Below are 905,444 nucleotides of genomic sequence, written 5' to 3' on the forward strand. Positions count from 1 at the left end.
CGCTTCAGCGTCACCAGCTTCAACTAGTGCCAGTTCAAATTCAGTACCAGCATCTTTATCTGGCGTATCCAGCGAGACATGCGTTCCAGAAAAAACATCAGCTAAGCTCTTTTGATCTTTTCTAATATAAGAAAGAGCAAAGAGAAAAGAGCCAAACATCGCACATGTAAAATAGGCCAGGGCGCGCGACATCGACTGCCACAGTGTCAGTTCACTTTTATCAGCGTTTTCAACTTTAAGACCCATCAGGGTTTTACCCATCGTGCGTCCGTTTGTGACGTAGTAAAACAGCGAGAAATAAGCAAAGGTTAGTGACATCAAAGAGATTGAAGACATAACACCCATTTTGTTGATGAGAAATAATTGCATTCTCATTGGAAAGTGAAAAAACACTGTCTGCACGAAGTGGGTGAAAGCGGCCATTAAAAAATAGTTGGAAACAACGATGATTGAAAGATCGGCAGTGAATGCGTAAACGCGCTTTTTTAATACTGACACATCTTGAATCATGCTTTCCTCCTCTGATAGCACCTTACTTTCTTATCGAAAAAAGGCGCTAAAAGATGAGAAAAAGATTACTGAATTTCTAGATTTTTCTTCATTTCATTGAGCTTTAGAAGGGCATCAATTGGAGTCATTCTCATAACGTCCAGCTTTTGCAGGTCGGCTTCCAGCTGTTTTAGGTGCTCAGGGATTTCTACTTCGGCAATAATGCCATCAAAGAAGCATAGCTGAGCGTTCTTGTTTGGTTTTAAATTAGCAGCACTCATGGCCTCGGCCGGAGGTGCAATCGGAGTCGTGTGGTTCTTTTCCAGCTGGTGAAGGATCTCTTCCGAGCGGGCAAGAACAGATGCTGGAAGACCTGCTAGTTTAGCAACGTAAATCCCAAAACTTTGTGAAGCAGGTTTTTCAATCAAGCGGTAAAGGAACTGAACATTGCCGTTGTGATTGATAGTTTCAACTGTCAGGTTTTTTGCAGTCTGGTAACCATGAACGACATCAATAAGTTCGTGGTAGTGAGTGGCAAAAAGAGTGAGTGCTTTTGTTTTTTCAATGAAGTGTTCAACTAGTCCCCAGGCAATTGAAAGACCATCGTATGTTGATGTACCTCTTCCAACTTCATCCAGGATGATAAGTGATTTTGAACTTGCGTGGCGAAGAATTTCAGCTGTCTCGGCCATTTCCACCATGAATGTCGACTGACCTTTTAAGATGTCATCACTTGCACCAAGGCGGCTGAAAAGGAAATCACAAAGCCCAAGCTCTGCTGATTTCGCCGGAACAAATGATCCGATCTGCGCTAGTAGTTGAATGATGGCCACTTCTCTCATAACCGTTGTCTTACCGGCCATGTTGGGACCGGTGATTAAACCAAAGTACGCGTCCTGATTTAAATTTAAATCGTGGCAAACGAATTGGTCTTTGATCAAAGATTTAATCAGTGGGTGAAAGCCTTGCTTGATATTGAGAACTTGCTTTTTCTCGTTGATATTTGGGCGTGTGAATCCTTCGGAAAGAGCAATGGCCGCCAGACCCTGAAAAGAGTCGATGAAAGCAATGTGCTCACTCATTAAAAGTACTGAGTGATTCATGTCCGCAACACTCTGGATAAGCGCTTTAAAGATTTCTCTTTCAAGTTTTTCCAGTTTTGTTTGTGCCGTGATTGTATCTTTTTCCAATTGAATCAGATCAGGAGTCGTGTAGCGTTCAGCGTTTACTAGCGTCTGTCTTCTTTCAAAATATTTTGGAACTTTAACAGTGCTTCCTTTCGAAACTTCGATAAAGAATCCGGAAACGTTGTTTGATTTAATTCTTAATTTTAGAATGCCGGTTTCATCTTTTAGACGGTTTTCCATCTTCAATAATTCTTCGGCCACATTCAGGTGAAGTTTGGCCAAGCGGTCGCGGTCTTTATTGACGCCCTCTTTGATCAGGTTTCCTTTTTCAAGACTTGCCCCGATTTCATCATTTAGAGTGTTGGTGATGTCTTCAGCAATCGCACTTAGTTTTTTGATTTCAGCTGTAGCTAATACCGCTTTGATTGGAAGAGTCTTCACGTCTTTTAAAATTTGCGTGTACGAGTTAATCGCGGTGGCCAGGTTTAAAAGATCTGAAGCAGAGCCTTTGTTCATTGAGATTTTAGCCAGGATGCGCTCGATATCGCGGATCTTTGAAAGTTCAACTTTGAGGTCTTTAATTAGTGAATCGTTGTCAGTTAGTGCTGTCACGATGTCTAAACGCTCAGTAATAGCGTTCATATCAAAAAGGGGATTTGAAAACAGAGAGCGAAGGTATCTAGCACCCATTGCTGTTTCTGTTTTATCAAAGAATCCTAAAAGTGATTCACGGTATGTCTCGCGCGACTTTGGAAGGATTTCCAGACCCACTAAAGTAGGAAGGGTCACTTTCATTACGTTCGCTTGTGAAGTCATCTTAAACGGACGGATGTGAATGAAATTCTCTAAAAGTTGAGTCGAGCAAACGTAGTAGGCAAGAGCTCCAATTGGATTTAAAACGTCTTCATCAAGTTTGATGATTTTATCACGCTTAAATCCCGGAATGATTTTTTCAATGTAGATATCAGTGAACTTTGGATTGAAGTATTCTTCTGATAGGTGAGTTTTTAAAACATCGTAGTGATTTAGAATCGCTTCAATGTCTTTAGCTTCCTGGCCTTCATTCCACTGACCCATGAATGTGATGAACTCGCGAGGAGCAAGCATGCGCAGGTTCTCAACGAACTCTTCGAAGTTGTCGTGTTTATATCCACTGAAATCTCCAGTGGTGAAGTCGAGAGCGACTAAATAGTACTTCGCATTTTTTTTGAACGCACTCACCATAAAGCGGTGATCATGTCCTTGAGTTTTTTCCAGGTCAAAAGGCATTCCGGGAGAAACAACCTGAGTGACTCCACGTTTAACAATTCCAACGGCATCTTTTGGATCCTGGATTTGTTCGCAAATGGCCACTTTTAAACCACGGTTAGTGATGCGGTCGATATAAACAGGAGCTGCGTGGTGCGGGATTCCCGCCATTGGGATTGGTGTGTCGCCAATCTTTCCACGGTGAGTAAGTGTTATGTTTAAAAGGCGTGCAGTTGTTTTTGCGTCCTCAAAAAAAACTTCGTAGAAGTCGCCCATTCTAAAAAGAAGAAGTGTATCTGGATAATTTTTTTTGATTTGAAAATACTGATCCATCATCGGAGTCAGTTTTGTCCCGGAATCAACAATAGCTTGCAAGTCTTTCAATGACACAAAACAACCTTGTTTAAAGCTTGATTAATATGCTCAAGTGTACCTGAAATTAAGCACATTTAGCAAGGAATGTAAGAGCTGATTTGAAAAAATAAATGCTTAATTTTATAAGGATTTAGGCCAAGAAATGCGATAAGATATGTGGTGGGGGAATACGCTTGAAACTAGGCCAATATACAATCATCGCATTTTTCATTTTGATTACCGCGGGGCTTTCGGTTTATTCTTGGGTTGGTCACTTTGATGAGAGTGAAAATAACTCCGCCGAAAAAAGTTCTGAACCGGTAAAAAATAAAGACAGTGATGAGAGTTATTTTAAAGTTGTAGATTACTATTTGCTCGATGGTGGAAAACCATTTTTACAATTAGAGGCAAGTGAATTGACAATTTCAGCACAAAACACCGTCGTCATTGGATTTAATCCCAATGGTGTCATCTATCGCAGAAACCAGAAAGGTTTCGAAGAAGAACCTATTTTTTTTAGTGCTAAAAATTCACGCGGATTAATGACTAATAATGAACTTTATTTGGAAGACACCGTTGATGTAAAAGTCGGCACCTCAAATTTAAAATCAGATAAGATGAATATTTACAGCGGTGGTAAGCACATGGAAGCCACTGGCAATGTAAAGACAAATAGCCTTGATGCTAAAACAAAAGACCGGCTCTCAATCACTTCCGACTTTGCCGTGTACCGTCCGGAGCAGGAGTTCTTTGAATACCAAAAGAATGTCAGAGGCCTGGTTCAGCGAGCGCGCCAATATGAAGAAAATGTGACTTTTAAAACAGATTTGTTGACCCTCTCTGGCCCGGAAAGCCTGGTGGAGATGAAGGGAAATGTGGCCTTTAAAAAAGGGAACTTAGACGCCTCATCTAATAAAGGCACGGTATTCCTGGAAAACTATAATAAAAAACTCAAGTATTACTCACTTTCTGACGATGTGAGATTACAGGAGACTCTAACCATGGACGGAAAACCGTTGGTTAGAAAGGCTTTTGCCGAGAAACTTGAAGGGTTTATTAGTGAGAAACGCGTAGTGCTCACAGGACTTCCAAAAGTGTTTCAAGGCAGGGATGTTATCAAAGGAAACCGTATCATCATTCGCGAGAATATTGAGACAGTTGAGGTTGACGACGCCAATACAAACATCACATTGGAACGTGAGAAGGAAAAACTTTAATGGATGAAGTGAAATTAGAAGCCTTTGATTTAAAGAAAACTTACGGCGGAAGAACAGTAGTTAAAGGCGTAAGTTTAGAAGTGGCCCAGGGTGAGATTGTAGGACTTTTAGGGCCAAACGGTGCGGGTAAAACCACAACGTTTTATATGATGGTAGGTCTGGTGAGAGCAGACGAAGGCAAGATTCAGATGAGTGAAAAAGATGTGACGAAAGAACCGATTCACATCAGAGCACTAAACGGAATCGGCTATCTTCCTCAGGAAGCTTCGGTGTTTAGAGACTTATCGATTGAAGAGAATATTTTAGCAGTACTGGAAAACAGATCGATGAGTAGACGTGAAAGAATGACTGCCATGGAAGACTTGATCCAGGACTTTAAATTAAACCACGTGAGGAAATCGAAAGGATCGGCCCTTTCAGGTGGAGAAAGAAGACGCGTGGAGATTGCCAGAACGCTGGCGCTTGAGCCGAAGTTTGTTCTTCTTGATGAACCGTTTGCAGGGGTTGACCCATTAGCAGTAGCTGATATTCAACAACTGATTCACGGGCTGAAGAAGAGAAATATTGGAGTATTGATCACTGATCACAACGTTCGCGAAACATTAGGAATTGTGGATCGCGCTTACATTATGAACAGTGGAGAATTATTAGTTAGCGGAACACCGAACGAATTAATTAACGATGAAAGAGCAAGGAAGTTCTATTTAGGAGAAGAATTCAGGATGTAATTCAAATGGGCTTATGGCCATTAAAATTTCACAGGGCTTAAAACAGTCTCAGAACCTGGCGATGACACCCCAGCTTCAGCAGGCAATCAAACTCTTAACCCTCACACACTTGGAAATGACCAATGTGATTGCGGAAGAGATGGTTGAGAACCCAATGCTCGAAGAAGCAGGCGCCGAAGTTGATGTAGAAGCGCAAGCTGAAAGCGACAACGAAGTCAGAGAAGCAACTTCAGAAGATTTTTCTGAAGCTCCACTCATGAAAGAAAAAGATGATTTTGACTGGGACTCATATGCAGACTCATTCAATTCAAATTCATCAACTCCAAATATGGCGACATCATCAGGTGATCCTGATGAAATGCCTAGCTATGAAAACATTGTTTCAAAAGGGATGACTCTTGCTGAACACTTAGAGTGGCAACTTAAGATGGAAACTCTCTCAGATGAAGAGTGGAAACTCGCTCACCTGATCATTGGAAACATTAACGACGACGGATACCTGGACGTAAATTTCGAAGACCTGATCGCTGAAAGTGGTCTGGAGCGCGAAGATGCTTTTGATGTCCTGGAAATCATCCAGCGCTTAGACCCGGTTGGGTGTGGAGCGAGCAATTTACAAGAGTGTTTACTTGCTCAGGCAAGAATTGCTGAAGAGAGATCACCTCTTCTGGAAAAACTGATCCGCGATCACCTTGAAGATCTTCAAGGGAAAAACTTTGAAAAAATCTCAAAGGCCTTAGCGGTAACTGTTGAGCAGGTGAAGAAAACTTCACTTCTTCTTCAGAATTTTCACCCGAAACCAGGGCGCTTGGTAGCGACTCCAGACACTCATTATATTCTTCCCGATATTTATGTTGTGGAAGCTGGTGGAGAGTTTGTGGTTCAGGTTAACGACGAAGGGATTCCTCGTCTTAAAATCTCTAAGCTTTATCAGGAAATGATTAAGAAAGGTGCTGGCCATAAAACCGATGAGGCAAGTGAGTTCGTAAAGGATAAACTTCGCGCTGCTGAGTGGTTGATTAAGTCTATTCAAAATAGACAAAAAACCATTGAGAAAGTATCGAAGGCCATCGTGGCAAAACAACAGGACTTCTTTAAGAAAGGTCCAAAACACTTAAAGCCGATGGTTTTAAAAGATGTTGCCAATGAAATCGGGATGCACGAGTCGACGGTTTCAAGGGTAACGACAAACAAGTATATGCACACCCCATTAGGGACGTTTGAACTTAAATATTTCTTCAACACTGGTATTGGAGGTAAAGACGGCGGTGTTGACATTGCGAGTGAAGTACTGAAATTGAAAATTAAGGCTATCTTCGACGGAGAAAATCCAACGAAGCCGCTCTCAGACCAAAAGGTTGTGGAGATTTTGGCTAGAGAGAACCTTACAGTAGCAAGGAGAACTGTAACGAAGTACCGTGAGATGCTAGGAATCGAACCTTCATCGAAACGAAAGCAGAAAGATTGAGTTATCTGACAAAGGCGTTTTCTATTACGAACATGTTGTCTTTGCGGGGCAAAGACAAAAACGAAAAGAAGGGCATTTTATGAAAATTACTACATCATTTTTACACTTAGAACACACAGCTGCACTGGATGCAAAAATTCAAGAAGCTTCGGCAAAGCTTGAAAAATTTTTCAAGGATAAAGGAACGATGAAATGGTCGTGTTATGTAAAAAATGGTCAGCACTTTGCTGAGATTTATTATCACGCACCACACTGCGAATACCACGCAAAGGCCTTCTCTGAAAACCTTTACCACAGTATCGATTTAGCTGTGGAAAAAATTGAAAAACAAGTTTTCAAAAAGAAAGAAAAATACAACAAAATGCATCGCCAGGCATCTGATGTTGTGATTCTTGATCCAGAGTCTGCTTGGACAGACTATAACGATGATGAAGACGTAGCTTAATAATAACCCGGGTGCTTTTTAAAGTGCTCGATCATAAGTAAATATTCTTTCGGGTGAACCACGTAGTCTTTTACTGGTTCACCCGTTTTCGTTTTAGGCACTAAATCAACAAATCCACGGGTGATTTTCTTCACGGTTTCAATATTCATCACTACAAACTTATTCGTGGCGATTTTAATCGGCCTGTCGTAGTCTGCGAGGTCTTTTCCATTGAGTTTAATATCGTAAATGCGGTTGAGAAAAGGGATGCCCCATTTCCTGATTTTAAAGCTTAAATTAGGGGAGATGGCCGGGGAAAATGACGTGGAAATATAGGTATAAATCTCCATGAAATTGATCACCAGTTTAACGTCTTTAGGAGAGAGATAGAAGGATACGACATCTACACCAGGAGTTTTATTTTTATCAAAACCAATAGAAGTTGCTTCGAAAATTTCAGCGCGCGAATAAGGCGTATTTTTGTGAAAAGAAGTGCGCACTAGCCCCATTGAAGTGAAGTAGGCATCGATCTTATCATCCTTAATAGTGTCATTTAGTTCAGTGAGAATGGCGTGTGTAACCAGCTCTCCCATTGGATTGGGAATAGCACTAGAGCGGATATAACTTTTTTTAGGAGTAAAAATAATCTCAGATGGATCAGTTGTTTGCCCCATTAGTTCAAAAGACCTTTTTCTCCACTGGTCAATGCGCTTTTTCCACTCTTTATTTTCAGCAATTTTCTCAGTGATGGTGATGACGTGATTGCCAGTGGGATTGGTCATTTTCACTTTTTTAAGTTTTGTATCAAAAGTAAACTCCATCAGTCCCAGGTTTTCGCCGTATGAACCAGTTTGATTAACCGGCACTCCATTGACGATGGCGAACTCTTGTTTGTGAGTGTGCCCGGAAACAAAAACATCCAGCCCTTTTAGTTTGCTGGCCAGTTCGTGGCTTTCTTTTCCTCCTCCGTGCATTGATAAAATCACCAGGTCAACTTTCTTATCTCTTTTTAATTCGATAATGAGCTTGTTTAAATGATCGGCAAGAGCGCCCAGTTTTTGTTTTGATTGTTCATCATCAAATCCAATGAAATGGACATCGCCTCTTGTCGAGCGACTCACCAGGCATCCATCGGGTCCAAGAATTCCTAAAAAACCTACGCGCAGACTGCCCTTGGGACTTTGAAATTCTTTAACCAAATAAGGTTTTACTAGGTCGGGATTTTCCAGGTATTTCCTCAGAGGAGAATCGTGGTTGACGTAAAGATTACTGGCGACAAGCGGAGTTTTACCTGGTGTGTGCAGCATCTTTTTTAGCATGATTTCCAGCCCGTCATTAAGCGGATCGAATTCGTGATTTCCGAAGGTCAAAAGATCGTACTTGTTTTCCATAAAAAACTGATATTCTGGGAAGTCTTTTAATGAAGAAACACCAACAGCAGAAAAAATAGTTCCGGAGAAAAAATCCCCTGCATCTACACCGATGACGATTTCATCTTTTTTCCTCTCGCGCAGCTCGCTGATCACTGAAGTCAGGCGGGCAAATCCTCCGCGTCTTTCATAGGTTTCACCTGAAGGAACTTTGACCCCATCGAGATGGGAATGAAGGTCATTGGTGTGAAAGACTGTAAAGGGGATTTCCGCTGAAAAGAGTGGAAACGATAAAATGAAGAGGCCTAGGAATGTTAATTTTTTCATGTAAAAACTCTACAAAAAAAGCCTATCTTTGCCTATGGGATTTTATGGCACAGGCCTTGTAGTAAAGGATGTTATAGGAAGGGGAAATCCCCTAAATATGAGGAATGAGAAAGTGGATTTTTCTCTTTCTTAGACGGCTGTCAAAAAATGAGACACTTTATGCGTATTGCTCTTAAAACTATCTTTTTGGGAATGCTCCTTCTGGCACTGGCTGCCTGTGGGAGAAAAATAAACCCCGAAGCTGGTGGAGCCTTTGAGAGCGATTCTTTAAGTTACTTGCAGCTGGAAAATCAGTGCGCAAAAAATCAAATAGTGCAGGAGCCGGTCAGTAGAGAAATAGCCTATATGTATGCTGATTTTCAGGCGCGTTTTCCCATGGCCTTTTTCTCTATTCCCGAGCGTTTTTACGACTATAAAACACCGCTTATTATCAGTGTCGATGATATGGAAAAAAAGCTTGCGGAGCTCAAGGCAAAGGCCTTAGACGAAGCCGTGCTTAGTAAAAATCTCTCAGACCTGGCCATTGATCTCTTTTATCTTTATCAGCACAGCATGAGATATGAAGGGCAGAAATGCCAGTTCGGAATGCTAATGAAAAAACAATTCAACGACACCAGACCTTACCTGGAAATGAAAGACTATTGCCGCGAAAAAGATTGCTCGCCAAAAACTATTGATGCACTTACTGGTTCAGCGTCCCAGTTTATTCAGGAGCGAGTAGTGAAAATGTGCAGGTCTTTTGACCCGAGCAATACTAATTGCCAGGCCCAGTACAATGTCCAAAGTAAGAATAGGAAAGTTTCAACGTTGTTAAGTCATTATCAAAAACGCTTTGAAAAAGAGCGCTTCGATAAGCTTTTTGTCTTGAGAGACTCGCACCTGAAGTTTCAATGTGATCAGAATGAAGCACTGGCCGTGACAATGAACCTCAAGGTGTTAAGTAACGGATGGGATACTGAGAAACTTCGTGGAATGTTATCGTATGTCAGTCAGATGTGGACCCGTGGTTCTTTTAAATTAGCGATTGAAATAGTCGAGGAAAAGGGAAGCGATGTGATAGAAATTATCCCTACAAATGGCGGAATTTCTTACGTTCCCGATGAAGACAACACTCAGGTTTATTTGAGCCAATCTTTAGACGCAATCACGCAGAAAAAGGTGCTTGCCCACGAGTTTGGTCATGTTTTAGGTTTTCCGGATTGTTATACAGAATTTTACGAAGGTCAAAAGAGTGATCTCGTATACTATGAGATTTCTGCCGAAGACACTAACATTATGTGCTCACTAAAAAGCGGTGTGAGTGTGCCTGATAACTACCTTCAGATGCTACGAGAGAAGTCTTGCGTCTTTAACTAAAAAAGAGCGATAATTAATCTATGACTGAACACAATCACCAACATGATGAAGAAGGTGGCACGGCCACCATCACTAAAAAGAAAGTACAACTTCCTAAGAAATATAAAGTCCTGTTACACAACGACGATTATACGACTATGGAGTTCGTTATTTTTATTCTGCAAAATGTTTTTCACAAACCTCTTCCAGAAGCTGAAAGAATCATGATGGAAGTTCACAAAAAAGGAACTGGGATTTGTGGAGTCTACACCCACGAGATCGCGGAGAGTAAGGCGAGGAAAGTTGAGCGAATGGCCAAAGAGCACGCTCATCCTCTTTTATGTACGATCGAACCTGAATAAGGACGTCATTTATGAGCATTGGAAGCAATCGAAAAAGCAATCTGAGACTAGAGGCCATTATCAACTCAGCGGTCATCAAGGCCAACATTTTAAAGCATGAGTACCTCACGCTGGAAATCATGTTTAAGGCGATGTTGGAAGACGGCGAAGTGAGAAATATCCTGGAGAGCTGCGGGGTGAATCTCGCGCAGATGGAAAAAGAGCTCGATACCTTTATCGCCACTGAAGACAATTTTAGTTTGTTGTCGGAAGAAGCGATTGAAGAGCTTTCGCGCAAGCAATTCGTCGACACAGAATTAAGAGAATTGGCCCGTGAAAACGGCATCAGTTATCAACCTGAAATTTCCATGGGATTACAGCGTGTCATTCAGCGCGCCGCTATCCACGTCCAATCTTCGGGAAAAAAAGATATTTTAGGGGTGAACTTATTAGTGGCCCTTTTTAATGAGCCCGAGAGTTTTGTTTGTTACCTGCTTGAATCCCACGAAGTCGAAAAGTTTGATGTCGTCAAACTCATTGCTCATGGAGTGGACCGCTCTGTTAATACAGATTCGGGAGTGCATGAAACGATCCGCACTGAGTTGGGAGATATGCCAGAGAAAAAACAAAATGCGCTCGAAGAATACTGCACAAATTTAAATGAAGAAGTGGCCAAGGGAAGAATTGATCCGATTGTCGGACGAGAAAGTGAAATCGAGCGAGTCGCTCAGATTTTATCCCGCAGAAGAAAAAATAATCCGCTGCTTGTTGGAGAAGCGGGAGTTGGAAAAACAGCGATTGCAGAAGGTCTTGCTTACCGTATTGTTCAAGGTGATGTGCCGGAACTTTTAAAAAATGCCGTTGTTTTTAGTCTAGACCTAGCAAGTCTTCTGGCCGGAACAAAGTACCGTGGAGACTTCGAGCAGCGCCTTAAAAATGTCATGAAAGAATTAAAGACATATAATGAGGGCGGAAAAAATGAGGCCATCCTCTTTATAGATGAAATTCATACCATCATGGGTGCTGGTGCAACCAGTGGTGGATCAATGGATGCTTCCAACTTACTAAAGCCAGCATTAAGCAGTGGTGAGCTTCGTTGTATCGGCAGCACGACTTACGAGGAATACCGCAAGTTCATCGAAAAAGACTCTGCCTTCAACAGAAGACTGCAAAAAGTGGACGTGGCCGAACCTAGCCCGGAAGACACACTTAAAATTCTTCTTGGCCTAAGACAAAAGTTTGAAGATCACCACAACGTTAAATACTCAAATGCGATCATTAAGCTGATCGTTGACCTTTCAACTAAACACATTTCGGATCGCAAGAACCCGGATAAATCAATTGATGTTATTGATGAGGTCGGAGCGATGATCAGGATTCTTCCAGAATCCAAGCGCCACCAGAATATTACTAAGAAGGATGTTGAAACCGTCATCGCTATGATGGCCAAGATTCCTAAGATGTCAGTGGCCACTGATGAGCGCGATAAACTTAGAAGTCTAAAGAGTAACCTGAAGCTCCTTATCTTTGGACAAGACCAGGCCGTCGAAAAAGTGGCCGATGCTATTCTTCTTTCAAGATCAGGACTATCGAGCGACCAAAAGCCGATGGGTTCATTTCTTTTTACCGGGCCAACCGGAGTAGGGAAAACGGAGCTTGCCAAGCAGCTGGCGCGCGAACTTGGGATTCATCTCGAGCGCTTTGATATGTCGGAGTACATGGAGAAGCATTCGGTGGCAAAATTAATTGGCGCTCCTCCGGGTTATGTTGGATTTGATAATGGTGGTCAGCTTACTGATGTGATTAAAAAGCATCCGCACGCTGTTTTACTTTTAGACGAAATCGAAAAGGCCCACCCAGATATCTTCAATATCCTGCTTCAGATCATGGATCACGGAACATTGACAGATTCACAAGGCCGAGCGACGGATTTTAGGAATGTCGTCATTATTATGACATCAAATGCTGGTGCTAAAGAGATGGAGTCGGGCTCAATCGGTATCGGTAAAGGATTGGACAACCAAGCTTTCAAGCGCGATTCGGCCATTAAAAACTTTTTTACGCCAGAGTTTAGGAACCGTTTGGATGCCATTGTCCATTTCAACAAGCTTTCGGATGAGCAAGTCTTAAAAATCGTCGACAAGTTCCTTATCCAGCTTGAAACAAAGCTTGGCGAGAAGAATGTAGAGCTGATTGTTGAAGAATCGGCGCGCGCACATCTGGCAAAAGTGGGCTTTGATCCACAAATGGGTGCCAGACCTTTGGCCAGAATCATCGATCATGAGATTAAGAAGCCTCTTTCACATGAAATTCTTTTCGGAAAACTCGAAAAAGGTGGTGTGGTTGTCGTGTCGTTGGATGAAAAAGAGCAAAAAATCGTCTTCAGATTCCAGGATTAGGTTAAATTTTGCCCAATTTAGGGCCTTGCCATGAACTTTTTTTAGGTCCTCTTCATTTTTTTCAATCCCATTAAAATTTTTTTTCGGCAGACCTCAGGGTCTGCCTTCTTCATTTTTTTCAAGCCTCATGCCAATTGTGGAAAACGACTGAAATATCGATGAATAAAGCATTTCAGCGATTTCATCAGAGGGAGAAAGAGATTGGATGAAACATCGTTTGCGGCCTCTTTTATCATTTCATCACATGCTCGATGATGAAAAACTTGAAAAAAAAAATTAAAGGATTTGAAAAAAAATACGAAAAATAAAACAAAGATGTATTTTTTGTTTGCACGAAAATAAAAAAATGATTATTCTTGAAAAAAGAATAAAAACTTTTGGAGGGTTTTATGGCTGTTAAGAAAGCAACAAAGAAAGCTGCTAAGAAAGTAGCAAAGAAAGCAACTAAGAAAGCTGTAGCTAAAAAAGCTACAAAAAAAGTAGCTAAGAAAGCAACTAAAAAAGCTGCTAAAAAAGCTACTAAAAAAGCTGCTAAGAAAGCTTAATTAATTAAGTGATCTAGTTAAAAAAGGGACCTTCGGGTCCCTTTTTTATTTGTGCCGACCAAACCTTTCCCGAAATAGTCCAAAATCAGCCTCATTTTCTTCCAAATCCGTGAAAAAAGACCCCGATTCGTTTACTTCCAACCCTGATCCTGCTAAGTTTTGCGCCTAAATTCATATTCAATTTGAGCAATAAGGCTTTTTAACAGGGTAAACTTATGGCAGCAGGTCTTGGTACTAGAGGCAATGGTCCTCGCGAACAAATTTCTATTGATCCAGTTACAGGTGAAAAGACAGTCGTTATGGGAGATTTAACCTTCCCACCACGCAAAGTTTGGATGAAAACCTTTGGTTGTCAGATGAACTATCACGATTCAGACCGAATCGCAGCCCACCTTGAAGATCTAAACTTCACTAGAACAGAAGAATTAGATGAAGCCGACATGGTTTTATTCAACACATGTGCGGTAAGAGACCTTTCAAATAATAAGTTTTACTCACAACTAGGTGAGATCAAACACGCTAAAAAGAAGAAGAATGGACTAGTCGTCGGTATCGGCGGATGTGTGGCCCAAACTGAAGGAAAAGAGCTGGTGAAAAAGTATCAGCACCTGGACTTTGCTTTTGGAACAGACGTTATCGATACGATCAACGACATGGTCTTTAGAGTTTATGCCGGTGACAACAAGTTCACGATCAACTCATGGGATAGAAGCGAGAACTTTTCGATCGAAACTAAGATCCCTGTCGGTTCACCACAGGCCTTCGTAAACATCATTAAAGGCTGTAATAAGTACTGCACGTACTGTATCGTCCCTTACACTCGCGGAAAAGAAAGAAGCCGTCTAATGGCCGAAGTTGTGGCCGACGTAACAAAACTGGTGAAGTACCAGGGCATTCAAGAAGTGACTCTTTTAGGTCAGAACGTAAACTCTTACGGAAAAGAAAACGGAGAGAGTTTAGCTGAACTAATTATGGAGCTGGATAAGATCGAAGGCCTGGAGCTAATCCGTTATACAACTTCTCATCCATATGATGTAAGCGATGAACTAATCGCTGTTCACGGAAAAGCTAAAAAACTTTCAAAACACCTACACCTTCCGGTTCAATCTGGTTCGGCAACGGTTCTTGAAAGAATGCACAGAGAATATACGCCAGAGCATTACCTTGGACTTCTGGATAAACTTCGCGCAGCTCAACCAGAAATTGTCCTATCAACGGACATTATCGCCGGTTTTGTTAACGAAACTGAAGAAGAGCACCAGGAAACGATGGATCTTCTGACAAAAGCTCAGTTTGATTTCATTTACTCATACGTTTATTCGCCAAGAGCTAAGACTCGCGCGGCAAAAATGGAAGATAATCTTCCAGATGACATCAAAGGTGCACGTCTTCGCCAAATCCAGGCACACCAGTTGAACATTCAGGATAAAATCCGCCAGACAATGGTAGGGAACACTTACAGAATCCTGGTTGAAGACTTTGGAAATATGGGTGGAGTGAAGAAGTGGAAGGGGCGTACAAACTGTAATAGAATTGTCCACTTTGTACCGGTTAATGATGAAATCGATATGAAATGGCACTGGGTAGACGTAAAAGTCACGTCTGCTACATCACTTTCTTGCCAGGGAGAGCTTATTGCTGATCTCGGGAAGAGACCACCGTCGTTATTACAATAAATTATACTTATAAAAGGAGGGGAAAATCTTCCCCTCCATCTTAATCAAGATCACAAATTGGTAGAATAGAATCGAGGTGATTCTATGAAGTCTCTATTAGTCTTAATTGTTATCCTTTTTCCTCTTTCAAGTTTTGCTATCGTTAACGAAGTCGCATTTGATTTTGGGTACGATCGCCAGATTTACGGTCTGCAAAGACAGAACTCAAGTGTAAACCGCACTTATTCAGCGGCCCTTTCAACTTATATTTTTGATTATACGGCTATTGATTTAAACGCTTCGAGATCAAGCGACATCACGACAGAAAATGAACGTTACAATGTCACAACTGGAATCGATGTTGTTGGTCAGCAAAACCGCGTGACTTCTAATGTCTATGGAGTAGGGATTAAGCAGATGTTTGCTCCACGAACGGCGAGATTGATTCCCGGGATTTCTATCGGGTACGCCAAGCAGTTTTTAAATTACAATTCCGACTTAACGATTGAAGATACATCGTCAAAAGTCAGGACAAACCTGGCGGGAAGAACCACTAAACAAAGAATTGATTCAGTTTTTGGGACGTTGTCGCTTCAACTGCGAATGACTGAAAGATTGTCATTAAAAGGTTCGGTCAAGACACTATTTCCGGCCTTCGAATTAGATAAGGCCCGCGACAACGTGAAGTACGCTATTGGGTTTTCATGGGTGTTCTAAAAAAGACACTGCTTTTTTTCTCGTTACTTTCTCTTGTTTCCGGATGCGCTAAGTTTGAGTATCTGTATGAGCAGGGAATGGGGCAGATGACTCTTCTTTCTCAGGGAAAGGACAATAAAGACGTGCTTAAAAGTGTGCGCGTCCCAAAAACTCAGAAAGAAAAAATTAAAAAGATTCAGGAACTCAAAACATACTTTTATAAATACTGGGATAAAAAAGAAACCAGGATCTATTCCCAGACTACAATGCTCAAAAATAGGGCCGTCACTTATCTGGTGATTGCTTCTCCTTATCAGGAAATCAAGGCCGTTGATAACTGCTTTCCTCTGATGGGATGTTTTCCTTACCTGGGGTTTTTTAGTCAGGCCTCTGCTAAAAAATTTGCGAATGAAAAAGAGAAGGAAGACTACGTGACGTGGATTCGTCCGGTTTATGCTTATTCAACATTGGGGTATTTTACCGACACAATTCTCTCTTCGTTTTTTGAATATGATGATTATGAATTGGCCGAGCTGATTTTCCACGAACTCTACCACACTATCTTTTTTGTAAAAAATCAGGTGGATTTAAACGAGAACCTGGCCATGTATTTTTCGGAAAGAATGTTGCCTGAGTATTTCCTTTCTATCGGCCAGGCCGATTACCTGGTTTTTGAGCAAAAAAAGGTTGAAAGTGATAAGAAGATAAAGCATCTTGTCGTCCTCCTGGCCAACGAGCTGCAGACTACGTACAAAAGCCTTTTGCCAAAAACAAAAGAAGAAGCACAGCAGATCTTAAATGAATTCATGGAAGAGCGTTTTAAAGTAGAGGTTATGAAAAAGTGCCAAGCACTCGACATTCAACCCAAGGACTGTTTTCCGTTAAATCGTACGTGGAATAACGCGAGTTTTGCAGCTTTCCTAACTTATGAAAAGAAATCCAATGACCTTGAGAGTCTTCAAAAAAAACTTGGGCTCTCTCTAAAAGACTACTATAATTGGATAGTTCAAAAATATGAAGACTTCCAAAATCAAAGTGAGGAGGAGGACTTCGAAGTTTATCTATTCAAATAGGACCCTTTTATGAAACATGTCCTTTTCATTGATCCCATCGAAAAATTAAATCCCAAAAAAGACAGTTCTCTTATGCTGGCCACCACTATGAAGGCACAGGGAATGGAGGTCTATCTTCTTTTTGAAAAAGATTTTTATATTAATAATAAGGCCAAGAGTGTCTTTAAACTTTATATGTTTGAAGGAGATTTTTATGAGGATGGGGCCTACTTAAAGCATTTTGCTTTAAAAGAATCTGTTACTCTGGAAATTAATAAAGGCGATGTGATTCATATGCGCATCGATCCTCCTTTTGACACGCGCTATCTTCGTTACTTATGGATGCTTCGCTATTACAGCACTCACGGTATTAAGGTGATGAATTCGCCGGATGGAATCCTGAAATACAATGAAAAGCTTCACGCTTACACGCAAAAAGCTTCACTTGAGACTTACGTTGGCAGTAGCGTGGAAGGTTTTATGGGGTTTGTTGAGTTGATGAAAAAAGAGCATCAGGAACTAATCCTAAAGCCACTGGATCTTTATCAGGGATTTGGGGTGGAGAAGGTGAGTATTAATGAACCAAATCTTGCTGCTAAATTTGCTGATAAGGTAAAAGAAAATAACGGGGCGATTGTTGCTCAACCCTTTTGTAAAGAAGTCGTTAATGGAGAAATCCGTTCACTTTATTTTAAGGGGCGTGAGTTAGGATCAATTTTAAAAGTTCCAAAAAAAGGAGAGTTCCTGGCCAATATTGCTCAGGGGGCTGCTTTTCATGCAATTGAGCTGACGCCGTCGGTGAAAAAAGAATGCGACCGCATTTGTGCTGAACTTGTAGAAGAGGGTGTAGATTGGGTGGCCTTTGATATCATGGGAGACAATGTCTCTGAGATCAATATCACTTGCCCGGGTCTTTTAGTGGAAGTGAGTTTTGCCCACAAAAAGAACCTGGCGCTAGATATTATTAAAGCGCTTTAGCCTTTTTTCCCGTTAAGCATAATCACCAGGTCATCAACGATTTTTCCCAGGGATTCAGACTGATCATTAAGTCGTGCTGACATTTGCAGCGATTCCTGGGCGACTTGTTCACTCTTGTTGGCCACATCATTGAGTTGAAGCATTGATTTATTCACTTCTTCAATCCCTTTACTTTGCTCTTGAGTTCCCGCATTGATTTCTTCCAGGATATTGCAAATATTTTCCGATTCAGAGCTGATCTGATCAAAAATCACGTTACAATTTTCAGCGTTTTTATTTCCTTCTTCGATTGTATGGCGACCGCTTTCAACGATCCCTACCATCGACGTCTGGGATTTTTTAACAATGTCGTTAACACGCGAAACACTCGTCCCTAAAAGAGAAGAGATTTCATTGGCCGCCTGACCGCTCATGATGGCCAGGTTTCCGATTTCTTCCGCTACAACCGCAAACCCTTTACCGTGTTCTCCGGCGCGGGCCGCTTCTACTGAAGCGTTAAAAGAAAGGAGTTTTGTTTGAAACACGATATCGTTAATAACTTTCGTCTTTTCATCAATATTTTGAATAACGTTGACCACTTCAGCGAACTCTTTGTCGTTTTTAGTGATCTGTTCGACCATTTGTTTGTTTGAAAGGCTGATCTGATTGATGGAAGAGAGCATCTGAGAGATGGCCTCTTTTCCTTCAGTGATTTTGACCTGGCTGTCTTTGGCATTTTTGGTTGAGATCTGGACATTGTTGCGGTTAATGTCTGTCATTTGCGAGATTTCCTGAACGGCCTGAGAAGTCGCTTGGATTGTCGCATTTTGCTCTGTTGATGATTCAGATAAAAAGTCGCTGGTTGTCGCGACTTTAGCAGATGTTTCATTGAGAGTGACTGTGCTTAAGCTTAGTTGCTCTGAAATTTGTTTTAAGACCTGGACAAGCCCCCTGCGGAAACTTAATCCTCCAATAATGATCACAAGAATCATTAAAACACTTGAAGCGATTACAGAGTACTTTAGCTTTACTGCCTGGGCCTCTGATTCCTGGATAAAGGTTTGAGTTTTTTGCCTTACACCATCACCTTGAGTTTCCAATTCTTGCAGTGTCTGCAGATAGAGTGGGCTGACATCGCCGATAAAATACTCTATAGCTTCTGATGTTTTTCCTAGAAGAATCAACTTGTCTACCAGGTGATTTACTTTTTCTTCGTAACTTTTATCAATCTCAGAAACTTTCTGGCAGTCAAATTTACACTCTTGGATATCTTTTTGAACTTCTTTCATTTTATCTTTAAGCTTGGCAATACCTGCTTCAAGATTATCCGGGTCCTTTTCTGTAATAAGAGGAGAAATCCCAGACTGAATAGAGGAGATGTCAATTGAAAGTGCAATAATGCTGTTGCTTGAAGCGGCACTTTCCTGAGAGGCCTTAAGTAGGCTTCCCATGTTTTTCTGAATACTCGTCACAGTGAAGAGAGAGGACAAGAAGCTGATGACCACGACCCCAAAGATCACGGTTAGAAGGTATTTTTGTAATCCTAGTTTCTTTAACATTTATTCTCTCTCTTCTCTGTAATAACGAATTATTTTAATTTTGTAATTGAGTAACCAACTGTCATTGAACCGATGGCCTTTCCACCATCCATTACTGGAACAGCAACTTGAATAGACTTAAGTCCTGTCGACTCATCCATTTCAATTGACCCTTGCCATGTTTTCCCTGCCATTGGATCATCGTGTTTTGGTTTTCCTTTGTGTGACCAGTTTGATGTCTTAGAAAGGAAAGCGACTTTTGTTCCGTCTGCAGCGTTAACAAAAATTTCAGTCATCATGTCGTTCTTTTTTGATTTTAAGAATTCACCAGCTGGGTTCTTAGAGAAATAACGAACCTTTGGGTCAAGAACTGGAAGATCCTTCCACTTGTCTTGAGTCATATCTTTGTAATCAGCAAGTGCTGTAGCATTAACTGCTTTTACTGCGTCTACAATTTTCGGGTCGTTTGCCAGCTTCTTCATTTCTTCAACTTGCTTGTTAAGAGCAGTTGTTTGTTCAGGTGTTAGTGCTTCGGCAAATGCACTAGACATAAGAAGAGTAGACAACATTAAGCTCAGAAAAAATTTCATGTGTGCTCCTATGGATTGAGATTAAATGTGTGCTTATCTATCGAATCGTATACGGAAAAACTGTTGAGTTTTAGGGCGAAAAAAGCAATATGAAGAAAAAATTAAGTTGTTAGGTAAACGTAGGGTCAATAGTTTTATTTTAATTTGAATTTTGCTTAGGTGAAAAAAAGGCAAAAAAAAGGAGAGGTGAACCTCTCCTTTTAATTTTTTTAAATGTCTTACAGCGTAGCGTATTCGATTTTTAAGCCTACACATTCTGTTGGCCCGCCAGAGTTATAAGGAATGTCGGAGTATGGACAGTATAATTTCCCACTAGAAGCCGTACATCTATGATCTGTTAGGACTTCAACCACTTCAAGAATGAATGGACTACTACTTCCATTTGGAACAGAAAATTCACCTACTGATGAATAAGCACTCGTAGAAGCGTCAGCGACTAGAGTTACTGTTTCTCCAAGGCTTGATCCTTGTTTTCTAAGCATCAGCTTAACCTGCATTTTTGTAAAACTATTAGTTGTAAAAGTAGAGCAGGACTTATTTGTTTCTGTATGTGTTGGGTTCGCTAGCGCTGTTCCCCCAGTGACTCTAAAACCTTTAATTCTGACTGCAAATTTTGCATCGGCCTTGAATGAGTCAGGGTCAATGTAAGAAGGAAGATTGTTAGCAGATGACCAGTATAGACTATTGGTCCCTGGCCCTTTGATAACTAAATCCGGCAGACCTGTTTTAAAAGTATAAGAAGTCGAGGTTGATCCATTAGTCGTTGAACCGCTACTGCTTGAACTATTTGAGTAATAGTTATTTGTCACAGATTTCCCTGTTGTCTTCTGCCCACATCCGGTAAGTGCTGCGACCGAAAGGAGTAATACAAGGAAGGACATCTTTTTCATATTCGTCATAAAAAACCCTGGGTTTTTAAGTTTCTCCATTGTCTATTCGACTGGTTTGGTAAATTTCTTGAAAATTATATAAATCTTGGGCCAAAACTACCTTTCATTTGTCTTAAGTTACTGATTCTACATCGGGCGCCTAGTTGTAAACAATTTGGGGGAGGGGTAGAATAGAGGGACTCCCAAACCTATGGATGGTTTTGGCATAAGAATCAAGATGAAAACTTTAGACCTAGAAAAATACATTCAAAATTTAAGCACTGACCTCTACAGCTTCGCTTTTATTTTAATCCCCGACGACCTTCAGGCCACACAGCTGATGATTGATTCAGTGAGTGCTTTTATGATTCAAAAAAAGGATCTGATTGAAAGCCTGACTAAAAAAGGTGAGTCGCACCTGCTGGCCAATACCGAAGATATCAAGATTCAGCTTTATAAGCTCATGTATGAGATGTCGAAAAAACGCTATCACCAGCTGCGCATGAGCTTCAAGAATGTAGAAGACAACTCTGGCTTTTTTGCCCTGGAGTTTGATGATAAAGCGGTTCTGTTCTTACAGGAGAGAACTGATTTTTCTATGGATATTATGGAATTCATCCTCGGGAAAACCAAAACGGAAGTTCTCGCTCACTTATATTCGGCCCGTATCGCTATGGTCTCAGAATTGACTTCGGCGCAAACGGCGTTCGTTCAAGGCCCACGAGGCCACAACTAAGGATCATTGATTGGATAGTAGTAGGCGCAACGTAATTGTATCAGCACCATTTTTAAGACCTGCAAGTGACAACTGTATTCATACAAAAAATGTTTTCTCTCTTTTGGATTTAACAGAAGAGGAGGAGAGTTTTCATAAGATCAAAAAGCACTTGGACACTTGTCCGGTGTGCGAAAGTGCTTTTAGAAAATTCGAGCAAAAAAGCCTTGAAACCAAAGTGTTCATTCCGAAGCCGCAAATTGATTCGGAAACAAAAATGGTTTTTGAGAGTGAAGTGCACGAGCTTTTTAAGACATTTGATCTCAATGAAAAAACTCGTCTGAGAAAAAAGATCAAATCTAACTTCAAAAAAATCGACATGGCCGGATTAGATTTTGTTAGAAATCTGGGCTCAAAAAACATGATAAAGACCTACGCTTTAGGCGCAGTACTTTTTGTTATCCTGAGACAATTTTTTAATTAATATTGATCTGGTAAAAAATGGAAAATTTCTTTCCTTTCTTATAACTTTTGGGAGGGTTGGGAAGGTTGAGTTGTTTTAGGGTTTCTTCAAAAAAGTAATGAAGGTCATCGTTGGTTGAAGATTTAAGAATCTTCACCACCATAATGTTTCCTTCCTCATCGTAATCGACTTTTCCCAGTAGAAAATCTTTTTTATCAAAAGCGCGCATGATGCCCGGACGCTCAAGAGCGACCTTGTCAAAAGTGGCTTCGATTTTTGAAGCGTAGGATGTGTACATTCTTACGTAGAAACTGTAGTTGGCCTTTTCATCTGAGTTGAGTTCGTCTTCTGAAATTCCTTCAGGACGCTCTGATCTGATTTCCAGGTTGGAAATTCTCTGTGTTGGTCTATTTGGTGGAGGAGTGTAATTTCTGGCAGCCTCCCTTTTAATGATTTCCTGCTCATTTGATTTAGGAATAGAAGACTGCTTTTTTGGGTTGAAGTAAAAGTGATTTCCGCTGTCGTTGACAGAAGGAGCAGGGGCCTTGATCAGGTCACTTGCTGAAAAACTTGGTTTCTGATTTCCTGAAGGTTTAGGTCCAGGGAGATCGGGAGCAAGGTTGGCCATTGAGAGCTGATTTTGAGGAGCACCAGGAGCTCCTCGCGTTGGCTTTGTTGGTACTTGCGGGGTAGGAGGGGCCTGTCTTTGGGGTTTCGTTTGAAAAGAAAGATCAGGTTGGTAGTCTTTTTTCTTACCATTTTTGACGCCCACTCTTCTAAAGGGTTCGACCTCTTCAGGTTTCATAATCTTAATTTGATCAAGTCTCAGTGGAGTCTTTAAGTTTTTTGTCGTTTGCGAAAGCTGATTTAAGAACTCAATATTTTGTAGATCACCTTTTATAAAGGCAAGAATTGCCGCATGCAGGACGATAGCGGCGAGAAAAGAGAAGAGATATTTGGACTTTGAATCCTTATTCCTGATCATTTCGATATCTTACAACTTCTCCCTAGGAAAACACAGGTATTTTTATCCTATATGTTGACCCTGATCCGGCTCAGGGTAAAATTATAATGGGCAAGAGTGCCCAGGGTCTCTCAAACTTTGCAAGGATTGCAATTTCATGAAAAAGCTAGCCAATATTCTCGAAAGCAAAAGAAGTATCGCCGGCCTTTGCCTTCTGGCAGGACTGATCTTCACAACATATAGAATTCAGGAAAATTCGGGACAGATCAAACGTTTAACAAACTTTGAAAGTGGAATTCAGACGTGTTTTACGCGTGTGAACCAAACATATACTGCTAACCTTCTAGGTGACACAGGATCAAGTTACTTAACACAGAATTTCCAAAATCTAACAGAAGAATGTTTAGCGGAAGGAATTTTGACTGTTGAAAATTCTTTTTCAAAAGAGCTTGCAGGAGCAGCAAAACAACTTTCTAATCTTGCTTCAAATGTTCACTGGTTCCATGAAGATATCCTTGCTCCTAATGGAGCGAAGTCGATGGCCGGTAGTGGTGAATCGAGAGATGTAGGAACTCGTTTTGAAAAAATCGAAACAACTAAAGATGAGATCCTTGAGTCGACAAACTTATTTAAAGCAGAAATTACAAATTCTTTAAACCAGCAGAAAAATATTTTCTATGTTTCAGCGACTCTTTTAGTTATTCTAATGTTAGCTGAATACATGAGTCTTACTCGCCGACGTCTTTCAAACAATGCACGTGAAAAAGAAGCGCAGGCTGAACTTCTGGATAACGGAGGGGCAACCAGCGTAAAAGTAGGAGAGATTATCCGCGTAGCTTTAGAGCAAAACGACCTGATCAATTGCTCGAAGCTTTTTGCTAATTTCCACGCTTACACGACACTGGAAAAAGGAAAAAACAAGATGTCGCTTGAAACACTTGTCACTCCAATGACAAAAGCAGTGGCCTCTACTTCAGTAAAAAATATTGACCAGATTTGGGAAGATGATTCGATTGGAGTTTCTGCTGATAACACTATGAATACGCAACTTAATGATATTAACCTGGAGCAATTGAGCTCTTCTGTTGTAGACCTTTTAACTGAAAAACTTTTCTCTCAAGGTGTACAGATCGATATCAACATTCCTGAGAACCTGATGATCAAAGGGCGCCAGGAAGATATGGAGCAGACTCTTTATCACCTGTTTGCTTATGCGATCAATTCAACTCAATCAGAAAACGGCGAAAAGAACATTTCTGTTTTTGCTCATAAACTAGGTGACGTCGTTGCTTTTGACCTGATCCATTCAGGGGCAGGCTTCGATGAAGCGATCTTAAAGCAGAGATCGGGATTAAGTGATGGAAATGGAAACCTTGACCTTGATCTACAAATTTGTCAGTCACTTCTAAGTGAAATCCAGGCAAAAGTTCAACTAGACAATAAGATGGACCAAAACGGAAACGTGGTTGGTGGACGAGTGAAAATCATCTTTAAAGCGGGAGCGTCTGCTCAAATCGCTTCATCTGCTCAAGGAAAACTTGTTGACCTTAAAGTGGGAAGTAAAAAAGAAATTCTTGCGGGATTCGCTGCTGGAAACGGCCAGATCAACTAACGACTAACTTCAGTTCTTAAAATGCCAGCGATCAGCTCTTCTGTATCTTTCAGAAGGGCGATCTTGGTAGATTTCAAATCTTCAAATTTATTTGTCGCAATTTCCAGGTCGTGAGAGCTTGGGATTCTTAGATTTAAAAGAATGTCAGCAATCTTAATTCCAACTGCACCTTGAAGGATGAACTTAATAAAGTGGATCATCGGCGCATTGGCGTGAAGGTGAATAATGTCCTTATCCTGGAATTTGAAAATCAGGATAGTTGAATCGTCTGTCGTCTTGATATGCAGAGAAGACAGAGGAAGTTGAAGGTCCTGGTTGCTCTTAATTTTGTATTCAACGTACACATCGTCGTTCTTTGGATAAATGGCGTATGTTTTAAGTTTCACCAACTCGCTTGAAATCAGCGAGTTTCCGAAGTTAAAGCTTTGAGGCTTACCATCTTCCAGTTCTTCAACCAGTGACTTCATTTGCAGTTTAAAGTGCGACAGAAGACTTAAGAGGTGCCAAGGGTACTCAGCAGCTTCGCGCGCTAGCTGGCCTTTTAAAACTTCAAATCTTTGCTTTAAATCAAGCGGGTGAAGATTCTTGATCTCGCGTGCTTCAAGATCCAGAAGACTGAAGGAATGCTTTGTTTTTTCCGGCATGAAGTGCGCTTTTGCAAAGAAGCTTGGAACAAGGAGTGATCTTAGTTTTGCTTTTAATTTCGTCGGTCCATCAGAGAGCTGAAGTTGAATGATCTGGTGACCAAGCATCGAAGAGAAGTATTCTCTGAAGACGTTCAGGTTAATGGCCGGGTGTTTTGGCGTCAGACCAAAGTAATGGTAGAAGGCCGTCCCGTATTGCTCTAACTTTCCACGGTAAGCATCAATCGGTGTTAACTCGATTCTGATGTCCATTGGGTCATTTTGGTTTACGATCAGAAGAAGAGGGAATTGTTTTTCCGGTCCAAATTTCAGGCCTAGAAGTTCACTTGAAAGGCTTCTTTTCCCTTGAGTGAAGTCCTCATGAACAATCGGCTCAATAGCAAAAAATGTATCAAGCGATGTTGAACTCTTCGTCAGGTTTTTAAAGAAGCTTGGGTGAGGAAGGTGCCCTGATTCTTTGCTCGATACAGAAGATACAAGTTTTCCACCGATGATTGCGTCCTGGTGGAACTCAAAGAAAATATCTTTTTCAACTTCGCTGACAAAAATCGGCGTCGTGATTGGGTTTTTGTGCTTAATAAAACTTTGTAGCTCTTCAACCAGTTTGTTGAACTTGTTAAAGCGAGTCAGGTTTCCTTTAAATTCAAATGAAAGACAAGACTCTTTTGTTTTGCGGCTGACTTCGAATAAATGCTTGTTGGCCAGAGGCTCTGCAGTTCTTCTCGTCAGGATATAAGCGAAATGAGCGATTTCACCTTTTCCTTTAAGCTCTTCCATATTGATCGCAGCTTCAACTTTAAAATCTTTTAAAAGCTGTTCTACGCGGTCACTATGGCTTGGAACGAAAAGTTTCTGGTTCGTAAAGACATACACCATCGCATCTTTTTTCAGCATCGCTTTTTGAGCAAGGATTTGCTGAACCAGGAAGTGATGTGGGTTCGTCTTTGGAAGCTCAGTTAAATTTAAAACGATGCGGTTATAAAGTGTATCGCCGCTTGGAAGCTCGCCCAGGTTAAAGAATGAAGCCTGGCCCAGGCCATCGACTGGATCCTGCTTGTATTTCTCGCGCATGATCTTACAGATGAAAGGGACAATCTCATATCTGTGTTCGGCGGCAATTCTTGTCAGGAAGCTAAGGAATTGAAGCTCCTGGCAGATTTTAAGGAACTGGCCATCGATAAATTCAGAGCCTTCAAACTCCGGACAAATCAGGTTGTTCCATTGAGAAATTTTTACGTTTGTCTCCTGAGCAAGCCAGTGAGACAGTGCCATTGAAGAGACGTGATTACCCACAAAACGAGTGTTGATCGTTTTAGGAAGGATGCACACTTTTTCGCCTGCAAATGTTTTCTTTTTGGTTTCTGGTTTTAACCACGTCGGGAACTTGATTAAAAGTTCGTTAACTAAAAGACCAAATGTTAAGTGAGATAGTGAGTGAGAGTAATTTCTGATTGAGTAGATCTTATCGTCTTTTGGAGTCGAGATCAATTTAATCAGCTCTGTCAGCGTCACGTTTTCAAAAGCGTCTTTTAGTTTTAGCAGCGAGTCTTTGTACTCCAGAGTCGGGCGGTACCAGCTGTACTGGTTGATCTGAAGTGAGTCGCAAAGAAGTTCAGTCGAACTGTCTTTTACAAAGATCTTTCCTAAGAAAGAAAGTGGGTTCATCAATACGTCTTCAGTTACAACTAATCTTTGTTCCTTAGCAAGATCCATGATGAACTTGATTCGGAAAAGATAAATAGCAACAGCTCTGAAGCAGTGAACTTTTAAAAAGTCGTCGATGTGTTTTTTTAGGGGGGAAGACTCGTCTTGAAAGTGCAGCCAGAAATCCTGGTGCTGTCCAAGAAGAGATTTGTCTAATTTAGCGTATTCAGCAAAATGCATGAATTCGTTATACGTCTGAAGCTTCATCGACTTGTTGATCGAGCACGATTTTTTAAATAGTGCTTGAGCATCGATAGAAAGATTGCTTAGCGTGTTTTTGATAACGATGGCCGAAGCGGTGATAAGGCCTTCGCCCTTCCAGCCCGGGATAAAAAATTCAGAAGGATTAAATTGGGTAGACGACGCCGTCTCGTCATTTACTGACGACGTGAAGCTGTCTTTCATCCAAGACTGTTGTGGTCTACTGTTGTGATCCAACTTTTTAATCCTAAAAAATAACCAACCAATTCAATTTGTTTTTGGCATAAAATAGTGACAAACACCCCACGGGAAGTCATGGAAAAAGTGCAGTTTTTTTGGAGTTTTTTTTAATGGAACCTACCGAAAATACTGGGATATGAGAAACATCTAAAGATATTAATCCCTAAAGTCGATATGAAACCATGAAAGTCGCGTTAATTGCGTAGTTTCATTAGCGTTTATTTTGTTTTTACGAGGGGCGTCTATGGCCAGTGATATTTTTGATGATGTTGATGCAATCTTAGCAGAAGAAGAGGGTCTTGAAGAAGATAAAAACTTCAATGAGTCCGAACTTCAGGACATCATGTCTGAAATTGAAGACCTCGAAAAAGAATTTACGCAAGAAGAAAAGACCATGAGTCTGCAAGACAAGATCGAAGCAGAGCTTGCGATGGAAATGGAGATGGGCGCGTTTGAAGAAACGGCACCAGAAGCTTCAGTTGTTGAATCTGTAGAAACTGAAACTGTAGAAGTTGAAGCAGTGACAGAAAATGTTGCGCCAACTGCACAAGTTTTATCATTTGAAAAACCAGCAACACCAGCACCTGTGGCGACAACGACGACGACAACTTCGACGTCTGGTGTGTCTTTCCAGGCGCAAGGTTCAATGGCCCTTAACCTTGATTTCAAAGTCGGTGAAGAGAGCGCAAAACTTACGATTGACCCAGTAAAAGGATTAGTTGTGACAGTTTCCGGAGTGGAACTTTGTATCAGCGAAGATTCTGGCTGTACGGTTTCGATGGAAAATGGAATGAAGTTCACAATTCCTTTGTCGTCACAAAAAAATTCGCATACAAAGAAAGCAGCTTAACTCTAAAAAAATCTTAAAGTGGAGATGCTTTTTTGAGCCTAAAAATCCTGGGCGGTTTTGCCCGCGGACAAGTTCTTGCTGTACCTAAAGGCGATTTAATCAGACCAACTTCTGTCATGCTCAGACGTAGAATTTACGATTTCTATCAAGACATGGATGGTGTGACGTTTGTCGATCTTTGTGCAGGGTCAGGAGCGATGGGCTTTGAGGCATGGTCGAGAGGGGCCTTTCGCATTTATCTTAACGAAGTTAACCGTCACGTTCTGAAAATTCTCGAAGAAAACCGTGAAAATTTACTGGTTCGAAATCATCATAAAAAAAATGGAGAGATTGTTTGCACGCATTTTCCAGCGGAAAAACTCATTAAACAATTTAGAAATGACTATGAAAAACTCACTGACGCTCAAAAAGAAGAAACGGTGATTTTTCTCGATCCGCCTTATTCAGAAAAAAATATTTATATCGACGTCATCAAATTCCTGCAGGCAGAACCATGGTTTTTTGGTCAACTTTGGGTGGAGTCAGATCCTAAAAAAGGAATTCCCAAAGAGGCCCTGAGTGATATGGGACTCAAAGCAGAGAAGATCTACGAGCAGGGCGACAGCTATATCTTTGTCACGAATTTTCCCCAACTTCCTTAAAATATGCTCTAATTAAATAGTACTCATTAAGACAAAAGATTTGTCGAAGGATTTGCTATGGAACTTAGTTCGCGTGTAAAAGGCATGGCCGAAAGTGTGACCTTGAAGCTTAACTCAAAGGCAGTGGAGCTTTCTGAAAAAGGGCAACAAGTCTACAACCTGACTGCGGGACAACTTCCTTTTAGACCTCCTCAAGACTTTATCGATGCTATCAGAAGTGAACTAGATTTTTTAAAATCATACCAATACTCGCCAATTGGCGGATTTGTCGATCTTAGACAAAAAATTATTCAGCACATTGAAGAGACCAGAGGAATTAATTTTTCTGCTGACGTTTTAGATGGTGTTGATTTTGACTGCGTGATTTCTAACGGTGCAAAACATTCGATCTCAAATATCCTGGGAGCTTTAATTAACCCGGGTGATGAAGTGATTATCATTTCTCCTTACTGGATTTCCTACCCTGAAATGATCAAGTTCTGCCGTGGAGTTCCGGTTGAAGTCAAGTCGTCGATCTTCGATGTTTTCACTCCGCCACTTACAGAAATCAGGAAGGCCATTTCAGTAAAAACCAAGGCCATTATAATCAACAGTCCCAATAATCCGGCCGGTGTGCATTACTCGGATGAGTGGATGAGTGAGTTTGCCAAGCTTTTACTCGAGCATCCAGGAATCGCGGTTATTAGTGATGAAATTTATTTCGAAGTTTGTTACTACGATCCGAAACCAACCTATTTTTACCAGAAGAAACCTGAACTTTTAAAGCGTACAATTATTGTCGATGGTATTTCAAAGGCCTTCGCTTCAACAGGTCTTCGCATTGGTTATTGTGTGGCCCCAAAAAATATTTGCAAGGGGATTGAGAATCTTCAAGGACAGTTAACCAGCAGTGCAAACTCTCTGGTGCAAAGAGCGATGATGAATTACAACTTCGCCAACTCGGCCCAGTTTTTAACTCCGGTTAAAAATCACCTGCGCGATAATGCGACGATTATCAGAGAGAAATTAAGAGAAAATGATTTGATGAAGTGCTGGTATCAGCCAGTTTCTGCTTTTTATTTTATGATCGATTTCACCCAGACTCCGGTCTTTAAAAAATACCAAAAGGACAAAACGGACACCACGGATTACGCCATCCAAATTTGCGAAGATATGCTTAATAATTTGGGAGTGGTGATCGTTCCTGGAACTGATTTTGGGATGAGCAATTCCGCCCGAATAAGTCTGGTACTACATAAAGAAGTGTTTTCTGAGGCCATCGAGAAAATCGTTAAATTCCTGCACGGATAAGAGCGACAAAAATTGCCCCTGATATCATCTTATACCTCAAAAAGGCATAATTTTAGGTAGGGGAATTTTACCATGCTCAAATCTCTCGTTAAAAACTCACTTTTCATTCTTGCCTGCACGCTTTTTGTGGCGTGTGGAAAAAGCACGGAAGAGGAAGTGAAGGACGCTGTTTTAAGTGCCAACATTCTTCTTTCAAGAAAAGAGTGTCAGCCGGCCATTGATCTTTTGGAAGGGATGGGAAGACAAAACAAAAATGCTTATTACCTGAAGGCCTTATCGAGTGCTTATGCCTGTCGAGCAGGTTATTCGACGATCACTTTTTTTGCTGACGATATTTCTAAAACGGCTTCGCCGGCCCCACTGGGAGGAATGACTCGTTATTCAACTTCACAAATCACCGCAACATCTCCTTTAACCGATGACGCTCGTTTCAGAGACTTGCAGACAGCGATAGATATTCTTTTTTATGCGGGCGGAATTTCTTCAAGTACAGAACCTAAATCTTCAGAAAGGTTAAAATATTTCTCAGTAAATCAGGCCGGTGATATCAACACTCAACTCGCTTTCATGATTCTTGCCCAGACGGGAAAACTGATGAAGGTTTATTCCGATGCAGACACCAATGGAGTCAAAGGCGCTGGCAGTGGATCGAATAATTGTTTTACAGATTATACGGCTACGGATGCCTCAACTGTTCAAGCTTATCTGGGAATTGGAGAAACAGGCGCATGCACTTCAGCTAATTCGTCACATCCTCAACTTGCCCTTGGAGTAACTGACCGTAGAAAGAGATTGTGTGAAGGTGTCGTTCTTTTGAATGCTGTTTTGGATCTTTTACCCAGCATATTGGCAACGGCCAGTGGTGGTGATTTAGATTCAATTGCAAATATGACAGCTGATATTCAGGAGAAAAAAGATGAATTAGCCGCTATGGATTCGTCTTATGTACCAACGATGAATGTTTTAAGTCAGACTAATTGTGAAAATTCAACGGATATTACAGAGGTAACTCTATCCTCTTATTATGCGGTCTTTTTTGAGTCGTTGGTGAAATGAGGAAAAACTTTTTTAGTCTATTCATCGCCCTGATCTCGCTGAGCACTTTTGCCCAGGAAGTAGGTTATATCGGCAGAAGCCCGCGCGCTCAACTCATGGGTGACGCTTACACGGCCATTGCAGACGATGAATACACATTGTTTTATAACCCGGCCGCGCTTGGACGAAATAAGGGAGTGAGTTTTACTCCGCTTGCTTTTAATGTTGGCGGTACAAATATCATGGATGACCCGGATAAGTTTAAAGACTTTCCCAAGAGTGATCCGGCAGCTATCGCCAATAAAATTCTCAATTACCCGGTTTCTATCCAGGCCTCGACTTTTCCTGGGCTAAAAATGGCCACCTTTGGTTTTAACCTCTTTGCCAGTTCGAAAACCAATATGGTTTTAAGAAATGCGATTCATCCAATTCTCGATGTGGATTATCGCTATGACCGCGGCTTTATCGCTGGTTTTGCTTATAACATTGGAAGTGGAGCTTACTCATCACGAATTAATAAAAGATCTTCTAAAACCAAAATTAATACTGGAAAACGCCTCTCGATCGGGATCGCTGTTAAGCACGTCGGTCGCGAGGGGATGGCGGATCAGTACGATCTTTTCGGAACGACTCTCTTAAATAAGATTAACTCTGGAAACACCGATATCAACGATCTTAAAAAAGCTCTTGGCTATTCAAAAGGAAAGGCCTGGGGAGTGGATCTGGGAGCAGAGTACGCTTATTCGTCAGGGCGCAGCCTTTTTACGGCCGGCGTTTCTATTTTGGATGTCGGGACAACTCGTTTTACAAAAACAGAAGGGATTGGAGAAGTCCCTGACCAGGACATGACTGTTAATACGGGTGTGGCCTATAAGCAGGATTTCGGTCTTTTTGATTACACTTTATCTGCTGATATTCGTCCTCTGACGAGCACCATTGATATTTCACGCAAATTCCACTTTGGAACAGAACTCTCACTCCCGTTAGTTTCGCTCAATGCAGGCTGGAGTGAAGGCTATCTTTCTTATGGTGGGTCACTTAAGTTATGGCCAGTTAAACTCACTGCCGGATTCTACGGTATCGAAGTGGGTTCTAAATTCCGCGAACAGGAAGCTAAGAGATTCGTCGTCTATTTAAGTCTTTTCGACTTTTCTTTTGATATCTAATTCTCTACAATTTTTATCAAGAGACATCGAATAACCAATAAGGGAAATCCGACTATTTCGCTCTGTCTTTAATACACGGAGGTATTGTTGAAAAAGACTTTTGTCCTGGACACTAACATTCTTCTTTTTGACCCAAGCGCTTTTAGAAAATTCGGTAAGAACACAGTCTTTATTCCCCTCATTGTAATCGAAGAGATTGACCGTTTCAAAAAAGACCAAAACGAGAACGGACGAAACGCCAGAAATTTTTCACGCTTCATTGATGATTTAAGAACTCAAGGCTCACTTGCTGATGGTGTTGTGCTTGAAAGTGGTGGGACACTTGTTATTTCGGTTGACCTTTTTGTCGACAATAAGGCCCTTCCGATCGACGTTACATTAAACGACAACCTGATTCTCTCTTCTGCTTTAGCACTAAAGCAAAAAGGCGATGATGTTTTCCTGGTTACTAAAGATATTAACCTTCGCCTTAAAGCAGATATGCTGGGAATCAAGGCCGAAGATTACGGGCAAGTTGATGTAACTCTTGAAGAGCTTTATGCTGGTCAACGAGTTCATGAAATCTCTGGTGAAAGATTAAAAGAATATGAGGCTAACCGCTTTCTTGCTTTTGATGAAGAAGAGCAGATGGGTGTTTTCCCGAATGAATATTTCATCCTTCAAGAATTCCATAACCCAAGAAGAAGACTTCTGGGAAGATACCACGCAGGTAAAAAAGGAATCGTTCCTCTTATTTCTCTAAGAGAAGGAATTTGGGGAATCTACCCAAAAAACATCGAGCAGCAGTTTGCTCTTGATGCTCTATTAAACGACGAAGTGGCACTTGTCTCACTTGTTGGTAAGGCCGGAACTGGAAAGACACTTCTAGCTATCGCTGCAGGTTTAGAGAAGGCCATCGTTCAAGGGAAATACTCTCGTTTACTAGTTTCTCGTCCAATCCAACCGATGGGACGCGACCTTGGATTCTTACCAGGGGACGTAAACGAAAAACTTGCTCCTTGGATGCAGCCGATCTTCGACAACATGGATTTCCTTTTCAACCAAAATAGAAAACAGGCCGGAACTTCTTATGAAGAACTGATCAACCAGGGAATGTTACACGTTGAACCGTTAACTTATATCCGTGGTCGTTCAATTCCTGGTCAATACCTGATTGTCGATGAAGCACAGAACCTTTCTCCACACGAAGTTAAAACGATCGTTACGAGAGCAGGGGAAGGCACGAAAATCGTTTTAACAGGGGATCCTCAGCAGATCGACTCGCCGTACTTAGATGAGACTAATAACGGTCTTGCTTATGTAGTTGAGCGTTTAAAAACTGAAGAAATTATCGCGCACACAACTCTTAAAGTTGGTGAGAGATCTCCACTTTCAGAAGTGGCTTCAAAACTTTTATAGGTGATCGAGTAAAAAATGGCCGACCCTAGACTGCAGAGAAAATACCTACGTGCCCCATTAAAGTCGCAAGCTCTTTATGTCGACGATGAGCACGTTTTCAAAGCACGCATCTTAAACATTTCAGAAGGGGGAGTTCTTTTATCGGAACTCCCTCATATTCCCGAAATCAATTCACTTCCGATTGCTTTAAACGTTATTCAGTACCCCCGTTTTCACGGGATGCCGTTAGACGAATTAAAGCAACTTTCAGTCGAAGATTTCCCGCGCGTGATTCTAAAAACAAAAGTACGCATGGTGAGATCATTTGAAAATCAATCTAACGTTGACCGCGTTTTTATCAATTTCATTGGCTGTGAGTTTTATAATCCACCTGCAGATTTCAAGCTGACTATTTTCCAATACGTGGAAACGTTTGCAAAGAACACTGTTTATCTTTTGAGTTTGTTTGAGTCGCTTGGAAACAGGACTGAACAGCTGGAGACACTAAGAACAGTGGCGCATTTATTAGGGTATGACCGCCGAATGAAAATCCCTCTTTTAAGAGCGAAAGTCCTCCATGACTATCAGTCTCTCGAAAGTTTATAAAAAAATTATTTTGTAAGACCTAGCGACTCTACAGTGCGTAGTTCAGAGTAGGCCCATCCAGAAACAATCACACGTACAGTTGTCGCGTTCAGAATACCTGTTACTGTTGCTAATAGTCCGTTTGAAAGATAAACAGAGTCCTTAACACAAACATTGCGGCTGGCACACCCTGAAACCCTACTTAGAACTCCACCTTCGCGGATTTCAGAGTAAGACCAGCCTCTGTTAAAAACAAAAAGCTTATTGTCTTTTCTAATACCGGTGATTGTCACAGCATAACCAGAGTTATCAATCACACTTTGGCCTACACAGAATTTTTCATTATTACAGCCCTCTTTTTTTCCAAGAGTGACCGAAGTTCTACTTTCAGAGTATGACCATCCAGACTTGTAAACCAGGATTTCTTTATTTTTCTTTACTCCTGTAATGACAGCATCGTAGCCACCGTCCAGAATTTTCTCACCAACGCAATAGCCATCAACACATCCATTCAGGTAGGCAATGGCAGATGTTGTCGTCGTAACAATTTCTCCGCTTGATTTTTTAACCATAATAGAGCCATCAGCACGGACAGCAACGATTGAGGCAGGGTAACCCCCAACTAAAACAGTGTCTCTAATTTTTAGGTTGTCATCAATTCTTGTTTCTGTTGACGTTGATCCCACCGGGCTTGAGTCTGTATTTTCAGTAGAACGCTCTTCTTTTCGAATCCCAAGCTCCATTCCTACAGTGACTTTTTTCATCTGGCGGATAAGAGCGATAGACTCAGTATCGCGCATTTTTCTTACCGGGAAGAATTTTAAATTATTATTGATTTTTACAATCTGAGGAGCAAACGACTTATTGTTTAAGTCGCGGTAAAGATCCCATTGTAAAAATTCAAGGGCAGTTCTTTGAATATTGTATTGAGCAGAGGCGTCGAAGATTGAATTATTAAGATTTGTCAGGAAGTTGAAGTACTCAACAGTCTGTCTCAGGATTCTGAATTGAGCATCGATACTGCCGATAGCGTCCATTTCCACTTCTTTAGACAGGATATCGTTAACTGCCAGTCCGCGGTTAAGAATGTATCTCATAAAAAGTTCAGAGTTTTTTGAACCGCTGTCTTGAACGACTTGCTTAATTGATTGTAGAAGTCTTTCCACTTTCAGTGACATTGGACTGCTGTCTAAGTCGTTGAGTGCATCTGTTAAAAATAGTTTTGAGTCCTTTGCCCATGGTAGAAGCTCTGCAATTTGATCCGGTGAAAGCACTCTTTGAGTTCCTTCATCCAGGATGGCCGGCTTTGTGATAACAGGAAGTGTGATTTCTTCTGCTGCTTTCAGGTTTTGCCCTAACAGTAGAGCAGTCATTATCATAGGAATTACAAATTTTGTTAGTTTCATAGTTATCTCCATTTCCACCAAAATAGATTAAAGCTGGATGGACTTCAATCAAGGCATGTGACTGCTGTATTTTTTCTGTCATACAATAGTCAGCACGTGAGTTTATTAATTTCCTGATTATGACCTATTTAGGGTGCAGGCTGTTTGAGTTCGGAAAAAGAGGATAAGGGTGTAAAAAGATTGAATAGAGATTGGAGTGTCAGGAGGTAGTAAGTGTTGGAATTGATAGAGAGGTTAAAATTGAAATTCTCTTCTCTTGGGCCATCTCAAGAGAAGAGAATTCTCACGCTAGTGAAGCTTGTTTTCGATCTGTTTTTTAAGGTCTTTTACAGAGTCTGCTAAATGTTTTGATTCTTTTTCCAGACGATTTGTGAATTCATTCATCATCACGCGCGTTTTTGAAAAAAGGTCATCCATTTCTTCGCTTCTCTTCAACTGATCCATCAGGCTGTCTGATTCGTTCATAAGATCATTGAAGCTTAAAACTTTAAGATAATCAGAGAAGTTTCCTTCTCTCTTGTGCGTTTTCCACTGATCTAGACTGACTAGATTCTCACCGTCGATATTCATTTTCCTGTCCCCAAAAGATTTTGAGCGTTTTAAGGCACTAAACACGAATTTTCAAATTTATTGTGAGGGGGATGTAATTAATTCAAGTGGAGATAAATAAAAAGTAGAGAAAAAGGGCGGGTTTTGGATCCCCGCCCTATGAAAATATTACTTTAGCGTAGCGAAATACTCTTGAGATCCCTTTGGATCTGCCTTCATAGTCTTTGAACCTTTAGTCCAACCAGCAGGGCAAACTTCACCGTGCTTAGCTGTGTATTGGTAAGCTTCTACAGTACGCAGAACTTCTTCAACATTACGTCCAACTGACAGGTTGTTTACTGTGCATGTTTGGATAACGTTTTTATCGTCAATAACGAAAACCCCGCGAAGAGCTACAGCGTCGTCAGCGAGAACGTCGTAATCGCGTGCAATCGTCTTTGTAAGGTCAGATAGCAGAGGGTGGGCCATCTTACCAAGGCCACCTTTGTTGCGCTCAATTTGAGTCCAAGCAAGGTGTGAGAAAGCAGAGTCTACTGAACATCCGATAACTTCACAGTTTAGTTCTTTGAATCTTGCAAGGTTGTCTTCGAAAGCTGTGATTTCAGTTGGGCAAACGAATGTGAAATCTAGTGGGTAGAAGTAAAGAACTTTCCACTTACCTGCAAAATCTTTGTGAAGAGAAAGTTTTTTGATTTCGCCATTAGCAACAGCATCTGCAGTGAAATCCGGAGCAATTTTTCCAACTAATCTAGACATGTGAGCCTCCATAAAAAATAGTTAGGTTGGTGGTAATAAAAAAATATAGGCTAACTTTAAATGGATAAAGCTCAGAGATCAAGGCTAAAAAACCTGACAAAAACCAAAAATAACGCACACTTATGCCTTGTTCTTTTTTGCTTTAAGAGTAAGCTAAATAGTTAAAGATTTAAGGCCTTCGAGCCGATAAAGAGACGAAATGTATTAAACGAATCAACTTCTTATGGAGAGAAAGATGGATCCAAAAGCCTATATCCCTAACCCAATTGTTATCGAACAAACAGCGAGAGGGGAGAGACAATACGATATTTATTCAAGACTTCTTCTGGATCGTATTGTGTTTTTAGGGACAGAAGTTAACGATACAGTAGCAAACCTACTGATTGCCCAAATGCTTTTCCTAGAGCAATCTGATGCAGACGCTCCAATTCACTTCTACATCAACAGTCCAGGGGGATCGGTTTACGCTGGTCTTGGGATTTACGACATTATGCAACATATTTCTTGCCCAGTGTACACATACTGCGTGGGGATGGCGGCATCAATGGGTTCACTTCTTTTAACTGCGGGAGCAGCGGGGTTCAGACACTCAATGCCACACTCGCGCATCATGATTCACCAACCATTGGGTGGAGCTCGTGGACAGGCCTCTGATATTCAGATTCAGGCCAATGAGATTCAGGACCTGAAAAAACAACTTAACGGGATCTATGTTCGTCACTCAAGCGCTGGTATGACTATGGAGCGTATTGAAAAAGAAACTGACCGTGATAATTATCTAAACCCAACAAAAGCAATTGAGCTTGGGTTAATCGACGTTGTTATTGATAAGAGCGGAAGAAAACTTAAAAAGTAATTAATAAATTATAAGGTCAGTGGATTTAGAGAAAGGAAATCAAAATGACAAAAGAAAAAGCGAATTTCGGTAGTGCTCTTCACTGTAACTTCTGTGGAAAGTCACAAAAAGAAGTTAAGAAACTGATTGCTGGTCCTGGATGTTATATCTGTGATGAGTGTATCGAGCTTTGTAACGATATTATCTTTGAAGACTCACAAAAAAATAATGCTAAGGCCGTTGTAGATAACGTTCCTAAGCCTCACGAGATTAAAGCTCACTTAGATAACTATGTTATCGGACAAGATAGAGCGAAGAAAATTATCTCGGTTGCCGTTCACAACCACTACAAGAGAATTGCTCACAAGTCGGGCGACACTCGTAAAGGTGATGTTGTTGAACTAGCTAAATCAAACATTCTTCTAGCGGGTCCAACAGGATCTGGTAAGACGTTAATCGCCCAGTCTCTGGCGAAATTTTTGAACGTTCCATTTGCTATAGCTGATGCAACTTCATTAACAGAAGCAGGGTACGTAGGGGAAGACGTTGAAAACATCATCCTAAACCTTCTGCAGAACTGTGACTTCGATGTTGAGCGCGCTCAACGCGGAATCGTGTATATCGACGAGATCGATAAGATCGCTCGTAAGTCTGAAAACCCATCAATCACTCGCGACGTTTCGGGTGAAGGTGTTCAGCAGGCACTTCTAAAAATCGTTGAAGGAACAATTGCTTCTGTTCCACCAAAAGGTGGACGTAAGCACCCTCAACAAGAGTTCATTCAAGTTGATACAAAGAATATTCTTTTCATTTGTGCTGGAGCTTTCGTAGGTCTGGACAAGATTATCGAAAAGCGTATGACAAAAAGACCAATGGGTCTAATGGCAGAAAAACAAGAGGCTGAGCAATCAATGATTGAAAAGCTTGGAGGGATCGAGCCTGAGGATTTAACAAAATTCGGTCTTATTCCAGAGTTCATCGGACGTCTTCCGGTAAACGCTATGCTGACTGAACTTGATGAAGCAGCACTTGTTTCGATTTTAACAGAGCCGAAAAATGCTCTTACAAAACAATACGCAAAGCTTTTTGAATACGAAGGAATCGAACTTGAGTTCGAACCAGATGCTCTTAAAGAAGTTGCTCGCCAGGCACTAGAGAGAAGAACAGGGGCCCGCGGTCTTCGCGCGATCCTTGAGCAGTCAATGCTTGACGTAATGTATGATGTGCCGGCAAACGAAAAGGTTTGTAAGGTCATCGTAACAGTAGACTCGGTTTCTGGAAAAGGATCTCCAAAAGTAGTGGAAGGTCCAAGAAAAGTTCCAGCACCTGCTACAGGAACAGCGACAGTCGCTACGAAAAAAACGGTAGAGTCGGCTTAATTTCCTGACAAATTCCTAATAATGAAGGCCACCTAAACGGTGGCCTTTTTTATTTTGAAAGTTTTGAAACGACTTCAGTCTCAAGTACCAGCATTTGTTCATCGGTTAGGATTAGGACTGAGTCGATATTTCGCCTGTGAAGTGTATACAGAGGAGAGAGTTCGCTGTTAAAAATTTTCTTGGCTTCGACCAGGTCATTTTTATCCAGGGCCTTAAGAAAGCTGTTTTTTTGGATGTTAAAAAAGACTGACATATTTCCAGAAACGAAGGCATCTTTTAATTTTTTGTCATCCAGGTTTTTTTTCCAATAGTCAAAACGGGCCGTATAGGCCTTTTCCAATTCTACGCTTCTTTTCTTTAGCCCTTCAAATTCTTTTCCCGGACTGCCATTTCTTTCGACTTTATAAATCATCTCCAGATCATTGAGATAAGACTCAATAACAAAGGCCGGAGGAGGAAGGATATCTGAGATTAAGTCTTTTAAAAGGAGAATCTTTGTATAAGCTTCACTCTTAATCATTTTATCTTTTGGATTTTTGGATTTGAGCGTTTCTTTTTCCAGTTCTTCAATATCTTTGCGGGCCAGCTGAACGGCATCTTCGACAATTGTCTTATGCATGTTGTAGGAGCTGCTTATTTCACCTAAGATAACTTTGGCCTCGCGGACATTGCCTTTTAGAAGCAGGGGAATGAACTTTTTTTCAGCAATGGAGTAGAAGTTCTTTGCTTCCTGAGCGGAGTGAACAACGATCAGCTCTTTTAAGCGCGATTCAGGCAAATCCTGTTTCCAGATTTTTATTCTCTCAAAGTAGCCTTCGATTTCATCTCTGCCGCTAATGCCTTCTTTTAGCATCCTAAGCTCTTCGATCATGCTTTTGATTTTTCTCAGTTCGAGAGGATCAATCTTTTTGTCCTTCATCGCCATTTCTGTTTCATTTAAGAGTAGAAGGGTCGTGAGATAGGACTCAATAATAAAGGCCGGCGGAGGCATGATGTCGGCAATGAGATCTTTCGTATGGATGATTTTTCTGTAATAAGCTCCACCAATCTGCAGTTCTTTTTTGGGAGCTGCCAGGGCCAGTGAGCTTAATGTTAGAAGGCAAAGAGCAATCAGGGTTTTCACACGGTCTCCATTATCTTGTGTAGGTATCGAAAATTCTGCGAAAGCTTTTATTGCGCCTAAGTTGACTAAGGCCGGCTTCGAAATCTTTTTTTATTTATTCATCCTTAAAGGCCACGGAGAATTTCACTTCTTCTGGGATGATGACATAGTAGCTGATATCGATTGAAGTGTCATAAGCCGATGAAAGTATTTTTTTATAATGGTTAAAGGTCACCTTATTGGTGATGCTAACGTCAAAGCGGTTAAGCCATAACATTTTATTCTGCGACTCGCTGGTGACGGGCTCAGTATAGTTGAAAGCAGAGGAGCCATCGGCCTTTGGTGTATAAAGTCTGCGGTATTCATCACCACAGTATTTCCTGGCAAAAGGCCAGGCTCCGACACTGTACTTATGCTGGTCATTGATTTTCTCCAGATGGACTTCTTTGCTGAGTTTGGCCACAGCGTAGTACTTCATTTGCAAATAGTCGCTAGAGTAGAAAAGATTGGGTCTTTGTTCTAAAACACCTGCGGCAATATCAAAGGGCATTTTATTACTGATCATCTCCAGACGTTTGGCAGGAAGAGTGGAGAAGAGCGGATAGTGCCAGGTTCATTTCAAATTCCTCATGGATTGCAATGATAAGAGGCCAATTGCCTAATAAAAATTTAACTGAAGAGATGTTAGTTTTATAGGTGATGAGAGGTCAAAAATATTCGCTTGCTAAAAAGAGATCTAATCTTGCCTTTAGGTTCTTTTATTCAGATCGAGATGGTGTTTTTTTCACACTAAAAATAGGAAAAAATCTAAAAAATAATCCGAAAGATTCACTCGGATATAGGTGCATTTTTGCACCTATCCTGCTGAATTTTTTTCAACTTACACTTCCTTACAAAGTGCCCCTATGAATGTTCCTTGGAAATACTGAGAGTTAGGTATTGGTGACACGAAATACCCTATAAAATTTTTCCCCCATAATGGGAGTTTGTTTAAGAAAAAAAGCAATTTATACCATTTCTTTTATTTTGCAAAAGAATCGAATTTCGTGTCATGATTTTATTAGACCCTCCCAAATCCTACTAGGAACTCAGGAAGTGAGCCTAGGGAGTAGGGAGAAGTAACAAATAGTGCAGGAGGTACTATGTCGCAAGGTTGGTCAGAGTCTAAAAAGTTCCCGTTATTACCGCTAAGGGACATGATTATTTTCCCACACATGGTAGTACCTCTCTTCGTTGGAAGAGAAAAATCAATCTCTGCTCTTGAAGAAGCACAAAGAAACAACAATGAAATCTTTCTTGTCACACAGAAAGACGCTAGTGTTTTAAACCCAGACCGCGAAGATATTTATGAAGTGGGTGTGGTGGTAAACATTATTCAAATGCTTCGTCTTCCAGACAATACAGTAAAAGTGTTGATTGAAGGGAAGTACCGTGCACGCATCAAAAAATTTGAATCAGGTAGCGAAGGCTACTTTGCTGAAGTCGAGAAATGCGTATCAGAAACAAAAGACCCAGTTACTCTTGAAGCAACCATCAGAAGCATCAAAGGAATCTTTGAACAGTATGTGAAGCTTAATAAGAGAATTCCGCCTGAACTTCTGATGAGCATTTCTTCGATTACGGATCCTTCTCGTTTAGCTGATATCATGGTTGCTCACTTAACTATGAAAATCGCTGAGAAGCAAGAAATCCTTGAAGCTGTTGAAGTAGGAAGAAGATTAGAACTTCTACTTGAAAAGATGCAAGGTGAAATTGAAATCATCAACGTTGAAAGACGTATAAGAACTCGCGTAAAAACTCAGATGGAAAAGTCTCAAAAAGAGTACTACCTGAACGAGCAAATGAATGCGATTCAAAAAGAGCTTGGGCAAAAAGACGATGGTAAGACTGATATCCAGGAAATGGAAGAGAAGCTTGCTGCTAAGAAAATGCCAGAAGAAGCTCGTGAAAAAACAGCTAAAGAACTCAAGAAACTTAAGTCTATGTCTCCAATGTCAGCTGAATCAGCTGTTGTTAGAAACTATGTAGACTGGATGCTTTCACTTCCATGGGATGAGTACACTACAGATAACAACTCTGTTGCGAGAGCAAAAGAGATCTTAGACGACCACCACTACGGAATGAAGGATGTTAAGGAAAGAATTGTAGAGTACCTAGCGGTTCGTTCACTTCTTAAAGAAGAGGGTAAAGGAACAATCCTATGTCTTTCAGGTCCTCCGGGAGTTGGTAAGACGTCAATCGCGAAGTCTCTTGCTGAGTCTTTAGGAAGATCATTCCAACGTATCGCCCTTGGTGGAGTTCGTGATGAATCTGAAATCCGCGGACACAGAAGAACATACGTAGGAGCTATGCCAGGGAAGATCATGATGGCCATGAAAAAGGCCGGAACATCAAATCCTCTGATCCTATTAGATGAGATCGATAAAATGTCATCTGATATGCGTGGCGATCCTTCAGCTGCAATGCTTGAAGTACTAGACCCAGAACAAAACAAGAATTTCGCTGACCACTATATCGAAGTTGAATACGACCTATCGAAAGTTATGTTCGTTATGACAGCTAACGATCTAGGGAAGATCCCAGGTCCGTTAAGAGACCGTATGGAAATCATCCACCTTTCTGGTTACACTCCACAAGAGAAACTGGAAATCGGGAAGCGCTACCTTCTGAAAAAAGCTGTTAAAGCTAATGGGTTAACAGAGCACGAAGTTCAAATTGGTGATTCATGTATGATTGACATCGTACGTGGATGGTCAAAAGAAGCTGGTGTTCGTGAGTTCGAAAGACTGGTTAACACTGTTGTAAGAAAAATCGCTACTGAAGTTGTAACTAAAGAAGTACCGGCAGGGAAGAAATTCAATGTCACTTCGAAACAACTTTCTAAATATCTTGGGCCGAGAAGATTCGACAACACAGATATTGAGGCGGGAGCACAAGTTGGACTGGTAAACGGTCTGGCATGGACTTCGGTTGGTGGTGAGCTACTTCACATTGAAGTTGTGACAGTAGAAGGAAATGGAAAAATCCAGATTACTGGTAAACTTGGCGAAGTAATGCAAGAGTCGGCTAAGGCAGCTCTTTCTTACGTGAGAGCAATCTCGCCAAAACTTGGAATCAGTGCTGAGTGGTATACAAAGAACGATATCCATATCCACGTACCAGAAGGGGCGACTCCAAAAGACGGTCCATCTGCGGGTGTGACGATGGTAACAGCTCTGACTTCAGCTATCACTGGAATTGCAGTTCACCAGAACGTAGCAATGACTGGAGAGGTAACGATCAGAGGACGTGTTCTTCCAATCGGTGGATTAAAAGAAAAACTTCTTGCTGCTAAACATGCAGGTGTGAAGACGGTTATTATCCCAGCTAGAAACGTAAAAGATCTTGCTGAGGTACCTGAAGAAATCCAGGCTGGCCTTGACATCCATCCATGTGAGCACGTAGATCAAGTTCTAAAAGTAGCTCTTGATCTTACGAATCCAGAGAAATTCCTACAGGCCGTTACACCAAGTCTTACTGTGGTGGAAGGGGCAAGAGGAATGGAAGTTGCCAATTAATATAGCCATCTAAAAATTATTTAATTGAAACTAATTTTCAATAGAAAGAGCCCCGTAAGGGGCTTTTTTTATTCCAAAAGTCCGGTCCATGCTACTATGGATACATGACCCAGATACTCCTTCTTACTGAAGACCAAAAAGTTAATAGTATAATTAAAAGCGGCCTGTTCGAAAAATATGGCACCGAAGTGCTTGTGCGCAATGGAGTGAGTGAAGCCATCTCCATGCTCAATATTCTTCCTGCGATTGAAATGATCGTTTGCCGCGATATACTCGCTCCAAGAATCTTTGATTATCTCATCAAGAACAAAGACAATTTTGAAAGTGATGTTAAGGTCGTGGTGCTTGGAGAATTAGAAAGCAATTATCCTCACGTTTCTTTTATTCCCAATAAGGCAAGCTTTCAGAAAGTCATTGCTCATTTGGGATTTGTGCTGGGAAAAGAAAATTCTCCACAGAGCTTTGAAGTGGAGCAGCCACTGGCCCCTGCGCCACCGTCGCCGGTGTTGACGCCGATTCCTGCTCCTATGGATGTCCAGGAAGAAAATCCGGAAAACGAAGAAGACAATAGCGATAAAACGACCGTCTTTAGGTCACCTCTTCTGGAAAAAAAACCTCCCACATTAAAAAAGACCGGCGACCCTACAGGCTCTCCCGTTTATATTGCCATCAGTATGAAATACTTCCTGACTCTTCCAGAGACAAAAATGGATTTCAATTTATACTCGAGGGTCAAAAGAGGTGAAGGCTTTGAGTACAACGTGAAGATTGCCAGCGGAGCTAAAATCGCCCGTGCAGATCTTGATCGCATGCTGGTGCGTGGAGGAAAAGAACTTTACGTTGCCCAGGAAGATTATAAAAAGGCGAATGAACTTTTAAGTGGATTTTTTCTCGATCGTTTTAAGCGCGTCTCAAGCATTCAAGTGAGGATGCAGTTAAACTCTGATAGTTATGAAATTTTGCTGGATGTTTTTAAAAACGGCACCCTTGATAAGTACAATGTGGAAATCATCAAAGAAGTTTTGAAGTCGATGGACTTTCTTCTGAAGTCTCCTAATCCTCTGGAAGCTTTTTTAGTTGGATTTAAAAATACAAAACTCTCTTATGGGTACGCTCATAGTTATATGGGATGCCTTTTACTTTTTGCGGTCATGGGAAAATTCTCATGGAGCCAAGATCAGACCAGAAATAAGATTCTCTACCTGGCCCTCTTCCACGACCTTTCTTTAAATAGTGACCGTTTGATTAAGGCCCACCATTCATCAGCAGAAAGAGCAAAACTTTCAGAAGACGATCTGGCCGTTGTTAATGGGCACGCCGATGCCGCAGCTGCCATTCTTGAGACGATTATCAAATCTTCCAAAGAAGTTCCTTCTATTGTCCGAGAACACCATGGAATGAGGAATGGACGTGGTTTTCCAGAATCTTTGAGCCTGGGGATTTCGCCTTTAACGATGTCATATATTGTGATTGAAGATTTCGTTACACGTTTTATGGAAAAGGCGGAGAAAGAAGAAGTGACAAAAGAGATGATGGTGGCAATTTCAGAAGAATTAAAAAATAAGTATGTGAAGCTGACCTATGCCGATGTGGCGGAAGAGTTACAAAAGTTCTTAAAAGACCGGTGATTTCTCACCGGTCCATTAATCATGAATTAAAGAGAAACTGTACAAGCGGCGTATGTGCTTGCATCGTTTCCTCTGTGGTCCAGAAGAATTTGAGAAATAAAGAATTCTACCTGGTTCTTATCGTTTCCTCTTACGTTAAGGATTTTTGATCCACCTTGAAGGTAACGAGGGAAGCTAAGTTTTTGAGAAGCAGAGATTTCACCAGTTACAGCGTCAACGTTGTAGTTAGTGTATGAGTTTAGAAGCGAGAAGTAGTCGCTCTTGTTGTTTTTGTCTTGGATTGCGATTGTAACTGAGTCAGTTGAAGTTGTTACACTTACAGTACATTTCTCAGCGCCGTTTTTACCTTGGTAAGTTCCAGAAGCGATAAGGTTAGAAACTGCTTCAGTTGCAGTATTTGCAAAAGCAGAAGCTGAAAGAACAAGTGTCATAGCAAGGACGAAAGATTTCATAATAACTCCTATTTGATGGGCCAGTGGATTGACCCCTTCGTAACTTTGGAGCTGTGATTTACCGCAGAAAAAAGGGGGTGGCAACCTTTGTGTCCATCTTGTAAAAACAACACAGTTAAGAAGGGACTTGGCCAAAAAGCTCTAAAAATTAACAGATTTTCACTTTTTTAAATTGACAGAAGAAAGTGGTTTGACTATCTTCTTATCCACTCGACGAATTCAAATGGGCGTTTAGCTCAGCTGGGAGAGCGCTACCCTTACAAGGTAGATGTCGGGGGTTCGAACCCCTCAACGCCCACCATTTTTATTCTTCTTTTAATCCCGTTTATTCATCTTTTAAGATTTCATCCCTTTTAGGGACTCTTCTTCACATTCAAAACAGCTGCATGTTAATTCCATGCAAACTTCAACCTGGAATTCATATGAAAATGCTTCTGCCTTTGATTCTTATGACCTCGATGAACCTTCATGCCAATGAGATTAAATTCATCTCGTGCTCCGACAACCAAGAACAGTATAATGCCTTCTTTAAGATTAAGAATGATAAGGTTCTTTCTTATGCTTTTAACGATTATGTTGGATGGAGTGAAGAAATTGAAGTGACACCAAAAGACATTGTCAATGGTGAGCTTTGGATTCAGTGGGGAGAGTTTATGGACACCAATTACGGTTTTGTTGTCACCATAAAAAAAGACCTTCTGAGTGGCTGGAAGGCACTCAATTGGACTAGTGGAAACGACTCTGACAATTATGAAGCAGTCGTTAATGATCTACCTGTTGCCTGCCACCTCTTAAAGCACAGGCCATCTAATGTTAATATTGACTCCCTCAATATCGAACGCAGCCTTTAATTATCTGACTACAACTCTTGGTGTTTATGACCTAAGCACCAAGAGACTTAATTTTTAAAAAAATCCTAGTAATAAATTCCACATAGATAGACAATAAGCTATGTCTAAAAAGTTTTTTTGCTTTGATCTTTGCCTTGAGTGCAACAGTTTCAGTAAATGCTGAAGAGGATACTTCTTATAAAAATGCTATCGTGGCAGAGTTTCTTTTTGCAGAAGGAAACTATGATATTAGCGGCCCGGGGATTGATTATAAGTTCAGCTCAGACTTTGTTTCCCGTTTTAAATTTTCTTACCTGAGACGTCTTAATGAAAGATTCGTTCTTTTTGGAACGTTCTCGACTTATGAAATCACCGTCCTCAATACGACTGATAATTCTAACCGTCGAAGCAAGATGGGAGGTTATGAAGTTGGGACGAGATATTACATTTCCCAGAGATGGTCAGCGACAGTGAGTGCTGAAAGTAAAAAGGAAATCTACTTTGAGAGTAGGTTTTATCCTGCCATCAGGGGAACAGAAAATGGGTACTTCTTATACCATTAACAGCAACTTCAATTATTTCTTCCCAAAGGTCAGAGCAAGTTTTGGGGTAGGTTATGAGGCCCGCAATCAGAAGTACAAAACCATCAAGCTGACAGAAAGCGGATTACAGTTTGCTTTCGGTGCAGGCTATAGCTTCTAGACTCCTACAATATTTTTCTTAATCAGGCGGATGGCCATCGCTAGAAGAATAGTCCCAAAGAACTTTCTTAAGATAATACTTCCGCTGACGCCGATTTTTTTATCGATGAAATCCGAAGACTTTAAAACGAAATAAACAAAAATCAGGTTAAAGAAAACACCCAGAATGATGTTAATTCTCTGGTATTCAGCATTGAGTGAGATCAGAGTCGTCATAGACCCCGCTCCTGCGATCAATGGGAAGGCCAGGGGCACGATAGGAGAGGTGTAGGCTAGTTGTGGGTCGTGTTTAAAGATCTCGATGTTTAAAACCATTTCCAGACCTAGAAAGAACATGATCAGACCACCGGCCACTGCAAAAGACTCAACGTCTACGCCAAAAAGGTGAAGAATTGATTCTCCGATAAATAAGAAAGCATATAAAAGAACACCGGAAACAATGGTGATCTTGAAAGCATTAAGCACTTTGAATTTCTTTTTGATGTCGAGGATAAAAGGAATTGCTCCCAGAATATCAATGACTGAAAAGAGAATAAGTGTAACTGAAAAAAATTCTTTAAAATTTATTGAGTTCATATCTGTTGATCCTATCTCAATATCTGTAAAAAATACAATGCTGTTTTGAAAGCCAAACTTGTTTGATAAACCCGACAAAATTCAGGGGGATTCTAATGATCAGGCAAGCTATTGTCTCTTCAACTGTTGCTGTGCTTTTAACAATGTCAGTTCAAGACGTTTACGCACAAGCTGCATTGGGGAAAAATTCACTTTTAACAAATCAGTTAGTCGTTCCGGCCGAAGCGGCCAATAAAGTCGTAGGCGTAAGGCTAGATGACTTAGTTAACAATTTTCCTTCTCTTGTTCCAGGCCTTGCGAATGTTGCGGCCAACATCAAGAGCAACCCACAGGCATTTTTTAACAGCGGAACAATCGAAGTTGTTCACAATGTTTTCTTAAATAAACTTCCAGAAGTGACTCCTGGAATGGTTCGTTTATCAGTCACAGCTTATGTTAAGTATAAAGGCTTCTCAAATTTTGAACGCTTTACTGTTTCATATAACAATGGAGCTAAGAAACTGGCCGATATGTTGATTCAACCAGAAGGCTCTGTGAACTTAAGAGACACAGCTTTTTCAATTAGTGTTGGATTAATTGATAGAAAAGTGATCATCGAAGACTCGATGTACGATATTAAATTTGTCTTCCCAATCGGTGTCGGTGGATTTGACGAAGGTGTTTTAAATGAAGGTCGTGTAAGCCTTTTAACTCCACGTTTTCAAAATGGAGTGATTGACCAGAGAGCAGTCATCTCAAAAAGAGAAAAGCCTCGTTACTTTGATGGAAAACCATTCATCAGATTATTAAAAGGAAATGATATTAGAAACGATATGACGGCGATTGGTTTCCACACTGAAATCAACGACTCATTCGTAAGAGGGTTTGACTCTCACGGGTGTATGAGACTTCGCGTTCCTGATTTAATGGCGCTTCACGACCTGATTTTGGATAACGATGAACAACAGACTCCGATCACTGTGTCTTATAAGACAAAAGACCAGGCCGATCACCCGGCGGGGAAGAGAAATAAAACTTATAAAACAGTTTTAAATAACGGAACAAAAGAAAGCCCGTTCTTCCCGCTAGACAGGGACAACCTGGTGCAATTGACTTACAAAGAGACGGGAGCTCCGGTTGATAAACTACTCGATCAAGCAGATGATAACTACGAAGACATTTTTAGCTACGACACTCAAGAGCAACTAAAAGAGCAAAATGACCGTCGTAAAAATGAGTGCCAGGCCAAGCTAATGGCCGGTCTTATTGGGACAAGTCCAAAGGACATGGAGAAGTGTTTGAACGCCGGAAAACGTGAAGATTCGGCCAAAGACCGTATCTACCGCAAGTTCATGGGAATTGATTCGATTACAGTATTAGACTTATTCTAGGAACTTAGAGGGTTTATCCTTGAATCTAGGCCTTAAATAGGTGATAAATTTTACAAGCTATATGGTGAGAACCACACCATTTGCTAGAGTTAAAAGGAATCACTTATTTAAGGCCTTTTTATTGGTGAAAAAGCATGAAAGCAAAAATCCTTTTTTTAAGCGCATTCCTGATTGCCTCAATTCAATCTCTTCAAGCAAAAACATTAATCGTCAGTGACGTTGATGACACTGTTAAAATGACCGATGTTCTCGGTAAAAAGAGAACCATTGTTTTCAACGGACTTTTTAGAGAAAAAGCATTCGCGGGAATGAGCGAGCTTTACAATAAAATGATGAATGAGGACACGTCGATATATTACGTCAGTGGTTCCCCTAAAGTGATCCGTGTGCGCGTGAGCGATTTCCTGGAAGAAAATGATTTTCCTCAGCAACATAATCTGGTTTTAAAAGATTCAATGGATGATGACACTTTTGAATTTAAGACAGCAACAATTAAAAGATTAATCAGAGACATCAATCCGGATAATTTAATTCTTATTGGCGATGATACAGAGTATGATCCTCAAGTTTACGAACATATCAAGGGAGAGTATCCGGAAATTCCAGCAACTGTTTATATCCGAGCTGTAAGCAACCGAGAGGGAGTAGAGACATCATTCTTTTCTCCAATGGAAATAGCAGGGCATGAGTTTTTAAAAGGTCGTTTGGACAAGCGCGCTTTTAAATCAATTTCGACTGGTTTTATTAAGCAAAAAAATGGAAGTGGTATTGTTCTTAAGTCCCGCTATTGCCCCAAAAAAGGTCGTGAGGCAATAGAAGAACTAAAACATAAGATTGCGGATCAGGATATTGCCGAGCTCTTAGCAAAAACTCAGACAAAAATCATCAGGTCTTGTAATTAACCGATGAGGTGATCCGGAGTAAAGGACAGTGGAAGCAGTTCAGTGAACTTCATTGTGACTTCCTTTCCGTTCTCGTCACCCATGATAACTTCCATATCTTTAGCTGCAAATTCACTCATTACCTGGCGGCATAAACCACATGGTGGCCAGCCGTCTTTGGTATAAACGTAAACTTTAGCGATTTTCATTTTTTGGTCAGAGACTGCTTTTAAGATCGCGACTCTTTCAGCACAGATTGTCCCACCGTAGCTGGCATTTTCAATGTTGCATCCAGTGTAGATAGAGCCATCGCTCATCTCAATGGCACTTCCTACTTTCGCTTTTGAGTAAGGAGAGTAGGCCTTGCTTGCCGCATCTTTCGCTTTTTCGCGTAGTACTTTTTTGATTTCCATTATTTTACCCTCGAAAATTTAACGATTGAGCGGTTAAGAAGTTCTGTAAAGTTGCTCATCACTTTATTTGCTTCGTCTTTAATGTCTTCGTGTTTTAAAGTCTGGTCGATAATTCCGGCACCCATATTAGTTACACATGAAACACCACAAACTTTAAGACCGATGTGGTTGGCGACGATTACTTCGTGAACAGTGCTCATTCCGACAACGTCACCGCCCAGGATTCTGAACATTCTGATTTCAGCAGGAGTTTCATACGTTGGCCCTAAAACACCGACGTAGACACCTTGTCTGTTGTTCATTTTTAATTCAGCTGCAGTTTCTGCAAGAATGTCGATGTATTTTGCATTGAAAGCATGAGACATATCCGGGAAGCGAGGACCGATTGAATCATCGTTTGGCCCGATTAACGGATTTCTTCCTGTCAGGTTAATTTGATCTGTAAGAATCACTAAGTCTCCAGGAGAGTAACTCAAGTTCACTCCACCAGCAGCGTTTGTCACGATGAGTGTTTCGATTCCAAGTTTTGCCAGAACGCGCACAGGGTAGACAACGTCTTCCATGTCATGGCCTTCATAAAGGTGAAAACGTCCCTGAAGAGCGACAACTTCAACACCACCAACAGTTCCTAGAATCATTTTTCCATCGTGCCCTTGCACAGTCACTTTTTTGAAATGAGGAATGTCATTATAAGGAATAACGGTTTTATTTTCCATCTTCTCAACAAAGTCTCCCAGTCCTGAGCCCAGGATAACTCCTACGCGTGGATTAGTTTTTTTTACGTGGTGAATATGAGCGACGGTCTTTTCTAGTTTTTGTGTTAGTGATTCCATTGTTTACTTCTTTTTCTTTGTTGGTTTCTTTGTTGGCTTCTTGGCCGGTTTCTTTACAGTTGTTTTCGCCACTTTTTTTGGGGTGGTCTTTTTAGCACTGCTAGTTTTCTTTGTCTTCGTATTTTTTCCAGCAAAGCTTGTATTAATATCTATAATCAATTTCTTTTTAGGAGGTTTAATTGCACTTATAGTGATGTCACGGCTTGTTACAAGCTCAGAGATCTCCTCAGCAATTTTCATTTGATTGTCGTGACAGTAAATCGTCATCAGTGCTTCACCTTTAGCGACCTTGTCTCCAATCTTCTTATTCATCACGAAGCCTACGGCAAAATCCACCGCGTCTCCTGTTTTTTGTCTTCCACCCCCCAGGCGTACACAGTGCTTACCAAGTTCTGTACATTCCATCTTTGTGACGTAACCAGCTTTCTTAGACTTCACTTCGAAAGTTGTTTTGGTCAAAGGAAGAAGAGAGTAGTCATCAACAACTCTCGCGTCTCCACCTTGATTCGAAATCAATGCGCGGAATTTCTCCAGCGCACTTCCGTCATCAATTGAAGCCTGAGCTTTTTTAATTCCTTCTTTTAAGTCTTTTGCCAGACCTGCCAGGTAAATCATCCCGCCAGCAAGGGCCACTGAAAGATCAGTTAAATCTTTTGGTCCTTTTCCTTTTAGGGTTTCGATACTCTCAATGACTTCCAATGAATTCCCGACAGCTAACCCTAAAGGCTCTGACATGTCTGTGATCATTGTCATCATATTTTTATCGAATCTATGTCCTGTTTTTCTGATCGATTCAGCTAATTTCTTAGCATCGGCAAGTTTAGACATAAAGGCCCCGTTACCGGTCTTGATGTCCATGACGATTCCTTTAGCTCCTTCGGCCAGTTTTTTACTCATGATCGAAGCAGTGATAAGTGGAATGGATTCAACAGTTCCTGTTACGTCTCTTAAAGCGTAAATCTTTTTATCAGCAGGAGCGATTTCTTTGGTTTGTCCAATGAGAACAACTCCGCGCTCATGCAAAAGTTTTTCAAATTCTTCCAGAGAGATTTCTGTTTTAAAACCTGGGATCGATTCAATTTTGTCGATTGTTCCACCAGTGTGTCCAAGCCCGCGGCCGGCGATCATTGGAACTTTTACACCGCAAGCCGCGGCGATAGGAGCCAGAATGAAAGAGGCCTTGTCGCCAACTCCACCAGTTGAGTGCTTGTCGATAAAATGTTGTTCTGGAAAGTTGAGAACTTTACCCGAGTAAAGCATAGCATCTGTCAGTGCTGCTGTTTCCTCGATGTCCATTCCATTGAGATAGATGGCCATAAGTAGAGCACTCATTTGGTAATCAGCGATTTCACCTTTAGTGAGTCCATCAATGAACCAAGAGATTTCTTCTTTGCTAAGTCTTTCTTTATCTCGTTTCTTTTGTATAATACTATAAGCTGAGAATGATTGAGTCATACGTCCTTTAAACCGTTCCTTAAAAAATTAAGAGTAAGGGGTAAAGTGTATTGAAAAGACTCGTGAAAATCAAACATAACATATCGCCCAAGGTTTAAGGAAAAACTATGAAATCGACACTAACTAAAAAACTTCTTACTTGTTTAGTAACTACAGTTATTCTTTTAAACCCACTTCAACTAAGGGCACAAGACTCAAATTCAACTGGTTTCGTCGATGAATCATTGAATGACTTATACGTAGTATTAGGTTCAGGTGCTTTTGGTGCTGTACTGGGGCTTTCAACTCTATCGTTTGTTGAGACTCCAAAAGACCATATGAAAAATATCGCTATCGGTGGAGCTATCGGGATTGTTTTTGGGGTTGGCTACGTCATTTTTAACCAAGCAACGAAGTCTCAGGTCATCACTGAATTGACTCCATCTCCAATGACGGCCGAAACAAACGAGAGCCTGGCAAGAATCGATTTTTCTAAACAAAAAATCGCCGAAAGTTACCTAAAAGACCCTACAGTGGGTTTCTCTTTTACGTTCTAATTATCATACAGAACTGCGACATTTTCCTCCTTTGTCACTTTGGTCAAGGTAAGGTATCCTGAACTAGATTTAAGTTTTTAAGGATTTTACGATGGCCAAACAATTAATTATCAACCAGACACTCAATGAGTGTCGGGCAGCGCTTATTGAGAATGGTGAGATTCTCGATTTTCTAATGGAGCGCTCATTTCACCACAGACCTGAGAATAATCATGTAGATTTTCCCTTTGTAGGCGACATTTTCAAAGGAAAAGTCGTGCGCGTTCTACCCGGAATGCAATCGGCCTTTGTTGATATCGGTTACGAGAAAGCGGCCTTCTTGTATGTAGATGATGCATATATTCCTACCATTGAAGAACAAAGAGACATGGCGGAAAAAAGCAAGAAGTCGATGGAAGGAAAAGAGAAGCAGGGAGAAGTTATTCCTGACGAACTTTCTACACTATCTGAAGCGGTGAACATGCGTTTCCGTCCAGACATCTCGATTGAAACTTTCATTAAAGAAGGTGACGAGATCCTGGTTCAGGTTGCCAAAGAGCCGATTTCAACAAAAGGTCCGCGAGTCACTCGCCATATCACTTTTGCCGGAAGACATATTGTCTTCATGCCCTTCATTGAGCACACAGGTGTTTCAAGAAGAATCGAGAGTGAGAAAGAGCGCGAGAGACTAAAAGAAATTTTAGAAACGATTCGTCCGGAAGGAACAGGGGTTATTGCCCGTACTGTGGCCGAAGGACAAAGTTATAAAACTCTGAAGTTCGACTTCAATATGCTGATGAAACTTTGGAAAGATGTTTCAAAAAAAGCAGAGAAGGCAAGAGCTCCAGCAGTTGTTCACCAGGATCTAAGTTTCATTCAAAGAGTCTTCCGCGATATCGCTGATGAAGATGTTGATGAAATCATCCTCGATTCAAAAGAAAATTTAAAAGAAGCTGAAAAATTCGTGCAGAAGTTCCTTCCAACAATGAAAGGAAAATTCAAATTCTACGGCGAAGACTCAACTCCGATTTTTGAAAAATTTGGAATTGACCTGGAAGTAGAGCGCGCTATCGATAACAAGGTTTTCCTGAAGTCAGGTGGATCATTAAATATCGATCAGACTGAAGCTTTAGTTTCTATCGACGTTAACACCGGTAAATACATCGGGAGAAAAACGTTTGAAGAAACCATTCTAAAAACCAACCTAGAAGCGGTTAAAGAAATCGCTTACCAATTACGTTTAAGAAACTGCGGTGGGATTATTATTATCGATTTCATCGATATGGAAAAAGAAGAAAACCGCATTACAGTCTATAACGCTTTATTAGAAGCGCTGAAAAAAGACCGTGCAAAAACCAACGTGCTTCCGATCTCTGGACTTGGGCTGGTTGAGATGACTAGAAAGAGAACGAGAGATACGCTTTCTCGCATCATGTGTGAGCCATGTCCATACTGTGAAGGAACGGGAAGGGTGAAGTCGACGTTGTCAGTTTGTTACGAGTTGATCCGCGAACTCAATAAAGTCCTGGCAAAAACAAAAGGTTCGAAAGTTTCGATCTACGCTCACCCGGAAGTGACGGCGACATTAACTGGCGAAGACTTTGATTTAATCGACACGCTTGAAGAAGCACACGGTAAATCAATCCAGATTCGCTCGGAAAATAACTATCACATCGAGCAATACGAGATTTTCCCGCAGGAATACTAAAATGAGAGTGGAGAGTTTTTTTGGTAAAGACATCGCCCCACTGATTCCTCGCCTGGCCGAATTGCGCATAAAAGTTTTTCACGACTTCCCTTATCTTTATGAGGGAAGTCTTGAGTATGAAAAAGATTACCTGAAAATTTATACCAACAGTCCTCGCAGCGTTTTAGTTGCAGCCTTTGATGGCGACATTCTTGTGGGAGCAGCGACAGCTCTTCCTTTAAGAGATGAAGCCGATTATGTAAGAGAGCCATTCTTAAAAGCTAAGATGAATCTCGATGAGATTTATTATTTTGGTGAGAGTGTCCTGTTAAAAGAATACCGAGGTCATGGTCTGGGTCATCAGTTTTTTGACGGCAGAGAAGCCGCCGCTAAAAAATTTGGTTTTCATACAACGGTGTTTTGTGGAGTTCAAAGACCGTCTGATCACCCGATGAGGCCAGAAGGTTACAGCCCTCTGGATGAGTTCTGGAAAAAACGCGGATACGCCAAACAAGAAAACCTAAGAAGTGAATTCTCATGGCAGGACATTGGTGAGAGTGCAGAAACTAAAAAGCCTATGATCTATTGGATGAAATCTTTATGTTAAAAATCGCCACTGCTCAGTACTCAATGAATAAACACAGTTCTCTCAACGCTTTTAAAAGCAATGCTGAAGACTGGGTGAAAGAGGCGGCAACACACGGCGCTCGGCTGGTGATTTTTCCAGAGTATGGCTCGATTGAACTAGTATCTTTGATGGCGCCTGAAATCCAAAAGAATCTGGCCGGGCAGTTAAAAGAAATTCAAAAATATAAAGATGACTTTTTAAACTGCTATCTCGACCTGGCAAAAAAATACAAAGTTTATATTATCGCTCCAAGTTTTCCTCTGGAGCTTGAAGGCAAATATATCAACCGCGCTTTTTTCATCAACCCTGAAGGCCTTTATGGTTATCAGGACAAACAGGTGATGACTCGTTTTGAAGATGAAGAATGGAAAGTGTCTTCACCTGATCAAAGAAAGTTAAACGTCTTTGATGTGGATGGCGTGAAGGTGGGAATTTCTATTTGCTTCGATGTTGAGTTTCCGGATTTCTCACGCGAACTCGCTTTATCTGGAATCACTCTTCTGATAGCGCCTTCATGCACTGAAACTCCGGCCGGGATGAACCGCGTGCACGTCGGTGCTCGTGCCAGAGCTTTGGAAAATCAAATTTACGTTGCCGTCTCTCAGACAGTGGGAGAGGTTGATTATTCAGAGGCCATCGACAGGAATACGGGCATGGCCGCAGTGTACTCAACTTGTGATAAGGGCTTTCCTGATAATGGCATCATTATTCAAGGCGAAGTGAATTATCCAAAATGGGTTTATGCCGATATCAATCCTGACTTAGTTACTAATGTCCGCATGAATGGAAGTGTCCTTAATTTCAAAAAAATCACAACTCTAGTGAAATAGACTAAGTAGTATTTTACTGTCTATAGCTTGTCTCAATCCTATCTACGCCAAGTGGTATTATCCTCAATACGTTATCACTCATGCTTATATTCCTGAATTAGCATTTGATAAGGACTACTATTTTTCCCCACAACTGTGGTGTTGCGCCCCGCTTGTGGACACAAAATTGATCAGATAACGGATTAAATAAGTGGCACAAATCATGCTGTATAAGTTTTGAAACTTGATACGAGGAAGGTGTTAATGTATCCAATCAATGTCGTAGAAAAAGAAACCAACATCAGTAAGTATTTACTGCGTATGTGGGAGAGACGTTATTCTTTTCCCAGGCCAGGTCGTGACCAAAAAGGTGAACGCGTCTATACTAATGAAGACCTGGAAAAACTAAAACTCATTAAAGCACTCATGATAGAAGGATACAGACCTTCAAAGATCATCGATCAAAGCCTTAATGAGCTCAGAGAGCTCTCAAAATCCTTCGGCCTTACCGAAGGTAGTCTGAAAGATGAAATCGTAGTATTGGTCACATCTCAAGCCTTAGAAGCCGATGTTCATGAAGCTCTTAAAAATCATAGAGTTAAACGCATTTTAAAAGTCTCTTCTCACGAAGATATCAAGAACTTAGCTCTGTAAAAACGATCAATACCCTTTGACTGGAAAAAGGTGCTTTGATAGGGTGTCCCTAATTTTAAGGGAGGCCCTATTATGAAAAGTCTGATTGCCACAGCATTATTACTAGCATCTGTTTCAACATTCGCCGCAGAAAGTGCAGTTGATACATTTCTTTCAGTTCTTCCACTTGGATCTCACACAGGTGTTGATGATAAAGGTAACGCTTGTAAAGTAACTGTAAGCGAAGCCAATTTCCCGGCAAAGGCCATTTCTGTTCAGGCAGAAAATGCAGATCTTAAAATCTTCAAAGTGATCAACGATGCTTCTGAATTCATGTTCAGAGGATACAAAAAAGAATTCATTCAAACTGACCGCTACTATGTAGATTCAACAAGAAACTCATACGTAGACAGAGTTGTGAGAACTGTTATTGCGGGTGATGAACTTCTTTATGTTGTCGTCGCTAACGAAATCACAGTTAACAGAGACCGCAAGGTTGAGCTTGTTGAATGCGTAGTTAATCTTTAATTTTTTTTAGAATCCATTATACTTTATTAAAAGGGCCTCATTGAGGCCCTTTTTTTATGGGGGAAAATGGGAATGAAAACGCTCGCACTGGCCATGATGGCCTTACTTTCTTCTTCATGTGCTCTTCATTACAAAATGCCTGATAACCGATTTGAAACGTCAGAAACTACCGGGAAACTCTGGGGGACGCATCTTTATGCAGGGGTGGGAAATGGAAAAGACATCACGCTGACATCAAGTTACTCACAAACCTGGGCCGATCCTAACAATCCGGATTTATCGCGAGAGAATTTTATCACGCTTGGTGGTGACCTTGGTCTGCATGAGCGCATTGATATTGGACTTCAGTACATCAGCGATTTAGGGACAGTGTTAAAAGGAAAATACCAGTTAATCGGAAAGAGTGGCACAGAAGGGTTCCAAACTTCTATTGCGGCCCATGCGGGTGGTGGAAGCGAGAGCATGAGTGAAAACTATCACACTCCGACTAAGGCAGAGTTAGATAATTCAGTTGTGGGTGTGGATATCATTGCAGGTTATCGCTTTAATAAAATCGTTTTGATCTATGCTTCTTTTTTTCACGATAGTTTCAGTTACGATATTGAGCAGACCAGAGGGACTGATACAAGGAAGTTTGAAGGGAAGTCGAAAAATACTGGCGGAACTTTTGGAGCGAGCTTTTTATTCGGCAATACTTTAGAGTTAACGGCGGAGTATTCGGGAGCAAATGCTAAGTCAGCTAATCAGAGTTTATGGAATAATTCATTTGGCGGAATTGTAGGATTTCGTTTCTAGAAATAAAAAAGGGGCCTTCGGCCCCTTTTATTTTATGCTTTTTTCAAACTTAACGACAATGTGTATTCATCAATTTCATACTTAAGGCTTAATTCACCAGAAGCTTTTTTAAGGCCAGTTGCCAGCGTTTCACTCGCAATGTGAGCTTCGTGAGCTAAGATTGCCTCAACAACTTCAGGAGAGCCGCTGTATTCAACAGCAATGCGATCTCCAACGTTGAAGTTAAGATCCTTTCTCGATTTCTGAATTCTGTTAACAACTTCACGTGCCAGACCTTCTTTAATAAGTTCTGGGTCAAGAGTTGTGTCGATATCAACCGAGATGAAACGGTTACTCATCGCCTGAGTCCCTTCTTTCGCTTCTCTGAACACTAAAATTTCTTCAGGGAAGAAGTTTACACCTTCAAGAGTTAAGACACCTTCTTCTTCAAGCTTAATCAGGTCAGAGCCTTCCAGCTTTTCGATGATGGCCTTAAATTTCCCCATGTCCTTACCAAGCTTTTTACCAAGAGCTGGAAGATTTGGTTTAGCGTAAAGCTTGATAAACTTCGACTCTTCAGTTGATAGCTCAATGTTCTTTACGTTAAGCTCTGTCTGAATGTATTCAGCAAGCTTTGAAATCTCGTTTAGTAGAGACTTATCTTTGTGGATGATTGTTAAGCGCTTAAGTGGCGTCTTAACTTTAATCTGCACCTGATTTCTCTTCTGGCGTCCAAGAAGAATAATCTGCTGCATTCTTCCTACTGCAACTTCAAGTTCGCTGTTGATTAAGTTTTCTTTAGCAACTGGATACTCACAAAGGTGAACCGACTCCGGCTCCTTTGGGTTCATTTTTCTTAGTTCCTGGAAAACGTACTCAGAGAAGAATGGAGTAAATGGCGCCATTGAAATTGTAAGCTCTCTTAGAGCAGTATAAAGAGTCGAGTAAGCAGCACATTTATCATCAGTCAGACCGTCACCCCAAAAACGAGAGCGGTTAAGACGGATGTACCAGTTCGTTAAGTCTTCAATGAAAGTAAAGAGAGCAGGAACCACGTTGTACAGGTGGTACTCTTCCATTTCCTTAGCAATGTTTTTCTTTAACGTTTGCAGGTTAGAAAGAAGCCATCTGTCGACGATGTTATCAGACGTTTTAAAGTTAGTGACCGGAGACCAGCCATCAACTTCAGCGTATGTCTGGAAGAACTTAAATGAGTTCTGCCATGGAAGAAGTGCTTTTCTTACCATGTCTTTTACACCGGCATCAGTAAAGCGTTGCTCTTCAGCTTTTACTAGCCCTGAGTTGATGAGGTACAATCTTAGAGCGTCAGCTCCGAATGTTTCCATCAGTTCATCTGGTGCCGTGTAGTTTTTCAGACGCTTGGACATCTTCTTGCCATCTTCGGCCATAACGATACCGTTAACGATAACGTTTTTAAAAGCTGGCTTGTCGTATAGAGCAGTTGAAAGAACTGTTAGCGTGTAAAACCATCCACGAGTCTGATCCAGACCTTCGGCGATGAATTCAGCAGGGAAGCCTTCTTTGAACATTTCTTTGTTCTCAAAAGGGTAGTGCAGTTGAGCAAATGGCATTGACCCAGATTCAAACCAGCAGTCTAGGACTTCTGGAATTCTTCTGTATGTCCCTTCTTCACCTGTTTGCGTGAAAGTCAGGTCATCAACGTTTTCTTTGTGAAGATCTGTTACACGCACACCAGTTCTCTGAAAAAGTTCTTCAACAGAGCTGATGCAAACACGGTTGTTGGTTTTGTCGTTAATCCAGATAGGGATTGGTGTCCCCCAGATTCTGTTTCTTGAGATCGACCAGTCACGCGAGCCTTCAAGCCATTTTCCGAAACGTCCATCTTTAATGTGTGACGGAGTCCAGTTGATCTGTGCGTTTGAGGCCAGCAGTCTGTCTTTGATTTTTTCTACACTCACATACCAAGACGGGATCGCCTTGTAGATAAGTGGAGTATCAGAGCGTGGACAGAATGGGTAACTGTGAACCAGAACCCCTTGGTCATAAAGTTTATTTTCATCTTTTAATTTTTTGATGATGTCTTTATCGGCAGTCTTTACATGAACACGGGCGAAGTCGCTGACTTCAGCTGTAAATTTACCAGCATCATCAACCGGACACTCAAGAGCAGTGATGCCTGCTTCTTTCATGACACGGTTATCGTCTTCCCCGAAAGCTGGAGCGATGTGAACGATACCAGTACCATCAGTTGTTGTAACGTATCCGTCGTTTAAAACAACGAAAGCGCCAACAGCTTCATGTTTTTTAAAGTATGGGAAAAGTGGTTCATAACGAAGACCTTTTAGTTGTGCTCCAGTGTAAGACTCAAGCACTTCATAGTTTCTCTTCTTCGAGTAAGCTTCTACGCGGTCTTTTGCGATAATGAACTTGATGTCCTTATCTTTGTCGTGGATTTTTACGTATTCAATTTCTGGCCCCATACACAGGGCAAGGTTTGAAGGAAGTGTCCAAGGAGTTGTCGTCCATGCAGCGATGTAGAAATCTTGATCTTTCACTTTAAATAAAACAGTGACTGCCGGGTCTTGAACATCCTGGTAGTTTGAACTGGCTTCGAAGTTTGAAAGAACTGTTCCAAGCGCAGTTGAGAAAGGAACGACTTTTGTTCCTTGGTAAATTAAATCTTTTTTCCAAAGTTCTCCGATTACCCACCAAACTGATTCCATGAAATCAGCATCCATAGTTTTGTAATCGTTTTTGAAATCAACCCAACGGCCGATTCTCGTGATCGTTTTTTCCCACTCGTTAGTGAAACGTTGAACGATCCCGCGGCACTCATCGTTGTAACCTTTGACTCCGAATTGTTTAACTGCATCTTGAGCAGACATACCTAATTTTTTATCGATCTCGTGCTCGATTGGAAGACCGTGACAGTCCCAACCAAAACGTCTTTCAACGTAACGACCTTTCATCGTGAAGTAACGAGGAACGATATCTTTTAGAGTTGAAGCTAAAAGGTGACCGTGGTGAGGAAGACCTGTGGCAAAAGGAGGCCCATCATAAAAAATGTAAGGTTTCCCCTTTCTTGTCTGATCAAGTGACTTCTTGAAAATGTCATTTTCTTTCCAGAAATCTAAAATTTTGTGTTCGCTTTTTACGAAAGAGAACGAGGTATTTTCCGATTCATTTACTTCGGTATTAAGATCAGTTGACACGAAAGGCTCCTTTGGGGTGATTCACGGGGGAAATTTTATCATAAAAAGGGGGAGTATTCCAGTGAGAACCTATACTTATCAGAGGATCGTTCCGATAGAGTGAACATGAAAAAGACTTTGCTCATTCTACTGCTTGCTCTGGCATTTTGTGCGAATGCACAAGAGGTCATTCCCGGGCCGAAATTGGAGTTCAAAGGGCAAAACCAAAGTGTTACTCCTTGGGGAAATATCCCGCTTAACTCTTTTTTGTCGTTTAAGGACTGGAAAGAAGAGAGTGATATCAGAGACCAGGTTCCCGATTGGGAAAAGATCATCAGAGAAAGAAACAACCGCGAGCTCGTTGGTCGCATCTATCAGTGTGTCGGAATCTGTCGCATTGACCGCGGAGAGAGCTTTTTTAACGGTTCATACCGCACAGGTCTATACGAAGGGGATGAAATCCAAACGGTAGGCGATAGTTATGCGTGGATCTTTTTGTTTGATGGAACGATGGTGAGGCTTTCACCTCAGTCGTCGGTGACGTTTAACGAATTCAATGTAGGTGTTAAAGAAAATTTCATTAATGCCAGAATCAATGCCGGCAACGTCCTATGGCTTTCTCGCCATGAAAACACTTTTGAAGAAGTAAACGTGCGCGAAACAGATGTGATTTTCTTTCCGTATTCAGAATATGAATCTCTGCCGGTGAATGATAAGAAACAATATATTGAAGATGATTTATTTGAACTCCTTTCAGAAAAAAAGACCTTCATCAACCATTACAAATCACTCAATGAAACGATTGAGGCCAACAATAAACTGACTAGGAAAAAGCCGACCTATGCTTTTTTAGTTATGCCCAATGCGACGATCATGGGTGAGTCTCCGAGTGTTGAGATGGTAGTGCTTCTTGGTGGAAAATCATTTTTTAAAAAGCGCTCGACAGAATTACTTGGAATGAAGGCCACTGAAGACACTCCGGAAAATCTCAATTTGCAGTTGCGCGGTTTTGATAATAAAACACTCAACACAATTCAAGATGATCTGTGGATTTCTATTGATGAAAAAGGAAGAAATTACGCTCATGCTGAAGAAGTCAGATGGCTGAATGTCGGTGAATTTTTAACCAAAAGAATTCCAAGTATCATGATGGGGCGTGAGATTTTTTTAATGCGTTACTCTGAATTTGCCTTCAGGGAAAAATACGATCCGATGGTCCTGGCCAAAAAAGATGGCTACAGACTTTGGGGTAAAATCAAAGCAGATGAAGGTGAAAAAAAGGCGGACCTGGAGCTGCGTCTGGATTTCTTAAAAGAGTATTTCCGCAGAGTGGAGACTTCAAACCTTCTGGCCAGTTCGCGCTTCAGGGAGCGCCTTGAAGAAAGGGGAGAAAAGACGCAGGCAATGATTTACGGAAATTATTTTTTCATCACCGCGCTTAACCGTTATTATAAATACGGCGAGCAATTCAGAGATATTTCTGATGACAAAGAAACCGGAGAAGTTTTAAACTCAACTAAAAAACTTCTTTGGAAAAAAATGCATGGGATCAGATAAATACCACCTTGTTCTCGGCTCACAAAGCCCGCGTAGAAAACAACTACTCTCTTACATCAACATTCCTTTTCAGATTTTAACAGCTGATTTGGATGAAGTGTCCGATGAGACAGCGCCCGATCGCATTGCGATGGATTTAGCTTCACAAAAAGCACGCGCGGTTATGGATAAGGCTTCTGGAATTGAAAACCCTTTTATTATTTCTTCCGACACCATCGTTGTCCTGGATGGGAAGCTTTACGGCAAGCCAAAAGACAAAGACGATGCACGCGCTATTTTAAATGAGCTTTCCGATAAGACTCACCATGTGATTACTGGAGTGAGTTTTCTGTTTGTTGACCAGTTCACGAAAAAATTGCGTGAGCACTTATTCTTTGATTCGACTGAAGTGACATTTACAGAAATTTCGAAAGAGTTGATGGATGACTATATTGCGACAGGGGAGTCGTTGGATAAAGCAGGCGCCTACGGCATTCAGGGGGCAAGCTTAACATTTATTTCAAATCTCTCAGGGTCATATTCCAACGTAGTCGGGTTTCCCCTCGATAAAGTCGTAGGCGAGCTTGCAATTGTACTTGGTGAAAATTACCGAAGTCAGTTCCTTTAAGCTATCTAAGTTTCTTCGTCGGTTTAAAACTGCTGTTTTTCTTAACAGACTTCGTAGGTCTTAAGCTCAGCGTTTTAAGTGTCGTCGAAGTTTTCTCAACAGCTTTAGAAGCAGAATTTCTGCCGATACCAGCAGCTTTAGAATAGGTTGCAGTGTCTTCGATAGGGGTCAGTGAATTGGTCGTTTGATTGTCAGTTGTCATGTCATCCTCTTTGTTAAATCGTTAATGGTAGATCCGGTTTTGTAACCCTTTCAACCAATAACAATTCCACGCAAGGAAGTTGTAGAAGGTTCAAAAAAGTTACTTAGAAGGTAAAGTCGTCAATAGAGTCTCCTTTAAAACAAAACCGACTAAAGTGCTCTTCTTATCGGTCCTGGTGACTAAGTACTTAAGCTAATTATACTACGGTATAGAGCTTTTTCCTATCCCCCCTGTAATAGGCAAACTTTCCCACTCTGCTAAGGTTGTAAATCATTGATTTATAGGGCAATCTAAGTAACTGAAATGGATTTTTAATGCCAACAAAATAAGGTGAGCTTCATGAATAAGCTTCGTTTAGCAGTTACTGCAATCACGCTGGGAACTCTTCTTTCTTCATGTTCTACATTCAACAAAGTGGCCGTCGGAGGAGCAGGGGATCTGATTTACACCTCAGGAAATGGTGTTTTACACGAATCAAACTTCGACGTTTTTAAAGATGGTCTGCCAGGCAACTTACTTTTAATCGAGGGGCTTCTTGCTCAATCACCAAAAAATATGGACCTCCTGGCAACTCTGAATAAAGGGTATGCCGGCTACGCTTTTGCCGTGAATGAAACGCTTATGTATGAAGAAGAGTGGGCCGAACTAAAAAGCGAAGAAGGTAAAAAGCAGGCGCTTTTTAATTACACCAGATCACTTAATTTCGGGATTCGTTACCTGAAAGAAAAAGGCCTCGATTTAAACGACATCATCTACCGCATGAATGAACCGCAAGGAATTCACCTGCTCTTAGACAAAAAGATGGGCGACGATAAGAGAGACCTGGAGATAGTTCTCTTTACAGCGCAGTCGCTGGCCGCATTAGTGAACATTCAAAAAGACAATATGGGATTAGTGTCTCAACTTCCTGCAGCTAAAGGAATGTTTGATTGGGTTTGTTTAAAAGATCCGTCAATTAACTACGGCACGTGCGATATTTTCTACGGAGCTTATGAAGCGGGACGCCCGCAAATGCTTGGCGGAAATCCGGCCAAGGGAAAGGAGATTTTCTTAAAGGCGATTGCTAAGCATCCACACAATTGGCTGATCAGAACAAGTTATATGCAGTTTTATTTGATTCCTCAGAACGATGAAGAAGGTTTCAAAGAGCAGATGCTGGCGATGAAAGGCTTCCATGATGAATTCCAAAAATACTACATCTACGACCAGAATCCAAAAAACGAATCAGCATGGACAAGAGAGTCGGGGATGAGATTTTATCAGACGCTCTCACTAAAACGTTATGAATTAATGAACCGCTTTCAAAAACAATTTTTTTAATAGGCAAAATTTAAAAAGGTAATGAACATGAAAACACTTTTACTTTCAATGACTCTCTTTGCATCGATGAATCTTCATGCGGCCATTAAGGTTGGCGTTCTTGCTCCTGAAGGAACTGGATGGGCAAAGAACATCAAGAAGATGGCAACAGAAATTAAAGACGCAACTAAAGGCAACGTTGAACTAAAAATCTACTACGGTGGTTCTCAGGGAGACGAGCAGGACGTTTTGAGAAAAATTAGAATTGGTCAGTTGCAGGGAGGAATTTTTACCGGAAAAACTCTGGGAGAAATTAATGGAGATGTCCGCGTAATGGAAGTTCCATTTACTTTTAACCATGACCGTGTGAAGGCCCTGAAAACGCTAGAGGCAATGACTCCATTTTTTAATCAGAAATTTGAGCAAAACAAGTTTAAGAACCTGGCAACATTTGAAATTGGACATGTTTATTTTGTTACTCAAAAAAAGGTGCAGGACTTAAATTCAATTAAGTCGCTCAAAATCTGGACTTGGGATGGTGATCCAATTGTTGCAACTCTTTTCGAATCAATGAACCTTATCGGTGTACCTCTTGCACTTCCAGATGTATTGGCTTCTCTTTCTACTGGTGTCGTTGAAGCTGCTTATGCACCACCTATCGGGATTATCGCTCTTCAATGGAACACAAAAGTAAAATACATTGTTGATTTTCCAATTTCATATTCAATCGGTGCTTTTGTTATCACGAACTCTGCATGGGCGAACATTGCTCCTGCTGATCAAAAGATTGTGTCAGATATTGCAAAAAAATATGAAAAAGAGATTAACTCTGGAAACACCAAAGACAATGATGATGCGATGGCTGCCATTAAGTCTCAGAAGATTGAATTTGTGAAATTTAGTGACTCAGAAATCAAGGTTGCTCAAGGTTATAGAGCGACTATGATTAAGAAACTGACTGGTAAGTTATTTTCTGCAGAAGCTCTAAAGAAGCTAGAATCAGAAATGGCCAAAAAATAAACAGGAAAAGATATGTTTAGCTTAGTGAAAAAATGCGACAACATTGTTGAAAAGATCGCAACTTGGCTGCTAGTTATTTGTGTAATGTCTATGTTGCTTTTTAGCTCCCTGAGCATCGTGGCCAGGTGGTTTCATCATAACATTACATGGATTGATCCATTCGTAAGGCACCTGGTGTTTATTGGGACATTTCTCGGTGGTGTCGTTGCTACTGGAAAAGGGACACACATTGGAATTGATATTGTCGGTAAATTTGTGGAGAGCAAAGGGTGGCACTCTGCTAAAACGGCAATCAGCAGAATTATCATGGTGTCTTCAATGTTTGTTCTTATTTGGTTGATTAAATCTGGTGTTGATTTCACTCGCGTTGAGATGGAATTTTCGAAAGAGGAGTTTTGGGGGATTGGAAGCGGCTACCTGGTTATGATCATTCCAGTAGGTCTGGCCTTCTTGTTAGTTAGATTTTTTTTAGTTTTCCTTTTAAGTTTTGAAGCAAAAAAAGAGGGGGCGCTATGACTGGTACCGTTGCGGCCTTAGGGATCGTCTTTCTAGCAATTCTTGGAACTCCACTTTTTATTATTATGTCACTTGCGGCCCTTGTGGCCTTTACGTTTTCTGGAGTAGAGGTTTCGGCCGTTGCTCAGGAATTTTATAGAATTTCGTCTGCGCCCACATTAATGACTATCCCACTGTTTACTTTTGCCGGTTATTTAATGGCCGAAAGCAAATCCCCTCAAAGGCTTCTCAAATTGGCTGAAACCGGATTGGGCTGGCTTCCAGGAGGAATTTCTATTGTGGCCCTGGTAGTCTGTGCTTTTTTTACGGCATTTACCGGAGCTTCTGGCGTAACAATCATTGCCTTAGGTGGATTGATTTATCCTATCTTGATGAGAGACGGGTATTCAGAAAAATACACTTTGGGAATGATTACGGCCTCAGGTTCTCTTGGATTACTTTTTCCACCATCACTTCCTATCATTCTTTATGGGATGGTTGCTAAAGTTGATATTGATAAGCTCTTTAAGGCCGGAATTGTTCCGGGAATTGTTATTATGGGCATTCTTTCTTTTTGGGCAGTTTATAACAGCCCAAAACATACAGGAGAGAAGATTAATAAGTTTATTTTAAAAGACTTCGTTGCGGCCTTAAAAGAAGCCTGGCTTGAAGCTTTACTGCCAGTCGCTGTTCTTGTGGGCATTTATGGTGGAATTGTTACAGTGACGGAAGCGGCCGCTTTTACGGCACTATACATTTTTATCGTGGAAGTTTTTATTTATAAAGATCTCGATTTGTTTAAGGACATTCCTAGAGTTATTGTCGATTCGATGAGCCTGGTAGGGGGGATTCTTCTGATTCTCTGCTGTGCTCTTGGGTTTACGAACTTTCTGGTTGATGAAGAAGTCCCGCTTAAAATTTTTGCACTGATGAAAGAGTTTTTACATGATAAATACTCTTTCCTTTTATTCCTGAATATTTTTCTTCTCATTGTCGGCTGTTTGATGGACATCTTCAGCGCAATCATTGTTGTAGTGCCATTGATTATCCCGATTGCGAATGATTTTGGTGTTGATCCAATTCACTTGGCAATCATTTTCCTGGCAAACCTGGAAATTGGTTATTTAACTCCACCGGTTGGAATCAATCTTTTCATCGGCAGCTTCAGGTTTAATAAGCCAATCACGACTTTGTACCGCGCCTCTGTGCCTTTTTTAATTTTACTAATTATTGCACTGGTTATTATTACTTATGTACCTAGCTTGAGCTTGTTCTGGTTTAAATAGATGTTTATGTTTTCACGATTCCATACATTCACTCTGACGCTTTCGATGTTATGTACATCGGTGGCGTCAGTTGCTGATACTAAAAAACTTGATGATTATTACCGTGATGTGTTTATGGGTGAGAAAAAAACCATAAACTATGCAGGGCCACTTGATCCACGCAGCCAATATAGTGATAGTGTAGGGGATTTGATTTTTTTAGACGACACTTTTAAAGACGCCTACATGAACCAACAGATTCAAGATGAACCGTTTGTGCTTCACCGTTACTGGTTTAATGAGGTGGTTGAAAAATCGACTTGTCCAGATGAAACTCTCGGTGAGAATATTGATTATATTCGTTATCTTTATCGCCTGGTCACTATGAGTTATTTGTTTGAGGGATTAAAACTCAACAACAAACTCTCTTCTCAATTGGGTGGAAAGAATATCTGTTCAATGAATTTTAAAGATGTCTTTGGCGGGTGCACTCCTGAATCTTCAGATATGAAGAAGTTCCATGAAAGAGTGTATGGAAAATTTGTTAACGAGATTGAAAAAATCCACACGCCGGCCTTTAACAAAAAAGAAACAGCGGCATGGCTCAATGAATTCCAGGACTCAACATCTTTGACGACTGAACCCACATTTGCCCGCCTTCACGAGTGGTGTATTGCCAATAAGAAGAACTGCCGTGCCCTTACGGTTGAAGAAATTAAAGATGCACTAGCTGGTTTCTGCTCGAGTGATACTAAAACCATCAAGATGCTTTGTTCTGAAAAAGACAGCTTCTATGGACTTTCAGCAATTACAACTCCGACTGAATTGATTAAAAAATCAAATGCCTTTAACCTAATTAACCAATCGGGGATGGGAGAAGAGTGTCTTCGCCGCTACGTGAAACTTTTCCAGAACAAAGAATCGAGTTATTCGGTTCTTTCGAGACAGTACCCACTTCTTTATTCGTATTTATTAAAGTCTAATAGCCGTTACCAGCAAGGGGAACTCTTCCTGCCAGGTGCGCTTAAAGAATTTGATATGAAGGGGCTAAGTGACTTCCTGACGGCCTTAAAACCGCCTAAGATTGAACCTGTCGTTGTCATTGCAAAACCAAAACCTAGGCCAAAAGCAAAACCAGTGGTTGTAGAAGCACCTAAGGTAGAAGAGAAGAAACCTGAGGTTCCTGTTGTTGTCGTTGTAGAGCCGCCAAAGCCGCAAATCAGTGAATTTGAAAGGGCCGCCCAGGAGCTTCAACAAAAAGGACTTTCGAGTATCGATGTGGATATGGATATTTTCCGCGACGATTTTGAATTTACTCAAGAGATGATCACAGAATTATCTGGGCCGATTAAAAAATTCCAAACCAGATCGGCCTTAAACGATATGAAGTCTTACGATATGCTGGGTTCTAAAGATGCTCCGGTAGGTCTGATCTTCCTTAAGTTCTTAATTGATACAGAAAACCACCAGGGGCTTTATAACATCGTAACGGTGTTAGGGGAGAAGTTCTATGTGGTCAACGATCTTGAAAAGAAAAATACGCCTCATTACGTTCAACTAAAAAACGACGCCTCAACAAAAAACCGCTGGCAAATCATTCTGCTTAAAAAATAAAAAACCCCGAAAAGAACTTTCGGGGCTAAAGAAGAAGATTATTTTTTTATGGATTAGTTATATTTTTTAGCAACAGATTTCAGCTGAGACTGAACACTTGATGACATATCCAACATTAACAGGATACCAGCGTTTTCACCGTTCGCGTCTTCACCAACTAGAGAGATGTTACCAATTCTGTTTGAACCTGTGTAATATCTTGCTGTAATGATCGAGTTACCAATTCCTAAACTCTTAACTGGGATGAATACACCAAACAGTTTTGGCCCCAGGTAGAAGCTCATATTCTTAAACTTCTCGATCGAGAAAGCTACTGCCGGTAAACGTCCGCCAGCTACACCTGGTAGAGAACGTCCACCAGGAAGTGTTGCAGGGTCAAGCGTTTGAAGGCTAGTATTAAATACGTCTTTTAGAGAAACAGAGATCGCCATTAGAGTTCCAGCTGATTGAAGGTCTGGAGAAATCTCTAGGTACGAGTTTGGATACTTCGGAATGTTGTAACGAAGTCCACCATCAAGTTGTAGGTTTTGGAAAACCATTGAGATTAAAACATTGTCTTGAACTAACGTTACAGACATGTTGTTTACACCCGGTACCTGGATGTTAGATGAGCTGGTACCATCACCACATGAAGTTGAGAGAACGCCTGCAGTAAGAGCGACTGACAGGACAAGGGCCTTAGTGTTCGAAAAGATCTTCATCATACGACTTCCATTAGAAGCTTGTTGTGGTTCTTCTTATCAACTAGGGTCAACGTGAACAGACGTACCGTAGAAGACTCACAAACGTTTTTTCAAAGTAAGAGAAGATTACTCGGATATTTAACCAGCTTCAAGGAAAGCAAGCGTGCTAAGAAATTTGAGGAGTTACAAAAAGGGCACCTTTTTAAAAGTGCCCAGTATTTGTGTGTTTGTTGAAAAGGGCATTGGAATAGTCAAGAGTTAGGACTAAAACACGGCCTTGAGTGTAAGGCTTCCAGCGTGTTGTTTGTAATCACCAAAAAAGTGTCCGTAGGAAGCCGCTAGTGAAAGGTACTGAGAGAAACTGTAGCGTGCAGTAGCATCTGCAAGAGTGTTCTTTTCATCTTTTTTTGTCGTAGTGTTGTAGAAAACTCCGTAACCACCACCAACAGTTGCACTAAATTCTTGCGTGAAGATTTTTGAGAAACGAAGCATGTGTAATTGATCATCAGATTGTTTGTTTCCTAACCCAAAACCAACTGTTCTTAACTTAATAGAAGACTGGTTGTGATCTGGAGAGTTGTTAACAACACTTGAAAGTGAGTCGAATCCGCCTGCAATTAAACCACCATCAAGTGTGGCCATAGACTGGAACTCAACTTTGAAGATTTCAAAGTCGTGCGCTAGTTTTAAAGCAGCAGCGTGGTGCTCGTCTTTGTAATAAGCAGATCCACCCCATAAAAGAGTGTAGTAGAAGTTGAAATCAATTCCAGCTAGTGATCCTTCAAGTTGAGGAGAGAATTGTTTTACGTTATCAAGATTCACGCCATTGAATCCTGATGTCGCTGCATTGTATTTTCTCGCCGTCCAGTATCCTGTCTGAAGCGCGTATTTCATTCCTGAGAAAGCACCGTAGTAGTTAAGCGAGTACATATCAACATCGTCTTTAGCGTTGTTTAGTGCACCTTCGGCTCTTTTGTCGTAAGCAAAAGCTACGGCATCGTAGTTGTCACGGATTTTAATCACCTGAATTCTGTCTCTTCTGTCATCAGAAGTAACGAAGCTTCCTGGAGTCGTTACTGCATGGCGACCAACAGATGTGATCCAGTTGTTTTTTGAGTATTCAATAACTGCGTGGTCTAAGCGAGTAACGTTGTCGTTTCCGAATCCATCATCATTTGTTCCACCAACAGCAGTTCCTGTGTTTTGAGTTGTTGAAGAGTAGATACCTTTATGGTTATCACCTTCCCAGCTATCACTAGCTAAAACAGCTCCGATTTTTACTGACAGGTTGTCATCAGGTTTTGCGATGACATTCAATCTGAAAAATTGATTGAAGGCCTGAGTTCCGTTGTTACCTGTTGAGTTTTTGAAGTAACCACGAACGTAAGCATCACCAGAATAAGAAAGTTTTGTTTCTGCGTGAGCAACAGAAAGAAGAAGAGTGAGTAAAAACACTAATGCTTTCATTTAAGAAGTCTCCTGAATTTTTGAAGGCAAAAGAGTCTATCAGGCATCCTTTGTTGTCAAAGGAATAACCCTATCTTTTTGACTTCTCAAGGACTTAATGCAAGGAGTATTTAATAGTCGGCGTGAAAGTTCACCAATTCGATGTATTCACCTTCGATTGTCTGGGCGCCGCCATGATGGGCAAAGGCCGTGACTCGAATCACTTGAGCACCTGAAGCGTTCCCAGCTTTGATACCGGTCGGTGAGTCTTCAAAGATGATTGAGCGTTCGTGGTTAGTGTTTAATCTCTTCATGGCTTCGATGTATGGATCGGGGTGTGGCTTGGTTAAAGTTGTTTGATTGCGGCCCATCTGAATTTTCATAAAGTGATCCAGGCCAAAACATTTCATCGTTTCATGAACGATGATGTCTTCGCTGGCACTGACAACCGCGCACATTTTATTTTCTTGTTTCAGGTGATTTAAAAATGGAAGAAGACCAGGAGTGATGTACTGGTCTTTTTCATGGTCTTTTAATTGTTTAAAGAGATTGATCAGGTGATAATTTTTCTGTTGGATCGCACGGTCGATTTCTTTGTCAGAGAGCTGAGGGCAAACTGTCTTTAGCACTACGTGATCGGTCATTCCGTAAAACTGATCGATACAGGCCATGAGGTCAACTTTCACTCCCATTTCCGCTAAAACAATGACGGCTGCCTTGGCGTGCAGAGGCTCTGTATTGACGAGAGTCCCGTCCATATCAAAGAGAATCGCATCTTTAAGTCGTACTAGAGTCTTTAAGTCGGTCATGTTTTGCCCGGTAAAAATTTAAGGGAATGTTTGTTATAATCTTACTAGAGAGAGTAAGGACTATACCATGAAAATCTTCCGAAATGAATCGACAGTTTCATCCTCATCAGCAAAGACCGAGAAAGTTTCTTCGAAAGAAGGCAAAGGCATTTCTCGCAAAAAGCCGACACCGCCGGAAAGAAAAAATATCAGCGCCAGCGAAATAAAAGAAAAGCTTGCTGCTCATGTGGAAACATCGGATGCTGCTAAAAATATGGCGATTAAAAGCAACTCTAAAAAGTTAGGTGAAGGCTTTCTTAATGACAGTGTAAAACCTGAATTTATTAAGCCCTCTGCTGTAGATGAAGTAAAAGTAGAGAAGCCTGACATCGATGAGGACAATGCTCCCAATACAAAAAACCTAACCATCAAAAGCGATATCGCTCTCAATGACCCTAAAGACACCAACACTCAGGAGAAGTTAAAAACAGTGCTTTCAAAAGGCGCTTTTAATTTCAACCCTAAGGAGAGAGAAGCTCTCGAGAAGATCCTGGGCCAGTAAACCTGTAAAAATTACAAGACCTCCCAGTCTATTCCAGTTTCATAGTAGAATAGGACATCAATTTTTTTAAGAGGTGTCCCGTGAAAGCTATTTTATTATCTTTTTTAATTCTAAGCTCAAACGTTGTTCTTGCTGACACATTAGTCTGTTCAAATGAAGAAGTGACAGCTTCTCTTGAATCGGGAATCTTAAATGTAAATGGTGTATCGCTTGAGTGTCTGGAAACAGAAGGCGATGTATGTACAGCTATCAACTTTGAAACAGTAGAAACAACTGTTCTTACCCATAACAAAGAATCAAACACAGCTAAGCTTGAGTTAATGCCAGCACCAGGTGCAGGTAAAATCACTGTGATTGATTTAGTTTGCCGTTAAGAGTGCTTAGGCGCTTCTTTCGCTTCTGCAATTAATAACATTTCATGAAGTTTATCGACTGTTTGTTTGATAACAACATCAAGTGACCCATTGATAATGGCCGCTGCTGAGTGATCGTGACCTCCGCCTCCAAGAGCGCGTGCCATAACCCCAACATCAACAGTTCCAATTGAGCGAAGTGAAACTTTGATATCAGGTCCCATTTCTCTGAACATGATAGCAACTTTGATATTGTCTAAAACCAACAAGTGGTTGATGAAAGCAAGCGTATCTTCCGAATCAACGTTGAACTTGTTAAGCAGTTCTTCAGTTAAAGTCAGCCAAGCGACTTTCTCATCTTTTGTAGTGTGAGCGCTTGCCAGGACTTTTCCCAGAAGTTTCATATAAGAGATTTTCTTTGTTCCGTAGATCATGTTGTAGGCGTGAGGAGGGCGAACTCCTGTATCCATCAAACTTCCAATCAGGCGGTGAGTGTTTCCAGTTACAGTCGGGTAGCGGAAACTTGAAGTATCAATCAAGATGGCCGTGTATAAAGGCAGGGCCATTTCTCTATTTAGTGGAACATCAAGAGACTGAATCAGCTCTCCGGCCAGCTCTCCCGTCGCCGCTTTACTTGTATCGATGCAGTTTTCGGCCATGACTTCTTTCGGGCATGGGTGGTGATCGATAAAAAGAAGGGAAGGAGCTTTTTTAGCGATGGCCTTCATTCCTTCTCCAATTCTCTCTAATGAGTTTGTATCAGTGACGATGAAGAGATCAACTTCGGCTTCCGGGTAGAATGCCAGGTAATCTTCGCGTGAAATGACCACATCTTCCGGATCGAGGTACTTGTAGCGTTCAAGTAATGGTTCCTCGTTTACACAAATAGCATTTTTGCCTAAAGAGCGCATTGCAAGACAAAGAGCAATCTCACTTCCAATACCATCAGCATCAGGAATGATGTGAGTAGAGATGACGATGTTCTCGGCTTTTTTTGTGTAATGATGAAATCTTTCGATAATGTTCATAGCATTAATAATTTACACTAAATTTTTTTCAAATGCTGTACTTTTTGTTACGATTTTCCACATTAAGCCGCTTTTTAGCGACATTTATTCATTAACACTACGTGGTCCTATGGAATTAGCGATAGAAATTCAAAATTTATGTAAGAACTATCCTGGACGCATGGCTTTAGATAATGTGTCTTTTGCTGTGAAAAAAGGAAGCATTCATGGCTTTTTAGGGCCAAACGGCGCAGGGAAATCCACGACGATGAAGATCTTAAGTGGTCTTATTCCAGAATCGAGCGGTTCATTTAAAGTGAATGGGAAAGTGGGATTTTTGCCGGAACATCCTCCAGTTTATCCCAACATGAGCGTGGAAGATTATTTAAAATTTGTTTTTGCCATCTATGCAATCGTTATCAACGAAGCACGAGTTGATGAAGTTATGCAGAAGACTGGTTTGACGGACGTCAAAGACAGACTGATTGGCAACCTTTCAAAAGGCTACCAACAAAGAGTAGGGATTGCTCAGGCGATTATTCATTCACCAGAAATTATCATCCTCGATGAGCCTACAGTTGGTCTTGACCCTGTAGCGATTCAAGACATCAGGTCCCTCATCCTGGAATTAAAAAACGAACACACCATTTTATTTTCATCTCACCAGTTGCATGAAGTTGAACTTCTATGCTCTGAGATCACACTGATTAATCGCGGAGAGATCGTTGTTTCAGGTTCAATTGAGACGATTTTAAGCAGTCTTAAAACAAATATGAGTATTAAGGCGCGTGTTCTTTCTTTTTCGGAAGAACAAAAGAAAAAACTAGAAAGCACTTTTGCAGTTGAACATGTAGAAGCTACTTTTGATGAAGAACAAAAAAACACCTTGTTAAAAATTGTAACAAAAGGCAAGGCCGATATTCGCTCTGAACTTTCTCGTTTTCTGGTGGCACCAGAGATTGGACTTTTAGAATTTGCAGAGGAGCGCGGTGAGCTTGAAGATCTTTTCAAACGGATTCACGAATGATCTATTGTAAAAAAATTATGGTTTTGGCCAAAAAAGAGCTTAGGGACGCTTTTTCTTCCCCTTTAGTTTATGTTCTCGCGGGATTGTTTTCTTTAATGATGGGCTGGTTGTTTTTTAACTACCTGGTTCAGTCAAAGCAGATGACAACAACGACGATGACGATGGGAGTGATTACTCCAATCTTTGGAAATATTAACTTCATCTTTATTTTCCTTTGTCCGCTGATTACGATGCGCTCATTTGCTGAAGAAAAAAAGCAACACACACTGGATCTTCTTTTAAGATCGGAGCTGACAGAGATGCAGATCATTTTAGGAAAATTCATTTCCAACGTGGCGATGGTTCTTTTTATGCTGTCACTGACTCTTCTTTTTCCACTCATTCTTTCTTTTTCTGGTTACAGTGACTGGGGAGTGGTGTGGAGTTCTTATTTAGGAATTGTTCTTTCGATTATGGCCTATACGGCTGTAGGGCTTTTTTGTTCAAGCTTAACCGACAACCAGATCGTGGCCAGTCTTTTGACGTTTTGTATTCTTTTGGGATCAATGCTGCTGGTAATTTCCGTCAATGCAACTAACAACTATCTTCTAGCACTGATGGTTCAGTACCTCACAATTCCTTTTCACTATGAAGGTTTTACCAGAGGCCTTCTGCGCTCATACAGTGTCGTGTACTTCTTGTCTTTTTATGCTTTTTTCTTTTTATTAACCCTGAAGTCTCTTCAGTCGAGAAAGTGGTAAGGGGATAAAAATGAAAAAATGGTACAACATTCTTCTAGCTATTATTATCAGTGTCCTTTACCTCGTGGTTGTTGCTTTGTGGATTTCAATCCCTGAGGAATTGACCTTAAATATCGCCGTAACGGCCGTGGCAATGGGCCTGACGTGTGTTTCGATTTATTTAAACCGTGTCAACCTCTCGGTTTATTACCAAAGCAATCACTTTAAAAAGCTTCAGGAAACGTTAGTTTTTTTTGCACTCTTATTTTCCCTTTTTGGAGTGGGGAATTACTGGGCATATAAACACCCGTCGCAGTTTGACTGGTCGGTGATCAAGTTAAATTCGCTGACAGACCAGACCAAAAATATCCTCAAAGAAATGAAGGAGCCGATTACCTTTAAAATGTTTGCCAGAAAGCAGGAGTCGCTTCCGTGGATGGCGCTGTTAGAATTTTATCGTGCAGAAAAGCCTTCAATTAATATTGAAAAAATCGACATTGATGTCCGCCCGGATTTAGTGGGGGATTACCAAATTAGCGATGCAGCCACTCTGGTTATCGAATACAATGGCAAACGCCAGAAAGTGACTGAAAGAGATGAGCTCAATATCACGAATGGACTGATTAAGATTTCCCGCAACCAGGACCCGGTGGTTTATTTTGTTCAAGGTCATGGTGAAGGGGATATTAACTCTCAGGAAAATGAAGGATTGAAATTTATCTTCGAGTCAGCAAAAAACTCGGCGATGGATATTCGTCCGCTTAATCTTCTGACAACTCAAGTGATTCCTTATGATGCCAAAGCAATTGTTCTTTGGGGACCAAAAACGGCACTTCACGCCTCAGAGATTAATGTTCTTAAAGAGTTCTTAGAGAGAAAAGGAAACCTGATGGTGGCCATTGATCCGGAACTTAACGGTGACGTTCATCAAGACCTAAGGACCCTGTTAAGAGCATATAAAATGATCGTGAGAAACGATCTGGTGATTGATAGAAAAAGCTTCGTTAACGGCTCAAACGGCTCTATTCCACTGGTTGATCATTTTGATCACGACAGTGAAATCACTAAAAATTTTAAAGGACAAATTTTCTTTCCTCTGGCAGCTTCGCTGGACCCGATTCCAGACCAAGTGGTACCGGGAATGAAAGGAGTCGTGAAGTCTTTGGCCTCTTCAACTCCTTTTCCAGATTCATGGGGAGAGACGAGCTTAAAAGAACTTGCCGCTCAGAATATGCAGTACACTCAGGGCGAAGACCGTCCCGGCCCACTAAGCCTGGCGCTGACATTTGAAAGTGACACTAACCGAATTGCTGTTTTTGGAAACTCTTCATTTGTTTATAATGCTTACTCAAAATTTGGCAGCAACTATGCTTTCTTCTTAAACTCACTGTCATGGGTTGTTGGAGAAGACCGTTTGATCTCGTTTAACCTTCCTATTGTTCAGAGTGAGCCGATCTTTATTTCTGCTCCTCAGATGGGGATTATTTTTTATTTCTCAGTGCTTTTCTCTCCGCTTGTTCTTTTTGGATTGGCGATTTTTATGTACAGAAGAAAGCGCGATAAATAAGGGAAGTAATGAAAGAAAAAATTTTAAAACATAAGAACCTGGCACTCTTTATCATTCTAGTGATTGCACTGGCCGGGACTTATATCTTTGAAGAAAGAAGCAACAGGATTAAAGAGGCCACTGAGGCCAAAAAAAATGCGCTTTTAAATTCTGAAGGACTGGGAGAAATCACCAGCATTCAGGGGATCAAACTCAATTTTGAACGTCGTGGAGGTTTCTTTTATGATAAAGAAACCAACATGAGATTAAGGGAAGAAAGACTAAACGAGTTTTTTACGATCTTAGGCGGTTTAAAAGTTAAGACATTCCTCAATCAGGAAGAAGTGGCCAAAGTCGGCGAGAGTTTTTATATCCCAGACCCTTCGATGAAGATGACTTTTAACTTTGATAAAGGGCAAATGACTTTTATACTGGGAAAAAAGCTTGATTATGACCAGACATTTTATATGCAGGTTGTGCGCGATAATAAATCGCAGATCGTGATCGTGAGTGATGAATCACCGGACCCTGGAGTTTATGAGAGCGATGATCAATACAAAAGATCAGACGCCAAGTTTAAAAGGCTCCAAGTCGTTTTTTTCCTGACTAACAAGTATTTCTACGACACCAGAGTCTTCAGGGATTTTAGTTACCCAGAGGATAAAATCAATTTTGAAACCATCAGGATTGCGACGTTTAGAAATAAGGCCTATTCAATTTCTTTTAAAGATTCGACGACAAAACCGGCCCCTCCAAAGGGCATTGAATACTTTGATGAAAACTGGGTGTCTTTTCACCAGTTCCTTTCAAAGCTGGAAGGAAAGAGCATTTATTATCCGGCCAACCCGGCCTTATTAGATGAGATCCTTTCACAGTTTGAAGTGGTCGATAGAGAAAATCGCAAGTACACGCTGAGTGTTTATAAGAAGTACGGCGAAGATAACGGCTACTTTTTAAAGACGAGTCTGGATAATATCGTCTATCAATTAAAGCCTGAAGACGCGCAGTACTTTTTCGTCAATGTTCAGGATTTCTGGCGCAAAGTGATTGCTCCAAAAGAAAAGAGTTATAACCTGAGCGTTTCTTTTTATGATGGGAAAACTGAAACGGTAAAAGTGGAAGATAAAGAGCTCTTCAAAGTTCTTCCGACAAACAACAAATACACTGAAGCATCAATTAGAGCTTTGGAATTTAAACGCCTGATTGAGTTCTTTAAAATGGAAGGCAATCACGTCAATGATTTGGATATAAGTCCAACTGATTTACTCAAGAAAAATATCCTGAGAGTTCAGTTTGATAATAGGCATTTGAGTGTTATTCTGGAAGAGAATGAAGCGATTATTGTCGACCTGGATAACAAAGTCATGGTTCACCATCTGGTCGGCGAAAAACTTCCTTTTAGTATAAGATACGAAGACTATTTTGTAGGCCCTAAAAAATGATTCACTCTCTCACTTTATATTTCCAGACCTTCCTGAGACCAACGCAAAGATCGGTGGAAGGCGAGAGGATTTCTTATTTTGAAGTGATGGGGATTTCATGGTCCCTGCATATGATCTATGCTTTTTACTCGATCTTCGCCCTTTATTTGGGAATCAAAAGCTACGAGTATCTGTCTAATTCGGCCGATTTCTCTCATTTACTTTTTGAATCCATCAATGTGACTTTCCAAAAGATCTCCTTGATGATGACCTTATTTGAAGTGATCTTTTATCCCTTCATTTTTCAATTTGGTTTTAAATTTTGGGCCTACGTTTTAAGATTTTATGCTCAGATTTTTGAATACGATGGAGAGCGCTCACTCGATATTGAAATAGAAGAGCTGCTCAATTCAATTTTTACTGCCAATTTTTTTTTAATCATCCCGATTTTCGGAAATATCTTAAGCATTCTGACGATGGGTTATTATCTCTTTAGTGGCCTTCGCGCTAAGCTGGGTTTTACTCGAGTGCAAGCTTTTTTAGTGCTTCTGACTCCACTTTTTTTGATGTTTTTAACGACTATACTCGTCGCGTCTTACTTCACGTTTCTTATATCCCTGATCTAACAACTTAAATTTTATTGATGTTAGAATTTGAAGGCCTAAACCCGATTGAAAACGGGTCATCTATCTGCCAAGATGAGAAAACACACACACAATTGTTACGATATTTTTGAGACATTTTGGGGAGAGATCTATGACTCTATTTGCAGGGATGCCAGGTAGTTCTGGAAGTATTGAGGTCGTTTGCGGACCTATGTTTTCAGGTAAAACAGAAGAGCTTATTCGAAGAGTAAAGAGAGCGCAGATCGCTCGCCAAAAAGTCCAAATTTTCAAACCAGCAATTGATAACCGATACCACGACACAGAAGTTGTCTCTCACTCATCACTTTCAATTGAAGCGACTCCAGTGAACTCTTCTATCGAAATCCTGCAAAAGGTTTATGATTCAACGAGAGTTGTAGGCATTGATGAAGTTCAATTCTTCGACGAGAGCATCTCAATTGTAGTTGAGAAACTTGCTCGCCGTGGGATTCGTGTCATTATGGCCGGTCTTGATCAGGATTATACGGGGAAATCGTTTGGTCCAATGGCCAACCTTCTGGCGATCGCTGACAATGTCACTAAGATTCAGGCCATCTGTACTGTGTGCGGAGCACCTGCTTCTAAGACATTTAGAAAAGATCCAAAAAACACTAACCAGGTTCTCGTTGGGGAAACTGATCTTTATGAGGCACGCTGCCGTGCTCATGCCGATTTCTTCGGTGAAGACCAGGACCAGTTAGCATTCTTTGTGAATTTAAACGAGTCTCGTTCCAAAACACAAAATTTATAGTACACTAGTAGGCAATATCAATCCTCCTCGCACAGGGTATTAGGATGACAAAGCCTGCTCCTATTGGTGTCTTTATTTCTGAAGAACAAATCCAGACGCGCGTGAAAGAACTCGCTGGCATGATCAATCGTGACTTTCAAGGTCAGGATGTGGTGGTTGTCGGAGTTTTAAACGGCTCTTTTATTTTTTGTGCGGATCTCGTCCGTCACATTAATACTCCAGTTAATATCGAGTTTGTTTCTCTGAGTTCATACGAGGGGACAAACAGTTCTGGTGAAGTAGCGTTCCGCATGGACGTTAAACAGTCACTGGAAGGAAAGAACGTGATCGTGGTGGAAGACATCGTCGATACGGGACTCACGATTAGTTTTCTTTTAAAACACATGAAATTAAAAAACGTGAAGAGCTTAAAGCTTTGTTCACTACTAAGAAAGAAAGCGCGCCTGAAAGTAGAGGTGCCGATTGATTACTTAGGTTTTGATATCGAAGATAAATTTGTTATTGGATATGGTTTGGATTTTGATGGGCGCTACCGTGAACTTCCATACATTGGAGTTTATGGTGAGTAAGGAAGTACTAGTAGAAGGATCTGTTCGCGTAGATTTGTTAGGGGGGACTTTGGACCTTATCCCTATCAATCTTATTTTGCCAAATGTAGTGACGTTAAACCTGGCAACATCTCTTAAAGCAAAAGTAAAAATCACTCACATCGATTTTGATGGAGTGGAAATCGTTTCAAAAGATTATAAGACTACTGATAAGTTTAACCGTGCTGATTTCACAGCAGAGAATCTTCAGAAGAATTTCTTCGGGAACTTAACATTCATCGCTCATATCCTGAATCTATTTGCTTTAACAAAAAACGTTCGTATGGAGCTTGAGTCTGGTTCTCCTCCGGGAGCAGGTCTTGGTGGTTCATCAGCGATGGGTGTAACTTGTTATGCTGCTATTTCAAAATACCTGGGAATCGAATACAACAGAATCGAAGCCATTCAAAAGATCAACGCACTAGAGGCCCTGATCATTGATTGCCCGGCCGGATACCAGGATTATTACCCAGCTTTATTCGGGGGAGTTTTAGGATTAGTTCCACGCCCGGGAGCGGTTCATGTGGAGCAGCTTTACTCAAAAGAATTAAAAGAAGTTTTAGAAAATCACATCACTCTTGTTTACTCGGGTGAGACGAGAAATTCAGGAATCAATAATTGGGAAGTCTATAAGGCCTTCTTTAACAAAGACCAAAATGTAAGACATGGTCTTGGAGAAATCGCCCGCCTTTCTCATGAAGCTTTTAAAGCGATTAAGGAAAAGAGATACAACGATCTGATTCCTTTAATTGCAGCGGAAGGGGAAGAAAGAAGAAAATTATTCCCGGGAATCCTGACTCCGAATATGAATCAACTGCACATGGTTTTAAAAGATCAGTCAGCGCATTTTGGAATGAAAATTTGTGGTGCAGGTGGAGGCGGATGTTTCCTGATTACCCATAGGCCGGGAGACCGTGAGTATATCGATCAGCTTCTTGGTAAATTCCAAATGAAGAGACTGACGTTTAATGTAGAAGGCCCACTTTAATGGATACAAATAACATCGGAAGCTTAAGTATGAAAGGTGGTAGAAATGATAATTTCTACTTCTGTCTTCTTGAATACTATCCAGACAGCAAACGATGGTTTCTTAAATCACTTCTTCCGGTTAAAGACGAAGAAGTTAATCACAACGACGACGCTATTCACGCCTGGATTAATAACTATGATGTTAAACAACTGGTAGTTGATTTCCCGCTTTCAAAACCAGCGATTGAATGTGCGAGCGATGCTGAAAAAAAGATCGACGTTGTTCAGGAAAAAATTAAAAACCTTCTTGATGAAGACCAAAAACTCATCAATGAAAATCCAAAAAGATACGAACAGGAAAGAAACAAGGCCGACGAAATCGTCTACAACCGCGACATCTTTTCAAAAGAGACGGCCCATCATCTTTTATCGCGTTCATTTAAAAGACGCCTGAAAAAAGGATTTCTTCCATACTGGAACAGGACTTTGGATTTCTGGGTTTGGAAATACTACTACGACCAGATTTTAGAGATGTTTAACACATCGTTTGATTCTTTTGGGAACGTCTCTCTTATGGTTCTTTTCCGTTTTAACTATATTAAGCGCCATTTCCCGAAGGAGCTGGAGCTTTTTGAGGCCAATGCTCACATTATTATCGTTGAGCTTCTAAGGTCTAAAATCATCCTTAAAAAAGACGTTGAGCTATTATCTGACATCGACTTAGGTTATGAAACCCGTCTTGAGACGATTAAAAAAATTGAAAGCAAGCTGGATATCTTTATCTACAACCACGACTTAGAAATCCTGGTTAAAAATCCGCGCGCTTTTGATTCTTTCCTTCTGGCCCTTGCCGGACAAAACGTGCTTTTAAAGAAAAACAGAGAACTTCCAGACTGGACAATGCCAGAAGAAACAAAATTCATTATTCCGGATTTTGGAATCTAAGCGCGGGCCAGAACTCTCGAACTGATCTCTACCGTTAAAATCACTCCCAACACAGCTCCTAAAAGCCATAGAAGAGAGAACTCGATAAAGAGGTTAGGGTTCATAATCCCGAAGAATCCAATGGAGCTTAAGATTAAAACAGAAGCTGCAAGAACTTCTTTATGTCTTAAGGCCCTGACTTCGTCACGGTTAAGGACGATACTGGCAATGAGCATTGATGTGGTTGTAAAGAAAAGTCCGCAGAGAAAGTTGCAGACAGGGAGCCCAAAAACCATAAACGTATGCATCAGGTTGATAGGAAGCTTAAAAATTTTAAAACCAAACTGCGGGCACACTGAAAGCGTAATGATAGAAGAAAGAATGTGAGCAAGAAAAACTTTTCCCATAAGATAGCTAACTTTTGGGTGTAGCTTTGCATGCACACTCGTTAGGATTTTTTCATTCACTGATGGTGGAATTTGATTCATAGGGCTTCACCTTTTCTCAATTTTGCCATAAGACGGCTGACAGTTTTTCTTAAAGAGACTTCGCTTTTACCCAGCACTTGTGAGATTTCCTCATAAGAGAGGTCGTCGATAAACTTCATGGCCAGAAGCTCCTCTTGATCGGCCTCGAGAGAGGCGAGGGCGCTGGTGTCCACCATGCTTTCCTCCTGGATGTCAGGAGAGTATTTATCAAGTCGATCCTTATATCTCTTGGCACTTCTAAAGTGATCCAGTGCCTGGGTTCTGGCGATGACAAAAAGCCATTGCTCAAATTTAAACTTATCTTTATAGAGGTGTTTGCTTTCGTGAATCTTGAGAAACACTTTTTGCAGCAAATCCTCACTCTCTGCCTGATTCCTGGTCTTCTTAAAGAGGAAATTAAACACACGTCCGCAGTAGCGGGAATAAAGCTCGCTGAAAGCTTCATAAGCTTCTGTGGGTGAATGTGTCTGGTAGATGAGCATAAGCTCCTCCGCCGAAAGCGCTTTTAAGTTGGCCAGCGTTTTCCTCTCTCGTAAACGCATACGTCACAAACCTTCAGGATGTGACGTATAGGGGGTAATACTAGCTTTATCATAGCAAGGGGCGGACGTGTTCACCAAATTTTTAACAGTTACCGGTCTATTTTTATCAATTTTCATGGGGGAAAAGGCCCATGCCCACCCGGTGGCCTATGCTGGGTCCACATCAATTATGACCTGGAATAGTAAGGAGATGAGCGACTGGATGTTGACTCATAGTTATACTTCCAAGTTTTCACTTGCGGCCCGCTACTTGCGAATGGATACACGCGATGGAGAAAGAACATTCTATATGCCTCAAGTGAATTACCTGCTTAAAAGATGGAATGAGCTGGACTCACAGGCCAACATCTATCTTTCTCTTGGGCACGGAGGGGAAAAAGTTAACTCTTCTTTTAAGAACACAACAGGGGCGGCTTTAGAAGCGGACTGGGAGTCGAGAAAATACTACGTCTCTTTTAGAGAGGACGTTCTTGTCTCTCATAAAGATTCAAAACGCAATATCTATCAAACGAAAGTCAGAGCAGGCTTCGCGCCTTACCTGGCAGAGTTTAACGAAATGAATGCCTGGTTCATTTTACAGGCCGATAAATCCAACAAAATGACTGATGAATATAAACTCACTCCTTTTATCAGACTCTTCTATCACAACATCCTCTTGGAGTTTGGATCGACGATGAAAGGGGACTCACAATTTAACTTTATGGTGCACTTTTAGGCAGGAGATTTTCATGAAAACATTATTACTAGCTACATTACTTATGTCAGGAAGCGTTTTTGCCGGAGATAAAATTGATATCACGGTAAAAGGAATGGTTTGTTCGTTCTGTTCACAAGGGATTACAAAAAAATTTAAAGAAGAAGGCGTAAAAAACGTCAACGTGGATCTGGGAAAACACTTAGTAAGTTTAGAGCTTGCTGACAATCAGAAACTAGACAATGCCCGCATTGAAAAACTTCTAACGGACGCAGGATACGGAGTAGAAAAAATTGAAACCAAATAGTGATTTACAAAAAAATATCTGGATTTCTTTTTTCAGTTTATTCACATCTATGAGTACGCTGGTGTGTTGTGCACTTCCCGCACTACTGGTGTCGATTGGATTGGGGGCGACGATGGTGGGATTGGTTTCGGCCTTTCCTGGACTCATCTGGCTTTCTGAAAATAAACTCCTGGTTTTTTCATCATCATTTGTCATGCTGGCAATTAGTTCTTACATGCAATACAGGGCGAGGTTTCTTCCTTGCCCGATTGACCCCAATGAAGCGCGCGCATGCACTAGTGCTCGTCTGTGGTCAAAACGTATTACGATCTTTTCAATTGTCGTCTGGGCGATCGGGGCTACTTTTGCACTACTGCCGATGATTCTTTAAAGAGTTTAGAGAAAACGTAATAGCCAAAAAGGTAGATGATCATCGGCAGAAGGCCAAAGCCTGAGTGCATGATTGTAATAAAAAAGAAGGCCGCGAATCCCGCAACAGAAAAAAATTTTAGGTATAAAAAAGCGGCCTTAAAGTTCTTGATCGCCAGAGCATAGACAATAGTCTGAGCGAGAATAAAAACCAGCAGGAAAAATGTCAGGCTTTGCAGCAGGATTTTATAGAGCTGGATTTGAAAATCGGGAGAGTCGATGCTCTTGGCCGCAATGCTGTTGTAGTTGTTATAATTAGTGGCCATAAAATAAAGCCACGCCATAAGTGTGAGGTCACTTAAAAAGCTAAGAGTGATCGCCAGGATCTTTTGTTGCTTTCTAGTTAGATTCAATTCCACCCTCAGGAGAGATGACGAGGCTGATCTCGCGGGTTTTATCCGCAATCACTTTCGCGACAAATTCTTTGTTTTGAATATCTTTTAAATCGTTTGAATCCATTTCACCGCTCTCTTGCCCCAGGAGATAGAGCTCTCCCATGATACTTCTTTCTAGCTCAGTATTTTTTCCGATTAAAATGATTTTATATGCACAGGTTAAAAGTCTCCACCCTGGAAGCATTTCTGAAAGCGAACCTTTTTTTACAAAGAGTGAGTACTCATCGGTCGCTGTTTTTTTCAGGATGGTTTGCGGGTAACGAATCGATTCTTTTCTCACACCTTTGACATCAAAGTGGCAGCTCATCACTGCTTGCCAGTCTGTGAGGATCAGGTTTTTTGAAACACGGATTTTGCCGTTAACTTCGGGTGCTTTAAAAGACACGACGTCGGCATAAGCTGTGCTCAAACAAAAAGCGATGAGTAGAAGAGAAAGACGTAATTTCATGCCAAAAAGTTTAGAAATTTTAGAACTCAATGAATAGTTTTTTAGTGAATAAATTTTAAAATAAGTGATAATTGACTCATGAAGAAAATAGTCATTATTCTCCTTCTCACTATATCAGCAACGGCCCTAGGTCTTTATTTTAGGCCTTCTTATCCATTAATTGGGCAGTTAGACTGGTGGAATGTACTGACTAAGGGGTATTTTGTGGGGGCAGTCTCAGGCTTTTTCAGTCAGGGGTTTCTGGATGAATCTTTCTGGTACGTGATGCGCTATACGATGGGAGGACTGATTGCAGGTCTCGTGATCGCTATGGCCTTCGGTGGAAAGTCGTCGGGTTCTGCTAAAAAGAAGAAGGCCTAACTATTCGTCGTAACTTCCGCGCTGAAGTTTTCTCTTCACATCTTTTTCTTTATCGCTTTCGCGTTTGTCGTGAAGTTTTTTACCTTTTGCCAGAGCGAACTCTAGTTTTACTTTTGAGTCTTTAAAATAAATTTTAGTGACAACTAAACTCATCTGCTGAGTTTTCATCGTGTGGTAAATGCGGTTGATTTCCAGTCGGTTTAAGAGGAGTTTCTTAACCCTTGCTTCCTGGTGGTTGTGGATATTTCCAAAGGCGTATTGGGGGATTAACACGTTGTAGGCCCACACTTCACCTTCGCCGTCGATTACGACATAGGCTTCGCCCAGGTTAACTTTGCCTTCGCGTAGAACTTTAACTTCCGTTCCTTGTAAAACGATTCCTGCTTCAAAGAATTCCTTTAAAGAGTAGTCAAAGCCTGCACGTTTATTTGTTCCAATTATCTTCATTAGAAATTAAATTTCACTCCAAAAGTTCCGGCGATTATATAGCCGCCAATGTCGTATCCAGGGGCCCCAAGTTTTGAGCCTGCTGTTCCATTTTCTTGCCCGTCAGCTTTTGTGACGTGCTTTTCCAGAAGATGATGATACTGGAGACTTGCTCCTAAGTGAACATCTTTTGTCCAAATCACCATGCGGTACTGGATTCCACCAGTTCCCACAACTGTGTCTACGTCAATAGAGTTACCCGCTTGTGAAAAATCTCCTTTAAGTGGAGTCATGCGGTATTGAGCTCCAAGCAGAGTACTCCAACGGTCAGTCCAGTTGTATTTGATCCCAAGGCGAGGGTTGATGGTGTCGCGAGTGGTGATTTTTTCATAGTTATTACTTGGAACAACTGCACCCGATGTTTTTTCAACCTTCATGATCGGTGTTTTGTAGTTTGACCACATCTGGTACTCAAGACCGGCGTAAAGCTCGGCATCGCCCACAATGTATGTTGAACCTAAACGGAAAGTGTGTGGGTCATAGTAAATCATCGATGTCAGTGTCGAGTTGATCAGCGCCAGGTTCGGGTTTGTGATTTCCCCAAATACTGTCGTCTTTAAGTTCGACTTCATTTCTTGCTGATAAGTGAAATACACCGAATTGGTATCAAACATTTTTGTCACAGAAGCAATGGCCGCAATTGAAGGGGAAACCTTCGCCTGACCCTTGGCCCATGATCCGTAGCTGGCCCCGTTTAAGCTCATATTTGTTTTAACTTCAGCTGTCGCTTGAAAACCTAACATTGCTCCCAGAGACCAGGCGAAGTCATCACTCCACTTGCGAGCGAAGTTTAAATAAGATGATGTTCTTTGGTAGCGCGAATGAAACATGACGTACTCAGGAAGGAAAGCATCCCCAGAGTTGGTTTGTGTCAGGTGGCCTATAGGCATGAAAATCGAAAGGGCCAGAGTTCCTAAGTGAACTTTTCCACCAACAGGTATGGCCGCGTGAAGAGCACTTCCGTAAAACTTTTGGTAATCCGTTTTTGCACTTCCGTAAGTTGTCCCACTCGTTGAGTTGGTGCTGTTGGTGACAACGATATTGTTGATTGGTTTAAAATGAGTCGCTGTCGATGTCGCTTGCGCTAGAACGTTAAACTTATCAGAAAAACCAAGCACCGATGGAGCGTAGTAGTTGTTACTTGGATCGTTGGCATTTAAGTTGGCCTGGTTTCCAATCCCACTGGTTGAAAAACTCGCACCGAATAATTCAGGGTAAGCAGCATAAGCATTCGTTACAAGTAAGCATTGAAGTAGAAGAATCCATTTCATTTTTTTAACATCCTATAAAGTTCGATCACTTGATTGAGCTCCAGAGCTTCTGCTCTGATCGTTAAAGGAATCCCAAGCGTATTAAAGCTTGATTCAATAAGTGGAAGCGGAAAGCTTGCTTTTAAAATCCCACCCAGCTGTTTTCTTTTTTGTGAGAAGAGAAGGCGAAGGAATTTTTCCAGCGCATGGAACTCTGAGAGTGGAACAAGTGGCGTTTCACGACGAGACATTGTGAGAACGGCCGAGTCAACTTTCGGAGGTGGGTTAAAAGCTCCGGGAGGAACTTTACACAGAAGCTTGCAATCAAAGTATGTTTGCGTGATGGCCAAAAGAGATCCCATATAATTTTTTGTTGTCGAAAAAGGAAAGACCTTATCGGCCACTTCTTTTTGAAACATCAAAGTCATGTATTTAATTTCCGGCGCCTGCAGGAAGTTAATTAAAAGCGGAGTGCTGATGTTGTATGGAAGATTAGACACTAACCAGATATTTTTCTGGTCGATATTCTTCTCTTTTAAAAAAGCACTCAGATGCACAGCTAGTGCATCTGTCATGGTGATTTGATTATCGCTAATAAATTGCAGAAGGTAAGGAGGAAAGCGGTCGTCTTTTTCGATAACAAAAAATGGAAGACCTTCACTCTTTGATCTGAGGGCCAGAAACTCAGTGAGAATCCCAGGGCCCGGGCCAATCTCTAAAACAGCTTCTGCTTGTCCTTTGAAATCTGAACAGATTCTGTCGATCACGCCACTGTCGCGAAGAAAGTGCTGGCCTAGGCTTTTATTAGCTAAAGGGAGTTCCATTTTCATTAAAGTTTATCCCCTTTGCGTTGGTGCTCAAGTTTCTCTTTCTTAGAAACAAATTGTCCGCGGGCATCCAGTCCTAAACATTCTGGGAATGAAATGGCATCGTGATAAGTTCTAAGTGCGTAGTTAGCGATCATCGCGCCGTTGTCTGTACAAAAGCGAGGAGCAACGACGTGAACATTTTTATAATTGTTTTTTAAAGTTGTGCGAAGACTTGAGTTACAAGCAACTCCACCACCAACAACGATTGGCAAGTCGTGAGCGCCAGCAATGTCCTGGGCCTTTTTTAATTTTCTTGAAAGTGCTTCAACGATGGCATACTGATAAGAAGCACACACATCTTCCATTTTGAAGCTTCCTTCTGGGTTAGCTTCAATGAAATTTCTAAGCGATGTTTTTACACCAGAGAAACTTAGAGTCGCATCTCCAGAGTCCAGCATCGAAATAGGGAAGGTGTATTTTTTTGGATCGCCGTTAACAGCGAGGTCATCAATGATTTTTCCAGCAGGGTACCCAAGACCTAAGAGTTTTCCACCTTTGTCGAAGGCCTCTCCAGCAGCATCGTCAATGGTGTTGCCCAGAATTTCAAATGAAGTCGGACTTGTGACTTTTAAGTAAAGGCTATGGCCACCACTTACCAGTAAACCTAAGTACGGATATGGCACGCTTTCAGTGAGGTGAATGGCCTCAAGGTGCGCATATAAGTGATTTACCGATGCAATTGGCAGATTATGAAGCAGTGCCAAAGTTTTAGCACAATTAATTCCAGTTAGGAGGGGGCCCAATAGGCCTGGGTGAGTTGTCACGGCGATGAGACTTACATCTGTAATTTTCACACCCGCAGTCTTAAAACACGAATCTAAGAGCGGAGTGATCTTCTCGAGGTGGTTGCGCGCAGCGATTTCTGGCACGACTCCTCCCCATTTTTGGAGCATTAATTCTTGGGAAAATGACTGGTGGGCCAGGAGTGTCGGCTTCTCCGAAAGATCATCGGGATTCCCTTTTAAAAGGGCAAAAGAAGTGTCGTCACAGCTAGTCTCGATACCGAGGATAATTTTTTCTTTCATTCGTAGTTTTCTTATTGAGTTTTAAGCCAATATACCTGAACCTATTCATTATGAAAACTTTCATAGTTCAAGGAGGACTTAAATGAAACTTATTATCGGACTTTTCGCACTTGTAGCAGCTTCTTCAGTATTTGCAGCAGATACTTCATCTGGATGCGGTATGGGATACGAAGTAGCTCCAAAGCAATCTCTAGTATCTTCTTCAACAAGATCACTAGTTAACGCGACTTTCTCTAACTCAATCGCAATGACTCTTGGAACTTCTGGATGTGCTAAGCACTCAATCGTTAAAAACGACGCAAAAGGAATCCACTTTGCTGAAGCGAACATGAACCAACTAGCAGTTGAAATGTCTCGTGGAAACGGTGAGTTCGTAGCTGGATTTGCTGGTGTTTTCGGTTGTCAAAACGCAGAAGCTTTTGGTTCAATGGTTCAAGCAAAATATGAATCAGTTCTACCATCGGCAAACACTTCTGGTGTAGAACTTTACAACAACGTAAAGGCTGAAATCAGAAACAATGCAACACTTTCTGCTTCTTGTTCTCTTATCTAATTTTTTAATCGCTGCCGGGCCCGCCTCGGCAGCGTCTTTAGATTTCGATCACAAATACTGGCTCAAACTCCTTCATTACAAAAACGGTAAATCTCAAGTCGATGGCGAGAAGTTTTTCTTTGCTCCTGATGGAAAAACTAATCCAGAAGCTGAACTTAATTGGACGATACAGGCCTTTCACGAGCTTGATTCGAAAGTTGGCTGGTTTGGTTATCCTGCTCAGTGTGTGTTTCGTGAAAGATATGAATTCTTAAAGGCCCAAGGACTGCTCAGTGGTGTTCCGGACATTGCATGTCCGGTGTTCGACGAATGGAAAGCGGGACTTAATGCTGAATCAGTGACTCTCATTTTCTCATCTTCATATCCTAACAATCCCTCATCACTTTTTGGCCATACACTTTTACGACTGAACCAAAAAGGAAAGTCCAACGATCTTCTTGATTACGCTGTCGCTTTTTCTGCCGTTCCCGAAACAGAAGATATGGGGCTCATTTTCGCTTTTAAAGGAATGTTCGGAGGATATAAAGGGCTTTTTGAAGTCACTAAGTACTACACGAAAGTTAATGAATACAACAATGGAGAGTCGAGGGATTTGATTGAATACAATCTCAATATGACTCCCGCTGAACGCGACCGCTTAATTAATCACCTGTGGGAATTGTATCAGACGACGTATTTTGATTATTACTTTGCCGATGAAAACTGCTCAGCTGTTCTCGCTGATCTTTTGTCTGTCGCTTACAAAGATGACGACAAGGTCAATGTCCACGCGCGCTGGTATTATCTTCCAGGGGAAATGGTTAAACACTTTGAAGAAACTCCGGGGAGAGTGGCCTCAACAAATTACCGCGCGAGTTTGAAAAAGCAAGTGGCCAAGATGTGGGAGCATTTGTCTTCTGAAGAAGTGGCGCAAGTTAAAAAGATTGTCGATGATGAAGTTCTTCCAGAGGATGTGAATAATCCTAAAGTGCTCGACGCTGTTGTGGCCTATTTGGATTTCACTCACTACCGAACAAAAAATAAACTCAATGAAAAGCTCGCTAAGCTTCAAAGAGCAGCGCTGGTTAAAAGGGCCAAACTGCCAAAAGCTGAAATCGTCAAAGAAGTTTACGACCAGACCAATATGCCGGAGAACTCTCACGACCCACAAAAGATTTCGGTTTTTGCCCGCGTGGAAAATCATACGACACTCATGGGATTTGAATTAAAGCAGGGATACCATGACCTCATGGCCCGCGATCAAGGCTTCGATCCTTTTTCTCAATTTGATTTTTTAACAGGTTCATTCATTTACGATGTAAAAAACAAAAAGCTCGATTACGACAAACTGGTTTTAGTGGATCTTATCTCTCTTCACGAATACCGCTTCTATGATCCTCAGCTTTCATGGAGAGCAAAGGTTTCAAGTGAAAGGCTTTACGACTTAGACTGCTCACTTTGCCATAAAGTTAATGCCAACGCTTATGGGGGAGTGACATTGAGAGGAAAAAACACCGTCGCGAGTTTTATGGCCGGAGCTTTTGGAGAGGTGAGCTCTCACTTGAAAAAAGGTTTTAGAGCAGGACCTGCGGCCGAAGTGTCTTTTTATGCTCAACTTGGAAATAAGTATAAAATCGGACTTATTGACGAGCTTCGTTTTGATGCCACTAAAAAAATCTCTGAGGACTACTACAACAAAGTCACTCTTAAACATTCACTTTTTTTTGACCGCCAACAAGACGTGCGTTTTGAAAGTTCGGTCATTTCTCGCTTTGGAAGTTTCTCAAAAAACACAATTATTCATGAGGTGAGTTATGGGCACTATTTCTAAAATCGTTTTATTGTGTCTCTTTCTCACAAGCTGTAGTTCGATTATTTACCAGCCGGATAATTACCTGTATGCGACTCCTGAGCAGTTTAAAGTGAAGTTTGAAGCTTTTACAATTCCTTCTATTGATGGAACAAAACTCTCAGCGTGGAGAATGTTCTCAAAAAATAAAAATCCTAAAAACCTAGTGCTTTATTTTCATGGCAATGCCCAGAACCTGACGTCTCATTTTGCCAACTCTGTTTGGATGATGGATTACGACTATGACAGCATTATTTTCGATTACCGCGGTTATGGACTTAGTGAAGGGAAACCTGAACCAAAGGGAGTGGCCGAAGATGGACTGGCATTTTTAAACTACGCTTATGAGCAGTATAAAAAAGGCGGTTTTAAACGCTTTATTGTCTACGGGCAAAGTTTAGGAGGAGCGATCCTTCTGAAATCCCTTGAAGACTTTAAGCACAGAGATGAGATTGCTCTTCTGGTTTTAGATTCAACTTTTTTATCGCCAAGAGAAGTGGCGCGCGAAAAAACATTCTGGCCTCTGTCTCTCATTATCACTAACTCATATACAGCTGACCCGAAGCTTACTCACTTGACTATGCCGGTTTTATCTATCCATTCAACCGAGGATTTCGTGATAGCTTACAAATTGGGGCAACAATTGTACAACCGTATCACCACGTCCCCAAAGAAGGATTTCTGGACCTTCAGTAACCGCGGGCATGGGGACGTCTTCTATGTGGAAAACAAGAAATATCAACAAGAATTCTTGAAATATGTAGAAGCACTTCCCTAGGTTTACGCCCTTCTTTACTAAATCTTTACTCCTCATCATGGGCTTTTGATGAAATCTTGATCCGTGATTGGCTATTCTAAAGACGTCTTAACGGAGGTCTTTTTATGGATTTTGCTATCGTGGGCGCCATTGCCGCTCTCACATTCATCTATCTTATTTATTGCTTAATTTTTCCGGATAAATTTTAGGAGTCCCTATGAATGGTTATGATTTGTTACAAGTCATCATTGCGCTTTTTTTCCTTATTCTTTTTACACCGATTTTGGGTGCCTTTTTTCATAAGTCGCTTTCTGGTCAATCTACACTTTTAGGGAAGATTGCCAGACCTTTTGAAAAATTGCTTTATCTCCTAATCGGAGTCGATGAAAAAGAGGAGATGACCTGGTCGCAGTATTTAAAAGCAGTCTTAGCTTTTAACTTTATCGGTTTTCTTTTTGTCTTTTTCGTTCTGCTTTTTCAAGGAAGCTTGCCACTTAACCCGGCCAATCTTCCAAACTTAAGCTGGCACCTTGCTTTCAATACCGCCGTGAGTTTTATGACCAATACCAATTGGCAGTCTTATGCCGGAGAAGCGACGATGAGTCACTTTTCACAGATGGTTGCTTTGACAGGACAAAACTTTTTATCAGCGGCCACTGGTATCTCAGTTATGTTGGTGGTCATCCGCTCTTTTAAAAATAACCAGTCAAAGAAGCTGGGAAATTTCTGGGTGGATCTCAACCGCTCGGTGATTTACATCCTTCTTCCATTGGCAGTTCTTTGGGCCGTTCTTTTATCTTCTCAAGGAGTGATCGATAACTTAAGTGCTCCAGTCACTGTTAAAACATTAGAGGGTAAAGAGCAGGTGATTGCTCAAGGGCCAGTGGCCTCTCAAATAGCGATTAAACAATTGGGAACAAATGGTGGGGGATTTTTTAATGCCAACAGTGCCCACCCGTATGAGAACCCAACTCCTTTTTCAAACTTCCTGCAACTTTTGGCGATCCTCATCATCCCAGCAGCATTGACGATGACTTTTGGGTATATGTTAGGAAAACCTCGTGAGGGATGGATTCTTTTTTCAGCCATGCTGATTGTCTTAGTGTTAGGACTGGGGATTTCCCTGTGGTCTGAATTTCAAAGCAATGCACTGACAGCTCATCATTATGCCATGGAAGGAAAAGAAGTCCGTTTTGGTGTGACTAATTCTGTTTTGTGGTCAACATTCACGACTGCCGCAAGTAACGGTTCAGTAAATGCTATGCACTCATCTCTTACTCCTATGGCCGGTGGAATCGCCATGCTCAACATGCTCTTTGGGGAAATCATTTTTGGTGGAGCGGGAAGTGGTCTCTATGGGATGCTTTTATATGTCATCTTAACTGTGTTCATCGCCGGGCTTATGGTTGGTAGAACACCAGAGTACCTGGGGAAAAAGATCGAAGCGTTTGACATTAAGATGGCCATCATGGGGATTCTTGCTCCAAGCTTTGTTATTCTTTTTGGGACAGCTTTTAGTTTATTAACTCCCTCAATTATGTCGAGCTTGATGCATAAAGGCTCTCACGGCTTTAGCGAAATCTTCTATGCCTTTACATCGACAGCTGGAAATAACGGGAGTGCCTTTGCCGGGCTTTCGGCCAACACTCCCATTCTCAATACACTACTGGGGATTTCAATGTTGATCGGTCGTTTTGCCGTCATCCTTCCGGTTATGGCATTAGCTGGGAACATCTCACAGAAAAAAATCATGCCAGAATCAGTAGGGACTTTTAAGACCGATAACTTTTTATTTGTCTTCTTATTAGTCGGAGTCATTGTCATTGTTGGCGCATTGACATTTTTTCCGGCATTAAGCCTAGGGCCAATCATTGAGCAAATCATGTTTATCCAAGAGAAAACTTTTTAAAACGAGACTTATATGAAACAGAAAATCTTAACGAAAGAAATTTATATGCAGGCGATAGGTGACTCTTTTAAAAAGATGAACCCTAAAACCCTGATAAAAAATCCAGTCATCTTTATTACTGGACTAGGTGCCCTGATCACGACCATCACCCTTGTCGCTCACGGCTTCAATTGGTTTGAATTCCAGATTTCCATCTGGCTTTGGTTCACAGTTTTATTTGCCAACTTCTCTGAAGCGATTGCTGAAGGAAAAGGAAAGGCCCAGGCGGAATCCTTGAGAAAATCTCGCACACACGCTGTTGCGAGACTCCTAAAAAATAAAGTGGAAACAAAGATCAATGCCACTGAATTAAGTAAAGGGGATCTAGTCGTTTGTGAGGCCAACGACATCATCCCGGCCGACGGGGAAATCATTGAAGGTTTAGCTTCAGTTGATGAATCAGCGATTACTGGTGAATCAGCACCAGTTGTCCGCGAAAGCGGAGGAGACAGAAGTGCGGTAACTGGTGGGACGAGAGTTTTGAGCGACCGCATTGTGGTTAAAATCTCTGTTGACCCGGGAGAAGGATTTTTAGATCGTATGATTTCTCTGGTTGAGGGCGCAAGCCGACAAAAGACTCCCAATGAAATTGCCCTTTCTCTTTTATTAACGGCACTAACTTTAGTTTTCCTGGCCGCAGTCGTAACCTTAAAGTTTTTTGCTGATTACGCAGGAGAATCTGTCTCTATTCCTATTTTAGTTTCTCTGCTGATTTGTTTAATCCCTACAACCATTGGTGGATTATTAAGTGCAATCGGGATTTCAGGAATGGACCGCTTAATCCAAAAAAATGTTATTGCCCTTAGTGGGCGCGCGGTCGAAGCTGCCGGAGACATCGACATTCTTCTTCTCGATAAAACAGGGACCATCACTTACGGAAACCGCATGGCCAGTGAATTGATCGCTGCCCCTAATATCGGTGAAAAAGAAATGTATCGACTTTCATACTTAGCTTCAATGAGTGATGACACTCCAGAGGGGAAGTCGATCATCGAGTTTGCAAAAAATAAATACAGTGAGCTTGAGTCATTAAGCCTTGCCCCCGACAGAGAGTTTGTTGCTTTCACGGCACAAACCAGAATGAGCGGGATCAATATGAATGGCGGCAAAACCCAAATCAGAAAAGGGGCCGTTGATGCCATTGAGAAATTTGTCGTCTCTCTTGGCGGGCAAATGCCAGAGGCCATCGTACGCGCCAGCGAAAATATCGCAAGGGCCGGTGGAACACCTCTCGTTGTTTGTGAGAACGAGCACGTCTTTGGTGTGGTTTATTTAAAAGATGTCGTTAAAAATGGCATCCGTGAAAGATTCGCTGAACTTCGCCGCATGGGAATTAAAACCATCATGATCACTGGGGATAATCCTTTAACGGCCGCTTCCATTGCCGCTGAAGCAGGTGTCGATGATTTCATGGCCCAGGCAACACCTGAGATGAAATTAAAGCGCATCAGAGAAGAACAGGAAAAAGGCCACCTGGTGGCGATGACTGGGGATGGAACTAACGATGCGCCGGCCCTGGCGCAAGCCGATGTCGGAGTGGCGATGAATACCGGGACTCAAGCGGCCCGCGAAGCAGGTAACATGATTGACCTCGACAGCAACCCAACGAAGCTCATTGAGATCGTTGAAACAGGAAAACAAATCCTCATGACCAGAGGAAGCTTAACAACTTTCAGTATCGCTAATGATGTGGCCAAATACTTTGCGATTATCCCGGCACTCTTTGCTGGTCTTTATGCCGTCCACCACAACGATGGACCACTTTCTATTTTAAACGTCATGAAGCTTGGAACTCCCGAGTCGGCGATTTTAAGTGCTGTTATCTTTAATGCCCTGGTGATCGTGGCGTTAATTCCTCTGGCCTTAAGAGGAGTCGCTTACCGCTCTGTCGGAGCAAGAGCTTTACTGCAAAGAAATATTTTAATTTACGGAGTTGGTGGTCTCATCACTCCATTTATCGGCATCAAGCTTATTGATATGCTGATTAGTGCTTTTTAAGAGGGACTTATGAAATTAATAAGACAATCAATTCTATGTTTTGCTGTTATGACCGTGATTCTCGGTGGCGTGTATCCAGCGGTGGTTATGGGGATTGCTCAAACCTTTTTTCACGACAAGGCCAATGGGAGTTTCCTGAGTGTAGACCACCAAAAAGTGGGTTCAGAACTTATCGCACAGGAGTTTACTCAAGAGAAATTCTTTTGGGCCAGACCTTCGGCGGCCGGTTACAACGGCTCAGCGTCTACAGGCTCTAACTATGCACTTATAAACAAGGACCATCAAAAAGCTGTTGCTGAACGCAAGGCTCAAGGATTGGACTTCGATCTTTTGACGACTTCTGGAAGTGGTCTTGACCCGCACATTACACCTAAGGCCGCTTATCTACAAGTTCCAAGAATTGCCAAGTCTCGCGGTATTGATGAAGACGCTCTTAATCAAATGGTGAAGGATGCAATTGAAGAAAGACAGTTTGGACTCCTAGGAGAAGAGAGAGTAAATGTGTTATTGTTGAACATGAAATTGGAGAACATCATCGATGAACGATAATGGTGAGCGCCCGAATCCCGAGATGCTCTTAAAGGCCATCAACCGCCTGGAGACATCAACTGTCAGAGGGAAACTTAGAATTTTTCTAGGAATGTGTCCTGGCGTGGGAAAAACCTACGCCATGTTAAAAACCGGGATAGAGAGAGTTAATCGCGGTGATAAAGTTTTTATCGGTATCGTTGAAACTCATGGGCGTATTGAAACGGAAGTGATTACGAATCACATTCAAAAAATCCCGCGTTTAAAAGTTGAGCACAAAAACACCATTGTCGAAGAGATGGACTTGGAAGAAGTCCTGCGCTTAAAACCTGATTTGGTTTTAGTAGACGAACTTGCCCACACTAACATCGGGTCGATGAGACATAAAAAACGCTATCAGGATATCGAAGAAATTTTAAATCACGGTATCGACGTTTATACGACAGTTAATATCCAGCACATTGAAAGTATCAAAGACTCCGTTTTAAAAATTACAGGAGTTAATGTTAGAGAGACTGTGCCGGATTTCTTTTTTGACCTCGCTGATCAAGTTGAAATCGTCGATCTCTCTCCCGATGAGCTTCTTTTGCGTTTAAAAGAAGGAAAAGTTTATCTTGGCGATAGAGCAGAAAGGGCCGCTGAGAATTTTTTTAAGATCGAGCATTTGATTGCTCTTCGCGAGCTCGCCCTAAGATACATTGCTCAGAAAGTTGACCACGACCTGCAAGACCAAATGGTTTTAAAAGGTCTAAGTGGCCCATGGAAAACCAATGAAAAATTATTGGTAGGAATCAGTCACAGCCCACATTCGGAGCGACTGATTCGCGCGACCAGAAGAATGGCCTCGCTGATTGATTGCCCTTGGTACGCTCTTTACGTGCAAACCGGGGTGACCTTGACTGAAGCCGATCAAAAGCAATTAAGAACGAATATTGATATGGTCCAGGATTTAGGTGGTGAAATTATCACCAGCATGGACACTGATATTCTCAATGCCATTAGAAGAACCTGTCATGATAAACACATCACCCAGATTCTCTTGGGGCGCCCTGATAAGAGATTGTTTAAAGATCTTTTCCAGCGAGGAAACCTGCTGGATCGTTTAGTGAATTCTAAGAGTGAAGTAGACATTCATGTGATCAGGTCAGAAAGGCTCCCGGTTTACACAGGTTTTTCATCTAAATTTTTAAGACATCTCCCGAAATTCACCTCTTCGCTTTATAGTTACTATGGGGCAAGCTGGATGATGCTCGGGCTCTCAATTGTTGGTTACGGTTTTTCTCCTTTTATGGGATACCGTTCAATGGGCTCGCTCTTTTTAGTGGCGATGCTCTTTTTCTCAACATTTTTAACTAAAGGCCCGCTGATTTACTGCGCGTTCTTAAGTGCATTTATCTGGAACTTCTTTTTTATCCCACCGCAGTTTACTTTTAATATCCAGGCAAAAGAAGACATCCTGATGGTTGTCTCGTATTTTATTGCTGCCTTAGTGGGTGGAATGCTCACTTCAAAAATTAAAAAGCAGGAAGAAATCCTGGAGAGAAGAGAAAAGCAGACTCGCTCCCTTTATGAATTCACCAAAGAGCTGTCAGGACAAGGTGACGAAAAGAAAATCATTTCCTTTTTAAAAGGGACACTGGAAGACCACTTTGGATCAGGAATTAAAATTTTAGTCAGCGACTTGAAAGAAAAAATCCTGGTGAATAATATTTTATTAAACGAAAAAGATTACTCAGTAGCTTTATGGTCATACCACCACAATAAAAAGGCCGGCTGGTCGACAGATACACTCTCGGCCGCTGATTGTATCAGTATGCCTCTATCGGGAGAAAACAACGTCCTGGGAACAGTGCTTTTTTATCCGAATGACAAAAAGAAACTCCTGAGTATTGACCAGGAAGTTTTAATTGATACGTTGATGAAGCAAGCTTCACTTGCGCTAGAAAGAGTGATCTATGGAAAACAAGTTCATGAATTAAGACTGGCGGAAGCTTCCAAGAAGCTTCACCAGACTCTTTTAAACTCAGTGTCTCATGAAATGAGAACGCCTCTTACAGCTCTCATTGGCTCGGCTTCAGCTCTACAAGAAAAAGCAGTTGGAGAAAATGCAGAAACCAGAAACATCCTCACATCTGAGATCGTGTCTTCGGCTAAGCGCTTAAATCGCGTAGTCGAAAACCTTCTGGATTTAAGCCGCTTGGAAAGAGAAGACCTGGCACTAAAGAAAGAATGGTTTAGCTTTGAAGACTTTTTCCATGAATTAAAATCTCAAGCGCAAAATGATTTAGGTGAAGTAACATTAAAAAGCGAAGGAAATTTAAGTGGCCTCATCGAAGCAGACTTCACTCTTCTTCTGCATTCCTTTGCCAACTTAGTGTCAAACTCTGTCCGTTATGCGGCAACCGAAGCACAAATGACTTTCGTCGTTAATGATAAGGCCTCTAAAGATTATTTCGACATTTACTTCTATGACAACGGCCCGGGAATCCCTAAAGAATATAAAGACCAGATCTTTGAGAAATTCTTCAGGCTCCCAAATTCAAAGGCCGGAGGTCTTGGTCTGGGGCTTGCGATCGTAAAAAGTATTATCGAACTTCATGACGGAAGCATTGAATTGAGTGATACTTATAGTGGAGCTTGTTACAAGATCAAGCTTCCAAAAAAACAGGTGCCTAAAAATTTGGTTAATCAAGAAGCCTAACCAAGAGACTGAATATGAACACCAAAATCCTGGTCGTCGATGACGAAACATCTATCCGCAAATTCCTCAAGGTTTCTCTTGAGGCCAATCAATTTGAAGTGGTGGAGGCCCATAACGGAAATGAAGCTCTTCAGAAAGTGATTGAAGCTCGCCCTGGATTGGTCATTCTCGACCACGGTCTTCCGGATATGAATGGGATTGAAGTGCTAAAAAAGCTTCGTGAGTGGTCGAGTGTCCCGGTGATTTTTCTCACGGTCAGAGACGCTGATGAAGATAAAGTTCAGGCCCTTGATAATGGCGCAGATGACTACCTGACAAAGCCTTTTAGCTTACCGGAGCTGATGGCGAGAATCCGCGTGGCCCTTCGCCATTCAAAAACTGAAGAGACTGAACCGGTTCTTAACTTTGGAAAACTTTCTTTAAATCAGGCAACACACAAGGTTTCTTACGACAACCATGAATTAAAACTTACCTCAACTGAATACGATCTTTTAAAACTCCTTTTAAAAAATGGAGAAAAGCTCGTTCCTCACCGCATGATCTTAAAAGAAATCTGGGGGCCCAACTCTGTTGAGCACAACCATTACCTAAGAGTGTATTTTGGCCAGATTAGGAAAAAACTTGATCAAGTCCATGCGGGAGCAGGGGAAATTATCGAGAATGAATCAGGGGTAGGATACAGGCTTAAAAACGTACCCTAGGATTTACATCCTAGGGCAGCTGACTTTCTTATAACTTTCTTCGAATTTTGCGTTTACTTTAATTCCACTTTCATACCATTCAGGTGACTGATCTGGAGTGTGGCATCCAAGACATTTATTTTTAATGTTGAACTCGCGGTCCTTCTCTGCCAATTTTGGTTCAGTGCGAACCGGGTGAGCGTCTTCTTGCGTGTGGCAGTTTAAACACTGAACATTAGCGAAGTTACTTTTTACACCAGCTTTTTTATCCAGAGCAAACCACTTCACAGAAACTTTTTTGATCTCTTCTGGTGGAAGCTTTCTAACAGTCTCCACGTGTGCGCCCATCTTCTGCACTTCATCCCAGTACGTCTTTAATGGTTTACCTTTAAATGCCACCATATTTTTCTGAGTTGTATAACCTTTTGGATCATTGAGTCCTAGAGAGTGGCAACCAATACAAGAGAGATTATTCGGCTCTTTTACATTGATTAAAGTCGTGTAGGCGATTGAGTGCGGAGTCTTTTGCCAGAAATCAGTCTGAGGTTTGTGGCACTCAATACAGCTTGCCGCTGTTTTAAATTTCTTCACATCCTTGTGGATTTCAGCATTTAAAATATCACTCATTCCCATCTTCGCCTGCTCTTTAATCTGCAGGTCATTCATTTTTGTTTTGTGGTCATCAATAAATGAGCGCATTGGGTTGGGAGAGAGCTTTCTTTCTAGTTCATCACGGATTTCATGAAGCTCGTAGGTGTCAGTTTGCTTTTTTGAGTTCACGTCGATCTTAATGTCACCGATGTAGTGGTTTTTAGAAAGCGTCTGAACGATTTTAACGTTTCCTTCATCAACCGAGTAACGAAGAAAGCTTTGAGAGTGAGCACCGATAATCCAGTCCACAAATGGGTAGGCCTTAGCCAATTCTTTATCAGGGTCAATCCCAGCATGTGAGAGGATAACTAAACGGTGGTAGTCATTATTTTTTTCGTATCCGGCCGCTTTAAGCTCTTCCATAATCCCAGGAAGGGCGTCCGCTGGTTTCATAAAATAATCAGCATGAGGGCCGTTAAAAACTTCAGGATCAACCAACCCAACTAAAAAGATTTTTGATTTGTTTCTTTCAATAACAGCAAACTTCTTGTGTTTGATTAAATTTTCATCTTTTAGGTTGGCAATTAAAAACTCAAATTTTCTGGTGTTAGCAATTCCCTGAAGGAATGTAAGTCCCATGGCAAAGTCCTGATCTCCTGGAAGATAGTACTTAAGACCAACTTGCTCTAAACCAAGGGCCAGGTTTTCTCCGGCAAAAGTCAGCGAGTCCTTCATCGTTACAGGAACTACAGATGAAGGAAAGAAGGTGTCACCCGTATCAACGTAGATGAGCTCACTGTCTTTTGAAATATCAGCAAAAAGCCCGGCAACCTGCGGAAGACCTCCAAGCGGGAAGTTTCGACAGCCACACGGATGAGTTTCACCGCTGATATTGTGAGAGAAGACGATAGAGACTTTCTTTTCGACTGGCGCCTTCACCACCGAGTTCTTGTCGACTGTCTCGATAAAGTAAGAACAAGAGGTGAGGGCCAGTAGAGAGAGGAGAAGGTATTTTTTCATACTATATCTCTGGAAGTTATTTTTTTAGCTTTTGGGCTTCCTGTGCTTCTTTGCTTTTTGGGAAACGTGAGATCAGCTCGTCAAATGTCATGCTGGCTTCGTCTTTTGATTTTAGCTGAGTGAATGTTTTCCCCAGGTTTAAAAGCGCCTGAGGAGCGTAGCTTGAGTCTGGGTTGTCGCTGAAAACTTTTGAGAAGTACACTTTAGCACCTTCATAGTTTTTCTGTCTGTACTCAGTCATTCCCAAGTACAGTGTTGCACCTTCGCGGTTTTTCTTACTGGCCTTTTTGTTTTCAGAAACCTCTTTAAAGATTTCCTTTGCCGAGTCGTATTCTTTAGCGCGGAATTTTTTCATCCCGTTATCAAACGTAGCTGGAAGATCTTCATCCTCCATTTCTACGCTATCTGGATTTACCGCTTTTTTTTTGAAGACGTCTTTTCAACCGGCTTTTCTGCAAGCGCTTTTAATTTTTCAAGAACTTCTTCGATATATCCACTTTGATTGTTAACTTTTTCAGTTAAAGCTTTTAGGTATTCAACTTGTTCTTTGTTTGATTTCTCCAGAACGTTGATGCGATCGTTAAGGGCCTGGTTGTCTTTAATTGATTGCGAGCGAGCGTGGTTAGCTTCTTCAAGTTGCCCTTGAAGTCTTGAAACTTGCTCTTCGATTGATTGAAAACGAGTATTTCCTGAAGCTGCCATTTTCTTTGATTGTTGAACTTCTTCGTTTAACGTTTCAACAGTTCTTTCTCGGCGGATATCTTCTTGTGTTTTACAAGCTGAAACAAAAATAACTAGAAATGCACAAATGAGAATTTGAGAACGTTTCATGAATCAATACCTCTTCCAATGAGTGTAGATAAATAATAGGGTTGCCTATAAATTTTCTAACGTCTTCTTCCTAATAGCAACATATTCTGCACGTTCGGAATATTTTTTGGATAGTAGAGCGTATTGTTGGGCTTTATTAAAGTATTTGCGTTTGTATGAAGACTTGGCCTTTAGATAGTAATACTCGGCTTTTCTGTAGAGACCGGGAGCTTTGACATCTGCCTGGGCTTCTTTGGCGGCCATGAAAGCGGTCTGGGCCATGGACATTTCAAGTTTCGGGCGTGTGGTAGTTAGACCACACGCTGAAACTAATAGAACAATAAGAATTAAAGCTAAATTATTTTTCAAAATCTTTTAATTACTTTTCAGTTACTACGAAGTTCGCTCTACGGTTTTTTGACCAAGACTCTTCATCGTGTCCGAAAGATACTGGTTTTTCTTTACCAAGAGAGATGATGCTGATTCTTGAAGAAGCTACACCTTGAGCTACTAAGTAGTCTCTTGTTGCTTTCGCTCTTCTTTCTCCAAGTGCAAGGTTGAATTGAACACTTCCGCGCTCATCACAGTGACCTTCAACTTGAACTCTAACTGATGCGTTTGTTTTAAGAAAATCAGCGTTTGCATTTAGTGTATCGCGAGTAGAACCTTCGATCGCTGAAGAGCTGTATCCAAAGTATACAGTCTTAAGAGCACCAGCACGGTTTGAATCAGAGTCACCGTTTAGCTCTAGAGCTACACCAGAGTTGTTCCCATTGTCGATTTGAGAAGAAGTATCTGTACCATCTACACCATCAGTAGGTTTAGTTTTTTTGCTCGCACAAGATGTAAGAGTTAGAGATGCTGCCAAAAGTGTTAATACAAGTACCGATCTGAATTTCATGAAAAAGCTCCTTAATGTTTAAAAAAATCAAAAGATATTCCAAATGATCTTAAAGACAGATATGATTATGCCAACTTTACTGTATATAAGGAAGAAAAAAATGGTCGGAATTCGCGTTTCTATGTTCGCGCTAATTCTTTTTGTTTCTCTCAATTCTCCAATGGGATTTGCAAAAAGTGTCACTTTAAAAACCATCAATGTCAGCGTTCAATCAGATTACGGAATTCTTCAAGCAGAGATTCACTTTGACGAAAGGGATCTTGATGTTGCGCTTAAAGCAGAACGAGTGATAAAAACAGACCTGATCAAAGCGATCAACTACTTCCAGTATGTCCCTAGAACTATTGTGCATTTTAACGTAGATCCTTACTTAAGACTGACAAATGGGAATGCGCGCACATTCCCGACTGATATTATCAATCTTTACAAGTTTCCACCTAGCAACAATGAGCACCTGGTAGTTATGGAAGATTGGCTTACGGGCCTTATCTTTCACGAATACGTACACGTCACACATCTTGATCAGACGAGAGACTTTTTAGAATTAGGCCGCAATATCTTCGGGTCAATTGCGAAGTTTCCAGTGATGGTAGTTCCAAGATGGTTTACAGAGGGGATCGCGGTCTGGGCCGAATCTCATCTTTCAAAAAATGGTCGATTGAGCAATCCTCTTTTTAGAAAAGAATTGTTAATTCAATTCCTGCGCGCTGATTATTGCAAGACGATCGATTGCCTTGATGAGCCAGGCCTTTATCCGAATGGGTCTCTGGCCTATTGGGCCGGTGCTCATTTTATGGAATATATGGAAGAAAAGAAACCGGGGACAATAAAATGTCTGGTGGAGGAGAACTCTTCAAAAATCCCTTTTCTTCTTAACCGCGTCTTTAGTATTTGTACGGGACAAAATGCAGAAGATTCATTTACAGAATTCCGCGAGCGTTTGATTAATTCACAACCGCCACAGACGCCGGAAAATGAAGCATGGGGTGATAAAATCAGCAACGCTTTTGGAAGTGATGACCTCCAAAAAGGTATTTATCTCGACGGAAATACACTTTTTAAAGTTGAGCAGTATAGAAAAAGTGAAGCACTGGTTAGTTATGACCTGCAAGAAAATGTGAATATGCTGGTTGCTCAATTCTCGTATCCTATCTCTGATATTTCTGGAATGACGACAGTCCCGCAAGTAGACAATGAGATCAGTGATAACGGAAAATTTTTAATCGTCGCTTTTAATGAAGACCCTTATTTCCGAGGCGCAAACCGCGTTTGGAAACTGGTAAATACAGAGACGTTACAGGCCGATTACACTCTTCCTCTAAAAAACGACCCAAGTTATGTCATTGGTCTGGGGAATAATCGTTTTTTAACGGCCAGTTTTGTGAACAACCGTTGGATCATTGAGAGACAAAAAGTTGATATGGCAAAAGGGGTAGTGACGGATAGTGATATTCTTCATTATTTCGGAGCTGACGTGAACCTGGCCTTCTTTAAAAAAGTAGGACAGAAGATCCTGGTAAAATTAAACCGCAAGGAATTGGGAACGGCGCTTTATGTAAGTGACCTGACCTTGGAGAGTTTATACAAGGCCTACGAATCAAAAACGTTTTTTGATCTGCCTATTCAAAATGAAAACTTCTTTGTTTTAAGAGAAAAGGATTCATTAAAACTTTTTGAGTTCACTGACGGCTTTAAAAAAGTTTCAGTCAGCGAAATGGGCAAAGACCTGCTAAACCGTGTGACTTCAGCAGAGATCGGCGATGAACGCGTGCTGGTTTTAGAAAACCGCCTAAAGACAAAAGACATGAGTTTAAAAGAGAGCATGGCCTACTTAAAAAGAAATGCCGGCAATGCTCAAAATGTTGAAATGACCCAGGCTTCTTTTAAAAATGAGGAAGTGCCGTTAACGTTGGATCAGGCCAAGGCAGAGTCATTCCCGAAAGCTTACCACTTTATTCCTCATTACTGGTTTATCGCTTTTGGATCGAGCGAAAATCTCTCAAGTTATGGGGCCATGACAACTTTTTCTGACCCAATGGATTTAACGATTTTAGATGCCTCAGTCCTCACTTATCCTTCAGAAAGTAAAGTCGGTGGGCATTTCACTCTTAATCACAAACTTGCACCTGTGAGCGATTTATGGTCATTGAGTGCTTACTTCAACCACGAGTATTCAAAAACAGATTTCAGCTCCAATGTAGATCAGACGACAGAGTGGAGTGTCGGAACACACTACGCTATTCTAATGAAGCGCTGGACGATGGTTCCGGGAGTTTTCTTTGGTCAGACAAAAACAGATGACTTCATCTCTGATAGAACAGTTAAAAGTGTTGGGCTAAGCAATGTTTTAAGTTACAACGCTCAGACTTTTGATGATGTTTTCCAAAAACTTATTTTTCAATTGAAGTTTGAAAACAACCAACCAGATATCGGGGATGACTACTACAGCGTGCAATCTCTTTTAAAGTTAGAAGGCCGCTTCTATGAAAGACTTGTCGGTGGATTAAAACTTTCTTACGGTAAACTTTTTAAAGACGGTTTTAGACAAGGAGTTATCTACGGTGGGGGAGTGAATTCACTCGACTCTATTCGCTGGCATGAGTTTTATGGACTTCCATATAACAACGCTTACGGAAACGAGATTTTCACTTTCAGACTGCACCTGGATTATAACTTCTGGTACATCAACAGAGGGTGGGGACTGGTTCCGGTGTTCTTTAAAGAAGCTCACTTACTCCTAGGGAGAGAGTCACTTTACGCTGACAGAATCATTCTGGATAAAACTCTTTATAGAGAAAAAACAATCCATTCTGTGTTTGCCGGGGCCCGTTTAAAGACGAACATCTTTTATTTCATTCCAACAGATATAGATGTGATTTATTCTAATATTCAACGCCCTAATAACGGTGGAAACGTCGGCCAGGTCGATTTTTTAATTAATGCTTCTTTCGAATAGATAAAATAAAACAAGGGACCTAAAACGGGTCCCTTGTGTATTTCCATAGATTGTCTTTGATAATTCCCGGAACAAAAAACGACATAAATCTCGCCACTCTTTTGAGACGGGCAAAACTCTTCATTCCCCATGGATAGTGAGACAGAAGAATATTTTGATCTAAAACACTGAAAAAGTAATCCAGGATGAGTCCAAGGATAATCACATCGTCAATCAGACCAAATATAGGTATCCAGTCTGGGATAATGTCGATGGGAGAAAGCAGTAAGGCGACCATGGCCAGCAGAACTTTTTTATCGCGCATTGGGATGCGTTCATCGTTGGCAGTGTCTTTGAGAAAATTCTTTAGATCAATAAAAAAAGTTTTCATATCGGGTATGATAACACTATCATTGAGTGATGGAACTAATAATCTTAATCATCTCTCCTTGTTTGAGAGGCAAAAAGTAAGATAAGATAAACTATGAAAAAAGCTCAACTACAATCATCTCTCTTTTTTATTGGCCCAATCCTAGCTGTCCTTTTTGGGATGTACACGGTTTATTCAATGGGAATTCCCGCTGAAGTGTTCTACCCAAATGCTATTGCGACTGTTTTAGGTATCCCTTTAGTTTATCTTCTGGCTTCGCGATGGAACGACAGAAGACCATCTCTGGTTCTCCAGTTATCGTTTGTGTCACTTTTACTTCTGCTTCTTTGTTTCTTTTTTCCTGGACCAAGCGAAGTCCACCGCTGGATTGTGCTTGGGTCATTTAATATTAATGTGTCGATGATTGTGCTTCCGCTTGTTCTTTTTTGTATGCACCAATTGCTTCATGAAAAAAAATACCTTCACGGTGTGATTCTTTTTGCAGCTGTCGCAACCGTTCTTGGTTTCCAACCCGATGCTGGCCAGACAACATGTTTTGTTTTGGCAGGGCTAGTTCTTTTCTTTAGAAATAAAATGAGCGCAAAGATCCGCGCAGCCGCTGTTTTAATTGCAATTGTGACAACTGGTCTGGCCTGGAACAGAGTCGATCTACTTGAGCCGGTTGAATACGTTGAAGATATTTTTACCTTGATGGAAAGTCTGGGGCCTCTAGGTTACATCGGGATGGTAGGGATTTCGCTTCTTCTCTTTTTCCCATTTATTTATATGAGTCTTAAGCGCATTGAAACGGTGAGAACTCTTTCAATCGCATTTATTGTTTATCTTTCAGCTGCTTTTATCATTACTGAGTTTGGTCACTACCCACCACCGGTCATGGGAGCAGGAGCAAGTCCAGTTATTGGATGGTTTCTCATGCTGAGTTTTGTTTTTAGACCAGAATAGGTTTTATGAAATTACGTAACGTCTTCTTTTTTTTACTCCTTGCAGGTTGTGCGACAAAACCGACGCAGCAACCAGTAGAGACTCCAAAATCAACAACAAAAGTTGTTAAGTCTGTTGAGAAATCTCAGCCCGCTGAGCTTCGTGATACGATTGTGCTCGATCATAAGTTTTTTAAGATTTCATACAATATGAAAAGACGCCTGCCGAATTTCGTAAGCTACGAACTCACAGCAGAGCATTTAAAAGCAAAAGAAGCCTCACGTGAAGACAAGTTCATCCCTGATCCACTTTTAAAACAAAAGAATCTTCCTTTTGTTGTCAGCGCTGAGTATGTCAAAACAGGTTACGACAGAGGTCACATGGCCCCTTCTGCGGATTTTGCTTGGAGCCAGGAAGCTAACGATTTAACTTTTGTTATGTCGAATATGGCGCCTCAAAAACCTAAACTGAACCGCGATGCCTGGAAGAGACTTGAAGAGCAAGTGAGAAAATGGGCCTGTGGAGAAGAGAAGCTAACAGTTGTCACTGGACCCGTTTTAAAAGAGCGTCTGGCGACACTTCCTAGCGGATTAGAGATTCCCGAAGCCTTCTTTAAGATCATCATCGATGAAACGCCTCCGAAAAAGGCCATCGCTTTTATGTATTATCAGGAAGACAGCGGTGACATGCTCGCAGAAAGAATGATCCCACTTAAAAAGATTGAATCAGCAACTGGCATTGCTTTTAACCGCGAATTCCCTGACCTGAATGGCAAGATCAGAATGCCGGCCAGTACGAATGAATGGAAAGAAGCAGACTGCAGCAAGTAGGTTTATATGCGTTCACTTCTATTGTCCCTTCTCGCACTTTCAGTGGCGGGATGCTCTTCAACTCCTGTCATGGAAAAAAGTGTTCAGGAAAAATTCATGCGCGATTTCTCAAGTACAAACCTACAAATCGCCAATCGTTATTACAGAAATTTCCAGCAATACGAAGGATTCTCTCAGACTTATTGGGAGACAATTTTGGAGCAACTCTCAAGCGATAGTGCTCTAAGTTTAAAAAGAGACATCAGGGCCTTTAATGTGATTAAGGCCAAAGGCTTTGAGAAGGGGACAGTGATCTGTGTTTACTCAGAGTATTTCGAACTCGGTTTCTGTGACAACACGAGATGCGAAGGAACTGAACTTTCTGGAATTAAAAAGGAAGAAGAAATTCCTGAGGCCATGGCGAGAGTGACTGCTTACACTTGTTCAAAATAAAAAGGCCGAAGATTTCTCTTCGGCCCTTTCATCGAAACTTATTTTTTGAGAACTTATTTAGAAGCTGAGATTGTTTCCATGATCCATGGGTGAGCTACAGCTACGTTTCCATAGATCCCATAGTACTTAGCTCTTGCACATCCTCTTCCCCAGCTTACTACACCAGCAAGAACCGGACGTCCGTCTGTTCCAGTGATTGTAAGTGGTCCACCAGAGTCACCTTGGCAAGAATCTTTTTGTCCTTCAGGGAAACCTGCTGCGATCATAGTTGAATCAACTTGACCATTGTATGAAGTTGGAGCGTTTGCTGTTTCATTGCTTACGATTGGAACATCAACCATTCTTAGAACGTATGAAACACTTCCGTTCTCCCTTGTAGCTCCCCATCCTAGAACAGTAGAAACTACACCAGCATCGATTGCCCCAGTTTTAACTAGCTCAGGATCGATCATTCCAATGCTTCTTAGACCTGTTGCTTCGAAGTCGATTGGGTTTTTAAGCTCAAGAAGAGCGAAGTCGTAGCTGTATTTGCTAGCGTTGTTTTTTGGGTGAATATAAGATTTCTTCACTTCAAGCTTAATTCTTCCAGATGCGTTTAGGTCAACGTTTCCACCTGTGATTGGGCGAGTGAAGATCGACTTACAGTGAGCTGCTGTAAGGATCCATTTTTCATTAATGATTGAACCAGCACACCCACCACCGATAGATACGATGTATCTTGTTTCAGTTTGAGCAGGGTCAACAACGACACCACCAACGATCTTATCTTGAGAGATCGCTGCGTTTGAGAAAAGTACTGTTAGAGATAGAAGAGAGAGATTGAAAATATTTTTCATAAATTACCATCCTTGATAGATAAGATGATAGACCTCATGGAGAAATCTGCAATTCATTTGCAGTAATGTAATATTTTGTTAGGGTTTGGTTAGAATCAAAGCCGAGTAGAGAACTCGGCTTTGTTATTTTTGTGAAATTTATTGATCAATAAATCTACAGTTTGAAGTCGTAACTGCAGTCCCTTTAGCGTTGATCCACTGAAGTCCGTCTTCTTCACCTTTTTTTCCGTGCTTGATTTCAATTTCACCAGTCACTTTTTGACCAGATCTTGCAGGGGCATAGATGCCAACGTGTTTTTTAGAATCGATTGCTTCAGTTTTAAGTGTGCTCGTTAAATCAATATCGCACGTGATTGAACGTGTGAATGGATTCAGAAGAACCGCTTCATACTTAGCTTTTGCTTTTTTAGAGAATGCTCTTTCGTTAACATCTGTGATTGTCACAGTGACTGCATTTCTTAATTGGTCAGCTTGTTTAGCTGTCATTGGCCCGTCTTCCGGACGCTCGTAACCAAAGGCACTTACTACAGTTAAAAGAAGAGAAGTTGCGATTAATGTTTTCATAAAACCTCCGGGCGTTTGTTTATAATGCAGGCGCTAGAGTTGCAACCCCTTTGAGGCTAAAATTTATCTTATCGAAGGGGTTAAGTTATTGATAATTTGTCTGCTTTTGAAAGAACATCTGTCTTGAAAGCTCTTCGAGTTCCTTGGGAGAGCGCTGCCTTTGAAGCCGAGTAGCCAGCAATGAAAGGGAAGTTGATGTATTTTGCAATTGAAGCGATGCTGATTATGCGGGCTTCTTTCTTTTTTCTCAGAACAGGAAAAAAGACCCTCATCATTTCAATTGTCGCAAAGTAATTAATCTCCATATCGTCTCTAAAATTGTTCGTCTCATTTCCAAACAAACTACCAGGGTGAAGCACACCTGAATTATTGATCAAGATTTGCACATCGTTGGCCGTAACACTTGCCGCGATTGGCCCCGGTGATTAAAACTGTCTTGTGACAAAATTCCATAATGACCTCCTACTGATAAGAATCATAGTTTTAATCACCAGTATTTTCTCGCTGTAAGCGGACCTCATTGTTTTACAAGGAGAGTATCTTTGTTATAATTCTCGGAAGATGAAACACACAAACCTAAGACCAAAACCAGGCTTCCGAATTATTAAATCCAGCGGAGAGATTGAAAATTTCTCTGAGAAAAAATTGAGAAATTCTCTAAGGCGTTCTGGTTTAAAAGAAAAAGACTGTCAGCGAATTTCTAAGACTGTCTCAAATACAGTTCTTGATGGAACGACATCAAAAGACATTTTTCGCAAGACAATGAGGCTCGTAAAACAACAGTCAGCAGTGGCAGCTGCTCACTATTCACTTAAGCGCGCTCTCTTAAACTTAGGGCCGACAGGTTATGAGTTTGAGCATTTCGTAGGAAAATATTTTGAGAATCAGGGATTTCAAACAAGTGTTGGTGTGATTCTTCAGGGAGGCATCGTCCGCCATGAAGTAGATGTCGTGGCCTCAAAACCTAATTACAATATTTACACTGAGTGCAAGTTTCACAATAACGGTGGCAAGAAAAACGATATTAAGGTAGCACTTTATGTTAAGGCGAGATGGGATGATTTAAAAAATGGTCCGGATGGAAAATACTTGCGCGGTTATGCCCTGGCCACTAACACTGTTTTTACAAAAGATGCCATTACCTATGCCGAAGGTGTCGGGCTTATGCTCCTTGGAGTTAATGCTCCAGCAGGAGAGACATTTTTAGATATGATTAAAAAACACAAACTCTATCCCATCACGGCGCTTGTGCGTTTAAAAAAGACCTATTGCAAAGAATTGTTAAAAAGAAAAATCATTCTTTGCTCGGAACTTTTAAATGAAGACAAGCTGATGCTTAAAATCGGCATGAAACCCGATGAAGTGAGCACGGTGATCAAAGACATCCATACACTACTTGGATTATAGGAGATTTTATGAAACTTACCTTTGTCGGAGCTACTGATGAAGTCACTGGATCAATGACATTAGTGCAAACTCCTGCGGGAAAAATCCTGATTGACTGCGGGATGCACCAGGGAAGTTTTGAGAGTGTTCAAAAAAATCTCAACCCTCTTCCATTTGATCCAAGAGACATTAAAGCGATCTTTCTCACTCACGCTCACCTGGATCACTCGGGTTCAATTCCACACTTAGTAAAACTTGGATTTAGAGGAAGCATCTTCTGCACACGTGCAACGATGAAACTCGCTCTACTCATAATGGCCGATAGTGCTCACATTATTGAAGAAACAGAAAACCATCCGCTTAAAAATTATTACGGAGTGGAAGAAGTCGTGAAGACAACTTCTTTTTTTGTGGTGAAAGAAATGGGATCAACATTCTCTTTTCTTGATTTAAAAGTAAGCATGCTTCCGGCAGGGCATATTTTAGGTGCCGTTTCATACCTTTTTGAAGATGAAGACAAAAAACGCGTAGTCTTTTCTGGAGACCTGGGAAGACACGATGATCCGCTTAATTCGCCACCACCGCCGTGTCCGAAAGCAGATGTGGTTGTGCTTGAATCAACTTACGGTGGGAAGTTAAGAAGAGGGGATTTGCAAAAAGACCTCGCTGACTTTTTAAAACTCGTAAAGAAAGAATCAAAAGTTGGAATCATCGCGAGTTTTGCCGTCTCTCGTGCCCAGCTCTTAATCACACTCATTCACCAATACAATTTTGAGCATCCGGAAGATAAAGTCCGCTTTGTGATTGATGGACCGATGATGAGTGGAGCGAATCGCATTTACCAACAATTCACCGAACTCACTGAAATGGCCGAGGAACTTAGGCATGCTCTGGGGGATGTGGAAGTAATCGACAACATCCGCGAATGGCATTCCATTCAAAAACAAAAAGGTCCGATCGTTATCATTTCTTCAAGTGGAATGATTACCGGGGGAAGAATCTGGCGTTACCTGGAAAATTGGCAAGGTGATAAAAATGCCGTTCTCTTCTTACCGGGATACCAGGCGGCCAATACGGCCGGAAGAAAACTAAGCGAAGGAGTTCGTGAAGTTAAGAATGAAGAAGGAAAAATCATCCATTGGTCAGGAAGTGTGATTTCATCTCAGGCCTTCTCTTCGCATGCGGATCAGGATGAACTTATTGAATGGATCAGCGAGCTGGATAAGTCGACTCATATTTATCTTAATCATGGCGACCCTGATGCCAAGGTCGCCCTGAGAAAGAAGCTTAAGAGCTTAGGGTTTGAGAAGTGTGATATTGCTCAGGCAGAAAATTAATTGGTCTTAATAATCGCACCTGGAAGTTTTGGAAGAGACATTTTTGCTCTATAAAGATCGATTTCGTACTGGGACGATAGCCAGAAGTCTGGCGTCGTTTGAAAAGAAGAAGCGAGTTTTAAGGCCATTTCGGCAGATAATGTCGTTTTTCCATTTACCAGTCGATTAATCACTTTGATATCAACTTGTATATGGTCGGCCAATTCTTTCTGAGTTAATCCTAAAGGTTTTAAAAATTCTTCGGAAAGAATTTCTCCTGGATTCGTTGGTGGTCTTTGATAGTTTATTTTATTCATAAGGCCTCTTTAAAAGTGGTAATCAACTATTTCAACATTCGCTGGACCATCTTCACTCCAGATAAAAATAATTCTTCACTGGTCGTTAATTCTTATGCTGTAGTGACCGATTAAATCACCCTTAAGAGCTTCGAGCCTGTTTCCAGGTGGAGCTTTTAAGTCATCCAATCGTTTTGCGTAGTTTAACATATCCAGCTTTCTTAATACCACTTTAGATAAAAATTTCCATTGGCAATTCTTGGGTGGAATTCCCGTTTCTATAAAATCTTGAAGTTGAATCTCCCTGAAACTGACAATAACCATTTATACCTCATCTAGGTATACCCTAGAGAAACTTTTTAATGATTTAGATAGTGCAAGATTTCAGAGGCGGTAAAAATAAAAAGCCCCTGAAATAATTCAGGGGCTTCGATGAAAATTTAAAAATTTGATAAAGGTTAGAGTGATTTATATTTCTCAAACGCCTTCTCTGCAATCGCAATAGAACGAAGCCAGAAATCACTCTTTGAAATGTCCTCATTGAAGTGCTTCTTCACTAAGTTCTCTGCCGTCATGCGACCTGTGTCTTTAAGTAGCTCTACATAACGAGCATGGAAGTCTTTTCCAAGGGCCTCTCGCTTAGAGTAAATCCCCAAGCTAAACAGGTATCCAAAGAGGTAAGGGTAGTTATAAAAACTTCTCTCCGACATTGAGAAGTGAAGCTTACTTGCCCAGAACATCTCATCGTATTCAGAAAGCGTGTCGCCGTACCAGATTTTCTGGGCCTCAACCATGATGTTTTTTGTTTCTTCAACAGTGACATTCTTTTCTAATCTCTTTTCGACAAAACGCTTTTCAAATTCATAGCGCGCGGGAATGTTGATCATCAGGCTTTGAACGGATTGGATCTCCTGCCATAGGATGGCCTTTAGCTCATCTTTTGATTCAGATGTTTTTAAGAGGTAATCGCGCACAACGGTTTCTGCAAAAATCGAAGCTGTCTCAGCTAATGTCATAGGGTACGAGCATTCGCTAATAGGCAACTCTTTCATCACCCAATTGTGGTAAGCATGGCCGATTTCATGAGCGAGTGTGATCACGTTTTTCATACTTCCATCGTAAGTCATAAACACGCGGGTCTCTCTGACTTTGGCGTACCCTGTACAGTAAGCTCCCTGAGCGCGGTTTTCAGATGGAGCACAATCAATCCATTTTTTATCGGCCATCATCTGAGCGAAGTCTGCCATCGAAGGATCTACTTCACTGAAAGCGGCCTTGATGATTTCAATGGCCTTTGGGAAACTGATTTTACTTGCTGTCGTCTTAGCAGGGTAAGGCGCCATTAAATCCCATGGGCCCATTTGAGGGACATTAAGATCGCGGGCCATCGTCTTTAAAACCTCTTGCCCAAAAGCTCTTTTGTCAAAAGTTGTGTTCATTAAAGCATCAAGAGTCGTTCTTGTGATGTTGGCCGCATGACAAGTTTGATCCAGGTAATGCAGTTCTTTTGTTGTCGATCTCACCTTGTAGTTTTCATTTCTCCAGCCGTTAATCGAATTTAAAATCGCGCACGCGCTGATTTCTTGCCCGCGCCAGCCTTCGTTGATAGCACGGTAAGCTTTTTCTCTTTTTGTCCTGTCTGGATTTGAGTAAAGATTGTTGGCACTCGAAAGCGCCATTGTTTCACCATCGACATTAACTTTAAGCGCTCCAGAAATTTCGTTATAAAGTTTTCCCCAAGCAGAAAGACCATCAAGGGCAAAACCTGTCAGAAGAACTTCTTCGTTCGTACTTAGCAGGTGATCGTTTTGTTCACGTTGTCTTCCAAGAGCAAAGTGAAGCTCTTTTGTTCTCTTGTCGTCCAGGAATAGAGTTAAGAAGTCAGTAGGCGAGCGTTGCACACAAATGGAAATGGGCTTAAACGCCTTCAGGTAATTCGTCCAAAGTTTTTGTCCTCTTGCTTGAAGGTTTTTTGCTTCTTTGTTTTGTGTGTTCACCGACAGGGCCGTCATTGAGTAGACCATGACCTGGTAGTAGGTGATGTTGGTTTCAAGATAACGGTGGTAGAGCTCGATAGTGAGTTCTAAGTTTTTATAGAGGTCAGTGGTGTTGTTCGTTTCTAATTGGTTGATGAGGTTTTTATAAAGGGCCTCTTTTGATTCAAAAATGGCCGTTGATTCTGCAACGAGTGCTAAGTCTTTTTCAATTTGAGGGTCGTTAAAATCTTTGTAGATGTTTGTGTTGTCCCAGGAAATTGTTTGTAGATCGTTCATTTTAACCTCGGGTGAAGATGAAATAAGGTGCAAATCATAGCATAAAACTCGGGTGATGCGATGTTGAATTAAACTTGTACAGTTTTTCCTTTCTATTTTTCTAGTTCTAAATAGAATTTAATGGACTGTGTCTAACTTACCAAGGCCTTAAATGAAAAAATCACAATTAACAGTGTCCGAATTAGCCGAGCAAAAAAGAGATAAACATTTCCCAATCAAGTTTAAAGACTACACAATCGAATACGCCGCTGACAGGGATGTTTATTATAAAGAGCAAATGAAGATCTTTAAAAAAGTTTTCCCTCCCGGGGTAGGTTTCACTCCCAATAAAAAAGAAGATAAGGCCCTTGATCCTTGTTACAGAGAGTACCGCAAGATTCATTCAGAGCGCTTTCTTATCACTCACAAAGGAAAAGTTGTGGGATGGATGCAGGGAGAGATGGAAGATTTTGAAACTTTTTATATGAGAAACACGGGTATTCTTCCGGCCCATCAGGACAAGGGCGTTTATAAAAAATTTCTAGCTGAATTTGAGAAATATATTTTCGGTCTAGGTTACGCCAGAATTTCTTCTCAGCACGCGCCGACAAATGCAAGAATCATTTCACTTAAGTTAAAAGCAAAATACGTCATTGTGGGCTCAGAGACTCATGAGCGTTGGGGAAAATTAATCAAGCTAGTGAAGTTTAAGAGCAAAGATAGGTACGATTATTACTTTAAGAAAGTGGATTAATTATGAGTGAAGTGAATTCAGTTACACCAAGAGAAGCAGAGTTATCGGCTAAGATCAGTGAAATTTACAATTCAGGGAATGGCAAAAAAGCAGTTGAAATGGCGATTGATTTTTTAAGGGAATTTCCTGAAAGCCGTGTCGCTCGTTATCAACATGCAGTCATGCATGGAGATTATTCAGTGGACATTATAGTGCTTGTGTTGGGGCTTCAATGTTGGCATTTAAAAATCTAAAGAGTGGAGATATAGATGTTTAAAAATATTTACCTGGATCATAGCTACAACTGCGACCAGAACTTTAAGTTTTTTAAAAAATTAGAAAAGCTAGGCTTCACTCTCGACAAACAATTTGTAGAACACCCTGGAAAGGCCTTTTGTAAATTCATTATGCTAAAGGGTTACAATAAGAGAAAGAAATACTACTTGGAATTCGTTTCATTCGGCAAAGGCGCTCCTCTTATCGAAAAAGAAGCAGGTCTGTCTTTTGGGTACCAAGAAAACTTAGAAAAGTACTTTAAGAAAATCAAAACAAAGCTGCCTTCGACTTTCACTCACAAAAACTATGCGTGGAAAGCAAATTCAGTAGACCGTCTGCCTGGTTGGAATATGCTAAATTTCAAGAAGCGACCAATTCAAAATACTTTTACATGGTTCACTGAATATGAACCACACGCGAAGAAACAAAAAATGGCAAAAATCCCTAAGCATAAAAATGGCGTTGAGAGTATTCATGGAATTCTTTTATCACTTACTCCTAAATCTAAAAAGAACTTAGAAACGATTTTAGGAAAGAAGATCAAGGACAAGGTCGAACTCAACGACGGAACGTTTATTTACGTTGAGAGTGGAAAGACCGATCGTTACAAATCAATCATCGTTAATGCTCAAAGCTTAAAGAAAGTGAAGAAGGTCGTAGGAAAGTCTGGCAAAAGCGAGATGTTTCATGGCCAGGAAGTCGTAAGAATCGATCCGCCAGTTTATGAGAAATCACTTTCGTGGAATCTTCTCATTAGAGAGTAGATTGTGGGACCAGTAGATCCTCAAGGAAAAAGGCCGAAAGCTCCGACCTGCTAGAAAGCCCCGCCTTCGCATAAATGGCCATCGATTGCACTCGTGCTGTTTTTTCTGTTGTATTTCTCACGCTGGCAATTTCTTTTAGGCTAAGGCCCTTGAGTAAGAGGAAGGCCACTTCTTTTTCAGCTGCCGTGAGTTCCCATTTACTCAACTGATCATCAATGGCCTGAGACAATCCTTCTAAGTATTTTTTAGATTCAGTTCTCCATTTCTCCGCTTCCTCACGGTAAGCAGAAAATTTCTGACTAGTTTCAATCAGGCTTTTTTTGGTTTGAAACGAATCTCTTAAAATATAAAAAATCCCAAATAAAGAAAGAAGACCCACACTGCCTTCAAGGAGCAAGTGCCAGATAACTACACCTTCTTTGGAATCACTTATAATGTCCATTGAGACAAGAAGAAAAACTGCACTTAAAACGCTTACTAAAACCCATTTTTCTTTATGGCTCACAATCAACCTCTAATCATCATGTTCTTTTTCGCTTTCATTTTCTTTGCCTTCATTATCGCCTAAAGAAAGTGTCTTTCCAAAGATTTTTAACTCGCGGGCAGAAGTATCATAATTTTTGACAATGTAAGTCCCGGAACCAATCATGAGAAAAATCAGTAAAAGAGCGACCATCGGTTTGTGGCCAGAGATACCGCTTAGGCCATGGTCTGTTTCTTTTTTCCCATGAAGCATGGAGAACGCAATTCCATCGACATGACGAAGAGTGTGGAGAAAAACTCCGGCGACATGTAAGAGAGTTGTGATTAAAAAGAGATTGGCAAAAAGCTCATGTAAATCTTCGAAGGCTTCCTTATGTCCCGAGGTCATGAGAATTCCCGTGACGGCCAACATGAGGGCCGAAGTGAGCATAATAAGGGCCGCCCAACTTGAGGCCGGGTTGTGACCGCTCCAGCGTTTTTTATCACCAGAAAACAAGCTCTTAAAGTAATCTATGACATCTGTAGGATAGAGGGCAAACGATGAGAATCGCGCATATTTTGTCCCGATCACTCCCCAGATGAGTCTTAGGATCACCAATACACCCAACATTAACCCTGCCAGCATATGATAAGAAAAAACGGGGCTTTCATCGTCAACTGTTTTAGCGACCGTAAAGGCGAAGACAAAAAGGAAAGCAAAACTCCAATGAAAAATCCTGGTAGGTAAGTCGTAGATAAGTTGTTTGCGCATAAGGCCTCCTGATGCTCTTAGCATGCCTCAAACCATGAAAACTTCCATTGTCCATATGACCTATAAGCATTTATTCAAGCTCTTAGGTCATTTGGCCAATGCTTATTTTTCTAAATGGGAATAGTTTTTAATCAAACAGAAATGATTCTGTAGAAAACAATCAGGAGAAATAAGATGCGTAACTATTTATTGGCGATTATGAGTCTAATGCTTGCTTCAGGGGTTGCCTTTGCAAAAAAAGATTGCACTGATCAACCAAAAGAGAAGTGGATGTCGGAAGCAGACTTTAAAAAGAAGGTCGAAGCCGAAGGTTACACGATCGCCAAATTCAAACAGCCTGGCACTTGTTATGAAATTTATGGGACTAACAAGGAAGGCAAGAAAGTCGAAATTTACTTCAACCCGGTCGATGGCTCTGTGAAGAAAGAGAAATAAACCGTCTTCAAAAAAGGCTCCAGTAGACTTCGCAACGCGAAGTCTACTGGAGCCTTTTCGTTCAAGAAAACAACGACCGATAAAGCCCTTTTCTCAAAACTTCTTTTTCCTTTTCTGCAATCTCACGATTCATCCAGTTGAGTCCATATTCATCTTTAAAGCCATAACGGTCGTGTATTGGAATTACAAAAGCACCTTTGCCAAGCAAGTGGTGAATTGTACTATAAGGATAGCTTTGGCAATCCCTAGAAATCCCGGCCCGCACAGGATTTTGATAAACATAACGATAACAATTCATAAAATAAGTTTGCGATTGAATGAGGCACCATTTATATCTTCCACCGAAGACTTGATTAATTCTTCCCGAAAACTTCTGCACTTTTAAGGCAAGCCTCTTATTAAATTCGTAAATGAATTCATCAAGATTTCCTTCTGGAGTCACAAGAATCATGTGGTAGTGATTTGTCATGAGAACAAATGAGATCAGTTCTACAGGGTGAACGGAGTAGGCTTCTTTTAAGCTCTCAGTCGTCAGTCGCCACATAAGAGGCATTGGAACTGCAAAAGGCTCTTTATTATGTGATCGAGAAGTCACATGATAGGGAAGATTTTTTGATCGAATTAAAAGTTTTCTAGGCATACCCTATAAACTGCATACCTAAGAATAATTCTTTAAAAATAGCCCACTGAAATCACAAGAAATTTTTCTCCGCGCTTTGCAAAGTCTACAGGAGACTATCAAAAATCTAGGATGTGCTCGTCGCTGATATTGATCAGCGTGAACTCATTGCTCATGATTTTATCTTCGCCTACAGTGATGCTTCCTTTGAAGCGAAAGAGTTGCGCGTTTTGTTCAATCAATCGCACATGAATTTCAAGCTTTTCTCCAGGGCGAGCAAACTTCTTAAACTTTGAATGATGAACAGATCGCAAGACTCCTAAAGCATGACCTTTGGTCGCTTCAGAATCATAGTCGGCCACAGGCGAGTGGTGTTCAGCAATTAAAAGACCCGCTGTTTGCGTTGTCATCTCTTGCATCATCGCTCCCGGTACAACGTGAGCTCCGGGAAAGTGCCCCTGAATGTAGAAGTCTTCAAGTGCAGGAGTTTTTGCAGCGACAATATGTTCACTTGAATGCTCAAGAACTTTATCCACCATCAGGTAGGGAGCGCGGTGGTGAAGACGCTTATGAATGTTAATACTCATGTGGATTCCTTTTTCTTTAGCCGAATCGGCCCTTTGATATTGGTGTAATCGATGACTTTTTCTTTTTGTCTTCTGAAGGAAGTACCTCACTAGGACAAATCGTCTTGGGATAGCGCGCGCTTGTGAGAGCAATAATCTTTTTTCTAATACTGTCTTTGTCCATGATTCATCATAGCGGAAGGATCATCAATAGAGAGGTAGACATTGACCGGACACGGTCTAAGAGTTGTGAAGCTCTCATTTATCTTTTTTTGGATTAGAGTTTCCCTAAGGAGTTTTTATGACAAAATACCCTCTCGTTTTTAACGCAACTACCAACGCTACTTCTGGCCTTAACACAACTTGGGAGTCAAACGCTTTTAATCAACTACCTCTTACAATGGCCATCCCGAAGGAGTTTGAAGGCGAGGGCGGAGGATATTCCCCGGAAGATCTTTATCTTCTGGCACTCACAAACTGCTTTGTGGCGACTTTTAAATTTGCCGCCCACAAGTCGGCACTGACATTTAGCGACCTCAAGGTGGAGACAAAGCTCATTGTGGACCTGGATGAGAGTGGACGCCCTATAATGAAGGAATTTTACCTGGATTCCTACCTCTCTGGGGCCAGCCACGCCGAGAGAGCGCAGCGCCTTCTCACTAAAATTGAGGGAAGTTGTTTAATCCTAAATTCCGTAAAAACTAAAGTGATTTTTCACCACCATTTGTGCTAAGCTAACCTATCTCTAAATGGGGGTGCACCGGTTTCGACAGGGGGTACTGAAATTTAGTGGGCGTGTCCAGGTTGATCACCACGGTCCTGGTAAAAAGGGGATCAAAAATTAAATGCTGAATCTAACGATTACGGCTATGCTCTAGCTGCTTAATTAATTTAAGCCTAGTCATTGCGGAGGCCACCTCCAATAAAAACAAGCGTGGCAACAAGTCTGTCTCGACTTAAAGGAGGCAAGCGAGTAGCCGGGAGTGACGCTTAATAATCACCGGGCTTGAAGGTTCACGAATCTTATAGTCTTCGCTTTGAGACGAGAATTCAAAGCTACACACGTAGTCCGCTTTATAGATGGCCTTTTGGACGTGGGTTCGATTCCCACCACCTCCACCAAATGAACTAATTAACCACCGAAAGGTGGTTTTTTTGTTTTCTTTTTGCAAATTCCTTTTAGAATTTGAGCCTAATTGTTAAACTGATGAAGCTTAATATTGTCAGCAATTCAAAAAAGCATGCGAGGAATTTTTGATGTATCGGCATGTGATAAAGAATGGAATTGTTGTACGTTCATAAATTGAGAATTTGAGAGATTATGACAAAGAGAAAAAATGAGTTAGGGACTTTTAAGATTGGAGTAAGGGGAACAAGAGAAAATGCTCAAGGAGAAGTGAAGAATTATTACTATACTGTTACACATGACCAAATTAGCTCAGCTCTAAATAGGTTCGTACAAAGGAATTTTTTAACAGATCCATGTATTATTTCTATTCCAGCTACAGGGCGAGGTATTTATCAAAAGATTTGGATTGATAAATGTGTCAGAAGCGTACATGTCGGAATCGTCTATTTTCATTTTTCTGCAAAGTTTATTTTGCGTGACCAAGCAAATATTGACACGGTAGACACAGAGAGCTTGGAGACTGAGGTGATTGAAATTGCGGGTTCAAGGTATCAATTTGTGCAATTGCATTTTTCTCTAGTGCCTCATACAAGCTCGATTATTTCAGATACAAAATGCTATAACAAAAATATTGAATATTTATTGAAAAATCAGTTAGCTGAGTTGTTAAATGAAGTTGACTATCAAGTTGATGATGGTTCAAGTTTTATTGATTGTATTAAGGTTGTAATTAAGGGAGATGCAAAAAGAAACTACGAAGATGTCTTAAGAAGCAATTTTAATAAAATTCAATCGTTTGGATTAACTTTTGGGAAGCCTAATAAAAATTTAATTGATAACGATACTGAGATAGATTCGGATGAACAATGGGAAGAATTGTTGGGCGAAATGATAGGTGGTTTAGTTGGAGTAAATTTAGACGCTGAAAATAGTCCATTTGTTGGCGTAAAAATCGAGTTGAAATTCAAAGAAGTTCCCAGAGGGATGGCTGAACAATTTACTGGCTATAGGCGTACTTTAAAAAACAAGTTACTTGGCCTTGGACAAAATAAGTACCTCAAAGAAGGACGAGTCGAGTATTTGGATGATGAGGATGAGCTTAAGTATGCGATTAAAAGAGGCATTACAAAAAGTTTAGATGTAAATGTTGCTGATAATGAATTAAAGAATGAAGTTGAAATGTGGAATGAACAACGGCGTACATATAGAGAACTCTATGACTTGGAATAATTTATCGACATTTTTTCTTTTATTACCATTTGTATTATCACCGATAATGGCTTTTTTTAATTTCCAAATAGATATAAGTAATACGCTTACTTTATTTTTAAGCTTAATCTGGGGAATTTTGATTTCTCTCGGAGGTGGATTTATTTTTTTAAGCAACTTTGACTATGAAAAACAAGCAAGAAATAAGTCATTCATGAAAACAGTTTCTGAAAATATAAAAGCAGTTTCGTTTTCGATTTTAATTCATGCAATTCTCTTTATTTTTTTATCTTTTTTGTACCCTGTACGATCTTATTTGGAGTCAGTAATTGGGCATCATTTTATTGAGAAATGGCATTTAGTCTCTTTATATAAAGCACTTGTTTATGTCGAAATAGTTATTCCTTCGTTGGCATCTGTTTTAGTTGGATCTTGGTGTATACTTTTGTTGATGAATCAAAGAGGTAAATAGCACATCTGTTTTTTTGAAAGTTAATTTTGCCAACAGTAAGAAGCGGTGCAAGATTACTCTAATGTACTATTCAAGAGATGATAAATTATGAGACTATAAGTAATAAACTCTATTTTCTTTAAAAGTTTATAATTGCACAATAATTTATATTTCGATTGAAATATCTTGCAGAGATTTAAGGATGAACTTCATGCAGCCGACTCCAGAAATTGGAAGTACAGTCTATTTACGTCAACGACAATATATTGTTGAAGAAGTACGAAAACCAACTGATAAACATTCATCACATGTTGTAACACTGACATGTATTGACGATGACGCCCAGGGGCAAGAAATCACAGTTCTGTGGGAAAAAGAATTAGATAAAATTCCCGACTTCGGTGAAAACTGGGCCGACCTTTCTTCTCGCGCGTTTGATGATCCAAAAGTTTTTTCAGCTTTCTATCATAATCTAAATTGGAACTCGATCACTTCAACTGATCCTGAGCTTTTTCAAGCTCCATTCAGGTCAGGAATCAAAATTGAGCCATATCAGCTTGAACCTCTTTGGAAGGCCCTTAAACTTCCAAGAGTAAATCTTTTTATCGCTGATGACGTAGGTCTTGGTAAAACTATTGAAGCAGGATTGATTGCGAGAGAACTCCTTATTCGCAAAAAGGCAAAAGACATAGTGGTGTTTGCACCACCATCAATGCTGTATCAGTGGAAAGAAGAACTTGAAAATAGATTCGGCCTTGTCTTTGAAATTATGGACAAGAAATATATCGCTAAAATTCGCCAAGAGCGTGGCTGGGCCGTAAATCCTTGGGAGACTCATTCACGCTTTCTCGTTTCACACAGAATGTTGATTGATGATGAGTTTACTTCTTTACTTCGTGACTGGCTCACAGAGTTTAGAGGTCGTTCACTCCTGATCTTAGATGAAGCTCATCATGCAGCCCCAGCAAGTGATGGCGTTTATGCGGTAGAAAGTCAGTTCACAAAAGCGATAAGAGATTTATCTCCTCGATTTGAACATAGATTATTTCTTTCTGCGACTCCGCATAACGGACATCCAAATAGTTTCTCAACGCTGCTTGAGATTCTTGATCCAAACCGCTTCTATCGTTCAGAGAAGATCAAACCAGAGATGACCCAAGAAATTATGGTTCGTCGCTTAAAAGAAGATTTACGAGGTATTGTTGGAGGCTTTCCTGATCGAAAAGTCCAAGCCGTTACAATTACCGAAGACTCTTGGCCTGAATTAAAACTATCGGCATTGTTACAGCAATACAAAGAAGCCAAAGAAGCTCGCGTAAAAAACTCTAAATCAAAAGCTGGAAAATCTGCTGGATTAGTTTTGGTAGGATTACAGCAACGTCTTCTTTCTTCTCCTGAAGCATTTTTTAAAACACTAAAAGTTCACAAAGCGGCTTTTGAGAAAAACAATCCTAATGCTAGTACAAAGGCTTTCATTGAAGAGAATTATTCAGCTCTTAGTAAAGGAATAGATCAGGATTCTGATTTAGCGGAACTCTCTCAAGAGGAACTCGATGGAATTGAATCTTCAATGGTGGAAGAGCTAACTCAATTCAGTAACGAAGAAACCAATACGGAACTTTTAGTAAAAGAACAAAAGCTCCTAAATGAGATGATGGCCATTGCTGAAAAGAATCGTTATGCGACCGACGGAAAAATGAAGCACTTACTTGAATGGATTAAAAACAACCAATGTCCAGATAAGAAAAGCTGGAACGATCTTCGAGTTATTATCTTCACTGAGTATGAAGATACAAAAAATTATATTAAGAACCAATTAGAACATTTCTTCGATAACCACCATGACTTTGAAGATCGTGTGTCCGTATTTCATGGGCCAACTTCAATGGAAAAACGTGAAGAAATTAAAAGAGCCTTTAATGAACATCCATCAAAAAATAAATTAAGAATCTTAATTACAACTGATGCAGCAAGAGAAGGTCTGAACTTGCAGACTCACTGTTGGAACCTCTTCCATTATGACATCCCTTGGAATCCTGGTCGCCTTGAACAAAGAAATGGTCGTATTGATAGAAAACTACAGCCAAACAAGGAAGTATTCTGTCGATATTTTGAATATGCCTATCGCGCCGAGGATAAGGTTCTTTCAACTCTTATTCGTAAGACTCAAACTATTCGTGATGAGCTTGGAAGTTTATCCCAAGTCTTAGACCCACAACTGACGGCTATCTTAGAAAATGGAATTGATCTTAGAAGTGTTTCGGAAACTGAGAAAAAAATAAATAGTGCTTCTATCGACGAAATAGTCAGAAAGAATATCGAAGATCAGCTCGAAGCTGCTAGAGATAAAAGAAAAGAAGACGTTGCTAAAAAGATTAAACTAATGACTGATCTTTTAAAGAAATCCCAGAAATGGATTTCAATGGAAGACGACTATTTGAAATCTGCCCTGAACTGCTCATTAACTCTCTCTAAGTTGCCTGCCTTAGAAGAAACTACTACTGGGCTTAAGTTTCCGAACATTACCGACAGAATGAAAGATTCTACATGGCAAGGAACACTAGACACTCTTCGTCCGCCAAGAAGAAGAGATCAAAAGCCTGCTGAATGGAGAGCTGAAACTCAGTATCGTCCGATTGTATTCCAAGATCAGGAAAATATCGCTGATGAAAAAGTGCATCTTCACCTTGAACATAGACTTGTAAAAAGGCTTTTAAATAAATTCTCAGCACAAGGCTTCGTTCAAGATGGCCTCAGTCGAGTTTGTATTATTCCATGTAAAGTAAAAACTCCAAGGGCCGTTCTACTTACGAGACTTTTATTTTTCAGTAAAAATGGTGCTGGTCGATTGCACGAAGAAATTATTCCCATTTCTGCCGAATGGATCACAAAAGATCACTCTAAGGGAATCCGAGTCTTCAAGGAAGAAGGAGAGGAAAGATCACTTAACTTCTTGCAGACCGCACTTCTTCAAGAGAACTTCACTAAAGTTGATGCAAAGGTTGTTAAGGATTTTATTCAAGAAGACTTTGACTCTTTATCAGAAGACATTATTCAGAAACTAAAAGATCGTCTCATTGCTGTCGGCAATGCACTTGAAAGCAGATCAGAAACAGAAGCAAACTCTCTAAAAAAACTTCTTGAAGACCAATTAAAGCGTATTGAACAAACGCTTGCTGATCCTGCTGCATTCACACAGCTTGCTTTTAATTTTGAAGAACTCAATACCAGAGAGAAACTTCAAGTTGAAGCTGACAGAATTGCTCTTCGAGAAAAAATTGAACACCTAAAAGAAGAAATCAAAGAAGAACCTGCAAAAGTTAAAGCGCTTTACGAGTATCACACTCCAAGAGTCGAAAAATTAGGATTGGTCTATTTGTGGCCTGAGGGTGGAGTATAGTATGGCCTCAAATAGAAGTATTGAATATCACCAACAATGGATCGGTTACTTAAATCCAACGGGCTTAGTATTTTCCCCGAACGCTCTTGATGACGCTCAAGCTGTTATCAATGAGGGTGTCATTTCAGAGCAAAAAGAGTTTTTGGCCCTTGTAGCAAAAACTACAAATGACAATTTTGAGTTCACTGGCATTGAAAATGTTCGTGATTTATTCTTTAAGGTTTTAAACTGGCGCGAATCTGATCTTAATTCAGATCAGACAGTTATCACGCAGTATTCTTTTTCTCATCCACAATTTGGTGAAGTTGTTTCTCCAACCTATGTAGCAAGAGTCAATGATGAAAAAGTCATCTTGATTCAACAGATAGTCCAGGACGATTTTGATAAAACTGCCAACACTGAAGATGCTTGGAACTCAAGTCCTCATTTTAAATTTGAGAGACTTCTTCGAGAAAAACAAATTTCTACAGGGCTCATTGTTTCTAAGGAAAAACTACGACTGATCTTTGCTCCGCGAGGAGAATCTTCTGGCTACATAGATTTCCCTTTTAAAATCATGTATCAGCCTTCTGGTCGTTTAGTTTTCGCGGCATTCAGAGAATTACTATCTGATGCCAAAGTCTTCAACTCGCCCAAAGGTCAGTCACTCATTGAGATTTTAGAGCTTAGTAGAAAATATCAAGCCCAAGTCTCAATCGACCTCTCTGGACAAGTTCTAGCGGCCCTTTATGAGCTTCTAAGGGGCTTTCAGACCGCTAATGATGATGAAAGTGGCAAGCTGCTAGAAAAGACTCTTAAAGAGAATCCTCAGATCATTTACGAAGGGCTTTTAACGACTTTACTTCGCATGGTCTTCATCATGTATGCCGAAGATCGCAATCTATTGGCAACTGATGAGGTTTATCAAAGTAGTTATTCGCTTGCTGGACTTTATGAAAGACTTAGACAAGATGAGGCTCAGAACCCAGATACTATGGATAGCCGCTATGGGGCTTGGGCGCATTTAATTTCTTTATTCCGACTCATCTATGATGGCGCTGAATACGATTCTGAAAAGGGAAAAGTAGTTTTACCAGCAAGGCATGGTCATCTATTTGATCCGAATATTTACTTATTTCTTGAAGGCAGAGACTCAAAAGACCAGCTATACAATAAAGCTCCAAAAATTTCTGATGGAGTTGTCTTCAGAGTTCTAAGAAATCTTCTTGTTCTAAAAGGAGAGCGAATCTCTTATCGAACTCTCGATGTTGAACAGATCGGCTCTGTTTACGAAACTATGATGGGATTCGAGCTTGGTCGAGCCAAAGGTGAAACCGTTGCTTTAAAGCCAGCAAAGTCTCACGGTGCACCTTTGCCAATTAACTTGGATGAAATTTTAGCAACAAAAGATAAAGCTAAAAAACTTGGCGAAGTATCTGAATTAAAATTATCCGATAAAGTAAAAAAAGAATTCAATGTATGTAAAACAATTGATGAGCTTGAAAGTATTCTCGATAAAAACAAAAAAATAGATCGCAGAGCATCTCCTTTTAGACTTTCAAAAGATGCAATGGTTCTTGTACCAAGTGAAGCTCGAAGAAAATCTGGCTCACATTATACTCCAAGAGAATTAACTGAGCCTATCGTTCGTGTAGCTCTTGAGCCAATTTTTAAAAATCTTGGAGATAAACCAACTCCTGAGCAAATTCTTGATCTAAAAATTTGCGACCCTGCAATGGGCTCAGGTGCTTTTTTAGTTGAAGCTTGTCGCCAGCTTTCGGAAAAACTCGTTGAGTCGTGGGCTGCTCATAAGGTTAAAATTGATATTAGTGCTGATGAAGATGAGTTACTGCATGCCCGTCGTTTGATCGCGCAGAAATGTCTTTACGGTGTTGACCGCAATCATATGGCTGTTAATCTAGCTAAACTTTCGTTATGGCTTGTTACTTTAGCCAAAGATCACACGTTCAGCTTTCTTGATCATAATTTAAAGCCTGGGGATTCCATTCTTGGATTAGTCAATAAGCAGATTGAATCCTTTGACTACACTGATCGAACAGAAGGTTTGCCTTTATTTCAATACATGAATGAACAGCTAACTGAAGCTCTAGATGCTCGTGATGAAATTAGAAATGCCACCGACGAAAATAATTATGATGCCCTTAAAATGGCTGAAGTTGAATATCTCGAGCGACTTGAACCATTACGCTTGGTTGGCAATCTTACTTTAAAATGTTTTCTTGATGGTGAAAATGAGAAAACTCGAATAGCAAATTTGCAACAGCATCGATTGATTATTTCAAATTATTTTTTATCAAATTCAATTGACAAACTAATTATGTATTGCAATGCCCAGCTGATGAATGATTTTAAGTATAACCCATTTCATTGGGAGCTTGAGTTTCCAGAAGTGTTCATAAAAGAAAATGCTGGATTTAATTGCATCATTGGGAACCCTCCATTCTTAGGTGGAAGTAAAATTTCTAATCACTTTGGAGAGCGATATTCAGAAGCAATTAGGATGCTAATTAAAAACATTCATGGAAAAGCAGACTTGGTATCATACTTTTTTAGAAAATCTTTTAACTTAATAAACAAAAACGGTACACTTAGCTTAATTTCAACAAATTCAATTAACAAAGGTGAAACGCGTAATAGTTCCTTGATGCAAATTGCCATTGCTGGTGGTGAAATTTATGACGCTCGAAAAAGATTAAAATGGCCAGGTGTTGCAGCAGTTATTGTTTCAATTATTCATATAATAAAAGCAAAAGGATATTCTTCAAAGCGTTTAAACTCTCGCCCGGTAAATAACATATCACCTTTTTTAGTGAACAATAATTTAATTTCTCCGCCAAATGTATTAATTGAAAATGATGGTAAAGTTTTCAGTGGCGTAAATCCTAATGGTAAAGGATTTATAATTGAAGGTGAAGAATACACAAAATTACTTAAAGAAAAAGGAAATGAAAATTTTATTCGAGAATTCATTAGTGGCGAAGACATTAACAATTCAAAAGATGGCAAAAGTGGAAGATATATTATTCGACTTCCAAAAGAATTGGATGAAGATACTCTTAAGAAGCATCCAGTTCTCTATAAACATCTATACGACACCGTTCGCATTCAGAGAAGCAAGTCCAAAGAAAAGCGATTAAGAGAAAAATGGTGGCTTTTATCACGACCTGCAAATGAATACTACAATGTCTTAGGAGATAGGAAACAAGTCCTTGTTAGTTCTAGACACTTGGAACACTTCATTTTTAACTTCTCAGAGACATCAAATGTTTTTAGTGATGCTGTAACTGTTTTCTTATTTGACCAGTATAAATACCTTGCAATACTTCAGGCTTCTTCGCACGAAATATGGTCATATTTTTTTGGCTCATCAATTGGGGATGGCTTGCGCTACATACCTGAAGATTGCTTTTCAACGTTTCCATTTCCAGCCTCACTCGAATCTGCTGATTTTCTTGAAGAAATAGGAAAAAAGTTTCATCAAAAGCGAGAGAGCCTAGTTCAGACAACCGGAGGATTGACTTCTTTGTATGGGAAGTATCATGACCCAAACTGCCAAGAAGAAGACATTAAAAAATTTAGATCTGCTCAAATGGAGTTGGATACTGAAGTATTTAAGCTCTACGGTTGGACAGACTTACTTTTAAGCTATGAATTTCATCTCGCAGTTGATGATGAGGAATTGGACACCAACTCGGAATGCGAAGAAAAATATAAGTATCGTCTAACCCAAGAAATTCAAGACGAAGTACTTTTGCGACTTTTAAAACTCAATAACGACCGACACGAAAATGAAGTCCGGCTTGGATTTCACAAGAGGTAGTATATGTTATCTAAAGAAATTAGAGAGAATATCTTAAATGCAATGAAACTTGACCTAATCGGGCCAAGCCACAATTCCGAATTAAAATATCTCCAAGAGGTTTTGAGTGTTCAACCGTCGGCTTATTACCTCACAGGTTTTCTTGTTCCTCATGGCTCTAAAATTCAAGTGGACGTTGAAGAGGATGAGGCTAATGTTAGCCCTGATGATACCGACGAAAACGCCGAGTCTGGTGGAGATGAAGCCAACTCACTCATTAAGAGATTTCCTTCTTCTATCGGAATGAGTTTCCTTCTTAAAAAAGAAACCAAAGAATTTGAAGCCGTTTGTCGTTGGGGTGAATACAAGCCTCAGCAGGAAGGGGACAAAACTATTTGGCCGAGAATCCATATTGAAAAAAAAGTTAAAGTTGTTCTTTTAAGTGATATTAATCAAAGGTTTGCAGTTACCAATGAAGTTGAATTAATCGTTAATCAAAAGATTTTAAACCTTGCTAGTGATTCTTATAATCTACTTGAGGACGGAACAAAATCGCTTTCAGTATTTTTGGTAAATAGAAAATCTATCAAGAACGCTGATCGCCCAGATGATTCTTTTATGTTCCAAGCTGAAATGGAAATTCATGTAGCCAATGGGTTTTGTCCTCGTCCAAACCTTCGAGCCCTAGAATCAACCGATCCAGATGACAGTATTGCTGATCTTCAATTTGCCAACATCCACGAATACGCAACTGGACACGGAGTTGCTGCTCTTTTTGAAACTCAAGATAGTTCTTGCAAAAAGATCACGACCTCTTGGATGCCTTCATACGAGGTCGAGGGAGTGCAATCTCACGATACAGAAGGCCTTGAGCTTCGTATGGAAGAACTTGCGAAACTCGATAGTTTTGAATCAGCCAAGGTTAAGCTTTCACCTCTTTTGGAAGACTACAAACAATGGATCAAAAAGCAATCCGCATTGATCCCGAAGGGAATTAAAAAGCGAGAAGATACTGGAAACTATCTTGTCGGAAAATATAATTTTGCGCTTAAAAGAATCGAAGATGGTATCAATCTTTTGCAAGACAAGAATGTTCTTGAATCTTTCAAAGTAGCAAACCTTGTAATGGCTGAGGCTGCGAAGAAAAGAAGATCAGACACTCCTAAATGGAGAACTTTCCAGCTTGCATTTGTCTTGATGAACCTTAAAGGAATTATCAATCCTGAGGATTCTGAGCGCGACACTGTTGATCTATTATATTTCCCTACAGGTGGCGGTAAGACCGAAGCTTACCTTGGTGTCGTAGCTTTTACTCTTGTCTATAGACGTTTAGTTGATCCAACGATTACCTCTGCTGGCGTGAGTATCTTGATGAGATACACGCTCAGACTTTTAACGCTCGATCAACTTGAGCGAGCAACAGCTTTGATCTGTGCGCTTGAGAAAGTTCGACGTGAACAAAAAACAAAATGGAACTTAGGCGAATTACCTTATGAAATTGGTCTTTGGGTGGGACAAGCTGCGACTCCGAACAAACTTGGAGCTAAGGGTGATAACAATCCTTGGTCAGCGCGAACAATGCTTCGAGCTTTTCAAAATGATCGTGGTAAGTCTCCAGTACCTCTTGAAAAATGCCCTTGGTGTGGAACTGCTTTACATCCAAAGAATAGTTTAAAGTTGGAAACATCAGCCGACTATCCAACTGACCTGAATGTTATTTGCGATAATCGTGATTGCGATTTTACAGCAAGTAAATTTGGGAAACTTCCTTTAGTGGTTGTCGATGAAGTGATTTATCGAAAACTTCCATGCTTTATCATTTCAACAGTAGATAAATTAGCCTCAATGCCGTGGGAAGAAAAAATTGGAAAGCTTTTTGGGCGCGTTGATAAATTTCATAAAGATTTGGGATTTTTCTCTTCTACCGAAAATCAGGCCGGTGCTCAAAGACTGACTGGCGAATTAAAACCGTTAGACCTTATTATTCAAGACGAGCTTCACCTTATTTCAGGGCCACTTGGTACGATGGTAGGTCTTTATGAAACTGCCGTTGATGAACTTTCATCAAGAGTGGTTGGCGACAAAAAGATTAAGACTAAGATCATTGCCTCAACTGCAACGGTAAGACACGCGCAGAAACAAGTTAAGGCTCTCTACGGAAGAAATGCCGTAGATATTTTCCCAGTTCCGGGCGTTACTTCTCAGGATTCATTCTTTGCAAAGACAGTTCCTGTAACTCAAAACTCTGGTCGCCTGTATGTGGGAATTGCAACTCAAGGGCGTTCAACTAAGAATCTTTTATCAAAGTCATATCTTTCAAGTATGAGTGCTGCTCAAAAACAGCTCGATCTCTCTGGAAATGCCAACATCTGTGATCCTTACATGACAGCTCTAGGCTATTTCAACTCTCTTCGTGAGCTTGGTGGCGCGAGAAGGATTATCGAAGATGAAGTTAATTCCAAACTCAGAAATTACTCTTCGTTTAGAAAAAGAGCTAACGAACAAGCCTCAGACATCCTCGCCGATCGAGCTATTAAATTTGAAGTTCTTGAACTTACTTCGCGTGAAGATACAGCACGAGTCGCATTGGCCAAGCATAGGCTCTCAAAACCTCATGGAAACGATGAGTTTGTAAACGTGGCAATCGCGACCAATATGATTTCTGTGGGTCTTGATATTACAAGACTTGGACTTATGCTTGTTTTTGGTCAGCCAAAAACTACTTCCGAGTACATTCAAGCATCAAGCCGTGTTGGCCGTGGATCAACGCCCGGCCTTGTTATTACTCTCTATAACATTCACAGACATCGCGATAGATCGTTATATGAGAGATTTGTTCCTTATCATCAAAGTTATTATCGTGACGTTGAAACGACGAGTGTAACACCATTCTCAACGAAAGCCTTAGATAAGGGCCTTGCTGGAACTTATCTCTCAATCGTGCGCCACTTGATTGATGGAATGAGACGAGAAACTGATGCTGGAAAAATCGTTACGAAGAAGGATGAACTTAATACGATTGTTTCTAACCTTGTTTTACAAAGGCTGGGAGCTTCAGGTTCATCTCAAGCTACAACAGCAAGTCTTCAAACAAGACTTAACTCTCTTTTAGATGATTGGGAAAAAATCTTAAACTTCGCGGGCGATCAAAATGAACCTCTGACTTACACAGATGGAGATCATTCACTCATTCATCAATACCTTGATCCGAAACTTTCTGAACTTCCTGATTATTATTTAAAGTTCAGGGCTAATCGCTCTATGCGTGAAGTAGAGCCAACAGTGAATATCTGGGTTAAAGGTATGAACGATCAAGATTTGGAGGACTAATATGACAAGAAAAGCACATGGTGAAGTTCGCCAAAGCCAAATCATTACAACTTTCGGACCGGGCTCTTTGCTCGATTTGCCGAAGTATTCTGTAATCGTTGCAGGGCTTGATAACATCCAAGCAGACATTGAAATTCAAGAACCACGACTTTTAGAGAAAGTAAGACGTATTCCTGGTCTTCAACACGTTTCTGCTTTAAAAAATCCTCCACGCCAAGCTGAAACCTATGGAACAGATACCTCAGGAATGAGAGCGCATAGTTTTCCAAATTGGTTCATTACAACCCAAATACCCAATAGCCGTGACAGGTTCTTGGTTCCCAAATCAAAAATCGAAAGGCAAAAATATAAAGACGACGATGGGAATGCCTATTCTGTTGTTCCTGTTCGTTTTTTAAGAGCTTGCCGTAGAGGTCATATTGACGACATTGATTGGAGAGGATTTATTCATCATGGACAGCGCGAATGTACTGTTCCAATTTATCGGTTCACTGAAATCGGAAACTCTGGGGATGCATCTGACATCATCGTAACTTGTTCTTGTGGTGCCAGCAGACACCTTGAAGAAGCAAAGGAGCCAGCTCCTGACGGATTAGGTTTCTGTCAGGGCAAACGTCCTTGGCTTGGCTTTGATTCGCAAGAAGAATGTACTGAGCTTTCTCGTTTGGTAATCCGAAATGCTTCAAACATTTATTTTCCACAAGTCTTGAGCGTTATTTCAATTCCTCCAAAACAAAACATCACACTTGGGGATATTGTTCTTAAGCACTTAAACATGATTGGAAATTTAACAGATATAGTTCAGCTTGATGCTTTTAGAACAATTCCATTATTGAAAGAGGATTTCAAAGATTATTCAAATCAAGAAATCTGGGATTGCCTTCAGGCAATCAAACAAACTGGCCAAAATCCACAGAGAGTTTCTTTAAAAGATGCCGAATTTGAAACTCTTTTCTCATCAGAAGATGAGATCGGACAAGATTGGCCAGCAGGAACTTTCTACTCAAAGGCGATTAAGAAAGAGAATTGGGGAACAGCTCCATTCATGGATAAATTTTCTCGTTTAGTTCTAGTCCATAGATTGAGAGAAGTTCGATCTCTGGTTGGATTTACTCGAATTGATAAACTCAGCTTAGGAATTGATGGAGAACTTGAGGAAAACGAAAAAGTACATCGTGCTTCACTTTCATTAGGGAATGTTCCTTGGGTTCCAACGGTCGAAAACCGAGGCGAAGGAATTTTTATTGGTTTTGATAAAGACAAAGTCAGAGTATGGGCCAATACACCTAAAGTTATCGAGAGGAGCCAGCAACTTATTGATGGAATGAGACGACTTTATGCCGAGAAAGAGCGTGATTTTGACGAGAGTGATTTTCCGGGCATTGCTTATTATATGCTTCACTCGTTTTCTCATATGTTAATCACGGCAGTTTCTCTTGAGTGCGGCTATCCGGCAAGTTCGATCAAAGAAAGAATCTACTGCTCAAGTCATGGTTATGGCGTTCTGCTTTACACTGGATCACCTGATGCTGAAGGTACTCTTGGCGGCCTAATTGAAGCAGGAAGAGACATTCACAAATACATCAAGATTGCTCTTGAGATGGGTGAACTTTGTTCCAATGACCCTGTATGCTCACAACATAAACCAGATGACAGAATGAGCGATAAGTATCTCTTGGGAGCCGCTTGTCACGGTTGTCTTCTGATTGCAGAGACATCATGTGAAATGAGCAATAATTACCTAGATAGATCGCTTGTCGTGCCAACACTAGAAAATCTAGGTTGTGAATTTTTTAATGTGGTTTGATATGAGAACTGAAGAACTGAAACTTATTATTGAAAATCTTAAAAATGGTCGCTGGACAATTCCAGTGAGTCACTTTCTTTTGAAAGAGGCTTTTGATTCGGAACGATCTGCTTACTGGGAAAATATCTTTCAAGGATTTCAGGAAAATCAATTCAACTCATCTCAAGCCATTTTTGCATTAAGTGAAATTGAAAAGCAGTTATTAGTCGCTAAAGGCAACAAGACTGCTAATTATGAATTGGTTTGGACTGGCCCAGAAGCATTAAACTCCACTCTTAGAGACACTGCTATTGTTGCTCAAGAACTCTTTAGACAGGCAAAGAGCGAAGTTGTGATTGCTGGTTTTGCTTTTTATCAAGGGAAAGAACTCTTCAAAGAATTAGGTCAGAAGATGGATTCTGATCCTAATTTCAAAGTTACTTTTTTTGTGGATGTTCGTCGTGAAGGAAACACTTCGGTTGATGCCGCAGTTTTATTGAAATTCAAAACTGACTTCCAAAAGAAACAGTGGCCAGCGAGCAGACTTCCAGAAATTTATTATGACCCAAGAACACTTGCACTTGATGGTGCTGTAAAATCATCAATGCACGCAAAATGTATTATTGTAGATGCCGAAAAAACGTTAGTGACTTCGGCAAACTTCACCCAGGCAGCTCATCACCGTAATATCGAGGCTGGCGTAGTTCTTCATTCAAAAGAATATGCGGTCAGTTTGAAATCTCAATTTTTTAATCTTGTTGAAGCTGGAGTTTTAAAGAAAGTCTAATCGGAGGAATTATAGAAAATCGCGATTTAGTTTTTATTAGTTATGCAACTGAAGATACTGCTTTTACTGATTGGCTTGCACTAAAGCTTACAAGTGCAGGATACAACGTTTGGTACGACAGAATGTCACTTTTGGCTGGGCAATCTTTTGTCAAAGAAGTTGATGAGGGATTAAATCGTTCTTGCAAATTTCTAGCGGTTTTGTCTCGAAATTCAGTGAGTAAAGAAAATCCAACAAATGAAAGAACTAAAGCAGCTGCAATAGGGAAATCAATTAGAGATGGGGATTTTATTATTACTTTAAATATTGATGGTTTACCTGCGGCAGATATACCGTGGACGTTAAGTCAAAAGTCATATGCTAATTTTTTTGATGGATGGGCTGATGGATTTAAGCAATTAATAAAGTCTCTCGAATCAATGAATGTTCCATCAAACGAAAGTGCTGGCCGAGATTTGGTATCCCAATGGGTAAGACAGAAAGACCTAGCAACTAAAAGAAACGAACGCGTATGGACAAATTTGATTCCTATAACATCCATACCTCTAGGGATTCGTCAGTATACAGTAAAAAATCCTCAGACTCTTGATACTTTAAAATTTTCTTCTTGGCCGATTGCCATTCAAAATAATCTTTATGTTTGGTCTTTTGTCGAACCACCTTCTAGCATATCTCCATTAGTTGAATTTATCAGAGTAACAAGCTGGATTGACCAATCAGGAGTTCAGGGAGAAAGGATAAAAAATTATGCTAAATATTTACTTAGAAGAGGATTGGAAGATTATTGCTTAAATCGTGGGCTAGTCAAAAGTGATGATAAAAAAAGCATATATTTTCCATCGGGTTTATTGAGCCAAGATAAGCATTTTTACATAGGAATTTACGGAAAGCGCACTTATCTAAAATTTATTGGGAGTAGTACTTTTAGAATTGGTTTTGAAAAAAAGGAGATTAATAGGCATCACTTATCCCCATCATTCAAAATCATTGAAAGAGAAAATAATCAATTTCAAATTCAAATCATTAATAGAATTTACTTAACCAATGAAGATGGTACTCAAATACATCCATCAAGAATGCTTCGTCGTCGAAAAAAGATTTGCAAAAATTGGTGGAATGATAAATGGTGTGCGCGATTGCTAGCCGTTATGAGTTGGCTTTCATCAGATCAAGATGAATTTGAAATTTTTAAAACGCCTAAGGAAGCATTTAAAATGTCAGGAAAACCTCTCTCATTGACTTGCAATTATGGAATAGATGAAAACGCTTCTGAAGATATTGATGAGTACCCTGAAAGCATAATTGATGATACGGAATCATCTGAAATTGTATTAGATTATGGGACAGATATGGCAGAGGAGGAGTTATGAAAAGTGAATTAATTGTTATCCCTGAGCCTCTGCTGCAATTTAGATATAATCAAAGATTGGCTGCGCCACATGATGGTCTTGCATTATTTGGACCTCATGGCTCTGAACAAGCATCCCATCCAGCTAATCTTTCTTATGCTGTAATAGGTACTTCAGATGGATTAAATGAAGCTAAAAATTTTTTTAATGCAATAAAAAAACCAATATTAAATGACCCTATAAAAACTAATTTGCTTTTGTGGCCATCATTTCCAGGGTATGAAGTTGTTTATCATTCAAAATTTCCAAATAATCCAACGATTTCGATTTCTCTTGATGCTCAGGCCCTGGAAAATTCATCATTATTAAATGACCCTCACCAAAGGGCTTCAAAAGTTGTAGAGCACTATTTAGAAAAAATTAAAATAATAGCAGATAGTGATAGAAACGTGTCTGTTATTGTTTGTGTTGTGCCAGATATTGTCCATAAAAACTGTCGCCCAAAAAGTACGGTTAAAGAAGGAATTGGAGATAAAATTACAAATTCACAAAGAAAGATTCGAGCATCTGGACAAATAAGTTTGTTTGATTCTTATGATCCAGAGACATATCAGTTCTCAGTGGATTTTAGACGTCAATTAAAGGCAAGGGCCATGGAATATGGCATACCAATTCAAATTATTCGCGAATCAACTTTGCGCCTTGAGGATCAAGATGTTCGTGGAGAAAGGGGCCTAACAACTTTATCGGATAGAGCTTGGAATCTCACAATGACAATGTTTTACAAGGCTGGAGGACAACCCTGGAAGCTCGCAACGGCGAGAGAGGGTGTATGCTATGTTGGATTAGTTTTTAGGCAATTAGATCCTGATTCTAATTCAGGAAGTGCTTGTTGTGCTGCCCAGATGTTCTTAGATAGTGGAGATGGGGTAGTTTTTCGAGGTCAGGATGGACGTTGGTATTCTCCTAAAGATAAGGCTTACCATTTGTCTGAAGTTGCAGCTCATGATTTATTATCTGGATTGCTAAAGGCTTACAGCGATCTAGGAGGCCAGCCTTTAAAAGAAATATTTTTGCATTGCCATTCATCAATTGATAGCGAAGAATTCAAAGGTTTCCAACGAGCATGTCCAAAAGGTGTTAAGCTTGTAGGAATTCGAGTTAGGCAAGAACGCTCAGGACTAAGAATGTTTAGAGAAGGAACATTACCAGTTCTGAGAGGTAGTTTCTGGGAAGTTGACCGACGAACCGCTTATTTATGGGGAACTGGTTACAAACCCAAGATTGATAATTACGATGGGTGGGAAACACCCGCTCCATTACGAATCGATATTCAGCATGGGGAAGCGAATATTAAACAGGTTGCAGAGGACATTCTTGCTTTAACAAAACTTAATTATAACTCATGTAAAATGGGAGATTCAGAGCCCGTAACAATTGGGTTCTCTGATGCTGTTGGTGAAATTCTTGTTTCTAATCCATCAATTAAAAATCCTAGTCCAAAATTTAAATTTTATATTTAGTAAAGATTGATGAGGTAGAAAACATTTTACCATGAATGAGCTATTGACTACTTAAATAGAATAATTCTGAGATCATGAAAGAAAAGAAATATTGTATATATCTAAAAGGAGAAGACAAAACCGATAGCGTCCGAGCATGGCGACGTATTGGTGATAAGTATGAAGTAACGTTTCATAACGGTAAGTCATTTCATTATAATTTAAATAATGTAGAAATTGTCGAATCTTCTTTTGATGAGGAAAATTTTCTTCAATGTTTTGATTATTTAAAACAAATTGCTAATGAAGTAGGAATTAAAGTTGAATTAGAAAATCGAAAAACTATTAATATACTTTTTCACCATTACTCAAAAATTGAATATGTTGAATCAGATGTTATGGCCGCCTTCCTGAATGGCAAATTTACAGCGTCATTTTTACAAGAAAATCCTCTCGTTACAGATGCGATTTATCCTTTCGGTTTTAATGTGAGTCAAAAAGATGCTGTCGAAAAGGCTTTGTCGAATCCACTTAGTATTATCGAAGGTCCTCCAGGGACAGGAAAAACACAAACAATTTTAAACATAATTGCTAATATTGTTATAAGAGGGGAAACCGTCGCTATTGTTTCAAGTAATAATTCAGCAACAAAGAATGTTTTTGATAAACTGAGGAAAAATAATGTCGATTTTGTTGCGGCGTGCCTGGGAAGCATAGATAACAAAACGGATTTCATTAATTCTCAAAAGCCACTTCCAGACATGAGTAGTTGGCATCTTTCTTCTGATGCAATTTGTGAGTTGAAAGATTTGTTAAAGCAAAGGAGTGCAGTTTTACAAAATAAACTATTGCAGCAACAAAAGTTGTCTTCATTAAAACAAGAATTGTCTGCAATTGAAACAGAAATCAAATATTTTTTCGAATACGCAAATAACTTTGAAAATATATTTGATCCACAAATTAGCAGAAAAATAAATACCGCTGAAAAGGCTTTAGAAATGTGGTTTTTATGTGAAAGCCATGAAGAGACACCATCCAGAAAAAACATTGTTGCATATTTTAAATACATCTTTAGGTATTTTAAATTTTTTAATAAGAGAAAATTATTTATTAGAGGTTTACTGAAAAAATATTCAGTCGGTTCTCTTATCATTTTATTTCAAAGACGCTTTTACGAAATGAGGATGGCTGAGCTCAACCAGAACATTATAAAGTTGAATAATGAACTTAAATTATTTAATTTTAAAGAGCAAATGAATGAATATACTGAAATTTCACTGAAGATTTTCCGTGCGAGTCTTGCAGGGCTGTATCAGGAAAAGCAGCGAAAAAATTACTTGATTGAGGATCTTCGATACAAATCTCAAGCATTCATAAAAGATTATCCAGTTATTCTAAGTACAACTTACTCGTTACGAAGTAGTTTAGCTGCCAATGTCACATATGATTATGTAATTATAGATGAATCTTCTCAAGTTGACTTATGCACTGGAGCACTCGCTTTGTCATGTGCGAAGAAAGCTGTCGTCGTGGGAGATTTAAAGCAACTGTCTCATGTTGTCGATTCGAAAATGGCCAAAATTACAGATGAAATTTTTTCAAATTATAATTTGCCAGAGTTTTATCGTTATAAGAATCATAGCTTGCTTTCATCATTTATTGAGATGTTTCCGACCGTTCCAAAGACGCTTTTACGTGAGCATTATCGATGCCATCCGAAAATTATAGAGTTTTGTAATAAAAAATTCTACGGCGGACAGCTTGTTATTTTGTCCGATTACATGACTGATCATGAGCCATTAATTGTTTATAAAACAGTTGAAGGTAATCATGAACGAAAGAGAATGAATCAACGTCAAATTGATATAATTAAAAATGAGATAATCCCTCAGCTGTCTCTCAATGTTTTAGATAACTCTCTTGGAATAATTACTCCTTATCGAAATCAGACAAATGCTTTGCAAGAAGCTTTTTCAGGATTACAAGTTAAAGCAGATACTGTCGATAAATTCCAAGGGCAAGAAAATGAATTTATCATTCTTTCAACCGTCGACAACGAAATTACAGAATTTGCAGACAATGCAAAACGTTTAAATGTTGCTATATCAAGAGCTGTAAAGCAGCTAATCGTTGTCGTAAATGATAGCGATACCTTAAAAGATACAAACATCGGTGATCTTGTTCGTTATATAGAATACAATAATCATAGTATTGTTGAGAGTCGTATAAGTTCCATCTTTGATTATCTGTATAAAGGTTATGCTGATCGTAGGCGAGAATTTCTTAAAAAATATAAGAGTATTTCAGAGTATGAGAGCGAAAATCTTATGTATGCTTTTCTCTCAAATATATTGAAAGAAAAGGAAATGAATTGTCTCGAAGTTATACCCCATGTCTCTCTTCGGATGATTATTGGAAATATGGAGCTTATGCTACCTGCAGAAAAGACATTTGCAATGAACCCTAGAACACATGTTGATTTTCTTGTTTGTGATACGGTTAGTAAGTTTCCAAAGTTTGCTATAGAGGTTGATGGTGTTGGGTTTCATGCTAAAGGTTCTAAGCAAGCAGAGCGTGATAGTATGAAAGATGAGATATTTAAAAAATACAATATACCGTTACTTCGTTTTAGAACCGATGGAAGTAGTGAGCGCGAGCGTTTGATGGAAGCTCTTTTAATGTACTCCTAAGTTGAATCAGATGCTTCTTGAAATGCAAAGACGCGTGTGTCGAAATATCTACAAAGTCTAGAAATTTGATGGGCCTACTTTTAAATGGGCTCCAACACACTTTACCTGGGAAAACTCAATTGAAGTATGCTGGAACCGAAGTCTGGTAGAAAGATGGCTGTAGTTAAAGCAGTTTTAATTTTTTCAGTTTTCATCCTCCAGAAATTATATAAAAGATCGACCAGGGGCTTAATCGTAGCCTCCGGACTCCCTTCTAATAGCTAAGCAAAGGTTTTGAATAAATATTATTTTAGACTTCATCGTTACCGTTACGGACTTATGAAAATTATTTACATAGTTCATATCAGAACTAGGCTGCAGGTTTATTAATTTTTTTAATCTCATTAAGTTGCTCAAAGACAGACTGAGGAGCAAACTTATTTTCAGATAATAAAATCTTATATAAATCTGCATTATTGTTTAAAACAATCTGACTAAGTGTTATGTTAATTCGTTTTTGGCCTTTTGATTTTTCACAGAAATTTGAAATTAAATTGTAAGGAATTTTTTGAATGTGCAAACTATCGGTTTCTAATCTAAAATTAATCCAATAGAGATAATCAAATTTAGAGCACGGATTAAGTGTAACTGCCCCATAGTCGTCAGAAGTCGCTTTAACTTCTATTCTTAGATTATTTTTCTTATCGTCTAAGTCATATTCTCTTTTTACATTTTTTGCTTTTTCGAATCCATATATAAAAGCACAAAGGGTCTCAGTAAAGCCTTCGGAGAGGCGAGGAGCTTTTCCAAAATTAAACTTTTGATGTAATATAACAAGTTGTTTAAAGGTTTTATAGTATTCGATTAGAGAATATTCTATTTCATCTTTCATTTTTTTCACCTCGAAAAATAGGTAAATACTTTTTTAACGAACTCAAATTTGTTTTGAGGGGTGATTGGTAGTTTCAATTAATAGACCATAGCTTAATCGCATGACATAGGAGATCGTTAGCGCGACCTTTAATGGATTTTTCATCCCAAACCTCATCTTCTAGATACTTTTCCATGATTTTGATGCTTTTTGAGTGCTCAATCAGCCCATTCTTTTTCTTGTTTCCATTTTTTTTTGTTGTCCAACTAGCATCTCGAATTGCAGAGTTTAGCGAAGATGTAATGATAGTTAAATTTCCTAAAGTCATGAGAATCTTATCTCTTTCGCTATCGGTATGATTCTTTGCTAGTGGCCACTGGTTTCTCCACTTTTTAGGCATTATATGCTCCAGCGAGTACTCATTTGCGGCCAGAGGTGTAGTAGAGTCTTTTTTTGTGTGAAGAAATTTTTCTATTAGGTACAATATTATCTTGGCATGCTGATTGCTTAGCTTGCTTTCATGGAATGCTGTCTTTAAGTCAGAATCCATTGCCATGTTATTAGCAGTATCCTCCATTTGCTGGAATCGTTTTTTTAAGTCGTCACATCTTAGTATTTTATTACGAACAAAAGAGGAGAATATGTTGTTGTAGTTTTTTGTAGTCTCTTTACAGATTGATCTTCTGATTAAGTAAGTTTCAATAGTGGTGAAAATATTATTGCGCTCCAACTCATCAGGACAGTTTTTTAAAACGTATAAAATATAAGGAATTGCTGTTGTTATATTTAAGCCAAAAATAACGATGTTTAGACGCTCGATTGCGTTTGAAAAATCAATGTCTTCATCGAGAAGGTTCGGACTGATGTATTCTTGGTATATTTTTGCGTAGCTCATGAGCTCGTTAATAAATTCTTCATTAACACCACCAGATTCTTTTAAGAAAAGTTTATAATTACTATAAAGATTTTCAATTCCGATATATTTTTCTTTGGCCTCGCTCTGAATTAGCAAAAAAGATTGTAAAAATATGTCTATGTTTGATCTAAAGGACCGTCCTGAAGTAAGAGATCTTTCCCAGTAAAAAATAGCTTCGTCATCCTTTTCAAAAATAGACTTCCATGATCTATTATACAAAGATTCATCTTTTCTTTGAAATAGTTCGTTTTTTAAAAGCTCTGCAGTGGATAATGAAACCCCTAGGGAGTTAATTGTGTCGAAGATTTGTTGTTCATCCTCTTCCTTAGATAAATCAATGCCAACGAAGTATAAGTTATTTAGGATAGTATCCACGTTAATATCTTGAAGAAGATTCTGTTTTTTTATAAAGTAATCATAGCATTTGATAATGTTACTTGATTTATAGGTTGATCTGTCTTCTTTTGTAAGGCTTCCTGATAAGATAGCTTCAAATATCTGCACATCATTATGATTGTGTTTGAGTATGATCTCTTTATGTCTATTTAAAAAAGTCTCCATAATTTCATTGTTATTATTAGCTTCAGACCAAGCTTTAAAAAATAAAATTATAGTCGTTAACCTTTGTTGGCCATCAACAAGTATTCTCTTGTCTCCAATTCTTTCTCCACTCGAGACTTCTTGAGCTTTTAAAATGATAGACCCCATAAAATACTCTTTTTGATGAGAAGAAATATTATAGATATCCTCCAAGAAACGTTCCCAATTTTCCTCCTCCCATACATAGCTCCTTTGAAAAAAAGGAACTTCTATTAATCTTCCCTTATTGAAGATTGTGTCTAAAGATCTTTTTCCAGCTTCCATTTATTTCTCCGAGATTCTGTATGTCTGTATTCCGTTCTCATCTGGGCTATAAGGTCTTCGCGATAACTAATAAATGCATTTGATTATGATGAAGAGAAGATAGCGAGCACTGCCTCTTTTAAATCAATAAAGGGTCTAAATCGAATCATGCACTAACTATTTTATCTATATCACGGTCTGGATGCTTAATTCTGTTCGGATTATTCTAAGTCTTATTGATTCAAGTATTGCAAAAAAAAATCTCGCCTTCGATTATCGGTAACTTAGAAGGCTTTAGAAATTTTAGGATGACAAATTTTTGTGGAGGTTGATTGAAATTGCATAATTAAGTTGAAATTATATAAGCTATATTGTTACAGGATGATACACGAGTTTTGCCATTGTCGGAGGTTGAAGGTTTAAAGTAGATCTTCTTATTGGAGACGGATTATTACAAGAAAGGATGAGGTAAAACTATTCGTTCCATCCACTTCTTAGTAGTCGAAACATCTGTCTCAACGCCTCTTTCGAATTCCCTACCTTCATCGCCCTATAAAACGCATCCAACACAAACCTCGCAACCACATCCGCCTCAACATTCGAAATCTTCTTAACCTCTTTCTTAATAACCCCAGAAAGCACCACCTCATGCCTCATCCACATCTGCCCCGCATACCTCGAAAGCTCCGGCGTCTCCTCAATCAACGCCATAAACGCCTTCGCATTCTTCCTATGACTTGCCGGCACTTCACTAATCCTCTCAATCCCGGCCTTCAGAAGAGCATCAAGAATCCCTTGTCCTTTCTTCCTATTTTTCACCGAATCTACTAGCCACTGCTCAATCTCAAAGTCCTCATCAAAAACCAGCATCTCCTTCGTCGGAAAGTACTTAAAGAGAGTAGGAATAGAAACTTCCGCCAGCTCCGCGATCTCAGCAGTCGTCACATTGTAATAACCCCTTTCTAAAAAGAGTTTCGTTGCCAGGTCAGATATGGCCTTTCTCGTTTTCTGCTTTTTTAGTTGTCTTAATCCCATTTATGTCTCCGTTTTTGCTATGTTAACTTAATTAAATATTTAAGTCACTTAAGTTTTTAGTCGATTTGTGATAAACTTCAGATATTAAATTCCACAGGAGGAATTAATGAATATAATTATCATCGGCGGAGGCCTTGGCGGTTTGACTCTGGCCCGAGTCCTTTTAATCAACGGAATCAAAGCAACAGTCTACGAAGCAGAAAACTCATTAGGAGCGCGCTCTCAAGGTGGACTTTTAGACATACACGACTACAACGGGCAATTGGCCCTTAAAGATTGCAACCTTTATGAAGAATTCTTAAAGCTCATCATTCCTGGAGCAGACGCTCATCGCATTTTGGATAAAGATGCCAACATTCTTCATGAAGACCAGGATAGGGGACATGGCACGCGCCCGGAAGTTTATAGAGGTGAGCTGCGCGAGATGCTGATTAACTCTCTTCCTAGAGAGTCTATCCAGTGGGGACATAAACTCTCGTGTGTTAAATCTCTTTCAAACGGAAAACATGAAGTCACTTTCACAAATGGAGCTACTGTGGTCAGTGATCTTCTCATTGGTGCTGATGGGGCGTGGTCGAAAGTAAGGGCACTGCTCACTGATGTTGCTCCAGCTTATATCGGAACATCTTTTATTGAGCTCTACCTTTATGACATCGATAACAATCACAAATCTATCGCGAATGTCATTGGCAATGGAACCCTTATGGCACTGGCCCCTGGAAGAGGAATTCTTGGTCATAAAGAGACAAATGGAACATTTCATGCTTATGTGGCCATTAATCAATCGCAGGATTGGATTTCAAAGATCAATTTATCTGAGCCTAAAAGCGCAGCTTTAAAAATTGCAAACGAGTTTGAAGGCTGGGCAAATGACTTAAAGGCCATTATTTTAGAGGGAAAGATATCACCCAATCCAAGAGGCATTTATGCGCTTCCTGTTGGTATCAAGTGGAATCGAGTGCCGGGCGTGACTCTCATTGGTGACTCCGCTCACTTGATGTCGCCGTTTGCTGGTGAAGGGGCGAATCTTGCGCTCTATGATGGGGCAGAGCTTGGGAAGCATATTGTGAAGAATCTCAATAATATTGAAAAGGCACTGGGGGATTTTGAAGAGGAGATGTTTTTAAGAAGTGCTCATTGGGCTTATGAATCAGATAGAAATTCAAATTTATTCTTTAGCGATGAGTCTCCACAAAGCGTGATTAATTTATTTTTAGGACACAAATAATTTTTATCAGTATGTGCTATCTTAGGTGCGCTCCGCTTCACCGATTACCATTTTTTGCAATTGTTGGAATTCTTCATGATCATACTCAGCCTCTTCCATTTCGTTTTTATCCGAAATTAATATATTTCCAAATATTTCAGCTTTTTCTAGGAGTTTTTGCATATTTTGAAAATATGACATGGTATCGAATTCAATTAATACGGAATAAAATTCTAAAGATGTACAAATTGGGTTAAAATTTTCTTTTGTAAATTTATCTTTAAATAATATAATGTGCGCAGGGAAGATTGAGCTTCCTCAGAGTTTAAGGCGAGAGTGTTTAGAAATAATTAAACGACTTGATGATGATAAGTTAAGGACTGTAAAAACTATTCTAATGACATTCTAGTTTAGTCTTTGAAGGTCGGATAATAAAAAGAGAGAGTTTGATTTAAAGCTCCCTCTCTCTTTTTTTCTATGTAAATCAATAAGAAATTTTTTACGTTAAGGATGGATTAAATTCTGTAGCTAAAACTTCTCTATATTCAGTTAATAATGGTTCTGTTTCATTCATAAAATATTCTTTAAGATGAAACTTGATTAGTTTTAAATAATCTTCATGAATTTTAATATCGGTGAGCTCAATTGTTGTTGTATTTGTTGCAATTGCAAAAACTCTATCAAGGCGGGCGACTCCTTCGTGCATGGCCAATCCCGCTTCGCTTCTTAAGGAAGATGGTTTTTGAGGTAGGAATAATAAATGAGAATACTGAAAATGTTTTATCCTGTAGGTAAGGCTCCCGCTAAAGAGGATGTGCAGGAGATGTGCAGGAGATGCAGTATTCATTTCAATCATTATGGCAAAGGATATGTTTTAAAAAGAGAATAAGGTCTTTAGAGTGAAATGCTAAAATGTACTTTGTCGTCTAGATTATTTTAAATCTTGAATTTTATAATTTTTTAATTCACCCAAAAAAGAGCGCGTAGCTTTTTTTAACATCGTCTTTAATTTGCAATGCGGACTTAAAGTACAGTTAGAAGTTTCGGCATTGAAGCAGTCAACGATATCAAATTCCTCTATTTTGGAGACTAGATCGTAAAGTGTATGGTTACCATAAGCTTTATTAAATTCAATTCCACCCTTAGGCCCTAAGGTAGAATTTACGTAACCTAATTCTGAGAGTTGATTAACCGCTACGCTCAAGTGGTTCTTTGAAATATTATACGTGTCCGCGATTTCTTGAATTTTAACCCGCTGATCTTTTTGTTGTAAAAAGATCAACACTCTTAGGCAATAGTCAGTTTTTGTTGTTAGTCGCATATTTTTCTCTTTTTTATTTTACTTTGATATATTTTAAAAGTATTGATATATTTAAAATATATCAATATCAATTAATGAGGGAAGTATGCGAAAATACTGGTGGAGCCTTGTCGGCGTTTTAATTGTTACATTTACTATTTTAGGTTTTTTCGGAAGGGAGGTTTACCGTCAAGCTCCACCCATCTACAGCAAAATAAAAGCAGAAAATGGAGAAATCCTTTACACCAAAAATGATATTTTAGACGGTCAAACAGTTTGGCAATCTATAGGAGGCCAACAGATCGGTTCGATTTGGGGCCATGGTGCTTATCAGGCACCGGATTGGACTGCTGATTGGCTTCATAGAGAGCTGGTATTTTATCAGGAAATTTACAGTCAGAGTCGTTTTAATAAGACATACAAAGAGACGAGTATTGAAGAAAAAGCAATTATTAAAAATGCGATGATAGAAGATTACCGTCATTCAAAAGTAGTTAATGATGAAGTATTTATGTCAAAAACAAGGCAAGAGGCTTTTGAAAAAACTAAAGCGTATTACTTTAGTCTTTTTAGTAATAGCCCTGAATTAAGAGATGTGAGAAAAGCCTATGCCATTCATGAAAATGTTTTACCTTCACTGGAAAGAAGAGAAAAAATGATGGCCTTCTTTCATTGGTCAACATGGGCAGCCTCTACTAATCGACCAGGAGAGCGTCATACTTATACAAACAACTGGCCTCACGAGCCTTTAATCGATAATAAGCCGACAAATGAAAATATTTATTGGTCTATTTTATCAGTTATTCTTCTTTTAGGTGCAGTGGGATTTTTGACTTGGTTTTATGCTTTCAAAAAAGAGGAAGATGAAACCAGCACTACCATGCCTATGAAAGATCCGTTGAAAAATTTTCAGTTAACTCCTTCTATGAAAGCTCTTTGGAAATATTGGGGAGTTGTTATTGTTTTATTATTACTACAAATTGGATTAGGTGGAATTCTTGCCCACTATTCAGTTGAAGGACAAGATTTTTATGGCTTTCCTTTATCACAATGGCTTCCTTATTCGCTTGCAAGAACTTGGCATATTCAAATTGCATTGTTCTGGATTGCAACTTCATTTTTAGCAGCAGGTTTATTTCTTGCCCCTATTATTAATGGGGGAGTTGATCCTAAATATCAAAGATTAGGCGTAAATGTTCTCTTTGGCGCTTTATTGGTTGTAGTATTTGGATCGTTAACGGGAGAGTTATTAGCTATTCATCAAAAGTTAAATCTCGATTTAAGCTTTTGGTTTGGCCACCAAGGTTACGAATACACCGATCTTGGAAGATTTTGGCAAATTCTATTACTTGCAGGTCTTGGGATCTGGTTAGCTCTCATGCTTCGTTGTATTGCACCTGCACTAAAAATGGCAAATGATACAAAACAACTTTTACTCCTTTTTACTGCTTCAACGATTGCTATTGGGTTATTTTATGGTGGAGGTCTTTTTTATGGGGCAAGAACTCACATTAGTATCATGGAATTTTGGAGATGGTGGGTTGTTCATCTTTGGGTAGAGGGATTTTTTGAAGTTTTTGCAACAGTTGCTTTAGCATTTATTTTCGTAACACTTGGATTAATTAAACCTCGTTCCGCAACTAAAGCTTCACTATTTTCCACATCAATTTTTCTTTTGGGCGGGATTCCTGGAACATTTCATCACCTATACTTTAGTGGAACACCAACATCTATTAGTGCGATTGGCGCTTGCTTCTCTGCACTTGAAGTAGTGCCTCTCGTTTTGATTGGTATTGAAGCATTTCACACTTATAGGGTTCAACATTTAACTGGTTGGACTAAAAACTATAAATGGCCAATTATGTTCTTTGTTGCCGTCGCTTTTTGGAATTTAGTGGGAGCTGGACTATTTGGATTCTTAATTAATCCACCTATCGCTCTTTATTATATGCAAGGATTAAACACTACTGCCGTTCATGCTCACGGAGCTACTTTTGGCGTTTATGGGCTGCTTTCGCTAGGACTTGTACTCCTCATTGTTCAGACTGCATTTAAAGAAAGAGAATGGAATTCAAAAATGATTAGTCTTTCTTTTTGGGGATTTAATATTGGACTTGCACTTATGATCCTTCTAAGTCTTTTGCCAATTGGACTTATCCAATTTGCAGCATCTTTAGAAAATGGCCTTTGGTACGCTCGTGGTTCAGAAGTTATGCAAACTTCACTTATTTTAAATTTAAAATGGGTAAGAGTTATAGGTGATGTTGTTTTTGCAATTGGAGCACTGGCTTTTGCTGTAGCTGTATTGGACAAAACCGGACTTGTTAAATTAAATTCAGAAGAAACGGAAATGGAAAATGAAACAACTGCCACCGAATGTTAATGCTTATAAAAAAACAAAGGCGTTCACGGAATTAACGATTCCTGCTGGACTTCTTAAGAATCATCAAACTCTTCCAGAGGTTTGGGGAAAAATTGTAATCCTTAAAGGGAAGATTGAGTATGTGATCGAGTCCGGAGATGATGCTAATGAAGTGATTGTTTTAGATGATGGAAAATTTGGGGTTGTAGAACCCCAAGTTTTACACCATTTGAGAATTTTAGATGAAGTTGAGTTTTATGTTGAATTTTATAAATAGAATAATTCGAAGATTTTAAGTATAATAAAAAAGCCAGATTTAATCTGGCTTTTCTGTTTGAACATTTTAATTAAGTAGAGAAGGAAGTATCATCCTCCTGTCCCATTTCCACCAACTCGAACAGCTGCGCGTACTCCTGGGGTCATTTTTGACTGTTTGGAGAAGTTAATAGCCTTTACTTCTTGGCCTTCAACTTTTGAACCATCTTTAAGTGTTAGATAGTCAACTTGATCATCTGAAAATACAACAGAGCTTAATTCATTTCTATTAAGTCTAGATCCATTTTCAAGGACAATTGATTGAATATTTGTAGTTGAAGCCATCATTAAAATGGTATAGAGATGGAAGAGATAGATAGAAATTTAAGTCTTTTTCGAATTCTTCTTGATTTGTTGCCTTCATGAAATTGCACTTTTTTTGGTTGTTAAGATTAAATCTATTATAGCATTAAAATCGAAATTAACGATTAAGGGCATTTGAAGTGTATAATTTTCTTTTGAAAATAAAGGATTAATTAAGTTATAACTGCTGAACTGTTTCAATTTCTTCTCTATGAAGAATCCAGGCATCATTCAATTTTGTTGTCATGTTCATATCGATTTCTTTCTAAGATTCTAATTATTTATTTTTATTGCTGGAAAATTTGAACTGGCGAGGATGAACAACCAAGTTACTACTACGAATGGTAAGGTCATCGCAGGCATGCCAATCGGTTCAAAGGCTCCAGATAATGCTGCAAAAGCTACTGGTGTTAAGGCTGTTCCTAGTATTGCGTAAATGAATGCTGTCTTGTTTGGTTTGAGAAAGATACTACCTAATGCGATTGCGGTTAGTACAGAATTAAAGCCAAATGCTCCTGATCGTATTGCTGGCTCACTAGCTCCGAGGAGCCAAGCACAAGCTATTCCCATGATTGATCCGACAATGGCCATTGTAAAACATCTTCGAGAACCTATAAGAAGACCAATTAAAAATAATGCACCTGTAACCATATTTTCTTGAAAAAAAACTTGAGACACACCTTTAAGTAGCCCCTCAAAGAAAGTCGTTGCAGATACAATTCCTTCAACATGCGCTGTCTGCGGTAAGCCTGCGTTTGGTAGGAATTGAGTAGTTTCGAGTCGCCCGAAGCGTGCGCAGGCCATTAAGAAACACAAGGTAGTAAATACGAACGGTGCAGTGAGTGTTGGCAACTTCAATGATTCAAATAATCGCAGAGTTGCCGCCATCAAAATACTTGATACTGCTGCCGCAATGACTAGATAACCTATTGAGAGAGGGCTGGGGTGAAGAAAGAACAGTAAGCCAATTGCAGAGAGTGTTCCATTAAACCCAAAAAGACCACTTTTAATTTGTGCGATATCTGCTCGCAAGAGACTTGCCGTGAGTGTGCTAACTACAGCGCCAAAAAATGCAGCGAATCCAAAAAGCACAGAGTTGTAAAATATGCCGCATAAAAAGAGAATGCCAGCGAAGGAATTGTTTTGAAATAGGACTTGGCCGATTCCACGAAATATTGAATCTAAAAAAGAAAGTGTCTTTGAAAGGAAAGTTTCTCCTTCTATTCTGAAACCATCATGCGTGATTTTAAATTGCATAAAATTTTCCTTATTCGTTATCCTTTCAGAGTACCATTATGTTCTGAATATTTGAATAAAAACGAGTTAATTAAAGACCACTATCTGCTAGGCATACGCATAGCCTTTGGCCACTTTGATGCCTTGGATTCTTGAATAAGGTGAAACTGTGCCTTACGGACTTGGTTGATGACTTCTGGAAGATTGCCACTGGCAACGGCGGCAAAAGCCAATACGTCTGCGATTTTTATTAAAGACATTTTTAGAAACAAGTTTTGTTAAAACAATGGACTGCTCGCTGTGTGCAATAAGCCTAACAGGATAAGAAATACCGAGGACAGACGACTAACGCCATCCTCGATATTTATGAAATACTTAGTGTGATCCTGAAAGGACATCAAAAACTTGAAAGTTCTTGAGCACTCCATTTTCCCAACCACCCTCGATAAGATCCGCGGCTTTTTGTTTCAGGCTCGCCGCTACCTGTCCGTTAAGGTGAGCATCCTGACCTGCTTGATTATTGAAGAAGTCAATAATTGCAAATGTGTTGTTATTGATTCTGACTGAAAACCAACACACGGTCTGAGGCTCAGTACTTGTGACTGCTGCGGCACCACCTGCGAGAAAGTTTTGGAGTTCCTGTTCTTTTCCAGGCTTTGCTGTAAGTGTGATAAAGTTTGCAATTTTAACGTCTGTGTTAACTTTCATTTTTTTCTCCTTATTTTAAAGAAAGTTTTCTTACTTTAGGTAAGAGTAGAGAGGAGTTCAACTTCCTTGCCACTGCAAGTTGGATATCAAAAATAATCTGATCATCTTTTGAAGTGTTTTAGTTTTATCTTTATTGACTCCTGTTAAAGTTTATGTGATTATTATACCGATTGGTACAATAATCAATTTATTTTTTAGGATTTTTAATGTCATCAACAAGGCTCAAAGGGGAACATGTTTCTCTTTCTGGTGATCTCCCAGAAAATGGTACAAAGATTTCTTTAAAAAAACTTGTCTCAGAGATAACGCAAGATCCCGACTATGCTTCTGCGCTTAAGGCTTTGGAGTGCTAAAACTCATTATGGGGGGGATTGTGAAAACTAGAGGTAGACCGAAGACATTTGAAGTTGAAACTGTGCTCGACAAAATTGTTCATCTTTTTTGGCAGCACGGTTATGATCACGTTTCGACTGAGGATATTTGTCAGCTCACAGGTCTGAGCAAGCCCAGCCTCTACCTTGAGTTTGGAAACAAGGAAGAGCTTTTCATTTCTTGCGTTAAGTATTACAACGAAAACTACGCCTCAAAGATCGTCATGCTGATGGATGATTATCTTGATCCTGTGGAGGGCGTTGAGAAAATGCTCTATAAAGCGAAAAATCAGTTTACCGATCCTGATTTCCCCAGCGGTTGCCTTGCACTTACTGGCCTTGCCGAAATCGCTGGGAAGTCTCAAAAAATTGATTCACTCATTCGGCAGGTTCAGTCTTCTTTCATCAAGGTGATTCAAGATTACTTTGATCGCACTCTCAAGCGGTCCACAAAAAATCATCGAACTGCGGCAGAGTATGTTGTGGGGCAACTTTACGCCCTTGCCGTCTTTTCAAAAACTAACAGTGACTTTTTTGATTTAGATAAGTTTGTTAAGATCGCTAGCTTTACAACAGGGCAGATTCTAGGCAAGAAAATTAAATCTTAATCAAGCAGAGTCTTAGAAGTACTCTTTCCATGTAAATCCTTCACCGCTCGAGAATACTTGACCTGCACCCAAAAAACTGGACTATTCAAAACCTCACACTCTGCGGAGCTTATCGAGTATTGAATCGAATGACAGGTTTGTCTCTACTTATGGAAGACTAGCTTTCATTCAAAAAATGGCTCGACTTAAAAATTCAAAATCACGATGCGTTTTATATTTTTTTTGATACGTACGTGAGTGGGGCAAAGGCCACTGCTGTAGCCTATAGTCTTGAGCTGGCCAAAAAATATAGCTCCAAAGCAGGTGCGAATATCCAATTTAATCCTGTGATGACCATCGATAAAGAAATTATCTTGCAGCAACATTTGTTTATTCTAAAACGTAGAAGTTTACAGTCTTTCTTTGCTGGCAATAAAAAAAACTCGGATTGAATTTAAAACTCTCTCATATTTTAAACCAATCAATATTAAGGCACGCAAGCTCTTCTTCTTTAGAAGGATCGACAATCTTAAATACTTCATCCAGACATTCCACTAGTTTTTGACGAACAAGTGGGATGTCTGATTTCGCAATGGAAACAGGACTCGTAAAAAATAATTCTTCCGCGTCGACATTTTCCATTCGAGAAAAAGCTTTTAATCTCCAGTTCTGATGATGCCTGGAAATGAGAGGGGAGTTCGCTGAGAGGTGAGTGCTTTGGACTGCCATTTTATATTTTTCATCTTCAATTTTGATGAGTCCGTACGCCAAAAGAAAATCCAGGATACTCCTCACTGTATTCTTAGAGATTTTTAAACGCGAAGAAATATCATCAATATCTTGATACTGAGATATCGAGGTAAGAAGTCTTATGGCCGAATAGCTCCATGATGAATAGAACTGAGCTTTTGCATTCTCGTCAAGATCTTTCGATTCCCCCATCCTTTTTTGAAGGTCGGAGGCTTCCTTCTTGAGGTCGTTGAGTTTCTTTTTGAAATAGTTTCGCACAGTCGTTTTACCTGCTCTTTGGTAATTTACAGAAGTGATGAAATACTCCATCTCAAATGAATTAAGAGCTAGGTAACTTCCAACCTCATAAGCCTGGTCAATGGTGAAATCTCGTTCTTTTTTTAGCACGAGGGTTACTGTCGCAGGATTCATGGAGCATGACTGAGCGATAGCCGCTAGGAGGCCATAGCCTTTGTTCGCTTTTGATTGAGTAAAATCAATAAGATAATCTCGATAGTCATCATAAGTGTATAAATTCATAACACTAGAATAAGTTATTTTTACAAATTTACAAAAAATAAATGATTTGTCTGTATTATTTATAAAATGTATATTGCATCGAGTCTTTTGCTCGGATATTGTGCCTCAACAAAACATAGATGGAGAAATTTATGAAAATTCTTTTATTAACTTTTTCGATGTTAATGAGTGTTCAGGCAGGGCTGGCAAAGGATTTGGGAGGTTCAGATCGTGGCGGTGGAGACGCAAAAGTCATCCGCTCTTTGATCATGCAAACCAAGAGAGAGAAATTAATCAAGGCCGTCGTGAATGCTTTTTCAGACCAACCTAATAATTTAGGAACGAGTGTACGTGGCTCCCTTTCATGGCTTGCTACAGGACGTCAGAAGTTTTCAGATGAGAAAGCAGAAATTATCCTAAAGGATATGATCGCTAAAGGCTTTGGGCGTGATCTGGCAAAAACAAAATTCGTCATGTCTGAACGTTGTGTGGACCGCTTCAACATCGAAAGAACGGCGGTTGCTACGATGAATGTTCCGGCCTCTGATATTTGTATCAATCCAGCAAGACTGGTTGATGAATTCGGCCCATATATTCAAGACAGCGACATTATGGGGCTCATGATCCACGAGTTCGCACATCATTATGGATATGAGGACAAAGATCATTTTTTAGCTTCATCAGTTGCGATGGATTATCAACTAGACAACGAGGATCGCAATCAAGATGGTGCTCCCCTTAATTACTTAATCAAATAAAAACAAAAGGAAAATATATGAATTTAAAAATGTCATTAGCACTTATTATGTTTGGACTTCTTTCGCAGTCTTCATTCGCAAAAATTAAGGAATCTTACAGCGGTCATAGGCCCCTTACTCTCGAAGAAAAGAAAGAACTTTGTTACAATAATACCATAGGTAAATACAGAGAAGTCTCTCTGATCCAGGCGGGAGATGGCTCTGGGATGGGGTATGATTTTTCTAAAACAAAAAGTCTGATTGTTGATTCCAGAGTGAACGTTCAATATAAGCTTGATAATGGAACGGATGCAGTCCTTGCATGTTTTTATGAAAAGTCGACGATTCATTTTGAAGCAGCGACTTCCCAGTCTTTAGGAAAAATTTTGGTTAATGTTGATTCAAAAAAATTTTCTGAGTCGGAACAGTTTGATGCTAAACTACAGGACATGCAAAAAGAAGGACCTTATGAATGGTCTTCTTCAAAATATTATACAGACTTGTTAATAAAAGTTTTTGCTCCCATTACTGCAAGCGAAATAGTGAATCTTCCCATTGAAATCAAAACCAGTTATAAGGTGATATTTGAAGTTAATGACAAGAGTATACCGACAATCATTAGTAATCCTTATGAGCTTACGATGTTGGGAGAAGAAGTGTACGTGCACTATGCAGATGCCGGGGATCACCTTACTCCTTACATGACTCTCTTCACTCACGAAGGCTTAAGAGGCCTTATAAAAAACTTGTATGATTCTTCTGCGGTTCTTTGTAACAAACTTACTAAGGAGAAGTTTGAATCAGAGCTTGTTAAGCTTGGAATGCTTAATATGATTGAAACTTATTATGACCGTCAGTGCCCGGAGCAGAAATAATGAAAACAACAATTCTAATTTTAACATTGGCAATTTTGACTTCGATATCAGAGGCTTCGTGTTTACCGGCCCCCGATCAATATAAGCAGTCTCTAAAATATGTACTCACTGATTTTTTTAGTCGAGATGAAAATAGTGTTATTGGTCTTTCGTCGGGGAGATTAGGTGTCTCCGTGGTTAACGATGAAGTTATCGATCAGACAAGTGAAGGGTACACGTCCAGAGTGACTTTAAGATCCAGTTATGGGCAATTGAGTGATGAATTTGGAGTGAAAGTTCGCAAGACTGTTTATGTCATTGATGCGATTAATGATTGTAAAGATTTTGAGATCAAGTCTGTTTTTAGTGAACCATCATTCGAGATTGAAGCAGATATGACACTAAGTCAGGTCGTGAAAGCAGTGATGAAAAGCTACTTAGATGGCAATGACATTATTCCGATGAACTCTCATTCGGGTGATCACTCGTTGCGTATTCATACACCGGTGATATGTTCAGACGGCAAATATGCCAGCGTGAACGTTTTGCGAAGTCATCATGGAGCTACGGGAATTCTAAGGAAGGTTTCCAGCTTTCTTGTTAATCTTAATACTAAAGATGTAGAAGAGGTTTTTGTACGTCCTGGGCAATTACTTACTAATATGTGCAAGGCTCAATAAAATTTGAAAATGATTGTATTATTTTCAATTGCATTTTTAAGTTTTAAGCTCATGGTCGCTCATATTGATTGTGCTGTCTCTTACGACGGCACAAAAAAATTGGTATCGTTCCAGTGAATAAAATCCGTATAGATGAGGATTATTCTTCTATGTCGTGAAGCAGACTTTAAACGCGAGTGGCAATGAGCAGAGCAGCCTCTAAAAAAACAACCGCGAGAGTAAAAAAGGGCAAATGACGAGTAATGAATTTTCTCATATCTTTGATGATATTATTGAAAATCTAGAAACGATGAGCAATAACATTGGAGAAATCTCACTTGCTTCTAAGGAGCAAGATGAAGGTATTATTCAGATCAATGAAGCTTTAAATCAAGTGACAGAAGTTGGACAGGTAATTAAAAACCTATTTAAACAACGAAATTTTAAAACATTACTAAACGATTTTTTATCATGACCTTAAGAATATCTGTTCTGGATATTATTCCGATTAATTTTTGATTTTTATCTATGACTGGAAGGCAACTTATTTTTTCTTCAATAAGTACGGAGGCAATATTTTCTAAAGAACTTTCTTCATCAGTTATAATTAGAACACTACTCATAATATTTTTTGCTTTAAGAAAATAAAAAGTACCAGACATATCAATTTTAAGAATATCTCTGTCTGAGACAATCCCCATTATTTTTCCATGGTGGGTAATCGGAATATGTCGTATTCCTTTTTTCTGCATTAATTCTTTAATATCTTTTAATAAAGTTTCTGGATTAACAGATTCAACGGGTGAAGTCATGATGTTGATTGCATAAAAATCAATTTGTTTTATTTTCTCTGCTTTAGTTTCTGGATTTGGAATTTCACCATGAATAAGTGTCTTTTCCAGTCTTGGTCCCTTGATATTTCCCTTAAGATATTCGAATGAAAAAGGATGTAAAATTCCATTTGTAGACATGTAAAATGCCATATACAAACCTCTGATGAAGCATAATGTTTTTAAAAGAATAACTTAAAATAGCTTCTTGGTGAATGCATTTAGAAGATTTGCTGAGAGATTGAAATAATCTTAATCTTTAGTTTTTATTTACAGTAGACTGCTACTAAGTTATTGTTATTTCTAGGGGGGGGTATGAAGTTCCCTTGACCTGACCCCAAATGCTAGACTACTTTTAGTCTCACATCCTGATCAAAACCGTTTATCTTTTTCATTTTTTATCCCTCTACATGTTAAAGTTTAACAGAGTGTGAGGTTTTGAATAGTCCAGTTTTTTGGGGGCAGGTCAAAGTCGTTGAAAGGGAGCATGTAGTTTAATAACTCCATTTATTTCCTCTTATTATTTTATCTTGGATATGACTTGGTCAATTTTTGGGACTTCGGTCCATTTCGTGCAATATGAAGGTGTCATCATCGGTCTAGCTGCCTCAAAATTTCCGTTACCAATTCCACAAGCTGCACTTCGAATGGAGTCAGACCTGAACTTGGAATTGATTTTATCAATTGTTTCCATAAGGCTAATTCTTTTTGGATCATCATCTTCTTCAAAAAGAGAGCATTGATGAGATTCAAAATCTTGAATTTTAGATAACGTGATACCGATCTTTTTATATTCGTATTTTGAGTCATAAAGGCGATCTAAAAGCATCCAAACTGCCTTAATGAGTTTTACCGTATCCATTGTATATGAAGGAAGTGTCATTCTATCGCTAACTCCTGTTTGTGGAAGTTCTGGATGATGGATATCGGTGATTAAGAATAGACTGACTTGCTTGCAAACTGATCCTTCACGTCTCATTTCTTCAGAGGCTAAAGTCGTGTAAGTCGCTAGCGATTCTCTGAGATAATTAATATCATTTGTTTTATTTCCTAAGGTTCTAGCGTGAGAAATTTCTTCTTTCTTATCAACTGGTTCATCAATCCTAAAGCATTGGATGCCTTGGAGTTCTAGTTGAATTTTCCTTCCATTAATTGTTAGGAGTTTTTGAATTTTTTCAATGTATGGATAGTCTCTAAATTGCTTGGCATTATGAATACCTAATTTCCTTAGCTGCTTGCCACGCGCACTTCCAATTCCCCAAAGCTTTTCAATAGGAGTATTTTCTAAAGTCCAATCGAGATTATGTTCAGTTACTTCATAGACGCCTTTATACATTGAATTCTTTTTAGGAAATTTCACAGCAATTTTTACAAGTGTAATATTAGGCCCGATTCCAACGCAGCCTTGTAAGCGAGTCTCTTGATAAACACTGTCTATTATTTTTAGCCCAAAATGGGTTCGATCCTCTTGTTTGATATGATTGATATCAAAAAGACCTTCGTCGATTGAATATATTTTTAAGAAAGAGGTGAATCTTCTTAGAGTTGTGAATAATAACCTGGAAATATAACCATAGGTTTCAAAGTTCGCCGAAAAAACATGAACATGGTTTCCTTTCGCTGTCTTTTGTATCTCCCAAGCGGTGACGCCAATGTCTACACCAAGATCTTTTGCTTCTTTTGAAGCAGCAATAACGATTCCACCAGTGTTACCTAGAATAGCAATAGGATCGCCACGAATTTCAGGTCGAAATATTCCTTCAACATTCGCATAGAACCCATTAGCATCAAAAATGGCAATGCTCTTTTCACTGAACAAACTTTTGTAAGACACTGGTTACCCTCTTATAGAGCGATGTATAGAAGCGACTACAGCTATAAAGTAATAGTCGTCTGGATCTAAGACGACTGGTTTGTATTTGGGATTAATAGAGAAGGCGACAACTTGCTTATTGATTAATTTTATCTGATTGCAATAAGTATGTCCTTTGTAACGGTAAACACAGACCTCGCCACTTGCGTGTTGTTCGCTAAACTTCAACAGAACATAGCTATTGATTGGAATGAGAGGCGACATGTTATCAGTGGTTAATTTATAAAAAAGATCACCGGGGAATTTTTCATCCAGAGAAATTCTATGATTATAATTTTGATTACTGATTCCAAAAAGCTGGCGATTTGTATCAATCTTCTTTTTTTGCTCGGATTCTAAGTCTGCATTCTTTTGAAGATCAACAAACTCTTTGATCGCTTGATTTCGTCGCTGAAAATAATCTTGCTCTCTTCCCATAAGAACAGGGCCGACGTAGGATTCTTTAACGGGAGAGTCCTGGTTGTATTCTTCTGATTCATAAATGTATTCTTGGCTTTGTGTGATCATAAATGTATATTGCGTAATTTTTGCGTAAGTTTCAAGTGGGAAAATTCTTACAATGTGTTTTTCAGTAGCAATCGACAAAGATATTAAGAAGTTGTCTCAAAGATTTTCAGCTAACTTTAGTGAAGTAGGTGAGCAAAATAGACAAAAATTATTTACGCAGCAGTCCACAATGGATCAGATAAAATTTGAAAGACTCCTCGGATTATCTCATTCACAAAAGCGCCCGATTGTATTTCGTATGCCCGCTGAGGACAACAGAGTCTTTCCCGGTTACTTTGCCAATGTTCTTACGATTGATGAGGGGCAGAGGGTATTTCATCCTATGAGGTATAGAGTACGTCCGGAAGGATCGAGAGAAGAGATCCCAGATAAGTTTGGCGTCTATAATGCCCGTATTGATTCTTTGACTTCAAAGAAGACTTGGCAGCCGCTGTTTATGCGCAGGCATGGTCTAGTACCGTTTACAAACTTCTACGAATGGGTTCTTGATCCACAACAGAAAAAAGATCTTGGTCTTTTTAATTTTTTAGATGAAGACGATAAAAAAGAGTTAGGGGAAAATACAAAGGCCACCAAAAGACTTATCACATTCTCACCTGAAGGAAGAGATATGATGTGGGCACCTTGTTTGTGGGATGAATGGCAATCGATTAATGGGGAAATTGCTTTCAAGTCTTTCGCAATCATCACAGATGATCCTCCACAAGAAGTCGAAATAATGGGCCATGATAGATGCCCAATCTTTTTAAGAGAAGAATATATTTCAGAATGGCTCTGCCCAGAAAAGTCTAATGTAAATGAAATTTTCGAAATTCTTAAAAGCAAAGAGAATGTTAAATTTCTCCATCGCTGGGTTTATTAATAAATCTTGTGGATTTATTTATGGGATACAAATAAAAAAGGCCGAATTCCTTCGGCCTTTTAGTCATTATCTTAAGAAACAATCTGCTAATTCGTTTTCAACAATTGATGGGATGGCACTCGCATCATTATGCGCCCTATTTAAAGGAAGTTAAAATTCGCAATTGGAGGAGTAATGATCTGAGAAAGCTCCTGGTATTTTGCAGGAGTCATTACGATTTTGTTGTCATAATGATTTTGCATCTCAGAGAAAACTTGATTTCTTGCAGGTGTAAGTGAGGCAAACTGGCGAGTCGATTCACCGTAGTTTGAAACAAGCGAAGAAGGTCTGTTGTTGAAATTTGAGATGGCCTGTGGGCATTTTAATTTTTAGAAGTTAATGATCTGGGCATGAGACGCTGTTGTGTCCATGCGCTGTTTTAGAGCAAAGAAATTTTGGTCAGCGCGATTTAAAATAGTCATCAGGTAATCGTTAGGTGGTTGGCAAAAGAGTAGATCTCTTAGCTTGCGTTCATTGTCGTGTAATAGCAAATTTGATTTTGATTTGCTGAAGCTTGAAGTGAAAAAGTTGAAAGAATAAAGGCCAGTGAGAGCAATACGGGTTTCATAAGTAGTCATTGAAAATTTGCTTATTTTTTATTGAAAAAGAGTGAAATTGTCCAATAAGTAGGTATCCTTTTTAAGGATAAGAATGCTTTTATAGAAATTCGGACTAGTCATAGACAGTAGAAGAGCTATGATAAAATACGAAAAAATAAGGGGGTAATTTTGAAGATCTATAAGGCGATAAGGCTCTCGCTCTCGGATGCGGCTATTTTTGATTCAAATGAAAAGTCGATAGCTCATATTTCATGGCCTAAAGCCGCTCTGTGGAAGACTAAAAATGCGCCCCTCTCAGATGCACTGGGGGATCAGTGGCAATCGCGTCCTACGATTGAAGTTGGTGGGATGAAATGGGCAGCCTATCGCAAGCTCTTAACCAACAATTTCCTGGCAAATGATTATGAAATCTCTCTTGGTGATGAAAATGGTGAAGTGAAAATCTTGGCCGAATTAAAAGGTTCAAAAAGAAAGATCGTTATCCATTTTGAAGGGGAGGAGTATTATTTAATCAGGGAAGGTTTTTTTAGTTTCCACTTTAGATTGCAAAAAGGATCCACCTCATTGTTTCAAATGAGGGATGTAACTCCCTTTTTTACTTTTTCAAGCCGTCGTGAATTTGAGGTTTCTTCTGAAAGGGCCTTAGATCCGACATTGCTTTCATTTTCGTTTTTTTTGGCACACAACTCATCTTATTAGTCATCTACCTAGAGGCATCTTCCTTAGGGCAGAAAGCGTTTGGGCATAGGTGACTTTAGTGTACTTTTTTTCAAGACGGTTAAAGATCGCTTCAAAATCATTTCTTGTTGGCAAATCTTTAATTTTCAGAAAACTATCAACAAAGTCTTCAACAACAATAAACATCATACTCAGTGGAGCAATGGCAATACTGAGCGTTTTAGGAAAACCGATTCCACTTTTTGAACCGTGGTGCTCACTTAAGATCATCCCTACTCCTGGAGGGATTCTCGGGAAGCGCTCAACTATCTCTGCAGATGTCGGCTTCTTAAGAAATGAATATGTTTTAGCAACGAAAGACTGGAAGAAGTAAGGCCACAAAATGTTAACTAAAAACTCCAAGTTGATGTTTTTAATAGACGCCCTTGGTGGGAAGGCCCCCTCAATTAAATGAAGTCACTTTAATCTCTTTTATTCATGACTATCCTCGTAAATTGGCGTAGATTCCACCAAAATCAATCTCAGGAATTTCCATGAAAAAAGTAAGAGTCCAACTCGTTAGATATGACATGACTAAAACTCAAAAGCGCAATCGCAAAGATATGCTAGTTGATGAGCAAACCGAAGATGCAGTTATCGCACAACTTGAAAGAATCCATAAGGGTGAGCAAGTCTTAAAGATTCACGAGATCATCTGGGACGATAAACAGATCAAAGAAGTAAACCGCCAAAATAAAATTGAACAAAAACACATGTTCACTGGACAAGTAAAATTCCTGGACCTGGAAAAAGGTTTTGGTTTTATTCGTCCTGATGAAGACATGGACGATCTATTCTTTCATAAGTCAGCTTGCGAAGACGGAGTTCCTTATGACGGAGATAGAGTTATCTTCAAAATTAGCAAAAGACCAAAAGGTCTATCTGCGATTCACGTGAAGATTTTGTCTGAAGATAAGGAATAAATAGAGGACCTCATGAAAAAAGAATTTAAACTTACTGACCCTAAAAAAGCTCCGGCAAGACAAGTGGATTTCGTAAAACACGAAATCAATAAATACCTTGCTCGCGAAAGAAGAAAGACTCCTAAAGAAGGCGCTGACTTCTGGGACTTTGATTGCAAGTTTGGAGTCAATAAAGACTCAGCAGTTGTGATTCAGGTTTCAGAAATCAATAAAGCGATTGATAAAGTTGTAAGCGACAACGCTGAGAGCTTTTATATCGAAGTCCTGGCAAAGCCTGGGTATAAGATTAAAAAAGCGAAGTAAAAGTTCCCTATGAAATACCTTCTAGGTCTATTCTTAACTCTTGCACCTCAATTCGGATGGGCCATCGTCGATGGTGTGACCATCACAGATACAACTTTCCGCCAATCAGTGGCCTTAGTTTATAAAAAAGACCAAACTCAAAAGACTGGTGAAATTTACTGTAGTGGAACTTTAATCGGCCCAAGAGTTGTTGTAAGTGCAGCTCACTGTATTTCATCTGGTGCTAAGGCCATGAAAGTTTCTGTAGAAGCTTTTAAAAACCAAACCTGGATTTATCTAGGGGAGACTGAGAATGCGCCAGACCTTCCCATGGTCTCTCCTCAATTTAAAAACTCAAAGGTTGTGGTTCATCCCATCAATGATTCAATTTATAGCGACATTGTTTTGATTGAATTAGATCAGGACGTTGACCTGAAGAAATGGAACATTAATCCAGCTCCGCTTTTAATCCCAACAAAAGACCTACTGGGAAAAGATTTGATTCATGTCGGTTACGGACAGATCACTAACGATGGAGTAAAGGGGACCAAGGCCCTTCTTCGTCTGCCTCTTAAGGAATTAAACGGCTACAATGGTCTGGGTGTCGGAGAGATGCGCGCCAATGGCCCAAGTGCCTGTCATGGTGATTCAGGAGGGAGTGCTTACATGAATGATCAAAAAGGCAATTTGCGTTTTGTAGGCGTTGAGTATGCGCTTTCAAATCATCCATGTGGTTTTAGCGCGACTTTCTTTGTTCCCCTTAATGAGAAAATTCTTGAGTGGATGAAGAGTTTAAACCGTCCTCTTTTTCTTTAGTTTTTTTGTGATAGACTTTTCTCATGAAAAAAGAAAATTTACGCACACCATGGGGACCAGCAGAAAAAGAAACCTGGTTTAAAGAACAAACAATCAAGCGCTCATACCGCGATGAAGTCATGACAAAAATCATGCAGCTGCAAGAAGCATATGATGTTTCTCAATACGGAGCACTTTCTTTAAATTCAGAAAAATACCCAGTCTTCTTAATCAAGAGCAAAAACTTTGACCCAAGTAAAAAAACAATTCTCATCACTGGTGGAGTTCACGGTTACGAAACAAGTGGTGTTCATGGCGCTCTTCTTTTTATGGAAAAGCATGCAAAGGATTATACAGATACATTCAACTTTATTTGCACTCCCTGTGTGAGCCCATGGGGATATGAAACGATTAATCGTTGGAACAATCTTGCCATTGATCCAAATCGCTCATTCTATCCCAACAGTCCAGCGCAAGAGTGCAGTCTTTTCTTAAAAGCAATTGCTGACCAGAAGACTCCTATCTTCGTTCATTTTGATCTTCATGAAACAACGGATACAGACAACTCTGTTTTTAGACCTGCCCTGGCAGCTAGAGATGGAAAAGAAGAAAAATTTTCAGAAATCCCGGATGGCTTTTATGTTGTTGGCGATACCTCTAATCCGCAAAAAGGATTTCAAAAGGCAGTCATTGATGAAGTAAGGAAAGTCACTCACATTGCTCCTGCCGACGAAGAGGGAAATCTCATCGGTGTAAAAATGGAAGATGATGGAGTTGTTTATTACGACATGAAGAAGCTCTTCTTATGTGGAGGTTTTTCAGACGCTGAGTACTCAACAACGACTGAGGTTTACCCAGATAGCCCGAAAGTTACAGCTGAAAATTGTAACCTTGCTCAGGTCGCGGCCATTAGAGGCGGATTGAATTACGTTAAGAGCAGACTCTAATCAGCTTTTTGTAATTCTGTGTGAAGCTTTAAAGCAATGTTGCCCGCTTCGGACTTTACTTGATAGGCCGGCTTTTCAACAGAGCCGTTGCGTTTGATTCTTGAGCCTTTGATGATTTTTTCAATAGGAGCGAAGTGGACTTCTTCAACTTGTCCTTTAATCGTTCCTCCGGCCCATTTCCAGATAACTTTGTCGCCAATATTAAAAGGTTTAATCGTCATATAGTCTCAAAAAAGAAGCCCCTCTTCACGAGGGGCAATTTGTTTTATTTATAAGAGGGATCTAAATCAAAACGATCCAACTCCATCACCTTAACCCAAGCTTTCACAAAGTCATTCACAAACTTCTCTTTTCCATCTGCTGATGCATAAACTTCGGCCAGGGCACGTAGCTGAGCATTAGATCCGAAGATTAAATCCACGCGAGTTGCTGTCCACTTCTTTGCACCAGACTTGCGCTCTTTTCCTTCGAAAAGCTGCTCATCTTTATCGATCGCTTCCCAGCGAGTGTTCATATTGAGAAGATTTACATAATAATCATTTGAGAGCACTCCAACTTTATCAGTAAAGACCCCATGATTAGAGCCGTCCGAATTCGTTCCTAAAACTCTCATCCCACCAATAAGAGCAGTCATTTCTGGTGCAGTCAGTGTTAAGAGTTGGGCCTTGTCGATTAAAAGCTCCTCAGCTGTCAGGCTGTATTTCTTTTTTAAGTAGTTTCTAAACCCGTCAGCAATTGGCTCCAGGACTTCAAATGAATGAGCGTCTGTTTGCTCAGCGGAAGCATCCATTCTTCCTGGCCTAAATGGAACTGTGACTTTGTGACCGGCATCTGCCGCGGCCTTTTCAACTGCTGCACAGCCAGCTAAGACAATCGTGTCGGCAAGAGAAACTGGTTTTCCAAATTCTTTGCGAACCTTTTCTAAGATCTCTAATTCTTCTTTTAAAAGCTTCGGACGATTGGCCTCCCAAGTGTTCTGAGGTGCAAGTCTTACGCGTGCTCCATTGGCACCACCACGCTTATCAGAACCTCTATAAGTTGAAGCTGATGCCCAGGCAACCGATGCAAGTCTTGAAACTGATAATCCAGAAGCTAAGATTTTTTCTTTAAGTGCCTTGATATCAGCTTCTCCAATCAATGGATGATTGACTGCTGGAATCGGGTCTTGCCAGATTAGGTCTTCTTTTGGAACTTCTTTTCCAAGGTAGCGAACCTTTGGCCCCATATCTCTGTGAGTAAGTTTAAACCATGCTCTCCTAAATGATTCAGCAAAGAGTTGTGGATCAGCGTGAAACTTACGCGCGATTTTTTCATAAATAGGGTCCATCTTCAGGGCCATATCTGCAGTCGTCATCATCGGTGCATGTTTTTTCTTTGGATCATGAGCATCTTCAACAAATGTATCAGTTGCACGATCTTTTGGACGCCACTGATGAGCTCCCGCTGGGGATTTTGTTAATTCCCAGTCGTAATTTAAAAGCATGTCCAGGTAACCAGAGTCCCATTTCGTTGGGTTTGGTTTCCATGCTCCTTCAATACCACTTGTTGTCGCATCAACTCCGTGACCTGTTTGGTAAGCATTTTTCCAACCTAAACCTTGGTCAACAATATTTCCAGCTGCTGGTTCACGGCCAACATGTTTTGCATTTCCTGCTCCGTGAGCTTTACCGAAAGTGTGTCCACCGGCAACCAGTGCAACAGTCTCTTCATCATTCATCGCCATACGTGCGAATGTTTCACGAATATCACGAGCTGATTTAATTGGGTCAGGATTTCCACCAGGTCCTTCTGGGTTTACATAAATAAGTCCCATCTGAATCGCGGCCAGAGGATCATCCATTTTCTTGTCGTCAGTGATACGTGTATCTCCCAACCATTTATCTTCTGATCCCCAGTAAATATCTTCTTCTGCTTCATAAATATCTACACGGCCACCACCAAAACCAAATGTTCCAAGCCCCATTGATTCAAGAGCGCAGTTTCCTGCAAGAACCATTAAGTCGGCCCATGAAAGTTTTTTTCCGTATTTTTGTTTTATTGGCCAAAGTAACATGCGCGCCTTATCCAGGTTGGCGTTGTCAGGCCAGCTGTTAAGAGGAGGGAAGCGTTGGCTTCCAGAACCTGCACCTCCACGGCCATCACCTGTTCTATATGTACCAGCACTATGCCATGCCATTCTGATAAAAAGAGGTCCGTAATGTCCGTAATCGGCCGGCCACCAGTCTTGTGAATCTCTCATGAGTGCATTGATATCTTTTTTGACTGCATCGAGATCGAGCTTTTTGAATTCCTCAGCGTAGTTGAATTTTTCTCCGTATGGATTTGATTCAGTAGTGTGTTGGTGAAGTACGTTGATATTGAGCATATCCGGCCACCAGTCTCGGTTGGTAATGCGTCTTCTATTGTTTTCTTTCTCTGTCGTATTGCTCATGAATCATCCTCCATAAATTTTTTCAAATTATAGTTTTTTTATTTATTAGAGAGCAAATAGTTTAAATTGATTAGGGTATAGCCATATGCCTTCTGCTAGGGGTTATAAAGCTTAAATGCCTATGAAAAGAGGCAGTAAAAGTTAGCTATTTCAGTGAGATAGAGCTTTTTTTGGAAATAGCCCTTTTAGTCATTAAAATGGGAGAATGAAATTTGAGTTCGAAAAATATGCTTTTAAGGGCAGGAGTCTGCCAAACTCGAAAAATATTCGAAGATACCTCGATTGCTTAATGTATTACATGGCCGTACTCGCAGCGTACAATTTGATTACAATCTGTCTGGTCTATGATGATTTCACGCCGAAATTTCCTGCGCTTTTTGTTCTGGCGATTCCAGTGCTCTTTTTTTACACATACCATACTCTGGAAAATGAATTTAAAAATGTCACTCGCGATACGGTGAAAGATGTCATCACATATATCCGTTTGAAACAAACGCAGTCTCTTATAGAGACACTTGAAGAAAATCCTGAAATTTTGCAGGGGACTTATAAGAAAAAGAGTCTTCTTTACTGGGCCAGGCATCACAAAAACCTGGAAGCGAATTCGATTATTATTGATCTGATGAAGAGAACGAATAAGGCAAAAATTTAACTTTGAAATTCAACTATCAATTAGACCACACACAGGAAAGTTAAGACGAATGCTCGGCTAAACGACTCAATGTCCGCTTGACTCGAATCCTTGTTCGATTAGAATGTTTTAATGAACAAAATTTTTATGATTCTTGTCTTGCTGACATCGCTCATTTCCTGTGCCTCTGCCTCTCGCACTGATCAGGACAAAATCGATAATGAGTCGGAGATATTGGACCGGGCAGAGGGGAGTGCTACACCTGGCGGAAGAAAGATTCTGGAAGTTTCAAGATCAATGATCGCCGATCAGGATGTCGTTGTTGGTGGATGTTGGGATTATATCAATGCCGTTTACGACCGAGCAGGTTACCCTTCTAATCAAAGAGTCACGATTTATAAAAGTAAATTCGAAGGGCCATACGCCAAGACTGAAACCTTTGAAGCAGGTGACTGGCTTTACTTCGTTAATCACTCATATAGAGATATCGAACATAGTGCAATTTTTGTCGCCTGGATTAATGAAGCGAAGAAAGAAGCTTTGATGGTGAATTACATCGGTGGAAAAAAGAAGAAGCCAGGGTCGTACAAAAGATTTATTTTAGATAATGTTTATAACGTCTTTAGAACTCGCGAATAATTATCTTTTACAAAAGCGCTCACACCCTATATCTGAGTCGGCCCCACGGGCACCAAAGATCGTTGCTTCATAATCTTTCTTTTCAAAAGAAGTATTCTTAGAGCAATCACTCGCATCCTGAAGTTCTTTATACCAACCGACTAAAACAGCAGACTGGTAATCAAGTTTTTGAGCAATATAACACCCGGCCAGGCAGTGGCGGATTTTGTCATTGGTCTTTTTTGAACGGGCAAAGTTATTGGCGTCGTTAGCGACATTTTCTATCTCTGCCAGCATCTGCCAGCCGGGAAGTGCTGGTTGGATTTTCATCCAGTCCTTGACGTCCATTCCTGACTTGCGGTCTTTTTCAAGGGGCTCGCATTGCAAGGCCTTCGCATAAACTTGATCTACTTTTTTTTGGAAGATTGCTTTGGCGATGCTGTCGCCAAAATCAGCGAAGGATGGGGCAGAGGCAAGAATCAAAACAAGAAACAGGCTTTTTTTCATTCTCTTATGTTAATCGAGAATTAGAAAACCTGCCATGTTTATGTATTTTAGTAAGTGAAGATTCAAACTACGTCGTAGGTGCAGAACTCATGGCCGACGGTGGAATTGGCCAGATTTAATATAATTGTCCCCGCTTTTTACAGCGGGGACTTTTTCTTAATTACTCTCTAAAAGTTTTTTCATTTTATCAAGAGATGAACTCCAGCCATTAACACAGTCATTGTGCTCTGATGTTGGGATTCCTTCATGAACTAATTGGATCTCAGTTTTGTTTTCACCAAGACTTGTGAACTTCACAGAATAAATAAGTGTTTCCTCTGCATTCTCCCAAGCTTCACCCATGCCAGCTTCCTGGGCCGAGATAGGACGACCATTTTGGTCAGCAAATTGGTCCGTACAGACGATCAATTCGTTAGGGAAAATTTCCATATAAGTCCCCGTGCTCCAGACAACTTGCCCTTTTGGGTCTTTCATTGCAAAAAGATATTTTCCATCGATTTTAAAATCTAATTTTGCAGTAGGGCATGAAAAGCCATAAGGACCCCACCATTCTTTAATCATTTCTGGGTCTGACCATGCTTTCCAAACATTTTCAACGGGGGCGTTGAACGTTTTTGTCACTTCCACAAAAGGAGTGTTGAAGTGTGAATGAAATTGTCGTGACGTAGTATCTGACTTGTCGCTTGTTTGTGCCATTTTTTACTCCCTGGTTTTAATTAACCATAAAAGAGTATGCAAGAATGATGTCATCTTAATTGTGCATTGCCAGTGATAGCTGGGCCGTCTTAAAATGGTGATCATGAAGTACACAAATATCGTCATTCTTACCGGCGCCGGAATTTCCGAAGAGTCTGGCATCCAAACTTTTCGTGGAGCTGATGGACTATGGGAAAATCATCGCATTGAAGAAGTCGCTCACCCTGTGGCCTTTCAAAAAAATCCGGAACTCGTTCATCGTTTTTATAATGAAAGAAGAAAAAAACTTCAGGCTCCCGAGGTGAAGCCAAATGCAGCTCATCTTGCACTAAAAGAACTCGAAGATAATTCCTTTGCTCACTTTCTTCTCGTCACTCAGAATGTCGATAATCTTCACGAAAGAGCAGGGGCTGAAAAAGTTGTTCATATGCATGGGGAAATCATGAAGGCCCGTTGCCTCTCATGTGAGAAGTCCAATGATCATTTTGAAGACATGACTCTCGCATCTGTCTGCAAGAGTTGCGGGACTAAGGGAAAGCTTCGCCCGGACATTGTGTGGTTTGAAGAAGCTGTTATGCATATGAAAGAGATTATGGAGCATCTTCGTTTGTGCGATCTTTTTATTTGTATCGGAACGAGTGGACAAGTTTATCCGGCCGCTGGATTTGTCGATATGGTTCCTCTTGATTGTAGGACTGTCGAAATCAATTTGGCGCCAACTCAAATCAGCGCGCTTTTTAAAGAGCATTATTATGGGAAGGCTTCGATTGAAGTTCCTCGTTTTGTTCAGTCACTACATCTAACTGAATAGAAAACTATCTGGTTTTTTTATTCGCTTCGCAAGCGGTGAAGGTTGCACTGCCTTTGCCACCAAGATTATCAGCGCAGTTTGCAGGCACAGTGTTTTCTGTAGGTGCAACAATCGCTGGAGCTTTAAGCGAATTCTTCTTATCTGTAGAAATAGTATTTGGATACCCTGAAGCAGCACCAGGTAAACCTCTGATTTGTTCTTCGGCATTGATCGGAGAGTTGGGATCAGGCTTTTGTGTTGTTTGAGAAAAAGCATTGAAAGCAAAAAAGAGAGAAACAATTAAGAAACTTTTCATAAAGTGCTCCTTAAAAGTATTCTCTCCCTGATTAGTGTCAATGGCAATTATTTATTAATTGTTTCCATAATCCATGGATAAGCAAAAGCAACATTCGCGTATAACCCATATAGATTAGGACGGGCACAACCATTACCCCAGCTGATAACTCCAGCAAGGATTGGTTTGGCATCAGCACCCATGATAGTGAATGGTCCACCGCTATCACCCTGGCATGAATCTTTTTTACCAGTCGCGTATCCAGCAGGGATCATTGCTTCTTCAACTAAACCTTTGTAAGCGTTCTCAGCGTTTGCAACTTCACGACTCACAATCGGAAGCTCAACATACATAAGCAGGTTAGATGAACTTCCACCTTCTCTGACTGAACCCCATCCCATGGCCATCGCTTTTGTTCCAGGTTCAATTGCACCTTGCTCAACCAGAGCAGGAGTTAGAAGATCAATTGCTTTTAGACCCATGTTTTCAAAATGAATCGCGTACTTTAATTCGATCAGAGCAAAATCGTAGCCGTATGTTTTTGGATTATATTTTGGATGTGGGTATGCTTTTTTTACTTCTAATTTAATTCTTTCTTTCGATTTTAGGTTGATGTGCCCAGCTGTGACATAACGGCTGATAACTGGCTGACAGTGAGCAGCTGTTAAAATCCACTTAGCTGCAATTATACTTCCAGCACAACCACCACCAAGGCTGACAATGTGTGATGTTTCTAACACGGCAGGATCGACAAGATCTCCACCAACAATTTTATCATTAGCAAATAGTGAATTCGTTAAAGAGAAAAGAAGACAAAAAAGAAAAGTTTTTTTCATTGCAGGGCACCTGGTTTTTTTTGTAAGACTATAACGAAAAGATACTTCCTTGAAAATGCCGAATTCAGTTAATGTTTTGTTAATCTATTAAAATGGTTTATATACGACGCCTGCCTCCAAACATTGTCGCTTTTTTAGAAGTCGTATCTTTACCAAACTAAGACTCAAACCTTCAATTTTCTTGTCTTCGTCAAATAGAGTTTAGATTGGTCGCGATTTCTACCAAAATGGGCTTGTCCCTCCCTACCAAGGTTATTGCATGAAATTATCTTTCCTTGTCTTTGCTCTCTTTTTGACGGCCGTGAATTCTTTTGCCGGAGATGCCACCGGTGCCACAGGTTTTTATATCTCTAACGATATGACGACTTATCAAGCTTCAGACGTGCCAAGGCTTCTTAATCAACTCACTGTTGAGTCTCCCGATAAGAATATCCTTCTTTATGTGCACGGCAGAAGTCATACGTTGGAAAAAGAATGGAATAACATTAATAAGGTCGAGCAAATTTATAATGTGCGCGTGTTAATGCTTCACTGGGATTCTTGGAATAATGCTTTAGGGCGCCCGGTAGATAACACTTATGAGGGAAGCAGACAATTAGACCTAGGTCTGCATGAAGCTTATCGTTTCAAAAAGAATGATGCTGAATTTTTTAAGTCTCACAAAATGCTTCTTATGTTTCACTCAATGGGAAACATCGTTCTTAAAAATTACTTAGAGAAATCAAAAAACGACATTCAAGACTCAAGCTTTTTTGATTCAGTTATTCTGACTGGAGCTGATACACCTTTTACCGGACATAAGAAGTGGCTTTCAACTCTTAATATGTCCCGTGATGTTTATGTCGTCACAAATAATAAAGATGCCGTTCTACTGGCCTCTGTTGGGCATGATTATACTGAGATCGACTTAGGCTCTAAGAATGATGACCGCTTAGGTTTGGGAAGAGGTTTTGATAATCTTCTTTTCCTTAATACTCGAATCGCAGCGAATGCTCTCTATTTCGATCTTTCAAGCCTTGCCGGTTCTGGGCACCGCCATTACTTAAGCGATAATCAGGATATCGAAGATCTGTTTCATTTTATGTTTAAGGAAAAATTCAATCAGATCCCAATCGGGTACAAAAGCAAAAAGAATTATTACAGATTTTAATAAAGAAGAAGCAGGTAGAGGAAAATCTGCCTGCTTTTAGATTTTAGTTTCTAGAAGAGATCTCTCTTTGGATAGCGCTGAAGTTTGAATTCACACAACTAATGAACGAGTAGTCCAAAGTCTTGCGGTCAAAGTTCATACATGATTGCATCCAGACAGTGTTTTCAAGTTGGCGTTGGGCCTCTCTGAAACCGTTGTTCACACAGCTTGTGAATCCATAATCCACTTCTTGACCGAAATTCATACAGTGTTGGAAGAATCCTCCCGTCACGCGAGAAATCGAAGAGAAGTTTGAGTTTACACAGCTCTGGAAAGAGTAGCTTACACCTGTGCCAAAATGGCTGCAGTACTGAAGAAAAATAGGGGCTTTTTCGTTTTCTTGGGCCGAAGCTAAAGAGGTGAAACCGAGAAGAAGCGCAAGGGATAATAATCTTTTCATTTTATAACCTCCGAGAAATGAAATGTAGTTAAATGCTAGCGTCAGCGGAGGACATCGGCTAGCTTATTTTTTGGACCCTAGTGTCGCAGCTTGTTTAGTTTTTTTGTGCAATCATCGTAGTAATTCTTGAACTTTGCAGGGCATTCTTCGGCCTTAGTGAAACCATTCACGCATCCCTCCAACGTCTCTAGACAAAATTTTAAGTCTTCGACCTTGCCCGAATTCACGATCGAGTTCCAATAAAGGGCCTCAGCTTTAGCTTCACATTGAACTTGAAGATAAGCAGATGATGGATGTTTCAGGTATTTTAAAAGTATGTCCTCTTGTTTGAAATTCAGCGCCTGATAATCCTCTGGATAATGATTTTTTAAATCATCTTTGATTTGCTGAATGTCTTGAGCGTATTTTTGTGCGCACTCAAGGAAGTAGCGGTAGTCTGTATTAGAAGCAAAATTCTCTTCCAATCCTTTATGGATTTTAAGATCCTCGCAAAGATACTCGAAGCGCTTTTTCTGTTCTTCATTTTTTAGGTCCACCGTTCCTGATGGAAGGAGTGTTGGGTTTGCACAAGCGCCTTCAAGATTAATGGCCTTGCTTTCAAAGGCCTCTTTTAAAGCGGCCACATACACCGGCTGAGTCGCAATGAGCTTCTTTTTAGCTTCCTGATTGGCCTGGTAAAAGTAGACGATTACAAGGGTTAAGACGATAGTCAGAGTGGCGGCAAGGATGATTTTCTTTTTCATAAGTTATCCAAATAACATAAAGAATGAAGCAAATCAAAGGTCGGCTTGCACTTTTTTATAGTTAGGTTATGATTTTACTTAAGAGGTCAATATGGATTTTGATCTTCTCTTAATTTCTCGACATAAAACTTCTCAAAAAAGTCTAAGTGATATTTTTTCACCTCTCAATCATTTCGTCGATCATAGTATTACAAAGAGACACATCTCTTCTCAGATTGATTTAGAGCTTGGATTCAATATCAAACAGACAGAAGAAATTCTGCAATCAAAAGCAAAAAATCTTTTACCAGAATCACAGTTTGATCAATGGGGACCTGTTCTTCATGGTGGAGCACAAACCTGGGTTGGACTTGATTTTCAAATTCTTCAGACGAGCTATCACGATTTAAAGGTCATGTTTGAAATCATTAGGCCAAAAGCTGGTGAGAGAGTGGTTGATCTTGGTGCAGGTTATGGAAGAATAGGTATTTTCCTCCATCACTTCTATCCGCACTCAGAATTTTTAGGAGTGGAGATCGTTAAAGAAAGAGTGGATGAAGGCAACAGGCTTCTTAGAACTCTTGGCTGTCATAATAAAAAGTTGGATGCAATTGATTTGGATAAAATGGGCGAGTTGCCTGAAGGTGACATCTTTTTCATCTACGATTTTGGTTCAGTCACACACATCAAAAAAGTGCTTGAAATGCTCAAGCATACACCACGACGCCTATTGGTTGTTAGAGGGCAGATTGCACGACAGATCATGCTTAAAGACGAAGAGTATGGCGAAGGTTTGAAAGTTAAAAAACTTGAAGATGTCTATATTTATTGAAGCTGATTCAAGTCAGTTTATTTTTTGTGATACTCTTAGTATGATGAGATCATGAAAACCTATTTTTCCTACGCTCAAAAAGAACCTTATCGCTTTTACTTCCCACTTGGAGTTATCTTCTTGTTATGGGGAACGCTCTTATGGCTTCCGCAAATATGGATTCAACAGAATTATCCTGTTCTCGCTCATCGCTATTTAATGCTTAATGGTTTTAGTGGGTCTTTTATCGCTGGTTTTTTAATGACCGCTGTACCTAAATTTTCACAAACTAAAACGGCTTCAATTTTTGAGGCGTTTGGCTTTTTGATTCTGACGATGGTTGGTCTGATGTTTTCCTTCCAAGACAAAGAGTCCTTGATGTACTGGGTATCGGCTTCACAGGCTCTCTTTATTCTTCTTTTTCTCATGAGAAGAATTACAAAAAGAAAGGCAAACCCACCGTACTCTTTTGTTTTTATCTTAATAGGGCTACTGCTTTGGATTTTTTCTGCTATAACCAGTGCTTTGACCTTAGAAGATGTTTATAAGGGCCTGCACTATGAAGGTGCCATTGCCGCGATCATTTTAGGTGTTGGAAGCAGACTGGTTCCTGGAATTCTGGGACACGTCGAAATCGTCCAGACTCAAAGACAACGTTATGAAAATGAGAAAAATTTTTTCCTGACTGTTCCGCTTCATTTTTACGGTCTGATTCTCACTTTTATGGGCAGCTATTTTCTTCCGGGCACTTCAGGTGCCATTTTACGTCTTCTTGTCGTTGCGACTATATCTCTGTTTTATTGGAAACTTTATATTAAACCTAAAGACAGGTCAGCCTTGACCTGGTGTATTTGGTTTTCATGCTGGGCTATTCTTTTTAGTTTCTTGTTAAAAGTACTTTGGATTGAGGGAGCGATTCATAGCGGTCACGCTTTCTTTTTTAGTGGAATTGTCCTTTTATCGTTCCTTATTGCAACCAGAGTGCTTCAGTCTCATGGGCCAGGTGATAAAAAGCTTGAGAATTTAAAAGTTCTTTATATCGTGGCTTTTTTAGTGACACTGGCCGCTGCGACAAGAGTTTCTGCCATTCTCATTCCAGAAGGTTACTTGAGGCATCTGGGCTATAGTTCTTTTATTTTAACTGTGGGAACTCTATTTTGGTCATGGAAGTATCTGAGATTTGTTGTCACATATAAGTAAATTTCTCGAGTGTTTTTGTAGATTTATTTTTTTACACCGCTCAGTCTTGACTTCTTTTTCGGCCATCCCAAAATAAATATGCCGATATCTTTCAAGGAGGTTGAAAACTAAACTGTTAAACGCACGTATAATGAATAGGAAGTTAAACCTTAACCCTGCATTTTTTTGGAGGAAAAATGAAAGCCAAGATTAAAGAATTTTTAAATTCCAACATTCTTATTCTACTCATTGCACTTTTCATGGGGTTCTTATGTCATTACTTTGTGACGAATGAAATTATGGCATCAGATAACTCTATAACGAAACCTCAAGATCTCTATTCAAAAGCACTGTCCATCCATCAGGAGCGCCCCTTATTTCACTACCGTCAGATGAGGTAAGAGGATAAATAAGGCCCTCGTTTTTGTCGGGGGCCTGAGTTCGCTGGATTTTTTTTAAATACTCTTCAAGCTTATCAAATGACCCCGTCCAGCCAATAGTCATGCCGACTCTTTCTTTAATAAAAGTTTCAAACTCAACTTGAGAAAAGTCATCGGCAAGTAAATGGCTATCGCCACCCGACAGAGAAGATGGAAGTTTCAGGTTTTCTCGACGAAGTCACACCATCGTGGATGAATAATGGCGAAATTAAGATAAATTTTAGTTTCAATAAAGCGTAAGAGGCGAATTATTAATGGAATTCACGCGAGATGTAAGAGTTCTTTATTAGTCATTTCGCTTCGCGCTTCCCTAAAATAAATGCTGATAATCTACTAATTTTCAGAGACCACTTATGACTAAAACATTCTTATGCCTAATGCTGTTGATGTCTTTTTCTCAAAGTGTTCAAGCAGAAGAAAAAGCTTCTGCTGTTCTTAGCCGTTATGGATTTAAGGCCCAGGAAATTGCAGCTCTCGAAAAGAAAATTCCAGAACTAGACGAACTTATCATTTCTTCTGAGCATCAGACTTTTGTTGGCCCAGAATATAATGCTTCAAATTTCACTCTAAAACTTTACGATCAGGATTCAAACGATATTTATACGGTGATGAAATCTGATACATTAGTTGACGTTGAAAAGTCTGACGGTGTTTTTGAATCAGAGATCAAAAGAATTGAAGGTGAAATCCGCGGCACACTTTACGACACATTAATGAACGATGTGGGTGTGGAAAAAATTGCGACTCAAATGAGTGAAGCTTTTAAAGAAGACTTCTCAACAACAAAAGGTCTTCGCACGAATGCTTCTTACAGCATGGATGTGAGACAATATTACGAAAATGGAAGACTGGTTAAACAAGGAAGTGTTCTTCAAGCTTCACTTATTATCGGTCACGCTCTTTCAAAGAAGATTTTAAAAATTGACCCTGAAACATTTGCCTGGAAACTTCTCTCGGAAGATTATGAACTGGCAGATAAACCTTTTTACGCTCCGGTGAGATCAAGCCGTGTTTCAAGTTTATTCCAGCTTAACCGCAGACACCCGGTGACAAGAAAGCATCAACCACACAACGGAATTGATTTCGTCGCTCCAAGTGGAACTCCGGTTTACCCGGCCCTGGAAGGTGAGGTGGTGACAATCGCTAGAACACGTTCAAAAGGAAAATTCGTAACGATCCTTCATGATAATGGCTACCAGACGACTTATATCCATTTAAAGAAATTTCAAAAAGGTCTGCGCGTAGGAATGCGTGTGAGCATGGAAGATCAGATTGGACAAGTTGGTCGTACGGGTTATGCAACAGGAGCTCACTTGCACTTTGGGGTGATTAGAGACGGTTTTTTTGTGAATCCAATCTATCTCGTGAAGAGTTATTGTTATGACCAAAAAGATCAGCATGAAAACATGAACATGGAACAAGAGGATCTTGGGATTTTAGAAGGCGATCTGTTACCTAACGACGAAGCAGAAGAATAAAAAATTAAATAAAAAAAGCCCCGCAATGCGGGGCTCTTTATATCTACCAGTATCCTAAAATTTTCCACCAAACAGCACATCCTAATCCGAAAATAATCAGGTTAAGTACTGTGACCACAAATCCATACTTCCACCATTCACCCATAGTGACATAGCCAGGTCCAAAAAGAACCGGTGCTGTTCCTGTACCGTAGTGAGTGATTGAAGCACAAAGTGAAGAAGCAAATCCTAAGAAGAGACCAAACATTAAAGGAGGTGCTCCTAAGGCCACACCAACACCGAAGAATGAAGCAAAGAGGGCCGAAATGTGGGCCGTGTTACTTGCAAAGAAGTAGTGAATGAAAACGTAAATGAGAATTAAAATCACGGCTGCTTGAAGAGTGCCTAATCCCCAGTGAGAAATGGAGGTCTCAACCAACTGTGAGAACCATTTAATAACTCCAAGTTTATTTAAGTAAGTGGCCATCATAACCAGTGACGAGAACCAAGTCACAGTATCCCATGCACCTTTTTCTTTTAGCAGGTCATCCCAACTTAAAACGCCGGAGAAAAGTAAAACACCAAGACCAACAAAGGCCCCTGCAGTTGGGTCAATTTTAAAAAGAGGGTCACTTGAAATTAAAGCTGGACCACCGGCCCAGATGAAAAGAAGTAAGAAGAAAACGCCAACCATAATCCACTCTTCTAATTTGATTGGGCCCATTTCTTGAAGTTTCTGAGTCGCTAGTGCTGCCGCATTTGGAGTGTTTTTAATTTGCGGAGGATAGATCATGTAAAGAATAAGCGGGATAAGGAGAAGAGCAATGAGTCCCGGAACAAAAGCAGCAATCGCCCATTGGCTCCAGCTGACTTCGATATTGGCCACTTGCTTGATTCCTGCTGTAACCAGTGGGTTCGGGGCAGTCGCAGTGATAAACATTGCTGAAGTGATGATATTCACCTGGTAAGCAACCAACGTTAAGAAGGCCCCAACTTTTAATCTCGATCCTTCATCAGGAAGTGAACCCATTGATTCAGAGATAGAACGGTTGATAGGATAAAGAACACCACCTCCGCGGGCAGTGTTACTTGGCATAACTGGAGAGAGAATCAATTCAGCAAATGAAAGCCCGTAACTGATACCGATGGTGCGCTTTCCGAACATCTTAACGAAGTAGTAGGCGACGCGAGCACCGAGGCCTGTTTTAATAAATCCGCGAGAAATAAAAAAGGCGATTCCGATAAGCCAGATTAGAGTGTTTGAGAAACCGCTTAGTGCATCCCCCATGGCCTTGGCCGGCTCACCTGGATTGGTCACTTGAGTGATCCCAACGAGAAGAATACCAATCATCGCAGCTCCACCTATAGGCAGGGCCTTGCCGATAATGGCAACGATTGTACCAACGAAAATTCCTAATAAGCGCCAGGCATTGATGTCGACACCTTCAGGCGGGGCAATAATAAACCAGAAAAGGCAAGTTACCACGAACGCAATAAGCGCCGGGATCACTTTTACCGGGGATAGTTTCATTCCTGACTCCTGTGGAAATGAGATAAATTATTACAATAATATTAATCCCAAGCCTTTGCCCGGGCTATATTTTTTACAAAAAACCACTAATTCTCTGATTTAATGCTAAGAAGAATCATGAAAAAATCTCTTCTCTTTTCATCTTTCTTAATCCTTTTTTCTAGCGCTTTTGCCCAAGAGGCAAAAACTATTCTATATGTCGGTGACTCTCATAGTTATGGGAAGCTAGGCACAACGATCGAAAAGAATCTTTCGCAAGAGGCTTCACGAGTGATCATGCAATCAAGTTGTGGAGCAACACCGAGCACGTGGCTGGGCAATAATAAGTACGAAAAGACAGTCTGTGGGTTCTGGAAGAAAGATGGAAACGAGGAAATCAGGTCTAAAGAGCATAATACTCCAAAGTTTGTGGATGAACTGGCGAAGTATCGTCCTGATGTAACGATAGTTCAACTGGGAACAAATATCGCCGCTGGAGCAAGACCTTCCAATGCTAGAAATAGTATTGTCGCCATGATGAAGGCCATTAAAGACGAAAGCAGCAAGTGCATTTGGATTGGACCGCCTGATGCGAATTCAAAAGTTGTCACACAGGTAAAATTAAAAGAAACAAATGAGCTTTTAATTTCTTTGGCAAAAGAAAATAACTGTCAGTATATCGATAGCTTAAAAATCACAAAATTCCCTGCTGATAACAAAGAAGGCATTCACTACCCGCCAAGCGCATCTGCTCAATGGGGAGAAAAGGTGAGTGTTCAGCTTCTGGAATTAATTAAAGACAACTAAGACAACTCAATTGTCGATTTGATAACTTTCCAGGTGTGATCGGCATTGAGTCTGATTTCTGCCAGGAAAACCTGTGAGTCCATGGCCTTTCCCCATTCATCAGGAGAGACAAGCGATAGATATCTTTTTCCAGTATTCTCTTCATAGAGATAGTAGGTTTTTCCAATCACGGGAGTAAAGGGGATTTCTACATTGTAGATGAGATCAGAGATATAAACGCGCTTTTTTATGTCTTGAACTTGCTTAGCAAGAGTTTTCATTTGTTCATAGATGATATTGAGTTGCTCTTCTGTCTGCTCAACCATGGCCGAACGAGCATTGCTTTTAATGGTACCTTGATTGGTCGGTGTAATGGCAAAACCACCGACGGTGTGAGCGTACTCAAGTAAGGATGGCATATCGGTCACTTTGAGCTTCATTAAATCAAGGTTAATGTTCTCGAGATCAACAGGCTTTGGTTTTTTATCATCAGGCATGACCTTATCTTAACGTAAAATCTTTAATTTAAGCAACTCATGGATAATGGGATTGTTAAGATTTGGATTAGACAAAATAACAGCTTGCTATATGCCACTTTTAGATGGTATTTCGCCATAAATTTAAACCATCACCCTGGAGAGTCTAAATGAAAAAAATCGTTTTATCGCTAGCTACTATGGCCACTCTTTTTATGAGCACAAATGCAAGTGCCGGAGCTATGAAAGAACTTATGATTGAAGCAGAAGATGCAATCATCGCTGAGTTCTATGATAACGGTCGTGAAGTCACGAGCATTACAAACCACTCTCTTGTCACAATTAAAGGTGGAGTTGGAGTAAAAGCAAAAGTAGAAACGGTGAATCCTCTTAATGGTTACCCGCAAACATGGTCATGTTTAGTGAGTTTCGAAAAAACAGGAAATTCTTTTTCTCCAAAAGACGTAGACTGTTCAGGTATCTAAAACATTACAGGGAGCTGAAAAGCTCCCTTATTATTTGGTTTCAAAATATCTTTCCCGCTTGCTAAAAAACCGCCTAATTAATTTCTTCTGATGTTTTCATTCACAACTCTTTAATGACTTAACTTTATCTTTTATTTTTCTTTTTTGTAAGTTTTTTGAACTGTGAAAATTCTTTATGCTAAAATAGTGAGAAGCTCTTCTCAGCAATTCAAAAGGTTTTATATGAAGTTAATGATCGCTCTTTTATCACTGACTCTATTTGCTCCTAGCAGTGAAGCACAGTCTCTTCGTGAACGAATCAGAGAACGAGTCAAAGAGCGCATGGCCAAAAAAGAAGAGGCCAAACCCGCACCAGAAACAAATGCAAGCTCAGAAGAGAAGATCACTAGGCCTGGAGATTATACACTTTCGTTTTCACACAACGGGATCACTCGCATGTATAAACTTCATGTCCCGGCCAAATACAATGGAGCTGCATTACCACTTTTAATTGCTCTTCATGGTGGTGGTGGAGATATGTCGTATCAGTCAAATGACAAGCTTTATAAACAGATTTCAAAATCAGAAGAACTGGGGGTCATTGTCGCTTTTCCAAATGGATATAGTAAATTCAATTCGGGGAAGTTTGCGACATGGAATGCTGGAAAATGTTGTGGAGATGCCCGCGATAAGAATATTGATGACGTAAGCTTTATTAGAGAGATGATCGTGAAGATTTCCTCTCAACTTAATATTGATAAAAGTAAAATCTTTGCGACTGGAATGTCTAACGGTGGGATGATGTCTTACCGTCTGGCCTGTGAATTGTCGGATACGATTAAAGGAATTGCCGCTGTTGCAGGAACGGATAATACCATCAATTGCTCGCCTAAAAATCCTATTTCAATTCTTCATATCCATGCCAAAAATGATGACCACGTTCTCTTTAATGGTGGTTCTGGAAAAAGTTTATCGGACAATAAAGAGAAAGTGACGGAGTTTATTTCTGTGCCTGCAACTGTAGCTAAATGGGTGAAACAGAATGAATGTAGTGAAACTCCAAAAAGAGTCCTAGAAAAAAGTGGAGCGTACTGTGATCTTTATTCTGGATGTAAAAGTGGAACTGAGGTTCAACTTTGTGTGACCGAAACTGGAGCACACTCGTGGCCCGGCGGAGAAAAGATCAGAAGAGGGGCAGAAGAGACGTCAAAGGCGATTTCGGCCAATGATGTGATGTGGGAGTTTTTTAAGAGTAAGTGATAACTTACATTCTTTGATTCGATTTTCTGTCACCAATATACTCAAAGCGAGGAACCTCTTTGCCATCAACAACAATCCTCTCAAGAAACATCGCCACTGGACGAACCCACAAACGCGACTGTTCGTTTTCGTAAAGAGTTTCATAAAGGACTAAATCTTCAAGTGTCTCTGAATGTTTGCAGATACCAAGAACTTGATAGTGTTTTCCCTTATAATGCTTATAGAGACCGAGTTTCATTTACTGAATAGCTTCCTCATACATATCTGTATTTTTTGCTGGAATAAAATTGTCTTCACTCTCAGCAAACTTCACTACTGTCTTTAACATGTTTTGAATATCTGCCGGGAAATCCGAAGGATTCATCCCTTCTAGCTCAAGTTGTTTTAGTTTCTTTACCAGCTTCTTTAAAGCTGCTTCTACTTCTAAGAAGTCTCTTGAATGAGGGTCCTTTGGTGTTTCTTTAATCGCTTCTTCTACACCTTTAGCTTTAGCGATCTTTACGAATTTTTTAATTTCGCGCACTGGAAGTGTCTTGATGTGAGAAAGTGATTTTTCTTGTTCTTCTTTTTTTAGTTTTACGATTTCGTTTGTCTGACTTAGAGAAAGCTCGCCATTGATTCTGGCCTCTTTTACATCTTTTGATGCCATTTCATCACGGTTGATAGCTTCGTGAATCTGCTTAGGCGAAAGACCTGTTTTTTCAGCGACGATATTCAGGAACTTCTCAGCAGGAAGAACAACCTTCTTTTTTTCGATTTCACTTTCAAGCGAATCTTCACTTGCCTCAACAGGAGCAGGTGTTTCTTCCTCGTGTGGATTTAATGCCTGGTAAATTTCTTTAGCTCGCCTTAGGTGACCTTCGACTTCGATTTTTGTCAGGTCTTTTCTCACAAGGTTTTCATCGATTGAAACAAGCTCGCGCTCTAGTTCACCTTTATCGACGATCATAACCGGAGCTTCAACGTAGCCAAGGTTTAAAAGGGCCTGGAAGCGTCTTGCTCCAGCTAAAATAACATTGTCAGGGGAGATAACAAGTGGAGCGATAAGGCCCACAGTTTGAATTGATTTTTCAAGTTCTGAAACATCTGTTCCAAGTCTTAAATACGGGTTCGTTGCCTTAAGATCCTTAAGTCTTCTTGTTTCCACGAAATGTCTCCAAAGTGCGTTGTGTGTGTGAGGAAAAAGAGTGCCAAATAGTGGTCCAACTGTCAGGGAAATTAGTTAAAAAATGTCTGACATCTGGACCAAATATTCGGATCTTAGCAGGTGAAGAAATGATATTTATTTATTGTAATTTCTTATATTAATTAAATCTCTTTCATTAATTTTACGAGTTGATCAAAGGCCAGGCCCCATCCTGTTTCAAACCCCATTGCTTCATGTTTTTTCATGTCTTCGGCATTTTTATGAAGAGCATAGGCCGTATATTTTGTGCCTTGAGCTTCTTTCTCAAAAATGACGTGAACAGTGATAGGAAATGAAGCTGGGGAGTCATCTGAGTTTGGACGAAAATCAGAACTTAGGGTCGATGTCCAAACGATCTTATGATCTTTTTCAATTTCCAGGTAACATCCAGTATTGGGAAAGCTTTGTCCTTCAGGAGATTGCATGAGCGTATAAAACTTTCCACCAGGTTTTAGATCAATTGCTGCATCAATTGTTTTCCACGGAGCAGGAGTGAACCATTTCATTAAAAGAGATGGCGTCGTCCAGCCAGCAAACAACTGAGCAGGTGTTAAGTCTGTTGTGCGTTCAAATTTTAAATCAGTTTCAGGGTTAAAGCTTTTCATCGGAGCACCTGTTTTATTTTAGTTCTACTTGATCGAAGTAATCATATCCAAATGGATCAATCTTAAAGTTTGCAACATTCTTATCCATAACTCTAAAAACTTTCGCATGAGCGAGTGTTACCCATGGAGCTTCTTCTTTAAAGATTTTTTGGGCCTTCTTGTACAGATCAGCGCGCTTTTTCTGGTCAGTCACACGTCTTGCCTGAAGAACCAGGTCATTGAATTTTTCATTACACCATCTGGCCGTGTTGTTTCCTGATTCAACACTCGCACAGCTTAAAAGGTCGTTTAAGAAAGTGTCCGGGTCATTATTCCCAGTCCAGCCGAATTGAATCATTTGTTGTTCACCAGAGCGCGACTTTTTTAAGAATGTTGGCCAGTCAAAAGTGACAAGCTTTACCTTGATACCAATTTTGGCAAGATCTGCTTGCATGAGTTCCCCCATCTTTTTTCCATCCGGATTGTAGGGACGGGTTACTGGAAGAGTGATCATTTCAGTTTCAAATCCATCGGCAAGGCCCGCTTGTTTTAAGAGCGCCTTTGCTTTTTCCGGGTTGTAGTCGTAGTCCTTTAGCATTTTGTCGTATGACCAAAGAGCAGGGGGAACCGGGTTACTGGCAACGATACCTGTGCCGTGATAAATAGCATCGAGATACATTTTTCTGTTAAGAGCATGATTAACAGCACGTCTTACTAAAATGTTGTCGAAGGGCTTTTTAGTTGTGTTCATCGCCAGGTAACCGACATTTAATCCTTCTTGAGACATGACAAGCACATTTTTATTAGCGCGCATATCATCCAGATCGACGATTGATGGAAGGGTGACGAAGTGGCATTCACCAGCTTTTAGTTTTTGGTAGCGAACTGTTTGGTCTGGAGTAATGGCAAAAATTAATTTATCAATTCGGTTTTTAGCTTTTCCTTTATAACTCGTTTTATCCCAGTAATCTGGATGAGCAGTGTAGCGGATCACGCTGTCTTTAACATAAGAGACGAAAGAAAAGGGACCGGTTCCAATTGGGAATTGATCCATGTCTTGTTTGCGGTTTTCTTTGGCAAGCTTCTCACCATATTCAGCAGAAAGAACACTCATGTAGTTCCCGGCCATGTAAGCAAGGAAAGGAGCCTGTACTTCATTTAGAGTGATTTGCACTGTGTATGGATCCAGGGCAACAACGTCTTTGATGTTATCTTTAATATTGTTTTCATACTGAGTGTACACACCACCACTTACCATGTGGAAAGGGTGATCTTTTTGTCTTTGACGATTGATAGAGAAGAGAACGTCTTCGGCATTGAAGTCGCGAGTTGGCCTGAAATAACTTGTCGTATGGAACTTAACTCCACGGCGAAGTTTAAAGGTATAAACTTTCTCATCTTTTGAAATGGTATACGATTCGGCCAGACCAGGAATCATTTTTGTCGTTCCTAGCTCAAAACGCATAAGCTTATTGTAAAGAGTAATGGCAGAAGCATTGTATGAGGGAGCGTCTGTCACAACTTGTGGGTTAAATGAAGCGGGTGAAGCTTCAGAGCAGTTAACAAATGTTTTGGCGTTAAGACTCATTGGAGAAAGCGATAAGAGTCCGAGTAACAGTGTGGTTTTAAGCATGATGATAAACTCCAGGCAAAAAGAAAAAGTATATAGGCGATAAACGCAATAAGATAGTGGACGTGCACAAATCCATAGTCACAGAAATGTTACTTGATTTAATGGGCGATAATAGCGTTGACACCCTGGAAGCAATCCACTTTGCGCAGGCGTTTTAGGTAAATCTCCGGGCATTTTTCACCGGTCAGAGTTTTGAGTTCGCCGTTTAAGCAGTTGGCATAACGAATGAATTTCTTCCAGGCTTCAGAGGTTGCCTGGTATGTCTTGCGTGAGTATGACCAAAGTGATTCTTTAGATTCTGTTCTTAGCATTTCGTTGTAGGGAACACCGGTGATTTCAGCAAAACGTTGCTCGAAAGTTCGGTAGAAGCCCCATTGGTATTCTTTGTATTCAGTTGAAGTCATCCAGCTCGGTGGATTATTTCCATGAAGAAGTCCAATGCCTGTCGTGATCTTTCCTTGCTGGACATTGTTTGGGTCCCAATTTTTTGTGATCCATCCAAACTTTGTATTTTTCACAAAGTCTTCGAGTAGATAAGTGTCACCTAAATCGCGCAGGACAATTCGCCCTGTAGGTTTCATATCACGGTCGAGTTCCACTAGAAAGTTTTGAGCGTGAGGAGAGTCATACCAAGAACCTGTGGCCGCAAAATACTCGGCCATTGCGCGGGCAATAGGTTCATTAAGGTGTTTATCCCAAAAGCGCACAGGATCAGTCGCGCCATTAAGTTTTGCAATTCTTGCACCTTCAACATCATGAAGAGCAGAGAAGGCCGGAAGATAGTAGTGACCATCTTCAGGAAGATCATTGAGTGAGCGCATGATCATACCGTGATCGAGTTCTTTAATCCCCATGGCAAGAGGTTCATCCATGATCACGAGAGTTGGTGTGTCCATTTTAGGAAGTGTTTCCTGAAGGTAGCGGTTCATGTTGCGGACTTGTTGAGCATCAGCCCAGGTTTGTTTTTTATCTGTCCACTTTCCACCTGTTTTATCCGTTGAAACTTTTAGCGAGAAGCTTGCTCCATTAGTTGGGTTAACCAGGATCATTGAGCGCGAAGCTGTTAAGTAACCATCGAAGAATTTTTTTGGTTCGCTGTCGATCTTGTGTTTCTGTAAAAAGCTTTTAACTTCAAGATGCCATTTAGAGTCTTCTGGATTGATAATCCATCTGACGTAAGGCTCGCCATTTTTAGTAAAAAAAATAGAGTTCTTGATATTTGAGTCCAGGTTGGCATCGAAGTCTTTCTCCAGAAGCCTCAGTGGAATCTCATAGTGTTCTACTCGGATAACTTCATTGGATCTTTCAGAGATAGCATTGGCCTTTGTTTCCCAAGTCACCAGCTGTTGAGCACTATTAGAGATGTGATAATCAGCAGCTACGTGTCTGTTGAGAGTTGTCTGACAAGCAACGAGGATAAAAAGGCTTAATGTGAGTAGGGTTTTTTGCATAAGTTTCATTGGGGAATGTATCGGTTTTGAGAATGAAGTCTTTAGTCTTTCTCTGGAAAATTTACCCAAGAAGGTTCAAGAATGCCGGTACTTCTCATAAATATATGGCTTGGGTTTTGCTTAGTTAATTATAGGGGGCCAGTTAGGAGGTTTACTCATGAGTGAGAGAAACATTGTAATCAAATCAAATGAACAGATAAGAAAGGAAATTTACAAAGCAGTGGGCGAAGAAAGTAGCATTGATGTACATGTCTATGATGGCATTGTCCGACTCACTGGAGTGGTTGATACCGAGGAATCTTTGGACTTCATTGAGTCAACAATCAGAGAATTGCCCGGTGTCGATGATGTGGAAAACGAATTAACTGTCAAAATAGTTCAGTAAATTAAGGAGGAGATAATGAAAGAAAAAAAAGCCCAGTCTCATAGACAAGAAGAGCGCAGACTGCTGGACAAAATGCCCAATCAAAGTAGAGCGCCGGGAGAGATCCAGGGTTTTAGCAAGCATTTAAAAAAGAATAACGGGCAAGGGCGTGGCCAGCATGTTAAGGCCCATTCATCAGAGGTAAAAGTAAAATGAAAATCTTGAATCTTGTTTTAATTCTCATTTTAGTTGTTGGCTGCGCTAGCAGTGAAAAGAAAAATGCTTACAGAGGAACGGCCATAGGTGCTGTTGCCGGTGGAGCCGTCGGCGCTGTTATTGGTAAAGAAAAAGGGGCCATCATTGGTGCAGGCGTCGGTGGAGTGACTGGTGCGATCATCGGAAGCCGCATGGATAAACAAGCTAAAGAGTTAAGACAAATCGCGGAGACCAAGCGTACAGATGAAGGATTAATCACTAAATTAAAAAGTGACATTCTCTTCGATACAGGAAGAGCGGAACTAAAACCTCAGGCAAAAACAAATCTTCAGCAGATGGCCGACATCATGAAGAAGTATCCTGAAAACGTTTTGACAATTAATGGCTACACTGACAGCACTGGAACACTCGCAGTTAATGAGGCCCTTTCTGAGAGAAGAGCTAAGGCGGTTAGAGAGCAACTTGTAGCATCCGGGCTCCCGGAATCAACGATGGCTTCTTATGGTAAAGGGCCAAGCAATCCTGTCGCCGACAATAAGACGAGTTCAGGACGCCAACAGAACCGTCGTGTAGAAATTGAAGTGAGAGTGGATGAGAGCAAAGTTCCAAAAGAGTAAGGAAGTTTAAATGGGAAACAATTATACTGATGCTTTTCCCATCAATGATAATCCGGATAAAAAAGAAGGTACTAATCAAAAGACCTATTCTTAAACGAACCAGATAAATACAAAAAATAGTTTAGTCTTTTTTGATATTTCTAAATGTCAGATTAATCCGTGGCCCTTTCGGTTTTGTCGTCAGGGCCACGCGATGAATCCACGCCTGCTGCATTTCTTTCATAATTACCATCGAGCCGGACATGAGTTCCACAGAAATAGTAGCAAGGGTTTTATCCTTTTTATGTTTTACCTGGAACTTTCTAGTTTCACCGAATGAGATGGAAACGATATTTTTTACATCATCGGGGTTCTTGTATTTGTCAGAGTGCCAAGACACATGATCTCTTTCGTTGCGATAGAGATTTAACAAAACCGTATTGAAAGTAAGGCCGGTAAATTCTTCGATTTTTTCTTTGATGACAAGAAGCTCGGGAAGCCATTGATCATTCTCACTGTACCAGCAGATTAAACGGGGAAGCGGATGGACTTTGTCATAAATTTCCATTTTATCCTGAACCCAATTGACTTGGGCATGTAGAACCTTAAAAAATGTTTCCGATTCTTCAGGAGTAAAAAAAGGATAAAGGTACTCAAGAGTGCCGTCTTTAGGGAGAAGATTCTTGTCGTGGTAATCAAGGAGCCCTGGAAGGTGCATGCCTCATCTTACACTTTTTTTGAGACCAAACTCAACAGACTAAAAAACTCTTTTTCCTAAACAGGATTGCGTTTGTTGTTTTCTCTCTCGGATGGCCTTTGTTCGCGAATCTTTTTTATTGGGATGTGGATCAGGTTGAGTTCCATGTTGTATAGAAATAACTGCTCCTTATTGAATATTTAAAACGCGGATTTTTGGTTTGCGATTAGGCTCTCTGATCGGCGGATCCTTTGGTCCGGGAATGGTCGGCTCATCCACTGGGATTTCCGGAGGCGTCTTATCAGGATTGCGGGAAGGGATCGGTTGATCGTTGGGGATATGTGAGATGTACGGGTGATCTTCTTCTTCGTTATGACGCTTTTTATCGCTTGTTTTGATCATACAACTTTCTCCTTGGGATTGAAAATTTTCTCTTGCTCCTTCTGGTATAAAACCATATTGCGAGTGAATTCATAGCTTACCAGCAATGTGAGTGAGCTGTAGTAAACCCAGACCAAAAAAGCGACTAGTGAGCCAGCAGCTCCGTAAGACGATTCTAGACCTGCATGGGCAAGATAGAGGCTAATTAAATTTTTTCCGATTAAGTAAAAGATTGCGCTGACGATTCCGGAAATGCGGCAGCGTCTCCAATCCAGTTTGTCAGAAGGGATCACTTTAAAAATCGCCGTAAAAAGAACAGAGAAAATAATTAAGTTTACCAGTAGTGAAACTCCCTGCCAGAAAATACCTTCTGTACCTTGAAAGACGACGGAAATTGCAGTTGAAGCGATTAATGAAACAATGGACAGGAAAGCAAAACCAAAAACCAGTCCCATTGAGAGAAAGCGATCTTTAATAAAGACCCAGAAACCTGACTTATCTTTAGAAGTGTCGTGGTCATTGATTTTATTTAAGGCCACTTTGAGCTGAATAAAAATAGCTGAGGCGGAAATGACAAGAATCACAAAACCGATGATTCCAGAAATACCGGAAAAAGATGAATTTTTTTTAGCGTTCTGGACAATATCAATAACAGTTTGTCCGGCCTTCTCTCCAATCGAAGAGGCCAGTTGGAGATAGATTTTATCCTGAATATCAGGAGTCAGAATAGAGGCAATGGATAGGAGAATTAGAACAAAGGGCGCCAACGCTAAAGCCGTTGTGTAGGCCAGCGATCCTGAAAGAGTAAAGATGTCATGCCTGTCGACATCATCGATAAATTTTTTTAAGTGCTTTTTTGTGTTCATAATTTTTTATTACCGGGCCTTGGGCCCGGTAACATTGATTAGTGTAGTTGTCTTAAGTTATCCGTTTTATCAGACCCATGAGTTTTAACAATCTTGTTGTAAATCCCGAGTAGAAGCAGCGTTGGCACCCAGTTACCTACAAAATTTGCCCATCCTTTTTTCTCATTCATGATGGCAAGCCCAAGTGAAACGGCAATCGCTCCGCCGGCGGCAGCTAAGAAATAAGTTGAAGGTATTTTCGCTGTCTGGCGCTCAATGACTTTTGTCATTGTTCCTTCACGCGCTGATGTAGAAGAAGGCGCAATCCCCTGAGTTCTTCCGCTTTCTTTTAATAAATCTTTTTCCATTGTTTTCCTCCTTGGATATTTTAAAAGGAAATATTCCTCTTGATTATTTGATATGCAAATTGGAGACCTATTCATCGGCATGTGCTAGACGAATGGTGTACTGGCCGGAGCGTTCCTGTCGGTGCATGATGAGGAGATTCTTCTTTTGGGCATCTTCAACTAATTCTCTAAAGGAAGCATAACCATAGGCAGACTCGTTAAATCCCGGTTGTCTCCTTTTCATGGTGAGCTTGACCATTGAGCCCCAAAACTCTTCTTCGCCCCGCTCTTCGGTGAGTGCTTCGATGGTCTCGCAAATGAAGTCGAGTGCCTCTTGTTTTTTGCTGACTGTTTTCTCTGGAGATTTACTCACTTCGGATTTTTTAGAAGGAGTTTGAGTTCTCATTAAGTCATCGTAAAAAATAAACTCATCGCAGTTGGCACTGAGGAGAGTCGAAGTCGCATCGCGGACACCTATACCTATCACATGCTTGTCATTCTCTCTCAGTTTAGAAACTAATGGAGAAAAATCCGAATCACCGCTGAGAATAACAAAAGTGTCGACATGGGATTTTGTATAACAAAGATCGAGAGCATCGACGACCATGCGTATATCGGCAGAATTTTTTCCTGATTGCCGGGTGTGAGGGATTTCAATGAGCTCAAAAGCAGCTTCATGCATATCTCGTTTGAAGTCTTTATAACGATCCCAATCACAATAAGCTTTTTTCACAACAATGCTTCCCTTTAAGAGAAGGCGCTCAAGAATAAGCTGGATGTTGAAATGAGGGTATTTTGTTTCCTTTGCTCCCAGAACAATATTCTCGAAATCGCAAAAGAGTGCAATGTTGGTAATTTCGTTTGGTGTGGCCATGAACTTTGATCGACCCTCCTGCTAAGATTTAATGCATTTCGTATGCCAATGGCGCGTAGATTGCAATATTCGCTTATTAAGAGGATTTGATGCTTCTGCACATAGCATCTATGTGGATCTTTTCCTCATTATAAGGAGCCTTAAAGATGGGGAAATTAAAAAACGGAAAGTGGGTAATCGAGGATCTTATCCCAAAATCAAAGAGTGGAGAGTTTAAACGTGATGAACAAAAATTTCGCGATGTAATTATTGAAGGGGGCAAATATACTCCTGAACCAGGCCGTTATCATTTATATCTCTCACTGGCCTGTCCTTGGGCAAGCCGTACTTATATATTTCTTAAATTAAAAAAATTAGAAGGCATCATTACTAAATCTATCGTTAGTCCGCTGATGATGGAGAGAGGATGGTCATTCAAAGATGATTTCGAAGGTGTTGAGCCCGATAGTGTTCTTCATAAAAAATACTTGTACCAGGTCTATCAGAAATCTGATTCAAATTTCACCGGAAAAGTAACCGTGCCAGTGCTCTTTGATAAAAAGACCCAAACGATAGTTAACTCCGAGTCTTCTGAGATCATCCGCATTTTTAATCATGCCTTCGATAAGATCACAGGAGATAAAAATGACTTTTATCCAGAAGCTCTTAGATCCGAAATTGATCAAGTTAATTCTTTTGTATATGACAACATTAACAATGGTGTTTACAAGGCGGGCTTCGCTCAGACTCAAGCTGCTTATGATTCGGCCGTTAAAAACCTTTTTGCGGCCCTGGATAAGATCGAAGAGCGTCTTGAGGGAAAGGATACGCTAGTTGGTGCTATCCTCACTGAAGCTGATGTTCGCCTGTATACGACTCTTATTCGTTTTGATCCCGTTTATTACCTGCACTTCAAGTGTAACCAAAGGATGATTCGCGACTATAAGAATTTGTCTCGTTATGTAAGAAATCTTTACGATATTAAAGAATTCAGAGAGACAACAAACTTCGAGCACATCAAGGCCCATTATTACTTCTCGCAAGTTCAGGTGAACCCGTCTCAGATTATTCCAGTGGGACCAGTGGATTTAGTTCCAACCAAGATAGAGGCGAAACCTGTTGTGCAAACTCAAATTCCAGTCAAAAAAAATCCAGAGACGAAAAAAGAAAAGGAGTCTATCGCTCAAGAAACAAGTGGAAAAACTCCACATGAAGAAGAGGATATCAATAATAACCCGGTTCAAGAACAAGAAGAGAGTTATTTACAATGATGTATATTGGAACGGCATCGTGGAACATCCCTAAAATAGCCGAGGGGTCTTTTTTAAAAGAAGGAACAGTGCTTGAGCGCTATGCTAATCGTTTGAATGCAGTGGAGATTAACACTTCATTCTACCGCGATCACAAACCTGAAACATATCAGCGTTGGGCGAGAACGACTCCTGATCATTTCCGATTCAGTGTCAAACTCAACCAGCGTTTTACCCATAAGAGCGATCTTATCATTGACCGTGAAGAGTTAATGGCCAATCTCACGGTGATTAAAGAGCTGGGAGAAAAATTAGGGCCGCTTTTACTTCAATTTCCTGCTGGACAAAGTTTCCATGCTGAAAGGATGGAGAAGTTTTATGAGGTCATAAGAACAGTTCATGAAGGGCCGATTGTCCTGGAAGCAAGAAACTCTACATGGCTTTATCGGGATGCTATCAAACTGATGAAAAAATACCGAATCTCCAAGGTCACGGCTGACCCGGAAAAGTGCCCTGGAGAATTTGAAAATGAGATCGAATACTACCGTTTGCATGGAAGTCCCGAGATGTATATTAGCGATTACTCGCCGGTGTATTTAGATAATCTGGTCAGAGAAATGAAAACATTTACATCAGATGTTTGGTGTATTTTCGACAATACAACTTTTGGATATGCAACACTAAACGCATTAGCTGTTTATCAAAAAGGAGAAGTTTATGAGTCTTATCAAAGAATACATGACGGTGGACACGCCGGTGTGCACACCCTTGACCAGCATTGAGAATATAAAAAAGATCATGGAAGACAACGACTCCAAGGAAATTTTAGTCGTTGATACGATGCTTGAGCGCCACTTAGTGGGAGTCATCTATGGCAATGATATTTCTGCCAAGTCTTTTGAGCAAAGTGTAGTTCCCTCAAGTTTGAACGCTGAACAATGCATGAAACCAGTGTCCGTGACGGCAAGAGAGAATATTACGCTGGAAGAATGTCAAAGAATTCTCGATGATAATCATCTGGAGCATCTGGCAATTATCGACGATGAAGGCCATTTATGTGGCGTATACGACAGAGTCAATCACTATAAAGTTCCAAAACCAAAACCTGAACCAACAAAAGCAGTGGAGCTAGAAATGGGAACCATACCTGAAGCACCTAAAGTCGCAGAGGATATGAAAAAAGAAGAAAAGAGCGCTTCGGCCAACGTAAATAGTGAAGTGGCCGAAGATGACGATCCGGAAGCGAATAATATGGAAAGCGAAGGCGGTCATGACGGCCACACTGTCCATTAAAAAAGAATGAAGTGCCTTCCCCAGGGAAAAATGGCCAGATCGCTATCGGCTTTGGTTTGAAGGCCCACGACGAAACAGCTTTTGTTCATCAGATTAAAGATGGAGTAGAGAGTTGTGACTACAAGTCTATCCCTCTTTCAAAACCGTTCATGCTTTTAGTTATTATGATATGGTAAATTGGAAGTTATCACTTGGTCGCGAGGCGCGAGCTCCGCGAATAGTATGAGTAAAGAATCCACCAGGCTTATGCGCACCTGGTGGATTTTTTTACTAGTTAAGAATTGATTCAGAAGCCAGGATTAAAACGTCAATCGACTCTTCTGTCGAAAGCTCAGCATTCACTGATTTTACCATGTCAATTTTAGAAGCAAGGTACACGCTGATTGTTCCGTTCACAGCGTAGTCCTGGATATCATTTTGAATCATTTGCGCTTCCATTTTTCTGTTTTCAGTCGTAGCGATTGAAGAAGCCTGGCTTGAAATAACGATCATGTTGGCAACAACATTCGCAACAGTTTGGATTGTTGAGTTTGCCAGAGTCTGCTCAGAGAATGTAGCAGCAGAAGCAAGAGTTGTTGATAGTGATAAAGCGGCAATAACGATAGTCTTTTTCATAGTTTCTCCCAAGTTGTTTTAAAGAATTTGGCTTCTTGTAGCACGTTTCTTCTCCTATGGAGCTCTGGTGTAAAAAATTCAGGAGCCCTAGTGAAAAAGGCAAAACTTATTTATAAAGGAGGCGTTTTTTCAACATATAAAAAGGTTTAATTTGGAGGACTTATGAAATCACTTCTGATCGCTTCTCTAATGGTTCTTTCTGTTCCATCGTTTGCTAAGCTTGCCGTTTATGGAAATGCTGATGCGGCCAGAGCTGTTTTAGCTCCTGAAGTTCTATCAAAAGTAATGGATAAGGCCCAGACTGAAACTTTCTTAAAAGTAGCAGTAGAAAATACAAAACTTAATGAATTCTCAGTGACAGTTGAAACGGCAAAACTAGACTGGCGTTGTGAGACTGTTGTTAAAGTAAAGGCCGTTGGCGAAGTCATCACAACTCCAAATGGCGGAAAAATCGCAACAAATAAGTTAGTTGTTGGAAAAATCGCTGAAGCTAAATGCATTGAATAAATAATTGTTGATTCGGTATAACTCTTGTTAAAGGACAACTAGAGAGCTGCTTTATTTTTTTATTAAATTCTCTTCTTCATATTGTAGAAGAGAAAGAAAAAAAGTAGCGTTCTATGTTGTTTTTTAACAGGAGAAAAAAATGAAATCCCTACTGATAGTTCCTTTTTATTTTCTACTCATGAGTTTTTCTTTTGCCCCAGATTGGTAATGGAAGAGCACTTACACTGATATTCAAAAAGACTGCGTAGTCATTTCTGAAGCAACTGACCAAGCACCTATTGATTTCCATGAAGCAGAGTGCAGGTCTTTTGGTGGTTACCAACTCTACATCGAAAGTGGAGATCTTCGTTACGGGCCGAAGCTTGTTTTTAACGGTGTGCAAATTAATTTACAACGTCCGGGAAATTTTCATGCCCCAGGTTCAGATAAAATCGAGTGGCTTTATCGACACACTATCGATGCAGATGGCGTCGGGTCAATTGAGTGGGCCGGTCTGATTTATCGTTTAAGTGTTGTTGATGCAGAAAATGGAACAGGCACGTCTGTTCTTTACTCTGTGCGATTGGATAGAGAAAAGAATTGTGTCATTGGCACGAGTCAAACAGAGGAAGAGGCCCTAAGCTTAATTTATCATTCAAAGGCTGACTGTCTATGAGTTGTTTGTTAGACTTTTTTTACTTAAGGAGGTCTTATGAAATCTACATTGTCAGCTCTCTTTCTATCACTTCTCATTTCTTCTAATGTTTTTGCCGTCGGATTAAAACTTACTCCGGGGACCTACAAGATTGACCCTGCTCACACACGTGTGTCTTTTTTGATTAAGCACTTTGTGGTGTCGGAAGTCCAAGGACGATTTAACGATGTCGAAGGAACATTCATGCTTTCTGATAATATCAGTAAGAGCACTATTGATGTCACTATTCCTATTAACTCAATTGATACCGCCGTTGCTAAAAGAGATGAGCATCTAAAAAGCCCGGATTTCTTTGATGCCGCCAAATACCCAACGATGACTTTCAAGAGTAAAAAGTTTACCGGTTCTCTCTCAAGCTTTAGAGTCACTGGAGACTTAACGATTAAAGATGTCACTAAAGAAGTTGTTTTAGTCGGGAAGTACACTGGATCAGCTAAAGACCCATGGGGGGGAACAAGAGCTGCCGTTTCAGCAAATACTAAAATTAACCGCAAGGATTTTCACATCAATTACAACGATAAAATTGATATCGGTCCAGCAGTTGGTGATGAAGTGACAATTCAAATTCTTTCTGAGGGCGTACTAGAAAAATAATGATGAGGGCTTCACTTTCTTTAGGGAAAGTGAAGCCTTTCACTTAGCTCTCATCTGCCACCATCAGTGGCCACATTTAGGAAAAATCTCTAAGTTCAACACGTCTTATTCTCATCACTTATAAATAGCTGGTTTTTTTTAACTAGCTGGTATACCGAAAAAAGGCGATATTTCGGACTTACTCATTCATGTCGCATTTTATAATGTAGATATGAAAACACTAACAACATATGTAACAACAATTCAGGAAAAAGAACTCTTCTTAAAGTTTGTTCTGCTTTCGACATTAGCTATTGGTGTTTATTCAAATGTTAGAAATGCCAAAAATGCGAAAGGTCTGGAGCCAGTCAAATTAGATAATGTCTACGATGATGAATTTGGGAATTTTGATAAGGCCTATATTCCCAATAAACCTGTGGTCATTGCTAAAATGATGAAGACTCTAAAACCTACAATGAGCAAGGCCCAAAAACATCAATTGTCGATGAAGATTCACTCTGTTTTAAATAAGTATAATATTCCACCGCAGATTGTTTTATCTATTATTGATACAGAAAGTAGTTTCAATCAAAATGCCGTGTCTTCAAGCGGGGATTTATCTCTGGCACAGATTAATGTGGATGTATGGAACAAAGAATTTGAGCGCATGAAAAAACCATTAATCGATAGCGAGAGGCTAAAGAGAGATGAAGTTTACGCCCTAGATACGATGGCCCAGATTCTGACTTTACTTAAAGACCGCTATGAGAAAAACGACCGCAGATGGTACGCCCGTTACCACTCGAAAACTAAAAAATATAAAGGGCTCTATCTCACTAAGCTTGAGCGCCGGATGAAGAAACTGGAGAAATCCAATATCACAGGCTTTAAAAAGACCAGTAAACCACAACTTCTGGCCCTTCAATAGAGAGAAAGAAGCTGGTCAAAAGAGACCTTTTGGGCCATACTCGGCCTTATGGATTTAAATGCACTAGACACCACTCTGTATGCTTCACAGCTAGAGGCGAAACGCCTTAAGCTTAAAGAGCTTTTTAAACCGTTTACATCAATGGAAGCAGAGGTCTTTGCGTCTCCTGAAGCCCACTACCGTATGCGAGCGGAATTCCGCGTCTGGCACGAGGGAGAGGACATGTACTACTACATGTTCGATAAAGTTCAGGACCAAAAAATCAGAACTGATCAATACCTTCCAGTTAGCCTTTTAATCAACGATATGATGAAGGCCTTAATGGAAGAGCTAAGACCAAATCTTGCTTTAAGAAAAAAACTATTCCAGGTTGATTTTCTCTCAACGTTGAGTGGGGAGATTTTAGTGAGTCTTCTTTATCATCGCCAACTTGATGATAACTGGATCACAGAGGCGAAACTTCTAAAAGAAAGGCTTTCGGCAAGGTTTAAAGTGAATCTGGTCGGACGCGCTCGCAAGCAGAAAATTGACCTGGACCGCGACTTTGTTCTTGAAGAGCTTCCTGTTAAAGGCAAGAAACTAATTTATAAGCAAATTGAAAATAGCTTCACGCAACCTAATGCTCGAGTGGCCATAAAGATGCTGGAATGGGCGATTGACTGTACAAAAGAGAGCACAGGAGATCTGCTGGAGCTTTACTGCGGGAACGGAAATTTCTCGATTGCTCTTGCCTCGAATTTTAGAAAAGTGCTGGCAACCGAACTTGCAGGACCTTCAGTTGAGGCCGCTCAATACAACATCGAAGTCAATGGTGTAACTAATCTTCAAATCATTCGTATGTCGGCCGAAGACTTCAGCGATGCCATGGCCGGAAAAAGAGAGTACCAGCGACTGAGAGGAATTAATCTCTCTGATTACGAGTGCAGTACTATTTTCGTCGATCCTCCAAGAGCTGGCCTAGATGCCAACACAGTGGCACTGGTTCAAAAATATGAACGCATTCTTTATATTTCATGCAATCCACACACGTTGATTGAAAACCTTGATGTGCTTTCATCAACTCACTCAATTAAGCGCTTAGCGCTTTTTGATCAGTTTCCATATACTGATCACATGGAGTGCGGAGTACTGCTGGTAAGAAATAGCTGATTAAACCGCAGCCTCAATTTCCCCGATTAATTTAATAATGAACTGCTTTTTATCTAAAGAAGAGCGGGAGATAATGTAAATGTTGTGCTTCCATAAAGAAGAAGCGCCGGGTGGGATTTTAATAGACCCCATAGCTAGTTCGCGTTTGATATAGGGTTGTGGAATAAGACACATTCCAATTGTCTCAGCTTTCAAAAAAATTCAGGATTAAACATTCCTACGTTCTTTCTCATTTAAATAGAGTTCCATCTTCGGCGATCTTGAGGAAAGGCGATATTTTAAAGCTGCCATTTCGACCTGGGGAAAAAGTGGTGGCATCCAATGTTTATTATATAGATTTATTTGAACAGCCTCGTCTTAGAAAAAAGGCAGCACGTTACCACTTCGTCAAGAAGTGGCGAATCACTTTATAGCATTGCTAAAAAACACAAAACAAGCATAAAGCGAATAATTGCTTATAACTCCTCTGTGAAAGCAGGAGTACTGTATCCTAGAAAAAAACTCATCATCCATTAAGATTATCTTTTATACTCAACTGTAAAACTAGATTTCGCCAGGCATTCGTGTTCCAGAAGCCCTTTAATACTTCCAGGTGTTGAATTCGGGCTCAGGTGAACTTCTTTATTTTTTAATGCATAAACAGTAAAAACGTAATGATGAGAGTTGTCTCCGACTGGGGGGCAAGGGCCACCGTAATGTTTTTCTCCATAATCTGACTCTATTTCAATAGCGCCTTCTGGTAGTTTGTTTTCATTGGAAGCTCCCTCTGGAAGTAAAGATACTTCCGGTGGGATGTTCACGACCGCCCAATGCCACCATCCTCCAACTCGAGGTGCATCTGGATCAAAAACAGTCACGGCAAAACTCTTAGTGTCTTTCGGTGCATCTTTCCACTGAAGTGGAGGAGAGACATTCTTTCCAGAGCAACCCATGCCGTTAAAGACATAGTTATCTGGTACTGTTTGTCCTGGTTTAAGTGCGTTGGACCATGCTGTAAAGGGCATAAGACCTCCTTGTCTCAAGAGAGTATGTTGAAAATTTAGGTGCAAAAGCTTCCAGCGGCATTAACAATGAGACTTGCTGTTTATCCTAATGAACAAAATTTAATGACTAAATCAAACTGCCCCCAGTCGGGGGCAGCTCATCTTTTATTAAAGATTATCTATCCATATCTTTGTCTTTTTGCCAGTTTTGCTGTGAAGATTGTCCAGCTTTGCCCGGCTGTTGTTGTGCTGGTTTTTGATTAACTTGTGAACCTTGTTGTGTTTTATTTGTGTTCACTTGTGATCCAGCTTGTTGTGGTCTTTGTTGACCTTGTTGACCAGCTTGTTGCTGAGCAGGTTGTTTTTCATTCTGATTGTTTTGAATTGCCATATAATACCTCTTGTTAATGTGGGCATCAGTGCCTGCACTATAGAAAGCAACCTTTATGCCGAATTTAAGGGCATAAAATAAGAAGGCATGGGAGCAAAGTGGACTGTGGATGGGGCATTTCGTTTCGGCATTGTGGTTGCAATTATAATTCTAAGCGACCATATCAAGGAGGATATATGCAATTTCAATCAGTCTATGGCGAACAGTCGACTAAAACACACATGAAAGAGTGCATTGACAATTGTTTGAACTGTTTTCGTGTGTGCGAAGAAGCTTTGAGCAAGGCCATTGAGTCATCTAATATAAATAGAGAACACGTAAAATTACTTCAGGCGTGTGCCACCATTTGCATGACATCAGCTGAGTTTATGATGATTGAATCGAATTATCATTATGACACTTGTGGCTTGTGTGCAAAGATCTGCAGGGCCTGTGCTAAGGATTGTGAAAACGGAAGTGAAGCCTGGATGCAGGAATGTTATGAAGCCTGTACAAAATGTGCTTATTCGTGTGAAGGAATGTCTAAAATGGGGCACTAAAATAGAAAGGCTGCATCTGTATCGATTGTCTAAACTTTGGACACCCCAATGTATTCTTTATCCTACCTCTCCTGGACTTTCCTCCCTATGTTATCTTTGAAGGGAATGTCGTAATAAATGAGGGTAGAATAATGAAAGCAGTGCTTTTCTTTATGTTTCTTTCTCTAACCGTGACATCAGTCTTTGCTCAATCAAAAAAAGACATCCTGCCAGAAAATAATTTCTGCAGCCCAATCATCGACTCTAAAAAATACCTGACAAATGATTTTCATAGCAATTATCCGAGAAGGGTAAAGTTTGAATGTACATATCAATGCAAGGCCAATGGAAAGATGCAAACGATTATGGCCGTCTCAGATGTCACAATTCACTCAATGGATGATGATGCAACGAATGTTGTTTGCCAGGGTGTCGTGGTTAAAAAAGTCTCATGGGGATACGATTTTGATAAAGTGGTTCCTTTTTATGCCTACATGACAAGTATGCCGGAAATAAAAGCGTGGGCCTTTGAGAATATCAGCTTAGATCCAAAGATTAATTCACTGGAAGTGGCCAATTTACAAAAATTAAAACAAGACCTTTATCAGGTCGCCGCTTCTTTTATTATGGCCGGAAATAATGGTGGAGCAGCGACTAATCATTTTACTGAAGCCGGCAAAAAGCTTTCGGCCATTGGTGATCAGTTGCCAGGAAAAACAACGTTACTTGATGAGATAATCAAACAAATTGTGGTCAATCGTGGAGCTGGGAAGTTAGACAATACCGCCGATTCTCTGGTTAACACTGTGATATCTTCAGCGGCGGGTTGGAGAATTCCAAGTCATCAGTTTTAATTTTGACAGTCAATGAATCATTAGCGATCATTTTTGGGTGAAATACCTATTGATCGCTCTTTTATTAGCTTCTTGTGCCCGTGCACCAATCACTCGCATCGAAGAATCGATGCGCCCAGCTTCTTCTAGGCCTGTTTTCACAGACACTCTTTCTAAAGAAAGTTTTTTCATCGCCTTAAGAAAACATATTGATGTCATGAAGACTTCGCGTCTCGTGATGCCGACTATGACCTTTGGAGAGATTAAAATCCCTAAAGAAAGGTATATTGCCTCACTCGAAGAAATTTTTAATCATCAGGACAACTGGCAAAGTTATATTTACGATAATTTTGATTTTATGGAAGTCTACGGGAAAGATGATTGGGGTGAGGTCATGGCCACTGGTTATTATGAACCTTTGGTGAAGGGTTCTAAGGCCAAGAATAAAATTCATTCACAGGCCATGTACAGTACACCGGTCGATATGATTTCTGTTGATTTGAAAAAATTCGCTCACAAGTTTTCTAAGACTGAAAAACTTGGAGTGCTGCAGGGGAGACTGGAAAATAAAAATCTTGTTCCCTATTACGACAGAAAGAATATTGATGTCGATATGAAGCTAAAAGGGCAGAACCTTGAGCTTGCTTGGGTAGATCCAGTAGATTCTTTTTTTATTCAGATTCAAGGCTCTGGGGTCGTTGAATTTGAAAATGGAGAAAAAATTCGCGTGGGTTATGCCGCCCAAAATGGACATCCTTATATCCCCATCGGAAAGTTCTTAACTGATGTCATCCCTCTTGAAAGTATGAGTATGCAAAAAATCAAACAGCATCTTGATACACTTTCGGAAAAAGAAAAACAGGAAATCTTAAACAAGAACCCAAGTTATGTTTTCTTTAAAAAACTCGACGGTCTTGCTTTAACTTATGCCGGCATGGAAGTAAGTGATGGCAGAACTATTGCCACTGATTTACATCTCTTTCCCAAAGGTGCAATGGCCTTCCTGGATGTAGAAGAACCAGTTTTTGCCAGTATTAAAGATCTTGAACCGATTTCATGGTCACCAGCACCTCGTCTTGTTTTTGATCAGGACACCGGGGGAGCTATTCGTGGAGCGGGAAGAGTGGATCTTTTTTTTGGCCAGGGTGACGAAGCTTCTCACAAAGCAGGAGTTATGAAACAAAAGGGACGATTGTACTACCTCGTCCCTAAAGTCATTAATTAATTTCTTAGATAAAATTTTTCAGTGCTATTAGGTTCACTCTTTCTGATAAAGAGCCTCTTTTCTGCATCAATTCCCAAAAGAACTTGAAAGACATCACTTAGAATCGCACGCGAAGAATAATAGCCATGACCTAAGCCAAGAGTCTGGTTATCGACAAGGCCCACATTGATTGTGTCCAGGTTTTCAGAGTAAGTGCAAGCTCCCATGCGGTCATTATTGTTGAACGTTTTTGAGGCAGTCATCGCTTTGTCATTATAAGAACAGTAAAGAGTGATACGTTTACTTGTATCTTTAATATTATCAATTAAACGCAGGAACTCAGCAGCTTCAAAATCAGGAGCATTCAAAACAAGTTCATTGATTACACTCTTATGAAAATCTTTTAGGCCGGGAAGAACGACTTGATGTCCCATTGAGTGCACTACCAAATTGACTTTTAAATTGTTGTTTGCCAGTGAAGTCATCAAACTTCTGAAAGCTTGAATCGAAGCTTTTGCATTTTGATTGTTACTCTCATATGTTCTTGTAAGAAACTGTTCATCGAAGAATCCATCTCCGGCCCCAGAAGGCCATGAAAAAAGGATGACTGGCCCTTGGTACTTTAAATCATAAGTGATTTGAGCTGCACGAAGAAGTGCTTCTTCATAACGAACATTAAATCCATGAACGAAGACCAGTGGGTTTCTCTTTGTCTTTTTCATATAATCCAACACAGTCGTCTCTGAGAGAGATTTGGCATTGAGGATTTTAAAGAAATCGTGAGAGGATTGACGCCCGTCTTTGGTGAATGTTAATTCTCCAGTGCTGTGGTTTTTTGGGACATTGATTTTACAAATACCAAAGCTGGTTACTTTATCTAAGGCAACGCCATAAGTATTGTTTGTACACCCAAAGTTTCCGGTTTTTGATTTTCTGTTGGTGACAACAAAAACATCAATGGCGCGGGTATCTGTGTAGTCTTCTTTAAAGTAATCGTCCCAAATTGGTTTTAAGTCTTCTTGAAATTTTTCATCGAGATTCACAATTTCAGGAATTTCTTCTGTCACGGGGGTGGTGACCTGAGTGCTGGCTGGAGTTTCTATTTTAGAAGGAGCTACAGGCTCAGAAGAGCAGGCGCTTAAAAGAGCGATCAATGAGAAGATGAGAGCATTTCTTTTCACAGTGTTTTACTCGGATAAGGGTGACTAATAATATTGCTTCTAATTTAATCAAAACAGTAAACGACTGCAATGAAAGAATGGCATGTTTTATGCTTCTTAAAAGAGAAGGTCTTTAAATATATTTGATCAAGGAGTCGTTTATGAAAAAAGATATGACCAATTATGACCGCGAGCATCTTCCGGCCTCTCGCCGAGCAGGTTTCTTTTCACCGTGGTCAAATGACTACTGGGAACCAAGCCGCTGGTTTGATAATTTCCTCAATTCAGACTTATCGGTTTTCCCGACAGACAATCGCTTTTTATCACCGGCCATTGACGTTGATGAAACTGCCGATGAGTACTTAGTGAGTGCAGATTTACCGGGGATTAAAAAAGAAGATATCTCCATTGATTGTTCGGCCAATCAACTGACCATTTCGGCCGAAAGAAAATACGATTCTGAAGATGGCCGCAAACAAGGAAGACGAGAACGATTTTTTGGAACCTATCGCCGCACTTTCACTCTTCCAACAGGAGTAGACTCCAGTAAGATTGAAGCTTCTTATGAAGGTGGAGTATTGATCGTTCATATTCCAAAAGGTGAGCAGGTGAGAAGTAGAAGAATTCAAATAAATGAATCGACAAAGGCTGACGTGAAGAAACATTAATAGAGGCCCCATTTGGGGCCTTTATTTTAAGTAAGAATCGTGAATGGTATCAATAACGCCTTCTTTTTTCAGTTGATTGAGGGTGCGGCTGAAGTTCTCAGCGAGTTTTTTAACTTTTTCTCCTTTGGCCTTGGAGAAAGCAACATAAGAAGGGGTTTCTGAAATAATGTAAACCATTTCAAGTTCTTTAGCATACCCCATTTTTTTACTGAGATATTTAAAAGCCTCCTCAGAGGCTGCGGCCACATCCATGCGGACTTTGCCTTCATGACTTAGTTTATTGATTTGCATCTCTTCATTTCGACTGAGATCAAGTGTGAGATTCTTTTTAAAATTATCAAACTGCTGCCCATAAGAATATTGGTCGTTAATACCAACAACGAGATTTTTTAAATCATCCAGACTGCGTACATTGATATTTCTCACTTTTCTAGCAAAGATAGCATTGCGAGTGTAGCTAACAGGCTCAAAAGGAAAGTAAAGGAATTCCAGGCGCTCCGGCGTCTTAAAGGGAGGAAAAATAGCATCGACTTTTCCATGTTTCACCATCGTCATAGCACGAGGCCAGGGATACTGCTGAAAGACTGGCTCAATTTTTAAGCGTGCGCACACTGCTTTGATAATGTCGACATATGTTCCGCGCAGTTTCCCGTTCTCGCGAAAAATTTTTGGTGGAATTTCTTCAGGAGAAACAAATACGACTCTTTCTGCAAGGGCGAGCGCTGGAAGAAGCATAATGAATGTGCTGGCCACAAGGCGGAGAAAAAGTGTTTTCATAAATGCCGTTATTCTAGCGAATCAGGGAGAGCATTCCAAGGGAAGAATTCTTTCGGTATGCTAATCAATTTTTGGGTTTCCCAGTAGTGTCTTTTTTAATTTTTGATATTCACCACTTTCACGTGCCTGCGGAATTGTATTCCAGATCTTGCGAGTGAGGTCTTTGTTATGTGCATAGAAGGCTTTTGTGAATAGCAGATACTGATCCATTTCTTTAAAAGGCTGTGGCATTGCCGAGATACCTTTGCCTAGAGCTGGTTTTTCATTGAGAGTTTTAAGTGAAGGCAGATGTTGCAAAACGGCGACATTGACAACTTTTTTCTGAAGGGCCTCAAGAAGTTCAGCTGCAGTTGAGCTCGTTGAATAAACAGGGTATCCGGCCTCTAGCAGGTCATTTCCCACACTGTAACCAAGCTGAACACCAACTTGATTACTCCCAAGATTAATGAATTTTCCATCTTCCCAGCGGATGGTGCTGTCGTTTCTTACAAAAACAATGTAACTATCTGAGTGAAGCTTTAAGGAAGTGTCTAATTGGCCGTTACTCTTGGTTGGGTAGACTCCCCATTTTGTACGCTCACTAGTAAAACTGGCAGCGATTAAAGCATCAACTTTCCCCGACTGAGCTTCCAGCATACAACGCTTCCATGGAAGTCTGACGTATTTAAAACGAATCTTTAATTTCTTTTCGATATACATCATTTCGCTAAGTGCAAGCCCTTGTTTGTCACCAGTAATCCATGGGAAAACCACAACATCTTCGTAACAAAGCTTAATTGGCTCAGCAGAAACGGCTGAAGAGAAGAAAAGAGAAGTGAAAATCAGGGAAAATAAATACAAGCGCATACCCATCCACAATTAAAAATTATAATTTTATTCTAAAAAGCATGAAAATCAATGACAACTAAATTTATTATAAAAATACTGCACACCAGAGGGAAACATACTAAAATAGGGCCTTAGAGGGATTAAACATGAAATGGAGCTTCATTTTGGCACTATTGTTTTTGTCAATGAAAGCGTCTGCTGAGGACGTTTTGCCCATTTATGTTTTTGAGATCAGACCACTTATTTACCAAGACGATAACAAAGGAATTAAAGGTGAGTGGTTAGATGGCTTTGAAAAACTCTCAAAAGACTCTGGGATTAAGTTTCATTATCAGTTCGTCTCAATCCCACGCCTGGAAATTTTTCTTACCGGAAAGAAACCGGGGTGCAATCTTACTCTGTTAAGAACTAAAGCACGAAAAAAAATGAACATCCAGTTTATTTACGACCATCCGGTAAAAACCATTTTTAAGGTTTATCAAAGAGGCAATGACATCAGAAGATGGAGCCTAAAAGATTTAAGCAACAATAAGAAAGTAAAAATTATTACGAATACTTCTGCCGCAATCGATATTTTAAATGAAAAAAATATTGAAGCCGAGTTATTGTTCAATTTAAATTCAATTGTTCATATGCTCTTGATGAAAAGAATTGACTTAATCGTAGGGTCTAACCTGGCAATCGAAAAAATGCCGGAGTTTCATGACAAGAAAATCATTGCTGTCCAGGAAGTAAAAACGCTGTCGCATGGGATTGGATGCTCCCAGGCGACACCGAAATATATACTTGATAAACTTCAGAAATCAGCAAGAAAATTACACTTAGTGTTTTAGTAATAAATTGTTGTTATGATGTCTTAACACTCTATGGTAAATTTTCTTTTCGGCAATCGGAATGGCCAGTCCGGAAGAAGCAGAAATCAACACACCGAAGACGATTGAGTTCCATAAAAGAATGTGATTGTCTGAGTAGAGCAGGAACCATGGTGAAAAGATTAACCAGGCCCCAAAAAAGAAAATCAACCATTCAGGCCACGGTTTTAATTGTCGAATCGAAATAATTGATAGAGTTGAAACGATGGTACCAATCATAAGGAAATTCCACGATACGACGTTTACAGCTCCAGGGTTTGAATTAAAGCCGGCCCCCATAGTAAAGGGGATGAGTAAAACCCAAAGACCTAATAAAAAATTGATCCAGTTCTCCCAATGAGCGTCTGTCATTAGATTTTTCATAAACACTCCTCCAGTGAGCTTAAATGGCCTACTGTTTTAGTTCAGACAAAGACACACGTCTATTGCCCTATCCAATGTAGATTGAGCATAAAAGATGCCAAAAAATGCCATTCTAAAAATAAAGATTTAGTCACTGACTTGAGAGGGAAATGGGGCAAAAAGTCTTACCTGGAACCCAGGCGAACGGGGCGCTCTTTAAGAGAGAAAAGATTGATAAATTTATCAAATGTTTTCTGACTTAAATCGGTCGAATGAGCAATGTATTTTTCTGTTTCTGTTCTGATTGTTTCAGCTGAAAAGGGAGAGTGCGTTTTAAACATTTCTTCCTGATTTCTTGGGTTGTCCAACCAACGCAGAATCATCGCCTGATCAGCTTCCAGGTGAAATTGTATTCCATAAGCCTTATCACCATATTTAAAGGCCTGCCCCGCACAGACATCAGATGAGGCCAGGTGAGTGGCTCCGCGGGGAATATCAAAAGTGTCACCGTGAAGTTGAAAGATTTTTTCCGTCTTTTTAAAGTGAGAAAAAAGCGGATCTTTTGCACCTTCGTCTGTGAGATTCACATCACACCAACCAATTTCTTTCTCAGCACTTTTTCGAACTTCTGCACCAAGAACATGTGCCAGAAGTTGAGCCCCTAGACAAATTCCTAAAATAGGGATTTCTTTTTTTAGGGCCTCTTCAATGAGCTGCATTTCGACTTTTATATGGCGGTATTTATCAGCTTCATAAACACCCATGTGGCCGCCGAGAACGATAAGTCCATTGTACTTTTGAACTGAAGGCTGTTCATCAGGGGTGCGCTCGAAATTCACATAGCGCATATTGAGACCACGGGATTTAAGAGTGGGATTAAGAGTTCCAAGAATAGTGTGGGCGACATGTTGGAAGACGAGGACTTTTCTCATATTTTGATTATACCTTATTACAGGAAAAGAGTTAAGTTGGCAGAGAATTCATTTAAAAGAAAAGCGTTGTAGGCAATCCCAAGCATTAGGTTTTTGCTGGCAATATATTGAACTCCGCCGTAGATATCTGATTTTTTTCTTTCAATTGAAAGTATTCCGTCTTTCTCTTTTAAGTTATCCGATTCTTCCTGGCGGTAAGCAAGGTTAAAGAGGACGCTTTTAAAGAGGTATGAGCTTGAGTAGATCTTGATGCTAGTAGGACTTGTGTAGAATTTGTAATCAGTTTTAATGGCCGCGAGATCAAAGGCAAAACTCTTAATCTTTGTCCCTAGTGTGAGAGTCGTCACTGTGTATTTTTCTTCGTATGTCTCAGAACCGTAAATAAGGGAATAGGGGGTGCCGCTGTAGGGATTGGTGTAATCGTTCAAAGCGATTTTCGCATCGTCTTTGTAGACGTAGTATCCAAAATTTAAAAAATAAATTTTGCCAGAGATACCCATTCCTGGATTAATTCTTCTAATTTCAGAATGGCGCTTGGCCGAAAGTCCCAGGTCGAGACCAAAATTTGATTTATCGATCAAAGAAAGACCGATGGCCCCATGTAGTTTTTTATTTTTGTATCTTTTGTCATCCACTCTTCTTTGAAGATAAACGTCATCGATTTCGATCGCACGGTTTCCAAAAAAAGTATTATCGCCAGATGAGGCGATAAGGGCCGCTCCTAGTTTTCCATTTCCTGTTACCAGTGCGTAACCAACCGGATTGCTCGGTTGATAGGAGAATTCGAGTCCCAGTCCCTTAAGCTTGCTGATGTTACCAGGGTTGAGTGATGAGGCAATGGAAGCTGAAGGTGCAGATTTGCTGGAGCCATGAGAAGAGCTGCTCCCACAGTATTTAAAATAACGGCAATGATCATCCTCAGCGTAAGAAAAGGTGAGAGTTCTCAGTAAAATCATCATGAGTGCAACCATTTCCCAAGTATAGTATTTTTTTTAATTCTCACAAGACAGAGTACTTGGCGGAAAAATACGTCATAGATTAAAATACTTTAAAGACAAAAGGATGATCAATGATCTTTGGAAATGAATCAATCTCTCACTATTCAAGAAGTAATGTATCCATTTGGATGACAATGGCCTTCCAGGCCGGGGTTCTCAATATTGGTGGCTTTATGGCCTGCCATCGTTTCGTCTCCCATGTCACGGGGTTTGCGACTTTTTTTGGTTATGAACTCAACAAAGAGGATTCAAGCCACGCCATCGGGATGTTGATTGTACCGCTCTTTTTTCTTCTTGGGGCCATGTTGAGTGGGGTCTTAGTTGACATCAGATTAAAGCAGCATAAGAAACCGAAATACTATATCGCCTTTGGTGTGATCTTTTTTCTTATTCTCATTGTGCTTGTAGGTGGAATGAGTGGAAAGCTTGGTGTGTTTGGTGAAAGTGTTTATAGCCTTGGAGACTACTTACTTCTAATTCTTCTGTGTTTTATTTGTGGTGTTCAGAATGGAACTATTACCACTGTTTCAAAATCAGTCGTGCGAACAACTCACCTTACAGGTATTACTACTGATTTGGGAATTGGATTAGTGCGCTTACTGAATTATAAAAAAATTGAAGGGCCTTTGGATAATGAAAAGAAGGCCACTATGATGAGACTTGGGATCATTTTCTTTTTTGGTTTGGGTTCGGTCGTAGGTGGTTATGCCTTTAATCACCTGGAGTATCTGGGATTTATTATCCCAGCGCTGACTTCCGGGATTCTTTTTTTGATGATGCTTTATTTTCAGTTGCTCAAGCGCGTTTAGCCTTTTGGTAAATAGACTAATTGAGATTTAGCCACGGGCGAGTGCAACCCTGGAAGGACTCAGAGTGACCAATAAATAAAAAGCCCTGAACGATCGTGTGCTCATAGAGTTTATGAGAGATTGATTCAGTTATTTTTTTATCAAAATAAATCAGAACATTTCGACATAAAATCAAATCGAAAACTTTAAGGTCTCTTTATCATCAACAAAAGAAACTTCAATTAAATTATGAGGCATGAAAGTCACTTTTTCTTTTAAGTGTGATTTGATTCTAATTCACCCCTTTGCTTCACGTTTTAAGCTGGTCGTAGGGTTGTCTCCATTGGAGTACTTAACGAGATGGCGTGTGCATAAGACAGGACTTCTATTTTAGAAGAATAATATGAGTATCGCCGAAGTCGCTCACAGTGTTGGTTATGAGTCAGAAAGTGCTTTCAGTAAAGTCTTCAAAGAGGCCTGTGGTGTGACTCCAGGTGAATTCAAACGAAATTATAAAAAGGGAAAAGTAATTACTGAAGAATTGCTTCTTGTGGATCCAGATGTTCCTGTGATTTAGGAATTAATTGAATTTTGAGCTGGTTAGTTGTTTCTTTTACTTCAGGTTTTGAAGACAGAATCATAAGTAAATTCTTTTTTAACGATTCTACTGTCGCTAGATCGGTTAGTCCTTTGACATATTCAATAGTAATGGTCTCGCAGTCATTTGTTCCAGTATAAATAATTCCGACACCTGGAGACTTTAACATTGTTCCTCTTGCCCAAATCCTAATATTTTTCCACTCTAGAGGGAAAGTGTGTGACCTTGGAACTTTTCCGGCGCTAATAAGCATTGAGCAAGTCAGGTTTTCTGGATCGCTATCGATCTTCTTAAAAAAAGTTTGCAATTTTTTAGTTGGTATCAAAGCACATGGAAGAAGCGTGTTGAAGATAAACTTCGCGGCCTGATCCATTTTATGTGATTGGATAATATGCTTAATTTTAGATAGAAATTTTGGCTGATGAATTTCATCGCGCTTTCCTACAACTACAACTGTTGAAAGAATGTTCTGGAATGAGTAGCGAATACGCAATAGGGGACGAAGTGTCTTTGGAAGATAGGCCATGATGGGCGTCTTCATGTCTCCACGCTCGCGTAAAGTCAGGTCGTATGCGCTAAATGCATTAAAAGCAATATACTCTGTCAGGCTGGCCTGAGCGCTCTTAGAGAGTTCTTCAGGACAAGTCTGATATCTATATCAAGGGTGATCAATACAATCAGTTAAGGCATTTGATGGGGAGTGGTCTCTTAACCAGTGAAGGGAAGGACTGGGAAAAGCAAAGGCGCATGCTCAATCCTATCTTTGGAAAAAATGGTCTGGATATTTTACTCGTTCAGATTAAAAAAGCTTCTGAACAATTTGTGGCCAGGCTTGAAGTGGAGCAAGAGCTCGACTGGACGAGAAAGATGTTTGATTTTGCCCTGGAAGTTGCAGTGACTTCATTTTTTGGGTCGAGCCTCGAGCCTCAAAAGATGGATCAAATGGCCCACGATATGCACATTTGCATGCGCTTTGTTTCTCGTAGAATGACTAATCTTATCAATGTACCTCTAAGTTTTCCGCTACAAGAGCATATAGAGTTTAAAAGTGCTTTAAAAAGAGTGAAGACCGAAATCGAAAAGCTTTACGATAACAAAGTTCAGAACAAAGGTCGTGATTCAAAAGATATGCTGGATCTTTTAATTGCTGCAGAAGATGAAGATAAACACAACTTGAGCCGTGAAGAAGTTTTTGATCAGATCATGTCTTTTTTAATTGCCGGTCATGAGACGACGGCGATTACGATGAGCTGGTTTTATTATTTGTTGGCCAAAAAACCAGAATATCAAGAGCGTTTAATTAAAGAGCTTGAGAGCGGTGATTATAAATTTGAAACATCAAATGAATTAGGAAAATACCCTTTTCTTGAGGCCATCATTAATGAAACGATGAGACTATATCCTGCCGGCTGGGTTATTGCCCGCAACATCACTGAGGATAATTCAGTAGGAAAGTGGAATGTTAAAAAAGGACATGTCCTTGCTGTTTGCCCATATGTCGCTCACCGCGACCCGAGATGGTGGAAAAATCCTGATGATTTTATGCCCGAAAGATTTTTAGATAGTGAAGCTATTAAGAATCTTCCACGCGGAGCTTTTGTGCCTTTTAGCATTGGCAAAAGAAATTGTATCGGGTCGCGATTTTCTTTGATGGAAATCACCGTGTTTGCTTTAGAATTTTTCAAGCATTTTAGAATGACAACTATGCAGAAAGAAGTGGGAGTTAAAGGGTATGTTACCCTTAAGACCGACCGCCCCGTTCGCCTGACATTGCATAAGAAATAATCTTCTGTTAAAATGGTCCTATGACTCAACAGAAATCATTTTTATTCACTATTTCATCACGCAAAACCATCGCACTATAGTTTTGACTGGGGAGCCTTATCCTCGGTCACCCTTACATTCATAATTTTTTTCCCACTTATTTAACTTTAACCAAGGACTTCGTATGTACGACGATGTGATTTTACTCACAGAACGTGATTACTTAAGAATCAGGCATCTCTTAAGTTTTAAGAACAGCGGTGATTATGAGAATTTAGAAATTGAAATTGAGCGCGCCAAAATTATTGGTGAGCATGAGATTCCAACGGATCTGGTGATGATGAACTCCAAGGTGACATTCCTGACAGTGCAGGAAGATAAAACCATGACCATCACTTTGACTTATCCAAGTGAAGCGAACTTTGAAGAAGGGCGTATTTCTATCCTGGCCCCTTTAGGATCAGCATTGATTGGCCTTCGAGTTGGGCAGGAAATTAATTGGATGTTCCCTGATGGAAAAACGAAGACACTTAGGATTTTAGAAGTTGCGAAGCCTTAAAGAAGGCTTCGCATTTCTTCAATGGTCATTTTCATATGAATAGGGTGCTCACCTGGAGTGCCTTGGATACTTTTGCCTGAATAAGTGTGCTTCTTAAAAAGCGGCATTAAGTCCTCACTGTAAAAATCAGACATCTTGCCAACAAATTCTTCAGTCGTCATGGGTTTGAAAGATTCAGTTGAGATCAGCTGATATAAAAAAGCACTTAAACCGCCACTCGCTTGATACTTATAGTTTAAGTAGGCCATGAAATTTTTCCCTTGAGTGTAAGCATCCATGTGTGTGTAGCGGCGGTACTCTGAATTCCCGGCCATGTTCGAGCGAATATTGTTTGGGTTCTCCAGTGTGCCTGCTCCAGTATCACTCCATGTTGTGATGGCCTCATCGATCCACCCAGAGTTTCCGTTGGCCGGCATGAAACCTCCGCGGGCAAAGTAGGAATGAGTAAGTTCATGGTTAAGCGCCCAGACATCAGTCATGGTGGCCCCACAGTATTCCATACCGCCGCTGCCGGCGATAAAGACCGTGACATTTTGGTGCAGGAAAGGACCGTATTTTGTTTCCAGACCATCGAGGCTTTGAGTGATTTTAGTTTTCATGTTGTCCAGGTTTAAACTCTTATCCCCTGTATAGACGATGGCAGGAAGTTCTCTTCCATCGATAGACTTAAACACAAAACTCTTTTCATTATAACGTCCGGCCCATGCTGTATGAAAGTAAAGCGATGAAGAAGTATAGGTCTCTGGGAATTCGATTCTGTAGCGGTTGTTTTCCAGAGCCGTGACTTTTCCATTGGTATAAATTTTTTGTTTATTCATGGTTTTGAAATCAAGATTCAATGTGATTTGATACTGATCGAATTCAAAGTTGGCCGGTAAATAAGCTTCGAGGTAAGAGCGGTCGCCTAAATCAGTAAACCAGAACGCGGAAGAGACACCATCGCTTCCAAAACTCACACCTTGAGTAATTGGTGAGCTAATTTCCAGTTTATGTAGTCCTGGAGTTGTATTTTTAAGCGCGATTCTAAACCATGTGTCTTTATCTGGGGAGCTGATAATTTTTGAAGAAACTGCTTCACCATCTAAACTCATGCTCGTTGGATTTTCTACCAGATCAAAGGCGATCATGCCGTCCTCTTTAGTTTCAAAGACGAGAATCGACTGGGCCGTGACTTTTTTAGTTTTGGGATCGTATGTGACAGAGTAGTCCGCTGTTTTTATATCGATAAAAACAACTTGTCCTTCAGGTGCCTTAAATGTTTTGGGAGCGTGGAAAATGCTTTCAGCATTAAGAGTAAAAGAGCAGACCAGGGCGATCATGGCCACTAGGGATGTTTTCATTTTTCTTCCTTGAAAAAGTGTCTCTTCAACACTAACGAGTGTGCAGAGCAATCGTCAATGACATAAAAAAAGTGGAATAGAATGATCAGTTTTTCTTCGATCTAGCAGAGATGTTTTTTTGAGGGTTTCAGCATGGGTCGGTGTTGGGCGATTTTCATCGTTTACCAATCCGCCAACATTTTCTGACTGAAAGTCACTGAAGTCCTTTTCTAGCTCTGCTAGAACTTCAGCTGATGTCTCATCAAACAATGCTTTGAGCGATATTGAGTGCTTGTTCTTTGGGGTCGTCAGAGTGGAATCTTTGTAAGGTGTCCATAGGTTTCCTCCTGTGAAAAGACGTGCTGCCTAGGAGGAAAAAAAATGCAAGCTTAAAACCACAGCACTAGAGAGTTCTTCTTAAATATTCTTTTTGATCTTCTTTGCTTCTTTCTTCGCATTATACTCCGCCAGTACTGCCAGCACTTGAGTTTTTTGTGCAATCTTGTGAAGCAAGTCTTTCAGTGACTTCCAAATGTAACACCTTATTCGCTGAATTCCACCTATAGACTCCACCCTCAGAACCTGTGAGATATCTTCATAAGTTCGCTCACTTCTTTCGGCCAGAGTGTCGACAAAGGTATTTAAAAGTTCGCGATCGTCGAGAATAACACTTACGACATCTGTTTTTTCTTCATTTGAATGGCGCATAAGTAGTCTCCTAACTTGATGTTTCCTCGTTTGACTGAATTGCAGATTCAATACCAAAGTTTAAGAGTTCAAAATGAGAAAAAAAGCCACCCAAGTACCGGGGTAAAAAGCTACAGGTCAAAAGTCGCTCTGCCATAATGCCTCAAATCGTCTAAAAAATAGTCAGTTCCTAAAAATCTTCTAATAGGATCAAGGGAGTTACCTTCAAAGGGCTTGACCAGCTCATGAGATGCGGTGATCATTTTTTCCAACTCATACCATGGAGAATGTCATGAAAAATATCAAAGCTTATGCTGCTCAAGATGCTCATAGTCCACTTGCTCCTTTTACCATTGATCGACGTGACCCTCGCGCTGATGATGTAGAGATCTCAATCACTCACTGCGGAGTTTGCCATTCAGATATACACCAGGCGAGAAACGAATGGGGAGGTTCTGTTTTCCCAATCGTCCCGGGGCATGAGATTGTTGGAGTTGTGACAAAAGTTGGCAGTAGTGTAAAAAAATTCAAAGTCGGCGACCGCGTAGGTGTCGGATGTTTAGTGGATTCGTGTCAGCACTGTCAATCTTGCAAAGAAGGACTTGAGCAGTATTGTGATAACTCTGTTGGAACATACAATGCAGTTGAAAAAGATGGATCGAGAACATACGGTGGCTATTCAACTGCAGTGGTGGTTAAAGAATCTTTCGTTTTAAAAATTCCAGATAATTTATCAATGGATGGAGTGGCCCCACTTCTATGTGCAGGGATTACAACTTATTCACCACTAAGACACTGGAAAGCAGGGCCAGGAAAAAAAGTGGCCGTGATTGGACTTGGAGGTCTTGGGCATATGGCCGTTAAACTTGCCCACGCTATGGGAGCGGAAGTCACTATTTTAAGTCAGAGTCTAAAAAAAGAAGCTGATGGAAAGAGACTGGGGGCGAGTGCGTTTTATGCCACTTCAAACCCGGACACATTTACCAAGTTAGAAAGTACATTTGATTTAATTATCAATACAGTTTCTGTGGAGCTTGATTGGAATTTATACTTGAATCTTCTAAAACGTGACGGTTCAATGGTACTTTTGGGAATTCCAAACACAGCGCCAACAGTCCAGGCGCCGGCGCTTATTTTTGCCAGACGTTCTCTGGCCGGTTCACTGATTGGTGGTATCCAAGAAACACAAGAGATGTTAGACTTCTGCGGGAAACACGGAATCACTTCTGATATTGAACTCATCAACATGAATCAAATTAATGAAGCTTACGAGCGCATGTTAAAAGGCGACGTCAGATACCGTTTTGTTATTGATATGGAATCTTTAAAAAAGGCGTAAAATGCACACGGCAGACATTCAATCAATCATCGAAGTGGAAATCCCCATTGTAAAACAAATGGGAGTCATCTTTGATGAATTTAAAACAGACTCTTGTATTGCCTCAGTGCCATTGGCGCCGAATCACAATCATAAAGGAACTGTTTTTGGTGGAAGTTTGTATTCCGTTTGCACATCTGCTTGTTACGGACTTATGTATTCATTGCAAACGGCTCATCAACTGGAAGATTTTGACCTGGTGATTGGCGAAGGCAAAATCAGGTACCTGAAGCCTGTTGATCGCGATTTTAAAGTAAAGGCCGAAATCATTCCTGCTGAGTGGAGTGAGTTTAAAAAGAAAATTGGCACTAATGGTTTTGGAAAGATTCAATTAAAAGCAAAAGTTTTTATGGATAATGATTCAACACCGCTTTGTGATTACTCAGCGGTGTTTGTATTAATGAAAAAGACTAATTAAAAAGCTCACAAGCCTCTTCGTATTTAAGAGCGAGCTCTTTTCTAAAGACATTCGGATCGTGGTATTCAAACACCACCTGTTTCTTTTTGAAGTTTCCTTTGCTGTCATTAAACTCTGGAAAGCCCCAGTTAATTTTTGATTCAATGACAATCTTACCGTTGTCTCCGCGCAGTTCTTCAAGAGTTGTTTTAAGCGAGTACTGTACTTGCGGCTTTTGTTCGCGCGGAACACTCTTTGCCAGGTTCTTGATTCCTTCTTTGACATCAAGATCGGCAATCTTAAAGGCATCTCCCATATTACTTTCGTAACTTTGGGCCAGTAGTGTTTTTTCATTACTGCTGACGATTTTAATATCTTTATCCGTCGATGTTTCCAGGTAACGGTAAAGAAAATTTTTCTTTGTTTGCAGTAGGTAATCCAAGTACGCCTGATTGTCTTTAAAGAGCGCGTGGATCTTGATATCAAGTTCTTTTTTTAGATTATTAATGTCATTCATATCCATAAATTTAACACCACCTCAATTAAAAAAGCCACCCCAAAAGGGTGGCTTCTATTGATAATGGGAACAAAGGTCGATGAACTTTTTGAGTCTCGATAGTTAATGAAATTATCGTCTCCTTTTTAGTCTGGATCCGGTCTTTTTGTAGGACTATTACGTCCGCCTTGTCCAGAACATCTGGAAGTTCATCTCTTGCGCGAAGGGCTTCAATTCAACCTCATCACTTCGCTTCCCGTTAAAACAAATTGCACGTAGGATGCCAAATAGAAAATACTGCGAAATTTGCTTGGTATACGTATTGCAATTATAGCAAGGCTACCAAACAAGAGGAGGTTATGTGGATAAGGTAAGCGAAGTGATGATCAAAGATTTAGTGTGTTGCACACCTGTGACAAAGATCGAAGATTCAAAACTTATAATGGAGAAATATGAATGCTCTAAAATCCCCGTGGTCAATAGCCTTGAAGATAAAAAAATAATAGGGATTGTAAGTATTTCCGATCTTACGACAAGTGCTGAGAAGGTTATTGAATGCATGTCAAAAGACACCCGAGCTGTCGATGAAGATTCAACAGTTGATGAATGTTTGAAACTTATGATCATGAATGACATAGAGCAAGTTCCAGTGATTGATAAACAAGGTCATCTATGTGGAATCATCACGGAAAAGATCCTTTTAAAAAAATAAGCAGGGAAAATCGCCCCAGCTAAATAATAGCAAACTCTTTAAATAACAACTCAAGTATTGCGGCATGAATACTGCAATTCACTATATGAATATGAACGGTGCCGCCTTCAAGGAGGATGTATGAATATAGTTAAAGAAAATAATCGCCAAAGAGGACTCGACAAGAATCTGGAGGATGACTGGATTCCAGATCAACAGCGCAAAGCCGATGCGACATCTAATGAAATGCCAGAGTATGGTGGTGACTTAAAAAGAAAAGACACTTTAAAAAACAATCCCAAAAATCCATCCTCGCAAAAAGATCCCAATAACTGGAAAAAGAAAAACGTCTAGGAGTTTATATGAATCAGGTGACAGAGATTATGAACGATGATCCGATGTTTTGTACGTCGGAGACAAGAATTGCAGAAATTAAGCACCTTCTAAAAAAATACGATTACAAGGAGCTCTTGGTATTAGATTCTGAAAAAGACCGCCATCCCATTGGAGTGGTTAGTTTGGAAGACATGGCCTCAGAGGCCATTGAGCACGGAGCAATGCCTTCGGATACAAGTGCAGTTGAATGCATGAGAAGCATCCCTGCTGTTGTAGCAGAAAACTCCAGCTATGAAGAATGTCTCAATGTGATGAGGCAAAATCAAATGGACTCCATTCCCGTTGTCGATATGAACGGTCATATGACTGGAATTGTAGAAAGGGAAAAACTAACTAAAATGTTAATGTAAAAGAAAGGCCACGGTTGTGGCCTTTTTATAAATGCCTGTCTCGGTAATAAGCACTTTCATCTACTTCATCATTTCGATCAGCAATCAGGTCTTCTTCATCTTCTTCGCCCGATGCTTCCAACATGATTTCATTGTCTTCTTCATCCTCAAGTTCATCAAGATCTTCGACGTCGTATTCCATACCCATCAGAGTTTCTTCCAGGCTATTAATATTTTCGTCATCAAACAATACGCCTTCCGGTGTCACTTGATCGCCTTTTGGATTAGTTAGTTTATTAAATTCTTTGTAAGAAATTGTGTCTGCTTTACGGGTCATAAAAAACTCCTTTTTCATTTTGTATTTCCCAGCTTTTTTTATGCAATCACTAAGCCGTCATATGTTAATTGATGCCACGAGTAGGTCATTGTGTTTATCCCAAAACATTATTTGTGCAGGTCTCTTTTTTGCGATAAAAACGTACTATGAACATAATTCGCGAAAACAAGTGTCTCAATCATTTGGCCCATGCAGGAGAGATGGGAAAAAGAATTGCGACTTTTGATTGGCAATCGACACCAATGGGTGACCCATCGAAGTGGCCGGTGAATTTGATCACAGCTTTGGGAATTATGTTGGAAAACAAGTTTCCCATGTACATCGTATGGGGGGAAAACCTTATCCAGTTTTATAACGATGCTTATCTAGAACTCCTTGGGGATAAACATCCAAAGGCCCTCGGTTCTACTCCGAGTGTGACCTGGTCTGAATTATGGGAAGAGATTGCTCCTTTATTTGAACGTGTTTTCAATGGAGAAAATGTACGTTTTGATGATCATCCGATGACGATCAATTACAATGGTTGCATGGTTCAGCGCTATTTTAGTTTTACTTATTGTCCAATTAGAAATGCAGATGGAACAGTTGGGGGAGTGCTCGATACTGTTATCAATACAACCAGTGAGGTTTTGAACAAAAAAGCCTTATCCCGCAATGAAGAAAAATTCAGGATTCTACTTGAAGCGGCCCCGATGCCATTTTTATCTATGGATAAAAATTGGGTTGTTGATTATATTAATCCGTCGGCATTGGCCTTGATGAAAATGGAAATTGAAGAACTCATTGGTTACACCATTTGGGAAGTGTTTCCAAAATTGCGCGGAAGTGTTTTTGAAGAAGCCTATCATAAGGCCATGCACCAGGGAGAAAACGCTTCGATCATCGGTTATTTTCCAGATTTTGGAAGATGGTATCAAGTCTGGGCCTATCCTTTTAATCAAGGGATTGCCGTTTCTTTTATCGATATTAATGAAAGTAAAAGGCTGGAGCAAAAACTTAATGAGGCCATCATCGTTCGGGATGACTTTCTTTCTATTTCATCTCACGAGCTCAACACACCACTGACTAGTTTAAAAATTCAATCTCAACTTCTAAAACGCGATATAGTAAGTGGCAATCCTAAAGCTTTTGAAGAGGCTCGTATCAGGCGTTTTTCAGATCACACGGAAAAACAAGTTTCTCGCCTTACTCGTTTGATTGATGACATGTTGGATGTGGCCCGCATTCGTTCAGGTAAATTGACTATTAAAAAAGAAGTTTTTGACCTCGCTCAGTTTGTCAAAGAAGTTGTCATCCGAATGGATCCGCATTTTAAAGTGGCAGGACTTGAATATCCTGAATTTAAAATTACAGGCTGCACTCATGTTGTCGGAGAATGGGATAGCATGCGCATTGAACAGGTCATAAGCAACCTGATCAACAATGCCATTCGCTATGGCGAAGGAAAGCCTATTGCGCTTGCTTTAGAGTGCAAAGGAAACAAAATTATTTTCAGCGTAAAAGATCATGGAATTGGTATTGAGAAATCATCAATGGAGCGCATTTTTGACCGTTTTGAGCGCGCTTCTGAGAAACAACAAACCAAAGGGCTGGGGCTGGGGCTCTACATCGCTAATCAAATCATTGCTGCTCACAACGGAAGGATCTGGGCCGAAAGTACTGTAGGCGAAGGATCTACTTTTTATGTCGAGCTTCCCTGGAATCCTCCGACTTAGCAACTGCGGCACTTTCATTGCATTCAATAATTCATGAACATCTCTAAGCTCATTGGAGGGACCTATGAGATTAGTTCAAGAAATTATGACAAAAAATCCAGCTTGCGCGACACCTGAGATGAGCTTAGTAGAAGTCGCACAACTTATGCGCAAATTTGATTGTGGAGAAATCCCTGTGGTCTACAGCCTGTCAGGTAAAAAAATGCTGGGAGTGATTACTGACCGCGATATCTGCAACCGCGCTGTTGCCTTAGGGCTCAATCCTTTATCGATGAGTGCTGAAGAGTGTATGTCTTATCCTGCAATCAGTGTAAAAAAGACAACGACAATTGAAGATTGTTGCCAGATCATGCAAGACAACCAGATTCGACGTTTGCCAGTTTTGGATGACAAAGAAAACTGCTGCGGAATTGTTTCTCTGTCTGATATTGCCCGGTTTTCAGAAGACTACCTGGCGGCTGAAGTGGTAAAAAATATTTCTCAACCCTCTGTCGCTAAAACATCCATCTATGTCTCTAATAGTGTTTGATGTAATGTTTGATGCCATATTTAATGGCAGTGAGATTTTTTATCTTTAGTCGATTTGGAATGATATCCAGGCGGATCACTGGCCGGAAAACTTTCCAGACTTGCTTGATCTAACATCTCTTCTTCAGTCATGGTATGATCTTGTGCATTTCTTTTTTCTTCGGCTGTTCTGCCTATATTCTTATACCAAGCCTCTATTTTTTCACCGATACATTTAATTTCTTCAATGATGTCCACATTGACCTCCGTTAGAAAAATATAATGCATTAGATATGCCATTGGCCTTCCCCTTGCAATTTGAGAAAAACCAAGGAGGGGTTATGACAAGTGACTTAAGTAACTCAGAACTAAGTGTTGATCATTTCATGATTTCGACTTTTGAGAACCAGTTTCTCTTTATGCTTATTGGAGAAGAAGGGGCAATTCTCCCATTTCTACTGGGCAATTTGCAAAATAATGATTGAATTCGAGACTTTCTGAAAAGGGTCATGTTACGATTTCGCATGAAAAAAATTACTTTATTGGCCTTTGCAATGCTTTCAACTTTAGTCTTTGGGGAAGAGCTTCTCTATCGTCCAACAGGCACATACTCATACAGTAGGGAAGTGATCCTTACCAAGAAGCGCACAGCTGAAACCTTAAATCATATTAGTAAAGAGGGCCAAGCGCGTATTAAAGAATTAAAAAAGACCGGCTTTACTTGTATCAGAAAAAGCCAAAAGGAATCAATCTGTCAAAAAACAGAAACAAGTTTTCCTGCGACCCCAGACTTCATTCAAAATGCAGTTGATGATTATTTAAAAAAGGCCCAATTCTCTTTTGCAGGTACAGGCGAACCATCGATTGTTTTTGACGGCGCCAACACGGAATGGCTAGTCTATGAAGATGTTTATCTAGGTAGCAAAAAAATTAATGTTTATAGAATCACTAAAACTCCAGATGGTTGGTTTTTAAGTTTCCCGGTTTCAGAAGATCAAGGGATTGGAAATATGAACCTGGATTCTAATAACCGCCTCGGTCTACCACTTACGATGCAAACTAAAGAAAATGCTCAGACAGTTGGTTACTTTATCAAGGCGATCTTTGTTAACTAATGTATAAATTAAGACCTTACCAAGAAGAGGCCGTGGCTTCGGCCATCAGCCACTTTAAAAAGGACAATCACCCTGCTGTGATTGTTCTGCCAACAGGGGCCGGGAAAAGTTTAGTGATCGCTGAGCTTGCCCGCGTGGCGCGCGGTCGCGTGTTGGTTCTCGCCCACGTAAAAGAACTCGTTGAACAAAATCATGCCAAGTATGAAAGTTATGAACTTTCTGCCGGGATTTTTTCTGCAGGTCTTAACCGTAAAGATATTGAAGAAAAAGTTATTTTTGGAAGCATCCAGTCTGTCGCGAATGCTGGTGACGATTTTTTTGGAAGCTTTTCATTGCTAATCATTGATGAATGCCACCGCGTTTCGATGGAAGGAAGCACGCAGTACTTTCAGGTTATCACTAAACTTAAAGAAAAAAATCCCTCTCTTTGTATTTTAGGTCTTACAGCAACTCCTTATCGCCTGGGACTAGGGTGGATTTATCAGCTGCATGAACCTAAAGAAGATTTGCGAACAACAGAAGAGCGCTTCTTTAAAAAATGTATTTATGAGCTTTCTATCGGCTACATGATTAAAAATAAATTTCTCACTCCTCCAATCAAGATTGATGCGCCGGTGGCCTGCTATGATTTTTCTAGCCTCGAATTGAAAGACGGAAGATACTCTTCAAAAGAGATTGAAAGCGTTTTAAAAGACCAAAAAAGAATCACTCCGACTATTATTGCCAACATCATTGAAATGGCCAAGGACCGACAGGGAGTGATGATTTTCACCAGTTCGGTTAACCACGCCCGCGAAATTCTCTCACTTCTTCCCATTGGCTCAGCGATGGTGACCGGTGAAACGGAGATGAGAGAGCGCGATGAAATCATCCATGACTTTAAATTAAAGAAAATAAAATTTTTGGTCAATGTCTCTGTCTTAACTACAGGGTTTGATGCCCCTCACGTCGATGTCATCGCTATTTTACGTCCGACAGAGTCGGTGAGTTTGTACCAGCAGATCGTCGGCCGCGGACTGCGCCTGAGTCCTGGGAAAACAGACTGCTTAATTCTAGACTACACGGGAGTCGGGCACGATATCTTTTCTCCTGAGATTGATGACGATAAACCGACCTCCAATTCAGTGATTGTCGATATCCTTTGCCCACAGTGTGGACACCACAATGACTTCTGGGGAATTGTTGAGCACGAAGAGATCGTTGAGCATTTTGGAAGAAAGTGCAAAGGTGCTCATGAAGACCCGGTGACTGGAGAGATCGAAGTGTGTGGATACCGCTTTCGTTTTAAAAGATGTGACCAGTGTGGAGCTGAACAAGACATTGCTGCCCGTGTCTGCACAGAATGTCAGCATATGTTGGTCGACACTGACAACAAACTCAAAGAGGCCATGTCATTAAAAGACGCCCACATCATGAAACCTGACACCATGACCTTCACCAAAGGTTACGATAAAAAGGGCAACGAAAGAGTCGAAGTTCGTTATTACGATCTCGACGGAGAGTTTTTAAGTGAAATGTTTTATTTAAACACTCCTGAAGAGGCCCGCGCTTTTTATTTTAATTTCACGCGCATGCACAACCGCTTGCCAGAAAAATCACTTATCATTAACAATGCTTCTGATGTGATCAAACAGCAAAAAAGTTTCCGTCTTCCGATGTATATAATTGCTCGTAAGCAGAAGTATTATTGGGAAATCAGAGAGAAGATTTTTTAGACCCTTGACCGGAATTTAAAAATAAATTATCTTAAGCTCATCACCACGGGATCAACCCGTCACCAAGAGGAGGTCTGTATGTTGAATGTAATCACAAAAAAGGGCCTTCGCTCATTCGTTTTCTAATCAAATTCAAATAGCAGGGTCCTTAAGTCGTTTTAGTTTTTATAACTTAACTTAAGGAGTATTCATGACTAGTTTCCAAAGGGAGTTTTTAACTTCCTATGGCTGGGAAGACTTTTTTGAAAGTCAGTGCCCGGCCGTTTTAAAAAACAATCTCGTCATTGGTCGCGTGATCAATGAAGAGAGAAACCTTTATCGGATTCAAACTGATAAAGTACATTTTATCCAGGCTAAAGTCTCGGGAAAAATGCAGTACGAGGCCATCTCTCGCGTGGATTACCCCGCAGTGGGAGATTGGGTTTTATGTGATCCAAGTGGCGTGATCCATTTTATTTTTGAGAGAAAAAATATTCTACAAAGAAAGAAAGTGGGTGAAGTTTCTGAAATTCAAATTTTGGCCAGTAATGTGGATTATGTTTTTATCGCCACATCGGTTAATAGTGATTTGAATTTTGGAAGACTTGAGCGCTACCTGACGTTTGCATGGGAGTCAAAAGCGGAACCGGTGATCTTATTAACTAAGGCCGACTTAGAAGAAGATATCGACAATATCATTCTTGGAGTTGAGGCGAGATGCCCGAATGTTTGGGTGCACGCTTTGGCAAAGGATCAATTTGAAGAAGCAAGTTTTCTTCGCCGTTACTTAGGATCTGGAAAAACGTCTGTGATCGTCGGATCCTCAGGAGTAGGAAAATCAACATTAGTGAATTTTCTTATTGGCAAAGAAGTCATCGCCACTCAAGCAGTGCGCGCCGATGATGATAAAGGAAGGCATACCACTACATCACGAGCGATGTATGAATGTGTCTACGGCGGACTCATTATCGACACTCCGGGGATGAGGGAGCTGCAATTTTCTGATCACCAGGAAGGGCTTTCTTATCAATTTGGAGATATCGAAGAGTTGATCGGTCAGTGTCGTTTTAATAACTGTCATCATCAGACAGAAGTAGGTTGCGCGGTTTTAAAGGCGCTCGATGAGGGGGAGCTTCTTTCTGAAAGATGGAAAAGCTACCAAAAGATTCAACGAGAAGTTGGCCATGAAATGCGCAAAACCAACAAATGGCTCATGGCCGAGCAACGCAAGGTCTGGAAAAAACGTTCGGTTGAAAGCCGACAAAAGTATAAAGGGTGGCAATAGCCGCCCTTTTATTACGATTTGTGAGATGCTAAGATTTTTCAGGGATAACTCCTAAGGAAACATGAAATTTTTTAGCTTCATTCTTTTCTTTTTTAACTCCAAAACAGTGGAAATCTAATTTTGGAAAAAATGAGTACTTAGTTCATCTCTTCTTTAGAAAAAAGTTTCCAGTTTCTCAGGCAAGTACGCAACCAAATAAAAGAGGTATTTTTAAAAAAGGCATCAGTATTGCTTATTAAATAGTGAGGTATGCTATGAAGAAAATCATTTTATTCCTTGCCCTCATTCTTTGTCTCAATGCTTGTTCCCGAATAGATTTAGCTGTTTATTTTGCAGACACCTACGTGCAAAACAAAGCAGATGACTATTTTGACCTAACCCGCGACCAATCAAAGTGGTTAAAAAAGGCATTAAAGAGAGATATTGATATAGTTAAAAAGACCATTTTTCCCCAACTCGCGACAGAGCTTATACGAAATGCAGACATTGTGAATTCCCAAAAGACTTTTGATATCGCCACCGTCCAGTTAAGCTATGAACGCGTTCGCAATCTCTTTTATAACGGGCTAAGAATTTTTTCTCCGGAAGCCGTGACCTTCTCCGGAAAACTCGAAGCTTCTCAGGTCAATGTCTTCCAAAAAGAGTTTGATAAAAAAATGCGAGATATAAAAGAAGATGATAGTGAAAGAGATAATTACAAAAGGATGAAAAAACATTTAGATTCGTGGTTGGGAGGTTTAACATCTGCTCAGAAAAAAGAACTTGAGAGTTATGTCCATAATACGCCTTCTCATATTAATGAGAAAGTTTATAACCGCCAGCTATTGGCCCATGAATTTGTCCGCGTCTTTCCTGATCTAGGCGCCAGAGGGAAATTTGTGGAAGGACTTTTTACTCGTTATGAGTCCATGAGAGAGCCGGCCTATTCTAAACTGACCAACGAAAAAGACAGACAAGTTATTGCACTCGTTACTAGTATTCTTAATAAGATGACCGATTCTCAACGTGAGACTTTGATTGAGACGTTAAGAGACAGGGCCAATCAATTAATCAGGCTGTCAAAAAACTAGAGTGGCTTGAAGACAAAAAATAATGATGTTATGATCACTTTTATGAGTGAAGTCATCTATCTTCCATTCAGTTTCTCTACCATCACCACCCCGTAAGGGGACATTCATTTTTTGCACCCGGATTTTTCGCCGGGACAAGAGTATTCATTATTCTATTTATTAATTTAGTCTAAACAGATTTTAACCTGTGTGGAGTTTTTTATGTCTTATTTATTTGACCACCGTAAATTATCGGTGGAGATGGAGCTTTATTTTTTTGAAGAAGCCGTAGGTGCTGGACTTCCAATGTGGTTGCCCAATGGGTGTATTATAAAGGAAGAGTTAGAGAAGTTTATTAAACGAAAGGAGTTTCTTGCTGGTTATGAAAGAGTTTCCAGTCCTCATATGGCCAAAGCCGAACTTTATGAAAAGAGTGGCCACTTGCGTTTTTATCAAGAGGATATGTTTCCTGCGATTAAAGTGGAAAACCTTGAGTATTACCTTCGTCCGATGAATTGCCCTCATCACCACAAAATGTTTTCATCCAGGCCCCGCAGTTACCGCGAGCTTCCTTTAAGACTGGCCGAGTATGGACAAGTCTATCGTCATGAGGCCAGTGGTTCTCTGAGGGGAATCTCAAGAGTCCGAGGCCTTTGCCAAAACGATGCACACATTTATGTTTCAGTAGAACATTCTAAGGATGAGATTATCAGAGTCCTACGTTTACATGAGGAATGTTATAAAGAATTGGGGCTGGAAGGTTATCGTTACCGTCTTTCTAAACAAGACCCAGATTCAAAAGATTTTTTAGGAGACAGGGAAGTGTGGATTAAGGCCGAAGACATCTTACGGTCGGCCTTGATTGAATTGAAATTGGATTACTTTGAGGCTATTGGTGAGGCCGCTTTTTATGGCCCAAAGATTGATGTGCAGATGAAGTTCTTTAGTGATGAAGGAATCAGGGAAGAGTCGATGGGGTCTGTGCAATTAGATTTTATTTCTGCACAAAAAGAGAGATTTAATCTTGAGTACGTTGATAAAGAGGGGAAGATGAAGAGACCTTGGATCATTCACCGCGCTCCTCTTGGTAGCCATGAAAGATTTATCGCTATGTTATTGGAGTATTTTGATGGAAGGCTTCCGCGATTTCTTTCCCCAATAGAGCTACTCATCTTTCCTCTTTCTGAAGAAGCGGCCATTAAAGCTAATGAAATTGCCAGGGAGTTAATGGAAAAAGGAGTTCGAGTAAAAATAGATCATCGCCTGGGGAGCAGTCTTTCTAAAAGGATCGTTTTAGGCAGTAAGCTTCGCCCGTTTTCTTCAATGGTGATTGGCGAAAAAGAGCTTTCAGGGGCACCGTTAAGGGTGGAGGGCAGGGATGGAAAAGTGATAAGTCTCATGGAATTTAGCTCACTTATATAAATAGATTTTTTCTATAAAATATCTTTAGAAAAAAATGAGATAGGGAATGTTGTTTAGCTTTTGTCGCCTTGGCCTAAAGTTCTCTATAGGTACGAAGGCAAAGTTAGAGGAAATAAGTCCCGTTTACCTTAGGGAAACATTTATCATAGGGAGGCCTTATGGCCCCCCTATCTATAAATGGAAGTTGTCTACGTAAAGTTATATCAGAATAACACCGATAATTTTAGTATGAAAACGAACACTCTACTTGTTCTATTATTTTTTGTAACCATTCCACTTCATGCTGAAGAACCCACTTCATTAGTTGGCTTTAAAACAGAAAAAAAATTATCGACTTTTGGAAAGGGAAATGATTTTGTTAAAAAAAGGCCGGTCTTTATAGGTGGAGGGGACCCCGTGGCCAATTTTAGAGTGACAGCAGATTTTGAAGATGAATTTGTAGAAAGTTTTAGAAATGCAAAAGCTGGATGCAATAGAGATACACTTTCAACTAGCCTTGAAAATAATTCTTTAGGCATCATCAATGCTCCACTTATAAAATTCCAGTGTGATGCTGTAGAAAAATTTGAAAAAAGTAAGGAGCTGACTCCGGAGATTTGTCTTAACCTGGCCGGATGTTTAAAAAATAAACTTGATTATAGGTCTAGTGATGCTTCTGTTGCCTTTAAGAAGGCGAGACTGCAAGTGGCAAAAGAGGCCATTGCTTTGACTTCAAAGAGTGGTATTAATCAGATTATTGATTATGAAACTCTCAGAATTTATGCATCTAACAAGTACGGGCCGGAATTTATTCCTGAAACGTGTAAGCAAGATGTCCTGGATATACCTGAGTCAGATGGAAAAAAATGCAATACGCAAATTATTGATGAAGGGTTTGCGCAGGCACAGAACTTTTGTCGAATCCCAGAGATGGGATGTAATTTTGAATACCTCGATTATATTAAAAAGACTCCGAGAAATGAGGCTCCATCCAATAGTCAGTTAAAAGGTTATATCTCCGAGTTAAGTCATCAGCGAGCTGGTGATACAATGATCAGAGACACCGACATTCTGAATAAAATTGCCCTGATCCTGGCCGATTCATCATTGACACCTGAAAAGCGAGTCGCTCTCACGATGGATCATATTTACGCGAACTACATGGCCGCCGATCCAGTGTTAAGAAACTATTATGACCGCTCAGTGATTACTAAGGCAAACTTAGGCAGGGATCCGATTGCCGAAGGTCTTTTAAGCTATATCAAGAATAATGAACATAAAAATTCTCTACAAATCCTAGTGGACTTGGAAAACCTTAGAAAGAGTGAAGCGAAATCAATTCTTGAAAAGAAATGTGGAAACATCAACACCATGGCAAAACTTTGTCAGGCAGTCGATGAGATTTCTATTGGTACAACTGTTACCGTCGAGAAAAGAGAATTTGATAAAATGCTCTTCCGCAAACCAAGTATCAATAATGCGATGATTAGTTATGAAGAGCTGACTTATAATGTGGCTCGATGTAATACGTTTAACCTTTTCACTTCTAAAGAAGGGATTCTTCAAACAGAGATCGATCTTTCGATGGGACAGGATTTATTCACTGATGCCAATGGGGCATCGTTCAAGCAGGATCATCTAAAGGGTAATAAAAAACTATCTCTTGTAATCGATAGTAACGGGACATTTACCAAATCAGATAAAGACCTTAAATTAATTTCTTCTAAAGGCTTTAGCGAAAATAGAGAAAAAGAGAGAGGAGATGACCTACTTCTTGTGAGAAGTTTTTCTAGAAATGCAGCTTTACCTGAAGTGTATAAAAAGGGTATTGATGGTGAAAATGGCTCAAGCTATAGAGGTTCAGCAAGTAAATCTGATAATGCGGACTCTGGAGTTCGCACTTCATCTCACTCTTCGGATAGTGAAGCTTTAAAATCAGCAATGGATAGTTATTCACTTGCTCAAAAATCTAATATGATAACAGGTCCTAAGGCACAAGAGCCGCAAGTGCCGGCACAGCAGATAATCAACGATCCTAATGCCTATATAGCTGCCTCTGGAAGATTAGCTGAGCCAACTAAAGAAGTAGAGAGCAATAAAACTCAATACAACCAGATGATTGGAAAGATCTCGGATCTGGAAGAGAGACTGGCCAAGGCCCAAAAACGTGCTTCGGAAGGGGAGAAAGCCACTGAAGAGAAAAAAGAAACGGCGACGGCCTCTTCGAGTGACAGTGAAAGCTCTTTAATTGCAGAGTTAAAGAGTGCTCGCAATGCACTGGTTGAAATGAACAAGAAAAAAGTAGAAGACCAGGAAGCAAAAAAAGTTGCAACTCAGAAGGTCGTGGGTGGAAACAGCTATCGTCCGGAGCAAGATGGGGATTACTCAGATGAATCTCGAGAAAATTATAGAGAAAGAGAGAGTTCCGCACTGATGACTTCTGCGCCGAGATCCTCTGGAGCTTCAAGAAGTGTTGCCAGTCGTGATTCTTCACCAGGCAGAGGTGATGATGGTGGTGGAAGTGTGAGCAGAGGGGCATCTTCAATCAACCGCAGCGGCTCAGATGATGGAGACAGAAGTGATGCTATCGTCCTGACAAAGATGGATGGTGTTACAAATGCGAAAATGAATCAGACGATTAAAGATTTAATTTATGCAGAGTCTGGTAAACCTTTTTATATTGAAGAAAACGGAATGGTTAAGCAGATTATCCCAGAAGTTGTTGACGGAAAAATTCTCCTTAATGAAGACGGAACTCCTGTATATAAGACAGTTGTCAAAGGAAAGGTTGGAGAGTTTAAAGCTGACGTGAAGAAAGAAAAAGATAAGAAGGTAGCAAAACAAGACTCAGCTGCTGATGTTAAAAAATTTGATGAGAAAGCGGCCCCGGCCGTACGTTATAGAGATCTAAAAGATATCATTAATCGCACGACCAAGGTTGAATAACTAGTTGATAAGCTTCTTCTTAATCTGTGAGTAGGCCAGGGCGCAGAGAATCGCGCTCTGGAGAACCAGAATACTTCCGCTGTATAAAAACGCTTCCCCAATTCCACGTTCCCAAAAAAGTGCCTGTGCCAGTCTCACACCATGGATAAGTGGAAAAAACTCAGCTGCCCATCTTACTGCCTGATGCATTTCCGAAATGGGAAAGAAGATTCCTGAAAGGAAATAAAGGGGAGCAATTAAAAACGAATAGACCGTTTGAAATTGATTGATGTTGTTAACCATTGCTGAAGATAAAAGCCCCATGGCCCCACAAGGAAGTGCCACTAAAAAACCAACAGAGGCCAGAGCTGGGATTAGCCAAGGGTTAGTCATAAGCCCAAAGAGGGCAAGGACAATCGCTACACCGACGGCCATGACAGCGCCTTTTAATCCCACCCAAACCATTTCGCCGATCACAACTTCTTTGACTCCGATAGGAGTTGTAAGCATTGCTTTATAAACATTTTCGTAAGTCATGCGGACATAAAATCCATAACTACTTTCAAAGAATGATGTGAAGAGTGCGGTAGCAACGGTTAAGCCTGGAGCAAGGAATTGCATATAGCTCATCCCTTCCACATTAGTAATAAAAGAACCAAGCCCAAGACCTAGTGAAACTAAAACTAAAGCGGGATCGGCCACTGTTGGTGAAATATTTGCCACCAGGTCTTTTTTATAAACGATCCAGTTTCTTCTGGTGATATGAAAACATAATTGCAGTGTACTAAGCATCTGATGATAACTCCTGACCTGTTAACTTTAAGAAAACATCTTCAAGGTTAGAAGGTCTGATTTGCAGGGGAGAAAGCCCATGGTCTGAGTGAAAGGCAGTTAAGTCTGAAAGAGACTTTGTTCTTAAATAAAGCCCGGAAGTATCCTCATGGTAATCTAAGTGTCCGGCCTTGCTGGCAATATCTTCGAGTTTCTTTTTATCTTCTAATCTAAAAATTCCCACATAACCTGGAGTATGTTGGTTGATCATGCTTTGAGGTGAGCCTTCTGCGGCCACATTTCCTTGATTCATAATCACCAGGCGGTTACAAAGCACTTCTGCTTCATGCATGTAGTGAGTGGTTAGCACAATTGTTGTTCCGTTTTGATGAAGCTCGCGCACTTTTCCCCAAAGTAGATGGCGCACGGCCGGATCAAGCCCCGTTGTTGGTTCATCAAGAATAAGCAGTTCTGGTTTACCTAAAAGAGCGCGCACAAAAACTAAACGCCTCTTCATCCCACCTGAAAGTGTTTGAATAAGAGCATCTTTTTTGTGAGCAAGATTCATGTATTCAAGTAAATCATTGATGCGCTTTTTTCTTTCAGAGCTTGGAACTCCGATAAAAGCACAATAGATCATCATATTTTCAAAAACAGTTAAGCTCTCATCAAGAGCATTGTCTTGAGTCACTACACCTAAGCGTCCTTTGATTTCGCGCGACTGAGAGTTGGGGTCAAAACCAAAAACAGAGAGTTCTCCTCCTGTTCGTCTAACCGTTCCATAGGTCATGCCAATAAATGTAGATTTCCCTGCACCGTTAGGCCCTAAAAGACCAAAACATTCGCCCTTTTTAACATGAAGGTCGATGCCGTTGACAGCAGTGAAATCGCCGAAAGTTTTTTTAAGAGATTTTGCAATGATCACACGTTTTTCCAGATGATAGTGTTGAACAATTAGTTTAGAGTAGGCATTGGAAGTTGAAAAGTTTTATAGCGAGGCATTGATGAAAGCAAAAAAAGCAGATGAGGCGCTGACCTTGGAGCAAATTCCAAATATTGGGAAGGCCTTTGTTAAGGATCTTAACCTGCTAGGCATCACAAAACCTAAACAACTCATTGGGAAAGACCCTATCGCTTTATATCGCAAGCTTGAAAAAATCATGGGGCAAAGACATGACCCATGTGTTTGTGACACGTTAATGGCCGCAGTGGACTTTATGGAAGGGGGGAAACCCGTTCCTTGGTGGACCTTTACGGCTAAACGAAAAAAGATCCTGAAGTAATTTAACAAAATTCTGACTATGAAAGTTCCCTTTTTCAGGGTACAAGAGCGCCGAAACAGATTAGTAGAACAACTAAAGTGAGGTGCTTATGAAACTATTTCTTGGTCTTTCTGCATTAGTTCTCGTATCAACAGCAAACGTTGAGGCCGCTGATTTTTTCCGCTGTATCACTAAAGAAGAAGCAGTTGTTGCTGCCAATTCAAATTTCGAAGCTCTTCGCAAAGAACTTAAAGACAAATCATCTTTCTGGGTTCCACGCCAAACAGTACGCGAGTACATCCAAGGAATGCAATTTTCTGAAAACGAAGGCAAGTATGTCACGGGCGTTCTAGCTAAGTGGACATGTTATGCTGGTTCAGACTGCTACGTAGGAATCGAAGTGTCTTGCGATGGCACGACTGGCACTTACTTGTATAACGACTAAAAAATTACGAACTCGCACTCGAGTAAAACTTGAGTGCGAAATTCCAAAAGCGGTGAGTTCCATAGATTAAAATAGGAACTAATACCACCGGCCAAAGAAGGTAGTTCAAGTCAGGCGGATTAAGCAGAGCTCTTGCTGGAATACTGACGATAACTCCTACTGGAATCAGTGTTAGGATCACGTATTTGATATACGGATTGTACATTGAATCAGGTCTCATCCCCAGGCGGTAAACCTGCCACCATAAGAACTGTAAATTTTCTGAACGAGTGAAAATAACAGCTGTTGCAGAAAACATAAAGCGCATCGAATACACAACCGCAAGGCTACATGGAATTAAAAGCACCAACCAAAGAAGACGGAAGTAATTAAAGTCTGGAAGTTGGGAAAGAGAGTAAATCAGCCACGAGCTTCCCAGGATTAAGTTTCCAAAGATGGCCGTATTGGCCTTTTGTAATGTGAGCATGAACTGCGAGTTCACTGGTTTTGCCAGCAGTAAATCCAAGTCACCCTTTCTTACTTTCTCCGTAATGTTTTCTAAGTTCTCATGAATGATAATCATGTAGAAAGCATCAATGACAAAAAGTAGTCCTAAAAACACGCGCATCTGGTGAACGTCCCAGTCTCCAATTTTTTCAGTGTGCTGATAAAGCACTTCGAAAGTTAAGATCTGAGCGGCATACCAGAAAACGTCTGTCAGAATGCGGGTAAAGAAGTTGGCGCGGTATTCAAGGTCGGCGATAAAGCTCGCCTTAAACATTGCTTTATAAAGTGAAGCGTATTTTTTGAGTGTATGAAACATTACGCCCCCGTTCCCACGTATGAGTCTATGCCTTTTTTCCAAAGGTAGGCACCAAGCAGGTTAAGAACCACAAGTCCAATCGTCACAGAGATGAATCCTGTATAAACAGTTTCAATGCCTACGCGTCCAGTGATGTATCCAACAGGAACAAACACTCCACTGGCAAATGGAAGACTAATAATTGTCGTTTTAAAAGGTTCTGGAAGTAAGTCTAGTGGGAAAAGCTCTCCCATAAGAATCCAGAAGAATAAGTTCTTCGCGACAGTGATTGAAGAAATCTTTGTGAAATGGAAGGCCATCGTCGAAATAATAAAACTGATCGTGTGAACCAGGATTAAATAGTAAAAACAAAGCAGAGTTGCTAATGGCAACCTCGACAAAATGGCCGGAAGGTTAAAAATATAAGCACCGGCAATCGGGACTAGAAGAGAGATAATTGTCGTGACAATTTTATATCCCATTAACTGCGAAAGGTAATACTCGTAAAAACTCATCGGGCGAACGATTAAGCTGTTAATTGTTCCAGAGCTGATTTCTTCGATCATCCTGAATTCATACATCCAGCTTGTGGCAATTCTGGCAAAAAAGGCAGACCATAGGGCATAACTCAAATAACTTTCGCGCGAAAATCCCGCGATCATATCTGTATGGGCCCCTTTAAAGACAGCAATCCATAAAAGGATCTCAATCCCAGTTGTTAAGATAGGCTGAACAAGCGCATCGACAAAGTAATTTAGACGGTATTCTAAATTGGTGACGACGGCCAGATTAGCGAATGCGAGATTCCGTTTCAAGAAAACGGCGAATGACTTCTTCAAAATCGACCTTCTCGTCGTGTGCGAGTTCACTGTTAGTATTGTTAGTAAATTCTTCTACCGTTCCCTGGTAAACGATATTGCCTTTAGAAATTAAAAGCAGGCTATCGGCCAGAGTCGCGATATCGTCCATGTAGTGGCTGGTTAAAATAACTGTCGGCTCTTTTTCTTTCACGTAATTTGAAAGGAAGTTTCTGATGTTTTCCTGAGCGACAATATCCAGACCAATCGTCGGTTCATCTAAAAAGAGAATTTTAGGCTCATGTAAAAGAGCTCCGATGATTTCCATCTTCATTCTTTCACCAAGAGAGAGTCTTCTTAGCTGTGTTGTTAAAACGTGTTTGCAATCAAGCATCGTCGCCAATTCATCGACGCGCTTTCTGGTCTTAACAATATCCAGGTCGTAAATGCGCGCGAGCAGGGCGTACGAATCCACCGGTGAGATATCCCACCACAATTGGTTCTTTTGTCCCAGAAGAATACTCATCTGGCTTAAGAATTCGTTTTTGCGCTCCCAAGGCCTGTACCCTAAAACCTTAGCTTCTCCGGAACTTGGAGTAACTAGTCCTGAAAGGATCTTTAAAAGTGTGGTTTTTCCGGCCCCGTTGGCGCCGACCAGACCAATAATCTTTCCTGATTCGATTTTAATTGAAGTCTTATTTAAAGCGATCTTAGAGTCGTACTTTCGCTCCCAGATCCCTTTGATGGAGTTCACCAGACCTTCGGGCTTCTGGTAAGTTTTATAGACCCTCATCAGGTCTTGGGTTTCGATAACATATTTCATAGTTTTAATAGATTATGAGGGTAATTTTCCAATGTAAACGGGATTCTTTAAGTAAAGTTTACAGGTTATCGAATGGTAACCCATTTCTGTGTTATTAATACTTTCACAAATGGAGATTTACACTATGAAAACACTTTTTGCGTTAACACTTGCCCTTGGTCTTTCGTCTTCAGCTTTCGCTGGCAGTCTAAACGAGAATGCTCTACAGGCGCTTCTAAATACAAAAGGAACGACTTTAGTGGGTGATGTTCACTCATATGAGACAGTCGCTTCAATTTATAAAGACGCTGTAAAATCAAAGGCCCGTATCAATAACGAATGCCATCCATTAAATAATCAAGTAGCACACTGTACGCTATGGATTAACTACAACCCAATCGGGGAAACAGCACTGACTTATGAAGTTGCTCTTCCTGGGCATGAATTACTATCAGACGTTATCGAGGTTGCAAGAGGTGATTGATTGTTAAACAAAGGCCCCGCGAATGCAGGGCCTGGAATCGGGGGATTAATTAACAGTCTTTGCTTCTTGACCGTCAACAGCTTCATTTTTTTTGAAGTTCAAAAAATCGCTCCAGGATTTTGGCCTTTCACCCGTAGAGATGGTGATTTTCTTTTTGGCCTTGTCTTGGACGGTTTTATGAAGCGCTAAATTCAACACGCCATTCTCATAATGCGCAGAAATTTTCTCTCTATCAACATTCTTTGGAATATTGATGATGTAGTCGTATTTGCGCACGACAGTTTCTTTGTCATAGGCATCCTTTCTCTCTGCACTTACTCGGATAATATTTTCTTCCATATCAATGGCAATGTCGGACGAGTTAACCCCCGGCATATCGATTGTTGTAAGATAAGCTTCCTCGCTTTCGCGGAAATTTCTGTAGGCCGCGCTTTGAGTAGTGTCGTCAAATATTTGGTCAAAGAAAAACGGAGAGTAATTAGGTTGTAACAAATTGATTAATGCTTTATTTCTCATAAATCCTCCTTGTGGATCTCGTTACACCTAAAAGATGGAGGCCCTTTTTTGGGTGTCAAGGTTTAGGCTTAAATTTTTCCTTTTTTGGTGTTAGCTTCATCTTATGAGATATAAAACCGCTAAAAATACTGAAGATTTAAAATTGTTTTTCCCGGTACTCAAAGAACTTAGACCTCATTTAAGTTTTGAAGAATTCCAGTCCATTTACCAGGAAGCTCATGCTAGTGATCAATATGAAATGGTTGCATTAGTGGAGAATGAAAAAATACTGGCGCTGATGGGCTATAGAATTCTTTATGATTTTGTAAGAGGAAGGCATCTCTATATTGATGACTTGGTTTCTGTTGAAAAATCTAAAGGATATGGAGCTCAACTTTTAGCTTACGCGGAAGAAAAGGCACGGGAGCTTCATTGCACTGATGGACTGAGACTGTGCGCTGTTTTGGAAAATGCTAGTGGCATCAAGTTTTATGAAAAAAATGGCTGGAAGGCGAGGGCCTTTGCTTTTGTAAAAAAGCCCCTCTAAAGGGGCTTCCTCTTATGAATACACTCTCTGTGCACGTTCTTTGATTTCGTCGGGAGTGAGGTCTTCGGTGTGTGTTCCGAGTGTCCATATATGTCCAAATGGGTCTTCAAAGGTTCCGGTGCGGTCTCCATAGAATTGATCGCGAACTTCTTTTACCATTTTCATTCCTGCCGCCATGGCCTTTTCAGCGGCCACATCCACGTCTGGAACATACACCATGAAGCTCACTGAGCGGTATTCTCCCGTTTGAGGGGAAAGATGCATGCCTGGGTCATCACCGGCCATCATGATGATAGAGTCTCCAACTTTGAATTCGGCATGAGCAATTTGTCCTTGTGGGATTTCGACTTTTGAAATAATTTTTGCCCCAAGTGCTTTCTCATAAAAATCCAGTGCCTTTTTTGGATCACTGACAATGATATAGGGAGTAACTGTTCTTAAACCTTTGGGTATTGCATTGACTTCTGTTTCCATCTTTTCCTCCTGCGTGAAATTCCATAAAATCTCTTACAAAATCAGTGCCGCTTTCTAAGGCATTTTGAGAGGAAAAATTCCTCATGAAGTTTTTTGTTACAGTGTCTAAGAGAGCGCATTTTAAGGAAGCACAATGGCATGATTTATGCTCTTTAAATAGTGGGAGCTCGCTCTCAAAAAGGAGATAAAAAGAGTGCGAGTGCTTGTCGATCTTTTGAGATTGAATTGATCGAGAAGTAAATTAACTTGAGTTTAAAAATGAAGAACAGGATTTTTATCAAGCTCTCCATACGTAGGTCTCTTAAGACCGAACGATTGTGATAAAAAACGATAATTGGAACTAGGATAAAAATCTAGGTGCCGATAGCATCATTGCGATCCTGTCATCGCCATCGATTCTCACCCCATCTTAAGAGAAGGCGAGTTCCACGGGAGCACAATTTTTACCGACATCTCAGGGTAATGACCCATTTCAAACGTGAGTGACTTATAGCAGGCCTTGATTTTTCAAGGCCTGTTTTTTTATATGGTGTCTCTTTTCGAATTTTGAATGACATAATTGAGTTGATCTACCAGATGAAGAATAACAGGAATGGCTTCGTCGTTGACTCCGAATTTCTCCTGCAGATCGTGAATTAAAAGAATCCTGCAAATATCCTCTTCATCGAGCATTTTAAGTTTGATATCAATAGGGGAAACCCACTCCTCCTGAATAAAATGAATGATCGTATCAGTCTCGAGCCCACATATTTTGGAGACGTCATCGAGATTTCTTCTTAGTGGAAGCTTCATGTGTGGACCCTCGGGTTATAGGAATATTTTTTTTCTAACTCTGTGATGGCCTTTTGTAGTTCCGGTGCCACATGTTTCGGAATCACAATTTTTAAAGTGACGATTTGATTGCCACGATTTTCTTTAGGGCCGGCTCCTTTGTGCTTGATTCGCAGCTTAGAGCCGCTGGAAACTCCCGCCGGAACTTTGAGCATGACGTTCCCATCGATCGTAGGGATTTCAATTTCTGCACCATGAATAGCTTCAAAGAAACTAATAGGCACTTCGGAGTGAATATCATTTTCTATGCGGGTAAAACCAGCGAGTGGTTTTATTGAAATTTGAATGTAAGCATCGCCGGCCGGACCTGAGCCAACACCGGGAGAGCCCATGCCCTTAAACTTTAATTTTTTACCTTCTTCAATTCCTGCCGGGATTTTGACCTGAAGTTTTTTTCCATTGGGAAGAGTGATGACTTTTTCTCCCCCCAGGGCCGCTTCTACAAAGTCTACTTCCATTTGATAGAGCACATCTTCTCCCGCGAAGTTCATACCCTCAGAAGTAAACCGGCCATGACCTCTGCGGTTTCCAAAAAGACTCTCAAAGAGATCTTCTGGGTCATAATCAGAACTATAGGAAGAAGAGTAGCGATGATTTCCATTGGCACCGCGGTTTGTACGGTATTGTTCATATTCGTGCTGGCGATGTTCGTCTGTTTCTCCGCGGTCAAATTTCGCTTTAGATTCTTCTGTTCCGATCTGATCAAAGGCATGAGAGATTTCTTTAAATTTTTTTTCAGCCTCTTTATTGCCTGGGTTTAAATCCGGGTGATATTTTTTGGCGAGCTTGCGGTAGGATTTTTTGATGTCATCGAGAGTTGCGGTTTTCTCAACACCTAAAATTTTATATGGGTCAGTCATTTATAGGCCTATTAAATAAAATGTTTCACTTCAACATGGACTTCATTTCTTCTTAAAAAAGGAATTGTGGTTGGTCCGTCATATTGAGCAATTTGAATATCGCCCACCGGGAAAAAGAGATCACTTTTGCTGATCCATTGAACCAGCTCAGCAGAAAATTTCTTGATCTTCTCCTGATCGTTAACCCCAGAGTAGCGCAGTGAAGCCACCATGCGCTCAGGGCTTTTATGCAAGAGGATTCTATTGTCTTTAGGAGTTGGCGCAGTGGCCAGGTTGTACTTTTGCGGAAGCACAAACGACATGGTCCAGCCATTTGAATTAGGCTCCTGATAAATAGGAGAGGTCATGGGGATATAGTCGTTGGTTTCTTCCTGAAGTACTGGCGAGGTCATCTTTAAGTGTTTATGGTCTTTGTTTTGGCCAAAAATGTAGGAAGCTAGGCATGCGAAAGCCTCCTTCTTGGCCTCTTCGAAGTTACCGTTAATCGTAACTGAGGCGAGAATGAAGGAATTGTATTTTCTGATTTCTTTGTCTCCTTCAGTACAGACCACCTCATAGACGGGCCCCTCACCTAATCGGATCCCAAAAAAACCTGGGATGCCTTTGAGTTTTTCACTAAAAGGAATGTCGAGAGTCACTTTTTCTTGGTTCATGACGACCTCCATAAGACTCCAATCATTTGATAGAGCAAAGGCGAGGCCAATAAATTGGGAGATTTTTACTGGAAAATAAGGAACATTTGAGGCAATTTAGTCAGGTAATGTGGCAAAAATAATTAACGCATAGCTGGCTCATCTCTTGAACAAATTTTAGGGAATAGCTATGATAGTAGCGTAAATTTCATTGTGAGAAGGGGATTATGGCAAGTTTAAAAGATGCACTATTAAAAGCTGGAATGAAGGCCACTGAGCCGGTAAAAAAACAAAATGACCGCGAGAAGGTTGCGAAGAAAGACATTACAGAATCTGTTTCTCACCAGGTTCAAAGAAACTTTTGTGAAAACTGCAACCAGGTTCGCCCTGATGTAGAGTTTTATAAACACAGAAACCCAACGACAGATGCTGAATGGATTTGTTTAAAGTGTGCAGATCAGCTGCACATCCTGGATAAATTCAGACAAACTGCTCAAAGCGATGCTTCGATTAAGCAGATGTTCAGAAGAGAGTATGGGGAGACAGTGAAGATCGCTGTTCAGAAGAATGCTCAGGTACAAAGAACTGGCGGCGGCAACCGTGACGACGTCAATGGCAACCGCTAGTGGATGTGTTTCACATTGATGTGAATTTCGTTTTTTCTAAAAAAAGGTATTGTTAACGGCCCATCATATTGGGCCGTTTTAAAATCGCTCAAAGGAATATACCAAGGGCGCTTTTTAAGCCACTTCTTTAATATCCCGCTATACTCGTTTATCTTTTCTTCATTGTTAATTCCTGCATAGCTAATACTTGCCAACAGGTGGAGCGGATAGTCTTCAATAAGAATTCTATTGTCCTCTGGTTTTGGTGCAGTTTGAGTAATAAACTGCTGAGGAAGGATAATCGACATAGTCCACTCTTTTGATGCAGTTTCTTGCAAGAGAACTGGAGTGGTCATCTGTATCTTTTCCCCTGACTTATTGTTGCCAAAAATATAGCCTGCAAGGCCACTAAAGGCCTCTTTATAAGCTTCTTTAAATTCCCCTGTCACTGATATAGAGGCCCTCGTCTGAGGCTTATAGGAGCGGATTTCAATCCCTCCATCGACTTTTAAGATTTCGTAAGGTGCCTGCTCTTCAAGCTGTAGCCCAAAGAGTCCAGGGAGGCCTTTAACTTTTTCGTTTATTGTAATGTCGATTTGGGAATGAGAATCTTGGCCCATAATTCCTCCTATTCTAGGAGGTTATTTTCAAATATCATGCCGAAGTTGATGTGATAGCTAATTAATTGTTTTAATTCGATGTAAGTAAAAATGACTTTAATTGCTTGGGGCAATTTGGTTTGAAAGTGCTAGGGATTTTTCCGTCGACACTAATCTTGCCTGAGAAAGCATCTTCATGCGCACTTCAATTTTTCGAAGGTAATCCATTTTGTACTTAGTTGTATTGGAATGATAACGGGCGTACCAGCGCCTGTCTCTTTTCGAGTGGCGGGACTTTAGAATGTTCAAGATTTGCGCCATCTTCTCCATGGCGTAGCCTTGATCTTCCGTTACGAGAAGATCTTTTTGTATCAAGGGAAGTTTCATCCTTTTAAATTCAGCATTCCAAACGTCTACGTTGACTTGCCCCAATGAGAGGTCTCCAGTGGAAGAAACTTTGTTGTACTGGAAATTGCTTTCGGTATCTATAAGGGCCACGATGATTTGTGGTTCAACTTTGTGCTTTTTTATTGCGTGGTGGATGTCATTGGCAATCTTGTTACGAGCGTTGACTTCCAGTTCAGGCTGTACGATGGAAATCATCTGAGCGATAAGTGGAGCTTCATTTGGAATGTAGACCTTATCAAAGTTCCCAAACTTCTCGCGGGCGTATTTACCCTTCGAGTTTTTTGTCGTTTTAACAGATGAGCATCCTTGGAAAAGCGTAAGGATTCCCAGCACCAGAATCATTTTAGGTAGTAGAGTTTTCATTTGAAACTCAGTCTACACTAAAAGGTCATGGTCTTAGCTTAGTTGAAAGAAATCCATGGTGGATGTCTAAAAATTAGACGGCCAATTTGCCAAATTTCATTGGGAGAGTTGTGAAAAGGCAGGCTTAGGTATCATCAATAAATAACCCCTAGGCCTGCCCGCTCAGCTTAGATCAAATAATTTGATTTAAGCTGATTACTTGCGAACGGGTTTATCGAATGAGCTTCTTTCATCTTTTTTAGGTTGGTTTTTTGATGAAAGATCTGATTCTGAGCGACCGCCTTTTAATGGCAGGTCAATTTCCGGACGTTGTGTTGTTTTAGATTGTCCGGCGAACTCTTCTTTGTTTCTTTGCGGTTGTTGATGGAATTTTTTTTCTTGTACCATACAGTCCTCCTTGGAATGTTTACTGCCCTATTAGAAGCATTTCCGATGCCAAGAAAAACTCTGCAAATGATGGATTTTCAGAGAGAAAAATAAAGAAAATGAGGCAGTTTGCTCAAGTGATGTGGCAAACGTCCGTCTGTCTATAGAGTGTTTATCTTAGAAATGAAGAGAGACGGTATTCAAGTGTTGGACTTAATCCTGAAGTCATCCATTCAACAGTATGCTTCTCATCTATAAAGACAATAGTGGGAGTGGCCTTAACTTTAAAAATCTTCGAAGCATTTTCATCGAAGTCTAAACCGACAGGAAATTGGTAACCATTTTTCTTCATTGTATCTTCAATGAGCTTCTGATCTTCCAGACCGGCAACGGCAAGCACATTTTCAGGACGAATCTTTTTATCGACGATCATTTTGTTGATACGCTTAAGTTCAACTTCACAAGGACCACACCAAGTTGCCCAAAAAATAAGGGCTACTTTCTTTTGTTGATAAAGCTCGAATTCACCACCATCCAGTGTGCGCATTTTAAAGTTGGGAATGACTTTGTCTTGGAATTCAAAATGGCTCAGTATCACCGGCAGTCTTAAGTAGATAGCATAGGCTGCGACAGCAAAAAAGATAGTGTTAAAAATTCTTTTGTATTTCACAGCACCTCTTTAATCACACAATCTTCCTATTGAGAAGGATTTGTTTGTAGACCAAAAGAAAACTGATAATGAAAAAAGGAAAACCTGGAATGATAGGAAGCAGAGAGCCCAGAACTCCCAATATAAAGAAGAACATAGAGCCTGCGATGCGCAGGATGTGGTAAAAGCGATGCTCTTTGTTGTGATCTTCCTGGAAAGAAAGACCGATTGAAAAGTTAGCAATCAGCGACAGGATTAAATAAAAAATAAAGCGAAAGGCCCTTATTTTAAGCGGAGATTTTTCGTGCAGGTCAGTTAAGGTTACTTTGTCGCAGCCAAGAGAGATGATGTCTTCAATTTGTTGATTGAGATGATGAGTGAACTCTTTGGAGTAAATGTCGACATTCATCTCCAGGTTTTGCTGGTAGCTGGTGTAGTTGAGGTTAAAGGAGCCAATCGTCGACCAGCTTTCATCTACAGTGGCAAGTTTTCCATGAAGAACAGAGCGTTTCCACTGATAGATCTCAACCCCACGTTTAATAAAATAATCGTAGAGGTATTCAGAGGCGAGAATGTAGCTAGGCCAGTCTGAATACTTAGGAAGAATCAATCGCACACGCACACCGCGGGCCTGGGCCTCCACCAATTGCTTCATAAATTTCCTTCGCGGGAAAAAATAAGAATTGATAATCGTGATACTTCTTTGGGCCTCGGTGGTAATGCGCGAGTATTGTCTGGTTATTCGTGAGCGCCCATGAACCCAGTCATTGACAGAAATGCCTACGTCGTAGCCGTCAGGGTTATGGCGGATGTGCTCCGCTTTTTCCAGTGGAATACTTTTTCGCGAAGCCCTTTTAAAAATATGTTGGCAATAAAGGGAGAGTGGTTCAATTGCCGGGCCTTTTAAGTAAACGGCAAAATCCAGTTGAGGCACAGATGAACCGGGAAGACAGGCGTAGAGAACATTAATTCCGCCAATCATTGCCGCTTCATGATCGATGAGCAAAATCTTATGGTGAAGCCTGCGCCCCCAGCGATATAACCATTTAAACTGAATTGAATTAAAGCGACAAAACTCAATGCCGTTTTGAACCATTTCGTTTTCTGATTCAATTGTTAAATTTCGTGAGCCAATGCTGTCGACGAGTAGAAAAACTGCGACACCTCTTTTTTTGGCCTCAATTAACTCATACTGAACTTGCTTCCCAAATTGATCAATTTCAAAAATATAAGTTTGAAGATGAATGCTCTTTTGGGCCGATCGAATCATTGCCAGGTATTTTTCATAGTAAGTATCGCCGTCCTGGTAGAACTCCACATGATTATTCTTGCTGACGGGGAATAGTTCTTTTTTCATCAGATATTCACCTCACAAAAAATGGGAAGGTGATCGGAGAGGTGTTGGTCGTAAAAAATGACGTGAGAGTCGATGACTTCCAGGTTTTTAACATAAATGCGGTCTAGGCAAAGGATAGGAACTTTCGCAGGGAAAGTGCGGGCAAAGCTGCCATTGACGTGCTTATGAACTTCCTGCATGCCAAGCTTTTCTTCAAAGACCAAGAATGATTTCTGGTTCCAGTCGTTGAAGTCTCCGGCAATGATAAAAGGGATGTTTTGATCTCCTTTTTGCTCAACAAAAGTTTTAATTTTTTCGTATTGAATTTTTCGGCCCATGTGCAGGAGATTGAGATGCAAGCAAGCTGCATAGATAATTTGTTCAGGTCTATTACCAATGGGCGGGATTTTAATTTTACAAACCAGCATACCTCTTTTCTCCCAACTATTTGTCGAGAGATTGAGATTTTCGAAAGTCTCAATAGGGTATTTACTCAAAATAAGATTTCCGTGGTGGCCATGATCATACAGTGCATTTTGGGCATAAGAAAAATGCGGCCAGAGCTCATCGGCTAAAAATTCGAACTGAGAATCAATGAGCCCTTTTTTCTTGAAGATCTCGTTTTTTCCTACAACTTCCTGAAGAAAAACAATTTCTGCTTCAGAGGAGTTTATGAGATTTTTCATTTCTTGCAGGCAGTATTTTCGATTATTCCAATCGAATCCCTTATGAATATTGTAGGATAATATCTTAAGACGCATATTCACACACGCTCTCCCATCCAAAAAAAGAGCAAAGTTCGCGCCAGTATATGATGATAAGGAAACCGAATATTTGCCCCATCTAAAGAAGACAATTTTGGACATTCATAAAAATTATCCCCCTAAATTGCCTCAGATATATTGGTATGTGCTTTGCAATTTCACTCCATCATCAAAGCATACTCAGTAATGCAGTATGCACTTAACTACGGAGAAGAATCATGTTCAAAACTTTATTAACTCTCACAATTATGGCCTCATCACTAACAGCGTTCGCGCAGATGTCTGAGAGTGAAAAAAGAAATGTTGAAAGCAGATTAGAAGGGACACTCCCTGAACCTAAAGAAGTTGAAAACAAATCAGAATACAAAATCCACATGGGTTTAACAGCAGGTGTGAACTCACCAAATGGTGATGCAGAATCATCACCGGAGTTTGGTATCAATGTTGGCTTTCAACCTTACATTCCGTTTGGGCTAGGGGCAGAAGTGATTACAGCAGAGCTTGGAGACTCTAACGTACAAAGAACCTCAGTGCTTGCGCGTGGAAGTTATAACTTCGGTGGAGACATCCCAGTTTTAAGAAGTAGTTTCGTAGGGGTCGCGACAGGGCCAATGTTTGTTGACGGCGATAATGTAGAGTGGTCGGTTGGACCTCTGGCCGGTTTTGATATTCCTCTCCAAAATAAGGCCAGTGATTTCCTGTCTTTAGGTCTTCAAGCGAAGTACCTTTGGACGACGGGAACCCAGGATTCGTTTTCAGCGGGTCTGGCGCTTAAATACTGGTACTAAAATTTAAAGAAAAGATTGCGAAAATGTGTGGCGTCAAGGCTTCCAAACCTTGACGCCACACTCTTTTTTCGGGATAAAGCTCCGGCAATGAAAAAATCAACATTTACTACAATTTTTCTGGTGGCTTTGGCCTTCATGGGATCATCTCCCTCTCACGCTAAGCTTTTACAAATCCTTCATACGAATGACACACATTCTTATTTAGACAATTCAACTCACTCGTCAACGAGAGGGGGAATGGCGCGTTTAAAAGCGCTGATGAATATGTATAAAGCGCAAGCTGAAGCTCAAGGAATCAAAACGATTGCCGTAGACGCTGGTGATTTCCTTGAAGGGAACATCTATTACATGGCCAAAGATGGTCGTGCGACCTTCAACATCCATAACGAAATGGGATACGACATCGGGACGCTCGGAAATCACGACTACCAGATGGGTTCAGCAGAACTGGATAAAATTTTAGGCGAAATCGACCTGAAGTTTTCTCTTATCGTGGCCAATATGGACGCGAGCTCTAAGTATAAAAATATCAACAGCAAAATTAAGCCTTATAAAGAAATCAATGTTGATGGAACAAAGATCGCTTTTCTTGGTTTAACAACGGATGAAATTTTTTATAAGTGGCGCCTGGCCCGTGGTGCGGTTCAAAACCCAATCGATACGGCCCAAGAGTATGAAAAAGAATTAAAAAATCGCGGCAACGATTTCGTCATCGCCCTGACTCACATTGGAGTTTTAAGAGATGTGAAGCTGGCGGAAAAAACAAAATACATCGATCTGATCATTGGCGGTCACTCGCATACAGCTCTTTATGAGCCTGTGTATGGGGAAAACAAAAAGAAACTAAAAGTACCTATCGTTCAAGCGGGAATGCACACAGAATACCTTGGTCGTTTAGTTGTCGACCTGGTTAAAGGTAAACCGCTTAAGATCGTAAGTTATGAACTTGTTCCGGTAAAAATGGATTCAGTGATGGCCGATCCAGAAATGACGGAATTAGTGAAGGAAGCAGACACTGAATTAGATGCTTCTTACGGGCAGGAATGGCTTTCGGAAAAAGTAGGTTACTCTGATTTAAAACCAGGAGACACTCTTGGGGCACGCAAGTGGGCCTTTTTCATCACTGATGCATTAAAAGAAAAAGCAGGTGCTGATATCGCTATCCACGCGCCGGAAATGAACGGATCAAATTACCCGGTGGGGGAAATCACAAGACGCACGATTTTAAATTCAATGCCAAGAGTGTTTGAGTTCGATCAAAAATATGGCTGGGATATTTATACGACAAGAATTAAAGGGGCATGGTTAAGACTGACTCTTGATGCTCTATCTTACTTTGGTCAGCCGCTGACTTTCTCTGGTATTAAAATGGAGTATGAGCGCGGACCGTTTGGTTTCAAGATCAGAACGATTACAGTTAACGGCAAGAAGGTTAATCCTTTTAAGACGTACACAGTGGCCTTTACAGAGGGGATTATCCGTGGTGCTGAAGGAATCGATCCAAGAACCGTTGCAATTCTTCGCCACCCTAAAAACACAAATTATAAAATTTGGGCAACAATGGAAGAGAAAATCAAAAACTCGACTCAGCCTTTGAGTGAAATTTGTGATGACAGCCACACTATGATTTGGCCGGATCGTTAGGATTTTTAAGCTGCACTCCTAGTGTAGGAGTGCAGATGCTTCTTTCTTATCTTCAGTAAATTCTTCATCTAAAAAATACACGACTTGCTCATCAGAGCTCAATGCTTTCAATGTGACACCTGTGCCTTCCACATCGTTCTTTAAGCTTTCACAAAGTTTGTTGGCATCTTTTTGCTCTCCACATGAAGCAATGAGAATGCGTCCGAAACCTCTGTCGGCCATATGATGAAGAACTTTTCTTGCCAGGATTTTTTCCTGTTCCAGGTCCTCACTTATTCCGGTGTTAATAACTAAAGCTTCAACAGCGCGCCCTGTTGCGACGATTCGTCTGTAAAGCTGCTCAACTCCTTCAGAAGAAGAGAGATCAAGCTGATAACTGACGGCATCGACTTTTAATTCTTTAAAGTCTTCCGCTTCTTCAACGACTGAAGGGTTTGCTGCTGCCACGATAATGTCATATCCGTGCTCAGCAAATTGTCTTGCTAAATCATATCCATCGGAACATGAACTACTAGCAATGACCGCTAATGGTTTATCTGTGGCTATAGATTGATTCATCATATTCGTACCCTCCTTATGGTAACCGACTTGTTGTTGTCCTTTTAATTTTCCTTCGCTTCTCCGGGATTGAGTCTTTTGTCGGCCAGTCTGGTTCAACGGTATGTTTGGTTTTTCCCTTCGGCGACATATCGTCTTCTTTGAAAGTGAGAATATCTTTTGATTTATTCGGGGGTGACTTCTTTGTTTCTGAAACCATAAATCCTCCGTGAATTTAAATAGGTGAATGTTTAAAATAAAAAGCCACCGGCGAAGGTGGCTTTTATATCAATAGGTAGGGATCAAACGTGAGTTTGCACAAATGGTTTATTGATATGTTTCTCCAAGTCTTACGTCCCCTAAAATGAATTGTTATTTAATCTTTTCTACCACTGTCTGGCCTCTGGCCATAGCGACGCCACCATCGCTGTGTAGATATCCTTTAGCAAAAGCAGAAGAAATAGTTACCGCCGTTATCAAGGCTACAAGAGCACAAAATAAGTTAGACTTAAACATTTAATTTTTTCCTCTACTTTAGCTAAAGAATATATTTATTTAAAAAGCCACCCCGAAGGATGGCTTCTAATTGTGATTGTGGAACCAAGAACGTTGCTTGAAAGGAGTGGATGAAAGTTTTACCTTTTCCCATTTTTTGTCTGTCTTCGAATCGAACCCGAAAGTTCTATCTCTGAGTGGACAATTCCTTTTATTCATCGAACTTGTACAAAAGTTATTACAATTCGTTTTTCACTTTTGTCTTGCGATCCTCCACTAAGAAAACACGAATGCCTTCTTAGCTTCTACTATTTATATTGCATCTCCTGTGCCAAGATTTTTCAGCTAGAAATAGCTGTAATCCCATTGGAGGAAAAAAACGACGTGGCAGTAATCCCCAACAAAGTGCCCCATAATCCCGATTTGTTTAATGAGTTATTCACATTTACATGTGGAAAACTAAAAAAAAGGGCCACCATAATGGTGACCCTTTTCTTCGTTGATGGTCGTGTCAGAGAAATATTTTTTCTAAGGAAAGAAATGATCTAAAAACATGTCTTGAACGAGAAATTCGAATTTAGAGTGCTCATCTTCATTGCTACAAATCAATGTATCAAGACTTACGGCCTGCTTAGAATTCGCCATATAGTCAGGGCTTCTTTCTTCAAGCAATTCGAATAATCCTTTTTCTCCTTGTTTGTTCTCGCTCATAAAACACTCCTGATTACGGGCACTGATTATTTATTGTTGTTTGGTGACCATTCATTTTGACTGGTCACTTTTATGAGGAGCAAGTTCAGTACCAAATGTAAGAAACAGTAAGTGTCGGTGAGAAAAAGTGAATCGCTAAAATAAAAAGCCACTCCGGAGAGTGGCTTAAATCGTAGATGGATTCAAGTTATTATCGCTCTTATAATAACTTGTACGAGATCTTCGCGATTTAGAATGTAAGAAACCTTCTCCTTACATTCTTAATTATGGTTTTCTATTGCAGGGGCCATGCCGAAAAAACTTAACTAAAACAATTTGAAATTACGTTGTGGAGCATTTTATTCGAGGCAAAATTCCAAGAATTATGCCTCGTGATGTACTAATGCGGGACAGTTAGTTTTTTTGGATCCAGCAAATCTTTGATTTGCTTATCCGTAAGTAGTTTTTGCTCTTTTACTAATTCAATAACTGTCTTTTTACTTTTGATCGATTCTTTGGCCAGCTCTCCAGCTTTTGTATAACCGATCACAGGATTTAAGGCCGTGACTATTTGTGAAGTCTGACTAGCGTATTTCTCACAGGTTTCTTTATTGGCCGTGATTCCAGTTATACAAAGCTCGCGCATCGTCTTTAAGGTGTTAGTGAGAATCATAGAGGATTCAAGCGCTAATTGGGCCATTACCGGCATCATGACATTGAGTTCGAGTTGCCCTGCCTGATTGGCAAAGGCCATGGCCTGATCATTTCCCAGGACTTTGAAAAAAACCTGATTAGCCATTTCGAGTATGGAAGGGTTCACTTTTCCTGGCATAATACTTGAGCCAGGTTGGGTTGAAGGAAGATTGATTTCTCCCAGTCCGTTGGCAGGTCCTGAGCTAAGCAGTCTTAAATCATTGGTGATTCTGGTGAGCTCCAAAGCGCATGCTCTTAGAGCGTTTGAATAAATTGTCATCGGCAACTGGGACTGCATGGCCGCACACATATTATCGGAGAGCGTGAGATCGCTGTCTTCAAAGTCGTGTTTGAGTTCCATGATGATCGCCTCGCGGAAACCTTTGGGGACATTGATTCCCGTTCCGGCTGCAGAGCCGCCAATACCGAGTTCTCTTAAGTAGTCTTGTGAGTGGATCACCAGCCCAATAAGATGCTCAATTGTTTTTTGATAAGCAGAGAATTCCTGGCCGAGACGAATAGGGACGGCATCTTGTAAATGAGTTCGTCCAGATTTTATCACCAGGTCAAATTCCTGCGCCTTTTGTTTAAAAGCATTAGAGAAGCGTTGTAATTCATTCACTAATTCTTTTGATAAAACCAAAGTGGCCAGTCTCATGGCCGTTGGATAAGTATCGTTCGTACTTTGAGACATGTTTACATGATCGTTGGGGTGGACGTGATCATAAGCCCCCAGCTTTCCTCCCAATAAAACATTCGCTTTATTGGCGATCACTTCATTAGCGTTCATGTTTTGAGATGTCCCGGCACCGGCCTGATAGGCATCGACGATAAAATGTTTTAAGTAATTGTCTTTGAGTAGCTCATCGACTGCTGTGGTTATGGCCGCTGTTTTTTTCTCATCAAGGGCACCGGCCGCTTGATTAGCTTTAGCAGCAGCTTTTTTCAACAGGAGAAAACTTCTGATTAACTGTGGATGCACTTGGGTACCACTGATAGGGAAGTTCTTTGAAGCGCGAAAAGACTGGATTCCATAGAAAACATCATCGGGAATAGACAATTCACCAAGACTGTCTTTTTCAATGCGCATAAAATGTTCCTGTTGTTGATTTAATTATTTTAGGGGGGGATTTTTTAGGAGTATAAAAAAAGCGCCAAATACTTTCTAATTTTTTCATAGATGTCTTCAGCGCTTTAAGATTTATGAATGTATAAAAATAGCCTCATCTTATTTTACAACCTTTCTTGTTGTTACAAAATGTCCAAATTCAGCTTTAGGAATAATGATATCTAAGTTATTTCTCCATTGTGTAGGGATACTAGGACAATGGACTCCGTTTTTTCTATGTACTTTTCTTCTTTTGTTATCTTTGTCTTTATCTTCTTTTTCTTTTCTAGTTGAAGTAATACTTCTGTTGATCCTCATTCCAGCATTCATCGGTGGTCTTTTTTCGAGTGGAGGTCTTCTTGCTGCGTAATAGGCAGCTTCTAATTCTTTATCCAATCCAATAATGGCCGATATTTCTGGAGGATTCTCTTTATTGTTTAAATCGTTCTCTACGATATAAAAAGCCATTCTTCGTGTTTTTGTTCTGTAATACTCTTTAAGTTCCGGCGACATAATAATCCTCCTTAATTTTTGTCGTTGGTTGCTCTTGTTCTCTTCTGTCTATGTTATCTATTGCCAACCGTATCTCATCTGTACTCGAGAAGAAGATCTCAAAGATTGAACGTTAGGTTGGTCTTCACGTTTTCTTTTTGATCCGTTTGCAATTGTTAGACTTTCTTCCTATCTAATAACAATCTTAGACAAAAGTACCAGACAGGTTAGAATCGTCTTTCATATTGCTGTAGTAATCGCTCACTACACTCAAGCTCGACTTCCACTTTTATATAAAGCATCTTCTGTGCCAATCTTTTGGCGTAATAACCCTATGAAATAGAGATTTGCGAAGCAATTTATGGGGCAATTTGTAAGATATGCCGAGGCAAAAAAGAATGGCGCATTAAAAACTAACTAAAACGTTTTGATAAGTAGTGGAGCGAAGTTTGAGAAGAATCCCAAAGTGCGGCGAGGCTTAAAATCCATGTGAAAATTTCCAATTCTCTTAATGGACAAGAAGATCGCCGCAACAAAGCTGGATACCAGATGAGAGTAGGCGAGAGTTATAAATGTGTCTGATATTTTTGTCATGAGCACAGGAAGGTCTTTTTCATTTACCGTCTCATAGACCATTCGGTCGATGAAAAGCAAACCAATGAAAACCATATTAACAGCGTAAAACAATGGTGCAGCACTGAGTACACTGGCCCCTCTTGGATCAGCGTTTTTTATCACAACTGTTAATAAAAAAGAACTCGATGACAAGATGATGTAAGACACTACTCCCAAGATAATGGCCGCTATTGCGGCCACGCTCAAAAACAAGACGGTTCCTAATAAAAAAGATGGGAGTTTTAATTTCGAAAACGCTTGTTTGTGATCTATATAAGAACTAAGTTGCATATTTTTTCTTTAATGAGGAGGTGCCCAGGTGAGTGAGCACCTCAACGTCCAACAGCAAATAATTATTTGCGTGAACCCATATCTCTTTTAGAGATGTTCGCTTTGTCTTTTGAAATTCCGGTTTGTTTTAGATTTCCAGAACGATTTGTGTCGGCCGCTCTTTCAGCGTGGCGCACACCAGATTTTTTATCCATGTCTTGCGTGTCTTCTGCTAATTTTCTTCCTGATGAAAAATTTTTTTTGTTTTGTACCATGAGATCCTCCGTGTTTTGATTACATGAAAAATGGTAAAGCATGAAACATGCCAAGCTTTTGATTTAGTTTTAATCATTTTCATAAGACAATTGAGGCAAATTAGGTTTGGTGTTGAGGCGAAAAAGGTGATGGAATCAATTTTGAATCATTCACTCTGGAAGTTATCCACAATAGCCGAGTAAAATCATCAAGGGAGTTTTCATGAAAGTATTATTGTTCGCAGGAAGTTTGAGAAAGGATTCTCTTAATAAGAAGCTGGTAAATGTTGTCGCGAAAATTATTGAGAAAGAAGGAAAAGTGACGCCTACCATACTAGATTTGCAACCGCTCAATCTCCCTGTTTATGATGGAGATCTTGAAGCTAAAGGAATGCCAGAAGGAGTGACAAAACTGGCAACTGCTATTGCTGATGCTGATGTCTTAATAATCTCAACTCCAGAATACAATGGTTCAATATCTAGTGTGCTTAAGACGGCTATCGACTGGGTTTCGAGGGTGAAGCCTATGCCTTTTAGTAAGAAGCAAGTTCTACTTTTAGGTGCATCTCCTGGGGCCTTAGGGGCCATCAGAGGCCTGGCCCATGCCCGTGTACCATTTGAAAATTTAGGCAATTACCTTTACCCGGAAGTCTTCGGCCTTTCCAAGGCCCATGAAGCCTTTGATGAAGAGGGCAACCTTAAGGACCCTGCTCAATATGAAAAGGTTCAAAAACTCGTGCATTCGTTTCTTGCCTATTGTGAACGAAAATAGAACGGCCCTGTAATTTTTACAAAAACGATTTGCAAATCGCGATTTGTGATAAAAGGCTGTCATTCACTACTCACACTCTAGGAGATAAATATGAAGGCAATCCTATTTACAATCGCGACTCTTTTCTCAATCAATGCAATGGCAGACCAGTGCCAGGCCGTATCTCAGGCAGAAGCTGAAAGAGCAGCTCTTTTACTTCAAAAGAACGCAGTGATCACAGATTACTGTGAGCCATGTAACGAAGGCGGAGCAAAGGTCAGCAAAGTTTCTGTCGTAAACAAAGTAAAGTTAGAGACAATCAAGCTTGGAAACCAATATTATACAGAAGTAAAAGTTAACGGGAAAAGCGTAGATTTAGCTTACCTTTTCGTACAAGTTGCTCCAAATAGAAGTGTAAACGTAGCAAAAGCTATCAACTGTGAAACTCTTGATCCTTCAACAGTATCAAGCGTGATCGATGGAAACCTAAAAACGATTAGACAGAACTAATATCTTTTTATCGCCAGACTTATAGGAGGAGTTCTTCCTCTGGTAAGTCTGGTCGATTCATTTCCGGCATGTTATAAAGGCCCCTATGAATACAAAAATCTTACGTGGCCCAGCTGTCACATTTAAAGCAGACCCATTCCTTGTTGGCGACGAAGCCGCTCTTCACTATGAAAGCGACGCGCTTATTATTATCGAAAACGGCAAAATCAAATCTTTTGGCTCTTACGATTCACTTAAGAGTTCAATCCCTGCGGGAGTTGAAGTTAAAGTTTATAAAGACTCATTGATTGTTCCTGGTTTTATCGACACTCATATCCATTACCCGCAGACTCAGATCATCGGTGCTTTTGGAAAGCAGTTAATCGACTGGCTTAATAACTATACGTTTATCGCTGAACAACAGTTCGCAAACTTTGAGCACGCAAAAAATGTAGCGAAAGTTTTTGTGCAGGAGAGTTTCCGCGCGGGAACGACGACATCAGCGGTTTATGGAACAGTTCATCCACATTCAGTAGACGCGATCTTTGAAGAGGCTTCAAAGTTCAATATGCGCATGATTGCCGGAAAAGTCCTGATGAATAGAAATGCTCCACCGGAGCTTTTAGATACGGCACAGAGTTCATACGATGATTCAAAAGCGTTGATTAAAAAGTGGCACGGGAAGGGAAGACTTTCTTATGCAATCACTCCACGTTTTGCTCCAACATCAACTCCTGAGCAACTAGAATTAGCAGGAACGCTTTGGAAAGAGCATCCAGGTGTTTATATGCAAACTCACATCTCTGAAAATAAAGGAGAGATTGAGTGGGTAAAAGAATTGTATCCAGAAAGAAAAGGATACCTTGATGTGTACGATCACTACGCTCTAGTGGGAGCGCGCTCGATTTTCGGTCACGCAATTCACTTAACAGACAACGAGTGGGAGAGAATGTACGAGACAGGTTCAGCTGTGTCTCATTGCCCGACTTCTAACGAATTCTTAGGAAGTGGTCTTTTCCCATTTCCAAAAGCAAAAGATAAAAAGCGTCCCGTGCGCGTAGGTCTGGCAACAGATATTGGTGCCGGGACAAGTTTCTCTCAACTTCAATCAATGAACGAGTCTTATAAGATTGCTCAGCTTGAAGGATACTCACTTTCATCTGTCATGGCCTTCTATCTGGCAACTAGAGGAGCGGCAGAGTCGCTTTACTTAGAAGATAAGATCGGATCAATTGAAGCAGGAATGGAAGCGGATCTTTTAGTTTTAGATTTAAAAGCGACTCCATTAATTGATTTCAGAATGAGTTTCTGTAAAGACATCAACGAAGTGCTTTTCATCCTGATGACTTTAGGGGACGACCGCGCCACCAAGTCAGTCTATATCGCCGGCGAAAAGGTTTATGGAAAATAATCCAGCACGCGACGTCGTCTGCGCAGACGCCATTGAATGGTTACAGGCCCAGGAGAAGCTCGAAGGTGCTTCTCTCGTTGCTTCTATGCCAGATATCTCTGAGTTTCCGAAATGGCCTTTAGAGAAATGGAAAGAGTGGTTTAAATCAACCGCTGCGCTTATCATGACAAAAGTTCCAGACGATGGCGTGGTAGTGTTTTATCAATCGGACATCAAATATGAAGGTGTATGGGTTGATAAAGGTTATCTCGTTCAAAGAGCTGCTGAGGAAGTAGGCCTTGAACTTCTTTGGCACAAAATCGTCTGCCGAGTAAAACCGGGGTACATCACTTTTGGCCGTCCTGCTTATTCACACGTTTTATGTTTTTCAAAAAATGTCCGTTTGCTTGATTTAGGAAAATCTACGGCCGATGTTATTCCTGATCTGGGAGAAAAAACCTGGGAGAGAGGAATGGGGCTGGAGAATTGCCTGATGATTGTAAACTTCATCAAAAATCATACGCAGTCTAACCGTATTGTTCATCCATTCTGTGGAGAAGGAAGTGTACTTGCCGCGGCCAATATTTTAGGGATGAATGCTCAGGGGATTGAGAGAAGTCCTAAACGCGCTGAGAAAGCACGCCAATTAAAGATCTCTGATGACCTTAAGTCATGGATTGATGGTTAAGCTCTTCCGCCTTTTTTGTTTATAAGACCTATTCTTTTTGATATACCTGATAAAACATCAATGAATGGGGGCTTCATGAAAACTCTTTTAGCGTTAGCTTTTCTTTGCTTTTCAACACTAGTCATGGCCAATGGCTACAACAACTGTATGTACGGAACAGACGGAAGTGTTTCATGTGGATCGCTTTATAATGGATGTAAAATCGGTTCAAAAGGCGACATCTCATGTGGTGGTCTTTACGACGGATGCAAATACGGAACAAACGGATCAGTCTCTTGTGGAGGTCTTTACGACGGATGCAAGTACGGAACGAATGGATCTGTTTCTTGTGGTGGACTTTATGATGGCTGCCAATACGGAAGTGATGGAAGTGTATCGTGTGGTGGAAAATACGACGGCTGTAAAGTAGGTTCAAAAGGGGATATCTCTTGTGGAGGCGTTTACAACGGATGCAAGTACGGGACAAACGGATCAGTTTCTTGTGGAGGTCTTTATGACGGATGCAAGTACGGAACGAACGGAACTGTGTCTTGCGGAGGCCAGTACGATGGCTGCAAGTCTGGATCGAATGGGTCTATTTCTTGTGGTGGATTTAATCAGTAATTTAAAAAAAAGAAAGGGCCCAAAACGGGCCCTTTTTTTATTGTACCATTTCAAAAGTCACATGCTCAGCATTGTCATCCTTCCAGACACCTTTCATGTTCCCTTTTTCTAAATGCCCTTCAAGCACTCTCTTTGAAAGAGGGCGAGTGACAATTTGAGAGAACACCGATTGAAGTGGACGTGCACCGAAGCGAGGATCGTACCCGCGTTTAGCCAGCTCTTCATACACTTTCTTATCAAGCTCAATATGAAGCTCTTTTCCTTCAAGGCGCTCGTTAAGAAGCTTCACTTGTTTATCGATCAAGTTTGTCATGATCGAGTTATCAAGGGCGTTGTAAGTTAACATTGCATCCAAGCGACCAAGAACTTCCGGCTTAAAATCATGCTCTAAATCTTTCGAGTTAGTTGTGATTAAAATGATCGTGTTCTTAAAGTCGATGGTGCGACCTTTATTATCTGTTAGACGTCCGTCATCCAGGATTTGCAACAGGATGTCCGAGAAGTCGTGGTGGGCCTTTTCCACCTCATCAAAAAGGATAACCGAATATGGTTTCTTTCTGATGGCCTCAGTTAAGATACCGCCTTCTTCATATCCAACATACCCCGCAGGAGCACCAATCAGTTTTGAGACTGAGTGTTTCTCTGAGAACTCTGAAAGGTCAAAGCGCACTAAGTTTTCCTGCGAACCAAATAAAAATTCAGCAAGGGCCTTAGCGGTTTCAGTTTTACCGACACCAGATGGACCTCTTAGTAAGAATGAACCAAGTGGGCGAGTCGGGTCTGATAAACCTGCATGAGCGGTAATCAAGACTTCTGCGATTTCGTTAAGTGCTTTGTCTTGCCCAAACACTTTGTTCTTTAAGTAAGCTTCCAGCTCTAAAATCTGCTCCTGCTTAGATTTTAAAATCTTCTCCACTGGAATGCCTTTTTGCCTCGAGATGACATTGGCAATATGAGTGGTTGAAAGAACCCAGTTGTTGTTTGATTGAGAAAGTTTCGCCTCAATCTCAGGAATCACTGAGTACTTAAGCTTTGAAGCCGCTTCGTAGTCCTGGTTTCTTTGCGCCTGCTCCAATTCAAATTTTGAGCGGTCAAGCTGGTGCTTTAATTCCGAAACTTGTTTTAGGGCAAGAACTTCTTTTTCCCATTTTTCTTTTTCTTCTTTAAAACGCGCTTCTAAAACCGCGATCTCTTTTTCTGTGTCACCAGGTTTTGCCTGCGACTTCGCATAGATCTTTTTGGTTCTGATCTCTGCTTCTAATTCAACGAGGTCGGCGGGCATCGCTTCTGCTGATAACTTGAGAGCGGAACTGGCCTCATCGATAAGGTCAATCGCTTTGTCAGGTAAGTTTTTATCAGTAATGTACTGGCTAGATAAAAACACAGCATCGTAGATAGCGCGGTCAGAAATTTTAATTCCATGGTGAATCTCCATCTTCTCCCTGATTCCCATCAGGATCTCAATGGCATCTTCCTTGGTAGGCTCATCTACAGGAACGCTTCTAAAGCGTCTGTCGAGAGCAGAGTCATTGAGAATATATTTTTGATACTCCTCGGGGGTCGTTGCACCGATACAGTGCAGTTCTCCGCGAGCTAATGCAGGTTTTAGTAAATTGGCCGCATCCATTGCTCCATCAGTACGACCAGCACCAACTAATTGGTGAAGCTCGTCGATAAATAAAATCGCCTGGCCGTTTTGGTCTTTGATGAATTTTAAAAGAGCTTGCAGTCTCTCTTCGAATTCACCACGGTATTTTGTACCGGCCATTAGGGCACCAAGATCTAGCGAGTAAACTGTTTTACCTTCTAGTACATCAGGCACTTTTCCTTTTACGATGGCATCAGCTAAACCTTCAACGATGGCCGTCTTACCAACACCGGCTGGTCCAACCAACACTGGGTTGTTTTTCCCACGGCGACCTAAAATTTCCATCACGGCGCGGATCTCTTTTGAGCGCCCGATAACCGGATCGAGTTTACCGCTTTCGGCAAGCTCATTCAGGTTTGTTAAGAACGTCGGCTTCTCAGTTACACCATCAGCGTTTTCCGTTTTTAAAGCGTTGTAGTCGATCTTAAACTCTGGAACAATTTGTTGCAGATACTTTAAAAGATCGGTTTCCGTGATTTCACCACGCCCATTTTGAATGGCGTTTGATGAAGCGTATGTCAGCCACTCAGAAAGTTTGCTTGATGCTCTTAGGTTTTCCATTTCGATTTTATTTTTAGTCGTTGGAACTGTATCTAAAAGTTTTTCAAGATCTTTTGAGTATTTTTTCAGCGCTCTATTGGAAAATGACTGAGGGTTATTCATTAACCCTAAAATTAATTGGTATGGGGTCAGCTCTATATGCTTTCTCTTTAGGGCCTCGCTCTGAGCGATGGCCAGAGACCCCTCAACGATGCTGTCAAATTTGTTCATATATTATTCCTCCCTTAGAACGTCTCTTATAAGTCATTCTTACTACTTAAGATGTGGTCATTTAAATAAGTGTCAAGGCGAGCACTCAAAAAAAGCTCTAAGAACCTAAAAACTTATTAACAAACTCAAGTGTTACAAGGCACAATAATCACATGGATTTTGCACAAAATGACTTAGTAAAGTTAACATTAGTTGTTATGCCTTTTGGTAAATACAAAGGCCGCACGTTGATTGAGCTTCCAGAAAATTATGTCCTGTGGTTTTACGACCAAGGCTTTCCTGAGGGAGAGCTGGGAAAGCTCTTGGGGCTTTTGTACGAAATCAAACTCAACGGGCTTGAAGAGCTTGTTTACAATATAAAAAAGATGCAATGAGATCAGAGAAACTTCATTCGATATTAAAAGAAACTTTTGGATACGAATCATTTCGTTTCGAGCAGTTTAATATCATCAATTCTATTTTAGATAAAAAAGATACGTTGGCGATTATGCCAACGGGTGGAGGGAAGTCTCTTTGTTACCAAATTCCTGCTTTATACCTGGATGGAGTGACACTGGTTATTTCTCCGCTTATCTCGCTAATGCAGGATCAGGTGATGAACTTAAAAGAGTATGGAGTAGAGTCTGTCTTTTTAAATTCATCTCAAAGCTTTAGTGAATCCCAAAAAGCAAAAGCTCAAATCTTAAACGGCAAGACTAAGATCGTTTATGTTTCACCGGAAGGTGTTTTAAGCCCAGCGCTTATGAGTTTCTTTGATCAGGTACAAGTTTCTTTAATTGCTATTGATGAAGCTCACTGTGTGTCTCAATGGGGGCATGAGTTTAGAAAAGACTACACAAGACTTGGGGAACTTAAAGAAAGATTCCCGGATGTTCCTGTGATTGCTTTAACTGCAACAGCGGATGCTAAAACCAGAGTCGATATTGCTGATCAGCTTCGCATGAAAGAGCCTGCGACATTTGTCTCTTCATTTGATCGCCCGAATATTAAGTACATGATCCTTGAGCGCAGTGATGAGATTAAACAGTTGGATGAGTTTATTAAAACTCACCACCCGGATGATACCGGTATTGTTTATTGTCTTTCTCGCGATAAAGTTGAAAGAGTGGCCGCAGCTCTTAATAAATTAGGTTATAAGGCCGTCCCTTATCATGCAGGTCTTTCAGTCAATGAAAGGGCGATGAATCAGGAGCTTTTTAATTTAGAAGAAAAGATTATTGTTGTCGCGACGATTGCCTTTGGTATGGGGATCGACAGACCAGATGTTCGTTTTGTGGCCCATTTAGATTTGCCAAAAAGTATCGAGAGTTATTACCAGGAAACCGGAAGAGCGGGACGTGATGGAAAAGCTTCAACTGCTTGGATGATTTTTGGTTTAGGTGATATTGTGAAGCTTGCTCAGATGCTTGAGACGACAGATGCGGATGAAAACTATAAACGCATTGCTCGCTTTAAGTTAGACAGCATGTTGGCATTGTGTGAAGCCGCTTCTTGTAGAAGACATTATCTTCTTCGTTATTTTGGAGAAAATGGAGCAGAGACTTGCGGGTACTGCGATACTTGTATTGAGCCGCCAACTCTTTGGGATGCTACTGTCGATGCTCAAAAAATCCTTTCAACAATTTTTAGAACTGGTCAATCCTATGGTGCCGGCCACTTAATTGATGTGATTCGTGGAAGTAAAAATGCCAAAATCACAGAGAGAAACCATCATGATCTTTCAGTTTATGGAATTGGAAAAGATAAATCAAAAGAGCACTGGGGAAGTGTTTTAAGACAGCTTCTGAATTTAAATTACATTGCTGTTAAAAACTGGGAATACCGAAGCCTGGCGCTGACGAATAAAGCTCAGGATATTTTAAGCGGCAAGATTAAGCTCGACCTGCGCATGCAGGATGAGAAAGTCGCTAAAGCAAAAACAGCGGCCAAGGTGGATAAAAAGCGCACTGGAGGAGCAAGTGGAGACGATGGTCTCTTTACTGCACTAAAAGAGTTAAGAAACCGCCTGGCAAAAGAAAAAAATCTTCCTTCTTATATCGTGTTCAACGATAAGACATTAAATGATATGTGCGTGTTAAAGCCTCGAAATGCAGAGGAATTTTTATTAGTCCACGGCGTTGGTCAAAGTAAACTGGAAAGTTATGGGACTGTCTTTTTAGATGCAATCAAAAATTATCAGGCGTAAAATCTATCCTAAGCTCTAAACCTTACAAGGAGGCCATTTATGGCAAAAGGATTAGATAAAGGAAAAGATAGAGATAAAAACAAGTTTAAGCATAAACTTACGATTAAAGAAAAGCAGGAAAGAAAAAAAGAGAAACTAAAACACAGAGCTGAAGTCGAGGCGAGTGAAGCCGCGATGTACAGATAAGAAAGGGCCCGGTTGGGCCCTTTTTTTATTTCATATTATGGAAGCTTATAAGGGATCTCTCCAAGATAATCTTTTTTACCTAAATCAACACCATTGTGTCTCATAATCGCGTAAGCAGTCGTCACGTGAAAGTAGAAGTTCGGGATCACGTGGTGAATCACATAATCATTTCCAGTTAAAGTTTTTCCTTCCCAGCGAGGAGTTGTGATTGTTGCCGTTGCTGCGTTTTTGAAATCTTCTGGTTTCATGCTTTCAAGGTAAGCGATTGTCCCTTGGATGCGCGCTTTAACATCTGCAAGCGTTTTTTCAGTGTCATCGTTTACTGGAGCAGACTTTCCTGTCAGGCGAGAAACCCCAAGCTTAGCTGTGTCGCAAACGATTTGGATTTGGCGAGTAAGTGGGAATTGGTCTGGTGCCAGGCGAGAGTTTAGTAAAACGTCCATTTCAAATTTCTTTGAATCTGCATATCCTGCAGCTTTATCTAAGAAACCGTTAAGGTTTTTTAATGTTTTGATGAATTGAGGAACTGTTAGTTCGAAAATCATGGGGCCTCCTGATTGAATGTTGCCCTAACACTAACTTTCGGCCGATTTGGTTGTCAACACTGCTCGGCGCGCTTAAGATAGTTGGTATGAAAAATGTTTGGGATGACTTTACTTTATCGACGCTTGTTGCGGGACTTATCGCTGTGCTTGTTGGCTATACCAGTTCTGCCGTTATTGTTTTTCAAGCAGCAGCTGCCGCAGGAGCAAGTAGCGCAGAGGCGAGTTCATGGCTTGGTATCCTTTGTGTTAGTATGGGACTCCTGACAGTTGTCCTTTCTCTCAAATATAAAAGTCCTGTGATGTTTGCCTGGTCAACTCCGGGGGCAGCTCTTTTGATTGGAAGTCTGCACGGTGAACTTTTAAGTGATGTCATAGGTGCTTTTGTTTTTTCTTCGCTTCTGGTCTTACTCTCAGGAGTGACGGGATTTTTTGAAAAAATCATGAAGAAGATTCCGGTAGGGATTGCTTCGGCCATGCTGGCGGGGATTCTTCTGCATTTTGCTTTAGATGTTTTCACTTCCATGAAAACCCATATGCTTTTAGTCATGAGCATGTTCATTGTTTATGCCGTCGGAAAAAGATTTTTTGCTCGTTTCAATATAGTCGTCGTCCTGTGCGTTGGGATGATGGTCGCTTGGCTTCAGGGACTAATGAATTTCACTCCTATCGAGTTCGGATTGATGAAGCCTGTTTTCACGACACCTACGCTAAACTGGCAAGTGCTCTTTAGCATTGGTCTTCCACTTTTTGTGGTGACGATGACTTCACAAAACATGACAGGTCTGGCGGTCATGAGAGCGAATCATTACAAACCAGAAGTTTCAAAGCTTATTACATACTCTGGATTAACTAATCTTCTCGTCGCTCCTTTTGGTGGATACGCTTTGAATCTCTCAGCGCTCACGGCGGCGATTTGCATGGGGCCGGAAGCTGACCCTGATCCGAAGAAGCGCTACACTGCTGCGATTAGCTCAGGACTTATTTACATTCCAGTAGGGCTTTTTTCGGGCGCTGTTGTTGGTGTCTTTAATGCTTTTCCAAAAGAGCTGGTGATGGCGGTTGCTGGTCTTGCTTTGATGGGGACTATCAATAATGGACTGATGAGTGCTGTGACTCATGAGGAAGATAGGGAAGCAGCAATGATAACATTTTTTGTAACAGCGTCTGGATTGATGCTCTTTGGTATTAGTTCCGCTTTTTGGGGATTAGTGGCCGGAAGTTTAGCTAGTTTTATTTTTAAATTTAAAAAGGTGGCCCATGGACATTAAAGAGATTTTAAATGAAGAAGAAATCCAGATTAAAAAAATGGATGAACTGGTCAATATGGCGATTGAAGATGAGCATTTTCTCACCAAAAAGCTACATGAAGTAGAAAATGATGATGATGCGACTTTTGGGCAAAGAGTTTCGGATAATGTTGCAGACTTCGGGGGAAGCTGGACGTTTATCCTGGGGTTTTCATTTTTTTTAATCTTATGGATTATTTATAACGCCTATCAGGGATCAAAAGCAGTAGATCCATTTCCTTTTATTTTACTAAACCTGATTCTTTCATGTCTTGCGGCCTTGCAGGCACCGATCATCATGATGAGCCAGAATCGTCAGGAAGAAAAAGATAGAAGAAGAGCGCGCTCTGATTATATGATCAACTTAAAGGCCGAAATGGAAATCAGAACACTCCATGATAAACTGGACGCCTTTGAGAAATCGCATAAAGAGCTGATTGCTAAAATCTTAAAAGACGAAAAGAAATAATTATCTCAAGGCCTCTGCGGCCATGGTAAATGATCGCAGGCGGTCTTCATGTTTATATAAATCAGACACAATCATCAATTCATCAACACCAGTGAACTCTGCCAGGTGTAGAAGCTGGGCCTTCACTTTTTCTGGTCCACCTCTGACACTTGTATGCAGTTTCGCTTTTACGTATTGCTCTTCATGAGTGTTCCATAATCCATCCATGCTTTTTACTGGTGGTTTCATTTTAAGAGACTGACCGCGGATTAGAGCAAGGAAGCGTTGATAGACTGTCGTTGAAAGAAATTCAGCTTCTTCATCTGTTGAAGCACCGACGACTTGAACTCCGATCATGCAGTAAGGCTCTTTTAAATAAATAGAGGGAGTGAAAAACTCACGGTAAACGTGAAGGGCTTCCATCATCAGATCAGGAGCAAAGTGCGAAGCGAATGAATAGGGAACGCCTAAGCGCCCGGCAAGCTCTGCGCTGTAGAGACTTGAGCCTAAAAGCCAGACAGGGATTTTTAATCCGCGTCCTGGGTTGGCGATTACGCGTGCGCCTTCTTGATTATCAGAAAAATACTGGAAGAGTTCTTGAACTTGTTCAGGGAAACGATCTGACATGAGGTCGCGTCTGATCGCTCTCATTGTGACCTGATCACTTCCGGGAGCACGCCCTAAGCCTAGGTCAATGCGACCGGGATAAAGTGTTTCCAAGGTTCCAAATTGTTCGGCGATGATAAGTGAAGCATGATTAGGCAGCATCACTCCACCAGATCCCACTCGAATAGATTTAGTTTTCCCGGCAATGTGGCCGATTAAAATAGAAGTGGCCGAACTCGCAATTCCATCCATGTTGTGGTGTTCAGCTAACCAGAAGCGGTTATAGCCTAAGCTCTCGGCATGCTGAGCGAGGCTTACAGAATTATTGAATGCATCCGCTGCTGTATATCCTTCAGCGATAGGAGCGAGATCAAGGACAGAATATTTAACTTTTTTTGGTGTTGTCTTCATAGAGAGGAAGTCTATAATGAAAACCATTCATAAACTATATGCCATTAGTCTGTACGTTAGTATAAGGCGTGTGCCCAAATAAGCAGCAAGGTTTTTCTATGTTCATCAATATCAAACCCCTAACCAAGTACCGCGATTTCCGCCTTCTTTATATCGGGCAGTTTTTATCTTTTATTGGAAGTATGGTGACTTATGTAGCGATCCCATACGAAGTTTACGATTTGACTAAAGACAATAAGATTGTAGGACTTGTCAGTATTGCTCAGCTAATTCCAGTTATTTTATTTGGGATTATCGGTGGAGCTTATGCCGACAGGCTCAATCGACGCAAACTACTTTTGGTTTCAGAAGTCCTGATGTGCCTACTCATTAGTATTTTTGCATGGAATGCTTTTAGAGATGTGCCGAGTGTGCCACTTATTTTCGTGACGGTGTTTTTGCTCCAGTCGGTTGTTGGCTTTCATAGGCCAGCAATGGATGCTCTTAATCAAAAGATGGTTGAGCCGGAAGACTACGCTGCCATTGGAGCACTTGGAAGTTTCCGTTGGTCAGTAGGAGCGATCATTGGACCGGCATTGGGTGGACTTATCATTGCTAAGTTTGGAGTGAAAGGTGCCTACCTTTTTGATGTGGTCACTTTTATGGGGGCATTGATTTGTATTTTCTTGATGAAAAAAACTCCCAACCCAGAAAAGCGTGAGCATTCTCCACTTCAAGATATCAAAGAAGGACTGCGTTTTGCTGTTTCAAAACCAGAATTGATTGGAACATATTTGATCGATATCGTGGCCATGTTGTTTGCTTTTCCGGTTGCCCTTTTCCCGGCAATGGCCGAAGGATTTGGAGGCGCGAAGGCTGCCGGGATACTATTTTCCGGCATGGCAACCGGGGCGATGATTATGACACTTTTAAGTGGATGGTCAGGAAAAGTAAAATTCCACGGGCGCGCAGTGGTAATTGCAGCGATGTTATGGGCCGTTTTTATTTTCTTCTTGGGTTTTGCTCATTCACTTCCAGTGGCCTTTCTCTGTCTGGTAATGGCAGGAGCGGCCGATATGTTGAGTGGCCTTTTCCGCGGGATCATCTGGAATCAAACAGTGCCGAACGAATTGCGTGGAAGACTGAGTGGGATTGAAATGATCTCTTATATGTCAGGGCCGCTTTTAGGAAACGCACGCGCAGGTTATATTGCCTCTGTCAGCAGTGTTTCAACAAGTATCATGAGTGGTGGTGTGATTTGTTTTATTGCTGTTTTTTTAACAGCATTGTGCCTGCCAAAATTCTGGGGATATATTGAGAAAGCGAAAGTTACGCCTTAGCCTCAGTTGAAAAGAGTCCCATCAAAGTAGCATAAATCATATTGTCGATAATAGATTTTGGCATCAGCGATCCGATGGTTTTTCCATCGACATCGCTTAAGTTGATTTTCTGATCGACGATACCATCGACAACCACATTTAAAGTCATTCCGGAACTAAAACCCATATTGAGAGTGCGCAGAAGTGAGCGCAGGTCTGAAGCCAGAGATTTTGCTTCAGGAGAGTGCTCTAGCTTTCCTTCCGTTTGTTCTAACACGCGGTTAATAACCACGAGAGTGATTCCTAAAACAATAAGTGGCACAGTGGATTTCGAAAGCATCTTTTGTTTACTTCCTTTATTAAAAGCAATGGCAAAAACGCTGGCATAAAGTGAAAGTTTTAAGATGTAGCGTCCTTTATCTTCATTGGTTTCAAGCTTGTTGTAATCAGTGACAATCTTTTTTGAAAAATCACTCAAACGATTTTTAGCTTCAGGAATACTAACTGTCGCATTTTTAATTGAGCCTTTAATGGCCTCTGCAGAGTTTTTCGCCAGGTTTTTAAAGAAATTCCGCGGTCGCTCTTCTTTAATATTTTTCTTTAACTCTTTAAGTGAGATCACTTTCTTTTTTGAAGAGTGATAGATCGGTTTTAAATCTTTCATCACGATGTTTCCACCAACAGATTTCCAGTCATTGAAATTGAGAGTGGCGATTGATGAGCCGAGAGTGATAAGCGCTTCAGTTGGGACTTTCTCACTTAAAAGCTTATGAAAGATGGTGATAAATTCTTGCGGCGACATTTTCGTATTTTGCATCTCTTTTTATTATGGGGAAAAAATCCCTAAAAGGCGAAGTTATTTTTCGGCCCGGGGCTTGCACTTTAATACTTAACTATTGCGCTATTGTTTGCGCTTTGAGTTTTAAATAGAGGTTAAGCCCATGATAAAAAAAGTAATTCTGCCGCTTTTGATTGTCTTTTCATTTGAAAATGCCCTGGCAAAAATGGGCAAACCCACCGGGGAAATGGACGCAGTTTTAAAGACGCTGGAGTCCCAAAAAGGAAAGCCTATTGAGACATTAAGTGCACAAGAGGCGAGAAAACAGCCGACACCAGCAGATGCGGTTAAGACATTAATGAAGAATAAAAAGATTGAAGCGCAACCTCTCGTGACAGTTAAAGATATCAAGGTCGATGGAGGTGATGGACAAATCCCGGCGCGCATCTATACACCTGCAGGCGCAAATAAACCAATGCCAGTTGTTGTGTATTTTCATGGTGGAGGATGGGTCCTTGCTGACAATGACACTTACGATGCAACTCCAAGATCACTGGCGGATAAAACGAAGGCGATCTTTGTCTCTGTAGAGTATCGTAAAGCTCCCGAATATAAATTCCCGGCGGCACACGAAGATGCCTATGCGGCCTTCCAATGGGTTTTAAAAAATGCCCGAACATTTGATGGCGATCCAAAAAGGGTGGCGGTCGCGGGTGAGAGTGCGGGAGGAAATCTGGCACTCAATGTGGCGATTCGTGCGCGCGATGAAAAAATCCAAATGCCAATTCACGAATTGATTGTTTATCCGGTTGCAGGAAACTATTTATCGACAAGTTCTTATAAAGAAAATGCCAATGCGAAACCTTTAAACCGTGACATGATGACCTGGTTTATGAATCAGTATCTTCATTCAACGTCTGAAAGAGATGATAAACGTATCAATCTGCTCAAAGCAAATTTTCAACACTTAAATAACGCCACCATTATCACAGCTCAAATTGATCCTCTTCGCACTGAAGGAAAGGAGCTGGCAGAGATAATGAAATCCTATGGAGTAGATGTAAAATACAAAAATTTTAAAGGCGTCACTCACGAGTTCTTCGGCATGGCCCCTGTTTTAAAAGAGGCCAGAGAGGCCCAGGAAATGGCTTCAAAAGAGCTGACGAAATCCTTTAAGCAATGATAAGGATGGAGGTAACATGGATGTTAATGCATTGTACGTGCAGACACAGGGAAGTTACGGCAAAGAACCTTTGATTTTCCTGCACGCTTTTCCTCTAGCATCTGATATGTGGAAAGATCAGATGCAATTTTTTTCCCGCACTCATTACACGCTGGCCCCCGACCTACCGGGGTTTGGAAAAGGAACACTGCCAGATCACGCAATCACATTCGAGCATTATGTAGAGTCCGTGCAGAACTTCTTAAAAGAGACTGGAATCAAACAATCTGTCTGGTGCGGTCTTTCAATGGGAGGATATCTTGCCTTACGACTTTATCAAAAAGCTCCGGAACTTTGTAGCGGCCTTATCCTTGCCGACACTAAGTCGACACCAGATGATAACCTGGGAAAAGAAAAACGCTGGAGCTCCATTAAAAAACTTCATAGCCACCGGGAAGAGTTTATGGAAAAGCAGTGGTTGTCGATGGTCGGTAAGAGCTCGCGGGAGAATTTACAACTGAAAAGTTTTTTTTACGATATCGCTGAAAGAAACACAGAAGAAGGGATAAGTTCTGGACTCGTGAGTTTGGCCACGAGATTGGACTGTTCTGATATGCTCAAGGATATCCATGTTCCGACTCTAATTTTGGTTGGCGAGGAAGATAAAGTCACTCCTTTTAGCGACGCTCAACATTTGCATAAAAACATTGCGGATAGCAGGCTGGTGATGATTCCAAAAGCTGGACACTTAAGCAATATGGAAAATTCACAGGCCTTTAATAAAGCCGTTTCGGAGTTTTTGGTTTCATTACATAATCACCAATACCAGTCTTTGGTATACTAGTGGGAGATGTGTATTTCTTCCTTTATCGTTGCACTGGCATAAACCGGAGCGCTCTCCATCAAATAAGCTTCCTCATCAGAAGTATTGACTCTGCCTAGAATTTGATTGCGTTCCGGGTATCTGCCAAAACGGTCAATGACTTCCTTGTGTTTTAATTCGTAATCAAAATTGGATTCGAGTCCAGGTTCTGCAAAAAGCATCATGGCCGTTTGATGAATCAGTTTTGATTCACTGTGCATGAAGGGCATATAAAGAAATTGTTTTAAGACGGGTGAAAAGTCTTTGTGGTAATCACCTCTGATGGCCTCTTGTGCAAGTGCCAGGGCCATAGGGTCATAGATAAAAGACTTAGGATCATCGCGGTAGATATTGCGGGAAAATTGATCAATGACGATAATTTCGGCCAGTCTTCCAAGTGGCTCATTTCTCCATGCAGAGTGTTCGCCTGCAATGACTGAAGCATGAAGAGCAATGTAGCGCTCAGTAATAAGAAGGTCGAGCGAGTCGCTTTTCTTAAACCAGTTTTCAGGTTTTATTTCACGAAACCAAAAATCGATGATTTCCTGATAGTTCATGTTATTTACCTCTGTTTGAAGCTTTGTGAAGCACTTTGTGAACGATTGAACTCAACGGATTGAGATTAGGAGCGGCATCATTAGCGTGTTGCTGTTGTGATGTTTCTTTTATGAATTCTTTTTTTTCAAGCTTCTTTTTGATTCCAACTTGTGAGATTGGATTGTTTTTGGATTCAATTGGATTTGTCATGCAGTTCCTCCTTGAATTAAAAAGCCACCCGAAGGTGGCTTCTTATTGATAATGTGTGGGAGTAGTTTTTCAGTCTACACAATGGCGATCACAATAATCTTTGCCTTTGTCTTTCGTCCCGACCAGAATCTCTTCTGGTACTACTATATTAGTTGCAGTATGGATGCCAATATTCATGAACGTAAAATCCATCATTTCACGCGATGAGAAGAATTGTATGGGGTAAAAAGTCTTTTTGATGTGTCCCAAAAATCTAATTTTGTTTGAATGAAAGCATTATGCTAAATTATTTGCATGGATCCTCTTGAACACCATCCGTATAAACCTTTTATTCCACCTCAGGCCCAGAAGATGATCATAGGAAATTTTCCAATTGGGAAGTTCTCTAATCCTGAGCGTTTTCATGAAGTCAAGGATGGTGACATTCCCTTTTATTATGGCGGTTCGACTAATCGTCTATGGTCTTTGATTGGTTTATGTTTTGATTTGAAATTGGATAATAAAAAAAAGATCCAGGATTTTCTGAGCGAGCATAAAATTGGAGTGGCCGATATTCTCTTATCGTGTAGGCGCGTGAATGGAAGTGCGCTCGATAGAGCTCTTTACGACAAGACTTATAATAATGGCCTGGCCGGGCTAATTGAAAAAAAGGGGATTGTTGAGCTGATTTTTACCTCTAAGCACGTTCACCAGGAATTTAAAAAGCACATCGGAAAATTTCCTGAATTAACCCACACAGTTCTTATTTCACCATCTCCCAATGCTGTCCGAGGATTGGTTAAGAATAAAGAATACTTGGCCTTGAAGAAAAAACACTCAGAACTAAGCGTCGTAGACTTTCGCATTAGGAAGTACCGAGAGGTGTTTTGTACTGGATAAAACGTGTTATTTTGCGTATAAATAGAGGGCGAATGACCGTGTTAACAGGCCCTAATGAATCACGTAACTCTTATTTTCACATTCATTTTTATTTCACTGCTTTCTGGTTGTGCAACGACTAAGCAAGACGAACGAGTGTGCCCTAAGGTTTTTATTCATTCAGATAAATCTGATTTTGAATTAAGTGACACTGAAAAGCGTCTCATTTGTGGCGACCCAGAAGAAGACGCTTATAAACTTATCCCTTCTTACCAGGCCAGCTACATGCTGACTGGTTTTCTGCAATCCAAAGGATACTCGACTCCTCGTTTCGAATACGAAGGAGACCTGCTGCATGTCTATCCTGGTAAAAAATCCTTCGTGGAAAAAATCATTGTTGTCTCAGATCATGAAGATGATTCGAAGATGGTAGAAAAAGAAATGTTCAGAAAATTTAAAGGAGAAATTATCACTCCTAAACTTCTGGACGCTATTGAGGCCCAGTCACTGACTTATTTGCGCAACAACACCTATCCATGTGCCAAGGTTGGTTCAACCGTTGATGCAACTTTAGGTGAAGTAACAGTCACATTAAAGGAGCTGGTTCCTTTTCAGTTTGGTGAAATCAAAAAAGAAGCCGTACCAGGTTTGGAATCGACGGCTTTTGACCGTTTTTATCCTTTTACCAGCGGTGATTATTTTTCAGAGCGCGACCTGACGTTAGCAGAGAAGCGCTTCACGCGCGCTGGTGTTGTGCAAGGAACTTATTTTCAAGAAAGTTGTGACTTAAAAAACAATTCATTTTCTCTCTCTCAACAATTTATCTTAGGGACGAGCCGCACGATTCGTTTAGGGATTGGTGCCAGTACAGAGCTGGGGCCGATGTTTAGAGGGAAGTGGTCTAACCAAAGATCGGGACCGATGGCCTCTTTGTGGGAGTTTAATGTTCAACTCTCATTTAAAAATCAGTTTGCTAGCTTTACCTCAGATCGTTTTATGTGGAGTGATGCTCCTCGCAGATCGCTTTTAACATCAGTTGAACTGGAAAGAGACAATCAGACCACTTACGAAGAAATCACTGCTAAATTTAAGCCACACATGAAATGGACCAGAGATGGAAGCTCCAGGCAGTGGACGTGGACGACTGGGCCTACTTTAATTGCCGGTTCATATAAGTCAGCAACAAACGATTCGGATACAAAGAGAATCAATACCGGAGCATTGGAAGGAAAACTCGAAACAACTAGTCACGAATACGAAGTCTATGATCTGCACCCGGAATCGGGAAATACATTAAGCTTTAATTTCGATTTCCGTCACCCGAGTTTTGGTTTCGTCGATCCACTTTTAAAACTCAACCTGTCCTACCTCACACTGCTTCATTTAGGGGAGCTGGGAAGAGGTGAGGCCATTGGCGGAATCAGGTTAACCACGGCCACCACATGGGTGCCTGATAGAGTTGATTTAGCTTCACTACCTCCGTCGGTTAAATTTTATGGAGGGGGAAGTGATGATGTCAGAGGGTATAAACTGAGTTCACTTCCAAGTAACAATGGTCTAGGGGCCTTGACGAAATTAAGTTTGAAATTTGAATTTAGAAAGACCTATGTTTTTATTCCGACGATTGAGAGTTTTACTTTTGTCGATACAACATACTTTGGAGAGAAACCTTGGAAAGTTGAAAAACGCCTATGGTATTCACCTGGGACAGGACTTCGTTGGCTTTCTCCTATCGGGATTGTCCAGGGATTTTGGGCCCGTGCTCTTTCTAATGAAACAGTGAAAGACAATGGGAATTTATTTTATTTGGGGTTGGGAGGAGTGTTCTAAATGAAAATCTCTCCCAAACAGATTTTTTTCCGCCTCTTTTTGATCATCTGTGGTTTTATCGGATTGATCCTCATCACGGTTATTGCAATCGCCGTGACTTTCTTTTATAACCCGACACTTTTCATCAATCCAAAAAATCTGGACTATGCTCTCACTAAAACTCAGGTTTTAAAAAGCTGGTCGTGGAAAGACGCTCAGATTAATCACCAGTGGATTGCCTGGAACAAGCGCCGCTTTTACGGGGGATTTCAGGACCTGTGCCTGGTGTATGACAACCCGGATGTGAATGTTGATACCTGCATGGAAAAAGTTTCATGGAACGTAGAGCTTTTTTGGAGCATGAATGAAGGCTTCAAATATGTGATCTATGAGCCTTTAGAAGTTGAGTCTTCAAAGCTCGTGATTGCACCAAAAGATAATCCGGAAGAGACACCACCGCCGGATATCATGTCTTATTGGGATATGATGTGGAATCCTCTGATTCCTGATTTTAAATTGACGATGAAGAAGATCGATATCTTAAAAAAGGAAAAACCTTTATCCTTTGATCTTAACGTCACTAAAAAACCAGAGCTCTTAGAAGCAGAGGCTTTAGGATTTAATTTAGAAGCGACAAAAAAGAAAATGACTGTTTTTGCCCCTAAGAAAATCCTGGTTCCTTATGATTTAAAGACGACGAATCCTCTGTACTTTGACCAGATTAAACTTGAGGCCAATATTTTAGACACTCACATTCCGGTGCTTTTGACGGCAAAGATTGAATCGGCCCAGTTTAAAATGCAGACGGATATTTTAAAGTCTTCACTGAAAGAAGATTTAACCACTCCAAAATTTATGAAAGAAGTGGCGCTTGTGACGACAGCAGAACTCACGGTGACAAAAGTAAAGGACACCGTTTATCGCCTGGTGAGGCCACCTTTTAATATTCTTCCAGCTCCTATCAATGCGATGGAAGGGAATTTAAGAATTCGTTTGGCGACCACAAACTACATAGAGAAAGATTCAGTTGAATTGAAAATTAAAACTGAACTTGATATGAGTGGTCCTAAGCAGGATTTAAAATTTGCAGTCAATGCAGGCGTACCGGTTAAACTTAAAGATTACACTTTAGGTCCCATCAACCTGGGCCTGGAATTGGAAAAGGTGAAGCTTCTTCTGCCAAAGCTCTCACGCACGGCACTTCCACCACAGCTTATTCCGGACAAACGATTTAAAAATACCAGTGCAGTCGTGAGAGAGAACCTTAATGAACAAAATCTGCCAGCAAAGGTAAAGAAGGCGCCGAAACAGAACCTCGATATCAATATGCATTTACAGGCATTGGGAGAAAATGCTCTGCACATTAATACCAATCTGTTGGATGAAACACTAAGACTTAATTTTGATTTATTGATTGTAAACGGAGAAATCAAAGAAGGTTTTATCCAGACCTTTTCTCTAACCACGACCATCTTTAAAAGAAAGATTGTGATCCCGTCTTTAAGACTTGTTTTCAAAGCTCCTCTAGAGCCGCAAATCATTGCAGTGGTTGAGTTTCATCTTCCCGAGTATAAAGTGACGTTGGAATTAGAAGGTCCGCTATCCAATCCAAGACAGGCCTTCTCGAGTGTTCCGCCACTTCCACTGGATGATATTTATGCTGTCATTTTATTCGGCCGTCCTCTCAGTGGACTTGATCCAGATGATAGAACAGCTGCTAAAAAATCTAATCAACTTCTTTCACAGGGGATTTTATCCCTTGCTGTTCTTTATTACTTTGCCGGCTCTCCGGTGGAATCAATTGGCTACGACCCGGATTCAAACGAGGTCTCGGCCCAAATTGGACTGGGTTCAAAAAACTCTCTGCGTGTAGGTGGCTCGGGCACCGGGCTCAATTCCGCGGGAGTCAGACGCTCCCTCGGAAAAGGCTGGTATATTGATAGCTCTGTTCAAAGAACAACCAGAGACAACGGAACTAGTGGCCAGGATTATGGTGTTCTTCTAGAGAGGATTATTTCTTACTAGTGGAGAGGTCGATAGGAAGAATTAGAGCATTAATTCCGGTTAGGATCCCCCTCATTAATAAAAAGGAGGGCCTCTGGGCGCTTATAAAATTCTTTTTTTTGAGATTTTTTTAAGACGTTTGGCTTTTATGAGCTATTTGTCTATATTAAAAATAAAAGGTGCCACTAGACTTTGCCTTGCATAAGTCTAGTGGCACCTTTTTTGGCCTTTATTCCCTTAATACTATTTTTTTTCTAAAAAATCATCAAACATACTAACGGCTTTCTTAGGAGGGACATATCCATCGCGTGCATCGCTTACGTTGTTATAAATTCCGCTTTCACAACTGAGGGAAAGATCCAGATTTTCAATTTTCTCCAAATCATTTTGTGGATTTTGAATATGCATGTAAATATGAGTGATGGCCTCTGCATCTGCATAGCTGGGATCGAGTCGTCTTCGTCCGCTCACAATATTATCTACGACGAGGATTGTCCCCTTCGTGATGATCAAATCAAGATTTGAGTGATTGTTAACCACCAGGCCGCATTTACTGTCGTTGATATCTCTTCTTCCAAATTCTTTACTTGATTTGGCCACGACGGCGAGGTCTTTTTTTAGAATCATCTCACTTTGAACTTTAACCCCGGCGACACTCATTTCGGCCGAAAAAAGAGTAGAGAGTATAAGTAGATTCATGATGATTATTTTCACAAAGTCCTCCTGTTTAAATATGGGGGTCGCTTGAATTTATCACAGAAGCGAGCGAGGGGAGGCCCAGGTCTTTCTTTTTTTCAGGGTGTATAAAAATAAGACAATATTGTGAAGTTGTTTAGAGTTTTATCCCTGAATACTTATTGCTTTTATATGTAAAATTTTTACGTTCTTTCCAAGCTGGTTTAATAAGCGAAAAAATCTGTACTAGTATCCGCCAAAATCGCAATTGTCGGGGATATTCAATTGTTCATGTCACAAAAATTTTTCTTGACAATACTATTTTCATTATTTGCTCAATCCGCACTGGCCGGCGCTGATCGTTTTTACTGGGATGCCCGCAAAGGACTCGTCGAGACCAGCAATTGTACCTACAAGACTTATTCCAACGTCAAATTGGCCTTTGTTAAAGGGGGATTTCTGCTTGGAAAAGCAGGATTGGAAAATGCAGATGGAAAAATATTTGCCGACATTGGTAATGGGACATTAGTTCGTATTATTTCTACCAATGAAGAGACTTCAAAGGTCCAGATTGAAGTTATCGCAGGAAGCAAAGAAAATGATACCGATGCTAAAAAAGGTGACCTCGGTTTTGTTTCAAAGAACAATCTCCAGCCCATTCAGTCTCGAGGGATAAAAATCAATGAAGATGTATCAGGAATTAATGCTGGAACTTTATTGTCACATTTGGTGAAAACAATACGGCTCAACTGGCCGTCAATACCTCAGACTCATCACTCTTTGAACATATAACAACAGTAGATAAGAGACAAATCAACAATATGATCCCAACTCTCATCAATGATGAGTTGGATATGAAATCTCTTATCGCTGCGACCGAAAAATTAGATCAAAAGAATCCACCACCGGCAAATGATAATTTGCCAAACGCTGACGAGGACGAAGACGAAAATGATGATCACTTAAAAATTCAAAATGGCGTCGATAATATTATTTGTTCGGCCAATGGATCAATCAATGTGCGAGATGAATCGTTAAGCAACGTTATCTATACGGCGCAAACTGGTGATCAGGTAAAATTTTATCAAGGCTTTGAACCGCAAACAATAAAAGGAGTCATCAATGGAGTTGAATATACTTTCGTTAAAGTAGAATTTGAAACCAAGGTTGGTGAAGCTCAAAAGATTGGTTATGTAGGTCGATAGGAAGAATTAGAGCATTAATTCCGGTTAGGATCCCCCCCATTAATAAAAAGGAGGGCCTCTGGCCGCTTATAAAATTCTTTTTTTTGAGATTTTTTTAAGACGTTTGGCTTTTATGAGCTATTTGTCTATATTAAAAAAACCTGGACTACGCTCTCACTAAAACTCATGTACTAAAAAGCTGGTCGTGGAAAGACGCCCAGATTAATCATCAGTGGATTGCCTGGAATAAGCGCCGCTTTTACGGGGGATTTCAGGACCTGTGCCTGGTGTATGACAACCCGGATGTGAATGTTGATACCTGCATGGAAAAAGTTTCATGGAACGTAGAGCTTTTTTGGAGCATGAATGAAGGCTTCAAATATGTGATCTATAGGCCTTTATAAGTTGAGTCTTCTAAGCTCGTGATTGCACCAAAAGATAATCCGGAAGAGACACCACCGCCGGATATCATGTCTTATTGGGATATGATGTGGAATCCTCTGATTCCTGATTTTAAATTGACGATGAAGAAGATCGATATCTTAAAAAAGGAAAAACCTTTATCCTTTGATCTTAACGTCACTAAAAAACCAGAGCTCTTAGAAGCAGAGGCTTTAGGATTTAATTTAGAAGCGACAAAAAAGAAAATGACTGTTTTTGCCCCTAAGAAAATCCTGGTTCCTTATGATTTAAAGACGACGAATCCTCTGTACTTTGACCAGATTAAACTTGAGGCCAATATTTTAGACACTCACATTCCGGTGCTTTTGACGGCAAAGATTGAATCGGCCCAGTTTAAAATGCAGACGGATATTTTAAAGTCTTCACTGAAAGAAGATTTAACCACTCCAAAATTTATGAAAGAAGTGGCGCTTGTGACGACAGCAGAACTCACGGTGACAAAAGTAAAGGACACCGTTTATCGCCTGGTGAGGCCACCTTTTAATATTCTTCCAGCTCCTGTCAATGCAGGCGTGCCGGTTAAACTTAAAGATTACACTTTAGGTCCCATCAACCTAGGGTTGGAATTGGAGAAGGTAAAGATTCTTCTGCCAAAGCTCTCACGCACGGCACTTCCACTGGATGATATTTATGCTGTCATTTTATTCGGCCGTCCTCTCAGTGGACTTGATCCAGATGATAGAACAGCTGCTAAAAAATCTAATCAACTTCTTTCACAGGGGATTTTATCCCTTGCTGTTCTTTATTACTTTGCCGGCTCTCCGGTGGAATCAATTGGCTACGACCCGGATTCAAACGAGGTCTCGGCCCAAATTGGACTGGGTTCAAAAAACTCTCTGCGTGTAGGTGGCTCGGGCACCGGGCTCAATTCCGCGGGAGTCAGACGCTCCCTCGGAAAAGGCTGGTATATTGATAGCTCTGTTCAAAGAACAACCAGAGACAACGGAACTAGCGGCAGGATTATGGTGTTCTTCTAGAGAGGATTATTTCTTACTAGTGCAGAGTACGGTTTTGATAAAGGATTTGCTGGAGAATGCGATCAAACTCTGGAAGCTCTTCTTCTTCATCGTCCCAATTTGCCACATGAGTCTCGGGAATTTTTATGGCCAGGCTTTCACGTAAAATCGCGTGCTCTTGTAAAACAGCTAAAATTTTATCAGCGTTTACCCAGACAACATCATCAACTTTATTGATATTTTCGTCTAAGTCATTATCAATATGTTCTAAGTAGTGATTGATTGCTTGTTGTTTATAAAAAGAAGACATCATAACCTCCTAAAGGGCCACAGTATCTGTGGAGTGTTCGAGGTTATTTAAGCAATAGGTATGCCACTCGGCATTAGTCTATCTGCACACAACACTATAGTTGAATAGTCGGCCAGTAACAGAGTAAAATGCTTTAGTGGAAAAAACGAATCTTCATCCTCGAAACAAGCACCGTGCTGGTTACGACTTTATTCAATTAAAAAAGAGCACGCCTGAGCTTGCGCCTTTTATTATCAAAAATAAATTTAACGGCAATGATACTATTGATTTCTCCAATCCAGAAGGATTGAAATCACTTAATCGTGCACTTTTAAAATCTGAATACGCAATAGAGTTTTGGGACATTCCAAAAAATTACTTATGCCCACCGGTGCCAGGAAGAGTGGATTATCTTCACTATGCGGCCGACTTATTAAAATCGCCGGGAAGAAATGAATCTATCCGCGTGATTGATATCGGAACGGGCGCTAACTGTATTTATCCTCTTTTGGGTGAAAGTGTTTACGGTTGGAATTTTGTGGGAGCAGAGATTGACGAAGAGGCCTTTCAGTCTGCGAAGACGAACGTTGAAAAAAACAACCTGCAGTCAAAGATTGAAATCCGAAAACAAAATGACCGCACAAAAATCTTCCAGGGAATTATTCTTCCGAAAGAGCAATATGACTTAACTGTCTGTAATCCTCCTTTTCATTCTTCAAAAGAAGAAGCACAGAAGGGGACAGCTAGAAAAAATAAAAACTTAAAAATAAAAGACCGTCTCAATTTCGGCGGCCAGAGTCAGGAACTCTGGTGCGAAGGTGGAGAAGGTGAGTTTATCAAGAAGATGATTTTAGAGAGTGTGCTCTTTAAAGATCAGGTGAAATGGTTCTCAACGTTAGTGTCTTCAAAAGAGAATCTCTCTGGCATATACGGAGAGTTAAAAAGAAATAAAGCTCTAAAAGTGGAGACAGTAGAAATGTCTCAAGGTCAAAAGATCAGCCGTTTTGTTGCCTGGAGTTTTAAGGGAGAGTGAGATGGATTTAGGTAAACTCAAAGAATTAGTAAATAACTTTGCTAAAGAGCGTGACTGGGATCAGTTTCATTCGGTGAAAAATCTTTCGATGGCCCTTTCAGTAGAAAGCTCAGAGCTTTTGGAGATCTTTCAATGGATGAGTGAAGTGGATTCAAACAATCTCTCTTCAGATCCCGTGAAAATGCAGCAAGTGGAAGAGGAAGTGGCCGATATTTTTGTCTACCTCCTGCGAATTGCCAGCAAAACGAATATCAATCTGGAAGAAGCCGTCATCCGTAAAATGGAAAAGAACGCAAAAAAATACCCGGTGGAGCTTGCCCGCGGGAACTCAAAAAAGTATAACGAATTTTAAGATGAAGACACTTTATTTTTCTTACGGCTCAAACATGAATCTAAAGCAGATGCAGGAGCGTTGCCCGGATTCAAAAAAGATCGGCATAGGTTTTATGAACAATGCTGAGATTTGTTTTCCAAGTTTTTACGAATCGTGGAATGGAGGAGTGGCCGGATACAAAACATCCACAGGAAAAAAACTCTGGGGCGTTCTTTTTGAACTGACTGTGAGTGATGTAGAAAAGCTTCGCGTTTTTGAAGGTTATGTTCACGGAAGAAAGGCGCATCTCAATGCCTATAATGAAGTGAAAGTTCCTATTGATGTCGATGGGGAAATGATGGAATGTATGACCTACGAAATCACTGTCATGGGGAATTTCCGCCCATCTCTTCGTTACCTGCAAACTATTGTCCGCGGTGCTGAAGAAAATAATCTACCAGAAGAGTATATTGAATCACTGTCCCAACATCTTTAATCTCAAACATTTAAAGCGCATCATTCATAAAAACGAATAAATTGGTTAATAATACGAATTATTCGGATTCACTTTTGCATGCAAGACTCTATTAGCGAATGATTTTTTCTTATCATTCACGTTTTACCTAAAGGAGTCTCTTATATGAATCAAACTATTCTCGCAGGAGCAGCAGCACTAGGACTAGGACTGGCCGCTTCCGCACACGCAATCACTCTTAAAGAAATTGGAAGTCTAAAACCTCCATTTGAATTAGCTGCGCTTCCATACGCGGCCGGATCATTGGCCCCTACAATCGATCAAAAGACGATGGAAATTCACCACGACAAACACCATCAAGCTTATGTGGATAATTTAAACAAAGCTCTCGGCAAAGAAAAAGATGACCTGATGACGATTATGAGTAAAGTTTCAGGCAAGGAAGCAGCTGTGAGAAACAATGCCGGTGGGCACTTTAACCACACGTTCTTCTGGAACATTTTAAGTGGTGATAAAGAAAAACAAAAAATGCCGGAAAGACTGGAGAAAGAAATTGAAAAAAATTTCGGCTCAGTTGATAAATTTAAAGAAGCCTTTGAAAAGGCCGGAGCAGCTCAGTTTGGTTCAGGATGGGTTTGGCTTATCCGCGACAACAGCGGAAAGCTGGCCATTACCTCAACAGCTAACCAGGACAACCCACTCATGGATGTAGCGGCAACTAAAGGTCGCCCGATTTTAGCAGTGGATGTTTGGGAGCATGCTTATTACCTAAATTACCAAAACAAGCGAGCAGATTACTTAAAATCAATCTGGAAAGTCGTCAACTGGTCACAAGTTGATGCTTTCGACCGCGAGGTCACCGCACATTAGTGCTTTAGCACTTTAATCCCCCCTAACCTGGCAAGGCTTTTATGGACATAAGAACCTTGCCGGGTTACATTTTGTCTTTATGAGAAGACAAATGTTTTTGGGTATTGATGTCGGCGGAACGAAAATTGAAGGCGCAGTCGCGGAGTTAAATCTGCTTGAGCGCTCAATTAATGTCCTTTCTAAAAAAAGAATTTCTACGATTCACGATCACCAAGCCTTTGTCGATTCACTCGTCATTTTAATCAATGACCTTCTTCTGGAAAGTGCTTTAAAAATGGATGACCTTCTGGCCATCGGTATAGCTCTTCCTGGAACACTTCATCCAAAAACATCTATTATGCTTAACGGGAACACTCGTTTTCTCATCGGGCACGATGTGCTTAAGATACTCAAAGAAAAACTAGGTTCAAACGTGCGCATTGTCGCTCAAAACGACGCCAATCTTTTTGCCCTGGCAGAAGCATGGGGGGGAGCAGGCAAGCACTACGAAGCCGCTAAGGGTGTGCCTTTTAAAGACCAGGTAGTGGTGGGAATCACTCTTGGGACTGGAGTTGGTGGAGGATTTGTTTCTCAAGGAAAAATCTTAAGTGGTGCTAATGGAGCAGCTTTAGAAGTCGGGCATATTGTATTGCAGGCCGGAGGAAATAGATGTTACTGTGGCCAACAAGGCTGTGCGGAAACTTATCTTTCAGGAACGGCCATTAACAAAACTATGAACTCCCATGAGTTTTTTGCCAAAGCGAGCACTGGTTCTCAAGAAGTGCTGCAGGCGATGATTGATTACCGCCTTAATTTTGTGCATTTTCTAAGTATCCTTAACAATCTTTTTAATCCTCATTATTTTGTTTTTGGAGGAGGACTCTCTTCTCAAAGTATTCTTTTTGAAGATTTAAAAACAGACCTGGAAGAAAACATCTTCCTATCAAAAGAATATTGTCCTGATATTTATATCAATCACCTGGGCGATAGCTCGGGGCTTTTTGGGGCCATGATTTATGCCAGTGAAAAACTTTTTTCTTAGCCTGGTTTTCCTGGCGTTTACCCAGACGTCGATGGCCGCAGATGTCCTGATCTGGACGTCAAATGAAGGGGCCGCTAATGCCATTAACGAAATTAAAAAAGATTTTGAAAGCGAATATAAAACGAAAGTTGTCGTTGAAGTTTTAAACAAAGACTTAACATCACTTTTTAAAACAGCATCCCTGACAAAAAAAAGGACCTGACATTTTATTATGGGCCAATGATGTAAACGGTGAATTGGCGCAGTCAGCACTTATTGAGCCACTTGATGAAATCCCGGATTTAACAGATAACTTTCTTCCTGTTTCTCTAAAGGCTTTCAAATACAAAGGGAGACTATATGGTCACACGTACGCAGTTGAATCACTGGCACTTTTTTACAACAAAGACCTGGTCAAAACTCCACCTTCAAGTTTTGAAGAACTAGTGGCCGTCGCTCGAAGAATCAACAACCCAAAGAAAAATACCTATGGGTTTCTCTACGACATTAAAACCTTTTTCTTTTCATTTCCCATTCTCAATGGAAGTGATGTGGGAATTACTGGTTTTGAAGAGGGCCTGCCAGAAAGTTCGCACTTTTTCCACTTCCCCGAGAGAGAAACGGGTCTTTGGTGTACGCACAGTGTGTGCACTTTGTACGCAAGAATGTTGCAAAAATTTACGAGTCTTGGTATCACTATTTTATTATGAAAATTTATGAATTTAATGACCCTATAGAATACGTTAACCGCCAATTCTCACTGAAGAAGGAAGTGAACCCGCGCTTTTCTTTGCGCTCGTACGCTAAGCTTCTGGGTTATGAAAACCCAAGCCTCCTTTCCAGTGTTTTAAAAGGCGAAAGAAAATTAAGCACAGAGCTTGCTGATAAAATTGGCCACCAGCTTAATTTAAGCACAGTAGAACAGAAGTACTTTCAGCTTTTGATTCTTTACAAATACGCTAAAAACGATGCTGAGAGGATGATGTATACGGAGCTTTTAGAAGCGACAAAACCAGATACGATCAACTCGCAGTTTTCAGTTTCAATCGATTCTTTCCGCTTCATTGATGATTGGTATCACGCGGCCATTTTAGAAATGATTGAGCTTAAAAACTTCAAGTTCAATTACGATTGGATGGCAAAAAAGCTAGGACGTGGACTTAACCCTGAATTAGTAGAAGCAGCAGTGGCGCGTTTGGTTCGTCTGGGGCTTTTAGAGGACCATAAGAAGACCCTAAAAAGAAGAGAAGGGAACTTTGTCGTCGATAAAAATATCCCAAGTGATGCCATTAAAAAACACCACGACCAGTTTATCCAGTTTGCCCGCCAGGCGATCTTTGACCAACCCATTGGGGAAAGGGACATTAGAAGTTCGACTATCACTCTCAAAAAGAAGAATTATAAGAAGGCACAGGAGATCTTGAAGAAGGCCCATGCTGAACTCATTGAGCTTTCATGTAAAGATGATGGAGAAGAGGTCTATCAAATCTGCTCTCAATTGTTTAAACTAACATCCGATAACGAATCAACTAACGAATAGGCGGTTACTAACTATGAAAACGAGAATTCTTGTTGCAATGATTTTTACCCTGGCAATCTGTAAGTCGGTTTTCCCATCGGGAACGACAATCGGAAACGGTATCTCTGTAAACTCTGCTAAGAAAGTGAAGATCTGTAAGGTCGATGGCAAAGAAGTAAAGAGACCAATCGATGATAAGTGTGAAGAGGTTCTTTCTGAGACAAAATCAGAGAAAAAAGAAGAAACTCCTGCCCCTGCACCTAAGAAATAGTTAAAAATATATGGGCTATTGCTTCAATTCTGAAGCAATGGCACAATAGTCTCATGAATATCTAAAATCCCGCCATTTTAATCCCTTATTACATTTTCATTTCATTGATTAATTAACGTTTGTTTATTTTTTATTTATTGGAGTTTTGCCATGAGCACATCTCGCATTTGTTTTGTCGTTTTTATTATCAATTTCATTCAATGCGAGAGTGTAAATGCTCATAAGAAAATTAATCATAGGGCTTCTAAGCTTCTATGCGATTGAGGTCAAACGTGCGTCCTTAAAAAATACTGAAACCAGTCCGATCCAGGTCGAGCACGAACTGGAGTTAGAAATTGTTAAGAAGCGCGAGGCTAAAAAACAAAAAACTCGCCTCTATGACAAACGGAAGTGGAAGAAAAAACAGCGTTTTAAAGAGCCTACTTTTAAAATAAAGGGAACTAATCCTAAAGACATACGATACAGCAACCAGCAGAAAATCAGACGGATGTTTAGAAATAGTTAGAGAGAACTTAGAGACAAAGAGAGATAGTTTTCATAGACTTTGTTCATACAACTTCTCAAGGTGGAGAATTTTATGAATAAAGGACTATTGATCCTCACATTACTTGTCTCAAACATTGCTTTTGGTGCAGAAAAAATCAGAAGCTATGAAGTCTCAGTTAACCCATTAAAGATGAATAAGATTGCTTCTCAGTTTGAAGTGGTCGCAAAGCGCGCTCATGGTTTTGAAGTCTATGTTCAAGAAGAGGACGTTCAAGCTTTTTTAGAGCAGGCGCCGAAAGCAAAATTACTACAGGACAATATTCATGTAGAAAGAGATGAAAAAAGTCTTAATCAATATAGAAAGTATGCTGACGTTGAAGCAGATTTAAAAACGCTGGCAACGAATTACAGTTCTCTGGTAACTTTGGAAACTTATGGAGTGAGTAAAGGGGGAAGAAACCTTTATGCACTTAAGATTTCTACAGGTGGAGAAAATAAACCAAAAGTCATGTTGACAGCTGCGACGCATGGTGATGAGCTTATCACAACAGAAGTTTTATTTGCTCTAACCAATGAGCTTCTTGGTGGTTATGGAAAAGACCAAAGGCTTTCTAAAATTTTAAATGGCCGCGATATCTATATCGTTCCAGTTGTGAGCCCTGATAGTTTTGAAGCGCGTGAAAGATACGTGCAGAGAAAAGACCCGAATAGAAGTTATCCATGGCCTGATAAACCAAATAATCCAACAGTGGATGTTATCCAATCGATGATGGACTACACTAACAAAATGAAATTCTCAGGCTCACTTGATCTACATGCTTATGGAAAACTTGTCATGTATCCATGGGCCTACACGAGAAAAGCACCGGCAGCAGCTGATGTTGTTATCTTTAAAGATTTAGTAGAGTCGATGGCCAAAGACAATCAATACGAAGCAGGACAAATCTCAACAACAATCTATGTGGCGGAAGGAAGTAGTGCGGATTACTTTTACTGGAAGTCAGGAACTCGCGCGATTGCTGCCGAGTTGGGAAGAGAAAAAATCCCAAGTTATAGTAAAATCCCTTCAATTGTGAACGAGTCACGCGAAATGGTGTGGACGTTTTTAGAATCATTTAACTAGGACATATTTTATGAAAGTTACAGCTCAGCACATTCTGGTAAACCAAGAGTATGAAGCAAAAGATATCCAAAAAAAATTAGCGGAAGGAGTTTCATTTGAAGACCTGGCCCGAGATTACTCGACATGCCCGTCAGGAAAGGACGGAGGAATGTTAGGTGAATTCGGTAAAGGGATGATGGTTCCGACGTTTGAGAAGGCCGCTTTTGCGCTTATGCCAGGTGAAGTTTCACAACCAGTGCGCACACAGTTTGGTTTTCACTTAATCAAAAGACTTAAATAAACGATTCAAAGTATTCAAAGATTTTCTTTCTCATGAGGACGGTCGTTAACGTTCCGGCCTCATGACCTAATTTGTAACGGTCGATGGAATGAGGGGGACACTCTCTTGCTAAAAGCTCCTGAGTCACCGTTGGGACTCCCGTATCTTTTAAAGCAATCACTTGATGGAAGGGCACTTTGATATCTTTACAAGAAAGACTCGGGTCGTTTTTTAAATAACCTCGAAGATAAGTTTCGTATTGATCCACATCACTCATGCCGAGCGTGCGCATGTGTCTTTCTCTAAACTCTCTGATTTGTAAAACTGTTGAGCGGGCATAAATGTATGGCAGGTCTCCTCCTGCTGTTGCAAACCAGGCCGCTTTAATCCGCGGGACGTACGCGCTGATAAGGACACTGGTAATTCCTCCCTGGCTTGCCCCAAGAGCAAAGACGGGAAGAGTGGAAGGAAGGTTAAGTTTAAAATCGACATAATTAATAAAACTAATAACAGAAACCACCGGACGGTAGTAGTCGCTGTCGAGTTTATCCATGTCGGGATTGGGTTTGTTAAGTTCTGTTTCAAAAAGATAGGGAACAATAACGACATAACCGCGTTTAGAAAAATACTGGGCGTTTGATCCTTCAATGGAGTTCACCCCACCAATTGTTGGGTAGATCACTAACAATGCCTTTATCGAAGTACCCGTTGGTTTGTAAACGATGGCCTTATATTCATAGGCTTCGACTTTGGTTTTTATCTCAAACGTTTCGTAGTGGCGGCTGTCGGCCTCTTCTTGATAGGGGGCAAGTGTTTGATCCTCCGGTGGGATTGCTAGTGCCGGATGCATGAAAGTGAAAAGAGAACAGAATATGGTGACCAATACTGTCTTCATAACTAAACCTTAGGCCTCAAAAAAAGAGGTCGCAAGAGTTTTTCAAATGACGTTTTTGCTGCAGTATCGGTAAGAGTTTAAAAGGCCGCGGGTGTCCTGCGGCCGTCTAAAAAATGTTAAGTACGTGACGGAATTGCTTCTAAGAATTCTTTGCAAACAGTTTCGACTTCTTCTTGTGGGACTGGTTTTGAAAATGTCGAAACGATTTGTCTTCCGATCACATTCATACCGATAAATGAAAGTTGCATTCTTAGAATTGAGAGAACGCTGATACCACCGCCGCCACTGCTGGTTGCGATCATACCTGTTTTTCTATTGAAAGTGTCGCGCCAATTTTTTGTCGAACGGCTAACCCATGCAATGAAGTTATTAAGAACGGGAGGAGGCCCTCCGTTGTATTCCGGCGCCACGATGACAAAACCATCGACATCAAGGAGATCCTTGAATGGGGCCACGAGAACCTCTGCCTTGTGGTGAGATTCAGAAAGAGATGTATAAAGAGGAAGGTTTAGTTCAACCAGGTTCAATAGATGGGCCTCGGCCTTATTGTTTTTAAGGTGAGTGACGATTGATTCTGCTAGCTCTAAGTTCTTCCCGACGCTTGCGGTGATGACACATATTTTTTTCATTTCAAAAATCTACCCTAGGATTGACTCTTTTTAAAGGGTTAGGGGGTTTTAAAATATATAATATTTACACTTTTGGCATATTCGATTCTGAATTATGGTAATTTTCCTCTTAAAGTTATTAAAATTTGGGAGCTTTATGAAAACATCACTTCTTGGATTAATGGTTTTGGCCCTTCCATTGACAGTATCGGCACAAGAGCCTTCTGCCGCTCAGGCCATCAAAGAAGTCCTGGTGCAAAACCGCGCTTCGCTTGAAGGGATTGCAAATAACTCTAATAAGGCGAGTTCAGAGTGGAGTGCCTTAGGATCATTAAGCAAAAAGTCTTATGCGAAGAAATATTGTGAGAGTCATGAAAAGGTAAGTGCCGAGCTGGCAAATACGATTACAGCAGTGATTGCAAAGCATAAAAGTGCTTTATCAGCATTAAAAAAACTTGGTGCCAATGGAAAGACATTAGAGCTTAATCTATCGTGTGCAACAATGAACCTTTATCTTTCTTCAGCTTCATGTTCGGCCGTTAATGAAAGCGCCAAGAATGTAGGTCTTGCTAAAGAATGTTACGATGTTGCTTCTAAACAAGTTGAAGAAATATTAAAGACCGATTCACCTAAACCTTCTGAACCAACAAAACCAAGCGAACCAACAAAGCCTGCTGAGCCGACAAAACCTACAGAGTCAAACTCTGGAGGTTTAATGAGCGGGACTAGAGAAAGAATGGCAGATTTAAGAGGGTCTATCTATGAGGCCAAAGCGCAACTTAAAACTTTAGTAAAAACTGCTTCTGTTTATAATCAACTGTGGGTAACGAATCCTGCAAGCTATAGAAAAGAATGGGGCAGCAAGAATTGTGCGGAAATCGCTGTCGGTAAAACATTGGCCTCAAAAATGACGACATGGCAGCTGGGTGTTATCAATGAGCTTGATCAACCAGCAAAAGATACGAATGATTTAAGAACGAATCTGAATGCTATGTATAACAAGTTAAATGAGTCTGTGAACACTTGTGCAAACGTACCTCAAAGCTTTCAGGCCATCACAACTTCGTTTGCGGCCTTAGAGGCAAATGAAAATCTTATTGAGAAAATCCTTCTTGGAAACAGAGTTGTTGTAGACGATTTCCAAAGAATTGCTCTTAACAAAACAAGACTAGTGTTCTTAAAAGAATACCTTCACCAAGGAAATGACTTAGGAAGAACTATCATTTCACCAATAAGTGGAAAGCGTTGTCAGCTGATCGTCACTCCATCATCAAGAGTGATTGACGGTGGGACAGAGATCACAATCTCTTCTAAGAGTAATGCTTCTGTTCCAAATGCACCGGCAGACTCTAACTTTGCTTTTACGTTGACAGGTGTAGAAAATGACCTGAATGTGACCCTGATCTGTTTAAAAGGGGTTAATGTGGAAGACGCTCAAAGTGTCCTCAATAGAGTTGGAATCGAACTAAGAGACCTGGAATAATCAGAGGGAGGCTTAGCCTCCCTTCTTGTTTTCAGCCCCTTATCATCTCTCATTACCCTCTGTAATCTTTTCATAACCAATCACTATTTTTATGGTTCTGTTAGAATACTCTTATGAGGAAAATACTTGGGACTATTTTATTCATGCTGTGTCTTTCTGTGCAGACACAAGCCAAGGTGTATGAACATACCCAGGGGAATCGTTTAACCCTTTTAGAAGACCCGGCAGCGGCCGTAGACTATAAAGTCGAACTGATTAAAAAGGCCAAGCACCACATCAACATCATTACATTTTTCTGGGACGAGACAAGTGTTCCAAAGCGATTGGCCGAAGAGCTTAATAAGGCCAATGCCCGTGGAGTTGAAGTCCGCGTGTTGTCGACTTTTATCTCGACGATTGGAGTGGACTTTTTTGGGCAAGGAAGAAAAGAGCTTGATCCAACAACGGATGCCGTTTTTGCTTACCTGCAATTAACTCCAGGAACTCAATTCTCTCTTACTCATAGCTTGCATGAGAAGATCTTCCTGGTTGATGGAGAGCTGGCCATCTTAGGAGGAAGAAATATCTCTGATAGCTCACTTTCTGGAAAAGATATGGAAGTGGAGTTGCGTGGTCCGGTTGTTAATCAAGTGCAGGATCACTTCAAGCGCATGTTTGATTTTATTGCCAATCAAAAGATCCAAGCCAACTGTGCTTCAGATGAAACGACAAAATGTGAAGATGCATATAAGCGCATGATTTTTAGTGAGAACGATAAACACTTCTTTCCGGTGCAACCTGTCTATGAAGACGGAGATGAGGCGCGCATTCTTTCTCATGAAGCTGTCCTTCACCAATTTGAAAAAGGAATGAATAGAAAAGAGCGCCTGCTTCAGCAGGATGATATTCTGGATACAGTGACAAAAATTGATTTCAAAAAAATGCGTGCCTATAACTACTTTATGATTCCTACTGAGCGCTATAGAGAATTCCTGGAAAAGAATTTAAAGGAAGGGGATTCAATTGAAATCATCACTAACAGTTTAGAGTCGGCGAAATTCTCTAACAATGCCGGCTATATTTACTCTCTTCCTGATGCCCGCCAGTTGGTTTTAGATGGAATTGAGCTTTATCAGTGGCAGAGAAATCAGAAATTAAATTATGTGCATGAAAAAGTGCTTATCTTCGATGAGGATCATGTGATTATTGGTTCACATAACTTCGGAACAGGAAGTACAAGTGTGAGTAATGAAATTGCAGTAGAGATTAAGTCAAAGAGAATTGCTTCAAGACTTATCGATGTTTTTGAAGGTGAAAAAGAAAACTCTGCTATTACTAAAAAGGCCGATGTGGAACTTCTGGATAAAGAGATTGATCAGCATAAGAGATTGATTGAGATTTACAGAAGCAAAATCATAGGAAGCGTTCTGCGCGAGATCTACTAAAAAGAGGGACCGAAGTCCCCCTTCTCAATTCTATCCCTTTCTCAGATTTGAATATGCTTGGAAGGCCGGACGCTCACCGATAGCTTTTAACCAAAGGTTTACGTTTTTGTATGGACTCATATCAAGCCCAACGTGAGGAGCGATGCTTACAACTGAAGCTGTGTTTAGGTCAGCTAGAGAGAAGTTCTTTCCGTTTAAGTAAGTTTTATTAGCAAGAGCATTGTCTAGGACCTGGAAGTAAGCTGGAAGCTTTGCCATGTTTTCGTCGATCACAGTTTGTGATCTTTTTTCTTCAGGCATGAAAACCTTTTGAATGAAGACCTGGATAATAGGGTCTTGAAGTTCAGAACTTGCCCAGAAACTCCACTGGTAAGAAAGAGCTCTTTCTTCAGCGCTCATTCCTAAAAGTTCTGGTTTGTATTTATCAGCGATGTAGAAGTTGATCGCCATTGATTCAAAAAGGGTTGTGTTGCCATCAACCATTGCCGGCACTTTTCCGTTTGGATTGATTGCCAGGAAAGCTTCAGACTTGTGTTCTTTTGTTCTCATGTCGATTTGTTTGTTTTCGTAAGCGACACCAGCTTCTTCCAGACACCATAGACATCTTCCAGCACTTGAGCGCGCAGGGCCATAAAGAGTAATCATAAAAATCCTTGGTTAAGGTTCAATCTTAGAGTTAGTAAAAGATAGCAGAACGAGAGGTGACTTGTCTTGACTCTTCAAATCTAGGCCGACTAAACTAATTTCTATGAAAAATTTAATCTTGGCCTTAACTATTGTTTTCCCATTATCAACGTTCGCCAACGAAGCTATCAGGCTCGACGGGATGTATACTTATAAACAAGTAGAAGTCTCACAGGTTCGTGATGTGGAGCTGGTCCCAAGCCTTAATACAGCTCGCTACAACGAACTGGTGAAGGATAAATACCAGTGTTATCTTCGCGGTGACTTCTTCATGTGCCAGAAGTTTATTAAGGGTGCTGAACTGCCTCAGGCAATCCAATCAGAAGTGGACCGTGCCTGGAATGAGCGCTTCTTTAACTTTATCGCCAGCTCATTTGATCCAGAGCTGACAAATGAAAGTGAGTCACTTTTAGAGTGGGACATTTTTGCGAACGTAAGATTTGAAGGATTCCAGGTTTCTGAATATCACTACTACCTGTTAAAAGGTGAAAACGATGTTCATAAGATCTCGCTTAACTTTGCTTCAGGACAAAAGTGGTTTGTCGTAGAAAATGAATCAACGCTTTCTATGCCGATTCAAAAGACGGAAAGAAAGTCTCCACTTAAGTCTCGCGTATTTGAACTCTCTTTAATCTTCACTAAGTAATTACGCTTTTAAGCTGCAATAATAGAGTGCGGGGTAACTCGCACTCCATACCCAGAAGAATCTATTTAATCCAAAGACTAAAAAATTCCCTAAGTGAAATAGCACTCCTGCAATCAGATACGCTTTCGTGAGCATTGGTGTGGCGAGAACCAAAGGAAATGAAAGCTCAAAAAGAATCACCGACCAAGCAATGGTTTTTGCCCAGGCAGGGTCTTTACTTTTTTCCAGGATAAAACGTGGTGTTTTATAATTAGGTGAAGAGATGAATCCATAAATAGCAGTCCCTAAGCGCCATTTGTATTCTTTCACTTTATAGAGACCAGCTAAAAAATAAGAGCTGATAACCTGGAGAGTGATGTACCAAAGGGCGGCCTTCGCTAAAAGTGGACTGAAGTAGCCGATGCAAAGACACAGCAGAATAATCAAAGTTAGATAATCGCTTCCACCATTAAAAGACCCTCTCCAGCGCAGAGTGATCAGGAAAGTGGTGAAGAAAAGAATAAAAAAAATGACAAAGAAGTAGGGATAGATAATCGCCAGGATGGCCGTGTAGAAGCGAATGGTCATCATTTCCATAAAACGTTTTTCAGGCATGATCCAATCAAGAAAAGCGAGCATTCTTTTTGGCAGGAAAAGGTATTCCCTTCTTAACTCACTCCATCTCCAGATTCCTTTTTCAGAAATGCTGTCTTTCATTTTGATAAATTCCAGTGACTGGAACATGACAGCGATTCCAATCAAGCGGGCGATAAGTGTATAAACGTCTTGTGGATTATTCACTGATGATCTCCTCGTAAAGAGGTGAAACCAGAATGTCATCTTTTGGCCTTGCCATCAAGTCAACTGAGGCCAGTTTAAACTGATAAGTGAAATTCTGGGTGTATTTCTTTCTGATGGCATAGGTCACCAGGTTTTTGGTGATTTTATAAGAAAGGTTTTCTTCAAACGAGGTTTTGTCATCGTGGACTTCGATATCATGAAGAAGTTGCTGGACATGGGATTGAGCGGCCAGGATCAAGTTTCCCTGGTTGACGAAAAGATTTTTAAAACTTGCTTTTGGATTTTGATAAAGTGGGGCCCATTCTCCAAAAGCTTCTTCTGTTGAAACTTTTGCACGGTAGAAGAGAAGTCTTGTCTCTTCAAAGTCATCGTAGAATTTCCAGGAAGGGATTAAAGGTTTAATCAAGTTGAGATAAGGGTTATTGATGCCCTCTGAGGTTTTCTTAAAAAGTGAAAACACGACGATCAAGATAAAATAGAGGACAATGCAAAGTAAAATAATTAATGAATTCAAGAGTGCCCACTCCCTTTTTTTGAAGTAAGATTAGTATAACGTAACTAAATACAAAAAATGAACTCAAAAAGATTTTTAATAAAGCTACAGTACCTAGGCATTCGCTTCCACGGTGTGCAGAAACAACCTGAGCACCCGAGCATTCAAGCGCGTGTGGAAAAGGCCCTAGGCCTTAATGTGAAGACTCGTTTCTCGAGCAGGACTGATGCGATGGTGTCGGCGATGGAGAATTACTGCCTGGTCATGTTTGATGAAGCTGTTGAACAAAAACAGCTAGAGGAGTTGTTATCTAAACTTCCACCAGATATACGCGCATTGGAAATTAAAGAAGTGCCAGAGCACTTCACCATGCTCGCGCACACCAAAGAAAAAGAATATCACTACTACTTTGCTTTTAATGAAGAGTCCTTGCATCCATTCTGTGCGCCCTTTATGACTTTGATTCGTGAAGAGCTCAATTTAGAAGTGATGAAAAAGGGAGCAGAGCTCTTTTGTGGCACCCATTCTTTTATCAATTATGCTTATAGGCCAAAACCTGGAACTGTGTTTGAGCGAGAGATCTTAAAAAGTGAAATCGTCGAAAATACCGAGCTTCTGGCCAATTTCTTTCCTAAAAACACTTACTGCTTCAAAGTTAAAGCTCAGGGCTTTATGCGTGGCCAGGTCAGGCTGATGATGGGCGCCTTATTCAGACTAGGAATGGGGGAATTCACCCTTTTAGCTCTGGAGAACTCTCTTAAACAAGAAGACCCGCATTTTGTAAAATGGCTCGCTCCTGCCTCAGGACTGGTTCTTCAGCAAACAAAACTAGAATAGTCTGGTTTTTTTTTCCGCTTAAAGAAAAAAATCTAACCGCATCTTAAAATAGAAGTATTCAACTTCTATCACAGGATGTGACCAGTGCTTCAAAGAATCCTTCTTGCTCTTGTTCTTTTTCATACGACAACTCTTATGGCCTCAGAAGCGATTGGTTATTACTCTGATGGAAAGCTCAAAGATGGCGAGTCGATTATGGAAAGAGGGACTTTGATTAGAAAACTCTTTTTACAACGCCAAAGATTTTTTGGAACAACAATCATGCAAGAGACGATTAGCGACGCCGCTGATTTCGTTCGTCAGACTTATCCGGAAGCCGAAGTTCTGCAGGTGGGAGATATCGCCAACAAAAACGGCGGGGCCTGTAAAGAGCACGCCAGCCACCAAAATGGTTTGGATGTCGATATTGTTTACCTAACAAAAAATGGAAAGCTTCAATCTCAAAACGCGCCTTACTGGGAAGAAGATTTTGTAAAGAATGGAAAGGTGAGTGCAAACTTTTATCTGGAAAGAAACTTCGCTCTATTTAAGCACCTGATTCACTCTAAACCAGTTGGCCGCATCTTTGTCGATGAAGCGATTAAAAAAATGTTCTGTGAGTACGCCAAGAAAAATAACCTGATGAAGGATGTTGAAACGGTGGAAACCCTAAGACGACTTCGCATCGAAAAACTTCACAGCACGCACTTTCACCTGCGTTTAACATGCGCAGAAGGCGATTACAGCTGTAAGGATCAAGCTGAAGTTCCGGCGGGAACGGGCTGCTAGAAACGACACTCGATAAAATCTTTTTCAGTAAGCATCGGGCTTAGGCCCTGAAGGTCTTTGAGTTCATTGTTTTCAAAATGCAGGAAAAGATCCTGGTTTTCTCCCAGATTTACACCTTCTTCAGTGTAGATAATTGAACCTTGGGCCTTGTCGATTTCCTGATACTTCACTCCTTTTTTATAAGGAGATGTTTCAATCAGGTGTTCAACTTCACTTTGATCTTCGCGGTAAAGCAGGTAAGTCGGGATTTCGTTTTCAGCAGCGTCTTTGTAGAAAAAGCGCATGCGGTAGACGATGCCATCAACTTTTTTATGAACATTTACAAAACGCACAGAGGTTTTTTCTGTGCGTTTGATTTCTTTTAAATTCTGGTAGTGCGACCTGAGATTCTGGCAAAGGGTGTCCTTATTAGTCGCGTGTTGAGAAGTGACGGCTTCATCTGGCGTTTTAGAAAGATTGGCATCCGGGTTAAGGGCGCGCGTATCTAAAGCGACATCATCAGATTGCCCCGGGCCTTCTGCCACAGCTGGCTGCTTTTTTCTCTCGGCTATCGTGATGACCACTCTAGCGATAATTAAAAGAGCAAGGACAATCAGTAAGAGCTTCTTTCTCGACTTCAAATTAGTACCAACGCTTACACTTCGTTAATGGGCTTGTCACTTCTCCCCAACGGACAGTGACAATATCGTTTGGATGACTTGAAAGTCTTCCCGCATCCATTCTACTCCAAAGTGTACCGATATCAATAGTCATTCCTGCGCGGTAGTTGATTGGGCAAGCGGCCTGTAGTTCAGCTTGAACGGCACCTTTTTTGTTAAAGATGTAATCAGCAAACGCCAGGATTTGCGGGTCACCCGAGTTTTGAGTTTTTGCATCTACAAAAGCTTGTTTTAAGTTCAGGTACATTTCTTTTAGTGCGCCATCGCGAGCTGGTGTCGAGAAAGCATCAAACTTCTGGTAGTCCATACAAGCGTTGTTGGTTTGTTTTAAGAATTCCAGGGCCTCATTGATGTATTCAATGCGCGCTTGAGATTCCTGACAAACGCCTTTGAACAATCTATTTAAGCGGTCTCCAGATGTTTCAGTTGTTGTAGCCAGGGACTTTGCTACGTATTTAAAGAATGTTCTCGTATCCATTTGTGAAGCGAGAGTGTACTGCTCTCTCGAAGGTCCAAGCTCCGCTGGAATAACACTTAAGTCTTTTCCAATGTGCTCCGGCCATCTGAATTTTCTAAATCCCCACGGATCACTTGGCAGGTTTTCAAATTCGCGGTCTCTTCTTCTTAGAAGATCACCTTTCTTTTCGTGGTTAGCTTGTGTTGAGTAAATAACATCAAACGTTCCTACCGGGTTGATACCTTTAATGTTGTATGCGTGACGGATAAACTTTCCGAATCTCGCTTTCATCTTGTAAGTAAAAAGAGACCCTGGAGAGATTGATTTAATTGCTACCGGGAATGTATCAAAACGAGTCAAGTTCTCTGTCCCGACACTCTCTCCAATTTCTGTAATAAGTGCCACAACTCGTTTGTTTTCCGGGCCGGCGTAATCGAATTTGTTAGAGCGGTTATTGAGTGTCTTGCTTGTTTCACGAGACCCTGATGGGTTTGTGATGGCAAAGGGAAGTTTATTTTCAAAAGCAAAGATGGCCCTGAAAGCGTAGGCCGTGTCTGCGCAATCAGTGTTTACTCCGTAGTAAGGAGAGTTTTTATCAGTAAACATTTTTTCACGAACGGCGATGCTCGAAACCCAGTCGATATACTTTTGTTCGTATTCAAGTGACCACGACTGAGTGTCTTCCCATACTGCTGCTTGAAGATTTGAAAGGGATAGAGTTAAAATAAAAAAAGAGAAAAAAATTTTCATTGTGCGTTGTCTCCGAGTGTGGGGGCCATTGTTTTAGACACTTTCGTGGCATTGGTCAAGGAACTCTAATTACTACAAGCGTTAAGTAATCAATTAAGGGATCTCCTCTTGAAAAAAATTTTAATAGCTGGTTTCGAACCATTTGATCAGGACAAAACCAACCCATCAGGTGACTGGGTTAATTGGATGATAGCAAGATCAATGCCTCTACGAAGTTCCTCTCGCGAACTTAAAGGCGTGGTTCTTCCTGTGACTTTTGATGGCGCATTTGCCACTTTAAAAAAAGTGAGTGATGAATTTTGCCCCGACCTCATTGTGATGACAGGTCTTGCAAAAAACAGAAGCGTTCTGACGGTTGAGCGCATTGGAATTAATTGGGTGGATGCCCGCATTCCTGACAATGATGGAGTGCAAATTCTTTCATCTAAAATTGAAGAAGACTCACCTGATGGATTATTCACGACAATTCCAGTGGAGAGGATTCTTACTTTAGCAGAAGAGGCCAATACTCCAATGAAAGTTTCAACGTCGGCAGGGGAGTATGTTTGCAATCATTTGCTTTATAAAACATTGCTCTATAACCATAATAAAAAAACAGCTGCGACCTTTATCCACATTCCTGGAAGCGACAACTACGATGGCATCTATCTTGCTCTTGAATCTATAGTTAATGGGCTATAGCTTTTTGGGAGGAGTTTATGAGAGCACTGTTTTTAATTTCAGGATTATTGTTTTCCTTTAATCTTTTTGCTGTTGATGTCCCGCTCAAGCCAGCTCCTTTGCCAACCGCTAAAGATGTGGATGTGGCCCGCTATATTGGTAAGTGGTATGTGATTTCTTCTCTTCCTCAATTTTTTACTCGCAATTGCGAAGGTCAAACTGCCGAGTATGGAATTGTGAATGAAAAAACAATCAGTGTTCACAATGTTTGTTACAAAGAAAATGGAAAAACCAAAGACATCAGAGGAAAAGGAGTGATCCAGGATGCTCCCAATAACGCTCGATTAGTTGTCACTTTTGATAATTTCTGGACGAGACTATTTCGCGTGAAAGGTGATTACGTGATTATTAAATTAGGCGAAGGTTATGACACTGTCATGGTAGGCTCAACCAACAGAAAATCTCTCTGGATCATGTCTCGCCAGCCAACGATGGACCCGACAACCTTAATGGATTATAAAAACCTGGCCCACGATCTATCTTTTCCTGTCACTCAGCTCGTGAACTCAAAGTACTAGACAAAAAAGTGTGCGTTACGGCAATATGGAAGGATGAAGTTAAGCCTCATCCTTCTCGCTTTGTTTAGTGGATCACTCCACGCCAAGGTTGAGATCGACACATTTAAAAAACATTCATGGAACAATGAATGGAACGAAGCCATCTCACTTGAGCTGGATCAAAAAGAAAACTCGAACATGCTCTCGGAGAATTTAGATCACGCCGATCTCATGGAGCTGGGCTGTCCTGGTTTTAATAAGACAGATGATCTTGAGGCCAAAAAAGATTTCTGGGTCGTTTTCTTTTCCGGTCTCACGCGCGCAGAAAGTGCTTTTAATCCACTCGCTCGTTCAAAAGCACCTAAAGGTGGGCATGGCAACTACGGCCTTGTTCAGCTGTCTAAAAGAACGGGAAGAGAGCAGTGTGGACTGACTCCGGAAGAAATTGCTGATCCAGCGGCACATCTTCGTTGTGCGGTTAAGCTTATGAGTTGGCAAATTAAAGGAGCACCGGCACATTCGGGAAAACTTCTTCGTCGCGATTTAAAAGGCCAGCTTTTTGGTAAGCGCATTCTTCTTTGGGGACCACTTCGCCAGAATGATAAGCGCGGAAGAGTGCTGTTGACTGGATGGTTTAAGAGGCATTTGGAGCAGATGCCGTTTTGTAAAGCCGTTGATTAGGGTTTATATCCATAATCTTCAATATAGTTACTTAAGATTCTTCTGATTGGATGATCTTTAGGTGCATATTTCTCTGCTAATATAAAAAAACTTTTTCTATGCATTACACCAACTAAATATGAGAAAGAATTAGGCCCAAAAGAAATGAAATAACTTTTGTCCTTAGCATTTTTTTTCTCTTATTTGTAATTTCATGTCTTCCCATTTTATAAAGAATTCTTCTCCTCGAATATTTTTGAAAAGACATCCTTCTCTTGAAAAATATAAACGGGAAGCGAAATACAAAATTGTTGCCGTGAAAGTAAAAGCTCCGATTGTTATAATTACAGCAGGAATCAAAGGGAGTTCAATTCCGAATAGCAGATGGCAGACGCAAATAGCGAAAAAAAGTATAAGTGCAGGGAGAAGAATATGCTTGTAATCAACTCTTAGTTTTTCCATCGTAGTCCTCACGAAATTTAGCTTATTGGAATATTGTAATCTAAATCCTTCTTGACCCCAATGCCCACGAATTAAGCTATATTCTTTTTTGATTTTACATTTTCACACTCCTTTCAAGTTATTGATATTATGACCTTTTTTTCGCATTGAACATCTCTTGATAAAAAGAGAAGTATTCCATTCCTTATAATTTGTCATGGCAATAAAACGAGGAGTAGCACGTATGAGGAATCGTATAGTTTTAGCCTGCTTTGGATTAATTTTGTCTTTGAATTTATTAGCTGAAGATGATTGTAATCTTTCTTTAAGTCTCGCTGGAAAAAATTGCGCTGAAGAATATTTTCTTGCAAAAAATGAAAAAGATTTAAATTCTTACTTACTTAATGGAAAGGTGAAAGATGGAAAATTGTTAAACTTAGAAATGGGATTTAATTATAAAATATTTGCTCACATTAACCGTCATTCATATTTACTCTTTTTTCCATGATTCCAATATAGCTCCAGAATACTTCTTATTAAACACTGTATACAGGCAAGTGCACTGGCAGTTTGAAGATGGCTTGGACCACGACTTATTCGTTTAAACTACTGTAGTTGAAATAAAAAAGGCTCTCTTATTAAGAGAGCTTTTTTCATTGAAAAGATTCAAGCTATTTTTTTAAGTTCTTTGGCAATGGATATTTTTTCTTAATATATTGAGGGCAATAAGAAAATAATTTATCTACTGTGCCGCCATCTGATCTATATGATCGGATCTTTTTCATATATTTTTCCCAAAAATTATACCTAGCTTCTCCTGAGAAAACTAAACTTGAAACAAAAAATCGACCTTCTCTGTACTCTGTTTCATTTTTCATATATCCATAACTAATTAAATAATTAAAGCATCCCTGCGCATTTAAAGTCGCCGACATAATTTCCTCTAACTGATCCCGACTCTTCTTATCTATATCTTGCTTTAATGCAATTAAAGATTTTCTAGCAATTTCTTTATAAATCTCACGTTCATAATCATATTTGAAGTTTCTATTAATAAAAACCTCTAAATCATCGCGAACGCCATCTCCATCTGAATCAACTCCTAGAAAAATATTATTCTGATCACTACTGGAAGCAAGAGTTAATGGTTCTTTGTCTCCTTCAAAGGTCTGTGGTCTATATGTACTTCTGATTTTTTCAATATATGCTTCTACTTCTCCTGCTGTTTGGGCCATTAGAGAGAAAGGAATGAGCAAAGTGATAATGAGTATTTTCATAATTTACCTACTGATATCTTTTAGTTTTATGTTAAACACTACATTATTTAATTAATTTTTAGTTATATTAAATGAATATTAGGAAAATAGATCCTGGGAAATAAATTACCAATGGTAATATAGAGGAGGGGGACTATGATTTTTTGAGACTTAGTAAAAAGTTTCTATCACTTCTTTAGAATAAAGAATCTTTTCGTTATCAACAGCGGCCTTTGGGTGGCGGTCTGGGTGAACCATTCTAGTGAATGAGTCCATCTTCTTGTTGAATAAGAAATTAAACAGAACCTTTGTCCATGAATCGTAGCTTGCCAGCGAATCGTAAAATTCTGGTGCGGCCTTTTTGATTTTTGGTTGGTTGATCCACGCCACGTTCATGAAGTCGTGGTGTTCATTGTGGTAACCCATATTGAAGCAAAGTTTATTAAGTGGTCCGTAGTAGCTGTATGTCTCTTGCCCTTCTTTTGTAATGAAGTGCTCTTGAATCCATCTTCCTCCCAATGGGTGAAGGCCTAGAGCAAAGAGAGTTGAGAAGGCAAGATACCAGAAGGCAGCAGGGCCTACGTACACATAGATTGCAACGTTGATAGCAACGTTCACTAATCCATTAATCACCATCCATACGTTGAGAGGCTTGTAGAATTTTACTTTTAGCGGACGAAGCGCTTGAGAAAGAGAGAAGAACATCAGCCATAGTGCTTTCATGATGGCAGAGTTTCCAATGAAGTGACCTTCTCTGTAGCTGACGATATCCGGGTCATATGAGTATTCACCTAGGTGCTTGTGGTGAATCATGTGATATTTTCTAAAGCCCATTGCAGAAGGAAGAACAAGAGGGAAGTCGCAAACGATTCCCATCACTTTATTCCCGAAAGCAGATTTTAAAACCACGTTGTGCGTGCACTCGTGGATCATGACGTAAAGAGAGTGATTGGCGAAAGCTCCAACAAGATAAGCCACAAGACCGATAACCCACCAGGCCTGGTCTCTTAGCAAATAAGCAATCGCAAATTGAAATGAAACAACAAGGACAATATAAAGAGCAGACAGTCTATACGGCCCGTAAAGATCTCTGACTTCAGGATGGCGTGCGAGAATCTCACGTCTTCTTTGAATGTGGTAGTTTGGCCCTTGGACAAAAATAAAATCGCGCTTGTTTTCCATATGGGGGCACATTAGCTCAAAGCGAAGGGTTTTAAAATGGCCCTCTGAAAGAAATTTTAATGATTTAAGTCGCCCTCTAAAGAATGGTTAAGATATTGAAAATAAAGCCGAAAAGAAATCATGTTTTGGACGTTTAAACACCCTTTTATGGCCCTTATCCTTAGTTACTTTTTAAGTACGACAGCTATCTATGCTCAAGGCCAGAGCGATGAGGAGATGTTAAAATCCCTGGGTTTTGATTTTGTCCTGGATTCCAAAGCCTTAGTCTCTAAGAAAAATGCCCAAGGTTATTATGAATTGGGGCTGGGAATTGCGGTTGATCAAAGCTGTTTTAAGCTTTACCCGCAAAAAGAAATCGCAGTTATTTTTCAGAAGATGTTAGTGAGAGGGCTCTCTTGCATGAAACGCGAAGAGCGCGGAGAAAATGTTAAAAGAGACCTGGAGTCTTTTCAGAAACTTCTTTCTAATAGGTCAAATCTCTCAAAACTCGAGTGCGATAAACCTCTTCCTGATACGGCCTATGCCATTGGGTCAAGTCCAGGTTCTTCTCGCAGGCACCCTTATATTTATCTTTCAAATATGGGCAATAAAGAATTCAAAGAAAAGCCTGCGTTCTTTCAGGGAGTGGTCTTCCATGAACTGCTTCACAACATCCGCTACTTTCACCACCCGGATGATATGGAGGTGACGTCGGCCTGTGAAGAGTGTTGCTTTGGAGAAATGACTGGAGATAAAAAACTAAGTGCCTGCAAGATTTGTGGTGGCGCTTAAGAAACCATCAGCGACCCGGAATACATTAAGTCACTTTTAGTTTGGGACGGGCGTTTTTATGGAAGGCTCATTGTCGAAGAGCAATTTGATAAGGCCTTGAAAGAACCGGTTATCGTGAAAGAAGTTCAATTTAAAGAGGCGATGGAGTCTTTCTTAAAAGATTTGAAGTCACCAGTGGAAAGTAAAAAAGCTCTGGAGCAAGTCGATAGACTGCTGGCCTTTGAGTTTGAAGCTGTAGAAAAAGAACTGTTGGCCTTGCCTGAAACAGAAATCTCAAACCGCTATCGTTTTCTTTATTACCGATTAATGGCTATGGCCGCCAGAAGTCAGGGGAACCTGGCCCAGGAAAAAGCATACAAGACCAAGGCCGAGGCTTGCCGTGATAAGTACAAAAACTCTTAATTCTCTTTTTTCATGTAAGCGCAATAATTGGGACGGGGTCCGATCTTAGGGTGATTGCGGCAGGTGTCCGGGCGCTCTCCATAGATGGTGCATCTTTTATTAGCGTCCAGGAAAAAGCACGAGCTGTCTGGCTTTTGGGCCAGGGTGAATTTTTCTGTCGAAGGCGTGTAGCGGGTGACCCCGGGATGTTTTAAGGCCTCTTTAATTTGTTCCTTTAATGACAATTCTAAATGAAACTCATCTAGGATTCCCATGCGAATCAGGTCTGCGGTTTTAATTTCTACGGGCATGTAACAGCAGAGGCCTTCGCAGGTCTCGCACATTCCTTTTTTGTAGAGGCTCCAGCGGTTCAAATCTTTCAGGTGTTCCTGAATTTTCCCAGCAGTATTGAGTCTGTTTTTTTTACTCATAGGCGGCGGATCTTATAAAAGTGTTTGCCATTTAGAAAGAGTGAGATTAGATTTTGCATAAATATTACTAACACTAACTGAGGCTAAGAAAATGGACGAAGATCCCAAGGGAACATTTGCATTGAAAAGCTCAGTGGAGTGTAAGGCCTAACTAACCATCAGACTCTAAACTCCACTTAAGATTCACCGACTGACTTTGATACTATGGTGCTTAAATGGAAACAACTCTTCTCAACGACGATTTCTCACTGGAAAACTTGCTGGATAACTGGCAGACGCTGACGCACGCTCAGCGTGAAGAAGTTTTTGGAATGCTTGGTCGCATTGACCAGGAAGAACTCTTCATTAACCTTTCCAGCGATTACCAGGCAGAAATTTTTGAACAAATCCCTCATGGGGAGAAACGTTCTTGGATCAGACTTCTGGCCCCGGATGATATTGCCGATTTAATTCAGAACCTGGGTGAAGAAACTCAGGCCGAAGCTCTTCGTTACCTGGATTACGCTACACTTGTAGAAGTAAAGGCCCTTCTTGCTTACGCGGAAGATGAGGCCGGGGGTTTGATGAACTCTCGTTTTGCCCGTCTTCGTCCGGAAATGACAGTAGAGGAGGCGATCCGTTACCTGCGCGCTCAATCGAAGTCACAAATTGAAACCATTTATTACGCTTACGTTTTAGACAGAACTCAGATGCTTCTTGGAGTTATTTCCCTGCGTGAACTTTTCCTGGCAAAAGCGGGAAGCACAGTTCAGGAAAATATGAACACTGACCTGGTCACAGTCCTTCAGGATGAAGACCAGGAATCCATTTCAAAAACATTCTCTAACCACAACTTCCTGGCCATTCCCGTTGTAGATGAAAACAACGTAATGAAAGGGATCATTACCGTAGATGACGTGGTTGAAGTTATCGAGGAAGAAGCGACAGAAGATATTCACAAGATCGGGGGTATGGAAGCTCTAGGTGAGCCGTACCTTGATATCAGTCTTCCCTCAATGATTAAAAAGCGCGCCGGATGGCTGATGGCCTTATTCATCGGTGAGATGTTTACGGCAACAGCTATGAGCCACTACGAGCACGATATTGCTAAAGCAGTTGTTCTTGCTCTTTTTATCCCGCTGGTTATTTCTTCAGGCGGTAACTCTGGTTCTCAAGCAACAACACTTATCATTCGTGCGATGGCACTGGGTGAAGTTCGTTTAAAAGACTGGTGGAGAGTTTTTTCTCGCGAATTAATTTCTGGATTAAGCTTAGGTGTGATCCTGGGTTTAATTGGTCTTTTAAGAATTTTACTATGGCCAGGAAAAGAAACTCTCTATGGAGAGCACTATATGTTAGTGGCGCTTTCTGTTTCATTCAGTTTAGTAGGGATTGTTCTCTGGGGAACTCTTGCTGGATCAATGCTTCCGTTTTTCTTAAGAAGAATTGGACTCGATCCTGCGACTTCATCCGCACCATTTGTCGCGACATTAGTCGATGTAACTGGTCTAGTCATTTATTTTACAGTGGCGAGCCTATTTCTAAAAGGCATCCTACTCTGACCCTAACCAATTGAATTCATTCATAAATATAAGATTTAAAAGAGATTAAAATTTATTAATCTCTTTTAAATCTTTCTTTAATTCTCCCATGTGATCATGAGTCCATAGAACAAAATCATTCAACAAAAACGTTAATGGTTTTAAGACTTAAATCTAAAAGGAGATTTTTATGAGAAACGCACTTCTAATGGCACTTGCACTTACTCTATCTACAGCATCATTCGCTGGAACAAAAGCTCACGCTAACAAAGAAGCTAGAAAAGCTGCAGTTGAAGCTTGTAAAGCTGAAGGGAAAACTAAAAAAGAACTTAAGTCATGCGTAAAAGAAAAACTTAGCGCACCAGCGACGACAGAAGCAGCGACAAAGTAGTTTTTTAACTAAAACACTTTTAGCATATAGGGGGGAGGTTAGCAGGGACACCTCCTCCTTCTATTTTTTAAGCATACAATTTATTCAGAATATCCAAGAGCGCTTGAGGTATTGTCAATTTTCCCCAATAAATTTTTAACTCATCTCTAATCTTTTGATTGGCCAGGTTTTCTTTTTCTAAAAAACAATCATCGCGTTCAGAAAGCAGTGGAATATTGGATGAACAAGATTTTCCATTGTCCTCACTGACTTTTGGATTAAATCCCAGGCAGCCGTAAGGTTTAGAGCCGCGGGAAATTCCGCAGCCTTTAGAGCCATTCATAAAAAAAGGACACGTGTATGTTTTGCGCAGGTCTTGTGAGTGCTTTTTTCCAGTATAGATTTCGACATTTAAACGGTAAGACTGGATATTGTCTTGCATGCGTTTTTTAAGGTCGTTGATTTCTTCTTTTGAGAGGGTGTCGATATTGAGGGAAGCTAAGATCTCCAGGGCTTCGATCGGAGTGATCTGCATGGAGTTGGCCTGTGATGTACAGCAGGTGCCGGGGCAAGTGAAACAGTGAATAGTTTGGTTTTCGAGGTTCTGCATTTCAATCACCAGGCCCTTACGTCTTTCAAAAGATGAAAGGAGCCCGGTGGCTTGATACAGGTTTTCTACATACTCTTTGATAATCATCTCATTCCATTTTAGTTAATCCAGGACCTCTTTCATGGCCTTCTTGAATTCTTCGGCCGGGTAAGCGCCTGCTAATATTTTTTGTCCTTTAGGTCCTATAATAACAAAAGTCGGTGTTGCTGAAATCTTGAGCTTTTTTGCCTCTTCCATGTCTCGGTTGAGAATGGCTTCGGCCTCTTTGGATGTCATACACTTTTTGAATGCCGGTAGATTTAAATCAAGTTTTGTTACAAGTCCATCAATAGTTTTAGGATTAAAGCTTCCGTATTTAATGTTGAAAAGAGCATCGTGCATTTCCCAGAATTTCCCTTGTTCCTTGGCACAAATCGATCCTTTGTGAGCGTAGCGTGCATACTCATGGAACTCCAATGGAAAGTGGCGCATGCTAAAAGAGAAGTCGTTTCTAATGTCAGCTGACATTTCGTTGATCGTTTTATTTCCGCGTGCAGAGAATGGGCATTGATAATCGCCGTACATCACAACTTTTACCTGGCTGCCAAGTTCTCCACGCTCAGGAATGGTGTCGATGGATTCAGCTACGACTTTAAGTGAAAGGGCCATAAGAAGAGAGAGGAAGAAAGTTTTTTTCATAAAAAGAATCTCCAGTTGTTGTTAGAAAATTTTTAACATGCGATTGGATGGCGTTCAATTTAAGAAAGAGCTCAAAGCAATATTGTGCACCCCGTTTTGCGTACACTTTTTTCTCTACTATAATTTAGCCACTATGGAACCATTCAAGAATATGATAAATGAGAAGGTTGTTTCACAAACTGCGAAAGCGATTGCCAGAAACTATCCTGACTTCAACCAAAAAAAATTTCTTAAAGACATTGCCAGTGAGCTTGCACCACTTGAACTAAAAGAGCGTGTGATTTTCGTGGCGATGAGACTCAAAGAAAATCTGCCTGCCGATCAGAAAAAATCCCTGAAGATTTTAGAGGGGGCGATTCAGCAAAATGATAAAGACACCATTGGTCTTTCAGGTTTTTCAGTCTGGCCGCTAACAGAATATGTAGCGCGTTTTGGGCTGGATGAATTTGACCTGTCGATGGGCGTTTTAAAAGAGATGACGAAAGTTTTTACCGGAGAGTGGGCAGTTCGCGCTTTTTTCCTCGCCGATGAAAAAAGGACACTCAAGTTTTTTAAGAAATGGGTGAAAGACGATAATGTGCACGTCAGACGATTGGTGAGCGAAGGTTCACGTCCATTACTGCCGTGGGGACAAAAACTTTCAAGCTTCGTGAAGGACCCTTCAATCACTTGGGATCTTTTAGAAGTTTTAAAACATGATGATGAAGAGTATGTCAGAAAGTCTGTGGCCAATCATATAAATGACCATTCAAAAAACCATCCGGACATGGTGGTAAATAAGCTCTTAGAGTGGCAAAAAGAAAATGCAGAAGATAAAAATCTCAACTGGATTATTCGTCACGCGAGCAGGACTTTGATTAAAAATGGACATCCTCAGGCCTTTAAACTCCACGGGGTTGAATCGGGGAAAGTGAAAGTTCTTTCACAAAAGATCCTGACAAAAAAAGTGGACCTGGGAAAAGTCCTTAAAGTGGAAGTCGAGTTTCAAAACCTGGGAGCAAAGAAACTTAAAGTTATCCTGGACCATGAGGTGCATCTGCTTAAGGCCAACAATAAACACAACATCAAATGTTTTAAGGGAAAAAGTGTCGAGCTTCTTCCTAAAGACAAAAAGAAGGTGGAGTTTAATATCCCACTAAAGCCGGTGACCACGAGAACTTATTATAGCGGTCAGCATTTCTGGAACATCAAAGTTAACGGTATCAGCGAAGATAAATTGTCATTTACCTTAAAAGTTTAAGAGGGGAATTTATGAAAAATGCACTGGTTCTACTTGCGCTTTTGACGAGCTTTAAAGCTTTTTCCTGGGACGCTCCGGAAATTTTAGAGAACGCCTGTTATGAAGGTTGTACGGAAAAAATGGAGACGTTGTATTCGACTTTTCTAAACACTCCGACGGCACCGAAATTTATTCCGGGAATGTATTCTGGAGAGTGCAATCATCTTTCACCTTCATTAGACCCGGACACAACTCATTATATTGGAATGCTTTTAAACACTGACGCCAAAGGAGCTTACATGTCTCCGGTGCTGCAATTTTTTGGCGACAAAAACGATATGGCCGACTGGTCACTGGAAGATGCAAAAAGAGAAATGAGTCCTGATTGGATTGAAGCGGGACGAATCACATGGCATTCGACATCAGCGACGGCCCACGTTGAAGATGCCGAAGGTTATCCGGCCCTGGTTTACTGGGCAAGGCAGAACGTTGAGACAAAAGAGATTTATTTCTTAGCGTGGCTGCGCGGATTTTCTTATGCCTTCTGTACTTTAAAACCAAATGTTAATGGACTGCCATAATGAAAAAAATGATTTTACTGCTGGCGATTTTTTCAACAACACTTCAGGCGAAAACATACATTTCTGAAGGGCAAAAGTTTAGAGTGGAAAAACTCTTTACCGGCAAAGATGTGATCTGGGGTTTTGATTTCTTAAATCCAGAGGAAATCGTCTTTAGTGAGCGAGATGGCAAGTTTCGTTACCTGAATTTGAAAACGAAAGCGACTCATGAAATAGCTGGCGCTCCGAAAGTTTTTACTGATTCTCAGGGCGGACTTCTGGATGTTTATTTCGATGCTAAAAACAATGATCTCTATCTGACATACTCAGAGCCGGTAAAGGGCGGAGCAACGACGAGTTTATTTAGAGGAAAATTATCTGCCGATAAGAAAAAAATTGAGGGAGCAAAGTTTTTTGAATCAAAAGCGATTGCTTCAGGTGGTATTCACTTTGGTTCTCGCGTCGCGATTGATAAAGATGGATTTATTTTTATGTCAGTAGGCGAGCGCAATAAAAGAGACCGCGCGCAGGATTTAGACACCCACCAGGGAAAAATCCTGAGGCTTACCAAAGAGGGGAAAGCTCCAGAAGACAATCCATTTGTAGGCAACAAATCGGCCCTCCCTGAAATCTGGTCGTACGGGCACCGCAATCCTCAGGGATTAGTGATTGATTCAACAGGCACGCTTTGGGAAGCAGAGTTTGGACCGCGCGGAGGCGACGAAGTCAACGTGATAGAAAAGGGGAAGAACTACGGATGGCCGGTGATCACTTATGGAAAAGAGTATTGGGGGCCATCAATTGGCACGGCTAAAAAAGAAGGGATGATGCAGCCTTTATTTTATTGGACTCCATCTATCAGCCCTTCGGGACTAATGCTTTATGAAGGCTCGGCCTTCCCAAAATTTAAGGGGAATTTATTCCTGGCCACACTTTCGGGAAGTCATCTCCACCGCGTCGTAATGGACAGTAATCGCAGAATGCTAAGGGAAGAGAAACTCTTGGAGGATTTAGAAGACCGTTTTAGGCAGGTAAAACAGGGGCCAGATGGATTCATTTATTTATCTACGGATAGCGGGCAAATATTAAGACTTGTGCCTGAGCGGTAGGGTTACTGTTTGGTAACCCTTCTTAGTCAAAAGACAGACGGCCGAATTCTCCAATGACAAAGATAGTAAAAAGGAAGAAAATGAGAGTACATTTTTAATCTCTTTTTCAAGGTTTTACCATATGTCAGTAACAATCACTAGAAACCCCAATCTTTCAAAAGCAGGAAAACATCCCGAGTTTGAACACCTTCTCAAAAAAGAGTTTGGCGATTCATGGTGGACAGGTCTTGCTCCTGATAAATGTCCGGGTTTTGATCAGGAAAGAAATTGTTTAGTGGCCTTGCCACTTTTAAATTTAAAAACAGCAACACGCGAAGATATTCTCGCTTACTTCAATAACTCATGGACACTCACCGAACTTCTTTTTCAAAGTTTAAAAGTTGAAGAGGCCTATATCAGACCTCCATACCACGCTCTTCGCCACCCACTCATTTTTTATTATGGTCACCCTGCAGTTCTTTACTTAAACAAACTGCGCATCGCTGGCCTTCAAAAAGACGCTGTTAACATCTACCTGGAAAAAGTTTTAGAAACAGGTGTAGATGAAATGAGCTGGGATGATATGTCGAAAAATGAAATGGCCTGGCCGAAAGTGGCCGCTGTTCATGCGTACAGAAAGTCCATTTATGATATCGTCGTTAATCTCATTAAAACTCATCCAGATTTAAACACTATCGGAAGCCTGAATCAGGATTCTCCATGGTGGTCGCTGTGGATGGGAATTGAGCATGAGAAGATTCACTTTGAAACATCAAGCGTGCTTATGCGTGAGCTGCCAATTGAATACTTAGAAACTCCACGCTTCTGGGCACCTCTGCACCCATCAAAAAATTCTCCGCATGCCATGACTGAAAACTCATGGGTGAAAAAATCAGGGGAGACGGTGACAATTGGAAAGCCGCTAGAGACTGAGTCTTACGGCTGGGATAACGAATACGGAAGCCGCACTGTTGAAATTAAAGATTTTGAATACACTAAAAATCAAATCACAAACGGAGAGTATTTTGACTTCGTTTCAAGTGGTGCTTACATCAACGATAAGTACTGGGCACCGGAAGGTCTTCAGTGGAGAAAATTCAGAAATACAAAACGCCCGACATTCTGGGTGGGAGTAGGTCCTGAAGGAACTCACCAGTATGAACTAAGAACAATTTTTGAAATCATTCCAATGCCAATGAGCTGGCCGGTTGAAGTTAACTACCACGAGGCCATTGCTTACTGTAATTGGAAAACCGAAAGTGACAAGACAAAACTTAAGTACCGTCTGTTAACGGAAGCTGAGTTCGTGGCGATCAAGCCAAAAGTTAAAGACCCGGTTCTACAAAAGCAGCCGTACAGAAACTACAAAGGTTTTTCTGATTACCAAAATGAATACAAAGAGAACTTTAACTTTCTATGGTCTTCACCAAAAGAAGTTGGAGATGAGCTTTTTGGAAACACATGGCACTGGCTAATGGATCAGTTCAATCCGCTTCCCGGTTTTGAAGTTAATAGTTTGTATGACGATTTTTCAACTCCATGTTTCGATGGAAAACACCAGATGATCCGTGGTGGATCATTTATCAGTTGCGGCCATGAGGCCAGCCACTGGGCGCGCTTTCATTTCCGTCCGCATTTTTATCAGCACTCTGGATTTAGAATGGCGGCGACTCTTGATGGATCGGCCGACAATGGAGCGACTTTTCTTTTAAAAGAAAAAGATTATGTTCACCCGAGAAGAACAAATATTCTCGATCAAATGAATGGGCACGACTGGTGGAAAAAGATTGAGCAGCCGCTGGAACTCAATGAAGCGGAAATGAAATCAATTTTTGAGCAAACAGAAACTCAAGTTTTAAAATACATGAATGACATGCCATCAAAGTCGCCAATGGGTGAAGCCCATGATCCGGCAGTGAATGGTCTGAAAAAAGATTTTAGTGTGCCATACCACGCAACTAAAAATTTCCCGGCACACCCGGAGAATTATCAAAACCTTATGAAGACGGTTTTTGAAGATATGGCCCGTTACTCACAAATCCCGGGTCACCCTGGTTTTGCGGCCTACGTTGCTGGTGCAGGAAATTTTATTTCTAACACCGCTCAATTAATCGCTCAAACGCTCAACCCATTTAGTGGTCACTACATGATGGCCCCAGGTCTTGTGACTCTTGAAATGGAAGTCATCAAATGGTTCCAGACAATGGTTGGTTATGATGAAATCTCTTCGCAAGGTTTCTTAACGAGTGGGTCTTCTGTCGCGACTCTTTCAGCGCTGGCGATGGCCCGCAAAGAAAAGATCACGGGCTTTGATTACAGCAAAGTGACGGCTTACACTTCAAGTGATTCTCATCACTGTATTGCTAAAGCGTGGGTGATGTTAGGGCTAAAAAAAGAAAACCTAAGACAAATTCCGCTTAAGAATTTCAAAATTGACAACAAACTTCTGAATGAAAAAATTGAAGAAGATGTGGCTCGTGGGTTTAAGCCCTTCCTGGTAGTAGCGACTTTGGGATCGACTAAAACAGGATGCGTAGACTCATTAGAAGAAATTCTTCCGGTTGCTAAAAAACATAATCTTTGGGTTCACGCGGATGGTGCTTATGGAGCACTTTTCATGCTGACAGAAAAAGGGCGAGAGCTGCTTAAAGGAATTGAAGAGACTGATTCAGTAGCACTTGATCCACATAAAGCTCTTTCAATCCCGTATGGAACAGGATGCTTACTGGTTAAGAATAAAGATCATATGTTGTTTGATTATTTATCTGATGATTCATACATGCCGCCTCGTCCAGTGGATCAGGTGGACTATGCAGATATCACACCAGAACTTTCGCGCGACTTTAGAGGTCTGCGCGTTTGGCTTCCACTTAAAACATTAGGTGTAGGACCTTTTCAGTTAAACCTGGAAGAAAAACTAAAATTAGCAGAATGGTTATCAAGTGAAATTGCTAAGATTCCTGAGCTCGAAATTGTTTCAAAACCAGAGCTTTCGATTTTAACTTTCGCCCATAAAAAAGGGGATGCTGAAACGAAGAAGTTAATGGAGAACATTAACAACAAAGGAACGCTGTTCTTATCATCGTGTACAATTGATGGAAAAGTAGCGATTCGTTTTTGCCTTCTAGGCTTCAGACTGCACTATGACCGTCTGGAAAAAGCATTGAATGAAATGAAGACCATGGTGTAAGTGTGATCGGAAAGTTTAAGGATTCTTTTTATCAAGGAAGTGAGCGCATCCATTTAAACAATGGAGGTCTCGCTCCTATATCAAAACAGGCCCGCGATAAGGTTCTTTACTGGGGCAATCGTTTTTATGAAGAAGGTTTTTACACTGACCTCGATTACATGAATGATGTTCTTCATTCGAGACAGTCACTAGCAAAACTTATTGGCTGTGATCATACAGAGATTGCTTTTTTTCAAAGCACGGCCGGTGGTGTGAGCCAACTTGCAATGCAGTTTCCATTAAATGCCGGGGATGAAGTGATTATGTGGGCGGAAGAGTATGGCTCACATTTATACCCGTGGCAGGAAGCGTGTAAAAGAAAAAACGCCAATCTTGTTCTAGTTCCTTCAGAAAAAAATCTGGCAACTCCTTATGAAAAAATCGTAGAGAAGATTACTGATAAAACAAAAATCATCGCAGTCTCTTGGGTGCAGTTTTTAACAGGTGCCCGCACAGATGTTGAAGCTCTAGCAAAAGTGACAAAAGAAAAAGGTATTTTTCTTTTTGTTGATATTATCCAGAGTCTTGGACTGCATGCTTTTGATATGAAAAAGTGGGGAGTCGATGCTGTTGCCGGCGGAAGCCACAAATGGCTTTTTAGTCCTGTTGGTGTTGGTTACCTGGCCATCGATCAAAAGCATATCGGAAAAATTAAACCACATAATGTGGGTTCTTATACTTTTGGAACTTGTGACGATCCGACTAGTTTAGAATGCATTCCTAAACTTGATGCTTCTAAGTTTGAAGCAGGATCAAAACAAGTCCTAGAGATCACCGCTCTTGGGGCCTCTGTTGACCTTATTTTAGAAACGGGAGTCGCCCATATTGAGACGGAAACGATCCGTTTGGCAAAGATGCTTCGCCTGGGATTGGAGCAAAAAGGCTACGAGGTTCATTCCCCATACGAGCTTAAAAACCACCAGACGCCGATGGTGAATTTCATCCCTAAGGCCACGACGGTAGAGAGTTTAAGGGCAATCCCTTGTAATTTCGCGATCAGAGGTCCTGGCGTGCGCTTGAGTCCCGCCGCTTTTACGACGGATGAAGTGATTGGAAGGGTTCTTTCCGTCCTATAATCTTTACATAAAACCTCTATAAAATCCTCTTCTTGGTAGAATTCCCCCAATGAAAACATTAGTGGGACTTCTTTTTTTAGTGCTTAATTTTGCATGGGCATCAGACCTGAGTTCTGTCTATTTTTCTAAGTTCAAAGAGAGTTCTTTTTCAGCATCAGAGATCAAAGAACTAAAAAAGTACAAAGTGCTTTTAGTTCCTGGCGTTCTTGCGGAGTCTTTTGATGGCCAAAGTGGAAACCAGATTAAAGTCGGATTTATTTTTGAAGATGCTTTCCATGAACAAAAAACTTTTCTCACAAAAGAGAAGATCGATTTTTCTTTTGCTGCGATTGATACTGAAAGTCCGGTAGAGGTGAATGCTTTAACTATCATCAGTGAAATTGAAAAATCACAAAAACCAGTTTTGATTTACTCACATTCAAAAGGCGGTTTGGATACATTAGAAGCTCTAAGACTCAGGCCTGAACTTGTCTCTAAGGTTCATGGGTGGGTGAGTGTTCAAAGTCCGTTTTGGGGTTCTGATGTGGCAAGCCTGATGTACGACAATGATTTTTTAAGACAGGTGGGAAAGTCTCTTTTTGAATGGATGGGTGGAAGTGTTAAAGGCATGGAAGCTCTGACAATTAAAGAAAGAAGTCGTTATATGGATTCAGCGGACGTTCGTTCAGTTATAAAATCACTTGATAAAAAACTTCTTAATTACGCAAGCTATAAGCCGAACGCTTTTGGGGTGGATACTCCTCTTGAGATTTTTAGAAATATCACTCAGGGCCTTGCCGGCAACAACGATGGAGTTGTGTCGCTTAAAAGTGCCATGATGAAAGAGCACGGGCTGAAAGTGAATTATGTCATTGAGAAAAATGTTGATCATCTAATGACCATGACTAAATACCGTCCCGACAAATTGGACTTTCTACAGAATTATCGTGCAAAATATGATCAACAGAGAAACACCATGACCTTACTCAAGATGATCTTATGAAAATTCTTGTCCTATGTTGAACTTATTAAATTTTATATTTAATAAAATTTTTCACGGCGAGACTTTTTAGTTTCGCCTTTTTGTTTTTTAGAGCTGATTCGCTTATTCACCGAAGACTTCGTCGGTTTTGTAGGTTTTCTCACTTTCGGCGGATGCGCAATCGACTCAATCATTTCATGAAGCTTTTCAACCACTGATTCAATGTTCATATGCTGCGTACGATGCTCCTGGCTCGATAACGTCAGCATTCCATCAGCACTTAATTTATTCTGGTATTTTTTAACAAATCTCTCGCGCACGATCGGCGGAAGAGAAGAGTTATGAACATTCCAATGCAAAGTGGCCTTCGTGTTGACTTTGTTTACGTTCTGGCCTCCAGCGCCGCCGCTTCTGGAAAAACTTAATTCGTATTCTTGTTCTGGAATATTGTATTTATACATAAAAAAAGTGTAGATTGAATTATGGACAAAAACCAGGAAATTGAAGACCTCATTCTTTCAACACTCTCATTTTATGAGCCAATGTCTTTTTCTAAAATAGTCTTCGATATGGATACGGAACTGCTAAAAAAGTTCGCCGATTTTGATAAAGACCAAATGCTTCTTGTTTTAAAAGGACTGGAGAAACGGGGCCTGGTCAAAAAGACCGGGGAAGGTTCAGAGGCCCAGTGGCAGAGAATCCACAAGAAACGCCCTTTCTGGAAGCGTTTTTTCTAGTTTTTACCCTGTAAACTTCACCATGCTCGCTTGCCAAAGCCTGTCTTTTTACCTACTTTGGCGCTCACTATGACTAAAAACGAAGCGATTCAATCACCAGATTTACTGCCTATTACTGCCTGGCTCCCAACGACAATGAAGGAAGCAAAAAAGCGCGGTTGGGAAGAACTCGATGTTGTTTTAGTCACCGGTGATGCCTATGTAGATCACCCGGCCTTTGGGACTGCGGTTATGGGTCGTATTCTTGAATCAATGGGTTTAAGAGTGGCGATTATTTCTCAGCCAAACTGGCGTGATGACCTTCGCGACTTTAAGAAATTTGGAGCGCCAAAATATTTCTTCGGAGTGACTTCAGGAAATATGGACTCAATGGTTAACAAATACACGGCCGGAAAAAGACTTCGTTCAAACGATGCTTACACTCCTGGTGGATCGCCTGATTTTAGACCTGATTACGCTACAACTGAATACACACGCATTTTAAAGAAACTCTATCCAGAGACTCCTGTTATGCTGGGAGGGATTGAGGCTTCACTTCGCCGAGTGACTCATTACGATTTCTGGTCAGATAAATTAATGCCAAACATTCTTTCGACTTCAGGAGCAGATCTTCTGGTTTATGGAATGGGTGAGCAGCCGATGAAAGAACTAGTGAAGCTGGTTCTTGCAGGCGTGCCTTTTAATGAAATTAGAAATATTCCTCAGACGGCATTTTTGATTGATCAAAAAGACAAACTTCCTATGGGGATGCCTGGTTGGGATGATTTCGAACTGACAAGCCATGAAGTGTGCCTAAAAGATAAAAAAGCTTATTCAAAAAACTTTATGCATGTAGAAGTAGAGTCTAATAAGCAATTTGCTAATAGACTTCTGCAAAAAGTAGAAGGGAAAACCCTGATCATCAATCCTCCATACCAGACGATGACGGAGAGTGAGATTGATGCTTCTTTTGATCTTCCATATACGAGATATCCACATCCAAAATACAAAGACAGAGGAGCGATTGCAGCTTACGAGATGATTAAGTTCTCGCTAAACACTCACCGCGGCTGTTTTGGTGGATGTTCTTTTTGCACGATCTCTGCCCATCAGGGAAAAATGATTGCCAGCCGTTCAAAAGGCTCGGTGATGAAAGAGCTGGATCAAATCGCCAAAATGCCAGATTTCAAAGGATACATTTCAGATATCGGTGGACCCTCGGCGAATATGTATCAGATGAAAGGGATTGATCAGGAACACTGTGATAAGTGTGCGGCCCCATCATGTATTTTCCCGGTGATTTGCAAAAACCTTGATACGAGTCCACAAAAGATGATTGAACTTTATAAGGATGTTGCAAAACACCCTAAAGTTAAAAAGGCCTTTATCAGTTCAGGGCTTCGCTACGATTTAATGTTTAATGAAAGATCTCGTGATCCGAAAAAAGATGCTGAGTATGTTGAACAACTTATCACTCACCACGTATCGGGAAGAATGAAAGTTGCTCCTGAGCATACGGAAGATCACGTTTTAAAATTCATGAGAAAACCTGCGTTTCATTACTTCGAATCATTTAAAAAGAAGTTTGAAGAGATCTCGGCGAAAAAAGGTCTGCGCCAGGAATTGATTCCTTATTTTATTTCTTCGCACCCAGGGACAACGCCAGAGGATATGGCAAAGCTAGCTGTAAGAACAAAAAAATTAGGTTATAGGTTAGAGCAAGTTCAGGATTTCACTCCAACACCTATGACTGTTGCCACTGAAATTTATTATTCAGGATATCATCCATACACTCTCAAGGAAGTGAAGACTGCCATCACTCTTGATGAGAAGACTCGCCAAAGAACATTCTTTTTCTGGTACAAACCAGAGAACAAAAACTACGTGAAGAATTACCTGGCAAAAAATAAGCTGTTTGATTTAACGAAAGAACTCTTCGGTTAAGGAAAGTTTACTTTGATGAAGTTGTCGATGTTTACGTCTTCAACACTCATTGAACGAAGCTCGGTGATGACGTAGCCAACTTCGGCCGGAGTCAGAGGTTTTTTCTCGCGGGCCACTTCCCAGCCCCAGTTCCATTGATATTTATTTTTGATCGGAGAGTGGTGACCAGCACGCACCCCAGTGTAGATCACATAGCCCCATTTTGGTCCAGCGGCCTTCTCCACACATGAACGCAGGCGAAGATCGGCCTGGTCCATATCGTTTTCACTTCCACCAAACCAATAGCGCAGGTCGTGCTCTGTACAACAGTGCTTCCAAAGCCCAGGCTTCGAGTAAGTTCCGTCGGCGAACATGGTGCAGCCGTCTGTCTCAAAGGGATTTAGCTTAAGCTCAGCTTTTAAGCTTGGCGCCATAATCACAAGAGAAAGAAGACTTAGAAGTTTTAAACTTTTCATTTGGAAATTCTAACCCAGATTCGGTGATATTTGGAAGGGTTTGGTGGACGAAATGGCTAAACATATCTAAGCTATTAAAAAATGGAGTTTAAATGGACCACAAAGACCTTAAGAACACCCTACAAGAATTGCCTGGTTTAAACCGCGATCAATTACAAGACATCGAGGACAGGTTAAGTGAAATCAAAGACCGTACAATAGAGTTTGTTCAAAAGCACCCGCTGACATCAATTGCTATTGCTGCTGGAATTGGCTTTATTATCGGTAAACTTCTTTCAGGCAGGCGCTCATGAACGACATTTTTAAAATCGGTGAATTTTTTCTGAATTATTTTATTGGCAGAGGAAATATGATCAGTGAGAAGTCGCTGGAAATTTCTGCTGAAATTTTAAATCAATTAAGACGTATTCTTATTCTGGTGGCCCTGATGCTCGGAAGTTTAGCGCTTTTTTGTCTGGGAATGAGCCACTTGATTGAAAGATTCTTAAACAATATCGATAATGGAGCGGCCTTACTCACTCCATCGATCTGGTTTATCTTAGGTTTCCTTGCCATCTGCGCAGGCGTGATGGTCTACGCAACTAACAAGAACAACTGGCTGGATATTTTTAAAGCTGGGAAAAAGGAAGTTCCTGCACAGGCACCTGTTGCCGGCAACCAACTTGAGTCAGTGATCAGCCTGCTTATTTTAGATTTTATTAAAGAGCGTGAGGCCAAAAGAGCTCAGCCTAAAAAAGATCAACCGGAAAGAGATTAATATGAGTAATGGATTTCACGAAATGTTTTTTAAGAACTTCTTTAAACTGGCCACAGCTTTTATTATTGCTGTTGGTTTTCTTTATGTTTTAAGTCCGTTCATCATTGCTTTTTTCTTTGGTGGGATGCTGGCCCTGGCCTTGAGTCCATTCGTGGCCAAGTTCATGAAGAAATATAGCTGGAGTAAAAAGAAAGCTCTTAATATCGTAAGCGCCGCTTTGTTTTTCCTTATCGCAGTTCCTTTTGGAATCTTCTTTATGAGAGGAGCAAGAATCATTTCTGAGTTCTTTACGAAGCAATCTCTCTCAACAATCACTCAGACAACTCAAGAAAACGTGTATAAGTTTATTGATCAACTGGCGGTGAGCAATCACCTGGAAAGTGAGATGGTGAAGGAGAAGTTTAATACTTTTATCACGACAGCTGGGACATTTATTTTTAAAACATTCAGTGACATGATCACACAAATCCCGGATTTATTGCTTGGGGTTTTAGTTATGAATCTGTCGTTTTATTTTTTCCTTTTAAAAGAGGATGAAATCAGAGAAGTGTTTGACCGCTATTATTATTTTACAAAAGATCACTCAAACCGTTTTATCAACGTTTTGAAATCAAGTTGCCGTGAAGTTTTTCTTTCAAACGTTATCACTGGAATTCTTCAGTCGACGATTATTTCATTGGGAGCACTGGCATGTGGTCTTGGTGATTTTTATATTGTTTTCTTTTTAACATTTATCATTTCATTTATTCCGGTTATTGGCGCTGCACCGATGGCCTTTGCTTTGGCCATTATTGCTTTCCTGGAAAAGCGCACCGGAGCGGGGATTGTGATGGCGATCATCGGGACATTTGCCGGAGTCGCAGATAATTTAGTTAGACCTTATTTGGTAAGTCTTGGTGAGGTTGAAGTTCCGGCCTTTATTGGATTTCTTGCTGTTATTGGTGGGGTTTATGTCTTAGGTCTTCCGGGACTTTTCGTCGGGCCTTTGTTGGCTTCACTGGTGTATGGAGCTCTTCCGATTATTGTTGAAGAGTATTTCCCGCCAAAAGAAAACAGAATCATTGAATCATCAGACGAGAACGTGTGAAAAAACCTCTCGTCTTTGTTGTTTCGATAGTCGGACTTATTTTCTTATTAAAGTACCTGGTGCCAGAACTTGAAATGCTAGATAGCCTGGCCTCTATTAAGAGTTATCACGACCGCTGGTTGGAGATTTACCAGCAGGCACCACTTAAGATTCTTTCAATCTTTTTTCTTTTTAACATAGTGATGGCCGCTCTTCCTATTCCGGGAATTTCGATGATCAGCTTCATCGGTGGAATGCTTTTTGGTTTCACTAAAGGCGCGCTGTTGTCGTCTATTGCAACGGCCGTAGGAAATCTTGTCGGTTTTCTTATAGCTCGTTACTTTCTTCAAGAATGGATTTTAAAACGCTATGGCGAAAACGCCAGAATCTTCAAAGAAGAATGGCAGAGTGAAGGAACTATGGCACTTTTGTCGTTCAGACTTTTTCCTTTTATTCCTTCTTTTGTTGCTAATCTTATTATGGGCGTTTCTAATCTTCATTGGTGGACATTTTTCTGGGCGAGTTGGGTAGGACGCATTCCTATGGTTGTAGTCTACACTTGGGCCGGAGTTCAATTTGCCAAAATAGAAGGATTGGAGGATATTTTAAGTCCAAAGGTTGCATTGGCCTTTATCATCCTGGCCCTGCTTCCTTGGGGATTTAAATTGATAAAATCATACCGGGATAAAAAATGAAAAAAAGAGTGGTGATTGTTGGTGGAGGATTTGGTGGTTTAAAAGCAGCAAAAGTTCTGGCCGATTACCCTGATCTCGTAGAAGTCACTCTCGTCGATAAAAGAAATTATCATTTATTCCAACCTCTCTTATACCAAGTCGCGACGGCCGGCCTTTCTCCTGCAGACATTGCGATGCCAATCAGGAATGTTCTCTCTGATGCAAAAAATGTCACTGTCTATTTAGAAGAAATTAAATCCGTTAACATTGCTCACAACTCTCTCGAGACGACAGGAGTCTCAGCTAAATATGATTATTTAATTCTTGCGTGTGGAGCGACACACAGCTATTTCGGCAAAGACCATTGGGAGGAATTTGCTCCCGGGTTAAAAACATTAGAGATGGCTACTGAAATCAGAAGGCGCATGCTAATGGCCTTTGAGATGGCCGAAAAAGAAGCGGATGAAAATATCAAATTAGAATGGCTGACATTTGTCGTAGTGGGCGCCGGACCAACAGGTGTTGAAATGGCCGGAGCGATTTCAGAAATTGCCCGCCAGACAATGGAAGCTGATTTTAGAAATATAGATCCCAATAAAACCAGAGTTATTTTAGTTGAAGCAGGACCTAAAGTTCTGGCGAGCTTTAATGAAGAGCTTTCTCTTGATGCTAAAAAAGATTTACAAAATCTTGGTGTTGAAATCATGAACCAAACAATGGTGACTGATATCAATGCGACTGGTGTCGCACTAAAGCTTCCAGATGGGAAAGAAGAAAGAATAAAATCTCGCACTGTTGTGTGGGCAGCAGGAGTTAAGCCTTCAGCGATTAACTCAACTCTGGGCGTACCACTGGACCGCGCTGGAAGAATCATTGTCACTAAAAATTTATCGCTTGAAGCTGCACCAAATGTTTTTGTTATTGGTGACCAGGCACACTTTGAAGAAGAAGGCGGGCGCGTCCTGCCGGGACTGGCACCTGTGGCCATTCAAATGGGCGCGCATTCCGCAAAAAATATCATCCGTTTGATTAAAGGTGAGAAGGCTCGTGAGTTTAAGTATCTTGATAAAGGGCAGATGGCGACGATTGGAAGAAAGCTTGCTGTGATGGAATTTAAAGGATTAAAAGCGCGCGGAACATTTGCCTGGTTAGCATGGCTTTTTGTTCACATTTATTACCTTATTGGTTTTAAAAACCGCCTGTTCGTTCTTATGCAATGGACCTGGTCGTACCTCACTTTTTCAAGAGGGGCACGACTGATTACAAAGAAGAATTGGCAAGATAGTTAGATGAAACTTAGGCCTTAGAAAGAATATACTCGTTAATGCTTGGAGCTTTTTTGTAAAAAATAAAGGCCCCAACTAAACAGATGGCTCCGTTAATTAATAAAGCAGAGTGCAGTCCTAAGTGTTCAGCAGAGAAACCCATCAATAAACTGCCAAATGGGGCAATCCCTAAAAGGGCCACGTTAAAGAAACTCATCACGCGTCCGCGTTTATCATCATCGACAGTGCTTTGAATCATCGTGTTGCTTGAAGCTAGCTGAAGCATCATCGACATACCTGTTGTAAAAACGCTAAAGAGAATGAATTGAAAGTGTTCCAGTTGAGAAAGAATCATCAGGAAAAGCCCGAAAGCAATACCCGCGATACCAACAATGCGGGCAAGTGTTGGAGCTCCTCGACGGTTACTTAGGTAAAGAGCACTTATAAGTGAGCCGACCCCCACACAGCTTGAGATCCATCCTAAAGCAGTCGCCCCAGCATTAGGAACTTTTGCCGCAATCGCTGGGAAAAAAATCGTATAAGGAATTCCAAAGAAGCTGATAAATGTTAAAAAGAAAATCACAGCGCGAAGGTGTTCGTTTTTAAAGATTGCCTCGTAGCCAACTTTTAAGTTAGAAAAAATCTTTCTCGGGTTAAAGGCCGGTGGAATGTAAGGAGAGACTTTTACGTTTAAGAGTGCGATTAAAACGGCAATGTAGCTGACGCCGTTAATAAGAAAGCACATTCCTTCACCGACAATGGCAATCATTGCTCCGGCAATCGCTGGGCCTAAAAGTCTGGTTAAATTGATAACCGAAGAGTTGATAGCAATGGCGTTTGGTAAATCTTTTTTTGAACCAACCATTTGAACAACGAAGGCCTGTCTGGTGGTCATATCAAAAGCGTTGATTGTACCAAGTGTGAAGTCGAGGATAATTAAGTGGGCGAGTGTCACGTGTCCGGTGAAAGTTAAACCAGCAAGCAATAAGGCCTGAACGGCCGCGAGAGCTTGAGTCCAGATCAGAAGTTTATGTCGATCCACGTGATCGACGATGACTCCGGCAAAAAGTCCAAAGACGAACATGGGAAGCTGAGCGGAGAAGCCGGCAAACCCCAGCCACATAGGAGAATTGGTGAGTTTGTAAATCATCCAGCTCATCGCCAATTGCTGCATAGAAGTCCCTATGAGGGAAATAAATTGTCCACCGATATAGATTCTGAAGTTCTTATTTTCTAGAGCGGGAAAGTTCATTGGTTCCTATTTATAGGCCCTCGCATACTGTGGAGGCACCTGTGCTTTTTCGCCAAAGTGAAGAGCTGCACGAATCGGCCAATTCGGGTCGCGGAGTAGTTCGCGTGCAAGTAAGATCACATCAGCTTTTTTTGTATTTAAAATGTCTTCGGCCTGATCGAAGTCTGTGATGAGTCCTACGGCTCCTGTGGCAATTCCTGTCTGTGCTTTTACTTGTTCAGCAAACGGAGTTTGATATCCTGGAGTCAGAGGAATTTTAGCTCCGGAAACATTTCCTCCTGTCGAGACATCAATCAAGTCGATACCTATTTTCTTTAGTTCATTCACATAGACAATACTATCTTCGATGCTCCATCCATCATCTGTCCAGTCAGTTGCAGAAATGCGGAAAAAAACCGGAAGGTGAGCAGGCCAGACGTCGCGTAGAGCTTGGGCCACCATCAGTGGAAAGCGCATTCTATTTTCCAGTGATCCTCCGAACTCATCTGTTCGTTTATTAGAAAGTGGAGAGAGAAATTGATGCATTAAATAGCCGTGAGCTGAGTGCCCTTCAATAATTTCAAACCCTGCTTCGAGAGCGAGGCGGGCAGAGTGTTTAAAGCTCTCTACCAGTTCATGGATTTCTTTAACTGAAAGTGCTTTAGGAGTGGCGTAGCGTTCAGAAAAAGCAATCGCACTTGGGCCGACAACTTCCCATCCACCTTCGTTAAGTTCTAAAAGTCTCTCACCATTGAATGGATTACTCATTGAAGCTTTTCTTCCAGCGTGAGCAAGTTGGATAGCAGGAATGGAACCTTGAGATTTAATAAACGTTGTGATGGGTTTTAAAGCGAGCATTTGGGCCTGGTTATAAAGAGCAAGGCAGCTTTCAGAAATTCTTCCTTCTGCGACAACTCCTGTTGCTTCAACGATCACAACAGCAGCTCCACCGCAAGCGCGTGCGCCGAGGTGAACCAGGTGCCAGTCATTAGCGATGCCATTAACGGCCGAATACATACACATTGGAGAAACAACGATGCGGTTTTTTAAAGTCAGCTCGCGAAGTTTTAGAGGTGATAAAAGTGTTGCGGTCATTATTAGCTCCTTAAGTTAGTCTCTCCATAACAATAATCCAATTCTAAATTGTGGACAATAGCCATTGGCATTGATTTAATGTTAACCAGAGGTTGACAATGATTTTGAAAGATATCAATCAGATTCGCTCGTTTATTGCCATCTACCAGACCAAGAGTCTGACTAAGGCAGCAAAAAAGATGGGAATGTCCAAGGCCGCGATGGCCAAAAGATTGGGCCTTTTAGAATCTGAGATGGGGTATAGCCTTTTTCGCAGAAGCACTCGTCAGATTGTTCCGACCCCCGAAGCCGATAGGATTTTTATTGAGGCTCAACGCTTGCTTGACCACGTTCAGGAATTTGAAGCGACCTTTGGTAAAGACGATGCCATGAAGGGGCTTATCAGAGTGACATGTTCGATTACTATGGCCCAGGATATTCTTGCCAGCGTGCTCAACGACTTTCAACTTAAACACCCCGAACTCACGATCGAACTTGTGGCCACTGATAGCATGCTTGATATGATTGAAAATAATATTGATCTCGCCATCAGGATCAATCCTGGAGAAAACTCTTCTTTTCAGGGGCGCAAGATTGGCCAGCATAGAATGGTCATGGTCGCTTCTTCTGAGTATTTAAAGAAGTACAAGAAGATCAGACAGCTGGAAGATTTAAAAGGCCACCGCGTTCTTTTTATCAACTCTCACGGTGAGTACCAGTTCAAGTCAAACAAGATGAAAATTAAAGCGTTCACTAAACCCCGCGATTTTCTCACTAATGACCCGGGGGTTTTAACCAAGCTTGCGGTCGATGGAATGGGGATCGCGATCAGACCTCTATGGAACGTTATTGAATTGGTCAATAACAATAAACTCGAACTCATTTTAAAAAATGAAATCATCAATCCAGTAGGAGATGTGTGGCTGCTTTCCTCTGTGGGAAAAAGACAAACTCATCGTGTGCGTGTGCTTTTTGATGAACTCGTTGAAACGCTGGCGCCGTTTTTTGAAAATTAGGGTTCTTTGATCAGCGTGACAAGGTAAGGGCCTTCTTGCACAGCGATTGCCTTAGAGAAGCCTACACGCATCTTAAAGCTCGGTCCAAAAATGACAAAAGTATGAAACTCGCCATTTTCGCCAGCAGGATCAATTCCTTCCGGAAGCCTTTCAATAAATTTTTCGTTGAACTCACAAGCTAAAAATTCATCGCTTAGTTTTTCAGTCATAACAGCAGAGACTAAAGCTTTGTGTCCAGTGGTCAGGAATTTTTTTGTGATATCTAAAGTTGAACGCCCCCATAGAGGGAAGAGTCCTTTCATGCCAAGGTCAGCGAGCATTTTTTCTTTAAAGGTGCGTACCTCTTCAAGATTGATGTCACCAAAGGCCACGGTTTTAATTCCGCGCTTTGCAAACATCGCCAGGATGTAACTGACTTGTGAAATATACTCTTCGTTGGTGGCATCTGTTGGAAGAAAGATTCTTTGCAGTGGAAGTTTAAGCATTTTTGCCTGCTCAACGACCATGACATCCGGGATTCCATGAAAAGGCACACGGTTTTGATCACGGTTAAAAGTTGTCACTAGACCAACGACTTCAAAGGCAGGGTTGGTTTGTAGTTCATGTAGGGCAAGAGCACTGTCCTTGCCGCCGCTCCAGAATAATAAGACTTTTTCTTTTTCCATGAGGGGGATTATCCCATATTTAAAGCGTTTTGTTGACCAAAAAAGACGGTTTATTAAATCGTTGGGATTCCGATAAGTTTGGGATGAAATGGAGCTCTGTTTTCACATTTATTTTCTGCCTTTTTCTGCTTTTCTCATGCGCTCATGAGGAGTTTAGAATTCCTGCTCAGGAAAGCGCGAAGGTGCGCCATGTGGTTTTTGATATCGACTGGACGATTGTCACTGAAGTGACAAGAGAGTCGGCCAAGACATCAAAGAATAAACGCATCATCGAAGTGCAGGGGAAACATTATTACATCAACGACGGGTTAGAAGAGTTTGTGAACGAGATTCTCTCTCATCCGGAAATGAAAGTGTCTTTCTATAGCGGTGGGAAAAAAACAAGAAACGAAGAGCTGCTTTCAAAAATCAAACTTAAAAATGGCAAGAGCTTTAAAGATATCGCTTATAAAATTTTAAATAATGAAGACCTGATTGATGTACCGGGTGCACTTCCTGAATGGCGCTTTTCAGAGAAACACAAAAAGGACCTCTCGAAAGTCTCAAAGGATTTGAGTGAGTTAATCATGTTTGATGACACTGCTCATTTTGTTTTTGAAGGAAAAGAGCTGCAAAGCAATCACGTCTTTTTTATCGGCACGGCCTTTGAGTATTTTGATAATTTTGAAGAGGCACGCAATCTTTCAGGGGATTACATTCCAAAATCCTATGAAGAATGGCTCCTGAATCAAAAGAAACTAATGGTCCTGCAGGGAGCCTTTAAAGAGGCCTATCAGGAAGCAGTGGACGGCAAGATGAGTTTTGCCGAAGCGATGAAGCAAAAAGAAGAGCTTTTAAATTTAAAAGACCATTACTGGAATGAACATTCCAGACGCTATTTTAAAATGATGGGAGGGAAAGCTCCTGTGCAGGTTAAACTTCCATCCAATGATTGTTTCCAGGGGATGAGAGTGATCATGGGGCTATAATTTTAGCCAGCCGACCGCTTGATTGAATTCCAATTCAAAGTAATCCATTGAAGGAGCAGAGTTAAAAAGCGCGATATTCACGCCAGTGTACTTTTCTGCTTTTGATCCCACTTTTTGAGTGTAGGCACTGTAAACCAAGAAGCTTCCGGCAGCTTTTTTTGTTTGTGGCACTTCAACAACATCCAAAGAGCGAGTGATAGTTAAAGCTTCACTGATTAGTTTGCCCTTAGAATCCAGAAAGTAATAATCAAATGAGTTCACACCTGGAGCAAAAGGAGAAACCGTCGTACTGGCACCATCGAATTTTTTAATCGGCCACTCTTGTGAACGAGGGCCTGCGATAAACGCTTTAGTGTTCAGAATCTCTTTAAAGAGAGGATTATCCAGGTATTCGGCCTTATATCCATTTTCCCAGTTGTTAAAACCAAAAACCATTTGAGCACCAGGAGCTGGAGCTTCAATCTTAATGCGAGGATTGGTTTTTAATTTTTTAACAGATTCGATATTTAAGAGACGAATCAGTTTAGTCAGTTCCTGATCAATGGCCTGGTCTTTTATCGTCAGGCGCAGTTCTATCAGAAGGCTTCCTAAGTCCACTAAGGAATTTTCATCCATGGCATATTTCTTAGCTAATTTATTTTTTAGCGCTGATTGCTCTGATGCTGGAAGTTTGGCAATGATGGCCGAAACTTTCTTGAAAGCGCCGACGAAAGTTTCAAGTTCAGCATTATCAATCACGCTGATTGTCGCCGAACTTGTGCTAACGGCGTCTCTTTGTTTGCCGTCTTTTAAATAAGAATAAGAATCGATAAAACTTTTCGCCAGCATTAGTGCACCACTTTCCGCTGTTGCACTTAGTGGAAGATCACTTAGTGATTCAAAAGGAAGACCTGAGCTGAATTCTGCTTCTTCTGAAGCGATAGAGTAGGCAGAAGCTCCTCTTAACTCATAAAGGAACTCGATATTAGAAAGGAAACAGGCATCAAACCAAGTGATGTCGAGTTTCATTTTTAAGTCTTTTAAAAGAGATTTTAATTCAGACACCGGCATATCGCGCAGACCTTCTGGTCCTTGTCCGTGGCCATAAATGACTAAAGCTTTTTTTGACTTTGGGTCTTTGAAGCTGTTTTTTAAGAAAGAGATGATCTTTGCTTTTGAAGGTCTGCTTTCCTTTTCACGATATGCTGACACGTTTAAATAAGCAGAGGTCTTGATGCGGGAGATTTCTTTAAGGTTGGCCTCAACATCTGCCTGGTACTCTTCATTTTCCCGGGCACCGAGAAAAACAGTCGCCACTTCCCACTTGGTTTCTGCAAAAAGATTTGCAGAAACCAGAGTAAGAAAGAGTGCAAAAAATAAATTACTTAATTTGTTTTGGAGCTTCATTGTCTTCGTCACCGTTGATGCCGAAAAGGTTATCTGAATCAATTTGTTTTGCTAACGTCTGGTAGCTTACGAATCCGTTTCCAGATTGAGCGTACCCAAGAGCTTTTTCAAAAGCGATGGCCATCGCTTTGTTTGAATCAGGCATTACGTGGAAGTAAGTTGATAATCCGTTTGTAAAGATATCAAGCTTCTTTGTTCCTTTTGGATCTTTTGTCGTCGCTTTTCTATCGAAGTACTGAGTGTTGTAGTACTTGTATGATGTACAACTATCGAAGAAAAAGATCTGGTATTTTTTAGTATTAAACTTAATGCCTTCACCAAGATTTGCTTCGATTGATTCAAGGTCTAGGTGTCCTCCAAGTCCAGAGTGACCGCCGTAAATCATAACTGAAGAGTTTTCAATAGCGTCTTTATAGAACCAGTGGAATGCTAGTGAATCTTCATCGATTGCCGATGGACCAAAGAAGAAGCGGTAAACGATGTTTCCTTTTGATATTGTTTCAACATAAGGTGCAGCGCCGTTTTTAGTTTTTGCGACTTTGTTGATTTCTGTCGCTGTCCATTTTTTCGCAGTATAACCTTTACCAATCAAGTACTCTCTGAAGTCACGGTAGTTCTCAGCGTTGATGTCACCACTGTTAAGCGGGTTTCTTCCTTTAGAGTTATCATCCATTCCAAAAAGCACGTGGATATTGATGTTCCCGTTTGCATCAGGAAGATTGTGGTATTCGGGGTAAGTTAGCTTCGTATTTTCAAAACGTGCAACTTTTGCTTTTACAATAGTGTAGTCTTTGTCTTTTTTAAGTTTACAGCCATCATTGTACGGGTTCCAGAAGTACCAGAAGTCTCCTTCTGACTGGTAGTGGTCGTCTGTACAAGGGTTGTGCTCACCTACGAAACCAGCAGCGTAGATTTTTGCCGGGTTAATCGCAAGAATGATGTCGTAAGTATCCTTTGGACCATTTTCTAAAACAACAGTCCCTTCGTATGTGTAGCCAATTTGATAGGCCGATCCTTTTTTGCCTAGTAACTGGACGTTTGAAATAGTGTGATCACCTTTAGGTACAGATGTGTATTGAGCAACTGACATAGGTCCAATCGTGTGTTCAATCTGGGATTCAATCACTCTGTTCATTGTTCTTGCGCTTGGAGCTTTCGTTCCTTCATACTCAACAACTCCATTAAATGTCAGAACGGCTTCAGTTGAGTTTGATCCGACGTAGAGCTTTTTCTCATTTTTTCTCTGCATAGAAGCTGAGAATGCCGAGCTTGTAAGTAAAGCGGTGACAGAGGTCGCTAATAATAGTTTATTAAACATATTTTACTCCTGATTTCAAAGTTGGACGACTATACCAAGGATAAAAAAAAATTGGTTGATCCTGTAATTTCTACATAGACAAAAATCCGGCTTGAACTAGTATTATTGATATGACTTCTCTCTCTAGCCTGATCGAAAATCCTAAAAACAGCCGGTTTTTACTGGTCTCTTGTTTATTCTCACTGCTCCTTTTGGGGGGATTTGTTTACGAAAGCCATAATTCATACGTGGTCGAAACACACAAAGCTGAGACAGAAACTGAAAACTTAAGCCGGGTTCTTCAGGAGCATATTGATAGTTCATTTCAATCGACGGATCTTGTCCTTCTTGAACTTCAGCACGTTCTTCAGAGGGCAAAGTCTGAAGGGGAGAAATTTCCAAACAGTTTTTTCAACAGACTGTTTTTGGAAAGAAGGCTGAGGCTCCCGCAAGTAAGAAGTTTTAAGGCCATCGATAAAAATGGTAACTATATCGTAGATGATGGTGGCGTTCAAAATTATCACAACGTGAATGACAGGGAGTATTTTCAGTTTCTAAAAAATAACCCGACAGTGGAAATGCATATTTCCAAGCCAGTATTGAGTAAGACTAATCACATCTGGGTGGTGATTGTCGCCAGAAAGTTAGTCGATAACAATGGAGACTTCGACGGATTAGTTATAGGTTCAATTCCTCTGTCTTATTTCAAAGAACAGTTTGAGAAGCTTGACCTGGGGAAAGAGGGGCTCATTGGTCTTTTTAATATTGACTTGATTACCTACGTGCGCATCCCATGGAATGAAAATCAGGTCGGTAAGATTATCCCAGCAAGTGAGCGTTATAAAAAATTTATCCATAACGAAAGTAATTCACTTACAGTTGACTCAGTCTCTAACGTTGATGGTGTACGCAGGGTTTTAACGGTAAGAAAACTTTATCATTATCCTTATGTCGTTTCTGTCGGGCTTTCAATGGAACAAGTTTTAAAAGAGTGGAAGAAGCGCACGATTATTTATCTTGTTTTTCTGCTCGTTGTAGTGGTTGGATTTGGTTCATTCCTTTTTGCCTATTTGTGGTCCCAATCAGAACTGGAAGCTCAAAGACAACAGGCGATTCAGGCTTCGAAGCTCTCTTCTCTTGGCGAGATGGCCAGTGGTGTGGCCCATGAGATCAATAACCCTCTGACTATTATTTCAGCTCTGGCGACGAGGACAAAGAAGAATCTCAATGACTCAAGTGTCCCTCTGGCAAAAAATGTGGAAAACCTTGACCGGATTATTTCGACAGTGGATCGCATCGCTAAAATTATTCGTGGGCTTCGTGCCTTTTCCCGCGATTCAAGTGGGGATGTATTTGCGAAAAAACGTGTCACTGATATTGTTGAGATGACTCTCGAACTGTGCCAGGAAAAGTTTCGCGACAATGGTATCGAAATTAAGCAGGATATATCTCCAAATACAGAAATTGAATGTCGTGAAGTGCAAATCGTCCAGGTATTGGTGAATCTTCTAAACAATTCATTGGATGCTGTTCAATCGCTCCCAGTGAAATGGGTAAAAATCTCAGCGGAGGATAGAGAAGGCGCTGTCGCCATTAGCGTCACTGACAGTGGGTTGGGGATTAAGGAAGAAGTGGTCGAGCAGATGATGCTGCCTTTTTATACGACTAAAGAAATTGGCAAGGGCACAGGGCTTGGACTCTCTATTTCTAAAGGGATTATCGAGGCCCATGAAGGGAAATTCTACTACCGCCGCGAGGATGGTCACACGAGTTTTGTGATTGAACTCAAAAAGAACCTGAAAAACTCTTAATTACATTTTAGACTTTAATTGGCCGCAAGCTGCAAGGATGTCACTTCCTTTGGTTGTTCTCACCATTGTGCGGAGTTTGCGTTCAACCAACATCTCTTTAAAACCCTCTACTTTTTCTGTTGAGGGGCGTTTGTAAGAACTTCCGGGAAAAGGATTAAATGGAATGATGTTGATAATAGCGGGGCGATTGCCCAGAAGTCTTTTAAGTTCATCAGCATCTTCTTTGCGGTCGTTGAGTTCATCAATTAAAAGGTATTCGTAAGTGACGAACTGTCTTTTCATCAGATCCAGTTCATCTAAGGCACCTAGGATCTCTTCCAGAGGATAGTGTTGATTGATTGGGATAAGCTCTTTTCTGACTTCGTTAAAAGGCGAGTGAAGAGAAAGAGCGATATTGATTTTAGGAAAATCGGCAAGCTTCTTCATACCTGGTAAAAAACCAGCTGTCGAAAGAGTCATCTGGCGAGGTCCTACGCCTAAACCTAATGGCTCCATAAAAATGTTTATAGCTCTTAAAACCTCTTCGCTGTTATGAAGGGGTTCACCTTGTCCCATAAATACGATATTGGGCGATACGGGCTTTTGCCCCAGCTCCTCTCTCAGGTAGTTTGCTGCGACTACATATTGACCGACGATTTCACTGCTTTTTAAATGGCGCGAGAGCCCCATTGTCCCGGTGTAACAGAAACTGCATTTCATGGCACATCCGACTTGAGAAGAAAGGCATACTGTAAAGCGCTTGTGAAAAGGGATTAAAACAGTTTCCACTGTTTTTTGGTCATGAAAACCCATGAGAAACTTAATCGTTCCGTCCGGAGATTTAGAAACTTGTTTAATCTCAGGAAGAGAAAAAGAGAAATTGCCTTCGAGAACACTCAATAATTTTTCTGAAATCGTTTTGGTTCTTTTATTTTTTTTGTATAAGTTCTGTAAAATGATTGGGGCTAATTCCAGAGAGAAATCATTGGCACTTAAAAAACTTTTAAGATCTTCTTGAGTTAATGCATAGATTGAATTTTCTTTTAAGAGACCCATACTTTATACCGATGCGTATAGTGTAAAAAACCTGTATAATTTAAAACAAAAGATATGGAGAAAATACTACTTATTGTAGACGACAGTAAAGAGATAATCGACGTTGTCACCACGATTCTGAGTGATTTATTCGATAAAATCGTTACTGCGGGGAGTGTCCCCGAGGCCCAGAAGATTCTGGAAGAAACCGTCGTGTCTATGATTGTCCTCGATATCAATCTCGAAGGCAGAAATGGAGCGGAAATCGTGAAATTTCTGGTTGATAATCCAGACAATAAAAACAATGGATGTCCGGTTATTATCTTAAGCGGGATTATCAATACTCAATTTGCAGAGCGTTTTGGAAGCCGTTTTGCCGGCGTAGTGATGAAACCTTTTGATCACGCCAAACTTCATGAAATGGTGAAGGCCATTAGCGAAGGCAAAACTATTGAGCCAGAACCGGTTTATGATGACCTTCCCGCTGTGAAGTGTGAGCTTCCTTTTCCTATTCCTCAGCTAGAACAGCGAGTGAATAAGATCATGGAACAGGTGAAGAAAAATACTAAACTCAAGCAACTGTTTGCAGAATTAAAGATTGACCGTTCAGGCGATAACTACATCATGACCCATATTGGAATGTTGATCAATATTGCCACAGGTATTTCCATAAAGATGGAATGGAACACGGAAAAAACGCTTGAGAAATTTGTTTATGCAGCTTATCTGCATGATATGGCCTTATCAGAGCGACCAGACCTGGCAAAAATCAAAGGTAGTTATTTTGAGCTGGAGCTTTTAAAAGAGAAACTTTCTCCGCAAGATTTTAAACTTGTTCTCGAACACCCAAATATCGCTGCTAAAAAAATTGATGAACTCAAAGAGATCCCACCTGATGTCGGGATGATTGTCAGGCAACATCACGAATTGCCAAAAGAAAATGGTTACCCAAATAAGCTGGCCTATAATAAAATCACCCCACTGGCGACAGTCTTTATTGTCTCTCATGATTTGACACATTTTATTTTGGATAATCCGAAGTGGACGATGAAAGATTACATGGCCAAAGCTAAAATGAAGTTTAAAGGGCCGCACTTTGCAAAAGTTCTTTCCGCATTAAACGATCTGGCATAACCTTTAAGCATGTACCTAGACGTCCATGCCCATCAAAAATCTAACGATACGCAAATCCTGGTTGGTGTTCACACCAAAGCGGTTCATCCGTGGGAATTGACCTTGCCGTTTGATCGCAAACACTTTGATGAGCAGTGGGAAATCTTAAAAGCAGACACCAAGGATATCGTCGCAATCGGAGAGTGTGGGCTGGACCGCGTTCATGAGGGGATAGCTTCAATTGATGACCAGGTTTATGTTTTGCTTAAGCATTTTGAACTCGCCAGTGACTTAAAACTTCCTATTATCATTCATTCCGTCCGCACACATTCTGATCTCCTGGGGATTTTAAAAAAAATCAAGTTCCAGCAGCCGGTTATGCTTCATGCTTTTGGCGGCAATGAAAAAGAGATGCATGATTATCTGAAATACGATGTGATTTTCACCTATGGGAAGAGGATTTTAAAAAACGATTCTATGCTCAAAATCACTCCCTTAAATAATTTGATGTTTGAAACTGGAGATCAGACTGAGTTTTCTATTGCCGATATTTATCAGCAGGGAGCAAAGAGTCTTGGAATGGAAGTGGAAAAACTAGAAGAGCAATTATACGCTAACTTCAAGCGGGCTTTTAACCAGCTCGACGATGTTAGTGCCTCTGACTTCATCAAGAATCTGAACATCCGCAAATCCCAGGGATAGATCCTTAATCTCATCGAAAAGATTTCTGCCATGATGTGAGCCCGGTCTCACTAAAAGATAAGCGCGTCCACTTGGTTTTAATGAAAAAAGAACAGCTTTGATAAGATTGTTAAAGTCACTGTCGATAAAAAAGCGACAGCGGTTTTTAAATTCGTTGGGAGAAAGGAGTCCTTCACCTAAAAAGAAGTAGGGAGGATTGGAAATGATCACGTCGTAGTGATCTTTAAAATCTTCATTCAGTAAATCGGCATAATTCATATTGAGAAAACGAAAGTGTGAATCTTCAGTTTTGGCCTGAATGACGTTTTCTTCAAAGTGTGGAAGATAGACATCCTGAACTTCCAGGAAATCGATTTTCTTTAAAGCGCGCAGGTGAAAATTGAGCTCCAACCCCACGACTCCGCAGCCTGAGCACAGATCGAGAACCTTTAAGGTCTCAGGTTCCGGGTGAGAACCCAGTTTTAGAGCGACTTTCTGGGCAAGAAACACTGAGTCTAGCGAAAAACGGTAGTCCTCGGGCTGAGAATAGTCGTAACTGTAGTGAGTATTTTTGATCATTTGTTTTTTATTATCTAAAATAGTGGAATGAATCAACAGGGAGTTTCGTTTTGGATGTCATGCAAGTGCTTCATATCCCAATCATTGCGCTGATTAATTTGGGATTTATTTATCTCTGGAACCTAAAAATGAGACAAAGGGCCATGAGAACTCCCAAAGTGTGGCTTGCGGCCCTTTTTGGCTCGCTGTTTAATGTTTGGGGGCTAGACGTTATTCAAAGAGATTTTGTCGTCGATTCTCTTCCCAATATGATCAAAGTAAGTGCCGGTTGCTGGTTGGTTTTTGTCATTGCTACCAATGCAAAATACCTGGTAATTTATGGTTGGTCTAAGCGCGATTTTTGGCTAGACTATGGCGGGGATTTGCTGAGCTTTATCCTGGCAGGAATCCTGATTTACGTTTCAACATAAGGCGGTTGTATGGCAAATGAAAAAGCACTTTTAGGGGCCGGATGTTTTTGGGGTGTGGAACATATTTTCCGCACAATTCCCGGAATTGTTTCAACTGAAGTTGGCTATGCAGGTGGCACGACTAAAAATCCAACATATCAGGAAGTCTGTACGGGCGCGACTGATCATGCAGAAGTTGTTTTGGTTGAATTTGATCCATCAGTAATTTCTTACGAAGGTGTGCTCGATGTATTTTTCAGACTGCATGATCCGACGACATTAAATCGTCAGCATAACGATATCGGCACTCAGTACCGTTCGGTGATTTTCACTTATTCGGAAGTGCAGCTGCAAAAAGCAAAAGACTATGTGGCGAAGGTTGATGGCTCTCACGTTTTTAAAAATCCAGTGGTCACACAGGTCATGATGGCGCCTGAGTTTTTTACGGCGGAAGCTTATCATCAAGACTATTTAATTAAAAATCCTTCGGGATATATGTGTCACATTCTAAGACCGTAGGCGAGATGGAAAATCTAAACGCACTTTTTAAACTTCAAAGCGATAACCGTTGGGCCATGTCTCAAACGAGTGCTTCGCAGAGAAAAGACCTCCTGAAAAAACTTAAGGCCTCTGTTGAGTCCAGAAGAGAAGAGATCAAGGCCGCTTTGTATGCGGACTTTAGAAAACCGTATGCAGAAAGTGAATTAACTGAAATTCATACGGTAATTGATGAAATCAATTTTGCCGTGAAGAAACTTTCCTCTTGGATGAAGCCAAAACGCGTGGGTACTCCCATAGCTCTTTTTGGTTCAAAATCTTATATCCACTACGAGGCCAAGGGAGTGGTGCTGGTTTTGGCCCCATGGAATTATCCTTTTGCTTTACTCATCAATCCATTAGTGGCCGCGATCGCTGCAGGAAACTGCGTGATTGCCAGACCTTCGGAAAAAACTCCGGCGACTAGTTTGATCCTTAAAAAAATCATTAATGAGGTTTTTCCTGAAAACGTTGCCCGGGTAGTGATTGGAGAAATAGACCTGGCCGAAAAATTAATGGAGCTTCCTTTTGATCACATTTTCTTTACTGGAAGCACTCAGGTCGGAAAAAAAATCATGCTAGCAGCTGCGAAGAACTTAACTCCAGTGACCTTGGAGTTAGGTGGAAAATCGCCGGTCATCATCGACCGCGATGTCGACCTAAAAGACTGCGCAGAGAAATTGTTCTGGGGAAAATTTATGAATGGGGGGCAGACATGCGTGGCCCCAGATTACGTTTACATCCCGGAAGAGCTTAAAGAAAAATTCATCGAACTTTTTAAAGAACAAATTGAAAAACGTTTTGGAGAGACTTCACTTGATCGTTTAAAAACTGAAGACTTTGCCCGCATTATTGACGTGAAAGCTTATGAACGTCTGGCACTGAAGATTAAGGATGAAAAGAAGCTCTTAACTGACCAGCCACTAAAAGATGAACGTTATATTCCGCCAACACTGTTGACGGACGTAAACCTTAATAGCCCGATTATGGAAGATGAAATCTTTGGGCCGATTATGCCGCTTTTAACCTACAAGAATGTTGAGACGGTAATTGAGTACATTCAAAAGAACCCTAAGCCACTGGCGCTTTATGTATTCTCAAAAAATAAAAAGATGATTAAGAAGGTTTTAAACAGCACGACTTCTGGTGGTGCTGCCATTAACCATGTGGTTCTTCACCTGGCCAATCCTCATCTGCCTTTTGGCGGAGTCGGGCATTCGGGGCTCGGAAGTTATCATGGTGTATTTGGCTTTAAGACTTTTTCTCACGAAAGAGCAGTCCTTCATCAAGGGCGATTCACTCTTTCAAATTTATATTTTCCCCCTTATACAAGCTCACTGAGTAAGCTTGCTTTTAAACTTCTACGCTTTTTAGAGTAGAACCGGAGACTTCATGCAAATTGTCCTTGTTGTATTATTAGTTGCTGTTTTATTGGGTATGGCCCTTATTTTCTTGAAAGTTAAAAACCAGGATTTCAGTTTCCTAAAAGATGAACTAAAACCTTTATCAGATAAACTCGTTCAGCTAGAGACTAATATGCTTGCCCGTTTTGAAAACCAAAAAGAAGTGACCAGGCTTCAGGTTTCAGAAATTATTGAAGAGAAATTTAAAAAGATTGCGGCCGAGCAAAACAAGACCTCTCAGGAAATTATCGAAAAGTTCGGAAATTTTCAGCATGTCCTGACTCATCAACTTGTGGCAGTTAACGAAAAGATGACTGGTGAACAAGTCGTGATGAAAGAGAAGATGACTCAAGACCTGGTGATGATGAAGGAGCGCATGACTCAGGATCTGGTGGGAATGCGTGAAAAGATGACTCAGGAACTTGTGGCCATGAGAGAAAAGATGGCCCTTGAATTAACCAGTACTAATGAGAAGCTTACAAAAAGTATGCAGGATAAACTTAACGAGATTTCTGACCGCGTTCGCGAAAATTTGGATCAGGGCTTTAAGAAAACCAATGAAACATTTACCAGTGTTATTGAACGACTGGCGAAAATCGATGAGGCCCAAAAGAAAATCGAGTCTCTTTCAACAAACGTCGTGTCTTTGCAGGACGTTTTAACGGATAAAAAAAGCCGTGGGATTTTCGGAGAGGTTCAGCTTCACCAGATCCTGAGCTCTGTTTTTGGTGAGAAAAACGACAACGTCTATAAACTTCAATTCTCTCTTTCAACAGGCGTGATCTGTGACTCTATTATCTTTATGCCAGGGACAATGGGCAACATCGTTGTCGACTCTAAGTTCCCGCTGGAAAACTACCGCAAGATGATCGATTTGAATTTTACAGAGATCGAAAGAAAAGAGTTTACCAAAGAATTTAAAGCGAACGTTAAAAAACATATTAACGATATTTCTGAAAAATACATCATTCCAGGTGAGACGACTGACCAGGCAATTTTATTCCTTCCAGCGGAGGCAATCTTTGCTGAAATCAATGCTTACCACCACGACATCATCTCTCACGCTCAAAGTAAACGCGTATGGCTGGTGAGCCCGACAACATTTATGGCCACGTTGACAACCATTCAGGTCGTGATCCAGAACGTAGAGAGAAGCAAGTACACCAATATCATTCACCAGGAATTAAATAAGCTAGGTGAGGAGTTTGGCCGTTATAAAATCCGTTGGGACAAACTTGCTCAGCACATTGATAACGTCAGCAAAGATGTTAAAGACATTCATACGACGACAGAAAAAATCACTAACAGATTTGGACAGATTTCAAATGTTCAGATTGATACCCTGATCGAGTAATTATGAGAAACCTGGAAAGTTACATTAGCGAATACTCTGAATCACACCAGAACCCGACCAACATTATGATCCATAAGATCTGCGTGCCGGCGATTATGTTTAGTCTCTTGGGTATTTTAAAAGCACTACCAGTTCCTGCGAGCTGGCCTTTGTGGCTTGATTGCAGCACGATTTTTATTATTCTTTCTTTTATTTATTATGCGACTTTTAGAAACATCAGAGTGATTGCAGCTATTTTAGTTTTAGTCATTCCGATGGTGCTTTTGCTTGAGCTTATGAGGCCACGTTTTCTTTTAATCAGTTTAGGGATTTTTATCGTGGCATGGATAGGGCAGTTTATTGGTCACAAGATTGAAGGGAAGAAACCGAGTTTTTTTAAAGATTTATTCTTTCTTTTAATTGGGCCGATCTGGACCATGAATACGCTTCTGGGCCAGATCGGAATTGATCTTAAAATTAAGAGTTCGAGCGAGCCGCTAAACTAGTAATGCCATGGATATTTAGTAAAATCCTTCGCTCTCTTCTCAACAAACGAGTTACGCCCTTCAAGTGCTTCCTCAGTCCCGTAAGCTAAGCGAGTTGCTTCACCGGCAAAAAGCTGCTGACCAACTAAACCGTCATCAACCATGTTGAAACCAAACTTTAGCATTCTCATCGCTGTTGGTGACTTCGAGTTCATTTCGCGTGCCCATTCAAGCGCAACTTTTTCCAGCTCATCATGGGCGATAACAGCGTTAACCATCCCCATCTCAAAAGCTTCCTGAGCAGTGTAGTTTCTTCCTAAAAAGAAGATTTCGCGTGCACGTTTTTGCCCGACCATGCGAGCAAGGTAAGCTGATCCGTAACCAGAATCGAAGCTTGCAACATCCGGGTCAGTTTGTTTAAAAATCGCATGCTCTTTTGAAGCAAGAGTCAGGTCGCACACAACGTGAAGACTGTGCCCTCCACCCACGGCCCATCCTGGGACAACAGCAACAACCACTTTAGGCATAAAGCGAATTAAGCGCTGAACTTCAAGAATGTGCAGGCGTCCTAAGCGTGCCAGGTCAACTTTATTGTTGCCTGTGCCGTTGTGGTCTTGCCCTTCATATTTGTATCCATCTTTTCCACGGATGCGCTGGTCTCCACCTGAGCAGAAGGCCCATCCGGCATCTTTTGGTGAGGGGCCGTTTCCAGTTAAGAGAACAACTCCAACGTCGGCAGAGATACGGGCATGCTCAAGAGCTGTGTAAAGTTCATCAACGGTCTGCGGGCGAAAAGCATTTCTTACCTCCGGACGGTTGATTGCAATTCTCACTGTGCCCTGGTCTTTAGCACGGTGGTAAGTGATGTCTTTAAAATTGAAGCCTGGGATTTCATTCCATAGGTTCGGGTCGAAAATGTCAGATACTTTATTTGTCATTGGTTGCTCCATGGTAACTCATTCTGATAGTTAGGTTTTGTGAATTGTGCTCGTCTGATTCGATTTCTGTGAGTCCGCGATAATGGACTAAGGTACGGTCGCTGTCTTTGTAATCCATCATGATTTCTCGAAGGATAGCGCGCAGGATCCAGTTTGAAACAGTGAAGGCAAAACGGCTGTGACCTTCAATGACACCTTTTTCTTTTTCAAAGTTAAAAGTGTAGGCTTCCGATTTTTTTGGAATCAAAAGTTTGATCCTGGCCTCTTTTGTATCGTAGTGATTGATAACAAAGTTGTGCAGGCCTAGCGCTGAAACCATTGTCGATTCATATTTAAAACTCTTAGCGTGGATGTTGCCAGTTTTAGTGTTGGTCGTTTTGATCATGACGTTTTTTTTGTGAATATCAAAATGAACTTCTGTTTTTTCATTAAAGCGGTGATCAATAAGAACGGTCTCCGGGACATAGAGGTCTTTAAAGAAGTTGGCCTTTAGCTCGGCGATGAGGTTGCCGTCGGTTTGTGAGTATTTAATCTGCACTTCATTCCATTCCCCCAGAGGTGATATTCTGACTTGTTGAGTTTCGATAAAGATCAGCTTTTTATCTTTATCAAAGGCTTCACCATTAATGGTGACCTCATCTGCTAAAAGAGCAGTGCTCACCAAAAAAAGTATGTGGATGAAGAGAGTTTTAATCATTAATATCCCTTAACCTTTTTAGAAATAAAAAAGCAAAGAGGGAAGAAAACCAACCAACAGGCCCCGTGGATCATGTAATACACTCCAAAAGGCTGATACAAGCTTAGAAGCATGAATTTAGCTCCAGTGATATAACTTACAGGAGCAAAAAAACCTCCGACAATAATCTGGGCCGGGATTTTGTTTCTGATTAAAATAAAAGTGTAAGAAATTGTGGTCGCAAAAAGAAACCAGATTCCTAAAAGCCATGCGGGTGGAAGTGTTCCGAGAAGTGGGTTGTTGAAAGTCAGGATACCTGTTTTAAAGAGAACTGTATCCAGGATGATTCCAATGGCAGCAATCAGTGTCACTTCGATAGCGTCTTTTTTCTTGTTGATTGAAACGCGCAAGAAATGGATGGCCATAACCAGAGCGAAAACCACCCAACCAATTACTGGTTGTCCTTTCCAGTTAGAAATCAGCATTGCCCACCAAGCGACGTAGAAAGCTAAAAAGTTAATGAACACAGATTTTTTTGTCAGCATTTTTTTCCAGGGTTATGGGCTATTTGATCCAAATTCTTTTTGGGTCTTTGTGATCGACTGGCCAGGTTTTATAATCAGTTTGTTGATTTAGGCTTACAAGCAAGTTGTGGACGATGATTTCTGTGTCTTCGAGACTCCAGAAGTCTTCAGCAAATGTCGATTCAGTGGTTAGCGCTAATTGCTGGGCAAGAGAATAGACCATGCCACTCATTGGCGGGATAAGAAGCCCTTGTGTGTTTAAGACTCCTTGAAGCCTTGATAAAACACCTTTTCCACCCACCGCGTGCATCGTGATTAAAACAGCTGCCGACTTTCCAACGAAAACATCAGAAGCCTCAAACTCAGTCGTCGCTTCTAAGAAGTACTGCATTGGGCTTCCCCAACTATCCCAGTAGGTTCCACTGGTGAAGATAAAACCGTGGGCCTCTTGAAGTTTTTCTTTTAATTCAGGAAGTGAGATTTTTTTATCCATGAAATCGTTGAGCTCAACAACTTCACATGAGGTACTTCTGTTTTTTAAGTGTTTTCTTAATTCAGTAATTAAATGTTCAGTGTTTCCGGATTTACCAGTTAGACTTCCATTTAAAATAAGAATCTTTTTCATGCAAAAATCTCCTGAGATTTTTCAAAGAAAAGTCTCAAATGGGTTTCATCTTCTTCCTGGAAATCAGGTGTGTTGAGTTTGTGGGCCGCAGACTTTGCCTCAAGAGGCATCTGCCACCATTCTAGAAGTTCAGGGAAGACTTTCGTCTCGAGCTTTTCATCTGTTCTGGTGAAAGCGTATTTAAAGCACTTAAAAAGATGAATCACGTAAGCATTCATATCTGAGACCACGTAGTCGAATTCAGATTTAAATTGTGAATCTTCTTTGAGCGATTTTTTTAAAAGCGGCTGATCGTAGACTTTATCCACTAGAGAATAAAAGCCCAATTGGCCTTTTAGGCTGTATTCGCTGTTAAAAAAATGATCTGCATGGTGAAGATCGTGAAGCACGAAACTTAAAGGATCACGCGAAGAGAGAACCAGCTGGTCGATCTCTTCGTGTTTTACTGTGAGAGTAATGCATCTGGTGTTTTTCACCTGCATGCGAAGAAGCTCTCTAGGGCTAGGAATATGAGTGAGCACTTCAATCTTCCATGTGCCCTGGGCCCAGTTAACCATCGTGCGGTTGACGGCCAAAGGGATACCTTTGAGGTTGAAGTATTGAAAAAGTTCGACGGCACTAATGCCTTCGAGTTTTTGTTTTTCCCATTCAGTTAACTGAAAACTCTCGGGGATAAGATCGAGAAGTTTTTTTCCGGAAACAGAGGGAGTGAACTTTTCTTTTTTTTGCAGCCAGTTCTTTTGGTGGCGGACTCTTAGAAACAGTAAAATATAGAGAGTGCAAAGTTCGAAGGGTGAGAGTCCGCGTTCAAGGAGTGCATCAATATTTTTAATCAGGGTGTGCCTGTGCGGGGCCAAAAAGCTTTCGGCCATCAGGACTTTTTTATAGGAACCCTGGCGGTTTTTCATTGTATAACCATCGGAAATTAATAGAGAATTCAAACCTTATCAACTCGCTCAAGTTTAGCCTTAAAGACGCCGATAAGTCCACTATGAAAAGCCTAAATACCATTACTTTTCTTTCGCTTTTGTCGCTGGGATTTCTTGGTGTTACTCGCTCTTACGCAGAGGAAAACACACAGGAGGCCGGTCATGAAATGATTAAAAATCTCCATGACGTCAGCACTATCAACAAGGAAGTCGAAGCGGCCGGGACTCTTCCAGCTAAATGCCCGGGGTGTGCCGAGAAAGAACCCGATTTAAAAGTGACGCTTGATAAAAAGAGTGTTGATTTAGGAAGACCATTTTACCGCCGCGATAATGAACCTTATGTTGTTTTTATCAAGCGCACGAGTGAAACACCGGCCAAGGTCGATCTGCCATTTAAAAACAACTACAGAACGTGTGCAAAAACTTATTTTGGTTCTAACCCTTACAACGGCTCAATCATTATCGATTGTTTAATGTACATGACTCAATACGTGGATGAAGAAATCTCGCTCAATTTAAAAAATCTTCCCAAGCTCAAGGCCGGGGAAGAGGATTTGATTGAAGTAAAGTTTTATAAAAGCGATATCAATTCAGATAAATACCGAATTGAAGTGAAACATTTTGGCGAGCCTTCCAGCAAAGAAGAGATCGATAAAAAGTTTTGGGGAAGCGGTTACAATGTCGGCTTCAAGGAAGCAGAAAAGAAATAGATGAAGGACCAGAAGTACAAGAATATTATCCTGGAGCTCTCTCTCATTTTAAATGAGCTGCAAAAACCCATTCAAATTCTCGATTCAGTTAAATGGTCAGAAGGTGTTGAAGACTTTCTGGTTAAAAATAAATTCAAAGAACTTCCCGAAATTTCCTATGACAATCGCCCCTTAAAGTATGATCCGGTTAAAAAACTCCAGGAGTTTAAAGAGCTGCGTTTGAAAATCCAGCGCGAGCTTGGAGCGAATGATCCATTGGGATTGATCATGACGAGAAACTGCATTCAGTATGAAGATGTTATCCGCATGCTGATGGCCAGAGGAAAGAGCGACTTTTACGATTATTCAAAAAAGCTTTACGGCAGTGCTAACGAAGTTATGGGAGACGGTAAAACGAAACTTAGCGACCTGGCCCATGTGATGAGTGGACTTTTAAATTCACTTGATGAAAATATCCTGGGGGAGAGCTTAGAGCGCACACTTTCTTCAGAGCAAGTAGTCGGTGAGCTTAAAATCCGTTTAGGTGAATATTTTAAAGACGAGCGCATAAAAATTAAACTCTCCGACGGAATCATCTCTGATGCCTCGGCCGGGTCTGATTATATTAAAATTAAAAGTGATCTAAGGTTTTCGAAAAAGGACCTGGATATTTTTGAAGTTCATGAAGGATGGGTTCATTTAGGGACGACTCTCAATGGACAAAACCAACCTTACGCTAAATGGCTCGCCAAGGGACCACCGTGCTCAACGGCCACACAGGAAGGTCTGGCGGTGACGATGGAGCTTTTTAACTTTGCCATGTTCCCAAGAAGGGCCAAGAGACTAAACGATCGCCTTGTCGCCTGCCAGATGGCCGAAGACGGAGCGGATCTTTTAGAAGTCATCAAGTTCTTTAAAGATAAAGGACAGGAAGATTACCAGGCCGTTAAAAACGCCGGCCGTATTTTTAGAGGAGCACCTCTTACTGGTGGATCTCCTTTTACGAAAGATATCTCTTATTTAAAAGGCTTTGTCATGATTTACAATTTCATGCGCATGTCGATTAAAGAGGGACGAGCGGATTTAATTCCATTTTTATTTGCCGGAAAAGTGACGTTGGATGAGCTTCCGGTCTTAAAAGATTATCACGACGAGGGTGTGATCACCCTGCCAAAATACCTCCCGCCGCAAATCAAAGACATGAACGGTCTGGCGATCTGGATGGCCTTTTCTAACTTCTTAAACCGTATGAAGCTGGAAGACATGTTCCAGGAGAAAAAGAATTTAGAAGTGACCAATCCATTCAGAAAGGTTGCTTAGGCCTTCGGGATATCTGTTTCCGCCACTCCCGGACAATTTTTAAATCGCTCCATGAAGTTTACTAAATCAGGGTGCTTTTTAATGTCATACATTTCTCTAAACTCCAGCCAGAAAAGCAGAGAGTAAAGACTCATCGTCAGGAAGTTCCAGTCTTTTGCCGGCTCCTGAGTTTTTGCCCACGGAGTAATCAGGTTTAAAAGAGAAGGCAGGCGCTCTCTTTGGCGTTCGATAAAGTAGTGGTTGCCAGCGTCGATATCAATGCCACCTTTTCTTAGAGAAAAAAGATTTACTGCGCTGGCAAGAGTCGTGTCGATGGCCGAAAGAATGTTCTCTTCTTCAATCGTCAGTGGTTTAAGACCTTTCTTTTTTGTAATGTAATTAAACATCACGCGCGAGTCATAAATCGGTTGCTCTTCATCCAGCATCATGGGAAGTTGGTTGAAGGGGTTGATCTCCTTTAAGTATTTATTTCCTTCTTCTTCAAAGTAATTCACTGGTCTGAATTCAACGGTCTTATCCTCCCATAGCAGCAGACGGATTTTTCTAACGTAAGGTGAAGTGAAAGAGCCGATTAATGTAAGTGCCATAAGTCATTTTCCTTTAAAGTGTGGTATGATAAAGCTACTTTTTAACATTTAAGAAATCAATTGGATTATTATGGACTGTCGTTGGTTTAAGACCAATCATTGCCGTTCTTGTGGACTCCTGAATCTTTCTTATCAGGAGACGCTGACGCTTAAAGAAAAGAAGCTACAAGCACTTTTCTCAGGCACAAAATTGGAACTAATGCCAACGGTGGGGGTTTTGGCAGCGGAAGGTTCGCGAAATAAAGCGAAGTTTGCAGTCTTTGGTGAGTTAGATCATATTCAATTTGGTTTTTACGACAGTACACTCCAATTCAGAGACTTGGAAGAATGTCCTCTACATATGCCAGGCATGAATGAACTTCTGCCGCATTTAAAGCTGGAGTTAAAACAATTTAAAATTCCACCTTACTCGCTGGCAGATAAAAAGGGAGAGTTAAAATACTTAATTCTTTCTAAGACAGAAGGGCGAGAAGAGTTTCTTCTGCGTTTTGTCCTGCGCTCAAAAGAATCACTGGATCGCTTAAGGAAAATGACGGCAGAGCTTTTAATAAAGTTCCCGACGATCAAAGTGGTGACGGCCAATATTCAACCGGAACACAAAGCGGTGCTTGAAGGAGATGAAGAGATTGTTCTCACGAGCGAGCAAAACATCACTCACGTTTTTGGTGATGTGACTTTAAGTCTTGGACCGAGAAGTTTTTTTCAAGTCTCGCCTGAGATTGCTGGCAAGCTTTATGAGGCCGCTGGAGATGTGGTGCGCGATTATCAGATCCAGTCGTTTCTGGATCTTTATTGTGGCGTCGGGGCTTTCTCATTCTTTGCGGCCCAAAATGCCCAGCGTGTATTCGGGGTGGAGATTTCTAAAGAGGCGATTGAGTCGGCCAAAAACGCGGTCGTTAAAAATAAAATCAAAGGTGAGATTGGTTTTGAGGCCCTTGATGTTGAAAAGTTTTTAGAGAGCCAAGGGGCTTCTTATGAGGCCATTTTAGTGAATCCTCCACGTAGAGGGCTCAATGAAAATATTGTGAATGCCCTGCTAAAGCTTGGCCCAAAAGTGATTATATACTCGAGTTGTAATGCTGAAACTCTGGCCCGCGATTATGAAATGATGAAAGAGCATTACTCGATTTCACGCGCGCAAATTTTCGATATGTTTCCTTATACGGAACACTTTGAAACGTTGATGGTTATGAATTATAAAGACGCTTGATTTCAGTGATAAGCAGTTTCTCATTGAAAGGCTTATTGAAGAAACGATTGTTGGAATTCGTCTTATAAAAATCAGCGAATTCCGGATAGTCTTCCAGGTCGCCACCTGAGAAGAGAAAGAAAGGAATGTTCTGACGAGTAGAGTTGAAGTGGTATAACTCACCACCTGAAGCGCGTGGCATTTTATAATCTGAAATGACTAATTGAAAATCGCTGTCCTGATTCAGGATGTCCATTGCTTCATGTCCATTCGATGCAGTTGTGATCTCGCAATCGACTTCGCTAGAGATCAGCATCTCGAATAAATCGAGTAGCATTTCTTCGTCTTCAACAATCAGGATTTTAAATCTTTTCATATTATTTTCTTTTTTTAATCTATCGGAATAAAGTAAAGTAAAGAGAAGACTACCAAGATTAATTTAAACTTAAGAAAGTTTAGGAATTATATGGATAACCTAATCAACTATTATCTAAACAAAGATCCATTAGAATCATTTTCCAGTTGGTACAATGATGCCAAGAAAGTAGAACAAAATCCAGAGGCAATGACTCTCTCGACGGTTGATACTTTTCACGGCCGCCCAGATTCAAGAACTGTTTTGTTTAAAGGTCTTTCAGAGGGAAAACTGACCTTCTATACGAACTACAAAAGCACAAAGGGGCGCGAACTAGAGGCCAACAATGAAGCTTGTTTATTGTTCTACTGGCACGTTTCTAAGCGTCAGGTTCGTATTCAAGGAACTGTCAAGAAAATGGATGAGGCCAGTTCCCGCCGTTATTTTCAGTCCCGCGACAGACAAAGTCAGCTGGCATCATATATCTCTGATCAGAGTTCTCCGATTGCTGATAAAGACGCTCTGATGAAAAAACTGGAAGAAGCAACTAAAGCATTTGATGGAAAGGATGTTCCACTACCCGCGACCTGGGGAGGCTTTTATTTTGAGCCTTATGAATTTGAATTTTTTGTCTATGGAGATTATCGTATTAACGACCGTTTCCTTTTTACAAAACAAAACAACGATTGGATGATCACTCGTTTACAGCCTTAGGAAGAGATTTATGAACGCCAATAGATTTACAGTTGACCCAGTCATTGAGCAGAACTCAGTTTTTATTGCAAACTTGGGTCTTAGTACTGTCTTTTTAAAAAACGATAAAGAGAACCCGTGGTTCATCCTGGTTCCAAGAAAGACAGGTGCAATCGAGTTGGTTGATTTAAGCCACGAAGAACAAACCATGCTAATGGAAGAAATTTCGATTGTCTCGGAGTTTTTAAAGTCACACTATCAGCCGCATAAATTAAATGTCGGATCATTGGGGAATATCGTTCAGCAGCTACACATCCATGTCATTGCCAGATACCCTACAGACAGAGCGTGGCCGGGACCCATTTGGGGATCACCGACCACGATTGAATTTGATGAACTTGAGCTTGAAAACTTGAAGTCGAATTTTTCTGAATACGTCGAGTAATTCTTATAATTTTTAGGCCACTTTATTATTATCTTCAGTCGTGCCGGCAATGGTTTTTTCTGTTCCACCGGCACCGATTGAGTCAATATATTTATTGATAGATTCCGGTACTTCCTGGAAAAAGTCGTCATCACGGAAATAAATCTTTTGTTTAAGCGGAGCACTCTCCATTGCGGCCTGAGTAAAATAACGTTGCAGACGGTATAAAGGCCCCGCGATCTTGTGTGAGTAGAAGAGTCCCCAGAGTCCAGCGATTCCCGAGATGCTTAGGGCCACTACTATGAATACGTTTGTCATAAATTGTTTCTGTTCGTGAATCATTAAAAAGAAAGGGTGATCAGGAGGAAGATTAAGAGCTTCTCCTCGCTGCATATAAGAGTGGAAAAAGTAATCGTTTGCCAGATAGATCACCGACATTGAGCAAATCGAAATCAACAACAGTGAGATCATGAACTGGATCTGGAAGTCGTTGTTGATCAAGAATTTCTTTTCACGCAATAATAAGCTGACTAGCGGGATTCTTTTTTTAGTTGTTTGCATAGTGTGGTCCTGATTATTGATTGTTCCCATAGATCATTTCCTCTTTTTCATCTTGGTTGTAATTCATTTCAATTAACTTATCTTCAATCGACGGGCCATCTTTAACGTCGTCGATGAAATCATCTACTTCTTTCTTTTTAGTCTTTTTGAAAGAAGCTACAGTACGGCTGATGTCTCCTTGAGACTTGAACGCCATGATTCTATCCATGAAAGAGTCTTCGCGGATCAGCTCGTTGATGTATTCAATTTCTTCCATGTTCAGACCGTTTTCAGCAAGCGATTTGATCATGTTGATTTCCGGATAAGTGTAATTTTCCTGAATCATCAGGTAATACACGAAACGCGGGTCCCACTTTTCAGTGTTAGTCACAGTTTCTTTTAACTTGTTTTTCTTCTCAATGATTGCGTCCTGGATGCGCTTGATGTCTTTGATGGTGCTATTGCGGTCCATATAACTTTGTTCCAGCATGGCCTGCAATTCTTTGACACCTTCTTTTGTCTCGTACCCTTGTTTGGCAGTCTTGATTTCTTCGCGAGTAGAGTCGTCAATGCGAACGTTGTTCTCATTAATAACGGCTCCGATTTTGTCCAGGTCGCGCTTTCTTTTAGCTGAAAGCACACTCCCTTCAGATTTAAGATTCTCATCAAGAACTTCAGCACTTGTCACTTGTGCCTTTTGTGAGCGATCGTTGTCTTTTAGGAAGAAGTAGACTCCCCAAAGAACCAGAAAGCTCGTAAAGGCCAGAATGGAGATTGTTCTCATAATGGTTTCTTTCTTTGATTGTTGCGATTTTGTTCTAAAGTCCAAAAACGTGCAGCTGACAAAATCCCAATGTTGATTGAACCTATTTTAGAGAAATGAGTGAGAGCATCAATAGGAGTCGGGGATACTTGGAGAAAAGTGAAGGGATACGAGGGCTTGAGGGCGATTTTAAAGAAAATTTAGAGTCTTTGAAAATTCCGAAAAAGTGGCAAAAAAAAAGGGCAGGATGACCTGCCCTTAAGATTGCGAAGCTAAAATTTTATTTTCCGACACTTGCAGGCATTCTTCCGCCAGTCACCGCCTTTTCTTCAACTTTTTGAGCAATGGCCTCATTGCCTTTAAGTTGGATAATTGCCAGCTGGTCGTTTGATTTTCTAAGCTCTAGAGCAAGCTCAGTATTAATCTTAATAAGGTTTTTCATATCTTCTGCAGGTTTCATCTTTTCAAGTTGTCTTTGGTATTCCATAACAGTTCTCGTCTTAGCAACCAGCTCCTTTTTCAGGTAAGCCGTCTCTTCGCTATAACGCTTTTCAGTTAAAGCAGTCATTTTATCAGTATTAATTGATTTCTCGATTAAACGATCTTTTGATTTTTTTAGCTCTTCTTCAAGATATGTGATTTTTTCTTCATAAAGTCTTTGTTGCTGATCCAGCAGTTTATTAAGGTTGGCAATCTTCATGTCTTTTTCATTATCAGTTACTGCCACTTGCTGATTAGGGAATTTATACTCTGAAACCGGGTAAGCAGCATATGATGCTTTTCCACCTTCAGTATAAAGAACTTCCTTGGCCTGCACAGAGACTGTTGCAACTGTTAATAATGTCAGGATTAGTAGATTCGCCTTCATAAGTTTTTCCTTTAGTAGTTTAAGGTCTATGAAGCTTGTCGGTGAGGGAGGGAAAATACTTTAGTAAAAAACTCGGTAGATCCAAATAAAAAGGCCCGGGATCACCCAGGCCTTTGATTATTCTAGATTTATAGACTCTCTGGAGTCGCATCCCAATGTGTAGATGGAACGCCTTTTTTGTTAATTTTAACAACTCTTGAGTAAGAGTCCAGGATCTCGGCCAAAAGAGCAGACTTGTCTTGCTCTGAACACTGATCCCCACAGGCCTTCAGCATTTCAGCAGTAAAGATGGCACCAACAGTATAAGGTCCGTTTAGGTTTTCATCACAAGCGTAGGCCCCTTCAAGGTTATGACCTTCCGGGCATTTTGAGTGAGTGAAACCAAGGCTTACACCATTACCGTCACTGTGGCGTGCTTCGTGGAAGAAAACACCAAGACGGTAGATAGAGTTTGCTATAGCTTCTTTGTTTGTCTTGTTAGGGTTAATCTGAGGCATGAAGAGACCTTCGCCAATCTGGATGATTCCCACTCTTGGAGATTCAACGACAGCTTTGATTGATTTCTTTAATAAACCTCTTGAGATCTTTAGAGAGTAAACTTGCTTCTGTTGCTTACCACCCATATAGATACCAGCACCGATGTTACTCATAACTGTGATACCTTTTTCTTCTTCTTCGTTGATCATGTTGTTAGCAAGACCATATGGTAGAACGTCTTGGTTTGGAAATGTAACTCCAGATCTCTCAACAGAGACAACTTTCTTAATAAGAAGTTTTGGAAGTGTGAAAGCGTTTTCTTCGATAACGTAGTTAACTCTTTCTGATAACCAGCCTGTTGCTGAATTAGTGTCAACCTTGCTAAGCCCGATGATCTTTAGATCTTCAGCAGACGTGTCGCCTTTGAATTTAAGGTTATCCAGGACGTTTAAGTCTTTTTCGATTAAATCTCTAAGATTAGATTTAACACCTTTTGAAACAATGATGTCGCTTGCGTGAGTAAGTGCAGACGTGGCCAGAAGTGAAGCTAAGATGATTTTTTGCATGATTTTTCCCCGTGTGTGTAAAGCCTGGCCACCATACCTTTTTGAGCAAAATTCTCAAGTAACCTGAAAACTTTACACAAGCCTATGATAGTAGGAACAGCTAGGTGTTTTTTATTTTATTTTCATGCCTTAGCTCTCTTTTTATAAGGTCTTATGCTGGATAACCGATAAAACACTTATGAATAGAAATAAGATAAATTTTATCCTCGTCACTTTAATCCTCTCAATGCTGGCCTCTTCATGTTCGTACTGGCCCAAAACCCATGTCGACAATGAGCAGAGTAGAGAAATTGCGGCTTCCGAAGTCGATCAGATTATTGAGGAGCTCAAAAGTTATTATGAAAGCAATATCAGTCTGGCCAGAAAGCAAGAGATCCAGACTATGCAGGAAAACCTTCTTAAGTATTTGATCGAAGCAACCTCGGCCGATGATGCTTACAAAATCAAAATCTATAAAGAAGCCTCTGAATACTTCAATAAAGTCTATCCGTTGATTCTCTCTAATTTGAGAAATGAAAAGCAGGGGATTAATGAGTTTAAAGAAATCAAGAAGGCTCCACTTTGGACATTAAAAGAAGAGCTTCGTTTCCTTAATAAAGAAGCTGACTCTCTTCCTGCTCCAAAAGTAAAGATTGATTTGATTCAAGGTCTCTCTCTTCTGTCTCAATTCTATAAAGGTGTTGATAAACCAACTAAAGAAAAGATTGGGGCCAATTACCAGGCCGGTGTGACGAAAGTGATGGGGGAGAATTTTGATCTTCACCCAAGCTTTAATGAAATCGAAACACTGCTTGAAAGCGATGGCACTGACGAAGAGAAGATTCTCAAGGCCATTGGTACGATTGAAAAGAAAATCAATAAACACGAATTGAGAATCAGACATATTGGAAGCGAGATCGCTAAAAGTGGTCACGTCGATATGAACAACACTCAGTTGAGGCTTGTTGTCACATTCATGGATTATTACTTCAACAAGATGCCAGATGACGTGATTAAAACCATCATGTCTGAACTCGTCACTGGGGGCGCGAAGCTTCCGGAAGAAGAAGTGATGAAGATTGTTTTTCAAAACACAGGTCCAGGGCTTGGAAAAGTTTTGCAACAGATTGGAAAAGAACAAGGGGTAGGAGATAAGTTCTCTAAGCTCATGGGGATTTTAGAGTCTTCAGGTAAAGAAGTTCCTATTCATTTAGTGCGCGAAGTAGTTGAGACTGATAAAGGTGGGTTTGAAGTTAAGGACATTATCAAAAAACCTTTAGGAACCGGGACTATCGCTCAGGTTAACCGCGCAAAGATATGGCATGATGAAAAAGAAGTGGATGTGGCCCTGCGCTTTTTAAAGCCGGGAGTTGGCAAACGTTGTAAGGAAGATATCGCGATCCTTCGTCAGTTCGTTCCAGACAACGAGGCACTCTTTGCCAAAGAAGGAGTTGAGGATATCAAGATTATGTCGACACTGATTGATAGTGTTGAAAAATTCCTTGATGAGGAAGTAAATTTAAGTGTTGCCGTTGCCAGACAGAAAAAAGCTTTTGAAGTTTATAACCGTTCGATAAAAGTTTCTGGTTCGCCAAAATTTAAAATGCTGGAGATGCGCGTGCCTGAAGTTTATCTTCCACCTGTTGGAAAATCAAACCTGCACATTCAGGAATTCGCCGGTGGAGGTGTAAAGTTTGCTGAGTTAGATGATACCGCCACAAAAAAGATTGTTGCTGAGGAAATGGTAAGAATGTGGTTTGAAGAGGCCCTATTTAAGAGTGGTTTCTTAAATGCCGATCTTCACCAAGGGAACTTCCGCATCGTCTTAATTGAAGAAGACAACAAGATTAAAGTTCATCTCTATGACTTCGGTCTTTCGTCAACACTGACAAAAGAAGACCAACGCGCTTTCTTATTAGTAGGGGCGGGAGCTTATATGAAGTCACCAAGCACCCTGGCCGATGGGCTAATGGTGTCGATGGAGTCACAGGATAAGGGCCTGCGTGCGAAACTCTTAAAAGACATTGAATCTGAAATGAAGGTGAGTCCGAATAAAAGACCAGAGGACTGGGTTGTCTGGTGTGTACAAAAGAATTACTTCGTCTCAGACAATCTGGGGGCCTTTGCCCGTGGATCACTTCTTTTAAAGCAGCTCCCTGAAAGTATGGGAGAGACGGAAATGTTCAAGGATACCATCGTTAAGACGGCGGTGAGAAATCTGGGGCACGCTGTTGCTGACCGCGACTATGAGTATCCCTTAAAGAAAATCGACATGGTTAAGATAGGGGCACGACAACTAAAAAATTATTGCATGGACATTTTTAAGTCGTTTTTTAAATAGTCGATGTTATACTTTTTTTATGGATAAAGTGAAACCCACTATTCTACTTGTCGACGACGATTCTGGCCTCCTGGAAGTCTTTAAGGAAGGGCTGGAAGATTTGTCCTTCAATGTCTTGATCGCCCATAACGGCGTTGAGGCCAAAAAAATCCTTGATCAAAAAAAGAAAATTGACTGCCTGATCACTGACATCACGATGCCGGAGATGAATGGGGCGGAGCTTGTCACTTATCTGCGTGGGAAAGATTGGGATATCCCGGTCTTTTTCATTACCGGGTACATGGATTACTCGCGCGAAGTTTTAAATTCATTTCACCCGAAAGCGGTGATCTTTAAGCCGTTTGATATTGAAGAGGCGGCGCTTTTAATTAAGAATCATTTTTTAAGAGCTTCTTAACTACTTCCAGAAGTCTTCGTAGCTGATCGAAAAAATGCTCCAGTGGAGCATTTTTATTAGTGCTGAAAATAAGAAGAGGTCATTTGTTTTTAAGGAGTTCGATCAGCCGTCGCAGGATAAAATTCGAACTATCTCCAGAAGTCTTCATGATAATTAAAACCAGTCAACTTCTTCACCCTCTGAAGATACTCATGCACCTTCACATCAAACTGATACTCCGGCACAACATACATCCCCCACAAGTGGGCGGCGATCATAATGTCCATGATCGTCAGCTCTGAACTCTTATAAAACGGTTTTAATTCCGTTAAAAGTTCCGTGCTGATCACTGCATTCAATTTATCTGCAAACGTCTGTTGATTTTTTACCAGGTCTTTAAAAGGCCCACGCTTCACTTCCTTTTTTGTTTGGAAATAACGGCGAGAGTTCTCATTAAACTCTGGAGTCCAAATCCAGTAAGGCATGGCAAGGGAGTGAACAGGAGAGCCGATTTTATCCAGGAGCGGGTTTAAAACAGCTTCATTCTTAGCTAGCTCTTCCCACTTTAATAGATTCTTGGGATCGTTGAGTTTTAAGATATCTAAACTTTCATTCATCGCACGCCCGTCGAATTCCATTATCGGGAGCATCTTTTTTCCAGTGAGCTTCAGAGGAGTCGCCTCATCATCGTAAGGTGTAACGTGAGATTCATAGGTTACTTGAAGTAAACCAAATCCCATGCGGACGCGGACACAAAAAGGGCAATGAACATAGTGGTAAAGTTTCATAATTGTCAGTTCTCTATTAGGTCGGGTTTACTTACTAATCTCCTCCCAATATACACCGATATGTGCTCTATGAAAATAGCACTTTGGTTGACATTTTTTTCTTCGACACCCCTTCTGTCACAGGAATTTTTACCTCCTTCTGACAAAGATCTGATGGCGGTGAGTTTTAACTTTTTAGAAGAGTCAAAAAAAGTGATGTCAAAAGTCCCGGAAGATGACTGCGACAAAAAACGTGAGAAAGAAAAGAAGGTGGTAGAAAAACCACAAGGTCAGGAAATTTTTTGTTTGTGTGAACTTAAAGAAGGACAAATTAAGGATCCCTCGCTTCTTGAATCACTGATTGGTGAGTACGATTCTGAATTAACTATCAACACAGGTAACGACAATTTCTTGCATGGGGGCCTTCAGAAAATGGGGGATAAGGCCCGCTCACTTGATGGCGATGACCGCGGAAGAACATTTAACGGCGGTTTAAACTACAGTTTGATTGGAACCGAAGGTGAGCTTAGTCTCAAGCTGGATTCAACAGGCTTTGGAAAATTCAGTAAGATTGATGGTTATAGAAAAACACCCGAAGGAAAATATTATTTGAATTTTCGCGAAGTCAACACGCTTGATTTGCGGCTGGATAAAAATTTCAATAAATCAGAGACTGAAAAATCTTACTGGATCGGAGAGTTTAAATTCACCAACGAAACTGACGATGGAAATTTAAGCCGTGGGGTTCAGGAGTGGTGGCATACATTTAATAAAAAGCAAATGGGAATGAATGTTATTCAGTACAAGTACTTAAACGAAGAGCCAGATAAAAACACCGTGACCATCATGGGAGGTCTCGGAAAAGAATGGATTAAAAATATCGGCAACTGGAAATGCCAGACGCGCCTAGAGGCCAAGGCCGGAGCGAGTGTCGATTTCTCTGGAAATATGTCGATGGAATTGGCCGCTAAGGCCGAGAATAAACTTTCGCACTCATCAGTTCCATGGCTTGCCCTCTCTACCTGGGTTCAAGCGGGAACGGGGGCCATGGGTCTTGGAGGTGAAGGTGGAATCATGCTTTCTGCTGAGAAAAAATTTAGAAAAGTCACTATCAAGCCTTTTATTGGCATTGAACGTCATAGAACTCCAATGGATAAAAAATTTGGCGAAGTTTCCGGCAATCCTTACGAGAACTATCACGTTTTAGGCGTGACAATTAAGTATTAATTGATCAACATAAGTGCATGAGAAAAATTTCAAAAGAACTCAATGCGCTTTTTTGGACGCAGCTCTACGGTGCACTTAACGACAACCTTTTTAAAAGTGCCCTGGTCATCCTGATTACTTATAAAAACATCAGCCTTTTTGGAGTGAATCCAGCTTCAATGGTTGCCTTGTGTGGTGGTGTCTTCATCCTTCCATTCTTTCTAGTTTCAGCGACCAGTGGACAATTAGCTGACCGCTTGGACAAAGTCTGGCTCTCTTACCGTATCAAAGAAGCAGAAGTAGGGATTGCCATTCTTGGGGCCTTGGGGCTCATGATGGATAATTACTACATCATGCTCTTAGTGCTTTTTTTACTGGGACTGCAATCGACTTTTTTTGGACCAATCAAATACTCACTTATCCCGCACTATGCACCTAAAGAACAACTGATCTTCGCAAATGCTATGGTGAGTTCCGGAACATTTGTGGCCATTTTATTGGGAACAATTATTGGTGGGATCGCAGCGAGCCTCGGAGACAATTACTGGCCTTTAATTGCGGTGCTTTTAATTATTGCTTACCTCGGGCTTTATTACGCAAAAAAACTTCCACTGCAAAAAGACCCTAACGAGATAAACGATGTAGACCGCCAGATTAAAGTTGACTGGAATTTTTTTACGTCGACGAGAGATATTTTAAAACTGGTTTTTAAAAATCCTATGACAGCGCTTTTGATTGTGGGACTTTCTTGGTTTTGGTTTATGGGAGCGGGGCTTTTATCGCTTCTGCCTTTAGTCGCCAAAGATATTTTCCATGGAAGTGAAGCAGTGGCGACAATGATGCTTTTTACTTTTACTATTGGAATGGGGCTTGGCCCTTTTATCCTGGAGAAGGTAACGAAGGGAAGAGTGAAACGTTGGATCATCCCGATGAGTTTAGTGGCAATGACTCTGGTGATTTTTGATTTATCTTACGTTATTAAAATTGCTTCAAGACAAAGTTTTCTTTTGAGCCTGACTCAAAATATTGGGATCAAAGATTTTTTTGCACTTAACATGAGTGCGAGAACGATTGTCGATTTATTTCTCCTTTCTCTTTTTGGTGGAATGTTTACTGTTCCCCAGTTTGCTGAACTTCAAAGAGTGACTAAAGATAGCGAACTGTCGCGCATTGTGGCCGGCAATAACATCATCAACGCGCTGGCGATGGTGAGTGTTTCAATTCTCCTGATGTTCTTTCACCAACAAAAATTTTCTCTTTCTCTGATCATGGCCATCCTGGGAGGTCTGAATATCGGTATGTGTATTGCTCTTTTATATTTTTATAAAGAGGAATTTAATAAGTTCTGGAGATTTTAGTTTGAGTAAATACAATGCCATTCTGGTGGATTTAGACGGAACTCTTTGCAACGTTGAACACCGTGTTCATCACGTAAAGAGCAAACCAAAAAATTGGAAGGCCTTTAACGAGGCCATGGATCAGGATGAATCTTATTTCTGGTGTATTGAACTTATCGCGGCCATGAAGGCCCGTGGTTACCGAGTGTACTTTGTGACTGGAAGAGATGAGAACTTCCGTGGGATGACGGATGCATGGCTTAAGCGTCATAACGTTCAGCATGACGGACTATACATGAGGGCCGCAAACGATTTCCGTGAAGACTCTGATGTGAAAGAAGAGTTGTACAGGAATGAAATTGAGAATCATGCTCAAGTATTATTCGTCGTAGATGACCGAAAAAGCGTCGTTGAACGCTGGAGAAAAATGGGGCTTACATGTCTGCAATGTGCTCCTGGTGATTTTTAGGAAATCTTAACATTCAATCAAAAATCCTTGTGGTAGAAATGCTAGTCGCTCAAACCATGAAAAAGGATTTTTTGGTTATGAATACATTCTATCAAGTTCCTAACTGGCCCCTTGTCTCGTTTGAAAACGAAGCCTTCATGAGTCTTAAGAAAATGTTAGTGGGTTTTCTCCCTACCTATTTGCTTAAATCAAGGCCTTCTATTAACCTATCCTTAGATTATTACGGATTCGATACTCTCTTCATTGAGAATTACTAAGGAAGGTAAAAAATGAAACTAACTTTGGTTGTGGCGTTCGCCATGTTTATGTCTGTTAGCTGTAAAATGAATCAAAAAATTGATGATAAACCAGATCAGGGAAATCAACCGATTGTTGTTTCATCTGAAAGAAACTTTACTGATTCAGAAGTTGTGATCGGAAAAAGAATTTGTGCCGCTTTAAAAAACAAGCGCGAACTTTTTGAGACGATTACAAATATGCAGGAGCAATTCCGCTTTAGAGGTGAGGGCAGAGAGTGTGGAGCGGTTAATCCATCGACTGTGGCAGAGTTTACAGCGGCGATTTCAAATACGAGTACAACTGATTTTGAATATGTTTCGACAAAAACGAATTTCTTTAGAGACGTCATCACTGACCAATCAGGTGTGATGAAGCCTTTCTGTGATGCTTTTGCCAAGAATGGCGCTGTTTCAAATCAAATCACAAGCGGAAATAACTTTCTTCGCCTGAACCTGTTAATCAGTGAAGGTTATGATCGTATTGAGATTGCGAAGCTTAACAAGGATAAATCGCTTGTGAGCACTGAAGCGGTTTCAATTATCACTTCAACGACACAAGCGGGTAAGAAATTTTTTGGAGTGGAAAAAGACCGCATTCGTTACTCTCTTTGTTCAAGTGCAACGAATGCAAAACAATTTTCTTCAGTTAGACAAATCTGGCTAAGTGCTATAACTCCCTTTTAGTTAAGGGAGTTATAAGCTTTAACAATTCCTTCAGCACTTAGATCAAAACGAGCATAAAGCTGGTCTGCTTTATAAGCAGACTGGCCGAATTCTCCGCCAATCCCTAGAGTCTTAGCTTTAAATTGAACACCATTCGTATGAAGAGCGTGAAGGATCATTGATCCCATTCCACCTAGAACCTGGTGATCTTCAATTGTGATAAGTTTACCGTTTGTTTTTGCAAGAGCAGACTTTAATGTTTCAACATCAACATGGTTAATGAATGAGTTGTTGATAACTGTCGCTTTAACACCTTTATCAGCAAGAAGCTTTTGAGCGCTCAATGCTTTTCCAACCATTGGTCCTGCCGCCACGATTGTAACGTCAGATCCTTCAGTTAAGATATTGGCCTTGTTCCAAGTGTACTTCATTCCATCAACGTAGCTCACTGGGTGATTTTCTCTTCCTAAGAAGAAAACAGTAGAGTTTGGAGTTTTTCCAGCTTCGCGGTCTTTGGCGAAGTTTACTAGGCAGTCGTACATTAGAGCTTCAGCTTCACTTGAAGAAGAGCAGTTCACCACGTTCATGTGTGGGATAGATGAAAGAGCGGCAAAGTATGTTGTCGCTTGGTGAGAAGCACCGTCAGCTGCATCCTGAAATCCAGTGTGCGAGAATAGAGCGATCACTGGTGCTTGAGAAAGACCGGCCATAATGAATGGAAGGTTTCCTTTTGTAATCCCGAATTGAGCGAATGTATCCACGATTGGAATTAATCCAACTTTTGATAAACCGATAGCAGATGAAACCATGTTTGCTTCTGCAATACCAACGTCGATATAACGATCTGGGAATTCTTTATGGAAAGCTTTAATCCCTGTTGAACTCTGAAGATCAGATGAGATTGAGAAAACCGGAAGACCTTCTTTAGCTGCACGGATAATCGCGCGGGCAAATCCGTCCTGAACTTTTTCAGTTTTTGGAGCGTTCGCCGCCGCTTCTTTTGGAGCTGGCTTAGATTTTAAAATATCTTCTGCCCAAGTTACGAATTCTGCTGGAGCTTCACCGTTATAAATTTCTTTTACGAACGCTACAAGTTTGTCATCGTAAGCAGAAAGAGGGTAGCCGTGGCCTCCACTTGCACTTTCTACAGTTGATTTAACACCGTAACCTTTGATTGTTTTAAAAACGATGGCCACTGGTTTTGCTGGGTTTGCTTTTGCTGATTCAATTCCTGCTTCAATCGCAGTGAATACTTTTTGTAGGTCGTGACCTTCAGCAATTTTTACAACATTCCATCCAAGTGGTGCCAGGGCCTCAAATGTAGGATTCATTGAGAATGAATCAGCATCAATTCTTCCACCAAGTTTTGTGTTGTTGTCTGAAACAATCATTACAAATGGGTTCATTTTATTTTTAGCGGCAAGTCCCGGGATCGCAGCGAATGATTCGCGGGCTTCACCTTCCATTGCACCACCATCAGAGATCGTACAAATTGTGACTCGGTTGTTGCCTACGATTTTATCGGCCATCGCTAAACCTTGAGCTTGCGGAAGACCTGATCCCAGTGGACCGTTAGAGATTAAAACTCCCTGTGGGTTTAGGTGAGCTTCACCGTGACCAGTTAATTTACTTTCGATGCTTCTGAACTTGCGAAGGTCATCAAAAGATTGCCCATCAAATCCATAGTTCGCGCGAAGAGCGTAGATACCGTTTTCAGTGTGTCCGGCATCGTTAACAAAATGGAATTCTTCAAACCAGTTTTTATTTTTATCTGCAAACATTAGTGCGTGAGTTGCGGCCATGATTTCAGCAAAGGCAGCAGGTCCACCCCAGTGGCAAGCAGCTCCTCCGATTGTTGCGTGTTGATTCATCAGTGCTACAAGTGCACGAGTGGCGCGAGGATCAGCAACAGTGACATCCTGACCAGCTTTGTTCTTAACTGTCAGAGCATATTTTGGAGATTGTTTTGGGTTCGTTGCGAGCGATGCTTTAAAGTTGAGCGCTTTAATCATGGGGGAATCTCCTACGGGGTTAGTTGAATTGGTCTAAAATTTGGTAAAGCATAGCAAAACTTTGTGGCATTTTTTAGGATTATTTTCCTAAAGATTTATTATGCTTAGGGCCTAAAACTAAAGGGAAAAGTCCGAATATACTCACTTTCCCGTTATAAGTTCGAAAACCCTTAAGAAAATGGCCCTCTTTCCGATAAAATCTGTTGTGAGGTAGAGGTATGTGCGAAATTTGTAAATCAGAAGGCAAAGACTACAGATTCCTAAATGGTGCTAAAGACCATATTGTGACTCAGCAACTCTATAAGGTTTATAAAAACTCTGTTGCCCCTGTGCGTTTATGCTATATCCACTCAATTGAACTTTTCATGATCGGTGAGAAGAGATTCCTGAAAGAGCACCTTTCTTTTGCGCGCGCTCTTGCGACTCGTTCAAAAAAATTATCTTCCGCTGCCGACTCTCCATTTGGCTTTTAGGTCTCAGTGTAGCTAAAATAGCTGCATGGAAAATCGAGACGTTTTACAAGCAAAAAGTTTTATTAACAATGAATGGGTTGGTCACTCAACGACTAATATTTTAGTTGTAAAAAATAAGTTCGACCAAAGCCCTCTGGCCACGGTGTCCTACGCTGATCCCTCAGAAGTTCAGTTCGCTATCGCCAACTCGGTTCAGGCCTTCCAGAGCTATTCTAAAATCAGTGCAGCTGAAAGAAGAGACTACCTGCTAAAGATCAGGGAAGGGCTTTTCCAGGAGCGCGATAAGTTTATTAATCTCATTGTCTCTGAGGGTGGAAAGCCCGTAAATTACGCCACTCAAGAGGTGGAGAGATCTCTCTTGATTCTTCAGTCGGCAGCTGATGAGGCCATCCGTGTAGGTGGAGAAGTGGTGCCAATGGATTTTGGTTTAGGTAAAGGCAAATCGGCCTACACTAAAAATTATCCGATTGGACCTATCCTGGCGATTTCTCCTTTTAATTTCCCACTCAATCTGGCCATGCATAAAATCGCTCCGGCCTTAGCAGTTGGTTGCCCGGTGATTTTAAAACCATCACCCTATACACCACTAACAGCTCTTGCCCTGGCTTCATTATGTAAGCGCGTTGGTCTTCCGGCCGGCGTTTTAAACGTCGTGGTTTGCCAGAATGAAGAAGCGTCTCTAATGCTAAAAGATGAACGCTTAAAAATGCTTTCTTTCACCGGCTCTGCCGAAGTGGGATGGAAGTTAAAAAGCGAAGCAGGAAAGAAAAAAGTTGTCCTTGAATTAGGTGGAAATGCTGCCGTTATTGTCGATCGCACGGCAAATTTAGATGAAGCCGCTAAAGCGATTGCCATGGGTGCTTACAATTACGCCGGACAAGTGTGTATCTCCGTTCAAAGAATCTATGTTGACGCTGGAGTCTTTGATGAGTTTATTGAAAAACTTAAGACTGAAGTCGGTCTTTTAAAAATTGGAAACCCGGCCGAAGAAGGTGTGGTGGTTGGACCAATGATTGATAGAGTTCACATCGATAGAATCGACAGCTGGATTCAGGAAGCTAAAACAAAAGGTGCTCAGGTCATCTTTGGTGGAAGCGTGCTTGATTTGGAGCACTCGCTTTATTCTCCAACACTTTTAACCAACACAACTTCTGATATGAAGATTGTTGCTGAAGAGGCCTTTGGCCCAGTAGCGGTCATTGAAAAAGTTCAGTATTTTGATGAAGTCATTCGCGAAATCAATCGCTCACGATACGGGCTTCAAGCAGGATTGTTTACCAATCAGCTCTCGCAAATGAAATACGCCCACGAAAACCTGGAAGTCGGGGCCCTGATAATCAATGGGGTGCCGGGGTTTAGAATCGACACGATGCCTTATGGAGGGGTGAAGGATTCAGGTTTTGGGCGCGAAGGTGTGAAATACGCCATGGCAGAGATGCTTGAAGCGCGCCTTCTCGTGTACTAGTCAGAGAGAATCTGCTATATTAGGCTCTCACGTTTTTTGAATTTGGAGAGCCTCATGACTGTTCGCGTACGCTTTGCCCCATCACCAACTGGATACCTTCACATCGGAGGAGCTAGAACTGCGATGTACAACTACCTTTTTGCTAAAGCAATGGGTGGAAAATATGTTCTTCGTATTGAAGACACCGACACTGAAAGATCAGAAAGAAGATATGAAGAAGCACAAATTGAAGACCTGAAGTGGCTTGATCTACAACACCACGAAGGACCAGATGTCGGGGGAGACTATGGGCCGTACAGACAATCAGAGCGCCTGCACATTTACAAAGAATACACTGACAAACTTTTAAAAGAGAAAAAAGCTTACCGCTGTTTTTGTTCTGAAGAACTTCTGGAAGAAAAGAAAAAGATCGCTGAAGAAAAAGGTCTTTCTCCCCATTACGATGGAACTTGTAGACATTTATCTGAAGCTGAGGTTGCCGATAAAATGGCGAAGGGAATTCCTTCAGTCGTTCGTTGTATCACTCCGAAAAAAGCTTACACGTTCACAGATAAAGTTCGTGGCGAAGTAACGTTTCCAGAAGACATGGTAGGAGACTTCGTTATCGTGCGCGCTAACGATATTCCTGTTTATAACTTTGCAGTTGTCATTGACGACATGACGATGAAAATCTCTCACGTTATCCGCGCTGAAGAGCACTTAAACAACACTCTTCGACAGCTGATTCTCTATGAAGCTTATGGAACAACACCTCCAACGTTCTGTCACGTTTCTCTTCTGATTGGTCAAGACCGCCAGAAGCTTTCAAAACGTCACGGGGCCACTTCGGTAAGACTTTACCAGGAACAAAATTATCTTCCATCAGCGATGCTGAACTACCTTCTGCAATTAGGTTGGTCGCACCCTGAAGAAAAAGATATTTTCGATATTCACACGCTGGGAACGATGTTCAATCTGGATCGCTTTACTAAGTCTGCTGCGATCTATGACATCGTAAAACTTAACCACATCAATGGTGAGCACCTAAGACTTCTTCCGACAGAAAAACTTATTTCTGAAGTGGAGAGAATTCTTCCAGCTGATCACCCATTCCATAAAATGGATGCAGAATGGAAAGCTCGTTGTGTGACTTTAAGTAAAGAAAAAATGAACTTTTACAGCGATATCATTCCTCTTCTAAAACTTTACTTTGACTGCGAAGTTTCAACTGAAGCGGATTATGTTGAGGCAAGAAGCTGGGAGACGACGCCTCAAATTCAAGCTTACTTAAAAGGTGAGATTGAAAAAGCCAAAGCAGCTGGCAAAAAATTTGTCACTGAAGCTGAGTACAATGAGTGGAGTAACCACGTTAAGGGCGAACTTAAAATTAAAGGCAAGCAGTTATTCATGGGAATTAGAGCGGTTTTAACTCTTCAGGCCCACGGGTCTGACTTGAAGTTTATTATTCCTCTGACTCCGATTGAAGTTTTAGAAAAAAGAATCAATTTGTAATTTACTTAAGGGCTTCTTCGGAAGCCCTTTTTTTTGGGCTGTTTTTAGGTCTTTTAATTGGCGCTGAAATAGAAAAGATACGTCTTATTTTGAGTCGTAAATACAGAATGTTATGAGCCCAACTACTTTTTGTAGCAGGTCTTTAAAAGAAAAACCGGACCGTGGAAGGCCGGGCAAATGGCCTCGTATAAGAACCAAGGGCGCTGCCTGAATATGGGGCTAACCGGCACAGGGTGCACCCCTCAAAAATAGGGCCAATTCTGGTCATTTGATAACGAAAATCAGCTTTTCCCATTCACATTCCTTACAATTCCTCATCTGCGGCCGTTTTCCCTTGTAGGATCGTTTTGGGCGCGATTAAATTTTCTCATCATTTTTTAAGCATAAAGGGGACGTAATGCTTACTTTAATTATGGGACTTGCTTTAAGTTTACTTAATCCAGCTCACGCTTCAGTCAATCCTGACTGGTCGTCTGAGGCCATCCTGATTCCGGGTGAAGACCGCGCTAATATCTATCAGGTTTCGCCGGAAGAATTAGAGCAGTTGAAAATGAATGGTTACAAGCACGCGATGAAATACCCGGTGACTGTCACTGGACTTTTAATCCCATACCGTCCGCTGATTAATGTTCTAAGTTCAGACAATAAAAATCCTGTTAAAGAAATTATTCTGGCCATCACGAAGTCGTATGCTGGTTTTAAATCAGAAGCAGAATTCTATGAATGGCTAGGTCTTTCAAAGTTTAACCCAATTACAGCAACGGGGATCTACAAGATGCCTCGTCCAGAAGGACAGTCTGAAGCTCTTTATGTGGGAGCTGGGATTATTAAAAACGAAAATGGCGAAGGCTTAACCTTCAGCTGTTTTGCCTGTCACTCAACAAGCCTCTTTGGAACAACGGTCATGGGTCTGACGAACAAGCGTCCACACTCAAACAAGCTCTTCCATATGGCCCGCCAGGTAGTGCCTAAGATCCCTAATGCAATTTTTAAAGCGAGTTCAAAAGCAACCGACGGTGAATTGGCGATGTTCATCCGTACAAAGAAAAACATTCTTTCAGTCGATAGCGTTGTCCCTCAAGTTCACGGCCTTGATACTTCTCTTCCACACACAGCTTTAAGTTTGGCCAGAAGAAACAACGACGAGTACGCGACGAAAAACCCGATTCTTGAGAGGTTCCCGCGCGATAATGAATTAAACACATTTGTTGCTGATTCTAAACCTATGCCATGGTGGAACTTAAAATATAAAACAAGATGGCTTTCAGACGGATCTGTTGTCAGCGGAAACCCGATCTTCACTAACTTCTTATGGAATGAATTAGGAAGAGGGACGGATTTAAAAGAATTAGAAAAGTGGATGCAGGATAACAGCAAAACGATTCAAGAAGTAACAGCGGCCGCTTTTGCGACAGAAGCTCCTCGTTACACTGATTTTTTCCCGGCGAGCTCAATTGACTTAGAAAGAGCAAAACGCGGAGAAAAACTCTTCAACCAATCATGTATGAAATGTCACGGAGAGTACCAGAAAGCATGGAATGCAGATAATGCGAGCGAGCTTTCTTCAGTTGATCTTCTGACGACAACCAAAGTGATCTATCACGACAAGACGCCGGTTAAAGATGTAGGGACAGACCCGAACCGCTACCAGGCGATGAAGTATTTCTCTGATGCTTTAAACAACCTGGCGATCTCAAAATGGATGAAGACCACAGTTGAGCCACAAGTGGGATATGTTCCACCTCCGCTAGTGGGGATCTGGGCGAGATACCCATACTTCCACAACAATTCGGTTCCAACCCTGTGTGCGGTTCTGAGCAAAGAAGAAGATCGTCCTAGAACATTCGTTCTTGGGCCGGCCGTCAATAAGGCGACTGATTTTGATCAAGACTGTGTTGGTTACCCGACTGGAAATAAAATTCCAAAAGAGTGGCTAAAAGACACAGAGGCGACTATTGATACGAAAAAGTCGGGCCTAAGAAATATCGGGCACACAAAAATGTTCCTTGATGAATCTGGGCGCGAAAAATTCACGATGGACCAGAAAAGAGACATCATCCATTTCTTAAAGACGTTGTAATGAACTAAGAGTGGGGATTTAGCTTTTCGTAAAGCTTGCGGCCGATCCATGCATCGGTCGCGGCGTACTGAAGTTGGTCAGGTTTTAAGTCGTGGGCTTCCCAATTTGAAAGCTTCGCCTTTTTGCTCAAAGTGAAATTCAGAATCTCTTCCGTCATTCCCTTTAAACCAAAGTTCTTCATATTTCTTTCCTTCGCGATCTCTGAGAGTTCTACGAACCCATGAGGGGTGAAGGGGAAAAGCTTTTGCAGGGCCTTAATATCATCTCTAATCGCTACTCCGGCCTTTACCACGTGCTTGTCTTCGAAGATGATCTTAATTAAAGAAAAATCTTTTAGGAAATGCAGACGGAACAAGACAGCGACATCGTCACTCGCCAACTGTAGCAGTGAAACGTTATAGAATTCACCCTTCTTAAAGGCAGGTTTGGTTTCTGTGTCAAAGCCAATTAAGAGCTGGTCTTTAAGCAGTTCTATGGCAGGGGCGATCTGTTCGTCCTTAGTGACTGTGATAATCTGGCCTTTGAATTGGGCGCGTTCGAAATTTGGAGCGGGGTCTAATTTATCATTCATTGTAAAATTACCTAACTATTTGTACCATCATCTGGGTAAAAGTCTAAGCATAAAATGGAGTAACCATGCCTTCTTTCGACCTAGTTTCTAAGACAGATATGATGGAAATGAAAAATGCCATCCAAATGGCCCAAAAAGAAATCGGGTCCCGCTACGATTTTAAGGGCAGTAACATCACCCTGGAGTTAAAGGACACGATTATTGAGCTAAAGGCCGAAGATGATTACAAAATGAGGGCCGCACTTGATATTTTAAGAAGCCAATTGGTAAAGCGCAACATTGGCCAGAGATGCATTGATCCTGAGAAGATTGAGCCGACTGGAAACAGGATGCTTAAGCAGGTTATTAAGATTAAAAACGGCATTGAAAAAGACAAGGCCAAAGAGATCAATAAAATTATCAAAGAATCAGGGCTGAAGGTTTCTTCAAGCATCATGGATGACAAAATCAGGATCACTGGGAAAAAGATCGATGATCTTCAGGGAGCTTTTCATTTGCTTCGCACTCACAAAGAAGTGGATATCGAACTGCAAATGGAAAACATGAAGAGAGACTAGTGTGAACAAGTTCAAAAAAGCGATTCCTTATCTTTTGGTTCTGCTGTTTCTAGGCTGGGCTTCGTATAAATTTTTTATCGAAAGAAAACCTGAGACTGAGCCAAAGATGACTCTGGATTGGGATCAACTCGATGCCACCTCAGGATCAAAACCAGAAGAGTCGCCGGTCACTTTGAAAAAAGAAACGCAACCAGAAGATAAACCAGAAAAAGTCCGCGAGTACACTTCACTTTCAAAGAGTGAAGAAGACAAGTTCCAGGCCTTTGATGAGATGGAAAAAAAATGGCTTTTGGAAGTTAAAACGGTTATCGGCGATCAGTTCTATGCTCAATACTTAGAAATGCGCGAGCAAAACGAAAAAGAAAAAATGGAAGCGTACAAAGAGTACCACGATTATCTTCGCCGCAAGCACGGTGATAATTTTAAATACAACATCTCAGAAGACCAAAGCATTCGCGAAAAGAAAATCAACCAGGATTACTTAAAAAAACTTTTAGAGCTTATTGGTGAAACAAAGTTTCAGGCCTACATCAAGGCCCGCGATAAGATCAATGAAGACAATCGCAGAGCAGGTAAAGAGTTCATTCAAGTGGAGTTCTAGTGAAAATCACCAAGTGGAAAACGGTAAGTTCCGAAGTCGCATTAAAAGCTAATATCTTTCGTTATGTGAAAGTTAAAAGTGAGTCACCGACAACTGGAAAAGTTGGGGACTTCGATATTATCCAATGTTTAAACTGGGTGAATATTATCGCGATTACTAAAGATAAAAAAGTCGTGCTTATCAAACAATACCGACACGGGATTGATCAGGTCACGGTTGAAATCCCTGGTGGAGCAGTTCATTTCAATGAAGATGTTTTCCTGGCCGCCCAAAGAGAGCTGCGTGAGGAGACGGGTTATACTTCTTCAAATTGGAAGCATATCGGACGAGTTGACGCCAATCCGGCCTTTATGAATAACTACTGTGACACTTACCTTGCCCTGGATGCAGAGAAGACTCACGACCAGGAATTTGACCCATTTGAAGAGATTGAAGTTTACCTTCGAGACCTAAAAGACATCCCCCAACTTGTTGGGTCAGGGGAGATTTCTCATTCCTTAGTTGTTGCGGCGTTTTATTTTTTAACTGCTGCTGGAGAGGCCTGATTGACCATGTAGTAAAGCAGCTTTCCGATGTTTAAGCGCTTGGCCTCGATTTTATCCATAAATGTATCGCGACAGAAGTCACTTTGAACGCACGAATTAAAGATTCCGAATTGAGCATCCGTCATCCATGTTCCCGTCTTAGGAACTTCCATTTTTGAGGCCATATATAAGAAAACACCCTTCGCATACTTTTCTTGCTCAGGTTTAAGGCCCGCAAGTGTGATAATAGAAGCACGGTATGTGAAGAAGGCCTCAGATAATTCTTTATAGTCGATGATGTTATCAGAGTTTTTGTCAAATCTAATAAATGTTGTTTCGATGTTTAACATCGCACCGATAACTAGAGTTGTATCACGGCGGTTAACTGGAACACCCGGAGCATTGTTGTCGCGGGCAAAACCTTCAACACCCTTTAAGTAGTCCATGGTTTCTTTTTTGCTCGCTGTCGCATAGTAATTTGCCAGGCGAGGAAGAGACTTTTTATAACCAAGTTTATTTAAAACAAGATCGTAGAAATTTTCATTAAAGCAGCTCGTTTCAAACACCGGGTCTTCAGCATTGATGCCTGGATCACAAAGACCTGTCAGGTTTTCACTGTGTTTTCCTGAAACTTCAACCGCAGTTAAAAGCATTCCGATGTACTCAGTCGCTTCGTTGATATTGATGGCCTGGTCACCGTTAGACTGCTGTTGGAATAAGTCAGCTAGCAACACAGCGTTGCGTGAGAATGTCTGGAAGTTAGGCGACCACAGTTTTAATTCCTGCAGGAGCGGTTTAGAGTCCAGAAGGAATTTTGAAAACTCATCCATTGAAAGCTGCATTTGCTTATTGGCATCTGTGTGTCCGTAAGCTTTTAAAAGCTTCCAGCTTAGCCATTTAGCAATATTCACTTCAATGAAGCCAGACTTGTTTCTTAAAATTTGAGTGTCGTAAAAAGCAGTTCCCGTTGAGTCCCTGAAGTAGCGGAAGTTGAAAACGATATCAGCAAAACTGGTATAAAGTTGTTCTAAACGGGGCTTGTTTGTGAAGACATCGTATTCAGGAAGTTGTTTAAACTTAAATTCTTTCGGGTCCACTGGCCCTGGTTTGCTCAAGATGTGGTTGTTGACGGCATCATCATAAGTCACATGGTTGAAATACACTTTCTCAAAAAAGTCGTGAACCATGATTAAAACAGTGTCTAAATCTTTAAGGGTGATAGAGTCTGGCTTCCCCCCAATAAAGCGCGCTTTAAGCGCTTCAATACTTGGTTTAAAGGACTCTACGTCGTAGTTCTTTAAAAGCTTTTCAGCGAGTTTTACCACCTGCTCTGAGTTTAAAAGCTCAAAGTCATCCTGGTTGAATTTGATTGAGTGGTAAAGGTTTCTTACTGTCAGAAGGTAGAAGCGCATTTCGTCTGCTTCTGATTTAAAATTCTCTGACTTGCAGTAATAGACATCAAAGATAAGACCCATGATGCGTGGTAGTTTGGTAATAAGGTCTTTTAACTCGTCAGTCGTGATGACTTCTTCATCCCCACCAACGATGACTTTTTTAAGGAAGATAAAAGAGTCGATACTTTCATTATCAATTTGTCCGTCGCCAATTTTCTTACTCATGTCGAGGATGAACTCGCGCATGTTTAGTTTTTTGGCCATTCCCGGAGACTTATCGATAACACCTACAGCAGCAGCGGCAAAACGCTCTGTTGATTCTTTAAATCTTTGACGAAGTTCCCAGAACTTCAGCTGGTTTTTATCTTCATCCATCGTTTTGATGATGTTGGTAAGAACCACGGCTTCCTGGTTAACTTGAACTAGAAGTTCAAAAAGAGGAGAGATGTTAGTGTGTGAAATGCGGTCAGCTTCATCTTTTAAAAGCAGCATGTTTAATTGGAAAATTAAACTTAGCCCTTTAATAATTGAATCACTTTGCCCTTCAAAAAATCTTTTAACGAAAATACCTAGTTCGGCCTCTGTAACTGTTCCAGGGTGTTTAGCGCGTACATATTTCGTGAATTGAATGAAGTTTTCTTGTAAGCATTTGATTTGTTCTTTTTGATCTGCTTTAAAAATTTCGCCTAGTTTTGAGACATCGATTTTACAAGTCTGTAATTCGTCTGTCTTATACACGTCCACGTTTTCAACCGGTTTGTCGGAAACGTATCCGCAACTAGTGACGGCAAGGCACAAGGCGATCACTAGGTGATTCAAGAGCTGCTTAAGTTTTTCCATAATAAACAGTTTAAAGATTGAATAGATAATGTCAAAATGGAATCTCCATAAATGAGTGTTTTTTACAGTGTTTTGAGTCTAGAACGCGTCAAGATTTTGTTAAACAAAAGACAGGCCAAAGGGCCTGGGAGAGCATGTGTTTTTTAGTAAGTATTTTTTACATAGTTTCTTGTTTTTAACGCTTTTTTCATTGGGAAATACCTCTCTTTCGGCCGCTACAGCAGAGCTGACTTATGAGAAATATATCCGCCTCAATAAACCAGTAAACCGCAGCGACACAGGGGAGTGGTTGGGGCTTTCATTTGAGACTGCGCTCCCTGAAAAGAAACTTGATACCTTCTTGATGGGTGACCTAAGATTCTATTTTCAGGACAATAATTCGTTTAACTACTCACTTCAGGAAGCCTACGCGGTCTATCAAAACGATGACTATAAGATCACCATCGGAAGAAAGATCCTCGACTGGAATACCAATGAAAAATATTGGAGTTTGGGTTATCTAAACGCCCTGCAATCTTTCACGCTTCTCAGCACAGAAGAGGAAGGAGTGACGGGACTTATTTTCACCAAGAGATATGGGAACTTTGAATTTGATATTTTAGGTTCGTACCTCTTCATCCCACAAATTAACCCTTCGATCGATTTTAAAAACGGAGAGGTCAAAAGTCATAGTGAATGGATGAGACTTCCTCCGAAAAAAACAGTGGTCAGTGGTCTTGAAGTTCCCATTTACTACTCAATCACAGATTACCAGATCGAAAAAATTGTTTTCAATAAATCACTCGGGGCCAACGTTCGTTATCACTGGTCAAACGGGGGAGCTTCGGCCTTTGCCATTTATAAACCAGAAAATAAACTACGAGTGAACGCCAGTGCTTACTACGACAACTTAAATACCGGCAAAGTTATTGTTACGGCCGACCCGACTGTTAATCACCACGCTTATTATGGCGTGCAGTTGTTTCAGTCTTTCGGTGATATTAAAGCGCGTGGAGGTTTTAGTTACGTTGACCCGAACGCTAAATTTGGTAAAGACTTCCTGATTGATATTTCAAATGCCAGAAAGACATTTAAGTCGGACTACTTCAACATCAATCCTCGTTACGATAAAGAAGCTTATGCTCACATGAGTTTAAACTACGACAAACAAAAAAATTATAAGCTAACTCTGAATTACATTCACCTGCTATCGGATAACATCCGCGGTAACGATGACTTCTTCAGTGATACGGTCAAGTGGAAGAGTACCTTTGGAGGCGGATTCCAGTATTTCTTCAACGACTCGTTCGATATTGCTTTTGATTTAAAGTACGACATCGAAAGAAAAGACAATATTGTTAAAGGCGAAATCAGCTATAACTACGTTAACAAAATCCGTCTGGCATTAGGGCTTGAAGTCCTAAAAGCACCGGATAAAAACTCGTACTGGAGCTACTACCGTACCTCTGACACACTTTATAGCACGCTGGGCTTCATATTTTAAAAAGAAGTCAACTGGCCAACACAAAGGCCTTGGATTATGCTTTTTTTAGGAACACTTAAAATAAACAGGATGCGTATATGAAGTATTTACTAATGGCCCTTTTAACATTTTCTCTTTCTCTTCAAGCAGCTGAAAAAACAAAAAAAACAGCAAAGACATCTTCTGCCACTTCAAAAACAATGAGTGAATTAGGAAAGATTGATCAGAGCACTCTTGATTTAGAAGCTAAAGATAAAAAAGCAGACATTGCGGACGAGACTGCTCTTTACACTGAACCAGGAAAAATAAAAGTAAACTTTTCATGCAAGGCCAAAGATGGTCACGAAATCAAGCAAGGCGAAAAAGGATATGATGAGTGTCTTCAAAAAGTGAAGAACGATAAAAACAATCCTCATGGACCAAACGCAGATATCAAAATACACCTAGGAAATTAATTTTCTTCTATGTAATGGCCCGCTTCAATGAGGCGGGCATATTGACTCATTATCACTCCAACTTCTTCAAGTATTCTTTTCATTTTTATCACTTAGCACTGGCACGGTCTTTGTATTCTTAAATGTAGCTCATTTGAATTGAACACCAATTCAAAGTTTTATTTTTAAGGAGGCCATTATGAAATTCACCCTGCTTGCAATCTTGGCAACCTTCCTGAGTGCAGGTTATGCCAATGAAACAACTTATATGTATATGGATAGCGCAGCTCCACACGACAACCACAGCGCCGCTTATCCAGATAGAGCTCAAGTCAGAACAAGCACAGTTATAGAAAAAGATGAAATCAGTGACACTGCTAGTGTCAACCAAGCAGCAACCAGACGCGATTACTCCCGTGAAAATAATCAAATGAGAAGAGCAAGCTCTCCTGGCTGTAAAACCCATCATGGCCAATGGTTAAGACCACAAGATGAAGGTTACAAAAAATGTATGAATATGCCCGATACAGAGAAAAAATAGGAGAGAGTTACTTTATGAAATATGCAACAACGATTGCGTTTTTGTTTTTTATCACAACAGCCTATGCACAAATGCAAGACATGAATATGAATCGTCCAACTTTCGGAAACCAAGTTCCTAACCGTGGAACCACAACTGGAAATGTGCGAGATGGTTCAGTCCGAGAAGACACCGTCGGCACGGGCCAGTCATCTACCATTAGAAATTCAAATAACGGCGCAAGCCCTAGAACCATGAACTCCAATCCACCTACATCGAGGATTTTCCCCAATGACCCTGCTTACTGCACGGACACAACCGGAAGACGATTTGTCCAAGGTGATGTCGATTACCGCAACTGTGTAGACTCAATGAATAGAATGAACCGCAATTTTCAAGGCAGATAATTATTTTTGGCAGACGGGACAGTGATATGTTCCTCTTCCGGCCATCGTGGTCTTAATGACCTTCGTGACCTTGCCTCTTTCCAGACACATTTGACAGTGATGTTGATAAAAAACGACCAAGTGTTTTACACCTTCGCCTTTAGATCCGTTAGCGTCTCTGTACCCACCACTAAAAGTTGTGCCCTTTGTTTCAACGGCGCCGCTAATAACGACATCCATGGCCGCTTTCATCTTTTCGATTTCATCGGCTTCAATATCGCCAGCAAGTCTCGTTGGAAGAATTCCTGCGCGCGCACAGATTTCAGAGGCCATATAATTTCCCACGCCAGGGAAGGCCTTCTGATCAAGCAGGAAAGGTTTAATGGGCTTGTTGGGGTGTGAGTAAAGGGTAAGAGCGATCTGTTCTTTATCGAAGTCTGGGCTTGAGATATCAATTGGAAGAGAGTCTTCTTTCTTTTTAAAGTTCTCGTCACTTAAAACATAAAGATGCCCAAAGCGTCTTGGGTCAATATATGTGAGAACGCCAAACTCGGATTTCTTTTTGTCGATGAATTCAATGTGTCCATGTTTTTCAGAAAGTGGAGCGTGGGACATTTGCCATGAGCCGCTCATTCCGAGGTGAGAGAGTATGTGGCCGTATGGGGCCAGATCGAAGATAAGCCATTTGGCGTGTCTTCGGATTTTAGTGATAGTGAAGCCTGTTGGGTCGAAGTCCATTTGTTTGACTATTCGTTTCGTCAGGGGGGAGAAAACCGCGGCCTCGATTTTTAGAGGGAGGATGGGGTTGATTTGGTTTTTGATGGTTTCGACTTCGGGTAACTCCGGCAATGTGTACCTAACCTTTTGAAAATATTCAGTCGAGCTGGTCGAAAATCGCATGAGTCCGACTCAGTCCGACTGAATTTATATCACAGATTAATTAGCTTTTGCACGTTTTAGCCTTATCACATTTTCAAAATCGGTTTGAATATTGGAATCATCATTCATTTTATTCCTGATATGCTTCATAATCATTTCTGAGAAATGCTTTTGATCGTCTTCAGTTGTCTTTGAATAATGATCAGCTAGCTTCAAATCTTTATGTCCAGTCATTGCAATAACAGCATCTAATCCACCTCCAACTTGTCTTGCAAGTTTGGCCATGCCATGTCTAAGAATATGTGTTCCAGTATAAGGCACTCCACTTTTTCTTTGAGCTGCACGATAGTTTACTTGAATTGTGCCGTAGTTAAGCGGATTACCATCTACATGAAATACATAATCGTTTGCTGGCAATTTGAATGCTTGTCTTCTCAATAACACTTCCATAATTTCATCGGTAATAAAGACTGCCCTAGGTTCACGATTTTTAGGAAAAGGTTTTAGTTCAATAAAAGTTTTTAGAGTCATATCCCAGACACAAGTTTCTTTTATTAACAGTCTTCGATTTTTTAGATCGACATTTTTCCATTGGATGCCTGAAACCTCGCCAATTCTTCCTGCCGTAAAAAATTGCATTTTTGCAAGGTCTCGATAGAGTGGCTGAAGAAATTCAAAGAATAGGAAAGCATCTTTCAATTCAATTTGCTTTCTCTTATCTGGAAGTGGTTTGATGAATCCCATCTTTTTATGCTTCTTCTTAACTGGACAAGTTAGAAGTAATGCTTCTTTTTCAAAAAGCTCACTTTGTTTGTACCAGTTAAAAATACAGACAAAAAGATTTAGTTCGTTGTTTAGGTTGCAACGACCAGATCGACCTCTTCCCGAATTTTGATAATCTTCAGTAGAGAAATGTGTAACCCAGTAAATAACCCAATCTGAAATCTTTGAAGGTGTAATTTGATCCATTGGAAGATGCTCTAACGTTTGAATGAGTTTGTATCTTCTGTGCCAAATATCTTTGGTAGATGTTGCTAGAATCGGGAAGTGGTTTCGTTGCATTGACTCCCAAACTTCTTTTAGAGTAGAGCACTTGCTTTGCTCATTCTCCACCTTGACCTTTGTACCATCAAACTTCTTTTGCCATTGTTTGGCTTCATACAAAGAAAGAAATGTTGAAGTATGAAGTTTGCCACTTACTCTTTTTTCTACAAGATATTTATGTGTGATTTCATTTTGATAAATGCCTTTAGCACCTTTAATCTTTTTATAGTTTTTTGATCTGCTCATGTTTGTTCTCCTTTTAACCAAGCGATAATTTCACTTGGGACAAACACTAACTTTCTTTTTCTACCACGCGTTCGATAAGGTATTTCTCCACGACTAACTAAGTTGTAGATTGTTCCTTTGGCATAGCTAGTAAAAGCACAGACCTCGTCAATTCCCCATATTAAATTGTTAAAGAGCGATGCTTGAGACGTTTCCGCTTCAATGCCCGACTTACTATAGCATTCTTGAATGGAAAAGTGATCTAAAATGTTCTGATTATTTGTCATCATTTCTCCTTGAAATAGCTAGTTAAAGTAACGATTGTCCAATAGAGAAAGCATTGATTTCGAGGTATTCTTTTTCAATGCCTTCTTTGTTAGTAAAAGTACGAAGACTTACTGAGCCTCGCACAAAAATCTCTTGTCCTTTTTTCAAATGAACTTTGCAAAGTTCTGCTAATTTTCCAAAGACAATAACCTTTCTCCATATAGTTAAATTCTGTTCTGCCTTGAGGCCTACAGATAATTCACAGACTGGATTTCCCTTTTTTGTATAAGCAAGATAGGGATCTTTTCCTAATCTACCTGAAACTAGTTCTAATTTTTGATCGTTCATCGAAGCCTCCTAAATATTAAGTTTCTTCACTAGAAATTCACCAAGACTTAGTTTGGTTTTATTTTTTTCGTTATGTTCGTCGAGAAGTCTTTGAACACGTTCCATTTCGTTTAAGGAACTCTCTTGAATTTTTTCTAAGTCTTTTGGAAGAAGTTTAGGAACAGCGTAAACAACAAGGTCTTTGAGCAGTATTTCCCTTCCATAAGGCTTGTTGTTTGCTTCCTCAAGAAGTTTTAGAATTTGTTCTAAAACTTCTTTTTCATGGCGAAGATCAACAAAGAATTTGTTTTGTTGGGATTCGTCATGAACTTTCTCTTGGCTGTTTGGTTTTTTCTTCCTTCCTTTCTTACTAACTTCCTCTTCATATTTAATATTTTCTTCATTCATTTTTTTACCTACCTTATTACTACTTTTCCCCGCGTATTTTTTTATTTGTCCAGAAATTGACTCCATCTATCCACTTTACGTGAGAGAGAGGGAGTCAATTTCGTCAGGACAAATTAATTTTTAAATACGCGGGGTTGTCTTGCCTTTTGAAAAGCTAAAGGCCCGCATGGCCCGAGCATGGGAAAGCTAGGGGACAACTTCAAAAAGTTGAAGTATGGTTTTTGATTTGCCTTTAACAAGGCCCGTGCCTTCATATAAAGAGTTTTTTCCTTCAAAGATCTTGGGAGTGGAAAAAAGAAAAATCTTCTGGTTAAAGTCATTAGATAGCTCCTGTCTTAAAATGTTTGAATAGTTCTTTAGGATCTTTTCATCAGGGAAAAAGTAAAAAGCATAATCGTAGAAAGTACTTTTTAAATAGTGCTTTGCCTTTGAAACAATGCGAGACTTTTCCTTTTGATGAATTTCAACTTCAACAGCAGAAGTAAAATTAACACCATTGAAATTCCCCTTAAGTCTTGCATCTGGGATAATCTCATCAAAGCTTGTTCTGCTTTTCCCGTTTTTAATTTTGTGTTCTAGTTCAATCTCTGTGATGAATGGTTTGATCTTGGAAAGCTCAATTCCTAAAGAGCTAACCATTGCATCGTGAAAAATTGTTTCTTCGGATACAGAAGATTTTTGATCTTGGTTAATAAACTTTTCAGCTAATGGAGTAAGATAGTAATAGTTCTTCCCATTAAGAACGCATCGGTATACATTAACAAATTTTTGCGACTTCATTTTTTGCAATAATTTTTTTGCATAATCATACTTTTTAAACTTCTCAAAACTGGAGCATTCCATTAGTCCTTTAATGTCTAGGATTCTCCAGTCAGATAAGGGATAAATAAAAAACTTGTGATCTGTTTTCATCATTTCCATTTAAACCTCAAATGCTTCTTTCGTTACAGTGATTTTCTTTTCTTCATTCTTTGTTTTATCAATTTCTTTTTTAGGCACTTCTTTAACTTCCTCGTTCTTTTTATTGACCTCCTGTTCCTGAACGATTTCAATTTTTCTGTTCCTTAGATTTATCAGGTCTAGCTTTGTTGGATTATGGCGAAGAAGAACACACTGGCCGACTCTAAGGTTTTTGATAATGTCAGGATGGACTAATAATTCATTCGCTTCTCTTACGGTTCCCATACCGTTAGCATCACCATTATCAGTTTGCTTGGTGTATTTCTTAGTGAGCTTAGTCCCAATCGAATTCGCAAAGAGGGTTGCACCGTATTCCATTCTTTGCTTCAAAATAAAAAGATTAGAAGCATTTTCTAAAATCTGAAGCGTTAGATTTGGATCAATCTTGTCAATGTCTGAGGCGGATTGAACGGCCATAAATAACTGGATACCAGCTCCTCGGCATTTGTTTTGAAGTTCAATGAAACGTGGAGTAACTAAAGCACCAAACTCATCAAAGAAAACAGCGACGGATTCTTGCATCGACTTATGAGAATTGGTTTCATTGATTAATTTGAAATAGGAAGCGTAAAGAAGTTCTCCTAAGAAGATTTTTCCAAGAGTATAGGCCGTTTCCCCATATCCTTGAGTTGAAAGTCCGATATAAAGACAGGCCTTTTCATCGCGGATGTTCATAAAGGTTTTAGTATCTTTGTCCTCGGCTAGGATTTTACCAAAATCTGATTCGTTGATCTGACTGAGCATAACTCTAAGCCCTAACGTTTCTTTAGTGTTAAAGGACTCTTCAAGAACTTCGACAATGTTAGATAGGGAATAAGGTTTTTGGGCTTCTTGAATTTTCTTCAGAGTTTTAGTTAAAGCATCAGTGGAGACATTTTTATAGAAAGGTTCTGTCCAATCAAATGCAGAAATAATTCTATCCGTAACTTGGTTGATTGATCCTTCTCTAAAAGGGTTTAACTTAATTGAATCTTTGTGATGCTCTGAAAAGATGTAGCAAGTTCTTTCGTACTGCTTACAAAGAGTCCTGAATGTTTCAAGAGCTTCTAAATCTCCTTTTGGATCAATAAAGATAATCGGCTTCTTACTTTGCAAAGAATGTTCTTGTAGAAGCGAAATTAAATTAGTCTTACCAAATCCGGCCGCTCCAACAATGAATGAATGCTTGGAGAAATCAATCTCAGATAATGGCAATTCTCTTTTGGAATTTGTAGAATAACCTATGGCAGTTGGGTTTTTTGTTTATTTGCTCTTATACAGATGCTTCTCCTCAATTTTTGAAACTTCAAAATAGTTTTTGTTCCATTTTTTATAAAGAAACTTTGTGAGTTCAAATATGCCTTTGATCAACTCCGTCCCAAGTTCATGGATAATTTCCACAATGGGGGAGACGAGATCGAGTCCAGGGGCACTATTTTTATTTTTGCTTGTCATTTATTCTCCTTATTCTTCGTAAACGTGTTCATATGCTTTAAAAGGTGAAATTTCGATTGTCTTACCTTGGTACTGAATCGTTTTTGCTTCTGTTTCGTACTCAAGTAGGTATTGTTTTTTAACCTTTCCTTTTAATTCTTCTGGCAATTTTTCAATCGGAACCTCATATTTCTTAACAGGCTTAAACGAAAGTTCAGGTTTGATATTTTTAAGTTCAGGACTGAAATCAAAAAGTGGAACTTCTTCCGATTTTTTCTTTAATGGATCATCAGGGATCATCATTTGTTTTAAATCTCTATTCTCTGGATCATTTGTATAAAGATAGTTAGCCAGCAGTGCTCCTGCACCGGCCGCTAATGCTCCAAAGACTAGGGCATTTCCATTTCTAGACTCTTTATTAGGAGAGAAGACCATTCCTGACATTGCCCCCAAAGAACCACCAATGATTGCTCCTGTTGAAATTGAACCTCGAAGACTAGAGCACCCTGTGCCAAATAATGAGAAGACTAATATACAAAATAAGCTAATACGCATTTAGGCCCTCCATGAAAAAAATTAGAACTGGCTTTCCAGCTTCAATAAAAACTTTAGGCTCTTGATTTTTCATTTCATCAAGAAGTACATCACTTGTTGTTGAGGCTGAATTGGCAAGTCCTTCAAGAATTTTGTTTTTGTCTGTTTCTGCATCGACGACACCAAGAGGAACGGCGAGTTTATTTTTGGAGGCATTGATTATACCTTTCGCAAAATCTGAAATGATCGCTCCTGCGATATATGAATCTTTACCGTCATTGTATTCACCTCGAAGGCCAGCACTTCCATCAAGATTTAGAATTTGAACTTTGACAGAGACTTCTTTTGTGGGAGTAATCATCTTGTCACAAATGGTAAGAACTCTTTTGTTCTTGGTAACGCCTGAGCATTTAAATCGAGTTCCTTGTGGAAGTGATGAACTATCAAGAGATTCAACCAAAAGAGGGGACTCAAGATTTGTGGAAACGACTGAGTTTAATAAAATTCCTCTTATTACTTTAGTTGTTTCAATTTTCTTTGTGCCATCCCAGATAAAAGGAACTTCTTCAGAAGATTTATTTTTTAAAAGTTCTAATAGCTTTTCATTTTGAGCTGAAAGCTTCTTAAGGAAATCAGAGTTTCCCTGATTACTTCGTGCCGAAATGTAAACTTTCTTAGAAGCAACTTCCTTTTTAGATTCCAAAGTCGTGATTTTGGCATTTGCAACCGAAAGAAGACTAAACGTAATAAGATGTAGAATCATAAAACTCCTAATTAAGAACTCTTGTCCCATCAATGAATAAAGGTACACCTTTTGAGAAGTATTCTTTAGCGATAACGGAAACACCGTTTACATCTATCCCTTCTTTTTTCTTCGAAACGACCATGATGGAGTTATTACCTTCAAAAAGATCATAAGAAGTAGTTTCCTTAATCTTTCTAAAGTTGGTGTTAATCATCCCGTCTTCAATTTCAATAAACTGATGAGGGATTTTGTCTGTCTCCATAACTTTGAAGTAATAGCGATTTTTAGATGTCACCACGATTAAATTAGTCTCAATCCCTTTCTTCTTGGCCTTTAGGACAAGCGTTTTGTTGTTGTTGGCAAGCTCCGTAAAAATCTCCTCTTTTGTTCCACCGTATATAAACGTCCTCACATCATCCTTGAAGCTAAGAGTTGTAATAAGATTGGCCGATAAAAATAAAGTTGTGATTGTCGTTGGAAGAATTGCAAAGATCATTTGTCCCCCTTGGTAAGAGCAAGCTCAGATTGGTTGAGTTCAGCTTCATTAATTTCTGAAAGCTTGTAGTAAAAGGGGAATCCAGAGCTAGATTTAAAATTGATAAGAAATGATCTGACTTTTCCGTCTCCCTTAACAATGATCCGACAAAGATTTTCTTTAATGGCTAGAACATTTAAAATCTCATCAGATGATACGTTAAACGAAGTTGACTTAAGTTCATTCAGAATTGATTCTTCAATTAAATCTTTTTCAGGTTTTCCCTTGGTTATGCTTTGAAACGATTCTTCACAGGCCCAAGTAAGAAGAGGTCTGCTACTAACTAAGCTTGAATTTTTCAAAACAAAATACTTTTTATCCGTAATTATAAAAAAGAGGATAATCGCTAGAAGAAGAATAACTACACCCAGAACAAGTCGTAGTTGTTTATTCTGCTTAATAAATTCAGCTTCAAATGTTTCGTATTTCATTACGTTCTCCTTTTCTTAAATTGTTTTGAGAGTTGAGATTCATTTTTCCTACTTCCTTTTTTGGGGAAGTATGAACTGAAAAACGATTATCCCTTTGTACGTTTGGCATGTTGAGTTTGTCTGTACGACTTATGGGATAATAAGTTTTGTCAGGCGTAGGCATTTCGCTTTTTATTCCGTACTTAGTTCTTATTCCTTCTCGATGCTCGGGAGTAATTTTGTTCCAGAATGATTTTTCATATCGAAATGTCTCTTGTTCCTGTCTGTTAAATGATTCTTGAGGACTAGCGTATTGAGTTTTTGTAGTATCATTTGAAGCACTCATTGCTTTCGTAGGAATTTTAGAAAGCGACATAGCCTCATTTCTTGTCATACCAATTTTTGCTAATCGTTCATCAACGCCTTCTGGTTCTCTAAATGGATTTCGCAATTCTCCCTTTTGGTTGAGATGTTTCAATTTTTCTCTGTTAGGATTATTTGCTTCGCTTTCTTTTTTCAGGAGTTCTTTAACCGAAGGGCGAAATAGAGACTCTTTACCTAAATCTTTAGCAACTTTAGAAGTTGCTTTAATTCCACCCATTGCCCCAGGAACGGAAGTTACAAACTTCATCGCTGAGTTTGTCATTAAAGCACCTATCGCACTTCCTGACATAGCAACGCCACTACCTCTGAGAATTCCAATTGTCAGAATAGGAGTCATAAGCATTAAAAGAGTGACTCCAAAGACCCATATAATGTGGTCAATACTAATAATTGCTAAAGCACCATCTTTGGCAGGCACTTGAATGGAATTTCCTACAATCGCTAGAATTGAAACCAGAACAATTGGCATGAGCATACACCAGAGACTAGATTGGATAGTTCCAGCAATTGAACCTCTCGTGATAGGAAAGAAATAGAGAATGGCCGTTAAAGGGGCAAAGACATAGGTTAAATGATAAACTGTGGAGTAGATTAGCTTTAGAATCCAGATAAAGACTTTACTTAAAATAAAGAGAGCTGTTCCTACAAGATCATTGATGTTGGGAATCGAAAATTTTTGAAGCCAGTTCCATGAAGCATCTTCTTTGGTTTTTACTTTGACTTCAGTCCATGATCTAAGAAAAATATTTCTTGGTGATACTTTTCGAAGAATTTCTTCACTGGCCTTAAAACTTAGATTCACACCTTCTGAATGAATGGAGTAGAAAACACTCATAAAGGCCAGAACTAAGACTAGCTTCTTAATAACCTCACCAAACTTTAAGTCCGAAAAGTATTCAAGACAAAGAGCAATCACAAAACTTGGTAATACAAACCAATGAAAGATTTTCATGATTTCATCTCTTAAAATTTGAATCGTCGGTTCTTCGATAAGAAGCATCTCTTTAATCGCTAAGTTCATTAGTTTCTATCCGATGTTTTGTTGTAAAACTTATTGCGATTTATTTCTTCAAGTCGTTTATCTTCTAATTCTTCCGCCTTAAGACGATTCGCCATTTTTTGAGTTTTCAACATTTCAAGTTGAATTTGTTGCATCTTTACTTGGTTTTCTAAAAGAAGTGCCGTGTTTTGGGCCGTAAGCTGGCTAGCTCGTCCTGTGTTTTTTGCCGATATAGAATTAGCAACTTGTTTTTCTGCTCGCTTTACTTGTTGCTCGTTTAATTTTTTATTCACTTCAACATAAGTTTCAGTTCGCTTTTCATCTTGCTTAATGTTGGCATACCTTTGCATCATCTCTTTTAGCTCACTCATATTGTATTTAAGCTCTCTGATAGCACCATTTAGTTCACCAAGGTTTTGAACGTCTTTTTTAGCGGCTAATTCTTCCGCTAAATAAAGAGTTCTTTCCGCTCGAAAATAGTTGTCTTCTACAAGCTCACTGTATTCACGCATCTTTTGAGTGTACTTTTCAGTATTAGATACAAGCCTTTCTAGTTCATTGATCTGATTAGCGGTATTGGTTACAAGCTGAATCATCATGGCGGTATCTGTACCGATAATGGCAAATGAGTTAAATGAAAGTAAAAAAGTAGAAAACAGAATTAATTTTTTCATGGATGCTCTCCTGTGTTTAAATAAACGTATTGGTGAAGAATCTCTTTAAAGTCCAAAAATCTCTCTCGCTCTCGTTTAAACTCCTCAAACTTGTCTCTTTCTGCTTTGTCCGAGTTGAATAAAAAAAACTTGAACGGGCTTGAATAAAACCTACAAATTTTTTGATGAAAGTCCGAGATTAGTAGGAATTCTGAAAAGACTCGTTTTTTCGATTGCAGAGATAAAACCATCTCTTTTTGATGTTCGGTTAAAAATTCACCGCTAGTTTCTTGTCTGAAAATGAATTTGAAGAATGTCGTTTGATAGATAACTCTACCAAGAGGAGTTGAGAGAAAATCTTCTAGGTTCTGTGAAATCGCAATGGCGGATGCTCCATGCTTTCTAAATGTTCTGAAACTCTCAGCAATGAATTGTCCTTGATTCTCTAAAAGATTCCAGCACTCATCTAAAAGAAAAATCCTTTTTCCCTTTAGATGTTTAAAATGCTCAATCAAATAGATAATGATTGGGGCCTTAATTCGATCGGGATAGAGTGTCAGGTCAACATAAAGTAGATCAGGAGCCTCATAATTTTCATTGTTAAATGATCCTTCTAGTTCTTTGAAGAAATAGCGAATGTCTTTAAATTGTTTTTCGAGAATTTCGATAAAGTCAGTGAATGTTGTAACTTTGTTGAAGTCCATTTCATTTAGGACTTCAAAGAGACGGCCTTTATCAACTGAAGTTAAAAAATCATCATCAACGATACTTAAAACAAATGCTTTCAAATAATCTGGGTCTCTAAATTGAAGTGGATTAAAAGACTCGGGAAGACTTATCCCTCCCATGTAATCCACTGTCTTTTTAAAAGAGTTTCCAAGGTCGAGAACAACTGCTTTTGTTCCTTTTGATACTTCTTCAAAGAGAATATTGTTAGCTAGTACGGACTTTCCTTGTCCAAGTGTTCCTGTAATTAGAGCATTGTAATAAATATTGTCTTTATGAAATAAATCAATCTTAAGTTCACGGTTACTTCTCGAATGAAGTGTAAATCCTTCATCGTAAAGATATTCGTTTGGGAGTGCTAGAAGACCGCTTATAAAAAGAGCAGGGGCCAAATGTTCTCTTTTCATCGAAGGTCTTACCCCTGGAATGATATTTGAAAAAAAGTAAGCAAGACCACGTCCTTCGGCCAGTAACTTTAAATCAAATAACTTTGCCTTCTCATAAAGCTCAAAGGTTCTTTGGTTAAGCTCTGCTAAGTTCTCTCCCCGAACAATTAGCCATCCCTCCATTGAAAAAACGATTTCTGAACCAGTTGTGACCTCTTCCAAGAGGTTTTCGTTTTGAACAAAGGCCTTTTCTGATTCGATATTTCTTAAAAGCTCTTGAGATAATGAAAAATGCACTTTTCTTTTTAGATTCAGTTTCTTTTTTGCTTTTTCTGAATCGAATTTCTTGAGTGATAAAACATGATTTCCAAAAGCTTCTAGAAAACATGGGTTAATAGAACTTGGGAGTTCGTAAAGGTTTAAAAGTCTGACGAACCTGTGTCCTACAATGAGATAATCTTCAAAGACTTCTAATTCTCTATGAACGTCGTGTTCATTGAAAAGAATTGAAAGAGGATGGGGGACAATCTCAAGTTGGTGACCTATTCGATTGATTTTTTCATCGTTCGTATTTAGATAGAGAATATCATCAATATAATAGAACTTATAAAAGCACTCTTCTTTGAATGTCTTTAATTCTAAGTGTAAGTTCTCAAAAAATGCTTCAAGATCATTGTCTTTTAATTGACTTAAATCTTGATGAACCACTTTGTAGAGGGAAGACACCTCTCCTTTAAGAGAGGTGATGATCCCATTTTCAATCGAATAAATCGGAAAGATCATATAAAGACTCCTTGAGTGAGTCTTGTTAGATCGCTTCGCCATTCTAAAATACTTCTTTTGAGGTGATAGTGTTGAAAATGACCTCGTGGATATTTTAGTGAGATTATTTTACAAATCCCAATGACGATTGCCACTAACCCTAATGTCTGATGAGAACTTAAGTTCATTAATAATGCCACCATAAGAGTCACTACGAGAATAACTAAGTCGATGATTGATAGGCCCACAAAGTTAGGGCCTGTCTTTAAGAATTTTGGATAATAAAATTTCACTTTATGCTCCTCCTGTTACTGATGTGAGCGTTGTAACAATACTTCTTGCCATTAATATAACGACAATTCCTATGATCGCTTGGGTGACTTTTTGACCTCCTTCTTGTTTTCCGAGTGCTAAATAAGTCCCAGCAACTGCAAATCCTAAAACTCCCAATGCAAGACCGATTTTTACGGCCTCACTTCCTAAGGCATCTGCTGTGCCTTTCAATGAAGCTGCGAAAGCTCCTGTTGTAATAAAGAATGTCATCATCACGTACTTTAGTTTTTTCCTCATAGTGCTCCTTTGTTAGTTGTAATAATTTTTCACAGTGCTACTTACCCCCAAGCGAATCTCTTGGAAATAATCTCCAGAATCCATAAGTTTAAATTTGTACCCGTAACCACGGTTCGCCAGATCGTTGATTAGCCAAGTAATTTCTCCGACTTCCAATGTGTCTTTAGATATTTGTGTATTTCGTGTTTGAGCAACTTGAGGAGTGTTAAATGGACATCCGCCCATTCCTCGCCAATCTCCTTCAACTCCCGTAAGCTTCACACCAAAGAAAGTGTTTCCCTTGAATGCTTTTAGCTTTAAGGAAAGATTTACTTCATCAAATGGCTTGATCTCTTTAATCTTTGAAAGATTTTTAATTTCAAGGTGTGTGTTGTTACCAACCTTGTAGAATTGAATTTTTTTGTCTTTTAAAAGATCAGTTACTTTAAATTCTTCTCCATCAAGAACAAGATAAAGTTTTTCAGCTTCGCCAGTAAGGTCAGGTGTTAGTGTGAGGGCCTCATCATAATTTGTGTATTTATTAATATCCCAGTAGCAGACCATGTGCTTAGGAAAACAATTTTTTCCACAGCTGGATGGTGTTTCCCAGCGAATTTTTTCGTTTTCAATCGCAGTTCCAAACCTATTAATTGGTTTTAGCTGAACATTAACGATTGATCTTTGATTTGCATTTCCAAGAGGCATGACAATTTCACTTCGGTTGCTTGATAGTTGTGGCTCATAAGCGAAGTATTGTTCATTGTTCTGATACGCTAGTTCACTTCCTACATTATAAGATAAAACAATTCGATCAGTGGGAGTGTATTGATGGTCGAGATAATGTTCTTTAAATTCATTTGTCATGACAAACCATCTGCCCAGTTTATCTTTGTCGGCCACATCTGAAAGATAAGTAAAGTCGGGGAGGTTATTTTGAAATTCTTTGATTTTAGTAAGCGAGTCCTCTTTGACTTCATAGTTGCGATCAAAAACTGTTTTGAGAATATCTTGAAATCTGATTCCGTTCGCTCCTGTCGCCACATAGTAAAATTTTTCTTCAAGTGGGGTTTCAAATAGAACTGGTACAGATTTCGCTTTCACGCTTCCAAGAAGAGTCTTGTAGTTTGTTTCAATTGCAGGAATAGAGAAGTCATCCACTTCTGAAATAATGAATTCCCCACGTTTGAAGTAACTGTCTATGATAAGATTCACAGGGGCATTTTCGATGACACTTTCGAATGTCTCGAAAATGCCTGATTGAAAGTGGCGATCTACGGTTACAGTTTTTAAAAGCTCGTAATTCTCATTTTCATGGTTTAGAAAGTAGTAATTTAATTTAAGGTCTTTTACTTCTTTGAAGAATGGACTTTCATTAAGCTTTACCTGATTCGATAAAGTGAGCCTGATATTATCAATGACATTTTGATCGTTAAAAACATCTTGGTATTTTAGAGAATTATCATGGAAAAACCTTGGATCAATATCAGGGTACTTTACCCATGAAAAATCTCGATCTTCAATGACACCTTTAGTGTTGTTTGGATATCTCGCAAAGCTGGCTGCTTTTTTTAGAGCATTCTCACGAGCAAAAACATCTCCAACACGAAATTTGAAATCAGGATTTGTGTCTTTAATATTAGTATCAATCACAAATGATTTCTGATCTTTTACAGAGTCACCATTCTTTGGATGATAAAACACCTCAATTTTATAGTTCTGAAGAAACTTCACTTTTAATTCAGGTAAATCGGCCACAAATGGATTTGATCCACGAGTAACTTCATCACCATCTTTAATTCCATCTCCATCAGAATCATTTTTCGGATCAATTTTTAATTCGGTGGCAGACGTTATTTGATTTTGTGTGGGCTTGTTTTCCTCACTTTTAAACGCACATGCTCCCAATAAGAATAAAGGTATCCATGCCAAAAATATTTTTAGCTTCATTTTTAAATCTCCTTAAAGTGTTAAATTCTAGTTTTCTAAAAGTGTTTTAGGGTTTATATATTTAAGTACTCCTTGATTCGTTTGATTTTTTGAATGGCTCTTTAAATCTTCGATCATTCGTTTAATCTCAAAGGCCTTGGCAGAGGCCTTGGGATTTTTTCTCATCTCGATTGGGCTAATTGCTTTTAAAGTTTCTTCAATTGTCTGAATAATTTTTTTCATTTTTACCTCCTAAATTTTAATCATTTGCAGATGCAATGATTGGTAGTTGTTTGTTAGCCTGAAATTGGTTGTGAGTTCTTTGATAGAAAGCAGTCCCATCAATTCTTGAAATTCAAGACGAATTCGTTCAAGTCTCTTCTTGAGAAAATAATCCATATAATCTCCTATGGTGATTAGGGCCTTAATTGGCCGGAAGTTTTTTAATGTTTTGGTTTTGATAAAAAATGGTCGCATCATTATAGTTTTCCTTTTGACAAAAAATTTTTGTCGTTAAAAAAACCGCCTGATGCTTTTCAGGTAGGTCGTAAATGTACTCACCTTATTAGTGAGTTTTTAAATCAATCTTTAAGGACTTGTTTATTTCAATTCGCTCAGAGACCTTTCCTTGTCTCACGTAGACCTTGAAGTCACCGAACTCTATATTGAATTCTTTAACTAAGTAATCCAATGCCTCTCTAACGAGCTTGCCTTGCTCTGTGTTGGCCTTGGCTTCTTTTAATTCATTTGCTAATTTCGCAAATCTGTTATTATTCATAGTTATGCTTTAAGTTGTTAATTTTCATCCTTGGTATTGTTCTATAAATATCTTTTTTAATCGTCAAATTATTTTGGTTGACTTTTTTTGCGAAATTAGCTAATTTGGGCGCCATGAATATTGATCATATACAAATTGGTGAACGTATTAAAAAGGCTCGTCTTGCAAAACAGATGAAACAATCTGATTTGGATACTGATGCCCATTTAACTAGTACAGCGATTTCAAAAATTGAACGTGGTAGTAGAGAAATAACAATGAGCGAGTTGGTTAGAATTGCTCGTGCACTTGGGACTTCTATTGATTCACTCACAGGTAATACTGATGGCTTTATCTATAATGAAGAGATCAAAATCGTAGAGGCATTGAGAGAAATTCCTTTTGAAGATTATAAAAGAATTATTTCTATGATTGAGGCATCTGTTTACTACACTGCTAAAGATGCAGAACCAACTAAGAAGGATTATTTACTTGATTTAGTTTCAAATCTTGCTTCATTTTTGAAATATGATCAACGTCCACGTCCGATAGATAAAAATATTAACAAAAATAGTGATAAGAAAAGGTTACAAAATCTACACTGAGGTTTTTTATGAAAGAAGAAAGAAATTACGAAAATGAAACACAATCATCAGTTAATCATTCTAAAAAAGAAATTAATGACATTCCAAGTGTGCGTCTCTCACCAGAGCAGATAGAAGAGATTAATACGGATGATTATTCGCTGATGTTGTTTAATGCGACCAGAGTTCAGCCATTATCCTTAAGCGAGATTAAGAGATACTTCGTTGAACCTGCTCCAAAGAAAGCAGAGTCTGTTATGGAAAGGTTTTTAAAGATTGGCCTTATTCATAAAACAGAGGAAGGAAAGTATTTCTCTAATTTTCCTGAGAACTACATTAACTATTCTGACTACCGTTATGATGGCGACTTAGAAGCAAAGAAAGATGCAAAAGTTTTCCAGTTAATGAAAGAGTTTTCAGGAAAAAAAGAATATTGGAAAGATAAAACATATTTCTCGATTGATGCTTTTTTCACAGACGAACAAAGCAAAGAGCTTATTGAGATGCTTAAAGAAGTGAAGCTTAAAGCAAAGCAGTTCTCGAATGAGAATGACAAACTAGGAGTCAAAGGAATGAAATTTAGAAGGTTCAAGTTTTACGATATGTTTTGGATGTTAGCGATTTTTGCACTTACGTTTACTCTATCTAGTGTAAATCCATCATCATCTGCTTTTGCAAGAATAGGTGGCAGTGGCAACGATCCTGTTGGAATGGCCTTTGTAAAAAATGGTGAAAGTCAGGTTGATGTTGTTAGAAGTGGTGGAAGTGGAAATGATCCGACTGCTAATTTTATTAACATTGCTCAAGTTCAAGACAATCAAGGTGGTGGAGGTGGTCACGACCCTGAATCTACTTTTGTTCCATGTGAAATTAAAATCGGTAATAAAATTTTTAAAGGCATTTACAATATTGAAACAAAATCTTGTGAATTGGCTTCTGAGTTTTTTGAAGAAGTTGAATTTTAATTAATGAATTCTACAAATCAATCAAGATTAATTTTAGGACTTAGAGGATTTGCGGCAATGCTTTTTAGCCTTGCTGCAACTCCTGTTTTAAATTCCGCTGGAATTAGTTTTAAAATCATCTCAATAGGGTTTGGCTGTCTTTATGTTGTTTTGGCATTGTTTGAAATCCCTACTGGAATTTGGGCAGATGTCTTTGGAGCAAAAAAATCTTCCCTCGTTGGAGGATTGCTTCAATCGTTTTCAATTGCATTATTTCTTTTTGCTCCAAAGTTTCCAGTTCTTGTAATTGTTGCCTACTTAATTTATGGATTAGGAACAAGCTTTATATCAGGGGCACTATCAGCACTTCTTTATTCAAATGCTAAAACAGAAGAAAAGGATTTTGATTCTAATAAATATTTCTCTCTAATCGAAAAAACTTCTGTCGCTAGTTATGTTTTGGCGAGTGTTGCAGTCGGTTTTACGACTAAGTATTTAGGGATTTATTCGTTATTAGTTGCTTCGCTGGTGTTTTTTCTTTCAACGTTAGTTTTTGTTATTCTAATCAAGGATGACAAAAAAGAAGTTCAACATAAATCTTTTTCTCAATTTAGAAACATGGCTCAAGTTGGTTACAATGAAATCAAAAGTAGTTTTGATCTCAAATTATTAATTCCTGTGAGACTTTTAAATCAAATAGAAACAATCCTGGGGGTCTTGTGGTTGCCTTGGATAAATAAACTTGGCGGAAGCGAGTTGTGGTTCTCTGTAATGGCCACTGGTTCATATTTTGCGAGATATCTGGTTAACCACTACTTTTCAAAAAGAGACCGACCTAGCTCGTACTACCCTAGGATTTTAAATTCAGTACTCTTTATGGTGGCAGGGGCTACTATTTGTGCTCTTTCAAATAGCATTTATCCAGCTTTAATCGGAGTTTGGTTAATGGCTGGTGCTAGAGGTGTTTTTCTTCCTGCTAATCAGGCCATTATGCATGAATCGTTGCCTGAAAATGTTCGCTCAACAGGTTTATCAATGATGAATTTTATTTTTGAGACAATTGTGGCAATTGGATTTTTTTCGAGCAGTTTTTTTGTCGATCACATTAATGCTAGTACAGCATGGTGGATTTCAGGGACTGCATTTTTATTTTCAGTTATTTTAATCTTGGTATTCAGGAGAAGTTCAAATGAAGCTTAAAAAATTAGGTGGAGATATGGGCGGCGGAAGATTTGGTGGTGACGGCGGTGGTGGGAAATTCACTGGTGGGGATGGTTCTGGGGGCGGAAAGGCCTTGTCAGGAGAAGGCTCAGGAGGCTAGTAAAATCGGAACGTTAAGGTGCCAACTTAGATGCTAGAATAGCCCTAGTAGGTTCAAGGAGTATATATGGAAAACAAGAATATTAGTGATGTTGACGCCTTTATCGAAGAAGCAGAGAAGGGAAGAAATATTCCTTTGTCGAAAGAAGATATTAAGCGGATTAATGATCTTTCAAGAGAAGTTGAAAATGAAGAATCTGAAATAGAAGACGATGTTATTTCGATTGTAGCAAAAGAAAAGAATGATTCGGAATCAGCAAGATTTTAAGGAATGAAATGGGAAGAGTTGTACGTTTTTCGGAATTTGACGAATACTTATTTAATTTAAAGCAAAACGGAACGAAAGTAGAGGGGACGATTTTAGACGCTAATGTCATTATCACTCTTAGCTATTCCCCAAAAAAGTTTCACACAAGAACATATGAATTTATAAAAAATAAAATTCAAAAAAATGAAATTGCCCTTTATACGACAGTAAACACGACACAAGAATATTTAGAATTTTACAGAAGACTGCTATTAACCGAAGGCCTTAGAACTGCAATTCATCCAAGCTCAGAATTAGATCTTCCTAACAAGAAAAAACAAGCTATCCGTGCTCAATCAAGCATTTTGCACAATCGAGAAATGCACCAAGGTGCCGATCCAATTTTTAATGACCGAGAAATAAAAAAGATAAGAGAAGCCTTTTTAAATTCAGGAAATGCCGGAATGGAACTCTGGAAGACACTATGTAGCCTTTATCTTAGAAAACCTTTGGAAGTAGAGTATAGGGCTTTAGAGAAGCTAAAAATTACTTACCTCAGTATGTATAATGATGATCAAAAAATAATTTTCAACAGAAAAATTACTTGGGAAAATGCCATAGATATATGCTCGGATATTGGAGCAGGTTTTTCTGATTCTATGATTCTTAATGCTCTTCAGTGTACGACACTTCCATTTGCGATAAGTTTAGATAGTGATTTGGCATATACAGTAATGGCCAATTCAGCTTTAAAAGATGTTCTTATGCCAGATGAATTAATTCAGCGGCTATAATCTTTTTCTTAATCTTGAACAAGAAACTCAGCCTTTAATTTTTTTAAATTCTTTAAGGCAACTTATACCTCTCCAAAATAAAATTAACACCATGCGGCGTTGTCGCCGATAATTATTTATATTGGAGATAATATATGAGTAATTTAATTGATGTTTCAAGTCTATCTCACCGAAGCCGTGATCGAGTTAGGGATTTAGGTGAAGTATTTACCCCGGAATCTTACGTTGAGGAAATGCTAGACATTCTAGCTAAAGATAAAAAGAATTTTTGGTCTGATGAAGATGTTGTTTTCTTTGAACCTTGTTGCGGTCATGGAAATATCTGACCTGAACCCCAAAATCTAGTCCAGCACATATGTTACAATTCCTCTATAAAATATGGAGGACCGATGCCTAGAGTAAAACATTCAATGGAGCAAATCATTGCAAAGCTTCGCAAAGCAGACTTGATGCTTTCTGAAGGAAAATCTGTCGATGATGTTGCAAAAGTTCTGCAAGTAAACAAACTCACTTATTACCGTTGGAAGAAAGAATACGGCGGAATGCAAACGGAACAAGCAAGAAAACTAAAAGATCTTGAAAAAGAGAATGCCAGACTTAAGAAGTTGGTAGCAGAACTTTCACTCGATAAAGATATTTTAAAGGAGATTAATAAGGGAAACTTCTAAGCGCTGAGAGAAGAAGGAAAGCCGTTGATTTAGTGCTTTCAAAATTCTGTGTATCAGAAAGAAAGGCCTGTTTGTTGGTTGGAGTTCATAGGGCCACTCAGCGCTATGAGAGAATTAAAAAAGACGATGAAGCAATTGTTCGAGAAAGAATAATAACTCTAGCAACTAAGTACGGGCGTTATGGATATCGTAGAATAACGGCACTACTCAGGAGCGAAGGATGGTCTGTGAATCATAAACGAGTTCAACGAGTGTGGAGAGAGGAAGGATTAAAAGTACCTCAGAAACAACCAAAACGTGGTCGTTTATTTTTGAACAATGGTTCAACGATCAGACATCGTCCATTTTATAAAAATCATGTTTGGTCTTATGACTTTGTGATGGATCGAACTCATGATGGAAGAGCATTTAGAACATTGAACATAATTGACGAATACAGTCGTGAATGTCTGGCGATTCGAGTGAAAAGAAAAATTAATTCTCACGATGTCCTAGAAACATTGGCAGATTTATTTTTGATTCATGGACCACCGGCCTTTATTCGTTCAGACAATGGCCCTGAATTTATTGCGATAGAGCTAAGAAAATGGTTAAGCGATGTAGGAGTGAAGACTCTATACATTGAACCAGGAAGTCCTTGGGAAAATGGATACTGTGAATCCTTTAATGGCAAACTTCGGGATGAACTTTTGAATGGAAAAATTTTTTATACACTAAATGAGGCTAAAGTAGTTTTAGAAAATTGGCGAAAAGAATATAATCAAATTAGACCGCATAGCTCGTTAGGATACAAACCGCCAACCCCGGTAACGATCCTCCCGAGATATGAATTGAGAGAGAAAACGGAATTGTTACATGGATAATGGACTAAACGTTGGGGGCAGGTCAGTTTCATCTTGAGCGTGAATTTAAAAAATATCTTAATTGCGGAATTTTATCTTGTGGTATGGCCAGATTTCATTGTCCTCATTGCTATAAAGATAAGATCGTTGCATTTAGTTGCAAGGGAAGAACGATTTGTCCAAGTTGCACAGGACGAAGGACTGCAGATACTGCCAAACATCTACTGGAAGAAGTCATTCCAGAAGTCCCAGTGAGGCAATGGGTTTTGAGTATGCCTTATGTTTATAGATTTTTATTGGCTTCACGTCCTGAATTTTTACGAAAAGCATTGGCAATTTATCATCGGACAATTAATCGCTATTACGCCATAAAAGCAAAGCAACTCGATTTAAAAAATCCAAAAGTAGGGGCGATCACTGTCATTCAGCGTTTTGGTGGAGGGTTAAACCTCAATGTTCACTTTCATACGTTGTATACCGATGGCGTCTTTCATGAAAACTATTTGGGAGAAGAAGTTTTTTATGAAATCATTCCTAGTCATGATGATGTTATTGCCATTGCAAACAAATTAAAAAATCGCCTAGAGAAACTATTATCTCGTGAAGATGAGTACAGTAATGGCGAAGATCACTCATTAAGTTTTATTCAATCACAAAGTGTTCAGAATAAAGATGAAAATTTTTTGGCACCTGTTAAGATTGGAAAATATTGCGATCCTCCATTTGAAGAATTTAAAGGAACTCGCTGTGGTTATATTGATGGATTTAGTCTACATGCCAATGTTAAAATTTTAAAACAACATCGGTCGGCCCTTGAAGGTTTGTGTCGCTATGTTTTGCGTGGTCCACTTTCAAACGAAAGAATTTCATATAACAATGGTAAAGTATATTTAAAGCTAAAAAGGTCTTATAGTGACGGTACAAGTCATCTGCAATTTACTCCAGAGCAATTTATTAAAAGAATTATTTCCATCATTCCGCCTCCGAGACAAAATTTAATTCGATATATCGGAGTTTTTGGGGCTAGACACAAAAAAAGAGACATCATCACAAGCACGGTCAGTGCAAAAGCCTTAAGACCAAAAATAAAAAAGAAAATATATAGGACGCCTTGGGCCGATCTTTTAAAGCACGTCTTTAAACATGATGTGAGTAACTGTGATCATTGTGGTACAAAGTTGGTTTTAATTGCCAGTATAACTTCTAGGCATACTTGTAATAAAATTTTGACACATTTAAATTTGCCAATTCGTGAAGTGCTGGCGACACCTCCACGAGGACCACCTGAAATAGACTTTATCGATCAATATAAATATGAAGAGTTTTAGTCAGATTTAATTTTGCTAACGAAAACCTTAGCCTAATTTCGGTCTTAATATAGATAAACAGTTCAAAAAAGCCAAATTTCCTTAAAAAATCCTAAAAAAAGAATTTTATAAGCGGCCATTAGGCCCTCATTTTTCTCTACAAGGGGGGATTCGATCGATTCCCTTATGGAATTATTGCTCTAATCCTTCCTATCGACTCGATAGATACTGACTACCTTTATCAGAATGATGAATTACTCCGCTTGGTCTGCCTCTAGCGTCTAATGCTTGATTTAGGGCATCTAGAACTAGCTGAGTGTCCATATGATTCGATACTTTCCAACCCACAATAACTCGCTTGAATACGTCGATGACAAAGGCGGTATAGACCCAGCCTGTTTTGGTCTTGATATAGGTAAAGTCAGCCACCCACAGCTTGTTTGGGCTATCTGCAGTAAAGTTGCGTTTGACCAAATCATCGGGACTTTGTTGTCCTGGTCGCTGTTTGGTGGTGATTTTGCCTTTGCCTCGCCATACGCCTTGAATACCTAGCTGTTTCATAAGGCGTTCAACGGTACAGCGACCAAGCTTTGGCATGCCATCTTGCTTAAGCTTGTGCCAGACTTTACGAATGCCGTAACGACAGCCACTGTCTTGCCAAATCTGTTTGATTTGTGCCATGAGGTGTTTGTCGCTTTGTTTGCGTCGACTTTGCTTCTCTGGGTTTTCCTGTTCAGCTTTGACGCGATAGTAGCTAGATGGGGCAATTGGCAGTATTCTACAAATCGGCTCGACCCCATATTTTTCTTTTTCATCATCAATGAATTTGACCATCACTTGTGTGGGCGGCCGAGCTCCGCCTGGGCGAAAAAAGCGGCTGCCTTTCGAATAATTTCGTTCGCTTGTTTGAGTTCTCTGATTTCTCGCTCAAGCTCAGCGATACGAGCCGCTTGGCTTTCAGTGCTAACGGTCACAGGATTTTGCTTAGCTAGGTGCTTTTGATGCCATGAGCGTAGGGTTTCGGGTGTGCAGCCAAATTTGGGGGCGATGGCTTGGATAGCCGCCCATAATGAGGGATAATCTTTTTGTGATTCAATCAGTAATTCGACGGCTCTTTTCTTAACTTCTGTTGGGTATTGTTTGCTTTTCATAAGGGTATTGTCTCAGAGTTTTAGGTCTCCGACAATCCCGGGACGGTTCATAATTAGATGTCCTTTTTTAGGAGGGCTTAGTTTTTTGTACCCAGTTTAAGAATACCTTTATCATGTGATTCTAAAGTATCCAGAGAATATCTGTATGCTTTGTATACCTATGGTTATGCATAAAAATCCCAGTGATAAAAGTATTTATCACTGGGATTTTTATGCCCTTTTGGGTTTTTGAATGGAGGAAAATCACATGAAAATTATTAATATTGGAGTTTTAGCTCATGTTGATGCAGGAAAAACTACCTTAACAGAAAGCTTATTATATAACAGTGGAGCGATTACAGAATTAGGAAGCGTGGACAAAGGTACAACGAGGACGGATAATACGCTTTTAGAACGTCAGAGAGGAATTACAATTCAGACAGGAATAACCTCTTTTCAGTGGGAAAATACGAAGGTGAACATCATAGACACGCCAGGACATATGGATTTCTTAGCAGAAGTATATCGTTCATTATCAGTTTTAGATGGGGCAATTCTACTGATTTCTGCAAAAGATGGCGTACAAGCACAAACTCGTATATTATTTCATGCACTTAGGAAAATGGGGATTCCCACAATCTTTTTTATCAATAAGATTGACCAAAATGGAATTGATTTATCAACGGTTTATCAGGATATTAAAGAGAAACTTTCTGCCGAAATTGTAATCAAACAGAAGGTAGAACTGTATCCTAATATGTGTGTGACGAACTTTACCGAATCTGAACAATGGGATACGGTAATAGAGGGAAACGATGACCTTTTAGAGAAATATATGTCCGGTAAATCATTAGAAGCATTGGAACTCGAACAAGAGGAAAGCATAAGATTTCATAATTGTTCCCTGTTCCCTGTTTATCACGGAAGTGCAAAAAACAATATAGGGATTGATAACCTTATAGAAGTGATTACGAATAAATTTTATTCATCAACACATCGAGGTCCGTCTGAACTTTGCGGAAAAGTTTTCAAAATTGAGTATTCGGAAAAAAGACAGCGTCTTGCATATATACGTCTTTATAGTGGCGTACTGCATTTGCGAGATTCGGTTAGAATATCGGAAAAGGAAAAAATAAAAATTACAGAAATGTATACTTCAATAAATGGTGAATTATGTAAAATTGATAAGGCTTATTCCGGGGAAATTGTTATTTTGCAGAATGAGTTTTTGAAGTTAAATAGTGTTCTTGGAGATACAAAGCTATTGCCACAGAGAGAGAGAATTGAAAATCCCCTCCCTCTGCTGCAAACGACTGTTGAACCGAGCAAACCTCAACAAAGGGAAATGTTACTTGATGCACTTTTAGAAATCTCCGACAGTGACCCGCTTCTGCGATATTATGTGGATTCTGCGACACATGAAATCATACTTTCTTTCTTAGGGAAAGTACAAATGGAAGTGATTAGTGCACTGTTGCAAGAAAAGTATCATGTGGAGATAGAACTAAAAGAGCCTACAGTCATTTATATGGAGAGACCGTTAAAAAATGCAGAATATACCATTCACATCGAAGTGCCGCCAAATCCTTTCTGGGCTTCCATTGGTTTATCTGTATCACCGCTTCCGTTGGGAAGTGGAATGCAGTATGAGAGCTCGGTTTCTCTTGGATACTTAAATCAATCATTTCAAAATGCAGTTATGGAAGGGATACGCTATGGTTGCGAACAAGGATTATATGGTTGGAATGTGACGGATTGTAAAATCTGTTTTAAGTATGGCTTATACTATAGCCCTGTTAGTACCCCAGCAGATTTTCGGATGCTTGCTCCTATTGTATTGGAACAAGTCTTAAAAAAAGCTGGAACAGAATTGTTAGAGCCATATCTTAGTTTTAAAATTTATGCGCCACAGGAATATCTTTCACGAGCATACAACGATGCTCCTAAATATTGTGCGAACATCGTAGACACTCAATTGAAAAATAATGAGGTCATTCTTAGTGGAGAAATCCCTGCTCGGTGTATTCAAGAATATCGTAGTGATTTAACTTTCTTTACAAATGGACGTAGTGTTTGTTTAACAGAGTTAAAAGGGTACCATGTTACTACCGGTGAACCTGTTTGCCAGCCCCGTCGTCCAAATAGTCGGATAGATAAAGTACGATATATGTTCAATAAAATAACTTAGTGTATTTTATGTTGTTATATAAATATGGTTTCTTGTTAAATAAGATGAAATATTTTTTAATAAAGATTTGAACCGTCCCGGGATTGTCGGAGACCTAAAACTCTGAGACAATACCCTTATGAAAAGCAAACAATACCCAACAGAAGTTAAGAAAAGAGCCGTCGAATTACTGATTGAATCACAAAAAGATTATCCCTCATTATGGGCGGCTATCCAAGCCATCGCCCCCAAATTTGGCTGCACACCCGAAACCCTACGCTCTTAATATAGATAAACAGTTCAAAAAAGCCAAATTTCCTTAAAAAATCCTAAAAAAAGAATTTTATAAGCGGCCATTAGGCCCTCATTTTTCTCTACAAGGGGGGATTCGATCGATTCCCTTATGGAATTATTGCTCTAATCCTTCCTATCGACGGAAGACGCTGAGTCTCGCTCGCAATCGGTGAAGTTGGATCAAAGCAAGGTAGGGCGTCTGTCGAGGATGGACGCACTCCAGCAGCAAGCGATGAACGATGCCATCCGCAGTCGGGCGCAGCATGAACGCGTCCGCCTCCAGCTGGCCCTCAAGCGTTGGTACGAGGGCGAGTATGGCTGGTGTAACCAATGCGGCGAGTTGATCGCCTCGGGCCGCCTGGAATTCGATCCGGCCACGCCGTTGTGCATCACCTGTGCGAGCCGCGCCGAGTCGGATTGAAACCATGACAGCTCGTGACGTCAGTCCCAATTAACGAGGCTTCTATGTATTTGTTGGCAAAAAACTGGCTGGGCCGAACACGGAAAACTAGCACTTGGATGTGGGCACTGCTGTGCCTTGCGTTGCTCACCGTATTCCAAGTCCGCACCCATCACCTTGATGATCGTTTGTACTTCTGGATCAAGACCCACTGGCACACCGATGATTGGCAGGAGCGCTCTGTGTGGCTGCCTGACTACCGGGTTGAGCTGGATGCTAAGGCGGTTCCCGGTGTGGACAACAATCTTTCGGGCCTGACCTTCGACCCTGACCTAAACCTGCTGTGGGCGGTCACCAACGGCCCAAACGAACTATTGGCCCTTAGTCGTGACGGTGATGTGGGCTTTATTTTGATAGCGAGAATGCTGTTCAATATACATAAAATAACCTAAATGTTCTTAAGATTGTCACGACCACATCATCATGATACCATAAACATACTGACGGTATGTTATTTTAAATCTATCATGGAAAATAAAAATCATCAACAAGAAAATTTTAAGAGTACCTATCAATCACTGGTTAACTCAGCACGAATATTGTTTGTTGAAAAAGGCTATCAAGCTGTTTCAATAGATGAGATCTCGGGAAAAGCGTTGGTGACCAAAGGTGCCTTTTATCATCACTTTAAAAATAAAAAACAATTACTCAGTGCCTGTTATAAGCAGCAATTAATTATGATTGATGCCTACATCACAACAAAAACTGATTTAACAAATGGTTGGTCTGCCTTAGAAAGTATATTTGAACATTATCTTGATTATATTATTGATAATAATAAAAACCTTATCCCTATCCAAGAAGTGATGCCTATCATTGGTTGGAATGAACTTGAAAAAATTAGCCTTGAATACATTACTGGTAAGGTAAACGCCATTGTCAGCAAATTGATCCAAGAGAACCAACTTAAAGCTTATGATGATGATGTGCTTAAAAACTTACTCAATGGCTGGTTTATGCATATCGCAATACATGCGAAAAACCTAAAAGAGCTTGCCGATAAAAAAGGCCAATTTATTGCTATTTACCGCGGCTTTTTATTGAGCTTGAAAGATAAATAAAATAGATAGGTTTTATTTGAAGCTAAATCTTCTTTATCGTAAAAAATGCCCTCTTGGGTTATCAAGAGGGTCATTATATTTCGCGGAATAACATCATTTGGTGACGAAATAACTAAGCACTTGTCTCCTGTTTACTCCCCTGAGCTTGAGGGGTTAACATGAAGGTCATCGATAGCAGGATAATAATACAGTAAAACGCTAAACCAATAATCCAAATCCAGCCATCCCAAATTGGTAGTGAATGATTATAAATAACAGCAAACAGTAATGGGCCAATAACACCGGTTGCATTGGTAAGGCTCACCAATAATCCCTGTAAAGCACCTTGCTGATGACTCTTTGTTTGGATAGACATCACTCCCTGTAATGCAGGTAAAGCGATCCCACCACCAGCCAATAAAATTAAAACAGGGAAAACTAACCAACCTTCAGATATAAACGCTAAAAAGGCAAATGCACTACTATCTGCAATAAATCCGAGCAGTACTGCCGTTTTTTCGCCCCATTTAGTGGCTATTCTTCCTGCCACAAAGGCTTGGAATACTGAGTGTAAAAGACCAAGACCCGCTAATGAAAAGCCAACCATCATGCTATTCCATCCAAAACGATTTTCGGTAAATAGCACCCACACCGTTGCGGGAATTTGGCCTATCAATTGCGCTGAAAAATAAATAATCAACAAAATGGGCATCGTTTTAAATAAAGTGATGTATACCGAATTCGATTGCGTCTCAACCCCTACTTCGGTATCTGTATTATCACGTGTATTTTTGGTTTCACGGAACCAAAACATAACCACAAGGAAAGTGACAATATTTAGCAACGCAGCGATAAAAAAGGGACTATGCGGTGAAATCTCTCCTGCAAAACCACCAATAATAGGCCCCGCTATTAAACCAAGCCCAAAACTTGCCCCTAACCAACCGAACCACTTCACGCGTTGAGAAGCTGAGGTGGTATCGGCAATGACCGATGCCGCGACAGCCCCAGTAGCTCCTGTGATCCCTGAAAGCAAACGGCCTAAATACAGCATCCAAAGCGCACTTGAAAAAGCCAGCAATAAGTAATCCAGCGATGCGCCTATTAATGACAACAACAGCACTGGGCGCCGACCAAATCGGTCAGACATTTTTCCAAGCCAAGGAGCAAAGATAACCTGCATTAACGCATAAAGTGCAAGCAATACGCCAAAGTGGTTAGCGAAATCTTCCGAAGCAATAAATTCACGTAATAACGTTGGCAAGACTGGCATGATAAGGCCAATCCCCATGGCATCGAGTAACGTAATTACCAATGCGATCTTTGTCGAACTATTCATTTCACTTTTCTCTATTACTGATAGGGAGTGGTAAAATAACTCTATCAATGATAGAGTGTCAACAAAAATTAGGAATTAATGATGTCTAGATTAGATAAAAGTAAAGTGATTAACAGCGCATTAGAGCTGCTTAATGAGGTCGGAATCGAAGGTTTAACAACCCGTAAACTCGCCCAGAAGCTAGGTGTAGAGCAGCCTACATTGTATTGGCATGTAAAAAATAAGCGGGCTTTGCTCGACGCCTTAGCCATTGAGATGTTAGATAGGCACCATACTCACTTTTGCCCTTTAGAAGGGGAAAGCTGGCAAGATTTTTTACGTAATAACGCTAAAAGTTTTAGATGTGCTTTACTAAGTCATCGCGATGGAGCAAAAGTACATTTAGGTACACGGCCTACAGAAAAACAGTATGAAACTCTCGAAAATCAATTAGCCTTTTTATGCCAACAAGGTTTTTCACTAGAGAATGCATTATATGCACTCAGCGCTGTGGGGCATTTTACTTTAGGTTGCGTATTGGAAGATCAAGAGCATCAAGTCGCTAAAGAAGAAAGGGAAACACCTACTACTGATAGTATGCCGCCATTATTACGACAAGCTATCGAATTATTTGATCACCAAGGTGCAGAGCCAGCCTTCTTATTCGGCCTTGAATTGATCATATGCGGATTAGAAAAACAACTTAAATGTGAAAGTGGGTCTTAAAAGCAGCATAACCTTTTTCCGTGATGGTAACTTCACGGTAACCAAGATGTCGAGTTAACCACCCTTTAGATTCATAAAGCGAAAATAATGCGGCTCCAACGTACCCACCTAAATGGAAACGGCGTTCACTCCAATCTAAACACGCACAACAGATTTTACGTGAATGTTTGGAAGGAACGTCAATTCCCATTTCATGAAAATATTGAATACCACTTAATGTGATCATTGAACCATTTTCAGTGATCCATTGCTGTTGACAAAGGGAATCATAGATCTTAACGGCAACTTCGCCAGCTAAATGATCATAGCAAGTACGTGCTTTTCGTAAATGCACTGGCGTGGAAACTTTGGCATGTACGCCATGGTTTAAGGAGATCCCCATCATACTTTCCATCAATTCAGCAATATCTTTTCCTGCTAGCCGAAAATAACGATGCTTGCCTTGAGCTACTACTGTGATTAGCTGGCAATCTAATAATTTAGATAAATGACTGCTCGCCGTTGAAGCTGATATATTCGCCACAGAACTTAGCTCAGTGGCCGTCCAAGCTCGCCCATCCATCAAAGCACTGAGTATTTTAACTCGTGAAATGTCAGACATAGCCGCCCCTATCGCGGCTATTGAGGACTCAAAGGTAACCTCTTTTCGTATTAAATTAGCCATCGCAAGTTCACTTTATTGCCCAAGGGAGCGTAACAGATGCAGCCATACTATCATTGTCCGTTATTAATATCAGTTGGTTAGCATGGTCACTGTATTGCACTAAAATATTAATGTTATTCTCCGCCAATACTCGTGCTATTTCGCCAAGTTCCCCCGGTTTTTCCTGTTTTAACTTACGAATTAATGGTGTCCGGATCGCAAGTACTAACAGTCCAGCTTGCTCTAGCGCTATTTTAGCTTCCTTTCCTTGTTCAACAAGAAAATGAGCATGGCATTCATCACCAACCGTAAATATCCCTCCCCCTTCCAATCCAATACCTTTATTACCTAATGTTTTTCCTAGTAATGCTAATTGTCCTATTTGATTATCTAAAACAACGTGAACATCAAACATTATCCTTGTCCTTTTTAAATGAATATTCGCGAGTAATATGAGCAATACTAATTTTGTAAAAATCAAATATTGACTCTCGCCCTTCTTGTTGAGCTTTCGCATGTAAAACATGATTTTTCCATTGCAGAACTGCGTATTCGTTTTCCCACCAAGATAGCGATAACATTTTTCCTTCTGTAGCTAGACTTTGAAAACGTTCAATTGAAATAAAACCAGCTACATGACTTAATAGTGGTCTTAACTCCTCAGCTAAAGTCAAATAGCGAGTTTGTTGGTCGGGTTGTATTTGCACCTCAAATATTACAGCAATCATATTTTTCTCCGTTATTAATCAACAAACAGAGTAATCCACCCGAAAATTAACACTTCGATAAGCAACGAAATATAGAAAGGTCATGCTGCTGTTTTATGTTGTATATCACACTTCTTTAAATTGCTCGGCCTGCGCTTATCATGTTCTCCTTCTCTTATAATTTTGTTTATTATTTATACTTTTTTATTTTTTGCTATCACCGAAAATAGTGCGGATCCCGCATGGTATTTAGGTTTACCCATCATTAAATACCATTGTTGTTATTTTAATCTTTTTAATATTTCATGATTAAGATCACACTAAAATTATGACCCTATTAACTAAAAGTTATGGATACCCTAATAAAACTCATTGTTAAAGATTAGTTAACCAAAGTAACTTCATTTTTCACTATTGTTAAATTGTTATAGTGAAAATTCTGGTAAACTAATAGAGGTAAAAAAATGATCCTAGATGCCAGTTATACATTATTAGTCGCATGTATCGCGCTACTCATAGGAATGTTTGTCGTAAAATTTACCCCGTTCCTACAAAAAAACCACATACCAGAAGCCGTCGTTGGTGGCTTTATTGTTGCAATTGTTCTGTTAATTATTGATAAAACATCAGGTTATTCGTTTACTTTTGATGCTTCATTGCAAAGTTTATTAATGCTCACATTCTTTTCCTCTATCGGGCTAAGTTCTGACTTTTCTCGACTGATTAAAGGAGGAAAGCCGTTAGTTCTATTAACTATTGCAGTAACGATCCTAATCGCCATTCAAAATACTGTCGGCATGAGTATGGCTGTCATGATGAATGAAAGTCCATTTATTGGCTTAATTGCAGGTTCAATTACTCTAACAGGTGGTCATGGTAATGCCGGAGTGACCTGAACCCCAAAATCTAGTCCAGCACATATGTTACAATTCCTCTATAAAATATGGAGGACCGATGCCTAGAGTAAAACATTCAATGGAGCAAATCATTGCAAAGCTTCGCAAAGCAGACTTGATGCTTTCTGAAGGAAAATCTGTCGATGATGTTGCAAAAGTTCTGCAAGTAAACAAACTCACTTATTACCGTTGGAAGAAAGAATACGGCGGAATGCAAACGGAACAAGCAAGAAAACTAAAAGATCTTGAAAAAGAGAATGCCAGACTTAAGAAGTTGGTAGCAGAACTTTCACTCGATAAAGATATTTTAAAGGAGATTAATAAGGGAAACTTCTAAGCGCTGAGAGAAGAAGGAAAGCCGTTGATTTAGTGCTTTCAAAATTCTGTGTATCAGAAAGAAAGGCCTGTTTGTTGGTTGGAGTTCATAGGGCCACTCAGCGCTATGAGAGAATTAAAAAAGACGATGAAGCAATTGTTCGAGAAAGAATAATAACTCTAGCAACTAAGTACGGGCGTTATGGATATCGTAGAATAACGGCACTACTCAGGAGCGAAGGATGGTCTGTGAATCATAAACGAGTTCAACGAGTGTGGAGAGAGGAAGGATTAAAAGTACCTCAGAAACAACCAAAACGTGGTCGTTTATTTTTGAACAATGGTTCAACGATCAGACATCGTCCATTTTATAAAAATCATGTTTGGTCTTATGACTTTGTGATGGATCGAACTCATGATGGAAGAGCATTTAGAACATTGAACATAATTGACGAATACAGTCGTGAATGTCTGGCGATTCGAGTGAAAAGAAAAATTAATTCTCACGATGTCCTAGAAACATTGGCAGATTTATTTTTGATTCATGGACCACCGGCCTTTATTCGTTCAGACAATGGCCCTGAATTTATTGCGATAGAGCTAAGAAAATGGTTAAGCGATGTAGGAGTGAAGACTCTATACATTGAACCAGGAAGTCCTTGGGAAAATGGATACTGTGAATCCTTTAATGGCAAACTTCGGGATGAACTTTTGAATGGAGAAATTTTTTATACACTAAATGAGGCTAAAGTAGTTTTAGAAAATTGGCGAAAAGAATATAATCAAATTAGACCGCATAGCTCGTTAGGATACAAACCGCCAACCCCGGTAACGATCCTCCCGAGATATGAATTGAGAGAGAAAACGGAATTGTTACATGGATAATGGACTAAACGTTGGGGGCAGGTCAGCCATTTCTGCTAATTTTCCAATCGTTATCTTTTCCATAATAGGACTATATCATCCGTACCATGGTACAGAGTGAATAGATTGTTTCACTTCCTGTAATTTTAGATGGTTAAGCTTGTAGGGCTTTGGCTAAATGCGAAGTTGTTAAACCTATTTATTAAGATTCTGTTAGGTGCTTGACTGCGTACTGCGGTACGGATGCTATAAACTTTTTTGTCATTTCATTCTTAAAAAGAAAGTTAAAGGAGAGGATATGTCTGCAAAGAACATTTTATTTTTATGTGTGGCGAATTCAGCAAGATCACAGATGGCAGAGGGGATAGCCAGAAAACTATTTGGCGATAAAGCCGTTATCGAAAGTGCAGGTTCACTTCCAAAGGGGGTTCATCCATTGGCAATAGAAGCAATGAATGAAATTGGAGTTGATATTTCGAAGCAGTATTCAAAAAATACAGATAAATTACCATTAAGATTTATTGTGAAAATTGATTTCATGATTTCATTATGTGAAGAAGATACTTGTCCAGATATGGCCTCAAGAACAGCTAAGAAATTAAAATGGCCAATCCAAGACCCTGTAACTGAAAATAATATAGAAAGTTTTAGAGAGGCCAGAGATAGAATTAAAGAATTAATTCAAGAATTTGGTAAAGAAGAAGGACTTCTTTAATCTAGTTGTTAAAAGAGAGTAATGATTAGCTGATATTACATCAGCTAATCATTGTTTGAAGCATTGGCATTAATATTCTTAATTTATTCTCATCCATCCCGAAAAGACTTCCTCAGATAATTAAGTAGTAGTAATTGTGATTTTTTGATTTACCGAATTTTTAGAAATTAAAATGGAAAGGGTTGTTAGAGTAAAAAAAGATAGTCCGACTGAGTCCGACCAGTCCGACTGATTCCGTGAAATAAGATGAAATTAAGTGAAATATAGTGAACTGACGAGTTCTTGTGTTGGCTAGTTTTGTCTCTCAAATGATTAAAATAATTAATAATAAAAAAGTCTTTGCTGTGAATCGGGTAATTCTGGAATTGGGCACCTAACCTGTTTTAAAGATTCATTTTACTCATTAGGTAAGAGTTAAAACCGAACCGGTCCCGAACTTTACCGAACTTTAATCTAACACAAATGATGAAGGAGAAGGAATCACAATTTTAGTTCACTAACTTGTTCAACTAATTTCTTGAGTGCTTTAAAGTCGGCTGGACTTTTTAGTGATTTATCTAAAAGCTGATAAGTTTTCTTATCGTTTTGTAAAAGCCATTTGAAGCTTTATTTTGAACCCCAGTATCTGAGCTTACGAATGTTAAAGTAGTCTGCTAATAACGCTTCTTGGAGCCACGAGCGACGGTATAGACCTTCGATGTCACCGAGCTTAGTTCGTTCAAGCATTTTATGTAGCCATACTCTTCGTGCTTCAATTTCGTCATTGGGTAGCGGCTTATACTTTTTCTTTAAGGCCGAGTTGAGTATCTTAATGAAGGGAGTTTCGAACTGATTTTTTTGGTAGATAACCTTTGCGCACACCCATTATGTCATAATCGCTTGCGGAAGTTGCATCACCTCTTGCCCGTGAACCGTATAGAATGACGGTGTGGCATTTATGCTTTGTTATTAATAGTTCAATTGCCTTTTGAAGGTAATCTTTCTCTGACGACGATCTCATTTTAAAGATCACCTTTTGCAGTAAAGTCATAATGAATGTTTTGGCCGATCTTAATAAAGCCAATTTTTTGATAAATTGAATTAGAAGTTGGATTTGTGAGATCGGTAAACAGACTCGCAAACTTTTTTCCGTCATTTATTACTTTATGGGCCAGGAGTGCAACTACACTGCTTGCATAGCCCTTACCCCTCAAATTTGGAGGCGTATAGACGAGTGAAATGGTGCCACCATTTAGAGTTGAGCGTGTATTGGCAGCCATTGAAACGATCTTGTTGTCTTCAGATAAAAGAAGAAAAATACTTTTGTTATCAAGATGTCTTCTCATTAGCTTCTCAATATTCTCTGGGATGATTTGTTCTTGAGGAAAACAATCTTTTTGGAAGCCGGCGATATATTCCATTAAAATAGCTTGATGTTCGATAGACGCTTCAATTAAATCGCCCAAGATCACTTTAGGTAAAACGACTTTAAAACATTCGTACACACCCAAGTGTATATTAATTTTGAAATTAAGCTTATTAAGATTCGTCCACTGATCTCTAAAATATGTAGCGGTTACTTCTTCACCGACCACAGCTTTCAAGCTAGTGTTAGATTTATTCAAATCTTTAATAAGCAAGTCAACAGCATCGGTAGGCATTTCTGTTACGATAAATGGGCGATCTTCGTTTGATCTTAATGCAGAAGCTATGACGAGGTTATTTTCATCCAAAATTGAGTAATATAATGGCCCAGTAACTTCAATTTTTTTATCACGTATACTGTATGCTAGCCCGAGAATAAGATTGTAAAAGCTTTCACGTTCTAAAAGAAGCTCTTCGTTGTTTAACAAAAAATCATTAATATTGTCATACGGTATAAGTTTCATAAGAAAGATGGTCGCATGAGTTATTTACCAAATCAAACAAAATACCAATGGCTTAATACCATAGGACAACTTACCACGTAGGCTAGGACCTGCCTCCACAAATCTAGTCCAGAAATAATGCTACCGTTCCTCTATAAAAAGGAGGAACTATGCCTAGGATTAAGCACTCGATGGAGCAAATCATCGCGAAACTTCGTAAAGCAGAAATTCTTTTTGCTGAAGAAAAATCAATTGATGATGTCGCAAAAACTCTTCAGGTAACGAAACACACATATTATCGCAGGTATCTTTTTAATTACGGCCTATGAAAAATTATCAAGCTAACTTTCTATGGAAGTGATGTTTAGTGCTATTAATTTTGGTCAATGGTTTTATTATTTAACAGGTATGCTTGAATTGATAGCAGCTATTCTCTTATTTATTCCTTCTCTTACGGGGATTGGAGAATTGCTCATCGCATGCATTATGGTCGGAGCGATTAGTGCAAATCTTTTTTTGATTGGCGGAAGTTTTACACTTTCGCTTTCTCTGTTTTTTATATCTTTATTAGAAATTATTATAAGTAGGAAGAAAATTTTAAGGGTTATGAAAATCTATATTGATTTATAATAACCTTTTTTTGTATTAATGAAGATAAAAAAAGCCCCTGTATCCGGAGCTTTTTTATAAAAACGATTTAGTCGTAAGATTTTTTTGCTTTTTCTTTTTTCCTATCCTGTTTTTCTTTCGTTGTAAGTTTTACTTTATCCTTGTCTTTGGATTTTTCCTTACCTTTGTCCTGTCCTTTGGCCATAACGATCTCCTGGTGGATATTTAGAGTGAAGAAATAGTGGCAGCCTCACCAGCTGCAACTTTAAAGTTAACTTGAGCTAATTAATAACGGCTTTTTGGAACCATTGGCTTGGCTTCAGAAACGTTCATTGCGCGTCCACCGAACTCAGTTCCGTTTAGTGCATTGATCGCACGGTCTGCTTCGATTGCTGATGACATTTCAACAAAGGCAAAACCCTTTGAACGGTTTGTATCGCGATCGATAATAACTTTTGATGATTGAACAGTTCCAAACTCTGCAAATTTTTCAGAAAGTGCAGAATCATCAATTGAGTAACCTAGGTTACCGACATAAATTTTTTGTGACATAAATACTCCAAATAAGCTTTCACCACCACTTTGAGCGATGAAAAATGTTAATTTTGATTTTGAGTTTATGATCAGAGGTGAGTTCTAATTATAAAACAAATTCTTTAAGAAAATCTGTTTTAATAATTTCAAACGAATGACAAGACTAGATCAGATGTATTCACTCTACGCTTAGTTGAGATTAAAAGCAAGTTTATAAAGAGTAGGCAGGAATTACGGGGAGTTGACTGGTCTGGAGCTGTATCCAAGACAAAAAGTACTCTCATTTTTAGATGAGGCCTTAAGACGTTCTGGAGTGATGTTAAATTGATGGAAACAACCATCTTCTCAATCTTGCCTCATAATATTGTATCTTCCGAGCGTTCAGGTCATGAGCAAGTGTCTAAAATGTGTAACTAGAGAATCAAATTCTTGAGTTTCATTTATATAAAGATAAAATAATTTAAATGAGTAAATCATTAAGAGCCTTTTATAACATTCCACACGATAAGAGCGAATTGCTGGAGTTCGAAAGACTTGGCTTTCTCTTTGTCACTGTCGTTTTCTTTTTTACGAGTGCGCTTGTCTTTTTTGTTATTTTTCACAAATTCAACCTAGACTTATTTTATAAAAATATGAATTTGGGGATAGTGATGGTGTTTAATGGTGTTGCTTATTTAGCCTTTTCAAGAACGGCCCACTATTTTTCTAAAGAAGTCCTGAAAATTAAATTAATTCTAGAGTTAGAAAAGATTATAAGAAATTTCTGGAGCCATTATTTATTTATTTATGATAGGAATACAGTATTTAAGTTTAGCATTGAGGTTATACCTAGACCATGATTTTTCATCTGCAGTGATAATGTTTTCAATTTTTATAGGCTAACATTAATGAGCCTATATTGTTGATTGGAGAAAGTTTCAGAATTTAAAAGATAAGTATTCTACTTTCTTTGCGGAGTAAGAAGCCATCGAAATGCTTTTTTCTATTGTTCCTCATTCCGACCTAGTGTATTAAATACCAAGTAATGAAAATTAAATTAGACCCAAAAACATATAAAGAGCTATGCGCTCAATTGAACAAAGAAGCTTCTCTCGCCAAAGAAGATAGTTATATCGACCCTAAAAACGGTCAGTTCATATCGACTTCATACTACCTTCAACATTTAAGAAAATGTTGCAAAGGTGGGTGTCGCCATTGTCCTTTTGGATTTAAAAAAAGATAGCCTTGAGGCGGGGTATTGTACTAGCGCCAGGTAATAACGGCCTTTTTTATTTACTGTATTTCTGCTTTAAAGATAAATATTTCTTCGAGCTCATCACCTTGTTGAGTGCCTTCTGCCACTGGGCTATCTCTTCATCGGGGACATCTTTAGAGGTAACAATATAAAGTGAAGAGCTGATCAACTTTAGATTTGTTTGCTTCAATGAATCCAGAGGCCGATTCATTTTCTTCAACCAGAAGCTCACTCCTTATGGGGTTTCCCCAATTCCAAGGTCGCAACGGCCAAGAATAACTCTTAAATAAATACTCTCAGGGCTCACACCTACATCAAGATTTGTAAACCCATTGGCCTTCAGTAAAGTAGAGACTAACCCAGATTCACGGGCACAGACCGATTTAACTTTTATGGCGTCTTCAAGTGAGTTGATTTTTTAAGTGCTTCCTTTCTTTTTATAAAAATAGATGGCCTGTTCACCAAAAGGACCAATCCATTTGTAGAGAGTTTTTTTTCCGGCGTCATGACCATGGAGAAAAAGAGAACGTGCTTGGATTTTTCAAGAACTTTTATAGCTCGAGGCCTATTTAAATAAATTACATGATAATTAATAACTTTTAGACAGAGGAATGGACAATTTGGTCTGTCATGATGCAAAATCTCCTTATAAAGATATTCAATTCATAAAAGGACCGACCATGTCAGATGACGCTCAAACTTGCCCAAAATGCAACTCGCCATACGGATACTCAGATGGGAACCTGTGGATCTGCCCAGAATGTGCACACGAGTGGACTCTAGCGGCCGAAGAAAAAGCTGAAGAAATTGTTGCAGGCCCTAAATTTTTAGATGCCAATGGGGTCCAGTTACAAAATGGCGACACTGTTAGAACTGTCAAAGACCTGAAAGTGGGCGGCGATACGCTAAAGTCTGGAACGAAAGTAAAAAGTATCCGCTTATTGGATGATCCAATTGATGGGCACGATATTTCATGTAAAGTTGATGGATACGGATCGATTTATTTAAAATGTTCTGTTGTTAGAAAAGATTCATAAAGAGGGGGCGAGAAATCGCCTTTTTTTATTCGGTAAGCTGATGGGTATAAATGAGAAATGATTTCTCCCTTACAGTGTTCTCTTTTTTAAATTCTTTATAAAATTTAGTCATCAAACTCTGGATTTCATCTCCGCGGGCAATGATAATCAGCTTGTTTGTCTGCATTCTTTCAATAAGCTTGTTAAGAATTTTTTTTAAGTCACTCACCCTGCCAAAATCATAAATAAAATAGACACATGATTCTGGGAGATTAAAATCTTCCAAGAGGATGTCATCTTCGATTAATCTGTAATTTTTAAGTTTTAATGTTTCATAAACTCTTTGGGCCTCTTTGATTCTTTTGGAGACAAGTTCGTACCCAATAAATGAGACGTCTGGAAAATAAAAGGCAGACACAATTCCAACTCTTCCGTATGCGCAGCCAAGGTCAGTCACTGTTTTAATGTTTTTGTGTAAGATCTTCTCAAAAAGAGAAGCGACTTCACCATAAGGAGTCAGTAGGTGATGGGGGTCTAAACCAATCCAACTTTCGCGATTGATTTTATAAGGGCGTTTCGACGCATCAGAGTTCTCTAGAGCATAATGTTGAAAATTTTTTTTGAGTCTACTTTCAATTTTGAATGTATTGAATCCCAGGAGCCTGTCGAGCTCCTGAGTGTGATAGCCCCTCATAGAACCGGACCACTAAGTTAGCTTCATAACGGAGGTTAACGACTATGAGTACGACTAGTAGTATGACTAGTCCTAAGGTCATCATCGGTGTTCAGAAACGCCGAAAATGGTCAGAGGAATTGAAAATGAGCTTGATCGAAGAAACTTTTAAACCAGGGCAATCTGTATCATCAGTTGCGAGACAAAACGGAATTTCTCCTTCACAATTATTTTATTGGAGGAGATGTATGGAGAATGGTGCTGTTACAGCAGTAAGAGCTGAAGAGGAAGTTGTTTCTGAATCAGAATATAAAAAGGCCCTTGCTAGAATCAGAGAACTTGAACGTGCTCTTGGTAAAGCTACTCTTAAAAATGAGATCCTCAAAGAAGCAGTACGCATTGGACGCGAAAAAAAACTGATCTCGCGCGCACCATTGCTCGGCATGGACGATTTTCAGTGAGGCAGATAGCCGAGACACTGGAAGTCGCGAGAAGCAATCTCACGGAGCAAATGAAAAAAGAGATTGATCAACCCAAAAAAGAAAATTACGAAGATGAGTTTTTACTTTCAAAGATAAAGGCTATTGTCGCTGAAAGACCAACTTATGGATATCGAAGAGTAACAGCGTTGCTTTGCTCAGAACTGCTTTCTATTGGGAAAAACAGAGTGAATCACAAGAGAGTTTATAGAATTATGAAAACAAACGATATGCTTCTCGCTCGCTACGATAAAAAGAAAACACAAACTCATGACGGACAAGTAATCACTCTTAAAAGTAATACTCGTTGGTGCTCTGATTGTTTTACGATCCAATGTTTTAATGGTGATAGAGTGCATGTTGCTTTTGCTCTTGATACTTGTGATCGTGAAGTTATGAGTTACGTTGCTTCGACAATTGGAATTGATGGTGCCGCAATTAGAGATCTTATGGTTGATTGCCTTGAGACTCGATTTGGAAAAATAGATTATCTACCTCATCGTGTGCAATGGCTTTCGGATAACGGTCCTCAATACACTAGTCACGAGACAGTCAAATTTGCCCGCTCAATCGGTTTTGATGTGCGAACGACACCTGCATACAGTCCAGAATCAAATGGAATGGCAGAAGCACTCGTGAAGACTTTTAAACGCGACTATGTTTGGTTTGGTGATTTAAAAGATGCGGCCACAGTAATGGGGCAACTTGAAAAATGGTTTGAGGATTATAATGAAAATGCTCCTCACAAGGGGCTTAAGATGAAAAGTCCGAGACAATTTAGACGTGAGAATGAGAAAACATTAGCTAGCTAGGTGGTCCGGTTTGACAGGGGCAACTCCACTGAGAATGTTTTCTTGAATCCATATTGGATGGCAAAAGAAAATTGTCGCGAGTGAGCGTCGCCTTAACGCTCGTCGCTTTGGTCACTACCACTTTTTAGAAAATGATGTTGTTCTAGGTGCTAATTCTTTTGCAACAGACACAACAATACTTCTTCCATCAAGTTCACTTCCATTGAGGTGAGAGATCGCTCTTTGAGCTTCAGATTCAGTTTCCATATTAATGAAAGCGAAACCTCTGCTTCTGTTGGTCATATTGTCGATGATAACTTTCACTTCCTGGACATTGCCAAAATCAGAAAATGCGTTAATCAGGTTATCTGATGTAGTTGAGAAATTGAGGTTACCCACGAATAATTTTTTTGTCATAAAGACTCCAATTTAATGGCCGCAATAGTACGGCGTTTTGAATTAATTAAAGTTGGATTTTAGAAGAACAAGGCGGGGTCTAATAATAACGAACGATATTTAACAAGCAAACCATAGCCTGCTTTTGAATAATAAGACAGGTTTTTTAATTATATCTTTGTTTTTGTGTGTAGAATCAGTGCTTTGTATTCATTTTAATTATCTTTTCGCCCTGATTTTTTCCAGATTGGACTTAATCTCTTTATCTTGAATAGAGGCTTTTGTTTTAATGATGTCATTTTTTGATTCGCTCTTTGATTTCTGGCATTAGGTTTTGATCAACCGGAATAAGATCCATGGCCTCAATGGCCTCTTAAGCACTTGTTTTTGACGTTGCTTAAAGGCGGCATTGGTAAGGCCCTTGCTCCATGAGGATGGTGGTTTTATGAGTAGGGACGAGTTCTCTGTTTGAATTTTTTTCTAATTCTCCGATATCCATCAGTCGCTTAAGTGCCTTTTCAGTTAAAGGAATTTTCCCTCTCAAAATACGAGACTAAAGAAGCCTGAATGTTGAGGTGTTGGGCAAAAGCACGTAGCGAGTAAAGCGGATTTATCTTTTTTCGTCTCTCAAACTCATTAGCAATATATTGCTGAAATTTAGAGTTTTTCATGAATGATAAACGTACAACATTAGGCCGTATTTATGAAGTATCCGGAACAAAATTACACAATATGTGTGACAATGTCCCAGATTGTTAAGTGTAGTATTCTCTTATTTAGAAGCGTTTTGACTTTTGGCCTTTTGAAGCTTTTTATAACTTTCAATAAGTCTTAAGTGTTTATCGAGACCTTCCAGTTCGGAATTGGTCTTTGGCAGTCCAAAGAATCTTACTTCTCCTGTGACAGTTCCTACGGCATTTTTCATCACTTCCGCTCCAAACATTCTCGTCATATTCGGAAGATAGTCGGCGATTTCAAATTCTTCATCTAGTTCAATGTCTAAAAGAGCGTTGAGTGCCTGATAGAAACTTCTTCTTGCTGCAGAGTTGTCGTTGAAACTCATAAACATTTCAACATACTCTTTGGCCTCTTCAAAACGCTTAAGCGCCAGAAGCGAAAGGCATTTCAATTCGCCGATATCGAGCTGTCCCCAGGTTGTGTTTTCATCAAAGGCTATTCCGATCAATTCAGAAATTTTTGTGTAGTTATCAAGTTCACTTTCTTCAAGTTTTTTTACAAGTTTGCTCAGGGTCTTATCATCCAGAGAGTGGATGTTGAGGATGTCTGATCTAAAGTTCAAGGCCTTATTATTGTTGTCCCAAATCAAGTCTTCTGGAAGATAAATTTCCGAGTAGTCAGGAACTAAGATACGACAAGCTTTTACACCAAGCTCTTCAAAGTCAGCGATGTAAACTTCTTTTTCCAACTGGTTTAAAATATCCATCAGGTAGTTGTATTCGTCTTCTGTTGAACCAGAGAAATCCCAGTGAGAAAAATCATAATCAAATTTCTCGCTGAAGAACTTCCATGAAATAACACCAGTTGAATCAATGAAATGGTCAATGATGTTGTTGTGTTCTGTCACTGCACTTTGGTTAAAAGTAGGAGCGGCAAGAACATTGAAGCCTTCAAAACTTCTTCCTTGAAGAAGTTCAGTTAAGCTTCTCTCAAGCGCGACTTCAAATTTCGGGTGAGCTCCAAAAGAAGCGAAGACTCCGCCATTTTTTGGATTCATTAAGGTCACACACATGACAGGGAATTTCCCGCCAAGCGAGGCGTCTTTGACGACAATTGGGAATCCTTCTGCTTCGAGCTTCTTGATTCCTTCAACGATTTTTGGGTACTTCGCCAGAACATCGGCCGGAACATCAGGAAGTGTGATTTCTTCCAGAATGATTTGGTTTTTAACCGCTCGTTCAAAAATTTCTGAAAGACACTGAACGCGCGCTTCATATTTTGTATTTCCCGCACTCATCCCGTTACTAACGAAAAGGTTTCCTATCAGGTTTGCAGGAATATAAACGATTTCTTTGTCTGATTGTCTTTCGTATGGAATCGCACAAATTCCACGTTTCGCGTTTCCAGAGTTTGTATCAATTAAGTGAGATGATTTTAATTCGCCCTCTGGATTGTAGATACTTAGGAGATAATCATCCATTAAGCCTTTTGGAAGAGCATCTTTTGCTCCTGGCTTAAACCATTTCTCAGAAGGATAGTGAACGAAATCACCTTGAGCGATTTCTTCACCTAGGTAGTAGTCGTTGTAAAGGTAGTTATTGCTAATGCGCTCAAGGTATTCCCCAAGAGCAGAGGCCAGGGCCGCATCTTTGGAAGCTCCCTTACCGTTTGTAAAACACATTGGAGAATCAGCATCGCGAACGTGTACAGACCAAACATGAGGAACGGGATTTCTCCACGAAGCGATTTCAATTTTAATCCCAAGGGCAGCGATAATCGCCGACATATTTTGGATAGTCTCTTCAAGTGAGCAGTCCTTTCCAAGGATCATCGTTTTAGCATCTGAAGCTGTCTTGTGATTATACATCAGACCAGCATCATCTTTTCCAAGAACGTTATGGGTCTTGATAATGAATTCTGGAGTCTGTTGGATAACTTTTTTTACTGTACAGCGATCAATGGATTTTAAAATCCCTTCGCGGTCGTGTTCTGAAATGGACTCTGGAAGTTCGACATCAATCGTCCATGTTTGCTTATACCTGTTTTCCGGATCGACGATATTGTTTTGAGTGATGCGAATGTCATCTGTTGGAATACTGCGAGCGGCACAATACACCTTCACGAAGTAAGCAGCACACATTGCACTTGAAGCTAAGAAGTAATCAAATGGACTTGGTGCTGTCCCATCGCCTTTATAACGAATAGGCTGGTCAGCAACCAGGCTATAGTCGTCGAACTTTGCTTCTACTTTGAGATTGTCTAAAAAACGTACGTTGATTTGCATAGCCTCAGTCAATATCACTTCGAATGCATTGTGAATATTGAATATGCCTGGGAAAGGTAAGAATTACATTGGTAGAGGAGAGGATGAAAATAGGGTAACTTATTGATATGACAAAGGCCCGGCGAAAGACTGCCGGGCCCCTACTTATTCTAGAAGTGAGAGTCGACGACCCTCGACGTGTCGAACTTCAGTTTTTTAGCATAATCTAAGTATTCTTTCTTTACTGCTTCATCCACATAAGGAGTGCGAGAAAGAATCCAAAGCGACTTGCGATCTTTAGAACCTACAAGAACTGTTGAGTATGATTCATCGATTTTGATGATATTGTAATCGCCTTTAACTTTGAAAAGTTTAGTCCAGAAGTTATCAAAGGTAACAATGAGTTCTGAATTGGTAACAGGATTGATAACAACGGCCTGTCCCTTAATTGTTTTTGTTGCTCCGTTTTTCTTAATACAAGTATTGAGAACAGAAATTGTTTTCTCATCCTTAATGGCATAATCAGCAGTTTGTGCAACACAGTTTCTCGTAAAAATTTGAGGTAGAGCAGTGACGGCGTACCATTTACCGACGTACTCTTTTACATCAATATATGAAGCTGTCGGTAAAACGTCGTGCGCCCATGTTGAAAATGAAAATAACATAAAAATAGCAATTAAAGATTTCATAAAGCCTCCATAAAGAAATGGTTTTCAACATAACTTAAATTAACTACCTGGAATGGACTTGTTAAGGGCCTTTAGGTCGGTCGAACAATTGTCTACCCCTGATCTCATTGCTTAGATCAAGGTGATGGCCTATCCTCATCACATGAAAAAGGTTGCAATTATAGGTTCGGGAATTTCAGGTGTTTCGGCGGCATATTACCTCAATAAGTTAGGGTATGAAGTCTCGCTTTTTGAGGCGGGATCTTACTTCGGTGGTCACACCAATACAAGAGATGTTAATATTGATGGGACCCTTCATCACATCGATACAGGTTTTTTAGTCCACAATAACCGTACCTATCCTAACCTTATAAATTTTTTTGATGAACTAGAAATTGAGACCCATCCTAGTGAGATGAGTTTTAGTGTTATGCGCTTAAGTGATAACCTGATCTGGGCAGGTTCTAATTTGATGACTGTTTTTGCTCAGACTAAAAATATTTTTCGACCGCGCTTTTATTCTTTCCTTAAAGAAGTTCTGCGTTTTAATAAAAATGCGCAAGCGTATTTAGAAGAATCAAAACAAAGAGGACGCCTGAGCCTTGGTGAACTTTTAGTTGAAAAAGGTTATTCAAAGGATTTTCAAGACTGGTACTTGCTTCCAATGGGAGGCTGTATCTGGTCGTCGCCAACGACAAAAATGTTGGATTTTCCGGCCTATACATTTTTAACTTTCTGCCAGAATCATGGGCTGTTGCAGATTTTTGATCGTCCTCAATGGAAAACTGTTGTCAATGGATGCAAGACCTATGTGCAAAAAGCGCTCTCTGGAATTGAGAGGAAGTATCTGAACGAAGCTGTTTTATCCGTACACAAAGAATCCGGCCATTTAATCGTAAAAACGGCAAAGAGAGAAGAGTCATTTGATTATTGTTTCTTTTGCACTCATCCTCCGCAGACATTGGATATATTGAAAGATTCAGAAAAAGATGTTGTGACATGTCTGCAGAAATTTATCTATCAACCTAATACGGCTGTTTTGCATATGGATGAGAGCATTCTTCCTAAAAAGAAATCCGTTTGGTCTGCGTGGAATTATTTATCAGCAAAACAAGATGATTCTTCTGAAGCCGTGTCAGTAAGTTACCTGATAAATAAACTGCAAGAGTTGGTAACGAAGAAAGCTGTGATTGTAACTTTGAATCCATCTGTGCCTATAAAAAAAGAGAAGACGGTTGAAGTTATCCAGTATGAACACCCGTTATTTTCTGCCGACGCGGTTGAAGGGCAAGAGCAAATGAAAAAAATGCAGGGAAGAAATAATGTGTATTTTTCAGGTGCCTGGATGCGCTACGGATTTCATGAAGACGGTATTTTAAGCACCAAAGAAGCAATCAATGTCTTTTTGAGAGATGAGAATAAAGAAAGCGAACAATTAGAAATTCTATGAAAGCACTATACCGGGCAAAGATTTACCATAAAAGGTTTTTACCGAGAGTAAATGAGTTTCTTTATACCGGTTTTTATCTGAAGTTTTCTTTGGATGAAATGGAATCCCTTAAATCCAGACTTTTTGGCGTAAATAGGTTTAATCTTTTTTCTTTTTACGAAAAAGATCATGGTCATCGCGATGGTTCATCGCTTGCAGAATGGGCCAGAGAGATCTTGGAAGAGTCGGGTATTCACAACTTTCAAGGAAAAATTGTTCTTCAAACTTTCCCCCGTGTCATGGGGTACGTATTTAATCCTGTCAGCTTTTGGTTTTGTTATGAGCAAGAAAAATTGCTTGCTGTCATTTGCGAAGTAAACAATACATTTGGTGAATCCCATAACTATGTTTTAAAGAATAACCCAGCGCAAGAGATCAATTATTTAAGTAAATATTTTCATGTCTCGCCCTTTTATGATGTGAAAGGAGAGTATGAATTTGATTTAAGATCTAGAGATAGAGTGAAGATCAATTATTACTTTGATGACAAGCTCCAGCTTATGACTTCCATCTCTGGCCAGGAAGTGGACCTTAATGATCAAAACCTTTTAAAATTGTTTGTTAGGTACCCTTTTTACACTATGGCCGTTGTGGTGCTTATTCATGTCCAAGCATTGTTTCTTTATCTGAAAAAAATAAAATTTTATACTAAGCCAATCAAAGGAAAAGATGAGGTGACCTATGAGTAATATGGAAAGCGCAATTTTAACAAAGGAAACTCCCGCTTCAAGTTGGGTTGTGCTCTTTTTAGAAATGATGTCGAAGATTGAATATGGATCAGTGACAATCTTAACTCCTACTGGTGAATACTTAAACTACCTGGGAAAACATAAAGGTGAACATGTTTCGATCCACATTATAAACTGGAAATTTTGCGAAGAGCTTTTTTTAAAAGGTGATATAGGTCTCGGTGAAACGTACATCGCCGGTCTTTGGGAGTGTGACAATATTCACACTCTGATTAAGTTTGGGATTGATAATAAAGCATCACTAGAAAGAGTGATCAAAGGCTCAGTTCTTAAAATTTTATTTTACCGGTTAAAGCACCTGTTAAATCGCAATTCAAAAAAAGGAAGCCAGAAGAATATTCATGCTCACTATGACCTGGGTAATGAATTTTATAAATTATGGCTAGATTCGAGCATGACTTATTCAAGTGCTCTTTTCAAACAAAAGAATATAAGTCTTTTAGAGGCCCAGAATAATAAATATCAAAACATTCTTGATCAACTAAATGTGAAGGCCGGAGATCACATCCTGGAAGTTGGCTGTGGTTGGGGAGGCTTCATGGAGTATGCCGCCCAAAAGGGTGTTAAGGTTACTGGGATCACCATCTCAAAAGAACAATATGATTTTGCCAAAGACCGCTTAGAGAAATATACAGACTACGCAACCGTGAAGCTCATGGACTACCGTGATATCCAGGGGCAGTATGATCATATCGTCTCTATTGAGATGTTTGAGGCCATTGGAGAAGAGTACTGGAGTGGTTACTTTAGTAAGCTTCAGTCTGCCCTAAAAGAGGGAGGCAAACTGATCATCCAGACAATCACGATCAATGACCAGGATTATTCTTCATACCGTAAAGGCACCGATTTTATCCAGCAGTACATTTTTCCAGGCGGAATGCTTCCATCACCAGAAATTTTCAAAAAGGTGTCTGAGCAAAAAGGCTTTAAGATTACCGGCAGAGTCGATTTTGGTCTGGATTATGCAGAAACTTTAAAACTGTGGGAAGAAAAGTTTTTGTCTTCTCTTGAAGCAGTCAAAAAGTATGGCTTTGACGAGAAATTTATCCGCACTTGGGTATTTTATCTCAATTACTGCCGCGGTGGTTTTGAGGCCGGCAAAATTGGAGTTTCTCAATTTTATCTGACTAAATAATTAAGGAGAGGGTTGTGAAAAAGATTGCCCTGTTTTTTTATTTTTTTGGAGTCTTATTATTTTCTGTCAACGCCCAGGACGATCTTCCATTGCGAGGGAGAGGCGACTACAAGTGGCTTTTTCTTCATATTTATGAGGCGAGACTTTGGGCGCATCCAGGGGATGATCTTTTTGCAAGACCCTTGGCCTTGGAGCTCAAATACAGCAGATCTTTTAAAGGCAAAGACATCGTCACTCAAAGTGTGAAGGAATTAAAAAATGCCGGCATTTCAGACGAGCAACTAAGACAGTGGACACCGAAACTTCTGGAGATTTTTCCCGATGTTGAAGAAGGTGACACGATCAAGGCAAGTTTTAATCCTAAAGAAGGCATTGTTTTTTTTCTTAATAAAGATAAAGAACTGGGAAAATTGGTCGATCTAAATTTTTCAAAAAAATTTCTTGAAATATGGCTTGGAGAAAAAACCAGCGCTCCTGATCTTAGAAATAAATTACTGGGGAAAAATATATGAAACTCTTATTGGGGGTAATGCTCTTGTTAACTTTTTCCTGCTCTAATCATTCATTACAGGATTACAAGGACGAAAAACCAGAGCTAAACCTTCGCTCTTTTTTTGACGGCAAACTTTATGCCCAAGGGATAGTTCAAGATCGCTCAGGTAAAGTGATTAAGAGATTTAACGTCGATATCACTGCCTCATGGGAAGGCAATGTTTGCACATTAAATGAAAAATTTGAGTACTCTGACCAATCTAAGAGTACGCGAGTTTGGCGCTTAACCGAGACAGCTCCCGGGAAATATGAAGGCGTGGCCGGAGATGTTATTGGAGTTGCAAAAGGCGAAGTGGCAGGTAATACTTTTTATTTCGAGTACACACTTGATGTTCCAGTAGGAGACAAGACATTTCACATTCCTTTTAAAGACTGGATGTTCCTGTTGGATAAAAACACATTACTGGCCAGGTCTTATATGACGAAATGGGGATTTAAAGTAGGGGAAGTTTCATTGATCATGACCAAGAAGGAAGGAAAATGAGCGCATTAGAAGGGCTTCTTAAATGGTATGGAAATTTAGATGAAAGCACTCTAGCAAAGATTGATGATTATTATGACTCCCAGGCTTTTTTTAAAGATCCTTTTAATGAAGTCAGAGGCAGTGATAAAATTGCGCTGATCTTCAATGACATGTTTGAGAATATGCAAAACCCTCGTTTTGAATTTTCTGACATCATTGAAAAAGATAATCAGGCTTTTGTGACCTGGAATTTTATATTCTCTTTTAAAGGTAAAAAACAAGTCATTCATGGAAGCTCACATTTTAAATTTAATAATCAGAAGGTGATTTATCACAGAGATTATTGGGATGTGGGGGAGGAACTCTTGTTAAAAATTCCATTCATTGGAATAATGTACGGAGCTTTCCGCAGGAAAGTCAGCTCAACATGATTATTGGCAAAATCATTCTATTGCAGCTTTTCTGGTTTGCAGTGGTTTTATTTTCAAAATCAATTCCACTAACTGTTTTTATCCTGATAGCTCTTGTTCTTTTTGCCAGTGATTATATCTTGTTTCGCCCGAAAGTAAGTGCCGGGCGTTTTGCATTTCTGCTCGTGCTTTTTGTGATTTCGGGATTGATTAATGATGTCCTTCTTCTTTTTTTTGATATTCTGGTTTCTGGTTCATACCATTACGAAAGTTTGCCTTTGTGGATCATTTTCCCACTTTACTATGAAGTGATCTTTAAAAAGTTTCAAAGTCTGCCCACATTGTTAGTCTCGGTTGTCGGAGGAATTGGGGGTGCTATGTCTTATTGGTCTGCTGCAAAATTAGGTGCGATTCTGATTGCTCCAGAAAAAGAGAATACATACCTCTTGTTCCAGTTTCTCTTCTGGGCTGTCTTTTTTCCTTTGAGTATAAAAATGTACTTCAAAGAAGATTATTGGAATTCTTTTTTAGATAAAACAATCTTCTTTTCTTTTGATAAAACAGGATTTCAGCGTCATCAGAAAAAATTCAATGAATCATTTTTTCCAGTGAAAAATCCTAAAAAAATTTTGGTCACAGGAGGAACCGGAGGGATCGGTGAGCAGACGGGCATGACTCTGGCAGAATTAGGCCATCATGTTTTTGTCACTGGCCGCAACCAACAAAAGGGGGCCGAATTAGAAAGAAAAAACAATAATCTCAATTTTGTTTCTTTGGATATGTCAGACTGGCAAGAGGTCTATGAATTCGCTAGAAAATCAGAGATTTTAGAAGGCCTCGTCTTTAATGCGGGAGGAATGCCCGAGAAGATGACGACGAATGAATTGGGCATTGAGCTTCAGTGTGCTTCTCAACTTCTAGGGCATTATTACCTTCTTTATTGGTTAAAAAAATTCCATAAGCTTAAAGCGGGGGCCAGAGTCGTTTGGGTGAGTTCGGGCGGTATGTATCTAAAAGAGCTCAGCTTAGATTCTTTGTTTCATAACCTGAATTACAACAAGGTCGACACCTACGCTAACGTCAAGAGGGCACAGGTCACGTTAGTAGAGGAGCTGGCAAAAAATCCTGAATGGAGTGATTTTTTTATTGTGAGCATGCACCCTGGATGGGTTGGAACGGACGGTCTTAAAGAAGCTCTCCCAGGCTTTTATCGCTTTATGAAAAATAGACTCAGAAATGCCTATGAAGGGGCCGACACCATTATTTGGTGCTTACTGAGTGAAAAGGCACCTGAGTCTGGAAAATTTTACTTCGATAGAAAAGAGGTTTCTCCCTACATTGCAAAGAAGTATATACCGACGCCAGCTGAGCGCATGGAACTGCTGCAAAGAATTCGAGCATTGATGCCGCTCTAGAACTGTGACAGAATAAACTCATACCATTTATTAGGATAGTCTATGCAAAAATCTATGATTCTTGGATTGAGCTTATGTTTTCTCGCCAGTTGTTCTCATTTACCTGACTTTACTTCACGCCTTTCAACCAGGCTTCCGACAGAGGATAAGAGTGAAGCGATTGGGGAATATGCACTAGGTTGTTTAAAAGGCGCTCAAACATTTACTGGAAAAGAAAAAGGACTTCTTATCTCTCAGGCCAAGAGGGGAAGATATTGGGGTCACCCTGATCTTATTCATCTTCTGACCAAGGCTTCAGAGGAGTTTGCCAAAGAAAAGAAAACCCTCATGATTGGAGACCTCTCTCAATCTCGCGGTGGTCCTACTTTGACTGGCCACAATTCACATCAAACGGGGCTGGATGTTGATGTTTGGTTTAAGATTCTTCCGGCCAATACAGCTATATCCTTCCGTGAGCTTGAGACTGAGGATATGAAGCCTATGGAAGAGCTGGGGGCCGATCAGATAAAGATGATTAAGTACTTTGCTCAGGACCAATCTGTAGAGCGCATTTTTATTAATCCTGCTTTTAAAAAGAAACTATGTCAGGATCAAAGGCTTACAGTAGATGAGCAACATAAGCTAAGGGCCTGGTGGGGCCATGATGATCACATCCATGTCCGTTTAAGATGCCCTGCTGATAGCCCGCTTTGTATTTCCCAGAAACCCATTCCTGCCGGGGATGGATGTGGTGAGGAGCTTAATTGGTGGTTTACCAAAGAGGCCAGTGAAGGGAGCAAGGATTATAATTGGGATGCCTTAAAGTCTGCTTATCTGGAAAAAGTTAAAAAGCTTCCAAAAGAATGCTCTTTTTATAATGAGACTTTTTAGATTTATAACAAATGGGTATCAATTAAGAGACTAAGAAAGCAAGAATGAGCTTCATCTATTTATGTTAGGATGAGGCAAGAGGTTTTTATGAATAAAGAATTTTGGAACGAGCGATTTTTAGAAAAAGATGTCTACGGTGAAGAGGTTAATGCGTTTTTAAAAGAGCAGGTAAAGCTTTTAAAAGCAGGCGCTAAAATTTTATGTATTGCTGAAGGACAGGGACGCAATGCCCTTTATTTGAGTAAACAAGGTTTTCAAGTTACGGCGGTGGACCAATCAGAAGTAGGAATCAATCAAATAAAAGAGAAGGCTAAAGCACAAAACCTTCTTATTGAAGCTTATGCCGCTGATCTTTCAGATTATGATTTTGGTGAGAGTAAATGGGATGCCATTGTTTCGATTTTTGGGCATTTGCCTTCTGACTTAAGACGCAAAGTTCACCAAAAAATTACCAAAGGTTTAAAGAGGGAAGGACTGTTTATCATGGAAGCTTATTCACATGAGCAGTTAAAGTATGAAACAGGTGGACCAAAAAGCTTGGATCTACTTTTATCGACTGACGTCCTTAAAGAAGAGCTGCCGGATTTAAAAGTTATTAAACTAGAGCAGCTTGAACGTGAAGTCATTGAAGGAAAGTATCATTCCGGGTTAAGTTCCGTAGTTCAATATATAGGGCTCTACTTGTAGCGGAGCTTTTTTTCTTAATTTTCAGTGTATTTCAAAGGAAGATAATAAACGCCTTTTATAGTATTTTTCATTTTCGCCATCCATAGATTCGTTTCCGGAGATCTGGCCACTTCGACAAAGTCTGGATGTTTTCTAATGTATGAACTTAAATTAATGGCGGCATCTAATTTAAAATTGTGTTCGTTGACGGCCATCACGCAAAGGTTGTACTCCTTTAGTTTTGGAGCATCGGCATCTGCAATTTCGCATTCTTTATTTTTCGGAGCAAGTCCATTGACCGCATCGCTTTTACACTTTGTGGGCTGTCTGGGTCACAAAGTGGATTTGCGTTTGATGGGCAAATTGAAATCCCTGGATTAGGATTAGCTCCACATTCAGCTTCGATATCAATTTTATATTTTGTCAGGTCACCTAAGGCCTCCTCCGATAAGTGCATTGGCAAGAGAGACGTCAACTTTTTTCATCTCTTCGGCCTTTACTTCATCAGACTTTGTCTTATCTTCATAAATTTTAGCAATCTGAACGGCTTTCTTTTGTGATTTACTATCAGCACTTTCCGGACAGTGCACACCGAGGCGCTGTCTTTCTTCCATCATAGGTGTCACAACTTTCATGGCAGGAGATTTCCAGTCATAATTTGAGTCTGAAGGTGCAGGAATCATGGCAACAGAAGTCAGTAGGAGCAGTTCCTTGTTTTTAAGATCCTCATTGGCCGTTTTACTTGGAATGCTCTCTCTTAGGTATAGTCCCTTGTAAGTTGCAACCATGGCAATGCTCAGCTGGATTTGAGTTCTGGCCTCTTCGCATCCTTTAATTTTATCGTCGCAGGCCTTTTGAGCTATGGATAATGCATTTTGAAGTCCTTCTTCCATGACCGTGGCATCAAAAGTTTTAAGCCACTTTTTTCTTCACTTTGAGCTGATATTTTGGCGTTTTTAAATTCAGTCATAAAGTCTTTTCTTGCCTGAATTCGACCATTTCTACCGTTTAGAAAATTAATTTCAAAAGTGTGGATTTGAGAAAGAATTAAGAGGGACACTGCCTGAAGCTCACTACCTCCGGTTGTCTGCATCTTTTTTTGGATGCGGGCGATTTCAGAATTAAAAAGATTGTAATTTCTCTCTTCATTTCCTAAGAGCCTTTTCCCTTCGTTGAACCAAAGGTAAGCAGACCTCGGAAGTTTTCCTTTGTCTGTTTTACATTCTGCGGCCCCTACATCTTGGGCCGCTTTGAGAAAAAGTTCGAATTCCTTATTTGCTTTTTGGTACTTCTCATCTTTTTCAATTAGGTCACTATTATCTGCAGCTGATAAATGAAGGGTGAATGCAAGCGAGAAGAGCACAATCGAAAATGAGTGTAGGGTCGTTTTTTTCAAGAGAACTCCATATCAGTGGGTTTGTACTTATAAATTGTAACTAAGACTTTATTTAATTCATGCTCAGGTTGCAGGTATTTAGGGCTCTACCATGAAATTGGACACTTAAAAGTGACCCGAAAGAAAAGTCGGCCGTCCGGGGTGTTTTTGACTGGCAACGAATCCAACCGGCCTAACTCCTTTAGAAAAATTGAACATGATCGTGGTTGACCTTGCTTTGGATTCAAGAAATAATTAAAAGATTGCATAATTACCAATAGGCTCATGGATGAAACAGAATAAAGGATTTTCTCTCGTTGAGATTATGATTGCGGCTGCCGCTTTGGCCGGATTGGCCTATGTCGGTTTACAACTAACTAAAACCCAAACTAAAAGTGTAGCTAAGAACTCTTTTGACAACGAAGTCAGCATGATCACCAATGAGATCAATGGTCTTTTGTCTGATCCAGCAGTTTGTCTGGCGACATTGATTTCGACAGCGACTCCTACAAATATTAATAGCAAGTACTACATAAAAACTGACACCAATGCTCCGGCAAATGGCTATGGTAATGGCAATATAAAAATTAACTCATACACCTTTTCAGGAGCTGCACCAGATGGGGTACTTGAAATTCGTTTTAACAACAAGGCCATCTTAAAGGGGACAGCAGGCGCAGCTGAGGTAAGTAAAAAAATCAATATTACCTACACGGGCGCTCCGGGAGCCGTGAGCACTTGTCGGGCAACATCAACAGGGACAAGCGATATCTGGCTTCGCGGAACCGGTGCTAATATTAACAACATTTACTACAACAATGGAAATGTTGGCGTGGGAACGACAAGTCCAACAAACGCGAAACTAGAAGTGGCCGGCACTATTCGCCCAGGAGCTGTAACAGTAGGAAGCGGATGCACTATCATCGGTGCCCAAGGGTACAATAGTTCTAATGGCCAGCCAGCATACTGTGATGGTTCCGTCTGGAAAAATTCTGGAGCGGGAGCTGGTGATGTGACGATTGTGAATGGTTCTGTTTCATCATGCCGTGGAAACTCCACTGCCTATTGCCCCGCAGGTTACACTGTTGTCGGTGGTGGCTATATTTTTAATGCCTCTTGTGGCTGTCCTGAAGAGCATCGATTCGCGACTCAAAATTATCCTTCGTCTACGACTTCCTGGACTGTGAGCATGGAGTGCTCAACTAGTACAGCTTATGCCGTTTGCATGAAAAAATAATTTAGGTCGTTACGATAAGAAATTCTTCACCGGTGGCAGTCATTAACCCGTCTCTTCGGTTGTTAAAGAATTTCTTCTTCATGTCTTCAGTAGAAACATGTTGAATCTTTTTTAGGCCCGCTTCACGTGCCATCGCCAGCATCTCATCAGGATGAAAGAAGCTTAAAAAAGGAGTGCCGGAAGCTTTGGCGCGTTCCTGGACCATAAGATAGGCCGGGCGTTCATTATCTGGGACCATTTCAGCTGGAAGCATGAAAGTCATGGCAAAAGTCGAACGAGGGGCAAAAGAGGCGACTTGTTTAAGCATGTCCATGATGGCCTCTCTTGTAAGATACAGAGTCACGCCAGTGGAAGTAATCACTGCGGGTTTTTGCATATCAAAACCATTGCTCTGTAATTGTTTTGTCCATGATTCATTGGATTCAAAATCAACCGGTACTAAATGCAGATAAGGAGGAATGCCGTACTCAGAGGCAAGTAAGCGCTCTTTTTTCCAACCAGAAGCACTGGGCTTATCAATTTCAAAAACGTTAAGTTTGCTGGCAAGCTCAGGCCTTCTCTGAACAAAGGTGTCGAGACCTGCACCCAGCATGATATATTGATCAACGCCTTCTTTGTTGTATTTTTCTTCGACGAGATCTTCAATTAAGCGAGCGCGGGCAACGATTGAAGCGCGGTAGCCTCTTGTGCCCATTGGATGCATATCAGGGCGCTCCCTCCAGTCAGAAGGAGGTGCTATTAACTTTAAACCGATTTCATCATCGATAATAAAAGGAGGTGAGTCGACTTGTTTGTGCATGGCCCTCCAAAGGGCTGTTCGAATGGCGGTGGTGTCGGCTTCGATTTTCATAGTTGCTCCTAGGCCTTAGGCAATTCAAGAACAAATCGTGTATTGTCATGGCCGTGATCGAGGTATAACTTCCCGCCATGTTCCTCGACAATACCAACAGAGATAGAGAGCCCAAGGCCTGTGCCTTTGCCTGTTTCTTTCGTCGTAAAAAACGGTTCAAGAATTTTAGATGCAATCTCTTTTGGAATTCCGGGACCACAGTCAGTAATATAAATAAGAATTTTATTTTGAGCGGCAGAATCCGCAACTTCAACTTTAACCCATTTATCCTTCGAGGGCATTTCAGTCACAGCATCATAAGCATTGTTAAGAAGATTTAAAAGAACCTGAGAGATTTGAGACTCTCGACAGATAATCTTTCCACTTGCAGTCTTAGTAATCTCCAGCTGAATTTCACCGTACTTAAAACGTTCAAAACATAATTCCAGTGTTTCTGAAATGATTTTTTCCGTTTCTACTTCCTGCATTGGGTCCTTGCTTCCATTGCGGGCGAAGCTTCGAAGTCCTTTGACAATTTTTGCCACACGCTGAGTTCCTTTAAGTGCCTTTTCAGTGTGCATCGCAATCTCTGAATACTTATCAGGATCTCTCTGAACGGCCTTTTGAATGCGTTCTAAAAAACCAGTTGTGATCATCAGTGGATTGTTAATTTCGTGGGCCACGCCTGAGGCCATTTCCCCCAGAGCTGACATCTTGCTGACATTAATCATTTGCATTTGTTGCTGATTGATAATGCCGGCACTGTTTTTTAGTTCTTCACCCATCTGGTTGAAGGTTTTGGTAAGGTTCGCGATCTCAAAAACATGGTTTGGATCTTCCTTGAGTTTGATATCGGCGTAAACATTCATCTCTGAAATGGCCTTTTCAAAATCAGAAAGAGGTTTGATGAGAAATTCTCTCAGGTAGAGAAATTGAATAAGGAAGATCAGTATAAAAATTCCCAGGAGAGCAGCAAGCATTGTTCTTGAGCGAGCATGTGCACTTTTTATCAAATCATTGTAATAGATATCAATTTTGATGATTCCAAGCTTTTCCTGACCCTGTTCGGTGCTTTTGGTTATCAGGGATACTAAAAAGGCCCCTTTAGATTTTGTTTTGAATTTTTTGACTTGAATGCTTTCAAGCTCTTTATACATGTCATGTGAAAAAGGGATTATTTTAGCGGGAGAGTTGCTCTCTTGAATTTTTTCCATCTTGTCGTCATAGAGGACAACTGAAGATACTCCTTCAATATTTCCTAAGGTTCTGACGATTTGCCTGATGTAAGGGGAGTCTCCATTCCATAGGGCCTCTTTTAGAGTGTTCTGAAAACTTGTAAGCTGACGTGTGATAATAAGTTCGCGGCTTTTTGACGACTCTTTAAGAGAATAGGTGAATGCCAGGTAGTAAACCGGCATTGAAATTAAAATCAAAAAGATGGCGGCATCTCTTAAAAGTTTATGACTTAGTCTCATTTTAAATAGGGAACCACTAATTTTTCTATTCCAGCAGAGGAAATAGGTGAGTGTTCATTTAATAAAATTCTCAACTGATAATGTTGGTCTTTTTTTGTACTGACCAGAAGTTTGGCCGACAGTGTTTTATCTTGTTTAAACAAACTATCCATCATAAAAGAATTTATGACAATGATATCCACTTTATTATTCATCAAATCTTTTAAATTCTCTTCATTGGTCTGCCCCAGACTGATGCCTTTTTTTCTTAAAACTTCCGGGTCTGTCTTCATATTGGCAAAGTTGTAGTGATACCCGAAGATCCCCCTGATCTTTTTTCCTTCAAATGAATCAAAGAACTTTTGATCTCGTCCAGGCTTGAGTAGACAAACGTAAATTTCTCCACCGGTCAAAATCACTCCGGTTTTCTGGTGAGGGACATTCTCCTGTGACCAGCTCCAGGCTTCATCTTCAAAGAAAATAGCATCAATTTTACCGCTCTTTAAATCGCGGTAGCGGCGGTTGGCGCTGGTTAGGCTAAAGACAAATTTATATTTTTTTTGAGATTGGTTAAGCTTATTGATTAGGTCATAAACCATACCTGACTTTCCGTCTTTGTCGACGAAAGGAGGAAAGTTATAGCCACCGACTTTAACCACCTCTGCCTGGGCGGTCGCTCCTAGAAGGAAGAGACAGCAGAAAACTATCGCCATTTTTGAAAGCATCATATGGTTTTTTCCTTGTCCCATTATGGGTTAATTATGTGGGGGTTCAATGTATAAGTAAATTGGGCTTTAGAGAGGAAGAGAATGCATGCTTGAAAGAAAGTGTTTATGATGAATTTATTTAAACACCGGACTGTTACACTTTTGTATGTGAACGAATCCGGTGTGGTGTAAAAAATTATTCCTCTGAACTCCCTTCCACCGCTGGGAAGTACTGGCCTTTTTGCCCAATGGCATGTCCTGCAGGAATCGGTTGTCCCAATTCATCAATCAAGAAAACGCTCTCCGGAAGATTAAGCGACACGCGCACCTTATCCATTGTTTCAGGAACAAAAGGGTGAAGCATAATCATTAAGTTCTTTAAGATGTAGAAACATGAATAAAGCCCATCAGCGCGTTCCGTTTCATCATGGCGGTCATCATGCGGTTTATATTGCACAAAGAAGCTGTTGATTAAACGAGCGTAGTTCTCAATCTGGCCAAGGAGTGTGATGTGATCTGCTTTTTCCATATTTTTCACATACATCTGCACGATCTTCATCGTTTCTTTTTCAGCTTTTTCCAGCAGTTTTCCATTTGGAACAACACCGCCAAATTTCGAATGAACGGCGGCAATTGGTTTTTCAATCGCTGCGTTTAGTGGCCCGGCTAAAAATTTATTTCTTTCTTTGAATGTTTCAAAATCAAAGTTCGATTGTTTCTCGGCTAAGCTTAGAGTTGAAAGGAAATAACGAAGCTGATCCGGGTGATAACCCATCTCTTCCGTTAACTGATCCCCTGTATAGTAGTTTCCAGTCGACTTACTCATTTTTTCACCGTTAACCATTAAGTGGAAAACTGAGTAAACGTCAGTCATGGTGTAATCAGGTGTATCTTTTCCTCTCACACCAATCCACATCGCTCCTTGCATAAGAACGTAGAAGTAAACGTTATCTTGTCCTAGGAATTGGAAGATTCTCGCTTCAGGGTCTTTCCAGAAACGCTCCCATTCTTTTGGGTCTCTTCCTTGTTTTGCCAAGGCGACTCTTGTGAAAGAGATCGGAGCAATAAGAGAGTCCGGCCACACGTAAAGTGTTTTACCTTTCATCTCTGGATCAATGCTTTCAGGAACAGGAATCCCCCAGGCAACATCGCGAGTGATTGAGCGGTGGGCCCATCCATCGAGAGCTTCACAGGCAATGCCTTTGTCTTCTAAAGCTTTTTTTCCAGCTGCGTAGTCATTTAAGTTTTCAAACTGAACCACAACTTTTTTCCCAGGAGCATAACGAGATTTATGCTTTGGAAGAGTCGTGCGCATTTCTTTAAATGCCGGCTCATGAGTGTTATCAAATTGGAACGCAGGTTGAACTGTCTCAAACACTTCGTTGAAAACACCTTTGCGCCATTTGTTTTGTTTCGTTTTAATCCAATCAGTCAGTTGATCAGAAACTTTCCACATATCAAGCCACAGGTGAGCTGTGTCTCTTAGTTCAGGAGTCGCGTCTGATAATGATGATTTTGGATTAATCAGTTCTGAAGGATCGTATTGAGTCCCACACACTTCGCATGAATCACTGTAGGCCGATGTATTGGCACAGTTTGGATTCGGGCATTTTCCTGTGACGTTTCTATCTTGTAGGAAACGACTGATCTTTGGGTCATACCATTGCTTCGTGATTTTTTTCTCCAGCATCTTGTTGTCCCAAAGTCTTTGCATAAAGTCCTGGCAGACTTCTTTGTGAGTTGGGTAACAATCTGGTTGAGATGTTCCAGAGAAGATATCGTATGAAATCGAATAGCGAGTTACCGTTTGTACTTGTTTATCGTGAATTTGATCAATGAATTCTCTTACAGGAATTCCTGCTTTAAAAGCTGAAGCTTCTGAAGTTGAACCGTGGTCATCATTTCCACTGACAAAAAGAACATTCTGCTTGCCAATCAGCATGCGCATATAACGGGCCATGATATCCGGTGGGATAATAGCTCCGGCCATGTGGCCAAGGTGAAGAGGTCCGTTCGCGTAAGGCATACCGCCTGTCACGATCGCTGTCTTTGGTCTCTTCAGAAGATTGAGAACTGATTTAACGTCTGTTGGGGGAGTGTATTGTGGTTTATTCATAATAGTCTACTATAACGCTTCCAAGCGATCCCCACAAGAAATAGTCTGAGGAATTTTGAAATCTATGTCCCTAAATGGGACATAATGACCCAGAAATAGCGAAACAATCAAAACTAAAACGTCGAATATAGTGCGACTCTCGCTGGCGAGAGCTTTGCATTTTTAATTCTTGGATGCTTACGTCCACTTTTACCTCGGAGCGTAAAATGAAAGAACAAGTAACCCCAATTCAAAACAAAACAAGAACGACGGATGAAGCAATTCTCGCTCAGCCTGTTATGAATCAAACGGCTGGAGAAATCCAGAAATTCGGTACGCGCTTTCGCGTTCCATTGGGACTGGATGATAAAGTTTGCGAGCAAAGTATCACCAATCTCAATCGCATTCTTGCCGACACCATTACGTTGCGCGATTTATATAAAAAATGTCACTGGCAGACATCAGGTGTGACGTTTTATCAACTGCACCTGCTATTTGATAAACACTACAATGAACAGGCCGAGCTGGTTGATCTCATGGCAGAGCGAATCCAGTTACTCGGAGGAATTAGTGTCGCTATGGCAAAGGACGTTGCAGAGATGGCCCAAATTGAAACGCCACCATCAGGTAGAGAGGAAGTTCCTGCTCAAATTTCACGATTAGTTGATGCCCATGAAGCGATTTTAAAATTTGTTAGAAAAGCCGCCCGTCAAGCAGCAGACAATGGAGATGAAGGAACCAATGACCTACTGGTCAGTAATGTCATCAGGACAAACGAACTGCAAACTTGGTTTGTCTCTGAGCATTTAGTGGCCCTTTCTCCAGTAGAAGCGAACCTGGCGACCTACGATAAGTCTTTTGGATACGGCGAGCCAGTCCATCCAGAGACGGCAAAGTCAAAACATTAAACTAATTTACACCTCCCTAAAAGTTGTTATCATCTAATGGTCACAACTTTTAGGAGAGTTTCATGAAGAGTCTCATTATCCTTGGTCTTGCGTTGTTTACGACGTCTGCCTTTGCTTGCACGGATTTCTCCGGCGACTACCGCACAGAAGAAAATACTTATTATTCAATCGAACAAAACGGCTGCGAAAGCATGTACGTGGTTGATGAAACTGGTGCTAACGAGATGATCTTTGATGGCGTTGAAAGACTACTTCATGAATACGATATTGAAGTTGAGGGGGCCTTCCTTGCTCATGTTCAAATCTATTTAAAAAGTGAAATGAAAGGTGAGAAATGGGTTTATTATGAAAGAGACGTGGTGACTTACAAGGGTGGTGAAGTGGAAGAAGAAAAGAAATGGGCGGAAGTCTCTTTCAATGAAGACACAGACCTGTTGACTGTTCTTCACAATCAAGATGGCTCAACTGAAACATACGTCGACGTCCGCAACAGATAATTTAGAATTTATTGTTCATAAAAAAATCATCGAGCATAACGAGTAATTGGGGATGAAACTTCATATTTAAATGAGTGGATTCCCCATGATGCTCACGCAGTCTCTGCCAGGCCTCAAAAACCGAAATCGGCTTTTCTCCAGGCTTCACTGTATTGAAATAATCAAAGCTGCTTAAGATCGACACCAGGGCCACCGGAAGCGGGAGAGTTCTGCCCGCTAGTCCCGCTGGAAAACCTGTACCATCGTAATTCTCATGGTGGTGTGTAATGATTTTTTCCATCACAGGCGTGAATGGGATGAGCTTCTTTCTTAAAAGCTCCAACGAATAAGTCACATGCTTTTTATATTCGCTCAGTTCTTCCGGGGTGAGATCTGTTTCTTTTTTCTTGATGATTTCCTGAGAGATTTCAGAGAAACCAATATTATGGATCATGGCCGCCAGGGCGATTTCGTGACGTGGCTCAAGCTGACAGTGAATAGAGAAAATCAACGAATAAATCCCGCAGTTCATACTGTGGGCCAGAGTACTCCAGCGCGGATAAGGTAATTCTGCCAAACAAGCAGAAGAGCTGGGAAAGCTGCAGATGAGTTTTTCCAGTTGATAAACGATATCGAGACCTTTGTTGTAAAGTTCAATTCCAAAAACCACCATGCCATCACTGGAAAGGTCAAAAACCTGAATTAACCATTGACGGAATTGGTTACGAATTGAAGCTAAGCTCTCAGAGTAATAAAGAGCATCACCATTTTTTCGAAGTGAAGAAAGAAATGATGAAAGATTGGCCTCCTCAACATAAAGATGGCGGATATTGGCCGAAAGAACTTTTTCACGTTTATCTTCAGAAAAAGGCACCCCCGCTGGAAGAAAAGGAAGATAGCGGTTACTTAATGAAAGGTGATGGTAAAGATCCACTGGGAAAATGGCGTTGATAGGAAGATCGCGCAGAACAATCGTTCTAAATGTTCTTTTGCGAAGAACACCAATTAAATACACCATGCGGTTAATGAGAATGGCCTTGCGATCCATGATAAGAACCGCCCCACATTTGCGGGCAAAGTCTCCTTCACGTGCCAAGAGTTTATTCACCAGAAGAATAATGGTCATTCCGTTATTGACTTGAGTTCCGTATTGAGAGAGTTCGATAAAGGGAATTTCTTCTTTGTCATCGTAGTATTTTTCGTAATAATTCTTTGATGGGTTAGTGGTCTTTGCATCAAGAATCATCACATGGATCGGGCCTTTATGAAGCTCATCCATGGCCTCTTCTGTATTGTTAACTACGATAAAAGTAGTCTCTTCACCGAAGGCCGGTGCTATGGTTGTTTTGATTTCTGGGTCGTCGGAAACGAGTAGGACATTCTGTCGCCATTCTGGTGCTTTCATTTTATTAGGATAGCGGAAATCGCAGAAGAGAAAATGAGTAAAGTCAGGTTTTTTTAAGTGCTTGTTTTATGCATCAGTTACCAGTTTGTGTCTTAGACGTGAGTTTGTAAGGTAATTAATTGTTTTTACATTTAAACGGATTGAGTCCATGATAACTCTTTGAAGCAGTCAATTACCATCTGGAGGAAAGATTTATGTCTGTGCTGTTTGATCCGATCGAATTAGGAAATTTAAAGCTGGCCAATAGAATTGTCATGGCCCCTTTAACTCGTGCGCGCGCTGGTGTGGAGAGAATTCCTAACGAGCTGATGGCCGAGTACTACGCTCAAAGAGCGAGTGCTGGACTTATTATTTCAGAGGCCACTTCAGTGACACCAATGGGAGTTGGATATGCTGACACTCCAGGGATCTGGTCGAAAGAGCAAGTTGAAGGATGGAAAAAAGTCACAGAGGCCGTTCACTTAAAAGGCGGAAGCATTGTTCTGCAATTGTGGCACGTCGGAAGAATTTCTGATCCCATTTTTTTAGATGGAAAACAACCTGTGGCCCCAAGTGCAATTAAACCAGCGGGGCATGTGAGTTTAGTGCGTCCAGTAAAAGAATATGTCGAACCAAGAGCGCTTGAGCTCTCAGAAATCCCAGGCATCGTTGAAGCCTATAGAAAGGGAGCAGAGAATGCGAAGCTTGCTGGTTTTGATGGAGTGGAAATCCACGGGGCCAATGGATACCTGTTGGATCAGTTCTTACAAGATAAAACAAACACGCGCACAGATCAGTATGGTGGGAACATTGAAAACAGAGCGCGCTTAGCTCTTGAAGTTGTCGATGCTGTCTTAACTGTATGGGATGCAGGAAACGTAGGTTACCATATTGCTCCTCGCGGAGACTCGCACGATATTGCAGATTCAAACCCAGAAGCAACATTCACTTATTTAATGAAAGAATTAAACAAGAGAAGACTGGCGTTTGTTTTTTCACGTGAGCACCAAGGTGCGGGATACTTGGGGGAAAAACTAGCAAAAGCTTTTGGTGGTCCATACATTGTTAACGAAAAACTGGATAAAGAGACCGCTGAAAAAATTATTAAAAATGGACACGCTACGGCCGTAGCTTTTGGGATGAATTATATTTCAAATCCAAAACTGGTTTTAAAGTTAAAAGAGAATCAACCTCTGACTCCCGTGAACTTTGAAACGATCTACGCTAAAGGTGCAACTGGGTATACTGATTACCTCTAAGCACTTAGTGTCTTGTACAAAATTTATTTTCATGCAAAAATGATCTCACAACGTTGAGGTCATTTTTGCTAAAAAAACTTCTTTTAATTCCGACTGCACTTTTTGTTGTCTTTCTCGCGTGTGAGATTGGAATCCGCATTTATGGATGGGCCCCATTGCCAGCAACCTATGCGGGAAAAAGCTACTCATCACTTCCTAATGGACGCTTAGAATGCATGAACCCGGAAGTGAGCAGGCCTTATTTCAGCGGGGCCGGAAACAATAATCCGGGCTGCGTTTTTTACTCAATCAACAATCTTGGCTTTAGAAATAATTATCCAATAGGCCTAAAGACTCCTGATCTTAAACGAGTTGCTGTGGTTGGAGACTCTTTTACTTATGGTTTTGGTGTTCTTGAAGAGGACACATTTGAATCTAAGTTAGAGGAGATGTGGAAGCTTGAGGGAATTAAAGTAGAAGTCATCAACGCCGCAGAGCCGGCCGCAGCTTTACCTGATTACAGACGCATTTTAAATGAAAAGGTGAAAGGGCTTTCACCTGATATTTTAATCGTCGGAATTAATCTTAACGACATCATGACTTTTAATTCATCACTTATCATTGAGAAAATTTCCCACAAATACGATTGGGGGATTCGCAAGGTAAGTAAGCTGGTTGATTTTTTCTGTTATACGATGGAGCGCAGACAGTCTTCAGAAGAAAATATTAAAACGATTTTAGATTCATTTACGCCGGAGAGAGTGGCGGCCTTTGAAGCTTTCGTAAAAGACTTAAAGCAATTTGCAAATACTCAGAAAACTGAATTATACGTCATCGTTCATCCGATTTTCTTTAATCTTGAAAACTACAACTTCACTTCTGTTCATGAAAAAGTGGATAGTATTTTGAGAAATGAAGGAGTGGCCTTTCATGATTTCTTAGAGGATTTTAAAGGGAAAAAATCAGAGGATTACTGGATCACGCTTAATGATCAGCATCCGAATGAGAAGGCCCATCAGGTTTATTTTGATTTTCTCTTTAAAGAATTCGGACCTAAAATAAGACGTCCGAGTATCCCTCCGACAAAAACACCTTAAGCTCATTAATGAACGTACTAACGTTCAAATTCTGCTTATTTCTCGCCGGAGTCACCGCCCAAATATCTTTTTTCCCTTCGCTGTAATCTTCAAGCAACCCAACTAGAGTTCCATCTTTGATATGAGAAAAAACATATGACCCAGGAAGCCTCACAATCCCCAAACCATCAAGCGCCGCCTGTAAAACCACGCGTGGGTTATTCGTTTTTAAATTCCCACTCACTGTCACAGATTTACTTTTCCCATTTTGTTTAAAGGCCCATTGATTCTGTCCACCGAGGCAATTGTAATCTTTAAGCGCTTCAAGAGTCTGAGGTTTTTTATGTTTTTTTAAGTATTCAGGGGACGCACAAACATACTCGCGACGGGAAGCTATCTTTTGAGCAAAGAGAGAGGAGTTAGAAAGCTCTCCAATCCTGATTCCCACGTCGTAGCGTTCAGCAATTAAGTCGACAATACGTGTGTCGAAGTTGAGCTCAATCGTTAGCTCCGGGTATTTTTTTGCCATCCCAATTAAAACGGGAGCGATATAGTTTTCACCAAAGACGCCGGCAAGTGTCACACGAAGAAGACCGCGGGGTTTATCTGAAGGAGTAACCAATTCTGCGCGGGCCGCTTCAAGATTTTGAAGCGAAGACTGACAGTTCTTTAAGAATTCTTCACCGGTGCTTGTTAGCTGGACTTTCCTTGTTGAGCGAAAAAAGAGGGCAATACCCACTTCATCTTCCAAGGCCTTAATGGTCTTACTCACATGAGATTTCGAGATTCCAAGGGAGCTTGCCGCCTTCGAGAAGCTTCCTAGCTCGCTCACCCTTACAAAGGTCAAAATGCACTGAATCCATTTTATTGTTTCCATGGGGAAACAGTGTTGTTCTTCCAGAGAGGATAGTCAAGTCCCGATGGGGGAAGTATGATCTTTTTTCAAGTTTTTTTATACGGGGGGAAACAATGAAAGTAAAAGCAGCAGTAGCGTGGGGACCAGGTCAGCCACTTAAAATAGAGACAGTTGATTTAGAAGGGCCAAAAAAAGGAGAAGTCCTGGTTCGTATTGTGGCCAGCGGTGTTTGCCACACGGACGCTTACACTCTTTCAGGTGTAGACCCAGAAGGGATCTTTCCGGTTATCCTTGGACACGAAGGAGCGGGGATCGTTGAAGAAGTTGGAGAAGGTGTGACATCACTTAAAAAAGGTGACCACGTTATCCCTCTTTACACTCCAGAGTGTGGAACTTGTAAATTCTGTACATCGGGAAAGACTAACCTTTGCCAACGCATTCGCGAAACTCAAGGGAAGGGATTGATGCCAGATGGGACATCTCGTTTCTCAAAAGACGGCAAGCCAATCTTCCATTACATGGGAACATCTACATTTGCTGAATACACAGTATGTGCAGAAATCTCTCTAGCTAAAATTGATAAAGAAGCCCCATTAGATAAAGTATGTCTTCTTGGTTGTGGTGTAACAACTGGTATCGGAGCTGTTTTAAATACAGCGAAAGTAGAAAAGAACGACAACGTTGCTGTTTTTGGAATTGGAGGAATTGGTCTTTCAGTTATCCAGGGAGCAAAAATGGTTGGCGCTAAAAAAATCATCGCTGTTGATATCAACAACTCAAAAGAAGAAATGGCGAGAAAGTTTGGAGCAACAGACTTCGTTAACCCAAAAGAAATCGATGGAACGATCGTTGATCAAATCGTAAAGATGACTGACGGTGGTGTTGAGCATTCTTTTGAGTGCGTAGGAAATACAACTCTTATGAGACAAGCTCTAGAGTGTTGTCACAAAGGTTGGGGACAATCGACAATTATCGGTGTTGCGGCTGCAGGACAAGAAATTTCAACTCGTCCATTCCAACTGGTAACAGGAAGAGTGTGGAAAGGATCAGCTTTCGGTGGAGTAAAAGGAAGAACAGAACTTCCAGGGTACGTTCAAAGATATATGAAAGGTGAAATCAATATTGATGACCTGGTAACTTTCACAATGCCAATCGAAGACATCAACAAAGCTTTCGATTACATGCACGAAGGAAAGAGCATCAGAAGTGTTGTGACTTTCTAATTTTAGAGGAGAACTTATGAAACAATTAAAGTCTCATAAAACATTCGAAGGAAAAACGGAGTTCTGGTCACACGAGTCGGCAGCGACAAAAACAGAAATGAGGTTTTCAACTTTTATTCCCAATGGGGAAGTGAAAGGCTGTTTAATCTGGCTTTCAGGTCTGACATGTACTGAAGAAAATTTCATTACAAAGGCCGGAGCGCAAAAGTTTTTAGCTGAGAAAAAGTTAATGGTGATTGCACCGGATACTTCACCAAGAGGACTCAATCTTCCAGGTGAGCACGACTCTTACGACTTTGGTTCAGGAGCGGGCTTTTATTTAAATGCGACAACTCCAGGTTACGCTGATCACTACAAAATGTACGACTATATCGTTAATGATCTCTACAACGTGATCACTAACGAGTTTAAAGTAAAAAACGTTTCAATCTTTGGCCACTCAATGGGAGGCCATGGTGCTTTAATCATCGGGCTTAAGAATCCGGACAAATTTAAAGCGGTGTCAGCATTTTCTCCAATCGTGCACCCAAGTGTTTCACCATGGGGAATAAAAGCATTTAATGGCTATTTAGGAAGTGAAAAAAGCGCGTGGGCAACTTACGATGCCACCGAACTTTTACTGACTGGTAAAAAGCATCCGGCGAAAATCCTGGTTCACCAAGGTCTTCAGGATGAGTTTTTTGCTAAGGAACTTCTCACAGAACACCTAAGAGAAGCGGCCCAAAAAGCAGGGCAGGATTGTGAGATTAATCTTTGTGAAGGTTATGACCATAGTTACTATTTTATCTCGACATTCATGGAGGCCCATGTGGCCCACCATGCGAAGTATTTGAATTAATCTCTCTTCTAAGAAGCCGGGAAAGGGAAAAACTTTCCCGGCCTTCTGTTATAGACCTATTTTCATGGATAATTAATTTCATGAAGAATAATTTATCCATCCTGGTTATCGACGACGAAGTTTCATTAGGCGACGTTTATATCAATTTCTTAAGCAAGCTTGGGGCGACAGTTAATTACTCTGATCACCCACAGAAGGGATGGAGGGCCATAGAAAAAGAAAAGTATGACCTGATTATCACTGATCTTAAAATGCCCGTGATCGCTGGAGATGAATTTATTTCGATCGTCAGAGGATCAAAACTCAATTCACACACGCCAATCATTCTTTGTTCTGGGTTTATCAATAAGCTGGTTGTGACAGAAATGACCAGAGAAAGTAAAATTTACTTCCTAAGTAAGCCATTCGATAGCAAATCGCTTTTAGAGCTGGTTGATAAGGCATTAGGAGTAAAAAAATCAGACGAGGAGTCTGAGAGCTGGGCCTTGAATGAAAAGTGGCTAGCGGCCTTTACTGATAAGTTAAGTGAGGTGGTTAAAGAAAAAGTGAACATCGTTAATATTAACCAATTCGAACTCTGGAATTTTGAATCTATTGGCGCGCATTTTACGATCATGGTTAATAATGAGCATCTTAACGTTTCTCTTTTAATGAAGGGAAAAACCTTTTTAAAAGTCGCGGGCCTTGTTCAGGGCACGCAATACAAAGACATCGAACCGGAAATTCTACAGGTCTGGAAAGAGCTTTTAGAGGGAGCACTGGAAGGCACGGGGCGGGTGAGTTTTTCAAAAATTCTAAGTCAACAGATCATCCGTCAACCAGGGCATAAATCAGCTTTTTTTAAGTTACATGGAACCTTTGGCGAAGTTTTAGTTTATTTAAATTAACCAAAGACTTGAAACTTCTTATCTAAAATAATGCTTAGGACATTGAGGAAAGCTTAAGATTCATTCCATCAAAAATTAGGATAAAATAGGACAATGAATTGGTACGCCCAACTCTCTAAATTTATTATAATTGCAGGAATTCTACAGCTATTTTTTTTTACCACACAGATTTTTGGTCGCGAATTTGTACGCCTGACAACAGGTGAGTGGTCACCCTATATTTCAGAAGAATTAGAAAATAAAGGATTAATCGCTCAAATTGCCAGTGAGGCCTTTGCTCTTCAGGATGTTGAAGTGAAACTTTTCTTTTTCCCATGGCAGCGAGTGTATCAACTTTCCAAGACAGGCGAGTACGACGGGACCCTGGCCTATGCCCGCACAGTTGAAAGAGAAAAATTTTATTATTATAGTGAGCCTGTCTATACCGGAAAGTATGTCTTATTTCATTTGAAGGCACACCCATTTAAGTGGGATAAATATGAAGACTTAAAAGATATCCGCATTGCAGCTACCCGTGGATTTGGTGGAATGGGCAAAGAATTTATCGCGGCGGAAGAAAAAAAAGTCATTCATGTTGAGCGATTGGTCTCTGATATTCAAAGTTTTCATATGCTCTTTTTAGGAAGAGTGCAGGCCGTAGCCTCTGATATGGAAGTTGGTTATGTCCTTTTGAAAAAAAATTTTCCGGCAAAAGAAATTAGTTATGTGACCCACAATGATCATATTATCCAAACAGCTAAGTACCACCTGGTTTTAGCAAATAACTTGAAAAAGAATGAAGGGCTTATCAAGAAGTTTAATCTAGGACTTGCCCAGTTAAGAAAGAGCGGGCGATACGATCAGATCATTAAAGATTTTTACCAGAAGAAAGTTTACAAAGAAGCTGTACCCTCAAAACTCCTTACATACGATTAAAATGAAAAATAGTGTGACTTTTTTACTTGCGGCCTTTTTTTGTTTTTCCCTTCAGGGAAAAGAAGTCGTGAGGCTAGCAGCAGGGGAGTGGCCTCCTTACATTTCAGAAAAACTGGATTATTACGGAATTATTTCTCATCTGACGACTGAGGCTTTTGCCACTCAGGGGATTGAAACGAAGATTGAATTTTATCCCTGGCAAAGAGTGCATCAAGTCTCCAAAAATGCAGAAGTCGATGGGGCCTTTGCATATGTGCATACTCCCGAAAGAGATGAGACTTATCTTTTTAGCGAACCTATTTACCAGGGAAAGTATGTTCTCTTTCATTTAAAATCCACCAAGCTTCAATGGAAGGATTACAAGGATCTTAAAGACATCAGGATTGCCGCTCCTCGAGGTTTTGGAGGAATGGGGCCTGATTTTTTGGCCGCGGAAGAAAAGAAAGTAATTACTGTTGATCGCGTGACGACCGTTGAACAAACTTTCAATATGCTCTTTTTAGGGAGAGTGCAGGCAGTTCCCAGCGATTTAGAAGTCGGATACGTCCTGGTTCGTCAGAACTTTGATAAAAAAGATTTTGACCGACTCACCCATAATGAGAAAGTCATTCACCTGGCGAAGTACTGCCTGATCATGCCAAAAAAATCCAAAAAAAGTGCTGGGTTGATTAAGAAATTTAATCTTGGGATTGAAGCTCTTCAAAAGTCCGGACGCTATAATCAGATTGTTAAAGATTTTTACAGCAAGAAAGTTTACAGAGAGTCACTACCTCCGAACTATACTAGTAGCGCGCAGGTCTTCTAAAGCGCAGGCGCTGGTTTAAACCTGTTCTCCAGATAAAATGCACAATCAAACACGAGGTGAAGGCCGAAAGGCCTAAAACGCCTCCAGGACCTTTCATATAAAGAATCAGGAAATGGAAGATAAAGCTGAAGATGATACTCGAAAGAGCGATCTGCAAACGGTTGAGTCTTTTAGGGTCAGTCATTCCAATGAATGAAGAACCTAAAAACACGGCATGAAGAACCGGGATGAGTGGATCAGTAAAAAAGGAAGTGAGTCCAATAAACATCAAAGTGAGAAATGAGGAGGCGCGCACACTACCAAAATGTTTAGTTAGGGCCAGAGAGTGCGTCAGCTGGGCCGCTGCTTGTGAGACAATTAAAGTGAGGATGAGTTTCATGATAAATTCCTCAAGATAATAATCACAATAATCGTCGTCACAAAGGCCACTGTTCCGAGTTTGCCACCGAAACCACTTAGGTGTGGTCTGCTCCAAAGGTAGAGACTTGTTCCAATGAGAGAAATAAAAAAGATATGCCCTGGACCACTTAAGTATTCAGTGTGGGTCATTCCAGCAAACGAGCCGGCGTAAATCACGGCGTGGATACCGGACTTTTCAATGTCTTTGGAAAACCAATAAAAACTTCCTACAAATCCAATGAGAGCAGATGACAGAACTGGTGAGAAACCAAAACTCGTCTGAAGTGTGTAACAAAGTAGACACGACAAATAGAAGGCCAGGAATTTGGTCACAAATACTTTCGTAGTCTTAGGATTAATAGCTTGGATCATCCTTAGAGAATAATACTGAGTTAAGAAGTTGTCACAAGAAGTTTATAGTTTCTAATAAAAAAGGCTTCCACTAGGGAGGCCTTTTTATTTGTTGTGTGTGTGCAATAGGAACTTAAGAAATTTTGCTTGCTTCAAGTCTTGCCAGAGTTTCAAGGTGACGATCAATTTCTGCCTGGATTTCAGCATTTCTAGCGTTGTTTACTCTTAGCTCTTGTTCAAGGGCAGTGATCGTTAATGTCAGAGTATCGATTTCTTTATCAATCAAAGCGATTTTTTCCAGTCTCTTTTGAGCTAAAAGTTTTGTTGCTTCTTCAGCTTTTTTTAGGGCCGTGTTGTCTTCAAGTTTTGTAGCTTTTGCTATTGCATTTGTATTGGCCGTTGTTGCTTTAGGGAAGTTAAACTTCTTTTGAGCTGTCACCGGAGTTCTTAAAGATTCTTGTTTTAGTTGCTCGCTTCTTGCTTTCATATCTTTTGGCAGATCAGTTGATTTAACAAAGTAAATCCCCATACCAGCCAAAACTGTTAACATTGCAATTCCTTCAATCATAAATCCCTCTCGTGTGCGATTAATCCTAATGCCCTATCGTAACAAGTTTCGGCCCCTCCATGGGGCTTTGATGTAAAAAATGCTTCCCTGTCAAAGTTTTAGACACTTTTTAGCCTTTTTAAGGACCTATTTTTAGTAGTTTAGATCTTGTAAGGATTCTCTGCTGGAAGAGGGGCGTGGCCGGCACATATATTATCGTGTTTTTTAATTTAGAAGGAGTTTACCATGCTTAAGATGTTATGCTTGTTCTTGGTTTTGCAGACTACTGCCTTTGGCGCTGGGATTTCTGTATCTGTTAATGAGAAAAAAGAAGTGGGCGCTTTCAGCGTTGGTGTTGGATCGACTTTTACTTTAAAAAGTGATGATGACAACTTAAATGGGGCCGCAACCTTTTTAGGAAAAGTGATTCATTCAGATGGCAATGAATCTTATCAAATGTACCTGGATAAAAAGGGGAAGAAAGTTTACTACATTGATTCAACAGATTTTGCCCGCAAGAATTCAAAACTTCAAACAGTGATCGATCCGTATGAGCAGGCCGGTGGAACGTGCACAGCTTATGCGATCTACGGCTTCTTACAACAAACTCATCTTTCAGGGTTTGAAGGAACAGGAGAGCTAGCGACAACTCTTTCTTTTGAAGACACGCGCACACATTTATTAGCAGACGCTATTAATGAATATTACCTCACTCCAGCTCACCGATACTCAATCAGAGGAATTCTTGATAAGTACGGAAAGAATTTTGGATTTAAATGTAAAAAATTTCAAATGGACACATATGAATCGGCCAAAGCACATGTGATGAAGCAACTTGATCAAGGCTCACCTGTTATTGTTTCATTCAATATCGGGCCTAAGATGGTTAAGTCTCCTTTTGAGCTTGAAATGTATGGGCAGACAAAACCAGAAATGGATGGACGTCTGTGGATTCCAAGAAAAGTAGGAGAGAGAAACAGCGGTGGTCACACGATCGTGGCAGCAGCTTCTTTCACACATAAAGACCGCTTGTATTTTGTGATGGTGGACTCTGACTGGTCAGAGCCAAGAATCTGGGATGCAGAAGAAACCCTAAATAATAAGACAGCGGTTTCTGAAATCGAATTTGTCACATGCAAATAATCTGAGTTTCCTCATAAAAAGGCGTAAAATGTTGCTACTAAGAGCAGCATTTACGCCTAAAATTCTAAAAAAACATTCAAAAGTCATCATTCTTTAGTTACTCTTTTTGAAATTTACTTTGACCCATTTAAGAGGAATATTCATGAAACATTCATTCCAGAACTTTCAAGTAGACCACATGACACTTCTGCTTCAGCCGCGCCTTTATAACGTCGCGTACGTTGCTTTCAATGTTATCTTTGGAGTGACTCCAGAAAACCTTCTTTATGAAAAAAGAAGAGAATGGGTTCCGGGACAAGGTGAGCAGTCACTAACATTTGCGGTTCAAGTTGGTCAGGCTGCTCCTGATGACAAAGCAAAAAACAAAACGATCTTCGCCGTTGTTCAACCTTCAGAGCCATTGACTCAGCCATCTCACGTTAGAGAGATGCTTGACTCTCACAACTCTGCGGCCCTTTGGCAACACGTAGCTTTAAGAACAAATGATCTTTTAGCTTTCCATAAATTCGCGCTTGAGCGCGGAGTTCAATTCATCACTCCAATCCTAAAAGATGACCATGATGACCTGATTCAGGTTTTCAGTGGAGAGTGGTTCTACCCGGGAATCAGATCGAGCGGGATGTTCTTTGAGTTCGTTCAAAGAAGACCAAGTGCTGATAGCCTACTGGCAATCCAGGAAGCAAACCGCGAGTTATGGTTTAGAGATAAAACATTCCTTGGCCTTTACGGAGAAAAAGAGCGCGAGTACCAAAGCGGTAACGTGACACCATTTCTTGATTTCGCTTTATTTGAAAAAATTGAAAACGAAATTAAAGGACTGAAAATCTGGGAAATCACTCCAGATCATATCCAGCGTTGCGAAGATATGATGATTGATTTCACTAAGAAGAAAAATTCATAAAACAAAGGGCCCCTCTTACGAGGGGCTTTTTTTGATCAAAACATTTTGCTCAAGGGAAATTTGGTATAAAAGAGCCGAAAAAGAAGTCTTATTTCCACACTATAAATTCTATGAGGATGCAATATCATCGAGTTAACTTAAATCATCAGTTGGCATCGAGAGTGCAATATTAAAAGACAAGATGGCCAGATAAACAGTCTGGTTGGTGCTAGTGAAAGTGTATTGAATAGCTAACGCCCAAGTCATTTAAGAGTTAAAAAGTATGTTTGAAGAGTTACGATTGATGAAATCCACACTCCGATGAATACGTAAAAGATGGTTCATTAACATGCTCCGATCGATTGTTTTAACTTGAAGAACTTGATCCGAAAAAATCAATAAGAAGCCATCCTTTAACGGGTGGCTTTTTTATTTTATGACCAACTTAAATAGGATTGATTTGGTGCTCATTGCTCATCGTTGTTTGATAACCTAATCTCTCGTTATGAAGAAAACAATCTTACTATTCATTTTGTCGGGAGTCTTAGCGTCTTGTGTAGGTGATAGTGGAAGTGTATCTAACTTTGGCGGTGAGGGAACCATTTTATCAACTTATACCGACAGACCTTTTCCTGCGGACAATCCGTGGAATCAGGACATCTCAAGAGAGCCTGTCGATCCCAACTCCGATATTTACATCAACTCATTAGGAAGAACTGCGACTATGCACCCGGACTTCGGTACGTGGTGGGATGGTGCTCCCAACGGGCAGCCATTCATTGTTGTAACTGGTAAACAGAAAAAAGTCCCTGTGACTTTTGAATATGCTAGAGAAAGTGATCCTGGACCTTATCCAATACCTGCGGATGCACCAATACAAGGCGGACCGAATGGTTCCGGCGATAGACACGTGATTGTCGTCGATAAAGACAACAATCTTTTGTATGAACTCTACCGTGCTTTCCCTGATGGCAATGGTGGATGGACTGCGGTGTCGGGAGCTGTCTTTGATTTAGCTTCTAACAAAATGAGACCAGCGGGACATACTTCTGCCGATGCAGCAGGACTCCCGATTTATCCAGGTCTGGTCCGTTATGATGAAGTGATGGTTAAAGGAGAAATCAATCACGCGATTCGTTTTACGGCCAATAGAACACGCCATGCCTACGTGTATCCTGCAAGACACGCGGCCGGAGACTCTAACGACCCGTCTCTGCCTCCCATGGGGATGCGTGTGAGACTGAAAGCTAATTATGACATCTCTTCTTATTCGGAGAGTGTGCAAGTCATCCTGCGCGCTTTAAAGAAGTACGGGATGATTCTTGCTGACAACGGTGCAAGCTGGATGATCAGTGGCGAGCCTAACGATAATTGGAACGACCAAGAACTGCATACCATTAAGCAGGTTCCAGGAAGTGCCTTTGAAGTCGTTAAAATGGGAACTTTGAACCAATAAAGATTAAACATACAATTAAAGTTGACTGAGATAAATCATTTCTTCTAAACTTTTATTGTATGTTCAATAATTACACTTTTCACATAAAGGCCTTAATCAACCTAGGGATCTCAACTGCGATCATCGTCGCTATTTTCTATTGCTGTCAATTAGCTCTTCGACTTTTGAACAAAAAGAAGCATGCATGGTTGAGACCTCTGCATTTTAAGAATAACGAAATCGTTTCGGTTGAAATGATATCGAAAACCCTGGCCAACACAGTAAGGGTTCTTCAGTGGATTCTTATTTTATCCGCTCTTTATATCTCGATTCCTTATATTCTTCAGGAGCTGCCGACAACTCACGATTATGCTGTTACGTTGATGAGTTCTGTTCAAAGAAATTTGTGGCAAGTGGGCGATAGCCTTCTTAATTTCATTCCAAACATCTTCTTTATTGCTTTTGTTATTTTTATCACCAGAGGAATCGTAAAATTTCTCAAATTTATTTTTTTAAAAATTGAAAGAGACGAATTGGTCATTGATGGATTTTATGCTGAATGGGCCAATACAACTTTTCAACTTCTGCGCTTTTTGATCTGCATGTTTGCTCTGGTTATTATTTATCCATATCTTCCTGGTGCAGGAACAAAGGCACTGGAAGGAGTATCGGTTTTTGTCGGTCTAATGATCTCTCTGGGCTCTTCATCGGCCATTGCCAACATCATAGCAGGTGTGATGATTAGTTATATGCGTGCCTTTAGAATCGGTGACTACGTCAAGATTGGTGATTCAATGGGAAGAGTTGTGGAGAAGGGGCTTATCGTAACGAAAGTGATGACTTATAAAAACGAGGAAATTACTATCCCTAATACGCAAATCTTAAGTTCACAAGTGACAAACTATACAACTCAAGCTCAAGACCGCAATCTCATCCTGTATACAACCATTACTATTGGCTATGATACGCCTTGGACAAAGGTGCATAAAATGATGATAGAGGCGGCTGAGAGATCGACGTTAATTTCTAAAGATAAAAAACCCTTTGTGCTACAAACTGCTTTAAATGATTTTCATATATCCTACCAACTTAATGCCTTTACTGAGCACGAAGACAAAATTCCAGGCGCCTATTCTGAACTTCACCAGAACCTCCAGCAGGTCTTTGCTGAAAATCAAGTTGAGATCATGTCTCCGGGCTTTACAGTGCTTAGAAACCAACCTAAAGATACAACACCTGTGCTTTAACGTCGGTTCTTACAGGGACATCTCTGCCTCAATTTGCTGCACTTAAATTATTCTTCAGAAACTGATATGAATCATGGTTCTTGGACGCAAAAGATCTATTATGGGTTTACATAGAAACATTTTGGAGAAATTTATGGAAGACAAATTGACTAGAAGATCCTTCTTTCAGATGGCGGTCGCAGCAGCGACAATCGTTCCATTTGCATTGAAGGCCACTAAGTCGCTAGCTGCTGACAGCTGCCCTAAGGGACCACCTGCAGGCAAGTCAATCGCTTCTGGGACTGAGGGAATGGGAAAAGGTTTAGAGTACGTTGTAGACGCTAAAACTTCAAAAAACGCCAAGTATAAAGCGGGTATGGATTGTGGGAACTGTAAGTTCTTCAATGCCGCTAAAGCTGAAGGGGGATATGCTCCTTGTACAATGATGGGAATGAAATATGTTTCTACTTGTGGATGGTGTAAATCTTATGCAAAAAAAGCATAACGAACTTCTTTTAAAATACAATCGCCCCGGTCCCAGATACACTAGTTATCCACCGGTACCATTCTGGAAAGGGGCGCCTGATGAAACGATGTGGATTGGTCATTTAAAAACTATCTACAGCGATAAAGAGGGAATGGACCTTTATGTGCATGTCCCTTTTTGTGAAAAGCTTTGTTACTATTGTGGATGCAATCGCATCATCACTAAAAATCATGACAATGAAGAAAAATATGTAGATCTCATTTTAAAAGAATGGGGCATGTATAAAACACAACTGGGGTTTACTCCAGTGATTAATTCCTTACACTTTGGTGGAGGAACGCCGACATTTTTATCGGCAGAAAATTTAGAGAGACTTATCCAGGGACTGACTGAAAAAAGAAGTCCTTCCTTTATAGGGTCAATTGAAATTGACCCACGAACAACAAAACTAGAGCATCTGGATTGTTTTAAGGAAAACGGTATTGGTCGCGTCTCATTGGGTATCCAGGATTTCGACGATAACGTGCAAGCGGCGATTAATCGCAAGCAATCTTTTGAGCTGGTTGAAAATCTGGTCAATGAGTTAAGAGCACGTGGGATTGATTCTATCAACTTCGATGTTATCTATGGCCTTCCAAGACAAACAGTAGAGACAATCACTGGAACGTTTGAGTTGATTAGAAAATTAAAACCAGATCTCATTGCTTATTATAGTTATGCACACTTGCCAGAAAAGTTAAAGAATCAACGCTTGATTAAAACAGAAGAACTGCCAGATGCACAAACGAAACATGCCCTTTATGAAAAAGGAAAAGAGCTGCTGGCCATGGATGGTTATGAAGATGTAGGAATGGATCATTTTGCCCTTCCAAACAATTTTCTTTATCAGGCAAAAGTAGAAAATAGGCTTCATAGAAACTTTATGGGCTATGTAGATAAAAAATCAAAAATTCTCTTAGGACTTGGCCCCTCTTCGATTTCAGATTCATCTTTGAGTTTCATGCAGAATGAAAAAGGCTTTAATGAGTACGAAAGGAAAATACAGGCAGGGAAACTTGCGGTGATGAACGGACACGTTCACGAATCTGATGATCTTGGTGCGCAGGAAATTATTTTAAACCTGATGTGTAAAGACGAAGGTGAGATTAAAGGCAATACTCCCTATTTGGATGAGATTTTAAGAGAGCTGGAAGAGTTTCAGCGCGATGGTCTTCTCATTATCAAAGACAATAAGATTAAAGTTCTCCCTGAAGGAAAAAAGTTCATCCGTAATGTGGCCATGACTTTCGATTTTTATTTCAGAGAGAAAATGCCAAAAGACAAATTCAGCCAGACCATCTAATTACTTAGATGGTCTTAAGACTAAAATATCACATGGTGAGTACTTGCAAAGGAAGTCAGTAAATGAGCTGGAGAAAAATCCGGCAATCCCGTGTCTTCCTCTGGTTGCAGTCACAACTAAATCTGCATTAACTTTTTCTAAATAGTCTTTCACTTTTGCCTCAGGGCTATGGTCAAAGAAACATTTAAAAGTGGCCTGAGTTTCAGGCAATCCGAGAGTTTTTGCCAGGTTTTTCTGAATGGCCACAGCGCTTGATTCAATTTCAGCATACTGTGATTCAACAGGGTAGACGAAAGCACTTAGCTCCGAATTGTAGACTTGAATTTCGATGACAGTCACAAAGTGAACTTTCGCATCTGTGAGGTCCAGGTCGCGTTTTAGCTTCGCCAGTGTTTTGATACTATCTTCTTCGAGTGAGGCACAAAGAACGTAATTTTTCATAGGATCCTCCTGTATTCTTTTATTCTGGTATAGATAAAAGAAAATGACATTTATTTTATTGTTCATCTTTTGTTTTCTTTTTCCTGTGACGAAGATCATCTTTTAGGAAGCTTTTTATCAGGTTTGTCTCTGTTTATCAGTTGTAGAATGAAAACAACAATAAAGGAGGAACTTATGACGAAAAAAATCCCACAAATTCAGCGCTACATGACAACGACTCCCGTTACAATCGGAAGCCAGGAGTCTTTACTGTCAGCTAAGAGCATTATGAATGACCTTAATATCAGACACCTTCCAGTGGTGAATGAAGGTAGTATCCTAGGAGTGATTTCGGCCCGTGATATTGATTTTATCCAGGGAATCAGAGGTGTGGATCTTGCAACTCAAAAAGTTAAAGATGCTATGACGATTGAACCTTATATTGTTTCAGCAGAAACGGAACTAGATGAAGTATGTGGTGTTATGGCCTCACAAAAAATTGGCAGTGTTTTAGTTCAGGATAACAAAAAACTTGTCGGGATTTTTACCTGGGTGGACGCACTTAATGCTATGGCGGACCTGATGCAGACCCGCCTTAAATAATCACTTTAGTGACACATCATTTGACTTGCGGCCTTTCCATGGGAATCGGCCGCGGTCGCTTCATTAAACTTCACCACACGCACACTCACAGTCATGATCCCAATGAGGATTAAAGTCACCGCATAGGTTTTGGGAAGTTTGCTTTTAAAAGGGCTCAGGATTTTTTGAAACAGGCCAGGGGCCACAACCATCGCCGGAAGCGTACCAATCCAGAAGAAAATCATTGAGACTAAAGATAGAAGGGGATGTCCCAGTGCCATTGTACCTAATGCAATTCCATAAAGCAGACCGCAAGGAAGAAAAATAGATATCGTTCCAGTGAAGAAGGCCTTAGAGAATCCTTTATTTTTAAAGACAAGTTTTCTCCAAAGGATTCCGTAAAATGTCCCCATAAATTTAGGCATGGGAACTTCGGCTTTTTTTCCTCGGAAAGATTGGATTCCCCAGAAAAGGAAAAGCACTCCCAGGAATAATCCTGGGAGAAGCGATAATAGTGGTGAGTTTCCTTCAAATTTAACGAAGCTACCTAAGAAACCGGCAAAGAGGCCAATGGCCATGTAACCAAGTAGTCTGCCAGTCTGGTAGCGGTAGATGTCTTTTTCCTTGTCACAACTTGCAGTGACAAGTCCTCCGCACATTCCTACGCAGTGAAGGCTTCCGCCAAGACCTGCAAGAAATGAAACCCACGGAAAAAAATGTTGAATATCAATGGACAGGGCCGACAAGCACAACCTCCTTAGTTGCAATCACGTTTCCTGAGCTCATATCAACAATATCAATATTTATTTTTCTAGTCCCTCTCTCTAGTAAAGTCGGTGGAAACTTGAAGAAGACAATGACTTTCTTTTCAAAGTTAACCAGGTCAATAGGAGAGACTGGAGTAATAATCTTAATCTTATCCTGTAAGTCCGCTTCGTGCACTTTTAAAACCACTTTGTAATCAGCTCCACCCTGATGGTTGAATTTGACTGTAAAGCGGTTAGTGACGGTCTGATCAATGTAAGTGAACGTTTCGCTGCCTCGAAGGAAAAGAATCTGAAGATCAGTACTCTTATTGATGAAGAGAATAAAAATCCCCACAAAAAGAAGAGAGATGGCAGCATAGATCATTGATCTTGGGGTGATCGTTTTTCTTGGCACACCATTGAGTTCATTTTCAGAGCCATAGCGAATCAGACCAGTAGGTCTCTTCATTTTAATCATGATTTCATCGCAGGCATCAATACAGTTTGTGCAAGCAATACATTCCAGCTGAGTCCCACGTCTGATATCAATACCAGTAGGGCAGACTTTTACACAGTTGTAGCAGTTAATACAATCGCCTTCGTTTTCACGAAGAACGCCGGGAGTTCCTCTTCTTGGTTCACCGCGCTTTTTATCGTAGGCAATAACCAGAGAGTTTTCATCCATGATTACTGATTGCATTCTTCCGTATGGGCAGGCGATGATACAGAATTGCTCTCGGAACCAGCCAAAGTCTAAAAGAAAAATAGTTGTAATGATCATTGTTGCAACGAAGATCCCGAAGTGTTCAAGTGGGGATCCCATTGTCATATGAAACAATTCGCGTGGCCCTACGAAGTAGCCGATGAATGTATGGGCAATATGCAACGAGATAATAGCGAAGATAATCCATTTCAGCGATTTTTTAAATAGCTTCTCAACTGACATCGGTGCTTCATCCAGGGCCCTTCTTTCTCTGGCCGAGCCTTCGATAAAGGATTCAACTTTCAAAAAGAGGCTTGAGATAAAAACAGTCTGAGGGCATCCCCAGCCACACCAAACGCGGCCGAATAAACTAGTCATGAAAGCGATAAAAAAAATGGAAGAAATGATGATAAGAAAAAACAAAATGGGGTCAACACCGAAGAAAGTTGACCCCATAAATGTAAATTCGCGGTTAATGATGTCAATCAAGAGCGCTGGCTTCTTGTTGATGTATATCCAAGGCAAGACGAGATAAAGTCCGATTAAAATCCAATAGACGATATCTCTTCTGTCTTTCCAGATTCCTTTAACGTCCTCCGGGTGCAAATACACCCGGTTTCCGTGTTCATCAACAGTGCCTAAGCGCTCACTGTCCAGTTCAAAGCGGTTCTTGCTCATTCGACCTTGTTTCCTTGTGGTGCTTTACCACCAGCTTGATGAGTGTGGTGCAAAGTCTGAACGTAAGCGACAACCTGATAGATTTCGTCGCGGCTTAAAACCTCTGACCAGTTAGGCATACCGTTTTCGACTACGCCGTGGAAAACCACCGGATAAACAGTCTCTGGTGTTCCTTTGGCCCATAGCCAGTACTCGTCAGTTAAGTTCGGACCAATGTCTCCCTTACCTTTTTCAAGGTGACAGGCCACACAGTTGTTAGTGAAGACTTCTTCACCTTTTTTTATTCCTTCAGGTGTATTGAATTTAGCATACACTTCCGGATTAAAAGTAGCTTCCTGTTTCTTAAATTCTTCCTGAGCAGCAGCGACCACCGCGTAGTCCTTTTTGAACTCATCGCGAAGAGTAGGGCCGCCCATTAATTGATAGTATGTAAAGTAACAGATGGCAAACACAATCCCGCCCCAGAAAGTAGCAGACCACCACGATGGAAGCGGGTGGTTTAATTCCTGAATTCCATCGTAGTTGTGATCTAAGAGAAGATGTTTTTCATTTTCTTCTACATGAAGTTTAGTTTCTTGTTTCATATTAGTGTCCTCTTCTCATTTCAGTGACGGTGTCTTCTAGAGGGATCATCGAAGCCTTGTCATACATTCCTTTATTGTCTTTTTTATAAGTCCAGTATGTGTAGGCCGTAAAACAAACCACGAAGATGATAAGTCCTGTGATTGGCAGCCATGGCATATCAAAAGTGCTTAGAGCGTCCTGTTTCATTGTTGAACCTCCGATTTACCGTAATCCACACCAATGCGTTGTAGGTAAGCAATCAGCGGGATGATTTCTTTATCTAAAACTTTTTCTGGTACACCAGCTTCAACTAAGTTGTCGCGGATGGCCTGTGCTTGAGTTTGTGCATTGGCCACTGAAGCGTCGATCTCAGCTTGAGAGTAAGGAACACCCAGAGTTTGCATAACTTGCATTTTCTTTGGAAGAGAGCCGTAATCAGTTTTCTGATCAAATAACCAAGTATAACGAGGCATGATTGATCCGGCCGTTACTTCGCGAGGGTCCCACATGTGACGGTAATGCCACATATGTGGATATTTTCCACCAACGCGAGCTAAGTCTGGACCAGTTCTCTTAGAGCCCCATTGGAACGGGTGATCGTAGACGAATTCTGCAGCTTCAGAAGCTTTTCCATAACGAAGAACTTCGTGGGCCATTGGGCGAACAGTTTGTGAGTGACATAGGTAACATCCTTCACGGATGTAGATATCGCGTCCTAAAAGTTCAAGCGGAGTGTATGGTTTAACCACATCAAGTTTTGTGATGTACTGTTTAGATAAAACCGCAGGAACAATTTCAATTGCTGTCCCAACAAGGATGGCAACCAGTGAAAGAACAGCAAAAATCATCGGCCATCCTTCCAGTTTTCTGTGAGGAGCGGCCCCGTGTTCAATTGAAGATTCATCAAGAGCGTAAGCTTCGTAAACTTCTTCTTTGCCAACTGAACCAGACTTAGCTGTTTTGTATAAGTTATAGATCATGAGAACAAATGAAAAGAGTACGAATGTTCCACCAATTGCTCTTACCCAATACATTGGAACAATTTTTACAACTGATTCAATAAAGTTTGGATAAACGAGTTTTCCAGAAGCATCAACAGCTCTCCACATTAGTGACTGGCTGATACCGGCAATCCACATTGATACGATGTAGAGAATAATACCTATTGTAGCCGTCCAAAATTGGATAGTTGCTAAGCGCTTTGAGTAAATTTCAGCATTCCATAATCTTGGGACAAGAAAGTATAGAACACCAGCAGTTAATAAGTAATTCCATCCAATCGTTCCGGCGTGAACGTGCCCAGGAATCCAGTCGGTAAAGTGAGCAATTGAGTTTACTGATTTAATCGAAAGTAGTGGTCCTTCAAATGTCGACATACCGTAGAAAGTCAGGGCAAGGGCCATAAATTTAAGAACCGGGTCTGTACGAACTTTATCCCAAACTCCTCTAAGAGTTAAAAGACCGTTGATCATACCACCCCAGCTTGGTGCCCATAATGCAACTGAGAAAACCATTCCCAGAGTTTGTGCCCATTCCGGAAGTGTTGTGTACAGAAGGTGGTGAGGTCCGGCCCAGATATAAATGAATACAAGAGACCAGAAGTGAATAATTGAAAGTCGGTAAGAGTAAACCGGACGGTTCGCTGCTTTAGGAACATAGTAGTACATTAGACCTAAGAACGGAGTTGTTAAGAAGAAGGCAACCGCGTTGTGACCGTACCACCATTGAACCAGGGCATCCTGAACACCAGCGTACAGCGAATAAGATTTTCCAATTGAAACTGGGATCTCAAGCGAGTTGATGATGTGAAGAACAGCAACTGTAATGATTGTTGCGATATAAAACCAGATCGCTACATAAATGTGGCGCTCTCTTCTTCTGATAATTGTTCCAAAGAAGTTAACCGCAAAAACAACCCAGATAACCGTGATGGCGATATCAATCGGCCACTCAAGTTCGGCATACTCTTTTCCGGTAGTGATCCCAAACGGAAGAGTTAGTGCAGCAGCGACGATAATGAGCTGCCATCCCCAGAAGTGGATTCTGGAAAGTGTGTCATTAAAAAGTCTCGCTTTCAACAATCTTTGGTGAGAGTAGTAGATCCCCGCAAAGATAGCGTTACCACAAAACGCGAAGATGGCGGCGTTTGTGTGGAGTGGACGAAGACGTCCGAAAGTGGTCCATTGAAGACCAAGGTTAACGTGCCAATCAGCAAGCTGATAGGCGATTGTTACACCAAGAAGCAGAGCTACTGCCCCCCAGATAACTGTCGCGATGACAAATAGACGTACTATTTGATCATCGTAGGAAAAGTACTCGAGCTTCCCAGTTCGAGTGGATGCGTGCGCGTTCATAGTTCTCCCTTGTGGGTGTTGTTATTAGACACTTTGTTATGTTCATCTAAAAGCATTCTGTGTCCTGGTGTTTCCAGGTCATCATATTGGCCCTTCATTGTCATCCAAATAAATGAACCGACAAAGAAAGCCCCTAGTAAAAGTGCAAGAGGAATTAAAAAGGTGATTATTTCCATATTTTCCTCAAAGTTTTAGTTCCAGTTAAAGTTGAAATCAGCACAGTCAGTGAACTTAGAGGCATAATGATCGCAGCGGCCAGCGGCGAGATATGTCCTGTGTAAGCTAAAAAAACTGAAACGCTGTTATAGGAAATAGAAAGCACCAGGTTTCTGTAGATGACTTTCATCGTCTCTTTTGAGATCACCATCAGTTCAGCAACTGAAGAGAGTCCTGGGTAGTTCATGTAAACATCGGCAGCGCGAAGGGAAATATCCATCGCTCCATAAACGGCAATCCCTGTCCCGGCACTGGCCAGCGCGATTGCATCGTTAGCGCCATCTCCTACCATAATTGAGTTAGGAGTAGATCTAATGACCTGACTTTTTTTCTCAGGAGATAGCTCTGCCTGATACTCATCCTTAGTTAAACCAAGTTTTAAAGCAATCTCTTTTACGTGTTCTGCTTTATCACCGGAAAGAATCTGTAGTTTTAATCCTTCATTTCTTAAAGCGTTTAAGGAAGTCTGAGCATCTGGTCTTAAGGCGTCCTGAATTCTAAATTCCGCCACTAGGGCATGGTCTTCATAAATCCCGTAATTTTTAATTTCGTAAAAGTGTCCGTTGATATTTCCACTTACTCCGACACCTGGCATTTCCTTTAGGTCAGAAACATCATACTCGCGTGGAAGAGAAGATTTAACGAACTCCTTTAAACACATGGCCACTGGATGGAGAGAAGTTCTCTCCAGGTTGTGAATAATATCATACACCGGAAGAGCTGTTTGGTTGATAATATCCATCTGCATAACCTGAAGTTGGTTTTGAGTGATTGTTCCCGTTTTATCGATAAAGATTTTTTGGGCACGTGAAAGTTTTTCAATGACGGCGTCGTCTTTAATAATGATTCCCTTTTGGGCCGCTTTGGAAAGAGTGCGGATAAAAGTTAAGGGAGTCGCAATCGCCAAGGCACACGGGCAAGTGACGATAAGAAGAGTTAAGGCAAGTTCCAGCGCTTCTTTCTGACTACCATGGCGTGCTGTCACGAAGTAGAGGATAACTGAAAGAGTCAGAACTGCTCCGGCAAAGTATTTTGAAATCTGATTTGTGATATCAATGATCTGGGCCTTTTGCCCCCAACTACTTTCTACATTTTTTAAGATTTTTCCAAGGCGACTTTCGTGATTGGCCTTTTCAACCTCAATGATAAGTTCACCGCTCACATTCATTGTCCCAGAGAATACCTGGTCTTGAGCTTTGATTTTTTGTAGTCCTGATTCACCAGTTAGAAGAGAGTTATTCAGGTAAGATTCACCTGAGACTACTTTTCCATCGGCCGGGATAACCTGGTTTGGAAGAATTTTTAAGAGATCATTTGGTTTAATGAATTTAGGGTGGATTTCCACCACTTCGCTATGATTATTTTCATTCACCTTTAAAACACTTTCTCCCTGATAGAAGAAATGCAGGTCACTTGTGCTTAGACCTTTCTCCTGAATCAATTTCAGGAAGTAACGTGAAAGAAGCAGGAGGAAAACCAGGGCAGTCAGTGAATCGAAATAGTTTTCCGGCACGTGGTTGATCAGGTTATAAATTCCCATGATCCCACCCATAATAAGCGAGAGTGAAATGGGGACATCGATTGAAAGGGTTTTGTTCTTAAGAGCGATGTACGAGTTTTTATAAAACGGAAACGCACAGTAAGTTAAAACCGGAATGGCAAAGAGTACAGTCAGTGCATTAAAAACTTGTTCATATTCTGGCCCTGCCCCCGCATAAAGAGACACAGCATAAAGCATAATGTTTCCGGCGGCGGCGGCGGCGATACCGATTTTTAAAATCATTGAGCGTTCTTCTTTGATTTTTAAATCAGCTGTTGATTGATTGATTTTTAGTGGATGGGGGCGGTAACCGATTCCATCAAGCTCTTTGGCCACCAGAGAAAAGTCCCCAGTGCTGTCGATTGAAATCGTTGCCACAGAGCGACCCATGTTGAGTTTTGCTGAAAGAACACCTGGAACAAACGCCGGAAGCTTTTCAATAATCCAAAGACAGGCCAGGCAATGGATTCCTTCAAGGTAGAACTCCATTGTCAGTTCATTATTTAAATTTCTATAAGCGTACTCATTTAAGAACTCAGTGTCGTTCAGGTAAGAGTAGTGATTATTCTTTAATTCAACAGGTGCGCGTTTTTTTAAAAGCGCAACGTTCTTTTTGATGTCGTAGTATTCAGAGAGACCTTTAAAGTTGATGATGTTGTAAACAGTTAAGCAACCCTGGCAACAAAATGGCCCGGCATCATGATCGCAATCTTTTTGGTAGTAAGCTGTAATGACTTCCTGGTCGCAGTGAATACAAGCACTCATTATTATGTCTCAATAATTTGTTTAAGTAGATTAACTATATCAGAATCCGCTCGTTGGTAAATCTCAATAAGCGTCGATTTGTCTAAGAAACATACAAGAGTATTCGGAAAAACTTCAGCACTAATAGGACTAGGGGCTTTGTTCATTAATTCAGCTAATCCAATTAAAGAACCGCTCTGAAGCATCTTTTTGAATTTTTTCTTTTTACTAATTTGGATTGAGCCATCTAAGACCAGATAACCTGAGATTGGTATCTGGCCTTCATAATAAAGATGTGAATGAGATTTATAAACCTTAGTAGGAAAGTAGGCAGTAATTTTCTCTATCAAATCTCTACTTAGTTCTATGTGCTTTATGAATTTCATAAGCTCATCATACATTTGGAGAAAGGGAGAAAATATAATCTAAATCAGCTTTCGAAAAAAAATATTAATAATGAATATTGGCCCAGTTTAACAACTCTTCTTCATCTGTAATGTAAATAATTTTTCCCTCTTGCTCGATGATTCCGGCATCTTTGAACTCTGTCATAAAACGGATTAACGTTTCATTGGCAGTCCCGATCATTGTCGCCATCTCTTCACGAGTAAGTTTTAGGTCAATTCTCCATCTATTTCCCTCTTTAGTCCCATGGGTTGTCTTTAGAGAGAGAAGAAGTTCTGCTAAACGTTCGCGGACATTTTTCTGGTGAAGAGAAGTCAGTTTATTTTCAGCATTCCCCATATCGCGTGAAAGCTTGTTGATGATATTCAGTGCCACTGATGGATTTTTTTCGATCAGTGAAAGAATGTATTTTTTGTCGATGAAGCAAACTTCTGTATCTTCCATTGCTGTGGCCGTCTTTCCAAAGTCTTCATCAGTGAAAAGAGAGCGGTGACCAAGGATATCGCCTGCATGAACGATGCGCACGATTGACTCTTTACCATCAATACCTGTGCGAGTTAACTTGATGTTCCCAGTGCTGATGCAATAAAGACCAAATGGGTGAGTTCCTTGAACGAAAAGAGTCTGTCCCTTTTTGTATTTGTTAGTAATCTTGTGATGGCTGATATCTTCCAGTTCGGCAAGATTCATATTGCAAAAGATCCCATCATTCTTTGAGGGGCAGTGTTCACAACTAGAGTGAGCGTCCTTTTTCATTTCTTTATTTTCCTTGGTTCTATCAGCTATTAACTTAACATTTAATGAATAAAAAAACATGATATACGTCAAGTTCTGATTTTTATATTATTATACTCTCTAAGTAAGGATTTGGGAAAAGCGCATACTTACTAATCTCGAAAGATTGGGTATATTTCTTGGAGGAGTAGTAGAAATGGCAGAGAAAATAGCACAAAAGCCCCTATTGAAATCAATACCCAAGCGCAAAAAGCTCTCTAATAAGTCAGACGGTGGAGTAGCGTTAATTGTTGCAGGTGGAGGTAAATTCATGGGAGCGGGGCTATTAAGCGCTCTGGCATGCACCCGTACTGGTGCCGGTTATACCCATTTAATGACAGATTTAGTTCATTATCCCTGGGGCAAGTTTCCAGATTTCATTTGCCACAAATTTTCCTTGTCCACGCTGAAAAAACACCAAGGAAGTGTCATTGCGATGGGGCCGGGATTGGGGACGGAAAAAAGCAAGGCCCGTTATCTGCGTGCGCTTTTAAAAATGAAGGCCGAACGAGTGATTCTGGATGCAGACGCTCTCACTCTTCTATCGCAAATGAAGACAAAAAAGCTTCCGGCCTCATGGGTTCTGACACCTCACGAAGGAGAGTTAGCGCGCCTGCTTCATGTACCAGTCAAAGACGTTAAAAATAACCGCGAATATTATTTAAATGAGGCCTATCTCAAATTTGGATGCGTGATTATTCTTAAGGGGCATGAGACCCTTTTGGCATCTAAGGGAAAAATAACTTATGCGACATTTGGTTCAGTCGCCCTGGCCAAGGCCGGAACAGGAGATGTTCTTTTGGGAGTGATTACGGCCCTTCGCGCCCAGGGACTGGAAGCTTATGAAGCTGCGGCGCTTGGTGTACTTATTCATGGAACAGCGGCTAAAGACTGGGAGAAAAAAGGCAATGACCATCTGGGGTTAAGACCAACGGATCTCATTGATCAAATTCCCCAGACGATTAAACGTTTGCGTTCTACTGTGAAAGGTAGTTAATATTATCCAGGTTCATAAAAAGTTTTTCTTCATCCATCCAGATTTTTCCATCTTCGATTTCATAAGGATTGCCATCAAGTTGCCAGGTTGGTCCCCATGAGTTTTGGGCCAGGTATTGAAGTTTGTTATTTTGGCAGCGATATCCGATCATTGTGATGGCGTGGAAGCCGTGAACACCTGTATTGGTACATGTCTGGAATTTTATACTCGAGCTCTCCTTGTGAAAGTCATAAGTAGGCTCTTTCCAGAATTTGGTACAGATATCTAATCCAACAGCTTTGTTGTCCTTTAGACTCGCAAACATTTTTGTGCGATTGTCTGTAACTGTTTTAATGAATTTCTCTTTTGGCCCGTCTGTTCCGAAATCATTGGCATCCATGAGAACACGTGTGGACTCACATTTTAGGTTTTCCGGTATTTTGACTCTTTTATCAGGAGCGCAGTCTTTAGCGATTAAAGAAAGCAGGGCTTCGTCGTATTTTAATCCGGCCTTCGAAGTAATGAAGTCGACAAAGGCATTCATGTCACTGAATGTTTTTTCCGGCAGAACTTTGGCCAGGTCAGCGGCCCTTTCTATCAGCTCGGAGTAGTTACATAAAACAGTGTCGCTTTTAGCTTTGTCCTGGAATTCTTTTTTATCTTTAAAATAGGCGAGGACATTCTGCGATTTACAGGCGTCAATCTGTCCTAAAGCAATACGGTTGTATTCATTTTGTAATGCCTTTTTATCTTCAGTTCCCATTGAAGACATGATCTCTTTTGCAAACGAGTCTTTCTGGGCCGCTGTCGTTTTAGATTTATTAAATCCTTTTAAAAGAGAGGTGATATTGCTTTCAAATTTCCCTACACCTTCTTTGTTGGTAAAAAAACGATCCATCTCTTTAAATAACTTTTTACGATGTTTATTTAGTAAGATGAAATTAATCTTACTGCTATTTCCGATCGTACTTACTGATATAAATCCTAAGCTATCAAATCCTTTACAGGCCGCTCCTGCATCTGTGTTGATGCGGTTTTTTGATACACACTCAGGGTGGAGATTAATAGCGCGAGTGATTGCATTGGAAATTAAACGATCTAATTTATCTTCATCTTTTTGCGTACATCTTTCTGTAAAAAAAGAATCGCTGGAATTTTTAACAAAATTCCTAAGAGCATTGGAAAAACGGTCTGCTTCTTCTCTTTTTTCCTGCATGTTAACCATGCCTTCCTGAAAGGCGAATCCAAAACGTTTTTGATAGCTGTTCATATAGCGAGAAGCGCCAGTCAGTGAGGCCTCTTGTTTGTGAGTGTTGTCTTGAAAGTTACCTTTTTCATTAAAAAAGTTATGTTCTAAGGCCACGTCTTCGGCCTTACATAGGGAGCCGACTCCAGATTTCCTTTGTCTATCGAGTGCTGCCTTAATGGTCTGGCAAGCAAACCCTCCGTTGATAGCAGACTTACTTTCATAAAGAGTCTTTCCGTCTGCCGTTTTTTTATCAAGCGTATAGAGATAGTTTCCTTTATTACGTTGTTCCTCAAATGCTTTGTCGTTCGTGTAGTAGAGGCCGAGGTTTAGATAGGAAAGATTTGGGTGATCAGGAATCACTGACTGAAGAAGAAGTGAGGATTGATTCGCATAACAACTTCCAACGCCATCCTGGTCTTGAACCGCTGCTTTAGAAAGTGGACCGTCACCTTGGTCTAATCTGAAAACATGACCTTCGGGAATTCCTCCGCAATCAAGTGCGTAAGTATTAAGTGAAAGAGTAAGCAGTAATAAGGCAATCTTCATAACTAATCCTTTAACAATGTCTCAAGTGAAATAGCGGCAATTAACGATCCATCATCAAAACGGCAAAAAGAATTTTCATTATTTTTTTGATCTTTAAGCATCACGATACTTTTTTTCAATACATCTTTGCAGACAACAGCTCCCGGATTTTTTCCACCGCTGGCCGAATGGGGAGGCGCCTGTAGTTGCTTTTTCTTTTTTAGGATTTGAGCAGCTTCGCATTTTGATTTTTCAAGAGTGACGTCGCTGTTAAAACAATTTTCTGAAATAAGAATTTTGCTCGAAGGTTCATAAGTCATTAGGTAATGATCATCACCTTGACTCCAGATTTGTTTGGTAAGCTCGCTGGCCTCTGTGTGCAGAGTAAAAACCGATAAAAAAAGTAGTATTTTCATAAAAACCTCTAGCCTAATTATAAAGGAATTGAGAAAACTTACCTGCTAAGGTCAGAAATTCCATTAAGAGAAACTTAAGATATGACAGAGAACATTCACGACAATAAAAAAGTCGAAATTATTGGGGATTATGGAGCATCACTGTCCATCATTGAGGTGGGATTAGGGTCATTGCTTCATGCTTTTCATGTCCCTTTTTCCGGAGTATTTCTCTCTCTTAATCAGGGTTTTATTCTTTGCCGGGCGACCATTTTATCTCAGGAATTTCCTGATAATAATTGGGTGGCCTACAGTATTTCGAATGTCTCTGCTGTTTTAAAATCGCTTTCGCCTGCGGGAAAAAAATTAGGACCGATGCTCAGCTTAAGTATGCAGGGTCTTCTTTTTAATATCGGGGTCGCTTCCTTAGGGGTAAACCCGGTCGGCCTTTGTTTTGGAATGGCCTTACTTTCGTTATGGTCTTTTATTCAACCTTTGGTGACGTATTATCTTTTTTTTGGCGATAAACTCTTTAGTGCTGCTGAATACCTTTTTGAAAAAACTCTTCCTTATCACAAATTGAAACCAGAAAATCTTTTGTACATCTTCCTTGCTTTAGTTGTGACCAAAATGCTCATGGCCTGTGCGCTTGCTCTTTTTGCCTGGCGTATTCGCGGGAAAACTATCTATGGAAAAAATTATGACGAAGAGCTCATTCGCATGGCGCGAGAAAAAGGAGTGCGCGTAGGCGATCATGGAGTTGCACCAAAGAATGCAGCATGGCTCGCCTTCAAAGATTTATTTCGTCCTCTTTTTTTAATCTCGCTTGCAATGACAGCGGCCTTTCTTTATTTTTCGCAGAGTGATCATGCGCAAATAGGTTGGTATCTTCTTCGACCTGTCGCCATCGGATTCATTTTCTTTTATGTGTCGCGTACATTGACCATTGATCGTTGGTTGATGCGTTTAGAAAATGGAAGATTCCGTTCTTTCAGCTTAGGATGCCAAACTGCCCTGGCAAAAATCCGAAATTTAGTCTGAGAAAAAAACAAGATTAAGTGGTTTTTATTTATTTCATCCTGTACCGTTATTGATGTCTTTGGTGTTCAATTTTTGAGGATGAAAAAAGAGAGGCCCCAATGTCTAATCATGTGAAAGTGTCTTGTCTGCTTTTGTGTGCGGGAAAAAGCACGCGTACATATCCTGCTCATAAACTTCTACTTAAGATCGCAGACCAAACTCTTTTAAGAAGAGTGGCCGAAGAAATAGAGTGCACAAAATTTTATGAAGTCCTGGCCATCACTGGACATGATCACTTGATGATTGAAAAAGAGTTAAGAGGTCTTCCTTTAAAAGTTGTCCATAATGAAAACTATGAACGCGGAATTCACTCATCAGTAAGAGAAGGCATTTTGCATTTAAGTCCAGAGAGCGATTATTTTGCCATTTGCCACGCAGATCAACCAATGCTCACTTACCAGCACTATAATAAACTTATCGATGCCGCTCAAAGTGCTTATCCTGAAATGAAGTTAATTTATCCTTCTTTTCACGGCAAGCGTGGTTACCCAGCTCTCATATCTATGTCACTTATCATGGAGATTTTAAACCATCATGACAGTGATGAAGAGTGCTTTTATCTTTTTGAGCGGTATCGGTCTCAGGCATTGGCCGTAGAGATTGATGATGAGTTGCCTTTTTTAAAAGTTGAAACCCCTCAGATCTTTGATCAGATAAAGTTTCATATTAGCAATCAACTCGACAAATAGTAGAAAAAATGATAAGGTGGAAACAACGAAAAGGCGTGAAAATGCTATGTGCTTTTAGCCCTTTACCAATGAAAGTCCATAGATTTAACCTATCGCTAAAGAATTAAAATCAATTATCTCTATTTTAAAAAACACCGTAGAATGATCAAGAGAATTTAGTTTCTTGTTCAATAACCATTGTATTCAAAAAGGAGAAAAAAATGGCTGCAACATTAATCAACACTAAAGTTACTGATTTCAAAGCACAAGCTTTCGTAAATGGTGACTTCAAAACTGTGACTCAAGAAGATCTAAAAGGAAAATGGTCAATTTTCTTTTTCTACCCAGCTGACTTTACTTTCGTATGTCCAACTGAACTTGGAGACATGGCAGATAAATACGCTGAATTCCAAAAACTAGGTGTTGAAGTTTACTCTGTATCTACAGATACACACTTCACACACAAAGCATGGCACGACACTTCTGAAACAATCAAGAAGATCAAGTACCCAATGCTTGCAGATCCAACAGGTCACCTTTCAAGATTCTTCGGTGTTCACATTGAAGAAGAAGGCCTAGCTTACAGAGGAACTTTCCTTGTGAACCCAGAAGGGATCATTAAGCTTGCTGAAATCAACGACAACGGAATCGGAAGAAACGCTGACGAACTAATGAGAAAAGTTCAAGCGGCTCAATACGTTGCTGCTAACCCTAACCAAGTATGTCCAGCTAAGTGGACTCCAGGTGCAGCTACATTAAAACCAGGATTAGACCTAGTAGGAAAAATCTAAGAATTGAGATTTTACCATAATAGAGGTGGGAGAATGCTCTCCCACCTCTTTTTCTCTCGAACTATAAAAAGGAATTTAAAGAGGACGTTATGTTAGACAACAATATCATCGAGCAATTAAAATCAGTTTTCGCCAAATTAGAAAAAAATGTAGACTTAGTTTACAGCGAAAGTGACCACGCCGATCAAAAAGACCTGGTCAGCATGCTAGAGCAGGTTGCAGGAACCTCAACTAACATCACGGCCAAGCCAGCAGTAGGTGATCACAAAGCACCTTTTCCTCAGTTTCATTTAGAATACGCCGGGAAAGCAAACGGTATTACGTTTAAAGGTATCCCGAGCGGACATGAGTTCACATCGCTGATCTTAGCGATCCTAAACTCAGACAATAAAGGGAAGTTCCCTGATGAAGCGATTTCAACCCGTATGAAAAAACTAAAAGGACCGGTTGAGGTCAGAACTTATGTTTCACTTACATGTGAAAACTGTCCGGATGTCGTGCAATTCTTAAATCAAATGGCCGTGATTCACGGAAACTTTAAGCACACGATGATTGACGGGCAATACACTCAAGAAGAAATTAAAACACTAGGAATCCAAGGGGTGCCAAGTGTAGTGGTCAACGATAAAATGATTTATTCTGGCCGCTTAAATACAATCGACCTGCTCTCAGCACTGGAAAAAGCTTTTGGTGTTCAGGAAGCAACAGGCGAAGTGATTAATCAGGATCTTGGAGAATACGACGTAGTTGTTGTTGGTGGTGGACCTGCAGGGGCCTCTGCTGCGATCTACTCTGTTCGTAAAGGTTTAAAGACAGCGATGCTTGCAGAAAGAATTGGTGGTCAGGTTCAGGACACAAAGGGAATCGAAAATCTTATCGGTGTGAAATACACTGAAGGGCCACAGCTTGCCGCTCAACTTAACCAGCATATCGCAGAGTACCCGGTTAAGGTTTTAGAACACCGTCGTGTTCAAAATGTTATCTCAGAAGGAAAACACAAAATCGTTCACCTCGAAGGTGGAGAAGTCATCAAAACAAAAGCACTGATTGTCGCAACTGGTGCCAAGTGGAGAGAACTCAACATTCCAGGGGAAAAAGAATATATCGGTCGCGGAGTCGCTTTCTGTCCTCACTGTGATGGCCCATACTACAAAGGTAAAAAGATTGCCGTTGTTGGTGGTGGTAACTCAGGTGTTGAGGCCGCAATCGACCTTGCTGGTATCGTAAAGGAAGTTGTCTTGTTTGAGTTCAATGATACGTTAAAAGCGGACCAGGTTTTAGTTAATAAACTGAAGTCTCTACCAAACGTTTCAATCGTGACTGAAGCCCGCACATCTCAAGTATTAGGGGATGGAGGAAAGGTTATCGGACTTGAGTATGAAAACAGAAAGACAAAAGAAATGATGAAAGTTGATTTGGACGGAATCTTTGTTCAGATCGGTCTTCTGCCAAACTCAGGATTTGTAAAAGATGTTGTTGAAACAACTAAGTTTGGTGAGATTGTTGTAGATAATAAAGGTAGAACAAATGTTCCGGGTATCTATGCCGCTGGAGACGTTACTACTGTTCCTTATAAGCAGATCATTATTGCCATGGGCGAGGGAGCGAAAGCTGCTCTTGCCGCATTTGAAGATCAAATGCTGGCGTAATCCTCGCGCATCTTATAGCTTTCGAGCTGTTCTATAAAAAGGCCCTCATTGCGAGGGCCTTTTCTTTTTATCTTCCACGTACGGTCCCATTTCCACCTGGCAGTCGTGGTTGGCTAGGGCCTGCAAAGCTTGATGTTGAAAGAGCAATGAGCAAGAAAGCAAAGATAACTGCAATCCAGTTTTTTTCTGTGGATGATGATGAGGTTTTCATCATGCGGTTTGTGTTGATTGACTGCTCAAGGTGAAATGATGATCCGTACATATTGATCTCCTTTTTTGATTTGTTGGGAGGAGGTATTTCAAGGGGAAGGCCAAAAATAGGTAGAGTCATTTCAAAGACTTTCGGCTGGCCAATCGTACTTAGTGTTCTCCTAAGGAAATGAACTATTCTTATGCGAGAACAAGTCAGAACCCTTTTATTGACAAGGAAAGCAGAGGACAGAAGAATGGAAAGTAATTAATCAAGGATGATGAAATGAAATTTTTACTGGTATGGGCCTTAATGGCCGTGCAAGCTCACGCTCAATCTCTCGACGAAAAACAGTTCCCCAACCCAGGTCAAATTTACGTCCCCGGCAAAGACACCGGTTTCTCCCAGTACTTAACAAGGTCTTTAAGAGGAACAAAAAAAGTTGTCCTGACTTTCGACGATGGCCCTGATGCGACAACCACTCCAAGACTTTTAGACACGTTAAAAAAGTACAATGTCAAAGCGACCTTCTTTCTTTTAACCGGCAATATCGATGCTAAAACTCTACCTGTCGTCAAAAGAATGATCGCCGAAGGCCATAATATCGCCAGCCACCACCACAATCACATCAGCTCAGATACAAAGACAGAAGCCGTCTATAGAGCAGAATTAAAACAATCCATCTTGATGACATCTAAATTGATCGAAGAAGAAAATGCACTCAATAGAGAAATCTATTACCGTTTTCCTTATGGAGCTTACGGTTCAAAAACAAGAGCGTATCACCATCTCAATGTTATGAAGGAAGTCTCTAACGAACTCTTTCGTGACAACTGTATTAACTTTGCTTTCTGGGATATCGACACCGTTGATTGGCTGGCCGACATGACTCCGGATGATATCGCTCAAAATGTTATGGCCAACATTTTTGGTGGAACAGGCTACGACTTTAAAAAGAATTCCAATGGCACTTACTACAAAGTAAAAATTAATATCTCAAAACCTCTCGGTGGAGGAGTGGTGCTTATGCACGACGTGCACGCGCGCTCGGTGGATTCAGTTCCAAAACTTTTAGAGAAGTTTAAACAAACAGGTGTAGAAGTTCTGCCGATTCAGGAAGTTGAAGAGTTCTCTTATAAAGGGAAAGAGTGCCGGTTGATTTAATCCCAACCAATCACATGATAGCCTTTATCCGCTAAACACTGATTGACGTAACGGCGTTTGATTTCATCCGGTGAGAGTGAGCCTGAAACTGCTCCACCGGCGCCACCAATGGCCGCTCCTTGAGCAAGTCCTCCTCCAATATCACCAGTAAAAGCTCCGGCCACTGCACCCATTGCTCCACCAACCATCGCCCCAAAGCCTGCGCTTTTAGCGATTTTTTTTCCTTCAGAAGAATCCAGGTAGGTTTCAGCGTCTTTGATACATTGATCGATGTCGGCTTCAGAGGCGACTTTTCCTTTTGTTCTAAGAGTATCGTTGGGATAAAGCTTTGGTTTTGATGCACAAGATGTGAATAGGAAAAGAAGAGCGAGTAAGAGGGTGATTTTTGATGTTTTCATACTCTTATTATAGGAGAAATTAAGGAGCGTTGAAACAATTTATACTTGTCATATTTGCTCTCCCATAGGAGACTGGCCGCTTAATATTTACCTGCAAATATATTAAGAGATCACTATGAAGCAATCGCGTTTTGCCCGTATTTTGACTCCTACGGTTATTATTTCGGCCCTAGGTTATTTCGTCGACATGTTCGATATTACTCTTTTCGGCGTTGTCCGCGTCGGTTCGATGCAGGCACTGGGAATCACTTCTGTTGAAGAAATGATTCAAGTAGGGGTGAAGCTCTACAACTGGCAGATGGGGGGAATGCTTCTTGGAGGTATTTTCTGGGGAGTTCTTGGAGACAAGAAAGGCCGTCACACTGTTTTATACGCTTCAATCCTAATGTACTCACTAGCAAACATCTTTAATGCGTTTGTCACTGAAGTCTGGCAATACGAGGCCCTGCGCTTTTTAGCAGGTGTTGGTCTTGCTGGAGAGTTAGGAGCAGCGGTTACACTTGTTGCTGAATCACTTAACAAAGAAGACAGAGGTCTTGCGACAACTCTCATTGCCACACTTGGTATGACGGGAAGTTTATGTGCGGCCTTAGTTGGGAAGTATTTTGCTTGGAACCACGCTTACCTTATCGGTGGGATCTTAGGACTTCTTCTTTTAGTTGCGCGCTTTAAGAGTTTTGACTCTGAGATGTTTAAGAAGCTTAAGCATTCAAACGTTAAGCGTGGAAATTTAAAATTACTTTTTGCTCCAAAAAGAGCTGTGCTTTACATAAGTGCGGTTTTAGTAGGGGTGCCAATTTATTTCATTACAGCGATTCTTATGACTTTAGCTCCAGAAGTGACAAGTGAGTTAAGTTTAAAAACTCCAGTGACGGCAGCTGACGCACTTATTTACGGATCAATTGGTCTAGCTGTAGGGGACTTAGCAAGTGGACTTTTATCGCAGTGGATGAGATCGAGAAAAAAAGCGATCGGCTTTTTCCTGGCAACAGCACTGACTCTTATGATCATTTATATGAACGCTCATGGAGCAAGTGACACATTCATTTACCTTCTATGTTTCCTTTTAGGGACATGTGCAGGGTATTGGGCAGTTCTTGTTACGACAGCAGCAGAGCAGTTCGGAACAGATATTCGATCAACTGTTGCGACAACAGTTCCAAACTTTGTTCGTGGATCGGGGATGATTATTGCGACGTCGTTCTTAGTGATTAAGCCTCACTTTACGATTGTTCAAAGTGTTCTTCTAATTGGTGGGGTTGTTTTTGGTCTAGCTTTCCTTGCTCTTTTCTTAATGAAAGAGACTTTCGGACGCGACCTGGATTTCCTTGAAGATGGTGAAAAAGAAACTGAAACAACTTCAGACTTAGAACCAGAACTAGCTAACTAGATACCGATTAATTCTTTCCATTCTGATTTTTTATCACTCTTTACACCCAGCTCATAATCAGCTGGGTGTGTTTCAGGGTCTACATAAGTTCCAAACATTCGATCCCAGAAAGAAAAAATCGTCGCCAGGTTCTTTAATCGCCTGCCGTTTGAAGCGTGGTGAAGACGATGCACTCTCGGGGTGACTAAAATCCATTCGACCCAGCGATGCCCGATTCTCGCATTCGTGTGCTGATAAAAATTCGTGATAAGTCCAAAAGACAGGTAGAAGAAAAGCTCACCGCTTGAAAGATTTAAAAGTACAATTCCGACTGTTACACGCGAAAGGATAAAAGAGACGTAGTGGCCAAAACTTGCTCGCAGTCCTGAAAACCAGTAAAGGTTTACCACGCGGTGATGGTGAACGTGTGCCTTCCAGTACCAGCTGTACTTGTGCATGTAATAGTGAATCCAATAATTCAAGAAGTCGGTAATCAAGGTCGCCAGGGCGATTTTAGTGAATGAACCTAACTCATGAAGAGCGGCCAGGAAACTTAAATCCAACGTACGGTAGTAATGAATAAGGGGAGTGGAAATTAGAACTCCACAAAGAGATAAGAGCATAAAGGCAATAACGTCTTTAGCGAACTCCTCTTTGCGTGTCAGGCTTCTATCCGGCCATAGGTATTCGGCCAGGTGAAAGAGACCACCTAGGGTGATAAAAACCATGTTCAACATCAGTGAATGCTCTGAATTCATAACTTAAAGTCTAGCAGAGAACCAAACCTGATACAACTGAGCGCGCTTAATAACTTCCATGTGCCTAAGTCATAAAAAAAACTTATTTCGAAATGTTTTGCTAGGGGATTTTAAGAGGACTATATAGCTTTTTGGAGGAATTTTTTTCGTGAAACTACTGATCCTTTTTGCCCTAATGGCGCTCTCATTTCAAAACACTTTTGCCGACACTTTAGAATCAAGGCTCGATAAGGCCATTACTTCAGGTCTGGATGAAAAACGTATTGTTGGGGCCGTGGTCATGGTTAGCCGTGATGGAAAGCTGATTTACAATAAGGCCCATGGATTTTCAGACCGTGAAGCTAAAACTCCGATGACGACAGATTCACTTTTTAGATTATCTTCAATCACAAAACCAATTGTGACTGTTGCTGTTTTAAAATTAATTGATCAGGGAAAAATCAGGATTGATGACTCCGCTTCAAAGTGGATTCCTGAGCTGAATAAAGAAATTACGATCCGCCATCTGTTAACTCACACAGCGGGACTTAATTACTCATTTTTTGAAGTGCAAGATGGGCCCTATCACACACTCCGCGTCTCAGACGGCCTGGATAAGGCCGATATCACGCTGGAAGAAAATATCAAGCGCATCGCTCTGGCACCTCTTCTTTTTAAACCAGGAACTCAATGGAGCTACTCTCTGGCCACAGACGTCTTAGGAGAAATCCTGACTCGTATTGAGAAAAAAGAATTGGGGGCCATCATAGACGAGCAGGTTTTAAAACCACTGCAAATGAATGACTCTGGATTTTTTGCTAAAGATGCAGGGAAGCTTACAGCGGCCTACGTTGACGCTAAACCAGAACCAAAACGCATGGCCGAGACAGAGAGATTTAAATTTGCGGCCAGTGAAATCGTTTACTCACCGGGAAGGGCCTTGGATAAAAAAGCGTATCCTTCTGGTGGAGCTGGGATGGTGGGAACACCGGCCGATCTTTTAAAATTTTTCGAAGACCTGCGCACAGGCTCAACTCTCTTGAATAAAAACTCACATGAAGCTCTGACCACTAATCAAGTGGGAAGTCTCAACGTTGATGGCCCTGGGTGGGGGTGGTCGTTAGGATTTAAAGTTCTAACTGATGCGGACGAGGCCAAGTCTCCTATGGGAAAAGGAAGCTACGAGTGGGGTGGAGTTTGGGGGCACACTTGGTGGGTTGATCCTGTTAATAAGCTGACAGTGCTTATTCTAACTAATACAGCCGTAGAAGGAATGAGCGGTAAGCTTCCGTCCGACATAAAAAAGGCAGTTTACGCTGACGATGACTAAGATAAGCTGGTAAAAAGTGCAAAATTAATGTCGTAAGGTATTTAGTTTTCCCAACCAACAACTTGATAACCTTTATTCACTAAGCATTGATTGGTAAAATTTCTTCTGACTTGCTCTTCCCCAGACAAACGCGATCGTCCACCACCTGTTCCTACACCTAATCCGATTCCAGAGCCACCTGTTCCAAAACCAAATCCAATTGATGTACTGACACTGCCGGGATTGATGCTGTCTTTGAGTTTTTTCCCTTCTGGAGTTTTAAGATAATCTTCTGCTTCTTTTAAGCATTGATCGATGTCTTGTTTGGAAGCATTCGGACCGCGGTCTTTGGCCACTTGATTCGGGTAGAGTTGAGGCCTTGAAGGCGCTGAAGAACAAGAGGTGATCATTGCAATAGAGAATAACAGAGTGACTAATGATTTCGTCATGGGAACATCCTTGTTAACGCCCCTTTGTCGGACCCTCTTATTCTATCATTTTCCTAGGGAATTTACCACTCAACGTAGGCCCTACATTCGTTAGCCATCGGCAAAAATAAGTGTTCCGCCCTTGATCATGTCGATTACTTGAGTTGAAAAGTTTTCATCTACTGCCGGGCACCCATAACTGCGACCCATTTTTGGAAGAAAAGAATTTACGTAAGAAGCACCATGGACGACGATGGCGCGCTTTCTTGCATTAGAGTTGGTGCTGGAGAGACCATCAAGGCGAAGAGAGTAACCGTGCTCTCCATAGTATGTTTCAGCAGTAAGATAAAAACCAAGAGAGCTCATAAGCGAGCCATTCGTATTGGAGAACTTCGTAGCGTATCCATCATAATCAGGATCAGAATTTTTTCCGTGAGCAGTAAGATATGGTTCAACTTCACCTGATTCCATATCGATGAGATAAAATCTTTTTTTACCACTGTGTTGTTTGAAATCAATCACCACCATGTAGCGCTGATTTTTTATGATCGCCAGATTGGCATCGTAGAAAGCGACGGCCTTTTCTAAAAGAGGAGAAGGAACTAATTTATCAGGATCGAGGTGAGAGTATTTCTCTTCAATCTCTTGTGCTTCTTCGTCAGTCACCGGATTATCGGGAGGAATAACGACTGGGTAAGTGACGACAGTGTCTGAACCATCAGTTCCTCCTTCTCCAATATCAGGACGCTTCGAACCGCTGGCAAAGGCAGCGGCAGATAAAAGAAAAGAAAGAGCTATGAAACTAGCTTTTAAATTAAAAGGCCTCATGCCTTCACCCCTTTATAAATGAACAGAATTTATAAAATGACTTCCTGTAATAATCAGAAGTGCAGTTGGGGTGCCAAAATATGAAATAAAATTATTTTAAAAAGACAGTGTTTTTGAACTCAAGATGTCACCGAAAGAGTTGCTCAAATATTTTTCAAGGCCATGATGTCCCCGAGGAATTGACTATGGAGGCGCATTTTATCTTCCGGGTCTTGTGTACGCAAAATAGCAGAAGGATGGGGGAGAATAATTGTCTGATCACAAAATGCTGTATTAAAAACTTTGCCGTGAGAGTCGTGCACTTTCATAAGCTTTCCAAAAACCGACTGAGCGGCACTGGCCCCAAGGCAAACTAGAATGCGTGGTTTTATCAATTCCAATTCTGATTTAACCCAGGCCCTGCAGGCCGAGATTTCAAAAGAAGAAGGGTTCACGTGCTTTCTCATGCCATTATGTTCTTTCCATTTAAATCCTTTAACTGCGTTGGTGAGATAAACTTCGTTGCGTTTGATGCCCGCCTGAAGAAGCGCATCCATAAAAAGTTTTCCAGCAGGGCCTATAAAAGGAGATCCGCCCATATCCTCTTCATTTCCAGGCTGCTCACCGACAAAAACAATCTCCGCGTCCATTGGCCCCTCGCCAAAGACTGGAGCAGTTGCTTTGTGACATATAGAGCAGGCAGCACAGTTCTTGATAGCGGCTTTCAATTCTGAAAGGGAGCTAACACTTTCGCTTATGAGACTCACTGCCGATGCTCTTTGAGATTCGTAAAATTCTTCCAGGCGCTTAGGGGCCTCTCTTAAGAGCTCATCTATGATCGACGCCTCCGGGAGAGTGGCCCAGTGGCGGACCGGTAATTCTTTTTTCATCGCCTTTACTTTGATTCGTGCGGGATTGAAGATGGAGCCATAATACGTTTTCCATAGTTCCTCCGTGTGGTCGAATGCAAGGGCTTCTTGTTGTGTGATTCCAGGCCCGAAAGTAAGTTGATTGTCTATCCAGCTCATCGCTTCATCTTCAGTGAAGATGACCCAATTCATGCCGTTAAAGCGATCTGTAAAAAATGGAGCAGAAAATTTAAGCACACGATGATCAGGACGGTGCCAAGCCATGTAAATTGATTCGTCATTTTTTTTAATCTCCTTAAATCTGACAAAAGCTTTTATTTTGTGCAAATCACGGCTGACGAGTCTCATACGTCTATGAAAATCGAGCACGTCTGTATCAAGGGCAACACTCATGAGGTGTTTGTTTTCATAAATTAAGCGAAAGGCCAGTTTGTAAAGTAGAGGCCAAGTCGAGTCGTCGCGAAAAGCAGAAACGAAGGCCGCATCTTTCATAAAACTTTGTGGGATACTTAGCTGAACAGGTGATGGTCGATGATCAGCTGACATAAGATCAAACAAAGATCCAGTACCAGAAGTTTTCCAAACAATGTCGTCGTAATGAACTTTTTCAGAAAGCAAACTCCTTGCATATGTTCTCCACGAATCGAATGTGGGTTCAATTGTGACTACTTTCAATTAAAATTCTCCTGTCACGCTTTGTTGGAAGCTCGAAAATAAGTCGAGCTGTACGTGAGACTCCGGGCCTTGGTGCTTGCCAAAATGTAGTGAGTCTAGCTGAGATAGTGGAGGGGTGTAATCAGCAGTGACTACATATGGCCTGATTTTGTCTAAATGCACGCGCATCTTTGTCAGATCAGTTAGACGAATTTTCTGGAAGGTTCTGGTCGCTAGGATTTTATCTACATTGCGAACACCCAGGCCCGGGATACGCAGGAGAATATTTTTTGGTGCTGAATTTAAATCGACTGGAAATGTTCCGCGGTTTCTTATGGCCCACGAAAGTTTCGGGTCGCGATCTAAATCAAGCTCTGGATGATCAGTTGGAAGGACTTCATCCACTTTAAAACCATAGAAGCGCAGAAGCCAGTCTGTTTGGTACAAACGGTGTTCGCGGATCATTGGTGGTTTGACTAACGGAAGATTTGGGTCACTGTCTGGAATTGGACTAAAAGCGCTATAGTAAACGCGTTTTAATTGATAATTCCCATACAAGTCAGAAGCTTTGGTCATGATGTCTCTGTCTGTGCTTTTTGTCGCACCAACAATCATCTGAGTGCTTTGGCCTCCAGGGGAATATTGAGGAGCTTTCTTAAAAAGTTTTTTCTCCTCGATATTCTCCACAATGCGACTTTGAATCTGCTCCATTGATTTTTCAATCTCGGTGTGTGTTTTAGCTGGAGCAAGATTGGTCAAATCTTTTGGGGTTGGAAGCTCAATATTGGCGCTTAAGCGGTCTGCATACAGACCTGCTTTATTTAAAAGCTCTTGTGAACAACCGGCCACGGCCTTTAAATGTATGTAGCCGCCAAACTTGTGATCGACGCGAAGGCGGCGGGCCACTTCAATCATTTCTTCCATTGTTTCATCTGCGCTTCTGGCCACACCCGAACTCAAGAAAAGCCCTTCGACATAATTTCTTCTGTAGAAGTCCATTGTGAGGTTGACGATTTCATCCACAGAAAACTTCGCGCGTTTGATTTGGCTCGAGATACGATTTACGCAATAGCTGCAGTCGTAGATACAAAAGTTGGTTAAAAGAATTTTTAAAAGAGACACGCATCTTCCATCTGGGGTGAAGCTATGGCATATACCTGAGCCTTCCAAATTTCCGATTCCACCGCGTGCCGCTTTTCTGTAAGCACCACTTGAAGCACATGAGGCATCGTATTTGGCGGCGTCGGCGAGAATTGAAATTTTGTCTTTTAATTCCATGTCTTGATGCTAATCAGATTTCCAAAAAAGAAAAGCGTAAATTTTGCGTAAGTTTAAATTTATCTATAAAATTAATAAGTTAGGTATGCAGAAGTAGCTTGTCTATTGCTCGCCTAATCCTGTTTATTGATTCTTAGACGAATAGCCTAAAGAGAACCTTAAAAGCTATCGAGAAGTATTCCGAACTATTTTGGCTATTTTTTATATAGGGGTTTGGTTATGTGGAATACTTTGGGACTGAGAACTAAGCTGCTTTTTCTATGTGGAACGCTGCTCTTTTTTACAGTTGTTGTAGGTGGAGTTAGCTATTGGGGGATTAACAAAATGGATGAAAGTCTTAGTAAACTTGCAACCGTGAGCATTCCCAATATTAAGTCAGCAGACAATTTGTATTTGTATTACAGCAAGATTCGTATTGCCTTAAGAACGCTGGGACTTCCGGGCATTTCAAAAGCAGAGGAAGAGGCATCTGTGCAGGAAGTGCTTGATCTTATTGGCATTTATGAAAAAGAAAATAAACACTACAGGGAAACGCCTTTTTCTCCTGGAGAAAAAGAGCTCTATGCACAAGTTGAAAAAGACTGGATTAATTTTAAAAACATCGGAACCCGAGTCTTAGCACTTCAAAAATCAGGAACAGCAGAAGATAAAGAAAAAATCCTGGCGATCTTTCTAAAAGATTGTCCAGAGGCCGCTGCAGTTTACAACAAAAGTATTCTTGCGCTTGTTTCTTTTCATGAAGACAACGCCAACAAGTGGATTGCAAAAGGAATGGGAGAAGCAAGCTTCATCAAGCTCCTGCAAAACGCAATAATCGTTGGAGGTATTCTTTGTGGTTTCCTCGTCGGGTATTACTTTGCCAGATCGATTTCAAAACTGTTGCATGAAATCTCTGACAGCTTGAATGAAGGCTCTGATAAAATAGCTTCATTTACCAGTGAAATTAGTTCTGTAAGTACCAGTTTATCGGCAAGTATCACTCAACAAGCGGCCGCCTTACAACAAACAACGGCAGCGGTTGAAGAGACGAGCGCGAGTGTTGTTAGCAATGCAGATAACGCTAAAAAATCAGCTGAAGTTTCTGAGCACAGCAAAGAGAGTGTTCATGTTGGAAAAGTAGCCGTTGAAAATGTAATGAAGGCCATTGATGACATCTCAGCTAGCATTATTGAAATTAAAGATGAAATTGAAAACAGCAATAAAGAAATCAGTGGAATCGTAACAATTATTAATGAGATTGGAGCTAAAACAAAAGTTATCAATGAAATTGTTTTCCAGACAAAACTCCTCTCTTTCAACGCTTCGGTTGAAGCAGCAAGAGCTGGAGAGCATGGAAAAGGATTTGCAGTAGTTGCAGAGGAAGTTGGAAACCTGGCAGCCATGAGTGGGAATTCAGCTAAAGAGATTACTGAACTCTTGGAAAACAGCATCCGCCAGGTTGAAGCGACGGTTGAGCATTCAAAGAAGCGCATTAGCGCTCTGATGGAAGCAAGTAAGGATAGAGTCATCACGGGAACAGAGACGGCACAAAAGTGCAGTGAGGCCCTTGATGAAATTATCTCCCACGTAAATAATGTCAATATCATGGTGAATGAAATTTCATCAGCGAGCAACGAGCAGTCTCAGAGTATCAGAGAGATCACAAAAGCGATGAGTGAGATTGATAGTGCTTCTCACCAAAATAGTTCGTCTTCACAATCGGCCCGCGAATCGGCCAATCACTTAGGTGAACAAGTTGATGATTTACGAGGATTAGTCATCAGACTCAATACATTTATTGAAGGAAAGAAAAGCGCTTAGGCGCTTTTCTCCTTTTAAAGCAGTGCTGAGAAAATCATCAGCAGCCCGACTAGCGAAACTACCCAAATCAGAGTTCTCGCCCCAATTATGCCAAAAGCATAAAAAGGTACATAAATGAGTCTCGCCCAGAAGTAGAGTTGGGCCCCGAGAGTCGTCGTCGCATTTGCCATTCCAGTGATTTGAACGATTAAAGTGGTGGCGATAAAAAAAGGAAATGTTTCCATGAAATTTTTAAACGCGCGATCAAGTCTTCCGGCGATTCCCGAAAGGGGAGGAATTGGTTTGTCTCGGGAAGAGAGATTCCATTGGAGACCGCGCTCTTTTGTGGTCATTGCAGCGGCCAGCAGAAGTTGGATAAGTCCAAGGACGCACGAGTAAAATAACATTTTCATTTCGGATGATAAAACCATAGGATCCTCTTATTTTAAGAATTCTTTTTTGGATAATCTAAACTCTGGCTTGCAAATCAAAGGCCTTCTTATAGATCGTCTTTACTCTTAACGGGTCTGATAGTGTAAATCACTTCGTTGACTTGGCCTTTGGCCTCTTCTTTTGAAAGTTCTTCAAGAATATCTTTTTCAGACAGACGGACCAGTTCATCTGTTAATTGACGGACAATTTCTTTTTGTTGATGGCGGTCTCTGCGGTTTTTTTCCTGAGGAGTGCGTTTGCCTTTTTTCTTGTCGACAAGCCCTTTTTGAATGTCCTGAATGTCATTGGCATTTGTAAATGGGTCCAGGTTTTTTTTGTTTTTAGCTTTCTTCGACATTCATAAATAATACTGCATTTATAGATCAGAAGATATGGGTTTTTTAGCCAAAAAGCCCCGTGGGTACGGGGCTTTCGTGGTTATTGTTCCTATAGCTCAGTGCTTTGAGGTTTGATAACGATATCTACACGACGGTTTTGTGCTCTACCATCGGCAGTTTTGTTAGTAGCGAGTGGTTTTTGGTATCCATAACCCACAGCTTCAATTTTAGCAGAGTTCTCAATTCCTCCACCGCTAGACTGCAGGTAATCCTTAACAGCTTGGGCGCGGTTTTGAGAAAGGCGGTCGTTTACTTTTTTTCCACCAACAGAGTCAGTATGACCTTCAATCGTGACTGCACTTGAGCCGAACTCCTCCATTACTTTTTGAACCTTGTTCAGTAATGGTTTGTTTCTTTCAGTGATCGTTGCTTTTGAACTAGGGAACTCCATTCCTTTTAGGCGGATTAAAAGAGCGTCACCTTGTTTATAAACTTCGGCCTCACTAGGATCAAATTCTTTTCTGGCAGTTTCATATTTTTCATTCAGTCTTTTTTGTGCCTCATAGGCCTCTTTTGTCATCCCAAGAGAAGCGGCAGCAGCAGCTGTGGCATCTTTTTGTCTATCAAGAGCACTTTGAGTTGTTTGTAGTTCATCATTAACCGTTTCAAGTTGGCTTTCTTTTGCTGCAACTCGCATTTTCTCTTGTTCAATCATAAGGGCCAATTCTTCTGGTGGAAGGTTTTTTTGATTTTGAGATATGCGGTTAATGTTTACAGCGTGCTCGACAGCTATGCTGGTTTCTTTAGCACGGGCTTCGATTCCTGATGTGTTATGGCGGTTTGCTGTAATGTAGGCTTCAGTATCAGCATAGCTTTTTTCAGCAATGGCCAGCGTTCTAGGAGCATACTTTTCAGCTTTTTCTTTCTTAGCTGTTTTGATTCCTTCACGGCTTCCTTTAAGGTGTTTTTCTTTGATCGCTTTTAGCTCTAAATCTAGATATTGTTTTTGTAGTTCAGAGCGCTCTTTTGGAATGCCACTTAATTTATTTTTTTCTATATCCTTAGTAAGGTCGGCGAAATCTTCATCGGCATTTTTAAAATCTTTTCCAAAGTAGCTTGGGGCGCCTGCAACAACTGCAGCTTCACGGGCCGCGATGACATCCTCAATATTATTGCGTGCCACTTCTGCCACGGCATTGGCGTTATTAAGGTAAGCCTTTCCCAGGGCCACTTGATGAAGTGTGTCCTCTGCATCTTTTCCTTTAAGATTCATTTTTTTTGCATCTTCTAAGGACTCACGGGCCTCTTTGAAGTTGCGTGGTGAAAGAACATTGACCTGATTTGACTCAGCTGTCTTAACTTCGTTTTCCAGGTTCGTTATTTCCTCAGTTGGATTGGCCGTTGCGGGGAAATCTTGGACAACAGGTTTTGAGCTACACGCTGCTAAGGCGGTAAGAACCGTCGCTAAAAGCAGAGTTTTTGGTAAGTTGGGAGCTAGTTTCATGCATTTCTTCCTGATAAGGTTAAAGTCACAACAAACAACTTTGCAAAGGTAATGCCGGCGCATAGAATAAAAGTCTAAAACACTTTAGTATTTCATGGAGAAGTCGTATGAAAAAATTCGTTATCGCACTAGCATTAGCGTTAACTTCGAATGTGGTTTTTGCTGAAGAACTTTACTGCACAGTAATTGTAAATATGGACACAGTGGCAGAAGTACAATTTAAGGTGGAGCCAAAAACAAAAACAGCATATGTGATTGCCGATGATTTCTCTTTTTACATCAACAATAAAGGCGCAGGAAAATTTGAATTAGAAATCTTTAATCTTGAAGGGCCATCGAGATCATATGCTGAAGGGTACTTAAGGACAGCAGAAGATACTCTTTCATGGACTCTATGGACGAGAGATTATCTTTTAGAAACAAGATGTGTCCTTGCTCAATAATTATTTTAGGAGGAATCAATGTTCGAATTGACCAATGAAGTGTTAATCGCTCTTGTCACTTTAACGGCCATGGAAATTGTTCTGGGAATCGATAATATTATTTTTATCGCTATTCTAGTAGGACGACTTCCGGTTGAACAACAACCCAAGATCAGAAACCTCGGTATCGGTCTTGCGCTCGTTATCCGCATTTTGCTTTTATTCTCAATCAGCTGGATCATGACTTTAAAAGAGCCGCTTTTTGCGGTGTTTGGACAAAGCTTTTCTGGACGCGACCTCATTTTATTAGGCGGGGGTCTCTTCTTAATTGCCAAGTCTACTTTTGAAATCCACCACAAAGTTGAAGGAGACCCTGAACACGCTCTTCCTGAAGATGCTAAGTCGAAAAAGAAGGTGAGTGCAGGCACTATGCTGGCCCAGATTCTGGTGCTGGATATTGTCTTCTCTCTCGATTCTGTGATCACTGCCGTAGGGATGGTAAGCCAGGTAAGTGTCATGGTTGTGGCCATGGTGATCTCGATGGTGGTTATGCTTCTTTCTGCCGGCAAGATCAGTGCTTTTGTCGAAAAGCACCCGACAGTGAAGATCCTCGCCCTGTCTTTCCTGATTCTTATTGGGGTTATGTTAGTGGCCGAATCAATGGGGCAACATGTTTCGAAAGGTTACATCTATTTTGCGATGGCCTTTTCTTTACTGGTTGAATCCCTTAATATTCGCTACAGAAGCAAGCACCCTGTAAAAAACTCATAGCCTAGTGCTAAAATGACACTTTTCCCTTATATTGCCGCTTATAATCTTGGGTGTGCGATATGAGGGGTAGTGTTATGGGACTTTCTAAAGTCTTCATTATAGGGCTAGCAGTACTTTCACAATCGGTTTTTAGTGCAGAAGTTGATCAATTCAGCAGAAGAGATGAACCACTTAAAGACAGTGCGAAAATCGTCAATGCTAAGGCCAACGCGTCTATTATAAAATCAATTAAGGAAGCCAATGCCAAAGGGCAAGGCTGTAGAGAAGAAGTTCTTTATAAAGCGCTTCGTGGTCATTTCGCTAATCATTTAACGGGCGAGTTGATCATTGATATTTTAAAAGATCCGAATGTTGAAAAACGCATCATCGGACTTGATGATTCAATTTATCAGGACTGGACAATGTGGGATGGAATTGGAATGGGATTCACCATCTTCGCTAAAAAAGGCATCACGATGTCTGGTGTAATGAGAATTGGTGACCAGACGATTGGAACAGATAAATTAGAGCACATGTTTGGACAGGGGTTTAATTACTTTACAAAAAATTACCTGGACGAAAAAGGCGAAATCAAAGCAGTTAAAAAAGGAATCATTGGCGAGAAGTTTTTCTTGGGGGGAAACAAGATCGGCAATGGTGTATTTAGTTATGGGGACCTGGGGGCCAACTTTAACGGGATGAGGATGTGGAATCATATGCTTCAGCTCCGTGATGATGTCTTAGGTGCAGACCACAACATCGGGCCATACATTGCTTGTCAAAACGATCAATGGGCCCAGGTAAAAGAAATCGATTTCAGAAACTATGTTGATGATTCGATGGATGAGGCCATTAACTGCTCAAAGTTTCCCACTCAAAAAACGGCAGACAAGTTAAAAGCTCGCTTGGCAAAGATGGGGATGACATGTCCGGTAGACCAACGCCGCCTTGATGATTTGGTTGTCAAATACCGTCAAATGGCCAAGTGGATGATCAATACTGATGGCATTGGCAAAGTTAAGTACACAGGTGAGTTTAAAAATAAGAAATAGTGTCTTTTAAAAGCGTGCTGATCTCATCATGCGCTCTTTGATTCTGATACTTCACATATCCTTTTAAAAGGATGGGCGCTTTTTTCTCCAAAACATTTTTAACCTCTTCTTTCTGCTCTAAAGAAAGTGAAGCCTCTTTTACCAGGCGGCAAAGGGATTTGATTCTCCAGTAGTCCATGGCCACAAACTTCGTTGAAAGCTGGTCTTCATGCCCTCCATGCTTAATAGTAAGAGGTTGTTCAATAAAACCTATTTCTTCGCTTGCTAGAATCTTTAACCACAGATCGTAATCTTCACACACAGTAAAACTCTCATCAAAACCATTATGTTTTAAAAAGAGCTCGCGGCTTAAAATTACGGTAGAAGGAGAGATCAGACAGAAGTCTAATGAGCGCGTAAAAAGGTTTTCGTTACTCTTTTGGTGTTTGACCTTAGGATTGACTCTCACACCGTTTCTCACCCAGATTTCTTCACTGTGAAGAAAAGAGAGGTGAGGTGAGTTTTTTAAGAAATTAGCCTGCACCTGAAGTTTTTCCGGCATCCACTCATCATCGGAGTCCAGAAAAGAAATATAAGGTGCAGTACTATTTTTTACACCGAAGTTTCGGGCGGCACTGACTCCGCGGTTTTCCTGACGGTGAATAACGACATTTGGTTGCGATTGGACTTGAATTAACACGCTTGCTGTCTCATCAGTTGATCCATCGTCGACAATGTGAAGTGTAAAATCCTGATAGGTTTGATTGAGCACACTTTGAATGGCCCTCATTAAAACCGGAGCACGGTTAAATGTAGGGATGATGACGTCTATTCGCATAAACGTCATCATAACATAAAGTGAGGTTATTTCGCCTCATAAAGTTTTTTGCTTTTCGCCTATCTCCTTACATCATGTTAATCTTTGCTCGGCCCGGTAGCATGAAAGAGTTTTCTTTTTCTCACACCTGGTCGCATAATCTTTTGTTTCTGGTTTGGATACATTTGCTTGTGAACCGGGTCCAGTGAAACTGGTTGATTGCGATGGATTGATTCTAAAATTGCCTGGATGATTTTAACATCGGCCGTTCCTTCTACAGGCCCTGGTTCGGGTGTTTTGTTTTTGATAATACAATCAGAAAAATAAAGAAGTTCGGCCGAAAACTGGTCGCGCTTTTTATATTTTTTTGTCTGCTTTTTCATTTCACCGCTACGAGTTTGCAAAAAAGTCCTAAGCTCCATTGGCATGGCATAGTCGTAAGCATTTTCTAAACGGATGCGTCCTTTTTCGCCGATGATTTCATAATCAGATGAATCGTAGGCACCAAAACTTACAGTAAAAGCGGCCAGCTTATCATTGGGAAAGCGAAGGATGGCCGAAGTGGTTTCTTCGGTGTTAATAAATCGGGGGTCATCACTTGTCACGGAGAAGCCGACGACTTCAATAGGCTCTGCCTGAAACAGGTAGCGGGAAGCATTGATACAATAAATCCCGATATCATAAAGGGCACCACCACCAACAGATGTAGGGTTAAGACGAATATTTTTTTTATCTTTCACCTGATAACTAAAAGATGAATTAAAAAACTTCAGGTCGCCAAGCGCACCTTGGCGGCACATCTTGACCGCTTCAAGATTGGCCGCTTCGAAGTGCAAGCGGTAAGCAACCATCATTTTGATATTATGTTTTTTGGCCACTTGATCCATGTAAAGGCAGTCGTTGAGTGTGACGGCCATGGGCTTTTCACAAAGGACATTGATCTTGTACTGAGCGGCCAGTTCGACGATTTGGCGGTGATGATCGTTGGGAGTGGCGATGTAAATAGCATCAATCTCTTTTTTCATAAAACACTCTTCTAGGTCTTCGAAAAGATAAGTGTTTTTGACTTTATACTTTTTAGCGAGGACTTTTAATTTTTGTTTATCCTCGGAAATGAGAGCGGTGAGCACAGAGTTGTTGGCGGCATTTTTAAAGGCGGGAAGCACGGCCGACTGGGCTATGTTCCCGAGACCTACAACTCCATAGCGGATCTTCTTTGTTTTCTTTTCCATGAAAACTCCTAAGTTTTTAAGTTAAATATTAATCACATTCAGGCAAAGCATAGGTTTTAGAAAAGAGGTGAGTCCCATACTCGTCACCTTCGGCCTCAATGACTGGAAGTCTATAGCTGGTCGGGTAGACTGCACTTGATGGTTCATAGGCCACGCATTCACCAGAAGTGTATTCGTTAATCGGCGCAAAACGAACACAGTGCTCTTTTGTGTGCAGTCTGTTCATGCTCACATGCTCTTTTCTATACTGAGTACAGTTATAGTTTTTGTATCCGCTTAGGTTTTGATTTTGATTTTCATTGTCGACTTGAGTGTAAGCGACACAGTTTTTTACCGGGGTGATACTTCTGATTTCGTTGCCTGAGACGCACGAATTAAACAGCCCGTCTTTCCCAAAACGCTCAGCAAATGCTGGCTGTACGATGAGGACGTCACGGCTTTTTCGAATTGTTTCCCAGTCGTCTTTACCCGTGATTGCGAACGCAGTGATGGAAAATAACAAAAGGGCAAACATCGTGAATGCCTTTTTCATAAGAGTCTCCATTGTTAATGTTCCAATATTTTCGAAGATTCAAAAATTGGAATAACTATGGATATGAAAGCAAGTGAAATGCCAGAATTAACGTACAGAAATCACGTTCAAAGGCAGCGACATGAATAATGGAGTTAGGGAATTTTGCCTGTTTTAGGTGAGTATTTTAGAAGCCTAAAATATCAACGTAAGTTACACCTTTTGCTAGAGCTGAAGATGTTCTTGCACGCTGACCTTTGATTTGAATCTTTCCATTGTTGAAAAGTTCTTTAAGAGCTCCACGAGAAATGTTTTTTAAAGACATGTTCTCATCTTGGTCGCGAAGAGCTTGAAGAAGAACGTTATCCATACGCGATTCACGGTACGCTAAGCTTAGAGTTACACGGTGAGATTTTGCTGGTTGTGGAGGTACGATTGCTTCTGTCATAGTCTTTTCCTTCTGATTTTTGGGCACTTTGCCATAAGAATATGCACTTTGTCGACCCCTCTAGGCCATGATAGTATTATTTCCATGGAAAACACTCTAACCCTCACAAACTATTGGCTTCGTACCATCGTTATTGGCCTTGATTTATGCCCTTTTGCCCGCATTCCCTATGAACGCGGACAAATCAGAGTGCTCGAATGCCAGGACTCTACGGAAGAGGGGCAAGTCGGGTTTTTCTTAGAAGAGTTGGAGTATTTAAACCAGACTGAAAGCTCAGAGGTTTCTACGACATTAATTGCTTACACAAATGCTTCAAGCGACTTCAGAGTCTTTAATGATTTTGTTGGCGATTTGGAATACATGCTGGAAGAAGCAGAACTTTCTGATGTGTTTCAATTAGTCGCTTTTCATCCCGAGTTTGTTTTTGAAGAAACGGACTTTGATCATGTTGGCAATTATGTCAATCGAGCGCCTGTTCCTGTCCTACATATTTTAAGAAGTGAAGACATCGCCCGAGCACTTAAAAATCCTAAAGATGGAGAGATCATTTCGTTTAACAATGATCGCAAGCTACATGAAATGGATAAGGCAAAACTGGATGAGCTTTTTTATTTCTTAAAAAAGTAGAATAGAAGTGTTCTGTGGTTAATGTCCATGTAAGTATATTACATGGACATTACAAAAGATTATAGTCGTTTTGGTGGAAGAGGTTTTTCGTCTTTTGATTTAACCCAAAGACGAGTGTCAAATTCTTGGTTAAACATTTCAGCGGCCTTCACGTCCGTTTCCAGATTCTGGATGGAGATCAGGTTTTCATCATTATAGTCATTTCCACCGGAGCTCCAGTTTTGTGATCCTACAATAATTTGTTCTGCATGCATGCTTCCGTCAGCGCGTTTTCTGGTGAGTGTTCCGGCCTTATAGTGGTTTTTCCCTGTCCATGTGCTTACGCGGTAGCTGATTTTGCCTGGAGTTACATCACTTCCCACTTTTCCAATATAAGGGTTGGGCATATTCACGTTTAAGACCGCATCTCTAATCCATGAAGTAAGACCGTGACCTAAGCGTCTGTCAAAAGCAATGCGGACATTGGCGCCTTTAGCAGCAGCGTACTGCATAGCTCTTACGATTTCATACCCTGTACCACCAAACATTGAAATTCTAATTTCATCTCCCTCTTTTGCAGAAAGAAGCATAGGCAGGATCACTCTATGTTCAGCGTCGTCAGTTGGGGCAAAGTGCACGCGAACTTTTGTTCCGTCGTTAAAAGTGAAGAGGCGTTTACTTACCGGGTATTTTGAACGGTGGAATCTTCCAGCTAGCGACGGCTCATTTTCACCTGGATTTGTCACGAGTTTACTCTTGACCGCCAGGCCTTTGTCGAATTCAAACATGAGATTGAACTGATCTAAGAAAGCTTCTGCGATCGAGTTGTTTCTGATGTAAACAGACATGTTGGCATTGGCCTCAAGTCCCATGCAGTTTTTAGAAATATTGGCAGTTCCTGTCCAAACTGATTTATCACCATCGCTATTTTCTAAAACAGCAAACTTGTTGTGCATGATTTTTGGAAATGACCACTCAACGCGGGCACGGGCCTCTTCTTCACTGGTAATTCCCGCGTTCATTTCACGCAGGAAGTGAGGAGTGCCGTCGTATTGGAAGGTCACATGCATGTTGTCGGGAGTCTCTGGATTTTTTGAATTCCCAAAAATGTACTTGTCGGCATATTCAGGGCGATTCACATAGCTAAAGACCCATGGGCCTTGGCTTCTTTCTACACCCATAACATCGACAACGGCACGAACCTTTGTTTCAGATTTTGCGCGATCAAGGATGGATTGATACACACCACTCATACTTCCTTCGATGTCATCAATTCCATACATCGCAAGAGATAAACTCTTATCAGCATCGGCCTTGATTTTTTCAGCGAAACGATCGGCCACACCCGCGCGTGGGCTTTTGTCCCAGGCCTCAGTAAAATAAACATCCATATCCAGAGACTCGCCGGCATGAACAGGGGAGCTCAGGTCTGATTTTTCGATACGGAAATCGGCAGTCGGTTTAAAAGTTGGAGTTTTTTCTAAGCATTCCCAATCAATCATGCTTGAGCAATCAAGAAATTGAGTCGAAGCAATAAATAGTCTCAATACTGCTCTTAAGTTGGAGGGAGTTTTATCTTCCTCTTCACCGCCAGTATCGTTGTCATCAGAGCCTTGTTGTTGTGTTTGAGGCAAATCAAAAAGTTTATCTTTGATTTTATCTTTGAGAGAGACTTTTTTATTTGTTGAAGGAGTCTCATCTCCTACAGTCACTTCGGCTTCGGCCTTTTTTAAATCTCTCGTTGTTAAACCTAAGAACAGAAGATAGTCACGCAGCTTAGTTGCGGCCGCAGTTAACTCCTCATCCGTTTTTCCTTTTGTGCGGTTTTTAAGTGCTTTTTTAATTTCACTCAGGAGCTCTCCATCATCACTGGTTAATTTAGGAAGAACCTGTACGAGGGGAGGTGCATCGAGTGTTGAAGCTGTTTTTCTTAGCGGAGCATTCGCACACGCAGAAAGAAAAACCAACATCGCCAGAAGAAGAGAGGTTTTAGGTCTTAGCAATTTATCCATTAGAACTCCGTTTGATACTAACCATATCTAAACAAAATTCTAACGGATTCTTAAAGTCAGATGTAGCGGGCAGGATGGGCCACGCTATGACCGACTAAAACGGTCTCTTTGTTTTATTAGCGGGCAAACCAAACGTGACTGATGAGATTGTCACAGAAGCCATAGATGGCCACAACGTGTGATGGGTTAGGTCCTGCACCGGTGACCCACTCTTCATCGAGGACAGAGTCATTTAAGATTACGCGGCTTCTTAATTCACAGTGAAGCGCTGGATTTTCTTCAAATCTCTTTCTGTACATCTCTTTAAAAGTCTCGATGTTGTCACAGGTTTTTTCGTTTTGAGCAAGCCTGAAAACCTGAACCTTAGGGTGGTAGAAAGTGACAAATTTTTCGATATCGCGCTGGTTGTAAGCTTCCAGCTGTCCCTGGGCAAGTTCGATCATTCTTTCTTTGGTAATACTCATGCTTATCTCTTAAAAATATTCTAGTTGTTTAAAATAAAATTTTTTTTATTTCGGTTCAGTCACTACCCAGGTTTTATCCATCGTCACTCCGGTTACATTCATCAATTTTTTAGAGTTCCATCTAACTTTAACTGATTTGATAACCTTAGAATTCCCCAGACCAAAGTGCAGTACGGGGTCGTTTTGCTGGCTTAGTGTTCCCGTGACGCCTTCAAACTGTCTTAGGAAAACGCCTTTGTCAGTAGTCACTCTCACTTGAGTTCCCACTGGATTTTTTCCTGAAGCAATCCCCACAAGTTTGATTTTGACATAGTGGTTTTTAGGATTGCTGTAAATGTTCTGGAAGACTTGAAGCTTTTGATCGCTCTCTGGAGTCTCTCTTCCTGAATTAATTAAATCCATGCGACCGTCATTGTTGAAGTCCGCCCAAATTCCACCATAGCTGTCGTAAACACGGATAGGCTCTTTGTCTCCAACATCTTTGAACTTGAAGTTCCCGAGGTTTTTAAAGAGCAGAGAGTAAGAGTAGTTTAACTTATAGACTTGAGAAACATAGGTATCAATGAGCCCATCATTGTCAAAGTCTGCAGCCGTGATTTGCGACCACAGTTCATCACCTTTGTAAGCGCTGAAATCGCCAATGGGTTTCATTGGAATGCCTGATTGTTTTCTTACATCAGTAAACTTGTAGTCAGGAGCTCCTGAGTTTTTATAGATTTTGGAATCATCACAAATATAGCCGCGGTAATCGTATCCTCCGCCGTTGGTCGTTCCTACAAATTTATGAACCAGGTTTGCTGCCCATAAATCGAAGTTTCCATCATTGTTAAAGTCGGCCCAGACTGAACCAATTGTGTGTCCATATTGCGGACCGAAAGATTTTTTAAGATGGGCATCGTAAAAAGTTTTCGAGTCAAAATCGCCTTGAACTTTATACTTAGGGGCAGACTCGACATAAGTGTTTCCTGATTTTTTAAACAGGAAGTTTTGCTTTAAGCGGTAGTTAGAAAAATACACTTCATTGACATAGTCGTTGTCGAAGTCCGCCCATTGCATCCCGCGCACGTAGGCCGGGTATTTAGCCAAGTTAAAGCGAGAAGGGTCTTCCTTAAATGTTCTACCTGCAATATTTAAATAGAATTTAGCCGGCAGAAAAGAGAAGGCGTTATTTTCCTGGTTTTCTGACTGACCAACTAGAAGATCGGCAAAACCATCTCCGTTAGCGTCTGCAAAAGAAAGAGTGTAGGCCTTTTCCGGAAGTCTCAGCCCATACTGCTGAGTCATGTTCATGAAGACTTTATTTTTCTGAATGAAAACCATTCCTTTTGTCGTGATGATATCGAGTTGCCCGTCATTGTTGATATCAATGAAAACCGGATAACCTGAAAGTTTATCCAAACCGGCCTTGACCGTGACATCCTCAAAAGCGATGTCTTTTCCCGAAATGTTTCTGAAGAGACGGTCTTTAGCAATGATGTCCACGCGCCAGTCATTGTCGTAGTCTCCGGCAATGATAGAAGAAGAGGCCATGTCACTTGGGATACCTGATTCATCGGTGACGTCTTCAAAATATAGTCCGCGCTTATTGTATGAAGAAATCTCGCGTTTTGTTTTTACATGTTGTTTTGGTGAACATGCGGCAAGAACTAGCATAAGAATTAAGTATTTTTTCATAAAAACCTCATAGTAAATTTTTAATGTCATAGTGAGTTTTATCAATGGCCTTTGGGTCTTTGAGGACTTCCATAAGCGCCATCGCTACCTTATCGGCAGAAAGGAGCAAATTCTTTTCTTTTAATTGCTTAAAATCATCCAGCCTGCTGAAGGCCTTTGACTTCTGTTTTCTTATAGTTGCCTGCATATTAGTGTCCATAACTCCCGGGCTAAAGTCCAAAAAACGAAAATTGTTTGTTTTTTTGTAATCGTCGGCCAAGCAATCAGTAAACATGCGAAGGCCTGCCTTTCCCGAACAATAAAGGGACCAGGCCGGGATTGTTTTTACGGCAGCCCCGGAGCTGATATTGGTAAAAGTCTGAAAACATTTTTTCTTTTTAAAAGTGTTAAGCACCAGCGACGTTAAATACATAGGGGCCACGACATTAACTTGCATATGAGTATCAATTTGCTCCAAAGAAAAATGCTCTGCACTTTCTATCGGGCCGATAATGGCAGCGTTGTTGATTAAGTGAATGGCCTTCACTTTTTTTATATCGATTTTTTTTAAAGCGGTGAGAAATTTTTTATCGATACCTTTTATTTTTGTGAGGTCGTGTTTGATGTTAATGAAGTTAGGTGCTTTAAAAGCACTTTCACGGGAAAGAGAAATAACAAAATGTCCTGCTTTTAGGGCCTGGTCTGCCAGTGAAAATCCCAGACCCCTTGTCGTACCGGTAATGATAAATAACTGCATTTTTTCTTCCTTATTTTGAACTTTTTTAGTGTAACAAGGAATGAGCACAACCAAAAGATTGAAATCTTGTGTAGACACAAAGTGTTGGAGATTTTTTAGAGCTTGCTCATGGGTGAGTTTATTGGAATAATTTCGCCATGAAATTTTTGATTATTCTAAGCGCCTTATTTTTTGGTTGCGCTTCTGTTTTTGCAGGGGCCCCTCATTACGATAATTATCCACCAACTCCGGCCACTCCATACACCAAAGAGATTCTGGATTTTTATTCAGTTAAAGATGCCTACGGAGAGTTCTCAAACTTCGCTTTATTTCCCATATTCATTGATGGAGTGGACTGGCCGACGAGTGAACACTATTACCAGGCCCACAAATACACTGACCCTGAATTAATGGAAAAAGTGAGAAGAGCAAAAACGCCGATGGAAGCCGCTCTTATGGGCCGCGATCCAAACATCCCAAAAAGAGAAGACTGGGACACTTATAAAGACATCGCTATGGAAACAGCGGTGAGAGCAAAACTTTACCAGTACGAAAGTTTAAGAATTCTTTTAAAGTCGACAGGTACAACATTTATGTATGAGCATACAAAAAATGATTGTTACTGGGGGGACTGTGGCGACCGCACAGGGAAAAATAAACTTGGGCTTCTCCTTATGAAGCTTCGAGAAGAAATTTAATTACTCGTATCTCAAGGCTTCAATTGGATGCAGTTTAGAAGCTTTGTGAGCTGGGTAAATCCCAAAGACAATCCCAATCATCACTGAGAATCCAAAGGCCAGAAGAACTGAGTCCCACGAAATCGTTGCGTTCCATCCTAGCAACAGTGAAATGGCAAAAGTAATCGCCCAGCCAAGAACGATTCCCATGAAACCTCCAAGAAAACTTACCAGAACTGATTCAGTTAAAAACTGCATCAAGATGTCTGATCTCATGGCACCAATTGCTTTTCTTAAACCAATTTCTTTTGTTCTTTCGGTGACCGAAACCAACATGATGTTCATGATTCCGATTCCACCGACAACAAGTGAGATGGCGGCAATCGTTGCAAGAAGGCTAGAGATAGTTTTACTACTTTGACTGATGGCATTTTGTAATTCGGCCATGTTGAAAATCTGGAAAGCATCATCTGAAGTTGAAACAGGAATACGGTAGCGTTTGACCATCGCGGCCTTCACACTTTCTTGGACATCATCAATATCGTTTTTATTTCTTACCTGGATATCAATTGAGTCCACGTAGTTTTTTCCAAAGAGGCGATACATTCCGGTTTGCACCGGAATTAAAATGCGATCATCTTGATCTTGAGGTCCGGCCGCACCTTTTTCAGGAAGAAGCCCGATGACTAAAAAATTGATTCGGTTAATTTTAATCATTGTTCCAATTGGATTTTTTTCACCATAGAGTTCGCGGGCAACTGTGCGTCCGATAACGGCCACCAGTGCTCTTTGTTGAGCTTCATCTTCAGAAAAAAATCGTCCGTAATCAGGAGTAGAGGTTCTCATTCTGGCATAGCTTGGAGAGACTCCTGCGACAGATGTGTTCCAGTTTTTATTTAAGTAAGTGACTTGACCGCGCCCAGTGACGTTCGGTGAAACATCGGCAATCGCCGGGATTTCTTCTTTGAGCGCTTTTGAGTCTTCAATTGTGATTCTAATTCTGGTTCCCGATTCCTGAACAACACCACCTACGCGGACGTTTCCGGCACGAAGAACAAGGAGGTTAGAGCCCATTGAAGAGAGTTGTTCTTCAATTGATTTTTGGGCGCCAGAACCCAGAGCGAGCATGGCCACAACGGCAGCAACTCCGATTAAGATCCCCAGCATAGAAAGAATGGATCTCACTTTATTGGCCGCAAGAGTTCTATAGCCCTGGGCAAAGTGTTCGATGATTTCTTTCCACGAAAATTTATTTTCTGATTCTTTTGCTTTGACTTCAGGAGCTTTTGTAAAAGGTCTGAAACGTTCATCTGACTGAATCATACCATCGCGCAGGCGGATTAAGCGATTTGCTTCTTTGCCGATTTCATCTTCGTGAGTTACGATAATAACCGTAATTCCCTGGGCATTCAGGTCTTTAAGAATGGCCAAAATTTCTTTTTCACTTTTAGAGTCCAGATTTCCAGTAGGTTCATCGGCAAAAATAATTCGTGGTTCGTTAATGAGAGAGCGGGCGATGGCAATTCTTTGTTGTTGACCACCAGAGACTTCGTTAGTCTTGTGATAAAGCCTGTCAGAGAGTCCCACTTTTCCTAAAAGAGTTTCGGCCTTGGAAAAATTTAATTTGCCTTCAGAGTAGATGAGAGGAAGAGCGACGTTTTGCCAGGCCGCTAGTCTTGGAAGCAAATTAAATTGCTGGAAGATAAATCCAACTTCTCCTCGCCTGATAAGTGCAAGATCATCTTCGCTTAAAACGGCAACTTCTTTTCCACCTAGCAGGTAAGAACCACTTGAAGGAATGTCTAATAATCCCAGAATATTCATTAGTGTTGACTTTCCAGAACCAGACGGCCCCATGATTGCGACAAAATCACCGCGCTCTATAGTTAGAGAGATTCCTTTTAAGATGTCGACTTTTGTGTCGCCCATCTGAAAAGACTTGGTAATGTTTTTTATTTCAATCATGGCCTCTTACCTTGGTCCGCCGCCACCAGTTGCCCTTTTACTTCCTTTTGGGAATTTTGGGCCAAAAGGATTGGTAGAAGTTTGTGAGCCATCCCCAATAGAATAATCTTGAATCAGGATGACATCGTTTTCAGCAAGTCCTTCTAACACTTCCGTGCTCTTGCCATCTGAAATACCAGTAGAGATGGCCACTTCAGCAGGAGGAGCATTTAGATTCTTTTTTAAGACTAATGTTTTTCCATCGACAACTTTCATCGCTTCACTTGGGAGAAGGAGAATATTGGTTTTGGTTTTTACATCAAAGGTCACGTTCGCAGTCATACCACTTCTCATAAATTCAGGTGTTTCTTCCGGACGGACATCAATAGTATAAGTCGTCACGTTGTTTGTTGTCGTGGCATCAAAAGCTAACTGGTCAACACGCGCTTTAATTGGCGCCTTCGGATAAGCATCCAGAACTATCGTCGCCGAGCTTTTTAATTTAATTTGAGCGATGTCTGTTTCATCGACATTGGCCTTTACTGTTAAGTGATCGGACATTGTAAAAATCGCATCTGTTCCTGTAAACGTTTGTCCTGGTTCAACACTTTTTAAAATAATTGTTCCAGAGATAGGAGCGAGTACTGGTGTAGGTAAATAGAGTTCAGACCATTTTTTGAATTCGTCTTCGCCTTTTGATCTGGCGGCATCAAGCATGGCCGCTCTTTCAGTTGAACTCATCCATGCCAGGATTTGTCCTTTTTTTACTTTAGAGCCTTCTTGAATAAGAACTTCGTCAATTCTTCCTGCGACCGGAGCTTTAATCTCCAGACGATTTTTGGGCTGAACTGTACCTGTGGCCAGAATGGTCAGCGCAATATCTCCCTTCGTAACAGCATACTCACTGTATGAAGTCGTGGGCTTTTTACTTTTTTTATAGGCCGTAAATCCGACCCCTGCGATAATAACGATGGCGATCCCAATAATGAGAGATTTTTTCACGGAATAACTCCAGTGCCCTGAGCTTGTTCCCAAGCTGCTTCAGCGATCAGGCGGTTTCTGATTTGTTGTGTGTAATCTTTTTGTTTGGTGATCAGGTCATTTTCAATTAAATCCCAATCATCAAAGTTTGAAAGTCCGTTGTTGTATTTACTGCGGGCAATATCTGCACGCACCTTCGCTGCTTCCAAAAAGGCCGAACTCACTTTAACTGTTTCAGTGGCCTCTTTAAAAGAAGTATAGTTTTGAATTAAAACTCTTCTTAATTCCATGTTTTGATTTTCTAATCTTTTTTCTGCCGCCTTAACTAAAAGACTTGCACTGTTGGTAGAGTAGAAGTCCTTCCCACCGTCAAAGAGAGACCAAGAAAGAGTGGCGCCTGCTGCCCATTTTTTGTTATCGTCCGGAAAAAAATCTGTTCCTGTTTTACCGATAGAGGCGCTGACATTGAGGTCCGGGTAAAATCCAGATTTATTTGATTCTAAAGTGGCATTGGCCGTTGCCAGTGTCGCTTTAAATTTTTTTGCGGTTGGAGTGTTTCCAATCAGCGAATCGTAATCGGGAGTCGATGGAACAAGAGATGTTGGAGTTGTTGTGATCACCACAGGCTCATTTTCCTGAAGATTTAAAACTCGTCTTAGAAATATTAAACTTGTCTCCATCGCATTTTCGGCCTTAAGTAAATCAAGTTTTGCTTGTTCAAGATAGGCCTTGGACAAAAGCACAGATCCTTTATTTTCTCTTCCACTTTCAAAACGAAGTTCAACCATACGAAGGTTGTCTTCTCTTCTTTTTTTTATGTCTTTTGCAAGATTAAGGGAGTCTTTGGCATAAAAGTAATTGGCCACAGCATTTTTTAAGTCATAACTAATCTGTGACTTCGTTTCCTGCAGATTCGCCTCTTCAGTCAGGATTTTGTTGTCTGCAATTTTTAAATTGGCATAATCCTGAAAACCATTAAAAAGGTTTTGAGTTAAATTAATTGAACCACTGTAAGCATCCGTCGAAGTCGTTGCTCCATTTTTTGGTTCATTTTCAGATTTCTCATATGAAAGAGCAGCTGAGATCTTAGGAAAGAACGCTGAACGAGAACTTTTTTTATCAACTTGTGAAGCTTTGAGGGCTTCATAAGAGGCCTGCACTTCCAAGTTACTCTTAACTGCCAGAGCAATCGAGTCTTCAAAAGTTAATTTTTGTTCAGCAAAAAGAGCAGAAGAAAATGAGAGAGTGAGCATTAAGAGATGAGATTTTCTAACCATAAGCTTTTCCACAATGTTTCCATAATTGGTCGCTATACTACAACTAAGTAGTATAGCGAATTGTATGAAAATTGCAAATGAACTTTAGGTCTAGTGCGAGTCGACAACACCGGTTGGCTTAACTCTTAACTTTAAGAAGTACCAAGGAATGTACGAGAGAGAAAAGACAATTAAGATGATCCACATCAACTGATTAAAACTCATCATAAAGACTTGTCCGTCAAGACGGTGCTTTATTGACGTCAATGCAGCTTTATCTTCTTTAATCATTCCAACACTACTCGACATTTTTTTCGTCATGCTCGATGTGCCTTGATAATAGACTTGTTGAGTTGTCGGATTTAAAAGTGAAACTTTTGAGGCCAGGTCGACGTAGTTCTGGTGGCTCCTCATAGTCAGAAGTGTCCCAACCATGGCGATTCCGATACTTCCTCCGATCTGTCTTGAAAGATTCAAGAGACCTGAAACTTGTCCCATCGCATGTCCCTTAAACTGACTCAGGATACCAGAGTTGATTGGAACAAACAGGAAGGCAAGGGCAAACCCACGCACATAAAGAGCGTGCAGAATATCTTCTTTCGATGAAAGAGGAGATAAGTGAGTTAGAAGCAGCATACAGACAACAAGTCCTGTAAGACCTACGAAAATAAGTTTTTTAACACTCACTCCACCAACCATCATGCGTCCAATGAGCGGCATGAGGGCCATGGTTACCAGCGAGCCTGGAATAAAGAGTTCACCGGTTTGAGTGGCCGTGTATCTAAAGACGTTGCTGACAAAAACTGGAAGAACGAAAAGAACTCCATAAAGATAAAATCCCAGAAGCCCCATTAGCATTGTTCCGTTGACAACAATTTGCTCTTTTAATAAACGTACGTTGATGATCGGATTTTTAACTCTTAATTCCCACCATACAAAAGTAGGCAGAGAAATAAGGGAAGTGATCACACATGTTGTAATGAGTTTAGAAGAAAACCAGTCATCCGCTTCACCACGCTCAAGAGCGTATTGAAGACACCCAATTCCGGCAACGAGAAGGATAAGCCCCAGGGCATCGAAGCCTGAGTCTTTTTTGTGTCCTTCTTCGTGTTTGACGTCATAGATACAAGCAGCACCTACCATCAGCGCCAGGAGCCCTAGTGGAAGGTTGATGTTGAAGATTGATCTCCATCCAAGTGTATCAGTTAAGTATCCACCTAAAACTGGACCCAAGGCAGGACCAACCATTACGCTCATCCCGAAGATAGCACCAGCAATACCGGCCTTTTCTTTTGGGAATTGTTCATAAATAAGCGTCTGCGAAGTCGGAAGTAAGGCTCCTCCGGCAAGACCTTGAAGGATTCTGAAGATAATCAGGAATTCAAGATTGGGCGCAAGTCCACACGCCACAGATGTTATGGTGAATAGGGCGATACAACCCAGGTAATAGTTTCTTCGTCCGAATCTTTCTCCCAGCCATGCTGAAAGAGGAAGAACGACGGCGTTAGCGATCGCGTAACCCGTAATAACCATACTGATATCTTCCAGCGTGGCACCCAGGTTACCCATCATCGTAGGTAAAGCGACGTTTACAATTGAGGTATCAATGATCTCCAGAAGAGATGCAAGGACGGCAACAAATATGATAAGCGGAGCTTTAGAGTTTTCTGTCGTCTCCATATATATCTACCTAGTGTTTGTGTACTTTAATAAATGCTGAGAGCCCTGTTCTTAATTTCACAATGTCTTCTGCTGAAACGTTTTCAATCTTAATTTTTACCGGAATTCTCTGAACAACTTTTGTGAAGTTACCAGTAGCATTGTCTGGTGGAAGAAGAGTGAATGTTGCCCCAGTGGCACTTGAAATACTTTCAACTTTTCCTTCAAATGTTTTTCCAGAGATCGCATCGACGTCGATTTCAACTTTTGCATCTAAACGAATCCCTTCAACTTCAGTTTCTTTGAAGTTGGCGATGATCCATCTTTCTCCTGAATCAACAAATCCCAATAGAGGAACGCCAGGAGCTGCCAGCTGTCCAACTTCCACTGATTTTTTAGCGATGAATCCATCAGTCGGAGCGACAATTTTAGTGTTTGAAAGGTTTAGTTCAGCTTGAGAAACTTGAGACGCGATAGCATCATACTTGGCCTTAACATCATTATATTGAGCAGAAGCTGTATCAAATTGTTGTTGAGAGACAGCGCCTTTAGAAAGCAGGTCTACTAAACGGCGGTAGTTTCTTTCAGCGTCTCTTCTTCTCGCTTCAACCGATGATAGTTCACCTTTAGCTTGTTTTAGGTTATTTTCGTAATCGCGTGGGTCGATGTTAATAAGTACATCGCCTTTAGCTACTTTTTGTCCTTCAACGACGTTAACCGATGTAATGTAACCAGAAACTTTTGGCGCCAGCATTACGCTATGGCCGAAGATCTGAGCGTTGTCAGTTGTTACGTAAGCGAAGTGTTCATAAGTCAGGTAGCTGACAACAACGACTACTACTGCTCCTACGATCGATAATATCTTTTTCTTTTTTGCGTCCATGGGTCACGTCCTTCTTTTAATTAAAATGTATGAATTTTTTGTCCGATTGCTGTTTGTAGATTGATTAAAGCTTCAATGTATCCTAACTGAGCATTAACTGCACCAGCTTGTGATTTGTATAAATCTGCTTCTGCATCAAGAAGATCTGTGTTTGTTCTTGCGCCAACACGTTGTCCTTCGCGTGCAAGGCGCACACTTTCTTTTGATTTCGCGATATCGTTTGTTCTCGCCTTATATAAAGAAGCATAATAATTGTACTTTCTCTTCCATACTTCCAGGTCTTTTTGCGCTTTTAGCTCAGTGATACGGTAAGTTTTTTCGGCCTGAACAAATTGCTCTGTCGTTTGCTTAGAACGAGCGAATGAAACACCGGCATCAAAGAGGTTCCATGAAAGTTGTAATCCAACCTGGTAAGCAGAACGGTATTTGTCTGTATCCGTTAAAGAGTCATTCAGGTTGTTGTAGTATTGGTATTGACCGAAAGCTGCGATACGTGGAACCCAGAAACTATCTTGTGCTTTATCAGCATAAGAAAGAGCGTTTACTCTTTCTTTTAGGGCCTGGATATCATTTCTGTTATGGATGTCAGCTGTCGTGATACTTTTCATCAGGTTTTCATCTAAAACCGGAAGATCTCCAGAAACATCAACTGCCCCTGAGTCTTTGCCTAAAATCTCAAGCAGGTTGTGTTTGCTGATAGCGATATTGTCATCTGCATTTAATAGATCAGATTCAGCATTTGAAACCTGAACTTCAACACGAAGAACATCATAGTTTGTTGCCATACCACTTTGCTTAAAGAGCTTCACATCTTTTAAATGATCTTGAAGAGCTTTTAAGTTTTGAGCAGCAACATCTTTAAGGATTTTGTTTGCCAGCGCTTTGTAATAGGCAAGTGTGACATCCATTTCTGTTTTAAAGTTATTCCATTTTTCTTCATTGGCAGCAGCATTGTAGCTTTCGCTGGCAGCCTGGTAGCGGTTCACGCTCGAAAAACCTTCAAACAGGGGATAGGTTCCAGTTAACGTCAGTTGTGAATTAGGAACGATTTGCGGAACGATTGTATCTGTCGTCGCATTTCCTAATCTCACATTTGTCAGCGCGTACTTCTTATCAAAAAGATAGTTAGCGTTTGCAGAAACAGTAGGAAGAAAACCAGAATAGTTTTCAACTTTTTTCCATTTTGCTTCTAGTGTTGCACTCTTTGCTTTTTCTACAGCAGGAGAAGTGTTTAGGGCTTCGTTGATAGCGTCTTGTAATGTTAGGGCATGAGCTGTGCCTGTAAGAAGCATCGCCGCGCCGTAAGTAAGGGCATGTAATCTTATATTTTTTTGCATAAAAACCTCGTCTAAGATGGTTTTACTCCCAAATCGTTTGCGAAGCAAACTATTTGTGGTAGAATCTATTCATGGGAAAAAAAGTAACAAAAACAAAAAAAGTTGAGAACAAACTCTTTATCGCGCAAAGTCTTGAAACCACTGTTCATCCAGGGCTCAAGACCTTCTTTGGCTACAGCCTCTATAAGTCTGCTGTGCTTTATAAGGCCTTGATGGAAAAGAGAAACCATCTTTTTTACAATTTAGGGACACCTGAATGTGCCGTTCTTTATGTACTAAGTACCGGCGTAGTAACCAATCAACTTACACTAGGCCAGGAGATGGGCATTGATAAGGCGACGATTGTTAAAATCATCGATAAACTAGAAAAGTTGACTTTTGTGAAGCGCGAAGTGGACCCCAACGACCGCAGGTCTAAGTTTATTTCTCTGACACCTAAAGGAAAGAGCATCCTTGATAAGGTGAGAAAGGTGAGGACAGAGCTTGAAGATGAAGTCCTTTCTCACTTTCCTAAAGAGGATGAAAAAGAGTTAAGAAGATTAGTGCCAATGCTTCTTGAAGTCGTGGCCAACTTAAAATAATTTCTGCGCTTTTTTAGTTTAATGGTATCCTCATAATTACTATGAGTGATGCAATTCCTGAAACACCTCCGCGCCCTAAAAAGAAGGGGCCGATAAGACGACTATTTATCTGGTCTATTCGCCTGGGTCTTTTCTGCTTTGGCTTGAGCATCTTTGTCGTTTTATTCTACCGCTTTGTTCCAGTTGCTTACACTCCACTAATGTTCTGGCGTTCAACAGTATCAATTTTTACTGAAGATAAGTTTGTTGGGATTGAAAAGAAATGGGTGCCTATTACTCAAATTTCTAAATCAATGCAGCAGTCGGTGATCAAGGCCGAAGACTATAAGTTCTATCAGCACAACGGTTTTGACTTCGAGGCCATTGAAAAGGCCATGCAGTACAATAAGACTCATAAGAAGAAAAAAGGGGCGAGTACAATCTCGCAACAGACAGCTAAAAACGTTTTTCTTTGGCCTTCGCGTTCATGGCTGAGAAAGGGAATGGAAGCTTATTTCACGGTTCTTATCGAATTCTTCTGGCCAAAAGAGCGCATTCTGGAAGTGTATTTAAATGTAATTGAACTAGGTAAAGGGGTCTACGGAGTTGAGGCCGCTGCACAGAAGTTTTTTAAAAAACCGGCAAGCAAACTCAATTCATCCCAGGCCGCTTTAATGGCCGCTGTTTTACCCAACCCGATCAGGTTTAGAATCGATAAACCGAGCCGTTATATTTCCAATCGCCAGCGCAAGATTATGGGAAGAAGAGCGCCTACACTAGTGGCAGCAGCTCCTGAACCAAAAGCTGAGATCAAACAACTAGAGACTCCGGAAGAAAAATCGAAAGAGTTTTTTTCTTTGAAGTTTGATAGTGAAGAGGAAGGGGAAAAAGAAAAGGGAGCCGAAGCTCCCCAGACTGAATCTTCTAATCACTCAGAAGACAATAATAACGATTAAAAAATTACTTGATTGTTCTAGCTAGTTCCAGTGCCTTTAGAAGGTCGATGCGTCCGCCTGCAACCATTTTGTCTTTGAAGCGGTCAACCTTTGTTACCGAGTCCACTAGCACTTGTTTAAGTTGAACTGGAGTCAGATTAGGATAGTGAGAAAGAACTTCAGCAGCTACACCTGCCGTCGTCGGGCTGGCCATCGATGTTCCTGACATAGATTCATATCTGTTGCCTGGAGTTGTCGAGTAAATGCTTGAACCTGGAGCTGCCACGTCTACACCAATTTTACCGTAGTTTGAGAAGTAGCTCATTCCACCGCTGTTAGATGTACTAGCAACGATGAGAAGGTTATCACTCTTGTGGCTTGCCGGGTAAGTCGGAGTTCTATCGATATCGCTAGAGTCGTTTCCGGCAGCAGCAATAACTAAAACACCGTAGTTGTCCTGGATGAATTTAAGAGTTTCAGGAATCAGGTTTCCACCTTCATTTGATCTCTTACCGAATGAACAGTTGATGATCTTAGCACCATTTTTAGCAGCGTAGATAAATGACTCAGCTACATCGACATCAGTTTCATCACTGTTGTTTGGAACAGATCTGATTCCCATGATTCTAACGTTTGAAGCGATCCCCGCGATCCCGATACCATTGTTTTGTTTTGCACCGATTGTCCCAGAAACGTGAGTTCCATGAGAGTGCGTGTCTTTGTTGTTTCCAGTTGCGCGCCCCTGAGAGTCGCGAACAAGAGTGTTGATCCCGTAAACGTCATCAACGTATCCGTTGCCGTCGTCATCAATTCCGTTTCCTGGGATTTCGCCTTCGTTTTTCCAGAGAACGTCTTTTAAGTCTTCGTGAGTTGTATCGATCCCTGTGTCTACTACGGCAACAGTGATTGTTTCAGTAGCTGTTGTTCCGTGGATCTTGTAAGCAGCATTAACTGAAACACCGTTTTGAGAAGCATCGTTAAATGACCAGATCTTTCCGACTTGTGGGTCGTTAAATTGAGGAGCATTCATTGATTTGTTTTCTTCTGGTGGTCTTGGGGCCGGTACCGGAGTTGGAAGAGGTGACTTCTCTGCACGGTAGTTTCTTTCTGTGTATTCTACACTTGGGTGATTCTTAAGTTGCTTTTCTAAATCAGAAACATCGTTGTTTCTGATAACATAAACATTTCCAAAAAGGTTTTGAACTTTTGATTGTGAACCAAAATCAGGAAGAGTTTTTCCAGCTTTAACTTTTACCACTAACTCAGTCGGCGTGACTGCAGCTTGAAGTGATGAAAGAGAGAGCATTAGAGTTGAGAGCAGTAAAAATTTCATATTTCATCATCCTTGAAATTTAAGATTAGTCTTAAAGTGTAGTGTCCCTCTTTCCTAATACGCAAGCGATTAAGGCAACTGTTTGACAAAGTAAGATATACTCATCATTCCAAACATCTCGTGAAGTTTTTATTTCCAGCAAATCTTAAGTTAACTCTTAATTATTTATGCCGAGAAAAGCACATATATTCATGGAGTAGGCAATGACAATTGGTTCGAAATTAAGACTCTTAATGGTCTTTTTAGTAATCACTCTTATTACAACGGCCGCAATTGCGTTTTGGACATCCAACCGGTTTGTCACTCAGGTAAACGACCTGGTTGATGTTCAACTTCCAGGTATCAGTAACATGATTCTTGCCGATATGATGCACGATGGGATTAGGGCAAACGTTTATCGGGCCATCCTTGTTTCTAAAACAGGAAGTGAAGAAGATAAAAAAGAAACTAAAGATGAATCAAAAGAGTTTGGCGAAAATATTAAAAATTATATCAGCAATCTTGAAAAGCTTAATATTCATCCTGAGACCAGAGCGGCCATCGCACCGGCCCTTCCTCGCATTGAAGAGTATGTGAAATCTGCAGGCGAGATCGTCGATATTGCTCTTAGTGGAGATGAGGAGAAGGCCCGCGCTAGTCTTGCGGCCTTTAATGAAAAGTTTGAAGCGTTAGAAAAAGAGTTAGGGACTCTGGGAGATCTGGTCAGAGCGGATTCTGCCCAATCTGCTATCAATGCTAGTGCTATTAAATCACAGTCGCTGAATCTCAATTTTGTTTCTCTCGTGATTGGTATTATTCTGTTGATCTTTTTTGCGGCAGTTATTAGAGCTCAGCAAGCACAGTTAAAAGATATTATCGGTAACTTGATTAAGGAATCTAGCCGCATCAGTAGCACAGCAGACAACCTGACTCAAGCAGCTCAGAATCTTTCGGCCTCAACTGAGCAACAATCAAGTGCCTTTCAGGAGTCTGCAGTAGCCTTAGAAGAAATTACGGCCACAGTTACAACAACAGAATCTAATTCAAGACAGCTCGACAGTAATGCCCGCGTGAGTTTTGAATCGGCCAGCAACGGAAAAGAGACTATTGAAAAAATGCTTGTGGCAATGGGTGATATTAATAACAGTAACACGGCCATGATGAAGCAGATTGAAGATGGAAATAAGCGCATCGGAGACATTATCCGTGTTATCGGTAACATTGAAGAGAAAACAAAAGTAATCAACGATATCGTCTTTCAGACTAAGCTTCTGTCTTTCAATGCTTCTGTCGAAGCGGCAAGAGCAGGCGAGCAAGGAAAGGGGTTTGCCGTGGTCGCAGAGGAAGTCGGGAACCTGGCCGAAATGAGTGGAAATGCGGCCAAGGAAATCTCAGACATGCTTTCAAACAGCGTGAACACAGTTGAAGTGATCGTCAATGAAAACAGGACAAAAGTAGAGTCACTTGCCTATGACGGAAAAAAGAAAGTCGAGCAAGGGATTCAAATTGCAAATAAGTGTGGAAGTGCATTAGAAGAGATTGTTTTTCAGGCCTCAAGCATTAATACGCTTATCAGTGAAATCACAACAGCAGTTAAAGAGCAGTCAAAAGGAATTTCAGAAGTTTCAAAGGCCATGGGACTTTTAGATCAATCGAGTTCGCAAAATTCAGTTATCTCCAAAGAGAACTTAGAATCTTCAAAAGAGTTGCAGGATCAGGTTCAGAAACTCGATGGTGTGATTAAATCTCTTTCAGGGATGATGACCAGCAAAACAGCTCATTCATAAAAATAAAAAAGGCCGGATAAACCGGCCTTTTTTTATTCTTCTGTACAAGTAAATTTAATAGTTCCGCCAATGTGATCTCCCGCCTGGAAGATGTAGTGAGCTTTAAACTCTTTGGTGTCTTTTAGTTCAATCACAAACGATCCCCACATTCCACTTTTTTGTCCGTCAGTAAAACGAGCATCAAAGTTTTTTAAATTGCGCGTGACCTTTGTATTTTAGTGGGCGATAGTTAGGATTAGCTTTGACTTCATCAAACTCAAAGTAACCGCGGTAGCTGTTTTCTTCGTTGAAGCTTGTATCGTCAGCGTCTTCCCATTGATTTTTTACGAAAACGAATCCGTTGACGTTTTTCATTGAGCTTTGAGCTCCATTTTTTTCAAACTCAAAAGTCACCAGGGCCAGAGCAGGCAGCTTATCACCCCATTGAGTCCCGTGGTCTGAAGAACAAGTGACAATTTCTGCACTTGCAGTATTTGTCACAATCGCAAAAAAAAGAGTCACGATTAAAGATATTGATTTCATATTTAGCTCTGATAAAAATTATTTTGGTCTGATCTAAATAAGTCCTTTGCTGCGCATTGTGAAATCTCAAAATTAGATATCAGCTATGCCCTGAAAGCTTTAGATAACCAAAAGATTTACTCAACTATTCCTCCAGAAAATATGGAGTTATCCATAGTTCTACTTCCGGCCCTAGTATGCGGTGGGGTTTTATAATACTCTGCCAAATGAAATGAGAGCACAAAAGCTGAAGACATTTAGTGATTTTTTAAAAAGAGCAGAGATCATCGAGCATGCTCTTTTGATCATTACTGAAGACGACAGTCTTGAGTGCGAGCGTGCTATCCAGGAGCTTCGCTCATTAAATTACGATATGCCTTTTTATGAATTAAACCTTTCAGATAATCCCAACCTCAAAGAGGAGATCGCTGCTTTTTACGACATCGAAAGTTTGCCTACCTTTATATATTTCCGCGGAAAAAAAATGGTCAGCAAAATAAAAGGCTACGATCAATCAAACAATTTTTCACGATTTCTTTCAACAGCCGTTCACTTAGTTTACTAAAATTATAAATCGCTCTTGTTTGGAATAATTCGGCGAAGAATTTTTAAACAAAAATCCACTTACATTTATAAGAAAAACTCAAGAGGTTTTTACTTAAGTATTTCTCTACTTACTACGATGGTGTGTTTTAGAAAATCCACCGTCTCTGTCGTAGGGGAGTTTTATTTATGTTTGAAAAAAGAAGTTTGAACTGGAAAATGCGCGCAGCTTTCACTGTCTCTGCAGTGTCGCTAGCAGTTGTTGGTTATTTTAGTTACCAAGGACTACAGCACGTTAGTGAAAAGTATGAACACGTTGCCAACATCAACCTTCCTAATGCCATTATCCTAGAGGAGATGAAGGGAACTTCTGATAAAGTCATGAGTTTGATGATTCAGAGTGCGTTGGTTGGTAACAACGAAAAAGAGATGAAGCGTCTTGCTGGTCGTTTTGATGAAACACTTAAGCTTTACCATGAGCTTGATGATGAATACAGAAAAGCAGAGTTTGTTCCAGGCGAGCATGAGCTCTATGAAAAAGTTGATAAAACATGGCAGAAGCTTGAGTCTGATTTAAAGAAAGGAAGAGAGCTGGCCCAAACACAAAAGGCGGAAGATAAGCATTTGTTTCAGGAATATTATATGAGCGAATCTGTTAAAGGGACTCGCTTTGAGTATTATAAAGTTTTAGGCGAGCTGATTGATTTCCAAAAAGCAGAATCTAAAAAATGGGTTGCAAGCGCAAAAGAAAAAAGCGACTTTGTAGAAAAGACCATTCTTATTTTAGGTCTTCTTGGATTTATCTTCTCTATCGCAACAGGATTTTTATTCTCGCGCGCTATTTCATCTACATTAAATAGAATTGCAGAAGTGCTGGCCGATGGTGCAAAAGACATCGCTTCAACTTCTTCTCAAGTTGCCGGATCGAGTGAGACGCTTTCATCAGCGGTTTCTCAACAGGCCGCTGCTGTTCAGGAGACTTCGGTTTCAGTTGAAGAGTTGACAGCGATGGTAAGAAAGAGTTCGGAAAACTGCTCAACATCGGCCAACGTGTCTTCACAAAGCCATGAGACAGTTATCCAGGGGAAAGAGGCCGTAGAAGAAATGATCAGGTCAGTAGATGACGTAAGCCGTGGTAACGAAGAAATCATGGCCTCAATCGAAGAAGGGAACCGCCGTATCGCTGAGATTACTTCGGTTATTAATGAAATTGCAGCTAAAACAAAAGTGATCAACGACATCGTATTCCAGACAAAACTTCTGTCTTTCAACGCTTCAGTTGAAGCAGCTAGAGCTGGTGAAAATGGAAAAGGGTTCGCGGTTGTAGCGGAAGAAGTGGGGAACCTGGCACAGATGAGTGGTCGCTCAGCAAGCGAGATTTCAGCGATCGTTGATGAAAGTATCAGAAAAGTAGATTCAATCGTTGCTGAAAACAAAACGAACGTAGAAAAATTCGTTCAAAGTGCAAAATTAAAAGTGCAAAAGAGCCAGGCCGTCGCTTCTAAGTGCGGAACGATGTTTGATCTGGTGGTAGAAAATACGACAAAAGTTAATGGTCTGATCGAAGAGATTGCCAGAGCTTCAAGTGAGCAGTCAAAGGGGATTGAGGAGATTACCAATGCTATGGGGCAGATTGATGTAGCGACGAATGAAAACTCGACGGTAACTCACTCGGTAGCAAAAGCAGCAAAAGACCTTTCAAGCCGCGCTGACGTTCTAAAAGAAATGTCATCAGAGCTTTATCAAACAGTTCACGGTAAACAGGCCGCTTAAAAACGTCCAAAATAAAAAGGCCGCGGGATTAAAATCAACCGCGGCCTTTCTTATCTGTCAGAATCTAAAAATCAAAGATTACTTTAAAATAGACTCAGCTTCGTTTAGTAACATCTCAAGAGCGTCTGACTCAGAAGCTCCTTCGTTAATTGCTTGTGCATCAGCAATTTTTTGAGAAAGGAAAGCAGAAAGTCTTCCAGATTGCATATACTCTTGAGCGTCGTTAAGTACGATGTTCGCTTGAGCTTTTTGGAATTCACCAGAAGTCGTCGCAGAAGAAAGAAGTGGTGAAGCTGAAGTTAAAACAGTTGAATCAGTGATAGAGTAAGCAAATACGTTAGCAGAAAGAGCTAGAGCGATTAAAGCGATTGTCTTTTTCATAAAGTCTCCAAAAGTTTGAGCGCAGTAGTGTTGTGTCGGGATCGCTGCGCCTGTGGTTTATAATATTAGTTTAAAATTGATTGAGCTTCGTTGATTAACATGTCCAGCGCTTCTTCATCAGAAACACCAGCATTCACTGCCTTTGCATCATTGATTTTTTGTGAAAGAAAAACTGAAAGTCTGCCAGACTGGAAGAATTCCTGAGAGTCATTAATCACCATTGCCGCTTGTTTTTCAGGGATGGTTCCTGACGTTGTTGCTGAAGAAAGGAGTGGAGAAGCTGATGTCAGGACGGTTGAGTCCGCAAGCGAGTAAGCAAAAACGTTAGCAGAAAGTACCAATGAAAGTAGGGCAATTGTCGTTTTCATGCATGGGCTCCGAAAAGTGTTATGGCGGAATCATACATGCCTGAGCGTCACTCTCAAGTAAGTTTGTAAATTTTACCTGTTCAGTTCTTCAGATCGCCTTCCGATAAAGGCAGAACATGAAGAGATTACTTCCCATTCTTTTACTCGCCCTGACCCTTTCCCTGACTGCCAACGCGCAGGCGGTGAAGATGTTGGATGCTGGTGAAGACATCAATTTCAATGAACCTTGGTATAAGAAAAACCGTTCAGATGAAGACAATTTTAAACGCCTGGTAGAGGGGCTTAAGCGCGTTTCGTCGGGCAAAAAGGTCATTGAGAAGGCCACGCAAAAAGCGGCCCAACAGGGATACACTCTTTTTGATGTAGTTGCGATTGGCGACGGGTCCCTGACGGACACGACCCTGATCCGCCGTTTTTCAGCTTCTAACCCGGCCCAGGTCATGTACGAGACCCGCTCTAAGGTCTACTTGAATAAGCACCTAAAGACCCTGGATGCTATGCTGGACTTCGCCCACGAACTGACCCATTACACGTATCGCGAGCCTTTTAACCCATACGATGCCCGCTTCCATTTAAAAGACTTCATTAAAAGCACGGTCGAAGGCCGTGGCGGTGAAGTAGACGCTTATATGGTTGAGTGCAAGGTTCTTCAGGAGATGCTTCCAGGGGAAGGTTTCTCGCGTTCAAACTGCCCTAAGGTTTATGACCAGAAAGTGGGAGCGATCTCAAAAGAACTTGGTATCCAGGAATTTTACAAAGTGGGTCATCATTTTGATGGTCTGAAAAAAGACCTGGAGAAGTTTGCGGTAAACGAAAAAGATATACCTCAAGCTTCTGGTAACGAAGCTTTGTTTATTTCATCGGCCTGGGGCCTTCCGTATCCGGTTGCTGCGGTGAAAGAATACGTCAATATCATGGACCGCGTCTGCAAAAACGACCAAAACCGCATCACTCTTATGCAAGATAAGCTGGGAAGAGCACCTGCTAGTTCAGATACTCTGAAGGACACCCAGGATTTCCGTCTTATGTTCGAAGATTTCAAGAGTCGCTGTGACAGATTTGTCTCTAAATAGAATCTTCTCGATAGCATCCCGTCAAAAAAAACCTGACTAAAATTCACGAGCTTTGGGCCACTTTTCATTGACGACAACTCGTACGCTCTGTAAAATTTGTGCAATAATTGTAAAGATTTAATTGAATAAACTTTGTGCGTACATACGAGGGAGCACGAGATGCAAGACAGCGTCGTTTTGATGAAAGTAGATGATTTCTTAAACTGGGGTCGCAAGAACTCACTTTGGCCTATGACTTTTGGTCTCGCTTGTTGTGCGATTGAAATGATGGCAACTGGTGGATCGAAATACGATCTTGAAAGATTTGGTTGTGGAGCTTTCATGGCCACTCCAAGACGTGCAGACCTTATGATCGTTGCTGGTACAGTAACTCTGAAAATGGCAACAAGAATTCAAACTCTATTCGAACAAATGCCAGAGCCAAGATATGTAATCTCAATGGGCTCTTGTGCAAATAAAGGTGGACCATACTGGCAACACGGCTATCACGTTCTTAAAGGTGTTGATGAAATCGTCCCAGTAGACGTTTACGTTCCAGGTTGTCCTCCGAGACCGGAAGCTCTTATTGAAGGTGTAATGACTCTTCAAAAGAAAATCGCAAACGAAAGAATCCTTCGTGATAAGTGGGTAAAACATGCATAACGAAATCGCATCTAAATTAAACGGCCTGGTCTCTGGATCAAATGCAGTAGCGAACATCGCAACTGTTGGTGACTCTTCAATCATGGTTGAAGCAGGAAAAATCCTGGAAGTGTGTAAGGCACTTAAGGCAGAAGGATTCAATGTTCTTCAAGCTGTGACAGGAACAGATTACTCAGACAGAATTGAACTAACTTACGTTCTTGCTGACTTCACTAAAAACCGCGAGCTTCTGTTAAAAACAAAGCTTGGTCGTGGTGATGGTTCAGGAAACAATAAAGACACACTTCCAAAGATCGACTCAGTGGTAAGCGTGTGGAATGCAGCTAACTTCCAGGAGCGCGAAACTTACGACATGATCGGTGTGAACTTTGTTGGTCACCCGGATCTTCGCCGTATTCTTACTCCAGATGACTGGCAAGGGTATCCTTTAAGACGTGATTACGTTGTTCAAGAGAAATACTTAGACATGGTGGTAAATCCAGCTCACAAGATCAACTCAGCTGATCACATGTTCGGTAAAAAACTAAAAGAAGAAATTGGCGATCCAAAAAAGGTTTCTGCAAGTTGGAAATCTAACGATTCAGATGAATCAGAAGACGCAAAGGACGGTGAATAATGTCTGCTCATACTCACGAAGAAGAAAAAATCCGTTTAGGGGATATGGAAGTTTTAAAGTCAGACCTACTGACTCTGAATATGGGTCCTCAGCACCCTGCCACTCACGGGGTTCTAAGAGTTGAAATTAAAACTGACTCGGAAATCGTTGTTGAAGCGACACCACACCTTGGTTACCTTCACCGTTGTTTCGAAAAACACGCTGAAAATTTAGACTATAGAGGAGTTATCCCTTTCGTTGACCGCATGGACTACCTTGCAGCTATGTCAATGGAATGGGGATACTGTCTGGCTGTTGAAAAAATGCTGGGAACTGAAGTTCCAAAAAGAGCGGAATACATCCGTATCCTTATTGCTGAACTTCAAAGAATTGCTTCTCACTTGGTTTACTTCGGTACATACGGGATCGATATGGGAGCGTTCACGACTTTCCTATACTGTTTCCAGGACAGAGAAGAAATCCTAAGACTATTTGAAGAACTTTCTGGTGCACGTATGCTTTATAACTACGTGTGGATCGGAGGAGTTTGGAACGATATCAATGACGACCAACTAAGAAGAGTTAAAACTTTCGTTGACCGTTTTGAAGGCGAACTTAAAAAATACCACCAGCTTGTTGGGGAAAACAAAATCTTCATCGAAAGAACAGCTAACGTTGGTGTGTTAACAAAAGAGCAATGTTTCGACTACGGAGCAACTGGACCAGTTCTTCGTGGATCAGGTGTTGAGTGGGATTTAAGAAAGAACCGTCCATACGGTATGTACGAAAAATTTGACTTCAACGTCGTTACTGGTAAAGGGGAAAAAGGAACAGTGGGAGACTGCTGGGACCGTTACTACGTAAGAATTTTTGAAATGTTCGAATCGATCAAAATCATCCGTCAGGTGCTTGAAGGAATTGAAGAAGGGCCGGTAATGGGCAAAGTTTCAAAGATCATCAAAGTTCCAGCAGGTGAAATCTATATGAGAACTGAATGTCCGCGTGGAGAGTTAGGTTACCACTTAATCTCTGACGGTGGAAAAACTCCATACAGATTAAAAGTGAAGTCTTCATGTTTCACTCACACGTCAATGCTTCCAATCATTGCCCCAGGGCAGATGGTGGCCGACCTTGTAGCGAGTATCGGAAGTATCGATATCGTTCTTGGGGAAGTAGACAGATAATTTAATTTTATAGGGAAATAATATGGAAACGATTCACCTTAAAAAAGCCGCTGAACCAGAACTGACACTTAGTCAGTGGTTTAAAAACGTTTACTACGCTGTTAAGTCGACAGCTGTAGGGATGGGGATTACTTTTAAATACGTATGGGGAAGGGAAGTTGTTACGATCGAGTACCCGGAAGTAAGAGAAGAGCTTCCATCAAACTCTCGTTCTCGTCTTTTTAACGATGCTGAAAACTGTATCTCATGTCTTCAGTGTGCGGTTGCTTGTCCAGTAGACTGTATCTACATCGCTGCTGTTAAGAGACCAACTGACGCTCCAAAGATCAAAACTAAGGACGGTACGCCAATTCGTCTTGATCTTAAGCAATACACAATCGACACTGCACTTTGCATGTACTGTGGTCTTTGTACAACGGTTTGTCCAACTGAGTGTTTAACTCACACGACTGACTACGAATACGCTTCATACACGCTTGCGAGCATGAAGTACGACTACCTGGCTCCGGATATCAGAGCTTGGAGAACGAGAATCGTAAAATCTTAATAGGTACACAAATAAAAAAGCCTCCATTATGGAGGCTTTTTTTTATCTATATACGGCTTAAGTATTCTTCTTTTTTCTTATTATACTCTTCTTCTGTCAAAATGCCTTTTTGATAAAGATTATAGAGTTCTTCCAGTGATTGCCCGTCAAATTTTTTCTCTACATGAATGTCAGAGTGTTTATCTGTGGCAAAGATGATTTTTGATTGGGCCACAAAGATTTGCCAGAAATCGTTTTCAGCAAATTTTTCTTTTACAACAATCGTGTCGGCCACGATATCGTGAAGGGTTTGGTTTTTGTCTGAAAAAAGGGCCATGAAGTAACCGGCACATAAAAGAGCGCTGGAAATAAAACTCATCAGGTTTCTGATGATTGAGTCTTTAATTGTCAGCTTTCTTCCGTCTGGTTTAATGACGGCAATTCCCAGGAGGGCCTTACCTGGAGTGGCACGTAGAGGAGAAGTTTCAAAAGCTACATGGTAGTAAGTTGAGATAATGATCCATAAAACCTGAGGGAAAAACGGAACAATCATCAGAATCATGTAAACGATCCAAAGGATGAATCCATCTATACATAAAGCGCCAAAGCGTCTCCAAAATCCACTATAAGTCATAATATCTCCCAGGCTGAACCTAATTTTTAGAAAGAGTAATTAAAATAACACTGACTAAAGCGCACAAGATTCCGGCAAATTTCATCATGTTTACGCCAATGTCTTCAACAAAAATATCCCACACTACACTGGTTACCATTTGGGCGGCGACCAGAAGAACAGTGACTTTTACTGCTCCAAGTTTTGCGAAGGCCAGAGGGATTCCGGTGACGATACAAAAACCAAAAATAGGTGGGAAAATAAACCACCATTTATAAGTTGTCAGTGGGGCCTTGACCTGGAAAAAATCCGGGACAAGTGATGGCACTGATTTTACCAGTGCATAGAAAGCGATACAGATTAGAACTGTCACTGCGTTTGAAATCAAGGTCGCCTGAGCAACTCCGATATGAGTGGCCACGTGACGGTTGATGGTTCCTTGCAGAATTCCCACGCTGCCGATTAAAAGCGGCACAAGCATAATCATGTTCATTTTATTTCCTTTTAAATTCAATCAAAAATCCTTTTAAGTAATCGCCTTCATGGAAACCCTTAAGCGGAGTGCAGTCTTCGTTAAGCTTAAAGCGCTTGCCAATCACAACTCTATTTTTAAATTTAGATGAGTCCACGATGGCCTTAAGTTTTTCTTCAAACTTATTCCAGCTGATGGCGTGAGTGTTAAGAAAAGCAAAAATCTTTCCTTTCTCTTCATCTAAAAGCTCCAGCATTTGCGGCAGGAGAGTCTCATAAGACTTAATAGCATTGGAAACTTTATTCCCGTCGCTTGAAGCACTTGGAGGATCACAGACGATCACTTCGTACTTAGCGCCTTCAGAGATCAGCTTATCCATAGCTCGTTCACTCGGCATACAAAGACTCGAGTGGCATGTTTTATCTAATGTTGGATTAAGGGCGATATTTTCGTCCAGCCAGGCCAGGTATTTTGAAGAAAGATCGACAGAAGTCACTTTCTCAAAACCCATTCCTAAGCAGTACACAGAAAAAGCTCCCGTGTAACTAAAGAGGTTCAGCAGACTTTTTTGCCCTTCTAAATACGGGCGCATATTTTTTCTAATCGCACTCATGTCGGAATAAATCCCGAAGTCGTAGTGTTGATTGATTTTAATTTTGTAATCCAGACCAAACTCAGTCAGTGTAAATTCTGAACTATCTTTACCGTTGATTGAGCGGATAGATTTCGCCTGATCAAAATTTCTTTCCTGCACCCAGATTTCCTGCAGGTGAGGAAGGTTCTCTTTTAAGTTCTCTAATACTAAATCCTCTTTGTCTTTCCAGAAAAGAGCGTAGTACTGAATCATCACTTCATCTTTTAAAAGTTGAATCAAAAGACCTGGAAGTTCATCGCTTTCGCCGTTGATTAAGAAAATATTTTCTCTCTCTTTCATCAGCGGACGGCGTTTATCAATGGCCGCTTTCATGCGCGCTTTTAAAACGTCTTTAAAATCCAGTGTCCACTCAGTTTTGTTTAAGCTCCAAAGCCTTGCTTTAACTGTTTTATGAAGAGGATCGTTGATTAAAAGAGCGACGTCCTGGCGGTTTTTTTCATCCGCACCAATCAGGAAAAAAGCGTCTTTTGGAAAGCGTTTTGTATAAGTGTCTTCGGTGATCCAGGGATGACCGAGCTTTAAGTATTTACATGAGGCCGGGTGGAGATTGACCTTCGGAATTGGTTTGTTCATTAGAGGATTTCTTTGACTGGAAGATCGCTGTCATTAAATGGCTTCAGCACATGAAGCTCATCAATTGTGTCCTCAAGGAGCATCAGCAATTGGTTGGTGACTTTGAAGGGGTCGGTTAGATCGAGGATATTAAAATCCATTAAGCGCATTTTTAAATCATCAGAGATTTGATCGTAAGGATTGATCTCTGTACAGATATCACCCAAGACTTTAATACGCATTTCAAGATAGTCGATTTTTTCTTGAAGAGGATTGTAATCGGCCAGGTCTGTCTGGTTAATACGTCCAAGTTCTGCGATATTTTTTGGGTCTTTTTCTGTGGTGTTCTTCATAGGTAAACTATTGCAAATATGGATTTTATCGTCAATTCAAAAGAGGGGTTTTCAACAATGAAAAACCTACACTAAAAACTCGCCTTCGGATTCATTAGACTTAGAGACTTCTGTTAAGGTCTCCTTCATGATGACAGCATTTTTCGTTTATTTGGGAAGCCTCTTTTCACTGATTTTTTTACCAGAAAAAAGCTGGACTTTTCTGTGGGGAAAAGCTCGGGCGCTGCGCCAGTGGGAGCTTTTTAAAAAGAAACATCCTCCGGGAGAAAAACTTTTAAATTTTCTTCCAGAACTGGAAGCTAAAATGGGAATGGGGGTTAAGACAACAGAGATAGAAATTCCCGAGTACAAATTTTACGCGAAATTATTGCACGAACTCTTAGAGGCCCACCGGAAGCTGGGAGTGAATCTCAAATTTATTTTGCCGGAATTAAGAAGTAACGTGATTAAGGATTTGCAGTTTGAAAAGAAAATGAAGGGCCTCATCCTCGGAGGGAATTTACAATTTGCGGCCATCATTTTTACGACCTGGGGCTTTATTTGGCTTTCTAGTTCTCTGGCCGATTTACCTCTTAATCCTACGAGTCTTTTCTTCATTTTGTGTCTTCAAGTTTTAGCGATCATTGTTTTTAATTTCTCTATTAAAAAGACACAGACTTTGATGTTTAATAAGTTTTCCAAAGTGATGGAAGGACTCTATTTATTTGCGTCTATGTCCGAAGTGGGGATTTCCGCATCCAGAGTCCTGGCCGATTCAAAGGTTTTAGATGGAGATTTAATGCGCTACCGTGAGTTTTCGTTTTGCGCCCAAAGAATGAAAGAGCACGTCCAGCGTTGGAGGGAAAATGGGGTTTCTCCTAAGGCCGGAGTGAGCGAGGTAGTGCGTGAAGTCTGGCATCTACAGGAACTTTGTTTTGAGAAATTCTTAAAAGTGGCCGATTTAATCAAGTTTTCCGTCCTGGCGCTCTTTTTTCTTCCGGCCTATTTCTTTTATCTTTATTCCATTTTTCAATATTTCGTCGTCCAGTGATGGCCAGTTGCATTGTTCCAGTGAATCTCCTTCCAAAAATGCCCTTTTTTAGGTAGAATCATGCCTTCAATCAGTCCCTTTTTTTAGAGGAAAAATCATGTCATACGTGAACGATAAACAAATCATTTATTCAATGAATAAAGTAGGAAAGGTCTACAAGCAAAAGCATGTCTTAAAAGACATCCGCCTTTCATACTACTATGGAGCTAAGATCGGTGTTCTTGGTCTAAACGGTGCCGGTAAATCGACACTGCTTAAAATCATGGCAGGTCTTGATACAGATCACTTAGGTGAAACAACTCTAGCGAAGGGATATACTGTTGGATACCTAGAGCAGGACCCTAAACTTGATCCAGAAAAAACAGTTAGAGAAGTGGTTCAAGAGGGAGCTCAATACGTAGTAGATCTTCTTCGTGAGTTCGATGAAGTTAACGCGAAATTCGGCGAAGAAATGTCTGATGCTGAAATGGATAAGCTTTATGCAAAACAAGCAGACCTTCAGGATAAGCTTGATGCTGCTAACGCTTGGGACTTAGACTCTCGCCTAGACCTGGCGATGGATTCTCTAAACTGTCCTCCTGCTGATCAAAAGTGTGGGGTTCTTTCAGGAGGGGAGAAACGTCGTGTAGCTCTTTGTAAACTCCTGCTTCAAGAACCAGATATTTTACTTCTGGATGAGCCTACCAACCACCTTGATGCTGAAACAGTATGGTGGTTAGAGCGTCACCTTCAAAACTACAAAGGAACAATTATTGCCGTAACCCACGACCGTTACTTCTTAGATAACGTTGCTGGATGGATTCTTGAACTAGACCGAGGTCAAGGGATCCCATACGAAGGGAACTACTCTGGATGGCTTGAGCAAAAAGCAAAACGTCTTGCTCAGGAAGAAAAGTCGGAATCAAAAAGACAAAAATCGCTTAAAGAAGAGTTGGAGTGGATTCGTGCTGCTCCTAAAGCTCGTCAGGCAAAATCTAAAGCGCGTATTGCTGAATATGAAAAACGTCAGCAGGTGCAGTCTGAAGCTCGTAACGAAACCAATGAACTTTTCATTCCACCAGGACCTCGTCTTGGTCAGAAAGTTGTTCAGTTTAATGACGTGGCAAAAGCTTACGGGGATCGCCTTCTTTATGAACACCTGAACTTCGAACTTCCTCCAGGGGGAATCGTTGGTGTTATCGGGCCTAACGGTGCCGGTAAGACAACTCTTTTTAGAATGATCACTGGAAAAGAGCAGCCAACGAAAGGGACAATCTCAATTGGAGACTCTGTTAAGCTAGCATACGTTGACCAGGACAGGACTCTTGATCCGGAAATGACTGTTATGCAGGCCATCTCTGGCGGCCTAGACCTATTAAAACTTGGTGGACGCGAAGTAAACGCACGCGCTTATATTTCACGTTTCAACTTCTCTGGTGAAGACCAAGGAAAACGCATTAAAGAACTTTCTGGTGGTGAGAAAAACCGCGTTCACTTGGCAGCGATGCTTAAGGAAGAAGGAAACGTTCTGCTTCTGGATGAGCCAACCAACGACCTTGACGTAAACACACTTAGAGCGCTTGAAGAGGCCCTAATGGAATACGCAGGGTGTGCCGTGGTTATTTCCCATGATCGTTTCTTCTTGGATAGAATTGCCACTCACATGATTGCTTTTGAAGGTGATCAAGTTGTGTTCTTCGATGGTAACTTCTCTGATTACGAAGAAGATAAGAAAAAGCGTCTTGGTGATAAAGCTCTTATCCCAAGTAAAACTTCATACAAAAAATTAACTAGAGATTAGTCATGAACAAGTGGATTGTCGCAAAATTCGGTGGTAGCAGTGTAAAAGACGCAGAAGCTATGCTTCGTTGTTCAAACGTTGTGGAAAACAACAATGACATTGGAGTCGTTGTGATTTCTGCCACTCAAAATACGACAAACCAATTGGAGTTCATTGCCCGCGCGGGACAAAGAGGAGATGAAGACACTCTTCATTCTCTGATTAATGAACTGATTCAAAGACACTCTAAAATCGCTCACGATCTTTTCTCAAGCGAAGCTGTGAGAAAAGAGCTCGATTTCCTTTTTGATGAAATCAAGTTTGTAGGCGCTGAAATTTTAAAAGAAAGACATTACACTCCCAAGATTATGGACCAGCTCTATAGTCTTGGTGAGCGTATTTCTTCACTTCTGGTTTCAGACCTTATCCGTCTTCGCGTTCCGGATAGAAAAGTTCTTTTTCTCGATGCCAGAAATGTCATTAAGACGAGTTCTGATTTCCAGAAAGCTGAGCCGCAGATTGATGTGATTGCTGAGAAGGCCCGTGAATTAGTGATCCCGCACTTAAATGCAGGAGGGATTGTTGTTACTCAAGGCTTTATTGGAAAAGATCTTCTGGGCAATACGACTACTTTAGGAAGAGAAGGCTCGGATTATTCGGCCGCTCTTTTTGGAGAGGCCATCGATGCATCTCTCGTCCAAATCTGGACAGATGTCGCGGGGATTGCAAGCTCTGATCCTCGTTTAGTCAAAGATGCTAAATTCATTCCTACACTTTCTTACGATGAGGCCACGGCCCTGGCGAGCCTGGGTGCTAAAGTTCTTTTTCCCACGACTCTTCTTCCAACAAAGAGAAAAGACATCCCGGTTTTCGTCGGATCAAGTATCGACCCAAGCTTAGGTGGAACGACGATTACTAAAAACCAGGACCAGAAGTTCAAACTTAAAGCGGTGAGCACCCTTCAGAAAAAAGAATACGCCATTGTTTCATTTGTTGGATGCCACTTAGACCAGGCCCAGGACTTGGTGGAGAATCTTAAAAACTCATTTAACAATATCAATGTCGAGTTCTACGACCTGACATCGGTTTCAGTGAGCTTTAAGATTGCGAGCGCTGACATCACGAATGCTCTGCTTCGCGCCCATGAAATCTTAGTCGCTAAATACTAGGGGCCTCATAAAGCCTTTCATAAAAAGGCGTCTCTGATTCTGAGCCAATGACCCGGCAGATTTCAGTGATGCGTTTGTGTTCCAGATGGATGACGTAATCGACGTTTTTACAGACGAGTTTCGTCACCAGTGCAAACGAGATATCTTTTGATTCTGAAAAAAGCGAAAAGAGCAGAGAGATCCTAGAGAGTGCATCTACTGCCGAACTGGCATGAATTGTACTCATAAGTCCCTTATGGCCAGTGTTCATCGCCAGAAGAAAAGGCACCACCTCCGTCGATCTCATTTCCCCGACAATTAAGCGCTCAGGACTCATCCTGAGTGAATAAGCACAATAGTCTTTGAGGGATTTATTACTTTGTTCTTTATTGGCGAGAAAAGATGTCTGGTTGGGATGCTGGTTGAGGATTTCATACGTGTCTTCCAGCACGATGATATGATCTTCGCGCGGGATATGAGCAATCAATGAGCGCAGGAGTGTGGTTTTTCCTGATCCTGTTCCACCTGAAATAAGTACATTCTTTTTTTCTTTCACAATCATTTTAAGAAGCTCACTTGCTTGTGGCCCCAACTGAAAAAGATCAAGCGATGGAGTAGACGAGGGGATCGCTCGCAAAAAAACTTTTGACTTGCTGTTGGCCGAAGTAGAGTAGTGAATCAATGTGGCCCTTAAAGAAAGATTTTTCACTGTCATGTTAAAACTGGCAAAAGGCTCTTTAAAGTTCCAGCTGATTTGTGACTTCAAACTCAGCACCTCCAGACTCAGCTGGAAATCTTCCTCTGAAAGATGATCCATTTCAAAAGAGTCTTTCTTATGAAGACCGATGACCTGAACATGGTTAGGTGAGTGAAAAATGATTTCAGTAAAAGGGTGCTCGGTGAAATTTTCAAAATATCTTTGATGATGAACTAACTCAAACCAAGATTTCAAAAAATATATTTCTTCAGGTTTTGCCTCTTTGATATTGAGGTCAATGAGTGTGTCTTTTAAGACGTCTTGGAAATCAAAGCCTACTCCTTTGGTGATGAGTCTGCGGTAATGGTTTTTAAAAAGAATGAGAATGTCATTTTGGTATTCGACCAGGAGTCTATTCATTGTTTTTTACCTCGAGAATTCCAGTGATCATTTTGTAATTGTTTTGTGAGCTTCTTGATTTAAAAAGCTCTCCTAAAATAGGAATGCGGTTTAAAAAAGGCATCTGGTCAACACCTTTGGCGTCTGTTTTTAAAACCACCTGAAAAAGTTGTGTGGCTTCACCTAATGGCACGACTACTGAAGAGCGCTCTTTATTGCCGGAGATGGAGTTGTTGTTTTCTCCGGAGGGTTTAGTGAGTTCAGTTTCGTAATTGATCTTGATTTTATCTCCTAAGTTCTCCAGTGTGACTTTGACTTTTAAACCGGCAAACTGCCAGCTGGTATTGCTGACTCCTTCTTTACTAGTGGTGACATAGGGAATGTCGGCCCCTATTTGAAATTCAGCAGGAGACTGCGGACGGATAAGCCCGGAAGGTTCGGCCAGAGTGTTCATCACTACTTTTTTCTGACTAAGGAGAACGGCATTTTTTTCGACGATCTTATTGAGAGGAACTTTTAAAAGTTCTCCTAGAGTTGTGCTCAATTGTTCAAGTCCCAGGCGCAGTTCTTCTCCGTCAAGTTGCTCGAGTTGAATGAGTTTGAGTTTAAAAGAGTAGTTGTTTCCTAGTTTTTGATTGTTGATTTCCAGGAGAGTGACTTTGTATTTTTCACTCAGGTGTTTTTTCAGACTCTCACCAATCACTTCATTAGAGGGGATAAGGCACGTGATGTCTGAATACAAAACTTTGCAGGAGACGGAGTCTTTGTAGTCGTTAAAAAAAAGCTGATAAATATCCGCCAGGGCCTCTTTTTTAAGTTCGCGTGAAAGATTGGCCTCATCCAGGATCATGTCGTTGTATTGGGCCTGAATCTTTTTATACTGCAAATACTGCTTGAGACTTCCCAGTTCTCCGCTTACTTTAAGGTGAGGGATTTGGACCTGGGTTTCCAGTCCCAAACTGTGCAATAGTTGCGCAAGGTGTAAAAACTTAGCTTCCTGGGCCTTGGAGATTACAAAAACTTGATGCTCTTTTGGAAGAGATAGGCCCTTTTCCCAGATTAGGACTTCACTAGTTCCAAGTTTTGCACCGCGAATAATCAAGGTCTTGTCCTTCTCATTGAAGCGATAACTCAGGACCTCTTTGTTGCCGATGTTGAATTTCTCCAATGAAGGAAGGGCAAGGGTTATGGATTGCCCTTTGGAGAGGACAAAATCCTCAGCGTATGAGGCTTGAATCAGGGAGAGAAAGACAAAGATTCCTTTGACACATGGTCTGAAACTGGGTAAAAAAGAGGGCTTAAAGTTTAGGTTTTTAAAACAAAGTAAATTATTAGTGTTGATGCCGTTTTTACTTAAGCGGTTATAGAGGAGTTGTCCGATGGTTTCAAGAACATGTGTAACTGAAAATAGAAGAGCAAGAAAAGCAAAGAACGCTGGTTCAAAAAGAAAAGCAGCTAACAGAAATAAAGGAACGACACCAAAGTTCGCTATCCACTTAACTGCTGAAACTGCTCCAAAAGCAAAAACTGCTGCTAAAACTAAATAGTTTTGGATATAAAGGCCGAGGCTTTCGTCTCGGCCAGAGTTTTTCTTCTTCATTAGTTTTCCTCCATTTCTAAAAACACCCTAAGAGTCTTTTCCACTACAAATTTATTCATTTTCACAATGTCGAATTCCGCGTTTTCTTTTAAGCATAAATGCATAATCGCATCCGAGTCTTTGGCGCATTCATTGGCGATATTCCTGATGGTGATGAGCTTTCTGGGGATGTTAAACTTTTCCTGCAGCACTCTAAGCACCATCTGAGCTTCTTCCTTAGTCGCTTTGTTTTCCACCAGTATCACTTCGCGGGCATAAAGAGTTGAAGAGAGCAGCAAACTTAAACTACAAATTAACTTCATAACGAGACCCTCTAAAAGCTGGCCTGGACTTTTTTGTCTCAGGGATTTCAATATAAGGAATGCCTACCATTTCCTGATTTAAATTCTCACTGACTTTGTGAATATCTGTGTTGGCGATTTCTATCTTGAAGTAGGTGATGTCGTTTTCTTTGCGGATCTGCTCATGCAAAAAGGCCTTGCGGGAGATGAGTTGATTGTCTTTAGTGTAGAGAGTGACGATCGTCTCTGGAGATTCCAGTGCTTCTTCACTAAGCATGGCCGAAAGTGGAAGCACCATCACCTGATAGTTGAGGTGAAGAGTTTTGTTATTCTTTTTAATTTTTGTCTCTTCTTTTGTTTGCAAACATAGAAGAGCGACCATGATGTTGGTTAAAGCGATCGTTAGAAGGAGTTTAAATTTCTCCTTGTGTTTTTCCTCTTTGGTTTTTTTGATTTCCTGCTCTAGCGTTGAGCTTATCCCATTCATGCTGAAACTCCTCCTGCACCAGTTGGTGCTCTTTCACATAGATCTTATGAATAGACAAAAGGCTGGTGATGATCAAAAGAATTAGAGAAACCCAGATAAGCATTTCAATTTCGAAAATCCCTTTGTTGCATATTCGAAAGTTTTTATTTTGAGATTGGGTTTTAACGGGCCTTCGGCCTCGAATTCGGTGAGTAGGCAGAAAGCTTTTTCCTCTCTGATACCTTGAGGTTTTTTGTAAACGACAGCTCTCCATTTCGGACTCCTTAGTATGGTCGTGGCATCGGGGTTTGTTTGTAAGAAGAAGGCCTGGATAGTTTTAAAGGGAAAATTTTTTAAGTAAGAAAAAGGACCGTTGATTCCTTTGCAGTATTTATTCTTTAGTAAGTTTTTCAAATAGAGGAAATGATTTAGATCCCGGGCCATTTTGATGGCCTTAAAAGCGGCCTTTGCCTTAGGGGTGATTAAACCCGCTATGTAGAGACTTCTTAAGGCCCAGTTGAATTTTGCCATGCTGTCGATATAGCTTTGGGTTTCGACATTGAGAGACTGAAAACAGAGGTAGGTGTCTTTGCGATAGTGCGCTTCTTTGAGTTCAACCTTCATTTTAAGGGCCAGGTACATAAAGAGAAAAGAGAAGATGAGCGTTAGTGAAGCACCCATTAAAGTGATGCTTCCTTTTTGGTCATTTTGTTTATTATGAAAAGAGCGGGTCTTATGGATAAATCTCTGCTGGACTTCCTCCAGTTTTTTGTCGGCAGTAAAAAGCACGTCGGTCATAAAAATGCCCGACGTAATAAGAACACTAAAGGAGATAATGTAGACCAGAATCATAGGACTACTTGTTCTTGATGTTTTCGACGATGGATTTTTTCATGTCCTCCACGCGCTCTTTAATGACGCCACCGAATCCTTTAACTGCGGTGATGCAGACGATTCCCACCAGACTGGAAATGATGACGTACTCCATGACTCCCTGGCCCTTTTGGTTTTTTGTGAGTTTTTTAATTGTTTTCATAGTTCCTCCTGTTTTCGTAGGGGCAGATTTGCAACAAAGAGGCCCACAAGTTGTGTTGAAAGTGGGTTGAGTAGAGCTAGGGAGGTGGTCCAAACAATGGTCTGCGGTAAAAAAAGTCCATTGCAACCTCCCGGGATCGCGTTTAAAATTGAGTCATGGATTCAAAAACTAAATTGTATGTCTTTGCGAAGAAGGAAGTTGCTTTAATTTTCATTTTCATGATTCTGATTGCTGTTACCTCATTTGTATTAGGGGTAAAGATCGGTAAGAACTATTCATTGGAAATGGCCGGCATCACTAAAGAAGACCAGAAGAAAGTGGTTGAGCTTCTTTCAAACAAAGAAGAAGAGCTCTCTCGTATTAAAGCGAATCCAGAAGCTAATACAGTTGAAAGTTCAGACATCGAAAATAAACTTCAAGAAAAAATCAGTGAAGAGTTTGGCGGTGGTGCCACCCAGTCAGCAGGTCATGGCAACATGAGTGTTGAGCATGGTGGAGCAGCAGCTCACGGAGAAACAAAAGCAACTCCGGCAGCAGGAACTAAAGATACGTTAAGTGGAAAATACACAATCCAGCTGGGAAGCCACAGGACTTTAAAAGAGGCCGAAGCTTTCGCTGAAGGTTTCAGAGCAAGAGGCTACAACCCAATCATCAACCAGATCGATATCAAGGGCAAAGGAACGTGGTACCGAGTAAGTCTTGAAGCTTTCAACACGCCTGAAGAGGCAAAAGCTTACGTTGCAAAAGAAAAATCTCTTTTCATGGGACAGGACTATACCATCATCAAGATGCCGTAAGGGTCCTTATGAAAAAATCTTATAATCTCTATTCTCTTATCATGGCCGGTGGGAAAGGCACGCGCTTTTGGCCCGAGTCTGTAGAGAAAAAACCAAAACAATATTTGAATTTAATCAGTAGCCGCAGTCTTTTAGAAGAGACACTCATGCGCTTTGACCGCTTTGTTCCAAAAGAAAAACGTTTTGTGGTGACCACTCAAGAGCAGGAAAAACTCTGTAAAACTTCGAGTAAAGGCAAAATCAATAAAAGTGGAATTATTTTTGAGCCGACAGGAAGAAATACCGGGCCATGCATTCTGATGTCGTTGGCCAGCCTTTTACAAAAAGGTGTAGATCAGAATGATGTCGTGGCCATCGTTCCCAGTGACCATGTTATCTTGAATAAAAAAGGTTTCCATTCGACAGTAAAAAAAGCGGCGGATTTCTCCCATAAAAACCAGCAAATCGTAACCATCGGAATCACACCTCATTTCCCGCATACGGGATTTGGTTATATTCAAAAAGGAAAGCTGCTTAATGAGGAAGCTTTTAAAGTGTCCCGCTTTAAAGAAAAGCCTCACTATGAATTAGCGACAGAATACGTCAAGAGCGGACAGTACTTGTGGAATGCAGGGATGTTCGTAGCACCGGTGCGCGTTTTTCTGGAGGAGTTTGCTGAGCATGCTCCAGAAATGTATAAACACTTCGATGCTTTAATGAAAGCGACAAAAAATCCGACACAGATGAAGAAGGTTTATCAAAAACTTCCAAGCGATTCGATTGATTATGCCATCATGGAAAAATCAAACCGCATTGCTGTTATGCCTGCGATGTTTGACTGGAATGACCTGGGTTCTTGGGATGCTCTCTCATCAGTGATTGATGAGACTCACGGAAACACTGTCGTTAAGTCAGATGGAGAGTTCTTCTTAAATTCTACTGACAACGTTATCTTTGCTCCGGATAAATTCGTCGCTTTAATCAATATGGAAAAACATATTGTGGTGGTGAATGATAAAGTCACTCTAGTGGCCCCGGTGAAGGATGCACAAGAAATTAAAAAAATTGTGGAATACTTGAAAAAAGAAAGGCCTGATTTAATCTAATGGCCTCTTTTATTGGCAGTCCTTCTACGTAAGGAGACCCTTATGGTCCCGCAGGAGTGGTTGAAATCAGAGGCCCCGGGTCACACAGGACAGTTAACTGACTGATTTCCCTGCTGCCAATCCTAAAAAATTCCGTTTATCTAATAAAATACTATTTATAAGTCGCATTCATTTTCCACCAAGTGATGGGGATATCTTTATGAAGATTCTAAACACTCTATGTATGGTCTCACTTCTTACGTCCAGTGCATTTGCCGAGCCTACGCCGACAGGGGCTAAGCCGACATTCACCAATAGTGAAGGGAAACCATTCACTCTTTATTATATAGATGGAACTCCAGTTCCTGCAGGTACGAGAATGTTTATTACCGGTATTGGAGTGAATCTTTTAGTTAATGATAAAGGAGAGACAATAGGTACTGCTTTTAACACTCCTGAGGAAGCCCAAAAAGCAAGAGACGCTAAACCCGATTGCAGTGGCGCCGTGTTTGGGCCAGGCCCTGGCGGAATTCCTGCGGGATGCCCTGGAAGCTCTAATAGTGCCTCAAATGGAAATACGACAGAAGTGGATGAAGACGCCTATAACAAAAAAGTTTATGAGCTTGCTGTGGTGTTATCAGGAGCAAGTGAGATTGGAGCGAAATCTTGTAAAGGGGCAGGAGATGAAATGCCTGGCTCCCTTGCGAACTGGTGGGGAGCTATCAAAAGTTACGCCAGTGGGGAGATTGCCCGCGATAAATTACTCAATGAGCGCATTGCCAGTTTAGAGCAGAAAATGGGAGAGCTAACAAAAGGTGATGGTTCTACATTGCAAGTTGATTCCATTCAATTACAAATTGATACAGTCTCGGCAAGTATTGAAAGTGTGAATGGTGAAAATGGACGCATTCCACTTCGCGAAAAATTAATTCTTGCTGCTTTAAAATCAACAGAGGCAAACAGCAAAGAAAATACAACGACGATGGAAGCGTATTTCAATCTCCGCGATAAGGCCTTTGCTTCATCATTAGAAGTGGCGAAAGCTGCGTGTGAGAGAAAGAAGAAAATTGAAAAATGTGAAACAGATGAAGAAGGAAATAAATCATGTAAAGTGGTTGAAGAAAAAGACCCGGTTCCTGGTTGTGAAGTTGTTCAGGAGCAAATCCCGGTTATGAAGGCTGGGTCTCTTCAGTCGTATGGAGAGGTTTATCTCTCAAAGATGCAGAGTGAGGCGCTCAACGATAGAATGCAAATGTTTGCAGACTATTTAAAAGATACGATGGCCGCATTGCCAAGATCAAATGACTCAAACTATGACTGGTCATCACCCATGGAAACAGCTTTTACGGCGATGGAAAAAGCACGCAAGAAATCCGGTGCTAAATGTCCAGATGGAGAAAGTGCTCTGGCCGAAGTTGAGAAAAATGAAAAGAGTGAAACAAAAACTGAGTTAAGCGCAAATGCTAAAAAAATTGTTGGAGGCGCAGGCGCCTTCATGGAGAAGCTGGGAATCGGTGGAAACAAGGATGCGATGAAAGGTTATATGGAAGCCTGGAAAGCTGCTGATGCAGTCATAGGTCAGGCGGCCAATCGACCAGAGTACTTCGACTACGTGACAGAAAAAACTAATGCCATTTTGGAAGCAGATAGAGTGAAGCTGCAAAATCTTCTTGCTGCGAAATCGAAACTAGAGACCTACCTGGCAAAACTTAAAAACGCTCTTGCTAACGGAGCTTCTGGGTCTGGGGAGAAGTCGAGCTCTGTTTCGAATGCAAAACAAAATGAGGCTCCGGCAAAACTCGCGCTTGCTACTCAGAGTTTGCAGCAAGTCAGTGCAGCCAATGTGGGAGCTGTTAATCAAGGCGGAGCGCTGATTAATGCCAATGCTACAGCTGTGGCGATGGGAGATCAAAAGTCGTTATCACTTTCCACTGTTGCTGAAACATCTTCATCTGGAATCGGGCTTTCATCATCTTCTGGAAGCTCGTTTAGTTCAGCTAAAATTTCGACAGGAGATGGGCTGAGTTTAAGTGGAGCTTCAATGGCGATAGCTAAAAAGTCTCTTGCCAATATTTCACAAAACCAAAAAAAGATTGCAGAGAAATCAAACTCAATTCTTCCGACTTCGACTCCAAATCCAAATCCAACAACTGGAAGCAAAGAGAAAACAAAGATTGCTAATCCTGCAACCTCTTCGAGCTCACCGGTTAGTGTGGTGAACAATTCATTCGGTGAAACGATGAAAGGTTCATTTGAAAAGTTTAGTAGCACTGAAGGAGCATCAGAGGCCTACAAGTCGGCTTCTTTAGGTGGAAGCCGTTATGAGAGTTCTGGTGGATCATATGGGTATTATGTGGGAGGTTCATCAGGTGGCAGTTCATCGGGAAGTAAAACGGTAACTGAGAAAATGTTAGGGCATTCAGCTCCACCTAAGTTCTCCCACAATACTGCTCCGGCAAAAGCGCCGGGAAGTGAAGCCACTTCTCAATACAAAGAAGCTTCTAATGATTCAAGAATCCTCTCGCAAAGTATTTCAGCTAAGAAGTTCAGAAAGAAAGACGAGTATGATGCTACAGACTCAGACTCACTTTTTGAGCGAGTGACGAAGGCCTACATCAGAAACTATGAAAAGGTTGAAGAAGAGCGCGAGCGTTAATGGACGTATGCGCCCTGGTCAGTGTGCACTGGGGGAACTTCGTATTTAAAATACTCCGCATGGGGAGCGTGTTCAGCAACAGGTGCGGGAGGCACTCAAAATAGGACATCTGAATGTCTCTTTAGTACAAACTCTGGAACTCAGACTAGAAATGGTCAATGCACATTTAAGTATTGTGATGGGGAGTTCGCTTACCCTTATTACAATAGTTGCACGGGCAATAGATCAGACGTGATGCCTTACACTGATACCTATGTCGGATGCTTTTAATTACTTTGATTTTTTTAGAAGCTTATTGGATTCTCTAACGTCTTGACTTTGCCTCTGCCTGAAAGTTTCAATTTTCCCGGCGAGATTTTCATCATTCATTGAAAGCATCTGCACGGCAAGTAAACCTGCATTGCTGGCATTTCCAATTGCTACGGTGGCCACAGGAATCCCTTTAGGCATTTGCACGATTGAATAAAGACTATCAATTCCTTGAAGGGTTTTAGAAACTACTGGAACACCGATCACAGGTAGAGTTGTGTAGGCCGCAGTCATTCCTGGAAGGTGAGCTGCACCTCCGGCGCCGGCGATAATGATTTTTAATCCATTCGTGCGGGCAGAGATCGCAAAGGCCCTCATTTCATCAGGAGTTCTGTGTGCTGAAAGGATTTGTTTTTCGTAGGGGATTTGAAAGGCCTCTAAAACATCACAGGCCTCTTTCATGGTCGGCCAGTCAGATTGGCTTCCCATAATAATGGCAACGAGAGGCTTTTGATTTTTAGATTTTTTCATAGTGTATATCCCGATTTTAATTTTTTAAGTGTTTCCATCATTTCTTGCGAGTCTTCGCCTAAAAGAGTGAAGTGACCCATCTTGCGTCCTTTTTTAGAAAAACGTTTTCCGTAGAGGTGAAGATGGCCGTCTTTAGTATTGAGAAAATCCTTTAGTGGATTTAGTTCTGCCACTTGCTCCTGTGTTCCTAAAAGATTGAGCATTAAAACAGAAGGAGTTCTAAGGTGAGCTTTTCCCAAAGGAAGATTGAGCACACTTCTGACATGATTGTGAAACTGCGAGGTGATGCAGCCTTCGATTGAGTAGTGGCCACTATTGTGAGGGCGCGGGGCCGACTCATTTAAATAGAGAGTCCCGTCCTTTGTCAGGAAAAATTCAAAAGCAAAAATGCCGACAGCATTGATAGTTGTCATGGCAAGTTGAGCGGCCTTTTTAATTTGCTCTTCTATGTCGGCAGAAATATCGGCCGGCACACTGACGAAGTGACAAATATGATTTTCTTGAATGGTGTGGGCAATGGGGTAGGTGATGATTTCACCGTCCCTATTTCTTGCCACCATGATCGCAAGTTCTTTTTCGTAAGGGATAAAGGCCTCGACTAGTAAGTCGCCTTTTAGGAGTTTAAATTTTTCTTCTAAATCCTGCGCTGACTTGATAGTCGCATTTCCATAACCATCGTACCCACCTTTAGAACTTTTAAGGACGAGAGGGTAGTTGTAAATTTCAGCAAAGCGAGCGACATCATCAGGTGAAGTCACTTTCTTAAAAGGGACAACTCTGATTCCAGCATTAGCAAAACTTTCTTTTTCGCTAATCTTATCGCCGATCTTTTTAAATGTTTTTGAATTAGGAAAAAGTTTTCCCGGAAACTTCTCATCAATACTTTCTAAAATGTGTTGATCAATAAATTCATTTTCTAATGTGACCACATCACAGGATTGGCAGAAGTTGAGAATGGCCTCCAGGTCGAAAAAGTTTCCTTTAAATGTTTTTGTTGCGACATGTTCAGCAGGTGAGAGGTGTTTTTCAGTACAATAAACGTGGGTTTGGATGCCGAAAGTATTTGCGGCGAGGCATGTCATACGGGCCAATTGACCGCCTCCTAGGATTCCGAGAACTGTGCTTGAAGTTATCTTATTCATAGTTAAAAAAATCATGCCCGAAAAAAAATTTAATGAACATCAAAGATTTTGGTGGCCATACCTGATAATAATAATTAGTCTTCTTAATGTCATCTATAAGTTTTACTAATTAATCGGTGAGAATTGCGATGTGTGGAATTGTTGGAGTTTTCGGAACTCCCTATTCAGTCCAAGAAGCTTATCAAGGTCTGCTCCTTCTGCAGCACCGAGGACAAGACGCCGCCGGAATTCTAAGTTTTGATTTCAATACAAAAAGTTTCCACCAGTATAAAGACTTAGGTCTTATTAGCGATGTATTTGTGCCTTCAATCTTGGCGGGATTTGAAGGCACTATGAGTATCGCTCACACCCGCTATGCCACTGTTGGTCCCAAAAATCCTATTGATTCAAAACGCGACATTCAACCTATGACCATCAATTATCCTCACGGGATTGGAATGGTTCATAACGGAAACATCGTTAATTACTTCGAGTTAAAAAAATACGTTCAGGAAGAAAAGAGAAGACACCTCTTCACTAACAATGACCTGGAAGTCATGCTCAATATTCTTTCAGACGGGCTTCGAGAAAAGAATGTGCCTAATCACTTCGATCAATTCCAAGCGGCCGTTAAAACATTGTTTGATACAGCTAAAGGTGGGTTTTCTTCTGTTGGTCTTCTTGCCGATAAAGGTTTTTTTGCTTTTAGAGACCCACATGGACTTAGACCTCTGATCTTAGGAGAGAGAAAACTTTCTGAAGAAGAAAAGGCCTTGCATCCAGGGCATTTTGGAAAGAGCTATTGTTTTAGCTCAGAATCCAATGCACTTAATTTCCTGGGTTATGAAGTTATCCGCGACCTGGCCCCGGGAGAAATTATTTTTATCGATCAAAGCGGAGAGATTTTTTCTTCGGTTGATTATTCAAAGACTAAAGGAATCGCTCCGAAGTCTTGTATGTTTGAATGGGTTTATTTTGCTAACCCAGAAAGTGTTATAGAAGAAAGAAGTGTGTACTCTGCACGCTTAGAGTTTGGGAAAAACCTGGGCGAAGAAATTAAAGAGCTCATAAAGAGCGGCGAGATTTCTCCTGATATCGTCGTTCCAATTCCTGAAACCAGCCGCGTGGCCGCAATCAGCTTAAGCGAAACACTAAAAATCCCATACCGCGAAGTTTTAATTAAAAATCGTTATATCCAAAGAAGTTTTATCCTTAATACACAAGAAAGCAGAAAACGTGCCGTGCAGTTAAAGCTCACAGCGATTGCCAGCGAGATTAAGGGGAAAAATATTTTATTACTCGATGACAGTATTGTCCGCGGGACGACGTCTAAGAGAATTATAGAAATGGTGAAAGAGGCCGGAGCAAAAGAAGTTTATTTTGCAACCACATGTCCTCCCATCAGGTATCCATGTTATTACGGCGTGGATTTTCCAGATCCAAAAGAACTGGTGGCCAGTGATAAAACAATTGAAGAAGTCCAATCGTATCTTGGCGCTACAAAACTTATCTACTTATCAACTGAAGCTACTAAAAAAAGTATTGGAAAAGAAAGTCTGTGCATGGCCTGTATCAATGGTTGTTACCCTGTTGATATCGCTAGTGCACAGAACTTCCAGGACATGAGAAGTCTACATAGGGAGTAATACATGACACAACTACCACCTGTACTGTACCGTGGATCGGTGAAAAATGTCAGGGGGGAAGTGTCTGCAAAAGATTTACTCTTTGAATTCTCTGATCGCTTTTCGGTCTTTGACTGGGGTGAAATGCCGGATGCCCTGGATGAAAAAGGAAAAACTCTGGCCGTTATGGGGAAGAGCTTTTTTAAACACCTGGGAAATCCTGCAAGCTGGGAGAATTTATTTCAAGCTCCTTCATTATTAAATAACTTTGACCCTGATTATTTAGAAACACTATCGCATTCATATCTTTATAAGAAACTTAAGACTTTTGGTTTATTTCACCATGCTCTTTTAGAAGAGCGCGAGATTGAGCTGAATTCACCGTACTTAAAAGTTAAAAACATTTCAGTCCTTCGCCCTCCAATGAATGGTGAAGTTTATGATTACAGTGTTTATGAAACAAAACCAGTGAATGCTCTTGTTCCACTAGAAGTGATTTTTCGCCTGGGATTACCTCCTGGTAATTCACTTTCTAAAAGGTTAGGTAGCGATCTAGCTAAATGGGAAACTTACGGTTTTAACGAAGTTCCTCAGATGGGTCTTTTGAAAAAACCAGTGATTGATTTTTCGACGAAGCTTGAAAGAGGAGACCGCTATATCGACTACAAAGAGGCGATGGGAATCTCTCACATGAACGAAGCTGAATTTAGCGAGCTTCGTGAAATGACGGCGCTTATTGCACTTAATCTCTTTAAGTTTCATGCAGACATGGGACTGACATTATTAGATGGAAAAATTGAAGTGGCCTTTGTTCAGGATATCAAAGGCAAAAGATCATTTATGCTGGTTGACTCCATTGGAATTGATGAGCTTCGGCTGCTTTATAAAGGAAAGAGCTTCTCGAAGGAATTCTTGAGAGAGTTTTATAAAAAGAGTTCTTGGTATGACTGTTTAGAAGCGGCCAAAAGAGATGCAACTATTTACGGTGGAGACTTTAAGTCGCTCTGCCAGGAAAAATATCAATCTACACCTCTTCCACTTGATGAATATACAAAAATGAGAGCTGAGGCCGTTTACAAGTCCTACGCTAATGAAGTTTCAAAACGAATCAATGGCGTGGGGGTCTTTGGTGAAGAATTTAATTTAAGCGAATACAGCACGAGGTATATGTGAAAGTTCTAGTGATCGGAAGTGGCGGTCGCGAGCATGCTTTATGCGACCACTTTTTGGAGTCAGAGCTGGTAAGATCAGTGGTGGTGACTCCTGGAAATGCAGGAATGAAGGAAACTCTTCCTGAATTAAAAATAGAAAATATCAATGTAACTGATAGTGAAGGGCTTTTGCGCCTTGCCCTTCGTGAAAAGATCGATTTGACCATGGTTGGTCCTGAAGCTTCTCTGGAGTCTGGAGTGGTCGATCTCTTTCGCGAGAACAATCTTTTAATTGTCGGTCCAACACAAAAAGCAGCACAAATAGAGTCATCAAAGTCTTTTGCGAAAAAGATTATGCAAAAGTACGGTGTGCCGACAGCGGACTATCAGGAATTTTTTGATGTTGAAGCGGCCCTGCGTTTTGCTGAAGAATCTCCTATGCAAAAGATGGTCGTAAAGTGCGACGGCCTTGCCGCTGGTAAAGGTGTCGTTGTTTGCCAGAATAAAAACGAAGCCCGCATTGCCATTCTTTCCCTGATGAAAGAAAAGCTATTAGGCGAAAACACCAATCATATTATTATCGAAGAGTGCCTGGAAGGAATGGAAGTCTCGGCGTTCGCTTTATGCGATGGAGAGCGCTTTACCTTTTTAGGAACAGCTTCAGACCATAAACGCTTGAGAGACAATGACCGTGGACCTAATACGGGCGGTATGGGGGTTTTTTCTCCAGCAATAATTGTCTCGGATGAAGAACAAGAGTGGATCAACCAAAATGTTTTTTCTCCGATGATGGCCGGAATGAAAAAAGAAGGGACTCCTTTTAGCGGGATTCTTTTTGCCGGGCTGATGAAAACAAAAACAGGTTTTAAAGTTTTAGAGTTTAACGCCCGTTTTGGTGACCCTGAAACTCAAGTGCTCCTTCCTTTATTAAATGAAGACTTAATACCTTGGCTTTTAAATTCAGCTAAGGGTGAGCTTCCAGAAAATAAAAGCATCGAAAGAAAAAAAATGAAGGCCATCCATGTGGTCATGGCCGCTCATGGCTATCCCGGAACAGAAGGTGTTGCCGTTAGAAGCGGAGACAAAATTCGCTTTTCTAAAACATTTAACCTTTCATCCTATGACTATTTGTTTTTTGCCGGTGTCTCTAAAGAAAAGGGAGAGCTTAAAACAAAAGGTGGGCGAGTCTTGGGAGTGACAAGCTTAGCTGAGACTTACACTTATGCCCGCGCGAAGGCCTACGATTATGTTGAGCAAATTCACTTTGATGGGGCCCAATACCGCAGTGACATTGGGAAATCACTACTATGAAAAAAATCGCCATCCTTGCTTCAGGTTCGGGATCAAATGCAGAGGCCATTATGAAATGGGCCAAAGCTTCAGGGCAGTCCGAAGTGGTGTGCGTTTTAAGTGACAGGAGAGAGGCACGCGTTTTAGAGCGCGCAGAACGTTTAAATGTTCCTGCTCTTTGTGTCAGAAAGAAAAAACTTGAATCAAAAGAAGATTATGACCAGAAGCTGATTGTCCGTCTGGCCGATTTTAATCCAGACTGGATTGTGCTTGCTGGTTATATGAAGCTTTTAACTCCTAAGTTTCTCCACGTCTTTAGAGAGTCTGGAGTGAGGGTGATTAATATCCATCCCTCGCTTCTGCCTCTTTTTCCGGGGAAAGATGGTTATGGTGATGCTTACCGCGCTGGTGTGACTGAGAGTGGATGCACGATCCATTATGTTGATGAAGGGATGGATACTGGAGAGATTATTGCTCAAAAGAGATTCCCGCTTATATCAGGCGAGACCCTGGAAGAGTTTAAGTCTCGTGGTCTTTTAATTGAAAACGCTTTTTACCCACAGATTTTAGAAAAACTTTTGACCAATTCATTATAGGGATTTTTTATGAGTTATGTTTACCGCTTTGAAATTTATCCTGATCTTTTTAATTTAAAAAAGGTTACAACGGGTGAGAGGGCACTTAAGAGCTGGTTTCAAGCTTATATGCAGATTTCTTTTAAGCATATTTGGGAAGTCCGTTACTTTTTAGTGGAAACCAAAGAAAAAGTCGAAAACATGGAAGCGCTGGCCGCTGAAGTTTTCTGCGACAGCGTGACTGAAGTTCTTTTTTCTTCAGAATCAAAAAACCAGGAGCTTTATCATTCATGGCTTAAAGAGCGCGGTTTTTCAAATCCGTGTTTAATTGATGTCGGCTTTCGTCCGGGAGTCACTGATAACTCGGCCCATGCAGCACTAGAGGCATTAAAACTTTTACCTGAATTAAAAAAGACCTCAATGAAAGTTTCAAGTGGAGTGATGTACTTTGTTGAAGGTGAGGGACTTGAAACTAAAAAACTCACTGAACTGACTTATGAAAAAATGGCCAACTTTCTTTTGCACAAAGTGACTGTCACCATGACGAGTGAGCTTGTCTATAATGAGAGACTAAAAAACATTGATTTCCCGAACGTGCAAATCACAGCTCAGGATTCAATGGATATTGATCTCAATGTAAGTGAAGCCGAGCTTCTTAAATTAAATCAAGAAAATTGCTGGGCGCTTTCACTTTCAGAAATTAAGCATATTAAAAACCACTTTCAATCACTAAAAAGAAACCCAACTGATGTGGAGATGGAAATCATCGCTCAAAGTTGGAGTGAGCACTGTAAACATAAGATCTTTTCTTCTGAGATTACTTACAGCGAGACAAATCTACCAAAAGGAGTAAAGCCACTAGGAGATTTAAAGATTAAAGGGATTTTTAAATCCTATATCCGTGGGGCAACGGAGAAAATTAAAAATGAAAGAAAACTTCCATGGCTTGTCTCTATCTTTCACGACAACGCCGGAGTTGTTCGTTTTGATGACAAGATGGATGTGTGTATTAAGGTTGAAACTCACAACTCGCCAAGTGCTCTTGATCCATACGGAGGAGCGCTTACCGGGATTTTAGGTGTTAACCGCGATATCTTAGGGGTTGGTGTAGGAGCAAAACCTATTGCTAACACTAATGTGTTTTGTCTGGCAGAAAATAAATACTTCCGTGAAAACGAGATTAAACTCCCCCTTCTTCTTAAGAACCCGGATCGCATTAAAGAAGGTGTTCACTTGGGAGTTCAAGACGGTGGGAACAAAAGTGGAATCCCAACAGTGAATGGGGCCTTTGTTTTTGACCGCGATTTCGTTGGAAAGCCTCTTGTTTTCTGCGGAACGATCGGGGTTATGCCTCAAATGGAAAACAATAAATCAACTAGTCTTAAAGGCCAGCGCCCAGGGGACTTGATTGTGATGGCCGGTGGGCGAATTGGAAAAGACGGGATTCACGGAGCGACTTTTAGTTCAATGGAGCTGGTTGATGGCGTTCCTGCTTCGGTTGTTCAAATAGGTGACCCGATTACTCAAAAGAGGCTTTCAGATTTTCTCATTGAAGCGAGAGTGAAAGGACTTTTTAACAGTGTGACTGATAATGGAGCAGGTGGACTTTCTTCAAGTGTAGGAGAGATGGCCCAGGCAACAAATGGTGCAGTGGTTGACCTGGAAAAAGCATTAGTGAAATACCCGGGACTTTCTCCTTTTGAATTAATGGTTAGTGAATCTCAAGAGAGAATGACATTTTCTGTTCCTCGCGAATTAGAAAGAGAGTTTCTGGCCTTGGCCGAAAAAAGAAGTGTAGAAGCTTCAGTGATTGGTGAGTTCACAGAAACTGGTTTTTTAAAGGTTAATTACCATGGAAAGACAGTGGCGAATCTTTCATTACACTTTGTGCATGAATCGCTTCCTCCAATGGAATTAAAGGCACACTTTGATTTAGGATCAAAAAGTCAGCACTGGATTAAAAAAGAAATTAAAAAAACACTTCTTCCAAAAGAAAATTATAAAGAAGTTCTTCTTTCACTTTTTAAGACTCCAAACATCAGAAGCCAGGAGCACCTGGTTCGCCGTTATGATCATGAAGTAAAAGCGGCAACGATTGTTAAACCTTACACTGGATCAAGTGAAAAAGGTTACTCAGCTCCAAGTGATGCAGGTGTTGTTTGGATGAAACCTCACGGAGGAGGAGCAGACAATGCTCTGGCAATTTCTTGTGGGATTGCTCCAAAATTATCAGAATACGACTCTTATCTTATGGCCGAGTTTGCTTTAGATGAAGCTGTCAGAAATGCGGTTTCAAGCGGGGCCAATCCGGATGAGATGGTCTTAGTTGATAACTACTGCTGGCCTGATCCAATTGAATCAGAAAGAAACCCAGATGCGAAGTTAAAGCTTGCCCATCTAGTGCGTGCTTCTCAAGCGCTTTATGACTTATCTCTTGCTTATGGAATGCCATTTGTTAGCGGTAAAGACAGTATGAAAAATGATTTTATCGGTGCGATGGATAATGGAGAGAAGGTTAAAATCAGCGTTCCTCCGACAGTTCTTGTGACAGCGATGGGGCGAGTGCCGACTTTAAAAGCAGTGACTACGTCAGAAGCGAAAAAAAGCGACATGTTGATTTATCTGATTGGAAGCAAACTGACAGATTATCAAACGGCCTTTGAACTAAAAGAGTTGTATGAAGATTATAAAATTGAATACCCACTTCCTTATATCAATGGAAAAAAACAATTAGACCTTTACCGCTCACTTCATAAATCGATGAGAGAACAGCTGGTTCAAAGCTCTCATGATATTTCTGATGGAGGAATGTTAGTTGCCCTTGCCGAGACTCTTATGGGAACGAGGTTTGGAGCAGAGATTGATCTTAAGGGGATTGAGAAAAAAGACCTCATGGCCTTTTTCTTTAACGAAGGTTGCGGGCGCTTTATTGTGACCGTCGATAAAAAAGACCAAAGAGAATTTGAAGAAAATCTTTCAGGACATATCTTCACCAGACTAGGCGAGACGACTGACACAGGAGTCTTAAAAATAAATCTTCAGGGAGAGACACTTTTTGAAGTGAGCAATGATGAATGCATGAGTCATTACAAAACAGAAGTAGAGGGGAAGCTATAATGAATAGACAACAGATTAAAGCGCTTATCCTGACAGGAGACGGAATTAACTGTGAAGCTGAAACGGCACTGGCCTTTACTGAGTTAGGAGCACAGGCTGAAATCATTCACATCTCTGATTTGATTGAAAAGAAAGAAAAATTAAAAGAGGCCCAGATTCTTGCTCTTCCTGGAGGATTCTCTTTTGGAGATGAAATCGGATCAGGTCAGATTTTAGCACTAAAACTAAAGTACGCCCTAGGCGATGAACTTAAAAAATTTGTTGAAGAAAAGAAACTGGTGATTGGAATCTGTAATGGATTTCAGGCCCTAGTGAGACTTGGGCTTCTTCCAAAACCATTCTCACCAAGAACAATGACCCTGACCCACAACCGTCAAGGGCATTTTATCAACCGCTGGGTTGACCTTGATGTTCCAGTTTCTGAGTGTGTATGGACTCAAGAATTAAAGGGAGAAAAAATCTCTCTTCCTATCCGCCACGGAGAGGGACGCATTGTCTTTAAGGGAGATGAGGCAGAACAAAGATCGATTTATAAAACTCTTAGCTCAAACGGACAGATTGCTCTTAATTACACAAATGATGTCAACGGATCCTTTGCTGAAATAGCAGGTGTGTGTGACCCAAGCGGACTTATCTTTGGTCTTATGCCTCACCCGGAAGCGGCCATTAGTTTATGGCATAACCCAGGCGGAGCGGATAAGGGAGAAGATAAAGGGCTTGGGATTTTTATCTTTGAAAGTGGACTTAAATACTGTGAAGCCAATCTATAAGGGAAAAAACAATGATTGAAACAAGTGTGAAAATTAAAAGGGCCCTGATCAGCGTAACGGATAAAACTAATTTAAAAACATTAGTAGAAACACTTCATAATAACCAGGTTGAAATCATCTCAACAGGTGGAACAAAAAAGTTTATTGAAGATCTTAACCTACCGGTGACTTCCATTGAAAAAGTGACGGGAAACCCGGAAGCTTTCGGCGGAAGAATGAAATCGATTTCTTTTGCCGTCACAAGTGGACTTTTATTTCGCCGCCATCATGAAACAGACTTAGTGGAGGCGCGAGAATTAAATATTGAACCAATCGACCTGGTGGTTTGCAATCTTTACCCATTTGAAAAATACGCTGCCACAAATGCTTCAGAAGATGTCTTGATTGAAAACATCGACATTGGAGGACCTCTAATGCTTCGAGCGAGTGCTAAAAATTATGAATCAGTCACTGTTTTATCAGATGTTGCTGATTACGATAATTTTTTAACTCAATTTAATGGAACGACATCATTTTCACAAAGAAGGGCACTTGCCGTTAAAACCTTCGAAAGAATCGCTAAGTACGACCTGATGATTGCTGAAGAGTTAACGAGTCGTTTTGCAGAAGAAAAAGCTCAAGACAAAAACTGGCTGGCCATCGAGCCAAAAGAGTCTCTTCGTTACGGTGAAAACCCACACCAGTGGGCCAATGTCTTTAAGTTAAAAAATACCAAAGGCGGCGTGAGCCTTCTGGATGCGGAAGTTCTTCAAGGAAAAGAGCTTTCATACAATAACTGGGTAGACGCCGATGCTGCCTGGAGGGTGATGAGTGATGTGGCCCATATTTCCAAAGGGGCCCCTGTCACAGCAGTCATTAAGCACGCTAACCCTTGTGGTCTTTCTGTCGCTCCAACTCCGGTTGCTTCATTGATGGAAGCATGGAACGGTGATGGGGTTTCAAGTTTTGGTGGAATCATTGCCATGTCGAGTGAAGTGGACTCTGAGTGTGCGAAGTTTTTAACTGAAAGATTTATTGAAGTGGTTATTGCTCCAAGCTTTTCAGAAAAAGCGCTTAAAGCTTTTTCAAAGAAAAAGAATGTACGACTTTTAAAAACGCCAATTAGACCCAAAGAAGAATCAGAGTTTATTGTGAAAAGTATCTCTGGTGGACTCTTGATGCAAAATGAAGACGAAGCTTGCGGTAAGTCAGAAGAGTTGAAACTCGTAACAAAAAAAGAAATGCCTTTTGAAACATTAGAATTAGTAGATTTTGGAATCCTTGCTTGCAAACACTTAAAGAGCAACGGGATCGCTCTCGTTTGTAAAACATTAGAAGGGCACTTTACTCTTGCTGGAACAGGAATGGGGCAACCAAATCGCCTGGATTCTCTTCGTTTACTAGCGAAAGTTAGAGCAGAACAAAAAGGTCTTTCGATGGATAAGATGCTTCTGGTTTCAGATGCATTTTTTCCTTTTGCTGACTCTGTAGAGGTTTGTCATGACGTTGGAATCACTTCAATCATTCAGCCTGGTGGAAGTATGAGAGATGATGAGGTGATCGAGGCTTGTGATAAATTTGGGATTGCGATGATGACAACTGGACGTAGACACTTTAGACACTAGAGGTAAATATGAATTACAAAGACAGCGGCGTAGATATCGAAAAAGGTGACCTCTTTGTAGAGCGCATCTCAAAGATGGTTAAATCAACTTATAATCAACAAGTCATGAGCGGCATTGGAGGCTTTTGTGCTCTTTATGCCATGGACGAAGAAAGATTCCTGGCCTCATCAACAGATGGAGTTGGGACAAAGATTAAATTAGCAATAGATCTTGGAGTTCACGACACTATCGGAATTGATTTAGTTGCGATGTGTGTGAATGACCTGATTTGTTCAGGTGCAAGACCTATGTTTTTCCTGGATTACTTTGCTTCAAGCAAGCTGGACTTAAAAGTTTCAGAAGCAGTGATTAAAGGAATCGTCGATGGTTGTCACCAGTCACAGATGGCCTTAATTGGCGGGGAAACGGCAGAAATGCCAGGGATGTATCAAGTAGGTGACTACGACCTGGCCGGTTTTTCGGTTGGTGAAGTCATGAAGTCTTCTTTAATTGATGGCTCTCGCATTCAAAATGGCGATACATTAATTGGGATTGCTAGTTCAGGGTTTCATTCAAACGGATTTTCTCTGGTGAGAAAAATCCTGGAAAAAAATAACTGCAACCCGGATTTAAAACGCGCGTGTTTAACTCCGACAAAAATTTACGTTAAGGCGGTGATGTCGCTATTAAAAACTCACTCTTCTCACGTTAAAGGAATTGCTAATATCACGGGATCTGGTTTTCTTAATATTCCACGTATGAATGAAAACTTTGATTACCATGTCACTGAAGCACCAGAACTTCCGCTATTTATGAAAGAAGTTTGTGATCTTTCAGGATTAAGCATGAAAGAGCTGCATAAGACTTTTAATATGGGTGTGGGGATGGTGATTGCGACGGATTCACCGGATACAATCATCGCTGAACTTGAAAAGTTAGGGGAGAGAGCTTTTTTCTTAGGGCATATCACGAAAGGAAAAGGCGAGTATCACTTCAATCCAAAAGACTCAACAACTGGGCACAATTCTTAAGCTTTAAATTTTTTCAGAGCGGCTTCATACTCCGCTCTGGAAATTCTTCCAGATTCAAAAAGGCGTTTGAGATCTTGTAAGTTGTGTTCACGACGGGCTTCACCCAGGTCTTTTTTCTTAATTTCTTCATGCATAGCATTTTTTGCATATTTATTAGAAGGCAGAAGCACTAAAACAACAGTTGAAAGGAAATCTACATAAGGCAGAGAAAGAATGACAATTGCCAGAGCGCTTTCAACTTTACTCAGATTGCGGTTCACAATATCTCTGATTCTTTTAATATCGACTAACCTTAAAATCAAAATGAATACAAATTTTAAAACGATGTCTAAAGTCGATTGGCCAACTGTTGATGAAAGAAAAGGAACTATCGTTTTCGTTTGAGGGCTCGATGAAAGAACATGAATCAGTTGTGGAAACTGGGGACTGCTTTGAAGTGCTGCCAGGATTCCCGGATAATAGATGTAGCGAAAACCGATTAAAAACCAAAAAGCATTATGAAGAGCATAGAATAAACGATTCAGTTTCCCCTTAGGTGAAAACAGCGAATTGTTGTATTCCAGTTTTTCCATCACAGCACTCGGTTAAAAATTTGATCGACAGACTTTAAGTAAATATTTCTTAATCCTTCAGCGTTCACTTCTGGAAGAGTCACTGTCTCTTTTCTTGTTTTTAATTCATTTTGAATCAAGTCGCGGAAGCGATGAGGGTTTGTTTTAGCGTCAGCATCAAAAGAAGCGGCCTGAACAACAGCGTATAAATCTTCTCTCGTTAGTGATTCACAGTTTTTAATTAAAAAGTGCAGGTAGAAACTTGAAAGGTAGTGAGTGTGGTTTAACACTTTTCCTTCCACCACTTTTTCATCGATATCTAAAAGATTCAGTGTCGTCGTGAAACGATCAAGAGCATAAGTTAAAATCCCAAAGTGGTCTGGAAGATAAAGTCTTTCTGCGCTTGAGTGAGAGATGTCTCTTTCGTGCCATAGGATTGAGTTTTCCAGGGCCAGAGTCAGGTGAGAGCGCAAGAAGCGCGAAAGACCTGTCAGGTTTTCGCTGGCAATTGGGTTCTTTTTATGTGGCATCGTGCTTGAGCCTTTTTGACCCGGTCTAAATCCTTCGGCCACTTCTTTGACATCAGAGTGGTGCAGGTGACGGATTTCAACGGCAAGCCTTTCAATGGCATTAGCAACCAAAGAAGTAATAGAGATTAGTTTTGCCAGGCGGTCGCGCGGGATGATCTGAGTTGAGACGTCTTCAACTTTTACTCCTAGTTTTTTAGCGACACTTTCTTCGATATCTGGAGTCAGGATCGTGTAGTTTCCTACGGCCCCTGAAAGCTGGATAGTGAGTTCATTTTTATAAAAATGTTCTAGGTCTTCTCTTCTTCTTTTAAATTCAGCGTAGTGACCTAAAAGTTTTTGACCAAAGCTCATGGGCTCGGCATACATTCCGTGTGAGCGGCCTAAGGTCATGAGCATTTTTGTTTCAAGGGCGCGCAGCTTTAGTGCTTCCATAAAGCTGTCGTAAGATTTCATCACCACTTCAAGAGAAGCTTTAATCTGTAAAGTTAAAGCACTGTCGATGACATCTGATGAAGTCACACCATAATGGAAGTATTTCCCAATTTCAGTAGGGAGTTGCTCGGTAATTGATGTACAGAAGGCGATGACATCGTGTCTGGTTGTCAGCTCGATCTCATCGATTCTTGCGGTGTTGATTTTAGCGGTGTCGCGGATAGTTTTTGAAATCCCAGATGGGATCATCTTTTTTTCTTCCAGCGCACTTAAGAGTTCCAGCTCGATTTGAAGGAAAGTTTTAAACTTATTTTCATCACTCCAGATTGGGGTGATGGCCTTTGCTTCATAACGAGGAATCATAATCCACCTTAGGTTTTAGAGGTAAAAACTTAAATCCACTCCCATTGTCAAAAACCCTAAAGTTAGAGAGCGCTGAGAGCTGGTTTCCGTATCATTTTCTTGTGATCTTTTTACCACAGCGAGGTTGTAATTGAAATGAGCACCGGCACTAAAATAATCGTTGAAGCGCTTATAAACAGAAAACTTTGCCATCAGCCCCGGACCACTAAAAGATTTCCCAGAGTAGTCTTCTTTATAGATATTATAAGTCAGGTTGGCGGCCATAAGTTCATAGATGTCGTCGAAGGGAAGCAGTGTTTGTGCGTAGCGAGTTTCGCGACCAATCCCTAAACCAATGCTCGTCAGGGTGTTTTCTTGCTCAGCGAGCTGATTATCTGTTGCCCCTGTTGCAGTGGCATTGTTGGCCGAGAACTTATTAAAAAGTCCTTTGGTCATCATGACGTTGGCGTCGGCCCAGAAGTTCTCCAGTTTTTTTCCGTACGAGAAGTTAAAACTGCTCATGTCCGCGGCCTTTGTCAGGCTTGGGTTTACCCCCAACATGAAAGAGAAGCGGTTGGTGTGAGAAGGATTAAAAGTCGTTTCGGTGTTTAACACCAGCTCGCCATTAGCTGCAAAGGCGCTGGCCGAAACGAATAACAAAGAGGCTACGATTGTTTGTTTCATTGTATATTTCATCTTATTTACCTTTTACTCTTGTTGCTAGAAGTTCGAAATTCTCTCCCGGGAAATCCTCTACTCCCATTAAGCGGGCAAGTGTCAGCTTCTGTTGTAAGTGCTGAAGCTTAACTTGCTCATAGAACACCTTTGTATTGCTCAGGTCTTCAAGAGAGAGTGAGAAGTCGTAGAATTTCGTTCTGCCGTTAAGGTAATTGTCCAAGATGGTATCAAATGTTTTTTGTAAGCTTGGAAGGCGGGCTTCCAGGATCACGATTTGATTTTGCAGAGAAAGAATTGTTTTGTAAGTCTGTCTGATAAAAGACTGAGTGTAATGCGTATTCTTTTCAAACTCTTTCATGGAAATTTCTTTTCCAATGCGTGCAGTGGCCAGTTTGTTTGAGTTTAAGAATCCATCTGACCCGGTAATGGCCCAGGTTGTATTGATAGAAGCAACCAATTCAACGTTTCCGCTTCCGCCATAAGTTTCATAGCGAGTCGTGTTGGTCGATGGTCCAAATTTCTTGTTGTAAGCGCCCAGGTTTACCGAGAATTTTGGCAGTGGCATATTTTCTTTTAAGGCCACATCGTATTCTCTCTCCGCATTCTCCATTAACATTTTATTAGTTAATAGAGTCGGGTTATTTTTTTCTGAGATTTTTAGCGCTTCATCCAGCGTGATTTTTAATCTTCTATAGTCCAGTGTTTCGTTGATAACGTATTTTGTCCCGATCGGGTCAGCGATCTGGAAAGCGACGCTTTCATCGGTTTGATCAGAAGAGATTTTGGCGTCGTGGTATTCATTTTGCGCTTTTAAATACTCACTTCTTGCCTGGTAGTAGTCTTGTTTTGATGTTTTTCCGATTGTAATTTTTTCTTTACTTAAACGGTAAACGAAAGAGGACTGGCGAAGTTGATCCTGGCGGATTTTTTCAATGTTTTTTGACGACATTAAAGTGAAGTAGCTGTTGATCAAGTCAAGTTTTAACTCTCTTTTTGATTCGTTATAGATTTGCGTATTTCTCTCGTAAATCCCTTTTTTGTTAAGATAAATTGCGTAATCCTTACCCCAGTTGAAAACAGTGTAATCTCCTAGGGAAAGACCTAAAGTTCCACTTGGAGAAGTCGAGTGAGGATTTGTCGGAGTGCGCTCGCTAGATCTGAGTGTGGCGATTTTTTGATCGTCAGTTGTCAGCGAGAGTTTTAGCTCTGGAAGCCAGAAAGCACTTTTTGTCCCAGAGAAAGCGATCTCGTTAAGTTCTTGCTGTTGACCGCGGATATTTTGGTCGTAGTTTTTTCTTAGCCCTTGCTCGATAACGTCATTGAGCTGCAGGTTTTTATAAACGTCGTTGAGTTTATATTTGTCTGCTTCCTGTACGTAAATTTCTGTTTCAGTTTGCTTTTGGGCGCGCACTTTTGGCGCAGATTTATTTTTTGGTTTTAAAAGTTCTTCCTCAGAAACAACTCCAGTCTTTTTTTGCAGAGGAGAAGTCTTTTCAGGAGCATTCACAGGCTCAAGTTTTTCCACTTCATCAGTCATGGCATCGACATTTTGTGAAGGGATGGCCTCTGTCTGCGGTGATGGGGGAGTTGCGCTCTCTCCAGCTGGCAGAGATTGTGGCCCGTCACTCATTTCTCCTTCGGGAGCGCCAATTGTTGATGACTCTGAGCCGCTTTCCAGCGTTTCAATAGTGTCATCGTCTTGTGCATGAGTGATTTTTGGGGCGATAAGGCTTATCGCAATGAGATACAATAAGAGATTTTTAGTCATCGGCGCAGTCTCTCTAAACTAATTAGTAAATATTTAGAATAGGATAGAGTGCGCGGTATGCATTGAAAAGTTTTTTATAGCGTTACGCCGGGACAACCCTTGCGGACGATATTTTCTTCCTGGTACTGAATCTGGGTGAGAGTAAGAGTGAGTTCGTGCTCCAAGTGACCAAGATTCACTTCGAGTTTCTTCTTTAAAGTAACTTTATTCTCAGGAGTGATCTCCTGCAGGTGCTTATTTCTCTCGATCATGGCCAGGATGCGTTGTTTATTGGCAATTTTCTCTTTTCTGGTCTCAGTCAGGAGGTCGCAGCGGCGGCTGATGCTCGGGTCAGTAATGACGGTGCGCTTATAATCTTCAGCTCGAAGATTATAAGAATATCCGACAAAAAGACTCAGAAAAAGTAATGAAAATCTTTGGGCCATACCGAGGCGTCTCCTCTATAATAGTAAGCTTATTATATCTTATTTTGGAGACCTTTAAAGTGAGTAAAAAAAGTGTCCTCATTTTAATTCCCGCCCGTTTTGCTTCAACTCGCTTTCCAGGAAAACCACTGGCGATGATTGCAGGCAAGAGCATGATTTCAAGAGTTCTTGAAAACTGCCAAAAAGCCTCTTGTGCCGATATTTTGTTTGATGCTTATGTTGTCACTGATGACGACCAAGTAGAAAACCATATCAAGAGTTTTTCCCAAAATGTCGTGAGAGTTGATGACGACGTGATTTCGGGAACACTTCGTATTGAACTTGCTTACAGCAGGCATTTCAAAGAAAAGTCTTATGACCTTGTGATCAACGTGCAGGGGGATGAACCACTACTGGAAGGAAGTGACCTGGTTCGCCTGGCGGAGTTTCATTTAAATAAGCCGGTAGAGATTGCGACACTGGTAAAAAAGCAAATGGGCTTTGATGATGTTTTTAGAGATCCCAATAAAGTGAAAGTGGCCATGAGTGAAACAACTGGTGACGCTTTTTATTTTTCCCGCTCGCCGATTCCATTTAAAAGAGATGCGGGAGTAGATGCTAATAACGATTATTGGTTTCTACACATCGGTGTTTATTCATACAAACCAAGCGCACTCAGCGCCTTTTCAAAAGCTCCAGTCTCGAGACTGGAGGATCTTGAAAAACTAGAGCAACTTCGCGCCCTGGAAATGGGCATGAAAATCGGAGCTCTGGAAACTAGAAGTGTCATCGTCGGAGTCGATCATCCGGCAGACGTAAAAAAAGTAGAAGAGGTATTAAGTGGCAGAAATTAAGAAACACAAAAAGTACATTTTCATCACAGGTGGAGTTGCAAGCTCACTAGGAAAAGGTCTTGCGGCCGCAAGTATCGCAGGTCTTCTGGAGCGAAGAGGGATTAAGGTTTCCATGCTAAAGATGGACCCTTATATCAACGTCGACCCGGGAACAATGAGCCCTACCCAGCATGGAGAAGTATTTGTCACTGACGACGGTGCTGAAACAGACCTAGACCTTGGTCACTATGAGCGCTTTACATCTTTAACTCTCAAGCGTGAAAGTAACTTTACGACTGGTCAAGTTTATTTAAAAGTTATCGAAAACGAAAGAGCGGGAACATACTTAGGAAAAACAGTTCAGGTTGTTCCGCACATCACTGATGAAATCAAAAGAAGAATTCACACTGCGAGTGAAAACTGCGACATCTTAATCGGAGAGATCGGTGGAACGGTTGGTGATATCGAATCACTTCCATTCATTGAATCAATCAGGCAACTTGCTCTTGATGAGGGAGCGGCCAATGTTCTTTTTATTCACCTGGTTCTTCTTCCTTACATCGCTGCGGCCGGTGAGTTGAAGTCCAAGCCAGCTCAGCACTCGGTAAAAGAGCTGATGTCTCAAGGGCTCTCTCCGCAAGTAATCGTTTGCCGTTCAGACAGAGAAGTGGATGAAGATACACTTGATAAGATTTCACGTTTCTGTAACGTTCCTAGAAAAAACGTTTTCCAAAGTATCGACATGGATTCAATCTATAAAGTTCCACTTGAATTCCACAAACAGGGGCTTGATGAAAGAATAAGTGAGCTTCTTGGTATCTGGGCACCGGAACCAAAAATTGCCGACCTGGAAAAAGTTGTTCACAACTTCACTCATCCACTCAGAGAAGTAAAAATCGGGATCGTTGGTAAATACACCGACCTGGTTGAGTCTTATAAATCTTTAGACGAAGCTCTTAACCACGGAGCGATTGCCAACCAGTTAAAGTTCAAACCAATTTACATTGATTCTGAACAACTGGAAAAAGGCGCAAACCTGGATGAAGTGTTTAAAGGTGTTCAGGGGATTTTAGTTCCAGGTGGATTTGGAAGCCGTGGAACAGAAGGAAAAATTAAAGCGATTGAATACGCTAGAACAAAAAAAGTTCCTTTCCTCGGAATTTGTCTGGGGCTTCAGTTATCAGTTATTGAATTTGCCCGTCATGTGGCCGGAATCAAAGATGCGACATCTGAAGAATTCCAAAGCGGCGGGGAACACCTGATCCATTATATGGAAGGTCAATCAAGCACAGGTTCAAAAGGGGGAAGCATGAGATTAGGTTCTTATGAATGTCACCTTGAACCAAACTCACTGGCCCACAAAGTTTATGGCAGTGATAAAATCCAGGAGCGCCACCGCCACCGCCTGGAAGTCAACAATATGTACATGAATAAACTTATCGGTGCAGGTCTGGTCGTCTCAGGCTTTAACCGCGATTTAAATTTAGTAGAAGTTGTCGAGCTTAAAGATCATCCGTTCTTTATTGCCAGCCAGTACCACCCGGAATTTAAGTCGAAACCTTTTTCTCCTCATCCGCTTTTCAAAGCATTTATTGAGGAATCAGATAAAAACAGGAAGTAATTATGACAAAACCTAAATTAGACCTTTTTATTGGTTCATGCGTCCTAGAAAGCGAAGAGCTCGCTCTGGGAATTGCTGAACGCTTAGTAAAAGACCTTAAGCCTTTTGAAGACAGAATCACTCTGACGTACAAAGGAAGCTTTGATAAAGCAAACCGCACATCAATCAACTCTTACAGAGGCCCTGGAATTGATGAAGGGATGAGAATCCTTCAAAAAGTAAAAGACACTTTCGGTCTTCCAGTTCTAACTGACTTCCACGAAGCAAGTCAGGCAATGAAGCTGGCAACAGTCGTTGATGTTCTTCAGGTTCCAGCTTTCCTATGCCGTCAGACAGACATGATTGCCGCAGGAGCTGAAGCGTGCGCGAAATACGGACGCATCCTAAAAGTGAAAAAAGGACAATTCCTTTCACCAGAAGAAACAAAAAACATCGTTGATAAAGCGACGACATTTTTACCAAAGAACCAAATCCTTTTAACTGAAAGAGGATCGAGTTTTGGTTACAATAACCTGGTGGTTGATATGGCCTCTTTCCAGATCATGAAGAGCTTTGGAGTTAAAGCGATTCACGATGCTACTCACTGTGTGCAAAGACCTGGAGGATTAGGGACTGCGACAGGCGGAAAGCGTGAGCAGATTTTAGTTTTAGCAAAAGCAGCTGTTGCGGCAGGAGCTGACGGGATTTTTATGGAGTGTCACCCTAATCCGGATAAGGCGCTTTCTGATGCTTCAACAAGTCTTCCACTTGATCAGATAAAGGGAATTGTTGAGCAGTTACTTAGAATTTATGAGGTAGTGTAATGGCCCAGCCTTTAGATGAGAAAAAGTCACTTCTAGTGACGGCAAAAAAATTCGAAGACAAACTTAAAAAAATCAAAGTTTGCCTTTTTGATATCGACGGTATTTTAACTGATGGAAAAATTTCATGGGAAGGAGATGACGTCGGTTTTAACCGCACGACTCACGCCCTGGATGGACACGGTTTAAAAATGCTGATGGAAGCAGGACTAAAAGTAGGAGTGATCTCAGGTGGAGATTCAAAAGGCGTGAGAAAGCGCTTTATCGACAATCTGAAACTATCATTCACTTATTTTGGAAATGAAGACAAGCGCGAAGCTTATAAAGAGATATTGGCCCAAGGTTATAAAGACGAAGAAATCCTTTTTATGGGGGATGAGTTTATTGACCTGCCTATTATTAAGCGCGCGGGCTTTACGGCGACGGTGCCTAATGCCAGTTATGAAATTCAGGAAGCTGTAGATTACATCACTCACCGCCAGGCCGGGGATGCTTGTGCCCGCGAGGTGATTGATATCGTTCGTTACGCTCAGAAAATTCCTGTGAAGGTTCTGGAGTTTTAATGAACCCATTAGAAGACAGGTTACATAAATTAAAGCTCGTTCTCGACGAAACTGTGAAGTTTCCGACCGAGTATCTTTTTAAGTTTATTGTTCCTATCAGCGAAGTTCACCAGATTCTTTTCATTCTTCAGGGAATGGAAATTGAACAAAAGGCTTCATCAAACGGGAACTATATTAGTGTCAGCGGGAAGACAACGATGCAGCAGAGTCAAGACATCATAAAAGTCTATGAACGTGCAGCGGCCATTAAAGGAGTTATTTCTCTATGAGTACGACGAAGAGACAAGTGGCACTGGTTATTGGGGCAGGGGCCTTTGGGACTGCGATTGCTCAGGTTTTGGCGCAGAATTTTGAAAAAGTTATATTAAAAGTTCGCTCTAAGGATATTTACGATGCGATTAAGGCCGGAGAAAATTCAATTTATCTTCCAGGTCTAAAAACTGCCAGCAATATCGATGCAGCTCTTTCGTGGGATGAAGTCGATGCCATTGGCGGGAAGATCGAATTGATTGTTTCGGCACTTCCAAGTAACGGCATTAGTGAGTACTTCAAGGAAAACTACGACCGTTTCTTAGGCTACTTTATTAAAGGTATCCCACTCATGTCTCTTTCAAAAGGGATTGACCCGGACACATTAGAATTATCGGATGATTTATTCTTTGATATGTACCCACACTTTAAAGACCAGTTCTGCTTTTTATCCGGGCCAAGTTTTGCTCACGAAATTATGCAGGATCAAATCACACTGGTGACTTTGGCCGGAAGATCAAAACAAGTTTTAGAAAATGTGGCCTCGATGGTTAACACCAGTGCCTTTAAAGTTTTAGCAAGCTATGACGTTAAAGGAGTTTTATTAGGGGGGGCCTTAAAAAACATCCTGGCCATTGCTGGAGGAGTTATTGAAGGTCTGGGTTATAACCACAACACCAGAGCTGCAATGATCACTCGTGGGATTGCAGAAATGCTTCGTTTTGGGGCCGTCTACAATGCTCGCCCGGAAACATTTTATGGTCTCTCAGGAATGGGGGATTTAATCCTCACGACAACTGGGGATCTTTCAAGAAACAAAACATTTGGTCTGGAGCTCGCTAAGGGAAGAAAGGCCGAAGAAATCATTAAATCACAACGCTCTGTTGTTGAAGGTTATAAAACAGCAAAAGCGGCCCACTTTATTTCAGAGCGCTTTGATATCCGCGCTCAGATTTTTAATGGAGTGTATGGGGTATTATACGATGGGCTCGAGCCAAGAGAAGTGATCACGAAGCTCATGAGAGGCCCTTCGAAGTTCGAATCATAATATAATATGACAACACTACAGTCGCGCTTTTTAGGATCATTATTAGGACTCGCTGTCGGAGACGCTTTGGGAGCTCCGGTAGAGTTTAAAGCTCGCGGAAGTTTTCCTCCTGTCGAAGAAATGCAGGCGGGTGGACCTTTTAATTTGCAAAAAGGGCAGTGGACTGACGACACTTCTCTCGCCCTTTGTTTGGGGACGAGTTTAGTGGAGAAAAATGGCTTTGATCCCTATGATCAGATCGAGCGCTATATAAAATGGTTTCGCGAAGGCTATATGAGTTGCACTGGTCACTGCTTTGATATCGGCAATACGACCAAAGCGGCGCTTTTAAGATACGAAGAAAATAAAGATATCTATGCGGGTTCGGTAGATGATCCAGCGACCAATGGATCGCTGATGAGACTGGCCCCTGTGCCGCTTTTTTATTTTAAAAATCTAAAAGACACAATCAAGTATGCTGGGCTTAGTTCTAAAGTGACTCACGCGCCTTTAAACTGCATTAAGGCCTGCGAAGATTTATCTCTCTACATTCACCGTGCCCTCAAGGGAGAAACGAAAGAAGGGATCTTTAAAGATGCCTCATTTGATTTTTCTAAAAATTATGAAGAAGTCTCAGGAAAAGGAGACGCACTTCTGTGCTTAGAAGGGGCCATGTGGTGTTTTTATCATTCAAAAAGCTTTGATGAAGGTGTAAAGCTTGCGGTGAACTTAGGTGATGATACCGATACGACGGCGGCGGTTTTTGGCCAAGTGGCGGGGGCATATTACGGAGTAGAAGGCATCCCACAAAACTTTTTAGAAGACCTGTGGGACAAAAAACTTATCCAAGAGCTGGCCCTGAAACTTTTTAATTCAGGTGCTCTTTAATTCTTTCAATCGTTACTGTTTCACCAAGATTGACCAGCGTCCCATCTTTTTTCTGCACGAAGTAAGCAGGAACCCCCACCATTCCATTTTTTCTTAAAAAGCTACCGATGATTTCATCTCTTTTTGTCCAATCACCGATAAGAAGTTTTACGTTGTTTTGGGCAACGAAAGTCTTAAAAGTGTCGGTGTCCAAGACCAGTTTTTCGTTAACTTTACAGGTAAAACACCACTTGGCCGTGAAATCGATAAAGACGACTTGTCCGCTGGCCTTTAAATCATCCATTGCTTTTTCCGACCATGGCTGCCAGTCCAGACCTTTAGCTTGTTTATCGCGGATAAGAGCAGTCTGAGCTTCAGTGCTCATGACAGGGATAGTTGTCGCGATATTTACAAAAAGACCAAGGGCGGCCAGGAAACTGGCCCCGGCAATCCATTTTTCTTTTTTCTTTGAAAGCATAAAACCCACAAAGATGAAAACAAGAATTGTTCCAAGTTTAATTAGCTGTGATGAACCATCAACGAGAGCATTATAAACATCAAGCAGCCAGATCGCTGTCAGGATAAGTGTGGCACCCAAAAGTTTTTTGACAGTGTTCATCCAGTTGCCAGGTTTTGGGATGAATGAAACAAGTGCCGGGTAGATTGCTGTCAGGACAAAGGGGAAAGCAAGACCAAGTCCGATCATTAAAAAGATCAGGTAAATTTCCATTGGTGGAGAACTAAAAGCGAAAGTCAGTGCCGTTCCTAAAAAAGGCGCAGAACACGGAGTGGATAAAACCGTAGCAAGAACACCACTTAAAAAATCTCCTGTAAGTCCTTCGTTAAGTTGCATTCCACCTAGCTTTGATCCCCCGGGAGTTTTGAATTCGAACATCCCAAAAAGGTTTAAAGCAAAAATAAAAAGTGCGATCACCATAATGGCGACAAAAGTAGGAGATTGCAGCTGAAATCCCCATCCGACTTGAGAGCCAATCGACTTTAGTGAAAGGACGATGGTTGCTAAAGCGGCAAAGGTAAAAAGGATTCCTAAAGTATAAAAAAAGTTATGTTTTAAAATCATCTTGTGCGATTCATTCTTGTACTTCACCAGCCCGAAGAGCTTGATTGAAATCACCGGTAGAACACACGGCATGATGTTTAAAATAAGTCCGCCGACAAAGGCCAGGGCAAGATAATAGATTAATGAGTTTGAACTAGTGCTTGCATCCACGATGGTCCTGGCAGACCCCGCAGGAGAAGATGGTGATCCTCCCATATCAACAGGAGGTGCCCCTTCCGCTTTTTGTGCGACTGTCACTTCTGCTAGTTCAAAGTTTGAAAATTTTTTATCGACGATAAAGGCCTTTCTTTGGATAGGATCGTTAAACAGAAAACGAAGTGTATAAGGCTTTTTAAATTTTCCATCAGCTGGAAGTGGTTGTGGTGGGTCTTGGTATTCACCGTCCCATGAAATTTCTGTGATGCCTTTTAGGCTCGCTTTTTCTACTGTAAGGTTTTCGTGTTTCACATCAAAAGGGATTTGCGGGAATGTATACATTAAGTTCGTATTCTGAAGGAAGCTCACTTCAGTTGTTCTATCCACAGTGTAAGTAAGAACTAACGTACCAGGCTTGCTGCCTTTAGAAAGTTTAATTTTTAAGTAGTCTGGGATAACCGCTGTTTTTGGAAGAGCGTCAAATCTTTCAGAGAGAACTGTCGAATTTAAGTTAGGCAGAAGATCTAAAGTGGTCGTTGTGACATTTCCCGGAGCAATTTTAAAGTCAGTTATTTGCTGCCCAGGAACACAGATGTGCTTACAGACTAGCCACGTCGATTTTAACTGAATGTTTTTTCCGCTGTATTTGTTGAAATCACTTTTAGATAGTTTAAAGAAAAGAGAGTAGTTGTCTTCATATCCATAGGCCCAAAGATTCCCTGGTTCAATAAAACGTCTTGGTGCCGGCCACTCCATTTCTTCAAACTTAACTTCTTTGCCGTTCATCGTGAAAACATTTTTAATGGCAAGGCCAGCGTCACCAGGATTCTTCCAGTATGTGTGCCACTTCTGGTGGTTTTCAAAATTAAGCGCCAGGTATTCATCGCTGTCTTTTTTAAAAGATTGAATCCCGAATTTTACTGGTTTTGCCGGGACTGATTCATCAGCACCTAAGGCAAACGTAGAAAGAGTCACTAAAAGAAAGAGAATGGTCAAACGCATATAAAATACCCTTAAAAAGTAAACGGTCCAATCTTTAAAGATCCTTAAGAATTTTACTCCCAGCAGGGGGCAAAAACAAGCCTTCTCATTGTTAAGTCTTGATAACAATTTCCTTACAAAGAGTTTACAAACTGAGCCTCATTTCGGATACTGTTTGGAATATAAAAGCGCGTAAATAATGGGTAGCGATGTTAAAGAAATTCTATCTTTTGCTTGATTTCTTCTTACCGGAACACGTAAGTGACCAAGTCGACATTACGACGCTCTTTAGGGCCCGTTCCATCGTTGCGGCAGGAATTCTGGGCATTGTCATCATGGCCCTGTTTTTCCTGGGTGCCAATATCCTGCAGATTAACCTTTTTGTGCGCATCGGGATTCTCTTTAGTCTTATTTCTCTTATATCCCTAGTCGTTTTTCTCAAAACCAGAGACACCAACTTTGAAACTTCTTTAAATATCGGAGCGGGGATTCAAATAGCCATTCTCTACGCAACAATTTATTTAAGTGCTTTTTCTCCCCGTGGGATGGGCTTTTTCGGGCTGATCTGGCTAGTTCCTATTTTTCTTATGTCGGCCTTTTATTTTAAACCGTTTTACGGGACGATCTGCTTTTTTTTAAACATGGTCATTCTTGCTATTCTCTATACTGCTTTTCATGATCGTTTTTTTGCACCAATGCAGTATGTGGCCAACTTTAAAAGTGTTTTTCTTTTTTACTTAGCTTTCGTTCTTATTTCAGCGTCATTTCTTTCATTCTTTTTTATTCAGCTCAATGAGCTCCTTAAAGAAGAGCTCTCTAAACAAAAGGGGCTTTTACTTGAGAGCGCTAAGTTCCAATCCTTGGGACAAATGGCGTCTAACCTGGCCCATGATATTAATAATCCACTCTTTACTATTCAGGGAAAACTTCACCAGATCAGAAATTTGTTTTCTCATGACGATCTGGATTTAGATAAGTGTGATCAGATTATTGAAGATGTGGAAGGCACTATCCTGAGACTTTCTCAGATTGTAAAAGGGATCAGTACTTTTGCCAGACAAGGACATGGCGATCAGATGGTGTCGGTGAGTGCTGATGAGCTTATTCGTGGAATCGTGCTTTTAGGGTCAGACCGCATCGTACAATCGGGAATCACTTTTGATTTAAAAATTGCACCTAATACAAAAGTTATCTGTTACCCGTCTTATATAACACAGGTGCTGATCAACCTGATGAACAATGCTATCGATGCTCTTGAGCACGCAGAAATGAAGGTGATTCAAGTTGAGGCATTCACTAATGACAAGTGGGTTGAGATTCATATTAAAGACAGTGGAGCAGGTGTGCCTCTGGAGCTGCAGAATAAAATTTTTGATTCCTTCTTCACCACTAAAAAATACGGTAAAGGCACAGGCCTTGGGCTTTCGATTTCCAAAGGGCTTGTTGAGGCCCATGAGGGAGAACTCAAGTATCAGCGAGTCGGTGATATGACGGACTTCGTGGTTAAACTTCCTAGCTATGAGTAATTTTAGATACAATCCGGAACGTCTCATTTGTATGACTGAAGAGTCAGTGGAATTTCTCCATGCCATCGGGAGAAGTGATCTTATTGCAGGTGTGTCGGTCTACGCTAAAAGACCTGCAGAAGTTAAGCAGCACCCCGTGATCTCGGCCTTTACTCACGCCAATTTAAAAAAGATTCAAAAAATAAAACCTGACCTGGTCATTGGTTTTTCTGACATTCAAAAAGACATTGCCCGCGACCTGATCGCTGAAGGCATTGATGTTTACATTTCTAATCAGCGCTCATTGGAAGAAATTTTTCGTTATATGTGGACCCTGGGACACATGGTGGGCGAAGGAGCAAAGACCGAAGTCTATTTAAAGACTCTGGAAGAAAAGATGGCCATGGGACGAGCTTTTGCCAAGACATTAAAGAAGCGCCCGAAGGTTTATCTCGAAGAGTGGGATGAACCTCAAATCTGTGGGATTCGTTGGTTTAGTGAACTTGTCAGCCTTTGTGGTGGAGTCGATATTTTTGAAGCAAAGTCACTTGAAGGGGTGAAGGCCTCTGAACGATTTGTCTCCAATGATGAAGTTGCATCCCATAACCCCGACATTATCCTGGCCTCATGGTGCGGGAAAAAGGTTGATATTGAGAGCATCAAAAAGCGCCCGGAACTTATCCATGTAAGCGCTGTTAAAAATAACGCCATCTTTGAACTAGAGCCTGAGATCTTTCTGCAGCCAGGGCCGGCCCTTTTTGTTGATGGGATTGATCGGTTAATCGACTTATTTAGTTCATTTAATTCAAAATAATTCCTCCTCTCATACTTTGATTAAATTTTTTTCCAATCCTGCCGAAAATCATAAGGAGAACTGCCAACCTTTATGGCCTTTTTGGAAGAAACTTATGAAAAATACTCTTTTAGCATCATGTTTGATCATTCCTCTGGTTACATCTTGTAGCTTTGAAGGGGAGATGAAAAAGATTGAGCACAAGGCCGCTTTGATAAATAAGTACGAAAATGTTGCACTTAAGCTGGCAAAAGAAAACAGAGAGCTTCGTGCAGAAGTTAAGAGGCTTGAGTTTGATATTCAAAAACTAAAACAAGACAGAGCTTTTTCAAATAAAGAAGGACACGGTGAAGAATCATTGGCAAGCAACTCTCATGGAGAAGCTCCTGCTCATGGTGGAGGTCACGGTGAAGCGAAAGCTGCTCCAGGGCGCGCGATTGCCAGTGTCAAGCCTGGTTCATTTGAAGTGAAAAAAGACTTAGTAGAGTGGAAGACATACAAGTGGTCTGCTGATGATATGGTGAAGATTGCTGATAAAGAATTCAAAGCAAAGAACTTTGAAAAAGCAGCACAGTTCTACACATCACTAGTAAATTACTATCCAGACTTTAAGCACCTTGATGACGAGTTTTATTTTAAAGCGGGAATTTCAGCTTACGAATCGGGCGAGCACCACGAGTGGACGCTTAAACACTTCGGAGCTCTAATGAACAAATACCCGACGTCGCAATATTTTAGAAGCGCAAAACTTTGGGTTGCTCTCACTCATATGAAGATGGGGGATAAGGCGAAGTTTTTTGCGACAGTTGAAGAATTTAGAAAGAAGTACAGAAATACCAATGAGTGGAAGATTTTGAGCTCATATTATGAAAAAATTGAAGAGAAAACCAATGAATAAATTATTAGTAGCAGTCATTGCTTTTATCCCGACTCTCTCTTTTGCGGCGGCCGTTCAGTTCGGACGCATTGTCGACATTAAGGGGGCAGGATTTATTTCTTATAACGGTGAAACTCACGAAATCAAAAAAGGCGAAGTGATCTACGCTAATTCTGAAATCGTTGTAGAGCACACTGGACAAGTGACCTTCACAGACAATGCTGACCATAGATTTTTTATGGGAAGTGCAACGTCGGTTGCTGTGTCTCCAAACAATGTTGAATTAAGAAGCGGGGATCTTTGGGTTCAGTCGCTTAATAAAATGGACGACGCTAAATTAACATCGGCCAATGCTACTGTTAATTACCAGGGTGGAGAGGCGATCTTCTCTTACGACTCTGCGAAAGGAAAAACTCAGCTGATGGTTATCAATGGGCTGATGAAATTTTCTAACCTAAGACAACCGGCGCTAAATCTGACAGTGGCAGAAGGAAACTTCTCTTTTGTTGACCAGGGCTTTGAAGAAGGTATGCCAAGAGACCCAACTCCAGTAGGAGCAAAAACATACGGCGAACTCGTCTCTCTTTTTCCTGGAGTAGGTCCAATGGATAAAAAATCTGCTGAGATCTTCAAAGGGCAAGAGGAAGGTCATAGTGCTCCGGCAAAAAGAACGATCGCTTCTGTGCCTGAACATGGTAAAAAAGAAGCGGCCGAGCTTGAGAAAGAGTATAAAGCTGAAATCATGAACATGAAAAAACCTGCGCATGAGGTAGTGACAGTACCCGTTAAAAAAGTAGTTAAAGCAAAACCAGTTACATCGACACCTGTCGCTAATAAATTAGTTGTAAAAATTTATGGATTACAGGGATCAGAGACTAGTGCAACGACAGCGATCTATGATATACCATCTATAGATAAAAATGTTGTTACAAGTAAGAGAGCGCCGGCTTCTGTTCCGGAATCAGTTTCTGAAACAGTTGTAGACCAGGCCGTTCCTACGGAAAACATGAATACAATTCCAACTACACCACATTATAAAGAAAGCGATAAATTAATTGACCAGCTCAACAAGCTCTAGCTTGTTCTGGTGGGTTTAATTCTTAGATCTGCTTTTTTTTTTGAATAAAGAGGAAGCAGTATGACTAAAGTTAAAGAACAACTTGCACTTACTTACGACGACGTTCTCATTAAGCCTGCTTACTCTGAAAACTTGCCTTCAGAGACGAGCACCGAAAGCAAATTCTCCCGCAACATCAATCTCAACATTCCTATCGTTTCCGCGGCCATGGACACAGTCACCGAAGCACCTTCCGCTATCGTTTTAGCAGAAGAAGGTGGGATTGGCGTAATCCATAAAAACATGACGGCTTACCGTCAGGCCGAAGAGGTCGAGAAGGTAAAGAAGTTTGAAGCTGGGATGATTTTAAATCCAGTCAGTGTTGATGAAGACACAACTCTTAGCTACGTGATGGATTTAAAGAGACAAAAGAAAATCACCGGTGTTTTAGTTGTCGATAAAAATAAAAAAATCGCAGGTATTCTTACTAACCGCGATCTACAATTAGAGTCTAACTTCAATCAGAAAGTTAAAGACGTCATGACGAAAAAAGAAAAACTCGTCACGGCCGATCCGAAAGTTTCTATTGATGAAGCAAAAAAACTTCTTCACAAACACCGTATTGAAAAACTTCCACTGGTAGGAGCAGATGGATCAGTTCATGGTCTTATCACAGTTAAAGATATTCTAAAGACCATCACTTTTCCCAACGCCAACAAGGATTCATTCGGGCGCCTTCGCGTGGCCGCAGCTATTGGTGTAGGAGAAAAAGAATTTGAGCGCGCTAAAATTTTAGTGGAAGCTCACGTTGATGCTCTGGTTGTTGATACCGCTCACGGACACTCTAAAGGTGTTTTAGAGATGGTAAAACTCCTAAAAAAAACATTCCCACAAGTAGATGTAGTTGCCGGAAACGTCGCAACGGCACAAGCTTGTAAAGATTTAATTGCCGCTGGTGTTGACGGAGTGAAAGTAGGAATCGGCCCGGGGTCCATTTGTACCACTCGTGTTGTTGCCGGTATTGGTGTTCCGCAATTTTCTGCCGTTTTAGAATGTGCAGAGTTTTGTAGAAAAGCAGGCATTCCAGTGATCGCCGATGGAGGCATTAAACTCTCTGGTGATGTCGTAAAGGCCTTAGCGGCCGGAGCAAATTCCGTGATGATTGGTTCTCTTTTTGCCGGAACTGATGAAGCTCCGGGAGAAATGGTTTTATACCAAGGGCGCGCTTATAAAGTGTACCGTGGGATGGGATCATTGGGAGCGATGACATTAGGATCAAAAGACCGCTACGGACAAGGAGCGGTAGAAGATATGGGAAAACTTGTTCCGGAAGGAATTGAAGGGCAAGTGCCATACAGAGGATCTCTTTCAACCAACATCTTCCAGTTAGTGGGAGGTCTGCGTTCGGGAATGGGTTATGTGGGAGCAAAAAATCTTGCAGAACTTTTTGAGAAAGCAGAGTTTATTACGATTTCGAATGCTTCATTAAAAGAAAGCCATCCACACGATGTTTTCGTCACTAAAGAAGCACCTAACTACAGATTGAGTTAACGAGATATGAAAAATTTTGAAAAGATCATCTGGATTGTGGACTTTGGTTCTCAGTACACGCAATTAATTACCAGAAAGACCAGAGAGCTTGGATACTCCAGCGAGATTATCGCACTGGAAGAATGTCATAAGCGTTTTAAAGAAGGTCATCTTCCGAAGTGTTTGGTGCTTTCAGGTGGACCTCAATCTGTTTTTGAAGACCCATACGATTACAGCTTTATTTTTGAACATAAAGACCTTCCTGTCCTGGGGATCTGTTATGGGATGCAACTCCTGGGGAAATTCTTCGGGGGAGTTGTAGAAAAAGGAATCATCGGCGAGTACGGACACGCTGATATCCATTTCATTAATCAATTCAAAATTGCCGGGACTCCTGGGAAAATGAGCGTATGGATGAGTCACTCAGATCACGTCAGCCGCGTGCCTGCGGATTTTGATGTGGTGATGGAGAGTTCAAATAAACTGGTCTCGGGAATTAAGCACAAGTCAAAACCGATTATGGGGCTGCAGTTTCACCCGGAAGTTGAACATTCAAAACACGGGAAATCGATTCTTAATTACTTCTATCAAAAAGTAGCGAACCTTTCTAAAGACTGGAATGCCAGTGAGATGCTGGAAGAAGCTTTTGAAATGGTCCGCGAAATCGGCGATAAAAAAGTCCTATGCGCTTTTTCCGGCGGTGTTGACTCTCTGGTGGCCGCGACTTTATCAGAGAGAATTTTAGGGAAAAACCTGCACTGTTTTTTTGTCGATAACGGTCTTCTTAGAATTCAGGATTACAATCATATCCAAAAATTAAAACGCGACACCAATCTCAATATTGAAATAGTGGACGCCAAAGACGATTTCCTCAATGCCTTAAAAGGTGTTGATGAACCTGAACAAAAAAGAAAAATTATCGGCCGCATGTTCATCGAGATCTTTGAAAAGAAAGTTCACGAGTACGAAAAAAATCACAAGATTCATTTTGAGTACCTGCTTCAGGGAACTCTATACCCGGACGTGATCGAGTCTTCGCCACATATTAATGGTGGAAAGTCGGTGACGATTAAGTCTCACCACAACGTGGGAGGGCTTCCGGAGAGAATGAAATTAAAACTCCTAGAACCTCTTCGCCATCTTTTTAAGGATGAAGTGCGCGAGATGGGCCTATCTCTTGGATTAAAACGCGATTGGGTTTACCGCCATCCATTCCCAGGTCCTGGGCTTGGGGTGAGAATCCTGGGAGCGATTGAACCAGAAGCGATCCGTATGGTGCAGGAGTCGGATCAGATTCTTTTTGAAGAACTGATTGAGGCCAAACTTTATCAATCAACGTGGCAGGCCTTTACCGTTTTTCTTCCCATTAAAACAGTGGGAGTCAAAGGGGATGGTCGCGCGTACGAGCACGTGATATGTCTTCGCATGGTAAATTCAAGTGACGGGATGACGGCTAACTGGTCACACTTTCCCCACGAATTTTTAGAGACGGTCTCTCGCCGAATCACCAATGAAGTGAAGGGGATCACTAGAGTGGTCTATGACATTACTTCTAAACCTCCGGGGACAATCGAGTGGGAGTAAGCACCAACGAAGGCATTCTTCTTTTTGGGCTCTTTAAGATTTTTTTGGGACTTTTTTTCCTGGCGATGTTTCTTTTTTTTAGAAGAATCAAACTCAGAAGAGAAGTTTCAAAAAAAGAAAAACTCTCTTTTTCTTTAATTCTCATTATTTTGCATTTTGGTCTGATTGTCCTCAACTGGTATCTCGAGCTTCCAGGATATAAACTCCACAGCGCTTTATTCAATAGCGCTTTAACGGCTTTATTGGGAACGTACTTAATCGATGCGTATCTTGTGGAAGGGAAAAAGGGCGATGTTTATTTTGAAATGTTCAGGAAATCCGAAATCACTCCCAGTGATATTTTTGCTCTTATCATGGGAGTGATTTTTATCGTGATTGGTATCAGAGGCATTCTTATCTAGTTATTGTTGTCTGGTTACTCCATCACATAACGAGTCAGATCCAGATGGCCGGCCTCAATTGGAAAATCCTTTCTATAAACTGCGTTTAATAGGTCATAAGTTTCCCAGAAATCAGGTGCCACTCGAGAGACAGCATACTTTTTCTTCAGCTCTTTGTAGTCATTGATGTTGCTGATCTTTAAGACTTGATTCTTGAAATTCACCAGGTCAGCTTCCTTCACTTTGAAAAACAGATTCGGATAGTAGCTATAGAAACCAGCAAGAATAGTTAGCGTGTCTTCCTTAGGCGCGAGTCTTAGCGACTCACCCAGAATCCATGAAATGTTTTCGTGTTCGCGGTTTTTTATCACGGTAAAGACTTCAACTCCTTTGTTTTCTTTTGTGACAACCAGGTAAGCATTCTCAGGGAAGAAATTCGGGAAATGGAATTTTCCTTTTGGTTTTACAGCTGAAATATCTCTTAAATGAGAAGCTGCTGGTGTTAAGGGACCTTTTTTAGCTTCTTCCAGAGGAAGCCTGACATTTTTCCAGTTGATAAAATCGGCCGGGCCTTTTACATTGTCTTTTAAATAGCCATAGAGAACTAGTTCAACAAATTCACTTTTTGCATGTTTGGGATTTTTGTATTTTACCTGTGTCGGCGTTTTGGTATCAAGAAGTGGGAAGACATATTTTAGCTTCGCTTCCGCTAGAAATCCTTTATACCATTCTTTGCGATAAGACATGCGCGATTGAGGTGGAAGAAAAGAAAGAAACATTTCCTCGGCCTCCATGCGGATTAAGTCCATATAAATGCGCGTAAGCATCTGGTGAGAGATGTTTCCATAAACGTCAAAATTCACCACCAGATTGTAAATCAGCCTTTCCATTAAAGCATAGTCTAAGAAGATAAGAGTTTTAGGCAAATCACCTTTAAATCCTTTGATGACCACAGCATTGTCATTGTGTCTTAAGACCGTCAGTGCAGCGTTGCTATTTTGACCATCACCGTCCCATAAATCGCTAAGGGCATATCCGTGAGGATGGTTTTTCTTTGTTTCTAAAGCGCGAAGATTTCTATAGCCCTCGCGGTGCTCGACGATTTTTTTTGTCAGTCCCCAGGTGTCGGCGAGTTTGATGTCACTGCCCCAAACACCAGGAAGGATCAGAAGATCGCGGGCCTTGGCCTCAAATTCTTTAGAAAGAACCATGTTGTCTGATTCAGGACTAATGAACATGACGTAAAATTGTTCCTGAATCGAGTTCACGGCATTACTGCCGTTACAAACCGGCCCTTTGATGAAAGTGCTAATGATGTAGTGGGCATTGTCCAATAAAAATTGGTAACGGGCCTTTACCGGAATATCAAAGAAGGCGATAAAAGGGTTTTCTGCCGCCTCCGAGGTGTATTTTTCTTCCTCAGCTTTTTTATTAACTTCCCACTTCGTAGAGAAGAAGAGTTGCTTCAATCTCTCCATCACTTTTGGAGTGAAAGAAAAAGGCATATGCGTTTTTGCCACAATCGTCAGGTCCTGGTGTTTTAAGCAGTAGAAGAACTCCTTCATCCCCGGGGTGTCGTTGGCCCTTCTGGTGGCAATTTCAGAAATTCCTTTATCGCATTTCGTTTCAGAGCGCACCAGGCGGTAGAAGTCGGTTGGTTTTTCCGGGAAGTAGATGTGAGCGAGAAAAAGATGTTCGTATAAGTAACGGCTCACCAGTTTTTCTTTTTCAGATTTTTGGTTAAAGAAATTTTCCCACTCTCTAACCTGGGATTGTGTTTCTTTAGGAGGTGAGAGAGTTTTTGGTCCGGGAGCACCGTTTGCGAGCCAAGTCCCTAGAGTCATGCGTTCTTTTTCTGTAACCGGTTGAAGAGCGTAAGGCATTTTGATATTGAGGCTTTCAGCAAAAAGAGCTTTTAAGTTTTTTGTATTGTCGATACATGCCACGCTTTCTTCAACTGTGTTGAGTGGCAAGTCTCTTTGAGTAAGAGGTTTCGTCCCTAAGAATAGATAAAAAAGGTTTTCATCCAAATCGCGTGATGTGTTGGTGTCGAAGAAACCAAGCTTTCTCCAGTCGATAAGCGTTTTTCCGTCAATTCCCGGACGAGTTGGTGGAACACTGTCGATACGAGTGCCTTCGTAAACGTTTTTATGGTGAGCTCCACGTGAAAAGTTGTCATAATTTTGCAGGTTCACCTGGCAGGGGCCATTGAGGCAACTGTGGCAGGCAATGCAGCGGTTATCAAAAATGGGTTGAATCTCTTTGCGGTAATCCTGAGCAAAGACCAGAGACGAACAAAACGAAAGCAGAGTGAAAATAATCTTCATGAAAATCTCCTAAGAGTTCATGATAGAAGAATCCTTTTCATAAAAGAAGAAAAATATGCAGAGTTAATCAAATAGAGACAGCTGTGGCTTCACTGATTCTTTGGCAGAGATGATTTCGCGCGTTTCGTGCAGGAGAACCTCGCGTTTTGAGAAAGAGTTTTTGAAAGTTTCAATAACAAAAAAGCTCATTTCCGGATACTTTTTCTTTAAATCGCGCATCTCTTCAGTAATGAGTTCAACATTTTTATGGTCGTCGTCGCTCATTCCGAAACGATGAAAAGGTGAGTAACCGTATTGACTGATCGCTTTCTCAACACTGGCGCGGATTGCGTGTTTTTTGAGTTCGGCCACACTTTGCTTAAAGTGAATATCCCCTAAGTCTTTTCTCACTTCAGGGTTAGAAACGGGATAAATACTGTGGTAGTTCGGCGAATGTGGCAGGTATCCCGCTTTAACGATCTGGTCAACACCTTCGATAATAGTCGTTGGGTGATGCCCTCTGGCCGTGATTAATGAAACCGGACGCTCATTGTAAGTGGCGTGATAGAAATACTCCCATGACGGAGCTTTCCAGTGAGTGTCGACTTCTTTTAGTGCTTTTAAAACGTCTTCGACGAAACCTTGTTTTTTTCCAGCTCTCACTTCAATCGGGTTTAAGTCTTTATCGCGGAAATGGCGGAAAGACCCATGGGCATCGTTGAAGTCCATGTAGTAATCAGCATAAGGGCCAGAGATCCCGATGTGTTTATTCTCGTGAGCGAATTCACCACTTGAGAGTGAAACTTCAGCTCCGTTTTTTTTGTGAAAAATAATGATGGGAGTTGAAAGGAAAGCGACGTTGTCGTCGAAATCGAAAAAGTAGAACGACCTTCCACCTAAGTGGAAATTTCTGTCCTGCTCGCGAGGCACGTCGAAGTTAAAACTCAACTGGCCTGGAAGCTGGGGAGAAGGTTGTCTCGTATTTTTTCTTTTCATAAAAACTACAAGTCCGTAATCATTCTCGAGAGCTCAATTAAATCCGAAGGGTAATCAGCTACATTGATTCTCTCATTATTTTTCTTTTTTACCTGAATTAAATTCGTAAGGCAAAGAGCGCGTACAGGAGTCGGGCGTTCTGCATTTTTGGCACATCTTTCATAAAAAGGGGCCACCACTCGCTCGTAAGACTCATGCACTTTTAAAACTTCTTTTAGTAATCCCAAATCCTTTCCCGCCTGGATAACTGGAGCGGGAGTGCGGTGAAGGGCCCCCGGGGGAAGTTTTCTAATATCGGAAACCTTAGGAAGTTTGTTTTCAGTTTCCAGAACCAGAGTCTTAAAATCTTCTTCACTCATTTCGTTGATTTCAGCTTCAGTGTAAAAGCGCTCTTGTCCAAGTACTGTGTCGTCGAAGTCTTTTCTTTCGACCATTTCTTCTTGTTTTTTAAGGTTTTGAGACATGACTTCTTTAAGAGTTTTTGGTTTAGACGTCACGCCTGTTTCCTCAGTAACCTCAGCCGTCAACTGACTTTTCATATCATTTGCCAGCTCTTTTTCAGGAGACTTTTTGTATAAAGCGAACCCCACTGCAACAGCGAGGGCACCTAGGATAAAAAGAAGGGTTCGTAACCCACGGACTTTCATAGTCTCTCCATAAAAACGATCGAATTATTAAGTAGTTTACGCTAAAAGTCGAATACCCTCAAGAACCCCTCTGAGACCGTGTAAAATTGACTTAAAATACGATTCAAAAAGTGTATTAAAAATGCTTAAATTTAAGGACATACACACACCTCTAAGGAGCCTGGGATTATGTCCTTTTTAGAGACCCACAAAGACAGTTTCGTGCACCTGCATTTGCACACCCAATACTCACTTCTGGACGGAGCGATCCGTTTAAAAGATTTGATCAAACGAGCTCAAGAGCTTGGCGTTCCCGCGATCGCACAAACCGATCACGGAAACATGTTTGGTGCGATTGATTTCTATACTCAATGTAAAGCTGCCGGCATTAAACCTATTCTTGGATCTGAAATTTATTTCACTCCTGGATCGCGTTTTGAAAAAGGGGCGCTCAAAAAGCAGAAGGTTGTTGGATCTCAGGATGAGATGGAGTCTCGTCACCAGATTCACCACTTGATTCTTTTATGTAAAAACGAAACGGGATACCAAAATCTTTGTAAGCTTCTTTCTCGCGCTTACATGGAAGGTTTTTATTATAAGCCTCGCGCAGACTATGAACTTCTTCGCGAATTCTCAGAAGGACTCATCTGTACGACGGCCTGCCTAAAGGGAGAAGTTGGATACAACTTCTTTACTGATCAGGACGACCGCGCGATTAAGGCCATCGAAAAACTAAGAGATCTCTTTGGTGAAGATTTCTATTTAGAGATTCAGGAAAACGGAATTCCGGAACAGGTTCCGGTTAACAAAAAAATTATTGAATACGCCCGCGCCAATAACGTAAACCTTGTTGCGACTAACGACTGTCACTACCTGACTCGCGAAGATGCGGCCGCTCAGGAAGTACTTCTTTGTGTGCAGACAGGTAAGACGTTAATGGATGAGCAGCGTATGAAGCTGACGACGAATGAATTCTTCTACAAGTCTCCACAAGAGATGAGAGAAGCATTCCATTACGCTCCAGATGCTTGTGATAACACTTTAAGAATCGCCGATAAGTGTAACGTTAAGTTCAACTGGAAAGATGAAAAAGGAAATCAGATTTACCACCTTCCAGATTATCCAATTGAAACTGATGAAACAGCGCCAGATTACTTCGCTCGTCAGGCGAGAGAAGGTTTAGAGAAACGCTTTAACGGTCCACACTTTATCAAACTTCGCGCTCAGGAAAACTGGGAGAGCGAAGTGAAGCCAAAATACTTAGAACGTCTTGAAGACGAATTGGCGATGATTATTAAAATGGGATTCCCTGGATACTTCCTGATCGTATCGGACTTCATCAAGTGGGCCAAGACTCACGGGTGCCCGGTAGGTCCGGGACGTGGTTCTGGAGCGGGATCGATCGTGGCTTATGCACTAGACATCACCAACGTTGACCCGATTCCATTCAACTTACTCTTTGAGAGATTCATCAACCCTGAACGTATTTCGATGCCGGACTTCGACGTCGACTTCTGTCAGGATAACCGCTACAGAGTTATTGAATATGTAACTCAAAAATACGGTGAAGAGCGCGTAGGGCAGATCATTACTTTTGGTAAGCTTCAGGCGAAGGCCGTAATCAAAGACGTTTCGCGTGTATTTGGTCTGACATTCGGTGAAGCCGATGTCATCTCAAAACTCATCCCTGAAGAATTGAAGATGACCATCGACAAAGCGATGGAGATGGAGCCTAAGCTTGGCGAATTGATGGAAAGCGACTCGCGTGTAAAACAAGTTATCAATATTTCCCGTCGTCTCGAAGGACTACTTCGTCACGCTTCAATTCATGCTGCGGGTGTTATCATTACCAACCTTCCGCTAGTGACTTACTGTCCACTATTTAAAGGGCGTGAAGGTGAAAAGGTTATTCAGTTTGATAAGGACTTCTCGGAAAAGATCGGTCTGGTAAAATTCGACTTCTTAGGTCTTAAAACCCTGACTGTTATTGAGAGCGCTTCTAACTTCATCAGACGTGATAAAGATGCGGCCTTCGATATTGAAAACATCGATCTTGAAGACCCAAAGGTTTATGAGTTCATCTCAAAAGGTGAAACAGTTGGAGTGTTCCAGTTAGAATCCTCGGGGATGATCGACCTGTGTAAGCGTATTGCTCCAGGCTCTATCGACGATATTTCTTCTATCAACGCCCTTTACCGTCCAGGTCCACTTGAATCTGGTATCGTGGATGAGTTCATTGAAATCAAACACGGAAGACAAAAAACTCACTACCCATTCCAGAGTCTCGAGCCGGTTCTAAAAGATACGTACGGAGTTATTATCTACCAAGAGCAGGTAATGAACGTTGCCCGTATCGTTGCTGGATACTCACTTGGGCAAGCGGATATGCTTCGCCGTGCGATGGGGAAAAAGAAAGCTGATGAAATGGCCCATCACCGTCAGATTTTCATGAAAGGGGCCGAAGAGCGCGGTTACGATTTAAAAATAGCAAGTGAGCTTTTCGACAAAATGGAAAAATTCGCGGAATACGGGTTCAACAAATCCCACGCCGTTGCATACTCAGTTATTTCGTACCAGACAGCATGGCTTAAATACTATTATCCAGCGCAATTCTTTGCGGCCCTTCTTTCAACAGAACTTGGGTCAATGGATAAGATCACTCAGTATATTAACGATGCTAAACACTTTAACATCGAAGTTCTTCCACCAGATGTAAACGAGTCTCTATGGCCGTTTAACGTTGTTGGAACAAATATCCGTTTTGGTATGGGAGCAGTTAAGAACGTTGGTCAAAACGCCGTTGAAGAAATTGTACGTGCAAGGACAGAAAACGGACCATTCACAGGATTCCTTGATTTCTGTGAACGTATCAACTTAAAAATTGTAAACACTCGCGTGTTTGAATCGCTGATTAAAGTAGGAGCTTTCGATAGTATCGAAAAGCTAAATAGAAAGACTCTTTTAGAAAACCTGGAAATGATCTTAGCTTACTGTAAAAAGCGCCAGGAAGAAGCTTCTCTGGGATTGGTTTCTCTTTTTGATTTAGGTGGAGAATCAATGTCTCAGACTGCTGAATCAAACTTAGACATTCAGGAAGTAAGAGACTTTGATGACCTGGAAAAACTTAACCACGAAGCGGAGTTGATGGGGATTTACATCTCTGGGCACCCGCTTGATCGTTATAAAAACTTAATGAAAGAGCTCTCGACAATGCCCATTGGCCACGTTCAGGATATCCTGGGCTCCGACCAAAAACGCACGATGACTCTTGCCGGGAAAATCTCTGGCCGCAAAAACATCCTGACGAAAAAAGGTGATAAAATGTGTTTTGCGACTCTGGAAGATTTGGATGCGAAGATTGAATGTATCGTCTTCCCGAAAGTTTTTGCAGAATACGAAATGATTTTAAGCAGTGATGAACCGGTACTGGTGGAAGGTTTTGTCAACCTTCAGGAAAATCCAAGAAAGATCTTCGCTGATAAAATTTTAAAACTTAAAGAGCATTCAGAAAATAAGATCACAGGTGTTCGTATCAACGTCGACCTTTCTGATTTGACGGAAATTAAGCTCAATAAACTTCGCCAGGTTCTTCTTTCTTACCGTGGCGCCACTCCAATGCACATGATCTTTGAAGGTCCGGGCGGAAAGGCGAGACTGCCGTTAGGGGAAGAATTTTTAATTAATCCAACGCCACAGATGGCCCATCAGATTAATGAAGTATTTAACCGCGATGCTGTTAAGTTCATTATCGATGGAAGACTAGAGGATGTTCATGCTCAATAAAAGCATTGCCCTGTTTCTCCTTGTTTTATGTTTTTCTTTTAATATCTATGCAGAAGAAGTGAGTGTGGCCTTAAAAAAGGACACACTTGTTTCAACTGACCCAGCTGTCAAAGTTCCAGTTCTGATGCTTATGACGTTAAATGGTTACCGCCAGGCCCTGACTAAAGAGTTGATCGCCAGAGACCTTGATTCAGATAAATTCTGGGCCATGCTCGAAGAAAAAAAGCTCACTGATGATCAGGAAATTGAACTTTTAAAACCAATTTTTTTGAATGTGACGATGTTAAGCCAACCGGCCAATCCTACAGATGAATTTGAGCGTTCTGTGTTTAAGTACGATCTGGATAAGACCCGGGTCGATGCTCTTTTTAACGAGTACCTTTCAAATCTTCCGGATGTGACCATTAAAACTTTTTATATCCGTCCAGATATCAGAATTGACGATTCTATGAGCTGGAGTGATGTAGGGGTGAGCAAGGCCGAAAATTTCTCCGGTGTCATTGTTGAGTCGTGGAAGAAGTGGGCAACAACTCAGTTTAAAAACTTCGGCAACGTGGTGGTCTTAGATAAAGACCTGACGCAAATTCCTTCAAACATGAATGCCGAGTCTGTAACTCTTAAATGGAACTCGCTGCTTAAGCGTGCTGAAGTTTTCCAGGACAGAAAGAGTGCTCGTTTTGAACTGACAGCGCAGTACCTGTTAGTGAATACAAAAACAAATCAGACTCTCGTTGGTTTTGATTTCCCTACACAAAAAAGAGAATTCACTGTTTATAATCCAAAAGATCTAAGCTCAAACTTGGCGAGCTTGGTTTATAACCTGCTTAACTCGCAGACGGTGAGAATCAATAGTTCGCTGGAACTCAACCGCGCGACGAGCACACTGACAATGGTTGAAATGAAAGTGATCGGGAAACACGGACTTTTTGATATCACTCAGGTCAATAGCTTCCTGGCCGAGCAATTTAAGGATGTGGGACTAGTAGCGGAGCTAAAGAGTTATTCGAGCGAAGCTTCGGTGATCTCGGTAAAAAGCACGCTTCCAGTGGAGAGTCTCTATGCGAGGCTGGCAAAAGATGGAGGAAAATACTCTCTAAACGAGCAAAAAATTCTTCTTTTCTCCTCTGAAAATCATAGTTTTGCAATTATTGAGAAACAGGCAAATAATTAAGAAGTAGACCTATATCTAAAGAACGAGGAAGCGAAATGGTCAGGAATTTCTTCTTAATGATGCTCTCACTGAACATGCTAGTAGCTTGTTCATCAAATGTTGTTCAGCGCGATAGCCGCGGCCAGCGCCCGCGTGCTGAAGAAAGAAAATACTTCTCCGGTGTGAAAAAGAAAATTGCACTCTTGCCGTTTTTCAATGAATCGCCATTTGAAAGTGAAGACCTTGAAGTCAATGCGACAGAAGAGCTTAGAATGGAGCTTAGCCGTTCAGGTGAATTTATAGTTGACCCAAGTTCAGCAAAACTCTTTGGGCCATCAAAAGAAATTTATGTGGGCGGAGGAATGAAGCTGGTGCAGTTAACTAGACAAGCAAAAATCGCCGGAATTAATTTTATCATTTTTGGGCGTGTGATCGATGCCCGCGTCCGCGAGAAGTCCGATGAAATCGGGATTGTGAGACAAACAAAATCTTATACAGAATCAAAAGTTGAAGTGCGCGTTTTTGATGTGAATGCTGGAAAAGAAATCTACACTGAAACGCTTGGCGGATACGCCGACGACAGCACGTATAGATTCTTCTCATCTGACAGAGAAGACTACCTTGCTTACCGCAGAGACCTGCTTCGTTATGCTGTTCGCGTGGCCGTCAGAAAGTCTGTGCCAAAAGTGGTGGAGCTTGCCAGCAAGCTTGACTGGGTCGGGCGCGTGGCCAAAATTATCGGAACAAAAGTATACCTGAATGCCGGAAGAGAGAGTGGGATCAACATCGGTGATATCTTAAAAATCATCACTGAGGGAACTGAGATCTACGACCCAGAAACAGGGGCCTTAATCGGGATGAGTAAAGGGGATATGAAAGGGACAATTGAAGTCGTCGATTATTTCGGGACAGATGGATCAATTGCTATTTTACATTCTGGAGGGCAAGTCCTTGAAGGGGACTTTGTTCAGCTTTATTAACTTGTATAAAATCACATACCCATTTTTTAAAAATATCGCTTTTGCCATGGACGCTGAACGCGCCCATGAACTCACGATTCATTCGATGAAGTCCCTTGGTGGATTTCTTCCTGATCACAAAGATGACCCGCGCTTTCATTTTAAAGCGATGGGGCTCGACTTTAAAAATCCTATTGGGCTTGCAGCAGGACTTGATAAAAACGCAGAGGCCATTGGTTTTTTAACCAGTCTTCCTTTTGGTTTTGTCGAAGTGGGAACCGTCACTCCTAAACCTCAGGCCGGAAACGATAGGCCTCGTTTGTTTCGTTACCCGGAAGAAGAGTCACTAAGAAACCGCATGGGGTTTAACAATTTCGGATCCGATGTGATCTTAGAAAACGTAAAGAGCGCCCGCCGCCGCAGCAAAATTCTCGGAGTGAACTTAGGTAAAAACAAAGTAACGTCTAATGAAGACGCGCCTAAGGACTACGCTGTTTTATACAAGGACTTTGCTCCTCATTCAGATTATTTGGTGATTAACGTTTCATCACCCAACACACCGGGGCTTCGCGATCTTTTAAAAGATGCTGGTCTTCGCCAGATCTTTGAAGCTGTCGATAGCGAAAGAAAAAAAATTCATACACCACTCTTAGTTAAAGTTTCACCGGATATGGCGCTTGAAGAGCTTTCTTCTGTCGTCGGCCTGGTGAATGAATACAAACTCGATGGCATTATCGCGACAAATACCACGATTATGAAAGAGCGTGGTGAAGGCGGAATCAGTGGAAAGCTTCTCACTAAAAAAGCGCGCGAGACACGCGAGTATCTCTTAAAAGAAATGAAACATTCTCATTCAGAAGGAATCCTGATTGGTGTTGGTGGTATTTCTTCTTTTGATGATTTAATGGATTTCTGGAGAGCTGGCGGAAGCCTGGTGCAGATTTATTCGGCCTTTATTTTTCAGGGGCCATCAATGCTCTTTGAGATCGAAGCACGGCTTGATCTTGAATTCAAAAAAAGAGGAGTGAAGACCTTCGAAGAATTTCTTCACTCCGTTAGACTTTAATTAATTTACTTTGTAACAAATTTCACGAATTTCATGATTCACAGAAACGATTCTTTCCGGGTCTTGGTTTAATTCTTCAATTTCTTCTTCAGTCAATGCATTCATGTCTTTGCAGTTAAGCACCACTGGTCCAGATTTAATCGGCGAAGGCGGCACTGGCGGGATCGCGTGCACGTTAACAGTTGATAATAATAAAAGAGCAGCAAAAAGTGAAAGTTTCATAGTTCTCTCCATAAAGTTTCAACACTTCCACCATATGATAACTATAGTCCGGACTTAGATGGGGCCTTTTGAAATTTTTATCCGGGCCCTCTAAAAAGTAGACAGCTCTGGCCCCCATCTCATGCTCAATATCAAGGGGTTAGAGGTTTAAAAGGTCCTCATTAAAAAGGGTAAACAACCGATAAGGTAGCTATGAAGCTGGCCCCTAAAGTCATTTTTTTGATTCTTATCCTGATTAGCATCCTGATGGATGTTAGGCCTCTGCATGCGGCAGGGAAGGCAAGAGACTGTGAAGGGATGAATCACCCGGCCTATCAAGATGAGTACCGCGCTTGTCTTCGCTTGCAGATCGCTGAATCAGCAGGAGAGGCAGGAGTCGATTGTATCGATTGTATTTTCCAACAAAAAGATGAGAGTAACGGTATTGTTGAGGCACTGGGAGTGATTGCTCAGCCACTGGCCTACCTTGCCGGAACATACACTGTGGCCAAATACCAACACGAAACTCAAAAGAAGTGGGCCGAAGCTTATGCTTCAGGGTTCACGGAGTGTACAAACCGCTACAACAGTTACCTAAACTACAACACAACTATTGGGGCAAACCCAATTACGGCCTCTGAGGCCAATGCTTTTTCTTCGGCCTGTAATGGTTATGGATACGGCGGATACGCTGGTTATGGCGGAATGATGAGCAATGGATACGGCGGATACGGAAACCCATTTCTTTCAAACGGTTTTAGCTCGGGCTTTATGTCTGGTTACGGTGGAGGATACTGGGGGTCTTCGATGTATGGAACGCCTTCAATGTACAACACAGGAATGCTTTCAGGGTCAATCGGAATTGGCGGATACCTGGGAACGACCTCATCGTCTTCAATTTACCAAAACGGTGTATCGACTGCTTTTGGATTCTAGTTTTAGTATTTAGGTCTCGTCACATACTCAATCGGATCTTCAATCCCGGCCTTTTGGAAACCTCTTAAGCGAAGCGCGCATGAATCACACACACCACAAGCTTTGTCGTTTCTTTCATAACAAGAGTAACTAAACTGCAGAGGGGCCTGAAGCTCAACGGCCTTCTTAACGATTTCGTCTTTTTTCATGAAAATCACTGGAGTGATGACTTCGATATCGCCGTTTTTTGTTCCTTCTTTAATGAGCGCATTGACTGCTTTGTAGTATGAAGGACGGCAGTCCGGGTAACCTGAAGAGTCTTCGTAGACAGCACCGATAAAGATCTTTTTAGCACCTACAACTTCGGCCCATGAAACGGCCATAGAGATGATGTGCGTGTTTCTAAAAGGTACATATGAATCAGGGATTTCCTCTGAGTCTCCTTTATATTTTTTAACGTCGATATTATCGTCAGTCAGTGAAGAGCCACCGATCTGCTTTAAGAAAGAGACGTCGATAATCTTTTGAAGATTCTTTGGAACTTTGTAAAACTCAGCGATCTTCTTGAAGCTTTCAAGTTCGCGCTCTTCAGTTTTCTGACCGTAGTTCAAATGGAGAAAAGCAAGATTTTCATATTCGGTATTGGCGATGGCCGCACAAACTAGTGAGTCCATTCCACCGCTAACTAAACATACCGCTAAATCTTTACTTTTTTGTGTCATAAATTATGCTCGTTCTGATGCCGCTTTAAAATAATCGAGGAACTGTGTCGCCTTGATTTCGGCATTAATTTTTTTATTTGAAAGAGTGCCCTCGCGCTCCTGGATCATAATGTAGAACTTAATCTTTGGTTCTGTTCCAGATGGGCGAAGATAAACCTGGTTGCCGTTTTCAAAGAAGAAGCCCAGCACGTTGCTCTTTGGAAGCCCTTCGATTCCCTTAGAGTAATCCTTAATCTCCACAAGTTTATGTCCAAGGATAGTGTTATCGCTGAAGTTCCTGAAGTTTGCCATGATTCGTGAAATTTTTTCTTGCCCTTCGATGCCGAAATAATCCAGAGACAATAAATCCTCTCTAGAAAAGCCGAATTCTTCATAGATTTTATCGAGAGCATCCAGCAGGTTCATGCCTTTTAGCTTATAGAAAAGGGCCACTTCCGCCATTTGAGAGACTGAACTCACCCCGTCTTTGTCGCGGGCAAAGTTGTGGCAAAGGTATCCAAAAGATTCCTCTGTCGCAAAAACGAACTTCTTTTGTGGAGCTGTCTTTTCCAGCTCGTTCATCTTTCCACAGATCCATTTAAAACCAGTCAGAGTATTGTAGATTTCTGCGCCGAATTTCTTAGCGATTGTATCCAGAAGGGGAGTTGTCACCACCGATTTAACGACATAGTTTTCACCGTTGAGAAGTCCTTTTTGTTTCATCTCAGAAAGCATGTAGTGCAGTTTTAGAATCCCGATTTGATTTCCTGTCAGGTAGTGGATTTTTCCATCCACTTTAATTGCTACACCCAAGCGGTCAGTGTCCGGGTCGCTTCCCATTACGATATCGCCGCCCACTTTTTCCATTAAATCCACGGCCATTTTTAGGGCCGATGGGTTTTCCGGGTTCGGGCTTTTTACTGTCGGGAAAGTCCCGTCTGGTTTTGCTTGTTCTGGAACAACGTGAACATCAGTGAATCCTAAGTCCGCTAGTGCACGTGAGCATGGGACAAGGCCTGCGCCGTGAATAGGAGTGTAGACCACTTTAAGTTTTCCACCGTTGTCTTTACACATTTGCGGATTGATCGCTTTGCTGAGAATCGCTTTGTAGTAAGACTCTTCAACCGAATCGTCGATCCATGAAATCATTCCGGCCTTTTCACCTTCATCAAAACTCATTGTTTTGATAGTTGAGAAGTCAGTGATTGCATAATAGTTGTTGATGATATTTTGGTCATTCGGTGGAGTGACTTGCGCTCCATCAGACCAGAAAACTTTATAGCCGTTGTACTCTGGTGGATTGTGAGAGGCCGTCACCATCACTCCGGCCATCGACTTGTGAGAGCGAACAGCAAAAGATAATAGAGCAACCGGATTAAGGTGCTTGTAGATGTAAGCTTTAACGCCATTTCCGGCCATGACTTCCGCTGCAACTTTGGCCAGTTCAAAAGACCAGATGCGAGAATCGTAGCTGATACAAATAGAAGGATTGGCCGTTTTTTGCGCCAGCACTTCAAGGCATAGGGCCTGAGTGGCCTTTCTAATAGTGTAAATATTAATTCGGTTAATTCCCTGGCCTCTGATACTTCTCATTCCTCCAGTTCCAAACTCGAGGTCTTTGTAGAATCGTTCATCAATTTCTTTTTGGTTGTTCGTCTCAATCAAAGCGTTTATTTCCGCTCTCGATTCAGGGCTAAAATAAGAGTTTTGGGCCCATTCTTTTGCTTTTTCCAATGTTGTTTTAGACGCCATACAAATGTTTCCTTCAATAGTTTTGAGGGTCCTAGTTTAGCAAATAACTCTTCATAGATCACAATTTTTTCGCTATTATATTGAGGTTTAAGTCCCGGAGGAATTTTTATGGCCAACAAAAGTATGAAGCATAAGCTCAATATCGCTGGAGCATGGTACTGCACAGATCCAGACGATGATAACGGAGAAGGATGTATCGCTTGTAACGTGTGTTACACGGGAGCTCCTGAGTTCTTTAAAGAAGACGAAGATGGTAACGCCTACGTTTGGAAACAACCAGTCACGGCGGCCGATATCGAACTTTGCCAAGAGCAGCTAGAGGCCTGCCCAGTAGCTTCAATTGGAAAGGACGGCTAGGGAGTGCAGGTAACGGCGTTAGAAGTAGTCGGTACGGCCCTTTTTTTTCTGGCCATTATTCACACATTTTTGGTCAGCAAGTTTGAACACATTGCTGACCAGAAACCGAAAGGTTCTTTCTCTGCCAATGTCTGGCATTATCTTGCTGAGGTTGAAGTTGTCTTTGGACTTTGGGCCTTAGTTTTTCTTATCTTTTATCTTTTTTCTAGCGGCGCTGACTCTGCCATTGGTTACATTGATTCACTCAATTATACAGAGCCGGCCTTTGTGTTTGTCATCATGTGTATCGCGGCCACCAGGCCTGTTATTCTTTTGGCCGAAAAAGTCATCGGATTTTTTGCCCGATTGATTCCAATGCTTGATGAAAAAATGGCCTTCTATCTTTCGGCCCTGATTGTTGGACCGGTTTTAGGTTCATTTATTACTGAGCCTGCAGCGATGACAGTAACGGCGCTTATTCTTCTTGAAGCTTTTTATAAGACTCAAGTTTCTTTAAAGTTTAAGTATGCCACTTTGGGTCTTCTCTTTGTTAACGTCTCTATTGGTGGAACCTTGACTCATTTTGCAGCACCTCCAGTTCTTATGGTTGCCAGCAAGTGGAATTGGAACACACTTTATATGTTGGAGCACTTTGGTTATAAATCGCTCCTTGCCATTTTCATTTCGACTTCGCTTTATGCGTTCTTATTCAAAAAAGACTTAAAAGGCTTTGTGAAGAAGAAAGAAAAGAAGGCCGAATATATGGAGCCGGCATGGTGGAAAATCCTGGCCCATGTAATCTTTCTTTTCCTGGTGGTCTATACGGCCCATCATCCAAAAGTTTTCATTGGTGTTTTTGCTTTCTTTCTTGGTTTTGTGAAAATTACGGAGAAGTTTCAGGACCCTTTAAAAATTAAGACTTCTTTTCTCGTTGCTTTTTTCCTGGCGGGACTAGTGACGCTTGGAGGAGTGCAAGCATGGTGGTTAAAGCCGCTTTTATCGAGCATGAATGATCTTGCCTTATTTCTTGGAGCAACTTCTTTAACGGCGATTACTGACAATGCGGCCCTGACATATTTAGGAAGTTTAGTAGAGCTTTCAGAGAGCTCAAAATACTCTCTTGTGGCCGGAGCAGTTGCTGGTGGTGGTTTAACTGTTATTGCCAATGCTCCAAATCCAGCGGGATTTGGTATTTTAAAAGACACTTTTGGAGCTGATGGAATCAACCCTGTCAGGCTATTTTTATGGGCACTAGTTCCCACGATTATCGGTGTACTCTGTTTACTAGTGCTGCCTACAATGCATTTTTAATTAAAGTTTTTTTGGTTCGACGACAGTGATCCATTTATATGGATCCGGCTCGCGACCTTCTTGGATGGCCAGGAGTTTTTCTCTTAGGATTGTTGACACATTTCCGTCTGGAAAGTGCAGAGGGTAGCGATCACCGTTGGCCTCACCAAAGTAGTTGATCGGCGTGATAATCGCGGCAGTACCGCAAGCAAAAGCCTCTGTACATTTGCCAGACTTGATATCAGCAAGCATCTCATCCACATCAATTTTTCTTTCGAACACAGAATAACCCAGGTCACGGGCCAGAGTGATAATTGATTTGCGGGTGATTCCATCCAGGATCGTATCTCCCAGAGTTGAAGTGTGAAGTTCGTTGTTAATAACAACAAAAACGTTCATTCCCGACATTTCTTCGATGTATTTTTTATGAACAGCATCCAGCCATAATGTCTGAACGAAACCTAAATTTTTTGTAGTGATGGCCGCTGCTAAACCAGCAGCATAGTTCCCACCAGTTTTTGCAAAACCTGTCCCTCCCGGGAAAGCGCGGGCATTTTCTCTTTCAATATAAACAGAAAGTCCAGCTCCAGAGAAGTATGAGCCAGATGGAGAAGCGATAACCATAAACTTAAATTTTTCGGCCGGTTTGATTCCCAGAGACTCTTCCGAAGCAAACATGAAAGGGCGAAGATAAAGTGATTCACCTGTTCTTCTTGGAACAAAGTTCGCCGAGTAGGCTGTAACATCTAAAACCGCTTGCATGAAAATATTGTGAGGAACATGTGGCATTGCCATTCTTTCAGCAGAACGGTTAAAGCGCAGGTGGTTTTCTTCCGGGCGGAAGATAAAAGGGCTTTGTCCATTTACACGGTAAGCTTTCATTCCTTCAAAAATTTCCTGAGCATAGTGAAGAACTTTGGCCGTTGGGTACATCGTGATCGGGCCGTAAGGAAGAAGCTCAAGTGGACCCCATTTTCCGTTCTGATATGTGCAACTCGCCATCACCGGTGCCATGACATTTCCGAATCCTAAATTCTCCGGAAGTTGAAAGTCTGAGATGGCCTTTGCCAGGTCTTTATTGATCACGATTTGGCTCATAAGTTTCCTAAATAAAAAGAGTGAGAAAAGTGGAGTTATTATATCCGATAATGCACAAGAATCAAAAAAAAACTCAGTATGACGAATTAAGTCGGAAAAGAATTTTTAGCACATATCAGCGTATTAGACGCCTAATGTCTGCGAAAATTTAGAGAAAAATTTCTAACTCTACCAAGGGAGATGCCGATAAATATCTTGGAAAAAATTAAATTCCCAAACGAAAAAGAAGGGTTTTATGGATGAATTTGAAAAAGAAGTTAAGTTAGATTTTTTAACAGAGGCGCTTCAACTCTTGGACGATTCAGAGCAGGCATTCCTTGCACTTGAAGGGGATAAGAACAACGCTGATTTAATGAATCAGATCTTCAGGCTCGCGCACAACCTGAAAGGAACTTCGCGTGCTGTAGGATTTGGTGATGTGGCCGAGTTCACGCACGAGTTTGAAAACTTAATCTTAAAACTTAAAGAAGGTCAGTTAGAAATCACTGATGCCATCGTTTCACTTCTTCTGGAGTGTAACGATCACGTAAGTGTCATGATCAGAATGCTGAACATGGATTTGAACTCGCGTTTTGATTCAAAAGAAATCATTGAGAAAATCCAATTGGCACTAAGCGGAAACCTGGCAGCTGCACCATCAGCACCAGCGGCATCTGCTCATGTTGAAGAACACCAGCAAGAAGAAGAAATAATTTCAGCAGAAGATATCGCTCTACTGGAGAGCTTTGAGCAAAACCTGAATGCACCGGCAGAAGTTCTGACAATGGAGCAAAAGGAAAAGAGAGCAGAGTCATTTTTCCCAGGAGAAAAAACAGCTGCCCCGGTTACACCAATTCATACTGAAGCCGCAAAACAAGACGATCATAAAAAAGCAGCAGCTCCTGCAAAAGGGAACTCTGAAGATGACAGTATCCGCGTAAGTTTATCGCGCGTGGAACTTCTAAATAACGTTGTTGGAGAGTTAGTTATCATCCAGACAATGCTAAATCAGCATAGAGATGAAGTTGAAAACCCAACAATGTTAAAGTCACTTTCTCATCTGGCAAAACTATCAAAAGAAATCCAGAACATTTCAATGAGCCTTCGTATGGTTCCATTGAAGCAAACTCTGCAAAAAATGCAGAGAATTATCCGCGATACTTCTAAGACTCTTGGGAAAAAAGTACACCTGGAATTAGTAGGTGAAGAAACGGAAATTGATAAAACTGTTCTTGAGCACCTGGCCGATCCATTGGTTCACATCGTAAGAAATGCGGTTGACCACGGACTAGAGACAACTGAAGGCCGTCTGGCCGCAGGTAAAGAAGAAGAAGGACGTGTAACCATTAAGGCCTTCCACGAAGGTAACAGCATGGTTATCGAGATCAGCGATGATGGTAAAGGGATCAACCCAAAAATCATCCGCGAAAAAGCGATTGAGAAGGGAGTTATCTCGGCCAACGCTACAATGAGCGATGACGATATCATCAACCTTATTTTCCACCCTGGTTTCTCGACGAAAGATGCGGTTTCTGAAATCTCTGGACGCGGTGTAGGGATGGACGTTGTTAAAACCAACATTGAAAAGCTTTCAGGGGAAGTCAAAGTTATCTCTGAAATCGGAAAAGGATCTGTGTTTAAAGTTATCCTGCCTCTGACTCTGGCAATCATCGAAGGGATGGTTACAAAGATCGGAGAAGAAAGATACATCATTCCTCTTGGGCAAGTGTATGAATCACTTTCTCCAACTCCAGATATCGTCCACCATGTTAACGGTGTGGGTGACTGTCTTAAGATCAGAGGAGAAGTTCTTCCATTGTTTAGAATTTCAAAAGCTCTTCAGAGAAATATAGCAGAAAAACCGCTGCACGAGCAGATTGCCATTATTGTTAACTCTGATGAAAGAAACTTTGCAGTACTGGTGGATGACATTCTTCACCAGCAGCAAGTTGTTATTAAGAAACTTGGTGATGAAATTAAAAATCAGAAGGGATTCATGGGAAGTACGATCCTTGGAGACGGACGCCCGGCATTCATTCTGGATTTAATGGAACTGTTTGCGGGAACGATGAAGAAGAAGAAGACAAGTTTTATTGACGATATGGCAGCATAAGGAATAGGAGAAAAAAATGGAAAAAGACAACGTAACAAAAATGAAAAGAGCAGGAACTTCAGAGCTAAGCCGCTTTATCGAGTTTAGCCTTGGGCATGAGGACTACGCAATTCCTCTTCTAATGGTAAGAGAAGTTATTTCTGTACCTGATACAACACCAATTCCGAAATCACCTTCACACTTCTTAGGAATCATGAATTTAAGAGGGCAGGTTATTTCAGTTGTCGACCTTAGAAAGAAACTAAAAGTAGACGCTCGTCAGGATAAAGAAGAAGCCGTTATCATCGTTGATATCGGAGGAATGAACATTGGTGTGGTTGTCGATTCAATCAACAAAGTTCTTGCTTTCTCTTCTGAAGATGTAAGCGAAATGCCGGAAGTTGAACACCAAATCAATACACACTTTATTTTTGGTGTGTATAAAAAAGAGAACTCACTGACAGTTCTTCTTGATATTGCAAAGGTTCTTGACCTTAAAGATATGGAAGCCATTAGTGGAACTAAGAGAGCAGCTTAACTGGCCGTTTTCCTATTAATGAAGTTTGTTAATTTTTAGAGGTATATAATGAGTCAGGCGGCAGTTGGAAGTGTAAGTAAAGATTTTGTTTCGTTGATTGAAAAGGTGTCAGCCGTAGTACACAAAATCTCTGGGAACCGTTTAGGTGAAAAACAGGCCTACATGGTAGAGACCAGAGTAAAAAAGCGCATGATGGAACTGGGACTTAAGACTGCCGATGAGTATATTAAATACATCGACCAGAACTTAGATCACGAATCCTACATTCTCGTCGGACTCATTACTACTCACCATACTTTTTTCTTCAGAGAGTTTCCTCATTTTGAAATATTAAAGGCGAAGCTTCCAGAGCTTGTGTCGCATGTAAAAAAACGTGGAGATAAAACTCTGACTGTTTGGTCAGCTGCTTGCAGTAGAGGGCACGAAGTGTACTCGCTGGCAATGTTTTTAGACTTTCATCTTCCGCAAATCGACCCGACGATATCGTTTAAAATTTTAGGGACAGACATCGATGGTGAATCTGTAAAGATCGCCAATAACGGTGTTTACCACCAAAACGAAATCAAAGAAATCCCAATGAACTTTATGGGAAATAACTGGGCCAAGGGGACAGGCGAGATCGCCATGTATGCTAAGGTCAAGTCGAACCTGAAAACAAAATGCGAGTTTAAACCAGGAAATCTTTTAAAGGTTTCTGATGCAGTTAAAGACTCAAAATTCGACGTCATTTTTTGTCGTAACGTTTTCATTTATTTTGAAACTCACCAGGTAGAAGCGATCTCAAAAGATCTTCTGGGCAGACTTCACCCACACGGGTTGTACTTCTCAGGAATTTCAGAGCCACTTTCGGGGATGAAGTTGGACATTGCTTCAATCGGACCTTCTGCATATATCCATAAAAATGCAGCACCAGCAGCGACACCACAACCGGCAAGCAACGTTCTTCCTATGGGAGCGAGAACTCCATCTGCAGGAACTGTGGCCCCAGTCGTAGCAGCTCCAGTGTCTTATGCACCGGCCATTTTAAAAGTTATGTGTGTGGACGACTCACCAAGTATCCTTACACTATTAAAGAAAGTTCTTGTTCCAGAGCATGGATTTGAAGTTGTAGCGACAGCTATCAACGGTAAGGATGCTATGGAAAAACTAAAAACAGTAAAAGTGGATTTAATGACTCTCGATATTCACATGCCAGAAATGGACGGGGTGACTTATCTGGAGAAAAACCACACGAGCACACACCCACCGGTTATGATCATTTCTTCTGCTTCACGTGCTGACTCTGATACAGCAATGAAGGCGTTTAAATTTGGAGCGAGTGACTACGTCGAAAAACCAGCGCTGACAAACTTAGAAGAGCGCGGGGAAGAGATCAGGACAAAACTTCGTTCAATCGCTGGAAGCTCACAGAGAAAAACAACTGTCTCTTCTTTTGATAAAGAAAACCAGAAGAAATTTGTTATCGCCAATCCAGAGAAGAAAATGCGCCTTATCCTGGGGTCTCTATCAGACCTTCCTGTGATGAAGTCCTTCTTCCATGACCTGGACAACTCTCAGCCGCCAACATTGATTTTCTTTGAAGGCCAGGGAGAGATCCTGGAAGGGATCGTAAAAGAGCACCAAAGAGATTTTAAAAAGACAGTTGTCTTTTTTGACAACATTGATACTAAACTTGAGGCCAACAAAATTTACTTTGTAGACTTCAAAAAATACTTCTCGCTTCTGCACAAGAAGTACAGCACACTTCCGACGTCTATCATGACGTACGGAAACACTTCTGCTCACGCAGCTAAAATGGTGGCCGAGTGGAAAGGTGTAGAGCTTCTTCTGGAAGACTTAGGGGAAAAAGGAAACGCTAAACATCCACTGAAAGCGAAAGCTTCAGACGTTGTTCCGGCAACCAGCTTCCCATATATGTCATGTCGTTACCTGAGCACGAAATAAAGGACAGGTAATCAATGAAGAAGATGCGCTCATTACAACCACAAACGAAAAAAGACGGAGGAGAGTTTTTAGTGACTCTTTTTCCCGGAGATGTTTTCATATCTTTCCACCACACGAATCAGGAGAACGTTGCGTTTTCAGTAAAACGCACTGAACTTTCTGTGCAGTCGTATGAAAAGATTTTTATGTTTGTCTCTGAGTATTTCAAGTCAGAGTTTTCAAAGATTGAAGTAAAGATGATCGGGCTACAAAAAAGCATCGAACAAATTGCACCTTTTTTTGAAGTTAAGAAGTTTCAGAATGTAAAAAAGATTGAAAAGAACGGGCAGGTAGAAGTTTTCTATCTTCCTGAACTTAATAAAGTCCGTGTTTCAATTGAAGCAGCTCCTGCAGCCGTGACGCCGATTGCTTCAAAGATGCCGGCAAAGGCGATGCCTTCAAAGTTTAAAGTCCTGGTCGTGGATGACTCGAAAACGATTAGAACGATTCTTTCTAAAATCTTTTCAAGTGACCCGATGTTTGAAGTGTGTGCGATGGCAGAAAAACCTTCTGATGTAGAAGGATTGATCCAAAAGCACAACCCGGATGTAATTACGCTTGATATTCACATGCCGGAAATGGACGGGGTGACACTGCTTAAGACGGTGATTGCGCCGAAGTACCGCATCCCAACAGTGATGATTTCATCAATCAGTATGGCCGAAGGACCGCTGGTCTTAGACGCTCTGGAAAACGGAGCTGTTGACTATATTCAAAAACCAGAGATGAGTGAGATCGAAAAAGTGACGCCGTTCATTCTGGAAAAAGTTAGAACAGCGGCGATGGCCAACTTAAATAAAAAATCGAGACGCGAAAGACCTCAGAGCATCAAGACCATAGAGAAGTGTAATCTGGACTCTCTGATTGTACTTGGTTCATCAACAGGGGGAACTGAAGCGATTCGTGATATCTTAACGGCGCTTCCAAATCAAATTCCTCCGATGCTGATTGTTCAGCACATCCCGGCCGTTTTTTCTCTGGCCTTCGCCAAGAGAATGAACGACCTTTGTCCGTTTGAAGTGAAAGAAGCAGAAAACGGGGATGAAGTCAGAGCAAACCGCGTACTGATTGCCCCTGGTGGAACACAAATGAAAATGGTCCACAAGTCTGGAAAGACTTACGTGGAAATCAACGATGATGAACCGGTTAACCGCTTCAAGCCGTCAGTTGATTATATGTTCTTAACAGTGGCCAAATCACTTTACACTCACACTGTTGCCGTTATCTTGACGGGAATGGGGAAAGACGGTGCTAAGGGGATGTTGGAGCTGCGTAAACTAGGTGTGCGCACGATTGCTCAGGATGAAGAAACATCTGTTGTATTCGGAATGCCAAAAGAAGCGATTCACATTGGAGCAGCAGAGTATATTGAACCACTGACTCAAATCGCTGAGCGTATCACTATTCTTACCAATGAAAAAAAAAGTAAAAAGGAAGTCTCATGAGACGAGTCCTGATTGTTGAAGACCAAAAGGAGATCCGTGAGATTCTGGAAGAAGTCTTCACTAAGGAACTAGGTTTCAAACACGTGACTTTCGCTGCCGATGGCCTGGAAGGTTTTGCGGAGTCTTGCCTGCAAAAATTTGACTTAATCTGCACAGATCATGGCATGCCTTTTTTAACTGGTGGGGATTTAATCGTAGCGATTAGAACTAAACCAGGTATCAATCAGCATACTCCGGTTATCATGGTCTCAGCACTGATTCCCGATTTACCAGTTGCCATCAAAGGAATGGAAGGGATTTATTTCCTGGAAAAACCTATCGATTTCAATCGCCTAAAACGTTATGTGAAGATGGCCATTGGAACTTCTAAAAATAGAAAAGATTTAATTGCTGTTTAAAAATGGTAGGCGGAATAGGGATCGAACCTACGACCACTTGGATGTCGACCAAGCGCTCTACCACTGAGCTATCCGCCTGTATGGAATTTGTATCGAGAACACATAGTAAAAGTTAGTTCTTTTGCTGTCAAACTTTCCGCAATGAGTTAACGAGTTTTTTTCGTGCCTTAAAGTTCCTTCCTCATTATATTTAGGCATGCAAAAAAATCGAATGTTAATGAATTTCACAGGCATGCTTTGGAGCCAGCTAAAAGAGTTCAAAGTTTACTATTTCTTCGGCGTCATTGCCCTTATTTTTACCCACAAGATTCAGAGTGAATTGCCTTTCATGGCCAAAGAGCTCGCAGACTACGTAGCAAAAAATAATAACGAACTAAAACCGAGTTTATTTTTTCTATGTGCCTTAGGAATTATTGTTTTTAGAACATCTTCGCGTATTTTGTTTTTCTATCCAGCGAGGCTCCTGCAAAAGTTTTTGCGCTCTGAGCTTTTAGAAAAATTAGAATCAAATACCCCTCAGCGTTTTCGCCATTTAAATGCCGGGCAACTCTTCCAGTACCTTTCCGGTGATATCGATCAGATCAGAGCGCTTATCGGATTTGTAGGTCTTCAAGGGGCCAACTTTATCATCGCGTTTTTTATCTTGATTCCTAAGATGGTGAGTTTCAATGCTCATTTACTTCTTGCCTTAACTCCGATGCTGGGAGCTTTCATTATCTTTACGGTGATCGTTTCAAAAAACAGAAAGTATTTTAAACTCACTCAAGACATGCAGGGAGAAGTGCAGAACCTGATCATGGAGAGCTACGTTGGAAAAAGAACAATTAAAAATTTCCATGCGGAAGCTTCTTTCATGGAACTTTTTGGTGAGCTTTCTCTAAAAGAGCTTTATTACTTCTATCGCTCATCCCTGGGGATTTCGATCACGATGCCACTTATCTCGTTAGGAGTTGGGTTATCGATGTTATGGGGGGCCTACATCATCAAGTCTTACGACCTGGGGGCAACGACTCTTATTTTATTCTCAGGGTTTGTTTTCCTTTTTATGGAGCCAATGGGGTACTTGTCTTGGATCGGTGTCGTTGTGTCGCGCTCACACGCTTCGTGGGGGCGATTAAAAGATTTAGACCTGACACTTACGACCAGAGTTGAAGCTGAAGAGAAATTAAAAAACCTAAATACAGCGCTGACTGATAACAATTACAAACTTCCATTTTGGGATCGAGCTCTTGCCGTGAGTTTTAAACCCGATGCTTGGAACGTGTTGATTGCTAAAACAGGACATGGAAAAAGTGAAATCCTTTTAAAGCTTGCGGAAGTACTTCGCCAAAGAGGACAAAGTATTTCCCTCGTGGCACAGGACCCGTATATTTTCAATGACACGATGGAGAGGAATATCTTCCTCGGAAAAAAAGAGAGTGATCAAGAGCGTGAGCAGGCCAAAGTGATGCTTAAAATCCTGGGCCTTGATTATCTTGAACCCAATATGGAAAATCTGATGAAGATGGAAGTAGGGGAAAATGGCAAGCGCCTTTCCGGTGGGCAGGCCAAGCGTCTAAGTTTGGTCCGAAGCCTTATGAGTGGAGCAGATATCTTGATTTGGGATGATCCGTTCTCATCAGTTGATTTGATCTTAGAAAAAGAAATCATCCAAGAGCTTAAAAAGCAGCCGATGATGAAAAATAAAACATTAATTCTCACCAGCCACAGGCTCTCGACTGTCAGACACTCTGATTACCTGATCTTTATCGATAAAGAAGAAGGGATCATTGAAGAAGGGCAAGTGAACCAATTATTAAAAGAAAACAGCAAGACGTATGAATACTTCCAAAAACAAATGGTATAGTTTATTTTTCTTCGAGGGATCGAAAGTCATCATGGGACTGGTGCTCGTGTGCCTTATCCTGTCTGCTTATCTTGGAGTCCAGACTCCAAAACTTATCGCCAATCTCTCAACTCATTACGATGATAACACACTTTTTAACGAGGCCTTAATGGCCTTGTTTATCAACTTCGTGGCTGTCTACATAAACCGCGTCGTCTATCAATTGGGCGTAAATAAGTATGTGCGTTTACTGATTCAGTACGCCCGCACCCAGACTTATGGCAGATGGCTTTCATCAAACGAACACGATAGTGAAAAGTACCCGCAGGGAGAAATCCTCTCGAGGATTATGTCGGATACGGAAGCGATTCGCGACTTGATCACTTCGGGGTCATTCGGGATTTTTATCGATCTGTGTTTCGTTGCTTCTTGTTTGGTGGGGTTTATCACACTTCACCAGTTCACTGGATTTTTTATTAGTGGAGCGGAAATCCTGGCGACGATTCTTCTGATTTGGGGATCGCAGTTAATGCGCGATATATTCATGAGACTCAGAAATGCTCAGGCGAAAGTTAACCGCGTGACAGCAAATGTGCTTGGTGGATTCCACCAAATGTATTATACCCGTCACGACAACTACGCTTCGGTAAAGTCAAATATGGCCTTCGAAGATTTCCTGGAAAAACAAAACCAGGCCAACAACATGGATGCTGCTTATTATGCGTGTGCAGAATCGCTTTATCCAATTCTTCTGGCGCTGGTGATTTTTATTTTTCCTTATACGGGCCTGACTGAAGCGGCCTTAATTTTTGCGATTGTCGATCTAATCCAAAGGTCAATTAACCCTATCAAAGAAATTTCCGGCAAGATTGCCAACATCCAAAGGGCCGCCACAGGTATTGACCGCATTCAACACTTCTTAAACGACATGCCGATGAAAATTGTGGTTGGAAAAAATCAGCTTTTATCAGAAGAACATCACTGCAAACTTGTGCAGATGAATGTGTCCATTCCAAAATTTACTTATCCTAAGCGCGTAAAGAAAAATGCAGATGAAGAAGAAGAGGTGAGAGATCACTTTTCACTTCAGGACATTCACTTCTCAGGAAATCCTGGTGAGCTTATCGGGATCGTAGGTCTTTCGGGTTCAGGGAAATCAACTCTTTTAAATATCCTTGCAGGAAACTTAGTGGCGAGGGAAGCGATCGTTGATTTGACGATGAATTCAGATGGGCGCGAGTACCATCTTGGGATTCAAGACCTGGATGAATACCGCCAGGAAGTCAGCATTGTCTCTCAAGAGTCACATATCTTTAGTGAGTCGCTGATGTTTAATATCACGCTTAAGCGCGATTTAGATCCAAAAGAAGTGGCGCATTTTGAAGAGGCGTGGAGAAAGCTTGAAGAGAGCATTCCTTATCTTAAAACTATGGGTGTCAGCACTCATGAGAAAATCATTCCGTCTAAGCTCTCACTTGGTCAAAAACAGCTTCTTGCTGGGGTGCGCGCTTGTTACTTAAAAAAGAATATTGTTTTCTTTGATGAGATTTCATCGGCCCTGGATTCTGAGCTGGAGCTGGCCCTACGCAAGTGCATTCTCCTTATTCAGGAATTTTCATTGACTATTATCGTGGCCCATAGGGTTGAGACTATTATCAATGCTGACAAGATTTTGGTTATGGAAAAAGGCCGAGTAATTAACTCCGGAAAGCATGCAGAGCTTCTTTCAGAATCTCAGGTTTATCAAGAATTTATCCGTGAACTATCGCATTCTTGAGCTTTTGCCGTTATCATAAGTCCTGTTTAATTTAATCCAAGGTAGGAGACAGGTAAGATGCAAAAGCTTATGAAGAAATTAACTCCGCTTATGGGCGTGGCCGTACTTACAGTAGTGGTTATTGCCTGCCAAAAAGAAGCGAGTTCTAAACCGAATTTTATTTTCAAACCAGCACCCTCAAAAGAAGTAGTAGCTAAGATTGGTGATCAGCCTGTTTTAGAAAAAGACTTTGTTAAAGGGATCGAAAGTGATCTTTATGAAGCTGAGATGAAAGTTTATGAAATCAAAATGGCTCGCCTTCAAGCGATGCTACTTGAGCGTTTCATGAATGCCGATCCAAATAAAAAGAATTTAACAAACGATCAGTTCTTGGATCAATACATTGCTAAAGGAGTGAAGATTTCTGATGCTGAAGTTGAGAAATTTATCAAAGACCGTCAAATCCCTAAAGATCAAGTTAACCCAGAAATTAAAGCTCGCATTGTAGAGTATTTATCGGTTGAAGCTAAAAAAATTGCAGTAGATAAGTGGATTGCTGAGAAAACTAAAAAATCCCCAGTTGAAGTTTACCTACAAAAGCCATCTCTACCAATGTTTGAAGTGAACGTTGGAGATGCTCCATTTAAAGGCGGAGCCGATGCAAAAGTAACAATCGTAGAATTCTCAGACTTCCAGTGCCCATTCTGTTCAAAGGGCGCAACGATTCTTGCTGGACTTGAGAAGAAATACGGCAACAAAGTTAAGATCGCTTTCAAGCATTTCCCACTTCCATTCCACGCGCAAGCAAGAGGAGCGGCAGAGGCGAGTATGTGTGCTTTTGAGCAAGACCCAAAAGCTTTCTGGAAAATGCACGATGCAATGTTTGCTGACCAGTCAAAACTTGATGTTCCTAACCTGATCGCTACGGCCAAAAAAGCAGGCGTAAAAGAAGCGGAATTCAAGGCATGTGTTGAGTCTGGAAAGTATAAAGCAAGAGTAGACGCTGACGTAGCAGAAGGCTCAAACCTTGGTATTAAGTCGACTCCGACTTTCTTTATCAACGGGAAGCTGATCGCCGGGGCACAGCCGATTGAAGTATTTTCAGAAGTTATAGACGAAGAACTATCTAAGTAATCCGACCAATACAGTTGGGCAAAGGTCATCTTTGCCCAACTCCAAATCTCCCCCTCCATCTTATATAATTATTTAATGGCAATCCCCCCCATTAAAAATATGGGACTAAGTCTATAGGGTAATTATGGATGTAAGAGATCAATCAGCAAAACTTGACCAGGCCCGCGATCGTTATCGTGAAGCCCAAGAAGATTTAAAAGCTTCTTACGATAAAAATTTGCAGCAAATGAAAGAGACGTTTGATGCTCGCACGACAAAACAGGCCAAGACTTACGCCGAAAATAAAACCAAACTTGAAGAAGAAAATCAGATCAATAACGAGCTTTATTCAGAGAGAACGAGAAGTGCTATCACTAAAGGGCAGGAAGAATTTAAAAACCGCCTGAAAGAAAACGCGGGCAGATTTGAGCAGGAGAGAAACCAGGCGAAGGCCGATCTCAATGATAAGCTGACATCTTTAAGTGACTCGTACAAAAAAACGTTTAACGAAAATGAGCGCTACCAAAATCAAATCAAACAATCGATGAATGAGCGTTACACTAACGCCAATAAACGCTACCAGGAAGAGTTCAACACGCAAGTGAAGAACCTGGACGAAAAATCAAAAACAATGGGCGCAGAAATGCGCGAGAAAGACCGTTCAGAAAGAATGAAGATGGCCAAAGGTCATTCTGATGAAATGGATAATTTAAGGCAAGCAGCAAACGATCAGAAGTTTAAAGAAGTGAATCGTTTAAGAGATGATAATGAAAACCTTCGTACAACTTTTGAGCGCGACAATCGCATGCTTAAAGACCGTCAGGAAGAAAGAGTGGCGGAGCTTTTAAATCTTAAAGGCAAGCAAAGTGATGATGGGCAAAAAAACTACGAGAAACTTCAAGAAGATATCCGTCAGGAAAATTCGAATCTTCAGGAAAAGCAAAACGTAGCTCATAAAAAAGAAGCAAAAGAATTAGAAAAGAAATTCAACGAAGACGTTCGCAATATTCAGAGTGTAGCGAATCAAAAGATCAGAGGTGGAACTCAGGCCGATAATCTTTTAGATGAAATGAAACAATCAAAAGAATCTTATGAAAACCGACTACAGGTTTCACGTGACGAGTTGGCGCGTACAAATCGCCTGAATACAGAAAAAGAAGAAATCATCGACAATTCTTATAGAGAAAAACTAAAAGAGATGAAGACTGCGAGCCTGGAAAATGCCGCTAAAAAAGAGGCCGAGTCCAATGAAACGCTAAAAGATACGATCTATCAAAATCGTGAAAGAAACAACGCGCTTTTGGATCGTTACAAAGTAGATACAGGCAAGTTAAAAACTGATGCTGAAGATCACCTTGCTCATGTGACAGGACAAAACACAAAGCGCATAAAAGAGCAGAGAGTGGAGTTTGGCCGCGTGGTCAATACCATGAACGAAAAGAACATGGAAACTATCAACTCCCTTAAAGAAGATTACTCGAAAGATAAGACAGTTTCATTAGAGAAAAATAAAAAAGATTTTAATGATGAGAAAGTGGCGCTGAAAACTGAATTCAACCGCCAGAATTCTATCCGTGAAAACTTATATGAACAAAAGTTAGCGGACATGGAAAAGCAGACAAACAAGATTATTGAGAACTACGAAAACCGCATCTCGCAGATTGCCCGCAAGGCAGAAAACGAAGTGGCCATCGTAAAGAGCACAGAAGCCGAGAGAGCTGCTAAAGAAGGCCAGGCCAATAAGCTGGCCGTAGAAACTCTAAGAGCTCAAAGCCGCCAGGAACTAAACCAAATGCGCGATAAGTACGAAACTAAAATCGCTAGAGACAAGGCAGTGGGTGACAACCAGACCGGCCGTATCATTCAGAAGTATGAAGACCAGCTAGTCCGCGAGAGAAATGACCACCAAAAAGAGCTTTCGACGCGCCTGGGAGAATCTCAGGCCCAGTTCGAGCGTCTATTTAGAAGCTCAGAACTAGAAAAAGCGACTTTAAGAGACCAGTATGAGCAGCGCATGGAGAACATGAGACTGCAGTCTCTTTCACAAGAAAATACAAAAAAAGCATAGTTAGTGGTATCCTAGTTTTATAAAAGGAATTTTAAAAAACCAGGATGCCAATGAGACGAGCTAAAATCGTGGCCACAATCGGTCCGGCCAGCAACACCAAAGAAATGATTTCAAAGTTAATCGAAACAGGCGTAAACGTCTGCCGTATTAATATGAGCCATGGAACATATGAAGCTCACTCCGCAGTTATTAAAAATATCCGTGAAGCTTCACGTGAGTCTGGTTATGAAGTCGCTATCCTCGCTGACCTGCAAGGTCCTAAAATCCGTGTTGATAAACTTCCAGAGCCACTAAAGCTTGAAGAAGGAAGTGAGTGGGTTATTGGTGCTTCAAAACTAAAAGACAAATACCCAGAGTACGCTCAAAATTATATCCCTACCATTTATGAAAACCTGGTAGCTGACTGTCATGATGGAGCACGTATTCTTTTTGATGATGGTCTACTGCAAGCAGTGGCCGTTAATCGTGATAGAGACGTCTATAAGATCAAAGTTAAAATAGGTGGAACGTTAAAATCAAATAAAGGTATTAATCTTCCGGACTGTGAAGTGTCAGCTCCGGCCTTCACCGATAAGGACCGTGAAGACTTAATGTTTGCACTTAAAGAAGGAGCAGACTACGTGGCCCTGTCTTTTGTTCGAAAGAAAGAAGACATCATGCAGGTTAAAACTCTTCTGCATACATTAAAAGTTAACATTCCTATTATTTCTAAAATTGAAAAGCCTCAGGCCATTGATAACCTGGATGATATTTTATCTGTTACAGATATGATCATGGTTGCACGTGGAGACATGGGAGTTGAAGTTGGAAACCATCTGGTTCCAGCGATTCAAAAGAAGATCATTACAGCTTGTAACAACAAAGGGATTCCGGTTATTACAGCGACTCAGATGTTAGAGAGTATGACTGAAAACCCAACTCCAACCAGAGCGGAAGCTTCTGACGTTGCCAACGCCATTTGGGATGGCACAGATGCCGTTATGCTTTCGGGAGAGTCGGCTTCGGGGAAATACCCTATTGAGACGGTGAGAATGATGGATCAGATTGTGCGTGAAGCTGAGCGCACTCCAAAAGATCGTCCACTTTTAAGACATCAGGACTTATCAAGTGTCACGGCTTCAGTCATGGTGGCAGCATCAATGATTGCTGAAAAAATTGGCGCCAGAAGAATTCTTTCAGTAACGGAGTCTGGGCAATCTTGTTTGCGTATCACTCAATTTCGCCCAAGCATTCCAGTTCTTGGTATCACTAACTCAATTAAAGTCGCACGCCGTATGTGTTTATACTGGGGTGTAAGTCCATTTATCGTCACAGATCAGGAACGCGAGAATAACGAGTTCATGAAAAACGTGCTTAAGGAAGTTAAAGACCGTTTAAAACTTAAAAACGGGGATAAGCTGGTGGTGACTCGCGGAGATGGTCAGTTCTTTTCTCAAGGGAGTTCAAACTCTGTTAAGGTCGAATTGATAAAGGACGCGCCAAAAGTAAAAGGTGGATCGCAAGGGTTAGAGGAAGCTTCCGACGATAAAAAAAAAATCCTCTTAGACACGACTAACTGTGCTTCTTGCCAGGCCTGCGTACAAGTATGTCCGCATGAAATCTGGGCCGTCACGAAAGACGAAAAGCGCGACACCTATATTGAAGCTAAAAATATTAACAAATGCACGATGGATCTCGCCTGTGTGGACGCCTGTCCTACAGGTGCTATCGAGATCATTCCTCAATACTGAGAATGGATTGGCTAAACTCATACGGCGTAGTGGATTTCGGGTACACAGAAGACCCTATCCCTACGACACTTGAGTTCTACAATCAATGGGTGAGCTCAAACCTCCATGTTCCACTTCAGTACCTAGAAGGGGAAAGACAAGAAAAAAGACAGAACTTAAAAAATCACTGGCAAGATTTCCAGTCGGCCGTGGTTTTTTTATTTTCTTATCATCCGACTCATTCTGAATTACAGAACCTTTATCAAAAGAACCCCAACTGGAACGGCCTTAAACTCGCATCCTACACTTTAGGTTACGAAGGATGGGATTATCACAATCTTTTAAGAGAAAAGCTTGAGAGTATCGGTGAGCGCTTAAAAAAAGATTATGGAGTGGAGTTTCGTTTAACTCTCGACACTCATCCCGTTTTAGAGCGCGATCTCGCTAAAAGAGCAGGGCTTGGATGGTTTGGAAAAAACTCCATGCTTATTAACCGTCATCACGGAAGTTTTTTTATTATTGGCTCTCTCTTATTGGATAAAAAACTCGATTTAAAAACGAAGCCCTATGAAACTGATCACTGCGGTCAGTGCACTCGTTGTATTGAGGCCTGTCCGACAGAGGCGATTGACCCTGGCTCAAGGACTATTATTGCCAAAGACTGCATCAGCACATTTACGATTGAGCAGTTTAAACTCGATACGATTCCGTCAGAGAAAATGACTTTAAAAGAGGGAACTCTTTTTGGCTGTGATATTTGTCAGGATGTGTGCCCGTGGAATAAACGTGTCGACAGGCAAAACTCTGTTTCACTTTCAGGCTGGAGTGAACAGCAAAAAAAGATCCTGGATTTTTTCTTGTTAAGGCCAGTGGAAGAAGTGCATCAGAATCTGGAAGAGATGAGCGGAAAAGAATTTGAAAGAGTGATGGAAAAAACCTCATTCGCCCGTTCGGGGCGAAGAGGTTTATTAAAAAATATCAGATTTTACTTAAAAAAAGATTAGATATTTTTTCTTAGGGCCTCGACGATGTCGAGTCTGGAAGCGCGAAGAGCTGGAATCATTGTTGCCACAACTGTTGTCACTGAAGCAAGTAAGCTGGCGTAAAGAACTGATCCCCATTGAAAGAAAATCTTGATTTGAAATGGAGTTGAAGCACCCGGCATTTCCGTCATGATTTTTACACTTTCTACAATGCGTATGCATCCGGCCGAAATAAGAATCCCACAAACAATCCCGATAAAAGAGAGCATTACACTTTCTAAAACAAACTGCGAGACAATATCTTTTCTTGATTCTCCTAGTGCGCGAAGGGTTCCGATCTCTCCTGTTCTTTCAACAACCGTCATACTTACAGTGTTTAAGATTCCCAGGAACATCAGGGCCAGAAGAATGGCTTCGATCAAGCGGTTTTGAACGCCGTAGAATTTATCAACCTGTCTAAAAAGAACCGCCAGGTCTCTCCATGAACGGGCAAAGAGGTTATGGTGAGTTTCTTCCAGTTTTGTATTGATGTTTTTTAAATTAGCTTCCGCCATGTCTAGCTCTTTAAATTTTAAAACAGCAATATCGACATTTTGTGTATCGAGGATTTCCTGAGTCACTGAAAGAGGCATATAAATAACCTGTCCGTCGATCTCATCAATTCCAGCAGAAAAAAGACCTGCAACCGTCAGGTCCATAGCGTTCATAATCCCATCAATCGTGTTGGTAAGAACGGTGATGTTATCGCCCTCTTTGACATTCATTTGTTTGGCCAGGAGTCTTCCTACGACAACTTCCTTGGCGCCACTTCCATCAAAGAAGCGGCCTTCAGTGATGCGCATACTTTTAGAGAACTGTGGTTCACCAACGGCATCGACACCGATAACTTTTCCACCGACCGAAAGATCTCCATTACTGACTAGACCAAAAAAACTCAGACGCCCACTCAGGCGTTCAATTTGTGGCATTTCAGATTTAAGCTCATCCAAATCACTTAAAGCGAAAAGTCTTTCAGCGCGGGACTCTTTTCCCGGGCTCCAGTACTTATGAGAAGCAATCTGCATATTCCCATATTGGTTTTCGGCCGCAATCCATTTAAGTGCAGCAAGCGAGTAGCTGGAGAAACCCTGGAATAAAATAACTGCAGTGACCGCGCCGGCGATCATACTGATAGACAGTAGACTTCTTAAACGGTGACGGGAAATATTTCTCACGGCAAGTTTTAATCGCATCATTAGGCACCTCCAACAAGGCTGTCGCTAATAATGTGGCCATCAGAGATTTTAATTTGCCTTTGGGTTTTAGCAATAAGGTCTGGGTCGTGAGAGCAAAGCATAACTGTGACTTTCATGTCTTGCTGAAGTCCCATTAAAAGATCAAAAACTTCTTCTGAGGTTTTTGTATCTAAGTTCGCTGTCGGTTCATCCGCTAGAATAAGAGTAGGTGATTTGACAATCGCTCTGGCGATGGCCACGCGTTGGCGTTGTCCACCAGAGAGCTGTCCAGGTCTTCTATGAGTAAAACCTTCAAGACCTACGCGCTTAAGCGCCTGGTGAGCTCGCTCCAATCTCTCAGCTTCCGGGATATTTAAAAGCATTAATGGGTACTCGACATTTTCCAGTGCACTTAAAAGAGGAAGCAGGTTAAAAGTCTGGAAGATAAATCCAATTTCCTGAGCGCGGATAAGTGAGAGCTCGTGGTCTTTTAAATCTTTGATGTTGATATTCTTAATAAAAAGATCACCCCTGGTCGGAGGGTCAATCAGGCCAGCAACATTTAATAAGCTGGTTTTCCCACTTCCCGATTTGCCAGAGAGTCCGATGAACTCACCCTTATGAATCGTGAAGTTGATCTTTTCCAGGGCGGTGAAGTCGACACCATCAGAATAGAAGACTTTGTGGATGTTTTGAAAGCGCAGGACTGCATCAGAGAGCTTTTCCATGGAGATCCTTATAATTGAAAATAATTTTTAATTCCAAAAAAGACATTGCTTGCGTTTTTTATTTTGGCCATCTGAGATTCGTCAGCACCCCAGTAGGTTTCAGCACCAACATTGATGTCTAGCGTGCTGCTAATAGGCCATGACATAAGTCCCTGAACGGCATGGCCGCTTTGAGCAAACTCATGGGTATAAGAAAGATCAATTTTTTTATCTTCACCCAAGTCGTAACTTAACTTAAGTATTGAGTAGCTTTGGTTTTTTTCGCGGAAGGCATCAGGCAGGTCTTCACTTAGTTGTGAAACCGCATAAATCAGGACAGCGGAGAATTTATTGTAAGTAGGAGTGTCCACACTCACTAGTATGTTCATCATGTTTGCAGGCGTACTGGTTAAAGTCATATTAGCGATTGAGTTGATTCTTTTATCTTTGGTGTAAACGACGTCAGTTCTAAAAACAAAATCATCAAAAAGAGTTTTGGCCATTGAAAGACCTGCGGTGCTGACTCGATCGTGACTTTCGGCCACTGTGATTTCATCTAATGTGGCATTAACCAAGTTATAAGTGGCATCGCGGTCCAGATAGTTATAGTAGAAAAGAGAAGTGTCGAAACCTCCAAGACTAATGGAGAATTTCCCACCGTACTCATGCTCTTTAAAAAACTTAGGAGTTTTTTCTTTCCAGGTATCTATTTGTGTTTGTGATAGCAGATTTTTAGTAAAAAGATTCACCGGAAGGTTCTGTGAGAACCTTGGCTCAGGAGAGTAGATCAACTGCATTGAACCGTTATTAAAAAAGTATTTAAAATTCACCAGGAAAAGAGGAAGTCTCGATTCCGAATAATCAGAATAGAAGGTTTCTCTTAAGTCTTTAGGATTGACGATATCGGCGTAGTTAAATCCAAAGGCTTCACCCCAGGCCACTTCCTGATAACCGATTTGAGTGACCCATGATGAGGACTTTAACTTCATGAAGTTTTCGCCCAGGTAAATATCATGAGTGTCTTTTTTATCTCTAGCAGGAGTTGAGGAAAGATCAGAGTAAAGTGAGTTGTATGTCCATCTCAGCTGATTGATGAAAACCAGGTCTGACCCAAAACGAGCTTCCTGTTCAAACTGAGCGCGGTGGCGCTGACCGTTGCTTTCATTGGCATCGGCAGTATAATGGCTTGCTCTCGCTGAGAGATATCCGCGGAGTAAGTATTCACCTTTAGCACTGGCAAGAGCTGGAAGTGAAAGAAGAGTAAGAGTGAGGGGAAGTTTTTTAATCAAAATTCCAACCTGTCCTTATTGAATAAACTCTCATCAAATTTTTCAGGTTTGTGGTCGGAGAAAATTAAAGTCGAAGTCTTGTCTTTTTGTAAGTAATCGCGGATCACCATTTTAGTTGATCTCTCCATTCCCTGGATCATCTTTAAGTCGCCAAACTGAGCGCGCTTAAGTGGCTTTCCAGAAAGTGCAAAGAATGTAGCTTCCATTGGCAGGTAATCTTTCTTACTCACATAATATTCGATGCGTCCATAAGTGACTTTTTTATTTTTTGCTTTAAGCTCTAATTTATAAAATTCAGCATTGCCTCTTTTTTCTGTCGCCAAGAGAGTCGCATCATAGTCTTCAGCATAGTTTGTTCTGGCGATGTCTCCATTAGCAACTTCACCCGTAAGTTTTTGCTCCAAAGAAATGCGCAGAGGTTTTTTGATATTTTGAGTGTAAAGCCAGATATCGTAGTCTTTCATCAGAAGTTTTCTTCCACGGGCGCGTTCTGGTTCTGTTTGTTCAGTAAGTGAAGCGTTTACATCTTTAAAGGCGACTTTATACACTTCTTTTTTTCCATCTTGGTTAGTGATGGTGACGTGAAAGCTGTGAGATGTATTTCCTAGGCCTCTTCTAAGATCGGCCTTTTTTACAATTTCATTGGGATCTATATCCGCTGCAAATACAGTTGCAGTCAGAAAAAAAGACAGAAGAAATCTTCTCGAGAATGACATATAACCACCTTATATAAAGAGATGGTTTTATTTTAATGCAAAATGCAACCTATCAAAAGATGGAAATAATTTAGTGCTGGATTGAAACGCTCGGGAATTAGCGCTTTAAACTGGCCTGGCAAAGCTTTGGATCAAAAGGCAGAGCCAGTGAATGGTGAAAATCAGGGCTATCGATCCCCCAACGGATCTTAAATATGTCAAATACGTTGGTCAGGCTCTCTTCTTTTACTCTTGAAGTGATTAGTGTGTAAGAAGTCAGATTTGTATTAAGTGGAAGGTGGAACTGGGCTTCGCCTCCACATTGCATGATGAGTGGATCTTTATCACTGAAGTCGCATTTTTCAATAGGCCATGAAACCAAAACTTCTTGATCAAGACTTGAAAGCTCTTCTTCAGCTATCTTAATAACAGGCAAAGTAAGTTTCGTGACAACACCTTCATATAAAGGAAAGTCATCAGCGCCCATTAAGTTATTATATCTTAAATAGAGTCTGTCTTTACTACTATAAAATGAGATCGCGACTTTTCCACGGTTGCCTGAACAAAAAGCGCGGTATTCTAATGCATGAGAAGTGTTGATTAGAAATACGAATAATAGCGATAGGAATTTCATTTTAATTCTCTCATGACCGAGATCATATTTTTAATAATTCTTAAAATACATCCATTTCTCAAAATCTTCACACTATAATCTCTAACTAAAGCTTACCTCTAATTTATTTAAGCTTAGCTTCATTTTTTATTTCAATATTAAATTCTATTATTTTATTCCGAAGTTAATCACGTTCTTGGAGTTTTTTAAAAGGATGGAAAAAATGAAGAAGTGGAGTTTGAGTCGAAAAATTTATTTTGTCATTTTGATTATGGCCTTAGGACTTTGTTCAGTTTCTGTTATTGGAATTTATCAAATGGGCAATATCAACAATATCCTTGAGACAATCACTCAGGATCGTGTTGCAAACTTAGTGCGCACTCATAAAATCATGAGTCATTTTTATATTCAGATTATTAATGAAAGAAATTACGTTCTTCATGAAACTGTGGAAGCTAGAGAAACTAATAAAGGGCATATCACTAAAAGAAATGTCCAAATGAAAGAGATGATTGAAGCCCGAGCCAAGGTTTCTAGTCCGGAAGGTCTTAAAGACTTAATGGAATTTAAAGATGTCTATGCGAAATGGACAGAATTCAATTCTCAAATTCAGGAATTGGCCGACAATGGAAAAAGTAAGGAAGCAGCTGCACTTATCAGTGAAACTGGAAGAAAACTTCGTCTTGAAGGTGAAGACATATTAAAGCGCATGAATGACCGTGACACTAAAAGAATGGATGATGAAACTCTTTTGGCAAATAAGGCCTATTCGGAAGCTAAGTATATGGTTATTGTCGCCAGTATTGCGGCCCTTATTCTTGGAATGACTCTCGCCGTTATGACCCTTAAGTCAGTGACAAAGACCATTGATGAAGTCATCAGCAGCCTTTCTGAAAATTCAAGTCAGGTAACTGCTGCTGCAGGACAAATTGCCGCTTCTTCTGAAGAGCTTTCACAGTCCGTGACAGAACAAGCAGCATCTCTGGAAGAAACGGCAGCGTCGATTGAAGAAATGAGCTCAATGGTACAAAAAAATGCCAGCAATGCCCAGGAAGCAACAGATCTTGCTAATGGTAGCAGAGACAATGCAAATAAAGGGCAGCAGGTTGTTGTGAATATGATTCACGCAATTGATGATATCAATACCAGCAACAAAAATATCATGTTACAGATTAACGAAAGTAATCAGCAGATTTCTGAAATTGTAAACGTGATTAATGAAATCGCCACAAAAACAAAAGTTATTAATGATATCGTTTTCCAGACAAAACTTCTTTCTTTCAACGCTTCAGTGGAAGCGGCCAGAGCTGGAGAGCAAGGAAAGGGGTTTGCTGTTGTCGCTGAAGAGGTTGGAAGTTTGGCTCAGATGAGTGGAAATGCTGCTGATGAAATTTCAGTTTTATTAGATAACAGCATTCATAAAGTTGATAGCATTGTCAGAAGCACTCAGGAAAAAGTAGAAGTTTTGATTAAAGAAGGATCTATCAAAGTAGAAACAGGAACACGCATCGCTAAAGAATGTGGTGATGTCCTGGAAGAGATTGTTGATAATACGGCGAAAGTAACAAAGATGACGGTTGAGATCTCTACTGCTTGCCAGGAGCAGTCAATGGGAGTTCAGGAAATCACTCGTGCAATGAACCAGCTTGATCAGGTGACTCAGACGAACACAGCGAGCTCTGAAGAAGCGGCAAGTGCAGCTGAGCAATTGTCAGCTCAGGCCACCTCTCTAAAAAATGTCGTTGACTTGTTAATTGTGACAATTAAGGGGGGAGCCTCTACTCAGGTCGGAAGTTCTCTTCCGGTTAAGTCTCATGTCTCGAACTATGAATCAAATGTAGTGAGTATTAAAACATCACCGAAAAAACCGACGTCACCAAAAACAGTTCACATAAAACCGGCAACGAAAACCATGGCCCCTGCGGCGAAAAAAGTTGTTGGTAGAGGCCCCGCGATTCCATCAGGTAACGATCCGCGCTTTGAAGAAGTTTAAGAGCGCGCCCTACGACAAAACCTTCTCCTCTCATCCAGGAGAAGGTTCTTTTTTTAGCTTTTTAAATTTTGATTTACACGTTTGATATCGGCCACAACCCACAGAAGATCTCCTGCTTTTAAGATCATTCCTGAGTCTGGATTAAGAAAGCGTTTGCCATCTCTCTCAACACCGACAATGAGGCCTTCAATTTTTTCTCTCAGGCCACATTCGCGGATCGACTTTTCAATGTATGTCGAGTGTTTGGATAGAGTAAAGCTCTCCAGTCCATAACTAGCGTGCTCAGGGGCTTCTGCATGAAAATCTTCAGCTTCAATCACTCGTTTAGCCTCTGTGAGCTCAGTGTCTGTTCCGATCAGGAAAACTTTGTCAAAAGGCATAAGAAGTGTGTCTCTTCCAGGGGCCATAATTTTTCTGTGGCCTCTTTCAATTAAAGCGATAGTGACACCAAATTTTTCTTTAAGCTCTGATTCCTGGAGAGTTTTACCGATAATAATTGAATTAGGTGAGACCACGAATTCCGACATGACCGCATCCCAAGGTGCTAGTACTGGCTTCGTTTTTTGCAGGGCCAGCTCTTCACGTTCTTTTTCATTTAAGTTGTACATGAAACGTTCTTCAATAGAGTGGTAGAAAGGTTCAATGAAATTTCTAAAGACAATCGCTGCTCCTACAATGATCAGGAAAGCAAAAAGGTATGAAGTGTGCATTGTCGTAAAACGGCTGATGAGTCCCAATACTAAAATGATTCCTAAAATCACACGGGTAATGGTTACACCAACCAGAAGATTTCTTAGCTTGGCCACATCTGTTGAGCTGCTTAGGGAAGACTGTGCAGGAGCCCCGAAGATAATCGCCCATAAAAAAGGAGCGGAAAGAATAATGGCAATGATGGCCCCAATACCAGGAATATCTCGCGAGTATGTGGTTAAATCAAAAACGTAGTTAAGAATAATCTGCTCTGTGAAAAGAGCAATACCTACAACGATCGTCACGTTTAGAAGAATGCGAATCCCATAGGCGCGCCAAAGAAGACCGTAAACTCCCACTTCACTTTTGTGAGCAAAGGTCGTCTCGTAATGAGTGAGCTGGTCTTTAAGGCCTTGAGGCAAGCGAGCGCTGATCATTTCATAAAGAGCATTTGAATTCTTGATTAAGTAGGGGGTTGTAAAAGTGGTGATCGCTGAAACGGCAACTGCAATAGGGTAAAGAAATTCACTGGTCACTTTGAGTGTCAGACCAAGCGTTGCAATGATAAAAGAAAATTCCCCGATCTGCGCCAAGCTCAGGCCGGCGTGCATTGAAGTCTTAAGCGATTGCCCTGAAAGAAGTGCGCCTGCAGTTGTACTTAAAATTTTTCCGATAATCGTAACAATTGTGATCAGTAAAATGATATCTGCATATTGGTAGAGAGAGTTCGGGTTGATCATCATACCGACAGAAACGAAGAAGACGGCAGAAAAAAGATCTTTGATTGGATTGATCAGATGTTCAATATTTTTTCCTTCTTTAGTCTCCGCTAAAATTGACCCCATGATAAAGGCCCCTAGGGGAGCAGAGAAGCCCACGTTTGTCGCTACGATAACCATAGTTAAACAAAGGGCGAGGGCAAGAACGACTGTTGTTTCCGGAGTTAAAAGTTTTCTGATGGCATTGAGCAGATTCGGGATAACGTAAATCCCGACCAGAAACCACAATGTTAAAAAGAAGCCGAGTTTGAAAGTCGCCGTGGCAAGCTCTGAGCCAGAAAGAGTGTTAGAGACTGCGACCGTAGTAAGTAAAACGAGAAGCAAAATGGCAATCAAGTCTTCTACAATCAGAATCCCGAAAACCAGTGAAACGAATTTTTTTCCTTTAAGTCCCAATTCATCAAAGGCGCGCACGATAATGGTGGTTGAAGAAATTGAGAGAACTCCACCGAGGTAGAGACTGTCGATACTGTTCCAGCCGATCATCTTTCCGGTTAAGAAACCAATTCCCAACATAAAGGCCGCTTCAACAAAGGCGGTGATTCCCGCACTCTTTCCTACGCGTGAGAGTTTTTTAAAGCTGAATTCAAGCCCCAGACCAAAGAGCAGGAAGATAACCCCAATCTCGGCCCAGATGTGGACTGATTGAGTATCCTGAACGTGGATAAAGAAGGGGAAGTTTGGTCCCAGAAAAAAGCCGGCGATTAAATACCCCAGCACAACTGGTTGGCGGAGGCGTTTAAATAATAGGGTAACGAATGCAGCAGTAATGAGGATAAAACCGAGGTCGCGAATCAGATCAGGTAAGTGGGTCATAGGTGTCTTGGTTAAAGATGAATAATAACGAAAATTCTCAATAAAAACGCTACATGAGACAGGCGTTTTTTTCAATACCTAGTGAGTTGAAAAAGGGGATATTAAATGCGTCAGAAGGTCGATAAAAAGAATAGGTGAAAAAAAGCTGATGAAGATAAGAAAAAACGTATCTTCATCAGATGAGTAAGTCTTATCTTTGTGGGCAACGTCCCTGAGCTTTACAGTCCAGTAGTAGGCCTCTTAATGCCATCAATTCTTTGAAATTCAGGCTTAGTTCAAAGTCAAAACCTTGATTTAGTCCACCAGATTGAGAGATGGTGAAGAATTTTTGAATATTTTTAAATTGATCTTTTGAGTAGCGTTTACCATCTTTATCTTCGATGATGATGCTGCGGTTAAGGTAAGTTTGAAAACGAATGCGCTGCTCTTTTGCTTTCTTTAGCGCTCCACTGAAGCTCTTCCAGCATTTGACTTCAGCCACAGCTTCAACTTGATTTGTATTTTTATCAATAACGACAACATCGAGTTCTCCGATTGTTGTTTTTTTATCATCGTAACGGATGCTGTTGACGATGTTGTAGTTAGCTGCAGGATAGATAGATTCAACTTCTCTAACTGCTATTCGCTCACACACCATTCCCTGAGGTTCAAAATCGACTTTGTCGCGGGCCAGGAGATTGAAGTACTCCTCAACACTCTTTGAAGGAGTTGGAGTCTTTGCCTGCACGAGCGAAGTTAATAAAAGAGCACAAAAAAGTGTAGATTTAATTAAGATTTTCATAGGTTAGGCTTCTAGCGAAATTACATACCACTTGGCAATTAAATTCTTTTCCCTTAATAGAAATCTAACATGTTAATGACAATTTTATTGGCCTTTTATTTAGTTCGAGGCAGTGCTCAGGAAGTGGGTGCACCAGTGATGGATATTAGAAATATCCACGGTAAATACGCGCGCACTCCAGTGCTAAAACTCACTGACTTTAGAAATAAAGTGATTGGACTCATCCATGATGAAAAAACCAAAGCGACTTGCACAGGTGTCTTAATTGGCCCTCGCCATGTGCTCACTGCCGCTCACTGTGTTTACAATTTTAAAACGAAAGAGTGGAGTGAAGGACTTCTTTTTACGGCGGGAAAACTTTCTAAAAATGATCAGGGGCTTGCCTCATCAACTTACCAGCGCTTTTTTATTCAGAAAGAATATATTGAAACCATGAAAGAGGAATTCGACTTTGCATTGGTTGAGTTAGAAGAAAATCTGGGCGATAAAATTGGCTGGGCCGGTTTTAGATCTCTGACTAAAGAAGAAATGATTGAAGGAATAACAGCACCGATTACTTTTGCCGGTTATCCAGGTGATAAAGATTTTGGCACTCAATGGAGCGTGACTTGTCCTGGAGTTGTCGCTGGAAATCTTCTTAGCTACTTCTGTGATTCATATGGTGGAATGTCCGGGAGTGCACTCTTTAGACAAAACGATTCACAAAACTATGTCATTGGAGTTCACACTTTTGGTGGCCCGGAAAAAAATGGTGGTGTGTACATCAATTCCAAGAATTACACTCTGATTAATGCCTGGAAAAATTTTGACCGTTACTCTGACAATACTGTTGTTCATTCTTTTGCCAAATGAAAAACATTCTGATTTGATAGTGAAATGAAAAGCATAAACTTGATGTTGTTTCTTACATTTTCTCTGACGTTTTTTTCATGTGCTCAAACGACAGACTGGAGAACGGCGACAAAAGAAAGTGCCAAGATCGCTCCACTTCCTGGTGTTGAAAAAGAGGCCGTCGTTCAAATTTACGCTGCTAAAACAGTAAGCTGGCGCGGATATTTTAGTGTGCACAGTTGGGTTGTCACCAAAGAAAAAAATGCACCTGAATACACAACTTATCATGTGATTGGCTGGAGGGCCCAGCGCGGTCTTCCGGTTATCAGAGTGGAAAAAGATATTCCTGATCGCCATTGGTTTGGAGCAAGGCCTGAATTGATTGCCAGTTATATTGGGCCAAAAGCAGAGGCCATGATTCCAGCAGTGGAAGCAGCTGTTAAAAGCTATCCCTATGCTAATCAATACCGGGCCTGGCCAGGCCCTAACAGTAACACATTTGTCTCGCACATTATTCGTTCAACTAAAGGAATGACGGTGGAACTTCCTTCCAATGCCATTGGGAAAGACTGGATTTATAAAGGTCAACCACTGGGATGGTCAGAGACAAAAACAGGAATTCAATTTTCTATTGTCGGCGCTCTTGGTTTTACTTTAGGTCTTGGTGAAGGAGTTGAAGTCAACGTGCTTGGACTTTCTTTTGGTTTAGATTTTTTACGTCCAGCTCTCAAACTTCCTTTGGTAGGGAGAGTGGGAATGCATGACAAACCAGTCTTTGATTAATTTAAAAAAATTTTTAAAATTAGAAAATCTTTTTTCGAAGGAGTGGAAATGAAAAGATTACTAAGTTTAGTCATGCTTCTAACTATGCTGGTCTCATGTTCAGCAATTGAAAGTGCGACTGAAAAATGGAAGACACCAGAGGCCCCAAATGCAGGACTTCCAGAAGGTGAGAAATCTAATTACCTGGGGCGAGATGCAGTTCAAGACGACAGAGGTAAACTCCCAACAAAGCCTGCTGCTAAGAAACCGGCCAAAAAAACTGCCAAGCCTTAAGCGACTAAATAAGTAGAATATTAGGGTGTGGAAGAGCAAAGTGACTGTTTTTACGTTATACGTATGGTGATCATCTTTGCTCTACTACCGAAAAATCCCATTCGTCTCTATAATTAATAAGAATTACGGGCCCTAAATCCAGGTTAATTTATGAAGACGTTTTTATTCCTTCTGCCAATGGTTTTGAGTACTGCTTTTGCAGCCCCTCAATCAAAAGTTATCTCCAGAAAGGACCTTGAAAAAATCGAAACTGAAGTACAAAGCAAACTTCAGTCTAGTCTGATTGATGATAAGAAAAAGTTTTTTGTCAATTTACTTGCGGGAAGAGAGTTGTATCAATATCGCTTCTACGACAAATCAAAAAAGTATTACCAGGATGCGATTAATTTAAACGTTAAAGAAAATAAAGCGGAAGCTTATATTAATCTGATCGCGATTGCTTTGAATGGCAAAGATCAGGCGGAGCTTAAGTCCGGGTATGAAGCTGCTCAAAAATACTTTGCAGACAACAATAAATACAAAACACAAGACATTGAATACTACCTGAGCGCTATTGAAAAAAGACTCAGTGGAAAAGGTGAGGTCCCTGGCTTCTATGGTTATTTTGCGGAAGAGAGCAACCTGATTGAATTGATTAAAAATAAAGAATTTGAAAAAGGGCTGAGTGTGATTAACCCGGATGCTCTAAAACAAAGCCAGGACAGTTTTAACATCATTGCTTACGACACACTTAACGTCGCAGTTAATAAAAAGAACGTTAAAGAGCTTTACTGTGCACCTGAATATAAAAAATATCCGAATGCTTACACTTACAGCATTATCCTGTGCGGGCTCTTGAGTGATTATTTAAAACAGGGCAAGTTCGATGAAAAGAAACTAGCTCGTGCTCAAACGTACTTTAAAGAAGAAAACCAGGAGAAAAAATACCTGTTAGAAGCAGTGGAGGGCATTAAATAATGAAGAAGAATATATGCCTGATGCTTTTAATTGTTTTTTTTACTTCGTGTGAATCTCAGCTAGGGACTGCTGTAAGTTCTGCATTCACAAACCTTTTTACCGGAAAAGGTTTTAGTAGTTCAAGTAGTGATGAAATGTATGAAGAGCTCAAAGAAAAAGAAAGAATGAGTAAAGAGACATCTTATATTAGCAGTGGTGGTGCTTGTGTGAGTGGAGCACAAGACGCTCTAGTCATGGTTTTAGACAAGACGGCCAATCAATTCTCAAAGATTAAAGACAAACTTTGTTCATGTAAGGCATGGGGGACTTGTGATAATAAGTCTTGTTCATGTGAAAAACTTTGTCCTGAAGGGTTTGATATTTTGGATCGTGGTGTGGACAACGATGCTCCGGAAAACTCACTTTCTTTTAATAACGGTGATACGGCCTTCTACAAAAAAGATAGTGGGTATACAGGGTATTGCTGGGGGCATGCTGTCGTTACTCAGCGCTTTAACCGTCTGGCGACTTTTAATCCCAATTATAAGAAACCATTTGCCGATGAAGATGAAAAATCTACGCGAATCAAAAACTATCAGTACATCATTGATAAGATCAACAACAATGAGCCTGTTGAGATCATGGGATTTAAAAACTTAAAAGAATTCTCTAGTGATCCCGAAGTAAAAGATCTTCTTCAGGAGTCAGTGAAAAAGAACTGGGGCGAAAACGCCATGAGTATGCAGGGGCTTACAATGGTGACCAGCACTCGCTCTCAAGGTGAAGAGTACTACAGCAAATTATTTGATGATATTGAGTACCGCTTAGGTAAGCACCAGGAGCCGACTATTGTTTTAAATCAGCTTGGAGAGGGATCGACTGCTCATGCTTTCTTAATTAGCGGAAGCGGAGTTGATCAAACCACAGGTGAACGCTACCTGTGCGCTCGTGATAATAATTTCTCCGCTGAAAGAATCTCGAATTGCCAGAAAAAACTTTATTTAACAAAAGAGGGGACCCTCGAGTATCACATCATACCCGGGATGCCCCCAAAAGCGATTGGTAATATGAAGGTGTCTTACACTGAAAACAGCAACACTGTTGAGCAGGTTAAGAATCTAAAAGAGCATTGCTTGGGCCTTAAGGGATGCAGAGGTTCCGTGGGCACTGAATACTCAAACGGCTATTAGTCTTACAGATTTTTGTTAGCAAAATCCCAATTCACTAACGCCCAAAATGCATTGATAAATTTTGGGCGCTCATTTCGATAATCAATGTAATAAGCATGTTCCCAAATATCTACAGTGATTAAAGGTTTGTGACCTGTTGTGATTGGAGTCTGGGCGTTGCTAGTGTTCACAATTTCCAGCTCTCCTGCCTTATTTAAGGCCAGCCAAGTCCATCCTGCACCGAAATTAGAAACCGCAGACTTTGTGAAAGCTTCCTTGAAGGCGTCAAATGATCCCCATTTTTTTGTGATCAGTTCTGCTACTTTTCCAGTAGCTTCACCTCCGCCATTTGGTGAAAGAGAGTTCCAAAAGAATGTGTGATTCCAGATTTGAGCAGCATTATTAAATACCGGCCCTTCAGAACTTAGGATGATTTCTTCGAGAGACATCTTCTCAAATTTTGTTTCTTTGATTAAGTTGTTTAAGTTTGTTACGTAAGCATTGTGGTGCTTGCCGTAATGGTAGTTAAGAGTTTCCTCAGACATGTGAGGGGCAAGTGCTGTTTTTGCATATGGTAGTTCTGGTAGTGTAAATGACATAGATTTCTCCTTGATTAGTCCTAGACCTAATCTAAACCCATATCCTGCCAAACTCAGCCAATTGTTAACTTATTAGATCTTTGCTAAAATAATAACAAGGTGGATATTATATGGACAAAGAGTTTGAGTTACTTTCGCATAATCTGGCACATAACTTACTGGAACTAAGACAGAGGAGAAACCTGACTCAGGAGGCCTTGGCAAAATTAGTGGGACTGCCCCGTTCAACTATTGCGAATCTCGAATCAGGTGTGGGGAATCCTTCACTGACTAATTTGGCCCGTCTCTCGGCCGCTTTGCATATTCCCATCGAAAAACTTCTCACACCTCAAGATATCGTCTGCAAACTCATCCCCGCCGATGAAGTGACAGTGCAAACACGAAGTCAGGGAGCAGTACTCATTTATAAACTTCTTCCTGATGTTCTTCCTAATATGGATATTGACCGCATCGAAATAGAGCCGGGTGGGCAAATGAAAGGAACACCTCATCCATCAGGAACAAAAGAGTATTTTCACTGCATTCAAGGCGAGATGACGGTGAATGTTTTAGGCAACACCTATGTCGTTAAAAAAGGTGATGTGCTGGCCTTTCCGGGAGAAGTGAATCATGTGTATGTCAATAAGGGAAAGGCCTTGGCGATTGGAATGAGTGTGGTTGTTTTAACGCCTCTGGGAGCTTAGTTAGAAAAAAGCGGCCCAACGTTCTGGGCCGCACGAAAATTATTTCATAAAATGATCAATAGAAAATTTGCCTGCTCCACGAGTAGCGAAGATCAGCGAAATCCCAAAGTATAAAAGAGAGAGTTCTTTTACATCCCATGGATCAGCAAGGTGAACACCAAAGACCGCAACCAACATCGTAAAGGCCATAAAAAGTGCAGCAGGTCTGGTCATAAATCCGACAGCTAAGAAAATTCCACCGATAAGTTCAGCAAGGGCCGCTGCCCAGGCAAAAAGAACAGGCATCGGGAATCCTAAAGATTGTACACCGCCAATGAGTTTATCACTTGGAGGGATTTTTCCAAAACCATGTAACGAGGCCATTAAAAGTCCGGCGATCACTCTAAGGACAAGTAGCGACGTTTCATTTAAGAGCGAACTCTCTGGTGTTGTTTTGAATAACAATTTTTTGATCATCAATGTCTCCTGTGGAATTTTTTGTAAAATGCTTTTAAAATAGGCTAACAGCAAAAAGGAAAATTACCAATGAAAAAGGCCATCTTAATTCACAATCCACGTTGCTCAAAATCCAGAGGAGCAAAAGAAATCTTAGAAGAGCAAGGTATAGAGTTTGATACTATAGATTATTTAAAAGATGGATTGAAAGAAAAACTTCTTTCGCATTTACCAAGTCTCTTGGGCCTTACTTATAAAGAGATGGTGAGAGAAAAAGAAGATGTTTATAAAGAGCTTGGTCTCTCAAATAAAAATCCTTCTGATAAAGAATGGATTGATATTTTAATAAAACATCCCATTTTAATTGAGCGACCGATCTTTATTTATAATGAGAGAGCTGTGATCGCCAGGCCTTCTGAGTTGGTGACGTCGATTCTCTAAACGCCTTACTCGCTCTGGTGTCGCTCTGGCACTAGGGCCAATACAACATTCTGAGATTTATCTTGCTACTATAAATATTTGTTTACTTGACGCGAGTCAAACGCTGAACAAAAATGGCATACCAATTGCCTCTACTACTCTTGTTAAAAATCCAAAGTAGTCAAAGGGGGACGAAATGATATCAACAGCACGCACGCTGCTTGTGATGATTATGATGCTGGTTATGAGCATCGCTCACGCAGAAACTTCAAAGACAATTAATTTCGAAAACCAAAGAGAAGAAATCTTCGATTTGGAAAACTGGTTGAAGGAAACTCGTTACAAGACAGAAACAGTGGATTCAACTTGCTATCGCAGTGAGGCCTATACTGAGTATGTTTGCCGTGATGTCATTAGATACCGCCAACAATGTGAAACGATTCCAGGACACCAAGAGTGTAGAACTGTTTACGACAGAGTTTGTAGAACAGAAAATCGTTATGAAAATGAATGTAGAACAGTTCCAGGTGAGCAGCAGTGCCGCGTGGTTGTTCGCTACAGACAAGAATGCACAACTTCAGGTGGAGGACAGCAGTGTCACACAGTTCCTGGAGAGGTTCAGTGCCGTATAGTTAACGGAGAGAATCGTTGTACAAAAATCCCACCAAGAGAAGTTTGTGAAACAAGACCAGGGCAACAACAATGTCGTCAGGTTCCTTACGAAGAAAGAGAGTGTTCAACAGGACCTTCTCGCCAGGAATGTCGTCAAGTAAGCCGCCCGCACGAAGTGTGTGAGAACCGCTCTCGTCAACAGTGTGACTGGGTACCAGCTGAACAACTATGTCGTCAGGTTCCATACACAGAAAACGTTTGTGGAAATGAAACTCTATACAGACAAGTTCCATTCGCTTGTAAAAAAGACGTTCAGGTTCCATACGAATTGACTCTAAAAACTCACCAGGCAAACGTACAGGTTCTTTTTGATGCTAAAGGAGCAGACCTTGCTTCTCAGTACACAGTTAACCTAAGCACAAAAGGGGATCTGGAAATTATTGGTAAAGAAATTGCCGGATCAAAAGCAGTGGCCTTCGTTAAAAGAGATGTAAAAAATGAAGCACAAGCTGACCTAAACTCTATCAAGGCAGTTTATAAAGTTGCTCTTTATGACAAAGCAGACCTTTTCTCAGTTAATGAAAAAGGGATCTCTAACGTTGATCTTGGAAAGCGCTCTCTATCGTTTGTTGTAAACGGGAAATTCGATCAGGCCAGATCAACTCTAGCGGTGAAGATTGCTAAGAAAGACGATGTGAAGTTTGAGAAAGTCCTAAAGGCGTCTCAGTTCAAAGCGAAGTTTGATGGATCTGTGACAAAAATCGACATCGATCTTGAAAGCCTTGGAGCTCCAAAGTTAGGTGGACTATTTAATAAAAAACACCAAGTCACTCTTAAGTTAAAAATGGATTATAGTGATGTTGGAGAGGTTCTTCTTCCTAAGTTAGGTGAGCTATCTGTCGGCACAAGTGTCGAAGCAGAAGCTGACTAAAAAAGAGACATCTCTTTCCTTGTATAAGAAGGGTCCGCTTGCGGGCCCTTTTTTTATCCCGGCAGAGTCTCCATTTAGACTAATTCGAAGAATAGTTTGGTATGTGTTATAAAAATTTTGCAACAGAAAAGAACTATATGATAAATAATCTCTCAAGATGTTTTTCACTCACGCCGAATGTGTGGCCATGGAAAACAATCTCGCAAAATTCTTGGCCGGAACATTAGAATTTCAAAATAGTTCGATAGTCAAAGTAAGGCTTGGGCTCAAAAAGGTCCACGAGCTGCACTTCCTGGCCATTAACCTGGGAAAGAAGTGCGATTCTCTGGCGAAAAATATTAGCTATACAAAAGACCGAGAGGTTGGAGTAGACCACTTTTGCTTCCAATTGGATTCGGTCAATGCTTCAATCATTAACATCCAGGAAAAGCTTAAAGGGCATGAGTCAGAGATGCATAAGTACATCGAGGCCTTCCAGCCCTATAAAGTTAAGATTGAAGCGTTTATTGCGGCCGAAGCGGCAACTCCTTCAGTTTTGATGATGAGTGTCCGCAAGAAAAACGAAGAATTTACAAACTTAAGTCAAGACTATCTGGCCATCATAAAATCTTCTTATCACGAACTGAATATGGCCCAGGCCTTGGTCGAGCAGATTAAGAACAAAGAGAATATCTCCCTTCGAAAAAGAATGTACGGCTGATTATTTAAGTGACTTCCAGTTGCGGATCAGGTTTCTGAGGGCCTCAGGTTTATTTTTTGGTTCAGGAAGTTTGTTGAGAGTGCTTGAGTTGATCCCGTGGCAAGAAGCGCACGTTCTGATTTCCCCAGGAGCAAAACTTACCCAAACGCGTTCACGCACAACGGGTTTTCCATTTGGATCAACCAGTTGCCATGAAAGGGCCCTTCCTGCAGGAACAAAAGCGGCCATTGATCCATCCAAGCCCAGTTCCACTTTTCCTTTACCTGTATAAAATTTTTCAATGTCTGGGTGGTGCTCGTTGTTTCTCACCGGGCGCGAGTAGACTCTGCGACCATCTTGTTTTTCATAACTACGAGTCAGCTCACCTTGAAAGATTTGAAGCTTGGAGATATCGTAAATTTTTCCTTGAGAAGGAATATTCTCTACACCGCCAGGAACTCGCAGGTTAAACGGTTGACTGGCATCGGCCTTGTCTCTCATTGTGACATTTCGAGAAACAATTAAGGCCAGTTTTTTTTCTTTAAGCCAATTTTGTAATTCGACTTCATTAACACCTTCTTCATCGAGCACTGATTTTTCAATCGGGTCGGTGGTCATGAGCGGCGTGCTTGAAGGTCGTGGGCGAGGGCGAACTTCGACTGCGTCAGTTTCGTTGAGTGCTCCTAAATACTCTCTAGGAGTTTCTGCGTCTGTCCACCAGCGCACGTGTTTAATAATTCCTCCCGTCAGTGGATTGCCGGCGATCATGTCGGTATCAAATGGATTCGGAATCATTTTTTTGAGTCTAAAAATAAAACGCGGTCTGGTTGTCCCAGGATCTGTTGAATCATCTTCGTTAAGACGGTACTCATTAGTGTGGCTCACCAGAATACTTCTATCTTCAAGTCTCACGGGATTGCGGTAGTGCCCAGTCATGGTTGGAAGCCTGTCACTCGCTCTTTCCGGAAAGTAATCAAGTGTTGCATTCGTGTAATCTGTCATGATGACATCTTCTGGATTTTTTCCTGGCGGAAGATTGAATTCTACAATGCGGCCTGCGGCTTCGCGACCAAACTCCAGCGCATACGTTCCTAAATAAGTACCGGGGTTGTCCTGATCTTCTTTTAATTGAAAAATCCCCGCGTTGCCGGCAATCGTATCGCGCATTTTTTTATTCACGCCATCTCGAGGCAGAAACTCACTTAAGTTGGGGTCATCCAGAAACACCGGTGGCATATAAGAGCCACCGAACTCATGTCTTCCGGCATGGTTAATCGTCTCTTCATTTGATCCGTCTTCATTAACTTGCCAGATAAAAAACTGGTTAAAGTTATTGATCGATTCATTAGGATCTTTTGTCGGATCTTTTATTGAACGCGCTTCTGGGAAGAGTTCGTAAAGCACTCCACGTTTGTCCGCTAAGTGCTTTCCATTCTCATCGAGTTCGGGAAATTTTGTTCTTACTGCGCCTGAAGTTTCATCTGGAAAATCATAAGCGCGGTAGCTTCCTTTTTCATAGCGGTCAGCATCTGCCTGCTGGTCTCTTTTTAAGTGATCCCATTTGGTAAAGATGATTCTGCCAAAACTATCAAGAGAAAGATCATAAGCTCCGCTTGGTGCATGCTCGATCATTGAAAGTTTTTTGGTCTCCAGATTAATTTTCCAAATTCCCGTGTTGGAAGGAGTCGATTCATACTCATCCAGTTGCGGATAAGTGTGTTTCATGTTGTAGAGGGGAGCATCCGAGACGAAAATGATATCGTCAGTGGCCCCATAAATCGGAGAGAGGTTGTTATACTTAGGAGATTGATAAGGAATTTTTTTGATGACGACTGTGTCTGATTCATTAAGCCCTGAAGCTTCATAAATTTGCCAGCGTCTATCACTTGCTCTATCAAAGCGCTCTTTAGGTCCACCTACCAGCATAGAAAAAAGAATTTTATCTCCACCCCAATGAATGGTTGGCTGACGAACGGCAATCGCTTTGGCCCCTGATTGAATCTCACCTGAGGGAAGTCCAAACCCTGCCTCGGCCGTAAGATTTTTTAAATGCCCGTTAGGGTAACGGATGTAGAGGTCTCCTCCCGGAATGGAGTCGACGATAGAAGTCCCATGATTGCCAAAAGCATTCAAGTGGCCTTTCATGCCTACAACCGGAACATTGGTTACAAAAACGATGGGGTTATTGGTAACCATAATTGGGTAATTTTTTTCTTGAGAGATGATTCCTCTTAAAGAAGCACTGTTGTTGGAATCGGAACATCCGGTTAGAATAAAGAGAAAGAATAAAAAAATAACAGATTTAAGAGCGCTCATCACTCTTGTTTTATAACTTGAATTCCAGCATTTTGAAAAGCCTGGGCGCGCACTGGTTCACCAAGAAAATAAGGATGAGCGATAGATTACTTGAATACTTCTCACGCTCAAGATTTTATGGCAGTTATCACACCTAAAAACTCCCAGTCTCTCCTGCGCATTTATGTTCAGCCCGGGGCCAGTAAAAATGAAGTCAGTGGTCTCTACGGCGATCCACCCCGTTTAAAGGTCAAGATTAAGGCCCCGCCTGTTGATGGTGAGGCCAATAAAGAAGTTTTGTCTTTTTTTGCTAAACTTTTAGGGGTTAGTAAAAGCAGGATTGAGCTTGAAAGGGGTGAGACCTCACGCCAAAAAGACCTCTTGATTGACCTAAGTGCTGATGAAGTGAAAAAGTTATTGTCTTTAGCGGACTAGTTTATTGAAAAAAGGCAAAAAAAAACCTCAGGGGTTAACAGAGGTTTTTAAAGTTCCAAGTGGTGCGGTCAGCTTGAGGAGTTTAGAACTGCCTGCTTGGAATATGTTGCCTAGTGAAATCACGGAAAGCCAAATTGAAGGAAACTAAAAGTAAGGCTTTTCCACAAGCCTTTGAGAAATCCACCAAATATTTCCAAAGGCATCCCTTACACCGCCTTGTCGATCACCATAAGGCATATCTGCGACAGCCATCTCCAGCTTGGCTCCGTATCGAATGGCTTGGGCTAATGCGAGGTCAGCATTTTCAACATAAAGATAAAAGCTAGAAGGCATTGATTTATACTGATTGCTCGCTTCGCTAATCATCAATGTTACATTGCCAATTTGGACTTGGGCATTCGCAATTTTTCCATCTGGTCTTTTCGAACATCCGACAAAAAAACCATCAAATGCCGATTTTAAGAAATCGACAAATTGATCAGCACCCTCGACAAATAAATAGGGAGTCACTGTTCCAAAGTTAGATGGCAAATACATACAAATATTCTTCGTCAGTTAGTCTTTTTAGTCAATAGGATGCTTTGCCTTAAATCGCTGGTATTTAAGTATCTGGAGGTCGCAGTCAAGTTTTTGAAAAGCCTCCATTGATCCGTTTCCGTAATGACCACGCATTGCGAACAAGGCTTTATTAGGAGGGCAGCCTTTTCCTGCCTCCCATTTTTTAATATGTTTTTTCTTAATCTTTAACTTCCGAGCGAGTGTTCGGACAGATCGGTTCTTCTTGGTCCGACACTCAATCAGTAGAGCCGCAATTTTTTGTCGTATTATATTTGCGAACTCATGGTCGAAGTCATTATTTTTGGACATGAATTAGAAAAGCACCCGAGCCTCTAATCAGCTCGACTGCAGTCGAGCCGTCATTTGCCGTAACGGTTGAACCGTTGGCTCGCTTCATTGCCGTGACCGAGATGGCTTTACCGCTTGATCCTAAGTTTGAAATCCCGAAACCATAAAACGGCACATCTTGCGAGAGGTTTGTCCACACCCGAGTGTGCTGAGTCGTACTTGTCGAGTAACCGTTCAAGTTCGCCGCATACCGAGCGCTAGGAGTATTTGAGGCAAAACTTTTAACGATTGTGTTCCCGCCTGAATTAGCAAAAGCACTGTTTGAAGAAGAAGCCGAAGCATCGGTCACAACTTGTCCATGTTGACAGCGCATTTCCGGGGTTCACAGAATTGTTGTCGATCTGCTCATATTTGTCGTATTGCTTAAGCTGAAAGTTTGCCATTACCGTTTCAATCGCAGAACTGCGTCCGCCCATGTCAACGCCGATCCGAGCCTGTGGAGGCTACCTAAGCCCCTCAGCGATGAAATTAGAGCCGACTACCGAAAGCTAGGTCTTGGTGAGCTTGAATATAAAAACGAGCCGTTCAAACACGAGTTCGCTTTTAAGATTTATTTTAATAGCTCGCACCCAAAATACCGCATTGAAGCTAAGAACCGTTCAGTTTCCGCCCTTACAGGCACGCCTGTAAGGGAAGAAATCAAACCCGAAGATTTACCGTGGTTTGAACGATTGAATAAACTCATCGAGGAAAACCCAATGCCACTTAAAATCCTAGCCGACTATTATCGCCATCAAGTCAGCATTAAGTCGCTCGGCACGCTTGGCGAAATGATTGGATTTAACGAGCGGAAGTTTTTAATGGAATTAAAAGACAGGTATATGCAAATCACGGCGAACCCACCGACAGAGAGCATTGCACAGCTTGTCCGAAAAATTAAGGAGTTAGAAAAAAACGGAGCTACACGAGGCGATATTCTGGGACTGATTTTAACAGCGGAAAAATCCACCTAATTTCTTAGGCGGATTTTTTCTCAAGGCTTTGGATTTCAATATCAAGTTGGTAGAGCTTCACCTGAAGCTCAAAAACTAATTTTCTTTTTTCAATTTCGCTCGTGGCATTGCGGATTTTTCTATCCCATTCAAAAATCAAAAAATCTCGATAATTTTTTAGATAATGGCTCTCGTTGGCGAGAAATACATTTTTAACTTTTCTAGAGCCAATATCAAAATAATCAGGCATTAGCTCAATGCCAATGAACCTGCGGTTTTCTAAAACACACGCCACGCCTGTAGTGAATGAACCCGAGAAATTATCAAGCACAATATCGCCAGAAAAACTCAGCATTTTAACCAGGTGCCGCATAAGGCTTAGTGGCTTCACGGTTAAGTGGTGATTTTTGCCTGCGACCTCACGCTTTCCAAAAAGAGTATATTTCTTGTAAGGCGTGTCTTCATTTTCAAGTCCGAGGTCTTTTTCTTTTTGCGAGGGCTTAGAAAAAACCAAAACCTGCTCAATATTAAAATCTTCACGGGATAAGGCTTCAAGCTTGGACGCCTTATTGCCAAAATGTTTTAGGACGGAATACTCATTTTCTAAAAAAATATTTTTAGGATGGGTTTCTTCACCGTAGGTGGAATTGATTTTTACTTCACCTGTATTCAAAAAAACCGTGCCGTGTTTTTCTAAGTTAGTGAGGTAGTCATTTTCTTTTATCGGCTTTCTCGCAAGCACAATGATTTCCATTGCAGGCGTTAAATCCTGCCTTGCTTCAGAGAAGCGTTTAAGTTCCATTTCATTTTCAAAGTGCGGTGCTTTTTTAGATTTTGCCATTCCTTGGGCGTGTACCCACGCCAAAAGCTCGACAATTTCAAAACCCGCAAGCCTCAAGGTAATCATAACGAGATCTACGTTTTTATTTGCCGTAAAAGTGGCAACAAATCCGCCGTGCTTTAAAACTCGGAATAAGTCAAAGCGGTGACTTAGTGGCGGAATATCAGCGTCCCATTTTCTATTATCAAGTCCACCGCCACGGCGTTGGTAATCTTGACCTTCAAGCGCAGATTTTAAAAATGCACGAGCGTCCACCTTTTCACTATTTAAACCGTAAGGCTCGTCTTGAATAACGCAAGCCATGGACTCACTCGGCAGGGTTGCCAAGCAAGCCTTATTATCACCACGCAGGAGAGCCACTAAAGGCTCTCCTGCGCTCGTCTCAATTTTCAAAAAATCATTGGACGCAGTGATTTTACTCATACTAATTCCCTGAAGCTTTCTTAGCTTCTTTTTCCCTTTTCCATTGGTAAAGCTCGTCAATGAACTGGGCGAGTTCCGCAGGGATTTCACCGTCACCAACGGCACCCTTAATAATCCTAATGGAATCCGTGAACGCCTTTACAATGCCCAAGCGGTCTTGCGGTTGGAAGTCCGCAAGATTAAAAATGGGAGCTACGCCATTTACCTGAGCTTCCATTTTAGTGGACGGCGCAGGCTCTACGGGGCTTGAGCATTGCGGTAATTGTGGCGTAGTTTCCGCCGTCACCGTTTTTTCCACCTTAGTGGTGTCACGAGACTTAGGATTAAACTTGCGCACAATGTTTTTCACTTCACGGTAGCTCAACTCTTTTAGCTTCTCTATTGAGTAAGCCTTAATCATTGATTGAATGTCCGATTTTTCAAGACGGCTGATTTCAACCAATTTAGAAACTTCAAGCGCAAGCTCAGGCAAAAAGGTTCCAAGTTTCAAAGAAACTTGAATGTACTCGTTGGCACGAGACGCCTTAATGCCAAATTGAACCTGTACATACTCAAAGAACGCATTAAGCCATTCTTCTTTAGCAACATTGGTTCTCTCTAGAGCCGTGGCTTCAAAACGCCCACGCAAGACCAAGAGTAGTGAACCCGTTTGAAGCTCACCTTTTCCTTGGTCTATTAGGTGCGTTTTAATTTTCACGGTTTCCCTAAGAACACTTTTTACCAAAGTCTCGTCAATGAACGGACTTTGATAGCGGAACACCTTGGGTGGGTTCTGCTTAGGTTGAGCCGTATTTTCTACGGCTTCACCTTGGAGTTGCGGTTGGGACACGGGGGACAATTTATTTTTAGACATGTTAATCTCCTTTGTTTTGGTTAATGCAACCAGATGTCTAAACTGGCTACATTTCCCATACTAGGAGGCGTTTGGGATTTAATTTGGCGCTATTTTTGGTGCTTGTATAAGTATATGTTCTTACTATTTATTTAAGGCACTTTCAAAATAAAGATCGAGCTTATAGGATTTATCGTCACCGATTTTTTCGCCAAGCTTTACTAAGCCTAGCTTCCAAGCTGGATGATTTTCTTTAAGAAGTGTCTTCTCAAGACGCCATTCATATTTAAACTTACTGAGCGAGCCGTCTTTTTTCTTCACTTGCTTGCCGTGTTTCGCTCGAATGGCAGTCGCTTCTTCGGCGGAATAGATTTTATCCACGAGTGTGAGCCTTTTAATTTCGCCGTTGATTGCTGAATCGTGGGCTTCATAGAGGGCTTGCATGACTTTGCTTTGCTGGGAAGTGAAACGAATCACACCGATTTTTTTGTTCACGGGATGGTATTCTCTAAAGCCTTCCGTGAAGAGTCCCGTTTTTCTTTTAGGATGATCGTCAAGACTTGGCTCTAGAATATCTTTTAAGTACGGAATGACTACATCGGTGCGGTCTGCGATTTTTTTAGCAAATAAATCCACCTCTGCTTTTATTGGATCATTGGATTTAATGCTTCGATCTAAACGCATGGCTTTTAAAAAAGAAGCGTAGGCACGCTTTTCTAAAGCACTAAAGCGCTGAGCTACAAACTCAAGAGTCGGGATAAGTTGCTCTAACTGCGCAGGCTGGATAAGGTGCATCAGTTCAATATAAGAAAATGAAAGCTCATGTGCGCCTTCAATATCGAGCGAATAGTCAAAAATGGGCTTGGAGTCTCATATGAGCTTGCGAAGGTAAGTCGTCTCAATCGCTGGCAGAAAGGTCGCTGTTCTTAGAATACGGTGAAAAATAAACTCATCTCGGTGCTTGTATTCAGTGCCTTGCGGAAGATTAAAATACTTTGGATTTCGACCTAAAACTGCCTGCACCTCGTCGCGACTAAAAAGATCACTCATCCTCTCGGCAATCGCTTCAGCAGGCTCTTTTGTTAAAGTGTCTGCGAGGTATTCCGTAATAAAGTCTATGGCTTCAATTCTGAGCTTAAATAGCTTGTCCCTGAGATTGATTTCTTGCTTTTTTAATTCAGGATCAGACAGATATTTTTTCAAGTTCTTTTTCTCCTCAATAGAGCCTTTTAAAATAATTGAGGAAGAAAACTTCGCAGGGATCGAATCGTCCTGATTTAAGACAATGATCGACTGATCTTTTAAAGAAAACTCCTCTCGTTCGGTTTCATTTTTTATATATCTATCCGTGCGAGTTCCGCTGATCGAGCTTTGCGGGGTAAGTATTCCTTTAGATAAAATAATCGCCTCGACATTCGCACCCGTTGCGAACGCTTTATCAAACCACGGGTATGAGTGAAATGGGCTGTAAGCCTTGCCTGAGCCGTTAAGGATTTCTGCTTTTTGAGAAATCAAATGCGCTTTAAAATCGGCAAGCAGAGACACATGGTCTTGATCGTGGTTTTCCTCGTCCTCATCTTCTTCGGCTTCAACTTCATTGATCGGCGGTGGAGTGATATTAAAAAATATGTCGATTAAAAACCGATTCAGAGAAATGGTTTTTAAAATCTCCGCCTCATCTTCACTAAGGGGATCATCATAGGCTTGCTTGCGATCTTTCCCTGTTATGATTGAGTATTCTACTTGATGCGCATCTTCGACTTTAAGTTTTAGAAGACCTCTGGTTCGACTAGCTCCCAGCACCGCCAATAATTCCAAAGGGCTTGGCATAAACTGCGAATACAAGTCCGCATCACTTAAAACCTCATCCTCCGACTCGTATCGCTTTTTTCCGTAGGCGGTCGTCAGTTCGAGCAAGGACTTGGAACTTGAGAGCGTGTTGTTGAGTATTTTCTCAATCCAAGGGCTTTCCGTGTTGTAGCGGAGGGCGAGGGCTTTAACCGTTCGCTTTATAAGCGGTTTTTCTTCTTTATAAGAACGCCTTAATTCAAATCTAGGGGTTAAGCTCATACCCTTGTTCTAGCACCAAAATTGGCACCAAGTGAATCACAGTTCGAGACTTAGGCTGGGTTTATAGGCAATTAAGCCTGTAAGGGTGTGGGAACCCCCTAAAAGACCCATAAGGAAGAGATTATGAGCAAACCATTAGACGGCTCTGCCAAGCCCGCTTTAGGCGAAGTTGGCGAAAAGGAGCAAAAGACCAGAACCTATAAAACCCCAAGCGGTGAAAGTTTTAAAATCACCGAAGACGAGTTTAGCCAAGTTGTGGCGATCTTCGATTTTTTAAGGCACTCACGAGACGAAAAAACAACCCAACTGAATATCGAACTAAACACAAACCCTTCCGGTGAACAGAACAATCCGGTAAACTCAAGAAAGGCAGGATAATATGAAAAACGAAGTTAAATACATTAACAAAAAAGCTGTGGCGATCCTTCGAGTCAGTAGCTACAAGCAGGAGGACGGTTTTTCCCATGACGTACAGCTAAAGTACGCAACAGATTACTGCGAAAATGACTGTAATCGCCAAAAACTTGAACTCGTTAAAGTGTTCACAATCACCGAGAGTGCTAAAAAGTCCGAAGACCGAAAAAAATACGCCGAAGCTATGCGCTACATTTCTCAAAATAAAATTGGGAATGTTATTTTCTATATGCAGGATCGTGAAACTAGAAATCTAACGGATATTGAGCAAAACGAACAGCAAGTAACCAACGGCAATTTTATTATTCACTTTTCCCATGATCGAAAGTGCCTACACAGAGAAAGCCCTGAGTCCGACTTTTTAACTCGTGCCTTCGCTGGAATTATGGCTCGAAACTATGTGCGAGTTTTAGCCGCACGAATTGCGGACGGCATGACCGCCAAAGCCGAGCAAGGTTGGTATCCAAGCAATCACCCTCCGCTTGGGTATGTTTCTAAAAGAGAAATCAATCCCGAAACAGGGCAAGCGAAAAAGCGTGGGACAACGATTGACCTTGATCCCAACTCTAAGAGTCAGCAGATCGTGCTGAAAGAGTATGAGCTTCGGGCGAAAGGCTATTCGTTAGAAGATATTAGAAAAGAAATCCGTGCATCTGGGCTTTTAACGGAAAAGCAGGCTCTCCGTTATAATATTGCTACTATTGACGGACGGTTAAAAAATCCGTTTTACCGTGGTCAATTCCTTTGGAATGGGATTCTTTATGACGGCAAGCACCCGTTGTTTATTCCATCGGATTTAATCAAAGCGGTTGAAAAAACGCTTGGAAAAAAAGCCTCCGCCATTGTTCGAGAAGAGTCCGAGCATAATGTCCTTATGGGCGGTTGGCTTAAATGCTCGTGCGGTTGTAATATCGTCTATGATCCGAAAGTTAAAAAGATCATAAAAACTGGCGAAACGAAGACCTACCATTATATTCATTGTACGGACGGCAAAGAAGTTCATAAAACTCAAAAAGGACTTATTACCACAAGCGAAAAGCTGTGGGATCAGCTCGGCGGTATTATGGACAAAATCTCGATTAGCGAAGAGTTTGCCAACGATATTGCGGAAGCTCTCAATAAGCTCAATTCAAAAACTAAAAATGTAATCCACCTTCAGCAAGCCGAGCTAAATGACAAGTGCAAGGAATTGGAAACCCAAGAAGATAAACTCACAGAACACCTATTGAATGGCACTATTGATAAAGAAGCCTACGGTGGGTAGTTAAAGCGAATCCGTGGCAATCGTGAGAGCTTGCTCGCTCAACTAGAGCAACTTCGCATCGGTTTACAGGACACTTTTATGGAAAGTGTGAAATCCATTCTCGAACTCGCTACCTCTGCGAAATCTTTATGGATTCGCAAGTCTGCGCAAGAACGCCGAGACTTCCTAAATATGATACTCTCAAACCCAGTTTTAGAGGGCGTAACTGTGCGATACGAGTTGAAAAAACCGTTCGCAGTGTTGGTCAAAATGTCTGAAAAAGAAGATTGGTGCCCAGGGACGGAATCGAACCGCCGACACAGGGATTTTCAGTCCCTTGCTCTACCGACTGAGCTACCTGGGCAAGACCATTTTTTGGAATCTAAAAAATAAAGTATTTGAGGTAGTCCGTCAAACTATTTTCTTAAAAAAATAAGGGTTTTTGGTGTCTATAAAGTTTTCAGATTCCAAACAAAAAATTCCTAGTCGTGTTAAAAACGGGCATCAACACACACTTAAACTTGGAGTTTCCAATGAAAATGAAATCTTTATTCGCTCTTGCACTTACGTTCTCAGCGATGACTGCTTTTGCCGGCGAGATCACAATTCCAAAAGAAGTTCTAGATCGCCACACAAATGCTTGTCCTGAATTTTCATCTAATGAATACCTACAAAGAGAAGCCTACCAACTACCTGGTTCAGAATACTCACCAAAGGGTGGAACACTTTATGTTCTTGGTTGTGAAATGTATGCGTACAATTCTCTGGAGAAAGCTTATATCGTTTCTCCATGGGGAGAGGTGACGAATGTTGCTGTTGCGGAAGTGGCGGCCGATGGTTCAATTATGGCGACTTCTGATTTAATGGGCGCAGGCTACGATGCTGACACAATGACATTGGGAACATTCCAGAAAGGTCGAGGAATGGGAGACTGTGGAAGCTCGGCAACTTATAAATACAGCCCGGAAAACCAACGTTTCGTTTTGATTGAAGCAAGAGTGAAAGATTCTTGTGATGGCGAAGAGACAGAATGGCCGGTTGTCTACAAAAAATAATTTGAATTAAACAAATTGCACATTAAGAAGGGAGACATCTGGTCTCCCTTTTTGTTATAAATGCCCTATGAAAATTCTAAAAGGCTATCTCGATTACCAAAACCAAAAAACCAACGTGATGTACTTTCTCCCGGATTTAGACGGGGAGATCAAGCCGACATTTGCGATTCTCACTCACGGTTACACCGCTGATAAGAGCTCCATCATCAACTGGCCGATTCGCTTGGCCGAGGTTGGTGTCTCGTGCGCGCTTTTTGATATTCCTGGCCACTATCAAGGCAACTACTCTGAGGTCGAGAGCTTTGAAGAGTTTAAAGAGCATGCTCACAAACTCTTTTTAGAAGCGTTTAAAGGGCTTTCTGTGGCCTTTAAAGAAGAGTTTCCACTCAATGAACACTTCTTAGCACCGGCAGAGTTAAAACTGGTTTTAGGCGGCCATTCACTTGGCTCACTCCTGGCCTTAAAGGCCATCATGATGAAGGAGTTTGAAGGTTACGAGAAAAGAGGCGTTGGAGTAGGGTTGGGAATGGCACCAAAAGATGTGGTCCATCTTTTTGATACACCTTTTTATAAGTCGACTTTAAAAGTCAGGGAACAACTGGTCTCTCCGGAGCTTAAACCAGACAATGTTTTCCCATGGATTAGAGACGAAAAATATAACCTGGCCCTGACTAATCAGGATATTCACTTGATTTCAGGGATTGATGACCTGGTAGTAGGCGATGATGGGGCTGAACGTTTTATGGAAGCCCTTGTGCAAAAAAACAACAGGGTTACAATAGATAAGCCATCCAAACTTCCGCATCACGAACCGCAAGGGGCGGCTTCGTATGTGAAGAAGTACTTAAAAAAAATCAACTGGATTTGATATGAAAAAGCTCTTATTGCTCCTCACGCTGGCCGCTTTGGTTTCTTGTCAAAAAGACAAAACAACAGTGGAAGATGAAGGAGTTGATGGAGTCATCAGACCTCTGGCCTGTTCTTCAGCAGCGATTGAAACTCAACTCAATCAAGCACTCACCAATGCCACTACTGATGCGGACTTCACTCTTTTAGTGGAGCGCTCAGATGGAAGGCAATATTCTTTTAGCCGTGGCACTTCGAATGCCTCAAGTCTTTATGAATCGGCCTCAACTTCAAAACTAGTGTCTTCGATTATTATTCTGCGATTAGTGGATCAAGGTTATTTAAACCTGACGGATAAACCACAAAAGTATATTTCATCGTGGCCGATTGTGAGCACTGATTCGCTTTACAACATTAATCTTGCTCAGCTTTTAAGTTTTACATCAGGGCTGGAAACTGAACCTCTTTGTTTAAATGCCGGAAGTTTTGATTTTGAAAATTGTGTACGCAATATCGCCACCACGAATTCAGGCAATGGAGTTGTTCCGGGATCAAAATTTTATTACTCAAGCACTCACATGCAAGTGGCCGGTTTAATGGCCATCAAAGCAAAGGGTGTTTCTTCCTGGCAGGATATTTTTAATAGCTTTAAATCAGAAACGGGACTTTTTTCTTCTGGCTCTTTTGATCTTCCATCAAACACTAATCCAAGACTCGCTGGAGGAATGCATTGGAAGGGATCGGAGTACCTGGCCTTTTTGCGCGCTCTAAAAAATGGAACTCTTCTTTCTACAAATCTTCAATCACAACTCCTGATGGATCAAACGGCGAATGTGGCCTTTGGCAATTCTCCCGCAGTCAATGCCCTTGGGGAAATGTGGCATTACGGTTTTGGTTTATGGCATGAATGCCAGAACTCGACTTATACCTGCACTCCTGGAGTGCGCGTTTCGAGTCCGGGGAGTTATGGAGCTTATCCATTTTGGGACAGACAAAAAAATTACATTGGTATTTTAGCTAGGCAGGGAGCGCTGGAGACTTTTAAAAACGGGGCGCTTCTGGAGCGAGTGGTGAGAACGTCATTAGATGAGTGGGCCGATTGTACCAATGATTAGTTCTTCAATCAGGTCAAAAAAAAGCCCCCTTCTCAATAGGCTAAAGAAGAGGGCCATTTCCTAGGAGTATATGAATACAGAAAAAGTGCTCTTAAGCTTTTCCTGTACGCATAGCTTTTGCGATACATTTTTTAAGTTCTTTCTTTGATAGCTCAGCGCCTTTAGTTGTAAGGCAAAGTTCTTTTGCATCTTCTTTAGAAAGTTTTGCTTTTTTTGGTGTTTTCTTAGCGTGGGCCACGTTTAGTGATAATAAAAGGGCAGAGGCCAGTAACAAGTGTTTCATCTTCAATCTCCATTTGTTGATTAGTTCCAACTATAGCACTCACCCTGATGAAACAGTAGAAATGTAAAATAAAATTTTCTTTATCTTCGAGGGAAAAAAGCGACTAAGTAATGAGATTTTTTGTGAATTTTATCGTGATAATTGTGCCGTGAGTTCCCGAATTGATATCGAGATCCCAGTTATAAAGTTTTGTTAATGTGTTGATCCACGCTAAGCCTAAACCCGTGCGTTTATGTTTGAGTACTGGATTGTGTGGTCCGGAATTAAATGGCTGTCCGATTCTCTCAATAACTTCTTTAGGAATGCCCGGCCCCAGATCGCTGATTCGAAGAGTGTTGTCGAAAGATTCAATTGTCACAGGAGAGGATTCCGGTGAATAGTTTAAAGCGTTGGTTAAAAGATTGGTAATCAACTGTAAAAGATGTTGTGGATTGGAGATGACGACAAAATCTTCTTTTATTTTATATTCAATTCTTCCTGGGTGCAGGCGATTTAAGCCTTCAATCTGATTTTCAATTGAGCTGGCAATTCTGATGGCAAATAAATTGTCCTTTTGCTGAGTGTTTTCAACACTGGCCCACTCTAAAAACTGCGAAACGATATTAGAGATTCTTTCAATTTGTTCATGCATTGATTGCGTTAGAGTCGGGTCTTTTAGTTTTTCTTCACTTAAAGATTCAACATCAAAGCTTAAAATAGAAAGCGGCGTTTTAATTTCGTGGGCCAGCTGATAAGTCCATGGCTTCGTCATTTTATAATTGATGTTAATTCTCTCTAAAAGATCGCTGGTATTGTCGACCAGGGAAGAGAACTCATCATTATTTAAAAAAGATTTTTTAGTGTACTTAAGAAGTTTTTTGGGAAGTGAAGGAACAGGTCTTAAATTTTGCAAGTCCTGGCTTGCCAGTTGAAGATGTCCCGACATTAGCTTTAATGGATTAAGCAGGTATTTGGTAAGTACAATTGAAAAAATAAGAATCGGAATGATCGTAACGACCAGGTATAAAGCAAGCTTGTTGGAAATAAACCACCAGTCAAATAAAGTAGGGTCAATGACCGCTCCGATTTGCAGTGTTTTTCCAGGTCTCTTAGGAAGTTTTAAGTTCAGGATTCGCAAAGTCTTCCCATTGACACTGTAAGAGTAGACTTGTGGGTCTCTTGGAGGATCGATATTCATCAACGTCGCACTTTGCGATTTGAAAATAATTTCACCGGGATCAGTTCTGACGATAAAAAATTTACCTACGCGGTTACTTCCTAACTCTTCAGAAATAATTTCTTCTGCTTCATCAAAATTAATTTTTTTAATATCTGGAAGTTCTGAGTTAACTAAAGCAACTGCACTTTCTCTCAATTGCAGGTCAATCAGCTCAAGGCGGGCCGCGTTTAGGTAATAACTAAAACTTACGGAGAGAACGAGCCCTACGGTGCAAAGAGAAAGGAGTAATATGAGGAAAAATCTAAACTTCAACCCAGTATCCTACAAAGCGGGTGTTTTTAATCTGAACTTTTGAACCGGCATTTTCCAGTTTTCTTCTTAAGCTATTCATCGTTGACTCAACCACGTTGGTTTCATTTTCCAGAGAAAAGCCCCAGATGGATTCAATCAATTGGTTTTTGCTGTAGATCTTTCCGATGACTGAGCAAAGAGCGTGGAGAACCAGGAATTCTTTAGCAGTAAGGTTTAGCACTTCACCATTAACTGCAACTGTGCGGTGAATGAGATCGAGTGTGAGGTTGGCCACACTGTAATTGAGATGAGCATCTGAATTAGATGATCTTCTGATCAGAGCTTTTAGTCTTGCTTTAAACTCAGTGGACTCAAAAGGCTTGGCCAGGTATTCGTCAGCGCCGCTATCAATCAGCTTCGCTTTTTCTAGTGAAGAGTCGATGGCCGATAAAACGAAAATTCTCAAAGCAGGGTATTGCATGCGAATGTTGGCCACATAATCGGCCGAATCAGCTCCCCCCATCATGCGGTCAAGAACGACAATATCATAAGGCCTTTTTGTGCTTCCTAATTTTTCTAAAAGGTCAGGAACATTGCCGACTAAATCTGAATTCCAGCCGAGTTCGGTGATGAGTTCTTTTACTTTGTTGGCAATGGTTGGTTCATCTTCAGCGATAATGATATTTGCGGTAGTGTCCATGACGAAAATGATAAACATCTTGTGACACAGGATCAAGAAGCTTCGCGCTTTGGGGTTTATTCGAAGATAAAATTAATCATATTTTCGACTTATCTTCTTGATTTATTTGCCTTCCTGCGAAACGAAGACTTCTAAAAAAAATACATTAACCCAAAAAATATTCCGAGACGTGATTTATGATGTCCGTACGAAAGCCCTTCGTACACACCTCAGAACACACTGGTGGGTTGGTTACCCCAAGGATCAGCCTGCTAGTGTCTTTTACCTTCTGTCTACTTACTAAGATAAGATTAATTTTATTTTCAAACCATTCATCAAATTGCCTCTTGGCCTTATCATTACCGTTAAGAGTTTAATCCAACTAGAGGTCGTGAATGTTAAAACAATTTTGTCTTTTCTCATATCACAATAGAGTCTAAAAAAATGCTGGATGATAATATTGCTTTCTTAGCGGCCAACGTTGCTGTGAATATTCAAATTGAAGGTCACGCAGATGAAAGAGGAAGCTCGCAATTCAACCTTACCCTGGGGGAAAAAAGAGCGCAGTCGGTGTATGATTACTTAACCGGGCGTGGAGTAGATGGGAAAAAACTCTCGGTGATTTCATTGGGAAAAGAAAAACCAGTTTCTTTTGGTCATGATGAAGAGTCGTGGTCGAAAAACAGAAGAGCAAATTTCGTTGTAACTGCAAAATAATAAAAAAAGGCAGGTCTAAGACCTGCCTTTTTATTCTTATTTTTTTAACCAAACACTGCTGTCACAGTACTCAACATCACCATCAAAAACATTCGATAGTTTCGTATAGCTCACAACCCCTTTTTTCTCTGTGCGATTGTATACTTCATAGTATCCGTTTCCACCTCCAACTCCTAGGTTGAAGCGGTAAAGGTCTAGACCTTTAAAAACATTGCTTGTGATTTTTTCAAGAGTGATGTCGTCAACTTGTGAGAAGAATTCTTTAGCGTCTGATCCTGAACCTTCAGCAGCAGCTGCAAGAAGGAGAGGGTCTACCTTTTTTAGTTTTGCCATTGTGCTTTCAGCATTGTTGTATTCAGGTTCGAAGGTCTTTACGATCGTGTTCTCAACTGTAAAAAGTTTTCCTTCGTAGTCCTGGTGAAGTGAACACCCACCAACGTATTGGCTTGAACCATCTTCAAGTTCAACGTAAGCGTCTTCGTATTTTTCTGTACGAGACATGTCTTTTGCCATTGCTGAGACAGAAAGAAGTAAGGAAAGAATGATCAGTGTGTTTTTCATAAGGCCTCCAAAAGATGAATGGAGGCTTTATAGTTGGATAGGTACGAAAAGTACCATATAAAAAATAGATAATATTTATGTCTTAAAGAGACTAATGTCCTTCAAATGAGCATAGCGTGAAGACTTTATGGCCCATGTTTTGGATTTTTTTGGCCCCGCCTAACTCTGGCAGGTCGACGACAAAGGCCGTCTCGTAGATCTTTCCACCAACTTTTTCAATCAGAGTGATGGCCCCGATAGCAGTCCCGCCTGTGGCGATTAAATCGTCGATTAAAAGGACGTTGGCGCCGGCGTGAAGGGCATCGTCGTGGATTTCAATAGTGTCTGAACCGTATTCAAGGTCGTAGCTTTGAGTGATTGTCTTTCCTGGAAGCTTTCCTTTTTTTCTAACCGGGATAAATCCCTTTCCTATAGCAAAAGCAAGCGCAGAGCCTAGAATGAAGCCGCGGGCCTCAATTCCTGCGATATAGTCGATCGGTGCGTTTTTGTATTTTTCCACCAGCATATTGATAGTGGTCTGAAACCCTTTTGGGTCTTTTAAGAGAGTAGTGATATCGCGAAACATAATTCCTTCTTTGGGATAATTGGGAATTGTTCTGATTAGTTGCGCGATATCACTCATTTTAAACTCTCCAATAAAATTACTTCTTAGCTTTTAGTGTTACAACGAAGTCGATGTTGTCAGCGATAACTTTGTCACCAAGATCTTTAAAGAATGATCCTGAGCCGTATTTTACATCGTGCTTAGTTCTATCAACAGTGATGTTAGCAGAAGCTTCTGACTTTGTCACAAGTGCTGTGAAATTAACTGGAGCTGTTTTCCCTTTGATTGTAAGGTCACCAGTGATGTTGTAAGTGTTATCTTTTTCTTTTTTTGCGTTCTTAATCACTAGTTTAGACGTTCCAAACTTTGCTGTGTCGAAGAAATCTTCGCTTGTGATGTGGCCGACGAATTTTTTATTGTACTCAGCGTCTGTTAGGTCTGTGTTTGTGATTGTCGTCATATCGATAACGAATTCCCCACCTTTAAGTGTGTTTCCGTCAAAGTTAAGGTGACCTTCTTTAATTTTAACTTCACCAGTATGTTTGCTATCCACAAGAGTTTTCTTTCCTGTGTAAACCACTTTTGAAGCAGCTGGGTCGATTTCCACTTTTTCTGTTTTTGCGAAGGCCGCAACTGATGAGAATAGAGCAGTAGCAATGAGTAATTGTCTTAACATAGTTCCTCCTAATGAAACTTAAAAAAGAAATATTCTTGTCAAAAATCCTAACTTAGGTTTGTATAAAAACAAATTATAATTTATCTATTGGATTAATAAGTTTTTGTGATGATGTTTAACGCAGCAGAAGTACGGAGATTGTAAAAATGACACTTGAACAGTTGCTGACTATTGAGGCGATCGTTAAAGAGGGAAGTTTTAAGGCCGCGGCCGATTATCTTCACAAAAGCCAGCCCTCTATTAGCATGGCGATTAAGAAGCTGGAAGAAGAGTACCAAATAGTGCTCTTCTCACGTGATGAATACCGACCGAGCTTAACAGCGGATGGAAAAGTGTTCTATCAAAAGGCAAGACTTTTACTCCGAGAATTCCGTGAGCTCGAAGCTCTGGCGATGCAAATGAGCAAAGGAGTTGAGCCAGAAATCCGTGTAAGTATCGACGCCGTCAGCCCGGTTTCATTGGTGCTTAAATTTCTTAAAAACTTTTTTACCAAACACCCTTCAACGAGGCTCGTGCTGCAATTTGAAATTCTCGCAGGAACTGTAGAGCGGCTTATAGATGACGATGTAGATATTGCCATTACACCTAAACCCTTAGTTGAGCACACGTTTGATATGAGGCTTATGACGAAGACAAAAATGATTTCGGTTATCAGCACCCAGCTTATCAAAAACGAAAAGAAAATCACTGATGCTTTTTTGCGCAATCACAACCAGATTATTCTCGCTGACAGTGCCAGACGTATCTCTAAAGTCACTACCGGTGTTTTAGAAGGCTCTAAGAGCCTCACTGTAAGTGATATTGGCTTTAAGAAAGAATTGATCGTGCAAGGGCTTGGCTGGGGAGGTCTGCCATACGATTTGATTAAGGCAGAACTTACGTCAAAGAAGCTCTCTCCTATAAAAACTCCACTGATAAAAGACCGTGATATTGAAATCTACATGGTCAGAGATGCCAGTAAGCCCATGGGGCCGGTGCTTAAAGAATTGTGGGGGAGTATTGAGGAAGATGTAATTGGCTAAGGGAAAAAAATCGACGCTTCAAAATCCATTTCTAGTCGTCGACCATCAACGTGTATCCGTTTGTCTCTATGGATAAATACTATGGTGCGTTTACATTTTTAGATAGCTGTTTTTTCTTACTTTTCATCACAATTTTCTGACATCCAACGGACCATTTTTAAGGCCCTTTGCAAGTGCTCGTAACTGTTCATTACAGATCACAGGGGGCAAGAAATTAGTCCTAAGATTGGAGCAATAAAAGTGCATTTCCTCAGGTATTATTTTTTATCAATAATAGTCTGATAAACAAATTCACCACGAAGAGCACGAGTTATAAACTCAGAATATTTACTGCTTAAAGTGGGATTCTCTTTCACAGTTCTTTCGATGAAGGAGCAAATAGCGATGATGGATTTTTCAACATCTTTGAACATCACTTTTTTAACAAAGCTTCCAAAGATAGATTTTGGTTTTACATACGTGCGGTAGCGAAGCAGAGTTTTTCCATTGAAGTTTTGAAAGTAAGCACTACCGCGCACATCTTCACTTGAAGATGACTCCACCATGTACCACTCAACTTCATAATCATCAGCGTGTTTAAAAATTTTTGCGCCATGAATGTACTTGGCGTTGGAGAGAGGAAAGGGAATCTGGAGTTCGTACTCAGTTTGAACATCGGTTGGGCTGACGTGTTTGACTGGAGTGGATTTTAACAAATTTGGGGTGTAGTCCTTTTGAATATCGTAAGCAGCAAAGAGCCCTACAGCTTCCAGTGCAGGGGCGTTGATAAGGGCGTAATAGGTGATTTCCGGCCATGCGGAACCTGGAACGTCCTTAGTCCTGACAACAAATTCACGCCCCTCAACTTGACGAATCTCAGCTTCAGAAAGCTCACTTTTGATATCTAATTTAGTTGTGCCCGCAAAGGCATTGTAACTAGTGGAGAACAGAGTAACTGAGAGGGCAAAAAAAAGTGTAAAAAAGAAAGTCTTCATAGGGGGCCTTAATTTACAGACGAGAGCTTTTATTATAATTATAGGGCCATGAAAAAGCACAATGGCGAATCTATCAGGATCTTTAAGAATCCTATCCTTGAATCCTTTACTCACGTTCACCCGATCGTGCCGCTGGTCTTATGGACACCGGTCATTTTGTTTTTACTCTATCGTGGAGCAACTGTAAAAGGTGTAACAAGTGCTGAGTTTGTTTTTCTTTTCTTCTTCGGTTTAATTCTTTGGACATTCACGGAGTATATTCTTCATCGTTATGTCTTTCACTGGGACGCTAAAAGCCGCGCAGGAAAATATTTTGTTTTCCTCTTCCACGGTCTTCACCACGATGACCCTCAAGACCCGACCAGACTGGTGATGCCACCGGTTCCGGCAGTATTAATTTTCCTACTCCTGTGGAGTTTTTTCTCCCTGTTTTTCCCGGATAAATACCTGGGCGTGATCATGGCCTACTTTATGGTGGGATACCTTTGTTACGATTACATTCACTATGCAACTCACCACTTTGCGATGACATCGAAAGTGGGGAAGTATCTTAGAAAATACCATCTTCAGCACCATTACTCTGGTGAGAGAAGCAAGTACGGTGTTAGCTCACCTCTTTGGGATTACGTTTTTAAAACAACAACAGGACCTAAGGACCATCACTGATCATGAAACGCGCTCTATATGTACTTTTGTTTCTTTTGTTTTCTAAAAATCTTTCAGCAGCGGACCTTACGGCAGACACTTATTGGGAAGGACTAAAGTCTTCGGTGACTTTGCTTTACCAAGGGTCTTATAAGCAGTTTACTGCAGAAAATAACCTCTACTATGCGGGTGCAGCGCTCCCGGCCCTGTGGTACTCGTTTGAAGAAGATAAACGCATCACTGGCAATGAAATGAAAAAGAGCATTCCAAAATACATGCAGGTCTCAAGTGACCTGGCACCTGTGCTGAGTTTTCCGATTATACCGATTGCGGCCTTTTCTATAGGTGTAAAATACGATAACCCTAAAGCGCTTCAGTTTGCCAAAGAGACTTTTGCCACGATGTACCTGGCGTTGGTTGAATCGGCGGCCCTAAGCGTGATTGATATTCATGAAAGACCAAAAAAAGATAAACTTTCAAAGTGGGAGACCAACTTTAGAGGAAAGTCATCTTTTCCATCGGGGCATGTCGTTCCTTATGCGGCCTTGACGTTAAAAACTCTGCAATTTTATGGGCCTTACTGGGCAGCTGTCCCGGGCGCTCTTTTTGTCGTGACATCGTTTCAGCGAATCAGGGATGGGAAGCACTATCTTTCTGACGTCGTTGGAGGGTTTTTTCTTACAGCATTTGCCGCTGAAGGTGTAAGAAAAGCGGGTAAGTACCAAGAGACTGACACCGTTTATAAATCCATCTTTGATACCTACCGAATTGGCTACACTGCTTATGAAGGAGTCGTCGGGCCGATGATCAGTTTTGACTGGTAAATTTCTTAATCTTTTTGTTTTCTTGAATTTTGAAAAAGCACATAAGGTGCTACGCTAATACAATGACCAAGTCTAAGAATTTTTTTGAAAAGCTGAGTATCACGCAAGAGTTGATTATTAGCGTTATTGCGGTCATTTTTTTGATGATCTCACTTCTTGGTTTTATCGTCGCGAAGGCCTTAATCAAAAGTAATGAAGAAAAAATTGCTTGGCAGAAAAAGTCTAACCTGCAAATTGCGACCAGCCTTCTTGCTGATCCGATCTGGACTGTAGACACAAATAACATTAAAAATGCCGCTTCAACATTCGTTCGCGATGACAATCAGATCATCGCTGTACGCGTTCTCGATGAATATGGCGACATCCTGGTTGAAAGCCGCGACCACACTGTCGCGGGAATCGAATTCAAGGAACTTCTAAAAACGAAGAACCGTTTTCTTGATGCCGGCGATATCAAAAGAAATAACGAAAAAATCGGAAGCATTGAATTCATCTATTCAACCCAGAAATTTAACGATGAGTTGACCTGGTTAATTATTAAATTAGGTTTTTCATTTTTTGTGGTTGGCTTGGGATTTGGTCTAATCATCCTGTGGCGTTTAAAGAAAACAATCACTGAGCCAGTTAACAGAATAGTAGAAGGCTCTAAAAAAATTGCGGAAGGAAATTACCAGTTCCAGGTAGAAGAAGAGTACGTACTTGAGTTCCAGCAAATCGCCCAAGCACTCAACGTCGCAATCCGCGCGATTAACGAGCGCGACCTGGAGTTAAAACGCCAGATCATCAAGGCCGAACTTGCGACAAAAGCGAAATCAAATTTCGTATCGACTATGTCCCATGAAATCAGGACTCCACTTAACGCCATCATTGGTTTAACTGACTTAACTCTGGATTCAGAATTAACAGGAGACCAAAGGGACAACTTAGAAACAGCTAAACTTTCAGCGGACTCGCTTCTTTCCATCATCAATGACATCCTAGATTTCTCGAAGATTGAAGCGGGAAGGCTGGAGCTTGAAACTCTCGACTTTGATATGATTGAAGTGCTTCAGGAGTGTGAGAAAATCCTTTCACTTTCAGCGAAGAAAAAATCTATTGGGTTGAGACTGTATTTTGCCCTAGAAGAAAATTATCTTTTTAAGGGTGATCCATTCAGGATTAAGCAGATTCTTCTTAACCTGATTAACAATGCCATTAAATTCACACCGGAAGGAGGAGAAGTTCACGTCCGTCTGGATATCATTGACCGCAATAATAGTGCGGCCCTGATTCGTTTTGAAGTGCAAGACACGGGGATTGGTATTGATAAAAACAAAATGGAAAACCTGTTTGAAGCTTTTAGCCAGGAAGACCAAAGCACCACTCGCAAGTTTGGTGGAACCGGACTTGGGCTTTCAATTTCAAAACGCCTGATTGATTTAATGGGCGGGATGATTGGTGTTGATAGCGAAGTGAATGTAGGAAGTACATTTTGGTTTCAAATCCGCCTGAAGGAAGGAAAGTGAATTGTTTGAGTTCTTTCTTAGTCATCCTTTCTTTAATTTCTTTTTCATCAGCACAGGCAGCAGCACCCTTTGCTATTATCACTGGAGAGTATGCACCTTATAGTGGAGAGAAACTCTACAAAGGGGGAATGACCACTCAAATCGTTGATGCTGTTTTAAAGAAATGAAAAAAGACATTCACATTGAGTTTGTTCCATGGAAGCGTGCTTTAAATATGGTTCACAATAATCCACTAAGTGCTTCTTATCCGTGGTCCAAAGGTGGCAAAGGCCGTGAAGACGATTTACATTTTTCTGATCCTATTCACGAGTTCCGTATCAGCTATTATGTGAGAAAGGACTCCGGCATTAAAAAGGTGGATGATTTTACCAATAAAAAGTTATGCCGCCCGACTGGATGGAACAACTCTTACTATCAGAAGACAATTAAAGAAAAGAATATGACTCTTGAGACTCCGGTCACTTTTGATTCTTGCTTGAAGCTGTTTCAATATAAACGAGTCGACATCCTGGGAATGGATTCGATGATCGGCAGTCATATCTTAAAGAATGAACTTAAAAGCGGGGAGTACATTGCCGTGGCCGCAACAGATATCCCGCAAGAAATCACCCTCCATTTAGTGATGTCGAAAAAATCTCTTTTTGCTAAAGAGTATATGGAAAAGTTTAATCACGGATTAAAGATCATTAAAGAAAATGGAACTTATCAAAAAATTATCAACAACAGTTCATTTGAGAATGTTTTTAGATCCACTTGCGGGACTTGTAATCGATTAGGGTCACTGTAATCGATCTTTCGATGTCGTAGTTGTAAACCTGCCCCAATTCCTTTTCAGTTTTTGCCCCATCACACGTCCAATTGGTCGCTGCAAACTCATGGTATTTATCCGGAGTCAGGCGAAGTGGATGCTGGAAGAGTTTATAGATAAAATCCAGAATGATTGTCAGCAGCTTTACGAGGAAAAGCGGCATGGGAAGATAGACCAGCCAGTTTTTCTTTAACTGTTTTTTGATTTCTAAAATAAGCTCATTAAAAGTCACTACCTGTGGGTGAGAGCTGTAGTAGACAGTTGTCTTTTTTTCTTCAATGACTTTTACAATGGTATTAACCAGGTCAAAGACGCATACGAAGCTATAGAGTTTTTCTTTTGAACCAAATCCTGGAAGCAGAACCACGCCACTTTGAACCATTTTAAAAATATCTAAAACAGCAGCGTCACGGGGACCGATGACCATGGGAGGTCTGATCACTGCGAGGTCAAAAGTTTTTGGGGCGACTTCTTTAAGCACTTCTTCTGCTTGTTTTTTTGATCTGCCGTAAATGCTGACCGGAAGATCCATATCACTTTCATTTCTCTTATCTGTTCCCTGACTTGGACCGGCAGCGGCCAAAGAAGAGATCAAAACGAAATGCAGGGAAGTGAATTTCTTTTTTAGGTTGTTAACTAGGTTGCGGGTTCCTTCCGTGTTTACGCGGTAGAATTCATCTGTACGGTAAGCATGGACGATTCCAGCAGTGTGCACACAAGTGTTTAAGTCAGAAGGAAGAGACTCAACCCAAGTGAGATTTTCCTGGTCGAGGTCACCTTTAACAAGATGCAGGTGAGTATGAGTTTCCAGAGCAAGTTTTTTTGGATTTCTCACTAGAGCAAAAACTTCGTGTCCGTCTTTTAAAAGTCTTTCAATGAGGTGGCCGCCGACAAAACCACTGGCGCCGGTGACAAGGATTTTCATTAGAGTGCCTTTTCAACCAGACGGTAGCGCTTGTAAGCAGGGCCTGACATTCTGATGAGTGGTTTATTCATTTCCACGTTTGTCTCTAGAATCCAGCTAAGCTCTACATTTTTAATGAGCGGATTTTTTTGAACAGAGACCTGGATATTTCTATAAAGTAGAGTTTCCAGTCCCATTTTTCTGTATTCTTTTTTGACTCCCATCATGATGACACGTGCGCGGTTGATGCGAGACTTTGCTGTTAAAAGTTTATAGATCGCCAGCGGGCTAAGGCGTCCGCTTGGGATTGTTTTAAAAACCTGGTTTAGATCCGGCAGGGCCAGGATAAAGCCAGCTTCTTTCCCATCTACCATTGCGTACTGAATAAGTGTCGGGTCAACGATGGCCTTTAAGTCTTTGGCGGTATGATCGAATTCTGCTCTGGTCATAGGAACGAATCCCCAGTTAGCTTCCCAGGCAGAGTTGTAGATTTCAAAAATAATTTCGAGTTCTTTCTTCCAGTTTTTTAAATCAACGTTTCTGTAAGTCACGTTTGATTTCTTCTCAGTTCTTGCAGCGATATCTAAAACGATTTGCGGCATTCTGGTGTCTGGAGAAATATTGTAAGCAAGAAGATCCATCGCTTTTAGAAAACCCATTTTATTAAAAAGAGTTTCGTAATAAGGAGGATTGTAGGTCATCATGATTTGTGGAGCATCGTCGTATTTATCGACTAAAAGCCCGCACTCATAGTTCGTTCCCGGGTTCATCGGGCCTTGCATGCTTGTGAGCCCTTTTTTCTTTAAGTACTCAGCAGCAACATTAACTAAACCTTGGGCCACTTCAAGATCGTCGATGGCCTCGAAACAACCAAAGTGCCCAACGCTGTTGTTTTCGTGCTTGTTATAAGTGTAGTTGTGAATCGCTATGATTCTTCCAACGACCTTATCATTTTTGTAAGCAAGCCATGCTTTAACATCAGCAGTTTTATAAAACGGGTGTTTTGGATTTAAGAGATCTTTAAGCGCCATCTTTAAAACCGGCACCCAGTGAGGATCGTTTTTATAGATCTCCCAAGGGAGATCTATAAAAGCGTTTAAATCTTTTTTATTAGAGAGCTCAATTTCGCGGATGGAGATTTTGCTCATAAGTTTTAGTGAAGGTGGTTAGGGATATCGAAGATTTTCTTCGCTTCAGCAAACACTTCAAGAACAGTCGACAAGTCTTCACGATTGTGTGAGGCCATGTAGCTCGTTCTGATGAGTGTTTCTCCCTTCGGTACTGCTGGTGGAAGAACCGGAGTACAGAAGACACCCTTAGACTCAAGCCACTTTGTCATCTTTAGAGCTTTCATATCGTCGCCGATAAAAAGTGGGATGATTGGAGTTTGAGACCCGTAAGTGAAGAACCCAAGATCTTTAAATCCATTTCTCATGAATTCAACATTCGACCATAGGTTATTAAGGATTGTTTCATCGTTTTGAACCACATCAATACACGCAGAAACTGTGGCAACAGCAGCTGGTGGCATTGAAGCTGAGAACATAAATGAGCGGGCAGAGTGACGAACGTAATCGATAGCATCTTTTGATCCAGAGATCACACCACCGATAGAAGCAAACGACTTAGAGAATGTACCCATGTTGAAATCAACATCTTTAACAACGTCGAAGTGGGCCATTGTCCCGCGACCTTGAGGTCCCATAACCCCTAGACCGTGAGCATCGTCTACATAAACGTAAGCGCCATATTTTTTAGCTAGTTTTACAACTTCTGGCAGGCGAAGGATGTCACCTGTCATTGAGAAAACACCGTCAGCAACGATGATCACGCGGTTAAAGCGAGACATATTGCTTTCAAGAAGTTCTTCAAGAGAGGCCATATCGTTGTGCTTGTATTTGAAAGTTGTTCCAAGAGAAAGTCTTGAAGCATCGATAATTGAAGCATGGTTTTCAGAGTCAAAAAGCATTAAATCTTTTGGACCACAAATCGCTGAAAGTGCGCCGAGGTTTGCTTGCATACCAGTTGAAAAAACAATCGCTTTTTCATGTCCTAAGTAAGCCGCTAATTTTTCATCTAATTCTTCGTGGATATTAAGGTTACCGTTTAAAAAACGTGATCCTGTACATCCTGTTCCGTATTTTTCTACTGCCTTAATTGCAGCTTCTTTAACCGCAGGGTGGTGAGTAAGACCAAGGTAATTGTTAGATCCAATCATGATCTGCTTTTTACCTTTAACAGTTACTGTAGATGCTTCAGTTTCTTCGATTGCTCTAAAAAAGAAGTATAGATCGTTGTCGCGTAGGAGATTGGCACGTTCAATGATTTTAGCATCACTAAACGGTTTTTTGCCGCCATTAGAGTTAGTATTGGCCATTTGCTCGCCCTGGAGGTTGTCTTGTAGGTTGTGTTTCATAGTATCGGCAAAACTACTCCTCTAGGCCCTCAACGTCAACGAATTATAGGCCTGTATGAAAATAATATCGGGACCAAAGTAGGACGTTAAAGGTAACTAAAGGGCTTAATAATATTGAGATGGGGAAGACCTATTCGGTCTTCTTGGAAAGGATGGTATCGAACTTCTTTTTCATCTCTTCACCACGGGCTTCGGTAGAGATTTTAATGTAGAGTTCGTCCTCTGTTTTGCGTGGTAGGCCCTTAAAAGAGATCCCCACTTTAAAGCGGCCGTTGGGTTTACCGGCTTCATCGGCCAGCGGGATGTGAACGGCAATTTGAACAGTTGGGATATGGTAGTTTTTGCGGTCAAAGCGCAGGGTACAGTCGGTAAAGACCTTGCCTTTGGCAAAGCGTTCGACTTCGGCCGGCTCAATCGTAAAGCTGGTTCCACTAACAGAGATATCCAGGGCATCAAAAACCTGGTCGTCGATTTTAAATTGAATAGGGATAACGTCGCTGGCCGCCAGACGGTAGTTACCACGGGCCTGGCTTTTATAAATGTCTTGATGGATCTCTAATGAATAAGTCAGGTCTTCCGGATGGAACTTCAGGCGTCCACCGGTAAAGTAGTTGATCTTATCTTCAATAGGGATTTTAACCAGAACCTGTTTGCCGGCCTTGGTGCTCCCGGTGATTTTCGTCATCAGTTTTCCAGTTGGCTTAAGCTTGATAATTTTCGGGTTCGGGAAGTATTCAACGGCCTCGTAAATTTCGGCCTCTTCCTCTGATTCGCCCTTCTCCCAGATAGTAAGCGGCGGAGAGTCCTCAAGGGTACAATGCATGCTCATCGTCTCAATAAAATCTTCATGAGAGGCGATTTGAAAGTAATGTTTCTTGTTTGGGTCCTTTTTCTCGCTCATAAATAAGCAATCGACAACTTGCGGCCTAAACTTTAATCCTAGTCCATGGGAAGCCCTTAATTTTTGTGACTTTACCTTAATAGTTGAGTAGAATCCGGGGTCATGAGTACATTGAATGGATTTAATCTCGATAAGATGGAGGTCGAGCTCCTGGATGGCAAGGCCATTTATAAGCTTTTGACCCCGGAAGGCCCAGTCCTTTTTAACGACCTGATCGGAAAAGACCTAAAGCTTATCTATCACAAGGAAATTAACTGCACGAACTGCGGGAAAAAGACGGCCAAGAGCTATTCTGGCGGCTACTGTTACCCGTGTTCTATCAAGCTCGCTGAGTGCGATATGTGCATTCTTAGACCTGAAACCTGTCACTTTGAAAGAGGGACTTGTCGGGAGCCCGATTGGGGGCTAGTAAACTGTATGATCCCTCATTACGTCTACTTGGCCAATTCTTCAGGGCTCAAGGTGGGGATCACAAGAACCTCTCAGATTCCTATCCGTTGGATTGACCAGGGAGCGACACAGGCGCTGCCTATTTTAAAAGTGGGGACTCGCTACCAGTCGGGTGTTTTTGAAAAACTTCTCTCGAGTGAGGTCAACGATAAGACAGATTGGCGCAAGATGCTTAAGGGCGTGCCGGAAGAAATTGATTTGCAAGCAAAGCGCGATGAACTTTTTGAACTTTTTGGCGATGATCTCGATGATCTGGAAAGCAAGTTCGGCAGCGATCACGTGAGTATCTTAGAAAACGAAGACGTCATCGACATTGAATACCCGGTACTGACTTACCCGGAAAAAGTCTCTTCGATGTCTTTTGACAAACAAGAAGTCGTGGGCGGTAAGCTCCTCGGTATCAAGGGGCAGTACTTAATTTTTGATGTTGGTGTTATCAACATAAGAAGCCATACTGGCTACAAGGTTCATCTGGAACACTAAATATATAGGATTGAGGATTGATTATGAAAACTGACGCACCAAAAGTGATTAAATTAAGCGAGTATAAAAAACCTGATTACCTGGTTGAAACAATCGATTTAGTTCTTCACTTAGACAATACAAAAACTCTGGTTCAGTCGACGATGAAGATCAAGAGAAACACTGATGAAGTGACTCCTCTGATTCTTAACGGAGAAGAGCTGGTTTTAAAATCAATTAAGCTTAACAATGAAACATACACTGATTATGTTCACTCAACAGAAAACCATACGCTGACTTTAAATAAAGTCCCGGCGGAGTTTACTCTGATGATTGAAAATGAAATCAATCCGGAGGCCAACAAAACTCTTGATGGTCTATACAAATCAGGAACGATCTTCTGTACACAAAACGAGCCGGAAGGATTCAGAAGAATCACTTTCTACGTTGACCGCCCGGACAACATGGCAAAGTTTACAACAAAAATCGTAGCAGATAAAAAACTTTACCCGATTCTTCTTTCTAACGGTAACCCGATTGCTCGTGGAGACCTTGAAGGTGGAAAGCACTTCGTGACTTGGGAAGACCCTTTTAAAAAACCAGCTTATCTTTATGCTCTTGTAGCTGGAGACTTAGGGGTTATTAAAGACACTTTTAAAACAAAATCGGGGCGTAACGTTGCTTTAGAGATCTACTGCGATAAAGGAAACGAAAATAAGTGTCACCACGCGATGGAGTCACTGAAAAAATCAATGAAGTGGGACGAGGACCGTTTTGGCCTTGAGTACGATCTTGATATTTATATGATCGTAGCAGTAGATGCTTTCAACATGGGAGCAATGGAGAATAAAGGTCTAAACATCTTTAACTCTGCTTACGTTCTTGCTGACCAAAAATCAGCAACAGACACAAACTTTTACGGGATCGAATCAGTGATCGGACACGAGTACTTCCACAACTGGACAGGAAACAGAGTCACTTGCCGTGACTGGTTCCAGTTAACTCTTAAAGAAGGTTTAACAGTATTTAGAGACCAGGAATTCTCAGCTGACATGAACTCAAGAAGTGTAGAGAGAATCCAGTCGGTCATGGGTCTTCGTGCCGCTCAGTTTGCTGAAGATGCAGGGCCTACATCTCACCCGATTAAGCCGGCAACTTATATGGAAATTAATAACTTCTATACAGCGACGATCTATGAGAAAGGGGCCGAAGTTATCCGCATGATCCAGACACTATTAGGAGTAGATGGATTTAGAAGAGGGATGGATAAGTATTTTGAACTTTTTGACGGTCAAGCGGTTAGAACAGAAGACTTTATCCATGCAATGAGTGTGGCCAATAATAACTTCGATTTTACTCAGTTTAAAAACTGGTACGGCCAAAACGGAACACCGCTATTGAAAGCGACGTCGAAGTATGATGAAGCTGCTAAGCGCTTCACATTGACACTGACTCAGACTCTTCCGGCAAACGCGCCAAAAGATGCAAAAGCTTACCACATGCCTGTGAGAGTAGGATTAATTGACAGCACTGGAAAAGATATCGCGAGTAAAGTTCTTGAGTTAAAAGAAACGACTCAGGACTTCATCTTTGAGAACATCACTTCAAAACCAATTGCTTCAGTTAACCGCGAATTCTCTGCACCAGTTAAGTTAACAACTGACTTAACTTTTGATGAGCAGTTATTTTTAATGGCCCACGATTCAGATTCATTCAACCGTTTTGAAGCGACACAAGTTGTGTCGACAAAACTGATTCTGGATCTCATTGAAGATGCTAAAGCAAAAAGAACTTTTGAGCTTAACTCAAAATATGTTGAAGCTTTCGGAAAAATCTTAGCTGACAACAATATTGATGAAGCTTTCAAGGCGCTTTCAATGTCTATTCCAGGAGAAGGCGTTCTTCACCAGGAGCAGGCAGAGATCGCTTACCCGGAAACTGAAGCCGTTCGCACATTTGTTAAAAAGACTCTAGCGACAGCTCACCAGGATACTTTGGTAAAACTTTATAAATCGATTGAACAAAAAGAATACAAACTTGACCCGAAATCAATGGGACAACGCGACCTGAAGAATAAGTGTCTTGATCTTCTTTCATACGTGGAAGGTGGCAAGTACAACTCACTTGCTTTCGATCACTTTAAAGCAGCAACGAACATGACAGATGAAATCGGAGCGCTGACAACAATTGTTCATGCTAACTCAGTTCATAAAGATGAAGCGCTGAAAGCTTTCTACGATAAATGGAAACATGAAACATTAGTTATGCAAAAATGGTTAACAGTGCAGGCGAGTGCTTCTCATGAGTCGACATACGATGCAGTCTTGAAGCTGGAAAAAGACGCCGTGTACGACCGCACGATCCCGAATCTAGTGCGTGCACTTCTTGGTCAATTTGTAGCGACAAACAAAGTGCAGTTTAACCACCCATCTGGACGTGGTTATAAATTGATTGCAGATCGTTTATTAGAGTTGGACACATTAAACCCACAGGTAGCTTCACGTTTAGCTTCGGGCTTTAAGGATTTCAAGCGCATACCTAAAGCGCTTCAAGACCTGATGAGACCTGAGCTTGAGAGAATCATCAAGACTGATGGGCTTTCTAAAAACGTTTACGAGATCATTTCTAAAATTCTAGGCTAATGAACTTCAGACAAAAAATCCTTTTTAAAATAATGAACTTCTGGCCTCCCTTTTGGGGGGCCGGTATTCGTATTGACCATGTCTCAAATGATTTTCTCGAAGTGGATGTTTCACTGAAGCTTAGATTCTGGAACCGCAACTATGTGGGAACGGCCTATGGTGGCTCTCTTTACTCGATGACCGATCCTTTTTACATGCTGATGCTGATTCAGCTTTTGGGAAGAGGTTATATCGTCTGGGATAAGGCCGCGAGTATCAGGTTTAAAAGACCTGGAACGACCAAAGTCTTTGCTCAATTCAGGCTAACGCGTGAGCAGGTTGAAGGCTATAAAGAAGAATTAAAAGGTAAACATAAAATCGAACCAGTACTTACTGTTTATATCAAAGACGATGAAGGCAATGTCATTGCTGAAGTTGATAAAACGATCTACATCAAAAAGAAGCTCTAGTTTTTTCTACAAGGTATTTTTTTATCCAGCGTAAAACCAGTGTCTCCAGGTTTAAGAGGATCGGGGATACGAAAATCAATCGAGATAATATTCTCCGTCACCCCTTTTTGTCCGTCTAATTTATCCAGTAAGAGTTTAACCGTTACATCGCGATCGATGTGTCCGGCGATTTTACCCTGCTCAAGCCTGGGCATACTAATGACGTATTCAGATTGGGTCTTTTCGTTGACGATGAGTTTGATTCCATCTTCTTTGGCGCGCACGATACCCTTGGCGGTGTACTCTCCGCACTCAGTGATGATGGCAGCATTTAATGATGCTGGAAGAAGGAAAATAAGAAAATATTTCATGAGATCTGAGTTCCTAAATTAAAAAACAATTTTACGACAAGGATCATCGACATTCATTGATTGTTTCTGACGATAGAGTTCATCGTAGAATTTCTTTTCTTGTAAGGCAATTTTTTCAGCAGTGTCGCGGTTGTTTCCGATTTGCTGAACAAGTTTTTTTCCATCTTCTTTCGCTGTTTTTAAGTTCGGGAAGTTAGTGATGATTTCCTGTTGCTTTTTCTTGATTTGAGTCCATACCTGAAAAATGGCGTCGTCTTGGGCTATTTCCAGCGCAGATCTTTTTTTATCGGCTCGGTATTTTGCAAGATTTGCAAGCGTTTTGTCTGGTTCCAGATTTAACATTTGTCCCCAGGTAAAATCGACAGACCAATCTCTCACTTTTTTACCATTGAGCATAATCGGAGCGGAGAAAGCCTCCTTTTTATTGACATTGAGAGCGCCAATTGAGCTGGCCGTTTTTAGGATTTCATCCTGTTGTCTTTTGTAGTCGAGAAGAAGTTTTTTTAATTGTTCTCCGTTATATCCTTTTTTTGTTCCTCTCGCTGCCGCTTGAAGCTTATCAATTTGGGCAAAGAGGGCGCTGAATTGCTGATCTCTCACACAAGTGATGCAGTCATTGGAGTTGTTGAGCATGTAATCTGTCAGCTTGTCTGCTTGAGGGTCATAGTAGTAAAGATAAGGAGTGATATTGGCGTAAACTTCCGCTGATATCTCTTCTCCTTCGTCAGTGGAAATCATAGGGTAGGCAGCATCTCTGGTATCAGCACGCGCATTTAAAAAGGCCATTTCCAGTGTCGTTCCTTTTTTAAGGTTCTTCATGAATTGCCCGGAAAAAGCACTGTCACCGGCGTAACCGTAATGATTTGGTCCTGTGGCCGTAATGATACAAGTATTAGGAGCGTCTTTTTTTAGTGCCATCGTGTTTCCCGAGTGGCAACTTAAATCAACAAGCCCAAGCTTGATACCTTTTTCGTTAGTCAGTTTTACCAGCTCTTCCAAGTCATCCATACTTACTAATTTTGTACCTGAAAGATTGTTAAGGTCTGAGGCCGCTCCACCAGAAGCAGCGACAGAGTGAGTTTTTTTATTTCCTACTTTGGCGGCTCCGTGAGTGTTCATGATGATCATGAGCTGGTCGCCGGATTTAATATCGCCAAGAAGAATTCGGGCCTTGTATTCTTCAATCATTTTTTTGTAATTTTCTGGAGTGAAGTTTGAAACAGGCGCAGCTGGAGTAGGGTATTCAGAACTCATAAGTTGCTCTGTATCCGCGTGGCCTCCATTAAATGAAATTTGATACTGCCAATCAGTTCCTTTGAGATTTTTTCCCAAGATTTTCATCGTGCTGTCAAAAATTGTCGAATTCCCTTGCGGCTCACCACCGCCACCCATGATGGCCATGAAGCTTTCCGCTTTAAGAGTTGTTGATGAGAAGAGAATTGAAGCGAGGATCAGTGTTTTAATTTTCATCCAATTATTAAAACATAAGAGGTTGTTTTGGTTCAAGAAAATTGCCCCCTTCCGAGGAGATTCTCAAAAGAGGGGGGCAACTACAAGATATTATTGAAGTAAACTTTTTCCAGTTGATTTTAGATCGTCACAAGCAGTGGCAATTCTTTCTGTCATCATTTTCTCAGCAGACTTCATCCACTCGCGAGGGTCGTAGTGTTTTTTCGATCCAACTTCTCCGTCTACTTTTAAAACTTTGTCGTAGTTCTTCAGCATGAAGTCTGCAACTGGTCTTGTGTAAGCGTATTGAGTGTCAGTATCGATGTTCATTTTAATGACACCATAACCAAGAGTTTCGTGAATTTCAGAAAGCTCACTTCCAGATCCACCGTGGAAAACTAAAAAGTGTTCTGCCTCAGCTCCGAAAGCTTTTTTAACAGCGTCCTGACCATCTTTTAGGATTGTCGGGCGAAGTTTAACGTTTCCTGGCTTATAAACACCGTGTACATTTCCAAAAGTAGCAGCGTACATGAATGTTCCAATAGGGCGAAGAGCTTTTGCGATCTCTACCATTTCTTCTGGAGTTGTATAAAGTTTATCAGCTGGAGCATGTTCATTGTTAACACCATCTTCTTCTCCACCAACAACACCAGTTTCTACTTCAAGAATAAGTTCGCTTTTTGCAAATCTCTCAAGAAGTTCTTTTGATTTTTTGATGTTTTCGTTTAATGGAAGTTCCGAACCATCAAACATGTGTGAGTTAAATAAATTTGGAAGACCTTTTGCGCGTCTTTTTTCTGTTTCAGCAACTAGTGGAAGCATGAAGCTCTCCACGTACTGAGGGTGGCAGTGATCTGTGTGAAGGGCGATTAAAACATTGTATTTTTCGGCCATCAGGTGCACGTGCTGAGCAATAGAAATAGCCCCTAGTGCCATATCTCCCACGCCCTGTCCTGAAGCGAATTTTCCGCCTCCCGTAGACACTTGAATGATACCATCAGACTTTTTATCGGCGAAGGCCTTTAGTGCGGCATTGGCAGTCGACATAGAAGTCACGTTAATGGCCGGATATGCGTACCCGCCGGCTTTTGCTCTCTCTAGCATTTGTTTATATTGTTTAGGTGTGGCGACTGGCATTATATCTCCTTGGTACTTATTTGTAGAACTCTTTTGGGAAAGAGTTTATCTTTTGCGTCTCTTATTCGCTATAAAAATGCACCGGGGGGTGCATTTTTTCTGTAAATTTGTTACTATCGAAATTCCATAATTTTTTATGACTTGAGGTATCTATGCTAAAAAAAGTAGAAAAGAAATATTCTGCGAAAAAAACACCAAAAGCTGAGCTGAAAAAATGGTACGAGCTTATGACTCTTGGTCGTATGCTTGATGAGCGTGCTCCAAACTATTTAAAACAAGCGGTTGGTTGGTCTTACCACGCACCATACGCCGGCCACGATGGAATCCAGTTAGCTATCGGACAAACATTTGTAAGAGGAGAGGATCATCTTTTCCCTTATTACCGCGATATGCTGACAGCTGTTTCAGCTGGAATCACTGCTGAAGAAATTATCCTCAACGGTATTTCTAAGGCGACAGATTTAGCTTCTGGTGGACGTCACATGTCTAACCACTTTGCTAAGCCAGAGTGGAAGATTCACAACGTTTCATCTTGTACAGGTAACCACACACTTCACGCTGTTGGTGTTGCCCGTGCAATGAAGAGATACAAACACAAAGGTGTAGCATTCTCTTCTCAAGGTGAATCATCTGTATCTGAGGGGTACTGTTACGAAGCTATCAACGGAGCTTCTTGTGAGAAACTTCCAGTTGTTTTCGTTTTCCAGGACAACGGATACGGGATTTCGGTTCCAAAAAGAGATCAGACAGCAAACGAGCGAGTTGCTGATAACTTCTCAGGATTCCTAAACCTGACAATCATTCACTGTGACGGAAAAGATGTTTTCGATTCTATGTCAGCGATGGAAGAAGCAAGAAGAATCGCGATTGAAAAATGTGAGCCGGTTATCGTTCACGCAGACTGTGTTCGTATCGGAAACCACTCGAACTCTGATAAACACGAATGGTACCGCGACGAAGAAGAAAGAGCGGCTGCAAAAGCTCAGGACCCATACCTTGCGTACAGAAAAGAACTATTGAGCTCAAAAGTTTTCACTGAAGCAGAACTAAACGCTATTGATGAAGAACAAAAAAAGGTCGTTTTAGACGCTCACACAAAAGCGATGAAAGCACCAAACCCAACTCCTGAATCAATCTTTGATAACCTATGGCCAGAGTCATACGTGTCGACAAAATACCCGGAAGGAACTCACAACCAAACTGGCGAAGAGATGAAATTCATCGACGCCATCAACGGAACACTTAAAGCTGAATTCCGTCACAACCCAAATACATTCATTTGGGGACAAGATATGGCCAACAAAGAAAAGGGCGGTATCTTCAACGTTTCAAAAGGAATGCAACAGGAATTCGGAATTGAGCGCGTCTTTAACGGGCCAATCGCTGAAGACTTTATCCTGGGAACAGCTAACGGATTCTCTCGTTTCAGAGACGATATCCGCGTGTGTGTTGAAGGTGCAGAGTTCGCTGACTACTTCTGGCCGGCAATGGAACAATACATCGAAATGTCTCACGACTACTGGAGATCTAATGGAGCGTTCTCTCCGAACGTTATTATCCGTCTGGCTTCTGGTGGATACATTGGTGGTGGTCTGTACCACTCACAAAACCTTGAAGGGTCTCTAGCAGCTATTCCAGGTATTAGAATTGTAGTGCCGTCATTTGCTGACGATGCTGCCGGACTTTTAAGATCTGCTTTCAGATCAAAAGGGCCAACTCTATATCTTGAACCAAAGTCGCTTTATAACTCAAAACAAGCGATGGCCGTTGTCCCAGATGACTTCGAAGTTCCATTTGGAAAAGCACGTGTAAGAAGAGAGGGAACTGACTTAACAGTTATTACTTACGGAAATACAACTCACATGTGTCTTGAAGCAGCTGAGAAATTAGCAGGTGAAGGATATAACGTAGAAGTTGTTGACCTTCGTTCTCTAATTCCTCTTGATGAAGAGGCCATCATTCACTCAATCAAGAAAACAAACCGCTGTTTAATTGTTCACGAAGATAAAGTATTCGGTGGATTCGGTGGAGAGTTAGTAGGGATCATCAACGATAAAGCGTTTGAGCACCTGGATGCACCAGTTAAGCGCGTAGGTTCTACATTCACTCCTGTTGGATTCAACAGAATTCTTGAGCGTGCGATTCTGCCAAATACAGACCGCGTGTACCAAGGAATGTTAGAGCTACTAAAATACTAAGTTAATCAATTTCGTCGCCCTTTTGGAGATTAGTCCAAAAGGGCGATGTCAAAACTTCCTAACCACTTTCATTTACTTTTTTGTGCTATCCTTCTTTAGATGTTTCTTATTTACTGACTTCTAGATGGATCTCGCTCATGAGTAAAACCCTGGTCATCTGTGACAATGAATTTTTAAGTACATTGTATGTAATGAATCTGGAAGTGTATCTCGCTACCAAGGCCGAACTTGTAACGACAATTGAAGCAGGAATAGCGATTCATAAAGCGAAGAAAAACTTCGATCTTATTATTTCTCTGGATACCATTAATAAGCGCGATGCCTTTAAAGAAATTAATGAGTACCGTGGCTCTTATGGGGTGAAGACTCCTTTTATCAGAGTCGGAGGTGATGAAGACACGGATATCGATGATAAGACATTTGCTGTTTCTTCACGCTATAACATTCAATCAATTCTCAAAAAATCAGCTTCCATTCTAGGAGTGACGGCTAAGCAGATGGCCGAAATGCAAATGGGTGCTTATTATCCCATTTCAATGTCGCCAGTTGAAGGGCTGACTAAAGCTCCTTGTAACCTTTATCTCGCTGTCGATTCTCAATACAAGATGCTTGCCCGCCGTGATGACACCATTGATGAGAGTATCAAGAACGTAAAGGCAACTGGTGTAGACACCATTTATGTTCGCAGCACAGATCGCCTGGTGATGGTTAACAATGTTTCTTTGAAACTTATTGAACGCATCACTGAAGCCTTAAAAAATAATGCGGGAATGACGACTGATAAAAAAGTAGAAGTTCTTAATGATGGTTTTGAATTTGCGGCCGCAAATTTGTTTTCAACGGAAGAAATCAGGCAGGAGATGGCGGAAATTGCCACCGCTTCAGCTAAGGTCATGTCAGATGTTGTAAAGGACAATGCCCAGCTAAAAGGACTTCTGGCCACAATGTTAAACAACAAAAGTGGTTACATCTTCACTCACTCAATGATCACGAGTTACGTTGCCAATCATATTATTAAAAATGTGACATGGGGTGGAGAAGGTCAGTCTGATAAAATTAATTTTGTTCTCTTCTTTCACGATATTTATCTTTCACCAATTTACTTAAAGCATCCGCAACTTAAATTTGAAAAGGCCTTAATCGATAATCCGGCACTTTCAGAAAAAGAAAAAGACATCATCATGAACCATGCTAAATTAGCAGCGGAGCTGGTCGTGACTTATAAGCGTTGCCCGATGGGAGCGGATGTTTTAATTAAGCATCATCATGGAATGAAAAAGGGCTCTGGTTTTGCCAATAAATACCCAGAGGATCTTTCACCTTTGTCTAAAGTGCTTTTGATTGCTGAAGCGTTTGTGGAGATTTTTGTGGCCACGACAGATAAAAAAGAAAAAGTAGAGATGAAGCTTGTCATACCGAAGTTGATTGAGGAGTTTGTGTCGCCGTCTTATATAAAAATAATCCAAACTTTAGTGAATCTTCCTTTGTAGAATTTATATCCGGGGAACATGACAGATATAATTTCATCAAACTGAAGTTTTAATGTTGTGGCCCCGCTTGATGTTGAAGTGACTCCATTGCTGGTGGTTCCGGAATAAGAAGCCTCTCCAGCTCTTACTCTAAAAATTATAATTCCACCACTGATGTTAATCTTCCCTGCATGCACGGCGGCCATACAAATAGAGCTGCTATCTGTATATGAATCGCTGCTTCCAGAAACAGAACCGGTCATAGTCTGTGAGGCACTACATCGACAACTGTCGCTGTTTTGCCCGGCCGTTATCCAGAGGCAGAGGCATTGCAAGCGATAGGTTCCGACGAGTTTAAAGTTAGTTTTGCATAACCATTGATGCCGATGACAGGAGTTGCTACACCGGGAACATTTGTAGGCTTCCATTTGTCTGTGGATTGATCATAAGCGAGAACGTCGCCATCCTGAGGGGACATTGAGCAAGCAATCAAGCAATTTATCACCTAGAGTGGAATCGCATAAAGAAAAATTAATTGGAAATGATGAACTCGCATTAGCATCAGAGAGAATTACACTTAACATTTTTGAAATGTCGAGAGAGGTCGCTTGGGTTGAGTTGGCTATGATTTTTGTAGCTTATTGTGATTCAATAGCAAAATTTTTATTGGCAGATTGCTCATGAATTTTTACAGTCTTCACCCTGGAAAGATTGGAACCGGTGATAATAAGTTTGTTGTCGATAATTTGAATGTTGGAAACATGTATCCTAAAAGGGTATTAGAGCTTACAGAATTCCTCTCTAAATTCAGTCTGAATTCCAACGGCATCCCATTCAAGGCTTTCATCGTTTAAGTCCCAGTTTAGGTACTTGACTTGAAGGTAGTGGACGAGTTCGTGCACGACAGAGTCATCCATGCAACGTTTGTTTGATTCATAATACTCGGCATCGTCCATGATATAAACTTCGTTATTGGCCACAGCATAGGCGTTGGTGATGAAGTCAGGTCTCATACCCCATTGGCCTTCAATAGCGTCTTGGAACTGTTTTACCGGCGTTTTGCTTGAGTAATAAAACTTAGGGAAGGCAATATTATCTTTTTTTGTCAGGTGCTTTTTTTCCAGAACCTTTTCAAAGAGAAACTCCACCGGATATTTCAGTGTGGCCTCTTTGGCAAAACTTGTTTGAGTCGTTAAAAGAGCGGCGATTAAAAATAGTGTTTTCATGGGAGAAATTCTAGGAAGGAAGAAAGGCTTTATCAAGGGAGAACTGGCCTCTTTCGAGGCCAGTGATGAAATTACTTAGACTTGTGTGTGTAAGACCCATCCCAATTTGGTGGAGGAGGTACTTCTTTATAGTCTTCGCACATGTGCATCATGCGCTCGAAGCTCTTATCCTCAGGGAATTTCACATGTAGTGATTTAAAGATTTCGAAGGCCTCGGCAAACCTTTGCCCCAAGTACATTTGGAAAGCTTCTTCATATTGGGCCAGGGCCTCTGTCTCATTAATCAAGTGATGGCCAGGATGAAGGACTTCGTAAATCGTAACGGCATTTTCTTTCCCTTTTACTTTTACTTTATCCAGCGTTCTGAAAACGAACTCTTTTTGTAGTTCTGGTGCAATAGCATTTTTAGTGTATTCAGAGATATTTAATTGCACACCATAGAACTTACAAAGAGACTCAAGACGAGCACCCAGGTTCATGTTATCCCCAAGTGCGGTGTAGGAGAAAATCTGATTCGAACCCATGTTCCCAACAGAACACTCACCAGTGTTAAGACCGATTCCGTGTTTAAAAAGAGGGAAGCCTTCGCGCTCAAATTCGGCGTTGATCGGTGGAAGTCTCTCAATCATTTGCACAGCACCTTTAACCGCCCAGTAAGCATGATTTTCTAAATCAACCGGTGCTCCCCAGTAAGCTACCATGGCGTCCCCGATATACTTATCCAGTGTCCCCTGGTGCTCAAAGAGCGTGTCAGTCATCATGGTCATGTATTTATTTAAACAGTGAGTAAGCTGCTCGGGTGTGAGCTTTTCAGAAATCGAGGTAAAGTCGCGCACGTCAGAGAAAAACACCGTAATGACTTTCTTTTCTCCTCCTAAGCGAACCTTTTCCGGGTTCTTTAGAAGGTCGTTAACGATACTAGGAGCAAGGTAGCGCGAGAATGTGCCTTTGATTTTTTTCTTTTCTTTATTTGATTGATAAAAATGCAGGAAGGTTGACCAGGAGTAACAACTTAAAACCGAGAAGAGACAGAAAAAGAGCCTATTGTTATAACCTTTAGGAATAAAGTAATACGAGTCTAAGTAGAAAAGTCCACCCATGATGGCAAAGACGGCCACAAAGTCTACAATCGCGTTTCCAAAGAGCATTACACTGACGATCAGGGCACTTCCACCTAGAAGCATAATCCAGGAAATTTTCGTCGACTCAAGTTCTGAGACCATGAACTTTCCTTCCAGCATCATGTGCACCATGTTCATGTGAAAAACGATTCCGGGAAGAATTGGGTCAACGGGAGTGTTACGTAAATCGTTTGCTCCAAACGCTGTTGATCCAACGAAGACCAGTTTGTCTTTAAAGATTCGCTGCATTTCAGGGTCATTGTCTTTGGCCTGGAAAATATCCCAGATACCGACTGTCGGGAAGTGATCAAGACCACCAAACCATCTCACCTTGGCTTCACCGTTGTAATTGACGTAAAGATTGCCTTTTTTTGTTTGAATGTAGGCCGTTTCAGTTGAAGGGATATTAACAACAGTGTGATCACCGCTAAAAAACTCGTAGGCCTGCATAGAAAAAGAAGGAAAGTACATTCCTCCTACGTTGGCAATAATCGGGTAGTGGCGGAAAACCCCGTCAGCGTCAGCTTCGGCCTCAATGTGTGAAATACCTGTCTCTGAGTTGGCCAGGATATCAATTGGAAAAACTTTTTTCTCAATCAAAAACTCTCTTAAGTTGCTCCCTTCAGCTTGTCTGGCATCCATGATGAAGTTGAGAAGCTGATCAGGAGCTTCTTTAAAAAAAGTTTCCTGGTCAATCTCATCCGATTCTTTTTTTACAACCGAATAGGGAAGAATAATTTTTTTCGTCGGGTCTGATTGAAAATTTTTAAATGAGGCACCTAAAAGGTTATCAGGTGATTCAGCATTACACGCGAGTTCTGGTTCGGAGAAAAAAACGTCGAAGGCGACAACTTTCGCACCGTAGTTGCTAAGCTTATTCACCAAGTTTGCAATGTGCGTGCGAGTCCACGGCCAGCGTCCGATTTTTGTGAGTGATTTATCATCAATGGCCGCAAGGACCAGGCGGTCATCTTTTTTGTCGCGGTCAATTGTCAGTCTCATGCGTAGATCGTAAAAACGGTCTTCGAAAAATGAAGCGTAGTTATAAATAAAAGACTGGTTGGTGTACGAGTTTAAATCTCTGGCGCTGGTGGAAAGGAAAATACTCCCGGCACAGAAAGTAATAATCGCAGTAATCCCCAGGTACTGGAAAATCCTAAAAAGCATGAGAGCTCCTCATATTAAAAGCTAAAGCGGTATTCAGTCGTAAAAACGTGTTTGCTGTATGAGTAGTTAGTGTCATCCGACTTATTTTTTGTGAAGTCATAGTTGATACTAATGCGACTGCTGGCACTCAACTCACGGGCAAAATCCACAGAAGGGTTGAACGTTAACTCAGTCCCGCGTGTGGCCTTTTGCTCTTTGGTGTCAGTCATCGTTGTGGCCATCGCTAATCCCAGAGTGTACTGAGGCATGATTTCCGGAATGATATAGTCAAAGCGCAGAAGATAAGTGTCAGTATTGGTGCTGCTGTTGTTATAGTTGTCGATAAAACTTGCATCAAAAAGTGCGATCAACAGGTGATGAGTTGAAAAAAAGAAAGTTTGGTCAGCGCTTAAACTTGTCGTGTGGTTGCTGATTGATTCATCTTTACCATCGTAATTCTTTCTTTTGATTTTTAATGTTGTATCGCCGATGTTGAAATAGCTAAAGCTTTCTCCAAGAGTGAAGGTAAAAGACTTGGCGTAAAATTCTTTTTTCTTTTTTGCCTGCCAGTCTTTAAACACGTGAGAGTAATCAATATCAAAAAGAAGGCTTGCCGGTTGCTCCTTCATCTTGTGTTCATATTTATTTTTTAAGCTCATGTTCATCGTAAACGAGTCGTTTTGATAAACTTCAGGGCTCGATTGGTTGGCGTGCTGAGTGTAAGTGAAGCGCGCTTCAGGGGAGACGATGTAGCGCTTTTTGATCGGGAAGTCGTATTTGCCGTAGGCCTCGGTTTCAAAAATATAAGATTCTTTTTTTGATTGCTGAACGTTGTTTTCTTCGTTGGTTAAAGAAATGTTGTCATCAAATTTAATTTTTTGTGCAACATAGCCGTTGTAGCGTTTTGGATTGATACGTCTTCCATTGACCATGACGTTCGGATCGAGATTAAACTCTACCATCAGCTGAGCAATGCGCTGATTGATTTCTGAAGCAAGAGGTGAGGACTTGTCGATATTGTAGGCAGTGTTGAGCATGGGGATAATGAAGCGCTCTACACGTCTTTCCAGGTCTTCACTTTCCTGTGATTTTTCACGGGCAATGGAAAGGAGAGTTTCGGCCAACTGATAGCGGGCGATTTGTTTCATTTTATCGTCAGAGTCTTTTTCTTTGATCACCTGGGTGTAAGTGTCACGTGCCTCTTCGTGTTCTTCTAGTATTTGTGAAATATGGGCCACATAATAAAGTGAAGCCGGACGATTGAAATTTTTTTCTGCAGATGTTTTAAAAGCAGTGCGGGCCTTCTTTAGTTCGTTAGAAGCATACAGCGCTTGTCCGTATTCGTAGTATAAATCAGCACTCGTGTTATTTTCGTTGATTGCTTTTTGGAATTGGGCAATGGCCTGATCGTATTCCTGCATTCTCGAGTAACTTAGACCCATAAGGTAGGACTTACTTATTTTGGCGTCGTTAGAGTCGAGCTGTCCAAGAGATTCAATGGCCTTTGGGTACTGGCCGCTTTTGAAATATTTGTAAAATTCTTCAATCGTTGAAGCAGAAAGAGGAGAAGAGAGAAGAAGTGTTGTTAATGATAAAAGAGCAGGGGCCCTAAACCTATTGAGAAGCATTTGTTACATCCCTATAACATAAAAAAGCACCCATCTTGGGTGCTTTTTATAATTTCATATTCTCAATTATTATAGTTGATATTTACTCGGCGTTGAAAATAAATTTTACCTTGGTATTTGGTACCGCAACCCCGCGGTCGGTAGCGGCCTGTTTTGCTACATCATTCTTCTGAAGAACGTCCTGAGCGATGTTGGTCAGAGTAGTTCTTGATCCGGATATGCCTGGAGCTGTTGCTGGAGGCGGAGGAACAACTGGCGCAGAGTAGGTATTAATGAAAGTCTGAGCTGCGGCCGTGAAAATTTCAGGTGGTTTTACCTCACTAGGAGCAACACTTGCCGGCGCTCTTCCAGAATCTCCCTCTGTCTTTACCACTTCTTTTGATTTGTCGCCTTCTGGTTTGGCAGCCTCATCTTTTTTATCGCTTTTCTCTCCAGCTTTCTCATCTTCTTTTGCTGGTGCCTGCGCCTTTTGGAAGGCCTCAGGGTCTACCATAATGAATTTTCCGGAAAGATCTAGCTCCAGACCAGCTGGCGCTTTGTATTCCCCAGTAACTTTGTCAATTTTTCCCAGAGACTCAGGTACGATGTATGTTCCAGAGTTACTGTCGAATGGAGCGTTTGATGGAGGAGGGATAATGTTAACAGTATTTAAATCGATAACACTTCCCGCTGGAAGTTTATACTCACCAGTTGTGACGTTGAAGAATCCTTCAGAGCTCCCTGGTTTTTCAGTATGAGATACGGCCGGAAGGGAGGCCTTAACATCCACACCCATTTTCGCGACTTCTTTATCCACTACTGAAGCAGAGTTAGAGAAGGCAGCTCCTTCAGCTCCTGGAGGAATTGGGTTTCTGAATTGTTTTTCTGAATGTGACGAACCTTCATTTAAACCAGTTTCGTTTTTTTCCAGAGCTTCAATTTGTTTTGTTCCAAGTTTTGTCGGAATCATTGCTCGCTCGGCAACGTTTAGGTTAACGGCCGAGACCTGTCCTTTTGTTACCATGACGGCCTTGTCACTTGAGACAACTCTTTCTAAATTTCCCTGATCAAATTTTGAGTCCCTTTGATCGCGGTCAATATGGGCCATGGCCACTTTCCCTTCGAAAGTGATCAGTGACGTGTTTTGGTTTTGTGGGTTGAAGTTAACCTGGAAGTCTGTCCCGCGGATACCCATCGCCGCAGTTTTTGTTTTGATATAGAGTTTACTTTTACTCTTATCTTCCATCTCCATATAATCTTTTGTAACTTGAGATCTGATCTGACCTTTTACCAGCGTGATGATACCGGCTTCTTTTTTAGGAAAAGCGTTGATCACCATTTGCGAATTCGGTCCGAGGTTCATTTGCGATTTATCAATGAAGAGAAGTTTTACGAAACTTTTTTCTGCTGTTTGAACAACAGCACCTTCTGGGATTGATTGATCAGCTTTGACATCGACGACACTTCCATCAGTCAACTTTGCTTTGACCATCCCGCGCAGGATAATAACCTTGGCAACATTGTCATTGGCCATGACGTTTGTGGCGATGATTAAAGTCGTTAGAGTCCAAAAAAGGTGAGAGCGTAATTTCATAAAAATCCTTCATTTTAAAGGCGCTTATTAATCATCTCTTCGATCATTATAGGTGAGTTCTTTAGGGGATAAATGTTTATGGGCCAACTATGTAATTTCCAGACAACCTAAGTAAAGGGCCGTTTAAATTTGGCCCATAATTTTGCACCAGTAAGGGTAAAACCTTAAAACGATTGGTCTAAAAAAGTCGGGTATTTGAGAGGGTAAGGTGTCCTAACTAAAAAAGAGTGAAACCCGTGCGCACGATAATGTAGTGGCCGGAGAAATCGTTGGAGTTTCCTTCTGAAAGTGTGATGACTTCAGCTGTATCGGAAGCATCGAGAATAGAAACCTTGTAGGAGTGCATGTAGTTGTATCCAATTTCTAAAAACATCGGATGGTCTTGTTTGAAAGGAAGAATTTCTTCCAGCCCGATAAAAATACCACCGCCATAGTTTTCAAAGCTGATTCTTCTCTTGTTATTAAAATTCCCAGAGGTCGTAGCATTGCTAAAAACAAAAGTTTGAAGAGACCACGATGGGCCGAAACCAATATAGACATTCGCTTTGTCTAAAACAGAAAAAGGAGTGTGGTATTTGATCTGTGGGCTAAAACTCACGAAGCGGAATCTTCCTCCTCCACGGATGGAATTCTGATTGTCGATAAAAGTGACATCTTTAATTTTTCCAAAAAGAACATCGGAGGCCACGGCGAATTCCCAGGCCTCCCAGCGATAAGCGATAGAAGTCACCAGACCAAACCCCAGAGTTTTGGTTTCATCTTCCGGGTCATCATCTTCCGATTCATGGTTATCAATCAGGCGGTCGGTGTTCATTTCAATATGATTGAATGAAAAACCGGCCCGCAGGATGAAGCTGTTTTCGAGCGTCGATTTCGCATCATCTGCATAAAGAGATGAGCTCAAAATAAATAGGATGACTAAAAAACAATTCTTCATCAGTAATTGAGCTCCAGTCTTAACATTGCACCTTTATCCTCTTGTTCAAATTTAGGTATGATCAACGTTCGTCCTTCATAAAAAGGAAAAAGTGTGGCCGGATTAATCATGTGGCCGACTATCTTTCCGGCCATTGTTCCAGAATTTAAGAGTGACATCGAAGCAGTTTCGATGCCTAAACCTAAAACGGTTCCAAGTACAGGTGTCTGGTATAAATCCTGAACACTGGCAGGTTCAGTGAGGATCTCAACAGTGAATTCAAAAAGGGCCGAACTAATTGAGGCCATCCCCATCGCGGCCATTCGCGAATAACCTTCAGCGCGGTAGAGAAGATAAAGTTGAGAGCCTGTGAGTGGGTGAACAAATAAATTCCACACCGGTTCATCTTTATCAAAAACCAGTTTTCCGAAATTGTTTTTGTATTTATTCCATCCGTCTTCGACCTTAAAAACTTTGGGTTGAATCAAGGGATAAAAAACCCATGTCAGTCCGTAAACGATTCCGATATTTTTCGCGTTTTCTTCCCAGCTGTGCTCGCGGTCAACATACCCATAGTGGTAAAGCGAGGTGCGGGTTTTTTTGACGGGATCGACGACGACATCGCCCTGCAGATACGGTTTTTGGGGCCCAGAATCCAATTCCTGGGCACTCGCCTGAGCGAAGCCTTCACTGATGGTCATCAGCGAAAATAATAACAGGAGCAAGGGGACAAACTTTGTCATACGTGGTAGTAGTAATCTTACTGTTTAGAGAGAGTCCAGCCTACTTTTAACACAACGACTCCTCGATGGAAATTGCTATGAACAATTTAGAAGCTAAAAAGAATGATTTTCACCAATACGTAAAAGATCTTCAGGATCTCATTACTAAGGCACTTTTTAGTGTCGACCCTAAATTGTCATTGGAAGAAGACCTATGGGAGCGCAAGGATCACAAAGGTAACCCGGGAGGCGGAGGAATCACTCGTGCTTTTTCTGGAGACGTCATTGAAAACGCAGGGGTTAACACCTCGAAAGTTTTTGGGGCCATTGACCCGGCCTTTGCCGGTCGCTTAGGTGGCACTGGGGACGAGATGTGGGCCGCAGGGATTTCCCTGATTATTCACCCGAAAAACCCTAGAGTCCCAACTGTTCACGCGAATTTCAGAATGATCCAGGCCGGAGAGAGATTCTGGTTTGGCGGTGGAGCGGACCTGACACCCTATTACCCTCACGAAGAAGACTTCCAATACTTTCATTCCATTTGGAAAAAAGCACTGACTCCGTATGGCGTGTATGAAGACATGAAAAAAGAATGTGATAAATACTTTGTTAACACTCACCGTGGAGGTGAGATGCGTGGAGTAGGTGGGTTCTTCTACGATCACTACAACACAAATGATTTAGAAAAAGACTTCGCGATGGTTAAAGACATCTCATCAAACTTTATCAATTCCTATTTTCCAATCGTCGAAAAAAGAAAAGACGAAGCCTATACAGAAGCTGATGAAGACTTCCAACTCCATAGACGTGGACGTTACGTAGAATTCAATCTGCTTCACGACCGCGGGACAATGTTTGGCCTAAAAACCAACGGACGCACGGATTCAATTCTGATTTCTCTTCCAGCGCGTGCGAAATTCACTTACAAGTACAAACCAGCAGCAGGCTCAGTTCATGAGAAGATGATGGAGTACTATTTTCCTCGCGAGTGGAACTAAAAAATGTTTATTAATATCCTTCTTCTTTTATTTGCCACATCTATCTGGGGATATGGTTTTATTGCCACTCGCTGGACGCTAGTTGCTCTTGACCCTTACTGGGCCAATGCTCTTCGCTTTAGCGTGGCCGGCGTGGCTTCGCTGCCGTTTTTACTTTATAAACGCTCATTCACACGTCCTGACAACATTCTTAAAAAATCGTTTATCAGTTCTGTGTTCTTATTGGGGATTTTACTTTTCCAGACCATTGGCCTCTCTCTTACCACCGTGGCAAAAAGCGGATTCATTACGACGTTGTACACTCTTTTTATTCCGATTATCACCATGCTGGTCTTTAAGAAGAAATACCGCCCGACGTTCTGGTTTCTGATCTTCATGGCAATGATGGGAATGGCACTAATGTGCAACTTGGAGTTTAAAGACTTAAACAGCGGTGACTTTTTTACGCTGATATGTTCTGTCTTTGGAGCGATTCACATTATCTACGTGGGGAGAGTGGCCAATGCTATCGAGTCTCCAGTGGAATTTAACTTTCTTCAAAATTTCTTTGTGGCCCTGATGTCTATTCCGATTGCTTTGATCTTTAAAGGGGTTATTGATTTTGGAGTGGTGTTTGATCCAGGTCACAATGTTCTGATTGGCCTTATCTACCTGGGGATCTTCTCCAGCATGATCTCTTTTACCGCTCAAATTGTCGCCCAGAAAAAAATCCCGGATCACATTGCCGGACTTATTTTCTTAACAGAGTCGCCGTTTGCCGCTCTCTTTGGCTTTTTAGTTTTAGGGGAGACGCTAAATGGGATGAATCTTTTAGGAGCAGGGCTGATTATCTTGTCGGTTGTTTTAGTGCCTATCTTGGGAAGAGAAGTGACCGCGAAGATCAAAGATCATCACGGCCACGATTCTATCTAAAAATTAATGATTGTATTTCTTGTAAACTTTCATCATCTGAGACTTAACTTGTCCAGAGATGTTTAGCATAAGAAGAACACCTGAGTTTTCTCCGTTTTGGTCAGCACCAACTAGAGAGATTGTACCAGCTGCTTTTTCCCCGATGTAGTATCTGAATGAAGCGATAGCTCCTTCAACACCAACTGAAGCAGGAAGGAAGATACCGAATACATCTTTACCTACGTAAAGAGACATATTGTGGAATTTTTCGATTGAGAAAGCGACTGCTGGAAGTGATCCAGAAGCGACACCTGGAAGGTTACGTCCACCAGGAAGTTTTTGTGGGTCAAGTTGATCAAGACCACCATCTACGATGTCTTTTAGAGAGATCGAAACTTGCATAAGTGTTCCGTTTGACTCTACATCTGGAGAGATTTCAAGGAATGAATACTTATACTTTGGAATGTTATAACGAAGTCCACCATCCATTTGAATATTTTCAAATACAGCAGAGATCATCATGTTATCTTGAAGAAGAGTAACTGTTGGCCCTTTTACACCAGCGATCTGGATGTTAGAAGCATCGTTTTTTCCACAAGAAGTTGTAAATCCAAGCATTGCGACTGTAGCAACAGTCAATAAAGACGTTTTCCATTTTGTTAACATAAAAATGTTCTCCTGTTAGTTAAGGCACAGACTATTTTTATGCTTCTTCGACAAAGGAATAAAAATGTTTAGGATCTATTTTCGATTGAAAATTTAATTTTTAAGAATTCGATGATTTCTTCATCGTTTAAGTTCGGATGTTGAGTCTTTTGCTCGGCAATGAGTGACTCGATTTTAGAAATGACAACTAACAGGAGATTACAATTTTGAACGATCATACATGATCCTCCTGTTAGTAGTTTAAATCAAAAGTTTGAATAGTCAAACTAATTTAAGAATGATTTTCATCAATCTTTTAAGATATTGGAAATATTATGCTTTTTAGGGAGTTGAGAGCAAAAAAAAGGCCCCATCTATGAGGGGCCTTTAGGCTTTAAAACTAGTATTCAGGAGCGATGTAGACTTCGATATCCGGATTTAATTCGTCTCTTAAAATCGATTTAATCGCTTCAAGAGTTCCAGTTGTTGAACTCGGGCAAGTCCCACATGCACCTTGGTATTTCACCATTAAGATGTTGTCTTGATAAGTTAGCGCCTGGATATCACCACCGTCGCCTTGAAGGCCTGGGCGGATTGTTTTATCTAAGATCGCTTCAATCTGCTGAAGTTCTGGAGAAAGATTTTTTCTTCTGTCTGCTTCAGGGTTTGGGTCATTGTAATCAGGATTGTGAGATGGCATGAACTCTTTAAGAGCTTTTGTGATTCCCACTTCAACATTGTTCCAGTCTTCGTAAGAAAACTTTGTCACAGCAATGACGTTTTCAAAAAAGTGCAGCTGATCAATTCCTCTGACTTTGAAGAGTTCAAGGGCCAGTTTGTTTTCTCCACACTCACTTGGAGATTTATAAGTTGAATTCCCCTGATTTTTTACCGGGTAGTTCAGGATGAATTTCAGCGCGTTTGGATTTGGCGTTGGCTGAATATCGATATCAATTTCCATATTTGTTTCTGCTTCTGTCATATAGGTAACCTCTATAATAAAAATTCTTTTGCTTTGTTAATCGCTGCTACTAATGCATCAACGTCTGCTTTTGTGTTGTAGAAAGTAAAACTAGCTCTGGCACAAGCAGTGATGCCAAAACGTTTCATTAAAGGCTGCGTGCAGTGATGTCCCGTACGAATCGCCACACCTTGTTTATCTAAAAGAGTTCCCAGGTCATGAGGGTGAACGCCTTCTAAAACGAATGAGAGAACTCCTGACTTCGTTTCTGATTCACCGATAAAGCGGATGCCCTGGATTTTCTTTAACTCGCTAGTCGCATAAGCAAGAAGCTCGTGCTCGTAGTTATAGATATTGTCCATGCCCAGCTTTTGAACGTAATCAATGGCCGCTTTAAAAGCGATCACTTCGGCAATCGCCGGAGTTCCTGCTTCAAATTTATTGGGAAGGATGTTGTAAGTGGTTTTTTCAAACGTCACTTCACTAATCATCGCTCCGCCACCCTGGTAAGGAGGCATTTCATTTAAGAGCTCTTCTTTTCCGTATAAAATCCCCAGACCATTTGGCCCGTAAATTTTATGAGCAGAGAAGACCAGGAAGTCACAGTCTAAATCTTGGACGTCGACTTTTTGGTGAGCGATTGACTGAGCTCCATCAATTGCGACTTTTGCGCCAACAGCGTGAGCAAGCTTAATCATTTCTTTAACCGGGTTTGTTGTCCCCAGTGTGTTTGATGTGTGAACAACTGAAACCATTTTTACTTTTGGATTCAGGAGTTTTTTGTATTCTTCTAAAACAATGTCGCCTTTGTCGTTAACTGGAATCACGACAACTTTCGCGCCTTTTTTCTCAGCAATCATCTGCCATGGAACGATATTCGAGTGGTGCTCCATTTGAGACAGAAGAATTTCATCTCCTGCTTTTAGAAATCTCTCGCCAAAAGAGTTGGCCAGAAGGTTAATCGCATCCGTTGTTCCTTTGGTGTAAATCACTTCGTGAGCTTGAGGGGCGTTGATGAAATGTTGAACAGCAATTCTTGTTTCCTCAAATTGTCTTGTTCCCATTTCAGAAAGGGTATGGATCCCACGGTGAACATTGGCCACGTCCTGGCTTAAGTGTTTTGTCATCTGATCGATAACCACTTTTGGCTTTAACGTCGTAGCGGCGTTATCCAGATAAACCAAAGGCTTTCCATTCACAGTTGTTTTTAACTGTGGAAAGTCTTCTCTGATTTTTTCTACGTTTAAAGTACTCATAGAGTCATCTCACTTAAAGCAATGCGCTCAAAGCTTTCTTCAAGCATTGAAATCGCCAGCTTCTGGATTTCAAGATTATCAATCTTATAAAGAACATCTGTCGCAAAACCGTGGCAAAGCATTCTTTTTGCTTTGTCTTTTTTGATCCCGCGGCTCTCAAGGTAGAACTCTTCTTCAGCTGAAAGCTGACCTATCGTCGCCCCATGGGCACACTTGACGTCATCAGCAGAAACTAAAAGCTGAGGGCGAGTGTCGATGTGAGCTTTCTTAGAAAGCATCAGGTTTTTATTCAACTGGTTTGAGTTAACTAGCTGGGCATCTTTAGCAATAGAGATTTTCCCAGTGAAAGCTCCATGAGATTCACCAGCTAAAATTCCTTTGAAAAGCTGATCAGAAGTCGTGTGGGCACTTAAATGGTTAATGCTTGAGAATACATCTGCGTGTTCTGTTTTCTTTAGGGCAAAAAGACCATTGACGTGAGCGTCTCCACCAACGCCTGCGACTGTTACGTCGATATTGTGGCGAGAAGTGAAGTTCCCCAGGTCAACTGTCATTGATTTAAACTGAGCACTCTTAGCAACAGAAGCTTTGGTTAAACCAATGTGAGTTGAAGCAGTGGCTTCGTTCTGAATTTTTACGTGTTCGATAAAGGCGTTTTCTTTTAGCTCAAAAAGAGTCGCCGCGTTTGTCGTGTATTGGAAAAGCAGGTTTTGAGTTGAAGTGAAAACTTCAACAAAAGCGGCCTTCGTAAATTCTTCAGCAACGATGGTGATACGAGGAGAAACAATCTTGTTAACTCCCGCTTCATCCGTCATGTGCACGATACTGATTGGGAAATCAATCACTGTGTTTTTCTTAATTTTTAAGAAAAGAGGTGAGAGCGCGACACCAAAGTTTAGGGCATCAAAAGAGTCAAAGAAGTTAGTCTCTGGTCTTTGTTGATCTAAGCTCACTCCTTCCGGTAGAACTGACTGGTGGCGGTTAAAAATCCCGTTGTTTAAAATAATCATCCCACGGCGATCGATTACCTGTGCGGGAATTTCCTGCACGATTTCGCTTTGGCGAGAATAGAAGCGTGGAGAAAGGTTTTTAGAAATATTAGTGTATTTCCAGTCTTCGTCTTTTTTAGAAGGAATCCCCAGAGTCTTAAATTGCTCCAGAGCGCGCTTCATGGCTTCGTTATAGCTCGCCCCAAGCTCACCTGAATTCTTGTGAACCTCTGCCGAGTTTTTAATAAGTTCGTTTAGTAGTACGTTTTCCATAAATATTATTCGTGGTCTTTAATCAGCCACTCATATCCTTTTTCTTCAAGTTCTAGAGCAAGTTCTTTTCCACCAGATTTGATGATCTTTCCTTTATAAAGAACGTGAACATGATCAGGAACGATGAAGTCTAGTAAGCGTTGGTAGTGAGTTACAAGAATCGTTGCATTGAAACGAGAGCGTAGAGCGTTTACACCTTTTGCTACAATTTTTAGGGCATCGATATCAAGACCTGAATCTGTTTCATCAAGAAGAGAAAGTCTTGGGTTTAAAACGGCCATCTGAAGGATTTCGTTTTTCTTCTTTTCTCCACCAGAGAAACCAGTGTTAACCGGACGGTCAAGGAAAGCTGGGTTCATTTCTAAAAGCTCAAGTTTTGGCTGAAGGAATTTTCTGAATTCTTCCGCGCTCATTTCTGGAGCTCCGTTGAACTTACAAGTTTCGTTGAAAGACTCAAGAAGGAACGTGAAGTTTGAAACACCTGGGATTTCTACCGGGTATTGGAAACCTAAAAAGATTCCGCTTTTTGCTCTCTCGTCAGTTTCGAGTTCAAAAAGATTCTTATCTTTTGCATTGATCTTGTATGTAATTGACCCTTCAGTCACTTCGTACGAAGGGTGTCCTGCGATAACTTTTGAAAGTGTACTCTTTCCTGAACCGTTAGGTCCCATGATCGCGTGCACTTCACCGGCGCGAACGCTTAAGTTAATTCCTCTTAGGATTTCTTTTTCTCCAACTTTTGCGTGGAGGTTTTTTACTTCAATCATAATATTTCCTTATCCGATGCTATTTTCAAGTTTCATTTCAATAAGCTTTACAGCTTCAACCGAGAACTCTAGAGGAAGTTCTTTGAAAACATCCTTACAGAACCCGTTAACGATCATAGAGATACATTTTTCTTCCGAAAGTCCGCGAGACTGAAGATAGAAGAGTTGCTCTTCTGAAATCTTCGATGTCGAAGCTTCGTGCTCAACCACGGCCGTGTTGTTTTTCACGTCGATGTACGGGAAAGTGTTCGCGCGTGCTTTGTCTCCGATTAACATTGAATCGCACTGAGAGTAGTTTCTTGCTCCCGTTGCACTCGGGTTGATTTTAACCAGTCCTCTGTAGTTGTTTTCTGATTGTTCAGCAGAAATCCCTTTAGAGATGATGGTTGATTTTGTGTTTTTACCGATGTGAACCATTTTTGTTCCGGTATCGGCCTGCATGAAGTTATTAGTTAAAGCAACAGAGTAGAAAGCACCTTCTGAACCATCACCAATCAGGTTACAAGAAGGGTATTTCCAAGTAATTGCTGAGCCCGCTTCAACTTGAGTCCAAGAGATTTTAGAATTTTTTCCAAGGCAGTTGCCGCGTTTTGTAACGAAGTTATAAATCCCACCTTGACCGATTTTATCTCCGGCGTACCAGTTTTGAACTGTTGAGTACTTGATTTCTGCGTCGTCTAGAGCAACAAGCTCAACGATGGCCGCGTGAAGTTGGTTTTCATCTCTTTGAGGAGCTGTACAGCCTTCAAGATAGTTAACAAATGATCCTTCTTCCGCAACGATCAGCGTTCTTTCGAACTGTCCTGTTTCTTTGGCGTTGATTCTAAAATACGTCGATAAATCCAGCGGACAACGAACTCCTTTTGGGATGAAAACGAATGATCCGTCAGAGAATACCGCCGCGTTTAAAGCAGCGTAGAAGTTATCCGAGTGAGGAACAACTGTTCCTAAGTATTTTTTTACTAATTCCGGGTGCTCTTTTACAGCTTCAGAAATTGAGCAGAAAATAACTCCGACTTTTTCTAGTTCTTCTTTGTGAGTAGTCGCAACTGAAACTGAATCAAAGACCGCATCCACGGCAACACCGCTGATTCTTTTTTGTTCGTTAAGAGGGATCCCTAACTTTTCAAAAGTTGCTAGAAGTTCAGGGTCGATTTCATCCAGGCTTGCCACTGCGTCCTTTTTCTTAGGAGCAGAGTAGTAGTAGAGGTCTTGGTAGTTGATTTCTGGAATAGTGAGTTTTGCCCACTTTGGATGCTCCATCGTTAGCCAATGACGATAGGCTTTCAGGCGGAAATTTAAAAGCCACTCAGGCTCTTCTTTTTTCGCCGAAATCATGCGGACGATGTCTTCACTGAGACCCTTAGGAAACTCTTCCGTTTCGATGTCTGTGAAGAATCCATACTTGTAATCAGAATTTAAAATATCTGTGCTCATTATTGTTGTACCTCAAGGCCAGAAGCGAGTCTGTTTGGGACGTTGAATTCTGTGCTTTGTAAAAGTTCTGCAAGGGTTAAACTTTCTAAGAACGAGTTGAGTTTGCGGTTTAAGTTTTCCACCGGAGTAGAGATGTTGCATTTGCCGAGAAGTTCACACGTGCCTTTGTGGTTTGTGCACATGCGGCCGATTTCTTCTTTGCCTTCAATCATGCGAACCAGTTCCATGTAAGTAATACTTGAAAGTGGTTTGTTTAAGTGATAGCCGCCTTTAATTCCTTTGACCGATGTCAGGATGTCGTGATTGTTCATCACTTGCATCACTTTTGCTGTCGTATCAAAAGGAGTGTTGAAAGCATCACAGATTTCACGGGCCGAAACTAAGGGAGTTGAATCGTTTTTGTCGGCCATAAACTTTAAGGCCATCAGGGCGTATTCAACTTTTTTATTAATTTTAAGCATTCTCATCTCTCCATAGGGGAAAACGGCATTGGTCTTAAAAAAGTCCACTATTTTCCATTCCCATCTCGCTTATGGCCCGACAATATCCCAAAATACGTCAAAAATAAACCTATTTATAATTAGACAAGGGTTTTTACCCTCTGTTTTCTAACGAAATGCGTGAAAAATCCGAAAAGTACCAAGATGAATTATTTAAGTTTAGTACTTTTTCTTCTTTTTACTGCCAATGCCTGGGGAAATTGCCCGCAGTTTGAGACCGCTTTGGAAAAAGCGATGGCAAGGGTTACGGCAAGGGAATCAACGAAGGAGGCTGCGGCCAAGGTAAAAACTGTCAATTGGGCAGGGCCTGAAGCGACTTCGTACAAACTTAAGTACGGCAATGATTCAATCACCAACACTAACAACCGCTCATTCATCTCGATGATGGAGGCAGATAAAAAATTAAAGCGAACTGATGTTCTTTATTTTGATGTTGAGAATGCTGTTCAGAAAAAGCTTAATGATACACTCATTGGCGATAAAGCGATGGTGGATTCAGTTAACAATTCTTTTCTCGCTAAATTTCAAAAAAATTTACAGGATCACCCTGAGGTTGCAGCAAAACTTGAAGGTCAATACAAAGACTACAAGGGAATGCGCCTGCGTTTAGCTCTAGGCAAAGGTGAGGATGCTGCCGTTTGGGAAAAAAAGCTAAGTGACATTTATCAAAAAAGCGTTGATGAATTTGCTTCTGAATTTGAGAAAATGGGACTTTCAAAAATGATTGCCCCAAGAACCGATGAAGTGGTGGATGTGCGTTCATGGTTTTTATCGGGAAGCGGGGAAAGCGCTCTTGAGGCCAACATGGCGGCAAGAGGCGCAAGAACGACGACATTTAAAGACGGAAAAACAAGAACAGTGTCTTTTAAAGAGCAACTGGCCGTCATGCATAAGGACGTTAACTCGATTGAGGGTTTAAGAAAATCCCTGGCCAAAAGTCCTGATTTAATGAAGGCCAAGATCATGGTCAAAACCGCGAGTGGAGAAGTCATTCCTTCAAAAGATATGATTGGTGTTCTTCGTAAGATTAAGCCTAGTGACTGCGCTGATGCCGCAGAATACGCCGGGAAAATCCGTGCGAAAGTTAAAACATTATTTAACAGCGACATTAGTAATAAACACATTGATGACTTAACAGAGTACTTCAAAAAAGTAGACTCACTTTCACCACCATTATTTCAGCGTGAGCGGGTTTCCATCAATCTTGGTGAAGCTAAAAACGGTATTGTTTCGGTAGATTTTACTGGTGTTGGTGTCGACAACGCTTATGAGCAAATGCGCGCCTTGAGTGCGGTTAATTACGCACAAAAAGATGCAAAAAAACTGGTTCAGGACGCATTTGGAAAAATTCAAACGAATGTTGATGGTGTGACAGAGGCAATGAATACAAGCAAACGTTATTTTACTCTGGCCACTAAGGACGTAAAGAATCCTAGCATCGTCCCTAAGTTCTCCGGAGATGATGGAATACTTATGCCAAAGGGCGACTGGTCAATGAGTCAAAAAAAGGATTTACTAAAGACGCTTTCAAAATCGGAAGACCCGTCTAAATTCCGTGTGACTTATGTCCGCACAGTGTTTGATACGGGGGCCGTGGTTCCGGCGGCAGAGAGATCACAACGAGTGGTGCGCGCTGAAGGAATCGAAAAAGCGGTGAGAGAGGCCGTCACCGGAAGTGGTAAAATCTCTTCTGAAAAGGCCAAAACAATGATTTTCGCCGTGGACTCGATCCCATTTAACAAAGGCGGGAAATTTAACCTGCTTATTGGCGGGACAAAACCCACAGAAGATGAGAAAAAACTCATTCTTCAGGCCTTTAAAAAATCCCTGGCAGCAGGTGATGGTGAAGTGGCCGGTGATTTAATCGATGCTTTCAATTAAGGACTTTATATGTTTGTCGTAGGCGAACTTCGCGACAGAAAAATGATCAATCAAATGCGTGATGAACTCTTTTCCATGGGCATCAGCGCACAGACTCACTATAGCGAAAAAGACGATATTTATTTTCTCACGGTAGATGAAGAAAAAGATCTTCCACGCGCTATGGACTACTACCGCGTGAAGCTTGGTTTTCAAAAGCCTATTGAAGTGGACGAAGAGTGGGTAAAAATTAAAACTCTTCCACGCGGGCAAGTGACTTATACGATTATCATCATCTGTGCCGTGCTCTTTGGTTTGAGCTATTCGGACATGGGAAAAAGGCTCTTTGATGCGCTTTTTATGGGTGTACCAGAGACGGGTTTTTTATACGAAATCCTGCACGGGCAAATCTGGAGACTTGTCACTCCGATTCTGATTCACTTATCCATCCTGCACATTGTGTTTAACATGCTCTGGTTTAAGGACTTGGGTTATTTAATTGAGTACAAATTCGGGAAGAATTTCCTTTTGATTTTTATCTTAGTGAGTGGTGTTGTTTCCAACGTCCTACAGTACTGTGTAAGCGGCCCTCAATTCGGAGGAATGTCGGGCGTACTCTATGCGATGCTGGGGTTTGTCTGGGTTTATAAGAAAATCCACGAGGACATGGAGTATTCCCTGCCTCCGAGAGATATTACCATCATGATTGGATGGCTTCTTCTGTGTTTGACTGGATTTCTAGGCCCCATCGCCAATACGGCCCACGCTGGAGGCCTTTTTGTCGGGATGCTCTTTGGTTTATTTAAAACTCCCCAAAAATGGGAACGATTACACTTGAAATATTTCTCCCTCGCCTTTATCTTTCTTGCCTTCACCATTGGCATCGAAGGGCTAAAGCTCGGCGGTCGATATTATGTATTACTTTGGCAATAAGGATTTTTAAATGTCACACCCACGCGTAGAAGAACTAAAAGCGAGTTTCAAAGAAAAAACTCCCAAGCAAATGAGAACGATCAGAAACAACCTCAACAACCGTATCAGGTCTTTTGAGGACGAAATGAAATTTGGAAAAACTCTTCCAAAAGTTTCTGCTTCACATATGTTTTATGAACTAGAGCTTAAAGACCTAAAAGAGGTCCTGGAGTTCGCCATGAAAAAAATCAGAAGCGACGAAAAAAGCGGAAACTAAGATGAAACTTCACCTTTTCTTACTCGCGGCACTTTTCGTTTTTCCATTTGTCGGAAAAGCCGATGGTATGCCTGAAGAAAAGGTGGAAATTCCTGTTTTAGGAAAGCCTGCACCCCCCGCAGACGATGACGATCTTTCTTACCGTAAAAGCCACTATCAAATCGACTCTCGCTACAAGGCCGGAGAGTATCTCATTTACCAGTGCGAATTTCAGTACTACACCTGTGTGGATAAAGACGGGTGGGAGAGCTGTCAGGAAAAGCGCTCGGTCGACAAAGAAAAAAAGAGAAGCCTTTATTCGTGTGCTCCGCTGAAGAAGTTTCCTAGCAAGAAAAAATGCCTGGAAGAAAATTATCAGGTGGTGGAGTCGAATGCGAAAAAGAGGTTTTGTTATCCCAAGTAAGCTAAGAAAAATAACAATAAATTTCCTTGTCGCAATCAGCTTTCTGTCGTAGCGTTTATTACTAATGTAATATTCAATTTATCTTTTCATGTTCGGAGTAACAATGAGTGATTATTTTATTGGCCAGGAAAGATTGCAAGTTTTTGAGAAAACTGGATCTCTAATGAGAATGGGAGTGCCTTCATCTTTGGAGATACCTGACTACCAGGTCATAAGAAATTTATTGCTCAAAAGTGAATGGGATGAGGCCAGTAAGTATTTATCAACCTTTCATGCTCAGAATATGTTCATGAATGTTGTTTTCTTTGAGTGGTGCATAATTATGACAAATTATTATGCTGAATTGACATCCATAGAGTCGGAAAAAGAGTTTCGCAAAAAAGCACTTCGCGACTTTAAAGTGCTCATGAATAAAATGGGCGAGTCTTACTCGGAGGCAGAAGAAAAGATTGTTATTGAGCAAATGAAGGATTTATTTGATGAAGAAAAGCTGAGCATTTCATCTGCCGATTTTATTGTGGGGGAAATGGAGAAAGACTTTAAGGAATTGCAGGATGCTTTTAGCAGAAAAGATTTAAAAAAATCGCTGGATTTCTTGCCAGTTTTTCATCACCGCGCGGTCATTCGTCACGACACTTTTGCTACATTTGTTTATTCATACCCAACCTCGATTATTGAAGTCGATGGAGAAAAAATGGCCGTTGAAATTAGCAACGGAAGTATTTTAAGAAACCAAAAATGGCTAGGTCTTTGGGATTTAGCAAATGTTCTATCTCCAGAAGAGTTATCAGCTTTTTTAGCTGAGCATTTAAGGTTCCACTTTTCAGGAAGCACTAGAGAAGGGAAAACTACAGTAATAGAAGACGATAAAAAAATCAGGCTGATTTTTGATCCTTGTGGAAGTGGTGGTGCTATTCGTAGAAGACTAGGTGAGTCCGTTGTCAACCTTAAGGAGAAGCACAACCTGGCATGGAGCAAATGTGGAGAGGTCAATTTGTACTGCTCTCATTGCGCTTTAAATGAAAAGTACTCAATCGATCGTTTTGGTTATCCTAAACTGGTCGTTGAATTTGAAGCTGACCCAAACAAGCCTTGCGGGTGGACTATTTACAAGAATCCTGCAGATGTCCCTGCCGATGTCTATCATCGCTTAGATCTTGAAAAACCAAACGCTTAGAGGTCTGTACTTTTAAGCGTTTTTTTAAATTTTTTATAAACAGACATTTTTTACATAAAAAATACGTCTCTCATTTGTTTCTAATTGAGATGAGTTAATTTTAGTCAAATATTACTCACTTTTGGAAATTTTATGAAAGCTCTTCTTCCATTAATGCTCTTATTTTTGTCCTCACAGGTACTGGCCGGAGGAAAAAATATTACATCCGACTTGAGGTTTACCAATAGGGCACAGTGTGCGCTTGATTCAAAATTACCTTCGGAAAGTTCTTTAGTGCTTTTGAGTAATATGGATATAGGGCGATCTCTCTATCGTCTGGCCAAGGTTCGCGGGGAAGACACTAACGCTTTTACCAAATTGGGATTGAGTAAATATCGCTATACTGTTCTAAGTTTACTGGAGTTGATTCATAAAAAACTAGTGTCGAACCAGCTTCCGATTCTTCCCTCTGACTTAAGTTTAAAAACAAACCTAACTAAATACAGTGAAATATCACAGAAGTGTTCAACTTCAAATAAATGCCCGGAACTTGATGACTATCTGGCGGCCATTTGGGATTCTTCTCATTTGAAAAGACCGGATCTTTCCTCTATCGACAATTTTAACCGAACTAATTTTTTGAATTTGGAAGAGAAGGTACCGGCCAAGGCATTAAATTGTTCTTACTTAAAAAAGTTTACACCACTTGAAGCACAGTTGTTTGGAACGAAACCAACGGCCGATGTTTTAGAACAAATTGCAAAAGCGACAGCAGAAGTCGATGACTATTATTCTGATTGTCACGATTACTCAGCTCAGGAAAGCTTAAAGGTCTCGACCTATGAGATTTCTACAGAAATTGCCAAGTCTAAGCGCTTTGAAGTCGCAGGTTTTGATTATTGGAACTCAATGAAGGTCTTCTTTTCATGGGCCTTTAGAAATTCGAAAGAAGCACAGCAAATGGCCTATCCATTTGATGAAATTTTTAGCAGCGTTTTAATTGAGGACTCACTCTTCATGACTCCCAATGGTTGCAAGAGCCTTGTTAGTCCAAAATGCGACCCTCAGACGATTAATCAGAACTCGATCAGAATGTTCGCTAAAAATGATTTTCAGCAATCGGCGGCGAATTTGGATGTCTTTAGATCTGTTCCTGAAGGGGCAACAAAAAATCTTATTGAAGATCAATTCCCTGTGGTGAATCAAGATATTCTTGGTTTTGCCAATTTTGAAACAGCTGACTCCTGGACAGAAAGTTTCCGTCAAAACTTTTCAGAAACCAGGCTTACGATGAGAAAGAAATTCGTAACAGCAGTCAACAATCTAAGTCTTATTTCTAAAGGTCTTAGAACTGACAATCTTCAATCTACATTAGAGAACTATTTCAGGCCCATAATCACATCTCCTGGGCCGGGGGACACACAGCTTAAGTCTGAGCTTTACTATTTATGTGCAGAAAGCGCATTTTTGTCGAGTGAAGATTTAAGCTACCTTAAACCGAAGATGGATATCTTGGGAAAAATTAACACCTCTGATAATCTAACTGATTCAATAAATAGCAAGACCCTTAATGAGATTTATGACTATTACACAAAAGTAGCAGAGAAAGTTAATAAGCTTTGTTCTTCATTTGATCAATCGAAAGTTTTTGATCCGGATTTTATTGTAGATAAGACAGGTTTTAATCGCTGGTACCTCGACACTGTTTATGAAGGTAAAGTGGACTCGATGGCCAGCATTTTAAGAAAAGAAAAATTGCAGTCAATGAGGCCGATGTTAGCTTATGGGCTTTATGCAAGCACTAAAGATGTAAGAGATGTCATTTGTATTGATAGCACTGATTGTGCAAGAACTGCGATTCAATCGATTGTCGATATCTATAGCGTTGTTCAATACTCCGAGTTGTTTTTGAACATTAAGAATGAAATCTCGTCATCTAATATGTTAAACCCATATGCAGAGAGAACTGCATGTAAAGTATATGATCCTTGGTATAAAACGAAAGCTTCTCTTTTTGCTTTTGGTACTGATGTTGCTCAGGCAGCAGTGAGTTCGGTGGCCCCTGGCGTGATTTACGGAAACTTTGATTTAGAGGCAGGGAAGGTGACGAGTTTTAATCAACTAGTTAAAGATGGAAAAATTCAGGTTGATCCGAAATATGAAAAGACCAAGGTTATTTCAACCGTGGCGATGGACCTGGGATCATTTACTCATCTGCCTTGCCAGGTTTCAATTTCTAAATCGAAGAAAATGGACCCTTCAAAAGTTCTTGGCTTTAGAGGGGTGACAGTCAGAGCGTGTAAGGCCAATGAAAAAAATGCTATTAATGTTGAAACCAGCAACGAAATGGGAGAAACAACTGATAAGTACAAAGCTGCATGCGTTCAATGCTCACTTGATTTTGAGCAGGTAAGCCTGGCCGTTTCAAGTGCCATACCATTTGGAAGAACAGCTTTTTTTATGGCACGAGCTGTAATCAGACTATATAAAGGAATGAAGGACCCAATGAATGTTCCTCGCTCATGGGCGGTGAATCCTTATCTTGTTCGCGCTTCATATGATTCGCATGGAGGAAAAATCCCCAACGATTGCGTGAGACAGCTCATTAAAGGAAAGTCATGTATGAAGAATGCTTGTGAAGCTGTTATTTTGGATACCTATACGGACCTGGGGCATCTGGTAGAAGGCATTGATGCGAGTGAGTCCTGGAGGGGAACAGCAAAAGTAAAAATCAGAGGCTGCGCCACTCCTAATGTCGTAAAAGTTTATACACAGAGTAGAGAAGATGGAGAGGAAACTTGTACCGTCGCAAAGAAGAGTCTTAATTTAAAATGTGGAGTAGAAGGAAAATAGAATGAAAAACATTATAAAATCGCTTTTTTTAATGACCCTGCTCTTTGTTGTCCTGCAAACTAAGTCCTATGCAGGCTATAACTTTACTGAAACATGGAGTGCCGATTTAAGATCTCAGGTTGAGGTAGAGTGCAAGGATACCAATGCTTGTGTACAGCTTTGTAGCAATGAAAAAAAATGTGTGATTAAGAACTCGGTTTGTAAAGATTGCATCAGTACGGGGATAAAAATGACTTATTTCTTTTCTGCTTTTGGAAAAGATCTAGTGGCCTCTAAAAATGAAATATCTGTTTACGAATTTATTGATTTTCTTCTGAATCAAAAGTTCATCGGCTTCAGCGCCAAAAATGTTTATAACCAGTTTGACTCTGCTCAATCAGATGCTTTAGCAAAAAGATTTAAGGGCATGTGCCCTAATAAGTTTGAGACACCCATGGCCTTTTTTGAGATCGAAAACAGAGAGCTGGAAATGAAGAATGCCAGATATGTCACTTGTGGAACTAAGATTTTCGCTCTGGAAAATAATTCAGTATTATTGGATTAGTTAGTGAATATTGACTGAAAAACGGAATTTCTTTTCTTTGTTATCAGAGTCAGAGAGCTGAGTGACGTTTTGTGTGTTTATATTAAATTTAGCAAGCGCAGCCTTTATAAAAGTGAAACGAACCAAGTTAGATGTATTTGTAGTAAAAGAACGATATGATTTTGTGGATCTCATAAGTTCACTTTCTTTGGTTTCAATAGTTAGGGAATGAAGATCTGACCGAATAATTTTATAGTTCCAGTTTTGCTCAAAGTGACAAACAAGTTCAAAAATATTCTGAGTGATCCTAATGCCTGTATTCCTAGTGTTGATTTCTTTTCTTAGAATGTTGTCGTAAGTAAAAGCTGCGTTGCGAGTAGTAGTATCCATGTAGTCTTGCGGAATGAAGAAATTATCAGAGAAACGAAAAAGATCAGTCATCGCCATGACTGAAATAGAGTTAATGGTCTGTATTGTCTTTTCATTCATTTGAATTCTTTTTAGTGCGTAATCATACATTCCGTATTTTTTAAATGTATCTAAAGAGTTCTTAAGAGAAGCGATGTTGGAAGCACAGACTTCAGAATAAGCGAATGGAAGAACAGTTTGTCCAGCTCTGGTCAATCTTAATTGTTCTAAATCTATTTGTTTGTTCCATAAAAGGATTGGATCAACATCCAGGTTAATTGAAATCTGGATTAAATCATTAGCGCTTAGATGAATGCTTTTATAAATGTCAGAACAACCGTTATAGAGTTCGGACTTATGAATCCCTCCGTATTCTGATAATTCATCAAGGTATCTGAAAAATGTAAACCCACTATTCACGTACTGAGTCCTGGAAAAATTATCGAATATTTATCGAGAAACGAAACTTCTTGTCACGGTTATTCCAGTCAGAAATCGGGACAGCATAAGCACCCTTTATATTAAAACTTTCTAAGGCACTACGGAAATAGCTAAAACGAATAAAGGTTGTAAATTCGTTTGTATAGGATTTATAGGATTTAGCAGACCTCATATAATCACTTTCATTTGTTTCAACGATTACAGATTTAAGGTCAGAGTGAAGAATTTTATAATCCCAATTTTGCTCGAAATGTCCAAGAAGGCTCATCATTTCTCTTGTAATATAAATTGCGCTTTTAGTACTACTTATTTCATGGCTAAAAAGTTTTTTAAAAGAAAATGCTGCGTTTCTTCTACCTATATCGGCATATTCCTTTTTGGTGAAGAATCCTTTGCTGAACTCAAGTAAGTCAGCTCCGGCCAGAACTGAGATTGTGCTATTGGAAGCGATGGCCTTTTCATCAATTTGAAGTCTTTTGAGGGCATAATTATATAAATCGTATTTTTTAAATTGCTCCAATGTGTTTTTGAGTGAAACCATGCTTGAGGCACGAACATCAGAGTACGACGAAGGTAGCGAATAGTCTCCGGATCGCACTTTTATTAAGGTCTCAAAATCGATTTGTTTATTCCACAGGAGAACAGGATCCACGTTTAAGTTTTCTGAAATTTGTAATAAGTCACTGGCCGTCAAGTGATTCGAAACATAAATATCGTAGCATTTGTCATAGACTTCCACCCTTTCAATCCCGGTGTACTCGATTAGCTGATCGATATATTTGAAAAAATCATTATGATACACGGTAAAGTCCCCAGCCACTATCAATACGTTCAACTTTTAAATTCCATTGAGGAGTATCGGTGTAATCAAAACTATTTGCAAATGCGGCCAAGTAATCCATTTTAAATTTGCTTCCAAAATCTGAGGCTTCTTCAGTGTTTGAAAGACTGGAAGCAATTGGCCCATCAGCATAATTAAGCATAAAATCAATGTCCTGATTGAAATGCTTGCGAAACAGAGTAAAAATAGCCTGATACTTTTCCTCTATTGAAAGATTGCGATCGAGATTTTTTATGAGGGCCGGATAGTTTTCTTCATGACTCAAGAGAGCAAGTAATTCGTTAAAAATATCGTTATTTAAATTTCGATGTTTGTAGAGGTCGAGAAAAAATAATTGGATTATATTGGCGTTGATAGGATTGCTTAAAATAGTAAAGTAGGAAGAGTCAATTTTATTGTCTTTTAAAAATTTCTCATAGTAACTCTCGCCGAGAATTTTCTTCATCAATCTTATTAAGGGATAAATGTATCTAACCGTGGCCATGTGATTGGCGGAATATATTTTTGGAAGCCTGTAGCCACTTCCATTAATATTTCTCGGGATAGCTTGAATAATTCCAGTTGTCAGGCAATGAGGATCCAGACTGAACTTCATACAAAGACCTATCCATTGATCAGCACTTAATCCTACCTGATGCGCTTCAAGCTTAGAGAGAGAGGCCTGGCTTACGCCAAGAATGGCCGCAAAATCCGATTGAGTGTAATTATAGTAAAGCCTAATGGCCCTGAGGATAGTCCCTGTGTAGGTTTTTCTTTCCATGAATCCAAATCTACTAAAAATTAAAAAATGAACAAATTAGGTCTATTTTATATAAGGTCTTCCTTAAATGGCTATAGCTAATGGAAGTATTTATTCTAAAAATAATAAAGCCATAATAACTCAAAAATATCAGGGGCATTTTCTCTGGGAATAAGTACCTTTTGGCTTATTTAGGATCTTTTATTCTTAATATTATAAAAAAAAGAAAGACCTGTTATTTTATTATACATAACTTGAACATCATAAATAAAATATATTTCCACTCAGGGATCTCTAAATATCTTTGTAAATCAGGGTAGATAGGGAGTTTTTAAAACAAATAAATAAAAGCGTTTGGAGAAAAATCTATAAACAAGATAAATTACAGAAAGAATATCATTGCACCGATCGTATGATATTATTATAAATCGAATAAATTGAAAGGAGCCTTTTATGAAAGTTACCTTCCTGTTGATTTTAGTATCATCTTTCTTTGTGGCAGTTGCGCCTAACGAAGGAAAAAGCGATAAGACAAAAGATGGTTGGAGTGAGTCTTACGGTTTAATCTCAGACCAACAAAACAAAGTATAATAGTCGGTTTTAAGAATCTGCTAAGGATGGCATGACTTGGAAGAAATTTTATACATTTTAAGAAATCAATTCAAACTTAAGAATGAGAAGAATCCAAATTACTCATTGCGAGCGTTTGCCAAGCATTTAGGTATTTCTCCTGCAACGTTGTCCAGAATCTTATCTGAGCAAATAGAGATTACTCCTAAGATATTTAGCACAATAGCACCTAAGTTGGAATTATCCTCAGAGAAAGAAAACGAGATAATGAAAGCTCTTCAAGATGATAAGCACTCAAAAAATATAAGGCGTGTGGACATCAATGGAATGAGTTTTATTGAAAAAGAAAAATTCAATATCATTGCAGATTGGTACCATTACGCAATTTTACACATATGCGGATTGGAAGATTTTAAGCAGGACCCGCAGTGGATTGCGGATCGATTGGGAATAGAGGATGTCGATTTGATTCGAGACGCTATTAAGAGATTAATAGAGCATAATTTTCTCGGTATAGATGAGAACAATCAATATTATAAAATTGATCAGTTTAATGCCATTCTCGATTATGATTTGTCTTCTAAGGCAATGAGAGAAAGGCAAAAGCAAATATTAGATATCAGTGCTAAAAAGATAGACGAAGTTCCTATAAATTTAAGAGATCATAGTTCTATTACCGTTAACGTAGATGAGAATTTGATTCCTGAAATTAAGGAGCGAATCAAAAAATTCAGAAGATCCCTAGGTAACTACATTGTTAAAAACAATGGTCATGCAAGTCAGATTTACGAACTGCAATTAAGCTTTTTTCCTCTTTTAAAGAAAAAAGATTAATTATAAATCGGGACAACTGTTATCAGGCCCTTTAAATCCCCATCGTGATTCTAGTGAATGGTTGGGATTAGAGGAAATAAGAGCAAGTTTGTAGCGGTCATAAAAAAGTTTAATATGAATTGTTGCAAACTGCCCGTTGGGAAATGGTACCTTTACATTACAGAGATCTTTCATCGCTGATAAAGCACTATCTGTTTTATCCTCTCCAATCAGATAATCCAGCCCTTTTTTTGTCGATTCTTCCAACTCTAGAGCGAGGTCTCTTTTTACAATTGTGCGATAGCCATTTCGAAGTCTTTCAGTTTCTTGGATGATATTTCTGTCTCTGGATGGTGAGGAGTATTCATCATACTGAGATTTTTTGAAACAGGTGTTTCTTAGCTTCTTTTTTTCTTCTAAAGCAATTTGAACAACATTCACCCTGGCCTTAAGAGCGACACAAACGTTCTCGGTGAGTCTTTGTATATTTAATTCAAGGGTGTCTTCAGTGACTTTAAGAGTGTTTTTAACCAGCTTGAAAAAGCTTTCTTCACCACTCTTGATGGCCTCGTATTGGAAAAGAGAATAGTCCGGCATAACTCTCGGATTGGCCCTTACATCGTTTAAGAATCTTTTAAAGCCAAAGGGACTTTCAGTGAAAATTTTTAAAGGCATGCCTTTTCTGGCAAGGAGCGGTCTGATTGCCCTCGGAGTCGTTGAAGAGATTAGGGTAAAATCGCCCGTAGCAAGTACCTCCTTAATAATGTAGACGTGCCTGGTAAATTCGCCATTGGAGTTTTTCCATCTCGTAATATACAGATCGCCTGGACGGATACTCTTTAGTTCTATTGGATATGTATTGTAATGGGCGAGGATTTCAGAACCGGTGTTTTCACCAATGTAAGCAATAAACGCCTTGAGCTTTTCAATCTGATTTGATGAGACATGATCAAAAAGGGAGGTTTTTTCAGTCAGTATTCGCCCATTGTTTTCTCTATATTCGAAGGATAGTTTTTGTTCATAAGAATAGATAACTCTTAATGCAACAGCGGCATCGGCGCAGTCTGTTTTAATTCCGTAGTAGGGACTATTAGGGTTAGAGAAAATATCAGAAGTGACATTGTTTTTTACCCATTCAGAATATTCAAGTTCGTCAATATTTTCAAATGAACGTGTGGCCTGATAAAGCTCAGCATAGGCCTTCATTTGAAAAAGCAAAAAAAAGAGAAATGTACTTATTTTACAAAACTGCATAAGTCTCTCTTATAAAGGTCCACAAGGGATTGGGCAGGTGCCAGTATAAGTTTGGCCGCTAAAAAAAAGGCCATTGATTTTTAAGGCCTTGATAAACTCCTCTTGATTGATGGAAGTCCATTGAGTGCAGGCATATTTATTCTGAATTTTTTGTATATTACAGAAATTGACAGGTAGGTTTTGTACATTATCTGAATTAACCGGGGATACAGAGATATTTGTCTGAAATGTCACTTTCTTGAAACTATTATCACGCATTTTGTTTTGAACTGTTTCCCTAAAATAATTTCTGACAACACACAGTGGGCTTCCGTTAATCCTTCCAGAGTAGCGTCTTCCAGATGTCTGGAAAAGCGAGTTGTCAGCAATGGTTGAAGTAACTGCTGAGTTGGCGCTGTTGAGGCAGGTAACATCAACTTTATTATTAAGAGCAGAGGCCACATTGTAACTATTCTTAAAAAAAATTGAGTTATTCATTAGGATTGATCCATTAAGATTTAAATCCTGGTTGAGGGCGTTTGGGTTATTGTTTTGTATGCATAAGTCGACATAGTATTCGGCCCCATAAAAATTTGACCCCAATTGAAACTGAAGGCTTGAACCATCCTGTAAAATGTGAAGACCTGATTGGGGGGATGCCGAGGCATAATTAGATGTCTGAGAAGCCGACAGATTTTTCTTTGTATAAGAAGTTGGAAGATCTCCTTTGTAATCGGCAATCCCATAGTTGAAATAGTTAATTTCCGGGCCCTCTTCTGAAGAGCAGAAACAATCCTGAGAATCTTCGCATGAAGATGAGACCAGGTTGTTTTGATCTCGTCTAATACATTGTTGTGCAGCCTTAGGCAGAAAACGAAGTCCAGCATTGCAGGCAAATGTCTTTAGCTTTGAACTGTCAAATTGATCACATGAACCAATTGTTGATTCGGGATTGTTGATCCAGAAGTTTTCCATGTTTGCGTTGGGAATACATTTTTCCTGAATATTAGAAGAAGGAAGTTTCACACAGACCAGAAGATGTTTTGATGAACAGTTTGAATTAGCAATGGCATTGGGAACAATGGCCAAGTAAAGGATCGAAGAGATCATTAATTGCATTATTACTTTCATTGGAAGATTCCTTATGTTTATTTTTTTTCGTTAATAACAGAAATAAAAATACAATTCAATTTAAGACTGACCAGTAAGTAATAATGTCGTTTTATGTTTTTATAAAAAAACATAAACACGCATTTTGTTTTTTAAAAAATGCGCAAACAAGCACAGCTTAAGACATATGTATTTATCATGAAAATAATTTAGATGAGCATTGACTTAGATTGGGCATTGAGACTAAAAGCATGCAGCAGAAAATATATTTTTTATTAAACCCTCATTTTAGGAGAACACAATGAGAAAATTGCTTTTATCCGCCATGGCGTTTGTAGCGCTTTCGGCACAAAGTGCTTTTGCAATGAATTTGACTTTTCAATTCGATGTAAACAGTTCAGGTCCATCTCTTTATGCATGTAACGCTGGTATTAAACATGGTGCTCAAGCGAACATTTGCTTTGATAGAAGAGATGCAACAAAGTCATGTACACAAGGTTGTGCAGCTGGAAATGTAAATGCATGTCAGCCTGGGACATTGCCAGCAGACTGTGTTTGTACTGGAGAGTATGATCCAACAGGATTCGATGGAAATTACAGAATGGATTTCCTACAAGCAACAACAGCAGATTGGTCAGACAATGAATTAGCTGCAACTAGCAACGTTCAAAACCACAATCTAATTGCTGATGCTGTAGATGTTGGTGCTAGCTTTAACCAACTTTATGGTGCAAAAGGGGCATTCCCAGTTAATGCTGCTTACAAACGCCAAATCAAATCAATGTCAGTTAATCTTGGTTCTGAGCTTTATGGAGCTGAGTACTTCGTTGATATCTGTTACCGTGGACCACAAATTGATTACACTGGACTTACACACAATGCTGGTGAAAGAGGTCTGAATTTCAACCTTAAAGCGAAAGCAACAGTTATCGACTTAAAGAAAGCTAACGGTGAATTTTTTGCTAAATATCACGAAGCTGCAAACCTAAAAGTTTCAGTAGAAGCTCGTTGTATTATGGACGATAGCTTCAACTACTGTTTAGCAGATATCCTTCCTGGTGAAACAGCTGGATGTGGAGCAATCGCAAAACAAGACTATACTCTAGTCGGTAAGTCTGGAGAAGAAACGATTACGAGTGCAAACGTACTGAGCTTAATCAACAAAGCTACAATTACAGCTGGAACAAGTGAATCAAATGTAACTCCAAGATTCTGTCAAATTCGTTATACTTTTAAAGAAACAAACAAATCAATGAGAAAGTGGAAACTACAACGCGCTAGAATCTGCACTTATACAGAAATTTCTGAATCATCAGGAAACTAAAAATAATGGGCAGGAGTGTAAGCACTCCTGCCTTTTTTAAGAGAAGTAGAATGAAAAAAATACTATTCATCATGTTAATTATTTTAGGCGATAAGGCATCTGCTTGCAGATTGACAACTCCGAGCTATTCTAATTTTGCAATCTCTACTGAAGATGAAAGAATTTTTTCATACGGAATTAAATCTGTTGATGAGAAACTGCCAGGGGCCACCATTTCAAATTGCCGTGAAACGGCAATGAAAAGGCGATTTGTCATGATCACATTTGGGCCGGAGATTGTTGGATTAAGTGATTCCGTACGCGGAATTAACTTTGATAAATCTTTTACTTACAACAATAGCTGTACTATCGAAAACAATCCATTGATCTTTAAGCAATCTGAAGAAGATGAAAAAAATGAATTTAATAGTAAATGGAAATTTATTAACGAATGTGTTGAATTAACTGTTACTGATAAAGGAAATGCTCCTATCGCTTTTCCTCTCGATCAGGAAGGCTGTACTGTTACCAGAGTGAGTTCACATAGTGCGGTCTTTAACGGAGGCTTCTGCTTTTTTAAGCCAGGCCCTGATTCAGAGTACAATGTCTCTGTTAGCGTGAAAGATTCGTGTAAAAACCGAAGCGGTTACCAGGATTCAGGGGCCAGGCTCCAGGATTTAAAGACTGGGTTGAATTTTTATACCTCGGCAACTTATAAAGATGATCTCGATGATCTGTCTGCTTTTGGTTCATCTGAAGTTAGACTTTCAGTAAATCCTGTTAAAGATCTTTTTAAGACTTCGGACAATTTCGGTATTTTGAGACCGACGTTTCCCGGGGACTTTCCTGCGAATGATATTCATTTTGGCAATATAAAATTTGATTCCCAGGGAGAACGCTGGGTGAATATCCAAACTCCTTTTATCGTTAATAATATTTGCGATAGAATCGCCAAAAATGGCATTGAGTCTTCTGTTTGTGATTATTCAACACCGATAGCGGGCAATATTTATTTGAAAAATGCAAAAGGTGAAGTCATCGCAGAATGGTATGACGGTGGATTGGCACCCGCGCAGTGGCAGGGAGTTTTAAACGGCGAGGGAAAAATAATCTCGCAAGAATTCCTACCAACTAATACGACATACAAAATTGAGGCATTGTTCAGCGATCCGTACTATGACTTTAACAATTTTAAAAAATACTTAAATAACAAAATTAATACTGACCACGTGGTTTTTGGCAGGATTCACAGCTCAGATGGAATTTCAATTATCCCCGAAGTCGGAGGGATTTCTGAATCAGGGCAGATGATTAGCATTGGTGAGATTGCCGAAGTCAGTTTTCCAACGGCCATTGATGATTTAAGTGCCCTTAGAAAGAGACTGAATTCATATTTTTCTTCGACGATGTTTCCTCCAATTTATGACAAAGTTTGTCTTGCGGGAACAAGTCATTGTGAAAAAACAGGGAAGCCTTTTATTAAGCTGTCGGCCACCTTTAAAGTGAATGCTGATTATACGTTGTCAGATATCCAGGTAGAAAGAAATTCAACGCTATTAGGTTCGTATAAAAGAAAAATTGAAAATCAACCAAACTATGTTTGTAAGTAAACTAAGGAGAGCAAAATGAAAAGAATGTTACAATTAGTATTAATCGCTCTAGCTGTCGTGACATCTGTTGCGTCAACATCTTTTGCAGAAGATGCAGGAGATATTTTTATTCCTGGTGATGGGGAGTTTGAATTTGAAAGATTCTCTAATGAAGGGATTCTTCTGGCAATTGACAGAGATGCAAGAGTTGCTTGCCATTCAAACGGGCAGTGTGTGCTTTCTTCTGTCCAAAGTGATTCTAAGGGCTGGGAAGTTTCATTTAATTTTGGACAAGGAAATAGCATCAATAGCGGCAGTGGAACAACTATCATTACAGGTGGATATGATTCTGGAAAAAATGATTGTAATACCTGTAATGGAATTAACTGGGGTTTAACGTTAACATATAAAAAGAGTTCTTGTACTCAGCAGGTAATGGTTCCTCGAGCTCTATATTATTCAATGAACAGATATCTTTACGGTTTAATGCAGGAAACAGGGGAGACACGCAAAGGTTTCACTCCGGCAGATGAAACAATGATTATGTTTTACTCAACGATAATGAAGCAGGCATCTGCAAGTGGATGTGGAAGCAAATAGTTTTTTTAGGCCATAGAATAATCTATGGCCTATGGTTTACTTTTCTTTAGTTAGAAGAGGGAAAAAACTGATTTGTAATTCATAGACTTCTTGGGCATTTAAATTATTCTTGACGATGAAGTTGCCTAAGCTTCTTCTAAATTTTTTAATTCTCTCTTTTATCTCAGGCATTAGGTCTTCATCTAGTGGGATCGTGATAGTGCTGTGATCACGAGAGTTAAGAGGAATAGAGTCAATTTTTTCAGCACTTAGTTTTAATATTTGTTTTTGTCTTTCTCTCATTGCAATTGATGAAACATTATAATCAAGGACGACATTGAATTGAGAGGTTTTATAAAGGTTTTGATTTTTATCAATACCAAGCATTTTGAATTCTATCAAACGTTCGATTGCAGTTCTTATTAATTCTACGTCTTCGATACCAAGACGCTTCGCTATCCATTCGGGGTCTTTGCTGAAGTCTTTTAACGAACACATATGCAAAATGGCATAGTGATACCAATCAGCAATGAGATTGAATGTTTCCATCTTAATATGGTTGAGTTCAAGGTGTTCAACAGTGCGAATATTTTCTAGGTTCTTATTAACTTTGAGTCCATCCATCAGATATTTATATTGTAGCTCTGAAATATCTAATTTCGTGGCAATAACTTCAAAAACCTTTGGAGTGACCTTAATCTGTCTCGATAAAACTCTAGATAATGTCGCAGGAGAGACTTCGAGATATCTGGCAAATGCCCTAAGAGTAAACTTGGGGTTTGCATTTAATTGCTTACTAAATTCCTTGTCTAGTAAATCGACAACTTCCTTCATAACTTGTTCGCTCATTGCCAAATTCAAGGAGACCTCCTGTAGTACTTTGAATGCGTATTAATGTTTACGGATTTAATTCAGATTTTAATTAGGCGCATTTTGCTTAATCTGTTGCGCATAAATTGTCTAAACACTTAGTCATTTATCCTAGAATAAATGCTTGAATTAATGCTGTGAAACCAATATTCCTTGATGCATTTCTCATGGTGATGAGTATGTGAATTTTTACTAAATTATTAGTAAACGGTGCCAATTTTTCAGGCTGAATTATGTTTTTTCTTTTTATGTATTAATTTATAAAAAATGCAATAGGAGATCCTGATATGAAATTCTCAGCTGAGTCTGCTACTACTGGAGAAGTTTTGATTTCATCAAACACTAAGGCGCAAGTATTTCTAGTTAATAATAGGCGCGCTCTTGCCTTAGAATTGATACAAGAATGTAAAGGCTGTATCGCGACGACAATACCATCTAAAGAGCTTAGAGAGCGTATTAAGGCACTCCAGCAGCAAGATACTTCTATGACTTTATTTCAGGCACTAGAAATTCTTTTAGATTATGCTGAAAGAGAGTTGCGAGAATGCGACAAAGAAGAAAAAGTTTCAATTGATTATTTTAGTCTTATGAGGACTTGGTTTAGCAGACTTTTAGGTTAGCGGCATATTGCTCTTTGTGAATTATAAATTATCGGCAGTGTTTATTTTATTTTCTATAAACGCAATTAGTCGTTTAGTGTAAATTAAATGTGTTTACTTTTGTTTTTTTGAACTGTATTTTTTCTTAACGAAAATAATCGTCATTAAGAACAGGAGTTATTATGAAGTTTTTTAGAGTCCTTTTAGTTTTAGCTTCACTGACCTTAACTAGTCATCTTTTGGCATCGGATTCGGGCCAAGATATTTTGGCTCAAAAATCAACAGAAACACAAAGTGAATTTATTAAGTTGTTTTTTGCAAATGATGCATATTCATTTGTTAAGCCTGCCCCTAATGATTATGTACGGCTACAGCAAGATTATGTTGCTGTTTCATTTCAGAACAACTGTAGTTCAAGAGCAGCGATTGTCGCTCGTTATATGGATTTAGATGGGAGTTGGGTCACAGATGGAGCGTGGAAGCTTGCAGCAGGGGAAAAAGGTTATTTATTCGACACAAGAAATACCATTTTTTATTTCTATGGAGTCAACGATGCAGGACAACGCTGGCAAGGGGATCATGTGGTGATTGTTAATGGTTATAGAGTCCCAATGATGGAAGTTCGCATGAATATCGATAGACCAGGAAATTACACAATTAATTTAAACTGCCGCTAATTTTTAGTTGATAGTTATGGCAGGTGTTGGTTTATCCAATACCTGTCTACCTGTTAGCCTTATCCCAAAAACTAAACGAAACACTTGCCAGCAAATATGCTCACTGTCCTGGGTGTAAAGGACGCTACCTACCTAAGAAAATTTACGACCGAGAGGAAATGAAAAAAACAGTAAAGGAGAACCCTGTTTGTACAGAGTGTGGCTACAAAGCGGTCATTATTCCAAAATATCAGGATCTATTGTAGGAATTAGATGTTTTTATACATCAAAACATGCGGCCCAATCCCTTCAATTTCAAACACCTCATCGTTAAGCTTTTTAAAGCCCACTTTTTCGTAAAAACCCACCGCTGTTGTGCGGGCATTACACCATAAAAGTGTACAGAAGTTTTGCTTGATAATAGGGAAGGCCATCGTCAGAAGTTCGCTGCTTAACCCTTGTCCCTGAAACTCAGGAAGTGTGGCCATACCGCGAAGCTGGTACTGGTGTTGGTCTTGGAAGATAGGATTTCTTTCGTAGTAAAACGAAGCGACACTGACAAGCTTTGAGTCTTTGAATGCGCCTAAGTGAAAAGAGATATCTTCATCATCGTCATTTTCAAATTTTGCTTTCTTAATATCGTGATCAGGAATCAGGACTTGTTGCCTGATGGGATAGGTATCTTGTGCGCTTAATCTTAAAACTTTCATTAAATTTTTATAATACTTCTTTTTGAGCCTGTCATTGCAAATCAATCAAATCAATGACTAAGTGTGTTCGATATCCTAAACAGTTTTTCCATAGAGAGCTTCGCGAGCGTCTGAGAGAAGAATTCAAAGACGACATTGGGAAAACCTGTATGCGGCCCTTGCCAGTCAGCTTTAGTAAAAAACAGACATTTTCCGTTGTGATTTATGGCGTAGATATTTCCCTTCAAATTTTTCAAAATTCCGTGCTCAAATTCAAAGGGGTAAACACCTTCTTTTTCAATTCGAGGAAGTTTAAAAACTAAGCGCATATCATAGGGAAGAAGTGCATGTGAGAGAAGAAAATCGATTTCCTGATTTTTCTCGTTATATTTGCTCATTTTTACGAAATCTAAAAATTTTGAATAGCCCTCGTACACAGAGAGTTTTTTAAGCGCATACGAGCAGGATTTGGGATGAAGTCCAGCGATAGTGAAGTGCAATTCTTGTGTTTCATTTTTTTTGTCGCTAGAAGTGCTTGTGACCTTTGATTCGGAGAATATTTCACCCTCCAAAATTTTTTCTTTTAAATTTTTTTTATACGGCAAAACGTTATGATTTAACTCCTCTCCCCAGAGGGAAAAGGAGACTATTGATGTCATAAATAACAGGTAGCAAAAAAAGTTTTTTCGACGCATTGTACCTTTTCTAAGACGGGCTCTGGTCTTTAACCTAGTCAGCATTAGAGTCATTTGTGACTATTATTTCCCAATATTTAGAGATTGAAAAGGATGCATAATGAGTAGTGTAGGCCCAGTTACCCGTAAAGGTAATACAAAAGACGCCTTAATTGAGAGCAAGGATCAGCGTTGGCACGTACGTAATCGCGTGACGCTTGTTTTTGGAAGTAACGATGTTGAAGACCTAGATGCCTATATTTATAAGCCAAATGGCATCGAATTTAAGACTATTAAATTTCACCAGGCAAAATCAAAGGCCGTTGAAGAGATTTTAGATAACAGTATCGACGAGTATTACCGCGGTCACGTTACTGAAATTCACACGACGCTTTCTCCTGACAAAAAGACGGTCACTATCACGGATAACGGAATCGGTTTTCCGATCGATAAAGTGCCTCAAGTTTACACGGAGTTCAGGACTGGATCTAAGTTCAAGGACGAAGAGACAGATGAGAAGGGATTTTTATATAGAACTCTAGGGCAAAACGGCCTTGGAGCTGCGGCAACTTGTCTAACTTCTGACGTGTTTGTGGCGACGGTAAAACACTACAATTCTAAGCAAGAGCAGACGTGGGAATTCACTAACGGTGCCCTTCAGACAAAAAAGACAAAACCAAAGCCTTTCAAAGGAGCTTCAGGTGTCTCTGTTACGCTGACACTTTCAAAAGAAGTTTATAAAAACAACGAAATTTCTGAGGATTTACTTAGAAAACGCATCATCGATCTTGCCTACAATAACCCGGGGCTGACGTTCTATTTTAACGGGGAAAAATACCAGTTTAAAAAGGGACTTTTTGAGCTTGCTCAAAGAATTGATGCAGCTTCTGCCCAGTTAGTGGGTGAAGAGGCGTACATTTACGAAACAGAAAACGCAAAAGGGAAAAAAGTGAAGGGGAAAATCGATTTCCACCTGTCTGTGACCCTTGATAAAAAGTCAGAAGAGCGCGAAAAATTCATTTCTTTCGTCAACTCTACACCTACTTTTGACGGTGGATTCCACCACGACCGCGTAAAGAGAATTTTCATTAACACTGTTAAGGAAAAAATCGAGCGCGCAGCTAAAAAAGAGAAGATTTCTGTCGTTGATAACGACGTTCTTACAGGGATGACTTTCGTCATGGGAATCACCATGCCGAACCCGCGTTTTGAATCGCAAACAAAGAGAAAACTTGTTCGCGACTTAAACCTTGAAAAAGGGATTGAACATTTCATGGGAGACAATCTCGAGAAATTCCTTAGAAAAAATAAGGAATTCTTAGAGTTGGTAGTTGAGCGTGCAAAATCGCGCCACAGATTCCAGGAACTAAAAGACGCTTCTCTAAAAGGGAAAAAAGCTAAGAAACAAAGAGTTGAAAAACTCCTTGATGCAAACGAGAGAAAAGACCGTCACCTATGTACACTTTTCATCTGTGAAGGGGACTCGGCGATTGGTGGACTTCGTTCTGCAAGAAATAAACTTTACCAGGGTGGTATTGCGCTTAAAGGGAAACCGATGAACGTAATGCAAGCATCTATTAACGATGTAATCAATAACCAGGAATTCATGGACATCATGGCATCGATTGGACTTACAATCGGGCAAAAAGCTGATGCTCAAAACCTTCGTTATTCTAAAATCGTCTTCCTTGCGGACTCGGACGTGGATGGTGGTCACATCAACACGCTTTTAGTTAACTTCTTCTTCACTTTCTGGCCGGAACTTTACGAACAAGGAGCAATCCAGTTCGCTAAAGCTCCACTTTTTGAGGTTATCACTGACAAAGAAACGCTTTTCGTAGAAAGCGATGAGCAGTTAGAGAAACTTAAAAAATCAGGGACGAAAATTAAAGAAATCCAAAGAAACAAGGGACTCGGAGAGATGTCTCCTGAAGCCTTCAAGTACACACTAAGCCGTGATGAGTTTACAAAAATCAGTGTTGATGACATGGATTCTGCAAAACAAACACTGGATATTTGTTTTGGTAAAGATACAAATTTAAGAAAAGAACTTCTACTGGATGCAGAGTCTACTGGGGCCATCGCTGCAGATGAAGCTCCTGCTAAAAAAGCTGCTGCTAAGGGAACTCAAAAAGCGACCCCGAAAGCTACAAAGACAACAGCTAAAGCAAAACCAGTACAAAAAGCGACTAAAAAGAAAAAATAGAAAGAAAGGATTAAAGCACAATGGAAGAAAGATATCTTCACGCTCTGGATTCAGTATCACTTACTGAAGTTGTAAAAGAAGAATATAGAAATTACCAAATCTATACGTTGATGGATCGTGCGATCCCATACCTGCAAGATGGGTTAAAGCCAGGTCAACGCAGAATTCTTTTCACTCTGTGGAAAAACCAATCAAAAGGACTGATGAAAGTTTCCAGTGCAACCGGGTTAGTATTAACCCTGCACCCGCACGGACCTGCTTCAGTTGAATCGGCCATCGTTAACATGGCCCAGGACTATACCTTCTCAAACAACTATCCATTGATTGATAAAAAAGGGTACTTCGGTGAAAGAATGGAAACTGCTCCGGCAGCTTCACGTTATATCGAATGTAAACTTGGAAAAATGACTGAGTTTTTGTTATTTGATGACATGAACCAGGTCGACATGGTTCCAAACTACGATGAAAAAGTTATGGAGCCGGTTTGTCTTCTTCCAAAACTTCCAATCATGCTTATGAACGGAGCGGAAGGAATCGGGACAGGTTTCTCATCTGTTATCCCAAGCTTTCACCACTCAGACCTGGTAAACTCAATTATCCAGTACATTGAGACAGGGAAAGCAAAAAAGCTTAAGAGTTACGTTCACACTTATAAAAACAAAATTGAAGTTGATGAAAAAGGCCGTCTTGTTTTCGGAATGAAATTCGAAGAAATTCACGGTTCAATCTACATCACTGAGCTTCCTCGTGGGTATGATGCTACGAAAGTGTACCGTTATTTAACTAAGTTCATTGATGAAGATTATATCAAAGACTTTATCGACTCTTCAGTTAATAACGACATTAAGATCGAGCTTGTTTTCAAAAAAGGTCAACAGCCAAAACTTGAAGACGTTATTAAGAGAATGTCGACATCTTCAACTCTGGTTCCAAACTACACGCTTATTTCTGAGCGCGGAGTAAGAATCTTCAATGCACCAGAAGAAATCATCGAGATCTTCGGAGCAAAGAGACTTGAAGTTGTTAAGCGCCGTTATGAATTAATGGTGGAGGATCTTGAAAAGAAAATCCGTCAAAACAACGAAATCATCCGCTTTATCAAAGAAAAAGAATACGAAGTAGCGACGAAGTCGACCAACAGAAAATCTTACGTTGAGTATCTTGATAAAAAGAAATTCACGTTTGCTGAGTACCTGGCCGACATGCCGATCTACCGTATGACCAAAGAAGAAGTTGAAAAACGTCAGCTCATGGTGAAGGATGATTCGGCCTCTCTTAAAGAATTTGACAAAATTGCTAAGTCAAAGACCCTGGTTGAAAAGAAACTTATCGAAGAACTTCGCGAAGTGGACGAGAAGCTTACGGCCTGGATGAAGCAAAGAGACACTGAGAAGGCCAATCAGCAGAAAAAAATTGAAAAAGAGTCAGGAAAAAAGAAAGTTAAGCGCAAATAGTTGAGCTTGTAGCTCGATTAAACGTAAAACCTTGAATTTTTTTATAGAAAAAAATGACCTTCTAAGTTAACCTGCTAATATATGGTTTATGGCGCACATAATTTTCATGGAGGAAGATAATGAGTCTCACGAAGGCCGACATCGTTGAACGAGTGTATAAAGAAGCTGGTTTCTCGAAGAAAGAAGCAGCGGATTTAGTTGATCTCGTATTTAAAGTAATCAAAGATACTCTCTCAAAAGGAGAGAAGGTAAAGATATCTGGTTTTGGAAATTTTTCCATCAGAGACAAGGCAACACGTGTAGGGCGTAACCCGCAAACAGGTGAAGCAATGGATATCTCTGCAAGAAGAGTTTTGACTTTTAAGCCTTCACAAGTGCTTAAAGAAGATGTCACAATGAGATATGCTCACCGTCTGGATGAAAAAGGAAATGAAAATAAGTCACTTCCTCCGAAAGAAGGAACGGCAAGAGCTCTAAGCTCATTCATGTCGAACACTGATGATGGTGATGACGATATGGACTTTTCACCTGAGGACGAAGACAACGATTAGTCGTTGTTCTGAAGAATAGGGCAGAGGATAATTAATGTTTGGACCAATTGAAATTCCCAACAAATCTTCCTTCAAGATCAATGAAGTTTGTGCGCTCACTGGTGTAAAATCTTATGTTTTACGTTTTTGGGAGTCAGAGTTCACAGAGATTGCTCCAATGACTTCTTCATCAGGACAAAAGCTTTACGAACATCGCGATATCGAAGCGATTCTTCTCATCAAAAAATTACTATTCGAAGATAAAATGACAATTGAGCGCGCGAAGGCAGAGATGAAAATTCTTATGCCTCGCGAGTCTCTTGTTGAAGCAAGTTTTGCCGATAACTTTTCATTCGAAGACGATGAAGCTCTTCATGAAGATGAATTCCTGGCAAACGACATGATCCCGGAAGCTCCTGCCTATCCAGAAAGAACATCGCAAAAAGAAGTTATTCGCGAAACTGCGATCCCTTCAATGACTAAAAGAGTGTTGATTGAATCTGATTTCCAAAAGTTGATGGCCGCTAAGTCAAAACTTCAAGAGATTCTACACATTACTGAAGGTCTTCATCATAAGAATCACTGGAGCTAGATCCAGTTTCCCTTTTAAGTGACCATTGATTGTTTTTAGGTTCGGTTCAATAATCGAAAGCATTTTAGCGTAGTAATCTGCCACGATTTTATCTGTATTGTTTAATTTTAATTCACCCGAGAGGCGAGCGAACTCAGAAAGACCGCGAGACGTCTCCTGAAGGCTTTCATTGCCGAAACGAAGCCATGGATTTACATCCAGCTCATGCTGAGAGAGTTCACTTTCTGCAAGCTCAGAAAGGTCGTCAATAAGCTGAAAGTTTACACCCAGAAGTCTTGAGTATCTCCAGAGAGCTTTTTCTTTTTTTGCGTCTTTTTTTGAAAGAGAGATAAGCGCACTTCCAAGAATCGCCACCTGAATCAGGCGGGCCGTCTTTAGTTCGTGAGTGCGAAGAGTATTGGCAAAAGATTTTGTCATTTCATGAGAAAGATCTAAAACCTGGCCGTGAATCAATCCCTTTGGGCCAAGTGCCCAGCTAAAAAACTTAAAGAGGTCCTGAGATCTCGGGTGATTGATTTTTGAAAGCAGTTGATAAGAAATATTTAAAAGGCCATCTCCAGCAAGCAGGGCCTGCCATTCACCGTAAGCGATATGCGTGCACGGCTTTCCACGTCTTGTGAGGTCATTATCCATCGCCGGCAGGTCATCGTGAAGCAAAGTGTACGTATGGTGAAATTCCACGCCAGAAGAGAGTTTAGCATGGTTAGAATTTAAGTTTTCTTTTGAGGCCAGAAACCCTTCCGGGTTTAAATCAGAAAAAACGGACCAGACCAAATGTGGACGAAAAAGTTTTCCACCAGGAAGCACAGCGTATTCATAAACGTCTTTAATGGCGTGGTGAGGTAGGTTACCCGCTAAGTGATGAGCGAGCATTTTTTCGAGCTGTTGTGTCTGCATACGTTTTACAGGATTTGAGGAGCACCAGGGTTTCTAAGAGGTCCATTGACCTTTAATTGATAATTACCACTGGTATTTGACTCAGGCAAGAATAGTTTTAAGAAGGCGAAGTTCGTCAGGATATAGTTGGTAAGTTTCATGTTCCCGCTTAGATTAAGCATCGATCCCATGAAGTCTGCTTCGTTAACTTTGACCTTGCCTTTTAGATTTAGTTCAACAGGAGCGTTATTTTTACCAATTTGAATTCGGTCGATTGAAATGTTGTTGGCATCCTGAAAGTGCGCCGAGATATTCAAGGTTTCCAGGTTGATTTGAGTCAGCTCGAACCCTTTGATGTTTTGAGAAGGAAGAGAGAAGTTGCGTGAAACAATATCCACTTCACCATCGTGAAGAGTTCCCGATTTAAATTCAAAGAAGCCTTCGATACTTAAGGTTCCGGCAATTGGTGATAGATTAGCTTCAGTCATTGGTGCAAAAAGCTGAGTGTCGACACGAGTTTTTTCGATCTTCACGCTTTGCGAGAAGATTGAAAGAACCGGGTAAAGGTTAATGTATGATTGCCCACTTCTGGCCTCGACATGAAGTCTTAAACCTACAGGGTAGAAACTAGGAGAGTGAAAGGCCACTTTGATATCCTGGAACTCAAGGCGGTTGTTGTACTGGCCAAAACAAGCACCAAGGATCACTGGCTTTCTCATCACGACTTTAGGAAGCAGGTAAGAGAGTTCTACTTTTTCAAATTGAATAGGGCATGAAGGGTTTTGGCCTAGTTTCGTTTGAAGAAATTTATTAACTCTTTCCTCCAGTGAGAAATTCACTATGAAACCAAGAAACAGCAGAATGAAACCGATGACGATGAGTCTTGCCTTCGTCCAGTATTTGGGCGTGTAGATTTCTTCGTTAAGTTCGTTATACTGAATTCTTTTCTTCTTCATTATTGATTAAGATTGGGACCCATATGCATCAGGGAAATTGTTCCTTGAAGCAGGTTCGTTTCATTGTTTTTATTCAGATTAATTTTTAAAATTTTAAATCTTTCCTGATCCACTAAAGCGCGCATGAAATTTGAGAAGTCATTAGTCCCAAATCCCTGGAACACAAGTTCCGCTTCCGTTTTATTGATACTTGAAGAAATCGAGTTTTGAGTGAAGTTTGAAATATTCACTTTTGACTGGTCAATTGAGCTTTGAGAAAGGATGTTTCTCATTCTGTTGTCTAAATCATCCTGGCCCATGATTGAAGAAGGGGCAAGATAGTTGCCACTGATGTTACTCAGGGTATTTTTGTTCCCCTCAAATAGTGCGATTTGATCCATGATTTGTTTTTTGGTTTCAATGGCCTTTTTCGACTGAGAATTTCCCCACCATAAAACAGCAACAAAGATAAAAGGAATAATAATAAAGGTGAACGTCGTTACCTGTGCAACGATTTTTTGCTGGTCTTCATCCAGGTTTGCCAGAGCGTCGTTAAACTTCTGGAACACACCTTCGCTCTTTAGACTGTCGAGTTTCTGAAAAATAAACTCATCAATTTTAATAAAAAGATTAGATGATTTTTCCATGACTATTTATCCTCAAACTGGAGTTCCAGAGTGGCCTGTCCAGGCTTGTAGTTGACGACGAGTCCAGGAAGACCTGAGCCCTTTAGGACTTTTTCCATGTTTTCAAGTTCAACTGGTTCAACAGAAGAGAAAACCGCCTTAACTTCAAACCCGTCGCTGGTGAATTTTTCAAGACTCACTTTTGGATTGTTGTTAATCGTTTTACTCAAAAGGGCCAGAGGTCTTAGAGCATTGACTGATTGAGAAGAGAGAATAGAGGAAACTTCATCTTTAACGATCTTATTTTTTCTCTTAAGAATATTCAATATACGATTAGGATTCTTCTCATACGCTTTTCTATCAGGAGCTGAGAGGGCCAGATTCCCGCGGTTAAGCAGGGCCTTGATTTTTTTGTCAGCATCAGCGTTTTGTTTTTGCAGGAAAATAAATCTTTCACCCGCCAGACCCAGGATCAAAAGTAGAGCGATGAAAGTCGTTCTTACCCAGATAAAGACGGCAGAGTGAACCGAGATAAAAGCGTTAGAAGCAGTCTGGAACTTTCCTGTCAGGAAATTGATGATACTTGATGGAACTTTTTGTGAGATGGCCATCATCTTTGCCAGATAAAAGTTTTTATCATGGGCGGTGTAATCATTCTTTAAATCCAGAAGAGGAGGCAGTGTCTCCACCGGGATTCCAGTGTGGTAATAGATAAAGTTATCGATGTTGTTGATGCTGCTCGTTCCACCAAAGATATAAAACTTGTCGATGCTCGAACCAAATTTTACACGGTGACCGATTTCCCATCTTTTTAAATCGAGGATCAGAGGATTGAAGACCTGCTTCATTAAAAGGGCGAACCCTTTTTGTTCAGGAGAAACTTCTTCCAGTTGTTCATCGTTGAGCATGAAAGCGTTTTCATGTTTGTAGATAATCGCATTTTCAAGCGAGATCTGATACGTTTTAGCGATGACTTCGTTAATCGCATTTCCGGCCACGTAAGAAGTGTGGTTCGAAACGATCTCGCGATTTTGAACGAAGTAAACCTTTGTCGTCTTATGTCCCAGGTCAATGATACAACAAGTATCATTCATGCGGATGTGGTCCACATAGGCCTGCATAACTGAAACTTCACTTGTCACGATAGAGGGCTGAGCTTCTTTTGTTTCGAAGTAGCCAAAAAAATCTTTGAAGACATTGAATTGAGTAATGTTACTTAAAACAGAAAAGCTGTTGCTCTTTTTATTGATGCGCGAGCTGAAGTGAGCATTATTTAGCGAGTAGGGAAGGTTTTCTTCCAGCTGAAACGGAATGATCTGCTCTGTTTTTCTTTTTGATGTCCCCGGGATCTCAAGGTATCTCGTCGTCAGCATCTCATTCGGCATCTGCAGAATGATTCTGATATCATTTGGTTTTTTCTGAATATAATTCGTGATAATTTCTCTCTGCAAATCAGAAAGATTTGTGATGTTGGGATAATGTGGCTTGACTTCTTCAAGAATGATTTCTTGTTTTTCAACCAACACATAATTTTTGCGCTCAGGCCTAACTTCAATAAACTTGACTGAATAGGCACCGATATCAATGGCCAATATGTTCATAGCTTAAGTTTAAGGGCAAAGCCCAATGAAGCATAGGAAATTATAAGGGAAAAAAGGTTCTCCGACTATTCCAGTCGCATTTCAATTACGCGTGGAAGAAGCAGTTCAACAGGCTGAGGCTTTTCATCTTTTTTATCCCCGCCGCCTGATCCTTGATCTTGCCCCTGGCCCTGATCGGCAGGAGGAGGGTTGCCATCACCACCCGGGTCCGCGGGTTCGTTGGGCTTTTTTTGCTTTGCCGGTTGAGGCTTAACCGGAAGGTCTACGTAGGCCACAATATTATAAACAGCGTTGTTGTATGAACCGCGGCTGTTAACTTTATAAAGTTTTCCGGCCGTATCAATGGTTAGCCCGGCCTGCTTGAGTTCGCTCATGCGCTCGTTATAGTCCGTGTCTGAGACAATATTAAGGGTCCCGACAATAACGTTTTTAAAGTCTTCAGCGTTTTTAAACTTTTTACCTTTAATCTTTTTATCCTCATCACCGTCACGGTATTTGAAGAATTCTTCAATCTGGATATTGTTGATTCCCGGGAAAAGGATTTTCAGGTCTTCGATAGTTAATTCGTTGATGGCAATCACGCTGACTTCATGAACGCTCATGCGGTCTTTAATTAAATCGACGATGGCATCATCCCACGAAGGGAGCAAGTACAGCTCATCAATAGAGGCCAGTGGAGCATGTTTTGGAGTGATGTTCTTTTGGTTGAATTTCGCTTCAACTTCAGGCCTTTGGCTGTCCTGGAATTTTGAAGAGTCATTAACGTAGAATTTTAATTCTTTAATTAAATAGGCCGGATCAACGTTAGAGTACTTCGCGTGGAACTCTTCATCTGTATCACTTTTATCTTTAATCAACCTTTGCAGAGTCTCTACTAACTTTTTTTCGATAATAACGTCGGCCTTCTCATTTTTTGTTTTTTTACCGTCTTCATCATCAGAGCTTCCTGAATCTCCAGAGCTTCCGCCATCTAGATCACCAGAACCCCCGGCCGCAGCGTCTTGGTCTTGTGCTGATTTGTTAGTGGTTGGTTTTAAACGCAGGCCATTTGGATTTAAGAAGCCGGCAATCTTGGTGAAAGTCACTGAGACTTCACCTCTAAAAAGTGTTTTCTTATTAAATTCTTCCAGTGCCGTTTTTTGAATGATCCCTGCACCCTTTGGTTCCGGGATAGGGTAGACGAAGGGTTGAATAATAATATTTTCTAAGTCGGAAGTAGGGAAAGCACTTTTTAGACTCTCTTCTTTTTCCAGTTTATTTCTTCCCACCTGATAAAGGCGCAGTTTTCCCATCGCAAAGTTAAGTCCTGACTCGGCATTAAGGCGCGCCTGGATTTTATCTTGCTGGTTATAAATTTTAATTTTGTTGAGTTTAGTTTCAAACGTAAAGTCGGCCAGAAGGAAAGTTAAAATAGCAATAACCCCTAAAACTAACATTAGGGCGATTCCGCGTTCGTTTTTAAGTGTTGCTTTTAGAAAACCGGGTTTAATTTTCATCTTCATCCCCCGGTTGATCAGCGCCCGTGCCTTGTCCGCCAGCAAAACCGCCGCTTTGTTGAGAGCCATCTGCACCTGTGCCTCCAAGGGCCCCGGTTTTGATGTCATCTTGTTTAGTGTTGAAATAAGGGTTCAGCACGCGGAAAGTTTTTTCCAGCTTTTGTTCGTTTTTGTCTTCATCAATCCATGTCACGCTGACTTTTAGTGAGCGGATAAGATTTTTATTTTCATTTAGCTCCTGAAGAGAGGTCGTGTATTTCTTTGTTCTCTCATCCCAAAATGAAAATTCTAAGTCTTTAACTTTATCCATCACGACCTGAAACTTTGGTTTCGACCAGTCTTGAGTGGAGTTGTAGATATCTGTGACAATCGTTTGACGAACAACTTCGTAGAGGCCCGAGACCTTATCATCTGGATTATCCGGGTCAGGCTCCATGGCGCGCAGGCTGTACTTTACCCAGGCAAAACGCGACTCTTTTGCGTCGGAAAACTTTCTGCGGTTGGCCTGTGTCAGGAAGATGATGCTCGATTTTTCTTCTGATTTAAACTGCGGGATGAGTGAACCATTGTTGGTTCTTCCATCGAAAGCCCCGTTGGCATTGGTGTTGGTGTCGGCGTAAACATCCGCTGAGTTGCTCGCTGTTGGGACAACTTTAGAATTGGAAAAAAGCGGATTGTAGATTTGCGAGATATCACTGTCGAGGCGTCCGATGGCCGTTAAGCTCTGAACTGTCTGGCGGTCTTCCTTGATAACACGGTCTTTGGTTTCAGTGTTGGTATCGATCATTTTATAAGTTGCAAATGAAACCATCGAGAGAATGGTAATAGCAATCATGACTTCAAAAAGAGTGAAGCCTTGATTGTTGCAGAGTTGTGAATCTCTTTTAGAATGTTCCAATCGTCACATCCGCATTTTGGTTCATAAGCCAGGCATCAAGTTTGTAAGTTTCACCTGAAGCTTTATTCTTCACAGTTACTTCAACCTGCCAGATCATCTTTTCCATATTTTCTTTAAAGACAGTAAAAATTCTTTTTTCCAGTTGTTTTTCCTGACTCTCTTCTTCAGACTGATCAGTTTCTGCTGAAGAAGCGATTTTGGACATGTCAGGCACAAAGAACTTTTTATACTCAACAATCGTCTGGTAATTGGCGTTGTTTTCAACATCCTTTGTTTCTTTCGTGACAGTCAAAGAATCGGAGAAGGCCGGAGGATTGGTGATAATTTCGTTGATTTTATTTTCGCAAAAATCTTTGAGAAGAATGTCTTCTTTTAGTTTTCCAGAATCCAGCAGATTGTAGCCAAAACCGGTGACGAAGGCCGAAGCAAACACAGCAAAAATGGCAATAGCGATCATAACTTCAATTAACGTGAAGCCTGAGTGGTTGCCAAGAAGGTTAGTCCTTATCTTTCTTTTAGCCATGTCTCAAAAATTTCTTTTGCCTTTGCCGCTTGCAGATCGTCGATCTCGCGGTTTGAAATATTTTCCAGTTTATGGGTCTTCTTTTCAATCTTTTGATTAAATGGGTTCACTTCCAGTGAAATCACATTTTCATCATTGGCCAGGATAATGATGGCATCGTCTTTTTCCCCGGTAGGGAAGGTGTAGATGGAGACATCACCTGTGCTCTTAAATTTCTCCGAGCTTCCATTGCCTATACCCAATATCTTAACACCATCTGGTAGTTCTTTGTTGGAATCTTGGAATTCCTGAACCTTGTTAAACTGCATATTGGTTTCTTTGATTTTTTTAGCTTCCTTTTCCTGTTCTTCTTTGCTTTGAGAAGTTGACTCATACTCAGGTTCAGGCGGTAGAACAAAAGAAGAGCTCGGGCCGTATTCAACAGCGTATTCCTGAGGCGCTTTATCCAGCATAAAATGCAGACGAACAACCGAGTTTCTAAGAACGGCTTCATCGCTCATAAAACGAACTGCACGCTCGAGATTGTCGCTTTCTTGACTTAAGTCTTGGGTCGTAGAGAAGGGGTTCGAGAGGGCCATGGCCAGAACGAGAGTGATCAAAACCAAGGCTATCAGGATTTCGATGACCGTGAAGCCTTGGTTAGATTTTAGAAGTTTTGATTGAATAAGTTTATTCCGCTGGAGCAGCCTCACCGCCAGTTTCTCCACCACCAGAGGCAGCAGCTCCACCTTTTGGTGCTCTTAAGTAGATGTCAGCATCATTGCCTTCACCACCAGCTTCACCATCGTCTCCGTAAGAGTAGATGTTGTATGTTTTTCCATCAGACTCGTAAATGTAATCATTTTCCCAAGGATCCTTTGGAATACCATCACCTTCGATAAATCCGTTAGCAGGGTAGTCCTTACACTCACGGCCACCTGTTGGTTTTGAAATAAGTGCTTCCAGACCTTGTTCTGTCGTTGGATAAAAACTACATTTTCTTCTGAATTCTTTTAAGCGTGCATCAAGATTGCTCATCTGAATTTTTGCAGCTTTGATTTTACCTTCAATAAGTGTGTCGTTGAATTTACCAACAACAAACGTGCCAGCGATCGCTAGTAGTGTTAGGGCAATAAGGATTTCAATCAAAGAGAAACCTCTTTGATTCTGGGCAAGAGCTTTAGTAAAAGACGTATTTTCCATTCGGACTCCAAAAAAGAGAAAATAAGTTATCAGGGTTTGTGTTTGTTTTTATCTACCAACATTGTTGAGATCAATAAGTGGCACTACTACCGAAAAGATAATAAATGCTACTACAAGTCCCATTGCTACCATCATTATAGGTTCTAGGATAGATGTTAGTCCAGCAAGTTTTGAATTTACCTGATCTTCGTAGTTTTCTGCAACGATTTGAAGCATGGGCTCTAGTTCACCTGATTTTTCTCCCAGTTTAATCATATGGGTAACCATGGGTGGAAAAAGCTCTGAGCGAACGAGTGGACCAGTGAGAGAAGCTCCTTCGGAGACGCTAAGGCGAGACTCTTCAATTGCTTTTTTCATATGGACGTTGGAAATCAAGTTGGAAACAATCTTCATTGAGACTAGAATCGGAACACCTGACTGAAGTAGTGTGGCAAGTGTCGAACAGAAACGGCTGACGTTAACCATGGTGACAATTTCGCTGATCACCGGAAGCTTCAGCATCAATCCATCATACTTCGCCTTTCCGTTTTCTGTGGCGACATACTTTTTAAAGGCGATCCATCCACCGATGATTCCCAGGATAACCAGCCACCAGTAATTGATCAGGAAATTAGAAAACCAGATACAAAGTTTAGTTTGTAGCGGAAGTTCTTTTTTCATCGACACGAAAATTTTAGTAATTTTTGGGATAACGAAAATGAAGATAATCCCGATCATGGCGCCACCGGCACCCATCATGATCATAGGATAGGTCATAGCACCTTTAATTTTATTTCTTAGCTTTACTTGGCCTTCGGTAAAGTCGGCCAGTTTTAAAAGTACAACTTCCAGCGTCCCCGAAGCTTCTCCGGCATCGACCATGTTGACGTAGACGTTATCAAAGATCTTCGGGTAATCTCCAAGAGCTTTAGCAAGTGAAGACCCTTCGTTAACTTTTTGTCTGATTTCAGAAAGAGTGATTTTTAAACTTGGGTTGTCTGTTTGGTCAACCAGGGCGCTGAAAGCTTCTACGACTTGAATCTTGGCGCGAAGGAGAGTGGCCAGCTGTCTGGTCATAAGGGCGAGGTCATTAATAGAGACGGCATTTCCGAAGGTAATCCCTGCATTCTTTTTTACTGAACCGGAAGTTTGTTCATTGATTTCAATCAGCATGATTCCCATGCTGCGAATGCGTGCCTTAGCTGCGTTTAGTCCTTCGACATTCACTGTCCCTTTGACTTCGCTGCCAGATTTATCCATCCCTTTATAATTATAAATCGCCATTAGTGTTGTGATTCCTCATCTTCTTCATTGATTGCGCGAACCATTTCTTCAACCGAAGTAATACCTTTGAAAACTTTTTCCAAAGCATCCTGACGAAGAGATTTCATTCCGTTTTTCATCGCCATCTTTTTTACCGTATTGGCATCGGCCTTCTTTAAAACCAGCGGGCGAATGTCATCCGTCATAATAAGAAGTTCTGATACAACTGTCATCCCTGCATAGCCAAGATAATTACACTTCGGACATCCTTTAGGTTTGTATAGTGTCGCTTCTTTTGGCATTGAGTGAACATCCAGCATCTGGAAGTCGTAATCAGAAGGAGCGTAGGCTTCCTTACAGTCGTTGCATAGAGTACGAATTAGTCTTTGCGCTAAGACTCCTGCAAGAGAAGAGGCAATTAAGAACGGCTGAACTCCCATATCGATAAGTCGGTTAGGAGCAGACGAAGCGTCGTTGGTGTGAATAGTAGAAAGAACAAAGTGACCCGTTAATGAAGCTTGAATCGCCATCTCTGCCGTTTCCAAGTCGCGGGTTTCTCCCACCATGATAACGTCCGGGTTTTGACGAAGAATAGAGCGTAGTGCGCGGGCAAAAGTCAGGTCAATTTTGTGGTTAACCTGGATTTGTGAAATCCCCTGCAGCTCGTATTCCACCGGGTCTTCAACCGTGATGATCATTTTATCTGGTGTATTGATACGGTCTAACATCGCAAAGAGTGTTGTCGTTTTACCGTGACCAGTTGGTCCTGATACGTAAACAACTCCGTGCTTTCTTTTTGAAAGCTCATCAAGAGCTTTTAGGTTTTGTCCGTGGAAGCCAAGGTTTTCAAGTGTCAGAATGTTGTTTGATTTCTCTAGAACCCTCATTACGATACGTTCACCGTTTTGAATAGGAACAACACTTACACGAATATCGATGTCCTTTCCGGCCATTTTGATTTTAATACGACCATCCTGAGGAAGGCGCTTTTCAGCGATGTCCATCGACTTAGTCATAACTTTCAGACGAGAGGTTACTGCTGCTTGAGTTTTAATCGGCTGGCGCAGAATCTCTCTCATGACTCGGTTGATACGGAAGCGGTAGACGACTTCTTTTTCGTAAGGCTCAATGTGAATATCTGAGGCGCGCTCTTTAATCGCTCGGAAGATGATCGAGTTAACGAAACGGATAACTGGTGCTTCATCAGCTCCAGCTTCAAGGATATCGATAGGTCCGTCTAAATCCAGGTTCTCGTCGAATTCACCTTCGATAGAGTCGACCACGTTACGGTTTGCTCTCTCATAGATGCGGTTGATGGCATCCTGAACTTTAAGGGGGCTCGCGACAACCAACTTAACTTCTTTCTTAAAAATTTCCTGAATGTCATTGATCGCATCAAAGTTAAACGGGTCTGTCACCAGGAGAGTGATAGAGTACTCCGTTTCTAAGATTGGCAGGACTTCGTGAGTCTTAGCGTAGTTGATGCTGATGTTTAATGTCAGGTTAGGGTCGATTTCTTCAAGCTTTAGTTCATTTAAATAAGGAATGTCCACCTGGTGGCAGATCACTTTAATGATATCGTGAGGGTTGATGTAATTCTTCTTTAAAAGAATTTCGCCCAGAAGCATTCCTGATTCGTGTTGAATCTCCAGGGCCTCTTCCAGCTGGGCGTCGGTGAGCGATGTATGTTTCAAAAGGAGCTGGCCGATTTTTTCTTTCTGGCCTTCAACTTTTTCCATCATGTGATCGGATATTTTCACTGATACTTCCTTAAAAAATGTAATTACTGTACTGATGTCACCGGATCAGTCGTTCCCGCCGGCTTGTTTTCTGCCTTCTGGATAATTTCCTGATAGTCAGGAACGTTTCCTTCTGTTGCGTCTACACCAATCGCTTCATTTCTGTCTTTGTACTTTTCAGTTTCACTTGTGTCGTACAGAGGACCTTCACCTTGTTTTTTAGCTTTGTCGTAAAGTCCTTTAACCGTAGTTGAGAAGGCGTCGTCGTCTCCCACCATATTTTTTAAGTGAGACTGACGGCGGTTAAGCAGGTCTTTGACGTTTTCAGCATTTGTTTTTTCATACGAAGCCAGGATTTTTGGCGTCATAAAGAAGAGCAGGTTAACTTTTTCAACCGACTTCGTCGTGTTTTTAAATAACCATCCTAGAACCGGGATGTCTCCCAGTAGAGGAACCTTGCTCGTTGTATTCGTTTCTTTGTCGCGCATTAAACCACCCATGGCGATTGTGTCTTTATCGCGCACAACCACTGTCGTGTTGAATGCTCTGATAACTGTCCCAACTCCACCTTGAGTCGAGTTAACTTGTCTTCCAGAGAAGTCGACGATCTTTTGGTCGATTTTAAGCTTCACAAATCTTGTCACTTTGTTGATTTGCGGAGTGATTTTTAAGTTAAGTGAAACTTTTTGCATTTTAATCGAATTAGTTGTTGAACCATTCGTTGCACTTGTTGTTTCAGTTGTCGGTACTTCTTCCCCAGACTCAAATGCCCCTTCAACGTTATCCATTGTCAGGATCTGTGGAGTAGCGAGAACGTTTGTTCCTGCGTTTGTTGCAATCGCAGTGATTAGACCGTTAACCGAGTTAACCTGGATTGTATCTCCAGTTGGTGTCTTTAAATCTACTTTTCTTCCGATACCACCACCAACGAAAAGTCCTGAAAGGTTAGTGATGTTGTTTGTCATAAGAGAGAGAAGGTCGTTTGTGTTACCGTATCCAGCTTTTTGAGATCCACCAGAACCATAAGCACCAATTAAGCTAATCCCGAATCCTTGTCCTCTGGAAACCTGAGTTTCCATCATTAGACCTTCAACATAAACCTGATCGCGTGGGATATCTAGCTGAGCAATAACCGTTTTTACAGTTTCATAGTCAGTAGGAGATGCTGTTACGACAAGCGCGTTATTTTCTTTATCTGAAGTGATTTTTACTTCGCTGTTAAAGAGAGTCGCTGTTGTTGCTGTTCCACTTGTTGGCGAAGTAAAACGAGTTAATCCACCTGCAGCTCCTGATCTTGGAGCATTTCCAACTAGAGATGAAAGAGTTTTTGCCAGAGCTTCAGAGTCACCGTAGTTCAGGTAGTAAACGTGGATTTGTCCAGAGCCTGCTGCAACGACTTTTACGTCTAGTTTTTCAATCAATCCACGAAGCTCGCGTGCTCCATCAGAGTTTGCCATAGCGATAATTGAGTTCGTTCTTGGCTCAGCAATGATGCGAGAGATATTTGATTGAGAAGTTGAACCAGATGAAGCGACTGTGTTTGTTCTTGGAACTCCACTTGCACCCGAACCGTTCTTTAAAATTTTATCCAGTAGGGTCGCGATCTCTTGAGCTGATGAGTTTCTTACCTTAATAATTTGTAGCGACTCTTCGTGCCCTGGGATATCGATGAACTTAATAAGCTTCATCAGACGGTTGATGTGCGTTCCAGTTTCCTGAACGATAACCGTGTTGGTTTGCTTGATTTCAATGATTCTTCCGTAACGAGACATGAACGGACGAAATGAGTTTGCGACCTCTCTTGAGTTAACATACTTAAGAGGGATAATCTGCATAACGTAGTTCTCAGTATTCGGAGTGTATGTCCCCGTGTACATCGTCGTTGGAGAGTATCTGATATCGCGGTTGTTAACGATCGTGTAAAAAGCACCCGACTTTACCAGTGAGTACCCGTTAATTGATAGGGCCTGAAGGTAGGCTTTCCAGGCATCTCCAATAGTAATGGGAGTAGGTGAAGAGATCGAGATCTTTCCTTTAATGTCTTTATCCAGGATCAGGTTTAATCCTGTAAGTTTTTGCATGTGTTTTGTTAAATCCAGAATCGAAACGTTCGGGAAGTCGAAGCTCGTTACAACTTCAGGACCGAAAGCTGTTTCAGGGTTTAAGTTAACGTACTTTTTATCTGTTTTTGTCGGGCTAGCAGATCCTGTTCTTTTTCTTCCAAAAGTATCAGATGAGCCGCTTCCACCACGAGAGCTTTCTTCAAATGAATCAGACCCTTCATCGGCCATTTCGTCGCCGCCTTCATCATCACCTGGAGCAAAATTGGTCGTATCCTGTGGCGAAGTATCCAGTAATGAGCTTGCTGATTTTCCTGTATCCGGGATAGAGATATCAGAAGGAGTGTTCACACCTTTTTTAGCGTTGGCCGCTCCACTTGGGCGGTTGAATTTTGTTTTGCTCTTAAATTTGTCAAACTGTGCTCTTACTTCAGGCGATAGCCCCACTGTGGTAAGTAGGAGAGACGCGGTTAAGACTTTTGAGAGATTAACATTTTTTTTCATTTAAACGTCCAAATTAAATATTTTTATTCAAACCCGTATTCTAATGTTTCGTTCATTCCATTTCTCTTAAGGCCGATCTGGAACTGGTCAATTTCTTTGATTCGTCCAAGAAGAGTCATAAGTTCATTGAGATTTTCAATTTTCTTTCCATTGATTGACGTGATGACGTCATCGTTTTGGATGTTAAGCTGAGAGTAGATTGACCCTGGAACAACTTCTGTCATCTTAAATGCCAGTGATCCGTCCGGGTTAGTGATCTGCACAGCTTTTGCTTGTGTCAGAACTTCACTCATATTACTGATCATATTGTCTCTGAAAGCGCGCTTAATTTTAAAAGAGTTCCCCACGTTTCTAATGCTTGGGTTAAGGCTCTTAAACATTTTTTGGCCAACTTTCGGTGAAACGATTTTCATCGGAGGCATTATCGGTGCATCTTCCTCCTCACTGGCAATGTATTCACATTCACCTGTTGTCAGGTTCTTTAAGATGATTTTCATGCGGTTGATTCTTGAAACTTCAACAGCATTGTTTAGTTGTTCGCCTTCTCTTACGTTTACCAGCTCACTTGATCCACGAACTTGAACTGAAGCTACAGACTTCACTGAATCCTGAAGAACAATTGTATCCAGAAGTTTTAGCGGCTCAGAAGTAGGGCGTTCAGCATCTGTACAGACAATGCTGGCGATGTCGATCTTTGGACCTTTATCAGAGGCCTTATCGCTTTCTTTAACGTTAAAAAGGTTTGTTGAAGAAATGCGATTGATGTCTTGAAGAGTAGTGTCAGATTTTTCAATCGGCATGCTGATATTGCCTTTTACCGTTGAAACCATCGGAGTTCCGCGGCCGATAAAAAGCGCAGCCGTTTTACCAATTAAATAAGTGAAAGTGACCACCAGAAGAATGATAAATACACCGTGGATTTTTCCACGAGTGTAAGGAGAGAAAAGTTTTAAAATGAAATCATTCCAGCTGAACTTAGCGATACTTTTCATTGGAGAAGCACCAGAGAATCTCTCTCTGATTCGCTCGCCACTTCCGGCACCAAACTTAGGGAATTTAAACTTAAAGCGGCCGACAGACTCCGGCTTTTCAGGCGGGTCCATTTCCATTTCTTCAAAGCTCATATTGTGATCAGTTTTATCTGATTCACTATAGTCATTCACCAGATGCTGGTTTTCCTCTCTAAATTTATTGAGGTTGTAACTGCTGAGAGTTTTTTCTGCAAAAACTTCAGGGTTTTCATCAGTATAGGATTCGTCTGCAGAGATCGCTTCGGATTCTTGTCCGTCTCTGCGCATCTCAGTGAATTTAACAGGAGATTCGTCGTCTTCCTGGCCGTACTCGGAGTCTGTTTGATCCGTTAGTTCTTCAAGAAACTCTTCCTGATCTTGTTTAGACTTTTTGAAGCGATCTAAGAACTTAAAATTGAAATTAAATTTTTTCATATTTGTTTTAACATCATGTTAATTTTGAACAACATTAATAAAGCTTTCAAATCACCATCCATGGTGGATCAAATTTCTAGTTATTCTTCTATTCTAAGAAGTTAGAAGACTTGTAGCAATAAGATTCTTTTGTACCTGAGCAAATAAATTGGTCTTTGTTTTCATTTCTCTTTTTGGAAAGATTGAGTATCCTAGTAAATGTATTAAATTCAACGTTTCAATCATAAAAGGTGATCAAAAATGGCAAGTAATTCGAACGGACAATTAGAATCGGTAGTAGGGTCTCTCTTTTTCGGTGAAATCAACGAAAACCTGGTTTTTCCTTTTCCACACTTTTCAGACTCGCAAGTTGAAATGGCGAAGGAAATGACGGCAGCAGTTGATGCTTTCGCAAAAGACAATATCAATGGTGAGAAGTTTGATAAAGAAGCTCACCTTCCAAAAGAAGTGATTCAAGGACTCGCTGAAATGGGCCTTTTAGGTCTGGGAGTTCCCGAGGATTTAGGTGGTTTAGGGCTTGATTACTCACTTTACTGTCGCGTGTTTGCTCAAGTAGCAAGCCATGATGGATCAGTGGCAACGATGATCGGAGCTCACCAGTCGATTGGTTACCGTGCTCTTTTAAATGAAGGGACACCTGAGCAAAAGAAGAAGTGGCTTCCTCGCCTGGCAAGTGGTGAAGTGATCGCTGCTTTCTGTTTAACTGAGCCAGGTTCTGGGTCAGATGCATACTCAATTAAAACAAAAGCTGTTGATAATAAGGATGGAACATACACTATTACCGGACAAAAACTTTGGATTACTAATGGTGGTCTGGCAGGTTTTTACTCAGTTTTCTGTAAAACAGAGCATGAGGTTGACGGTAAGACTGTGGAAAAAATTTCCTGCTTTATCGTAGAAGGTGGATCTCCAGGGCTTTCTTTTGGTGAAAAAGAAAACAAAATGGGGATTCGTGCAAGTGAAACGCGCGCTGTTTATTTTGATAAAGTGATCGTTCCAAAAGAAAATATTCTTGGAGAGCTTGGAAAAGGTTTCAAGATTGCGATGAACGTCTTGAACTCGGGAAGACTTTCTCTGGGGGCAGGATGTGTGTCTGGAATGAAAATGATTCTTGAAATGGCCACAGCTCACGCAACAAACAGAAAACAATTCGACCGTCCAATTGCAGATTTTGGATTAATTCAGGATAAGCTGACAAAAATGGCGGCGATGACTTATGCAGCTGAGAGTATGGTTTACCTGACGACAGGGAACATGATCAAAGGCATGAACGATTACTATATGGAGACAGCAGTTTGTAAGATCTACGGCTCAGAGTCTCTATGGTCAACAATCGATATGGCAATGCAAATTGCGGCCGGTAACGGTTATATGAAAGAGTATCCTTATGAAAGATTAATGAGAGACGTTCGTATCAATATGATCTTCGAAGGAACTAACGAAATTCTTCGCGCACTTCTTGCTCTATCAGGAGTGAGAGGTCCATCTGAAGAAATGAAAGAGCTTGGAAAAGTCACAGACGTTTCAAAGGCCCTTCAAGATCCAATTAAGTCTCTTGGTGTATTTACAAAATTCGCCAGAAAGAGAATGTCTCATATGATGGGATCAAAAGCTCTTACAAAAGCGCACCCTGAACTAAAAGAGCAGGCAGAGAAGTTCTCTTCTATGCTTGGTCGATTTGCCATTGCCGTAGAAGACACGCTGATCAAGTATGGAAAAAACATTATTGATAATGAACTTCCTCAAGGTCGACTTGCAGATATGGTTATCGACCTTTATATCATTCTTGCCTGTATTTCGAGAACGACAGCTATTCTTAACAGCTCAAAGGCAACTCAAGAGCAAAAAGACTACGTACTTCGTTTAACAAAATACATCTGCAATGAATCAGGAAGAAAAATTAAGAGAAACTTAAAAGCAATGTCAAAAAACAACGACAAAAATGTTATCAAGATTTCTGAAACAGTTGTAAAAAATGGTGGATACGGGTTTGACATCATCGACTTCTAAGTCCCTTTACTTGGCAATCCTGGGGGTTTTACTCTCAGGATGTGCCGAGAAAAAGATTCAGCCAATAAAGGATGTCGGCGGCCCTCGCGAGCAGTCGATCCCTTACGACATTGCCCCTGAGAGATCAGGCGGAATTTTTGTCGATAAGACTGAAGAGTATGGACTTAAAGATGTTTCAGCAGTTCATCTTTATGCTGTTGATGTCAACAATGATGGGGCCACTGACCTGGTGATCCTGGATGATTTTTATGCTTCTCCAAAATTTTATTATTTCAATAAAAAAGAAAAAAAATTCAAATTAGGGGAAAACCCTTTTAATGAAATAGTTCGCGCCAGTTACCTCAACTTTGTCGACCTGGACCACGATGGTGTCTATGATGTCATTGTTGGAAATCTCAACCAAAGAAGTGAGATGACCCAGTACCCTGGACGCGTTTACAAAGGCATCGTAGAAAACGGGAAACTTCGTTACCAGGCCAAGTCATCTTTGCCAACGGGAGTTCTTCCAACGGCGAGTATCGTGCCGCTAGATTTCAACCTTGATGGTGAAATTGATCTTTACCTAGCCAATTGGTTTTCCCAAAAAGACAACAACCCAAAACCTGTGACAGATTATCTGCTGCAAGGAAAAGGGTTTGAGTTCACCGATGTTGGAAGCCAGTTAAGAGGTGAGTACGATTATAATAAATCGGATAAGATTTACACGAATGCCACACCAACTTTTGGAGCAAGTGTGTGCGACGTGGACAAAAATGGTCTTCCCGACATTATGACCAGTAATTCAAACGGCTATTACAATAAGCTTTGGCTTAATATCGACGGGAAAAATTTCGTCAATTACGGAGTGGAGTCAGGTTATGCGGCCGACAATGAAGGCTCTGCTGATCAAAAAGGCGGAGGAAATTCATTTTTCAGTTTATGTGGCGATTACAATAATGACGGGATTGTAGATATTGTAGTTGGCAACCTGGCCCGCGACAGCGACCCTGAATCCCGCGACAAATCAGCGGTACTGACTGGTTCAGTAAAAACTTTTCCACCAAAATTTATCCGCTCAGAATTTTTCCTTCAGGATAAGCAAGAAAATTGGTCAGAGGGAGATAGAAGAGGAGCATGGATAGATTATAACCTTGATGGTTTAAATGATCTGTTAATCGCCAACTCAGGTTTTCCTCCTTCTTCGCGACTGGTCTTCTTTGAGCAGGAGCCTGACCACGCTTACGACGATAAGGCAAAAGAGCTGGGGATCAATCTGATGAACCCATCGGGGATTGTGACGATCGATTTAAATGGTGATGGTGTGATGGATTTTATTTCGGGGCAAAGTAAAGTGCGCGCCGGAGATATCAACACTCGTCTTTATGTTTTTGAAAACCAAACAAAACGTGAAGGGAAAGGGTCAATGCGTTTTCACCTTCAAGGAAAAAAGAGCAACTTCCATGGCATCTCTTCAACGCTGACATTTTCAACAACAAAAAATAAATATTTCGGCGAGGCCAATTACGCCTATGGTTCACTTCCTTCGCAAAACGAAGAAGGTGTTTATTTTGCTTTCGGGCATGAAACTCCTAAGGAAGTTGAAGTCAGATGGAGCATTGGCAGTGAGGACCGCTTAGGTCGTGCGGCAGCGTTGGTGAGGAAATATAGCCTACAGAAACTGTCAGGAAAAGGTAAGCTTTTGGAATTAAATCTCTGCGAAGATGGAAGAGTGCTGCCAAGATCAAAAAATTGTTATTAAAACTCTAAGACCAATTCTCCGATGAAGTAGGTATGAAAAAACTAATACCTCTAGTCGTTCTCTTTACCTTTTTTAGTTGCTCACAAGCACCTCTTCATGTTGAGTCTCCAGAGAGAGACCCGGCGAATTTTCAGACTTGTTTTGAGGCCATGACCAACATCATGAATTACAAAACTCATTACGGCCCGGCCGCTCAAGTCTTCTCCAATGCTAAATCTCTTAAAGAGCTTGAAGGGCTCTATGGTGGAGATAACTTAATCGAAATCCAAAGACGAATTTCAAATGATGAAATCTTAAAAAATAATGCCAATCTAAAACAGCTTTTAAAAGACCCATTTGAACCAAAAGATATTCCAGGAAAAATCAAAGCTATTCCCATGGATGATGCCAACGTGATTTATCGTGCAATGGCCGACTCTAACGTCAATAAGAACCACTACTGTTATGATCCAAAAGGCACGATTGGTTTTTGTTTCGGACGTGCAACAATTGCTCATATGGAAGCGATCGTAAGAGAAGTGCACCCTGATTCAGTTAAAAAGATCTGGATCGCTGGTGATATGGGAGTGTGGGGTCACCACGTGGCCACGATGGTGTACACTGAAAAAGGATGGATCGTCCTTGATACGAACCTCGGCAGAAGTGTCGATATCGACACGTGGATTGCGACTTACATGCCAATGAAGAAAGGAAAAAAAGACATTATGGTTTTTGTCACTCAGGCCGGGCGCTTTGGACCATACGACTCAAGTCCATATAATGCCATTAACCTCTTTAATACAAACAGTGCTGACTTTAAGAAGGCCAATGATTTCTTTAGCGGGTACTTTCACGATTACTTCGAGAGCCTGGATAACGTAAAAAACAAGCCGCTCGTTGACCAAAAGAAAGCGCATTAATTTGAGAATTATTTTTTCTTAACGATATCAGAAAGGTGCTTGATCCTCTCAGGCATCTTTTTGTAGTTCAGTGTGCTCATATAAATCTGAGACGAAGGCAGCCCCGGGATTTCTTGAACCTTAAACTGGTCTTCTTTCTTGATTAAATGATCTGGAATCACAGCAATGCCCACATCGTTTTTTACCAATGAGATGATTGAAGTGAATGAGTCTACCATGACGATAGATTCGCTTTTAGTTTTTGAAAGTTTAAACAGGTGATCGTTATTTGAGAAAACAACCCAGCGGTGATCGCTCAGTTTTTTTCTGTTCACTTCGTTTTTAGAAATCAGAACTAACTTCTCTTCGAAGAGTTTTAGTGAAGTCACCAGTTCAGACTGGATATTTTCCGTTCCAAAGATCACGTCAAATTTGCTCTCTTCAATTCCTGAACGAAGCTCTGGCATATCGGCCACGTGAACAGTCACGTCGCGCTTTTGTCCCTTGAGGTAGTCGGTCAGAAGAGGAGTGAACCAGTTCTTAAGGAGTCCTTCCAGGATACCAATAGAAAGTGGGAGTTGATCTTCGCGCTGGAAAATCTGAAGAGAAGTCTTCTCAAAACTTTGAGAGGCCTGGTAGAGCTCTTTTCCTTTTTCCGAAAGAATAACTTTTTTGCTCGACCTAATGATGAGTTCTTCCTGAAGAGAATCTTCCAGAAGTTTAATCTGACGGCTAACTGCTGATTGAGCAATATTTAATTCTTCAGCGGCCTTGGAGAAGCTTGCGTACTTTGCCGTAAGCATGAAGGCCTTCAGGTAGCGAAAATCTAGCATTTTAAACTCCTTCTTTTACTGGAGGAGTTTTTTCTGGGCTTGCTCTCCAGAATTTCCCTTTGAATTCGCCTTGAGAATGGTTCGTGATGACGAAACCTTCAGCGTCCTGATTGAAATCCTGAATGAAGTCCACAGAAGCTTCCTGTAAATAGAAGGCTGCAAATGGATCGATTACGATATAAATGTCGTCGTTGCTATTAGCAATACGAACTTGAAAATCATCTTCTTGAAGGTCAGTGAAACCTGCTGCGTAAGTAAAACCTTCGCAACCTTTCCCACTTACGACAATACGAAAGTATTTACCCGCCAAGGTAAAGTCATTGTCGATAATTAATTTTAATTGCTCAAGGGCGCGCTCAGTAAACATGATCACAGGTGGAAGGACCAAGTCCTTGTTAACCTTATTTTGTTTAAAACCCATGTGAAAATCCCATGCGGAAAAGTGTCGTTAGTGTTATTGTATGTGCACCTGTAACTATCCAACCAAAAAAGAATTTACAAGTCAAAAAAGGAAATATTTTATGAAGCTAACCTATAAATTATTAATTGAAACACCTTCGACGCACCAAGTTCGAGTGATTATTCAAGGAAAAAAAGAATCTGGTGAAAAATCGCTGGACTTTTTTCTTCCGCGTTGGTCGCCAGGATCTTATTTGATTCGTGAATACTCGCGCCATTTATCTAACTTAAAAGCAGAAACGGCGAGCGGGGAGAGACTTTTCTTAGAGCAAACTGACGTTTCTGTCTTCAATATCGATTGGAATAAAAGCGATTTAAAAAACTCTAATAAAGATGCGGATACTTTTACTCTCTCGTACAGCGTCTATTGCCATGAGCTAACGGTAAGAACATCACACGTTGATGACTCACACGCATTCCTTCACCTTCCAACTCTTTTAATGGGTGTGTTAGGAAAAAATATCGTCGATCCAACTATTGAATTATCTTTCCCTCCTTCGTGGTCAAAAGTGACAACCGGATTAAAAGATATTTCAATAAAGCGCGAAGCTTTCATCTATACTGCAAAAAATTATGACGACCTGATTGATTCACCAATTGAAATCGGCTGTCAGGAAACAGATGGATTTATGGCCGGAGGAATTCCTCACGAGGTCGCTTTCTATGGTAATCTTCTTCCTCACAACGAAAACTTAAAAGAAGACACGAAAAAAATTGTCGAGCATATCGCAGGCTTCATGGGTGGATACCCGTATGAAAAATACACATTCATGACTCATTTTGTACCGGGACTTTACGGAGGACTTGAGCACTCAAACTCAACAGCACTGCAATTTGATCCAACTCAAATCACAAACCGCAAAGGCTACATGAATTACCTGGCGCTAGTGTCGCACGAATACTTCCACACATGGAACGTAAAGCGCATCCGTCCATTTGAACTTGGGCCATTTAACTATTTAAGAGAAGCAACTTCAAAACTTCTATGGCTTGCTGAAGGTCTGACGTCACTAATGGATGAGCTTTTCATCTACAGAGCAGGAGTGATCACTTTAGAAGAGTATCTGGAAATGCAAAAAGATAACCTAAACAGATATTTCTCTGTTCCAGGAAGAAAGTTTCACTCACTAGATGATTCATCTTTTAACTCTTGGATTAAGTTATACCGCCCGGATGAAAACTCTAATAACTCGAGTGTGAGTTACTACCTAAAAGGTGGGATTGTTTTCTTTGCTCTAAATATTCTTTTTGCTCAAAAAGGAAAGAGCATTAACGATTTCCTTACTCTCCTATGGGAAGACTATAAAAAACACCCAGAACGCGGAGTAAATTCTGAGCAAGTGTTTAAGATGGTTGAAGAAGTTGGTGGAAAAGAAATCAGAGAAAAGTTCGAAGTGATGACTTCAACAACTGAAGAAATCGACCTTGAATCAATTTGCGGAACTGCCGGACTTAAATTTGAATGGGATAAATCAGAGTCTCCATGGCTTGGATTTGATGCTGAATTCTCTGGAGATAGAGTCTTGGTTCGCGCAGTGACTCTTGATGGCCCAGCTTATAAGGCGGGACTAAATGCAGGAGATGAAATTATCGCCATTAATGGTATGAGAGTTCTAAAAGATCGTTATAACGACTACACAAAATACTTAAGAATAAATGAAACATACACGTTTATGATTTCAAGACTTGCAAGTCTTCAGACAGTAAATGTAAATGTTGGAGTGACACCGGCGAAGCTTAAAGCTATCACTGTAGTTGATAGAAAAACTCTGGTTGAAGCTCTTAATCCAAAAAGATAGTTTTCAATTTGCCGGCAGAGTATGTAAACAAAAAAATGCGTATTTTTTGCCGGTAATTCACCTTAAGCACTTATTCTCTTATGATTAAATCACCATAATTACATAGGAGTATTTGATGAAGAGCTTAAAGTCACTGTCTACCTTGTCTGTTCTGTCCTTCCTGGCCTTTGGCTGTGCAGGTGGAGGAATTAAAAACGCTTCAACATTCGATCACAACGACAAAAATGCACGTGCCTCATTGGTAGGGAAGACGCCTTCTCAAGTTGAAGCGATTCTTGGATCGGCCGTAAGAAAGGGACACCCAGTTGGTGGAAGTGGAATTGAAAAAAGAACTTTCAAACTAGTTTATGTTGAAGCGGGACAAGCTCCTGTTTATGACTGGCAAATGAAAATGAAAATTCACAACAATACAAAAGATAATTCGGATACTGGTGTGAAGTGTGTTGCCGTGAATTTTGACATGGATAATGGGTATAAATTTGTAGAAGGTGGGGCAGCAGTAGACTGGAACTACGATTGTATCAGTTATAAAGATTTAACAGGTCAAAATCCATTATAGGTGTCAAGTGAAAAAGATTAGTTTTTTAGCATTGTTAATTCTTTATTCTTGTAGCCCTAAAAACCACAAAGTAACTTTTAATTATAAGATCGAATCGACGAATGGAAAAAGTTCGTTCATTCTTGAATGTTATAAGCAGAAAGAATTAAAAGAATTTATGGATGCTCAAGGGAAAGCTTTCCTGGAAGGGAAGTCGGTAACTAGTAAAGGTCCAGAACCGGTGGGAAAATTTAATTCTAACGGAACTCCGGAGCATGAATTTAAGTTTGTTCTAGAACTTCCAGAAGAAGACTTGGTATGTGGTTCTGATCCAATGAATTTTGTCACTGTGAGAGTGGGGGAAAATGCTGGCCAGGTTTTCAAACCAACGGCAGATACAGAGATCAATGTTTTTTATAATATGTACACAAAAAAATATTATAAGGCCGATTCTCCTGGAGCTAAAGTCACTATTGTTAAGTAAGATCATGGCCCCGTTAATCGCGGGGCCTTTTTATTTTATCATAAGAGTTTTGTACAAATTGGCAGATGAGAGGTGTTAGCTTCTTTGAATCCGCTCGTCTTTTCAGCCAGCAGACGCACATCTTTCTATCCATTTTAATTTCGTGATCAATGGCGATGATTTTTTAACTCTTATTAATGAGTACGAGGCCTTCCAGTTTGGAAACTATGTTGTGGCCGCTCTTACTGAGGGAGTTGTCGATACACTTGGAATGGGAGCCTATGCGAGCCAGTACAATGCAGATTTCAGCTTAAAAATCGATTTGCCTAAACTTTTTAAAGATCACGAGGCAAACTCGGAAAACCAGTCAATTCTTAAGGCTTTTAATACTTTAGAGAAGGCCCAGTACGATATTTTAGTAGGGCAATAGACTATATAGACTCGGCAAGTCATTTAGATTATCCGCATTTTGACTTGCTGAGTTTAAAACTTTTTGGCATAACAGATGACGTAAAAAATAAATTTAGTCAGGAATACTATTATGATGCCAGAAGAAATGCAGGCAACAATCGGCACGCTTCTCCTTTTTTTCGCCATGATTACCCTAATGTGCCTTCGCACTCTTTAGATAAAATTGCGACAATTCTTCTTTATCAAGTAACTATTTAACTTTACAATCTTCTCGTGCCAAAAATTCATCGGGGAGGATGTATGACGATCGAGAAAGATTCTGTATCTAGATTACGTAACCGTGCGACTTCAAGAAATCCAAGACATTTTAATGTACCTCTCGACAATTTGGGACAGCCGAAAAAAGTAAGCGATTACTACGGTGAACTGACGTTTGATTTCAAGACATCGGAAGATATTTCTGATGCTACAAAAAAAGAAATCATCAAAGCTTTAGACGAAGGACGTGGGATTAAAAAAGATCACGCAGAATCTATTGCAAAAGCAGTTACTGATTGGGCCGTAAGAAACGGTGCCACTCACTTCTGTCACTGGTTCCAGCCATTAACTGGTGGGACAGCAGAAAAACACGATGCTTTCTTCAGCTTAAAAGATGGAAAGCCAATTGAAAGATTATCAGCTTCTCAGCTTATGCAAGGTGAACCAGATGCTTCATCTTTTCCTAACGGTGGATCGCGCTCAACTTTCGAAGCGCGTGGATACACGACTTGGGATTTAACTTCTCCAATGTTTTTAATTGAAACAACGAACGGAAGAACTCTTTGTATTCCAACTGCGTTCGTTTCATACTTTGGTGAGTCTCTTGATATTAAAACTCCTCTTTTAAAATCAATCTCAAAACTAAGCCCGGCAGCGACGAAATTTCTTCAGCTAGCAGGCCACAAAGATACAACTTCAGTTCACGTTACATGCGGAGCTGAGCAAGAGTACTTCTTGGTAGATAAAGCTTTCTACTACGCAAGACCTGACCTTGTTATGACTGGTAGAACTCTTTTTGGAGCTCTTACAACTCGTAACCAACAGCTTGAAGATCACTACTTCGGATTGATTCCTGATCGTGTTTTAGCTTTCATGCAAGAACTAGATTACGAACTTCACCGTCTGGGAATCCCTTCAAAAACTCGTCACAACGAAGTTGCTCCAGGACAATTTGAAATGGCACCGATTTTCTCTGAAGCTAACGTGGCGTCTGACAACAATCAGATGATCATGACAACAATGAGAAGAATCGCAGAAAAACACGACATGATGGTTCTTCTTCACGAGAAACCATTTGCAGGAATCAACGGTTCTGGTAAGCACGTTAACTGGTCAATGAGCGACAACACAGGATTAAACCTGCTTGAGCCAGGATCAGAGCCGCAATCAAACCTTCGCTTCCTTGCTACTGTTGCTGTAATCGTTGAAGCTCTACACCGTTACTCTAAGCCACTTCGTATGGCGATCTCGGGAGCGGGTAACGATCACCGTCTAGGAGCTAACGAAGCTCCTCCAAGCATTATCTCTGCTTATCTTGGAGATACACTTGATAAAATTTTCCATACTATCATGGAAGATAAATCATTCACTCCAAGATCAAACAACGTGATCGACCTTGGAACAAACCAACTAGCGCATTTACTTCAGGACAACACAGATAGAAACAGAACATCGCCATTTGCTTTCACTGGAAACAAATTTGAATTCCGTGCTGTTGGTTCAAGCCACGCGATCGGTTTCCCAATGACAATCCTAAACGCTGCCGTAACAGATATCTTCAATGAAGCAAACGCTTATCTTGAAGCTGAGCAAGCTAAAGGACAAACAGTTGATCAATCTCTAATGAGCTTAATTAAAAAGCTTATGGGGAACTCAATGAAGGCAGTCTTTAACGGAGATGGTTACTCGAAAGAATGGGTTCAAGAAGCGGCAAGACGTGGTCTTCCAAACCTTCGCACAACTCCAGAAGCTCTAAAGACCATGACGAATGCAGAAGACTATAGCTTCCTGGTTCGCAACGGAATCTTTAAAGCAGAAGAAGTGACAACTCGTTATAATATCCTTCTTGAAAGATACATCAAGATCAGAGAGATCGAGTTTGAAACAATGATCGACATGATTCATCAATACGTCATTCCATCGGGACTTGAGTACAAATCAGTTCTGGCAAACCTGATTAAGGGACAAAAAGAAATTGGCGTAGCTTCAAACTTTGAAATGGATGCTTACAAAAAAGTATCGACAAAAATTGATGAAATCCATTCTCTTTCTGCTAACCTTCAAAAAGAACTTTCAGGTGATCACTCAGACCACCAGAAGTATGCAGAAAAAATTGGAAGCGAGCTGATGACAACGGTGACAACAATGGCCGGCATCTGTAACGAGCTTGAAGAATTGATCCCAAATCAGTTCTACACACTTCCAAAATACTACGACATGCTTTTCTTAAGATAGTCATGATCATGTGAGGCCCTCTTCGGAGGGCCTTTTTTATTTCAACAGGCGCATATTGCCCCAATTCTTAAAGAATGAAAGTCGTTAGGCGAATAGTTTTGCACTTAAGATTTTATTTTTTATCCGTGACTTTGTTTTTCTTTTGAGCGATTTCAAAAATGATTGAGTTCGTTTTAAGTAAGCTTAAAGGTTAGGCCTGTTTTAAAAGCGCCAGGATGCCCAGGTTGCGAGGAGAGAGCTCCTCGTCGAAGTACTGTTCAAGTTTCACATCATAGCCTTGCTCTTCCAGGTACAAGCAGCGGTCAAGTTGCAGGTAAACTTCCAGCGCGCGGCCCAGTTGCCAGCGGATAATATTACATAAGAACATCACACGCAGTTCTCTTTGCAGAGATGGATCGGCGTAAAACTCGTTGAAGTATTCATCAGTGAATGTGTGTTCGATTTTAAGCTCTGCCAGTTTTTCTCTGATGTAGTATTGGAAAGGTTTCCAGTAAGTCTGAATCTGGCATTCGCCTACGTCTGTGGCGTACTTGTTGTTATAGTGTTTCATCAAAAAGAGATGAAGAGCATAACGGTAATTTTTCACTCGCTCTTTTGTCTGATACGTTGAAAGCTCCATCGCTGCATGAGACCTGGTCGCCAGGCTCAGTCCAAAAAGATTGAGGCGAGTGAAGTTATTTTCTTTGTAGAAGTTCGAAAGAGGAAAGTCTGCTTCAGGATTGATTCGGTAGTAGCAGCATCCAAAATTTAAAAGACCCATTGAGTGGTGATCAATGGTATTTTGAATCAGTTTGTTTGCTAATGGGCCGCAAGTGTGAAGGCCAAGGCTCACTGATTTTTCATGGAAAACTTTTTCTAAAGCGGCTTGGTCTTCTTTTTTCCCAAACGTCAGATTCATGAACGTCACGTCTTGAGCGCCATCGAGCTTTCTGAACTTCTTCAGGCGCTCTTTTCCGATTTCCTGAAACTCGCTGTTTTGATCAATCGAGATCGAAGGGATCTGGTGATAGTGGGAAAGGACGCGGGAAAGGTGGCCGACACCGCCGCCAATGTCGACGACGTAATCAAAGTGCCTTTGATCGCGGAGATTTTTTAAGACCGGTACGATCTTTTGGATTTCGTGTTTTTTCTTTTTCTTCACCCCATGGAAGGCCCACATTTCCAGTGGAAGCTCTGGGGACTCGGGAATCTTTGGAACTTCAGTCAATGTCTTGATGGTCTGCACGAATTCTCTAAAAGAGCTGCCATTCAGGGCAGGGATATCGCGCTTACAATCCACGTCATAAAGCTCTTTTTCACTCAGAGAGTCCAGGAGATCAATCCATTCGCGAGGGTAGTCAGGAATGGTTTCCGGGTATTCATTCATAATCTCTTCCTTCCACATCGGAGCGTAGAGATTGACGAAATCCAGAAGTTTCATAGCGTGACTTTTATAGTTCATAGGCTATACTTGATAGCATGTTTACACTAAAAAATAAAAGAATTGCAGTTTATGGGATGGGTGTTTCTGGACTCTCGGCCCTTCGTTTTGTTAAAGCTCTTGAGGGCGATCTGATCGCCATCAATGGAGGTGAAGTCAGTTCATGGGCCAAGAGTCCGGGAGTGCTTGATTTTGTCTCTAAAGACGCGTGTTTCTCGGAAACAGACTCCGCCTTGCCAGCTAAATTAAATTCAGTTGATCTGGTGATCTTGAGCCCTGGAATTCCCCGCGACCACAAACTTCTCAAACCTCTTTTGGATAAAAACATTCCGGTGTGGGGAGAAATTGAACTCGCGTACCAATACCTTGAGGCCAATAATTTTTTAAGACCTATGATTGGTATCACTGGCACCAACGGCAAAACGACAACGACAACTTTCTTAGGTGAGATGATAGAGGCCGATCACAAAAAAGTTTTTGTCGGTGGAAACATTGGCGTTCCATTTTGTGATTACGCTTACGATGTTTTTAAAAATCAAAACCACGCCGACTTTATCCTGCTTGAACTTTCTAGTTTTCAGCTAGAGAGCATTGATCACTTCCACGTGAATGTGGCGATGATCTTAAACCTTTTCCAAAACCATGGAGAGCGCTACGCGACGATTGAAGAGTACGGGCGTTCGAAATTTTTTATCACTAATCGTTTTACAGAAAACGATGTGCTGATTTATCCGGAAGATTTTCCTATTATTAAAAACTGGGCAGAGACTCAGAAAGGAAAAAAACTTTCCATCAATACAGGAGCTCCAGAGATTGATTTTCCCATTGGGAATTTCAAACTTCCAGGAATTCACAACAAAGTAAATCTTGCTTTTATTTTAAAAGCAGCAAAGAGCTTAGGTCTTTCACCAAAGGCCATTCAGCATTCAATCGATACATTCGCCGGTGTCCATCACCGCATTGAATACGTCGACAAAGTTGTAGGTCTTCCATCATTTCGCGCATACAACGATGCTAAGAGTACGAACTGGGATGCGACGATGACGGCAGTGAAGGCGATGGAGGATTTTAATCTTCCTATTCACTTAATCATCGGTGGGAAAAAGAGAGGGCATGGAGATTCGATTCTTCCTCACCTGGATTTCTTAAAATCAAGAGTCGCGCATTTTTACTTAATTGGTGAAATGGGGGCGGAGATTGAGAGTGAGATCAAAGGGAAAGTGTCTTATCAAAAAAAGGATACTTTGGAAGGAACATTGAAGTTTCTAAGAGAGAATTTTAGTGCCGATAAGGGAGTTTTACTTTTTTCTCCGGCATTCCCATCGTTTGATCAATTTCAAAACTACGCTCAGCGTGGTGAAACCTTCGTCAAACTTCTGGGAACACCATCTTAGTTGCGGCTCGCTTTCCTCGATTCTTCGATACTTGCTACACGTCTTTCGGCATTTGAATTGTTTCCATGAAAGCGGAAATTATCGATAATTCCTACTTTGAAAAGAAACAGTCCAATAATAATATAAACCGGGTTGAGTTTTGGTTTCATAAGCACTCTGTGTTGGGTTATAATCGTGAACGCTTTATCGGCAGACTCAAAAAAAACTTAACTAAAAAGGTATAGTTTATGGCAAAGACTGGTTTTCTAGGAAATACGGAACTTAAAAACAATATTAACGCTTTGAAATCATTCATGAAATCAAAGAAGCTCGAGGGCTTCTATCTCTCGAGTTCAGATATTTTTTTGAATGAATATGTGCCTCTGGCCGACTGTCACCGCTATTACGTCACAGGCTTTACGGGCTCAACGGCCGAAGTTATCGTGCCGCTTGAAGGCCGAGTGATGCTTTTTATCGATGGCCGTTATTATGAACAGGCCGATCTTGAGTGCGACCCTTCTCTGGTTGAAGTTTTCAAAGTTCCTTACGGGACAGGACTTCGTCAGGCGATGAAAGAGGCAATCAGCTCTCGCAAACTAAAATCTCTAGGAGTTGAAGGGGATCGAATTGAGCTTTCTCTTTACAACGATTTTAAAACACAACTTAAGACAGAAGCGTTTAACAACGCTGAACTCTCGAAAGTCATTTCATTCCAGGACTTTTCTTTCAACAAGAAAATCATGGAGCTTCCACTTTCACTTGTTGGTGAAACAACAAAAAGCAAACTTGAGCGCATTTTAAATGACGGCGAAGTTTTCTTTATCAGCGCTCTTGATTCAATTGCATGGTTAACGAACATGCGCCGTTATGAGATGCCAAGCCAGAGTACATTTAGAGCAAAAGCTTTAGCGACTCGCGAGCGCGTTTATTTATTAATGGAGCATATTGAAGGAGAGATCCAAAGCGACGTGATCGATCTTTCTATCGGAAAATTCTCTGAGCTGGAAAAATTCCTAGAGCTAGTCAATGAATACGAAACTGAATGGAAGAAAAAAACTGGTGAGACAACTTACAAGTTCAACAAGATTTTCTATTCGGCAAACTCTACAAACGCCGCTGATTACTTAAAACTAAGCGCTCACTTTGGCGTTGATAAAATGATCAACAGACCAGAAGGACTGATCCCATTCCACGCTTTGAAAAACGAAGCGGAACTTCAAGCGATGCAGGACTCTTTCAATAAAGCTGACACTGCTATCTATGAGACAATTTTATGGGTAAAAGAAAGCATTAAAAATGGAGCGAACTTCTCAGAGTTGGATTTCTACCACAAGGCCAACGAGTTCTATAAAAACAACGGGGCCCTGGACCAAAGTTTTAATACGATTGCCGCTTTTGGACCCAACTCTTCAATCATTCACTACGGAAATCCAAGCGCCGACGTAGCGTTTAAGAAAAATGAAATGGTTCTTCTTGATTCTGGTGGATACTTTGAATCAGGATACGCGACAGATACAACGAGAGCTTTTTTAAGTGGAGGAGAAGCAAGTCCTCGCCAAAAAGAAGTTTACACTCTTGTTCTTCAGTCTATTCTTCACACTTTAAATGCTGTGTTCCCAGAAGGGACATGGGGGTCAGTGGTTGATGGTGTGGCAAGACAGCCGATCTTTAAAGCTGGTTTAAACTACAATCACGGAACAGGCCATGGTGTAGGGATTAACGTTCACGAAGGAGGCTTCAGGCTTTCAACAACGTCTAATGTTCCTTTAAGAGAGAATACTGTTGGATCAATCGAGCCGGGAATTTATATCCCAGGTTTCGGTGGAGTTCGTTTAGAAAACGTGGCAACTGTTGAGCGCCACCCGGAGTACAAAAACATGCTTCGCTTTAAGAACATGGTGTATGTTGGATTTGATCATGACCTGATTGATTTAAATATGCTTTCTGAGCAAGAGAAGACATGGCTTGATGAGTACGAAAAAGAATGCGCAAAACGCGGAAGAAGTTTTAAATACAAAAAATAAAAAAATAAGGAGCGGTTTTAAACCGCTCTTTTTTTCTCATTAATTCAACCAAAGCAATCAGGGCAAATCCAATAATCAGTCCGCCCCAGTAATTGGGTTTATCACCGCCGTTAAAATCCACAGTGCCACAGCCACTAAAAGGCTGCTTCTTGGGATAGAGGTAAGAGATGCCATCGATATCATCGCGGCCCAGGTTTTTTCTGTTGGCCATCGTAGCATAATACATCAGAGAGTCTTCTACCGGAGAGTGCCCCAGCCCAAAAGCATGGCCTAGTTCATGGGCGATGATGGAAGCTTTTTGCTCGGTCGATTTATTTTTAAACTGGTTATTAGCTTGATCGTTAATTAAAACGAGCGACCCATAAATTGTGTCGCCACTGATGTTGTTAGGAATAGTAACCCCTAAAATAGCAGCGCTGGAAAAATTTGAAACGTTAGTATTGCAACTGATGAGGATATCGCTGGAAACTTCCAGGTCAGGGTTAGGTGTACAGTTGGTTGATGGAGTGCAGATCGTATCAGTATGAAAAGCTGAATCGACGTTTACGATGCTCCCTTTTCTTAGCTTCAATCGGCTGGTCGGTGACTTGTTCCAGAAAGTATCGACGGCCTTGCCGATAATACTCATGAACTCTTCATCAGTAATGCCAAGATTCGCGCAGAATCCTCCTGCGAGATTCACTTTGACTTCATCTTGAGCAAAAGTCAGTTTGGCGGAATTGTTTAGAGTAAACGCCGAAGCATTAAGTGTGAGAAGAAGCCCAAGAGCAGCTAAGGTGTATTTCATAGGACATCTCCAAAGTGATAAGAGAGTGTGGCACCAACGCTAAAGGCCCTGTCTTCGCTTTCTAGGGCATTAAAGACATAGGTATAGAGTTCAGCAGACCAGGTCGTATTGAAGTCGTAGCTTGCGCCCAGGTTCACAATAAAGTTTCTCGAGTAGACCGGGTCTTTAGGAAGAGGGAATGAGTCAGTGCTGTTGCCGTTATTGAGTTCTTCATCTCCTCCGGGTCCCCAGATCCTGGTGAAGTAGAGGCCTGCTCCTGCAATAAAAGTCAGGTAAGAGGTCTTATACTTGCCGTTTAAGAGAGCAAAGAGAGTCATACGCTTGATGTTTTCATCGCGACCTGACTTCGGAAGGGTTGCGCCAAGCTGAGGAGAAAGAGCTAATTCCTTAGTTAAAAAGATGTCATAGCTTCCCGCGAGAGTGGGAAGAAAGCTGCATGTATTAGACTTTCCTTCGTCATCAGTCTGGATTTTTCCTACGTACTCGCAGAGATTCCCCAGCGAGAAGTTTAAATCTCTTGATGTTTGGCCCGCACCACTGCTTGTCGCAGCAAAGAGTGGAGTACTGATAAAAAGCATTAGTGTCAGGTATTTTATTTTCTTCATAATCGCTTAGTATTCTGTCAAAAGATTTGTTAAAATGTCTAAGAAAATTTACCTAATTGCTCACGAAATAATCCCCATCGCAAAGGACATGACTATGTTTGATAATTTCGAAATGCCAAAAGAACTTATTCCAAGTGACCCACGTTTTGGTTCAGGGCCTTCTCTTGTTCCAACTGAATTTCTAGAAAGACTGGCAAAAACCGGCCATGAATTCATGGGAACAAGCCATAGAAAGGCAGGTGTAAAAAACGTTGTTAAAGAACTTCAAGACGGAATCAAAAAATATTTCAACCTTCCAGAAGGCTACCTTGTAGCTCTAGGAAATGGTGGAGCAACACTTCTTTTTGATATGATCGCTTTAGGGATTGTTGAAAAGAAAGCGACTCACTTCACGTGTGGAGAGTTCTCTGAGAAGTGGTATAAAGCTTCTAAGCTTGTTCCATGGATTACAGCAGAACAAGTTTCTGTTCCATTTGGAAAAGGAATCAATGGTAAAGCAGTAGCTGGATCAGACATGATTGCAGTGACTCTTAACGAAACATCAACAGGTGTTCAGATTTCAGAGCTTCCAGTTGTTGATGCCAACACAATCCTAGCAGTAGACGCTACATCTGGTGCAGGTCAATGCCCGTGTGACGTTTCTAAAACAGACCTTTTCATCTTCTCTCCACAAAAAGTTTTCGCTTCTGATGGGGGATTATGGGTAGCGATTATGTCGCCAAAGGCCCAGGCGCGCGCTAAGAAAATTGCCGCAGATAAGTCTCGCTATATTCCAGACATTATGAGCTGGGAGCACGCGATGACAAATTCTGAGTCTAATCAGACTTACAACACTCCAGCACTTGCAACAATCTTCATCATGAATGAGCAAGTAAAGAGAATGAATGAGCAAGGATATGCAGAAATTCAAAAGCTTTCTCAGAAGAAAGCAGACCTGCTTTATTCATGGGCAGAATCTAAGCCATACCTTTCTTGCTTCATCGAAGAAAAACAATTCCGTTCAATCGCAGTAGCGACAATTGACGTTGATGCAAAAGTTAACGTTGATGACGTGATTAAGTATCTTGAGAAGAAAAAATATGTTTACGGAATTGATGGATACAGAAAACTGGGAAGAAACCAGTTCAGGATTTCTATGTTCCACAACATCTCTTATGGGGATCTTGAGAAGCTAACAAAACTTCTTTCTCTTATGATTGAATCAAAACTTTAATTTCCTTCTTTGGGCCTCATCTTCGCGTGAGGCCCTTCACTTTACCAACAACTTTTGCTTGGTCTTTTGTTTCAACACGTATTTTTTTCATGGTGCGATTTTCCTCCTGAGTATTCTTTCTGCATAGAAAATGCCAGCAAATCCGGGACAAATTGTCACACTTGCCAATGAAAAATGACGGTATCTGCTTTGCAACTCTCAAGGGCAGAAGAGGTCATGCCTCCAACTACACAAAAGGTGATGTATGAAAGTTTTAATCCTAGCATTCTTGACCGTAATACTCCTAAATGGGCCAGTGTCCGTCAAATACCATACAGTCGCGGAGCTCTACCAAAGAAATGTTGCGGATCAACTGGATCCATCATTTCCTAAATTGGCCTAGGATGGTCTTTCATTCGTTATGGGATCGAAGCATATTTTTAGTTTAAGCTTCGGTGTTGAATCTCTCATCACATTGTCAAAAATATAGACACCCTATAGTTTATAACCCTTTAAAAAGATGATTTCATTTTTGGGTCTAAAAATTGCTTCAGACACCTAAGAATGAGGCATGTTTTTATGAAAAGATGGATAGCAGTCTTTGCATTACTATTTTTAGGTATTCAGAGTGGAGTCGCGTATTCCGCTGAAAAACCTGTGACTATAAAGACCGTGCTTCATGACGCCCAAGGGGGAGAGTTTAAAGTAGCCCTTACTAAATACACCAATCACAATGGCGAGTTTGAAGTACGCATTGAAGCGGCAGGGATTCCCCGTTTTGGCAGCAAGATTAATCCAGTTATTGGTTTCGGCCGTGATATCGATGGAAACGGAAAAATTGATTCATGGTTTTTAATTACGAAACAAGGAATCGACTTAGTTAGACTAGAAGGATCTGACCCTACGGGGACAGATGTTTTAGGTGATATCTTAGTCAAAAAATACCGCTCAACATTTACAATGTATGCCAGCTCGGCGGCATCGAGCCTGCTTAGTTATCTCTTTTTATCAGTGAGTGCCGGAGTGGATGTCCAGGAAGAGTATTACCGCGACTGGATGGACTTAGAAGAGATGCGTATTCAATTTGAAGATGATATGGCGAACTTCGGTTCAGCTTATACCTACAACCAAATACAGTATCACCACGAACTTATCTCTATGGGGTTTAAAGATCTTGCCAACCGCATGGAAACCTTTGGAAAGAAAACTTTCTGGGGTTATGCTTTCGCTGATATCGGACTTTGGATCACAGGTGGTGTTGTGCTTAATTGGGGAGCTAAAATCCTGGCAAAAGTAGGATTAATTGCTTCAGAAACGGCATTCGTTACAACAGTAAAAGAAACTTTGATTGGATTCTTTGAAAAGCAAAAGGTGGCCATTGAAAGCCGTTTATCTGTGCTTAAGGAGAAAGTGGCAAGTACCAAAGCGAAGTTTGGAATGAAGGTCGCAGAAAAAGAAGTGGTCACAGCTCTAACAATAGCGACTTATAAAAAAGCATTAACTGCGACGATTAAATCACAAAAAATGAAACAACGTCTTCGCTTGTATCTGGCAAAATCTATCAAGTGGCCTAAGAAAATCCTCATCGGAGCAAAGTCTGAATGGCAGTACATTGCTCTCAATACAGGAGTGCAGATGGGCTCAGAAGCCGTGGCCCGTTATGATGAGATTTATGATCCTAATCCACTGGTCATGGCAAAAAATTTAGCGACTAATCCCGAAGTGATCCAGAACGTAGGATTCATGACGACAGATACTGTTCTTATGACTGGTATTTCAAAAAACCTTAAAACCACTAAGGCGCGTTTTATGGCCAGTGGAGCGGTGGCGATTACGAACTCATCTGTTGTAAATTTTGCTCTTAAAAATGAAGCCAATATTTCTCGCGTTGCTTTTGATACGGCATGGGAGACTGTGGTAGGAAATGCTCAAGTACAGATTGACTTAAAGGCCCTGGAGTATTTTGAGAAGATGGCCTTAAAGAAAGGAAACCCTAAGTTAAAGCTTGTTGGTTATGCTATCGCACTGGTTGATATGGGTGTTGGGTATGTGACCTATTCGAAAGTGACATCGGCGCTGGAGAAAAAAGACGAGGCATCTGTGTCTGAACCGAAGCTGATGCTTGTTCCGGTTTTAGCAGAGAATTAAAATCTATTCACATTTTTTGTACTTTAAATTTAAGAAAACGAAATTTCGTTTGAGAAAACTGATTATCGCTATTGAAAGAAACACTGGGACATATGAAGTGAAATAACTTTTTATTTTCCTATAAGAGACAGAGGGGAAACTCCTAACTGATTTGCAATGGCCGTAATCGTGCTCATTCTAAAATCTTCGGCCTTTACATTCTCCAATTCCCACACTGTAGAAGTTGCAATTTTTGCCGCTGTAGCGAGGTCTATCCTCTCGTTGAGCGAGAAGGGATACCTGAAATTTATCATGAGTGGCTGACGGTTGGGACGAAGGAAGCTTCTGGTTGGTTTAGAATCAGGCCTGAATTAAGAGAGTGCATTTCTTTTAAGCAGATCAATCTTGTGAACCCCGTAATGGATGAGGAAGCTTTTGATGTTGTTTTTTGTCGGAACGTGCTGATTTATTTTCAAACCGATACGATAGAGAAGGTTAATGAGCTGCTTTACAAAAACGTAATGCCCGGCGGACATTGTTTTCTTGGTCACTCGGAGAGTTTTCAGAATATTTCGCATAAGTGGAAGAATGCGGGGATATCGGTTTATAAGAAATAGACATGGGGACTAATCATCCCCTTTTGTTGGCACTTTTTTTATCATAGCTTCGCACTTTCTTTGTTCAAGAAAATAACAATCCAATCATTTATGCCTTTTTTTATTTATTTTTAAAATAAAACTCATATTTCTTTTAGAATAATCCGAACTTCGATCTGTTATTTTTAGTCAACCAATTGAGGAAGTTTTTTTGTGAACACTACTATGATGAAACTGGAGAAGGTCAGATTTATTATGGGACGGCTGTGTTTTGTAAGCCATATGAGAGAGCAGCAGAGCCTCAGCGAGTTAGATATCAATAGTGTTAAGTAGGGGAAGTACGAGTGAAGAAAATTTTAGGGTTGTTCTTGATTGTTTTATTGGCAAGTAGCTGTAGGGAATATGAAAAGCTAATTGCTCCAGCTAGGAACAATAAAGAAAAAAAGGGTGATCAATCATTTGATGGACAAAAAGAGCCTGCATTTCCTGATGAGGATGAAAATAATAAAACATTGCAGGGGATTGATACGAATAATAATGGAATTCGAGATGACGTTGAGATTTGGATTAATTATACCGGGAAAAATAGAAATGAGCGCATGGCCCTTAGAAAGCTTGCAAAGAAAATGCAAGAATTACTTATGTATGATCAAAAATATTCTAAAAAAAGTAGAGAGGAATTTGCATCTAGGGTATGGGATGCGATGTCATGTGTACGTTTCTTTGAAATGGAAGTTAAGCCTTATGAAGGTATGTACCCCAAGTTAGGGATGATTATATATAATAGTGACTCAAGAAAAAGAGCTTATGATAATTTTAATCATCGAGGGATTTCTTATGGGCCCGGAGTAAAAAATGCAAGAGCTGCAAATGGATACCTTGTTTGTGATTTTGAGATCGAAAATTTGCAAAGTATTGTTGAGAAAAATAAGAAATTGGGATACGAAGAGTAGTTTGCATAAATATTTATGAGAAATTATTTAATACGTAATTCTGGAATTCGTAATTTGAAATAGTCTAACTTGTAATAGTGAGCGAGAGGAATAGCTGGACTTTGATTGATTATTTCCATTGTTTATTGGAAGCTATGATTTTTAAAAAATTAGGGTTGTTCTTGATTGTTTTATTGGCAAGTAGCTGTGGGGAATATGAAAAGCTAATTGCTCCAGCTAGGAACAATAAAGAAAAAAAAGGTGATCAATCATTTGATGGACAAAAAGAGCCTGCATTTCCTGATAAATATGAGAATAATAAAACATTACAGGGAGTTGATACGAATAGTAACGGGATTCGGGATGATGTTGAAATTTGGATCAATTACGTAGGGAAAAATAGAAATGAGCGTATGGCCCTTAGGCAACTTGCGCAAAGCTTGCAAGTAATAATTAAATATGATCAAAGAACGCCTAAAGTAGACCGAGAAGCAATTGCCGCTAAAGTGTGGGACGCTATGGGATGTTTAGGTTATTTTGAAGGCAAAAAGAATAATGAAGATTTTCTTTATCCACAAATAACAAAAGTTATATTTAATTCAGAAGAAAGAGTTGACGCTTATAGGAAGTTTCATACTAGAGGAATGGTATATTCTCCAACAGATAGTGATAAAACTGCAGGTAAAAATTATTTGATGTGCAAGTTCGATATTGACAATTTGAACGATTATCTTGTCGAAAAGTAAAGCCATGATTTCTATAAAGAATAGAGGTGATCATGAGGAAGTCTATATTAGTTTTTCTTGTTTTGTTTTCTTTTTCACATGGGTATGGAGCCGATTTATCATGCTCTCAAAATGGAACATCATTCTTTTATGTTAATGGTGTAAACGTTAACGACTCTGAAGCAATGACAGATCTACAGTTAATAGATTCCGATTTTGTTCAGACTAATCGTATTAGTTTAGACAAAAGTCAGAAAGTGAGGTCAGAGTTAATTTATAACTCTACTCGAGGCCTTTTTAATGATGTTAAAGAAATTTACAATCAAGCAACAAGAAATCTAACAGGCGAACAACGCGAGTATTTTTATCGTCAGAAGATGGAAAAACTGCTAGAGAGTAGTTATAAAAATTCTGATTTAACTGACTCTCAAAAGAAAAAGCTTGAAGAATTGTCGAAAGAAGCTTTTTCCATTATTATGAAGAAAGAAAAGCAAACGTCAGCAAATGCTCCGGACGAGTTAAGTAATTTGGATTTGATAAATTTAATTAGTAAGATTGATTATGAAGTGGCAGAACTTTTGAGGACGGCTGATGCAGATACAGAAGTTGTGACATCAATCAAAAAGAAAATTAAAGAAGTTTTTAATTTGCGTAAGAAAATCATTATGATTGCCCACTCACAAGGGAATGAAGCGCTAAGGTCAACATCTCCTCCAATAAAATAATTGTGAAGGAGAAATTCCGTTTTGTCTCGCAACTGATGATACAGATTGCCCTGGTTTAAAAGTTTCTTCGATCAAGCTCATTTTCAATTCCTCTGACCATTTTCGGTGTTTTTGAACACCGATGATGACCTTAGGACTAGTCATAGTACTAGTCGTACTCATAGTAGTTAACCTCCGTTATGAAGCTAACTTAGTGGACCGGTTCTATGAGGGGCTATCACAGTGAGAAAGATACGAATGTCTTTTAATATTTATTCAAATGAAGCTTCCTTCGAAAGCATTTCTTTATTACTTCCCCTCCAAATACAACTCAATAAAAAAATGATGAATATTAATAAACACCGGAAACGCAATATAAAAAAAGATCGTCCCTAACCCCGTCACCGTTCCAAGAGAAATATCCAAATAATTCGGCACCATCTCAAAAAACAAAAAACCGGCCATGACCAAAAGGAAAACCTGAATCAAATGATTCTTAAATGCCATCTTGTGATGCCCTTCAATCTTCGAAGCAAACAACAAATACTGAAGCGAATGAAAAAACGGAATAGCGTAGAGCGAATATTCCACCTGCCTAACAGGCGGGAGCCACCAAATGATAAATGAAAAATAAATAACAATGGACCGGGTCGGAATTAAGTTTCTAATGGCCTCTTTGTATTTCAAATAAAAATAAACCGGAAGCCCCAGCGACATCAAAATACTTAAACCCTTCGAATAAAAAATAAACTCAGGACTAAACCCCATCGCATCAATCGGCAAATTATAAAAATACGAAGTCGACGGCGCATCCCCAACAGGGATAGATGAAAAGAAAAAATTATAAACTGCGATTGAAAATAAAGTGTATTTTAAAAGATTGCGATCAATCTCTTTAAGCTGAATTTGATCCATTCGAAGCGTAATGAGAATACATCCATAAACCTGTTTAGCATAATGCCACCCCACCAGGATATACATTAAGCGAACTGAGAGAATGAGCATTTCCACACCGAAGGTAGCATTTTCTCCTACGCGATAGCTTGAATGCGCGAAAGAAAAAAACTCATTTATCTTTAGAGTAAAAGCGGAATGGCCAATGTTGTGATTAAAAAAGAAGTAGGCGCATACATAAAGCGCAATGAGGCCAACGGGGACAAAGATCAATTGAAACCAATTCTCAAAAATAAAAGATTTCTTCTTTGAGTAAGCAATTTTGTACGAAACCATAAAGTGCGGAAAGTTACAAAAAAATGAAAGCCAAGCAAAGACGATTGGAATTTGCAGAAAACGAGAATTGAGAAGTTCCGATTCACCTCGAAAGGTGGAGAAGGCGACCATAACAAGCCAGACGGCAATGCTAAGTCCCCCAAGCATCAAAAGGTCTAAATTAGAATCAGAGGAAATCGTTTGCCTTTTCATTGGCCAATCTTAACGGCCAATTGTGGGAAGATTATGGAAAGGTTAAAAAAAGGGGAGAGGACTAATCCTCTCCACCCATATCATCATCTTTTGAATCGTCTTTTTTGTAGTTAGCGAAGAATTCTTTTTTGAAATCCAGGAAGCGGTCTTCAAGGATCGCTTTTCTCGCACCTTCAGCAAGCGACTTGTAATAAGCAATATTGTGAGTTGTCGCTAGAACCTGTCCTAAGATCTCGTTTGAATCAAAAAGGTGCTTAATATAAGCACGAGAGAAATTCTTACAAGTGTAACAAGAACAGCTGTGGTCAATTGGATAAAAGTCACGGCGGTAGTTTCTGTGACGGATTCTGATCTTCCCGCGAGAAGTAAACAGAGTTCCTCCACGGGCAAACTTAGTAGGAATGATACAGTCACTCATATCAATTCCGTTTTCCCATAACATGATTAAATCTTCCGGGTTACCGATCCCCATCGCGTAGCGAGGTTTATCAACTGGCATAAGAGGAGCTGTAAAGCTTACGATTTTTTCCATCCACTCGGCACCTTCACCAACTGATACACCACCGATGGCGTATCCAGGAAGGTCGCGCTTAACTAGTTCGTCAACACACTCTTTACGAAGGTCATTGTAAGTTGACCCTTGGATGATTCCAAAAAGCGCTTGCTTTGGATTGTTCCAAGTTTCGATACAGCGATCAAGCCAACGGTGAGTTCTATCCATTGAGTTTTTTGTGTACTCGCGAGTCGCTGGATAAGGAATACATTCGTCGAAGGCCATCATGATGTCAGAACCAAGGTTCTGTTGAATCGTGATTGATGTCTCAGGAGAAAGAAGAATTTTTTGTCCTTTTTGGTCTTTAAATTCTGCGCCTTCTTCTTTGATTGATTTCTTTTGAAGAGAGAAAACCTGGAATCCTCCCGAGTCCGTGAGGATGGGACGAGGCCAGTTCATAAACTTATGAAGTCCGCCAGCTTTTTTCACCAGGTCTGAACCTGGAGTTAAGTGAAGGTGGTAAGTGTTTGAGAGAATAATTTTTGTGTCCATGTCTTCGAGAACTTGCGGCTGAAGCGCTTTAATCGCTCCGTGAGTTCCTACGGGCATGAAAACGGGAGTTGGGATGTCTCCGTGTGGAGTCGTGATTACACCGGCGCGGGCCTTTGAGTGTTTGTCGACGTGCTCTAGTTTGAATTTGAAGTGTTCTTTGACTTGGTCTTGGATGCGTTCACTCATCATTTGTCTCCAGGATTTTCCATTGGTGTGAGTTGGTTTTTAATGTCGGCGAAGGATTTGTGAACGTTTTTATTGGTCACAGATTTCATGACGGCATCGATATTCTTGATGACAGCTCGTTTCGCTCTGTCGGTCAGGTCCATTTCTGCGTGTACTATCCTTACGTTAGAGAGGTTATTAGCAACTCCGACGTAATAAGTCAAAAAGGTTTGCTCGTCACCGTGTAAAAAAGAGTCTTGGGCCAAAAGGAGATCCACTGTTTGGCGGTTTAAGACCACGGTATTTTCTGATTCAGAAAGAAGTTTGCTCCAGATCTGTTCCTCAAAAACGGCGGATAAAGCGCCTTTATTAGGTGAATCGATGCTAAAGCACTTGATCCCCATTGGCGTGAAGACGCAATAGTAATCAATACCGGTGCTGCCAATAAAAAACATTGGGGATTGTGGAGCATAGAATTTTAATGTGGCCTCGTTCGTGCTGATTCCCTCCATCAAGCGGGCCTTAATGAGGATGGCACTTCCAAAAAATGGACCAAAGTTTAAGAATAATGATTTCACCTGTCCGGGTGAAGACATTAAGGCCACTCCAATCATTTCCTTTTTTTCTTTCGTTGTGAGTTCACTAAAAGGGAGGCGGTGAAATGTTTTATAAAGTGGGTTGGCGTACTCCATTTGATCATCGAGGTCGTTGTAGAGAAAGTCTCTTACTTCTCTAATCACTACATTGGTGTTGGTCTTTAGATCAAAAAGCTGGAAGGCCCTTTTTTTCGATTCTTCTCCAACGTAAGGAAGAAGCATGTAGCGGGGAGAGAGTTCAGCGTTGAGATTGACTTGCAGGTCCTTAGAGAAACTAAAAATACTTCTAGTGCGCAATTCTTTGTGTGTGTTCACCTCATCGGCCATGGGAGTAATCGGTAGGTTGTAAGGTGAAGGAAGGAAAAAAGGAGAGAAGATAATAAAAAGCAGGACAATGAAAACTCCAACTTTTCTTATTCCTTTAAAAAAATAATTCTGGCTTAGTGAATTTTGTGCCGGAATAAGAAAGAGAGAAAATAAAAAAGTTTTTAAGCGAAAGAAAATCAATTTGCCGAATTTGTTTTCGCCTTTATGGCGAAGACCCAGCAGGAACTGGCCGATAGTTGTTCCAAACACTAATGTCTGGGCAAAGCTTAATAAGTACCAGGCAATGAAAAATTTAAAAAATGAATGGGTCTTAAGAGGGAAGATGACAGCGGCAAGATAATCGATGATCACCATGGCGTAGTCTTGGGCAAAGACGATGGGAAGTAAAATCGCCAGCACCAGATAAGTGATAAAAAAATCAAAAACAAGAGAAGAGAGTTTAACGACCCACAAATTAATGACTGAGTGCCCTTCAATTCTGTCGATGACATTTGGTCTGACATGGACTTCTCGTCTCATTGAGCCCGTTGGGTTGTCGGCGTAAACGATCTTGTCTGGAATAGACTCAGGAGTAAGGTCCTCGAGAGAATTAAAAAGTATGGGTTTTACTCTCTGGCTTTCATGGACGAGAACAACTTCAGAGCGGACAATAATTTCAGCGCCTGAAAGTTGAATGCGGTCATCAATTTCTAGTAAATAAGTTTTGCCTTCCTCGAGAGGAAGGGAGTTTAAAAAAGTCTGGTTCGTATTTCCCAGATAAACGAGTGCAAGATTTTCCCCTTTTGCAATAAATTCCAGGTGGCGATTCTTAATTTTTGCTCCAGATAAAACCAAATCACATCGGGGATCAAGGCCTACGGTGATGGTGTCGACGACATCGATTTTCATCGGAGGCTTGTTATCTAGGCGGACATCGAGGCGGAATTGGTTTTTTTCTTGGGTCATAGTGAGATAATTATCGCAAAAAATATCGGACTTTAACAATCAAAAGATAATCAGACGGGCTTACTCGGGCATAATCCACTTTACAATTTTTTGGCACCCACTACGATGGAGACTAATAACAATTTTGTGCATCATGAACAATCAAGGAAGATTTGAATGAAACCTATCAGAGCTCTTGCCCTAGGTACCCTGGTTGCCGGATCGTTTGCGGCCCAAGCTTATGACGTTGTTGAACGTTATAAGATTATCGACGATAAACTAAAAACTGAGGCGATGTTAAGACCAATCGGCCACGATTTTTTCTTTGATATCGGGGCAACCGCGAATAAAAACGTTCAAGACGTGATTGATGATGTCAGCAAGGCTTCAAAGTTCCAGGGAACGGACCAGGAGAAAATTGATGAAGCCAACCGCATTCTGACAAAATACGATAAGACTGAACAGACAATTAAGCTCAATGTAGCACTAGGAACTCCGCTTCCTTCATTTTCTGCATGGGATGTAAAATTCACGCCAAACTTTCGCGTGTATGTTGATGTCGGAGCAAATATTGGTATTAGAAGCCAAAAAGTCACGAACCAAGATCTTCTCGATCTATTTAGAGACGATGTTCCAGCAGAACTTCAGACAATCATCCTGAATCTTGACCTGGTTTCAGAACAAGGAAACGATATCAAGACTATCTGTATTGCCCGCACGACGGCCAATACAGCAGCAAGACTTTACTGTGATAACCTGCCACTAGGAAAATATATTGTTCCAAACGTTGGAAACAATCCGACAATGACTCTTTTTGCAAAGGCCGATGCGAAAGCGGGGTTCTTCAACGACTACACTTACGGAGAACACTTCTTTGGTAACTTCAACCTTTATGGAATGGGTAGAGCAGACCTTTACCAATTCGTTACGGGGACTCAGATTGCAAAAGGTGATTCGATCGAAACACCGGATAAAATGAACACAGAGACAACTGTTCAAGTGGACTACCGTCTTGGTTACAGGAACTCAAATTATTCAACATTTTTGGGAATCGAAGAGCTGAAATTAACCAAAATTGGTGATGCAAAAGAAGGTTCTAAGGCCCACTTATATAATTATGACCCATTAATTCGTTTCCATGCTGATGCAAGATACCGTTTAAACGCTCTTTCTCTTCAGCCTTTTATCGGTGTCCACAAGAGATCAGGATACGGGTTTGCTGACGGTATGTACGCCGGTACGAGTGTAGGGGCCCACGTCTGGGGAGACCGCCTGGGGCTTGAATTCCGCGCCATGGTAGACAAACAATATTTAACCCTGACTCCACGAATGAAATTGTGGTTAATGCAGCTTGAATACTCGCTTAAAAAGCCACTTAAGGACACTGACGAGGACGTAAAGCTCACAGCGCTTCACTCGATCGACTTCCGCATTTTCTTTTAATAGTCTGTTAGACGTGGTAAGCTGGTTTTAAATTAACTAGCTTACCGCGCATCAGATGAGTCCAACCATGAGTTTCGAAAAAATCCTATCACACCCTTCAGTCCTTGCTTTTACTACAGAAAATAAACTTAAAGAGCCTACGCGCATTCAATCTTTAGTTATTCCTGATTTCATCAAGGGCAAATCAGTTAACGTTATCGCCAAAACTGGTTCAGGGAAAACTCTGTGTTTTGCTCTTCCAATCTGTGAGCTTTTAAAAACGGCCGAAGAAGACGGAATGGTCGGGGACCCAAAAGAAACAAAAGGGAAACCTCGCGCAGTTATCTTAGCTCCAACAAGAGAGCTTGCTCTTCAGTTGCAGAAAGTTTTTAAATCAGTCTCTCACCATGTGAAGCTTCGCGTGCGTATGCTGGCCGGTGGGGAAGCTGCTAAAGCAAACCATCTTCTTTCACGCGACAACATCGATATTTTAATCGCGACTCCAGGGCGCTTAAGTAACGCTCTTAAAAGAAAAGAACTAAACCTTAAAGAAACAAACTACCTGATCATGGACGAAGCAGACCAGCTTTTAGAAATGGGCTTTCGTCGTGACCTGGAAAATATCTACAAGTCTTGTGATGACACTTTAGTGCACGTCGGACTTTTCAGTGCGACTCACTCATCAAGCCTTGATGAATTCTGCCGCACAATTTTTTCTGAAATTGATTTCGCCAGCTATAACAGCGAAGACAAAAACAAACTGACTCAGTCAGTGCGCACATTTAACATTTACCTAAAAGACGAAGAAAAACTGAAAATGACTGAAGCCTTTTTAAAGAATCAGGCCCAAGGTCGCGGGATTATCTTCGTTAACAAGCACGATACGGTTAATTCGCTTTACTCTCAGCTTCCGGAGAAATTCCCGAAGATGAAGTTCCATGCACTTCACGGAGAAATGGAAGCGAAGGCCAGAAAGAAAGCTTACGATCAATTCCTAAAAGAAGGTGGAGTGCTGATTTCAACAGACATCACTGCCCGCGGAATGGATATTGAGGACCTGGTTTGGGTTATGAACTTCGATCTGCCATTTGAAGCTGTGTACTACATCCACCGTTGTGGTCGCGTAGGAAGAAGACAGGCTGAAGGTTTTGCTTACAACCTGGTGACACCAAAAGATATGAACATTATCACGCGTATTAACGAAGCGATTAAAAATCAATCGGCGATTCGTTTAACTGCTTTTGATGAGAAGAAATTCTCTGCTGTTAAGGCGATTAAAGCTAAAGCTGTTGAAACAAAACTTGATAAGAAGAAAAAGCAGCTTGATGAACTTAAGAAGAAAGTTTTCACTAAGAAAAAACCAGGTGAAAAACGCCACGCTAAGACTGTTAAAAACGTCAACACTCCTCGCTATAAGCGCACGGGGAAACCAGCAGCGAAGAAAACGACGAGATCATCAAGATAATGAAATTAAAACTAGCGGTTTTATTTTTAGGGGCCTTTTTAGTTTTTGGTTGTTCCAAAAAGAAAGAAGCTCCTGATCTAAAATACACGCTGGAAGAGTTCAACCTTATTCTGGATACAACTGGGGCCGCAGTTGACAAAGACGCGGCCAATGCTATCAAGTTTGAAGACTACGCTCCTGGAGTTAATAGAGTCAATTCTAGGCCTATGGTCTATCAGCGCCTAAGTTTTGCCGTGGTTGAATTTGAAACTGAAAAACAGGCCCGTGAAGAGGCCCTAAGACTGAATCAATATTACTCCCGCAACTGGCTTTTTGATAAAGTTGAAGGGGAGCCGATCTTAGAAGATTTAATGATCGTGAAATTCCATGCGGCCAATCCAAAGCGCAGAGTTCAAAGAACGCCTGTGAATATTCCTAAAGAAGAGCATGGTCACGGCCAGGCACCTGCCGGTCACTAAAGTTTTTCTAATTGAACATTTGCGGATTAGCTTCAAAACGCTCTTTGAAAAAAGCGATTCTTTTTTTCCATTCACTGGTGATTAACTGAATTTCTGCAAGCTCTTCTGGTGGGGCCTGTTCTTTGAATTGTTGTTCTAATTCATCCAGCGTCTGATGAAATAAAACCACCCACCTTCCAAGCTCACCGCGCTTAAGCCCCAGCTGAAAGTGAGTCATCATCAGCCTGAATTGTGGGCCTTCTAAAGGCCTTGTGATCGCTCCTGTGAGTTGCATTTCCCAGAAAGTCGCAATCCTCTGTAAATGGCTCTCAAGCTCTTCTGGTTGCCTGAATTTCTCGAAATGATAGCCAATTAAGACGTCATAGACGGCCTTTTTGTAGAAAGCTTCCACTACGATATAGATCAATTCACGCATAAAAAGTGGCCCTAAACCCTTAAAATTTATTATTGGACTAAAAAAGTAAACTTATTTCATGAGTAACCGATAGGATTGCTAAAGTAAACCTTTTAAGAGGAATGTAGTGATGGGAATTTCCCATTTCACCAAATTGATGATCGGACTCATGATTGCTGGCTCTGTTATGGCAGAAGATGCGAATGTGCAGTCTCTTTCAGATGGAGCTTGTTGGTATGAGCAGGGCGACTCTTTAAGAATTGCTAGCTTTAACGATAAAGAATCTATCCTCACAACTCGCGATGAAATCGAGTACCAGGTAGAAGAATTACTTTATGGCAAAAAAAGAGATAAGGCCTTAACCAGCGACCTGACATTACACTGCGGCGGTTATGGTTCAAGTTTAGTTGTTAAGTCTGAATTCAACAATCGTCCTGTCTGTCTGTGGTTAAAACTTAATAAAGGAAAACTGCAAATCAGGTCAATGGGTGGATTAGAGCAAACAAAAAATGAGCTGTGCGACGGCTACAAGTGGGGGGAGTTGGTTGTTGGTTTAAAATCAATTGATCAAAAGCAGTTACTTGAATCAGAACAATTCCATAGCATGATAAAATCTGTCTCTGTCATTTCCGGGACAACGATGAAAGTTGTTTTAAAAGATGAGTTTCATGGGAAAGAGTACGCGGCGATGGATGAATTAAAAAAACACAATCTCAAATACGTCGAACTGAATTTCTATCAGCACCCAGTGGGCGAAGCGGCCCCGCTAAAATAAAAATGCGACCCAAAAGAGTCGCATCCTTAAAAGAATAATTGTTTTGTGTGTTTCTTATCTTGTAGTGTCGTGAAGAGCACGTCCAAGAGATTTAGATTTTTTGTCGAAGAAATTGTTGTTTTCTGCCATTTCTGCTTCTTCTTTACAAGCGATACAAAGTTCAGCTGTAAGGCGAGCATTTAATCTTTCAAATCCAATCTCAGCATCACACTCTTCGCATAGACCGTAAGTCCCGCGGTTCATAGCATCCAGAGATTTATTGATCTTCTTTAGGTAGAAGTTTTCGCGGTTAATGAAACGAATGTCGTGAGAAGTTTGTGTGTTAACACTTGCTTCATCAAGAGGATCAGACAGCTCGTTTCTATCAAGCTGATATGATTCTTGCTCAAGTTTCTTATTCGCGATGCGTTCTTTTTCCGATAATAGTTTATCTTTTAAAATAGCAATTTGTTTGTCTGACAGATAAGCATTCTCTCTTTTCATTCTTACTCCTGAAAAATAACCGCATTCATCCTCAATGATATTTTGCGGCGGCAAACATTTAAAAGAACAGTATTCTGGAAATTGAAGATACAGATAGGGGAGCAATCTAGTAAATTACTAAAATCTAACAAAGCTTAACATCTTTGATAGAATTTATTTGATTCCGCTCGGAAAAGAGGCTTCGCAGTATGGGCAAAAGTGCCAGAATTGCAGGTCGACTTCCGTCTTGCATGATGCGCAAGTGATGAGACACTCTAAGTCAACAAAGTCTTCTCCACCCATAAAGAGATCTTTTCTCATCGCACGAATTGTCGTTGGATGCGCGCGGAATTTTTTTGGATCGAGTTTATCTGGAATGAACATCGCAGGCGCGATAGCTTTATCCGGGATGATATTGACCTTATAAGTTTCGTGGTAATCAGTTTCAAAAAGAGGCGTGGTCGCAGCGTTGGTGTATGTTTTTAACTTCTCCAGCTGCGACTGTGGATCATGATGTTTTTGTAAGAACTTTCTAACTTCTTCGTCGTTATAGCGGCTCATAACTTCATTCGCTTCCATTCGTTTTCGAGATACTCAATGATTTGAGAACTCGCCTTCTGGTGTTTATCAAAAAGTTTCATCAGTCCTGGTTTTGCGGCCAGCACTTCGTTTTTTAAGCGCAAACTCATTGGTCCAAGAGACTCAATGGTTCTTAGGGCCCATTCTTTGACTTCAGGGTTTTTGTCTTTGATTAAATTTTTTAACACTTCAAAATATTCAAAAGAAATCATCGTTCCAGTTTTTAAACTTTCAGCGACCACGTGCTTTTGTGAAGCCGATAAAGCGTAGACGATGAGTTCGTGGTCTTTGATATTTTTAAGAGTCTTAATGAAGAGTTCATTAAACTCAGCAGTCGAATTTTGTGAGTTATCCAGGATGCAGAGTATTTTCTTTAAAGTCTCGCTTTGCAGGGCCTTATCAGTTCCCTCGGCGAGGATCTTTTCCCATTCGCCCTTAAGGTCTGTCAGAAGCTCTGGGGTGAGCTTGATCTGAGGGCGGTGCCCCTGGCGTAGTTTCTCAATAGTTTCTCGGTATAATTCTTGATATTTTTGGTTCATATATACGTATTTTATCACTATTTTAGGGGGAGAGGCTGAAAAAAGTACTTACTCCCAAAGGTATCATTTGACGCCTATAGGCCCCCCCTGTAAAAAGACAAATTACATATGAATGGAAATCACCTCATAAATTCTATTTACCGCGCTACCGAAGGAGAAGGAGTCTTTTTAGGACGCCCGCAAATCTTCGTTCGCTACCAGGGCTGTACGGTAGGATGTCTGAACTGTGATTCAAAGGACACCTGGGACTTCGATAAAGAAGCGGGAATTGACCTGGAAGAGATTCTGGCGAGAGTTCACGCTGAAGGCTTTAACGGAACGATTAAAAACGTTTCAATTACAGGGGGAGATCCACTTCACCCAAGTCATGTGCCTCACGTTCTAGCTTTAGTTAAAGCACTTAAAGAAAGAAAGTATTACGTGAATATTGAAGCGGCCGGAACACGTGTTGTTGACGAGATTTTTGACTTAGTTGACTACATTAGTTTTGACTATAAAACGCCTTCAACAGGGGTAAAAACTCCCCTTAAGAACATCCAAAAAATGAACGCTCAGTACGGAGCGAAGTTTCAGTTAAAATCAGTTATCGCTGACAGAGTAGATTTTGAATCGACTCTTGATGCTTTCAAATCTCTGGCAACAACAGAAAGCTCTCTTTCTTTTCCATGGGTTCTGACTCCATGTTATAGCCTGGGAGAGAAATTCCCAATGGAGCGCTTCCAAAATGTCTTAAGCTGGAACGAAGAAAACGGCGGATTTTTCCGCGTGATCGGTCAACAGCACAAATGGGTCTTTGGGCCAGATCAAAAATTAGTGTAAAACAAGTTTAAAAAATTTCTCCCTCAGCTATAATTGTTGAGATGGCAAACCTAAGAGAGACCACGAGGGTCTTAGTCTATATTCTTTGCGCTTTCATCGTCGTCCTCTCAGAGGCTCGTGCCGATGTTTGTGACGATGCCGTTTTAGAATTTCAAGTCGCTTCAGAAGCTTATACCAGCAAACGTTTAATGGCCTACGATGATGTGAGGGCCTTCTCAGGAATCTATTCTCAGTTTAAATCGCAAATTGCCGGACAAGAGTGTTCTGCAAATGCCATTCTTGAAACAAATGATATTCGACAAAGTGTTAAAGAAAAGCGCATTGAGACTATTCAGAAGTACATGAAGTTTGGGATAAAAGAAGAAAGTGGAAAGGACCTTTCGAGCGAGTACGATTTTCTCACAGGAAAAAGTAAAAAATACAAATATGACTTTGAAGATGTCTTCAACCAGCCTGCTGGTAAAGTCGTTGTCAATAACAAAGTCTACGAAGACATTGTCGTTCCTCCGAAAAAAAATGAAATAGTGGTAAAGCCAGTTATTAGCGGCAAAAAGTGTGCAGATAAAATTAATCAAAATGAAGCTGTGAACTTAGACAATGTTAGGAATCAGGACACAGTCGGGTGGTGTTACGCCTACACGGCAGCTGATCTTTTAAGTTACCGCTTGAAAAAAAGAATTTCGGCGGTGAGTTTATACAATTCCGGACAAGAAATCGAACAGGATATCAAGACTCTTGAATCGGCCAAGGGTGGAGACATTAAACGGAGTATTGATAATTATCTCGCTAAGAAAAATGGTCTGTGTTTAGAGGATGACTTGCCTTCTAACGATTTTAAGTTTTGCACAGATAGCAACTATAGCGATTTTTTAAATAATCTTTTGAGTTCTGCCAGAGAAAAAAGAATTGAGCAGGACCTGACCAGTAATTGTTTCGGAAGCGATATCAAGAGTGCCTTTCCTGGTGTCGATGTTAATTTTATCCGCAATCACACCAACCGTTTTGGGGCAAAAAAATTGGTCGAGGCCTTATACGACAATCAATGTAAAGAGCTGAGCTTCAAAGGCTACCGCGCTGAGGTTGTCAGCCAATTTACTTCGCGCTCCCCGGTCGATGCTCTGATGAAAACGATTAATGATCAGATCTCAAATGGTGAGATTATCGGAGTGGGCTATGACTACAATAAGGTTAATGGCGAAGAAGGAACCGGAGACCATGGATCTATTGTTGTAGGAAGAAGAACGAATCCTGAAAGTGGATCTTGTGAGTATCTCCTGCGAAACAGCTGGGGGAAAAACTGCGAACAAAATGAAGGTGAAGGACTGAGCTGTCATAAAAATTGCGACAGTAATGGCTGTCGCTATAGTGGGCATTTCTGGGTTTCTGAATCGAAACTTAAGCAATCGATTAGTGGAGTGACTTACCTGAAATGAAGATGCTGTTAATTATAATCAATCTTGTTTCATTTTCAGCAGCCGCCGATGTTTGTAAGAAGGCGAGTATTCGCTACATCTTCGATAAGAAGCCAGTTTATGAAAAAGCTGAGCTCTGTCAGAAAAAGACACCGGACAATATGCTTTTTTATCTTTCTGCAAGCTGTGCAAACGATAAATGTGACATCCTAAAGAAATATAAGAGTGAACTAGTCATTAAAGATTACCGCTCAAACATTGGCTCACCTGGGTTTAAGCTTTGTCAGGAGCTTGGTGGAGTGCCGCAGATTTTTGAGTTTTCATTCTCTATGGATGGTCTTTGGCAAAGTGCTGAGCGCTGCTTGTTTGGCAAAATCGACTTTGTTGAGATTTCTTACCTGACACGAGAGTGGAAGCCTTATATTAAGTAAAAAATTGTCTTGATGGATTGTCTTTTGTCTTTTCCGGGCCAACAATAGAATGGAAAAGAAAAAAGGGAGTTTTTCATGCGCGTGCTTATCATCTTGTCATTGCTGAGTGCTCTGACGTCTTGTGCGAACGTCGATCAGATAGATCGCGGTTTGCTTGCTAAAAGAATTATGCAACTTGATCCTCATCCAGAAGAGACAGTCTTTCAGGACGAAGTAAGGGCCTTTAGAGAAGGGGCCATCGGTGGAGGAAAAGCAGTAGGAGGTGGTTGTGGGTGCAACTAAGCTTCAGCGCTTCTTTTTATCGCTGCTTATTTTTATTGTAGGTCTTTCTAACGCTTTTGCTGAAATGATGGTGAAAGGAAAAACTAAAGTTAAAACACTCTTTAACTTCTACTCACAAAATAGCAAGACAGGAAAGCAGGTTTTGGATAACTCGGGAAATGAAGATGTTCGAGTGATTGAACCGCAAATTTTTGTCAAACACCAGATTACTGAAGACACTGAAATCAACGCCAGCTTCGTTCTCGATACATGGACTGCTGAATCCGACACTATTTTAGATGGAAATACAGGGGCCAGTGGTGAGGGGAAAAAAGGGCAGGCGCGCGTCGCTCCTAATATTGGAGTTCGCAGAGAATCAGGGAAGGCCACTTATGGAATGAATCTTGGATTCTCCAGCGAGTATGACTACACTTCAAAAAATATCTCATTGGATTACGCTCATTCATTTAAGAATGACAACTTCACTATCGGACTTGGGCTACAGTACTACGCCGATACTGTGGGCCTTTTCCAGGATATCACACCACCACAAAGTGCGGTGATGAACAAAAAACACGACCGCGATATTTATGCCATTAGTTTAGGAGGATCACAAATCCTAACGAGAAGTGACATTGTTGAATTTGATGCGACTTACGCTAATTCACAAGGGCGACTTGAGTCAACGGCAGGAACAGTCAATATCAATGGGACTCGTGAACTCGAAGCGCTTCCGGGAAGAAGAGAGAGAACGGCCTTTTCTGCTAAATGGGTGCATGCTGTTGGTGAAGAGATGTCCTTTCATGTGAGTTATCGCAATTACTTTGATGACTGGGGATCAAGGGCACACACTGCTCGCGCTGCTTATTTGTTTTCTTTGCGTGATGACCAGGACTTCTTAGAGTTTGCCATGAGGGTGCATTCTCAAACGGCCGTGGATTATTATAAAGATGGCTTCGGGACACAAGAGCGATTTATGACGAGTGATTCTGATATGAGTAAGTTTACTTCATTAGAGCCTTCAGTTATGTACTCGCATCTCCTGGGAGATTTAAAGGTGTTTGGAATGAACCTGGCCGACTCTGAATGGGCGACAGGAGCGACTTATGGAAAAAGAAACACTGGGCTTTCGTATGCTTATTTACAAACGTCATTGAGTGTTTCATTTTAAGGAGTCATAATGAAAGTGTTAATAGCAGCTCTATTGCTTTTTTCTCTAAATGCTCAAGCGGAAAAGATGAAGGATTTCACTCTTCCGATTCATCAAAAGAGCGAAAAATTTCATTTACAGGAAGAAGTGAAGAAGAAAAAAGTCCTGCTTAATTTTTGGGCCACTTGGTGCACATCGTGCATTCATGAGCTGCCAAAACTGGAGGCCTTAAAAGAAAAGTACGGCGACAGTGTAACTTTCGTCTCAGTGAATGCGGGAGAAAAAGACAACTTGATCGATCGATTTCAACGAAAGTATAAGTTCAGTTATACAATGTTAAAAGATGAAGACCGCTCATTTTCTAAAAGCCTGGGTGTGGATTCATTGCCGGTGACTATTGTGGTGGATAAAGACATGAATGTGATTTATCGCGATGTGGTTCCTCCGACGAGCCTATGAACCAGGTAACTTGCCAAAAAACTTACCAAGTGATGGGGGGAGAGTTTCAGTTTCTGTGCTTTCCCCAGTCATTTTTATCCCGTGAAGATGTTTATACGCTTTTTGATGAAGCTTACCTGGAAGTCAAAAGAATTGAAGAGAAGTTTACAGACTTCAAAGAAAGTTATTTCAGCCGTATTAACACTATGGCCGGAGTGGGGCCTGTTGACATAGATGAAGAGACTTTTGGGTTAATTAAAAAATCACATGAGGTCTCAGAAAATTCTAATGGTGTTTTTGATATCAGCTTTGCTTCAATCGGGCACTGGTGGAGAGCGCACAAGGACGAAGGGAAAGCCCTAAGCGAAGAGTTTATTAAAGAGCATTTGAAATATATTGATTACCGGCTCATTAAGCTAGATGAAAAAAAGAAAAGTGTCTTTCTTCCTTTTTCTCAAATGAGAATCGGCCTTGGTGGAATTGGTAAAGGTTATGCTGTTGATAGAGTCTATGACCTTTTTAAAAAACGCGGTTTGGTTAATTTTTATATCAATGGCTCTGGTGATATCCGAGTGGCCGCAGAACAGACAGCTCCTCGCTCGTGGAGAGTTGGTATTCGCAATCCTCTTTCTTCGGACCCAAAAAAAGCAGTGGGAGTGATTCAACTACATAATGGCGCTGTTGCCTCATCTGGTGGTTATGTTCACAATGTAGGTGGAGACCGATTTAACAATCACATTATTCATCCGCAAACCGGGATGTCGGCCCGGGAAATTATAGGTAGTACAGTGCTTGCTGATAATGCTATCACTGCGGATACCTCAGCGACTATTTTGATGAATCTTTCAAAAAAAGAAGGCATCGAGTACTTGAATAAACGCCAACTTTTTGGACTGGTTTTTTGCAAGGAAGGGAAGAGTTATCTTTCTGAGATTGCGCTTAAGCACTTTGGAATGGAAGTGAAAGGCCCTGCACTTTAAGCAGGGCCTGAAGTTTTAATTTAAAATAGACTCGGCAGCTTCTCTTTTGCTCGACTCAATTTCTTTTTTCGTTACACTCGCCAGTGTCGAGACACCAACCACCATACCAACGTCCGGTTCTGTCGTGGCATAAACTCCCAGGAAAATAGAAGCGCCAATATAGCTCATTCCCAAAGCTTCACCATGTTTTCTGATAAATTCTCCGGCCATCACTGAAGTCGAAAGAAAAGAAACAAGAAGGGTTGTCGCTAAAATCTTCTTCATAATGTCTCCGTTATTAGTAACAATCTTTTTTAGTAGCGCTGTATTGAGTAATGGCGGTAATTGTTGGAACGTCCTGGCACTCAGTGTCCGCCTGGTACATAACATACTTGTACGGATTAAGTGTTCTGTTATCGATATTAATGGCAGCAAAGGTGTCTTTGATTAAAGGACATTTTAATTCTTTAGAGCGACCTAAAATTTTCAAGTAGGCCATAGGTGCACATTTAGTGATTAGTTTTTCATCTGAAATGGCGTGGGCCGCACTGGCAGATAAAAGAAGAGTTAAGACAATAGTAGTGTTTTTCCCGATTTACCGGCCGAAATCCCCGGTTTAATCGAGAGGTTTCGACCCGACTCAATCCCTGCGGCATTGGCCCCTGAATGATGGGTGCCGGCGCTCATTGAAGAGTGCCCGATGCGTGAGTAAACAGTATGAAGTTTATGGGCCAGGTTTTTTTCGATGAGAGCGAGCTCAAAACTCTGCGCCGATTTTTTCTTCTGGTCTTCAATCTTTTCTACATAACCTTTAGAAACTCCACGCATGAAAGAGTTTTTAGCGGCAATACTTTTAAAAGTCGGGTTTTTCTTTTTCACATCTTTCCACATAGCTTCCAGTTCGTGGTCTAAGAAATGAGCGACGTACTCGGCCAACTCGACACTGGTCTTATCGCCGATAACTTCCAGGTAAAAAATCCCTCTGCCGTGGTTAAAAACGGGAGAGACGAAAAAGGTTTTTAGGATTTCATAGATTGCCACGTGTTTCGTTTGCTTGCGGGAAGCTTCCAATACGCGTTTTACATAAACCGTCTCATCTTCTTTACTCTGAGTGCGGGTCATATCCAGGTTGTGCTCTAAAAGAAGCTGATTGGCCTTTAAAGTGGCAAGCTCCCTTTCATGAGGGTTGTCACTGCTGGATAAAGCGAGAAGCTTTTTTAAGCGCTCCAAAAGCTTTTGGGTTTTTAAATCGCCTTCGATTTTATCATTTTCAATTTGAACGTTAGAGTAAGCACGCTCAACATCTTGATCCCAATTGAAGCTTCTGCAGATGGCCTTGAATTCTTCCCCGTGCATGACCTGAGGGCCATGAATGATATAGGCCCAAAAATGGGCAAGCTCATGGCGGATCACGTTTTTTAAAACGCGGTCGTGGGCCGTGTACATTAGTTTTTTAGAAAGCCCTAACTCATAGGTTCTCGAATCGAAATAACCTAAGCGTGAGTTGTCTTCAAAAACGACGATGTTAAGGGGATAGAGGATGCCTTTATGGAGGACGCGGCTGCGGTCCATTTTTAGTGACATTTCATTGTTTACAATATCGCGCACGTCTTCGCGGACGCGGGAGATGAAAGCTTTGATGGTATCAGAGTATAACAACATAACACCATCATCATTTAGCAGATGTGATTAATCAATACTCAAAACGGCACAAGTTTCTGGGTTTAGGAAAACCGTCATATTCGTTTTTTGTCCACCTTCGAGGCCAATAATTTCAACCATATGGTAGATCACTTTCGCTTCTTGAACAGGCTTAAATTTAGCTCTTAAAGAAAAGGCCGATCCTGGGTTTTCGTGCTGGTAAAGTTCCGCGGCCATTGAATTCATCGAGATGCTGTTATTTTTAAACGGCATCATAAAATTAAATCTCATATAAAAAGATGCTTTAAATCAGATTACTTTAAAAGTAGCGGTTCCATAATTTAAGTATGGAGGGTAGTAAAATGAAAAGGATTTCGAAATACGTTCTATTTATGAGTTTGTTTGCTTTTAAAACCTATGCCGGAGAGAAGAGACCTTGGGTGTATCTTGATTTAGGGGATACGATCGTTAACACCAGCGATATGAACCACATCAAGTATATGAAAGGAGCAAAAGAGTATATTGAAGATTTAAAACACGAAGGATTTAAAATAGGGATTATCTCTAATATCCCTGAAGAGTGGGGGCTTACCTACGAGCAAAAACTTATGCGTCTTAAAGAAGTGATCGCCAAAGGATGGGATGATGCTGGCCCTTTTGATTGGGGTGATTATGACCAGATTATTTTGCCATTAAAAAATGAAGAAATGAAACCTGCACCAACTTTGTTTTTGAAAGCGATCGGAAAGGCCGAAGGTTGCCCGTCACTCTATGTAGGAGAGAGCCCGAAAGAAATAACCGCCGCAAAAAATGCCGGAATGGCAGCAAAGCTTTATGAGGCCCAAAAAGATGACTCTCTGGTAGAGGCTAAAGATGTAAAAGAGTTTATAGCACAAAATTATAAACGCGATTACGATCACGAGTGTCTTGAGTAAAAGCTACTGCCCAGCAAGAGCACTCGCTTGCTCTTTGCCTGGGCTTAATTGAATCATTCTTAAATGACCGGCAATATCGATGTGGTATAATTTATCTCCCTTCACATTGATAGCAGCATAATGTTCTCCCCATGGAGTTTCATTTTTTGCCGGTGTCCATTTTGCAACAATGTTTCCACTGATGGGTGAAAAACCAATAATTCCATTGTCAGGTGATGGGTACCAAAGAATCCCTCTTTGAGAGTCATAGGCTAAACTAGAGAGTGCGTAGAGATCAGATTTTTTATTGATATCTTTAGCCGTTTGCCTACACCAAATTTTTTCTTTCGTGTCTATGTTAATTCCACAAACTTCACCAGACATTGTTGCGATAAAAACTAAGTTTTCTTTTTCGGTTGAAATGAACAATGGAAGTGAGGCAATGGGAGCATTAAAAGGAATGGAAAAGTGTGGCTCACCATTGTGTTTATTTAGGCAGTAGAGGAGGCCGACTGTTGAAGGAGTATAGATTTCTCCTAAGTTGTAGCAGACGTCATTTTTAGAGATTATTGGGTGCATCCAGTTTGATAGTGGTAATTCGCTCTTCCATATCAGTTTTGAAGTTTTGAGATCGCGGGCCACGGCATAGCTTCTATCTGCAAGTTTTGCTTTTTCAACACCTGTGCCGATGTAGACGATATTGTTTTCAATAGAAGGAGTGGCATCCAGGTGACCATCCGTAACGTGCCAGATTTCTTGCATCGTATTTGGATCAATAGCATATAGGCCGTCTGCACCGGCAGAGGCCAGCATAATGTCCTGGTGATCAACATTTGTAATAATTTGCTGGCCTTCAGTATGACCTTTTGTTGAAAAGGCCTTAAGGAATTTTCCAGTCTTTAAATCAAAAGAATAAACTCTGGCATGATGTGTGAGATGGTTTCCTTCTCCTGCATAGATTTTATAATTAAAGATCACTGGTCTGGTTGTTACACTTGTCCCAATATAAAATTTTCTTTTAACCTGAAGATCATCTTGAGAAATTTCATAAATGTGGCCGTCATCACTACCATAAAAAAGAGATTTACCTGACGAAGCAGCTGATCGAAATGATCCATTTGGAAGTTTGATTTCTTTTATTAAGGTCAAGTCAAAGTTTTGAGCAGGGGATAAACTTTCTGCATAGTCATGGACTCGCATTTTTTCATCAGAGTATGCTTCATTGCTTGAGATTGCATTTCTATCTGAATGCCACTTCACTGTGACTAAAAAACTTGGCATCGTTTTTAGATAGTCATACCCTTTATAAAGTCCCATCCCCAATATGTTCATGGCGATCATTGAGAATATGACTCTCTTTTTTAGCAGTACTTCTAAAAATTGTTTTGGCCCTTCTGTGTTTAATTTAATCCCGAAAAGACCGGCGATAAATCCTGCAAGTGAGCTTAGCCCTACAGTGAGGGCCGTCAATGGAATCAAAACTGTAGGGATAATAGCAGGTGTTATCCCTCTGGTTGCAGCTTCGTGATTATTAATTAGCCAGTGTAATACGTCCATTATTTCCATCTACCCATACTTTATCCCCATCTTTTAAAAAAAGATGGCATTGTTTAATTTCACTTACGGCCGGTAAATTCATCTCGCGTGCTACAATCGCACAATGAGAAAGAACTCCACCTTTATCTACAATAATTGCCTGAGATTTTAAAAATAGACCAGTCCATCCCGGGTCAGTTGATTCAGCAACCAGGATAGTTTTTTCTGGCCAGGTGTCAGTGTCTGTGTTGTCAGGATCTATAACAACTCTCACTTCACCGTAAGATAATCCAGGAGAAAGGGCCAGTCCATCCATCATCTTTTTTTTGTGATTGGTTTTTCCTTTTAAGATATCTTCGATATTTTCTAATTCAATAATTGTAGGCAGCGAAATCGATTTACAAAGTTCAGACTGGGCCTTTCTTTTATTGGCGAGAGATAAATTGAAATTCATTTCCTCTATTTCTTTGTAATTGTGCCAGAAAATAAGCTCACCAATTTGATTTCTTCTAGCAATTTCTAAAGTAATAAAGCGGATGTGGGAGTAGGGAGAGAGAAGGAGCATTTTCCATTGCTCTCTTAACTCCAGCATTTCTTTTAAGAGAAGCCATTCTTTTTTGATGATTTCTTTTTTATAAGTTTTCAAAGCATCAATTTCAGCTTCAACAGAAAAGTTTGTCGAACTTTCTTTTGTCTCTCTTTTTGGAGTGTTTTTAAAAAAGGCCTTTTCACCAAGTTCACTCCATCGTGGATAGGCAAGTTCAAGTTCTCCTGGGCCTCTATGGCCAAACTTCTTTAGGAAGAGCAATTGTTTGCTCTTGTCATCTAAGGCCTCTTTGTATTCATTGTTCATATCCATTGTAACGGTATGAAGACCTTGGGCCATCCATTTATTTAATAGCGAATCGATCTGACTATCACTATCAAGACCTTTTAGTAGGGTCCTCAGGTTTTGTGATGTAGTTTCTATTAATGTGACCAATAATAAGGGCCAGAGAAGGTGCGAGCTGTAAAAATCACTTACTTCTTTTTTGAAGGATTTAAGCAGTTCTTCATTTGTGTAATCTTTATAAAATGTTGCATCTTGAACCCTGAAACTCTTATCTTTTAAGAGCAGCATTTCTTTAGTGCATTCCTTAAGCCAAACATTTCTTTCAGTAGATAATCGCATTCCTACTTTGAGCATTCTCCACATTGTAAATGGCGTCAGTGCAAATGTCTTAAAAGTCATTTTTTTGAAATCAAAAGAGAGCTTTGGCCTATTGTGAGGAGTATTGTCCATCTTTAAACGATACGGGATAGGACCGAAGTAGAAAGGGGCAAGCATTGAAATATTTACGAATCCTTTGTTAAAAATTCTCTCCAAGAGAGAGTGATCAGCATTCGTTAAATCCTGTTCAATGCCTAAGTATCCTAGCTTTTTTAATGCGCTTGAGAACGCTTTGTCTTTAGAGAAGGCCTCTTTCCAAATGCTGAAAGTGAGCTCGCTTGGTGGACCACTCCATTCTGCAAATGTTCCACCATCCCAAATCGTCTCTTTTGAGTAACTTTTTTTTAGTCTGTTGATTTCATCTTCAATAAGTCTTTTTGTTTCTGATTTTCCTGATAGGGCAGTTATCGGCCTTGATTGCAGGACAAACAGCTGGCCTTTCTTATCAATGGCCCATTCCATATCAATCTCTACCTCAAAGAGGTCTCGAACCTTCATTCCTATTTCAATGAGTCCATTGATATTAAAAGGAGCCTCGGTTCCAGGTTTTTTTTCTTCAAAATGGAGAGGCGTTTTTTTTCCAGAAACTAAGTCTTCCCCAAGCCCCATAATGGCCTCAGCTATCCAGCCTTTTTCTCCTGTCCTTGGGTCGGTACTAAAAAAAACTCCTGAATAGTGCGGGTCAACCATGACTTGAAGGACAACATTCATGACTCCTTTTGAGTCACCTAAAAAATGCTCGCGATAGAGAGTGCTGGATTTTTTATTTATCGAAGAAAAACAATTTTTAATGGCCCTCTCAAGGTCACTGAATTTATCAATATTCAGATATGTCGAGTTTTGTCCGGCGAAACTCTGTTCACTAGAATCTTCCCCTACGGCCGAGCTTCTTACAGCAAGTTTTTCTTGATTGTTTTTGTTCCACCATTTTTGAATCTCTTCCATCTCTATAGGGGTAGGAGGTGAATCTAAAATAAGCCCATCAGGAACAGGGAAACCTGCATTTTTCATCAGTCCTAAGGTGAAGCCTTTTCCACCTAGGAATGAGTGTTTTTTAGTAATGTCGTTAAAAAAATAGATACTCATAATGCTATGACGATAGCTTGTGGTCAGTTAAATAAACATGATGAGTATTAGGTTTTAAAGAAAAAGGCCCCTTTGTAGGGGGCCTTTTCATTTGAAGTTAATCGGTTGGTAGCTCGAGCTCTTAAAAACCGCAGACGGCCTTTATTCCTTTCTGCGAAATCAAAACAGTCCGCAGGACTGTTTTGTCGAGCTACTTTCTAGCAGCGAAAATCCCTTGAACAACACCACGGTTCATACGTGCGATGTTATCAAGCTTAATTCCTTTTGGACACTGAGCTTCACACTCAGCTTCGTTTGTACAGTTTCCAAATCCTAGCTCGTCCATTTTCTCAACCATTGCTAGAGCGCGAGACTCAGCTTCAACCTGTCCTTGCGGAAGAAGTGCAAGTTGAGAAACTTTTGCAGCAACGAAAAGCATAGCTGAAGCGTTTTTACAGCTCGCTACGCAGGCACCACAACCGATACAGGCAGCAGCGTCCATCGCTAGTTCTGCTTCTTCGTGACCGATCAGGATTGAGTTCCCATCTGGAGCGTTACCAGTGTTTACGTTTACGTATCCACCTGCTGCCATGATTTGATCGAAAGCTGATCTATCAACCATAAGATCTTTAACAACCGGGAAGGCCTTAGCTCTCCATGGTTCAATAACTATTTCATCACCGTTTTTGAATTTTCTCATGTGTAGCTGACAAGTTGTTACGCCACCTTGTGGTCCGTGGGCCTGTCCGTTGATCATAAGAGAGCACATCCCACAGATACCTTCGCGGCAGTCGTGGTCGAATGCGATCTGGTCACCTTTTTCGCGAACCAGTTTGTTGTTAAGGATGTCTAGCATTTCCAAAAATGACATATCAGGAGAGACGCCATCCAGGTTATAGTCGACCATTTGTCCTTTATCTTTGCTATTTTTTTGTCTCCAGATTTTTAACTTCAGAGACATTGTTTCTGTGCTATTTCCACCCATATTAGGTCCTTGTTTGTGGAACTCTACTTAAAGAGTTCAATTCTTTTACATTTTCATGCGGAGTAAAAATGCTCCACTGGAGCATTTTTTCCACAAACTTACTTGTAAGATCTTTGTGTTAGTTTTACGTTCTCAAACTTCAGTTCTTCAATGTGACGAAGTGGCTCTACGCCGTCGCCTTGGTATTCCCAAGCAGCAACGTGACAGTAGTTCTCGTCATCGCGTTTTGCTTCACCTTCTTCAGTTTGAGACTCTTCTCTGAAGTGTCCACCACATGATTCAGGTCTCATTAGAGCATCAAGGGCCATAAGCTCCCCAAGCTCTAAGAAGTCAGCAACACGACCAGCTTTCTCAAGCTCAGTGTTAACGTCAACATTTGATCCAGTTACTTTTACATCTTTCCAGAATCTCTCGCGGATGCTTCTAATTTGATCAATGGCCTTCTTTAGACCTTGCTCATTTCTCGCCATACCAACGTGATCCCACATAATTTTTCCAAGCTCTTTGTGGAAATCATCAACCGTTTTTGTTCCGTTGATTGCCAGAAGTTTGTCGTATTTTGCTTTTGAGTTCTTTAGTGCTGTTTCAAATTCAGGATGAGACGTCTCAAGCTTTTCGAATTTGTTTGAAGCAAAGTAATCACCGATTGTGTACGGGATAACGAAGTATCCGTCAGCTAGACCTTGCATTAGAGCAGAAGCTCCAAGGCGGTTTGCTCCGTGGTCAGAGAAGTTTGCTTCTCCAAGAACGAATAGACCTTCGATGTTTGACATAAGGTTGTAGTCAACCCATAGACCACCCATTGTGTAGTGGATAGCAGGGTAGATCATCATCGGAGTTTTGTACGGGTCTTGATCTGTAATCTGTTGGTACATATCAAAAAGGTTTCCGTATTTCTCTCTGATTTTATCGATACCATCGCGCTTAATGGCAGAAGAGAAATCCAGGTAAACGGCCAGACCTGTGGCCCCGACACCAAAACCAGCGTCGCACATATTCTTCGCGTTTCTTGAAGCTACGTCACGAGGAACAAGGTTACCAAATGATGGATAAATTCTCTCTAGGTAGTAGTCTCTTTCTTCTTCTGGAATATCCTGTGGCTTTCTAGTGTCGCCTTTTTTCTTTGGAACCCAAACGCGTCCGTCGTTACGAAGAGACTCAGACATTAGAGTCAGTTTTGATTGGTGATCACCTGAAACCGGGATACAAGTAGGGTGAATTTGCGTGAAACATGGGTTTCCAAAATAAGCACCTTTTTTGTAAGCGCGGAATGCAGCTGAAGCGTTTGAAGCCTTTGCGTTTGTTGAAAGGTAGAACACGTTTCCGTATCCACCAGTCGCCAGGATGACAGCGTCGGCCATATGTTTTTCGAATTCACCTGTTACAAGGTTTCTTGTGATAATACCGCGAGCCTTACCGTTAACGATAACTAGCTCAACCATTTCACGGCGAGTAAGTGATTTTACTTTTCCGTTATTCACTTCTTTCATCATTGCAGAGTATGCACCTAAAAGAAGCTGTTGCCCTGTTTGTCCACGGGCATAGAAAGTTCTTGAGACTTGAGATCCACCGAAAGATCTGTTTGAAAGAGTTCCACCATATTCACGAGCGAATGGTACACCTTGAGCAACACACTGATCGATGATGTTGTTAGCAACCTCAGCAAGACGGTGAACGTTTGCTTCACGAGCGCGGTAGTCTCCACCTTTTACAGTGTCGTAGAATAGACGGTAAACAGAGTCCCCATCGTTTGGATAGTTTTTAGCAGCGTTGATACCACCTTGAGCGGCAATCGAGTGAGCGCGTCTTGGTGAATCCTGGATACAGAAAGTTGTGACATTATACCCTAGTTCGGCCAGAGAAGCGGCAGCAGATCCACCAGCGAGCCCTGTTCCAACGATGATAACAGAGTATTTTCTCTTGTTAGCAGGGTTGACGATTTTCATGTGGAATTTATGGTTTTTCCATTTTTCAGAAATAGCTCCTGCAGGAACTTTCCCGTCTAGTTTTTTAATTTTATCAGCTGGAGTTGTCATATTAGTGTGCTCCTTGGAAATAACAGTAAATTGAAAGCGCTGAGAATCCTACAGAAACAAGGATTCCAAAGGCCCAAGCTGCGCATTTTAGTTTTGGCATATACTTAGGGTGGTTTAACCCCAGTGACTGAAATGCTGACCAGAAACCGTGGCTGACGTGGATACCTAAGCTAGTCACACACACGATGTAGAAAAGAACGTGAAGAGGATTTTGGAAATACTCAATCGTCGTTCTGTACATGTCTCTCATCACTACACCATGAACTTCAGTTTCATAGTGAGAACCGAATTTCAGATTGATTAAGTGAAGGATTAAAAAGATCAGAGTGATGATACCAGTAAAAGGCATCGTGCTCGATGCAAACGTGGCCCCACGGCCTGAATGTTTTCTCGAGTGGTACTGGATAGGTCTTGCCGCTTTGTTTTCAAGAACAAGCTTAATGGCCATGACAGTGTGGACGATGAAAAGAAGACCAAGACCAGCTTCCGCTAAATAGATAAGCGGGTTGCTTGTTAACGTGTACGAGTACTTGTTAAAAGCGTCGCTTCCAACAACGAGAAGAACGTTGCCGAGTAAGTGAGATAAAACGAAACCGCAAAGAAGGAGACCCGTCACACCCATAATCTGTTTTTTAGTTACAGAGTTGAGGTACGAGCACGAACATTTAGAACTCATAGGTAAGTGCCCCTTGGAAAAAATCGTTATCAAAATAATGTGAGTTGTCCAAAAGGATTTTACTCCAGTGGAAACGAATGGTTAAGCAGAATATGGACTTTTTTAAATAGGTTAATTTTAGCCTTGTTTTACTCAAAAAAAGTCACTATTTTTTGATCAGATGCTGTGGCACTATTAGGTAAGTTTTATTTGAGGAAATATGAAAGAGACAGATATGCAATTTGTGGGATGGCGAGAAGTTGTTAGTCTTCCCAAATTTAAGTTAAAAGACTTGCGAGCGAAAATTGATACAGGTGCTAAGACGTCGGCCCTGCATGCAGACAGTATTGAATTCATCAACATTAACGGTAAGAAATACGTCAAATTTCTCTTTATTACTGAAGATGGCAAGCATCATTATATAAAGTCGCCTTTTATTGAAGAGCGCGCGATTAAAAGCTCTAACGGTGACAAGACCATTAGACCTGTCGTGAAGACTGAAATCAAAATGGGTAAAGAGCGTTTTGAAATCGAAGTGACGTTAATTAACCGCGACCTGATGGGTTTTAAAATGCTCATTGGACGTGAGGCCTTAAATGGCAGATTCCTGATTAATCCGGCCAAACACAATATGCTCAAATCTAAAAAGGAAAAGGCACAATGAAAATTGGTATTCTTTCAAGAAACTCGGGGCTCTATTCAACCAAGAGATTAGTCGAGGCCGCTAAAGCGCGCGGGCATGAAGTTGAGGTCATTGATACACTCAAGTGCTACATGGATATTACTTCCACAAAGCCCATGGTTCACTATCAAAGCCGAGCACTGGATGATTTTAATGCGATTATTCCCCGCATCGGCGCGTCAATCACCTTTTATGGTTGTGCTGTTATCCGTCAATTTGAAATGATGGGTGTTTTCTCATTAAATGAAAGTGTGGCCATCACGAGATCGAGAGACAAACTTCGCTCTCTACAACTTTTATCGAGAAAGGGATTAGGCCTTCCGGTCACTGGATTTGCACACTCGACAAAAATGACTCAGGAACTAATTAAGCTAGTTGGTGGCGCTCCTTTAGTAGTGAAACTTTTAGAAGGGACACAAGGAAAGGGAGTCGTTCTTGCGGAAACTGAATCAGCGGCCGAATCGGTTATTGATGCCTTTCGTGAAATGGATGCAAACATTTTAGTTCAAGAGTTTATTAGAGAAGCTAAAGGATCTGACATTCGTTGTTTCGTTGTCGGTGATGAAGTTGTGGCCTCGATGATGAGAACAGCAAAGCCAGGTGAGTTTAGAAGTAATCTTCACCGTGGAGGAACTGCTAAGATTATCGAGATCACGGAAGAAGAAAGAAAAGCGGCCCTTGATGCAACGAAGGCCCTGGGCCTTAACCTTGCCGGTGTGGATATGCTGAGGTCATCGCGCGGACCACTTATTATGGAAGTCAATTCATCTCCAGGATTAAATGGAATTGAGACGGCCACAGGTAAAGATGTTGCTGGAATGATCATTGAGTATCTTGAGCGCATGGATAAGAGCTCGACAGAGACGAAAGGGAACGGTTAGTGAATATTACGGAATTTCCCGCAGAGTATTTTATCAAATTAGATGGCCAGGAATTTCTTCTTGGCCGCTTGTCTATTAATAAGATGAATAGCAGTTTCTGGGTTGAAGTGGATATTGTTCAAAAAGAATCGAAGAAAATATTCGCTCACGTTGGCAACCTTTATAATGTCGCTGACCTGGACGAAGCGATTACATCCTCAGTTCAAATGCTTTCTAAATATGTGAGGCCTTGATTTCTTGGTATTAACTCGATTTATTGACTTTCGGCCTACATTCCCTTAACAAACGGGCCCCGGGCGATGTTATAATCATTCACAATGAGAATGTACGTCCTCCTTATATTTACGGCCATCTTTCTGTCTTTTCAGGCGGCCTATTACGCTATTAATTTACAAAAGAAGACAATTGCTGGCCCGGTAGAGATTCAAGAAATCCAGGGATTCAAAAAAGAGTTTGAGCTTACAAGAAGACCAGTGCTCGAAATTGACCTGAGTGCCATGTATCCCTCAAGAAGTTTTGCCCAGCTACTTCAACCCGTGAATGCTTTTTCTCGTGAAGCAAGCAACACTAAAACCTATTTTTCAAGACCGTGCCGATCAAGCAGCGATTTCATGAGTAAGCTCTACCAGAGTAAGAGTGAGACATGGGAGGATTTCCGCTGCAATAAGATTAGTGAACTTCCCGAACTGTTTTTTGAAACACCTCCGCTGATTCATGAAAGTGGGGTGAGTTACGCTTATCTGGCCTTTTTATCAGGGCGCGAGCCTTTTTATTCAAATGACTGGGTGAGATCAAATCTTAACTTGTTTCATGCTTATGAACTTGTCGAACTTCCCGTTAAAAGTTTAGAAGGGAATTTTAGAATTCTTTCAAATTTAAAAAAGCCAGACCTGGAACTCTTAGTGAAAGGTGAAAGTTATATTGTCGCTGACAATTACTTTTTAGTTCGAAACCGTCAGGATTTTAACGTTACCTATAAGATTTTTCCTCGTTCTGAGCTAGATAGTTATCTAAAAGAAAAAGTTTATTTCCTTCATACTTACGAAGAAGGAGAGGCCTGTTACTATAAAGAAGGGCGCTTTTGCTGGGAAAAAGATGACCGAACGTTGATTGCGGTACTAATGCAGTCATCGATTATTCTCTTTATCGGCTCGATCGTCGTTTTAGTTTTAATTGCCGTTATTCTTTATAAGAAAATTAAGCAGCAGAGTTTTGAAGAAGAAAGAAAGAAGCACGCTCTTCGAGTTTTAACTCATGAATTGAGAACTCCGATTGCCAACCTGATGCTTTTAGTAGAAAGCATTAATAAAGAAAGCGACACAATTCCGGCCAATGTTTTGGAAGACTTTTTAAAAGTTGAAGGAGAAGTTTACCGCTTAAAACGCCTGGCCGAAAAAAGCACGAGTTACCTTCAAACTCATGATGGTCAGTCTTTGGTGTTTATTAACCTATCAGTAGTGCCTTCTATAAATGAGTTAATGGAAAATATGCTGGCCGATTATGAAGAGAAGGGTGTCAAAGTTATTTTACCTTCATCTGACCGCTCATTTTCATTAGATGTATATTGGTTTGGTATTTGCGTGAAAAATCTCTTGGAAAATGCACTCTATCACGGGCAAAGTCCAGTTGTGGTAAGATTAGAGACAACGGAAGAAGCACTAACTCTATCAGTGACGGATTCGGGACATTGTCCCTATAAAAGTTTAGATGAACTTCTCTCTGCCGATCGAAGTAAAAAACCAAGCGCAGGTCTGGGGCTTGGAATGAGTATCGTGCAGAAAATTATGAAAGAGATGGATGGAAGGCTTTCATACAACCAGACACCAACGACGTTTTCGCTTTTTTTAAGGAATAAAAAATGAAGCAGGTTCTCATTATTGAAGATGACGAAAATTTAGGCAAGTCGCTAAAGAAAATCCTCGAAGACGAAGGACTTGTCGCTCATTTAGCGCCGACATTAAAAGAAGCGAGAGAACTTACGAGCGATTCGTTGGATGTGATCGTTTTAGATTGGATGCTTCCCGATGGACAGGGAATTGATTTTTTGCGCGAACTGCGCGCGAAAAATACGTCTGTGCCAGTTATTATGTTAACAGCGAGAACTGATTTGATTGATAAAGTCCTGGGCCTGGAAACAGGGGCCAGTGATTATATGACAAAGCCATTTGAGTCCCGCGAATTAGTGGCGCGAGTGCGCGTGCAGCTTCGTGAGAAACATGCACCTAGAGAAAAAGATGAGCGCATTGTGATGGGGAAACTCATCATCAATTCTTTAGATAAAGAAGTTCTTTTTGACGGCAAGCGCGTGACGATGACAAAAATGGAGTATGAACTGTTAAAACTTCTGGCCGAAAACCCACGCCAGACATTCTCCCGTGAAAACCTACTTGATAAAGTCTGGGGTTATGAAAATTACCCAACCACTCGAACTGTTGACACCCACGTTTTACAAATCAGACAAAAAACGTCTGATGACGTGATTGAGACGGTGCGAGGCCTTGGTTACCGCTTGGGAACCATCTCCAATGTCAATTCGAATTGACAATCAATTTACTAAGAACTGACGCAAGAATTTAGTCCTCTGCTACGATGAGATTACCATCAGGAGGACCTATGAATAAATTCACTTACGCAATCGCGCTTCTTTCTACGGCATTTTTAATGAGCTGTACGACGTCTGAAAAAGACATGAAGGAGAAGCTAGCTAAAGTTTTAAAAGAGAACCCTAGTATCTTAACTGAAGCAATTGAAAAACACCCTGCCGAGTTTATCACTGCCCTCCAAAACGCAGCTAAAAATGCTCAGGAAGCCATGGCTAAAAACCGTGAAGCCGATGAGAAGAAACAGCTAGAAGAATCATTCAATAACCCCCTGGTGGCAGAAATCAGAAGTGATGAGGCGATCCTTGGACCTAAGGACGCCGCCATCACACTGGTGGAATACTCTGATTTCGAATGTCCATTCTGTTCTCGTGGAAACGCTACAGTGAATGAGCTGATGAAAAAATACCAAGGAAAGATTCGCTTCGTGTATAAACACCTGCCGCTTTCTTTCCATGAGCAAGCGATGATTTCAGCGCAATACTTTGAGGCGATTCGTCTGCAAAATAACGAAAAAGCTTTCAAATTTCACGATGAAGTTTTCGCTAACCAAAGCAAGCTTAAAGAAGGAACTGCTTTCTTAGATTCTGCAGCTAAGAAGGTGGGAGCTGATATGACTAAACTTAAAAAAGATTTACATTCTGACGCTGTTAAAAACAGAATTGCAGCAGACGTCGCAGAAGCAGGGAAATTTGGAATGCAGGGGACTCCTGGCTTCCTGTTAAACGGGGTGCCAGTTAGAGGGGCGTACCCCACAGAATACTTTGTTTCACTAATCGACGAGCTACAAAAACGCGGCAAAATTAAAATCTAAGAAAACATTCTGGGATTGGCGTGGTCTTGAGAATTCGAGACCACGCTAAACTCAGAGTTCCAACTAGCTTCAGCAAACTTTCCTTTCTTCCGTCAAAACATCAACCCTGTAAGATTCAGTAAGAGTATCCCGTCATTTTAATGACTTACTAAAGTGATTTATCGTCAAATTAGTGACTTACACAATGTAAGTTTAGTTACGATATATCAATGAGTTATCATCCTTATCCACACTATTAGGCATTCTAATAGGCCTTTTTAAACTTGGCACGGCTCCTGCAATATGTATTAGTGTGTGTGTGGAGAATCTATTAAAAGGATTTTTTTAGACCTCCTGTGAATGTCTCTCAAAAAGCCCATTGCTGAAATATGCACTGGGCTTTTTTGTTTTAGCCTACTTCTTTTACTTTTTGAGTGTTGAGTATGAGGTGGTGTTTTTGATTAAAGAATCTTCATCAAACCAAGCCTTTCCAGTTTTACCTTCGCGTTGATATTTTTTATCCTCCAGGTCGCGCCACTCACCCCAAGAGTTCTGGATGAGATAGTCTATTTTTCCGGCCTTGCACCGGTATCCGATGACGCTTACGACGTGGTAGCTGTTACCTCTTGAGGCGCGGCATGGCTGAAGGGAGTTGAAGAAGTAATTGGGGTCTTCTTTAAAGAAAATGGAACATAGGTTAGCACCAAAGGCAAAACCATTATTGAATGATTCTTTTGCAGTATTTAATAGTTTTTCACGCTCCTGAACCATCTTTTTCTCAAGTTCTACCGGGTTGTCGGTATTGGTGTAGAGAAATGAAATTTTATTTTCTTTGCAGCTAAGATTGGCCGGAATTTTAATCTTTTGATTATCGCTACAGGTTGGGGCCAGGAGCTGATTCAATGCTTTTTCATAGTTATTATCAGGAGAGTTTAAGACGAAATCAGCTATTTTCTCAAAGTCTGAAATGTTGGAATTATCAAAGCTGCTCACCAGGTTCTGAATTCCTTCACCTAACTTTTGATAGCTGCTTAAGCATGGATGAGAAGCAAAGTCTTTCATCATCCCATCTTGGTTCCGAAGATAGGCCAACTTATCGCTTGAGCATTTTGAAAAATCTTTTTTAGCATAACGGTTATAATCGTCTTCGAGAAGATCAAGTGTTTGAGAATCAAGTTGATTCAAGATATCCAAAACCTGCTTGTCCGTTACACGTGAAGGCAGCAATTCCTTGATCCCTAATGCCATGGCCTCTTTGCCGGATTTTGGTGCAGGGGATGACGTTAAGCTTTTTAAATAAACTTTCTCAATCATTTTTTTGAAATCAGAACTTACATTAAATTCATAAGTCTCATTGAGGCCGGGGTTTCGAATGGAGTATGGCCTGGAAATTTTCATTTGCAAAAGATAAGAAGCGGGATCTAATTTTCCTGATTTACTTCTGTTGTAAATATGTGCGGCTAATTCCCTTGCAAGAGTCAGTGCATTCTTTGCCTCTAATTTTTCACAGTTCTTGGCACTATATTCAGGGGCCTTTTTTTGAAATAAATCATAAAGGGCCAGTTGGTATTTTTCTTTTTTTGATAGATTGTTTGAGAGTTTTAGCTTTTCAAATTTTTCACGAGAAAAAATGTTGGTTTCACTTTTTGCCCCTTCATCTGTAAGCTGAGTGATTATTTCAGTTGCATTGCTCAGGGCCGGATTGTTTTGTTGAAGTGTGAATTGTTTATTAACGCCATCATAATATTGAGAAACTCGATTTAGAACTTCTTTTTGGAGTTCATAATGGTCGTTGTATGTCTCTAGGTTGTTGTCAAAGAGCACAGACTCTAAAGGAACATCTTTTCTGTTGCAAACACCACCATTTTCTTTTGCAACGTCAATTGCTTCACAGACTGTTCCGCCATTTATTAGCATATTGCCATTAGAACTATAGGCAGAAGAGTTTGTTTTTCTGGAATTATACTTTTCACCATAACCAATAGCTAAATTTATATATGAAACATCCGGTGAATCTGGTAGCGCAGATTGAAGCATGATTGAAGCTGTGTTCGCATAACAAGTACCAAGACCATCTTGATCTTGAGATCTTGAATTTTTTAGTGGGCCAGTCTCAGTATCAAGCCTCACCTCAGTGCCCTCTGCAACGGAGCCGCAACTTTGGGAATACAGGTTTAGTGGAAACAGAACGGCTAAAATGACGACTTTTCTCATTGTTTCTTCTCTTTTATTTCGTTTTGATCTGCAAGTATTGAAAGGGATGAAGAAGAAATAAATGATTTATCCTTAAAAAGACAAAAGGTATTTTCATTTCCTTGCAAATCCTTGAGGTAGATAATTTTTTGTTTTAGAACTTCTTTACACAAAACAGCGCCTGGATTTTTTCCACCCAGTGTTGAGTCTTTTGGCAAGGATTTCCATGAAATATTTTTGGTTAAGCTCAATGCCTCGCATGGATATTTTTTGCAACTAGCGGTGTAGAGCAACTTAGTATCAGTATCATCATAGAGTGCAATAAATGTATTTCCTGCTTTCCAGAGACTCTCTTGTGCGGTTGTCGTATTTATAGAGATAATTTGGCAAAAAACAAGCAAGAGATAATAAGGTTTCATGTCTCTCCAGGCAGAAGAAATATTATTAGATTCCTCATCGGTTGATAAACTTAGCTGACTTTAATAGTCGGTTGACTTGCATCTTTTAAATTAATACTATGGAGTCCGTATAGTGGGGGCTACATGAAAAAATTAATTTGTTTATTTGCTCTAATGTTTTCTATGAATTCGTTTGCCGAAGGTCAAAATGGTCTGGGGATTGTTTTTGGTGATCCATCAGGTGTAACTTTTCAGCACAAAGTGAATGCTCAGCAGTTCGCCGACTTTTATTTTGCTTATACATGGGACAGCGAATGGGTTTTTATGGGGGATTACAAGTTTCACCTTAATGGTCTTTTTAATGAATCAACTCCCCTGACTCCTTATGCAGGTATCGGTGCTTTTTTTAAGATCGAAGATAAAAAGCATGACGATGATGTCGCTTTAGGAGTACGTATTCCCTTAGGGGCAGACTGGAGAATTCCCAACTCACCAATTGTTCTTTTTGGAGAGCTTGTCCCGGCCCTGCGTTTGATTAAATCAACTGATGGGGATTTTCAGGCCGGTCTTGGTGGAAGGTTCTTCTTTTAATGAATGATTACTTTGAAGGGGAGACTTACAGCTCCTTTGACCCAAGTATCGCCCGTGCTGAGTTTATCGAGTGCCGTTTTCAGGGAGTGGACTTTACTTCTGTGAATATGAGTCACTTTAAATTCCTCGATTGCGAATTCACTGATTGCAACTTCAGCAATATTTCTTTAAAGAGCACCCATATTAGAAGTGGCGTCTTTAAAAAATGCAAACTCATTGGTTTAAACTGGGTTGAAGCTTCTAATGCTTCAGGGTGCTCTTTTACAGAATGTGTGCTCGATTACAGTGTCTTTCAAGGCATGAGTCTTAAGGGCGCTGTCTTTAAAGAGTGCCGAATGACGGAAGCGGATTTTTATGAGGCCGTTCTTATAAAGTCAGATTTCTCAGGCTCTCATTTAAAGGGAGCTGTTTTTAACCGCGCTAATTTATCTGAGGCCGATTTTCGAGGGGCCAAGGAGTATTTCATTGATGTGCGTGAAACGACGGTAAAAAAAGCGAAATTCAGTGTGCCAGAAGCACTCTCACTTTTAAGCTCGTTAGATATTGTGATTGATTAGGCCTCTGAATGTGGCTGTCTTAAAATAAAGTAGCAGATAATTGAGGCCACAACAAAGTAAGACCAGCAGTGGAAAGTTGGCCTGTGATTGAGTTGTAACAAATATAAGTAAAAAAGAATAAAGCTAACGGTACAAAGGCGCAGGAGTAAGCGCCCCCGGATATCATCAATATATGATGAATTTAGCGCAGTCATCAGGTAATAGAAAAGCATGCTACAAATCGCAGAACTAAAAAGAAAAATTCTTACTCTTCTTAAAGATTGAACTTCTTCAAGGTCATTAAGTACTGTGAGCATTTAATGATCCATGATTTTATAAAGAAGACCGGCCAAGGCCCTTGCTCCTTTTTGAGAAAGGTTATCGTAAACAGGGTTGTATTCGTAAATACCAAAATGGCGTGTTTTAAGCACGTCGAGTGAGTAAGTCAGAAGCTCTTCAACAAAATGGTAGGGAAGACCACGATGGTTAACAGCGCTCACTCCTTCCATCACCCCAGCATCAAGAGCATCAGCATCCAGGCTAAAAAGATAAAGGGCGTCTCGGTCATAAGGAATCATGCGCTCAAAGAGTTTGCGGTTATTGGTAAAATTTTGAGTCAGGTTTTTTAAGTCATCATAAGTCGCCACGACTTCTTTTGCTTTACCAAGTTCATTCATCGTCGTTTTTGTATTAGCAAAATCGTGAATCCCAAGTTGAATCAATTCAAACTGACCCTCAAACTCGTTGGCAAATTGCCTGAATGGAGTTCCCGAGTTAACGAAAGTGTCGATTCGTGTATCCAGGTGGGCGTCGATGTTGATGACTTTGATTTTTTTTGAAAGGGTGTTCATGGCCTTTAAGAGCGGATAAACATGGTCGTGGCCTCCGCCTAAATGAATGAACATTTTTGCCTGGGTGTAACCAGACAAAGCAGTCGCGAGTGCTTTCGCGTATTCCGATTGAGCGTACTCAAAACTTTCTTTCTCTAGCTCTGGATTGGCCATTTCAATATCAGACCAAGTCCCTTCATTATGCAGGGCCAATTTTTTGACAATGTTTAGAATCGCCTCTGGAGCGTAACCAGAGCCACGTCTGCCCATGTTCCTGATGGTCCCGATGTCGGAAGATGATTTTAGAAAAAGGATGCTCGCTTCACTCGGTTTAGACTTTCCGGCAATCACGCGTTCCTGGTCGCGGGTGCTGGCGTTTAGGAGGATCGGATCTTTTTTCATAGGGCATCCTTTAGTTTAGCGTTTACCAAAATTTAGTGTGAGTATATCATTAAAAGATCAAATGAATAAAGAATGGTTTATATTTAAAGGCACCCACCACCTCGGTCCATTTTCCCTGCAGGAAATGGAGGAGTTTGTTAGCGTTGGCGAGATCAATGCTCAGTCATTGGTATGGCGCGAAGGGGCCGAAAAATGGGAGGCCTTGGGAAAGACCCAAGAGCTTAAGTTTTTAGTCAATAAATCAGCACCGCCACCCGTTCCAACTCCGGCGCCAAAGGCCACTTTACCGGAGCTACCAGAGCTTCCTGATCTTCCGGATGATTTGCCTCCGCCGATGCCAAAAGCGGCCAAGAAGTCAGCTCCTGCTGAAATGGATGAGGATGAACCACCTCCAATTCCTCTTGATGCGATTTTAAACCCAGACGGAAAAAGACGCTCCTTTAAAAAAGAAGAGCGCGACACGTTTTCTCTCACTGATCCTAAAGTCATTTTAGGGCTTATCGTTTCTATTTTTATTCTGGTTGTGGGATGGTTTTATACTAACGAGCAAAGCTCAGCGATCCAAATCAGGATCAAAGGGATGATGCCGGTCTACCTGGAAAAACTTCAGGAAGTGGCGACCCAAAAGACTCCTTCTTTTGCCATGACGATGGCGCTTTCTCTCGATGGAAAAACTCTTTATGCTTCTTCAAACAAAGAAGGCGAGATTGTTTCAATTATTAAAATGCAGTCATTGCCAAAACGCACGCTGGGAACTGAGGATGTTGAGATCTTGGTTCGCGGAGTGATCCGCAATCACCTGGGTGAATTCTCGCGCATGCAGTTAACTAAAGGGCCGCAGTTTGTTCCGGGTGAATACAATATCGATTTTACCGGAAGACGCATTCACTTCTTAAATAGAAAGTTCAGGTTTTTAAATGATATTGGGTTTTTTAAGAAACTTAATACGACGTTCACTTACCATACCTCGGCCCTGATCTATGCAGGCACACCTCGCGAGTTTGAAACAAAAATTACTCAGTACCGCGAGCGCATCACAGAAGAAAAGATGAAGCCGTTTACTGATAAGCTTGAGCGCCTTCAGACTTTCCAGTCGCTTTTAACTAAGACCATGGAAAACTATATCCTGACGCTGGAGAGTGTGAAGAGAGCAAAGGATATGGACGGATTTGAAAGAGGTTATATTAAAGAAGTCTCTCCAATCATTCAGTCATTGGTTGTCGCTGCAAATGAGAATTCAAAGAAGTTTGAGGGTGATGAAGAAGCTCCAAAAAATAAAATTGCCTCATTTAAAACGCAAATGATGATGGGAAAACAAATCGGCGAACTTGCTTCTGACATGATTGAAGAAACGAAAAAACTTAAGAAGTTTAATAGCACCGAAAAAAATGCTCTCAGAGCAAGATTTGAAGGGCGTTACAAAAATATCAAGTCGCAGATTGATGCTAATATTACGCTTTTATCCGCAGAGATCGATAAAATCGGCAACTAATTAAAGAATAGAATAGGCCGCTTTAGCGGTGTAATTAAGCTTCTTCCCACACGTAAAATCACCTTTTTCATTCTTAACAACAGTCGATCCATAAAAAAGTGGATCGTGTTCAAAAATCATCGTCAGCCCTTTTTTCTCAATGAAATCCAGGAAGACTTTTTTATCTTCTGTCGTCACTCCGGGAGAAATGTCGTAGCCCATGACCCATGGAATGTGCACGTGGTTTGATGTCGGGATAAGATCGGCCATATAAATGATTTTGTCATCGTAGGCATGAAGCAGGTAAGGCGTGTGCCCCATTGAGCATTTAAACTTCATTCCAGGAAAGATTTCTCCTTCCATCCCATCCACAAAATGCACTTGATTATGATCTTGATACCACTTAATCACTGGCTCAAAGTATTCAATTTGAAATGACCCTGTGTCTCTGTCTGTCGGGTGGTGAGAGTATTCGTAGTGTTTTTTATGTAAGTGAACAGTGGCCTTCTTTAAAACCGGTTCAATTTTTCCATCCACCATTTTGCCAATTCCACCGACGTGATCAAAGTGCAGGTGAGAGATGATTAAATCTGTAATGTCCTCTGGTTTTAATCCCGCTTCTTCTAGAGCAAGTTCAAGCGGAGAGGGTTTGCCCACAACTCCAAAGCGCTCATCCCACTTCTGGCCGTGGTAGTCGCCGATGCCTGTATCGATAAGGATATTTTTATTTCCATCCTTAATAAGCACTAAACGCAGTGCTAATTCGATCCTGTTGAGTTCATCGGCCGGGTGAACTTTGTTCCAAAGGGGCTTGGGGATAATTCCGAACATAGCACCGCCATCCAGTTTAAAGCGCGCAGGTTCAAGAGAGAAATATTGTTTACTTTGCATATTGTTAAGCCTGTTTTTTGCCCAGAATGATCCCTAGGCAGCCCTAGGGTAAAAAATTGTTCGCGATTTGGCATTTTTTTTCATCAATTTTTGCGATGTTCCTTTAAGGACTTATGCCTGACTATTATTATGAACGGCGTCTTATTTACTATCATCTAGTCATTTCACACAAACTCTTTAGAGGAGAATCTATGAACGTCCATGAGTATCAAGCAAAAGATTTGATGCGCAAATTTGGTATTAAAGTATTAAACGGAAAAACTGCACAGTCAGTTGAAGACGCAGTAAAGGGAGCTGAAGCTCTTGGCGGAAAAGTTTGGGTTGTTAAAGCTCAAATCCACGCAGGTGGTAGAGGTAAAGCTGGTGGTGTAAAAGTTGCTAAGTCATTAGACGAAGTAAAAAAATACGCGACAGACATCCTTCACTCAACGCTTGTGACTCACCAAACAGGTCCAGAAGGAAAAAAAGTAAACACTCTTCTTATCGAAGAAGGCTGTAACATTGCTAAGGAATTCTACCTTGGGATCGTTCTAGACAGAAACACTTCTAAAGTTACATTCATGGCCTCAAAAGAAGGTGGAGTGGAGATTGAAGAAGTAGCACACAAAAATCCAGAAGCTATCGTAAAAGTTCCTGTTGAACCAGGAGCAGGATACCAACCATACATTGGAAGAATTCTTTCAAATGCACTAGGCCTAGATGCTGCTCAAGCAAAAGAAGCGGACGCTTTCTACAAAGGTCTATACAAACTTTACACTGAATCAGACTGTTCAATCGCAGAGATCAACCCTCTTGTATTAACTGCTGACAACACAATCATCGCTCTAGATGCTAAACTTAACTTCGATGAAAACGCCATGTTCAGACACCCTGAAATCGCGGCCTACAGAGACTTGACTGAAGAATCAGCAAAAGAAGTTGAAGCTTCAAAATACGGTCTTTCTTATATCGAACTTGATGGAAACATCGGTTGTCTTGTAAACGGTGCTGGGCTCGCTATGGCAACTCTAGACATCGTAAAACTTCACGGCGGAAACGCGGCGAACTTCCTGGACGTAGGTGGTGGAGCTACGAAAGAAGCTGTAGAGCAAGCTTTCAGAATCATCCTTTCTGATCCAAACGTAAAAGCAATCCTTGTTAACATCTTCGGTGGAATCATGAAGTGTGACATTATTGCAGAAGGTGTAGTAGCTGCAGCTCGCGCTGTATCTCTAAACGTTCCTCTAGTTGTTCGTCTTGAAGGAACAAACGTAGAGCTTGGAAAGAAAATCTTAAACGAATCAGGTCTAGCAATCACATCTGCTAACGACCTTGGCGATGCTGCTAAAAAAGTAGTAGCTGCAGCAAAAGGAGCATAATCATGGCCATCATGATCGATAAAAATACACGTCTAATCACTATTGGTATTACTGGTAAACAAGGAACTTTCCACACTAAACAATCTGAAGCCTACGGGACAAAAGTTGTTGGTGGGGTTACACCTGGTAAAGGTGGAACGGTTCACGAAGGATGGCCGGTATTCAACACTGTAAAAGAAGCTGTTAAAAAGACAGAAGCTAATGCAGCGATGGTTTTCGTACCACCTCCGTTTGCTGCTGACGCAATCTTAGAGTGTATCGAAGCAAAACTTCCAATCATCATCACAATCACTGAAGGGATTCCTATTCTAGATATGGTTAAAGTAAAAGACGCCCTATCAAGAAACCCAGAAGTAAGACTTGTTGGTCCAAACTGCCCAGGGGTTATCACTCCAGGTCAGTGTAAAATCGGTATCATGCCAGGTCACATCCACCTTCCAGGAAGAATCGGGATCATCTCTCGTTCTGGAACACTTACTTACGAAGCAGTTGGACAGCTAACAGCTCGTGGTATCGGTCAATCAACATGTGTTGGTATCGGAGGGGATCCTGTAAACGGTACAAACTTTACTGACGTTTTAGAGATGTTCAATAAAGATCCGGACACAGATGGTGTAATCATGATCGGGGAAATCGGGGGCTCAGCTGAAACTGATGCTGCTAGATGGATCCAAAAGAACATGAAAAAGCCGGTTGTAGGATTTATCGCTGGAGCAGCCGCTCCAAAAGGAAAGAGAATGGGTCACGCTGGTGCTCTAATCTCTGGAGAAGATGATACAGCTGCAGCTAAGTTTAAAGTTCTAGAAGAGTGTGGTATCACGGTGGCAAGATCACCTGCGGACCTGGCTTCTAAGCTTGAAGAAGCGATGAAAGCAAAAAACGTAACAATTAGAAACTCATAGTTTATAGATTCTTTAAAGGAGAACATACAAATGGAAAGAACATTTTCAATCATTAAGCCAAACGCAGTAGCTGACAACAACATCGGAAACGTAATCGCACGTTTCGAAAAAGAAGGTCTTCGTATCGCAGCTCTTAAACTTACTCACTTATCAAAAGAAAAAGCAGAAGGATTCTATATCGAGCACAAAGAAAGACCATTCTTTGGTTCACTAGTTGGATTCATGACTGAAGGTCCAGTAGTTCTTATGGTTCTTGAAGGCGAAAACGCTGTAGAGAAAAACAGAAAAATCATGGGAGCAACTAACCCTGCTCAAGCTGAAGAAGGAACTCTTCGTAAGCTATACGCTAAGTCAATCGAAGCAAACGCTGTTCACGGATCTGACTCTCTAGCATCTGCTGAAAGAGAAATTAATTACTTCTTCGATAAGAATGAAGTAAAAGCTAGATTCTAATTTTTAATTAAATTGAGCATAAAGAAAGGCCCGGATTTCCGGGCCTTTTTTATTTAAAGAAGCCACATCCATCAAGATAAACGAAGAATCCCTTAGCAATTATCAATTTTTTTTAAGTCCCCATTGCCATTACCATAAACGAATCAAGGAGCCTAACATATGAAATGCCCGAGTTGCACTGATTCTGTATTGTCGATGACTGATCGTCAGGGAATTGAAATTGATTATTGTCCTAACTGCCGTGGAATCTGGCTGGATAGAGGAGAGCTCGATAAACTCCTTGAAAAAACCAGGGCCAGCGAAGAAGCGCCCAGAGAAATGAGCCGTGAAAAGCTCAACGACGTGATCTATAAAACAGATTATTACAAAACTAAAAGAAAGAAGTCATTTTTAGAAGAGCTTTTTGATTAAGAGAGCTTCCATAAGAAGGCGCGCGGATCTTTTAGTGCCCAAAAGATCCGCACGTTTTTATCTTGTCTTTAATCTCATTTACCTTCATCCTCAAATCCATGAAGGAAAAAACAAAAGTTATCGCCTACATTTTTAGAAAGTCTGGCAGTGAGGTCCTGGTTTTTGACCATGCTGATTTTCCAGAGGCCGGCACTCAGGTTGTTGGGGGAACTTTAGAAGATGGTGAAGATTTTCAAATCGCTCTTTCCCGCGAAATCCTCGAAGAGTCGGGATTAGTCATTGCCCCTTCGGCATTCAGAAAAATTGGCGAGACGATCTATCAGCGCAAAGATAAACCAGAGGTCAATTACCGCCATTATTTTTCTTTTTCCTCAGATGAATTACTTGAGAGATGGTCTCATGTCGTCAAAAGTGATGGAGAAGACAACGGGATGGTTTTTGATTTCTTTTGGCTCCCGGTAAAGGAAGCCAAAAGAATTTTAACCGGAAACTTTGGAGAGCTTCTTTAGTCCTGGCATTGCTCGAACGACTCGTATGTTTCATCAGACGTTTCCAGAGTGACAATATCAACTTGTTTGATTCCTTCATCACCTCTTGAGCAGATCTTATTATTTTTCATTGTTTGAATTCTTGCAGTACAGTCACTAAGTGATTTGAGTGGATAACCGTAATATTCTGTGCGCGTAGATGCTCTCATCAGTGCGTACTGATTTCCGGCCGTAGTACAAGTCACGTTGTTTTTTGGAGTTGAAAGGATCGCTCCATCTTGTGCTGACCACTTATCAGAAACCAGGAATTGTTTAAGATCAGTAGAGTTTGTTAAGCCAGACCATGCCCAGGTTTTTAAACCTGTTGTTATGTAGTTGTTATCAAGAGCGATTCTTCCTTCACAGCTTGAAAGAATGAGCTGGTAGAAATTTTTACTTTTTGTTTTAAAGATATCGTAGGGAACTGGATTTCCATTGTAGTCATAGAAGGCCTTTTTATTTCCGTGAGAGCTCCAAAGAATGACTGATGTTTCTTCATCGCTGGCCGCAAGTTTTAAATGCTCAGCTGTGGCCTGTACGTTAATCATCACGCGGAATTTAAGTTTTGTGACGTAATTCATGATGTAGTAGATAGAATCCCAATCAGCTTTTTGAATGGTTTCATCTTTTGATGCACTTCCTAAACCAATAAAGATGTAGAAATTTTTCGACTTATATAGATGATCATCTTTTAGGCCTGAAAGAATCACATTTCCTGAGACCTGCTCTTTTGAAACAACTTCAAAAATTTGGTCAGGATTTTCTGCTTGTTTTCTCTCCAGCTCTTCTTTGAAGCGGGCGATTTCTTCAGAGTTATTTACGTCTGCTTCAAGAGCAATTTGATTATCTTTTAATAGGGCATCTGAGGCGGCCATATCCTGTGTTAATTTCTGCGTTTCAATCTTGCAGGCAGAAAAAAGAAGAACTAGGGCGATCATTAAAGCATGTTTCACGGGAATATCCTCATAGTGGTTATGTGAAGCTATTTTGAGGCTAAATTGAGTGGGATGGGAGGGCCCCGAGTGATAAATTCAAGGGTGTTTAAGGGTTAGACAGATTTATGTTGGGTGGGTTTTTGGCCTTACCTCCAATTTCTTTAAAAATTAAGCCTTATATGTAGATATTACAGGGTTTATTGAAGCCTGAGCCTCTCTGCGTTATGATCTGAGGGATTAATATTTTGGAGGTCTAAATGTTTTCAATTGGAGATTATGCAGTCTGCCCCGGACACGGTGTCGGCCAGATTTGCGATATTGAAGAAAGAGAAATGGGCGCTCAGACGAAGACTTTCTACATTATCAAAATCCTAGCTAATGGGATGACGGTAATGGTTCCAACTGACAGTGAAACGGGAATCCGTGGGCTAGTTGGTGACTCTGAAGTAGAAGAAGTTTATAAGCTTTTAAAGGACCATGACATTAAAGTTGATAATTCAACTTGGAATCGCAGATATAGAGAATACTCAGCTAAGATCAAAACGGGTTCTGTAGTGGAAATCGCTGAAGTTCTGCGCCAGCTTTTCCTTTTAAAAGAGAAAAAGGCCCTAAGTTTCGGAGAAAAGAAAATGTTAGATCAGTGCCGTGAGTTACTGGCACAGGAATTCTCGCTTTCAAATCACAGTGATAAAAATTCGGTAAACGACAAAATTAATTCATATTTCCAATAGCGAAAAGGCCCTTTTTGGGCCTTTTTTATGTTAGACTTTTAGGGTTACTAAAAAAGTCTAATTATTGGGAAGAAAATGGAAATTCTAGTTTTTAACAACCTTACTCGTTCTAAAGAAGTCTTTAAACCCATCGATTCAAACCAGGTTAAATTCTACAGTTGTGGACCGACAACTTATAACTTCCTTCACGTTGGAAACGCGCGTGCATTAGTTGTTGGAGATCTTTTCCACAGAACGATGAAGACTCTTGGATACAACGTAAAATTCGTTCGCAACTACACAGACGTTGACGATAAAATTTTAGAGGCCGCTCGCCAACGTGGGATTCACCCGAAAGAGCACGCTGATGAATTTATCCGCGAGTGTAACACTGATATGGAACACCTAGGGATGCTTCCAGCTTCTGTCACGCCGACAGTCAGTGAGACAATGCCAGAGATCATTCAGATGATCGAAGACTTAATTAAAAATGGCTATGCCTATACAGTAGAAAAAGATGGTGGGCAGGAAGTTCTTTACAATGTTCCAAAGTTTAAAGACTACGGAAAACTCTCTAAGGTTCAATTAGAGTCACTTCAGCACGGAATTCGTGTTGAGACTGATGGACATAAAAAACACCCTTCTGACTTCGTACTATGGAAGCCGGCAAAACCTGAAGAAGGCTGGAGCTGGGATTCTCCATGGGGGAAAGGTCGCCCAGGCTGGCACATTGAGTGTTCAGCTATGGCAAAAAAACACCTAGGAAAAACAATCGATCTTCACCACGGTGGAGTGGATTTATTATTCCCACACCATGAAAACGAAATCGCTCAATCGGAAGCAGCTAACGGATGCCCGTTCTGTAACAATTGGGCCCATAATGAATTTTTAAATTTTGGTTCAGAGAAAATGAGTAAGTCACTTGGTAACGTGGTGACGATCAGAAAATTCACTGAAACTTATTCGGGAGCAATCCTTCGCCATATTCTTTTATCTGTTCACTACAGATCAAAACTAGAATGGACGGAAGATTCAATTACTCGCGCGATTGGAGAGATTGAGCGTATCCATGAATTTACAATTCACTTATTTGGTGAACACAAAAAAGGATCAACGCCTGCTTCTGAAGTGGAGAAAGTTAAAAAAGCTCACGAAGAAATCAAACGCGAAATGGCCAACGACTTTAACGTTCCAGGAGCTATGGGAGTTTTCTTTAGCTTAATCAAAGACTACAACCGCATGGCCAAAGATGGCTACAGCGATGAGTATGCTTTTGAGTTAACAGAAGTTGTAAACTTTATGAAAGCAGCAACTGGTCTTATCCATGATTACCCGGAAGAAATCCTAAGACAGCTTAACCTTGCAAGAAAGGCATTGTCGGGAACAGCTGGTGCTAGCGATGCGGAAATCGAAGACCTTCTAGTTCAAAGAAAAGAAGCAAGAACGGCAAAAGACTGGACGAAGTCTGATGAAATCAGAAACCGTTTAAATGAGCTTGGAGTTGTGGTTAAAGACAACCCGGATGGAACATACACTTGGAGTTACAAGTAGTGAGTGCCGTTCTCCTTGTTCCGATGAATGAAGCGGAATATGTTATCTGGAGAGCAAAAAGTGAAACAAACTACCGCGATGAGATCGTGAAGAATGGATCGACTCTCGCGGAAGCTCAAAAAAAAGCGGACGAAGATTTTGCAAGGTTATTACCTGAAGGTCTGAAGTCCAAAGATCAATACATTTTTTCAATAAAAGCAGACAACGATTGGGTCGGGACACTTTGGCTTGGAGTCAGAGGCGCTCCCGACAATCGTAAAAGCTACATCTACGATATCGTTTTAAATGAAGAGACCAGAGGAAAAGGCATCGGCAAAAAAGCGATGGTGCTTTTAGAAGACGAAGTGAGAAAACTTGGTCTTCGCCACATCGGCCTGCATGTTTTTGGCCACAATAAAGTGGCACGCGGTCTTTATGAATCACTTGGATATGAAATCACCAATCTTAATATGGAAAAAACTCTATGAGTGAACAAAAAAACGTCTTTACGGAAATGGACGGAACATTCAAAGGCAATGAAGCATTTCAAAAAGAAGGAATGGATTATTACAATCCTTCTGAATTTAAAAAACTTGTTCTTGCCCGCCGTTCAGTAAGAAAATACACCAGTGAAAAAATTCCGGATCACGTTGTTAATGACTGCCTGGATATGGCGCTATTAGCTCCGAACTCATCTAATCTTCAGCAGTGGGAGTTCTACCGCATAACAACTCCAGCGATTAAAGAGCAGATTGCTTTTGCTTGTTTTTCTCAGTCGGCAGCTAAAACGGCATCAGAGCTTATTGTGTGCGTGGCCCGCAGAGATACATGGCGTGCTCACAGTAAACAGATGCTCGCAGAGTTCAAAAAACTACCAGTGGAAACACCAAAAGTCGCCCTGACTTATTATGGTAAACTTGTTCCCTTCGTTTATACAGTGGGATGGTTTAATATCCTGACACCTTTTAAATGGTTGATGAACACGCTCATCGGTTTTTTTAAAGTTGTTCCTCGCGAACCTATCAGTTCATTTGGTTTAAAAGTCTGGGCCGCAAAATCGGTCGCCTTAGCTTGTGAGAACTTGATGCTTGCTTTTAGAGCTCACGGTTACGACACATGCCCAATGGAAGGTTTTGATTCAAAGAGAGTGAAGTCGATTTTAGGTCTTCCTTGTGGGGCCGACATCGCTATGATTATTAGTGCAGGAAAAAGAGATGAGGGGGGAGTGTACGGTCCACGTATGAGATTTCCTCGCGAGCAATTTATTAAGACAGTTTAAGGGGCCTTTATGAAATACTTATTACTTCTTTTAGTTTCTTTTAATGTTTTTGCAGCAGCACCAGAGCCGGCCTCGGATTTTTTAAGTCTATGTAAAACGACTTTGCAAAATAATCCAAATAGTCTTCCACTTTGTGAGACGATTCATCAGAAGTTTTTTCTCGCTAATAAAACTCAGGACATCACTCCGATTACTCCTTCCCAAGTCGGTGCTCCAACAGCACCTATTGACGATAAAATCCAGTTTTTTATGTTCAATGACCCAAACTACCTCTCAGGGATTGCGTACTGTTATTTCGTCTATAGAAACTGGATTAGCCCAGCAGAAATTGGGCCGGATTCATTAGCGATGAGTGCTTCAGGATTTTCAATTTTAAATGAAGATGTGAAAGCGTACCAAAAATGGCTGAACACTCAAACGGCCGGAAAAAACTGTAAAGCGCGTGTAGAAAAAGAAGCGGAAGTGACAGTTGCAGATTTAGAGCTTTCTTTAAAAGGCAGAGTCGCACTGATTGGTTTAAACCCATATGCTTCGATTCACACGCCGGATGCAACTGCTGATAGTGTTATTAAAGATATGGCGCTCACAATTAATCATGAGCGCATTCACGCTTACCAGGTTGCTTGCCCAGAGTTTGAAAAGTGGTCGATTAAAGAGTGGGAGAAACTTCCAAGCGCGACAAAAAATGTCTATATTAAAAAATACCCAAGTTATACGTGGAGTATTCCGAAAATCGCAGGGCGTGAGTATATTGGCTTCTTGTATGAAGGGATGCCGGAAAAAATCACAGAGCACGTAAAGAACTGTAAAATTAAATAATCCAGTTAAGTTTCAAGGCCATGACTGTTGTTGTGGCCACGACTACCCAAAGAATAAAACCTAAAAGAAGCGGCTTAACTCCTACGCGTTTAATAGATTCCAGGTTTAAATTAATCCCAATGAAAAACAGTGTCAGGACCAAGAGTTGTTTGGCAATTCGAGAAACCACATGACCTGCTTCTGAGAGGGCCGGGACCCAAGTCACTAAGGCCGCGACTAAAATAAATCCAAAAATAAACCATGGCATTTTGATTTTACTTTTTGATTTCATAAAAAAAGCAAAGAGTAGACTGATGGGGATGATCCAAAGAGCGCGGGCCAGCTTAACCGTCGTTGCTAATTCCAGTGCCTCAGCTCCATATTGCATGGAAGCTCCCACTACTGAGCTTGTGTCGTGAATCGCCAGGGCACTCCAGATTCCAAATTGGTGCTGAGTTAATCCCAGGTAGTGACCGATCGGTGGAAAGATAAAAAGAGCGCAAGCATTTAAGATAAAAACCACACCTAATGAAACAGACATGTCTTCGTGTTCTGCTTTAATAATCGGCCCTGTCGCGGCAATAGCACTTCCTCCGCAGATCGCTGTTCCCACAGTGATAAGTGTCGAAAGAATGTTTGGTGTTTTGAGTAGCCTTGAAAGGCCGTAACCAACTATCGCAGTGAGAGTAATCCCGGTAATGGTGTAACCCACACCTTGAGCGCCGACAACGCCGACGACTTTAAGGTTCATTCCCGCTCCAAGGCCCACAACGGAGTATTGAAGCAGTGTAGAAGTATGTTTTTTAGTGAACTCAGGAAATGGATTTCCCAGAGTGCTGGCCAGGATAATCCCGGCCAATAGGGCAAGAGCGCTTGATGAATAAGGGCTCAAGGCAAAAAGAACAAGGGCAAAAAAAACAAAACGTGCGAGATTTGTTTTCATTACACAAAGTACTCTGTCGCGATTTCTCTTTCGTTATAACTTGAGGCCATCGTCTGTCCGTAAGCTCCGGCGTTATCGATAACGACCAGGTCGCCAGCAGAAAGGGCAGGAAGTTTTCTTTTACTTCCAAAGCAGTCTGATGTTTCACAAATTGGTCCCACGATATCTGTCTTAATTAATTTCTTAGATGCTTGTGCAGGAAGCACTTCGTGGTAGGCTTCATAAAGAGCAGGGCGGATCAAATCGTTCATTCCCGCATCGATAATCGTGAAGTGGTTTGAGTCTGAGACTTTTGTACGCACAACGCGAGAGACGAGAACACCCATTTTCCCAACGATGATTCTGCCTGGTTCGAACACAACACGTGGGCAGTGATCAGTTTTTGAGTAGTAGTATTTTTCCAGGGCGTCAGCCACTGTTTTCATATAAGTGTCGATTGAGGTAAGCTTCGTTTTTTCTTCGGCCGTGTAATCGATTCCAAGGCCACCGCCTAAGTCTAAGAACTCAAGGGCCACATCAATACTTAGGGCAAGCTTTGAAATCTCTTCAATCGCTTTAACTGTCGCTTTCATTTCTGTTAGCTGGCTGCCGATATGGATACTAAGTCCCACAAGAGTTGTATTCGTCCAGAACTCTCTTGCTTCCAGGGCCTCAACGATGTCGGCCTTTAATAGACCGAACTTGTGAGTCTTATTTCCAGTAGAAATATGCTTATGTGTTTTAGCACTCACTTGCGGGTTAAGCCTGAAAGCTACGCGGGCAATGCGCTTTTCTTTTTTAGCGATCTCATTGATGAGCTGTAACTCTTCAATGGATTCAACGTTAAAAGAGTAGATTCCTTTTTTCCCGCATTTTAGTGCAAATCGGATTTCCTCAGCAGTTTTAGCGACTCCAGAGAAAACGATTTTTTGTGGATCAATTCCAGCTTTAAGCGCTTTTTTAAGTTCTCCAACTGAAACGACATCTGCACCGCTTCCCATTTTCTTTAACTGGGCCAGGACTTCTTTATTTGAATTGGCCTTTAATGCGTAACATACCAATGGAGAAGGTAGGTTATTCTTAACGGCAGCTTTACTAAAGTGCTCGTAATAATGGCGCAGAGTTTTTTTACTGTATAAATAAAAAGGTGTGCGCTTTTTAGCTGCGATAGCGTCTAAGCGTTTTCCATCAAAATAAAGGTTATTATTTTTGTACTCTAGTGGACTTGGTAGTATATTTTTCATAAGAGTATTATAGAAGAAAACATCAATGAAGAAAGAAAATAATAAAGAAAAAAGTTCAGTTTTTAAGCTTGTCACTCCCTGGCCGGCAGGTGGAGATCAACCTAAAGCGATTAAGGAATTGGTTGAAGGTTTTGAAGCGGGAAAAACCAAACAAACGCTTTTAGGGGTAACGGGTTCCGGTAAGACTTTTACTATGGCCAACGTTATTGAGGCCTTAGGAAAAAAGACGCTGGTTTTAGCTCACAATAAAACTCTGGCGGCGCAGTTATACGCAGAATTCAAAGAATTCTTTCCTCACAACGCCGTTGAATATTTCGTTTCTTATTATGATTATTATCAACCGGAAGCTTATGTTGCCGGGACAGACACCTATATTGAAAAAGACTCTGCCGTTAACGATGAAATTGAAAAGCTTCGTCACTCGGCCACGAGAAGTTTAATTGAAAGGCAAGACGTTATCGTCGTGGCCTCGGTTTCGTGCATTTATGGTATCGGTTCTAAAGAAGAGTATTCGGCAATGAAGGCCCAGGTTTCTGTCGGAGAAGTTTTAGACCGCGATGACTTTTTAAAAACTCTGGTTTCTATCCAGTATGAAAGAAACGATATTGATTTCTCGCGCGGATGTTTCCGCGTCCGTGGTGATGTGGTGGAAGTTTTTCCGGCCCACGAAGAAAGTAACGTGGTTCGTGTAGAATTTTTCGGTGATGAAGTTGAAACCATTGCGATGGTCGATCCACTTCGTGGAAAAGTAATTGAATCACTTAAAGGGGTCACTATCTTTCCTAAATCTCACTATGTTGTTAGTGAGGCCAAGATGAAGGAAGCTCTGACCCATATCAAAGAAGAGCTTCGCGAGCGTATTCAGGAATTCATTGCTCAGGAAAAATTATTAGAGCGACAAAGAATTGAACAGAGAACTCTTTATGACATCGAGATGATGGAGGAGTTAGGGTTTTGTTCGGGGATTGAAAACTACTCGCGCCACTTAACTGGGGCTAAAGCAGGGGACCCTCCTCCAACATTAATTGATTATTTCGATAAAGATTTTTTAATGATTATTGATGAGTCTCATATTTCCGTTTCACAGGTTGGTGGGATGTATAGAGGGGATCGCGCTAGAAAGGAAAACCTGGTGAACTACGGTTTTCGTTTGCCATCTGCGCTTGATAACCGTCCTTTAAAATTTAATGAATTTGAAAGCAGGCAAGACCTGGTGCTTTATGTATCGGCAACTCCGGCCGATTATGAGTTGGAAAAAACCAACGGAGAGTATGTCGAGCAGATCATTAGACCGACAGGTTTATTAGATCCAATTATTGAAGTGAGAAGTGCAGAGACCCAGGTTGATGACCTTCTCCAGGAAGTGCGTGCAACGATTGCTAAAGGCAACCGTGTTCTGATTACAACTCTGACGAAAAAACTCGCAGAAGAGTTAACGAAATTTTATACATCAAGTGGAATCAAGGTTCGTTACCTGCACTCTGATATCGATACACTTGAGCGCATGGAAATTATCCGCGATTTACGTTTAGGTGAATTTGATGTTCTGGTCGGGATCAACCTTTTAAGAGAGGGTCTGGATATTCCGGAAGTTTCTCTTGTTGGGATTCTCGATGCAGATAAAGAAGGATTTTTAAGATCGGAGCGCTCACTGATTCAAACGATTGGTCGTGCGGCCAGAAATTCGGAAGGAAGAGTTATTCTTTACGCCTACAAGACTACAAAAAGTATGAATGTGGCGATCACTGAAACACAAAGAAGAAGACAGATTCAGGAAGAGTTCAATTTAAAGAATGGCATTATTCCTAAGACCATTAAAAAAAGTGTCAGTGGAGGTGTGATTGAAACTCTACGCGGGACAAAAGGATCGAAGGGGCCAAAGAAAAAGCAGACGGTGGAGCTTCTTACTCCTGAGTCGATTGATAAGCGAATTGAGGAGCTTAAAAAGCTTATGAAAGAAGCTTCTCGCGACCTTCGTTTTGAGGATGCAGCTAAGATCCGCGATGAGATCAAATCTATCACTGATTTGAGGATTTTAGTCTAGTTTTTCTCCCAAAAAAGGCCTTTTTGTGCTATCATTCTCAGGTGACAGTAAATCGTAATTCTTACTTTTTTTCTGCCCTCCTGGGAATCTTTTTAGCCCTATTTATTCTTCAGGCGCCTCAACTTCAGGCAGAACTTTTACCAGAATCACCGGTAATGAAACGCTCTCAAGAGAGTGTGGTGCCTTTTATATTCGGACAACACCACTCTTCAGAGTCTAAAAAGCGCGTCGTTCTCGACAGCGCGCTGCTTTTTCCAACTGATTTTTCTTATTCACTTATTTTCGGGCCAGTTGTGCGCCTGGAAATTCCTCTGATCGTTCACTATAAAAAATGCTTCACTAAAAGAATCAAAGCTCGTTCCCCTCCGAAAGTAATTAATACATTTTTTGTTTAAAACTGATAATGTTTAATTAGTGAGGATGTCCTATGGAAATGACCGCTATTGGTATAATTGCCACGATATGTTTTGCCTGTGCCCTGATTCAGTCCCTGCGTGCAGGGAAAATTTTAGCACTTTCTGATTATTATAAAACTTCGCGACCTTCATGGTCGCGCTTTTTACACTTTGCGGGAGAGCCTGAAATTGTTTTCGGGATTTGGGCCGCGATCTTTTTATTTGCCTTGATGGTGATGGATGGCTTTTCGGCCGGACTTCATTGGATGGATGAACTTAATTTCTCTGAAGTCGCTTTTGTTTTTGTTATTATGATTTTGGCCTCATCAAAACCTGTGACGGATTTTGCGGAGATGATTATTAGCGGGATCTCACGGGCCCTTCCGCTGCCAGCGGGGATGAGAATTTTTGCAACGATTTTATTTATCGGGCCACTTTTAGGTTCACTCATTACTGAGCCGGCAGCAATGACAATTGCAGCCCTCTTATTGAAGCGCTCAGTGTTTAAGCCTCTTTCGGGAAGAATCACTGGAAGATTATTCTACTCAACTCTTGCCGTTCTCTTTGTAAATATTTCAATTGGTGGAACACTTACTCATTTCGCTGCACCTCCCGTACTAATGGTGGCGCGCGTGTGGAATTGGGATACACCTTACATGTTTATGAACTTCGGATGGAAAGCTGTTGTGGCCGCGGCGATTAATACGGCGATTGTCACATTGATGAATAAAGAAATCCTGACATCAATTAAAAAAGTCTCAGGTGTCGCACACGCTCCAGCTAAAAGATCTCCGGCATGGATGATGATCGTGCACTTAGTTTTTATCACTCTATGTGTGATGTCAGTTCACCATCCGGCCTTTGTCTTAGGGCTTTTTATTTTTTTCCTGGGCTTTTACGGAATCACTAAAGAAGAGCAGTCTGAAGTTCGCATTGAAGAAAGTATGCTCGTAGGTTTTTTCCTCGGGGGATTAGTTATCCTTACAGCAAAACAAGGCTGGTGGTTAAAGCCCATTTTAAGTTCTATTGAAAATCTGCAGCTCTTTTTGGGAACGATGGCCCTGGCACCAGTTACTGACAACGCTGCCATCACATCACTGGCCTCTCAGGTGGCCAATTTAAGTGATTCATCTAAGTACTTAGTCGTTGCTGCTGCTGTTGCCGGTGGGGGATTGACGATTATTGCAAATGCTCCTAACCCTGCAGGATTTGCGCTTCTTCGTGCTTATTGCCCTGGAAAAAGCTTTAAACCGCTTGGACTTTTTAAAGCGGCCTTGATTCCAACATTTGTTGCGGGATTAGTTTTTTATCTACTTTGATTTTTTTGCGTAATAAGCTTAGAAGTCAGTTTGGAAATTCTCACTCGGCAGTCAACACTGCTTGCATGGTCGAGGAGGATTTCCTGCAGTTCTTCGCCAAAACCTAATTGAAAGGCAAAGTCATCGGCTTCAATTTGCGCCTGAAGAGTTTCCACTTTATTTTCTGTGTGTTGATAATAAATATGTCCTAATTCGTGAGCGAGAATCGCCACTCCATGCATGGAGCTTGCAGATCTTAAAATCTGCATCAGCTCTGGAAAAACCAAGATCAGGTGATGGTTTTGCGTTCTACCGATAGCACAGCTTAAGTGGGCCTGGCAGGGGATAAAGTAAGTCGGGTGTTTTTCAAAAAAGGCCAGGTGCTTGTCAGAAAGGGCATTCACTAAAATGGCCATGCCTCTTCTGATCATGCGGTCTTCCGCAATCCAACGGTGATTACCGTCTGTTAAAAGGGCCTTAAAAAAGCTCTCTCTTCTGGTTTTTAGGTCTACTGGTTTTGATTTTTTGAAGAAGTCCAACATAGAGGACTTATCGGATAGTTTTCGGTTCTTGTTAAAAAAAGAAAACAAGGTGGAGCAGTATGCTCTGGTAATCTTTTTCCCTCACTGGAGAAGTGCTAGAGATTTGCTAAAATATTGATATGAGGTTTTTCATGTTAAAAGGTATCCTGGCCTTATTTTTATGTCTCCAGTTTCACAGTGCCCTGGCGATTGAGTCGCTGGATGGTTTTTTAGTGAGTGCTTATGATGATCGTTTCAGAGTGATCTCTCCGGAGAAATTTAAAAACTCTATGGAAGTGATTATTGAAAACAAAACACTGGTTCGTTTGATTGGAAAACTCACAATTAATAAGCAAACCAATGCCAGTATTGTTTCGATTGATCCGGAAAAATTCCAAAGAGCAGTGGTGAAATTAAAAAAAGGGGACATTCTGCATTTTGTTCCTCTTTCTCCTGCATTTCAAGAAGTAGAATTAATTGTTGGAAATAAAACGTATGAAATTCCTCCAAAAAAATAATATTAAAAAAACTATTCTAGTCATTTCGGATCTACACTTAGGTGCAGGGCTGATAGTAAACAAAAGAAAAAACTTTCTTGAAGATTTTCATTACGATAAAGAGTTGATTGAGTTTATCGAATACCATGGAAGTATGCACTATCAGGAGCGCGAAGTTGAATTGATTATCAACGGCGATTTTCTTGATCTTCTCGCAGTTCCTTTTGTCCCTTATTTTGATGACGAGTTTTGGAGTGAGCAAGCGGCCCTGGATAAATTAAAGATGATCATTAGCGCCCACCCAGGTGTCTTTGATGCTTTAAGAAATTTCCTGACCTTTCCCAATAACCGTTTGGTTTACATTTTGGGGAATCATGATGCTGAACTCATTTTTGAGTCGCTAAGAGAATACTTAGTAGATCAGTTTCCAAAAGAAGACCAAAGCAAATTTAAAATCCTACTCAATGCAGATGAAGTCTATATTCCTGAAGAAGGAGTGGTTTTAAAACACGGGCACGAGTATGAACTGGCCCATCATTACGATGTTAAAAATAACATCGTCGCTGATGTGGAGGGAAAAAAGTATTTTATCCCACCTTGGGGTTCATACTACGTAACGAGAGTGATTAATAAATTTAAAGAGGGCAGAGACTATATCAATGCCGTCCGCCCGATTAATAAGTTTATGATCAATGGGATTATTTACGACTCGCTCTACACTCTGCGCTTTGGCTTCGCCAATATTTTCTATTTTCTCATGGTAAGATTCGTCATGATCTTCAAGCAGAACAAAGGGATTTTTGAAGTCCTGGAGCATGTTAAAAAAGAGATCATCCTGTTTCAAAACTATGAGGTCTTAACCGAAGATTACGTGACAACCAACCCGGACGTTCATGCCCTGATTGTAGGACACACCCACGATCCGATTTTCAGGGAATACGATGACGGTTCTGTTTTTATCAATACTGGAACATGGACTAAAATGTACAACCTGGATTTCGGAAAGAACTTTTACGGAGCAAGGCTAACGTTTGCCAGAGTCGATGTGAAAGAAAAAGAAGAGGCGGAAGAAGGAAAGGTTATTGAGCGCTTTGATCACCTGGATATCAGCCTCAATGAATGGAGAGGTAAAAGTGACCTTCCATTCAAAGAGTTCCGATTTTAATGTGAATTAAGATTCCGTAGCGTAACAAAGTTCCATGTAAAGAGGACCGAGGTTTGAATCAAAAGGAATCAAGACTACTGTCGTTCCTGAGGGGTACTTAATCGTATGACCCTTACCTTCGATCATTGAAGGAATGGCCATATTTGAAGTGTAGCCCAGAGTTTTAAGGTCTCTCTTAGCGTTCCCCATTATCATATTAACAATCTCTCCGCCCAGGTCATGAATGTCAGGGTGGTAGGAAGTATAAGTTTCGCCCAACATAGCACTTCCGACCTTAAAGTAGGTCTCGTATGGGAAAGAGATAACCAGCATCGCTTTATAAGGAGTGGTTTTTCCGCCTTTTTCCAGGTCACCAGATAAACCAATCACCGCAGTGACATCTCCACGCGATTCATTGTCTGATTTTATAGTGGGTTTCTTGGCCTCAAGAGTACAGTGAACCATTGTTGAGAAGATATTTTTACAAGCATCAACAAATGGGCGAGAGAAGTCAATAAAGTTAGAATCGCCTGTCATATAGAGTCTCCAATTATAGTCCTAAACTTTTCATTAAATCATCGATAGAAGCTTGAGAAAGATTGCTTTTCTTATCAATGGCCACGGATGATCTCTCGATGTCCTTAAACTTGGCCGACAGCCAGGTTAAGCGAGTGACAAAGGCTTTAGTGTTAAGATTGGCCATAGAGCTGTCGTTGCCGACTTTTAAGGCCGTAATCATCTTTCTTAGAAGGTGAAGAGTGTCGAATAAAATGGCCACGACCACTTCAATCAGCGGGATATCGTTAATCTGTGAAGATTTATAACCGATCGTTTTTCCCAGCTCGCAAAAAGTTGCAATCTCTGAGGCTCCGATAGACTTCGCAGCTCCCATGATTCTATCGATAATTTGTCCGAACTGCTCGAGTTGTGCCGTTTTTGAAGGGTTTTCCTCCAAGATTTCCAGCGACTGCTCAAGTTGATCGAAGAGATCTTCGGCCTCTTTGCAAAAATCGATAATGATTTCCTTCATTGAAGGATCGTTTAACATTGACATATATTACTTCTTTTTTTTATTTAAAAATTTTATCAATTTTTTCTTTTAGAACCTGAGCAGAGAAAGGCTTAACAATGAAGTTACTTACCCCGGCCTTGACCGCAATAACAACGTTTCCTTGTTCTGCTTCCGCTGTAATCATCAGGAATGGAAGTTTTTCTAGACCTGGAGTCGCTCTTACTTTTTTAAGTAGGTCCAGCCCAGACATCTGAGGCATGTTCCAGTCAGAAACGATGAATTCGTAAGGAGCTCCTTCTTTAATGGCATTTTCCATCATCGGCCACGCTGTTGCACCGTCGTCTGCTTCAGTAATATTGGTGAAACCAATCTGCCCAAGCATGTTCTTGATAATCTTTCTCATTGTTGACATGTCGTCGACAACTAGAATTTTAATGTCCGCTTTTAAAGCCATTTTCGATACTCCTCAAAATAAAAAACTTAAGCAGCTTTTTTTAACTCAGTATGATCTTCTTTTGTTTCAATTTTATCGGTATTAATTAGTGTAATTATAGACTGAAAAACCTTTTCTCCAAAATCAAATTCTAATCCTTGCATATAGGATTTTGATTTCATCGCAATGAGAATGGCCTTCATTGATTGTTTTCCACCAGTAATTTTCCCGCTTGAGTACTCAAACAAATGCGACACTGCACCCACGATCTGCGAGAGCATTTCAATTTGTTCGCCATACTTCATTGAAGGATATCCGCCGCCGGCCGCTCTTTCGTGGTGATCGAGAATAATTTTTTTACATCTCTCACTTAAATCGATCTGGCTTTTCTTAATAAGATGGTGGCCTAAAATAGTATGCTTTTGAAAAAGTGTTCTTTCTTTTTCTGGTAGAGATAAGTACGGAGTTCTGGCAATCGTCAGAGGCGTTTGGGTTAGTCCGATATGGGCGAAGTAAGCTCCGCAGATGATATCAGCTAAGGCGTCCTGATCAACAATGTTGCAGTTTTTTGCCAGGAGGTAAGAGACAGCAACGATACGGTTAGTGAAGTTGTCTTTTTCCAGGTGTGCCTTGGCCAAATGAACAGCGAGAGACACAGTAGGTGACATGGTCACACTGAAAGTGAGAATTTCCATGCGGGCATTTTCGATAATCGCTTCGAAGTTATCTGTCTGACAGGCCATTTCAAACTCAGTCTGCAGTGAAAAAGCTCCGCGCTTTTCTTCATACATCTCTTTGAGTTTGATATTCATTAAGCGCTCTTTTTCCAATGGATGGAGCTCTCTTTCTTTTAAAGAAGGAATTTCAGACGCATTGGTTTCCTGAGCGGTTAAAAAAGTTTTTCTTTGATTTTTTAGAATCGCCAGTTTTCCACCGCGCTCTAAAATGTAGTCCAGGAAATCATTGTGCTCTTTTGTCATCGGGCGATTTCCATTTAAGAACATCGAGAATTTTTTATGAGCAGGATTAAAGATATAAAGCTGAAAAGGAAAAGTTTTCTTATCCTTTAAATGCTCTTTATCAATAATAAAAAAATCGTATTCGGTTTTCATTTTTTATCCTGCCTTTTTCTTTCCGAATAATCCTGAGAAGAAACTCAGCACATTTTTCTTTTCTTCTGTCTTAGGCGCTTCTTCTTTCACCGGATCTACTGCGCGCACAGGTTGGACCTGGTAGCGCTGGATCGTATCTAAGAAGAGAGTACGGGCCATTTCTAAAACAACTAAAGCAGCATTTGCCTTTTTAGGGTCAATTCCCTCTGGGAAAAAGACCACGGCCAGTCCCATGCGGTCGAGCCCGTCAAAATAAGGGAAGGCCAGTTCCACATATTTTGTCTTCAGCTCATTTTCGGCCCAGGTTGGAAGCTCTACGTCCTCCCAGACTTCATTGTTCTGAATGATCTCCGGGCATCTCCAGGTATTCATCGATTTTTCCTGGAAGTGCTCAAAGAGGGCCGTGTCTTTTTTCTTCTCAAGCCACCATTCTTTTTTATCCGCAGGCATCTTATCGCCAGATACTTCTAAAAACGAGTTATAAGATTCACTAAATTTTTTGTCTGAAAGTTTATAAGTATAGAAAACTGGATAGGCATGATAGTTTTCCAGAAGCTCCATTGCCAGCATCGCAAAAATCTGTTTAGCTTTTGTGTCTTTTTGATAAATGCTATTAATGATAGAGATAGAGAAGTCCAAGCTTTTTGGGTCGATTTCAACAACTTTAAAAGAGCCTTCATCATCATCGTTTTTAAGTTTATTTTCACCATTTGATCTGATAGCACCGCTATCAGTAACATTTTCTCCCATCGCGATCATATCGAACTCTTCTTTAAGCTTCCTATAATCGATGGTCATTTCACCCAGGTCGTTGCTTTCTTTTGCCTGAGTTGCATTGTCTCCTTTTTTCCCTTTGCCAGGGATAAGGTCTAAAGTGGTGTTTTTGTCTGTCAGGTTATCCCAGTTTTGGTCTTTTTTCTTACTGGCTTCGCCACTTCTATAGAAGGTGTCGATTTTTTCTACCTGACCAGTGTGGGTCTGGTTTTTTGATTTTTCCAGGTCGAGATTCGTATTTTCTCTGGCCTGGCCTTTTTTCTCTTCTTCACGTTTAGCTTCCGCTTCACGGCGCTCACGAATACTTTCTAGCTTTTCAATAGGAGAGAGGCGAGAGCGCTCTTTTTCTTCTTCTAATGGAAGATCACTCTTTTCTCTTTCTTTCCTTTCTAAGACAGGTGCAAGCTTGGCGGCCTTTTGAACCATTTCCAGTTCTTCTTCAACTTCCTTAGCTTTGGCGGCTTCTTTTTCTTTTTTATTTTTCTCAAGATCAAGAGATGTATGCTCTTCTCTTTCTTGCTCTTCTTTTTCTTTCTCAGGTTTCTTTTTGGCAAAAAGATCCAGCGAATCTTCTTCTTCGGTAGGAGCTAGGTCATCGCCGCTTGATTTTCCTTCCATGAGCGTGCGGATTTTATCCACAGTGCTGGCATCTCCAATCATGTTGCCGTCGATTTTATCAACTTCGCCTTCATGTGGATCGTGCTCATCAGCTTCTTCGTCATTTTTACGATTATCTCTTTTGACGTCAGCGGCCTCAAGTTCCAGTTGGGTCTGAGGATCTCTTTCGCCTTTTTCAGAGTTGTCGTAAATCTGCTCCTGAGTCGCAGTGATTTCCGGTTCCTCTTCTTCTTCAATTTGAGAGATTTTCCCTTTCAGGTAACCGCCCAGGTCTTCTACCGCATTATCTTCGCGTTCTTTTTCTTTGGCCTCAGGCTCGATATTTATTCTCTTGTCGCGGTTGAAGAGAGGAATGGTTTCTTCTTCAGTATTTTGGCGTTGATCTTTTTTCTTTTTGCTCTCAACCAGGTCGAGGTCAACCAGTTCAACTTTATCTTTTTTGATTTCCTCTTCTTCTGGTTGATCGAAGCGTTTTTGCTTCATTGAGCCTTCGTCAATAACGTCAGCGTATGAGCTTTTGCGTCTCTTTTCTTCTTCCTCTTCTGGAAGAGCTGCAGAAGTTTTTTTCCTTTCTTCCTCTTCTTCTACGGGAAGAGTATCTGACTTTTTTTGTTTTCCGCGGTAGTACATGTCAATGCTGGTCTGTTCAGACTCAGCGGCCATGTTTCCTTCTTCCTCTGCGCTTTCTGCAGTGATGTCTTTTTTGCGGTTTGATTTCCAGTGAGTGTCTAAGTTTTCTTCCTGGGGTTTGATTTTTCCTTTCAGGGGATTGCTGTAGTCAAACGCATCGTCGTCTTGAACATCGGTCTTTTTCTTTTTCCCCATGTCCATGTCGATAACATTTTCTTCAACCTCAGTTTTTTCTCTGACCTCTTTCTCCTGAAGCTCTTCCTGCGCCTTTGCAGCTACGTCCAGCGACTTAACCAGCTTGTCGCCTTCATCTTGAGGCTTAGTTGTTTTAATCGAGCGCAGAAGCAGTTTTACTTTGTACAGGAATGTCTTTGGGGGAGAGCTCTCCAGAATACTTTCCGTCAGACCAATCTTCGCGAGTTTTACCATGGTCTTCGTCGGAATTTCTTTAGGTGTAAAGAGAATCGTCTTACAGTGGTTTTTTGCCAGAGTGAAGCGGTTATCTTGAAGGAAAGTTGCACATTTTTTAGCGTTGGAAGCAAGAATCAAACACTGACCAGTTGTCGCAATAAATTGCGAAAGCTCTTTGAGATCGTCAATGAGTGTGATCTCGATATTTTCGTCAGTAGAAATACCCTCAAGAACCTCGTTAAGTTTCTTTAAGGCTTCTGACATTGGAGGAATAATTACAAGCTGCTTTTTATTGGCTTCCATACCTGAACTTTTCGTCTTTTTGCTATAAAGAGATAAGTAAATTCTGGCCTAATTTTGCATAATAAGTAGGGATTATACCTGACTAAAACCCACCAGTGGAAAAAATAAAAAATTTCAAAAAAAGATTAAAGCTTCCGGAAGGCTAGCCGAAATGTTCATCAATCAAAGGCTGAGTCATGGTGACGACGCTTGAATACCACATTCAGTTGAACAGTATGTTCGTTGAAGTACAGGCCGCAAAGGCACTTCAAGACCAAGGAGGGACGACCGAAACTACAGGGAGGATCTCATGGGTTTACGTATTAACACGAACGTTACTTCGCTTGCTGCTCAAAGAACATTGTCAGCAAACAACACTGAACAAGCTAACACGCTTGGGAAGTTGTCGTCAGGTTCAAGAATTGTTAAGTCTGCAGACGATGCTGCAGGTCTAGCGATCTCTGAAAAATTAAAAGCACAAATTAGAGGTGTCAACCAAGCGGAAAGAAACGCTAACGATGGTATCTCAATGATTCAAACTGCAGAAGGTGGTCTGAATGAAACTTCGAACATCCTTGTTCGTCTTCGCGAACTAGCTGTTCAATCAGCTTCTGATACAGTAGGTGATACAGAAAGAAAATATACAGATCTTGAATATCAAAACCTAAAGCAAGAGATGGAAAGAATCTCTCAGGTTACTGAGTTCAACGGTAAGAAACTTCTTAACGGATCTGGAGATAAGTTTGATTTCCAAGTTGGTATCAACAACGATGATTTCCAAGATAGAATCAAGTACGATGCAGCTAAACAAAACGCTGGTCTAGACGCTCTTGGAGTTTCTGAACTAACTGTTGGATCTAAAGAATCTGCTCAGTCATCTCTTGCTAAAATCGATATGGCGATCCAAAACGTATCGGGACAAAGAGCTGAACTTGGTGCGATTCAGAACCGTCTGACATCAACAATTAATAACCTTCAGACATCTTCTGAAAACCTATCTGCTGCTAACTCTCGTATCAGAGATACAGATTTCGCTGCAGAATCAGCTAAGAACACTAAGATGAACATCTTAACTTCAGCTGGTACTTCGGTTCTTTCTCAAGCGAACTCTCAAGGTCAAGCTGCACTAAAACTTTTAGGTTGATCCCAAGCTGGATTCCTAAGAATCATAAAGAGGCTCGCCAGTATGGCGGGCCTTTTTTTTTGTATTTCAACCTATAAAAATTACAATTTCCCCCTGTGACCCCATAAATTTACTATAATTCGCTCATCTTCAAAGGGTGAATTATGAAAACAAACATGATCCTGGCATTAATGGTTAGCTCTCTTATTTTCTCTTGCGGGAAAAAGGAGACAATTTCTGAACCTTCTTCAATGGGAATTGTTGATTCTCTTTCAACTAAGAAGGCCTTTGAAACAGTAAGACCAATCAATGAAGAGACATGTATTGATGAAGTTATGCAAAAAGACCTGGGCGAAAAAGAAGTTGTCAAAAAAGTCCTGGCCGATTCTGATATTAATTTTTGTAATGGCCTTCGCGTAAGAGTGAAGATTTTCAAAACATCTGGTGATGATATTCGCATTTATGGATTTGCTCAAAGTTCAACTGGCAAACTTAGCTGTTTAAAAAATGCCAGAGACGTTAAGAATCTCCCTTTTTTAGGATACCAGGGAACATTAACAGGAAATGGAATCAAGATTTCTCTTGGCGGGCACCAGTACACATCAGAAAGCAAACTTATTTCAAGTGATCATTTAAAAGCAAAATACGTCAAGTTTGACGTGGCCTCATACTCTGGCGAGATGGGATTCTTTGAAAATGATAACCTTAAATGCTGGGCCATCCACTAGAATTCTAGTTTCTGCCCAGGATTTAGAGTCTTAAAGTTATTGAGCTTGTGTTTGTCCAGCGCCATTTCCAGGTCTTTTTTGGGAGTGTCAATCGCTTCGTCTGTAAGTTGAAACGTACCAAAATGCATTCCAATGGAAAATTTTGACTGAAGGTCAAGATGGGCGAGGACCGCATCTTCCGGATTCATATGCATATCTTTCATAAACCATCTCGGTTCATAAGCGCCAATCGGCAGTAGAGAGACATCCGGAGCGCCCAGTTTTTTGTTGATTTCAAGAAAGTGAGGGCCATAGCCGGTGTCGCCGGCAAAGTAGATTTTCTCTTTTGTCCCCTGGATATAATAACTTCCCCACAGGGCCTTCATCCGGTCAAAAGGAGTTCTGCTCGACCAGTGTTGAGCTGGAGTAAGAGTGACTTTTACATCCTGGCCAATCTGTTTCGTTTCCCACCAGTCAAACTCTTCAACGTTTCTGGCACCAAAAGATTTCACTTTTTCTTTGTTGGCCAGAGGAACTAAAAAAAGAGGAGCGAATTTTTCATCCAGGTCGTGGATTGTTTTTGCATCCATGTGATCGTAGTGATTATGAGAGATTAAAACAACATTGATTTTTGGAAGTTTTTCAAAATCAATTCCCGGGGCATGCACGCCTTTAGGTCCTAAAAAACTAAAAGGTGAAGTGCGGCTGCTCCAAACCGGGTCAGTCAGAATATTGAGTCCATCAAGCTGAATTAAAAATGAAGCATGAGTGACAAAAGTCACAATCATTTTTTCTGTCGATTTATCAGCAGGGATTGCCTTGGGGAATTCGGTTTCAAGTTTGGCCGGCCAGCTTTCGGTTTTAAAGCTTAGCTTCCACTTAAGAAGATCCAGAAAACCACGTGGAGTAATCGGGGTTTCATTTCTAAATGTATTGCCGTCATAGTGATCAGTGATTTTATATTTTTCACTGGAACTGCAAGAGACGGCCGAATATAAACAAAGGGCGAGAACGAGAGTGTATCTTAATTTCATTCGAATACTTTTACCTTAATGGCCGCTGGACGGGCCTTCATACGTTCCATGTAGCGCTCAAGAGGAGGATTTCCTTTTACCAGGTAATCATGAGCTCCCGGGATAACGGCAGCAAGCATGATATCGGCAGCAGAGAATCCACTTTCTAAAATATAATCTTGTTTTTCTAAGATTGGGTTTAAGACCAGTCTAAAAAAATCAGACTGCTCTTTGACATATTTATAAGTTACTGCCGATTCTTCAGGAGTGTTCACGTGTGTAAACATGCGGGCAACAACAGCTTCTAGTGACCCTACAGAAAAAACCATCCATTTAGTGTATTCAGCACGAAGTTTTACATCGTCCATTTTTGGAGCGAGTATTCCGTAGCTGTAACGGTCAGCTAAATAAAGACAAATTGCCGCTGATTCGTGAAGAACGATGTCGCCATCAACAATTGTTGGCACGCGTCCCATTGGGTTTAGTTTACGGTATTCAGGCGTATTCATTTCGCCTTCTTTTTTCTTTAGGAAGTGATTCGTGTAAGGAACATTCATTTCTTCCAGAAGCCATCTCACTCTGTCGCTTCTATCTTGGAAGGCCATAGCATAGAGATCAATTGGTTTTGTCATTTTTAACTCACTTACAAATATTCAGAACGTTTTTCCCATCCTGATTAAAGTTTACACTCACCATCCCACCTGGAAAGCTTTGTCCTTCAAGTTGTGGATAGATAAAATCCTTTTTAAATGTCAGCGTAAAACCGCGGTTGATGTTGGCCGGGTTAGTAAAGGCAATGTCGCCTAAAAGAGGGACATGAATAGCTTCATCGGCCGTATAAAGGCCTTTTAGCCATTGATCCAGAAGAGGTTTAAAACTACAAAGCTCTTCACCTGAACTCGATGTCTGGCAGGCAATAAGCGCCTGAGTGGTCGAACGAAGAGAAAGAGTGCTGTCTTGATTAAAGAAGAGAATCACTCTCAAATAGATGTCATATGTATTGTCGTATTTTTCATTGAGTGGAATTTTGTAAAACTTCATCGCCGTGTACATTAGGTTCTGAGTCTCACAGCTTCCCAGCTCTTTTGCTTCAATCGTGCTTTTTAAGTCGGAGGCCATGGCCCCCGACATTAAAAAAAGTGTAGTAATGAGGATTTTAAAAAATTGCATCTAACCAAACCTTCTTTTCACGCTCGTTACAGTCAGACTCCCACACATGGCGGACTTCCAGATAACTCATGATTCCTTCCGGCCCCATTTCTCTGCCGATTCCAGATTCTTTGAATCCGCCAAATGGCATACCTGGGTTTAGAAGGTGGTACTCGTTGATCCACACAGTTCCTGCTTCAAGCTGGCTTGCAAGCTTGTGAGCTTTGTCTGCGTCTTTTGACCAAACGGCACCTGCTAGACCGTACTTAGAGTTGTTAGCCAGGGCCACAGCTTCTTCTTCCGTTTTAAATTTTGTAATCCCAACAACTGGTCCAAAAATTTCTTCCTGGAAGATAGTGTGTTTTGGAGTGATTTCAAAAGCAGTTGGCTCGATAAAGAATCCTTTAGCGAATTCGCCGTCTGTTTTGCGGTTACCACCAGCAAGCAGTTTTCCATCTTCTGATTTTGTTTTTTCAATGAAGCCTAAAATCGTCTTCATTTGTTTTTCACTCACAACCGGCCCATAACCAGCGTTGGGATCAGTTGTTGGTGCAACCTTTACGTCTTTAATACGCGCCAGGAATTTCTCCATGAATTCAGGATAAATTCCTTCTTGAACAAGAAGTCTTGTTCCCGAGTCACAAGCTTGTCCAGAGTGGTATAGGAAAGCGTAGAGAGCGCCATCGACAGCGATCGAGAGATCAGCATCATTTAAAACGATGTTTGCTGATTTTCCACCGAGCTCCATAGTGGCATTTAGAACACCACCAGCAGTATTTTTTAGAATTTCTTTTCCAACTTGAGTTGAACCTGTGAAGGCCACTTTTTTAACCAGTGGGTGAGAGATTAGAGCGCGACCAACGTCAGCTCCACCTGTAACGATATTAACAACACCAGCAGGAACTCCTGCATCTCTGATGATTTCAGCTAAGATCGCCGCACTTGCCGGAGTTTCTTCTGCAGATTTTAGAACTGTTGTACATCCCGTTGCGAGGATTGGTCCAATTTTCCATCCTGCCATGACTAGCGGAAAGTTCCATGGAATGATCTGCGCGCACACACCGATTGGAGCGAATTCGCGAGAGTTAATTGAAAATCCTGCGCGAGAAGCAGCTTCGTCTTTTACTGAAAGCTTTAGCTCTCTGGCCACTTTACTCATGACTTTAAAGAAGGCCGAAGTGTTATGAACGTCAGCTTTTGCTTTTCTTAGTGTTGAGCCTGAGTCTCTCACTTCTACATCGACGATTTCTTTTGCTCTTTCTTTGATCTTTTCAGAGATCTTTAAAAGTAAATCAGCGCGCTCGTCCTGTGACATGTTTTTCCATGCAGGGTTATAGAAAGCATTGTTGGCCGCTTGAACAGCTTCTTCAATGTCTTTTATTGATGGCACGTGGTATTTTGCAACTTCTGCTCCGTTAGAAGGATCAAAAGATGTTTTGATGATCTTGTCAGATGAATCTTTAAATTGTCCGTTGATAAATAGTTTAATTTCCATAACTGTTTTCCTTGTGCAGGTTATTTATAAGCTTTTTGTAGTTGTTCAATATGACTTGCATTTAAGTGTCCATTGCGAGAGCACATTAAATTGTCGACATCAATTTCGTAGTAAACCATGGCCTTTTCATTAACATCGTAGAATTCAAGATAGCAGTCTTGATATCCTAAAACGTGACCGTACTCGTGACGGATTGTCCATTTTTGGTCTTTGCTCTCAATTGGATATTCCGCTTCCATTGTAATTAAGTTTCCACCAATTCCATTTACATTGGCAGTTACTCCTTCTTTAAACTGAATTCGTGGAATATCTTCTGTCGATTTTTTGTAGTTAATAACCAGGTTAAAGCTTTCACCTTTCCACTCATCTTCAACATTTTCTTTTAACCACATTTGAACATCTGTTCTCTCAGGAGTTTGAAAAGGAGCGATTAGTTGAGTTTTATTAGCGTTCCAATACATTTCTGGACGAGTGGCCCTGATCTTAAAGTTCAGGTCGTACATACTTTGACCATATTTGCTGAACCTGTTGTAAAATTCAAAAAGAGTGTTTCTCTTTGTATACTTTTGCAGTTCAGTTTTACAATCTGCTGGATTGAAATCACCGTTGCGGCAAAGTCCGAGTAACCAACCAGTAAATTTCGCTTGATCTTCAACTATCATATTTGGGTATGACTTAAGTGTCTCTTCCAGGTTCGGGGTCTTTTGTAGGAATAAGAAACCTCTGATGTCATAGATGGCCTTATTCATATACCACGACAACCACTGGCGAGCCCCGGCCCATCTGATCGTTGATTGATAAATGCGATCAAGGACGCGAAGAGATTTTACAAATTCAGCATCATCAACCGGCGGGTTAACGGGAAGTTCTCTTGAGCTTGTCACCACATCAGTAATAAGTGGGCTTGTCGACTTTAAGAAGTCTTCATAGCGCTTCATCATGATGTCAGTGCTGCTTTTTTGTGGCTCTGTTATAGGAATCCCACCAGTTTTTGACGGGCTTGAAAGATCAAGCTTTGTCTCTGGCGTTCTTGCAGTGTTAACTTTTGTGATCCACTGACTTGCTCTTTTTCCAACGGCAAGAAGCATTTCAAGTTTTCTGTCTTCTTCGCTTGCCGCTGCATCTTTTTCTTCTGCGATTTTATTTTGGATCATGCGCTCGATTTTTAGCGCGTGAATGTTATTAAAACGTCCACCTTCTGGTCCAATATGCGGAGGAGCGATTTCGGCAAAGGCGCTCCCTGTGATAAAAAGAGAAAGGAGTAATGCTTTCATAAATGTCCTAACAGTTTTTAAAGCTTACTGCGATCCCTTGGCCGACACCAATACACATCGAGGCAAGGCCTTCTTTAATATTTTTATTTTTCTTCATCTGGTGAGCAAGAGTGGTCACAATTCTTGTTCCTGAACTTCCCAGAGCATGACCGATAGCGATCGCCCCACCGTTAATGTTAACTTTACTTGGATCAAGCTCCAGACCTTTGATACAACCAAGGGCCTGAGCGGCGAAAGCTTCGTTAAGTTCGATAGCATCGAAGTCAGTAATTTTTTTGTTGTATCTAGTAAGTAGAGTTTTAACTGCTTCAATTGGACCAAGTCCCATTGTATTTGGATGAACTCCACGAGTGGCCGCACCTGTTACTTCCATCATTGGAGTCAGGTTGTGTTTTTTCATGAAGTCTTCACTGACTAGTAGAAGTCCTGAAGCCCCGTCATTCATCGGGCTTGAGTTTCCAGCAGTCACTGATCCTTCTTTTCTAAACACTGGTTTTAGTTTTGCCAGAGCTTCCATTGTCGTGTCACTACGCACACATTCATCTTTGCTGAAAACGAATGATTCTTTTTTCATTTCCACAGTGTAAGGAATGATCTCGTCGTTAAAATCTCCACGCTCCCATGCCGCAGCCGCTTTTTTGTGAGAGTTGACCGCAAACTGATCTTGCTCTTCGCGGGAAATCTTGTAAAGGTTAGCGACTTCTTCTGCAGTTTCTCCCATTGTAAAAAGTGGAAACATCTTTTCCATTTTAGGGTTTTGAAATCTCCACCCTAAAGTCGTATCAAACATTTTTTGGTCGCGCCCAAAAGCATCTCCTGCTTTTGAAAGAACGTAAGGAGCACGAGTCATGCTCTCAGCTCCACCGATGATTAAACAATCAGCGATGCCGGCCTGGATGCGCGCGTATCCGTCAATGAGAGCATCAAGTGATGACCCACAAAGACGGTTAACGGTCGTTCCCGGTACAGCTAGGGGAAGACCTGAAAGAATCACTGCCATGCGGGCCACGTTTCTGTTGTCTTCTCCGGACTGGTTAGCACAACCAACGATGACGTCGTCGATTAGGGCCGGGTCGAAGTTAATTGTATTTTTGATATCAGTAAAAACGTGAGCAAGTAGATCATCCACTCTTGCTGTTGAGAGTTTACCGTTTAGTTTTCCAATCGCTGTTCTTTTGGCGTGAACAATAAATGTTCTTTTCATAGATAATTTCCTTTAATTTTTAATTCGCGTGAAACGCGGTAGCGTGAATCCTCAGTGATCTCATGAAGTTCATTTAAAAGGTCCACGACGTATTTAAGTCCGATTTTATCTCCCCATTCAATGGGGCCGAGAGGGTAGTTCACACCAAACTTCATGGCCAGATCGATATCTTTTGGTGAGGCCAGGTTTTCTTCAAGAGCAAAATAGGCTTCGTTAATGATCATCGAAATAGCACGAGGGTAGTGAAAGCCCACTTTTAAGTTTTGGTGATTAACTCCACCTTTTCCAATCACTGTTAGAAAATCATCAATATGTTTTTGAGCAGCTGGAGTCTTAGCGAAAGTTTCAACTTTTTCAGTTGGCGAGAAAAAAAGAAGAGAAACAGCACCAGAGATTTTTGGGCAGTTATTTAAAACCATCTCCGGCCACGTTAAGCTTAAATCAGAAATGACTTCAGCTTTTGTCGTGCGCACCAGCTCTTTTAAGAAAAGAACTTTGTTTTTCGTGCGAAGAGGAGAGAGGTCAATCACCAGCTCATAAGTCTCATAGCTGCTTAAAGCATCTTCAACTGATCTGGTTGCAAAATTCTTACTAATCGTGGCGTAAAGCGGATGATTGTTTTCAATCACCACCAGGGTGTTTTCTTTATTCATAAATATAAAACCCTTTTTTCGTTTTTCTACCAAAACGCTTTCCATCCACCATTTCTTTTTGCAGGCGGTGAGGTTTAAAACGTGGTTCATCAAAAAACGCACGGTAAACAGATTCGGTTACACTCAAGTTGACGTCGATTCCGATTAAGTCCATTAGTTCAAATGGTCCCATCTTAAATCCACCAACTTCTCTCATTACAGTGTCGACTTCTTTGATTTTTTCAAAATCGTAGTGACCGACAGCTCTTAGAGATTCGCCGTAAAAGTTGCGGGCCACGCGGTTAACGATAAACCCAGGGGCATCACCACAAAGACAAGCGACTTTTCCATTGCTGTTAAACCAATTCAGAATGTCTTGTGAAAGAGAGCGGTCTGTTTCCAGTCCGTTGATCACTTCTACCAGTTTCATGATTGTTGCCGGATTAAAGAAGTGAAGCCCTAAAAACTTTTTTTGCCTCTCATTACTTAGGTCCTTGGCCATTTCTGTAATTGGAAATGAGGACGTATTGGAAGCAAGGACGGTGTTTTTATCCATGAGATCATCGAGCTTTTTAAAAAGATCCTTTTTGATCTCTTTATCTTCGATGATGGCCTCTATCACCAGGTCCGCTTTAGGATTGATCTCTTCAAGTTTTTTAACTGAAAGTTTTTTCTTTAAGTCAGACACAAGGCCAGCTTCAAGCTTTCCTTTGGCGACTAAAGAGTCCAGGCTTTCATGAATTCGGCCCATACTTTTTTGAGCGAATTCGTAATTTGCATCCACCATTTCAACAGTGGTGTTTTGTTGCAGGAACCACTGGGCAATTCCTTGCCCCATAGTTCCTGTTCCAATAACGATAACGTTTTTAATATCCATTTTTTACTTATGCTTTTTTAGGGTCTCTTTGTGGTTGATCTTCTTCTTTATAAGTTGGAACAACTAATCCGGCTTCGTCACAAAGCTCCTGGATTTCTTTTAGGAAAGCTGTACGAACTTCCTGGTTTGTTCTTTGTTTTAGTCCAAGGCGAACGTAAAGATCATTTGTCTGACCTTGAGTGTTTCCAAAAACGTTCATAACTCTTGGCCACCAAAGATTTAGTCTTTCTTGTAGGAATTCTTTTTTTGCCGGGTCTTTTGCCAGGATCTTGATCCACTTATCTCCGTGAGCTAAGTGCATAACTTCTTCTTTGTAAATTCCTTCAATCGCTTTTTTCCATGGAAGGTAGCTTGAGTTGAAAGTGTCTTGAAGCTGGTGACCAGCAGCTCTGTCCATCAGGAAGTTGAAAAGAATGTAATCTTCCCAGTGCTTGATGTTGTAGTAGAAAATGTTTACGCGGTAGTCATCTTTAAGTCTTTTGAAACCAATGTTGATTTGGTCTTCTTCTAGTTTGTATCCCAGGTCTTTAGCTTCAGTATGAGCAAGAGTGTCTTGTCCCAATTCGTCTAAAAGGCGGTACATAACATTTGCGTGTCTCATTTCGTCTTTAACCATTTGAGCAACGATAACTTTTTCTTGAAGTGTTGGAGCTTTTTCAATCCATGGCATGTATCCAAGGGCACCAGAGTACTCAGAGTCACCTTGCATCCACATAAGGTTTAGAAGGTGCTTGCGGTAGAACGCTGGCATGTCGTCTGTCGCTTCAAACGTTTTACCGTTTTTGATGTCCTCAAAAAGTTTTAATTCATCTGCTGAATAGCTGTAAGCATTTCCGGTCATAATCTTCTCCTATAAAAATTCGTAATGAAAGTTTTTACTTTTAATTCTTAAATCTTTTCATTCAAGCGTAGTTATCGCGGCCAGGCTGAACTCTTGAATTGCGTTTTTGGTCTCTTTTTTTGTTCAGGCGGAGTAAAAATGCTCCACTCGAGATTTTTTTCAGCCTAGTTTCCAGTAAAGTTTGGTTGTCTTTTTTCTAAGAAAGCCGTCAGACCTTCTTTGTAATCTGCACTTCTGCCTAAGAAGCGCTGAACATGCATTTCTCTTTCCATTGATTCGCTGAAGTTTGAATCAAGGGCCGCTTTAACGTTCGCTTTAATCATTGAAGAGGCAAGAGGTGAGAGTTTATTTAGTGATTGCGAGTACTCCATTGCTTTGGCCATTACATCATCACTAAGAGCATTGATTAATCCTGTCGTGTGAAGCTCATCCGTCGTAATAGCTTCGCCTAGAAGGAAAAACTCCATAGTCTTTTGGTAGCCAAGAGCGCGCGAGAAAATGTAAGTTGAGCCAGCATCAGGAGCAAGGCCTAGTTTAGAGAAAGCTCCAACGAACTTTACTCCTGGCTTACTCACGATAAGGTCACAAGCGATGGCCACAGAAATTCCAGCACCAGCGCAAACGCCGTTAACGGCAGCAATGACAATTTTCTTTGATTCACGGATCGCTGTCACCAGCGGGTTCCATTCTGTTTGCAGAGTGTAACCTAAGTCCACTCCGCCGTTTCCAACTTGAACACTGCGATCGTTAAGGTCTTGTCCTGTACAGAATGCTTTTCCTTCACCCGTCAGAATGATTGAAAAAACACTCGGGCTCTTATTGGCTTCACGGATCGCTTGAACGATTTCCATTTTAGCGTCGAAGTTAAGAGCGTTGTATAGCTCAGGACGATTCATTGAAATCGTCGCCGTTCTGTTTTCTTCAGAATATTTAATATACTTAAACTGGCTCATGTTAATTCCCTTTGTAAGTTGGATTTCTTTTTTCCATGAACGCTTTCATTCCTTCTTTCTGATCCCCTGAAGAGAATGTCAGGTAGAAGTTTCTGCGCTCAAAATCCATTCCGTCTTTTAACGTCATTTCAAAAGACTTATTGACGGCTTCTTTGGCCAGGCGGACAGCTACCGGGGCGCGGTCTGAAATCGTTTTAGCGAGTTCAAACGTTTCCTGCAAAAGCGTTTGTGCCGGAACAACTTTTGCCACTAGACCCCAGTCACAAGCTGTGTGGGCATCAATCATGTCACCAGTTAAAACCATCATCATCGCTTTTGATTTCCCAATTGCGCGAGTGAGTCTTTGAGTCCCACCAGCTCCCGGGATTGTTCCGATTTTAATTTCTGGTTGAGAAAACTTAGCGTCGTCACCGGCGATGATTAAATCACATGACATCGCCAGTTCACATCCACCACCAAGAGCAAAACCGTTAACGGCTGCGATGATAGGTTTAGTGATCAGTTTTAACATCTCCCATGTGCGGAAGCGCTGGTCGTTGATTTGGTCAATTGGTGTCGCTGTTACCATCTGGGCAATGTCTGCACCAGCGGCAAAAGCGCGCTCGTTTCCAGTTAAGATAATCACGCGAACATTTGGATTTTTATCCAGAGTCAGCATGGTATCGACTAGCTCTTCCATCAAGTCAGTTGAAAGAGCGTTTAGAACCTTTGGACGGTTTAACTTCACAAGAGCAATGTGCTCGTGATTGTTATACGGGTATTCTAATAAAATGTTTTCCATTAGAACTTCACCACTTCTTCTTCAGCAAAATGAACAGAAACAATGTCTTTGTAGTTTGAGAAAGCGTCTTTTCCACATGCCATGTTTTCTGGAGAACCCATTGCTGCTTTGAAATCTTCTTTGTTGGCAAAACAAACTTCTGTGATTAAGTGAAGATCACTTGCTCCACGTGGGCCTCCTGAAACTTTATTCATGCGAACTTCTGCAACATGAGGAACTTTTCTTACAAGTTCTGTGTGGCTTTTAAACCAGTCAGCAAATGCATTAACGTCAGTTGGAACTTTGTATACAGCAATCATTTTAAACATAATGTTTTCCTTGGTAATTTTGAGTGAAAAGTTTCAAAATAGTAGCATTAGCTTTTTTGCTTTAGCAAACTTTAAAGGCGTGTGTTCAGGAGGGAAAATGATCAATTTAGTGGCCAATACTGCAGTGATTTTAGTTGCTGTCTTGCACATTTATTTCCTCTACCTGGAGATGTTCCAATGGACCAAGCCTCTGGGGCTTAAAATCTTCAGAAATGACACTGAGTTTGCTAACAAAAGCGCTGTTTTAGCTGCGAATCAAGGGCTTTATAACGGTTTTCTTGCGGCCGGTCTTATTTGGTCGGCCCTGGCTTCGGGAAATGAGGCCCTCCATTTGAAAATTTTCTTTCTTGGATGTGTGATCGTGGCAGGTTTATACGGCGGGTATTCCGCTAACAAAAAAATCTTTTTTATCCAGGCACTGCCAGCGCTTATTGCTCTGGCATTAGTCCTGAATATGTATTTCTAGTTAAGTTTTACAAAAAATCTTCTCTTGGATTTTTTTGGGCCTCACAAAATAGGCTTTCCAGTATTTTTGTGAGATATTTTTTGAAAATAAAAATATTTAACGAGAATCCTACATATGACTACCGAAATACTTAACGGGAATGAGCTTATTATTCAAGGGGCCCTGGAAGCAGGCTTCCATCTGTATACTGGCTATCCCGGATCTCCTTTAGCTGATTACTTCAACATACTTTATGAAAGAAAAAAAGAATTCAAAGAAAAAGGAATTAGAGTTGTTATTGCCAACTCTGAAGCCAATGCAGCTGCGATGGCCTCGGGAGCAAAACAAGCTCACAAGAACGCACTCGTCGCGATGAAGTCGATGGGTCTTCATGTGGCCTCAGATGCTCTGTCTGTTGGTAACTTCGCGAACCCAGGGAAGGGAGGAGTTGTTGTCGTTGTTGGAGATGACCCTTGGTCAATTTCAACTTCTAGTCCGGCCGATTCACGTTACTTATTTAAACATCTACACATTCCGTTTTTAGATCCATCAACTCCACAAGAATTAAAAGACTGGATGAAAAAAGCTTTAGAGATTTCTCTTGAGACTTCTGTTTACCAGGGAGTTCTTTTAACAACTTTTCTTGCTGAAGGTGGCGGGCGAGTTGTTATTGGTGAAGAAAAGAAAATTGATAAAGAGCTCATTGAATTAAATCCAGCTGAGTTTGACCTCGCTAAAAACGTAATGGTTCCGCCGAATTCATTCCGCGCTGATATCACGATGATCAAAGAGCGTTTCCCAAAAGTTTACGATGTTTTAAAAGCAAAAAAACTAGATCAGGTATTTGGTAACTCAGCTTCAAAAGTAGGGTTCATTACCAGTGGAGCTGTTTTTGAAATTTTAAAACAAGTTCTTGATGACAATGATGCTCTTGAGAGATTCTCTCTCTACAAAGTGGGAGCGCCATACCCGTTAATTGATGATTTACTAGTTCCTTATTTAAAAGGACTTGAGACGTTAATTGTCGTTGAAGAAAAAAGAGGTTTCTTAGAAACAGAACTAAGAGAGCTTATCAGCAGAAACGGTTTATCACTTAAAATTTACGGAAAACGCTTTGACGATGTTGAAGGTTTCCCGGTTTACGGTGGATTAAACTACGATTTAGTCCTGGATAAAATTTCAACCATCTTTAATAAATTAAATCTTGGGGCCTGTCACACGTCAAAACCCGGAGTGGTTTTAGCTGAAGTGATGCCAAGAAGACTTCCGACATTTTGTCCGGGATGTCCTCACCGTGAAACACTTTCTCTTTTAAAAGATCTGCGCGGTCACTTAAAAAAACAAAACATCAATCTGATCTCTCACGGAGATGTTGGTTGTTACTCGCTTTCATTTCTTGAGCCGTTTAAAGAGATGCATAACCTTTCGGCCATGGGACAAGGTGGGGCATTGGGTGCAGGAGTGGATTTATTCACGACCAATCCCTCAGTTGTCTTGATGGGAGATTCGACTTTCTTCCATTCGGGGATCACTGATATTTCAAACTCGGTTCAGATGGGTCACGATATTACTTACATTCTTTTAGATAACGACAACACGGCAATGACGGGGCACCAGATGACTCCGAGAACGGGGGAGTCGGTTGAAGGAAAGAAGCGTCCTCCACAAGATATGTTAAGACTGGTTCAGGCCCTAGGTGTAAATGAGGCAATGGAAGTCAATCCAAGTGATCGTTACTTTTATCAAAACCTACTTCGCGAAACAGTGGTGAAGAAAGGAACCAAAGTTATTATCTCAAATAAAGAATGCGGGCTGACTTTTCATGGGAAAAAGAAATCAAGCGAGAGAAAAATCTTTAACAATAATGAAACGCTGGATATTCAGCGCTTTTATCAAATCAATACAGATGCCTGTGAAGACTGCCGCGCTTGTGTTGAAATGACAGGTTGCCCGGGGCTTTCGCAAACCTTTGATGCCTACGGAACGAAAGTGACAATTGACCCACAAATTTGTGTGTCGGATAGTTACTGTACAAAAATTAAAGCTTGCCCAAGTTTTGAGTTGGTAGAAGTCTCTGACTATCACCCGACAAAATACAAAAAGAGTGAAGTAAAAAAACTTGAAGCGGCAAATATCCCTCTGCCAATCCAGAAAAAAACTCTAGAGACGATCGCTGCAGGTGTTGATTACCGTGCAGTCGTAACCGGTGTTGGAGGTTCGGGAGTGACAACTATTTCCCGCGTGCTGGCTGAAGCTGCTAAAGCAATGGGTGGACGTGATGATGTCGACTTTAAGTTCGTCGATCAAAAAGGCCTTGCTCAAAGAAATGGAAACGTAACTAGCCACCTTGCTCTTTATAAAAAAGGGAAGTCTCATGCGCAGGTGACACCGATGGGAGGAGCTGACGTTCTTCTTTCTCCAGATCTTTTAGATGGATCTCACCACTTAGGTTTTTTAAGTGAAAAGGGAATTGCGATTCTCGATCAAAAATTCCAGATTCCACTTTCACTTCTTCTTGACCGCGGAACTTTAAAAGACCCGGTTAACGAGATCACACTTTCAAATAAATTGACTGATCTTTTAAAAGAGCGCGTGAAGCTTCTGCCGATGAAGGAAGTTTCAGAAGCTCATCTTGGAAAAAGCGTTTACGCTTCGGCCTTGATTTTAGGAGCGGCTTTCCAGATGGGGCTAATTCCATTCTCATTAAATGACCTTGAAGCGGCCTTTGGTCGCACGATGAAAAAGAGTGAGCTGGACAATAACCTGATGGCCTTCACTTTAGGGCGCAGGCTTGCTTTAGGTGAGAATCTACAAGTTGCACAGGAAGCTGTGCCAATGGTGAGCTTATTAGAAGCTTCATTAAAAGAGAGCTCTCTTTTTAATGGTAGTAAATACGCCTCGGTCTTTAAAGCAGCGACTGCTGAAATAAAAACAATTGCACCTGATGTTTCTGAAGAGCATCTGGCCCGTTATGTTCACGATCTTTTAATCTTTGATCGTGGAGCAAAGCTTTCTCACTTTATTAATGAGGTCAAAACACTAAGCTCTTTATATAAAGACCCTGTGCTTTTTGCCATGGCCTTAAGAACGCTGGCGAAGACTTACTTTATTAAAGACGAAGTTTTCATCGCTCATATGATGGTCTCACCCATGAGACGTCTTCAGGATGAAAAGACTTATAAAGAGCTTGGAACATCTTACAAGAAGGTTTTCATTAACCGCCCAAGCTTTGATTTAGGTGATAAGAAGGTCGAGTTCGATTTCTCTCCAAAACCATGGATGCTAAAAACCATGAGGCACTTGAGGTTTTTAAGGGCCGCTCTTCCGGCCTGGCATAAAGAGGAGCGCAGGATTGCTGGCGAGGTAAGATCGCGAATCCTTGGAAAGACCCTGGATTTTAAAGACCTGCGCGCTTTGGAAAATATCAAGGGGTACCGTCAGGTCCGCTACGATATGGCAACCCACCTATAAAAATTTCAGACATTCACCTTTAAACAAAAAGGCCGGATATAATAACCCAAATTATATCCGGCCTTTTTTGTAGAGAATTGGCAAAGACATTGCTTTAAACACACTGACAATAAACTCCACCAAAATAATGGACGATTTTTGGAGACTAGTTAGCACTATTTTAGTGTCTAAATGGCCCTGAAAAATCGTCGTTTTTATTTTTGATGCCGACTTGGGAGATTTCGTATGCGTTTATTAACTCGCTTTTTTCTGATGATTGCCGTGAGCTTAGGAGTGGTTCAGGCGGCCGACATTCCAGGGTACATTGGAAATCAATCTTTCCGATTAACTGACGATCCAGAATTAAACAACGTTAACAGACGCGCAGACGATGCCAAAGTCGATGTTGCCCGTGCAGAGCAGGCCCAGGCCCAGATTGGGGACCATGTAAGAGTGCTGGAGCAACAACAGCGTTCATTAACAGAAAGAATGAACTCACTGACAGCTGAAGCTGCTTCACTTAAAAACGTGAAAGCGACATTAGTGGCAAAACTTGAAGAGTTAAAAAAGACTCCGGAAGTAAACGCTGAAGCGATCAATGCTGTACAAAAAGAAATCGAAAGCCTTGATGCTCAAATCCTAGAAAAAAATAAGCAAGCAGGACAAGCAAAACTAGAGCTTGGTCCGGTTAACGTTCGCCTGGATCAGGTAAGAAACGATTTTAACCTTGCTGGAAGAAAAGCAGAAGACGCTCGCCAGAGAATGCAAATCGCTGCTCGCCAAAGAGACGATTATAGAGATGAGCTAGTTCTAGCAATTAAGAAAATTAACAATGAAGGAGCTCGCGTTGGTCAATCAGATGGATCAATGGATGGAGCGGATATGTCTTACCGTTTAGGTAACGACCGTGGAAACGTTGATGGTCAAAACGATGGTCTGTCTCAGGGAACAGTTGACGGACAAGACCGCTTCTACAGAAGAGGAGCTGAGCAAGGTGAGCGCGATGGATCTAGCAGAGCGCGCATCAATGGCCAGAAAGATGGAACAAATGAAGGAACAGCAAACGGTAACTCGAGTGCTGGTAACAGAGAAGGTCGCATTGCAGGAATCAAGAGAGCAGACGTAAGTAACGCGGCTCAGGTTGGTGTCGACCAAGGTAAAAAAGCAGGTATGGAGCGTGCTGTTTCAACTGGTAAAGTTGACGGACGCAATAACGGTGAAGCTGAAACAACAAGAAAGCTTGAATCAGGTGAATTAAAATCAATTAACCTTGATGGTACATTTGCAGGTAGTTTCCAGAGAAGAAGCCCGGATTATCCAGGGGACTTCAATGGACCAAACTACAAACCAAACATCAACCACAGCAAAGACATCATGAGAAGAGCATTTGCTGATGGATACGTTTTCACTTACCGTCAATACACACGTTTTGAATTCCAAAGAAGAATTGATTCAGATTATAACCAAGGATATGACGTATCTTATAAAGGTGCTTACGATTCAGCGGTTAACCGTGACTACCCAGCTTACTACGATCAAGGTCGTCGTGAGGCAGATGCTCGCGCTTACAACCGAGACTACCCTCTAGTTAAAGCTGAAGCTTACAGAATTGCTTTTGCTCAATTCGATGCTTCTCCAAACAGATCAAGTACAGAATTCAAATCGTCTTATACGGGAAGCGAAGCTTCTGCTTACGCTCAAAGATATGAAGATATCCGTTCAGCAAACTTTGATAAGACTGAGCTTGATGTTTTCAACGCAAACATTGCTACTCAAACAGAAATCTACCGTCAGAAGAGAATTGCTGAAGTAACGGCCGTTTATAACTCAAACGCAGTTCTTCAATTCGTATCAAGTGAAATGCTTGATGGTGGTATTAAGGGTGTCGCTCTTCTTGATGGTGTATTCCAGCCAGGTGAGACAACAAACCACAACGTCGTTCTAAGAAACTTCGGATTTAAAGATGCAGCTAACGTATCGGTGATCTTAGAAGGTGGACAGTCAGTAAAACTTCCAAGCATTCCAGCTAGAAGTATCGTAACAATTAAAGGTGCAGTTCAAGGATCAGTTAACACTGCTCTAAGCACAGTATACAGATCAGCTCTAAGAGTTGTGTCTCCATTAACTTCGGGGGATGCAGTTGAAGGACGTCACTTTGATAAGATCAATATTTCGATTCTAAAAGATGCTGACCAAAAGACAGTTCGCGTGGCATACCCACTAGCTCTATCTGGTCTAAGTCTTGAGTCTCAGTTACTAAAAGGATCAAAAAACAAACTTAGAATTGCTTTAACAAACAACTCTAAGCGCGAGTACAAGGGCGAGCTTAAAATTAAGCTTGAGACAAACTCACAAAACCCAATCATCACTAAAGACTTTAGTGTTGTTGGATCTCTTCAATCAACAGTAACTCTATCGGATGCTGAAATCTTGGTAGATGCTGAACAAGATGCTTACCGCGATCTAGCGATCAGCGCTCGCGTAGAGCAAAACGGTGTAGTGATCGGGGTTCTTTCTCAAGACTTCGTGACAATGGCAAAAGCACAATTTACTGACAAAGGTAAAGTGCCAGTTCTTGTTGCTAATACTGATGCTCAGTTAAACGATTTCCTTGATGCTCTACAAGCGATGGGTGGATCTGAAAAAGTCTCTATCCTTGACTTAAGTCTTCAGTCTCTAAACGCTGGGACAATTGCGAATGGTCTTTCTCAAAAAGTACTAGTGGTTCTTGATGACTCGAACTCAACAAGCATGAAGTCGCTAAACGCTTTCCTTGGAAAGTCAAAGTCTTCAACTTTCCTTCTAGTTGATGATTCAAATGCTGGTCTAAAAAACATCCATTCAATTGGATCTATGAAAGATGCTTCTAAGCTTCTTTTTGGAAAGCGCTCTGTTCACTTCACAAACCCACACAGAGCAACTGGTGTTCTTAAGTCGAGTGCTTTAATGCAATCAAGTTTAAGAGGATTCACAAGTGATTTAGCTCTTGCTCAGTCACTGGCACTAACTCCAGCAGAACTACTTGCTGAAATTAAGATAAAAGTAACTCCAGAAAACTTCAATACACCAAACGATACAATCAAGGTGTACTCGCTAAAAGCTCTATCTGAAGTTCTTGCTATCAACGTAGCGTACGATGAATCAGGTGGAATCTTCTCTCGTGATAAAAAATGGGCGAAGATGATCGAAGAAGATGGATCACTTTTCCACAATGCTCTAAAAGCTGCTTCTGCTGGTGATGTCGTGGTTTCTAAGCTTCCATTTGTTCTTTCGGCAATCGCAATGAAAGAAACTCTTTCAAGTGCAATGAGTCGTGGAGATGGGATCTACAAAGACATGAAACTTAAGATCCAGAATGCAACGAATGGAGTTCTTAAGGATATGGAAAATTCTTTTGAGAAAAGTTTGAAAAAGAATTTTAAAGAGACTTATAATAAGGCATATGCAAATAAGGCCGTACATAATCCATTCTATATTCCAGAACCAACGACTTTTGATAACTAAGTTTATAGGGCCGCTTCTTTTAGGAGCGGCCTTTTTCTTTTTTCCCTCTGCCCAAGGGGCCCTAAAGATTGCCATTGTCGATACCGGCTTTTGCTCAAATAAAGCTCAGACTCATTCAAAAACTCACAAAATTCTTCCAACACTAGATATGACAGAAAGCAATGAGTACAATTGTGCTAAAGTTACACCAAAAGAACTTAGTGAATCAGGTCGTTTTCATGGCCAGCATGTTCTGAATGAATTTTTAAAATTCCTTCCTAAAAAAATTAAAGCACAGATCACTCCATTAGTTGTCTACGATAAAACGGGGACACAGACCAAGGATGGATGGAGTAAAGCGATTGAGTATATTGAAAAAGAAAAGATGGACCTGGTACTCACGGCTTCAGGTTTTATTTCAGATAAAAAATTAGTCAATGAACTGCCTTCAATTTGGTTTATTCCTTCAGGCAGAACTGAGCGCCTCATTTCTAAGGAAACTGTACTGTTCCCGCAGAGCCTTGCGCCTAAACCAAACATTATTATGATTGGCGATTATTTCGATAAAGGGCAAATCATTTACGATCAGGCCCTCTTGTATCAAGATCACATCGACTATTACTTCCCATCGGGCAATAGAGCTTTTCAAGGAGCTTCTCGCGCTGTGGCCGAAGCGATGGGAAAAGCCCTAGAGAAATGCTTTATTACTAAAGAAGTCGGTGAGGCGCATCTACTGCGTCTTTGTTTACTGAAAAACAGTAAAGTCCTTAAAGATCCTATCCTTAAAAAAGAGTTCAAAACCTTCTAAAAGAAGTCTATTGGTGATACCCTAGGCGCATGAAAGAATCAGTATCCGCCGTATTTACCACCAATGACCAAATCTTTTTTATTAAGAGACAAAATTACTTGAATGTCTTCCCGGGTTATTATGCAACTCCCGGAGGAAAAGTAGATGCAACAGACTGCGAAGAGGCCTTGCCTCATGCTATCTGGCCTGCTCATATGAAACCTCAGCTTCTGCATGCACTTATCCGCGAAGTCAGAGAAGAGCTCAATTATGATTTAGTGGCGGCCATTGAAAATGGTGAAGTTGAAGCGATTGAAGATATCGGTTTAGCGATTACACCTGAATTCAATCCTTATAGATTTAAAAATTATTATATTAAAATTCACCTTAAAACTCCTAAGGAGTTTAGTCTCGATCCAAGCGAAGTTGAGTTTGGAGAGTGGAATACGCCAAAGAATTTACTTGAGCGCTACCGCCAGGGGCATGTACTTGCGGTTCCACCAGCTGTTGTTTTATTAAAAACCTTTGAAAAAAATCCCCTGCACAATACGCCGATTGAAATGTCTCTTCCTCATGACCCGGAAACAGAAGTGCCGATGATTGAGTCTATTTATGGCGTTAGACAATTTCTTCCGCTCTCACACACATTTCCTCCGGCAAATCGCACGAACTCTTTTATTATCGGCGATGAAGATGCCATCAAATACTTAATTGATCCATCTCCTAAGGACGAAGCAGAACTTAAGAAGTTTTTAAAGTCAGTGAATAAAATTGGCTTTGACCGAATTCTTATTACTCACCACCACCCTGATCACTATGAATTCTCACGCGATATCGCTTTAGAATATAAAGTGCCAATGGAGATGAGTCAGTTTACATATACAATCATCGGTGCTGAGTACTTTAAAGGTATCGAAGTCGTGATTAGAAAAGAAGGTGATATTCTGACCAAGAGTTTAGGTCACGATGTGATCGTGTACGAAGTTCCAGGGCATGATGAAGGACAACTTGCCATTGCTCCAAGAAACCTAAGCTGGTTTCTGGCCGGTGATTTAATTCAGACTATTGGAACAGTTGTGATCGGAGGACCTGAAGGGGATATGAAGAAGTACTTCAACTCTCTTCAACGTGTGATTGATTTAAACCCAAAGAATATAATCCCAAGTCATGGGATTATTATTGGTGGAACTCATAAGATTTCAGAAACGCTTAAGCACAGGCAAGAGCGCGAGAATCAAATCAAAGAACTTTTAAAGATGGGAAGAAACCTACAGGAAATCCTCGATGTCGTGTATGTCGGGCTTAAACCAGAGCTTCTACCATATGCTTTAAAAACGATAGAAGCTCACATTACAAAAATTAACAACGAAAATAACTAGCAGTTCAGCTCTTTTTTCCCGGCGATCAGTTTTTCTACGATCTCTGGGTTTAAAAGAGTTGAAGTGTCGCCGATACTTTCAATCTCGTTTTCAACGATCTTTCTTAAAATACGTCTCATGATTTTTCCTGAGCGTGTTTTTGGCAGACCTTCTACAACTTGAATAATATCCGGCTTAGCAATTGGCCCGATAATCTTATTAACAGTCTCACGGATTTCTTTTTCCAGAGTTTCAGAATCTTCAACTCCATCAACAGGGATAACAAAAGCGTAGAGCCCCTGGCCTTTGATCGGGTGTGGGAGTCCAACGACTGCACTTTCAATGACTGATGGGTGCTCATTAATGGCATCTTCAACTTCTGCCGTTCCAATTCTGTGGCCAGAAACGTTGATAACATCATCGACACGTCCAGTGATGCGGTAATAGCCGTCACTATCTCTCTTTGCTCCGTCTCCTGTAAAATAATATCCAGGATACGTAGAGAAATAAGTTTGAATAAACCTTTCGTGATCCCCGTAAATGGTTCTGGCAAGTGAAGGCCAAGGTGCTTTCAAACATAGGTTCCCGCTGGCCACCAGGTCTTTGATTTCTTTTCCGTTTTCATCCATTAAGCACGGCTCAATTCCTGGAAGTGGAAGTGTCGCGTGAGCAGGTTTTAATTTTGTAAGGCCTGCTTGTGGAGAAATCAGGATTCCTCCTGTTTCTGTTTGCCACCAGGTATCGACGATCGGGCATTTTTCTTTTCCTACGTGTTTGTGATACCAGTGCCAAGCTTCTTCGTTGATCGGCTCACCCACAGAACCTAAAACTTTAAGCGATGACATCTTAAAACTATCCGGGATCTCGTGCCCGAATTTTTCCAGCGACCTGATCGCAGTTGGGGCAGTATAAAGGTGAGTGACTTTGTGCTTTTCAACAACTTCCCAAAAACGTGCTGGAGTTGGGAATGTTGGAACACCTTCAAACATGACTGTCGTCGCACCATTTAAGAGTGGCCCGTAGGTCATGTAACTATGTCCAGTGATCCAGCCAATATCGGCCGTACACCAGAAGATATCATTTTCTTTGTATTGGAAAACGTCTTTAAAACTTTTTCCTACGTGAACCATGTATCCTGCCGTTGTATGCAGAAGCCCTTTTGGTTTTCCTGTTGATCCAGAAGTGTAAAGAATGAAGAGAGGATGTTCTGCTTCCACTGGAGTTGGTGGGCAGTAAAGTTCAGCTCCTTTAATTAATGTTTCATAATTATAGTCGCGACCACCTTTCATCGTGATTTCATTATTTGTTCTTTTCACAACCAAAACCGTTTCAACTGAATCAAGTCCTTCTATCGCTTCATCGACCATGGCCTTAAGCTGGATAAGTTTATCCCCGCGGTAAGCTCCGTCGTGAGTGACGATCAGTTTTGCTTTTGAATCTTCAAGTCTTCCTCTCAGTGAAAGAGGAGAGAATCCACCAAAGACTACCGTGTGAATAGCGCCAATGCGGGCACAAGCTAAAATACCAATCATCAGTTCCGGAGTCATTCCCATGTAGAAACAAACGACGTCGCCTTTTTTAATTCCTTTAGACTTTAAAAGATTAGCAAAACGACAAACACTTAAATGAAGTTCGCCGTAAGTTAAAAATGATGAAGGCTCATTTGGATTGTTGGGTTCAAAGATGAGTGCTTTTTTACTTCTTCTGTTTTCAAGATGGCGGTCAAGACAGTTTTCAGTGATGTTGAGTTCGGCGCCATTAAACCACGTTACATTGGCCTTGTGAAAATCCCCGCTAATAAGGTTGTCCCACTTTTTTTTCCAGACATAACCCTGGGCCAGCTCACTCCAATACGCGGATTGTTCGCTACTTAGTAGTTTAGACATATCTGATTCCTTCCATAAATGTTTATTGATGAGATAATTTTAGACCACTTAACTCGGGGATGACAAATTTTTGGGGCGAAATTGAAACTGCGAAGCTTTACTTAAATAGCCAATTTTACAATGGCTTTATTGTACCGGAGTCCTTTTCTCAAGTTTAGAACAATTTATCCGATAAGATAGATTAGATAGGAGTCTTGTATGAAGATTTTCACATACCTTTTTGCCGTCATGATGTTGAGTGCTAACAGTTACGCTCAATTGAAACATGGAGACCGAGCGGCCTCTCCTGGACTCCAATTCGGCGACATTAATAAGGCCACATCGTGCGATATGGACGACCTGTTTCTAGCGGCACCTACTCATGGACTGGACGCTTTTTTAGCTAACGGAAACAATATTAATAAATATACTTCTTGTTACGAAGGCAAATCTGCAGCTTCAGGGCTAGAAAGATACAGCTTGACCAGATGTCAGCAGGCCATTGAATGTAAAAAGATGTGGGATGACTCTCAAGCTGGCAATATCAACATGGTTCTTAATAAAATTGTTGCTAAAGACTACGGTAAAAATGTTCTTAAGCAAAGTATCGACTCGATGGAAAGCCTGGAAGAGCTTAAGAGATTTGCATTTAGAAAATATAGTTTGATGGAAAAGGGATGCCAAAATCGTTTTGTACTAAAGGGCAATGAATCATGTCGCCCAGAGCTTCTTGTGGGGATTTTTGAAAATTTCCAGGAGAAGTGTTCAGGAGGAAGCTCATGTTTTAATAAGAAACTGGGTGGAAATGATGTCGTAGAAAACTATAGTGATTATAAGCAGGCCTTAAAGAAACCAAAAGAAAATTCAAATTTCATGCTCGATTTCCTTTATAACAGAGTGAATGCGACCAACGCTAAAAACTTGGCCGATGATAAAGTGAGAATGGAGAAACTCTCATCACTTGTCGCCTCTGAACACTTTAAAAAGGCCACGGCCGATCAGAAGATGGACCTGTTCTTTGATGAGATGGGAAGTGATATGCTGGATAAGTTAAATGATCCAGTCCTGGCAATTGATTTTGGTTCTATGCTTAACACTGATCTGCTTAAGAAGAGCCCGAAGTACAAGCAACTCTCGGACATTCTTTCAGATAAAGACCTGACTAAAGAATCTTTCGTTGAAAAATTTGAAGGTTATAGAAAAAACCGTGTCACAGAAATCCTGCAAAAAGGCGACTTCTGTGAAAACACTAAAAAGATGCAAAATATTTGTATCGAGGTCACTGGTATCGCTGACGGTAAAATGCTTCCGAAGGATGCGACTAATGCCGATCACATTTCTTCAAAACAAGTAGAGCAAGATTCAGACTATGACCGCCTGAAGATTCTTGCGAGCGCCAAAGAAGGTGATGAAGACAAGATTAATATGTTCATTGAGGCCAAGCGCTGTACAGTGTTTGATTTAGGAAGTGACAGCTACAGTTTAAACGGCAAAGGTATAGATCTATTTGGCAATATTTCCTCTTCAATGACTAGTGGTATGGTTTATGACGGCCATGAAAATAATAGTGAAACAAAAGACGCTACCAGAAATGATTCAATTACTAACTATATCGGCCAGACCGGAGAGTATTATACTAGTAAAAGCGATAGTTCTCGTTCTGGGGCCGGCTCATTAGGTGAGAGCAGCTCTGGAGGCGATATTCAGGTTCACGAAGAAAGCACAGAGGGGCTTGCCGGTGGATTTAACAATGCTATCAGTAATCAGATTCCAATGAATAATTACAGCAGCACTTTTGCAGACTCGTACAATGCAAACCAGTTTGGATCGACTTTCGTGGACCAGGCTGCGCTGACTCAGCCAGATGCTAAAAAGGATGAGGCCACAAGCTCAGAGTCTTCTTCTTCAGCAACAACGGCTTCGGGCGCGATGAACGACAAAGTTAATGACTTGATGAAGCGTCTCTCGGCAGCTGAAGAAAGAGTTGAGAAAATGAAGGCCGATAGCGAAGCTGCTGAGGCCGACAGAGTAAAACAAAAGAAAATTGACGAAGAAAATGCATTGATTAAAGAATTAAGGGGACAGATCACTGACCTTAAGTCTCAGTCGAAAAAAGAAGCGGCCGTCGCGAGTGCTCCGGTTCAGAATCAAGAAGTACAAAAATCAGTAGCATCAAATTATAACAGCTACAATTCACCTCCGGTAATGGGTTACACAAGAGGAGAGTCGGCAACGGCGAAATCACAATCCGCTGAAAATTTTGATTCAGGAAGATCGTCACAGGCCTCACCGACATCTGGATCATCGATTTCAAGATCAGTGGCCTCTTCTTCAGGTGCAGTGTTAACTTCGACATCTAATAACGATGGAGTTAAAACGACAACTCTGGCCTCAGGTCTGGTTCTTACGACAATTGATGGTTTGACATCGGAAAAAGCAAATCAGACGATTTCTAACCGAATTATGGAACTTAATGGAGCACCTTTTTACATCGAAGAAGGTGGTCTGGTTAAAGAAATCATTCCAGTCGTTAAAGACGGTAAGGTTCTTCTTGATGACAAAGGAAACCCAATCTTTGAAAAGATTGTTAAAGGTAAAGTTAGTGACAAGAAGTTTGCTAAGAAAGGTAAAGAGCGTGAGCCGGCAAGTATTACAGATGTAGCTGACTTAAAGCGCGACCAGGAAGAAAAAGTTAAACGCGAGAGAGCTGAGTATTTAAAACTTAAAAATATCACTAACGGCGCTATTAACAAAAAATAATCCCATATCATTTCAATGATTCTAAAAGGCCTCGCTTTATGCGAGGCTTTTTTGTCTTTTCCTCGTATCAATATTGATACGACCATATCCATATCCAATACATTTTGAATACATTGTTGTAGTCTTATTAAGTGCTTAGACTCCAAAAAAGTTGGCACTCAGGTTGTAATAGCGTCTCCGTATTGGAGAATGATTATGAAAAACTGGGTACTGTCTTTAGCTATTTCAACGTGTCTTTTGCCGGCCTATGCTCACGCAGGATGGGGCTGCTCGAAATCAATTAGAGAAAATGCCAGTGCCGTTGAGGCCGTTAAATTCCTTAGACCTTATGAAGGAAGCTTCAATCTTGGCTCTTGCTCTATTGAACTGCAAGTTTGTGACTTGAATGCACCCGCAGACGACAACGCTAGTTCATTTGCCGCAGACATTGTGGTGATCAACCGTTCAGGTGAGCGCTACATTCCTTTTTTCATCAGCAGAGAAAAAACAAAATGGCAAAAGCAAGTGACCTTTCAAAACCAAAGGGCCTTTGTTTATCGCCTGAAAGATTGGAATGAAGACCCAGAGACGGGGAAAGACGAAAAATACGATATCGAGTTTATTCGCAAAGAAAATTCAAAAGAGCTTGATTATATCGAAGTTGGCATCAGTAGTGAATTTGAAAGACAGAGTGAAGGGTATGTGCCTCCGAAGTGGATGGCCTGCGGTTATGAACGCGAAGCTTATCTTAGAGAACATCCGGTAAAGCATAAAATTAAATCATTTTGGTGGTGGTTAACACACCCAAAAACACGTTAGGGGGAATTATGAAAAAAACAATGTGCTTAAGTTCAATGCTACTTTTAAGTCAATCGCTTTTTGCTGGCGTGTCACCTGCTGATGGGCAGTTTGCAGTGCTAAAACCTCAGTACTCATGTGAGGTCAATGTTCCAAAAGGCAGATCGTCTGCACAGATTTATTTTAGTAAAGACTGTCAGACGGCCTACGTACTTCCGTCACTTAATATGAGAAAAACAGTCCTTAAACCTTATGTGACAGCTGATGCTGGAATTTGTAACCGTTACACACAAGTGGTTAATTCACTAAATAAGATTGATGCTAAAATTGAAAAGCTTGATGAGACGATTGAGAAGCTTCAAGAGAGTTATGCCAATGCTAACAGTGATAGTGACAGAAGAGTCTTAAAAGAAAAACTGGATTATTTCCAGGGGGCTAAAGAATCTCTGATTAAAGAAAGAAATGTGGCCCTTGATCCATTCTATAACACTTCAGCTCTAAGAGCTCAGATAAGAGTAGAGTCTGACATTATGGATGAAGTGGCAGCTTTCCAGACAGAAAACCTAAATGCTGTCAGTTCAGCGGAGCGCGTTTTTCCTGTGAGATTTGCTCCGGCCCAGACAATTGATTCATTGCTGGCAATTTCGTCAAAAGATGCAAAAGGATACTTAGGAAGATCTGTTTTAAAAATTGATTTCCCGGGGACTCGCTACATTCCAACGAAAGAAGAAAAAGATTATTATTCACCTCAGACGACTCTTATCAACATGAATGGGTCAATGAGTGGTGTTGTTGACATCTCGGCCGTTAGTTACTGTTCGGCGTTGGCCAAGAGAAAGGATTTAAATCCGACTGATGAAGAAGATTTAGTAAGCCTGTTTCATTCAGCTGTCGCTCTTAACTACGACTACCAGGTCAGAGTTCAGGCAGGAGTAAGACTGCATATGAAATCGACTTTGGAAATGAGAGATTTTCTTTCACGTATCCAGGAAAGAATTGTGAACACTGCTTTCTCAAGAGACCAGTTCTTAGGTGCAATGGTTGAAGGTGGAGTTCTAAACAACTTGATCATTGATATTGATGACCAGGGCCAGGAAGTAGATCTTTCAAAAATCGTATTCTCTGAAAACGGAGATGGTGAAAGCGAGAACTTAAATCCAATGGCACCGCTTATTGGAAAGTTTATCAAAATGCACCTTGATAGAATTGAAGAGAAGCTGGAAAAACACGGTCTTTTAAAATCCGTAACAGAGGCACGTGCTAAAGAAATCCAGGCGCAGACGAGACAAGAAGTTGGTGGATACAGAACAATCTGTAAATCGAGCTCAAGCTGGTTTAGCAGTCACAAATCATGTCGCCAAGAACCAGTGTACGTAACTGTAAACTACCCGGGAGTTTCAGAGCTTCTGAAATTAAATTCGGATACATCAAAGATTGAAGATGAAGTGACGTTTGAAACTCATCAGACGACAACAGTAAGACACTCTTCAACTTTTGGAAAAAGATAATTTTAAAATAAACCGAGGATATTATGAAAACAACTTTAATAATGGGATTACTAGCGTTTCAAACCTCTGCAATGGCAGAAACAAATTGGGATCAGCTTGTTTTAGAAGCTCCTGAAGCAAAAACATATCGTGTTGAATTAGACAAACGTTTTGTTGAATTTGACCTGGTGAAATTTAACAGTGGAAAAGTGCGCTTTAATGGATTTTCCCGATTAAGCAGCAAGGACAAAGTAAAGCTGGTCTATCACATGAAGAAAAAAGGTCTGGAAGAAGCTTGCCGCGATTACGCAGAACTTGGTGGGCGCTATAAATTTAAGGCCGAACTGGTTTTTAAAAAAGGTGCAGTGGCAAAAGATTTTTCTTTTAACTTAGATGGGAAAACATACAGCAGTGCTGATTTTGATAATCAGCTGAATATCGGAAAAGTAACAGTTGAAGAGTTGGGGGCAACTGACCGCTCTCCTTACACTAGCAGTGCTAATGATGAGATTTCAGAATACTCAGAGCTTATGAATTCAGCGATTGAGAATGCTCATGGCGATACAGTCGTTGTGGATTTGTCAAAGAACCTGGGAATTGCCTGTGATATCGGACTTGGCTTTATTAAGCCGGTAGTGACTCAGACAATCTCTTATGAAAAGGCAATGCCTAATTTGAGCTACTGGATTGATCAAAAAAGCTATAATGAACTATACCGTCTCTTTAACGATGAAATGAAAAAAGTTTCCCCTTCTATTGAGCGCGATGTTCAAAAATTTAATGAAGGATTGGTTCTTGGGTGGTCACTTGCTCAAGGCAATGAGCGTTTAAAAGACGTTGTCCTGAAAAACGGAGACAAAGGAGCAAAACTTTTAAAGTCATTGAAGCTTAAAGGTGAGTCAAGTGAAGCGACAGAATCAATGTGGAGACAAACTTTTGACTACGCAAAGCCTACGTCATTAATGACGAATCAGAAACTTTCAATTGTTTCGGGCGATGTATTTGTTGAAGTTGTTAACGAATAGGTGATGTATGAAAACTCAAACTTTATTCTTCGTTCTCCTTCTCTTGTGCTTTGTTGGATGCGGTAAAAATGGCGGAAGTGAGAATTCAGTTGAAACTTCCGGCCGTGGTGAAAATCAAAAAGCAGAGTACACAGAAGAAGAAAAAAGTTACGCTTCGGAACTAAAACTTTGCTCAAGTCTTTGGGACGAAGAAAAAATTCAGCATGACAAAAGAGCAATCGCTTTCGGAGCTATGCTCTACGATTGCTTAAAAATGAAAGAACTCAAAGTAAGGGAAGCAGGATTTATATACATTGAATTTGAAAGTCAAAAACAAGGAAAGGCCATCGATTTTAATCAACTGGCAAAAACTTTGTTAAAGGGAAAGAAATCATGAAATTAAAATTGACGGCGGCAATCGCTTTATCATTATCAGGATCTGTTTGGGCCGGTCCTATTTACACAACATCATGTGATGTGGCCCGTGACATTGTTGTTCCGGAAAACTCTTCGGGATATTTTATGGATAAGACCTGTAAGAAGGCCTACGTTCTTCCACCTTCAACCGGCTCAATGGCCGTAAGTGGAAGAACTGTTGGAGACATCTCTCGTTGTAAAGAGATTAAGCAGTTTAATAAAATGCTTAAGACGATCAATAACAACATTAACGATGCCGTTAAGGCCAAAAAAAGTGCTGAAGACATTAAGGGGCTATTTGATCAAAGAAAAATGATTGTCGATGAATTCGGTGATCTTGAAGGAGTGATGGGAGCATCAGTTGAACTTCTTTTCTCTAATGGAATTGACAGCAACCTGGCAAGCTTTAGAGAGCTAAACCAAAATGTCCCAGTGGAGTTTGTTCCGGTACAATTAAAAAATCTTCAATTAAATTACAATCAGACGACACCGTTTGACTCACAAATGCAAGTGGCCTTTAACCAGACCATTCCATTGAGTGATCTTAACAATGTCGGCCCAGGCTCTTTTTCAGGCAGACTAGACTTGAGCCTATTTGGGGCCTGTCCATTAATTGATCCTTTTGAAAGAACGATCCCGGAAAAAATCAAGGCCCAGGATCTTTCAGGCATTATCACTCCGAACATGATCTATAAGTATGAAATCGGAGCGACTTACAAGTACACGGCAACTTATAACTTGTCCGGGCTTGCTTCGAAAATTAAATCGATGTCTTCTTCTGGTGGACTTTTTAGTACATCTTCGACTTCTAAGCTGATTGAAACAGCGGAGAGCTCAGGATGGTTTAACCTGGAAATGAGTTGTGATGACAGCCGAGTGTGTGATCAAGCAAAAATGGAAACGGCACTGACAATTAAGCAAAGACTTGTTCAGGAAGTATTAGACCAGATCGCGATTACAAAAATTGGTTATTCAGTAAGGCCGGCCGATGCAGTTGAACCAGGGAAAAACGGCGCGAGCACAGCTTCTGATGCCTTAAAAAAATGCCCGAATACTTACTGCCAGGCCGCAGCTGTTGTTCTTGATGTGGCCTCAAGCATCTTTGGTGGTTCATCAAAGACGGATCAGTACATTGCTAAGAATGATCACAAGGTCACTGAGAGTGTTACTGAAAACCGTCCGATTGAGTTCATGGGAATGATGGGCTTTGGAAAGAGGAAATAATGATGAAAGGTTTAATTTTCACAATTTTTTGTTTGGTTGTTTTAGAGTCTGCCAATGCTTTTGAAAGAGAAGGACGCAGATGGGGTGTTGGAAGCAATGATGTCCCAAGCTGTGTGCTTTATAGAAAACGAGTGGCGAATTATTACCAGCGTCTTTCGGAAGTGACCCTGGCCGAAAAAATCACGAAAGGGGAGCTGACTTTAAAAGAAGTGATCCGTTTGACGGAGCTGTGGAAAAGAACCAATATCCCGCTAAATTTAGAAGCTGTGGCAATTTATAAAGAAAGACTTATTCTTACTCCTGCAGAAATGCAATTTTTTAAGCAGGAAAATAAAGTGGAAGTTCAGTCCGATTTTTTTAACTGGATTAATGACCGCTTTGTTCTTCCTGAGAGTGTGATGCTCTTTAGTATCAATGAAAAGGCTGGAATTGTTGATGTTGAAATCTCACTTCCTTATGTTCAGGCCTGTCTGGGAAGCTATGGTGTAGACGTTTTCCTGACCAGACCAACTGGACAGCGCTACCAGTTGCAATTCTCTCTGGATAAGCACAGAAGTGACCGCTATGAACTTATTCAAGGGAACTCAGGCTTCTAGCTGAAAGGACCCTTGCCCACCCTTGAGCGGCCTTGTCCGGGCCGCTCTTTTTGGCCTGTAATCAGAGGGTTAAAGGGATGATTCTAATGAATTAATTTCATGGGTTCACTAAAGTGTTTTGATCTATGCTAAAAATGCCCATGCTTAAAATACTGGTGATCGACGACGATAAACTGTCGCGAATGAAAATTAAGTCGCATCTTGCTGACCACCATGTGGTAGAAGCTTCTTCTTATGAAGAAGCGGTAGAAAGACTGGCCCAAAATTTTGATTTATGCTTCATTGATCTCAACCTGGATAACACTGAGGTGTTGTTAGGACTTGAAATTTTAAAAATCACCGTTCAAAAAGGAATCTATAGCGTGGTCATGTCTTCATTACATGACGAAGAGATTATTGAACATGCTTATGAATTGGGCTGTAATGATTATTACACCAAGGGAACAGAGAAAAATAGTACGGCCGATACTTTAAATCGCTTTCTTTTAAGCAAGAACGATTATCTGGAAAATCATTTTTTTAAAGAAATTTTCCCGACAAAATCAAAAGAACAAAAAAACATTTTAAAGAAAATTATCCCGGTTATTCAGACTGAACTGCCGATTTGCCTTCTGGGGGAAAGTGGGACAGGAAAGACTTTCCTGGCCAGGGAAATCCATGAGCAGTCAAAAAGACCCGGTCCATTTGTTGCGGTAAACTGCGCGGCCTTAAGCGAAGATCTTCTGGAATCAGAACTTTTTGGGCATGCAAAGGGCGCCTTTACCGGAGCAACTTCAGACTCTAAAGGAAAACTGGCCCTTGCCAACCACGGAACACTTTTTCTTGATGAGATCGGTTCGATGTCAAAAGGACTTCAGGCGAAGCTTTTAAAAGCGATTGAAGAGAAGTCTTTCTATCAGGTGAACTCTGACAAACTTATTAAATCAGATTTCAGGATTATTTCAGCAACATTGGATAACCTGGAAGAAAAAATTAAATCAGGTGAATTCCGCTTTGACCTTTTCCAGCGTCTTTGTGGTCTTAATGTCGAACTTCTGCCTTTGAGAGAAAGAAAAGAAGACATCCTTGATTTGATAAAAAAAGAACTTGTTCAAGTCTCGGAAAGTGGACGTAAGGTCGTTCTTTCAAAAGAGGCAAAAACGATTTTGGAAAATCACAGCTGGCCTGGAAATATCCGCGAACTAAAGCGAGTTTTCCAGCTTATCGCAATTGATAATAAAGGCCTTATTTCAAAAGATGACATTCAAAAACACCTGGAAGAAAAGTCTTTCTCTTTAAAAGGTAGCTTACTGGCCAAAAACCAGATGCAGATGGCCCTTACTATGGGGCTTCCAGAGTTTTTAGAAGAAATTGAGAAGGAAGTTATAGCCCATGCTCTGGCCAACAATAACCATGCTGTTAGAAAGACCCTGGTGCAGTTAAAAATTAATCAGGCGAGGCTATATAAGCATATTAAGTCGGGCAAAGGGGAATTAAGTGAAGTTCACTGATTTCCAAAAATATAAGCACGACACAATTGGGAAATTCGCCATTCTTAAAGAGATGATTGAATCGCTTGAAGAAGAGGACCTAAAGACCAAAGACTCTCAAGAAATTCTTGAGGCCGCCAATGAAGCCTTCGAAAAAATGCTCGCGTCTTCTCGTGAGTTTTTAAGTAAATCAAAGAATTAAAATAATCGCATTTATCATTGTACACAGCTTGAGTACGAATAATCCTATAAAAGTAACTTCTGAACCTTAGCGGTTACCAGAAACTTTTCATGGCCAGCAGCCATGAGATGCCCGAATTCTACCCATGGCTAAAAAATAGCGGAAAGACCTGCCCGTTTTGATTAGCTCACATTTTTGCCACCGAAAAATGACTAATTTTTCGACAGTGCAAATGACAATCAGACTATTTTTACCATTTAACACGGGTAAAAAAAGCCACTTACCCGATCTTTTTAATATCACGACTAAAGTGTTTGCCCTAATCTTTCGATAACTAGCCTATAATTCTAAAAATATAAGAATTAGGACTAGGAAAAATGAGACTGCAAATTTTAAAAAACAGGCCTTTAAAATTGTTGGCCACCCTTATGGTTACGATGCATTCCTTTGCAGTGTGTGCATTTATGAATCCATCACAAAATACTACTTCTCAAAAGCCGTCAGAGGCCACTTTAGAGATTGTAAAATTGCTACAAAAAGATTGTGTGACTTGTACACCTGATTTAGCACCAGGGTTTCCTTTGACAGGCAATAGGTCGGCGAGAGCGATTGCGATGGTTTCGGATAAGGCGATGAGCCAGGAAGAACAATCATTTTTTATCTATCTTTCTGCTTACTGTATGACAGTTCCTAGCTTAAGAGGCGAAAAAGATTTTAATAAAAAAATGATGGATTCAATGAAAGAAACTGCTGTTAACGGAAATATTGATGGTTATTGGCAAGAAGCTGGTTGCGAACCTATGTATATTGCCCAGACAATGTCTCCATTGATTCATGTTATTGCAGAGAATTCAACAGATCGAATGCAGTATATGCTTTACCTAAAAAAGTATTATACAAATAAAAAAGATCCAGGAACTTTTAAAAAGATTATTAATTCAAAGAATAGCCGAGGACAAACTGTACTTGATTACATTCAATATGCTTTCAATAATAGACGATTTGCGAATATTGAAGAGAAAGGATTGAATGAATTCATAAAGTTTTTATGTGAAAACGGGGCGGAGTATTCAAAATCGCCTGGAAAACGATGTCCGGCAGAGTATTTAACTTTATATAAGTAGAAATGAGAAAAGAGTTTAATAACTTATTAATTTTAGCAACGGCCGGATTTTTTACTCTGGCATCTGCAATTGCAGACGATGCAAAAATTCCATGCTTAAAGAAAAATGGCGGAATTGGCTTAAATAGTCTTTCTGCATTTGACTGTAATTTAACCAAAGCTGTTTCTAATGATCCAAAAGTTAAAAATGCATTTGAAGATAAAGTTAACGATAAGCTTGCTGATAAATTAGCTACAAAAGCAAGTCAAAGACTAGAAGAAATCGTTATTATGGATCGTTATTTTGATCAGATTGGTCTTGATCTCGGAATGGATTCAAAAGAAGTAGAAAGAAAATGTCGTCTTGATGTTATCGCAAGCCCAAAATGCGGTGGTGGGTCTGACGAAAAAAGTTATGCTACTAAACTAGCTCATTTATTAAATAAATTCCCTACGACCTCTCTTGCTAAAGGACAAAAAGATAATCTTTTAGAAAGAATGCGTTCAAAGATGGGAGAGTTAAGAGGAGCTAAGCAGAAAAAGGTTAATAGTTGTCCGGCTTCTGGAACAACAGGACACTTCTTCTTGGATTCTCAGTTTAGTCAAAGTGCGGCCGTTGATTTTATTTCTTCATTACAGGCGACAGGTGGAACGGCAATCGCGGCAAAATTTAGAATTGAAAAGTTTTATGAAACATACCCTCAGTTTAAGATGCTTAAAGATGCTGGAAATTTAGGACCAGAGGGGGCGGCCCTTTTAAAGAAGTTTGAACAACAGATGAGAGGCTATCAAGCAAAAGATGGTTCTCAAAAAGTCTTTATTGATAAGTTTTTCGATTCTAAGGATACTCAGCAGCAGTTTGCTAAGGTTCTAGCGAATAAATGTGAAACGATTGCTAAAAATATTGAAGAATATCTTTGTAATGATCTTGATCATTTGGCAATGAATGATGATTTTGCATCTGAATTTTTTAAAGGCGAAGGAGAAGAGACGGAAGTAAACCGTACAATCGCCAAGGGATTTAGTTGTGGATTAAAGAATGCTGAAGGCGAAGATGAAGGTGATAATGCTGTTTTTACGAAAGGAGAAACAGTGGCATCGTGGGATGAAAAATTTCTTGAAGATACAAGATCTATCCCCACAACAAATGATATCGCTATTATTGTAGATAACTTTTGCCATCTTTATGATTGTAGTAATCCACAAGTTAAAAGTTTAAATTCGTGTAAAAATGGTGGACCATTAAGAAGTGAAGATTTACTAAAACTTTGTCAAGAATCTGATGATATCACTAGCTGTGATCAGCAAATTCAAAAGCAAATTACTTTCTTGAAGTCGTTAGAAAAAGACGAAGAAGTAGTAAAATACGCCAAAGGTTCATCAGAATCTTATCTAAATGGTGATAGCGGTAGATCAAAAGGGTTCTCGTCTTTCTACCAAAACTTCGTAGGTGTTGAAGGAACTCTTCTCGCCGAAGGTAAAAAAATTACACCAATGACAGTTGCTGAAAAAACAGCAGAATTTGTAGAGAAGAAAATCGATCCAGGAGTCATCTCCCTTTCAGCCTCTTCACAAACGGCCCAAAACAAAATGGCCATGAAGCAAGAAGGACAAACAGACGTGAACAACGCTCAAATGATGATGAGAAACGACGAACGATTCAATTCATTCGTCTCATCTAACCCAAATAGTTCTAACGAAGATTTCAGAAGATCTCTTGTTCATAATAATATGAAAGGTGGAGGAGATACTGTTTCTGCGAAAGCGAAGAAATCGGATGCTTCATCTGTAGATAGTGACCGCACAGAAGAAATGAAAAAACTCCGTGCTGAACTAGCAGACGCTATCAATAGTGTAAAAGGAACTGATGATCAAAAGCTTGCAACTGTGAGCGAAAATAATCGTATGATGCTTGCTCCAAAGGGTGCTAGTGCTGAGACTTCTAGGCCAGTTAATTTAAGTCAGGCAGAGCAAAATAGATTAGATCAATACCGCGATAATTTAAATGCGTGGGAATCAAGACTTCGTGGATGGCAAAATCAGCTGACTGATAGAGAAATTAGTGGCCGTGGTATTAGTGGAACAGGAAGCTCATCAAATGCTGTTGATCCAAGAAGAAATGCCGCGGGCGATGATTTCGGATCTAGTTCTGCTGGAAATGATTACGGTTCATCTGCTGCGGCCGGAAGACTTTCTAAATCTAGTGCTGGAAGTACAGGTGCCAATGCTAATGCAAAGGCAGAAGCTGAGGCTGCAAGAGCGCCTGGAGCGGAAGCTGTTGACGGTGATCAGGTTATGAATTCTGAAAACCTGGCCTTCTTGAAGAAAGAATCTTTAAAAAATTATGGTATTACTCCTGCAGATTCATTCATTATTAAAGTTCGTCATCAAGATAAGATTTACGATATTCCGGTTAAAACTTTTTCTTATAATGGTAAGAGCATGTTCGTTCCTCTGTTAAATGATAGAAACAGAGACCTCGCTCGTATTGTTTATAGCAGTCCACTTTTTAACGATTATCGCCAGTATCAGGCAGAAAAAGACAAGGCTAGATAGAATTTAAAAAGGGCATTCTTTAGGAGTGACTTTTAACCAAGGGATGTGAGCAAAGTGATTTGCATCATAGCCTGTAGACATATAGATATTCTGATAACCTAGAGAGTGAAGAACTATGGCGAAATCTTCTCCTCTTTCTCTTTCACCTAAATCACTATCAATATAAATTTTAGTAAGCTCTTTTGAAAACTGTGATTCATATTGCATGAACTCAGCAGTTGATTTTAAGAGGATGAGTTTTATATTCTGTTTTTCTGCCCTTTTTTTCCAGGCAAGTCTAATAAGATTGTCGTCTTCAATATAGGCATAATCGTAGAAGTGATTATCTGTGATAGGATTTTTAACAATGGGGAGTCGTATTGTTATTTCAGTGCCTACATCTTCCTTTGATTGAATTGTAAAATTACCGCCAAAAGATTCAATCGTATTTTTTGCATGGAAGATTCCGAGCCCAGAGCCGGATTCGTTATTATTTTTTCCATATGAAAAGCCACGGCTTCCAATTTTTTCTAAAATACTAGCAGGGATGCCTTTGCCATTGTCGATAATTTTTATCTGGATTGATTGATCAATTCTTTCGACTTCTACTTTTATTTTCTGGATACCAGCAACCATTGCCTCGGCAGAGTTATTAATGAGATTTGAAAGAACTCTATGAAATTCAATTTTGTTTATCGAAACGAATAAGAAGCGGTCGGCCTTAAAGCTGAATTCAATAGTTAGGTCAGGGCGGTCTCTAAAGAGTATCTTTTTTTCAGTGATAATTGTATCGAGTGCAAGGTACAGCACTTCTTCTTCCGCTTGCAGGGACTTTTCCTGAATATTCAGATTGGTTTGAAGAAGGTTATTAGCGATTCCGCTGATTCTTTGAATCGAGTTGCGAATCATGGCTTGATAATCATTTGGTATAGTATCAATGTCTTTTAAGGCCATTTTAAGAGCAGAAAGAGGAGATCGAATATCATGAGCAACTTGTCTTGATAATTGCGCCAAGACAGCATCACGTTCTAATTCAAAGCTTTTAAGGGCGAGTTTTGTCATGTGTCTTAAAGGAAGGAATTTAATTTTTTCTACATCTGACTTTTCTTTCGGTCGAGTGAGAAATGAAGATGCCAATCGCAAGGATGTTACGATGGGAAAAATGGCCAGGATTAAGGCAATAGTTACTAATAGAAAAACTAACGATGTCGCAATTAATGAAATTTTATAAATTTGTTTTTCTTCAATTAATAAACTGCATTTATCGTATTCGATAGTGACTTGAAACGAATTAAGAGAATCCGGGTATGAAAAATTTTTTACGACATTCGCTAAACATTCTTTAGAAACACTTTTTCCGTCTTCCCACTTTGCATATTGATAGTTGCCATCAGGTCCACCGTAAATGCTAGCTGAAGTAATTGCTCTTCCTTTTAGACTGGGATTTTGCATCAATCTATCTATTGCTTCTTGAGAAAAAGCACTCGAGTTCAAACGGGCAATGGCGAGAGGTCCCGCCTCAATGGCACCAAAGAGAAGAGAGATCTCACGGTTTCGTAAGTCGTTAGAAAAAAAACGACCTTGCTTTTCAGAAATATAGAGGCTTGAGCCTAAAGCAAACGTTAAACTTAAGATCGCAAAGATTATAAGGTGCTTTGAAGAGAAGCTATTCAAAAATCAATTCTCCTGAGGGGCTCCAACTCAAGTAAATGCCTGAGCCTTTTTTTGAATAGGTGGTGACATATCTTCTCCCTAAGGGGATGATTGAATATTCTTGAGCAGCAATTTTTTCAAAATTTTGCAGGGTTGATACATCTGGTGGAATAGTAGAAGCTGAACGTTCCGCAATGACTTCAAGTGACTTTTTTGTTTTTGAAGCACCTTTTAAAAAGGTAGACGCCATATTCCATTTCAAAATGTCTTGCAGGATAATTTGTCTCCCATTGTGAATTCCTGAAGAAAGAACTTGTCCATGAATGGAGCTTTCTTTTAGTGGGAAATCATAAAAAGTGATTTGCAGGCCTTCTGCAGTAGCTGCTTTTTCTAGAATCGATTTGAAAGACGGGATTTCAATCCCTATTTTTAGATTCATTTTCTTGAGCCTTTGCATATCTGAAGTAGAGCTCCAGTATTTATGAACGGTGTAGCCGGGCTCTCCTTCAAGAAAAAATGAAGGAACTTCTACAATTCCTGAATTCGGTGGCAGTTGCGAAAAGGCCTTTCTTATCCAGGTCGCAAGGGCCTTTCTCGTTTTGAGATCGAGCTCTTTAGTGTTGAGTTGAAGAGTTATGGCCTGAGCATTTTTATTTTTCTTGCCCACATATTGATTGATGTCCGTGGTGATTATTTCAGGATAAATGGTAAAGTCTGCTGTTTTGCATTTAGAAGATGAGGCAAATTCAATCTGGTGACCTTTCATCTCCAGGGTCTGAGGATTAAATTCTGAGACGGTGCTTTTATTTTTAAAAAGGTACTCAATCTGTTTTTTTGTATGTGAACGAACTGGCCAAACGCGGTTATGGCGTGATCCCGCAGTGAGTGCTTCTCTGATTGCACCAGTTAAATTTTCAATTGTTGAATCAAATGTGATTTCAAAAGTTTTACTATTAATAATTTTTATTCCTGAGGCTGAATTTTCTTTCAAGAGTTTTTCGCCTCCGAGCACATGAACTCGTTCACCAATTGGGCGATAGAGAAAACCTTTTGCAATTCCAAGTGCGGCTTCTTGTGCCGAAACAGGAGTTCCATCTGCCCACTTGGCATTTGCAGATAATCTGGCCGTAAAAACTTTCCCATCTGGAGAAAATTCATAAGCTTCAATTAGTGGCAGGTCTTCGGTTTTAGTTGAAATATAAGGTTTAAGCAGTAAAAGGTAGGCCAGTTCCTTGCCATCTTTGATTTCTCTGAATGGATTGAAATTTATCTCTTCCACAGGGATGCAATATTGTAGAGTGCTGGCCTTTAAGTTTTGACCATAAAAGAGTGATGTGCAAAGAATGAGGCTAAAAAAGAACTTATTCATGGCATGTTGTAGTGGTCTTATGTTCAATGAGCCTTGGATCTTGAATAAGAACATCTAGTAGCATTGTTTCAGCAAGCAGCCTAGATGGAAGGGAGTCTAAAGACATTGCACTACCACCAGCTGCTAGAATTAAAAAGCGAACGGCATCGCGAATAAGTTCGTCTTTTTGATATGAAACCAGGACAGAATCCAGTTCATGAATGCGGGATAAGTCACTTTTGAAATCACTTAGTCTTTTCTTTAAAACAGAGATTTCTTCTTTCGCTTTCTGGTGTCTAGGGTTGTGAGAAGTTGATAAAATGTTTTCTGCCATATTAATCGCAGAGACGGCCATGCCAATTTCAGGGAAAACATATTGTGATTTTCGGTTTGGTCTCGGAGCTTTTTTATCCATTAAAAAAATGACTTGGTCATTTGTAATTGAAAAATTAGTGAAGTTAATTCGCGATGTACTTGATCCGTTAATACAAGAAAGTTTGTAAGGGATAACTTCAACTGTTTCATTTTTTCTGAGAGTCGTTGGAAAAGGAATAATGCTGAAAACTCGATCTTCTCCAGCTTCAAAGGCCAGCAGAATATAGTCAAACATTCCGGTTCCTGTTGCCCATGGAATGGTTCCAGTAATGAGATATTCATTATTAGTTAAAACACCAGAGAGTGGAGCTTTTCCCGCATGAGCGAGGTGAGTTGTCCCGAGACCGACAAGTTTTTGTGCATTTAAAATTTCTTGCCACAATACTTGATTGTTTGCTTGCCATTCTTCATATCCTTGAAGTCTTTCTACCGCAGCTAAGTGCTGCCAAAGTGTAAATCCTAAAGCAGTGGAGAAAGTATAAACGAGTTCTAGGTCCTCGTTTGTCGGCAGCGTTTTTTTATCGTCACAAAGACCGCTTAATATATTTCGTAAGGCAATTTCCAAAGAGCGAGGATCGTTTGCAATATTGGCCAGTGATGATGAAATTTCATTGAGGTAAGTTTTTAAGTCAAAAGGAGCCTTCGATTTATTTTGAATTGCATGAGCGTAAAGCTTTTCTGCAAATTGGTTAAGCTTATCTCTGTCAAAATTCAGTCTTGCAGCCAGGTCTTGGGCCAGAGCAATCATAGCAAAGGATTCTTCTGAGAAAGGGCCGAAGTTATCAAAGTATGAGACAAGCCAAGAAAGCTGTTCATTATTTATTTCTTCAGCAGATCGAGTTGACGTGTATTCATTGAAACGCATTCCAGAGTGCTCAAGAAAATATCCTGGTCTCAGTTTTGAACAGAGAGTTCTATACTCAGCAGTCTCAATGATGAATGAATGCCAGACATCGTCCATAAGCTGATTGCCTGGGAAAAAAAGTGATGTGTCTGAATTCGCAGTGAGGTAGAGATAACGAGCTACTTCTCTTAGAGCAGTGAAAATTTCGGAATCGGAGTAAGCTGGAAATTTCTTTTTAGTTCGTGAAATGGCAGTCGGGCCTAAAAGTTCATAGAGAGTAATACTGTGTTTACCGAACTTAAAAGGCTCCAGAGACATTTGAGTTAATGTATTAGTGCTCACGCTGATTATTTATCGTCAACAGGAGCACTGAAACATGGAGCCCCATGCTTAAAATCTGGTTTTTCTGAGGATTGCATTTTGGCAACAGCATCTAAAAAATCTTTTTCAGTAAGAGTCGATTTGTCTTCTTTATTTGAAGTCAGATGTAGAGGTGAAGCTGAAATTGTTGTTAACAGCATCGCAGAGATTTGAATCCAATTTCCTAGTTTCATCGAAGTTTCCTATGTACTCAATTGATGTGAGTATTCATAACAATTATTTAGGTATTTTTCCACAGAATATGAAGAAATTATAGTCATTTGGAAGCCAAAGGCAGGTGAAAACAGAGGGTTATAGCTTTAGGGGGCTAGTGCTTTGTTTAAAATAGGGCCACCATGAAGGCAGCCCTATGTCTTAATTAGAATAAGAAAGAAAATTTGAAAATGTTAACTTCGAAAGTTGGGTCAGCTTCGTCAGCAAAAACGTGAGTTACGGCAACACCTGGAACGTAGCTTACAGATTCAGAAAGTTTGAATCTTTTTCCAGCTTCTGCTCTAGCTGTGAATTCTGTGTTCTTGTCACCATTAATTGATACTCTTGAGAACCCTACTTTAGCAGTCGCATAGAAAGAGTTCGCTAGGTCTTGTGCGTTCAGGTTAAATCCTGGACCAACAAGCACTGTAAAAGCGTTGCTATCATCAGTGAATGCACCTTCTAGTAATCCACCAACTTGAAGACCATTTTCGAATCCGTGGTCGTATTCAGTAGCTAGGTTAAGTGAAGCTTCGTACTTGTCATTGTTATTTTTTGAGAAAAATAGGCTTGAGTTTGTGCTTCCTGAAACGATGTCAGAAGGCGCAGCGAAAGCAGTTGTTGCTACAAGTAGAGAAGCTAGGATCGAAAGACAGAACTTCATAAGAGTCACTCCTTAAGTAATATTAAAGCATAAATGCTATATGCTCACTTTGGTGATGTAAAGAAAATCATTTGTGGGTTGTTGCATTGCGCGCGCAGGTAAAGCTTTACGAAAAAGGCTCTTTTTTCTAATATATGAAGATAAATTAATGCTCATAGTTACGAGGATTTTCATGGACGTTATCGAGTCTAGCATAGACACCAATTCAGCCGATTTTAAAGAGAACAAAAAATACCACCAGGGCCTTCGTGAGGAGCTGGCGGAAAAATTAAAAACAATTAAACTTGGCGGTGGCGCTGATTCAGTGAAACGCCATCACGATAGAAAAAAATTCATGCCGAGAGAGCGCATTGAAAAAATCCTGGACCCAGGTTCTCCTTTTATCGAACTCTCATCACTGGCCGCTTACAATCTTTACGAAGACGATGTCCCGGCAGCAGGAATGGTGACGGGTATTGGTCGCGTTCACGGAGTTGAGTGTTTGTTTGTTGCTAACGATGCGACTGTGAAAGGTGGCACGTATTTCCCAATGACGGTAAAAAAGCACTTACGTGCTCAAGAGATCGCTCTTGAAAATAATCTTCCATGTATTTATCTGGTAGACAGTGGAGGGGCCTTCCTTCCAAAACAAGACGAAGTATTCCCAGACCGCGATCACTTCGGCCGCATTTTCTATAATCAGGCCCAGATGTCAGCAAAAGGGATTCCTCAGATTGCAGTGGTTCTTGGTTCGTGTACTGCTGGTGGAGCGTACGTTCCAGCAATGAGTGATGAAACTGTTATTGTAAAAAATAACGGAACGATCTTTCTTGGTGGACCGCCGTTAGTTCAGGCCGCAACTGGTGAAGTTGTATCAGCTGAAGACTTAGGTGGAGCTGACGTTCACACAAGAATCAGTGGTGTCTCAGATCACCTGGCCAATGACGAAGAAGAAGCTTTCATCATCACTAGAAATATTATTGAAAACCTAAACTTCAAGTCGCCTGGAAAACTTCAAGGTCTATTAGAAGCAAAAGAAGTGAAAGAGCCTCTTTATTCAAGTGAAGAGCTTTATGGGATTGTTCCAAAAGACACGAGAAAGCCATTTGACGTAAGAGAAATCATCGCTCGCCTGGTTGATGGAAGTGAGTTTCATGAATTTAAAGAGCGCTATGGAAACACTCTGGTCACTGGTTTTGCACGTATTCACGGTCACCAAATCGGTATCGTTGCTAATAACGGAATTCTATTTTCTGAGTCTGCTCAAAAAGGCGCACACTTTATCGAGCTTTGCGGGCAAAGAAAAATTCCTCTTCTCTTTTTACAAAACATCACCGGCTTTATGGTCGGTCGCCAATACGAAAACGAAGGGATCGCGAAACACGGGGCCAAGATGGTAACGGCGGTTTCAACTGTTCAGGTTCCAAAGTTCACGGTTATTATCGGTGGATCTTTTGGTGCCGGAAACTACGGTATGTGTGGACGTGCTTACAGTCCGCGTTTCCTATGGATGTGGCCTAACTCTCGTATCTCAGTCATGGGTGGAGAACAGGCGGCAAAAGTTTTATCAACAGTAAAACAAAGTGGTCTAAAAGCTTCAGGGAAAAAAGAAATGTCTTCTGAAGAACTGACAGCTTTTGAAAAACCAATCTTAGATAAATACGAAGTTGAAGGAAGCCCTTACTACTCGAGTGCTCGTCTTTGGGATGACGGGGTTATTGACCCGGCCCAGACCAGAGATATTTTAGGATTAGCGATCGCCACTTCACTAAACTCTGGTATCGGAGAAGCGAAGTTTGGTGTCTTTAGAATGTAATTGGAGAGAGTTTTATGCTTTATAAATTAGATTTTGATCAAAGAGGAGTGGCGACGGTGACGTTAAATCGTCCGGAGCTTCACAATGCTTTTAACGACGATTTAATCCGCGATTTAATCGTTTGTTTCAACGACCTGGAAAATAACTCTGGAGTTCGTTTGGTGATATTAACAGGAGAAGGAAAGTCTTTTTGTGCGGGAGCTGACCTGAACTGGATGAAGCGCATGAAAGATTACTCTCACGAAGAAAACGTGAAAGACTCACAAAACCTGGCAGAGCTCTTTACTGTCATCAACCGCTTCACGCGCCCGGTGATTGGAAAAGTTAATGGTTCGGCCTTAGGTGGCGGAGCAGGGCTAGTTGCTTGTTGTGATTACGTTGTCGCTGTTGATACAGCAACAATCGCTTTCACCGAAGTAAGACTTGGACTTCTTCCAGCTGTTATCTCTCCGTTTGTGATCGCCAAAATCGGCGAGTCTCACGCTAGAGCAAGTTTCTTAAGTGGAGCAAAAATCAGCATGTCTCGCGCTTTTGTCATGGGGCTTGTTCATCAGGTGACAACAAGTGAACACCTGGACGCCGAGATTGAAAAAGTCGTGGCCGATTTCCTACTAGCGGGACCGAGTGCCGCAGTTAGAGCTAAAGAACTTATTAACCGCGTGGTAAGAGCTGAAACAATGGAAGACGCCCGCGACTTTACTTGTGAGATGATTGCCAAAGCTCGCGCAGGGGCAGAAGGTCAGGAAGGCATGAGTGCATTATTAGAAAAAAGAAAAGCGAGTTGGTATTAATCATGACGACAAAAAAAATTACGAAGATTTTAATTGCTAACCGAGGGGAAATTGCCCTGCGAGTGATTCAGACGGCACGTGAGATGGGGATTAAAACCGTCACGTTGTACACAGACGAAGAGATGACCCTTCCACATAAAAGTGCTGGAGATGAGTCGTACAATCTGGGAACCGGAGCGCTTAAAGACACTTACTTAAATCAAGATAAGATTATCGAGATTGCTAAAAAATCGGGAGCGGACGCGATTCACCCGGGCTATGGCTTTCTCTCTGAAAAATCTTCATTTGCTAAAAAAGTAAAAGACGCTGGTCTTATTTTTATTGGTCCATCACCTGAATCAATTGATTTAATGGGCGATAAAAAGACTTCAAAAATTAAAATCCAGGAACTAGGTGTTCCTTCAATTCCGGGATACCACGGTGACAACCAGGAAATCAGTTTCCTGGTTAAAGAAGCTAAAAAAATCGGTCTTCCGGTTTTAATTAAAGCTTCTGCCGGTGGTGGTGGGAAAGGGATGAGAATCGTTTATGAAGAAAATGAATTCCAACAGGCCCTTGAAGGAGCAAAAAGAGAAGCGATGAATGCTTTCGGAGACGATACTGTTCTTCTGGAAAAATACATCACTTCACCTCGCCACATTGAAATTCAGGTAATGAGCGACAGACACGGCAATCACTTTCACCTTTATGAAAGAGAGTGCTCAATCCAGCGCCGTTACCAAAAGATTGTAGAAGAGTCGCCAAGCTCTGCCGTTTCACCTGAGCTGCGTGCAAAGATGACGGAAGCTGCGATTAAGATCACTCGTGGGATTAACTACGAAGGTGCAGGGACAATTGAATTGATCCTTGATACCGATGGAAGCTTCTACTTCCTGGAAATGAATACGAGACTTCAGGTTGAGCACCCGGTAACTGAAATGGTGACTGGACTTGATCTTGTTCGCTTGCAGATTATGGTGGCCCAAGGGGATAAGCTTCCTTTCACTCAAAATGATATTAAGCAAAGAGGCCATGCGATTGAAGTAAGGCTTTATGCTGAAGACCCGGATAATGGATTTCTTCCAAGTATCGGAACAATTAAAAAAATTGGAAAGACAACTGTTCGCGACACAAGACTTGATTGCGGGTATGTTGACGGAAACGCTGTGACGATCTCTTTTGACCCAATGCTGGCAAAGCTTATCAGTTGGGGAGAAAATCGCGAAGTCGCTGCTCAAAAGTTGAATCTTGCCTTAAATGATATTTTATTTTTAGGTCTAAGAACCAATCGCGATTACTTAAAGCGCATCCTGACTTTACCTGAGTTTTTAGCTGGGACGACGTATACGCATTTCGTGAAGACTTACGAAGATAAGCTGCAAAAGAAAGTAGCAACTAAAGAGCAAAGAGCGCTGGCCGTGGCCGCTTTCTTGCTAAAAAAAGATCAGGGGAAGAGTGTTTCTTCTCATGAATTTAAGACTAATAGTGTTTGGGAACGCCTGTCAGGCTTTAGGAATATTTAATGAAAAGACAAATCCAATTAAACGAAGAACTTATTGATGTGGATATTATTGAACAAAACCCACGTTTTGTTCTTTTTAACCTTGATGGAACTGAGTATGCAGTCAATCTAGGCAACATCGATGATTACAAATTAAATTTAAATTACAACAATACCAATTCTTCAGTAGTGGCACTTGACACTCACATCGTTGTCGATGGAATTGAGTTTTCAATTGATACACCAAGAAGAGTGCGAGGAAAAGGAAAGAGCGGGGATCACGGTCAGATGGTAAGCCCGATGCCAGGTAAAATCTTAAAGGTTTTAGTGAGCGAAGGAGCTGAATTAGATGCTGGAACTCCAATCCTTGTTATGGAAGCGATGAAGATGGAGCATACGATTAAGGCCAATAAAAAAGGGAAGATTGAGAAGATTTTCTATAAAGAAGGCGATCAGGTGCAAGGCGGAGTGGAGCTGGTTAAGTTATGCTAAGTCACATGCCAAAAAAAGTTCGTATCGTTGAAGTCGGTCCACGTGACGGCCTTCAGAATGAAAAAACGATTGTCTCATTAGAAGACAAGGTGACATTCATCAGAATGCTGGCAGATGCTGGTCTTTCTGAAATCGAAGCGACTAGTTTTGTCCGTGCGGAAAAAATTCCGCAAATGAGTGATGGAGTTGATCTTTACGGGGCGCTGGTAAAAGAAGCGGCCTTAAAAAACGCTAAACTTATTTCTCTGGTTCCCAATGATAAAGGGCTCGATAATGCCCTTCGTGCCGGCGTAAAAGAGATCGCGGTTTTTACGGCGACATCAAACACATTTAACCAAAAAAACATTAACGCTACTGTTGATGAATCTTTAAAGAGAATTGATGCCGTAATGGCAAGGGCCAATAAAGAAGGCCTTAAGACCAGAGGGTATATTTCAACGGTTTTTGGCTGCCCTTATGAAGGGAAAACGAGCCTGGTTGAACTTAAGCGAGTGGCCAATCATTTAGAAAGCCTGGGTGTTCATGAGATCTCTTTGGGGGACACAATTGGTGTGGCCAATCCATTACAAGTCAAAGAAACAATCGAATTTTTAAAGTCTGATTTTAGCCTGGATTTCTTTGCTATGCACTTTCACGATACCCGTGGAATGGCCGTGGCAAATATCTTAGCGTCTCTTGAAATGGGGATGACGAGCTTTGATTCATCAGCAGGTGGATTAGGTGGATGTCCTTACGCTAAGGGGGCCTCTGGAAACGTGGCCACTGAGGATTTAGTCTATTTATTCTCTTCGATGGGAATTGAGACTGGTGTGAACATGGAAAAGCTCGCCCAGGCCTCAAGCTTCATTCTCAACAAACTTTCCAAAGGGTCATCTTCAAAAAGTTTAACGGCCTTTTTGGCCAGTAAAGCTTAGTAAAATAAATAGGCCCCCATCCGGAGGCCTTTTTTTTGTCTTCTATTTCAATAAATGATTACTGAAGGTGTAGTGCCGCGAACTCAAGAACTATAGAAACTGCTTCTTCAACAGAAAGCTCACCATTTTGAGCTAAAATGTTGTTAACTTGGTTGTTAAGTAGAAGGCTCATTTCACCTGTTTGAAGGTAATTTTGAGCGTCGTTTTCTACTGCTTGAGCGATTGCCTTCATTTGAAGAGATACTGAAGTACCAGCTGATGTTCCAAGAGTTGGGTTACCAACTGATGATCCAACAGATGAACCTGCAGACATTACACCTACACCAGCTGAAGAAACTGATGGGTCTGTGTATCCTAATGGTCCAACAGTGTATGGTCCATTTCTTCCCATTCCTGATTCATATGCCATTGCGTTTAGTGAAAGTGCCAGAACGAATACTGCTAAAAGTGATTTCATGTGTCCTCCAAAAAAAGTTCGTGTTGTTTTGTTGAGTAGAAATCATTTATCATAAAAATAGATAGGCATTATCAAACATGAATAATTTACTGTTTTTTTAAACGGAGTCCTCATATGAGCTTTTACCAAAACACCTTCCCTGACCTTGAAGTGGCCGTGAAAAAAAACCACCAACTATGGGTAACTCTTAATAATCCTGACCAAATGAACGCGATTACGACCCCAATGATTGACTCCTTAACAGAGGTTTTAAGGCAGGCGGATTTTGACCCGGAAATCAGGGTTGTAGTTATTACAGGGAAAGGGAAAAACTTCTGCGCAGGCGGAGATATTAAAGCAATGGAAGAAAAGTCCGGGATGTTTGCCGGTGAATCCAACGAGCTTCGATCGCGCTATCAGCACGGGATTCAGCGAATTCCTCAGTGTATTGAAAACCTTTCTGTTCCGGTGATCGCCATGGTTAATGGAGCTGCTGTCGGGGCCGGCTGTGATCTTTCTATGATGTGTGACATGCGCACAGGGAACTCTAAATCGAAATTTGCCGAGACTTTTACCCGCATGGGACTTGTTCCAGGTGATGGTGGAACGTTTTTTCTTCAAAGAGTAATCGGATATTCCAAAGCAATGCAGATGTTTTTAACGGCAAAAAGCTATGAAGGAAAAGAAGCGCTAGACTTTGGACTCCTGAGCTTTTTATTCGAAGATTCAAACCTCGAAAGCGAAACTGAAAAATTGGCCGACACCGTAGCTTCTCTTGCACCAGTGGCGCAGAAGTTGACTAAAAAAGCGATGAAGGTTTCTTACTTGCACGACCTGCAAACCTCTCTTGATATGCTGGCAAGCTATCAGGGAATTTCTCAAAGAACATCGGATCACTTTGAGGCGCTTAAGTCTTTTAAAGAAAAACGCTCTCCACGTTTTTCTGGCAAATAAAAAATTTGACATAGAAAGACGGAACAATACACAATTAAAGAAGATGAAAAATCTAACGTTGTCGTTCCTCATGTTGTTTTTGGCAAATGCCTGTTCAACGATGGAGTTTAACACCAGCGGGCGAGAGGACTTTAGTGTCGGAGCTCGTTCGGGAAGTGAGAGACTAATCGAGGTCGAAAAAACGAAGGATTTTTATTTCTGGGGAATGACTCCGACTTATGCGGAATTTAATCTTCAGGATGAGACACAAGGTGAAGGGGTCAATAATCCGTCTTATGTCTCAGTTGAACAAAGATATACATTTAAAGATATATTTTTTACTTTTGTCACTTTGGGGCTTTATTGCCCGGCCACCTATAAGGTTACGCTTCTTTCAAAAGGAGAAGCAAAATGAAGAAGGTGATACTGGTAATGTCATTGGCCGTGCTTTCGGGATGTGGTTCTTTGAGAATCAATCCAAAAAGTTGCAAGACCAATGGGCTCTGGGGAACTAATCCGCTTTCGACCCGTGAGATTACTCGCGAGGAGATTGAAGAGGAGAAGGTCATCGACATTAAATCGCGTGAGCAGTTTTATGTGTTTTATGACCGGGATTTGCGCTTGCGTGATCTTTTAGAAGAGCATGGAATCAAGTGTGAAGAGGTAAAAAAGATTCGTGTGGAACTGACTACTAAGTGGTTTTTTGTGCGCGAAGTGGCCTTAAAAGTCGTCAAAAATTAATTTGTGATTGGTGCCAGGGATTGGCAACATTCATTATCATATGAAGGGCCAAGGATGGCCCCTTTTTATTTTGAGAGCGCTGAAACGGGCATCTTCGTCGTTGCCGGCACTTGTTCGGTCGTGCGACGTACGGACGTACGTCTCCTCCCTCACGCGTTTGGCGCCTAGAATCTACCCATTTCATCACTCTCAAAATGGTCATTCAAAACAAATTATAATTTTAGTCTTCGTCGAGAGAGCCAAGCAGGTTTGAGAAGAAACTCTTCTTGTAGTCTGTGGCCTCTTCTTCAGTCAGGTGGCCGAAAGTGGTGCGGTCTTGTTCGATAAATAAATTATCAGCGGCAAGCGTATTGAGAAAGCGCGAGACGAAACGTGGAGTTTCTTTTCCGAAAAGTTTTCTCTGCTTACAGTATGTCATCACTAACTTTTCCTGAGCGCGCGTGATCCCTACGTAACAAAGCCTGCGTTCTTCGGAAATGTCTTCACCTTGAGAAATGGTTTTTTTGTGAGGGAGTGTTTCTTCCTCGATACCCATTAAATAAACGTTTCTAAACTCCAGCCCTTTTGAAGAGTGAAGGGTCATGAGAGTGACTTCATTTTTTCTGACGTCGCCGTCGTGCTCTTCATCCATTTCTTCTTTGTCTTGAGAGTCCTGCAGCAGGAGACGCTCACAAAAGTTTTTTAGATCGGCGTTTTCTTTATAATAGTTGGTGAAACGCTCAGCAGATTCAATAAAATGCATAACATCGTTTCTTCTGCGTTCAACTTGTTTGGCATTGTCGTATTGTTTATCGATGAAATTTAAATAATCAATTTCTTCAATCAGGGTGCTGATCCCTTGGCTAAGAGTGTGCATTTCAAAAACTTTTTTAAACTTTCTGATGATCTCTACAAACTTGATGATTCCGGCCGAACGTTGAGGGTCAATCGCTGGGTATTTTTCAAGGGCATCAAAAAGAGGGATGTTATCCTCTTGGGATTTGGCCAGGTACTTCTCCAGCGTGGCGTTTCCGATCCCACGATGAGGAATATTGAGAATTCTTCTAATGGCCATCTGATCACTTGGGTTCATGATGACAAAGAGATAACTCATCAGGTCCTTTACTTCTTTTTTATCGTAGAATTTTTGTCCTCCGATAATTGTGTAGGGAACCTGGCTCATGCGCAGCTGATCTTCAATCGGCGGGGCCTGAGTGTTACTGCGGTATAAAATGGCAATATCGCCTAAGTGGCCACCGTTACCCTGGTGTCGGACGATGTCTTCAACCACAACTTCTGCTTCGTGATCAGTGTCGGCCATGGCCCAGAGAATAGGTGTGTGAGCACTTTTTTTCTGACTCCATAGGGTTTTATCACGGCGTTTTTTATTTTCTTTAATAACGTTGTTGGCGAGGTCGAGAATTGAGCTGACGGAGCGGTAATTCTCTTCGAGCTTAACAACTTTGGCCTCGGGGAATGTTTTTTCAAACTCTAAAATGTTTGTGATGTCCGCGCCTCTGAATCCATAAATAGACTGATCGTCATCACCTACAACACACAAGTTGTTATGAGTGACCGTTAGGTGGCGGATTAATTCAAACTGAAGAGCGTTGGTATCCTGGTACTCATCGACCATGATGTAGTGGTATTTTTCAGAATACGCACGGGCGATGTCCGGGTTTTCTCTAAAGAGTCTTAGAGTTAAAAAGAGGATGTCGTCGAAGTCGATGGCGTTATAAAATTTTAACTTTTCCTGGTAGTAACGGTAAGCGTATTCCGTCGCGTGAGAGTACGGGTCTTCAGGGTTAAAATGAGGAGAGTCCGCAAAATCATTCTCTGAAATACCAGCGTTTTTCAGGTAACTAATTTTACTTTGAACATCTTTTTGATCAAATTTCTTCTCTGCGTGATAAAGCTTTAAGGCCTCTCTCACAATCGCTAACTGATCAGATTGATCGTAGATCGAAAAGTTTAAGTGGTAGCCGAGTTTATCAATTTCTTTCTTAAGAATTCTCACTCCCAGTGAGTGGAAAGTAAGTAAGGCAATTTTGCGGGATTTTTTCGCACCTAAGAGGGTGACAACGCGTTCGCGCATCTCTTTAGCGGCCTTATTAGTAAAACTTACCCCAAGAATTGAGTCACCTTTGATCCCCAGGTTATCCACCATATGGGCTACTCGATAGGTAATGGTACGGGTTTTCCCTGAGCCAGCACCCGCCAGTATAAGGACTGGCCCCTCGACCGTTTCGGCCGCTTCTCGCTGTTTGTCATTTAGACCACTAAGGGAAATCATAGGGAAAAAGAGTACTAAATCCAAAGGAGTCTTGCTATAATTTTTGTACTTTAATTTCTTAAAAACTAGCGGAGATTCGTATATGGCGATGAAGAAAAAATCTATAAAAACGGCCGCCAAAAAAGTGGCAAAAAAGAAGACTGTAGCTAAGGCGGCGAAGTCAGTGAAATCAACTAAGAAACCAGCTGCAAAAAAAGCAGCTAAAAAAATTGTAGCAAAAAAAACGGGTCCAAAAAAATCAACGAAAGCTGTTGCGAAAAAAGCTCCGGCTAAAAAAGCAGCTCCCAAAGCAGCGAAAGCAACTGGCGGAAGTGATAAGGAATTAGAAGCATCTCTTTTAGAACTTATCCGTGTAACAAGTGCTGAACTTCCTGATGATGTTCAAAAAGTAATTCTTGAAGCTTTAGAGCGCGAAGAAAAAAACACGACAGCTGAATACGCAATGAATATCATCAAAGCGAACATTGATTTAGCGAAGAAAAAATCACAACCACTTTGTCAGGATACGGGAACAGTTCTCTTTTACGTGGCTCACCCGGTGGGATTCAATCAATCAAAATTCACGAAGCTTATTGAAAAAGCTGTCATCGATGCTACTAAAAAAGGCTACCTTCGCCAGAACTCAGTAGACTCTCTAACTGGAGAGAACTCAGGTCTGAACATCGGACCTGGTCACCCTTCAATTCACTACCATGAACACGCAAAAAACACTGTTGAAGTAAAACTTATGCTTAAGGGTGGTGGATGTGAAAACGTTGGTGCTCAATATTCACTTCCTCACACAGCTCTTGGAGCGGGAAGAGATTTAGATGGTGTACGCAAAGTTATCCTGGATGCTGTTCATAAAGCTCAAGGAAAAGGATGCGGCCCGGGAGTTCTTGGAGTTTGTATCGGTGGAGACCGCGGAGCGGGCTACATTGAATCAAAAGAGCAACTACTAAGAAAACTTGATGATAAAAATTCAAACGCTTCTCTTGCCGAATTAGAAACAGAAATCGTTGAAACATCTAACAAACTTGGAATCGGACCTATGGGATTTGGTGGAAAGACGACGCTTCTTGGGTGCAAGATCAGCGCGCTTAACCGTCTGCCAGCGTCTTTTTTCGTATCTATATCATACATGTGCTGGGCATTCAGAAGACAAGGAATTGAACTTTCATCAAACAACACAATCAAGAAGTGGCTTTACTAGAGGTAAAATATGAAAAGATTAGAATACCCATTTTCACACGAAGCGGTCAGAGAACTAAAAGTTGGTGACATGGTTTTAATCACCGGAAAACTTTTTACCGGAAGAGATGCCGTTCACAAAAGATTACACGAAGGTGTTAAACCACCAGTAGACCTAAATAACCAAATCATCTACCACTGCGGTCCAGTTATCCTTGAAAAAGATGGGAAATACAAAGTGACAGCAGCAGGACCCACGACTTCAATCCGTGAGGAGCCTTACCAGGCTGAAGTGATGAAAGACTACGGGATCGTAGGAGTTATCGGTAAAGGTGGAATGGGACCAAAAACACTTGCCGGCTGTAAAGAGTATGGTTGTGTTTATTTTCACGCAGTAGGTGGAGCTGCGCAAGTATTAGCTGAAAAAATCGACTCTGTTGATAACGTTTACTGGAAAGACCTTGGGTCTCCAGAAGCGATCTGGGAATTATCAGTCACTGAATTCCCGGTTGTCGTCACAATGGATGCGCACGGAAACTCTCTGCACGCAGAAGTTGAAGCAAAGTCAAACGATGCATTAAAGAAGGTTCTGTAAGGATTTTTGTATGAACGAAATGCTTTGGTCGCCGTCAGAAAAAAGAATTGAATCGTCTCAGTTGAGCGCTTTTATGAAAGCGCTCAATACTGAGTTTAATCTCAATTTAAAAAGCTATGCGGACCTCCATGCATTTTCGGTTGGTAAAAAAGACCTGTTTTGGAAATTTCTTATTTCTTATTTTGGTGTAGCTTATGAAGGAAGCCTCGATCCAGCTCTGTTGGAAGAGGGTTTTGAAAACTACACTTGGTTCTCGAATGTAAAAATTAACTCGGCCGAAAACTTGCTTAAAAATGGGGCGGCCGAAGCCATTGCTATAAACTTTCAGCACGAATCAAAACGCATCAGAAGAATCACTTACAAAGAACTGCGCACGGAAGTTAAAGCACTTCAGACATACCTGAAATCTGTAATGAAAAAAGGGGACGTGCTCGCAGCTTATATGCCTAACATTCCTGAAACGGCGATCTCGATGTTGGCCGCTTCTTCAATGGGGGGTGTGTTTACATCGACTAGTTGTGATTTTGGGATTGAAGGTGTGCTTGATCGCTTCGGGCAATCAGAACCTAAAGTCCTGGTGGCCGCCGTTGGGTATGAGTACGGCGAGAAGTACTTTGACCTTCAAGAGAAGCTTGTTGAAATTGAAAAGCGCATTCCTAGTTTAGAGAAAATTATCCTGGTGGATTTTTTAGGCAAGGGATACGAGCTTACGAAATTTTCGAAGGCCATCGATTACAAAGAAATCATCACGAAAAATACGAGCGATGATAAAATTGATTTCGTAAGAGTTCCTTTTGCCCATCCTCAATACATCATGTACTCGTCGGGAACGACAGGGAAACCAAAGTGTATCGTTCACTCTCAAGGGGGGACACTCCTTCAGCTAGTTAAAGAAATGGGTCTTCACTGTGATATGACAGCGGAAAAAAAGATTCTTTATTTTACGACTTGCGGTTGGATGATGTGGAACTGGCTGATGGGCGGATTGTATTCTGGAGGAACAGTCGTTCTTTATGAAGGCTCTCCGGCAACTCCATCACCAGAGTATTTCTTCAATGTGATTGAAAGAGAGGGAATTAATATCTTTGGGACGTCCCCAAAGTTTTTAAAAGCCTTGGAAGACACGCATGCGAAGTTTAAAGATTACCCGACACTGGAAACAATTCTTTCAACGGGGTCTCCGCTTTTACCGGAGCAGTACGACTTCGTTTATAACAAAATCAAAAAAGATGTTTTATTAGGAAGTATTTCCGGTGGAACAGATATCATTTCATGTTTTATGCTCGCTTGCCCGATTCTTCCGGTTTACCGCGGAGAAATCCAGTGTCGAGGACTGGGAATGGATGTTAAGGCCCTTGATGAGAGCGGTAAAAGTGTCGTTGGAGTTGAAGGAGAATTGGTTTGTGCTCAAACATTTCCAAGCAGACCGATCTATTTTTTAAATGATTCAAACAAAGAGAAAATCAAGGCCGCTTACTTTGACCAAATCCCGGGAGTATGGACTCACGGAGACTTTATAAAAGTCACAGAACATGGCGGAGTGATTGTTTACGGGCGCTCAGATGCGACGTTAAACCCTGGAGGAGTCAGAATTGGAACGGCGGAAATTTACCGTCAGACTGAAGGTCTTGCTTTTATCCTGGACTCCCTTTGTGTTGGTCGCCCGGTAGAAGGGGATGTTGAGGTCGTGCTTTTTGTGAAGCTAAAACCCAATGAAGAGTTAACTTTAGAGCGCAAAAAACAGATTAAAGATTTAATCAAAAAAAATACGACACCAAGACACGTTCCGCGCGAGATTTATGTGGTCAAAGACATCCCATACACTCGTTCTGGAAAAAAGGTGGAATTGGCGGTAGCAAGAGTACTGGCAAAAAAGCCGGTGACAAATCTTGAAGCGCTGACAAACCCGGAATCGCTGGAAGAGTATTACCAGTACCAGGCTTAATTATTTACCGAAAATTTTAGTTTTCATCTCTTCGTACTCTTGTGGAGTAGGCTCTTCTTTGTATTTCTTTCTGAATGAATCAAGAGCGCGCTCAAACTGCTCCTGCTTCATCACGTCTTCCGATTTTATGGTCGTGTCGTTTGCTTCCATAATGGAGTCAGAAAGTTCTTTAAACTCTTCCAGGAATCTTTTCTTTTCTTCTTCCTGGTTTTCATCCAGCTTGCCGCTCATTTGGTGATTGAACTTATCGTAGTAGAAATAGAAACCGACAGCGAAGGCGATTGGTTTATACACTTTTCTAAAACGCTCGTAGTGATCAATCATGTTCTGCTTTTTTAAGTGAGCAATAAGTTCTTGCTCGTGAGCATCAAGTCCATCAACGATGATTTTTTCTAAAAGCTCTTCAGGGATTTTCACACGCTCAAACCATGGAAGATCGTATGGGATCACAAGGTATTTCCATATCTTGTACTGGAAGAAGCGCTTTACGATATATTTTCCGCGCTCAAGAGACGAGTAGGACTGTTTTTCAGGAATGCGCTCAACCATTCCTTTAAGTCCCATCAGGAGGATGTCTTCTTGAACCATTCGCATAAGTCTTTCGTTCATTCGTTTTGTTTTATTTTTTGTAAAGTAATCCAAAAGAGTGGCCGGAGGCCCTTTGAGAATCAGCATTAGCTCTGATGAAAAATCTTCCAGGTCATCGCGAGTTAGTTTTGAAGAAAGATCAAAGCTTCTCATTCGTGTTTGAAGCTTGCGCAGTTTTAGAGCATTGAGTTTTTGAACTTCGGCCGAAAGATTTTTTTCAGCGTTCATTGCTGTTGGAATCAAGCGTCCATTGATCACTTCAATAAGGGCCATTTTTTGTTCAATGCTTACCGGGTTAACGTTCGAAAGATCGCTCTTGGCATCTTTGTAAATCGCCATCGAGCGGAAGTATTCGATGTCGTTGAATGATTCGAATTCTTTAGTGCTGATGATCTTATTCCAGATTGATGTTCTGAATTTATAAACTTTTTCCAGTGCTAAATCGGCCGATGCTTTTTTCTTTATTTTTTCTGCTTCAACACTTGGGCTGATAATAGCGCGAACCATGCTATCGCAGTCGCTGGCGATATCGCGCTGAACTTGCGAAGGAGTATAGCTTTGTTGGCCTGACCAAAGGGCAACCATGCTTGCGACAATCAGGATGAATAGGTAGGGAGAATAAGTTTTAATGAGCGTCCTCCGAGATCATTTACTTATCGGATCAGGACGCTCGGTTATTGAGGACTATTTACAAAATTGTGGTGACTTAATTTTATACGAAGGTACGCAGTAATCAGTCCAAACCCCTTGATCGTACGTCGAATAGGCGTAGAACCAGCTTAATACGTCATTTTGTTTACTAAAGTGAACTTCACTGGCCAAGACGTCTGGAATCGCGCCATTGATGGAAAAACACCATCCGTAAGCGCGCATTTTAGAGTCTGAAATAACTTCCATAGCATCTAACCCGACAGGGGAATTGATGATAGAATTCATTCCGTGCTCAGTCCCTGCATAGGGGATTTTGTTAAAGTCAAAGATGTCCATTGAGATTTTTCCAACACTGTCATCGAGATCTGTCTTAAAAGAACCAGAATGAACTGCCTTCTCAGAACATGGACCAATCACATTAAAATACACAGCGTGCGCACTAGAGGAGAATGACGAAGCAAGAGCGATAACTAGAAGAGAATACAGTAATTTCATAAATTTTATCTTTCCTTTTTAGTAGCTCAATGGATAATTGAAAGTAAGTAGTACTGATTCACATGAAAATCAAGGAGGAACTATGGGAATTTGTAAAAATGTAAAAAAACTGGCCCTGATATTGGGTGTTGTTTTTATAAGCGCGCAGACGGCTTCTGCTGCTCTTTTACTCGAGCCACATATTGGCTACAACCTTTCAGGTTCTGGTGATGCTGGAGGCCTTGAATACGACTATAACGGGCCTCAATTAGGGGCAAGAGTGGGCTGGCAGAATCTAGGCCTAATGCTGGGGCTAGATTACACGCGTTCATCTTTTGAACTGGAATCAAAAAGCAGTTCAGGAACTTCTAAAACAGATATGAAGAGAAATGAAATCGGTGTATTTGCCGGTTATAATTTCCCGATTCTTCTTCGTGCATGGGGTGCCTATTATTTCACTAACACGATGAAGGCCGACAACTCTACTAGCACAAAATACAAAGGGAACACAAAAGAATTGGGTGTTGGTTTCACTGGCCTTCCCTTTCTTTCAATCAACCTGATGTATAGAATGGTTAACCATGATGAATTCGAAAGCACTGCAGGAAATGGTTCATTAAATCCAGACCTGGACTTTAAAGAAATCGTGCTTGGTGTGAGTTTGCCTTTTACCTTGTAATAATACCGCTTTCATTGACGGAAGGGAAGGCCATCCTTCCTTTTCGTCTTCCAAGCTGCTCATGAATGGTCCTGTCCCATGTCTCAACAATGGTTCCAGTCTCCGAATCAACAAGTGCTTTAAAGCTGTTTTTATCGCCGTTCTTTTTCAAGTAGGTCACGATGACTTGCTCTAAGAAACGTCCTTTGCCATCCACGATTTTGATAACCGGGACTTCTTCTTTGACCATGAGTTTGGTGTCTTCAGGCTGAAAACGCATCAGGTCTTCACCCATGATCTCTTTCCAGTCAGGATTGACGGCATTGAGCATTTTTAGCTCTGTGGCCTCGTCTTCATACTTCTGGTCTATATCACCCATGAGAATGCGGTTTTGTCTAACCATGAACCCTTTAAAAGGATTCACTGAGGCGACAGTACGGTTTGCTCTTTCTTTTTTATTCTCTTCAGGATTAATAATTTTCGCTGCCTGAAATTCATCGGAAGTGGTGTTGTGAGAAGCAACCTCAGAATCAGATTTTTTGACAAAAGTTTTCCACTCACGACTCTTATGCGCGAGAGCTTGAGACTCCCTTCTTTTGATATAAAAAGTTATACCAAAGGCCAGGGTTACAGAAAGGACAAACAGGAACGTTTTCTTCATAATTAATCTGTAATCGGAATCTGCAGGTGGATAATCTTAAATGGTCTTGGACCATTATATTCAGCATCTAAATAGTCATTGTTGTTTCTTGTGCTGTCGTGGAAGCAGTCTTCACAGTTTGTAAAGCGCACTCTTAGACGGCAGTCGATCACAGTTCCCGGTGGAATGTGTTTTGAAACTTCAAATAAAAGCACGTTCCCCCAGTCTAGGCCGTAGGCCTTTCCTGTTTTTGGGTTGGCCATGGTCTGACCCCATGTCGATTTAGGATTGATCTTTGAGAAATAGGCCTTATCGGCTCCTTTAATGGCGCGGATAAAACAGTCTTTGTCGTTAGACTTATCCAGACATGAATTGGTATCAATAGACATTTTTTCTTTGAACTCGTGTTGCGAGATCCATTTTGTAGCTGAGGATTCATTTAATTGCACAAAACACACGGGAGCAAACTCTGTTGTTGAGGTCCCGATTGTCTGGCAATTTGTATCTGTCGAAGCCCCTTCAGAAGACAGAGGCCATCCATCATTTGAAAGGTTTGAATCAAATAAACATGGTTTTTTCGTAGAAGTGTCAGCATGGTCCCAGTCATTGGCCAGGACTTCAATACCACCCATGACTGAGTTTGAATTGTTGTATAAGTTAAGTGCGATGGCGACAACTTCGCCTGGACTCACTTTACTGTTTCCGTTGTTGAAACCAAAATCACTTGGTGTCTGAGCAGACATTGTTCCAATAAGTCCTGAAGACTGAAGTTGGGTAATCCCCGCCGCAATTTGAGTACGGCTGTCGATAACGTAAGCAGAGCTTGCTCCCGTTGTAGGGTCGAGGATTAGACTATTTTTAGAAATCAGCACCGATTTTTTTCTGTTGGTTGCTGTGACCTGAGTGTTGACTTTAATTGAGCTCGTCAGGTTTCTGTGCTGGTTATAAGTTTTAAAGAGCAGAAGCCCGTAGCTATCAAGAAGTCCTTCGATATTATCGCGAGTGTAGTATGTACCGTTACAACGATTCAGTCCTGAATTCCCGATAGTGTTTAATAAATTTTTAGCAATTGTCTGAGCAAACGAACGGTAGTTAATCGGGTTGTTAGTTGTAAACCACTGAAGTGAATTTGTAGCGTCCATATTCACTTTCCCGGCAGTTCCGTTGACTGTTCCTTTTGAAGACAAGTCTCCAAGTTCGGCCATCGTCTCATTTAAGATCGTCATCACGAACTCGCGGGCATTTTTTGAAGTCATGCTACACTTTGATTGTAGATCTACTGAAAGAGCTGTCAGGTAGTGAGAGATAATCATTCCTGACATGTGGATATCTTCTACCGGAATTTCTGGATCGTTTGGATCGTAATTTAAGTATTGCGGGTAATTTAATCTCTGGTCTTCATCAGTTGATAAACTTGGAACGTGAAGAGAGTCCTCTTCAGAAAGTGGGCGAGACCCACCAAGTTTACCTGCGGCCCATTCACCCCAGTGTGTGCGACCGTTGACATAATAACTGAAGAAATCCGAAAGACCTTCACCAATAGAGCCCGCTTCCGTGTAAAGGTAATTACCCAGTTGGGCCTTTGTGACTGAAGCTGTGTTTCTAAAATTTAATTGTAATTTTTGGAAGAAGTGTCCGGCCTCGTGGTAGACGATAGTGCTATCGTGTGCCCAGCGAAGTTCTTTTTTGCTTCCAGTGTACCCAAAGCACAGTGACTCTGTGGCCTGGTCATAAGTTGCGTTGTTTTCAATATCACAACCAGAAAAGGCCATAAGTGTTTGGTTGTTTAAATTAAAAGTTCCATCAGAGTTATAAAGATCTAATGGAACAGCAGTATCGTAAATAGGGAAGGAAAACGAGTCGTAGGCATTTCCATATGAAAGCCCAAGGTTTGCAAAAAACTGATCAAAAATTTTATTTAAATGGTAGTAGGTGTTGACCTGTAAAAACTCTTCAGTCGGTGCACTGTATCCCCATTTCCCATCAGTCGTTTGTAGAGCAGAAACAGACTCTTTGTATTGTCTGACTTCAAAACAATAAGTAAGACCTGAACAGTTAGGATTTCCTTGAAGAAAAGAGTTTGTCGTGATGTTGGCAACACTCGTTAGTTTATTGAGGTCATAACTTAAGCTAAGGCCTGGATCATTTGAAAGAATAATAGGGTTGTCGGCAAGGATTTTTCCTTGGTAGAGCCCAACGTTTGAATTAGTCGCATTCGCACTCAGGCGGCTGCGAGGGTTAGAACTCACAGACGGAATGCATGACGACACTGCCACTGACACTAAAAGAAGTGCAGTGAGTGTTTTGCAATGTTTTAAGCCCCAGTTTCTTTTCCCCATCTAAACCTGTCTTGTCGCTAACGTACTACTTTGTATTCCCCAGAATCGCTTTGTCGAATGATTGTAATAACTGGCTTCCCCAGTCTTTAGGCATTGACGTATTGCTTGCCTGAGCATCACATGAACCGTCGATTTGTTCCCCGAGACGGTTGAAGGCAACTTCTCTTTGAGCCTCTACTGTCGTTCCCGCAAGGGCGGCTGTTTTTAAATCATCAAGAACTTTTGCAACAGGGTTGCTTCCTTTAGTGTCAGCTGCTGCAATTTCTTTCTTTTTATCGTCAATTTTTTTTGTTAATTCTTTTTTAGCATCTTCTGTCGTGGCGGCCTTGAGTTCATTTTCAAGAGCGGTCAAATCAGTTTTTTGCTTATCTGTATTTGCAGAAGTCCCAGTATTCAACTGAAATAGCTTTGAACATACATTATCGGCACCGCCCCCAAGATCAGCGATGTTTTGTAAAACACCTTCATCTTCAAGGTCGCCGTATCCATCAAGTCCGTCAAAGTCGCGAGACTCAAGTGCCTTTACAAGTTTTTCTTTTTTATCACCGTCAAACTTCGATCTTTCTTTCTCAGGAAGTTTTCCTAAGATGCGCTCAACAAGGTCTTTATTTGTTGCTGGCTTTGCATCTGATCCACAAAGAGAGGCTAGAGAGATGCCTCCACCTTTTTTCCCGCTCTTTTTTCCGTCTTCTTCTTTTTTACCAAATTTTGCTAACTCTTTATTTTCAGCGATAGCACAACGGTCTTCATTTTTTTCACGGTAGCTGGCCTTACGGCAAAGTTCATACTCGCTGCTGGCCGAAGAGCTTTCGTTGTTGTACATGTTACATAGAGTGCGGAACTGAGCTGTTACGTTTTCAGCGTTGCTGCTTAGTCGAGCGCTGATTTTGTCTGCTTCCTCAGCAAGGTCTTTAGCGTCTTCACAAGCACCAAACGGATTGTCTTGGAGCTGAGAGTATTTTCGACAGAAGTTTCCAACTTTCTGATCAAGTTCTGCCTGCTTTTTTGCACCTTCAGCATTTGATTTTGCAAGTTCTGAAGAAGACCTGTCGATCATACTTTTACATTCACCAGCAAGTTGCTCCCAACGACCTCTTTCTTTAGACATTGCGGCTTCTTGTTTGGCAATATAGTCATCGATTTCTTTATTAACTGTGTCTTTTTGTTTTTCAAAAACTTGTTTTAAAAGAGTGATCTTTTTTGGAAGCTCGTCCATAAAAGAAAGGTTACCGTCGTTAGCTAGCTCAACACCAAAAGCATCTTTCTTAAGTTCTGGCATTGAAACGAACATTCCTTCAGGGATTTCAAAGTTTGTACCTGGGAAACGGGCCTGAACAACTTTAATCATGTCCATAACCGCGTTCTTTTGTGCATTGTAAAGTTGGTTCGCTCTTGCCACCATGCTTTCAGTGTTAGCGTTGAATGTTTTTGCCAACGCTTCCATTTTAGCTTTTCTTGTTTCTACATGTTTTGTCGCTTCAGCGTAGCAACCAGACACTTCGTTGGCACAAAGGTTGGCGTTTGACATACAGAAGTTTGCTGACGTGTGATCGAAAGCATCTTTATTCCCGCATCCTGATCCGGCCTTTTTCGATTCACCGTTACAGTTAAGGGCCTGGTCAAGGACACGGCTTGCCAGTTGAGAAGAGTAGTTGTTATGTAGAGATTGAAGCTCTCTTAAAAGTGCCTGTCCTCTTTCAACTTTTTTCTTTTGAGACACGGCAACTGAGCCATCAGAGCTCGATTTATCACTGTTGTAGTGCTGGTTACATTTTTCCAGCGTTCTCATGTAAAGATCATACGGAGTTTCTGTCACTTTTTGTCCATCTGAGCTTTGGTAAGTGATGCTCATGTCCTGGTAAGTTCCTTCCAGGGCCTTGATGTCAGCAAGTTTTTGCTCCATTGATGAGTCACTTTCCATGATGATCTTTAAAGCATCTTTATACTTCGATAAAGCAGTACCGGCATTTCCAGTACTTCTTTGTTGAAGAGCTTTTAGGATTTGGTCAGTAGAGATGGCGATCCCACTCTTGTCTGCACCAGTCACACACTCATTGATGTATTGTTTTTTAAAGTAAGTTTGCGAGTCTTTTAAAAACTCATCAAAATCCACAGAGAAGTTCTTATCCATTTCTGGAAGAGTATAGCCAATCTTCTTTAACTCACTGGCAATTCTTTCTTTAGCGATACTAAATTCTTTAGACTGCTTTTGAGTCGCAACTACCAGAGACTGGTATTTAGATGTTTCTGCGATTTTTCCATCGAAGTAATCTTGTAGACCACCATTTTGAATGGCCGCCTGGATTTTTGCAACATCGTTTCTGATTTCAGATTCGATTAGAGCACGGTTGTTGTTGTAGTCAGAAGCTCTCTTGCTTGCTGGAGAAAGTGACTGCATGATTCCCAGAAGACCCATGCTTGGTCCATCTCTTAATCCATCTTCACCAATAACTGACTGACAGCTTGCTGAGAAGTATTTTGCAAAGTCTTGAGTCTTAAGCTTCAGGTTATTTTTTCCTGTTCCACTTGCACCCATAAGTTCGTCGTTATAAGTGGCAAGGTCTTCAAGAAGTTTTTTGTTATTGTTACGGAAAGTTTCTTTATCTTTATTTAATTGATCCTGAAGGCGAGTCAGGTTGTTCACCATCTCAGTCAACTGAGAATCAAGGGCCTTTTGTTTGTCACCAAGACATTTAAGACCAAATGGAACTTTTGCGTTTGAAGCTTCGTTTGACATCTGGTCAAAGTAGTTCATCCAGCTTTTTGCAATTGATTCATATGTAATCATTTGCGCGATTTGATTTGGATCCGGGCTCGCTGCCGAACAAACGTTTTGCGGCATGCTTGTCATTGAAGCGGGAAGTGGACACTCTGGAAAAAATTTACTTCCAGTCGTATAACATGAAGTCCCGTCTGCTTTGCGACAGTTTGGACTCAGTGTCTGCATGAGTTGTTGGTTTTTCTGCGCCTGAATTTGCAGCATGATTGATTGCTGTTTTTGTCCTAGGAAAGAACCGTAGATACCAACGGCAGTCTTAGCGACATTTAAAATTTCCTGTCCTGTTTTTTCAGTGCTAGTCATGTTGCTAGCAGCATAAGCAGGCATGAAAACAAACGAAGTCTGCAGCAATGAAATAATCATTGCATGAACCGCGAATGTTTTTGTGAGTCGTTTTAAATTTTTCATAGCAATCATTCCTAAGGCTTAAAGATCATTCTTTAGTCTATTCGGATGGTTTTCCAAAAAACTTGGTATCTTGGCCTTATTTTAATGCTTGATTAGTTTAATCATGCGCTTTTTACCGCATCTGATGGTAAACATTCGATAAATTTAGAGGAGAGGATAATGGTTTCGAAGTGTTAGGGAGAGTGCACTCAATAAGATTGAATGGGCATATTCTCCCTCTGTCTGACCAGAAAATGAGGCGGTTTTTTACTTGATAAAAAGGTAATAGACCAGCCCGAAGACAATGCGGTAGATACCGAAGGGCGTGATACTTAAGCGCTTTAAAACGACTAAAAAACCTTTTATTCCGACTATTGCAATCAGGAATGAGACAGTGAATCCCACCAAGAGTGACATCATGTCGGCCATAGTAAAGAGCGAGTAGACCTTGATGAACTCATAAATAGTCGCGGCCGAAATAACTGGCACCGAAATAAGGAATGAGAAATCGGCCGAAGTTTTAACATCGACTTTTCTTAACATCCCCGTGAGCATTGTGGCCCCTGAACGCGAGACTCCCGGGATCAGAGCAAAACACTGACCGAGGCCAATAATGAAGGCATCGAGATAGGTGATCTCATCAAGACTAGAAATCTTAGGTTTTGGTTTAAACTTTTCAACGACGATCATCAGGATACCGACGAAAATTAGAGAGAAAACCACCACGTTGGTGTTGAAGAGGTATGTCTTAATGAGTTTTCTTGTGACAAAACCAATTCCTAGGACCGGGACAATCGCTAAAGCGACGTGAACCAGGTTAAGTCTTTTGGCCCTCTTAATTCCTTCCAGATCGGTTAGCTCTTTAATTTTTGTTAGATTGAAGAATTCGGCGAATCTCTCTCTATAGAGATAAACAACAGCGAGGATGGCCCCTAACTGAATAATGATATTAAATGAATCACTTTTGGCGTGATCTAAGTGCAGCAGTTCGCTAACGATGATCAAGTGTCCAGTAGAGGATACGGGGATAAATTCTGTTAGACCTTCAACCAGGCCCAGGATTGCGGCAATAATCAATGCTTCCATGTGACTCTCTTTCCGAAAAATTTTTGTCCTGATTTATTATGAGAGCATCGAAAGCTTTTGACAATTAATTACCACAAGTAAAAATTGTCAGGTCGTCAGAATCTGATTCTGTGGCCGAGTTGTCCAGAGTCTCTGGAATACAATAAACGTGGTTGTTAAGCTTTAGGCCTTTATTGTAGATATCCAGGAGCTTATTAATGTTATCGGCCGTATTTCCTTCAAGGAAACGGAAGTATTTGTTTGGTAGGCTTTCTTGACCAGGAGTTTTTAATCTTGAAATCAAGATACCGTAGGCCAGTTTACCTGAAGCACACATCTGTCTTTCGCACGCTAGGTTAGCAGCGTACGCCGGGTCTTTAATGTATCCGTTTGAGTCAAACAGAGTGGTGTTTAGTTTTTTAGCTTCACTTGAAACATAGCGGTTTGTATAAACGCTGACGTCAACATAGTCATCAAGCTGACATTTTAATGTCTTTGAGTTGATCATCCCTGTACAGCATAAAGCAGGGTCAGCACCAGTGGTCATTTGTGTTCCTGCCGGCAGACATCCGCGGACCTCATCAGACTTGAAAATTTGTTTCATGCTCTGGAAGTTCGTATTATCTACAGCAGAGTAGCTATACATAGTTGGAGCAGTGTTGCTGTCAACGTATTCTTTAATCGCTCCACTCTTATAAAGAGTGCTTGGAGGAAGGTATGTCCCTCCAGTGCTTGAAGCATTGTTTGGATAAGTGTTAGATCTTCCCGATGGGTGAGACTTACAAGACATTCCGCGCTCTTCAGTCGCATTACTGTAATACTCTTCTGATGGGAATGAAATCTGTGGAATCCCCATTAACTCCAGTCTTCCAAGGTAACTTAAAATTTCTTTTGCTTTAGGTGTACTCGGTTGTGTCTGCGCCATTGGACAAGCTGGATCATCTGCTTCGTATTGTGAACAAGTGTATCCACCTGTACCACCATACCAGTTGAAACATTTAAACATAGATGGAGCAAAGGCCTGGAAGCGAGAGCTTTCCCATTTTGTTCCACTTGTAGCAAAGCTTCTTACCCAATCACCTGAACAGCTGGTTTTTTCAGCAAGGGAAGTGAACGTTCTAAATTGATTTGCCAGAGAAGCCGTTGATTTACAAAGAAGAGGATCGGCCGGCGAACCACACTGATCTTTTGAGGCCACAGATAGTGCAGGGAAGTTTCCTGCATCTGTGTTTGATTCTTTGTACATGGTCGCAGCACGAGAGTAACGGTACTTATAACCAATCGATGTATCAAGGCCCGGAACCTGATTGTAGTTAATCAAGTTTACATTGTCTCCAGATGGAAGTGAAATTGTTTTACCAACTTCGCGGCAGCAACGGTTGTTTTTTGGATCATAAAGAGAGCTGGTTTTTGCCTGGGCCTGAGAACATACCAGTTCTTCCTGCCAGAAAAGAACTTCATATTTATTCAGGATATTAGTTACGACTGAATCAGCTGCGCTTAATGATTTGATTTTATCACTCACAACTTTAGAAGGACCACAATCCATGTCTGTAAAACATGACGAACCTGGAGCGCGAAGACATCTGTTTTCCTGGAACGATGTTGTCGTCAGGATTGCACTTGTCGATTTATACAGGCCAAAAGAGATCCCTTTGCTTGAGAAGATGGAATCAAAAATTCCTAAAACGTTAGTCGACATCGCTTGAGAGCCGGCATCGTATTTTAAGTTAGGGTATACAGCTGCGCTGCTAAAAGAAGCTGCGGCCTGAGTGGTCGTGTTGTGATAGAAATTTTTTGTCGAGTCCATAATCGAACACGCATTCAAATAGTTTGGAGCTGCGGTTGGCGTGCTCTTTCTGTAGCTCATTCCGATTCCTAGAACTTTATCACCTGTAAACTCTGTTCCGGTTGGGGCCACACGGTTTTGTTCAAGGAAACTTGTCTGGTCGACGTCACGGCCAGGAATACACATTGCCATGGCCTTATTCACGTTAAGGTTTTTTAGTGTCTCAGCCCTCACTGTTTCAACACCATTAAATGAGTATGGACGTCCAGGGATAAGGGCAGCCAGACCGAAACTATCTACAGTTGAGTCTGTTCTTACTTTTCCGTAACGAGCGATACGGTTGTTGAATTTCGCAGCAGGAGTTCCATTTACTGAAATTGACTGACAGTAAGTATTTGATGAACATGAGTGCATCTGCTGGCTTGTCGACTGATTGAAAGTCGAGTTCACATTTACGTTATTGTAGTTTTGCGTACAAAGAGCACCACGCCCACGGTATACACAACGTTTTCCTGTTGTCGAAATACCAAGAATGCTAGTCAAGCGGTTATTGTCGAAATTCGTTTCAGGAATTTCTTTGGCATTGTCATCAAATTTTGGCCAGCTTGTCGTGATCTCATTAACGGAAGCACATGAGTACTCCCATCCAAGAGTCGTCGCACAGTCATTATCTGTCGAACACTGATGGAACTGCTGACACTGGGCCCCGTCAGAATTGTAATCTGTAGTGACCATGTTTGAACCAAGAGGGTTGAGTGTCCCATCATTGATTGTCACTTCATAAGTTGCTTCAAGAGTCAGGTCTCCAAAAAGACCGTTAACGGCAACGAACATTTTATTGCTTTCTGCTTTGATACGACGGTTTGTTCCGATAGAGAACCATTTCACACCATCAAAAGATCCGATGACCGAACCATAGTCAAATCCATACCAGTCATACTGGTAACCGTTAGCGAACATAAAATGCTGGGCGCGCATACGGTTCATACGTTGAACCTGTGCAGATGACTCAGTTCCATGCGTCCATGGGATCATTGTCGCAGGAACAAGACAAGCACGTCCAAATTTCATTTCATCAGAGCGGATTCCGTTGCTCATTGAACGGTTTGTCTGTCCAAGCAGAGGAACGGCCCCTCCACCAAATTGAGTAAGAGGGAAGAGTTTATTTAATTGAGAGTAGTAGTCGTTTCCACACTGAACACAGTTTGAAAAAGACCCGCGGTCAACATAGATATCGTATGTCGTTCCTTTTTTCACCGAAACTTCATAGGCCGGTTTTGCTGAACCGTTAGTGTATGAAAGGCTTCCGTAAATTTCGTTGAAACCTGTGTAATTGTCACTTGTGTCTGCCGCATTCGTAATGTCAGGCATGTTGCTTGGGTTAAGCAGGTTATCATTTCTGTATTTGAACTCAGTTCCTTCCTGCTTTAAAGTGCTGGCGTTAACAGTTGTTTGAGCTGCTCCGTTTGAATCGTAGAAGCGCACGGGAACTGTTTTTGAGCTCAGGTAAATTTTTTGAGACATCGGTGGATCAACTGGATCAGGGTCTGGATAAACGCAGGCGTAATCAGTGATTGCCCCGGCCGTGTTTTTTACTGGAGTCAGGCTACAGTTTGTCCCAGAACATGAACAGATGGTTTTAATTTCATTCAGCGCCGCTAGTTTTGATTCCATGATGTTGTTGACTGTCAGGTCTACAAAGTAGGAAATGCGGACCTTTTGGTCTTTAAAAACTTTAAGCGAATTGACTGGAAGGAATTGAATAGTACTTGGAGCACCAATGTTTAATTGCCAGTCCAGGTCTTGTTTTTGAGTGATCCCATCGACTTCAACTGTGATCGCTTTAGCAGTGTTAGCGTAATAAGGAAGCTTAAAAACATTTGAGTCAGGGTAGTGGTCTGTTACACGTCCGCGGCGGTGAGCTGCGATTGTGTCTCCAGCATCGTCCTGTCCTTGGATATAGTACTTCTCACACTTCGCCAAAGAAGCGTTGACTTGTGTACAGCTTGCATCGATTTTATATTTGATAACCAGGTCATTTGAAACAGCAGCTGAAGGTTTTACTTTGACTTTAATTGCCGCCCCTGTTGCCAGGTCGTCGTTGTGAGATCCTTCAATTCTAACTGCCGTATCTTCATAAATATTTGGCAGAAGTTGAGTGTCTGTTTTTGTCGTGTAATCGTAGATTACAACTTCACCGTAGCTGATTTCTTCTATTGAAACGAGAGTTTGTTTATCAACATTGATGTGAGTGAATGTGTCGGCAAAACTTCTGTCGTCTTTGCCGGCACTGTAGAATTCACCGATCGTCGCATTGGTGTAAGTCTTAGTACAAAGACCGTATTCACCTTCAATCTTCGTTGTACAGTTGTAAAGGTTTGCCATCTTCTTCAGACGAACATTGGCCTCATTAACCGGATCAGTAGGAGTTGTCGGAGTCGTTGGAGTTGTCACCGGCTGTGAACAGATGAAATAGTACTGAGGGTACAGGTAAACGTTCGAAGGATTGTTTAAAATATCCTGTAGTGCCTGAAGATATTCATTTGAAGAAGTGTCCACACCCGGCTTTTGAGCAAGGTCTTTCACACACTGGCCGGAGCTGCAACAGTCATATCCCTGGGCCGTACATTGTGAAGAATCCGTACAAGTCTGACCTGAAGAAGAGTTGCCGCTTATACTGTTTGAAACAGTGAAGAGTAAATGTTTTGTCGCAATCTGAGTAAGGGCCGTACCTGTTGTGCTGTATAACTCAAGTGACTGGCCGGCATAAGATGAACTTGAACAAGTTCCAGTTGGACAAATTTCCGACAATTGATATTTTGGAGTTAAAGTAGGGTATAAGCTGTAAAGCTTGTTGATAACACCTGTCTTCTGACAAAAGCTCTGGTTTGATGTCACATCAGACGGAGAGATGTTGTAGTAGTACTCAAGTGTCTGCGAAGTGAAGTTGTATACCGAGCGAGGGATGGCCGCCATCATGATAACTTTGTTGACTGCCGCTTGTGTGTAACGTGAAGTTAAACAAACGATATTCGAAGTCCCTGTGCTTCTGATGTAACTGTCGACATCTTTTCCGCGCAGCTGTATATAGTCAGAAAAATTTAAGCTAAGTGGAACGTTTGAGAGATAAACACTTGCACCGTTTTGGATGAAGTTGTTTCCTGCTGTGAATTCTGGAAGTTTTGTTGTTCCGCTTGAATCAGTTGTGCTGGCGCTCTTAAGAGAATTGCGTTTTGCCTTTGGCGACTGGATACACCCTTGTAAAAAAAGAGTGAGAACCATCACAGCAATAGTGATATCTCCAAACTTTTTAAAATGTGTTTTTAAATAATCCATCAAATCCACAGGCCTTTTTATAACAAAGTTCTTAAATCTATTCGGTTTTCCCTTAATAACCTTTCGTTAATTTTAAAAGTCTTCTGAAATGGTAGGTTTTTAATTCCTGTGATTGATTATTTTCAGAGAGTTAAAGCAATTGTGGAAAGTGTGGAATAGGACGTTTCTGCCCATTTTTCTCGGCGAGGAGAAAAGTTAAATAAAAATTCTTCCCATTGAGATTTGTATTCTAGGGCCTTGAGATCACGATTTAGCAGTTTAATTCCGATCAAAAGGCTCAAGAAATAGGCGATTTTCCCCGATACTGGGTGGAGTTCAAACAACTCAAAGTGGAGTTAATCACGATGAAATGCAAAATTCTTTTTTTGGTCGCGATTGCAACGATGTCATTCCAGGTGATGGCAGAGAGTAAGACAATTGATCAAATGCTAAGTTCAATGAAGCTTGAAAAGATGCAGGCAGAAGTGATGATTAACCGTCTTGCCCAAAGCGGGCGTTTTAATTCTGAGGAAGCCCAGAGAGCAAAAAGAGAAATTGCCAGTATTCAAGAGGAGAGTGTTCAGGAAATGAAGTCCTCTGCTCTTGAAAAAATTCAGGCCTCAAAATCTTTTGCCAACAAATAATCTACTCCATTAATTCCAGCAAAGTTAAAAGTGCTTTATCGGAAAAGCGATCTTTTAATTTTACTCTGTCTCCTGGAAACTGATACAACACAGCAGTGTTTTTTTCTTTAGAAGCAATCCCAATGGCCACTGTTCCCACTGGCTTTTCTTTTGATCCACCACTCGGGCCGGCAATGCCGGTGATTGAAACAGCACAATCCGTTTTTAATAGTTCGCGCACTCCACGGGCCATTTCTATAGCGCATTCAACACTGACTGCGCCAAATTTTTCCAGCGTCTCTTTTTGAACGCCTAAAACATTTTCTTTAATCGAGTTATCATAAGAAATTATCCCGCCGTAAAAAACAGCGCTTGATCCAGAGAGATCCGTGATCTTTGATGATGTCAGTCCACCAGTACATGATTCAGCAAAAGCAAATGTGCATTTTTTCTCCAAAGCTTTTTCTAACACCATCTCGTGGATCGCGCGATTTCCCCATTGCCAGACATGAGGAGCGAGCGGAGTTTTCATGATGAGTTCTTTAATCTTTTGTGATTTTTCTTCAAACTCTTTTTGTGATCCGGTAAAACCGACGACGATATCAATGCCAATGGTGTGAGGAAGTGAACTCACTTTTCCAAAGGTCTCCAGGTCTTGCCAAAGAGTCGGGCAGAGTTCAAAGAAGATTTTTTCTTCTGGAACTCCTTGAGTCCTGATAACGCATTGGTGGTTTTCTTTTAGCCTTTCGGCAAATTCTTTTTTGATGAGTGGATAAAATTCTTCTTCTACCATCGCCGTAAATTCGCGCGGCACTCCGGGAGCGGCCATGACGAATTTTTTATCAACGGTTAAAAAAGCAAGCCCAGGGGCAAGTCCTCTTGGGTTATTGATGGCGATGAAATCCTGCGGGAAAAAGTGATATTGGTTAGTTTCCGGAGTCCAGCTTCTGCCAAAACGGATGTAATTTTCGCTCACAAGCTCGGCGACGTCGTTTCTTTCAACGACCGGTTTTTTGAAAAAATCTGCCAAGGTGTTTTTGGTTTTATCATCGAGAGTGGGTCCAATTCCTCCACTGGTAATGACGATATCGCTGTCAAAAAAAGAAGCGCTCAAGGCCGCTGTCATCTCTTCAGCATTGTCGCGAATAAAGCGCAATGACTTAAATTCCAGGCCTTTTTTAAAGAGAAACTTTGAGAGCCACGAACCGTTTAAATCAGTCGTTCTGCCGTTTAATATTTCATCTCCAATGACGATCATGGAAACGGTTAATGCTTTACTCATTTTTCTCTCCGAGAAACTCTTGTTTTATATCTTTAAATTTTGCCATAAAACGCTTATACTTGTCTCATCCAATATTGAGACAAACCAATGACAAAAAAAATTCAATTCACACTCGATTACAATGAGGACGTTGAAGTCTATTTGGACTCTCATTTTCCCGATCATGTGGACTACCGCATTTTAAATCAGGCCCTCGATGCCAGGGGGGCTCAGAGAGGAAAAACTCCTCGCTACACTTACAACGTTGAGATTTTAAGTCCGGGCGAGCAGTTTGAAGCGGCCCAAGAGGAATTCCCTCAACTAGGATCATTTAAAAACAAACCTATTATCATTGGGGCCGGCCCCGGTGGGCTTTTTTGTGCCTTACGTTTAGCGGATTACGGAGTGCCTTCGATTGTGATTGAACGCGGAGACCGCGCTCACAACCGTATGCTGCATATTTCGAAATTCTGGAGATACGGAGAATTCAACACGGAAAACAACGTGTGTTACGGAGAAGGAGGCGCAGGGCTTTTTTCTGATGGAAAACTGATTACCCGAATCAAGTCTCCCTTCGTTCAGTACGTCATGAACCGTTTTGTGGATTTCGGTGCCCCGAAAGAAACAGCGTATATTTCTAACCCACACTTAGGGTCAAATAAGATCAGAGCGCTCATTAACAAAATGACTGAGTACCTGGTCTCGAAGGGCTGCGAAGTCCGCTACAATACCCGAGTAGACCGTTTGCTTTATGAGGGAAAAAAAATTATCGGCGTTGAATTAAACACCGGAGAAAAGCTTTTTTCTAACAGTGTCGTCCTGGCCACCGGGCATTCGGCCAAAGAAATGTACTACCACCTGGAAGAGTTAGGGGTGGAAATGAAACAAAAAGATTTCGCCGTAGGAGTTCGTATCGAACACCCGCGCGAACTCATTGACCATATCCAATACGGAAAATTTGCAGGCCTTGAATTAGGAGCTGCCCGCTACCGCTTGAGTTACGAAGACCCGAAGACAAAAAAAGGAACTTATAGTTTCTGTATGTGCCCGGGAGGCTACGTGCTTTCTTCGGGGACAGAGGCCAACGGAATCGTAGTCAATGGAATGAGTAACTACGCCAGAAACTCGCGCTGGTCGAATGCTGCTTTAGTTGTCAGCGTTCGCGCCGGAGTAGATTTTTCAAGTGATAAACTGCTTGCTGGTCTTGATTTCCAACACGGGATTGAACAAAAAGCTTACCAAGCTTCAATGGCCCGTGCCCATGGAAGAGAGCTTCCTGCTCAGACACTCAAAGAGTTTATGAATCATTCCTTGAATCCTTCGAATGAAGGAGTCAAAACATCGACACCTTCAGGAATTGTAAAAACTCCACTAAGAGACATATTGCCGCAATTTGTGACTAAACATTTAGAGCAAGCTCTGGTAAAATTTGATGATAATTTAAAGGGCTTTATTTCAGATAAAGCACTACTGATTGCACCGGAAACCAGGACATCGGCACCCGTGACGATTGCCCGCAATAAAGAGACGATGGAATCAACCAGCCACCAGGGGCTTTATCCTTGCGGCGAAGGCGCAGGCCATGCCGGAGGGATTACCAGTGCAGCGGTTGATGGCGTAAAAATCGCCATGTCTCTTTTAAAAACAGAAAAAGGATTTGAACCATGATCAAAACGACGTTAGCGCTTACTCTTTTCTCGCTATCATTTTCCACTTTCGCTGCCATCTCAGAATACAATGCTCCAGAAATCCTGGCGCGCGCTAATATTGGCGATGGATACAATCTTCCACCGATGAGTTTTCTTTCAAACACATCGCCGGTTATCAACAACCGCGGAGACGTAAGCTTTAAACTTATGGCCTTTAACGGAGAAAACACTCAAGGGCTATGGCTTAAGCGTGGAATCGATGAGAGCGGAAAGATTGTTTATTCAACAGATGAAACAAAATATGTGACAGACCCAAGTCTTAACGATGCAGGTGTGATTGCGTTTAACACATACGATGATTTCGCAAGCGATGGGATTTTTACTTTCAACGGTGATTCGTCTGAAGTAAAGCAAGTTCTAAAACCAGCAAACGAAGACATCGCTTTTTATACATACCCACAGGTACTGACAAACGGAAAAGTTTATTTCCGTGGGACTGACCAGGAAAATGCGCGCACGTATTTCCAATATGACGGATCATTAAAGCCTATCATCACGGAAGGTGCGAGTTCATACGGACAAAAATCTTCATACCTATTTAAGCCATACTTAAACGACTCTGGGGCCATGGCCTTCAAGAGACGCATTGGTGACGTAGGACAATGGGACGAATCAAACGGCGATGAAATCCTGATGCTAAAACCAAATGGATCTTCAATGGAGCCTGTGGTTATTGCCCGTGATAAAGACATGGACCCGAATTCTGTTTTTAGAGGATTCACCAACTCAGCTAGTATTTCAAAGAACAACATGGTGGCCTTCACTGCTGTTTTAGAAGACGGAACAAAAGCTCTTATTCGCTACAAAGAAGGGCATCTGAAAAATGTTGTGATTGAAAAATCAGATGGCATTTCTGAAATCGAAATGTTCTCGCCTAAAATCAATGAGCAGGGACAAATTCTTTTTAGAGCAAAAGACATGGACGGCAAGCGCGGAATCTATCTTGCTGATTCAAAAGAAGTGAAAAAAATCGTCGCAGAAGGCGATGTAGTCATGACTGACTTAGGAATGGGAAAAATCCTTTCGAATCCAAATTTTCCAGGATTTGGAGGAGATGTGGATATGAACGATCATGGAGAGATTGTTTTTTATTGCCTGGTTGTGGGCGCTAAAGACAATAAGGAATGGGGTTCGGCAGTCTACAAAGTCTCGCCTAAGCTCTAATAAAAATCATGCAGTATTCTTCAAAAGATAAAATCGAAAAAAATTACGATGTCATCGTTATTGGGTCAGGCCTTGCCGGCATGACCCTCGCTAATAAAATGGCCCGCGATGGCCGCTCTGTTTTATTACTAGAGTCTCACAATAAACTTGGTGGATTTGCTACCTGGTTTAAAAGAAAAGATGGCTCACATATCTTCGACGTCTCTCTTCATGGCTTCCCGGTTGGAATGATTAAGACTTGCCGCAAGTACTGGAGCAAAGACATTGCTGATCGCATTCACCAGTTAAAATCTGTCCGTTACATCAATCCTCAGTTTGAAGTGGAAACAGATTTTACTAAAGAGCATTTCATTAAAGTTCTCATCGAAAAATTCGGCGTAAAAGAAGAAACCGTTGTTGGCTTCTTTGATGAACTTGCCAATATGAATTTCTACGACAACTCAAAGATGACCAACGGAGAGTTGTTTGAAAAATACTTTCCGGGACGCTCAGACATCACGCGCTTTTTACTAGAGCCGATCGTCTACGCCAACGGATCAAATCTTGAAGACCCGGCCATTAGTTACGGGATCGTCTTCTCAAACTTCATGAGTAAAGGTGTTTATATTTTCCATGGCGGAACAGACACTATGATTGGAATGATGAGGGAAGAGATGCTTAAAAATGGCGTCGATATCCAGCTTCAGGCCCGCGTAGATAGAATTGTTATTGAAGACGGCAAAGCTGTCGGTGTGGAAGTTAAAGGTCACAGGATTACTTCCAAAGCTGTGGTTTCAAATTCAAACCTAAAGAGCACAGTGAATAAGATGGTAGGGCGCGAGCACTTCTCATCAGAATTCATCAAAAAAGCTGATGAAGTCAGACTCAACACTTCTTCTTGCCAGGTCTATATTGGCCTAAAACAAGGGGAGAGCATTCCGTTTATCGGCGATTTGATCTTTACTTCAGAAGACAAAGATTTCTCAACTGACTTAATCCTTTCACCAAAAGTGGGAAGTCAGACCTTCTCCTTATACTATCCAGAAATGAGACCACACCTTGAACCAAAGTATGCGATCGTTTCAAGCTCTAATGCCCGCTACGAAGACTGGAAAAATCTTTCAGAAGAAGAATATGAAAAACAAAAAGCGTATTTAATTGAAAGAGCACTTTCTGGTTTTGAAAAAATCATGCCTGGCATCCGTGAAAAAATTGATTACGTCGATGCGGCCACTCCATTAACTGTTGAGCGCTACACACTTCATGAAAGAGGCGCAAGCTTCGGGACAAAGTTTGAAGGTTTAGATGTTTCGATGAATATGCACAAAGAGCTGCCTGGGCTTTTCCATGCGGGCTCTGTGGGTATTATCATGTCGGGATGGTTAGGAGCTGCCAACTACGGAGTCATTCAGGCCCACGAAGTCGACAGCTATTTAACAAAGTTAGAAAAATTAGCGACAGTATAAAACGGTGGTCCAAGCTCCGCCGTATTCTTTTGGAAGTTCAACGAGAAGAGCTTGAACTGTGCGGCCGTGAATGTCGAAACGGTGCTCTCCTTCCCAGCGGACTCTTCCATCAATACTAAAAGCATTCAGGTAATAAATGTTATTGATCATCTCTCCCGCAGGAATGACTTGTCCTGGGAAGATTCTCATATAACCTTTTGTCTCCCAAACTTCATTTGGGTTTTGTGACCTGGTGGCCACCATGACTTCCTGGTAACAGTTATTTTGTAAGTAGAGTTGAACAACTTTGTCATGCCCTTTATCTGGCGTGAAATAAGATTCTACAGTTCCAGTAGAGGCCCAGAGTTCAGTCGTAACTAGAAGTGAAAGTAGCAGGGTAAGTTTTTTCATAACATCCTCCATGTTCTTAGCAATAACATTAGAAGATTCTCTGCGCCTTCGGCCACTAAAGAAATCATCCATTTAATGACACGGAGCAATTTCCTTTTAAAGTGAAGTGTCTCAGGCTAAAATTCTCCAACACTTTTTATAAGGAATTGCCCAATGGATTTTAAAGACCAAACTGTCATTGTCACTGGTGGAACGCGTGGAATTGGACGCGGGATCACTGAGGCCTTTTTAAAGAAGGGTGCAACTGTTGTTGCTACTTATGCTGGCAACGATGAAGCTGCCAATAAAATGAAAGAACAAAACGCAGAGTTTGGTGAGAAACTTGTGGTTAAAAAATGTGATGTTCGCGACGAAAACGCAGTCACTGAATTTTTTAAATATATCGAAAACACTTTCCCAAAAATCGAAGTGCTAATCAACAATTCTGGAATCAGAAAAGATCAGTTAACAGCAGCCATGTCGATGACTGAGTGGAATGATGTTATCAACACCAATCTCACAGGAACATTCCTGATGAGTAAACACGCAGTTTTACAGTTTATGAAAAACCGCTACGGAAGAATTGTTAACATGTCATCAATCGGTGGCTCTCTTGGCCTTCCAGGGCAAGCAAACTACGCCGCTTCAAAAGCAGGACAAATAGCTATTTCAAAATCACTTTCAAAAGAAGTGGCAAAACGCGGGATCACGGTCAACAACGTCTGCCCAGGATTTATCGACACTGAACTTCTGGCCGATCTCCTGGAAGAGCAAAGAAAAGAGTACATGAAAGATGTTCCAATGAAGCGCTTTGGGCGTGTTGAAGAAGTGGCAAGTGCTGTCTTATTCTTAGCAAGCCGTGAAGCCAGCTACATTACAGGAGCAAGCTTAGAGATTTCTGGAGGGCTTTAATGATTCCAGATATCCTAGAGCTGATTCCACAAAGACCTCCTTTTTTATTCGTCGATAAAATTATCGAGAGGTCGGAAAATAAAATCACAACGACGCTAAAACTCACTGGTAACGAAGACTTTTTTAAAGGTCACTTTCCAGGAAACCCCATTATGCCGGGAGTGCTTTTACAAGAGGCCATTTTTCAGTCTGGTGCTGCTCTAATGGCAGGAAGAGCTGGTGGAGGACTTGGTGTCGTGACGAGAGTTCAAAACGCAAAATTTAAAAATATGGTTCGTCCTGGAGACGAACTTGTCATGGACGTAGAACTAACAGAGTCTATTTCGAATGCCCACTATATGAAAGGCACAACAAAAGTAGATGGTAAAACTGTTTTAGTGATTGAGTTTGCTGTTGCCAGCGTTTAAGGAATACTTATGAGTTTTTTAAAATTAGAAAATAAAATATTTTTAATCACGGGGGTGGCCAACAAAAAATCAGTGGCCTACTTTTCAGCAAAGACTCTTGAGGAAAATGGGGCAGACCTGATCTTCACTGTGCAGAATGCTGATGCTAAAGAAAAGGTTGAAAAACTTTTCCCTAATAAAAAAGTTTATATTCTAGATGTTGAAAGAGAAGCCAGCATCACTGAGCTAGGAAAGAAACTTCAAGACGACAAAGTGACTCTTCATGGATTCCTGCACTCAATCGCCTTTGCCAATTACTCAGAAGGGATGAAACCTTTCCATGAAACAAAGCTTGCGGACTATCTTCAGGCCTCAAATATCTCTTGCTTCTCGCTGGTGGCGATGTCAAACGCTATTAAGCCTGTTTTAGCAGCGGATGCTTCTGTGGTGACCATCTCTATTTCGAGCACGCGTGCGACGAACTACGGTTACATGGGACCGATTAAAGCCTCATTGGATGCAACGGTGGCTTTCCTGGCAAAATCATTTTCGGCCGACACTAAGGTCAGATTCAATGCTGTTTGTTCAGGCCCATTAAAGACTTCTGCTTCGGCAGGGATTCCGGGTTACATCGACAATTATCTTTATGCTGAACAGTTGACAATGAGACACGCAGCTCTTGAAACGCAGGAAGTGGCCAACACAGTGGCGTTTTTAATGAGTCCTGCTTCAAGTGGAGTCAATGCTGCCAATATGGTCGTGGATGCCGGAATGAGCGCTAATTACTTTGATGAAAAAGTTGTGGAAGCATACGCTAAAAGATCCTAAGATTTTCTCAAAATAAAGATCATAAAAAGCAGATAAATCCCAATGGACGCAATCGTAAACTTCAGGATGTTCTCTGTCTGCTCGTTTTGTGCCTGCACAGTTTCCTGATAGTACTTCGCGATGATCTTCATCTCCGGAGAGATAGTCACTTCTTTTAGTCCCTTTAAGATGACATCTATTTCTTTGACTCGGTTATGGATTGTATCCAGGTGCTTTTGGAATTTCACCAGGTCTTCATTGGTCGTGTTGGCAAAACTAATAATCTGCCCCAGGATTTTTTGATCTTCCAACATGCGCATTTCATTTTCTTTGTGGGAAGAAGCAATGAACATATAAGCGTCCAGGATGCATTCGCGATAAAAATCTCTTTTATCAAGAGTGTATTTTACATTCTTTTTTTCCAGCTCATTATAGGCCGGAAGAAGAGCAGAGGCATTCACACTTAAATCAGCGCGGGCCTTTTCAAAACCCTTTAATTGTTTAAGTCTTACTTCAAAATGTGCCCTGATTTTTTTTACCGATTCGGTAAGTTCAGGTGTGCTGCGGTTGATATCGTTAATAAGACCTAAAAGCTCGTTGATTCTTGTTATTTCATCTGAGAGTTCTGAACTGTCGGCCGTTAAATTTTTTCTAAGATAGAAGGCCGTATTGGCCACTTGAGAGTCAATAGAGCGCAATTCATCGAAATCAAATCTTAAAACATTTTTTCCAGGTTCAATCTGTGTGAGATTTTTATAGAAGAGCACACCACTGATTAAAGTGATAAGCATAGTGGAAAGAATAAATATCTTTAATCGCATATCTAAAGAATAATGCCCGAAGGCGCCCAAGTTTGCGAGCCTTATCGGAAACTTGATTAAAAAACTTGAGTTTTATGGATAAAAGGCTTCGTTGAGAACAATTCTGGGCACTTTTTGAGGGAGGAGTCTAGGGCTAAACATACGCAATCAAAAAAGTCAAGTTTTCCCTAGGGACCACCGAAGAGCCTCTATACAATGTCACGTAGTAGATGGGGCAGTCTTATGAGAATCAAAATCATCGCTACATTAACGTTTCTTCTGATGAGTCAGTTTGCACTGGCCCAGGAAGATTTTAATTACCTGACATTGAACAAAGACATCGCGAGTTCTACCGGAACTGGATTGGATACCATCGGTGGAGGGGAAACGGATCTTTATCAACAAATCGCTAACGAGTTTAATCTCGAGTATGAAAATATCGGAAAGAGAGAAGCGGCAAAAGTCCTTGCGGGCAATGCTCTTTCAATCACCGGTGGTCTTAACAGCATCGGATTCTCTTATAAAAAGCCATTTATTAATTTCGGAGTCAGTGTAGATAGAAACCTGGCACCTGATCTCTTTGATGATAAAAGATGGATCGTAACTGATACATTCACAGTTGATATCGACGCTTCTAAAGTCTTGGGAAGCCTGCGCGATTCTGGCGCCATTGATATGACTGAGCAAAACTTTGCGGCCTTTGCCGGAGTTGTTTTCAAAAGAAAATTCACATGGGTTCACTACGCTAATTCTTATAACGAAGGATTAATGGGGCACTTTGAAAAACTCTTCATGCCTTTTAATGCCTTAACTTTTTCTAACGTCGCTAAACTTGATGCTAACGAAATGATCTTCAAAGAAGATTCAATCTCGGTTAAAGCTGGTGGTTTAGTATCGGCACCTCTTTATACAGGTGTCACTGGTATGGCCGGAGTCCTGGCGAGATTTGAGCGCTTAGCCAGAGTTGAGGTTGTCTCGCTTGGGAATTCAAACATCCAGGTAAGTTCTGAAAAAACAAAAGTGGCCTCTGCTGGTTTTAACCTGGCCATCCAGGCCGACTTCCTTAAGATTCTAAGAATGACACTTCTATCGTATGACTTTAACTACGAAATGCAATCAAGCTACAAAGTGTACTTAAACATCCCGCAAATGGATTTAATGGAAATGGACACTCAAAGCCCGGTGGCGATGGAGTTGACTCAAATCCTGAAAAACCGCGAAGGGGACTTAGACACTCTTGCTCCATACATTATTTCAGAAGAAAAGAAAGTATCGCAAACTGTCTCTCACAAATACAACTTCCTTCTTCTAGGGGCCCAAAAGAGTTCAAAAACTCAGCAAATCGAAATCACGAAAGAAGGGCGAGTGAAAACGTTCTTCCGTCACTATTACGAAAAAATGAAGTATACGGAAGACTTCCTGTCGCGCTTATTTGCCAGTTTAATCTATGCGATCACCAATTCAGATGTTTCTGCCACAAAACTTGCCAGCGATACAAAAAAAGTCACTATTGAGTACGATGCCGATAGAAACCTGCTTGAAGGACGCGAAGACCTTTATGTCGGAGAGAGAGCGGCCAACGAACAAAAACTCTCGATGACTTTTACTTCAGATTTTAAAACGCAAAAGACAAAGGGCTTTTCAGGGAAAAAATACCGTGAGCGCGCAAAGTTTATTCTTGAGAGATACTCAGGTGTTGACCCTCTTGCAATCAGTATGATTGACAGCGAGCATTTAGTCGCTCCTTATCATATTGAAGGAAAGTACCAGGTCAATATCGATGGTATCCGCTACTTGAACACGTTAAGTGTAAATACGGTTTTTGATCATTTTGATGGTCTTTGTGATGAGTATCCAAAAAATAGCTTTATCAATTTCAGAAACCTGTTTGATAACTGCCGCAAGAACTTACAGAATGATTATATCGATTACATAAAAGATTTAACTCACGATAAAGTTTCAAGTGATGAAATCGAAAGATGTGAGAAGAAATCTTTAAAATACATCTTCTTTCCAAGCAAAAGAAGAGCATTCATTAAAAACTGTCTGGCAGACATCAATAAACTTCCAGAGACAGAGTGGGTGAATGTTCCTCTTTGGCCGCTTAAGAATCTCTCGACGAATATTGTGAATAATTCCTACAGCAAAGTGCATTTCTATAATCTTTTTGGTCTCTCGAATGTTTTCTTCTTTGGCTCTTTTGATGCCGTGACGGGTGATGGACGATCGTTTACGACGAGCTTTCATGAGGGAGCTTTTAAAGGGCTGGGAGCTGTTGACCATTACATGCGCATGGAGAATTTACGGGCCCCTTCTTCCGTAGTCGTTGATCAGTAAGCATTATGTGAAAATGAGTCCCTTATTTTTAATCGATCGAATCCCGACTTCAGAATTATTTAGCTTGCTTCTGAGATTGGTCAAGTGAGTGTTGAGAGTCTTATCTAACACAACCATACCAGGCCACAAAAAGTCACTGATGCCAATCACCAGGCACGTCAGCACACTGCCTTTACCTGCGTTTTCTATCATTGAAGGAATCGTGACAGATGGAGACTATCTCTATGTTGAAGATACTGGAGATCAGAAAATTTATAAGATTTCTATCGGTGATAATAGTCATTCTGTCATTTACACTGGAACTAGTCTCAATGGTGCTCTTATGATGGATGGAAAGAATCTTTACTTTGCGGACGCAAACGTGATTAAAAGAATTGATTTTAGCACGAATATTGTTTCAGACATTGCTGGAAGCTCAACTCTCACAGGCAGTGTCGATGGAAAAGGAGTGCTTGCGAGGTTTAATGTACCACACGCTATGCTCAGTGACGGAAAAAAATTATTTGTCTTAGACACGCATAATAATATCGTTAGGTCTATTGAGTAAGCAGATTATAGATATCCAAAAAAAGGCCCCATTATCTGGGGCCTTTTTTATTAAGCGGCTTGCTTTTTTTCTTCGTTTGAAATGGTCCAGCCATCTCTTAGCTTTGTTTCAAAGGCCATTTTTTTATAGTTAAACCCTAAATACCAGCTCCAGATTGGATAGGCCCAGAAAGTGAAGAGGTAAAGAGCTTTAACCTTCAGGCCTGTTGAACCAAAAAGAGCTCTTACAAAAGGAAAGAAAAGCCCAACTACGTCGAAACCTTTGACTTCTACCATTTCATAATGATCGGCCGAGGGGTGTTTCATCTTCACCATTCCAAGTAACAGCATTGCTTGATTGTCCATTAATATCTCCTTTTTGGGACTTGTTGGGTTTCCAATCGGAGAATAAAGATAAAACTTAAGATGTTTAGTTATTTTTAGGGACAATAATTCTTATTTTTTTGAGAATAATCTATCCAATCCTTCTTCAATGGAGATTTTGGCCTTAAATCCCAGGTCATGCTCTAAGTTGTGGTGGTTGTAGTAGTGGGATTTTCCGAGCTGTAGGGCCACAAATCTTGTCATGGGGGGATGAATGTCATATTTACCAATAAGCTTCAATGTCATCTCGATCATAAAGCCTATGGCGTAAGCGAGTTTAAAAGGAACCTTTTTGGTGATAGGGGGCATTTTTGAGCGCTTCAAGATCTCATTGGTAAAATCCCAGAGCTTAATCGGCCCTTGCCCGAGAAAGTAGGCCTTACCTGAAATGGGTGAATCAAAGGAGAGTTTCTCTAAGGCCATGACGTGGGCCAACGAGGCATTCTCAACATAGGTCACATCAACTAAGTTTTCTCCATCACCAACAATTTTAAGACGACCGGCCTTGGCAGCTTCGATCACTCTTGGAACAAGATTTAAGTCACCTGGTCCAAATATTAGATGCGGACGAATGGCCACAGTGGAAAGAATTCCATTATTGGCCATCAATATTTTCTTTTCGGCAATGGCCTTTGTTTCGGCGTACATGGATAAATAGCGTTCAGGGTAACCGATGGCTTCATCAACGCCTTTGAGACTTTTGTCTCCAAAGGCTACACTTGGAGTACTGGTGTAAACGCATCTATTGATCTTATGCTTGTGACAGGCGCGGATAATGTTGTCTGTACCCGTCACATTCGTTTTGTAAAAATCTTCATAGCGCCCCCACATTCCGACTTGGGAAGCTGTGTGAATGACGGCATCCATTCCTTCGAGGGCCCGCTCGACGTCTTCGAAGTTCGCGAGGTTTCCTTGCCTTTGACTAACACCCAGGTCATCAAGACTTTTATATTTTTTCCTCGAAAAACTATAAACTTCATAACCGCGCTCTTTTAGGTCGCGCACGATATAGCTTCCGAGAAAACCACCGGCACCGGTGACTAAAACCTTAGTTGATTTCATGTGCCTCAATCTCTTCTTTTAATTTTTTGCGGTCAATTTTGATATTGTGGCGAACATCGACCGGAAAGTGTTTACTTAAATAAATTTTCTGAATCATTGATGTATGCGGAAATTTTTTTGCCAGAGAAAGAAGCTCGCTTTCAAAAATAGATCTCTCTTTCCCGGAAAGAAACTGCCCGTCTTTTCTTTCAATGACAATCGCCGGAGTTTGTTTTCCACGGACTCCAAGACCAACAAGTGCTGATCTTCTTACGGCCGGGTGTTTATTGAAAATAGCTTCAGCTGGAATCGGAGTCATAAGCCCTTCCTCGGTTTCCACGCGGTGAGCTTTTCTTCCTAAAAACCATAGCTGGTTTTTTTCATCTAAGAACCCCATGTCACCCATACGGTGCCAGATTTTGTCACCTTCATAGATTTTCGCTTCACGGGTTTTTTCTGGTAAATCTAAATACTCTTTCGTGACCGTTGGTCCAGAGACAATAATTTCTCCAACCGTATTTGCTTCTAAGATTTTTGCCTCAGAAAGTTTTTCAATCGTTTGATCCGTGATCGCAATAATTTTTACTTCAGATCCCGGTGCGACTTCTCCGATGCAAGTGCCTTTTCCGTTTTCAGTCATGTGAGCAGTTTGTTTTAAAATAAAGTCACCGCTGATACTAGAAACCGGAAGCGCCTCAGTTGCGCCATAAGGAGTATAAGTTGTTCCGTTAGGAAGAAGTCCCTTAAACTTGCGGTGGATAAGAACTGAAACAGGGGCACCAAACATCACCACGTATTTAATACTTGGAAGTGTCAGCCCATTTTCTAAACAATAATCCGCCACGCGCTCCCAAATAGCAGGAGAGCCGGCAACAAATGTCGGTTTGTTATCGATGATATTTTGATAAAGCTTTGCCGGATTACATTGGCCCGGTTTGCTCGGGTCCATATCAGGAATACAGCTAGTCATTCCCATTGCAATGGTAAAAAGAGAAAAGAGAGGAAACCCCGGAAGGTCCACATCATTTTCTGTAAGATTATAGAGATTTTTTAAAATGCTAGTCTGTTGATCAAAAATAAAATGAGAGTAGACCACACCTTTAGGCGAACCTGTTCCACCTGAAGTAAAAAGAATCGCGGCCGTATCTTCCGGGGCGAAACTTTCCATCTTAAAGGTTTGCACCTTTTCTTCTTTCATCTTGGAGATCTTTTGCATTTTTCCCCAAGCACGTTTTCCATTGGTCACATTGTATTTGATAGACTTGAATGTCTTTCTAAAAATCAATCGCGCAAAGTGCACTTCTTTTTCTGCAATCAGCGCAACCGGCGCGCAGTCCTTAATACACTTAAGAAGATTCTCTCTTCCCATTCCCGGGTCGATAAAAACCGGAACAACCCCTAATTTAAAAAGGGCAAATGTCATGGCCGAAAAATCCAGACTCGGTCTTAAAAATAAAAGCGTGCGGTCGCCCTTTTTTAATCCCATCTTCTGTAAAGAGGTAGCAAATTTATTAGACCTGATATCGAGCTCTCTGAATGTCAGGGCCTCGTAATCGTATTTTTTAGTTTTTCTATTAAACTTGGGAAACTTCACCGCCAGTTTATCGGGGTGAAGTTTAGCATTTTGACTTAATCGTTCGGCGATGTTCATAGTTTTTAGTTTTTTAGGAACGTTTCAATTTCTGCGATCACATCGCTGGTTTTATCTTCCACTAGGTAGTGGCCTGCATCCGGGTAAGTCTTCACTTTGGCATTCGGGAAAAAATCCAGCCAGCGCTTTTGGAAGTTCATCGTGAAGCAGAAATCCTGTTCACCCCAAAGAAGCAGGACCGGAACTTTTAAGTTTTTAAGTTTATCTTCAATTCCCGAAAGTGTTTTGTAAGTCGGGTGAACATCACTCATCGGGATGTCACGGACAAATTTTGCTGTAGCAATTCTTGATTCAAAAGAATCGTAGGGAAGAACAAATCCTTTTTTAACGATAGGAGAGAGTTTTTTAGTTACGGCCATCGTTGTGGCAGGCCCTGCAAAACCATTAAAAGTTCTAATGAACCATTCACCCACCGGGTTTCTCAGGATATTAATTCTCATTGGGATTTCAAGAGACCTGAAGGCCGCCGTGTTCATCACAACCATTTTTTTGATTAGTTCAGGATGAGCAGTCGCCACACCCATTCCGATAGCGCCACCCCAGTCGTGAACCACAAGAGTGATATCTTTAAGACCAAGTTTTTTTACCAGGGCAATCGTATTATCAATATGGTTTTGAAGTGTGTATTCATAGTCCTGAGGTTTGGTTGAAAGACCACAGCCGATATGGTCGGGAACAACCACGCGGAAATTTTTTGAAAAGTGCTTTGCTAGATTGCGGTAGAAAAACGACCATGTCGGATTCCCGTGAAGCATGAGAATCACTTCTCCTTGTCCTTCATCGACGTAGTGAAGTTTTTCGCTCTTTACGTCCAAAAAGTGCGCTGAAAAAGGGTATTCGTTTTTTAGTTCCTGAGGGATTGTTACCATTGTACACCTAACATAATTGAAGAAAGTCCTGAGCCAATTCCTAGTAGCGCGATGTTGTCGCCTTTCTTGATAAGTCCTTTTTCTGAGGCCATCATAAGAGTGATTGGCAGAGCACTTGATCCCGTATTACCTAAAAAAGGATACGTTCTAAATGTGTTTGTTTTATCAAGTTCAAGAGATTCAAGGGAAAGTTTTTCATGGGCGCTTCCCACCTGATGAGTGAGAACGAAGTCAACATCGGAGTTGGTCCATGAAAGATTATTTTTAGCGAGCATCCAGGTGTCTTTGCCTAAAGCGACACCATATTTCAAAAGTTCTTCAGAATCTGTTTCCATCACCAGCGAGTGAGTGTTTCCATCTCCACGGCATAAATGATTCGCACTTGAGTCTGTCATGACAGCTCCACCTAAAACGCGGGGAGAATCAGGAGAGAGGTCTTTGTGCGTGATTAAAAAAGCTGTCGCTGCTGAACCAATTGTCAGGTTCGCGATGTACTTTTTAATATTTTTTCTATCAATTGATGGATTAGTTAAAAGTTCATTGATTGTGCTCTCAAGTAATGGTCCACCATTTTCTCCTGAGACAATCAGTGCTGTCTTAATCTGCCCTGATTCAATCATGTTTCCTGCAACCACGAGGGCGTTAATCACACCAAGGCAGGCATTGGATAAATCAAAAATCATCGCTTTAGGAGAAAGCCCAAGGTTTGCGTGAACCACAGAAGCTGTGGCCGGCTCTAAAAAGTCGCGGCAAACAGAAGCGTGAACGAGAAGATCGATCTCTTCCGCTTTTATTTGTGATTTCTTTAAGCAAGCGCGTGCTGCTGCTGTTGAAAGATCACTTGGTTTTGTTCCCGGTGCCCATTGTCTTCTGGCCGCAATTCCTGTCATGAGTTCTAGTCTTCCTTCTGGAAGTTTTAGTTTCTCATAAATAGGAGAGAGTCTCTGCTCAATAGCGGCAGAAGTGAACTCACTCTCTGATAAGTCGTACCCAAAACTATGAATCACGACGTTGTTAAATTTCATTTTAAATCCCCTTGCAGAACATGGAGGTTGGCCATGGAGATCCCTGAGAGCATAGAGCCCACGATCCCTAAAAAGCCCTGGTCCGTTCCACAAATATAAAGACCATCAATCGGTGTTTTTCCGTTTCTTGATTTGTCTGTCGAGCCGTAGACTGTTCCTTCAAAGTGCTGAGTGTAGCGCTTGATTGTCGTCGGAGTGAAAATATCTTTAAAAAGAATCTGGTAATCTGGATTGATTCCGCAGTTTTTCAAGATGCCTTTTGCGTTTTCGCACAGGAGTTCTTTTTGCTCTCTATAAAGTGTTTTATCTTCAGAAGACTTTAATTCGTTCCAAAGATCAAAGTTCGCGATATTGGTGATTCGTAAAACACCTTCAGGATAATCATCCTGGTAATTGTCGTATTTAAAGTTATTCGGGAAACAAACAACCGCACTTTCGCGGTCAAAAAGAGTTTGCGGTTTCTGGTAAAGGTACTCAGGGCGATTGTTGTAAAAAATAATCGTCGCATCGACACCTAAGTTGCGTGGTTTTTTATCGGTGACCAGAATGCTTTCACAGAAAGAAAGTTTTCCAACGGCCGGGTGATTTAAGCTTTCAAACTCGCTTACCACTCCATAAGTCTCAGGAAGCCCCATGCTTGATAGAACCTGATCGCATTCAATAATGTGGTTGTGGTTAATTTCCACTCCCACAATTCGTCCACCGAGACTGATGATTCTTGTGACTTCCGATTTAAAGCGCAATTCTCCGCCGACATCAGAAAGTTTTTTTAACAGCAAGTCGATAATCGTGCGCACTCCACCTTCTGGACGTGAAAATCCTTCCAGAAAAATGCTTTTAAACATAATCACGAATTGAGAGAAGTCCATGTCGTTTTCCCAGGCACTTCCGTAAATGAGAAGGGGGCAAAAGATCATTTCAACCAGGGATTCATTTTTAATAAATGTTCTCACGACCGTTTTGGCCATGACGGTTTCATTGTTTAAATTCACTTCATCAAAATTTTTGATGTGTTCTAATAAACGAATGAATCCATCAATTTCCAGCGGGAATTTCTGGTTGATTTCTTCGACGAGGACGTTGATTTCGTTGGTGAACTTAAGCGTTTGTTCCGGAAACTGAATCAGTGAATAGTTTTGTGGAGAAAGCTTAAATTCTTCATAGGGGATTCTTAACTGCTTCATGAGCTTGTTAAAAGGTTTCCCTCTATCAGATGGAGTGACGAAATTTGTCAAGGCATGAAGACCTACATCAAACTTGCGTTTTCCCCTGGCATAATAAGAATTCAGACCACCGCTGATTGTGTGCTTTTCTAAAACCAGGACTTTTTTATTGTACATGGCCAGGCGGATGCCGGCCGCAAGACCAGACATTCCAGCACCAATAACCACACAATCAACTTTTTCGGTCGTGTTCATTATTATTGGTTGAACTTCGGAGCAAGATACTCAACACAAGATGCCATTGTAGCAAGTCTTGGGTAGTCTTCTTGTGGAACTTCGATTTTGTGGCGCTTTTTAAGCTCCATTACGATGTCCAGGAAATCCATTGAGTCCAGGTCAAGTTGTTCTCTTAGTGCTACTTCGTCTTTGATTCCCGTTACATCGTCATCAAGAGCGATGTCTGCGATGATGTCTAGAACTTTTGAACGTACTTCTGCGTTTGATAACATAAATTCTCTCCTTATGAGTATTTCTTAACGATTAATGATGAGTTAATTCCAAGCATTCCGAATGAGTTATTTAAAATGTATTTTGAATCGTGAGCGACTTTTTCACCGTTAACCAGGTTTGGAATCGCACACTCTGGATCGAGGTTTTCGATCTTTTTACATGGGTGAACATAGCCATCAGTGAATGAAGGGATATTTCCGGCAAGTTCAAGGGCCCCGGCAGCTCCCATCGCATGTCCGATAAATCCTTTTGTCGCATTGACGTATGTGTTTTTTGAGTTCCCAAAAACCTGAGCGACGGCCTGGCATTCCTGGATATCTCCCTGGTTTGTACCAGTCGCGTGCATACTGACGATGTCGATATCAGAAGCTTCAAGACCGGCCTTTTTCATCGCAAACTGCATACATTCAATTTGTCTTTCTGTATTGGGAAGAACGAAATCTGTGGCATCACTGTTAGAGTGGTATCCTACGATCTCGGCATAGATATGAGCGCCTCTTTTTTTAGCGTCAGATAATCTCTCAAGCACATACACAGCTCCACCTTCACTCACGACAATTCCATTTCTGTCCTTATCAAGTGGGCGAGTGGCCAGGGCCGGGTCTTCGTGATGTCCTAGAGCTCCTTGAGCTTTAAAAGCAGCAAATATTCCAAATGTTTCTGTCGATTCAGAAACTCCACCGGCAAATGCTAAATCCACTTCGTCTAAAAGAAGCTGTTGAGCTCCCTGAATGATCCCTAGGTTTCCAGCGGCACAAGCGGCACCGATTGTATAATGAGGGCCAGTGATCCCCATATTAAGGGTCACTTCACCGGCCGGGTTGTTGGCAACTGTTCTTGGATTGTGGTGGTGAGACCAAAAGCTCACATCTTTATTATGTGTATTATAAAGGTCGTGAATTTCATTTTCAGTTTCCACGTTTCCGTGTTCTGTGATTCCTAAATAAACACCAACGCGGTTTTTATCCACGCTATCAAAATCGATATTTGAATCAATCAATGCTTCTTTTGTACAGTAGATTGAAATCGCTCCAGCGCGTGTCCCGCGCTTTCTCATCTTTTTTGGCTGATGTTTTGTTTCATCGAACTTGCATAGACCTGCGGCCACAACGCCCATATGGCGGATTTCAGTGTGTACGATTCCGCTCTTTCCTGTAAGAAGTCCTTCGCGCAACTCGGCCAGGTTGTTTCCCAGGGGAGAAGTTAGTCCAATACCAGTGATCACAATTCTCTGATTATCGTTTTTCATAAATACCCTTTAAATTATTTTTAAATTTTTCAGTCAGGTTATCTTTAATAGTCATTGTAATATCGGCCAGCGGTCCTGCTGTTGTCGCCAGAAGATCCAGGGCCTTTGGCAGACGTTTCACCATCGCTTCATATTGAGCATCAAATTCTGCACGGGTTTTATTCTGGGCCATGGTGATTACAAAATGCATGACACTTTCGGCGATCTCACAAGTCGTCACTATAGACTGCATTCTTCTTTTTCTGCTGGCATCTTCCGGAGACTGGGATTTATCCAGCACTCTCTGGGCCATGCGTTTAAAGTCGGCGACAACTTCCTCTTCGCGTTTTCTAAAAACACTCGCCACAATTGCCAGTGAGTCTTCTTTCGCCGAATGAAGTTTCGCTTTGGCACCCGGATTGTCTCTATCACCAGTTGTCTCAATGGCCCCGAAGTGCGTAAGAGTTTTTAATGAAAGTGAAACGGCACTTTGAGAAAGATTTAGTGTCTGCTCGATTTCTTCAGAAGTGAGTGGTTTTTTAGCGAGAACCAGTAAACCAAAAACACTTCCATCAATTCTTTTAAAACCGATGCGCGAAAAGAAAATCTCAAAGCTTGGAAGCTCTTTTAAGATCTCTGCTTCAACAATCGAATTTGACGTCGTCATAAGACTGATCCCATTGATATTTTTAAGTTATTATAAAAATATAATATATAAAATATTTGCGATTCGGTTGTGTTTTGTCCAGTGGTATTTAGTAAAAGAAATGTCTTTTGGAATGAAGGATATGCGTTATGAAAATAAAAAAGCATCCACGAAGGATGCTTTTATTAGAGAAAAACCTGAATTTAATTATTATGTTTAGCCGTCGTATTCTTCTACGTCAGACACATCCGATGAATCACTTTCATCGATAATGACTGGAGGAGTTGCAGATGATCCAGGAGCTGGAGCAACGGTTTCATCCGATTCCGGGAAGATCATCTCGTCGTCTTGAGCGTGCGCGTAAGACAGAGATACGTTAAAGAGAACTAGTCCTAGTAATAAAAGACGTTTAGTTTTCATTGGGTAAGAGCCTCCATTAGTGCCTTGGCCCTAGTATAGCACTCTCTTTGAGCGGGTGGTAGTAGAAAATAGTGCAAGAAATTCGGGGCTTCCTCCTACAAATATGTTGATTTTCCTTGAAACATTCTTAAAAATTTAGACTAAGATAGTGTAATATTTTCGATAAACATTAATTTCTAAAGGTGCGCATGGGCGGATTTAAAGACGATTTGGATGACTTAGATGAAGAACTAGAACTCGACGGAGACGAGGGTGGGGATGATGATTTCTCATTCGACGACGACGAAGACGGGGAAGAAGGTAAGGGCAGCGGTAAAAAAGGCAAATCAGAATCTGGTGGCTTTAACCGTGAAAGCTATTACGTATACAAGGACAAATTAGTTCAACTTTCTGGAACGATCAGACCTAAAGAGCGTTCGAAAGAAGGTAAAGTAATTAGTCTGGATTTCAAAACTGATGACAAGATTTACTCGGTCGTAATGGATGATATGGGCAAGAAGCTTACAGCTTCATGTTTCCAGGAATTCCTAGTGACTGGTCTTGTGAGCAAAGTTTCTGAGAAAGAGTATACGATCTCGATTAAAACTTATATTTAAACGAGTCAAAATGATGAAAGTTGGGTCTTGTATCCTCGTGAGATAAGGCCCAATAACTCAATTCGCCGCTTTTTGCTTTAATCACGCTGGTAATACCGGCCGACATATCTCCCTTGAAGAATCCTACTGGAAATTTACTCTTATTAATTTTCACGATCAGATGAAACACGTCCATACTTAAGAGGATGTCAAATTCCACTTTGTCCATTGGGGCATACTCACTTAAAGCGTCGCCTTTTTTCTCAAAGTAAAAAGCATTCCACTCGAAGTCAGGTGAGAAATTAAATTCCATGTAGCTGTTATTCTCGTTTTTAATAAAAAGCTCAAAGCAGCTTTTTTCCCAGAGTTTTATCACGCGTGCATGTTTAGGCGTGCCGGTTCCTAGATCAAGGACAGGGAGGTTTCCTTGCACCTTATAGCTTATATAGAAACATTCTTCCGTGTTATTGAACTCACTGGCGATAGTGATGGTGGGAGCGCCTTCTTTTTTAAAGGGAGTAAGAGAAAATTTTGCCATTTTAAAATCCGATTTAAACGTTTGGTTATTTTGAATTTACTTTAAGTCTTCATGCTACTGAGAAGATTACTATGAAATGGTCGCATTTTATAATTTTTTTCTCTTATGTCTTCTTACTGAAGTCTTCTTATGCTTTTGACAATGATACTTTTACCAAGGTCATTAATGCCAATCATTGGATGTCTGCAAAAAAATACAACACGACAGTGTACAGTGAAGCCGAAGCCATAGTTAAAGTAGGGCCGGCTGAAGAAAAAAAGACGCGTGAACTCACTAAGCTTCAAGAAGAGGAGTTTAATAACAAACCGGCCTGTGGTCATTGCCCAAGCCACTTGAAATTGACCCGCTCAATTAGTGATATTCTTTCGAAAATGAGAGAGAATCCGGAACTCAAAGACAATGATGAAATCCCGGTGAATATCAATCATTTAAAATTCCTCTATTTCACAGTGAAATTCGATGAGAACAAATAAGCAACTCTTACCTATCAGTTGCGCAGCCGATTTTAGAAAATAATTTCCACCGGACAATGATCACTTCCCATGACGTCTTGAAGATGCTTAATTTTTTTCATACGTCCCTGAATGTTTTCATCAATGAAGAAGTAATCTAGTCTCCATCCGATATTTTTCTCGCGGCATCCACCACGGTAAGTCCACCAAGTGTATTCATCTTTTTTATCCGGGTACTGCAATCTAAAGGCATCGGCAAATCCTGCGGCAATCATCTCATCTAAAAAAGCGCGCTCATGCGGAAGAAATCCGGTGCTGTTAACATTGTTTTTGGGACGGGCCAGATCGATTTCTTTGTGGGCAGTATTAAGGTCTCCAGTGATCAGGACACCTTTTTTCTTAGAAAGTTTTTTAGCAAGCTTTAAAACTTCACGCGAGAATTCTAGTTTATAGTCAACGCGTGAATGATCTTCTTTGCCGTTAGGAAAGTAGCCGTTTAATACGTAAAAATCAGCGTACTCGGCCCAGATAAAGCGCCCCTCAATATCAAATTTTTCGATTCCAATACCTAAATTGACCTTTAGTGGGGATACCGAACCTTTTTTCACCATTAAGGCCGTACCGGAGTAGCCCTTTCGGATAGCAGGGTTTAAATAAACCTCATAGAAGTCGCTCCAACCCTCCAAAATCTGCCTAACATCCTCATGAGTGGATTTTATTTCCTGTAGGGCAATGATGTCAGGTGAACTTTTTTCAAACCATTTGGCAAAACCCTTTTGAGTTACGGCGCGGAGTCCATTGATATTCCATGTAACGATGTGCATAAAGATCCCCTGTGAATAAAAAATGCATATTTTACAAAAATTTTGTTTAAGTTTTTCTTAAAGTTTGTTAAGGTAGTCTAAAGGTTTTGAAGTTAACAGTTCAAAATTTATTAATTCGCTCTGGAATATAAACAAAATATTTAGTACCACATAACAACATGTGAGTGACGACCCTTCGGGAGGAAATTTATTTATGAGATCATTCAAAAACATCGCAGCATTGATTAGAACTAAACGAATTAATCATCCAAAAAGCTACTCACAGTCTGACCTTTCATTACTTCTTGGATACAAGAACGGCCAGTTTATTTCAAACGTAGAACGTGGATTATGTAACGTGCCGCTAAAAATGATGAAGAAGATCTCAGAAGTTTTAGATATCTCAGCTGAAGAGATTAAGACTGCGATCCTTAAAGATCACGAAGAAACTTTGACGAACTACTTCAATAAAGCAACTGCGACGAAAAAAGCTCCTTCTCGCGAACTAGAGAACGTAGAAGTTCTATAATTTAAATTTAAAAAACTTCGGCCGAGTCCTATAGGTTTTTATACCTTAAATAGTCTTCGGCCGTTCCCACGCTTTCTTCCGTATCTTCTGAATAATCACAATTAATTTGCGACTGTAAAAGGTGAGGTTCTGCTGGTGGCAGATCTTCTGGAACCACATCACCTTCAATCGGCAATTCATGGTTCGTCGTATAAATGCGGTCGTTTTGATATCCGTTATTTCTCTTTTCAAAAAGCACTTTCACATCCGGCGCAAGCTTGTTTTCGAAGTCGCGGATGTCGTTGAGTGTGTTGTAGAAATTTCTTTCGAGCTTTGCTTTTTGAGCAGGGTCTGCTCTGTAGAAAAGGTCGTGGTATTTTCTTCTGGCAATAATGTGCTGATCAAGAAGATTTAAATACTTTTCGTAAATGCGCTCAAGAGGAGAAACCGGCGCTTGGGGCTGGCCCTGTCCTTGAGGGCGTGGACGGTTGTGGTGCGGTCTTGGCTTCTTTTTCTGGCCTTGACCCTGTCCTTGTTGTCCTTGAGGCTGATTAGGGCGATTAGGGTGCTGACCTTGAGGCCTTGCTTGCTGTCCCTGTTGTCCTTGACCTGGTTGGCGAGGCTCTGCGTTGTTGCCTTGTCCTCCGCCTGGGCGGTGGCGACGACGGTTGTTGTGCCTTCTGTTATTTTGTCCCTGACCACTTTGGCCACCTTGGTTACTTTGAGGTCTCTGCTGATTTCCACCAGAATTATTATTTGATTGCTCGCTCATTCTTTGATCCTTAGTTGATGTTTACATTATTGGTAAAAACTCATCTAAGTCAATCCGCATAATGCTCAAATGTTTTATTTACCAAAGCTTTCTCAAGCGTTATCATGCCAGAGCTATCTAAAACTCTTTTTCATACACAAAAATCTATAGAGGAGATCCTAATGAGCGCAAAAAACCGCGTGAAAGTAGCAGTCACTGGAGCTGCAGGACAAATTGGTTATGCATTGTTATTCAGAATTGCATCTGGACAAATGTTTGGACCGGAAACTGAAGTAGAACTTCAACTAATCGAACTTGAAGCTGCACTTGGTGCACTTAAAGGTGTAGCAATGGAACTAGACGACTGTGCGTTCCCGCTGCTTAAAAAGATCACATGTACATCTGACTATGCTGTAGGATTTAGAGATGTAAACTGGGCCATCCTGGTTGGATCTGTTCCTCGTAAAGATGGAATGGAGAGAGCTGATCTTCTAAAGATCAACGGTGGTATCTTCACAACTCAGGGACAAGCAATCGCAGCTAACGCCGCAAAAGACGTTAGAGTGTTCGTTGTTGGTAACCCATGTAACACAAACGCATTGATCGCGATGAACGCAGCTAAAGGTGTTCCATCAGACAGATTCTATGCCATGACAACTCTTGATGAAAACAGAGCAAAAACTCAGCTGGCACAAAAAGCTGGTGTTGATGTAACTGCAGTTTCTAATATGACAATCTGGGGTAACCACTCAGCAACTCAGTACCCTGATTTCTACAATGCTAAAATCAACGGTAAATTTGCTCATGAAGCAATCACGGATCTTGAATGGCTAAAAGGCGCTTTCATTGAAACTGTTCAAAAGCGTGGAGCTGCGATCATTAAAGCTCGCGGTCTATCTTCTGCTGCTTCAGCTGCCAACGCTGTTGTTGATGGAATTTACCACCTTACTCACGAAACAAAAGCTGGTGAGACATACTCAATGTGCCTAGCTTCTGAAGGTCAGTACGGTGTAGATAAAGGTCTAATCTTCTCGTTCCCATGCAGAACTGTTAACGGAAAACTTCAAGTCGTTGACGGCGTGAAGCTTAACGACTTCGGAACTGAGAAATTCAACGTGACTCTTAACGAGCTTCGCGGAGAAAGAGACGCTGTAAAAGAATTAGGTCTGATCTAATTCTTTTACAACATAACGAAATTTTACTTACAAAAAAGGCTCCGAAAGGAGCCTTTTTTATTAGCTAATAATTTTCGTTATAATTCTCAAATCTCTTACTGTGGAATTTGTGTGGTGCCTTCTCTCCGTCTTGAATTTTGGCAACATCAGATTTTTGTTCTTCAGCGATTTGTCTTGAAGGCGAAGAAGAACAGCTGGCGAGAAGAGCGACTGTAAACACACAAAGAGAAAGGTTTAAAAGACCTTTTTTAGATAGTAATGCTTTCATAGGACCTCCTTGTAAAGTCGTTCAGTAAGATGAAGAATTCCTTTCAACATCTTCTACTATGTATACTGCTAGTATCGTGCCAAAGTTTCGCTGGGCATTTAGATGACTATCGGTGTTTTTGTGACACCGATGGCCTCGTTTTTTATGATGATCGTGAATGTTTTTTTTGATCGACTAACTTAAAACAATGGGTTTGCTCGTCGATTGTCAGGGGTTTTATGCCCTCTACATTTTTTTTACGGATACCTTTTGACCTTATCAGCTCATCTCCTTCTCTTATCTTTCTAGTCAGTTGTTGACCTAAGATTTTCATCCATGGAGGACAGCGCTGATTCATTTCTTCATAAGGGATTTTGATGAACTCTGTGTCTTCCATACAAATGATACTGGCGCTTCGTGCACCTTCATCGAAGAAAGAAAGTTCACCGATGTATTCGCCATCACCAAGGTAGGCCACTGGGATAATCTGTGATCCTTTTTGAACGAAAACCATGACCTTTCCTTGCTTGATAATGAAGAGATCGTTTTCTTCGTCATCTGCTAAAAAGAGGATGTCATCTTTTTTCAATTTGATTTTAACAGTACCTTCAGACTCTAGGCTCATTTCGATACTCCTTATTCGTTCACACTTAAAATCTTTTTTAAGATGTCACCAAGCTCGCTGACCATCGTTTGGTAGAAAACGTTCTGTGGGACAAGTTCATCTTGAAAGAGACCTTCTTCGCTGAGCTTTGAGCTCATGAATTGATCGAAGTCTAAAACATTCACCTGGTTTTTTTGAGCGTAACTTTTGATGATGGCATTGTAGACAGCGTTTCCGCGCCAGTTCGCGCAGTCAAAAACAGTGGCCTTCATCAGTGCAGCTCTGGCCGTTTTGATATCACCAACCCCTTGGGCCGCTCGACCCAAAAGATAGTATGAACGGGCATTAGAGTAGGTGAGACCTGAGAGTTCCAGTGCTTTTGGGAAGGCCGTTTTGTAGGCACCTTCTTTGAGTTCAGCTTCAATTTCCTGTTGAACACCAATGACATCTTCGCTTTCAGCATGGGCACAGACTTCTTTAGGTTCGGCCTCAAGGTTTAGTGGGGCCGTTATAAAAACCAGATTGCTTTTTTTGTCTTTAATGTAATCGACGAACTCTTTAACTTCGTACTCATAAAGTTTGAAGGTCAGTTGCTTTTCATCAAGCTTGGCATTGGCCGCAAGGTTAGATTTGTATTCTTTAAATTCACTCAGGTCCTGATAATGGATATCACGGTAAAGTGCTTTCGAGACCCATGGGAAAGTGATGATGAGTGAAATAAGTTTTTCATCATCGAAGGTTTTAAAGTTTTTCAGGATCTTTTTTTGATCATCGATCTCAAACTTTTTCTCAAAGAGTTCGCTGGTTCCTCCAAAATAAATGATGATGGGAGGAAGTTTTTTAAGCATTTTAATTTTATGGATTGTACGGAAGAGTCCTTCATTATCCGCACTCCAGTTGTAGATTGTCGGAGGCGTTTTTAAGAGTCCCTGGAACTGCGAACGAATGTTGTCCGTATACGGATCGAGGGTTTTTCCCATGCGATCGCCGACAATGAGAATCTTGGCATTTTCCGCTTCCTGAATCTCCTTAGCATGCTCCTTCTGAAATTTTTCATCAAAACTGTTTAGGAAGGAGTATGGGTACGGGGTGATGACTGTGCGTTTTTTAGAGTAATCCCAATATAAGTAGGCACTTGCGCCGACAACCCCAAGGAGAATCAAAATGAGTAACTTTTTTAACATACTTTGATTGTATTGGATTTTTTTGGTATCTAAAAGGGCGTATTTAAAAAGGAAAAGTATGACCAACACCATTTGGACGCCGGAGCTTTTGAGCCCGGCCGGAAGTTTAGAGAAATTGAAAGTAGCTGTTCTTTACGGAGCAGACGCAGTTTATTTAGGTGGGCAGAAGTTTGGACTTCGCCAGGCCTCAGACAATTTCACTGCTGAAGAATTAAAAGAAGGTGTAGAGTTCGCTCACGAAAGAGGTTCATTGGTTTATGTTGTTCTTAACAGCTTTCTTCACGATAAAGATTTAGAAGAGCTTCCTGAGTTTTTAGCTCTGTTATCAGAATTAAAAGTTGATGCCGTTATTGTCTCTGATTTAGGGGTAATCACTGAAATTCAAAAACACTCTAATTTAGTCATCCATTTATCAACTCAAGCTTCGTGTTTAAACGTTGAGTCCGCAAAACTGTGGAAGAAAATGGGCGTGACGAGAATTGTTCTTGGTCGCGAAGTGACGATTAAAGAAGCAAAGAAAATTAAAGACGAGACAGGTCTGGAGATTGAAATGTTCGTGCACGGATCAATGTGTATGGCCTTCTCTGGAAACTGTGTAATCTCAAACTACACTCAAGGCCGCGATTCAAACCGCGGTGGGTGCGCGCACTCTTGCCGTTTTGAATACAGCATTGATTTCAACCAGGATGAAGAGGCCAAAAAAGCTTTTTTCATGTCTTCAAAAGACCTGGAAGGAATCCGCATGCTCACAGAATTTATTGAAGCAGGTATTGATTCACTAAAAGTCGAAGGAAGAAACAAAAGCCATTACTACGCAGGAACTGTGTCGAAGGTTTATGCTGAAGCTCTTCGTTACTATAAAACTAATGGAAATTTCCTTTCAGATGACCTGATTCGCTGGGAAGAAGAATTAAGAAAAATCTCTCACCGCGACTACACGACAGGAAGCCTGGATGAGTACGCGGATGAAAGCTCAATCTACAATCAGCGCGAAAGCGATGAGATTGAATACACTGTCAGTGGTGTCGTTCTTGAAGTCAAAGAAAATGAACACATCCTGATGGAAGTAAGAAGCGCATTTTATCCAGGGGATGAATTAGAAATCATGCCGTTTAAAGGCAGAATCATCAACCACAAGATCGCGACGATTAAAACCATCGCAGGCATTGAAATCCCAAAATCAAAACCTGGAAGCGTAGTAAAGGTTCCGTACATGGCCGGAGCTGAAAGATTTAACCTGATCAGAAAAAAAGCAGAGGTGCGCGTATGAAATTTATCACCTATGCCGAAAATAAAACTCAGTTAGAAAAACTGGCCTCTCTTGTGAACGCAGGAAAAGTAAACCGCGATGACTTAGAAGTGATTGTTGGAACAAGAACTCTTTCCCGTTACAGTGAAATGGGGCTTGAAGAGCTTCTTGAATTGGTTACATTAAATCAATCACTGAAACTTCCTCTTGTCTTAGAGTGGGATGTTCTTCAGCAAGAGAGCTTATTCTTAAAAAATAAAGAAACTATCAGCAGACTTCCTCTGCATGAATTTAAGGCCATTCGTGTTCAAGACCCGGGAGCACTTAATACGATCGCAGAAAATTATCCGTGGCTAAAGGTGCAATTGATCCTGGAAAATGGAAATCATAACTTCCAGGGGCTTTCTCGTTGGAGTGCTTTTTTAGGTGAGCAATTAGACCGCCTGGTGCTTTCAAATGAGCTTTCACGTGAACACTTAAGCCGTTATGCAAGTGAGCTTTCATCAGGACTAGAAGTCCTGGCCTTTGGCCGCATTCTTCTTTTTTATTCTCCGCGACTGCTACTTTCTCCACTTAAAAAAGAAGAAATCCAGAAGTCTCTACAAGATAAAAACATTGAAGCTTTTGGTACAAGTGAGGAGAGTCCACACGCTGGATTCCCTTTAATCGAAAACGCTCATGGGACTTTTATGTTCAACGTAAAAGACCTCTACTTATTGGATCACTTGGAAGAATTAAAATCGCTAAACATCGGCGCCGTTCGTTTCGATCTGCGCTTTGATGAAAGTTTTAAACATTTAGAGGCGATGCTCGATCTTTATTACGCGCGCGTGACTCATGCTGATATCAACATTAAGAATGCTCATCCGCGTCCGATGATTAAAGGTTTCTACAATATCAATAAAACAGATGTCCTTTTTACGAAGCTAAAAAACAAACGCATCCAGCGCCAGGACGACAATTACATTGGCGAGATTGTCGATGTAGAGCGCGATCAGCAGATGGCCTTAGTTGTAAAGTCAAAACACTTAAAACTAAACCTGGGGCAGGAAGTTCAGTTAGTCACACCAGAAGGCAAAGTGAAAAACGTCAGCATTAAAACGATGATCGACACGAGCCGTACGGAAAAAGAAAGTGCAGCAACTAATGAGATTGTGCTTCTGCCTTTCTTAAGTGGTGTTGTCGCAAAAACTCAGGTCTACCTGGTCCAATAGGAAGTTTATGAAAATCATGACTCTTCTTTTTATCGGTTTTTTTTCAGCTTCTGCTTTTAGCAGCACATTTATGTGCCGTAGCTACAATTCAGGGGCCATCATTATCGCCGATACGACAAAGAGAGAGATCATTGTAAAAGACCGCTTTGGCAATGAACTTAATATCCTGGACGAAGTAGACAGCAGTGCTCTTGACTCTAAGCTTATCTTTACTCGTGAAGGAGAAGTTGTTTTTAGTATTGAATCCTACGAAGACGGAAAACTTCTAGGCACATTTGAAAACGACAGCTCTTATCAGTGTTTTGTGAGAAATTAGTTCTCATCTTCTCGAATCATCAGTACAATTTATTTATGGAAAATAGAGAAGATAAACCGTTGCGTTCGCTGACAACGCCATCAATGGATTTTTTGCTTTTAGGTGGCTTGAGTCTAGTGGTGTGGGCCGTGATGACGTCTATGCGCCTCTTGCAGACAGAGCAAGAAGTTCAACCACAATTTTTTCAAATGATGCTGGCCTTTAGCTGGCTGTCTATTTTCTGCAACTATCCTCACTTTTTAATCTCATACCGTTTTGGATACGGGAGGGGAAAGGGGTTTATTTTTAAACATTGGCCATCGCTGATTGGCGTTCCGGTTTTTTTCCTTATTCTTTATTTTGGGACGTTCTTTTTCTTTCATGAGCAAATCTACACTTCTTCTTTTGTAGTTGGACTCAATAACATCTTTAGTGCGGTCGGTATTGGTTATAAAATCGGAGAACTTCCTAACTTAGGAATTGAGCTTTTGGGACTTGCTGTGCGAATTATGTACCTGACGACTGGGTGGCATTATTCTAAGCAGGCCTTTGGTTGTATTATGGTTTTTTCTCACTATCATCATTATCCTATCAGCAAATTTCAGCGCCTCATTTGGAAAAGCAGTCTTTTTAGTGTGGCGATCTATAATTTCTTTTTTGTCACGAACCTGGCAGCAGAAGGCAATGGGGCCTTTTCCATGTTTTTTAATCTCCCCATGAGCAAAATCATTTTACCGAAGATCCTTAAGACCTGGTCACTGTTGGCCGTCATTATCAGTGGATTGATGGTGGTTTATTTTGTACTTTATAAAAACTTTAAAGCAGGGAAGACTCCAACAAGCGCTATCCTGGTGCCATGGATTGCTTTGCATTTTTGGTGGATTCCTTTATTTGGTATGATGGATTTTTTCTATCTGGCGGTGCCTTTTTTCCACGGTCTTCAGTATCTTCTTTTTGCTTACCAACTCGAAGCACCTGAGCACAGTTGGGAGAGAATTAAAAAAATGAAAATGATGAGTGTGAAAATCTTCATTCTTTTTTTAGTTGGCTATCTTTCTTTTGAATACATTCCTCAGATGCTGGATTCATGGCTTTCAACAGACCGGCGCTTTCAAGTGATGTTTTTCTTCGTGGCCATTCCTGTCTTTATCAACGTCCACCACTTTTTCATCGACAGCGTCGTCTGGCGCTTTAATGACGAGACCATCAGGAAGAAACTGTTGGATTAAACCGTGTAATAATGACAAACCTTCCACAATCTTTCCATAGTCATTTGGTACTTGATTGTATCGACGATTCTTGGAGGGATTAATGAAGAAGATTGTTTTAATGAGTTCTCTTTTTACTATGGCCGCTGCATCTGCTGATACGACTCAAGTGGCTCAAGATGATATTATAAAAGAAAGCACAGAAGTTCTTAACTGTGTAACAGTGGAGGCACGCCCAAAAGCTGTGAGTGCTATTAAACCAACACTTCCTGAAAAAACAATTGAAGCTCCATCTCCTGCAGCCGTTGAAGTGGCAGAGACAACAGAAGTTCCATTGGTAGATGAAATTGCCGATAATAGAAACCTAAGCCCTTCGGAAAAACTAAAGGCCTATAGACAAAAACTTGAAGAGAAGAATTTAGTTCTTCTGGAAAAGAAATTAGAGATGATCAGACTTGAACAAGAAATGGCCCTTCTTCGCAATTTAGAAAGATCGATGAATAAGACCTTAAGTGCAATAAAAGATCTTTAGAAGCCCTCTTGAATTCTAATAATTCTAGCACTTTAAGACCTTTCCATGATGTTTCAACAATCCTTTGCCATAATGACAAAAATAACAAAACTTCGGGAGTTATTATGGCAAACGGACTGTTGATTTTAACAATCCTTCTTTTCTCAGTATCAGCAAAAGCTGAATCTCTAACACCACCACCAATGAGAACTCCTGGCATGGAAATGGGGAGACCTCCTGAAGAGTCACTTGAAGATTTAAAGTTCACTTACGACTCAAAAAATAAACTTTTCAAAGATGAAGCTGAAGCAAAAGAGTTTCAAAAACTGTTTACTGAAAATAGAGACTCAAAAGAAATCAAAGATCATTTTGCTAAAGTTCAGGAAGAGCGCAAAAAGAAAATGGATGAGATGAGAAAAAACGGCACTCGTCCTGATTTTGAAAAAATGAAGGAAGAAAGAGAGATTGCTCAGTTTGACCTACTTAAGGCCATCAAAAATATCCTTGAAAATAAAAAGAAAGAAAAAACAACAGTTGCTAAGGCCGATGTGAAATGCGAAGGCGCAAAGTCTCAACCTATTCTTGAGAAAGTCACAACTGACTCAATGAAAGATTCAGCGAAAGTGACAAAAATCATCCTGACTGAAGAAGAGTTTAAACGTATGAAGTCAGAGCTCCGCAATGAACTTAAGAATGAGCTTAAAGAAGAATTAAAAAAAGAAATGGCCCAAGGAAGACCCAATGAGGAAATGCGTGATCGTCTTTCAAAAGATAAAGATAAAGATAAAGAAGAAGAACGTCCAAAAATGGCCGAAGGAAAAAGCAAAGGTCGCCAAGGCAGAGGCGAAGGCATGGGCATGAATATGAACATGGGTGGATCATCGTCGAATGTTTCTCAAATGGCCTCAGCGATAGGCCAGCAGATGATGAACAATTTTCAAAATATGGGGCAGTCTTCTGGTATGCAGATGGGAAGTATGAACCTGATGAATATGGGCGGATATGGGAATGAACGCTTACAGATTAATCCATTTCCGTCGAATACGGCCGGTTACAACTTTATGGCCCCAGATATGAATTCTAGTTATACTTATGGCAACTCGATGATGAATCCTTATAGTGGCAACAGCTACTATGCCACATATGGCTCACAAATTGGGATTCCTTATATGGGAACATCATCTTTTGCACAAATGGGGAATTAAAGAATGTTAGTACTTTTAGTTGAAGACGATCCAATTTTAGGAAGAAGTATAAAAACGACGTTGGAGCTTGAATCTTTTAAAGTCCTTTGGTGTAAAAGTGTTCAGGAGACTCACGATCTGATTGCTAACAATGAATTCCAATGCATTCTTTTAGACATTGGGCTTCCAGATGGAAATGGGATCAGTCTTTGTAAGGAACTGCGAGCTGATTTTCAAAAAACACCTATTATCTTTCTCACAGCACAGACTGACGAAGACTCATTACTTATGGCCTTCGATGCCGGAGGAAATGATTTTTTAAGAAAGCCTTTTAGCCAAAGGGAATTGCTTGCTAGGATTAAGGCCCACACTCGCGATGTGACCGGGTCTAAATCCAATACTGCTTATCGCGATTTAAAGATTGATTTGGAAAAGCGCGAAGTGCGCTTAGGTGAAAAAAAATTGATCTCAACAATACAGAAATCCAATTACTTTATTGCCTCTCAATGAATGCGGAAAAAATCGTGACCCGCGACCGCTTAATGGAATTTTTAGGCAAAGGTGGAGAGATCTTCGATCGCTCGATCGACTCTCATATCAGCCATATTAGAAAACAACTGAAGGCCAATGAAGTCAGCAAAATCCAGATCCGCTCAGTTTATGGAGTGGGATATAAACTGGAGATTATCGAGTAGGTTATGGTCAGTAAAAATAAAAAACTCCTTGTTAAATTTATTCTCGCTTCCTTCGTCATCAGCTTTCTGGCCGTAGGGCTTGGATTTTTAGGAACACACCTCATCTTAAGCTCTCAGGAAAAACGCATGGAAGGACATTTCATGTACGAGTCTTTGAGAACAATTGAGTTGATCGCTAAAAAAACCCAAATGCCTATTGAAGAAATAGTTGCTGAATACAACAATTTTCAGGATGTCTCGCGTGAAGACAGAGGGCCAGGCCCAGATAGAAGAGGTAGAGGAAAACCTCCGGTGTCTATTTCTGTTGTGACTCGCGAAGAGGCCAAATTTACTCTTCCCCAGAATGTGGGTGAGTATTTAGAAATCCAAGGAAATGTTTCTGATGTAAAAAGATTTAAAGACCAGGTTTATAACTATGATGGGGAACACTTTTTAGTTTTTAAATTTGATCCAGGTGGCCCTGGAAAATTTGGCCCTCCTCCTGGCGGACCGGGTGGACCCGGAGGCCCTGGTAGTGGACCTCCTGGCCCACGAATCGATATTGGAGGAAGACCTCTTCCAATGGTGATGATCCCTCTGGTTTTAACTTTTGTGATCATTTTATTTGTTATCACGGCGTCTTCATTACTTGTCCTTTATTTCTTAAAACGCCAAGCTCAGAAAGCGGGAGAAGTCCTGCGCGCGCTTAAGCTGGGTGATTTAAAGGCGAGATTTCCCATTACAAAAATTGATGAAGCTTCTGAACTTATGCTGGAGTTTAACCAGATGGCCGACGAGATTGAAAAACTCGTTGTTGATCTTCGCGATGTAGATAATTTAAGAAGAAAGCTGCTTCAAGAGCTGGCCCATGACTTAAGAACACCTGTGGCCTCAATGAAAAGTATGCTTGAGAGCCTTCTTTATCAAGGTGAGCGCATGAGTGGTGAAATCAGACAGGAAAGCCTGGAGATGACACTAAAAGAAGTTGATTACTTCCACCACTTGGTCGAAGACTTGCTTTTTTTATCCGGCGTGCACGATTTAAAATACCGCGGGAAATTTTCTACTGTCGATGTTAACGATGTCATCCAGCACGAAGTCCAAGTGGCCAATGAAACTCATAAAAAAGTGAAGATCGCTTTTGTGTATAATGAATTTTATTTTGTTAAAGCAGACCAGCACTTGTTCCAGCGCTTGATGAAAAATGCACTTTCTAACGCCGCAGAAAATGCCAGCAGCATGGTGAGTGTGAGAATTGTTGAAGTGGACTTAAAGAATATTTCCATTGAAATCACTAATGATGGGCAGGGACTGACTCAGGAAGAAATTAGTACTTTTGGTAAAAAAAGGGCAACGAGAAGAATTAATGAAAACACTGAAGGAAAAATTTCAGTAGGTCTTGGCGCTGTGATTATGAACAAGATTTGTGAAATCCATTCGGCCGAGATGAAAATTGACAATAACCCGGGTGGTGGGGTCGTTTTAAAAATCACTTTCCCGCGCTTGGATGTTTAAGTTAAGATATAAAAGACAACTGGAAGCCCGCCATTTTTAAAAGGAAGGCGGGCGATGAGTTCCTCTTTTTTTGGAGTGAATTTGTGCTCTTCCGGAATGATGATCCCTAAACGAACCGGTTGGTATTTTTTTTTGATCATCGAGATGATCTTTTTATAATAATCTAGATCGATCTCTTCTTTTTCACCAACTCGCAGACCGTATGGCGGGTTAATCACCACCACATTTTTTCCAACGAGAGAATTTTCCTCTGAGAAAAGGTCGCTTTGAGTGAAGTCAATCTTTTTGCCTTCGGCATTTTTGCGGGCCAGATCAATCACCTCTGGATTGATTTCAAATCCTTGAAGTTTAGCAAAAGGAGAAGGTCTTCCTTGAAGTTCTTCCATGACTTTTTTCTTTAGGGCCACATCAATCCAAAGAGGAGTGTGCTGATAAGCAAACTCTCTTTCAGTGTTCACAGAAAAATAATCATGCCCTTCAATGAGAAATGTCCCCGAGCCAGACATCGGGTCAATGAGGGTCAGCTCTTCTTTAGAAATATTGGGTGGAAGGTTTTTAGTCGTGGCCATTAGAAGCAGGGCCGCCAGGTTTTCTCTAATGGGAGCAAGACCTGTATAGATTTTATCCCCACGTTTGTGAAGGATTTCACCGGTTGTATCGAGGCTGATAGTGATCACGTCATCGACTGCGCGGTAGTAAATTTTTGGAAGCTCTGCCGTTTTATTGGCCTCTAAGTGATCGAGGTATTTTTTCTTAACTGGTTGCTTGCGGTAGCTCTCAAGAATTCCATCCTGAATGGCCTTGGCAATTTTTCTCGAGTCAAAAAGCCTTGAGTTTGTCGCTGCGGCCACCACTTCAGGGGCCTGTCCGATCATGAGCGATTTCCATGGGATTTTAGAAATCTTTTGAAAGAGTTTTGGAAAATCGCGGGCCTTAAATTCAGCAATCCTCATAAGGATACGAGTGGGAGTGCGAAGCAGATGATTGAGTAGAAATCCTTGTAGCGTTGTGGCCGATAAAAGAATTCCACCTTCATCAACAGAAAGAATTGAAAGAGAGCAATCTTTAAAATGCAGCTCCCATTTTTCTTTTAGTTCATCAAGACCCTGGTCAACCAGACCAAGAGGGTAGATGAGATAGAATTGTGCGGTTTGTTCCATAAAAAGGTTATGGAGGAAAAAGTCTTAAAAGTCCAAAAAAAAGGCCATGGGGGTTACGTCCATGGCCAATTTATGTCATCAGTGCTGAGGAAGTTACGGGATTACTCAGCGCTGAGATAATGATTGATTGCTGAATCCTTAAAGTTGCTTGTCCAGAAATCTTTTCCGAGAACGAGCTCACTCTTATCTAAAAGAGCGTCGTTGAGTCTTTTTATTAAGTCTTCTTTTAAAGACGAATTTAAAAATTTCTGTCCAATGAAAACGATCTCCTGAACGCGGTCGCCGTAATCTTTGTGCCAGTTCTTTTTTACCTGAGCGAGTTCTTCTTCATCGACTTCCCATTCGCTCATATCCATAGAAGCAAGCCATGCTCCTCTGGCCTCAAGTGTACTGGTTCTTCCCGCCTGTGACCAAAGAGCGACGATTTCAGGCTTAGTGGCCACCCAGAAAAATCCTTTCGAGCGGACAACTTCTTTGGGCAGTGAAGTTAAAACATCCCACAGTCTCTCTGGGTGAAATGGTCTTTGCTCTCTAAAAACAAAACTAGAAATTCCGTATTCTTCAGTCTCTTTTGTTTCATGCCCACGCAGCTCCATCATCCATCCAGGATTGTTCATGGCCTCTTCAAAATTAAAAAGATTGGTGTTTAAAATTTCTTTTACATCTACTTGAGACTTGTGGGCCTCAATGATTTTTGCTTTGGGATTTAGTTTTTTCAGGATGCCGATTAAGCGCGATTTCTCCTCTGGATTGACCAGGTCCATCTTGTTCATAATCAGGACATCAGCAAATTCAATTTGTGAAATAAGAAGATCAGTGATCGTTCTTTCATCGTTTTCTGAAAGCTCAATTTTCCTCTCTTTCAAGTCGACTGCTTCCATATAGTCGCGGAAGAAATTGTGGCCATCAACCACAGTGACCATGGTGTCGAGCTTCGCAAACTGCGAGAGCGAGTTTCCGTTTTCATCTTCAAAGGTGAATGTTTCGGCCACGGGAATGGGTTCACTGATTCCAGTGGACTCAATAACCAGGTAATCAAACGCTTTTTCGGTCGCGAGTTTTTTTATTTCTACTAAAAGGTCTTCTCTGAGCGTGCAGCAGATACAGCCATTGCTCATTTCCACCAGTTTTTCCTAGGTTCGGACGATGCCGGCGTCGATATTGACTTCGCTCATATCATTGACGATCACGGCGATCTTAAGCCCATGATTTTCATGGAGAATATGGTTTAAGAGGGTTGTCTTTCCTGCACCTAAAAAGCCTGAAAGGACGGTAACGGGGAGTTTGCTTTGCGATTCATTTGCATTTTTCATATGCTTGAATATTGCAAGCCATTCGCAAAAATGTCAAGCCCACTAAGTTGGTTTTTCACAGGGCCCTCTTTATTCTTTTAATTTGCAAGGGGTTTTGCTACCTTCACGCCCATGAAAACCACTGGGACTTTGACATTAATTCCGACTCCTTTGTCTGAAGAAGGAGAGCTTGAGCCTCGCGCGTTCAGGCTTCTAAATGAAGCGGCCACAAACGAGCGTGAGAACTCTGTTTTTGTTATTGAAGATTTAAAACCAGGAAGAAGAAGATGGCTTGGTTTTAAACTTCCACGCGAATGTGTTGAGAGTTTTGTTCTTTATAACGAGCACACAGCTCAAACTGTATCTAAAGAACTTCTCGCTGAATTACAGAAGGGAAAAAACGTTTTTCTTATGAGTGATGGTGGTCTTCCTGCATTTTATGATCCGGGTGTTGAGCTGGTGAATCTTTGTCATCAGAATAAAATCCGCGTGACTTCAACTCCGTTTTTTAATTCTGTCAGTCTGGCCCTGGCCCTTTCGGGTTTCTCACATAGAAAGTTTTGGTTTGAAGGATTTCTTCCTATTGACAGTGAAGAAAGAGCGAAGGCCATTAAAAATATTTTAAATTTAAAAACGACGGCGATTGTGATGGACACTCCTTATCGATTAAAGCGCGTGCTTGAAGAATTTCAAAGCGCGTGGGGTTCATCGAAAAAGAAGCTTTTTGTGGCCATGGACTTAAACGCCGAAACGGAAGAGTTACAGCGAGGAACCCCTAAGGAGCTTCTCAATGTAATAAACGACGTAAAACGCGAATTTGTATTGATAGTTTCTGAGTAATTTCAGTTAAATAGTGTGTTAAAAAGAAATGACGTTTAACTGTCGTCATGATAAAAATAGGGCGCTATGCAAGAGACACGTAAAAGAGATCATATTGAGCTTACCGCCAAGTCCCAAACTAATGGACTTTTGGTGGACTCGCGCTTTTATTATGAGCCTCTTCTTTCTGCACATCCCACTCAGGAAACTGATATCTCCACAACATTTTTAGGAAAGAAAATCCAGGCACCATTTTGGGTTTCGAGTATGACAGGTGGAGTGGGGGAAGCCCGTCACATCAATCAAAACTTAGCGCGCGTTTGCCGTGAGTTTTCTTTGGGAATGGGGCTTGGGTCTTGCCGAACACTTTTA

942 protein-coding genes, 3 tRNA genes, 1 other RNA gene, 9 pseudogenes and 1 other annotated feature (2 of these 956 only partly in view) are annotated in these 905,444 nt (G+C 40.9%); of the genes and pseudogenes, 525 read left to right on the forward strand and 430 right to left on the reverse strand.

The window, feature by feature from the left end; genetic code table 11:
• On the reverse strand, nt 1–510 hold the 5' portion of the coding sequence (locus ACN20O_RS11730) for an RDD family protein (RefSeq protein ID WP_491634115.1). Its footprint begins 42 nt before the window's first position; the window shows 510 of its 552 coding nt (coding positions 1–510); it begins with the start codon at nt 508–510; its stop codon lies beyond the left edge, outside the window.
• Between the two features lie 65 nt (nt 511–575).
• The gene (gene mutS / locus ACN20O_RS11735; RefSeq protein WP_491634116.1) at nt 576–3,254 is read right to left on the reverse strand and encodes a DNA mismatch repair protein MutS; all 2,679 of its coding nucleotides are present in this window, start codon (nt 3,252–3,254) and stop codon (nt 576–578) included.
• A gap of 158 nt (nt 3,255–3,412) precedes the next feature.
• Here mutS and ACN20O_RS11740 point away from each other — a divergent pair, with 158 nt between their 5' ends.
• From ACN20O_RS11740 to hpf, 4 genes are all read left to right on the forward strand, one after another.
• The gene (locus ACN20O_RS11740; RefSeq protein ID WP_491634117.1) at nt 3,413–4,435 is read left to right on the forward strand and encodes an LptA/OstA family protein; all 1,023 of its coding nucleotides are present in this window, start codon (nt 3,413–3,415) and stop codon (nt 4,433–4,435) included.
• Nucleotides 4,435–5,163 carry an LPS export ABC transporter ATP-binding protein gene (gene lptB, locus ACN20O_RS11745; RefSeq protein ID WP_491634118.1) on the forward strand — a complete coding sequence of 243 codons (729 nt, stop codon included), beginning with the start codon at nt 4,435–4,437 and terminating at the stop codon, nt 5,161–5,163. Before ACN20O_RS11740 ends, lptB begins: the two co-directional genes overlap by 1 nt.
• A 13-nt stretch (nt 5,164–5,176) precedes the next feature.
• Nucleotides 5,177–6,631, forward strand: coding sequence for an RNA polymerase factor sigma-54 (gene rpoN / locus ACN20O_RS11750; protein ID WP_491634119.1), 1,455 nt, complete (start codon nt 5,177–5,179; stop codon nt 6,629–6,631).
• 79 nt (nt 6,632–6,710) lie between these two features.
• A complete protein-coding gene (gene hpf, locus ACN20O_RS11755; RefSeq protein ID WP_491634120.1) occupies nt 6,711–7,076 on the forward strand; it encodes a ribosome hibernation-promoting factor, HPF/YfiA family in 366 nt (121 codons plus the stop codon).
• Here the strand turns inward: hpf and ACN20O_RS11760 are convergent.
• Nucleotides 7,073–8,752: a bifunctional metallophosphatase/5'-nucleotidase gene (locus ACN20O_RS11760; protein WP_491634121.1), complete on the reverse strand. Its 1,680-nt coding sequence runs from the start codon at nt 8,750–8,752 to the stop codon at nt 7,073–7,075. The genes hpf and ACN20O_RS11760 overlap by 4 nt on opposite strands.
• A 159-nt stretch (nt 8,753–8,911) precedes the next feature.
• Here ACN20O_RS11760 and ACN20O_RS11765 point away from each other — a divergent pair, with 159 nt between their 5' ends.
• The 8 genes from ACN20O_RS11765 (at nt 8,912) to ACN20O_RS11800 (ending at nt 17,753) form a co-directional block, all read left to right on the forward strand.
• Nucleotides 8,912–10,108 (forward strand): hypothetical protein, encoded by a 1,197-nt coding sequence (locus ACN20O_RS11765; protein WP_491634122.1) that lies wholly within the window; start codon nt 8,912–8,914, stop codon nt 10,106–10,108.
• Nucleotides 10,109–10,128: 20 nt separating this feature from the next.
• Nucleotides 10,129–10,449 carry an ATP-dependent Clp protease adapter ClpS gene (clpS, locus tag ACN20O_RS11770; RefSeq protein WP_491634123.1) on the forward strand — a complete coding sequence of 107 codons (321 nt, stop codon included), beginning with the start codon at nt 10,129–10,131 and terminating at the stop codon, nt 10,447–10,449.
• Nucleotides 10,450–10,460: 11 nt separating this feature from the next.
• On the forward strand, nt 10,461–12,827 hold the full coding sequence (gene clpA, locus ACN20O_RS11775; RefSeq protein ID WP_491634124.1) for an ATP-dependent Clp protease ATP-binding subunit ClpA: 2,367 nt from the start codon (nt 10,461–10,463) through the stop codon (nt 12,825–12,827).
• 389 nt (nt 12,828–13,216) lie between these two features.
• On the forward strand, nt 13,217–13,372 hold the full coding sequence (locus ACN20O_RS11780; RefSeq protein ID WP_158649552.1) for a hypothetical protein: 156 nt from the start codon (nt 13,217–13,219) through the stop codon (nt 13,370–13,372).
• A gap of 215 nt (nt 13,373–13,587) precedes the next feature.
• Nucleotides 13,588–15,048 (forward strand): tRNA (N6-isopentenyl adenosine(37)-C2)-methylthiotransferase MiaB, encoded by a 1,461-nt coding sequence (gene miaB, locus ACN20O_RS11785; protein ID WP_491634125.1) that lies wholly within the window; start codon nt 13,588–13,590, stop codon nt 15,046–15,048.
• A gap of 84 nt (nt 15,049–15,132) precedes the next feature.
• Nucleotides 15,133–15,744: a hypothetical protein gene (locus tag ACN20O_RS11790; protein ID WP_491634126.1), complete on the forward strand. Its 612-nt coding sequence runs from the start codon at nt 15,133–15,135 to the stop codon at nt 15,742–15,744.
• Nucleotides 15,732–16,796 carry an aminopeptidase gene (locus ACN20O_RS11795; RefSeq protein WP_491634127.1) on the forward strand — a complete coding sequence of 355 codons (1,065 nt, stop codon included), beginning with the start codon at nt 15,732–15,734 and terminating at the stop codon, nt 16,794–16,796. Before ACN20O_RS11790 ends, ACN20O_RS11795 begins: the two co-directional genes overlap by 13 nt.
• A 9-nt stretch (nt 16,797–16,805) precedes the next feature.
• Nucleotides 16,806–17,753, forward strand: a complete 948-nt coding sequence (locus tag ACN20O_RS11800; protein WP_491634128.1) for an ATP-grasp domain-containing protein — start codon at nt 16,806–16,808, stop codon at nt 17,751–17,753.
• Here the strand turns inward: ACN20O_RS11800 and ACN20O_RS11805 are convergent.
• The 3 genes from ACN20O_RS11805 to ACN20O_RS11815 form a co-directional block, all read right to left on the reverse strand.
• Entirely contained in the window at nt 17,750–19,291 is a 1,542-nt protein-coding gene (locus tag ACN20O_RS11805) for a methyl-accepting chemotaxis protein (protein WP_491634129.1), read from the reverse strand. The two genes, ACN20O_RS11800 and ACN20O_RS11805, sit on opposite strands and share 4 nt — an antisense overlap.
• A gap of 29 nt (nt 19,292–19,320) precedes the next feature.
• Nucleotides 19,321–19,860 carry a hypothetical protein gene (locus tag ACN20O_RS11810; RefSeq protein WP_491634130.1) on the reverse strand — a complete coding sequence of 180 codons (540 nt, stop codon included), beginning with the start codon at nt 19,858–19,860 and terminating at the stop codon, nt 19,321–19,323.
• Between the two features lie 218 nt (nt 19,861–20,078).
• Nucleotides 20,079–20,759, reverse strand: coding sequence for a hypothetical protein (locus tag ACN20O_RS11815; RefSeq protein ID WP_491634131.1), 681 nt, complete (start codon nt 20,757–20,759; stop codon nt 20,079–20,081).
• A gap of 208 nt (nt 20,760–20,967) precedes the next feature.
• Between ACN20O_RS11815 and ACN20O_RS11820 the strand changes: the two genes are divergently transcribed.
• Nucleotides 20,968–21,465 (forward strand): hypothetical protein, encoded by a 498-nt coding sequence (locus ACN20O_RS11820; protein ID WP_491634132.1) that lies wholly within the window; start codon nt 20,968–20,970, stop codon nt 21,463–21,465.
• Between the two features lie 10 nt (nt 21,466–21,475).
• Nucleotides 21,476–21,928, forward strand: a complete 453-nt coding sequence (locus ACN20O_RS11825; RefSeq protein WP_491634133.1) for a hypothetical protein — start codon at nt 21,476–21,478, stop codon at nt 21,926–21,928.
• On the opposite strand, the gene ACN20O_RS11830 is transcribed toward ACN20O_RS11825, so the two are convergent.
• The gene (locus ACN20O_RS11830; RefSeq protein ID WP_491634134.1) at nt 21,921–22,892 is read right to left on the reverse strand and encodes a hypothetical protein; all 972 of its coding nucleotides are present in this window, start codon (nt 22,890–22,892) and stop codon (nt 21,921–21,923) included. The genes ACN20O_RS11825 and ACN20O_RS11830 overlap by 8 nt on opposite strands.
• Before the next feature lie 136 nt (nt 22,893–23,028).
• On the opposite strand from ACN20O_RS11830, the gene ACN20O_RS11835 reads away from it, so the two are divergent.
• Nucleotides 23,029–24,483 (forward strand): ATP-binding protein, encoded by a 1,455-nt coding sequence (locus ACN20O_RS11835; RefSeq protein ID WP_491634135.1) that lies wholly within the window; start codon nt 23,029–23,031, stop codon nt 24,481–24,483.
• Here the strand turns inward: ACN20O_RS11835 and ACN20O_RS11840 are convergent.
• Nucleotides 24,480–27,269 (reverse strand): hypothetical protein, encoded by a 2,790-nt coding sequence (locus ACN20O_RS11840; RefSeq protein WP_491634136.1) that lies wholly within the window; start codon nt 27,267–27,269, stop codon nt 24,480–24,482. The two genes, ACN20O_RS11835 and ACN20O_RS11840, sit on opposite strands and share 4 nt — an antisense overlap.
• A 247-nt stretch (nt 27,270–27,516) precedes the next feature.
• Here ACN20O_RS11840 and ACN20O_RS11845 point away from each other — a divergent pair, with 247 nt between their 5' ends.
• From ACN20O_RS11845 to ACN20O_RS11875, 7 genes are all read left to right on the forward strand, one after another.
• Complete coding sequence (locus ACN20O_RS11845; RefSeq protein WP_491634137.1) at nt 27,517–28,122, forward strand: hypothetical protein; 606 nt, start codon at nt 27,517–27,519, stop codon at nt 28,120–28,122.
• Between the two features lie 32 nt (nt 28,123–28,154).
• Nucleotides 28,155–28,763, forward strand: coding sequence for an RsmD family RNA methyltransferase (locus tag ACN20O_RS11850; RefSeq protein WP_491634138.1), 609 nt, complete (start codon nt 28,155–28,157; stop codon nt 28,761–28,763).
• Between the two features lie 57 nt (nt 28,764–28,820).
• Complete coding sequence (locus tag ACN20O_RS11855; RefSeq protein WP_491634139.1) at nt 28,821–30,053, forward strand: pyridoxal phosphate-dependent aminotransferase; 1,233 nt, start codon at nt 28,821–28,823, stop codon at nt 30,051–30,053.
• A 72-nt stretch (nt 30,054–30,125) separates the two neighbouring features.
• Nucleotides 30,126–31,109, forward strand: coding sequence for a hypothetical protein (locus tag ACN20O_RS11860; RefSeq protein ID WP_491634140.1), 984 nt, complete (start codon nt 30,126–30,128; stop codon nt 31,107–31,109).
• Entirely contained in the window at nt 31,106–32,254 is a 1,149-nt protein-coding gene (locus ACN20O_RS11865) for a hypothetical protein (protein WP_491634141.1), read from the forward strand. The genes ACN20O_RS11860 and ACN20O_RS11865 overlap by 4 nt, the downstream gene beginning before the upstream one ends.
• A gap of 87 nt (nt 32,255–32,341) precedes the next feature.
• Nucleotides 32,342–33,652: a PhoH family protein gene (locus ACN20O_RS11870; protein WP_491634142.1), complete on the forward strand. Its 1,311-nt coding sequence runs from the start codon at nt 32,342–32,344 to the stop codon at nt 33,650–33,652.
• A gap of 15 nt (nt 33,653–33,667) precedes the next feature.
• Nucleotides 33,668–34,237 (forward strand): PilZ domain-containing protein, encoded by a 570-nt coding sequence (locus ACN20O_RS11875; RefSeq protein ID WP_491634143.1) that lies wholly within the window; start codon nt 33,668–33,670, stop codon nt 34,235–34,237.
• A gap of 5 nt (nt 34,238–34,242) precedes the next feature.
• Here the strand turns inward: ACN20O_RS11875 and ACN20O_RS11880 are convergent, their stop codons facing one another.
• From ACN20O_RS11880 to ACN20O_RS11890, 3 genes are all read right to left on the reverse strand, one after another.
• Nucleotides 34,243–35,622 carry a hypothetical protein gene (locus tag ACN20O_RS11880; protein ID WP_491634144.1) on the reverse strand — a complete coding sequence of 460 codons (1,380 nt, stop codon included), beginning with the start codon at nt 35,620–35,622 and terminating at the stop codon, nt 34,243–34,245.
• Nucleotides 35,623–35,910: 288 nt separating this feature from the next.
• On the reverse strand, nt 35,911–36,192 hold the full coding sequence (locus ACN20O_RS11885) for a hypothetical protein (protein WP_491634145.1): 282 nt from the start codon (nt 36,190–36,192) through the stop codon (nt 35,911–35,913).
• Between the two features lie 147 nt (nt 36,193–36,339).
• The gene (locus tag ACN20O_RS11890) at nt 36,340–36,927 is read right to left on the reverse strand and encodes a peroxiredoxin (RefSeq protein ID WP_491634146.1); all 588 of its coding nucleotides are present in this window, start codon (nt 36,925–36,927) and stop codon (nt 36,340–36,342) included.
• Nucleotides 36,928–37,162: 235 nt separating this feature from the next.
• Between ACN20O_RS11890 and ACN20O_RS11895 the strand changes: the two genes are divergently transcribed.
• Nucleotides 37,163–37,783 carry an ATP-dependent Clp protease proteolytic subunit gene (locus tag ACN20O_RS11895; RefSeq protein WP_491634147.1) on the forward strand — a complete coding sequence of 207 codons (621 nt, stop codon included), beginning with the start codon at nt 37,163–37,165 and terminating at the stop codon, nt 37,781–37,783.
• 44 nt (nt 37,784–37,827) lie between these two features.
• The gene (gene clpX / locus ACN20O_RS11900; RefSeq protein ID WP_491634148.1) at nt 37,828–39,141 is read left to right on the forward strand and encodes an ATP-dependent Clp protease ATP-binding subunit ClpX; all 1,314 of its coding nucleotides are present in this window, start codon (nt 37,828–37,830) and stop codon (nt 39,139–39,141) included.
• Nucleotides 39,142–39,190: 49 nt separating this feature from the next.
• On the opposite strand, the gene ACN20O_RS11905 is transcribed toward clpX, so the two are convergent.
• Together ACN20O_RS11905 and ACN20O_RS11910 are read right to left on the reverse strand one after the other, a co-directional pair.
• Nucleotides 39,191–40,264, reverse strand: a complete 1,074-nt coding sequence (locus tag ACN20O_RS11905; protein WP_491634149.1) for a hypothetical protein — start codon at nt 40,262–40,264, stop codon at nt 39,191–39,193.
• Nucleotides 40,265–40,358: 94 nt separating this feature from the next.
• A complete protein-coding gene (locus ACN20O_RS11910) occupies nt 40,359–40,808 on the reverse strand; it encodes a hypothetical protein (RefSeq protein WP_491634150.1) in 450 nt (149 codons plus the stop codon).
• A 577-nt stretch (nt 40,809–41,385) separates the two neighbouring features.
• On the opposite strand from ACN20O_RS11910, the gene lon reads away from it, so the two are divergent.
• The gene (gene lon, locus ACN20O_RS11915) at nt 41,386–43,800 is read left to right on the forward strand and encodes an endopeptidase La (protein ID WP_491634151.1); all 2,415 of its coding nucleotides are present in this window, start codon (nt 41,386–41,388) and stop codon (nt 43,798–43,800) included.
• A 104-nt stretch (nt 43,801–43,904) separates the two neighbouring features.
• Nucleotides 43,905–45,428 (forward strand): HD-GYP domain-containing protein, encoded by a 1,524-nt coding sequence (locus ACN20O_RS11920; protein WP_491634152.1) that lies wholly within the window; start codon nt 43,905–43,907, stop codon nt 45,426–45,428.
• Nucleotides 45,429–45,454: 26 nt separating this feature from the next.
• Here the strand turns inward: ACN20O_RS11920 and ACN20O_RS11925 are convergent, their stop codons facing one another.
• A complete protein-coding gene (locus tag ACN20O_RS11925; protein ID WP_491634153.1) occupies nt 45,455–45,880 on the reverse strand; it encodes a hypothetical protein in 426 nt (141 codons plus the stop codon).
• Between the two features lie 225 nt (nt 45,881–46,105).
• On the opposite strand from ACN20O_RS11925, the gene ACN20O_RS11930 reads away from it, so the two are divergent.
• From ACN20O_RS11930 to ACN20O_RS11945, 4 genes are all read left to right on the forward strand, one after another.
• Nucleotides 46,106–46,181: transfer RNA gene (locus ACN20O_RS11930), tRNA-Val, on the forward strand.
• A gap of 121 nt (nt 46,182–46,302) precedes the next feature.
• Entirely contained in the window at nt 46,303–46,731 is a 429-nt protein-coding gene (locus tag ACN20O_RS11935; RefSeq protein WP_491634154.1) for a hypothetical protein, read from the forward strand.
• Between the two features lie 134 nt (nt 46,732–46,865).
• Nucleotides 46,866–47,273: a hypothetical protein gene (locus ACN20O_RS11940; protein ID WP_491634155.1), complete on the forward strand. Its 408-nt coding sequence runs from the start codon at nt 46,866–46,868 to the stop codon at nt 47,271–47,273.
• Nucleotides 47,251–47,412 (forward strand): hypothetical protein, encoded by a 162-nt coding sequence (locus tag ACN20O_RS11945; RefSeq protein ID WP_491634156.1) that lies wholly within the window; start codon nt 47,251–47,253, stop codon nt 47,410–47,412. The genes ACN20O_RS11940 and ACN20O_RS11945 overlap by 23 nt, the downstream gene beginning before the upstream one ends.
• On the opposite strand, the gene ACN20O_RS11950 is transcribed toward ACN20O_RS11945, so the two are convergent.
• Nucleotides 47,409–47,987 carry a MarC family protein gene (locus ACN20O_RS11950; protein ID WP_491634157.1) on the reverse strand — a complete coding sequence of 193 codons (579 nt, stop codon included), beginning with the start codon at nt 47,985–47,987 and terminating at the stop codon, nt 47,409–47,411. The genes ACN20O_RS11945 and ACN20O_RS11950 overlap by 4 nt on opposite strands.
• 95 nt (nt 47,988–48,082) lie before the next feature.
• Between ACN20O_RS11950 and ACN20O_RS11955 the strand changes: the two genes are divergently transcribed.
• Together ACN20O_RS11955 and ACN20O_RS11960 are read left to right on the forward strand one after the other, a co-directional pair.
• Nucleotides 48,083–49,357: a L,D-transpeptidase gene (locus tag ACN20O_RS11955; protein WP_491634158.1), complete on the forward strand. Its 1,275-nt coding sequence runs from the start codon at nt 48,083–48,085 to the stop codon at nt 49,355–49,357.
• A gap of 134 nt (nt 49,358–49,491) precedes the next feature.
• A complete protein-coding gene (locus ACN20O_RS11960; RefSeq protein WP_491634159.1) occupies nt 49,492–50,259 on the forward strand; it encodes a phosphatase domain-containing protein in 768 nt (255 codons plus the stop codon).
• On the opposite strand, the gene cdd is transcribed toward ACN20O_RS11960, so the two are convergent.
• Genes cdd through ACN20O_RS11975 form a run of 3 tightly spaced genes read right to left on the reverse strand, consistent with a single transcriptional unit; the run spans nt 50,256 to nt 52,939 of the window.
• Nucleotides 50,256–50,651, reverse strand: a complete 396-nt coding sequence (gene cdd / locus ACN20O_RS11965) for a cytidine deaminase (protein ID WP_491634160.1) — start codon at nt 50,649–50,651, stop codon at nt 50,256–50,258. The genes ACN20O_RS11960 and cdd overlap by 4 nt on opposite strands.
• Complete coding sequence (locus ACN20O_RS11970; protein ID WP_491634161.1) at nt 50,651–51,484, reverse strand: purine-nucleoside phosphorylase; 834 nt, start codon at nt 51,482–51,484, stop codon at nt 50,651–50,653. The genes cdd and ACN20O_RS11970 overlap by 1 nt, the downstream gene beginning before the upstream one ends.
• 3 nt (nt 51,485–51,487) lie before the next feature.
• Nucleotides 51,488–52,939: a thymidine phosphorylase gene (locus ACN20O_RS11975; protein ID WP_491634162.1), complete on the reverse strand. Its 1,452-nt coding sequence runs from the start codon at nt 52,937–52,939 to the stop codon at nt 51,488–51,490.
• Nucleotides 52,940–53,046: 107 nt separating this feature from the next.
• On the opposite strand from ACN20O_RS11975, the gene ACN20O_RS11980 reads away from it, so the two are divergent.
• The 7 genes from ACN20O_RS11980 (at nt 53,047) to ACN20O_RS12010 (ending at nt 58,534) form a co-directional block, all read left to right on the forward strand.
• A complete protein-coding gene (locus ACN20O_RS11980) occupies nt 53,047–53,475 on the forward strand; it encodes a hypothetical protein (protein ID WP_491634163.1) in 429 nt (142 codons plus the stop codon).
• 91 nt (nt 53,476–53,566) lie between these two features.
• Nucleotides 53,567–55,162, forward strand: coding sequence for an Rne/Rng family ribonuclease (locus tag ACN20O_RS11985; RefSeq protein WP_491634164.1), 1,596 nt, complete (start codon nt 53,567–53,569; stop codon nt 55,160–55,162).
• 1 nt (nt 55,163) lies between these two features.
• Nucleotides 55,164–55,748: a GNAT family N-acetyltransferase gene (locus tag ACN20O_RS11990; protein ID WP_491634165.1), complete on the forward strand. Its 585-nt coding sequence runs from the start codon at nt 55,164–55,166 to the stop codon at nt 55,746–55,748.
• Nucleotides 55,742–56,599: a carbon-nitrogen hydrolase family protein gene (locus ACN20O_RS11995; RefSeq protein ID WP_491634166.1), complete on the forward strand. Its 858-nt coding sequence runs from the start codon at nt 55,742–55,744 to the stop codon at nt 56,597–56,599. Before ACN20O_RS11990 ends, ACN20O_RS11995 begins: the two co-directional genes overlap by 7 nt.
• A 243-nt stretch (nt 56,600–56,842) precedes the next feature.
• Entirely contained in the window at nt 56,843–57,232 is a 390-nt protein-coding gene (locus ACN20O_RS12000; RefSeq protein ID WP_491634167.1) for a MerR family transcriptional regulator, read from the forward strand.
• 72 nt (nt 57,233–57,304) lie between these two features.
• Nucleotides 57,305–57,739 (forward strand): hypothetical protein, encoded by a 435-nt coding sequence (locus tag ACN20O_RS12005; RefSeq protein WP_491634168.1) that lies wholly within the window; start codon nt 57,305–57,307, stop codon nt 57,737–57,739.
• 72 nt (nt 57,740–57,811) lie between these two features.
• On the forward strand, nt 57,812–58,534 hold the full coding sequence (locus ACN20O_RS12010) for a hypothetical protein (protein WP_491634169.1): 723 nt from the start codon (nt 57,812–57,814) through the stop codon (nt 58,532–58,534).
• 32 nt (nt 58,535–58,566) lie between these two features.
• Here the strand turns inward: ACN20O_RS12010 and ileS are convergent, their stop codons facing one another.
• Nucleotides 58,567–61,707 carry an isoleucine--tRNA ligase gene (gene ileS / locus ACN20O_RS12015; RefSeq protein WP_491634170.1) on the reverse strand — a complete coding sequence of 1,047 codons (3,141 nt, stop codon included), beginning with the start codon at nt 61,705–61,707 and terminating at the stop codon, nt 58,567–58,569.
• Nucleotides 61,708–61,812: 105 nt separating this feature from the next.
• Here ileS and ACN20O_RS12020 point away from each other — a divergent pair, with 105 nt between their 5' ends.
• Together ACN20O_RS12020 and ACN20O_RS12025 are read left to right on the forward strand one after the other, a co-directional pair.
• Nucleotides 61,813–63,243 carry a hypothetical protein gene (locus tag ACN20O_RS12020; protein WP_491634171.1) on the forward strand — a complete coding sequence of 477 codons (1,431 nt, stop codon included), beginning with the start codon at nt 61,813–61,815 and terminating at the stop codon, nt 63,241–63,243.
• Nucleotides 63,230–63,850: a Maf family protein gene (locus tag ACN20O_RS12025; protein ID WP_491634172.1), complete on the forward strand. Its 621-nt coding sequence runs from the start codon at nt 63,230–63,232 to the stop codon at nt 63,848–63,850. Before ACN20O_RS12020 ends, ACN20O_RS12025 begins: the two co-directional genes overlap by 14 nt.
• A 1-nt stretch (nt 63,851) precedes the next feature.
• Here ACN20O_RS12025 and ACN20O_RS12030 read toward each other — a convergent pair whose 3' ends face one another.
• Nucleotides 63,852–64,052, reverse strand: a complete 201-nt coding sequence (locus ACN20O_RS12030; RefSeq protein WP_491634173.1) for a hypothetical protein — start codon at nt 64,050–64,052, stop codon at nt 63,852–63,854.
• A 339-nt stretch (nt 64,053–64,391) separates the two neighbouring features.
• On the opposite strand from ACN20O_RS12030, the gene ACN20O_RS12035 reads away from it, so the two are divergent.
• From ACN20O_RS12035 to ACN20O_RS12055, 5 genes are read left to right on the forward strand one after another with little or no spacing between them, the layout of a single operon-like run.
• The gene (locus tag ACN20O_RS12035; protein WP_491634174.1) at nt 64,392–65,372 is read left to right on the forward strand and encodes a TRAP transporter TatT component family protein; all 981 of its coding nucleotides are present in this window, start codon (nt 64,392–64,394) and stop codon (nt 65,370–65,372) included.
• 27 nt (nt 65,373–65,399) lie between these two features.
• Nucleotides 65,400–66,371, forward strand: a complete 972-nt coding sequence (locus ACN20O_RS12040; protein WP_491634175.1) for a TRAP transporter substrate-binding protein — start codon at nt 65,400–65,402, stop codon at nt 66,369–66,371.
• A gap of 12 nt (nt 66,372–66,383) precedes the next feature.
• On the forward strand, nt 66,384–66,887 hold the full coding sequence (locus ACN20O_RS12045) for a TRAP transporter small permease (protein WP_491634176.1): 504 nt from the start codon (nt 66,384–66,386) through the stop codon (nt 66,885–66,887).
• Complete coding sequence (locus tag ACN20O_RS12050) at nt 66,884–68,152, forward strand: TRAP transporter large permease (RefSeq protein WP_491634177.1); 1,269 nt, start codon at nt 66,884–66,886, stop codon at nt 68,150–68,152. The genes ACN20O_RS12045 and ACN20O_RS12050 overlap by 4 nt, the downstream gene beginning before the upstream one ends.
• A 6-nt stretch (nt 68,153–68,158) precedes the next feature.
• A complete protein-coding gene (locus ACN20O_RS12055; RefSeq protein ID WP_491634178.1) occupies nt 68,159–69,745 on the forward strand; it encodes a hypothetical protein in 1,587 nt (528 codons plus the stop codon).
• Nucleotides 69,746–69,798: 53 nt separating this feature from the next.
• Here the strand turns inward: ACN20O_RS12055 and ACN20O_RS12060 are convergent, their stop codons facing one another.
• The 3 genes from ACN20O_RS12060 to ACN20O_RS12070 all read right to left on the reverse strand — a co-directional run bounded on the left by ACN20O_RS12060 (nt 69,799) and on the right by ACN20O_RS12070 (nt 72,683).
• Entirely contained in the window at nt 69,799–70,449 is a 651-nt protein-coding gene (locus ACN20O_RS12060; protein WP_102242556.1) for a hypothetical protein, read from the reverse strand.
• Between the two features lie 243 nt (nt 70,450–70,692).
• Nucleotides 70,693–71,895 (reverse strand): hypothetical protein, encoded by a 1,203-nt coding sequence (locus ACN20O_RS12065; protein ID WP_491634179.1) that lies wholly within the window; start codon nt 71,893–71,895, stop codon nt 70,693–70,695.
• 110 nt (nt 71,896–72,005) lie between these two features.
• Entirely contained in the window at nt 72,006–72,683 is a 678-nt protein-coding gene (locus ACN20O_RS12070) for an HAD family hydrolase (protein WP_491634180.1), read from the reverse strand.
• Between the two features lie 67 nt (nt 72,684–72,750).
• Here ACN20O_RS12070 and ACN20O_RS12075 point away from each other — a divergent pair, with 67 nt between their 5' ends.
• A complete protein-coding gene (locus ACN20O_RS12075; protein ID WP_491634181.1) occupies nt 72,751–73,224 on the forward strand; it encodes a hypothetical protein in 474 nt (157 codons plus the stop codon).
• 80 nt (nt 73,225–73,304) lie between these two features.
• Nucleotides 73,305–73,598: a hypothetical protein gene (locus ACN20O_RS12080; RefSeq protein ID WP_491634182.1), complete on the forward strand. Its 294-nt coding sequence runs from the start codon at nt 73,305–73,307 to the stop codon at nt 73,596–73,598.
• Here ACN20O_RS12080 and ACN20O_RS12085 read toward each other — a convergent pair.
• Nucleotides 73,595–74,605, reverse strand: coding sequence for a DHH family phosphoesterase (locus tag ACN20O_RS12085; protein WP_491634183.1), 1,011 nt, complete (start codon nt 74,603–74,605; stop codon nt 73,595–73,597). The two genes, ACN20O_RS12080 and ACN20O_RS12085, sit on opposite strands and share 4 nt — an antisense overlap.
• A gap of 160 nt (nt 74,606–74,765) precedes the next feature.
• Here ACN20O_RS12085 and ACN20O_RS12090 point away from each other — a divergent pair, with 160 nt between their 5' ends.
• The 9 genes from ACN20O_RS12090 (at nt 74,766) to ACN20O_RS12130 (ending at nt 83,193) form a co-directional block, all read left to right on the forward strand.
• Nucleotides 74,766–75,611 (forward strand): ABC transporter ATP-binding protein, encoded by an 846-nt coding sequence (locus ACN20O_RS12090; protein WP_491634184.1) that lies wholly within the window; start codon nt 74,766–74,768, stop codon nt 75,609–75,611.
• Entirely contained in the window at nt 75,608–76,351 is a 744-nt protein-coding gene (locus tag ACN20O_RS12095) for an ABC transporter permease subunit (RefSeq protein ID WP_102242564.1), read from the forward strand. Before ACN20O_RS12090 ends, ACN20O_RS12095 begins: the two co-directional genes overlap by 4 nt.
• 10 nt (nt 76,352–76,361) lie before the next feature.
• Entirely contained in the window at nt 76,362–77,897 is a 1,536-nt protein-coding gene (locus tag ACN20O_RS12100; protein WP_491634185.1) for a GldG family protein, read from the forward strand.
• A gap of 8 nt (nt 77,898–77,905) precedes the next feature.
• The gene (locus tag ACN20O_RS12105) at nt 77,906–79,318 is read left to right on the forward strand and encodes a hypothetical protein (RefSeq protein ID WP_491634186.1); all 1,413 of its coding nucleotides are present in this window, start codon (nt 77,906–77,908) and stop codon (nt 79,316–79,318) included.
• The gene (locus tag ACN20O_RS12110; RefSeq protein WP_491634187.1) at nt 79,315–79,923 is read left to right on the forward strand and encodes a hypothetical protein; all 609 of its coding nucleotides are present in this window, start codon (nt 79,315–79,317) and stop codon (nt 79,921–79,923) included. Before ACN20O_RS12105 ends, ACN20O_RS12110 begins: the two co-directional genes overlap by 4 nt.
• A 130-nt stretch (nt 79,924–80,053) precedes the next feature.
• Nucleotides 80,054–80,692 carry a thymidine kinase gene (locus tag ACN20O_RS12115; protein WP_491634188.1) on the forward strand — a complete coding sequence of 213 codons (639 nt, stop codon included), beginning with the start codon at nt 80,054–80,056 and terminating at the stop codon, nt 80,690–80,692.
• A gap of 44 nt (nt 80,693–80,736) precedes the next feature.
• The gene (gene hpt, locus ACN20O_RS12120) at nt 80,737–81,261 is read left to right on the forward strand and encodes a hypoxanthine phosphoribosyltransferase (RefSeq protein ID WP_491634189.1); all 525 of its coding nucleotides are present in this window, start codon (nt 80,737–80,739) and stop codon (nt 81,259–81,261) included.
• Nucleotides 81,262–81,310: 49 nt separating this feature from the next.
• Entirely contained in the window at nt 81,311–82,267 is a 957-nt protein-coding gene (locus tag ACN20O_RS12125; RefSeq protein ID WP_491634190.1) for a GHMP family kinase ATP-binding protein, read from the forward strand.
• Nucleotides 82,267–83,193 carry a hypothetical protein gene (locus ACN20O_RS12130; RefSeq protein ID WP_491634191.1) on the forward strand — a complete coding sequence of 309 codons (927 nt, stop codon included), beginning with the start codon at nt 82,267–82,269 and terminating at the stop codon, nt 83,191–83,193. Before ACN20O_RS12125 ends, ACN20O_RS12130 begins: the two co-directional genes overlap by 1 nt.
• Here ACN20O_RS12130 and ACN20O_RS12135 read toward each other — a convergent pair.
• Together ACN20O_RS12135 and ACN20O_RS12140 are read right to left on the reverse strand one after the other, a co-directional pair.
• Nucleotides 83,190–83,660 (reverse strand): hypothetical protein, encoded by a 471-nt coding sequence (locus ACN20O_RS12135; protein ID WP_491634192.1) that lies wholly within the window; start codon nt 83,658–83,660, stop codon nt 83,190–83,192. The genes ACN20O_RS12130 and ACN20O_RS12135 overlap by 4 nt on opposite strands.
• Complete coding sequence (locus tag ACN20O_RS12140; RefSeq protein ID WP_491634193.1) at nt 83,657–84,202, reverse strand: RNA polymerase sigma factor; 546 nt, start codon at nt 84,200–84,202, stop codon at nt 83,657–83,659. The genes ACN20O_RS12135 and ACN20O_RS12140 overlap by 4 nt, the downstream gene beginning before the upstream one ends.
• Nucleotides 84,203–84,269: 67 nt before the next feature.
• Here ACN20O_RS12140 and ACN20O_RS12145 point away from each other — a divergent pair, with 67 nt between their 5' ends.
• From ACN20O_RS12145 to ACN20O_RS12155, 3 genes are read left to right on the forward strand one after another with little or no spacing between them, the layout of a single operon-like run.
• Complete coding sequence (locus ACN20O_RS12145) at nt 84,270–84,917, forward strand: hypothetical protein (protein ID WP_491634194.1); 648 nt, start codon at nt 84,270–84,272, stop codon at nt 84,915–84,917.
• 13 nt (nt 84,918–84,930) lie between these two features.
• Nucleotides 84,931–85,203, forward strand: a complete 273-nt coding sequence (locus ACN20O_RS12150) for a heavy-metal-associated domain-containing protein (protein ID WP_491634195.1) — start codon at nt 84,931–84,933, stop codon at nt 85,201–85,203.
• The gene (locus tag ACN20O_RS12155) at nt 85,190–85,573 is read left to right on the forward strand and encodes a hypothetical protein (protein WP_491634196.1); all 384 of its coding nucleotides are present in this window, start codon (nt 85,190–85,192) and stop codon (nt 85,571–85,573) included. Before ACN20O_RS12150 ends, ACN20O_RS12155 begins: the two co-directional genes overlap by 14 nt.
• Here the strand turns inward: ACN20O_RS12155 and ACN20O_RS12160 are convergent.
• Together ACN20O_RS12160 and ACN20O_RS12165 are read right to left on the reverse strand one after the other, a co-directional pair.
• Entirely contained in the window at nt 85,542–85,964 is a 423-nt protein-coding gene (locus tag ACN20O_RS12160) for a hypothetical protein (protein WP_491634197.1), read from the reverse strand. The genes ACN20O_RS12155 and ACN20O_RS12160 overlap by 32 nt on opposite strands.
• Nucleotides 85,951–86,454 carry a hypothetical protein gene (locus ACN20O_RS12165; protein ID WP_491634198.1) on the reverse strand — a complete coding sequence of 168 codons (504 nt, stop codon included), beginning with the start codon at nt 86,452–86,454 and terminating at the stop codon, nt 85,951–85,953. The genes ACN20O_RS12160 and ACN20O_RS12165 overlap by 14 nt, the downstream gene beginning before the upstream one ends.
• A 78-nt stretch (nt 86,455–86,532) precedes the next feature.
• On the opposite strand from ACN20O_RS12165, the gene ACN20O_RS12170 reads away from it, so the two are divergent.
• A complete protein-coding gene (locus ACN20O_RS12170) occupies nt 86,533–86,814 on the forward strand; it encodes a hypothetical protein (protein ID WP_491634199.1) in 282 nt (93 codons plus the stop codon).
• Here ACN20O_RS12170 and smpB read toward each other — a convergent pair whose 3' ends face one another.
• The 4 genes from smpB to tsaD are packed head-to-tail and all read right to left on the reverse strand — an operon-like array spanning nt 86,815 to nt 90,444.
• A complete protein-coding gene (smpB, locus tag ACN20O_RS12175; protein WP_102242579.1) occupies nt 86,815–87,261 on the reverse strand; it encodes an SsrA-binding protein SmpB in 447 nt (148 codons plus the stop codon).
• On the reverse strand, nt 87,261–88,571 hold the full coding sequence (locus ACN20O_RS12180; RefSeq protein WP_491634200.1) for an OmpP1/FadL family transporter: 1,311 nt from the start codon (nt 88,569–88,571) through the stop codon (nt 87,261–87,263). The genes smpB and ACN20O_RS12180 overlap by 1 nt, the downstream gene beginning before the upstream one ends.
• The gene (gene rsmA / locus ACN20O_RS12185) at nt 88,568–89,380 is read right to left on the reverse strand and encodes a 16S rRNA (adenine(1518)-N(6)/adenine(1519)-N(6))-dimethyltransferase RsmA (RefSeq protein WP_491634201.1); all 813 of its coding nucleotides are present in this window, start codon (nt 89,378–89,380) and stop codon (nt 88,568–88,570) included. The genes ACN20O_RS12180 and rsmA overlap by 4 nt, the downstream gene beginning before the upstream one ends.
• Nucleotides 89,380–90,444, reverse strand: a complete 1,065-nt coding sequence (tsaD, locus tag ACN20O_RS12190; RefSeq protein ID WP_102242582.1) for a tRNA (adenosine(37)-N6)-threonylcarbamoyltransferase complex transferase subunit TsaD — start codon at nt 90,442–90,444, stop codon at nt 89,380–89,382. The genes rsmA and tsaD overlap by 1 nt, the downstream gene beginning before the upstream one ends.
• Nucleotides 90,445–90,526: 82 nt before the next feature.
• Between tsaD and ACN20O_RS12195 the strand changes: the two genes are divergently transcribed.
• The 9 genes from ACN20O_RS12195 to ACN20O_RS12235 all read left to right on the forward strand — a co-directional run bounded on the left by ACN20O_RS12195 (nt 90,527) and on the right by ACN20O_RS12235 (nt 101,458).
• The gene (locus tag ACN20O_RS12195; protein ID WP_102242583.1) at nt 90,527–90,997 is read left to right on the forward strand and encodes a DUF3015 family protein; all 471 of its coding nucleotides are present in this window, start codon (nt 90,527–90,529) and stop codon (nt 90,995–90,997) included.
• Entirely contained in the window at nt 90,963–92,807 is a 1,845-nt protein-coding gene (locus ACN20O_RS12200) for an Lnb N-terminal periplasmic domain-containing protein (RefSeq protein WP_491634202.1), read from the forward strand. The genes ACN20O_RS12195 and ACN20O_RS12200 overlap by 35 nt, the downstream gene beginning before the upstream one ends.
• The gene (locus ACN20O_RS12205) at nt 92,791–93,603 is read left to right on the forward strand and encodes an alpha/beta hydrolase (protein WP_491634203.1); all 813 of its coding nucleotides are present in this window, start codon (nt 92,791–92,793) and stop codon (nt 93,601–93,603) included. Before ACN20O_RS12200 ends, ACN20O_RS12205 begins: the two co-directional genes overlap by 17 nt.
• 104 nt (nt 93,604–93,707) lie before the next feature.
• Nucleotides 93,708–93,791 carry a potassium-transporting ATPase subunit F gene (locus tag ACN20O_RS12210; protein ID WP_102242586.1) on the forward strand — a complete coding sequence of 28 codons (84 nt, stop codon included), beginning with the start codon at nt 93,708–93,710 and terminating at the stop codon, nt 93,789–93,791.
• A gap of 8 nt (nt 93,792–93,799) precedes the next feature.
• On the forward strand, nt 93,800–95,491 hold the full coding sequence (gene kdpA / locus ACN20O_RS12215; protein WP_491634204.1) for a potassium-transporting ATPase subunit KdpA: 1,692 nt from the start codon (nt 93,800–93,802) through the stop codon (nt 95,489–95,491).
• 12 nt (nt 95,492–95,503) lie between these two features.
• Nucleotides 95,504–97,528 carry a potassium-transporting ATPase subunit KdpB gene (kdpB, locus tag ACN20O_RS12220; RefSeq protein ID WP_491634205.1) on the forward strand — a complete coding sequence of 675 codons (2,025 nt, stop codon included), beginning with the start codon at nt 95,504–95,506 and terminating at the stop codon, nt 97,526–97,528.
• A 9-nt stretch (nt 97,529–97,537) separates the two neighbouring features.
• On the forward strand, nt 97,538–98,077 hold the full coding sequence (gene kdpC / locus ACN20O_RS12225) for a potassium-transporting ATPase subunit KdpC (RefSeq protein ID WP_491634206.1): 540 nt from the start codon (nt 97,538–97,540) through the stop codon (nt 98,075–98,077).
• The gene (locus ACN20O_RS12230; protein ID WP_491634207.1) at nt 98,067–100,757 is read left to right on the forward strand and encodes an ATP-binding protein; all 2,691 of its coding nucleotides are present in this window, start codon (nt 98,067–98,069) and stop codon (nt 100,755–100,757) included. The genes kdpC and ACN20O_RS12230 overlap by 11 nt, the downstream gene beginning before the upstream one ends.
• Before the next feature lie 14 nt (nt 100,758–100,771).
• The gene (locus ACN20O_RS12235) at nt 100,772–101,458 is read left to right on the forward strand and encodes a response regulator (protein WP_491634208.1); all 687 of its coding nucleotides are present in this window, start codon (nt 100,772–100,774) and stop codon (nt 101,456–101,458) included.
• A 3-nt stretch (nt 101,459–101,461) separates the two neighbouring features.
• Here ACN20O_RS12235 and ACN20O_RS12240 read toward each other — a convergent pair whose 3' ends face one another.
• Genes ACN20O_RS12240 through pal form a run of 5 tightly spaced genes read right to left on the reverse strand, consistent with a single transcriptional unit; the run spans nt 101,462 to nt 104,759 of the window.
• On the reverse strand, nt 101,462–103,048 hold the full coding sequence (locus ACN20O_RS12240) for a multiheme c-type cytochrome (RefSeq protein ID WP_491634209.1): 1,587 nt from the start codon (nt 103,046–103,048) through the stop codon (nt 101,462–101,464).
• A gap of 16 nt (nt 103,049–103,064) precedes the next feature.
• Nucleotides 103,065–103,442: a tetratricopeptide repeat protein gene (locus ACN20O_RS12245; RefSeq protein WP_491634210.1), complete on the reverse strand. Its 378-nt coding sequence runs from the start codon at nt 103,440–103,442 to the stop codon at nt 103,065–103,067.
• Nucleotides 103,443–103,459: 17 nt separating this feature from the next.
• Nucleotides 103,460–103,879: a hypothetical protein gene (locus tag ACN20O_RS12250; RefSeq protein ID WP_491634211.1), complete on the reverse strand. Its 420-nt coding sequence runs from the start codon at nt 103,877–103,879 to the stop codon at nt 103,460–103,462.
• Nucleotides 103,880–103,924: 45 nt separating this feature from the next.
• Nucleotides 103,925–104,227, reverse strand: coding sequence for a DUF4398 domain-containing protein (locus ACN20O_RS12255; protein WP_158649558.1), 303 nt, complete (start codon nt 104,225–104,227; stop codon nt 103,925–103,927).
• A gap of 10 nt (nt 104,228–104,237) precedes the next feature.
• Nucleotides 104,238–104,759, reverse strand: a complete 522-nt coding sequence (gene pal / locus ACN20O_RS12260; RefSeq protein ID WP_133566706.1) for a peptidoglycan-associated lipoprotein Pal — start codon at nt 104,757–104,759, stop codon at nt 104,238–104,240.
• 100 nt (nt 104,760–104,859) lie between these two features.
• Between pal and ACN20O_RS12265 the strand changes: the two genes are divergently transcribed.
• Entirely contained in the window at nt 104,860–107,715 is a 2,856-nt protein-coding gene (locus ACN20O_RS12265; protein WP_491634212.1) for a hypothetical protein, read from the forward strand.
• A gap of 19 nt (nt 107,716–107,734) precedes the next feature.
• Here the strand turns inward: ACN20O_RS12265 and ACN20O_RS12270 are convergent, their stop codons facing one another.
• A complete protein-coding gene (locus ACN20O_RS12270) occupies nt 107,735–108,085 on the reverse strand; it encodes a DUF1232 domain-containing protein (RefSeq protein ID WP_491634213.1) in 351 nt (116 codons plus the stop codon).
• Nucleotides 108,086–108,178: 93 nt separating this feature from the next.
• On the opposite strand from ACN20O_RS12270, the gene ACN20O_RS12275 reads away from it, so the two are divergent.
• From ACN20O_RS12275 to ACN20O_RS12285, 3 genes are read left to right on the forward strand one after another with little or no spacing between them, the layout of a single operon-like run.
• Complete coding sequence (locus ACN20O_RS12275) at nt 108,179–109,027, forward strand: hypothetical protein (RefSeq protein ID WP_102242598.1); 849 nt, start codon at nt 108,179–108,181, stop codon at nt 109,025–109,027.
• 5 nt (nt 109,028–109,032) lie between these two features.
• The gene (locus tag ACN20O_RS12280; RefSeq protein ID WP_491634214.1) at nt 109,033–109,836 is read left to right on the forward strand and encodes a DNA/RNA non-specific endonuclease; all 804 of its coding nucleotides are present in this window, start codon (nt 109,033–109,035) and stop codon (nt 109,834–109,836) included.
• A 6-nt stretch (nt 109,837–109,842) separates the two neighbouring features.
• Complete coding sequence (locus ACN20O_RS12285) at nt 109,843–110,268, forward strand: hypothetical protein (protein WP_491634215.1); 426 nt, start codon at nt 109,843–109,845, stop codon at nt 110,266–110,268.
• Nucleotides 110,269–110,321: 53 nt separating this feature from the next.
• Here the strand turns inward: ACN20O_RS12285 and ACN20O_RS12290 are convergent, their stop codons facing one another.
• From ACN20O_RS12290 to ACN20O_RS12300, 3 genes are all read right to left on the reverse strand, one after another.
• On the reverse strand, nt 110,322–111,104 hold the full coding sequence (locus tag ACN20O_RS12290; protein ID WP_102242601.1) for a S1 family peptidase: 783 nt from the start codon (nt 111,102–111,104) through the stop codon (nt 110,322–110,324).
• Between the two features lie 138 nt (nt 111,105–111,242).
• Nucleotides 111,243–111,668, reverse strand: a complete 426-nt coding sequence (locus ACN20O_RS12295; protein ID WP_491634216.1) for a hypothetical protein — start codon at nt 111,666–111,668, stop codon at nt 111,243–111,245.
• Nucleotides 111,669–111,748: 80 nt separating this feature from the next.
• Complete coding sequence (locus ACN20O_RS12300; RefSeq protein ID WP_491634217.1) at nt 111,749–112,045, reverse strand: SDR family NAD(P)-dependent oxidoreductase; 297 nt, start codon at nt 112,043–112,045, stop codon at nt 111,749–111,751.
• Between the two features lie 184 nt (nt 112,046–112,229).
• On the opposite strand from ACN20O_RS12300, the gene ACN20O_RS12305 reads away from it, so the two are divergent.
• Together ACN20O_RS12305 and ACN20O_RS12310 are read left to right on the forward strand one after the other, a co-directional pair.
• The gene (locus ACN20O_RS12305; RefSeq protein ID WP_491634218.1) at nt 112,230–113,075 is read left to right on the forward strand and encodes a restriction endonuclease; all 846 of its coding nucleotides are present in this window, start codon (nt 112,230–112,232) and stop codon (nt 113,073–113,075) included.
• 8 nt (nt 113,076–113,083) lie between these two features.
• Nucleotides 113,084–114,391 (forward strand): MBL fold metallo-hydrolase, encoded by a 1,308-nt coding sequence (locus ACN20O_RS12310; RefSeq protein ID WP_491634219.1) that lies wholly within the window; start codon nt 113,084–113,086, stop codon nt 114,389–114,391.
• On the opposite strand, the gene ACN20O_RS12315 is transcribed toward ACN20O_RS12310, so the two are convergent.
• From ACN20O_RS12315 to ACN20O_RS12325, 3 genes and pseudogenes are all read right to left on the reverse strand, one after another.
• Nucleotides 114,388–114,687: a HigA family addiction module antitoxin gene (locus ACN20O_RS12315; protein WP_491634220.1), complete on the reverse strand. Its 300-nt coding sequence runs from the start codon at nt 114,685–114,687 to the stop codon at nt 114,388–114,390. The two genes, ACN20O_RS12310 and ACN20O_RS12315, sit on opposite strands and share 4 nt — an antisense overlap.
• Nucleotides 114,688–114,696: 9 nt before the next feature.
• Nucleotides 114,697–114,990: pseudogene (locus tag ACN20O_RS12320) on the reverse strand (type II toxin-antitoxin system RelE/ParE family toxin).
• 134 nt (nt 114,991–115,124) lie between these two features.
• Nucleotides 115,125–116,939 (reverse strand): M3 family oligoendopeptidase, encoded by a 1,815-nt coding sequence (locus ACN20O_RS12325; RefSeq protein WP_491634221.1) that lies wholly within the window; start codon nt 116,937–116,939, stop codon nt 115,125–115,127.
• A 151-nt stretch (nt 116,940–117,090) separates the two neighbouring features.
• Here ACN20O_RS12325 and ACN20O_RS12330 point away from each other — a divergent pair, with 151 nt between their 5' ends.
• From ACN20O_RS12330 to ACN20O_RS12340, 3 genes are read left to right on the forward strand one after another with little or no spacing between them, the layout of a single operon-like run.
• On the forward strand, nt 117,091–117,672 hold the full coding sequence (locus ACN20O_RS12330; RefSeq protein ID WP_491634222.1) for a GNAT family N-acetyltransferase: 582 nt from the start codon (nt 117,091–117,093) through the stop codon (nt 117,670–117,672).
• A gap of 2 nt (nt 117,673–117,674) precedes the next feature.
• A complete protein-coding gene (locus tag ACN20O_RS12335) occupies nt 117,675–117,905 on the forward strand; it encodes a hypothetical protein (protein WP_491634223.1) in 231 nt (76 codons plus the stop codon).
• Nucleotides 117,906–117,920: 15 nt separating this feature from the next.
• Nucleotides 117,921–118,691 (forward strand): hypothetical protein, encoded by a 771-nt coding sequence (locus ACN20O_RS12340; protein ID WP_491634224.1) that lies wholly within the window; start codon nt 117,921–117,923, stop codon nt 118,689–118,691.
• On the opposite strand, the gene ACN20O_RS12345 is transcribed toward ACN20O_RS12340, so the two are convergent.
• Entirely contained in the window at nt 118,681–119,196 is a 516-nt protein-coding gene (locus tag ACN20O_RS12345) for a helix-turn-helix transcriptional regulator (RefSeq protein WP_491634225.1), read from the reverse strand. The two genes, ACN20O_RS12340 and ACN20O_RS12345, sit on opposite strands and share 11 nt — an antisense overlap.
• 9 nt (nt 119,197–119,205) lie before the next feature.
• Nucleotides 119,206–119,925, reverse strand: coding sequence for a cytochrome b/b6 domain-containing protein (locus ACN20O_RS12350; RefSeq protein ID WP_491634226.1), 720 nt, complete (start codon nt 119,923–119,925; stop codon nt 119,206–119,208).
• A gap of 174 nt (nt 119,926–120,099) precedes the next feature.
• Between ACN20O_RS12350 and ACN20O_RS12355 the strand changes: the two genes are divergently transcribed.
• The gene (locus ACN20O_RS12355) at nt 120,100–120,360 is read left to right on the forward strand and encodes a PepSY domain-containing protein (protein ID WP_491634227.1); all 261 of its coding nucleotides are present in this window, start codon (nt 120,100–120,102) and stop codon (nt 120,358–120,360) included.
• Between the two features lie 61 nt (nt 120,361–120,421).
• Here the strand turns inward: ACN20O_RS12355 and ACN20O_RS12360 are convergent, their stop codons facing one another.
• Together ACN20O_RS12360 and ACN20O_RS12365 are read right to left on the reverse strand one after the other, a co-directional pair.
• A complete protein-coding gene (locus ACN20O_RS12360; protein ID WP_491634228.1) occupies nt 120,422–120,913 on the reverse strand; it encodes a transposase in 492 nt (163 codons plus the stop codon).
• A 185-nt stretch (nt 120,914–121,098) separates the two neighbouring features.
• The gene (locus tag ACN20O_RS12365; RefSeq protein WP_491634229.1) at nt 121,099–121,566 is read right to left on the reverse strand and encodes a 3-hydroxyacyl-ACP dehydratase FabZ family protein; all 468 of its coding nucleotides are present in this window, start codon (nt 121,564–121,566) and stop codon (nt 121,099–121,101) included.
• 280 nt (nt 121,567–121,846) lie between these two features.
• Here ACN20O_RS12365 and ACN20O_RS12370 point away from each other — a divergent pair, with 280 nt between their 5' ends.
• The 12 genes from ACN20O_RS12370 (at nt 121,847) to ACN20O_RS12425 (ending at nt 142,977) form a co-directional block, all read left to right on the forward strand.
• Entirely contained in the window at nt 121,847–122,278 is a 432-nt protein-coding gene (locus ACN20O_RS12370) for an OsmC family protein (protein WP_491634230.1), read from the forward strand.
• Between the two features lie 18 nt (nt 122,279–122,296).
• Nucleotides 122,297–122,667, forward strand: a transfer-messenger RNA (tmRNA) gene (gene ssrA / locus ACN20O_RS12375).
• Nucleotides 122,668–122,866: 199 nt separating this feature from the next.
• Entirely contained in the window at nt 122,867–123,904 is a 1,038-nt protein-coding gene (locus ACN20O_RS12380; protein ID WP_491634231.1) for a hypothetical protein, read from the forward strand.
• Entirely contained in the window at nt 123,891–124,355 is a 465-nt protein-coding gene (locus tag ACN20O_RS12385) for a hypothetical protein (protein WP_491634232.1), read from the forward strand. Before ACN20O_RS12380 ends, ACN20O_RS12385 begins: the two co-directional genes overlap by 14 nt.
• A gap of 181 nt (nt 124,356–124,536) precedes the next feature.
• Entirely contained in the window at nt 124,537–127,734 is a 3,198-nt protein-coding gene (drmD, locus tag ACN20O_RS12390) for a DISARM system SNF2-like helicase DrmD (RefSeq protein ID WP_491634233.1), read from the forward strand.
• A gap of 1 nt (nt 127,735) precedes the next feature.
• Complete coding sequence (locus ACN20O_RS12395) at nt 127,736–131,554, forward strand: Eco57I restriction-modification methylase domain-containing protein (protein WP_491634234.1); 3,819 nt, start codon at nt 127,736–127,738, stop codon at nt 131,552–131,554.
• A 3-nt stretch (nt 131,555–131,557) separates the two neighbouring features.
• On the forward strand, nt 131,558–134,863 hold the full coding sequence (drmA, locus tag ACN20O_RS12400; protein ID WP_491634235.1) for a DISARM system helicase DrmA: 3,306 nt from the start codon (nt 131,558–131,560) through the stop codon (nt 134,861–134,863).
• Between the two features lies 1 nt (nt 134,864).
• On the forward strand, nt 134,865–136,670 hold the full coding sequence (gene drmB, locus ACN20O_RS12405) for a DrmB family protein (RefSeq protein ID WP_491634236.1): 1,806 nt from the start codon (nt 134,865–134,867) through the stop codon (nt 136,668–136,670).
• 1 nt (nt 136,671) lies between these two features.
• Nucleotides 136,672–137,436, forward strand: coding sequence for a DISARM system phospholipase D-like protein DrmC (gene drmC, locus ACN20O_RS12410; protein ID WP_491634237.1), 765 nt, complete (start codon nt 136,672–136,674; stop codon nt 137,434–137,436).
• 35 nt (nt 137,437–137,471) lie between these two features.
• Nucleotides 137,472–138,806, forward strand: a complete 1,335-nt coding sequence (locus ACN20O_RS12415; RefSeq protein WP_491639285.1) for a toll/interleukin-1 receptor domain-containing protein — start codon at nt 137,472–137,474, stop codon at nt 138,804–138,806.
• Nucleotides 138,803–140,308 (forward strand): argonaute/piwi family protein, encoded by a 1,506-nt coding sequence (locus ACN20O_RS12420; protein ID WP_491634238.1) that lies wholly within the window; start codon nt 138,803–138,805, stop codon nt 140,306–140,308. The genes ACN20O_RS12415 and ACN20O_RS12420 overlap by 4 nt, the downstream gene beginning before the upstream one ends.
• Before the next feature lie 74 nt (nt 140,309–140,382).
• Nucleotides 140,383–142,977: an AAA domain-containing protein gene (locus ACN20O_RS12425; protein WP_491634239.1), complete on the forward strand. Its 2,595-nt coding sequence runs from the start codon at nt 140,383–140,385 to the stop codon at nt 142,975–142,977.
• A 349-nt stretch (nt 142,978–143,326) separates the two neighbouring features.
• On the opposite strand, the gene ACN20O_RS12430 is transcribed toward ACN20O_RS12425, so the two are convergent.
• From ACN20O_RS12430 to ACN20O_RS12440, 3 genes are all read right to left on the reverse strand, one after another.
• On the reverse strand, nt 143,327–143,848 hold the full coding sequence (locus tag ACN20O_RS12430; protein ID WP_491634240.1) for a Bsp6I family type II restriction endonuclease: 522 nt from the start codon (nt 143,846–143,848) through the stop codon (nt 143,327–143,329).
• Between the two features lie 73 nt (nt 143,849–143,921).
• Nucleotides 143,922–145,607 (reverse strand): DUF262 domain-containing protein, encoded by a 1,686-nt coding sequence (locus ACN20O_RS12435; protein ID WP_491634241.1) that lies wholly within the window; start codon nt 145,605–145,607, stop codon nt 143,922–143,924.
• Between the two features lie 453 nt (nt 145,608–146,060).
• Nucleotides 146,061–146,621 (reverse strand): TetR/AcrR family transcriptional regulator, encoded by a 561-nt coding sequence (locus tag ACN20O_RS12440; RefSeq protein ID WP_491634242.1) that lies wholly within the window; start codon nt 146,619–146,621, stop codon nt 146,061–146,063.
• Nucleotides 146,622–146,727: 106 nt separating this feature from the next.
• Between ACN20O_RS12440 and ACN20O_RS12445 the strand changes: the two genes are divergently transcribed.
• On the forward strand, nt 146,728–147,849 hold the full coding sequence (locus tag ACN20O_RS12445; protein WP_491634243.1) for an FAD-dependent oxidoreductase: 1,122 nt from the start codon (nt 146,728–146,730) through the stop codon (nt 147,847–147,849).
• Nucleotides 147,850–147,870: 21 nt separating this feature from the next.
• Here the strand turns inward: ACN20O_RS12445 and ACN20O_RS12450 are convergent, their stop codons facing one another.
• The 3 genes from ACN20O_RS12450 to ACN20O_RS12460 form a co-directional block, all read right to left on the reverse strand.
• Complete coding sequence (locus tag ACN20O_RS12450) at nt 147,871–148,011, reverse strand: hypothetical protein (protein ID WP_491634244.1); 141 nt, start codon at nt 148,009–148,011, stop codon at nt 147,871–147,873.
• A 316-nt stretch (nt 148,012–148,327) separates the two neighbouring features.
• Complete coding sequence (locus ACN20O_RS12455) at nt 148,328–148,684, reverse strand: hypothetical protein (protein ID WP_491634245.1); 357 nt, start codon at nt 148,682–148,684, stop codon at nt 148,328–148,330.
• Nucleotides 148,685–148,759: 75 nt separating this feature from the next.
• Nucleotides 148,760–149,149, reverse strand: a complete 390-nt coding sequence (locus tag ACN20O_RS12460) for an RrF2 family transcriptional regulator (RefSeq protein ID WP_491634246.1) — start codon at nt 149,147–149,149, stop codon at nt 148,760–148,762.
• Nucleotides 149,150–149,234: 85 nt separating this feature from the next.
• On the opposite strand from ACN20O_RS12460, the gene ACN20O_RS12465 reads away from it, so the two are divergent.
• Both ACN20O_RS12465 and ACN20O_RS12470 read left to right on the forward strand, forming a co-directional pair.
• Nucleotides 149,235–151,511: a nitric-oxide reductase large subunit gene (locus ACN20O_RS12465; protein ID WP_491634247.1), complete on the forward strand. Its 2,277-nt coding sequence runs from the start codon at nt 149,235–149,237 to the stop codon at nt 151,509–151,511.
• Nucleotides 151,486–151,767 carry a TehB family protein gene (locus ACN20O_RS12470; RefSeq protein ID WP_491634248.1) on the forward strand — a complete coding sequence of 94 codons (282 nt, stop codon included), beginning with the start codon at nt 151,486–151,488 and terminating at the stop codon, nt 151,765–151,767. The genes ACN20O_RS12465 and ACN20O_RS12470 overlap by 26 nt, the downstream gene beginning before the upstream one ends.
• Nucleotides 151,768–151,856: 89 nt before the next feature.
• On the opposite strand, the gene ACN20O_RS12475 is transcribed toward ACN20O_RS12470, so the two are convergent.
• The 3 genes from ACN20O_RS12475 to ACN20O_RS12485 all read right to left on the reverse strand — a co-directional run bounded on the left by ACN20O_RS12475 (nt 151,857) and on the right by ACN20O_RS12485 (nt 154,052).
• Nucleotides 151,857–152,093 carry a hypothetical protein gene (locus ACN20O_RS12475; protein WP_491634249.1) on the reverse strand — a complete coding sequence of 79 codons (237 nt, stop codon included), beginning with the start codon at nt 152,091–152,093 and terminating at the stop codon, nt 151,857–151,859.
• Nucleotides 152,094–152,381: 288 nt separating this feature from the next.
• Nucleotides 152,382–153,365 (reverse strand): urea transporter, encoded by a 984-nt coding sequence (locus tag ACN20O_RS12480; protein WP_491634250.1) that lies wholly within the window; start codon nt 153,363–153,365, stop codon nt 152,382–152,384.
• Between the two features lie 354 nt (nt 153,366–153,719).
• Entirely contained in the window at nt 153,720–154,052 is a 333-nt protein-coding gene (locus tag ACN20O_RS12485) for a putative quinol monooxygenase (protein WP_491634251.1), read from the reverse strand.
• Between the two features lie 346 nt (nt 154,053–154,398).
• Between ACN20O_RS12485 and ACN20O_RS12490 the strand changes: the two genes are divergently transcribed.
• Nucleotides 154,399–155,031, forward strand: a complete 633-nt coding sequence (locus ACN20O_RS12490) for a TetR/AcrR family transcriptional regulator (protein ID WP_491634252.1) — start codon at nt 154,399–154,401, stop codon at nt 155,029–155,031.
• A gap of 444 nt (nt 155,032–155,475) precedes the next feature.
• Here ACN20O_RS12490 and ACN20O_RS12495 read toward each other — a convergent pair whose 3' ends face one another.
• Nucleotides 155,476–156,279, reverse strand: coding sequence for a TIGR02147 family protein (locus ACN20O_RS12495; RefSeq protein ID WP_491634253.1), 804 nt, complete (start codon nt 156,277–156,279; stop codon nt 155,476–155,478).
• 131 nt (nt 156,280–156,410) lie between these two features.
• Here ACN20O_RS12495 and ACN20O_RS12500 point away from each other — a divergent pair, with 131 nt between their 5' ends.
• The 4 genes from ACN20O_RS12500 (at nt 156,411) to ACN20O_RS12515 (ending at nt 158,983) form a co-directional block, all read left to right on the forward strand.
• Nucleotides 156,411–157,016 carry a hypothetical protein gene (locus tag ACN20O_RS12500; protein WP_491634254.1) on the forward strand — a complete coding sequence of 202 codons (606 nt, stop codon included), beginning with the start codon at nt 156,411–156,413 and terminating at the stop codon, nt 157,014–157,016.
• Between the two features lie 17 nt (nt 157,017–157,033).
• Nucleotides 157,034–157,870 (forward strand): hypothetical protein, encoded by an 837-nt coding sequence (locus tag ACN20O_RS12505; RefSeq protein ID WP_491634255.1) that lies wholly within the window; start codon nt 157,034–157,036, stop codon nt 157,868–157,870.
• Nucleotides 157,870–158,529 carry a hypothetical protein gene (locus ACN20O_RS12510; protein ID WP_491634256.1) on the forward strand — a complete coding sequence of 220 codons (660 nt, stop codon included), beginning with the start codon at nt 157,870–157,872 and terminating at the stop codon, nt 158,527–158,529. The genes ACN20O_RS12505 and ACN20O_RS12510 overlap by 1 nt, the downstream gene beginning before the upstream one ends.
• 232 nt (nt 158,530–158,761) lie before the next feature.
• Entirely contained in the window at nt 158,762–158,983 is a 222-nt protein-coding gene (locus tag ACN20O_RS12515; RefSeq protein ID WP_491634257.1) for a hypothetical protein, read from the forward strand.
• Here the strand turns inward: ACN20O_RS12515 and ACN20O_RS12520 are convergent.
• The 3 genes from ACN20O_RS12520 to ACN20O_RS12530 form a co-directional block, all read right to left on the reverse strand.
• Nucleotides 158,952–159,491, reverse strand: coding sequence for a CBS domain-containing protein (locus ACN20O_RS12520; RefSeq protein ID WP_491634258.1), 540 nt, complete (start codon nt 159,489–159,491; stop codon nt 158,952–158,954). The two genes, ACN20O_RS12515 and ACN20O_RS12520, sit on opposite strands and share 32 nt — an antisense overlap.
• A gap of 367 nt (nt 159,492–159,858) precedes the next feature.
• Nucleotides 159,859–161,172: a Y-family DNA polymerase gene (locus ACN20O_RS12525; protein ID WP_491634259.1), complete on the reverse strand. Its 1,314-nt coding sequence runs from the start codon at nt 161,170–161,172 to the stop codon at nt 159,859–159,861.
• A gap of 3 nt (nt 161,173–161,175) precedes the next feature.
• On the reverse strand, nt 161,176–161,718 hold the full coding sequence (locus ACN20O_RS12530) for a S24 family peptidase (protein WP_491634260.1): 543 nt from the start codon (nt 161,716–161,718) through the stop codon (nt 161,176–161,178).
• Between the two features lie 52 nt (nt 161,719–161,770).
• Between ACN20O_RS12530 and ACN20O_RS12535 the strand changes: the two genes are divergently transcribed.
• Nucleotides 161,771–162,580: an SOS response-associated peptidase family protein gene (locus ACN20O_RS12535; RefSeq protein ID WP_491634261.1), complete on the forward strand. Its 810-nt coding sequence runs from the start codon at nt 161,771–161,773 to the stop codon at nt 162,578–162,580.
• Between the two features lie 368 nt (nt 162,581–162,948).
• Here the strand turns inward: ACN20O_RS12535 and ACN20O_RS12540 are convergent, their stop codons facing one another.
• Nucleotides 162,949–163,197, reverse strand: coding sequence for a hypothetical protein (locus tag ACN20O_RS12540; RefSeq protein ID WP_491634262.1), 249 nt, complete (start codon nt 163,195–163,197; stop codon nt 162,949–162,951).
• 150 nt (nt 163,198–163,347) lie between these two features.
• Between ACN20O_RS12540 and ACN20O_RS12545 the strand changes: the two genes are divergently transcribed.
• Entirely contained in the window at nt 163,348–163,878 is a 531-nt protein-coding gene (locus tag ACN20O_RS12545; RefSeq protein ID WP_491634263.1) for a hypothetical protein, read from the forward strand.
• Here ACN20O_RS12545 and ACN20O_RS12550 read toward each other — a convergent pair whose 3' ends face one another.
• On the reverse strand, nt 163,879–164,259 hold the full coding sequence (locus ACN20O_RS12550) for a hypothetical protein (protein ID WP_491634264.1): 381 nt from the start codon (nt 164,257–164,259) through the stop codon (nt 163,879–163,881).
• Nucleotides 164,260–164,390: 131 nt separating this feature from the next.
• On the opposite strand from ACN20O_RS12550, the gene ACN20O_RS12555 reads away from it, so the two are divergent.
• The 4 genes from ACN20O_RS12555 to ACN20O_RS12570 are packed head-to-tail and all read left to right on the forward strand — an operon-like array spanning nt 164,391 to nt 166,843.
• A complete protein-coding gene (locus ACN20O_RS12555; RefSeq protein ID WP_491634265.1) occupies nt 164,391–164,819 on the forward strand; it encodes a cold-shock protein in 429 nt (142 codons plus the stop codon).
• Nucleotides 164,820–164,831: 12 nt separating this feature from the next.
• Entirely contained in the window at nt 164,832–165,122 is a 291-nt protein-coding gene (locus ACN20O_RS12560; protein ID WP_491634266.1) for a DUF6172 family protein, read from the forward strand.
• 9 nt (nt 165,123–165,131) lie between these two features.
• Nucleotides 165,132–165,917 (forward strand): trypsin-like serine protease, encoded by a 786-nt coding sequence (locus tag ACN20O_RS12565; protein WP_491634267.1) that lies wholly within the window; start codon nt 165,132–165,134, stop codon nt 165,915–165,917.
• Between the two features lie 23 nt (nt 165,918–165,940).
• Nucleotides 165,941–166,843 (forward strand): M14 family metallopeptidase, encoded by a 903-nt coding sequence (locus ACN20O_RS12570; RefSeq protein WP_491634268.1) that lies wholly within the window; start codon nt 165,941–165,943, stop codon nt 166,841–166,843.
• Here ACN20O_RS12570 and ACN20O_RS12575 read toward each other — a convergent pair.
• Both ACN20O_RS12575 and katG read right to left on the reverse strand, forming a co-directional pair.
• Nucleotides 166,840–167,064, reverse strand: coding sequence for a hypervirulence associated TUDOR domain-containing protein (locus ACN20O_RS12575; RefSeq protein ID WP_491634269.1), 225 nt, complete (start codon nt 167,062–167,064; stop codon nt 166,840–166,842). The two genes, ACN20O_RS12570 and ACN20O_RS12575, sit on opposite strands and share 4 nt — an antisense overlap.
• 44 nt (nt 167,065–167,108) lie before the next feature.
• On the reverse strand, nt 167,109–169,274 hold the full coding sequence (katG, locus tag ACN20O_RS12580) for a catalase/peroxidase HPI (RefSeq protein ID WP_491634270.1): 2,166 nt from the start codon (nt 169,272–169,274) through the stop codon (nt 167,109–167,111).
• A 205-nt stretch (nt 169,275–169,479) separates the two neighbouring features.
• On the opposite strand from katG, the gene ACN20O_RS12585 reads away from it, so the two are divergent.
• Nucleotides 169,480–169,926 (forward strand): hypothetical protein, encoded by a 447-nt coding sequence (locus tag ACN20O_RS12585; RefSeq protein ID WP_491634271.1) that lies wholly within the window; start codon nt 169,480–169,482, stop codon nt 169,924–169,926.
• Between the two features lie 111 nt (nt 169,927–170,037).
• Nucleotides 170,038–170,544, forward strand: a complete 507-nt coding sequence (locus ACN20O_RS12590; RefSeq protein ID WP_491634272.1) for a hypothetical protein — start codon at nt 170,038–170,040, stop codon at nt 170,542–170,544.
• Here ACN20O_RS12590 and ACN20O_RS12595 read toward each other — a convergent pair whose 3' ends face one another.
• Nucleotides 170,545–171,030, reverse strand: coding sequence for a hypothetical protein (locus ACN20O_RS12595; protein WP_491634273.1), 486 nt, complete (start codon nt 171,028–171,030; stop codon nt 170,545–170,547).
• A 156-nt stretch (nt 171,031–171,186) separates the two neighbouring features.
• On the reverse strand, nt 171,187–171,726 hold the full coding sequence (locus tag ACN20O_RS12600; RefSeq protein WP_491634274.1) for an SRPBCC family protein: 540 nt from the start codon (nt 171,724–171,726) through the stop codon (nt 171,187–171,189).
• Between the two features lie 97 nt (nt 171,727–171,823).
• Here ACN20O_RS12600 and ACN20O_RS12605 point away from each other — a divergent pair, with 97 nt between their 5' ends.
• Complete coding sequence (locus ACN20O_RS12605) at nt 171,824–172,537, forward strand: SIR2 family NAD-dependent protein deacylase (protein WP_491639287.1); 714 nt, start codon at nt 171,824–171,826, stop codon at nt 172,535–172,537.
• A 4-nt stretch (nt 172,538–172,541) separates the two neighbouring features.
• Here the strand turns inward: ACN20O_RS12605 and ACN20O_RS12610 are convergent, their stop codons facing one another.
• Both ACN20O_RS12610 and ACN20O_RS12615 read right to left on the reverse strand, forming a co-directional pair.
• The gene (locus ACN20O_RS12610) at nt 172,542–172,832 is read right to left on the reverse strand and encodes a hypothetical protein (protein ID WP_491634275.1); all 291 of its coding nucleotides are present in this window, start codon (nt 172,830–172,832) and stop codon (nt 172,542–172,544) included.
• A gap of 47 nt (nt 172,833–172,879) precedes the next feature.
• Nucleotides 172,880–173,647 carry a serine protease gene (locus ACN20O_RS12615; RefSeq protein WP_491634276.1) on the reverse strand — a complete coding sequence of 256 codons (768 nt, stop codon included), beginning with the start codon at nt 173,645–173,647 and terminating at the stop codon, nt 172,880–172,882.
• Nucleotides 173,648–173,906: 259 nt separating this feature from the next.
• On the opposite strand from ACN20O_RS12615, the gene ACN20O_RS12620 reads away from it, so the two are divergent.
• Nucleotides 173,907–174,797 (forward strand): hypothetical protein, encoded by an 891-nt coding sequence (locus tag ACN20O_RS12620; protein ID WP_491634277.1) that lies wholly within the window; start codon nt 173,907–173,909, stop codon nt 174,795–174,797.
• Nucleotides 174,798–174,840: 43 nt separating this feature from the next.
• On the opposite strand, the gene ACN20O_RS12625 is transcribed toward ACN20O_RS12620, so the two are convergent.
• Together ACN20O_RS12625 and ACN20O_RS12630 are read right to left on the reverse strand one after the other, a co-directional pair.
• Complete coding sequence (locus tag ACN20O_RS12625; protein WP_491634278.1) at nt 174,841–175,236, reverse strand: hypothetical protein; 396 nt, start codon at nt 175,234–175,236, stop codon at nt 174,841–174,843.
• Between the two features lie 77 nt (nt 175,237–175,313).
• The gene (locus tag ACN20O_RS12630; RefSeq protein ID WP_491634279.1) at nt 175,314–175,979 is read right to left on the reverse strand and encodes a hypothetical protein; all 666 of its coding nucleotides are present in this window, start codon (nt 175,977–175,979) and stop codon (nt 175,314–175,316) included.
• A gap of 91 nt (nt 175,980–176,070) precedes the next feature.
• Between ACN20O_RS12630 and ACN20O_RS12635 the strand changes: the two genes are divergently transcribed.
• The 4 genes from ACN20O_RS12635 (at nt 176,071) to ACN20O_RS12650 (ending at nt 179,866) form a co-directional block, all read left to right on the forward strand.
• Nucleotides 176,071–176,790 carry a hypothetical protein gene (locus tag ACN20O_RS12635; protein ID WP_491634280.1) on the forward strand — a complete coding sequence of 240 codons (720 nt, stop codon included), beginning with the start codon at nt 176,071–176,073 and terminating at the stop codon, nt 176,788–176,790.
• Nucleotides 176,791–176,841: 51 nt separating this feature from the next.
• Nucleotides 176,842–177,969 carry an NnrS family protein gene (locus tag ACN20O_RS12640; protein WP_491634281.1) on the forward strand — a complete coding sequence of 376 codons (1,128 nt, stop codon included), beginning with the start codon at nt 176,842–176,844 and terminating at the stop codon, nt 177,967–177,969.
• Nucleotides 177,970–178,145: 176 nt separating this feature from the next.
• Nucleotides 178,146–178,349, forward strand: a complete 204-nt coding sequence (locus tag ACN20O_RS12645; RefSeq protein ID WP_491634282.1) for a hypothetical protein — start codon at nt 178,146–178,148, stop codon at nt 178,347–178,349.
• Between the two features lie 392 nt (nt 178,350–178,741).
• Nucleotides 178,742–179,866 carry a M23 family metallopeptidase gene (locus tag ACN20O_RS12650; RefSeq protein ID WP_491634283.1) on the forward strand — a complete coding sequence of 375 codons (1,125 nt, stop codon included), beginning with the start codon at nt 178,742–178,744 and terminating at the stop codon, nt 179,864–179,866.
• Between the two features lie 43 nt (nt 179,867–179,909).
• On the opposite strand, the gene ACN20O_RS12655 is transcribed toward ACN20O_RS12650, so the two are convergent.
• Nucleotides 179,910–181,376: a DASS family sodium-coupled anion symporter gene (locus tag ACN20O_RS12655; RefSeq protein ID WP_491634284.1), complete on the reverse strand. Its 1,467-nt coding sequence runs from the start codon at nt 181,374–181,376 to the stop codon at nt 179,910–179,912.
• Between the two features lie 117 nt (nt 181,377–181,493).
• On the opposite strand from ACN20O_RS12655, the gene ACN20O_RS12660 reads away from it, so the two are divergent.
• The gene (locus ACN20O_RS12660; RefSeq protein ID WP_491634285.1) at nt 181,494–182,162 is read left to right on the forward strand and encodes an SGNH/GDSL hydrolase family protein; all 669 of its coding nucleotides are present in this window, start codon (nt 181,494–181,496) and stop codon (nt 182,160–182,162) included.
• Here ACN20O_RS12660 and ACN20O_RS12665 read toward each other — a convergent pair.
• Nucleotides 182,159–182,638: a DUF2452 domain-containing protein gene (locus ACN20O_RS12665; RefSeq protein ID WP_491634286.1), complete on the reverse strand. Its 480-nt coding sequence runs from the start codon at nt 182,636–182,638 to the stop codon at nt 182,159–182,161. The two genes, ACN20O_RS12660 and ACN20O_RS12665, sit on opposite strands and share 4 nt — an antisense overlap.
• A 149-nt stretch (nt 182,639–182,787) precedes the next feature.
• Here ACN20O_RS12665 and ACN20O_RS12670 point away from each other — a divergent pair, with 149 nt between their 5' ends.
• Nucleotides 182,788–183,102: a hypothetical protein gene (locus tag ACN20O_RS12670; RefSeq protein WP_491634287.1), complete on the forward strand. Its 315-nt coding sequence runs from the start codon at nt 182,788–182,790 to the stop codon at nt 183,100–183,102.
• A gap of 222 nt (nt 183,103–183,324) precedes the next feature.
• A complete protein-coding gene (locus tag ACN20O_RS12675) occupies nt 183,325–184,341 on the forward strand; it encodes an extracellular catalytic domain type 1 short-chain-length polyhydroxyalkanoate depolymerase (RefSeq protein WP_491634288.1) in 1,017 nt (338 codons plus the stop codon).
• A gap of 4 nt (nt 184,342–184,345) precedes the next feature.
• On the opposite strand, the gene ACN20O_RS12680 is transcribed toward ACN20O_RS12675, so the two are convergent.
• The 5 genes from ACN20O_RS12680 to ACN20O_RS12700 all read right to left on the reverse strand — a co-directional run bounded on the left by ACN20O_RS12680 (nt 184,346) and on the right by ACN20O_RS12700 (nt 189,204).
• Nucleotides 184,346–184,579, reverse strand: coding sequence for a DUF1653 domain-containing protein (locus ACN20O_RS12680; protein ID WP_491634289.1), 234 nt, complete (start codon nt 184,577–184,579; stop codon nt 184,346–184,348).
• Nucleotides 184,580–185,488, reverse strand: a complete 909-nt coding sequence (locus tag ACN20O_RS12685; RefSeq protein WP_491634290.1) for a ParB/RepB/Spo0J family partition protein — start codon at nt 185,486–185,488, stop codon at nt 184,580–184,582.
• 161 nt (nt 185,489–185,649) lie between these two features.
• Nucleotides 185,650–186,132 (reverse strand): SRPBCC family protein, encoded by a 483-nt coding sequence (locus ACN20O_RS12690; protein ID WP_491634291.1) that lies wholly within the window; start codon nt 186,130–186,132, stop codon nt 185,650–185,652.
• A 13-nt stretch (nt 186,133–186,145) separates the two neighbouring features.
• A complete protein-coding gene (locus ACN20O_RS12695; RefSeq protein ID WP_491634292.1) occupies nt 186,146–187,744 on the reverse strand; it encodes an ABC transporter substrate-binding protein in 1,599 nt (532 codons plus the stop codon).
• A 98-nt stretch (nt 187,745–187,842) separates the two neighbouring features.
• A complete protein-coding gene (locus tag ACN20O_RS12700; protein ID WP_491634293.1) occupies nt 187,843–189,204 on the reverse strand; it encodes a hypothetical protein in 1,362 nt (453 codons plus the stop codon).
• A 148-nt stretch (nt 189,205–189,352) separates the two neighbouring features.
• Here ACN20O_RS12700 and ACN20O_RS12705 point away from each other — a divergent pair, with 148 nt between their 5' ends.
• The 3 genes from ACN20O_RS12705 to ACN20O_RS12715 are packed head-to-tail and all read left to right on the forward strand — an operon-like array spanning nt 189,353 to nt 190,392.
• A complete protein-coding gene (locus tag ACN20O_RS12705) occupies nt 189,353–189,580 on the forward strand; it encodes a BON domain-containing protein (RefSeq protein WP_491634294.1) in 228 nt (75 codons plus the stop codon).
• 15 nt (nt 189,581–189,595) lie between these two features.
• A complete protein-coding gene (locus ACN20O_RS12710) occupies nt 189,596–189,775 on the forward strand; it encodes a hypothetical protein (protein ID WP_491634295.1) in 180 nt (59 codons plus the stop codon).
• On the forward strand, nt 189,772–190,392 hold the full coding sequence (locus ACN20O_RS12715) for a YiaD family glycine zipper/OmpA-like lipoprotein (protein WP_491634296.1): 621 nt from the start codon (nt 189,772–189,774) through the stop codon (nt 190,390–190,392). The genes ACN20O_RS12710 and ACN20O_RS12715 overlap by 4 nt, the downstream gene beginning before the upstream one ends.
• 121 nt (nt 190,393–190,513) lie before the next feature.
• Here ACN20O_RS12715 and ACN20O_RS12720 read toward each other — a convergent pair whose 3' ends face one another.
• The 5 genes from ACN20O_RS12720 to ACN20O_RS12740 form a co-directional block, all read right to left on the reverse strand.
• Complete coding sequence (locus ACN20O_RS12720; RefSeq protein ID WP_491634297.1) at nt 190,514–191,089, reverse strand: alpha-ketoglutarate-dependent dioxygenase AlkB family protein; 576 nt, start codon at nt 191,087–191,089, stop codon at nt 190,514–190,516.
• 168 nt (nt 191,090–191,257) lie between these two features.
• A complete protein-coding gene (locus ACN20O_RS12725; protein WP_491634298.1) occupies nt 191,258–191,470 on the reverse strand; it encodes a hypothetical protein in 213 nt (70 codons plus the stop codon).
• Nucleotides 191,467–192,315: a YihY/virulence factor BrkB family protein gene (locus ACN20O_RS12730; RefSeq protein WP_491634299.1), complete on the reverse strand. Its 849-nt coding sequence runs from the start codon at nt 192,313–192,315 to the stop codon at nt 191,467–191,469. Before ACN20O_RS12730 ends, ACN20O_RS12725 begins: the two co-directional genes overlap by 4 nt.
• Nucleotides 192,316–192,353: 38 nt before the next feature.
• A complete protein-coding gene (locus tag ACN20O_RS12735; RefSeq protein ID WP_491634300.1) occupies nt 192,354–192,662 on the reverse strand; it encodes a hypothetical protein in 309 nt (102 codons plus the stop codon).
• A gap of 67 nt (nt 192,663–192,729) precedes the next feature.
• Nucleotides 192,730–193,515, reverse strand: coding sequence for an NYN domain-containing protein (locus tag ACN20O_RS12740; RefSeq protein ID WP_491634301.1), 786 nt, complete (start codon nt 193,513–193,515; stop codon nt 192,730–192,732).
• A gap of 146 nt (nt 193,516–193,661) precedes the next feature.
• Between ACN20O_RS12740 and ACN20O_RS12745 the strand changes: the two are divergent.
• The 4 genes and pseudogenes from ACN20O_RS12745 to ACN20O_RS12760 form a co-directional block, all read left to right on the forward strand.
• Nucleotides 193,662–194,576 (forward strand): annotated as a pseudogene (locus tag ACN20O_RS12745) (glutathione S-transferase family protein); the annotation flags it as partial.
• Between the two features lie 185 nt (nt 194,577–194,761).
• Nucleotides 194,762–195,526 carry a DUF72 domain-containing protein gene (locus ACN20O_RS12750; protein ID WP_491634302.1) on the forward strand — a complete coding sequence of 255 codons (765 nt, stop codon included), beginning with the start codon at nt 194,762–194,764 and terminating at the stop codon, nt 195,524–195,526.
• Entirely contained in the window at nt 195,462–196,037 is a 576-nt protein-coding gene (locus ACN20O_RS12755; protein WP_491634303.1) for a CBS domain-containing protein, read from the forward strand. The genes ACN20O_RS12750 and ACN20O_RS12755 overlap by 65 nt, the downstream gene beginning before the upstream one ends.
• Nucleotides 196,038–196,048: 11 nt before the next feature.
• On the forward strand, nt 196,049–196,213 hold the full coding sequence (locus ACN20O_RS12760; RefSeq protein WP_491634304.1) for a hypothetical protein: 165 nt from the start codon (nt 196,049–196,051) through the stop codon (nt 196,211–196,213).
• Between the two features lie 94 nt (nt 196,214–196,307).
• Here the strand turns inward: ACN20O_RS12760 and ACN20O_RS12765 are convergent, their stop codons facing one another.
• Nucleotides 196,308–196,652 (reverse strand): hypothetical protein, encoded by a 345-nt coding sequence (locus ACN20O_RS12765; RefSeq protein ID WP_491634305.1) that lies wholly within the window; start codon nt 196,650–196,652, stop codon nt 196,308–196,310.
• 162 nt (nt 196,653–196,814) lie between these two features.
• Between ACN20O_RS12765 and ACN20O_RS12770 the strand changes: the two genes are divergently transcribed.
• The 5 genes from ACN20O_RS12770 to trmA all read left to right on the forward strand — a co-directional run bounded on the left by ACN20O_RS12770 (nt 196,815) and on the right by trmA (nt 200,503).
• Nucleotides 196,815–197,159 (forward strand): hypothetical protein, encoded by a 345-nt coding sequence (locus ACN20O_RS12770; protein WP_491634306.1) that lies wholly within the window; start codon nt 196,815–196,817, stop codon nt 197,157–197,159.
• Nucleotides 197,160–197,535: 376 nt separating this feature from the next.
• Nucleotides 197,536–197,814 carry a hypothetical protein gene (locus ACN20O_RS12775; protein ID WP_491634307.1) on the forward strand — a complete coding sequence of 93 codons (279 nt, stop codon included), beginning with the start codon at nt 197,536–197,538 and terminating at the stop codon, nt 197,812–197,814.
• Nucleotides 197,815–197,850: 36 nt separating this feature from the next.
• Entirely contained in the window at nt 197,851–198,447 is a 597-nt protein-coding gene (locus ACN20O_RS12780) for a YceI family protein (protein WP_491634308.1), read from the forward strand.
• 211 nt (nt 198,448–198,658) lie between these two features.
• Nucleotides 198,659–199,354, forward strand: a complete 696-nt coding sequence (locus ACN20O_RS12785; protein ID WP_491634309.1) for a transglycosylase SLT domain-containing protein — start codon at nt 198,659–198,661, stop codon at nt 199,352–199,354.
• Nucleotides 199,355–199,402: 48 nt separating this feature from the next.
• A complete protein-coding gene (gene trmA, locus ACN20O_RS12790; RefSeq protein ID WP_491634310.1) occupies nt 199,403–200,503 on the forward strand; it encodes a tRNA (uridine(54)-C5)-methyltransferase TrmA in 1,101 nt (366 codons plus the stop codon).
• Here the strand turns inward: trmA and ACN20O_RS12795 are convergent, their stop codons facing one another.
• The 3 genes from ACN20O_RS12795 to ACN20O_RS12805 all read right to left on the reverse strand — a co-directional run bounded on the left by ACN20O_RS12795 (nt 200,504) and on the right by ACN20O_RS12805 (nt 201,877).
• Nucleotides 200,504–200,698 carry a hypothetical protein gene (locus tag ACN20O_RS12795; RefSeq protein ID WP_491634311.1) on the reverse strand — a complete coding sequence of 65 codons (195 nt, stop codon included), beginning with the start codon at nt 200,696–200,698 and terminating at the stop codon, nt 200,504–200,506.
• A gap of 323 nt (nt 200,699–201,021) precedes the next feature.
• On the reverse strand, nt 201,022–201,507 hold the full coding sequence (locus ACN20O_RS12800; protein ID WP_491634312.1) for a YbhB/YbcL family Raf kinase inhibitor-like protein: 486 nt from the start codon (nt 201,505–201,507) through the stop codon (nt 201,022–201,024).
• A gap of 154 nt (nt 201,508–201,661) precedes the next feature.
• Entirely contained in the window at nt 201,662–201,877 is a 216-nt protein-coding gene (locus ACN20O_RS12805; RefSeq protein ID WP_491634313.1) for a hypothetical protein, read from the reverse strand.
• A gap of 176 nt (nt 201,878–202,053) precedes the next feature.
• Between ACN20O_RS12805 and ACN20O_RS12810 the strand changes: the two genes are divergently transcribed.
• From ACN20O_RS12810 to mltA, 3 genes are all read left to right on the forward strand, one after another.
• Nucleotides 202,054–202,416, forward strand: coding sequence for a four-helix bundle copper-binding protein (locus ACN20O_RS12810; RefSeq protein WP_491634314.1), 363 nt, complete (start codon nt 202,054–202,056; stop codon nt 202,414–202,416).
• Nucleotides 202,417–202,547: 131 nt separating this feature from the next.
• On the forward strand, nt 202,548–203,249 hold the full coding sequence (locus ACN20O_RS12815; protein WP_491634315.1) for a hypothetical protein: 702 nt from the start codon (nt 202,548–202,550) through the stop codon (nt 203,247–203,249).
• A 37-nt stretch (nt 203,250–203,286) separates the two neighbouring features.
• Nucleotides 203,287–204,453 carry a murein transglycosylase A gene (gene mltA, locus ACN20O_RS12820; RefSeq protein ID WP_491634316.1) on the forward strand — a complete coding sequence of 389 codons (1,167 nt, stop codon included), beginning with the start codon at nt 203,287–203,289 and terminating at the stop codon, nt 204,451–204,453.
• On the opposite strand, the gene ACN20O_RS12825 is transcribed toward mltA, so the two are convergent.
• Nucleotides 204,450–205,613, reverse strand: coding sequence for an alpha/beta hydrolase (locus tag ACN20O_RS12825; RefSeq protein WP_491634317.1), 1,164 nt, complete (start codon nt 205,611–205,613; stop codon nt 204,450–204,452). The genes mltA and ACN20O_RS12825 overlap by 4 nt on opposite strands.
• Before the next feature lie 140 nt (nt 205,614–205,753).
• On the opposite strand from ACN20O_RS12825, the gene ACN20O_RS12830 reads away from it, so the two are divergent.
• A complete protein-coding gene (locus tag ACN20O_RS12830; RefSeq protein ID WP_491634318.1) occupies nt 205,754–206,260 on the forward strand; it encodes an Hsp20/alpha crystallin family protein in 507 nt (168 codons plus the stop codon).
• A 21-nt stretch (nt 206,261–206,281) separates the two neighbouring features.
• On the opposite strand, the gene ACN20O_RS12835 is transcribed toward ACN20O_RS12830, so the two are convergent.
• On the reverse strand, nt 206,282–207,037 hold the full coding sequence (locus tag ACN20O_RS12835; RefSeq protein WP_491634319.1) for a substrate-binding periplasmic protein: 756 nt from the start codon (nt 207,035–207,037) through the stop codon (nt 206,282–206,284).
• A gap of 60 nt (nt 207,038–207,097) precedes the next feature.
• The gene (locus ACN20O_RS12840) at nt 207,098–207,883 is read right to left on the reverse strand and encodes a substrate-binding periplasmic protein (protein ID WP_491634320.1); all 786 of its coding nucleotides are present in this window, start codon (nt 207,881–207,883) and stop codon (nt 207,098–207,100) included.
• Nucleotides 207,884–208,011: 128 nt separating this feature from the next.
• Here ACN20O_RS12840 and ACN20O_RS12845 point away from each other — a divergent pair, with 128 nt between their 5' ends.
• Entirely contained in the window at nt 208,012–208,698 is a 687-nt protein-coding gene (locus ACN20O_RS12845; protein ID WP_491634321.1) for a hypothetical protein, read from the forward strand.
• Here ACN20O_RS12845 and ACN20O_RS12850 read toward each other — a convergent pair.
• The 3 genes from ACN20O_RS12850 to ACN20O_RS12860 all read right to left on the reverse strand — a co-directional run bounded on the left by ACN20O_RS12850 (nt 208,687) and on the right by ACN20O_RS12860 (nt 210,982).
• The gene (locus tag ACN20O_RS12850; protein ID WP_491634322.1) at nt 208,687–209,100 is read right to left on the reverse strand and encodes an SPW repeat protein; all 414 of its coding nucleotides are present in this window, start codon (nt 209,098–209,100) and stop codon (nt 208,687–208,689) included. The two genes, ACN20O_RS12845 and ACN20O_RS12850, sit on opposite strands and share 12 nt — an antisense overlap.
• Nucleotides 209,101–209,264: 164 nt before the next feature.
• Nucleotides 209,265–210,011 carry a type 1 glutamine amidotransferase gene (locus ACN20O_RS12855; protein WP_491634323.1) on the reverse strand — a complete coding sequence of 249 codons (747 nt, stop codon included), beginning with the start codon at nt 210,009–210,011 and terminating at the stop codon, nt 209,265–209,267.
• Between the two features lie 17 nt (nt 210,012–210,028).
• Nucleotides 210,029–210,982 carry a hypothetical protein gene (locus tag ACN20O_RS12860; RefSeq protein WP_491634324.1) on the reverse strand — a complete coding sequence of 318 codons (954 nt, stop codon included), beginning with the start codon at nt 210,980–210,982 and terminating at the stop codon, nt 210,029–210,031.
• Between the two features lie 98 nt (nt 210,983–211,080).
• Here ACN20O_RS12860 and ACN20O_RS12865 point away from each other — a divergent pair, with 98 nt between their 5' ends.
• Nucleotides 211,081–211,818, forward strand: a complete 738-nt coding sequence (locus ACN20O_RS12865; protein WP_491634325.1) for a YoaK family protein — start codon at nt 211,081–211,083, stop codon at nt 211,816–211,818.
• Between the two features lie 16 nt (nt 211,819–211,834).
• Here ACN20O_RS12865 and ACN20O_RS12870 read toward each other — a convergent pair whose 3' ends face one another.
• Entirely contained in the window at nt 211,835–211,993 is a 159-nt protein-coding gene (locus ACN20O_RS12870; protein ID WP_491634326.1) for a CheR family methyltransferase, read from the reverse strand.
• 207 nt (nt 211,994–212,200) lie between these two features.
• Between ACN20O_RS12870 and ACN20O_RS12875 the strand changes: the two genes are divergently transcribed.
• Nucleotides 212,201–212,374, forward strand: coding sequence for a helix-turn-helix domain-containing protein (locus ACN20O_RS12875; RefSeq protein ID WP_491634327.1), 174 nt, complete (start codon nt 212,201–212,203; stop codon nt 212,372–212,374).
• Here ACN20O_RS12875 and ACN20O_RS12880 read toward each other — a convergent pair.
• On the reverse strand, nt 212,328–212,936 hold the full coding sequence (locus ACN20O_RS12880) for a hypothetical protein (RefSeq protein WP_491634328.1): 609 nt from the start codon (nt 212,934–212,936) through the stop codon (nt 212,328–212,330). The two genes, ACN20O_RS12875 and ACN20O_RS12880, sit on opposite strands and share 47 nt — an antisense overlap.
• Before the next feature lie 152 nt (nt 212,937–213,088).
• On the opposite strand from ACN20O_RS12880, the gene ACN20O_RS12885 reads away from it, so the two are divergent.
• Both ACN20O_RS12885 and rnk read left to right on the forward strand, forming a co-directional pair.
• A complete protein-coding gene (locus tag ACN20O_RS12885) occupies nt 213,089–214,180 on the forward strand; it encodes a cytochrome P450 (RefSeq protein ID WP_491634329.1) in 1,092 nt (363 codons plus the stop codon).
• A 163-nt stretch (nt 214,181–214,343) separates the two neighbouring features.
• Entirely contained in the window at nt 214,344–214,718 is a 375-nt protein-coding gene (gene rnk / locus ACN20O_RS12890) for a nucleoside diphosphate kinase regulator (protein WP_491634330.1), read from the forward strand.
• Here rnk and ACN20O_RS12895 read toward each other — a convergent pair.
• Both ACN20O_RS12895 and ACN20O_RS12900 read right to left on the reverse strand, forming a co-directional pair.
• Nucleotides 214,715–216,058 (reverse strand): hypothetical protein, encoded by a 1,344-nt coding sequence (locus ACN20O_RS12895; RefSeq protein ID WP_491634331.1) that lies wholly within the window; start codon nt 216,056–216,058, stop codon nt 214,715–214,717. The two genes, rnk and ACN20O_RS12895, sit on opposite strands and share 4 nt — an antisense overlap.
• A 396-nt stretch (nt 216,059–216,454) precedes the next feature.
• Nucleotides 216,455–216,745, reverse strand: a complete 291-nt coding sequence (locus tag ACN20O_RS12900) for a hypothetical protein (protein ID WP_491634332.1) — start codon at nt 216,743–216,745, stop codon at nt 216,455–216,457.
• 271 nt (nt 216,746–217,016) lie between these two features.
• On the opposite strand from ACN20O_RS12900, the gene ACN20O_RS12905 reads away from it, so the two are divergent.
• Nucleotides 217,017–218,063 carry an NAD(P)-dependent alcohol dehydrogenase gene (locus ACN20O_RS12905; RefSeq protein ID WP_491634333.1) on the forward strand — a complete coding sequence of 349 codons (1,047 nt, stop codon included), beginning with the start codon at nt 217,017–217,019 and terminating at the stop codon, nt 218,061–218,063.
• 1 nt (nt 218,064) lies between these two features.
• A complete protein-coding gene (locus tag ACN20O_RS12910) occupies nt 218,065–218,520 on the forward strand; it encodes a YiiD C-terminal domain-containing protein (RefSeq protein ID WP_491634334.1) in 456 nt (151 codons plus the stop codon).
• Here ACN20O_RS12910 and ACN20O_RS12915 read toward each other — a convergent pair.
• The gene (locus tag ACN20O_RS12915) at nt 218,513–219,016 is read right to left on the reverse strand and encodes a hypothetical protein (protein ID WP_491634335.1); all 504 of its coding nucleotides are present in this window, start codon (nt 219,014–219,016) and stop codon (nt 218,513–218,515) included. The two genes, ACN20O_RS12910 and ACN20O_RS12915, sit on opposite strands and share 8 nt — an antisense overlap.
• Before the next feature lie 340 nt (nt 219,017–219,356).
• On the opposite strand from ACN20O_RS12915, the gene ACN20O_RS12920 reads away from it, so the two are divergent.
• From ACN20O_RS12920 to ACN20O_RS12930, 3 genes are all read left to right on the forward strand, one after another.
• A complete protein-coding gene (locus ACN20O_RS12920; protein WP_491634336.1) occupies nt 219,357–219,707 on the forward strand; it encodes a CBS domain-containing protein in 351 nt (116 codons plus the stop codon).
• 120 nt (nt 219,708–219,827) lie between these two features.
• Nucleotides 219,828–220,040: a hypothetical protein gene (locus ACN20O_RS12925; RefSeq protein ID WP_491634337.1), complete on the forward strand. Its 213-nt coding sequence runs from the start codon at nt 219,828–219,830 to the stop codon at nt 220,038–220,040.
• Between the two features lie 8 nt (nt 220,041–220,048).
• Nucleotides 220,049–220,432, forward strand: coding sequence for a CBS domain-containing protein (locus ACN20O_RS12930; RefSeq protein WP_491634338.1), 384 nt, complete (start codon nt 220,049–220,051; stop codon nt 220,430–220,432).
• Between the two features lie 25 nt (nt 220,433–220,457).
• Here ACN20O_RS12930 and ACN20O_RS12935 read toward each other — a convergent pair whose 3' ends face one another.
• Nucleotides 220,458–220,748, reverse strand: a complete 291-nt coding sequence (locus ACN20O_RS12935; protein ID WP_491634339.1) for a hypothetical protein — start codon at nt 220,746–220,748, stop codon at nt 220,458–220,460.
• 146 nt (nt 220,749–220,894) lie between these two features.
• Here ACN20O_RS12935 and ACN20O_RS12940 point away from each other — a divergent pair, with 146 nt between their 5' ends.
• Both ACN20O_RS12940 and ACN20O_RS12945 read left to right on the forward strand, forming a co-directional pair.
• Nucleotides 220,895–222,463, forward strand: a complete 1,569-nt coding sequence (locus ACN20O_RS12940) for a PAS domain-containing sensor histidine kinase (RefSeq protein ID WP_491634340.1) — start codon at nt 220,895–220,897, stop codon at nt 222,461–222,463.
• Nucleotides 222,464–222,527: 64 nt separating this feature from the next.
• Nucleotides 222,528–222,992, forward strand: a complete 465-nt coding sequence (locus ACN20O_RS12945; protein ID WP_491634341.1) for a CBS domain-containing protein — start codon at nt 222,528–222,530, stop codon at nt 222,990–222,992.
• A gap of 20 nt (nt 222,993–223,012) precedes the next feature.
• Here ACN20O_RS12945 and ACN20O_RS12950 read toward each other — a convergent pair whose 3' ends face one another.
• On the reverse strand, nt 223,013–223,228 hold the full coding sequence (locus tag ACN20O_RS12950; RefSeq protein ID WP_491634342.1) for a hypothetical protein: 216 nt from the start codon (nt 223,226–223,228) through the stop codon (nt 223,013–223,015).
• Between the two features lie 83 nt (nt 223,229–223,311).
• On the opposite strand from ACN20O_RS12950, the gene ACN20O_RS12955 reads away from it, so the two are divergent.
• From ACN20O_RS12955 to ACN20O_RS12985, 7 genes are all read left to right on the forward strand, one after another.
• Complete coding sequence (locus tag ACN20O_RS12955) at nt 223,312–223,455, forward strand: hypothetical protein (protein WP_491634343.1); 144 nt, start codon at nt 223,312–223,314, stop codon at nt 223,453–223,455.
• A gap of 39 nt (nt 223,456–223,494) precedes the next feature.
• Nucleotides 223,495–224,085 carry a hypothetical protein gene (locus ACN20O_RS12960; protein WP_491634344.1) on the forward strand — a complete coding sequence of 197 codons (591 nt, stop codon included), beginning with the start codon at nt 223,495–223,497 and terminating at the stop codon, nt 224,083–224,085.
• Nucleotides 224,085–225,800, forward strand: a complete 1,716-nt coding sequence (gene radD, locus ACN20O_RS12965; RefSeq protein ID WP_491634345.1) for a DNA repair helicase RadD — start codon at nt 224,085–224,087, stop codon at nt 225,798–225,800. Before ACN20O_RS12960 ends, radD begins: the two co-directional genes overlap by 1 nt.
• A gap of 190 nt (nt 225,801–225,990) precedes the next feature.
• Nucleotides 225,991–227,064, forward strand: coding sequence for a ribosome small subunit-dependent GTPase A (rsgA, locus tag ACN20O_RS12970; protein WP_491634346.1), 1,074 nt, complete (start codon nt 225,991–225,993; stop codon nt 227,062–227,064).
• Nucleotides 227,065–227,318: 254 nt separating this feature from the next.
• Nucleotides 227,319–228,134: a DUF6279 family lipoprotein gene (locus tag ACN20O_RS12975; RefSeq protein WP_491634347.1), complete on the forward strand. Its 816-nt coding sequence runs from the start codon at nt 227,319–227,321 to the stop codon at nt 228,132–228,134.
• A gap of 201 nt (nt 228,135–228,335) precedes the next feature.
• The gene (thrS, locus tag ACN20O_RS12980; protein ID WP_491634348.1) at nt 228,336–229,535 is read left to right on the forward strand and encodes a threonine--tRNA ligase; all 1,200 of its coding nucleotides are present in this window, start codon (nt 228,336–228,338) and stop codon (nt 229,533–229,535) included.
• A 228-nt stretch (nt 229,536–229,763) separates the two neighbouring features.
• A complete protein-coding gene (locus ACN20O_RS12985; protein ID WP_491634349.1) occupies nt 229,764–232,460 on the forward strand; it encodes a hypothetical protein in 2,697 nt (898 codons plus the stop codon).
• Here the strand turns inward: ACN20O_RS12985 and ACN20O_RS12990 are convergent, their stop codons facing one another.
• A complete protein-coding gene (locus ACN20O_RS12990) occupies nt 232,461–233,231 on the reverse strand; it encodes an ABC transporter permease (RefSeq protein WP_491634350.1) in 771 nt (256 codons plus the stop codon).
• Nucleotides 233,224–234,135 (reverse strand): ABC transporter ATP-binding protein, encoded by a 912-nt coding sequence (locus tag ACN20O_RS12995; RefSeq protein WP_491634351.1) that lies wholly within the window; start codon nt 234,133–234,135, stop codon nt 233,224–233,226. The genes ACN20O_RS12990 and ACN20O_RS12995 overlap by 8 nt, the downstream gene beginning before the upstream one ends.
• A 46-nt stretch (nt 234,136–234,181) precedes the next feature.
• Here ACN20O_RS12995 and ACN20O_RS13000 point away from each other — a divergent pair, with 46 nt between their 5' ends.
• Nucleotides 234,182–234,493, forward strand: coding sequence for a helix-hairpin-helix domain-containing protein (locus tag ACN20O_RS13000; RefSeq protein ID WP_491634352.1), 312 nt, complete (start codon nt 234,182–234,184; stop codon nt 234,491–234,493).
• Between the two features lie 88 nt (nt 234,494–234,581).
• Nucleotides 234,582–234,917: a hypothetical protein gene (locus ACN20O_RS13005; RefSeq protein ID WP_491634353.1), complete on the forward strand. Its 336-nt coding sequence runs from the start codon at nt 234,582–234,584 to the stop codon at nt 234,915–234,917.
• Nucleotides 234,918–234,921: 4 nt separating this feature from the next.
• Here ACN20O_RS13005 and ACN20O_RS13010 read toward each other — a convergent pair whose 3' ends face one another.
• The 3 genes from ACN20O_RS13010 to ACN20O_RS13020 are packed head-to-tail and all read right to left on the reverse strand — an operon-like array spanning nt 234,922 to nt 237,318.
• Nucleotides 234,922–235,719, reverse strand: coding sequence for an ABC transporter permease (locus ACN20O_RS13010; RefSeq protein WP_491634354.1), 798 nt, complete (start codon nt 235,717–235,719; stop codon nt 234,922–234,924).
• The gene (locus ACN20O_RS13015; protein ID WP_491634355.1) at nt 235,719–236,513 is read right to left on the reverse strand and encodes an ABC transporter permease; all 795 of its coding nucleotides are present in this window, start codon (nt 236,511–236,513) and stop codon (nt 235,719–235,721) included. Before ACN20O_RS13015 ends, ACN20O_RS13010 begins: the two co-directional genes overlap by 1 nt.
• Nucleotides 236,488–237,318 (reverse strand): ATP-binding cassette domain-containing protein, encoded by an 831-nt coding sequence (locus tag ACN20O_RS13020; protein ID WP_491634356.1) that lies wholly within the window; start codon nt 237,316–237,318, stop codon nt 236,488–236,490. Before ACN20O_RS13020 ends, ACN20O_RS13015 begins: the two co-directional genes overlap by 26 nt.
• A 124-nt stretch (nt 237,319–237,442) precedes the next feature.
• Between ACN20O_RS13020 and ACN20O_RS13025 the strand changes: the two genes are divergently transcribed.
• A complete protein-coding gene (locus tag ACN20O_RS13025) occupies nt 237,443–237,781 on the forward strand; it encodes a hypothetical protein (RefSeq protein WP_491634357.1) in 339 nt (112 codons plus the stop codon).
• Between the two features lie 45 nt (nt 237,782–237,826).
• On the opposite strand, the gene ACN20O_RS13030 is transcribed toward ACN20O_RS13025, so the two are convergent.
• Nucleotides 237,827–238,297, reverse strand: a complete 471-nt coding sequence (locus ACN20O_RS13030) for an Hsp20/alpha crystallin family protein (protein WP_491634358.1) — start codon at nt 238,295–238,297, stop codon at nt 237,827–237,829.
• Nucleotides 238,298–238,400: 103 nt separating this feature from the next.
• Here ACN20O_RS13030 and ACN20O_RS13035 point away from each other — a divergent pair, with 103 nt between their 5' ends.
• Entirely contained in the window at nt 238,401–238,823 is a 423-nt protein-coding gene (locus ACN20O_RS13035; protein WP_491634359.1) for a GNAT family N-acetyltransferase, read from the forward strand.
• A 12-nt stretch (nt 238,824–238,835) separates the two neighbouring features.
• Here the strand turns inward: ACN20O_RS13035 and ACN20O_RS13040 are convergent, their stop codons facing one another.
• The 4 genes from ACN20O_RS13040 to ACN20O_RS13055 form a co-directional block, all read right to left on the reverse strand.
• Nucleotides 238,836–239,297: a VOC family protein gene (locus ACN20O_RS13040; RefSeq protein WP_491634360.1), complete on the reverse strand. Its 462-nt coding sequence runs from the start codon at nt 239,295–239,297 to the stop codon at nt 238,836–238,838.
• A 522-nt stretch (nt 239,298–239,819) separates the two neighbouring features.
• On the reverse strand, nt 239,820–240,089 hold the full coding sequence (locus ACN20O_RS13045) for a chaperone modulator CbpM (protein WP_491634361.1): 270 nt from the start codon (nt 240,087–240,089) through the stop codon (nt 239,820–239,822).
• Nucleotides 240,086–240,988, reverse strand: coding sequence for a DnaJ C-terminal domain-containing protein (locus ACN20O_RS13050; RefSeq protein ID WP_491634362.1), 903 nt, complete (start codon nt 240,986–240,988; stop codon nt 240,086–240,088). Before ACN20O_RS13050 ends, ACN20O_RS13045 begins: the two co-directional genes overlap by 4 nt.
• Before the next feature lie 11 nt (nt 240,989–240,999).
• Nucleotides 241,000–241,641: an SOUL family heme-binding protein gene (locus tag ACN20O_RS13055; RefSeq protein ID WP_491634363.1), complete on the reverse strand. Its 642-nt coding sequence runs from the start codon at nt 241,639–241,641 to the stop codon at nt 241,000–241,002.
• A gap of 206 nt (nt 241,642–241,847) precedes the next feature.
• On the opposite strand from ACN20O_RS13055, the gene ACN20O_RS13060 reads away from it, so the two are divergent.
• Entirely contained in the window at nt 241,848–242,246 is a 399-nt protein-coding gene (locus tag ACN20O_RS13060; RefSeq protein ID WP_491634364.1) for a hypothetical protein, read from the forward strand.
• Here ACN20O_RS13060 and ACN20O_RS13065 read toward each other — a convergent pair.
• The 6 genes from ACN20O_RS13065 to ACN20O_RS13090 form a co-directional block, all read right to left on the reverse strand.
• On the reverse strand, nt 242,243–242,845 hold the full coding sequence (locus ACN20O_RS13065; protein WP_491634365.1) for an SOUL family heme-binding protein: 603 nt from the start codon (nt 242,843–242,845) through the stop codon (nt 242,243–242,245). The two genes, ACN20O_RS13060 and ACN20O_RS13065, sit on opposite strands and share 4 nt — an antisense overlap.
• A 96-nt stretch (nt 242,846–242,941) precedes the next feature.
• Nucleotides 242,942–243,595 carry a transglycosylase SLT domain-containing protein gene (locus ACN20O_RS13070; protein ID WP_491634366.1) on the reverse strand — a complete coding sequence of 218 codons (654 nt, stop codon included), beginning with the start codon at nt 243,593–243,595 and terminating at the stop codon, nt 242,942–242,944.
• Between the two features lie 195 nt (nt 243,596–243,790).
• Complete coding sequence (locus ACN20O_RS13075) at nt 243,791–243,982, reverse strand: hypothetical protein (RefSeq protein WP_491634367.1); 192 nt, start codon at nt 243,980–243,982, stop codon at nt 243,791–243,793.
• 151 nt (nt 243,983–244,133) lie between these two features.
• Complete coding sequence (locus ACN20O_RS13080) at nt 244,134–244,631, reverse strand: TlpA family protein disulfide reductase (protein WP_491634368.1); 498 nt, start codon at nt 244,629–244,631, stop codon at nt 244,134–244,136.
• A gap of 13 nt (nt 244,632–244,644) precedes the next feature.
• Nucleotides 244,645–245,967, reverse strand: coding sequence for a phospholipase D-like domain-containing protein (locus ACN20O_RS13085; protein ID WP_491634369.1), 1,323 nt, complete (start codon nt 245,965–245,967; stop codon nt 244,645–244,647).
• Nucleotides 245,967–246,632 (reverse strand): endonuclease/exonuclease/phosphatase family protein, encoded by a 666-nt coding sequence (locus ACN20O_RS13090; protein ID WP_491634370.1) that lies wholly within the window; start codon nt 246,630–246,632, stop codon nt 245,967–245,969. The genes ACN20O_RS13085 and ACN20O_RS13090 overlap by 1 nt, the downstream gene beginning before the upstream one ends.
• Nucleotides 246,633–246,928: 296 nt before the next feature.
• Here ACN20O_RS13090 and ACN20O_RS13095 point away from each other — a divergent pair, with 296 nt between their 5' ends.
• Entirely contained in the window at nt 246,929–247,498 is a 570-nt protein-coding gene (locus ACN20O_RS13095) for a hypothetical protein (protein WP_491634371.1), read from the forward strand.
• Between the two features lie 87 nt (nt 247,499–247,585).
• The gene (locus ACN20O_RS13100) at nt 247,586–249,142 is read left to right on the forward strand and encodes a bifunctional metallophosphatase/5'-nucleotidase (protein WP_491634372.1); all 1,557 of its coding nucleotides are present in this window, start codon (nt 247,586–247,588) and stop codon (nt 249,140–249,142) included.
• Nucleotides 249,143–249,160: 18 nt separating this feature from the next.
• Here ACN20O_RS13100 and ACN20O_RS13105 read toward each other — a convergent pair whose 3' ends face one another.
• The 6 genes from ACN20O_RS13105 to ACN20O_RS13130 form a co-directional block, all read right to left on the reverse strand.
• Nucleotides 249,161–249,703 carry an SDR family NAD(P)-dependent oxidoreductase gene (locus tag ACN20O_RS13105; protein WP_491634373.1) on the reverse strand — a complete coding sequence of 181 codons (543 nt, stop codon included), beginning with the start codon at nt 249,701–249,703 and terminating at the stop codon, nt 249,161–249,163.
• 999 nt (nt 249,704–250,702) lie between these two features.
• On the reverse strand, nt 250,703–250,885 hold the full coding sequence (locus tag ACN20O_RS13110) for a hypothetical protein (protein ID WP_491634374.1): 183 nt from the start codon (nt 250,883–250,885) through the stop codon (nt 250,703–250,705).
• Nucleotides 250,886–251,264: 379 nt separating this feature from the next.
• Nucleotides 251,265–252,647, reverse strand: coding sequence for an aspartate ammonia-lyase (locus ACN20O_RS13115; protein ID WP_491634375.1), 1,383 nt, complete (start codon nt 252,645–252,647; stop codon nt 251,265–251,267).
• Between the two features lie 138 nt (nt 252,648–252,785).
• A complete protein-coding gene (locus ACN20O_RS13120) occupies nt 252,786–253,178 on the reverse strand; it encodes a hypothetical protein (protein WP_491634376.1) in 393 nt (130 codons plus the stop codon).
• 396 nt (nt 253,179–253,574) lie between these two features.
• Complete coding sequence (locus ACN20O_RS13125; RefSeq protein ID WP_491634377.1) at nt 253,575–254,063, reverse strand: hypothetical protein; 489 nt, start codon at nt 254,061–254,063, stop codon at nt 253,575–253,577.
• A 62-nt stretch (nt 254,064–254,125) separates the two neighbouring features.
• Nucleotides 254,126–254,317, reverse strand: a complete 192-nt coding sequence (locus ACN20O_RS13130) for a hypothetical protein (RefSeq protein ID WP_491634378.1) — start codon at nt 254,315–254,317, stop codon at nt 254,126–254,128.
• A 202-nt stretch (nt 254,318–254,519) separates the two neighbouring features.
• Between ACN20O_RS13130 and ACN20O_RS13135 the strand changes: the two genes are divergently transcribed.
• From ACN20O_RS13135 to ACN20O_RS13155, 5 genes are all read left to right on the forward strand, one after another.
• A complete protein-coding gene (locus tag ACN20O_RS13135) occupies nt 254,520–255,068 on the forward strand; it encodes an NADPH-dependent FMN reductase (RefSeq protein WP_491634379.1) in 549 nt (182 codons plus the stop codon).
• Between the two features lie 90 nt (nt 255,069–255,158).
• Nucleotides 255,159–255,557 carry a hypothetical protein gene (locus ACN20O_RS13140; protein ID WP_491634380.1) on the forward strand — a complete coding sequence of 133 codons (399 nt, stop codon included), beginning with the start codon at nt 255,159–255,161 and terminating at the stop codon, nt 255,555–255,557.
• 85 nt (nt 255,558–255,642) lie between these two features.
• On the forward strand, nt 255,643–256,947 hold the full coding sequence (gene guaD / locus ACN20O_RS13145) for a guanine deaminase (RefSeq protein ID WP_491634381.1): 1,305 nt from the start codon (nt 255,643–255,645) through the stop codon (nt 256,945–256,947).
• Nucleotides 256,937–257,614 carry an SAM-dependent methyltransferase gene (locus ACN20O_RS13150; RefSeq protein WP_491634382.1) on the forward strand — a complete coding sequence of 226 codons (678 nt, stop codon included), beginning with the start codon at nt 256,937–256,939 and terminating at the stop codon, nt 257,612–257,614. Before guaD ends, ACN20O_RS13150 begins: the two co-directional genes overlap by 11 nt.
• Before the next feature lie 75 nt (nt 257,615–257,689).
• Nucleotides 257,690–258,217, forward strand: coding sequence for a hypothetical protein (locus ACN20O_RS13155; RefSeq protein WP_491634383.1), 528 nt, complete (start codon nt 257,690–257,692; stop codon nt 258,215–258,217).
• Between the two features lie 37 nt (nt 258,218–258,254).
• Here the strand turns inward: ACN20O_RS13155 and ACN20O_RS13160 are convergent, their stop codons facing one another.
• Nucleotides 258,255–260,636 (reverse strand): ATP-dependent Clp protease ATP-binding subunit, encoded by a 2,382-nt coding sequence (locus tag ACN20O_RS13160; RefSeq protein ID WP_491634384.1) that lies wholly within the window; start codon nt 260,634–260,636, stop codon nt 258,255–258,257.
• Nucleotides 260,637–260,788: 152 nt separating this feature from the next.
• Between ACN20O_RS13160 and ACN20O_RS13165 the strand changes: the two genes are divergently transcribed.
• Genes ACN20O_RS13165 through ACN20O_RS13175 form a run of 3 tightly spaced genes read left to right on the forward strand, consistent with a single transcriptional unit; the run spans nt 260,789 to nt 263,007 of the window.
• The gene (locus ACN20O_RS13165) at nt 260,789–261,010 is read left to right on the forward strand and encodes a putative quorum-sensing-regulated virulence factor (protein WP_491634385.1); all 222 of its coding nucleotides are present in this window, start codon (nt 260,789–260,791) and stop codon (nt 261,008–261,010) included.
• Nucleotides 261,007–262,821, forward strand: a complete 1,815-nt coding sequence (gene recQ, locus ACN20O_RS13170; protein ID WP_491634386.1) for a DNA helicase RecQ — start codon at nt 261,007–261,009, stop codon at nt 262,819–262,821. Before ACN20O_RS13165 ends, recQ begins: the two co-directional genes overlap by 4 nt.
• A gap of 39 nt (nt 262,822–262,860) precedes the next feature.
• Nucleotides 262,861–263,007, forward strand: coding sequence for a hypothetical protein (locus ACN20O_RS13175; protein WP_491634387.1), 147 nt, complete (start codon nt 262,861–262,863; stop codon nt 263,005–263,007).
• Nucleotides 263,008–263,042: 35 nt separating this feature from the next.
• Here the strand turns inward: ACN20O_RS13175 and ACN20O_RS13180 are convergent, their stop codons facing one another.
• Nucleotides 263,043–263,552, reverse strand: coding sequence for a DUF1993 domain-containing protein (locus ACN20O_RS13180; protein WP_491634388.1), 510 nt, complete (start codon nt 263,550–263,552; stop codon nt 263,043–263,045).
• A gap of 86 nt (nt 263,553–263,638) precedes the next feature.
• On the opposite strand from ACN20O_RS13180, the gene ACN20O_RS13185 reads away from it, so the two are divergent.
• Both ACN20O_RS13185 and ACN20O_RS13190 read left to right on the forward strand, forming a co-directional pair.
• Complete coding sequence (locus ACN20O_RS13185; RefSeq protein WP_491634389.1) at nt 263,639–264,820, forward strand: benzoate/H(+) symporter BenE family transporter; 1,182 nt, start codon at nt 263,639–263,641, stop codon at nt 264,818–264,820.
• Nucleotides 264,810–265,307 (forward strand): DUF1003 domain-containing protein, encoded by a 498-nt coding sequence (locus tag ACN20O_RS13190; RefSeq protein WP_491634390.1) that lies wholly within the window; start codon nt 264,810–264,812, stop codon nt 265,305–265,307. Before ACN20O_RS13185 ends, ACN20O_RS13190 begins: the two co-directional genes overlap by 11 nt.
• On the opposite strand, the gene ACN20O_RS13195 is transcribed toward ACN20O_RS13190, so the two are convergent.
• Nucleotides 265,308–266,303: an LLM class flavin-dependent oxidoreductase gene (locus tag ACN20O_RS13195; RefSeq protein WP_491634391.1), complete on the reverse strand. Its 996-nt coding sequence runs from the start codon at nt 266,301–266,303 to the stop codon at nt 265,308–265,310. It abuts the gene before it with no gap.
• A 98-nt stretch (nt 266,304–266,401) separates the two neighbouring features.
• Between ACN20O_RS13195 and ACN20O_RS13200 the strand changes: the two genes are divergently transcribed.
• Entirely contained in the window at nt 266,402–267,622 is a 1,221-nt protein-coding gene (locus ACN20O_RS13200; protein ID WP_491634392.1) for an MFS transporter, read from the forward strand.
• On the opposite strand, the gene ACN20O_RS13205 is transcribed toward ACN20O_RS13200, so the two are convergent.
• Nucleotides 267,612–268,418, reverse strand: a complete 807-nt coding sequence (locus ACN20O_RS13205; protein ID WP_491634393.1) for a hypothetical protein — start codon at nt 268,416–268,418, stop codon at nt 267,612–267,614. The two genes, ACN20O_RS13200 and ACN20O_RS13205, sit on opposite strands and share 11 nt — an antisense overlap.
• 124 nt (nt 268,419–268,542) lie before the next feature.
• On the opposite strand from ACN20O_RS13205, the gene ACN20O_RS13210 reads away from it, so the two are divergent.
• Both ACN20O_RS13210 and ACN20O_RS13215 read left to right on the forward strand, forming a co-directional pair.
• Nucleotides 268,543–269,562: an alpha/beta hydrolase gene (locus tag ACN20O_RS13210; RefSeq protein WP_491634394.1), complete on the forward strand. Its 1,020-nt coding sequence runs from the start codon at nt 268,543–268,545 to the stop codon at nt 269,560–269,562.
• Between the two features lie 16 nt (nt 269,563–269,578).
• Nucleotides 269,579–270,385 (forward strand): alpha/beta fold hydrolase, encoded by an 807-nt coding sequence (locus ACN20O_RS13215; protein WP_491634395.1) that lies wholly within the window; start codon nt 269,579–269,581, stop codon nt 270,383–270,385.
• On the opposite strand, the gene ACN20O_RS13220 is transcribed toward ACN20O_RS13215, so the two are convergent.
• Together ACN20O_RS13220 and ACN20O_RS13225 are read right to left on the reverse strand one after the other, a co-directional pair.
• Nucleotides 270,382–270,960: a DUF924 family protein gene (locus ACN20O_RS13220; RefSeq protein WP_491634396.1), complete on the reverse strand. Its 579-nt coding sequence runs from the start codon at nt 270,958–270,960 to the stop codon at nt 270,382–270,384. The genes ACN20O_RS13215 and ACN20O_RS13220 overlap by 4 nt on opposite strands.
• A gap of 1 nt (nt 270,961) precedes the next feature.
• Entirely contained in the window at nt 270,962–271,150 is a 189-nt protein-coding gene (locus ACN20O_RS13225; RefSeq protein WP_491634397.1) for a hypothetical protein, read from the reverse strand.
• 294 nt (nt 271,151–271,444) lie between these two features.
• On the opposite strand from ACN20O_RS13225, the gene ACN20O_RS13230 reads away from it, so the two are divergent.
• From ACN20O_RS13230 to ACN20O_RS13240, 3 genes are read left to right on the forward strand one after another with little or no spacing between them, the layout of a single operon-like run.
• Nucleotides 271,445–272,029: a uracil-DNA glycosylase family protein gene (locus ACN20O_RS13230; RefSeq protein ID WP_491634398.1), complete on the forward strand. Its 585-nt coding sequence runs from the start codon at nt 271,445–271,447 to the stop codon at nt 272,027–272,029.
• Between the two features lie 54 nt (nt 272,030–272,083).
• Nucleotides 272,084–273,838: an autotransporter assembly complex protein TamA gene (locus tag ACN20O_RS13235; RefSeq protein ID WP_491634399.1), complete on the forward strand. Its 1,755-nt coding sequence runs from the start codon at nt 272,084–272,086 to the stop codon at nt 273,836–273,838.
• A complete protein-coding gene (locus tag ACN20O_RS13240) occupies nt 273,839–275,842 on the forward strand; it encodes a translocation/assembly module TamB domain-containing protein (protein ID WP_491634400.1) in 2,004 nt (667 codons plus the stop codon).
• Nucleotides 275,843–276,064: 222 nt separating this feature from the next.
• On the opposite strand, the gene ACN20O_RS13245 is transcribed toward ACN20O_RS13240, so the two are convergent.
• Nucleotides 276,065–276,535, reverse strand: a complete 471-nt coding sequence (locus ACN20O_RS13245) for a hypothetical protein (RefSeq protein ID WP_491634401.1) — start codon at nt 276,533–276,535, stop codon at nt 276,065–276,067.
• A 252-nt stretch (nt 276,536–276,787) separates the two neighbouring features.
• On the opposite strand from ACN20O_RS13245, the gene ACN20O_RS13250 reads away from it, so the two are divergent.
• The 3 genes from ACN20O_RS13250 to ACN20O_RS13260 all read left to right on the forward strand — a co-directional run bounded on the left by ACN20O_RS13250 (nt 276,788) and on the right by ACN20O_RS13260 (nt 279,119).
• A complete protein-coding gene (locus ACN20O_RS13250) occupies nt 276,788–277,288 on the forward strand; it encodes a hypothetical protein (protein WP_491634402.1) in 501 nt (166 codons plus the stop codon).
• 29 nt (nt 277,289–277,317) lie between these two features.
• On the forward strand, nt 277,318–277,701 hold the full coding sequence (locus ACN20O_RS13255) for a hypothetical protein (protein WP_491634403.1): 384 nt from the start codon (nt 277,318–277,320) through the stop codon (nt 277,699–277,701).
• Nucleotides 277,702–278,102: 401 nt separating this feature from the next.
• Nucleotides 278,103–279,119: a hypothetical protein gene (locus tag ACN20O_RS13260; protein ID WP_491634404.1), complete on the forward strand. Its 1,017-nt coding sequence runs from the start codon at nt 278,103–278,105 to the stop codon at nt 279,117–279,119.
• 16 nt (nt 279,120–279,135) lie between these two features.
• Here the strand turns inward: ACN20O_RS13260 and ACN20O_RS13265 are convergent, their stop codons facing one another.
• Nucleotides 279,136–279,411: a hypothetical protein gene (locus tag ACN20O_RS13265; RefSeq protein WP_491634405.1), complete on the reverse strand. Its 276-nt coding sequence runs from the start codon at nt 279,409–279,411 to the stop codon at nt 279,136–279,138.
• A gap of 133 nt (nt 279,412–279,544) precedes the next feature.
• Here ACN20O_RS13265 and rlmF point away from each other — a divergent pair, with 133 nt between their 5' ends.
• The 12 genes from rlmF to ACN20O_RS13325 all read left to right on the forward strand — a co-directional run bounded on the left by rlmF (nt 279,545) and on the right by ACN20O_RS13325 (nt 286,757).
• Nucleotides 279,545–280,420, forward strand: coding sequence for a 23S rRNA (adenine(1618)-N(6))-methyltransferase RlmF (gene rlmF / locus ACN20O_RS13270; protein WP_491634406.1), 876 nt, complete (start codon nt 279,545–279,547; stop codon nt 280,418–280,420).
• Nucleotide 280,421: 1 nt separating this feature from the next.
• Entirely contained in the window at nt 280,422–280,772 is a 351-nt protein-coding gene (locus tag ACN20O_RS13275; RefSeq protein ID WP_491634407.1) for a nucleotide pyrophosphohydrolase, read from the forward strand.
• Nucleotide 280,773: 1 nt separating this feature from the next.
• Nucleotides 280,774–281,229 carry a gamma-glutamylcyclotransferase gene (locus ACN20O_RS13280; RefSeq protein WP_491634408.1) on the forward strand — a complete coding sequence of 152 codons (456 nt, stop codon included), beginning with the start codon at nt 280,774–280,776 and terminating at the stop codon, nt 281,227–281,229.
• A 144-nt stretch (nt 281,230–281,373) separates the two neighbouring features.
• Entirely contained in the window at nt 281,374–282,078 is a 705-nt protein-coding gene (locus ACN20O_RS13285; RefSeq protein ID WP_491634409.1) for a superoxide dismutase, read from the forward strand.
• Between the two features lie 91 nt (nt 282,079–282,169).
• Complete coding sequence (locus ACN20O_RS13290) at nt 282,170–283,099, forward strand: ROK family protein (RefSeq protein ID WP_491634410.1); 930 nt, start codon at nt 282,170–282,172, stop codon at nt 283,097–283,099.
• On the forward strand, nt 283,080–283,301 hold the full coding sequence (locus tag ACN20O_RS13295; protein ID WP_491634411.1) for a hypothetical protein: 222 nt from the start codon (nt 283,080–283,082) through the stop codon (nt 283,299–283,301). Before ACN20O_RS13290 ends, ACN20O_RS13295 begins: the two co-directional genes overlap by 20 nt.
• A 34-nt stretch (nt 283,302–283,335) precedes the next feature.
• A complete protein-coding gene (locus ACN20O_RS13300; protein ID WP_491634412.1) occupies nt 283,336–283,788 on the forward strand; it encodes an extracellular solute-binding protein in 453 nt (150 codons plus the stop codon).
• On the forward strand, nt 283,785–284,618 hold the full coding sequence (locus ACN20O_RS13305) for a TIGR02147 family protein (RefSeq protein ID WP_491634413.1): 834 nt from the start codon (nt 283,785–283,787) through the stop codon (nt 284,616–284,618). Before ACN20O_RS13300 ends, ACN20O_RS13305 begins: the two co-directional genes overlap by 4 nt.
• A 13-nt stretch (nt 284,619–284,631) precedes the next feature.
• On the forward strand, nt 284,632–284,868 hold the full coding sequence (locus tag ACN20O_RS13310; RefSeq protein WP_491634414.1) for a hypothetical protein: 237 nt from the start codon (nt 284,632–284,634) through the stop codon (nt 284,866–284,868).
• 214 nt (nt 284,869–285,082) lie between these two features.
• Nucleotides 285,083–285,373: a hypothetical protein gene (locus ACN20O_RS13315; RefSeq protein ID WP_491634415.1), complete on the forward strand. Its 291-nt coding sequence runs from the start codon at nt 285,083–285,085 to the stop codon at nt 285,371–285,373.
• 72 nt (nt 285,374–285,445) lie between these two features.
• Complete coding sequence (locus tag ACN20O_RS13320) at nt 285,446–286,477, forward strand: M14 family metallopeptidase (protein ID WP_491634416.1); 1,032 nt, start codon at nt 285,446–285,448, stop codon at nt 286,475–286,477.
• A 10-nt stretch (nt 286,478–286,487) separates the two neighbouring features.
• Nucleotides 286,488–286,757, forward strand: a complete 270-nt coding sequence (locus ACN20O_RS13325) for a peptidylprolyl isomerase (protein WP_491634417.1) — start codon at nt 286,488–286,490, stop codon at nt 286,755–286,757.
• Here the strand turns inward: ACN20O_RS13325 and ACN20O_RS13330 are convergent.
• Both ACN20O_RS13330 and ACN20O_RS13335 read right to left on the reverse strand, forming a co-directional pair.
• On the reverse strand, nt 286,750–287,631 hold the full coding sequence (locus tag ACN20O_RS13330; protein ID WP_491634418.1) for an alpha/beta hydrolase family protein: 882 nt from the start codon (nt 287,629–287,631) through the stop codon (nt 286,750–286,752). The two genes, ACN20O_RS13325 and ACN20O_RS13330, sit on opposite strands and share 8 nt — an antisense overlap.
• Before the next feature lie 116 nt (nt 287,632–287,747).
• Nucleotides 287,748–288,260 carry an NADPH-dependent FMN reductase gene (locus ACN20O_RS13335; protein ID WP_491634419.1) on the reverse strand — a complete coding sequence of 171 codons (513 nt, stop codon included), beginning with the start codon at nt 288,258–288,260 and terminating at the stop codon, nt 287,748–287,750.
• A 136-nt stretch (nt 288,261–288,396) separates the two neighbouring features.
• Between ACN20O_RS13335 and ACN20O_RS13340 the strand changes: the two genes are divergently transcribed.
• Together ACN20O_RS13340 and ACN20O_RS13345 are read left to right on the forward strand one after the other, a co-directional pair.
• Nucleotides 288,397–289,722: a hypothetical protein gene (locus ACN20O_RS13340; protein WP_491634420.1), complete on the forward strand. Its 1,326-nt coding sequence runs from the start codon at nt 288,397–288,399 to the stop codon at nt 289,720–289,722.
• A 113-nt stretch (nt 289,723–289,835) separates the two neighbouring features.
• A complete protein-coding gene (locus tag ACN20O_RS13345; RefSeq protein WP_491634421.1) occupies nt 289,836–291,146 on the forward strand; it encodes a phospholipase D-like domain-containing protein in 1,311 nt (436 codons plus the stop codon).
• A 30-nt stretch (nt 291,147–291,176) separates the two neighbouring features.
• Here ACN20O_RS13345 and ACN20O_RS13350 read toward each other — a convergent pair whose 3' ends face one another.
• On the reverse strand, nt 291,177–291,791 hold the full coding sequence (locus ACN20O_RS13350; RefSeq protein ID WP_491634422.1) for a glutathione S-transferase family protein: 615 nt from the start codon (nt 291,789–291,791) through the stop codon (nt 291,177–291,179).
• Nucleotides 291,792–291,894: 103 nt separating this feature from the next.
• Between ACN20O_RS13350 and ACN20O_RS13355 the strand changes: the two genes are divergently transcribed.
• Nucleotides 291,895–292,476, forward strand: a complete 582-nt coding sequence (locus tag ACN20O_RS13355; protein WP_491634423.1) for a hypothetical protein — start codon at nt 291,895–291,897, stop codon at nt 292,474–292,476.
• On the opposite strand, the gene ACN20O_RS13360 is transcribed toward ACN20O_RS13355, so the two are convergent.
• On the reverse strand, nt 292,477–293,256 hold the full coding sequence (locus ACN20O_RS13360; protein WP_491634424.1) for an HTTM domain-containing protein: 780 nt from the start codon (nt 293,254–293,256) through the stop codon (nt 292,477–292,479).
• Entirely contained in the window at nt 293,249–293,770 is a 522-nt protein-coding gene (locus ACN20O_RS13365; protein WP_491634425.1) for a hypothetical protein, read from the reverse strand. Before ACN20O_RS13365 ends, ACN20O_RS13360 begins: the two co-directional genes overlap by 8 nt.
• 57 nt (nt 293,771–293,827) lie before the next feature.
• Here ACN20O_RS13365 and ACN20O_RS13370 point away from each other — a divergent pair, with 57 nt between their 5' ends.
• Nucleotides 293,828–294,586 carry a tRNA pseudouridine synthase A gene (locus tag ACN20O_RS13370; protein WP_491634426.1) on the forward strand — a complete coding sequence of 253 codons (759 nt, stop codon included), beginning with the start codon at nt 293,828–293,830 and terminating at the stop codon, nt 294,584–294,586.
• Between the two features lie 84 nt (nt 294,587–294,670).
• The gene (locus ACN20O_RS13375) at nt 294,671–295,354 is read left to right on the forward strand and encodes a penicillin-insensitive murein endopeptidase (protein WP_491634427.1); all 684 of its coding nucleotides are present in this window, start codon (nt 294,671–294,673) and stop codon (nt 295,352–295,354) included.
• Here ACN20O_RS13375 and ACN20O_RS13380 read toward each other — a convergent pair.
• The gene (locus tag ACN20O_RS13380; protein ID WP_491634428.1) at nt 295,351–295,974 is read right to left on the reverse strand and encodes a hypothetical protein; all 624 of its coding nucleotides are present in this window, start codon (nt 295,972–295,974) and stop codon (nt 295,351–295,353) included. The genes ACN20O_RS13375 and ACN20O_RS13380 overlap by 4 nt on opposite strands.
• A gap of 1 nt (nt 295,975) precedes the next feature.
• Entirely contained in the window at nt 295,976–297,220 is a 1,245-nt protein-coding gene (locus ACN20O_RS13385; RefSeq protein ID WP_491634429.1) for a hypothetical protein, read from the reverse strand.
• A 108-nt stretch (nt 297,221–297,328) separates the two neighbouring features.
• Here ACN20O_RS13385 and ACN20O_RS13390 point away from each other — a divergent pair, with 108 nt between their 5' ends.
• The 3 genes from ACN20O_RS13390 to ACN20O_RS13400 are packed head-to-tail and all read left to right on the forward strand — an operon-like array spanning nt 297,329 to nt 299,118.
• Complete coding sequence (locus ACN20O_RS13390; protein WP_491634430.1) at nt 297,329–297,901, forward strand: pyroglutamyl-peptidase I; 573 nt, start codon at nt 297,329–297,331, stop codon at nt 297,899–297,901.
• A gap of 17 nt (nt 297,902–297,918) precedes the next feature.
• Nucleotides 297,919–298,458, forward strand: a complete 540-nt coding sequence (locus ACN20O_RS13395; protein WP_491634431.1) for a lipocalin family protein — start codon at nt 297,919–297,921, stop codon at nt 298,456–298,458.
• A gap of 33 nt (nt 298,459–298,491) precedes the next feature.
• A complete protein-coding gene (locus ACN20O_RS13400; protein WP_491634432.1) occupies nt 298,492–299,118 on the forward strand; it encodes a lytic transglycosylase domain-containing protein in 627 nt (208 codons plus the stop codon).
• Nucleotides 299,119–299,280: 162 nt separating this feature from the next.
• On the opposite strand, the gene ACN20O_RS13405 is transcribed toward ACN20O_RS13400, so the two are convergent.
• Nucleotides 299,281–299,559: a hypothetical protein gene (locus tag ACN20O_RS13405; RefSeq protein ID WP_491634433.1), complete on the reverse strand. Its 279-nt coding sequence runs from the start codon at nt 299,557–299,559 to the stop codon at nt 299,281–299,283.
• A 196-nt stretch (nt 299,560–299,755) separates the two neighbouring features.
• Here ACN20O_RS13405 and ACN20O_RS13410 point away from each other — a divergent pair, with 196 nt between their 5' ends.
• Nucleotides 299,756–300,046 carry a hypothetical protein gene (locus ACN20O_RS13410; protein ID WP_491634434.1) on the forward strand — a complete coding sequence of 97 codons (291 nt, stop codon included), beginning with the start codon at nt 299,756–299,758 and terminating at the stop codon, nt 300,044–300,046.
• Nucleotides 300,047–300,209: 163 nt separating this feature from the next.
• Here ACN20O_RS13410 and ACN20O_RS13415 read toward each other — a convergent pair whose 3' ends face one another.
• Nucleotides 300,210–300,815: a hypothetical protein gene (locus tag ACN20O_RS13415; RefSeq protein WP_491634435.1), complete on the reverse strand. Its 606-nt coding sequence runs from the start codon at nt 300,813–300,815 to the stop codon at nt 300,210–300,212.
• 150 nt (nt 300,816–300,965) lie between these two features.
• On the reverse strand, nt 300,966–301,976 hold the full coding sequence (locus tag ACN20O_RS13420) for a fatty acid desaturase (protein WP_491634436.1): 1,011 nt from the start codon (nt 301,974–301,976) through the stop codon (nt 300,966–300,968).
• 147 nt (nt 301,977–302,123) lie between these two features.
• Here ACN20O_RS13420 and ACN20O_RS13425 point away from each other — a divergent pair, with 147 nt between their 5' ends.
• Together ACN20O_RS13425 and ACN20O_RS13430 are read left to right on the forward strand one after the other, a co-directional pair.
• Nucleotides 302,124–302,747 (forward strand): hypothetical protein, encoded by a 624-nt coding sequence (locus ACN20O_RS13425; RefSeq protein WP_491634437.1) that lies wholly within the window; start codon nt 302,124–302,126, stop codon nt 302,745–302,747.
• A 96-nt stretch (nt 302,748–302,843) separates the two neighbouring features.
• Nucleotides 302,844–303,149 carry a hypothetical protein gene (locus tag ACN20O_RS13430; protein ID WP_491634438.1) on the forward strand — a complete coding sequence of 102 codons (306 nt, stop codon included), beginning with the start codon at nt 302,844–302,846 and terminating at the stop codon, nt 303,147–303,149.
• Here ACN20O_RS13430 and ACN20O_RS13435 read toward each other — a convergent pair.
• The gene (locus tag ACN20O_RS13435) at nt 303,146–303,559 is read right to left on the reverse strand and encodes a YkgJ family cysteine cluster protein (RefSeq protein WP_142409863.1); all 414 of its coding nucleotides are present in this window, start codon (nt 303,557–303,559) and stop codon (nt 303,146–303,148) included. The genes ACN20O_RS13430 and ACN20O_RS13435 overlap by 4 nt on opposite strands.
• A 215-nt stretch (nt 303,560–303,774) precedes the next feature.
• On the opposite strand from ACN20O_RS13435, the gene mgtE reads away from it, so the two are divergent.
• Together mgtE and ACN20O_RS13445 are read left to right on the forward strand one after the other, a co-directional pair.
• Complete coding sequence (mgtE, locus tag ACN20O_RS13440; protein ID WP_142409862.1) at nt 303,775–305,100, forward strand: magnesium transporter; 1,326 nt, start codon at nt 303,775–303,777, stop codon at nt 305,098–305,100.
• Nucleotides 305,101–305,269: 169 nt separating this feature from the next.
• Entirely contained in the window at nt 305,270–305,470 is a 201-nt protein-coding gene (locus ACN20O_RS13445) for a hypothetical protein (protein WP_142409861.1), read from the forward strand.
• A 67-nt stretch (nt 305,471–305,537) separates the two neighbouring features.
• On the opposite strand, the gene ACN20O_RS13450 is transcribed toward ACN20O_RS13445, so the two are convergent.
• Complete coding sequence (locus tag ACN20O_RS13450; protein ID WP_491634439.1) at nt 305,538–306,146, reverse strand: hypothetical protein; 609 nt, start codon at nt 306,144–306,146, stop codon at nt 305,538–305,540.
• Nucleotides 306,147–306,161: 15 nt separating this feature from the next.
• Nucleotides 306,162–306,737, reverse strand: a complete 576-nt coding sequence (locus ACN20O_RS13455) for a DsbA family protein (RefSeq protein WP_491634440.1) — start codon at nt 306,735–306,737, stop codon at nt 306,162–306,164.
• A 133-nt stretch (nt 306,738–306,870) separates the two neighbouring features.
• Here ACN20O_RS13455 and ACN20O_RS13460 point away from each other — a divergent pair, with 133 nt between their 5' ends.
• The 6 genes from ACN20O_RS13460 to ACN20O_RS13485 all read left to right on the forward strand — a co-directional run bounded on the left by ACN20O_RS13460 (nt 306,871) and on the right by ACN20O_RS13485 (nt 314,891).
• Nucleotides 306,871–307,977 (forward strand): DNA alkylation repair protein, encoded by a 1,107-nt coding sequence (locus tag ACN20O_RS13460; RefSeq protein ID WP_491634441.1) that lies wholly within the window; start codon nt 306,871–306,873, stop codon nt 307,975–307,977.
• Between the two features lie 11 nt (nt 307,978–307,988).
• Nucleotides 307,989–308,537: a hypothetical protein gene (locus ACN20O_RS13465; RefSeq protein WP_491634442.1), complete on the forward strand. Its 549-nt coding sequence runs from the start codon at nt 307,989–307,991 to the stop codon at nt 308,535–308,537.
• Nucleotides 308,537–309,625 (forward strand): PQQ-dependent sugar dehydrogenase, encoded by a 1,089-nt coding sequence (locus ACN20O_RS13470; RefSeq protein ID WP_491634443.1) that lies wholly within the window; start codon nt 308,537–308,539, stop codon nt 309,623–309,625. The genes ACN20O_RS13465 and ACN20O_RS13470 overlap by 1 nt, the downstream gene beginning before the upstream one ends.
• Before the next feature lie 121 nt (nt 309,626–309,746).
• Entirely contained in the window at nt 309,747–312,794 is a 3,048-nt protein-coding gene (ovoA, locus tag ACN20O_RS13475) for a 5-histidylcysteine sulfoxide synthase (RefSeq protein WP_491634444.1), read from the forward strand.
• A 2-nt stretch (nt 312,795–312,796) separates the two neighbouring features.
• The gene (locus tag ACN20O_RS13480) at nt 312,797–313,909 is read left to right on the forward strand and encodes an aminotransferase class V-fold PLP-dependent enzyme (protein ID WP_491634445.1); all 1,113 of its coding nucleotides are present in this window, start codon (nt 312,797–312,799) and stop codon (nt 313,907–313,909) included.
• Nucleotides 313,910–313,958: 49 nt separating this feature from the next.
• Nucleotides 313,959–314,891 carry a hypothetical protein gene (locus ACN20O_RS13485; RefSeq protein WP_491634446.1) on the forward strand — a complete coding sequence of 311 codons (933 nt, stop codon included), beginning with the start codon at nt 313,959–313,961 and terminating at the stop codon, nt 314,889–314,891.
• A gap of 38 nt (nt 314,892–314,929) precedes the next feature.
• Here the strand turns inward: ACN20O_RS13485 and arfB are convergent, their stop codons facing one another.
• Nucleotides 314,930–315,331 (reverse strand): alternative ribosome rescue aminoacyl-tRNA hydrolase ArfB, encoded by a 402-nt coding sequence (gene arfB, locus ACN20O_RS13490; RefSeq protein ID WP_491634447.1) that lies wholly within the window; start codon nt 315,329–315,331, stop codon nt 314,930–314,932.
• 21 nt (nt 315,332–315,352) lie between these two features.
• On the opposite strand from arfB, the gene ACN20O_RS13495 reads away from it, so the two are divergent.
• The gene (locus tag ACN20O_RS13495; protein ID WP_491634448.1) at nt 315,353–315,607 is read left to right on the forward strand and encodes a hypothetical protein; all 255 of its coding nucleotides are present in this window, start codon (nt 315,353–315,355) and stop codon (nt 315,605–315,607) included.
• Nucleotides 315,608–315,676: 69 nt separating this feature from the next.
• Nucleotides 315,677–317,530 (forward strand): YgiQ family radical SAM protein, encoded by a 1,854-nt coding sequence (locus ACN20O_RS13500; protein WP_491634449.1) that lies wholly within the window; start codon nt 315,677–315,679, stop codon nt 317,528–317,530.
• Here the strand turns inward: ACN20O_RS13500 and ACN20O_RS13505 are convergent.
• Complete coding sequence (locus ACN20O_RS13505; protein WP_491634450.1) at nt 317,527–317,985, reverse strand: hypothetical protein; 459 nt, start codon at nt 317,983–317,985, stop codon at nt 317,527–317,529. The two genes, ACN20O_RS13500 and ACN20O_RS13505, sit on opposite strands and share 4 nt — an antisense overlap.
• A gap of 92 nt (nt 317,986–318,077) precedes the next feature.
• On the opposite strand from ACN20O_RS13505, the gene ACN20O_RS13510 reads away from it, so the two are divergent.
• Genes ACN20O_RS13510 through ACN20O_RS13530 form a run of 5 tightly spaced genes read left to right on the forward strand, consistent with a single transcriptional unit; the run spans nt 318,078 to nt 321,771 of the window.
• The gene (locus ACN20O_RS13510) at nt 318,078–318,278 is read left to right on the forward strand and encodes an ElaB/YgaM/YqjD family protein (RefSeq protein WP_491634451.1); all 201 of its coding nucleotides are present in this window, start codon (nt 318,078–318,080) and stop codon (nt 318,276–318,278) included.
• Nucleotides 318,275–318,742: a hypothetical protein gene (locus tag ACN20O_RS13515; RefSeq protein ID WP_491634452.1), complete on the forward strand. Its 468-nt coding sequence runs from the start codon at nt 318,275–318,277 to the stop codon at nt 318,740–318,742. The genes ACN20O_RS13510 and ACN20O_RS13515 overlap by 4 nt, the downstream gene beginning before the upstream one ends.
• A gap of 1 nt (nt 318,743) precedes the next feature.
• Nucleotides 318,744–319,829, forward strand: a complete 1,086-nt coding sequence (locus tag ACN20O_RS13520; protein ID WP_491634453.1) for an AI-2E family transporter — start codon at nt 318,744–318,746, stop codon at nt 319,827–319,829.
• Nucleotides 319,826–320,503 (forward strand): TVP38/TMEM64 family protein, encoded by a 678-nt coding sequence (locus ACN20O_RS13525; protein ID WP_491634454.1) that lies wholly within the window; start codon nt 319,826–319,828, stop codon nt 320,501–320,503. The genes ACN20O_RS13520 and ACN20O_RS13525 overlap by 4 nt, the downstream gene beginning before the upstream one ends.
• Nucleotides 320,500–321,771 carry an NAD(P)/FAD-dependent oxidoreductase gene (locus ACN20O_RS13530; protein WP_491634455.1) on the forward strand — a complete coding sequence of 424 codons (1,272 nt, stop codon included), beginning with the start codon at nt 320,500–320,502 and terminating at the stop codon, nt 321,769–321,771. Before ACN20O_RS13525 ends, ACN20O_RS13530 begins: the two co-directional genes overlap by 4 nt.
• Before the next feature lie 7 nt (nt 321,772–321,778).
• Here the strand turns inward: ACN20O_RS13530 and ACN20O_RS13535 are convergent, their stop codons facing one another.
• Nucleotides 321,779–322,999, reverse strand: coding sequence for an MFS transporter (locus ACN20O_RS13535; protein WP_491634456.1), 1,221 nt, complete (start codon nt 322,997–322,999; stop codon nt 321,779–321,781).
• A 6-nt stretch (nt 323,000–323,005) separates the two neighbouring features.
• Nucleotides 323,006–324,073 carry an NADH:flavin oxidoreductase/NADH oxidase gene (locus tag ACN20O_RS13540; protein WP_491634457.1) on the reverse strand — a complete coding sequence of 356 codons (1,068 nt, stop codon included), beginning with the start codon at nt 324,071–324,073 and terminating at the stop codon, nt 323,006–323,008.
• Nucleotides 324,074–324,171: 98 nt separating this feature from the next.
• On the opposite strand from ACN20O_RS13540, the gene ACN20O_RS13545 reads away from it, so the two are divergent.
• On the forward strand, nt 324,172–325,068 hold the full coding sequence (locus ACN20O_RS13545; protein WP_491634458.1) for a LysR family transcriptional regulator: 897 nt from the start codon (nt 324,172–324,174) through the stop codon (nt 325,066–325,068).
• On the opposite strand, the gene ACN20O_RS13550 is transcribed toward ACN20O_RS13545, so the two are convergent.
• Nucleotides 325,065–325,733, reverse strand: a complete 669-nt coding sequence (locus tag ACN20O_RS13550) for a Dph6-related ATP pyrophosphatase (protein WP_491634459.1) — start codon at nt 325,731–325,733, stop codon at nt 325,065–325,067. The two genes, ACN20O_RS13545 and ACN20O_RS13550, sit on opposite strands and share 4 nt — an antisense overlap.
• 83 nt (nt 325,734–325,816) lie before the next feature.
• Here ACN20O_RS13550 and ACN20O_RS13555 point away from each other — a divergent pair, with 83 nt between their 5' ends.
• Nucleotides 325,817–326,701 carry an NIF family HAD-type phosphatase gene (locus ACN20O_RS13555; RefSeq protein WP_491634460.1) on the forward strand — a complete coding sequence of 295 codons (885 nt, stop codon included), beginning with the start codon at nt 325,817–325,819 and terminating at the stop codon, nt 326,699–326,701.
• Here ACN20O_RS13555 and ACN20O_RS13560 read toward each other — a convergent pair.
• Both ACN20O_RS13560 and ACN20O_RS13565 read right to left on the reverse strand, forming a co-directional pair.
• Nucleotides 326,696–328,087, reverse strand: a complete 1,392-nt coding sequence (locus ACN20O_RS13560) for a clostripain-related cysteine peptidase (protein ID WP_491634461.1) — start codon at nt 328,085–328,087, stop codon at nt 326,696–326,698. The two genes, ACN20O_RS13555 and ACN20O_RS13560, sit on opposite strands and share 6 nt — an antisense overlap.
• On the reverse strand, nt 328,062–329,405 hold the full coding sequence (locus tag ACN20O_RS13565; RefSeq protein ID WP_491634462.1) for a hypothetical protein: 1,344 nt from the start codon (nt 329,403–329,405) through the stop codon (nt 328,062–328,064). Before ACN20O_RS13565 ends, ACN20O_RS13560 begins: the two co-directional genes overlap by 26 nt.
• 110 nt (nt 329,406–329,515) lie before the next feature.
• Between ACN20O_RS13565 and ACN20O_RS13570 the strand changes: the two genes are divergently transcribed.
• On the forward strand, nt 329,516–331,195 hold the full coding sequence (locus ACN20O_RS13570; RefSeq protein WP_491634463.1) for an ATP-binding protein: 1,680 nt from the start codon (nt 329,516–329,518) through the stop codon (nt 331,193–331,195).
• Here ACN20O_RS13570 and rlmN read toward each other — a convergent pair whose 3' ends face one another.
• A complete protein-coding gene (gene rlmN, locus ACN20O_RS13575; protein WP_491634464.1) occupies nt 331,196–332,230 on the reverse strand; it encodes a dual-specificity RNA methyltransferase RlmN in 1,035 nt (344 codons plus the stop codon). It abuts the gene before it with no gap.
• Between the two features lie 54 nt (nt 332,231–332,284).
• On the opposite strand from rlmN, the gene ACN20O_RS13580 reads away from it, so the two are divergent.
• Together ACN20O_RS13580 and ACN20O_RS13585 are read left to right on the forward strand one after the other, a co-directional pair.
• Entirely contained in the window at nt 332,285–333,343 is a 1,059-nt protein-coding gene (locus ACN20O_RS13580; protein ID WP_491634465.1) for a response regulator, read from the forward strand.
• A gap of 9 nt (nt 333,344–333,352) precedes the next feature.
• Complete coding sequence (locus ACN20O_RS13585; RefSeq protein WP_491634466.1) at nt 333,353–334,024, forward strand: TatD family hydrolase; 672 nt, start codon at nt 333,353–333,355, stop codon at nt 334,022–334,024.
• Here ACN20O_RS13585 and ACN20O_RS13590 read toward each other — a convergent pair.
• Nucleotides 333,929–334,582, reverse strand: coding sequence for a methyltransferase (locus tag ACN20O_RS13590; RefSeq protein ID WP_491634467.1), 654 nt, complete (start codon nt 334,580–334,582; stop codon nt 333,929–333,931). The genes ACN20O_RS13585 and ACN20O_RS13590 overlap by 96 nt on opposite strands.
• Before the next feature lie 50 nt (nt 334,583–334,632).
• Here ACN20O_RS13590 and ACN20O_RS13595 point away from each other — a divergent pair, with 50 nt between their 5' ends.
• Genes ACN20O_RS13595 through ACN20O_RS13615 form a run of 5 tightly spaced genes read left to right on the forward strand, consistent with a single transcriptional unit; the run spans nt 334,633 to nt 338,750 of the window.
• Nucleotides 334,633–334,992, forward strand: coding sequence for a hypothetical protein (locus ACN20O_RS13595; protein ID WP_133566724.1), 360 nt, complete (start codon nt 334,633–334,635; stop codon nt 334,990–334,992).
• Nucleotides 334,993–335,001: 9 nt separating this feature from the next.
• Nucleotides 335,002–335,490 (forward strand): peptide-methionine (S)-S-oxide reductase MsrA, encoded by a 489-nt coding sequence (msrA, locus tag ACN20O_RS13600; RefSeq protein ID WP_491634468.1) that lies wholly within the window; start codon nt 335,002–335,004, stop codon nt 335,488–335,490.
• A 5-nt stretch (nt 335,491–335,495) separates the two neighbouring features.
• Nucleotides 335,496–336,887, forward strand: coding sequence for an aldehyde dehydrogenase family protein (locus ACN20O_RS13605; protein WP_491634469.1), 1,392 nt, complete (start codon nt 335,496–335,498; stop codon nt 336,885–336,887).
• Between the two features lie 13 nt (nt 336,888–336,900).
• Complete coding sequence (locus tag ACN20O_RS13610; protein ID WP_491634470.1) at nt 336,901–338,265, forward strand: DNA recombination protein RmuC; 1,365 nt, start codon at nt 336,901–336,903, stop codon at nt 338,263–338,265.
• A gap of 2 nt (nt 338,266–338,267) precedes the next feature.
• Nucleotides 338,268–338,750, forward strand: coding sequence for an Mpo1 family 2-hydroxy fatty acid dioxygenase (locus ACN20O_RS13615; RefSeq protein ID WP_491634471.1), 483 nt, complete (start codon nt 338,268–338,270; stop codon nt 338,748–338,750).
• Here the strand turns inward: ACN20O_RS13615 and ACN20O_RS13620 are convergent.
• The 5 genes from ACN20O_RS13620 to ACN20O_RS13640 are packed head-to-tail and all read right to left on the reverse strand — an operon-like array spanning nt 338,747 to nt 342,400.
• Nucleotides 338,747–339,667 carry a 1,4-dihydroxy-2-naphthoyl-CoA synthase gene (locus tag ACN20O_RS13620; RefSeq protein WP_491634472.1) on the reverse strand — a complete coding sequence of 307 codons (921 nt, stop codon included), beginning with the start codon at nt 339,665–339,667 and terminating at the stop codon, nt 338,747–338,749. The two genes, ACN20O_RS13615 and ACN20O_RS13620, sit on opposite strands and share 4 nt — an antisense overlap.
• Nucleotides 339,657–340,364, reverse strand: a complete 708-nt coding sequence (locus ACN20O_RS13625; RefSeq protein ID WP_491634473.1) for a hypothetical protein — start codon at nt 340,362–340,364, stop codon at nt 339,657–339,659. The genes ACN20O_RS13620 and ACN20O_RS13625 overlap by 11 nt, the downstream gene beginning before the upstream one ends.
• A complete protein-coding gene (locus ACN20O_RS13630) occupies nt 340,364–340,888 on the reverse strand; it encodes a DUF2878 domain-containing protein (RefSeq protein WP_491634474.1) in 525 nt (174 codons plus the stop codon). Before ACN20O_RS13630 ends, ACN20O_RS13625 begins: the two co-directional genes overlap by 1 nt.
• Nucleotides 340,889–340,907: 19 nt before the next feature.
• A complete protein-coding gene (locus ACN20O_RS13635; protein ID WP_491634475.1) occupies nt 340,908–341,492 on the reverse strand; it encodes a flavodoxin family protein in 585 nt (194 codons plus the stop codon).
• Nucleotides 341,489–342,400 carry a hypothetical protein gene (locus ACN20O_RS13640; RefSeq protein ID WP_491634476.1) on the reverse strand — a complete coding sequence of 304 codons (912 nt, stop codon included), beginning with the start codon at nt 342,398–342,400 and terminating at the stop codon, nt 341,489–341,491. The genes ACN20O_RS13635 and ACN20O_RS13640 overlap by 4 nt, the downstream gene beginning before the upstream one ends.
• A gap of 83 nt (nt 342,401–342,483) precedes the next feature.
• Here ACN20O_RS13640 and ACN20O_RS13645 point away from each other — a divergent pair, with 83 nt between their 5' ends.
• Nucleotides 342,484–343,131, forward strand: coding sequence for a hypothetical protein (locus ACN20O_RS13645; protein WP_491634477.1), 648 nt, complete (start codon nt 342,484–342,486; stop codon nt 343,129–343,131).
• Nucleotides 343,132–344,430, forward strand: a complete 1,299-nt coding sequence (locus ACN20O_RS13650) for a peptidase MATCAP family protein (RefSeq protein WP_491634478.1) — start codon at nt 343,132–343,134, stop codon at nt 344,428–344,430.
• Here ACN20O_RS13650 and ACN20O_RS13655 read toward each other — a convergent pair.
• Nucleotides 344,427–345,017, reverse strand: a complete 591-nt coding sequence (locus tag ACN20O_RS13655; protein ID WP_491634479.1) for a glutathione S-transferase family protein — start codon at nt 345,015–345,017, stop codon at nt 344,427–344,429. The genes ACN20O_RS13650 and ACN20O_RS13655 overlap by 4 nt on opposite strands.
• A 70-nt stretch (nt 345,018–345,087) precedes the next feature.
• On the opposite strand from ACN20O_RS13655, the gene rlmD reads away from it, so the two are divergent.
• Nucleotides 345,088–346,227: a 23S rRNA (uracil(1939)-C(5))-methyltransferase RlmD gene (gene rlmD, locus ACN20O_RS13660; RefSeq protein ID WP_491634480.1), complete on the forward strand. Its 1,140-nt coding sequence runs from the start codon at nt 345,088–345,090 to the stop codon at nt 346,225–346,227.
• On the opposite strand, the gene ACN20O_RS13665 is transcribed toward rlmD, so the two are convergent.
• Entirely contained in the window at nt 346,205–346,582 is a 378-nt protein-coding gene (locus ACN20O_RS13665; RefSeq protein WP_491634481.1) for a response regulator, read from the reverse strand. The two genes, rlmD and ACN20O_RS13665, sit on opposite strands and share 23 nt — an antisense overlap.
• A gap of 90 nt (nt 346,583–346,672) precedes the next feature.
• Here ACN20O_RS13665 and pdxH point away from each other — a divergent pair, with 90 nt between their 5' ends.
• A complete protein-coding gene (pdxH, locus tag ACN20O_RS13670; RefSeq protein WP_491634482.1) occupies nt 346,673–347,275 on the forward strand; it encodes a pyridoxamine 5'-phosphate oxidase in 603 nt (200 codons plus the stop codon).
• A gap of 10 nt (nt 347,276–347,285) precedes the next feature.
• Nucleotides 347,286–347,699 (forward strand): HIT domain-containing protein, encoded by a 414-nt coding sequence (locus ACN20O_RS13675; protein WP_102242890.1) that lies wholly within the window; start codon nt 347,286–347,288, stop codon nt 347,697–347,699.
• 12 nt (nt 347,700–347,711) lie between these two features.
• Here the strand turns inward: ACN20O_RS13675 and ACN20O_RS13680 are convergent, their stop codons facing one another.
• From ACN20O_RS13680 to ACN20O_RS13695, 4 genes are all read right to left on the reverse strand, one after another.
• Nucleotides 347,712–348,269, reverse strand: coding sequence for a hypothetical protein (locus ACN20O_RS13680; protein WP_491634483.1), 558 nt, complete (start codon nt 348,267–348,269; stop codon nt 347,712–347,714).
• A complete protein-coding gene (locus ACN20O_RS13685) occupies nt 348,253–349,002 on the reverse strand; it encodes a hypothetical protein (protein ID WP_102242892.1) in 750 nt (249 codons plus the stop codon). Before ACN20O_RS13685 ends, ACN20O_RS13680 begins: the two co-directional genes overlap by 17 nt.
• A 259-nt stretch (nt 349,003–349,261) precedes the next feature.
• Nucleotides 349,262–349,849, reverse strand: a complete 588-nt coding sequence (locus tag ACN20O_RS13690; protein WP_491634484.1) for a hypothetical protein — start codon at nt 349,847–349,849, stop codon at nt 349,262–349,264.
• A gap of 128 nt (nt 349,850–349,977) precedes the next feature.
• Nucleotides 349,978–350,892 carry a hypothetical protein gene (locus tag ACN20O_RS13695; RefSeq protein ID WP_491634485.1) on the reverse strand — a complete coding sequence of 305 codons (915 nt, stop codon included), beginning with the start codon at nt 350,890–350,892 and terminating at the stop codon, nt 349,978–349,980.
• A gap of 178 nt (nt 350,893–351,070) precedes the next feature.
• On the opposite strand from ACN20O_RS13695, the gene ACN20O_RS13700 reads away from it, so the two are divergent.
• Both ACN20O_RS13700 and ACN20O_RS13705 read left to right on the forward strand, forming a co-directional pair.
• Nucleotides 351,071–353,212 (forward strand): AarF/UbiB family protein, encoded by a 2,142-nt coding sequence (locus ACN20O_RS13700; RefSeq protein ID WP_491634486.1) that lies wholly within the window; start codon nt 351,071–351,073, stop codon nt 353,210–353,212.
• A gap of 19 nt (nt 353,213–353,231) precedes the next feature.
• Nucleotides 353,232–353,609, forward strand: a complete 378-nt coding sequence (locus tag ACN20O_RS13705; RefSeq protein ID WP_491634487.1) for a response regulator — start codon at nt 353,232–353,234, stop codon at nt 353,607–353,609.
• A 128-nt stretch (nt 353,610–353,737) separates the two neighbouring features.
• On the opposite strand, the gene grxB is transcribed toward ACN20O_RS13705, so the two are convergent.
• A complete protein-coding gene (gene grxB / locus ACN20O_RS13710; protein WP_491634488.1) occupies nt 353,738–354,376 on the reverse strand; it encodes a glutaredoxin 2 in 639 nt (212 codons plus the stop codon).
• Between the two features lie 69 nt (nt 354,377–354,445).
• Between grxB and ACN20O_RS13715 the strand changes: the two genes are divergently transcribed.
• From ACN20O_RS13715 to ACN20O_RS13730, 4 genes are all read left to right on the forward strand, one after another.
• The gene (locus tag ACN20O_RS13715; RefSeq protein ID WP_491634489.1) at nt 354,446–355,582 is read left to right on the forward strand and encodes a hypothetical protein; all 1,137 of its coding nucleotides are present in this window, start codon (nt 354,446–354,448) and stop codon (nt 355,580–355,582) included.
• A 17-nt stretch (nt 355,583–355,599) separates the two neighbouring features.
• Entirely contained in the window at nt 355,600–356,919 is a 1,320-nt protein-coding gene (locus ACN20O_RS13720) for an MFS transporter (RefSeq protein WP_491634490.1), read from the forward strand.
• Between the two features lies 1 nt (nt 356,920).
• Nucleotides 356,921–357,367: a phosphatase domain-containing protein gene (locus ACN20O_RS13725; protein WP_491634491.1), complete on the forward strand. Its 447-nt coding sequence runs from the start codon at nt 356,921–356,923 to the stop codon at nt 357,365–357,367.
• Nucleotides 357,368–357,636: 269 nt separating this feature from the next.
• Nucleotides 357,637–358,329 carry a hypothetical protein gene (locus tag ACN20O_RS13730; protein ID WP_491634492.1) on the forward strand — a complete coding sequence of 231 codons (693 nt, stop codon included), beginning with the start codon at nt 357,637–357,639 and terminating at the stop codon, nt 358,327–358,329.
• Here ACN20O_RS13730 and ACN20O_RS13735 read toward each other — a convergent pair.
• On the reverse strand, nt 358,326–360,320 hold the full coding sequence (locus tag ACN20O_RS13735) for a thiamine pyrophosphate-binding protein (protein ID WP_491634493.1): 1,995 nt from the start codon (nt 360,318–360,320) through the stop codon (nt 358,326–358,328). The two genes, ACN20O_RS13730 and ACN20O_RS13735, sit on opposite strands and share 4 nt — an antisense overlap.
• 218 nt (nt 360,321–360,538) lie before the next feature.
• Between ACN20O_RS13735 and ACN20O_RS13740 the strand changes: the two genes are divergently transcribed.
• The 4 genes from ACN20O_RS13740 (at nt 360,539) to ACN20O_RS13755 (ending at nt 365,829) form a co-directional block, all read left to right on the forward strand.
• Nucleotides 360,539–360,793, forward strand: a complete 255-nt coding sequence (locus ACN20O_RS13740; protein ID WP_491634494.1) for a hypothetical protein — start codon at nt 360,539–360,541, stop codon at nt 360,791–360,793.
• A 25-nt stretch (nt 360,794–360,818) separates the two neighbouring features.
• A complete protein-coding gene (locus ACN20O_RS13745; RefSeq protein WP_491634495.1) occupies nt 360,819–362,258 on the forward strand; it encodes an aldehyde dehydrogenase family protein in 1,440 nt (479 codons plus the stop codon).
• 54 nt (nt 362,259–362,312) lie between these two features.
• On the forward strand, nt 362,313–363,749 hold the full coding sequence (gene gltX, locus ACN20O_RS13750) for a glutamate--tRNA ligase (protein ID WP_491634496.1): 1,437 nt from the start codon (nt 362,313–362,315) through the stop codon (nt 363,747–363,749).
• A gap of 397 nt (nt 363,750–364,146) precedes the next feature.
• Nucleotides 364,147–365,829 carry a c-type cytochrome gene (locus ACN20O_RS13755; protein ID WP_491634497.1) on the forward strand — a complete coding sequence of 561 codons (1,683 nt, stop codon included), beginning with the start codon at nt 364,147–364,149 and terminating at the stop codon, nt 365,827–365,829.
• 4 nt (nt 365,830–365,833) lie between these two features.
• Here the strand turns inward: ACN20O_RS13755 and ACN20O_RS13760 are convergent, their stop codons facing one another.
• Nucleotides 365,834–366,400 (reverse strand): 3'-5' exonuclease, encoded by a 567-nt coding sequence (locus ACN20O_RS13760; RefSeq protein WP_491634498.1) that lies wholly within the window; start codon nt 366,398–366,400, stop codon nt 365,834–365,836.
• A 65-nt stretch (nt 366,401–366,465) separates the two neighbouring features.
• On the opposite strand from ACN20O_RS13760, the gene ACN20O_RS13765 reads away from it, so the two are divergent.
• Genes ACN20O_RS13765 through ACN20O_RS13775 form a run of 3 tightly spaced genes read left to right on the forward strand, consistent with a single transcriptional unit; the run spans nt 366,466 to nt 368,103 of the window.
• Nucleotides 366,466–366,957: a YajQ family cyclic di-GMP-binding protein gene (locus tag ACN20O_RS13765; RefSeq protein WP_491634499.1), complete on the forward strand. Its 492-nt coding sequence runs from the start codon at nt 366,466–366,468 to the stop codon at nt 366,955–366,957.
• Nucleotide 366,958: 1 nt separating this feature from the next.
• Nucleotides 366,959–367,558, forward strand: a complete 600-nt coding sequence (locus tag ACN20O_RS13770; RefSeq protein ID WP_491634500.1) for a hypothetical protein — start codon at nt 366,959–366,961, stop codon at nt 367,556–367,558.
• Entirely contained in the window at nt 367,558–368,103 is a 546-nt protein-coding gene (locus tag ACN20O_RS13775) for an NUDIX hydrolase (protein ID WP_491634501.1), read from the forward strand. The genes ACN20O_RS13770 and ACN20O_RS13775 overlap by 1 nt, the downstream gene beginning before the upstream one ends.
• On the opposite strand, the gene ACN20O_RS13780 is transcribed toward ACN20O_RS13775, so the two are convergent.
• Entirely contained in the window at nt 368,073–370,316 is a 2,244-nt protein-coding gene (locus tag ACN20O_RS13780; RefSeq protein ID WP_491634502.1) for a hypothetical protein, read from the reverse strand. The genes ACN20O_RS13775 and ACN20O_RS13780 overlap by 31 nt on opposite strands.
• 190 nt (nt 370,317–370,506) lie before the next feature.
• On the opposite strand from ACN20O_RS13780, the gene ACN20O_RS13785 reads away from it, so the two are divergent.
• From ACN20O_RS13785 to ACN20O_RS13800, 4 genes are all read left to right on the forward strand, one after another.
• On the forward strand, nt 370,507–371,799 hold the full coding sequence (locus tag ACN20O_RS13785; RefSeq protein ID WP_491634503.1) for a hypothetical protein: 1,293 nt from the start codon (nt 370,507–370,509) through the stop codon (nt 371,797–371,799).
• A 77-nt stretch (nt 371,800–371,876) separates the two neighbouring features.
• Nucleotides 371,877–372,233 carry a hypothetical protein gene (locus ACN20O_RS13790; protein WP_491634504.1) on the forward strand — a complete coding sequence of 119 codons (357 nt, stop codon included), beginning with the start codon at nt 371,877–371,879 and terminating at the stop codon, nt 372,231–372,233.
• A gap of 178 nt (nt 372,234–372,411) precedes the next feature.
• Nucleotides 372,412–372,753, forward strand: a complete 342-nt coding sequence (locus ACN20O_RS13795; RefSeq protein ID WP_491634505.1) for a hypothetical protein — start codon at nt 372,412–372,414, stop codon at nt 372,751–372,753.
• Between the two features lie 14 nt (nt 372,754–372,767).
• Nucleotides 372,768–373,139, forward strand: coding sequence for a hypothetical protein (locus tag ACN20O_RS13800; protein WP_491634506.1), 372 nt, complete (start codon nt 372,768–372,770; stop codon nt 373,137–373,139).
• Here ACN20O_RS13800 and ACN20O_RS13805 read toward each other — a convergent pair whose 3' ends face one another.
• The 20 genes from ACN20O_RS13805 to ACN20O_RS13900 form a co-directional block, all read right to left on the reverse strand.
• On the reverse strand, nt 373,140–374,018 hold the full coding sequence (locus ACN20O_RS13805; RefSeq protein WP_491634507.1) for an Fpg/Nei family DNA glycosylase: 879 nt from the start codon (nt 374,016–374,018) through the stop codon (nt 373,140–373,142). It abuts the gene before it with no gap.
• 36 nt (nt 374,019–374,054) lie between these two features.
• A complete protein-coding gene (locus ACN20O_RS13810) occupies nt 374,055–375,287 on the reverse strand; it encodes a site-specific integrase (protein WP_491634508.1) in 1,233 nt (410 codons plus the stop codon).
• The gene (locus ACN20O_RS13815) at nt 375,284–375,556 is read right to left on the reverse strand and encodes a helix-turn-helix transcriptional regulator (protein WP_491634509.1); all 273 of its coding nucleotides are present in this window, start codon (nt 375,554–375,556) and stop codon (nt 375,284–375,286) included. The genes ACN20O_RS13810 and ACN20O_RS13815 overlap by 4 nt, the downstream gene beginning before the upstream one ends.
• 19 nt (nt 375,557–375,575) lie before the next feature.
• Entirely contained in the window at nt 375,576–375,881 is a 306-nt protein-coding gene (locus tag ACN20O_RS13820) for a single-stranded DNA-binding protein (protein WP_491634510.1), read from the reverse strand.
• Nucleotides 375,882–375,890: 9 nt separating this feature from the next.
• On the reverse strand, nt 375,891–376,334 hold the full coding sequence (locus ACN20O_RS13825) for a hypothetical protein (RefSeq protein ID WP_491634511.1): 444 nt from the start codon (nt 376,332–376,334) through the stop codon (nt 375,891–375,893).
• Nucleotides 376,335–376,454: 120 nt separating this feature from the next.
• The gene (locus tag ACN20O_RS13830; RefSeq protein ID WP_491634512.1) at nt 376,455–377,189 is read right to left on the reverse strand and encodes a hypothetical protein; all 735 of its coding nucleotides are present in this window, start codon (nt 377,187–377,189) and stop codon (nt 376,455–376,457) included.
• Nucleotides 377,190–378,422 carry a type IV secretory system conjugative DNA transfer family protein gene (locus ACN20O_RS13835; protein WP_491634513.1) on the reverse strand — a complete coding sequence of 411 codons (1,233 nt, stop codon included), beginning with the start codon at nt 378,420–378,422 and terminating at the stop codon, nt 377,190–377,192.
• 48 nt (nt 378,423–378,470) lie between these two features.
• On the reverse strand, nt 378,471–378,662 hold the full coding sequence (locus tag ACN20O_RS13840) for a hypothetical protein (protein WP_491634514.1): 192 nt from the start codon (nt 378,660–378,662) through the stop codon (nt 378,471–378,473).
• A gap of 9 nt (nt 378,663–378,671) precedes the next feature.
• Nucleotides 378,672–379,196, reverse strand: coding sequence for a hypothetical protein (locus ACN20O_RS13845; RefSeq protein WP_491634515.1), 525 nt, complete (start codon nt 379,194–379,196; stop codon nt 378,672–378,674).
• Nucleotides 379,186–379,938 carry a TrbI/VirB10 family protein gene (locus tag ACN20O_RS13850; protein ID WP_491634516.1) on the reverse strand — a complete coding sequence of 251 codons (753 nt, stop codon included), beginning with the start codon at nt 379,936–379,938 and terminating at the stop codon, nt 379,186–379,188. The genes ACN20O_RS13845 and ACN20O_RS13850 overlap by 11 nt, the downstream gene beginning before the upstream one ends.
• Nucleotides 379,939–379,945: 7 nt before the next feature.
• The gene (locus ACN20O_RS13855) at nt 379,946–380,416 is read right to left on the reverse strand and encodes a hypothetical protein (protein ID WP_491634517.1); all 471 of its coding nucleotides are present in this window, start codon (nt 380,414–380,416) and stop codon (nt 379,946–379,948) included.
• Nucleotides 380,413–380,886: a hypothetical protein gene (locus tag ACN20O_RS13860; protein ID WP_491634518.1), complete on the reverse strand. Its 474-nt coding sequence runs from the start codon at nt 380,884–380,886 to the stop codon at nt 380,413–380,415. Before ACN20O_RS13860 ends, ACN20O_RS13855 begins: the two co-directional genes overlap by 4 nt.
• Nucleotides 380,867–382,270: a hypothetical protein gene (locus ACN20O_RS13865; RefSeq protein WP_491634519.1), complete on the reverse strand. Its 1,404-nt coding sequence runs from the start codon at nt 382,268–382,270 to the stop codon at nt 380,867–380,869. Before ACN20O_RS13865 ends, ACN20O_RS13860 begins: the two co-directional genes overlap by 20 nt.
• Nucleotides 382,270–382,923 (reverse strand): hypothetical protein, encoded by a 654-nt coding sequence (locus tag ACN20O_RS13870; RefSeq protein WP_491634520.1) that lies wholly within the window; start codon nt 382,921–382,923, stop codon nt 382,270–382,272. The genes ACN20O_RS13865 and ACN20O_RS13870 overlap by 1 nt, the downstream gene beginning before the upstream one ends.
• A complete protein-coding gene (locus tag ACN20O_RS13875; RefSeq protein WP_491634521.1) occupies nt 382,920–384,797 on the reverse strand; it encodes a VirB4 family type IV secretion system protein in 1,878 nt (625 codons plus the stop codon). The genes ACN20O_RS13870 and ACN20O_RS13875 overlap by 4 nt, the downstream gene beginning before the upstream one ends.
• A gap of 273 nt (nt 384,798–385,070) precedes the next feature.
• A complete protein-coding gene (locus tag ACN20O_RS13880) occupies nt 385,071–385,346 on the reverse strand; it encodes a hypothetical protein (RefSeq protein ID WP_491634522.1) in 276 nt (91 codons plus the stop codon).
• 12 nt (nt 385,347–385,358) lie between these two features.
• Nucleotides 385,359–387,272, reverse strand: a complete 1,914-nt coding sequence (locus tag ACN20O_RS13885; RefSeq protein WP_491634523.1) for a thrombospondin type 3 repeat-containing protein — start codon at nt 387,270–387,272, stop codon at nt 385,359–385,361.
• Nucleotides 387,273–387,299: 27 nt separating this feature from the next.
• Nucleotides 387,300–387,494, reverse strand: a complete 195-nt coding sequence (locus ACN20O_RS13890; protein WP_491634524.1) for a hypothetical protein — start codon at nt 387,492–387,494, stop codon at nt 387,300–387,302.
• Between the two features lie 9 nt (nt 387,495–387,503).
• The gene (locus ACN20O_RS13895) at nt 387,504–387,650 is read right to left on the reverse strand and encodes a hypothetical protein (protein WP_491634525.1); all 147 of its coding nucleotides are present in this window, start codon (nt 387,648–387,650) and stop codon (nt 387,504–387,506) included.
• A gap of 166 nt (nt 387,651–387,816) precedes the next feature.
• Nucleotides 387,817–388,029 carry a hypothetical protein gene (locus ACN20O_RS13900; RefSeq protein ID WP_491634526.1) on the reverse strand — a complete coding sequence of 71 codons (213 nt, stop codon included), beginning with the start codon at nt 388,027–388,029 and terminating at the stop codon, nt 387,817–387,819.
• Between the two features lie 113 nt (nt 388,030–388,142).
• Here ACN20O_RS13900 and ACN20O_RS13905 point away from each other — a divergent pair, with 113 nt between their 5' ends.
• From ACN20O_RS13905 to ACN20O_RS13945, 9 genes are all read left to right on the forward strand, one after another.
• A complete protein-coding gene (locus ACN20O_RS13905; protein ID WP_491634527.1) occupies nt 388,143–388,613 on the forward strand; it encodes a helix-turn-helix domain-containing protein in 471 nt (156 codons plus the stop codon).
• An 8-nt stretch (nt 388,614–388,621) separates the two neighbouring features.
• On the forward strand, nt 388,622–389,557 hold the full coding sequence (locus ACN20O_RS13910) for a hypothetical protein (RefSeq protein WP_491634528.1): 936 nt from the start codon (nt 388,622–388,624) through the stop codon (nt 389,555–389,557).
• Nucleotides 389,558–389,560: 3 nt separating this feature from the next.
• Nucleotides 389,561–390,736 carry an MFS transporter gene (locus tag ACN20O_RS13915; RefSeq protein WP_491634529.1) on the forward strand — a complete coding sequence of 392 codons (1,176 nt, stop codon included), beginning with the start codon at nt 389,561–389,563 and terminating at the stop codon, nt 390,734–390,736.
• Nucleotides 390,726–390,857 carry a hypothetical protein gene (locus ACN20O_RS13920; RefSeq protein WP_491634530.1) on the forward strand — a complete coding sequence of 44 codons (132 nt, stop codon included), beginning with the start codon at nt 390,726–390,728 and terminating at the stop codon, nt 390,855–390,857. Before ACN20O_RS13915 ends, ACN20O_RS13920 begins: the two co-directional genes overlap by 11 nt.
• A 66-nt stretch (nt 390,858–390,923) precedes the next feature.
• On the forward strand, nt 390,924–391,124 hold the full coding sequence (locus tag ACN20O_RS13925) for a hypothetical protein (protein WP_491634531.1): 201 nt from the start codon (nt 390,924–390,926) through the stop codon (nt 391,122–391,124).
• Nucleotides 391,125–391,132: 8 nt separating this feature from the next.
• Nucleotides 391,133–391,897 carry a hypothetical protein gene (locus ACN20O_RS13930; RefSeq protein ID WP_491634532.1) on the forward strand — a complete coding sequence of 255 codons (765 nt, stop codon included), beginning with the start codon at nt 391,133–391,135 and terminating at the stop codon, nt 391,895–391,897.
• Nucleotides 391,898–392,031: 134 nt separating this feature from the next.
• Nucleotides 392,032–392,223 carry a hypothetical protein gene (locus tag ACN20O_RS13935; RefSeq protein WP_491634533.1) on the forward strand — a complete coding sequence of 64 codons (192 nt, stop codon included), beginning with the start codon at nt 392,032–392,034 and terminating at the stop codon, nt 392,221–392,223.
• Nucleotides 392,224–392,286: 63 nt separating this feature from the next.
• A protein-coding gene (locus tag ACN20O_RS13940) for an IS3 family transposase (protein ID WP_491634534.1) occupies nt 392,287–393,428 on the forward strand; the annotation gives its coding sequence in 2 pieces (ribosomal slippage) (nt 392,287–392,551 and nt 392,551–393,428; 1,143 coding nt in all).
• Nucleotides 393,429–393,511: 83 nt separating this feature from the next.
• On the forward strand, nt 393,512–394,735 hold the full coding sequence (locus ACN20O_RS13945) for a transposase (RefSeq protein WP_491639289.1): 1,224 nt from the start codon (nt 393,512–393,514) through the stop codon (nt 394,733–394,735).
• 192 nt (nt 394,736–394,927) lie between these two features.
• On the opposite strand, the pseudogene ACN20O_RS13950 reads toward ACN20O_RS13945, so the two are convergent.
• Nucleotides 394,928–395,865 (reverse strand): annotated as a pseudogene (locus tag ACN20O_RS13950) (IS3 family transposase); the annotation flags it as partial.
• Nucleotides 395,474–395,590 (reverse strand) — a sequence feature (AL1L pseudoknot). It overlaps the preceding pseudogene by 117 nt.
• 184 nt (nt 395,866–396,049) lie before the next feature.
• Between ACN20O_RS13950 and ACN20O_RS13955 the strand changes: the two are divergent.
• From ACN20O_RS13955 to tetC, 6 genes and pseudogenes are all read left to right on the forward strand, one after another.
• A pseudogene (locus ACN20O_RS13955) lies at nt 396,050–396,097 on the forward strand (tetracycline resistance determinant leader peptide); the annotation flags it as partial.
• 15 nt (nt 396,098–396,112) lie between these two features.
• Nucleotides 396,113–398,032, forward strand: a complete 1,920-nt coding sequence (gene tet(M), locus ACN20O_RS13960; protein WP_491634535.1) for a tetracycline resistance ribosomal protection protein Tet(M) — start codon at nt 396,113–396,115, stop codon at nt 398,030–398,032.
• Nucleotides 398,033–398,150: 118 nt separating this feature from the next.
• Nucleotides 398,151–398,291: pseudogene (locus ACN20O_RS13965) on the forward strand (IS3 family transposase); the annotation flags it as partial.
• A gap of 156 nt (nt 398,292–398,447) precedes the next feature.
• Nucleotides 398,448–398,726 (forward strand): annotated as a pseudogene (locus tag ACN20O_RS13970) (TraR/DksA family transcriptional regulator); the annotation flags it as partial.
• A 44-nt stretch (nt 398,727–398,770) separates the two neighbouring features.
• Nucleotides 398,771–399,106 (forward strand): annotated as a pseudogene (locus ACN20O_RS13975) (SdiA-regulated domain-containing protein); the annotation flags it as partial.
• Nucleotides 399,107–399,232: 126 nt separating this feature from the next.
• Nucleotides 399,233–399,826, forward strand: coding sequence for a tetracyline resistance-associated transcriptional repressor TetC (gene tetC / locus ACN20O_RS13980; protein ID WP_000428546.1), 594 nt, complete (start codon nt 399,233–399,235; stop codon nt 399,824–399,826).
• A gap of 112 nt (nt 399,827–399,938) precedes the next feature.
• On the opposite strand, the gene tet(B) is transcribed toward tetC, so the two are convergent.
• Nucleotides 399,939–401,144 carry a tetracycline efflux MFS transporter Tet(B) gene (gene tet(B) / locus ACN20O_RS13985; protein ID WP_491634536.1) on the reverse strand — a complete coding sequence of 402 codons (1,206 nt, stop codon included), beginning with the start codon at nt 401,142–401,144 and terminating at the stop codon, nt 399,939–399,941.
• 81 nt (nt 401,145–401,225) lie between these two features.
• Between tet(B) and tetR(B) the strand changes: the two genes are divergently transcribed.
• On the forward strand, nt 401,226–401,849 hold the full coding sequence (gene tetR(B), locus ACN20O_RS13990; RefSeq protein ID WP_000088605.1) for a tetracycline resistance transcriptional repressor TetR(B): 624 nt from the start codon (nt 401,226–401,228) through the stop codon (nt 401,847–401,849).
• Here tetR(B) and ACN20O_RS13995 read toward each other — a convergent pair.
• From ACN20O_RS13995 to ACN20O_RS14005, 3 genes are read right to left on the reverse strand one after another with little or no spacing between them, the layout of a single operon-like run.
• Complete coding sequence (locus ACN20O_RS13995) at nt 401,827–402,513, reverse strand: ArsR/SmtB family transcription factor (protein ID WP_001284954.1); 687 nt, start codon at nt 402,511–402,513, stop codon at nt 401,827–401,829. The two genes, tetR(B) and ACN20O_RS13995, sit on opposite strands and share 23 nt — an antisense overlap.
• Nucleotides 402,514–402,520: 7 nt before the next feature.
• A complete protein-coding gene (locus ACN20O_RS14000; protein ID WP_000460651.1) occupies nt 402,521–402,907 on the reverse strand; it encodes a hypothetical protein in 387 nt (128 codons plus the stop codon).
• Nucleotides 402,900–403,220: an antibiotic biosynthesis monooxygenase family protein gene (locus ACN20O_RS14005; protein ID WP_000562370.1), complete on the reverse strand. Its 321-nt coding sequence runs from the start codon at nt 403,218–403,220 to the stop codon at nt 402,900–402,902. The genes ACN20O_RS14000 and ACN20O_RS14005 overlap by 8 nt, the downstream gene beginning before the upstream one ends.
• Nucleotides 403,221–403,663: 443 nt before the next feature.
• Here ACN20O_RS14005 and ACN20O_RS14010 point away from each other — a divergent pair.
• From ACN20O_RS14010 to ACN20O_RS14020, 3 genes and pseudogenes are all read left to right on the forward strand, one after another.
• Nucleotides 403,664–404,086, forward strand: a pseudogene (locus ACN20O_RS14010) (sodium/glutamate symporter); the annotation flags it as partial.
• A gap of 67 nt (nt 404,087–404,153) precedes the next feature.
• A protein-coding gene (locus ACN20O_RS14015) for an IS3 family transposase (protein ID WP_491634537.1) occupies nt 404,154–405,295 on the forward strand; the annotation gives its coding sequence in 2 pieces (ribosomal slippage) (nt 404,154–404,418 and nt 404,418–405,295; 1,143 coding nt in all).
• Nucleotides 405,296–405,572: 277 nt separating this feature from the next.
• Nucleotides 405,573–405,989, forward strand: coding sequence for an arsenate reductase ArsC (locus ACN20O_RS14020; RefSeq protein WP_491634538.1), 417 nt, complete (start codon nt 405,573–405,575; stop codon nt 405,987–405,989).
• Between the two features lie 808 nt (nt 405,990–406,797).
• Here ACN20O_RS14020 and ACN20O_RS14025 read toward each other — a convergent pair.
• Both ACN20O_RS14025 and ACN20O_RS14030 read right to left on the reverse strand, forming a co-directional pair.
• Nucleotides 406,798–407,019 (reverse strand): nucleotidyltransferase domain-containing protein, encoded by a 222-nt coding sequence (locus ACN20O_RS14025; protein WP_491634539.1) that lies wholly within the window; start codon nt 407,017–407,019, stop codon nt 406,798–406,800.
• A complete protein-coding gene (locus ACN20O_RS14030) occupies nt 406,991–407,857 on the reverse strand; it encodes a GNAT family N-acetyltransferase (protein ID WP_491634540.1) in 867 nt (288 codons plus the stop codon). Before ACN20O_RS14030 ends, ACN20O_RS14025 begins: the two co-directional genes overlap by 29 nt.
• Before the next feature lie 149 nt (nt 407,858–408,006).
• On the opposite strand from ACN20O_RS14030, the gene ACN20O_RS14035 reads away from it, so the two are divergent.
• Together ACN20O_RS14035 and ACN20O_RS14040 are read left to right on the forward strand one after the other, a co-directional pair.
• Nucleotides 408,007–408,165, forward strand: a complete 159-nt coding sequence (locus tag ACN20O_RS14035) for a hypothetical protein (RefSeq protein ID WP_491634541.1) — start codon at nt 408,007–408,009, stop codon at nt 408,163–408,165.
• 22 nt (nt 408,166–408,187) lie between these two features.
• Nucleotides 408,188–408,466, forward strand: coding sequence for a DoxX family protein (locus tag ACN20O_RS14040; RefSeq protein WP_491634542.1), 279 nt, complete (start codon nt 408,188–408,190; stop codon nt 408,464–408,466).
• A 264-nt stretch (nt 408,467–408,730) separates the two neighbouring features.
• Here ACN20O_RS14040 and rbp read toward each other — a convergent pair whose 3' ends face one another.
• Nucleotides 408,731–408,997 carry an RNA-binding regulator gene (rbp, locus tag ACN20O_RS14045; RefSeq protein ID WP_491634543.1) on the reverse strand — a complete coding sequence of 89 codons (267 nt, stop codon included), beginning with the start codon at nt 408,995–408,997 and terminating at the stop codon, nt 408,731–408,733.
• Between the two features lie 446 nt (nt 408,998–409,443).
• Between rbp and ACN20O_RS14050 the strand changes: the two genes are divergently transcribed.
• The 3 genes from ACN20O_RS14050 to ACN20O_RS14060 all read left to right on the forward strand — a co-directional run bounded on the left by ACN20O_RS14050 (nt 409,444) and on the right by ACN20O_RS14060 (nt 411,250).
• Nucleotides 409,444–409,818, forward strand: a complete 375-nt coding sequence (locus tag ACN20O_RS14050; protein ID WP_491634544.1) for a hypothetical protein — start codon at nt 409,444–409,446, stop codon at nt 409,816–409,818.
• A 185-nt stretch (nt 409,819–410,003) separates the two neighbouring features.
• Nucleotides 410,004–410,201: a DUF5522 domain-containing protein gene (locus ACN20O_RS14055; protein WP_491634545.1), complete on the forward strand. Its 198-nt coding sequence runs from the start codon at nt 410,004–410,006 to the stop codon at nt 410,199–410,201.
• Nucleotides 410,202–410,893: 692 nt separating this feature from the next.
• Entirely contained in the window at nt 410,894–411,250 is a 357-nt protein-coding gene (locus ACN20O_RS14060) for a zinc ribbon domain-containing protein YjdM (protein WP_491634546.1), read from the forward strand.
• A 25-nt stretch (nt 411,251–411,275) separates the two neighbouring features.
• Here ACN20O_RS14060 and ACN20O_RS14065 read toward each other — a convergent pair whose 3' ends face one another.
• On the reverse strand, nt 411,276–411,923 hold the full coding sequence (locus tag ACN20O_RS14065; protein WP_491634547.1) for a methyltransferase domain-containing protein: 648 nt from the start codon (nt 411,921–411,923) through the stop codon (nt 411,276–411,278).
• A 62-nt stretch (nt 411,924–411,985) separates the two neighbouring features.
• Between ACN20O_RS14065 and ACN20O_RS14070 the strand changes: the two genes are divergently transcribed.
• Nucleotides 411,986–413,193, forward strand: a protein-coding gene (locus ACN20O_RS14070) for an IS3 family transposase (protein ID WP_491639281.1) whose coding sequence is annotated in 2 segments (ribosomal slippage) — nt 411,986–412,310 and nt 412,310–413,193 — 1,209 coding nt in all. Because the reading frame shifts where the segments join, the coding sequence is not laid out codon by codon here.
• Nucleotides 413,194–413,307: 114 nt separating this feature from the next.
• Here the strand turns inward: ACN20O_RS14070 and ACN20O_RS14075 are convergent.
• From ACN20O_RS14075 to ACN20O_RS14085, 3 genes are all read right to left on the reverse strand, one after another.
• The gene (locus ACN20O_RS14075; RefSeq protein ID WP_491634548.1) at nt 413,308–413,589 is read right to left on the reverse strand and encodes an RNA recognition motif domain-containing protein; all 282 of its coding nucleotides are present in this window, start codon (nt 413,587–413,589) and stop codon (nt 413,308–413,310) included.
• A 751-nt stretch (nt 413,590–414,340) separates the two neighbouring features.
• Nucleotides 414,341–416,530: an OsmC domain/YcaO domain-containing protein gene (locus ACN20O_RS14080; RefSeq protein ID WP_491634549.1), complete on the reverse strand. Its 2,190-nt coding sequence runs from the start codon at nt 416,528–416,530 to the stop codon at nt 414,341–414,343.
• A 149-nt stretch (nt 416,531–416,679) separates the two neighbouring features.
• Nucleotides 416,680–417,198, reverse strand: a complete 519-nt coding sequence (locus tag ACN20O_RS14085; RefSeq protein WP_491634550.1) for a lipocalin family protein — start codon at nt 417,196–417,198, stop codon at nt 416,680–416,682.
• Nucleotides 417,199–417,340: 142 nt separating this feature from the next.
• Here ACN20O_RS14085 and ACN20O_RS14090 point away from each other — a divergent pair, with 142 nt between their 5' ends.
• From ACN20O_RS14090 to ACN20O_RS14130, 9 genes are all read left to right on the forward strand, one after another.
• A complete protein-coding gene (locus tag ACN20O_RS14090) occupies nt 417,341–418,627 on the forward strand; it encodes an NAD(P)/FAD-dependent oxidoreductase (RefSeq protein WP_491634551.1) in 1,287 nt (428 codons plus the stop codon).
• Entirely contained in the window at nt 418,624–419,355 is a 732-nt protein-coding gene (locus tag ACN20O_RS14095; protein ID WP_491634552.1) for a DUF1365 domain-containing protein, read from the forward strand. The genes ACN20O_RS14090 and ACN20O_RS14095 overlap by 4 nt, the downstream gene beginning before the upstream one ends.
• Nucleotides 419,348–420,550 carry a class I SAM-dependent methyltransferase gene (locus ACN20O_RS14100; protein WP_491634553.1) on the forward strand — a complete coding sequence of 401 codons (1,203 nt, stop codon included), beginning with the start codon at nt 419,348–419,350 and terminating at the stop codon, nt 420,548–420,550. Before ACN20O_RS14095 ends, ACN20O_RS14100 begins: the two co-directional genes overlap by 8 nt.
• Before the next feature lie 14 nt (nt 420,551–420,564).
• Entirely contained in the window at nt 420,565–421,062 is a 498-nt protein-coding gene (locus ACN20O_RS14105) for a chalcone isomerase family protein (protein ID WP_491634554.1), read from the forward strand.
• Entirely contained in the window at nt 421,059–421,586 is a 528-nt protein-coding gene (locus ACN20O_RS14110) for a DUF3833 domain-containing protein (RefSeq protein ID WP_491634555.1), read from the forward strand. Before ACN20O_RS14105 ends, ACN20O_RS14110 begins: the two co-directional genes overlap by 4 nt.
• Nucleotides 421,583–421,996: a nuclear transport factor 2 family protein gene (locus tag ACN20O_RS14115; protein ID WP_491634556.1), complete on the forward strand. Its 414-nt coding sequence runs from the start codon at nt 421,583–421,585 to the stop codon at nt 421,994–421,996. Before ACN20O_RS14110 ends, ACN20O_RS14115 begins: the two co-directional genes overlap by 4 nt.
• Entirely contained in the window at nt 421,909–423,390 is a 1,482-nt protein-coding gene (locus ACN20O_RS14120; protein ID WP_491634557.1) for an SDR family NAD(P)-dependent oxidoreductase, read from the forward strand. Before ACN20O_RS14115 ends, ACN20O_RS14120 begins: the two co-directional genes overlap by 88 nt.
• A gap of 42 nt (nt 423,391–423,432) precedes the next feature.
• Nucleotides 423,433–424,260, forward strand: a complete 828-nt coding sequence (locus tag ACN20O_RS14125; RefSeq protein ID WP_491634558.1) for a penicillin-insensitive murein endopeptidase — start codon at nt 423,433–423,435, stop codon at nt 424,258–424,260.
• A gap of 87 nt (nt 424,261–424,347) precedes the next feature.
• Nucleotides 424,348–424,947 (forward strand): class I SAM-dependent methyltransferase, encoded by a 600-nt coding sequence (locus ACN20O_RS14130; RefSeq protein WP_491634559.1) that lies wholly within the window; start codon nt 424,348–424,350, stop codon nt 424,945–424,947.
• 14 nt (nt 424,948–424,961) lie between these two features.
• On the opposite strand, the gene ACN20O_RS14135 is transcribed toward ACN20O_RS14130, so the two are convergent.
• The 3 genes from ACN20O_RS14135 to ACN20O_RS14145 all read right to left on the reverse strand — a co-directional run bounded on the left by ACN20O_RS14135 (nt 424,962) and on the right by ACN20O_RS14145 (nt 426,322).
• Nucleotides 424,962–425,141, reverse strand: a complete 180-nt coding sequence (locus ACN20O_RS14135) for a hypothetical protein (protein WP_491634560.1) — start codon at nt 425,139–425,141, stop codon at nt 424,962–424,964.
• Between the two features lie 213 nt (nt 425,142–425,354).
• The gene (locus tag ACN20O_RS14140) at nt 425,355–425,819 is read right to left on the reverse strand and encodes a hypothetical protein (RefSeq protein ID WP_491634561.1); all 465 of its coding nucleotides are present in this window, start codon (nt 425,817–425,819) and stop codon (nt 425,355–425,357) included.
• Entirely contained in the window at nt 425,786–426,322 is a 537-nt protein-coding gene (locus tag ACN20O_RS14145) for a hypothetical protein (protein ID WP_491634562.1), read from the reverse strand. The genes ACN20O_RS14140 and ACN20O_RS14145 overlap by 34 nt, the downstream gene beginning before the upstream one ends.
• 268 nt (nt 426,323–426,590) lie before the next feature.
• Between ACN20O_RS14145 and ACN20O_RS14150 the strand changes: the two genes are divergently transcribed.
• Nucleotides 426,591–427,538 (forward strand): prepilin-type N-terminal cleavage/methylation domain-containing protein, encoded by a 948-nt coding sequence (locus tag ACN20O_RS14150; RefSeq protein ID WP_491634563.1) that lies wholly within the window; start codon nt 426,591–426,593, stop codon nt 427,536–427,538.
• Nucleotide 427,539: 1 nt separating this feature from the next.
• On the opposite strand, the gene ACN20O_RS14155 is transcribed toward ACN20O_RS14150, so the two are convergent.
• The 4 genes from ACN20O_RS14155 to ACN20O_RS14170 all read right to left on the reverse strand — a co-directional run bounded on the left by ACN20O_RS14155 (nt 427,540) and on the right by ACN20O_RS14170 (nt 432,644).
• Complete coding sequence (locus tag ACN20O_RS14155) at nt 427,540–428,388, reverse strand: class I SAM-dependent methyltransferase (protein WP_491634564.1); 849 nt, start codon at nt 428,386–428,388, stop codon at nt 427,540–427,542.
• 8 nt (nt 428,389–428,396) lie between these two features.
• Nucleotides 428,397–429,842, reverse strand: a complete 1,446-nt coding sequence (locus ACN20O_RS14160; protein WP_491634565.1) for a sensor histidine kinase — start codon at nt 429,840–429,842, stop codon at nt 428,397–428,399.
• A complete protein-coding gene (locus ACN20O_RS14165; RefSeq protein ID WP_491634566.1) occupies nt 429,839–430,549 on the reverse strand; it encodes a substrate-binding periplasmic protein in 711 nt (236 codons plus the stop codon). Before ACN20O_RS14165 ends, ACN20O_RS14160 begins: the two co-directional genes overlap by 4 nt.
• Nucleotides 430,550–430,724: 175 nt before the next feature.
• Nucleotides 430,725–432,644 carry a methionine--tRNA ligase gene (locus tag ACN20O_RS14170; protein ID WP_491634567.1) on the reverse strand — a complete coding sequence of 640 codons (1,920 nt, stop codon included), beginning with the start codon at nt 432,642–432,644 and terminating at the stop codon, nt 430,725–430,727.
• 206 nt (nt 432,645–432,850) lie between these two features.
• Between ACN20O_RS14170 and ACN20O_RS14175 the strand changes: the two genes are divergently transcribed.
• Both ACN20O_RS14175 and ACN20O_RS14180 read left to right on the forward strand, forming a co-directional pair.
• Complete coding sequence (locus tag ACN20O_RS14175; RefSeq protein WP_491634568.1) at nt 432,851–433,531, forward strand: Dps family protein; 681 nt, start codon at nt 432,851–432,853, stop codon at nt 433,529–433,531.
• Nucleotides 433,532–433,593: 62 nt separating this feature from the next.
• Nucleotides 433,594–434,028, forward strand: coding sequence for a hypothetical protein (locus ACN20O_RS14180; RefSeq protein WP_491634569.1), 435 nt, complete (start codon nt 433,594–433,596; stop codon nt 434,026–434,028).
• Nucleotide 434,029: 1 nt separating this feature from the next.
• Here the strand turns inward: ACN20O_RS14180 and ACN20O_RS14185 are convergent, their stop codons facing one another.
• On the reverse strand, nt 434,030–435,412 hold the full coding sequence (locus ACN20O_RS14185; protein WP_491634570.1) for an HD-GYP domain-containing protein: 1,383 nt from the start codon (nt 435,410–435,412) through the stop codon (nt 434,030–434,032).
• Between the two features lie 194 nt (nt 435,413–435,606).
• Here ACN20O_RS14185 and ACN20O_RS14190 point away from each other — a divergent pair, with 194 nt between their 5' ends.
• Together ACN20O_RS14190 and ACN20O_RS14195 are read left to right on the forward strand one after the other, a co-directional pair.
• The gene (locus ACN20O_RS14190; protein ID WP_491634571.1) at nt 435,607–436,650 is read left to right on the forward strand and encodes an alkene reductase; all 1,044 of its coding nucleotides are present in this window, start codon (nt 435,607–435,609) and stop codon (nt 436,648–436,650) included.
• A gap of 65 nt (nt 436,651–436,715) precedes the next feature.
• Nucleotides 436,716–437,726 (forward strand): SGNH/GDSL hydrolase family protein, encoded by a 1,011-nt coding sequence (locus tag ACN20O_RS14195; RefSeq protein ID WP_491634572.1) that lies wholly within the window; start codon nt 436,716–436,718, stop codon nt 437,724–437,726.
• Here the strand turns inward: ACN20O_RS14195 and ACN20O_RS14200 are convergent.
• Nucleotides 437,683–438,582: a LysR family transcriptional regulator gene (locus ACN20O_RS14200; protein WP_491634573.1), complete on the reverse strand. Its 900-nt coding sequence runs from the start codon at nt 438,580–438,582 to the stop codon at nt 437,683–437,685. The two genes, ACN20O_RS14195 and ACN20O_RS14200, sit on opposite strands and share 44 nt — an antisense overlap.
• A gap of 92 nt (nt 438,583–438,674) precedes the next feature.
• Here ACN20O_RS14200 and ACN20O_RS14205 point away from each other — a divergent pair, with 92 nt between their 5' ends.
• The 5 genes from ACN20O_RS14205 to ACN20O_RS14225 all read left to right on the forward strand — a co-directional run bounded on the left by ACN20O_RS14205 (nt 438,675) and on the right by ACN20O_RS14225 (nt 443,229).
• The gene (locus ACN20O_RS14205) at nt 438,675–439,784 is read left to right on the forward strand and encodes an S-(hydroxymethyl)glutathione dehydrogenase/class III alcohol dehydrogenase (RefSeq protein WP_491634574.1); all 1,110 of its coding nucleotides are present in this window, start codon (nt 438,675–438,677) and stop codon (nt 439,782–439,784) included.
• Between the two features lie 16 nt (nt 439,785–439,800).
• Nucleotides 439,801–440,622 (forward strand): S-formylglutathione hydrolase, encoded by an 822-nt coding sequence (gene fghA / locus ACN20O_RS14210; protein WP_491634575.1) that lies wholly within the window; start codon nt 439,801–439,803, stop codon nt 440,620–440,622.
• 80 nt (nt 440,623–440,702) lie between these two features.
• Entirely contained in the window at nt 440,703–441,509 is an 807-nt protein-coding gene (locus ACN20O_RS14215; protein ID WP_491634576.1) for a response regulator, read from the forward strand.
• A 93-nt stretch (nt 441,510–441,602) separates the two neighbouring features.
• A complete protein-coding gene (locus ACN20O_RS14220; RefSeq protein ID WP_491634577.1) occupies nt 441,603–442,424 on the forward strand; it encodes a substrate-binding periplasmic protein in 822 nt (273 codons plus the stop codon).
• Between the two features lies 1 nt (nt 442,425).
• Nucleotides 442,426–443,229 (forward strand): substrate-binding periplasmic protein, encoded by an 804-nt coding sequence (locus ACN20O_RS14225; protein WP_491634578.1) that lies wholly within the window; start codon nt 442,426–442,428, stop codon nt 443,227–443,229.
• Here the strand turns inward: ACN20O_RS14225 and ACN20O_RS14230 are convergent.
• The 3 genes from ACN20O_RS14230 to ACN20O_RS14240 all read right to left on the reverse strand — a co-directional run bounded on the left by ACN20O_RS14230 (nt 443,207) and on the right by ACN20O_RS14240 (nt 444,529).
• On the reverse strand, nt 443,207–443,608 hold the full coding sequence (locus tag ACN20O_RS14230; protein ID WP_102243029.1) for a hypothetical protein: 402 nt from the start codon (nt 443,606–443,608) through the stop codon (nt 443,207–443,209). The two genes, ACN20O_RS14225 and ACN20O_RS14230, sit on opposite strands and share 23 nt — an antisense overlap.
• Nucleotides 443,605–444,000: a hypothetical protein gene (locus ACN20O_RS14235; protein WP_491634579.1), complete on the reverse strand. Its 396-nt coding sequence runs from the start codon at nt 443,998–444,000 to the stop codon at nt 443,605–443,607. The genes ACN20O_RS14230 and ACN20O_RS14235 overlap by 4 nt, the downstream gene beginning before the upstream one ends.
• A 112-nt stretch (nt 444,001–444,112) precedes the next feature.
• On the reverse strand, nt 444,113–444,529 hold the full coding sequence (locus ACN20O_RS14240) for a hypothetical protein (protein ID WP_491634580.1): 417 nt from the start codon (nt 444,527–444,529) through the stop codon (nt 444,113–444,115).
• 243 nt (nt 444,530–444,772) lie between these two features.
• On the opposite strand from ACN20O_RS14240, the gene ACN20O_RS14245 reads away from it, so the two are divergent.
• The 6 genes from ACN20O_RS14245 (at nt 444,773) to hemN (ending at nt 451,039) form a co-directional block, all read left to right on the forward strand.
• A complete protein-coding gene (locus tag ACN20O_RS14245) occupies nt 444,773–445,669 on the forward strand; it encodes a hypothetical protein (RefSeq protein ID WP_491634581.1) in 897 nt (298 codons plus the stop codon).
• 142 nt (nt 445,670–445,811) lie between these two features.
• The gene (locus ACN20O_RS14250) at nt 445,812–446,570 is read left to right on the forward strand and encodes a hypothetical protein (RefSeq protein WP_491634582.1); all 759 of its coding nucleotides are present in this window, start codon (nt 445,812–445,814) and stop codon (nt 446,568–446,570) included.
• A 484-nt stretch (nt 446,571–447,054) separates the two neighbouring features.
• Nucleotides 447,055–448,005, forward strand: a complete 951-nt coding sequence (locus ACN20O_RS14255; RefSeq protein ID WP_491634583.1) for a hypothetical protein — start codon at nt 447,055–447,057, stop codon at nt 448,003–448,005.
• 59 nt (nt 448,006–448,064) lie between these two features.
• Nucleotides 448,065–449,231 (forward strand): mechanosensitive ion channel family protein, encoded by a 1,167-nt coding sequence (locus ACN20O_RS14260; RefSeq protein ID WP_491634584.1) that lies wholly within the window; start codon nt 448,065–448,067, stop codon nt 449,229–449,231.
• 133 nt (nt 449,232–449,364) lie between these two features.
• On the forward strand, nt 449,365–449,715 hold the full coding sequence (locus ACN20O_RS14265; RefSeq protein WP_491634585.1) for a high-potential iron-sulfur protein: 351 nt from the start codon (nt 449,365–449,367) through the stop codon (nt 449,713–449,715).
• On the forward strand, nt 449,669–451,039 hold the full coding sequence (gene hemN / locus ACN20O_RS14270) for an oxygen-independent coproporphyrinogen III oxidase (protein ID WP_491634586.1): 1,371 nt from the start codon (nt 449,669–449,671) through the stop codon (nt 451,037–451,039). The genes ACN20O_RS14265 and hemN overlap by 47 nt, the downstream gene beginning before the upstream one ends.
• Here the strand turns inward: hemN and ACN20O_RS14275 are convergent, their stop codons facing one another.
• Nucleotides 451,040–451,480, reverse strand: a complete 441-nt coding sequence (locus ACN20O_RS14275) for a universal stress protein (RefSeq protein WP_491634587.1) — start codon at nt 451,478–451,480, stop codon at nt 451,040–451,042.
• A gap of 174 nt (nt 451,481–451,654) precedes the next feature.
• Here ACN20O_RS14275 and ACN20O_RS14280 point away from each other — a divergent pair, with 174 nt between their 5' ends.
• Entirely contained in the window at nt 451,655–452,062 is a 408-nt protein-coding gene (locus ACN20O_RS14280; RefSeq protein WP_491634588.1) for a CBS domain-containing protein, read from the forward strand.
• A 5-nt stretch (nt 452,063–452,067) separates the two neighbouring features.
• Here ACN20O_RS14280 and ACN20O_RS14285 read toward each other — a convergent pair whose 3' ends face one another.
• From ACN20O_RS14285 to ACN20O_RS14325, 9 genes are all read right to left on the reverse strand, one after another.
• Nucleotides 452,068–452,787 (reverse strand): sulfite exporter TauE/SafE family protein, encoded by a 720-nt coding sequence (locus ACN20O_RS14285; protein WP_491634589.1) that lies wholly within the window; start codon nt 452,785–452,787, stop codon nt 452,068–452,070.
• Complete coding sequence (ccoG, locus tag ACN20O_RS14290; protein ID WP_491634590.1) at nt 452,768–454,168, reverse strand: cytochrome c oxidase accessory protein CcoG; 1,401 nt, start codon at nt 454,166–454,168, stop codon at nt 452,768–452,770. The genes ACN20O_RS14285 and ccoG overlap by 20 nt, the downstream gene beginning before the upstream one ends.
• Nucleotides 454,165–454,752, reverse strand: a complete 588-nt coding sequence (locus ACN20O_RS14295) for a cbb3-type cytochrome c oxidase N-terminal domain-containing protein (RefSeq protein WP_491634591.1) — start codon at nt 454,750–454,752, stop codon at nt 454,165–454,167. Before ACN20O_RS14295 ends, ccoG begins: the two co-directional genes overlap by 4 nt.
• Nucleotide 454,753: 1 nt before the next feature.
• Nucleotides 454,754–454,939 (reverse strand): cbb3-type cytochrome oxidase subunit 3, encoded by a 186-nt coding sequence (locus ACN20O_RS14300; RefSeq protein ID WP_491634592.1) that lies wholly within the window; start codon nt 454,937–454,939, stop codon nt 454,754–454,756.
• Nucleotides 454,936–457,086: a cytochrome-c oxidase, cbb3-type subunit I gene (gene ccoN, locus ACN20O_RS14305; RefSeq protein WP_491634593.1), complete on the reverse strand. Its 2,151-nt coding sequence runs from the start codon at nt 457,084–457,086 to the stop codon at nt 454,936–454,938. Before ccoN ends, ACN20O_RS14300 begins: the two co-directional genes overlap by 4 nt.
• Complete coding sequence (gene ccoS, locus ACN20O_RS14310; protein WP_491634594.1) at nt 457,083–457,262, reverse strand: cbb3-type cytochrome oxidase assembly protein CcoS; 180 nt, start codon at nt 457,260–457,262, stop codon at nt 457,083–457,085. The genes ccoN and ccoS overlap by 4 nt, the downstream gene beginning before the upstream one ends.
• The gene (locus tag ACN20O_RS14315; RefSeq protein WP_491634595.1) at nt 457,253–459,607 is read right to left on the reverse strand and encodes a heavy metal translocating P-type ATPase; all 2,355 of its coding nucleotides are present in this window, start codon (nt 459,605–459,607) and stop codon (nt 457,253–457,255) included. Before ACN20O_RS14315 ends, ccoS begins: the two co-directional genes overlap by 10 nt.
• 2 nt (nt 459,608–459,609) lie before the next feature.
• Nucleotides 459,610–459,972 (reverse strand): cyclic nucleotide-binding domain-containing protein, encoded by a 363-nt coding sequence (locus ACN20O_RS14320; protein WP_491634596.1) that lies wholly within the window; start codon nt 459,970–459,972, stop codon nt 459,610–459,612.
• 64 nt (nt 459,973–460,036) lie between these two features.
• On the reverse strand, nt 460,037–460,747 hold the full coding sequence (locus ACN20O_RS14325) for a Crp/Fnr family transcriptional regulator (RefSeq protein ID WP_491634597.1): 711 nt from the start codon (nt 460,745–460,747) through the stop codon (nt 460,037–460,039).
• Between the two features lie 175 nt (nt 460,748–460,922).
• On the opposite strand from ACN20O_RS14325, the gene ACN20O_RS14330 reads away from it, so the two are divergent.
• Nucleotides 460,923–461,762 (forward strand): NAD(P)H-hydrate dehydratase, encoded by an 840-nt coding sequence (locus ACN20O_RS14330; protein ID WP_491634598.1) that lies wholly within the window; start codon nt 460,923–460,925, stop codon nt 461,760–461,762.
• On the opposite strand, the gene ACN20O_RS14335 is transcribed toward ACN20O_RS14330, so the two are convergent.
• Nucleotides 461,743–463,536 carry a C1 family peptidase gene (locus ACN20O_RS14335; RefSeq protein WP_491634599.1) on the reverse strand — a complete coding sequence of 598 codons (1,794 nt, stop codon included), beginning with the start codon at nt 463,534–463,536 and terminating at the stop codon, nt 461,743–461,745. The two genes, ACN20O_RS14330 and ACN20O_RS14335, sit on opposite strands and share 20 nt — an antisense overlap.
• 2 nt (nt 463,537–463,538) lie before the next feature.
• Nucleotides 463,539–463,931, reverse strand: a complete 393-nt coding sequence (locus ACN20O_RS14340) for a hypothetical protein (RefSeq protein WP_491634600.1) — start codon at nt 463,929–463,931, stop codon at nt 463,539–463,541.
• An 81-nt stretch (nt 463,932–464,012) separates the two neighbouring features.
• Between ACN20O_RS14340 and ACN20O_RS14345 the strand changes: the two genes are divergently transcribed.
• From ACN20O_RS14345 to ahpF, 4 genes are all read left to right on the forward strand, one after another.
• The gene (locus tag ACN20O_RS14345; RefSeq protein WP_491634601.1) at nt 464,013–464,951 is read left to right on the forward strand and encodes a hypothetical protein; all 939 of its coding nucleotides are present in this window, start codon (nt 464,013–464,015) and stop codon (nt 464,949–464,951) included.
• Nucleotides 464,952–465,049: 98 nt separating this feature from the next.
• Entirely contained in the window at nt 465,050–465,679 is a 630-nt protein-coding gene (locus ACN20O_RS14350) for a nucleotidyltransferase family protein (RefSeq protein WP_491634602.1), read from the forward strand.
• 200 nt (nt 465,680–465,879) lie between these two features.
• Nucleotides 465,880–466,449 carry an alkyl hydroperoxide reductase subunit C gene (gene ahpC / locus ACN20O_RS14355; RefSeq protein WP_491634603.1) on the forward strand — a complete coding sequence of 190 codons (570 nt, stop codon included), beginning with the start codon at nt 465,880–465,882 and terminating at the stop codon, nt 466,447–466,449.
• 89 nt (nt 466,450–466,538) lie between these two features.
• Complete coding sequence (gene ahpF / locus ACN20O_RS14360; protein WP_491634604.1) at nt 466,539–468,098, forward strand: alkyl hydroperoxide reductase subunit F; 1,560 nt, start codon at nt 466,539–466,541, stop codon at nt 468,096–468,098.
• Nucleotides 468,099–468,165: 67 nt separating this feature from the next.
• Here the strand turns inward: ahpF and ACN20O_RS14365 are convergent, their stop codons facing one another.
• The gene (locus ACN20O_RS14365; protein ID WP_491634605.1) at nt 468,166–468,360 is read right to left on the reverse strand and encodes a hypothetical protein; all 195 of its coding nucleotides are present in this window, start codon (nt 468,358–468,360) and stop codon (nt 468,166–468,168) included.
• Nucleotides 468,361–468,573: 213 nt separating this feature from the next.
• On the opposite strand from ACN20O_RS14365, the gene ACN20O_RS14370 reads away from it, so the two are divergent.
• Nucleotides 468,574–469,452 (forward strand): polysaccharide deacetylase family protein, encoded by an 879-nt coding sequence (locus ACN20O_RS14370; protein ID WP_491634606.1) that lies wholly within the window; start codon nt 468,574–468,576, stop codon nt 469,450–469,452.
• Here ACN20O_RS14370 and ACN20O_RS14375 read toward each other — a convergent pair.
• Entirely contained in the window at nt 469,449–469,850 is a 402-nt protein-coding gene (locus ACN20O_RS14375; protein WP_491634607.1) for a cell envelope biogenesis protein OmpA, read from the reverse strand. The genes ACN20O_RS14370 and ACN20O_RS14375 overlap by 4 nt on opposite strands.
• Before the next feature lie 115 nt (nt 469,851–469,965).
• Between ACN20O_RS14375 and ACN20O_RS14380 the strand changes: the two genes are divergently transcribed.
• On the forward strand, nt 469,966–471,240 hold the full coding sequence (locus ACN20O_RS14380; RefSeq protein WP_491634608.1) for an MFS transporter: 1,275 nt from the start codon (nt 469,966–469,968) through the stop codon (nt 471,238–471,240).
• Here the strand turns inward: ACN20O_RS14380 and ACN20O_RS14385 are convergent.
• Complete coding sequence (locus tag ACN20O_RS14385; protein ID WP_491634609.1) at nt 471,237–471,977, reverse strand: sterol desaturase family protein; 741 nt, start codon at nt 471,975–471,977, stop codon at nt 471,237–471,239. The genes ACN20O_RS14380 and ACN20O_RS14385 overlap by 4 nt on opposite strands.
• Before the next feature lie 148 nt (nt 471,978–472,125).
• Between ACN20O_RS14385 and ACN20O_RS14390 the strand changes: the two genes are divergently transcribed.
• On the forward strand, nt 472,126–473,286 hold the full coding sequence (locus ACN20O_RS14390) for a serine hydrolase domain-containing protein (protein ID WP_491634610.1): 1,161 nt from the start codon (nt 472,126–472,128) through the stop codon (nt 473,284–473,286).
• Between the two features lie 41 nt (nt 473,287–473,327).
• Here ACN20O_RS14390 and ACN20O_RS14395 read toward each other — a convergent pair whose 3' ends face one another.
• The 4 genes from ACN20O_RS14395 to ACN20O_RS14410 form a co-directional block, all read right to left on the reverse strand.
• Nucleotides 473,328–473,714, reverse strand: a complete 387-nt coding sequence (locus ACN20O_RS14395) for a hypothetical protein (protein WP_491634611.1) — start codon at nt 473,712–473,714, stop codon at nt 473,328–473,330.
• A gap of 90 nt (nt 473,715–473,804) precedes the next feature.
• The gene (locus tag ACN20O_RS14400; protein ID WP_491634612.1) at nt 473,805–474,521 is read right to left on the reverse strand and encodes a murein L,D-transpeptidase catalytic domain family protein; all 717 of its coding nucleotides are present in this window, start codon (nt 474,519–474,521) and stop codon (nt 473,805–473,807) included.
• Nucleotides 474,522–474,664: 143 nt separating this feature from the next.
• Nucleotides 474,665–476,044 carry a UdgX family uracil-DNA binding protein gene (locus ACN20O_RS14405; RefSeq protein WP_491634613.1) on the reverse strand — a complete coding sequence of 460 codons (1,380 nt, stop codon included), beginning with the start codon at nt 476,042–476,044 and terminating at the stop codon, nt 474,665–474,667.
• Nucleotides 476,045–477,301 (reverse strand): putative DNA modification/repair radical SAM protein, encoded by a 1,257-nt coding sequence (locus tag ACN20O_RS14410; protein ID WP_491634614.1) that lies wholly within the window; start codon nt 477,299–477,301, stop codon nt 476,045–476,047.
• A 219-nt stretch (nt 477,302–477,520) separates the two neighbouring features.
• Between ACN20O_RS14410 and ACN20O_RS14415 the strand changes: the two genes are divergently transcribed.
• Entirely contained in the window at nt 477,521–479,101 is a 1,581-nt protein-coding gene (locus tag ACN20O_RS14415) for a HAMP domain-containing methyl-accepting chemotaxis protein (protein ID WP_491634615.1), read from the forward strand.
• A 14-nt stretch (nt 479,102–479,115) separates the two neighbouring features.
• Here ACN20O_RS14415 and ACN20O_RS14420 read toward each other — a convergent pair whose 3' ends face one another.
• The 3 genes from ACN20O_RS14420 to ACN20O_RS14430 all read right to left on the reverse strand — a co-directional run bounded on the left by ACN20O_RS14420 (nt 479,116) and on the right by ACN20O_RS14430 (nt 481,354).
• On the reverse strand, nt 479,116–479,511 hold the full coding sequence (locus tag ACN20O_RS14420) for an MAPEG family protein (RefSeq protein ID WP_491634616.1): 396 nt from the start codon (nt 479,509–479,511) through the stop codon (nt 479,116–479,118).
• Between the two features lie 68 nt (nt 479,512–479,579).
• A complete protein-coding gene (locus tag ACN20O_RS14425) occupies nt 479,580–479,870 on the reverse strand; it encodes a hypothetical protein (RefSeq protein ID WP_491634617.1) in 291 nt (96 codons plus the stop codon).
• A gap of 89 nt (nt 479,871–479,959) precedes the next feature.
• Nucleotides 479,960–481,354, reverse strand: coding sequence for an OmpA family protein (locus tag ACN20O_RS14430; RefSeq protein ID WP_491634618.1), 1,395 nt, complete (start codon nt 481,352–481,354; stop codon nt 479,960–479,962).
• Between the two features lie 107 nt (nt 481,355–481,461).
• Here ACN20O_RS14430 and ACN20O_RS14435 point away from each other — a divergent pair, with 107 nt between their 5' ends.
• The 3 genes from ACN20O_RS14435 to ACN20O_RS14445 all read left to right on the forward strand — a co-directional run bounded on the left by ACN20O_RS14435 (nt 481,462) and on the right by ACN20O_RS14445 (nt 483,578).
• On the forward strand, nt 481,462–481,797 hold the full coding sequence (locus ACN20O_RS14435) for a hypothetical protein (protein WP_491634619.1): 336 nt from the start codon (nt 481,462–481,464) through the stop codon (nt 481,795–481,797).
• Between the two features lie 18 nt (nt 481,798–481,815).
• On the forward strand, nt 481,816–482,547 hold the full coding sequence (locus ACN20O_RS14440) for a TerC family protein (RefSeq protein ID WP_491634620.1): 732 nt from the start codon (nt 481,816–481,818) through the stop codon (nt 482,545–482,547).
• A 74-nt stretch (nt 482,548–482,621) separates the two neighbouring features.
• Nucleotides 482,622–483,578 (forward strand): hypothetical protein, encoded by a 957-nt coding sequence (locus tag ACN20O_RS14445; RefSeq protein ID WP_491634621.1) that lies wholly within the window; start codon nt 482,622–482,624, stop codon nt 483,576–483,578.
• Here ACN20O_RS14445 and ACN20O_RS14450 read toward each other — a convergent pair.
• The 4 genes from ACN20O_RS14450 to ACN20O_RS14465 form a co-directional block, all read right to left on the reverse strand.
• Entirely contained in the window at nt 483,562–484,395 is an 834-nt protein-coding gene (locus tag ACN20O_RS14450; RefSeq protein ID WP_491634622.1) for a glycosyltransferase family 2 protein, read from the reverse strand. The two genes, ACN20O_RS14445 and ACN20O_RS14450, sit on opposite strands and share 17 nt — an antisense overlap.
• A gap of 77 nt (nt 484,396–484,472) precedes the next feature.
• Nucleotides 484,473–485,606: a Gfo/Idh/MocA family protein gene (locus ACN20O_RS14455; protein ID WP_491634623.1), complete on the reverse strand. Its 1,134-nt coding sequence runs from the start codon at nt 485,604–485,606 to the stop codon at nt 484,473–484,475.
• Nucleotides 485,607–485,634: 28 nt separating this feature from the next.
• The gene (locus tag ACN20O_RS14460) at nt 485,635–486,138 is read right to left on the reverse strand and encodes a hypothetical protein (protein ID WP_491634624.1); all 504 of its coding nucleotides are present in this window, start codon (nt 486,136–486,138) and stop codon (nt 485,635–485,637) included.
• A 166-nt stretch (nt 486,139–486,304) separates the two neighbouring features.
• A complete protein-coding gene (locus tag ACN20O_RS14465; protein WP_491634625.1) occupies nt 486,305–486,565 on the reverse strand; it encodes a hypothetical protein in 261 nt (86 codons plus the stop codon).
• 84 nt (nt 486,566–486,649) lie between these two features.
• Here ACN20O_RS14465 and ACN20O_RS14470 point away from each other — a divergent pair, with 84 nt between their 5' ends.
• Nucleotides 486,650–487,192 carry a DUF1415 family protein gene (locus ACN20O_RS14470; RefSeq protein ID WP_491634626.1) on the forward strand — a complete coding sequence of 181 codons (543 nt, stop codon included), beginning with the start codon at nt 486,650–486,652 and terminating at the stop codon, nt 487,190–487,192.
• Between the two features lie 59 nt (nt 487,193–487,251).
• On the opposite strand, the gene ACN20O_RS14475 is transcribed toward ACN20O_RS14470, so the two are convergent.
• From ACN20O_RS14475 to ACN20O_RS14490, 4 genes are all read right to left on the reverse strand, one after another.
• Nucleotides 487,252–489,183: a phospholipase D-like domain-containing protein gene (locus tag ACN20O_RS14475; RefSeq protein ID WP_491634627.1), complete on the reverse strand. Its 1,932-nt coding sequence runs from the start codon at nt 489,181–489,183 to the stop codon at nt 487,252–487,254.
• 116 nt (nt 489,184–489,299) lie between these two features.
• A complete protein-coding gene (locus ACN20O_RS14480) occupies nt 489,300–489,647 on the reverse strand; it encodes a nuclear transport factor 2 family protein (RefSeq protein WP_491634628.1) in 348 nt (115 codons plus the stop codon).
• 45 nt (nt 489,648–489,692) lie between these two features.
• Nucleotides 489,693–491,321 carry a CRTAC1 family protein gene (locus ACN20O_RS14485; protein ID WP_491634629.1) on the reverse strand — a complete coding sequence of 543 codons (1,629 nt, stop codon included), beginning with the start codon at nt 491,319–491,321 and terminating at the stop codon, nt 489,693–489,695.
• A gap of 7 nt (nt 491,322–491,328) precedes the next feature.
• Complete coding sequence (locus tag ACN20O_RS14490) at nt 491,329–492,057, reverse strand: SDR family NAD(P)-dependent oxidoreductase (RefSeq protein WP_491634630.1); 729 nt, start codon at nt 492,055–492,057, stop codon at nt 491,329–491,331.
• A 137-nt stretch (nt 492,058–492,194) separates the two neighbouring features.
• On the opposite strand from ACN20O_RS14490, the gene ybiA reads away from it, so the two are divergent.
• Nucleotides 492,195–492,734 (forward strand): riboflavin biosynthesis intermediates N-glycosidase, encoded by a 540-nt coding sequence (gene ybiA, locus ACN20O_RS14495; protein WP_491634631.1) that lies wholly within the window; start codon nt 492,195–492,197, stop codon nt 492,732–492,734.
• Here ybiA and ACN20O_RS14500 read toward each other — a convergent pair whose 3' ends face one another.
• From ACN20O_RS14500 to ACN20O_RS14525, 6 genes are all read right to left on the reverse strand, one after another.
• Nucleotides 492,735–494,678, reverse strand: coding sequence for an ABC transporter permease (locus tag ACN20O_RS14500; RefSeq protein ID WP_491634632.1), 1,944 nt, complete (start codon nt 494,676–494,678; stop codon nt 492,735–492,737). It abuts the gene before it with no gap.
• Nucleotides 494,679–494,684: 6 nt separating this feature from the next.
• Nucleotides 494,685–495,659, reverse strand: a complete 975-nt coding sequence (locus tag ACN20O_RS14505) for an efflux RND transporter periplasmic adaptor subunit (RefSeq protein ID WP_491634633.1) — start codon at nt 495,657–495,659, stop codon at nt 494,685–494,687.
• Nucleotides 495,656–496,915 carry a TolC family protein gene (locus ACN20O_RS14510; protein WP_491634634.1) on the reverse strand — a complete coding sequence of 420 codons (1,260 nt, stop codon included), beginning with the start codon at nt 496,913–496,915 and terminating at the stop codon, nt 495,656–495,658. Before ACN20O_RS14510 ends, ACN20O_RS14505 begins: the two co-directional genes overlap by 4 nt.
• Nucleotides 496,916–497,005: 90 nt before the next feature.
• Nucleotides 497,006–498,574, reverse strand: a complete 1,569-nt coding sequence (locus tag ACN20O_RS14515; RefSeq protein ID WP_491634635.1) for a DHA2 family efflux MFS transporter permease subunit — start codon at nt 498,572–498,574, stop codon at nt 497,006–497,008.
• A 10-nt stretch (nt 498,575–498,584) separates the two neighbouring features.
• Nucleotides 498,585–499,436 (reverse strand): HlyD family secretion protein, encoded by an 852-nt coding sequence (locus tag ACN20O_RS14520; RefSeq protein ID WP_491634636.1) that lies wholly within the window; start codon nt 499,434–499,436, stop codon nt 498,585–498,587.
• 20 nt (nt 499,437–499,456) lie between these two features.
• Entirely contained in the window at nt 499,457–500,773 is a 1,317-nt protein-coding gene (locus tag ACN20O_RS14525) for a TolC family protein (protein ID WP_491634637.1), read from the reverse strand.
• Nucleotides 500,774–500,844: 71 nt separating this feature from the next.
• Here ACN20O_RS14525 and ACN20O_RS14530 point away from each other — a divergent pair, with 71 nt between their 5' ends.
• Nucleotides 500,845–501,354, forward strand: coding sequence for a MarR family winged helix-turn-helix transcriptional regulator (locus ACN20O_RS14530; protein ID WP_491634638.1), 510 nt, complete (start codon nt 500,845–500,847; stop codon nt 501,352–501,354).
• A gap of 41 nt (nt 501,355–501,395) precedes the next feature.
• On the forward strand, nt 501,396–502,289 hold the full coding sequence (gene mtgA / locus ACN20O_RS14535; RefSeq protein ID WP_491634639.1) for a monofunctional biosynthetic peptidoglycan transglycosylase: 894 nt from the start codon (nt 501,396–501,398) through the stop codon (nt 502,287–502,289).
• A gap of 4 nt (nt 502,290–502,293) precedes the next feature.
• On the opposite strand, the gene ACN20O_RS14540 is transcribed toward mtgA, so the two are convergent.
• Entirely contained in the window at nt 502,294–503,601 is a 1,308-nt protein-coding gene (locus tag ACN20O_RS14540) for a S8 family peptidase (protein WP_491634640.1), read from the reverse strand.
• A 203-nt stretch (nt 503,602–503,804) separates the two neighbouring features.
• On the opposite strand from ACN20O_RS14540, the gene ACN20O_RS14545 reads away from it, so the two are divergent.
• Nucleotides 503,805–505,367, forward strand: a complete 1,563-nt coding sequence (locus ACN20O_RS14545; RefSeq protein WP_491634641.1) for a HAMP domain-containing methyl-accepting chemotaxis protein — start codon at nt 503,805–503,807, stop codon at nt 505,365–505,367.
• A gap of 180 nt (nt 505,368–505,547) precedes the next feature.
• Here the strand turns inward: ACN20O_RS14545 and ACN20O_RS14550 are convergent, their stop codons facing one another.
• A complete protein-coding gene (locus ACN20O_RS14550) occupies nt 505,548–505,889 on the reverse strand; it encodes a hypothetical protein (protein WP_491634642.1) in 342 nt (113 codons plus the stop codon).
• 211 nt (nt 505,890–506,100) lie between these two features.
• Between ACN20O_RS14550 and ACN20O_RS14555 the strand changes: the two genes are divergently transcribed.
• Nucleotides 506,101–506,433, forward strand: coding sequence for a thioredoxin family protein (locus ACN20O_RS14555; RefSeq protein WP_491634643.1), 333 nt, complete (start codon nt 506,101–506,103; stop codon nt 506,431–506,433).
• Between the two features lie 167 nt (nt 506,434–506,600).
• Nucleotides 506,601–508,184 (forward strand): HAMP domain-containing methyl-accepting chemotaxis protein, encoded by a 1,584-nt coding sequence (locus ACN20O_RS14560; protein WP_491634644.1) that lies wholly within the window; start codon nt 506,601–506,603, stop codon nt 508,182–508,184.
• Nucleotides 508,185–508,262: 78 nt separating this feature from the next.
• Here ACN20O_RS14560 and ACN20O_RS14565 read toward each other — a convergent pair whose 3' ends face one another.
• Both ACN20O_RS14565 and ACN20O_RS14570 read right to left on the reverse strand, forming a co-directional pair.
• The gene (locus ACN20O_RS14565; protein ID WP_102243097.1) at nt 508,263–508,565 is read right to left on the reverse strand and encodes a hypothetical protein; all 303 of its coding nucleotides are present in this window, start codon (nt 508,563–508,565) and stop codon (nt 508,263–508,265) included.
• A gap of 65 nt (nt 508,566–508,630) precedes the next feature.
• Nucleotides 508,631–508,933: a hypothetical protein gene (locus ACN20O_RS14570; protein ID WP_491634645.1), complete on the reverse strand. Its 303-nt coding sequence runs from the start codon at nt 508,931–508,933 to the stop codon at nt 508,631–508,633.
• 116 nt (nt 508,934–509,049) lie between these two features.
• Between ACN20O_RS14570 and ACN20O_RS14575 the strand changes: the two genes are divergently transcribed.
• From ACN20O_RS14575 to ACN20O_RS14595, 5 genes are all read left to right on the forward strand, one after another.
• On the forward strand, nt 509,050–510,006 hold the full coding sequence (locus ACN20O_RS14575; RefSeq protein ID WP_491634646.1) for a hypothetical protein: 957 nt from the start codon (nt 509,050–509,052) through the stop codon (nt 510,004–510,006).
• Between the two features lie 159 nt (nt 510,007–510,165).
• Nucleotides 510,166–510,648, forward strand: coding sequence for an NADH-quinone oxidoreductase subunit B (locus ACN20O_RS14580; protein ID WP_491634647.1), 483 nt, complete (start codon nt 510,166–510,168; stop codon nt 510,646–510,648).
• Nucleotides 510,641–511,264 carry an NADH-quinone oxidoreductase subunit C gene (locus ACN20O_RS14585; RefSeq protein WP_491634648.1) on the forward strand — a complete coding sequence of 208 codons (624 nt, stop codon included), beginning with the start codon at nt 510,641–510,643 and terminating at the stop codon, nt 511,262–511,264. Before ACN20O_RS14580 ends, ACN20O_RS14585 begins: the two co-directional genes overlap by 8 nt.
• On the forward strand, nt 511,264–512,427 hold the full coding sequence (locus ACN20O_RS14590) for an NADH-quinone oxidoreductase subunit D (RefSeq protein ID WP_491634649.1): 1,164 nt from the start codon (nt 511,264–511,266) through the stop codon (nt 512,425–512,427). The genes ACN20O_RS14585 and ACN20O_RS14590 overlap by 1 nt, the downstream gene beginning before the upstream one ends.
• Before the next feature lie 22 nt (nt 512,428–512,449).
• A complete protein-coding gene (locus ACN20O_RS14595) occupies nt 512,450–512,974 on the forward strand; it encodes a 4Fe-4S binding protein (RefSeq protein WP_102243101.1) in 525 nt (174 codons plus the stop codon).
• A gap of 46 nt (nt 512,975–513,020) precedes the next feature.
• Here the strand turns inward: ACN20O_RS14595 and ACN20O_RS14600 are convergent, their stop codons facing one another.
• The 4 genes from ACN20O_RS14600 to ACN20O_RS14615 are packed head-to-tail and all read right to left on the reverse strand — an operon-like array spanning nt 513,021 to nt 515,598.
• The gene (locus ACN20O_RS14600; protein ID WP_491634650.1) at nt 513,021–513,587 is read right to left on the reverse strand and encodes an RDD family protein; all 567 of its coding nucleotides are present in this window, start codon (nt 513,585–513,587) and stop codon (nt 513,021–513,023) included.
• Between the two features lie 19 nt (nt 513,588–513,606).
• The gene (locus tag ACN20O_RS14605; protein WP_491634651.1) at nt 513,607–514,059 is read right to left on the reverse strand and encodes a DMT family transporter; all 453 of its coding nucleotides are present in this window, start codon (nt 514,057–514,059) and stop codon (nt 513,607–513,609) included.
• A gap of 1 nt (nt 514,060) precedes the next feature.
• Complete coding sequence (locus ACN20O_RS14610) at nt 514,061–515,266, reverse strand: class I SAM-dependent rRNA methyltransferase (protein WP_491634652.1); 1,206 nt, start codon at nt 515,264–515,266, stop codon at nt 514,061–514,063.
• Nucleotides 515,266–515,598, reverse strand: a complete 333-nt coding sequence (locus ACN20O_RS14615) for a hypothetical protein (protein WP_491634653.1) — start codon at nt 515,596–515,598, stop codon at nt 515,266–515,268. The genes ACN20O_RS14610 and ACN20O_RS14615 overlap by 1 nt, the downstream gene beginning before the upstream one ends.
• A 127-nt stretch (nt 515,599–515,725) precedes the next feature.
• Here ACN20O_RS14615 and ACN20O_RS14620 point away from each other — a divergent pair, with 127 nt between their 5' ends.
• The 3 genes from ACN20O_RS14620 to ACN20O_RS14630 all read left to right on the forward strand — a co-directional run bounded on the left by ACN20O_RS14620 (nt 515,726) and on the right by ACN20O_RS14630 (nt 519,556).
• On the forward strand, nt 515,726–516,628 hold the full coding sequence (locus ACN20O_RS14620) for a hypothetical protein (RefSeq protein ID WP_491634654.1): 903 nt from the start codon (nt 515,726–515,728) through the stop codon (nt 516,626–516,628).
• A 97-nt stretch (nt 516,629–516,725) separates the two neighbouring features.
• On the forward strand, nt 516,726–518,408 hold the full coding sequence (gene ettA, locus ACN20O_RS14625; protein ID WP_142409685.1) for an energy-dependent translational throttle protein EttA: 1,683 nt from the start codon (nt 516,726–516,728) through the stop codon (nt 518,406–518,408).
• 2 nt (nt 518,409–518,410) lie between these two features.
• Nucleotides 518,411–519,556, forward strand: a complete 1,146-nt coding sequence (locus ACN20O_RS14630) for an aspartate kinase (protein WP_491634655.1) — start codon at nt 518,411–518,413, stop codon at nt 519,554–519,556.
• On the opposite strand, the gene ACN20O_RS14635 is transcribed toward ACN20O_RS14630, so the two are convergent.
• Together ACN20O_RS14635 and ACN20O_RS14640 are read right to left on the reverse strand one after the other, a co-directional pair.
• Nucleotides 519,546–520,652: an ATPase, T2SS/T4P/T4SS family gene (locus ACN20O_RS14635; RefSeq protein ID WP_491634656.1), complete on the reverse strand. Its 1,107-nt coding sequence runs from the start codon at nt 520,650–520,652 to the stop codon at nt 519,546–519,548. The genes ACN20O_RS14630 and ACN20O_RS14635 overlap by 11 nt on opposite strands.
• Entirely contained in the window at nt 520,645–521,799 is a 1,155-nt protein-coding gene (locus ACN20O_RS14640; RefSeq protein ID WP_491634657.1) for a secretin GspD/PilQ domain-containing protein, read from the reverse strand. Before ACN20O_RS14640 ends, ACN20O_RS14635 begins: the two co-directional genes overlap by 8 nt.
• A 211-nt stretch (nt 521,800–522,010) precedes the next feature.
• Here ACN20O_RS14640 and ACN20O_RS14645 point away from each other — a divergent pair, with 211 nt between their 5' ends.
• On the forward strand, nt 522,011–522,178 hold the full coding sequence (locus tag ACN20O_RS14645; protein WP_158649600.1) for a hypothetical protein: 168 nt from the start codon (nt 522,011–522,013) through the stop codon (nt 522,176–522,178).
• Nucleotides 522,179–522,230: 52 nt separating this feature from the next.
• Here ACN20O_RS14645 and ACN20O_RS14650 read toward each other — a convergent pair whose 3' ends face one another.
• The 4 genes from ACN20O_RS14650 to ACN20O_RS14665 all read right to left on the reverse strand — a co-directional run bounded on the left by ACN20O_RS14650 (nt 522,231) and on the right by ACN20O_RS14665 (nt 524,014).
• Entirely contained in the window at nt 522,231–522,533 is a 303-nt protein-coding gene (locus tag ACN20O_RS14650) for a hypothetical protein (protein WP_491634658.1), read from the reverse strand.
• A complete protein-coding gene (locus ACN20O_RS14655; RefSeq protein ID WP_491634659.1) occupies nt 522,517–522,999 on the reverse strand; it encodes a hypothetical protein in 483 nt (160 codons plus the stop codon). Before ACN20O_RS14655 ends, ACN20O_RS14650 begins: the two co-directional genes overlap by 17 nt.
• A gap of 81 nt (nt 523,000–523,080) precedes the next feature.
• Nucleotides 523,081–523,776 (reverse strand): hypothetical protein, encoded by a 696-nt coding sequence (locus ACN20O_RS14660; protein WP_491634660.1) that lies wholly within the window; start codon nt 523,774–523,776, stop codon nt 523,081–523,083.
• Between the two features lie 58 nt (nt 523,777–523,834).
• Nucleotides 523,835–524,014: a hypothetical protein gene (locus ACN20O_RS14665; RefSeq protein WP_102243113.1), complete on the reverse strand. Its 180-nt coding sequence runs from the start codon at nt 524,012–524,014 to the stop codon at nt 523,835–523,837.
• Between the two features lie 155 nt (nt 524,015–524,169).
• Here ACN20O_RS14665 and ACN20O_RS14670 point away from each other — a divergent pair, with 155 nt between their 5' ends.
• From ACN20O_RS14670 to ACN20O_RS14680, 3 genes are all read left to right on the forward strand, one after another.
• On the forward strand, nt 524,170–524,811 hold the full coding sequence (locus ACN20O_RS14670) for an SPOR domain-containing protein (protein ID WP_491634661.1): 642 nt from the start codon (nt 524,170–524,172) through the stop codon (nt 524,809–524,811).
• Nucleotides 524,812–524,819: 8 nt separating this feature from the next.
• A complete protein-coding gene (locus ACN20O_RS14675) occupies nt 524,820–525,896 on the forward strand; it encodes a mannose-1-phosphate guanylyltransferase (protein WP_491634662.1) in 1,077 nt (358 codons plus the stop codon).
• 199 nt (nt 525,897–526,095) lie between these two features.
• Nucleotides 526,096–528,531 carry a hypothetical protein gene (locus ACN20O_RS14680; RefSeq protein ID WP_491634663.1) on the forward strand — a complete coding sequence of 812 codons (2,436 nt, stop codon included), beginning with the start codon at nt 526,096–526,098 and terminating at the stop codon, nt 528,529–528,531.
• A 270-nt stretch (nt 528,532–528,801) separates the two neighbouring features.
• Here ACN20O_RS14680 and purE read toward each other — a convergent pair whose 3' ends face one another.
• Both purE and ACN20O_RS14690 read right to left on the reverse strand, forming a co-directional pair.
• On the reverse strand, nt 528,802–529,311 hold the full coding sequence (gene purE, locus ACN20O_RS14685) for a 5-(carboxyamino)imidazole ribonucleotide mutase (protein ID WP_491634664.1): 510 nt from the start codon (nt 529,309–529,311) through the stop codon (nt 528,802–528,804).
• Nucleotides 529,308–530,453 (reverse strand): 5-(carboxyamino)imidazole ribonucleotide synthase, encoded by a 1,146-nt coding sequence (locus ACN20O_RS14690; protein ID WP_491634665.1) that lies wholly within the window; start codon nt 530,451–530,453, stop codon nt 529,308–529,310. The genes purE and ACN20O_RS14690 overlap by 4 nt, the downstream gene beginning before the upstream one ends.
• A gap of 116 nt (nt 530,454–530,569) precedes the next feature.
• Between ACN20O_RS14690 and purF the strand changes: the two genes are divergently transcribed.
• The 8 genes from purF to purM are packed head-to-tail and all read left to right on the forward strand — an operon-like array spanning nt 530,570 to nt 541,574.
• Nucleotides 530,570–532,078: an amidophosphoribosyltransferase gene (gene purF, locus ACN20O_RS14695; protein ID WP_491634666.1), complete on the forward strand. Its 1,509-nt coding sequence runs from the start codon at nt 530,570–530,572 to the stop codon at nt 532,076–532,078.
• Nucleotides 532,079–532,081: 3 nt separating this feature from the next.
• Nucleotides 532,082–533,230 carry a phosphoribosylaminoimidazolesuccinocarboxamide synthase gene (locus ACN20O_RS14700; protein WP_491634667.1) on the forward strand — a complete coding sequence of 383 codons (1,149 nt, stop codon included), beginning with the start codon at nt 532,082–532,084 and terminating at the stop codon, nt 533,228–533,230.
• The gene (gene purD / locus ACN20O_RS14705; protein WP_491634668.1) at nt 533,227–534,519 is read left to right on the forward strand and encodes a phosphoribosylamine--glycine ligase; all 1,293 of its coding nucleotides are present in this window, start codon (nt 533,227–533,229) and stop codon (nt 534,517–534,519) included. Before ACN20O_RS14700 ends, purD begins: the two co-directional genes overlap by 4 nt.
• On the forward strand, nt 534,516–535,094 hold the full coding sequence (gene purN, locus ACN20O_RS14710; protein ID WP_491634669.1) for a phosphoribosylglycinamide formyltransferase: 579 nt from the start codon (nt 534,516–534,518) through the stop codon (nt 535,092–535,094). Before purD ends, purN begins: the two co-directional genes overlap by 4 nt.
• Before the next feature lie 9 nt (nt 535,095–535,103).
• Nucleotides 535,104–538,190: a phosphoribosylformylglycinamidine synthase subunit PurL gene (locus tag ACN20O_RS14715; RefSeq protein ID WP_491634670.1), complete on the forward strand. Its 3,087-nt coding sequence runs from the start codon at nt 535,104–535,106 to the stop codon at nt 538,188–538,190.
• The gene (locus ACN20O_RS14720; RefSeq protein WP_491634671.1) at nt 538,190–538,960 is read left to right on the forward strand and encodes a phosphoribosylformylglycinamidine synthase subunit PurQ; all 771 of its coding nucleotides are present in this window, start codon (nt 538,190–538,192) and stop codon (nt 538,958–538,960) included. The genes ACN20O_RS14715 and ACN20O_RS14720 overlap by 1 nt, the downstream gene beginning before the upstream one ends.
• A gap of 11 nt (nt 538,961–538,971) precedes the next feature.
• A complete protein-coding gene (gene purH / locus ACN20O_RS14725; RefSeq protein ID WP_491634672.1) occupies nt 538,972–540,564 on the forward strand; it encodes a bifunctional phosphoribosylaminoimidazolecarboxamide formyltransferase/IMP cyclohydrolase in 1,593 nt (530 codons plus the stop codon).
• Nucleotides 540,565–540,572: 8 nt separating this feature from the next.
• Entirely contained in the window at nt 540,573–541,574 is a 1,002-nt protein-coding gene (purM, locus tag ACN20O_RS14730) for a phosphoribosylformylglycinamidine cyclo-ligase (RefSeq protein WP_491634673.1), read from the forward strand.
• Here purM and ACN20O_RS14735 read toward each other — a convergent pair.
• From ACN20O_RS14735 to ACN20O_RS14755, 5 genes are all read right to left on the reverse strand, one after another.
• A complete protein-coding gene (locus tag ACN20O_RS14735; RefSeq protein WP_491634674.1) occupies nt 541,571–542,149 on the reverse strand; it encodes a hypothetical protein in 579 nt (192 codons plus the stop codon). The two genes, purM and ACN20O_RS14735, sit on opposite strands and share 4 nt — an antisense overlap.
• A complete protein-coding gene (gene purB, locus ACN20O_RS14740; RefSeq protein WP_491634675.1) occupies nt 542,146–543,450 on the reverse strand; it encodes an adenylosuccinate lyase in 1,305 nt (434 codons plus the stop codon). Before purB ends, ACN20O_RS14735 begins: the two co-directional genes overlap by 4 nt.
• Nucleotides 543,451–543,465: 15 nt before the next feature.
• Complete coding sequence (locus ACN20O_RS14745; RefSeq protein ID WP_491634676.1) at nt 543,466–544,125, reverse strand: hypothetical protein; 660 nt, start codon at nt 544,123–544,125, stop codon at nt 543,466–543,468.
• Nucleotide 544,126: 1 nt separating this feature from the next.
• Nucleotides 544,127–545,875 carry a TolC family protein gene (locus ACN20O_RS14750; RefSeq protein WP_491634677.1) on the reverse strand — a complete coding sequence of 583 codons (1,749 nt, stop codon included), beginning with the start codon at nt 545,873–545,875 and terminating at the stop codon, nt 544,127–544,129.
• 74 nt (nt 545,876–545,949) lie between these two features.
• Nucleotides 545,950–546,300, reverse strand: coding sequence for a hypothetical protein (locus tag ACN20O_RS14755; protein WP_491634678.1), 351 nt, complete (start codon nt 546,298–546,300; stop codon nt 545,950–545,952).
• Nucleotides 546,301–546,359: 59 nt separating this feature from the next.
• On the opposite strand from ACN20O_RS14755, the gene kdsB reads away from it, so the two are divergent.
• From kdsB to ACN20O_RS14790, 7 genes are read left to right on the forward strand one after another with little or no spacing between them, the layout of a single operon-like run.
• A complete protein-coding gene (gene kdsB / locus ACN20O_RS14760; protein ID WP_491634679.1) occupies nt 546,360–547,133 on the forward strand; it encodes a 3-deoxy-manno-octulosonate cytidylyltransferase in 774 nt (257 codons plus the stop codon).
• Nucleotides 547,120–548,733 carry a CTP synthase gene (gene pyrG, locus ACN20O_RS14765; protein ID WP_491634680.1) on the forward strand — a complete coding sequence of 538 codons (1,614 nt, stop codon included), beginning with the start codon at nt 547,120–547,122 and terminating at the stop codon, nt 548,731–548,733. Before kdsB ends, pyrG begins: the two co-directional genes overlap by 14 nt.
• Nucleotides 548,734–548,735: 2 nt before the next feature.
• Entirely contained in the window at nt 548,736–549,536 is an 801-nt protein-coding gene (kdsA, locus tag ACN20O_RS14770; protein ID WP_491634681.1) for a 3-deoxy-8-phosphooctulonate synthase, read from the forward strand.
• Complete coding sequence (locus ACN20O_RS14775) at nt 549,536–550,096, forward strand: KdsC family phosphatase (protein WP_491634682.1); 561 nt, start codon at nt 549,536–549,538, stop codon at nt 550,094–550,096. Before kdsA ends, ACN20O_RS14775 begins: the two co-directional genes overlap by 1 nt.
• A complete protein-coding gene (locus ACN20O_RS14780; RefSeq protein WP_102243140.1) occupies nt 550,096–550,365 on the forward strand; it encodes a DUF493 family protein in 270 nt (89 codons plus the stop codon). The genes ACN20O_RS14775 and ACN20O_RS14780 overlap by 1 nt, the downstream gene beginning before the upstream one ends.
• Entirely contained in the window at nt 550,362–551,393 is a 1,032-nt protein-coding gene (locus ACN20O_RS14785; protein WP_491634683.1) for an NAD(P)H-dependent glycerol-3-phosphate dehydrogenase, read from the forward strand. The genes ACN20O_RS14780 and ACN20O_RS14785 overlap by 4 nt, the downstream gene beginning before the upstream one ends.
• 6 nt (nt 551,394–551,399) lie before the next feature.
• A complete protein-coding gene (locus tag ACN20O_RS14790; protein ID WP_491634684.1) occupies nt 551,400–552,260 on the forward strand; it encodes an ADP-ribosylglycohydrolase family protein in 861 nt (286 codons plus the stop codon).
• Here the strand turns inward: ACN20O_RS14790 and ACN20O_RS14795 are convergent.
• Entirely contained in the window at nt 552,241–554,457 is a 2,217-nt protein-coding gene (locus tag ACN20O_RS14795) for a protein-disulfide reductase DsbD family protein (protein ID WP_491634685.1), read from the reverse strand. The genes ACN20O_RS14790 and ACN20O_RS14795 overlap by 20 nt on opposite strands.
• 188 nt (nt 554,458–554,645) lie before the next feature.
• Between ACN20O_RS14795 and ACN20O_RS14800 the strand changes: the two genes are divergently transcribed.
• The 7 genes from ACN20O_RS14800 (at nt 554,646) to ACN20O_RS14830 (ending at nt 562,183) form a co-directional block, all read left to right on the forward strand.
• A complete protein-coding gene (locus ACN20O_RS14800) occupies nt 554,646–555,962 on the forward strand; it encodes a sensor histidine kinase (RefSeq protein ID WP_491634686.1) in 1,317 nt (438 codons plus the stop codon).
• Nucleotides 555,955–556,755: an ABC transporter substrate-binding protein gene (locus tag ACN20O_RS14805; RefSeq protein WP_491634687.1), complete on the forward strand. Its 801-nt coding sequence runs from the start codon at nt 555,955–555,957 to the stop codon at nt 556,753–556,755. The genes ACN20O_RS14800 and ACN20O_RS14805 overlap by 8 nt, the downstream gene beginning before the upstream one ends.
• Before the next feature lie 94 nt (nt 556,756–556,849).
• On the forward strand, nt 556,850–557,632 hold the full coding sequence (locus tag ACN20O_RS14810) for a tetratricopeptide repeat protein (RefSeq protein ID WP_491634688.1): 783 nt from the start codon (nt 556,850–556,852) through the stop codon (nt 557,630–557,632).
• Nucleotides 557,625–558,689: a hypothetical protein gene (locus ACN20O_RS14815; protein ID WP_491634689.1), complete on the forward strand. Its 1,065-nt coding sequence runs from the start codon at nt 557,625–557,627 to the stop codon at nt 558,687–558,689. Before ACN20O_RS14810 ends, ACN20O_RS14815 begins: the two co-directional genes overlap by 8 nt.
• A 60-nt stretch (nt 558,690–558,749) precedes the next feature.
• A complete protein-coding gene (guaB, locus tag ACN20O_RS14820) occupies nt 558,750–560,219 on the forward strand; it encodes an IMP dehydrogenase (RefSeq protein WP_491634690.1) in 1,470 nt (489 codons plus the stop codon).
• Nucleotides 560,220–560,225: 6 nt separating this feature from the next.
• Nucleotides 560,226–561,782, forward strand: coding sequence for a glutamine-hydrolyzing GMP synthase (guaA, locus tag ACN20O_RS14825; RefSeq protein ID WP_491634691.1), 1,557 nt, complete (start codon nt 560,226–560,228; stop codon nt 561,780–561,782).
• Entirely contained in the window at nt 561,773–562,183 is a 411-nt protein-coding gene (locus ACN20O_RS14830; RefSeq protein WP_491634692.1) for a hypothetical protein, read from the forward strand. Before guaA ends, ACN20O_RS14830 begins: the two co-directional genes overlap by 10 nt.
• 14 nt (nt 562,184–562,197) lie before the next feature.
• Here the strand turns inward: ACN20O_RS14830 and ACN20O_RS14835 are convergent, their stop codons facing one another.
• The 3 genes from ACN20O_RS14835 to ACN20O_RS14845 form a co-directional block, all read right to left on the reverse strand.
• The gene (locus ACN20O_RS14835; RefSeq protein ID WP_491634693.1) at nt 562,198–564,489 is read right to left on the reverse strand and encodes a fatty acid cis/trans isomerase; all 2,292 of its coding nucleotides are present in this window, start codon (nt 564,487–564,489) and stop codon (nt 562,198–562,200) included.
• A gap of 63 nt (nt 564,490–564,552) precedes the next feature.
• Nucleotides 564,553–565,464 (reverse strand): hypothetical protein, encoded by a 912-nt coding sequence (locus ACN20O_RS14840; protein ID WP_491634694.1) that lies wholly within the window; start codon nt 565,462–565,464, stop codon nt 564,553–564,555.
• A 5-nt stretch (nt 565,465–565,469) separates the two neighbouring features.
• On the reverse strand, nt 565,470–566,111 hold the full coding sequence (locus ACN20O_RS14845) for a hypothetical protein (protein ID WP_491634695.1): 642 nt from the start codon (nt 566,109–566,111) through the stop codon (nt 565,470–565,472).
• Between the two features lie 168 nt (nt 566,112–566,279).
• On the opposite strand from ACN20O_RS14845, the gene dnaE reads away from it, so the two are divergent.
• Genes dnaE through ACN20O_RS14865 form a run of 4 tightly spaced genes read left to right on the forward strand, consistent with a single transcriptional unit; the run spans nt 566,280 to nt 573,048 of the window.
• Entirely contained in the window at nt 566,280–569,873 is a 3,594-nt protein-coding gene (dnaE, locus tag ACN20O_RS14850) for a DNA polymerase III subunit alpha (protein WP_491634696.1), read from the forward strand.
• Nucleotides 569,863–571,044: a hypothetical protein gene (locus ACN20O_RS14855; RefSeq protein ID WP_491634697.1), complete on the forward strand. Its 1,182-nt coding sequence runs from the start codon at nt 569,863–569,865 to the stop codon at nt 571,042–571,044. The genes dnaE and ACN20O_RS14855 overlap by 11 nt, the downstream gene beginning before the upstream one ends.
• Before the next feature lie 35 nt (nt 571,045–571,079).
• Nucleotides 571,080–572,003 carry a hypothetical protein gene (locus ACN20O_RS14860; protein ID WP_102243154.1) on the forward strand — a complete coding sequence of 308 codons (924 nt, stop codon included), beginning with the start codon at nt 571,080–571,082 and terminating at the stop codon, nt 572,001–572,003.
• Nucleotides 571,987–573,048, forward strand: coding sequence for a quinone-dependent dihydroorotate dehydrogenase (locus ACN20O_RS14865; RefSeq protein ID WP_491634698.1), 1,062 nt, complete (start codon nt 571,987–571,989; stop codon nt 573,046–573,048). The genes ACN20O_RS14860 and ACN20O_RS14865 overlap by 17 nt, the downstream gene beginning before the upstream one ends.
• On the opposite strand, the gene ACN20O_RS14870 is transcribed toward ACN20O_RS14865, so the two are convergent.
• A complete protein-coding gene (locus tag ACN20O_RS14870) occupies nt 573,049–573,270 on the reverse strand; it encodes a hypothetical protein (RefSeq protein ID WP_491634699.1) in 222 nt (73 codons plus the stop codon). It lies immediately after the preceding gene.
• A 192-nt stretch (nt 573,271–573,462) separates the two neighbouring features.
• Between ACN20O_RS14870 and ACN20O_RS14875 the strand changes: the two genes are divergently transcribed.
• Nucleotides 573,463–574,185, forward strand: coding sequence for a hypothetical protein (locus tag ACN20O_RS14875; protein WP_491634700.1), 723 nt, complete (start codon nt 573,463–573,465; stop codon nt 574,183–574,185).
• A gap of 2 nt (nt 574,186–574,187) precedes the next feature.
• Here the strand turns inward: ACN20O_RS14875 and queC are convergent, their stop codons facing one another.
• Both queC and ACN20O_RS14885 read right to left on the reverse strand, forming a co-directional pair.
• Nucleotides 574,188–574,886, reverse strand: coding sequence for a 7-cyano-7-deazaguanine synthase QueC (gene queC, locus ACN20O_RS14880; RefSeq protein WP_491634701.1), 699 nt, complete (start codon nt 574,884–574,886; stop codon nt 574,188–574,190).
• A 3-nt stretch (nt 574,887–574,889) separates the two neighbouring features.
• Nucleotides 574,890–576,617: a phospho-sugar mutase gene (locus ACN20O_RS14885; protein WP_491634702.1), complete on the reverse strand. Its 1,728-nt coding sequence runs from the start codon at nt 576,615–576,617 to the stop codon at nt 574,890–574,892.
• A gap of 108 nt (nt 576,618–576,725) precedes the next feature.
• Between ACN20O_RS14885 and ACN20O_RS14890 the strand changes: the two genes are divergently transcribed.
• The gene (locus tag ACN20O_RS14890; protein ID WP_102243160.1) at nt 576,726–576,974 is read left to right on the forward strand and encodes a ferredoxin; all 249 of its coding nucleotides are present in this window, start codon (nt 576,726–576,728) and stop codon (nt 576,972–576,974) included.
• A gap of 3 nt (nt 576,975–576,977) precedes the next feature.
• A complete protein-coding gene (locus tag ACN20O_RS14895) occupies nt 576,978–578,264 on the forward strand; it encodes a putative Na+/H+ antiporter (RefSeq protein ID WP_491634703.1) in 1,287 nt (428 codons plus the stop codon).
• Here the strand turns inward: ACN20O_RS14895 and ACN20O_RS14900 are convergent, their stop codons facing one another.
• Nucleotides 578,265–579,341 (reverse strand): branched-chain amino acid aminotransferase, encoded by a 1,077-nt coding sequence (locus ACN20O_RS14900; RefSeq protein WP_491634704.1) that lies wholly within the window; start codon nt 579,339–579,341, stop codon nt 578,265–578,267.
• A 235-nt stretch (nt 579,342–579,576) separates the two neighbouring features.
• Here ACN20O_RS14900 and ACN20O_RS14905 point away from each other — a divergent pair, with 235 nt between their 5' ends.
• Genes ACN20O_RS14905 through ACN20O_RS14925 form a run of 5 tightly spaced genes read left to right on the forward strand, consistent with a single transcriptional unit; the run spans nt 579,577 to nt 585,776 of the window.
• The gene (locus ACN20O_RS14905) at nt 579,577–581,433 is read left to right on the forward strand and encodes a chemotaxis protein CheA (RefSeq protein ID WP_491634705.1); all 1,857 of its coding nucleotides are present in this window, start codon (nt 579,577–579,579) and stop codon (nt 581,431–581,433) included.
• A 16-nt stretch (nt 581,434–581,449) separates the two neighbouring features.
• Complete coding sequence (locus ACN20O_RS14910; protein ID WP_491634706.1) at nt 581,450–581,950, forward strand: chemotaxis protein CheW; 501 nt, start codon at nt 581,450–581,452, stop codon at nt 581,948–581,950.
• Between the two features lie 48 nt (nt 581,951–581,998).
• Entirely contained in the window at nt 581,999–583,894 is a 1,896-nt protein-coding gene (locus ACN20O_RS14915; protein ID WP_491634707.1) for a CheR family methyltransferase, read from the forward strand.
• 14 nt (nt 583,895–583,908) lie between these two features.
• Nucleotides 583,909–585,378, forward strand: a complete 1,470-nt coding sequence (gene cheB / locus ACN20O_RS14920) for a chemotaxis-specific protein-glutamate methyltransferase CheB (RefSeq protein WP_491634708.1) — start codon at nt 583,909–583,911, stop codon at nt 585,376–585,378.
• The gene (locus tag ACN20O_RS14925) at nt 585,375–585,776 is read left to right on the forward strand and encodes a response regulator (RefSeq protein WP_491634709.1); all 402 of its coding nucleotides are present in this window, start codon (nt 585,375–585,377) and stop codon (nt 585,774–585,776) included. The genes cheB and ACN20O_RS14925 overlap by 4 nt, the downstream gene beginning before the upstream one ends.
• 3 nt (nt 585,777–585,779) lie before the next feature.
• On the opposite strand, the gene ACN20O_RS14930 is transcribed toward ACN20O_RS14925, so the two are convergent.
• Nucleotides 585,780–585,854 (reverse strand) — tRNA-Val (locus ACN20O_RS14930).
• A 133-nt stretch (nt 585,855–585,987) separates the two neighbouring features.
• On the opposite strand from ACN20O_RS14930, the gene ACN20O_RS14935 reads away from it, so the two are divergent.
• From ACN20O_RS14935 to queG, 6 genes are all read left to right on the forward strand, one after another.
• Nucleotides 585,988–587,622, forward strand: a complete 1,635-nt coding sequence (locus ACN20O_RS14935) for an ABC transporter transmembrane domain-containing protein (protein WP_491634710.1) — start codon at nt 585,988–585,990, stop codon at nt 587,620–587,622.
• On the forward strand, nt 587,594–589,378 hold the full coding sequence (locus ACN20O_RS14940; RefSeq protein WP_491634711.1) for an ATP-binding cassette domain-containing protein: 1,785 nt from the start codon (nt 587,594–587,596) through the stop codon (nt 589,376–589,378). Before ACN20O_RS14935 ends, ACN20O_RS14940 begins: the two co-directional genes overlap by 29 nt.
• Nucleotides 589,379–589,435: 57 nt before the next feature.
• Nucleotides 589,436–590,491 carry a thioredoxin domain-containing protein gene (locus ACN20O_RS14945; protein ID WP_491634712.1) on the forward strand — a complete coding sequence of 352 codons (1,056 nt, stop codon included), beginning with the start codon at nt 589,436–589,438 and terminating at the stop codon, nt 590,489–590,491.
• Between the two features lie 124 nt (nt 590,492–590,615).
• Nucleotides 590,616–592,538: a coiled-coil domain-containing protein gene (locus tag ACN20O_RS14950; RefSeq protein ID WP_491634713.1), complete on the forward strand. Its 1,923-nt coding sequence runs from the start codon at nt 590,616–590,618 to the stop codon at nt 592,536–592,538.
• Between the two features lie 50 nt (nt 592,539–592,588).
• The gene (gene pyk, locus ACN20O_RS14955; protein ID WP_491634714.1) at nt 592,589–594,268 is read left to right on the forward strand and encodes a pyruvate kinase; all 1,680 of its coding nucleotides are present in this window, start codon (nt 592,589–592,591) and stop codon (nt 594,266–594,268) included.
• 2 nt (nt 594,269–594,270) lie between these two features.
• A complete protein-coding gene (gene queG, locus ACN20O_RS14960) occupies nt 594,271–595,251 on the forward strand; it encodes a tRNA epoxyqueuosine(34) reductase QueG (protein ID WP_491634715.1) in 981 nt (326 codons plus the stop codon).
• On the opposite strand, the gene ACN20O_RS14965 is transcribed toward queG, so the two are convergent.
• The 5 genes from ACN20O_RS14965 to ACN20O_RS14985 all read right to left on the reverse strand — a co-directional run bounded on the left by ACN20O_RS14965 (nt 595,248) and on the right by ACN20O_RS14985 (nt 599,769).
• Complete coding sequence (locus tag ACN20O_RS14965; RefSeq protein WP_491634716.1) at nt 595,248–596,465, reverse strand: ABC transporter permease; 1,218 nt, start codon at nt 596,463–596,465, stop codon at nt 595,248–595,250. The genes queG and ACN20O_RS14965 overlap by 4 nt on opposite strands.
• Entirely contained in the window at nt 596,465–597,172 is a 708-nt protein-coding gene (locus tag ACN20O_RS14970) for an ABC transporter ATP-binding protein (RefSeq protein WP_491634717.1), read from the reverse strand. The genes ACN20O_RS14965 and ACN20O_RS14970 overlap by 1 nt, the downstream gene beginning before the upstream one ends.
• Nucleotides 597,173–597,180: 8 nt before the next feature.
• Nucleotides 597,181–598,440 (reverse strand): DUF1302 family protein, encoded by a 1,260-nt coding sequence (locus tag ACN20O_RS14975; protein ID WP_491634718.1) that lies wholly within the window; start codon nt 598,438–598,440, stop codon nt 597,181–597,183.
• Nucleotides 598,437–599,156 (reverse strand): outer membrane lipoprotein-sorting protein, encoded by a 720-nt coding sequence (locus ACN20O_RS14980; protein WP_491634719.1) that lies wholly within the window; start codon nt 599,154–599,156, stop codon nt 598,437–598,439. The genes ACN20O_RS14975 and ACN20O_RS14980 overlap by 4 nt, the downstream gene beginning before the upstream one ends.
• Nucleotides 599,157–599,253: 97 nt before the next feature.
• A complete protein-coding gene (locus ACN20O_RS14985) occupies nt 599,254–599,769 on the reverse strand; it encodes a hypothetical protein (protein WP_491634720.1) in 516 nt (171 codons plus the stop codon).
• Nucleotides 599,770–599,971: 202 nt separating this feature from the next.
• On the opposite strand from ACN20O_RS14985, the gene ACN20O_RS14990 reads away from it, so the two are divergent.
• Entirely contained in the window at nt 599,972–601,741 is a 1,770-nt protein-coding gene (locus tag ACN20O_RS14990) for a HAMP domain-containing methyl-accepting chemotaxis protein (RefSeq protein ID WP_491634721.1), read from the forward strand.
• A 53-nt stretch (nt 601,742–601,794) separates the two neighbouring features.
• Here ACN20O_RS14990 and ACN20O_RS14995 read toward each other — a convergent pair whose 3' ends face one another.
• Both ACN20O_RS14995 and ACN20O_RS15000 read right to left on the reverse strand, forming a co-directional pair.
• Nucleotides 601,795–604,026 carry a monovalent cation:proton antiporter family protein gene (locus tag ACN20O_RS14995; RefSeq protein WP_491634722.1) on the reverse strand — a complete coding sequence of 744 codons (2,232 nt, stop codon included), beginning with the start codon at nt 604,024–604,026 and terminating at the stop codon, nt 601,795–601,797.
• 190 nt (nt 604,027–604,216) lie between these two features.
• Nucleotides 604,217–604,807, reverse strand: a complete 591-nt coding sequence (locus ACN20O_RS15000) for a hypothetical protein (RefSeq protein ID WP_491634723.1) — start codon at nt 604,805–604,807, stop codon at nt 604,217–604,219.
• Nucleotides 604,808–604,876: 69 nt separating this feature from the next.
• Here ACN20O_RS15000 and ACN20O_RS15005 point away from each other — a divergent pair, with 69 nt between their 5' ends.
• The 5 genes from ACN20O_RS15005 (at nt 604,877) to ACN20O_RS15025 (ending at nt 608,820) form a co-directional block, all read left to right on the forward strand.
• Complete coding sequence (locus ACN20O_RS15005) at nt 604,877–605,659, forward strand: trypsin-like serine peptidase (protein WP_491634724.1); 783 nt, start codon at nt 604,877–604,879, stop codon at nt 605,657–605,659.
• Between the two features lie 24 nt (nt 605,660–605,683).
• The gene (locus ACN20O_RS15010) at nt 605,684–606,421 is read left to right on the forward strand and encodes a DUF3750 domain-containing protein (protein WP_491634725.1); all 738 of its coding nucleotides are present in this window, start codon (nt 605,684–605,686) and stop codon (nt 606,419–606,421) included.
• Nucleotides 606,422–606,469: 48 nt separating this feature from the next.
• Nucleotides 606,470–606,694 (forward strand): hypothetical protein, encoded by a 225-nt coding sequence (locus tag ACN20O_RS15015; protein ID WP_491634726.1) that lies wholly within the window; start codon nt 606,470–606,472, stop codon nt 606,692–606,694.
• A 150-nt stretch (nt 606,695–606,844) separates the two neighbouring features.
• Complete coding sequence (locus ACN20O_RS15020) at nt 606,845–607,651, forward strand: hypothetical protein (RefSeq protein ID WP_491634727.1); 807 nt, start codon at nt 606,845–606,847, stop codon at nt 607,649–607,651.
• Nucleotides 607,651–608,820, forward strand: a complete 1,170-nt coding sequence (locus ACN20O_RS15025; RefSeq protein WP_491634728.1) for a hypothetical protein — start codon at nt 607,651–607,653, stop codon at nt 608,818–608,820. Before ACN20O_RS15020 ends, ACN20O_RS15025 begins: the two co-directional genes overlap by 1 nt.
• 2 nt (nt 608,821–608,822) lie before the next feature.
• On the opposite strand, the gene ACN20O_RS15030 is transcribed toward ACN20O_RS15025, so the two are convergent.
• Entirely contained in the window at nt 608,823–609,398 is a 576-nt protein-coding gene (locus ACN20O_RS15030) for a superoxide dismutase (RefSeq protein WP_491634729.1), read from the reverse strand.
• Between the two features lie 110 nt (nt 609,399–609,508).
• On the opposite strand from ACN20O_RS15030, the gene ACN20O_RS15035 reads away from it, so the two are divergent.
• Nucleotides 609,509–610,081: a helix-turn-helix domain-containing protein gene (locus tag ACN20O_RS15035; RefSeq protein WP_491634730.1), complete on the forward strand. Its 573-nt coding sequence runs from the start codon at nt 609,509–609,511 to the stop codon at nt 610,079–610,081.
• 39 nt (nt 610,082–610,120) lie between these two features.
• On the opposite strand, the gene ACN20O_RS15040 is transcribed toward ACN20O_RS15035, so the two are convergent.
• Entirely contained in the window at nt 610,121–610,537 is a 417-nt protein-coding gene (locus ACN20O_RS15040) for a DoxX family protein (RefSeq protein ID WP_491634731.1), read from the reverse strand.
• A gap of 69 nt (nt 610,538–610,606) precedes the next feature.
• On the opposite strand from ACN20O_RS15040, the gene arsC reads away from it, so the two are divergent.
• From arsC to ACN20O_RS15055, 3 genes are all read left to right on the forward strand, one after another.
• Nucleotides 610,607–610,957, forward strand: coding sequence for an arsenate reductase (glutaredoxin) (arsC, locus tag ACN20O_RS15045; RefSeq protein WP_491634732.1), 351 nt, complete (start codon nt 610,607–610,609; stop codon nt 610,955–610,957).
• Between the two features lie 175 nt (nt 610,958–611,132).
• Complete coding sequence (locus ACN20O_RS15050) at nt 611,133–612,479, forward strand: hypothetical protein (protein ID WP_491634733.1); 1,347 nt, start codon at nt 611,133–611,135, stop codon at nt 612,477–612,479.
• A 157-nt stretch (nt 612,480–612,636) separates the two neighbouring features.
• The gene (locus ACN20O_RS15055) at nt 612,637–613,179 is read left to right on the forward strand and encodes a hypothetical protein (protein ID WP_491634734.1); all 543 of its coding nucleotides are present in this window, start codon (nt 612,637–612,639) and stop codon (nt 613,177–613,179) included.
• Here the strand turns inward: ACN20O_RS15055 and ACN20O_RS15060 are convergent, their stop codons facing one another.
• Nucleotides 613,180–615,474: an HzsA-related protein gene (locus tag ACN20O_RS15060; RefSeq protein WP_491634735.1), complete on the reverse strand. Its 2,295-nt coding sequence runs from the start codon at nt 615,472–615,474 to the stop codon at nt 613,180–613,182.
• 117 nt (nt 615,475–615,591) lie between these two features.
• Between ACN20O_RS15060 and ACN20O_RS15065 the strand changes: the two genes are divergently transcribed.
• Entirely contained in the window at nt 615,592–615,888 is a 297-nt protein-coding gene (locus tag ACN20O_RS15065) for a DUF167 domain-containing protein (protein ID WP_491634736.1), read from the forward strand.
• Between the two features lie 144 nt (nt 615,889–616,032).
• Here ACN20O_RS15065 and ACN20O_RS15070 read toward each other — a convergent pair whose 3' ends face one another.
• Together ACN20O_RS15070 and ACN20O_RS15075 are read right to left on the reverse strand one after the other, a co-directional pair.
• A complete protein-coding gene (locus ACN20O_RS15070; protein WP_491634737.1) occupies nt 616,033–616,425 on the reverse strand; it encodes a VOC family protein in 393 nt (130 codons plus the stop codon).
• 27 nt (nt 616,426–616,452) lie between these two features.
• Nucleotides 616,453–616,755, reverse strand: a complete 303-nt coding sequence (locus tag ACN20O_RS15075) for a helix-turn-helix domain-containing protein (protein WP_491634738.1) — start codon at nt 616,753–616,755, stop codon at nt 616,453–616,455.
• Between the two features lie 398 nt (nt 616,756–617,153).
• Here ACN20O_RS15075 and ACN20O_RS15080 point away from each other — a divergent pair, with 398 nt between their 5' ends.
• Complete coding sequence (locus ACN20O_RS15080) at nt 617,154–617,747, forward strand: hypothetical protein (protein WP_491634739.1); 594 nt, start codon at nt 617,154–617,156, stop codon at nt 617,745–617,747.
• A 4-nt stretch (nt 617,748–617,751) separates the two neighbouring features.
• Here ACN20O_RS15080 and ACN20O_RS15085 read toward each other — a convergent pair whose 3' ends face one another.
• The 4 genes from ACN20O_RS15085 to ACN20O_RS15100 form a co-directional block, all read right to left on the reverse strand.
• A complete protein-coding gene (locus ACN20O_RS15085; RefSeq protein ID WP_491634740.1) occupies nt 617,752–618,990 on the reverse strand; it encodes a DNA-methyltransferase in 1,239 nt (412 codons plus the stop codon).
• A gap of 1 nt (nt 618,991) precedes the next feature.
• A complete protein-coding gene (locus ACN20O_RS15090) occupies nt 618,992–619,843 on the reverse strand; it encodes a hypothetical protein (RefSeq protein WP_491634741.1) in 852 nt (283 codons plus the stop codon).
• Nucleotides 619,844–619,966: 123 nt separating this feature from the next.
• Nucleotides 619,967–620,617, reverse strand: coding sequence for a hypothetical protein (locus ACN20O_RS15095; RefSeq protein ID WP_491634742.1), 651 nt, complete (start codon nt 620,615–620,617; stop codon nt 619,967–619,969).
• 75 nt (nt 620,618–620,692) lie between these two features.
• Nucleotides 620,693–621,892, reverse strand: a complete 1,200-nt coding sequence (locus ACN20O_RS15100) for a hypothetical protein (RefSeq protein ID WP_491634743.1) — start codon at nt 621,890–621,892, stop codon at nt 620,693–620,695.
• A 123-nt stretch (nt 621,893–622,015) separates the two neighbouring features.
• Here ACN20O_RS15100 and ACN20O_RS15105 point away from each other — a divergent pair, with 123 nt between their 5' ends.
• Both ACN20O_RS15105 and ACN20O_RS15110 read left to right on the forward strand, forming a co-directional pair.
• Nucleotides 622,016–622,270 (forward strand): hypothetical protein, encoded by a 255-nt coding sequence (locus ACN20O_RS15105; protein WP_491634744.1) that lies wholly within the window; start codon nt 622,016–622,018, stop codon nt 622,268–622,270.
• 1 nt (nt 622,271) lies between these two features.
• The gene (locus tag ACN20O_RS15110) at nt 622,272–623,570 is read left to right on the forward strand and encodes a recombinase family protein (protein WP_491634745.1); all 1,299 of its coding nucleotides are present in this window, start codon (nt 622,272–622,274) and stop codon (nt 623,568–623,570) included.
• 267 nt (nt 623,571–623,837) lie between these two features.
• Here ACN20O_RS15110 and ACN20O_RS15115 read toward each other — a convergent pair.
• Nucleotides 623,838–623,913, reverse strand: a tRNA-Phe gene (locus ACN20O_RS15115).
• A 169-nt stretch (nt 623,914–624,082) separates the two neighbouring features.
• Here ACN20O_RS15115 and ACN20O_RS15120 point away from each other — a divergent pair.
• From ACN20O_RS15120 to ACN20O_RS15130, 3 genes are all read left to right on the forward strand, one after another.
• A complete protein-coding gene (locus ACN20O_RS15120; RefSeq protein ID WP_491634746.1) occupies nt 624,083–624,604 on the forward strand; it encodes a DUF1176 domain-containing protein in 522 nt (173 codons plus the stop codon).
• A 67-nt stretch (nt 624,605–624,671) separates the two neighbouring features.
• Nucleotides 624,672–625,472, forward strand: a complete 801-nt coding sequence (locus tag ACN20O_RS15125; protein WP_491634747.1) for an alpha/beta fold hydrolase — start codon at nt 624,672–624,674, stop codon at nt 625,470–625,472.
• Between the two features lies 1 nt (nt 625,473).
• On the forward strand, nt 625,474–626,565 hold the full coding sequence (locus ACN20O_RS15130) for a serine hydrolase (RefSeq protein ID WP_491634748.1): 1,092 nt from the start codon (nt 625,474–625,476) through the stop codon (nt 626,563–626,565).
• A gap of 91 nt (nt 626,566–626,656) precedes the next feature.
• Here the strand turns inward: ACN20O_RS15130 and ACN20O_RS15135 are convergent, their stop codons facing one another.
• The 3 genes from ACN20O_RS15135 to ACN20O_RS15145 form a co-directional block, all read right to left on the reverse strand.
• Nucleotides 626,657–626,848: a hypothetical protein gene (locus tag ACN20O_RS15135; protein ID WP_142409653.1), complete on the reverse strand. Its 192-nt coding sequence runs from the start codon at nt 626,846–626,848 to the stop codon at nt 626,657–626,659.
• A gap of 103 nt (nt 626,849–626,951) precedes the next feature.
• Nucleotides 626,952–628,319, reverse strand: coding sequence for a sensor histidine kinase (locus tag ACN20O_RS15140; RefSeq protein WP_491634749.1), 1,368 nt, complete (start codon nt 628,317–628,319; stop codon nt 626,952–626,954).
• Nucleotides 628,309–628,998 (reverse strand): response regulator transcription factor, encoded by a 690-nt coding sequence (locus ACN20O_RS15145; RefSeq protein ID WP_491634750.1) that lies wholly within the window; start codon nt 628,996–628,998, stop codon nt 628,309–628,311. The genes ACN20O_RS15140 and ACN20O_RS15145 overlap by 11 nt, the downstream gene beginning before the upstream one ends.
• Nucleotides 628,999–629,421: 423 nt before the next feature.
• Between ACN20O_RS15145 and ACN20O_RS15150 the strand changes: the two genes are divergently transcribed.
• Nucleotides 629,422–629,694, forward strand: coding sequence for an OmpA family protein (locus ACN20O_RS15150; RefSeq protein ID WP_491634751.1), 273 nt, complete (start codon nt 629,422–629,424; stop codon nt 629,692–629,694).
• A gap of 36 nt (nt 629,695–629,730) precedes the next feature.
• Here ACN20O_RS15150 and ACN20O_RS15155 read toward each other — a convergent pair whose 3' ends face one another.
• From ACN20O_RS15155 to ACN20O_RS15165, 3 genes are all read right to left on the reverse strand, one after another.
• Nucleotides 629,731–630,255: a hypothetical protein gene (locus ACN20O_RS15155; protein WP_491634752.1), complete on the reverse strand. Its 525-nt coding sequence runs from the start codon at nt 630,253–630,255 to the stop codon at nt 629,731–629,733.
• Between the two features lie 91 nt (nt 630,256–630,346).
• Nucleotides 630,347–630,877 carry an adenine phosphoribosyltransferase gene (locus ACN20O_RS15160; protein WP_491634753.1) on the reverse strand — a complete coding sequence of 177 codons (531 nt, stop codon included), beginning with the start codon at nt 630,875–630,877 and terminating at the stop codon, nt 630,347–630,349.
• A 19-nt stretch (nt 630,878–630,896) separates the two neighbouring features.
• Nucleotides 630,897–631,475: a YceI family protein gene (locus ACN20O_RS15165; RefSeq protein ID WP_491634754.1), complete on the reverse strand. Its 579-nt coding sequence runs from the start codon at nt 631,473–631,475 to the stop codon at nt 630,897–630,899.
• A gap of 146 nt (nt 631,476–631,621) precedes the next feature.
• On the opposite strand from ACN20O_RS15165, the gene ACN20O_RS15170 reads away from it, so the two are divergent.
• Nucleotides 631,622–632,497, forward strand: a complete 876-nt coding sequence (locus ACN20O_RS15170; RefSeq protein WP_491634755.1) for a LysR family transcriptional regulator — start codon at nt 631,622–631,624, stop codon at nt 632,495–632,497.
• 257 nt (nt 632,498–632,754) lie between these two features.
• Here ACN20O_RS15170 and ACN20O_RS15175 read toward each other — a convergent pair whose 3' ends face one another.
• The gene (locus ACN20O_RS15175; RefSeq protein ID WP_491634756.1) at nt 632,755–633,471 is read right to left on the reverse strand and encodes a hypothetical protein; all 717 of its coding nucleotides are present in this window, start codon (nt 633,469–633,471) and stop codon (nt 632,755–632,757) included.
• A gap of 48 nt (nt 633,472–633,519) precedes the next feature.
• Between ACN20O_RS15175 and ACN20O_RS15180 the strand changes: the two genes are divergently transcribed.
• From ACN20O_RS15180 to ACN20O_RS15200, 5 genes are all read left to right on the forward strand, one after another.
• Nucleotides 633,520–634,137: a sterol desaturase family protein gene (locus ACN20O_RS15180; RefSeq protein WP_491634757.1), complete on the forward strand. Its 618-nt coding sequence runs from the start codon at nt 633,520–633,522 to the stop codon at nt 634,135–634,137.
• Between the two features lie 2 nt (nt 634,138–634,139).
• Nucleotides 634,140–634,940 (forward strand): phosphatase PAP2 family protein, encoded by an 801-nt coding sequence (locus ACN20O_RS15185; protein WP_491634758.1) that lies wholly within the window; start codon nt 634,140–634,142, stop codon nt 634,938–634,940.
• A 62-nt stretch (nt 634,941–635,002) separates the two neighbouring features.
• Complete coding sequence (locus ACN20O_RS15190; protein ID WP_491634759.1) at nt 635,003–636,445, forward strand: ATP-binding protein; 1,443 nt, start codon at nt 635,003–635,005, stop codon at nt 636,443–636,445.
• 5 nt (nt 636,446–636,450) lie between these two features.
• Nucleotides 636,451–636,612: a hypothetical protein gene (locus tag ACN20O_RS15195; protein WP_491634760.1), complete on the forward strand. Its 162-nt coding sequence runs from the start codon at nt 636,451–636,453 to the stop codon at nt 636,610–636,612.
• The gene (locus ACN20O_RS15200; RefSeq protein ID WP_491634761.1) at nt 636,609–637,232 is read left to right on the forward strand and encodes a substrate-binding periplasmic protein; all 624 of its coding nucleotides are present in this window, start codon (nt 636,609–636,611) and stop codon (nt 637,230–637,232) included. Before ACN20O_RS15195 ends, ACN20O_RS15200 begins: the two co-directional genes overlap by 4 nt.
• Here the strand turns inward: ACN20O_RS15200 and ACN20O_RS15205 are convergent.
• The 4 genes from ACN20O_RS15205 to ACN20O_RS15220 form a co-directional block, all read right to left on the reverse strand.
• Nucleotides 637,189–638,178, reverse strand: coding sequence for an NAD-dependent epimerase/dehydratase family protein (locus ACN20O_RS15205; protein ID WP_491634762.1), 990 nt, complete (start codon nt 638,176–638,178; stop codon nt 637,189–637,191). The genes ACN20O_RS15200 and ACN20O_RS15205 overlap by 44 nt on opposite strands.
• Nucleotides 638,178–639,305 carry a hypothetical protein gene (locus ACN20O_RS15210; RefSeq protein ID WP_491634763.1) on the reverse strand — a complete coding sequence of 376 codons (1,128 nt, stop codon included), beginning with the start codon at nt 639,303–639,305 and terminating at the stop codon, nt 638,178–638,180. Before ACN20O_RS15210 ends, ACN20O_RS15205 begins: the two co-directional genes overlap by 1 nt.
• Nucleotides 639,306–639,310: 5 nt before the next feature.
• Nucleotides 639,311–640,573, reverse strand: a complete 1,263-nt coding sequence (gene spt / locus ACN20O_RS15215; RefSeq protein ID WP_491634764.1) for a serine palmitoyltransferase — start codon at nt 640,571–640,573, stop codon at nt 639,311–639,313.
• Nucleotides 640,574–640,703: 130 nt separating this feature from the next.
• Entirely contained in the window at nt 640,704–641,474 is a 771-nt protein-coding gene (locus tag ACN20O_RS15220) for a hypothetical protein (protein WP_491634765.1), read from the reverse strand.
• A gap of 102 nt (nt 641,475–641,576) precedes the next feature.
• On the opposite strand from ACN20O_RS15220, the gene ACN20O_RS15225 reads away from it, so the two are divergent.
• The 3 genes from ACN20O_RS15225 to ACN20O_RS15235 are packed head-to-tail and all read left to right on the forward strand — an operon-like array spanning nt 641,577 to nt 645,477.
• A complete protein-coding gene (locus ACN20O_RS15225) occupies nt 641,577–642,407 on the forward strand; it encodes a DUF2797 domain-containing protein (RefSeq protein WP_491634766.1) in 831 nt (276 codons plus the stop codon).
• Nucleotides 642,408–642,430: 23 nt separating this feature from the next.
• Nucleotides 642,431–645,028 carry an aminopeptidase N gene (pepN, locus tag ACN20O_RS15230; RefSeq protein WP_491634767.1) on the forward strand — a complete coding sequence of 866 codons (2,598 nt, stop codon included), beginning with the start codon at nt 642,431–642,433 and terminating at the stop codon, nt 645,026–645,028.
• A complete protein-coding gene (locus ACN20O_RS15235; protein ID WP_102243217.1) occupies nt 645,028–645,477 on the forward strand; it encodes a DUF4442 domain-containing protein in 450 nt (149 codons plus the stop codon). The genes pepN and ACN20O_RS15235 overlap by 1 nt, the downstream gene beginning before the upstream one ends.
• Here ACN20O_RS15235 and ACN20O_RS15240 read toward each other — a convergent pair.
• The 3 genes from ACN20O_RS15240 to fbaA all read right to left on the reverse strand — a co-directional run bounded on the left by ACN20O_RS15240 (nt 645,474) and on the right by fbaA (nt 648,413).
• Complete coding sequence (locus ACN20O_RS15240; RefSeq protein WP_491634768.1) at nt 645,474–645,827, reverse strand: hypothetical protein; 354 nt, start codon at nt 645,825–645,827, stop codon at nt 645,474–645,476. The genes ACN20O_RS15235 and ACN20O_RS15240 overlap by 4 nt on opposite strands.
• Before the next feature lie 18 nt (nt 645,828–645,845).
• The gene (locus ACN20O_RS15245; protein WP_491634769.1) at nt 645,846–647,297 is read right to left on the reverse strand and encodes a hypothetical protein; all 1,452 of its coding nucleotides are present in this window, start codon (nt 647,295–647,297) and stop codon (nt 645,846–645,848) included.
• Between the two features lie 90 nt (nt 647,298–647,387).
• Nucleotides 647,388–648,413, reverse strand: coding sequence for a class II fructose-bisphosphate aldolase (gene fbaA / locus ACN20O_RS15250; protein ID WP_491634770.1), 1,026 nt, complete (start codon nt 648,411–648,413; stop codon nt 647,388–647,390).
• A gap of 152 nt (nt 648,414–648,565) precedes the next feature.
• Between fbaA and ACN20O_RS15255 the strand changes: the two genes are divergently transcribed.
• Both ACN20O_RS15255 and ACN20O_RS15260 read left to right on the forward strand, forming a co-directional pair.
• Nucleotides 648,566–650,611, forward strand: a complete 2,046-nt coding sequence (locus ACN20O_RS15255; protein WP_491634771.1) for an alpha-ketoacid dehydrogenase subunit alpha/beta — start codon at nt 648,566–648,568, stop codon at nt 650,609–650,611.
• A 137-nt stretch (nt 650,612–650,748) separates the two neighbouring features.
• Complete coding sequence (locus ACN20O_RS15260; RefSeq protein WP_491634772.1) at nt 650,749–652,101, forward strand: HD-GYP domain-containing protein; 1,353 nt, start codon at nt 650,749–650,751, stop codon at nt 652,099–652,101.
• Here the strand turns inward: ACN20O_RS15260 and ACN20O_RS15265 are convergent.
• The 8 genes from ACN20O_RS15265 to ACN20O_RS15300 form a co-directional block, all read right to left on the reverse strand.
• A complete protein-coding gene (locus tag ACN20O_RS15265; protein WP_491634773.1) occupies nt 652,059–652,343 on the reverse strand; it encodes an LCCL domain-containing protein in 285 nt (94 codons plus the stop codon). The genes ACN20O_RS15260 and ACN20O_RS15265 overlap by 43 nt on opposite strands.
• Nucleotides 652,344–652,390: 47 nt before the next feature.
• Nucleotides 652,391–652,573 carry a hypothetical protein gene (locus tag ACN20O_RS15270; protein WP_491634774.1) on the reverse strand — a complete coding sequence of 61 codons (183 nt, stop codon included), beginning with the start codon at nt 652,571–652,573 and terminating at the stop codon, nt 652,391–652,393.
• Nucleotides 652,574–652,859: 286 nt separating this feature from the next.
• Complete coding sequence (locus ACN20O_RS15275; RefSeq protein WP_491634775.1) at nt 652,860–653,306, reverse strand: hypothetical protein; 447 nt, start codon at nt 653,304–653,306, stop codon at nt 652,860–652,862.
• 71 nt (nt 653,307–653,377) lie between these two features.
• On the reverse strand, nt 653,378–655,594 hold the full coding sequence (locus ACN20O_RS15280; RefSeq protein WP_491634776.1) for a CHASE2 domain-containing protein: 2,217 nt from the start codon (nt 655,592–655,594) through the stop codon (nt 653,378–653,380).
• Between the two features lie 14 nt (nt 655,595–655,608).
• Nucleotides 655,609–657,201, reverse strand: a complete 1,593-nt coding sequence (locus ACN20O_RS15285; RefSeq protein ID WP_491634777.1) for a tetratricopeptide repeat protein — start codon at nt 657,199–657,201, stop codon at nt 655,609–655,611.
• An 82-nt stretch (nt 657,202–657,283) separates the two neighbouring features.
• Nucleotides 657,284–658,774 (reverse strand): FecR family protein, encoded by a 1,491-nt coding sequence (locus tag ACN20O_RS15290; protein ID WP_491634778.1) that lies wholly within the window; start codon nt 658,772–658,774, stop codon nt 657,284–657,286.
• A gap of 217 nt (nt 658,775–658,991) precedes the next feature.
• Nucleotides 658,992–659,711, reverse strand: a complete 720-nt coding sequence (locus ACN20O_RS15295) for a hypothetical protein (protein WP_491634780.1) — start codon at nt 659,709–659,711, stop codon at nt 658,992–658,994.
• Nucleotides 659,711–660,433, reverse strand: coding sequence for a DUF3943 domain-containing protein (locus ACN20O_RS15300; protein ID WP_491634782.1), 723 nt, complete (start codon nt 660,431–660,433; stop codon nt 659,711–659,713). Before ACN20O_RS15300 ends, ACN20O_RS15295 begins: the two co-directional genes overlap by 1 nt.
• Nucleotides 660,434–660,510: 77 nt before the next feature.
• On the opposite strand from ACN20O_RS15300, the gene hemF reads away from it, so the two are divergent.
• On the forward strand, nt 660,511–661,410 hold the full coding sequence (hemF, locus tag ACN20O_RS15305) for an oxygen-dependent coproporphyrinogen oxidase (protein WP_491634784.1): 900 nt from the start codon (nt 660,511–660,513) through the stop codon (nt 661,408–661,410).
• A 3-nt stretch (nt 661,411–661,413) separates the two neighbouring features.
• The gene (locus ACN20O_RS15310) at nt 661,414–662,322 is read left to right on the forward strand and encodes a DMT family transporter (RefSeq protein WP_491634786.1); all 909 of its coding nucleotides are present in this window, start codon (nt 661,414–661,416) and stop codon (nt 662,320–662,322) included.
• Between the two features lie 3 nt (nt 662,323–662,325).
• Here the strand turns inward: ACN20O_RS15310 and ACN20O_RS15315 are convergent, their stop codons facing one another.
• The 8 genes from ACN20O_RS15315 to ACN20O_RS15350 form a co-directional block, all read right to left on the reverse strand.
• Complete coding sequence (locus tag ACN20O_RS15315) at nt 662,326–662,967, reverse strand: hypothetical protein (protein ID WP_102243234.1); 642 nt, start codon at nt 662,965–662,967, stop codon at nt 662,326–662,328.
• A 68-nt stretch (nt 662,968–663,035) separates the two neighbouring features.
• Nucleotides 663,036–663,185: a hypothetical protein gene (locus ACN20O_RS15320; RefSeq protein ID WP_158649609.1), complete on the reverse strand. Its 150-nt coding sequence runs from the start codon at nt 663,183–663,185 to the stop codon at nt 663,036–663,038.
• A gap of 161 nt (nt 663,186–663,346) precedes the next feature.
• Nucleotides 663,347–663,928, reverse strand: a complete 582-nt coding sequence (locus ACN20O_RS15325; RefSeq protein WP_491634789.1) for a NifU family protein — start codon at nt 663,926–663,928, stop codon at nt 663,347–663,349.
• An 11-nt stretch (nt 663,929–663,939) separates the two neighbouring features.
• Nucleotides 663,940–665,163, reverse strand: a complete 1,224-nt coding sequence (locus ACN20O_RS15330) for an aminotransferase class V-fold PLP-dependent enzyme (RefSeq protein WP_491634791.1) — start codon at nt 665,161–665,163, stop codon at nt 663,940–663,942.
• Complete coding sequence (gene sufD / locus ACN20O_RS15335; protein WP_491634793.1) at nt 665,160–666,425, reverse strand: Fe-S cluster assembly protein SufD; 1,266 nt, start codon at nt 666,423–666,425, stop codon at nt 665,160–665,162. Before sufD ends, ACN20O_RS15330 begins: the two co-directional genes overlap by 4 nt.
• Before the next feature lie 5 nt (nt 666,426–666,430).
• A complete protein-coding gene (gene sufC / locus ACN20O_RS15340; RefSeq protein WP_491634795.1) occupies nt 666,431–667,192 on the reverse strand; it encodes a Fe-S cluster assembly ATPase SufC in 762 nt (253 codons plus the stop codon).
• Nucleotides 667,193–667,201: 9 nt separating this feature from the next.
• Nucleotides 667,202–668,629, reverse strand: coding sequence for a Fe-S cluster assembly protein SufB (gene sufB, locus ACN20O_RS15345; protein ID WP_491634797.1), 1,428 nt, complete (start codon nt 668,627–668,629; stop codon nt 667,202–667,204).
• Nucleotides 668,629–669,090 carry an RrF2 family transcriptional regulator gene (locus tag ACN20O_RS15350; protein WP_491634799.1) on the reverse strand — a complete coding sequence of 154 codons (462 nt, stop codon included), beginning with the start codon at nt 669,088–669,090 and terminating at the stop codon, nt 668,629–668,631. Before ACN20O_RS15350 ends, sufB begins: the two co-directional genes overlap by 1 nt.
• 183 nt (nt 669,091–669,273) lie before the next feature.
• Here ACN20O_RS15350 and ACN20O_RS15355 point away from each other — a divergent pair, with 183 nt between their 5' ends.
• The 7 genes from ACN20O_RS15355 to ACN20O_RS15385 all read left to right on the forward strand — a co-directional run bounded on the left by ACN20O_RS15355 (nt 669,274) and on the right by ACN20O_RS15385 (nt 677,134).
• The gene (locus ACN20O_RS15355; RefSeq protein ID WP_491634801.1) at nt 669,274–671,010 is read left to right on the forward strand and encodes a hypothetical protein; all 1,737 of its coding nucleotides are present in this window, start codon (nt 669,274–669,276) and stop codon (nt 671,008–671,010) included.
• A 9-nt stretch (nt 671,011–671,019) separates the two neighbouring features.
• Nucleotides 671,020–671,922 carry a rhomboid family intramembrane serine protease gene (locus ACN20O_RS15360; RefSeq protein WP_491634803.1) on the forward strand — a complete coding sequence of 301 codons (903 nt, stop codon included), beginning with the start codon at nt 671,020–671,022 and terminating at the stop codon, nt 671,920–671,922.
• A gap of 10 nt (nt 671,923–671,932) precedes the next feature.
• Entirely contained in the window at nt 671,933–672,178 is a 246-nt protein-coding gene (locus tag ACN20O_RS15365; protein ID WP_491634805.1) for a hypothetical protein, read from the forward strand.
• Nucleotide 672,179: 1 nt separating this feature from the next.
• Nucleotides 672,180–672,581, forward strand: a complete 402-nt coding sequence (locus tag ACN20O_RS15370; protein WP_491634807.1) for a hypothetical protein — start codon at nt 672,180–672,182, stop codon at nt 672,579–672,581.
• A 103-nt stretch (nt 672,582–672,684) separates the two neighbouring features.
• A complete protein-coding gene (locus ACN20O_RS15375; protein WP_491634809.1) occupies nt 672,685–673,758 on the forward strand; it encodes a hypothetical protein in 1,074 nt (357 codons plus the stop codon).
• Between the two features lie 132 nt (nt 673,759–673,890).
• Complete coding sequence (locus ACN20O_RS15380) at nt 673,891–676,590, forward strand: hypothetical protein (RefSeq protein WP_491634811.1); 2,700 nt, start codon at nt 673,891–673,893, stop codon at nt 676,588–676,590.
• A gap of 1 nt (nt 676,591) precedes the next feature.
• Nucleotides 676,592–677,134, forward strand: coding sequence for a hypothetical protein (locus ACN20O_RS15385; protein ID WP_491634813.1), 543 nt, complete (start codon nt 676,592–676,594; stop codon nt 677,132–677,134).
• On the opposite strand, the gene ACN20O_RS15390 is transcribed toward ACN20O_RS15385, so the two are convergent.
• The 3 genes from ACN20O_RS15390 to ACN20O_RS15400 are packed head-to-tail and all read right to left on the reverse strand — an operon-like array spanning nt 677,135 to nt 679,563.
• Nucleotides 677,135–677,941: a hypothetical protein gene (locus tag ACN20O_RS15390; RefSeq protein ID WP_491634815.1), complete on the reverse strand. Its 807-nt coding sequence runs from the start codon at nt 677,939–677,941 to the stop codon at nt 677,135–677,137. It lies immediately after the preceding gene.
• Between the two features lie 19 nt (nt 677,942–677,960).
• Complete coding sequence (locus ACN20O_RS15395) at nt 677,961–678,764, reverse strand: hypothetical protein (protein ID WP_491634817.1); 804 nt, start codon at nt 678,762–678,764, stop codon at nt 677,961–677,963.
• Complete coding sequence (locus ACN20O_RS15400; RefSeq protein WP_491634819.1) at nt 678,754–679,563, reverse strand: helix-turn-helix domain-containing protein; 810 nt, start codon at nt 679,561–679,563, stop codon at nt 678,754–678,756. Before ACN20O_RS15400 ends, ACN20O_RS15395 begins: the two co-directional genes overlap by 11 nt.
• Nucleotides 679,564–679,995: 432 nt before the next feature.
• Here ACN20O_RS15400 and ACN20O_RS15405 point away from each other — a divergent pair, with 432 nt between their 5' ends.
• Together ACN20O_RS15405 and ACN20O_RS15410 are read left to right on the forward strand one after the other, a co-directional pair.
• On the forward strand, nt 679,996–680,133 hold the full coding sequence (locus tag ACN20O_RS15405) for a hypothetical protein (RefSeq protein WP_491634821.1): 138 nt from the start codon (nt 679,996–679,998) through the stop codon (nt 680,131–680,133).
• Between the two features lie 36 nt (nt 680,134–680,169).
• Complete coding sequence (locus ACN20O_RS15410) at nt 680,170–680,946, forward strand: TIGR02147 family protein (protein WP_491634823.1); 777 nt, start codon at nt 680,170–680,172, stop codon at nt 680,944–680,946.
• Here ACN20O_RS15410 and ACN20O_RS15415 read toward each other — a convergent pair whose 3' ends face one another.
• Together ACN20O_RS15415 and ACN20O_RS15420 are read right to left on the reverse strand one after the other, a co-directional pair.
• Nucleotides 680,947–682,179 carry a hypothetical protein gene (locus ACN20O_RS15415; protein ID WP_491634825.1) on the reverse strand — a complete coding sequence of 411 codons (1,233 nt, stop codon included), beginning with the start codon at nt 682,177–682,179 and terminating at the stop codon, nt 680,947–680,949.
• A gap of 9 nt (nt 682,180–682,188) precedes the next feature.
• The gene (locus ACN20O_RS15420) at nt 682,189–683,289 is read right to left on the reverse strand and encodes a hypothetical protein (RefSeq protein ID WP_491634827.1); all 1,101 of its coding nucleotides are present in this window, start codon (nt 683,287–683,289) and stop codon (nt 682,189–682,191) included.
• A gap of 280 nt (nt 683,290–683,569) precedes the next feature.
• On the opposite strand from ACN20O_RS15420, the gene ACN20O_RS15425 reads away from it, so the two are divergent.
• Genes ACN20O_RS15425 through ACN20O_RS15435 form a run of 3 tightly spaced genes read left to right on the forward strand, consistent with a single transcriptional unit; the run spans nt 683,570 to nt 686,760 of the window.
• Complete coding sequence (locus ACN20O_RS15425; protein WP_491634829.1) at nt 683,570–684,592, forward strand: hypothetical protein; 1,023 nt, start codon at nt 683,570–683,572, stop codon at nt 684,590–684,592.
• Nucleotides 684,593–684,642: 50 nt separating this feature from the next.
• Nucleotides 684,643–686,181, forward strand: coding sequence for a hypothetical protein (locus ACN20O_RS15430; protein ID WP_491634831.1), 1,539 nt, complete (start codon nt 684,643–684,645; stop codon nt 686,179–686,181).
• 15 nt (nt 686,182–686,196) lie between these two features.
• Nucleotides 686,197–686,760 carry a hypothetical protein gene (locus ACN20O_RS15435; protein ID WP_491634833.1) on the forward strand — a complete coding sequence of 188 codons (564 nt, stop codon included), beginning with the start codon at nt 686,197–686,199 and terminating at the stop codon, nt 686,758–686,760.
• 36 nt (nt 686,761–686,796) lie between these two features.
• Here ACN20O_RS15435 and ACN20O_RS15440 read toward each other — a convergent pair whose 3' ends face one another.
• A complete protein-coding gene (locus ACN20O_RS15440) occupies nt 686,797–687,600 on the reverse strand; it encodes a TIGR02147 family protein (protein ID WP_491634835.1) in 804 nt (267 codons plus the stop codon).
• Between the two features lie 296 nt (nt 687,601–687,896).
• On the opposite strand from ACN20O_RS15440, the gene ACN20O_RS15445 reads away from it, so the two are divergent.
• Nucleotides 687,897–688,229, forward strand: a complete 333-nt coding sequence (locus ACN20O_RS15445; protein ID WP_491634837.1) for a hypothetical protein — start codon at nt 687,897–687,899, stop codon at nt 688,227–688,229.
• 161 nt (nt 688,230–688,390) lie between these two features.
• On the forward strand, nt 688,391–688,885 hold the full coding sequence (locus ACN20O_RS15450; protein WP_491634839.1) for a hypothetical protein: 495 nt from the start codon (nt 688,391–688,393) through the stop codon (nt 688,883–688,885).
• Between the two features lie 248 nt (nt 688,886–689,133).
• On the opposite strand, the gene ACN20O_RS15455 is transcribed toward ACN20O_RS15450, so the two are convergent.
• Nucleotides 689,134–689,574 (reverse strand): GNAT family N-acetyltransferase, encoded by a 441-nt coding sequence (locus tag ACN20O_RS15455; RefSeq protein ID WP_491634841.1) that lies wholly within the window; start codon nt 689,572–689,574, stop codon nt 689,134–689,136.
• 50 nt (nt 689,575–689,624) lie between these two features.
• Nucleotides 689,625–690,302, reverse strand: a complete 678-nt coding sequence (locus ACN20O_RS15460; protein ID WP_491634843.1) for a hypothetical protein — start codon at nt 690,300–690,302, stop codon at nt 689,625–689,627.
• A gap of 46 nt (nt 690,303–690,348) precedes the next feature.
• On the opposite strand from ACN20O_RS15460, the gene ACN20O_RS15465 reads away from it, so the two are divergent.
• The 4 genes from ACN20O_RS15465 (at nt 690,349) to ACN20O_RS15480 (ending at nt 695,009) form a co-directional block, all read left to right on the forward strand.
• The gene (locus tag ACN20O_RS15465; RefSeq protein ID WP_491634845.1) at nt 690,349–692,433 is read left to right on the forward strand and encodes a toprim domain-containing protein; all 2,085 of its coding nucleotides are present in this window, start codon (nt 690,349–690,351) and stop codon (nt 692,431–692,433) included.
• Between the two features lie 20 nt (nt 692,434–692,453).
• Nucleotides 692,454–693,887, forward strand: coding sequence for a DNA gyrase subunit A (locus ACN20O_RS15470; protein ID WP_491634847.1), 1,434 nt, complete (start codon nt 692,454–692,456; stop codon nt 693,885–693,887).
• A 119-nt stretch (nt 693,888–694,006) separates the two neighbouring features.
• On the forward strand, nt 694,007–694,438 hold the full coding sequence (locus ACN20O_RS15475) for an integration host factor subunit alpha (protein WP_102243248.1): 432 nt from the start codon (nt 694,007–694,009) through the stop codon (nt 694,436–694,438).
• 34 nt (nt 694,439–694,472) lie between these two features.
• Entirely contained in the window at nt 694,473–695,009 is a 537-nt protein-coding gene (locus tag ACN20O_RS15480; protein WP_491634849.1) for a MerR family transcriptional regulator, read from the forward strand.
• Here ACN20O_RS15480 and ACN20O_RS15485 read toward each other — a convergent pair.
• The 13 genes from ACN20O_RS15485 to ACN20O_RS15545 all read right to left on the reverse strand — a co-directional run bounded on the left by ACN20O_RS15485 (nt 694,965) and on the right by ACN20O_RS15545 (nt 710,136).
• The gene (locus tag ACN20O_RS15485; RefSeq protein ID WP_491634851.1) at nt 694,965–695,906 is read right to left on the reverse strand and encodes a polyprenyl synthetase family protein; all 942 of its coding nucleotides are present in this window, start codon (nt 695,904–695,906) and stop codon (nt 694,965–694,967) included. The two genes, ACN20O_RS15480 and ACN20O_RS15485, sit on opposite strands and share 45 nt — an antisense overlap.
• 5 nt (nt 695,907–695,911) lie before the next feature.
• Complete coding sequence (locus tag ACN20O_RS15490; protein WP_491634853.1) at nt 695,912–696,841, reverse strand: hypothetical protein; 930 nt, start codon at nt 696,839–696,841, stop codon at nt 695,912–695,914.
• Nucleotides 696,841–697,467 (reverse strand): hypothetical protein, encoded by a 627-nt coding sequence (locus ACN20O_RS15495; RefSeq protein ID WP_491634855.1) that lies wholly within the window; start codon nt 697,465–697,467, stop codon nt 696,841–696,843. Before ACN20O_RS15495 ends, ACN20O_RS15490 begins: the two co-directional genes overlap by 1 nt.
• Nucleotides 697,468–697,469: 2 nt before the next feature.
• Nucleotides 697,470–699,047 carry a type II secretion system protein GspL gene (locus ACN20O_RS15500; RefSeq protein ID WP_491634857.1) on the reverse strand — a complete coding sequence of 526 codons (1,578 nt, stop codon included), beginning with the start codon at nt 699,045–699,047 and terminating at the stop codon, nt 697,470–697,472.
• 65 nt (nt 699,048–699,112) lie between these two features.
• Nucleotides 699,113–700,543, reverse strand: a complete 1,431-nt coding sequence (locus tag ACN20O_RS15505) for a hypothetical protein (protein ID WP_491634859.1) — start codon at nt 700,541–700,543, stop codon at nt 699,113–699,115.
• On the reverse strand, nt 700,533–701,441 hold the full coding sequence (locus tag ACN20O_RS15510) for a prepilin-type N-terminal cleavage/methylation domain-containing protein (RefSeq protein WP_491634861.1): 909 nt from the start codon (nt 701,439–701,441) through the stop codon (nt 700,533–700,535). Before ACN20O_RS15510 ends, ACN20O_RS15505 begins: the two co-directional genes overlap by 11 nt.
• Nucleotides 701,428–701,964: a type IV pilus modification PilV family protein gene (locus ACN20O_RS15515; protein ID WP_491634863.1), complete on the reverse strand. Its 537-nt coding sequence runs from the start codon at nt 701,962–701,964 to the stop codon at nt 701,428–701,430. Before ACN20O_RS15515 ends, ACN20O_RS15510 begins: the two co-directional genes overlap by 14 nt.
• On the reverse strand, nt 701,946–702,692 hold the full coding sequence (locus ACN20O_RS15520; RefSeq protein ID WP_491634865.1) for a pilus assembly FimT family protein: 747 nt from the start codon (nt 702,690–702,692) through the stop codon (nt 701,946–701,948). The genes ACN20O_RS15515 and ACN20O_RS15520 overlap by 19 nt, the downstream gene beginning before the upstream one ends.
• Nucleotides 702,634–703,146, reverse strand: coding sequence for a type II secretion system major pseudopilin GspG (gene gspG, locus ACN20O_RS15525; RefSeq protein ID WP_491634867.1), 513 nt, complete (start codon nt 703,144–703,146; stop codon nt 702,634–702,636). Before gspG ends, ACN20O_RS15520 begins: the two co-directional genes overlap by 59 nt.
• Before the next feature lie 48 nt (nt 703,147–703,194).
• Complete coding sequence (gspF, locus tag ACN20O_RS15530) at nt 703,195–704,409, reverse strand: type II secretion system inner membrane protein GspF (protein ID WP_491634869.1); 1,215 nt, start codon at nt 704,407–704,409, stop codon at nt 703,195–703,197.
• The gene (gene gspE, locus ACN20O_RS15535; RefSeq protein WP_491634871.1) at nt 704,409–706,148 is read right to left on the reverse strand and encodes a type II secretion system ATPase GspE; all 1,740 of its coding nucleotides are present in this window, start codon (nt 706,146–706,148) and stop codon (nt 704,409–704,411) included. The genes gspF and gspE overlap by 1 nt, the downstream gene beginning before the upstream one ends.
• A 23-nt stretch (nt 706,149–706,171) precedes the next feature.
• Entirely contained in the window at nt 706,172–708,691 is a 2,520-nt protein-coding gene (gene gspD / locus ACN20O_RS15540; RefSeq protein ID WP_491634873.1) for a type II secretion system secretin GspD, read from the reverse strand.
• A 23-nt stretch (nt 708,692–708,714) separates the two neighbouring features.
• Nucleotides 708,715–710,136, reverse strand: a complete 1,422-nt coding sequence (locus tag ACN20O_RS15545) for a PDZ domain-containing protein (RefSeq protein ID WP_491634875.1) — start codon at nt 710,134–710,136, stop codon at nt 708,715–708,717.
• A 240-nt stretch (nt 710,137–710,376) separates the two neighbouring features.
• Here ACN20O_RS15545 and ACN20O_RS15550 point away from each other — a divergent pair, with 240 nt between their 5' ends.
• Genes ACN20O_RS15550 through ACN20O_RS15560 form a run of 3 tightly spaced genes read left to right on the forward strand, consistent with a single transcriptional unit; the run spans nt 710,377 to nt 714,783 of the window.
• A complete protein-coding gene (locus ACN20O_RS15550; RefSeq protein WP_491634877.1) occupies nt 710,377–712,146 on the forward strand; it encodes an acyl-CoA dehydrogenase family protein in 1,770 nt (589 codons plus the stop codon).
• Complete coding sequence (locus ACN20O_RS15555) at nt 712,127–713,884, forward strand: FG-GAP repeat domain-containing protein (RefSeq protein WP_491634879.1); 1,758 nt, start codon at nt 712,127–712,129, stop codon at nt 713,882–713,884. The genes ACN20O_RS15550 and ACN20O_RS15555 overlap by 20 nt, the downstream gene beginning before the upstream one ends.
• Nucleotides 713,885–713,916: 32 nt before the next feature.
• Nucleotides 713,917–714,783, forward strand: a complete 867-nt coding sequence (locus ACN20O_RS15560) for a hypothetical protein (RefSeq protein ID WP_491634881.1) — start codon at nt 713,917–713,919, stop codon at nt 714,781–714,783.
• 8 nt (nt 714,784–714,791) lie between these two features.
• Here ACN20O_RS15560 and ACN20O_RS15565 read toward each other — a convergent pair whose 3' ends face one another.
• Both ACN20O_RS15565 and ACN20O_RS15570 read right to left on the reverse strand, forming a co-directional pair.
• The gene (locus tag ACN20O_RS15565) at nt 714,792–715,595 is read right to left on the reverse strand and encodes a LysR family transcriptional regulator (RefSeq protein WP_491634883.1); all 804 of its coding nucleotides are present in this window, start codon (nt 715,593–715,595) and stop codon (nt 714,792–714,794) included.
• 1 nt (nt 715,596) lies between these two features.
• Nucleotides 715,597–716,016, reverse strand: a complete 420-nt coding sequence (locus tag ACN20O_RS15570) for a HesB/IscA family protein (protein ID WP_491634885.1) — start codon at nt 716,014–716,016, stop codon at nt 715,597–715,599.
• Between the two features lie 100 nt (nt 716,017–716,116).
• Here ACN20O_RS15570 and ACN20O_RS15575 point away from each other — a divergent pair, with 100 nt between their 5' ends.
• The 5 genes from ACN20O_RS15575 to ACN20O_RS15595 all read left to right on the forward strand — a co-directional run bounded on the left by ACN20O_RS15575 (nt 716,117) and on the right by ACN20O_RS15595 (nt 721,758).
• On the forward strand, nt 716,117–717,853 hold the full coding sequence (locus ACN20O_RS15575) for a M61 family metallopeptidase (RefSeq protein WP_491634887.1): 1,737 nt from the start codon (nt 716,117–716,119) through the stop codon (nt 717,851–717,853).
• Between the two features lie 115 nt (nt 717,854–717,968).
• Nucleotides 717,969–718,412, forward strand: a complete 444-nt coding sequence (locus ACN20O_RS15580; protein ID WP_491634889.1) for a hypothetical protein — start codon at nt 717,969–717,971, stop codon at nt 718,410–718,412.
• Between the two features lie 7 nt (nt 718,413–718,419).
• Nucleotides 718,420–718,875, forward strand: a complete 456-nt coding sequence (locus ACN20O_RS15585; RefSeq protein WP_491634891.1) for a hypothetical protein — start codon at nt 718,420–718,422, stop codon at nt 718,873–718,875.
• A 142-nt stretch (nt 718,876–719,017) separates the two neighbouring features.
• Nucleotides 719,018–719,284 (forward strand): hypothetical protein, encoded by a 267-nt coding sequence (locus tag ACN20O_RS15590; RefSeq protein WP_491634893.1) that lies wholly within the window; start codon nt 719,018–719,020, stop codon nt 719,282–719,284.
• 281 nt (nt 719,285–719,565) lie between these two features.
• On the forward strand, nt 719,566–721,758 hold the full coding sequence (locus ACN20O_RS15595) for a glutamine synthetase III family protein (protein ID WP_491634895.1): 2,193 nt from the start codon (nt 719,566–719,568) through the stop codon (nt 721,756–721,758).
• A gap of 190 nt (nt 721,759–721,948) precedes the next feature.
• Here the strand turns inward: ACN20O_RS15595 and ACN20O_RS15600 are convergent, their stop codons facing one another.
• A complete protein-coding gene (locus ACN20O_RS15600; RefSeq protein ID WP_491634897.1) occupies nt 721,949–723,199 on the reverse strand; it encodes a methyltransferase in 1,251 nt (416 codons plus the stop codon).
• 17 nt (nt 723,200–723,216) lie between these two features.
• On the opposite strand from ACN20O_RS15600, the gene murD reads away from it, so the two are divergent.
• Nucleotides 723,217–724,572, forward strand: coding sequence for a UDP-N-acetylmuramoyl-L-alanine--D-glutamate ligase (gene murD, locus ACN20O_RS15605; protein ID WP_491634899.1), 1,356 nt, complete (start codon nt 723,217–723,219; stop codon nt 724,570–724,572).
• Here the strand turns inward: murD and ACN20O_RS15610 are convergent.
• Nucleotides 724,569–724,721: a hypothetical protein gene (locus ACN20O_RS15610; RefSeq protein ID WP_491634901.1), complete on the reverse strand. Its 153-nt coding sequence runs from the start codon at nt 724,719–724,721 to the stop codon at nt 724,569–724,571. The genes murD and ACN20O_RS15610 overlap by 4 nt on opposite strands.
• A 78-nt stretch (nt 724,722–724,799) precedes the next feature.
• On the opposite strand from ACN20O_RS15610, the gene ACN20O_RS15615 reads away from it, so the two are divergent.
• A complete protein-coding gene (locus ACN20O_RS15615; RefSeq protein ID WP_491634903.1) occupies nt 724,800–726,575 on the forward strand; it encodes a M24 family metallopeptidase in 1,776 nt (591 codons plus the stop codon).
• Here ACN20O_RS15615 and ACN20O_RS15620 read toward each other — a convergent pair.
• Both ACN20O_RS15620 and ACN20O_RS15625 read right to left on the reverse strand, forming a co-directional pair.
• Entirely contained in the window at nt 726,559–727,362 is an 804-nt protein-coding gene (locus ACN20O_RS15620) for a matrixin family metalloprotease (protein WP_491634905.1), read from the reverse strand. The genes ACN20O_RS15615 and ACN20O_RS15620 overlap by 17 nt on opposite strands.
• Complete coding sequence (locus ACN20O_RS15625; RefSeq protein WP_491634907.1) at nt 727,359–727,967, reverse strand: transporter; 609 nt, start codon at nt 727,965–727,967, stop codon at nt 727,359–727,361. The genes ACN20O_RS15620 and ACN20O_RS15625 overlap by 4 nt, the downstream gene beginning before the upstream one ends.
• Nucleotides 727,968–728,061: 94 nt before the next feature.
• Here ACN20O_RS15625 and ACN20O_RS15630 point away from each other — a divergent pair, with 94 nt between their 5' ends.
• The 6 genes from ACN20O_RS15630 to ACN20O_RS15655 all read left to right on the forward strand — a co-directional run bounded on the left by ACN20O_RS15630 (nt 728,062) and on the right by ACN20O_RS15655 (nt 734,264).
• Complete coding sequence (locus tag ACN20O_RS15630; protein ID WP_491634909.1) at nt 728,062–729,180, forward strand: aminotransferase class V-fold PLP-dependent enzyme; 1,119 nt, start codon at nt 728,062–728,064, stop codon at nt 729,178–729,180.
• A gap of 558 nt (nt 729,181–729,738) precedes the next feature.
• Entirely contained in the window at nt 729,739–731,307 is a 1,569-nt protein-coding gene (locus ACN20O_RS15635; protein WP_491634911.1) for a hypothetical protein, read from the forward strand.
• Between the two features lie 299 nt (nt 731,308–731,606).
• Entirely contained in the window at nt 731,607–731,903 is a 297-nt protein-coding gene (locus ACN20O_RS15640; RefSeq protein WP_491639291.1) for a CheR family methyltransferase, read from the forward strand.
• Nucleotides 731,904–732,226: 323 nt separating this feature from the next.
• Nucleotides 732,227–732,835, forward strand: a complete 609-nt coding sequence (locus ACN20O_RS15645; RefSeq protein WP_491634913.1) for a hypothetical protein — start codon at nt 732,227–732,229, stop codon at nt 732,833–732,835.
• Between the two features lie 101 nt (nt 732,836–732,936).
• Nucleotides 732,937–733,560 (forward strand): hypothetical protein, encoded by a 624-nt coding sequence (locus ACN20O_RS15650; RefSeq protein WP_491634915.1) that lies wholly within the window; start codon nt 732,937–732,939, stop codon nt 733,558–733,560.
• Between the two features lie 32 nt (nt 733,561–733,592).
• Nucleotides 733,593–734,264: a hypothetical protein gene (locus ACN20O_RS15655; RefSeq protein ID WP_491634917.1), complete on the forward strand. Its 672-nt coding sequence runs from the start codon at nt 733,593–733,595 to the stop codon at nt 734,262–734,264.
• On the opposite strand, the gene ACN20O_RS15660 is transcribed toward ACN20O_RS15655, so the two are convergent.
• The 4 genes from ACN20O_RS15660 to ACN20O_RS15675 form a co-directional block, all read right to left on the reverse strand.
• A complete protein-coding gene (locus tag ACN20O_RS15660) occupies nt 734,241–734,426 on the reverse strand; it encodes a transposase (protein ID WP_491634919.1) in 186 nt (61 codons plus the stop codon). The genes ACN20O_RS15655 and ACN20O_RS15660 overlap by 24 nt on opposite strands.
• 126 nt (nt 734,427–734,552) lie before the next feature.
• Entirely contained in the window at nt 734,553–735,665 is a 1,113-nt protein-coding gene (locus ACN20O_RS15665; protein WP_491634921.1) for a hypothetical protein, read from the reverse strand.
• Nucleotides 735,666–735,726: 61 nt separating this feature from the next.
• Complete coding sequence (gene tgt / locus ACN20O_RS15670) at nt 735,727–736,896, reverse strand: tRNA guanosine(34) transglycosylase Tgt (protein ID WP_491634923.1); 1,170 nt, start codon at nt 736,894–736,896, stop codon at nt 735,727–735,729.
• Nucleotides 736,896–738,743 carry an FHA domain-containing protein gene (locus ACN20O_RS15675; RefSeq protein WP_491634925.1) on the reverse strand — a complete coding sequence of 616 codons (1,848 nt, stop codon included), beginning with the start codon at nt 738,741–738,743 and terminating at the stop codon, nt 736,896–736,898. The genes tgt and ACN20O_RS15675 overlap by 1 nt, the downstream gene beginning before the upstream one ends.
• A gap of 156 nt (nt 738,744–738,899) precedes the next feature.
• On the opposite strand from ACN20O_RS15675, the gene ACN20O_RS15680 reads away from it, so the two are divergent.
• The 3 genes from ACN20O_RS15680 (at nt 738,900) to ACN20O_RS15690 (ending at nt 742,067) form a co-directional block, all read left to right on the forward strand.
• Nucleotides 738,900–740,165 (forward strand): hypothetical protein, encoded by a 1,266-nt coding sequence (locus ACN20O_RS15680; RefSeq protein ID WP_491634927.1) that lies wholly within the window; start codon nt 738,900–738,902, stop codon nt 740,163–740,165.
• Nucleotides 740,166–740,232: 67 nt separating this feature from the next.
• Nucleotides 740,233–741,609, forward strand: coding sequence for a DEAD/DEAH box helicase (locus tag ACN20O_RS15685; RefSeq protein ID WP_491634929.1), 1,377 nt, complete (start codon nt 740,233–740,235; stop codon nt 741,607–741,609).
• A complete protein-coding gene (locus ACN20O_RS15690) occupies nt 741,609–742,067 on the forward strand; it encodes a hypothetical protein (RefSeq protein ID WP_491634931.1) in 459 nt (152 codons plus the stop codon). Before ACN20O_RS15685 ends, ACN20O_RS15690 begins: the two co-directional genes overlap by 1 nt.
• A gap of 7 nt (nt 742,068–742,074) precedes the next feature.
• Here ACN20O_RS15690 and ACN20O_RS15695 read toward each other — a convergent pair whose 3' ends face one another.
• Nucleotides 742,075–742,482, reverse strand: coding sequence for a globin family protein (locus ACN20O_RS15695; RefSeq protein WP_491634933.1), 408 nt, complete (start codon nt 742,480–742,482; stop codon nt 742,075–742,077).
• Between the two features lie 109 nt (nt 742,483–742,591).
• On the opposite strand from ACN20O_RS15695, the gene ACN20O_RS15700 reads away from it, so the two are divergent.
• Nucleotides 742,592–743,236 carry a hypothetical protein gene (locus tag ACN20O_RS15700; RefSeq protein ID WP_491634935.1) on the forward strand — a complete coding sequence of 215 codons (645 nt, stop codon included), beginning with the start codon at nt 742,592–742,594 and terminating at the stop codon, nt 743,234–743,236.
• Nucleotides 743,237–743,290: 54 nt separating this feature from the next.
• Here the strand turns inward: ACN20O_RS15700 and ACN20O_RS15705 are convergent, their stop codons facing one another.
• The 3 genes from ACN20O_RS15705 to ACN20O_RS15715 form a co-directional block, all read right to left on the reverse strand.
• The gene (locus ACN20O_RS15705; protein ID WP_102243296.1) at nt 743,291–743,719 is read right to left on the reverse strand and encodes a TraR/DksA family transcriptional regulator; all 429 of its coding nucleotides are present in this window, start codon (nt 743,717–743,719) and stop codon (nt 743,291–743,293) included.
• A gap of 153 nt (nt 743,720–743,872) precedes the next feature.
• Nucleotides 743,873–744,259, reverse strand: coding sequence for a hypothetical protein (locus ACN20O_RS15710; RefSeq protein WP_491634937.1), 387 nt, complete (start codon nt 744,257–744,259; stop codon nt 743,873–743,875).
• Nucleotides 744,256–744,816 carry a hypothetical protein gene (locus ACN20O_RS15715; RefSeq protein WP_491634939.1) on the reverse strand — a complete coding sequence of 187 codons (561 nt, stop codon included), beginning with the start codon at nt 744,814–744,816 and terminating at the stop codon, nt 744,256–744,258. The genes ACN20O_RS15710 and ACN20O_RS15715 overlap by 4 nt, the downstream gene beginning before the upstream one ends.
• Before the next feature lie 108 nt (nt 744,817–744,924).
• Here ACN20O_RS15715 and ACN20O_RS15720 point away from each other — a divergent pair, with 108 nt between their 5' ends.
• From ACN20O_RS15720 to ACN20O_RS15750, 7 genes are all read left to right on the forward strand, one after another.
• A complete protein-coding gene (locus tag ACN20O_RS15720) occupies nt 744,925–745,635 on the forward strand; it encodes a radical SAM protein (protein ID WP_491634941.1) in 711 nt (236 codons plus the stop codon).
• A gap of 41 nt (nt 745,636–745,676) precedes the next feature.
• The gene (locus ACN20O_RS15725; protein WP_491634943.1) at nt 745,677–747,068 is read left to right on the forward strand and encodes a C1 family peptidase; all 1,392 of its coding nucleotides are present in this window, start codon (nt 745,677–745,679) and stop codon (nt 747,066–747,068) included.
• Nucleotides 747,065–747,478, forward strand: a complete 414-nt coding sequence (locus ACN20O_RS15730; protein WP_491634945.1) for a hypothetical protein — start codon at nt 747,065–747,067, stop codon at nt 747,476–747,478. The genes ACN20O_RS15725 and ACN20O_RS15730 overlap by 4 nt, the downstream gene beginning before the upstream one ends.
• A 75-nt stretch (nt 747,479–747,553) precedes the next feature.
• On the forward strand, nt 747,554–747,760 hold the full coding sequence (locus ACN20O_RS15735; RefSeq protein ID WP_102243302.1) for a DUF4266 domain-containing protein: 207 nt from the start codon (nt 747,554–747,556) through the stop codon (nt 747,758–747,760).
• Nucleotides 747,747–748,910: a DUF3570 domain-containing protein gene (locus ACN20O_RS15740; protein WP_102243303.1), complete on the forward strand. Its 1,164-nt coding sequence runs from the start codon at nt 747,747–747,749 to the stop codon at nt 748,908–748,910. The genes ACN20O_RS15735 and ACN20O_RS15740 overlap by 14 nt, the downstream gene beginning before the upstream one ends.
• Before the next feature lie 9 nt (nt 748,911–748,919).
• Entirely contained in the window at nt 748,920–749,348 is a 429-nt protein-coding gene (locus tag ACN20O_RS15745) for a TlpA family protein disulfide reductase (protein ID WP_491634948.1), read from the forward strand.
• Entirely contained in the window at nt 749,345–750,307 is a 963-nt protein-coding gene (locus ACN20O_RS15750; RefSeq protein ID WP_491634950.1) for an FAD:protein FMN transferase, read from the forward strand. Before ACN20O_RS15745 ends, ACN20O_RS15750 begins: the two co-directional genes overlap by 4 nt.
• Before the next feature lie 15 nt (nt 750,308–750,322).
• Here the strand turns inward: ACN20O_RS15750 and ACN20O_RS15755 are convergent, their stop codons facing one another.
• The 4 genes from ACN20O_RS15755 to ACN20O_RS15770 all read right to left on the reverse strand — a co-directional run bounded on the left by ACN20O_RS15755 (nt 750,323) and on the right by ACN20O_RS15770 (nt 752,218).
• Nucleotides 750,323–750,571 (reverse strand): hypothetical protein, encoded by a 249-nt coding sequence (locus ACN20O_RS15755; RefSeq protein ID WP_491634952.1) that lies wholly within the window; start codon nt 750,569–750,571, stop codon nt 750,323–750,325.
• Nucleotides 750,572–750,584: 13 nt separating this feature from the next.
• A complete protein-coding gene (locus tag ACN20O_RS15760; RefSeq protein WP_491634954.1) occupies nt 750,585–750,785 on the reverse strand; it encodes a hypothetical protein in 201 nt (66 codons plus the stop codon).
• Between the two features lie 68 nt (nt 750,786–750,853).
• A complete protein-coding gene (locus tag ACN20O_RS15765; RefSeq protein WP_491634956.1) occupies nt 750,854–751,948 on the reverse strand; it encodes a SprT-like domain-containing protein in 1,095 nt (364 codons plus the stop codon).
• Between the two features lie 27 nt (nt 751,949–751,975).
• Complete coding sequence (locus ACN20O_RS15770) at nt 751,976–752,218, reverse strand: hypothetical protein (RefSeq protein ID WP_491634958.1); 243 nt, start codon at nt 752,216–752,218, stop codon at nt 751,976–751,978.
• A gap of 71 nt (nt 752,219–752,289) precedes the next feature.
• Between ACN20O_RS15770 and ACN20O_RS15775 the strand changes: the two genes are divergently transcribed.
• Nucleotides 752,290–752,862 carry an HAD family hydrolase gene (locus ACN20O_RS15775; RefSeq protein ID WP_491634960.1) on the forward strand — a complete coding sequence of 191 codons (573 nt, stop codon included), beginning with the start codon at nt 752,290–752,292 and terminating at the stop codon, nt 752,860–752,862.
• Nucleotides 752,863–752,865: 3 nt separating this feature from the next.
• On the opposite strand, the gene ACN20O_RS15780 is transcribed toward ACN20O_RS15775, so the two are convergent.
• The 5 genes from ACN20O_RS15780 to ACN20O_RS15800 all read right to left on the reverse strand — a co-directional run bounded on the left by ACN20O_RS15780 (nt 752,866) and on the right by ACN20O_RS15800 (nt 760,349).
• Nucleotides 752,866–754,398, reverse strand: a complete 1,533-nt coding sequence (locus tag ACN20O_RS15780; protein WP_491634962.1) for an outer membrane protein assembly factor BamB family protein — start codon at nt 754,396–754,398, stop codon at nt 752,866–752,868.
• Nucleotides 754,373–756,673, reverse strand: a complete 2,301-nt coding sequence (locus tag ACN20O_RS15785; RefSeq protein WP_491634964.1) for a PEP/pyruvate-binding domain-containing protein — start codon at nt 756,671–756,673, stop codon at nt 754,373–754,375. Before ACN20O_RS15785 ends, ACN20O_RS15780 begins: the two co-directional genes overlap by 26 nt.
• Nucleotides 756,674–756,863: 190 nt before the next feature.
• The gene (locus ACN20O_RS15790; RefSeq protein ID WP_491639293.1) at nt 756,864–757,613 is read right to left on the reverse strand and encodes a succinate dehydrogenase/fumarate reductase iron-sulfur subunit; all 750 of its coding nucleotides are present in this window, start codon (nt 757,611–757,613) and stop codon (nt 756,864–756,866) included.
• Between the two features lie 122 nt (nt 757,614–757,735).
• Complete coding sequence (locus tag ACN20O_RS15795) at nt 757,736–759,673, reverse strand: fumarate reductase/succinate dehydrogenase flavoprotein subunit (RefSeq protein ID WP_491634966.1); 1,938 nt, start codon at nt 759,671–759,673, stop codon at nt 757,736–757,738.
• Nucleotide 759,674: 1 nt separating this feature from the next.
• Nucleotides 759,675–760,349, reverse strand: a complete 675-nt coding sequence (locus tag ACN20O_RS15800) for a succinate dehydrogenase cytochrome b subunit (protein WP_491634968.1) — start codon at nt 760,347–760,349, stop codon at nt 759,675–759,677.
• Nucleotides 760,350–760,548: 199 nt separating this feature from the next.
• Here ACN20O_RS15800 and ACN20O_RS15805 point away from each other — a divergent pair, with 199 nt between their 5' ends.
• From ACN20O_RS15805 to ACN20O_RS15830, 6 genes are all read left to right on the forward strand, one after another.
• Complete coding sequence (locus ACN20O_RS15805) at nt 760,549–760,992, forward strand: ATP-dependent zinc protease family protein (RefSeq protein ID WP_491634970.1); 444 nt, start codon at nt 760,549–760,551, stop codon at nt 760,990–760,992.
• Nucleotides 760,989–761,891, forward strand: a complete 903-nt coding sequence (rimK, locus tag ACN20O_RS15810) for a 30S ribosomal protein S6--L-glutamate ligase (protein ID WP_102243316.1) — start codon at nt 760,989–760,991, stop codon at nt 761,889–761,891. The genes ACN20O_RS15805 and rimK overlap by 4 nt, the downstream gene beginning before the upstream one ends.
• Entirely contained in the window at nt 761,891–762,124 is a 234-nt protein-coding gene (locus ACN20O_RS15815) for a hypothetical protein (protein ID WP_491634972.1), read from the forward strand. The genes rimK and ACN20O_RS15815 overlap by 1 nt, the downstream gene beginning before the upstream one ends.
• A gap of 84 nt (nt 762,125–762,208) precedes the next feature.
• Nucleotides 762,209–763,753 carry an ATP-binding protein gene (locus ACN20O_RS15820; RefSeq protein ID WP_491634974.1) on the forward strand — a complete coding sequence of 515 codons (1,545 nt, stop codon included), beginning with the start codon at nt 762,209–762,211 and terminating at the stop codon, nt 763,751–763,753.
• Entirely contained in the window at nt 763,750–764,433 is a 684-nt protein-coding gene (locus ACN20O_RS15825) for a response regulator transcription factor (protein WP_491634976.1), read from the forward strand. The genes ACN20O_RS15820 and ACN20O_RS15825 overlap by 4 nt, the downstream gene beginning before the upstream one ends.
• A 71-nt stretch (nt 764,434–764,504) precedes the next feature.
• A complete protein-coding gene (locus ACN20O_RS15830; protein WP_491634978.1) occupies nt 764,505–765,305 on the forward strand; it encodes a DsbA family protein in 801 nt (266 codons plus the stop codon).
• A 402-nt stretch (nt 765,306–765,707) separates the two neighbouring features.
• Here ACN20O_RS15830 and ACN20O_RS15835 read toward each other — a convergent pair whose 3' ends face one another.
• Nucleotides 765,708–767,498, reverse strand: coding sequence for a C1 family peptidase (locus ACN20O_RS15835; protein WP_491634980.1), 1,791 nt, complete (start codon nt 767,496–767,498; stop codon nt 765,708–765,710).
• Nucleotides 767,495–767,896, reverse strand: a complete 402-nt coding sequence (locus tag ACN20O_RS15840) for a hypothetical protein (RefSeq protein ID WP_491634982.1) — start codon at nt 767,894–767,896, stop codon at nt 767,495–767,497. Before ACN20O_RS15840 ends, ACN20O_RS15835 begins: the two co-directional genes overlap by 4 nt.
• A 123-nt stretch (nt 767,897–768,019) precedes the next feature.
• On the opposite strand from ACN20O_RS15840, the gene ACN20O_RS15845 reads away from it, so the two are divergent.
• Both ACN20O_RS15845 and ACN20O_RS15850 read left to right on the forward strand, forming a co-directional pair.
• Nucleotides 768,020–768,466 (forward strand): hypothetical protein, encoded by a 447-nt coding sequence (locus tag ACN20O_RS15845; protein WP_491634984.1) that lies wholly within the window; start codon nt 768,020–768,022, stop codon nt 768,464–768,466.
• A complete protein-coding gene (locus tag ACN20O_RS15850; protein ID WP_491634986.1) occupies nt 768,466–769,023 on the forward strand; it encodes a pentapeptide repeat-containing protein in 558 nt (185 codons plus the stop codon). Before ACN20O_RS15845 ends, ACN20O_RS15850 begins: the two co-directional genes overlap by 1 nt.
• Here ACN20O_RS15850 and ACN20O_RS15855 read toward each other — a convergent pair.
• Nucleotides 769,020–769,319, reverse strand: a complete 300-nt coding sequence (locus ACN20O_RS15855; protein WP_491634988.1) for a hypothetical protein — start codon at nt 769,317–769,319, stop codon at nt 769,020–769,022. The two genes, ACN20O_RS15850 and ACN20O_RS15855, sit on opposite strands and share 4 nt — an antisense overlap.
• Nucleotides 769,320–770,234, reverse strand: a complete 915-nt coding sequence (locus ACN20O_RS15860) for an arginase family protein (protein ID WP_491634990.1) — start codon at nt 770,232–770,234, stop codon at nt 769,320–769,322.
• Nucleotides 770,235–770,271: 37 nt separating this feature from the next.
• Between ACN20O_RS15860 and ACN20O_RS15865 the strand changes: the two genes are divergently transcribed.
• The gene (locus tag ACN20O_RS15865) at nt 770,272–771,726 is read left to right on the forward strand and encodes a DUF4339 domain-containing protein (protein WP_491634992.1); all 1,455 of its coding nucleotides are present in this window, start codon (nt 770,272–770,274) and stop codon (nt 771,724–771,726) included.
• Here ACN20O_RS15865 and ACN20O_RS15870 read toward each other — a convergent pair whose 3' ends face one another.
• Nucleotides 771,727–772,596: an MBL fold metallo-hydrolase gene (locus ACN20O_RS15870; RefSeq protein ID WP_491634994.1), complete on the reverse strand. Its 870-nt coding sequence runs from the start codon at nt 772,594–772,596 to the stop codon at nt 771,727–771,729.
• A 191-nt stretch (nt 772,597–772,787) separates the two neighbouring features.
• On the opposite strand from ACN20O_RS15870, the gene sucC reads away from it, so the two are divergent.
• From sucC to ACN20O_RS15895, 5 genes are all read left to right on the forward strand, one after another.
• Nucleotides 772,788–773,954, forward strand: a complete 1,167-nt coding sequence (sucC, locus tag ACN20O_RS15875; protein WP_102243329.1) for an ADP-forming succinate--CoA ligase subunit beta — start codon at nt 772,788–772,790, stop codon at nt 773,952–773,954.
• A 2-nt stretch (nt 773,955–773,956) separates the two neighbouring features.
• The gene (gene sucD, locus ACN20O_RS15880; protein ID WP_491634996.1) at nt 773,957–774,856 is read left to right on the forward strand and encodes a succinate--CoA ligase subunit alpha; all 900 of its coding nucleotides are present in this window, start codon (nt 773,957–773,959) and stop codon (nt 774,854–774,856) included.
• A 30-nt stretch (nt 774,857–774,886) separates the two neighbouring features.
• Nucleotides 774,887–775,309 (forward strand): nucleoside-diphosphate kinase, encoded by a 423-nt coding sequence (gene ndk, locus ACN20O_RS15885; protein ID WP_102243331.1) that lies wholly within the window; start codon nt 774,887–774,889, stop codon nt 775,307–775,309.
• A gap of 159 nt (nt 775,310–775,468) precedes the next feature.
• On the forward strand, nt 775,469–775,720 hold the full coding sequence (locus ACN20O_RS15890; RefSeq protein WP_491634999.1) for a TFIIB-type zinc ribbon-containing protein: 252 nt from the start codon (nt 775,469–775,471) through the stop codon (nt 775,718–775,720).
• A gap of 98 nt (nt 775,721–775,818) precedes the next feature.
• Nucleotides 775,819–776,229, forward strand: a complete 411-nt coding sequence (locus ACN20O_RS15895) for an NUDIX hydrolase (RefSeq protein WP_491635001.1) — start codon at nt 775,819–775,821, stop codon at nt 776,227–776,229.
• On the opposite strand, the gene ACN20O_RS15900 is transcribed toward ACN20O_RS15895, so the two are convergent.
• Nucleotides 776,226–777,200 (reverse strand): hypothetical protein, encoded by a 975-nt coding sequence (locus ACN20O_RS15900; protein WP_491635003.1) that lies wholly within the window; start codon nt 777,198–777,200, stop codon nt 776,226–776,228. The two genes, ACN20O_RS15895 and ACN20O_RS15900, sit on opposite strands and share 4 nt — an antisense overlap.
• Nucleotides 777,201–777,439: 239 nt before the next feature.
• Between ACN20O_RS15900 and ACN20O_RS15905 the strand changes: the two genes are divergently transcribed.
• The 5 genes from ACN20O_RS15905 to ACN20O_RS15925 all read left to right on the forward strand — a co-directional run bounded on the left by ACN20O_RS15905 (nt 777,440) and on the right by ACN20O_RS15925 (nt 781,520).
• Nucleotides 777,440–777,913 carry a CarD family transcriptional regulator gene (locus ACN20O_RS15905; protein WP_491635005.1) on the forward strand — a complete coding sequence of 158 codons (474 nt, stop codon included), beginning with the start codon at nt 777,440–777,442 and terminating at the stop codon, nt 777,911–777,913.
• Between the two features lie 75 nt (nt 777,914–777,988).
• A complete protein-coding gene (cysS, locus tag ACN20O_RS15910) occupies nt 777,989–779,443 on the forward strand; it encodes a cysteine--tRNA ligase (protein ID WP_491635007.1) in 1,455 nt (484 codons plus the stop codon).
• On the forward strand, nt 779,443–779,910 hold the full coding sequence (locus ACN20O_RS15915; RefSeq protein ID WP_491635009.1) for a GNAT family N-acetyltransferase: 468 nt from the start codon (nt 779,443–779,445) through the stop codon (nt 779,908–779,910). The genes cysS and ACN20O_RS15915 overlap by 1 nt, the downstream gene beginning before the upstream one ends.
• The gene (locus ACN20O_RS15920) at nt 779,907–780,701 is read left to right on the forward strand and encodes a nitroreductase family protein (protein WP_491635011.1); all 795 of its coding nucleotides are present in this window, start codon (nt 779,907–779,909) and stop codon (nt 780,699–780,701) included. The genes ACN20O_RS15915 and ACN20O_RS15920 overlap by 4 nt, the downstream gene beginning before the upstream one ends.
• Nucleotides 780,702–780,710: 9 nt before the next feature.
• Nucleotides 780,711–781,520, forward strand: a complete 810-nt coding sequence (locus tag ACN20O_RS15925; RefSeq protein ID WP_491635013.1) for a hypothetical protein — start codon at nt 780,711–780,713, stop codon at nt 781,518–781,520.
• Here ACN20O_RS15925 and ACN20O_RS15930 read toward each other — a convergent pair.
• Together ACN20O_RS15930 and lysA are read right to left on the reverse strand one after the other, a co-directional pair.
• Nucleotides 781,513–782,442, reverse strand: coding sequence for a YeiH family protein (locus tag ACN20O_RS15930; RefSeq protein WP_491635015.1), 930 nt, complete (start codon nt 782,440–782,442; stop codon nt 781,513–781,515). The two genes, ACN20O_RS15925 and ACN20O_RS15930, sit on opposite strands and share 8 nt — an antisense overlap.
• Nucleotides 782,442–783,665, reverse strand: coding sequence for a diaminopimelate decarboxylase (lysA, locus tag ACN20O_RS15935; protein WP_491635017.1), 1,224 nt, complete (start codon nt 783,663–783,665; stop codon nt 782,442–782,444). The genes ACN20O_RS15930 and lysA overlap by 1 nt, the downstream gene beginning before the upstream one ends.
• Nucleotides 783,666–783,690: 25 nt before the next feature.
• Here lysA and uvrB point away from each other — a divergent pair, with 25 nt between their 5' ends.
• Genes uvrB through ACN20O_RS15950 form a run of 3 tightly spaced genes read left to right on the forward strand, consistent with a single transcriptional unit; the run spans nt 783,691 to nt 787,423 of the window.
• Complete coding sequence (gene uvrB, locus ACN20O_RS15940; RefSeq protein ID WP_491635019.1) at nt 783,691–785,709, forward strand: excinuclease ABC subunit UvrB; 2,019 nt, start codon at nt 783,691–783,693, stop codon at nt 785,707–785,709.
• Between the two features lie 41 nt (nt 785,710–785,750).
• Complete coding sequence (locus ACN20O_RS15945; protein WP_491635021.1) at nt 785,751–786,104, forward strand: hypothetical protein; 354 nt, start codon at nt 785,751–785,753, stop codon at nt 786,102–786,104.
• 32 nt (nt 786,105–786,136) lie between these two features.
• On the forward strand, nt 786,137–787,423 hold the full coding sequence (locus tag ACN20O_RS15950) for a putative Na+/H+ antiporter (RefSeq protein WP_491635023.1): 1,287 nt from the start codon (nt 786,137–786,139) through the stop codon (nt 787,421–787,423).
• Here ACN20O_RS15950 and ACN20O_RS15955 read toward each other — a convergent pair.
• Nucleotides 787,411–787,944, reverse strand: a complete 534-nt coding sequence (locus ACN20O_RS15955; RefSeq protein ID WP_491635025.1) for a M48 family metalloprotease — start codon at nt 787,942–787,944, stop codon at nt 787,411–787,413. The genes ACN20O_RS15950 and ACN20O_RS15955 overlap by 13 nt on opposite strands.
• 131 nt (nt 787,945–788,075) lie before the next feature.
• Between ACN20O_RS15955 and ACN20O_RS15960 the strand changes: the two genes are divergently transcribed.
• Entirely contained in the window at nt 788,076–788,441 is a 366-nt protein-coding gene (locus tag ACN20O_RS15960; protein ID WP_491635027.1) for a hypothetical protein, read from the forward strand.
• Nucleotides 788,419–789,585: a metallophosphoesterase gene (locus ACN20O_RS15965; protein ID WP_491635029.1), complete on the forward strand. Its 1,167-nt coding sequence runs from the start codon at nt 788,419–788,421 to the stop codon at nt 789,583–789,585. The genes ACN20O_RS15960 and ACN20O_RS15965 overlap by 23 nt, the downstream gene beginning before the upstream one ends.
• Nucleotides 789,586–789,591: 6 nt before the next feature.
• Here ACN20O_RS15965 and ACN20O_RS15970 read toward each other — a convergent pair whose 3' ends face one another.
• Genes ACN20O_RS15970 through ACN20O_RS15990 form a run of 5 tightly spaced genes read right to left on the reverse strand, consistent with a single transcriptional unit; the run spans nt 789,592 to nt 794,857 of the window.
• Nucleotides 789,592–790,101, reverse strand: coding sequence for a chemotaxis protein CheX (locus ACN20O_RS15970; protein WP_491635031.1), 510 nt, complete (start codon nt 790,099–790,101; stop codon nt 789,592–789,594).
• A 13-nt stretch (nt 790,102–790,114) separates the two neighbouring features.
• Nucleotides 790,115–790,618, reverse strand: a complete 504-nt coding sequence (locus ACN20O_RS15975; protein ID WP_491635033.1) for an Hpt domain-containing protein — start codon at nt 790,616–790,618, stop codon at nt 790,115–790,117.
• A gap of 16 nt (nt 790,619–790,634) precedes the next feature.
• The gene (locus tag ACN20O_RS15980) at nt 790,635–791,030 is read right to left on the reverse strand and encodes a response regulator (protein WP_102243351.1); all 396 of its coding nucleotides are present in this window, start codon (nt 791,028–791,030) and stop codon (nt 790,635–790,637) included.
• A 26-nt stretch (nt 791,031–791,056) separates the two neighbouring features.
• Nucleotides 791,057–792,121 carry an HD-GYP domain-containing protein gene (locus tag ACN20O_RS15985; RefSeq protein WP_491635036.1) on the reverse strand — a complete coding sequence of 355 codons (1,065 nt, stop codon included), beginning with the start codon at nt 792,119–792,121 and terminating at the stop codon, nt 791,057–791,059.
• A 3-nt stretch (nt 792,122–792,124) separates the two neighbouring features.
• Nucleotides 792,125–794,857, reverse strand: a complete 2,733-nt coding sequence (locus ACN20O_RS15990) for a hypothetical protein (RefSeq protein ID WP_491635039.1) — start codon at nt 794,855–794,857, stop codon at nt 792,125–792,127.
• A gap of 289 nt (nt 794,858–795,146) precedes the next feature.
• On the opposite strand from ACN20O_RS15990, the gene ACN20O_RS15995 reads away from it, so the two are divergent.
• Both ACN20O_RS15995 and ACN20O_RS16000 read left to right on the forward strand, forming a co-directional pair.
• The gene (locus ACN20O_RS15995; protein WP_491635041.1) at nt 795,147–795,980 is read left to right on the forward strand and encodes a flagellin N-terminal helical domain-containing protein; all 834 of its coding nucleotides are present in this window, start codon (nt 795,147–795,149) and stop codon (nt 795,978–795,980) included.
• 143 nt (nt 795,981–796,123) lie between these two features.
• Nucleotides 796,124–796,687, forward strand: a complete 564-nt coding sequence (locus tag ACN20O_RS16000; RefSeq protein ID WP_491635043.1) for a hypothetical protein — start codon at nt 796,124–796,126, stop codon at nt 796,685–796,687.
• On the opposite strand, the gene ACN20O_RS16005 is transcribed toward ACN20O_RS16000, so the two are convergent.
• The 12 genes from ACN20O_RS16005 to ACN20O_RS16060 form a co-directional block, all read right to left on the reverse strand.
• Entirely contained in the window at nt 796,684–797,700 is a 1,017-nt protein-coding gene (locus ACN20O_RS16005; RefSeq protein ID WP_491635045.1) for an MBL fold metallo-hydrolase, read from the reverse strand. The two genes, ACN20O_RS16000 and ACN20O_RS16005, sit on opposite strands and share 4 nt — an antisense overlap.
• Nucleotides 797,697–798,311, reverse strand: a complete 615-nt coding sequence (locus tag ACN20O_RS16010) for a glutathione S-transferase family protein (RefSeq protein ID WP_491635047.1) — start codon at nt 798,309–798,311, stop codon at nt 797,697–797,699. The genes ACN20O_RS16005 and ACN20O_RS16010 overlap by 4 nt, the downstream gene beginning before the upstream one ends.
• A 7-nt stretch (nt 798,312–798,318) precedes the next feature.
• Nucleotides 798,319–798,849 carry a hypothetical protein gene (locus ACN20O_RS16015; protein ID WP_491635049.1) on the reverse strand — a complete coding sequence of 177 codons (531 nt, stop codon included), beginning with the start codon at nt 798,847–798,849 and terminating at the stop codon, nt 798,319–798,321.
• Nucleotides 798,836–800,323: an aldehyde dehydrogenase family protein gene (locus ACN20O_RS16020; protein WP_491635051.1), complete on the reverse strand. Its 1,488-nt coding sequence runs from the start codon at nt 800,321–800,323 to the stop codon at nt 798,836–798,838. Before ACN20O_RS16020 ends, ACN20O_RS16015 begins: the two co-directional genes overlap by 14 nt.
• A gap of 20 nt (nt 800,324–800,343) precedes the next feature.
• Nucleotides 800,344–801,597 (reverse strand): hypothetical protein, encoded by a 1,254-nt coding sequence (locus tag ACN20O_RS16025; protein ID WP_491635053.1) that lies wholly within the window; start codon nt 801,595–801,597, stop codon nt 800,344–800,346.
• A gap of 7 nt (nt 801,598–801,604) precedes the next feature.
• Complete coding sequence (locus tag ACN20O_RS16030) at nt 801,605–802,801, reverse strand: thiolase family protein (RefSeq protein WP_491635055.1); 1,197 nt, start codon at nt 802,799–802,801, stop codon at nt 801,605–801,607.
• Entirely contained in the window at nt 802,798–803,454 is a 657-nt protein-coding gene (locus tag ACN20O_RS16035) for a 3-hydroxyacyl-CoA dehydrogenase family protein (RefSeq protein WP_491635057.1), read from the reverse strand. The genes ACN20O_RS16030 and ACN20O_RS16035 overlap by 4 nt, the downstream gene beginning before the upstream one ends.
• Nucleotides 803,447–804,310 carry a 3-hydroxyacyl-CoA dehydrogenase NAD-binding domain-containing protein gene (locus tag ACN20O_RS16040; protein ID WP_491635060.1) on the reverse strand — a complete coding sequence of 288 codons (864 nt, stop codon included), beginning with the start codon at nt 804,308–804,310 and terminating at the stop codon, nt 803,447–803,449. The genes ACN20O_RS16035 and ACN20O_RS16040 overlap by 8 nt, the downstream gene beginning before the upstream one ends.
• 7 nt (nt 804,311–804,317) lie before the next feature.
• Nucleotides 804,318–805,151, reverse strand: a complete 834-nt coding sequence (locus ACN20O_RS16045; protein WP_491635062.1) for a 1,2-phenylacetyl-CoA epoxidase subunit PaaC — start codon at nt 805,149–805,151, stop codon at nt 804,318–804,320.
• A 164-nt stretch (nt 805,152–805,315) separates the two neighbouring features.
• Complete coding sequence (locus tag ACN20O_RS16050) at nt 805,316–806,104, reverse strand: enoyl-CoA hydratase/isomerase family protein (RefSeq protein WP_491635064.1); 789 nt, start codon at nt 806,102–806,104, stop codon at nt 805,316–805,318.
• A 1-nt stretch (nt 806,105) separates the two neighbouring features.
• The gene (locus ACN20O_RS16055; RefSeq protein ID WP_491635066.1) at nt 806,106–806,885 is read right to left on the reverse strand and encodes an enoyl-CoA hydratase-related protein; all 780 of its coding nucleotides are present in this window, start codon (nt 806,883–806,885) and stop codon (nt 806,106–806,108) included.
• A complete protein-coding gene (locus ACN20O_RS16060; RefSeq protein ID WP_491635068.1) occupies nt 806,885–807,193 on the reverse strand; it encodes an EthD family reductase in 309 nt (102 codons plus the stop codon). The genes ACN20O_RS16055 and ACN20O_RS16060 overlap by 1 nt, the downstream gene beginning before the upstream one ends.
• A gap of 100 nt (nt 807,194–807,293) precedes the next feature.
• Between ACN20O_RS16060 and ACN20O_RS16065 the strand changes: the two genes are divergently transcribed.
• The 5 genes from ACN20O_RS16065 (at nt 807,294) to ACN20O_RS16085 (ending at nt 816,737) form a co-directional block, all read left to right on the forward strand.
• Nucleotides 807,294–807,659: a DUF1304 domain-containing protein gene (locus ACN20O_RS16065; protein ID WP_491639295.1), complete on the forward strand. Its 366-nt coding sequence runs from the start codon at nt 807,294–807,296 to the stop codon at nt 807,657–807,659.
• Between the two features lie 114 nt (nt 807,660–807,773).
• A complete protein-coding gene (locus tag ACN20O_RS16070) occupies nt 807,774–811,109 on the forward strand; it encodes a 2-oxoacid:acceptor oxidoreductase family protein (protein ID WP_491635070.1) in 3,336 nt (1,111 codons plus the stop codon).
• Between the two features lie 225 nt (nt 811,110–811,334).
• Entirely contained in the window at nt 811,335–814,592 is a 3,258-nt protein-coding gene (locus tag ACN20O_RS16075) for a hypothetical protein (protein ID WP_491635072.1), read from the forward strand.
• Entirely contained in the window at nt 814,582–815,379 is a 798-nt protein-coding gene (locus ACN20O_RS16080) for a hypothetical protein (protein WP_491635074.1), read from the forward strand. The genes ACN20O_RS16075 and ACN20O_RS16080 overlap by 11 nt, the downstream gene beginning before the upstream one ends.
• Nucleotides 815,380–815,408: 29 nt before the next feature.
• Nucleotides 815,409–816,737, forward strand: a complete 1,329-nt coding sequence (locus tag ACN20O_RS16085) for an MBL fold metallo-hydrolase (protein ID WP_491635076.1) — start codon at nt 815,409–815,411, stop codon at nt 816,735–816,737.
• On the opposite strand, the gene acs is transcribed toward ACN20O_RS16085, so the two are convergent.
• Nucleotides 816,734–818,602, reverse strand: coding sequence for an acetate--CoA ligase (acs, locus tag ACN20O_RS16090; RefSeq protein ID WP_491635078.1), 1,869 nt, complete (start codon nt 818,600–818,602; stop codon nt 816,734–816,736). The two genes, ACN20O_RS16085 and acs, sit on opposite strands and share 4 nt — an antisense overlap.
• A gap of 198 nt (nt 818,603–818,800) precedes the next feature.
• Between acs and ACN20O_RS16095 the strand changes: the two genes are divergently transcribed.
• The 11 genes from ACN20O_RS16095 to ACN20O_RS16145 all read left to right on the forward strand — a co-directional run bounded on the left by ACN20O_RS16095 (nt 818,801) and on the right by ACN20O_RS16145 (nt 832,154).
• A complete protein-coding gene (locus ACN20O_RS16095) occupies nt 818,801–821,341 on the forward strand; it encodes a hypothetical protein (RefSeq protein WP_491635080.1) in 2,541 nt (846 codons plus the stop codon).
• A 195-nt stretch (nt 821,342–821,536) separates the two neighbouring features.
• Nucleotides 821,537–822,139, forward strand: coding sequence for a hypothetical protein (locus tag ACN20O_RS16100; RefSeq protein WP_491635082.1), 603 nt, complete (start codon nt 821,537–821,539; stop codon nt 822,137–822,139).
• 8 nt (nt 822,140–822,147) lie between these two features.
• Nucleotides 822,148–823,626: a hypothetical protein gene (locus ACN20O_RS16105; RefSeq protein ID WP_491635084.1), complete on the forward strand. Its 1,479-nt coding sequence runs from the start codon at nt 822,148–822,150 to the stop codon at nt 823,624–823,626.
• A 23-nt stretch (nt 823,627–823,649) separates the two neighbouring features.
• Nucleotides 823,650–824,630 carry a hypothetical protein gene (locus ACN20O_RS16110; protein ID WP_491635086.1) on the forward strand — a complete coding sequence of 327 codons (981 nt, stop codon included), beginning with the start codon at nt 823,650–823,652 and terminating at the stop codon, nt 824,628–824,630.
• 7 nt (nt 824,631–824,637) lie between these two features.
• Entirely contained in the window at nt 824,638–825,006 is a 369-nt protein-coding gene (locus ACN20O_RS16115) for a hypothetical protein (protein WP_491635088.1), read from the forward strand.
• Nucleotides 825,003–826,250, forward strand: a complete 1,248-nt coding sequence (locus tag ACN20O_RS16120; RefSeq protein WP_491635090.1) for a hypothetical protein — start codon at nt 825,003–825,005, stop codon at nt 826,248–826,250. The genes ACN20O_RS16115 and ACN20O_RS16120 overlap by 4 nt, the downstream gene beginning before the upstream one ends.
• A complete protein-coding gene (locus ACN20O_RS16125) occupies nt 826,250–826,846 on the forward strand; it encodes a hypothetical protein (protein ID WP_491635092.1) in 597 nt (198 codons plus the stop codon). Before ACN20O_RS16120 ends, ACN20O_RS16125 begins: the two co-directional genes overlap by 1 nt.
• A gap of 125 nt (nt 826,847–826,971) precedes the next feature.
• Nucleotides 826,972–828,336, forward strand: coding sequence for a sigma-54-dependent transcriptional regulator (locus tag ACN20O_RS16130; RefSeq protein ID WP_491635094.1), 1,365 nt, complete (start codon nt 826,972–826,974; stop codon nt 828,334–828,336).
• On the forward strand, nt 828,323–828,517 hold the full coding sequence (locus ACN20O_RS16135; protein ID WP_491635096.1) for a hypothetical protein: 195 nt from the start codon (nt 828,323–828,325) through the stop codon (nt 828,515–828,517). Before ACN20O_RS16130 ends, ACN20O_RS16135 begins: the two co-directional genes overlap by 14 nt.
• Nucleotides 828,518–828,873: 356 nt before the next feature.
• The gene (locus tag ACN20O_RS16140) at nt 828,874–829,620 is read left to right on the forward strand and encodes a hypothetical protein (protein ID WP_491635098.1); all 747 of its coding nucleotides are present in this window, start codon (nt 828,874–828,876) and stop codon (nt 829,618–829,620) included.
• Between the two features lie 2 nt (nt 829,621–829,622).
• Nucleotides 829,623–832,154 (forward strand): hypothetical protein, encoded by a 2,532-nt coding sequence (locus ACN20O_RS16145; protein ID WP_491635099.1) that lies wholly within the window; start codon nt 829,623–829,625, stop codon nt 832,152–832,154.
• Nucleotides 832,155–832,157: 3 nt separating this feature from the next.
• Here the strand turns inward: ACN20O_RS16145 and ACN20O_RS16150 are convergent, their stop codons facing one another.
• The 5 genes from ACN20O_RS16150 to ACN20O_RS16170 form a co-directional block, all read right to left on the reverse strand.
• Complete coding sequence (locus ACN20O_RS16150; protein ID WP_491635100.1) at nt 832,158–833,807, reverse strand: sensor histidine kinase; 1,650 nt, start codon at nt 833,805–833,807, stop codon at nt 832,158–832,160.
• The gene (locus ACN20O_RS16155; RefSeq protein ID WP_491635101.1) at nt 833,800–835,155 is read right to left on the reverse strand and encodes a hypothetical protein; all 1,356 of its coding nucleotides are present in this window, start codon (nt 835,153–835,155) and stop codon (nt 833,800–833,802) included. The genes ACN20O_RS16150 and ACN20O_RS16155 overlap by 8 nt, the downstream gene beginning before the upstream one ends.
• A complete protein-coding gene (locus ACN20O_RS16160; protein ID WP_491635102.1) occupies nt 835,148–836,695 on the reverse strand; it encodes a UCP032817 domain-containing protein in 1,548 nt (515 codons plus the stop codon). Before ACN20O_RS16160 ends, ACN20O_RS16155 begins: the two co-directional genes overlap by 8 nt.
• 5 nt (nt 836,696–836,700) lie before the next feature.
• Nucleotides 836,701–836,907 carry a hypothetical protein gene (locus tag ACN20O_RS16165; RefSeq protein ID WP_491635103.1) on the reverse strand — a complete coding sequence of 69 codons (207 nt, stop codon included), beginning with the start codon at nt 836,905–836,907 and terminating at the stop codon, nt 836,701–836,703.
• A gap of 185 nt (nt 836,908–837,092) precedes the next feature.
• Nucleotides 837,093–837,590: a hypothetical protein gene (locus tag ACN20O_RS16170; protein WP_491635104.1), complete on the reverse strand. Its 498-nt coding sequence runs from the start codon at nt 837,588–837,590 to the stop codon at nt 837,093–837,095.
• Nucleotides 837,591–837,762: 172 nt separating this feature from the next.
• Between ACN20O_RS16170 and ACN20O_RS16175 the strand changes: the two genes are divergently transcribed.
• The 5 genes from ACN20O_RS16175 to ACN20O_RS16195 are packed head-to-tail and all read left to right on the forward strand — an operon-like array spanning nt 837,763 to nt 843,062.
• Nucleotides 837,763–839,385: a carboxyl transferase domain-containing protein gene (locus ACN20O_RS16175; RefSeq protein ID WP_491635105.1), complete on the forward strand. Its 1,623-nt coding sequence runs from the start codon at nt 837,763–837,765 to the stop codon at nt 839,383–839,385.
• Between the two features lie 14 nt (nt 839,386–839,399).
• Nucleotides 839,400–840,176, forward strand: a complete 777-nt coding sequence (locus ACN20O_RS16180; RefSeq protein ID WP_491635106.1) for an enoyl-CoA hydratase-related protein — start codon at nt 839,400–839,402, stop codon at nt 840,174–840,176.
• Between the two features lie 2 nt (nt 840,177–840,178).
• Entirely contained in the window at nt 840,179–841,678 is a 1,500-nt protein-coding gene (locus tag ACN20O_RS16185; RefSeq protein WP_491635107.1) for an acetyl-CoA carboxylase biotin carboxylase subunit, read from the forward strand.
• Nucleotides 841,678–842,148, forward strand: coding sequence for an acyl-CoA carboxylase biotin carboxyl carrier protein subunit (locus ACN20O_RS16190; protein WP_491635108.1), 471 nt, complete (start codon nt 841,678–841,680; stop codon nt 842,146–842,148). The genes ACN20O_RS16185 and ACN20O_RS16190 overlap by 1 nt, the downstream gene beginning before the upstream one ends.
• Complete coding sequence (locus tag ACN20O_RS16195; RefSeq protein ID WP_491635109.1) at nt 842,142–843,062, forward strand: hydroxymethylglutaryl-CoA lyase; 921 nt, start codon at nt 842,142–842,144, stop codon at nt 843,060–843,062. Before ACN20O_RS16190 ends, ACN20O_RS16195 begins: the two co-directional genes overlap by 7 nt.
• A 58-nt stretch (nt 843,063–843,120) precedes the next feature.
• Here the strand turns inward: ACN20O_RS16195 and ACN20O_RS16200 are convergent, their stop codons facing one another.
• The gene (locus tag ACN20O_RS16200; RefSeq protein ID WP_491635110.1) at nt 843,121–843,519 is read right to left on the reverse strand and encodes a hypothetical protein; all 399 of its coding nucleotides are present in this window, start codon (nt 843,517–843,519) and stop codon (nt 843,121–843,123) included.
• A gap of 114 nt (nt 843,520–843,633) precedes the next feature.
• Between ACN20O_RS16200 and ACN20O_RS16205 the strand changes: the two genes are divergently transcribed.
• Genes ACN20O_RS16205 through ACN20O_RS16215 form a run of 3 tightly spaced genes read left to right on the forward strand, consistent with a single transcriptional unit; the run spans nt 843,634 to nt 845,172 of the window.
• Nucleotides 843,634–844,452: an enoyl-CoA hydratase-related protein gene (locus ACN20O_RS16205; protein ID WP_491635111.1), complete on the forward strand. Its 819-nt coding sequence runs from the start codon at nt 843,634–843,636 to the stop codon at nt 844,450–844,452.
• Nucleotides 844,453–844,495: 43 nt separating this feature from the next.
• A complete protein-coding gene (locus ACN20O_RS16210) occupies nt 844,496–844,846 on the forward strand; it encodes a Bor/Iss family lipoprotein (RefSeq protein ID WP_491635112.1) in 351 nt (116 codons plus the stop codon).
• Nucleotides 844,843–845,172, forward strand: coding sequence for a hypothetical protein (locus ACN20O_RS16215; RefSeq protein WP_491635113.1), 330 nt, complete (start codon nt 844,843–844,845; stop codon nt 845,170–845,172). Before ACN20O_RS16210 ends, ACN20O_RS16215 begins: the two co-directional genes overlap by 4 nt.
• Before the next feature lie 220 nt (nt 845,173–845,392).
• On the opposite strand, the gene ACN20O_RS16220 is transcribed toward ACN20O_RS16215, so the two are convergent.
• Nucleotides 845,393–847,444 (reverse strand): ATP-dependent helicase, encoded by a 2,052-nt coding sequence (locus ACN20O_RS16220; protein ID WP_491635114.1) that lies wholly within the window; start codon nt 847,442–847,444, stop codon nt 845,393–845,395.
• A gap of 82 nt (nt 847,445–847,526) precedes the next feature.
• Between ACN20O_RS16220 and ACN20O_RS16225 the strand changes: the two genes are divergently transcribed.
• The 3 genes from ACN20O_RS16225 to ACN20O_RS16235 are packed head-to-tail and all read left to right on the forward strand — an operon-like array spanning nt 847,527 to nt 851,154.
• A complete protein-coding gene (locus tag ACN20O_RS16225) occupies nt 847,527–848,636 on the forward strand; it encodes a fumarate hydratase (RefSeq protein ID WP_491635115.1) in 1,110 nt (369 codons plus the stop codon).
• 9 nt (nt 848,637–848,645) lie between these two features.
• Complete coding sequence (locus ACN20O_RS16230; protein ID WP_491635116.1) at nt 848,646–849,209, forward strand: FumA C-terminus/TtdB family hydratase beta subunit; 564 nt, start codon at nt 848,646–848,648, stop codon at nt 849,207–849,209.
• Between the two features lie 10 nt (nt 849,210–849,219).
• A complete protein-coding gene (locus tag ACN20O_RS16235; RefSeq protein WP_491635117.1) occupies nt 849,220–851,154 on the forward strand; it encodes an acetoacetate--CoA ligase in 1,935 nt (644 codons plus the stop codon).
• On the opposite strand, the gene ACN20O_RS16240 is transcribed toward ACN20O_RS16235, so the two are convergent.
• Nucleotides 851,155–852,327: a hypothetical protein gene (locus tag ACN20O_RS16240; protein ID WP_491635118.1), complete on the reverse strand. Its 1,173-nt coding sequence runs from the start codon at nt 852,325–852,327 to the stop codon at nt 851,155–851,157.
• Between the two features lie 99 nt (nt 852,328–852,426).
• Nucleotides 852,427–852,888, reverse strand: coding sequence for a DUF4430 domain-containing protein (locus ACN20O_RS16245; protein WP_491635120.1), 462 nt, complete (start codon nt 852,886–852,888; stop codon nt 852,427–852,429).
• An 82-nt stretch (nt 852,889–852,970) separates the two neighbouring features.
• On the opposite strand from ACN20O_RS16245, the gene ACN20O_RS16250 reads away from it, so the two are divergent.
• On the forward strand, nt 852,971–853,546 hold the full coding sequence (locus tag ACN20O_RS16250) for a hypothetical protein (protein WP_491635122.1): 576 nt from the start codon (nt 852,971–852,973) through the stop codon (nt 853,544–853,546).
• Here ACN20O_RS16250 and ACN20O_RS16255 read toward each other — a convergent pair.
• From ACN20O_RS16255 to ACN20O_RS16275, 5 genes are all read right to left on the reverse strand, one after another.
• Nucleotides 853,536–854,186, reverse strand: coding sequence for a hypothetical protein (locus ACN20O_RS16255; RefSeq protein ID WP_491635124.1), 651 nt, complete (start codon nt 854,184–854,186; stop codon nt 853,536–853,538). The genes ACN20O_RS16250 and ACN20O_RS16255 overlap by 11 nt on opposite strands.
• Nucleotides 854,187–854,188: 2 nt before the next feature.
• Complete coding sequence (locus tag ACN20O_RS16260; protein WP_491635126.1) at nt 854,189–856,504, reverse strand: hypothetical protein; 2,316 nt, start codon at nt 856,502–856,504, stop codon at nt 854,189–854,191.
• 25 nt (nt 856,505–856,529) lie between these two features.
• A complete protein-coding gene (locus tag ACN20O_RS16265) occupies nt 856,530–859,691 on the reverse strand; it encodes a hypothetical protein (RefSeq protein WP_491635128.1) in 3,162 nt (1,053 codons plus the stop codon).
• A 246-nt stretch (nt 859,692–859,937) separates the two neighbouring features.
• On the reverse strand, nt 859,938–860,756 hold the full coding sequence (locus ACN20O_RS16270; protein WP_491635130.1) for an undecaprenyl-diphosphate phosphatase: 819 nt from the start codon (nt 860,754–860,756) through the stop codon (nt 859,938–859,940).
• Nucleotides 860,757–860,820: 64 nt separating this feature from the next.
• A complete protein-coding gene (locus ACN20O_RS16275; protein WP_491635132.1) occupies nt 860,821–865,869 on the reverse strand; it encodes a hypothetical protein in 5,049 nt (1,682 codons plus the stop codon).
• A 335-nt stretch (nt 865,870–866,204) separates the two neighbouring features.
• Between ACN20O_RS16275 and ACN20O_RS16280 the strand changes: the two genes are divergently transcribed.
• Nucleotides 866,205–866,483, forward strand: coding sequence for a hypothetical protein (locus tag ACN20O_RS16280; RefSeq protein ID WP_491635134.1), 279 nt, complete (start codon nt 866,205–866,207; stop codon nt 866,481–866,483).
• A 1-nt stretch (nt 866,484) separates the two neighbouring features.
• Here ACN20O_RS16280 and ACN20O_RS16285 read toward each other — a convergent pair whose 3' ends face one another.
• Entirely contained in the window at nt 866,485–867,744 is a 1,260-nt protein-coding gene (locus ACN20O_RS16285; RefSeq protein ID WP_491635136.1) for a CinA family nicotinamide mononucleotide deamidase-related protein, read from the reverse strand.
• A gap of 87 nt (nt 867,745–867,831) precedes the next feature.
• Between ACN20O_RS16285 and ACN20O_RS16290 the strand changes: the two genes are divergently transcribed.
• The 3 genes from ACN20O_RS16290 to ACN20O_RS16300 are packed head-to-tail and all read left to right on the forward strand — an operon-like array spanning nt 867,832 to nt 872,041.
• The gene (locus ACN20O_RS16290; RefSeq protein WP_491635138.1) at nt 867,832–869,391 is read left to right on the forward strand and encodes an NAD(P)/FAD-dependent oxidoreductase; all 1,560 of its coding nucleotides are present in this window, start codon (nt 867,832–867,834) and stop codon (nt 869,389–869,391) included.
• The gene (locus ACN20O_RS16295) at nt 869,388–870,596 is read left to right on the forward strand and encodes a DUF7453 family protein (RefSeq protein WP_491635140.1); all 1,209 of its coding nucleotides are present in this window, start codon (nt 869,388–869,390) and stop codon (nt 870,594–870,596) included. Before ACN20O_RS16290 ends, ACN20O_RS16295 begins: the two co-directional genes overlap by 4 nt.
• 8 nt (nt 870,597–870,604) lie before the next feature.
• Entirely contained in the window at nt 870,605–872,041 is a 1,437-nt protein-coding gene (locus ACN20O_RS16300) for a phytoene desaturase family protein (protein WP_491635142.1), read from the forward strand.
• Here the strand turns inward: ACN20O_RS16300 and ACN20O_RS16305 are convergent.
• Entirely contained in the window at nt 872,027–872,431 is a 405-nt protein-coding gene (locus ACN20O_RS16305; protein WP_491635144.1) for a DUF1036 domain-containing protein, read from the reverse strand. The genes ACN20O_RS16300 and ACN20O_RS16305 overlap by 15 nt on opposite strands.
• A gap of 153 nt (nt 872,432–872,584) precedes the next feature.
• On the opposite strand from ACN20O_RS16305, the gene fabG reads away from it, so the two are divergent.
• From fabG to ACN20O_RS16320, 3 genes are read left to right on the forward strand one after another with little or no spacing between them, the layout of a single operon-like run.
• Nucleotides 872,585–873,322, forward strand: coding sequence for a 3-oxoacyl-ACP reductase FabG (gene fabG, locus ACN20O_RS16310; RefSeq protein ID WP_491635146.1), 738 nt, complete (start codon nt 872,585–872,587; stop codon nt 873,320–873,322).
• On the forward strand, nt 873,322–873,729 hold the full coding sequence (fabZ, locus tag ACN20O_RS16315) for a 3-hydroxyacyl-ACP dehydratase FabZ (RefSeq protein ID WP_491635148.1): 408 nt from the start codon (nt 873,322–873,324) through the stop codon (nt 873,727–873,729). Before fabG ends, fabZ begins: the two co-directional genes overlap by 1 nt.
• A gap of 9 nt (nt 873,730–873,738) precedes the next feature.
• Nucleotides 873,739–874,536 (forward strand): enoyl-ACP reductase FabI, encoded by a 798-nt coding sequence (locus ACN20O_RS16320; RefSeq protein ID WP_491635150.1) that lies wholly within the window; start codon nt 873,739–873,741, stop codon nt 874,534–874,536.
• Here ACN20O_RS16320 and ACN20O_RS16325 read toward each other — a convergent pair.
• Nucleotides 874,533–875,306 (reverse strand): hypothetical protein, encoded by a 774-nt coding sequence (locus tag ACN20O_RS16325; RefSeq protein ID WP_491635152.1) that lies wholly within the window; start codon nt 875,304–875,306, stop codon nt 874,533–874,535. The genes ACN20O_RS16320 and ACN20O_RS16325 overlap by 4 nt on opposite strands.
• Nucleotides 875,307–875,558: 252 nt before the next feature.
• Between ACN20O_RS16325 and ACN20O_RS16330 the strand changes: the two genes are divergently transcribed.
• Nucleotides 875,559–877,652 carry a hypothetical protein gene (locus tag ACN20O_RS16330; protein WP_491635155.1) on the forward strand — a complete coding sequence of 698 codons (2,094 nt, stop codon included), beginning with the start codon at nt 875,559–875,561 and terminating at the stop codon, nt 877,650–877,652.
• Between the two features lie 139 nt (nt 877,653–877,791).
• A complete protein-coding gene (locus tag ACN20O_RS16335; protein WP_491635157.1) occupies nt 877,792–878,199 on the forward strand; it encodes an NHL repeat-containing protein in 408 nt (135 codons plus the stop codon).
• Between the two features lie 50 nt (nt 878,200–878,249).
• Here the strand turns inward: ACN20O_RS16335 and ACN20O_RS16340 are convergent, their stop codons facing one another.
• From ACN20O_RS16340 to ACN20O_RS16385, 10 genes are all read right to left on the reverse strand, one after another.
• Nucleotides 878,250–878,543 (reverse strand): hypothetical protein, encoded by a 294-nt coding sequence (locus tag ACN20O_RS16340; protein WP_491635159.1) that lies wholly within the window; start codon nt 878,541–878,543, stop codon nt 878,250–878,252.
• Nucleotides 878,544–878,633: 90 nt separating this feature from the next.
• Complete coding sequence (locus tag ACN20O_RS16345; protein ID WP_491635161.1) at nt 878,634–879,623, reverse strand: NAD-dependent epimerase/dehydratase family protein; 990 nt, start codon at nt 879,621–879,623, stop codon at nt 878,634–878,636.
• Entirely contained in the window at nt 879,610–881,253 is a 1,644-nt protein-coding gene (locus ACN20O_RS16350; protein ID WP_491635163.1) for a fatty acid CoA ligase family protein, read from the reverse strand. Before ACN20O_RS16350 ends, ACN20O_RS16345 begins: the two co-directional genes overlap by 14 nt.
• Nucleotides 881,254–881,258: 5 nt before the next feature.
• Entirely contained in the window at nt 881,259–882,122 is an 864-nt protein-coding gene (locus tag ACN20O_RS16355; RefSeq protein WP_491635165.1) for an alpha/beta fold hydrolase, read from the reverse strand.
• Nucleotides 882,116–883,147, reverse strand: coding sequence for a 3-oxoacyl-ACP synthase III (locus ACN20O_RS16360; protein WP_491635167.1), 1,032 nt, complete (start codon nt 883,145–883,147; stop codon nt 882,116–882,118). The genes ACN20O_RS16355 and ACN20O_RS16360 overlap by 7 nt, the downstream gene beginning before the upstream one ends.
• Nucleotides 883,144–884,565 (reverse strand): phytoene desaturase family protein, encoded by a 1,422-nt coding sequence (locus ACN20O_RS16365; RefSeq protein ID WP_491635169.1) that lies wholly within the window; start codon nt 884,563–884,565, stop codon nt 883,144–883,146. The genes ACN20O_RS16360 and ACN20O_RS16365 overlap by 4 nt, the downstream gene beginning before the upstream one ends.
• A 2-nt stretch (nt 884,566–884,567) precedes the next feature.
• Nucleotides 884,568–884,819 carry an acyl carrier protein gene (locus tag ACN20O_RS16370; protein WP_491635171.1) on the reverse strand — a complete coding sequence of 84 codons (252 nt, stop codon included), beginning with the start codon at nt 884,817–884,819 and terminating at the stop codon, nt 884,568–884,570.
• A gap of 11 nt (nt 884,820–884,830) precedes the next feature.
• Nucleotides 884,831–886,069 carry a beta-ketoacyl-[acyl-carrier-protein] synthase family protein gene (locus tag ACN20O_RS16375; protein ID WP_491635173.1) on the reverse strand — a complete coding sequence of 413 codons (1,239 nt, stop codon included), beginning with the start codon at nt 886,067–886,069 and terminating at the stop codon, nt 884,831–884,833.
• Nucleotides 886,056–886,715: a GbsR/MarR family transcriptional regulator gene (locus ACN20O_RS16380; RefSeq protein ID WP_491635175.1), complete on the reverse strand. Its 660-nt coding sequence runs from the start codon at nt 886,713–886,715 to the stop codon at nt 886,056–886,058. The genes ACN20O_RS16375 and ACN20O_RS16380 overlap by 14 nt, the downstream gene beginning before the upstream one ends.
• Nucleotides 886,716–886,910: 195 nt before the next feature.
• A complete protein-coding gene (locus tag ACN20O_RS16385; protein ID WP_491635177.1) occupies nt 886,911–887,114 on the reverse strand; it encodes a hypothetical protein in 204 nt (67 codons plus the stop codon).
• Nucleotides 887,115–887,302: 188 nt separating this feature from the next.
• On the opposite strand from ACN20O_RS16385, the gene ACN20O_RS16390 reads away from it, so the two are divergent.
• Complete coding sequence (locus ACN20O_RS16390) at nt 887,303–887,710, forward strand: hypothetical protein (RefSeq protein WP_491635179.1); 408 nt, start codon at nt 887,303–887,305, stop codon at nt 887,708–887,710.
• Here the strand turns inward: ACN20O_RS16390 and ACN20O_RS16395 are convergent.
• Nucleotides 887,694–888,227: a DOMON domain-containing protein gene (locus ACN20O_RS16395; RefSeq protein ID WP_491635181.1), complete on the reverse strand. Its 534-nt coding sequence runs from the start codon at nt 888,225–888,227 to the stop codon at nt 887,694–887,696. The two genes, ACN20O_RS16390 and ACN20O_RS16395, sit on opposite strands and share 17 nt — an antisense overlap.
• A 71-nt stretch (nt 888,228–888,298) precedes the next feature.
• Between ACN20O_RS16395 and ACN20O_RS16400 the strand changes: the two genes are divergently transcribed.
• A complete protein-coding gene (locus ACN20O_RS16400) occupies nt 888,299–888,700 on the forward strand; it encodes a hypothetical protein (RefSeq protein WP_491635183.1) in 402 nt (133 codons plus the stop codon).
• 32 nt (nt 888,701–888,732) lie between these two features.
• On the opposite strand, the gene ACN20O_RS16405 is transcribed toward ACN20O_RS16400, so the two are convergent.
• Nucleotides 888,733–889,503 carry an exodeoxyribonuclease III gene (locus ACN20O_RS16405; protein ID WP_491635185.1) on the reverse strand — a complete coding sequence of 257 codons (771 nt, stop codon included), beginning with the start codon at nt 889,501–889,503 and terminating at the stop codon, nt 888,733–888,735.
• A 193-nt stretch (nt 889,504–889,696) separates the two neighbouring features.
• Between ACN20O_RS16405 and ACN20O_RS16410 the strand changes: the two genes are divergently transcribed.
• Complete coding sequence (locus ACN20O_RS16410; protein WP_491635187.1) at nt 889,697–890,011, forward strand: helix-turn-helix domain-containing protein; 315 nt, start codon at nt 889,697–889,699, stop codon at nt 890,009–890,011.
• A 28-nt stretch (nt 890,012–890,039) separates the two neighbouring features.
• Here the strand turns inward: ACN20O_RS16410 and ACN20O_RS16415 are convergent, their stop codons facing one another.
• A complete protein-coding gene (locus ACN20O_RS16415; RefSeq protein WP_491635189.1) occupies nt 890,040–890,762 on the reverse strand; it encodes a hypothetical protein in 723 nt (240 codons plus the stop codon).
• Between the two features lie 161 nt (nt 890,763–890,923).
• Here ACN20O_RS16415 and ACN20O_RS16420 point away from each other — a divergent pair, with 161 nt between their 5' ends.
• Nucleotides 890,924–891,916, forward strand: a complete 993-nt coding sequence (locus tag ACN20O_RS16420) for a malate dehydrogenase (RefSeq protein WP_491635191.1) — start codon at nt 890,924–890,926, stop codon at nt 891,914–891,916.
• 64 nt (nt 891,917–891,980) lie between these two features.
• Here ACN20O_RS16420 and ACN20O_RS16425 read toward each other — a convergent pair whose 3' ends face one another.
• The 3 genes from ACN20O_RS16425 to ACN20O_RS16435 form a co-directional block, all read right to left on the reverse strand.
• Nucleotides 891,981–892,184, reverse strand: a complete 204-nt coding sequence (locus tag ACN20O_RS16425; RefSeq protein WP_491635193.1) for a hypothetical protein — start codon at nt 892,182–892,184, stop codon at nt 891,981–891,983.
• A 142-nt stretch (nt 892,185–892,326) separates the two neighbouring features.
• A complete protein-coding gene (locus ACN20O_RS16430; RefSeq protein WP_491635195.1) occupies nt 892,327–892,788 on the reverse strand; it encodes a Crp/Fnr family transcriptional regulator in 462 nt (153 codons plus the stop codon).
• A gap of 11 nt (nt 892,789–892,799) precedes the next feature.
• Complete coding sequence (locus ACN20O_RS16435) at nt 892,800–893,951, reverse strand: hypothetical protein (RefSeq protein WP_491635197.1); 1,152 nt, start codon at nt 893,949–893,951, stop codon at nt 892,800–892,802.
• A gap of 58 nt (nt 893,952–894,009) precedes the next feature.
• Between ACN20O_RS16435 and ACN20O_RS16440 the strand changes: the two genes are divergently transcribed.
• The 9 genes from ACN20O_RS16440 to ACN20O_RS16480 all read left to right on the forward strand — a co-directional run bounded on the left by ACN20O_RS16440 (nt 894,010) and on the right by ACN20O_RS16480 (nt 901,801).
• The gene (locus tag ACN20O_RS16440; protein ID WP_491635199.1) at nt 894,010–895,221 is read left to right on the forward strand and encodes a peptidase U32 family protein; all 1,212 of its coding nucleotides are present in this window, start codon (nt 894,010–894,012) and stop codon (nt 895,219–895,221) included.
• Complete coding sequence (locus ACN20O_RS16445) at nt 895,218–896,414, forward strand: U32 family peptidase (RefSeq protein ID WP_491635201.1); 1,197 nt, start codon at nt 895,218–895,220, stop codon at nt 896,412–896,414. Before ACN20O_RS16440 ends, ACN20O_RS16445 begins: the two co-directional genes overlap by 4 nt.
• Before the next feature lie 7 nt (nt 896,415–896,421).
• Nucleotides 896,422–896,730 carry a hypothetical protein gene (locus tag ACN20O_RS16450; protein ID WP_491635203.1) on the forward strand — a complete coding sequence of 103 codons (309 nt, stop codon included), beginning with the start codon at nt 896,422–896,424 and terminating at the stop codon, nt 896,728–896,730.
• Nucleotides 896,731–896,765: 35 nt separating this feature from the next.
• Complete coding sequence (locus ACN20O_RS16455; RefSeq protein ID WP_491635205.1) at nt 896,766–897,938, forward strand: hypothetical protein; 1,173 nt, start codon at nt 896,766–896,768, stop codon at nt 897,936–897,938.
• 82 nt (nt 897,939–898,020) lie between these two features.
• Nucleotides 898,021–898,449 carry a hypothetical protein gene (locus tag ACN20O_RS16460; RefSeq protein WP_491635207.1) on the forward strand — a complete coding sequence of 143 codons (429 nt, stop codon included), beginning with the start codon at nt 898,021–898,023 and terminating at the stop codon, nt 898,447–898,449.
• A gap of 104 nt (nt 898,450–898,553) precedes the next feature.
• Nucleotides 898,554–899,633, forward strand: coding sequence for a hypothetical protein (locus ACN20O_RS16465; RefSeq protein WP_491635209.1), 1,080 nt, complete (start codon nt 898,554–898,556; stop codon nt 899,631–899,633).
• Nucleotides 899,634–899,636: 3 nt separating this feature from the next.
• Nucleotides 899,637–900,122 (forward strand): response regulator transcription factor, encoded by a 486-nt coding sequence (locus ACN20O_RS16470; RefSeq protein WP_491635211.1) that lies wholly within the window; start codon nt 899,637–899,639, stop codon nt 900,120–900,122.
• Nucleotides 900,119–900,307, forward strand: coding sequence for a winged helix-turn-helix domain-containing protein (locus ACN20O_RS16475; RefSeq protein WP_491635213.1), 189 nt, complete (start codon nt 900,119–900,121; stop codon nt 900,305–900,307). Before ACN20O_RS16470 ends, ACN20O_RS16475 begins: the two co-directional genes overlap by 4 nt.
• Before the next feature lie 3 nt (nt 900,308–900,310).
• Complete coding sequence (locus ACN20O_RS16480) at nt 900,311–901,801, forward strand: sensor histidine kinase (RefSeq protein WP_491635215.1); 1,491 nt, start codon at nt 900,311–900,313, stop codon at nt 901,799–901,801.
• On the opposite strand, the gene ACN20O_RS16485 is transcribed toward ACN20O_RS16480, so the two are convergent.
• Together ACN20O_RS16485 and ACN20O_RS16490 are read right to left on the reverse strand one after the other, a co-directional pair.
• Nucleotides 901,798–902,961, reverse strand: a complete 1,164-nt coding sequence (locus ACN20O_RS16485) for a THUMP domain-containing class I SAM-dependent RNA methyltransferase (RefSeq protein WP_491635217.1) — start codon at nt 902,959–902,961, stop codon at nt 901,798–901,800. The two genes, ACN20O_RS16480 and ACN20O_RS16485, sit on opposite strands and share 4 nt — an antisense overlap.
• 101 nt (nt 902,962–903,062) lie before the next feature.
• Nucleotides 903,063–904,274 (reverse strand): annotated as a pseudogene (locus ACN20O_RS16490) (GTP-binding protein).
• A 111-nt stretch (nt 904,275–904,385) separates the two neighbouring features.
• Here ACN20O_RS16490 and ACN20O_RS16495 point away from each other — a divergent pair.
• Together ACN20O_RS16495 and ACN20O_RS16500 are read left to right on the forward strand one after the other, a co-directional pair.
• Nucleotides 904,386–905,093, forward strand: coding sequence for an SAM-dependent methyltransferase (locus ACN20O_RS16495; protein ID WP_102243448.1), 708 nt, complete (start codon nt 904,386–904,388; stop codon nt 905,091–905,093).
• Between the two features lie 66 nt (nt 905,094–905,159).
• A protein-coding gene (locus ACN20O_RS16500) for a beta/alpha barrel domain-containing protein (RefSeq protein ID WP_491635219.1) crosses the window boundary here: on the forward strand, nt 905,160–905,444 show its 5' end (the start). It continues 735 nt past the right edge of the window; the window shows 285 of its 1,020 coding nt (coding positions 1–285); its start codon is at nt 905,160–905,162; its stop codon lies beyond the right edge, outside the window.

This window comes from Bacteriovorax sp. As-1, assembly GCF_058446905.1.

Excerpts from the sequence above, each read along its gene's own strand:
- lptB (WP_491634118.1), top strand. The coding sequence starts at position 4,435 with ATGGATGAAGTGAAATTAGAAGCCTTTGATTTAAAGAAAACTTACGGC.
- rpoN (WP_491634119.1), top strand. The coding sequence starts at position 5,177 with ATGGCCATTAAAATTTCACAGGGCTTAAAACAGTCTCAGAACCTGGCG.
- hpf (WP_491634120.1), top strand. The coding sequence starts at position 6,711 with ATGAAAATTACTACATCATTTTTACACTTAGAACACACAGCTGCACTG.
- ACN20O_RS11760 (WP_491634121.1), bottom strand. The coding sequence starts at position 8,752 with ATGAAAAAATTAACATTCCTAGGCCTCTTCATTTTATCGTTTCCACTC.
- ACN20O_RS11765 (WP_491634122.1), top strand. The coding sequence starts at position 8,912 with ATGCGTATTGCTCTTAAAACTATCTTTTTGGGAATGCTCCTTCTGGCA.
- clpS (WP_491634123.1), top strand. The coding sequence starts at position 10,129 with ATGACTGAACACAATCACCAACATGATGAAGAAGGTGGCACGGCCACC.
- clpA (WP_491634124.1), top strand. The coding sequence starts at position 10,461 with ATGAGCATTGGAAGCAATCGAAAAAGCAATCTGAGACTAGAGGCCATT.
- ACN20O_RS11780 (WP_158649552.1), top strand. The coding sequence starts at position 13,217 with ATGGCTGTTAAGAAAGCAACAAAGAAAGCTGCTAAGAAAGTAGCAAAG.
- miaB (WP_491634125.1), top strand. The coding sequence starts at position 13,588 with ATGGCAGCAGGTCTTGGTACTAGAGGCAATGGTCCTCGCGAACAAATT.
- ACN20O_RS11790 (WP_491634126.1), top strand. The coding sequence starts at position 15,133 with ATGAAGTCTCTATTAGTCTTAATTGTTATCCTTTTTCCTCTTTCAAGT.
- ACN20O_RS11795 (WP_491634127.1), top strand. The coding sequence starts at position 15,732 with ATGGGTGTTCTAAAAAAGACACTGCTTTTTTTCTCGTTACTTTCTCTT.
- ACN20O_RS11800 (WP_491634128.1), top strand. The coding sequence starts at position 16,806 with ATGAAACATGTCCTTTTCATTGATCCCATCGAAAAATTAAATCCCAAA.
- ACN20O_RS11805 (WP_491634129.1), bottom strand. The coding sequence starts at position 19,291 with ATGTTAAAGAAACTAGGATTACAAAAATACCTTCTAACCGTGATCTTT.
- ACN20O_RS11810 (WP_491634130.1), bottom strand. The coding sequence starts at position 19,860 with ATGAAATTTTTTCTGAGCTTAATGTTGTCTACTCTTCTTATGTCTAGT.
- ACN20O_RS11815 (WP_491634131.1), bottom strand. The coding sequence starts at position 20,759 with ATGACGAATATGAAAAAGATGTCCTTCCTTGTATTACTCCTTTCGGTC.
- ACN20O_RS11820 (WP_491634132.1), top strand. The coding sequence starts at position 20,968 with ATGAAAACTTTAGACCTAGAAAAATACATTCAAAATTTAAGCACTGAC.
- ACN20O_RS11830 (WP_491634134.1), bottom strand. The coding sequence starts at position 22,892 with ATGATCAGGAATAAGGATTCAAAGTCCAAATATCTCTTCTCTTTTCTC.
- ACN20O_RS11835 (WP_491634135.1), top strand. The coding sequence starts at position 23,029 with ATGAAAAAGCTAGCCAATATTCTCGAAAGCAAAAGAAGTATCGCCGGC.
- ACN20O_RS11845 (WP_491634137.1), top strand. The coding sequence starts at position 27,517 with ATGGCCAGTGATATTTTTGATGATGTTGATGCAATCTTAGCAGAAGAA.
- ACN20O_RS11855 (WP_491634139.1), top strand. The coding sequence starts at position 28,821 with ATGGAACTTAGTTCGCGTGTAAAAGGCATGGCCGAAAGTGTGACCTTG.
- ACN20O_RS11860 (WP_491634140.1), top strand. The coding sequence starts at position 30,126 with ATGCTCAAATCTCTCGTTAAAAACTCACTTTTCATTCTTGCCTGCACG.
- ACN20O_RS11865 (WP_491634141.1), top strand. The coding sequence starts at position 31,106 with ATGAGGAAAAACTTTTTTAGTCTATTCATCGCCCTGATCTCGCTGAGC.
- ACN20O_RS11875 (WP_491634143.1), top strand. The coding sequence starts at position 33,668 with ATGGCCGACCCTAGACTGCAGAGAAAATACCTACGTGCCCCATTAAAG.
- ACN20O_RS11880 (WP_491634144.1), bottom strand. The coding sequence starts at position 35,622 with ATGAAACTAACAAAATTTGTAATTCCTATGATAATGACTGCTCTACTG.
- ACN20O_RS11885 (WP_491634145.1), bottom strand. The coding sequence starts at position 36,192 with ATGAATATCGACGGTGAGAATCTAGTCAGTCTAGATCAGTGGAAAACG.
- ACN20O_RS11890 (WP_491634146.1), bottom strand. The coding sequence starts at position 36,927 with ATGTCTAGATTAGTTGGAAAAATTGCTCCGGATTTCACTGCAGATGCT.
- ACN20O_RS11895 (WP_491634147.1), top strand. The coding sequence starts at position 37,163 with ATGGATCCAAAAGCCTATATCCCTAACCCAATTGTTATCGAACAAACA.
- clpX (WP_491634148.1), top strand. The coding sequence starts at position 37,828 with ATGACAAAAGAAAAAGCGAATTTCGGTAGTGCTCTTCACTGTAACTTC.
- ACN20O_RS11910 (WP_491634150.1), bottom strand. The coding sequence starts at position 40,808 with ATGATCAGTAATAAAATGCCCTTTGATATTGCCGCAGGTGTTTTAGAA.
- lon (WP_491634151.1), top strand. The coding sequence starts at position 41,386 with ATGTCGCAAGGTTGGTCAGAGTCTAAAAAGTTCCCGTTATTACCGCTA.
- ACN20O_RS11920 (WP_491634152.1), top strand. The coding sequence starts at position 43,905 with ATGACCCAGATACTCCTTCTTACTGAAGACCAAAAAGTTAATAGTATA.
- ACN20O_RS11925 (WP_491634153.1), bottom strand. The coding sequence starts at position 45,880 with ATGAAATCTTTCGTCCTTGCTATGACACTTGTTCTTTCAGCTTCTGCT.
- ACN20O_RS11935 (WP_491634154.1), top strand. The coding sequence starts at position 46,303 with ATGAAAATGCTTCTGCCTTTGATTCTTATGACCTCGATGAACCTTCAT.
- ACN20O_RS11945 (WP_491634156.1), top strand. The coding sequence starts at position 47,251 with ATGGGTACTTCTTATACCATTAACAGCAACTTCAATTATTTCTTCCCA.
- ACN20O_RS11950 (WP_491634157.1), bottom strand. The coding sequence starts at position 47,987 with ATGAACTCAATAAATTTTAAAGAATTTTTTTCAGTTACACTTATTCTC.
- ACN20O_RS11955 (WP_491634158.1), top strand. The coding sequence starts at position 48,083 with ATGATCAGGCAAGCTATTGTCTCTTCAACTGTTGCTGTGCTTTTAACA.
- ACN20O_RS11960 (WP_491634159.1), top strand. The coding sequence starts at position 49,492 with ATGAAAGCAAAAATCCTTTTTTTAAGCGCATTCCTGATTGCCTCAATT.
- cdd (WP_491634160.1), bottom strand. The coding sequence starts at position 50,651 with ATGGAAATCAAAAAAGTACTACGCGAAAAAGCGAAAGATGCGGCAAGC.
- ACN20O_RS11970 (WP_491634161.1), bottom strand. The coding sequence starts at position 51,484 with ATGGAATCACTAACACAAAAACTAGAAAAGACCGTCGCTCATATTCAC.
- ACN20O_RS11975 (WP_491634162.1), bottom strand. The coding sequence starts at position 52,939 with ATGACTCAATCATTCTCAGCTTATAGTATTATACAAAAGAAACGAGAT.
- ACN20O_RS11980 (WP_491634163.1), top strand. The coding sequence starts at position 53,047 with ATGAAATCGACACTAACTAAAAAACTTCTTACTTGTTTAGTAACTACA.
- ACN20O_RS11985 (WP_491634164.1), top strand. The coding sequence starts at position 53,567 with ATGGCCAAACAATTAATTATCAACCAGACACTCAATGAGTGTCGGGCA.
- ACN20O_RS11990 (WP_491634165.1), top strand. The coding sequence starts at position 55,164 with ATGAGAGTGGAGAGTTTTTTTGGTAAAGACATCGCCCCACTGATTCCT.
- ACN20O_RS11995 (WP_491634166.1), top strand. The coding sequence starts at position 55,742 with ATGTTAAAAATCGCCACTGCTCAGTACTCAATGAATAAACACAGTTCT.
- ACN20O_RS12000 (WP_491634167.1), top strand. The coding sequence starts at position 56,843 with ATGTATCCAATCAATGTCGTAGAAAAAGAAACCAACATCAGTAAGTAT.
- ACN20O_RS12005 (WP_491634168.1), top strand. The coding sequence starts at position 57,305 with ATGAAAAGTCTGATTGCCACAGCATTATTACTAGCATCTGTTTCAACA.
- ACN20O_RS12010 (WP_491634169.1), top strand. The coding sequence starts at position 57,812 with ATGAAAACGCTCGCACTGGCCATGATGGCCTTACTTTCTTCTTCATGT.
- ACN20O_RS12020 (WP_491634171.1), top strand. The coding sequence starts at position 61,813 with ATGAAAAAGACTTTGCTCATTCTACTGCTTGCTCTGGCATTTTGTGCG.
- ACN20O_RS12025 (WP_491634172.1), top strand. The coding sequence starts at position 63,230 with ATGGGATCAGATAAATACCACCTTGTTCTCGGCTCACAAAGCCCGCGT.
- ACN20O_RS12030 (WP_491634173.1), bottom strand. The coding sequence starts at position 64,052 with ATGACAACTGACAATCAAACGACCAATTCACTGACCCCTATCGAAGAC.
- ACN20O_RS12035 (WP_491634174.1), top strand. The coding sequence starts at position 64,392 with ATGAATAAGCTTCGTTTAGCAGTTACTGCAATCACGCTGGGAACTCTT.
- ACN20O_RS12040 (WP_491634175.1), top strand. The coding sequence starts at position 65,400 with ATGAAAACACTTTTACTTTCAATGACTCTCTTTGCATCGATGAATCTT.
- ACN20O_RS12045 (WP_491634176.1), top strand. The coding sequence starts at position 66,384 with ATGTTTAGCTTAGTGAAAAAATGCGACAACATTGTTGAAAAGATCGCA.
- ACN20O_RS12050 (WP_491634177.1), top strand. The coding sequence starts at position 66,884 with ATGACTGGTACCGTTGCGGCCTTAGGGATCGTCTTTCTAGCAATTCTT.
- ACN20O_RS12055 (WP_491634178.1), top strand. The coding sequence starts at position 68,159 with ATGTTTTCACGATTCCATACATTCACTCTGACGCTTTCGATGTTATGT.
- ACN20O_RS12060 (WP_102242556.1), bottom strand. The coding sequence starts at position 70,449 with ATGATGAAGATCTTTTCGAACACTAAGGCCCTTGTCCTGTCAGTCGCT.
- ACN20O_RS12065 (WP_491634179.1), bottom strand. The coding sequence starts at position 71,895 with ATGAAAGCATTAGTGTTTTTACTCACTCTTCTTCTTTCTGTTGCTCAC.
- ACN20O_RS12070 (WP_491634180.1), bottom strand. The coding sequence starts at position 72,683 with ATGACCGACTTAAAGACTCTAGTACGACTTAAAGATGCGATTCTCTTT.
- ACN20O_RS12075 (WP_491634181.1), top strand. The coding sequence starts at position 72,751 with ATGAAAATCTTCCGAAATGAATCGACAGTTTCATCCTCATCAGCAAAG.
- ACN20O_RS12085 (WP_491634183.1), bottom strand. The coding sequence starts at position 74,605 with ATGAACATTATCGAAAGATTTCATCATTACACAAAAAAAGCCGAGAAC.
- ACN20O_RS12090 (WP_491634184.1), top strand. The coding sequence starts at position 74,766 with ATGGCTTTAGATAATGTGTCTTTTGCTGTGAAAAAAGGAAGCATTCAT.
- ACN20O_RS12095 (WP_102242564.1), top strand. The coding sequence starts at position 75,608 with ATGATCTATTGTAAAAAAATTATGGTTTTGGCCAAAAAAGAGCTTAGG.
- ACN20O_RS12100 (WP_491634185.1), top strand. The coding sequence starts at position 76,362 with ATGAAAAAATGGTACAACATTCTTCTAGCTATTATTATCAGTGTCCTT.
- ACN20O_RS12105 (WP_491634186.1), top strand. The coding sequence starts at position 77,906 with ATGAAAGAAAAAATTTTAAAACATAAGAACCTGGCACTCTTTATCATT.
- ACN20O_RS12110 (WP_491634187.1), top strand. The coding sequence starts at position 79,315 with ATGATTCACTCTCTCACTTTATATTTCCAGACCTTCCTGAGACCAACG.
- ACN20O_RS12115 (WP_491634188.1), top strand. The coding sequence starts at position 80,054 with ATGACTCTATTTGCAGGGATGCCAGGTAGTTCTGGAAGTATTGAGGTC.
- hpt (WP_491634189.1), top strand. The coding sequence starts at position 80,737 with ATGACAAAGCCTGCTCCTATTGGTGTCTTTATTTCTGAAGAACAAATC.
- ACN20O_RS12130 (WP_491634191.1), top strand. The coding sequence starts at position 82,267 with ATGGATACAAATAACATCGGAAGCTTAAGTATGAAAGGTGGTAGAAAT.
- ACN20O_RS12135 (WP_491634192.1), bottom strand. The coding sequence starts at position 83,660 with ATGAATCAAATTCCACCATCAGTGAATGAAAAAATCCTAACGAGTGTG.
- ACN20O_RS12140 (WP_491634193.1), bottom strand. The coding sequence starts at position 84,202 with ATGCGTTTACGAGAGAGGAAAACGCTGGCCAACTTAAAAGCGCTTTCG.
- ACN20O_RS12150 (WP_491634195.1), top strand. The coding sequence starts at position 84,931 with ATGAAAACATTATTACTAGCTACATTACTTATGTCAGGAAGCGTTTTT.
- ACN20O_RS12165 (WP_491634198.1), bottom strand. The coding sequence starts at position 86,454 with ATGAAATTACGTCTTTCTCTTCTACTCATCGCTTTTTGTTTGAGCACA.
- ACN20O_RS12170 (WP_491634199.1), top strand. The coding sequence starts at position 86,533 with ATGAAGAAAATAGTCATTATTCTCCTTCTCACTATATCAGCAACGGCC.
- smpB (WP_102242579.1), bottom strand. The coding sequence starts at position 87,261 with ATGAAGATAATTGGAACAAATAAACGTGCAGGCTTTGACTACTCTTTA.
- ACN20O_RS12180 (WP_491634200.1), bottom strand. The coding sequence starts at position 88,571 with ATGAAATGGATTCTTCTACTTCAATGCTTACTTGTAACGAATGCTTAT.
- rsmA (WP_491634201.1), bottom strand. The coding sequence starts at position 89,380 with ATGAAAATGGAACTCCCTTTAGCTAATAAAAGCCTAGGCCAGCACTTT.
- tsaD (WP_102242582.1), bottom strand. The coding sequence starts at position 90,444 with ATGAAAGAAAAAATTATCCTCGGTATCGAGACTAGCTGTGACGACACT.
- ACN20O_RS12195 (WP_102242583.1), top strand. The coding sequence starts at position 90,527 with ATGAAACTTATTATCGGACTTTTCGCACTTGTAGCAGCTTCTTCAGTA.
- ACN20O_RS12200 (WP_491634202.1), top strand. The coding sequence starts at position 90,963 with ATGCAACACTTTCTGCTTCTTGTTCTCTTATCTAATTTTTTAATCGCT.
- ACN20O_RS12205 (WP_491634203.1), top strand. The coding sequence starts at position 92,791 with ATGGGCACTATTTCTAAAATCGTTTTATTGTGTCTCTTTCTCACAAGC.
- ACN20O_RS12210 (WP_102242586.1), top strand. The coding sequence starts at position 93,708 with ATGGATTTTGCTATCGTGGGCGCCATTGCCGCTCTCACATTCATCTAT.
- kdpA (WP_491634204.1), top strand. The coding sequence starts at position 93,800 with ATGAATGGTTATGATTTGTTACAAGTCATCATTGCGCTTTTTTTCCTT.
- kdpB (WP_491634205.1), top strand. The coding sequence starts at position 95,504 with ATGAAACAGAAAATCTTAACGAAAGAAATTTATATGCAGGCGATAGGT.
- kdpC (WP_491634206.1), top strand. The coding sequence starts at position 97,538 with ATGAAATTAATAAGACAATCAATTCTATGTTTTGCTGTTATGACCGTG.
- ACN20O_RS12230 (WP_491634207.1), top strand. The coding sequence starts at position 98,067 with ATGAACGATAATGGTGAGCGCCCGAATCCCGAGATGCTCTTAAAGGCC.
- ACN20O_RS12235 (WP_491634208.1), top strand. The coding sequence starts at position 100,772 with ATGAACACCAAAATCCTGGTCGTCGATGACGAAACATCTATCCGCAAA.
- ACN20O_RS12240 (WP_491634209.1), bottom strand. The coding sequence starts at position 103,048 with ATGAAAAAATACCTTCTCCTCTCTCTACTGGCCCTCACCTCTTGTTCT.
- ACN20O_RS12245 (WP_491634210.1), bottom strand. The coding sequence starts at position 103,442 with ATGGAGGATGAAGATCTTCCAGCTACGTTTGATAACGGGATGAAAAAA.
- ACN20O_RS12250 (WP_491634211.1), bottom strand. The coding sequence starts at position 103,879 with ATGAAACGTTCTCAAATTCTCATTTGTGCATTTCTAGTTATTTTTGTT.
- pal (WP_133566706.1), bottom strand. The coding sequence starts at position 104,759 with ATGAAATTCAGATCGGTACTTGTATTAACACTTTTGGCAGCATCTCTA.
- ACN20O_RS12265 (WP_491634212.1), top strand. The coding sequence starts at position 104,860 with ATGGTCGGAATTCGCGTTTCTATGTTCGCGCTAATTCTTTTTGTTTCT.
- ACN20O_RS12270 (WP_491634213.1), bottom strand. The coding sequence starts at position 108,085 with ATGAAAACTTTTTTTATTGATCTAAAGAATTTTCTCAAAGACACTGCC.
- ACN20O_RS12275 (WP_102242598.1), top strand. The coding sequence starts at position 108,179 with ATGAAAAAAGCTCAACTACAATCATCTCTCTTTTTTATTGGCCCAATC.
- ACN20O_RS12280 (WP_491634214.1), top strand. The coding sequence starts at position 109,033 with ATGAAATTACGTAACGTCTTCTTTTTTTTACTCCTTGCAGGTTGTGCG.
- ACN20O_RS12285 (WP_491634215.1), top strand. The coding sequence starts at position 109,843 with ATGCGTTCACTTCTATTGTCCCTTCTCGCACTTTCAGTGGCGGGATGC.
- ACN20O_RS12290 (WP_102242601.1), bottom strand. The coding sequence starts at position 111,104 with ATGAAAAATATTTTCAATCTCTCTCTTCTATCTCTAACAGTACTTTTC.
- ACN20O_RS12295 (WP_491634216.1), bottom strand. The coding sequence starts at position 111,668 with ATGAAAACATTAATCGCAACTTCTCTTCTTTTAACTGTAGTAAGTGCC.
- ACN20O_RS12305 (WP_491634218.1), top strand. The coding sequence starts at position 112,230 with ATGAAACACACAAACCTAAGACCAAAACCAGGCTTCCGAATTATTAAA.
- ACN20O_RS12310 (WP_491634219.1), top strand. The coding sequence starts at position 113,084 with ATGAAACTTACCTTTGTCGGAGCTACTGATGAAGTCACTGGATCAATG.
- ACN20O_RS12315 (WP_491634220.1), bottom strand. The coding sequence starts at position 114,687 with ATGAATAAAATAAACTATCAAAGACCACCAACGAATCCAGGAGAAATT.
- ACN20O_RS12325 (WP_491634221.1), bottom strand. The coding sequence starts at position 116,939 with ATGAACGATCTACAAACAATTTCCTGGGACAACACAAACATCTACAAA.
- ACN20O_RS12330 (WP_491634222.1), top strand. The coding sequence starts at position 117,091 with ATGAAAAAATCACAATTAACAGTGTCCGAATTAGCCGAGCAAAAAAGA.
- ACN20O_RS12335 (WP_491634223.1), top strand. The coding sequence starts at position 117,675 with ATGAGTGAAGTGAATTCAGTTACACCAAGAGAAGCAGAGTTATCGGCT.
- ACN20O_RS12340 (WP_491634224.1), top strand. The coding sequence starts at position 117,921 with ATGTTTAAAAATATTTACCTGGATCATAGCTACAACTGCGACCAGAAC.
- ACN20O_RS12350 (WP_491634226.1), bottom strand. The coding sequence starts at position 119,925 with ATGCGCAAACAACTTATCTACGACTTACCTACCAGGATTTTTCATTGG.
- ACN20O_RS12355 (WP_491634227.1), top strand. The coding sequence starts at position 120,100 with ATGCGTAACTATTTATTGGCGATTATGAGTCTAATGCTTGCTTCAGGG.
- ACN20O_RS12360 (WP_491634228.1), bottom strand. The coding sequence starts at position 120,913 with ATGCCTCTTATGTGGCGACTGACGACTGAGAGCTTAAAAGAAGCCTAC.
- ACN20O_RS12365 (WP_491634229.1), bottom strand. The coding sequence starts at position 121,566 with ATGAGTATTAACATTCATAAGCGTCTTCACCACCGCGCTCCCTACCTG.
- ACN20O_RS12370 (WP_491634230.1), top strand. The coding sequence starts at position 121,847 with ATGACAAAATACCCTCTCGTTTTTAACGCAACTACCAACGCTACTTCT.
- ACN20O_RS12380 (WP_491634231.1), top strand. The coding sequence starts at position 122,867 with ATGACAAAGAGAAAAAATGAGTTAGGGACTTTTAAGATTGGAGTAAGG.
- ACN20O_RS12385 (WP_491634232.1), top strand. The coding sequence starts at position 123,891 with ATGACTTGGAATAATTTATCGACATTTTTTCTTTTATTACCATTTGTA.
- drmD (WP_491634233.1), top strand. The coding sequence starts at position 124,537 with ATGAACTTCATGCAGCCGACTCCAGAAATTGGAAGTACAGTCTATTTA.
- ACN20O_RS12395 (WP_491634234.1), top strand. The coding sequence starts at position 127,736 with ATGGCCTCAAATAGAAGTATTGAATATCACCAACAATGGATCGGTTAC.
- drmA (WP_491634235.1), top strand. The coding sequence starts at position 131,558 with ATGTTATCTAAAGAAATTAGAGAGAATATCTTAAATGCAATGAAACTT.
- drmB (WP_491634236.1), top strand. The coding sequence starts at position 134,865 with ATGACAAGAAAAGCACATGGTGAAGTTCGCCAAAGCCAAATCATTACA.
- drmC (WP_491634237.1), top strand. The coding sequence starts at position 136,672 with ATGAGAACTGAAGAACTGAAACTTATTATTGAAAATCTTAAAAATGGT.
- ACN20O_RS12420 (WP_491634238.1), top strand. The coding sequence starts at position 138,803 with ATGAAAAGTGAATTAATTGTTATCCCTGAGCCTCTGCTGCAATTTAGA.
- ACN20O_RS12425 (WP_491634239.1), top strand. The coding sequence starts at position 140,383 with ATGAAAGAAAAGAAATATTGTATATATCTAAAAGGAGAAGACAAAACC.
- ACN20O_RS12430 (WP_491634240.1), bottom strand. The coding sequence starts at position 143,848 with ATGAAAGATGAAATAGAATATTCTCTAATCGAATACTATAAAACCTTT.
- ACN20O_RS12435 (WP_491634241.1), bottom strand. The coding sequence starts at position 145,607 with ATGGAAGCTGGAAAAAGATCTTTAGACACAATCTTCAATAAGGGAAGA.
- ACN20O_RS12440 (WP_491634242.1), bottom strand. The coding sequence starts at position 146,621 with ATGGGATTAAGACAACTAAAAAAGCAGAAAACGAGAAAGGCCATATCT.
- ACN20O_RS12445 (WP_491634243.1), top strand. The coding sequence starts at position 146,728 with ATGAATATAATTATCATCGGCGGAGGCCTTGGCGGTTTGACTCTGGCC.
- ACN20O_RS12450 (WP_491634244.1), bottom strand. The coding sequence starts at position 148,011 with ATGCAAAAACTCCTAGAAAAAGCTGAAATATTTGGAAATATATTAATT.
- ACN20O_RS12455 (WP_491634245.1), bottom strand. The coding sequence starts at position 148,684 with ATGATTGAAATGAATACTGCATCTCCTGCACATCTCCTGCACATCCTC.
- ACN20O_RS12460 (WP_491634246.1), bottom strand. The coding sequence starts at position 149,149 with ATGCGACTAACAACAAAAACTGACTATTGCCTAAGAGTGTTGATCTTT.
- ACN20O_RS12465 (WP_491634247.1), top strand. The coding sequence starts at position 149,235 with ATGCGAAAATACTGGTGGAGCCTTGTCGGCGTTTTAATTGTTACATTT.
- ACN20O_RS12470 (WP_491634248.1), top strand. The coding sequence starts at position 151,486 with ATGAAACAACTGCCACCGAATGTTAATGCTTATAAAAAAACAAAGGCG.
- ACN20O_RS12475 (WP_491634249.1), bottom strand. The coding sequence starts at position 152,093 with ATGATGGCTTCAACTACAAATATTCAATCAATTGTCCTTGAAAATGGA.
- ACN20O_RS12480 (WP_491634250.1), bottom strand. The coding sequence starts at position 153,365 with ATGCAATTTAAAATCACGCATGATGGTTTCAGAATAGAAGGAGAAACT.
- ACN20O_RS12485 (WP_491634251.1), bottom strand. The coding sequence starts at position 154,052 with ATGAAAGTTAACACAGACGTTAAAATTGCAAACTTTATCACACTTACA.
- ACN20O_RS12495 (WP_491634253.1), bottom strand. The coding sequence starts at position 156,279 with ATGAATTTATACACTTATGATGACTATCGAGATTATCTTATTGATTTT.
- ACN20O_RS12500 (WP_491634254.1), top strand. The coding sequence starts at position 156,411 with ATGAAAATTCTTTTATTAACTTTTTCGATGTTAATGAGTGTTCAGGCA.
- ACN20O_RS12505 (WP_491634255.1), top strand. The coding sequence starts at position 157,034 with ATGAATTTAAAAATGTCATTAGCACTTATTATGTTTGGACTTCTTTCG.
- ACN20O_RS12510 (WP_491634256.1), top strand. The coding sequence starts at position 157,870 with ATGAAAACAACAATTCTAATTTTAACATTGGCAATTTTGACTTCGATA.
- ACN20O_RS12515 (WP_491634257.1), top strand. The coding sequence starts at position 158,762 with ATGACGAGTAATGAATTTTCTCATATCTTTGATGATATTATTGAAAAT.
- ACN20O_RS12520 (WP_491634258.1), bottom strand. The coding sequence starts at position 159,491 with ATGGCATTTTACATGTCTACAAATGGAATTTTACATCCTTTTTCATTC.
- ACN20O_RS12530 (WP_491634260.1), bottom strand. The coding sequence starts at position 161,718 with ATGATCACACAAAGCCAAGAATACATTTATGAATCAGAAGAATACAAC.
- ACN20O_RS12535 (WP_491634261.1), top strand. The coding sequence starts at position 161,771 with ATGTGTTTTTCAGTAGCAATCGACAAAGATATTAAGAAGTTGTCTCAA.
- ACN20O_RS12540 (WP_491634262.1), bottom strand. The coding sequence starts at position 163,197 with ATGACTACTTATGAAACCCGTATTGCTCTCACTGGCCTTTATTCTTTC.
- ACN20O_RS12555 (WP_491634265.1), top strand. The coding sequence starts at position 164,391 with ATGAAAAAAGTAAGAGTCCAACTCGTTAGATATGACATGACTAAAACT.
- ACN20O_RS12560 (WP_491634266.1), top strand. The coding sequence starts at position 164,832 with ATGAAAAAAGAATTTAAACTTACTGACCCTAAAAAAGCTCCGGCAAGA.
- ACN20O_RS12565 (WP_491634267.1), top strand. The coding sequence starts at position 165,132 with ATGAAATACCTTCTAGGTCTATTCTTAACTCTTGCACCTCAATTCGGA.
- ACN20O_RS12570 (WP_491634268.1), top strand. The coding sequence starts at position 165,941 with ATGAAAAAAGAAAATTTACGCACACCATGGGGACCAGCAGAAAAAGAA.
- ACN20O_RS12575 (WP_491634269.1), bottom strand. The coding sequence starts at position 167,064 with ATGACGATTAAACCTTTTAATATTGGCGACAAAGTTATCTGGAAATGG.
- katG (WP_491634270.1), bottom strand. The coding sequence starts at position 169,274 with ATGAGCAATACGACAGAGAAAGAAAACAATAGAAGACGCATTACCAAC.
- ACN20O_RS12585 (WP_491634271.1), top strand. The coding sequence starts at position 169,480 with ATGAAATTTGAGTTCGAAAAATATGCTTTTAAGGGCAGGAGTCTGCCA.
- ACN20O_RS12590 (WP_491634272.1), top strand. The coding sequence starts at position 170,038 with ATGAACAAAATTTTTATGATTCTTGTCTTGCTGACATCGCTCATTTCC.
- ACN20O_RS12595 (WP_491634273.1), bottom strand. The coding sequence starts at position 171,030 with ATGAAAAAAAGCCTGTTTCTTGTTTTGATTCTTGCCTCTGCCCCATCC.
- ACN20O_RS12600 (WP_491634274.1), bottom strand. The coding sequence starts at position 171,726 with ATGGCACAAACAAGCGACAAGTCAGATACTACGTCACGACAATTTCAT.
- ACN20O_RS12610 (WP_491634275.1), bottom strand. The coding sequence starts at position 172,832 with ATGAAAAGTTTCTTAATTGTTTCTCTCTTTTTTGCTTTCAATGCTTTT.
- ACN20O_RS12615 (WP_491634276.1), bottom strand. The coding sequence starts at position 173,647 with ATGAAAAAAACTTTTCTTTTTTGTCTTCTTTTCTCTTTAACGAATTCA.
- ACN20O_RS12620 (WP_491634277.1), top strand. The coding sequence starts at position 173,907 with ATGAAATTATCTTTCCTTGTCTTTGCTCTCTTTTTGACGGCCGTGAAT.
- ACN20O_RS12625 (WP_491634278.1), bottom strand. The coding sequence starts at position 175,236 with ATGAAAAGATTATTATCCCTTGCGCTTCTTCTCGGTTTCACCTCTTTA.
- ACN20O_RS12630 (WP_491634279.1), bottom strand. The coding sequence starts at position 175,979 with ATGAAAAAGAAAATCATCCTTGCCGCCACTCTGACTATCGTCTTAACC.
- ACN20O_RS12635 (WP_491634280.1), top strand. The coding sequence starts at position 176,071 with ATGGATTTTGATCTTCTCTTAATTTCTCGACATAAAACTTCTCAAAAA.
- ACN20O_RS12640 (WP_491634281.1), top strand. The coding sequence starts at position 176,842 with ATGAAAACCTATTTTTCCTACGCTCAAAAAGAACCTTATCGCTTTTAC.
- ACN20O_RS12645 (WP_491634282.1), top strand. The coding sequence starts at position 178,146 with ATGAAAGCCAAGATTAAAGAATTTTTAAATTCCAACATTCTTATTCTA.
- ACN20O_RS12650 (WP_491634283.1), top strand. The coding sequence starts at position 178,742 with ATGACTAAAACATTCTTATGCCTAATGCTGTTGATGTCTTTTTCTCAA.
- ACN20O_RS12655 (WP_491634284.1), bottom strand. The coding sequence starts at position 181,376 with ATGAAACTATCCCCGGTAAAAGTGATCCCGGCGCTTATTGCGTTCGTG.
- ACN20O_RS12660 (WP_491634285.1), top strand. The coding sequence starts at position 181,494 with ATGAAAAAATCTCTTCTCTTTTCATCTTTCTTAATCCTTTTTTCTAGC.
- ACN20O_RS12665 (WP_491634286.1), bottom strand. The coding sequence starts at position 182,638 with ATGCCTGATGATAAAAAACCAAAGCCTGTTGATCTCGAGAACATTAAC.
- ACN20O_RS12670 (WP_491634287.1), top strand. The coding sequence starts at position 182,788 with ATGAAAAAAATCGTTTTATCGCTAGCTACTATGGCCACTCTTTTTATG.
- ACN20O_RS12675 (WP_491634288.1), top strand. The coding sequence starts at position 183,325 with ATGAAGTTAATGATCGCTCTTTTATCACTGACTCTATTTGCTCCTAGC.
- ACN20O_RS12680 (WP_491634289.1), bottom strand. The coding sequence starts at position 184,579 with ATGAAACTCGGTCTCTATAAGCATTATAAGGGAAAACACTATCAAGTT.
- ACN20O_RS12690 (WP_491634291.1), bottom strand. The coding sequence starts at position 186,132 with ATGAAAAGCTTTAACCCTGAAACTGATTTAAAATTTGAACGCACAACA.
- ACN20O_RS12695 (WP_491634292.1), bottom strand. The coding sequence starts at position 187,744 with ATGCTTAAAACCACACTGTTACTCGGACTCTTATCGCTTTCTCCAATG.
- ACN20O_RS12700 (WP_491634293.1), bottom strand. The coding sequence starts at position 189,204 with ATGAAACTTATGCAAAAAACCCTACTCACATTAAGCCTTTTTATCCTC.
- ACN20O_RS12705 (WP_491634294.1), top strand. The coding sequence starts at position 189,353 with ATGAGTGAGAGAAACATTGTAATCAAATCAAATGAACAGATAAGAAAG.
- ACN20O_RS12710 (WP_491634295.1), top strand. The coding sequence starts at position 189,596 with ATGAAAGAAAAAAAAGCCCAGTCTCATAGACAAGAAGAGCGCAGACTG.
- ACN20O_RS12715 (WP_491634296.1), top strand. The coding sequence starts at position 189,772 with ATGAAAATCTTGAATCTTGTTTTAATTCTCATTTTAGTTGTTGGCTGC.
- ACN20O_RS12720 (WP_491634297.1), bottom strand. The coding sequence starts at position 191,089 with ATGCACCTTCCAGGGCTCCTTGATTACCACGACAAGAATCTTCTCCCT.
- ACN20O_RS12725 (WP_491634298.1), bottom strand. The coding sequence starts at position 191,470 with ATGATCAAAACAAGCGATAAAAAGCGTCATAACGAAGAAGAAGATCAC.
- ACN20O_RS12730 (WP_491634299.1), bottom strand. The coding sequence starts at position 192,315 with ATGAACACAAAAAAGCACTTAAAAAAATTTATCGATGATGTCGACAGG.
- ACN20O_RS12735 (WP_491634300.1), bottom strand. The coding sequence starts at position 192,662 with ATGGAAAAAGATTTATTAAAAGAAAGCGGAAGAACTCAGGGGATTGCG.
- ACN20O_RS12740 (WP_491634301.1), bottom strand. The coding sequence starts at position 193,515 with ATGGCCACACCAAACGAAATTACCAACATTGCACTCTTTTGCGATTTC.
- ACN20O_RS12750 (WP_491634302.1), top strand. The coding sequence starts at position 194,762 with ATGATGTATATTGGAACGGCATCGTGGAACATCCCTAAAATAGCCGAG.
- ACN20O_RS12755 (WP_491634303.1), top strand. The coding sequence starts at position 195,462 with ATGAGTCTTATCAAAGAATACATGACGGTGGACACGCCGGTGTGCACA.
- ACN20O_RS12765 (WP_491634305.1), bottom strand. The coding sequence starts at position 196,652 with ATGAAAAAGACTATCGTTATTGCCGCTTTATCACTATCAACAACTCTT.
- ACN20O_RS12770 (WP_491634306.1), top strand. The coding sequence starts at position 196,815 with ATGAAATCACTTCTGATCGCTTCTCTAATGGTTCTTTCTGTTCCATCG.
- ACN20O_RS12780 (WP_491634308.1), top strand. The coding sequence starts at position 197,851 with ATGAAATCTACATTGTCAGCTCTCTTTCTATCACTTCTCATTTCTTCT.
- ACN20O_RS12785 (WP_491634309.1), top strand. The coding sequence starts at position 198,659 with ATGAAAACACTAACAACATATGTAACAACAATTCAGGAAAAAGAACTC.
- trmA (WP_491634310.1), top strand. The coding sequence starts at position 199,403 with ATGGATTTAAATGCACTAGACACCACTCTGTATGCTTCACAGCTAGAG.
- ACN20O_RS12800 (WP_491634312.1), bottom strand. The coding sequence starts at position 201,507 with ATGCCCTTTACAGCATGGTCCAACGCACTTAAACCAGGACAAACAGTA.
- ACN20O_RS12805 (WP_491634313.1), bottom strand. The coding sequence starts at position 201,877 with ATGGCAATTCAAAACAATCAGAATGAAAAACAACCTGCTCAGCAACAA.
- ACN20O_RS12810 (WP_491634314.1), top strand. The coding sequence starts at position 202,054 with ATGCAATTTCAATCAGTCTATGGCGAACAGTCGACTAAAACACACATG.
- ACN20O_RS12815 (WP_491634315.1), top strand. The coding sequence starts at position 202,548 with ATGAAAGCAGTGCTTTTCTTTATGTTTCTTTCTCTAACCGTGACATCA.
- ACN20O_RS12830 (WP_491634318.1), top strand. The coding sequence starts at position 205,754 with ATGAAAAAAGATATGACCAATTATGACCGCGAGCATCTTCCGGCCTCT.
- ACN20O_RS12835 (WP_491634319.1), bottom strand. The coding sequence starts at position 207,037 with ATGAAAACACTTTTTCTCCGCCTTGTGGCCAGCACATTCATTATGCTT.
- ACN20O_RS12840 (WP_491634320.1), bottom strand. The coding sequence starts at position 207,883 with ATGCGCTTGTATTTATTTTCCCTGATTTTCACTTCTCTTTTCTTCTCT.
- ACN20O_RS12845 (WP_491634321.1), top strand. The coding sequence starts at position 208,012 with ATGAAATGGAGCTTCATTTTGGCACTATTGTTTTTGTCAATGAAAGCG.
- ACN20O_RS12850 (WP_491634322.1), bottom strand. The coding sequence starts at position 209,100 with ATGAAAAATCTAATGACAGACGCTCATTGGGAGAACTGGATCAATTTT.
- ACN20O_RS12855 (WP_491634323.1), bottom strand. The coding sequence starts at position 210,011 with ATGAGAAAAGTCCTCGTCTTCCAACATGTCGCCCACACTATTCTTGGA.
- ACN20O_RS12860 (WP_491634324.1), bottom strand. The coding sequence starts at position 210,982 with ATGGTTGCACTCATGATGATTTTACTGAGAACTCTCACCTTTTCTTAC.
- ACN20O_RS12865 (WP_491634325.1), top strand. The coding sequence starts at position 211,081 with ATGATCTTTGGAAATGAATCAATCTCTCACTATTCAAGAAGTAATGTA.
- ACN20O_RS12875 (WP_491634327.1), top strand. The coding sequence starts at position 212,201 with ATGAGTATCGCCGAAGTCGCTCACAGTGTTGGTTATGAGTCAGAAAGT.
- ACN20O_RS12880 (WP_491634328.1), bottom strand. The coding sequence starts at position 212,936 with ATGAAGACGCCCATCATGGCCTATCTTCCAAAGACACTTCGTCCCCTA.
- ACN20O_RS12885 (WP_491634329.1), top strand. The coding sequence starts at position 213,089 with ATGGGGAGTGGTCTCTTAACCAGTGAAGGGAAGGACTGGGAAAAGCAA.
- rnk (WP_491634330.1), top strand. The coding sequence starts at position 214,344 with ATGTACGACGATGTGATTTTACTCACAGAACGTGATTACTTAAGAATC.
- ACN20O_RS12895 (WP_491634331.1), bottom strand. The coding sequence starts at position 216,058 with ATGAAAACATCCCTAGTGGCCATGATCGCCCTGGTCTGCTCTTTTACT.
- ACN20O_RS12900 (WP_491634332.1), bottom strand. The coding sequence starts at position 216,745 with ATGCGCCATTCAAATGAAGAAAAAACAGATGTCGTAAGTGTTATTCTC.
- ACN20O_RS12905 (WP_491634333.1), top strand. The coding sequence starts at position 217,017 with ATGAAAAATATCAAAGCTTATGCTGCTCAAGATGCTCATAGTCCACTT.
- ACN20O_RS12910 (WP_491634334.1), top strand. The coding sequence starts at position 218,065 with ATGCACACGGCAGACATTCAATCAATCATCGAAGTGGAAATCCCCATT.
- ACN20O_RS12915 (WP_491634335.1), bottom strand. The coding sequence starts at position 219,016 with ATGAATGACATTAATAATCTAAAAAAAGAACTTGATATCAAGATCCAC.
- ACN20O_RS12925 (WP_491634337.1), top strand. The coding sequence starts at position 219,828 with ATGAATATAGTTAAAGAAAATAATCGCCAAAGAGGACTCGACAAGAAT.
- ACN20O_RS12930 (WP_491634338.1), top strand. The coding sequence starts at position 220,049 with ATGAATCAGGTGACAGAGATTATGAACGATGATCCGATGTTTTGTACG.
- ACN20O_RS12935 (WP_491634339.1), bottom strand. The coding sequence starts at position 220,748 with ATGACCCGTAAAGCAGACACAATTTCTTACAAAGAATTTAATAAACTA.
- ACN20O_RS12940 (WP_491634340.1), top strand. The coding sequence starts at position 220,895 with ATGAACATAATTCGCGAAAACAAGTGTCTCAATCATTTGGCCCATGCA.
- ACN20O_RS12945 (WP_491634341.1), top strand. The coding sequence starts at position 222,528 with ATGAGATTAGTTCAAGAAATTATGACAAAAAATCCAGCTTGCGCGACA.
- ACN20O_RS12955 (WP_491634343.1), top strand. The coding sequence starts at position 223,312 with ATGACAAGTGACTTAAGTAACTCAGAACTAAGTGTTGATCATTTCATG.
- ACN20O_RS12960 (WP_491634344.1), top strand. The coding sequence starts at position 223,495 with ATGAAAAAAATTACTTTATTGGCCTTTGCAATGCTTTCAACTTTAGTC.
- radD (WP_491634345.1), top strand. The coding sequence starts at position 224,085 with ATGTATAAATTAAGACCTTACCAAGAAGAGGCCGTGGCTTCGGCCATC.
- rsgA (WP_491634346.1), top strand. The coding sequence starts at position 225,991 with ATGACTAGTTTCCAAAGGGAGTTTTTAACTTCCTATGGCTGGGAAGAC.
- ACN20O_RS12975 (WP_491634347.1), top strand. The coding sequence starts at position 227,319 with ATGAAGAAAATCATTTTATTCCTTGCCCTCATTCTTTGTCTCAATGCT.
- thrS (WP_491634348.1), top strand. The coding sequence starts at position 228,336 with ATGTCTTATTTATTTGACCACCGTAAATTATCGGTGGAGATGGAGCTT.
- ACN20O_RS12985 (WP_491634349.1), top strand. The coding sequence starts at position 229,764 with ATGAAAACGAACACTCTACTTGTTCTATTATTTTTTGTAACCATTCCA.
- ACN20O_RS12990 (WP_491634350.1), bottom strand. The coding sequence starts at position 233,231 with ATGCTTAGTACACTGCAATTATGTTTTCATATCACCAGAAGAAACTGG.
- ACN20O_RS13005 (WP_491634353.1), top strand. The coding sequence starts at position 234,582 with ATGAAACTATTTCTTGGTCTTTCTGCATTAGTTCTCGTATCAACAGCA.
- ACN20O_RS13010 (WP_491634354.1), bottom strand. The coding sequence starts at position 235,719 with ATGTTTCATACACTCAAAAAATACGCTTCACTTTATAAAGCAATGTTT.
- ACN20O_RS13020 (WP_491634356.1), bottom strand. The coding sequence starts at position 237,318 with ATGAAATATGTTATCGAAACCCAAGACCTGATGAGGGTCTATAAAACT.
- ACN20O_RS13025 (WP_491634357.1), top strand. The coding sequence starts at position 237,443 with ATGAAAACACTTTTTGCGTTAACACTTGCCCTTGGTCTTTCGTCTTCA.
- ACN20O_RS13030 (WP_491634358.1), bottom strand. The coding sequence starts at position 238,297 with ATGAGAAATAAAGCATTAATCAATTTGTTACAACCTAATTACTCTCCG.
- ACN20O_RS13035 (WP_491634359.1), top strand. The coding sequence starts at position 238,401 with ATGAGATATAAAACCGCTAAAAATACTGAAGATTTAAAATTGTTTTTC.
- ACN20O_RS13040 (WP_491634360.1), bottom strand. The coding sequence starts at position 239,297 with ATGGAAACAGAAGTCAATGCAATACCCAAAGGTTTAAGAACAGTTACT.
- ACN20O_RS13045 (WP_491634361.1), bottom strand. The coding sequence starts at position 240,089 with ATGAAGCTTCCACTAAGAAGAAATCTCGATGACGTCTCCAAAATATGT.
- ACN20O_RS13050 (WP_491634362.1), bottom strand. The coding sequence starts at position 240,988 with ATGACTGACCCATATAAAATTTTAGGTGTTGAGAAAACCGCAACTCTC.
- ACN20O_RS13055 (WP_491634363.1), bottom strand. The coding sequence starts at position 241,641 with ATGAACCAAGAAAAAGTGACTCTCGACATTCCTTTTAGTGAAAAACTC.
- ACN20O_RS13060 (WP_491634364.1), top strand. The coding sequence starts at position 241,848 with ATGGCAAGTTTAAAAGATGCACTATTAAAAGCTGGAATGAAGGCCACT.
- ACN20O_RS13065 (WP_491634365.1), bottom strand. The coding sequence starts at position 242,845 with ATGGGCCAAGATTCTCATTCCCAAATCGACATTACAATAAACGAAAAA.
- ACN20O_RS13070 (WP_491634366.1), bottom strand. The coding sequence starts at position 243,595 with ATGAAAACTCTACTACCTAAAATGATTCTGGTGCTGGGAATCCTTACG.
- ACN20O_RS13075 (WP_491634367.1), bottom strand. The coding sequence starts at position 243,982 with ATGGTACAAGAAAAAAAATTCCATCAACAACCGCAAAGAAACAAAGAA.
- ACN20O_RS13085 (WP_491634369.1), bottom strand. The coding sequence starts at position 245,967 with ATGAAAAAAGAACTATTCCCCGTCAGCAAGAATAATCATGTGGAGTTC.
- ACN20O_RS13090 (WP_491634370.1), bottom strand. The coding sequence starts at position 246,632 with ATGAAAAATCTCATAAACTCCTCTGAAGCAGAAATTGTTTTTCTTCAG.
- ACN20O_RS13095 (WP_491634371.1), top strand. The coding sequence starts at position 246,929 with ATGTTCAAAACTTTATTAACTCTCACAATTATGGCCTCATCACTAACA.
- ACN20O_RS13100 (WP_491634372.1), top strand. The coding sequence starts at position 247,586 with ATGAAAAAATCAACATTTACTACAATTTTTCTGGTGGCTTTGGCCTTC.
- ACN20O_RS13105 (WP_491634373.1), bottom strand. The coding sequence starts at position 249,703 with ATGATGAATCAATCTATAGCCACAGATAAACCATTAGCGGTCATTGCT.
- ACN20O_RS13110 (WP_491634374.1), bottom strand. The coding sequence starts at position 250,885 with ATGAGCGAGAACAAACAAGGAGAAAAAGGATTATTCGAATTGCTTGAA.
- ACN20O_RS13115 (WP_491634375.1), bottom strand. The coding sequence starts at position 252,647 with ATGCGCATTGAAAAAGACAGTCTTGGTGAATTGTCTATTCCCGATGAT.
- ACN20O_RS13120 (WP_491634376.1), bottom strand. The coding sequence starts at position 253,178 with ATGTCGCCGGAACTTAAAGAGTATTACAGAACAAAAACACGAAGAATG.
- ACN20O_RS13125 (WP_491634377.1), bottom strand. The coding sequence starts at position 254,063 with ATGCAACTTAGTTCTTATATAGATCACAAACAAGCGTTTTCGAAATTA.
- ACN20O_RS13130 (WP_491634378.1), bottom strand. The coding sequence starts at position 254,317 with ATGGTACAAAACAAAAAAAATTTTTCATCAGGAAGAAAATTAGCAGAA.
- ACN20O_RS13135 (WP_491634379.1), top strand. The coding sequence starts at position 254,520 with ATGAAAGTATTATTGTTCGCAGGAAGTTTGAGAAAGGATTCTCTTAAT.
- ACN20O_RS13140 (WP_491634380.1), top strand. The coding sequence starts at position 255,159 with ATGAAGGCAATCCTATTTACAATCGCGACTCTTTTCTCAATCAATGCA.
- guaD (WP_491634381.1), top strand. The coding sequence starts at position 255,643 with ATGAATACAAAAATCTTACGTGGCCCAGCTGTCACATTTAAAGCAGAC.
- ACN20O_RS13150 (WP_491634382.1), top strand. The coding sequence starts at position 256,937 with ATGGAAAATAATCCAGCACGCGACGTCGTCTGCGCAGACGCCATTGAA.
- ACN20O_RS13155 (WP_491634383.1), top strand. The coding sequence starts at position 257,690 with ATGAAAACTCTTTTAGCGTTAGCTTTTCTTTGCTTTTCAACACTAGTC.
- ACN20O_RS13160 (WP_491634384.1), bottom strand. The coding sequence starts at position 260,636 with ATGAACAAATTTGACAGCATCGTTGAGGGGTCTCTGGCCATCGCTCAG.
- ACN20O_RS13165 (WP_491634385.1), top strand. The coding sequence starts at position 260,789 with ATGGATTTTGCACAAAATGACTTAGTAAAGTTAACATTAGTTGTTATG.
- recQ (WP_491634386.1), top strand. The coding sequence starts at position 261,007 with ATGAGATCAGAGAAACTTCATTCGATATTAAAAGAAACTTTTGGATAC.
- ACN20O_RS13175 (WP_491634387.1), top strand. The coding sequence starts at position 262,861 with ATGGCAAAAGGATTAGATAAAGGAAAAGATAGAGATAAAAACAAGTTT.
- ACN20O_RS13180 (WP_491634388.1), bottom strand. The coding sequence starts at position 263,552 with ATGATTTTCGAACTAACAGTTCCTCAATTCATCAAAACATTAAAAAAC.
- ACN20O_RS13185 (WP_491634389.1), top strand. The coding sequence starts at position 263,639 with ATGAAAAATGTTTGGGATGACTTTACTTTATCGACGCTTGTTGCGGGA.
- ACN20O_RS13190 (WP_491634390.1), top strand. The coding sequence starts at position 264,810 with ATGGACATTAAAGAGATTTTAAATGAAGAAGAAATCCAGATTAAAAAA.
- ACN20O_RS13195 (WP_491634391.1), bottom strand. The coding sequence starts at position 266,303 with ATGAAGACAACACCAAAAAAAGTTAAATATTCTGTCCTTGATCTCGCT.
- ACN20O_RS13200 (WP_491634392.1), top strand. The coding sequence starts at position 266,402 with ATGTTCATCAATATCAAACCCCTAACCAAGTACCGCGATTTCCGCCTT.
- ACN20O_RS13205 (WP_491634393.1), bottom strand. The coding sequence starts at position 268,418 with ATGCAAAATACGAAAATGTCGCCGCAAGAATTTATCACCATCTTTCAT.
- ACN20O_RS13210 (WP_491634394.1), top strand. The coding sequence starts at position 268,543 with ATGATAAAAAAAGTAATTCTGCCGCTTTTGATTGTCTTTTCATTTGAA.
- ACN20O_RS13215 (WP_491634395.1), top strand. The coding sequence starts at position 269,579 with ATGGATGTTAATGCATTGTACGTGCAGACACAGGGAAGTTACGGCAAA.
- ACN20O_RS13220 (WP_491634396.1), bottom strand. The coding sequence starts at position 270,960 with ATGAACTATCAGGAAATCATCGATTTTTGGTTTCGTGAAATAAAACCT.
- ACN20O_RS13225 (WP_491634397.1), bottom strand. The coding sequence starts at position 271,150 with ATGACAAATCCAATTGAATCCAAAAACAATCCAATCTCACAAGTTGGA.
- ACN20O_RS13230 (WP_491634398.1), top strand. The coding sequence starts at position 271,445 with ATGGATCCTCTTGAACACCATCCGTATAAACCTTTTATTCCACCTCAG.
- ACN20O_RS13235 (WP_491634399.1), top strand. The coding sequence starts at position 272,084 with ATGAATCACGTAACTCTTATTTTCACATTCATTTTTATTTCACTGCTT.
- ACN20O_RS13240 (WP_491634400.1), top strand. The coding sequence starts at position 273,839 with ATGAAAATCTCTCCCAAACAGATTTTTTTCCGCCTCTTTTTGATCATC.
- ACN20O_RS13250 (WP_491634402.1), top strand. The coding sequence starts at position 276,788 with ATGTCACAAAAATTTTTCTTGACAATACTATTTTCATTATTTGCTCAA.
- ACN20O_RS13255 (WP_491634403.1), top strand. The coding sequence starts at position 277,318 with ATGATCCCAACTCTCATCAATGATGAGTTGGATATGAAATCTCTTATC.
- ACN20O_RS13265 (WP_491634405.1), bottom strand. The coding sequence starts at position 279,411 with ATGATGTCTTCTTTTTATAAACAACAAGCAATCAATCACTACTTAGAA.
- ACN20O_RS13275 (WP_491634407.1), top strand. The coding sequence starts at position 280,422 with ATGGATTTAGGTAAACTCAAAGAATTAGTAAATAACTTTGCTAAAGAG.
- ACN20O_RS13280 (WP_491634408.1), top strand. The coding sequence starts at position 280,774 with ATGAAGACACTTTATTTTTCTTACGGCTCAAACATGAATCTAAAGCAG.
- ACN20O_RS13285 (WP_491634409.1), top strand. The coding sequence starts at position 281,374 with ATGAATCAAACTATTCTCGCAGGAGCAGCAGCACTAGGACTAGGACTG.
- ACN20O_RS13290 (WP_491634410.1), top strand. The coding sequence starts at position 282,170 with ATGTTTTTGGGTATTGATGTCGGCGGAACGAAAATTGAAGGCGCAGTC.
- ACN20O_RS13305 (WP_491634413.1), top strand. The coding sequence starts at position 283,785 with ATGAAAATTTATGAATTTAATGACCCTATAGAATACGTTAACCGCCAA.
- ACN20O_RS13310 (WP_491634414.1), top strand. The coding sequence starts at position 284,632 with ATGAAAACGAGAATTCTTGTTGCAATGATTTTTACCCTGGCAATCTGT.
- ACN20O_RS13315 (WP_491634415.1), top strand. The coding sequence starts at position 285,083 with ATGCTCATAAGAAAATTAATCATAGGGCTTCTAAGCTTCTATGCGATT.
- ACN20O_RS13320 (WP_491634416.1), top strand. The coding sequence starts at position 285,446 with ATGAATAAAGGACTATTGATCCTCACATTACTTGTCTCAAACATTGCT.
- ACN20O_RS13325 (WP_491634417.1), top strand. The coding sequence starts at position 286,488 with ATGAAAGTTACAGCTCAGCACATTCTGGTAAACCAAGAGTATGAAGCA.
- ACN20O_RS13330 (WP_491634418.1), bottom strand. The coding sequence starts at position 287,631 with ATGAAGACAGTATTGGTCACCATATTCTGTTCTCTTTTCACTTTCATG.
- ACN20O_RS13335 (WP_491634419.1), bottom strand. The coding sequence starts at position 288,260 with ATGAAAAAAATATGTGTCATCACCGCAAGCGTCGGGAAGAACTTAGAG.
- ACN20O_RS13340 (WP_491634420.1), top strand. The coding sequence starts at position 288,397 with ATGAAAACATCACTTCTTGGATTAATGGTTTTGGCCCTTCCATTGACA.
- ACN20O_RS13345 (WP_491634421.1), top strand. The coding sequence starts at position 289,836 with ATGAGGAAAATACTTGGGACTATTTTATTCATGCTGTGTCTTTCTGTG.
- ACN20O_RS13350 (WP_491634422.1), bottom strand. The coding sequence starts at position 291,791 with ATGATTACTCTTTATGGCCCTGCGCGCTCAAGTGCTGGAAGATGTCTA.
- ACN20O_RS13355 (WP_491634423.1), top strand. The coding sequence starts at position 291,895 with ATGAAAAATTTAATCTTGGCCTTAACTATTGTTTTCCCATTATCAACG.
- ACN20O_RS13370 (WP_491634426.1), top strand. The coding sequence starts at position 293,828 with ATGAACTCAAAAAGATTTTTAATAAAGCTACAGTACCTAGGCATTCGC.
- ACN20O_RS13385 (WP_491634429.1), bottom strand. The coding sequence starts at position 297,220 with ATGAAAATTTTTTTCTCTTTTTTTATTTTAACTCTATCCCTTTCAAAT.
- ACN20O_RS13395 (WP_491634431.1), top strand. The coding sequence starts at position 297,919 with ATGAGAGCACTGTTTTTAATTTCAGGATTATTGTTTTCCTTTAATCTT.
- ACN20O_RS13400 (WP_491634432.1), top strand. The coding sequence starts at position 298,492 with ATGAAGTTAAGCCTCATCCTTCTCGCTTTGTTTAGTGGATCACTCCAC.
- ACN20O_RS13405 (WP_491634433.1), bottom strand. The coding sequence starts at position 299,559 with ATGGAAAAACTAAGAGTTGATTACAAGCATATTCTTCTCCCTGCACTT.
- ACN20O_RS13410 (WP_491634434.1), top strand. The coding sequence starts at position 299,756 with ATGGCAATAAAACGAGGAGTAGCACGTATGAGGAATCGTATAGTTTTA.
- ACN20O_RS13415 (WP_491634435.1), bottom strand. The coding sequence starts at position 300,815 with ATGAAAATACTCATTATCACTTTGCTCATTCCTTTCTCTCTAATGGCC.
- ACN20O_RS13420 (WP_491634436.1), bottom strand. The coding sequence starts at position 301,976 with ATGGAAAACAAGCGCGATTTTATTTTTGTCCAAGGGCCAAACTACCAC.
- ACN20O_RS13425 (WP_491634437.1), top strand. The coding sequence starts at position 302,124 with ATGGCCCTTATCCTTAGTTACTTTTTAAGTACGACAGCTATCTATGCT.
- ACN20O_RS13435 (WP_142409863.1), bottom strand. The coding sequence starts at position 303,559 with ATGAGTAAAAAAAACAGACTCAATACTGCTGGGAAAATTCAGGAACAC.
- mgtE (WP_142409862.1), top strand. The coding sequence starts at position 303,775 with ATGGAAACAACTCTTCTCAACGACGATTTCTCACTGGAAAACTTGCTG.
- ACN20O_RS13445 (WP_142409861.1), top strand. The coding sequence starts at position 305,270 with ATGAGAAACGCACTTCTAATGGCACTTGCACTTACTCTATCTACAGCA.
- ACN20O_RS13450 (WP_491634439.1), bottom strand. The coding sequence starts at position 306,146 with ATGATTATCAAAGAGTATGTAGAAAACCTGTATCAAGCCACCGGGCTC.
- ACN20O_RS13455 (WP_491634440.1), bottom strand. The coding sequence starts at position 306,737 with ATGAAAAAAACTTTCTTCCTCTCTCTTCTTATGGCCCTTTCACTTAAA.
- ACN20O_RS13460 (WP_491634441.1), top strand. The coding sequence starts at position 306,871 with ATGGAACCATTCAAGAATATGATAAATGAGAAGGTTGTTTCACAAACT.
- ACN20O_RS13465 (WP_491634442.1), top strand. The coding sequence starts at position 307,989 with ATGAAAAATGCACTGGTTCTACTTGCGCTTTTGACGAGCTTTAAAGCT.
- ACN20O_RS13470 (WP_491634443.1), top strand. The coding sequence starts at position 308,537 with ATGAAAAAAATGATTTTACTGCTGGCGATTTTTTCAACAACACTTCAG.
- ovoA (WP_491634444.1), top strand. The coding sequence starts at position 309,747 with ATGTCAGTAACAATCACTAGAAACCCCAATCTTTCAAAAGCAGGAAAA.
- ACN20O_RS13485 (WP_491634446.1), top strand. The coding sequence starts at position 313,959 with ATGAAAACATTAGTGGGACTTCTTTTTTTAGTGCTTAATTTTGCATGG.
- arfB (WP_491634447.1), bottom strand. The coding sequence starts at position 315,331 with ATGTATAAATACAATATTCCAGAACAAGAATACGAATTAAGTTTTTCC.
- ACN20O_RS13495 (WP_491634448.1), top strand. The coding sequence starts at position 315,353 with ATGGACAAAAACCAGGAAATTGAAGACCTCATTCTTTCAACACTCTCA.
- ACN20O_RS13500 (WP_491634449.1), top strand. The coding sequence starts at position 315,677 with ATGACTAAAAACGAAGCGATTCAATCACCAGATTTACTGCCTATTACT.
- ACN20O_RS13505 (WP_491634450.1), bottom strand. The coding sequence starts at position 317,985 with ATGAAAAGTTTAAAACTTCTAAGTCTTCTTTCTCTTGTGATTATGGCG.
- ACN20O_RS13510 (WP_491634451.1), top strand. The coding sequence starts at position 318,078 with ATGGACCACAAAGACCTTAAGAACACCCTACAAGAATTGCCTGGTTTA.
- ACN20O_RS13515 (WP_491634452.1), top strand. The coding sequence starts at position 318,275 with ATGAACGACATTTTTAAAATCGGTGAATTTTTTCTGAATTATTTTATT.
- ACN20O_RS13520 (WP_491634453.1), top strand. The coding sequence starts at position 318,744 with ATGAGTAATGGATTTCACGAAATGTTTTTTAAGAACTTCTTTAAACTG.
- ACN20O_RS13530 (WP_491634455.1), top strand. The coding sequence starts at position 320,500 with ATGAAAAAAAGAGTGGTGATTGTTGGTGGAGGATTTGGTGGTTTAAAA.
- ACN20O_RS13535 (WP_491634456.1), bottom strand. The coding sequence starts at position 322,999 with ATGAACTTTCCCGCTCTAGAAAATAAGAACTTCAGAATCTATATCGGT.
- ACN20O_RS13540 (WP_491634457.1), bottom strand. The coding sequence starts at position 324,073 with ATGACCGCAACACTTTTATCACCTCTAAAACTTCGCGAGCTGACTTTA.
- ACN20O_RS13545 (WP_491634458.1), top strand. The coding sequence starts at position 324,172 with ATGATTTTGAAAGATATCAATCAGATTCGCTCGTTTATTGCCATCTAC.
- ACN20O_RS13550 (WP_491634459.1), bottom strand. The coding sequence starts at position 325,733 with ATGGAAAAAGAAAAAGTCTTATTATTCTGGAGCGGCGGCAAGGACAGT.
- ACN20O_RS13555 (WP_491634460.1), top strand. The coding sequence starts at position 325,817 with ATGAAATGGAGCTCTGTTTTCACATTTATTTTCTGCCTTTTTCTGCTT.
- ACN20O_RS13560 (WP_491634461.1), bottom strand. The coding sequence starts at position 328,087 with ATGAAGCTCCAAAACAAATTAAGTAATTTATTTTTTGCACTCTTTCTT.
- ACN20O_RS13565 (WP_491634462.1), bottom strand. The coding sequence starts at position 329,405 with ATGTTTAATAAACTATTATTAGCGACCTCTGTCACCGCTTTACTTACA.
- ACN20O_RS13570 (WP_491634463.1), top strand. The coding sequence starts at position 329,516 with ATGACTTCTCTCTCTAGCCTGATCGAAAATCCTAAAAACAGCCGGTTT.
- rlmN (WP_491634464.1), bottom strand. The coding sequence starts at position 332,230 with ATGGGTCTCTTAAAAGAAAATTCAATCTATGCATTAACTCAAGAAGAT.
- ACN20O_RS13580 (WP_491634465.1), top strand. The coding sequence starts at position 332,285 with ATGGAGAAAATACTACTTATTGTAGACGACAGTAAAGAGATAATCGAC.
- ACN20O_RS13585 (WP_491634466.1), top strand. The coding sequence starts at position 333,353 with ATGTACCTAGACGTCCATGCCCATCAAAAATCTAACGATACGCAAATC.
- ACN20O_RS13590 (WP_491634467.1), bottom strand. The coding sequence starts at position 334,582 with ATGATCAAAAATACTCACTACAGTTACGACTATTCTCAGCCCGAGGAC.
- msrA (WP_491634468.1), top strand. The coding sequence starts at position 335,002 with ATGGCAAATGAAAAAGCACTTTTAGGGGCCGGATGTTTTTGGGGTGTG.
- ACN20O_RS13605 (WP_491634469.1), top strand. The coding sequence starts at position 335,496 with ATGGAAAATCTAAACGCACTTTTTAAACTTCAAAGCGATAACCGTTGG.
- ACN20O_RS13610 (WP_491634470.1), top strand. The coding sequence starts at position 336,901 with ATGCAAATTGTCCTTGTTGTATTATTAGTTGCTGTTTTATTGGGTATG.
- ACN20O_RS13615 (WP_491634471.1), top strand. The coding sequence starts at position 338,268 with ATGAGAAACCTGGAAAGTTACATTAGCGAATACTCTGAATCACACCAG.
- ACN20O_RS13620 (WP_491634472.1), bottom strand. The coding sequence starts at position 339,667 with ATGACAAATAAAGTATCTGACATTTTCGACCCGAACCTATGGAATGAA.
- ACN20O_RS13625 (WP_491634473.1), bottom strand. The coding sequence starts at position 340,364 with ATGATTAAAACTCTCTTCATCCACATACTTTTTTTGGTGAGCACTGCT.
- ACN20O_RS13630 (WP_491634474.1), bottom strand. The coding sequence starts at position 340,888 with ATGCTGACAAAAAAATCTGTGTTCATTAACTTTTTAGCTTTCTACGTC.
- ACN20O_RS13635 (WP_491634475.1), bottom strand. The coding sequence starts at position 341,492 with ATGAAAAAGATTCTTATTTTAAATGGAAGTCTAACTGGTAAATCCGGA.
- ACN20O_RS13640 (WP_491634476.1), bottom strand. The coding sequence starts at position 342,400 with ATGAAAAACCGCCAGGGTTCCTATAAAAAAGTCCTGATGGCCGAAAGC.
- ACN20O_RS13645 (WP_491634477.1), top strand. The coding sequence starts at position 342,484 with ATGAAAAGCCTAAATACCATTACTTTTCTTTCGCTTTTGTCGCTGGGA.
- ACN20O_RS13650 (WP_491634478.1), top strand. The coding sequence starts at position 343,132 with ATGAAGGACCAGAAGTACAAGAATATTATCCTGGAGCTCTCTCTCATT.
- ACN20O_RS13655 (WP_491634479.1), bottom strand. The coding sequence starts at position 345,017 with ATGGCACTTACATTAATCGGCTCTTTCACTTCACCTTACGTTAGAAAA.
- rlmD (WP_491634480.1), top strand. The coding sequence starts at position 345,088 with ATGGACTGTCGTTGGTTTAAGACCAATCATTGCCGTTCTTGTGGACTC.
- ACN20O_RS13665 (WP_491634481.1), bottom strand. The coding sequence starts at position 346,582 with ATGAAAAGATTTAAAATCCTGATTGTTGAAGACGAAGAAATGCTACTC.
- pdxH (WP_491634482.1), top strand. The coding sequence starts at position 346,673 with ATGGATAACCTAATCAACTATTATCTAAACAAAGATCCATTAGAATCA.
- ACN20O_RS13675 (WP_102242890.1), top strand. The coding sequence starts at position 347,286 with ATGAACGCCAATAGATTTACAGTTGACCCAGTCATTGAGCAGAACTCA.
- ACN20O_RS13680 (WP_491634483.1), bottom strand. The coding sequence starts at position 348,269 with ATGGGAACAATCAATAATCAGGACCACACTATGCAAACAACTAAAAAA.
- ACN20O_RS13685 (WP_102242892.1), bottom strand. The coding sequence starts at position 349,002 with ATGAGAACAATCTCCATTCTGGCCTTTACGAGCTTTCTGGTTCTTTGG.
- ACN20O_RS13690 (WP_491634484.1), bottom strand. The coding sequence starts at position 349,849 with ATGAAGGCGAATCTACTAATCCTGACATTATTAACAGTTGCAACAGTC.
- ACN20O_RS13695 (WP_491634485.1), bottom strand. The coding sequence starts at position 350,892 with ATGCAAAAAATCATCTTAGCTTCACTTCTGGCCACGTCTGCACTTACT.
- ACN20O_RS13700 (WP_491634486.1), top strand. The coding sequence starts at position 351,071 with ATGAATAGAAATAAGATAAATTTTATCCTCGTCACTTTAATCCTCTCA.
- ACN20O_RS13705 (WP_491634487.1), top strand. The coding sequence starts at position 353,232 with ATGGATAAAGTGAAACCCACTATTCTACTTGTCGACGACGATTCTGGC.
- grxB (WP_491634488.1), bottom strand. The coding sequence starts at position 354,376 with ATGAAACTTTACCACTATGTTCATTGCCCTTTTTGTGTCCGCGTCCGC.
- ACN20O_RS13715 (WP_491634489.1), top strand. The coding sequence starts at position 354,446 with ATGAAAATAGCACTTTGGTTGACATTTTTTTCTTCGACACCCCTTCTG.
- ACN20O_RS13720 (WP_491634490.1), top strand. The coding sequence starts at position 355,600 with ATGAGAAAAATTTCAAAAGAACTCAATGCGCTTTTTTGGACGCAGCTC.
- ACN20O_RS13730 (WP_491634492.1), top strand. The coding sequence starts at position 357,637 with ATGAAACTAACTTTGGTTGTGGCGTTCGCCATGTTTATGTCTGTTAGC.
- ACN20O_RS13735 (WP_491634493.1), bottom strand. The coding sequence starts at position 360,320 with ATGATTAAAGCGCTCAACTTTAAAGCATCGCTCGCAACGAACCCAAAA.
- ACN20O_RS13740 (WP_491634494.1), top strand. The coding sequence starts at position 360,539 with ATGTGCGAAATTTGTAAATCAGAAGGCAAAGACTACAGATTCCTAAAT.
- ACN20O_RS13745 (WP_491634495.1), top strand. The coding sequence starts at position 360,819 with ATGGAAAATCGAGACGTTTTACAAGCAAAAAGTTTTATTAACAATGAA.
- gltX (WP_491634496.1), top strand. The coding sequence starts at position 362,313 with ATGACTGTTCGCGTACGCTTTGCCCCATCACCAACTGGATACCTTCAC.
- ACN20O_RS13755 (WP_491634497.1), top strand. The coding sequence starts at position 364,147 with ATGCTTACTTTAATTATGGGACTTGCTTTAAGTTTACTTAATCCAGCT.
- ACN20O_RS13760 (WP_491634498.1), bottom strand. The coding sequence starts at position 366,400 with ATGAATGATAAATTAGACCCCGCTCCAAATTTCGAACGCGCCCAATTC.
- ACN20O_RS13765 (WP_491634499.1), top strand. The coding sequence starts at position 366,466 with ATGCCTTCTTTCGACCTAGTTTCTAAGACAGATATGATGGAAATGAAA.
- ACN20O_RS13780 (WP_491634502.1), bottom strand. The coding sequence starts at position 370,316 with ATGGAAAAACTTAAGCAGCTCTTGAATCACCTAGTGATCGCCTTGTGC.
- ACN20O_RS13790 (WP_491634504.1), top strand. The coding sequence starts at position 371,877 with ATGAAGTATTTACTAATGGCCCTTTTAACATTTTCTCTTTCTCTTCAA.
- ACN20O_RS13795 (WP_491634505.1), top strand. The coding sequence starts at position 372,412 with ATGAAATTCACCCTGCTTGCAATCTTGGCAACCTTCCTGAGTGCAGGT.
- ACN20O_RS13800 (WP_491634506.1), top strand. The coding sequence starts at position 372,768 with ATGAAATATGCAACAACGATTGCGTTTTTGTTTTTTATCACAACAGCC.
- ACN20O_RS13805 (WP_491634507.1), bottom strand. The coding sequence starts at position 374,018 with ATGCGATTTTCGACCAGCTCGACTGAATATTTTCAAAAGGTTAGGTAC.
- ACN20O_RS13810 (WP_491634508.1), bottom strand. The coding sequence starts at position 375,287 with ATGAGCAGATCAAAAAACTATAAAAAGATTAAAGGTGCTAAAGGCATT.
- ACN20O_RS13815 (WP_491634509.1), bottom strand. The coding sequence starts at position 375,556 with ATGATGACAAATAATCAGAACATTTTAGATCACTTTTCCATTCAAGAA.
- ACN20O_RS13820 (WP_491634510.1), bottom strand. The coding sequence starts at position 375,881 with ATGAACGATCAAAAATTAGAACTAGTTTCAGGTAGATTAGGAAAAGAT.
- ACN20O_RS13825 (WP_491634511.1), bottom strand. The coding sequence starts at position 376,334 with ATGGAGTCAATTTCTGGACAAATAAAAAAATACGCGGGGAAAAGTAGT.
- ACN20O_RS13830 (WP_491634512.1), bottom strand. The coding sequence starts at position 377,189 with ATGGAAATGATGAAAACAGATCACAAGTTTTTTATTTATCCCTTATCT.
- ACN20O_RS13840 (WP_491634514.1), bottom strand. The coding sequence starts at position 378,662 with ATGACAAGCAAAAATAAAAATAGTGCCCCTGGACTCGATCTCGTCTCC.
- ACN20O_RS13845 (WP_491634515.1), bottom strand. The coding sequence starts at position 379,196 with ATGCGTATTAGCTTATTTTGTATATTAGTCTTCTCATTATTTGGCACA.
- ACN20O_RS13850 (WP_491634516.1), bottom strand. The coding sequence starts at position 379,938 with ATGATTCTACATCTTATTACGTTTAGTCTTCTTTCGGTTGCAAATGCC.
- ACN20O_RS13855 (WP_491634517.1), bottom strand. The coding sequence starts at position 380,416 with ATGATCTTTGCAATTCTTCCAACGACAATCACAACTTTATTTTTATCG.
- ACN20O_RS13860 (WP_491634518.1), bottom strand. The coding sequence starts at position 380,886 with ATGAAATACGAAACATTTGAAGCTGAATTTATTAAGCAGAATAAACAA.
- ACN20O_RS13865 (WP_491634519.1), bottom strand. The coding sequence starts at position 382,270 with ATGAACTTAGCGATTAAAGAGATGCTTCTTATCGAAGAACCGACGATT.
- ACN20O_RS13870 (WP_491634520.1), bottom strand. The coding sequence starts at position 382,923 with ATGAAAAAATTAATTCTGTTTTCTACTTTTTTACTTTCATTTAACTCA.
- ACN20O_RS13875 (WP_491634521.1), bottom strand. The coding sequence starts at position 384,797 with ATGATCTTTCCGATTTATTCGATTGAAAATGGGATCATCACCTCTCTT.
- ACN20O_RS13880 (WP_491634522.1), bottom strand. The coding sequence starts at position 385,346 with ATGAGGAAAAAACTAAAGTACGTGATGATGACATTCTTTATTACAACA.
- ACN20O_RS13885 (WP_491634523.1), bottom strand. The coding sequence starts at position 387,272 with ATGAAGCTAAAAATATTTTTGGCATGGATACCTTTATTCTTATTGGGA.
- ACN20O_RS13890 (WP_491634524.1), bottom strand. The coding sequence starts at position 387,494 with ATGAAAAAAATTATTCAGACAATTGAAGAAACTTTAAAAGCAATTAGC.
- ACN20O_RS13895 (WP_491634525.1), bottom strand. The coding sequence starts at position 387,650 with ATGGATTATTTTCTCAAGAAGAGACTTGAACGAATTCGTCTTGAATTT.
- ACN20O_RS13900 (WP_491634526.1), bottom strand. The coding sequence starts at position 388,029 with ATGAATAATAACAGATTTGCGAAATTAGCAAATGAATTAAAAGAAGCC.
- ACN20O_RS13905 (WP_491634527.1), top strand. The coding sequence starts at position 388,143 with ATGAATATTGATCATATACAAATTGGTGAACGTATTAAAAAGGCTCGT.
- ACN20O_RS13910 (WP_491634528.1), top strand. The coding sequence starts at position 388,622 with ATGAAAGAAGAAAGAAATTACGAAAATGAAACACAATCATCAGTTAAT.
- ACN20O_RS13915 (WP_491634529.1), top strand. The coding sequence starts at position 389,561 with ATGAATTCTACAAATCAATCAAGATTAATTTTAGGACTTAGAGGATTT.
- ACN20O_RS13920 (WP_491634530.1), top strand. The coding sequence starts at position 390,726 with ATGAAGCTTAAAAAATTAGGTGGAGATATGGGCGGCGGAAGATTTGGT.
- ACN20O_RS13925 (WP_491634531.1), top strand. The coding sequence starts at position 390,924 with ATGGAAAACAAGAATATTAGTGATGTTGACGCCTTTATCGAAGAAGCA.
- ACN20O_RS13930 (WP_491634532.1), top strand. The coding sequence starts at position 391,133 with ATGGGAAGAGTTGTACGTTTTTCGGAATTTGACGAATACTTATTTAAT.
- ACN20O_RS13935 (WP_491634533.1), top strand. The coding sequence starts at position 392,032 with ATGAGTAATTTAATTGATGTTTCAAGTCTATCTCACCGAAGCCGTGAT.
- ACN20O_RS13945 (WP_491639289.1), top strand. The coding sequence starts at position 393,512 with ATGGCCAGATTTCATTGTCCTCATTGCTATAAAGATAAGATCGTTGCA.
- tetC (WP_000428546.1), top strand. The coding sequence starts at position 399,233 with ATGGAAAATAAAAATCATCAACAAGAAAATTTTAAGAGTACCTATCAA.
- ACN20O_RS13995 (WP_001284954.1), bottom strand. The coding sequence starts at position 402,513 with ATGGCTAATTTAATACGAAAAGAGGTTACCTTTGAGTCCTCAATAGCC.
- ACN20O_RS14000 (WP_000460651.1), bottom strand. The coding sequence starts at position 402,907 with ATGTTTGATGTTCACGTTGTTTTAGATAATCAAATAGGACAATTAGCA.
- ACN20O_RS14005 (WP_000562370.1), bottom strand. The coding sequence starts at position 403,220 with ATGATTGCTGTAATATTTGAGGTGCAAATACAACCCGACCAACAAACT.
- ACN20O_RS14020 (WP_491634538.1), top strand. The coding sequence starts at position 405,573 with ATGTCTGCAAAGAACATTTTATTTTTATGTGTGGCGAATTCAGCAAGA.
- ACN20O_RS14025 (WP_491634539.1), bottom strand. The coding sequence starts at position 407,019 with ATGACTTTACTGCAAAAGGTGATCTTTAAAATGAGATCGTCGTCAGAG.
- ACN20O_RS14030 (WP_491634540.1), bottom strand. The coding sequence starts at position 407,857 with ATGAAACTTATACCGTATGACAATATTAATGATTTTTTGTTAAACAAC.
- ACN20O_RS14035 (WP_491634541.1), top strand. The coding sequence starts at position 408,007 with ATGCCTAGGATTAAGCACTCGATGGAGCAAATCATCGCGAAACTTCGT.
- ACN20O_RS14040 (WP_491634542.1), top strand. The coding sequence starts at position 408,188 with ATGGAAGTGATGTTTAGTGCTATTAATTTTGGTCAATGGTTTTATTAT.
- rbp (WP_491634543.1), bottom strand. The coding sequence starts at position 408,997 with ATGTCACAAAAAATTTATGTCGGTAACCTAGGTTACTCAATTGATGAT.
- ACN20O_RS14050 (WP_491634544.1), top strand. The coding sequence starts at position 409,444 with ATGAGTAAATCATTAAGAGCCTTTTATAACATTCCACACGATAAGAGC.
- ACN20O_RS14055 (WP_491634545.1), top strand. The coding sequence starts at position 410,004 with ATGAAAATTAAATTAGACCCAAAAACATATAAAGAGCTATGCGCTCAA.
- ACN20O_RS14060 (WP_491634546.1), top strand. The coding sequence starts at position 410,894 with ATGTCAGATGACGCTCAAACTTGCCCAAAATGCAACTCGCCATACGGA.
- ACN20O_RS14065 (WP_491634547.1), bottom strand. The coding sequence starts at position 411,923 with ATGAGGGGCTATCACACTCAGGAGCTCGACAGGCTCCTGGGATTCAAT.
- ACN20O_RS14075 (WP_491634548.1), bottom strand. The coding sequence starts at position 413,589 with ATGACAAAAAAATTATTCGTGGGTAACCTCAATTTCTCAACTACATCA.
- ACN20O_RS14080 (WP_491634549.1), bottom strand. The coding sequence starts at position 416,530 with ATGCAAATCAACGTACGTTTTTTAGACAATCTCAAAGTAGAAGCAAAG.
- ACN20O_RS14085 (WP_491634550.1), bottom strand. The coding sequence starts at position 417,198 with ATGAAATCTTTAATTGCTATTTTTATGTTATTTTCATTTTCAACATGG.
- ACN20O_RS14090 (WP_491634551.1), top strand. The coding sequence starts at position 417,341 with ATGAAAAAGGTTGCAATTATAGGTTCGGGAATTTCAGGTGTTTCGGCG.
- ACN20O_RS14095 (WP_491634552.1), top strand. The coding sequence starts at position 418,624 with ATGAAAGCACTATACCGGGCAAAGATTTACCATAAAAGGTTTTTACCG.
- ACN20O_RS14100 (WP_491634553.1), top strand. The coding sequence starts at position 419,348 with ATGAGTAATATGGAAAGCGCAATTTTAACAAAGGAAACTCCCGCTTCA.
- ACN20O_RS14110 (WP_491634555.1), top strand. The coding sequence starts at position 421,059 with ATGAAACTCTTATTGGGGGTAATGCTCTTGTTAACTTTTTCCTGCTCT.
- ACN20O_RS14115 (WP_491634556.1), top strand. The coding sequence starts at position 421,583 with ATGAGCGCATTAGAAGGGCTTCTTAAATGGTATGGAAATTTAGATGAA.
- ACN20O_RS14125 (WP_491634558.1), top strand. The coding sequence starts at position 423,433 with ATGCAAAAATCTATGATTCTTGGATTGAGCTTATGTTTTCTCGCCAGT.
- ACN20O_RS14130 (WP_491634559.1), top strand. The coding sequence starts at position 424,348 with ATGAATAAAGAATTTTGGAACGAGCGATTTTTAGAAAAAGATGTCTAC.
- ACN20O_RS14135 (WP_491634560.1), bottom strand. The coding sequence starts at position 425,141 with ATGGCCGTCAACGAACACAATTTTAAATTAGATGCCGCCATTAATTTA.
- ACN20O_RS14140 (WP_491634561.1), bottom strand. The coding sequence starts at position 425,819 with ATGGAAGAAGGACTTCAAAATGCATTATCCATAGCTCAAAAGGCCTGC.
- ACN20O_RS14150 (WP_491634563.1), top strand. The coding sequence starts at position 426,591 with ATGAAACAGAATAAAGGATTTTCTCTCGTTGAGATTATGATTGCGGCT.
- ACN20O_RS14155 (WP_491634564.1), bottom strand. The coding sequence starts at position 428,388 with ATGAAAATCGAAGCCGACACCACCGCCATTCGAACAGCCCTTTGGAGG.
- ACN20O_RS14160 (WP_491634565.1), bottom strand. The coding sequence starts at position 429,842 with ATGAGACTAAGTCATAAACTTTTAAGAGATGCCGCCATCTTTTTGATT.
- ACN20O_RS14165 (WP_491634566.1), bottom strand. The coding sequence starts at position 430,549 with ATGATGCTTTCAAAAATGGCGATAGTTTTCTGCTGTCTCTTCCTTCTA.
- ACN20O_RS14170 (WP_491634567.1), bottom strand. The coding sequence starts at position 432,644 with ATGAATAAACCACAATACACTCCCCCAACAGACGTTAAATCAGTTCTC.
- ACN20O_RS14175 (WP_491634568.1), top strand. The coding sequence starts at position 432,851 with ATGAAAGAACAAGTAACCCCAATTCAAAACAAAACAAGAACGACGGAT.
- ACN20O_RS14180 (WP_491634569.1), top strand. The coding sequence starts at position 433,594 with ATGAAGAGTCTCATTATCCTTGGTCTTGCGTTGTTTACGACGTCTGCC.
- ACN20O_RS14185 (WP_491634570.1), bottom strand. The coding sequence starts at position 435,412 with ATGAAAGCACCAGAATGGCGACAGAATGTCCTACTCGTTTCCGACGAC.
- ACN20O_RS14190 (WP_491634571.1), top strand. The coding sequence starts at position 435,607 with ATGTCTGTGCTGTTTGATCCGATCGAATTAGGAAATTTAAAGCTGGCC.
- ACN20O_RS14200 (WP_491634573.1), bottom strand. The coding sequence starts at position 438,582 with ATGGAAACAATAAAATGGATTCAGTGCATTTTGACCTTTGTAAGGGTG.
- ACN20O_RS14205 (WP_491634574.1), top strand. The coding sequence starts at position 438,675 with ATGAAAGTAAAAGCAGCAGTAGCGTGGGGACCAGGTCAGCCACTTAAA.
- fghA (WP_491634575.1), top strand. The coding sequence starts at position 439,801 with ATGAAACAATTAAAGTCTCATAAAACATTCGAAGGAAAAACGGAGTTC.
- ACN20O_RS14215 (WP_491634576.1), top strand. The coding sequence starts at position 440,703 with ATGAAGAATAATTTATCCATCCTGGTTATCGACGACGAAGTTTCATTA.
- ACN20O_RS14220 (WP_491634577.1), top strand. The coding sequence starts at position 441,603 with ATGAATTGGTACGCCCAACTCTCTAAATTTATTATAATTGCAGGAATT.
- ACN20O_RS14225 (WP_491634578.1), top strand. The coding sequence starts at position 442,426 with ATGAAAAATAGTGTGACTTTTTTACTTGCGGCCTTTTTTTGTTTTTCC.
- ACN20O_RS14230 (WP_102243029.1), bottom strand. The coding sequence starts at position 443,608 with ATGAAACTCATCCTCACTTTAATTGTCTCACAAGCAGCGGCCCAGCTG.
- ACN20O_RS14235 (WP_491634579.1), bottom strand. The coding sequence starts at position 444,000 with ATGATCCAAGCTATTAATCCTAAGACTACGAAAGTATTTGTGACCAAA.
- ACN20O_RS14240 (WP_491634580.1), bottom strand. The coding sequence starts at position 444,529 with ATGTTAACAGTTTTGGCTGGTATGGGGATTTACTTTGTTAAATCAACT.
- ACN20O_RS14245 (WP_491634581.1), top strand. The coding sequence starts at position 444,773 with ATGCTTAAGATGTTATGCTTGTTCTTGGTTTTGCAGACTACTGCCTTT.
- ACN20O_RS14250 (WP_491634582.1), top strand. The coding sequence starts at position 445,812 with ATGAAACATTCATTCCAGAACTTTCAAGTAGACCACATGACACTTCTG.
- ACN20O_RS14255 (WP_491634583.1), top strand. The coding sequence starts at position 447,055 with ATGAAGAAAACAATCTTACTATTCATTTTGTCGGGAGTCTTAGCGTCT.
- ACN20O_RS14260 (WP_491634584.1), top strand. The coding sequence starts at position 448,065 with ATGTTCAATAATTACACTTTTCACATAAAGGCCTTAATCAACCTAGGG.
- ACN20O_RS14265 (WP_491634585.1), top strand. The coding sequence starts at position 449,365 with ATGGAAGACAAATTGACTAGAAGATCCTTCTTTCAGATGGCGGTCGCA.
- hemN (WP_491634586.1), top strand. The coding sequence starts at position 449,669 with ATGTTTCTACTTGTGGATGGTGTAAATCTTATGCAAAAAAAGCATAAC.
- ACN20O_RS14275 (WP_491634587.1), bottom strand. The coding sequence starts at position 451,480 with ATGAAAAATTACGTTCTTTGTGCCTCACTCGAAGAAGATAGTATCAAA.
- ACN20O_RS14280 (WP_491634588.1), top strand. The coding sequence starts at position 451,655 with ATGACGAAAAAAATCCCACAAATTCAGCGCTACATGACAACGACTCCC.
- ccoG (WP_491634590.1), bottom strand. The coding sequence starts at position 454,168 with ATGAGCAAGAACCGCTTTGAACTGGACAGTGAGCGCTTAGGCACTGTT.
- ACN20O_RS14295 (WP_491634591.1), bottom strand. The coding sequence starts at position 454,752 with ATGAAACAAGAAACTAAACTTCATGTAGAAGAAAATGAAAAACATCTT.
- ACN20O_RS14300 (WP_491634592.1), bottom strand. The coding sequence starts at position 454,939 with ATGAAACAGGACGCTCTAAGCACTTTTGATATGCCATGGCTGCCAATC.
- ccoN (WP_491634593.1), bottom strand. The coding sequence starts at position 457,086 with ATGAACGCGCACGCATCCACTCGAACTGGGAAGCTCGAGTACTTTTCC.
- ccoS (WP_491634594.1), bottom strand. The coding sequence starts at position 457,262 with ATGGAAATAATCACCTTTTTAATTCCTCTTGCACTTTTACTAGGGGCT.
- ACN20O_RS14315 (WP_491634595.1), bottom strand. The coding sequence starts at position 459,607 with ATGAGTGCTTGTATTCACTGCGACCAGGAAGTCATTACAGCTTACTAC.
- ACN20O_RS14320 (WP_491634596.1), bottom strand. The coding sequence starts at position 459,972 with ATGAAATTCATAAAGCACATAGAACTAAGTAGAGATTTGATAGAGAAA.
- ACN20O_RS14325 (WP_491634597.1), bottom strand. The coding sequence starts at position 460,747 with ATGAAAAAGGACGCTCACTCTAGTTGTGAACACTGCCCCTCAAAGAAT.
- ACN20O_RS14330 (WP_491634598.1), top strand. The coding sequence starts at position 460,923 with ATGGCAGAGAAAATAGCACAAAAGCCCCTATTGAAATCAATACCCAAG.
- ACN20O_RS14335 (WP_491634599.1), bottom strand. The coding sequence starts at position 463,536 with ATGAAGATTGCCTTATTACTGCTTACTCTTTCACTTAATACTTACGCA.
- ACN20O_RS14340 (WP_491634600.1), bottom strand. The coding sequence starts at position 463,931 with ATGAAAATACTACTTTTTTTATCGGTTTTTACTCTGCACACAGAGGCC.
- ACN20O_RS14345 (WP_491634601.1), top strand. The coding sequence starts at position 464,013 with ATGACAGAGAACATTCACGACAATAAAAAAGTCGAAATTATTGGGGAT.
- ACN20O_RS14350 (WP_491634602.1), top strand. The coding sequence starts at position 465,050 with ATGTCTAATCATGTGAAAGTGTCTTGTCTGCTTTTGTGTGCGGGAAAA.
- ahpC (WP_491634603.1), top strand. The coding sequence starts at position 465,880 with ATGGCTGCAACATTAATCAACACTAAAGTTACTGATTTCAAAGCACAA.
- ahpF (WP_491634604.1), top strand. The coding sequence starts at position 466,539 with ATGTTAGACAACAATATCATCGAGCAATTAAAATCAGTTTTCGCCAAA.
- ACN20O_RS14365 (WP_491634605.1), bottom strand. The coding sequence starts at position 468,360 with ATGTACGGATCATCATTTCACCTTGAGCAGTCAATCAACACAAACCGC.
- ACN20O_RS14370 (WP_491634606.1), top strand. The coding sequence starts at position 468,574 with ATGAAATTTTTACTGGTATGGGCCTTAATGGCCGTGCAAGCTCACGCT.
- ACN20O_RS14375 (WP_491634607.1), bottom strand. The coding sequence starts at position 469,850 with ATGAAAACATCAAAAATCACCCTCTTACTCGCTCTTCTTTTCCTATTC.
- ACN20O_RS14380 (WP_491634608.1), top strand. The coding sequence starts at position 469,966 with ATGAAGCAATCGCGTTTTGCCCGTATTTTGACTCCTACGGTTATTATT.
- ACN20O_RS14385 (WP_491634609.1), bottom strand. The coding sequence starts at position 471,977 with ATGAATTCAGAGCATTCACTGATGTTGAACATGGTTTTTATCACCCTA.
- ACN20O_RS14395 (WP_491634611.1), bottom strand. The coding sequence starts at position 473,714 with ATGACGAAATCATTAGTCACTCTGTTATTCTCTATTGCAATGATCACC.
- ACN20O_RS14400 (WP_491634612.1), bottom strand. The coding sequence starts at position 474,521 with ATGAGGCCTTTTAATTTAAAAGCTAGTTTCATAGCTCTTTCTTTTCTT.
- ACN20O_RS14410 (WP_491634614.1), bottom strand. The coding sequence starts at position 477,301 with ATGGAATTAAAAGACAAAATTTCAATTCTCGCCGACGCCGCCAAATAC.
- ACN20O_RS14415 (WP_491634615.1), top strand. The coding sequence starts at position 477,521 with ATGTGGAATACTTTGGGACTGAGAACTAAGCTGCTTTTTCTATGTGGA.
- ACN20O_RS14420 (WP_491634616.1), bottom strand. The coding sequence starts at position 479,511 with ATGGTTTTATCATCCGAAATGAAAATGTTATTTTACTCGTGCGTCCTT.
- ACN20O_RS14425 (WP_491634617.1), bottom strand. The coding sequence starts at position 479,870 with ATGTCGAAGAAAGCTAAAAACAAAAAAAACCTGGACCCATTTACAAAT.
- ACN20O_RS14430 (WP_491634618.1), bottom strand. The coding sequence starts at position 481,354 with ATGAAACTAGCTCCCAACTTACCAAAAACTCTGCTTTTAGCGACGGTT.
- ACN20O_RS14435 (WP_491634619.1), top strand. The coding sequence starts at position 481,462 with ATGAAAAAATTCGTTATCGCACTAGCATTAGCGTTAACTTCGAATGTG.
- ACN20O_RS14440 (WP_491634620.1), top strand. The coding sequence starts at position 481,816 with ATGTTCGAATTGACCAATGAAGTGTTAATCGCTCTTGTCACTTTAACG.
- ACN20O_RS14445 (WP_491634621.1), top strand. The coding sequence starts at position 482,622 with ATGGGACTTTCTAAAGTCTTCATTATAGGGCTAGCAGTACTTTCACAA.
- ACN20O_RS14450 (WP_491634622.1), bottom strand. The coding sequence starts at position 484,395 with ATGCGAATAGACGTCATCATCCCTACATTTAACCGTGCTCCGGTTTTA.
- ACN20O_RS14455 (WP_491634623.1), bottom strand. The coding sequence starts at position 485,606 with ATGGAAAAGAAAACAAAGAAGATCCGCTATGGAGTTGTAGGTCTCGGG.
- ACN20O_RS14460 (WP_491634624.1), bottom strand. The coding sequence starts at position 486,138 with ATGAAAAAGGCATTCACGATGTTTGCCCTTTTGTTATTTTCCATCACT.
- ACN20O_RS14465 (WP_491634625.1), bottom strand. The coding sequence starts at position 486,565 with ATGACAGAAGCAATCGTACCTCCACAACCAGCAAAATCTCACCGTGTA.
- ACN20O_RS14470 (WP_491634626.1), top strand. The coding sequence starts at position 486,650 with ATGGAAAACACTCTAACCCTCACAAACTATTGGCTTCGTACCATCGTT.
- ACN20O_RS14475 (WP_491634627.1), bottom strand. The coding sequence starts at position 489,183 with ATGGATAAATTGCTAAGACCTAAAACCTCTCTTCTTCTGGCGATGTTG.
- ACN20O_RS14480 (WP_491634628.1), bottom strand. The coding sequence starts at position 489,647 with ATGAGTATTACCAAAGAAAGAATGATCGAACTTGCCCAGGGACAGCTG.
- ACN20O_RS14485 (WP_491634629.1), bottom strand. The coding sequence starts at position 491,321 with ATGAAAAAATACTTAATTCTTATGCTAGTTCTTGCCGCATGTTCACCA.
- ACN20O_RS14490 (WP_491634630.1), bottom strand. The coding sequence starts at position 492,057 with ATGCAGTTATTTATCATTACCGGTACGACAAGGGGTCTGGGATTTTCA.
- ybiA (WP_491634631.1), top strand. The coding sequence starts at position 492,195 with ATGAAATTTTTGATTATTCTAAGCGCCTTATTTTTTGGTTGCGCTTCT.
- ACN20O_RS14500 (WP_491634632.1), bottom strand. The coding sequence starts at position 494,678 with ATGATTGAAATAAAAAACATTACCAAGTCTTTTCAGATGGGCGACACA.
- ACN20O_RS14510 (WP_491634634.1), bottom strand. The coding sequence starts at position 496,915 with ATGGTTAGAAAATCTCATCTCTTAATGCTCACTCTCTCATTTTCTTCT.
- ACN20O_RS14515 (WP_491634635.1), bottom strand. The coding sequence starts at position 498,574 with ATGGAGACGACAGAAAACTCTAAAGCTCCGCTTATCATATTTGTTGCC.
- ACN20O_RS14520 (WP_491634636.1), bottom strand. The coding sequence starts at position 499,436 with ATGGACGCAAAAAAGAAAAAGATATTATCGATCGTAGGAGCAGTAGTA.
- ACN20O_RS14525 (WP_491634637.1), bottom strand. The coding sequence starts at position 500,773 with ATGCAAAAAAATATAAGATTACATGCCCTTACTTACGGCGCGGCGATG.
- ACN20O_RS14530 (WP_491634638.1), top strand. The coding sequence starts at position 500,845 with ATGGGAAAAAAAGTAACAAAAACAAAAAAAGTTGAGAACAAACTCTTT.
- mtgA (WP_491634639.1), top strand. The coding sequence starts at position 501,396 with ATGAGTGATGCAATTCCTGAAACACCTCCGCGCCCTAAAAAGAAGGGG.
- ACN20O_RS14540 (WP_491634640.1), bottom strand. The coding sequence starts at position 503,601 with ATGAAATTTTTACTGCTCTCAACTCTAATGCTCTCTCTTTCATCACTT.
- ACN20O_RS14545 (WP_491634641.1), top strand. The coding sequence starts at position 503,805 with ATGACAATTGGTTCGAAATTAAGACTCTTAATGGTCTTTTTAGTAATC.
- ACN20O_RS14550 (WP_491634642.1), bottom strand. The coding sequence starts at position 505,889 with ATGAAATCAATATCTTTAATCGTGACTCTTTTTTTTGCGATTGTGACA.
- ACN20O_RS14555 (WP_491634643.1), top strand. The coding sequence starts at position 506,101 with ATGAGAGCACAAAAGCTGAAGACATTTAGTGATTTTTTAAAAAGAGCA.
- ACN20O_RS14560 (WP_491634644.1), top strand. The coding sequence starts at position 506,601 with ATGTTTGAAAAAAGAAGTTTGAACTGGAAAATGCGCGCAGCTTTCACT.
- ACN20O_RS14565 (WP_102243097.1), bottom strand. The coding sequence starts at position 508,565 with ATGAAAAAGACAATCGCTTTAATCGCTCTAGCTCTTTCTGCTAACGTA.
- ACN20O_RS14570 (WP_491634645.1), bottom strand. The coding sequence starts at position 508,933 with ATGAAAACGACAATTGCCCTACTTTCATTGGTACTTTCTGCTAACGTT.
- ACN20O_RS14575 (WP_491634646.1), top strand. The coding sequence starts at position 509,050 with ATGAAGAGATTACTTCCCATTCTTTTACTCGCCCTGACCCTTTCCCTG.
- ACN20O_RS14580 (WP_491634647.1), top strand. The coding sequence starts at position 510,166 with ATGCAAGACAGCGTCGTTTTGATGAAAGTAGATGATTTCTTAAACTGG.
- ACN20O_RS14585 (WP_491634648.1), top strand. The coding sequence starts at position 510,641 with ATGCATAACGAAATCGCATCTAAATTAAACGGCCTGGTCTCTGGATCA.
- ACN20O_RS14590 (WP_491634649.1), top strand. The coding sequence starts at position 511,264 with ATGTCTGCTCATACTCACGAAGAAGAAAAAATCCGTTTAGGGGATATG.
- ACN20O_RS14595 (WP_102243101.1), top strand. The coding sequence starts at position 512,450 with ATGGAAACGATTCACCTTAAAAAAGCCGCTGAACCAGAACTGACACTT.
- ACN20O_RS14600 (WP_491634650.1), bottom strand. The coding sequence starts at position 513,587 with ATGACTTATAGTGGATTTTGGAGACGCTTTGGCGCTTTATGTATAGAT.
- ACN20O_RS14605 (WP_491634651.1), bottom strand. The coding sequence starts at position 514,059 with ATGAACATGATTATGCTTGTGCCGCTTTTAATCGGCAGCGTGGGAATT.
- ACN20O_RS14610 (WP_491634652.1), bottom strand. The coding sequence starts at position 515,266 with ATGAACAAACCAATTCCGAAGGTCAATCTCCACCCGGCCTCATGTAAA.
- ACN20O_RS14615 (WP_491634653.1), bottom strand. The coding sequence starts at position 515,598 with ATGAAGAACACCACAGAAAAAGACCCAAAAAATATCGCAGAACTTGGA.
- ACN20O_RS14620 (WP_491634654.1), top strand. The coding sequence starts at position 515,726 with ATGATGACAGCATTTTTCGTTTATTTGGGAAGCCTCTTTTCACTGATT.
- ettA (WP_142409685.1), top strand. The coding sequence starts at position 516,726 with ATGTCATACGTGAACGATAAACAAATCATTTATTCAATGAATAAAGTA.
- ACN20O_RS14630 (WP_491634655.1), top strand. The coding sequence starts at position 518,411 with ATGAACAAGTGGATTGTCGCAAAATTCGGTGGTAGCAGTGTAAAAGAC.
- ACN20O_RS14635 (WP_491634656.1), bottom strand. The coding sequence starts at position 520,652 with ATGAATAGACTCCTGGTCGAATACCAAAATGACATTCTCATTCTTTTT.
- ACN20O_RS14645 (WP_158649600.1), top strand. The coding sequence starts at position 522,011 with ATGGTTTCAAGAACATGTGTAACTGAAAATAGAAGAGCAAGAAAAGCA.
- ACN20O_RS14650 (WP_491634658.1), bottom strand. The coding sequence starts at position 522,533 with ATGAAGTTAATTTGTAGTTTAAGTTTGCTGCTCTCTTCAACTCTTTAT.
- ACN20O_RS14655 (WP_491634659.1), bottom strand. The coding sequence starts at position 522,999 with ATGAATGGGATAAGCTCAACGCTAGAGCAGGAAATCAAAAAAACCAAA.
- ACN20O_RS14660 (WP_491634660.1), bottom strand. The coding sequence starts at position 523,776 with ATGACCGACGTGCTTTTTACTGCCGACAAAAAACTGGAGGAAGTCCAG.
- ACN20O_RS14665 (WP_102243113.1), bottom strand. The coding sequence starts at position 524,014 with ATGAAAACAATTAAAAAACTCACAAAAAACCAAAAGGGCCAGGGAGTC.
- ACN20O_RS14670 (WP_491634661.1), top strand. The coding sequence starts at position 524,170 with ATGGATTCAAAAACTAAATTGTATGTCTTTGCGAAGAAGGAAGTTGCT.
- ACN20O_RS14675 (WP_491634662.1), top strand. The coding sequence starts at position 524,820 with ATGAAAAAATCTTATAATCTCTATTCTCTTATCATGGCCGGTGGGAAA.
- ACN20O_RS14680 (WP_491634663.1), top strand. The coding sequence starts at position 526,096 with ATGAAGATTCTAAACACTCTATGTATGGTCTCACTTCTTACGTCCAGT.
- purE (WP_491634664.1), bottom strand. The coding sequence starts at position 529,311 with ATGAAAAAATCTAAAAATCAAAAGCCTCTCGTTGCCATTATTATGGGA.
- ACN20O_RS14690 (WP_491634665.1), bottom strand. The coding sequence starts at position 530,453 with ATGAATAAGATAACTTCAAGCACAGTTCTCGGAATCCTAGGAGGCGGT.
- ACN20O_RS14700 (WP_491634667.1), top strand. The coding sequence starts at position 532,082 with ATGACACAACTACCACCTGTACTGTACCGTGGATCGGTGAAAAATGTC.
- purN (WP_491634669.1), top strand. The coding sequence starts at position 534,516 with ATGAAAAAAATCGCCATCCTTGCTTCAGGTTCGGGATCAAATGCAGAG.
- ACN20O_RS14715 (WP_491634670.1), top strand. The coding sequence starts at position 535,104 with ATGAGTTATGTTTACCGCTTTGAAATTTATCCTGATCTTTTTAATTTA.
- ACN20O_RS14720 (WP_491634671.1), top strand. The coding sequence starts at position 538,190 with ATGAATAGACAACAGATTAAAGCGCTTATCCTGACAGGAGACGGAATT.
- purH (WP_491634672.1), top strand. The coding sequence starts at position 538,972 with ATGATTGAAACAAGTGTGAAAATTAAAAGGGCCCTGATCAGCGTAACG.
- purM (WP_491634673.1), top strand. The coding sequence starts at position 540,573 with ATGAATTACAAAGACAGCGGCGTAGATATCGAAAAAGGTGACCTCTTT.
- purB (WP_491634675.1), bottom strand. The coding sequence starts at position 543,450 with ATGATTCCTCGTTATGAAGCAAAGGCCATCACCCCAATCTGGAGTGAT.
- ACN20O_RS14745 (WP_491634676.1), bottom strand. The coding sequence starts at position 544,125 with ATGAAATATACAATGAAACAAACAATCGTAGCCTCTTTGTTATTCGTT.
- ACN20O_RS14750 (WP_491634677.1), bottom strand. The coding sequence starts at position 545,875 with ATGACTAAAAATCTCTTATTGTATCTCATTGCGATAAGCCTTATCGCC.
- ACN20O_RS14755 (WP_491634678.1), bottom strand. The coding sequence starts at position 546,300 with ATGGCCCAAAGATTTTCATTACTTTTTCTGAGTCTTTTTGTCGGATAT.
- kdsA (WP_491634681.1), top strand. The coding sequence starts at position 548,736 with ATGACAAAACCTAAATTAGACCTTTTTATTGGTTCATGCGTCCTAGAA.
- ACN20O_RS14775 (WP_491634682.1), top strand. The coding sequence starts at position 549,536 with ATGGCCCAGCCTTTAGATGAGAAAAAGTCACTTCTAGTGACGGCAAAA.
- ACN20O_RS14780 (WP_102243140.1), top strand. The coding sequence starts at position 550,096 with ATGAACCCATTAGAAGACAGGTTACATAAATTAAAGCTCGTTCTCGAC.
- ACN20O_RS14785 (WP_491634683.1), top strand. The coding sequence starts at position 550,362 with ATGAGTACGACGAAGAGACAAGTGGCACTGGTTATTGGGGCAGGGGCC.
- ACN20O_RS14790 (WP_491634684.1), top strand. The coding sequence starts at position 551,400 with ATGACAACACTACAGTCGCGCTTTTTAGGATCATTATTAGGACTCGCT.
- ACN20O_RS14795 (WP_491634685.1), bottom strand. The coding sequence starts at position 554,457 with ATGCGTTTGACCATTCTCTTTCTTTTAGTGACTCTTTCTACGTTTGCC.
- ACN20O_RS14800 (WP_491634686.1), top strand. The coding sequence starts at position 554,646 with ATGTTAAAGAAATTCTATCTTTTGCTTGATTTCTTCTTACCGGAACAC.
- ACN20O_RS14805 (WP_491634687.1), top strand. The coding sequence starts at position 555,955 with ATGAGTAATTTTAGATACAATCCGGAACGTCTCATTTGTATGACTGAA.
- ACN20O_RS14810 (WP_491634688.1), top strand. The coding sequence starts at position 556,850 with ATGAAAAATACTCTTTTAGCATCATGTTTGATCATTCCTCTGGTTACA.
- ACN20O_RS14815 (WP_491634689.1), top strand. The coding sequence starts at position 557,625 with ATGAATAAATTATTAGTAGCAGTCATTGCTTTTATCCCGACTCTCTCT.
- guaB (WP_491634690.1), top strand. The coding sequence starts at position 558,750 with ATGACTAAAGTTAAAGAACAACTTGCACTTACTTACGACGACGTTCTC.
- guaA (WP_491634691.1), top strand. The coding sequence starts at position 560,226 with ATGAAAAATTTTGAAAAGATCATCTGGATTGTGGACTTTGGTTCTCAG.
- ACN20O_RS14835 (WP_491634693.1), bottom strand. The coding sequence starts at position 564,489 with ATGAAGATTATTTTCACTCTGCTTTCGTTTTGTTCGTCTCTGGTCTTT.
- ACN20O_RS14840 (WP_491634694.1), bottom strand. The coding sequence starts at position 565,464 with ATGAAAAGAAAAAATACGAGACAACCTTCTCCCCAGCTTCCAGGCCAG.
- ACN20O_RS14845 (WP_491634695.1), bottom strand. The coding sequence starts at position 566,111 with ATGAAAGTCCGTGGGTTACGAACCCTTCTTTTTATCCTAGGTGCCCTC.
- dnaE (WP_491634696.1), top strand. The coding sequence starts at position 566,280 with ATGTCCTTTTTAGAGACCCACAAAGACAGTTTCGTGCACCTGCATTTG.
- ACN20O_RS14855 (WP_491634697.1), top strand. The coding sequence starts at position 569,863 with ATGCTCAATAAAAGCATTGCCCTGTTTCTCCTTGTTTTATGTTTTTCT.
- ACN20O_RS14860 (WP_102243154.1), top strand. The coding sequence starts at position 571,080 with ATGGTCAGGAATTTCTTCTTAATGATGCTCTCACTGAACATGCTAGTA.
- ACN20O_RS14870 (WP_491634699.1), bottom strand. The coding sequence starts at position 573,270 with ATGAAACTTTCACTTTTTGCTGCTCTTTTATTATTATCAACTGTTAAC.
- ACN20O_RS14875 (WP_491634700.1), top strand. The coding sequence starts at position 573,463 with ATGAAGCTGGCCCCTAAAGTCATTTTTTTGATTCTTATCCTGATTAGC.
- queC (WP_491634701.1), bottom strand. The coding sequence starts at position 574,886 with ATGACACAAAAAAGTAAAGATTTAGCGGTATGTTTAGTTAGCGGTGGA.
- ACN20O_RS14885 (WP_491634702.1), bottom strand. The coding sequence starts at position 576,617 with ATGGCGTCTAAAACAACATTGGAAAAAGCAAAAGAATGGGCCCAAAAC.
- ACN20O_RS14890 (WP_102243160.1), top strand. The coding sequence starts at position 576,726 with ATGGCCAACAAAAGTATGAAGCATAAGCTCAATATCGCTGGAGCATGG.
- ACN20O_RS14900 (WP_491634704.1), bottom strand. The coding sequence starts at position 579,341 with ATGAGCCAAATCGTGATCAATAAAGACCTGGCAAAGGCCATCTCAGAC.
- ACN20O_RS14905 (WP_491634705.1), top strand. The coding sequence starts at position 579,577 with ATGGATGAATTTGAAAAAGAAGTTAAGTTAGATTTTTTAACAGAGGCG.
- ACN20O_RS14910 (WP_491634706.1), top strand. The coding sequence starts at position 581,450 with ATGGAAAAAGACAACGTAACAAAAATGAAAAGAGCAGGAACTTCAGAG.
- ACN20O_RS14915 (WP_491634707.1), top strand. The coding sequence starts at position 581,999 with ATGAGTCAGGCGGCAGTTGGAAGTGTAAGTAAAGATTTTGTTTCGTTG.
- cheB (WP_491634708.1), top strand. The coding sequence starts at position 583,909 with ATGAAGAAGATGCGCTCATTACAACCACAAACGAAAAAAGACGGAGGA.
- ACN20O_RS14925 (WP_491634709.1), top strand. The coding sequence starts at position 585,375 with ATGAGACGAGTCCTGATTGTTGAAGACCAAAAGGAGATCCGTGAGATT.
- ACN20O_RS14935 (WP_491634710.1), top strand. The coding sequence starts at position 585,988 with ATGTTAATGAATTTCACAGGCATGCTTTGGAGCCAGCTAAAAGAGTTC.
- ACN20O_RS14940 (WP_491634711.1), top strand. The coding sequence starts at position 587,594 with ATGAATACTTCCAAAAACAAATGGTATAGTTTATTTTTCTTCGAGGGA.
- ACN20O_RS14945 (WP_491634712.1), top strand. The coding sequence starts at position 589,436 with ATGCAAAAGCTTATGAAGAAATTAACTCCGCTTATGGGCGTGGCCGTA.
- ACN20O_RS14950 (WP_491634713.1), top strand. The coding sequence starts at position 590,616 with ATGGATGTAAGAGATCAATCAGCAAAACTTGACCAGGCCCGCGATCGT.
- pyk (WP_491634714.1), top strand. The coding sequence starts at position 592,589 with ATGAGACGAGCTAAAATCGTGGCCACAATCGGTCCGGCCAGCAACACC.
- queG (WP_491634715.1), top strand. The coding sequence starts at position 594,271 with ATGGATTGGCTAAACTCATACGGCGTAGTGGATTTCGGGTACACAGAA.
- ACN20O_RS14965 (WP_491634716.1), bottom strand. The coding sequence starts at position 596,465 with ATGATGCGATTAAAACTTGCCGTGAGAAATATTTCCCGTCACCGTTTA.
- ACN20O_RS14970 (WP_491634717.1), bottom strand. The coding sequence starts at position 597,172 with ATGGAAAAGCTCTCTGATGCAGTCCTGCGCTTTCAAAACATCCACAAA.
- ACN20O_RS14980 (WP_491634719.1), bottom strand. The coding sequence starts at position 599,156 with ATGTCATTCTCGAGAAGATTTCTTCTGTCTTTTTTTCTGACTGCAACT.
- ACN20O_RS14985 (WP_491634720.1), bottom strand. The coding sequence starts at position 599,769 with ATGAAATTCCTATCGCTATTATTCGTATTTCTAATCAACACTTCTCAT.
- ACN20O_RS14990 (WP_491634721.1), top strand. The coding sequence starts at position 599,972 with ATGAAGAAGTGGAGTTTGAGTCGAAAAATTTATTTTGTCATTTTGATT.
- ACN20O_RS14995 (WP_491634722.1), bottom strand. The coding sequence starts at position 604,026 with ATGACCCACTTACCTGATCTGATTCGCGACCTCGGTTTTATCCTCATT.
- ACN20O_RS15000 (WP_491634723.1), bottom strand. The coding sequence starts at position 604,807 with ATGAAAATCTTAATTAAATCTACACTTTTTTGTGCTCTTTTATTAACT.
- ACN20O_RS15005 (WP_491634724.1), top strand. The coding sequence starts at position 604,877 with ATGTTAATGACAATTTTATTGGCCTTTTATTTAGTTCGAGGCAGTGCT.
- ACN20O_RS15010 (WP_491634725.1), top strand. The coding sequence starts at position 605,684 with ATGAAAAGCATAAACTTGATGTTGTTTCTTACATTTTCTCTGACGTTT.
- ACN20O_RS15015 (WP_491634726.1), top strand. The coding sequence starts at position 606,470 with ATGAAAAGATTACTAAGTTTAGTCATGCTTCTAACTATGCTGGTCTCA.
- ACN20O_RS15020 (WP_491634727.1), top strand. The coding sequence starts at position 606,845 with ATGAAGACGTTTTTATTCCTTCTGCCAATGGTTTTGAGTACTGCTTTT.
- ACN20O_RS15025 (WP_491634728.1), top strand. The coding sequence starts at position 607,651 with ATGAAGAAGAATATATGCCTGATGCTTTTAATTGTTTTTTTTACTTCG.
- ACN20O_RS15030 (WP_491634729.1), bottom strand. The coding sequence starts at position 609,398 with ATGTCATTTACACTACCAGAACTACCATATGCAAAAACAGCACTTGCC.
- ACN20O_RS15035 (WP_491634730.1), top strand. The coding sequence starts at position 609,509 with ATGGACAAAGAGTTTGAGTTACTTTCGCATAATCTGGCACATAACTTA.
- ACN20O_RS15040 (WP_491634731.1), bottom strand. The coding sequence starts at position 610,537 with ATGATCAAAAAATTGTTATTCAAAACAACACCAGAGAGTTCGCTCTTA.
- arsC (WP_491634732.1), top strand. The coding sequence starts at position 610,607 with ATGAAAAAGGCCATCTTAATTCACAATCCACGTTGCTCAAAATCCAGA.
- ACN20O_RS15050 (WP_491634733.1), top strand. The coding sequence starts at position 611,133 with ATGATATCAACAGCACGCACGCTGCTTGTGATGATTATGATGCTGGTT.
- ACN20O_RS15055 (WP_491634734.1), top strand. The coding sequence starts at position 612,637 with ATGTTTTTCACTCACGCCGAATGTGTGGCCATGGAAAACAATCTCGCA.
- ACN20O_RS15060 (WP_491634735.1), bottom strand. The coding sequence starts at position 615,474 with ATGAGCGCTCTTAAATCTGTTATTTTTTTATTCTTTCTCTTTATTCTA.
- ACN20O_RS15065 (WP_491634736.1), top strand. The coding sequence starts at position 615,592 with ATGGCAGTTATCACACCTAAAAACTCCCAGTCTCTCCTGCGCATTTAT.
- ACN20O_RS15070 (WP_491634737.1), bottom strand. The coding sequence starts at position 616,425 with ATGTATTTGCCATCTAACTTTGGAACAGTGACTCCCTATTTATTTGTC.
- ACN20O_RS15075 (WP_491634738.1), bottom strand. The coding sequence starts at position 616,755 with ATGTCCAAAAATAATGACTTCGACCATGAGTTCGCAAATATAATACGA.
- ACN20O_RS15085 (WP_491634740.1), bottom strand. The coding sequence starts at position 618,990 with ATGAGTAAAATCACTGCGTCCAATGATTTTTTGAAAATTGAGACGAGC.
- ACN20O_RS15090 (WP_491634741.1), bottom strand. The coding sequence starts at position 619,843 with ATGTCTAAAAATAAATTGTCCCCCGTGTCCCAACCGCAACTCCAAGGT.
- ACN20O_RS15095 (WP_491634742.1), bottom strand. The coding sequence starts at position 620,617 with ATGCACCTTATCCAGCCTGCGCAGTTAGAGCAACTTATCCCGACTCTT.
- ACN20O_RS15100 (WP_491634743.1), bottom strand. The coding sequence starts at position 621,892 with ATGAGCTTAACCCCTAGATTTGAATTAAGGCGTTCTTATAAAGAAGAA.
- ACN20O_RS15105 (WP_491634744.1), top strand. The coding sequence starts at position 622,016 with ATGAGCAAACCATTAGACGGCTCTGCCAAGCCCGCTTTAGGCGAAGTT.
- ACN20O_RS15110 (WP_491634745.1), top strand. The coding sequence starts at position 622,272 with ATGAAAAACGAAGTTAAATACATTAACAAAAAAGCTGTGGCGATCCTT.
- ACN20O_RS15120 (WP_491634746.1), top strand. The coding sequence starts at position 624,083 with ATGAAAATGAAATCTTTATTCGCTCTTGCACTTACGTTCTCAGCGATG.
- ACN20O_RS15125 (WP_491634747.1), top strand. The coding sequence starts at position 624,672 with ATGAAAATTCTAAAAGGCTATCTCGATTACCAAAACCAAAAAACCAAC.
- ACN20O_RS15130 (WP_491634748.1), top strand. The coding sequence starts at position 625,474 with ATGAAAAAGCTCTTATTGCTCCTCACGCTGGCCGCTTTGGTTTCTTGT.
- ACN20O_RS15135 (WP_142409653.1), bottom strand. The coding sequence starts at position 626,848 with ATGAAACACTTGTTACTGGCCTCTGCCCTTTTATTATCACTAAACGTG.
- ACN20O_RS15145 (WP_491634750.1), bottom strand. The coding sequence starts at position 628,998 with ATGGACACTACCGCAAATATCATTATCGCTGAAGATGAACCAACCATT.
- ACN20O_RS15150 (WP_491634751.1), top strand. The coding sequence starts at position 629,422 with ATGCTGGATGATAATATTGCTTTCTTAGCGGCCAACGTTGCTGTGAAT.
- ACN20O_RS15155 (WP_491634752.1), bottom strand. The coding sequence starts at position 630,255 with ATGAAAAACACACTGATCATTCTTTCCTTACTTCTTTCTGTCTCAGCA.
- ACN20O_RS15160 (WP_491634753.1), bottom strand. The coding sequence starts at position 630,877 with ATGAGTGATATCGCGCAACTAATCAGAACAATTCCCAATTATCCCAAA.
- ACN20O_RS15165 (WP_491634754.1), bottom strand. The coding sequence starts at position 631,475 with ATGTTAAGACAATTACTCATTGCTACTGCTCTATTCTCATCAGTTGCG.
- ACN20O_RS15170 (WP_491634755.1), top strand. The coding sequence starts at position 631,622 with ATGACACTTGAACAGTTGCTGACTATTGAGGCGATCGTTAAAGAGGGA.
- ACN20O_RS15175 (WP_491634756.1), bottom strand. The coding sequence starts at position 633,471 with ATGAAGACTTTCTTTTTTACACTTTTTTTTGCCCTCTCAGTTACTCTG.
- ACN20O_RS15180 (WP_491634757.1), top strand. The coding sequence starts at position 633,520 with ATGAAAAAGCACAATGGCGAATCTATCAGGATCTTTAAGAATCCTATC.
- ACN20O_RS15185 (WP_491634758.1), top strand. The coding sequence starts at position 634,140 with ATGAAACGCGCTCTATATGTACTTTTGTTTCTTTTGTTTTCTAAAAAT.
- ACN20O_RS15190 (WP_491634759.1), top strand. The coding sequence starts at position 635,003 with ATGACCAAGTCTAAGAATTTTTTTGAAAAGCTGAGTATCACGCAAGAG.
- ACN20O_RS15200 (WP_491634761.1), top strand. The coding sequence starts at position 636,609 with ATGAAAAAAGACATTCACATTGAGTTTGTTCCATGGAAGCGTGCTTTA.
- ACN20O_RS15205 (WP_491634762.1), bottom strand. The coding sequence starts at position 638,178 with ATGAAAATCCTTGTCACCGGCGCCAGTGGTTTTGTCGGCGGCCACCTC.
- ACN20O_RS15210 (WP_491634763.1), bottom strand. The coding sequence starts at position 639,305 with ATGAGCAAAATCTCCATCCGCGAAATTGAGCTCTCTAATAAAAAAGAT.
- spt (WP_491634764.1), bottom strand. The coding sequence starts at position 640,573 with ATGAAACACAACCTACAAGACAACCTCCAGGGCGAGCAAATGGCCAAT.
- ACN20O_RS15220 (WP_491634765.1), bottom strand. The coding sequence starts at position 641,474 with ATGAGCGAGAAAAAGGACCCAAACAAGAAACATTACTTTCAAATCGCC.
- ACN20O_RS15225 (WP_491634766.1), top strand. The coding sequence starts at position 641,577 with ATGAGTACATTGAATGGATTTAATCTCGATAAGATGGAGGTCGAGCTC.
- pepN (WP_491634767.1), top strand. The coding sequence starts at position 642,431 with ATGAAAACTGACGCACCAAAAGTGATTAAATTAAGCGAGTATAAAAAA.
- ACN20O_RS15235 (WP_102243217.1), top strand. The coding sequence starts at position 645,028 with ATGAACTTCAGACAAAAAATCCTTTTTAAAATAATGAACTTCTGGCCT.
- ACN20O_RS15240 (WP_491634768.1), bottom strand. The coding sequence starts at position 645,827 with ATGAAATATTTTCTTATTTTCCTTCTTCCAGCATCATTAAATGCTGCC.
- ACN20O_RS15245 (WP_491634769.1), bottom strand. The coding sequence starts at position 647,297 with ATGAAAATTAAAACACTGATCCTCGCTTCAATTCTCTTCTCATCAACA.
- fbaA (WP_491634770.1), bottom strand. The coding sequence starts at position 648,413 with ATGCCAGTCGCCACACCTAAACAATATAAACAAATGCTAGAGAGAGCA.
- ACN20O_RS15255 (WP_491634771.1), top strand. The coding sequence starts at position 648,566 with ATGCTAAAAAAAGTAGAAAAGAAATATTCTGCGAAAAAAACACCAAAA.
- ACN20O_RS15260 (WP_491634772.1), top strand. The coding sequence starts at position 650,749 with ATGAGTAAAACCCTGGTCATCTGTGACAATGAATTTTTAAGTACATTG.
- ACN20O_RS15265 (WP_491634773.1), bottom strand. The coding sequence starts at position 652,343 with ATGACCGGTTCTGTTTCTGGAAGCAGCGATTCATATACAGATAGCAGC.
- ACN20O_RS15275 (WP_491634775.1), bottom strand. The coding sequence starts at position 653,306 with ATGAAAACACTATTTTTAATCGCCGCTCTTTTAACGACTCAAACAAGT.
- ACN20O_RS15280 (WP_491634776.1), bottom strand. The coding sequence starts at position 655,594 with ATGCTTTTTAGGATTTTCCAGTACCTGGGGATTACTGCGATTATTACT.
- ACN20O_RS15285 (WP_491634777.1), bottom strand. The coding sequence starts at position 657,201 with ATGCTTCTCAATAGGTTTAGGGCCCCTGCTCTTTTATCATTAACAACA.
- ACN20O_RS15290 (WP_491634778.1), bottom strand. The coding sequence starts at position 658,774 with ATGAAATTACGCTCTCACCTTTTTTGGACTCTAACGACTTTAATCATC.
- ACN20O_RS15295 (WP_491634780.1), bottom strand. The coding sequence starts at position 659,711 with ATGAAGAATTGTTTTTTAGTCATCCTATTTATTTTGAGCTCATCTCTT.
- ACN20O_RS15300 (WP_491634782.1), bottom strand. The coding sequence starts at position 660,433 with ATGACAAAGTTTGTCCCCTTGCTCCTGTTATTATTTTCGCTGATGACC.
- hemF (WP_491634784.1), top strand. The coding sequence starts at position 660,511 with ATGAACAATTTAGAAGCTAAAAAGAATGATTTTCACCAATACGTAAAA.
- ACN20O_RS15310 (WP_491634786.1), top strand. The coding sequence starts at position 661,414 with ATGTTTATTAATATCCTTCTTCTTTTATTTGCCACATCTATCTGGGGA.
- ACN20O_RS15315 (WP_102243234.1), bottom strand. The coding sequence starts at position 662,967 with ATGTTAACAAAATGGAAAACGTCTTTATTGACTGTTGCTACAGTCGCA.
- ACN20O_RS15320 (WP_158649609.1), bottom strand. The coding sequence starts at position 663,185 with ATGATCGTTCAAAATTGTAATCTCCTGTTAGTTGTCATTTCTAAAATC.
- ACN20O_RS15325 (WP_491634789.1), bottom strand. The coding sequence starts at position 663,928 with ATGACAGAAGCAGAAACAAATATGGAAATTGATATCGATATTCAGCCA.
- ACN20O_RS15330 (WP_491634791.1), bottom strand. The coding sequence starts at position 665,163 with ATGAGTACTTTAAACGTAGAAAAAATCAGAGAAGACTTTCCACAGTTA.
- sufD (WP_491634793.1), bottom strand. The coding sequence starts at position 666,425 with ATGGAAAACGTACTACTAAACGAACTTATTAAAAACTCGGCAGAGGTT.
- sufC (WP_491634795.1), bottom strand. The coding sequence starts at position 667,192 with ATGATTGAAGTAAAAAACCTCCACGCAAAAGTTGGAGAAAAAGAAATC.
- sufB (WP_491634797.1), bottom strand. The coding sequence starts at position 668,629 with ATGAGCACAGATATTTTAAATTCTGATTACAAGTATGGATTCTTCACA.
- ACN20O_RS15350 (WP_491634799.1), bottom strand. The coding sequence starts at position 669,090 with ATGCTTAAAATTAATAAAAAAGTTGAATACGCCCTGATGGCCTTAAAG.
- ACN20O_RS15355 (WP_491634801.1), top strand. The coding sequence starts at position 669,274 with ATGAATTATTTAAGTTTAGTACTTTTTCTTCTTTTTACTGCCAATGCC.
- ACN20O_RS15360 (WP_491634803.1), top strand. The coding sequence starts at position 671,020 with ATGTTTGTCGTAGGCGAACTTCGCGACAGAAAAATGATCAATCAAATG.
- ACN20O_RS15365 (WP_491634805.1), top strand. The coding sequence starts at position 671,933 with ATGTCACACCCACGCGTAGAAGAACTAAAAGCGAGTTTCAAAGAAAAA.
- ACN20O_RS15370 (WP_491634807.1), top strand. The coding sequence starts at position 672,180 with ATGAAACTTCACCTTTTCTTACTCGCGGCACTTTTCGTTTTTCCATTT.
- ACN20O_RS15375 (WP_491634809.1), top strand. The coding sequence starts at position 672,685 with ATGAGTGATTATTTTATTGGCCAGGAAAGATTGCAAGTTTTTGAGAAA.
- ACN20O_RS15380 (WP_491634811.1), top strand. The coding sequence starts at position 673,891 with ATGAAAGCTCTTCTTCCATTAATGCTCTTATTTTTGTCCTCACAGGTA.
- ACN20O_RS15385 (WP_491634813.1), top strand. The coding sequence starts at position 676,592 with ATGAAAAACATTATAAAATCGCTTTTTTTAATGACCCTGCTCTTTGTT.
- ACN20O_RS15400 (WP_491634819.1), bottom strand. The coding sequence starts at position 679,563 with ATGGAAAGAAAAACCTACACAGGGACTATCCTCAGGGCCATTAGGCTT.
- ACN20O_RS15405 (WP_491634821.1), top strand. The coding sequence starts at position 679,996 with ATGAAAGTTACCTTCCTGTTGATTTTAGTATCATCTTTCTTTGTGGCA.
- ACN20O_RS15415 (WP_491634825.1), bottom strand. The coding sequence starts at position 682,179 with ATGCAGTTTTGTAAAATAAGTACATTTCTCTTTTTTTTGCTTTTTCAA.
- ACN20O_RS15420 (WP_491634827.1), bottom strand. The coding sequence starts at position 683,289 with ATGAAAGTAATAATGCAATTAATGATCTCTTCGATCCTTTACTTGGCC.
- ACN20O_RS15425 (WP_491634829.1), top strand. The coding sequence starts at position 683,570 with ATGAGAAAATTGCTTTTATCCGCCATGGCGTTTGTAGCGCTTTCGGCA.
- ACN20O_RS15430 (WP_491634831.1), top strand. The coding sequence starts at position 684,643 with ATGAAAAAAATACTATTCATCATGTTAATTATTTTAGGCGATAAGGCA.
- ACN20O_RS15435 (WP_491634833.1), top strand. The coding sequence starts at position 686,197 with ATGAAAAGAATGTTACAATTAGTATTAATCGCTCTAGCTGTCGTGACA.
- ACN20O_RS15445 (WP_491634837.1), top strand. The coding sequence starts at position 687,897 with ATGAAATTCTCAGCTGAGTCTGCTACTACTGGAGAAGTTTTGATTTCA.
- ACN20O_RS15450 (WP_491634839.1), top strand. The coding sequence starts at position 688,391 with ATGAAGTTTTTTAGAGTCCTTTTAGTTTTAGCTTCACTGACCTTAACT.
- ACN20O_RS15455 (WP_491634841.1), bottom strand. The coding sequence starts at position 689,574 with ATGAAAGTTTTAAGATTAAGCGCACAAGATACCTATCCCATCAGGCAA.
- ACN20O_RS15460 (WP_491634843.1), bottom strand. The coding sequence starts at position 690,302 with ATGACTCTAATGCTGACTAGGTTAAAGACCAGAGCCCGTCTTAGAAAA.
- ACN20O_RS15465 (WP_491634845.1), top strand. The coding sequence starts at position 690,349 with ATGAGTAGTGTAGGCCCAGTTACCCGTAAAGGTAATACAAAAGACGCC.
- ACN20O_RS15470 (WP_491634847.1), top strand. The coding sequence starts at position 692,454 with ATGGAAGAAAGATATCTTCACGCTCTGGATTCAGTATCACTTACTGAA.
- ACN20O_RS15475 (WP_102243248.1), top strand. The coding sequence starts at position 694,007 with ATGAGTCTCACGAAGGCCGACATCGTTGAACGAGTGTATAAAGAAGCT.
- ACN20O_RS15480 (WP_491634849.1), top strand. The coding sequence starts at position 694,473 with ATGTTTGGACCAATTGAAATTCCCAACAAATCTTCCTTCAAGATCAAT.
- ACN20O_RS15485 (WP_491634851.1), bottom strand. The coding sequence starts at position 695,906 with ATGCAGACACAACAGCTCGAAAAAATGCTCGCTCATCACTTAGCGGGT.
- ACN20O_RS15490 (WP_491634853.1), bottom strand. The coding sequence starts at position 696,841 with ATGAAGAAGAAAAGAATTCAGTATAACGAACTTAACGAAGAAATCTAC.
- ACN20O_RS15495 (WP_491634855.1), bottom strand. The coding sequence starts at position 697,467 with ATGGAAAAATCATCTAATCTTTTTATTAAAATTGATGAGTTTATTTTT.
- ACN20O_RS15500 (WP_491634857.1), bottom strand. The coding sequence starts at position 699,047 with ATGAACATATTGGCCATTGATATCGGTGCCTATTCAGTCAAGTTTATT.
- ACN20O_RS15505 (WP_491634859.1), bottom strand. The coding sequence starts at position 700,543 with ATGAAAATTAAACCCGGTTTTCTAAAAGCAACACTTAAAAACGAACGC.
- ACN20O_RS15515 (WP_491634863.1), bottom strand. The coding sequence starts at position 701,964 with ATGGCTAAAAGAAAGATAAGGACTAACCTTCTTGGCAACCACTCAGGC.
- gspG (WP_491634867.1), bottom strand. The coding sequence starts at position 703,146 with ATGGAAAATACGTCTTTTACTAAAGCTCTTGCCCAGAATCAAAGAGGT.
- gspF (WP_491634869.1), bottom strand. The coding sequence starts at position 704,409 with ATGGCGATTTATAATTATAAAGGGATGGATAAATCTGGCAGCGAAGTC.
- gspD (WP_491634873.1), bottom strand. The coding sequence starts at position 708,691 with ATGAAAAAAAATGTTAATCTCTCAAAAGTCTTAACCGCGTCTCTCCTA.
- ACN20O_RS15545 (WP_491634875.1), bottom strand. The coding sequence starts at position 710,136 with ATGAAAAAATTTAATTTCAATTTTAAGTTCTTAGATCGCTTCAAAAAG.
- ACN20O_RS15550 (WP_491634877.1), top strand. The coding sequence starts at position 710,377 with ATGGCAAGTAATTCGAACGGACAATTAGAATCGGTAGTAGGGTCTCTC.
- ACN20O_RS15560 (WP_491634881.1), top strand. The coding sequence starts at position 713,917 with ATGAAAAAACTAATACCTCTAGTCGTTCTCTTTACCTTTTTTAGTTGC.
- ACN20O_RS15565 (WP_491634883.1), bottom strand. The coding sequence starts at position 715,595 with ATGCTAGATTTTCGCTACCTGAAGGCCTTCATGCTTACGGCAAAGTAC.
- ACN20O_RS15570 (WP_491634885.1), bottom strand. The coding sequence starts at position 716,016 with ATGGGTTTTAAACAAAATAAGGTTAACAAGGACTTGGTCCTTCCACCT.
- ACN20O_RS15575 (WP_491634887.1), top strand. The coding sequence starts at position 716,117 with ATGAAGCTAACCTATAAATTATTAATTGAAACACCTTCGACGCACCAA.
- ACN20O_RS15580 (WP_491634889.1), top strand. The coding sequence starts at position 717,969 with ATGAAGAGCTTAAAGTCACTGTCTACCTTGTCTGTTCTGTCCTTCCTG.
- ACN20O_RS15595 (WP_491634895.1), top strand. The coding sequence starts at position 719,566 with ATGACGATCGAGAAAGATTCTGTATCTAGATTACGTAACCGTGCGACT.
- ACN20O_RS15600 (WP_491634897.1), bottom strand. The coding sequence starts at position 723,199 with ATGAACTATAAAAGTCACGCTATGAAACTTCTGGATTTCGTCAATCTC.
- murD (WP_491634899.1), top strand. The coding sequence starts at position 723,217 with ATGTTTACACTAAAAAATAAAAGAATTGCAGTTTATGGGATGGGTGTT.
- ACN20O_RS15610 (WP_491634901.1), bottom strand. The coding sequence starts at position 724,721 with ATGAAACCAAAACTCAACCCGGTTTATATTATTATTGGACTGTTTCTT.
- ACN20O_RS15615 (WP_491634903.1), top strand. The coding sequence starts at position 724,800 with ATGGCAAAGACTGGTTTTCTAGGAAATACGGAACTTAAAAACAATATT.
- ACN20O_RS15620 (WP_491634905.1), bottom strand. The coding sequence starts at position 727,362 with ATGAAATACACCTTAGCTGCTCTTGGGCTTCTTCTCACACTTAATGCT.
- ACN20O_RS15625 (WP_491634907.1), bottom strand. The coding sequence starts at position 727,967 with ATGAAGAAAATAAAATACCTGACACTAATGCTTTTTATCAGTACTCCA.
- ACN20O_RS15630 (WP_491634909.1), top strand. The coding sequence starts at position 728,062 with ATGTTTGATAATTTCGAAATGCCAAAAGAACTTATTCCAAGTGACCCA.
- ACN20O_RS15635 (WP_491634911.1), top strand. The coding sequence starts at position 729,739 with ATGAAAAGATGGATAGCAGTCTTTGCATTACTATTTTTAGGTATTCAG.
- ACN20O_RS15655 (WP_491634917.1), top strand. The coding sequence starts at position 733,593 with ATGAGGAAGTCTATATTAGTTTTTCTTGTTTTGTTTTCTTTTTCACAT.
- ACN20O_RS15660 (WP_491634919.1), bottom strand. The coding sequence starts at position 734,426 with ATGAGTACGACTAGTACTATGACTAGTCCTAAGGTCATCATCGGTGTT.
- ACN20O_RS15665 (WP_491634921.1), bottom strand. The coding sequence starts at position 735,665 with ATGAAAAGGCAAACGATTTCCTCTGATTCTAATTTAGACCTTTTGATG.
- tgt (WP_491634923.1), bottom strand. The coding sequence starts at position 736,896 with ATGAGTGAACGCATCCAAGACCAAGTCAAAGAACACTTCAAATTCAAA.
- ACN20O_RS15675 (WP_491634925.1), bottom strand. The coding sequence starts at position 738,743 with ATGACCCAAGAAAAAAACCAATTCCGCCTCGATGTCCGCCTAGATAAC.
- ACN20O_RS15680 (WP_491634927.1), top strand. The coding sequence starts at position 738,900 with ATGAAACCTATCAGAGCTCTTGCCCTAGGTACCCTGGTTGCCGGATCG.
- ACN20O_RS15685 (WP_491634929.1), top strand. The coding sequence starts at position 740,233 with ATGAGTTTCGAAAAAATCCTATCACACCCTTCAGTCCTTGCTTTTACT.
- ACN20O_RS15690 (WP_491634931.1), top strand. The coding sequence starts at position 741,609 with ATGAAATTAAAACTAGCGGTTTTATTTTTAGGGGCCTTTTTAGTTTTT.
- ACN20O_RS15695 (WP_491634933.1), bottom strand. The coding sequence starts at position 742,482 with ATGCGTGAATTGATCTATATCGTAGTGGAAGCTTTCTACAAAAAGGCC.
- ACN20O_RS15700 (WP_491634935.1), top strand. The coding sequence starts at position 742,592 with ATGGGAATTTCCCATTTCACCAAATTGATGATCGGACTCATGATTGCT.
- ACN20O_RS15705 (WP_102243296.1), bottom strand. The coding sequence starts at position 743,719 with ATGAAAAGAGAGAATGCTTATCTGTCAGACAAACAAATTGCTATTTTA.
- ACN20O_RS15710 (WP_491634937.1), bottom strand. The coding sequence starts at position 744,259 with ATGAGCCGCTATAACGACGAAGAAGTTAGAAAGTTCTTACAAAAACAT.
- ACN20O_RS15715 (WP_491634939.1), bottom strand. The coding sequence starts at position 744,816 with ATGAACCAAAAATATCAAGAATTATACCGAGAAACTATTGAGAAACTA.
- ACN20O_RS15720 (WP_491634941.1), top strand. The coding sequence starts at position 744,925 with ATGAATGGAAATCACCTCATAAATTCTATTTACCGCGCTACCGAAGGA.
- ACN20O_RS15725 (WP_491634943.1), top strand. The coding sequence starts at position 745,677 with ATGGCAAACCTAAGAGAGACCACGAGGGTCTTAGTCTATATTCTTTGC.
- ACN20O_RS15730 (WP_491634945.1), top strand. The coding sequence starts at position 747,065 with ATGAAGATGCTGTTAATTATAATCAATCTTGTTTCATTTTCAGCAGCC.
- ACN20O_RS15735 (WP_102243302.1), top strand. The coding sequence starts at position 747,554 with ATGCGCGTGCTTATCATCTTGTCATTGCTGAGTGCTCTGACGTCTTGT.
- ACN20O_RS15745 (WP_491634948.1), top strand. The coding sequence starts at position 748,920 with ATGAAAGTGTTAATAGCAGCTCTATTGCTTTTTTCTCTAAATGCTCAA.
- ACN20O_RS15750 (WP_491634950.1), top strand. The coding sequence starts at position 749,345 with ATGAACCAGGTAACTTGCCAAAAAACTTACCAAGTGATGGGGGGAGAG.
- ACN20O_RS15755 (WP_491634952.1), bottom strand. The coding sequence starts at position 750,571 with ATGAAGAAGATTTTAGCGACAACCCTTCTTGTTTCTTTTCTTTCGACT.
- ACN20O_RS15760 (WP_491634954.1), bottom strand. The coding sequence starts at position 750,785 with ATGGCCTACTTGAAAATTTTAGGTCGCTCTAAAGAATTAAAATGTCCT.
- ACN20O_RS15765 (WP_491634956.1), bottom strand. The coding sequence starts at position 751,948 with ATGTTGTTATACTCTGATACCATCAAAGCTTTCATCTCCCGCGTCCGC.
- ACN20O_RS15770 (WP_491634958.1), bottom strand. The coding sequence starts at position 752,218 with ATGAGATTTAATTTTATGATGCCGTTTAAAAATAACAGCATCTCGATG.
- ACN20O_RS15775 (WP_491634960.1), top strand. The coding sequence starts at position 752,290 with ATGAAAAGGATTTCGAAATACGTTCTATTTATGAGTTTGTTTGCTTTT.
- ACN20O_RS15780 (WP_491634962.1), bottom strand. The coding sequence starts at position 754,398 with ATGGACGTATTACACTGGCTAATTAATAATCACGAAGCTGCAACCAGA.
- ACN20O_RS15785 (WP_491634964.1), bottom strand. The coding sequence starts at position 756,673 with ATGAGTATCTATTTTTTTAACGACATTACTAAAAAACACTCATTCCTA.
- ACN20O_RS15790 (WP_491639293.1), bottom strand. The coding sequence starts at position 757,613 with ATGTCTCTGAAGTTAAAAATCTGGAGACAAAAAAATAGCAAAGATAAA.
- ACN20O_RS15795 (WP_491634966.1), bottom strand. The coding sequence starts at position 759,673 with ATGACAACTCCAGCTGATAAAATTAAAAAACTAGACGGGAAAGTTCCT.
- ACN20O_RS15800 (WP_491634968.1), bottom strand. The coding sequence starts at position 760,349 with ATGAGTTCTAAATGTTCGTGCTCGTACCTCAACTCTGTAACTAAAAAA.
- ACN20O_RS15805 (WP_491634970.1), top strand. The coding sequence starts at position 760,549 with ATGAAAGAGACAGATATGCAATTTGTGGGATGGCGAGAAGTTGTTAGT.
- rimK (WP_102243316.1), top strand. The coding sequence starts at position 760,989 with ATGAAAATTGGTATTCTTTCAAGAAACTCGGGGCTCTATTCAACCAAG.
- ACN20O_RS15820 (WP_491634974.1), top strand. The coding sequence starts at position 762,209 with ATGAGAATGTACGTCCTCCTTATATTTACGGCCATCTTTCTGTCTTTT.
- ACN20O_RS15825 (WP_491634976.1), top strand. The coding sequence starts at position 763,750 with ATGAAGCAGGTTCTCATTATTGAAGATGACGAAAATTTAGGCAAGTCG.
- ACN20O_RS15830 (WP_491634978.1), top strand. The coding sequence starts at position 764,505 with ATGAATAAATTCACTTACGCAATCGCGCTTCTTTCTACGGCATTTTTA.
- ACN20O_RS15835 (WP_491634980.1), bottom strand. The coding sequence starts at position 767,498 with ATGAGAAAAGTCGTCATTTTAGCCGTTCTGTTTCCACTAAACCTGTAT.
- ACN20O_RS15840 (WP_491634982.1), bottom strand. The coding sequence starts at position 767,896 with ATGAAACCTTATTATCTCTTGCTTGTTTTTTGCCAAATTATCTCTATA.
- ACN20O_RS15845 (WP_491634984.1), top strand. The coding sequence starts at position 768,020 with ATGAAAAAATTAATTTGTTTATTTGCTCTAATGTTTTCTATGAATTCG.
- ACN20O_RS15850 (WP_491634986.1), top strand. The coding sequence starts at position 768,466 with ATGAATGATTACTTTGAAGGGGAGACTTACAGCTCCTTTGACCCAAGT.
- ACN20O_RS15855 (WP_491634988.1), bottom strand. The coding sequence starts at position 769,319 with ATGCTCACAGTACTTAATGACCTTGAAGAAGTTCAATCTTTAAGAAGA.
- ACN20O_RS15860 (WP_491634990.1), bottom strand. The coding sequence starts at position 770,234 with ATGAAAAAAGATCCGATCCTCCTAAACGCCAGCACCCGCGACCAGGAA.
- ACN20O_RS15870 (WP_491634994.1), bottom strand. The coding sequence starts at position 772,596 with ATGCAAAGTAAACAATATTTCTCTCTTGAACCTGCGCGCTTTAAACTG.
- sucC (WP_102243329.1), top strand. The coding sequence starts at position 772,788 with ATGAACGTCCATGAGTATCAAGCAAAAGATTTGATGCGCAAATTTGGT.
- sucD (WP_491634996.1), top strand. The coding sequence starts at position 773,957 with ATGGCCATCATGATCGATAAAAATACACGTCTAATCACTATTGGTATT.
- ndk (WP_102243331.1), top strand. The coding sequence starts at position 774,887 with ATGGAAAGAACATTTTCAATCATTAAGCCAAACGCAGTAGCTGACAAC.
- ACN20O_RS15890 (WP_491634999.1), top strand. The coding sequence starts at position 775,469 with ATGAAATGCCCGAGTTGCACTGATTCTGTATTGTCGATGACTGATCGT.
- ACN20O_RS15895 (WP_491635001.1), top strand. The coding sequence starts at position 775,819 with ATGAAGGAAAAAACAAAAGTTATCGCCTACATTTTTAGAAAGTCTGGC.
- ACN20O_RS15905 (WP_491635005.1), top strand. The coding sequence starts at position 777,440 with ATGTTTTCAATTGGAGATTATGCAGTCTGCCCCGGACACGGTGTCGGC.
- cysS (WP_491635007.1), top strand. The coding sequence starts at position 777,989 with ATGGAAATTCTAGTTTTTAACAACCTTACTCGTTCTAAAGAAGTCTTT.
- ACN20O_RS15920 (WP_491635011.1), top strand. The coding sequence starts at position 779,907 with ATGAGTGAACAAAAAAACGTCTTTACGGAAATGGACGGAACATTCAAA.
- ACN20O_RS15925 (WP_491635013.1), top strand. The coding sequence starts at position 780,711 with ATGAAATACTTATTACTTCTTTTAGTTTCTTTTAATGTTTTTGCAGCA.
- ACN20O_RS15930 (WP_491635015.1), bottom strand. The coding sequence starts at position 782,442 with ATGAAAACAAATCTCGCACGTTTTGTTTTTTTTGCCCTTGTTCTTTTT.
- lysA (WP_491635017.1), bottom strand. The coding sequence starts at position 783,665 with ATGAAAAATATACTACCAAGTCCACTAGAGTACAAAAATAATAACCTT.
- uvrB (WP_491635019.1), top strand. The coding sequence starts at position 783,691 with ATGAAGAAAGAAAATAATAAAGAAAAAAGTTCAGTTTTTAAGCTTGTC.
- ACN20O_RS15950 (WP_491635023.1), top strand. The coding sequence starts at position 786,137 with ATGGAAATGACCGCTATTGGTATAATTGCCACGATATGTTTTGCCTGT.
- ACN20O_RS15955 (WP_491635025.1), bottom strand. The coding sequence starts at position 787,944 with ATGTTGGACTTCTTCAAAAAATCAAAACCAGTAGACCTAAAAACCAGA.
- ACN20O_RS15960 (WP_491635027.1), top strand. The coding sequence starts at position 788,076 with ATGTTAAAAGGTATCCTGGCCTTATTTTTATGTCTCCAGTTTCACAGT.
- ACN20O_RS15965 (WP_491635029.1), top strand. The coding sequence starts at position 788,419 with ATGAAATTCCTCCAAAAAAATAATATTAAAAAAACTATTCTAGTCATT.
- ACN20O_RS15970 (WP_491635031.1), bottom strand. The coding sequence starts at position 790,101 with ATGACAGGCGATTCTAACTTTATTGACTTCTCTCGCCCATTTGTTGAT.
- ACN20O_RS15975 (WP_491635033.1), bottom strand. The coding sequence starts at position 790,618 with ATGTCAATGTTAAACGATCCTTCAATGAAGGAAATCATTATCGATTTT.
- ACN20O_RS15980 (WP_102243351.1), bottom strand. The coding sequence starts at position 791,030 with ATGGCTTTAAAAGCGGACATTAAAATTCTAGTTGTCGACGACATGTCA.
- ACN20O_RS15985 (WP_491635036.1), bottom strand. The coding sequence starts at position 792,121 with ATGAAAACCGAATACGATTTTTTTATTATTGATAAAGAGCATTTAAAG.
- ACN20O_RS15990 (WP_491635039.1), bottom strand. The coding sequence starts at position 794,857 with ATGGAAGCCAATAAAAAGCAGCTTGTAATTATTCCTCCAATGTCAGAA.
- ACN20O_RS15995 (WP_491635041.1), top strand. The coding sequence starts at position 795,147 with ATGGGTTTACGTATTAACACGAACGTTACTTCGCTTGCTGCTCAAAGA.
- ACN20O_RS16000 (WP_491635043.1), top strand. The coding sequence starts at position 796,124 with ATGAAAACAAACATGATCCTGGCATTAATGGTTAGCTCTCTTATTTTC.
- ACN20O_RS16005 (WP_491635045.1), bottom strand. The coding sequence starts at position 797,700 with ATGAAATTAAGATACACTCTCGTTCTCGCCCTTTGTTTATATTCGGCC.
- ACN20O_RS16010 (WP_491635047.1), bottom strand. The coding sequence starts at position 798,311 with ATGACAAAACCAATTGATCTCTATGCTATGGCCTTCCAAGATAGAAGC.
- ACN20O_RS16015 (WP_491635049.1), bottom strand. The coding sequence starts at position 798,849 with ATGCAATTTTTTAAAATCCTCATTACTACACTTTTTTTAATGTCGGGG.
- ACN20O_RS16020 (WP_491635051.1), bottom strand. The coding sequence starts at position 800,323 with ATGGAAATTAAACTATTTATCAACGGACAATTTAAAGATTCATCTGAC.
- ACN20O_RS16025 (WP_491635053.1), bottom strand. The coding sequence starts at position 801,597 with ATGAAAGCATTACTCCTTTCTCTTTTTATCACAGGGAGCGCCTTTGCC.
- ACN20O_RS16030 (WP_491635055.1), bottom strand. The coding sequence starts at position 802,801 with ATGAAAAGAACATTTATTGTTCACGCCAAAAGAACAGCGATTGGAAAA.
- ACN20O_RS16035 (WP_491635057.1), bottom strand. The coding sequence starts at position 803,454 with ATGAATAAAGAAAACACCCTGGTGGTGATTGAAAACAATCATCCGCTT.
- ACN20O_RS16040 (WP_491635060.1), bottom strand. The coding sequence starts at position 804,310 with ATGGATATTAAAAACGTTATCGTTATTGGAACAGGAACTATGGGGCAA.
- ACN20O_RS16045 (WP_491635062.1), bottom strand. The coding sequence starts at position 805,151 with ATGACCGGAAATGCTTACAGCTATTCAGCAGATGAATTAAAACTTTTT.
- ACN20O_RS16050 (WP_491635064.1), bottom strand. The coding sequence starts at position 806,104 with ATGAGCCAGTTTAAGTATATTAAATATTCTGAAGAAAACAGAACGGCG.
- ACN20O_RS16055 (WP_491635066.1), bottom strand. The coding sequence starts at position 806,885 with ATGGAAAACATTTTATTAGAATACCCGTATAACAATCACGAGCACATT.
- ACN20O_RS16060 (WP_491635068.1), bottom strand. The coding sequence starts at position 807,193 with ATGTTTAAAATGATTGCTGTATACAAAGTTCCAACTGACGTTAATGCA.
- ACN20O_RS16070 (WP_491635070.1), top strand. The coding sequence starts at position 807,774 with ATGACTACCGAAATACTTAACGGGAATGAGCTTATTATTCAAGGGGCC.
- ACN20O_RS16075 (WP_491635072.1), top strand. The coding sequence starts at position 811,335 with ATGCGTTTATTAACTCGCTTTTTTCTGATGATTGCCGTGAGCTTAGGA.
- ACN20O_RS16085 (WP_491635076.1), top strand. The coding sequence starts at position 815,409 with ATGAAAGAATCAGTATCCGCCGTATTTACCACCAATGACCAAATCTTT.
- acs (WP_491635078.1), bottom strand. The coding sequence starts at position 818,602 with ATGTCTAAACTACTAAGTAGCGAACAATCCGCGTATTGGAGTGAGCTG.
- ACN20O_RS16095 (WP_491635080.1), top strand. The coding sequence starts at position 818,801 with ATGAAGATTTTCACATACCTTTTTGCCGTCATGATGTTGAGTGCTAAC.
- ACN20O_RS16100 (WP_491635082.1), top strand. The coding sequence starts at position 821,537 with ATGAAAAACTGGGTACTGTCTTTAGCTATTTCAACGTGTCTTTTGCCG.
- ACN20O_RS16105 (WP_491635084.1), top strand. The coding sequence starts at position 822,148 with ATGAAAAAAACAATGTGCTTAAGTTCAATGCTACTTTTAAGTCAATCG.
- ACN20O_RS16110 (WP_491635086.1), top strand. The coding sequence starts at position 823,650 with ATGAAAACAACTTTAATAATGGGATTACTAGCGTTTCAAACCTCTGCA.
- ACN20O_RS16115 (WP_491635088.1), top strand. The coding sequence starts at position 824,638 with ATGAAAACTCAAACTTTATTCTTCGTTCTCCTTCTCTTGTGCTTTGTT.
- ACN20O_RS16120 (WP_491635090.1), top strand. The coding sequence starts at position 825,003 with ATGAAATTAAAATTGACGGCGGCAATCGCTTTATCATTATCAGGATCT.
- ACN20O_RS16125 (WP_491635092.1), top strand. The coding sequence starts at position 826,250 with ATGATGAAAGGTTTAATTTTCACAATTTTTTGTTTGGTTGTTTTAGAG.
- ACN20O_RS16130 (WP_491635094.1), top strand. The coding sequence starts at position 826,972 with ATGCTAAAAATGCCCATGCTTAAAATACTGGTGATCGACGACGATAAA.
- ACN20O_RS16140 (WP_491635098.1), top strand. The coding sequence starts at position 828,874 with ATGAGACTGCAAATTTTAAAAAACAGGCCTTTAAAATTGTTGGCCACC.
- ACN20O_RS16145 (WP_491635099.1), top strand. The coding sequence starts at position 829,623 with ATGAGAAAAGAGTTTAATAACTTATTAATTTTAGCAACGGCCGGATTT.
- ACN20O_RS16155 (WP_491635101.1), bottom strand. The coding sequence starts at position 835,155 with ATGAATAAGTTCTTTTTTAGCCTCATTCTTTGCACATCACTCTTTTAT.
- ACN20O_RS16165 (WP_491635103.1), bottom strand. The coding sequence starts at position 836,907 with ATGAAACTAGGAAATTGGATTCAAATCTCTGCGATGCTGTTAACAACA.
- ACN20O_RS16170 (WP_491635104.1), bottom strand. The coding sequence starts at position 837,590 with ATGAAGTTCTGTCTTTCGATCCTAGCTTCTCTACTTGTAGCAACAACT.
- ACN20O_RS16175 (WP_491635105.1), top strand. The coding sequence starts at position 837,763 with ATGGACGTTATCGAGTCTAGCATAGACACCAATTCAGCCGATTTTAAA.
- ACN20O_RS16180 (WP_491635106.1), top strand. The coding sequence starts at position 839,400 with ATGCTTTATAAATTAGATTTTGATCAAAGAGGAGTGGCGACGGTGACG.
- ACN20O_RS16185 (WP_491635107.1), top strand. The coding sequence starts at position 840,179 with ATGACGACAAAAAAAATTACGAAGATTTTAATTGCTAACCGAGGGGAA.
- ACN20O_RS16190 (WP_491635108.1), top strand. The coding sequence starts at position 841,678 with ATGAAAAGACAAATCCAATTAAACGAAGAACTTATTGATGTGGATATT.
- ACN20O_RS16195 (WP_491635109.1), top strand. The coding sequence starts at position 842,142 with ATGCTAAGTCACATGCCAAAAAAAGTTCGTATCGTTGAAGTCGGTCCA.
- ACN20O_RS16200 (WP_491635110.1), bottom strand. The coding sequence starts at position 843,519 with ATGAAATCACTTTTAGCAGTATTCGTTCTGGCACTTTCACTAAACGCA.
- ACN20O_RS16205 (WP_491635111.1), top strand. The coding sequence starts at position 843,634 with ATGAGCTTTTACCAAAACACCTTCCCTGACCTTGAAGTGGCCGTGAAA.
- ACN20O_RS16210 (WP_491635112.1), top strand. The coding sequence starts at position 844,496 with ATGAAAAATCTAACGTTGTCGTTCCTCATGTTGTTTTTGGCAAATGCC.
- ACN20O_RS16215 (WP_491635113.1), top strand. The coding sequence starts at position 844,843 with ATGAAGAAGGTGATACTGGTAATGTCATTGGCCGTGCTTTCGGGATGT.
- ACN20O_RS16220 (WP_491635114.1), bottom strand. The coding sequence starts at position 847,444 with ATGATTTCCCTTAGTGGTCTAAATGACAAACAGCGAGAAGCGGCCGAA.
- ACN20O_RS16225 (WP_491635115.1), top strand. The coding sequence starts at position 847,527 with ATGGCGATGAAGAAAAAATCTATAAAAACGGCCGCCAAAAAAGTGGCA.
- ACN20O_RS16230 (WP_491635116.1), top strand. The coding sequence starts at position 848,646 with ATGAAAAGATTAGAATACCCATTTTCACACGAAGCGGTCAGAGAACTA.
- ACN20O_RS16235 (WP_491635117.1), top strand. The coding sequence starts at position 849,220 with ATGAACGAAATGCTTTGGTCGCCGTCAGAAAAAAGAATTGAATCGTCT.
- ACN20O_RS16240 (WP_491635118.1), bottom strand. The coding sequence starts at position 852,327 with ATGGTTGCCCTTTGGTCAGGCCAACAAAGCTATACTCCTTCGCAAGTT.
- ACN20O_RS16245 (WP_491635120.1), bottom strand. The coding sequence starts at position 852,888 with ATGAAATTACTGTATTCTCTTCTAGTTATCGCTCTTGCTTCGTCATTC.
- ACN20O_RS16250 (WP_491635122.1), top strand. The coding sequence starts at position 852,971 with ATGGGAATTTGTAAAAATGTAAAAAAACTGGCCCTGATATTGGGTGTT.
- ACN20O_RS16255 (WP_491635124.1), bottom strand. The coding sequence starts at position 854,186 with ATGAAGAAAACGTTCCTGTTTGTCCTTTCTGTAACCCTGGCCTTTGGT.
- ACN20O_RS16260 (WP_491635126.1), bottom strand. The coding sequence starts at position 856,504 with ATGGGGAAAAGAAACTGGGGCTTAAAACATTGCAAAACACTCACTGCA.
- ACN20O_RS16265 (WP_491635128.1), bottom strand. The coding sequence starts at position 859,691 with ATGAAAAATTTAAAACGACTCACAAAAACATTCGCGGTTCATGCAATG.
- ACN20O_RS16270 (WP_491635130.1), bottom strand. The coding sequence starts at position 860,756 with ATGGAAGCATTGATTATTGCCGCAATCCTGGGCCTGGTTGAAGGTCTA.
- ACN20O_RS16280 (WP_491635134.1), top strand. The coding sequence starts at position 866,205 with ATGAAATGCAAAATTCTTTTTTTGGTCGCGATTGCAACGATGTCATTC.
- ACN20O_RS16285 (WP_491635136.1), bottom strand. The coding sequence starts at position 867,744 with ATGAGTAAAGCATTAACCGTTTCCATGATCGTCATTGGAGATGAAATA.
- ACN20O_RS16290 (WP_491635138.1), top strand. The coding sequence starts at position 867,832 with ATGACAAAAAAAATTCAATTCACACTCGATTACAATGAGGACGTTGAA.
- ACN20O_RS16295 (WP_491635140.1), top strand. The coding sequence starts at position 869,388 with ATGATCAAAACGACGTTAGCGCTTACTCTTTTCTCGCTATCATTTTCC.
- ACN20O_RS16300 (WP_491635142.1), top strand. The coding sequence starts at position 870,605 with ATGCAGTATTCTTCAAAAGATAAAATCGAAAAAAATTACGATGTCATC.
- ACN20O_RS16305 (WP_491635144.1), bottom strand. The coding sequence starts at position 872,431 with ATGAAAAAACTTACCCTGCTACTTTCACTTCTAGTTACGACTGAACTC.
- fabG (WP_491635146.1), top strand. The coding sequence starts at position 872,585 with ATGGATTTTAAAGACCAAACTGTCATTGTCACTGGTGGAACGCGTGGA.
- fabZ (WP_491635148.1), top strand. The coding sequence starts at position 873,322 with ATGATTCCAGATATCCTAGAGCTGATTCCACAAAGACCTCCTTTTTTA.
- ACN20O_RS16320 (WP_491635150.1), top strand. The coding sequence starts at position 873,739 with ATGAGTTTTTTAAAATTAGAAAATAAAATATTTTTAATCACGGGGGTG.
- ACN20O_RS16325 (WP_491635152.1), bottom strand. The coding sequence starts at position 875,306 with ATGCTTATCACTTTAATCAGTGGTGTGCTCTTCTATAAAAATCTCACA.
- ACN20O_RS16330 (WP_491635155.1), top strand. The coding sequence starts at position 875,559 with ATGAGAATCAAAATCATCGCTACATTAACGTTTCTTCTGATGAGTCAG.
- ACN20O_RS16335 (WP_491635157.1), top strand. The coding sequence starts at position 877,792 with ATGCCAATCACCAGGCACGTCAGCACACTGCCTTTACCTGCGTTTTCT.
- ACN20O_RS16340 (WP_491635159.1), bottom strand. The coding sequence starts at position 878,543 with ATGGACAATCAAGCAATGCTGTTACTTGGAATGGTGAAGATGAAACAC.
- ACN20O_RS16345 (WP_491635161.1), bottom strand. The coding sequence starts at position 879,623 with ATGAAATCAACTAAGGTTTTAGTCACCGGTGCCGGTGGTTTTCTCGGA.
- ACN20O_RS16350 (WP_491635163.1), bottom strand. The coding sequence starts at position 881,253 with ATGAACATCGCCGAACGATTAAGTCAAAATGCTAAACTTCACCCCGAT.
- ACN20O_RS16355 (WP_491635165.1), bottom strand. The coding sequence starts at position 882,122 with ATGGTAACAATCCCTCAGGAACTAAAAAACGAATACCCTTTTTCAGCG.
- ACN20O_RS16360 (WP_491635167.1), bottom strand. The coding sequence starts at position 883,147 with ATGAAATTTAACAACGTCGTGATTCATAGTTTTGGGTACGACTTATCA.
- ACN20O_RS16365 (WP_491635169.1), bottom strand. The coding sequence starts at position 884,565 with ATGAACACGACCGAAAAAGTTGATTGTGTGGTTATTGGTGCTGGAATG.
- ACN20O_RS16370 (WP_491635171.1), bottom strand. The coding sequence starts at position 884,819 with ATGTTATCAAACGCAGAAGTACGTTCAAAAGTTCTAGACATCATCGCA.
- ACN20O_RS16375 (WP_491635173.1), bottom strand. The coding sequence starts at position 886,069 with ATGAAAAACGATAATCAGAGAATTGTGATCACTGGTATTGGACTAACT.
- ACN20O_RS16380 (WP_491635175.1), bottom strand. The coding sequence starts at position 886,715 with ATGACGACGTCAAATTCGATTGTTGAAGCAGAGATCTTAAAAGAGCTT.
- ACN20O_RS16385 (WP_491635177.1), bottom strand. The coding sequence starts at position 887,114 with ATGAAAACTAAACGTCTTTTATTACTAGGACTAGTTCTCTTTAACGTA.
- ACN20O_RS16390 (WP_491635179.1), top strand. The coding sequence starts at position 887,303 with ATGGGCGGATTTAAAGACGATTTGGATGACTTAGATGAAGAACTAGAA.
- ACN20O_RS16395 (WP_491635181.1), bottom strand. The coding sequence starts at position 888,227 with ATGGCAAAATTTTCTCTTACTCCCTTTAAAAAAGAAGGCGCTCCCACC.
- ACN20O_RS16400 (WP_491635183.1), top strand. The coding sequence starts at position 888,299 with ATGAAATGGTCGCATTTTATAATTTTTTTCTCTTATGTCTTCTTACTG.
- ACN20O_RS16405 (WP_491635185.1), bottom strand. The coding sequence starts at position 889,503 with ATGCACATCGTTACATGGAATATCAATGGACTCCGCGCCGTAACTCAA.
- ACN20O_RS16410 (WP_491635187.1), top strand. The coding sequence starts at position 889,697 with ATGAGATCATTCAAAAACATCGCAGCATTGATTAGAACTAAACGAATT.
- ACN20O_RS16415 (WP_491635189.1), bottom strand. The coding sequence starts at position 890,762 with ATGAGCGAGCAATCAAATAATAATTCTGGTGGAAATCAGCAGAGACCT.
- ACN20O_RS16420 (WP_491635191.1), top strand. The coding sequence starts at position 890,924 with ATGAGCGCAAAAAACCGCGTGAAAGTAGCAGTCACTGGAGCTGCAGGA.
- ACN20O_RS16425 (WP_491635193.1), bottom strand. The coding sequence starts at position 892,184 with ATGAAAGCATTACTATCTAAAAAAGGTCTTTTAAACCTTTCTCTTTGT.
- ACN20O_RS16430 (WP_491635195.1), bottom strand. The coding sequence starts at position 892,788 with ATGAGCCTAGAGTCTGAAGGTACTGTTAAAATCAAATTGAAAAAAGAT.
- ACN20O_RS16435 (WP_491635197.1), bottom strand. The coding sequence starts at position 893,951 with ATGTTAAAAAAGTTACTCATTTTGATTCTCCTTGGGGTTGTCGGCGCA.
- ACN20O_RS16440 (WP_491635199.1), top strand. The coding sequence starts at position 894,010 with ATGACCAACACCATTTGGACGCCGGAGCTTTTGAGCCCGGCCGGAAGT.
- ACN20O_RS16445 (WP_491635201.1), top strand. The coding sequence starts at position 895,218 with ATGAAATTTATCACCTATGCCGAAAATAAAACTCAGTTAGAAAAACTG.
- ACN20O_RS16450 (WP_491635203.1), top strand. The coding sequence starts at position 896,422 with ATGAAAATCATGACTCTTCTTTTTATCGGTTTTTTTTCAGCTTCTGCT.
- ACN20O_RS16455 (WP_491635205.1), top strand. The coding sequence starts at position 896,766 with ATGGAAAATAGAGAAGATAAACCGTTGCGTTCGCTGACAACGCCATCA.
- ACN20O_RS16460 (WP_491635207.1), top strand. The coding sequence starts at position 898,021 with ATGAAGAAGATTGTTTTAATGAGTTCTCTTTTTACTATGGCCGCTGCA.
- ACN20O_RS16465 (WP_491635209.1), top strand. The coding sequence starts at position 898,554 with ATGGCAAACGGACTGTTGATTTTAACAATCCTTCTTTTCTCAGTATCA.
- ACN20O_RS16470 (WP_491635211.1), top strand. The coding sequence starts at position 899,637 with ATGTTAGTACTTTTAGTTGAAGACGATCCAATTTTAGGAAGAAGTATA.
- ACN20O_RS16475 (WP_491635213.1), top strand. The coding sequence starts at position 900,119 with ATGAATGCGGAAAAAATCGTGACCCGCGACCGCTTAATGGAATTTTTA.
- ACN20O_RS16480 (WP_491635215.1), top strand. The coding sequence starts at position 900,311 with ATGGTCAGTAAAAATAAAAAACTCCTTGTTAAATTTATTCTCGCTTCC.
- ACN20O_RS16485 (WP_491635217.1), bottom strand. The coding sequence starts at position 902,961 with ATGGAACAAACCGCACAATTCTATCTCATCTACCCTCTTGGTCTGGTT.
- ACN20O_RS16495 (WP_102243448.1), top strand. The coding sequence starts at position 904,386 with ATGAAAACCACTGGGACTTTGACATTAATTCCGACTCCTTTGTCTGAA.